This is a genomic window from Afipia sp. GW821-FHT04G03, assembly GCF_059419985.1.
On the sequence record NZ_JBWKSV010000001.1, the window covers coordinates 220,863 to 1,133,613 of the forward strand.

Annotated in this window: 857 protein-coding genes, 12 tRNA genes and 8 pseudogenes (2 of these 877 only partly in view); 328 read left to right on the top strand and 549 right to left on the bottom strand. The window is 61.1% G+C overall.

Annotated elements, in window-relative coordinates; genetic code table 11:
- The 3 genes in view from eutC to eat are tightly spaced (at most 28 nt apart) and all read right to left on the bottom strand, a layout consistent with a single transcriptional unit that may run on beyond the window.
- Positions 1-567: the 5' portion of an ethanolamine ammonia-lyase subunit EutC gene (gene eutC / locus AC07UB_RS01170; RefSeq protein ID WP_494652427.1), read on the bottom strand. Its footprint begins 228 nt before the window's first position; 567 of the gene's 795 nt are visible here — the first part of the coding sequence; its start codon is at positions 565-567; its stop codon lies off the left edge, out of view.
- Positions 564-1,958 carry an ethanolamine ammonia-lyase subunit EutB gene (locus AC07UB_RS01175; RefSeq protein WP_492789432.1) on the bottom strand — a complete coding sequence of 465 codons (1,395 nt, stop codon included), beginning with the start codon at positions 1,956-1,958 and terminating at the stop codon, positions 564-566. The genes eutC and AC07UB_RS01175 overlap by 4 nt, the downstream gene beginning before the upstream one ends.
- Positions 1,959-1,986: 28 nt before the next feature.
- Complete coding sequence (gene eat / locus AC07UB_RS01180; protein ID WP_494652425.1) at positions 1,987-3,399, bottom strand: ethanolamine permease; 1,413 nt, start codon at positions 3,397-3,399, stop codon at positions 1,987-1,989.
- A gap of 179 nt (positions 3,400-3,578) precedes the next feature.
- Here eat and fabG point away from each other — a divergent pair, with 179 nt between their 5' ends.
- From fabG to gmk, 6 genes are all read left to right on the top strand, one after another.
- Entirely contained in the window at positions 3,579-4,316 is a 738-nt protein-coding gene (gene fabG, locus AC07UB_RS01185; RefSeq protein WP_492789430.1) for a 3-oxoacyl-[acyl-carrier-protein] reductase, read from the top strand.
- A gap of 300 nt (positions 4,317-4,616) precedes the next feature.
- On the top strand, positions 4,617-4,856 hold the full coding sequence (locus AC07UB_RS01190; protein WP_006020277.1) for an acyl carrier protein: 240 nt from the start codon (positions 4,617-4,619) through the stop codon (positions 4,854-4,856).
- Between the two features lie 110 nt (positions 4,857-4,966).
- Positions 4,967-6,232 (top strand): beta-ketoacyl-ACP synthase II, encoded by a 1,266-nt coding sequence (gene fabF / locus AC07UB_RS01195; protein ID WP_492789429.1) that lies wholly within the window; start codon positions 4,967-4,969, stop codon positions 6,230-6,232.
- Between the two features lie 180 nt (positions 6,233-6,412).
- The gene (gene mltG, locus AC07UB_RS01200) at positions 6,413-7,768 is read left to right on the top strand and encodes an endolytic transglycosylase MltG (RefSeq protein WP_492789428.1); all 1,356 of its coding nucleotides are present in this window, start codon (positions 6,413-6,415) and stop codon (positions 7,766-7,768) included.
- Positions 7,769-7,875: 107 nt separating this feature from the next.
- On the top strand, positions 7,876-8,763 hold the full coding sequence (locus tag AC07UB_RS01205; RefSeq protein WP_492789427.1) for a YicC/YloC family endoribonuclease: 888 nt from the start codon (positions 7,876-7,878) through the stop codon (positions 8,761-8,763).
- A gap of 9 nt (positions 8,764-8,772) precedes the next feature.
- A complete protein-coding gene (gene gmk, locus AC07UB_RS01210) occupies positions 8,773-9,429 on the top strand; it encodes a guanylate kinase (protein WP_492789426.1) in 657 nt (218 codons plus the stop codon).
- A gap of 32 nt (positions 9,430-9,461) precedes the next feature.
- Here the strand turns inward: gmk and AC07UB_RS01215 are convergent, their stop codons facing one another.
- The gene (locus AC07UB_RS01215; protein WP_492789425.1) at positions 9,462-10,481 is read right to left on the bottom strand and encodes a hypothetical protein; all 1,020 of its coding nucleotides are present in this window, start codon (positions 10,479-10,481) and stop codon (positions 9,462-9,464) included.
- Between the two features lie 214 nt (positions 10,482-10,695).
- Here AC07UB_RS01215 and AC07UB_RS01220 point away from each other — a divergent pair, with 214 nt between their 5' ends.
- Positions 10,696-11,379, top strand: a complete 684-nt coding sequence (locus AC07UB_RS01220) for a spermine/spermidine synthase domain-containing protein (protein WP_492789424.1) — start codon at positions 10,696-10,698, stop codon at positions 11,377-11,379.
- A 6-nt stretch (positions 11,380-11,385) separates the two neighbouring features.
- Here AC07UB_RS01220 and AC07UB_RS01225 read toward each other — a convergent pair whose 3' ends face one another.
- From AC07UB_RS01225 to lptG, 6 genes are all read right to left on the bottom strand, one after another.
- Positions 11,386-12,444, bottom strand: a complete 1,059-nt coding sequence (locus tag AC07UB_RS01225; RefSeq protein WP_492789423.1) for an alcohol dehydrogenase — start codon at positions 12,442-12,444, stop codon at positions 11,386-11,388.
- Between the two features lies 1 nt (position 12,445).
- Positions 12,446-13,324 carry a 16S rRNA (adenine(1518)-N(6)/adenine(1519)-N(6))-dimethyltransferase RsmA gene (gene rsmA / locus AC07UB_RS01230; RefSeq protein WP_492789422.1) on the bottom strand — a complete coding sequence of 293 codons (879 nt, stop codon included), beginning with the start codon at positions 13,322-13,324 and terminating at the stop codon, positions 12,446-12,448.
- Positions 13,321-14,343, bottom strand: coding sequence for a 4-hydroxythreonine-4-phosphate dehydrogenase PdxA (gene pdxA, locus AC07UB_RS01235; protein ID WP_492789421.1), 1,023 nt, complete (start codon positions 14,341-14,343; stop codon positions 13,321-13,323). The genes rsmA and pdxA overlap by 4 nt, the downstream gene beginning before the upstream one ends.
- Positions 14,344-14,365: 22 nt before the next feature.
- The gene (locus AC07UB_RS01240; RefSeq protein ID WP_492789420.1) at positions 14,366-15,307 is read right to left on the bottom strand and encodes a peptidylprolyl isomerase; all 942 of its coding nucleotides are present in this window, start codon (positions 15,305-15,307) and stop codon (positions 14,366-14,368) included.
- A 161-nt stretch (positions 15,308-15,468) separates the two neighbouring features.
- Positions 15,469-17,949, bottom strand: coding sequence for an LPS assembly protein LptD (locus AC07UB_RS01245; RefSeq protein ID WP_492789419.1), 2,481 nt, complete (start codon positions 17,947-17,949; stop codon positions 15,469-15,471).
- A complete protein-coding gene (gene lptG, locus AC07UB_RS01250) occupies positions 17,949-19,037 on the bottom strand; it encodes an LPS export ABC transporter permease LptG (protein ID WP_492789418.1) in 1,089 nt (362 codons plus the stop codon). The genes AC07UB_RS01245 and lptG overlap by 1 nt, the downstream gene beginning before the upstream one ends.
- 484 nt (positions 19,038-19,521) lie before the next feature.
- On the opposite strand from lptG, the gene AC07UB_RS01255 reads away from it, so the two are divergent.
- From AC07UB_RS01255 to AC07UB_RS01265, 3 genes are all read left to right on the top strand, one after another.
- Positions 19,522-21,024, top strand: a complete 1,503-nt coding sequence (locus AC07UB_RS01255) for a leucyl aminopeptidase (RefSeq protein WP_494652418.1) — start codon at positions 19,522-19,524, stop codon at positions 21,022-21,024.
- Positions 21,025-21,175: 151 nt separating this feature from the next.
- Positions 21,176-21,628: a DNA polymerase III subunit chi gene (locus AC07UB_RS01260; RefSeq protein ID WP_492789416.1), complete on the top strand. Its 453-nt coding sequence runs from the start codon at positions 21,176-21,178 to the stop codon at positions 21,626-21,628.
- A gap of 335 nt (positions 21,629-21,963) precedes the next feature.
- Positions 21,964-22,440: a hypothetical protein gene (locus tag AC07UB_RS01265; protein WP_492792629.1), complete on the top strand. Its 477-nt coding sequence runs from the start codon at positions 21,964-21,966 to the stop codon at positions 22,438-22,440.
- Between the two features lie 25 nt (positions 22,441-22,465).
- Here the strand turns inward: AC07UB_RS01265 and AC07UB_RS01270 are convergent, their stop codons facing one another.
- From AC07UB_RS01270 to AC07UB_RS01285, 4 genes are all read right to left on the bottom strand, one after another.
- Positions 22,466-24,328 carry an ABC-F family ATP-binding cassette domain-containing protein gene (locus tag AC07UB_RS01270; RefSeq protein WP_492789415.1) on the bottom strand — a complete coding sequence of 621 codons (1,863 nt, stop codon included), beginning with the start codon at positions 24,326-24,328 and terminating at the stop codon, positions 22,466-22,468.
- A gap of 135 nt (positions 24,329-24,463) precedes the next feature.
- A complete protein-coding gene (locus tag AC07UB_RS01275) occupies positions 24,464-24,673 on the bottom strand; it encodes a hypothetical protein (protein WP_492789414.1) in 210 nt (69 codons plus the stop codon).
- A gap of 198 nt (positions 24,674-24,871) precedes the next feature.
- On the bottom strand, positions 24,872-25,120 hold the full coding sequence (locus AC07UB_RS01280; protein ID WP_492789413.1) for a hypothetical protein: 249 nt from the start codon (positions 25,118-25,120) through the stop codon (positions 24,872-24,874).
- Between the two features lie 165 nt (positions 25,121-25,285).
- Positions 25,286-25,585, bottom strand: coding sequence for a sulfur globule protein precursor (locus AC07UB_RS01285; protein ID WP_492789412.1), 300 nt, complete (start codon positions 25,583-25,585; stop codon positions 25,286-25,288).
- Between the two features lie 319 nt (positions 25,586-25,904).
- On the opposite strand from AC07UB_RS01285, the gene ndk reads away from it, so the two are divergent.
- Both ndk and AC07UB_RS01295 read left to right on the top strand, forming a co-directional pair.
- The gene (gene ndk / locus AC07UB_RS01290) at positions 25,905-26,327 is read left to right on the top strand and encodes a nucleoside-diphosphate kinase (protein WP_492789411.1); all 423 of its coding nucleotides are present in this window, start codon (positions 25,905-25,907) and stop codon (positions 26,325-26,327) included.
- A 37-nt stretch (positions 26,328-26,364) separates the two neighbouring features.
- Positions 26,365-27,207 (top strand): TerC family protein, encoded by an 843-nt coding sequence (locus AC07UB_RS01295; RefSeq protein ID WP_492789410.1) that lies wholly within the window; start codon positions 26,365-26,367, stop codon positions 27,205-27,207.
- A gap of 116 nt (positions 27,208-27,323) precedes the next feature.
- Here AC07UB_RS01295 and AC07UB_RS01300 read toward each other — a convergent pair whose 3' ends face one another.
- The 3 genes from AC07UB_RS01300 to purM form a co-directional block, all read right to left on the bottom strand.
- Positions 27,324-28,382, bottom strand: a complete 1,059-nt coding sequence (locus AC07UB_RS01300) for an autotransporter outer membrane beta-barrel domain-containing protein (protein WP_492789409.1) — start codon at positions 28,380-28,382, stop codon at positions 27,324-27,326.
- 223 nt (positions 28,383-28,605) lie between these two features.
- Positions 28,606-29,262: a phosphoribosylglycinamide formyltransferase gene (gene purN / locus AC07UB_RS01305; protein ID WP_494652415.1), complete on the bottom strand. Its 657-nt coding sequence runs from the start codon at positions 29,260-29,262 to the stop codon at positions 28,606-28,608.
- Position 29,263: 1 nt separating this feature from the next.
- The gene (gene purM / locus AC07UB_RS01310) at positions 29,264-30,337 is read right to left on the bottom strand and encodes a phosphoribosylformylglycinamidine cyclo-ligase (protein ID WP_492789407.1); all 1,074 of its coding nucleotides are present in this window, start codon (positions 30,335-30,337) and stop codon (positions 29,264-29,266) included.
- A 171-nt stretch (positions 30,338-30,508) separates the two neighbouring features.
- Here purM and AC07UB_RS01315 point away from each other — a divergent pair, with 171 nt between their 5' ends.
- The 5 genes from AC07UB_RS01315 (at position 30,509) to AC07UB_RS01335 (ending at position 36,680) form a co-directional block, all read left to right on the top strand.
- Positions 30,509-31,054 carry a CDP-alcohol phosphatidyltransferase family protein gene (locus tag AC07UB_RS01315; RefSeq protein ID WP_492789406.1) on the top strand — a complete coding sequence of 182 codons (546 nt, stop codon included), beginning with the start codon at positions 30,509-30,511 and terminating at the stop codon, positions 31,052-31,054.
- 55 nt (positions 31,055-31,109) lie between these two features.
- Complete coding sequence (locus AC07UB_RS01320) at positions 31,110-31,793, top strand: P-loop NTPase family protein (protein ID WP_494652413.1); 684 nt, start codon at positions 31,110-31,112, stop codon at positions 31,791-31,793.
- A gap of 127 nt (positions 31,794-31,920) precedes the next feature.
- Entirely contained in the window at positions 31,921-34,107 is a 2,187-nt protein-coding gene (locus AC07UB_RS01325; protein WP_492789404.1) for an RNA degradosome polyphosphate kinase, read from the top strand.
- A gap of 19 nt (positions 34,108-34,126) precedes the next feature.
- Positions 34,127-35,656 carry an exopolyphosphatase gene (ppx, locus tag AC07UB_RS01330; RefSeq protein ID WP_492789403.1) on the top strand — a complete coding sequence of 510 codons (1,530 nt, stop codon included), beginning with the start codon at positions 34,127-34,129 and terminating at the stop codon, positions 35,654-35,656.
- A gap of 88 nt (positions 35,657-35,744) precedes the next feature.
- The gene (locus tag AC07UB_RS01335) at positions 35,745-36,680 is read left to right on the top strand and encodes a glutaminase (RefSeq protein ID WP_492789402.1); all 936 of its coding nucleotides are present in this window, start codon (positions 35,745-35,747) and stop codon (positions 36,678-36,680) included.
- A 109-nt stretch (positions 36,681-36,789) separates the two neighbouring features.
- Here the strand turns inward: AC07UB_RS01335 and AC07UB_RS01340 are convergent, their stop codons facing one another.
- Positions 36,790-36,972 carry a DUF2735 domain-containing protein gene (locus AC07UB_RS01340; protein ID WP_492789401.1) on the bottom strand — a complete coding sequence of 61 codons (183 nt, stop codon included), beginning with the start codon at positions 36,970-36,972 and terminating at the stop codon, positions 36,790-36,792.
- 460 nt (positions 36,973-37,432) lie between these two features.
- Between AC07UB_RS01340 and AC07UB_RS01345 the strand changes: the two genes are divergently transcribed.
- The 3 genes from AC07UB_RS01345 (at position 37,433) to alkB (ending at position 40,175) form a co-directional block, all read left to right on the top strand.
- Positions 37,433-38,470 (top strand): glutamine synthetase beta-grasp domain-containing protein, encoded by a 1,038-nt coding sequence (locus AC07UB_RS01345; RefSeq protein ID WP_492789400.1) that lies wholly within the window; start codon positions 37,433-37,435, stop codon positions 38,468-38,470.
- 256 nt (positions 38,471-38,726) lie between these two features.
- Positions 38,727-39,467, top strand: coding sequence for a 2OG-Fe(II) oxygenase (locus tag AC07UB_RS01350; protein ID WP_492789399.1), 741 nt, complete (start codon positions 38,727-38,729; stop codon positions 39,465-39,467).
- Between the two features lie 57 nt (positions 39,468-39,524).
- Positions 39,525-40,175: a DNA oxidative demethylase AlkB gene (gene alkB / locus AC07UB_RS01355; protein WP_492789398.1), complete on the top strand. Its 651-nt coding sequence runs from the start codon at positions 39,525-39,527 to the stop codon at positions 40,173-40,175.
- Positions 40,176-40,210: 35 nt separating this feature from the next.
- Here the strand turns inward: alkB and AC07UB_RS01360 are convergent, their stop codons facing one another.
- Together AC07UB_RS01360 and rnd are read right to left on the bottom strand one after the other, a co-directional pair.
- The gene (locus AC07UB_RS01360) at positions 40,211-41,107 is read right to left on the bottom strand and encodes a GNAT family N-acetyltransferase (RefSeq protein ID WP_492789397.1); all 897 of its coding nucleotides are present in this window, start codon (positions 41,105-41,107) and stop codon (positions 40,211-40,213) included.
- A gap of 25 nt (positions 41,108-41,132) precedes the next feature.
- Positions 41,133-42,287 (bottom strand): ribonuclease D, encoded by a 1,155-nt coding sequence (gene rnd / locus AC07UB_RS01365; protein ID WP_492789396.1) that lies wholly within the window; start codon positions 42,285-42,287, stop codon positions 41,133-41,135.
- Positions 42,288-42,557: 270 nt separating this feature from the next.
- Here rnd and AC07UB_RS01370 point away from each other — a divergent pair, with 270 nt between their 5' ends.
- From AC07UB_RS01370 to AC07UB_RS01390, 5 genes are all read left to right on the top strand, one after another.
- A complete protein-coding gene (locus AC07UB_RS01370; protein WP_492789395.1) occupies positions 42,558-42,812 on the top strand; it encodes a hypothetical protein in 255 nt (84 codons plus the stop codon).
- A gap of 111 nt (positions 42,813-42,923) precedes the next feature.
- Positions 42,924-43,772, top strand: a complete 849-nt coding sequence (locus tag AC07UB_RS01375; RefSeq protein WP_492789394.1) for a VOC family protein — start codon at positions 42,924-42,926, stop codon at positions 43,770-43,772.
- 170 nt (positions 43,773-43,942) lie between these two features.
- A complete protein-coding gene (aspS, locus tag AC07UB_RS01380) occupies positions 43,943-45,715 on the top strand; it encodes an aspartate--tRNA ligase (protein WP_494652409.1) in 1,773 nt (590 codons plus the stop codon).
- A gap of 77 nt (positions 45,716-45,792) precedes the next feature.
- The gene (locus tag AC07UB_RS01385; protein ID WP_494652408.1) at positions 45,793-48,102 is read left to right on the top strand and encodes an NADP-dependent malic enzyme; all 2,310 of its coding nucleotides are present in this window, start codon (positions 45,793-45,795) and stop codon (positions 48,100-48,102) included.
- A 64-nt stretch (positions 48,103-48,166) separates the two neighbouring features.
- On the top strand, positions 48,167-48,622 hold the full coding sequence (locus tag AC07UB_RS01390; protein ID WP_492789391.1) for a DoxX family protein: 456 nt from the start codon (positions 48,167-48,169) through the stop codon (positions 48,620-48,622).
- Positions 48,623-48,742: 120 nt separating this feature from the next.
- Here AC07UB_RS01390 and AC07UB_RS01395 read toward each other — a convergent pair whose 3' ends face one another.
- The 5 genes from AC07UB_RS01395 to AC07UB_RS01415 form a co-directional block, all read right to left on the bottom strand.
- A complete protein-coding gene (locus tag AC07UB_RS01395) occupies positions 48,743-49,306 on the bottom strand; it encodes a dihydrofolate reductase family protein (protein ID WP_494652406.1) in 564 nt (187 codons plus the stop codon).
- 26 nt (positions 49,307-49,332) lie between these two features.
- Positions 49,333-50,313 carry a polysaccharide deacetylase family protein gene (locus AC07UB_RS01400; RefSeq protein WP_494652404.1) on the bottom strand — a complete coding sequence of 327 codons (981 nt, stop codon included), beginning with the start codon at positions 50,311-50,313 and terminating at the stop codon, positions 49,333-49,335.
- Between the two features lie 154 nt (positions 50,314-50,467).
- On the bottom strand, positions 50,468-51,040 hold the full coding sequence (locus AC07UB_RS01405; protein ID WP_494652402.1) for a glutathione peroxidase: 573 nt from the start codon (positions 51,038-51,040) through the stop codon (positions 50,468-50,470).
- A gap of 80 nt (positions 51,041-51,120) precedes the next feature.
- The gene (locus tag AC07UB_RS01410; RefSeq protein WP_494652400.1) at positions 51,121-52,770 is read right to left on the bottom strand and encodes a hypothetical protein; all 1,650 of its coding nucleotides are present in this window, start codon (positions 52,768-52,770) and stop codon (positions 51,121-51,123) included.
- A gap of 85 nt (positions 52,771-52,855) precedes the next feature.
- The gene (locus tag AC07UB_RS01415; protein ID WP_492789387.1) at positions 52,856-54,214 is read right to left on the bottom strand and encodes a L,D-transpeptidase; all 1,359 of its coding nucleotides are present in this window, start codon (positions 54,212-54,214) and stop codon (positions 52,856-52,858) included.
- 486 nt (positions 54,215-54,700) lie between these two features.
- Here AC07UB_RS01415 and AC07UB_RS01420 point away from each other — a divergent pair, with 486 nt between their 5' ends.
- Positions 54,701-55,174: a CreA family protein gene (locus tag AC07UB_RS01420; RefSeq protein WP_492792627.1), complete on the top strand. Its 474-nt coding sequence runs from the start codon at positions 54,701-54,703 to the stop codon at positions 55,172-55,174.
- 131 nt (positions 55,175-55,305) lie between these two features.
- Here the strand turns inward: AC07UB_RS01420 and AC07UB_RS01425 are convergent, their stop codons facing one another.
- The 5 genes from AC07UB_RS01425 to AC07UB_RS01445 all read right to left on the bottom strand — a co-directional run bounded on the left by AC07UB_RS01425 (position 55,306) and on the right by AC07UB_RS01445 (position 57,504).
- Positions 55,306-55,599, bottom strand: a complete 294-nt coding sequence (locus tag AC07UB_RS01425; protein ID WP_492789386.1) for a hypothetical protein — start codon at positions 55,597-55,599, stop codon at positions 55,306-55,308.
- 201 nt (positions 55,600-55,800) lie between these two features.
- A complete protein-coding gene (locus AC07UB_RS01430) occupies positions 55,801-56,034 on the bottom strand; it encodes a DUF6719 family protein (protein WP_492789385.1) in 234 nt (77 codons plus the stop codon).
- Positions 56,035-56,069: 35 nt separating this feature from the next.
- Positions 56,070-56,219: a hypothetical protein gene (locus AC07UB_RS01435; RefSeq protein WP_492789384.1), complete on the bottom strand. Its 150-nt coding sequence runs from the start codon at positions 56,217-56,219 to the stop codon at positions 56,070-56,072.
- 19 nt (positions 56,220-56,238) lie between these two features.
- Complete coding sequence (locus tag AC07UB_RS01440) at positions 56,239-56,568, bottom strand: DMT family transporter (RefSeq protein ID WP_492789383.1); 330 nt, start codon at positions 56,566-56,568, stop codon at positions 56,239-56,241.
- 486 nt (positions 56,569-57,054) lie between these two features.
- On the bottom strand, positions 57,055-57,504 hold the full coding sequence (locus tag AC07UB_RS01445; RefSeq protein ID WP_494652398.1) for a winged helix-turn-helix transcriptional regulator: 450 nt from the start codon (positions 57,502-57,504) through the stop codon (positions 57,055-57,057).
- An 82-nt stretch (positions 57,505-57,586) separates the two neighbouring features.
- Between AC07UB_RS01445 and AC07UB_RS01450 the strand changes: the two genes are divergently transcribed.
- Complete coding sequence (locus tag AC07UB_RS01450; RefSeq protein ID WP_492789381.1) at positions 57,587-58,195, top strand: NAD(P)-dependent oxidoreductase; 609 nt, start codon at positions 57,587-57,589, stop codon at positions 58,193-58,195.
- Between the two features lie 124 nt (positions 58,196-58,319).
- On the opposite strand, the gene AC07UB_RS01455 is transcribed toward AC07UB_RS01450, so the two are convergent.
- Positions 58,320-59,132, bottom strand: a complete 813-nt coding sequence (locus AC07UB_RS01455) for a class I SAM-dependent methyltransferase (RefSeq protein ID WP_492789380.1) — start codon at positions 59,130-59,132, stop codon at positions 58,320-58,322.
- Between the two features lie 187 nt (positions 59,133-59,319).
- On the opposite strand from AC07UB_RS01455, the gene AC07UB_RS01460 reads away from it, so the two are divergent.
- The 5 genes from AC07UB_RS01460 (at position 59,320) to AC07UB_RS01480 (ending at position 66,170) form a co-directional block, all read left to right on the top strand.
- Positions 59,320-60,612: an ArgE/DapE family deacylase gene (locus AC07UB_RS01460; RefSeq protein WP_492789379.1), complete on the top strand. Its 1,293-nt coding sequence runs from the start codon at positions 59,320-59,322 to the stop codon at positions 60,610-60,612.
- An 86-nt stretch (positions 60,613-60,698) separates the two neighbouring features.
- On the top strand, positions 60,699-61,097 hold the full coding sequence (locus AC07UB_RS01465; protein WP_492789378.1) for a PaaI family thioesterase: 399 nt from the start codon (positions 60,699-60,701) through the stop codon (positions 61,095-61,097).
- 198 nt (positions 61,098-61,295) lie between these two features.
- A complete protein-coding gene (locus tag AC07UB_RS01470) occupies positions 61,296-64,487 on the top strand; it encodes an efflux RND transporter permease subunit (protein ID WP_492789377.1) in 3,192 nt (1,063 codons plus the stop codon).
- Entirely contained in the window at positions 64,477-65,676 is a 1,200-nt protein-coding gene (locus tag AC07UB_RS01475; protein WP_492789376.1) for an efflux RND transporter periplasmic adaptor subunit, read from the top strand. The genes AC07UB_RS01470 and AC07UB_RS01475 overlap by 11 nt, the downstream gene beginning before the upstream one ends.
- Positions 65,677-65,726: 50 nt before the next feature.
- Positions 65,727-66,170, top strand: coding sequence for an MgtC/SapB family protein (locus tag AC07UB_RS01480; RefSeq protein WP_492789375.1), 444 nt, complete (start codon positions 65,727-65,729; stop codon positions 66,168-66,170).
- A gap of 15 nt (positions 66,171-66,185) precedes the next feature.
- Here AC07UB_RS01480 and AC07UB_RS01485 read toward each other — a convergent pair whose 3' ends face one another.
- Complete coding sequence (locus tag AC07UB_RS01485) at positions 66,186-66,485, bottom strand: hypothetical protein (RefSeq protein ID WP_492789374.1); 300 nt, start codon at positions 66,483-66,485, stop codon at positions 66,186-66,188.
- A gap of 679 nt (positions 66,486-67,164) precedes the next feature.
- Here AC07UB_RS01485 and AC07UB_RS01490 point away from each other — a divergent pair.
- Positions 67,165-67,416 carry a hypothetical protein gene (locus AC07UB_RS01490; protein ID WP_492789373.1) on the top strand — a complete coding sequence of 84 codons (252 nt, stop codon included), beginning with the start codon at positions 67,165-67,167 and terminating at the stop codon, positions 67,414-67,416.
- A gap of 25 nt (positions 67,417-67,441) precedes the next feature.
- Here AC07UB_RS01490 and AC07UB_RS01495 read toward each other — a convergent pair whose 3' ends face one another.
- From AC07UB_RS01495 to AC07UB_RS01505, 3 genes are all read right to left on the bottom strand, one after another.
- A complete protein-coding gene (locus AC07UB_RS01495; protein ID WP_492792626.1) occupies positions 67,442-67,990 on the bottom strand; it encodes a cupin domain-containing protein in 549 nt (182 codons plus the stop codon).
- A 190-nt stretch (positions 67,991-68,180) separates the two neighbouring features.
- On the bottom strand, positions 68,181-69,374 hold the full coding sequence (locus AC07UB_RS01500; RefSeq protein WP_494652396.1) for an ABC transporter substrate-binding protein: 1,194 nt from the start codon (positions 69,372-69,374) through the stop codon (positions 68,181-68,183).
- Between the two features lie 257 nt (positions 69,375-69,631).
- The gene (locus AC07UB_RS01505; protein ID WP_492789371.1) at positions 69,632-69,838 is read right to left on the bottom strand and encodes a KTSC domain-containing protein; all 207 of its coding nucleotides are present in this window, start codon (positions 69,836-69,838) and stop codon (positions 69,632-69,634) included.
- Between the two features lie 111 nt (positions 69,839-69,949).
- Here AC07UB_RS01505 and clpS point away from each other — a divergent pair, with 111 nt between their 5' ends.
- From clpS to AC07UB_RS01520, 3 genes are all read left to right on the top strand, one after another.
- Complete coding sequence (gene clpS, locus AC07UB_RS01510; RefSeq protein ID WP_492789370.1) at positions 69,950-70,267, top strand: ATP-dependent Clp protease adapter ClpS; 318 nt, start codon at positions 69,950-69,952, stop codon at positions 70,265-70,267.
- Between the two features lie 98 nt (positions 70,268-70,365).
- Positions 70,366-71,430 carry a carboxylesterase family protein gene (locus tag AC07UB_RS01515; protein ID WP_492789369.1) on the top strand — a complete coding sequence of 355 codons (1,065 nt, stop codon included), beginning with the start codon at positions 70,366-70,368 and terminating at the stop codon, positions 71,428-71,430.
- A 50-nt stretch (positions 71,431-71,480) separates the two neighbouring features.
- Positions 71,481-72,332, top strand: a complete 852-nt coding sequence (locus AC07UB_RS01520; RefSeq protein WP_494652710.1) for a tetratricopeptide repeat protein — start codon at positions 71,481-71,483, stop codon at positions 72,330-72,332.
- Between the two features lie 7 nt (positions 72,333-72,339).
- On the opposite strand, the gene AC07UB_RS01525 is transcribed toward AC07UB_RS01520, so the two are convergent.
- The 8 genes from AC07UB_RS01525 to AC07UB_RS01560 form a co-directional block, all read right to left on the bottom strand.
- Positions 72,340-72,717, bottom strand: a complete 378-nt coding sequence (locus tag AC07UB_RS01525) for a DoxX family protein (RefSeq protein ID WP_494652393.1) — start codon at positions 72,715-72,717, stop codon at positions 72,340-72,342.
- 9 nt (positions 72,718-72,726) lie between these two features.
- Positions 72,727-73,044 carry a hypothetical protein gene (locus AC07UB_RS01530; protein ID WP_494652391.1) on the bottom strand — a complete coding sequence of 106 codons (318 nt, stop codon included), beginning with the start codon at positions 73,042-73,044 and terminating at the stop codon, positions 72,727-72,729.
- Between the two features lie 232 nt (positions 73,045-73,276).
- The gene (locus AC07UB_RS01535; RefSeq protein ID WP_494652390.1) at positions 73,277-74,440 is read right to left on the bottom strand and encodes a DUF2778 domain-containing protein; all 1,164 of its coding nucleotides are present in this window, start codon (positions 74,438-74,440) and stop codon (positions 73,277-73,279) included.
- A 297-nt stretch (positions 74,441-74,737) separates the two neighbouring features.
- Entirely contained in the window at positions 74,738-75,004 is a 267-nt protein-coding gene (locus tag AC07UB_RS01540) for a hypothetical protein (protein ID WP_494652389.1), read from the bottom strand.
- Positions 75,005-75,200: 196 nt separating this feature from the next.
- Entirely contained in the window at positions 75,201-76,181 is a 981-nt protein-coding gene (locus tag AC07UB_RS01545) for a Bug family tripartite tricarboxylate transporter substrate binding protein (protein ID WP_494652387.1), read from the bottom strand.
- Positions 76,182-76,397: 216 nt separating this feature from the next.
- Positions 76,398-77,405: a serine/threonine-protein kinase gene (locus tag AC07UB_RS01550; RefSeq protein WP_494652386.1), complete on the bottom strand. Its 1,008-nt coding sequence runs from the start codon at positions 77,403-77,405 to the stop codon at positions 76,398-76,400.
- Positions 77,402-77,869: a crossover junction endodeoxyribonuclease RuvC gene (locus AC07UB_RS01555; RefSeq protein ID WP_494652385.1), complete on the bottom strand. Its 468-nt coding sequence runs from the start codon at positions 77,867-77,869 to the stop codon at positions 77,402-77,404. The genes AC07UB_RS01550 and AC07UB_RS01555 overlap by 4 nt, the downstream gene beginning before the upstream one ends.
- A 113-nt stretch (positions 77,870-77,982) precedes the next feature.
- Positions 77,983-81,729 (bottom strand): vitamin B12-dependent ribonucleotide reductase, encoded by a 3,747-nt coding sequence (locus tag AC07UB_RS01560; protein WP_494652383.1) that lies wholly within the window; start codon positions 81,727-81,729, stop codon positions 77,983-77,985.
- A 934-nt stretch (positions 81,730-82,663) separates the two neighbouring features.
- Between AC07UB_RS01560 and AC07UB_RS01565 the strand changes: the two genes are divergently transcribed.
- The gene (locus tag AC07UB_RS01565; protein WP_492792624.1) at positions 82,664-83,521 is read left to right on the top strand and encodes a DMT family transporter; all 858 of its coding nucleotides are present in this window, start codon (positions 82,664-82,666) and stop codon (positions 83,519-83,521) included.
- Positions 83,522-83,789: 268 nt separating this feature from the next.
- On the opposite strand, the gene AC07UB_RS01570 is transcribed toward AC07UB_RS01565, so the two are convergent.
- A complete protein-coding gene (locus AC07UB_RS01570; RefSeq protein ID WP_492789361.1) occupies positions 83,790-84,146 on the bottom strand; it encodes a hypothetical protein in 357 nt (118 codons plus the stop codon).
- Between the two features lie 67 nt (positions 84,147-84,213).
- On the opposite strand from AC07UB_RS01570, the gene AC07UB_RS01575 reads away from it, so the two are divergent.
- Entirely contained in the window at positions 84,214-86,121 is a 1,908-nt protein-coding gene (locus tag AC07UB_RS01575; protein WP_492789360.1) for an autotransporter family protein, read from the top strand.
- A gap of 90 nt (positions 86,122-86,211) precedes the next feature.
- Here AC07UB_RS01575 and AC07UB_RS01580 read toward each other — a convergent pair whose 3' ends face one another.
- The 3 genes from AC07UB_RS01580 to AC07UB_RS01590 all read right to left on the bottom strand — a co-directional run bounded on the left by AC07UB_RS01580 (position 86,212) and on the right by AC07UB_RS01590 (position 88,780).
- Entirely contained in the window at positions 86,212-86,676 is a 465-nt protein-coding gene (locus AC07UB_RS01580; RefSeq protein WP_492789359.1) for a BA14K family protein, read from the bottom strand.
- Positions 86,677-86,840: 164 nt separating this feature from the next.
- Positions 86,841-87,494, bottom strand: coding sequence for a BA14K family protein (locus AC07UB_RS01585; RefSeq protein WP_494652381.1), 654 nt, complete (start codon positions 87,492-87,494; stop codon positions 86,841-86,843).
- 140 nt (positions 87,495-87,634) lie between these two features.
- Complete coding sequence (locus AC07UB_RS01590; protein WP_494652380.1) at positions 87,635-88,780, bottom strand: mechanosensitive ion channel family protein; 1,146 nt, start codon at positions 88,778-88,780, stop codon at positions 87,635-87,637.
- A 161-nt stretch (positions 88,781-88,941) separates the two neighbouring features.
- Here AC07UB_RS01590 and AC07UB_RS01595 point away from each other — a divergent pair, with 161 nt between their 5' ends.
- Positions 88,942-89,352 carry an NADH:ubiquinone oxidoreductase subunit NDUFA12 gene (locus AC07UB_RS01595; protein ID WP_492789356.1) on the top strand — a complete coding sequence of 137 codons (411 nt, stop codon included), beginning with the start codon at positions 88,942-88,944 and terminating at the stop codon, positions 89,350-89,352.
- 277 nt (positions 89,353-89,629) lie between these two features.
- Positions 89,630-90,535, top strand: a complete 906-nt coding sequence (locus tag AC07UB_RS01600) for a DUF2155 domain-containing protein (protein ID WP_494652378.1) — start codon at positions 89,630-89,632, stop codon at positions 90,533-90,535.
- 3 nt (positions 90,536-90,538) lie between these two features.
- Here AC07UB_RS01600 and aat read toward each other — a convergent pair whose 3' ends face one another.
- The 9 genes from aat to AC07UB_RS01645 all read right to left on the bottom strand — a co-directional run bounded on the left by aat (position 90,539) and on the right by AC07UB_RS01645 (position 99,362).
- Positions 90,539-91,213, bottom strand: coding sequence for a leucyl/phenylalanyl-tRNA--protein transferase (aat, locus tag AC07UB_RS01605; RefSeq protein ID WP_492789354.1), 675 nt, complete (start codon positions 91,211-91,213; stop codon positions 90,539-90,541).
- A 37-nt stretch (positions 91,214-91,250) separates the two neighbouring features.
- Entirely contained in the window at positions 91,251-92,348 is a 1,098-nt protein-coding gene (locus AC07UB_RS01610) for a sensor histidine kinase (RefSeq protein WP_494652377.1), read from the bottom strand.
- The gene (locus AC07UB_RS01615; RefSeq protein WP_494652376.1) at positions 92,345-92,785 is read right to left on the bottom strand and encodes a response regulator; all 441 of its coding nucleotides are present in this window, start codon (positions 92,783-92,785) and stop codon (positions 92,345-92,347) included. Before AC07UB_RS01615 ends, AC07UB_RS01610 begins: the two co-directional genes overlap by 4 nt.
- Entirely contained in the window at positions 92,782-94,320 is a 1,539-nt protein-coding gene (locus AC07UB_RS01620; protein ID WP_492789351.1) for a sensor histidine kinase, read from the bottom strand. The genes AC07UB_RS01615 and AC07UB_RS01620 overlap by 4 nt, the downstream gene beginning before the upstream one ends.
- Positions 94,321-94,475: 155 nt before the next feature.
- A complete protein-coding gene (accC, locus tag AC07UB_RS01625; protein WP_492789350.1) occupies positions 94,476-95,831 on the bottom strand; it encodes an acetyl-CoA carboxylase biotin carboxylase subunit in 1,356 nt (451 codons plus the stop codon).
- 24 nt (positions 95,832-95,855) lie between these two features.
- The gene (accB, locus tag AC07UB_RS01630) at positions 95,856-96,344 is read right to left on the bottom strand and encodes an acetyl-CoA carboxylase biotin carboxyl carrier protein (protein ID WP_492789349.1); all 489 of its coding nucleotides are present in this window, start codon (positions 96,342-96,344) and stop codon (positions 95,856-95,858) included.
- A gap of 39 nt (positions 96,345-96,383) precedes the next feature.
- Entirely contained in the window at positions 96,384-96,839 is a 456-nt protein-coding gene (aroQ, locus tag AC07UB_RS01635) for a type II 3-dehydroquinate dehydratase (protein WP_492789348.1), read from the bottom strand.
- Between the two features lie 241 nt (positions 96,840-97,080).
- Positions 97,081-97,845 carry a DsbA family protein gene (locus AC07UB_RS01640; protein WP_492789347.1) on the bottom strand — a complete coding sequence of 255 codons (765 nt, stop codon included), beginning with the start codon at positions 97,843-97,845 and terminating at the stop codon, positions 97,081-97,083.
- Between the two features lie 59 nt (positions 97,846-97,904).
- The gene (locus AC07UB_RS01645) at positions 97,905-99,362 is read right to left on the bottom strand and encodes a M48 family metalloprotease (protein ID WP_492789346.1); all 1,458 of its coding nucleotides are present in this window, start codon (positions 99,360-99,362) and stop codon (positions 97,905-97,907) included.
- A 161-nt stretch (positions 99,363-99,523) separates the two neighbouring features.
- Between AC07UB_RS01645 and AC07UB_RS01650 the strand changes: the two genes are divergently transcribed.
- Positions 99,524-100,717 carry a pyridoxal phosphate-dependent aminotransferase gene (locus AC07UB_RS01650; RefSeq protein ID WP_492789345.1) on the top strand — a complete coding sequence of 398 codons (1,194 nt, stop codon included), beginning with the start codon at positions 99,524-99,526 and terminating at the stop codon, positions 100,715-100,717.
- Between the two features lie 78 nt (positions 100,718-100,795).
- On the opposite strand, the gene AC07UB_RS01655 is transcribed toward AC07UB_RS01650, so the two are convergent.
- The gene (locus tag AC07UB_RS01655) at positions 100,796-103,801 is read right to left on the bottom strand and encodes an Rne/Rng family ribonuclease (protein WP_492789344.1); all 3,006 of its coding nucleotides are present in this window, start codon (positions 103,799-103,801) and stop codon (positions 100,796-100,798) included.
- A 770-nt stretch (positions 103,802-104,571) separates the two neighbouring features.
- On the opposite strand from AC07UB_RS01655, the gene AC07UB_RS01660 reads away from it, so the two are divergent.
- The 4 genes from AC07UB_RS01660 to AC07UB_RS01675 all read left to right on the top strand — a co-directional run bounded on the left by AC07UB_RS01660 (position 104,572) and on the right by AC07UB_RS01675 (position 110,724).
- Positions 104,572-105,801, top strand: a complete 1,230-nt coding sequence (locus AC07UB_RS01660; RefSeq protein WP_492789343.1) for an N-acetylmuramoyl-L-alanine amidase — start codon at positions 104,572-104,574, stop codon at positions 105,799-105,801.
- 194 nt (positions 105,802-105,995) lie between these two features.
- Positions 105,996-108,482, top strand: coding sequence for a penicillin-binding protein 1A (locus tag AC07UB_RS01665; protein WP_492789342.1), 2,487 nt, complete (start codon positions 105,996-105,998; stop codon positions 108,480-108,482).
- A 106-nt stretch (positions 108,483-108,588) separates the two neighbouring features.
- Positions 108,589-109,720 (top strand): peptide chain release factor 2 gene (gene prfB, locus AC07UB_RS01670; RefSeq protein ID WP_494652372.1). Its coding sequence is split into 2 segments (ribosomal slippage): positions 108,589-108,657 and positions 108,659-109,720, totalling 1,131 coding nucleotides; the frame shifts between segments, so codons are not numbered across the junction.
- A gap of 65 nt (positions 109,721-109,785) precedes the next feature.
- A complete protein-coding gene (locus AC07UB_RS01675; protein WP_494652371.1) occupies positions 109,786-110,724 on the top strand; it encodes a DMT family transporter in 939 nt (312 codons plus the stop codon).
- Positions 110,725-110,736: 12 nt separating this feature from the next.
- On the opposite strand, the gene AC07UB_RS01680 is transcribed toward AC07UB_RS01675, so the two are convergent.
- Together AC07UB_RS01680 and AC07UB_RS01685 are read right to left on the bottom strand one after the other, a co-directional pair.
- On the bottom strand, positions 110,737-112,080 hold the full coding sequence (locus tag AC07UB_RS01680) for a peptidoglycan DD-metalloendopeptidase family protein (protein WP_494652370.1): 1,344 nt from the start codon (positions 112,078-112,080) through the stop codon (positions 110,737-110,739).
- A 112-nt stretch (positions 112,081-112,192) separates the two neighbouring features.
- Positions 112,193-112,909: a peroxiredoxin gene (locus tag AC07UB_RS01685; RefSeq protein WP_494652369.1), complete on the bottom strand. Its 717-nt coding sequence runs from the start codon at positions 112,907-112,909 to the stop codon at positions 112,193-112,195.
- 271 nt (positions 112,910-113,180) lie between these two features.
- On the opposite strand from AC07UB_RS01685, the gene AC07UB_RS01690 reads away from it, so the two are divergent.
- Positions 113,181-116,789, top strand: a complete 3,609-nt coding sequence (locus tag AC07UB_RS01690; protein ID WP_492789337.1) for a YhdP family protein — start codon at positions 113,181-113,183, stop codon at positions 116,787-116,789.
- Positions 116,790-116,970: 181 nt separating this feature from the next.
- Here AC07UB_RS01690 and tyrS read toward each other — a convergent pair whose 3' ends face one another.
- Complete coding sequence (gene tyrS / locus AC07UB_RS01695) at positions 116,971-118,224, bottom strand: tyrosine--tRNA ligase (protein ID WP_494652368.1); 1,254 nt, start codon at positions 118,222-118,224, stop codon at positions 116,971-116,973.
- Between the two features lie 155 nt (positions 118,225-118,379).
- On the opposite strand from tyrS, the gene AC07UB_RS01700 reads away from it, so the two are divergent.
- Positions 118,380-119,477, top strand: coding sequence for an anhydro-N-acetylmuramic acid kinase (locus AC07UB_RS01700; RefSeq protein WP_494652366.1), 1,098 nt, complete (start codon positions 118,380-118,382; stop codon positions 119,475-119,477).
- Positions 119,478-119,680: 203 nt separating this feature from the next.
- The gene (locus AC07UB_RS01705) at positions 119,681-120,355 is read left to right on the top strand and encodes a glutathione S-transferase family protein (protein WP_492789334.1); all 675 of its coding nucleotides are present in this window, start codon (positions 119,681-119,683) and stop codon (positions 120,353-120,355) included.
- Between the two features lie 76 nt (positions 120,356-120,431).
- Here the strand turns inward: AC07UB_RS01705 and AC07UB_RS01710 are convergent, their stop codons facing one another.
- Positions 120,432-121,079: an alpha/beta hydrolase gene (locus AC07UB_RS01710; RefSeq protein ID WP_006020406.1), complete on the bottom strand. Its 648-nt coding sequence runs from the start codon at positions 121,077-121,079 to the stop codon at positions 120,432-120,434.
- 252 nt (positions 121,080-121,331) lie between these two features.
- Between AC07UB_RS01710 and AC07UB_RS01715 the strand changes: the two genes are divergently transcribed.
- From AC07UB_RS01715 to AC07UB_RS01750, 8 genes are all read left to right on the top strand, one after another.
- Complete coding sequence (locus tag AC07UB_RS01715; protein WP_494652365.1) at positions 121,332-122,495, top strand: cysteine desulfurase family protein; 1,164 nt, start codon at positions 121,332-121,334, stop codon at positions 122,493-122,495.
- Positions 122,496-122,578: 83 nt separating this feature from the next.
- On the top strand, positions 122,579-124,075 hold the full coding sequence (gene sufB, locus AC07UB_RS01720; RefSeq protein ID WP_492789332.1) for a Fe-S cluster assembly protein SufB: 1,497 nt from the start codon (positions 122,579-122,581) through the stop codon (positions 124,073-124,075).
- A complete protein-coding gene (gene sufC / locus AC07UB_RS01725; RefSeq protein WP_492789331.1) occupies positions 124,072-124,830 on the top strand; it encodes a Fe-S cluster assembly ATPase SufC in 759 nt (252 codons plus the stop codon). The genes sufB and sufC overlap by 4 nt, the downstream gene beginning before the upstream one ends.
- A 6-nt stretch (positions 124,831-124,836) precedes the next feature.
- Entirely contained in the window at positions 124,837-126,162 is a 1,326-nt protein-coding gene (gene sufD, locus AC07UB_RS01730) for a Fe-S cluster assembly protein SufD (protein WP_494652363.1), read from the top strand.
- Positions 126,159-127,406: a cysteine desulfurase gene (locus tag AC07UB_RS01735; protein WP_494652708.1), complete on the top strand. Its 1,248-nt coding sequence runs from the start codon at positions 126,159-126,161 to the stop codon at positions 127,404-127,406. Before sufD ends, AC07UB_RS01735 begins: the two co-directional genes overlap by 4 nt.
- Positions 127,403-127,783 carry an SUF system Fe-S cluster assembly protein gene (locus AC07UB_RS01740; protein WP_492789329.1) on the top strand — a complete coding sequence of 127 codons (381 nt, stop codon included), beginning with the start codon at positions 127,403-127,405 and terminating at the stop codon, positions 127,781-127,783. Before AC07UB_RS01735 ends, AC07UB_RS01740 begins: the two co-directional genes overlap by 4 nt.
- Before the next feature lie 73 nt (positions 127,784-127,856).
- Entirely contained in the window at positions 127,857-128,267 is a 411-nt protein-coding gene (locus AC07UB_RS01745) for a HesB/IscA family protein (RefSeq protein WP_494652361.1), read from the top strand.
- A 97-nt stretch (positions 128,268-128,364) separates the two neighbouring features.
- Positions 128,365-128,865: a TfoX/Sxy family protein gene (locus tag AC07UB_RS01750; RefSeq protein ID WP_494652359.1), complete on the top strand. Its 501-nt coding sequence runs from the start codon at positions 128,365-128,367 to the stop codon at positions 128,863-128,865.
- Here AC07UB_RS01750 and AC07UB_RS01755 read toward each other — a convergent pair.
- Both AC07UB_RS01755 and AC07UB_RS01760 read right to left on the bottom strand, forming a co-directional pair.
- The gene (locus tag AC07UB_RS01755; protein ID WP_492789326.1) at positions 128,853-129,920 is read right to left on the bottom strand and encodes a GGDEF domain-containing protein; all 1,068 of its coding nucleotides are present in this window, start codon (positions 129,918-129,920) and stop codon (positions 128,853-128,855) included. The genes AC07UB_RS01750 and AC07UB_RS01755 overlap by 13 nt on opposite strands.
- Positions 129,921-130,053: 133 nt before the next feature.
- Positions 130,054-131,469, bottom strand: a complete 1,416-nt coding sequence (locus tag AC07UB_RS01760; RefSeq protein ID WP_494652357.1) for a DEAD/DEAH box helicase — start codon at positions 131,467-131,469, stop codon at positions 130,054-130,056.
- Positions 131,470-131,809: 340 nt separating this feature from the next.
- Between AC07UB_RS01760 and AC07UB_RS01765 the strand changes: the two genes are divergently transcribed.
- Positions 131,810-133,294, top strand: coding sequence for a caspase family protein (locus AC07UB_RS01765; protein WP_494652356.1), 1,485 nt, complete (start codon positions 131,810-131,812; stop codon positions 133,292-133,294).
- A 56-nt stretch (positions 133,295-133,350) separates the two neighbouring features.
- Here the strand turns inward: AC07UB_RS01765 and AC07UB_RS01770 are convergent, their stop codons facing one another.
- The 3 genes from AC07UB_RS01770 to parE form a co-directional block, all read right to left on the bottom strand.
- Complete coding sequence (locus AC07UB_RS01770) at positions 133,351-134,121, bottom strand: SDR family NAD(P)-dependent oxidoreductase (protein ID WP_494652354.1); 771 nt, start codon at positions 134,119-134,121, stop codon at positions 133,351-133,353.
- A 77-nt stretch (positions 134,122-134,198) separates the two neighbouring features.
- Positions 134,199-134,390 (bottom strand): hypothetical protein, encoded by a 192-nt coding sequence (locus tag AC07UB_RS01775; protein ID WP_494652352.1) that lies wholly within the window; start codon positions 134,388-134,390, stop codon positions 134,199-134,201.
- A 48-nt stretch (positions 134,391-134,438) separates the two neighbouring features.
- Entirely contained in the window at positions 134,439-136,487 is a 2,049-nt protein-coding gene (parE, locus tag AC07UB_RS01780; protein ID WP_494652350.1) for a DNA topoisomerase IV subunit B, read from the bottom strand.
- A gap of 174 nt (positions 136,488-136,661) precedes the next feature.
- Between parE and AC07UB_RS01785 the strand changes: the two genes are divergently transcribed.
- From AC07UB_RS01785 to argC, 4 genes are all read left to right on the top strand, one after another.
- Positions 136,662-137,180, top strand: coding sequence for a DedA family protein (locus AC07UB_RS01785; protein WP_492789320.1), 519 nt, complete (start codon positions 136,662-136,664; stop codon positions 137,178-137,180).
- 171 nt (positions 137,181-137,351) lie between these two features.
- Positions 137,352-138,341 (top strand): MBL fold metallo-hydrolase, encoded by a 990-nt coding sequence (locus tag AC07UB_RS01790; RefSeq protein ID WP_492789319.1) that lies wholly within the window; start codon positions 137,352-137,354, stop codon positions 138,339-138,341.
- Between the two features lie 227 nt (positions 138,342-138,568).
- Complete coding sequence (locus tag AC07UB_RS01795) at positions 138,569-139,255, top strand: FMN-binding negative transcriptional regulator (protein WP_494652349.1); 687 nt, start codon at positions 138,569-138,571, stop codon at positions 139,253-139,255.
- The gene (gene argC, locus AC07UB_RS01800; protein WP_492789317.1) at positions 139,252-140,310 is read left to right on the top strand and encodes an N-acetyl-gamma-glutamyl-phosphate reductase; all 1,059 of its coding nucleotides are present in this window, start codon (positions 139,252-139,254) and stop codon (positions 140,308-140,310) included. Before AC07UB_RS01795 ends, argC begins: the two co-directional genes overlap by 4 nt.
- 73 nt (positions 140,311-140,383) lie before the next feature.
- On the opposite strand, the gene AC07UB_RS01805 is transcribed toward argC, so the two are convergent.
- Both AC07UB_RS01805 and AC07UB_RS01810 read right to left on the bottom strand, forming a co-directional pair.
- Positions 140,384-140,782: an MAPEG family protein gene (locus AC07UB_RS01805; RefSeq protein ID WP_492789316.1), complete on the bottom strand. Its 399-nt coding sequence runs from the start codon at positions 140,780-140,782 to the stop codon at positions 140,384-140,386.
- 195 nt (positions 140,783-140,977) lie between these two features.
- Positions 140,978-142,792, bottom strand: coding sequence for a PHA/PHB synthase family protein (locus tag AC07UB_RS01810; protein ID WP_492789315.1), 1,815 nt, complete (start codon positions 142,790-142,792; stop codon positions 140,978-140,980).
- A 335-nt stretch (positions 142,793-143,127) separates the two neighbouring features.
- Between AC07UB_RS01810 and AC07UB_RS01815 the strand changes: the two genes are divergently transcribed.
- The 7 genes from AC07UB_RS01815 (at position 143,128) to recJ (ending at position 150,334) form a co-directional block, all read left to right on the top strand.
- Positions 143,128-143,376 carry a hypothetical protein gene (locus AC07UB_RS01815; protein WP_492789314.1) on the top strand — a complete coding sequence of 83 codons (249 nt, stop codon included), beginning with the start codon at positions 143,128-143,130 and terminating at the stop codon, positions 143,374-143,376.
- Positions 143,377-143,640: 264 nt separating this feature from the next.
- A complete protein-coding gene (locus AC07UB_RS01820) occupies positions 143,641-144,858 on the top strand; it encodes an LL-diaminopimelate aminotransferase (protein WP_492789313.1) in 1,218 nt (405 codons plus the stop codon).
- A 21-nt stretch (positions 144,859-144,879) separates the two neighbouring features.
- Complete coding sequence (locus AC07UB_RS01825) at positions 144,880-146,202, top strand: homoserine dehydrogenase (protein ID WP_492789312.1); 1,323 nt, start codon at positions 144,880-144,882, stop codon at positions 146,200-146,202.
- Between the two features lie 53 nt (positions 146,203-146,255).
- Complete coding sequence (gene glpX, locus AC07UB_RS01830) at positions 146,256-147,254, top strand: class II fructose-bisphosphatase (RefSeq protein WP_492789311.1); 999 nt, start codon at positions 146,256-146,258, stop codon at positions 147,252-147,254.
- Between the two features lie 13 nt (positions 147,255-147,267).
- The gene (locus tag AC07UB_RS01835; protein ID WP_494652344.1) at positions 147,268-147,717 is read left to right on the top strand and encodes a GNAT family N-acetyltransferase; all 450 of its coding nucleotides are present in this window, start codon (positions 147,268-147,270) and stop codon (positions 147,715-147,717) included.
- 7 nt (positions 147,718-147,724) lie between these two features.
- Entirely contained in the window at positions 147,725-148,435 is a 711-nt protein-coding gene (locus AC07UB_RS01840) for a haloacid dehalogenase type II (RefSeq protein WP_492789310.1), read from the top strand.
- A 57-nt stretch (positions 148,436-148,492) separates the two neighbouring features.
- Positions 148,493-150,334, top strand: a complete 1,842-nt coding sequence (gene recJ, locus AC07UB_RS01845) for a single-stranded-DNA-specific exonuclease RecJ (RefSeq protein WP_492789309.1) — start codon at positions 148,493-148,495, stop codon at positions 150,332-150,334.
- An 11-nt stretch (positions 150,335-150,345) separates the two neighbouring features.
- On the opposite strand, the gene AC07UB_RS01850 is transcribed toward recJ, so the two are convergent.
- The 3 genes from AC07UB_RS01850 to efp form a co-directional block, all read right to left on the bottom strand.
- Complete coding sequence (locus AC07UB_RS01850) at positions 150,346-151,578, bottom strand: lytic murein transglycosylase (RefSeq protein ID WP_492789308.1); 1,233 nt, start codon at positions 151,576-151,578, stop codon at positions 150,346-150,348.
- 64 nt (positions 151,579-151,642) lie between these two features.
- Positions 151,643-153,331, bottom strand: a complete 1,689-nt coding sequence (locus tag AC07UB_RS01855) for a M23 family metallopeptidase (RefSeq protein ID WP_492789307.1) — start codon at positions 153,329-153,331, stop codon at positions 151,643-151,645.
- 64 nt (positions 153,332-153,395) lie between these two features.
- Positions 153,396-153,962: an elongation factor P gene (gene efp / locus AC07UB_RS01860; protein ID WP_492789306.1), complete on the bottom strand. Its 567-nt coding sequence runs from the start codon at positions 153,960-153,962 to the stop codon at positions 153,396-153,398.
- Between the two features lie 138 nt (positions 153,963-154,100).
- On the opposite strand from efp, the gene epmA reads away from it, so the two are divergent.
- From epmA to AC07UB_RS01880, 4 genes are read left to right on the top strand one after another with little or no spacing between them, the layout of a single operon-like run.
- Positions 154,101-155,156: an EF-P lysine aminoacylase EpmA gene (gene epmA / locus AC07UB_RS01865; RefSeq protein WP_492789305.1), complete on the top strand. Its 1,056-nt coding sequence runs from the start codon at positions 154,101-154,103 to the stop codon at positions 155,154-155,156.
- Positions 155,153-156,220: a lysine-2,3-aminomutase-like protein gene (locus AC07UB_RS01870; protein WP_492789304.1), complete on the top strand. Its 1,068-nt coding sequence runs from the start codon at positions 155,153-155,155 to the stop codon at positions 156,218-156,220. The genes epmA and AC07UB_RS01870 overlap by 4 nt, the downstream gene beginning before the upstream one ends.
- A gap of 11 nt (positions 156,221-156,231) precedes the next feature.
- Positions 156,232-156,429, top strand: coding sequence for a hypothetical protein (locus AC07UB_RS01875; protein ID WP_492789303.1), 198 nt, complete (start codon positions 156,232-156,234; stop codon positions 156,427-156,429).
- A 41-nt stretch (positions 156,430-156,470) separates the two neighbouring features.
- Positions 156,471-156,722, top strand: a complete 252-nt coding sequence (locus tag AC07UB_RS01880) for a hypothetical protein (RefSeq protein ID WP_492789302.1) — start codon at positions 156,471-156,473, stop codon at positions 156,720-156,722.
- A gap of 54 nt (positions 156,723-156,776) precedes the next feature.
- Here the strand turns inward: AC07UB_RS01880 and AC07UB_RS01885 are convergent, their stop codons facing one another.
- On the bottom strand, positions 156,777-157,349 hold the full coding sequence (locus AC07UB_RS01885; RefSeq protein ID WP_492789301.1) for an HdeD family acid-resistance protein: 573 nt from the start codon (positions 157,347-157,349) through the stop codon (positions 156,777-156,779).
- 94 nt (positions 157,350-157,443) lie between these two features.
- On the bottom strand, positions 157,444-158,220 hold the full coding sequence (locus AC07UB_RS01890; protein ID WP_492789300.1) for a cyclase family protein: 777 nt from the start codon (positions 158,218-158,220) through the stop codon (positions 157,444-157,446).
- A gap of 294 nt (positions 158,221-158,514) precedes the next feature.
- Between AC07UB_RS01890 and AC07UB_RS01895 the strand changes: the two genes are divergently transcribed.
- From AC07UB_RS01895 to paaE, 7 genes are all read left to right on the top strand, one after another.
- Positions 158,515-158,589, top strand: a tRNA-Glu gene (locus AC07UB_RS01895).
- Between the two features lie 511 nt (positions 158,590-159,100).
- On the top strand, positions 159,101-159,994 hold the full coding sequence (paaX, locus tag AC07UB_RS01900) for a phenylacetic acid degradation operon negative regulatory protein PaaX (protein WP_492789299.1): 894 nt from the start codon (positions 159,101-159,103) through the stop codon (positions 159,992-159,994).
- A gap of 57 nt (positions 159,995-160,051) precedes the next feature.
- Positions 160,052-161,047 (top strand): 1,2-phenylacetyl-CoA epoxidase subunit PaaA, encoded by a 996-nt coding sequence (gene paaA, locus AC07UB_RS01905; protein ID WP_492789298.1) that lies wholly within the window; start codon positions 160,052-160,054, stop codon positions 161,045-161,047.
- Positions 161,048-161,056: 9 nt separating this feature from the next.
- A complete protein-coding gene (paaB, locus tag AC07UB_RS01910; protein ID WP_492789297.1) occupies positions 161,057-161,344 on the top strand; it encodes a 1,2-phenylacetyl-CoA epoxidase subunit PaaB in 288 nt (95 codons plus the stop codon).
- Positions 161,344-162,120 (top strand): 1,2-phenylacetyl-CoA epoxidase subunit PaaC, encoded by a 777-nt coding sequence (gene paaC, locus AC07UB_RS01915; RefSeq protein ID WP_492789296.1) that lies wholly within the window; start codon positions 161,344-161,346, stop codon positions 162,118-162,120. Before paaB ends, paaC begins: the two co-directional genes overlap by 1 nt.
- Positions 162,114-162,620: a 1,2-phenylacetyl-CoA epoxidase subunit PaaD gene (paaD, locus tag AC07UB_RS01920; protein ID WP_492789295.1), complete on the top strand. Its 507-nt coding sequence runs from the start codon at positions 162,114-162,116 to the stop codon at positions 162,618-162,620. Before paaC ends, paaD begins: the two co-directional genes overlap by 7 nt.
- A 14-nt stretch (positions 162,621-162,634) precedes the next feature.
- Positions 162,635-163,714, top strand: coding sequence for a 1,2-phenylacetyl-CoA epoxidase subunit PaaE (gene paaE, locus AC07UB_RS01925; protein ID WP_492789294.1), 1,080 nt, complete (start codon positions 162,635-162,637; stop codon positions 163,712-163,714).
- Here paaE and AC07UB_RS01930 read toward each other — a convergent pair whose 3' ends face one another.
- Genes AC07UB_RS01930 through paaI form a run of 7 tightly spaced genes read right to left on the bottom strand, consistent with a single transcriptional unit; the run spans position 163,715 to position 170,263 of the window.
- Positions 163,715-164,140 (bottom strand): PaaI family thioesterase, encoded by a 426-nt coding sequence (locus tag AC07UB_RS01930; protein WP_492789293.1) that lies wholly within the window; start codon positions 164,138-164,140, stop codon positions 163,715-163,717.
- A gap of 15 nt (positions 164,141-164,155) precedes the next feature.
- Entirely contained in the window at positions 164,156-165,430 is a 1,275-nt protein-coding gene (locus AC07UB_RS01935) for a cytochrome P450 (RefSeq protein ID WP_492789292.1), read from the bottom strand.
- Between the two features lie 16 nt (positions 165,431-165,446).
- Positions 165,447-165,752, bottom strand: a complete 306-nt coding sequence (locus tag AC07UB_RS01940) for an EthD family reductase (protein ID WP_492789291.1) — start codon at positions 165,750-165,752, stop codon at positions 165,447-165,449.
- Positions 165,753-165,779: 27 nt separating this feature from the next.
- On the bottom strand, positions 165,780-167,813 hold the full coding sequence (gene paaZ / locus AC07UB_RS01945) for a phenylacetic acid degradation bifunctional protein PaaZ (RefSeq protein WP_492789290.1): 2,034 nt from the start codon (positions 167,811-167,813) through the stop codon (positions 165,780-165,782).
- Positions 167,814-167,861: 48 nt separating this feature from the next.
- Complete coding sequence (locus AC07UB_RS01950) at positions 167,862-168,497, bottom strand: TetR/AcrR family transcriptional regulator (RefSeq protein WP_492789289.1); 636 nt, start codon at positions 168,495-168,497, stop codon at positions 167,862-167,864.
- A 5-nt stretch (positions 168,498-168,502) separates the two neighbouring features.
- The gene (gene paaK / locus AC07UB_RS01955; protein ID WP_494652335.1) at positions 168,503-169,837 is read right to left on the bottom strand and encodes a phenylacetate--CoA ligase PaaK; all 1,335 of its coding nucleotides are present in this window, start codon (positions 169,835-169,837) and stop codon (positions 168,503-168,505) included.
- 15 nt (positions 169,838-169,852) lie between these two features.
- Positions 169,853-170,263: a hydroxyphenylacetyl-CoA thioesterase PaaI gene (gene paaI, locus AC07UB_RS01960; protein ID WP_492792622.1), complete on the bottom strand. Its 411-nt coding sequence runs from the start codon at positions 170,261-170,263 to the stop codon at positions 169,853-169,855.
- 257 nt (positions 170,264-170,520) lie between these two features.
- On the opposite strand from paaI, the gene AC07UB_RS01965 reads away from it, so the two are divergent.
- The 5 genes from AC07UB_RS01965 to AC07UB_RS01985 all read left to right on the top strand — a co-directional run bounded on the left by AC07UB_RS01965 (position 170,521) and on the right by AC07UB_RS01985 (position 175,112).
- Positions 170,521-171,687, top strand: a complete 1,167-nt coding sequence (locus AC07UB_RS01965) for an ABC transporter substrate-binding protein (RefSeq protein WP_492789287.1) — start codon at positions 170,521-170,523, stop codon at positions 171,685-171,687.
- A gap of 125 nt (positions 171,688-171,812) precedes the next feature.
- Entirely contained in the window at positions 171,813-172,685 is an 873-nt protein-coding gene (locus AC07UB_RS01970; RefSeq protein ID WP_492789286.1) for a branched-chain amino acid ABC transporter permease, read from the top strand.
- A 3-nt stretch (positions 172,686-172,688) separates the two neighbouring features.
- Positions 172,689-173,636: a branched-chain amino acid ABC transporter permease gene (locus AC07UB_RS01975; RefSeq protein ID WP_492789285.1), complete on the top strand. Its 948-nt coding sequence runs from the start codon at positions 172,689-172,691 to the stop codon at positions 173,634-173,636.
- A complete protein-coding gene (locus tag AC07UB_RS01980; RefSeq protein ID WP_492789284.1) occupies positions 173,633-174,415 on the top strand; it encodes an ABC transporter ATP-binding protein in 783 nt (260 codons plus the stop codon). Before AC07UB_RS01975 ends, AC07UB_RS01980 begins: the two co-directional genes overlap by 4 nt.
- Positions 174,408-175,112, top strand: coding sequence for an ABC transporter ATP-binding protein (locus AC07UB_RS01985; protein ID WP_492789283.1), 705 nt, complete (start codon positions 174,408-174,410; stop codon positions 175,110-175,112). Before AC07UB_RS01980 ends, AC07UB_RS01985 begins: the two co-directional genes overlap by 8 nt.
- Positions 175,113-175,117: 5 nt before the next feature.
- Here AC07UB_RS01985 and AC07UB_RS01990 read toward each other — a convergent pair whose 3' ends face one another.
- The 6 genes from AC07UB_RS01990 to AC07UB_RS02015 all read right to left on the bottom strand — a co-directional run bounded on the left by AC07UB_RS01990 (position 175,118) and on the right by AC07UB_RS02015 (position 182,943).
- Positions 175,118-178,363 (bottom strand): efflux RND transporter permease subunit, encoded by a 3,246-nt coding sequence (locus AC07UB_RS01990; RefSeq protein WP_492789282.1) that lies wholly within the window; start codon positions 178,361-178,363, stop codon positions 175,118-175,120.
- Between the two features lie 9 nt (positions 178,364-178,372).
- Positions 178,373-179,569, bottom strand: a complete 1,197-nt coding sequence (locus AC07UB_RS01995; protein WP_494652332.1) for an efflux RND transporter periplasmic adaptor subunit — start codon at positions 179,567-179,569, stop codon at positions 178,373-178,375.
- 161 nt (positions 179,570-179,730) lie between these two features.
- Positions 179,731-180,102 (bottom strand): ferrichrome ABC transporter substrate-binding protein, encoded by a 372-nt coding sequence (locus AC07UB_RS02000; protein WP_492789280.1) that lies wholly within the window; start codon positions 180,100-180,102, stop codon positions 179,731-179,733.
- 42 nt (positions 180,103-180,144) lie between these two features.
- Positions 180,145-181,104: a cation diffusion facilitator family transporter gene (locus AC07UB_RS02005; RefSeq protein ID WP_492789279.1), complete on the bottom strand. Its 960-nt coding sequence runs from the start codon at positions 181,102-181,104 to the stop codon at positions 180,145-180,147.
- A gap of 114 nt (positions 181,105-181,218) precedes the next feature.
- A complete protein-coding gene (locus tag AC07UB_RS02010) occupies positions 181,219-182,091 on the bottom strand; it encodes an SGNH/GDSL hydrolase family protein (RefSeq protein ID WP_492789278.1) in 873 nt (290 codons plus the stop codon).
- Between the two features lie 198 nt (positions 182,092-182,289).
- On the bottom strand, positions 182,290-182,943 hold the full coding sequence (locus AC07UB_RS02015; RefSeq protein ID WP_492789277.1) for a MarC family protein: 654 nt from the start codon (positions 182,941-182,943) through the stop codon (positions 182,290-182,292).
- A 226-nt stretch (positions 182,944-183,169) separates the two neighbouring features.
- Here AC07UB_RS02015 and AC07UB_RS02020 point away from each other — a divergent pair, with 226 nt between their 5' ends.
- A complete protein-coding gene (locus tag AC07UB_RS02020; protein ID WP_492789276.1) occupies positions 183,170-183,493 on the top strand; it encodes a hypothetical protein in 324 nt (107 codons plus the stop codon).
- Positions 183,494-183,767: 274 nt separating this feature from the next.
- On the opposite strand, the gene AC07UB_RS02025 is transcribed toward AC07UB_RS02020, so the two are convergent.
- Positions 183,768-184,217: a VOC family protein gene (locus AC07UB_RS02025; RefSeq protein WP_492789275.1), complete on the bottom strand. Its 450-nt coding sequence runs from the start codon at positions 184,215-184,217 to the stop codon at positions 183,768-183,770.
- Between the two features lie 305 nt (positions 184,218-184,522).
- Positions 184,523-184,798 (bottom strand): DUF6894 family protein, encoded by a 276-nt coding sequence (locus AC07UB_RS02030; RefSeq protein ID WP_492789274.1) that lies wholly within the window; start codon positions 184,796-184,798, stop codon positions 184,523-184,525.
- 442 nt (positions 184,799-185,240) lie between these two features.
- On the opposite strand from AC07UB_RS02030, the gene AC07UB_RS02035 reads away from it, so the two are divergent.
- The 5 genes from AC07UB_RS02035 (at position 185,241) to AC07UB_RS02055 (ending at position 188,379) form a co-directional block, all read left to right on the top strand.
- Entirely contained in the window at positions 185,241-185,453 is a 213-nt protein-coding gene (locus tag AC07UB_RS02035) for a hypothetical protein (RefSeq protein WP_492789273.1), read from the top strand.
- Positions 185,454-185,556: 103 nt separating this feature from the next.
- Positions 185,557-185,850, top strand: a complete 294-nt coding sequence (locus AC07UB_RS02040; protein WP_492789272.1) for a hypothetical protein — start codon at positions 185,557-185,559, stop codon at positions 185,848-185,850.
- 131 nt (positions 185,851-185,981) lie between these two features.
- Positions 185,982-186,740: an SIR2 family NAD-dependent protein deacylase gene (locus AC07UB_RS02045; RefSeq protein ID WP_492789271.1), complete on the top strand. Its 759-nt coding sequence runs from the start codon at positions 185,982-185,984 to the stop codon at positions 186,738-186,740.
- A 367-nt stretch (positions 186,741-187,107) separates the two neighbouring features.
- Entirely contained in the window at positions 187,108-187,773 is a 666-nt protein-coding gene (locus tag AC07UB_RS02050) for a cold-shock protein (RefSeq protein WP_492789270.1), read from the top strand.
- Positions 187,774-187,887: 114 nt separating this feature from the next.
- Positions 187,888-188,379 carry a DUF192 domain-containing protein gene (locus AC07UB_RS02055; RefSeq protein WP_492789269.1) on the top strand — a complete coding sequence of 164 codons (492 nt, stop codon included), beginning with the start codon at positions 187,888-187,890 and terminating at the stop codon, positions 188,377-188,379.
- 93 nt (positions 188,380-188,472) lie between these two features.
- On the opposite strand, the gene AC07UB_RS02060 is transcribed toward AC07UB_RS02055, so the two are convergent.
- Both AC07UB_RS02060 and AC07UB_RS02065 read right to left on the bottom strand, forming a co-directional pair.
- Positions 188,473-188,549 (bottom strand) — tRNA-Pro (locus AC07UB_RS02060).
- A gap of 102 nt (positions 188,550-188,651) precedes the next feature.
- Positions 188,652-189,830 (bottom strand): OpgC domain-containing protein, encoded by a 1,179-nt coding sequence (locus AC07UB_RS02065; RefSeq protein ID WP_494652325.1) that lies wholly within the window; start codon positions 189,828-189,830, stop codon positions 188,652-188,654.
- Positions 189,831-190,084: 254 nt separating this feature from the next.
- On the opposite strand from AC07UB_RS02065, the gene AC07UB_RS02070 reads away from it, so the two are divergent.
- From AC07UB_RS02070 to AC07UB_RS02085, 4 genes are all read left to right on the top strand, one after another.
- Positions 190,085-190,390, top strand: a complete 306-nt coding sequence (locus tag AC07UB_RS02070; RefSeq protein WP_492789267.1) for an ETC complex I subunit — start codon at positions 190,085-190,087, stop codon at positions 190,388-190,390.
- Between the two features lie 337 nt (positions 190,391-190,727).
- The gene (locus AC07UB_RS02075) at positions 190,728-192,332 is read left to right on the top strand and encodes a carboxyl transferase domain-containing protein (RefSeq protein ID WP_492789266.1); all 1,605 of its coding nucleotides are present in this window, start codon (positions 190,728-190,730) and stop codon (positions 192,330-192,332) included.
- A 2-nt stretch (positions 192,333-192,334) separates the two neighbouring features.
- Positions 192,335-194,371 carry an acetyl/propionyl/methylcrotonyl-CoA carboxylase subunit alpha gene (locus AC07UB_RS02080; protein WP_494652323.1) on the top strand — a complete coding sequence of 679 codons (2,037 nt, stop codon included), beginning with the start codon at positions 192,335-192,337 and terminating at the stop codon, positions 194,369-194,371.
- Between the two features lie 3 nt (positions 194,372-194,374).
- Complete coding sequence (locus tag AC07UB_RS02085; RefSeq protein ID WP_494652321.1) at positions 194,375-195,283, top strand: hydroxymethylglutaryl-CoA lyase; 909 nt, start codon at positions 194,375-194,377, stop codon at positions 195,281-195,283.
- Between the two features lie 19 nt (positions 195,284-195,302).
- Here AC07UB_RS02085 and AC07UB_RS02090 read toward each other — a convergent pair whose 3' ends face one another.
- Genes AC07UB_RS02090 through AC07UB_RS02100 form a run of 3 tightly spaced genes read right to left on the bottom strand, consistent with a single transcriptional unit; the run spans position 195,303 to position 198,222 of the window.
- Complete coding sequence (locus tag AC07UB_RS02090) at positions 195,303-196,661, bottom strand: TRAP transporter large permease (RefSeq protein WP_494652320.1); 1,359 nt, start codon at positions 196,659-196,661, stop codon at positions 195,303-195,305.
- Positions 196,658-197,212 (bottom strand): TRAP transporter small permease, encoded by a 555-nt coding sequence (locus AC07UB_RS02095; protein WP_492789262.1) that lies wholly within the window; start codon positions 197,210-197,212, stop codon positions 196,658-196,660. The genes AC07UB_RS02090 and AC07UB_RS02095 overlap by 4 nt, the downstream gene beginning before the upstream one ends.
- Positions 197,209-198,222 (bottom strand): TRAP transporter substrate-binding protein, encoded by a 1,014-nt coding sequence (locus AC07UB_RS02100; protein ID WP_494652319.1) that lies wholly within the window; start codon positions 198,220-198,222, stop codon positions 197,209-197,211. The genes AC07UB_RS02095 and AC07UB_RS02100 overlap by 4 nt, the downstream gene beginning before the upstream one ends.
- A 296-nt stretch (positions 198,223-198,518) precedes the next feature.
- On the opposite strand from AC07UB_RS02100, the gene AC07UB_RS02105 reads away from it, so the two are divergent.
- Entirely contained in the window at positions 198,519-198,731 is a 213-nt protein-coding gene (locus AC07UB_RS02105) for a pentapeptide MXKDX repeat protein (RefSeq protein WP_494652318.1), read from the top strand.
- Between the two features lie 67 nt (positions 198,732-198,798).
- On the opposite strand, the gene AC07UB_RS02110 is transcribed toward AC07UB_RS02105, so the two are convergent.
- Complete coding sequence (locus AC07UB_RS02110; protein ID WP_492789259.1) at positions 198,799-199,140, bottom strand: DUF6481 family protein; 342 nt, start codon at positions 199,138-199,140, stop codon at positions 198,799-198,801.
- A 266-nt stretch (positions 199,141-199,406) separates the two neighbouring features.
- Between AC07UB_RS02110 and AC07UB_RS02115 the strand changes: the two genes are divergently transcribed.
- The 5 genes from AC07UB_RS02115 to AC07UB_RS02135 all read left to right on the top strand — a co-directional run bounded on the left by AC07UB_RS02115 (position 199,407) and on the right by AC07UB_RS02135 (position 201,219).
- The gene (locus AC07UB_RS02115) at positions 199,407-199,610 is read left to right on the top strand and encodes a cold-shock protein (RefSeq protein WP_027540153.1); all 204 of its coding nucleotides are present in this window, start codon (positions 199,407-199,409) and stop codon (positions 199,608-199,610) included.
- A gap of 132 nt (positions 199,611-199,742) precedes the next feature.
- The gene (locus AC07UB_RS02120; RefSeq protein WP_492789258.1) at positions 199,743-200,042 is read left to right on the top strand and encodes an HU family DNA-binding protein; all 300 of its coding nucleotides are present in this window, start codon (positions 199,743-199,745) and stop codon (positions 200,040-200,042) included.
- Between the two features lie 375 nt (positions 200,043-200,417).
- Complete coding sequence (locus tag AC07UB_RS02125; protein ID WP_494652316.1) at positions 200,418-200,657, top strand: hypothetical protein; 240 nt, start codon at positions 200,418-200,420, stop codon at positions 200,655-200,657.
- A 140-nt stretch (positions 200,658-200,797) separates the two neighbouring features.
- Positions 200,798-200,923 (top strand): hypothetical protein, encoded by a 126-nt coding sequence (locus tag AC07UB_RS02130; RefSeq protein WP_492789256.1) that lies wholly within the window; start codon positions 200,798-200,800, stop codon positions 200,921-200,923.
- A gap of 83 nt (positions 200,924-201,006) precedes the next feature.
- Positions 201,007-201,219: a hypothetical protein gene (locus tag AC07UB_RS02135; RefSeq protein ID WP_494652315.1), complete on the top strand. Its 213-nt coding sequence runs from the start codon at positions 201,007-201,009 to the stop codon at positions 201,217-201,219.
- Between the two features lie 34 nt (positions 201,220-201,253).
- Here AC07UB_RS02135 and AC07UB_RS02140 read toward each other — a convergent pair.
- Positions 201,254-201,330 (bottom strand) — tRNA-Arg (locus AC07UB_RS02140).
- Positions 201,331-201,572: 242 nt separating this feature from the next.
- Here AC07UB_RS02140 and AC07UB_RS02145 point away from each other — a divergent pair.
- The 7 genes from AC07UB_RS02145 (at position 201,573) to AC07UB_RS02175 (ending at position 213,406) form a co-directional block, all read left to right on the top strand.
- On the top strand, positions 201,573-201,947 hold the full coding sequence (locus AC07UB_RS02145) for a hypothetical protein (protein ID WP_492789254.1): 375 nt from the start codon (positions 201,573-201,575) through the stop codon (positions 201,945-201,947).
- 318 nt (positions 201,948-202,265) lie between these two features.
- Positions 202,266-207,491 carry an alpha-2-macroglobulin family protein gene (locus AC07UB_RS02150; RefSeq protein ID WP_494652314.1) on the top strand — a complete coding sequence of 1,742 codons (5,226 nt, stop codon included), beginning with the start codon at positions 202,266-202,268 and terminating at the stop codon, positions 207,489-207,491.
- A complete protein-coding gene (gene pbpC, locus AC07UB_RS02155; RefSeq protein ID WP_494652313.1) occupies positions 207,488-209,608 on the top strand; it encodes a penicillin-binding protein 1C in 2,121 nt (706 codons plus the stop codon). The genes AC07UB_RS02150 and pbpC overlap by 4 nt, the downstream gene beginning before the upstream one ends.
- A 50-nt stretch (positions 209,609-209,658) precedes the next feature.
- Positions 209,659-211,404 carry an ArnT family glycosyltransferase gene (locus tag AC07UB_RS02160; protein WP_494652312.1) on the top strand — a complete coding sequence of 582 codons (1,746 nt, stop codon included), beginning with the start codon at positions 209,659-209,661 and terminating at the stop codon, positions 211,402-211,404.
- A 1-nt stretch (position 211,405) separates the two neighbouring features.
- Positions 211,406-212,251 (top strand): phosphatase PAP2 family protein, encoded by an 846-nt coding sequence (locus AC07UB_RS02165; protein ID WP_494652310.1) that lies wholly within the window; start codon positions 211,406-211,408, stop codon positions 212,249-212,251.
- A 61-nt stretch (positions 212,252-212,312) separates the two neighbouring features.
- The gene (locus AC07UB_RS02170; RefSeq protein ID WP_494652309.1) at positions 212,313-213,068 is read left to right on the top strand and encodes a glycosyltransferase family 2 protein; all 756 of its coding nucleotides are present in this window, start codon (positions 212,313-212,315) and stop codon (positions 213,066-213,068) included.
- The gene (locus AC07UB_RS02175; protein ID WP_494652308.1) at positions 213,068-213,406 is read left to right on the top strand and encodes a lipid-A-disaccharide synthase N-terminal domain-containing protein; all 339 of its coding nucleotides are present in this window, start codon (positions 213,068-213,070) and stop codon (positions 213,404-213,406) included. Before AC07UB_RS02170 ends, AC07UB_RS02175 begins: the two co-directional genes overlap by 1 nt.
- 5 nt (positions 213,407-213,411) lie before the next feature.
- On the opposite strand, the gene metC is transcribed toward AC07UB_RS02175, so the two are convergent.
- Complete coding sequence (gene metC, locus AC07UB_RS02180) at positions 213,412-214,608, bottom strand: cystathionine beta-lyase (RefSeq protein ID WP_494652307.1); 1,197 nt, start codon at positions 214,606-214,608, stop codon at positions 213,412-213,414.
- A gap of 7 nt (positions 214,609-214,615) precedes the next feature.
- Positions 214,616-214,852, bottom strand: coding sequence for a hypothetical protein (locus tag AC07UB_RS02185; protein ID WP_494652305.1), 237 nt, complete (start codon positions 214,850-214,852; stop codon positions 214,616-214,618).
- A gap of 3 nt (positions 214,853-214,855) precedes the next feature.
- Here AC07UB_RS02185 and AC07UB_RS02190 point away from each other — a divergent pair, with 3 nt between their 5' ends.
- From AC07UB_RS02190 to AC07UB_RS02205, 4 genes are read left to right on the top strand one after another with little or no spacing between them, the layout of a single operon-like run.
- Positions 214,856-215,899 carry an amino acid ABC transporter substrate-binding protein gene (locus AC07UB_RS02190; RefSeq protein WP_492789246.1) on the top strand — a complete coding sequence of 348 codons (1,044 nt, stop codon included), beginning with the start codon at positions 214,856-214,858 and terminating at the stop codon, positions 215,897-215,899.
- 20 nt (positions 215,900-215,919) lie between these two features.
- Positions 215,920-217,125: an amino acid ABC transporter permease gene (locus AC07UB_RS02195; protein ID WP_492789245.1), complete on the top strand. Its 1,206-nt coding sequence runs from the start codon at positions 215,920-215,922 to the stop codon at positions 217,123-217,125.
- Positions 217,122-218,639 carry an amino acid ABC transporter permease gene (locus AC07UB_RS02200; protein WP_492789244.1) on the top strand — a complete coding sequence of 506 codons (1,518 nt, stop codon included), beginning with the start codon at positions 217,122-217,124 and terminating at the stop codon, positions 218,637-218,639. The genes AC07UB_RS02195 and AC07UB_RS02200 overlap by 4 nt, the downstream gene beginning before the upstream one ends.
- A gap of 9 nt (positions 218,640-218,648) precedes the next feature.
- Complete coding sequence (locus tag AC07UB_RS02205) at positions 218,649-219,389, top strand: amino acid ABC transporter ATP-binding protein (RefSeq protein WP_492789243.1); 741 nt, start codon at positions 218,649-218,651, stop codon at positions 219,387-219,389.
- A 74-nt stretch (positions 219,390-219,463) separates the two neighbouring features.
- Here the strand turns inward: AC07UB_RS02205 and AC07UB_RS02210 are convergent, their stop codons facing one another.
- The 4 genes and pseudogenes from AC07UB_RS02210 to AC07UB_RS02225 form a co-directional block, all read right to left on the bottom strand.
- A complete protein-coding gene (locus AC07UB_RS02210) occupies positions 219,464-220,504 on the bottom strand; it encodes a cysteine synthase A (RefSeq protein WP_494652302.1) in 1,041 nt (346 codons plus the stop codon).
- A gap of 151 nt (positions 220,505-220,655) precedes the next feature.
- Complete coding sequence (locus AC07UB_RS02215; RefSeq protein WP_494652301.1) at positions 220,656-221,885, bottom strand: class I SAM-dependent methyltransferase; 1,230 nt, start codon at positions 221,883-221,885, stop codon at positions 220,656-220,658.
- Between the two features lie 12 nt (positions 221,886-221,897).
- Entirely contained in the window at positions 221,898-222,089 is a 192-nt protein-coding gene (locus AC07UB_RS02220) for a DUF1365 family protein (RefSeq protein WP_494652299.1), read from the bottom strand.
- Positions 222,090-222,142: 53 nt separating this feature from the next.
- Positions 222,143-222,316: pseudogene (locus AC07UB_RS02225) on the bottom strand (DUF1365 family protein); the annotation flags it as partial.
- A 306-nt stretch (positions 222,317-222,622) separates the two neighbouring features.
- On the opposite strand from AC07UB_RS02225, the gene AC07UB_RS02230 reads away from it, so the two are divergent.
- Genes AC07UB_RS02230 through AC07UB_RS02255 form a run of 6 tightly spaced genes read left to right on the top strand, consistent with a single transcriptional unit; the run spans position 222,623 to position 234,512 of the window.
- Positions 222,623-224,044 (top strand): efflux transporter outer membrane subunit, encoded by a 1,422-nt coding sequence (locus tag AC07UB_RS02230; protein ID WP_494652706.1) that lies wholly within the window; start codon positions 222,623-222,625, stop codon positions 224,042-224,044.
- Positions 224,034-225,401, top strand: a complete 1,368-nt coding sequence (locus AC07UB_RS02235) for an efflux RND transporter periplasmic adaptor subunit (RefSeq protein WP_494652297.1) — start codon at positions 224,034-224,036, stop codon at positions 225,399-225,401. Before AC07UB_RS02230 ends, AC07UB_RS02235 begins: the two co-directional genes overlap by 11 nt.
- A 34-nt stretch (positions 225,402-225,435) precedes the next feature.
- The gene (locus AC07UB_RS02240) at positions 225,436-228,588 is read left to right on the top strand and encodes an efflux RND transporter permease subunit (RefSeq protein WP_492789238.1); all 3,153 of its coding nucleotides are present in this window, start codon (positions 225,436-225,438) and stop codon (positions 228,586-228,588) included.
- A gap of 1 nt (position 228,589) precedes the next feature.
- Positions 228,590-231,694: an efflux RND transporter permease subunit gene (locus tag AC07UB_RS02245; protein WP_492789237.1), complete on the top strand. Its 3,105-nt coding sequence runs from the start codon at positions 228,590-228,592 to the stop codon at positions 231,692-231,694.
- 54 nt (positions 231,695-231,748) lie between these two features.
- Entirely contained in the window at positions 231,749-233,680 is a 1,932-nt protein-coding gene (locus AC07UB_RS02250) for an ABC transporter ATP-binding protein/permease (RefSeq protein ID WP_492789236.1), read from the top strand.
- A 58-nt stretch (positions 233,681-233,738) separates the two neighbouring features.
- Positions 233,739-234,512 carry a tRNA-uridine aminocarboxypropyltransferase gene (locus tag AC07UB_RS02255; RefSeq protein WP_492789235.1) on the top strand — a complete coding sequence of 258 codons (774 nt, stop codon included), beginning with the start codon at positions 233,739-233,741 and terminating at the stop codon, positions 234,510-234,512.
- Between the two features lie 36 nt (positions 234,513-234,548).
- Here the strand turns inward: AC07UB_RS02255 and AC07UB_RS02260 are convergent.
- Positions 234,549-234,623 (bottom strand) — tRNA-Asn (locus tag AC07UB_RS02260).
- Between the two features lie 119 nt (positions 234,624-234,742).
- A tRNA-Cys gene (locus AC07UB_RS02265) sits at positions 234,743-234,816 on the bottom strand.
- A 141-nt stretch (positions 234,817-234,957) separates the two neighbouring features.
- Here AC07UB_RS02265 and AC07UB_RS02270 point away from each other — a divergent pair.
- Both AC07UB_RS02270 and AC07UB_RS02275 read left to right on the top strand, forming a co-directional pair.
- The gene (locus AC07UB_RS02270) at positions 234,958-235,278 is read left to right on the top strand and encodes a hypothetical protein (RefSeq protein WP_492789234.1); all 321 of its coding nucleotides are present in this window, start codon (positions 234,958-234,960) and stop codon (positions 235,276-235,278) included.
- A 23-nt stretch (positions 235,279-235,301) separates the two neighbouring features.
- Positions 235,302-235,463, top strand: a complete 162-nt coding sequence (locus tag AC07UB_RS02275; protein WP_492789233.1) for a hypothetical protein — start codon at positions 235,302-235,304, stop codon at positions 235,461-235,463.
- A gap of 2 nt (positions 235,464-235,465) precedes the next feature.
- On the opposite strand, the gene AC07UB_RS02280 is transcribed toward AC07UB_RS02275, so the two are convergent.
- Both AC07UB_RS02280 and AC07UB_RS02285 read right to left on the bottom strand, forming a co-directional pair.
- The gene (locus AC07UB_RS02280; RefSeq protein ID WP_492789232.1) at positions 235,466-235,687 is read right to left on the bottom strand and encodes a hypothetical protein; all 222 of its coding nucleotides are present in this window, start codon (positions 235,685-235,687) and stop codon (positions 235,466-235,468) included.
- Between the two features lie 48 nt (positions 235,688-235,735).
- Entirely contained in the window at positions 235,736-236,404 is a 669-nt protein-coding gene (locus AC07UB_RS02285) for a hypothetical protein (RefSeq protein WP_492789231.1), read from the bottom strand.
- Between the two features lie 172 nt (positions 236,405-236,576).
- Here AC07UB_RS02285 and AC07UB_RS02290 point away from each other — a divergent pair, with 172 nt between their 5' ends.
- The 6 genes from AC07UB_RS02290 to AC07UB_RS02315 all read left to right on the top strand — a co-directional run bounded on the left by AC07UB_RS02290 (position 236,577) and on the right by AC07UB_RS02315 (position 244,584).
- Positions 236,577-237,242, top strand: a complete 666-nt coding sequence (locus AC07UB_RS02290; RefSeq protein WP_492789230.1) for a protein-L-isoaspartate O-methyltransferase family protein — start codon at positions 236,577-236,579, stop codon at positions 237,240-237,242.
- 249 nt (positions 237,243-237,491) lie between these two features.
- Entirely contained in the window at positions 237,492-238,847 is a 1,356-nt protein-coding gene (locus AC07UB_RS02295) for a TolC family outer membrane protein (protein WP_492792620.1), read from the top strand.
- Positions 238,848-239,128: 281 nt separating this feature from the next.
- Entirely contained in the window at positions 239,129-239,929 is an 801-nt protein-coding gene (locus tag AC07UB_RS02300) for a PopZ family protein (protein WP_494652293.1), read from the top strand.
- Positions 239,930-240,019: 90 nt separating this feature from the next.
- Positions 240,020-242,872 carry a valine--tRNA ligase gene (locus tag AC07UB_RS02305; RefSeq protein ID WP_494652704.1) on the top strand — a complete coding sequence of 951 codons (2,853 nt, stop codon included), beginning with the start codon at positions 240,020-240,022 and terminating at the stop codon, positions 242,870-242,872.
- On the top strand, positions 242,869-244,038 hold the full coding sequence (locus AC07UB_RS02310; RefSeq protein ID WP_494652292.1) for an MFS transporter: 1,170 nt from the start codon (positions 242,869-242,871) through the stop codon (positions 244,036-244,038). The genes AC07UB_RS02305 and AC07UB_RS02310 overlap by 4 nt, the downstream gene beginning before the upstream one ends.
- A gap of 132 nt (positions 244,039-244,170) precedes the next feature.
- On the top strand, positions 244,171-244,584 hold the full coding sequence (locus AC07UB_RS02315; protein ID WP_494652290.1) for a VOC family protein: 414 nt from the start codon (positions 244,171-244,173) through the stop codon (positions 244,582-244,584).
- Positions 244,585-244,953: 369 nt separating this feature from the next.
- Here AC07UB_RS02315 and AC07UB_RS02320 read toward each other — a convergent pair whose 3' ends face one another.
- Positions 244,954-245,550 (bottom strand): DNA-3-methyladenine glycosylase, encoded by a 597-nt coding sequence (locus tag AC07UB_RS02320; RefSeq protein WP_494652289.1) that lies wholly within the window; start codon positions 245,548-245,550, stop codon positions 244,954-244,956.
- Between the two features lie 151 nt (positions 245,551-245,701).
- Here AC07UB_RS02320 and lipA point away from each other — a divergent pair, with 151 nt between their 5' ends.
- Both lipA and AC07UB_RS02330 read left to right on the top strand, forming a co-directional pair.
- Positions 245,702-246,661: a lipoyl synthase gene (lipA, locus tag AC07UB_RS02325; RefSeq protein ID WP_494652288.1), complete on the top strand. Its 960-nt coding sequence runs from the start codon at positions 245,702-245,704 to the stop codon at positions 246,659-246,661.
- A gap of 6 nt (positions 246,662-246,667) precedes the next feature.
- Entirely contained in the window at positions 246,668-247,138 is a 471-nt protein-coding gene (locus AC07UB_RS02330; protein ID WP_494652287.1) for a type II toxin-antitoxin system RatA family toxin, read from the top strand.
- A 34-nt stretch (positions 247,139-247,172) separates the two neighbouring features.
- Here the strand turns inward: AC07UB_RS02330 and AC07UB_RS02335 are convergent.
- Positions 247,173-247,643, bottom strand: a pseudogene (locus AC07UB_RS02335) (CinA family protein); the annotation flags it as partial.
- Entirely contained in the window at positions 247,640-248,839 is a 1,200-nt protein-coding gene (locus AC07UB_RS02340) for a bifunctional 2-C-methyl-D-erythritol 4-phosphate cytidylyltransferase/2-C-methyl-D-erythritol 2,4-cyclodiphosphate synthase (RefSeq protein ID WP_494652286.1), read from the bottom strand. The pseudogene AC07UB_RS02335 and the gene AC07UB_RS02340, both read right to left, overlap by 4 nt.
- Before the next feature lie 250 nt (positions 248,840-249,089).
- Here AC07UB_RS02340 and dusB point away from each other — a divergent pair, with 250 nt between their 5' ends.
- The 8 genes from dusB to hflX all read left to right on the top strand — a co-directional run bounded on the left by dusB (position 249,090) and on the right by hflX (position 259,256).
- Entirely contained in the window at positions 249,090-250,115 is a 1,026-nt protein-coding gene (gene dusB / locus AC07UB_RS02345) for a tRNA dihydrouridine synthase DusB (RefSeq protein WP_492789222.1), read from the top strand.
- Positions 250,112-251,287, top strand: coding sequence for a two-component system sensor histidine kinase NtrB (locus tag AC07UB_RS02350; protein WP_492789221.1), 1,176 nt, complete (start codon positions 250,112-250,114; stop codon positions 251,285-251,287). Before dusB ends, AC07UB_RS02350 begins: the two co-directional genes overlap by 4 nt.
- Positions 251,288-251,292: 5 nt before the next feature.
- Positions 251,293-252,735, top strand: a complete 1,443-nt coding sequence (ntrC, locus tag AC07UB_RS02355; protein WP_492789220.1) for a nitrogen regulation protein NR(I) — start codon at positions 251,293-251,295, stop codon at positions 252,733-252,735.
- A 193-nt stretch (positions 252,736-252,928) separates the two neighbouring features.
- Positions 252,929-255,196, top strand: coding sequence for a sensor histidine kinase NtrY-like (locus AC07UB_RS02360; protein WP_494652284.1), 2,268 nt, complete (start codon positions 252,929-252,931; stop codon positions 255,194-255,196).
- Between the two features lie 17 nt (positions 255,197-255,213).
- Complete coding sequence (gene ntrX / locus AC07UB_RS02365; RefSeq protein WP_494652283.1) at positions 255,214-256,584, top strand: nitrogen assimilation response regulator NtrX; 1,371 nt, start codon at positions 255,214-255,216, stop codon at positions 256,582-256,584.
- 4 nt (positions 256,585-256,588) lie between these two features.
- The gene (locus tag AC07UB_RS02370) at positions 256,589-257,446 is read left to right on the top strand and encodes a D-amino-acid transaminase (protein WP_494652281.1); all 858 of its coding nucleotides are present in this window, start codon (positions 256,589-256,591) and stop codon (positions 257,444-257,446) included.
- 172 nt (positions 257,447-257,618) lie between these two features.
- Entirely contained in the window at positions 257,619-257,867 is a 249-nt protein-coding gene (hfq, locus tag AC07UB_RS02375; RefSeq protein WP_006020546.1) for an RNA chaperone Hfq, read from the top strand.
- 12 nt (positions 257,868-257,879) lie between these two features.
- Positions 257,880-259,256 (top strand): GTPase HflX, encoded by a 1,377-nt coding sequence (gene hflX / locus AC07UB_RS02380; protein WP_494652278.1) that lies wholly within the window; start codon positions 257,880-257,882, stop codon positions 259,254-259,256.
- Between the two features lie 4 nt (positions 259,257-259,260).
- Here hflX and mazG read toward each other — a convergent pair whose 3' ends face one another.
- Complete coding sequence (gene mazG, locus AC07UB_RS02385; protein ID WP_494652277.1) at positions 259,261-260,094, bottom strand: nucleoside triphosphate pyrophosphohydrolase; 834 nt, start codon at positions 260,092-260,094, stop codon at positions 259,261-259,263.
- A 91-nt stretch (positions 260,095-260,185) separates the two neighbouring features.
- On the opposite strand from mazG, the gene queC reads away from it, so the two are divergent.
- Genes queC through AC07UB_RS02400 form a run of 3 tightly spaced genes read left to right on the top strand, consistent with a single transcriptional unit; the run spans position 260,186 to position 261,740 of the window.
- The gene (gene queC / locus AC07UB_RS02390) at positions 260,186-260,914 is read left to right on the top strand and encodes a 7-cyano-7-deazaguanine synthase QueC (RefSeq protein WP_494652276.1); all 729 of its coding nucleotides are present in this window, start codon (positions 260,186-260,188) and stop codon (positions 260,912-260,914) included.
- Positions 260,911-261,468: a VUT family protein gene (locus AC07UB_RS02395; RefSeq protein ID WP_494652275.1), complete on the top strand. Its 558-nt coding sequence runs from the start codon at positions 260,911-260,913 to the stop codon at positions 261,466-261,468. The genes queC and AC07UB_RS02395 overlap by 4 nt, the downstream gene beginning before the upstream one ends.
- 20 nt (positions 261,469-261,488) lie before the next feature.
- The gene (locus AC07UB_RS02400; protein WP_494652274.1) at positions 261,489-261,740 is read left to right on the top strand and encodes a DUF1272 domain-containing protein; all 252 of its coding nucleotides are present in this window, start codon (positions 261,489-261,491) and stop codon (positions 261,738-261,740) included.
- A gap of 13 nt (positions 261,741-261,753) precedes the next feature.
- Here the strand turns inward: AC07UB_RS02400 and AC07UB_RS02405 are convergent, their stop codons facing one another.
- On the bottom strand, positions 261,754-262,248 hold the full coding sequence (locus tag AC07UB_RS02405) for a thermonuclease family protein (RefSeq protein ID WP_494652273.1): 495 nt from the start codon (positions 262,246-262,248) through the stop codon (positions 261,754-261,756).
- Positions 262,249-262,423: 175 nt separating this feature from the next.
- On the opposite strand from AC07UB_RS02405, the gene AC07UB_RS02410 reads away from it, so the two are divergent.
- Together AC07UB_RS02410 and AC07UB_RS02415 are read left to right on the top strand one after the other, a co-directional pair.
- Complete coding sequence (locus AC07UB_RS02410; protein ID WP_494652272.1) at positions 262,424-264,028, top strand: alpha-amylase family glycosyl hydrolase; 1,605 nt, start codon at positions 262,424-262,426, stop codon at positions 264,026-264,028.
- A 280-nt stretch (positions 264,029-264,308) separates the two neighbouring features.
- Complete coding sequence (locus AC07UB_RS02415; protein ID WP_492789209.1) at positions 264,309-265,958, top strand: acyl-CoA synthetase; 1,650 nt, start codon at positions 264,309-264,311, stop codon at positions 265,956-265,958.
- 3 nt (positions 265,959-265,961) lie between these two features.
- On the opposite strand, the gene AC07UB_RS02420 is transcribed toward AC07UB_RS02415, so the two are convergent.
- The 6 genes from AC07UB_RS02420 to AC07UB_RS02445 form a co-directional block, all read right to left on the bottom strand.
- Positions 265,962-266,762, bottom strand: coding sequence for an MBL fold metallo-hydrolase (locus tag AC07UB_RS02420; protein WP_492789208.1), 801 nt, complete (start codon positions 266,760-266,762; stop codon positions 265,962-265,964).
- Positions 266,759-267,553, bottom strand: a complete 795-nt coding sequence (locus AC07UB_RS02425) for a TatD family hydrolase (RefSeq protein ID WP_492789207.1) — start codon at positions 267,551-267,553, stop codon at positions 266,759-266,761. Before AC07UB_RS02425 ends, AC07UB_RS02420 begins: the two co-directional genes overlap by 4 nt.
- Positions 267,554-267,558: 5 nt before the next feature.
- Positions 267,559-269,496 carry a methionine--tRNA ligase gene (metG, locus tag AC07UB_RS02430; protein WP_492789206.1) on the bottom strand — a complete coding sequence of 646 codons (1,938 nt, stop codon included), beginning with the start codon at positions 269,494-269,496 and terminating at the stop codon, positions 267,559-267,561.
- A gap of 84 nt (positions 269,497-269,580) precedes the next feature.
- Complete coding sequence (locus tag AC07UB_RS02435) at positions 269,581-270,642, bottom strand: DNA polymerase III subunit delta' (protein WP_492789205.1); 1,062 nt, start codon at positions 270,640-270,642, stop codon at positions 269,581-269,583.
- The gene (tmk, locus tag AC07UB_RS02440; protein WP_492789204.1) at positions 270,639-271,331 is read right to left on the bottom strand and encodes a dTMP kinase; all 693 of its coding nucleotides are present in this window, start codon (positions 271,329-271,331) and stop codon (positions 270,639-270,641) included. The genes AC07UB_RS02435 and tmk overlap by 4 nt, the downstream gene beginning before the upstream one ends.
- Position 271,332: 1 nt before the next feature.
- Entirely contained in the window at positions 271,333-272,583 is a 1,251-nt protein-coding gene (locus AC07UB_RS02445; protein WP_492789203.1) for a D-alanyl-D-alanine carboxypeptidase family protein, read from the bottom strand.
- Positions 272,584-272,728: 145 nt separating this feature from the next.
- On the opposite strand from AC07UB_RS02445, the gene AC07UB_RS02450 reads away from it, so the two are divergent.
- A complete protein-coding gene (locus tag AC07UB_RS02450; protein ID WP_494652702.1) occupies positions 272,729-273,670 on the top strand; it encodes an alpha/beta fold hydrolase in 942 nt (313 codons plus the stop codon).
- Positions 273,671-273,691: 21 nt separating this feature from the next.
- Here the strand turns inward: AC07UB_RS02450 and AC07UB_RS02455 are convergent, their stop codons facing one another.
- Positions 273,692-274,624 (bottom strand): septal ring lytic transglycosylase RlpA family protein, encoded by a 933-nt coding sequence (locus tag AC07UB_RS02455; RefSeq protein WP_492789202.1) that lies wholly within the window; start codon positions 274,622-274,624, stop codon positions 273,692-273,694.
- A gap of 399 nt (positions 274,625-275,023) precedes the next feature.
- Here AC07UB_RS02455 and AC07UB_RS02460 point away from each other — a divergent pair, with 399 nt between their 5' ends.
- Positions 275,024-275,209 (top strand): hypothetical protein, encoded by a 186-nt coding sequence (locus tag AC07UB_RS02460; RefSeq protein WP_492789201.1) that lies wholly within the window; start codon positions 275,024-275,026, stop codon positions 275,207-275,209.
- 431 nt (positions 275,210-275,640) lie between these two features.
- On the opposite strand, the gene AC07UB_RS02465 is transcribed toward AC07UB_RS02460, so the two are convergent.
- The 4 genes from AC07UB_RS02465 to AC07UB_RS02480 form a co-directional block, all read right to left on the bottom strand.
- Positions 275,641-277,125: a porin gene (locus tag AC07UB_RS02465; protein WP_492789200.1), complete on the bottom strand. Its 1,485-nt coding sequence runs from the start codon at positions 277,123-277,125 to the stop codon at positions 275,641-275,643.
- A gap of 506 nt (positions 277,126-277,631) precedes the next feature.
- Positions 277,632-277,721 (bottom strand) — tRNA-Ser (locus tag AC07UB_RS02470).
- A gap of 138 nt (positions 277,722-277,859) precedes the next feature.
- Positions 277,860-278,276 (bottom strand): DUF5413 family protein, encoded by a 417-nt coding sequence (locus AC07UB_RS02475; RefSeq protein WP_492789199.1) that lies wholly within the window; start codon positions 278,274-278,276, stop codon positions 277,860-277,862.
- Positions 278,277-278,399: 123 nt separating this feature from the next.
- Positions 278,400-278,690 carry a hypothetical protein gene (locus AC07UB_RS02480; RefSeq protein WP_492789198.1) on the bottom strand — a complete coding sequence of 97 codons (291 nt, stop codon included), beginning with the start codon at positions 278,688-278,690 and terminating at the stop codon, positions 278,400-278,402.
- Positions 278,691-278,904: 214 nt separating this feature from the next.
- Here AC07UB_RS02480 and AC07UB_RS02485 point away from each other — a divergent pair, with 214 nt between their 5' ends.
- Entirely contained in the window at positions 278,905-279,171 is a 267-nt protein-coding gene (locus tag AC07UB_RS02485; protein WP_492789197.1) for a PilZ domain-containing protein, read from the top strand.
- Positions 279,172-279,194: 23 nt separating this feature from the next.
- Positions 279,195-279,278: transfer RNA gene (locus AC07UB_RS02490), tRNA-OTHER, on the top strand.
- A gap of 45 nt (positions 279,279-279,323) precedes the next feature.
- Here AC07UB_RS02490 and AC07UB_RS02495 read toward each other — a convergent pair.
- On the bottom strand, positions 279,324-279,596 hold the full coding sequence (locus AC07UB_RS02495; protein WP_492789196.1) for a DUF3551 domain-containing protein: 273 nt from the start codon (positions 279,594-279,596) through the stop codon (positions 279,324-279,326).
- A gap of 369 nt (positions 279,597-279,965) precedes the next feature.
- Between AC07UB_RS02495 and AC07UB_RS02500 the strand changes: the two genes are divergently transcribed.
- Positions 279,966-280,124 (top strand): hypothetical protein, encoded by a 159-nt coding sequence (locus AC07UB_RS02500; protein WP_492789195.1) that lies wholly within the window; start codon positions 279,966-279,968, stop codon positions 280,122-280,124.
- A 33-nt stretch (positions 280,125-280,157) separates the two neighbouring features.
- Here AC07UB_RS02500 and AC07UB_RS02505 read toward each other — a convergent pair whose 3' ends face one another.
- The 8 genes from AC07UB_RS02505 to AC07UB_RS02540 all read right to left on the bottom strand — a co-directional run bounded on the left by AC07UB_RS02505 (position 280,158) and on the right by AC07UB_RS02540 (position 293,175).
- Positions 280,158-280,667 carry a hypothetical protein gene (locus tag AC07UB_RS02505; protein WP_492789194.1) on the bottom strand — a complete coding sequence of 170 codons (510 nt, stop codon included), beginning with the start codon at positions 280,665-280,667 and terminating at the stop codon, positions 280,158-280,160.
- A gap of 102 nt (positions 280,668-280,769) precedes the next feature.
- Entirely contained in the window at positions 280,770-281,675 is a 906-nt protein-coding gene (locus tag AC07UB_RS02510) for a DUF6537 domain-containing protein (protein WP_492789193.1), read from the bottom strand.
- Positions 281,672-282,316 (bottom strand): Crp/Fnr family transcriptional regulator, encoded by a 645-nt coding sequence (locus tag AC07UB_RS02515; protein WP_492789192.1) that lies wholly within the window; start codon positions 282,314-282,316, stop codon positions 281,672-281,674. Before AC07UB_RS02515 ends, AC07UB_RS02510 begins: the two co-directional genes overlap by 4 nt.
- A gap of 178 nt (positions 282,317-282,494) precedes the next feature.
- Positions 282,495-283,325, bottom strand: coding sequence for an MBL fold metallo-hydrolase (locus tag AC07UB_RS02520; protein WP_492789191.1), 831 nt, complete (start codon positions 283,323-283,325; stop codon positions 282,495-282,497).
- Between the two features lie 137 nt (positions 283,326-283,462).
- Positions 283,463-285,715 (bottom strand): CHASE2 domain-containing protein, encoded by a 2,253-nt coding sequence (locus tag AC07UB_RS02525; RefSeq protein ID WP_492789190.1) that lies wholly within the window; start codon positions 285,713-285,715, stop codon positions 283,463-283,465.
- Between the two features lie 18 nt (positions 285,716-285,733).
- Positions 285,734-287,131, bottom strand: a complete 1,398-nt coding sequence (locus AC07UB_RS02530) for an HlyD family type I secretion periplasmic adaptor subunit (protein WP_492789189.1) — start codon at positions 287,129-287,131, stop codon at positions 285,734-285,736.
- Positions 287,128-288,888: a type I secretion system permease/ATPase gene (locus tag AC07UB_RS02535; RefSeq protein WP_492789188.1), complete on the bottom strand. Its 1,761-nt coding sequence runs from the start codon at positions 288,886-288,888 to the stop codon at positions 287,128-287,130. Before AC07UB_RS02535 ends, AC07UB_RS02530 begins: the two co-directional genes overlap by 4 nt.
- Before the next feature lie 141 nt (positions 288,889-289,029).
- Positions 289,030-293,175 carry a VCBS domain-containing protein gene (locus AC07UB_RS02540; RefSeq protein WP_492789187.1) on the bottom strand — a complete coding sequence of 1,382 codons (4,146 nt, stop codon included), beginning with the start codon at positions 293,173-293,175 and terminating at the stop codon, positions 289,030-289,032.
- Positions 293,176-293,762: 587 nt separating this feature from the next.
- On the opposite strand from AC07UB_RS02540, the gene AC07UB_RS02545 reads away from it, so the two are divergent.
- Positions 293,763-294,617, top strand: coding sequence for a transglutaminase-like cysteine peptidase (locus AC07UB_RS02545; protein WP_492789186.1), 855 nt, complete (start codon positions 293,763-293,765; stop codon positions 294,615-294,617).
- A gap of 16 nt (positions 294,618-294,633) precedes the next feature.
- On the opposite strand, the gene AC07UB_RS02550 is transcribed toward AC07UB_RS02545, so the two are convergent.
- Positions 294,634-294,831, bottom strand: a complete 198-nt coding sequence (locus AC07UB_RS02550; RefSeq protein WP_492789185.1) for a hypothetical protein — start codon at positions 294,829-294,831, stop codon at positions 294,634-294,636.
- Between the two features lie 229 nt (positions 294,832-295,060).
- On the opposite strand from AC07UB_RS02550, the gene AC07UB_RS02555 reads away from it, so the two are divergent.
- Positions 295,061-295,267, top strand: a complete 207-nt coding sequence (locus AC07UB_RS02555; protein WP_492789184.1) for a hypothetical protein — start codon at positions 295,061-295,063, stop codon at positions 295,265-295,267.
- Positions 295,268-295,323: 56 nt separating this feature from the next.
- On the opposite strand, the gene AC07UB_RS02560 is transcribed toward AC07UB_RS02555, so the two are convergent.
- On the bottom strand, positions 295,324-296,022 hold the full coding sequence (locus tag AC07UB_RS02560) for a ribonuclease activity regulator RraA (RefSeq protein WP_492789183.1): 699 nt from the start codon (positions 296,020-296,022) through the stop codon (positions 295,324-295,326).
- A gap of 201 nt (positions 296,023-296,223) precedes the next feature.
- Between AC07UB_RS02560 and pxpB the strand changes: the two genes are divergently transcribed.
- The 3 genes from pxpB to AC07UB_RS02575 are packed head-to-tail and all read left to right on the top strand — an operon-like array spanning position 296,224 to position 298,751.
- Positions 296,224-296,946, top strand: coding sequence for a 5-oxoprolinase subunit PxpB (pxpB, locus tag AC07UB_RS02565; RefSeq protein ID WP_492789182.1), 723 nt, complete (start codon positions 296,224-296,226; stop codon positions 296,944-296,946).
- Positions 296,943-297,962 carry a 5-oxoprolinase subunit C family protein gene (locus tag AC07UB_RS02570; protein WP_494652269.1) on the top strand — a complete coding sequence of 340 codons (1,020 nt, stop codon included), beginning with the start codon at positions 296,943-296,945 and terminating at the stop codon, positions 297,960-297,962. The genes pxpB and AC07UB_RS02570 overlap by 4 nt, the downstream gene beginning before the upstream one ends.
- 21 nt (positions 297,963-297,983) lie before the next feature.
- Positions 297,984-298,751 (top strand): LamB/YcsF family protein, encoded by a 768-nt coding sequence (locus tag AC07UB_RS02575; RefSeq protein WP_492789180.1) that lies wholly within the window; start codon positions 297,984-297,986, stop codon positions 298,749-298,751.
- Here the strand turns inward: AC07UB_RS02575 and AC07UB_RS02580 are convergent.
- The 11 genes from AC07UB_RS02580 to AC07UB_RS02630 form a co-directional block, all read right to left on the bottom strand.
- Positions 298,735-301,437, bottom strand: a complete 2,703-nt coding sequence (locus AC07UB_RS02580) for a nitrate reductase (RefSeq protein WP_492789179.1) — start codon at positions 301,435-301,437, stop codon at positions 298,735-298,737. The two genes, AC07UB_RS02575 and AC07UB_RS02580, sit on opposite strands and share 17 nt — an antisense overlap.
- A gap of 31 nt (positions 301,438-301,468) precedes the next feature.
- A complete protein-coding gene (locus AC07UB_RS02585; RefSeq protein ID WP_492789178.1) occupies positions 301,469-301,621 on the bottom strand; it encodes a hypothetical protein in 153 nt (50 codons plus the stop codon).
- Between the two features lie 183 nt (positions 301,622-301,804).
- Positions 301,805-303,421 carry a sulfite reductase subunit alpha gene (locus AC07UB_RS02590; protein WP_492789177.1) on the bottom strand — a complete coding sequence of 539 codons (1,617 nt, stop codon included), beginning with the start codon at positions 303,419-303,421 and terminating at the stop codon, positions 301,805-301,807.
- Positions 303,418-305,175, bottom strand: a complete 1,758-nt coding sequence (locus AC07UB_RS02595) for a NirA family protein (RefSeq protein WP_494652268.1) — start codon at positions 305,173-305,175, stop codon at positions 303,418-303,420. The genes AC07UB_RS02590 and AC07UB_RS02595 overlap by 4 nt, the downstream gene beginning before the upstream one ends.
- Before the next feature lie 3 nt (positions 305,176-305,178).
- The gene (locus AC07UB_RS02600) at positions 305,179-306,408 is read right to left on the bottom strand and encodes an NAD(P)/FAD-dependent oxidoreductase (protein ID WP_494652267.1); all 1,230 of its coding nucleotides are present in this window, start codon (positions 306,406-306,408) and stop codon (positions 305,179-305,181) included.
- A gap of 11 nt (positions 306,409-306,419) precedes the next feature.
- The gene (locus AC07UB_RS02605) at positions 306,420-306,845 is read right to left on the bottom strand and encodes a globin family protein (RefSeq protein ID WP_494652265.1); all 426 of its coding nucleotides are present in this window, start codon (positions 306,843-306,845) and stop codon (positions 306,420-306,422) included.
- 30 nt (positions 306,846-306,875) lie between these two features.
- Positions 306,876-307,667, bottom strand: a complete 792-nt coding sequence (locus tag AC07UB_RS02610; RefSeq protein WP_494652264.1) for an ABC transporter ATP-binding protein — start codon at positions 307,665-307,667, stop codon at positions 306,876-306,878.
- 11 nt (positions 307,668-307,678) lie between these two features.
- Positions 307,679-308,593 (bottom strand): nitrate ABC transporter permease, encoded by a 915-nt coding sequence (gene ntrB, locus AC07UB_RS02615; protein WP_492789172.1) that lies wholly within the window; start codon positions 308,591-308,593, stop codon positions 307,679-307,681.
- A gap of 61 nt (positions 308,594-308,654) precedes the next feature.
- Positions 308,655-309,974, bottom strand: a complete 1,320-nt coding sequence (locus AC07UB_RS02620; protein ID WP_492789171.1) for a CmpA/NrtA family ABC transporter substrate-binding protein — start codon at positions 309,972-309,974, stop codon at positions 308,655-308,657.
- Positions 309,975-310,334: 360 nt separating this feature from the next.
- Positions 310,335-311,507 carry a CmpA/NrtA family ABC transporter substrate-binding protein gene (locus AC07UB_RS02625; protein WP_492789170.1) on the bottom strand — a complete coding sequence of 391 codons (1,173 nt, stop codon included), beginning with the start codon at positions 311,505-311,507 and terminating at the stop codon, positions 310,335-310,337.
- A complete protein-coding gene (locus AC07UB_RS02630; RefSeq protein WP_492789169.1) occupies positions 311,504-312,094 on the bottom strand; it encodes an ANTAR domain-containing response regulator in 591 nt (196 codons plus the stop codon). Before AC07UB_RS02630 ends, AC07UB_RS02625 begins: the two co-directional genes overlap by 4 nt.
- Positions 312,095-312,207: 113 nt before the next feature.
- Here AC07UB_RS02630 and rimO point away from each other — a divergent pair, with 113 nt between their 5' ends.
- On the top strand, positions 312,208-313,533 hold the full coding sequence (rimO, locus tag AC07UB_RS02635; protein WP_492789168.1) for a 30S ribosomal protein S12 methylthiotransferase RimO: 1,326 nt from the start codon (positions 312,208-312,210) through the stop codon (positions 313,531-313,533).
- A gap of 98 nt (positions 313,534-313,631) precedes the next feature.
- On the opposite strand, the gene AC07UB_RS02640 is transcribed toward rimO, so the two are convergent.
- From AC07UB_RS02640 to pcsA, 3 genes are all read right to left on the bottom strand, one after another.
- Positions 313,632-314,606, bottom strand: coding sequence for a quinone oxidoreductase family protein (locus tag AC07UB_RS02640; protein WP_494652262.1), 975 nt, complete (start codon positions 314,604-314,606; stop codon positions 313,632-313,634).
- Positions 314,607-314,692: 86 nt separating this feature from the next.
- The gene (locus tag AC07UB_RS02645; RefSeq protein ID WP_494652261.1) at positions 314,693-315,430 is read right to left on the bottom strand and encodes a TerC family protein; all 738 of its coding nucleotides are present in this window, start codon (positions 315,428-315,430) and stop codon (positions 314,693-314,695) included.
- Positions 315,427-316,158: a phosphatidylcholine synthase gene (gene pcsA / locus AC07UB_RS02650; protein WP_494652260.1), complete on the bottom strand. Its 732-nt coding sequence runs from the start codon at positions 316,156-316,158 to the stop codon at positions 315,427-315,429. The genes AC07UB_RS02645 and pcsA overlap by 4 nt, the downstream gene beginning before the upstream one ends.
- Before the next feature lie 158 nt (positions 316,159-316,316).
- On the opposite strand from pcsA, the gene AC07UB_RS02655 reads away from it, so the two are divergent.
- Complete coding sequence (locus AC07UB_RS02655; RefSeq protein WP_494652258.1) at positions 316,317-317,504, top strand: UbiH/UbiF family hydroxylase; 1,188 nt, start codon at positions 316,317-316,319, stop codon at positions 317,502-317,504.
- 19 nt (positions 317,505-317,523) lie between these two features.
- On the opposite strand, the gene AC07UB_RS02660 is transcribed toward AC07UB_RS02655, so the two are convergent.
- Positions 317,524-317,745 (bottom strand): hypothetical protein, encoded by a 222-nt coding sequence (locus AC07UB_RS02660; RefSeq protein WP_492789163.1) that lies wholly within the window; start codon positions 317,743-317,745, stop codon positions 317,524-317,526.
- Positions 317,746-318,289: 544 nt separating this feature from the next.
- Between AC07UB_RS02660 and AC07UB_RS02665 the strand changes: the two genes are divergently transcribed.
- Positions 318,290-318,463, top strand: a complete 174-nt coding sequence (locus tag AC07UB_RS02665; RefSeq protein ID WP_492789162.1) for a DUF1328 domain-containing protein — start codon at positions 318,290-318,292, stop codon at positions 318,461-318,463.
- 93 nt (positions 318,464-318,556) lie between these two features.
- Here the strand turns inward: AC07UB_RS02665 and AC07UB_RS02670 are convergent, their stop codons facing one another.
- Both AC07UB_RS02670 and AC07UB_RS02675 read right to left on the bottom strand, forming a co-directional pair.
- Positions 318,557-319,234, bottom strand: coding sequence for a nitroreductase (locus AC07UB_RS02670; protein WP_492789161.1), 678 nt, complete (start codon positions 319,232-319,234; stop codon positions 318,557-318,559).
- A 125-nt stretch (positions 319,235-319,359) separates the two neighbouring features.
- Entirely contained in the window at positions 319,360-320,313 is a 954-nt protein-coding gene (locus AC07UB_RS02675; protein WP_494652256.1) for an AEC family transporter, read from the bottom strand.
- Positions 320,314-320,440: 127 nt separating this feature from the next.
- Here AC07UB_RS02675 and hspQ point away from each other — a divergent pair, with 127 nt between their 5' ends.
- On the top strand, positions 320,441-320,773 hold the full coding sequence (gene hspQ / locus AC07UB_RS02680) for a heat shock protein HspQ (RefSeq protein ID WP_492789159.1): 333 nt from the start codon (positions 320,441-320,443) through the stop codon (positions 320,771-320,773).
- Positions 320,774-320,865: 92 nt separating this feature from the next.
- On the opposite strand, the gene AC07UB_RS02685 is transcribed toward hspQ, so the two are convergent.
- A complete protein-coding gene (locus AC07UB_RS02685; protein WP_492789158.1) occupies positions 320,866-321,063 on the bottom strand; it encodes a hypothetical protein in 198 nt (65 codons plus the stop codon).
- A gap of 151 nt (positions 321,064-321,214) precedes the next feature.
- Entirely contained in the window at positions 321,215-321,997 is a 783-nt protein-coding gene (locus AC07UB_RS02690) for an invasion associated locus B family protein (protein ID WP_494652254.1), read from the bottom strand.
- Positions 321,998-322,403: 406 nt separating this feature from the next.
- On the opposite strand from AC07UB_RS02690, the gene AC07UB_RS02695 reads away from it, so the two are divergent.
- The 4 genes from AC07UB_RS02695 (at position 322,404) to AC07UB_RS02710 (ending at position 327,508) form a co-directional block, all read left to right on the top strand.
- Positions 322,404-324,119: an extracellular solute-binding protein gene (locus AC07UB_RS02695; RefSeq protein WP_492792617.1), complete on the top strand. Its 1,716-nt coding sequence runs from the start codon at positions 322,404-322,406 to the stop codon at positions 324,117-324,119.
- A 32-nt stretch (positions 324,120-324,151) separates the two neighbouring features.
- Positions 324,152-325,666: an AMP-binding protein gene (locus tag AC07UB_RS02700; protein WP_492792616.1), complete on the top strand. Its 1,515-nt coding sequence runs from the start codon at positions 324,152-324,154 to the stop codon at positions 325,664-325,666.
- A 108-nt stretch (positions 325,667-325,774) separates the two neighbouring features.
- Positions 325,775-327,034, top strand: a complete 1,260-nt coding sequence (locus tag AC07UB_RS02705) for a GGDEF domain-containing protein (RefSeq protein ID WP_494652252.1) — start codon at positions 325,775-325,777, stop codon at positions 327,032-327,034.
- Positions 327,035-327,118: 84 nt separating this feature from the next.
- Positions 327,119-327,508 (top strand): PRC-barrel domain-containing protein, encoded by a 390-nt coding sequence (locus AC07UB_RS02710; RefSeq protein WP_492789155.1) that lies wholly within the window; start codon positions 327,119-327,121, stop codon positions 327,506-327,508.
- A gap of 51 nt (positions 327,509-327,559) precedes the next feature.
- Here the strand turns inward: AC07UB_RS02710 and mfd are convergent, their stop codons facing one another.
- Both mfd and AC07UB_RS02720 read right to left on the bottom strand, forming a co-directional pair.
- A complete protein-coding gene (gene mfd / locus AC07UB_RS02715; RefSeq protein WP_494652251.1) occupies positions 327,560-331,075 on the bottom strand; it encodes a transcription-repair coupling factor in 3,516 nt (1,171 codons plus the stop codon).
- Positions 331,072-331,359, bottom strand: coding sequence for a succinate dehydrogenase assembly factor 2 (locus AC07UB_RS02720; protein ID WP_494652700.1), 288 nt, complete (start codon positions 331,357-331,359; stop codon positions 331,072-331,074). Before AC07UB_RS02720 ends, mfd begins: the two co-directional genes overlap by 4 nt.
- 135 nt (positions 331,360-331,494) lie before the next feature.
- Here AC07UB_RS02720 and recG point away from each other — a divergent pair, with 135 nt between their 5' ends.
- Positions 331,495-333,603: an ATP-dependent DNA helicase RecG gene (recG, locus tag AC07UB_RS02725; RefSeq protein ID WP_494652249.1), complete on the top strand. Its 2,109-nt coding sequence runs from the start codon at positions 331,495-331,497 to the stop codon at positions 333,601-333,603.
- 3 nt (positions 333,604-333,606) lie between these two features.
- On the opposite strand, the gene AC07UB_RS02730 is transcribed toward recG, so the two are convergent.
- From AC07UB_RS02730 to glmU, 4 genes are all read right to left on the bottom strand, one after another.
- On the bottom strand, positions 333,607-333,912 hold the full coding sequence (locus AC07UB_RS02730) for a hypothetical protein (RefSeq protein ID WP_492789152.1): 306 nt from the start codon (positions 333,910-333,912) through the stop codon (positions 333,607-333,609).
- Between the two features lie 55 nt (positions 333,913-333,967).
- Positions 333,968-334,741 (bottom strand): DUF502 domain-containing protein, encoded by a 774-nt coding sequence (locus AC07UB_RS02735; protein WP_494652248.1) that lies wholly within the window; start codon positions 334,739-334,741, stop codon positions 333,968-333,970.
- A gap of 123 nt (positions 334,742-334,864) precedes the next feature.
- Positions 334,865-336,691, bottom strand: coding sequence for a glutamine--fructose-6-phosphate transaminase (isomerizing) (glmS, locus tag AC07UB_RS02740; RefSeq protein WP_492789150.1), 1,827 nt, complete (start codon positions 336,689-336,691; stop codon positions 334,865-334,867).
- A gap of 131 nt (positions 336,692-336,822) precedes the next feature.
- A complete protein-coding gene (gene glmU / locus AC07UB_RS02745; RefSeq protein WP_494652246.1) occupies positions 336,823-338,184 on the bottom strand; it encodes a bifunctional UDP-N-acetylglucosamine diphosphorylase/glucosamine-1-phosphate N-acetyltransferase GlmU in 1,362 nt (453 codons plus the stop codon).
- Between the two features lie 160 nt (positions 338,185-338,344).
- Here glmU and AC07UB_RS02750 point away from each other — a divergent pair, with 160 nt between their 5' ends.
- Positions 338,345-339,448: a hypothetical protein gene (locus AC07UB_RS02750; protein WP_494652245.1), complete on the top strand. Its 1,104-nt coding sequence runs from the start codon at positions 338,345-338,347 to the stop codon at positions 339,446-339,448.
- 59 nt (positions 339,449-339,507) lie between these two features.
- The gene (locus tag AC07UB_RS02755; protein WP_492789147.1) at positions 339,508-339,888 is read left to right on the top strand and encodes a hypothetical protein; all 381 of its coding nucleotides are present in this window, start codon (positions 339,508-339,510) and stop codon (positions 339,886-339,888) included.
- On the opposite strand, the gene AC07UB_RS02760 is transcribed toward AC07UB_RS02755, so the two are convergent.
- Positions 339,848-341,563 (bottom strand): glycoside hydrolase family 17 protein, encoded by a 1,716-nt coding sequence (locus AC07UB_RS02760; RefSeq protein WP_492789146.1) that lies wholly within the window; start codon positions 341,561-341,563, stop codon positions 339,848-339,850. The genes AC07UB_RS02755 and AC07UB_RS02760 overlap by 41 nt on opposite strands.
- Before the next feature lie 156 nt (positions 341,564-341,719).
- On the opposite strand from AC07UB_RS02760, the gene AC07UB_RS02765 reads away from it, so the two are divergent.
- Positions 341,720-342,271: a beta-1-3, beta-1-6-glucan biosynthesis protein gene (locus tag AC07UB_RS02765; protein WP_492789145.1), complete on the top strand. Its 552-nt coding sequence runs from the start codon at positions 341,720-341,722 to the stop codon at positions 342,269-342,271.
- Between the two features lie 63 nt (positions 342,272-342,334).
- Here the strand turns inward: AC07UB_RS02765 and AC07UB_RS02770 are convergent, their stop codons facing one another.
- A complete protein-coding gene (locus AC07UB_RS02770) occupies positions 342,335-342,469 on the bottom strand; it encodes a hypothetical protein (RefSeq protein ID WP_492789144.1) in 135 nt (44 codons plus the stop codon).
- Between AC07UB_RS02770 and AC07UB_RS02775 the strand changes: the two genes are divergently transcribed.
- Positions 342,459-345,119, top strand: coding sequence for a glycosyltransferase (locus AC07UB_RS02775; protein ID WP_492789143.1), 2,661 nt, complete (start codon positions 342,459-342,461; stop codon positions 345,117-345,119). The two genes, AC07UB_RS02770 and AC07UB_RS02775, sit on opposite strands and share 11 nt — an antisense overlap.
- A 43-nt stretch (positions 345,120-345,162) precedes the next feature.
- Here AC07UB_RS02775 and AC07UB_RS02780 read toward each other — a convergent pair whose 3' ends face one another.
- The gene (locus AC07UB_RS02780; RefSeq protein WP_492789142.1) at positions 345,163-345,528 is read right to left on the bottom strand and encodes a hypothetical protein; all 366 of its coding nucleotides are present in this window, start codon (positions 345,526-345,528) and stop codon (positions 345,163-345,165) included.
- Positions 345,529-345,920: 392 nt separating this feature from the next.
- Between AC07UB_RS02780 and AC07UB_RS02785 the strand changes: the two genes are divergently transcribed.
- Positions 345,921-346,487 carry an AlpA family phage regulatory protein gene (locus AC07UB_RS02785; RefSeq protein WP_494652242.1) on the top strand — a complete coding sequence of 189 codons (567 nt, stop codon included), beginning with the start codon at positions 345,921-345,923 and terminating at the stop codon, positions 346,485-346,487.
- Positions 346,488-346,555: 68 nt separating this feature from the next.
- On the opposite strand, the gene AC07UB_RS02790 is transcribed toward AC07UB_RS02785, so the two are convergent.
- The 4 genes from AC07UB_RS02790 to AC07UB_RS02805 all read right to left on the bottom strand — a co-directional run bounded on the left by AC07UB_RS02790 (position 346,556) and on the right by AC07UB_RS02805 (position 348,169).
- Positions 346,556-346,684, bottom strand: a complete 129-nt coding sequence (locus AC07UB_RS02790) for a hypothetical protein (RefSeq protein WP_494652241.1) — start codon at positions 346,682-346,684, stop codon at positions 346,556-346,558.
- A gap of 163 nt (positions 346,685-346,847) precedes the next feature.
- The gene (locus tag AC07UB_RS02795; RefSeq protein WP_494652239.1) at positions 346,848-347,381 is read right to left on the bottom strand and encodes an ImmA/IrrE family metallo-endopeptidase; all 534 of its coding nucleotides are present in this window, start codon (positions 347,379-347,381) and stop codon (positions 346,848-346,850) included.
- Complete coding sequence (locus tag AC07UB_RS02800; RefSeq protein WP_494652237.1) at positions 347,378-347,737, bottom strand: helix-turn-helix domain-containing protein; 360 nt, start codon at positions 347,735-347,737, stop codon at positions 347,378-347,380. Before AC07UB_RS02800 ends, AC07UB_RS02795 begins: the two co-directional genes overlap by 4 nt.
- A 356-nt stretch (positions 347,738-348,093) precedes the next feature.
- Positions 348,094-348,169, bottom strand: a tRNA-Lys gene (locus AC07UB_RS02805).
- 225 nt (positions 348,170-348,394) lie between these two features.
- Here AC07UB_RS02805 and AC07UB_RS02810 point away from each other — a divergent pair.
- Positions 348,395-348,646 (top strand): hypothetical protein, encoded by a 252-nt coding sequence (locus AC07UB_RS02810; RefSeq protein ID WP_492789141.1) that lies wholly within the window; start codon positions 348,395-348,397, stop codon positions 348,644-348,646.
- Positions 348,647-348,696: 50 nt separating this feature from the next.
- Here AC07UB_RS02810 and AC07UB_RS02815 read toward each other — a convergent pair whose 3' ends face one another.
- Complete coding sequence (locus tag AC07UB_RS02815) at positions 348,697-348,987, bottom strand: hypothetical protein (RefSeq protein WP_492789140.1); 291 nt, start codon at positions 348,985-348,987, stop codon at positions 348,697-348,699.
- On the opposite strand from AC07UB_RS02815, the gene AC07UB_RS02820 reads away from it, so the two are divergent.
- On the top strand, positions 348,986-349,915 hold the full coding sequence (locus AC07UB_RS02820) for a glycine/sarcosine/betaine reductase selenoprotein B family protein (protein ID WP_494652235.1): 930 nt from the start codon (positions 348,986-348,988) through the stop codon (positions 349,913-349,915). The genes AC07UB_RS02815 and AC07UB_RS02820 overlap by 2 nt on opposite strands.
- Positions 349,916-349,919: 4 nt before the next feature.
- Here the strand turns inward: AC07UB_RS02820 and AC07UB_RS02825 are convergent, their stop codons facing one another.
- Positions 349,920-350,165, bottom strand: a complete 246-nt coding sequence (locus AC07UB_RS02825; RefSeq protein ID WP_492789138.1) for a BrnA antitoxin family protein — start codon at positions 350,163-350,165, stop codon at positions 349,920-349,922.
- Position 350,166: 1 nt separating this feature from the next.
- Positions 350,167-351,150, bottom strand: a complete 984-nt coding sequence (gene cysK, locus AC07UB_RS02830) for a cysteine synthase A (protein ID WP_492789137.1) — start codon at positions 351,148-351,150, stop codon at positions 350,167-350,169.
- Between the two features lie 224 nt (positions 351,151-351,374).
- Between cysK and AC07UB_RS02835 the strand changes: the two genes are divergently transcribed.
- Positions 351,375-351,587, top strand: a complete 213-nt coding sequence (locus tag AC07UB_RS02835) for a hypothetical protein (protein WP_492789136.1) — start codon at positions 351,375-351,377, stop codon at positions 351,585-351,587.
- A 10-nt stretch (positions 351,588-351,597) separates the two neighbouring features.
- Here AC07UB_RS02835 and tgt read toward each other — a convergent pair whose 3' ends face one another.
- The 6 genes from tgt to AC07UB_RS02865 all read right to left on the bottom strand — a co-directional run bounded on the left by tgt (position 351,598) and on the right by AC07UB_RS02865 (position 355,825).
- The gene (tgt, locus tag AC07UB_RS02840; protein ID WP_492789135.1) at positions 351,598-352,731 is read right to left on the bottom strand and encodes a tRNA guanosine(34) transglycosylase Tgt; all 1,134 of its coding nucleotides are present in this window, start codon (positions 352,729-352,731) and stop codon (positions 351,598-351,600) included.
- Between the two features lie 9 nt (positions 352,732-352,740).
- Positions 352,741-353,817, bottom strand: a complete 1,077-nt coding sequence (queA, locus tag AC07UB_RS02845) for a tRNA preQ1(34) S-adenosylmethionine ribosyltransferase-isomerase QueA (protein ID WP_492789134.1) — start codon at positions 353,815-353,817, stop codon at positions 352,741-352,743.
- Positions 353,818-353,884: 67 nt separating this feature from the next.
- On the bottom strand, positions 353,885-354,349 hold the full coding sequence (locus tag AC07UB_RS02850; protein ID WP_492789133.1) for a peptidylprolyl isomerase: 465 nt from the start codon (positions 354,347-354,349) through the stop codon (positions 353,885-353,887).
- Between the two features lie 67 nt (positions 354,350-354,416).
- Positions 354,417-354,959: a peptidylprolyl isomerase gene (locus tag AC07UB_RS02855; protein ID WP_492789132.1), complete on the bottom strand. Its 543-nt coding sequence runs from the start codon at positions 354,957-354,959 to the stop codon at positions 354,417-354,419.
- A gap of 27 nt (positions 354,960-354,986) precedes the next feature.
- The gene (coaD, locus tag AC07UB_RS02860) at positions 354,987-355,484 is read right to left on the bottom strand and encodes a pantetheine-phosphate adenylyltransferase (protein ID WP_492789131.1); all 498 of its coding nucleotides are present in this window, start codon (positions 355,482-355,484) and stop codon (positions 354,987-354,989) included.
- A 116-nt stretch (positions 355,485-355,600) separates the two neighbouring features.
- Positions 355,601-355,825, bottom strand: a complete 225-nt coding sequence (locus AC07UB_RS02865; protein ID WP_492789130.1) for a hypothetical protein — start codon at positions 355,823-355,825, stop codon at positions 355,601-355,603.
- A gap of 223 nt (positions 355,826-356,048) precedes the next feature.
- Here AC07UB_RS02865 and AC07UB_RS02870 point away from each other — a divergent pair, with 223 nt between their 5' ends.
- The gene (locus AC07UB_RS02870; RefSeq protein WP_492789129.1) at positions 356,049-357,956 is read left to right on the top strand and encodes a potassium transporter Kup; all 1,908 of its coding nucleotides are present in this window, start codon (positions 356,049-356,051) and stop codon (positions 357,954-357,956) included.
- 35 nt (positions 357,957-357,991) lie between these two features.
- On the opposite strand, the gene gyrA is transcribed toward AC07UB_RS02870, so the two are convergent.
- The 3 genes from gyrA to AC07UB_RS02885 form a co-directional block, all read right to left on the bottom strand.
- Positions 357,992-360,709 (bottom strand): DNA gyrase subunit A, encoded by a 2,718-nt coding sequence (gene gyrA, locus AC07UB_RS02875; RefSeq protein WP_492789128.1) that lies wholly within the window; start codon positions 360,707-360,709, stop codon positions 357,992-357,994.
- A 180-nt stretch (positions 360,710-360,889) separates the two neighbouring features.
- Positions 360,890-361,294 (bottom strand): DUF2306 domain-containing protein, encoded by a 405-nt coding sequence (locus AC07UB_RS02880; protein ID WP_492789127.1) that lies wholly within the window; start codon positions 361,292-361,294, stop codon positions 360,890-360,892.
- Between the two features lie 151 nt (positions 361,295-361,445).
- A complete protein-coding gene (locus AC07UB_RS02885; protein ID WP_492789126.1) occupies positions 361,446-361,937 on the bottom strand; it encodes a single-stranded DNA-binding protein in 492 nt (163 codons plus the stop codon).
- Positions 361,938-362,431: 494 nt separating this feature from the next.
- Between AC07UB_RS02885 and AC07UB_RS02890 the strand changes: the two genes are divergently transcribed.
- Both AC07UB_RS02890 and uvrA read left to right on the top strand, forming a co-directional pair.
- Positions 362,432-363,154 carry an outer membrane protein gene (locus tag AC07UB_RS02890; protein ID WP_492789125.1) on the top strand — a complete coding sequence of 241 codons (723 nt, stop codon included), beginning with the start codon at positions 362,432-362,434 and terminating at the stop codon, positions 363,152-363,154.
- Positions 363,155-363,432: 278 nt separating this feature from the next.
- Entirely contained in the window at positions 363,433-366,417 is a 2,985-nt protein-coding gene (gene uvrA, locus AC07UB_RS02895) for an excinuclease ABC subunit UvrA (protein WP_492789124.1), read from the top strand.
- Positions 366,418-366,467: 50 nt separating this feature from the next.
- On the opposite strand, the gene AC07UB_RS02900 is transcribed toward uvrA, so the two are convergent.
- Positions 366,468-366,596, bottom strand: coding sequence for a hypothetical protein (locus AC07UB_RS02900; protein ID WP_006020649.1), 129 nt, complete (start codon positions 366,594-366,596; stop codon positions 366,468-366,470).
- 190 nt (positions 366,597-366,786) lie between these two features.
- Positions 366,787-367,194 (bottom strand): SPW repeat protein, encoded by a 408-nt coding sequence (locus tag AC07UB_RS02905; RefSeq protein ID WP_492789123.1) that lies wholly within the window; start codon positions 367,192-367,194, stop codon positions 366,787-366,789.
- A gap of 175 nt (positions 367,195-367,369) precedes the next feature.
- Between AC07UB_RS02905 and AC07UB_RS02910 the strand changes: the two genes are divergently transcribed.
- The gene (locus AC07UB_RS02910; RefSeq protein ID WP_492789122.1) at positions 367,370-367,645 is read left to right on the top strand and encodes a GNAT family N-acetyltransferase; all 276 of its coding nucleotides are present in this window, start codon (positions 367,370-367,372) and stop codon (positions 367,643-367,645) included.
- 17 nt (positions 367,646-367,662) lie between these two features.
- Entirely contained in the window at positions 367,663-367,938 is a 276-nt protein-coding gene (locus AC07UB_RS02915) for a GNAT family N-acetyltransferase (RefSeq protein ID WP_492789121.1), read from the top strand.
- 47 nt (positions 367,939-367,985) lie between these two features.
- Here the strand turns inward: AC07UB_RS02915 and AC07UB_RS02920 are convergent, their stop codons facing one another.
- The gene (locus AC07UB_RS02920; RefSeq protein ID WP_492789120.1) at positions 367,986-368,777 is read right to left on the bottom strand and encodes a fumarylacetoacetate hydrolase family protein; all 792 of its coding nucleotides are present in this window, start codon (positions 368,775-368,777) and stop codon (positions 367,986-367,988) included.
- 240 nt (positions 368,778-369,017) lie between these two features.
- Positions 369,018-369,380, bottom strand: coding sequence for a DUF3597 domain-containing protein (locus tag AC07UB_RS02925; RefSeq protein WP_492789119.1), 363 nt, complete (start codon positions 369,378-369,380; stop codon positions 369,018-369,020).
- A 380-nt stretch (positions 369,381-369,760) separates the two neighbouring features.
- On the opposite strand from AC07UB_RS02925, the gene AC07UB_RS02930 reads away from it, so the two are divergent.
- Positions 369,761-370,663, top strand: a complete 903-nt coding sequence (locus AC07UB_RS02930) for a DUF2189 domain-containing protein (RefSeq protein WP_492789118.1) — start codon at positions 369,761-369,763, stop codon at positions 370,661-370,663.
- A gap of 73 nt (positions 370,664-370,736) precedes the next feature.
- Here the strand turns inward: AC07UB_RS02930 and AC07UB_RS02935 are convergent, their stop codons facing one another.
- Positions 370,737-371,765: a DUF1775 domain-containing protein gene (locus AC07UB_RS02935; protein ID WP_492789117.1), complete on the bottom strand. Its 1,029-nt coding sequence runs from the start codon at positions 371,763-371,765 to the stop codon at positions 370,737-370,739.
- A 908-nt stretch (positions 371,766-372,673) separates the two neighbouring features.
- Here AC07UB_RS02935 and AC07UB_RS02940 point away from each other — a divergent pair.
- Both AC07UB_RS02940 and trmFO read left to right on the top strand, forming a co-directional pair.
- Positions 372,674-372,826 carry a DUF1127 domain-containing protein gene (locus tag AC07UB_RS02940; protein WP_002711692.1) on the top strand — a complete coding sequence of 51 codons (153 nt, stop codon included), beginning with the start codon at positions 372,674-372,676 and terminating at the stop codon, positions 372,824-372,826.
- A 147-nt stretch (positions 372,827-372,973) separates the two neighbouring features.
- The gene (gene trmFO, locus AC07UB_RS02945) at positions 372,974-374,410 is read left to right on the top strand and encodes a methylenetetrahydrofolate--tRNA-(uracil(54)-C(5))-methyltransferase (FADH(2)-oxidizing) TrmFO (RefSeq protein ID WP_494652226.1); all 1,437 of its coding nucleotides are present in this window, start codon (positions 372,974-372,976) and stop codon (positions 374,408-374,410) included.
- A 249-nt stretch (positions 374,411-374,659) separates the two neighbouring features.
- On the opposite strand, the gene AC07UB_RS02950 is transcribed toward trmFO, so the two are convergent.
- Together AC07UB_RS02950 and AC07UB_RS02955 are read right to left on the bottom strand one after the other, a co-directional pair.
- Positions 374,660-375,370, bottom strand: a complete 711-nt coding sequence (locus AC07UB_RS02950) for an alpha/beta hydrolase (protein WP_492789115.1) — start codon at positions 375,368-375,370, stop codon at positions 374,660-374,662.
- Positions 375,371-375,537: 167 nt separating this feature from the next.
- Complete coding sequence (locus AC07UB_RS02955) at positions 375,538-375,717, bottom strand: hypothetical protein (RefSeq protein WP_492789114.1); 180 nt, start codon at positions 375,715-375,717, stop codon at positions 375,538-375,540.
- Positions 375,718-375,908: 191 nt separating this feature from the next.
- On the opposite strand from AC07UB_RS02955, the gene AC07UB_RS02960 reads away from it, so the two are divergent.
- The gene (locus tag AC07UB_RS02960; RefSeq protein WP_494652224.1) at positions 375,909-376,763 is read left to right on the top strand and encodes an aldo/keto reductase; all 855 of its coding nucleotides are present in this window, start codon (positions 375,909-375,911) and stop codon (positions 376,761-376,763) included.
- Positions 376,764-376,772: 9 nt separating this feature from the next.
- Here AC07UB_RS02960 and AC07UB_RS02965 read toward each other — a convergent pair whose 3' ends face one another.
- The 5 genes from AC07UB_RS02965 to yajC form a co-directional block, all read right to left on the bottom strand.
- Positions 376,773-377,618, bottom strand: coding sequence for a phytoene/squalene synthase family protein (locus AC07UB_RS02965; RefSeq protein ID WP_494652223.1), 846 nt, complete (start codon positions 377,616-377,618; stop codon positions 376,773-376,775).
- Entirely contained in the window at positions 377,615-378,001 is a 387-nt protein-coding gene (locus tag AC07UB_RS02970; RefSeq protein ID WP_492789111.1) for an Mth938-like domain-containing protein, read from the bottom strand. Before AC07UB_RS02970 ends, AC07UB_RS02965 begins: the two co-directional genes overlap by 4 nt.
- Positions 378,001-379,002 (bottom strand): protein translocase subunit SecF, encoded by a 1,002-nt coding sequence (gene secF, locus AC07UB_RS02975; protein ID WP_492789110.1) that lies wholly within the window; start codon positions 379,000-379,002, stop codon positions 378,001-378,003. Before secF ends, AC07UB_RS02970 begins: the two co-directional genes overlap by 1 nt.
- Before the next feature lie 23 nt (positions 379,003-379,025).
- Positions 379,026-380,627 (bottom strand): protein translocase subunit SecD, encoded by a 1,602-nt coding sequence (secD, locus tag AC07UB_RS02980; RefSeq protein ID WP_494652220.1) that lies wholly within the window; start codon positions 380,625-380,627, stop codon positions 379,026-379,028.
- 205 nt (positions 380,628-380,832) lie between these two features.
- A complete protein-coding gene (gene yajC, locus AC07UB_RS02985) occupies positions 380,833-381,186 on the bottom strand; it encodes a preprotein translocase subunit YajC (RefSeq protein WP_019197008.1) in 354 nt (117 codons plus the stop codon).
- 207 nt (positions 381,187-381,393) lie between these two features.
- Between yajC and AC07UB_RS02990 the strand changes: the two genes are divergently transcribed.
- On the top strand, positions 381,394-382,377 hold the full coding sequence (locus AC07UB_RS02990; RefSeq protein ID WP_494652218.1) for an ATP-binding protein: 984 nt from the start codon (positions 381,394-381,396) through the stop codon (positions 382,375-382,377).
- A 28-nt stretch (positions 382,378-382,405) separates the two neighbouring features.
- On the opposite strand, the gene AC07UB_RS02995 is transcribed toward AC07UB_RS02990, so the two are convergent.
- Entirely contained in the window at positions 382,406-383,302 is an 897-nt protein-coding gene (locus AC07UB_RS02995) for a LysR family transcriptional regulator (protein WP_494652216.1), read from the bottom strand.
- 125 nt (positions 383,303-383,427) lie between these two features.
- On the opposite strand from AC07UB_RS02995, the gene AC07UB_RS03000 reads away from it, so the two are divergent.
- The gene (locus tag AC07UB_RS03000) at positions 383,428-384,984 is read left to right on the top strand and encodes an MFS transporter (protein ID WP_494652214.1); all 1,557 of its coding nucleotides are present in this window, start codon (positions 383,428-383,430) and stop codon (positions 384,982-384,984) included.
- Positions 384,985-385,068: 84 nt separating this feature from the next.
- Here AC07UB_RS03000 and AC07UB_RS03005 read toward each other — a convergent pair whose 3' ends face one another.
- Both AC07UB_RS03005 and AC07UB_RS03010 read right to left on the bottom strand, forming a co-directional pair.
- Entirely contained in the window at positions 385,069-386,418 is a 1,350-nt protein-coding gene (locus AC07UB_RS03005) for a peptidoglycan DD-metalloendopeptidase family protein (RefSeq protein ID WP_494652212.1), read from the bottom strand.
- 106 nt (positions 386,419-386,524) lie between these two features.
- Positions 386,525-387,178 carry a protein-L-isoaspartate(D-aspartate) O-methyltransferase gene (locus AC07UB_RS03010; RefSeq protein ID WP_494652211.1) on the bottom strand — a complete coding sequence of 218 codons (654 nt, stop codon included), beginning with the start codon at positions 387,176-387,178 and terminating at the stop codon, positions 386,525-386,527.
- Positions 387,179-387,400: 222 nt separating this feature from the next.
- Between AC07UB_RS03010 and AC07UB_RS03015 the strand changes: the two genes are divergently transcribed.
- Positions 387,401-387,784 (top strand): response regulator, encoded by a 384-nt coding sequence (locus AC07UB_RS03015; RefSeq protein WP_492789103.1) that lies wholly within the window; start codon positions 387,401-387,403, stop codon positions 387,782-387,784.
- A gap of 22 nt (positions 387,785-387,806) precedes the next feature.
- Here AC07UB_RS03015 and surE read toward each other — a convergent pair whose 3' ends face one another.
- From surE to AC07UB_RS03070, 11 genes are all read right to left on the bottom strand, one after another.
- Positions 387,807-388,574 (bottom strand): 5'/3'-nucleotidase SurE, encoded by a 768-nt coding sequence (gene surE / locus AC07UB_RS03020; protein WP_492789102.1) that lies wholly within the window; start codon positions 388,572-388,574, stop codon positions 387,807-387,809.
- A gap of 1 nt (position 388,575) precedes the next feature.
- Positions 388,576-389,886: a serine--tRNA ligase gene (gene serS / locus AC07UB_RS03025; RefSeq protein WP_494652208.1), complete on the bottom strand. Its 1,311-nt coding sequence runs from the start codon at positions 389,884-389,886 to the stop codon at positions 388,576-388,578.
- A 203-nt stretch (positions 389,887-390,089) separates the two neighbouring features.
- Positions 390,090-390,917: a twin-arginine translocase subunit TatC gene (gene tatC, locus AC07UB_RS03030; protein WP_492789100.1), complete on the bottom strand. Its 828-nt coding sequence runs from the start codon at positions 390,915-390,917 to the stop codon at positions 390,090-390,092.
- A complete protein-coding gene (gene tatB, locus AC07UB_RS03035; protein ID WP_492789099.1) occupies positions 390,914-391,333 on the bottom strand; it encodes a Sec-independent protein translocase protein TatB in 420 nt (139 codons plus the stop codon). The genes tatC and tatB overlap by 4 nt, the downstream gene beginning before the upstream one ends.
- 59 nt (positions 391,334-391,392) lie before the next feature.
- Positions 391,393-391,632 carry a twin-arginine translocase TatA/TatE family subunit gene (locus tag AC07UB_RS03040; protein ID WP_492789098.1) on the bottom strand — a complete coding sequence of 80 codons (240 nt, stop codon included), beginning with the start codon at positions 391,630-391,632 and terminating at the stop codon, positions 391,393-391,395.
- Positions 391,633-391,811: 179 nt separating this feature from the next.
- On the bottom strand, positions 391,812-392,546 hold the full coding sequence (scpB, locus tag AC07UB_RS03045) for an SMC-Scp complex subunit ScpB (RefSeq protein ID WP_492789097.1): 735 nt from the start codon (positions 392,544-392,546) through the stop codon (positions 391,812-391,814).
- Positions 392,547-392,567: 21 nt separating this feature from the next.
- Complete coding sequence (locus AC07UB_RS03050) at positions 392,568-393,404, bottom strand: segregation and condensation protein A (protein ID WP_492789096.1); 837 nt, start codon at positions 393,402-393,404, stop codon at positions 392,568-392,570.
- Positions 393,401-394,429 (bottom strand): beta-N-acetylhexosaminidase, encoded by a 1,029-nt coding sequence (nagZ, locus tag AC07UB_RS03055; RefSeq protein ID WP_494652205.1) that lies wholly within the window; start codon positions 394,427-394,429, stop codon positions 393,401-393,403. The genes AC07UB_RS03050 and nagZ overlap by 4 nt, the downstream gene beginning before the upstream one ends.
- A 257-nt stretch (positions 394,430-394,686) precedes the next feature.
- Complete coding sequence (locus tag AC07UB_RS03060; RefSeq protein ID WP_494652203.1) at positions 394,687-396,201, bottom strand: SPOR domain-containing protein; 1,515 nt, start codon at positions 396,199-396,201, stop codon at positions 394,687-394,689.
- Between the two features lie 108 nt (positions 396,202-396,309).
- Positions 396,310-398,103: an arginine--tRNA ligase gene (gene argS, locus AC07UB_RS03065; protein WP_494652202.1), complete on the bottom strand. Its 1,794-nt coding sequence runs from the start codon at positions 398,101-398,103 to the stop codon at positions 396,310-396,312.
- A 45-nt stretch (positions 398,104-398,148) separates the two neighbouring features.
- On the bottom strand, positions 398,149-399,357 hold the full coding sequence (locus AC07UB_RS03070; protein ID WP_492789092.1) for a deoxyguanosinetriphosphate triphosphohydrolase: 1,209 nt from the start codon (positions 399,355-399,357) through the stop codon (positions 398,149-398,151).
- A 95-nt stretch (positions 399,358-399,452) separates the two neighbouring features.
- On the opposite strand from AC07UB_RS03070, the gene erpA reads away from it, so the two are divergent.
- A complete protein-coding gene (gene erpA, locus AC07UB_RS03075; RefSeq protein WP_492789091.1) occupies positions 399,453-399,803 on the top strand; it encodes an iron-sulfur cluster insertion protein ErpA in 351 nt (116 codons plus the stop codon).
- 16 nt (positions 399,804-399,819) lie between these two features.
- On the opposite strand, the gene AC07UB_RS03080 is transcribed toward erpA, so the two are convergent.
- The 3 genes from AC07UB_RS03080 to AC07UB_RS03090 form a co-directional block, all read right to left on the bottom strand.
- Positions 399,820-400,668, bottom strand: coding sequence for an amidohydrolase family protein (locus AC07UB_RS03080; protein ID WP_492789090.1), 849 nt, complete (start codon positions 400,666-400,668; stop codon positions 399,820-399,822).
- Positions 400,669-400,674: 6 nt separating this feature from the next.
- Positions 400,675-403,803: an efflux RND transporter permease subunit gene (locus tag AC07UB_RS03085; RefSeq protein WP_494652201.1), complete on the bottom strand. Its 3,129-nt coding sequence runs from the start codon at positions 403,801-403,803 to the stop codon at positions 400,675-400,677.
- A gap of 162 nt (positions 403,804-403,965) precedes the next feature.
- Positions 403,966-405,105, bottom strand: a complete 1,140-nt coding sequence (locus AC07UB_RS03090; RefSeq protein WP_492789088.1) for an efflux RND transporter periplasmic adaptor subunit — start codon at positions 405,103-405,105, stop codon at positions 403,966-403,968.
- 163 nt (positions 405,106-405,268) lie between these two features.
- Here AC07UB_RS03090 and xth point away from each other — a divergent pair, with 163 nt between their 5' ends.
- A complete protein-coding gene (gene xth / locus AC07UB_RS03095) occupies positions 405,269-406,054 on the top strand; it encodes an exodeoxyribonuclease III (protein ID WP_492789087.1) in 786 nt (261 codons plus the stop codon).
- 81 nt (positions 406,055-406,135) lie between these two features.
- Complete coding sequence (locus AC07UB_RS03100) at positions 406,136-406,579, top strand: SRPBCC family protein (RefSeq protein ID WP_494652199.1); 444 nt, start codon at positions 406,136-406,138, stop codon at positions 406,577-406,579.
- 33 nt (positions 406,580-406,612) lie between these two features.
- On the opposite strand, the gene AC07UB_RS03105 is transcribed toward AC07UB_RS03100, so the two are convergent.
- From AC07UB_RS03105 to AC07UB_RS03130, 6 genes are all read right to left on the bottom strand, one after another.
- Positions 406,613-407,440 (bottom strand): tetratricopeptide repeat protein, encoded by an 828-nt coding sequence (locus tag AC07UB_RS03105; protein ID WP_494652198.1) that lies wholly within the window; start codon positions 407,438-407,440, stop codon positions 406,613-406,615.
- Entirely contained in the window at positions 407,427-409,151 is a 1,725-nt protein-coding gene (gene ilvD / locus AC07UB_RS03110) for a dihydroxy-acid dehydratase (RefSeq protein ID WP_492789084.1), read from the bottom strand. Before ilvD (AC07UB_RS03110) ends, AC07UB_RS03105 begins: the two co-directional genes overlap by 14 nt.
- A gap of 264 nt (positions 409,152-409,415) precedes the next feature.
- Positions 409,416-409,691 carry a GlsB/YeaQ/YmgE family stress response membrane protein gene (locus AC07UB_RS03115; RefSeq protein WP_492789083.1) on the bottom strand — a complete coding sequence of 92 codons (276 nt, stop codon included), beginning with the start codon at positions 409,689-409,691 and terminating at the stop codon, positions 409,416-409,418.
- A gap of 137 nt (positions 409,692-409,828) precedes the next feature.
- The gene (locus AC07UB_RS03120; RefSeq protein WP_492789082.1) at positions 409,829-410,065 is read right to left on the bottom strand and encodes a hypothetical protein; all 237 of its coding nucleotides are present in this window, start codon (positions 410,063-410,065) and stop codon (positions 409,829-409,831) included.
- A 98-nt stretch (positions 410,066-410,163) separates the two neighbouring features.
- On the bottom strand, positions 410,164-411,585 hold the full coding sequence (gene lpdA / locus AC07UB_RS03125) for a dihydrolipoyl dehydrogenase (protein WP_494652196.1): 1,422 nt from the start codon (positions 411,583-411,585) through the stop codon (positions 410,164-410,166).
- A gap of 27 nt (positions 411,586-411,612) precedes the next feature.
- On the bottom strand, positions 411,613-412,302 hold the full coding sequence (locus tag AC07UB_RS03130; RefSeq protein ID WP_494655261.1) for a hypothetical protein: 690 nt from the start codon (positions 412,300-412,302) through the stop codon (positions 411,613-411,615).
- Between AC07UB_RS03130 and AC07UB_RS03135 the strand changes: the two genes are divergently transcribed.
- Positions 412,235-412,396 (top strand): hypothetical protein, encoded by a 162-nt coding sequence (locus AC07UB_RS03135; RefSeq protein ID WP_494655262.1) that lies wholly within the window; start codon positions 412,235-412,237, stop codon positions 412,394-412,396. The genes AC07UB_RS03130 and AC07UB_RS03135 overlap by 68 nt on opposite strands.
- Here the strand turns inward: AC07UB_RS03135 and AC07UB_RS03140 are convergent.
- The 8 genes from AC07UB_RS03140 to eno all read right to left on the bottom strand — a co-directional run bounded on the left by AC07UB_RS03140 (position 412,377) and on the right by eno (position 420,467).
- Positions 412,377-412,835, bottom strand: a complete 459-nt coding sequence (locus AC07UB_RS03140) for a hypothetical protein (RefSeq protein ID WP_494652192.1) — start codon at positions 412,833-412,835, stop codon at positions 412,377-412,379. The genes AC07UB_RS03135 and AC07UB_RS03140 overlap by 20 nt on opposite strands.
- Positions 412,836-412,848: 13 nt before the next feature.
- Positions 412,849-414,210, bottom strand: coding sequence for a pyruvate dehydrogenase complex dihydrolipoamide acetyltransferase (locus AC07UB_RS03145; RefSeq protein ID WP_492789078.1), 1,362 nt, complete (start codon positions 414,208-414,210; stop codon positions 412,849-412,851).
- 18 nt (positions 414,211-414,228) lie between these two features.
- The gene (locus tag AC07UB_RS03150) at positions 414,229-415,650 is read right to left on the bottom strand and encodes a pyruvate dehydrogenase complex E1 component subunit beta (protein ID WP_494652190.1); all 1,422 of its coding nucleotides are present in this window, start codon (positions 415,648-415,650) and stop codon (positions 414,229-414,231) included.
- A 36-nt stretch (positions 415,651-415,686) separates the two neighbouring features.
- Positions 415,687-416,742, bottom strand: coding sequence for a pyruvate dehydrogenase (acetyl-transferring) E1 component subunit alpha (pdhA, locus tag AC07UB_RS03155; RefSeq protein WP_492789076.1), 1,056 nt, complete (start codon positions 416,740-416,742; stop codon positions 415,687-415,689).
- A gap of 153 nt (positions 416,743-416,895) precedes the next feature.
- Positions 416,896-417,213 carry an FtsB family cell division protein gene (locus tag AC07UB_RS03160; RefSeq protein ID WP_492789075.1) on the bottom strand — a complete coding sequence of 106 codons (318 nt, stop codon included), beginning with the start codon at positions 417,211-417,213 and terminating at the stop codon, positions 416,896-416,898.
- A gap of 65 nt (positions 417,214-417,278) precedes the next feature.
- Entirely contained in the window at positions 417,279-417,830 is a 552-nt protein-coding gene (locus tag AC07UB_RS03165) for an NADPH-dependent FMN reductase (protein ID WP_492789074.1), read from the bottom strand.
- A 97-nt stretch (positions 417,831-417,927) separates the two neighbouring features.
- Entirely contained in the window at positions 417,928-419,052 is a 1,125-nt protein-coding gene (locus AC07UB_RS03170) for a CaiB/BaiF CoA transferase family protein (protein WP_492789073.1), read from the bottom strand.
- Between the two features lie 131 nt (positions 419,053-419,183).
- On the bottom strand, positions 419,184-420,467 hold the full coding sequence (gene eno, locus AC07UB_RS03175) for a phosphopyruvate hydratase (protein WP_494652187.1): 1,284 nt from the start codon (positions 420,465-420,467) through the stop codon (positions 419,184-419,186).
- A gap of 139 nt (positions 420,468-420,606) precedes the next feature.
- On the opposite strand from eno, the gene queF reads away from it, so the two are divergent.
- Complete coding sequence (queF, locus tag AC07UB_RS03180; RefSeq protein WP_492789071.1) at positions 420,607-421,086, top strand: preQ(1) synthase; 480 nt, start codon at positions 420,607-420,609, stop codon at positions 421,084-421,086.
- Positions 421,087-421,102: 16 nt separating this feature from the next.
- Here the strand turns inward: queF and AC07UB_RS03185 are convergent, their stop codons facing one another.
- The 4 genes from AC07UB_RS03185 to AC07UB_RS03200 form a co-directional block, all read right to left on the bottom strand.
- Positions 421,103-422,290 carry an MFS transporter gene (locus AC07UB_RS03185; protein ID WP_494652185.1) on the bottom strand — a complete coding sequence of 396 codons (1,188 nt, stop codon included), beginning with the start codon at positions 422,288-422,290 and terminating at the stop codon, positions 421,103-421,105.
- A gap of 69 nt (positions 422,291-422,359) precedes the next feature.
- Complete coding sequence (gene kdsA / locus AC07UB_RS03190; RefSeq protein WP_492789069.1) at positions 422,360-423,208, bottom strand: 3-deoxy-8-phosphooctulonate synthase; 849 nt, start codon at positions 423,206-423,208, stop codon at positions 422,360-422,362.
- Positions 423,209-423,274: 66 nt separating this feature from the next.
- Positions 423,275-424,159 (bottom strand): VOC family protein, encoded by an 885-nt coding sequence (locus AC07UB_RS03195; protein WP_494652183.1) that lies wholly within the window; start codon positions 424,157-424,159, stop codon positions 423,275-423,277.
- A gap of 15 nt (positions 424,160-424,174) precedes the next feature.
- On the bottom strand, positions 424,175-424,501 hold the full coding sequence (locus AC07UB_RS03200; RefSeq protein ID WP_492792614.1) for an NIPSNAP family protein: 327 nt from the start codon (positions 424,499-424,501) through the stop codon (positions 424,175-424,177).
- Positions 424,502-424,642: 141 nt separating this feature from the next.
- Here AC07UB_RS03200 and AC07UB_RS03205 point away from each other — a divergent pair, with 141 nt between their 5' ends.
- Entirely contained in the window at positions 424,643-424,975 is a 333-nt protein-coding gene (locus AC07UB_RS03205; protein WP_494652182.1) for a PAAR domain-containing protein, read from the top strand.
- A gap of 6 nt (positions 424,976-424,981) precedes the next feature.
- Here the strand turns inward: AC07UB_RS03205 and AC07UB_RS03210 are convergent, their stop codons facing one another.
- The 4 genes from AC07UB_RS03210 to tpiA all read right to left on the bottom strand — a co-directional run bounded on the left by AC07UB_RS03210 (position 424,982) and on the right by tpiA (position 428,950).
- Positions 424,982-425,830: a COG3904 family protein gene (locus tag AC07UB_RS03210; protein ID WP_494652180.1), complete on the bottom strand. Its 849-nt coding sequence runs from the start codon at positions 425,828-425,830 to the stop codon at positions 424,982-424,984.
- Positions 425,831-425,887: 57 nt separating this feature from the next.
- A complete protein-coding gene (pyrG, locus tag AC07UB_RS03215) occupies positions 425,888-427,519 on the bottom strand; it encodes a CTP synthase (RefSeq protein WP_492789065.1) in 1,632 nt (543 codons plus the stop codon).
- Between the two features lie 171 nt (positions 427,520-427,690).
- A complete protein-coding gene (gene secG, locus AC07UB_RS03220; RefSeq protein ID WP_492789064.1) occupies positions 427,691-428,059 on the bottom strand; it encodes a preprotein translocase subunit SecG in 369 nt (122 codons plus the stop codon).
- 135 nt (positions 428,060-428,194) lie between these two features.
- On the bottom strand, positions 428,195-428,950 hold the full coding sequence (tpiA, locus tag AC07UB_RS03225) for a triose-phosphate isomerase (RefSeq protein WP_492789063.1): 756 nt from the start codon (positions 428,948-428,950) through the stop codon (positions 428,195-428,197).
- Positions 428,951-429,234: 284 nt separating this feature from the next.
- Here tpiA and AC07UB_RS03230 point away from each other — a divergent pair, with 284 nt between their 5' ends.
- The 6 genes from AC07UB_RS03230 (at position 429,235) to lexA (ending at position 435,807) form a co-directional block, all read left to right on the top strand.
- Positions 429,235-431,133 (top strand): peptidylprolyl isomerase, encoded by a 1,899-nt coding sequence (locus AC07UB_RS03230; RefSeq protein WP_494652177.1) that lies wholly within the window; start codon positions 429,235-429,237, stop codon positions 431,131-431,133.
- 40 nt (positions 431,134-431,173) lie between these two features.
- On the top strand, positions 431,174-432,187 hold the full coding sequence (gene trpD / locus AC07UB_RS03235; RefSeq protein WP_494652176.1) for an anthranilate phosphoribosyltransferase: 1,014 nt from the start codon (positions 431,174-431,176) through the stop codon (positions 432,185-432,187).
- A 13-nt stretch (positions 432,188-432,200) separates the two neighbouring features.
- Entirely contained in the window at positions 432,201-433,022 is an 822-nt protein-coding gene (gene trpC, locus AC07UB_RS03240; RefSeq protein ID WP_494652174.1) for an indole-3-glycerol phosphate synthase TrpC, read from the top strand.
- Position 433,023: 1 nt separating this feature from the next.
- Complete coding sequence (gene moaC, locus AC07UB_RS03245; RefSeq protein WP_494652172.1) at positions 433,024-433,542, top strand: cyclic pyranopterin monophosphate synthase MoaC; 519 nt, start codon at positions 433,024-433,026, stop codon at positions 433,540-433,542.
- 176 nt (positions 433,543-433,718) lie between these two features.
- Entirely contained in the window at positions 433,719-434,927 is a 1,209-nt protein-coding gene (locus AC07UB_RS03250; RefSeq protein WP_494652171.1) for a molybdopterin molybdotransferase MoeA, read from the top strand.
- 166 nt (positions 434,928-435,093) lie between these two features.
- Positions 435,094-435,807, top strand: a complete 714-nt coding sequence (gene lexA, locus AC07UB_RS03255; RefSeq protein ID WP_494652169.1) for a transcriptional repressor LexA — start codon at positions 435,094-435,096, stop codon at positions 435,805-435,807.
- A gap of 10 nt (positions 435,808-435,817) precedes the next feature.
- On the opposite strand, the gene AC07UB_RS03260 is transcribed toward lexA, so the two are convergent.
- Positions 435,818-438,097, bottom strand: coding sequence for a ComEC/Rec2 family competence protein (locus AC07UB_RS03260; protein ID WP_494652167.1), 2,280 nt, complete (start codon positions 438,095-438,097; stop codon positions 435,818-435,820).
- Positions 438,098-438,192: 95 nt separating this feature from the next.
- Positions 438,193-439,866 carry a glutamine--tRNA ligase/YqeY domain fusion protein gene (locus AC07UB_RS03265; RefSeq protein WP_494652165.1) on the bottom strand — a complete coding sequence of 558 codons (1,674 nt, stop codon included), beginning with the start codon at positions 439,864-439,866 and terminating at the stop codon, positions 438,193-438,195.
- 186 nt (positions 439,867-440,052) lie between these two features.
- Between AC07UB_RS03265 and gltX the strand changes: the two genes are divergently transcribed.
- A complete protein-coding gene (gene gltX, locus AC07UB_RS03270) occupies positions 440,053-441,477 on the top strand; it encodes a glutamate--tRNA ligase (RefSeq protein WP_492789054.1) in 1,425 nt (474 codons plus the stop codon).
- 176 nt (positions 441,478-441,653) lie between these two features.
- Positions 441,654-442,958 carry a citrate synthase gene (gene gltA, locus AC07UB_RS03275; protein WP_492789053.1) on the top strand — a complete coding sequence of 435 codons (1,305 nt, stop codon included), beginning with the start codon at positions 441,654-441,656 and terminating at the stop codon, positions 442,956-442,958.
- A gap of 103 nt (positions 442,959-443,061) precedes the next feature.
- Here gltA and lpxB read toward each other — a convergent pair whose 3' ends face one another.
- The 16 genes from lpxB to dnaE form a co-directional block, all read right to left on the bottom strand.
- On the bottom strand, positions 443,062-444,270 hold the full coding sequence (gene lpxB / locus AC07UB_RS03280; protein WP_492789052.1) for a lipid-A-disaccharide synthase: 1,209 nt from the start codon (positions 444,268-444,270) through the stop codon (positions 443,062-443,064).
- Positions 444,267-445,121, bottom strand: a complete 855-nt coding sequence (locus AC07UB_RS03285) for an LpxI family protein (protein ID WP_492789051.1) — start codon at positions 445,119-445,121, stop codon at positions 444,267-444,269. Before AC07UB_RS03285 ends, lpxB begins: the two co-directional genes overlap by 4 nt.
- On the bottom strand, positions 445,121-445,948 hold the full coding sequence (gene lpxA / locus AC07UB_RS03290) for an acyl-ACP--UDP-N-acetylglucosamine O-acyltransferase (protein WP_492789050.1): 828 nt from the start codon (positions 445,946-445,948) through the stop codon (positions 445,121-445,123). The genes AC07UB_RS03285 and lpxA overlap by 1 nt, the downstream gene beginning before the upstream one ends.
- A 159-nt stretch (positions 445,949-446,107) precedes the next feature.
- Positions 446,108-446,566 carry a 3-hydroxyacyl-ACP dehydratase FabZ gene (fabZ, locus tag AC07UB_RS03295; RefSeq protein WP_492789049.1) on the bottom strand — a complete coding sequence of 153 codons (459 nt, stop codon included), beginning with the start codon at positions 446,564-446,566 and terminating at the stop codon, positions 446,108-446,110.
- Positions 446,566-447,651 carry a UDP-3-O-(3-hydroxymyristoyl)glucosamine N-acyltransferase gene (gene lpxD, locus AC07UB_RS03300; RefSeq protein WP_492789048.1) on the bottom strand — a complete coding sequence of 362 codons (1,086 nt, stop codon included), beginning with the start codon at positions 447,649-447,651 and terminating at the stop codon, positions 446,566-446,568. The genes fabZ and lpxD overlap by 1 nt, the downstream gene beginning before the upstream one ends.
- 144 nt (positions 447,652-447,795) lie before the next feature.
- Positions 447,796-450,327 (bottom strand): outer membrane protein assembly factor BamA, encoded by a 2,532-nt coding sequence (bamA, locus tag AC07UB_RS03305; protein ID WP_492789047.1) that lies wholly within the window; start codon positions 450,325-450,327, stop codon positions 447,796-447,798.
- 171 nt (positions 450,328-450,498) lie between these two features.
- The gene (gene rseP, locus AC07UB_RS03310) at positions 450,499-451,647 is read right to left on the bottom strand and encodes an RIP metalloprotease RseP (protein ID WP_492789046.1); all 1,149 of its coding nucleotides are present in this window, start codon (positions 451,645-451,647) and stop codon (positions 450,499-450,501) included.
- A 46-nt stretch (positions 451,648-451,693) separates the two neighbouring features.
- Positions 451,694-452,917 (bottom strand): 1-deoxy-D-xylulose-5-phosphate reductoisomerase, encoded by a 1,224-nt coding sequence (gene dxr / locus AC07UB_RS03315; protein WP_492789045.1) that lies wholly within the window; start codon positions 452,915-452,917, stop codon positions 451,694-451,696.
- 4 nt (positions 452,918-452,921) lie between these two features.
- Entirely contained in the window at positions 452,922-453,710 is a 789-nt protein-coding gene (locus tag AC07UB_RS03320) for a phosphatidate cytidylyltransferase (RefSeq protein WP_492792613.1), read from the bottom strand.
- A gap of 62 nt (positions 453,711-453,772) precedes the next feature.
- The gene (locus AC07UB_RS03325) at positions 453,773-454,531 is read right to left on the bottom strand and encodes an isoprenyl transferase (RefSeq protein WP_492789044.1); all 759 of its coding nucleotides are present in this window, start codon (positions 454,529-454,531) and stop codon (positions 453,773-453,775) included.
- A 12-nt stretch (positions 454,532-454,543) separates the two neighbouring features.
- On the bottom strand, positions 454,544-455,107 hold the full coding sequence (gene frr / locus AC07UB_RS03330) for a ribosome recycling factor (protein ID WP_492789043.1): 564 nt from the start codon (positions 455,105-455,107) through the stop codon (positions 454,544-454,546).
- Positions 455,108-455,214: 107 nt separating this feature from the next.
- A complete protein-coding gene (pyrH, locus tag AC07UB_RS03335; RefSeq protein ID WP_492789042.1) occupies positions 455,215-455,931 on the bottom strand; it encodes a UMP kinase in 717 nt (238 codons plus the stop codon).
- Positions 455,932-456,023: 92 nt separating this feature from the next.
- Complete coding sequence (gene tsf, locus AC07UB_RS03340) at positions 456,024-456,947, bottom strand: translation elongation factor Ts (protein WP_494652159.1); 924 nt, start codon at positions 456,945-456,947, stop codon at positions 456,024-456,026.
- 174 nt (positions 456,948-457,121) lie between these two features.
- Positions 457,122-458,114 carry a 30S ribosomal protein S2 gene (locus AC07UB_RS03345; protein ID WP_492789040.1) on the bottom strand — a complete coding sequence of 331 codons (993 nt, stop codon included), beginning with the start codon at positions 458,112-458,114 and terminating at the stop codon, positions 457,122-457,124.
- Positions 458,115-458,334: 220 nt separating this feature from the next.
- A complete protein-coding gene (locus tag AC07UB_RS03350) occupies positions 458,335-460,599 on the bottom strand; it encodes a caspase family protein (protein ID WP_494652156.1) in 2,265 nt (754 codons plus the stop codon).
- Positions 460,600-460,710: 111 nt separating this feature from the next.
- A complete protein-coding gene (gene dnaE, locus AC07UB_RS03355) occupies positions 460,711-464,247 on the bottom strand; it encodes a DNA polymerase III subunit alpha (RefSeq protein WP_492789038.1) in 3,537 nt (1,178 codons plus the stop codon).
- A gap of 567 nt (positions 464,248-464,814) precedes the next feature.
- On the opposite strand from dnaE, the gene AC07UB_RS03360 reads away from it, so the two are divergent.
- A complete protein-coding gene (locus AC07UB_RS03360; RefSeq protein ID WP_492789037.1) occupies positions 464,815-465,075 on the top strand; it encodes a DUF3551 domain-containing protein in 261 nt (86 codons plus the stop codon).
- A gap of 36 nt (positions 465,076-465,111) precedes the next feature.
- Here AC07UB_RS03360 and AC07UB_RS03365 read toward each other — a convergent pair whose 3' ends face one another.
- The 3 genes from AC07UB_RS03365 to proS form a co-directional block, all read right to left on the bottom strand.
- Entirely contained in the window at positions 465,112-465,810 is a 699-nt protein-coding gene (locus AC07UB_RS03365) for an ABC transporter ATP-binding protein (protein WP_492792612.1), read from the bottom strand.
- Positions 465,811-465,818: 8 nt separating this feature from the next.
- Positions 465,819-467,087 (bottom strand): lipoprotein-releasing ABC transporter permease subunit, encoded by a 1,269-nt coding sequence (locus tag AC07UB_RS03370; RefSeq protein ID WP_492789036.1) that lies wholly within the window; start codon positions 467,085-467,087, stop codon positions 465,819-465,821.
- Between the two features lie 97 nt (positions 467,088-467,184).
- Positions 467,185-468,504 (bottom strand): proline--tRNA ligase, encoded by a 1,320-nt coding sequence (gene proS / locus AC07UB_RS03375; RefSeq protein ID WP_492789035.1) that lies wholly within the window; start codon positions 468,502-468,504, stop codon positions 467,185-467,187.
- A gap of 98 nt (positions 468,505-468,602) precedes the next feature.
- Between proS and AC07UB_RS03380 the strand changes: the two genes are divergently transcribed.
- Positions 468,603-469,046 (top strand): hypothetical protein, encoded by a 444-nt coding sequence (locus tag AC07UB_RS03380; protein ID WP_492789034.1) that lies wholly within the window; start codon positions 468,603-468,605, stop codon positions 469,044-469,046.
- Between the two features lie 57 nt (positions 469,047-469,103).
- Positions 469,104-471,269, top strand: a complete 2,166-nt coding sequence (locus AC07UB_RS03385; protein WP_492789033.1) for a TonB-dependent receptor family protein — start codon at positions 469,104-469,106, stop codon at positions 471,267-471,269.
- Positions 471,270-471,728: 459 nt separating this feature from the next.
- Here AC07UB_RS03385 and AC07UB_RS03390 read toward each other — a convergent pair whose 3' ends face one another.
- From AC07UB_RS03390 to AC07UB_RS03495, 22 genes are all read right to left on the bottom strand, one after another.
- Positions 471,729-472,004, bottom strand: coding sequence for a DUF1467 family protein (locus AC07UB_RS03390; RefSeq protein WP_492789032.1), 276 nt, complete (start codon positions 472,002-472,004; stop codon positions 471,729-471,731).
- 36 nt (positions 472,005-472,040) lie between these two features.
- The gene (gene mce / locus AC07UB_RS03395) at positions 472,041-472,445 is read right to left on the bottom strand and encodes a methylmalonyl-CoA epimerase (protein ID WP_492789031.1); all 405 of its coding nucleotides are present in this window, start codon (positions 472,443-472,445) and stop codon (positions 472,041-472,043) included.
- Positions 472,446-472,476: 31 nt separating this feature from the next.
- On the bottom strand, positions 472,477-474,147 hold the full coding sequence (locus AC07UB_RS03400; RefSeq protein ID WP_492789030.1) for a ribonuclease J: 1,671 nt from the start codon (positions 474,145-474,147) through the stop codon (positions 472,477-472,479).
- On the bottom strand, positions 474,147-474,956 hold the full coding sequence (locus AC07UB_RS03405; protein WP_492789029.1) for a biotin--[acetyl-CoA-carboxylase] ligase: 810 nt from the start codon (positions 474,954-474,956) through the stop codon (positions 474,147-474,149). The genes AC07UB_RS03400 and AC07UB_RS03405 overlap by 1 nt, the downstream gene beginning before the upstream one ends.
- Positions 474,956-476,383: an NADH-quinone oxidoreductase subunit NuoN gene (gene nuoN, locus AC07UB_RS03410; protein WP_492792611.1), complete on the bottom strand. Its 1,428-nt coding sequence runs from the start codon at positions 476,381-476,383 to the stop codon at positions 474,956-474,958. The genes AC07UB_RS03405 and nuoN overlap by 1 nt, the downstream gene beginning before the upstream one ends.
- 14 nt (positions 476,384-476,397) lie before the next feature.
- Complete coding sequence (locus AC07UB_RS03415; protein ID WP_492789028.1) at positions 476,398-477,918, bottom strand: NADH-quinone oxidoreductase subunit M; 1,521 nt, start codon at positions 477,916-477,918, stop codon at positions 476,398-476,400.
- Positions 477,918-480,005: an NADH-quinone oxidoreductase subunit L gene (nuoL, locus tag AC07UB_RS03420; RefSeq protein ID WP_492789027.1), complete on the bottom strand. Its 2,088-nt coding sequence runs from the start codon at positions 480,003-480,005 to the stop codon at positions 477,918-477,920. Before nuoL ends, AC07UB_RS03415 begins: the two co-directional genes overlap by 1 nt.
- 7 nt (positions 480,006-480,012) lie before the next feature.
- On the bottom strand, positions 480,013-480,321 hold the full coding sequence (nuoK, locus tag AC07UB_RS03425) for an NADH-quinone oxidoreductase subunit NuoK (protein ID WP_492789026.1): 309 nt from the start codon (positions 480,319-480,321) through the stop codon (positions 480,013-480,015).
- Positions 480,318-480,956, bottom strand: a complete 639-nt coding sequence (locus AC07UB_RS03430; RefSeq protein WP_492789025.1) for an NADH-quinone oxidoreductase subunit J — start codon at positions 480,954-480,956, stop codon at positions 480,318-480,320. The genes nuoK and AC07UB_RS03430 overlap by 4 nt, the downstream gene beginning before the upstream one ends.
- Positions 480,957-480,965: 9 nt before the next feature.
- A complete protein-coding gene (nuoI, locus tag AC07UB_RS03435) occupies positions 480,966-481,454 on the bottom strand; it encodes an NADH-quinone oxidoreductase subunit NuoI (RefSeq protein WP_002711590.1) in 489 nt (162 codons plus the stop codon).
- 19 nt (positions 481,455-481,473) lie between these two features.
- Positions 481,474-482,514, bottom strand: a complete 1,041-nt coding sequence (gene nuoH / locus AC07UB_RS03440) for an NADH-quinone oxidoreductase subunit NuoH (RefSeq protein WP_492789024.1) — start codon at positions 482,512-482,514, stop codon at positions 481,474-481,476.
- A 10-nt stretch (positions 482,515-482,524) separates the two neighbouring features.
- The gene (gene nuoG / locus AC07UB_RS03445; RefSeq protein WP_492789023.1) at positions 482,525-484,600 is read right to left on the bottom strand and encodes an NADH-quinone oxidoreductase subunit NuoG; all 2,076 of its coding nucleotides are present in this window, start codon (positions 484,598-484,600) and stop codon (positions 482,525-482,527) included.
- Between the two features lie 5 nt (positions 484,601-484,605).
- Positions 484,606-485,931, bottom strand: a complete 1,326-nt coding sequence (gene nuoF, locus AC07UB_RS03450; RefSeq protein ID WP_492789022.1) for an NADH-quinone oxidoreductase subunit NuoF — start codon at positions 485,929-485,931, stop codon at positions 484,606-484,608.
- 10 nt (positions 485,932-485,941) lie between these two features.
- Positions 485,942-486,109, bottom strand: coding sequence for a hypothetical protein (locus AC07UB_RS03455; protein WP_492789021.1), 168 nt, complete (start codon positions 486,107-486,109; stop codon positions 485,942-485,944).
- Positions 486,110-486,117: 8 nt separating this feature from the next.
- The gene (gene nuoE, locus AC07UB_RS03460; RefSeq protein WP_494652150.1) at positions 486,118-486,885 is read right to left on the bottom strand and encodes an NADH-quinone oxidoreductase subunit NuoE; all 768 of its coding nucleotides are present in this window, start codon (positions 486,883-486,885) and stop codon (positions 486,118-486,120) included.
- Positions 486,886-486,937: 52 nt separating this feature from the next.
- On the bottom strand, positions 486,938-487,906 hold the full coding sequence (locus AC07UB_RS03465; protein ID WP_492789019.1) for an FkbM family methyltransferase: 969 nt from the start codon (positions 487,904-487,906) through the stop codon (positions 486,938-486,940).
- Positions 487,906-489,111: an NADH-quinone oxidoreductase subunit D gene (locus AC07UB_RS03470; protein ID WP_492789018.1), complete on the bottom strand. Its 1,206-nt coding sequence runs from the start codon at positions 489,109-489,111 to the stop codon at positions 487,906-487,908. Before AC07UB_RS03470 ends, AC07UB_RS03465 begins: the two co-directional genes overlap by 1 nt.
- Complete coding sequence (locus tag AC07UB_RS03475) at positions 489,111-489,761, bottom strand: NADH-quinone oxidoreductase subunit C (protein ID WP_492789017.1); 651 nt, start codon at positions 489,759-489,761, stop codon at positions 489,111-489,113. The genes AC07UB_RS03470 and AC07UB_RS03475 overlap by 1 nt, the downstream gene beginning before the upstream one ends.
- Positions 489,762-489,767: 6 nt before the next feature.
- Positions 489,768-490,367 carry a NuoB/complex I 20 kDa subunit family protein gene (locus AC07UB_RS03480; protein ID WP_492789016.1) on the bottom strand — a complete coding sequence of 200 codons (600 nt, stop codon included), beginning with the start codon at positions 490,365-490,367 and terminating at the stop codon, positions 489,768-489,770.
- Positions 490,358-490,723: an NADH-quinone oxidoreductase subunit A gene (locus AC07UB_RS03485; protein WP_019196894.1), complete on the bottom strand. Its 366-nt coding sequence runs from the start codon at positions 490,721-490,723 to the stop codon at positions 490,358-490,360. Before AC07UB_RS03485 ends, AC07UB_RS03480 begins: the two co-directional genes overlap by 10 nt.
- A gap of 250 nt (positions 490,724-490,973) precedes the next feature.
- Complete coding sequence (locus tag AC07UB_RS03490; RefSeq protein ID WP_492789015.1) at positions 490,974-492,065, bottom strand: tartrate dehydrogenase; 1,092 nt, start codon at positions 492,063-492,065, stop codon at positions 490,974-490,976.
- Between the two features lie 180 nt (positions 492,066-492,245).
- A tRNA-Asp gene (locus AC07UB_RS03495) sits at positions 492,246-492,322 on the bottom strand.
- Positions 492,323-492,541: 219 nt separating this feature from the next.
- Here AC07UB_RS03495 and AC07UB_RS03500 point away from each other — a divergent pair.
- From AC07UB_RS03500 to AC07UB_RS03510, 3 genes are all read left to right on the top strand, one after another.
- Positions 492,542-492,841 carry an HU family DNA-binding protein gene (locus tag AC07UB_RS03500; RefSeq protein ID WP_235100422.1) on the top strand — a complete coding sequence of 100 codons (300 nt, stop codon included), beginning with the start codon at positions 492,542-492,544 and terminating at the stop codon, positions 492,839-492,841.
- A gap of 124 nt (positions 492,842-492,965) precedes the next feature.
- Positions 492,966-494,210 (top strand): peptidase T, encoded by a 1,245-nt coding sequence (gene pepT / locus AC07UB_RS03505; RefSeq protein WP_492789014.1) that lies wholly within the window; start codon positions 492,966-492,968, stop codon positions 494,208-494,210.
- 3 nt (positions 494,211-494,213) lie between these two features.
- Positions 494,214-494,867, top strand: coding sequence for a glutathione S-transferase family protein (locus AC07UB_RS03510; RefSeq protein WP_494652149.1), 654 nt, complete (start codon positions 494,214-494,216; stop codon positions 494,865-494,867).
- 19 nt (positions 494,868-494,886) lie between these two features.
- Here the strand turns inward: AC07UB_RS03510 and AC07UB_RS03515 are convergent, their stop codons facing one another.
- A complete protein-coding gene (locus AC07UB_RS03515; RefSeq protein WP_494652147.1) occupies positions 494,887-495,195 on the bottom strand; it encodes a YciI family protein in 309 nt (102 codons plus the stop codon).
- Between the two features lie 91 nt (positions 495,196-495,286).
- Positions 495,287-495,363, bottom strand: a tRNA-Val gene (locus AC07UB_RS03520).
- 123 nt (positions 495,364-495,486) lie between these two features.
- On the opposite strand from AC07UB_RS03520, the gene AC07UB_RS03525 reads away from it, so the two are divergent.
- Entirely contained in the window at positions 495,487-496,056 is a 570-nt protein-coding gene (locus tag AC07UB_RS03525; protein ID WP_494652146.1) for an ester cyclase, read from the top strand.
- A gap of 75 nt (positions 496,057-496,131) precedes the next feature.
- On the opposite strand, the gene lon is transcribed toward AC07UB_RS03525, so the two are convergent.
- The 3 genes from lon to AC07UB_RS03540 form a co-directional block, all read right to left on the bottom strand.
- Positions 496,132-498,558, bottom strand: a complete 2,427-nt coding sequence (gene lon / locus AC07UB_RS03530; protein ID WP_492789011.1) for an endopeptidase La — start codon at positions 498,556-498,558, stop codon at positions 496,132-496,134.
- 329 nt (positions 498,559-498,887) lie between these two features.
- Positions 498,888-500,156, bottom strand: a complete 1,269-nt coding sequence (gene clpX / locus AC07UB_RS03535) for an ATP-dependent Clp protease ATP-binding subunit ClpX (protein WP_492789010.1) — start codon at positions 500,154-500,156, stop codon at positions 498,888-498,890.
- A gap of 342 nt (positions 500,157-500,498) precedes the next feature.
- The gene (locus AC07UB_RS03540; protein WP_494652145.1) at positions 500,499-501,266 is read right to left on the bottom strand and encodes a hypothetical protein; all 768 of its coding nucleotides are present in this window, start codon (positions 501,264-501,266) and stop codon (positions 500,499-500,501) included.
- A gap of 12 nt (positions 501,267-501,278) precedes the next feature.
- Here AC07UB_RS03540 and AC07UB_RS03545 point away from each other — a divergent pair, with 12 nt between their 5' ends.
- Positions 501,279-501,440: a hypothetical protein gene (locus AC07UB_RS03545; RefSeq protein ID WP_494652144.1), complete on the top strand. Its 162-nt coding sequence runs from the start codon at positions 501,279-501,281 to the stop codon at positions 501,438-501,440.
- Between the two features lie 95 nt (positions 501,441-501,535).
- Here AC07UB_RS03545 and AC07UB_RS03550 read toward each other — a convergent pair whose 3' ends face one another.
- From AC07UB_RS03550 to AC07UB_RS03570, 5 genes are all read right to left on the bottom strand, one after another.
- A complete protein-coding gene (locus AC07UB_RS03550) occupies positions 501,536-501,985 on the bottom strand; it encodes a hypothetical protein (protein WP_494652143.1) in 450 nt (149 codons plus the stop codon).
- 77 nt (positions 501,986-502,062) lie between these two features.
- The gene (locus AC07UB_RS03555; protein ID WP_494652141.1) at positions 502,063-505,422 is read right to left on the bottom strand and encodes a CHAT domain-containing protein; all 3,360 of its coding nucleotides are present in this window, start codon (positions 505,420-505,422) and stop codon (positions 502,063-502,065) included.
- Positions 505,423-505,701: 279 nt separating this feature from the next.
- The gene (locus AC07UB_RS03560; RefSeq protein WP_492789005.1) at positions 505,702-506,334 is read right to left on the bottom strand and encodes an ATP-dependent Clp protease proteolytic subunit; all 633 of its coding nucleotides are present in this window, start codon (positions 506,332-506,334) and stop codon (positions 505,702-505,704) included.
- 235 nt (positions 506,335-506,569) lie between these two features.
- Complete coding sequence (gene tig / locus AC07UB_RS03565) at positions 506,570-507,928, bottom strand: trigger factor (RefSeq protein ID WP_492789004.1); 1,359 nt, start codon at positions 507,926-507,928, stop codon at positions 506,570-506,572.
- Positions 507,929-508,095: 167 nt separating this feature from the next.
- A tRNA-Leu gene (locus AC07UB_RS03570) sits at positions 508,096-508,180 on the bottom strand.
- 177 nt (positions 508,181-508,357) lie between these two features.
- Between AC07UB_RS03570 and AC07UB_RS03575 the strand changes: the two genes are divergently transcribed.
- The gene (locus AC07UB_RS03575; RefSeq protein ID WP_494652140.1) at positions 508,358-509,689 is read left to right on the top strand and encodes a multicopper oxidase family protein; all 1,332 of its coding nucleotides are present in this window, start codon (positions 508,358-508,360) and stop codon (positions 509,687-509,689) included.
- Between the two features lie 6 nt (positions 509,690-509,695).
- On the opposite strand, the gene AC07UB_RS03580 is transcribed toward AC07UB_RS03575, so the two are convergent.
- Together AC07UB_RS03580 and AC07UB_RS03585 are read right to left on the bottom strand one after the other, a co-directional pair.
- The gene (locus AC07UB_RS03580) at positions 509,696-509,983 is read right to left on the bottom strand and encodes a DUF1330 domain-containing protein (protein WP_492789002.1); all 288 of its coding nucleotides are present in this window, start codon (positions 509,981-509,983) and stop codon (positions 509,696-509,698) included.
- A 106-nt stretch (positions 509,984-510,089) separates the two neighbouring features.
- A complete protein-coding gene (locus AC07UB_RS03585) occupies positions 510,090-511,589 on the bottom strand; it encodes an NAD(P)H-hydrate dehydratase (protein ID WP_492789001.1) in 1,500 nt (499 codons plus the stop codon).
- Positions 511,590-511,992: 403 nt separating this feature from the next.
- Here AC07UB_RS03585 and AC07UB_RS03590 point away from each other — a divergent pair, with 403 nt between their 5' ends.
- The 3 genes from AC07UB_RS03590 (at position 511,993) to AC07UB_RS03600 (ending at position 514,879) form a co-directional block, all read left to right on the top strand.
- The gene (locus tag AC07UB_RS03590) at positions 511,993-512,331 is read left to right on the top strand and encodes a P-II family nitrogen regulator (RefSeq protein WP_002712006.1); all 339 of its coding nucleotides are present in this window, start codon (positions 511,993-511,995) and stop codon (positions 512,329-512,331) included.
- Positions 512,332-512,498: 167 nt separating this feature from the next.
- On the top strand, positions 512,499-513,908 hold the full coding sequence (gene glnA / locus AC07UB_RS03595; RefSeq protein WP_492789000.1) for a type I glutamate--ammonia ligase: 1,410 nt from the start codon (positions 512,499-512,501) through the stop codon (positions 513,906-513,908).
- Positions 513,909-514,027: 119 nt separating this feature from the next.
- On the top strand, positions 514,028-514,879 hold the full coding sequence (locus tag AC07UB_RS03600) for an alpha/beta fold hydrolase (protein ID WP_494652137.1): 852 nt from the start codon (positions 514,028-514,030) through the stop codon (positions 514,877-514,879).
- A gap of 72 nt (positions 514,880-514,951) precedes the next feature.
- Here the strand turns inward: AC07UB_RS03600 and AC07UB_RS03605 are convergent, their stop codons facing one another.
- The 5 genes from AC07UB_RS03605 to AC07UB_RS03625 all read right to left on the bottom strand — a co-directional run bounded on the left by AC07UB_RS03605 (position 514,952) and on the right by AC07UB_RS03625 (position 517,915).
- A complete protein-coding gene (locus AC07UB_RS03605) occupies positions 514,952-515,398 on the bottom strand; it encodes a DUF1801 domain-containing protein (protein WP_494652135.1) in 447 nt (148 codons plus the stop codon).
- 4 nt (positions 515,399-515,402) lie between these two features.
- On the bottom strand, positions 515,403-515,630 hold the full coding sequence (locus AC07UB_RS03610; protein ID WP_494652133.1) for a hypothetical protein: 228 nt from the start codon (positions 515,628-515,630) through the stop codon (positions 515,403-515,405).
- Between the two features lie 62 nt (positions 515,631-515,692).
- On the bottom strand, positions 515,693-516,115 hold the full coding sequence (locus AC07UB_RS03615; protein ID WP_494652131.1) for an SRPBCC family protein: 423 nt from the start codon (positions 516,113-516,115) through the stop codon (positions 515,693-515,695).
- A complete protein-coding gene (locus tag AC07UB_RS03620) occupies positions 516,112-516,435 on the bottom strand; it encodes an ArsR/SmtB family transcription factor (protein ID WP_492792610.1) in 324 nt (107 codons plus the stop codon). The genes AC07UB_RS03615 and AC07UB_RS03620 overlap by 4 nt, the downstream gene beginning before the upstream one ends.
- Before the next feature lie 682 nt (positions 516,436-517,117).
- Positions 517,118-517,915 carry a hotdog fold domain-containing protein gene (locus tag AC07UB_RS03625; protein WP_494652129.1) on the bottom strand — a complete coding sequence of 266 codons (798 nt, stop codon included), beginning with the start codon at positions 517,913-517,915 and terminating at the stop codon, positions 517,118-517,120.
- Positions 517,916-518,085: 170 nt separating this feature from the next.
- Between AC07UB_RS03625 and AC07UB_RS03630 the strand changes: the two genes are divergently transcribed.
- Positions 518,086-518,553, top strand: a complete 468-nt coding sequence (locus AC07UB_RS03630; protein WP_492788994.1) for a YaiI/YqxD family protein — start codon at positions 518,086-518,088, stop codon at positions 518,551-518,553.
- A gap of 15 nt (positions 518,554-518,568) precedes the next feature.
- The gene (locus tag AC07UB_RS03635; RefSeq protein WP_494652127.1) at positions 518,569-520,389 is read left to right on the top strand and encodes an ABC-F family ATP-binding cassette domain-containing protein; all 1,821 of its coding nucleotides are present in this window, start codon (positions 518,569-518,571) and stop codon (positions 520,387-520,389) included.
- Here the strand turns inward: AC07UB_RS03635 and AC07UB_RS03640 are convergent.
- The 9 genes from AC07UB_RS03640 to AC07UB_RS03680 all read right to left on the bottom strand — a co-directional run bounded on the left by AC07UB_RS03640 (position 520,386) and on the right by AC07UB_RS03680 (position 530,270).
- A complete protein-coding gene (locus AC07UB_RS03640) occupies positions 520,386-521,600 on the bottom strand; it encodes a BaiN/RdsA family NAD(P)/FAD-dependent oxidoreductase (RefSeq protein ID WP_494652125.1) in 1,215 nt (404 codons plus the stop codon). The two genes, AC07UB_RS03635 and AC07UB_RS03640, sit on opposite strands and share 4 nt — an antisense overlap.
- 4 nt (positions 521,601-521,604) lie before the next feature.
- Positions 521,605-522,537 (bottom strand): SDR family NAD(P)-dependent oxidoreductase, encoded by a 933-nt coding sequence (locus AC07UB_RS03645; RefSeq protein WP_494652123.1) that lies wholly within the window; start codon positions 522,535-522,537, stop codon positions 521,605-521,607.
- A 14-nt stretch (positions 522,538-522,551) separates the two neighbouring features.
- On the bottom strand, positions 522,552-523,016 hold the full coding sequence (locus AC07UB_RS03650) for a MaoC family dehydratase (protein ID WP_494652122.1): 465 nt from the start codon (positions 523,014-523,016) through the stop codon (positions 522,552-522,554).
- Positions 523,017-523,120: 104 nt separating this feature from the next.
- Complete coding sequence (locus tag AC07UB_RS03655; RefSeq protein ID WP_494652120.1) at positions 523,121-524,848, bottom strand: AMP-binding protein; 1,728 nt, start codon at positions 524,846-524,848, stop codon at positions 523,121-523,123.
- 9 nt (positions 524,849-524,857) lie between these two features.
- Entirely contained in the window at positions 524,858-525,745 is an 888-nt protein-coding gene (gene mmsB, locus AC07UB_RS03660) for a 3-hydroxyisobutyrate dehydrogenase (RefSeq protein ID WP_492788988.1), read from the bottom strand.
- Between the two features lie 34 nt (positions 525,746-525,779).
- Positions 525,780-526,868, bottom strand: a complete 1,089-nt coding sequence (locus AC07UB_RS03665) for an enoyl-CoA hydratase/isomerase family protein (RefSeq protein ID WP_492788987.1) — start codon at positions 526,866-526,868, stop codon at positions 525,780-525,782.
- Positions 526,865-528,010: an acyl-CoA dehydrogenase family protein gene (locus AC07UB_RS03670; RefSeq protein WP_492788986.1), complete on the bottom strand. Its 1,146-nt coding sequence runs from the start codon at positions 528,008-528,010 to the stop codon at positions 526,865-526,867. Before AC07UB_RS03670 ends, AC07UB_RS03665 begins: the two co-directional genes overlap by 4 nt.
- 12 nt (positions 528,011-528,022) lie before the next feature.
- On the bottom strand, positions 528,023-529,516 hold the full coding sequence (locus AC07UB_RS03675; RefSeq protein ID WP_492788985.1) for a CoA-acylating methylmalonate-semialdehyde dehydrogenase: 1,494 nt from the start codon (positions 529,514-529,516) through the stop codon (positions 528,023-528,025).
- A 127-nt stretch (positions 529,517-529,643) separates the two neighbouring features.
- Positions 529,644-530,270 (bottom strand): TetR/AcrR family transcriptional regulator, encoded by a 627-nt coding sequence (locus tag AC07UB_RS03680; RefSeq protein ID WP_492788984.1) that lies wholly within the window; start codon positions 530,268-530,270, stop codon positions 529,644-529,646.
- A 162-nt stretch (positions 530,271-530,432) separates the two neighbouring features.
- Between AC07UB_RS03680 and AC07UB_RS03685 the strand changes: the two genes are divergently transcribed.
- From AC07UB_RS03685 to AC07UB_RS03710, 6 genes are all read left to right on the top strand, one after another.
- The gene (locus AC07UB_RS03685) at positions 530,433-531,203 is read left to right on the top strand and encodes an enoyl-CoA hydratase (RefSeq protein WP_492788983.1); all 771 of its coding nucleotides are present in this window, start codon (positions 530,433-530,435) and stop codon (positions 531,201-531,203) included.
- A gap of 193 nt (positions 531,204-531,396) precedes the next feature.
- On the top strand, positions 531,397-532,590 hold the full coding sequence (locus tag AC07UB_RS03690; RefSeq protein WP_492788982.1) for an acetyl-CoA C-acyltransferase: 1,194 nt from the start codon (positions 531,397-531,399) through the stop codon (positions 532,588-532,590).
- A gap of 121 nt (positions 532,591-532,711) precedes the next feature.
- Entirely contained in the window at positions 532,712-533,974 is a 1,263-nt protein-coding gene (fabF, locus tag AC07UB_RS03695) for a beta-ketoacyl-ACP synthase II (RefSeq protein ID WP_492792609.1), read from the top strand.
- A gap of 168 nt (positions 533,975-534,142) precedes the next feature.
- A complete protein-coding gene (locus AC07UB_RS03700; protein WP_494652697.1) occupies positions 534,143-535,006 on the top strand; it encodes a class I SAM-dependent methyltransferase in 864 nt (287 codons plus the stop codon).
- Positions 535,007-535,108: 102 nt separating this feature from the next.
- On the top strand, positions 535,109-535,357 hold the full coding sequence (locus tag AC07UB_RS03705; RefSeq protein ID WP_494652117.1) for a DUF6496 domain-containing protein: 249 nt from the start codon (positions 535,109-535,111) through the stop codon (positions 535,355-535,357).
- Between the two features lie 78 nt (positions 535,358-535,435).
- A complete protein-coding gene (locus AC07UB_RS03710) occupies positions 535,436-536,587 on the top strand; it encodes an alpha/beta fold hydrolase (RefSeq protein WP_494652115.1) in 1,152 nt (383 codons plus the stop codon).
- A 4-nt stretch (positions 536,588-536,591) separates the two neighbouring features.
- On the opposite strand, the gene AC07UB_RS03715 is transcribed toward AC07UB_RS03710, so the two are convergent.
- Positions 536,592-537,401 carry a polyamine aminopropyltransferase gene (locus tag AC07UB_RS03715; protein ID WP_494652113.1) on the bottom strand — a complete coding sequence of 270 codons (810 nt, stop codon included), beginning with the start codon at positions 537,399-537,401 and terminating at the stop codon, positions 536,592-536,594.
- A 68-nt stretch (positions 537,402-537,469) separates the two neighbouring features.
- On the opposite strand from AC07UB_RS03715, the gene AC07UB_RS03720 reads away from it, so the two are divergent.
- On the top strand, positions 537,470-538,048 hold the full coding sequence (locus AC07UB_RS03720) for a DUF4189 domain-containing protein (protein WP_494652111.1): 579 nt from the start codon (positions 537,470-537,472) through the stop codon (positions 538,046-538,048).
- Between the two features lie 9 nt (positions 538,049-538,057).
- On the opposite strand, the gene AC07UB_RS03725 is transcribed toward AC07UB_RS03720, so the two are convergent.
- The 3 genes from AC07UB_RS03725 to AC07UB_RS03735 are packed head-to-tail and all read right to left on the bottom strand — an operon-like array spanning position 538,058 to position 544,815.
- Positions 538,058-538,936: a transglutaminase family protein gene (locus AC07UB_RS03725; RefSeq protein ID WP_494652110.1), complete on the bottom strand. Its 879-nt coding sequence runs from the start codon at positions 538,934-538,936 to the stop codon at positions 538,058-538,060.
- A complete protein-coding gene (locus tag AC07UB_RS03730; RefSeq protein ID WP_494652108.1) occupies positions 538,933-541,440 on the bottom strand; it encodes a circularly permuted type 2 ATP-grasp protein in 2,508 nt (835 codons plus the stop codon). Before AC07UB_RS03730 ends, AC07UB_RS03725 begins: the two co-directional genes overlap by 4 nt.
- Positions 541,441-541,491: 51 nt before the next feature.
- Entirely contained in the window at positions 541,492-544,815 is a 3,324-nt protein-coding gene (locus AC07UB_RS03735) for a transglutaminase family protein (RefSeq protein WP_494652106.1), read from the bottom strand.
- 314 nt (positions 544,816-545,129) lie between these two features.
- Between AC07UB_RS03735 and cynS the strand changes: the two genes are divergently transcribed.
- Positions 545,130-545,618, top strand: coding sequence for a cyanase (cynS, locus tag AC07UB_RS03740; RefSeq protein ID WP_492788974.1), 489 nt, complete (start codon positions 545,130-545,132; stop codon positions 545,616-545,618).
- A 3-nt stretch (positions 545,619-545,621) separates the two neighbouring features.
- Here the strand turns inward: cynS and otnK are convergent, their stop codons facing one another.
- Genes otnK through ltnD form a run of 3 tightly spaced genes read right to left on the bottom strand, consistent with a single transcriptional unit; the run spans position 545,622 to position 548,627 of the window.
- The gene (gene otnK / locus AC07UB_RS03745) at positions 545,622-546,896 is read right to left on the bottom strand and encodes a 3-oxo-tetronate kinase (protein WP_492788973.1); all 1,275 of its coding nucleotides are present in this window, start codon (positions 546,894-546,896) and stop codon (positions 545,622-545,624) included.
- Entirely contained in the window at positions 546,893-547,690 is a 798-nt protein-coding gene (otnI, locus tag AC07UB_RS03750; protein ID WP_492788972.1) for a 2-oxo-tetronate isomerase, read from the bottom strand. The genes otnK and otnI overlap by 4 nt, the downstream gene beginning before the upstream one ends.
- A 37-nt stretch (positions 547,691-547,727) precedes the next feature.
- Positions 547,728-548,627: an L-threonate dehydrogenase gene (ltnD, locus tag AC07UB_RS03755; RefSeq protein WP_492788971.1), complete on the bottom strand. Its 900-nt coding sequence runs from the start codon at positions 548,625-548,627 to the stop codon at positions 547,728-547,730.
- 138 nt (positions 548,628-548,765) lie between these two features.
- On the opposite strand from ltnD, the gene otnC reads away from it, so the two are divergent.
- The 3 genes from otnC (at position 548,766) to AC07UB_RS03770 (ending at position 551,376) form a co-directional block, all read left to right on the top strand.
- Positions 548,766-549,422, top strand: a complete 657-nt coding sequence (gene otnC / locus AC07UB_RS03760; RefSeq protein ID WP_492788970.1) for a 3-oxo-tetronate 4-phosphate decarboxylase — start codon at positions 548,766-548,768, stop codon at positions 549,420-549,422.
- A gap of 240 nt (positions 549,423-549,662) precedes the next feature.
- Positions 549,663-550,943: a PQQ-dependent sugar dehydrogenase gene (locus tag AC07UB_RS03765; RefSeq protein ID WP_494652105.1), complete on the top strand. Its 1,281-nt coding sequence runs from the start codon at positions 549,663-549,665 to the stop codon at positions 550,941-550,943.
- Positions 550,944-551,046: 103 nt separating this feature from the next.
- Positions 551,047-551,376 (top strand): c-type cytochrome, encoded by a 330-nt coding sequence (locus AC07UB_RS03770; protein ID WP_492792607.1) that lies wholly within the window; start codon positions 551,047-551,049, stop codon positions 551,374-551,376.
- A gap of 18 nt (positions 551,377-551,394) precedes the next feature.
- On the opposite strand, the gene pip is transcribed toward AC07UB_RS03770, so the two are convergent.
- The 12 genes from pip to pstS form a co-directional block, all read right to left on the bottom strand.
- Entirely contained in the window at positions 551,395-552,390 is a 996-nt protein-coding gene (pip, locus tag AC07UB_RS03775; RefSeq protein ID WP_492788968.1) for a prolyl aminopeptidase, read from the bottom strand.
- On the bottom strand, positions 552,380-553,597 hold the full coding sequence (gene pqqE, locus AC07UB_RS03780) for a pyrroloquinoline quinone biosynthesis protein PqqE (protein ID WP_492788967.1): 1,218 nt from the start codon (positions 553,595-553,597) through the stop codon (positions 552,380-552,382). Before pqqE ends, pip begins: the two co-directional genes overlap by 11 nt.
- Entirely contained in the window at positions 553,594-553,908 is a 315-nt protein-coding gene (pqqD, locus tag AC07UB_RS03785; protein WP_492788966.1) for a pyrroloquinoline quinone biosynthesis peptide chaperone PqqD, read from the bottom strand. The genes pqqE and pqqD overlap by 4 nt, the downstream gene beginning before the upstream one ends.
- The gene (gene pqqC / locus AC07UB_RS03790) at positions 553,908-554,672 is read right to left on the bottom strand and encodes a pyrroloquinoline-quinone synthase PqqC (RefSeq protein WP_492788965.1); all 765 of its coding nucleotides are present in this window, start codon (positions 554,670-554,672) and stop codon (positions 553,908-553,910) included. The genes pqqD and pqqC overlap by 1 nt, the downstream gene beginning before the upstream one ends.
- Positions 554,669-555,595 (bottom strand): pyrroloquinoline quinone biosynthesis protein PqqB, encoded by a 927-nt coding sequence (gene pqqB / locus AC07UB_RS03795; RefSeq protein ID WP_492788964.1) that lies wholly within the window; start codon positions 555,593-555,595, stop codon positions 554,669-554,671. Before pqqB ends, pqqC begins: the two co-directional genes overlap by 4 nt.
- A gap of 149 nt (positions 555,596-555,744) precedes the next feature.
- Entirely contained in the window at positions 555,745-555,825 is an 81-nt protein-coding gene (gene pqqA / locus AC07UB_RS03800) for a pyrroloquinoline quinone precursor peptide PqqA (protein ID WP_009031067.1), read from the bottom strand.
- A gap of 149 nt (positions 555,826-555,974) precedes the next feature.
- Entirely contained in the window at positions 555,975-556,676 is a 702-nt protein-coding gene (phoB, locus tag AC07UB_RS03805) for a phosphate regulon transcriptional regulator PhoB (RefSeq protein WP_492788963.1), read from the bottom strand.
- Between the two features lie 30 nt (positions 556,677-556,706).
- The gene (phoU, locus tag AC07UB_RS03810; RefSeq protein ID WP_492788962.1) at positions 556,707-557,423 is read right to left on the bottom strand and encodes a phosphate signaling complex protein PhoU; all 717 of its coding nucleotides are present in this window, start codon (positions 557,421-557,423) and stop codon (positions 556,707-556,709) included.
- 26 nt (positions 557,424-557,449) lie between these two features.
- Complete coding sequence (pstB, locus tag AC07UB_RS03815) at positions 557,450-558,277, bottom strand: phosphate ABC transporter ATP-binding protein PstB (RefSeq protein WP_492788961.1); 828 nt, start codon at positions 558,275-558,277, stop codon at positions 557,450-557,452.
- Positions 558,274-559,119: a phosphate ABC transporter permease PstA gene (gene pstA, locus AC07UB_RS03820; RefSeq protein ID WP_492788960.1), complete on the bottom strand. Its 846-nt coding sequence runs from the start codon at positions 559,117-559,119 to the stop codon at positions 558,274-558,276. The genes pstB and pstA overlap by 4 nt, the downstream gene beginning before the upstream one ends.
- A gap of 61 nt (positions 559,120-559,180) precedes the next feature.
- Positions 559,181-560,170 (bottom strand): phosphate ABC transporter permease subunit PstC, encoded by a 990-nt coding sequence (pstC, locus tag AC07UB_RS03825; RefSeq protein ID WP_492788959.1) that lies wholly within the window; start codon positions 560,168-560,170, stop codon positions 559,181-559,183.
- A 127-nt stretch (positions 560,171-560,297) separates the two neighbouring features.
- Positions 560,298-561,308 carry a phosphate ABC transporter substrate-binding protein PstS gene (gene pstS / locus AC07UB_RS03830; RefSeq protein WP_492788958.1) on the bottom strand — a complete coding sequence of 337 codons (1,011 nt, stop codon included), beginning with the start codon at positions 561,306-561,308 and terminating at the stop codon, positions 560,298-560,300.
- A 405-nt stretch (positions 561,309-561,713) separates the two neighbouring features.
- Here pstS and AC07UB_RS03835 point away from each other — a divergent pair, with 405 nt between their 5' ends.
- On the top strand, positions 561,714-562,463 hold the full coding sequence (locus AC07UB_RS03835) for an SDR family oxidoreductase (RefSeq protein WP_494655258.1): 750 nt from the start codon (positions 561,714-561,716) through the stop codon (positions 562,461-562,463).
- A 69-nt stretch (positions 562,464-562,532) separates the two neighbouring features.
- Here the strand turns inward: AC07UB_RS03835 and fdhF are convergent, their stop codons facing one another.
- The 4 genes from fdhF to AC07UB_RS03855 all read right to left on the bottom strand — a co-directional run bounded on the left by fdhF (position 562,533) and on the right by AC07UB_RS03855 (position 567,797).
- Positions 562,533-565,298: a formate dehydrogenase subunit alpha gene (gene fdhF / locus AC07UB_RS03840; protein WP_492788957.1), complete on the bottom strand. Its 2,766-nt coding sequence runs from the start codon at positions 565,296-565,298 to the stop codon at positions 562,533-562,535.
- Entirely contained in the window at positions 565,295-567,004 is a 1,710-nt protein-coding gene (locus AC07UB_RS03845) for an NADH-ubiquinone oxidoreductase-F iron-sulfur binding region domain-containing protein (protein WP_492788956.1), read from the bottom strand. The genes fdhF and AC07UB_RS03845 overlap by 4 nt, the downstream gene beginning before the upstream one ends.
- Positions 567,005-567,186: 182 nt before the next feature.
- Positions 567,187-567,561, bottom strand: a complete 375-nt coding sequence (locus tag AC07UB_RS03850; protein WP_492788955.1) for a gamma-butyrobetaine hydroxylase family protein — start codon at positions 567,559-567,561, stop codon at positions 567,187-567,189.
- The gene (locus AC07UB_RS03855) at positions 567,558-567,797 is read right to left on the bottom strand and encodes a sulfurtransferase TusA family protein (protein ID WP_492788954.1); all 240 of its coding nucleotides are present in this window, start codon (positions 567,795-567,797) and stop codon (positions 567,558-567,560) included. Before AC07UB_RS03855 ends, AC07UB_RS03850 begins: the two co-directional genes overlap by 4 nt.
- A 188-nt stretch (positions 567,798-567,985) precedes the next feature.
- Here AC07UB_RS03855 and AC07UB_RS03860 point away from each other — a divergent pair, with 188 nt between their 5' ends.
- Positions 567,986-568,141, top strand: coding sequence for a hypothetical protein (locus tag AC07UB_RS03860; RefSeq protein WP_492788953.1), 156 nt, complete (start codon positions 567,986-567,988; stop codon positions 568,139-568,141).
- 3 nt (positions 568,142-568,144) lie between these two features.
- On the opposite strand, the gene AC07UB_RS03865 is transcribed toward AC07UB_RS03860, so the two are convergent.
- The 12 genes from AC07UB_RS03865 to AC07UB_RS03920 form a co-directional block, all read right to left on the bottom strand.
- Positions 568,145-569,401 (bottom strand): molybdopterin molybdotransferase MoeA, encoded by a 1,257-nt coding sequence (locus AC07UB_RS03865; RefSeq protein ID WP_492788952.1) that lies wholly within the window; start codon positions 569,399-569,401, stop codon positions 568,145-568,147.
- A 4-nt stretch (positions 569,402-569,405) separates the two neighbouring features.
- On the bottom strand, positions 569,406-569,933 hold the full coding sequence (gene mobB / locus AC07UB_RS03870; RefSeq protein WP_492788951.1) for a molybdopterin-guanine dinucleotide biosynthesis protein B: 528 nt from the start codon (positions 569,931-569,933) through the stop codon (positions 569,406-569,408).
- 84 nt (positions 569,934-570,017) lie between these two features.
- Positions 570,018-571,028, bottom strand: coding sequence for a formate dehydrogenase subunit gamma (locus AC07UB_RS03875; RefSeq protein ID WP_492788950.1), 1,011 nt, complete (start codon positions 571,026-571,028; stop codon positions 570,018-570,020).
- A gap of 79 nt (positions 571,029-571,107) precedes the next feature.
- Positions 571,108-571,704, bottom strand: coding sequence for a formate dehydrogenase FDH3 subunit beta (gene fdh3B, locus AC07UB_RS03880; protein WP_028348819.1), 597 nt, complete (start codon positions 571,702-571,704; stop codon positions 571,108-571,110).
- Positions 571,705-571,718: 14 nt separating this feature from the next.
- Positions 571,719-574,685: a formate dehydrogenase subunit alpha gene (locus tag AC07UB_RS03885; protein ID WP_492788949.1), complete on the bottom strand. Its 2,967-nt coding sequence runs from the start codon at positions 574,683-574,685 to the stop codon at positions 571,719-571,721.
- Between the two features lie 13 nt (positions 574,686-574,698).
- Positions 574,699-574,911 (bottom strand): hypothetical protein, encoded by a 213-nt coding sequence (locus AC07UB_RS03890; RefSeq protein WP_492788948.1) that lies wholly within the window; start codon positions 574,909-574,911, stop codon positions 574,699-574,701.
- A gap of 40 nt (positions 574,912-574,951) precedes the next feature.
- Positions 574,952-575,737 (bottom strand): Cro/CI family transcriptional regulator, encoded by a 786-nt coding sequence (locus AC07UB_RS03895; RefSeq protein WP_492788947.1) that lies wholly within the window; start codon positions 575,735-575,737, stop codon positions 574,952-574,954.
- Between the two features lie 114 nt (positions 575,738-575,851).
- On the bottom strand, positions 575,852-576,565 hold the full coding sequence (locus AC07UB_RS03900) for a DUF3306 domain-containing protein (protein WP_492788946.1): 714 nt from the start codon (positions 576,563-576,565) through the stop codon (positions 575,852-575,854).
- Positions 576,562-577,071: a DUF3305 domain-containing protein gene (locus AC07UB_RS03905; protein ID WP_492788945.1), complete on the bottom strand. Its 510-nt coding sequence runs from the start codon at positions 577,069-577,071 to the stop codon at positions 576,562-576,564. Before AC07UB_RS03905 ends, AC07UB_RS03900 begins: the two co-directional genes overlap by 4 nt.
- Positions 577,072-577,102: 31 nt before the next feature.
- Positions 577,103-578,125 carry a DUF6352 family protein gene (locus tag AC07UB_RS03910; RefSeq protein ID WP_492788944.1) on the bottom strand — a complete coding sequence of 341 codons (1,023 nt, stop codon included), beginning with the start codon at positions 578,123-578,125 and terminating at the stop codon, positions 577,103-577,105.
- Entirely contained in the window at positions 578,122-578,694 is a 573-nt protein-coding gene (locus AC07UB_RS03915) for a DUF6505 family protein (RefSeq protein WP_492788943.1), read from the bottom strand. The genes AC07UB_RS03910 and AC07UB_RS03915 overlap by 4 nt, the downstream gene beginning before the upstream one ends.
- Before the next feature lie 5 nt (positions 578,695-578,699).
- The gene (locus AC07UB_RS03920) at positions 578,700-579,458 is read right to left on the bottom strand and encodes a biotin/lipoate--protein ligase family protein (RefSeq protein WP_494652102.1); all 759 of its coding nucleotides are present in this window, start codon (positions 579,456-579,458) and stop codon (positions 578,700-578,702) included.
- 140 nt (positions 579,459-579,598) lie between these two features.
- Between AC07UB_RS03920 and AC07UB_RS03925 the strand changes: the two genes are divergently transcribed.
- The 4 genes and pseudogenes from AC07UB_RS03925 (at position 579,599) to mobA (ending at position 584,089) form a co-directional block, all read left to right on the top strand.
- On the top strand, positions 579,599-581,638 hold the full coding sequence (locus tag AC07UB_RS03925; protein ID WP_494652101.1) for a 4Fe-4S binding protein: 2,040 nt from the start codon (positions 579,599-579,601) through the stop codon (positions 581,636-581,638).
- A 5-nt stretch (positions 581,639-581,643) separates the two neighbouring features.
- A pseudogene (locus tag AC07UB_RS03930) lies at positions 581,644-582,531 on the top strand (Mrp/NBP35 family ATP-binding protein); the annotation flags it as partial.
- 81 nt (positions 582,532-582,612) lie between these two features.
- A complete protein-coding gene (locus tag AC07UB_RS03935; RefSeq protein WP_492792606.1) occupies positions 582,613-583,464 on the top strand; it encodes a formate dehydrogenase accessory sulfurtransferase FdhD in 852 nt (283 codons plus the stop codon).
- Complete coding sequence (gene mobA / locus AC07UB_RS03940) at positions 583,457-584,089, top strand: molybdenum cofactor guanylyltransferase MobA (protein ID WP_492788940.1); 633 nt, start codon at positions 583,457-583,459, stop codon at positions 584,087-584,089. Before AC07UB_RS03935 ends, mobA begins: the two co-directional genes overlap by 8 nt.
- Before the next feature lie 10 nt (positions 584,090-584,099).
- Here the strand turns inward: mobA and AC07UB_RS03945 are convergent, their stop codons facing one another.
- The 6 genes from AC07UB_RS03945 to AC07UB_RS03970 form a co-directional block, all read right to left on the bottom strand.
- Positions 584,100-586,049 (bottom strand): molybdopterin biosynthesis protein, encoded by a 1,950-nt coding sequence (locus tag AC07UB_RS03945; protein ID WP_492788939.1) that lies wholly within the window; start codon positions 586,047-586,049, stop codon positions 584,100-584,102.
- A 10-nt stretch (positions 586,050-586,059) separates the two neighbouring features.
- The gene (locus AC07UB_RS03950) at positions 586,060-587,184 is read right to left on the bottom strand and encodes a molybdopterin-binding protein (RefSeq protein WP_492788938.1); all 1,125 of its coding nucleotides are present in this window, start codon (positions 587,182-587,184) and stop codon (positions 586,060-586,062) included.
- Between the two features lie 132 nt (positions 587,185-587,316).
- Positions 587,317-587,490 (bottom strand): hypothetical protein, encoded by a 174-nt coding sequence (locus AC07UB_RS03955; protein WP_492788937.1) that lies wholly within the window; start codon positions 587,488-587,490, stop codon positions 587,317-587,319.
- Between the two features lie 141 nt (positions 587,491-587,631).
- Positions 587,632-588,468, bottom strand: coding sequence for an ABC transporter substrate-binding protein (locus AC07UB_RS03960; protein WP_492788936.1), 837 nt, complete (start codon positions 588,466-588,468; stop codon positions 587,632-587,634).
- Between the two features lie 17 nt (positions 588,469-588,485).
- A complete protein-coding gene (locus tag AC07UB_RS03965) occupies positions 588,486-589,208 on the bottom strand; it encodes an energy-coupling factor ABC transporter ATP-binding protein (RefSeq protein WP_492792605.1) in 723 nt (240 codons plus the stop codon).
- 2 nt (positions 589,209-589,210) lie between these two features.
- Positions 589,211-589,903 carry an ABC transporter permease gene (locus AC07UB_RS03970; RefSeq protein WP_492788935.1) on the bottom strand — a complete coding sequence of 231 codons (693 nt, stop codon included), beginning with the start codon at positions 589,901-589,903 and terminating at the stop codon, positions 589,211-589,213.
- 86 nt (positions 589,904-589,989) lie between these two features.
- On the opposite strand from AC07UB_RS03970, the gene AC07UB_RS03975 reads away from it, so the two are divergent.
- Positions 589,990-590,883, top strand: a complete 894-nt coding sequence (locus AC07UB_RS03975; RefSeq protein WP_492788934.1) for a substrate-binding domain-containing protein — start codon at positions 589,990-589,992, stop codon at positions 590,881-590,883.
- Positions 590,884-591,020: 137 nt separating this feature from the next.
- The gene (locus AC07UB_RS03980) at positions 591,021-592,298 is read left to right on the top strand and encodes a c-type cytochrome (protein WP_494652692.1); all 1,278 of its coding nucleotides are present in this window, start codon (positions 591,021-591,023) and stop codon (positions 592,296-592,298) included.
- A gap of 16 nt (positions 592,299-592,314) precedes the next feature.
- Here the strand turns inward: AC07UB_RS03980 and AC07UB_RS03985 are convergent, their stop codons facing one another.
- From AC07UB_RS03985 to AC07UB_RS04015, 7 genes are read right to left on the bottom strand one after another with little or no spacing between them, the layout of a single operon-like run.
- Positions 592,315-593,031, bottom strand: coding sequence for an ABC transporter ATP-binding protein (locus tag AC07UB_RS03985; RefSeq protein WP_492792603.1), 717 nt, complete (start codon positions 593,029-593,031; stop codon positions 592,315-592,317).
- Positions 593,032-593,035: 4 nt separating this feature from the next.
- Complete coding sequence (locus tag AC07UB_RS03990) at positions 593,036-593,782, bottom strand: ABC transporter ATP-binding protein (protein ID WP_492788933.1); 747 nt, start codon at positions 593,780-593,782, stop codon at positions 593,036-593,038.
- Positions 593,779-594,729: a branched-chain amino acid ABC transporter permease gene (locus AC07UB_RS03995; protein WP_492788932.1), complete on the bottom strand. Its 951-nt coding sequence runs from the start codon at positions 594,727-594,729 to the stop codon at positions 593,779-593,781. Before AC07UB_RS03995 ends, AC07UB_RS03990 begins: the two co-directional genes overlap by 4 nt.
- Positions 594,726-595,601 (bottom strand): branched-chain amino acid ABC transporter permease, encoded by an 876-nt coding sequence (locus AC07UB_RS04000; RefSeq protein ID WP_492788931.1) that lies wholly within the window; start codon positions 595,599-595,601, stop codon positions 594,726-594,728. Before AC07UB_RS04000 ends, AC07UB_RS03995 begins: the two co-directional genes overlap by 4 nt.
- A 38-nt stretch (positions 595,602-595,639) precedes the next feature.
- Positions 595,640-596,923 carry an amino acid ABC transporter substrate-binding protein gene (locus AC07UB_RS04005; RefSeq protein ID WP_494652099.1) on the bottom strand — a complete coding sequence of 428 codons (1,284 nt, stop codon included), beginning with the start codon at positions 596,921-596,923 and terminating at the stop codon, positions 595,640-595,642.
- A 58-nt stretch (positions 596,924-596,981) separates the two neighbouring features.
- Positions 596,982-597,800, bottom strand: coding sequence for an alpha/beta fold hydrolase (locus tag AC07UB_RS04010; protein ID WP_492788929.1), 819 nt, complete (start codon positions 597,798-597,800; stop codon positions 596,982-596,984).
- A gap of 15 nt (positions 597,801-597,815) precedes the next feature.
- A complete protein-coding gene (locus AC07UB_RS04015) occupies positions 597,816-598,376 on the bottom strand; it encodes a cupin domain-containing protein (RefSeq protein ID WP_492788928.1) in 561 nt (186 codons plus the stop codon).
- Between the two features lie 345 nt (positions 598,377-598,721).
- Between AC07UB_RS04015 and AC07UB_RS04020 the strand changes: the two genes are divergently transcribed.
- The gene (locus tag AC07UB_RS04020) at positions 598,722-599,399 is read left to right on the top strand and encodes a TetR/AcrR family transcriptional regulator (RefSeq protein WP_492788927.1); all 678 of its coding nucleotides are present in this window, start codon (positions 598,722-598,724) and stop codon (positions 599,397-599,399) included.
- Here AC07UB_RS04020 and AC07UB_RS04025 read toward each other — a convergent pair.
- The 13 genes from AC07UB_RS04025 to AC07UB_RS04085 form a co-directional block, all read right to left on the bottom strand.
- Complete coding sequence (locus AC07UB_RS04025) at positions 599,376-599,507, bottom strand: hypothetical protein (protein WP_492788926.1); 132 nt, start codon at positions 599,505-599,507, stop codon at positions 599,376-599,378. The two genes, AC07UB_RS04020 and AC07UB_RS04025, sit on opposite strands and share 24 nt — an antisense overlap.
- Positions 599,504-601,024, bottom strand: a complete 1,521-nt coding sequence (locus tag AC07UB_RS04030) for an FAD-dependent oxidoreductase (protein ID WP_492788925.1) — start codon at positions 601,022-601,024, stop codon at positions 599,504-599,506. The genes AC07UB_RS04025 and AC07UB_RS04030 overlap by 4 nt, the downstream gene beginning before the upstream one ends.
- Before the next feature lie 39 nt (positions 601,025-601,063).
- A complete protein-coding gene (gene folE, locus AC07UB_RS04035) occupies positions 601,064-601,693 on the bottom strand; it encodes a GTP cyclohydrolase I FolE (RefSeq protein ID WP_492788924.1) in 630 nt (209 codons plus the stop codon).
- Between the two features lie 252 nt (positions 601,694-601,945).
- Complete coding sequence (locus tag AC07UB_RS04040; protein WP_492788923.1) at positions 601,946-602,716, bottom strand: ABC transporter ATP-binding protein; 771 nt, start codon at positions 602,714-602,716, stop codon at positions 601,946-601,948.
- Entirely contained in the window at positions 602,713-603,525 is an 813-nt protein-coding gene (locus tag AC07UB_RS04045; protein ID WP_492788922.1) for an ABC transporter permease, read from the bottom strand. Before AC07UB_RS04045 ends, AC07UB_RS04040 begins: the two co-directional genes overlap by 4 nt.
- On the bottom strand, positions 603,522-604,499 hold the full coding sequence (locus AC07UB_RS04050) for an ABC transporter substrate-binding protein (RefSeq protein WP_494652098.1): 978 nt from the start codon (positions 604,497-604,499) through the stop codon (positions 603,522-603,524). Before AC07UB_RS04050 ends, AC07UB_RS04045 begins: the two co-directional genes overlap by 4 nt.
- Positions 604,500-604,529: 30 nt before the next feature.
- Positions 604,530-605,354 carry a 3-oxoadipate enol-lactonase gene (gene pcaD / locus AC07UB_RS04055; protein WP_494652096.1) on the bottom strand — a complete coding sequence of 275 codons (825 nt, stop codon included), beginning with the start codon at positions 605,352-605,354 and terminating at the stop codon, positions 604,530-604,532.
- Between the two features lie 9 nt (positions 605,355-605,363).
- Complete coding sequence (locus AC07UB_RS04060; protein WP_492788919.1) at positions 605,364-605,831, bottom strand: SRPBCC family protein; 468 nt, start codon at positions 605,829-605,831, stop codon at positions 605,364-605,366.
- Between the two features lie 9 nt (positions 605,832-605,840).
- Positions 605,841-606,818 carry an amidohydrolase family protein gene (locus tag AC07UB_RS04065; protein WP_494652094.1) on the bottom strand — a complete coding sequence of 326 codons (978 nt, stop codon included), beginning with the start codon at positions 606,816-606,818 and terminating at the stop codon, positions 605,841-605,843.
- 11 nt (positions 606,819-606,829) lie between these two features.
- Entirely contained in the window at positions 606,830-609,226 is a 2,397-nt protein-coding gene (locus AC07UB_RS04070; RefSeq protein WP_494652092.1) for a xanthine dehydrogenase family protein molybdopterin-binding subunit, read from the bottom strand.
- Entirely contained in the window at positions 609,223-609,804 is a 582-nt protein-coding gene (locus tag AC07UB_RS04075) for a (2Fe-2S)-binding protein (protein ID WP_494652090.1), read from the bottom strand. Before AC07UB_RS04075 ends, AC07UB_RS04070 begins: the two co-directional genes overlap by 4 nt.
- A complete protein-coding gene (locus AC07UB_RS04080) occupies positions 609,801-610,688 on the bottom strand; it encodes an FAD binding domain-containing protein (protein ID WP_494652088.1) in 888 nt (295 codons plus the stop codon). Before AC07UB_RS04080 ends, AC07UB_RS04075 begins: the two co-directional genes overlap by 4 nt.
- 6 nt (positions 610,689-610,694) lie before the next feature.
- On the bottom strand, positions 610,695-611,021 hold the full coding sequence (locus AC07UB_RS04085; protein ID WP_492788914.1) for an NIPSNAP family protein: 327 nt from the start codon (positions 611,019-611,021) through the stop codon (positions 610,695-610,697).
- Positions 611,022-611,316: 295 nt separating this feature from the next.
- On the opposite strand from AC07UB_RS04085, the gene AC07UB_RS04090 reads away from it, so the two are divergent.
- The 4 genes from AC07UB_RS04090 (at position 611,317) to AC07UB_RS04105 (ending at position 615,595) form a co-directional block, all read left to right on the top strand.
- The gene (locus AC07UB_RS04090) at positions 611,317-612,690 is read left to right on the top strand and encodes an aminotransferase-like domain-containing protein (RefSeq protein ID WP_492788913.1); all 1,374 of its coding nucleotides are present in this window, start codon (positions 611,317-611,319) and stop codon (positions 612,688-612,690) included.
- A 102-nt stretch (positions 612,691-612,792) separates the two neighbouring features.
- The gene (locus tag AC07UB_RS04095; protein ID WP_492788912.1) at positions 612,793-613,536 is read left to right on the top strand and encodes a sulfite exporter TauE/SafE family protein; all 744 of its coding nucleotides are present in this window, start codon (positions 612,793-612,795) and stop codon (positions 613,534-613,536) included.
- A 41-nt stretch (positions 613,537-613,577) separates the two neighbouring features.
- The gene (locus AC07UB_RS04100; protein ID WP_492788911.1) at positions 613,578-614,552 is read left to right on the top strand and encodes a Bug family tripartite tricarboxylate transporter substrate binding protein; all 975 of its coding nucleotides are present in this window, start codon (positions 613,578-613,580) and stop codon (positions 614,550-614,552) included.
- Between the two features lie 143 nt (positions 614,553-614,695).
- On the top strand, positions 614,696-615,595 hold the full coding sequence (locus AC07UB_RS04105; protein WP_492788910.1) for a LysR family transcriptional regulator: 900 nt from the start codon (positions 614,696-614,698) through the stop codon (positions 615,593-615,595).
- A 99-nt stretch (positions 615,596-615,694) separates the two neighbouring features.
- Here AC07UB_RS04105 and AC07UB_RS04110 read toward each other — a convergent pair whose 3' ends face one another.
- From AC07UB_RS04110 to AC07UB_RS04160, 11 genes are all read right to left on the bottom strand, one after another.
- Positions 615,695-616,666, bottom strand: coding sequence for a Bug family tripartite tricarboxylate transporter substrate binding protein (locus AC07UB_RS04110; protein ID WP_494652087.1), 972 nt, complete (start codon positions 616,664-616,666; stop codon positions 615,695-615,697).
- Positions 616,667-616,728: 62 nt separating this feature from the next.
- A complete protein-coding gene (locus tag AC07UB_RS04115) occupies positions 616,729-617,970 on the bottom strand; it encodes an amidohydrolase family protein (protein WP_492788908.1) in 1,242 nt (413 codons plus the stop codon).
- Entirely contained in the window at positions 617,967-618,326 is a 360-nt protein-coding gene (locus tag AC07UB_RS04120) for a hypothetical protein (protein WP_492788907.1), read from the bottom strand. Before AC07UB_RS04120 ends, AC07UB_RS04115 begins: the two co-directional genes overlap by 4 nt.
- Complete coding sequence (locus tag AC07UB_RS04125; protein ID WP_492788906.1) at positions 618,313-618,678, bottom strand: Rieske (2Fe-2S) protein; 366 nt, start codon at positions 618,676-618,678, stop codon at positions 618,313-618,315. The genes AC07UB_RS04120 and AC07UB_RS04125 overlap by 14 nt, the downstream gene beginning before the upstream one ends.
- Before the next feature lie 387 nt (positions 618,679-619,065).
- Entirely contained in the window at positions 619,066-620,625 is a 1,560-nt protein-coding gene (locus tag AC07UB_RS04130) for a class I adenylate-forming enzyme family protein (RefSeq protein ID WP_492788905.1), read from the bottom strand.
- A 7-nt stretch (positions 620,626-620,632) separates the two neighbouring features.
- Complete coding sequence (locus AC07UB_RS04135) at positions 620,633-621,049, bottom strand: Zn-ribbon domain-containing OB-fold protein (RefSeq protein ID WP_492788904.1); 417 nt, start codon at positions 621,047-621,049, stop codon at positions 620,633-620,635.
- 2 nt (positions 621,050-621,051) lie between these two features.
- Complete coding sequence (locus tag AC07UB_RS04140) at positions 621,052-622,221, bottom strand: thiolase family protein (RefSeq protein WP_492788903.1); 1,170 nt, start codon at positions 622,219-622,221, stop codon at positions 621,052-621,054.
- Between the two features lie 2 nt (positions 622,222-622,223).
- Positions 622,224-623,018 (bottom strand): enoyl-CoA hydratase/isomerase family protein, encoded by a 795-nt coding sequence (locus tag AC07UB_RS04145; RefSeq protein ID WP_492788902.1) that lies wholly within the window; start codon positions 623,016-623,018, stop codon positions 622,224-622,226.
- Between the two features lie 33 nt (positions 623,019-623,051).
- Positions 623,052-623,807 (bottom strand): ABC transporter ATP-binding protein, encoded by a 756-nt coding sequence (locus AC07UB_RS04150; RefSeq protein WP_492788901.1) that lies wholly within the window; start codon positions 623,805-623,807, stop codon positions 623,052-623,054.
- Positions 623,807-624,664 (bottom strand): ABC transporter permease, encoded by an 858-nt coding sequence (locus tag AC07UB_RS04155; RefSeq protein ID WP_492788900.1) that lies wholly within the window; start codon positions 624,662-624,664, stop codon positions 623,807-623,809. The genes AC07UB_RS04150 and AC07UB_RS04155 overlap by 1 nt, the downstream gene beginning before the upstream one ends.
- An 18-nt stretch (positions 624,665-624,682) precedes the next feature.
- Positions 624,683-625,678, bottom strand: a complete 996-nt coding sequence (locus tag AC07UB_RS04160) for an ABC transporter substrate-binding protein (RefSeq protein WP_492788899.1) — start codon at positions 625,676-625,678, stop codon at positions 624,683-624,685.
- A gap of 228 nt (positions 625,679-625,906) precedes the next feature.
- On the opposite strand from AC07UB_RS04160, the gene AC07UB_RS04165 reads away from it, so the two are divergent.
- Positions 625,907-626,839 (top strand): LysR family transcriptional regulator, encoded by a 933-nt coding sequence (locus AC07UB_RS04165; RefSeq protein WP_492788898.1) that lies wholly within the window; start codon positions 625,907-625,909, stop codon positions 626,837-626,839.
- A gap of 130 nt (positions 626,840-626,969) precedes the next feature.
- Here AC07UB_RS04165 and AC07UB_RS04170 read toward each other — a convergent pair whose 3' ends face one another.
- From AC07UB_RS04170 to AC07UB_RS04220, 11 genes are all read right to left on the bottom strand, one after another.
- The gene (locus AC07UB_RS04170; RefSeq protein WP_492788897.1) at positions 626,970-627,776 is read right to left on the bottom strand and encodes an enoyl-CoA hydratase/isomerase family protein; all 807 of its coding nucleotides are present in this window, start codon (positions 627,774-627,776) and stop codon (positions 626,970-626,972) included.
- 31 nt (positions 627,777-627,807) lie between these two features.
- Entirely contained in the window at positions 627,808-629,358 is a 1,551-nt protein-coding gene (locus AC07UB_RS04175; protein ID WP_492788896.1) for an AMP-binding protein, read from the bottom strand.
- Positions 629,351-629,872 carry a (2Fe-2S)-binding protein gene (locus tag AC07UB_RS04180; RefSeq protein WP_492788895.1) on the bottom strand — a complete coding sequence of 174 codons (522 nt, stop codon included), beginning with the start codon at positions 629,870-629,872 and terminating at the stop codon, positions 629,351-629,353. Before AC07UB_RS04180 ends, AC07UB_RS04175 begins: the two co-directional genes overlap by 8 nt.
- Positions 629,869-630,681 carry an FAD binding domain-containing protein gene (locus AC07UB_RS04185; protein ID WP_492788894.1) on the bottom strand — a complete coding sequence of 271 codons (813 nt, stop codon included), beginning with the start codon at positions 630,679-630,681 and terminating at the stop codon, positions 629,869-629,871. Before AC07UB_RS04185 ends, AC07UB_RS04180 begins: the two co-directional genes overlap by 4 nt.
- The gene (locus AC07UB_RS04190; RefSeq protein ID WP_492788893.1) at positions 630,678-633,668 is read right to left on the bottom strand and encodes a xanthine dehydrogenase family protein molybdopterin-binding subunit; all 2,991 of its coding nucleotides are present in this window, start codon (positions 633,666-633,668) and stop codon (positions 630,678-630,680) included. Before AC07UB_RS04190 ends, AC07UB_RS04185 begins: the two co-directional genes overlap by 4 nt.
- A gap of 136 nt (positions 633,669-633,804) precedes the next feature.
- Positions 633,805-634,647: an AraC family transcriptional regulator gene (locus tag AC07UB_RS04195; RefSeq protein WP_494652081.1), complete on the bottom strand. Its 843-nt coding sequence runs from the start codon at positions 634,645-634,647 to the stop codon at positions 633,805-633,807.
- Between the two features lie 13 nt (positions 634,648-634,660).
- The gene (locus AC07UB_RS04200) at positions 634,661-635,428 is read right to left on the bottom strand and encodes an ABC transporter permease (protein ID WP_492788891.1); all 768 of its coding nucleotides are present in this window, start codon (positions 635,426-635,428) and stop codon (positions 634,661-634,663) included.
- Positions 635,425-636,255, bottom strand: coding sequence for an ABC transporter ATP-binding protein (locus AC07UB_RS04205; protein ID WP_494652079.1), 831 nt, complete (start codon positions 636,253-636,255; stop codon positions 635,425-635,427). Before AC07UB_RS04205 ends, AC07UB_RS04200 begins: the two co-directional genes overlap by 4 nt.
- A gap of 11 nt (positions 636,256-636,266) precedes the next feature.
- Entirely contained in the window at positions 636,267-637,310 is a 1,044-nt protein-coding gene (locus tag AC07UB_RS04210) for an ABC transporter substrate-binding protein (RefSeq protein ID WP_494652077.1), read from the bottom strand.
- 59 nt (positions 637,311-637,369) lie between these two features.
- Complete coding sequence (locus AC07UB_RS04215; RefSeq protein WP_492788888.1) at positions 637,370-638,788, bottom strand: UbiD family decarboxylase; 1,419 nt, start codon at positions 638,786-638,788, stop codon at positions 637,370-637,372.
- A 39-nt stretch (positions 638,789-638,827) separates the two neighbouring features.
- Entirely contained in the window at positions 638,828-639,436 is a 609-nt protein-coding gene (locus tag AC07UB_RS04220) for a UbiX family flavin prenyltransferase (RefSeq protein ID WP_494652074.1), read from the bottom strand.
- A gap of 190 nt (positions 639,437-639,626) precedes the next feature.
- Between AC07UB_RS04220 and AC07UB_RS04225 the strand changes: the two are divergent.
- Together AC07UB_RS04225 and AC07UB_RS04230 are read left to right on the top strand one after the other, a co-directional pair.
- A pseudogene (locus AC07UB_RS04225) lies at positions 639,627-639,737 on the top strand (helix-turn-helix domain-containing protein); the annotation flags it as partial.
- Between the two features lie 117 nt (positions 639,738-639,854).
- Positions 639,855-640,541 carry a LysR family transcriptional regulator substrate-binding protein gene (locus AC07UB_RS04230; RefSeq protein WP_492792602.1) on the top strand — a complete coding sequence of 229 codons (687 nt, stop codon included), beginning with the start codon at positions 639,855-639,857 and terminating at the stop codon, positions 640,539-640,541.
- Here AC07UB_RS04230 and AC07UB_RS04235 read toward each other — a convergent pair.
- The 12 genes from AC07UB_RS04235 to coxB all read right to left on the bottom strand — a co-directional run bounded on the left by AC07UB_RS04235 (position 640,538) and on the right by coxB (position 651,008).
- Positions 640,538-641,245 carry an ABC transporter ATP-binding protein gene (locus AC07UB_RS04235; RefSeq protein ID WP_492788886.1) on the bottom strand — a complete coding sequence of 236 codons (708 nt, stop codon included), beginning with the start codon at positions 641,243-641,245 and terminating at the stop codon, positions 640,538-640,540. The genes AC07UB_RS04230 and AC07UB_RS04235 overlap by 4 nt on opposite strands.
- Entirely contained in the window at positions 641,245-641,985 is a 741-nt protein-coding gene (locus tag AC07UB_RS04240) for an ABC transporter ATP-binding protein (RefSeq protein ID WP_494652072.1), read from the bottom strand. Before AC07UB_RS04240 ends, AC07UB_RS04235 begins: the two co-directional genes overlap by 1 nt.
- A complete protein-coding gene (locus AC07UB_RS04245) occupies positions 641,982-643,001 on the bottom strand; it encodes a branched-chain amino acid ABC transporter permease (RefSeq protein ID WP_494652070.1) in 1,020 nt (339 codons plus the stop codon). Before AC07UB_RS04245 ends, AC07UB_RS04240 begins: the two co-directional genes overlap by 4 nt.
- Positions 642,994-643,887 (bottom strand): branched-chain amino acid ABC transporter permease, encoded by an 894-nt coding sequence (locus AC07UB_RS04250; protein WP_494652068.1) that lies wholly within the window; start codon positions 643,885-643,887, stop codon positions 642,994-642,996. The genes AC07UB_RS04245 and AC07UB_RS04250 overlap by 8 nt, the downstream gene beginning before the upstream one ends.
- 105 nt (positions 643,888-643,992) lie before the next feature.
- Entirely contained in the window at positions 643,993-645,162 is a 1,170-nt protein-coding gene (locus tag AC07UB_RS04255; RefSeq protein WP_494652066.1) for an ABC transporter substrate-binding protein, read from the bottom strand.
- Between the two features lie 499 nt (positions 645,163-645,661).
- Entirely contained in the window at positions 645,662-646,093 is a 432-nt protein-coding gene (locus AC07UB_RS04260; protein WP_494652064.1) for a c-type cytochrome, read from the bottom strand.
- A 67-nt stretch (positions 646,094-646,160) separates the two neighbouring features.
- Positions 646,161-646,454: a GYD domain-containing protein gene (locus AC07UB_RS04265; RefSeq protein WP_492788880.1), complete on the bottom strand. Its 294-nt coding sequence runs from the start codon at positions 646,452-646,454 to the stop codon at positions 646,161-646,163.
- A gap of 32 nt (positions 646,455-646,486) precedes the next feature.
- Positions 646,487-646,867, bottom strand: coding sequence for a cytochrome C oxidase subunit IV family protein (locus AC07UB_RS04270; protein WP_492788879.1), 381 nt, complete (start codon positions 646,865-646,867; stop codon positions 646,487-646,489).
- 10 nt (positions 646,868-646,877) lie between these two features.
- Positions 646,878-647,603 (bottom strand): heme-copper oxidase subunit III family protein, encoded by a 726-nt coding sequence (locus AC07UB_RS04275; protein ID WP_492788878.1) that lies wholly within the window; start codon positions 647,601-647,603, stop codon positions 646,878-646,880.
- A 15-nt stretch (positions 647,604-647,618) separates the two neighbouring features.
- Positions 647,619-648,323 (bottom strand): cytochrome c oxidase subunit 3, encoded by a 705-nt coding sequence (locus AC07UB_RS04280; protein WP_492788877.1) that lies wholly within the window; start codon positions 648,321-648,323, stop codon positions 647,619-647,621.
- A complete protein-coding gene (ctaD, locus tag AC07UB_RS04285) occupies positions 648,320-650,095 on the bottom strand; it encodes a cytochrome c oxidase subunit I (protein ID WP_492788876.1) in 1,776 nt (591 codons plus the stop codon). Before ctaD ends, AC07UB_RS04280 begins: the two co-directional genes overlap by 4 nt.
- A gap of 79 nt (positions 650,096-650,174) precedes the next feature.
- Positions 650,175-651,008 (bottom strand): cytochrome c oxidase subunit II, encoded by an 834-nt coding sequence (gene coxB, locus AC07UB_RS04290; protein ID WP_492788875.1) that lies wholly within the window; start codon positions 651,006-651,008, stop codon positions 650,175-650,177.
- Between the two features lie 650 nt (positions 651,009-651,658).
- Here coxB and AC07UB_RS04295 point away from each other — a divergent pair.
- On the top strand, positions 651,659-652,549 hold the full coding sequence (locus tag AC07UB_RS04295) for a DUF2189 domain-containing protein (protein ID WP_492792601.1): 891 nt from the start codon (positions 651,659-651,661) through the stop codon (positions 652,547-652,549).
- Between the two features lie 495 nt (positions 652,550-653,044).
- Here the strand turns inward: AC07UB_RS04295 and pcaG are convergent, their stop codons facing one another.
- The 13 genes from pcaG to AC07UB_RS04360 all read right to left on the bottom strand — a co-directional run bounded on the left by pcaG (position 653,045) and on the right by AC07UB_RS04360 (position 666,701).
- Entirely contained in the window at positions 653,045-653,635 is a 591-nt protein-coding gene (gene pcaG, locus AC07UB_RS04300) for a protocatechuate 3,4-dioxygenase subunit alpha (protein ID WP_494652061.1), read from the bottom strand.
- Positions 653,635-654,336 (bottom strand): protocatechuate 3,4-dioxygenase subunit beta, encoded by a 702-nt coding sequence (pcaH, locus tag AC07UB_RS04305; RefSeq protein ID WP_494651538.1) that lies wholly within the window; start codon positions 654,334-654,336, stop codon positions 653,635-653,637. The genes pcaG and pcaH overlap by 1 nt, the downstream gene beginning before the upstream one ends.
- Positions 654,337-654,346: 10 nt before the next feature.
- Positions 654,347-655,279 carry a LipP1 family hormone-sensitive lipase gene (gene lipP1, locus AC07UB_RS04310; RefSeq protein WP_492792814.1) on the bottom strand — a complete coding sequence of 311 codons (933 nt, stop codon included), beginning with the start codon at positions 655,277-655,279 and terminating at the stop codon, positions 654,347-654,349.
- A gap of 27 nt (positions 655,280-655,306) precedes the next feature.
- On the bottom strand, positions 655,307-656,494 hold the full coding sequence (locus AC07UB_RS04315) for an acyl-CoA dehydrogenase family protein (RefSeq protein ID WP_492792815.1): 1,188 nt from the start codon (positions 656,492-656,494) through the stop codon (positions 655,307-655,309).
- The gene (locus AC07UB_RS04320; protein WP_492792816.1) at positions 656,495-657,592 is read right to left on the bottom strand and encodes an acyl-CoA dehydrogenase family protein; all 1,098 of its coding nucleotides are present in this window, start codon (positions 657,590-657,592) and stop codon (positions 656,495-656,497) included. It abuts the gene before it with no gap.
- A 14-nt stretch (positions 657,593-657,606) separates the two neighbouring features.
- The gene (locus AC07UB_RS04325) at positions 657,607-658,392 is read right to left on the bottom strand and encodes an enoyl-CoA hydratase-related protein (RefSeq protein WP_492792817.1); all 786 of its coding nucleotides are present in this window, start codon (positions 658,390-658,392) and stop codon (positions 657,607-657,609) included.
- A gap of 10 nt (positions 658,393-658,402) precedes the next feature.
- The gene (locus AC07UB_RS04330; protein WP_494652059.1) at positions 658,403-660,535 is read right to left on the bottom strand and encodes an acetate--CoA ligase family protein; all 2,133 of its coding nucleotides are present in this window, start codon (positions 660,533-660,535) and stop codon (positions 658,403-658,405) included.
- Positions 660,536-660,605: 70 nt separating this feature from the next.
- A complete protein-coding gene (locus AC07UB_RS04335; protein WP_494652057.1) occupies positions 660,606-662,147 on the bottom strand; it encodes an acetyl-CoA acetyltransferase in 1,542 nt (513 codons plus the stop codon).
- A gap of 59 nt (positions 662,148-662,206) precedes the next feature.
- Positions 662,207-663,415: an ABC transporter substrate-binding protein gene (locus tag AC07UB_RS04340; protein WP_494652056.1), complete on the bottom strand. Its 1,209-nt coding sequence runs from the start codon at positions 663,413-663,415 to the stop codon at positions 662,207-662,209.
- A gap of 20 nt (positions 663,416-663,435) precedes the next feature.
- Positions 663,436-664,140, bottom strand: coding sequence for an ABC transporter ATP-binding protein (locus AC07UB_RS04345; RefSeq protein WP_492793240.1), 705 nt, complete (start codon positions 664,138-664,140; stop codon positions 663,436-663,438).
- Positions 664,133-664,861 (bottom strand): ABC transporter ATP-binding protein, encoded by a 729-nt coding sequence (locus AC07UB_RS04350; protein WP_492792821.1) that lies wholly within the window; start codon positions 664,859-664,861, stop codon positions 664,133-664,135. The genes AC07UB_RS04345 and AC07UB_RS04350 overlap by 8 nt, the downstream gene beginning before the upstream one ends.
- The gene (locus AC07UB_RS04355) at positions 664,858-665,832 is read right to left on the bottom strand and encodes a branched-chain amino acid ABC transporter permease (RefSeq protein ID WP_492792822.1); all 975 of its coding nucleotides are present in this window, start codon (positions 665,830-665,832) and stop codon (positions 664,858-664,860) included. The genes AC07UB_RS04350 and AC07UB_RS04355 overlap by 4 nt, the downstream gene beginning before the upstream one ends.
- Complete coding sequence (locus AC07UB_RS04360) at positions 665,829-666,701, bottom strand: branched-chain amino acid ABC transporter permease (protein WP_492792823.1); 873 nt, start codon at positions 666,699-666,701, stop codon at positions 665,829-665,831. Before AC07UB_RS04360 ends, AC07UB_RS04355 begins: the two co-directional genes overlap by 4 nt.
- A gap of 422 nt (positions 666,702-667,123) precedes the next feature.
- Between AC07UB_RS04360 and AC07UB_RS04365 the strand changes: the two genes are divergently transcribed.
- Complete coding sequence (locus AC07UB_RS04365; protein ID WP_492792824.1) at positions 667,124-667,606, top strand: MarR family winged helix-turn-helix transcriptional regulator; 483 nt, start codon at positions 667,124-667,126, stop codon at positions 667,604-667,606.
- A gap of 45 nt (positions 667,607-667,651) precedes the next feature.
- Here the strand turns inward: AC07UB_RS04365 and AC07UB_RS04370 are convergent, their stop codons facing one another.
- A complete protein-coding gene (locus AC07UB_RS04370; RefSeq protein WP_492792825.1) occupies positions 667,652-668,434 on the bottom strand; it encodes an SDR family oxidoreductase in 783 nt (260 codons plus the stop codon).
- A 171-nt stretch (positions 668,435-668,605) separates the two neighbouring features.
- Here AC07UB_RS04370 and pobA point away from each other — a divergent pair, with 171 nt between their 5' ends.
- Positions 668,606-669,775 carry a 4-hydroxybenzoate 3-monooxygenase gene (gene pobA, locus AC07UB_RS04375; RefSeq protein WP_494652054.1) on the top strand — a complete coding sequence of 390 codons (1,170 nt, stop codon included), beginning with the start codon at positions 668,606-668,608 and terminating at the stop codon, positions 669,773-669,775.
- Between the two features lie 54 nt (positions 669,776-669,829).
- On the opposite strand, the gene AC07UB_RS04380 is transcribed toward pobA, so the two are convergent.
- From AC07UB_RS04380 to AC07UB_RS04395, 4 genes are all read right to left on the bottom strand, one after another.
- Positions 669,830-670,561, bottom strand: a complete 732-nt coding sequence (locus AC07UB_RS04380; protein WP_492792827.1) for an SDR family NAD(P)-dependent oxidoreductase — start codon at positions 670,559-670,561, stop codon at positions 669,830-669,832.
- A 110-nt stretch (positions 670,562-670,671) separates the two neighbouring features.
- Positions 670,672-671,952, bottom strand: a complete 1,281-nt coding sequence (locus tag AC07UB_RS04385) for an ABC transporter substrate-binding protein (protein ID WP_492792828.1) — start codon at positions 671,950-671,952, stop codon at positions 670,672-670,674.
- Between the two features lie 69 nt (positions 671,953-672,021).
- Positions 672,022-674,532, bottom strand: coding sequence for a branched-chain amino acid ABC transporter ATP-binding protein/permease (locus AC07UB_RS04390; protein ID WP_492792829.1), 2,511 nt, complete (start codon positions 674,530-674,532; stop codon positions 672,022-672,024).
- Positions 674,529-675,398 (bottom strand): branched-chain amino acid ABC transporter permease, encoded by an 870-nt coding sequence (locus AC07UB_RS04395; RefSeq protein WP_492792830.1) that lies wholly within the window; start codon positions 675,396-675,398, stop codon positions 674,529-674,531. The genes AC07UB_RS04390 and AC07UB_RS04395 overlap by 4 nt, the downstream gene beginning before the upstream one ends.
- A 551-nt stretch (positions 675,399-675,949) precedes the next feature.
- Between AC07UB_RS04395 and AC07UB_RS04400 the strand changes: the two genes are divergently transcribed.
- Positions 675,950-677,077: a nitronate monooxygenase gene (locus AC07UB_RS04400; protein ID WP_492792831.1), complete on the top strand. Its 1,128-nt coding sequence runs from the start codon at positions 675,950-675,952 to the stop codon at positions 677,075-677,077.
- Positions 677,078-677,107: 30 nt separating this feature from the next.
- Here AC07UB_RS04400 and AC07UB_RS04405 read toward each other — a convergent pair whose 3' ends face one another.
- A complete protein-coding gene (locus AC07UB_RS04405; protein WP_494652052.1) occupies positions 677,108-678,721 on the bottom strand; it encodes a flavin-containing monooxygenase in 1,614 nt (537 codons plus the stop codon).
- A 115-nt stretch (positions 678,722-678,836) separates the two neighbouring features.
- Between AC07UB_RS04405 and AC07UB_RS04410 the strand changes: the two genes are divergently transcribed.
- Both AC07UB_RS04410 and AC07UB_RS04415 read left to right on the top strand, forming a co-directional pair.
- Positions 678,837-680,102 (top strand): thiolase family protein, encoded by a 1,266-nt coding sequence (locus tag AC07UB_RS04410; protein WP_492792833.1) that lies wholly within the window; start codon positions 678,837-678,839, stop codon positions 680,100-680,102.
- 1 nt (position 680,103) lies between these two features.
- Positions 680,104-680,514, top strand: coding sequence for a Zn-ribbon domain-containing OB-fold protein (locus AC07UB_RS04415; RefSeq protein WP_492792834.1), 411 nt, complete (start codon positions 680,104-680,106; stop codon positions 680,512-680,514).
- Between the two features lie 16 nt (positions 680,515-680,530).
- On the opposite strand, the gene AC07UB_RS04420 is transcribed toward AC07UB_RS04415, so the two are convergent.
- A complete protein-coding gene (locus AC07UB_RS04420) occupies positions 680,531-681,406 on the bottom strand; it encodes a helix-turn-helix domain-containing protein (RefSeq protein ID WP_492792835.1) in 876 nt (291 codons plus the stop codon).
- A 193-nt stretch (positions 681,407-681,599) separates the two neighbouring features.
- Here AC07UB_RS04420 and AC07UB_RS04425 point away from each other — a divergent pair, with 193 nt between their 5' ends.
- The 4 genes from AC07UB_RS04425 to AC07UB_RS04440 all read left to right on the top strand — a co-directional run bounded on the left by AC07UB_RS04425 (position 681,600) and on the right by AC07UB_RS04440 (position 685,868).
- The gene (locus tag AC07UB_RS04425; protein WP_492792836.1) at positions 681,600-683,306 is read left to right on the top strand and encodes an FAD-dependent oxidoreductase; all 1,707 of its coding nucleotides are present in this window, start codon (positions 681,600-681,602) and stop codon (positions 683,304-683,306) included.
- 83 nt (positions 683,307-683,389) lie between these two features.
- Positions 683,390-684,628: an ABC transporter substrate-binding protein gene (locus AC07UB_RS04430; RefSeq protein ID WP_492792837.1), complete on the top strand. Its 1,239-nt coding sequence runs from the start codon at positions 683,390-683,392 to the stop codon at positions 684,626-684,628.
- Positions 684,629-684,666: 38 nt separating this feature from the next.
- Positions 684,667-685,002 (top strand): NIPSNAP family protein, encoded by a 336-nt coding sequence (locus AC07UB_RS04435; protein WP_492792838.1) that lies wholly within the window; start codon positions 684,667-684,669, stop codon positions 685,000-685,002.
- 68 nt (positions 685,003-685,070) lie between these two features.
- Positions 685,071-685,868, top strand: coding sequence for an SDR family NAD(P)-dependent oxidoreductase (locus tag AC07UB_RS04440; RefSeq protein ID WP_492792839.1), 798 nt, complete (start codon positions 685,071-685,073; stop codon positions 685,866-685,868).
- A 728-nt stretch (positions 685,869-686,596) separates the two neighbouring features.
- Here the strand turns inward: AC07UB_RS04440 and AC07UB_RS04445 are convergent.
- A complete protein-coding gene (locus tag AC07UB_RS04445) occupies positions 686,597-686,917 on the bottom strand; it encodes a hypothetical protein (protein ID WP_494652050.1) in 321 nt (106 codons plus the stop codon).
- Between AC07UB_RS04445 and AC07UB_RS04450 the strand changes: the two genes are divergently transcribed.
- On the top strand, positions 686,898-687,218 hold the full coding sequence (locus tag AC07UB_RS04450; protein ID WP_494652049.1) for a hypothetical protein: 321 nt from the start codon (positions 686,898-686,900) through the stop codon (positions 687,216-687,218). The genes AC07UB_RS04445 and AC07UB_RS04450 overlap by 20 nt on opposite strands.
- A 209-nt stretch (positions 687,219-687,427) precedes the next feature.
- On the opposite strand, the gene AC07UB_RS04455 is transcribed toward AC07UB_RS04450, so the two are convergent.
- From AC07UB_RS04455 to AC07UB_RS04470, 4 genes are all read right to left on the bottom strand, one after another.
- Positions 687,428-688,573, bottom strand: coding sequence for an acyl-CoA dehydrogenase family protein (locus tag AC07UB_RS04455; RefSeq protein ID WP_494652047.1), 1,146 nt, complete (start codon positions 688,571-688,573; stop codon positions 687,428-687,430).
- Positions 688,574-688,650: 77 nt separating this feature from the next.
- Positions 688,651-689,745: a TRAP transporter substrate-binding protein gene (locus tag AC07UB_RS04460; protein WP_494652045.1), complete on the bottom strand. Its 1,095-nt coding sequence runs from the start codon at positions 689,743-689,745 to the stop codon at positions 688,651-688,653.
- Positions 689,746-689,794: 49 nt separating this feature from the next.
- Positions 689,795-691,219 carry a TRAP transporter large permease gene (locus tag AC07UB_RS04465; RefSeq protein WP_494652044.1) on the bottom strand — a complete coding sequence of 475 codons (1,425 nt, stop codon included), beginning with the start codon at positions 691,217-691,219 and terminating at the stop codon, positions 689,795-689,797.
- Positions 691,220-691,246: 27 nt separating this feature from the next.
- Positions 691,247-691,786, bottom strand: a complete 540-nt coding sequence (locus AC07UB_RS04470) for a TRAP transporter small permease subunit (RefSeq protein ID WP_494652688.1) — start codon at positions 691,784-691,786, stop codon at positions 691,247-691,249.
- A gap of 383 nt (positions 691,787-692,169) precedes the next feature.
- Here AC07UB_RS04470 and AC07UB_RS04475 point away from each other — a divergent pair, with 383 nt between their 5' ends.
- Positions 692,170-692,907, top strand: a complete 738-nt coding sequence (locus AC07UB_RS04475) for a Crp/Fnr family transcriptional regulator (RefSeq protein WP_494652042.1) — start codon at positions 692,170-692,172, stop codon at positions 692,905-692,907.
- Here AC07UB_RS04475 and AC07UB_RS04480 read toward each other — a convergent pair.
- From AC07UB_RS04480 to AC07UB_RS04490, 3 genes are all read right to left on the bottom strand, one after another.
- Positions 692,808-693,800 (bottom strand): quinone oxidoreductase family protein, encoded by a 993-nt coding sequence (locus AC07UB_RS04480; RefSeq protein WP_494652040.1) that lies wholly within the window; start codon positions 693,798-693,800, stop codon positions 692,808-692,810. The two genes, AC07UB_RS04475 and AC07UB_RS04480, sit on opposite strands and share 100 nt — an antisense overlap.
- 21 nt (positions 693,801-693,821) lie before the next feature.
- Complete coding sequence (locus AC07UB_RS04485; protein ID WP_494652039.1) at positions 693,822-694,565, bottom strand: SDR family oxidoreductase; 744 nt, start codon at positions 694,563-694,565, stop codon at positions 693,822-693,824.
- A gap of 108 nt (positions 694,566-694,673) precedes the next feature.
- A complete protein-coding gene (locus AC07UB_RS04490; protein WP_494652037.1) occupies positions 694,674-698,138 on the bottom strand; it encodes an indolepyruvate ferredoxin oxidoreductase family protein in 3,465 nt (1,154 codons plus the stop codon).
- Positions 698,139-698,481: 343 nt separating this feature from the next.
- Here AC07UB_RS04490 and AC07UB_RS04495 point away from each other — a divergent pair, with 343 nt between their 5' ends.
- From AC07UB_RS04495 to AC07UB_RS04525, 7 genes and pseudogenes are all read left to right on the top strand, one after another.
- Positions 698,482-699,252: a 2-keto-4-pentenoate hydratase gene (locus tag AC07UB_RS04495; RefSeq protein ID WP_494652035.1), complete on the top strand. Its 771-nt coding sequence runs from the start codon at positions 698,482-698,484 to the stop codon at positions 699,250-699,252.
- A gap of 51 nt (positions 699,253-699,303) precedes the next feature.
- Positions 699,304-700,284, top strand: a complete 981-nt coding sequence (locus tag AC07UB_RS04500; RefSeq protein WP_494652033.1) for a D-2-hydroxyacid dehydrogenase — start codon at positions 699,304-699,306, stop codon at positions 700,282-700,284.
- 142 nt (positions 700,285-700,426) lie between these two features.
- A complete protein-coding gene (locus tag AC07UB_RS04505) occupies positions 700,427-701,521 on the top strand; it encodes an alpha-hydroxy acid oxidase (RefSeq protein ID WP_494652031.1) in 1,095 nt (364 codons plus the stop codon).
- A 78-nt stretch (positions 701,522-701,599) separates the two neighbouring features.
- Positions 701,600-703,006 (top strand): FAD-binding oxidoreductase, encoded by a 1,407-nt coding sequence (locus AC07UB_RS04510; RefSeq protein WP_494652030.1) that lies wholly within the window; start codon positions 701,600-701,602, stop codon positions 703,004-703,006.
- 143 nt (positions 703,007-703,149) lie between these two features.
- A pseudogene (locus AC07UB_RS04515) lies at positions 703,150-703,254 on the top strand (IS5/IS1182 family transposase); the annotation flags it as partial.
- 3 nt (positions 703,255-703,257) lie between these two features.
- Positions 703,258-703,464 carry a hypothetical protein gene (locus AC07UB_RS04520; protein WP_494652028.1) on the top strand — a complete coding sequence of 69 codons (207 nt, stop codon included), beginning with the start codon at positions 703,258-703,260 and terminating at the stop codon, positions 703,462-703,464.
- Positions 703,465-703,686: 222 nt separating this feature from the next.
- Positions 703,687-703,878: a hypothetical protein gene (locus AC07UB_RS04525; protein ID WP_494652027.1), complete on the top strand. Its 192-nt coding sequence runs from the start codon at positions 703,687-703,689 to the stop codon at positions 703,876-703,878.
- A gap of 77 nt (positions 703,879-703,955) precedes the next feature.
- Here the strand turns inward: AC07UB_RS04525 and AC07UB_RS04530 are convergent, their stop codons facing one another.
- The 5 genes from AC07UB_RS04530 to AC07UB_RS04550 form a co-directional block, all read right to left on the bottom strand.
- A complete protein-coding gene (locus AC07UB_RS04530; protein ID WP_494652026.1) occupies positions 703,956-704,921 on the bottom strand; it encodes a branched-chain amino acid ABC transporter permease in 966 nt (321 codons plus the stop codon).
- A gap of 1 nt (position 704,922) precedes the next feature.
- Entirely contained in the window at positions 704,923-705,789 is an 867-nt protein-coding gene (locus AC07UB_RS04535) for a branched-chain amino acid ABC transporter permease (RefSeq protein WP_494652024.1), read from the bottom strand.
- A gap of 62 nt (positions 705,790-705,851) precedes the next feature.
- Positions 705,852-706,568, bottom strand: coding sequence for an ABC transporter ATP-binding protein (locus AC07UB_RS04540; RefSeq protein WP_494652686.1), 717 nt, complete (start codon positions 706,566-706,568; stop codon positions 705,852-705,854).
- Between the two features lie 28 nt (positions 706,569-706,596).
- Complete coding sequence (locus AC07UB_RS04545; RefSeq protein WP_494652685.1) at positions 706,597-707,319, bottom strand: ABC transporter ATP-binding protein; 723 nt, start codon at positions 707,317-707,319, stop codon at positions 706,597-706,599.
- Positions 707,320-707,500: 181 nt separating this feature from the next.
- Positions 707,501-708,718, bottom strand: a complete 1,218-nt coding sequence (locus AC07UB_RS04550; protein WP_494652022.1) for an ABC transporter substrate-binding protein — start codon at positions 708,716-708,718, stop codon at positions 707,501-707,503.
- A 243-nt stretch (positions 708,719-708,961) separates the two neighbouring features.
- On the opposite strand from AC07UB_RS04550, the gene AC07UB_RS04555 reads away from it, so the two are divergent.
- The gene (locus AC07UB_RS04555; RefSeq protein WP_494652020.1) at positions 708,962-710,023 is read left to right on the top strand and encodes an SDR family oxidoreductase; all 1,062 of its coding nucleotides are present in this window, start codon (positions 708,962-708,964) and stop codon (positions 710,021-710,023) included.
- A 65-nt stretch (positions 710,024-710,088) separates the two neighbouring features.
- Here AC07UB_RS04555 and AC07UB_RS04560 read toward each other — a convergent pair whose 3' ends face one another.
- Complete coding sequence (locus AC07UB_RS04560; RefSeq protein ID WP_494652019.1) at positions 710,089-711,720, bottom strand: AMP-binding protein; 1,632 nt, start codon at positions 711,718-711,720, stop codon at positions 710,089-710,091.
- Between the two features lie 168 nt (positions 711,721-711,888).
- Between AC07UB_RS04560 and AC07UB_RS04565 the strand changes: the two genes are divergently transcribed.
- Positions 711,889-712,695: an enoyl-CoA hydratase-related protein gene (locus AC07UB_RS04565; RefSeq protein WP_494652018.1), complete on the top strand. Its 807-nt coding sequence runs from the start codon at positions 711,889-711,891 to the stop codon at positions 712,693-712,695.
- 29 nt (positions 712,696-712,724) lie between these two features.
- On the opposite strand, the gene AC07UB_RS04570 is transcribed toward AC07UB_RS04565, so the two are convergent.
- The 10 genes from AC07UB_RS04570 to AC07UB_RS04615 all read right to left on the bottom strand — a co-directional run bounded on the left by AC07UB_RS04570 (position 712,725) and on the right by AC07UB_RS04615 (position 723,411).
- Positions 712,725-714,602, bottom strand: a complete 1,878-nt coding sequence (locus AC07UB_RS04570) for an oxidoreductase (RefSeq protein ID WP_494652017.1) — start codon at positions 714,600-714,602, stop codon at positions 712,725-712,727.
- Between the two features lie 92 nt (positions 714,603-714,694).
- On the bottom strand, positions 714,695-715,900 hold the full coding sequence (locus AC07UB_RS04575) for an ABC transporter substrate-binding protein (protein ID WP_494652015.1): 1,206 nt from the start codon (positions 715,898-715,900) through the stop codon (positions 714,695-714,697).
- A 25-nt stretch (positions 715,901-715,925) separates the two neighbouring features.
- Positions 715,926-717,038 (bottom strand): CaiB/BaiF CoA transferase family protein, encoded by a 1,113-nt coding sequence (locus AC07UB_RS04580; RefSeq protein WP_494652013.1) that lies wholly within the window; start codon positions 717,036-717,038, stop codon positions 715,926-715,928.
- A 9-nt stretch (positions 717,039-717,047) separates the two neighbouring features.
- On the bottom strand, positions 717,048-717,860 hold the full coding sequence (locus AC07UB_RS04585; protein WP_494652012.1) for an SDR family NAD(P)-dependent oxidoreductase: 813 nt from the start codon (positions 717,858-717,860) through the stop codon (positions 717,048-717,050).
- A gap of 9 nt (positions 717,861-717,869) precedes the next feature.
- On the bottom strand, positions 717,870-719,009 hold the full coding sequence (locus AC07UB_RS04590; RefSeq protein ID WP_494652010.1) for a thiolase family protein: 1,140 nt from the start codon (positions 719,007-719,009) through the stop codon (positions 717,870-717,872).
- Entirely contained in the window at positions 719,006-719,296 is a 291-nt protein-coding gene (locus AC07UB_RS04595; protein WP_494652008.1) for a Zn-ribbon domain-containing OB-fold protein, read from the bottom strand. The genes AC07UB_RS04590 and AC07UB_RS04595 overlap by 4 nt, the downstream gene beginning before the upstream one ends.
- A gap of 116 nt (positions 719,297-719,412) precedes the next feature.
- Positions 719,413-720,177, bottom strand: a complete 765-nt coding sequence (locus AC07UB_RS04600; protein WP_494652006.1) for a glucose 1-dehydrogenase — start codon at positions 720,175-720,177, stop codon at positions 719,413-719,415.
- The gene (locus AC07UB_RS04605; protein ID WP_494652683.1) at positions 720,174-721,778 is read right to left on the bottom strand and encodes an AMP-binding protein; all 1,605 of its coding nucleotides are present in this window, start codon (positions 721,776-721,778) and stop codon (positions 720,174-720,176) included. Before AC07UB_RS04605 ends, AC07UB_RS04600 begins: the two co-directional genes overlap by 4 nt.
- Positions 721,779-721,792: 14 nt before the next feature.
- On the bottom strand, positions 721,793-722,470 hold the full coding sequence (locus AC07UB_RS04610) for a 3-hydroxyacyl-CoA dehydrogenase family protein (protein ID WP_494652005.1): 678 nt from the start codon (positions 722,468-722,470) through the stop codon (positions 721,793-721,795).
- A 56-nt stretch (positions 722,471-722,526) separates the two neighbouring features.
- Positions 722,527-723,411, bottom strand: a complete 885-nt coding sequence (locus AC07UB_RS04615) for a 3-hydroxyacyl-CoA dehydrogenase family protein (RefSeq protein WP_494652003.1) — start codon at positions 723,409-723,411, stop codon at positions 722,527-722,529.
- A 208-nt stretch (positions 723,412-723,619) separates the two neighbouring features.
- Here AC07UB_RS04615 and AC07UB_RS04620 point away from each other — a divergent pair, with 208 nt between their 5' ends.
- The 5 genes from AC07UB_RS04620 to AC07UB_RS04640 all read left to right on the top strand — a co-directional run bounded on the left by AC07UB_RS04620 (position 723,620) and on the right by AC07UB_RS04640 (position 728,578).
- A complete protein-coding gene (locus AC07UB_RS04620; RefSeq protein WP_494652002.1) occupies positions 723,620-724,849 on the top strand; it encodes a CaiB/BaiF CoA transferase family protein in 1,230 nt (409 codons plus the stop codon).
- A 3-nt stretch (positions 724,850-724,852) separates the two neighbouring features.
- A complete protein-coding gene (locus AC07UB_RS04625; protein ID WP_494652000.1) occupies positions 724,853-726,031 on the top strand; it encodes an acyl-CoA dehydrogenase family protein in 1,179 nt (392 codons plus the stop codon).
- Positions 726,031-726,789, top strand: a complete 759-nt coding sequence (locus AC07UB_RS04630) for an enoyl-CoA hydratase/isomerase family protein (protein WP_494651999.1) — start codon at positions 726,031-726,033, stop codon at positions 726,787-726,789. Before AC07UB_RS04625 ends, AC07UB_RS04630 begins: the two co-directional genes overlap by 1 nt.
- Positions 726,692-727,585, top strand: a complete 894-nt coding sequence (locus tag AC07UB_RS04635) for an enoyl-CoA hydratase-related protein (RefSeq protein ID WP_494651997.1) — start codon at positions 726,692-726,694, stop codon at positions 727,583-727,585. Before AC07UB_RS04630 ends, AC07UB_RS04635 begins: the two co-directional genes overlap by 98 nt.
- A gap of 291 nt (positions 727,586-727,876) precedes the next feature.
- Positions 727,877-728,578 carry a TetR/AcrR family transcriptional regulator gene (locus AC07UB_RS04640; protein ID WP_494651996.1) on the top strand — a complete coding sequence of 234 codons (702 nt, stop codon included), beginning with the start codon at positions 727,877-727,879 and terminating at the stop codon, positions 728,576-728,578.
- Between the two features lie 170 nt (positions 728,579-728,748).
- Here AC07UB_RS04640 and AC07UB_RS04645 read toward each other — a convergent pair whose 3' ends face one another.
- The gene (locus tag AC07UB_RS04645; RefSeq protein WP_494651994.1) at positions 728,749-730,188 is read right to left on the bottom strand and encodes a short-chain fatty acyl-CoA regulator family protein; all 1,440 of its coding nucleotides are present in this window, start codon (positions 730,186-730,188) and stop codon (positions 728,749-728,751) included.
- A gap of 140 nt (positions 730,189-730,328) precedes the next feature.
- Here AC07UB_RS04645 and AC07UB_RS04650 point away from each other — a divergent pair, with 140 nt between their 5' ends.
- The 9 genes from AC07UB_RS04650 (at position 730,329) to AC07UB_RS04690 (ending at position 737,444) form a co-directional block, all read left to right on the top strand.
- Positions 730,329-730,583: a hypothetical protein gene (locus AC07UB_RS04650; protein WP_494651992.1), complete on the top strand. Its 255-nt coding sequence runs from the start codon at positions 730,329-730,331 to the stop codon at positions 730,581-730,583.
- The gene (locus tag AC07UB_RS04655) at positions 730,580-730,729 is read left to right on the top strand and encodes a hypothetical protein (RefSeq protein ID WP_494651990.1); all 150 of its coding nucleotides are present in this window, start codon (positions 730,580-730,582) and stop codon (positions 730,727-730,729) included. The genes AC07UB_RS04650 and AC07UB_RS04655 overlap by 4 nt, the downstream gene beginning before the upstream one ends.
- 16 nt (positions 730,730-730,745) lie before the next feature.
- Complete coding sequence (locus AC07UB_RS04660) at positions 730,746-732,290, top strand: MmgE/PrpD family protein (RefSeq protein ID WP_494651989.1); 1,545 nt, start codon at positions 730,746-730,748, stop codon at positions 732,288-732,290.
- A 12-nt stretch (positions 732,291-732,302) separates the two neighbouring features.
- The gene (prpC, locus tag AC07UB_RS04665; RefSeq protein WP_494651988.1) at positions 732,303-733,472 is read left to right on the top strand and encodes a bifunctional 2-methylcitrate synthase/citrate synthase; all 1,170 of its coding nucleotides are present in this window, start codon (positions 732,303-732,305) and stop codon (positions 733,470-733,472) included.
- Between the two features lie 10 nt (positions 733,473-733,482).
- Positions 733,483-734,403 carry a methylisocitrate lyase gene (gene prpB / locus AC07UB_RS04670; RefSeq protein WP_494651987.1) on the top strand — a complete coding sequence of 307 codons (921 nt, stop codon included), beginning with the start codon at positions 733,483-733,485 and terminating at the stop codon, positions 734,401-734,403.
- Positions 734,404-734,765: 362 nt separating this feature from the next.
- Positions 734,766-734,987 carry a hypothetical protein gene (locus AC07UB_RS04675; RefSeq protein WP_494652681.1) on the top strand — a complete coding sequence of 74 codons (222 nt, stop codon included), beginning with the start codon at positions 734,766-734,768 and terminating at the stop codon, positions 734,985-734,987.
- Positions 734,988-735,203: 216 nt separating this feature from the next.
- Complete coding sequence (locus AC07UB_RS04680; RefSeq protein ID WP_494651985.1) at positions 735,204-735,434, top strand: DUF3489 domain-containing protein; 231 nt, start codon at positions 735,204-735,206, stop codon at positions 735,432-735,434.
- Positions 735,431-735,916, top strand: coding sequence for a DUF2924 domain-containing protein (locus tag AC07UB_RS04685; RefSeq protein WP_494651984.1), 486 nt, complete (start codon positions 735,431-735,433; stop codon positions 735,914-735,916). Before AC07UB_RS04680 ends, AC07UB_RS04685 begins: the two co-directional genes overlap by 4 nt.
- Positions 735,906-737,444, top strand: a complete 1,539-nt coding sequence (locus AC07UB_RS04690; RefSeq protein WP_494651983.1) for a recombinase family protein — start codon at positions 735,906-735,908, stop codon at positions 737,442-737,444. Before AC07UB_RS04685 ends, AC07UB_RS04690 begins: the two co-directional genes overlap by 11 nt.
- 171 nt (positions 737,445-737,615) lie before the next feature.
- Here the strand turns inward: AC07UB_RS04690 and AC07UB_RS04695 are convergent, their stop codons facing one another.
- Complete coding sequence (locus AC07UB_RS04695; protein WP_494651982.1) at positions 737,616-738,368, bottom strand: hypothetical protein; 753 nt, start codon at positions 738,366-738,368, stop codon at positions 737,616-737,618.
- Between the two features lie 1,006 nt (positions 738,369-739,374).
- Between AC07UB_RS04695 and AC07UB_RS04700 the strand changes: the two genes are divergently transcribed.
- The gene (locus tag AC07UB_RS04700; protein ID WP_494651981.1) at positions 739,375-740,277 is read left to right on the top strand and encodes a hypothetical protein; all 903 of its coding nucleotides are present in this window, start codon (positions 739,375-739,377) and stop codon (positions 740,275-740,277) included.
- Positions 740,278-740,287: 10 nt separating this feature from the next.
- On the opposite strand, the gene AC07UB_RS04705 is transcribed toward AC07UB_RS04700, so the two are convergent.
- From AC07UB_RS04705 to AC07UB_RS04715, 3 genes are all read right to left on the bottom strand, one after another.
- Positions 740,288-741,334, bottom strand: coding sequence for a PIN domain-containing protein (locus tag AC07UB_RS04705; RefSeq protein WP_494651980.1), 1,047 nt, complete (start codon positions 741,332-741,334; stop codon positions 740,288-740,290).
- 653 nt (positions 741,335-741,987) lie between these two features.
- Positions 741,988-742,935 carry a hypothetical protein gene (locus AC07UB_RS04710; RefSeq protein ID WP_494651978.1) on the bottom strand — a complete coding sequence of 316 codons (948 nt, stop codon included), beginning with the start codon at positions 742,933-742,935 and terminating at the stop codon, positions 741,988-741,990.
- An 854-nt stretch (positions 742,936-743,789) separates the two neighbouring features.
- A tRNA-Gln gene (locus AC07UB_RS04715) sits at positions 743,790-743,863 on the bottom strand.
- Between the two features lie 430 nt (positions 743,864-744,293).
- Here AC07UB_RS04715 and AC07UB_RS04720 point away from each other — a divergent pair.
- The 3 genes from AC07UB_RS04720 (at position 744,294) to AC07UB_RS04730 (ending at position 747,232) form a co-directional block, all read left to right on the top strand.
- Positions 744,294-746,054, top strand: coding sequence for an ATP-binding protein (locus AC07UB_RS04720; protein WP_492792840.1), 1,761 nt, complete (start codon positions 744,294-744,296; stop codon positions 746,052-746,054).
- A gap of 106 nt (positions 746,055-746,160) precedes the next feature.
- Entirely contained in the window at positions 746,161-746,742 is a 582-nt protein-coding gene (locus AC07UB_RS04725) for a peroxidase-related enzyme (protein ID WP_492792841.1), read from the top strand.
- A 22-nt stretch (positions 746,743-746,764) separates the two neighbouring features.
- Positions 746,765-747,232 (top strand): MgtC/SapB family protein, encoded by a 468-nt coding sequence (locus AC07UB_RS04730; protein WP_492792842.1) that lies wholly within the window; start codon positions 746,765-746,767, stop codon positions 747,230-747,232.
- A gap of 31 nt (positions 747,233-747,263) precedes the next feature.
- Here AC07UB_RS04730 and AC07UB_RS04735 read toward each other — a convergent pair whose 3' ends face one another.
- Entirely contained in the window at positions 747,264-747,887 is a 624-nt protein-coding gene (locus tag AC07UB_RS04735; protein ID WP_492792843.1) for a ParB-like protein, read from the bottom strand.
- Between the two features lie 232 nt (positions 747,888-748,119).
- On the opposite strand from AC07UB_RS04735, the gene AC07UB_RS04740 reads away from it, so the two are divergent.
- The 7 genes from AC07UB_RS04740 to AC07UB_RS04770 all read left to right on the top strand — a co-directional run bounded on the left by AC07UB_RS04740 (position 748,120) and on the right by AC07UB_RS04770 (position 753,904).
- The gene (locus AC07UB_RS04740; protein WP_492792844.1) at positions 748,120-748,434 is read left to right on the top strand and encodes a hypothetical protein; all 315 of its coding nucleotides are present in this window, start codon (positions 748,120-748,122) and stop codon (positions 748,432-748,434) included.
- 162 nt (positions 748,435-748,596) lie between these two features.
- Positions 748,597-748,878, top strand: a complete 282-nt coding sequence (locus AC07UB_RS04745) for an acyl carrier protein (RefSeq protein ID WP_492792845.1) — start codon at positions 748,597-748,599, stop codon at positions 748,876-748,878.
- Between the two features lie 11 nt (positions 748,879-748,889).
- Positions 748,890-749,363 (top strand): 3-hydroxyacyl-ACP dehydratase FabZ family protein, encoded by a 474-nt coding sequence (locus AC07UB_RS04750; protein WP_492792846.1) that lies wholly within the window; start codon positions 748,890-748,892, stop codon positions 749,361-749,363.
- Positions 749,356-750,555: a beta-ketoacyl-ACP synthase gene (locus AC07UB_RS04755; RefSeq protein WP_492792847.1), complete on the top strand. Its 1,200-nt coding sequence runs from the start codon at positions 749,356-749,358 to the stop codon at positions 750,553-750,555. The genes AC07UB_RS04750 and AC07UB_RS04755 overlap by 8 nt, the downstream gene beginning before the upstream one ends.
- A 13-nt stretch (positions 750,556-750,568) precedes the next feature.
- On the top strand, positions 750,569-751,849 hold the full coding sequence (locus AC07UB_RS04760) for a beta-ketoacyl-ACP synthase (protein ID WP_492792848.1): 1,281 nt from the start codon (positions 750,569-750,571) through the stop codon (positions 751,847-751,849).
- 100 nt (positions 751,850-751,949) lie between these two features.
- The gene (locus AC07UB_RS04765) at positions 751,950-752,972 is read left to right on the top strand and encodes a zinc-binding dehydrogenase (RefSeq protein ID WP_492792849.1); all 1,023 of its coding nucleotides are present in this window, start codon (positions 751,950-751,952) and stop codon (positions 752,970-752,972) included.
- Entirely contained in the window at positions 752,972-753,904 is a 933-nt protein-coding gene (locus AC07UB_RS04770; protein WP_492792850.1) for a lipid A biosynthesis lauroyl acyltransferase, read from the top strand. The genes AC07UB_RS04765 and AC07UB_RS04770 overlap by 1 nt, the downstream gene beginning before the upstream one ends.
- On the opposite strand, the gene AC07UB_RS04775 is transcribed toward AC07UB_RS04770, so the two are convergent.
- The 9 genes from AC07UB_RS04775 to AC07UB_RS04815 form a co-directional block, all read right to left on the bottom strand.
- Positions 753,905-754,996, bottom strand: a complete 1,092-nt coding sequence (locus tag AC07UB_RS04775; RefSeq protein WP_492792851.1) for a polyamine ABC transporter substrate-binding protein — start codon at positions 754,994-754,996, stop codon at positions 753,905-753,907.
- Positions 754,997-755,034: 38 nt separating this feature from the next.
- Complete coding sequence (locus AC07UB_RS04780) at positions 755,035-756,186, bottom strand: aminotransferase (protein WP_492792852.1); 1,152 nt, start codon at positions 756,184-756,186, stop codon at positions 755,035-755,037.
- 7 nt (positions 756,187-756,193) lie between these two features.
- On the bottom strand, positions 756,194-756,526 hold the full coding sequence (locus tag AC07UB_RS04785) for a rhodanese-like domain-containing protein (protein ID WP_492792853.1): 333 nt from the start codon (positions 756,524-756,526) through the stop codon (positions 756,194-756,196).
- Between the two features lie 97 nt (positions 756,527-756,623).
- Complete coding sequence (locus AC07UB_RS04790; RefSeq protein WP_492792854.1) at positions 756,624-758,525, bottom strand: potassium transporter Kup; 1,902 nt, start codon at positions 758,523-758,525, stop codon at positions 756,624-756,626.
- Positions 758,526-758,681: 156 nt separating this feature from the next.
- Positions 758,682-759,509, bottom strand: a complete 828-nt coding sequence (locus AC07UB_RS04795; RefSeq protein ID WP_492792855.1) for an OmpA/MotB family protein — start codon at positions 759,507-759,509, stop codon at positions 758,682-758,684.
- A gap of 32 nt (positions 759,510-759,541) precedes the next feature.
- Positions 759,542-760,315: a motility protein A gene (locus AC07UB_RS04800; protein ID WP_492792856.1), complete on the bottom strand. Its 774-nt coding sequence runs from the start codon at positions 760,313-760,315 to the stop codon at positions 759,542-759,544.
- Between the two features lie 259 nt (positions 760,316-760,574).
- The gene (pssA, locus tag AC07UB_RS04805; protein ID WP_492792857.1) at positions 760,575-761,453 is read right to left on the bottom strand and encodes a CDP-diacylglycerol--serine O-phosphatidyltransferase; all 879 of its coding nucleotides are present in this window, start codon (positions 761,451-761,453) and stop codon (positions 760,575-760,577) included.
- 74 nt (positions 761,454-761,527) lie between these two features.
- A complete protein-coding gene (locus AC07UB_RS04810; RefSeq protein ID WP_492792858.1) occupies positions 761,528-762,226 on the bottom strand; it encodes a phosphatidylserine decarboxylase in 699 nt (232 codons plus the stop codon).
- 35 nt (positions 762,227-762,261) lie between these two features.
- The gene (locus AC07UB_RS04815) at positions 762,262-764,235 is read right to left on the bottom strand and encodes an ABCB family ABC transporter ATP-binding protein/permease (protein WP_494651975.1); all 1,974 of its coding nucleotides are present in this window, start codon (positions 764,233-764,235) and stop codon (positions 762,262-762,264) included.
- Between the two features lie 215 nt (positions 764,236-764,450).
- Here AC07UB_RS04815 and AC07UB_RS04820 point away from each other — a divergent pair, with 215 nt between their 5' ends.
- The gene (locus AC07UB_RS04820) at positions 764,451-765,056 is read left to right on the top strand and encodes an LOG family protein (RefSeq protein WP_494651973.1); all 606 of its coding nucleotides are present in this window, start codon (positions 764,451-764,453) and stop codon (positions 765,054-765,056) included.
- 15 nt (positions 765,057-765,071) lie between these two features.
- Here the strand turns inward: AC07UB_RS04820 and AC07UB_RS04825 are convergent, their stop codons facing one another.
- The 4 genes from AC07UB_RS04825 to cysS form a co-directional block, all read right to left on the bottom strand.
- Entirely contained in the window at positions 765,072-765,464 is a 393-nt protein-coding gene (locus AC07UB_RS04825; RefSeq protein ID WP_494651972.1) for a VOC family protein, read from the bottom strand.
- A gap of 29 nt (positions 765,465-765,493) precedes the next feature.
- Positions 765,494-767,092, bottom strand: a complete 1,599-nt coding sequence (gene cimA / locus AC07UB_RS04830) for a citramalate synthase (RefSeq protein ID WP_494651971.1) — start codon at positions 767,090-767,092, stop codon at positions 765,494-765,496.
- Entirely contained in the window at positions 767,089-767,613 is a 525-nt protein-coding gene (locus tag AC07UB_RS04835; protein WP_494652679.1) for a GNAT family N-acetyltransferase, read from the bottom strand. Before AC07UB_RS04835 ends, cimA begins: the two co-directional genes overlap by 4 nt.
- A 114-nt stretch (positions 767,614-767,727) precedes the next feature.
- Complete coding sequence (gene cysS, locus AC07UB_RS04840; RefSeq protein ID WP_494651970.1) at positions 767,728-769,110, bottom strand: cysteine--tRNA ligase; 1,383 nt, start codon at positions 769,108-769,110, stop codon at positions 767,728-767,730.
- A 295-nt stretch (positions 769,111-769,405) separates the two neighbouring features.
- Between cysS and AC07UB_RS04845 the strand changes: the two genes are divergently transcribed.
- Both AC07UB_RS04845 and AC07UB_RS04850 read left to right on the top strand, forming a co-directional pair.
- Complete coding sequence (locus tag AC07UB_RS04845; RefSeq protein WP_492792864.1) at positions 769,406-769,705, top strand: hypothetical protein; 300 nt, start codon at positions 769,406-769,408, stop codon at positions 769,703-769,705.
- Between the two features lie 156 nt (positions 769,706-769,861).
- On the top strand, positions 769,862-770,998 hold the full coding sequence (locus AC07UB_RS04850) for a DUF2865 domain-containing protein (protein WP_492792865.1): 1,137 nt from the start codon (positions 769,862-769,864) through the stop codon (positions 770,996-770,998).
- Between the two features lie 3 nt (positions 770,999-771,001).
- Here AC07UB_RS04850 and AC07UB_RS04855 read toward each other — a convergent pair whose 3' ends face one another.
- The 6 genes from AC07UB_RS04855 to rpiA all read right to left on the bottom strand — a co-directional run bounded on the left by AC07UB_RS04855 (position 771,002) and on the right by rpiA (position 777,389).
- A complete protein-coding gene (locus AC07UB_RS04855) occupies positions 771,002-772,756 on the bottom strand; it encodes an NAD+ synthase (RefSeq protein WP_492792866.1) in 1,755 nt (584 codons plus the stop codon).
- A gap of 55 nt (positions 772,757-772,811) precedes the next feature.
- On the bottom strand, positions 772,812-773,165 hold the full coding sequence (locus tag AC07UB_RS04860) for a diacylglycerol kinase (protein ID WP_492793242.1): 354 nt from the start codon (positions 773,163-773,165) through the stop codon (positions 772,812-772,814).
- A 13-nt stretch (positions 773,166-773,178) separates the two neighbouring features.
- Positions 773,179-774,567, bottom strand: a complete 1,389-nt coding sequence (locus tag AC07UB_RS04865) for a class II 3-deoxy-7-phosphoheptulonate synthase (RefSeq protein ID WP_492792867.1) — start codon at positions 774,565-774,567, stop codon at positions 773,179-773,181.
- A gap of 186 nt (positions 774,568-774,753) precedes the next feature.
- Complete coding sequence (gene gor / locus AC07UB_RS04870) at positions 774,754-776,139, bottom strand: glutathione-disulfide reductase (RefSeq protein WP_492792868.1); 1,386 nt, start codon at positions 776,137-776,139, stop codon at positions 774,754-774,756.
- 18 nt (positions 776,140-776,157) lie between these two features.
- Entirely contained in the window at positions 776,158-776,676 is a 519-nt protein-coding gene (locus tag AC07UB_RS04875) for a DUF2059 domain-containing protein (protein WP_492792869.1), read from the bottom strand.
- Positions 776,677-776,687: 11 nt separating this feature from the next.
- On the bottom strand, positions 776,688-777,389 hold the full coding sequence (gene rpiA, locus AC07UB_RS04880; protein ID WP_494651969.1) for a ribose-5-phosphate isomerase RpiA: 702 nt from the start codon (positions 777,387-777,389) through the stop codon (positions 776,688-776,690).
- A gap of 160 nt (positions 777,390-777,549) precedes the next feature.
- Between rpiA and gph the strand changes: the two genes are divergently transcribed.
- From gph to AC07UB_RS04905, 5 genes are all read left to right on the top strand, one after another.
- Entirely contained in the window at positions 777,550-778,248 is a 699-nt protein-coding gene (gph, locus tag AC07UB_RS04885) for a phosphoglycolate phosphatase (protein WP_494651967.1), read from the top strand.
- 163 nt (positions 778,249-778,411) lie between these two features.
- On the top strand, positions 778,412-778,858 hold the full coding sequence (locus AC07UB_RS04890; protein ID WP_492792872.1) for a hypothetical protein: 447 nt from the start codon (positions 778,412-778,414) through the stop codon (positions 778,856-778,858).
- Between the two features lie 109 nt (positions 778,859-778,967).
- Complete coding sequence (gene moaA / locus AC07UB_RS04895) at positions 778,968-780,005, top strand: GTP 3',8-cyclase MoaA (RefSeq protein WP_492792873.1); 1,038 nt, start codon at positions 778,968-778,970, stop codon at positions 780,003-780,005.
- Positions 780,006-780,245: 240 nt separating this feature from the next.
- Positions 780,246-780,842, top strand: a complete 597-nt coding sequence (locus AC07UB_RS04900; protein WP_492792874.1) for a TRAP transporter small permease subunit — start codon at positions 780,246-780,248, stop codon at positions 780,840-780,842.
- A 41-nt stretch (positions 780,843-780,883) separates the two neighbouring features.
- Entirely contained in the window at positions 780,884-782,728 is a 1,845-nt protein-coding gene (locus tag AC07UB_RS04905; RefSeq protein ID WP_492792875.1) for a TRAP transporter large permease, read from the top strand.
- A gap of 98 nt (positions 782,729-782,826) precedes the next feature.
- On the opposite strand, the gene AC07UB_RS04910 is transcribed toward AC07UB_RS04905, so the two are convergent.
- The 3 genes from AC07UB_RS04910 to AC07UB_RS04920 form a co-directional block, all read right to left on the bottom strand.
- Complete coding sequence (locus AC07UB_RS04910) at positions 782,827-783,915, bottom strand: TRAP transporter substrate-binding protein (RefSeq protein WP_494651965.1); 1,089 nt, start codon at positions 783,913-783,915, stop codon at positions 782,827-782,829.
- A 184-nt stretch (positions 783,916-784,099) separates the two neighbouring features.
- Entirely contained in the window at positions 784,100-785,188 is a 1,089-nt protein-coding gene (locus AC07UB_RS04915) for a TRAP transporter substrate-binding protein (protein WP_492792877.1), read from the bottom strand.
- 145 nt (positions 785,189-785,333) lie between these two features.
- Entirely contained in the window at positions 785,334-786,464 is a 1,131-nt protein-coding gene (locus tag AC07UB_RS04920) for an Mrp/NBP35 family ATP-binding protein (protein ID WP_494651963.1), read from the bottom strand.
- 156 nt (positions 786,465-786,620) lie between these two features.
- Between AC07UB_RS04920 and AC07UB_RS04925 the strand changes: the two genes are divergently transcribed.
- The 4 genes from AC07UB_RS04925 (at position 786,621) to AC07UB_RS04940 (ending at position 790,136) form a co-directional block, all read left to right on the top strand.
- A complete protein-coding gene (locus tag AC07UB_RS04925) occupies positions 786,621-787,490 on the top strand; it encodes an NAD(P)-dependent oxidoreductase (RefSeq protein WP_494651962.1) in 870 nt (289 codons plus the stop codon).
- A 248-nt stretch (positions 787,491-787,738) separates the two neighbouring features.
- On the top strand, positions 787,739-789,331 hold the full coding sequence (locus AC07UB_RS04930) for a sensor histidine kinase (protein WP_492792880.1): 1,593 nt from the start codon (positions 787,739-787,741) through the stop codon (positions 789,329-789,331).
- A 42-nt stretch (positions 789,332-789,373) separates the two neighbouring features.
- The gene (locus AC07UB_RS04935) at positions 789,374-789,604 is read left to right on the top strand and encodes a DUF1289 domain-containing protein (RefSeq protein ID WP_492792881.1); all 231 of its coding nucleotides are present in this window, start codon (positions 789,374-789,376) and stop codon (positions 789,602-789,604) included.
- A gap of 16 nt (positions 789,605-789,620) precedes the next feature.
- A complete protein-coding gene (locus AC07UB_RS04940; RefSeq protein ID WP_492792882.1) occupies positions 789,621-790,136 on the top strand; it encodes a TIGR02281 family clan AA aspartic protease in 516 nt (171 codons plus the stop codon).
- Positions 790,137-790,146: 10 nt separating this feature from the next.
- Here AC07UB_RS04940 and dusA read toward each other — a convergent pair whose 3' ends face one another.
- Positions 790,147-791,142 carry a tRNA dihydrouridine(20/20a) synthase DusA gene (gene dusA / locus AC07UB_RS04945; protein ID WP_494651959.1) on the bottom strand — a complete coding sequence of 332 codons (996 nt, stop codon included), beginning with the start codon at positions 791,140-791,142 and terminating at the stop codon, positions 790,147-790,149.
- A gap of 132 nt (positions 791,143-791,274) precedes the next feature.
- On the opposite strand from dusA, the gene AC07UB_RS04950 reads away from it, so the two are divergent.
- On the top strand, positions 791,275-792,366 hold the full coding sequence (locus AC07UB_RS04950) for a site-specific integrase (protein ID WP_494651957.1): 1,092 nt from the start codon (positions 791,275-791,277) through the stop codon (positions 792,364-792,366).
- Between the two features lie 241 nt (positions 792,367-792,607).
- Here AC07UB_RS04950 and AC07UB_RS04955 read toward each other — a convergent pair whose 3' ends face one another.
- On the bottom strand, positions 792,608-793,015 hold the full coding sequence (locus AC07UB_RS04955; RefSeq protein WP_494651955.1) for a hypothetical protein: 408 nt from the start codon (positions 793,013-793,015) through the stop codon (positions 792,608-792,610).
- A 278-nt stretch (positions 793,016-793,293) separates the two neighbouring features.
- Here AC07UB_RS04955 and AC07UB_RS04960 point away from each other — a divergent pair, with 278 nt between their 5' ends.
- A complete protein-coding gene (locus tag AC07UB_RS04960) occupies positions 793,294-794,058 on the top strand; it encodes a hypothetical protein (RefSeq protein ID WP_494651954.1) in 765 nt (254 codons plus the stop codon).
- Between the two features lie 43 nt (positions 794,059-794,101).
- Here the strand turns inward: AC07UB_RS04960 and ku are convergent, their stop codons facing one another.
- On the bottom strand, positions 794,102-795,034 hold the full coding sequence (gene ku / locus AC07UB_RS04965; RefSeq protein WP_494651952.1) for a non-homologous end joining protein Ku: 933 nt from the start codon (positions 795,032-795,034) through the stop codon (positions 794,102-794,104).
- Positions 795,035-795,179: 145 nt separating this feature from the next.
- On the opposite strand from ku, the gene AC07UB_RS04970 reads away from it, so the two are divergent.
- The 4 genes and pseudogenes from AC07UB_RS04970 (at position 795,180) to dinB (ending at position 797,806) form a co-directional block, all read left to right on the top strand.
- Positions 795,180-795,575, top strand: a complete 396-nt coding sequence (locus tag AC07UB_RS04970; RefSeq protein WP_494651951.1) for a hypothetical protein — start codon at positions 795,180-795,182, stop codon at positions 795,573-795,575.
- A 46-nt stretch (positions 795,576-795,621) separates the two neighbouring features.
- Positions 795,622-796,071, top strand: coding sequence for a hypothetical protein (locus AC07UB_RS04975; protein WP_494651949.1), 450 nt, complete (start codon positions 795,622-795,624; stop codon positions 796,069-796,071).
- A 3-nt stretch (positions 796,072-796,074) separates the two neighbouring features.
- Positions 796,075-796,800 carry an SOS response-associated peptidase gene (locus AC07UB_RS04980; protein WP_494651947.1) on the top strand — a complete coding sequence of 242 codons (726 nt, stop codon included), beginning with the start codon at positions 796,075-796,077 and terminating at the stop codon, positions 796,798-796,800.
- 2 nt (positions 796,801-796,802) lie between these two features.
- Positions 796,803-797,806: pseudogene (gene dinB, locus AC07UB_RS04985) on the top strand (DNA polymerase IV).
- A gap of 702 nt (positions 797,807-798,508) precedes the next feature.
- Here dinB and AC07UB_RS04990 read toward each other — a convergent pair.
- The 7 genes from AC07UB_RS04990 to AC07UB_RS05020 form a co-directional block, all read right to left on the bottom strand.
- The gene (locus tag AC07UB_RS04990; protein ID WP_494651945.1) at positions 798,509-801,529 is read right to left on the bottom strand and encodes a DEAD/DEAH box helicase; all 3,021 of its coding nucleotides are present in this window, start codon (positions 801,527-801,529) and stop codon (positions 798,509-798,511) included.
- Positions 801,530-801,587: 58 nt separating this feature from the next.
- Positions 801,588-804,566, bottom strand: a complete 2,979-nt coding sequence (locus tag AC07UB_RS04995; RefSeq protein ID WP_494651943.1) for a TrlF family AAA-like ATPase — start codon at positions 804,564-804,566, stop codon at positions 801,588-801,590.
- 13 nt (positions 804,567-804,579) lie between these two features.
- Positions 804,580-805,596 carry a nucleotidyl transferase AbiEii/AbiGii toxin family protein gene (locus AC07UB_RS05000; protein WP_494651941.1) on the bottom strand — a complete coding sequence of 339 codons (1,017 nt, stop codon included), beginning with the start codon at positions 805,594-805,596 and terminating at the stop codon, positions 804,580-804,582.
- Positions 805,589-806,182, bottom strand: a complete 594-nt coding sequence (locus AC07UB_RS05005; RefSeq protein ID WP_494651939.1) for a DUF6088 family protein — start codon at positions 806,180-806,182, stop codon at positions 805,589-805,591. Before AC07UB_RS05005 ends, AC07UB_RS05000 begins: the two co-directional genes overlap by 8 nt.
- Before the next feature lie 81 nt (positions 806,183-806,263).
- A complete protein-coding gene (locus AC07UB_RS05010; RefSeq protein WP_494651938.1) occupies positions 806,264-807,595 on the bottom strand; it encodes a hypothetical protein in 1,332 nt (443 codons plus the stop codon).
- On the bottom strand, positions 807,595-808,707 hold the full coding sequence (locus AC07UB_RS05015) for a toll/interleukin-1 receptor domain-containing protein (RefSeq protein ID WP_494651936.1): 1,113 nt from the start codon (positions 808,705-808,707) through the stop codon (positions 807,595-807,597). The genes AC07UB_RS05010 and AC07UB_RS05015 overlap by 1 nt, the downstream gene beginning before the upstream one ends.
- Complete coding sequence (locus AC07UB_RS05020; protein ID WP_494651934.1) at positions 808,704-809,339, bottom strand: hypothetical protein; 636 nt, start codon at positions 809,337-809,339, stop codon at positions 808,704-808,706. Before AC07UB_RS05020 ends, AC07UB_RS05015 begins: the two co-directional genes overlap by 4 nt.
- Before the next feature lie 95 nt (positions 809,340-809,434).
- Here AC07UB_RS05020 and AC07UB_RS05025 point away from each other — a divergent pair, with 95 nt between their 5' ends.
- The 9 genes from AC07UB_RS05025 (at position 809,435) to AC07UB_RS05065 (ending at position 819,505) form a co-directional block, all read left to right on the top strand.
- Entirely contained in the window at positions 809,435-809,989 is a 555-nt protein-coding gene (locus AC07UB_RS05025) for a hypothetical protein (protein ID WP_438746783.1), read from the top strand.
- Between the two features lie 12 nt (positions 809,990-810,001).
- Entirely contained in the window at positions 810,002-810,925 is a 924-nt protein-coding gene (locus tag AC07UB_RS05030) for a hypothetical protein (RefSeq protein WP_494651932.1), read from the top strand.
- Between the two features lie 52 nt (positions 810,926-810,977).
- A complete protein-coding gene (locus AC07UB_RS05035) occupies positions 810,978-812,393 on the top strand; it encodes a hypothetical protein (protein WP_494651930.1) in 1,416 nt (471 codons plus the stop codon).
- Between the two features lie 55 nt (positions 812,394-812,448).
- The gene (locus AC07UB_RS05040) at positions 812,449-813,372 is read left to right on the top strand and encodes a phage exclusion protein Lit family protein (RefSeq protein WP_494651928.1); all 924 of its coding nucleotides are present in this window, start codon (positions 812,449-812,451) and stop codon (positions 813,370-813,372) included.
- Between the two features lie 18 nt (positions 813,373-813,390).
- Positions 813,391-813,894: a GIY-YIG nuclease family protein gene (locus AC07UB_RS05045; protein WP_494651926.1), complete on the top strand. Its 504-nt coding sequence runs from the start codon at positions 813,391-813,393 to the stop codon at positions 813,892-813,894.
- Positions 813,895-814,177: 283 nt separating this feature from the next.
- Positions 814,178-814,498 (top strand): hypothetical protein, encoded by a 321-nt coding sequence (locus tag AC07UB_RS05050; protein WP_494651924.1) that lies wholly within the window; start codon positions 814,178-814,180, stop codon positions 814,496-814,498.
- Positions 814,495-816,285: an SIR2 family protein gene (locus AC07UB_RS05055; RefSeq protein WP_494651923.1), complete on the top strand. Its 1,791-nt coding sequence runs from the start codon at positions 814,495-814,497 to the stop codon at positions 816,283-816,285. Before AC07UB_RS05050 ends, AC07UB_RS05055 begins: the two co-directional genes overlap by 4 nt.
- A 40-nt stretch (positions 816,286-816,325) precedes the next feature.
- On the top strand, positions 816,326-818,191 hold the full coding sequence (locus tag AC07UB_RS05060; RefSeq protein WP_494651922.1) for a competence protein CoiA family protein: 1,866 nt from the start codon (positions 816,326-816,328) through the stop codon (positions 818,189-818,191).
- A gap of 21 nt (positions 818,192-818,212) precedes the next feature.
- Positions 818,213-819,505: a DUF4238 domain-containing protein gene (locus AC07UB_RS05065; protein ID WP_494651921.1), complete on the top strand. Its 1,293-nt coding sequence runs from the start codon at positions 818,213-818,215 to the stop codon at positions 819,503-819,505.
- Positions 819,506-819,782: 277 nt separating this feature from the next.
- Here the strand turns inward: AC07UB_RS05065 and AC07UB_RS05070 are convergent, their stop codons facing one another.
- Positions 819,783-820,007, bottom strand: a complete 225-nt coding sequence (locus tag AC07UB_RS05070; protein ID WP_494655259.1) for a helix-turn-helix domain-containing protein — start codon at positions 820,005-820,007, stop codon at positions 819,783-819,785.
- Between the two features lie 49 nt (positions 820,008-820,056).
- Here AC07UB_RS05070 and AC07UB_RS05075 point away from each other — a divergent pair, with 49 nt between their 5' ends.
- Positions 820,057-820,491, top strand: a complete 435-nt coding sequence (locus tag AC07UB_RS05075) for a hypothetical protein (RefSeq protein WP_494651920.1) — start codon at positions 820,057-820,059, stop codon at positions 820,489-820,491.
- Between the two features lie 10 nt (positions 820,492-820,501).
- Here AC07UB_RS05075 and AC07UB_RS05080 read toward each other — a convergent pair whose 3' ends face one another.
- The 19 genes from AC07UB_RS05080 to AC07UB_RS05170 form a co-directional block, all read right to left on the bottom strand.
- Positions 820,502-820,732, bottom strand: coding sequence for a DUF2274 domain-containing protein (locus AC07UB_RS05080; RefSeq protein ID WP_494651919.1), 231 nt, complete (start codon positions 820,730-820,732; stop codon positions 820,502-820,504).
- Between the two features lie 5 nt (positions 820,733-820,737).
- Positions 820,738-822,006: a TraB/TrbI/VirB10 family type IV secretion system protein gene (locus AC07UB_RS05085; RefSeq protein WP_494651917.1), complete on the bottom strand. Its 1,269-nt coding sequence runs from the start codon at positions 822,004-822,006 to the stop codon at positions 820,738-820,740.
- Positions 822,003-823,028 (bottom strand): P-type conjugative transfer protein TrbG, encoded by a 1,026-nt coding sequence (trbG, locus tag AC07UB_RS05090; protein WP_494651916.1) that lies wholly within the window; start codon positions 823,026-823,028, stop codon positions 822,003-822,005. Before trbG ends, AC07UB_RS05085 begins: the two co-directional genes overlap by 4 nt.
- A complete protein-coding gene (gene trbF / locus AC07UB_RS05095) occupies positions 823,025-823,729 on the bottom strand; it encodes a conjugal transfer protein TrbF (protein ID WP_494651915.1) in 705 nt (234 codons plus the stop codon). Before trbF ends, trbG begins: the two co-directional genes overlap by 4 nt.
- Before the next feature lies 1 nt (position 823,730).
- Positions 823,731-824,921 (bottom strand): P-type conjugative transfer protein TrbL, encoded by a 1,191-nt coding sequence (trbL, locus tag AC07UB_RS05100; RefSeq protein ID WP_494651914.1) that lies wholly within the window; start codon positions 824,919-824,921, stop codon positions 823,731-823,733.
- Positions 824,922-824,930: 9 nt separating this feature from the next.
- A complete protein-coding gene (gene trbJ, locus AC07UB_RS05105; protein ID WP_494651913.1) occupies positions 824,931-825,743 on the bottom strand; it encodes a P-type conjugative transfer protein TrbJ in 813 nt (270 codons plus the stop codon).
- Complete coding sequence (gene trbE / locus AC07UB_RS05110) at positions 825,721-828,315, bottom strand: conjugal transfer protein TrbE (RefSeq protein WP_494651911.1); 2,595 nt, start codon at positions 828,313-828,315, stop codon at positions 825,721-825,723. Before trbE ends, trbJ begins: the two co-directional genes overlap by 23 nt.
- The gene (locus tag AC07UB_RS05115; RefSeq protein WP_494651910.1) at positions 828,309-828,566 is read right to left on the bottom strand and encodes a VirB3 family type IV secretion system protein; all 258 of its coding nucleotides are present in this window, start codon (positions 828,564-828,566) and stop codon (positions 828,309-828,311) included. The genes trbE and AC07UB_RS05115 overlap by 7 nt, the downstream gene beginning before the upstream one ends.
- Entirely contained in the window at positions 828,566-828,841 is a 276-nt protein-coding gene (locus tag AC07UB_RS05120; RefSeq protein WP_494652676.1) for a TrbC/VirB2 family type IV secretion system protein, read from the bottom strand. Before AC07UB_RS05120 ends, AC07UB_RS05115 begins: the two co-directional genes overlap by 1 nt.
- A gap of 110 nt (positions 828,842-828,951) precedes the next feature.
- Positions 828,952-829,935, bottom strand: coding sequence for a P-type conjugative transfer ATPase TrbB (gene trbB / locus AC07UB_RS05125; RefSeq protein ID WP_494651909.1), 984 nt, complete (start codon positions 829,933-829,935; stop codon positions 828,952-828,954).
- The gene (locus AC07UB_RS05130; RefSeq protein ID WP_494651908.1) at positions 829,928-830,476 is read right to left on the bottom strand and encodes a CopG family transcriptional regulator; all 549 of its coding nucleotides are present in this window, start codon (positions 830,474-830,476) and stop codon (positions 829,928-829,930) included. The genes trbB and AC07UB_RS05130 overlap by 8 nt, the downstream gene beginning before the upstream one ends.
- A gap of 11 nt (positions 830,477-830,487) precedes the next feature.
- Positions 830,488-832,518: a conjugal transfer protein TraG gene (locus AC07UB_RS05135; protein WP_494651906.1), complete on the bottom strand. Its 2,031-nt coding sequence runs from the start codon at positions 832,516-832,518 to the stop codon at positions 830,488-830,490.
- Positions 832,519-833,040: 522 nt separating this feature from the next.
- Complete coding sequence (locus AC07UB_RS05140; protein ID WP_494651904.1) at positions 833,041-834,189, bottom strand: nucleotidyltransferase family protein; 1,149 nt, start codon at positions 834,187-834,189, stop codon at positions 833,041-833,043.
- A gap of 143 nt (positions 834,190-834,332) precedes the next feature.
- The gene (gene rlxS / locus AC07UB_RS05145; protein ID WP_494651902.1) at positions 834,333-836,300 is read right to left on the bottom strand and encodes a relaxase/mobilization nuclease RlxS; all 1,968 of its coding nucleotides are present in this window, start codon (positions 836,298-836,300) and stop codon (positions 834,333-834,335) included.
- Between the two features lie 336 nt (positions 836,301-836,636).
- Positions 836,637-837,593 (bottom strand): hypothetical protein, encoded by a 957-nt coding sequence (locus tag AC07UB_RS05150; protein ID WP_494651901.1) that lies wholly within the window; start codon positions 837,591-837,593, stop codon positions 836,637-836,639.
- A 121-nt stretch (positions 837,594-837,714) separates the two neighbouring features.
- On the bottom strand, positions 837,715-838,254 hold the full coding sequence (locus AC07UB_RS05155) for a S26 family signal peptidase (RefSeq protein ID WP_494651899.1): 540 nt from the start codon (positions 838,252-838,254) through the stop codon (positions 837,715-837,717).
- Positions 838,244-838,462: a helix-turn-helix domain-containing protein gene (locus AC07UB_RS05160; RefSeq protein ID WP_494651898.1), complete on the bottom strand. Its 219-nt coding sequence runs from the start codon at positions 838,460-838,462 to the stop codon at positions 838,244-838,246. Before AC07UB_RS05160 ends, AC07UB_RS05155 begins: the two co-directional genes overlap by 11 nt.
- Positions 838,463-838,616: 154 nt before the next feature.
- Positions 838,617-839,468 (bottom strand): DUF2285 domain-containing protein, encoded by an 852-nt coding sequence (locus AC07UB_RS05165; protein ID WP_494651897.1) that lies wholly within the window; start codon positions 839,466-839,468, stop codon positions 838,617-838,619.
- Between the two features lie 75 nt (positions 839,469-839,543).
- Positions 839,544-839,867: a DUF736 domain-containing protein gene (locus AC07UB_RS05170; protein ID WP_494651896.1), complete on the bottom strand. Its 324-nt coding sequence runs from the start codon at positions 839,865-839,867 to the stop codon at positions 839,544-839,546.
- Between the two features lie 294 nt (positions 839,868-840,161).
- Between AC07UB_RS05170 and AC07UB_RS05175 the strand changes: the two are divergent.
- Both AC07UB_RS05175 and AC07UB_RS05180 read left to right on the top strand, forming a co-directional pair.
- A pseudogene (locus tag AC07UB_RS05175) lies at positions 840,162-840,445 on the top strand (DUF736 family protein); the annotation flags it as partial.
- Positions 840,446-840,526: 81 nt separating this feature from the next.
- Complete coding sequence (locus tag AC07UB_RS05180) at positions 840,527-840,784, top strand: hypothetical protein (RefSeq protein ID WP_494652718.1); 258 nt, start codon at positions 840,527-840,529, stop codon at positions 840,782-840,784.
- Between the two features lie 184 nt (positions 840,785-840,968).
- Here AC07UB_RS05180 and AC07UB_RS05185 read toward each other — a convergent pair whose 3' ends face one another.
- The 13 genes from AC07UB_RS05185 to ilvD (AC07UB_RS05245) all read right to left on the bottom strand — a co-directional run bounded on the left by AC07UB_RS05185 (position 840,969) and on the right by ilvD (AC07UB_RS05245) (position 854,197).
- Positions 840,969-841,118, bottom strand: a complete 150-nt coding sequence (locus AC07UB_RS05185) for a hypothetical protein (RefSeq protein ID WP_494651895.1) — start codon at positions 841,116-841,118, stop codon at positions 840,969-840,971.
- A gap of 166 nt (positions 841,119-841,284) precedes the next feature.
- Entirely contained in the window at positions 841,285-843,051 is a 1,767-nt protein-coding gene (locus tag AC07UB_RS05190) for a ParB/RepB/Spo0J family partition protein (RefSeq protein ID WP_494651893.1), read from the bottom strand.
- A 17-nt stretch (positions 843,052-843,068) separates the two neighbouring features.
- Entirely contained in the window at positions 843,069-843,281 is a 213-nt protein-coding gene (locus AC07UB_RS05195) for a hypothetical protein (RefSeq protein WP_494651892.1), read from the bottom strand.
- Positions 843,278-844,288 (bottom strand): ArdC family protein, encoded by a 1,011-nt coding sequence (locus AC07UB_RS05200; RefSeq protein ID WP_494651891.1) that lies wholly within the window; start codon positions 844,286-844,288, stop codon positions 843,278-843,280. Before AC07UB_RS05200 ends, AC07UB_RS05195 begins: the two co-directional genes overlap by 4 nt.
- 470 nt (positions 844,289-844,758) lie before the next feature.
- The gene (locus AC07UB_RS05205) at positions 844,759-845,295 is read right to left on the bottom strand and encodes a cysteine hydrolase family protein (protein WP_494651889.1); all 537 of its coding nucleotides are present in this window, start codon (positions 845,293-845,295) and stop codon (positions 844,759-844,761) included.
- A gap of 57 nt (positions 845,296-845,352) precedes the next feature.
- The gene (locus AC07UB_RS05210; protein WP_494651888.1) at positions 845,353-845,991 is read right to left on the bottom strand and encodes an acyl-homoserine-lactone synthase; all 639 of its coding nucleotides are present in this window, start codon (positions 845,989-845,991) and stop codon (positions 845,353-845,355) included.
- 155 nt (positions 845,992-846,146) lie between these two features.
- Positions 846,147-846,875 (bottom strand): autoinducer binding domain-containing protein, encoded by a 729-nt coding sequence (locus AC07UB_RS05215; RefSeq protein WP_494651886.1) that lies wholly within the window; start codon positions 846,873-846,875, stop codon positions 846,147-846,149.
- A 63-nt stretch (positions 846,876-846,938) separates the two neighbouring features.
- Positions 846,939-847,670, bottom strand: coding sequence for an ABC transporter ATP-binding protein (locus AC07UB_RS05220; protein ID WP_494651885.1), 732 nt, complete (start codon positions 847,668-847,670; stop codon positions 846,939-846,941).
- A 12-nt stretch (positions 847,671-847,682) separates the two neighbouring features.
- Complete coding sequence (locus AC07UB_RS05225) at positions 847,683-849,614, bottom strand: branched-chain amino acid ABC transporter ATP-binding protein/permease (protein WP_494651883.1); 1,932 nt, start codon at positions 849,612-849,614, stop codon at positions 847,683-847,685.
- 3 nt (positions 849,615-849,617) lie between these two features.
- Complete coding sequence (locus AC07UB_RS05230; protein ID WP_494651882.1) at positions 849,618-850,490, bottom strand: branched-chain amino acid ABC transporter permease; 873 nt, start codon at positions 850,488-850,490, stop codon at positions 849,618-849,620.
- A 61-nt stretch (positions 850,491-850,551) separates the two neighbouring features.
- Positions 850,552-851,742 (bottom strand): ABC transporter substrate-binding protein, encoded by a 1,191-nt coding sequence (locus AC07UB_RS05235; protein WP_494651880.1) that lies wholly within the window; start codon positions 851,740-851,742, stop codon positions 850,552-850,554.
- A gap of 52 nt (positions 851,743-851,794) precedes the next feature.
- Complete coding sequence (locus AC07UB_RS05240) at positions 851,795-852,514, bottom strand: haloacid dehalogenase type II (RefSeq protein WP_494651878.1); 720 nt, start codon at positions 852,512-852,514, stop codon at positions 851,795-851,797.
- Between the two features lie 12 nt (positions 852,515-852,526).
- Entirely contained in the window at positions 852,527-854,197 is a 1,671-nt protein-coding gene (gene ilvD / locus AC07UB_RS05245) for a dihydroxy-acid dehydratase (RefSeq protein WP_494651877.1), read from the bottom strand.
- 107 nt (positions 854,198-854,304) lie between these two features.
- Here ilvD (AC07UB_RS05245) and AC07UB_RS05250 point away from each other — a divergent pair, with 107 nt between their 5' ends.
- Positions 854,305-855,192, top strand: a complete 888-nt coding sequence (locus tag AC07UB_RS05250) for a LysR substrate-binding domain-containing protein (protein WP_494651875.1) — start codon at positions 854,305-854,307, stop codon at positions 855,190-855,192.
- Here the strand turns inward: AC07UB_RS05250 and AC07UB_RS05255 are convergent.
- Positions 855,178-855,695 (bottom strand): annotated as a pseudogene (locus AC07UB_RS05255) (IS5 family transposase). The gene AC07UB_RS05250 and the pseudogene AC07UB_RS05255 overlap by 15 nt on opposite strands.
- Positions 855,696-856,021: 326 nt before the next feature.
- Positions 856,022-856,654, bottom strand: coding sequence for a DsbA family protein (locus tag AC07UB_RS05260; protein WP_494651873.1), 633 nt, complete (start codon positions 856,652-856,654; stop codon positions 856,022-856,024).
- Positions 856,655-856,921: 267 nt separating this feature from the next.
- On the opposite strand from AC07UB_RS05260, the gene AC07UB_RS05265 reads away from it, so the two are divergent.
- Positions 856,922-857,746 (top strand): IS5 family transposase, encoded by an 825-nt coding sequence (locus AC07UB_RS05265; RefSeq protein ID WP_494651871.1) that lies wholly within the window; start codon positions 856,922-856,924, stop codon positions 857,744-857,746.
- 281 nt (positions 857,747-858,027) lie between these two features.
- Here the strand turns inward: AC07UB_RS05265 and tnpC are convergent, their stop codons facing one another.
- From tnpC to AC07UB_RS05305, 8 genes are all read right to left on the bottom strand, one after another.
- The gene (tnpC, locus tag AC07UB_RS05270; RefSeq protein WP_494651870.1) at positions 858,028-859,605 is read right to left on the bottom strand and encodes an IS66 family transposase; all 1,578 of its coding nucleotides are present in this window, start codon (positions 859,603-859,605) and stop codon (positions 858,028-858,030) included.
- Between the two features lie 71 nt (positions 859,606-859,676).
- Entirely contained in the window at positions 859,677-860,024 is a 348-nt protein-coding gene (tnpB, locus tag AC07UB_RS05275) for an IS66 family insertion sequence element accessory protein TnpB (protein WP_494651869.1), read from the bottom strand.
- Positions 860,021-860,416: an IS66-like element accessory protein TnpA gene (gene tnpA / locus AC07UB_RS05280; protein WP_494651867.1), complete on the bottom strand. Its 396-nt coding sequence runs from the start codon at positions 860,414-860,416 to the stop codon at positions 860,021-860,023. Before tnpA ends, tnpB begins: the two co-directional genes overlap by 4 nt.
- A gap of 108 nt (positions 860,417-860,524) precedes the next feature.
- The gene (locus AC07UB_RS05285) at positions 860,525-860,737 is read right to left on the bottom strand and encodes a GDCCVxC domain-containing (seleno)protein (RefSeq protein WP_494651866.1); all 213 of its coding nucleotides are present in this window, start codon (positions 860,735-860,737) and stop codon (positions 860,525-860,527) included.
- Between the two features lie 395 nt (positions 860,738-861,132).
- On the bottom strand, positions 861,133-861,768 hold the full coding sequence (locus tag AC07UB_RS05290; RefSeq protein ID WP_494651864.1) for a DsbA family protein: 636 nt from the start codon (positions 861,766-861,768) through the stop codon (positions 861,133-861,135).
- Positions 861,765-863,876 (bottom strand): protein-disulfide reductase DsbD family protein, encoded by a 2,112-nt coding sequence (locus AC07UB_RS05295; RefSeq protein ID WP_494651862.1) that lies wholly within the window; start codon positions 863,874-863,876, stop codon positions 861,765-861,767. The genes AC07UB_RS05290 and AC07UB_RS05295 overlap by 4 nt, the downstream gene beginning before the upstream one ends.
- Positions 863,873-864,607 carry a L,D-transpeptidase gene (locus AC07UB_RS05300; protein ID WP_494651861.1) on the bottom strand — a complete coding sequence of 245 codons (735 nt, stop codon included), beginning with the start codon at positions 864,605-864,607 and terminating at the stop codon, positions 863,873-863,875. The genes AC07UB_RS05295 and AC07UB_RS05300 overlap by 4 nt, the downstream gene beginning before the upstream one ends.
- 56 nt (positions 864,608-864,663) lie before the next feature.
- Positions 864,664-865,041, bottom strand: coding sequence for a hypothetical protein (locus tag AC07UB_RS05305; RefSeq protein WP_494651859.1), 378 nt, complete (start codon positions 865,039-865,041; stop codon positions 864,664-864,666).
- A 126-nt stretch (positions 865,042-865,167) separates the two neighbouring features.
- Here AC07UB_RS05305 and AC07UB_RS05310 point away from each other — a divergent pair, with 126 nt between their 5' ends.
- Complete coding sequence (locus AC07UB_RS05310) at positions 865,168-865,530, top strand: ArsR/SmtB family transcription factor (protein WP_494651858.1); 363 nt, start codon at positions 865,168-865,170, stop codon at positions 865,528-865,530.
- 727 nt (positions 865,531-866,257) lie between these two features.
- Here AC07UB_RS05310 and AC07UB_RS05315 read toward each other — a convergent pair.
- Positions 866,258-866,536: a metal/formaldehyde-sensitive transcriptional repressor gene (locus AC07UB_RS05315; RefSeq protein ID WP_494651856.1), complete on the bottom strand. Its 279-nt coding sequence runs from the start codon at positions 866,534-866,536 to the stop codon at positions 866,258-866,260.
- Positions 866,537-866,612: 76 nt separating this feature from the next.
- On the opposite strand from AC07UB_RS05315, the gene AC07UB_RS05320 reads away from it, so the two are divergent.
- From AC07UB_RS05320 to AC07UB_RS05335, 4 genes are read left to right on the top strand one after another with little or no spacing between them, the layout of a single operon-like run.
- The gene (locus AC07UB_RS05320; RefSeq protein ID WP_494651855.1) at positions 866,613-866,894 is read left to right on the top strand and encodes a metal-sensing transcriptional repressor; all 282 of its coding nucleotides are present in this window, start codon (positions 866,613-866,615) and stop codon (positions 866,892-866,894) included.
- A 43-nt stretch (positions 866,895-866,937) separates the two neighbouring features.
- On the top strand, positions 866,938-868,146 hold the full coding sequence (locus AC07UB_RS05325; RefSeq protein WP_494651854.1) for an efflux RND transporter periplasmic adaptor subunit: 1,209 nt from the start codon (positions 866,938-866,940) through the stop codon (positions 868,144-868,146).
- Between the two features lie 3 nt (positions 868,147-868,149).
- A complete protein-coding gene (locus AC07UB_RS05330; protein ID WP_494651853.1) occupies positions 868,150-871,389 on the top strand; it encodes an efflux RND transporter permease subunit in 3,240 nt (1,079 codons plus the stop codon).
- A 16-nt stretch (positions 871,390-871,405) separates the two neighbouring features.
- Positions 871,406-872,464 (top strand): cation diffusion facilitator family transporter, encoded by a 1,059-nt coding sequence (locus tag AC07UB_RS05335; RefSeq protein ID WP_494651851.1) that lies wholly within the window; start codon positions 871,406-871,408, stop codon positions 872,462-872,464.
- Here AC07UB_RS05335 and AC07UB_RS05340 read toward each other — a convergent pair.
- The 11 genes from AC07UB_RS05340 to AC07UB_RS05390 all read right to left on the bottom strand — a co-directional run bounded on the left by AC07UB_RS05340 (position 872,426) and on the right by AC07UB_RS05390 (position 881,663).
- The gene (locus tag AC07UB_RS05340) at positions 872,426-872,917 is read right to left on the bottom strand and encodes a DUF411 domain-containing protein (protein ID WP_494651850.1); all 492 of its coding nucleotides are present in this window, start codon (positions 872,915-872,917) and stop codon (positions 872,426-872,428) included. The genes AC07UB_RS05335 and AC07UB_RS05340 overlap by 39 nt on opposite strands.
- Positions 872,918-873,798: 881 nt before the next feature.
- Entirely contained in the window at positions 873,799-874,986 is a 1,188-nt protein-coding gene (locus AC07UB_RS05345; RefSeq protein ID WP_494651849.1) for an OpgC domain-containing protein, read from the bottom strand.
- 49 nt (positions 874,987-875,035) lie between these two features.
- Positions 875,036-875,527, bottom strand: a complete 492-nt coding sequence (locus AC07UB_RS05350; protein ID WP_494651848.1) for a DUF305 domain-containing protein — start codon at positions 875,525-875,527, stop codon at positions 875,036-875,038.
- Between the two features lie 166 nt (positions 875,528-875,693).
- Positions 875,694-876,668, bottom strand: a complete 975-nt coding sequence (locus AC07UB_RS05355) for an FkbM family methyltransferase (protein ID WP_494651847.1) — start codon at positions 876,666-876,668, stop codon at positions 875,694-875,696.
- Between the two features lie 102 nt (positions 876,669-876,770).
- Positions 876,771-877,064 carry a copper-binding protein gene (locus tag AC07UB_RS05360; RefSeq protein WP_494651846.1) on the bottom strand — a complete coding sequence of 98 codons (294 nt, stop codon included), beginning with the start codon at positions 877,062-877,064 and terminating at the stop codon, positions 876,771-876,773.
- Positions 877,061-877,555 carry a cupredoxin domain-containing protein gene (locus tag AC07UB_RS05365; RefSeq protein WP_494651845.1) on the bottom strand — a complete coding sequence of 165 codons (495 nt, stop codon included), beginning with the start codon at positions 877,553-877,555 and terminating at the stop codon, positions 877,061-877,063. The genes AC07UB_RS05360 and AC07UB_RS05365 overlap by 4 nt, the downstream gene beginning before the upstream one ends.
- A gap of 45 nt (positions 877,556-877,600) precedes the next feature.
- A complete protein-coding gene (locus AC07UB_RS05370; protein ID WP_494651843.1) occupies positions 877,601-878,980 on the bottom strand; it encodes a multicopper oxidase family protein in 1,380 nt (459 codons plus the stop codon).
- 10 nt (positions 878,981-878,990) lie between these two features.
- Entirely contained in the window at positions 878,991-880,457 is a 1,467-nt protein-coding gene (locus AC07UB_RS05375; RefSeq protein WP_494651842.1) for a TolC family protein, read from the bottom strand.
- Between the two features lie 9 nt (positions 880,458-880,466).
- A complete protein-coding gene (locus tag AC07UB_RS05380; protein ID WP_494651841.1) occupies positions 880,467-880,760 on the bottom strand; it encodes a hypothetical protein in 294 nt (97 codons plus the stop codon).
- Between the two features lie 78 nt (positions 880,761-880,838).
- A complete protein-coding gene (locus tag AC07UB_RS05385) occupies positions 880,839-881,249 on the bottom strand; it encodes a hypothetical protein (protein ID WP_494651840.1) in 411 nt (136 codons plus the stop codon).
- Between the two features lie 138 nt (positions 881,250-881,387).
- On the bottom strand, positions 881,388-881,663 hold the full coding sequence (locus AC07UB_RS05390; protein WP_494651839.1) for a metal-sensitive transcriptional regulator: 276 nt from the start codon (positions 881,661-881,663) through the stop codon (positions 881,388-881,390).
- Positions 881,664-881,716: 53 nt separating this feature from the next.
- Between AC07UB_RS05390 and AC07UB_RS05395 the strand changes: the two genes are divergently transcribed.
- Positions 881,717-884,158, top strand: a complete 2,442-nt coding sequence (locus tag AC07UB_RS05395; protein WP_494651838.1) for a heavy metal translocating P-type ATPase — start codon at positions 881,717-881,719, stop codon at positions 884,156-884,158.
- 75 nt (positions 884,159-884,233) lie between these two features.
- Here the strand turns inward: AC07UB_RS05395 and AC07UB_RS05400 are convergent, their stop codons facing one another.
- The 5 genes from AC07UB_RS05400 to AC07UB_RS05420 all read right to left on the bottom strand — a co-directional run bounded on the left by AC07UB_RS05400 (position 884,234) and on the right by AC07UB_RS05420 (position 887,231).
- Positions 884,234-884,767, bottom strand: a complete 534-nt coding sequence (locus tag AC07UB_RS05400; protein WP_494651837.1) for a cytochrome b — start codon at positions 884,765-884,767, stop codon at positions 884,234-884,236.
- Positions 884,768-884,806: 39 nt separating this feature from the next.
- Positions 884,807-885,121, bottom strand: coding sequence for a ferritin family protein (locus tag AC07UB_RS05405; RefSeq protein ID WP_492793295.1), 315 nt, complete (start codon positions 885,119-885,121; stop codon positions 884,807-884,809).
- Between the two features lie 71 nt (positions 885,122-885,192).
- A complete protein-coding gene (locus AC07UB_RS05410; RefSeq protein ID WP_494651836.1) occupies positions 885,193-885,951 on the bottom strand; it encodes a COG4705 family protein in 759 nt (252 codons plus the stop codon).
- A 50-nt stretch (positions 885,952-886,001) separates the two neighbouring features.
- Positions 886,002-886,415 (bottom strand): histidine kinase, encoded by a 414-nt coding sequence (locus AC07UB_RS05415; RefSeq protein WP_494651835.1) that lies wholly within the window; start codon positions 886,413-886,415, stop codon positions 886,002-886,004.
- A gap of 39 nt (positions 886,416-886,454) precedes the next feature.
- A complete protein-coding gene (locus AC07UB_RS05420; RefSeq protein WP_494651834.1) occupies positions 886,455-887,231 on the bottom strand; it encodes a COG4705 family protein in 777 nt (258 codons plus the stop codon).
- Between the two features lie 185 nt (positions 887,232-887,416).
- Here AC07UB_RS05420 and AC07UB_RS05425 point away from each other — a divergent pair, with 185 nt between their 5' ends.
- The 3 genes from AC07UB_RS05425 to AC07UB_RS05435 all read left to right on the top strand — a co-directional run bounded on the left by AC07UB_RS05425 (position 887,417) and on the right by AC07UB_RS05435 (position 889,807).
- Positions 887,417-887,752 carry a PepSY domain-containing protein gene (locus AC07UB_RS05425; RefSeq protein ID WP_494651833.1) on the top strand — a complete coding sequence of 112 codons (336 nt, stop codon included), beginning with the start codon at positions 887,417-887,419 and terminating at the stop codon, positions 887,750-887,752.
- 64 nt (positions 887,753-887,816) lie between these two features.
- Entirely contained in the window at positions 887,817-888,479 is a 663-nt protein-coding gene (locus AC07UB_RS05430; RefSeq protein ID WP_425988406.1) for a response regulator transcription factor, read from the top strand.
- Entirely contained in the window at positions 888,473-889,807 is a 1,335-nt protein-coding gene (locus AC07UB_RS05435; protein WP_494651832.1) for an ATP-binding protein, read from the top strand. The genes AC07UB_RS05430 and AC07UB_RS05435 overlap by 7 nt, the downstream gene beginning before the upstream one ends.
- 146 nt (positions 889,808-889,953) lie before the next feature.
- Here the strand turns inward: AC07UB_RS05435 and AC07UB_RS05440 are convergent, their stop codons facing one another.
- The 5 genes from AC07UB_RS05440 to AC07UB_RS05460 form a co-directional block, all read right to left on the bottom strand.
- Positions 889,954-890,655, bottom strand: a complete 702-nt coding sequence (locus tag AC07UB_RS05440) for a VIT1/CCC1 transporter family protein (protein ID WP_494652674.1) — start codon at positions 890,653-890,655, stop codon at positions 889,954-889,956.
- A gap of 247 nt (positions 890,656-890,902) precedes the next feature.
- A complete protein-coding gene (locus AC07UB_RS05445; RefSeq protein WP_494651830.1) occupies positions 890,903-891,154 on the bottom strand; it encodes a PilZ domain-containing protein in 252 nt (83 codons plus the stop codon).
- A gap of 45 nt (positions 891,155-891,199) precedes the next feature.
- Positions 891,200-891,799: an undecaprenyl-diphosphatase gene (locus AC07UB_RS05450; RefSeq protein ID WP_494651829.1), complete on the bottom strand. Its 600-nt coding sequence runs from the start codon at positions 891,797-891,799 to the stop codon at positions 891,200-891,202.
- A 240-nt stretch (positions 891,800-892,039) separates the two neighbouring features.
- On the bottom strand, positions 892,040-893,020 hold the full coding sequence (locus tag AC07UB_RS05455; RefSeq protein ID WP_494651828.1) for a c-type cytochrome: 981 nt from the start codon (positions 893,018-893,020) through the stop codon (positions 892,040-892,042).
- On the bottom strand, positions 893,017-893,835 hold the full coding sequence (locus tag AC07UB_RS05460) for a c-type cytochrome (RefSeq protein WP_494651827.1): 819 nt from the start codon (positions 893,833-893,835) through the stop codon (positions 893,017-893,019). Before AC07UB_RS05460 ends, AC07UB_RS05455 begins: the two co-directional genes overlap by 4 nt.
- On the opposite strand from AC07UB_RS05460, the gene AC07UB_RS05465 reads away from it, so the two are divergent.
- Positions 893,834-894,966 (top strand): IS3 family transposase gene (locus AC07UB_RS05465; RefSeq protein WP_494651826.1). Its coding sequence is split into 2 segments (ribosomal slippage): positions 893,834-894,089 and positions 894,089-894,966, totalling 1,134 coding nucleotides; the frame shifts between segments, so codons are not numbered across the junction. The genes AC07UB_RS05460 and AC07UB_RS05465 overlap by 2 nt on opposite strands.
- Before the next feature lie 133 nt (positions 894,967-895,099).
- On the opposite strand, the gene AC07UB_RS05470 is transcribed toward AC07UB_RS05465, so the two are convergent.
- The 8 genes from AC07UB_RS05470 to AC07UB_RS05505 form a co-directional block, all read right to left on the bottom strand.
- Positions 895,100-896,548, bottom strand: a complete 1,449-nt coding sequence (locus AC07UB_RS05470; RefSeq protein WP_494651825.1) for a bifunctional metallophosphatase/5'-nucleotidase — start codon at positions 896,546-896,548, stop codon at positions 895,100-895,102.
- 10 nt (positions 896,549-896,558) lie between these two features.
- Positions 896,559-896,969: a DUF302 domain-containing protein gene (locus AC07UB_RS05475; RefSeq protein WP_494651824.1), complete on the bottom strand. Its 411-nt coding sequence runs from the start codon at positions 896,967-896,969 to the stop codon at positions 896,559-896,561.
- A gap of 190 nt (positions 896,970-897,159) precedes the next feature.
- Positions 897,160-897,642, bottom strand: a complete 483-nt coding sequence (locus AC07UB_RS05480; protein WP_494651823.1) for a DoxX family protein — start codon at positions 897,640-897,642, stop codon at positions 897,160-897,162.
- A gap of 219 nt (positions 897,643-897,861) precedes the next feature.
- A complete protein-coding gene (locus tag AC07UB_RS05485) occupies positions 897,862-898,251 on the bottom strand; it encodes a rhodanese-like domain-containing protein (RefSeq protein WP_494651821.1) in 390 nt (129 codons plus the stop codon).
- Positions 898,241-899,161: an MBL fold metallo-hydrolase gene (locus tag AC07UB_RS05490; RefSeq protein ID WP_494651820.1), complete on the bottom strand. Its 921-nt coding sequence runs from the start codon at positions 899,159-899,161 to the stop codon at positions 898,241-898,243. Before AC07UB_RS05490 ends, AC07UB_RS05485 begins: the two co-directional genes overlap by 11 nt.
- Positions 899,162-899,191: 30 nt before the next feature.
- Positions 899,192-899,992 carry a sulfite exporter TauE/SafE family protein gene (locus AC07UB_RS05495; RefSeq protein ID WP_494651818.1) on the bottom strand — a complete coding sequence of 267 codons (801 nt, stop codon included), beginning with the start codon at positions 899,990-899,992 and terminating at the stop codon, positions 899,192-899,194.
- Between the two features lie 19 nt (positions 899,993-900,011).
- On the bottom strand, positions 900,012-900,530 hold the full coding sequence (locus tag AC07UB_RS05500; protein ID WP_494651816.1) for a rhodanese family protein: 519 nt from the start codon (positions 900,528-900,530) through the stop codon (positions 900,012-900,014).
- On the bottom strand, positions 900,514-900,819 hold the full coding sequence (locus AC07UB_RS05505; RefSeq protein ID WP_494652673.1) for an ArsR/SmtB family transcription factor: 306 nt from the start codon (positions 900,817-900,819) through the stop codon (positions 900,514-900,516). Before AC07UB_RS05505 ends, AC07UB_RS05500 begins: the two co-directional genes overlap by 17 nt.
- 309 nt (positions 900,820-901,128) lie before the next feature.
- Between AC07UB_RS05505 and AC07UB_RS05510 the strand changes: the two genes are divergently transcribed.
- From AC07UB_RS05510 to AC07UB_RS05520, 3 genes are all read left to right on the top strand, one after another.
- Positions 901,129-902,616, top strand: coding sequence for a multicopper oxidase family protein (locus AC07UB_RS05510; protein ID WP_494651814.1), 1,488 nt, complete (start codon positions 901,129-901,131; stop codon positions 902,614-902,616).
- Positions 902,617-902,852: 236 nt separating this feature from the next.
- The gene (locus AC07UB_RS05515; RefSeq protein WP_494651813.1) at positions 902,853-903,620 is read left to right on the top strand and encodes a substrate-binding domain-containing protein; all 768 of its coding nucleotides are present in this window, start codon (positions 902,853-902,855) and stop codon (positions 903,618-903,620) included.
- 747 nt (positions 903,621-904,367) lie between these two features.
- Positions 904,368-905,489, top strand: coding sequence for an acyltransferase family protein (locus AC07UB_RS05520; protein WP_494651811.1), 1,122 nt, complete (start codon positions 904,368-904,370; stop codon positions 905,487-905,489).
- A 3-nt stretch (positions 905,490-905,492) separates the two neighbouring features.
- Here AC07UB_RS05520 and AC07UB_RS05525 read toward each other — a convergent pair whose 3' ends face one another.
- The 3 genes from AC07UB_RS05525 to AC07UB_RS05535 form a co-directional block, all read right to left on the bottom strand.
- Positions 905,493-906,281: an enoyl-CoA hydratase/isomerase family protein gene (locus AC07UB_RS05525; RefSeq protein ID WP_494651809.1), complete on the bottom strand. Its 789-nt coding sequence runs from the start codon at positions 906,279-906,281 to the stop codon at positions 905,493-905,495.
- A gap of 73 nt (positions 906,282-906,354) precedes the next feature.
- A complete protein-coding gene (locus AC07UB_RS05530) occupies positions 906,355-907,728 on the bottom strand; it encodes an MFS transporter (RefSeq protein WP_494651808.1) in 1,374 nt (457 codons plus the stop codon).
- Between the two features lie 175 nt (positions 907,729-907,903).
- Positions 907,904-908,977, bottom strand: a complete 1,074-nt coding sequence (locus AC07UB_RS05535) for a substrate-binding periplasmic protein (protein WP_492792887.1) — start codon at positions 908,975-908,977, stop codon at positions 907,904-907,906.
- 190 nt (positions 908,978-909,167) lie between these two features.
- Here AC07UB_RS05535 and AC07UB_RS05540 point away from each other — a divergent pair, with 190 nt between their 5' ends.
- From AC07UB_RS05540 to AC07UB_RS05550, 3 genes are all read left to right on the top strand, one after another.
- Positions 909,168-910,136 carry a zinc-binding dehydrogenase gene (locus AC07UB_RS05540; RefSeq protein WP_492792889.1) on the top strand — a complete coding sequence of 323 codons (969 nt, stop codon included), beginning with the start codon at positions 909,168-909,170 and terminating at the stop codon, positions 910,134-910,136.
- Between the two features lie 100 nt (positions 910,137-910,236).
- Positions 910,237-911,604, top strand: coding sequence for a cation diffusion facilitator family transporter (locus AC07UB_RS05545; RefSeq protein ID WP_492792890.1), 1,368 nt, complete (start codon positions 910,237-910,239; stop codon positions 911,602-911,604).
- A 298-nt stretch (positions 911,605-911,902) separates the two neighbouring features.
- Positions 911,903-912,751, top strand: partial view of a PAS domain-containing sensor histidine kinase gene (locus AC07UB_RS05550; protein WP_492792891.1) — the beginning only. The gene runs 1,608 nt beyond the window's last position; 849 of the gene's 2,457 nt are visible here — the first part of the coding sequence; its start codon is at positions 911,903-911,905; its stop codon lies beyond the right edge, outside the window.

A 912,751-nucleotide genomic window follows, 5' to 3' on the forward strand; every position in this document is an offset into this window, starting at 1 on the left:
GATGCCGAGACTGTCGGGTGAACTCAGCCCCGGCCGCTCGCCGATCAGCATGATCGACAACCTTGCTTTCAACAGTTCCGCGATCTCGTCAGCCAGCGCGACGCGGGCCTGCGTGGCGATGACGACCGGCGCGCGCTTCAGCTCCTCCGCAAGAAGCGGCTTCAGTGCCGCGAGCAGTGGTGCGGCGTGGCGGTCCACAGCCAGCGACGACAGCCCGTCGCCGACCACGATACAGATGTCGCTCGGCAGGATCGGTTCCGCGCGCAACTTCGCGATCTCGTCGGGGTCGATCACGCGGCCGAGGTCCGGCCTGCGCAAATAGGTGGTGCGATCCGGCGCGTGGCTGCGCACATGGGCAGTGGTCCAGCCTTGTGCGTGCAGCGCGGCTTCGAGCTTCGGCACATCGAGCGCGGCGTGAATTGCATCGCGCGCCATCGCGTGCGCCCAGCCGAACCTCAGCACCTCGTCGGTCGGCATCCCGGCACCGACGCGGCCAAGCGCAAGCCGCGCCGGCGTGACGCTGCGCCAATCGCCCCAAGGACTTTGTGTGACGGAATCTTTCGTCATGCGACCAGCGACTTGAGATTGCCCATGCCGCCGAGCAGCGCGTTGGGCGAGGGCGGTCGGAGGCGTCCGGCGGCGTCGGTGATCTGCATTCGTTGCAGCCACGCCTCGAACTCGGGCGCGCGTTTCAGGCCGAGTGTTTCGCGCAGAAAGAGTGCGTCATGGAACGACGTGCTCTGATAGTTGAGCATCACATCGTCCGCGCCGGGAATGCCCATGATGAAGCTGATGCCGGCTGTGCCGAGCAGCACCAGCAGCGTGTCCATGTCGTCCTGATCGGCTTCGGCGTGGTTGGTGTAGCAGATGTCGCAACCGAGCGGCAGGCCGAGCAGCTTGCCGCAGAAGTGATCCTCCAAACCGGCGCGGATGATCTGCTTGCCGTCGTAGAGATATTCCGGGCCGATGAAGCCGACCACAGTATTCACCAGCAGCGGCTTGTAGCGCCGCGCCAGCGCATAGGCGCGCGCCTCGCAGGTTTGCTGATCGACGCCGAAATTTGCGTCGGCCGACAGCGCGCTGCCTTGTCCCGTCTCGAAATACATCACGTCGTCGCCGACGGTGCCGCGCTTCAGCGACAGCGCTGCGTCCTGTGCCTCATCCAGAATTTCCGGCGTGACGCCGAAGGAGAGATTGGTTTTCTCGGTGCCGCCGATCGACTGGAACACGAGATCCACCGGCGCACCGCTTTCCGCAAGCTTTACGGTATTGGTGACATGAGTCAGCACGCAGCTTTGCGTGGGTATCTCGAAGCGCTGGATGACTTCATCCAGCATTCGCAACAGATCGCCAAGCACCGGCATGCTGTCGGACGCCGGGTTGAGCCCGATCACCGCATCGCCCGACCCCATCAACAAGCCGTCGAGCGTGGACGCCGCCACGCCGCGCAGGTCGTCGGTGGGATGGTTCGGTTGCAGGCGTACAGATAGATGGCCTTCAAGTCCGATGGTGTCGCGGAAGCGCGTGATGACGCGAACCTTGCGCGCGACGGCGATCAGATCCTGATTGCGCATGATCTTGGAGACGGCGGCGACCATTTCCGGCGTGAGGCCGCGCGCAAGTGCTGCGAGCGCCTCGGTCGTCGCCTGGTCGGACAGCAGCCAGTTGCGGAAATCGCCGACGGTCATGTGCGACACCGGCGCGAACGCCTTCGCATCGTGGCTGTCGATGATCAGCCGCGTGATGTTGTCGTCCTCGTAGGGGATCAGCGCTTCTGTGAGGAATTGCTTGAGCGGCACCTCCGCCAGCACGTGGCGCGCCGCCATCCGCTCCTGCGCGGTGGCGGCGCCGATGCCTGCGAGAGTGTCGCCCGAGCGTGCAGGTGAGGCGAACGCCATCACCTGCTTCAGGTCGTCGAAGGCGAACAGTTGCTGGTCGATAGCGGTGCGATAGAGCAACGGTTTTCACCTCATCGGCTGCAGAGGCTTACTCAGCGGGCACGGAGTTCGCGGTGACGCTCAGCATCTCGTCCGGCGCTGCCGCGTCGCGCTGACCCGTCGTCATTCTGAAGTAGGCGTAGGCGAGGGCCATCAGCACGAGGAACAGCAGCGTCAGCATAGCATTGAACCACACCATGGCGAACAGGCAAACGAGCCCGAGTCCGAACGCGATGGCCGGGAACACCGGATAGAACGGCGCGCGGTAGGTCCGGACCAGGTCGGGTTCGCTCTGGCGAAGCTTGAACAGCGCCGCCATCGAGATCAGATACATGATGATCGCGCCGAACACCGACATGGTCACGATGTTGGCGGTGAGCGTCTGCCCGCCGAACTGCACCCATTCGTCGCTGAAGATTGCGATGATGCCGATGACACCGCCCGCCAGCAACGCGCGATGCGGCGTGTTGAAGCGCGGGCTGAGCGCAGCGAACGTCTTCGGCAGATAGCCGGCGCGCGCCAGCGCGAAGATCTGGCGCGAATAGCCCATGATGATGCCGTGGAACGAAGCGATCAGTCCGAACAGGCCGATCCACACCAGCATGTGCAGCCAGCCGCTGTTTTCACCGACCACGACTTTCATGGCCTGTGGGAGTGGGTCGTTGATGTTGGCGAGCTTGCTCCAGTCGCCGACACCGCCGGCGAAGATCATGACGCCGAATGCAAGCAGGACCAGCGTGAGAATGCCCGCGACGTAGGCGACCGGAATCGTGCGTTGCGGATCCTTGGCTTCCTCGGCCGCCATCGCGGCGCCTTCGATCGCGAGGAAGAACCAGATCGCGAAGGGAATCGATGCGAAGATGCCGGAAATCGCTGCGCCATTGAGTGTATTGCTGCCGGCCCAGCCGTTGGCGACGAAATTCGCCATCGACCATCCCGGCGCGACCACGCCCATGAACACGAGCAGTTCGGCAATGGCGAGCACCGTGACGAACAATTCAAAGGCAGCGGCGATGCCGACGCCGATCCAGTTCAGCGCGATGAAGATGACATAAGCTCCGAGCGCGAAGAATTTCGGATTGATGCCCGGAAATTGCACATTGAGGTAAGCGCCGATGGCGAGAGAAATCGCAGGTGGCGCGAAAACGAACTCGACCAGGGTCGCAAAGCCCGCGATGAAGCCGCCGGTCGGTCCGAACGCGCGGCGCGCATAGGCGAACGGCCCGCCTGCATGGGGAATTGCGGTCGACAGTTCGGTGAAGCTGAAGATGAAGGTCGTGTACATCGTTGCGACCAGCACGGTTGCGACCAGAAAACCGAGCGTGCCCGCGGTGTTCCAGCCGTAACTCCATCCAAAATATTCTCCGGAGATCACGAGCCCGACGGCTATTCCCCAGAGCTGAAACGGACCGAGCACTTTTTGCAGACCGGCGGGATGTGACGGGACTTGGGTCGGGGCCATCGGCGTGTTCTCCGTTGCGATGCGAAGAAATATGCAAGGGAGGTGCCATCAGGCCGCGAAAACCCGGCCGGTTCGTGCCGTTTTGTGACAAGAGATTGGGCAGGGGTCATTGACGAGCGGCATTTTCTTGCGGCAAACGGTGCACCAATTCTGACTTGGGATCGATCCAAGGGGGCGACATGTTCGATTTGACAGGCAAGACCGCACTCGTCACCGGCGCGACCGGCGGCATCGGCGGCGCAATTGCGCGCGCGCTTCACGCGCAAGGCGCGACGGTTTCGATCTCGGGCACACGGCGCGAAGCACTCGACACGCTGGCCGGCGAGTTGAAAGAGCGCGTGCATGTGCTGCCGTGCAATCTGTCGGACATGGCGGACGTCGAAACGCTGGTTCCTGCCGCAGAGAAGGCAATGGGCCAGCTCGACATTCTCGTCGCCAATGCCGGCATCACGCGCGACAATCTTTTCGTCCAGTTGAAGGACGAGGATTTTGACGACGTCATCCGGGTAAACCTGACCGCCACGTTTCGCCTCGCGCGCGCCGCGACCAAGCTGATGATGCGCAAACGGTTCGGACGAATCATCGCGATCACATCGGTGGTCGGCGTCACCGGCAACGCCGGGCAGGGCAACTACGCGGCGTCCAAGGCCGGGCTGATCGGAATGATGAAATCCGTCGGCGCGGAATACGCCCGCCGCAACGTGACGGCCAACTGCATCGCACCCGGTTTCATCGCAACGCCGATGACCGACGTTTTGAATGAAAAGCAACGCGAAGGGGTGCTCGCCAAGGTGCCCGCCGGGCGGCTCGGGACGCCGGAGGACATCGCTGCCGCAGCCGTTTATCTCGCGTCCAACGAGGCGGCCTACGTCACCGGCCAGACAATCCATGTGAACGGCGGAATGGCCATGATTTGAGCCTTGTTCCCGCTGGTTTTTTGTCAAGCGGGAAGGCTGCTGGACGCCACCCGGGGCCGTGTGGTCAACTCCGGGGAAGTATGGTAACCGAACGGCAATCGGTTGGGGAAAACGCCATTGCAGGATCGCCAAACCCCGTATATTGCCGTTCCGGCGCTAGCCGCCGTTTCGGTAATCCCGCTCGACTGGCGGGGTACGGGAACGCGTGGTACGGACGGCACGAATTCGTAATTTTTCGCACCGCGAGGGGCTCGTATCGTTTTGCGGTCGAGTTTAATGGAACAAGCACGAGGTTAAACGATGAGTGAGATTGGCGAGCGAGTTAAGAAGATCGTGGTCGAGCACCTTGGTGTCGAGCCCGAGAAGGTTGTCGATGCTGCGAGCTTTATCGACGATCTCGGCGCTGACAGCCTCGACACCGTCGAACTCGTGATGGCGTTCGAAGAGGAATTCGGCTGCGAAATTCCCGACGACGCCGCCGAAACCATCCTCACTGTGGGCGACGCCACCAAGTTCCTCGAGAAGAACGCAAAGAGCTGACGCCAACGCGCAGCCACGACGACGCGCGGCGGGTTGTAATCGAACGACCCGCCGTCTTGCTGTCTTCGTGGCGCTGGTTTGGCGTTGCTGAATGAGTCGGAGATGGACGTATGAGGCGGGTTGTCGTCACGGGCCTAGGCATGGTTTCGCCGCTCGCCAATGGCGTTGAGCCGACCTGGAAACGGATTCTCAACGGCGAAAGCGGTGCAAGGCGCATCGAGCATTTCGACGTTTCCGATCTGACTTGCCAGATCGCATGTGTGGTTCCGCGCGGCGACGGCACCAACGGCACCTTCAATCCCGACGACTGGATGGAGCCGAAGGAGCAGCGCAAGGTCGATGATTTCATCGTCTTCGCGATGGCCGCCGCGACGCAGGCGCTCGACGACGCCAACTGGCACCCGACCACCGAGGAAGATCGCTGCGCCACCGGCACCATGATCGGTTCCGGCATAGGAGGCATCGAGGGAATCGGTGAAGCCGCGGTGATCCTGAAGGAGCGCGGCCCGCGCAAGCTGTCGCCGTTCTTCATTCCCGGCCGTCTCATCAATCTTGCGTCGGGCTATGTCTCGATCAAGCACGGGCTCAAGGGCCCGAACCATGCGGTGGTCACCGCCTGTTCGACCGGCGCGCACGCCATCGGCGACGCAAGCCGCCTGATCGCGTTCGGCGATGCCGACGTCATGGTGGCGGGCGGAGCGGAATCCGCCGTCAACCGGCTGGCCATGGGCGGCTTCTGCGCGTTGCGCGCGATGGCCACCAAGTACAACGACAATCCGACCATCGCGTCGCGGCCCTATGACAAGGATCGCGACGGCTTCGTGATGGGCGAGGGTGCCGGCGTCGTGGTGCTCGAGGAATACGAGCACGCGAAAAAGCGCGGCGCGAAGATTTACGCCGAAGTCGTGGGCTACGGTCTGACAGGCGATGCCTATCACATTACCGCTCCCGCCGAGGATGGCGACGGCGCGTATCGCTGCATGAGCGCCGCGATGAAGCGCGCCGGCGTGACGGCCTCTGACATCGACTACATCAACGCGCACGGCACCTCGACGCCGCTCGGCGACGAGATCGAACTCGGTGCGGCACAGCGGCTGCTCGGCAACGCGGCCTCGAAGGTCTCGATGTCGTCGACCAAGTCGTCCACCGGGCATCTGCTCGGCGCGGCCGGCGCCATCGAGGCAATCTTCTGTGTCCTGGCGATTCGGGATAATGTCGCGCCGCCGACGATCAATCTCGACAACCCGTCGGTCGAGACGGCCATCGATCTCGTTCCGAACAAGGCAAGGCCGCGCGAAATCAATGTCGCATTGTCGAATTCGTTTGGATTCGGCGGCACCAATGCGTCGCTGGTGGTCAGGCGCCTGGCGAATTAAACATTCTAATCTGCATAATGACGATTTCGCGCGACGACCGCGCATCAAGGATTAAAAGCTGAAGGCGGCGTCCCGATTGTCTTCAAGGTTTTGCCGTATTCAGACATAATTTATCTCACGGGCGCGCGTATAACGCTGAATCAACAAGCTAAACTGCCTGCAGGATTTTAGGTTGCTTCGATGAGCCAGAGACCTCCCATTGCGCCCCGTTCGCCCCGCGCGGCGCTCGAGCCCGAGCAGGTGCCGCAGCCGCCGAAGCATTCGCAGCGCGCGCGGAATACCTTCGTCGTCGTCGGTAACGCGATCATCACTTTTCTGATCGTCGCGATGGTTCTGGCCGGAGGTGTCTTCTTCTACGGCAAGAAGACAATCGAGACCAAAGGTCCGCTCACCGAGGACAAGGTGGTCAATATTCCCCCGCGCGCGGGCATGACCGACATCGGCGACATCCTTCAACGCGCCGGTGTGATCTCGGCCGACCGGTGGACGTTTATCGGCAGCGTGCTGGCGCTTAATGCACGCTCGGGCCTCAAGTCCGGCGAGTATCTGTTTCAGAAGAACGCCAGCCTGCGCGACGTGATCAACACCATCGTCGAAGGCAAGGTGGTGCAGCATTCCTTCACGATTCCGGAAGGCCTGACGTCGGAGCAGATCGTCGCCCGGTTGCAGGACAGCGATATTTTCGCAGGCTCGCTGAAAGAGCAGCCGCGCGAGGGCACGCTGCTGCCGGACACCTACAATTTCCCGCGCGGCACCCCGCGTGATCAGGTGATCCAGCGTATGCAGCAGGCGCAGAAGCGCGTGCTCGCCGACATCTGGGCGCGACGCAATCCGGACATTCTGGTGCGCACGCCCGAGCAGCTTGTGACGCTGGCTTCCATCGTCGAGAAGGAAACCAGCAAGGCCGATGAGCGCAGCCGTGTCGCCGCGGTGTTCAGCAACCGTCTGCGTCAGCGCATCAAGCTGCAGTCCGACCCGACTATCATTTACGGCCTTGTCGGCGGCAAGGGCACGCTCGGCCGGCCGATCAAGCGCAGCGAAATCCAGCAGCCGACGCCATACAACACCTATGTGATCGACGGGCTGCCGCCGGGTCCGATCGCCAATCCGGGGCGCGCCTCGCTGGAAGCAACCGCCAATCCCGCCCGCACCCGCGACCTGTTCTTCGTCGCCGACGGCACCGGCGGACATACGTTCACGGAAACCTACGACCAGCATCAGAAGGGCGTCGCGAAGCTGCGCTCGCTGGAGCGTCAGCAGCAAAACGACACCGTTGAGGCTGACGATCAGCAGCCGCCGACCACAGCGGCGACGCCTGCGCCGGGGGCTCCTGCCGCGACGGCAACTCCTGCCAGACCGGCGGCTGCGCCCAAGGCGGCTCCCAAGGGCACCGCGCCGAAGGCTCAGGTGCCATCCAGCATCATGGCAAGCGAGCCGCCCGCGGAGGGTGCTGCGGCGTCACGCAAACGGACCGCCAAGCGCGCGCCATCGACCGCGCCCGCCGAGCCGGAGCCCGGGGAAGAGAAGACGCAGTAGCCTCTGCTGCGTCGCTTGTTAGCTCCCGCGTTCGTTCCCTTGCGCGCTTTCCCGATTTCGGGGACAAGCTGAACCCATGATTTGCCTGTAACGGAGACGATATCGCAATGGCGCTGTCGAGCATGACCGGCTTTGCGCGAAGCCACGGCACCAGCGGACCATATGCGTTCGAGTGGGAACTGAAATCCGTCAACGCCAAGGGCTTCGATTTCCGCCTGCGGCTTCCGGCGGGGTGGGACGACATCGAGGCGCCCGCGCGCAAACGCGCTGCGGAGCTGCTGTCCCGCGGCACCGTCTACGCCAACCTGTCCGTCAAGCGAACCGGCACGGCCACAACCATCCAGATCAATGACGATGTGCTGTCCGCCATCCTGAAGGTTGCGGGCGATATTTCTGCCCGAACCGGCGCAACCGCGCCGAGTGTCGACGGGCTGCTGGCGATCAAGGGCGTGATCGAAGTCGTCGAGCCGGAAAGCGATGAAGCCGAATTGCAGGCGGCGCGCGCGGCTGTGACGGCGTCGTTCGAGCAGGCGTTGCAAAGCCTGATCGATATGCGCAAGCGCGAGGGCACAGCGCTCGGCCAGATCCTTTCTCAGCGCATGGACGAGATCGAACGTCTCGCAAAGCGCGCCGAGGCCGCCCCAGGCCGCAAGCCGGAGGCGATCAAGGCGCGGATCGCCGAACAGGTCGCCGCCTTGCTCGACGCGTCCGATCGTTTCGATCCGGATCGTCTCAGCCAAGAAGCCATCATGATCGCGGCGAAGGCGGACATCCGTGAAGAACTCGACCGCATCGCCTCGCACATCGCGCAGACGCGCGAATTGCTCGGCAAGGGCGGCGCGGTGGGACGGCGGCTGGATTTCCTCGCGCAGGAGTTCAACCGCGAAGTGAACACCACCTGCTCGAAGTCCAACGACATCGAACTGACCAACACCGGGCTTGAGATGAAGAACGTGGTGGAGCAGTTTCGCGAGCAGGTTCAAAATCTGGAATAGGGACGAACGATGGCGGCGGGGGGCACCTTGAAAGGCGTAGAGCGGCGAGGGCTGATGTTCGTGCTGTCGTCGCCGTCGGGCGCGGGCAAGTCCACGCTGGCGCGAATGCTGATCGAGAAAATGCCGGACCTGCGCATGTCGGTATCGGTCACCACGCGCCCCATGCGTCCTGGCGAAGCTGACGGCGAGCATTACTATTTCATCGACAAACCGAAGTTCGACGTCATGGTGAAAGGCGGCGACCTGCTCGAGCATGCCACCGTGTTCGATAACTCCTATGGCACGCCGCGCGGACCTGTCGAGGATGCGCTGTCATCGGGACAGGACGTGCTGTTCGACATCGACTGGCAAGGCACGCAGCAGTTGCGCGAGAAAGCGCGCGACGACGTGGTCAGCGTTTTCATTCTGCCGCCGTCCGCAGCCGATCTTGAAAAGCGGTTGCATACCCGTGCTCAGGATTCCGATGAGGTGATCGCCGGTCGCATGAGCCGAGCCAGCCATGAGCTGAGCCACTGGGCGGAATACGACTACGTCGTCACCAACAGCAATCTCGACGAGGCGTATTCGCAGGTCGTGACCATTCTCAAGGCCGAGCGGCTCAAGCGCGTGCGCCAGACCGGATTGTCCGGTTTCGTGCGCGATCTTCAGAAGCAATTGGAGAAGTAGGACGGCGGGATCGCCCGCCGGTCTTTCCCGCTCTACGCAGCCGAGCGCTTCGACGCCCGCGCCAGCAGTTCCTCGATTTCGTCGGTTGTCTCGTCCAGGACGCGCGGTTCGGGAAGGGTCTCCGCATAAAGCGCGGGCGATGTCACGCGCGGGTTATCCTGCCGGATGGCTTCGCCGGACATGCTCGCATCCCAGATCGGGCGGCGCTGGTTGCGTGCGGGCTGTTCCTCGCGACGGCGCGGCCGGACGTATTTGAAGATCATCGGGCCGACGATGGCTGCGAGCGCCAGAAGGCAAACGAGCAAAGCCAGCAAGACACGGACCGAGAAAGTCTCACTGTCAGCGGTTTCCGTGGCGGTGGCAGGCTGAGTTGCAGCGACAGGCGTCGCCGCCGGTGTGGGCGTGGCAGGGGCCGCCGCTGCAAGGCGGTCCGGTGTCAGGGCAGGCGCTGGTTGAACCGGTGCAGGCGCATTGGCGGGTATTGCGTTCGCTGTAGGTGCATTTGCACCGGATTGATTTTCAGCGGATGCAACGGCAGTCGTCTCCGGCCAGCGCGAGGCGAGATTCCAGCCTTGCCGCGCAGCAGCGGGTTCAGGCGCGGGCTGGACCGCGGCGCTTTGATTGTCTTGGTGAGCGGTGGTGTCGGCGGAGGGCGTCAGCGGGGGCCATGTCGTCTCCGCGAGCGTCGGATCTTCGTCGGACGAGCCTGCCGTCAGTTCGGCGCGGGCGTTCGCAACCGTCTTCTGCATCGGCTTGCTGGCAGGAGGAGCGCCTTCTTCCGCGGCGGCTGTCGGCTTCGTGGTCTTCTTCAGCTTGCCGCCCGCATCCGAGAGATACCAGCATTTGCGCTTGGTGCCTTTTTCGAGCCGATAGTACCAATGCGCCCCCGCAGGGGTCTCGCGCTTCGGCGCGGCGAGACATTCGTTTGCAGGAGCACTTTCAGCGGCGGGTTCTGCGGCCGGCTCGGCGGTCGCCGGCACGGACATGATGCTGAAGATTGAAACGCAGCCGGCGATGACGGCAGGCGCAATGATGGCGGCTCGGTTTGACATTCTGTCCCCCTTACGCAACTCGAAACCAATTCCCTTGCGGCGTTGTCCGGGACAAGTTGGGTCGGAATAGGCCGCAAATCCGGAAACGCTGAGGCAACATTCGGGCGCGGGGTTCCGTCTTCAATTGTGGCGCAGCGGAACCCGTTTTGGTGTAACGAAGCGCGCATATCAGCGTGTTTTCACGCAACGTACGCACTGAACCGAGGACCGATTCTTGATCCCATGGGTTTTGCTGGATACCGCGCAGGTGCCGGGCGGCGGTGAGCTTCGCCTGATGCGCAGAGGCAAGGAATTTTCCATCAAGCTCGGTCAGAACGAGTTGATGAACAGCCGCCTCAGCGGGTCAGAGGAGGCGCTCGCGACGCTGGCGTGGCGACGGGTTCAGCCGCGCAAGAAGCCGTGCATGTTGATTGGTGGCCTCGGCATGGGGTTTACGTTGCGCGCGGCGCTTACCGTGGCTGGGCACGATGCCAGAATCATTGTTTCCGAACTGGTGCCTGAAGTCGTTGCGTGGGCGCGGGGACCGATGGCGGACCTGTTCGGCGACAGTCTGACGGACAAGCGTGTCAGCATCCGCGAAGAGGACGTCGGCAAATTGATAAAGTCGGAGCGCGCGGCCTACGACGTCATTCTGCTCGACGTCGATAACGGTCCCGAAGGCCTGACCCGTGACGCCAACGACGCGCTCTACGATTCGAAGGGACTGACCGCCGCGCGCGTGGCGCTGCGGCCAGATGGTGTGCTGGCGGTGTGGTCGTCGGGACCGAATCCGCGTTTTACGCAGCGATTGCGCAAGGCGGGTTTCAACGTCGACGAAGTTCCGATCCGCGCCACCGGATCACGTAGCGGCGCGCGTCACATGATCTGGATGGCGACCCGGATCGACGGCGGGAAGTAACCGCCGTTAGTTCGTCAGCATGATGCGGCCGACGACCTTGCCTGCGCGCAACTGCTCGATCCATTTCTGCACGTCGGCCATCGGCTCTTCTTTCATCGGTGTCGGCTTGATCTTGCCGGCGCGAGCCAGCGCCATCAGCTCGTGCGCTTCCGACAAGGTGCCGGTGATGAAGCCTTCGATGGTCATGCGCTTGTAGATCCACTGCACCATCGGCAGGCTGAAGTTTCCGCCCATCAGGCCGGACACCACGATCTTGCCGCCGCGCGCCAGCACGCTCATGGCGAAGTTCATCGACTTTTCGTTGCCCGCGAAATCGACGACCGCGTCGAAGCCGCCGTCGGTCTCCTTGAGGATGCGCTTGGCGATGTCCGCCTCTGACGGATCGTAGGCGACCGACGCGCCGTTCTTCAGCGCGGTCTCGCGCGCGTCCGCGCTGAGGTCGGCGACGGAAATCTTTTGCTTGAACATGGCGGGCGCGAACGACAGTCCCATCATGCCGACACCGCCGAGGCCGATCAGCAGCAGGTTTCGCTGCTGCGGACGATTGACGAGGCGCTTCAGCGCGCCGTAGGCGGTGACGCCCGAACACATCAAGGTCGCTGCGACGTTGACGGGCAGGGGATCGTAATCGAGCAGATACTTGGCATCGGGCACCAGCACATGGCTGGCGAAACCGCCGTCGATGGCGACGCCAAGGTAGCGATTGCGCGCGCACAGGTTCTCGTCGCCGTTGAGACAGTCGCGGCACTGGCCGCAGCCGATCCACGGAAAGACCGCCTTCTTGGTGCCGATCAGCGCCTTGTCCACGTCGGGGCCGACTTCATCGACGATGCCCGCGATTTCATGGCCCAGCGTGAACGGCAGCGTCATGCCGCGCGTGGTGTCGAGTTTCTTGCCGCCGCCGAGATCAGCATAACCGTCCTGGATGTGCAGGTCGGAATGGCACAGGCCGCAGCGCTCGATCCGCACCAGAACCTCCCGGCCTTGCGGCTTCGGGGTTTCCGCAATGGTTTCGCAGAGCGGAGCATCGAACTTCACGATGGATTGGCGGCGCAGCACGGCCATTTCAGTTTTCTCCTTGGATCGCCCTTGATTTTGCGGGCTGTATATTGGTCAATTCCCGCGCCATGGCAACAAAGCCGGACACCGGGATCGTCTCCGCGCGGCGCGTCGGCTCGACACCCGCAGCGGCTGCCAACAGCGCGGGATCGACGCCCAGCGATTTGAGGCTCTGACGCAGCATTTTCCGCCGCTGGCCGAAGGCTGCGGCCGCCACGCGCTCCAGCATCCGCCGGTCGCACGGCTCAGGCGCGGCGCGCGGGATCAGCCGGACGACGGACGACGTGACCTTGGGCGGCGGCACAAAAGCGCCCGGCGCAATGTCGAACAGGATCTTGGTTTCCGCCCGCCAGTTCGACAGCACGCCGAGGCGGCCATACGCTTCATCGTCTTCACGCGCGACGATCCGTTCGGCAACCTCGCGCTGAAACATCAGCACCATCATGTCATACCATGGCGGCCACGGCTCGGCGCTGAGCCAGTCGATCAGGAGCATGGTCGCGATGTTGTAAGGCAGGTTGGCGACGATCTTGGCGCGCTCGCCGTTCAGATGCGGGCGCGGATCGAACGTTGTCGCGTCGGTGTTCACGATGGTCAGCCGCCCGGGGTAACGCTGCGCGATTTCTTCAAGCGCAGGGATAGCGCGCTCGTCGCGCTCGACCGCGATCACGCGCCTGACGCCTTGCGCTAGCAGCGCGCGAGTCAGCCCGCCGGGACCGGGTCCGATCTCGACGATGGTTGCATCTTCCAGCGGCGCGGCAGCGCGCGCGATCCGCGACGTCAAATTGAGGTCGAGCAGGAAATTCTGGCCGAGCGATTTCCGCGCCGATAGTTCATGACGCCGGATGACATCGGACAGTGGCGGCAGATCGTCGATGGCGCTCATGTGCCGGATGCCGACGCCATGTGCGCGGCGAGACGCAGTGCCGCGATCAGGCTTGACGGGTTGGCGCGGCCGGTGCCCGCGATGTCGAACGCGGTGCCGTGATCCGGCGAGGTGCGGATGAACGGCAGTCCCAGCGTCACGTTCACGCCGTCGTCGAACGCGATGGTCTTGATCGGGATCAGCGCTTGATCGTGGTACATGCAGATCGCGCAGTCGTAGGTTTTTCGCGCAGTCTCATGAAACATGGTATCGGCGGGCAGCGGTCCGCGCACGTCGATGCCGTCCTGACGAAGCGCGGCGACAGCGGGTGCGATGATCGACTGGTCCTCGTTGCCGAGCGAACCGTCTTCGCCGGCATGTGGATTGAGTCCAGAGACCGCGAGGCGAGGGCGGGCGATACCGAGCCGCGCCTTCAGATCCGCCGCGACGATGCGTCCCGTTTTCACGATCAGATCGCTGGTGAGTTGCGTGATGGCGTCGCGCAGCGGCAGATGGATCGTCACCGGTACGACGGCGAGTTGCGGTGACCACAGCATCATCACCGGATGCGGCACCGTGCCGTTCACGGCGGCGGCAAGCTGCGCGAGAAATTCAGTATGACCCGGATGGGAGAAACCCGCGCGGTAGAGCACGCTCTTGGCAATCGGATTGGTGACGACCGCACCGGCGCGTCCGGCAATCACATCGGCCACCGCATGCCGGATCGATGCAATCGCAGCCGGCGCGCTGCTGTCGTTTGGCTGGCCCGGTTTCGCCGTCGCCGTAACGCCGGTCTTTACCACCGGAAGCGCGTCGACGAAGATTCCCGTAGCGCTCTCGGGGCTCGCTTCGGCGGTCTCGACGCTGACGCCAAGCGCACGCGCGCGGTCCGCGATGAATGCGCCGTCGCCGATCAGATAGAACGCGGGAAGGTCGAGTTCACGCCGCCTGAGCCATGCCGCGATTGCGATGTCAGGACCGATGCCCGCGGGCTCGCCGATCGTCAGAGCCAAAGCTTTGCTGATGGCGGCCGTGGTCATGGACGCTGTATCGCTGTTGCACTCAATTGTTGCGCATTTCGATCATGGCGCCCTTGCGGACCTCTTGCAGGTACGACTTGGACTTGGCTTCGTATTTCTCGCTGGCGATTTTTTCCCGTGCCGCGCGCTTCGCCGGGGTATCGGCTCGGGTCGTCGGCTTGCGGCTGCACAGCGCCACCATCTCAATGCCCTGTTTGGTCACTTCGGGAGGCGTCAACTTGCCGACGGGGGTCTTGTCCAGAAGTTCGCGCAGGTTCGGCGGCAAATCCGCCGAGGTCTTGGTGATCTGGTCGCGGATCGCGCCGTCCCGCATTGCGCGGAACAGCGACTGCGCTTCGTCGCACGATTGGATTCGGCCGCGAAGCGTCTCCGCTTCCTTGCGACGCGATTCGATGACGGACGACGGTGAGCCGCGAGGCACGATTAGAACGATCGGGCGCACGAGATATTCGAAACTTTCAGTCTCGGGCTTGTCGCCGGATGATTCGCCGATTCCGGCGAGTTCCTTTTCGGGTACCAGAAAGCTCGACTGGAACCTGCCGCGCACCAGGCTGTTCCAGGTCATATCGGCCTGGATGCGAAGCTTGAGCGTCTCCGGGCGGATGCCTTTGCTTTCCAGCGTCTTCGTAAGCTGGTCGCTGTTCATGCGCATACGCGAGGCCATGTTTCCAAATGCAGCGTCGACATCGGATGCGGACAGGTTGAGACCGTACTTCTTGGCTTCCTTGATCTTGACCTTGTCGTTGATCAGTTCGTCGAGAGCCTGCTGACGTGAGATGCCTTTTTGTGTCGTCAGCTGCACGAGCTTCATGCGCTGATCGATGTCGGAATTGGTGATGGCCTCGCCGTTCACCATCGCGGCGATGGATTGCGCCATGAGGATGGATCCGAATCCTGATGCCAGAAGGAATGCGGCGGCGAGCAGGGCCGCCCGTGTGGTGCGAAGAAGCAAAGTCGCGGTCATGGTCAAGCCCGTCGTGGCCAGGTTGGAGGTTCCAGAGCGCATACCGTCATATCAATCCCGAGTTTGCGGCAGCAATGCGCGCATCTGATTAATTTTCATCCGCGCAACGCCGGATGACGGAAAAGTGCGCGCATGTTCCGCGCTGCTTCTCTACCGGGGTACTACTGTGACGTGTTGAAAGACGTGCCGCCGATGGTGCGCAGGCCAATCTGCAACATGATCCGGTGATCGGTGACGGGGGTCGTGTTGTTGAACGATGTGTATGCGTAATCCGTGATGTAGTTGGCCGCGATGATGAAGCAGTCGTCCACGTATCCCGCGCCGATGATGTACTGGTTGACCGTTTGATTCGTGATGTCGTAGCGCAATCCGCCCGACACCATCCAGTTCGCAGCGACCTTGATCGAGCCGGTTCCCACGACGCCTTCGCGGCGCGTGAGGAAGCCGAGTTCAGGCTGTGCGTCGTAGTTGCCGTACAGCAGGCTCACCGCGAAGCGGTCGAAATTCGCCCGGCCTTCGAGTTCAAAGCGCCGCACCGCGCCGGAGGCCTCGTCAATGCGGGTGCGGGCGATCACGCTGTAGATCTTGTTCGGTTGATAGGCGATCCGGCCGACATAGTCGGAGCGCGCAGTCTCCAGGCCGCTGGCGATACCGGTGTTGGTCAGATCCTGCACGGCGAACGAGTTCAGGCCGAACAACTGGTAGGACTGTCCGAACAGCACGTTGACGAAACCGCCGCGGTCGAATTGCGTGGTCGCCTGAACGCCGACATTGGCGCGGCCGCCGCCTTCAACGCGATCCCAGCCCGAGAACTTGTCGACACTGAACAGATTGCTGTCGTCGAACGTGAAGCTCTGCGCGTCCTCATTGGGAAGGCGGCCTGCATTCGATTCGTTGGGACGGATGATCAACTGGCCGATCGGCTCGATTGTCGTCGTGCCCCATGGCTGCACGTTGATGAAGGGATAGCGATACTCAAGCCCGACGGTCGGCATCAGGCGCAGGTTCTGTACCGAGCCGGTTCCGAGATAGTTGGCGACACCCGGCTGGTTGTAGATGTCGGCGGTGATGACGTCCGCGCGCATCGACGCGAACGGGGTGAAAATCTGGCCGATCGGATCGGTGAACGACCGCCGCCAGGACACCTCGCCGGACAGCCGCGTGTAGTCGCCCGCGATGCCGCGCAGCAGGCAGTTGGCCGGCGTTTTGAAGCGCGGGTCGGCCGACGTCGGCAGGCACCATCCGTTGGTCTGCGCAATCGTCGTGATCGGATCGAACGAGGCGGTGTCGCGGCTGAGGCTGGTGAAATTCGCCTTGTAGCTGAATTCGCCGCCGAGGATGTTGCGGTTGAGGACGTTCGAATAATCGACGACAGGATGGACGATAGGAATCTGGCTCTGCACGTCCGCGGCGGCGTAGCCGAGGAAATGCATGATGCGCGCGTCGAAGTAGCTGCGGTTGCCGACGCCGGTCAGATAAATCTGCGAGAGGCCCGTATCCGGTACCAGAAGGAATGAACTCAGCGCATTCCGGTAAGGACCGAGATTGTAGTCGTAGAAGAACGCCTTGTCGGAAACGGCGACGGCGTCCCAGCCCCAGACCCATTTGTCGTTCAGCGCGAACTGACCCTTGGTGTCGATGCCGCCGCGGAATTCGCGATCGCCCGGCTGGCCTGCGAATGGAGCCTGGTCGTCCTGCCTGATGCCATAGGCGCGGATTTCGTAGGCGCCGTTGATCAGGCGCTGACGGAACTCGCCCTGCATCAGCAGGCCCTGGCGGGTCGTGTAGCGCGGCGTCAACGTCAGATCGTAGTCCGGAGCCAGCGCGAAGTAGTACGGCACTTCGACGCTGACACCGTAACGCGTGGTCTGCGAGTAGCTTGGAATCAGGAAGCCGCTCTTGCGCTTGACCGACGGATCGGGCGTCGAGAAGTAGGGCAGGAACGCAATCGGCTGACCGAAGAACTCGAGGCGCGCATCCTCGAAGTACAGCATCTTCTCGGTCTGGTTGTGAATGATGCGTGCGCCCTTGACCTGCCACAGCGGCGGCTTCTTCGGGTTGTCCTTACAGGCCGCGCAAGCCGTGTAGACGCCGTTCTGGAAAACCGTGATGTCGCCGCCGGTGCGATCGGCGCGCGTCGCGGCCATGCGGGTCTGGTCGGCCGTGTCCAGCCGCAGCGAATCGACGAAGCCGTCGCGATAGTCGTCGGACAGATCGAGCAGGTTGGCGTAGGTCACCCTGCCGCCGGCGTCGGTCAGCCGGACATTGCCTTCGGCATGAAGACGTTTCGTCTTCTGGTCGTAAGTGACCTTGTCGGCCTCGAGTGTCGATCCGTTGTAGTAGATCTGAACGCCGCCGACCGCCGCGACGCGGGAGTTGTTGTAGTCGTAATTGACCTCCGCCGCCTGCACGAGCATCTGCCCGTCATTGGCCTGGTTGACCGGTTTCGGCCGGGGCGTTGCGGGAGGGCGCGGATTGTACGTGTAGGTCTGCTGCGCAGTTGCCGGGGTGGCCGTGATCCCGCCGATTCCGGCCGCCAGGAAGAGGCCCAGAACAGCAGACATGAGGGGGCTTTGACGGCGCAAGCGAGTGCGCCGCCTGAACGCAGGCGTCCGTCCTTGGAGGGCGGCGACAACGGCCACTACCCGTCCTCCTGGTACAGCAAGGCCAAAAATCCCGAGAGGCCGCCCACGCATACGGGTAGCCACGCGGCAGCGAGCGGATGCATCAACTCGGCCTTACTTAAATCCTCAGTTACTTTCGACAGGACATAGAGCAGAAACCCTGCTGCAACGCCACTTAAAACCATCTTTTGCACGCCGCCGAAACGGAAGAACCGGAGGCTTACGGCGGCCGCGAGCAGCACCATTGCGGCCAGTAAAAATGGGCGCGCGATGAGCTTCTGATACTGGAGCCGGTATCCGGCTGTGGCCTGTCCGGAGTTCTCCGACGACTTGATGTAATCCGGCAGTTGCCAAAATGACACAGTTTCGGGGGTGGAGAAGCTGTTCCGGACCTGAGCCAGGGTGAGAGTCGTGCTCAGGGCGAGGGTGTCCTGTTCAATGGGCGGGTTGTCGAGTGTGTAGCGCCGCACCCCCGTGAATACCCAACGGCCCGGTTCGAGGACGGCTTCCTTGGCCTCGATTCGCTCCTTGAAAGCACCCGACGGGTCGTACCGGAACACGGTCATGCCGGAGAGGAGAGCGCCCTGAGCCTGACTTCGGGCGGCGTTGATGACGCTCTGTCCTTCGCTGGTCGACTGGTTGATCCAGAAGCCGGCACCCTCCGGATTATTTTGCGCCCGGTCGGTGAATATCCTGGTCTCCATCCCCTTGGCGCGTTCGAGCATCTCCGCCGACATCGGATTGTAGAGCACCGTGGCAAACAATCCGAGAGCGAGAGCGCTGAGCAGTGCGGGGGTCGTGAATTGCCAGGCGGAAATACCGGAGGCCCGCGCGACCACCAGTTCAAGCCGCCGCGACAGCGCCAGGAACGAGATCATCGCGCCGATCAGGATGCAGAACGGCATCAGCTTCTCGAGCGACAGCGGCACGCGAAACAGCGCCGTCTGCGCGACGAACAATCCGGACACGTTGGGAAGTCCGCCGGCGCGGCGCATCAGTTCAATGTAGTCGACGGTGATCACCAGCACGAAGATCGCAGCGAACGTCGCGATCGATGCGATCACGAAACGGGCGGCGAAATAGCGTGCGAGAATTGTCGTCACCATGCGCGTGATCGCCTCATGCCGACGCCGGCCGCCGGGCGAGCCGTGCGGTCGAAAAAAAACAGGCGGACGACCGGGTGGTCGTCCGGAAAGCGGCGGTGTCGATCGACCCCATCAGGCAGCAGTATCCCCAACTCCAGCCGGTTTAGGCCGCGCGCCCAGACCTTATTGCAAGGTCCCCCATGGGCGCCGGCCCCGATATTCCCGGCACATTTTTATTTCATAGCATCCCTTTGATCGGTCAACAAAATGGCCGACCTGAGGCTGAGCGTAGAGCACGGTTAATAAAACGTTTGACGTGGCTTTCCGGCCACGCGGCCACAGCCGAATCCGGTCGCCTTGCGGACATGCTTCCCGCGCGCCCAGCGCGCTTGGCAGCACGCTCAGGAAAGCGTCATAGTGCGCCCGTCTCATTCTTCGAATCCGGATTCCCGCTGGATTCTGTCCCTTAAGCTGCGCAAGCCGCGATTATCTGGAGGATTTGCTTATGACCGACGCCGTGAAGGTCGGCTTCGTACCGTTTTCCGCTGCCCCACGCGGCGTTCTGGTGGTTTTTTGCGACGACACGCTGAAATTCGGCCCGGCGACAAACAAGGCGTTGGGGGCTACCGCGAATGCCGTCAAACGCGCCGCGTCCGCGAACCAGTTCAAGGGAAAAAGCGGCGCGACGCTGGACATTCTGGCGCCCGAGGGGCTGAAAGCCGGGCGTCTGATCGTTGTCGGTGCAGGTAAGGTGGCTTCGCTCAAGGATGGCGATTTCATCAAGTTCGGCGGCAAGACTGCCGCCAAGATCACCGCCGGCACCGAAGCCGTTACGATTCTCGCCGAGCTTCCATCGGGTGCGATGAAAGCATCGCAGGCCGCGGCGATTGCGTCGGGTGTCCGCCTGCGGGCCTATCGATTCGATCGCTACAAGACGACGAAGAAGGACGGCGACAATGCGCCGCTGCGCGCGCAATTCTCTGTCGCGGTCGCCGACGTCGCCGCAGCCCGCAAGGCATTCGCGCCTGAGAATCACATCGTGGACGGCGTGCTGATCGCGCGCGAACTGGTCAACGAACCGCCGAACGTGCTTTTCCCGGCGGAGTTCGCGCGGCGCGCGAGCCAGTTGCGCAGGCTCGGCGTGAAGGTCGACGTTCTCGACGTCAAGGCGATGACCAAACTGAAGATGGGCGCGCTGCTCGGCGTCTCGCAAGGCTCCGAACATGACGGCCGCACCGTCATCATGCGCTGGAACGGCGGCAAGCCCGGCGAACAGCCGATTGCCTTTGTCGGCAAGGGCGTTTGCTTCGACACCGGCGGTATCTCGATCAAGCCGGCCGGCAGCATGGAAGACATGAAGGGCGATATGGGCGGCGCTGCCTGCGTTGTCGGCCTGATGCATGCGCTCGCCGCGCGCAAGGCCAAGGTCAATGTCGTCGGCGCGATCGGCCTGGTTGAAAACATGCCGGACGGCAACGCACAGCGCCCCGGCGACATCGTGACATCAATGTCGGGCCAGACCATCGAGATCATCAACACCGACGCCGAAGGCCGGCTCGTTCTCGCCGACGTGCTCTGGTACGTCGCGAAGAAGCACAAGCCGAAGTTCATGGTCGACCTCGCAACGCTCACGGGCGCGATCATGGTCGCGCTTGGCGTTGATTATGCGGGGATGTTCTCGAACGACGACAAGCTCGCGGAGCGCCTGACCGCCGCAGGGCAGGCGACCGGCGAACGTGTGTGGCGGATGCCGCTCGGGCCCGAATACGACAAGCAGATCGATTCGCAATTCGCGGACATGAAGAACACCGGCACCCGCAACGGCGGCTCGATCACCGCGGCGCAGTTTCTGCAACGCTTCGTTGACGGGACGCCGTGGGCGCATCTCGACATTGCCGGCACCGCGATGGGGGTTCCCGCATCGGACCTCAATCGCAGCTGGGGATCGGGCTACGGCGTGCGGCTGCTGAATCAGCTGGTCGCCGACAATTACGAGGCGAGAAAATAGACCTGCGGAATCGTCATCCTGAGGCGCGAGCACTTGCGAGCCTCGAAGGATGACGCGACAAACGCGTGAGCCGCCGCCCTTCGAGGCTTGGCGGCTCCGCCGCCGCGCACCTCAGGGTGACGGCAGGCCAGTTGAAAGATTCAGGCACGCGATGACCGAAGTCCTGTTCTATCATTTGCAAGACACGACGCTTGAGAAAGTGTTGCCGTCGTTGCTCGAGAAATCTCTCGAGCGCGGGTGGCGTGTCGCGGTGCAGACCGGTTCGGAAGAGCGCGCGGAAACGCTCGACGCGCATCTGTGGACGTATCGCGAGGATTCGTTTTTGCCGCATGGAACGTGGCGTGACAGTGACGCCATGAACCAGCCGATCGTGCTGACCGTGGACGACGGCAATCCCAACAACGCCAATGTCAGGTTCGTCGTCGATACCGCGGGTCTGCCCAAGGATTGCGCAACCTATGACCGGGTGGTGATGGTCTTCAACGGAGACGACGAAGAAGCACTCGGCGCGGCGCGTGCCGCTTGGTCCGACGGCAAGTCGCGCGGACTGGATCTGACCTACTGGCAGACCGACGAACGCGGCAAGTGGCAGAAGCGCGCCTGAACGCACGAACGCGAGACTGGAATCGCTCTCATCTGACGGATCGCCGCGCGTCACTCCGTCATTAACAATACAGTCTTTTTTCGTTGACCTGACCGGCAGTTAGCCACCATGGTGCCGCAAAGGGGTGGTGCAAGGCACATGTGCGCGGCGGCAAGCGGGATGTTCCATCATCGCGGCTGAAACCGCGCAAATGATTGTTTAGGCATTTGTTTTAGAACATCACCTGGTTTCAGAAAGCGCATGATTGGCGCTGAGTTAGTGTGAGAACGAATTTGGACCTCCCGCGTAAAACCATTCCTGCAAGACAGTTGGTGGCCCTCTTAATTGTGGCGCCGATGGTCGCTGGCTGCGGCGGGCTGTCCGATTTCTCGCTCAAGGATCAGCAATGGTTCGCGCGGCCGGGCCGGATTTTCAAAGGCGGCAACACCACCATCGAAACGCCTCCGCTGAGTGCGTCGAAAGACGTCACGCCGAACGATCTCATCAGTTCCGATGGCCAATGTCCGGGAATGCCTGCGCAGAGCGCGCCGGCCGATGCCAACGCATCGACCGACGGACAACCGGTTCAAGTCGCAGCGCCGGTCGCGCTCGGTCATACCGAATGCGATGTCGCGCGCGCGATTCCGGCAGCGCCCGATAATGTGAACCTGTCGAACAATACGCGCGGCGATCGCGTCGCTGTCATCACCTGGACGCACGGACCGCGGCCAGGCGCTTATACCTTCACGTCGGGACGGTTGACCTCGATCGAGCGCGTCGCTGCGCCGGAACCCGAGAAGCCCGTGCGCGGCGCGAAGAAGCGGCGCTCGTAAGCTCGCTTTCAGTTTTCAAAGAAAATCAGCCCGCCGTCTCTTCGTAAGACGAACTTGCCGCCAGCCACTCGTCTTCGGCGCGCTGCAGCGCGTCCGCGGCGCTTGCCCGCGCCTTGGTGAGCTGCGTGGCCTGTTTGGGATCGCGCTTGAACAGATCCGGCAACGCCAGCGCGGCGTCGATCTTTTCGATGATGCCGCTGATCCGCGCGATTTCGTTTTCGGCATTCGAGATTTTCTGCTTGAGCGGCACGCGCTTCTCGGGCTTGGCCCGGGGCGCTTTCTCCCGATCGCTGCCACGGTCACGGCTTGAGGCGCGCATCCCGCGCGCGGTCAGCACCGAGCGGCGGTAATCGTCGAGATCCCCGTCGTAAGGCGTGACCTTGCGGTCGGCCACCACCCACAACTGATCGGCGCAGGACTCGATCAGATAACGATCATGCGAGACCATGATGATGGCGCCGGGAAACTCGTTGATCGCTTCGGCCAGCGCGGCGCGGCTGTCGATGTCCAGATGGTTGGTCGGCTCGTCGAGGATGATCATGTTGGGGCCGTAGAACGTCGCGAGCCCGAGCAGCAGCCGCGCCTTCTCGCCGCCGGACAACGAACTGACCTTGGTGTCGCCGGCCTTGCCGGAAAACCCGATCGCGCCGACGCGCGCGCGCACCTTGGTTTCCGGCGCGTCAGGCATCAGCCGACGCAGATGGTCGTAGGACGAGCCGTCGAGATCGAGTTCGTCGGTCTGGTGCTGAGCGAAGTAACCGACCGACAGGCTGGCCGCGCGGATGACCTTGCCGGAGAACTGCGGCAGTTTGCCCGCGAGCAGTTTCACCAGCGTCGACTTGCCGTTGCCGTTGGAGCCGAGCAGCGCGATGCGGTCGTCGTTGTCGACGCGCAGCGTGACATGATTGAGCACGGGCTTTGCCGGATCGTAACCGACCGACACGTCGTCCACGGCGATGATCGGCGGCGAAAGAAGTTTCTCAGGCGTCGGGAACGTGATCTCGCGGACGTCCTGCGTGACGAGCGCCGTGACCGGCTTCATCCGTTCGAGCATCTTGACGCGCGACTGCGCCTGCTTGGCCTTGGAGGCCTTCGCCTTGAAGCGATCGACGAATGCCTGCAGCCGCTTGCGCTCATCGGTTTGGCGCTTGGCATGTTTGGCGTCGAGCATCTCGCGCGTGGCGCGCTGCTCCTCGAATGACGAATAGGTCCCTTTGTAGAGCGTGAGCTTGCCGCGATCGAGATGCAGGATCTGATCGACCGAGGTATCGAGCAGGTCGCGGTCATGGCTGATGACGATCACGGTGCGCGGATAATTCGCGAGATGGTCTTCGAGCCAGAGCGTGCCTTCGAGATCGAGATAGTTGGTCGGCTCGTCCAGCAGCAGCAGGTCGGGGGCAGCGAACAATGTTGCCGCCAGTGCCACGCGCATGCGCCAGCCGCCGGAAAATTCCGAGCAGGATCGCGCCTGATCGGTGGTGGAAAATCCAAGACCTGAGAGAATGGCGGCGGCGCGGGCAGGGGCTGAATGGGCGTCGATGTCCACGAGCCGCGTCTGGATGTCGGCGATGCGGTGCGGATCGTGCGCGGTGTCTGCTTCCCGCAACAACGCATCGCGCTCGAGATCGGCCTTCAGCACCACGTCGATCAGGCTCTCGGGGCCGTCTGGCGCTTCCTGCGCGAGGCTGCCGACGCGCCAGCGCGGAGGAATCGAGATCGAACCGGTTTCCGTGGGCAATTCGCCGCGAATGGCATGAAACAACGTCGATTTGCCGACGCCGTTGCGGCCGACGAAACCGACGCGTGCGCCGGGCACGATTTGCACCGTGCTGTGGTCGATCAAAAGGCGTCCGGCGATTCGGACTGATATTTCATTCAGGGAGAGCATGGCGGGCTTTTACGAGACAGGCCGCCGAACGCAACAGCTTTGTCGGGTCGATTTATGACGGTGGCGGCCGTTTTGGCGGCCACCGATCAGGTTTTCGCACGCATTCGCGCGGGCATTGTCACCCGCGGAACGGACTCAATGGGTTTCCGGGGACATCTCGGGGACCAGCGATGGCGCCCGTTCACGATCGAGTTCCGGAAGACGTGCGATGAGCGTACGCAGGCGTTGCGACATGTCGGGTTGCTCGCGCAACGCGTCGCGCAGCTTCTCGCCGATACCTTGCCACACGGCTTCACTGTGAATGTGGTCGAGACGGACATCGGGAGCGTTTAGACGGCTCGGCATGGCCAACTCCAAAATTCATTTCAACTTCTATTCAATATCACGGGACCAATGCGATGGAGCGCCGTTCGTTCATGTGTTTCGTATGCATGGTTTGGAATCGGTAAACATTTATGTTTCTGGAACCGGGAACTCCGGTCAAAAAAATCCCCCGAGCAGGTTGCTGCCGGGGGATCCGAAGTCTGGGAGGATGAGATCGGGTCAGAAGCAGACGTTCACGACGCGGTAGCGGAGACCGTAAGGGGTCTCGACGAGCCGCTTCACATAGCAGCCGCCGTAGCCGCCACCGTAACCGCCGGCGAAGTAGCCATAGCCGCCACCCCAGTGGCCGTGGAACCCGTGATGATGGTGATGATGCTTCCAGCCTTTCGCCGAAGCGGCGGTGGGCATCATGGCAGCGGTGGACAGAGCGGCGATCGCGGCCAGTCCAAGAACGAGTTTGCGCAACATGACAAGTCTCCTTGAGTTTGGCGCGGGGCGCCTGTGGTGTCCCTGCTTGTCTGTCGGCGGGCCGCTGAAACCGGTTCGAGACGGTTCACGCTGAGAGGTGCGACAAAAAAGACCGGCCGCTTTGGGCGGCCGGTCTGTCGTCATGGAATCGGATTGTTTCGCGGACTAGCAGCGGTTCACCAGCCGGTAGCGATAGCCGTAAGGCGTCGCTACGAGACGGCGCACGGTGCAGCTGCCGTAAGCGCCATAATAGGCGGGCCGGCCATAACCGTAATAACGTCCGCCGCCCCAACCGCGGTGACCGTAACCACCACCGTAGCCGCCATGGCCGCCGTGCCAACCGCCGCCACCGCCGCCCAGGACGCCGACACTTTTCCACTCCCGAGCCGAAGCATCGGTCGAGCTGAGTGCGGCTGTGCCGAGCGCGGCGACTGCGGCGCATGCAAGAGCGAGTTTACGCAACATGCTGTTCTCCTTTTTGGATTTGATTTCGAGACCCGAGTGACAACGCCCGGACCTCCCGGAAGGTTCAATTGCGTGACCCTGACCGGATCGATGTTCCCATCCTGCACCCGCAACTCTGAACAGGGTCCTGACAGATCGCTCACAAGGCATTCATGTCGATGACATCGCGGTAAGGTTTGGCGCCGCGCCAGAGCGGAGGTATCAGAGGCGGGGTGCCGTCAACCCGGCCTCGCTGGTGGTATACCAGCTTGCCGTGGCACCACCGCGCCGTTATAAGCGCGACAATCTTCCCAACACACTTGCTTCAAGGACAGTACCAATGGCGATTGAGCGCACCTTTTCGATCATCAAACCCGACGCGACCGCGCGCAATCTGACCGGCGCCATCAACGCCATCATTGAAAAGGCCGGACTGCGGATCGTTGCGCAGAAGCGCATTCTCATGACCCGCGCCCAGGCCGAGACCTTCTACGCCGTTCACAAGGCGCGTCCGTTTTTCGGTGAACTCGTCGACTTCATGGTTTCCGGACCGGTCGTGGTCCAGGTTCTCGAAGGCGAGAACGCGGTGCTAAAGCATCGCGACGTGATGGGCGCGACCGATCCGTCGAAGGCCGCTGAAGGCACGATCCGCAAGGCGCACGCCAAGTCGATCGGCGAAAATTCGGTCCACGGTTCGGACGCGGCGGAGACCGCGGCAATCGAGATCGCGCAGTTCTTCGCCGGCAACGAGATCGTCGGTTAATCCATAAAAAATTGTAACGGGGCGGGGGCCATTTATCGTGAACTGGATAGCGCAGATATTCGATCCCGCCGCCCTTGGCGGTCTTATCACTCAGTTCGAAGCTGAGATTCAGCAGCCCCAGTTCTGGGTCGCGCTGACCAAGATCATCTGGATCAATGTCCTGCTGTCTGGCGACAACGCGCTGGTGATCGCGCTGGCGTGCCGCGGGCTGCAGCCCAAGCAGCGCGTCTGGGGCATGGTGTTCGGTGCAGGCGTCGCGGTTTTGTTGCGCGTCATCTTCACCTTCATCGTCGTGACGCTGATGACGATCCCGTTCCTCAAGCTGATCGGCGGGCTCGCGTTGATCTGGATCGCGGCGAAGCTTCTCGTTCCTGAAAAAGAAGACGAGGAGGGCGTGCAGGCCGCTGCTCACCTGTGGGCCGCGGTGCGCATCGTCGCCATCGCCGACATCATCATGAGCCTCGACAACGTCATCGCGGTGGCCGCAGCCGCCAACGGCAGCGTCGTGCTGATCATCCTCGGTCTGGCTATCAGCATTCCGATGATCGTGGCGGGCGCCGCCCTGATCATGGCCCTGCTGGATCGTCTGCCGGCGCTGGTCTGGTTCGGCGCCGCCTTGCTCGGATGGATCGCTGGCGAGGTGATCGCCACCGATCCGGCCGTCGCACCCTGGCTGCATCGCGTGCTGGACGGCCATATCGCGCTCGATGTCGATACCACGTCGACGATGTTCGGCTTCGCCAAGCATCTCAAGTTCGGCGGCGAGGTCGGCGAAATATCGCTGGCACTGCTCGGCGTCGTTGTCGTGCTGACGATAGGCTCGATGTGGCGGCGTCGCGCATTGCGTGAGCAGCACGCCGAGGTCTCAGCGGCGGCGTAAAGCGTTATACGCAAACTGATGTCGTCCCGGCTTTCGCCGGGACGAACACGTGCATCGGCCGCGTGTATCTGAATTTTCTCGTCGCAATCACTTCCCGCGATGACGCGGAAGCCAGCTCACCACTTCAGCTCGACGCCAAGCGTGCCCTGGTGCGATTCGAAGCCGTCGCGGAACCTGCCGTCGTAGTTGGCATAGAACCTGACCGCGTTGCTGTAGATATAGGACGCAGCCGCGCCGGCGTCGGCGCCGTTCCGGCTTTCGCGAATGCCCTGCACGGTGATGGCGTTGTTGTTCACGAGGCTGACCTGCACCGAGCCGACGTTCTGGGAGAAGTTGTCCACGAACTTGCCGTAGGCCGATACGTCGAACGCCTGCTGGCCGATGATCCAGTAGTGGCCGACCTCGGCCCCCGCCAGCACACGCGCGCGCTCGCCGTGCGCCTCTGCGACGCTCACCGGCTGCAAGCCGCCGACCTCGCTGAAACGGTCGGTGCGCGCCGAAACGTATTCAAGCGCGACCTTGGGCACGATGCGGCTCTGACCGAAGGAATAGTTGTAGTTCAGTTCGCCGAGCACGCCGTCGATGCTGCCGCGGTAATTGGCGAGGGCGCCTCCAAGCGGCGTTGCCCGGATTGAACTGATACGGGCAAAGCCATGCACGGCCGCTGCCGCCACAGTCCAAGGGCCGTTGGTGTAGGACGCGTTGACGCCGATCTGGGTCATGCCCAGCGAGGCGCTTTGCAGCGCGATCGGAACATCGATTTGCGTGCGGCTCTCGTCGGCGGAGAAGCCGACATTCAGGCCGGGCGCGACGGTTGCGCCTATGCCGCCGACAACGCCGAGCGCCTTGCGCCGGTCGCCGACGAATGTTCCCTGCGCGGCGGTGTGCGCGCTGAGGCCGTAGCCTTCGGCCCAGGTCCGGTACAGCGGTTCGGCAGTGCTTTGCGACGCGCCACCGCCGCCGGAATTATCGCGCGCGGCGAATCCGTAAGTGGCCTCGCGGCCGAGGCGTTGCAGGAAGCTGCTGCCGATGTCGAACTGGGCGGCGTGGGCGGCGAAATGAGAATTGTTGTCGGTGGCGTCGGGAAAGACGGGAGGCGGGACGAACTGCGCGTTGGCGTTCGAGGCTGCGCAAATAACGCCGGCCGCGGGCATTATCGCGAGCAGCAATTTCATTCGGCTCAGGCTCGTTCGCGCCGCTGAAATTGTCATGACAACCGGAACTCGAAATGGATTTGCTGCAATGGCGTCCAGCGATTTGCCCTGAATCCACTGCTTGCGTCAATGTTTCGGGGCGGATCGGGTGGGCCATAGCCGTCCTCTGTGGTGGCGTGGCCACAGAGGACGGGAGGCCTGACCGGGCTTCGCGGCAACGAAGCAGATGCTATGTCGGTCGCGTCTAGATAACCGCCGGCGAAATCAGCGTGTCATCTGGGCTACCGTTCGCGTCGGTCTTGCACACGCCGTTCTCCAGCCGTGTGCCGCCGCTTGCGACCAGGCGCAGCGCATCCGGATAGATCTGATGCTCGACGCCGAGTACGCGTTTAGCCAGCGTGTCGGGTGTGTCATCTCCGAGCACGGCGACCGCGCCCTGCATCACGATGGGGCCGGAATCCATTTCCGGCACCACGAAATGCACCGTCGCGCCGTGAATCTTGACGCCATCCGCAAGCGCGCGCTCGTGGGTATCCAGTCCCTTGTACGACGGCAGCAGGGCCGGGTGGATGTTCAGCATCCGGCCGTCCCACTGTTTGACGAACCATGGTGTCAGCAACCGGAGAAACCCGGCGAGACACACCAGATCGACGTTGTGCTTGAGAAGGGTATCCTGCAACGCGCGCTCGAACGCTTCGCGATCCTTGCCGAATAGCTTGCTCTCGATGGTCGCGGTTTCGATCCCGGCACCGGAGGCCTTGGCGAGGCCGCCCGCGCCCGCGATGTTCGACACCACGAGGATAATCTCGGCGGGGAAGTCCTGCGCTTTGGCCACGTCGATCAGCGCGGTCATGTTCGATCCGCGCCCCGAGATCAGAATGGCGACGCGGCGTTTTGCCATCTCAGTCCGCCAGATCGAGGTGGCCGTCATAAATGACGCGCTCGTCGCCTGATGCCTCGACGACTTCGCCGAGATCGACGACGCGCTCGCCGGCACCTGCGAAAATCTCCATCACCTCGACAAGCTGCTCGCGCTTGACGATCGCGATCATGCCGATGCCGCAGTTGAAGGTGCGCAGAAGTTCGAGTTCGGCGATGTTGCCTTCCGCCGCCAGCCACTTGAACACCGGCAACACTGGAACGGCAGTCAGATCGATGCGGACGCCGAGATGCTTCGGCAATACGCGGGGAATGTTGTCGGTGAAGCCGCCGCCGGTGATGTGCGCGAGGCCCTTGACCGCGCCGGTCTGGCGGATCGCCGCGAGACAGGATTTCACATAGAGCTTCGTCGGGGCGAGCAGCGCGCCGCCGAGCGTCATCACGGGCGCAAACGGCGCGGGCGCGTCGAATGTCACGCCGGATTTCTCGACCACCTTGCGCACCAGCGAGAAGCCGTTGGAATGGACGCCCGAGGAGGCGAGGCCAATCACCGCGTCGCCCGGGCCGATGTCCTTGTGCGGCAGCAGTGTGCCGCGCTCGGCTGCGCCTACCGCGAAGCCCGCGAGGTCATAGTCGCCGTCCTTGTAGAGGCCGGGCATTTCGGCAGTCTCGCCGCCGATCAGCGCGCAGCCGGATTCGCGGCAGCCTTCCGCGACGCCGGCCACGATCGAGGCGGTGGCCTCGGGGTCGAGCTTGCCGCAGGCAAAGTAATCCAGAAAGAACAGCGGTTCCGCGCCCTGGACCACGAGATCGTTGACCGACATCGCCACGAGGTCGATGCCGATGCCGCCGTGGATTCCGGTCTCGATGGCAATCTTGACCTTGGTGCCGACGCCGTCGGTGGCGGCGACCAGAACGGGATCCTTGAAGCCCGCGGCCTTGAGGTCGAACAGGCCGCCGAATCCGCCGATTTCAGCGTCGGCGCCCGCCCGCGCGGTGGCGCGCACCAGCGGCTTGATGAGGTCCACCAGACGGTTTCCGGCGTCGATATCGACGCCGGCGGACGAATAGGTCAGGCCGGATTTTTGATCGGTCATGCCAAGTTTCCGAGAGTATGCCGGTGGTTACGTCGGATTTTGCGCTGGCGCAATGGCTGGCGGGGCGGCTGTGCATAGCTATGTAGAACGTTCGGGCACTGGGCCGCAGTCCCGTGTCCTAGGCAAGGTCGCACCGGGCCGCTACAACAATGGGGAGCCGGGAAAAGTCGCGTGAATCTGCCGAACATCATTACTTTGGGCCGCATCCTGCTGGTGCCGGTCATCGTCTGGGCCATCGCGTCGAACCAGATGACCATCGCCTTCGTCATCTTTGTGGTGGCGGGGGTCAGCGACGCCATCGACGGCTTTCTGGCCAAGCGGTTCAACATGACCACCGAGATCGGGGCGCTGCTCGATCCCGTCGCCGACAAGGCGCTGCTGGTCTCGATCTATGTCACGCTCGGAATCTCCGGCGATATCCCGCGCTGGCTTGTCATCCTGGTGGTGTCGCGCGATTTCATGATCGTGGGCGCCGTGATTGTCTCGTGGATTCTCGACAATCCGGTTCCGATGAAGCCACTGATGGTGTCCAAGCTCAACACCGTGGCGCAGGTGTCGTTCGCAGCGCTGGTGCTGGCCTCGCTCGGCTTCCAGTTCAATGCGTCGCCCTACGAGATCATTCTGGCGGGTTGCGTGACGGTCTTGACGCTGCTTTCGGTGTCCTTCTATCTCGTGGAATGGGCACGGCACATGAGCGCGACCGCGCCGATACCGTGATACACTTCAAAAGCAGCATGTTGCGTAGACCGGGTGGTTCGGTCAGGAGTCTTGCTTGGTAGCGCGCGTTCGCCCCCGTCAGTTGGCCTTTGCGTTGCCGCACGCGGAAAGCCTGACGCGCGACAACTTCATGGAAGGCTCCGCCAACGCGCAGGCGCTGGCGCTGATCGATGCGTGGCCGGACTGGCCGAACCGCGTCATGATGCTGGTCGGCCCAGAGGGCTGCGGCAAAAGTCATCTCGCATCGATCTGGGCGGCGGAGGCAGGCGCGCGCTCGGTCGCAGCGCATACGCTGACGCCAGACAACGTGCCGGACGAACTCGCCACCGGCGCGCTGGTCGTCGATGATCTTGACCCGGCGTCGTTCGATGAGCGCGCGCTGTTTCATTTATTGAATCTCGCACGCGAAGACGAGGCCTATGTCCTGCTGACGGGACGGACGTTGCCGTCCTTGTTCCCGGTGGACCTGCGCGACCTGCGCTCGCGTCTGCGCGCGGTGTCGGTGGTGACGCTGACGCCGCCGGACGACCAGTTGTTTCGGGCGCTGATCGTCAAATTCTGCACCGACCGCCAGATGAGCGTGGACGACAGCATCGTGAGCTACCTCGCAACCCGGATCGAGCGTTCTTTCGCTGCGGCGCGGCACGCGGTCGAATTGCTGGACAGCGAGGCGCTGCGGCAGCGCCGGCCGGTGACGCGGGCGCTGGCTGCGGAAATCCTCAAGGACACTGCGGCCTGATCGCGCAGGGACTTGGTCATTAACCTGTCCTGGCCCATCATGTCATCGAACTGTCATGACGCTGGCACATTGTCTCCGTGGAAACCGTCCACATTACGGGCTGTTGATGTGAATAAGGTCTCGCTTTATGGATTCCGCGCAAGCTATTGTTAGAAAAGAAGAAACCGAAGAAATTACGGTTCCGGCATCAATTGGGTCAAGTTCCGATCGCTTCATCAACCGCGAGCTTTCGTGGCTTCACTTCAATCGCCGCGTGCTTGAAGAGTCGGTCAACCTCAACCACCCGGCGCTGGAGCGGGTCCGGTTCCTGTCTATTTCCGCCAACAACCTTGACGAGTTCTTCATGGTCCGCGTTGCGGGTCTCAAGGCTCAGGTCCGTGAGGGCATCAACGAGCGCAGCCCGGACGGCTCGACGCCCACCGAACAGCTCGCGAAGATCAACGAAACGGTCTCGAAGCTGGCCAGTGACCAGCAGGAGATCTGGCGCGACCTGCGCAACATCCTGTCCGGAGTGGGCATCGTCCTCGTCGACGGCAAGGATGTCAGCAAGACCGAGACGGCCTGGATCGAAGATCACTTCCTCCACAATATCTTTCCGCTGCTGACGCCGCTGGCGATCGATCCCGCGCATCCGTTCCCGTTCATCCCGAGCCTCGGCTTCACCATCGCGCTGCATCTGGCGCGGGTGTCCGACGGCAAGGCGATGAATGCGCTGATCCGCATGCCGGGCAAGATCGACCGCTTCATCCGTTTGCCTGCCGGCAAGGATGGCTCGGTCCGCCTCATCACGCTGGAGCAGGCCACCGGACTGTTCATCGGGCGGCTGTTCCCGGGCTACACCGTCAAGGGGCAGGGCGCGTTCCGCATCATTCGCGACTCCGAACTGGAAATCGAGGAAGAGGCCGAGGATCTGGTTCGCCTGTTCGAGTCGGCGCTGAAACGCCGCCGCCGCGGGTCGGTGATCCGTCTTGAGATCGAAGCCCATATGCCTGACGAACTGCGCGCATTCGTGCAGCGCGCCCTGTCAGTGCCTGACGACGACGTGCTTCTTGTCGACGGCGTGCTGGCCATGAACGAACTGTCGCAACTGACGCGGCTCGACCGCCCCGATCTCGAGTTCACGCCTTATGTGCCGCGCCATCCCGAGCGCGTACGCGATCACGGCGGCGACATCTTCGCGGCGATCCGGCAGAAGGATCTGGTCGTCCATCACCCGTATGAATCGTTCGACGTCGTGGTGCAGTTCCTGCAACAGGCGGCGCGCGATCCCGATGTCGTCGCCATCAAGCAGACGCTGTATCGCACCTCGCGCGATTCACCGATCGTGCGGACGCTCGCCGAGGCGGCGGAGGCGGGCAAGTCGGTGACGGCGCTGGTCGAACTGAAAGCGCGTTTCGACGAAGAGGCCAACATCCGCTGGGCGCGCGATCTTGAACGCGCGGGCGTGCAGGTGGTCTATGGATTCCTCGAACTGAAAACCCACGCCAAGCTGTCGCTGGTGGTGCGCCGGGAAGGCGCCGGGCTCACGACCTACGTTCACGCCGGCACCGGCAACTACCATCCCGTTACCGCGCGCATCTACACGGACCTGTCGTACTTCACCTCGGACCCTGTGATCGCGCGCGACGCCGCACGCGTCTTCAACTACATCACCGGCTATGCCGAGCCGCGCGACATCGAGAAGATGGGCGTGTCGCCGCTGACGCTGCGCAAGCGGATGATCGAGCACATCCACGGCGAGAGCAACCATGCGCGCCATGGCAAGCCGGGTGCGATCTGGCTGAAGATGAATTCGCTGGTCGATCCGGAGATCATCGACGCGCTGTACGAAGCCTCGCAGGCCGGGGTCTCGATCGATCTGATCATTCGTGGAATCTGCTGCCTGCGGCCCGGTGTGCCGGGCTTGTCGGAGAACATCCGGGTCAAATCGATCATCGGCCGGTTCCTGGAACACGGACGAGTCTATTGCTTCGGCATGGGCCACGGCCTGCCGAGCGCGAAGGCGGCTGTGTATATCTCCTCCGCTGACATGATGCCGCGCAATCTGGACCGCCGGGTCGAGGTGCTGTGTCCGTTGCAAAATCCGACGGTACATCAGCAGGTTCTCGAACAAATCATGGTCGCGAACCTGAAAGACAATGAACAGAGCTGGCGATTGTTGCCGGATGGGTCGTCAACACGTATGAAGGCCGCGAAGGGCGAAGAGCCCTTCAACGTGCACAACTACTTCATGACGAACCCGAGTCTGTCAGGCCGTGGAAAATCGCTCAAAGAATCTTCGCCACGTCGCCTTACGCGCCGTTCGGAGCGTTAGCGGCGCGAAGACCGAATCCGTGGCCCCGGCATCCAGTCGCGAGTCTCATCGCACAGTTCGCAAACCGTCCCGGACGGTGGCTGTCATCGACATCGGGTCGAACTCGGTTCGTCTTGTTGTCTACGAAGACAAGACGCGCAACCTTGCGCCCGTGTTCAACGAGAAGACGTTGTGCGGTCTCGGCCGCGAGGTGCAGTCCACCGGATTGCTGGCGGCCGACGCGGTCGAAAAGGCGCTGGCTGCGCTGAAGCGTTTCAAGGCCCTGTGCAAGATCATGAAGGTCGGCGAGGTCCATGCGATCGCGACCGCGGCCTGCCGTGATGCGACCAACGGTCCGGACTTTATCGCCAGGGCCGAGCGCATCTGTGGATGCAGCATCGAAATTCTGTCCGGCGCGCGCGAGGCGAAACTGTCCGCGCTCGGTGTGGGGTCGGGCGTCTACAAGCCCAATGGTATTGTTGGCGACCTCGGCGGCGGCTCGCTCGAACTGATCGACATTCGCGGTCATCGTATCCGCACCGGCGTGACCCTGCCGCTCGGCGGACTTGCGTTGCAGGACATTTCGCAGAAATCCCTCAAGAAGGCCGAACGGATTGTCGCCGCCGACCTCACCAATCTTCCGGCGCTGAAGGCCGGCAGAGGACGCACGTTTTACGCCGTCGGCGGAACGTGGCGCGCGCTGGCGCGCATCCACATCATCCAGAGCGGTTATCCGCTGCGGGTGATGCACGGCTATACGATCCCCGCAGCAGATGCCCTCGATTTCGCGCGGCGGCTTCGCCGTCTCGCCGCCAGCAACACGCTGGCCGATATAGAAACAGTTGCGGATGCCCGCCGTCCGCTGCTGGCCTACGCGGCGCTCGTGCTCGAATACATTATCCGTATCGCGAAGCCGAAGACCATCGTGTTCTCGACCTACGGCGTCCGCGAAGGCTTGCTCTACGAGATGTTGCCCGAGAAGGAGCGGCAAAAGGACGGGTTGATCGCGACGGCGCATACGCTGAACGAATTGCGCTCGCGTTCGCCGCGTCACGCGGACGATCTGATCGCGTGGACCGACAAGTTGTTCCGGGTTGCGGGTCTGCGCGAGAACGAAGACGAGAAGCGGTTGCGTCATGCGGCGTGCTGGCTGTCCGATGCCGGGTGGCGCGCGCATCCCGATTATCGCGGCGAGCAGACTCTCAACCTCATCACCAACGGCAACTTCGGCGCCGTGACTCACGAAGGCCGGGCGTTTCTGGCGCTCGCTATCTATTATCGCTACGCAGGACTGAACGCCGAAAACGATGCGCCGGAAGTCGTGCGCGCGCTGGTGCCGCCCGCGATGGTCGAACGCGCAAAGCTGATCGGCGCGACGTTCCGCGTGGCCTTCATGATCTCGGCTGCGCAGCGCGGTGTGTTGTCCCATACGCATTTCCGCAATCAGGGCCGGAAGCTCATTCTTGTGTTCGACAAGCGCGCCGCCGATCTCGCCGCTGACCGCGTGACCAATCGCTTCAAGCAATTGGCGCGGCTGATGGGGCGCACCGGCGCGATCGTGAAACCCTAGGGCACGATCAAGGCGCAAACAGCCCTTTTGCGTTGGCACGTTTGTCGCATGACGTGCCGTCAGCCGATATCAACCGAGCCGGAATGACATGAGCAACGCCACTCTCGACCGCGCCGTGAAAGAAACCGTCGACGAGATGGTGAAGCGGGCGGATCGCGGCGACGTCGCGGCCTATATTCCCGAACTGGCGCAGGTCGATGCCAATTCCTTCGGGCTGGTCGTGGTGGACACGAATGGACATGTCGCCGCGGGTGGCGATGCCGACACGCCGTTTTCCATTCAGAGCATCTCCAAGGTTTTCACGCTGACCCTCGCGCTCGGCATGATCGGCGACAAGCTGTGGGAGCGCGTCGGCCGCGAGCCGTCGGGCAGCCCGTTCAATTCCATCGTCCAGCTTGAGCGCGAGCGCGGCATTCCGCGCAATCCGTTTATCAACGCCGGTGCGATCGCCGTGACCGATGCGATCCTGTCCGGACATCAGCCGCGCGAGACGCTGGGTGAAATTCTGCGCTTCCTGCATTTTCTCTCGGGCGACGCCTCGATCAAGATCGATGAAGCGGTCGCAGCGTCCGAGCAGCGCACCGGATTCCGTAACATCGCGCTCGCCAATTACATGAAATCATTCGGCGTGCTGGACAACCCGGTGGACTTCACGCTCGGCGTCTACTTCCATCACTGCGCCATCGCCATGTCGTGCCGGCAGCTTGCGATGGCGGGGCGCTTTCTCGCTCATTCCGGACGCAATCCGTCGACCGGATTTCTGGTCGTTCCGCCGGAACGGGCGCGGCGCATCAATGCCGTGATGCTGACATGCGGGCACTACGACGGCTCGGGTGAATTCGCGTATCGCGTCGGCTTGCCGGGCAAGAGCGGCGTCGGCGGCGGCATCCTGGCCATCGCACCGGGCAAGGCATCCATCGCGGTGTGGTCGCCGGGTCTCGATGCCAACGGCAATTCGCGGCTCGGGCGGGTGGCGCTGGAAATCCTGAGCAAGCGGCTCGGGTGGTCGATCTTCGGGGCTTAGGTTTTTTAGCAGCCTTCAAAGCGAAAGGGCCGAAGCATGTGCTCCGACCCTTGTCATATCGTGCGTTTCACCGGGCTGCGTGGCCCGGGCGTCAGATCATCCGGCGGCATCAGTGCTCGCTGCCACGGTTGGCTTCTTCGATGGCCTCGTCGTGATACCAGCCGCTGCCGGTCGAAACGCGCGCGTATTCGATAGGGGTCTTGGCTGGCTCAAGGCGGTTGCTGAGTGCCGCGCGGCCCCCAACTGGGAACTGGTAGATCTTGGCCGTCGGTTGGGTCGAATTGGGTGTCATTCCGGTCTCCTCTCGGTGTGCGCGTCGGCGCCTCGAGATCTGATATAGTTGGAACGCACGTCTTTTGCGCGGTTTGCCCTAAATAAAGCAGGCAAATGCATACAATTTGCGCAATCTCGATTCTGCGCCTTCACTCAGCATGCGCTTGAAATGTTAACGCCCTCGCACTTGAAGAGTTTCACGGTTTTCGGCGTGTCAGTGCTGCCGCCACCAAACGAGGCAGGTGTAAAAACTGGCGTAAAAACACGCACCAGCGCAAACAGCGTCCGCGAATCACCTCGCATCGGGTGTCGGGAAATCCGGCCCGGCGGTCTGTGGACAGAGCCCGGATCGCGTGCCGCCAACGTGCGAGTTGGCATATTAAATGCTTGTTAAGGCGCAGCCGTTTGCAGCCGGAACTTCCGGAAGCTAAATCGGCCGGGAATTTAGCACCGCAATCCTTCACTCAAGAGAGATCGCAATGACAAAGTACAAGCTCGAGTACGTCTGGCTCGATGGCTATACGCCGACCCCAAATCTTCGCGGCAAAACCCAGATCAAGGAATTCGACGCATTTCCGACGCTTGAGCAGCTCCCGCTGTGGGGCTTCGACGGAAGTTCGACCATGCAGGCCGAAGGCAGCAACTCCGATTGCGTGCTGAAGCCGGTCCGCGTTTTCCCGGACGCCGCGCGCACCAATGGCGTGCTGGTGATGTGCGAAGTCATGATGCCCGACGGCAAGACCGCGCATCCTTCGAACCGGCGCGCGACCATCCTCGACGACGAGGGCGCATGGTTCGGCTTCGAACAGGAATACTTCTTCTACAAGGACGGCCGTCCGCTCGGTTTCCCCACCGCAGGCTATCCTGCGCCGCAGGGCCCGTATTACACCGGCGTCGGCTACAGCAATGTCGGTTCGGTCGCGCGCAAGATCGTCGAGGAGCATCTCGACCTCTGCCTCGCCGCCGGCATCAACCATGAAGGCATCAACGCGGAAGTCGCGAAGGGCCAGTGGGAATTCCAGATCTTCGGCAAGGGCTCCAAGCGCGCCGCCGATGAAATGTGGATGGCCCGCTACCTGTTGCAGCGGCTGACCGAGAAGTACGAGATCGACATCGAGTTCCACTGCAAGCCGCTCGGCGACACGGATTGGAACGGCTCCGGCATGCACGCCAACTTCTCCACCGAGTACATGCGCACGGTCGGCGGCAAGGAGTATTTCGAAGCGCTGATGAAGCAGTTCGACAAGAATCTCATGGACCACATCGCCGTCTATGGCCCGGACAACGACAAGCGTCTGACCGGCAAGCACGAGACCGCGCCGTGGAACAAGTTCAGCTACGGCATCGCGGATCGCGGCGCGTCCATTCGCGTCCCGCATTCCTTCATCAACAACGGATACAAGGGCTATCTCGAAGATCGCCGTCCGAACTCGCAGGGCGACCCGTACGCCATCGCTTCCCAGATCCTGAAGACGATCTCGGAAGTGCCGGCCGGCGCCAAGGCAGCTGCTGCTTAAGGCATGATCCCGAAAAGTGGGAACCGGTTTTCGGATCAGATCATGCCCGCTTAAGAGAGATTGTCATCTCACGATCGACATGCCCGAGCCATGAGTTACCCCTTTTGGCTCGGGTGATAGCCGGGGAGGAAGTTCGTGGCTTCCGCCCCGGCTTTGCTTTTGTGCGAAACATCACGCGACACGTTCAAACCCGGAAATCGGGTGGAAGGTGGTTCGCGTTTGACCTAATTCCGGCTCACCAGACAGGGAGCCGATCATGGTCGCAGCAGCAAAAATCAAAACCACCAGTCCGTCTGAATCTGCGCGCGTCAACGCGATGGACTGGCCACGCATTGCCACGCATCTCGACGGCAATGGCTGGGCGGTGCTGAACTGCCTGCTGTCCTCGGATGAGTGCCGCTCGCTCGCTGGTCTTTACGGCGAAGACGGAATTTTCCGCAGTCATATCATCATGGGTCGGCACGGCTTCGGACGCGGTGAGTACAAATACTTTTCCTATCCGCTGCCGGACCTGATCGCCGGTTTGCGGACAGCTTTGTATCCGCAGCTTGCACCCATCGCCAATCGCTGGAACGAAGCGATGGGAATCGACGTTCGCTATCCCGCCGAACATGCCGATTTCATCAAGCGTTGTCACAAGGCCGGGCAGGCGCGGCCGACGCCGCTGCTGCTTCAGTACGGCGAGGGCGACTACAATTGTCTGCATCAGGACCTGTATGGCGAGCACGTATTTCCGTTGCAGGTCGCGATCCTGCTGTCGGAGCCCGGTGCGGACTTCACCGGCGGCGAGTTCGTGCTGACGGAACAGCGTCCGCGGATGCAGTCGCGCGCGGCGGTGGTGCCGCTGCGCCAGGGTGATGCGGTGGTGTTCGCGGTGCATAACCGTCCGGTGCAAGGGACACGCGGCACGTATCGCGTCAATCTCCGGCACGGTGTCAGCCAGCTGCGCTCCGGCCATCGCCATACGGTCGGCATCATTTTCCACGATGCGAAGTGACATGATCCCGAAAAGTGGGAGCCGGTTTTCGGATCAACTCATGTCTAACCAAGAATCATGACCATGGATTTATTTGATGCCATTGAAAGCGAACCGCGCGATGTGCAGCTGGCGCCCGGCGCGATGCTGCTTGCACGTTTCGCGCGGGCGTTCGAGACGCCCCTGATCGCCGCGATCCACGGCGTGATCGAGTGTTCTCGGTTCCGGCACCTGATCACGCCGGGCGGCCATCGCATGTCAGTGGCGATGAGCAGTTGCGGCACGGCGGGATGGGTGAGCGACCGCACGGGATATCGTTACACGTCTGTCGATCCCGATACCCGGCAACCGTGGCCGCCGATGCCGGCGGTGTTCGCCGACATCGCGTTGCAGGCGGCAGCGAAGGCGGGCTTCGCCGATTTTCGTCCCGATGCCTGTCTCGTCAATCGCTATGAACCGGGCGCGAAGCTGTCGCTGCATCAGGACAAGGACGAACTGGATTTCAACGCGCCGATCGTATCGGTGTCGCTGGGACTGCCTGCAACGTTTCTGTTCGGCGGCATGAACCGGAACGACAAGACCTCGCGTTATCGGCTGACCCATGGCGACGTGGTGGTGTGGGGCGGTCCGGCGCGGCTCGCCTATCACGGTGTGCTGCCACTACCCGATGGCGAGCATTCCTTGCTCGGCCGTCAGCGGATCAATCTGACGTTTAGAAAGACGCGCTAACGTGCTTTTGTCGCAAGACGCGCTGAAGCCCACGGTCACATGAAGCCGGGATTGCGCGGCAAATAACAGGTCCAGTCTCCGAAGTCGCCGGACGACATCAACAGCATCGGAAAGGTGATACGCATTCCGTGATCGACGGCCACACCGAGGGCTGCGTCGCTGGTGCCGGGAATGAAAGCCGTCACCTGTTGGGAGCCTTGTTCGGCCGCGAGTTTCAGCGCGGCCTGGAATGCTCCGCGCATGACGGCGGGCCGAGTGACGGCAAGCGGCCCGATATGGCCGTCGGGATTGACGTAGACATAACCAACGCAATCGCTTCCCGAGCGCAGAATGAATCCTTTCATCGCAGCATCGCCCATGAGGTATCGATGATGTTTCTCGCGCGATATGCCCAGCGCGTGCGCATCGATCCCGGTTAGACTTTGCAGATCGGCGGTCTCGACCGGATCGTTGCGCAATGACGTATCCTGCAAGCGCGCCAGCAGGGTTTCGCGCGAGACCCTGAAAAAATTGAGCGGAAGTCTGGGGAATAGCCCGTGCCGGATGTAGAGACCCTGCGACACGGTGTTGAAAGCGAAGGTGATCAGAGCCTTGTGGGTAGCTCTGTTCCTTTCCGCATGTGCCAGGGTTCGCGCGATGAGTTCATTGCCGATGCCGCGGCTCTGTTGATCCGGAGCCACGAACAGTTCCGCGAGAAACCACAGGTCGCCGCAAACCCAGCTGAATGAGAAGCCGAGAATTTCTCCATTGTCCTCGGCAACCCACAGGCCATCGGGATCGTCCCGCAGGGAGAACAACTGGAAATGCGCCGGCCGCAACGACGCCATTTGCCCAAACCCGTGGCGCTGGGTGAGGTCGTTGATGCTGCGGACAACGAGTTCTTCGGCCTTATCCAGTTCGTGTTCGCGAGCTGGCCGGTATACGATGGACATTGGACGCTCCTATTGCCGGAATGCACTAGGTTTGTTCCCGCTCGACCCGCACCACGCGGCCCTTGTCGATGGCAAGCGCAAGGCGGCCCTTCTTCAAGGCGAGCGCGGCCTCGCCGAACAGCTCACGCCGCCAGCCGTGTAGCGCGCCGACGTCGGCGTTGTCGTCGGCTGCGATCTGTTCGAGATCGTCCACCGTCGCAATCACCTTGCTGGCGACGGCGTGGCGCTCCGAGGTCATGCGCAACAGAACTTTCAGCAGTTCCACCGTCGCGCCGCCGTTGTTATTGCCGCGCGGCTTGTCGAGTTTCGGCAATGTGGTGAGGTCACGCGCGACGCCGCGCTTCACCGCGGCGACGATGTCCTGTCCCCATTTCGATTTATCGAAACCCTTCGGCAACGAACGCAGGCCCGCGAGACGCTCGAGTGTGGTGGGTGCATGCGTGGCGATGTCGCCGATGGCGTCGTCCTTCAGGACGCGCGAGCGCGGCACGTCGCGGGACTGTGCTTCCTGTTCGCGCCATGCGGCGACTTCCATCAATACAGCGAGTTCTTTCGGCTTGCGCACCCGCGTCTTGAGCCGCTCCCAAGCGCGCTCCGGATGGAAGTCGTAGGTGTTCGGCGAGGTGAGGATTTCCATTTCCTCGCTGACCCAATCGCTGCGTCCGCGCTTCTTGAGGTCGGCGTCGAGCGCCGTGAACACGTCGCGCAGATGCGTCACGTCGGCGACGGCGTAAGTCATCTGCTCCTGCGTCAGCGGGCGGCGCGACCAGTCGGTAAAGCGATGGGTCTTGTCGAGCCGCGTGCCGGTGATGCGCTCGACGAGCTGATCGTAGGCGATGGAATCGCCGTAGCCGAGAACCATGGCCGCGACCTGGGTGTCGAACACCGGATGAGGAATGATCCCGGCGCGGTGAAAGATGATTTCAATGTCCTGCCTTGCGGCGTGGAACACCTTGAGCACCGCCTCATTGGCCATCAGCTCGAAGAACGGCGCGAGATCGATGCCCTCGGCGAGGGTGTCGACAACAGCCGCTTCCTCCGCGCTGGCCATCTGCACGACGCAGAGCAGGGGGTAATAGGTGGTTTCGCGCAAAAACTCGGTGTCGACGGTGATAACGCTGTGTTTGGCGAGACGTTGGCAGAGGGCGGCGAGTCCGCTGGTGGTGGTGATAATTTCCATGCGGCTTAATACCGCCTTGAGCGAAATTATCCATGCGAAAATCGGCTAATCGGGCAGGACCACAGAACATGGCAGGGAACGGCCACTATTTCGCGCCGGGCCGGCGAGGCTCCAGCCGCGATAAAAACCTCTATCGCGATGCACTATCCGGGATGAAATGAGCCGTGAAGGAGGGCCTTCTCGTTCGGGCTCCCCCGCGATCGAATGAACCCGGCGCGCTGCGCGCGCGACCAATGGGCATTGTCGATATGAATTTGCGGGAAAGTCGCGATGGCCCAGAAATGTCTTGTCCGGCTCAGTGTTCTTGGCGCACTGGCCGTCGTGCTGGTGCCTGCGATCTGTTCGGCGAACCAGTTGAACATCCATCCCGCGATTCCAGTCAGGCCTCAGATCAATCTCAGCCCGTCGCTTCATATGGACGCCCGGTCGCGCAGTTTCGACAACATCGATCTGTCCGAGACCTGCCGTCCCGACGAGCGCCTCAGGAAAGGCAAACGCGAGCGTCGCTGCCGGCAGGAGCGTTAGGCCTTATTCCGCAAGGTGAAACTCAAGGGTGTCATGCGTTGTCGCGAAGGGGCTGCATTCCTCCGCGTGGTGTGATGTGGTGCGGCTCCACAGCCGGGCCTCGTCACCATCATGATTACCGATCTGGATCACGCCGTCGTTCTCGTTCGCGACATCGAAGCTGGTGTCGCGGGCTATCAGACATTGCTCGGCCGCGCGCCGATGTGGCGCGCGCAAAGCGATGGCGCGGCCACCGCGATCTTCGTGCTCGCCAATACGGCGCTTGAATTGATGGCGCCCGCAGGTGAGGGCGAGACAGCAGATCGCGTTCGCGCGGCGCTCGACAAGCAGGGCGAAGGTCTTGCCAGTCTGGCGTTCGCGGTCGAAGACATCGCCAGCGCGCATCATCGCCTGACGCGGCTCGGCCTTGCGCCGGACGCGATTACCGAAGGCCGGAGCCAGGACGTTGCTTCGAGCCACACGATAACGTGGAAGCGCACGCGCGCCGCGGCAGCGCCGACGCACGGCATCCGGATGTTTTTCATTCAGCGCGACGAATGGCTGGCGCGGTCGCCGGAGACGGCTCCCGCCAGCGTTGATGCGCTCGATCATCTGGTGATCGCAACGCCGGATCCCGAGCGGGCCGCAGCGCTGTATGGCGCGCGGCTTGGGCTGGACATGAAACTCGACCGGACCATTGCCGCGTTGCAGACGCGCTTCCTGTTCTTTCGGGTCGGCGGCCTGGTGTTCGAGATCATCCACAGCCTCAAGAACGGCAAGGGCGACGGTCCCGACAAGGTTTTCGGCCTGTCGTGGCGGGTTGCAGACGTGGAAGCGACACGGGCGCGGCTTACTAATTCCGGTGTCGAGGTCTCCGAGCTGCGCGAGGGCCGCAAGCCCGGAACGCGGGTCTTTACGGTGCGGACGGGCACCTTCGGGGTGCCGACCATCGTGATCCAGCAGGGCCAGCGCGACGACTAGGGGCATCGTCAAACTGCTCGTTGTTTTTCTTGAGTTTTTTCCAAGTTTTGGGGCATTTGAGGCCCACCATCCGGTTGCCGCGTTCCCTTCGCTCGGCTAAACCCTGCGCGCGCACCACTAGCGCCCATACCCCCTGATTCTTGTCTCTGACGCCGTTTTCCAGGATTTTCATGCATCGCTATCGTTCCCACACCTGCGGCGCGCTCCGCGAAGCCGACATTGGTCAAGAGGTCCGGCTGTCCGGCTGGTGTCACCGCATTCGCGACCACGGCGGCCTGCTGTTCATCGACCTGCGCGACCACTACGGGATGACGCAATGCGTGGTGGACCCGGATTCCAAGGCTTTCGGTCTGGCCGAAAAGCTGCGTGCTGAATGGGTGGTAAAGATCGACGGCAAGGTGCGCCGCCGTCCCGAAGGCACGGACAATGCCGACCTGCCGACCGGCGCGGTTGAGCTGTTTATCGCCGATATCGAAGTGCTGGGCGAAGCGGCCGAATTGCCGATGCCGGTGTTCGGCGATCAGGAATATCCTGAGGAAATCCGGCTCAAGTACCGCTTCCTCGATCTGCGTCGCGAAAAGCTGCACCAGAACATCATGACGCGCGGCGCGATTGTCGACTCGATGCGCGCGCGGATGAAGAAGGCCGGCTTCTTCGAATTCCAGACCCCGATCCTCACCGCGTCGTCGCCGGAAGGTGCACGCGACTTCCTCGTGCCGTCACGCATTCATCCCGGCAAATTCTACGCGCTGCCGCAGGCACCGCAGCAGTACAAGCAACTGCTGATGATGTCGGGCTTCGACCGCTACTTCCAGATCGCGCCGTGCTTCCGCGACGAAGACCCGCGCGCCGATCGTCTGCCCGGCGAGTTCTATCAGCTCGATCTCGAGATGAGCTTCGTCACGCAGGACGACGTGTTCGCGGCGATGGAGCCGGTGATCACCGGCGTGTTCGAGGATTTCGCCAAGGGCAAGCCGGTCACCAAGAAGTGGCCGCGCATTCCGTTCGCCGAAGCGCTGCGCAAATACGGCAGCGATAAGCCGGACCTGCGCAATCCGCTGGTGATGCAGGACGTCTCCGAGCACTTCCGCGGTTCGGGCTTCAAGGTGTTCGCGCGGATGCTGGAAGACCCGATCAATCAGGTCTGGGCGATTCCGGGACCGGGCGGCGGCTCGCGCGCCTTCTGTGACCGCATGAACTCGTGGGCGCAGGGCGAAGGCCAGCCGGGCCTCGGTTACATCATGTGGCGCGAAGGCGGTGAGGGTGCAGGCCCGCTCGCCAACAACATCGGTCCTGAGCGCACCGCTGCGGTTCGCGAACAGCTCGGCCTCAAGGAAGGCGACGCGGCGTTCTTCGTCGCGGGCGATCCGTCGAAGTTCTGGAAGTTTGCAGGCCTCGCGCGCACCAAGCTCGGCGAAGAGCTGAACCTGATCGACAAGGACCGGTTCGAGCTGGCGTGGATCGTCGACTTCCCGATGTACGAGTACAACGAGGAAGACAAGAAGGTCGACTTCTCGCACAACCCGTTCTCGATGCCGCAGGGCGGGCTCGAAGCGCTCGAGACGCAGGACCCGCTCACCATCAAGGCGTTCCAGTACGACATCGCCTGCAACGGTTACGAGATCGCGTCGGGCGGCATCCGCAACCATCGCCCGCAGGCGATGGTGAAGGCGTTCGAGATTGCGGGCTATGGCGAGGACACCGTGATCGAGCGTTTCGGCGGCATGTATCGTGCGTTCCAGTACGGCGCGCCGCCGCATGGCGGCATGGCGGCCGGGGTGGACCGCATTGTCATGCTGCTTTGCGGCACGAACAACCTGCGCGAAATCTCGCTGTTTCCGATGAATCAGCGTGCCGAAGATCTGCTCATGGGCGCGCCGTCAGACGTGACCCCCAAGCAGTTGCGCGAACTTCACATCAGGCTCAATCTGCCGCAGACCTGAACCATATAACCGTCGCAAGACGATCCTAAACGATATCCGCCGCAAGGCGGGGGCCAAGAAGAATATCGGGAGTTGGTATGGCGTCGACGTTGTCCGAAGAACTGCGCCTCGCAGCGCTGGCGTATCACCGACTCCCCAGGCCCGGTAAACTCGAGATTCAGGCGACCAAGCCGCTGGCGAACCAGCGCGACCTCGCGCTGGCCTATTCGCCGGGCGTGGCCGCCGCGTGCGAAGCGATCGCCGCCGATCCCAATCAAGCCGCGCTGCTGACGGCCCGCTCCAACCTCGTCGCCGTCGTGAGCAACGGCACCGCCGTGCTCGGCCTCGGCAACATCGGCCCGCTGGCGTCGAAGCCGGTGATGGAAGGCAAGGCCGTCCTCTTCAAGAAGTTTGCCGGCATCGATGTGTTCGATATCGAGATCGCGGCGGACACCATCGCGCGCGTGGTCGAGACAGTCGCCGCGCTGGAACCGACTTTCGGCGGCATCAACCTTGAAGATATCAAGGGGCCGGAGTGCTTCGAGATCGAGGAGCAGCTCAAGGCGCGGATGAAAATCCCCGTTTTCCATGACGACCAGCACGGCACCGCGATCATCGTCTGCGCGGCGGTTCGCAATGCGCTGATGCTGAACGGCAAGAAGCTCGAAGACATCAAGATCGTGGCGTCGGGTGCGGGCGCTGCTGCCATCGCCTGTCTCAATCTGCTGGTGTCGCTCGGTGCCAAGCGCAAGAATATCTGGGTCTGCGACATCGACGGTCTTGTCTATGAAGGCCGCAACACGCTGATGGACAAGTGGAAGGCCGTCTACGCGCAGAAAACCGACAAGCGCACGCTGGGCGATGTGATTGCCGGCGCGGACGTCTTCCTCGGCGTATCGGCTGGCGGCGTGCTGAAGCCCGAGATGGTCGCGCAGATGGCGGACAAGCCGCTGGTGATGGCGCTGGCCAATCCGATGCCGGAGATCATGCCGGACGAGGCGCGCAAGGTGCGTCCCGACGCGATGATCTGCACCGGTCGTTCGGACTTCCCCAATCAGGTGAACAACGTCCTGTGCTTCCCGTTCATTTTCCGTGGCGCACTCGATGTCGGCGCGACCGCCATCAACGAGGATATGAAGCGCGCCGCCGTTGACGCGCTGGCGCAGCTCGCGCGCGATCCGCCGTCCGACGTGGTGGTCCGCTTCGACGGCGGCGAGACGCCTGGCTTCGGTCCGGGCTCGCTGATCCCGTCGCCGTTCGATCCGCGGCTGATCCTGCGTATCGCGCCCGCCGTGGCGCAGGCTGCGATGGATTCCGGCGTCGCGACGCGGCCCATCACCGATTTCGTCGCCTATACCGAACAGCTTGACCGCTTCGCGTTCCGTTCGGGATTGGTCATGAAGCCGGTGTTCGCGAAAGCCAAGACCCAGCCGGCGCGCGTGATTTACGCCGAAGGCGAGGATGAGCGCGTGTTGCGCGCCGTTCAGGTCGTGCTCGAGGAAAAGCTTGCGCGTCCCATTCTGGTCGGCCGTCCGTCGGTGGTGGCCGCGCGCATCGAGCGCTTCGGCCTTTCGATCAAGGCCGGAACCGACTTCGATCTGGTCAATCCGGAAGACGATCCGCGCTATCGCTCCTACGTGCAGAGCTACATTGATCTGGCCGGCCGCCACGGCATCACGCCGGAAGCCGCACGCACGCTGGTGCGCACCAACGCTACGGTGATTGCGGCGCTCGCGGTGGCGCGCGGCGAGGCCGACGCCATGCTGTGCGGCGTCGATGGCCGCTACATGAGCCACCTTCGGCGCATTCGCGAAATCATCGGTGTGATGCCGGGCCTGACCGACTATTCGGCGCTGGCTTTGGTGATCACCTCCAAGGGCTCTTACTTCATCGCCGATACGCAAATCAGGCCAAATCCGACAGCGGAGGAGCTTGCGGAAATGGCCGCGCTTGCCGCCGTGCATGTCCAGCGCTTCGGGATCAAGCCGAAGGTGGCGTTCCTGTCGCATTCCGATTTCGGAAGCTACGATTCCGCCTCGGCGCAGAAAATGCGTCGCGCCACCGAATTGCTGGCGAACGATCATCCGGAAATCGAGGCCGATGGCGAAATGCAGGGTGATTCCGCGCTCACCGCGTTGTCGCGGCAACTGGTGCTGCCGCATTCGCGGCTGGAAGGGTCCGCGAACATCCTGATCATGCCGAACCTCGATGCCGCCAACATCGCCTATCAGATGATCAAGATTCTCGCCGACGCGCTGCCGGTGGGACCGATCCTGATCGGCCCGGCGCGCCCGGCCCACATCCTGAATCCGTCGGTGACGGCGCGCGGAATTCTCAACATGACGGCGGTTGCGGCGGTCGAGGCGCAGGAGCGTGCCGGCCGGCAGCAGCCGACGCTGTTCGGTTGAAGGTAACTCCTGTATAGGTGTCGTCTTTATACCAGTGTCTTTGGAAAATTGAGTGGGGGCGACCATGCCAGCCTTAGCGACGCTCGGACGGGTTTTATTCGTCGTCTTGTTTGTGTTTTCCGGAGCTTCCAAACTTTTCGATATTGCGTCGACCACGCAGGCGATCACCGAGAAGGTCGTCCTTCCCGGTTTCCTGACGGCCTACACGTCCCAGCTTGAGGGGATGACGGGGATGCCGACTGCCCAGATGCTGGCGATCCTGGCGGGCGCGCTGGAAGTCCTGGGCGGATTGTTCATCGCGCTGAATATCGGCACGCGGTTCTTCGCACTTCTGCTGGTGCTGTTCGTCTGCGTCACGACGTTCTACTTCCATAATTTCTGGGACATGACCGGCGCGGATCGCATCAACAACATGATCCATGCCCTGAAGAACCTGTCGCTGATCGGCGGGCTTCTGGTCATCGCCGGCTATCCGCGCCGCGTCGTGCTGGAAGACGACCGCTACACCAGCGGAGTTTGAGTTCGTCGCGACGGCTTTGGAGCCGTCATCGCGAGGAGCGTTTGTTGCGACGAAGCAATCCAGTCGAATCGGTTCCAGGGTGGATTGCTTCGCTTCGCTCGCAATGACGACCGCTGTTGGCTAAATCCGCCGCCACGCGGTGACGTCCACACCACGCTCCGCGTCGAGCACGCGAACTTCGTCGGCTTTGAGCCCATGCGCGGTCAGAACATCCTGCGGCGTGCGGGACGGGACGCCGGGAAAACCGCCGACGCCGTCGGGGATTGTCAGGCGGTGTGCCTGCGACAGCCAGAACACGTCGAAGCGATCCATGAACATTCCGAAGACATCCGGCCCGCCAATGATCGCGGCGGACCCCGTCGTCACGCCGGCATGGCGGCAGGCGTCCTCGAACGACGCACCGGCCGGGTTCCAGAGTGTCGCCTTGGCGTTGGCTGGATCGCGCGCGAGGGAGGGAACGGTGCGCGTCAGCACGACACGGGTGCGCAACGGCGAACGCGGCTGGTCTTCAAACGAGTTCCTGCCGTGAACGATCAGGTCCGCGTCGTCGAGCGCGGCCTCGAAAAATTTCTGATCGGCGTCGTACTTGAGCGCGGGCGGCATGACGCCGTTGGCATCGGCCAGCATGCCGTCGGCGGAAACGATCACATAACCTTCAATACGCATACGCTGCGGTTTAGTCATTTCCGGGAAAGTCGCAAGCGCGTTGCTTACTCGGAAATGGTCTGCACCACGCTGTTAAGCGGGCGCGAACTGACCGTCGGCAGCTTGAGGCCCTTCACGACCTCTTCGTCGTATTGCGCGATGGTCTGCATCGGCGCTTTCGCCTTGACCTGGACCACCTTGTAGCCGCCGGCCTTCAGCCGCTTCATCAACTCAGGCAGCGCCTCGGCGGTGTGCTTCTGGAAATCGTGCATCAGCACGATGCCCTTGCCGTTCTTGTCGAGTTTGCTCATCACGGTCGCGATGATCTTCTCGGCCTTGTTGGCCTTGAAGTCGAATGAGTCGAGATCGCACGACCAGATCGAGATGTTGCGTTCGCCGAGATAAGTCACCATCGCGGGCGGATGCTGGAGCGCGGGAAACCGGAACAGCGGCGAGGGCGCCGCGCCCAACGCCCACTTCACCGCGCTGAAACCCTTCTCGATCTCTTCCTTCTGCTGCGCCTCGGTCAGTTTCTTGTTGTTCAGGTTGGCATGCGACCAGGTGTGCGCGCCGACGGTGTGGCCCTCTGCGGCGACATGCTTGAGAATTTCGGGATAATAGGTGGCGTGCTTGCCGATCGGGAAGAAGATCGCCTTGGTGCATTCCTCGGCGAGCGTCTTGAGGACCGACGGCGTGTTGACCGGCCATGGGCCGTCGTCGAATGTCAGCACCACTTCCTTATCGCGCAGGAAGTCGAGTTGTTTGAAATGCTCGAAGCCGAAACCGGGGCCGCCCGTGGTGTCGATCTGCACCACGCGCGAAACGCCGATGGCATTGGGATTGGCGCAATTCGCCTTGATCGGAGTGGGAGAAGGATCCTGCGCGGCCGCAGGTGCGGCTGCCGTTGTCTTGGCGGGTGCGGCTTGAGCCGCAGGAGGCGCGGGGGGCGGAGTGGTGCGCTGCGGAATAAGCGCCTGCGACCAGACACTGCTGAAAGCGCATAACGAAAACGCGCCGGCGACGAAAATTGTTGCCTTGATACGCATCGGATACCCCTGAACGCACGTCGGCGTCCGGAATAGAACGCCGTCTTACCCCGGCGATCAGCCTAGACCCACATGGTTTATTGCGCCAAGCCATTTTCGCGGGGCGCGGCTGTTCCGTATGTGGAAGGTTAATCCGGGCGCGCGTGAGCGTGGCTCAGGCGGTCAGCGCGCGGGCGATGGCGGTGACGACGCGCGTATCGGTCGGCTCGACGCGCGAGGAAAATGCCTCGGCGAGATAACCGTCGCGGCCGACGAGGTATTTGTGAAAATTCCAGCCCGGCAGATCGGTCGGCCGTTCGGCTGCCGCCCATTTGTAAAACGGGTGGGCGTTCGGCCCCTTCACGCTGGTCTTTGCGGTGATCGGGAAGGTGACATGATAGGTCTGTTCGGCGGTCTGGGTGATGTCGGTCGCGCCGCCCGGCTCCTGCGCGCCGAAGTCGTTGGACGGCACGCCGATCACGGTCAGGCCGCGCGCGCGAAATTGCGTCCAGATGTCCTGCAGCCCGGCATATTGCGGAGTGAAGCCGCATAGCGAGGCGGTGTTCACCACCAGCAGCGGCTTGCCCGCGAAGTCGGCAAGGCGGATGTCGCCGCCCTTCAGCGCCGGAAAGGAAAAACTGTAAGCGGTCATGCGGCTCATCGCGCCTTGCGCGTGGGCGGATCGTCCCGCGAACGGAAGCGCTGCGCCCGCCGCAATTGCCGCCAACATCCGCCGCCGGTCGATCATGATGCGCTCCCTCGAAGATCGTTGAACGCCCAAGATAACGGATCATGGCCAGTGGAAGTTTCAACAAGCCGTGACAGGCCTCAGGGCTTTTTCTCCGGCTTGTAGCACCACGGCATCGGCAACTCCGGCTGGTAAATCTCGTTCCACTCGCAGACGTATTCGGGACCGCTGCGCTTGAAAACGTGCTTGATCGGCTCGGCCTGGCTGATGCCGACATGCAGCGCGATCAGCAGCGCGCCGATGGGATAGGTCCATTTGCTCCAGCGCAGGTCGCTCATCTGGTCGAGCAGCAACGCACCGGCGAAAATGATCAGCGGATCGCTCAGAAGATAATATTCCGGCTTTAATCCCCGCCGCACGCCCAGCACGTCGGTGCCGAAAGCGACCAGCAGCAGCAGCGTTGCCTGCACAGCCACCTGCCGCTCGCCTTTGTACCAGGCATAGACGATGCCCGGCACGATCAGCCATGTCAGGAACACCGTCGGCCGCGGCGATGTGAACAGGACGAAGCTGTAACGCTGAAGCACCCACGTGATGCCTTGCAGCAGTGCGCTTGCGATGCCGTAGAGCCTGTTGCCGCCGACACCGGAGGTGACCGGCTCATCCGCGAACACCAGCATCTTCTCGATCGGATTGACGACAGCCACCACGTTTTGTGGATCGTATTGCAGATACAGCGCCATCAGACCGAGTGACGCCCCCGCGACAATCGCGAACATTGACGTCAAGGTTTCGGCGGGGCTGATCCGCCAGATAACCGCAAAGACGATCATGCCAACGCCGGTCCAGCCGAGCAGGGCGATTTGATACACCCCGAACATGCCGCCGATCAGCGGCTGAAGTTGCGCTATATCGATCGTTTCGGGCTCGAGGCCCGCGGCAATCAGCGGCCAGGCAACGCTCAATGCCGATGCCGCGGCGACGCCGGCAAAGAATGTCACGATCCAGGCCCATACGGGATTGCGCCAGAACTCGGTGCTGGCGCTAGCCGGCGTGCCGAACGGCAGGATCAGCAACGGCAAGGCCGCGATGCTCAGAATGATCTGAACCTTGTTCTCCATCCCGAGCACGCACAGCGCGGCAGCGCCCGCCAGCGCCAGCGGACGCCAGTTTGTCGCGCGGCGGCCGACGATGATCAGAATCATCAGGGCGAACGCGAAGAAGCACGCCGCGATCAACTCGCTGCGCAGAATCCGCATCTCGACGGCCATGCCGCCGGAAAAAGCGAAAGCGAAGGTTGCCAGCAGCGCCACACGCCAGTCGCGGAAAAGCCGCCGCGCCAGTGCGGCAAAGATAATGACGATGCCGGTAGCGGTCAGCCACGCGACGATGCGGCCGGCGCGGACAGCGCTTGTCATCGCGGCCTCGAAAGCGGGCAGGTTCGACGCGGAGGGGATCGACGACAGTTTCCATGCATCGAGCAGGCCCAGCGCGTGCATCGCCTGAAACCACAGCTTGACCGTCAGGATGGTGAAGTAAGACGGATGATCGAAAAAGGCCTGCGGCTTGCCGTCGTTCATCACGAGCGCGTTGTAGACGATCATGAAGTCCATGTCGGCATTGCGATAATAAATGACGAAATAGCCGGCGAGGAAAAATGATGCGGCAAGAATTCCAAGGATCAGCAGCACGCCGCCGGTCCAGCCGAACGGCGTCAGTCGCGCGAACGCGTCACGCGGCTGTTTGGGCGCGGGCGCGGCGGGCGTCTGGATGTTGCGGGAGGCTGTCATAACCGGCGCGTTCTATCGCAACGCGCCGCCGAAAGCCAACCGGGTTGCGGACAGGTGAGCCGCTGAGGGACGCGGCCTGAACCGCTTACCGCAGCGGGACGATGAAATCCGTGCCGCGTCCGGTCTCGTCGCCAAGTCCGTGATCGGAGACAACGAGCGAACCGCCGGGTGCCAGCACCGAGGCAATGCGCTTCATCGCGTCGTCAGGAATGGTCAGGCGGTCTAGCGCTTCCGCCGGAGTCGATGATGGTGCAGACACCGCCGGTTCGGCCGCCGCGGCCCGCTTGCGCCGTGGCATGTCGTCATTCACGCGCGCCACACGAACCGGGGCCGGGAGCGAGACCACCGACCAGCGCAGCGCGTCGGCGTCGTCCTTGTCGGCGCGGACCGTGAAGACGTGGGTGCCGAGCGGGCGCTCCGGGGCGGCGATCGTGACCGGCGCCTCGAACCACGGCTCGAAGTTCTGCCGCACGTAGATCTTGCTGTCCTTGGCGCTGACATAGGCCGCCACATGGCCGGTGCGCGGCTTGACCGGGCCGACGAACTCCGCCGAGCCTTCAAGCGGCGGTGTGACCGGCATGTCCGCAACGGGGGCGACAGGATCGGTGGCGCGAGCCTGATCCTTGTCGGCTTTTGTCTCATCGGGTTTGGCTTCCACGGACTTTTCATCTGCGATAGCAGTCGCGGCTGGCGCGTCGGTTTTTGTGTTGTTCGTTTGCGGCATCGCGCCGCTGGCATCGGCGGTGCGGATTGGCTCGCTGCGGTCCGAGATCGACGTCAGTCTCAATTGCGGCTTTTCATGCGCGGCGGCATCGAGGATCGAAGACCGGTCCGACTTGGGAGTCGTCGACGCGTGATCCTGCGGTGATGGCGCGGCGGCGACCGGCTTCGTCTCCGGCTTCCGCGCGATCAGCAGCGGATGCGAGAAATCGGCGGGAGAAACCTCGCCGGGTGTCACGATCACGCGCGCCCCCATGCGGGTCCAGCCCCACATGCGCATAGCGAAATTCATCGGCATACGGATGCAGCCATGCGATGCCGGATAGCCGGGCAGGGCACCGGCGTGCATGGCAATACCGGACCAGGTGATGCGCTGCATGTAGGGCATCGGCGCACCGCTGTAGATATTGGAGCGGTGATACTTGTTCTTCTGGATCACGCTGAACACGCCCATGGGCGTCGAATGTCCGCGCATACCGGTCGAGACGGGAGACTCCGCGAACAGTCCGTTCTGGTCGTAGAGCTTCAATTCCTGTTTCTCGATCGAGATCGCGATGACGATCGGTCCCCGGGGCTTGGCGGTGTCCTTCGGAGCATCGGGCAGTTTTGGCCGAGCGCGGACGGGGCGCGGGCGGCGTTCGATCCTCGGTTCGTCCTGGTAATGCGGCTGGCCATATTCGTCCGCAGGCCCCATCGGCCAGAACATCTGGGCTTCCGCCGGCATGGCGATACCGGTGGCCAAAATCGAGGTTAAGCTCGCGGCGAGCCAGGAGACTCGCCGAATCCCGGGACGGGCCGGTCGGGAACCTGGAATGATGTAAGAAAGGGGGAGAGTGGCGGGCTGTATTTGCTGGTCGCCCGAAGAATGTCGCCGATTGCCGCGCACGCTATGCCCTCAATTGATTCCCAGTATTAGTGTCCCGGACGGGCCAATACGTTCACCGGCCGGTCCGGTTCCATACCGCACGCCGTGCGATTCCCGATGCCGAAATGCTAGCCGGATTGCCTTCAGAACCGCTTAACGCCCGGCTCCGGAGGGTCACAATCGCGTGCCTTTCAACGGCCTCCATGCGACCCCACATGAGGGGTTCCTTGGCCGGGGTGCGCGACCCCCATCCGGTTTATGAACATCCTTTGTGGAGCCCCACCGATGCCCTTCCGTCTGACCCGCCCGGCAGCCGCCGCGCTGCTGGCTGCTGTTCTTGCCTGGATGACGGCCACGCCCGTCGTTGCGGCTGATGAGCCGGACCTGATCTTCCGGCGTTCGACCGTGTTCAAGCTCCTCAGCCCGGACGACAAGCTCGCGACATACGGCGTCGACGATCCGGTCGTGGAAGGCGTGGCGTGCCATTTCACCGCGCCTGAAAAGGGCGGTTACAAGGGTTGGCTCGGTCTTGCCGAGGAAGTTTCCGACGTCTCGCTGTCGTGCCGCCAGATCGCGCCAATCCGTTTCAAGAACAAGGCCTCGCAGGGCGAAGACATGTTCCGCCAGCGCCGCTCGCTGTTCTTCAAGAAAATGCAGATCGTGCGCGGCTGTGACGCCAAGCGAAACGTGCTGGTCTACATGGTCTATTCCGACAGGCTGATCGAAGGCTCGCCAAAGAATTCGACGTCCTCGGTGCCGATCATGCCATGGGGCAGCAGTGACACGATCCAGAAATGCAGCGATTTCATTTCCGGCTAGCGCGCTGACTGAAAACGATTCCACAACATAAAGCGTCAACGCGCGCGTTTACGCGCGTCGTTGATGCGTTATGGCTGGCGAACCACAGGCTCCGCGATTTTCCTTGCGGTGACACGCGGAGCCGCTGCGGATCACGCGGCCGATCTGTTCTTGATTGCGCCGATGATGGCGGTCAGCACGGCGCCGGCAACGCCGCCGCCCGCAGCCTGGCCGATGAGCGCGCCGATGTCCGGCGTCGAGGCCGAATTGGCCAGCATTGGAATTAGCATCCCCAGAATCTGGCCCCCGACGCCGCCGCCGATCGCGCCGGCGATCGTGTTTCCAAGCGTTCCGAGATCGATGTTTTTGGCCGCGCCGCCGGCGACGTTTCCGCCAACAGCGCCACCGATGATCTGGATCAGCAAACTAACAAGCATGCCCGACATGATTTTCGCTCCCGGTCCGGTATCAGGTTCCGTCACGTCGGCGCCGGACTCACTCGCCGCGCGCCGTGATTGTAGGAGCACAGCCCGAGCGGTCACGCTGCAAGTGCGAATGCATCCGACGAAAAGCCGGGAGACAAGTCATCGAATTGTCTTGTGCAACGTCGAATCGATGCGGACCAGCGAGACGGATTGTGTGATCGGTTAGCGCTTGCCCTTGCGATCGACGCACTTGCGCACCGACAAAACACCGGTGGAGGTGAGTTGCATGCCGGTGATTTCCTTGATCTGTCCGGCCGGGCAGGAGCCGTCGTCGATATACACGCGCTGGCCGAGCCGCAAGCCAACAACATCCGACTCCCGCGCAACGATGTCGGCTCGGGCCGTGACTGTCAGCGCCACGACTGCAAGCGTGGCGGCCGCGCCACGACGCAACATTCTCCGCAAGCAGGCAGCAGTCATGTCCGTCCGGCTCACTTGTTCTGGATCTTCAGACCGTCGGGACCGACATTGATCTGCAGGCCCTGCGGCTTCTTGTTGTCCTGATAGACCTTGTAGCCGAGAACTCCGACCGCGATGACAAGCGCGCCGACGATTGCGTAAAGGATGTTGCGATTGTCCATGACGGGTCTCTCCAATGTTTCAATGCGAAACGGTCGATGAAAACAGATTGATGGTGCCGACGCCCGCGATGATCAGCGCGAGACCGGCGATGGCGGGGGTGTCGAGTTTCTGGCCGAACCAGACGAGACCGACGAGTGTGATCAGGACGATGCCGAGCCCCGACCAGATCGCGTAGGCGATCCCGACCGGCATCGTGCGCAGGACCAGCGAGAGAAAATAGAACGAGGCTCCGTAACCCAGCGCGGTGAGGATCAGCGGTTTGGGTTTGGTGAATTGCTCGGAGGCCTGAAGCGCGGCCGTGCCGATGACCTCGAGAACGATCGCGCAGATGAGATAAACGTAGGTCATGCTCCAGCGTAATCGGGCAAGCCTGATTCTCATAGGCAGCGATTGCATCGCAAGCTGCGCCGGCACAGGGAACCGTCAGCGTGCGGTCGCCGGATATTTGCGAACGACATGGCGTTTCTCAAGTGCGCGAGACCAGCACTTAATGTTTCGCCACGATCTCCCGCACTTCGGTACAGCACGCCGGGCATTCATAGACGAAGTCGACCCTCGCCAGGTCCCAGTGAGGCTGAACTTCCCTGATCTGCATGGAAAGGCTCTGGCAGCTTGGACACGTTGCCATGGTCGCATGAAGATCGCGAGGCGGTTGGTGATGCTGCGCATAGGCTGGCATGATTGCTCTCCTTGATAACGGGAGCTGATTTTCGCCGGCGCCTTCGCGAGGTGTTGCCGACGATGAATCATTCTATCGCGCACACCGTAAACGCCTCATCAACTCTTGCGAACGCACGCAGAACAACCGCGCAAACTTCGTGTGTGTGACTAAATCTACACAGTGGGGGCCTTCATCCGGTCATACTGTCTTTGCGCCTTCGCGACGTCGGGCAGGTGCTGTTCGGCCCAGATGCGCAAGCTGTCCACGGTCTTGCTCAGCGTGCGTCCCAGCGGCGTGATCGAATACTCCACCGTCACCGGAACGGTCGGTGTCACCTTGCGAGTCACGAGACCGTCGCGTTCCAGACCCTTCAGGGTTTGCGAAGCCATCTTCTGGGTGAGCCCGCCGATCTCGCGGCGCAGTTCATTGAACCGCCACGGCCTGCGGGAGAGCAGGATCAGCAGCAGCACAGTCCATTTGTCGGCGATGCGGTCGAGCACCTGCCGGGTCGGACAATCCTCCGCGTAAGGATCGGCAGGCCATGAGCCGCGCGGGGCCTTCGCTGGCCTTTTCGGAACAGGTTTCGCCGGAGGGACCATGTCTCGCAAAAGTGCCTTCTTCACAGCGGGCTCGCCAAGGGGCATCTGATGTCCATTCGTTAGTTGGTATCCATTCGATACCATGTACAGGACAAGGGATGCAAACATGAAAGTCGCATTGATCGGAGCCACCGGCCGCGCCGGTTCGCCCATTCTCCAGGAACTCGTGCGCCGCGGTCATCAGGTCACGGCCATCGTCCGCAATCCGGACAAGGTTCAGGCACAGGTCAACGTGACGCCAAAGAAGGGCGACGTGTTCGACAGGGACGGTCTCGCCGCGTTGCTCAAGGGACATGACGCCGTCATCAGCGCCGTGCACTTCCTGCAAAGCGATCCGCAGGTGCTGATTGCGGCGGTGAAGGCATCGGGCGTGAGACGTTATCTTGTCGTCGGTGGCGCAGGCAGCCTTGAGGTCGCGCCGGGCGTCACGCTGGTCTCGACGCCGGAGTTTCCTGCCGCCTACAAGGACGAAGCCGCCAAGGGCGGCGAGTTTCTCAGCCTGCTGCGGCAGGAGAAGGATATCGACTGGACGTTTCTCTCGCCGTCGGCGCTGTTCTTTGAAGGGCCGCGCACGGGCACGTTCCGGCTCGGCAAGGACCAGCTTCTGACCAATGAGAAGGGCAGCAGCATCTCGTTCGCGGACTATGCCATCGCGCTCGCCGATGAAGTCGAGAAACCCGCGCATTCGCGTCAGCGATTCACGGTGGGGTACTAGTGTGGTGGTTCGCAAGTCCGCATCGTTTTGCAGCGCAAAGTTTTCGCGGATTTGCGAACCAAAACCGCACTGGAATTATTGTCTGTAATGTCTCGCGATGTGCCGGAACCGGTTATTCCAACACTCAGGCCGCAGCCACGATCACATGCGCCTGAATTTTGGCGGCAACCTCACCGCTACCATGCTTGTGGGCGATCGCGGATGCGGCGCTGTCTGTTGCAGCCTCCAGTTTTCCCGCCTCTCTGGTCTCGATTTCGTTGCGAAGAAGAGTCCCCTGACAATAGGCGACGGCTGGAAGGCGAGGGGAGGGTGCACGGCTTTGTTCGGCTTTCGTCTCGATGACCACGCGGGAGAAACCTGCGTCCTCCAGTTCTCTGCGGATCAGGGCCTTATCATGGTAGCCGTGCGGTGTGCGTGCCAGAAAGCGCGGCGGGTCGTTCGGAAAAATCTGTGCGAGAGCGTTCGTCACATCGTCCGCAAATACATTCTCCTCGATGCGATCCCAGACGCTGAACAAAAAATGTCCTCCGGGCTTCAGGACTCGCTTTGCTTCGCGGTAGGCAACTGAGCGGTCGGGAAAGAACATCGCGCCGAACTGGCAACAGACGAGATCGAAGGCCGCATTGTCAAACGGCAGCGCCAGCGCATCTGCCTGCCGCCATGTGATGCGGCTGTCGGGAGGTTGTTGCGAAGCGGCGTAATCAAGCATCGGCTGGTTGAGGTCGGTGACGATGTAGCTCGCGCCGGGGGGCAGTTTCGGCGCCAGTGCGCGGGTAACGACCCCGGTGCCCGCGGCTATTTCCAGAACGGCGCTCGGCGAGAAGGACGCTGCGCGTTGTGCAAGATCTGCGGCGAACGGTTCGAAAATCAACGGCACCATATAACGGTCGTAGTTTTCCGGGATCGAGCCGGCGAACACCTGGTCGGTTTCCAGCATTGCTATCACCCGCCGTCCGTTTGGTTCTTGCGAGACTAGCATGGAATTGTTCGGTTTGGGCCGTTTCCAGCCGAAAGGCGATCGACCTTTACCTCGCACGTCATCGCGTCCCTTCCAACGGTCCCTTAAATTTGGCTACAGTCGTTGCCAATAACCTGCGCGCAGACGCATGAAGGGACGAAACGCGATGGACGCCAAGACGATCGCCAGCGACACCCGCCGCCGCATTCTCGACGCGGTGGACGATGCCTTCGACCGGCAGCTTGAGACCACCAAGCAGTTCTCGTCCATTCCCTCGACGCGCGGCGCGGAAGGTCCGTGTCAGGACATGATGGGGGATCTGCTGCGCGCGCGGGGCTTTGAGGTCGACGACTGGCGCATCGACACCAACGACCTGAAAGACCTGCGCGGCTTTGGTCCCATCGAACACGATTTCTCCCGCGCGCGCACGGTGGTGGGAACGTATCGCCCGGCGCGCGAGGCGGGACGCTCGCTGATCCTGCAAGGCCATTGCGACGTGGTGCCCGCCGGTCCGCTCGACATGTGGGACACGCCGCCGTTCTCGCCGGCGGTCAGGGACGGCTGGCTGTACGGCCGTGGCGCGGGCGATATGAAATCCGGCACCATGGCCGCGCTGTTCGCGCTGGATGCGCTGCGCGCCGCCGGTTTGAAGCCGACCGCACGGATTCATTTTCAATCCGTCATCGAGGAGGAAAGCACCGGCGTCGGCGCGCTCTCCGCCGTGCAGCGCGGCTATCGCGCCGACTGCTGCTTCATTCCGGAGCCGACCAACGGCAAGCTGGTGCGCTCGCAGGTCGGGGTGATCTGGTTTCGCCTCAAGGTGCGCGGCAAGCCGGCGCATGTGTACGAGGCGGGCGTCGGCGCCAACGCCATCAAGGCGGCATATCATCTGGTTCAGGCGCTTGAAGTACTGGAAGAGGAATGGAACAGACGCGCCGCGGCTGACAAGCATTTCGGCCGCGTGAAGCATCCGATCAACTTCAATCCGGGCATCATCAAGGGCGGTGACTGGGCGTCATCGGTGCCGGCATGGTGTGACATCGACTGCCGCATCGCCGTGCTGCCGGGATGGTCGATTGCGGATCATCAGGCCGAGATCGTCGCCTGCGTCGAGGCGGCTGCGAAGACGCACGCATTTCTGGCGCAGAACCCGCCCGCGGTGGAATGGTCGGGTTTCCTGTCCGAAGGCTATGAACTGACCGGCGGCGAGGACTCCGAGGCTGTTCTGCGCGATGCCTATGAGACGGTCTATGGCGGCGCGATGAAGGAGCTGGCGTTCACGGCGCTGACCGACACGCGGTTCTACGGACTTAACGCCGGGATTCCGTCGCTGTGTTTCGGCGCCAATGCGGAAGCGATGCACGGTTTCAACGAGCGGGTGGAAATCGAGTCGCTGCGCAAGACCACGCGCGCGATCGCGCTGTTCGTAGCGGGATGGTGCGGCGTGGAAGCCGCGTGATCCGCAGGACCGGCGTTCATCCGTTACTTTAACGTCGTGATCCGGCGCATTCGCTCATCTTTTGCATTAACCCGAGGAGCAACAACGTGACCTTGCTTGAACTGATCCAGTCGCGGCCGATGCCGCTGGCCGTCCTGATGGGCGTCACCTTCACCGAGGCGGAAAAGGACAAGGTGGTGGCGACCATGGTGGTGCGTGAAGACCTCTGCACCCTCGGCCACTCGGTTCACGGCGGCGCGGTGATGGCCTTTGCCGATTCCGTCGGCGCCGCGGCCACCATCATCAACCTGCCTGCGGACGCCAAGGGCACCACCACGATCGAGAGCAAGACCAACTTCACGGGGGCCGCGAAAGCGGGCAGCACCATCCGGGCGACCGCAACCCCGGTCCATCTCGGGCGGCGCACCCAGGTGTGGCAGACCCGGCTCGAGACCGGGGAGGGCCGGCTGGTCGCTATTGTGACGCAGACCCAGATGATCCTGTGACCGCCTCTTCATCCTAAATGTTAACGGCCGAATCCCCGAAAACCGGCTGATTTTGGCGTCCGAACAAGCGACTGTGAGGATTGCGGCGTTGCGCAATCCCGCCGGATTCGGGTAGATCAGCGCCCTAGATAAAAAGCGTCGAAGAACAGGTCTTTCCTGCGGGTCCAATGCTGTGCCCGTTGACCGAGAAACGTCGAAATGAACGCGCTCGTCCGAATTGCCCTGAGCCGCCCCTATACCTTCGTGGTGCTGGCGCTTCTTCTTCTGATCGTGGGGCCGCTCGCGGCGCTGCGGACGCCGACCGATATTTTCCCCGAAATCCGCATCCCCGTGATCGGCGTGGTCTGGTCCTATACCGGCCTGCCGCCGGACCAGATGTCGGGCCGCATCGTCACGCCGTTCCAGCGCGCGCTGACGACGACCGTCAACGACATCGAGCACATCGTTGCCAATTCCTACAACGGAACGGGCGTCATCAAGATCTTCTTCCAGCCCAATGTCGACATCCGCACTGCCAACGCGCAGGTCACCGCGATCTCGCAGACCATGCTCCGGCAGCTGCCGCCGGGCTCCACGCCGCCGCTGATCCTGAACTACAACGCTTCCACGGTGCCGATCATCCAGCTTGCGCTGGCAGGTGAGGGACTGACCGAACAGAACCTGTTCGACTTCGCCACCAACCAGTTGCGCACGCCGCTGGTCACTGTGCCCGGAGCCGCGATCCCGTGGCCCTACGGCGGCAAGCAACGCCAGATCCAGATCGATCTCAATCCGAGTGCGATGCAGGCGCTTGGCCTGTCGGGGGCGGACGTCGCCAACGCCCTTGCCGCGCAAAACCTGATCACGCCGGTCGGCACCCAGAAGATCGGCAACTTCGAATACAACATCCGGCTCAACAACTCGCCGCTGAAGATCGAGGAACTGGGCGATCTGCCGATCAAGGTGGTCAACGGGGCGACCGTCTATATCCGCGACGTGGCCACGGTGCGCGACGGCAACCCGCCGCAGACCAACATCGTTCATGTCGACGGCAACCGCTCCGTGCTGATGATGGTGCTGAAAGCCGGCGCGACATCGACGCTCGACATCATCTCGGGCGTCAAACAGAAGATCATCGATATCAAGGATACGATGCCTGACTCGCTCAAGGTGTCGTTCATCGGCGACCAGTCGATTTTCGTGCGCGGCGCGATCAAGGGCGTGGCGTTCGAGGGCATCCTGGCCGCGGCGCTGACGAGCGTCATGATCCTGCTGTTTCTGGGAAGCTGGCGCTCGACCGTCATCATCGCGGTGTCGATCCCGCTGTCGGTGCTCGGCGCGATCATATGCCTGGCGGCGATCGGCGAGACGCTCAACATCATGACGCTCGGCGGGCTTGCGCTCGCAGTCGGTATTCTGGTCGACGATGCCACGGTGACGATTGAGAACATCAATTGGCATCTGGAGCAGGGCAAGGAGGTCGAGGAATCGATTCTCGATGGCGCGCGGCAGATCGTGACGCCGGCCTTCGTATCGCTGCTGTGTATCTGCATCGTGTTCGTGCCGATGTTCTTCCTGACCGGCGTGTCGCGCTTCCTGTTCGTGCCGATGGCGCTCTCGGTGATGTTCGCGATGGCCTGGTCGTTCATCCTGTCGCGCACGCTGGTGCCGACGATGGCGAAGTACCTGCTGCATAAGCACGCCCATGACGAGCACGGCAATGCCGCGGAGAAGCCGCGCACCCGCAATCCGCTTGTGATGTTCCAGCGCGGTTTCGAGGCGCGGTTCGAGAAGTTCAGGGCGGGCTATCACGGCCTGCTCGAAATGGCGCTTGGCCGCCGCCCGCTGTTCGTCACGGGCTTCCTCGCCTTCGTCGCGCTGTCGTTCCTGCTGGTGCCGTTTCTCGGCCGGAACTTCTTCCCGTCGGTCGATACCGGCCAGATCCTGATCCATGTCCGCAATCAGGTCGGCACTCGCGTCGAGGAGACCGCGAACCGGCTGGCGGAAATCCAGAAGACCATCCGGCGGATCATTCCGCCGGAGCAGATCGAGACCATGGCTGACAATATCGGGATGCCGAACAGCAGCATCAACATGACCTACAACAACACCGGCGTGATCGGTCCGCAGGACGGCGACATCCAGATCAAGCTCAGGGAAGATCACAAGCCGACCGACGAGTATGTGCGCGAGCTGCGCGAGAAACTGCCGCGCGAATTTCCGGGCATTTCGTTCGCGTTCCTGCCGGCCGACATCGTCAGCCAGATCCTGAATTTCGGCGCGCCGGCGCCGATTGACATTCAGGTGCGCGGCGCCAACGGCGATGCGAATTTCAAGTACGCCACTGACCTCCTGCGGCGCGTGAGGCTCGTGTCAGGTATCGCGGATGCGCGGATCCAGCAGTCGCCGAACAATCCCGGCTTCAATGTCGATGTTGACCGCACCCGCGCGCAATATGTCGGGCTGACGGCGCGCGACGTCACCAACAGCATGGTCGTCAATCTCGCCGGCAGTTCGCAGGTCGCGCCGACGTTCTATCTCAATCCGGACAACGGCGTGTCGTATTCCATCGTGATGCAGACTCCGCAGTACAAGATCGACTCGCTGAACAAGCTCGAAGCGCTGCCGATTTCCGCCGCCGGCATGGCGAACTCGCCGATGCTGGGCGGCATCGCGGACATCAAGCGCTCCGCGTCCAGCGCGGTGGTCTCGCAATACGACATTCAGACCATGGTTCAGATCTACGCGACGCCGCAGGGCCGCGATCTCGGCGCGGTGGCGAAGGACATCAACAAGATCATCGCGGACACCGCGAAGGACGTTCCAAAGGGCAGCACCGTCGTCCTGCTCGGTCAGGTCGAGACCATGAACAGTGCGTTCGCGGGCCTGCTGTTCGGTCTGCTCGGCGCGATCGTGCTGATCTATCTGCTGATCGTTGTGAACTTCCAGTCATGGTCCGATCCGTTCGTGATAGTATCTGCGCTGCCCGCCGCGCTGGCCGGCATCGTCTGGATCCTGTTTGCAACCCACACCACGCTGTCGGTGCCCGCGTTGACGGGTGCGATCATGTGCATGGGCGTCGCCACCGCCAACAGCGTGCTGGTGATTTCTTTCGCCCGTGAGCGTTACGAGGAACTCGGCGATCCGGTCGCGGCCGCGCTCGACGCCGGTTTCGTCCGGTTCCGTCCGGTGCTGATGACGGCGCTGGCCATGATCATCGGCATGACGCCGATGGCGCTGGGCATGGGCGAGGGCGGCGAGCAGAATGCGCCGCTCGGACGCGCCGTGGTCGGCGGACTTGTTTTCGCGACGTTCGCCACATTGATGTTCGTGCCCGTGGTGTTCAGTATGGTTCACAAGAAGATGCCCGCAAAACCTGCGACGGCACCGGAGATCGTTCATGCGACCTGATCAAGCCCCGCCGGTGTCGCCGCGCAAGATACGGCTGTACGGAACCGTTGCCATCGGTGTGCTCACGGCAGTGGTCGTCACCGGCATCATCACGCGCTCGAACGGCGACGTGAAACTGCGCGAGTGGACCGACGCACAGGCGGTGCCGTCCGTTGCGGTGGCGCTGCCGGGCACCAAGCCGCTCGACGCCACGCTCGAACTGCCGGGCCGGCTAGAGGCCTATTCGCGCGCGCCGATCTATGCGCGCGTCAGCGGCTACCTCAAAACATGGAACGTGGACATCGGCGCGAAGGTCACGGCAGGGCAGTTGCTCGCCGAGATCGAAGCGCCGGACCTCGACCAGCAATTGCTTCAGGCCCGCGCCGACCTCACCAACGCGCAGGCGGCGGCCAAGCTCTCCGGTGCGACACTGGCGCGGCGCAAGACGCTGCTCGCCTCCAACTTCGTGTCGCAGCAGGAAATCGACGAACGCTCCGCGGATCTCGCCAGCAAGGAAGCGCAGGTCAATTCGATGCAGGCCAACGTCGCGCGTCTGGTGGCGTTGGCCAGCTACAAGAATGTCACGGCACCGTTCGACGGCGTCGTCACCGAGCGCAACACCGATGTCGGCGCGCTGATCAACGGCGGCACCGGCGCCGGTGCTGCGATGTTCGTCGTGTCCGATGTCAAGAAGCTGCGGCTCTACGTCAACGTGCCGCAAAGCTATCTGCCCGGAATCCGGATGGGCGCGAAAGCGATTGTCACCGTGCCGGAGTATGCCGGCCGTACGTTCCCGGCGACCATCGAAGCGTCGGCGCAGTCGATCGATATTTCCTCCGGCACCACGCGGATGCAGCTCGCCATCGAGAACACCAACAACGAGCTGCGCCCCGGCGCGTTCGCCAACGTCAAGCTGGCTTTGACGCGGGACGTTCAGCCGCTTTCCATCCCGGCGAGCGCGCTGATCTTCAACAACAGCGGGCTTCGCGTCGCCACCGTCAGCGCCGGCGACAAGGTGATGTTCAAGACAGTGACCATCGCGCGCGATCTCGGCCGCGACATCGAGATCGCGACCGGCCTTGCGGCGGATGACCGCGTGATCGTGACGCCGCTTGACGGCATCGCGGAGGGCGATCAGGTTCGCATCGCGGGCTCGGGCAAGGACGGCACGCCCCGGACAAGCTCGAACAGCACCACCAAGACCGAGTAGCCGCCTTCGACGGTCGGCGGCTACGACGCCTGACCCTCGGAGAGTTCCCCATGCAAGCGCTTCTGGAAGCCACCGGCAGTTTCCGGATCGGCCCGCATTTGATCGCGCTTGCGGTGGCTTATATCTTGGCGCTGCCGATCGGATGGAACCGGGAGAAGGAAGAACGCAGCGCCGGCCTGCGCACGTTTCCGCTGGTGGCGCTCGCGACCTGCGGCATCGTGCAGGCGACCGAGCATATCCTTGAAGGCCATCCCGAAGGCACCGCCCGGATCATCGAAGGGTTGATGACCGGCATGGGCTTCATCGGCGGTGGCGCGATCCTGAAAACAGAGAACTCCGTGCGCGGCACCGCGACTGCCGCCAGCCTTTGGGCGACCGGCGCAACCGGCGCCGCCGTCGGCCTCGGCTCCTACGACGTGGCCGTGGTCATTTCGCTGTTCACGTTTCTGACGCTCTGGCTGCTTGCGCCCTTCAAGCAGGAAGCGAAGAAATAAGCCGGGCCACGGGAGTTACCGGTGTCCACCAACCCGTCCTGGAAAGCCTGGATGGTGAGTGCTTTCCCCCGGCAGTCCGCTCGCCGTCGCGCCGGTTCCGATAATTCCTGCCGTTGATGTGTTTGGCGCGCCGGGCTGATTGATGCCGCTGGTATTGTTTCCGCTCGGCATCGGAGCCAACAGGGCCGGGGGCGTTGCCGGGGACACGCTAGCCGAACCGGCCGCGTCCTGCGCGAGTGCGACTGTTGAGATCGTCAGCACGGTGACGGCGGCCGATGTGGCCGCGAGCGCTGTCAGAATGAATTTGCGTGGCATGAGAGCCTCCTTCGTTTGGCGAAGGCTCAACCGGCTGCTGCCGGGCGTTGTTCAGGAACATCGGCGTGAGGCGATTACAATTTAGACAGGAAGCGCAATGTCGGCGGAAAGCCTGAACAGGTGGACCTGAGAAAAACGGCCCCCGAAATTCGGGGGCCTTTTGCTGCCTGTCTTAGCGTTTCGGACTGCCGACAGGAGCCGGGTAGCCAGGATTGCTGGTGCTGTCGCCCGGCAGGCCGCTGGGGGATGCCCCGGTGCCGATCGACCCCGGCGTCGAGGTGTTCGGCACACCGGGCTGGTTGACGCCGCCGGTATTGCTGCCGGTTGTTGCGGGCGGGGTGGCGACCGGGGGCGGCGTTGCCGGCGAAACGCCCGGGGTGCCGGCAGCCGAACCGCCCGGCGAGGAAGGCGGGCGGCTTGGGCCATCGCTACCGTCGCGGATGCAGCGACCGAGGCTGCCACCAAAGTTGTCAGGAGAAGTTTGTGTCGCATGAGGATCTCCGTTGAGGTGGCCCAACACACCGGGGCGTTTACCGTTCCGGAAAATTGCTGTGATGCCGCCGCAAGGCTCGTGCTACAGGCTCGTGCCACGAAAATAATCAGGCTGCCGCCGATCCCGTCTTGGAACGTTCACGGAAATGGCGCATTATGATTTTTGCCGGTTTGGGAAACGAGTGTCATGCGTACCGTCTTCGCCGTCGCGTTGCTGTGTTTTGCCTCCGCGCCTTGTCTGGCGCAGGACGCGACCCCGACCTTTCTGAAAAGAGAACCGTATTTCCTGCCGCCGTCATCGGTCGTGTTCGTCGATAACGGCACCTGCGGCGTGGGCAAGGTGCTCAAGATCACCGGCGCTCTCGGCGCCATCCGCCGCAAGAAAGTCTGCGTGGCGATGGGACGGGAAGAAGCCTCGCGGACCTTCGCTACGCCCTGACGCGCCCCTCGGCCCCGCCTTTACTTCACGTCCTTTTCCATAGCTCGACCAGCGGACCGTCCGGTCCGTAAACCGGATCGGTCTCGGGCAGGGCCACCCGCGGTATCCTGCGCAGGGCGAGCCGGTGGTTTTCGGGCGTCGGGCGGGTGATTTCCATCTCCGGTCCTGGCGGGTAGGCACCGACAACCAGGAAATCTTCGCTCGCCCACAGGCACTGATGACCGGTGCCCGCCGGCAGAATGGCGACATCGCCCTTCCGGATCTCGAATTCCTGGCCTTGATCGCCGCCGAAGCGCACGTTCGCGCGCCCTCGTGCGACCGCAAGCACCTCATGCACGGTCGCGTGGTAGTGGAGATAGCCGAAAATACCGTTGCGCCACATCTGCCCCCAGCCGTTCGCGGCGAACAGCTTTTCAATGGTTTCTTCCGGCTGGCCATTCAGCGCGATGGCGCCCTTGTAGAGCAGGAACGGCAGCGGATTGTTCGGCACCAGCCCGTCATCGGCGAAGACGAACGACACCGGCCTAACCTTGTAGGTCGCCGTGGCGGGGTCCGAATAATAGGGCGCAGTCATGCCAATCGATTCCACGTTTTCCATGTCGATCACGGGAGATTGCCGGTGGCGGTGCCGCGCGGCGGGGATATCGATACAACGCGTCATGACAAGCCGCGTTCCAGCTTGGGCGATTGCGGCGAGGGCATAAAAAATCGAGGCGTCGCGGAACCCGCGACGCCTCGATGGCCGTTAAGGGCAGAACGGGAGATCAGTCCGCCTTCACGACGCCGCCGAACTGTTCCCAGCTCTTGCCGTTCCAGCGCTGCATCTGCATCTGGGTGTAGGCCTGATTGACTGCGGGAGTGGTGTTGACATTGATGCCGGGCAGCGCGGTCGGCAGCGCGAAGTCCTTGAAGCTCTTGCTTTGCGCCACGATGTTCTCGCGCGACAGATCCTTGCCGCTCTGCTTGATGAGTTGCTCGAGGATCATGCCCTGCTGATAGCCGTACAGGTAGTTCTGGTCGGACAGATCCGCGCCCGGCAGATACTTGTTGAAGAACGCGACGAAGTCATTCACGCCCTTGTCGTCCTTCCACTTCGGATCGGTCGCATCCTTCTGGAAGCCGGCCGTCACCACGCCTGTCACCTTGTCGAGGCCGACAGGCACGAACGTGTTGCCGATCGAGGCGGCAACGAAGTTGATCAGGGTGAGGGGCTTCCATCCCAGCTCGTTCATCTTGCGCAGGGCCTGCGCGCCGAACTTCGGCGTACCGGCAATCAGAAGTGCGTCCGGTGCTGCGGCTCTCAGGTTGACGACCTGCGAGTCGACGGTGGGATCGGCAACTTCGTAAGCGATGGCCACGACCTTTGCCGCGTAGTCGTCCTTGTAGACGGCCTTCATCGCAGCGACGAAATCCTTGCCGAGATCGTCGTTCTGATAAAGGATTCCGACCTTCGAGTTCGGCACCTGCGCGCGGAAATACTTCGCGTAGATCTTCCCTTCGGTATCGTAGCTCGGCAGCGCCGTGGTGGTCAGCGGATACTCCTTGCCGTCGGTGAACTTGGTCGCTCCGGTCGTGATGAAGGCGGAGGGGATCTTCTTGCCGGTGAGATACTTGATGGTCGCGGAGTTCGACGGGGTTCCCAACTGGCCGAACATGAAGGCGACCTCGTCGCTCTCGATCAGCTTGCGGGTGTGTTCGACCGCCTTCGGCGGGCTGTAGGCATCGTCATAGGTGATGAGGTTGATCTTGCGGCCGTTGACGCCGCCGCGATCATTGACCTGATTGATGTAGGCGATGAGACCCTTGCCGGAATTGCCAAGGGATGAGGCCGGTCCGCTGAATGGGAAGGTCGCCCCGACCTTGATTTCCGTGGCCGTGACGCCCGGCGCGTCCCCGGCGAGCGCGGAAGCCGTCATCGCCAGCGACGCCGCAACCGTGATGAGCAATTTCTTCGACATGTGGTCTCCTCCTGCCGTTCCCCGAATGGCCGTTTCGCGTGAATCGCCAACTGGCTCTTAGTTCGATTTTAGAACTTCTAATTAGCCGAGATGGAAACGAGCGCAAGTGAAAAAATTCGATGGTTTATGAGCTCGTTAGCCGAAATGGACAGCCGCAGTTGCGGCTTGCGCGTTTAAAGTATTGTTTTTGAACTTTAATTCTGGTGGCGACGGACGCCCGACGGCAAGATGCCGCGGCGTCAGGGCGGCGCGTGAATTCAGCGATCTTCGGTGAATTCGTAGCGGTCGCGGATCAGTGCGTTGAAGAACGCGCCCTGCGAGGCGGCCCGGCAGAACTGGTAATAGACCTCGCCGGGCACACCGGAATAGCTGTAGCGCCGCCCGCTCGTGAAAGTGACGTGAAGCTCGCGCGTGGACGCGTTATAATCGATGCGCGAAATAACGCTTGATCCGGTCTGCGGCATGGGCCCTCGATGCCTCGTTCCATCGGATATGGGGACGGGCGGCGGCGATGCCAGCAAGAGACCGGAGAGATTTGCAACCAGAGACCTGACGCGATTTCGGAAGAGATTTCGATGAGCCCGACCACCGTCAAACCGAAAACCACGACGCAAACGAAGACGAAGCCCAAGCTGCAGCGTCCGCCGCTCTACAAGGTGATCCTGCTCAACGACGACTACACGCCGCGCGAGTTCGTCGTGACGGTGTTGAAAGCGGTGTTCCGCATGGGCGAGGAAACCGCGAGCCGCGTCATGCTGACGGCACACCAAAAAGGGGCCTGCGTCATCGCGGTCTACACGCGCGATGTCGCCGAGACCAAGGCCAAGGAAGCAACCGAACTCGGCAAGGCCAAGGGTTACCCGCTGTTCTTCACGACGGAGCCGGAGGAATAGGGCGCTTCATCTGGTGGAGACGAAATCCAGGGGACGTCATAACTGCCAGTCCGGCGGATCGTCTTGCCAGCGCTGCGCCGGGCATTACCCTGCGCGCCATGACATCAGACCCCGCGACTATCCTGCCGCCGCTGTTCGCCTGCCTCGAGACGCTCAGTCTCATTGCGCGTCATTTGGATCCGCCCGAGTTCGGCTCCGTGATGGCGGCGGTCGGCACGCCTGACGCGGCGCTGCGCGCGGCCTATTCGGATTTCAAGCCATCAAATGCGTCGGATGTCGTCGGCACCCGGCTCATTGCCGCCAGCGACGAAGCGCTGTCCGCGTTCAGGGAGTTGCGTGAAGCCGCCGGGCAGGGCGACATCCGCGCGGTCTTTAAGGCCTTGCGTCATGCGCCGCGCGCGCAGGAAGCGCTCTATCCGCTCGCGGCAATAATCCCGGCGGTGAACGCCTTCTTTCTCGATCCGTCGTTGCGTAGCGATGCCGATGCGCTCGCGCGCGCCATGCAGCCTGCGCGCGACAACGAGACTGGCGTCATGCATGTCGACAACGAACCGCGCACACGCGGCGGCTACTCGCTCTATGTTCCTGAAAATTACACGCCGGACCGCGCGTGGCCACTGGTGGTGGCGTTGCATGGCGGTAGCGGTCATGGCCGTGGCTTCCTGTGGAGCTGGCTGCGCGATGCGCGCTCGTTCGGTGCGATCCTCGTCGCGCCGACGTCGCGCGGGAATTCTCTCGGCAGCACGTGGGCGCTGATGGGCGACGACAACGACACGCCGAACCTCGCGCGCATCGTCGCGACGGTTCGTGAGTGTTGGAATGTCGATCCGGCGCGGCTGCTGCTCACTGGCATGAGCGACGGCGGCACGTTCTGCTATGTCAGCGCGCTCGACGGCGGATCGCCGTTCACGCATCTGGCGCCGGTGTCGGCGACGTTTCACCCGATGCTGATTGCAACGGCCGACGCCGAGCGGCTCCGGGCACTGCCGATCCATCTCGTGCACGGCGCACTGGATTGGATGTTTCCGGTGGAGGTGGCGCGGCAGGCGCAGAAGGCGCTGACGGCGGCGGGCGCGAACGTGACCTATCGGGAGATCGACGATCTCAGCCACACCTATCCGCGCGAGATCAACGCGCCGCTGCTGGAATGGCTGAAGGCGTAGCCGCGCAGGCGATTGCGCGATATAAAAGGCTCATGAAGAAACCTGTCACGATGAAGCCCGCGCGCATTCCGGTTGCCTATATTTTCGGCATCGCGACCTTGACGTTTTTGGCCGCGCCCCATGCCCCGGCGCACGCGCAATCCGCCGATCTCGTGCTGTGCGACCGGCTCGCCGCCGATCCCGCCGATCCGGATAAACCGGCGGACGCGAAGGGCGTGACCAGCATCGGAGCGGGCGACGTCGCGACCGCGATCAAGTTTTGCAAGCAGGCGTCAGGTTCGTCGCGCCGCGCGATGTATCAGCTCGGCCGCGCCTATGCCGCCAACCAGCAGAACGGTGAAGCCATCGCGGCCTGGCGCAAGGCCAGCGACAAGGGCAGCACGTCGGCGATGGTCGAACTCGGCGTGGCTTACGCGACCGGCGCGGGTGTCGCCAAAGATGAGGCTGCGGCCGGCAAGCTGTTCGAGCGCGCCGCGCAGGGCGGCAATCCGCGCGGCGTCAGCAATCTCGCGGCCCTGTCCGGCAAAGGCGGCGCCGCTGCGCCCGCCGACGCGGCCCGTTCGCGCAGCCTGCTGGCGAAAGCAGCCGAGACCAATGCCGAGGCGCAGTATCAGCTTGGCATCATGCTGGCGGATGGCGTCGGCGGTCCGAAGGATGATGCAGGCGCGCGCGGCCTGTTCGAGAAGGCGGCGGCGCAGGATCATCCCGGCGCGCTGGAGCGCATGGGTTATTTCGCGCAAAGCGGACGCGGCGGCGCGCAGGATTCAAGTGCTGCGAAAACCTACTACGAGAAAGCCGCAGCACTGGGCAACGACGATGCCAAGGTGGCGCTCAAGCGCGCGGAATGCCCCTACGTCATCAAGGACAAGTCCGGCAAGGTCGTCACCAACCTGTGCTTCTGAAGCCGCGTTACAGCGCCTGTGATGCCGTGACCAGAAGGCCGCCGATGATGGCCATGTTGGAGAGCCAGACATTGATCGTGTTCTGCCGCGCGGGATCTTCCATGCCCCAGAAGTTCAGCAGCAGGAACGATGCCACAATCGTGAAGACAACCAGCCCGAACGCCGCCGCCGGCACCCATAGCCCCGCCATCAGCAGCACGCCGCCGACGAACTGAAACGACGAACCTGCCAGCAGCACGAGGCGCGGAAACGGCACACCGCGTGCCGCGATGACCTGCGTCAGCACCGGGATCAGGAACAGGTGCCGCACGCCGGCATAGACGAACAGGCCGCCGAGCAACAGGCGGCCGACAACGAGCAGGGCATAGGCGGGATCGAACGACATACGGTGGGTTCAGCCCGTCCGGCGCGCGCCGTCGACCGCAAAGCCGGTTCTGCTGTCCGGCCCGCGATGCCGCGACAGCTTGTCGGGATCGGGATTGAAGCTGAAGATTTCGAGGCTGCGCAAATGCGTCGAGGCGCGCGAGACGAACACCGGCGTGTCGCCCGCAATCGCCCGGATGGTTTCCGCGCCGCAGCCCGAGCACTGATAGGTGAACTCGAGCCGCGTCATTGCCCATCGCACGTCCTGCACCTCCATGAGGTGACGCGCGCAGCCCGGACACACGATCACGGCCGGCTTGGCATCCCGGAGCGGCACGTTCGCGAGCATCTGAACTCTCCTTCGAGGCGGAAGGAACGGATCACGGCCCGCCGCGAAACGGCGAGGCCATGAGGAGAATTCAATGTATCGCCGGGTGGGGACAGATCGTGGCGGGCCGGGGAGAAATGCACAGGAAAATGCCGGAAAACCCCGGTTTTTCGGGCTTATCAACAGCTACGAGCGAAGCGTTTTCGAGCGAAGTTGGCGCCGGTTCGCGTGAAGAAAACGCGCGTCAAAAAAGCTAATCCAGCTTGGCGACCACGACCAGCCGCCGGATTTCGTTGTTCTTGTAGGCCCGGACGAACGCATCGTAGTCCTTGAACGACACGCAGCCGTTGGAATCGCCGCGCGGGCCGAGCAGGTAGCTATGGGCAAGAAGCCCGGTTCGTCCGTGGATATTCTCGGGCCCGCCGACCGGATGAAGCCGGATCGCTTCCACGCCATGGAACAGGCTTTCGCGCATCGCGAGGTCATAGGTATGGGGCGGTGTTGCGCCCTGCATGCGGACGTGAACGTAGCGCGGATCGTCCATTTTGCTACCGAGGCCGGAATGCGCTTCGAGCTTGGTGCCGTTCGGCAGGTAAACCGTGCGCGCGGAAATATCGTAGACGGCGGTTTGCTTGTCGAAGCGCCCGGGGGTCAGGCTGCTGCCGTCGCTGGTGATGCCGCCGTCGGGCGACGCGAAGGCGAGCGTCGGACCTTTCTCCTGCCGGCCGAACAGCTTTTCAAAGATGGTGAGTTTCGGCTGGGCGATGGCCGCGAGCGCCGCGGCCTTGTTGGCGTGGGCGATCTCGCCGCGCGATGGGCCTTCGGGCATGGCGCGCAGCGAGGCCGGGCGCGGCGTTGGCAACGGAATGGCAAGCGATGCCTGCTGAATCTTCGGCAACGGCAATTGCGCGTCGCGCGTCTCGGGCGCAGGCGGCACATCGGTTTCGGGTTGGGTGGCAGGCTCGGGCAGCGCTTCAGGCGCGAGCGACGCCACGGTGTATGTCTGTTGCGGCTGCGCGACCGGGAGCCTGTCGGCCTTGGCCAGCACCGGCTTCGATGCGGGCCAATCGTCCGACCGCGATACGAAGCGCTCGTTGAACGACAGCGGCGGCGCGCTCACGGAAGGCGCGACCGGTGCAGGCGTGTCCCGCGATTGAGTTCCCAGCGACGACGTGACGTCGAGGTCGGCGACCGAAGTGGCGAGTGCGGCCTTCGCGCCGGGGATGAAAACCACTTGCGGCAGTTCGACCGCCATCGACTGGACGCCGGGGCCGAGCACATTGATGTAGAGCGTCCAGGCGCAGGCCAGTGCCACGGCTGCGAGACCCGCGCCGCCGATCACCGCCTGCGGCGTGAGCTTTCGCGGAGGCTGTTCGTTCCAGGCGGTCGAAACCCGATACGCGGTATTGTACGCCATTACGCCTTACGCCCAGAATTTTTCACGCACACACACTCCCGCGCACGATGACTGGCGCGCAGGCCGCACGTTTGACGCACGAGCCTGCGTTCGGACTCTCACGGACCGGTGAGTTCCCCAGAATGCATCTCGCAAACATGCGGAGCGCCATTAAGGCGAATGTTCGTTAAATGCGGATTAAATCCGGGAAGATGTGAGGCAGCGCAAACCCATGTGCGCGTGACACAATCCGGACTCAATTTGCCGGGGGCGAATGGAACCCTGCGATGCCGCCGGTTTCAGACCGGCGCGCTGTGTTCAGCGAAAGAACGAGGGCAGCATCGCGTGCAGCCAGACATACGGATCGCCGATCAGTCCGAACGCCCAAAGCAACACGGCGACGGCATAGGCGACGAACAGCGCGCGCACCAGCAACGACAGCCAGAAGCCGCCGGGATTCTCGCGGCGGTCGATATTCCAGCCGCGCCTGTTCTCGACAATCCCGGTCTGGAAACTTTTCCAGATCGAGAACGCGGACCACAGGCCGATGGCTTCGAAAAGGGCCGCGCGCAGGAAAGGGGACATGACTGGAATCTTTTGCAGGGAATCTTTGGCGAGAGTCTTGGACGGGACGCGTTGGCAGACTCGTTCGGTCCGCTGTTGATTGGTGTCCGATGTGGGATAGGTTCGAGCGCGGACGCCGAAGAGCCCGCGCCGGTCAGGGTGGCGAGGCGCGCGTGCGATGCGAGGCAATCGACCTCGCGATCGCACCCCGACAACGTTATTCGATCTTGATGTCGGCCGCGACGATGACCTGCTTCCAGCGCGCGACTTCCTCAGCCACGAACGCCTTGAATTCCTCCGGCGTGGTGCCCATCGCAACGATGCCCTGCTGCTCGAGCTTCTTCTTCAACTCGGGATCGGCGAGGGCCTTCTTCGCCTCGACGGACATGCGCTCCACGATCTCCTTCGGCACGCCCGCAGGCGCGATGATGCCCGCCCAGGTGCCGGAGGTGAAATCCTTCACGCCTTGCTCGATCAGGGTCGGCGTATCGCCCGCCGCCGGAACGCGCTCCTTTGAGGCCACGCCGAGCGCCCTGGCGTTGCCGGCGCGCACCTGCTCCATCAGCGGCCCGATGATGTCGAACATCACGTTGATCTGGCCGCCCACCAGATCCTGCAACGCGCCGGCCGTGCCCTTGTAAGGCACATGCTGGACATTGATGCCTTCGCGGCTCTTCAGCATTTCCATGGTGAGGTGTGCCGCCGAGCCGATGCCGCTGGACGCGAAATTGAGCGTACCCGGTTTTGCTTTCGCCAGCGCGATGAACTCCTTCATGTCCTTCGCGGGAAGCGAAGGCGTCGCGATCAGGATCAGCGGCGCGACGCTCATCAGCGAGACATAGGTGAAATCCTTTTCCGTGTTGTAGGGCAGGTTCGCCTTGAGCGTCGCATTGACCGCATGGGCCGCGATCACTGTGCCGAAGGTGTAACCGTCGGGCGCGGCCTTGGCGACCGCATCGGTGCCGATGGCGGCGTTGGCGCCCGGCTTGTTCTCGATGACGATGCTCTGCCCGAGCGAGGCTGCGACCTTCTCCGAGACGAGGCGCGCCATCATGTCGGTGTAGCCGCCCGGCGTGTAAGGCACGACCATGCGGATCGGCCGGTTCGGCCAGTTCTGCGTGGACGTCTGCGCCGACGCGCTTGCAATGCTGGTGGAGATGACGGCAAGCGCACCCAGCGCGCGGACGAGGGACTTCATTTCAGCGTTTCCTTCCCGGATGTGCGGTTTGATGGTGGCGTTGCGCCGGTCCGCTCAACCGCAGCTTTGTTTCTTGTTTCCCGCGATGCGTTCGCGGGTCTTGTGCAGCGGATGCTACATCAGGCGGGAGCGGGATGGGAAGGTGGGTAGGTGACGGCGAGCAGCGGGAAGGGCGCGCGAGGTAAGGTCAACAAACTAGGCGTGTAGCACCCGACACTAAAAAGTATTGCCGTAAACCCAGCTTTCGCAAGCAACCGCACCTGCGCCAACGTCGGTGACTGTCTTACAGTTAGCGTTTTTGCGCCGCCCGTTTATTCTGTAAACCATTTCCAGATTGCCTGTATCCTCGATAGTGATCTGATGATCTTGATTGTTGATTTTAGCTTCCCAATGTTCGGGTGTATTTCGAGTCCAATCTTGAGCTACTCGGAGGCGCTCGAGAGCTTGTCGCATTTCTGCCGCTGTGGAATAACGGCGCTCAGGCGCTGGTGCACAAGCTTTATTGCAGATGTACCGCAAACGCCGTGGTACGTAGCCTTGATAGCCTATTGTGGAAATAGATCGGCCCATTTTGATGGTATCAAGTGACGTGATACGGGCACCTAGATTGCTAATATTATTTGTTAACTGAAATAGGCTCATTCCTGCCGAAAAAATGTCAGTTTGTGCGGTCGTGCGGTTATCATTGATAACTTCGGGCGCGCAATATACGGGAGAGCCAGCCCCGCTCGCCGTCAGTGAAGCTGCTGCGGTTGTTGCTAAACCAAAATCAGATAATTTGGCCCGGCTACCCTGAAGCAAAAAGTTAGCAGGCTTAGCGTCTCGATGAAGAATATTTTGACGGTGTGCGTGCTCAAGCGCAAATAGAATGTCGATCGATATCTTGATTGCTCGCCGGATAGTAACGTGGCCGCTCTCAATTAACTTCTGTGCGGACCCGTCGCCGACGTATTCCATGTCGATCGCTGCGAAATAACGTCCTGCGTTATCACGTACGACATCTACTGAGTTGACCGAGACAATTCGGTCATTTCTGCATTGATGAAGTATCTGCGCTTCGAAGTGTGCAATGAATGCGGTCGGATTCTGGTTTTCAATAAATTTAACAGCTACATCGCGATTGAGTAGGTTGTCGTGCATGCGATAGACCCGACCGAAGACGCCAGCGCCAATGAATTCTATCGTTGTGTATTTTCCTAGATTATCGCCTGGATTTAAATTCATGTGTTGTCCAAAAGGGCGCGCCAAGCAGCAAGGAGCGATGCTCTCAAAATATCATCCCAATATGGGGGGTGCTGACCGAACGTCGCATCAACATGATCTATCGGTCTAACGCCTTTCGGGAGGCCAAACGGCTTGGGCTGTCGTAAGGCCTGCGGTGTATACGCCGTAAATGCCTTTCCCTTCTCGTGGCAGACGTAGGCAACGAGGCCAATAGGTGCGACTTGGCACATGGCTGCTGCAATGTTCTTACTGTCGTAAACTTGCCTAGTAGCTACGATGTCCGGATTAAATTCATCGATTACAACCCTTATCTGGGTTGCGTAGCGTTCCATTAGCTCTGGAAGTGGAAGTTCGGGATCTACATTTATAGATCGGCTCGCATAGTGGGATATTTGGCCGGCGGTTTCATCGAGCGCCGTTATTCGTATCCGTCCTTTTTGAAATGAAAAACCAAGCGCTCTCATGAATCCTCGTAATAAAAAGATGAAAAAAAATGGAGATGCTGCTCTGGGTTGTAACAGTAAGTACGAAAAAGGCGGCTTGTAAGCCGCCTTTGATTTTTTACTTTAATCGAACCTCACGAACACCCCGTCGTGCTTCCACACGTATCGCACTTCATGCACGTGCCATTCCGCACCAGCGTGAAGTTCGAGCACTCGGTGCACATGTCGCCCTCGTAGCCGCGCGCTTTCGCTTCCGCGCGGCGTTCAGCTTTGGATGGTGCGGCCTGCACGGTCGCTGCGGCTGAACCGGACTTGCTCCAGTTCTGCTGCTCGAGCTTTTCGGTCGGCGAGAGTTCACGCTCGGGCTCCGGTGCTTTCAGCGCGACAGCGCCTTCGGCCGATGAACCTTCATTGCCATGCCGTGCGGTTGCGCCGCCCGATGCAATCGCGGTGACGTTGCTTGCGGCCAGCGCGTCAGCGCCACCCTGCATGACAACAAGCTTGTCGGTGCGCGAGCGGGTGAGGCCCTTCGAGACGAACTTGTTGCCGTCCGGATTGCGGCCTTCCTCGACGCCCTTGCCGAGCGCGTCGAACTGCGTCTCGCTCGGATCGACATGGGCGAGATCGAAGCGCGACTGGTACGACACGGCGAGTTCGCGGAACACGTAGTCGAGGATCGAGGTCGCGAACTTGATCGAGTCGTTGCCCTGCACCGGTCCCGCAGGCTCGAAGCGGGTGAAGGTGAAGGCATCGACATATTCTTCCAGCGGCACGCCGTACTGGAGACCCAGCGAGACGGCGATGGCGAAGTTGTTGATGAAGGAGCGCAGCGCCGCGCCTTCCTTGTGCATGTCGATGAAGATTTCGCCGAGGCGGCCGTCATCGTATTCGCCGGTGCGCAAGTAAACCTTGTGCCCGCCGACGACGGCCTTCTGGGTGTAGCCCTTGCGGCGATCCGGCATCTTCTCGCGCTCGCGCATGACGACGATGCGTTCGACCAGCTTCTCGACGATCTTCTCCGAGACCTGGGTGGTGCGCGCCGCCATCGGCTTGTCGTAGAACGCCTCGATCGCGTCTTCTTCCTCGTCATCGTCGCTGATGAGCTGCGAGTTCAGCGGCTGCGAGAGCTTCGAGCCGTCGCGATAGAGCGCATTGGCCTTGAGCGCGAGCTTCCACGACAGGAGATAGGCGGATTTGCAATCTTCCACCGTGGCGTCGTTCGGCATGTTGATGGTCTTGGAGATCGCGCCCGAGATGAAGGGCTGCGACGCCGCCATCATGCGGATGTGACTTTCCACCGAAAGATAACGCTTGCCGATCTTGCCGCACGGATTGGCGCAGTCGAACACGTTGTAGTGCTCGGCCTTCAGATGCGGCGCACCTTCCACGGTCATCGCACCGCAGATGTGGATGTTGGCAGCCTCGATCTCACGCTTGGTGAAGCCAATCGCTGCGAGCAGGTCGAAGCCGGGGGCGTTGATTGCTTCCGGATCGATCTTCAGCACGCCGGTGAGGAAATCCTCGCCGAAGGTCCACTTGTTGAACGCGAACTTGATGTCGAACGCGGTCGGTAGTGCTGCCTCGGCCTTCGCGATCGCCTCGTCGGTGAAGCCCTTGGCTTTCAGGGTCGAGACGTTGATGCCGGGGGACTGGCCGAGCGAGCCGTGACCGACGGCATAGGCCTCGATCTCGGCGATCTCGTTTTCCGGATAGCCGAGCGCGCGCAACGCCTCGGGAACGGCGCGGTTGATGATCTTCCAGTAGCCGCCGCCGGCGAGCTTCTTGAATTTCACCAGCGCGAAGTCCGGCTCGATGCCGGTGGTGTCGCAATCCATCACAAGGCCGATGGTGCCGGTCGGCGCGACCACGGTGGTCTGCGCGTTGCGGTAGCCGTGCAGTTCGCCGAGTTCGAGCGCCTTGTCCCACGTGGCCTTGGCGCGGGCGACGACGTCGGCCTGCGGGCAGCTTGCGTAGTCGAGCGGCACCGGGTTGACGGCGAGGTTCTCGAAGCCGCGGGATTCACCATGCGCCGCGCGGCGATGGTTGCGGATCACGCGCAGCATGTGGGCTGCGTTCTTCTTGTAGCCGGGGAAAGGGCCAAGCTCCTTCGCCATTTCGGCAGAGGTCGCGTAGGCGGTGCCGGTCATCACGGCGGTCAGTGCGCCGCACAGCGCGCGGCCTTCCTTGGAGTCGTACGACAGACCCATGGTCATCAAGAGACCGCCGATGTTGGCGTAGCCGAGGCCCAGCGTGCGGTACTCGTAGGAGAGTTCGGCGATGGGCTTCGACGGAAACTGCGCCATCATGACGGAGATTTCCAGCACGACGGTCCACAGACGGCACAGATGCTCATAGGCTTCGACGTCGAAGCGGCGCGTCTGCGTGTCGTAGAACGTCAAGAGGTTGGCGGAGGCGAGGTTACACGCCGTGTCGTCGAGGAACATGTACTCGGAGCAAGGGTTCGACGCGCGGATGTCGCCGCTGGCTTTGCAGGTGTGCCAGTCGTTCATGGTGGTGTTGAAGTGCAGGCCGGGATCGGCCGACGCCCAGGCGGCGTAACCGATCTTCTCCCACAGGTCGCGGGCCTTCAGCGTCTTCGTCACCTTCTTGTTGGTGCGGCCGATCAGGTCCCAGGTGCCGTCGGTTTCCACCGCGCGCAGGAAGTCGTCCTTCAGCGAAACCGAGTTGTTCGAGTTCTGGCCGGCGACGGTGAGATAGGCTTCCGAATCCCAGTCGGTGTCGTAGACGTCGAACGAGATGTCGGTGTAGCCCTGCTTGGCGAACTGCATCACGCGCTTGATGAGATTGTCCTGCACCATGGCGCGGCGCGCGAACTTGATCTCGCGGCGGAGCGCGGGGTTCTTTTCAGGGTCGAAGCAATCGTCGCCCGAACCTTCGCAGTTCACGCAGGCCTTCATCACGGCCTTGAGGTGCTTCTGGTTGATCTTGGAGCCGGTGACGAGCGCGGCGACCTTCTGCTCCTCCTTCACCTTCCAGTCGATATAGGTCTCGATGTCCGGATGGTCGGCGTCGACCACGACCATCTTGGCCGCGCGGCGCGTGGTGCCGCCGGACTTGATCGCGCCCGCCGCGCGGTCGCCGATTTTCAGGAAGCTCATCAGGCCGGACGAGCGGCCGCCGCCGGACAGCTTTTCGCCTTCGCCGCGCAGGCGCGAGAAGTTGGAGCCGGTGCCGGAGCCGTACTTGAACAGGCGCGCTTCACGGACCCACAGGTCCATGATGCCGCCTTCGTTGACCAGGTCGTCGTCCACACCCTGAATGAAGCAGGCATGCGGCTGCGGATGCTCGTAGGACGATTTGGATTTGGTCAGCTTGCCGGTTTTCCAGTCCACATAGTAGTGGCCCTGGCCGGGACCGTCGACGCCGTAGGCCCAATGCAGTCCGGTGTTGAACCACTGCGGCGAGTTCGGCGCGACCATCTGCTTGGCGAGCATGAAGCGCAGTTCGTCATAGAACGCGCGGGCGTCTTCTTCCGATGTGAAGTACGAACCCTTCCAGCCCCAGTAGGTCCAGCAGCCGGCGAGGCGGTCAAACACCTGCTTGGCGGAATGCTCACCGCCGACGCGCTCGGCTTCGGGGAGGGCGGCCAGCGCCTCGGTGTCCGGCACCGAGCGCCACAGCCACGACGGAACGGTTTCTTCCTCGACCTTCTTCAGGCGCGAGGCGACGCCGGCCTTGCGGAAATATTTCTGCGCGAGAACGTCGGAGGCGACCTGCGACCAGAACTCCGGCACCTCGACATTCTCCAGCCGGAACACCACCGAGCCATCCGGATTCCGGATCTCGCTCGTCGTCAGCCGAAAATCGATGGCGGCGTAGGGTGACTGATCGGCTGTGGTGTAGCGGCGTTCGATTCGCATGGTCGTGCCCCGTCTCATTTTTGGCCGGCGCGTCCGCATCTGGCGGAACACCGGAGATTTCAAATTCGCGAACTGGTTCGTTCGCAGCTTTGCCGTTCACGCTCGTCCCTTATTTGGGTCCGATGCCCCGGCCTGTTAACTCTGGTGGGCAAGGTATGGTCCCCACGACCAGTCTTGCCCGAACGCCCCAATTTCGCCTTTTGCGCCACGGTTTTCCGCGGTTTCGCCTTATGCACGCGCACTGTCGTCCGGCTCCGGAAAACGGGCAGACAAATCCACGGCCCGTGGCCTCGACCGGCCTGACGGAGCTGTCTTTTTGACCCTTTTCGGGAGGTGTCCGGCGAACCTAAAACCTTCGCGCCGAACAATCCCAAAGCTAGGCCGACTCCATCCGGCTCGTCAAGAATTAGTATCGAAAACTGAATCAAATACTAAATATGGTGGAAAATGCGGATTTCCAGCGGAATGGGTCATCGCCGGCAGGGTTCGCATTGCGGGAAGTATCGGTGAGTCCTTGTGGATTCGGAAGCCGGATTTTCACCTGCTTGTGAGTTCCTCCAAACTTTGTCGCGGGCCTCCGGAAAAGCACCTTTGCTATGCGCTCATTTTGGGGATTTCGGGTGGATCGCGAGGGGCGCACGTGGTCTTTCTCCCCGTCATCCACATGGCTGTGGACACCCGTGTCCCGAATCCGAAGTTCGCCTGACCCTGCTGCAGGTCCCAAAGCGAACTTCGGATTCGAAGGGACACTGGAAATTTATAACTTCAGTGTGGTTCTGGTTCGCAAGTCCGCAAAGAACAAGCTGCGGGAACGATGCGGACTTGCGAACCACCACACTGGTTGAAGGACGAAGCTGTGGACACGCGCACACCGCCCGAAGCCCTGATCGAACCGACGCCGACCGAACATGCCGCCGCGCTCCGGCGGTCGCGGATGATCGGCTATCTGCTGCTGGTGGCGACGTCGGTCGGCTGGGGCCTGAACTGGCCGGTGACCAAGCGTCTTCTCAGCGAATTGCCGCCGCTGTCGGTGCGCGGTCTGTCCGGCATCGTCGGCGCGGCGCTGCTGGCCCTGGTGGCGCTGGCGTTCCGGCAGTCGCTCGCGGTGCCGCGCGCGCAATGGCCCAGGCTGGTGCTGCTGTCGATTCTCAACGTGACGTCGTGGATGGCGCTGATGGGTCTGGCGCTGGTGTATCTGCCGGCGAGTGAAGCTGCGGTGATGGCCTACACGATGCCGGTCTGGGCTGCCGCGCTGGCGTGGCCGATTCTCGGCGAGCGCATCTCTCTCATCCGCATCGTGGCGCTGCTCATGGCGCTGGCCGGACTTGTGGCGCTGATGGGAGGCGGCGGCGTCGCGGCGAGTTACGCGAAGTTGCCGGGCATCGTCATGGCGTTGCTGGGTGCCTTCGGTTTCGCACTGGGCACCGTGATCGCCAAGCGCTGGCCGCTGACTTTGCCGCCGCTGACCTCGGCGGTCTGGCAGATCCTGATCGGCTGCCTGCCGGTGTCGATAGTGGGTCTTCTGATAGAGCAGCCGCATTTCATGGCGCTGTCGTCACTGGGCTGGACGCTGTTCGGCTACTCGATCGTCATCCAGTTTTGTATTGCCTATGCCTGCTGGTTCGCAGCTCTTCAGAGGCTTCCGGCATCGGTTGCCGCCATCGGTACGTTGCTGGTGCCGGTGATCGGCGTGGTGGCATCGGCAGTGGCCCTCGGCGAACCGCTCGGCCCGGCACAGATCGCGGCTTTGGGATTCACTATTGCCGGTGTCGTGCTGGCATCCCGATACTGATCGATACTCTCAATCCGCGCAGATAAGCCTGCCAATAGCCCATTAATTGGCTCTGTATCCCGAATGTAACAGCCCATGGAACCCCACTCTGCTAAGGGTTCCCGCAAGGACTCTGCGGCATCGAAGCTGCGGGGCGCGGGGGTGTTGTGGCGTCGATTGTTGCGGACAGGGTGTTGGAAAAGCGCGCACATGCAGCGCGCGCGTTGCGGTTTTTGTCAGTACTGATCATCGGCGTTTCGTTCGGTTGCGTCGGCTTCACGACCGGAGTTCACGCCCAATCATGCGTTGGTCCGGCACCGGACCAGACATGCACGGTTTCAACGGATTTGACGGGTAGTTCCTTGACGGTCGCCCCGCTTGGGCCGGCCCCTGCGGGCAATGCGACTGGCATCGTTACAAGTTCGGGGACCGTAGACGACGTCACGGTGACTGCGGAAACGGGAAAAGCGCTGACGCAAAATTCGGGCACCGTTATCAGTGTCATCGACACATCGACGTCCGATGGCGGATCGGCGTTGACGATAAATACCGGACGAGCGGGCAGCATTGTTACATCGACGACTGTTACCACGGCGCCTTTCAGCGGATCTGCAACGACAATCAATTCCGGGATTGCGGCCAGCATCTTGTCCTCATCGGACGGAGGGGGAACTGCCACCAATATAAATTTCGGAACGGTGTTCGGATTTATCGTGACACAAACTTCAAACGGGGGTCTGGGGTTTGGTGCAGGAACAGCAACGGCAATCAACTCGGGAACTGCCGATGCCATCATCAATCAGACATTCGATGGCGGAAATTCCATCGTCATCAACTCCGGAACGCTGTTAGGCAATTTAGGACCGGCCGGAATATACAATCAGGTCCTCGGAAATGGTGCAGCGACGACGATCAACAGCGGCAGCGTGAGCGGCGGAATTATTACGTCCACGGGGGTGTCGAGCGGCGGTGGTGACGCTACCACAATCAACTACGGCAAGATCACCGGCGATGTCATATCTGCTTCGGCAGTGAACGGCCTTGCCGGGCCAGGCAATGCGACTGTCATCAACTACGGCACTATCGATACATCGACCGGATTTGGTGTTGTCCAGGCTGCATCTTTGACCGGATTGGCATACGCATTCAATGCAGGAAGAATATACGGGGAGCTCGATGCCTTCGCAGGTATTGGCGGCTCGGCTGTTGTATCGAACGCCGGCCTAATTGATGGCTCGCTGTACGGAACGGCTATCGATCTCACGCAAGCCATGGGTCCGACTGTTCCGACGACACTCAATATTTTGCCGGGATCGCGCATCATCGGAAATATTTTCCTGAACGGAGATTTGTCGCCGGGTTCAGTTGGAACGAATGTCAACATCTTTGCCGGCCATGACATTTCATCTGTTTTGACGTTCGGCTCTTTTGGTTGCGGCTGCGCGATCAATGGACTTATGGACACCGGCGCAACGGTAAATGTTGTCGGCGGTGTGCCCTATGTTATCAGCGGCAACACAGTCGCGATCCTCGATCCAACCTCGTTCGCGATGCAGGATCGCAACATGGTCGATGTGACGCGCACAATCGCTTCGCTGGTCACGAGCCGTCTCACCAATCCCGCGCCAATCAGCGGTAACGGGTCATCCGCGATGGGATTTGCTCCGTCCGGCAACGTTGCGCGCGATATGGCCAACGACGCTTTCTCCGGCATTCCGGCGCTCGCCTACGCGGGCAACGACCGGGTGTTGTTGAGCAACCCGAGCTTTACGGCGGCCGACGGCACCAGTGTTTGGGCGCAGGGCTTTGGCGGACGGAGAATTCAACAGGCGGACGCCCCGACGCTGCGCTCGGTAAACAATTTCTACGGCGGCGTCCTCGGCGTGGACAAAACGGTTCAGCCCGGACTGCGACTCGGCGGCTTCATCGGCGGCGGCAACGTCAAGTCGACAATCGATCTCAATTCAGGCGACACCAACAGCGACATACTCTTCGGCGGCGTTTACGGCCGCTACGCGATGGGCCGCGCGTTTCTGGACTTTTCCTTGCTCGGCGGCACCAGCACAAATGACGTGAAGCGCACGATCGCCAACAACCTGGCGCCGGGTGGTTACGAATACGCAGTCGGCAAATACAACGGCTGGTTCATCAGCCCCGAGATCGCCTACGGACTCACGGAATCGCTTGGCTACAACTTGACCCTGACTCCGACCGCGCGGGTTCGGTATCTGGCGGCGGGTTTTGGCGGATATGACGAAAGCGGATCGAGCACGAATCTCAGCGTCGGCTCACGCACCTCGCACAATTTCGAGGAGCGCGGCGAATTCAAACTAACGCACACCACGAATGCGACTCCCACGGAACAGTTTCAGTTGAGCGGCACCGCGGGCCTGATCGCCTTGCAGCGGGCCGGAGACAGCACCGTCAACACCATTCTGCTCGGTCAAAGTCTCGCGTTTGCGACACCGGGCAAGGGGAGTGTTGTCGGCTTCTACGCCGGAGCGGGATTCGACTGGCGCAATGCTTCGGGCGTCTCTGTATTTGGCGCGACCGAGTTCACTGCCATGTCCGATTCAAGCCAGACCATCACGGGCAGGGGCGGCGTGAAGATTTCATTCTAGTAAGGCCTCTTGCGGCTATGAAACGGCAAGCCAACAAGAAAAAGGCGACGCATGTGAATGCGCCGCCTTTTTCGATTTATTATCTGACTGCTAAGGGCAAGGATACCGGTTGCCGTCGTTGTTAAGATACGTGCCTGAAGCGGGATCATAGGACCGGTATCGGCGCATACAGTAAGCCTCGGCATCATCGCCGCCATAGCCCGGCGCGACAACGACCGGTTCGCGATAGTAGGTCGGTCCGCCATAACCATAGCCGTAACTCGGTCCATACCCGTAGCCATATCCCGGTCCGTAATAGGGGTTGGCGCCTGCAGCGATTGCGCCGCCGATCAGCGCGCCTGCGGCGAGACCGATGCCGACACCCGCACCGCCGCCGCGATAGTAACCGCGCCGCCGCCATTGGACTTCGGTCACAAGCGAATTGTTTGCGCCGGCCTGAGCGGCAACCAGAGTCTGGCTGGGCGCCAGCGGAGCTGCATGGCCGGATGACATCGCAACCATCGGAAGCGTCAGCGCCAGCGCTGCGACCGCACATCCATTCTTAAAGGTGATCATCGTTCCTCACTCCAAGCCCGCATCGATCACTCTGCATTGGGAGAGCGCGGAATACGCTGCTCCATTCAGAGGGCAATAATGTTCGTCTGGATTCAGGCGCTTCTGGGGCGGTTCCCGGTATGGAACACCGCCTCAGAGGTAGAAGTCAATTACACCGCAACGGCTTACGGGCAGGGATAGCGGTTGCCGTCGTAGTTCAGGTAGGTGCCGGACGCCGGGTCATAGGACTTGTAGCGCTGGGCGCAATAAGCGGCGTCATCCCCGCTAGCGGGAGCCGCTGCATACTGTCCGTCATCTACGTAGTCGCCTGCGTAGGCGTAGCTGTCATCGTAGTAGTACGGATCGTTGTAATAGTACGACGAGCCGAGTCCGCCGAGCGCCAGACCGCCTGCGAAGCCGTAACCATAGCCGCGTCCGCGCCAATGCCGTCCGCCGGACCACTGTCGACCACCGGTCCACTGCCTGCCGCCGCCGAGTTGCGCGACCGGACGCCAGGAGCGATTGCTGGTTGCCAAAGCGCCGACACCGGCTCCTGCGATCGCCGCACGTCCGACGTTACTTCCGCCAAAGCTTCCCACGCGCGAACCGCCGCCGAAACTCGGGCGTGCTGCAGCACTGCCGCCGCGGAATCCGCCGCTGCTCATGCCGCCGCGGAAACCACCGCCGCCACCGCCACGGAATGCTGCGCCTCCGCCTCCGCCTCGCGAAATTCCACCACCTCCACCGTGCCCGCGTCCCTGCTGAGCGTCAGCAGTTGACACAAGGGCAGGCGCAACTGCCAGAAGGGCTGCTGCGCCGATAATTTTGAAACTGATCATTGTTTGAACTCCTGATGAACTTGACCAAAGAACGGACGGGGAAGTCAGACGTTCCGCACTTGCTGAAGTTTCGCGTTCACGTTCCCATGCACTGCCCCAACGCAGCATGAATGGATTGCGACCAAACGATGTCATGCGTCTCAGCGGGCACTGTGGCCGGGCACCAGCGCGTGCGGAGAAAGCTCAGTGCGATGTCGTTCTCCGGTGGAAACGAACTCTTGCCGCGTTCGCGGCAAGGCGTCCGGATACTCTTCCTGCAAGTACGCGATCAGTTTTTCCCGCACCTCGCAGCGCAGGTCCCACGCCGCCGGAGCGCTGCGCGCGCTGAGCAACGCGCGCAGTTCGACTGTGTAATCCTTGGTGGCGTCGCTGACCTGAAGCACCACCACGCGGCCATCCCAGAGCGGCGAGGCGCGTGCGACCTCCATGAGCTTCTCGCGCAGTTTTCCCACGGGCACTGTGTAATCGACATAAAGGAAGACGGAGCCGATCAGCGCGGAGGTTTCGCGCGTCCAGTTCTGGAAAGGCTTCTCGATGAAATAACTCAGCGGCACCACCATTCGCCGCCAGTCCCACAGCTTGACCACCACGTAGGTTGTCGTGATTTCCTCGATGGTGCCGTACTCGCCTTCAAGGAACACCACGTCGTCGAGCCGGATCGGCTGCGCCATCGCGATCTGCACGCCGGCGATCAGGTTGGCGAGCAGGGGACGTGCGGCGAGACCGATGGCGAGGCCGGCCACGCCTGCGGATGCGAACAAGCTGACGCCGTATTGCCTCACCTGCTCGAAACTCATCATGGCCGCAGCGACGGTCATAATGACGATCAGGATGTCGGCTGCGCGTTTCAATATTCCGACCTGGGTGACGTGTTTGCGCGCGAGCAGGTTGTCTTCGGCGTCGAGTTTGAAGCCACGCAGATAGACTTGCGAACTGATCTGGACAGCGATCACGGCGGTCCAGCCGAGCAGTCCGATGAAAGCGACGTTGAGGATGTTTCCGAACAGCGTGGCCGCCCGTTCGCCGATGGGCGCGATCCTCACCACCAGCGCGAGCGCCACAACGATCAGCGCCAGCCGCAGCGGGCCCTTGCTGCGCGTCAGCAGCGCGCGAGTCTTGGGATGCCGGACCCCTAGGGTGTTGCGGAGGGTATGCACGATCACCGCATTGACGATCAATGCGACCAGAACGCCGCCGATGACGAGCGCCGACGACGTGAGCCAGCTCGGTAGTCGCCAGAGGGCGTCCAGAACATCGGCATAACTGTATTTGATGACATCCAGCATCGGCAGACCCGTCGGTGGGGTGTGTGGGCACACCTCAACGCACCGGACAGCGGGTGGTTCATGCATTGCATCAAGTTGCTGTCGGTGCTGGACAATTGGGTCGCTGGATGGCATCAAACACGTCTCGCGCCGCACGCGCGCCCACTGGTCGGATGTACGCCATGAAGCTGTTTTTCCTGCGTTTTTTCACGTGGTGGAGCGGTTCGACGTTCGGCACCCAGCTCTGGACGCGGCGATTTGGCGAACTTGTCGGACAGGACGAGGGCGGCAATCAGTATTACCGGACGCGCGGTGGTAAGATCGATCCGACGCTCGGTTTCGAGCGCCGATGGGTGATTTACAACGGATATGCTGAAGCGACGCGGGTGCCGCCCGCATGGCATGGATGGCTTCATCACACCGTCGATACGCCCCCCACCGAGATCGATTACAAGGCGCGCGAGTGGGAAAAGCCGCACCGGCCTAACATGACCGGCACGCCTGCCGCCTATCGCCCGTCGGGTTCGACCTTGGCGGCCGGCCGCCGGCCCAAGGCGACCGGTGACTATCAGTCCTGGACACCGGGACAGTGACGTCGGGCCGACCGGCCTGAAGGCAGTCGTTCGATCTAATTGAGGATGAAGCGGCCGGAATCTCCCGCCCTTTCCCCGCCGTAATCAGCGTGTTAACCGAAGGCTCTGCGCGCGGCCCTTTGTCTGTAAAATAGCGCAGGCCCGATTCGGTTGAATCGTTTGTTTTGACCGATCAATTCTGATCATGAACGTGATCGTTCCGACAGGTGTGGAGCAAGATGTTTTCCGAAAACCGCTTCACACGTTTCGACATCGTGCTCCTGTAAAGTCGCGCAAGATGCTCCGAGCCGTCGCCACCCTTTCTTTCGCGGCCGTCATCGCCGCCTCGCTGATGTCGCTGGCGGCACCCGCCCACGCGCAGATCGGCAATATCTTTTCCGACAGGCCACGTCCGCCGGGCAATGTGCCGCGCGGAGAGCCGGTGCAGGAGCCGGAAGAAGAGGAAGTGCCGGATCTGCCGCCGCAGGGCCGCTTGCTTCCCACACCCAATCGTCCGCCGCCGGGACAGGGCGTGCCGCCGCCCGGCAGTGTCCAGACACAACCATTGCCGCCACCGCCGGGAACAGCAGCCGCGCCATCCAATCAGCCGGCGGTGCCGGGGCAGGGTACGCCCAACGTCGCGAACGCGCCCGCCGGCGCAAACCCGCTGCCAGGCCTGCCGCCGGGCCAGAAGCAGCCGCGCGCAACTCCGCCGACGCCTGCAACATTGCAGCCTGGCGACGAGGTCGTGACCGAGCCGCCGGCGCAGAAGATCGTCAACAAGCAGGCGGTCTTCGCGGGTCTGGACAAGATCACCGGGCGCATCATCAAGTTCGACGCTGATATGGGCGAGACCGTGCAGTTCGGTGCGCTGCGCATCAAACCGCAGGCCTGCTACACGCGGCCTTCGACGGAATCAGCCAACACCGACTCCTTTGTCGAAGTTGACGAGATTACGTTGCAGGGCGAAGTGAAACGGATTTTTTCCGGCTGGATGTTCGCAGCGAGCCCGGGCCTGCACGGCATCGAGCATCCGATTTACGACATCTGGCTGACCGATTGTAAGGGACCGGCCGCGACGGTTGCCCAGCAGGAAGCGCCGAAGGCGGCACCGCCTCCGCCGCAGCAGCAGAAGCGCCTGCCGAAGCAGCCGGCTGCGCAGCGGCCGCCTCCGCCAAATCCGTTCCCGCCGTTCCGGCAATAGTGGTCAGGGTTGCCTGAGGCGCGCGAGCGCTTCTTCACCCGTGATCGGGCGGTCCATCGGAAGCGCGAAGAAGTCCGCGCTGCCGGTCACGGCATCATCCAGCAGCATGCGGTAGCGCCGGCGCGGCACTTCGATCGCGCCGAGCGTGCGCAGATGGTCGGTCACGAACTGCGTGTCGAGCAGCACGAATCCGCCGGTGATGAGGCGCGCCACCAGATGCACGAGCGCCACCTTCGACGCGTCCCGCGCCGTGTGAAACATGCTCTCGCCGAAGAACGCGCGTCCGAGGCTGACGCCATATAGCCCACCGACCAATTCGTCGCCCTGCCACGCCTCGACGCTGTGGCAATGACCGATGTCGTGCAGCGACGTATACAATTCGCGGATGCGGCCATTGATCCAGGTATCGTCGCGTCCGGGCTGCGGCGCGGCGCATCCGGCGACGGTTTGCTTAAACGCAGTGTTGACCGTGACCCGGAAGACATCCGATCGAACGGTGCGCGCAAGACGGGACGCGACACGGAAACCGTCGAGCGGGATAATGCCGCGTTGCTCGGGCTCGACCCAGAAGATCGTCGGGTCGTCGGCGCTCTCCGACATCGGAAAAATGCCGCAAGCGTAGGCGCGCAGCAAAACACTTGGCGTAATCTCGGACGATGCGTTGTCACGCGAACTCATACGCAACCATAGCAGGTCGGGCGGACGCCTGCGACCGTCAAGCGGTGTCGGCGCTGATGGCCTGTCTGGCTTGCGGCAATGCGGTATTCTTGAGCAACAGCACGATGCGTGTGCCGGAATGGGATGGATCCCGCTCGGCTTTGGTTTCGAGCTTGGCGGCCATGGCGCTGACGATGCGCTGGCCCATGCCGGTGGATTGCGGATTCTGTTTGACCTGCAAGCCGACGCCATCATCGGAAATCGTCAGCTTCAGCCCGTCCGCGCACGATAAAAGTTCGACGTGGATCGGGCCGGCGCCATCGGGGTAGGCATACTTGACGGCGTTCATCACCAGTTCGTTGACGATGATGCCGATCGCGACGGCGCGATCCGGATCGATCTCGACCGGCTCCGCTTTCAGCGTCAGCCGTGACATCCGGTTGCCTTCGGCCGAGCGCCGCAGATCCTCAAGCAGGGCTTCGAGATACTGGTTGAGCATCACCGACTTCAGATCCTGCGACGTGTACAGGCGGCGGTGAACCTGCGCGACGGCTGCGACGCGGCCCATCGCATTGGTCAACGCCGTCTTCACGTCGTCATCGTTGCTTGAATTTGCCTGAAGGTGCAGCAGCGAAGCGATGATCTGCAAGCTGTTGCCGACGCGGTGGTTCACTTCGCGCAGCAGCACCTCACGTTCCGCAGCCAGTGCAGCATAGCGGTCACGCGAGGCGTGAACTTCCGCTTCCGCATCGTCGCGAGCCTTGCGTACGAGCGCCTGTTCGTGCGCACCCTTGGCAGCAACATCGAGCAAAGCGAGAAATTCGCCCTGGGTATCCTTGACGAGATAGTCGGCCGCACCCGCCTTGAGTGCGGTAATTGCAATTGTGCTGTCCTGCGATGCCGTCACGAAGACGACCGGAGGCGCGCCTGGAATCTTTTGGACCTCTGCCAGTGTTTCCAGACCGTCGAGGCCTGGCATATGCTGGTCGAGCGCTACCACATCGACTCCGCCTTGCCGAATGCGCGCGAGGCCGCTCGTTCCGTCGGCGGCGTGCTCGACGATGAAAGAGCCATACCGCTTGAGCCCGCGCTCCACCAGGCGCGCAAGATCCGCATCGTCGTCAATGTACAGAAGCAAAGGCATCGCTGTTTTCATGTTTTGACGGGGGGTACCTTGATGACTGAAAAGAACAGGCCCAACTGCCGAATGGCGTTGGCGAAATTTTCGTAGTTCACCGGCTTGGTGATGTAGACGTTGCAACCCAGCTCGTAGCAGCGTTTGATTTCATGCTCGTCGTCCGTTGTCGTCAGGACGACGACGGGAGCGCACTTGATGTGGTTGTTTTCCTTGATCCGTTTCAGGATATCGATCCCGGTCATGTCGGGCAGATTCAAGTCGAGCAGGATGAGCAGCGCCTGATCCTTGTGCTCCACGCCGGTGCCGTCTCCACCGAACAGGTATTTCACCGCATCGGTGCCGTTGGCGAACGGCAGGATTTCGTTGTTGACGCCGGAGCGGCGAATGTTGCGTTCGATGAGACGGGCGTGCCCCTCGTCGTCCTCGATCATGATGATTTTGACTGGCAGGCTCATTCTACTTTTCCTTGCGTTCCAAAATTCCACCGCGCGGGCAGGGTCACCGTGAAGGTGCTGCCCCTGTGAAGCTCTGACGAGACATTGATGGTGCCGCCCAGCCGGCGCACCAGGGCGCGGACATGAGCAAGGCCGATTCCCTGACCCTGACGGTCCTGCAGACCGGCCCGCCGGAACAAATCGAAGATCCGTTGGTGATCCTTCGGATCGATGCCGCGACCATTATCGGAAATGTCGAAGATGACAAAGCCGAGTTTATGACGGCCTTTGATCAGGATGTCGCCCGGTACGCCCGGTCGGAGATATTTGAGAGCGTTGTCGATCAAGTTGGAGAAGATTTGTTCCAGCGCCAGGCGGTCGCTGACGATATTCGGCAGCGGCTCGATTCGGATTTGTGCATCCGCTTCGGACGCCTGATGGGCGACCGACGAGATAATAGTTTCGATCAATTCGCGCGTATCGATCGGGACGGGGTGAAAATCGCGGCGGCCTTCCCGCGTCAGGTTGAGAATGGCCGAGATGAGTCGGTCCATCTTGCCGATCGACGACTTGATGAAGCCGAGCGCTTCGGAAAAGTCCTGGGAAAGTTGCTTGTCTTCGGCCTGAAGCTCCGGCGCATCTGCGGGGTCGGCGTCGCCGATAGGCTCGGGTATTGCGTCGACCTTGGCGGCAGCCCGGCTGTAGCGGGCGATGCGGCTGAAAATGTCGGTACGCAGTTCTTCAAGCTCGCTCGTAAATCCCATGATGTTGACGAGCGGTGAGCGCAAGTCGTGGCTCACGATATAGGCGAACCGCTGAATTTCGTCGTTTGCTTCGCGCAGGTCAGCGGTCCGCGTTTCGACGGTAGCTTCGAGATTGAGATTGTTGTTGCGCAATTGCTGCTCGGCGTCGTCGCGCGCGCGAGTGGATTGCCGTACCAGAAAGATCGAAATGCCTGCAAGCAGCAGCACAAGTCCCGAACCGGCTGCCGTGACCATGGCTGCCAGACTTTGACTGCGATCTGCCGCTGCGGTTCGCATCTGAAACAGCCGGTTCTCCTCGGCGCGCATCGCGGCTGCGATCTCACCGACGCGTTGAACGGACGTGCCGGCGGAGTCCCGCAACATCGCAACGCCGCCGGGAATGTCGTTCCGTTTCACATAATCGACGGCGACTGCAAAATCGGCGAGGCGGGATTCTATCGCAGGGCGGAGTTGTTTAACGTTGTCGATCTGAACGGGACTGTCGGTGGTCAGAGCGGCAAGTTTGTCGACGCCGGATGGAACGCGTGCAACAGCTTCTTCATGCTCCGTCAGAAATTTTGATTGGGTCGTCAACAGGTAGCCGCGAGCGGCGCTTTCGGCGCGCCGTATATCCAGCAGAACCGTGGATAACTGGTTTTCAACTTCGACGGTGTGAATGACCCAGCGGCTGTCGTCGCGCGCCTTGTTGACCAGCACAACGGACGTGACACTGATCGCGACCAGCACAAAAAAGCCCGCCAACAGGAGGGCAATCTGCCAGATCGTGCGTCGGCGAGCGGCGTTCAAGGCCACTTCAACCGCGCCCCTGTATGGTCAAAACGAGGAAACCGCTGGAAATTCAACTTTGTACCCCTGCCGCCGTGCGCATAGCTTACACAGGAGATAACGTGCAGATAGGAATTTAGTTCCATCGCCGGAACGGAGGCTCAAGCCCGCGCGGACAGGGATCAAGACGTCTTGGTGTCGCCTGCGGCCAGGTAATGTTCCAGCCAGTGAATATGATAATCGCCGTCGATAATGCTGGGCTCTCGCACCAGCCCGCGGAACAGCGGCAGTGTGGTTTCCACGCCGTCGACCACCATCTCGTCCAGCGCGCGCCGCAGCCGCATCAGGCATTCGCCACGGGTCTTACCATGGACGATCAGCTTGCCGACCAGCGAGTCGTAATAGGGCGGGATGATGTAACCCTGATAAACGGCTGAATCGATCCGCACGCCGAGGCCGCCCGGCGGATGGTATTGCAGGATCTTGCCCGGCGACGGCCGGAAGGACACGGGATTCTCGGCGTTGACCCGGCACTCGATGGCGTGGCCGTTGATCACGATCTCATCCTGCGTGCACGGCAGATCGCCACCTGCGGCGACGCGAATCTGCTCGATCACGAGGTCGATGCCGGTGATCATTTCGGTGACGGGATGCTCGACCTGGATGCGCGTGTTCATTTCTATGAAATAGAATTCGCCGTCTTCATAGAGAAACTCGATGGTGCCGACGCCGAGATACTGCATCTCGCGCATCGCCTTCGCACAGGTCTCGCCGATCTTCGCCCGCGCGGCTGCGCTCAGGATGGGCGAGGGGCCTTCTTCCCAGACCTTCTGGTGGCGGCGTTGCAGCGAACAGTCGCGCTCGCCGAGATGGATCGCGCCGCCGCGCCCGTCGCCCAGAATCTGGATTTCAATGTGACGCGGCTTGCCGAGATACTTTTCCAGATAGACCGATCCGTCACCGAATGCGGCCTTGGCTTCGTTGCTCGCGGTGGACAGTGCCAGCAACAGGTCAGCTTCGGTCGGAGCGACCTTCATGCCGCGGCCACCGCCGCCGGCGGCCGCTTTCACCAGAACCGGGAAGCCGATCTTCTTGGCGATGGCCATGGCGTCATCGCCGGGGCCGACGCCGCCGTCTGAACCGGGCACGACAGGAATGCCGAGACGCTGCGCGGTTTTCTTGGCTTCGATCTTGTCGCCCATCAGGCGGATATGCTCGGCCTTTGGGCCGATGAAATGCAGATTGTGGTCGGCGAGAATCTCCGCGAAGCGCGCGTTCTCGGACAGGAAGCCGTAACCCGGATGAACTGCGTCAGCGCCGGTGATCTCGCACGCGGCAAGCAGCGCCGGCACGTTCAGGTAGCTGTCTTTCGCGGGCGGCGGTCCGATGCAGACGCTTTCGTCCGCGAGCCGGACGTGCATGGCGTTCGCATCGGCGGTCGAATGCACCGCGACGGTGGCAATGCCCAGCTCCTTGCACGCGCGCAGCACGCGCAATGCAATCTCGCCGCGATTGGCAATCAGGATCTTGTCGAACATCGCAGCGCCTGACGGTGAGAACGATTATTCAATGATGACGAGCGGCTCGCCGAATTCGACCGGCTGGCCGTCTTCGACAAGGATTTGCGTGACCGTGCCGGCACGCGTGGACGGGATCTGGTTCATCGTCTTCATCGCTTCGATGATGATGAGCGTATCTCCGACCTTCACCTTGCTGCCGACATCGATGAACGGCTTCGCGCCGGGCTCGGATGCCAGATACGCGGTACCGACCATGGGCGAGGGCACTGCACCTGGATGCTTCGAAACATCGGCTGGCGCGGCGGCGGCCGGAACAGCAGCTGATACCGGCGCCGCGGCGGCTGGCGCTGGCTGATAGGATACCGGCGCGGCGACGCTGATATTACGCGCGACGCGCAGGCGCAATCCGGCGCGCTCGATCTCGATTTCAGTGAGATTGGTTTCGTCGAGCAGCATTGCCAGTTCGCGAATGAGCTCCCGCTCATTGACCGGCTTTTCCTTGGTCGTTTTGTCTGGTGGCTGAGAGGCCATGTGCAATCCGAAGCTTTCTTGAATTACGAATGAGCGAGATCAGGGTTTCGCCTTGGCGCCGATCTTGGCGGCGAGGCCGCTGATCGCGAGGCGATAGCCGTCGATTCCGAAACCGCACAGTGTTGCCACCGCGGCCGACGCGACGAATGAGTGATGACGGAAGGATTCACGCGCATAGATGTTCGACACGTGGACTTCAACCGTCGGGATCTTGACCGCGACCAGGGCGTCGTGGAGCGCGATCGAGGTGTGGGAATAACCGCCCGCGTTGATGATGATGCCGGCGGCTTTCTTCGCGCCAGCTTCATGGACGAAGTCGATCAATTCGCCTTCGCGGTTGGTCTGACGGCAATCGGCGGTCAGGCCATAACGGGCCGCGCTGTCTTGGCAAAGCTTTTCCACATCGGCGAGCGTGTGATGGCCGTACGTCTCCGGCTCGCGTGTGCCGAGCAGATTAAGGTTCGGCCCGTTGAGCACGAAAATCGTCTTTGCCATCCGAAAACCAAATCCAGCAATGTCGGCGAAATGATGCGGCGCGCGCGGCTTCGGCCGGTTTATAGGCAACAAGAGGCCGGGAGGGAAGCCTGAACGGGGGCTCCGTCCCCTGCCAAATGGTTCAGAAACCACCTGAAAAGCCCGATAGAAGGGCTAGAAATCGTTGGTTAACCAATCTTAACGGATGTCGATCGGGGGGGCCGTCCAGCCCTTGGGACCGGGCTGGACGGCTATTCTGTGCTCAGCAGGTCGCCTTGCCGCAGCGGGCTTCGGATATTTTCTTGGACAGACCTTCGACGCCCAGCGCGCCGACCACGACATCCTTGCCGATCACGTAGCTTGGCGTGCCGTTGAGGCCCATGTCCTCGGCGAGCTTGAAGTTCTCGTTGAGGGTCGCGCTGACTTCCGGGCTCACCATGTCTTTTTCCAGCTTCGCCATGTCGGCGCCGGCTTCCTTGGCCGCAGCCATGGCGCGTGCCTTGTCGGCCTGTCCGCGTCCGTTCAGCAGCTTCTGGTGGAAGTCGAGATATTTCTTGCCGGTCGGATCTTGCATCCGGACCGCGACCGCGACCTGGGCGGCTTCCACCGATCCTGGTCCAAGCACCGGAAATTCCTTCAGCACGATGCGCAGCTTCGGGTCGGCCTTCATGAGTTGCATCATGTCGGTCATGGCCTTTTTGCAGTAGCCGCAGTTGTAGTCGAAAAACTCGACGAAATTGACGTCGCCGTTAGGATTGCCAACGACAACGCCGCGCGGCGATTTGAAGATCACGTCCGCGTTCCGCTGGACTGCGGCCCGATGCTTTTCAGATTCCGCCACCGCCTGCCGCTTCTGCAACTCGGCAGACATTTCCTCGAGTATCTCCGGATTTGCGACGAGATAGTCTTTGAGAATTTTCTGGATCTCGCTGCGCTGGCTGTCGTTGAACGTCTGCGCATGCGATGCGACGGGCAGACCCAGCACGAATGCGAAGGCGTAAGGAGCGAGTGAGCGGAACGAAAGCATGAGAATTCCTTCGGGACTGTGTGGACCGGCTTGAGGCCGGAGGGCAGTTCTTTGTCGGCCTAATTCTTTATCGGCTTAGTGTTTACAATATCGTCAGCCTTGACCCATCCGGGGGTGCCGATGGCGAACCGTGTCTTGGCGCGTGAGGCGAGATCCCGCGCTGTCTTCTGGTCCCCGCGTATGAAGGCTGCCTGAGCAGAGGCGAGATCGGCCTCGGCGTAGTCTCCCTTGCGGCCATAGGCCATCGCGAGTTGCGTGTAGCCAAGCGCTGCTTCCGGTTCCCGTGACAGCGCGGCCTTCAGAATCCTGATCGCCTCTTCAGCGTAAGCCTTATTCTCGGACGCCACCAAGGCCTGGCCAAGTAACATCTCGATGAGCGGCGTGTTGTTCGACAGTTGCACGGCTTTGCGGAGTGGTGCGATGGCCTCGACGGGCTTGCCTCCCTCCAGCAGCGCCTGACCCTTCAGCTCATAAAAGTAGGGGTTGTTGGGCTGGACGCGGATCAGGGCCTCGATTAGGGCCTGGGCGTTGCGCAGGTCGCCGTGGCGATAGGCCGCGATGGCGCGGGCATACCGCGCGGGCAAGCTGTCGTTCGATGCCGGATAGCGGCGATAGACGGTGTCCGCGCGCTCCATGAAGCCCGACACCTTGGCGCGCATCATATCGTGACGAAGTTGCAGAGCCGGGTCGTCTTTCTTGTCCCAATACGGGCTGGACTTCGCCAGTTCCTCCAGCGCTCTCACGCGTTCGGCAGGCATCGGATGGGATTGATTGTAAGGGTCCGCACCGGCGGATGCGTAAAGCGATTGTTCCGAGAAGCGCTTGAAGGTTTCGTACATCCCGCGGGCCGATTGGCCGGTGGCATTGAGAAACTTCACGCCGGCCTTGTCCGCGTTCTCTTCCTGCTGCCGCTGGTAGGACAGCATCGTGCGCATGATGGTGGCCTGCGGCGCGGCGACCGCGGCCGCGCCTGCGTTGCCTGCGCCCGCGCGTGCGCCTGCGACCGCGGCGCCTAGGCCAAGCAGCATGGCGATGATCATCTGGGTTTGCGCGCGGGAAATCTGCTCGCGCAATTTCGACAAATGCCCGCCTGCAAGGTGGCCGGTTTCGTGGGCCAGCACGCCGATGATCTGGTTGGGTGTGTCGGATTCGCGCAACGCGCCGTAGTTCACGAAAATGCGGCGTCCGTCGGCGACGAACGCATTGAATGCCGGATCGTTGATGATCACGACCTGGATGTTCTGTTTTTCAAGACCGGCGGCGCGCAGGATCGGCCGGGTGTAGTCGCGCAGGAGTTGCTCGGTTTCGGCGTCGCGCAACAACGGCGGACCGCTGGCGCGCTGCTGCGCGTGTGCTGGCCACGACGAAGCGAGCAGGGCGGTCGCGGTGACGAGCACCGTCGCGCGCCGCGCGAGCAACTTGCCGAACGAGGACGAACGCACCCGCGTGCGCGATTGCCGCACGCCGATATGCGGTGACCGGAATTCGGCCGGTGCGGTCAAGAGGGCATTTGTCATGGCTTGGTCAGCGGCATCGGGCAGGTTGCGACCTTTGCAATGGAGCGGCGGCCTGTAGGGTGCTAAAATCAAGGACTAACAAGCCGCCGAATGCGGCAGGACAACGGCGCGCTGGAGTGCTTTTGCCTGCATGCTGTCGTCGCCAAGGAATACCAGATTTCATGCTCGATATGACGCTCAGAGACAAGGCAAAAGGCCTTTTGACGCCCTCCACGCGAGGCAATGTGCCGCCCTTCATGGTGATGGACGTGATGGCCGCTGCTGCCAGAATCGAGGCCGAGGGTGGTCATGTGATTCACATGGAAGTCGGCCAGCCTGCGGCCCCGGCGCCGCAAACGGCGATCGCGGCGGCTCGCGCTGCGCTGGACATCGGGCAGATCGATTACACCGCTGCCGTCGGCATTCCGTCGCTTCGCCGGCGGATCGCGCAGCACTACCGTGAAACCTATGCGCAGGAAGTGGACCCCGCGCGTATTGTCGTTACCACGGGCTCCTCCGGGGCGTTCGTGCTGGCCTTTCTGTCGGCGTTCGAGCCGGGCGACCGGGTCGCAATCACCTCGCCGGGCTATCCGCCGTATCGTCACATCCTGCGCGCGCTGGGCTGCGAGCCGGTCCTGATCGAAACCACCAGTGCGACACGCCACGCGCTCACCGGTGAAATGCTGCTGGAGGCTCACCGCAAGACGCCGCTGCAGGGTGTGCTGGTCGCCAGCCCCGCCAATCCGACCGGCACAATGATGACACGCGAGGCAATGGCCGATCTGATCGCGGCGGCCGACAGCGCGGGCATCCGGTTCATCTCGGACGAGATTTATCACGGTCTCGATTACGCGTTTCCGGCGGTGACGGCAGCGCAGCTTTCGTCCGATGCGATCATCATCAATTCGTTTTCGAAGTATTTCTGCATGACCGGCTGGCGGGTCGGCTGGATCGTGGTGCCCGAGACGCTGGCGCGCTCGGTCGAGACCCTGCAGCAGAACCTCTCGATCTCGGTCCCGACACTGTCGCAGGTGGCAGCGGAAGCGGCATTCGAGGGGCGCGCCGAAATGGATGTAATCAAGCACGGCTATGAAGAGAACCGCCGTATCCTGATCGACGGTTTGCCGAAAGTCGGTCTGACGGAATTTCTGCCTGCGGATGGAGCTTTCTATCTCTACGCAGACGTCTCGAAGTTCAATTCCGACAGCTACGACTTCGCCAAGACCATGCTGCAGCAGGCGCATGTCGCTGCCACACCGGGCATCGACTTCGATCCGTTCCACGGAAAGTCGTTTGTGCGCTTTTCCTACTCGCGCTCGACGCAGGAGATCGTTGAAGCGGTTGCACGTATCACGCGCTGGCTTGCGAAGGGTTGAACCTCGCCCGGAATGTGATGAAATAAAAAACCGCCCGCTGTGAAGCGGGCGGTTTCATATAAAGACGTTGGCCGGAGGTTACTCTCCGCGGCGCGACCACCAGCCCGCACGGCGCGGCTGGGCCGTGTCGGGGGCGTTCTCAGGCTCCGGCTGAGCCGGTTCGCTCGACGAGGTCGGTGTCTGAACAGGGGTGGGCTCCGGCTTCGGCGTCTCGCCGAAGAAGAAGCTCACCTTCTCGCGCACGGTCGAACGCTTGCGGGGAGCGGAGTCGTTCGCCGCATCCTCGGGCGTCGAGATAGGATGCGAGACTGGCTCCGGCTGAGACGTCACCGGTTCCGGCTGAGAGATGTAAGTGGGCAGTTCCTGACGCGAGGGCTCTGCCGGCGCCGACAGATCGGCGACCGCTTCGGTGGATTCGGATTCCGGCGGAGGTCCGAGGTCGTCGGCGATCGTCGAGACGATGCCTTCCCCGGGCTGTCCGCCTTCGGCTCCACCAAGTTCATTGCCACCGCGACGTCGTCGGCCACCGCGCCGGCCACGGCGGCGCGGACGGCGCTCACCATTCGCAGTCTGGTCCGCGCGGGCTTCGCCGTTCGGTTCATCCTGTTCGTCGTCGCCTTCCTCGGCGTCATCGCCCACAGCGTCGGTGTGCGGCGCAAGGTCGGGAGTGGCACTCTGGTCGGAGGGCACTGCGCCATCGCGGGTCTCACCACGGCCACGCCTGCGGCGACGGCGCTTGCGGCGCGGACCTTCTTCGCCTTCCGCGACAGGTGCGGCATCGGCGGATGTGGCTTCAGTTTCCTCGTCGTCGCCTTCGAACTCGGCTTCCGCCTCGAAGGTCTCATCTTCCTCGTACTCGTAAGTATCCTCGACCGCGGCCGGGAACGCCGCGACCTGCGCCGCGAGGATCGCCTTGGCGGCTTCCAGCGTATGAACAGCTTCGCCGCGATCGATCACGAACGATTGCTGGCCAGTGATGGTTGCATCGGCGATGACGGCAAGCGTCACCTTGAAGCTGTTTTCCAGATCGCGCAGATGGCCGCGCTTGTGGTTCAGGACGTAGAGCGCCACGTCGGTGCGCGTGCGCACCGTGAGATTGTGGGTCGGCCCCTTCATCAGGTTTTCTTCGAGGCCGCGCAGCAACTGCAGCGCGACGGACGACACCGAGCGGACATGTCCGGAGCCGCCGCAATGCGGGCAGGGCTCGGTCGAGCTTTCCAGCACGCTGGCACGGATGCGCTGGCGCGACATTTCGAGCAGGCCGAAGTGCGAGATGCGCCCGACCTGAATGCGTGCACGATCCTGACGCAGGCAGTCGCTCATCTTGCGCTCGACGGCGCGGTTGTTGCGCTTCTCGTCCATGTCGATGAAATCGATCACGATCAGGCCCGCGAGATCGCGGAGCCGGAGTTGTCGCGCGACTTCCTCGGCGGCTTCAAGATTGGTCTTGAGTGCGGTGTCTTCGATGTGGTGCTCGCGGGTGGAGCGGCCCGAGTTGACGTCGATCGAGACCAGCGCCTCGGTCTGGTTGATGACGATGTACCCGCCGGATTTCAGCGTGACCGTCGGAGAGAACATCGCATCGAGCTGACTCTCCACGCCCATGCGTGAGAACAGCGGTTGGCCGTCGCGATACTGTTTCACCGACCGCACGTTGGTCGGCATCAACATTTTCATGAAATCGCGCGCTTCGTTGTAGCCGGACTCGCCGGCGACAAGGACTTCGTCGATTTCCTTGTTGTAGAGGTCGCGCAGCGAGCGCTTGATCAGCGAGCCTTCCTCGTAGACGAGGGTCGGGGCCTGCGACTTCAACGTGGTGTCGCGGACAGTTTCCCACATCCGGATCAGGTATTCGAAATCGCGCTTGATTTCAGGCTTGGTGCGCGATGCGCCGGCCGTGCGCAGGATGATCCCCATGCCTTCCGGCACGTCGAGATCCTGCACCACGTCCTTCAGGCGATTGCGGTCCTGTGCCGAGGTGATCTTGCGGCTGATGCCGCCGCCGCGCGCGGTGTTGGGCATTAGCACGGCGTAGCGGCCGGCGAGCGAGAGATAGGTCGTGAGCGCGGCGCCCTTGTTGCCGCGTTCTTCCTTGACGACCTGAACCAGCATCACCTGGCGGCGTTTGATGACTTCCTGAATCTTGTACTGGCGGCGTGGGCGGAAGGAGCGCTCCGGAACTTCTTCCAGCACGTCATCGCCACCGACCGACTCGACGAGCTCTTCCTCGGCGTCATCCTCGTCGTCTTCGCCGTCGCTGTCGGCGTCATCGGCGTGGCGCTCGTTCTGATGATCGTCTCCACCGGGGGCGACGGAGTCCGCATGAGCATCGTCGGCGTGATGTTCATGCGTGTGGTCGTCGTGGGCGTGATCGTCGTGAGAGTGACCTTCATGCGCATCGTCGCGCGCAGTTTCCGGCGTGTCGCCGCCGGCAAAGGCGGCCGGTGCATCGTGCTCCGCAGGAGGGAACGATTGTTCGGCCGACGCGTGGCCGCTGCGATCATCGCTGGCGTGATCCGGCTGCTCGCCATGAGCGTGCGCGTCATGACCGTGTTCGTCATGATGAGCGTCTGCATGCAGGTGGTCATGGTCGTGGTGCGCATCATCGTGCGGATGATCCGGCGTGTGATCGCCGACCTGCGAGGTATCGGTCAGTTGCTGCGTGTCGTTCTCTGAGCTTGCACCCTCGACGATCTCGCTCTGCACGCGCTCGCCGCTGCCGCGACGCCTTGAGCTGCGATGGCGGGACCGTCGGCGGTTGGACCGGTTTTCGGTTTCTTCTTCGGCTTCGCGATGCGCGCGCTCGTCGGCCTCGATCAGGGCCTGACGGTCGGCGACCGGAATCTGGTAATAGTCGGGGTGGATTTCGCTGAAGGCCAGGAAGCCATGCCGGTTGCCGCCATACTCGATGAAGGCGGCTTGCAGCGACGGTTCGACCCGCGTGACCTTGGCGAGATAGATATTGCCGCGCAGTTGCTTGCGCTGGGCAGACTCGAAATCAAATTCCTCGACGCGATTTCCGCGGACCACAACCACCCGGGTCTCTTCCGGGTGGGTGGCGTCGATCAGCATTTTGTTGGGCATTTTGGAGCTCTTGACGGCGAACGGGACGCGCGGCGGCCAGCGCATGGCGCTTGGCCGGATCACGTAACGGTCCACCTGATTCGGGGGTGAGGGGAAGGCCGAAACGCCGCCCGAGGCACCTTGCCGACTGCAATGTCAGCGAAACGCGGCGCGCACGAGAGTCGCGTCGTATCGATGCTGGCATTGATGGGATTTTGTTACAGATCCCGTTCGGCGATAGAGTCTGGCGCATCAAGCGTCGGCCCGTCTAATTCAATGTGGCGGCAAAGGTGCCGCCGTATCCTGCCGCTGACGAAGCCAACGGGTTGGTTGCTGACGGTGCCAACGCGGCGCGGTTAGCGCGCGCTGGCTCTCGAAGGTCTGCAATCTTGCGACTGCAGTCGCCGGTTATGAAAGTAGCCGCTCGGGCTGGTTACCGCCGTCCGCGTCAGCCGCGCGCTGCGCTGGCTGTGGAGGGTCGGAAGGTACACTAGAACCTCAAGGTGTTGATTTGAGGAACTGGCGCTGCACCGGGAAGCTGAACGCGACACAACCGCAAGTTTAAACCGTCAGCCCCTCCTACATACGTCGAATGGGACTTTCTGGCAAGGGAAGCGTCACAACGCTGCAACACAGCGCCGTAATCGTCCAGGGTGCGGTAAGCCGTCGTTAACTGTGCGGTTCTATTGCGTTATGAGGGCTATCCGGAGGCATCGGATTCATTGACGCGCCGCTCAAATCATCCTGCGTTGAGGGCATTTTGGCCAGTGTGCGCCGCAGCATGGCTGTGCATGCCGATTCCCGCCGCATGGGCCGTCGAATCCCAGTCGCCACAGCCGTCAGTTGCATCGGCCTTTCCAGTCGCCTCGGACGTGCGTGTCGCTGGCGACGCCAAGCAAACCCGCTTCATTCTCGATCTTGATCGCAAGATCGATGTCCGCGCCTTCGTGCTCGGTAACCCTTACCGCGTCGTTGTCGATATTCCGCAGGTCACCTTCAACCTTCCCGCCGGCACCGGAACGACCGGCCGTGGGCTGATCCGCGCTTTCCGCTATGGCCTGGTCATGCCGGGTGGATCACGTCTTGTTTTCGACCTGACGGGTCCGGCAAAAATCGACAAGGCTTTCATCATCGACGCCGCGAACGGCCAGCCGCCGCGGCTGGTGGTCGAACTTGCGGCGGTCGATCGGTCGGCGTTCAAGCCGTCGCATCCCGGCGACGACAAGTTCCAACTGCGTCCGGCGATCGTCGCCGATGCCGCCGGAGCCACGGTTGAGACGACGGCGACTGCTCGAGCGGCAAAAGCAACCGATTCCCGGCCGGTGATCGTGATCGACCCTGGACACGGCGGCGTCGACAACGGAACCCAGGCCGCTTCGGGCGAAAACGAAAAGTCGCTGGTGCTGGATTTTGCCAAGGCGCTGCGGGACCGGATCGAGCAGGGCGGCAAGTTTCGCGTGGTCATGACGCGCGACGACGACACGTTCATCCCGCTCGGCGAACGAGTGAAGATCGCGCGCAGCCACATGGCCGCACTGTTCATCTCCATTCATGCCGACGCGCTGCCCAAACGTGAAGGCGATGCGCAGGGTGCCACCGTCTACACACTATCGGATCGCGCGTCCGACGCGGAAGCGGAAAAGCTCGCGGAAGCCGAGAACAAGGCGGACGCTATTGCAGGCATCAACCTGACCGAAGAGCCGGCGGAAGTCGCCGACATCCTGATCGAATTGACCCAGCGTGAAACCCGAACATTCTCAAGCCGCTTTGCCCACACCCTCGTCAACGAAATGAAGGGCGTTGCCCGGATGCACAAGCGTCCGCTCAAGTCCGCAGGCTTCAAGGTGCTCAAGGCGCATGACGTACCGTCGGTGCTGGTCGAGCTGGGCTATGTTTCCAACAAGGACGACCTTCAGCATCTGGTCTCGGAAAGCTGGCGATCCCGCACGGTCGGTTCCGTGGCCAAGGCGGTCGACGCTTTCCTCGGCAAACGCGTGGTTTCGGCAGGATCCTCAAATTAAGCGGCTTCGATTTGAATTCGCAGGGCAATTGTCGTCAAAGCCCTAGTTTGGCCACAGCGGCGGCTCTATAGAAAATTGGATTGGGACGGATCAGAATCGATCCACGCGCCGGGCGGCGAATGGTATAGTTCGGTTCGGAAACCCGGTTGTGCGCTTCGGGTGATCGCGCCAGACGTTTTAGACGGATACTGACGATGCGCTTGCTGTTGCGATTCATGGGCTTTCTGTTCGCGGCTGGAACGATTGTGTTCCTTGTCGGCGTTGCCGCGGTTGCTGGAGCGATCTGGCATTACTCCAAGGATCTGCCGGACTATTCGCAGCTTCAGGATTACGAACCTGCGGTGATGACGCGCGTTCATGCGTCCGACGGTTCGCTTCTGGCCGAGTACTCCAAGGAGCGGCGGCTGTATCTGCCGATTCAGGCGATCCCGAAGCAGGTGATCAACGCCTTCCTCGCCGCGGAGGACAAGAACTTTTACGAACACGGCGGTATCGACTTCACCGGCATGGCCCGCGCGGCGGTTCTCTATGCGCAGAATTACGGCTCGAATCGCCGTCCGCAGGGTGCGTCCACCATCACCCAGCAGGTCGCGAAGAACTTCCTTCTGACCAACGAAGTGTCGTTCAACCGCAAGATCAAGGAAGCCTTGCTGGCGATGCGCATCGAGCGCACCTACACCAAGGACAAGATCCTCGAGCTTTATCTCAACGAAATCTATCTCGGCCTCAGCGCTTACGGCATTGCGGCGGCGTCACTGGTTTATTTCGACAAGTCGGTGAACGAACTGACCATCGCGGAAGCCGCCTATCTCGCGGCGCTGCCTAAGGCGCCGTCGAGCCTGCATCCGGTCCGCAACCGCGAACGCGCCATCGAGCGCCGCAACTACGTGATCGACCGTCTGGCCGAGAACGGCTGGATCAAGCAGGCCGATGCCGTCGCCGCGCGCAAGGAGCCGATGATCAGCACCAGCCGCTCCAACTCCGGCCATATATTCGCGGGCGAGTATTTCGCCGAGGAGGTTCGTCGCGACGTGTTCGAGCGTTACGGCGAGAAGAAACTGTACGAGGGTGGATTGTCGGTCCGCACCACGCTCGATCCCAAGCTTCAGACCATGGCGCGCAAGGCGATGGTCACGGGCCTCGTCAATTTCGACGAAGCGCAGGGCTGGCGCGGCGCTCCGCATAAGATCGACGTCTCGGGCGACTGGGGCGTGAAACTCGCAGAGATCAAGGCTCTGTCCGATATCGCGCCCTGGCGGCTGGCGGTTGTGCTCGAGACCAGCGATCAATCCGCGCGGATCGGTTTCCAGCCGGGCCGTGAGCTTGGCGGCGCTGTTCTCAAGACCCGCGACACCGGTCTCATTTCGCTCGATGGCGTGAAGTGGGCGAAGGCCGCATCCGGTCCGACCCGCTTCAAGACGCCGACCAACGTGACGCAGGTGTTGGCGCCCGGCGACGTGGTCTACGTCGATCCGTTGCTGGCGAAGGACGGCAGTAAGGTCGAAGGCCAATACCGCCTGCGGCAAGTGCCGGAAGTATCTGGCGCGATGGTTGCGATGGACCCATGGACCGGCCGCGTGCTGGCGATGGTGGGCGGCTTCTCGTTCGATCAGAGCCAGTTCAATCGCGCGACACAGGCCTATCGCCAGCCCGGTTCGTCGTTCAAGCCGATCGTCTACGCGACCGCGCTGGATAACGGCTACACGCCGTCCACGGTGGTGATCGATGCGCCGATCGAAATCGATCAGGGCTCCGGCAACGTCTGGCGTCCGGAAAACTATTCGACCGGCAAGTATTACGGTCCGTCGACGCTACGCACCGGCCTCGAACTGTCGCGTAACACGATGACGGTGCGGCTGGCGCAGGACGTCGGCATGCCGTTGATCACCGAATACGCCAAGCGTTTCGGAATCTATGACGAATTGCCGAACTACCTGTCTTACGCGCTTGGCGCGGGCGAGACGACCGTCATGCGGATGGTCTCGGCCTATTCGATGTTCGCCAACGGTGGCAAGCGCATCAAGCCGACATTGATCGACCGCATTCAGGATCGCTACGGCCACACGATCTACAAGCACGACCAGCGCGAATGCCGTGGGTGCGATGCCGGCGACGGCTGGAAAAACCAGGCAGAGCCGACGCTGGTTGACCGGCGCGAGCAGGTGCTCGATCCGATGACCGCGTATCAGATCACATCCATGATGGAAGGCGTCGTTCAGCGCGGCACGGCCACTGTCGTCCGCGACGTCGGCAAGCCGGTCGCCGGCAAGACGGGTACGACCAACGACGAGAAGGACGTGTGGTTCGTCGGCTTCTCGCCGGATCTCGCCGTCGGCGTTTACATCGGCTACGACAAGCCGCGCAATCTCGGTCGCGGCCAGAGTGGCGGCCACACCGCTGCGCCGATCGTGAGGGATTTCCTCAAGCTGGCACTGGCCGACAAGCCCGCGGTGCCGTTCCGTGTGCCTGCCGGGATCAAGCTCATCCGTGTCGATGCGAAATCCGGCATGCGGGTGGGACCGGGCGAGGGCGGTCGGACGATTCTCGAAGCCTTCAAGCCCGGCACCGCGCCGCCAGACAACTATTCGGTTATCGGTGTTGCCGACGCCGACGGACGTTCCGGCGTTTCACCGGACGCCGACCGCGCTATCTTCCGGCCCGGTACGGGCGGTCTCTACTAGTCTGCGCGTATTCCATATCTGATACGCGCAGAGTTGCGCTGGCTCCCGTCAGCCGGTACATCCCTCACATCTTTTGAATCGCGGCCTTGCCGCATCTGGAATTGTCATGCGCCCCGAAATCGAACGCCTTGTCGAAGAGATCAAGCAGTCAGTCGGGCTGCTGAGGAGGCATCTTTGACGTTGATGCATCCACGGCGCGTCTCGCCGAACTGAATAAACTCGCCGAAGATCCGAACCTCTGGGACGATCCGCAGAAGGCTCAAAAGCTGATGCAGGAGCGGACCTCGCTTGAGGATCAGCTTGGCGGTATCGGCAAGGTCGAGCGCGAACTCGAAGACCAGATCGGCATGATCGAACTCGGCGAAGCCGAGAAGGACGACGCCGTCGTTGCCGAAGCTGAAAATGCGCTCAAGGCCTTGAAGAAGGACGTCGCGCGGCAGGAGCTGGAGGCTCTGCTGTCCGGCGAGGCAGACAGGTTCAACACCTACCTCGAAGTTCATGCCGGTGCCGGCGGCACCGAAAGCCAGGACTGGGCGTCTATGCTGCTGCGCATGTATACGCGCTGGGCGGAAAAGCGCGGCTTCAAGGTTGAGTATTTGGAAGAGACGCAGGGCGAAGAAGCCGGCATCAAATCCGCGACGGTCCAGATCAGCGGACACAATGCGTACGGCTGGCTGAAAACCGAAGGCGGCGTGCACCGGCTGGTGCGGATTTCGCCGTTCGACTCCAATGCGCGGCGGCACACCTCGTTTTCGAGCGTGGCGATTTTCCCGGTGGTCGACAATTCGATCAAGATCGACATCGCCGAGTCCGACGTTCGCGTCGACACCATGCGCTCGGGCGGCGCGGGCGGCCAGCACGTCAACAAGACGGAATCCGCGGTGCGGTTGACGCATATTCCTACCGGCGTTGCCGTGGTCTGTCAGGCGGGCCGTTCGCAGCACAAGAACAAGGCGCAGGCCTGGGACATGCTGCGTGCGCGCCTTTACGAGATCGAACTGAAAAAGCGCGAAGAGAAAGCGGCCGCCGATCAGGCCGCCAAGACGGACATCGGCTGGGGCCATCAGATCAGGTCGTATGTGCTGCAGCCCTATCAGATGGTGAAGGATCTGCGCACCGGGGTGCAGACGTCCGATACGCAGGGCGTGCTCGACGGCGACCTTGATGAATTCATGGCGGCAACGCTGGCGCAGAAGGCATTCGGCACGACGCCGGGCGCGATCGACGACGTGGATTAAACGCAGGCCCGGGTTGTCGGTAAGCGGGTGGTTTCACATCGGTCCGCCGCGTATGCCTCTGCACCATGACACAGGTACGGGCCAACTCATCAGCCGTTGAATTGCAGATCGATGCGCGCGACTGGTCGCGGCTGTTTTTCCTGTCGATGCTGTGGGGCGGCACGTTCTTCTTTACCGGCGTCGCGCTGAAGGAATTGCCGCCGCTGACGCTGGTGTTTTTGCGGCTGTCGATTGCGACCCTGATCCTGCTGCCGCTGCTCTGGATCAACGGAATCAGGTTTCCGGTGGGCATCGCGGGCTGGCGGCCTTTTGCGGTCATGGCGCTCATCAACAACGTGATCCCGTTCTCGCTGATCGTTATGGCGCAGACCTACATCCCGAGCGGGACGGCCTCGGTCGTCAACGCAACCACGCCGGTTTTCACGGTTCTAGTCGCAGCGGCTTTCGGCGCGGAGAAACTGATTCTTCGTCGTGTCTTGGGCGTGCTGCTCGGTTTGGTCGGTGTCGTCATCCTGAAGGGCTATGATTTCGATATCATGTCCCGACAGAGCATCGGCATCGGACTTTGCCTTGGGGCGACGCTCTTCTTCGGATTTTCGGCGCTGTGGGCGACGCGCAAGCTGGCCGGCTCGCCGCCTATCGGCACGGCGACGTTTCAATTGATTTCGGCGAGCCTGATGATGCTCGTTCTGGCGAGCATTTTCGATCGTCCGTGGCAATTGCAGATGCCCGGTCTAGGCACCTGGTCCGCCATTCTTGGGCTGGCGGCTCTCTCGACGTCGCTAGCCTTCATCATCTTCTTTCAGATCGTCATCCGTTCCGGTGCGAGCAACGTGATGCTGGTGACGCTGCTCGTTCCGGTCAGCGCGATCCTGCTCGGATACTTCTTTCTGGGCGAGCGGATCGACGCCCGAGAAATTGTCGGCGCGCTCATCATCGGAAGCGCGCTGCTGGTGATGGACGGGCGGGTGTTCCGGTTGCTCGGCCGGTCAAGCATTGCCTGACCGAACCAGCCGTCATCCCTGGCTGAGGCGAATACCGGCGCGCAGGAATTTCTGCGGATCGACGGCGTCGCCGTCAATGCGGGTTTCATAGTGCAGGTGAGGGCCTGTCGAACGGCCCGTGGAGCCGACTGCGCCGATGACCTGGCCGATCTTGATCTGCTCGCCGACCTTAACGCCGATCTCGGACAGATGCCCGTAGCGCGTCGAGAGGCCATTGCCGTGATCGATCTCGATCATGCGGCCGTAGCCGCCGGCCCATCCGGCATTGACGACCTTGCCGTTCGCCGTGGCGCGGACCGGATCGCCTGTGGAGGCGCGGAAATCCAGCCCGCTGTGCATGGCCGGACGGCCGAGGAATGGATCGCTGCGCACGCCGAAGCCGGATGAAAATTCGACATTACCGATGACCGGCTTGCGATACGGCACCAGCGACAGCGTGCGTGTGAGCTTGTCGACCTGCGCGCGCGTGAGGTGGATCCGATACATCTGCCGCTCGAAGGCTCCGGCATCGGCGGATGGTTTGGTCACCGGTATGAACGGGCCTCCCATTCCGCCCTTGGGCGTTGCCGCTTCAAGCTGCGCCATATCAAGCCCGAGGTCCGTAATCACGCCGCGCATCCTGCGCATCCGCGATTCGTAACTGTCCTCGACCGAGGCCAGAGCTGCCGTCTGGCGGACTTCGACCTTGTCGAGCGCGGTCTGGAGCTTCACCAGCACGTTGTCGACGCCCTGAGATTGCGCGAATTCGGTGCGCGGCACCGAGGCGGGAGGCGTGCGGGATTCGAGTCGCGCTTCGCGATCCGGCGGCGTGACGAAAATCACGGTGTCGTTGATCGGCGAGGGCTTCGGCATTCCGGCGGGACTGCTATCGCCAGCCGCGCGCGAGGCGGGTTTGATCGAGCCTGTCGCGATCGTGTCGGGCATGGCGTTAAGCGCGGCGGCGCGCTGCTCGAGTTGCGCCTGCCGCCGCATGATCTGATTGAGCTTCTGATCGTATTGCTCCTGATCGAGCAACTGGCGGCTGGTGGTGCGATCAACGCGGGCGCGAAGCTCGGCTATGCGATCCTCGTAGGCGTACTGCATGTCGGCCTGACGGGCGATGAGCCGTGTCAGGACGTCATCGCGAAACGCAAAATAGGTAGCGGTTGCAGCGGACCAGGCGCCCATGACGACGATCGATCCCGCGACGATCCAAAAGACAACCGGTCCGAACCGCACGGCCTTGCCGTGATGGACGAGCGTGTAGCCGTTACGGTCCGGGCGATGATGGCCGTGCGCGGGTCTGCGCTGCGGTGCTTTCGCGTGGGCGGTGTGGTGTTGGGGATGGTTAGAATAGTGGCCGGAACGGTTCGACATCAGCACTCCCGCGCCGGCCGGAACGCACTCCGAACAGCTCAATGACGTGAGGCTGATTTGACCCTTTCATGGTTAATTTTCGGAAAACGGCGCCGGTTTTCCGGGCGATTTCCTACGTGACGCGCGCAGCCGCCAGCACCTCCTCGGCGTGGCCATCGACCCGCACGTTGCGCCAGATCCGAGCGATTTTACCGTTGCTGTCCACTAGAACTGTTGTCCGAACAATTCCCATGAATGTCTTGCCATACATCGATTTTTCGCCCCAGACACCGTAGGCCTTGAGCATTCCGAGTTTCTCGTCCGAGACTAGCGGCACGGTCAGTTCGTGCTTGTCGCGAAACTTCTCCTGCGCCATCACGGCATCGGCAGACACGCCGAGAACGGCGGTCTGGGCAGCCGCGAAGGCGGTTGCGAGGCGGCTGAAGGCGATGGCCTCGAGGGTGCATCCCGGCGTGTCGGCGCGGGGATAGAAGAAGATCACCAGTTTGCGCCCCGCATAGTTCGCGAGTGAGACGATCTGTCCGCCGTCGCGCGGCAACGAAAAGGCCGGGGCCGGATTGCCCTCGCTCAGGGACGCGCTCTTGCGAACGGGGATGACGACGGACTTGGTGCCCGACCGTTTCGACGTCTTCGCGGGTGCCTTTTTGGCCGCCGCGCGTTTCGCTAGTGAACTCGTGGTTTTGGCCTGTTTGGAAGGCTTGCCGGCGGCGGAGGTCCGGGGGCTTTTTGCCGCTGCCCGTTTGGCGGTCTTGGCTTTTGCGTCACCGGATTTTCCGGCGGATCGGCCAATGGCTGATTTGGACGATTTCTTACGGGTTTTCTTGGACATACGCCTTCCTTTCGTCGCTTTCAGCAGGGTATTTTGGGATTCGCGAGAGCCGCTGTCAGGCACCAGAAACGTGTTCTTCGACTGGGCAAATCTGACGTCTCCGGGGTATGGTGATCGCCAATATTGACTCCACGACTCTCAGGCCACCGGTCGAACCATTGACGACACCATAAACTAAGACTGGACCATTAGGCTGGCAGCATCGCCTCTGACGAAGTGAATATTCATTCGATGCCCGGCGCGACCAGGCTGACCATAGTACCGAGAGGCAATGCCGAGTTCCGAGCCCCAGAAAGCCTTGGCAAAGGCCGTAGACGAGCACCGGCATTGGGATGATTCCGGATGGAATCACCACGACGATGCGGCGTGCGACCGTGCAGTCAGACTTCTGAACCGGCCGAGCATCGGAATTCATCGGGTCACAGACTGGTTTCGCGGAGTGCGCCGCTGGATCAGCGGCAGTCGATGGGTCGGGCGAACCGCTATCGGCCTGCTGTCGCTGGGCGTGGTTTTCGCAGCGGGCTTCGGTGCGCTGTGGCTCAGGCTCGGTGCGGGTCCCGTCAATCTCGACGTCATGACGCCATGGCTGGCATCGGCGATCGAGGAAAATCTTGGACACGATCATACCGTTGAAGTCGGAGGCACGCAGATCGAGCGCGCCGGCCGCGTCAGGATAGCCGTCCGGCTGCGTGACATCGTGGTGCGGGATCATGACCGCAATATCGTCGCCAGCGCGCCGAAGGCGGAAGTGCGGCTCTCGGGCTCGGCGCTGCTCACAGGACATCTCCGTGCTGAAACGCTTCGCCTGGTCGGCGCGGAGCTTGCGGTACGCATCACGCCGGACGGTCGCGTGATTGTCTCTACGGGTCAAAGCAACAGCCCGCTCGCGACGGGAAAGGTTGCGGTCAAGCCCGCGGCGCAAGCCGCCTCGACACCTGCGCCGCTGCCGTTCCAGGCATCGCCGGCTCCGCCGACCGTCTCGGCGACCTCCGCTGCGGCCTCGAATGGTGCCGGGGGCTTGCTCGCTGCACTGGACTGGCTCGACAGCCTTAGTGCCAAAGGTCTCGACGGCCAAAGCCTCAACGAGATCGGGTTGCGCAACGGCGGATTGACGGTCGAGGATCAGCGCAACGGCGGCGTCATTAATTTCACGAATATCAGCCTCAGCCTGCGGCGGCCGCCCGGCGGCGGCGCTGCATTGAGCGTTGGCGAAGAAGGCAAGAATGGCTGGGAACTGAAGGTCGCCGTGGGCGCGCCGTCGAACGGCGTCCGGTCGATCGACATTAGCGCCAACAAGGTTCCAACCAACAACCTGCTGCTCGCCGCCCGCTTGAAGGATTTCACTTATGCGGCGGACATGCCGCTCAGCGGCGAATTCAAGGGCGAGATCGGCCGCGATGGACTGCCAACATATTTCCGGGGCGAGATTGTCGCGGGCAAGGGCACTATCGTCGACCTGAACGTGCCGGACTATCCGATGGTGATCGACCACGCCGACGCACGCGTCGAGTGGGATGCCGGCCGCCGCGTCATGGTCGCACCGTTTCACATCTACGCAGGCGCCAACCGCATCACCATGCTCGCGCATCTCGAGCCGCCCAACGACACCATCCCGAACTGGCAGCTCGGTCTCAGTGGCGGAACGATCTTGCTGGCGGGAGAGAACGGCGAAAGCCCGTCGATCTTCAACCGCATCGCGATCCGTCTGCGGTTCGACACCGAAAACCGCCGCGTGCTGATGACCCAGTGCGACATCAGCAACGGCGAGATCGGAATCGCCGGTTCCGGAAGCATCGACTATTCCGGCGAGGCGCGGTTGACGCTCGGAATGGCGGCGACGCCGATGCCCGTCTCGGTGTTGAAGCGCATCTGGCCGGTTCTTGTCGTGCCTGAAGTGCGGGAATGGCTGAATGAACGTGTCGATCGCGGAACGGTCCAGCGGCTCGATATCGCGGTAAATGCGCCCCTTCATACACTCGTGCGTGGCGGTCCGCCGATTCCGGACGACGGCCTGTCGGTGAATTTCGCCGCGAGCGGCCTGACGATCCGTCCTGTCGATGACATGCCGTCGGTCCGCGATGCGGACATGAAGGGACGCGTCAGCGGCCGGACCGTCAATGTCACGGTGGGTCAGGGCGCGGTGGACACGCCGGCAGGGCGGCGGCTCAACATTTCGGATCTGCTGTTTGAGGTGCCCGATCTCGCGCCCAAGCCGGCGCCCACGCGTGTGCGCTTTCGTCTCGACGGCCCGGTGCCTGCGGCGGCGGAAATCCTGCAATCGGAGCGGCTGCGCGACGTCGGAGACACGACCATCGACCCCAATTCGAGCAAGGGCACGATCTCGGCAATCGTGACGCTCGCGATGCCGCTGAAGAACGCGCTGACGAAAGCCGACACGACCTATTCGATCAATCTCGATCTGGGTGCGCTGGCCGTAGACAAGCTCGCCATGAATCAAAAACTCGAAGCGAACTCGCTCAAGGTCGTGGCTGACAATCAGGGCTATCGCGTGAAGGGCGACGTCAAGATCGGCGGTCAGCCCGCCGCGCTGGATTATCGCAAGAACAACGAAGGCGATGCCGACGTGCGGGTCGCCGCCATCCTCGACGATGCCGCCCGCGCGCGTCTTGGCGTTGACCTCGGATCAGGCGTCAGCGGCAACATTCCCGTCAAGCTGACCGGAAAGATCGCCGGCGGCGACGGCGACAATCGCTTCGGTGTCGAGGCCGATCTGACCGCTGCTCGTATCGACAACGTGTTGCCCGGCTGGACCAAGGTTGCGGGCAAATCCACGAAGATCACATTCAACGTCGTGCAGAAACCTCAGGGCACGCGTTTCGAGGACATTGTCATCGAGGGCAACGGGACCTCGATCAAGGGTACGCTTGAAGTCGATGACAAGAACGATCTGGTAAGCGTGTCGTTTCCGACGTTCGCCCCGTCGGAAGGTGACAAGGCAAACCTGAAGGCTGAGCGTGCTCCGGACGGGACGCTCAAGGTCACGATGCGCGGCGACGTGTTCGACGGTCGCGGCTTCATTAAAAGCGCGATGTCGGGCAGGGATCAGACCACAAAGGAAAAGTCGAAGAGCTTCGACATCGATATCGACGCGAAGCTCGGCGCGCTTGCGGGCTATTATGGCGAAGCCATTCGCAGCGTCGATCTGAAGCTATCCCGTCGAAATGGAGCGATCAGATCGTTCTCGCTCACGGGCAAGCTGGGACGCGACACGGCCTTGATCGGCGATCTGCGCGGACGCGCGCAGGGACGCGATGTGATGTATCTCGAAACAAACGACGCCGGTGCGTTCTTCCGGTTCAGCGACACCTACGCCAAGATGAACGGCGGCAAGATGTGGCTCGCAGTCGATCCGCCGACGGCAGAATCCTCGCCGCAGGAAGGATTGCTGAATGTCCGCGATTTCACCATCAAGGGGGAAGCGGCGCTCGACAGGGCGGTGGCCAATGCGCCCGGCGCTAACTCGCAGGGCGTCGGTTTCTCGGGCATGCGCGCGGAGTTTACCCGGCAGAGCGGCCAGTTGCGTGTCAAGGATGGCATTCTTCGTGGACCGACAATCGGTGCAACCATTGAAGGCATCATCGATTATCCCGTCAATCAGGTGAAGATGAGCGGCACGTTCGTTCCGCTGTTCGGCCTGAACAACATGTTCGGGCAGATTCCAATTGTCGGTTTGTTTTTGGGCGGCGGCAGCAACGAAGGCTTGATCGGAATTACCTACGAAGTCGTCGGTACTCCCGGCGCGCCGGTTCTCCGGGTCAATCCGATTTCAGCGATGGCGCCCGGCGTGTTCCGCAAGATATTCGATTTCAATACCGGCAAGCAAAACGTTCCCGCCGATTTTGCCACGCCCAACAATTGATGACCGACTTTCGCCAAAGGTCAGACATTCCGTTTTGTCGGCAATGTCGTGAAGCCGGGACGCACGCTTGTCGTCTCGGAAGGTCATGCCTATGCCAGCGATGACGGTCGCGAGAAGCTGATCGCCACCATGTCCGCGACCATGATGACGATGGTTAGCCGAGGCTAGGGACGACCGGCGATCACACCGGTTTCAGCAACACGTGCTTCTTGCGGCCCATCGACAGCTTCACCACGCCTTCCGGCGTGAGATCCTTCGGCGTCAGAACCATCTTTTCATCGGTGACCGGAACGTCATTGACGCGCAGGCCGCCGCCCTTGATTTGACGCCGCGCCTCGCCGTTGGATGCGACGAGACCGGCCTTGACGAACAGTCCCGGCACGGGCGCGCCGGCTTCAAATTCCGTGCGCGGAATTTCGAGCGTCGGCAGGTCGCCTGCAATGGCGCCTTCCTCGAAGGTCTTGCGCGCCGTTTCCGACGCCGCGTCCGCCGCCTCGCGTCCGCGAATGAGCGCTGTTGCTTCTGTCGCGAGCACCTTCTTGGCTTCGTTGATATCCTGACCCCTGAGCGCGGCGAGTTTTGCAATCTCGTCGAGCGGCAGCAGCGTGAACAACTTCAGGAAGCGCTCGACATCGCCGTCCTCGGTGTTGCGCCAGAACTGCCAGTAGTCGTAGTGGCTGAGCAGGTCGGCGTTGAGCCAGACGGCGCCAGCGGCGGTCTTGCCCATCTTCGCGCCGGAGGATGTGGTGAGAAGCGGACATGTCAGTGCGTAAAGCTGATCCGTGCCCATGCGCCGGCCGAGATCGATGCCGTTGACGATGTTGCCCCACTGATCGGAGCCGCCCATCTGCAGGTTGCACTTGTAGCGCCGCGACAGTTCGACGAAATCGTAGGACTGCAGGATCATGTAGTTGAATTCGATGAACGAGAGTTCCTGCTCGCGCTCCAGACGCATCTTGACCGAGTCCATGGTCAGCATGCGGTTGATCGAGAAATGGCGGCCGACATCACGCAGCATTTCGATGTAGTTCAGCGTCGTCAGCCATTCCGCGTTGTCGGCCATGACGGCGTCGTTCTTGCCCGCGCCGAACTGGATGAGCTTCGTGAAGGTTCCCTTGATGGAATCCTTGTTGGCGTCGATCTGCTCATAGGTCAGAAGCTTGCGCGTCTCATCGCGGCCGGACGGATCGCCCACGCGGGTGGTGCCGCCGCCCATGAGCACGATGGGCTTGTTGCCGGATTGCTGCAGCCAGTGGAGCATCATGATCGAGAGCAGATGGCCGACATGCAGGGACGAGGCCGTGCAATCGTATCCGATATACGCCGTCACATCGCCCTTGGCGGCGAGCGCATCGAGGCCGGCGGCATCAGAGATTTGATGGATGAAACCGCGGCTTTCGAGGATGTTCAGGAAATCGGACTTGTAGGCGCTCATGAAGGCACTCTTTGACGATTGAGCTATTTAGCGTTTTGTTTGGGCCTGTGGTGTATCAGGTCCGGCGTCGGATTCAACCGAGCGCGTATTCCGGTTTTGCGGCCAGGAGGCGTGCAAAACCATGATTGAGGGCGATCTGCCCGAAGGAGAGGCCGTTGCTGAAGGCGATTGGGCTGATGAGCGGCACATCCCTCGACGGGGTCGATGTTGCGCTGATCGAAACGGACGGCGAACGTATCGGCGCGTTAGGGCCGACAGGTTATCGCCCCTATTCGGACAGCGAGCGCGACCTATTGCGCAAGGCGCTTGCCGACGCCGTGTCCATGACCAATCGCGATGCCCGTCCCGGTGCTTTGAAGGACGCAGAGTCGCTGGTCACGCGCGCGCATGGGGAAGCGGTCGAGAGTTTTCTCAAGGCCCATCATCTATCTCATGACTCCGTCGATGTGATCGGCTTTCACGGTCAGACGGTGCTGCATCGTCCCGAACAGAAGCTGACCGTTCAAATCGGCAGCGGCGATGTGTTGGCGAAAGAGCTGGGCATTCCGGTGGCGTTCGATCTGCGCGCGGCGGATGTTGCCGCAGGCGGGCAGGGCGCGCCGCTGGTGCCGGTCTATCATCGCGCGCTGGCGCGGATGATGGATCATTCGGGGCCGGTGGTGATCGTGAACATCGGCGGTGTCGCCAATATCACGTACATCGACGCCGACACGCTGATCGCCTGTGATACCGGCCCCGGCAACGCACTGCTCGATGATTTCATGCTGCGCAGGACGGGCGAGGCGGTTGATCGCGACGGACGCACTGCAGCCAAGGGGCGCGCCGATGTGGCGTGGATCGCGCAGGCATTGAACCGTCCATTCTTCGCCAAACCGCCGCCGAAGTCGCTCGACCGAAACGATTTCGCGACGCTGACCGCCGATGGCATGAGCACGGAAGACGGCGCTGCGACGCTGACGGCCTTTACTGCGGCTTCGATCGCGATGATCGCGCCGATGTTGCCGAACCTGCCCACCCACTGGATTGTGGTTGGAGGCGGCGCGAGCAATCCGACGCTCATGGGAATGCTTGGCGAGCGCCTGGCGCCAGCCGCAGTCACGCGCGGCAGCGATCTCGGATGGTCCGGCGACGCCATCGAAGCGCAGGCTTTCGCCTATATGGCCGTTCGGAGCCTCAAGGGTTTGCCGCTGACGTTTCCGGGAACGACCGGTGTGCCCGCGCCGCTGACCGGGGGTGTCCTCGCGAAACCGTGATTACATGCATTTGCATCTATCTTGACGGCGGCGGTTCGCGCCGCCTATAAAGATGCAAGTGCATTAATCGAGATTCCCATGCAGATCGCAGAGGCCATGTTTTTGGCTACCCAGCTGTTTTTGAGCGCGCGCGGCGCCGTTCGCGTGACGCGTTGCCGTGTGTCGAAAGCGATCCGCGACGTTCGCAGTTCCGGAGACGACCAATGACCGAGAAGCTCAAACTCATCAGTCACAAACTGTGCCCCTATGTTCAGCGCGCCGTGATTGCTCTGAAAGAGAAAGGCGTGCCGTTCGAACGAATCGATATCGATCTGGATAACAAGCCCGACTGGTTTCTGAAAATTTCCCCGCTCGGCAAGGTGCCGGTGCTGCAAGTCGGCGACAAGGCTGTCTTCGAATCGGCGGTCATTCTTGAATACCTCGAAGAGACCCTTACCAATCCGCTGCATCCGAAAGATCCGCTGACCCGCGCCGAGCATCGCGCGTGGATGGAATTCGGCTCGGCCGTGCTGGGCGACGTCTGGGGATTGGAGACGGTGACCGACGAAGCCGCGTTCAACGTGAAGGTGAAGCAGGCGACGGACAAGTTTGCGCGGCTGGAGTCGCGGCTTGTTGCAGGGCCATGGTTCGACGGCGACACGTTCTCGCTGGTCGATGCGGTGTTCGCGCCCGTGTTCCGTTACTTCGATACGATCGATGCGATCGGAGATTTCGGCATTCTCGCCGACAAGCCGAAGATCGCGCGCTGGCGCAAGAGCCTGCGCGAGCGGGCGTCAGTCCGCGATGCGGTGAGCGCCGAATACCCGGCGTTGCTGACTGCGTTCATGAAGAAGCACAAGTCGTACCTTTCCCAGCTGGATCAGCGCGCCGCTGCTTAAGGGCGCTAGTCCAGTTACAAGAATGGCGCGGAATGATCCCTCATCCGCGCCATTTTGTTTTGAAATGCGATTGTCGTCAGCGGACGTTGGCGAGCCGCATGTCGAGATAGGACGTCACCGATTCCATCAGCGGCTCCATCTTGTCGACGAAGAAGTGGTTGGCGCCCGGAATGACCTGCTGATCGATCACGATGCCCTTCTGGGTCTTGAGCTTCTCCACCAGCGTCGTGACGTCCTTCGCCGGCGCCACGATGTCCTTGTCGCCATGAACGATCAGGCCGGACGATGGGCAGGGTGCAAGGAACGAGAAGTCGTAACGGTTCGGCTCAGGCGCGATCGAGATGAAGCCTTCGACCTCGGGACGCCGCATCAGAAGCTGCATGCCGATCCATGCGCCGAACGAAAAGCCCGCGACCCAGCAGGCGCGCGCTTCGGGATTGATGGTCTGTGCCCAGTCGAGCGCCGACGCGGCATCCGACAATTCGCCGGTGCCGTGGTCGAACTGACCCTGACTGCGGCCGACGCCGCGGAAGTTGAAGCGCAGCACCGAGAAGCCGCGCGCCACGAAGGCGTAATAGACCTGATACACGATCGGGTGATTCATGTTGCCCTGGAACTGCGGGTGCGGATGCAGCACCATCGCGATGGGCGCGTTCTTTTGCTTCGCCGGGTGATAGCGGCCTTCAAGACGGCCGGCAGGGCCGGTGAAAATAACCTCAGGCATCAAAGTTCCTTTGAAGCATCGTTGTACGGGCCGGCTGGCCGATGCGAACGGGACATGTCTCGCGGTTTGTCATACGAGCGGCGTGGCGCGGTGAACGGGTGCCGCGTTCTAGCATGGGGCAAGGGGCAAAAAGCAAGCATATTGAGCCAGCGCGGCTCCCGTGTTCGGCCCGAATTGCTGCTTATTTTCATGCAATTGTGAGCTAAACCCACGCGGTCCCACGCTCGGGATTAGGCTGGATCATCGGACATCATGGGTAAGCGGGTCTATCTCGACTGGAATGCGACAACGCCGCTGCGGCCGGAAGCCCGCGCCGCGATGGCCGCCGCGTTCGACGTCAGCGGCAATCCGTCGTCGGTCCACAGCGAAGGCCGTGCAGCCCGCAAGCTGGTGGAGGACGCGCGCGCCGCAATCGCAGCTGCTGTCGGCGGCGATGTGCGCAACGTCGTCTTCACCTCGGGCGGAACGGAAGCCAACGCGCTGGCGCTGAGTCCCGGTTTGCGCCGGGGCGGCGGAGACGCCGCGCAGCGACTGATCGTCTCAGCCATCGAGCATCCCTCGGTCCTTGCGGGCGGACGATTCGGCCAGGCATCGATCGAACTCGCGCCGGTACTGGCCTCGGGCGTCATCGACCTCGATGGTCTGAGGAGCCTGCTGGCCGGCCAGCCCCCGGCGCTGGTCTCGGTCATGCTGGCCAACAACGAGACCGGGGCGATTCAGCCGATTGCCGAGGTTGCCGCTCTCGTCCACGAGGCCGGCGGAATCCTGCATGTTGATGCGGTGCAGGCGTTGTCGAAAATACCAATCAATATCAGGGCGCTGGGAGCCGATGTTCTCACGGTTTCTGGGCATAAGGTCGGCGGCCCCAAGGGGGTCGGCGCAGTGGTCGTGGCCGAGGGTCTGTTTGGCCTGCAAGCACAGGTGCGTGGCGGCGGGCAGGAGCAGGGCCGCCGGGCGGGAACCGAGAATGTCACCGGGATCGCCGGGTTTGGAGCGGCCGTGGCGGCGGCTATGGCATCCGCCGACGCCAATGCGGCTCGGATGAAGGCGCTTCAGGCGCGGCTTGAGGCAGGCCTGAAGGCGCATCCGGGAACCGTGATTTTCTCGGACGCCGTTCCGAGACTGCCGAACACCACGCTGGTATCCGCGCCCGGCATGAAGGCGGAAACCGCCGTCATTGGCTTCGATCTCGAAGGCGTCGCCGTCTCATCTGGATCGGCCTGTTCCTCAGGTAAGGTGCAGCCGTCCCACGTATTGCAGGCGATGCGGGCCGATCCGGCTCTGGTCAATGGAGCTATTCGCCTCAGTCTGGGCTGGAACACCTCCGAAGCGGACGTCGATTGGTGCCTTGAGGCTTGGATAAAGCTCTCAGGTGTATTAGGTAAGGCTCATGCAATCGGGCTTGAACGGTTCTAACCTTCACGCATTGCGTGCATTCCAGTCCGATACAACTTACGCGGTTCCACCGCGGTCCTTGAAACCGCGAGCGGAGGATTTAAATGGCGGCCGTACAAGAGACGGTCGATCGGGTTCGCCAGATCGACGTCGATCAATACCGTTATGGATTCGAGACCATCATCGAATCCGAGAAGGCTCCAAAGGGTCTTTCGGAAGACACTGTCCGATTCATCTCAGCGAAGAAGAACGAGCCGGAGTGGATGCTTGAGTGGCGTCTCGAGGCTTATCGCCGCTGGCTGACCATGGAAGAGCCGACCTGGGCGCGCGTCGATTATCCGAAGATCGATTATCAGGATCTCTATTACTACTCCGCGCCGAAGAAGAAGGAGTTGGCTTCGCTCGACGAAGTCGATCCTGAAATTCTCAAGACGTACGAGAAGCTCGGTATTCCGCTGCGAGAGCAGGAAATGCTCGCCGGCGTTGTGCGCCGGGACGCCGATGGCAACGAACTGGCCGAACGCCGCGTCGCCGTCGATGCCGTGTTCGACTCGGTGTCGGTAGCGACCACGTTCCAGGCCGAGCTGAAGGCAGCCGGCGTGATCTTCATGCCGATCTCGGAAGCGATCCGTGAGCATCCCGATCTGGTGAAGAAATATCTCGGCACCGTGGTGCCGACCTCCGACAACTATTTTGCGACGCTGAACTCGGCGGTGTTTTCGGACGGCTCTTTCGTCTACGTGCCGCCGGGCGTGAAGTGCCCGATGGAGCTGTCGACCTACTTCCGTATCAACGAGCGCAACACCGGCCAGTTCGAGCGCACGCTGATCATCGCCGACAAGGGCGCTTACGTCTCTTATCTCGAAGGTTGCACCGCGCCTCAGCGCGACGAAAACCAGTTGCACGCTGCCGTGGTCGAACTCGTCACCCATGACGATGCCGAGATCAAATACTCGACGGTGCAGAACTGGTATCCGGGCAACTCGGAAGGCAAGGGCGGCATCTACAACTTCGTCACCAAGCGTGGTGACTGCCGCGGCAAGAATTCCAAGATTTCGTGGACGCAGGTGGAGACCGGCTCGGCGATAACCTGGAAATATCCGAGCTGCATCCTGCGCGGCGACAATTCGCGCGGCGAGTTCTACTCGATCGCGATTTCGAACGGTTACCAGCAGGTCGATTCCGGCACCAAGATGATTCATCTGGGCAAGAACACGACCAGCCGCATCATCTCGAAGGGTATCGCCGCGGGCGTCTCGCAGAATACCTATCGCGGCCTTGTCACCGCTCACAAGAAGGCAACGAACGCGCGCAACTTCACCGCGTGCGATTCGCTGCTGATCGGCGACAAGTGCGGCGCGCATACCGTGCCGTATATCGAAGCCAAGAACTCATCGACGCTGTTCGAACACGAAGCGACCACGTCGAAGATTTCCGAAGACATGTTGTTCTATTGCGTGCAGCGCGGACTTTCGCAGGAAGAGGCCGTGGCGCTCGTCGTCAATGGTTTCGTCAAGGACGTGTTGCAGCAATTGCCGATGGAGTTTGCGGTCGAGGCGCAGAAGCTGATCTCGATCTCGCTGGAAGGAAGTGTTGGATGACCGCGTTGCTTGAAGTCAAAGGCCTCAAGGTTCAGGTGGAAGATAACGAGATCCTGCATGGTCTCGACCTCACCGTGAATCAGGGTGAAGTTCACGCCATCATGGGGCCGAACGGCTCCGGCAAGTCGACGCTTTCGCATGTCATCGCCGGTAAGCCGGGCTATGACGTGACCGCCGGCGAAATCTTGTTCCGTGGCGAAGACCTGCTTGAGATGGCGCCGGACGTGCGCGCCGCCAAGGGCGTGTTTCTCGCGTTCCAGTATCCGGTGGAAATTCCCGGCGTCACCACGATGAATTTCCTGCGCACTGCGCTGAACGCGCAGCGCAAGGCGCGCGGCGAGCCGGAATTTCTGGTGCCGGACTTTTTGAAGAAGGTGCGCTCTGTCGCTGAATCGCTCAACATCCCGATGGATATGCTGAAGCGGGGCGTCAACGTCGGGTTCTCCGGCGGAGAAAAGAAGCGCAACGAAGTGCTGCAGATGGCGCTGTTCCAGCCGAGTCTGTGCATCCTCGACGAAATGGATTCAGGGTTGGACATCGACGCGCTGCGTGTCGCGGCTGACGGCGTCAACGCGTTGCGCTCGAAGGAGCGCGCGATGGTGGTCATCACCCACTATCAGCGCCTGCTGAACTACATCGTGCCGGACTTCGTCCACGTCATGTCCAAGGGGCGCGTCGTGAAGAGCGGCGGCAAGGAACTGGCGCTGGAGCTGGAGAAGTCCGGTTACGCGCAGTTCGAAGACAAGGCAGCGTAATCCATTATGAACGTCGCATTGGTCAAACCCACCACGGAGCATGCGCCCGGCGAACTGTTCGCCGCGGCCCGCAGCCGCTTGCCCGGAACCGGCGCCGTTGCGGACGTGCGGCAGAAAGCGTTCGACAACTTCGCGCGTCTTGGCCTGCCGCACCGGCGTATCGAGGAATGGAAATACACCGACCTGCGCGCATTGCTGCGTGAGATAGCGCCGCTGGCCCCTGCGCCGGATCAGGCGGCGCTTGCGCGCGCTACGAAGGCTGTGAAGTCGCTCGGCATCGACGGCACGCAGAAGCTTGTTCTGGTCGATGGCGTGTTTGCGCCACAACTGTCGGACACGGCGTCGCTCGAAGCCGGCGTCCAGGTCCGCGTCCTGCGCGAGATTCTCGAGGATACCAACAACAAGGCGCGCGCGGATCTGTTGCTGACCAATGTCGCGTCGGATGCGATGATTTCGCTGAACGCCGCGCTCGCGACGGACGGCGTTGTGATCGACGTGGCCGAAGGTATTGCGCTGGCAAAGCCGATCCATGTCGTTCACGTGGCCACGAATTCCGGAACGTCGCTTGTTACGCGCTCGTTCCTCAAGATTGAGAAGAACGCGCGCGTCAGCTTCATCGAGAGCTTCGTAGCCGCTGAAGGCGCGAAAGCCTATCAGACCCACGACTCCGTTGTGATCTGGGTCGGCGACGGCGCGGAGCTTCAGCACGTTCGCCTGATGGAGGATGCGCTCGACGCGGCCAACGTCACAACCGGTGTCTTCACGATCGGCGCGAAGGCGAAGCTCAATTCATTCAACCTGACCAACGGCGGCAATGTCAGCCGTTATCAGGGCTTCATCACGTTCGCCGGCGAGGGCAGTGAACTTGCCACCAATGGCGTCAACCTGCTCGGCAGCCGCCGTCACGGCGACACCACGCTTGTGGTCGATCATGCCGTGCCGCATTGCTCCAGCCGCGAGGTATTCCGCGCGGTGCTGGACGATCGCGCGCACTCTGTGTTTCAGGGCCGCATCATCGTGCGTCCGGACGCGCAGAAGACCGACGGCAAGATGATGACCCGCGCGCTGCTGCTGTCCGACGAAGCCGAAGCGGACAACAAGCCCGAGCTCGAGATTTTCGCGGACGATGTGACCTGCGGTCACGGCGCGACCACGGGCGCGCTCGATGAAAGCCTGCTGTTCTATCTGCGCGCGCGCGGCCTGCCCGAGAAGGAAGCGCAATCGCTGCTGATTGCAGCCTTTGTCGGTGAAGCAATCGAATCGATCGCCGACGACAACCTTCGCGATTTCGCAGTCGCGGCCGCCGAGCGATGGCTGGCGACGCGAGGCTGATCATGCATCCCGCAGTCGCCAATGGCTCATATGATGTCGAGCGTGTTCGCCAGGACTTCCCGGCGCTCGCGCTGAAGGTCTACGGCAAGCCGCTGGTCTATCTCGACAACGCGGCGTCCGCGCAGAAGCCGACCGCCGTGCTCGACCGCATGACGGAAGCCTACAAGTCCGAATACGCCAATGTGCATCGCGGCCTGCATTACCTCGCCAACGCGGCGACGGATGCCTATGAAGGCGGGCGCACCAAGGTTGCGCAGTTCCTCAATGCGAGGCGCAACGAAGAGATCATCTTCACGCGCAACGCCACCGAGGCGATCAACCTCGTCGCGTCGTCATGGGGTGAACCCAACATCAAGGCCGGCGACGAGATCGTGCTCTCGATCATGGAGCATCACTCGAACATCGTGCCGTGGCATTTCCTGCGCGAGCGCTACGGCGCAGTGATCAAATGGGCGCCGGTCGACGACGAAGGCAACTTCCTGATCGACGAATTCGAGAAGCTGCTGACGGCGAAGACCAAGCTTGTCGCCATCACGCAGATGTCCAACGCGCTCGGCACGCTCGTGCCGGTCAAGGACGTCGTGAAGCTCGCCCATGCACGCGGCATTCCGGTGCTAGTGGATGGCAGCCAGGCGGCGGTACATCTTGCCGTCGATGTGCAGGACATCGATTGCGATTTCTACGTCTTCACCGGTCACAAGCTGTATGGCCCGACCGGCATCGGCGTGCTGTACGCCAAGTACGATCACCTGGTTGCGATGCGCCCCTACAACGGCGGCGGCGAAATGATCCGCGAGGTCGCGAAGGACTGGGTGACCTACGGCGATCCTCCGCACAAGTTCGAGGCCGGCACGCCGGCCATCGTCGAGTCGATCGGGCTCGGTGCCGCGATCGATTATGTGAATTCCATAGGCAAGGAGCGTATCGCCGCGCACGAGCACGATCTTTTGACCTACGCGACCGACCGGCTGCGCGAGATCAATTCTGTGCGGATCATCGGCACTGCCAAGGGAAAGGGACCGGTCATCTCTTTCGAAATGAAGGGCGCGCACCCACATGATGTGGCGACGGTGATCGACCGGGGCGGCATTGCCGTGCGGGCGGGCACCCATTGCGTCATGCCGCTTCTGGAGCGATTCAACGTAACGGCGACGTGCCGTGCCTCATTCGGCATGTATAATACGCGCGCTGAGGTCGATCAGCTGGCGCAGGCGCTCATCAAGGCGCGGGAGCTATTTTCATGAACGACACCATTCAGACGGCTGAACCGGCTGCCTTGAAATTCGATACCCAGTCGGCGCTTCCTCCGGAGGAAACCGAACGGCTCGGAACCGACATCGTGGCCGCGCTAAAGACCGTGTTCGACCCGGAAATCCCGGCCGACATCTACGAGCTCGGCCTGATCTACAAGGTCGACATCAAGGACGACCGCTCGGTGGACGTGCAGATGACGTTGACCACGCCGAACTGCCCGGCCGCAGGCGAACTGCCGACCATGGTGGAGAATGCCGTGGCGAGCGTCGCTGGCGTCGGTCCGGTCAGTGTCAATGTGGTCTGGGAGCCGACTTGGACCCCTGACCGGATGTCGGACGAAGCGCGTCTCGTCCTCAACATGTGGTGATTTGAAGATCGTTATCGACTCGGCATGTAATCTGGACTGAAGGCGGCATTGAATCGCCGCGGGAAATGACCAAATGACTGCTATGACGCCAAACGCTCCGACACCTGCCGCCAAGCCGGCCGTTCGTTCCCGTCCGCAGGTCATGCGCCTGACGGACGCTGCGGCGTCGCGGGTGAAGGAGTTGTCCGAGCGCGCAGACTCCGAAATCGTCGGTCTTCGCGTCGGGATCAAGAACGGCGGCTGTGCCGGTCAATCTTACACCGTGGAATATGCCCACGAGGTCCGCCCGACCGACGAAGTGGTCGAGGACAAGGGCGTGAAGGTGCTGGTCGATCCGAAGGCTGTGCTGTTCCTGCTCGGCACCGAGATGGACTACAAGGCCGACAAGATGCAGGCGCAGTTCATCTTCAATAATCCAAATCAGATCAGCGCGTGCGGCTGCGGAGAGTCGGTTCAGCTCACGCCCGCCAAAATCGGCGGCTGATCGGTTCAGTCTGGCTCTTTAGTTCGCGTATTCTGATCGCAAAACCGGTTCCCATCCTCGGGTCGCGCCCGAGGACATGCTTTTGCGGAATACGCGAATGGACCGCGACTATCTCATCGACCTTTTCTCAGAATTTGGCCCCGTCGTTCTGCGCCGGATGTTCAGTGGCTATGGCATCGTCGCCGATGGCGTGAACTTCGCCATGGCGCTGCGCGCGGGTGTCATCTTCCGGGTCGATGAGATCACGATCCCTCGCTATGACGCCGAGGGTGCAAAGCCATTTCAGTACGACACCAGAAACAAGACGGTCGTTGTGAAGTCCTATCGGCACCTGCCGGAACGGCTCTACGACGATCCGGAGGAACTGGCGGTCTGGGCCCGCGAGGCGGTGGGCGCGGCGAAGCGCGCCGCCGCCAAAAAGCCGGCCAGAAAACGGGCAGGCAAGCGCGACGCAGCCGAGACCAAATCTGGCGTAGCTAAACCTAAACTCGCCAAATCGAAGACGGTGAAAGCGGGCCGGACCGCTCAAAAGAAAACGGCCCCGAAAGTCCGGAGCCGCAAGAAGACCACGCGGAAGGTGAAGCGTCAGGCGACCTGAATGCGGTCGACCGGCGAGAATTCCGGATCGGCTTCACAAATGACACGGTTGCGGCCGTTGCGTTTCGCGGCATAAAGGCAGGCGTCCGCACGCTCGATCAGGCTGTCGCGGTCATCTCCGGGCTGGAGCATCGACACGCCGACGGAAATGGTGACGCGGCCGAGAATTTCGCCCGTCGATTTCTTCTTTAGCTGCTTCGACATCACGGCCCGGCGGATGTTGTCGGCCACCGTCAGCGCCTGTCGCAGCGCCGTGTTCGGCAGCACCACGGCGAATTCCTCGCCGCCGTAACGCGCGGTGATGTCCTGGCCCTTGATCGTCTGCTTCAGCGACATCGCCACAAGGCGAAGCACCTGGTCGCCGGTGAGATGACCGTAGTTGTCGTTGAACGATTTGAAGTGATCGATATCGAGCATCAGCAAGGTCATAGGCTCGCCGGTCTCGGTGGCATGGGCGACAGCAGCGTCGATGGCGCGATCGAAAAACTTGCGATTGCCGAGCGAGGTGAGGGGATCGGTCAGGCTCTCGTTGCGGATCGTCTCGAGGCTTTGCTGGAGGCTGCTGATCTGCTGCTTCGACGTGGCAAGGCGCGCTTCCAGCGCCCTGTTGGTTTCCTGCATGTCCCGCGTCGAGGCCACAAGCGCTTCCACCACGGCCTTCACCTGCTCGCGGTCTCCAGCATTGGACAGCTTCTGGGTGGCGCCCTCGAGGCTGCGCCCGAACGTCGATGTCATCCCGAGCGCGTCCGTGATGAGATTCATCACGTCGTCGATTTCGTTGATGACGCGCGTGCCGACGGTGTCGATGCGCTCTGTGGTCCGGTTCTGGGAAAGGTAGGTTTCGTAGATCTGCTCGAGATCGGATTCCGCGAGTTTGCCGTTGCGCGCCAGCGTCTCGTTGATGATCTTGTTCAGCGCCGAGTTGTACCCGGTCGCATAGATGTACCAGATCTCGTAATTGCGAGGCACGGCAGTCTGACGCAAAGATCGGATCTGACCCAAAGCGACTTCAGCGAACGCCATGGTGCGTTCATGTTCTTCCAGCAGGCCGATCACGTTCCGTGCCCCTCGAGACAAGCTTCTGCCTGCCTAGTTCAGCAAAATGGCTAAATCAATGAGGAGACGTTAAGGGACGAGAATGAATGACCCGTAAACGAAACAATTCGCAGACGGGTCAATCGGTTGCGGGTTAACCGCGGGCGCGAACCGGGCGCAGCAGGAACGCCGGCAAATGCGAATGGTCTGCGGGCTCGGCATGCTGTTCGCGCGCAGCAGGCGGCGGCATGGCGCGTCCGATTGACGGAGCCTGCGCCGGTGCGGACTTTTCAGCCTGCGGCTTCCGGTCCGAGCCCTCCGGCTTACGGGACTTGTTGCGGCCACCGCGGGTCCGCTGGGAATCGCGGCGCGGTTTGCGATCCTCTGATGCGCGCTCGGCGTGCTGTTCGCGGGCAGGTGCCGGCGCAGCTTCGCCGTCTGTGACAACAGCGACGTCGGCGCGGGCAATCGGTTGTCCGATCAGCTTCTCGATGGCGGCGACCGATTTCTGGTCCGCGGGACTGACGATCGAAATCGCCGTCCCGGAGCGGCCCGCCCGGCCGGTGCGGCCGATGCGATGGACGTAGTCGTCCGGATGATGGGGGACGTCGAAATTGAAGACGTGGCTCACTTCGGGAATGTCGAGGCCGCGGGCGGCGACATCGGAGGCTACCAGCAGGGGCAACTCACCCTTACGGAATTGGTCGAGCGAAGCGGTGCGCGCGGATTGATCCATGTCTCCGTGCAGGGCACCGACGCTGAAGCCATGCTTCTGCAGCGATTTGTAGAGGAGCGCGACCTCGCGCTTGCGGTTGCAGAAGATGATTGCGTTCTTGAGATCCTTGGCGTCGCGCAGCAACTGCCGAAGCATTTCGCGCTTCTCGTGCGGCTCGCGGCCAACGGCGACCTGTGACTGCGTCACGGTGACGGCTGTGGAGGCCGGCTTCGAGACTTCGATCTTGACGGGGTTATGAAGGAAAGTTTCGGTGATGCGCCGGATTTCGGTGGGCATCGTCGCCGTGAAGAACAGCGTCTGGCGTGTAAACGGAACGAGCTTGCAGATGCGTTCGATGTCGGGAATGAAGCCCATGTCGAGCATCCGGTCGGCTTCGTCGATCACCAGCAGTTCGACGCCGGTGAGAAGCAGGCCGCCGCGCTCGGTATGATCGAGCAGCCGTCCCGGTGTTGCGATCAGGACGTCGACGCCACGCATCAACTTGGTATCTTGGTCGCCGAACGATACGCCGCCGATCAGCAGCGCGACGTTGAGTTTCTGGCCGGAGCCGTATTTATCGAAATTTTCCTTCACCTGTGCTGCGAGTTCGCGCGTTGGTTCAAGGATCAGGGTGCGCGGCATGCGCGCGCGGGCCCGGCCCTTTTCAAGCAGCGTCAGCATGGGAAGCACGAAGGCGGCGGTCTTGCCGGTGCCGGTCTGCGCGATGCCGAGAACGTCCTTGCGGGCAAGGACGTGAGGAATTGCTTGTTCCTGAATGGGAGTAGGGGTGGTGTAGCCGGTGGCCGCAACAGCGGCGAGAACCTTGTCGGACAGGCCGAGATTGGAAAAGGACATTGAGCCTCGAGTCGAAATCGCCGTTCCGGACTCTGGAAAATATCTGTCGCGCTCACCCCGGAACGGCACGCTTTAAGGGCACGGGGAGGACAAATTCGCCGACAGGCAGCTGACCAGGCAATCGCGTTTCGATTCTGGCCGCGTTGCAGCGGAACATAGGCATGATCCGGCAAAAGTCAATGAATTTGAGGGTAAAACGCCGGAAAAACCTTAATACGACAATAAGTTGAAGGGCTTTTTGCCAATCAAAACAGCGGTCCCTGAACCGGCTTCTTGCGCCGGACGACTATGACATACTGGCTGCCAGAACCGGGTATTGGCGGCCCGAGGGGACAGGACGATGGCTATGCTTCGGATCGGGACATTTCTGCTCGGCCTCGCCGCGCTGACGGCGGCGCTGGCCGCACCCGCGTACGCGGAAAAGCGCGTGGCGCTCGTGATCGGCAACAACGACTATCGCAACGTGCCTCGGCTGCAAAAAGCCGTGAACGATGCGCGGACCATGAGCGACGCGCTGAAGCAACTCGGCTTCAAGGTGCTGTTCGCCGAAAACCAGACCCGCACGGCCTTCAGCGAAACCATGCTGGCCTTCGACAAGATCGTGGAGCCGGGCGACACGGCGTTTTTCTTCTTCGCCGGACATGGGTTCGAGATCAACGGCCAGAATTATCTGCTGCCGACCGACATCGCCGCGGTTACACAAGGTCAGGAGGAACTGATCCGCGACGGCGCATTCGCCGCCGAACGGGTGATCTCGCGGCTGCAGGCGCGCGGCGCACGGACGTCGATCTTCGTGTTCGATGCGTGCCGCAACAATCCTTTTGAGGCGACCGGAACGCGCGCCCTCGGTGGCAGCGGCGGCCTTGCGCCGATTTCACCGCCGGAAGGCGTGTTCGTGATCTTTTCCGCCGGCGCCAAACAGACCGCGCTCGATCGTTTGAACGACAACGATCCCAATCCCAATTCCGTATTCACTCGCAGCTTCGTGCGTGAGCTTGCGCAGCCCGGACTTAATCTGGTGCAGATCGCCAAGCGGACCCAGTCCGACGTTCGTCAGATGACGGCGGCGGCGAGCCGGATGCAGACGCCGGCCTATTACGATCAGATCGTCGGCGACTTTGTTCTGCGTCCGGCGAAGGAGGGCGATCGTGCGATCGCAGTCGAGCCACAGGTCCAGGTGGCTGCGCTGCCGGTGCAACCCATGCCTCCGATCGTCAGCGATTCCGGCAACGCGCCGATTGCGAGTTTCATGCGGCACAACGGCGGATGGTCGATCGCGTTCTCCATCGCCGATCCGACGCTGGCGATTTCGTGGCGCCTCGGCGAGAGCGGTGAGTTCAAGGAAACCGGATTCACCGATGCGCTTGATCCGCGCACGCGCCGGCGTATGCCGAATCCTTCGATCGAACTACCGAACGATGCGCCCGCTGCAACGATTCAGGTGCGTTATGTCGATCCGACCGGCCAGATGCAGGGACCATTTCCGATCAGGTTCGATCCCGAGGCCGCGCTGATCGCAAGCCATCGCAAACTACTGGACATGACCTCAAACAGCTGGCTTGCGTTCGGCGGCTACAGCGGACCGCTGGTCTACTATTCGCAAATTCTGTCGTATCGCTGCGCGATCCGGGAAATGCGCATCGGTATCGACACGACGGTGCCGGACAAGGTGGTCAAGATTCCGCCGTGCAACCCGCGCGATCCGTCGGCCATCCCGGAAAGCGCGGCGTCCTATATGAAGATCCCGGCGTCGACCAAATCCGTTTCGGTCGAACTGACCTATCAGGACGGGAGCCTCTCGGAGATCAAGAACTTCCGGCGGTAGCTGTTGTTTCGGCTTGATCTTTCCGAAAACCGGATTCCGTTTTTCGGGATCATGTCCTATCCCTGCGTGGAATATCCGCCGTCCACCGGAATCGCGGTGCCGGTCACGAAATCGGATGCGGCTGACGACAGAAACACAGCCGTGCCGGCAAGATCGTCACCGGTGCCCCAGCGCTTCGCCGGCGTTCGTGCGAGGACATTGTCGTTCAAACCCGGAATTTGTTCGCGCGCGGCACGGGTGAGATCGGTATTGATCCATCCGGGCAGGATGGCGTTGGCCTGAATGTTGTCGGCGGCCCAGGACAACGCGATCGATTTCGTGAACTGCACGATGCCGCCTTTGCTTGCGGCATAGGCGGGAGCAAAGCTGGCGCCAAAAATCGACATCATCGAGCCGATGTTGATGATCTTGCCGCCGCCGATGGCCTTCATCGCCGGATAGACGGCTTTCGAGCAGATAAACGCACTCGTCAGGTTCGTATCGATCACGGTGTGCCAGTCGTCGAGGCTGAGCATGTGTGCGGGATGCCGGACACTCATGCCCGCGTTATTGATGAGAATGTCGAGCCGGCCCATTTGCTTTAGCGTGGAATCGACCATGCTTTCTACCGAGGCTTTGTCGGTGACGTCGACGGCGACGGCGAGAGCCTTGGCGCCAAGTTGTTCGACCTCGCCGATAGCGTCTTTCGATTTTACTTCATTGCGACCGGCGATGACGACACTGGCGCCTGCGTGGGCCAGACCTCGTGCCATGCCGAGGCCGATACCGCCATTGCCGCCGGTGACGATGGCGACCTTGCCGGTGAGATCGAATAAGGATTTTTGCATGTTGTCTCCGCTGCGGTCTTCGCCGCTCGCGGAGATCAAATCACATCGATGCCGTGCCGCCTAGAGTCGTTCCGGCGTTACGTCTGGCGATGTGCAAGCACGATGGCAACCAGTCCGGCGAGGCTTAGCGCCGCGCCGTAATAGGGCCATTGAATCTGGCTGATCATGAAGCTGGATCGCGGCCAGCTAACGTAGCCGGTGCCCTGGCCGATCCAAAGCAACCCGATAACGAGTGCGAGGATGCCGATGGTAAGGAACGGAGTTCTCATGCGAGAACTACGCGCCAGCCGTGAATTGGTTTCAGGCGTGTCGCGTAGTTACACGTCCAGCATATCCTCGCTGGCGAATTCCGCCTTTTCGGAAATGAAAGCGAAGCGCGCCTCGGCCTTGGTGCCCATCAGGCGCTCGACGGAATCCGCGGTGCCGTCACGATCTTCCGTCGCCAGCACGACGCGCAGCATGGTGCGCTTCGACGGATCCATGGTGGTTTCCTTGAGCTGCGCCGGCATCATCTCGCCCAGACCTTTGAACCGGCCGATGTCGACCTTGGCGTTGGCGTGGAATTCCTTCTTCAGAAGCTCGTCGCGATGTGCTTCGTCGCGCGCGTAAACCGTCTTGGAGCCGTGCGTCAGGCGATAGAGCGGCGGCACGGCGAGATAGAGATGCCCTTCGTCGATTAATCGCGGCATCTGCCGGTAGAAGAACGTGATGAGGAGCGAGGCGATGTGTGCGCCGTCAACGTCCGCGTCGGTCATGATGATGATCCGCGAGTAGCGCAGATCTTCTTCGCGATAGTTTACACCCGTTCCGGCTCCGATCGCCTGCATCAGGTCGGAGAGCTGCGCGTTGGCTGTCAGCTTGTCCTTGGTGGCGGAAGCGACGTTGAGGATTTTTCCGCGCAGAGGCAAAATCGCCTGCGTCTTGCGGTCGCGCGCCTGCTTGGCGCTGCCGCCTGCGGAGTCGCCTTCGACGATAAAGAGTTCCGACCCCTCGGTGGCACTGTTGGTGCAGTCGGCCAGCTTGCCCGGCAGCCGCAATTTCTTGACGGCGGTCTTGCGCGACGTTTCCTTTTCGGCGCGGCGGCGCAGCCGTTCGTCCGAACGCTCGACCACGAATTCCAGTAGCTTGTTGGCTTGCAGCGGATTGCCGGTCAGCCAGTGATCGAACGGGTCCTTGATGGCCTGCTCGACGATTTTCTGCGCTTCGGCGGTGGCGAGGCGGTCCTTGGTCTGGCCCTGGAATTCCGGTTCGCGCACGAATACGGACAGCATGGCGGCTGCGCCGACCATGACGTCCTCCGACGTGATCGAGCCCGCCTTCTTGCCCTGTCCAACGCGCTCGGCGTAATCCTTGAGGCCGCGCAGCAGCGCGCTGCGGAAACCTGCTTCATGGGTGCCGCCGTCCGGCGTAGGCACCGTGTTGGTGTAGGACGAGAGAAACCCGTCGGCATCCGCAGTCCAGGCCACCGCCCATTCGCAGGCGCCATGAGCGCCGTTGCGCCCCGACCTGCCTGAGAAAATATCCGGATGCACCAGCGTGTCGGCATGGATCGCCGCGCCGAGATAGTCCTTCAGACCGTCCGGGAAGTGGAAGGTATCTTCTGCGGGGACATCGTCGACGCCCTTGAGCAATTCCTTGTCGCAGCGCCAGCGGATTTCGACGCCGCCGAACAGATACGCCTTCGAGCGTGCCATCTTGAACAGGCGCTGCGGCTTGAATATCGCCTTCGCGCCGAAGATTTCAGTGTCCGGCTTGAAGCGAATGCTGGTGCCGCGGCGGTTGTTGATCTTGCCGAGTTCTTCGAGCTTGCCCTTCGGCTTGCCGCGTTCGAACGTCATCCGGTAGAGCTTCTGGTTGCGCGCGACCTCGACCACGAGCAGGGAGGAGAGGGCGTTCACCACCGAGACGCCGACGCCATGCAAGCCGCCCGAGGTCTCGTAGACCTTGGAGTCGAACTTTCCGCCGGCGTGCAGCGTGCACATGATGATTTCGAGGGCGGACTTCTTCGGAAATTTCGGATGCGGATCGACCGGGATGCCGCGGCCATTGTCCACGACCGTCAGATAGCCGTCCGCGCCGAGGTGGACCTCGATGAAAGTCGCGTGGCCGGCCAGTGCTTCGTCCATCGAGTTGTCGATGACTTCCGCGAACAGGTGATGCAGGGCCTTCTCGTCCGTGCCGCCGATGTACATGCCGGGGCGGCGGCGCACGGGCTCCAGACCCTCAAGCACCTCGATGTCACGCGCCGTATAGCCGGCTTCCGCCCCCGCAGGCCGGGCGGTGGATTTTGCCGCTGCGCGCGGCTTGGCCCCCGACGAAGCGAACAAATCGGAGTCTTTATCTTTATTCTTCAATGGCTTACGCATGGGCCTTAAATCTTGATAGAACGTGATCAGAGCGCGAATCGTTGGCTGTTACTATGCCACGGTTGCGGCGGTAAATGTGACGCAGGCGGTTCGCAGGCACGGCGGCCGGGGCCGTGGTATGCGGACCTTGGGGAACCGGCATTAAAATCAAAAGAGCCGGTATCGGGACATGGCATGACGTTTGAAGAAATGACTCGTACGGTCGCCGAGTTCGTGCGCGACCATCAGACATGGGCAGCGCCCGTTGTTTTCACCTTGGCGTTTGCCGAGTCGCTGGCCTTCCTCTCGCTCGTGATACCGGCGTGGGGCGCGCTGGTTTCCATCGGCGCGCTGATCGGTGTCAGCGGCATCAATTTCTGGCCGATCTGGTTCGCATGCGGACTGGGAGCCGCTTGCGGCGATTGGGTCTCCTACTGGATCGGCGTCAAGTTTCATGACCGGATCGCCCATATGTGGCCGATGTCGAGCTTCCCGGACATGCTTCCGCGCGCGGAAGCCTTCATGAGGAAATGGGGCGTGGTCGGCATTTTCATCGGCCGTTTTTCCGGACCGTTGCGCGCCACCGTTCCGCTGGTCGCAGGCATTGTCGAAATGCCTTACCTGCAATTCCAGATCGCGAATTTCAGTTCGGCCTTCCTCTGGGCCGCGGCCCTTCTCGCGCCCGGAATCATGGGCGTCAAAATGCTGATGTGACCGCCGCGTTTCAAACTTGTTGTGATCGGGAATTATGCCGCTTCCAACGGTGTTAACATGACGCGCTGTCATGCGCAGCACGATGCGAGTGATTTGCAACAAAGCGGTAGACAAAACAGCCGCAACAATCGAGGTCCAGGATTGCGGACCTCACGTCCCGGGAGAACTGCAATGGATTTGACACGACGTCACGCACTGGCCGGCGCTGCCGCTCTTACGGCTGCTCCGCTATTGCCCGCGCTTCCCGCAAAGGCCGCCGCACCCGTTGCCGGCAAGCAGAATGCCAGTTTCTATCGCTACAAGATCGGCGACGCGGAAGTCACCGTGGTTTCCGATGGTGCAAATACATTCCCGCTCGGCGACACCTTCGTCCTCAATGCGAAGAAGGAGGAGGTCAATGCGGCGCTGGAGAAAGCTTTCCGTCCGCGCGACAAGGTCACCATCAATTTTGCGCCACTGGTTATCAACACCGGCGGCAAGCTGGTGGTGATCGATACCGGCAATGGACCGGGCGCCTTCGCGTCGAGCAAGGGCGTGGTCGGCCAGTTCGCATCCAACATGGCGGCTGCGGGCATCGACCCCAAAACTGTCGATATGGTCGTGATCTCGCATTTCCATAGCGACCATGTGAACGGCCTGCTGACCGCCGACAATCAACTCGCTTTCCCGAACGCCGAGGTTCTGGTGCCGGCGACCGAGTGGAAATTCTGGATGGATGACGGCGAGATGAGCCGCGCGTCGGGTGACCGGATGACCGGCCTTTTCAAGAACAACCGCCGCGTCTTTGAAACTGCGCTGAAGAAGAAGGTTACGCCTTACGAGTGGGGCAAGGATGTCGCGCCGGGATTGCTGGCTGTGGAATCCATCGGTCATACGCCGGGTCACACGTCGTATGTCCTGTCGTCTGGCGACGACAAGGTCTTCATTCAATCCGACGTGACCAACAATCCCGATCTGTTTGTGCGTAATCCGGGCTGGCACCTGATGTACGACCAGGATCCGGTGCAGGCAGAGACGACGCGCCGCAAGGTGTTCGACATGATCTCGGCGGACAAGATGCGGGTGCAAGGCTTCCACTATCCGTTCCCGGGCCTCGCCAACCTCGAGAAGGACGGCACCGGCTATCGCTGGATTCCGGCGCAGTGGAATCCTTCGATCTGAGTTGACGGATCACGACTTGACGGGAACTGGGCGCGGACCTATATCCGCGCCCATGATTTTGAGCGCCACCATCACCGCTGCCCGCCGCCGCCGCATTTTCGCGGTATGGGCGGCTGATTGCGTTTGAAAATCACCCCCGTGCCGCCGGAGACAACCCGCGGCACACCTTGTTTCCCACACCACGCGGTTTGATCTCGGGCGGCTCCTCGCAGAAGCAGGAGTTTGCAATGTATGTTCCACCCGCCTTTCGAGTTGACCGCGCTACTTGCCTCGCGTTCGCTGCCGCGCGCGGGTTTGGACTCGCCTGCGCCCGCGATGGGGACAAGCCGGTCGCGTCCCCCGTGCCCTTTCATATCGAGTATGCAAGTGACGGCACGCCGCTGCTGTGTTTTCATCTGGCACGCCATAATCCGCTGATCGCGCGCGCCGACGGCGTGACGCCCTGGCTGTTCGCGGTGAACGAGGCGGACGCCTATGTGTCGCCAGACTGGTATGTGTCGCCCGATCAGGTGCCGACATGGCTCTACCGGTCGGTGCATATGACGGGTGCTGTGAAGACCATGACAGGACAGCAACTGCCCGATCATCTCAATCAGGTCAGCGCCCGGTTCGAGAACGACCTTGCGCTGAAAAAGCCCTGGACGGCGGACAAGATGTCGCCCGGCCGGTTCGAGGCGATGATGAAGGGCATCGTGGGGCTGGTCATGACCGTCGAAGAGGTTGAGGGCAGCTTCAAGCTGAACCAGCATAAATCGGATGCGGACCATGTTGCGGTGACCCGCGCTTTGGCCTTACAGACATCGGCGGGCGCGGGCATCCTGTCGGCTGCGATGCGCGCCATGCGCCCGCAGGCCTTTGCAGCCATCGAAGGCAATGATGTTTTGAGTACCGCGCACGAAGGGACCGCGCCATGAGCACGAAGAAGAAAATCGGCATTCTCGGGGCCTCCGGTTACACCGGGGCGGAGCTTGTCCGGCTGCTGCTGCGCCATCCCCGCGTGGAGATTGCGCTGCTGACCGCCGACCGGCGCGCCGGGCAGATGATGGGCGACGTGTTTCCGCAGTTCGCGCCTTACGATCTGCCGCGCCTCGTGACCATCGACGAGGTCGACTGGGCGAAGGCGGGACTCGATCTGGTGTTCTGCGCGCTGCCGCACGCCACAACGCAGAAGGTGCTGAAGGATGTGCTGGCCAAGGCGCCGGGCATCAGGATCGTCGATCTGTCGGCGGACTTCCGGCTGGAAGATCCGGCCGCTTACGCGAAATGGTACGGCCACGAGCATCACGCGCTCGAATTGCAAAAGGAAGCCGTCTACGGGCTCGCTGAGATCTATCGGCGCGACATCAAGAAGGCGCGGCTGGTGGCCAATCCCGGCTGCTACACGACGTGCGCGCAACTGCCGCTGATCCCGCTGCTCAAGGCCAAGGCCATCGAGCCGGACGAAATCGTGATCGATGCCAAATCCGGCATGACGGGCGCGGGACGCTCGGCGAAGGAAGAGATGCTGTTCTCCGAAGTGTCCGAAGGCTTCAATGCCTATGGCGTTGGGCAGCACCGGCACATGGCCGAACTCGATCAGGAGTTCTCCAAGGCCGCGGGCAAGGAAGTCGTCGTCTCGTTCACGCCGCATCTCGTGCCGATGAACCGGGGCATCTTCTCGACCATCTATGTGCGGGGACGGCGGGGCAAGATCGCGCAGGACCTACATGACATCCTGGTGAAGCAGTACGAGAAGGAGCCGTTCGTTCACGTCCTGCCGTTCGGCAAGGTGCCGCAGTCGCGGCATGTGCGCGGCTCGAACATGACGTTCATCGGCGTGGCCGCCGATCGTATCGCAGGACGGGCGATTATCGTCTCGACCCTCGACAACCTCACCAAGGGCGCGTCGGGGCAGGCCGTGCAGAACATGAATCTGGTGCTGGGCCTGACCGAGACGATGGGCATCGACCAGCCGCCTATGTTTCCGTAAACGTAAAAACGGACCGACACGAAAAAAGGGACGGCGTGAGCCGTCCCTTTGCGTTTGGTCTTTGTCCGCGCGATCAGAGAATCTTGAAAATCGCCAGCGCCAGAACTGCCTGCGCGATGAACCCGACGGTGAAAGCGAGGGTGCGCAGGACTGGAACGCCGATCGTATAGACGATCAGATGCGCAACACGCGACCAGAAGTAAACAGCGCAAGCGAGCACTGTCCATTTCGACGAATAATCGACGGCGTTGAGGATCAGAACCAGCGGCGCGAAGATCACCAGGTTTTCGACCGCGTTGTCGTGAGCGAACATCAGGCGGTTGGCCCATTCGGCCTGCGGCTTGTCGTTCCGCGACGGGTTTGCCATCGCGCCGCCGAGGCCGCGGACCTGACAGCGATTGAGAACGTAAGGCACCCAGAGCAGGCCGGTGAAGATAACGGTCAGCGTCAGCCAGAACAGTTCACGTGTCATCGACGTTTTCCTTCCAATCTCGCAAGGCCCGCCGGGACGCGGGTGAAATGCTTCTACCGCTTCGCCGTTCAGCGCGCCGAGTCGGCTGCACGAACTCCTGCGAAGTCATAGACGATTGCCGATGCAAGGCCAATGTGGCGGCCATTGTTTTCTGTGAAGGGATGTCCCGAAGGCCGCAGCGGCCTTCGATGTGCCTTACGCGCGGACCCGAACGTAGCTCCCGGGAGCGTCTTCCAGCACGTCCAGCCCCCCGGTCCCCGGCACGCGCGCCGGAACCTGCTCGGCATCCACGGTTTCCAGCCAGGACCGCCAGTCCGGCCACCACGATCCCTTGGTCTCCTGCGCGTCCTTGAACCAGTCCGCGAGGCTGACGCCCTGAATGCGATCGTTGGTCCAGTACTGATATTTCCCGAGTTCCGGTGGATTGACCACGCCGGCGATATGACCTGATCCCGCGAGCACATACTTCACGGGGCCGCCGAAGAACTGCGAGCCGTAAAGAACGGATTCCGCCGGGGCGATGTGGTCTTCGCGGGTTGCGAGATTATAGACCGGCACCTTTACCTTCGAGAGATCGAGTTGGGTGTTGTCGATCACCATGGTCCCGGCCGACAGCCGGTTTTCGAGGTAGCAATTGCGCAGGTAATAGGAATGGTTCGCCGCCGGCATCCGGGTGGCGTCCGAATTCCAGTGCAGCAGATCGAACGCTGCCGGTTCTTTGCCCTTCAGATAGTTGCTGACCACATACGACCAGATCAGGTCGTTGGAGCGCAGCATGTTGAAGGCCATGGCCATCTTGGTGCCTTCGAGCACGCCCGCCTGTTTCATCTCGCGTTCGAGATTTGAGACCTGACCCTCGTCGACGAACACCAGCAGGTCGCCTGCATGGGTGAAATCGACCTGCGCCGCAAGGAACGTTGCGGACGTGACGCGGACGCGCCGCTTCTCGGCGAGCCATGCCAGCGTCGTCGCCAGCAGTGTGCCGCCGACGCAATAGCCCATGGTGTGAACGCGCATTTCGCCGGTGGCTTTTTCGATGACGTCCATCGCCGCCAGCGGACCCTCGCGCATGTAGTCGTCGAACGTCTTGTTTCCGAGTGACTTGTCGGGATTGACCCATGAGATCAGGAACACCGTGATGCCCTGATTGACGCACCACTGCACGAACGACTTCTGCCGGTTGAGGTCGAGGATGTAGAACTTGTTGATCCACGGCGGCACGATCAGCAGCGGCGTGCGCAGAACGGTTTCGGTCGTCGGCGTGTATTGAATGAGCTGCATCACCTCATTCTGGAAGATCACCTTGCCCGGCGTCAGCGCTACATCGCGGCCGATTTCGAGATCGCCCGCGGACTGGCGGATCTTGAGCGTGCCGTGTCCGGCCTCGATGTCTTCCGCGAGCATCTTCATGCCCCGCACAAGGTTGTCGCCGTTGCTCGACAGCGTCTGCCGCAGCACCTCCGGATTGGTCAGCACGAAATTGGATGGAGAAATCGCGTTCGTGACCTGCTGGACGTAGAACTCCGCCTTCTTGCGGGTATGCGCGTCGAGGCCTTCGGCGTTCTTGACGAGATCGTTCGCCAGTTGCGTGGTCAGAAGGTAGGCCTGCATCACGAAATCGAAAAACTGATTGCTCTTCCACTCCGCGTCCTGAAAGCGCTTGTCGCGGGGCGCGGGCTCGGCGACTGGCGCCGAGGCTTCACCCGACAGACGCTTCGCTGCGCTGTTGAGCAATTCAAGATAGGACTTGCCGATCTTCGTTTGGACTTCGGCGGCGCGCTGCTGGTCGGACAGCCAGTAGTTGGTCACCGACGTCAGCGTCTTGATCACCTCGGTGAACTCGCCGGGCTGTTCAGCGGTATCGCCATTCTGGCGCGGCTTGAGATAGGCGGAGAGGGCGCGGCCGCTGGACTCGAGCGTGCGTGCGAGGTTCGCGGAAAAGACTTCAGGGTCGAAACCTTTCGCAGGTCCGGTTTCTGCGGGATTGGTGTTCGGCAAAACGTCACTCATCGCTCAATACTAACCTTCGCTTCCGCGCGACCGTGTAGTCCGGCACTTCGCATGATCATCATGGCATAGTTCGGATGACGGTGCTGATTTGCATGTGCTGCGTTGCGGCATAATTAATACTTCGGTCACATTAGGGCCTCATGAACACTGTCTGTTTTGTGACGGTCTGACCGCGTTAACGCATCCGGCTGATCGTAAGTTCAGATCGCCGCACATTGATTGAGCAGGAATTGACTGAGCAGGAATCGTGCCGGTCTGCGTAGTGAGGGGACGTGAGTATTTACGTGCGTAGCAGCCCGGGTTTGGATCGGCGGTCACTGGGCTTGGTTGGCCTGATGATGCTTGGCCTCACGGTCGGAGGTTGCTCGATGCCGCTGGCCGATTTGCCGCTCGTCGGACTTCCCGCCAACACGCCGGCGAGGCCCGCGACCCCCGGCGCTTATCTTCCCGTGCACGACCTGCCGGCGCCGCGTCAGGAAACCACGCTCGATCCGACGCAGCAGGACAAGCTGGAGAAGGATTTGCTGGCCGCCCGCGACCGTCAGGCCTCCGGAGCCCAGGCGGCCCAGCGCCGCAGCAACTAGTCCTAAATCCGAACTTCGCCCTGTTTTTGCGCGCCAGCCCACTGAGATTTGCGCTTCGCCGCAACTGCCGGTTGGTGCTAAAAAGACCACGATTCAATCGCTAAAATGCGAATTCTTGCGCAGGCGACGCCGCATTGCGCCCGAATCCGCTTAATATGCTGAAATTCCGTACCTTCTCGCCGTACCGAATTCCACTTCGGTGCAAAACGCGTTACTGATCCTGCTGTTTAATTGCCGGTTTCACCGGTTCCCGGAGCCCGACCCATGGAAGAGTTTTACCGTATCCGCCGTCTGCCGCCTTACGTGTTCGAGCAAGTCAATCGGGCCAAGGCGGCCGCGCGGAACGCCGGGGCCGACATCATCGACCTGGGCATGGGCAATCCGGACCTTCCGACGCCGCCGCATGTTATCGAAAAGCTCAAGGAAACCCTCGGCAAGCCGCGGACCGACCGGTACTCGGCATCCAAAGGCATCGTGGGTCTGAGGCGGGCACAGGCTGCCTATTATGAGCGCCGCTTCGGCGTGAAGCTCAATCCGGAAACCCAGATCGTCGCCACGCTCGGCTCGAAGGAAGGCTTCGCCAACGTCGCGCAGGCGATCACGTCGCCCGGCGATGTCGTGCTGGTGCCGAACCCGAGTTATCCGATTCATGCCTTTGGCTTTCTGATGGCGGGAGGCGTCGTGCGTTCGGTGCCCGCCGAGCCGACGCCGGAGCTTTTCAGCGCGCTCGAGAAGGCGATCATTCACTCGATCCCCAAGCCGATTGCGATGATTGCGTGCTATCCGTCCAATCCGACGGCTTATGTCGCGTCGCTCGATTTCTACCGGGATCTGGTCGCGTTCGCGAAGAAGCATGAAATCTTCATCCTGTCGGATTTGGCCTACGCCGAACTGTATTTCGACGGCGTGCCGCCGCCGTCGGTGCTTCAGGTGCCGGGCGCGATCGATGTCACCGTGGAATTCACCTCGATGTCGAAGACGTTTTCGATGGCCGGCTGGCGCATGGGATTTGCCGTCGGCAATGAGCGCATCATCGCGGCGCTGACGCGCGTGAAGTCCTATCTCGACTACGGCGCTTTCACACCGGTGCAGGTCGCCGCGACTGCGGCGCTGAACGGCCCGCAGGATTGCATCAAGGAGGTGCGCGACACCTACCGCAAGCGCCGCGATGCACTGGTGGAATCGTTTGGCCGTGCCGGCTGGGACATTCCGCCGCCGGCGGCTTCGATGTTTGCCTGGGCGCCGCTGCCGGAGAAGTTCCGCGACGTCGGCAGCATGCAGTTCGCCACGCTGATGGTTGAGAAGTCCGGCGTCGTCGTGTCGCCCGGTGTCGCCTTCGGCGAGCATGGCGAAGGCTATGTCCGCATCGCGATGGTGGAAAACGAGCAGCGAATTCGCCAGGCAGCCCGCAATATCCGGCGCTTCCTTGAAAGTGGCGTTGAATCGTTGCACAACGTGGTTCCGCTCGCCACCCGGCGATAATTTTCCGCAGGTTTCAGCATTATGGTCGCACCACTCAAAGTGGGTATTGCGGGTCTCGGCACCGTGGGTGCCGAGGTGGTCCGCCTGATCGAAAGTCAGGGCAGGGTCTTGTCCGCACGGTGCGGCCGCGGCGTGCGCGTTGTTGCCGTGTCCGCGCGCTCGAAGGTTAAAAAGCGCGGCCTTGATCTGCGCGGCCTCGAGTGGGCGAAGAATCCGCTGGCGCTGGCCAACGATCCGAAGATCGATTGCTTTGTCGAATTGATGGGTGGTTCGGGCGAGCCCGCTTTGTCGGCCATCGAAGCCGCCCTCAAGAACGGCAAATCGGTGGTCACGGCAAACAAGGCGCTGATCGCCAAGCATGGTTCGCGGCTTGGCATGTTGGCCGAAAAGCATGGCGGGGCGCTGAACTATGAGGCCGCGGTCGGCGCCGCCATTCCTGTCATCAAGACGTTGCGTGAGGGCCTCGCAGGCACCAGCATCAATCGCGTCTATGGTATTCTGAACGGCACCTGCAATTACATCCTCACGCGCATGGAGCGCGAGGGATTGTCGTTCGACGAGTGTCTGAAGGATGCGCAGCGGCTCGGCTATGCCGAGGCCAATCCATCGTTCGACGTTGATGGGCACGACACCGCGCAGAAGCTCGCTATCCTCGCAAGCCTTGCGTTCGGCACCAAGGTGAACCAGAGCGCGGTCTACGTCGAAGGCATTTCATCGATTGCGCCGGAAGATCTGCGTGCCGCCGAAGAGCTTGGCTATCGCGTCAAGCTGCTCGGCGTTGCGGTGAAAACCGAATCCGGCATCGAGCAGCGCGTGCATCCGACCATGGTGCCGCGTTCATCCTCCATCGCGCAGGTGATGGATGTCACCAACGCGGTCACCATTGACGGTGAGGGCATTCCGCCGATCACGCTGGTCGGTCCCGGCGCGGGCGGCGCGGCCACGGCATCGGCGGTGCTTGCCGACATCGCGGACGTTGCGCGCGGCATCCGCGCGCTGCCGTTCGGGCGGCCGATTGCGAAACTCAAGACAACCACCAAGGCGCCGATGAAGCGCCATGAGGGCGGATACTACATTCGCCTGATGGCGCGGGACCTCGCCGGCACCGCCGCGACCATCGCGACGCGGCTCGCCGAGCAGAAGATTTCCATTGAATCGATCGTGCAGCGTCATCCTGATGGCGCGGTTGATGTGTTGAATGCCCGTGGCAAGGCGGCCCCGGTGCCGGTCATTCTCATCACTTACGCGACCAGTGAGGATGCCGTGCGCCGCGCTTTGCAGGCCGTCCAGCAAGATCGGGTGATAACCGGCCGTCCGCAGGTCATCCGGATTGAAAAGAACTGATAGGGTCCGGTCGACCGGGTCCACTGATATGCTCGTTGTTTGGGAGTTAGCCTATGTCCGTTACGATTTCCGTTCCGCCACAGCTGTTGCTGGAACGCATTCTCACCCTCGAAATCGTTCGCGTGACCGAGCGTGCCGCAGTCTCCGCCGCGCGTCTGCGCGGCCATGGCAACGAGAAGGCCGCCGACCAGGCCGCGGTGGACGCCATGCGGCGCGAACTCAACAAGATTCCAATTCAGGGCACGGTGGTGATCGGCGAGGGCGAGCGCGACGAAGCGCCGATGCTCTTCATCGGCGAAAAGGTCGGTGCTGAGGGCGGCCCCGAAGTCGACATCGCTGTCGATCCGCTCGAGGGCACGACGCTGTGCGCGAAGAACATGCCTGGCGCAATTGCGACCATGGCGATGGCGGAAGGCGGCACGCTTCTGAACGCGCCTGACTCCTACATGCAGAAAATTGCGATCGGTCCGGGCTACGCTAAAAACGTGATCGACATCGATGCGCCGCCTGCGGACAACATTCGCCGTCTCGCGCGCGCCAAGGACGTTCATCCGTCGGCGATTACGGCGCTTGTGCTCGACCGTCCGCGTCATGCCGACATCATCAACGCCATTCGCAGCACGGGCGCTGCGGTGCGCCTCATCACCGACGGCGACGTCGCGGGCATTATCCACACCGCCGACCCGGAAAACACCGGTGTCGATATCTACATCGGCACCGGCGGCGCGCCGGAAGGCGTTCTCGCAGCCGCGGCGCTCCGTTGTATCGGCGGACAAATGCAGTGCCGCCTGATCCTCGACACCGACGAGCGGCGTGAACGCGCGCTGAAGATGGGTATCAAGGACCCGAACATGATTTATGGCATTGAGGATCTGGCCAAGGGCGACTGCCTGTTCGCGGCAACCGGCGTGACCGACGGTTCGCTGCTGTCCGGCGTCAAGTTCCGCAAGAATGTCATCGAGACGGAGACCGTTGTGATGCGGTCCGTCACCGGTACGGTTCGCTACATCAAGGGCGAGCATCGCCAGTTCGAGAAATTCCACCTCGATTGATCAGGGATTACCCATGACCGAGCGCGTTGTCATCCGGCCGCTTCGCGAGGATGAGCGCGCGGCGTGGGAGCCGCTATGGGCCGGTTATCTGAAATTCTACAAGGCGTCGGTTCCGGCTGCGACTACCAACGTTACATGGCAGCGCTTTCACGATGACGCAGAGCCAATGTACGTGCTGGGTGCGTATGTGGACGGCACGCTGACCGGCATTGTGCATTTCCTTTATCATCGCTCCTGCTGGACCACCGGCGACTATTGCTACCTGCAGGATCTGTTCGTGAACGAAGGCGCGCGGGGACACGGCGTCGGCCGCAAGCTGATCGAGGCCGTCTACGAGAAGGCGAGGGCCGCGGGCGCGAGTCGTGTGCATTGGCTGACCCAGTTCGAGAATGCGCGCGCGCAGATTCTCTACGATGAAGTTGCGGACCGCTCCGGCTTCATGCAGTACCGCAAGATTTTATGAGGCTTCGATGTCGGATGTGAAGGCGCTGCTGTTCGACGTATTCGGCACCGTGGTCGACTGGCGGACCAGCCTGATCGATAACTTCACCGCATGGGGCAAGGCGAAGGGTATCAAGGGCGACTGGACCGCGCTGGTCGACGGCTGGCGCGCCGCGTACATGCCTTCGATGGACGAGGTTCGCAAGCATCCCGAGCGTGGCTTCGTCATCCTCGATGACTTGCAGCGCCGGTCCATTGAGCCGCTCGCGGCCAAGCTCGGAATCACAGGTCTTACCGCGAAAGATTATGACTATCTCACGCGCGGCTGGCATAGCCTTCGTCCGTGGCCGGACAGCGTCGGCGGTCTGACGCGTCTCAAAACGAAGTTCATCATCGGGCCGCTGTCCAACGGCAATGTGGCGTTGCTGACCAACATGGCGAAGTTCGCTGGCCTGCCGTGGGACCTTGTGCTGAGCGCCGAGGTGTTCGGCCACTACAAGCCCGATAAAGAAGCTTATCTGGGGGCTGCGAAGATTCTCAGCCTCAAACCCGATGAAGTCATGCTGGTCGCCGCGCATAACAGCGATCTCGCCGCTGCGCAGAGCTTTGGTCTGAAGACCGCATTCGTGCCGCGCGTGACGGAGTATGGCCCGTTCCAGAATCGTGACTTCAAGGCCGATGGAAACTGGGATTTTGTCGTGAAGGACTTCAACGACCTGGCTGACAAACTGGGCTGCTGATCGCGCGTCCGCGAATCATTGAACGTTGACGCTTCGTGCTTACCTGCGGAAGGCATCATGACGCTCCCTGCATCCGCTTTGCCCGTTGAAACGCCGCCGGCCTTCCTGGGCGTGGTGCAGTCAGCCACGGGCAAATTCTGGCGCGACCGGCTTGATCCACGTGGTGCGGCGCGTGCGCTCGCCATCGCGCAGCGCTATCAGGTGCCGGAAATGCTGGCGCGGATCATCGCAGGGCGGGGCATTGATATCGACGCGGTCGATGACTTCCTCGATCCGACCATTCGCAAGCTGTTGCCGGACCCGCTAACCGTCACCGAGATGGAAGCCGCCGCCAAACGCATCGCGGATGCTGCCACGCGCGGCGAGAAGGTTGCGATTTTCGGCGACTACGATGTGGATGGTGCGACCTCGGCGGCGCTGCTGACCTGGCATCTGCGCCATTGCGGGCTCGATCCGCTGATCCATATTCCCGACCGCATCTTCGAAGGCTACGGGCCCAATGTCGAAGCTGTGCGCGGTCTCGCGGGCAAGGGCGCGACATTGCTGGTAACCGTCGATTGCGGGACCACCAGCATCGAGCCATTGGCTGAAGCCAAGAAGCTCGGCATGAGCGTGGTCGTGATCGATCATCACCAGTGCGGCGATGAGCTCCCCATTGTGGATGCGCTGGTCAATCCCAACCGGCCCGACGATCTGTCGGGCCTCGGTCATCTCGCCGCCGTGGGGCTTGTGTTCGTCACGCTGGTGGCTGTGAACCGCGAGTTGCGCGCGCGTAATTTCTGGACCGACGAGCGGCCGGAGCCCAATCTGCTGGATGCCCTCCATCACGTTGCGCTCGGCACGGTGGCCGATGTCGCCGCGCTGATCGGCCTCAACCGCGCCTTCGTTGCCAAGGGGCTGATAGCGTTGCGCCGCCGCGATCATGTCGGCCATACCGCGCTGATGGATGTCGCCCGTCTCACCGGCCCGCCGGAAGCGTGGCATCTGGGTTTCACGCTCGGCCCGCGTATCAATGCCGGCGGCCGCATCGGGCGCGCTGATCTCGGCGTGCGGCTCCTGCTGGAAGGCGATATTTCGGAAGCGGCACGGATTGCCGCAGAACTCGACCGGCTGAACACCGAACGCCGCGTCATCGAGCAGATGGCGGAAGCGCAGGCGGAAGCCGAAGCGCTGGCCTCGCTCGGCCTTGACGACAAGGGCTCGGTGATCGTCACGGCCTCGGAGGGCTGGCATCCGGGCGTGGTGGGTCTCGTGGCGTCGCGCCTCAAGGAAAAATTCTCGCGGCCCGCCTTCGCCATTGCGCTCGAGCCGGGCGGTATCGGCACCGGATCGGGCCGCTCCATTCCGGGCGTCGATCTCGGCAGGGTGGTGCGCGAGGCGGTGAACGAGGGGATCTTGCTGAAAGGCGGCGGCCACGCGATGGCGGCGGGTATCACTCTGAAAAAAGAGCGCCTCGCCGAATTCCGTGCGTTTGTCGAAACCGCACTCGCCAGCGCTGTGACGGATGCGCGCCACGCCAACGAACTGTTCATCGATGGCGCGGTGAGCGCGCGTGCGGTGACGACCGATTTCGTCAACACCATGAACCGCGCCGGACCGTTCGGCGCGGGCAATCCCGAACCGCTGATCGCGCTGCCGTCACATCAATTGGTTTTTGCCGATGAGGTCGGGCAAGCGCATCTGCGCCTGCGTTTTAAATCGGGCGATGGGTCTTTCGTGAACGGCATCGCGTTTCGCTCCGTCGGACAGAAGCTAGGCAACGCGCTGCTCGAAAATCGTGGCCAGATGCTTCATGTCGCGGGATCGCTGACGGTCGATCGCTGGCAGGGCTCCGAGCGGGTACAGATGCGCGTCACGGACGTCGCGGTTCCGGATCCTGGGCCTGCGGTGATCCGGTAAAACGAAAGCGGCTACGAGCCCCGCAGCTTCGCCAGCACCTTCAATCCGGCATAGCCGTCGGCGGGCAGCAATCCTGCCTTGGCCTGGAAATCCCTGACCGCCTTCATGGTGTCGTTGCCGACGCGCCCATCGGTGCCGCCGGTGTCGAAGCCCGCTTTGGTCAGGCGCGTCTGGACTTCCTGAACTTCGGCAAGCGTCAGTGCGCGTTCCGATCCGGGGAAGGGCTGCACGAATGGACCGCCGCCCAGGATGCGGTCGCCCAGATGGACGATGGCAAGTGCGTAGTTCATCGACGGATTGTAGCTCTTCACGGCGTAGAAGTTCGGCCCCAGCAGGAATGACGGGCCGCCCTGAACGGGGACCCATAGCTGCGCCTTGTCGTTGGGACGCGGAAACGGCTGGCCATCGGCGCGAGTGACGCCTGCCGCCGCCCATTGCGCATAACTCTTGTTGCCGCTGCCGCCTGTCGCGCCGCGCACTTCGTAGCCCCAATGTTCGCCACGCCGGTATTTGCCGCGGTTGACGAGATAACGCGCGCTGGAGCCGAGCGCGTCGTCCGGCTTGCCGAAGGGCGAAACGCGGCCATCGCCGTCATAGTCGAATCCGACATTGAGCCAGACTTCCGGCATCCACTGGGTGTGGCCCATCGCGCCGGCCCATGAGCCGCGCATTTCTTCCGGCGTGCTCCAGTGCTTGTCGACAATGCGCAGCGCATTGATCAGTTCGGTCTCCCAATAGGCGCGGCGGCGCGGCTCGTTCCACGCCAGCGCGACCAGCGAAGGAAACACCGGGCGCATATGGTTCTGCTGCACCAGCGGATCGCCGTAAGCCGTCTCGACGCCCCACAGCGCCAGCAGCGTGCCGCGCTCGACGCCGAAGTCCTTTTCGATGCGCGTGAACAGCGCAGCGTGTTTTTGAAGCGCTGCCTTGCCCGCGCTCAGCCGCCAGTCCGAGACGCGGCGGTTGATGTACTGCCAGAGCTGCTCGTTGAACTCGGGCTGCTTGCGCATCTTCTCGAACACGCTCATGTCCGGTTCGATGCGGCTCAGCACACGAATATAAGTGCCTTCGGAAATGCCCTTCGCCAGCGCGCGAGCGCGAAAGCCTTCGCGCCATTGATCGAAGCCGGGCGGGGCGGCAAATGCGCGAAGTGGACTTGCCACCAGCGCGCCTGCGCTGATGGCTGCGCCCAGCAGCGTTCGCCGCGTCAGGGATTTTCCGTTCAAAGAATCTCGATGCGTCATGCGGCCACTCTAGCGTGACTTGCCCGGTTCGGCCAAAGGCCAATCTGCCGCGGAACCGAATGGACTATCTGCTTTCGCCTTCCTTGGAGGAGACAGGCGTCGTGTCTCCCGGAGGCATGGCATGGGCCATCGCGGATGCTTCAGGCAGCGGCGGGATGAATTCGCGCCCGCGGCCGCCGATCAGGCGCTCATAGGCGGAGATCAGCGTGACGTAAGGATTGACCCACAGCCAGCCGTCGCGCGTAAACACCTGCACGTCGAAATGCAAATGACTGGTCGTGCCGCCGGCGTGATCCTGAAAATTCGACACCACGCCGATCCGCTCGCCCTCGGACACCCGCCGGCCATGAACCGCGCCGTCGGCATCCATGCGCGCTGGATTCATGTGCATGTAACGGAAGCGGATGTGCTCGTTGCGTGTGTTGACCAGCAGGAACAGGGCCTGTTGCTTTTGTGCACGGATCAACACGCCGTCGCGCACCGCGACCGCCGGAAAGATATCGGGCAGGCAGCGATCGGCGCCGTCGTTGCGAAGATGACAGGTCGAAGGCCGGATGTCTTGCCCCTGGTGACCCATGCCATTTGCACACTGGCCGACCTCGAAGTCGCGTGTCTCGCAAAAATTGTCCTGCCAAGGATAACTGTAATTCTCCTTGGCGGATTCGTCGAATACCAGCGGTTTGTCGTTACGCTTACAGCGGTACTCGTCTCCCTTCGTCGAGCGGAACGAGACCCGCCCGGTGAGATTGCAATCGCCCCAGCTCATGAAGGACTGCGAGTTGGCGAACGCCGGAGCTTTCTCGATTGGAAAGCGGATCTGCGCATAGACGGTCATGTCCCGATGGCCGCTCTGCCCGCGATAGCCGCTGTTGGCGATGATTTGTCCCGGCTCGCGATAGGTGAAATCCGTGGCGTATTCGACCGGCCGTTCGGAAACGATCGAGGCAATATTGTAGCGCGGGTTGCCCGGCCTGCCGCCCGCAACCCGCAGCGCCTTGAGGAATTGCTCGGCGACCGAGGAGGCTTCGCGGCAGGACAGGCGTTTGCTGCGCGCGGCGCTGTCGCGGCACTGGATCGACACCACATAGGGAACACCGAAGCGCGTGAAGGCGTATCGCACATAGCCTTCGCGGATCACCCGCCGGAGATTCGGAAACTGCGTAGCCAGCGCCTTGACCGCCTGGCCTTTTCCCGCGAGCGAGTCCTTGATGTCATAGATCAGCAGCGATCCGGTGATCTGGACTTCGACCGGCTGCAAATAGATCCGGGACGGCATCTTTTCGCCTTCGCCGCGATCCAATGTGAAGACAGCGTTGTAGCCGGATGGCCCCGCATCGAACATGGCGGCGGCGTTGAAGCCTGCCTGATAGCGGGAGATGAGAAGGTTGATCGCGCCGTTTTCACGGTCGGTGAGATACAGCGCGCTGTCGAAGGGCAGCAGCACCGGCACCGGACTTTGTCCGATTCCGGGAAAGATCGGGGACGTCACCGCGTTGAGCTGCGAGAGTGATGCGATGCGACGCGGGTTGATCTGACGCGACCGGCGGTCACCCGTGAAGTTGAACTGATCGGCCGCGAGCGGCTGTGTGGCGATCTCGGCCTTCAACTGACCGGCGGCGGCCGGCCAATCGGCCCTGACCACGGTCACTGCCGGCGTTCTGAATTCGTCCGCGTGAAGTGGTTGCGAGACGACGATTAGGGAGACGATGCCTGCGATCCCCGCCAGAACCAGAGAGCGGCACCGGGATTTCACCGATGCCGTTCTTCCCCGATTTTGTGTTCTCGCCAGCCTCAATGCATCCTCGCGAGACCCGCGCTCAATCCTTGGCGCGCTCGACGTAGGAACCGTCTTCCGTCATGACGACGATGCGCGTGCCCGTGCCGATATGCGGCGGCACCAATGTGCGGACGCCGTTCGCCAGCATCGCGGGCTTGTAGGACGAGGAGGCGGTCTGTCCCTTGGTCACCGGCTCGGTATCCACAACCTCAAGCGTGGTGCGCTGGGGAAGTGTGATGGCGACCGCGATGTTGTCGTGGATCGACAGCTTCACGGTCATGTTTTCCTGGAGGTAGGGGGCCTGCGTGCCGACCACATCCTTCGGGACCAGCAACTGGTCGTAGTTTTCATTGTTCATGAAGTGGAAGCCGTCGCCGTCTTCGTAGAGATAGTTGTAGTCGCGGTCCTCGACGAAAGCGCGCTCGACCTGATCGGTGGTCTTGTAGCGCTCAGACACCTTGGTGCCGTCGCTGATTCGGCGCATTTCGATCTGGCTGACGGGAGTTCCCTTGCCGGGGTGGATGTTCTCCGCAGTCAGAACGACATATAGCTTGCCGTCCTGCTCAATGATGTTGCCCTTGCGGATCGAACTGGCGATGACTTTCACAGATAGGTTTCCTAATGTTCGGGGCCGGTCGCGGCGCCGGCTCGGCACAGCGGAGTCCGGCAGGGCGGTTTCCGGCTGCAACATACTGATTTGGAGCGTCAAAGCCAGCATTTTGGTGCAGAATCGGGCATTTCCCGCATGAGCGTGGAACAGAAGCTGTCGCCCTGGTGGACCCCCGAACGGCACCGCGACCGCAAGCCGTTTTTACAGGCGCGGAGCGCGATTTCGCGAGCGCTCAGGGATTGGTTCGAAGATGAGGGATTCGCGGAGGTCGAGACCGGAATCCTCCAAAAATCGCCCGGCAACGAGACCCACCTTCATGCCCCCTCGGTTGATCTGACCTCCGGTTCCGGTGACAGGTCGCGGCATTATCTGCGAACGTCGCCCGAATTCGCCTGCAAGAAACTGCTTGCCGCCGGCGAGACCCGAATCGTGGAATTCGCCCGCGTGTTCCGGGATCGCGAGCGTGGCCCGCTTCATCTTCCCGAATTCACGATGCTGGAATGGTATCGCGCCAACGAAGGCTACGAGGCGGTGATGGCGGACACCGTCGTCGTCATCGCCCATGCGGCCCAGACCACCGGGATCGGGATGTTTTCGTTTCGCGGGCACACTGCTGATCCATTTGCCGAGCCCGATCTGTTGACGGTCGCGGATGCATTCACACGCTTCGCCGGAATCGATCTGCTCGCCACAATTTCTGATGGTCGCGCCGACCGGGATGCATTGGCCGTGGCTGCTGCGGAGAAGATTCGCGTCACCGATGACGACACCTGGTCCGATATCTTCAGCAAGGTTCTGGTCGAGCATATCGAGCCGCATCTGGGGCAGGAGCGTTTGACGATCCTTTATGAATACCCCGCGCCGGAATCAGCGCTGGCGCGCGCCAAGCCGTCCGATCCGCGTGTCGCCGAACGCTTTGAAGTTTATGCCTGCGGCGTCGAACTTGCGAACGGGTTCGGCGAGTTGATCGACGCCGGCGAGCAGCGGCTGCGGTTCACCGCAGCGATGGACGAGAAAGAGCGGCGATACGGCGAACGCTATCCGCTGGACGAGGATTTTCTCGCGGCGATGGCGCAGATGCCGGAAGCCTGCGGCGTGGCGCTTGGCTTCGACAGGCTGGTGATGCTGGCGAGTGGCGCCACGCGGATCGACCAGGTGGTGTGGACACCGCCGCCGGAAGGTGATGCATGACCGGCCGTCCCGCCACGACGCTGCGAACGCCCGCCGACCTGATCGGGAATGGCCTCGCGTCACCTGACGATCTATCCGCGCTGGAACAAGTCGCTGCACGTTATGCCATCGCGGTGACGCCCGCTGTCGCGGCGCTGATCGATCCGTCCGATCCGCATGACCCGATCGCGCGGCAGTATATTCCGTCGGCCGAGGAACTGATTTCACATCCCGGCGAGAACGCCGATCCTATCGGCGATCACGCGCACGCGCCGGTCAGCGGCATCGTGCATCGCTATCCGGACCGCGTGCTGTTCAAGCTGGTGCATGTCTGCGCGGTGTATTGCCGGTTCTGCTTTCGCCGCGAGATGGTGGGGCCGGGAAAGGAGACGGCACTCTCGAACGAAGCCTATGGGGCGGCGCTGGATTACATCCGGTCGCACCCTGAAATCTGGGAAGTGATTTTGACCGGCGGCGATCCGCTGATGCTGTCGGCACGGCGTTTGAAGGAGATCATGAACGATCTCGCCGCCATTGATCACGTCAAGATCATCCGCATTCATACCCGCGTGCCGGTCGCCGACCCTGCAAAGGTGACTGACGAGACCGTCGCGGCGTTGAAGGTCGATGGTGCGACGACGTGGGTCGCGCTGCACGTCAATCATCCGCGCGAACTGACGCTTGAGGCGCGCGCCGCGTGCGCGCGCATGGTCGACGCCGGCATTCCGATGGTGAGCCAGTCGGTGCTGCTGCGCGGCGTGAATGACGACGCCGCGACGCTGGAAGCCTTGATGCGCAGCTTCGTGGAATGCCGGATCAAACCCTACTATCTGCATCACGGTGATCTCGCGCCGGGCACCGCGCATTTGCGGACGACGCTGGAGCACGGACAAAAACTGATGCATGCGTTGCGCGGCCGCGTGTCCGGCCTGTGCCAGCCGGATTACGTGCTCGACATTCCGGGCGGTCACGGCAAGGCGCCGGTCGGCCCACAGTATCTGTCACAGACGGGTGAAAATGCAGAGCAGCAATACCGCGTCGTGGATTACTGCGGCGATGTTCACCTCTATCCGCCTGCGCAATAGACGGCCTGACGATGCCGGCGCCTGAACCACCCGACGATGAGGGCAACCGCGGCGTCGAAAACGCTGTAATGCTTGGTTTTTTCGTGGTGCTGGTGGCGGCTGGTATCTGGCTGCTTGGATCGATGGCCGATGTTCGCAAGGCACAGGATTGTGCGGCGCAGGGGCGGCGCAATTGCGGAACGATAGAAAGTCCTGCCGGTTCCCAGTAAGATGACATCACGCTGAGGAATCATATTGGTGGAGATGTGACATGAAAAAGATCCTCCCAATCGCCGTCACCGTCTTGCTGTTAGGCGTCTCCGGCGCCGTCGCGCAAAGCAAGAGCGGCACCTCGGGTCCGGCAAACCCATCATCGGAGACGCGTGGCGTTCCCAGCGCGCCGGTCGGTCATCGTCAACCTCGGGCCGCCGATGTGCCGGCTGCGCAGGAAAAGAACTACACGGAATCGGCCGAGGACAAGGTGCTCGATCGCAAAATCAAGGGCATTTGCCGCGGCTGTTAAGAGAACAGAGGCTGTCGGGAACAGCCTCTGCGGATCGCAGTGGTCCTAACGGTGTCAGGAGTTGCGCGCAGCGAGCGCCATCCCGATCAGGGATGTGCCGCCGAAAACGAGATTGATGCCGACCAGCAGGCCGATGGCCCATGCGGCTGATCCGGGAAGCCCCGCGATAATCAATCCGGCCACCACCAGATCGACAAGACCCGACATCAGCAGCCATCCCCATCGTCCGGACAATTCGCGCCGATGGGCGAGCGCGTACATGATCGTCGTGATGCCTTCTGCAATGAAGTAGGCGCTGACCACGAGGGTGAGCGTCAGTGTTCCAGCGACCGGCTGAACCAGCAGGATGATGCCTGCGCCAAGCGCTAGGACCGCGGAGAGCAGCGACCACCAGAAGCCGGGCATGTCGCGCGTGGTGAAGGTGAGGTAGAGTCCCACCACGCCGCTGATCAGGAACAGCCAGCCGAGGAAGATCGTCACCGCGATGCTGGCCAGCAGCGGAATTGCAATCGCCGCCATTCCCAGGATCACGAGCACGATGCCTTCGATGAGGAAGGCTTTCCAGTTCGCCTTGACGGCTTCCTTCATCTGCGATTGAAGCCGGGCGACATCCTGAGGCATCGTCATCGACGGTCTCTCCATGTTCCTGATCCGGCCATCGCCGGCCGGCATCAGCTTAGTCCCGTGATTGCCCTTGTGTTAAGGGCTATTCGCATCGGGGCTATGCGTCCAGAATGGCGACCGCGCGGGTCCAGCCTGCGGACGCGCGCTCAATCTTGACCGGGAAGCACGACACCGTGAATCCGGTCGATGGCAATTGTTCCAAATTGTGCAGTTTCTCGAGATGGCAATAGCCGATGTGGCGGCCGGCCTTGTGGCCCTCCCAGATCAAGCTCGCGTCTTTCGTCTCAGCATACTTCTTCGCGGTGTGGACGAACGGCGCGTCCCAGCTCCAGCCGTCGGTGCCGGTGAGCCGCACGCCGTGTTCCAGCAGATACATGGTTGCTTCGTAGCCCATGCCGCAACCGGAGATGACGTAGTCCTGCCGGCCGTATTTGGCACCCGCGCTGGTGTTGACGACAACGATTTCGAGCGGCTTCAGAGTGTGCCCGATCCGCTTTAATTCGCTTTCGACATCGGCGGCGGTCGCGACGTAGCCATCGGGGAAATGCCGGAAGTCGAGCTTCACGCCCGGCTGCAGGCACCAGTCCAGCGGGACTTCGTCAATGGTCCAGGACCGCTCGCCGCGATTCATGGTGGGATGAAAGTGATAGGGCGCGTCCAGATGGGTTCCGTTGTGGGTCGAGAGATTGATTTGCTCCACGGCCCAGCCCTGACCGTCCGGCAGATACTCTTTCTTCAGTCCGTCGAAGAACTGCAACATGCGCGGGAGGCCCTGCTGGTGATCGATGTACTGGATGGTCGGATGGTTGCCGGGCGGATCGGCCGGCACGTCGTTTTGCAGAGGCACCGAAATATCGATCAGCTTGCGGGTCATGGGTGGTGCTCCGGCGGTTGGGTTGGCTGCGCGTGATCAGGCCGATTCCGGGCCTGATTTCGGGAGTGTGCATGAAGGTGAGGATCAGGCTCAAGGAGGTGGACTGTCAGGCTTGCCGCTGCCGCGAAACGCCATTATACGTTCCGACGCGTTGGCCAAATCACCTTGTCGATTTGGGCCGTCGTCGCTCCAAAACAATGCCAAGGTATTGATTTTGCGCGGTTATACTGGCCTGTCCAAGGCGGGAAGACAGCGGTACAGGCAGTTCGTGCGCGAACCGTTTGCCGGCTTTTCGCTCCCTTCGTCTATCGGTTAGGACGCCACCCTTTCACGGTGGAGAGAGCGGTTCGATTCCGCTAGGGAGCGCCACTTTTCGCGCTTGAAGTGCCAATACCTCCTCAAAATCCAGGTCAGCGCCGGAACTCCGGGCGGCGTCCCGCATTGTTCCTGACGGGGCAACTCGGAGGCTGCAATGGCTCACCATTGGCACCAAATCCACGGAAGTCCGCCAGAACATATGGGCAGTCCAGGTCTGGAAGAGGCTGCGTACGTCGCCGGTTGGGCGCTCAGTAGCGCCGCGGTCTTGGGCGTCGTTCTGCTGATCTGGCACTTCAACGTTTGATCGCGCGGAGCCGATCGAATCGCAATTGAGCGCGCTCTCGCGGTGCGCAGTTGGAACGCGGCACCCAAAATCGGGGATTCTCCGCTGTTCTAGGGCGCGTGACACTTCTCAGATATTGGATGAAGAAGCTCATGTGAAATATTGAACATGAGCTTTAAGCATTTCATCGCGCCGCCATCTCGATGAGGAGGCCGTCCCCCGCGCGATCGTGCCGATCCGGGCTCGCCCCATGGGCGGAATGCACTATGCTGCGTGCCCATGAGTCCTCCTTCGCTGTCCCGCATCGTCAGCCGATTCAAGCGTGAGCCTTCGCGCACCGGATCGCTCATCATCACATTCTACGGCGACGCCATCCTGCCGCGCGGCGGCACGGTCTGGCTCGGCACGCTGCTGCAATTTCTCGACATGCTCGGGACCGACGGCGGCGTGGTCCGCACTGCGGTGTCGCGGCTTGCTGCCGACGGCTGGCTCGATCGCGACAAGGCCGGCCGCAAGAGCTTTTACAAGCTGGCGAAGACCGGCCGCGAACGATTCGAGACCGCCGTCGCGCATGTCTACAATCCGCATCCGACAAAGTGGGCAGGGCGCTTTGAACTCCTGCTGATCGGCAACGGTGCCGACCGCGAAGCGTCCCGCGCCGTTCTGACTGAGGCCGGTTTCGGCAGTCCGATGCCGGGCGTATGGGTGGCGCCGTCGAGTGTGCCGGTGCCGTCCGATGCCGCAGGCGCGATCAGGCTCGAGGTGTCCGCGGACGACGCGATGGGGCGGCGGCTGGTGGACGCGAGCTGGTCGCTTGAGCGCACGGCTGAGTCGTACCGCGAGTTCATGAAAATCTTCGCGCCGCTCGAAAGCTGGGCCGACGACGCGGACAAGATCTCGCCCGCCGACGCCATGCTCGCGCGGGTTCTGTTGATCCATCATTATCGGCGCGTCGTCCTGCGCGATCCGTTGCTGCCGGCGTCGCTGTTGCCGCCGGACTGGCCGGCGCTCGATGCCCGCCAGCTCTGTGCACGGCTTTATCAGGCACTTCTGCCGGCTTCCGAGGCCTGGCTGGACGCCCATGGCGAAAGTGCAACCGGCCCGCTGCGTCCCCCCGGACCGGAACTCGGCCGGCGATTTTCGGACGTGCAGCGCAATATGTTACAAAAATAACTTGCGTATCGAATTTTGTGTTATATGTTTATCGGCGTCTCCCCGGAGGAAACGGCGATGTACACGCAAGCGCTCAACACATCGGAAGCCGAGGTCGTTCACGTCGAGGACCCCGAACGCGCGGCGCATTTTCAGGCGCGCATCGATGCCGATGACAGGATCGAGCCGAACGACTGGATGCCGGCGGCCTATCGCAAGACGCTGACGCGGCAGATTTCACAGCACGCGCATTCCGAGATCGTCGGGATGCTGCCTGAGGGCAACTGGATCACCCGCGCGCCGACGCTGCGCCGCAAGGCAGCGCTGCTGGCGAAGGTGCAGGACGAGTGCGGCCACGGGCTTTACCTCTATGCGGCGGCCGAGACGCTCGGCACGTCGCGCGAAGAACTCGTCGACCTGATGCTTGCCGGCAAGGCGAAGTATTCCTCTATCTTCAACTATCCCACGCCGACCTGGGCCGACATCGGCGCGATCGGCTGGCTGGTCGATGGCGCGGCCATCATGAACCAGATTCCGCTGTGCCGTTGCTCCTACGGTCCTTATGCGCGCGCCATGATCCGCGTCTGCAAGGAAGAGTCGTTCCACCAGCGTCAGGGCTACGAAATCATGGTGACGCTGTCGCGCGGCACCGAGGAGCAGAAGGCGATGGCGCAGAACGCGCTCGATCGCTGGTGGTGGCCATGCCTGATGATGTTCGGCCCGCCGGATCAGCTCAGCCAGCACGGCGACCAATCGACCCAGTGGAAGATCAAGCGCTTCTCCAACGACGATCTGCGCCAGAAGTTCATCGATGCGACGGTGCCGCAGGCGCAGTATCTCGGCCTCACGCTTCCGGATGCCGACCTGAAATGGAACGAGGCGACCGGCCATTGGGATTACGGCGCGATCGACTGGAACGAATTCAAGCAGGTGCTCTCGGGCAACGGCCCGTGCAACCGCGACCGTCTCGCCGCGCGCCGGAAGGCGCATGACGAGGGCCAGTGGGTGCGGGACGCCGCCATCGCTTATGCTGAGAAACAACAAGCGCGCCGTACCGCTGCGGTTGCGGCCTAGGAGGAAGTCATGACCACTCAGAATATACAGTTGTGGGAAGTCTTCATCCGCAGCCGCAACGGCCTCGCGCACAAGCATGTGGGCTCGCTCCATGCCGTGGACGCCACGCTGGCGCTTCAGGCTGCGCGCGACATCTACACGCGCCGCGGCGAGGGGCTCTCGATTTGGGTCGTACCGTCGAACGCGATTGTCGCGTCCGATCCGTCGGAGAAAGGCATGATGTTCGAGCCGGCGATGTCGAAGATCTACCGCCACCCGACATTCTACGACGTGCCTGACGAAGTCGGACATATGTGATGACTGTCGCATCGATCAAGGTCAAAGAGAGTCCGCTGGTGCTTTATGCGCTGCGCAGGGCTGACGATGCGCTGATCCTCGGACATCGTCTGTCGGAATGGTGCGGCCATGCGCCCATGATGGAAGAGGACATGGCGCTCGCCAACATGGGCCTCGATCTGATCGGGCAGGCGCGCGAACTCTATACCTATGCCGCGAAGGTCGAAAACGCGGGCAACGACGAAGACAAGTACGCTTACCTGCGCGACGTGCGCCAGTACCGCAACCTGTTGCTGGTCGAACAGCCGAACGGTGATTTCGCCCGCACCATCGTGCGGCAGTTCTTCTATTCCGCGTTCGCCGATCCGTACTGGCGCGCCATGATGGCGTCGAAGGACGAGACACTCGCGGCGATTGCCGCGAAATCCGAGAAGGAAAGCGCCTATCATCTCCGGCACACCTCGGAATGGGTGATCCGGCTCGGCGACGGCACCGACGAAAGCCATCGCCGCGGGCAGACGGCCGTCGACGATCTGTGGGCCTTCACCGGCGAACTGTTTCATGCCGACGAAGCCGACGCGTTGCTGATTTCATCCGGCGTCGCAATCGATCCTGAAAGCCTGCGCGCGCGCTGGATCGATACCGTTTCCAATGTTCTTGGCGTAGCGACACTCAAGCGCCCCGCGAGCGACTGGATGCAGAAGGGCGGCCGCACCGGCAACCACACCGAACATCTTGGGCATCTGCTCAGCGAACTGCAATCGATGCAGCGAACCTTTCCGAACGCGACATGGTGACCCTCGGCACCACAACGCATGATCTGCGGCAGACCGCTTGGAACGCGGCGGCGCAGGTGGTCGATCCTGAAATTCCGGTGCTGACCATTGCTGACCTCGGCGTGCTGCGTGAGGTCACCGTCACGGATGACGGCGCGGTGGAGGTTGCAATCACACCGACCTATTCGGGTTGCCCGGCGATGAACATGATCGCGCTGGAAATCGAACTCGCGCTGGAGCGCGAGGGCATCCGCAATCCCACGATACGAACGGTGTTGTCGCCCGCGTGGACGACCGACTGGATGAGCGAGCAGGGCCGCGAGAAGCTGAAAGAGTACGGCATCGCGCCGCCGCAGGCCGGCGGAGGACGGCGCGCGCTGTTCGGCGAACAGCAGGTGGCGTGCCCGCAATGCGGTTCGGTGGATACGGAGGTCCTTTCCGAATTCGGCTCGACGTCCTGCAAGGCCCTGTGGCGCTGCAAGGCGTGCCGCGAGCCGTTCGATTACTTCAAGTGCCACTAACACTGGACATGTCGATGTCACACGTTCCAAAGTTTCACCGTCTCGCCATCGACGATCTGCGCCGCGAGACATCCGACGCAGTGTCGATGACGTTCGCCATTCCGGGTGAGTTGGCCGAGGATTATGCCTTCGCGCCGGGTCAGTACCTGACGCTGCGCACCACGATGGACGGCGAGGAAATCCGCCGGTCCTATTCGATCTGTTCGAGCCCCGACGATCGCGAGTTGCGCATCGCAGTCAAGAAAGTCGACGGCGGCGCGTTCTCGAGTTGGGCGCTGGACGAACTGAAATCCGGTGACGAACTGGATGTCATGACGCCCACAGGCCGCTTCGGCGTGGCGCATGCACCGGGTGAAGCGCGGGTTCACGTCGGATTTGCCGCCGGCTCCGGCATCACACCGATTATCTCCATCGTGCGTGGCATTCTCGCGCGCGAGCCCAACAGCCGCTTCTTTCTGTTTTATGGGAACCGCGCGACCAACGGCATCCTGTTCCGCGAAGCGCTGGAAGAACTGAAAGACCAATTCATGGGACGTCTGTCGGTGTTCCATGTGTTGTCGCAGGAAGAGCAGGACCTGCCGATCCTTTACGGCCGTCTCGATCGCGAGAAGGTCGAGGTGTTGCTGCGCGCGATGGTGCCGGCGGCGGCGGTCGATCACGTGTTCGTCTGCGGTCCCGTCGCCATGAGCGAGGAGATCGAGGCGACATGCGTCGGTCTCGGCATTCCCAAGGATCATGTCCACGTCGAGCGCTTTGTCTCGGAATTCGGCGGCAAGCCGCGTCCGAAGGTTCACGTCGCGCCGGAAGCGCCGCCCAAGGCGGTGGCGTCATTGATCGTGGACGGCAAGCGCAAGGATGTGCCGATTGCCGAGGGCGAAGCCATTCTCGACGCCGCGCTGCGCGCCGGCATGGACCTGCCTTATGCCTGCAAGGGCGGGATGTGCAGCACATGCCGCGCCAAGATCGTCGAAGGCGAGACGACCATGGACGTGAACTATTCGCTGGAGCCGTGGGAGCTTGAAGCGGGGTTCGTGCTGACCTGCCAGGCGCATCCTGTCTCGTCGCGCGTCGTGGTCGACTACGACCAGATGTAGCTACTTGGCGTCGCGGAGCAGCGCGTAGGCGGTTTGCGCCATCGCCACGGGTCGCTCGTCGCTGTCCGTGCGGATCGAGACGGTGCCATAGGCCATCGTCTTTCCCATCCGCGCCACGCGCGCCTCCGCTAGCAGATCGGCCCGCATGGCGGGGCGCATGAAGTGGGTGGTCTGGTCCACTGTGGTCATCGGGAAATACTCGCCCGCCGCCGCGCAGATCGCGACAACCATCGCAGTATCGGCAAGGCCCATCAGCGATTGACCGCAAACCACGCCGTTGTCGCGGCAGAGCTTCTCGGAAAACCGCATTCGCACCACGGCACTGTCCTTGTCGATGGATTCAACCGACAGTCCCAGGTCCTGTACCCAGGGCGCGAATGCGGATGCGAGCAAGGCTTCGGCGGCTGTTTTGTCGAATGTCGGCATGGATGTCCTGAAGCGTTAGGTCAGAGTGACGGGAAGCGATGTGAAGCCGCGAAAACGCACGCGCCGGGCGCGATGCGCGGGGCCGCTCGCCGCGTAATTCGGGAAACGCGCGAGAAACCGGCCGATGGCGATCCGGCCTTCGAGGCGCGCGAGGCTCAATCCGACGCATGAGTGCGCGCCCGAGGCGAAGGCGAGATGACGGTTAGGCGCGCGTGCGATGTCGAGGCGTTCCGGTTGCGGGAAGACCTCCGGATCGCGGTTCGCAGCGCCGATGCAGAGCGTGATCAGCGTGCCCTGTGGCATGGCGACACCGTCGATCTCCGTGTCCTGAACCACACGGCGGTTGCCGAGCTGATTGGAACTCTCGTAGCGCAGGAACTCCTCGACGGCGGTCTTGATCATCGGAGGCTCGCCGATCAGGCGCTGTCGTTCGGCCGGGAAGCGCAGCAGCAATTCCAGGCCGTTGCCGATCAGATTGGTGGTCGTCTCGTGACCGGCGTTGAGGATGAAGATGCAGTTTTGCAGAAGCTCGATCTCGCTCAGCCGCTCGCCGCTGGCTTCGCCTGCGATCAGACGTGTCAGGACGTCATGCTCCGCGTCGCCCGGCCGGGCGCGGCGGTCGGCCACCAGTCGCTGTAGATAGTCGAGAAATTCGCCGACAGCGCGCTCACCGCGCGCCTGAACCTCTTCTGACAGAAACGGCTCCAACGCCCCGAGGATCGCAAGCGACCAGCCGCGCAGCGGCGCGCGATCTTCGTGCGGAACGGCGAGCAGGTTGCCGATCACCTCGACCGGAATGGCGGACGCGAAGTCCTCGATCAGGTCGGCCGTTCCGCGCGTCTCCATGGCGTCCAGCAGCCGGTCGACCAGCGCGATCAGACCCGGCTCCATTTCGGAAATGGCGCGCGGGTTCAGCGCGCCTGCGATCAGCCGCCGCACGCGTGTGTGCAACGGCGGATCGTTGAACACCAGACTTGTTGTGTGATGCTGAAAGAGCAGCGAGTCCGCGCCGTACTTGGGGGCAAACTCGACTTTCTTGTCCGAACTGAAGCGCGTCGTGTCCTTGTAGATCGCCTCCAGATCGCGATGCCGCGTCAGGAAGAACGATCCGTCCGGCATCCGGTGAACCGGATCGGCGGATTGCAGCGCGCGATACGTCGGGTAGGGATCGTCATAGAATGAGCCCGGCAGGTCTTTCAGCGAAAAGCTGCGAGCGAGCGCGGCGTCCTCGCCCGAAACAGGGCGAGAGATGCTTGCGCTTTCAACAGACGGCTGTTCTGTCGGCGACATGCGGTCGGTCCGACGTCTAGAAGACGACGTCGTTGATCTGCACCACGGCTTGCGCGCTGGTGAACTTCGGAATGTCGTCGAAGATTTCCTTGCCGTGCGCCTTTCCGGCGGCCTTGAAATCGTCCATCGAGCCGAAGGTCAGCAGGGCGATCATCTGGTAGTCGGGCGCGGTGCCGTCGGCCTTGACGACGCCCTTGATGGCCTGCGCGCTCTTGAGCCCGAGCGGACCCCAACGATCCTTCACCAGCGGCATGTGCGTCTTGAGATAGTAGTCGACGTCGAACTTCTCGCCGGGCGGATACATCACGGTCACGAGGATCATTGGTCTCTCCCTTTGGGCTTTTTGATTTCAGGCTTGCGGCCGCACCGCGTTCATCGTGAGCAGCTCGTAGGTTGCCGCTGACTCGTCCTTGTCGGTCAGGATTTCGACATCCCAGCGCACTTCACCATATTGCTTGTTGCGCGGCGACTTGTCTTTCGCCGTGAGCCGCACCTTGATGGTCTCGCCCGGCTGGATCGGCTTGATGAACCGGAGTGAATCGAGCCCGTAGTTGGCGAGCACCGGGCCCGGATCGGGATCGACGAACAGTCCCGCCGCAAACGACAACAGGAGATAGCCGTGTGCGACGCGGCCGGGGAAGAACGGATGGCCTTTCGTGGCCTCTTCGTCCATGTGCGCGTAGAAAGTGTCGCCGGTGAAGTTGGCGAAATGCTCGATGTCCTCAAGCGTGATCGTGCGTTCCTTCGAGAAGAAGGTCTGCCCAATGTCCAGATCCTCGAAGTGATAACGGAACGGATGCCTGTCTTTCTCGATGACCGGCGCGCCCTTCATCCAGCTTCCCGTGATTCCCGTCAGCATCGCGGGTGAACCCTGAAGCGCGGTGCGTTGCATGTAATGATGCACGCTGCGCACGCCGCCCAGTTCCTCGCCGCCGCCTGCGCGGCCGGGACCGCCGTGAACCATCTGCGGCATTGGCGAGCCGTGGCCGGTCTGTTCCTTGGCGCAGTCGCGGTCGATCATCACCAGCCGCCCGTGAAAGGTGCTGATGCCGAACACGAGGTCCGAGGCCACTTTCGGATCATGGGTGTAGACCGACGCCACCAGGCTGCCGCCGCCGCGGTTGGTCAGCGCGATGGCTTCGTCCAACTCGCCGTAGCCCATCACGGTGCAGACCGGACCGAACGCTTCGACCGAATGCACATTGTTGGCACGGATGGGATCGGCGCAATGCAGCAGGAGCGGCGGCAGGAATGCGCCGCGCGTCACGTCCGCGCCCTCGACGGTGAAATTGTCGGGATCGCCAGCGACGATCTGCGCTTCGGTCCGCAATGTCTTGAGGTGGGCCAGCACGTCGCGGCGCTGGTCGAGACCAACCACCGGACCCATGCGCACCGTCTCCAGTTCGGGATTGCCGATCGCAACCTTTGCCAGACGATCGCGCAAGGCTTCGATGACGGCTTCGACGCTCGCGGCCGGTGCGAAGGCACGGCGGATCGCGGTGCATTTCTGGCCGGTCTTCACCGTCATCTCCTTGGCGACTTCCTTGACGAACAGATCGAACTCCGGCGTGCCGGGCTTTGCATCTGGCGCCAGGATCGCGGCATTGAGCGAATCCCGCTCGGCGATGAAGCGAACGGCGTTCCTCGCAATGACGGGATGGCGTTGCAGCTTTTCCGATGTGTCGGCCGAGCCGGTGAACGACACGACGTCCTGACAGGTGAGGTGATCGAACAGATCTCCGGTCGAGCCGACGATGAACTGGAATGCGCCTTCCGGCAGAATCCCGGACTCCGCGATCATGCGGGCGAGGGCGTGCGCGACATAGGACGTGACCGTGGCCGGCTTGGAAACCACGGGAACGCCGCCGAGCAGGGCAGGCGCGAGTTTCTCGAGCAAGCCCCAGCAGGGAAAGTTGAAGGCATTGATGTGAACCGCGACGCCGTGCAGCGACGTAACGATGTGCTGCCCGGCGAAGGTGCCGTTCTTGCCCATGGGCTCGGCAGCGCCATCCAGCAGAAATGTCGCGTTCGGTAATTCACGGCGGCCCTTGCCGGCGTACACGAACAGGGTGCCGATGCCACCGTCGATATCGATCAGATTGTCGGTGCGCGTCGCGCCGGTCTGAAACGACAGTTTGTAAAGCTGATCCTTGCGCTCGGTCAGGTACAGCGCGAGTTTCTTCAACAGGTCGGCGCGCTGATGGAATGTCAGCTTGCGCAGGTTCCTGCCGCCGACATTGCGGGCGTAGGCGAGGACGCTGTGCATATCCAGCCCGCCGCTGGTCGCCTCGGCCACCACGTCGCCGGTCACGGCGCTGCGGACTTCCACAAGATCGGGCCCTGGCGCGGCCCATTGTCCGTTGATGTAGCTTTCCAGTTTCATGCGATCACTTCGATGTTGGGTGCGAAAAGCACCGATTGGAACAACTATTCACTCGGCCGCAGCGGTGCGCTTCGATGTTTTGGGTGATGGCTTGAGCACGTTGTGCGCTCCGTCCACGATTAGCCGCGTGACGAGATCGGCGTATTCGGCGCGGCTGACCGATCCTGTGCTTTTGAACCAGAGGTAATGCCAGTTCACCATGCCGAACAGCGACATGGTGACGGGCTTCAGCAGCTTGGTGCCCTTGAGGTGCGGGGCGACGCCCGCGACCGCCGCGGAAAAAATCGTGACGAGATCGCGCTCCATGCCCCTGAGCTCGGCCTGACGTTCCTGTGGCAGGAACCGCATGCTGCTGATCTGCACGTTATGCTGGGAATCGGCATCCCTGTAGGCTTCGAGCAGGGCTGCGATCAGCCCGCGCAATCGTGCTTCGGGCGGCTGATCGGGACGGTCCGCGGCCTCGACGACTTCAAGCAGTTCGCCGAGGTGAAAGCGGATGACGTCGAACAGCAGACCCTCTTTGTCCTTGTAGTAGTGATAGAGGTTGGCCTTTGACACGCCGCAGGCGTCGGCGATCTTGCTCATCGACGCGCGGTCGTAACCGTGCGCCGAAAATAGCTTCGCCGAGCGATCGAGGATCGCCTGCCGTTTGTCGTCGTAATCGTTGGCGCGTTTGCGGGCCATCTAGTTCATTGTTCCTTGGGCCGTTTATCGATGATGCGCTTGGCCTTGCCGACGGAGCGCTCGATGCTTCCGGGGTCGAGCACGGTGATGAGCGCCGTGATGCCGATGGTGTCCTTCACCGATTGTGCCAACTGCTTCGTGGCCGCCTCTCGTGCGGGAAAGCTGGCATCCGGCCGCGCTTCCACCTGGATTTCCATGTTGTCCATGCGGCCGTCGCGGGTGAGGATGAGTTGGTAGTGCAGCGACAGGTCGTGAATGGTGAGCAGCTTTTCCTCGATCTGGGTCGGGAACACGTTGACACCGCGAACGATCATCATGTCGTCGGATCGGCCGGTCACTTTTTCCATGCGTCGTAGCGATCGCGCGGTGCCCGGCAGCAACCGCGTCAGGTCGCGGGTGCGATAGCGGATCACGGGCATGGCTTCCTTCGTCAGCGACGTGAAGACCAGTTCGCCTTTCTCGCCGTCGGGCAGCACTTCGCCGGTCACCGGATTGATGACCTCCGGGTAGAAATGATCTTCCCAGATGTGGAGACCGTCTTTCGTCTCGACGCATTCGCTGGCGACGCCTGGACCCATCACCTCGGACAGGCCGTAGATGTCGACCGCATGAAGGTCGAACGCTTCTTCGATCTCTTCGCGCATGGCGTTGGTCCACGGCTCCGCGCCGAAGATGCCGATGCGCAGCGATGACTTGCGCGGATCGAGACCCTGTTTCCTGAATTCATCGAGGATCGCCAGCATGTAGGACGGCGTCACCATAATGACTTCGGGCTTGAAGTCGTTGATGAGCTGGACTTGACGCTCTGTCATGCCGCCGGAAATAGGGATCACGGTGCAGCCGAGGCGTTCCGCGCCGTAATGCGCGCCGAGGCCGCCGGTGAACAGTCCGTAGCCGTAGGCGATGTGGACCTTCATTCCCGCGCGGCCGCCGGCGGCACGGATCGAGCGCGCGACAACATCGCTCCAGGTTTCGATGTCGCGTTTGGTGTATCCGACCACGGTCGGTTTGCCGGTCGTGCCGGACGACGCATGGATGCGCGCGACATCGGTTTCCGGCACGGCGAACATGCCGAACGGGTAATTGTCCCGCAGATCGGTCTTGATCGTGAAAGGAAATTTCGCGAGATCCGGAAGATCCTTGAACTGATCCGGATGAACGCCGGCAGCGTCGAACGTCTTGCGATAGTGCGGCACATTGTCATAGGCGTGCCGCAGCGACCATGCGAGACGCTCGCGCTGAAGGGTGCGAATCTCGTCGCGGGAAGCGACTTCATAACGATCGAGTTCCGTCGGTTCGGGCGTCAGCCGATCGAGCTTGCGCAGCGGAATTTGTAGCAACGTTCTCTCCCGGTCCTATTTTGTGTCATTATGCAGGCTGTCGGAATCCAGCAGCTGGCCTGAAATCGTGCGTGAATGTCCGCGAAATTCCGCGATCACCACGTTGTGGCTGTCGCGAACGGTGACGTCATAGACGCCGCTGCGTTCGGCGCGCGCGCGTTCGATGGCGTGCGCGGTCAGCGTTTCGCCTTCGTGGACAGATCGAAGGAAGGTTACCGCGCATTGCTGCGCAACGGTGCGCTGATCGTAGGTGTTGCAGGCGAATGCGAATGTTGAATCCGCCAGGGTGAAGATGAAACCGCCGTGGCAGATGCCGTGACCGTTGGTCATGTCCTTGCGAACAGTCATTGAGATAACGGCTTCGCCGGGCGCGATCCGCTGGATGCTCATCCCGAGGCCCTTGCTCGCGCGATCGTCCAGCCACATTTTCTTCGCGCAGGCCTCGGCCACCGCGTTCGCATCGGCGCTATCGATTGAATGGCCAGCGTCCACACTATCCTCCCGGATCTCGGCTGTTACGCTCAGCCCTTGAAGTCAGATTACTATTGACCAACCGTCCGGTCAATTATATTGATGACAGGAGGCGCTAATAGTTGCACTTGAAACTATCGGTGCGCTGTGGTTGGAAACATGCCGGGTAAGCTCAAAAAAATTGGGCACCCATTATCAGGGAGGGAAGAACAGTGAAATCGACATCAGCATTGGGATTCGTGTTGGCCGCCGGCGTTGCCGGGCTGGCGTTTGGCGGCTCTGCACATGCACAGCAGACCGTGAAAATCGGTTCCGTGCTTTCGGTGACCGGTCCCGCGTCGTTTCTCGGCGAACCTGAAGACAAGACGCTTCGGATGTACGTCGACAAGATCAATGCAGCCGGCGGCATCAACGGCAAGAAGATCGAACTCGTGGTCTATGACGACGGCGGCGACGCCAACAAGGCGCGCACCTTTGCAACCCGCCTGATCGAGGACGACAAGGTTGTCGCGATGGCAGGCGGTTCGACGACCGGCACGACCATGGCGATGATTCCTGTTTTCGAAGAAGCCCAGGTTCCATTCATCTCGTTTGGCGGCGCGGTCGAAATCATCGATCCGGTTCGCAAGTATGTCTTCAAGACGCCGCATACCGACAAGATGGCGTGCGAGAAGATTTTCGAGGATCTCAAGCAGCGCAAACTCACGGACATCGCCCTGATCTCGGGCACCGACGGTTTCGGCGCATCGATGAAGGCGCAATGCGTGAAGGCCGCGCCGAACTACGGCATCAAGATCGTCACCGAGGAAAGCTACGGTCCGCGCGACAGCGACATGACCGGCCAGTTGACCAAGATCAAGAACACCGCCGGCGTCAAAGCTGTGGTAAACCCGGGCTTCGGGCAGGGGCCTGCGATCGTCACACGCAACTACGCACAACTCGGCATGAACGCGACGCCGCTCTACCAGAGCCATGGCGTGGCCTCGAAGAGCTTTATCGATCTCGCCGGTGCTTCGGCTGAAGGCGTGCGGTTGCCTGCGGCGGCATTGCTGGTCGGCGACAAGCTGCCTGAGAACGATCCGCAGAAGAAAGTCGTCGTCGATTACAAGAAGACCTACGAGGACGGCACCAAGCAGCCGGTATCGACCTTCGGCGGTCACGCTTATGACGGTCTTCAGATCCTTGTCGAAGCGATGAAGCGCGGCGGCACCACCGACCCGAAGAAGATCCGCGACGAAATCGAGAAGACGAAAGGTTTCGTCGGCACCGGCGGCATTGTGAACATGACGCCGACTGATCACCTCGGGCTCGACCTCTCTGCTTTCCGCATGCTGGAAATCAAGGGCGGCGACTGGACGCTCACCAAGCCGGGCACCTGATCCGATCTTCTCAATGAGATTGCGCTCCCGGACAATTCGGGTGACCGGTTCGGGAGCGCAAGTTTCGGGTTGAAACACTGAATTTTGCCGTTAGTGCCTAGCAGTCCTGAATCCGCGGAGCCGGAATGGCTGAGTTTGTCCAATTTTTGATATCCGGACTGACCGTCGGCGCGGTCTACGCGCTCGTCGCTCTCGGCTTCACGCTGGTCTACAACGCATCGGACGTGGTCAATTTCGCCCAGGGTGAATTTGTCATGCTGGGCGGAATGGTGACGGTCTTCGCCACCGCCGCTGGCGTGCCGCTGCCGCTCGCTGCGGTTCTTGCCGTCTGCGTTTCCGTCGTGGTCGGACTTTTGCTGTACCGGCTCGCGATCGAGCCCGCGCGCGACGCATCTCCGGTTACGCTGATCATCATTACAATCGGCGCGTCGATCCTGCTGCGCGGCGCGGCGCAGATCCTGTTCGACAAGCAATTCCATAAACTCCCCAGCATTTCCGGCGACACGCCGGTCAACCTGCTCGGTGCGACCATTCAGCCGCAGAGCTTCTGGGTGCTCGGCGGCACAGCTGTGATCGTGCTGCTGCTGTATGTGTTTCTTGAACGGACCGTGCTCGGAAAGGCCGTGCTTGCGACGGCGGCCAACCGGCTCGCGGCGCGACTGGTCGGCATCAATACCGCGACCGTGATGGCGCTGGCGTTCGGCGGATCGGCGGCCATTGGCGCGGTGGCCGGAATCCTGATCACGCCCATCACGCTGACGAGCTACGACGTCGGCACAATGCTCGCGCTCAAGGGATTTGCCGCGGCGATGCTCGGCGGCATGGGCAATCCGCTTGGCGCGGTCGCTGGCGGTTTGCTGCTAGGCCTGCTTGAAGCCTTCGGTGTCGGCTACATCAGTTCGACCTACAAGGACGCCTTCGCGTTCATCGTCATTCTCCTTGTCCTGTTCGCCATGCCGCAAGGCCTGTTCGGCCGGCGGACCGTGGAAAGGGTCTGAGCGGTGCTGCAGAAGATCGGCCATCGCTATCTGACATTGATTGCGCTCGCGGCGATCATCGCCGTGCTGCCGCTGATCTTTCCGTCGAGCTATTATTTCCGCGTAGCGTCGCTGGTCTGGGTGTCCGCCTTCGCGGCCATCGGCCTCAACGTCCTGATGGGACAGGCCGGGCAGGTCAGCCTCGGTCATGCGGGCTTCTTCGGAATCGGCGCCTACGCCGTCGCTATCGGCCCCACGCATCTGGGAATACCGCCGTGGGCCGCGCTGCCGATCGGCTGCCTCATCTCGTCCGTGCTGGCCTATCTCGTCGGCCGCCCGATTCTGAAATTGAAAGGGCACTATCTCGCCATCGCGACTCTCGGTCTCGGCGTTCTCGTGGCGCTGGTCATCACCACGGAAAGCCGCTGGACCGGCGGTCCCGACGGAATGCCAGTGGCGAAGCTGGTGCTGTTCGGCTGGCGCGTCAGCGGAGCGGACACGTGGTACTGGATTTCGGGCGGGCTTCTTGTGCTCGGCACGTGGCTGGCGCTCAACCTGAACGATACGCCGACCGGGCGCGCCTTTCGCGCGCTTCATGACAGCGAAGTCGCCGCGCGCGTGGCCGGCATCGATGTTGCGCGTTTCAAGTTGCAGGCCTTCGTCATCGCCGCCGCCTATGCGTCAGTGGCGGGATCCGTGCTTTCGCTGATGAACGGTTTCACCAATCCCGATCAGGCCGGCTTCCTTCACTCCGTTGAAATGGTGACGATGGTGGTGCTGGGCGGGCTTGGCTCGGTCGTCGGCAGTATCGTCGGCGCGGCGGTTCTCATCACGTTGCCGCAGGTGCTGACGGTGTTTCAGGAATACGAGCACCTGCTGCTCGGCTTCATTATCATTGTCTCGATGATCTTCATGCGCGACGGCATTGTCCCGACGCTGTCGCGGTTTCTGGCCAGGAGGACGCAGGCATGACGATCCTTGCGGCCACGGACATCGGAATTTCATTCGGCGGCGTCAAGGCGATTGACGGCGTGAGCTTTGAGGTCAGTCCGGGCCAGATTCTCTCCATCATCGGGCCGAACGGCGCGGGCAAGACCACGCTGTTCAATATCGTCTCCGGCGTATACGAGCGCGATCAGGGACGCGTCGAACTCTCCGGCGAGGACGTCACGGGTCTCACGCCGGACAAGCTCGCCGCGCGCGGACTGTCGCGCACATTCCAGAACCTTCAGATTTTCCAGCGCATGACGGCGGCGGAGAACGTCATGGTCGGCAGGCACCTGCGGGAGCGCTGCAACCTGCTGGCCGACCTGTTCAGGCTGCCGTCGGTGACGCGGCAGAACAGCGAGACGCGGGACGCGGCGCTGACCCTGCTCGACGATGTCGGATTGCGCGGCAGCGCGGATGTCACGGCGGGCTCGCTGTCGTATGGCGCATGCAAGCGTCTGGAAATCGCCCGCGCGCTCGCCGCCGAGCCGCGCGTGCTGCTGCTCGATGAGCCGGCGGCCGGCTGTAACGCCGTGGAGACCGAAGAGATCGACGAACTCATTCGCCGCGTCGCCGCAAAGGGTATCGCCGTCGTTCTGGTCGAACACGACATGAAACTGGTGATGAAGATTTCGGATCGCATTCTGGTGCTGAACCGCGGCAAGCCGATTGCCGAAGGCCTGCCGCGCGAGGTGCGCGACAATCCGGCGGTTCTTGAAGCCTATCTCGGCAAACACGGTGCGAGGGAGGCGGCGCGTGCTTGAAGTTGCCAACCTCCGCAGTTCCTACGGCCGCATTGAGGTGCTGCACGGCGTGACCCTTGCGGTGCGCGCGGGCGAGGTTGTCGCGCTGATCGGCTCGAACGGCGCGGGCAAGACGACGTTGCTGCGGGCGCTGTCGGGCGTACAGCCAATTACTGCGGGCGAGATCCGCTTTCTGGGCGAGCGCATCGATGGCCTGAAGCCGCACCGGCGTGTCGAGCGCGGCATGACGCAATCGCCGGAAGGCCGTCAGATCTTTGGACCGCTCACCGTCGAGGACAATCTTCGCCTCGGGGCTTACATGCGCCGCGACAAGGAGATCGAAAGCGACCGTAACCGCGTGTACGAGATGTTCCCGATTCTTGCGGAAAAGCGGCGTCAGCTTGCGGGCGGGTTGTCCGGCGGCCAGCAGCAGATGCTGGCCATCGGGCGCGCGCTGATGGGCAAGCCGAAACTGTTGCTGCTGGACGAGCCGTCGCTCGGACTATCGCCGACGCTGGTCGATCAGATCCTTGCGGCGATTGTCTCTCTCAGAACCGACGGCGTGACCGTGCTTCTGGTCGAGCAGAACGCCAGCGCGGCCCTTGAGATCGCGGACCGCGGCTACGTGCTGGAAACCGGCAAGGTCGCGTTCGAAGGCGACGGCGCGACGCTGCTGTCGGACCCGAAGGTGAAAGCCGCGTATCTCGGCGCGGCCTGACACGATCAGCCGCGCGACGGTTCGATTCCCGTCTGTACCGGCTCCGCGGCTGTCTCCATTGTCTCGCTGACCGGCGCGCGCCCGAACGAGGCGTAGAGCGCGGGCAGCACAAACAGCGTCAGTAACGTCGCGCTGATAAGGCCGCCGATGACGACGGTGGCAATCGGCCGCTGGACTTCGGCGCCAGTACCGGTCGCCAGCGCCATCGGCACAAAACCGAGCGATGCGACCAGCGCCGTCATGGCGACGGGCCGCAGCCGGGTGAGGGCGCCGGTCAGGATTGCCTCGGCCTTCGCGTGCCCCTTCGCCATCAACTGCTTGATGTAGGTCAGCATGACCAGCCCGTTGAGAACGGCGATGCCCGACAGCGCGATGAACCCGACGGCGGCGGACACCGAGAACGGCATTCCCCGCAACCAGAGCGCCGCCACGCCGCCCGTCAACGCAAGCGGCACGGCGCTGAAGACAATCAGTGCGTCCCGCGCGGTCCCCAGCGCGCTCGTCAGCAACAGAAAGATCAGCAGGAAGCACGCGGGGACGACGAACGATAGCCGCTGGCGCGCGGCGGCGAGATTTTCATACTGCCCGCCCCAGGACATCCAGTAACCGGGTTGCAGGGTCACATTGGCTTCGATCTGCGCGCGGGCGTCATTTACAACCGCGCCAATGTCGCGGTCCCGCACATTCGCCGTAACAACCACGCGTCGCTTGCCGTTCTCGCGGCTGATCTGGTTGGGGCCGTCGCTGATCTTGAAGCTGGCCAACTGGCCAAGCGGAATCGTCACGGGCGTTGGGCCCGCCGACGGGAGCGACACCGGAAGATTTTTCAAGGCATCGAGATCGCTTCGGATCGTTTCCGGCAGCCGGACCACGATCTCGAAGCTGCGATCGCCCTCGAATATTGCGCCGGCGCTTCGTCCACCGATGGCGGTGCCGATGACGTCCTGAACGGCGGCGAGGCTGAGGCCACGCCGAGCGATCTCGGTCTTGTTGACGCTGATGTCCAGCACCGACAGACCGCTGGCCTGTTCGATCCTGACGTCGGTTGCCCCTTTGGTTTTGCGCAAGATGCCTGCGATCTGTCCCGCGCTGCGCAGCAGTGGTTCGAACTCGTCGCCGAACACCTTCACCGCAAGATCGCCGCGCACGCCCGCCAGCAGTTCGTTGAACCGCATCTGGATAGGCTGGGTGAATTCGTAGCCGTTGCCGGGCAATTCGCGCACCGCGTTCGCGATCTGGTCGACGAGCGCGGCCTTGCTCAAGCCCGGATCGGGCCATTCGTCCTGGGGCTTGAAGATCACGAACGTATCGGACGTATTGGGCGGCATCGGATCGGACGCGATCTCGGCCGTGCCGGTTTTCGAGAAAACCGTCGCCACCTGTGGGAAGCGGCCGATGGCCTTCTCGAGGTCGAGTTGCATCGCCTGCGATTGCGTCAAGCTGGTGCTCGGAATCCGCAGCGCGTGCATGGAGAGGTTCTTCTCGTCCAGCGTCGGAATGAACTCCTGACCGAGACGGAAAAACAGCAGCGCGGCTCCCACGAACAAAACGACGCCGGCCGCGATGGCAATGCGGGGCCGTTCGATGGTGCGCGTCAGCAACGGCGCGTAGGACACCTTGAGGCGGCGCACAACGAGGTTGTCGGCTTCCTTGACCCGGCCCGTCACCGCGATGGCGATCAGCGCCGGAACGAAAGTCAGGGACAACACGAAGGCAGCAACCAGCGCGAGGATGACCGTGAGCGCCATCGGCTCGAACATCTTGCCCTCGACGCCGCTGAAGGTGAGCAGCGGGACATAGACCAGAATGATGATAGCCTGTCCGTAAACGCTGGGGCCGATCATTTCTTCCGCCGCCGCCTTCACGGTACCGAGCCGCTCGGACAACGAAAGCTTGCGACCGGCCTCTGTTTGCTTTTCCGCAAGATGCCGCAGCGTGTTCTCGGTGATGATGACTGCCCCGTCGACGATGAGGCCGAAATCCAGCGCGCCGAGACTCATCAGGTTGGCGCTGATCTTTCCTTGCAGCATTCCTGCGGCCGTCATCAGCATGGCAAGCGGGATGACCAGCGCGGTGATAAGCGCCGCGCGGAAGTTGCCGAGCATCAGGAACAGCACAGCGATGACGAGCAGGGCGCCCTCGCTGAGATTGGTCGCGACGGTCGTGATCGTCGCATCGACCAGTTGGGTGCGGTTCAGTACGGTATCGACGCTGACGCCGGCCGGGAGATTGCGCCGGATGTCCTGCATCCTTGCATCGACCGCGGCGGCGACCGTGCGGCTGTTGCCGCCGATCAGCATCAATGCTGTTCCGACGACGACTTCCCGCCCGTCGCGGCTGGCGCTGCCGGTCCGGGTTTCACCCCCGATGGCGATTTCGGCGACGTCGCGAATCCGCACCGGCACCGCGCCGCGTGTGATGATGGTCACATCGCCGATGTCGGCCAGCGTTTCGAGACGTCCGCCGGTGCGTACCGCGATGCCTTCGCCGTTGCGGTCGATGGTGCTGGCGCCCCGGCTGATGTTGTTGGTCTCGACGGCGCGAACGACGTCGCTGAACGAAAGCCCTAGCGAGATCAGCTTCGCGGGATCGGGCTTCACCTGATATTGTTTGACATATCCGCCGATGGCGTCGACGCTCGCCACGCCCGGAACGCTTCGGACTTGCGGCCGGATGATCCAGTCCTGCAATGTTCGCAGATAAGCGCCGCGCTCGACCTCGGTCTTGAGCCGCTCGCCGTCGGACGTGACAAACGTGCCGTCGTTCTGCCAGCCGGATTTGCCGCCGCCGCCGCTGCCGTTTGCTTGCGGCACGAGCGAAACCGTCCACATGTAGATTTCGCCAAGTCCCGTCGAGACCGGTCCCATCTTGGGATCGGCGCCGGACGGCAGGGTCGTGCGTAACTCGATCAACCGTTCATTGATCTGCTGCCGCGCGAAGTAGATGTCGGTCTTCTCGCTGAAGATTGCGGTCACCTGCGAGAAGCCGTTGCGCGACAAAGAGCGGGTGTTTTCCAGTCCCGCGATTCCGGCGAGCGCGGTTTCGATGCGGAACGTCACCTGCTTTTCGATTTCGACCGGCGACAGCGCGGGCGCGGTCGTATTGATCTGCACTTGCTTGTTGGTGATGTCGGGCACGGCATCGATGGGCAGGCGGACAAGTGACCACAGGCCGACTGCGACGCAGCCGAGACTCAGCAGGACGACGGTCCAGCGATGCCGGATGGAGAGGTCGAGAATGCGGCTGATCATGGATTGCGCCTAGTGTTGATGCTCAACGGCGCTTTTGCCGAGGTCTGCCTTCAGGACGAACGTGTTGGCGGTCGCGATCCTGTCGCCGGCGGTCAATCCCGACGTCACTTCAAACGAACGGTTATCCTCGCGGCCGGTAACGATCTTGCGCGGCTCAAATCCATTGGGCGTCTGGACAAAGACGGCGCTCTGACCGTCGATGCTTTGCACCGCGTTCTTGGGCACTACTGTCGCGGCGCGTATTTGCTGGAACGGGATTTCAGCCGTGACGAAACTCCCCGGCCGCAGGACGTGTGAAGGATTGTCGACCGACGCCACCACGCGCGCCGAGCGGGTGTCCCTGTCGAGCAAGGGGCTCACGAACATGATCTTCGCAGGGAGAGGGGCGGAGCCGGAGCCGGTCGCGACGGTGATCGCCTGTCCTTCGCTGACGGCGGCCAGATCGGCGGCTTGCAGTGACAACTCCGCCCAGACCACGCTCGAATCCACAATGACGAACAGTTCGCTTTCCTGGCCTTCGCGGCCGACCAGCGATCCGAGATCGACGCGGCGCTCGGCAATGCGTCCGCTCATGGGTGCGCGCAGTTCCTGCAACCGCAGGCTTTCGACGGGCTGCTGGGGCAGCGCCGAGATCTGATCGCTAGTCAGACCCAGAGCGAACAGTTTCTGGCGCGCGACGTCAAACTTGATCCGCACGTCCTCGAACGCAGTCTTTGCGCGCAGATAGTCGTTCTCGCTGCTCACCTTGGACTCGAACAGGCTTTTGGATCGGCTGAACAGCGTGTCTTGAAGATCGAAAGCGACCTTTGCTGCGAGGTACTGGCTTTTAGCGTCGGCGACCTCCCGGCTTTCGATGATGGCGAGAACGTCGCCCTCGCGGACGTCGTCGCCCAACCGCTTGCGCAACTCGGCGACAGTACCCAGCAGCCGGACGGAAACCTTGGCGATGCGCTCGCCGCTGGGCACGATGGTGCCGGGCACAACAATGCGTTTGGTCAGAAGTCCGTCCCGAACATCCTGGATTGCGAAGTTGCCTGCCGCGATCTGACGTTCGCTGAGCCGGATGATGCCGTCATCGTGATGCGCGGATTGCTTCTGCGCAGGTGGAGCTTCGTGCGCAGATGAAAGCGTGAGGAAAAGCGTTGCGACCGCGCCAAGCGCAATTGCCGCGACAAGAGATCGAAATCTGGTCCGAAATAGTTTCATCGTCAAAACCCCGCGAGCGGTGAAGCTCGTGCCATCGCCAGGTCTGTTGTCAGACACGTCGGCGAATTTGAGTCGTCTGCGAAAAGATGAATGCAGGCAGGCCGTCGCGCGGCTTTTCAGGCTGCGGACATGCCGAACGGGCCTTTACGGCCGCGTTGACTTTAAGCGCGGGGTGGTTTGAAGAGCGGCAGGCCGGCGAGCGACACCAGCGTTTGCTCACGCCCGATGCGCGGTGCCTGATGGCCGATGTCGGCTGGAAGCTGCACGACGAAGGTCGGCTGTCCGGTGACGTGATTCAGGCAATGCCCGCAATGAACGGCCATCTTGTTGTCGGGCGCGTCGGGCGGGGTCGTGCCGTCGAGGTCCATCGCGACGACCGCGGACGAGGAGCCGGCAACGGCCAGATCGCAGCTGCCGCAATGGATCAGTGAAGCAACAAGGCCGAGCATCAGCGCCAGAACAAGCGTCAGACGGCGTCGCCGTCCGTTCTGTCCCGCGCCGAGCATCGCGCTGATGTTTGCACCACTTGCCATGTCGTATCAGTAGATTCTTCGTTGGGCCTTTTCAAGGCCGGTTTAGATCACATGATCGGAAGCCAGCGCGCAGGCGGCGGCACTGGTCGCAATCTGGATGGTCGTGTGCTGGATGTTATACTGTTCATTCAACTGCTGCGCGGCCTGAATCAGAAAGGCATCGCCCGGATGGCCGGAGGGCATGACCAGATGACAGGTCAGCGCGGCCTCGGTTGTGCTCATCGGCCAGATATGCAGATCGCAAATCTCGGTTACACCCGGACGCTGTTCGAGATAACGGCGCACCGCCACCGGATCGATGTTCGACGGCACCGCGTCGAGCGACATGGCCGTGCTGTCGCGCAGCAGTCCCCATGTGCCCCACACAATGACGGCGACAATCACGAGACTTACGAGTGGGTCGAGCCACAGCCAGCCGGTGAACATGATGACCAGCGCGGCGGCGACGACGCCCGCCGACACGGCGGCGTCGGCCACCATGTGCAGGTAAGCGCCCTTGATGTTGAGATCGCCCTTGCGTCCGGATGCGAACAGCCACGCGGTAAATCCGTTGATGGCGATGCCGATTGTGGCCACGATCATCACCGTCGTCTCGGCAACGGGTTGAGGATTCAATAGCCGCAGGATTGCTTCCCAGCCGATTGCGCCGACTGCGATCAGCAGAAAGACCGCGTTGAAAAGCGCCGCCAGGATCGACGAGCCGCGCAGACCGTAAGTGTAGCGCGCTGAGGGGGGCCGCTTCGACAGCGCCACCGCGATCCACGCGACCACCAGCCCCAGCACGTCGGACAGGTTGTGCCCTGCGTCCGCGATCAGGGCGGTCGAGTTGCTCGCATAGCCATAGACCGCCTCGACAATGACAAAGACCGTGTTGAGCACGATCCCGACCGCAAAGGCCGGTCCAAAGTTTGCGGGCGCGTGCGTGTGGCCACCCGGTCCGTGGGAATGAACCTCATGCCTATGATCGGCGTGGTCGTGCGCGTGATGATGCGATTGTGTCATGCAATGCTCGTACAGGCCTGAGTCCCTGCGGGGCTCAGTGGCTGTATGCGATATGCGTCATCCGGAAACCGAATACTATCACAGCTGGCAAGGTGCAGCCGCGACGGGCTGTTATTATTGAAACGGCTTCACATCCGCGACGGCGCGGGAGCGTGCAACCGTGCTCACGATGTTGTCGGCGAGCAGGCGTGCGAGGCAGGAATAGCCCCAGTCGTTCATGTGCAGGCCATCCGCCGTAATGAACCGGTCGAATGCGATGGCCTGATCTTCGTGCCAGTGGCGCATGGCGACGTAGCGGCGGAACAGCGGAACGTGGGCCTGCTTCGCGATATAGGCGATCAGCCCGACCATGTCGCTGACAGCGGGCTTGGCGTTGACGCGTGGTGCGAATTGCGGGTCGATCAGCAGCACGTCGGCGCCGGTTTTCTTGATGCGCGCAATTCCGGCCTGCAACAATTCGCCGGTCGCGGGGACGCTGCCGTCGCGCAACAGGGTATTGGTGCCGAGTTGCCAGATCACCAGATCGGGCTTCGCGTCGAGAATGGAATCCATTCGCGCCATCATGTCGGCGGCTTCTTCGCCGTTGACGCCGCGATTGATGATGGTGATCGGCGTGCCGGGAAATCTCTGGCGCAACTCGCGCTCGAGGCGGCTTGGATACGAATAGGCGGGCGAGCTTGCGCCCGACCCGCCGGTCGAGGACGAGCCGACTGCAACGATGGTGACCGGGTCGTGTGCATCAAGCCGTTTGGCGACGCGGGTAATCGGCGCGTCGAGCTGCGCCAGCGACTTGGATTGCACGCAAGGCTGCGTCTTGAAAACGGCATTGAGATCGTCGGACACCGGCACGCTTTTGCCGGCGCTCGTGGCCTGTTCGGCATGAGAGGTGGCGGGGTACACGACGACGGCAGACAGCCCGAGCGCAAACGCGCCGATCGTCGCTGCGATGGTCGAAGCAGTTTTCCGGCCGTGAATGAGGCTGAGCATCAAAAGCGGACCTTGGCGTGGCGGCCATCGAAGGTCCGCATCGATCGATAAATAGCGACAATTTGGCGCGCATTCAATGCGCCATTCGGCGATATGGAACTGATGCTTAACTGAAATTCCCCGCAAAAATAGGGTGATAAGCGGGGTCAGGACCTGCTGCGACGCACAAATCCGTGAGCGGTGCGGCTTGGGCGCGCGTCAGATGGTCTTGCCGATCAGCGCACTGACTCCGTTCCAGATGATCTGGATGCCGATGCAAAACAGGATGAAGGCGGACAGCCGCATCATGACGTCCGTTCCGCGCGCCCCGAGATAGGCGATGATGCGATCGGCGAAGCGATAGCTGACGAACACCGTGATGGCGATGGCGGCAAGGCCGGCGATCGCCGCGCCGCCCAGAATGGCCAGTTCAGCGAGATCCGCCGCGCCGGTCGGCCGCTGGCTGCCGAGCGTCACCGCGACGGAAATGGAGCCTGGCCCGACGGTCAGCGGCATGGTCAGCGGATAAAATGCATCGACGGCGGGACCTGTGTTGCTGACCTTCGCGCGATCCGGTCCGGGGTCTTCCGGCGCGTGCAACAGTTGCCATCCGAACGCAGCCACCACGAGACCGCCGGCGACCCGAACGACGGGCAGGGTGATGCCGAAGAAGACAAGAACATGCGAACCGATGAACAGCGACCCCAGCAGCAGGAAGAAACTGTTTCGCGCGACGTTCTGGGCAAGCACGCTGCGCTCGGCAGAACTGCGCCCCCGGGTCATCCGCAGGAAAAGCGGTGCGCTGCCGATCGGATTGACGATCGGAAACAGCGCCGCATAGACCAGCAGAAACGCATTGATGATGTTTTGCACGACGCCCGCCCCGACGGCACCCAGCCCCAAACGCTGTGCGGCGGCTGATTGCCACGACCGATTTCCAACAGAGATCGCGGATGTTTGCAACCCGGATGGCCGCAAGCCCGGCTCAGGAGTTCGGATTCCAGAATAATGGCGTTCAGGCCGTTCGGCTGCCTATGAAATCCTCGTCTTGCGCCGCGGGCCTTGATACCGTGCCACGTTGAGCAAACACGGTTGATTCATGCAGCGCATACCGGTCTTTATCATCGTTACGGCGTTGGCGAGTCTTCCGTCGTTGGTTGCGCGCGCAGAGCCGGTCCCGATTGTCTGCACGATCCTGCCGGGCGAACAATCGGCCAGCGTGTTGTTGACCAATCCATTCAATTACACCGCATCATGTCAGGCGAACTGCAAATTCTCCACCGCCGTCTACGACGACAACCCGCAGATCATCTGCGCCAAGCCGGTACCCGCCGGCAAGCAAGTCGAGATGTGTATTCTCAAGGCCGCAGGCAACAAGCTGCTGAAGCTGGTCGATGCGACGGCGGATTGCAGAAAGCCCTGAGGCTCGGCGGGTCGAACACCGGCATTGAAAGTCTGCTTACGCGGGCAGACAAATGAAAGCCCCGCTTACGCGAGGCTTGCACTTGAAGGCTGTTCGTCCTGTCTTATCGGCCGAAGAAAAGCCAGAGCAGGATGATCACCGGGATGGGCACGCCCACCAGCCATAACAAAAGTCCTTTTCCCATATTAACCTCCATCGCGTTCCTGAAACATGTGATGGAGAACATCGGAAAGGTCGTCTTGTTCCCTCGTGGCTGTCCTGCGTTACCGGTGAATCACCAATGCCCGGTATTGGGCATCGAACTCCACGGCTCCTTCGGCGCGAGTGCGTCGCCCTTTTGCAGCAGCTCGATGGAATGCAGATCCGGTGAACGGATGAACGCCATCTGCCCGTCGCGCGGTGGACGGTTGATGGTGATGCCGAGTTTCATCAGGCGGTCGCAGGTCGCGTAAATGTCATCGACCTCGTAGGCGAGATGCCCGAAGTAGCGATCTTCGCCGTAGGTCTCTTCATCCCAGTTGTAGGTGAGTTCGACCAGCGGCGCGCCGCGGCCCTTGACCTGCTTGAGCAGCGCCTCGTCCTCGGCCGCGCACAAAAACACCAGGGTGAAACGGCCTTTCTCGCTTTCGGTGCGGCGGACTTCCTTTAGCCCGAGCGCGTCGCTGTAGAATTTCAAGGCCGTGTCGAGATTGCGGACACGCAGCATGGTGTGCAGATAACGCATGTTTCTTGTCTCCATGGGAGCTTCGCGGACGTTCCGTCCGGTACGGTGGCATTGAATAGCAGCAAATCGCTGCGAAGGGCAGGCGTGGCGCGGGATGCTGCAACAAAAAGCCCTGCCACAAGGGCAAGGCTCCGCGAAAGTACGCCTACGAAATCGGAAAGGGCACTTTCGCGAACTGGCTAGCAAGATTCCGTCGGGCCTGGTGGCGGCTCCGGGACCTCATCCACACAACTCTCCGTGAGCGACGTTTCCAGGCACTGATCCAGCGACCTATGAACAGACGTATAGTGGAAGGTCCGCGAGCATCAGTGAGCATTCTCGATGAGCTTCGTGCGATAGACTTCTTCGCCGTCCTCGTCGCTGACAAGAATGGAGTAGCCCTTCGCCGCGAGCATCGGCTCTTCCTGAACCAAATGCCTGGCCAGCTTGTCCGCGACCTCCGACGCCTGAACTGCGTCCTCGAGCTCTTGACCGTCTTGGTCGGCGATCGTCTTCCCGTCGACCAGATCAAAATGAAATCGCATCGGTCCCTCTAGATAAAAACCCCGCCATCTGCCGAGGCATATGACGGGGTTCTTCATGCCTGCATCCATCGCTGGGTACCTGCACCTGAGATAATAACGACGAAGCTGACTGTTCGTTCCGATCCTTTTTGGATATTGCGGACCCGAATTGGATCAGTCCCGCATATGTCTTTCAGTCGCGTTGGCGCCGAAAGCAGAGCTAAAGAACCATACCGAACAGAAAAAGAATCGCGAGACCGGCAAACGCGTAGCGAAGCAGGCGGTCTTCGGCGATTGCTTCGATGATCTTCATGGCGGCCTCCGTCAAAAGAGGGCAATACCAAGGCGCGCGATTTGTTCCAGCAATCGATGAAAATTTTATTCGTCAAAGTCCCCGGCGGTTTTGCTCACGGCTTGAACTCTCAACAGCCAATCAGACTTGGCAATCAGGTTTTGCGCACGGGAACTTTTTGCGCTGCGCCGCCGTTGTCCTTCGCATATCTCATGCAAAGGAGGCCCTGTGGACGAGGTTATTGATCGGATCATTCATACCTTTGGTATGATGCGAAACCTGGATGAAGCGAACTTGCGCGAGGCGCGCGAGAGCGTCGGCAGTTACATCGGAACGCTCTCGTCCGCCGGTGAAACCGACCCGAAACGTCTGGCGGTTTTCGGTCTGGCCTATTTGCGTAATCGTGAGGACGGCTCGACGCCCGGCTTCACCGGCTGCTGAGTATTCCAAGCGATTGATTGCCGTATGACAGTGGATAAGGAATCGCATCTGCTGGCGACGGGAGTCCCTTCTTGCTACCTCCATTCTCCGTTCAACGGAGAAGATGATGCAAAAAGTAGATCTGGATTCGATGTCCATCGACGATCTGGCGACGCTGCTCGATCAGACCACCGAAAAACTCGCCGACAAGATTGCCGCGCGCCAGCGCGAACTCGCCGCCGAGATGGAAAAGCTTGCCGCGTTCGGCAAGAAAACCAAGGTTGTTGCGCCCAAGAAAGACCTGGCGCCCGGGAAAGACCTGAAAGACGTCAAGGACGCCTTGAAGCCTGAATCGGTGAAGCCTCAGGACGCGAAAATCCAGGATGCTCCGAAGGTGCAGGCGACCAAGGCAGCCTGATCTGACGGGTCATTGATTTCGGAAATGGGGGCTTCGCGCCCCCATTTTTGTTGAGCTATACTTTTCCGCGCGCGGCGTGAGTGCATCGGCTTTGAGGATCGGATGACGAGACGGTTTGCGAGACGGTTTGAATGATTGCGTCCGATCTTCGCAGCGGAATCGACCTGCTCGGCGACTTGATCGCCGAAGCACGGACCATCGTGCCGTTTACGGGCGCCGGCATTTCCACCGAATGCGGAATTCCCGACTTCCGCTCGCCCGGCGGCTTGTGGACCCGCAATCGTCCCATTCCGTTCGATGAGTTCGTTGCGAGCCAGGATGCACGGGATGAGTCATGGCGCCGCCGGTTCGCGATGGAGCCGAGCTTTGCGGCGGCCCGGCCGGGCCGGGGGCACCGCGCGCTGGCGTCGCTCTACAAGGCGGGCAAGGTGCCGGCGATCGTCACCCAGAACATTGACAACCTGCATCAGGCGTCAGGGTTTTCGGCCGAGCATGTCGTTGAGTTGCATGGCAATACCACCTACGCCCGCTGCATCGGCTGCGGAAAACGCTTCGAGATTTCCTGGGTCAAGGAGCGCTTCGACACCGGCGGCGCACCATCCTGCACCGCTTGCGGGGAGCCGGTGAAGTCGGCGACGATTTCGTTTGGCCAGTCCATGCCGGAAGACGAGATGCGTCGCGCCAAGGAACTTGCTGAACACTGTGATCTTTTTCTCGCGATCGGCTCGTCACTCGTGGTCTGGCCGGCGGCCGGTTTTCCCGTACTGGCGCGGAATTGCGGCGCCAAACTGGTGATCATCAACAACGAACCGACCGATCAGGACGACATTGCCGACCTGGTGATCCGTCACGACATCGGCGAGACGCTTGGACCGTTCGTCGGCAACTGACCAGTGGAGTGGATTTGACATTCGCAATCCACTCGGCAGCGCGCCCGCAATGCGAATGTAAAATCCGAAACTCCACTGGAAACCTATATTTGCTGGTGGTCTTTGATTCTAACATTCGCGGGCAGGTCTGCAGAAACGGGAGGCGAATGTTAGAACCGGACCACTAGCCTGTTTGATTCGATTTCGTTCAAGACTGTTCATAGGTCGTTGCTGATTTCTTTTTTGTCTTTCAGCCCTCAGCCGGAGTGTTATCGTCGAATCAAGGGATTCGCGGCGCATCACGGGCTTCGTCCCTCGAACGTACTCAGTACGCAACGTAGTTGGTCACGCGGTGATCGATGGCAATTTAGTTTGAGGTCCGGGGGTCATGGGTTCGGACGGATTTGAGTCCAAGAAGGTAAGCAGCCCGCTGGGTGGGGCTGGTCCTGCTGACAGGTTCGCTCCAAGCGAACTCGCTGCGAAGGTTGAGCGGAATTTGGCGCTCGACTCCTTTGCGGCGGATGACGGCGCGGCCGTCAACCTTGTCGAGATTTCCGGCGTCATCAAATGGTTCGATGCCTCAAAGGGCTACGGCTTTATCGTGCCGGACAACGGCTGGCCCGACGTGCTGCTGCATGTCACGGTCTTGAGGCGTGACGGCTACCAGACGGCCTATGAAGGGGCGCGGCTGGTGTGCGAATGCGTCCAGCGGCAGAAGGGCTATCAGGCCTTCCGCATCGTCTCGATGGACGAGTCCACCGCCATCCATCCGGCGCAGATGCTTCCCGCGCGCACCCATGTCAGCGTCACGCCGACCAGCGGGCTGGAGCGGGCGCAGGTCAAATGGTTCAACCGGCTTCGCGGGTTCGGCTTCCTGACCTGCGGCGAAGGCACGCCGGACATTTTCGTCCATATGGAAACCCTGCGCCGCTATGGCATGACCGAGTTGCGTCCCGGCCAGTTCGTGCTGGTCCGGTTCGGGCCCGGGTCCAAGGGCATGATGGCGGCCGAGATCCAGCCGGAGACCGGCGCGCCCGGATTGTCCTCGCACTGACCTGACTTCAACCACATCCGCGTGATCCTCTAACAAGGCTAGACCTGTGTGTGGCCTTTGCCATGATTGCCGCGCTAGGTTGCTGCGTCATTTGGCTCAGGACACTGTTCGAGAATGTCGTTCGCCCGCTTGCTGAAATCCCCGAACCTGAAAACAAACTTCCGTATCGTCGCCGCTGTGGCGATGGCGCTGTTCGCCGTGGCGATCACCGGCGCGACCGCGGCCGAGGTGCAGTCGCTCGAGATCGTCACCAAGTCGGGCGTCCACGTGTTCTCCGTCGAGATTGCGAAAACCGACGAGGAGCGGGCCACCGGCCTGATGTACCGCAAGGAGCTGGCCGAGGGACGGGGTATGCTGTTCGATTTCTCGCCCGAACAGCCGGTGTCGATGTGGATGAAGAACACCTTCATCCCGCTCGACATGATCTTCATCCGGAGCGATGGCCGGATTCTGCGGATCGCGGAAAACACCGAGCCGCATTCAGAAAAGATCATCTCGTCGGGCGGCCTGGCCAAGGGCGTGCTTGAGGTGATCGGCGGCACGGCCCGGAAATACGGCATTCAGGCCGGCGACCGGGTGGCCCATCCGCTGTTCGGGACTCGCTGAGGCTGTGAGTGTTCGAGGCTGACGCGGGAAAAACCAGCCGTCAGAATCGCGTCAGAATCGCGCTATAAAATCTAATAGTTTCAATGGGATAGATGGTCGGGGCACGAGGATTCGAACCTCGGACCTGCAGTACCCAAAACTGCCGCGCTACCAGGCTACGCTATACCCCGATGGGTCAGTCGATACACGCTTCGCATGGCGCCAGCAAGGCGGAACGACCGGCTGCGGGCGCTAAAACACCCACAGTTAACGTGGGATCGTCCGGCTCCCGGTCAAGCCCCCGAGGCGGGCGATGCCTGGGCCACCGGCGGCTTGGCGGGTGCCGTTCGCGCCGACGGCTTGTCCTGCTTCTTCGACCAGTTTCCGTAATAGGCGACGATCGTCAGGATGGCGACACCGACGACGCTGACGCCAAGTTGCGCCCAGACCGTGCCCCAGCTCAGCATCAAAACGAAGTGCGCGACGAAGGACAGGAAGATGCCGACGCAGAACACCTGCAACGATTGCTGACCGCACTTGATCAGGGGATCGAGCCACTTCGATTCCAGCAGTTTCCAGTCCTTGGGCACGAACCGCGTTATGAAGAACGCGATCACCACGAAGTGGATGACGCGATAGGGCGCAAGGAACGTCTTGTCGTTGGGATTGAAGGCATCATAGAGCCACCTCGGGAACAGCGCGCCGAAGGATTCGAAGCGGCCCGCCATGGTCATGATCAGCGCGAAAACGAGATAGAGCGAGCCGATGATCAGGAGCCATTGCGAGCGGATCACTGATCGCGATTCCAATGCTCCGCCCAGTGCGAACCACGCGCCGAACACGAACAGCAGCTGCCAGGTATACGGATTGAAGTACCAGGAGCCGACGGGGTAGGCCGAGAAATTCCAGCCGAACTGGCGGGCCGCGAAGTACAGCACCAGCGACGCGATCATGACCATGTCGGGCTTGCGCAGCATCAGCCACAGCACCGGCGGGAAGAACCCCATCAGGATGATGTAGAGCGGCAGCACGTCCAGATTGACTGGTTTGAAGCGCAGCAGGAGGCCTTGCGTCAGCGTCTGGATCGGATTTTCCACCAGCCCCGCGACGTTGAACTCGTTGAGGATGTCGGGATCGGCGTAGCGCAGCGCGACCCAGCCGATCGCCGCGATGTAGATCACGAACAGAATCACGTGTGCGACATAGAGCTGCCAGACGCGCTTCCACAGCCGCGTCGAGCCCACGATAAACCCGCGGTCGAGCATCATCTTGGCGTACACGAAAGATGCGGTGTAGCCGGAGATAAAGACGAACAGGTCAGCCGCGTCGCTGAAACCATAGTTGCGGGGCGTCGCCCAGTTGATGACGTTGTTTGGAATGTGGTCGAGAAAAATCCACCAGTTCGCGATGCCGCGGAAAAAATCGAGCCGGAGGTCGCGACCCTTTTCGGGAAGTGTTGCCTGGATTTCCATGAGCGCCGTTTCGTGATGCAGTCGACAAAATTACTTCGGCGGCGGCCAATCCGGACCTGAACGGTTCGACATTGTCACGGCGCGTCGTTCGCATTATATCAGAGTTTCTTGTGGGAAGTCTCCTTGGGAACGGGCTGCCGAACGTTTGATTTGGGCCTCAACCCAAATCACTTGCTTTTTATCCGTCCCGCTTCCGTTCCGGCGGATCGACAATCGAACTCAGGCTCTTTCACTCCTCAGGGTTTTCGCGCGACATGACAGCCAGAATCTTCAAACCTGCCAAAAATGCGATGCAGTCCGGCTCCGCGAAGACCAAGGCGTGGCAGCTCGACTACGAGCCCGAACAGCCGCGCGTGATCGAGCCGCTGATGGGCTGGACCAGCTCCGGCGACATGAAGCAGCAGCTGACGATCCATTTTGACACCCGGGAAGACGCCGTCGCCTATTGCGAGCGGGAGGGCATTCCCTATCAGGTGCTGGAGCCGAAGGAATTGCAGCCGCGCGTGAAGGCCTATGCGGACAATTTCGCGTTCCGCCGCACCGAGCCCTGGACGCACTAAGAGCTGGACTCACTATCTGCCGTCATGGCCGGGCTTCGTCCCGGCCATCCACGTCTTTATCGCTGCTGTTGCCCTAAGACGTGGATGCCCGGAACAGGTCCGGGCATGACGAACTCTGGCGAAATCGCTCCGGGAAATGTCGGGAGCAAGACATTTCAAAGCTGCGCCTTGGCCTAATGAGGCGCAACGCGCCTGACGCCAGCCTCCCGATTGCGCCAGTATCCATCGGAAAGGTTGGGGTTGCATTCCGCCGCCAAGCAGTGACACCTTGCAGGTCAATGCCGCCCGGAATGGAGGCGGAAGCAAGCAAGATCAAAACGTTACGCGGCAGGAAACAATGGCACTTCGGTCCGGGCTCGACTCCAAATCGTCCGACTTCACGCGCAACGCCGAGGTCATGCGGGGGCTGGTTGCGGACCTCCGGGACAAGCTTTCGCAGGTTGCAGGCGGGGGCGGCGAGGCGTCTCGCGCCAAACACACGGCGCGCGGCAAGATGCTGGCACGGGAGCGCGTCGACCTTCTGATCGACCCCGGCACCGCGTTTCTCGAATTCTCCCCGATGGCTGCCTATGGCCTCTACGGCGGCAACGTGCATTCCGCCAGCATCGTGACCGGCATCGGCCGCGTCTCGGGCCGTGAATGCGTCATCGTCGCCAACGACGCCACCATCAGCGGCGGCACTTATTACCCGATGACGGTGAAGAAGCATCTGCGCGCGCAGGACATCGCGCGGCAGAACAACCTGCCATGCATTTACATGGTCGATTCCGGCGGCGCCTTCCTGCCGCAGCAGGACGAGATTTTCCCGGACGAGAAACACTTCGGCCGCATCTTCTACAATCAGGCCAACATGTCCGCGCAGGGCATCCCGCAGATCGCCATCGTGATGGGATCCTGCACGGCGGGCGGCGCTTACGTGCCCGCGATGTCGGACGAAAGCATTATCGTGCGCAACCAGGGCACCATCTTCCTCGGCGGCCCGCCGTTGGTGAAGGCGGCGACCGGCGAAGTCGTGACCGCCGAAGAACTCGGCGGCGCGGACGTCCACTCAAGGCAGTCGGGCGTCACCGATCACTATGCGCAGAACGACAGTCATGCCATCGGCATCGCGCGGCGCATTGTCGGCAATCTCAATCCCGCCAAATCATCGGCGACCGGCCTGCGCGCGCCGCGTGAACCGTTGTTTGAGCGCGAGGACATTTACGGCGTGGTGCCGGCGGACGCCCGCAAGCCGTTCGACGTGCGCGAGATCATCGCGCGCATCGTGGACGGTTCGGAGTTCGAGGAATTCAAGAAGCTCTACGGTCAGACACTGATCTGCGGCTTCGCGCATATCTGGGGTTATCCGGTCGGTATCATCGCCAACAACGGAATCCTGTTCAGCGAAAGCTCGCTGAAGGGCGCGCATTTCATCGAGCTTTGCTGCCAGCGCAATATCCCGCTGCTGTTCCTGCAGAACATCACCGGCTTCATGGTCGGCAAGAAGTATGAAGCGGGCGGCATCGCGCGCGACGGCGCCAAACTCGTCACGGCGGTCGCGACGGCATCGGTGCCGAAATTCACCGTGGTGATCGGCGGCTCCTATGGCGCAGGCAACTACGGCATGTGCGGCCGCGCCTACAGTCCGCGCTTTCTCTGGATGTGGCCGAACGCGCGCATCTCGGTGATGGGCGGTGAGCAGGCATCGATGGTGCTCAGTCAGTTGCGGCGCGACAACATCGAAGCCAAGGGCGGCACATGGTCGGCCAAGGAGGAAGATGCTTTCCGCAGCCCGATCCGCGAGCAATACGAAACGCAGGGTCATCCTTATTACGCGACAGCGCGGCTCTGGGACGACGGCGTGATCGATCCCGCCGATACGCGCCTTGTGCTTGGTCTCGGATTGTCCGCCGCCGCTAACGCGCCCTCTGAGCCGACGCGCTTCGGCGTGTTCAGGATGTGACGATGAAAAATCCTGCTCAGACCGCGGCAAAGCCGCTCTATCGCCGCTTCAACACCTTGCTGATCGCCAACCGCGGCGAGATCGCCTGCCGCGTCATCAGGACCGCGCGCGCCATGGGCCTGCGCACCGTCGCGGTCTATTCGGAAGCTGACGCCGATGCGCTGCATGTCGCGCTGGCCGACGACGCCGTGCTGCTGGGACCCGCGCGTGCGAAAGACAGCTATCTCAATGTTGATCGCATTCTCGAAGCCGTGCGGAAGACCGGCGCGGAAGCGGTTCATCCGGGTTATGGCTTCCTCTCGGAGAACGCCGAATTCGCGCGCCGCTGCGCCGCTGAAGGCATCGTGTTCGTCGGTCCCACCGCCGAGATGATGGAAGCGATGGGGTCGAAGTCGGGCTCCAAGCAGTTGATGGAAAAGGCCGGCGTACCACTGGTGCCGGGTTATCACGGCGAAGCGCAGGACGACAAAACACTCGCGGATGCCGCGAAGAAAATCGGCTTTCCGGTATTGGCGAAAGCATCGGCCGGCGGCGGCGGTCGCGGCATGCGTATCGTCAACAGCGCGGACGAACTCGCCGCAGCCATTGTCAGCGCCAAGCGTGAGGCGCTCGCCGCGTTCGGCGACGACCGCATGTTGATCGAGAAGTTCGTTCAGAACCCGCGTCACATCGAAGTGCAGATCGTCGGCGACAGCCACGGCAACCTTGTGTCGCTGTTCGAGCGCGAATGCACGCTTCAACGCCGCCATCAGAAGGTGATCGAGGAAGCGCCGTCGCCGACACTCGATGCGGCGGGACGCGAGGCGGTTTGCGCGGCAGCCCGCAAGGCCGCGGGTGCGGTGAACTATGTCGGCGCGGGCACCATCGAATTCGTGTCGGACGGCCGCGAGGTGTTCTTCATCGAAATGAATACGCGGCTTCAGGTCGAACATCCGGTGACCGAGTTGATTACCGGCGTCGATCTGGTCGAATGGCAGTTGCGCGTCGCATTCGGTGAAAAGCTGCCGCTGGCGCAGGACCAGATCAAGCTCAACGGCCACGCCATTGAGGCGCGCGTCTACGCCGAAAATCCCAACAAGAACTTCATGCCTTCAGTGGGCCGTATCCGGACGTGGCGCACGCCTGACGAAGTCGACGGCTTGCGGATCGATGCCGGTTACGGCGAGGGCAAGACGGTGTCGCCCAATTACGACGCGATGCTGGCCAAGGTGATCGCATGGGCCCCGACGCGCGATCTCGCGATTTCGCGGCTCAATCGCGGGCTGGAAGAGACCGACGTTCGCGGCGTTATCACCAACATTCCGTTCCTGTCGGCGCTGATCACGCATCCGGACGTCCGCGCCAACACCATCGATACCAGTTTCATCGAGCGCGAGCTGGCGAAGCTCACGCCAGCCGAGGCAGCACTGACCGAGCTGGAGCTTGGCGCGGCAGTGGCTGCGATCCTGCGCAGCGAGGAGGTCGCGGCGGGACATGACGTCAACTCGCCATGGCGGGCATCGTCAGGCTGGTTCACCGTGGGCGGACGCCAGCGCCACTTCCTGTTCCGGCAGGCGGGCGGCGAGCGCAAGGCGACACTGCGCTATGGCAACGGCCCGACCACGCTTTCGGTCGACGGGCGTGACATCGCGTTCGCGAGTTCGGCATCGTCGCGCGGCGGCATCGATCTTGTTCTCGATGGCGTCAAGCACCACGTCGAAGGCTTGCTGGATGTGCAGGAGGTCTATGTCCGCACCCGCAATGGACGTTTCGAGTTTGACTGGGTCGATCCGTTCGGCACCGAGGACGAGGAGCAGGCGGGCGCGGACCGCGTCGTGGCACCCTTGCCCGGTACGGTGGTGGCGATCCTGGTCGCGGAAGGCGCGTCCGTCGAGAAGGGCGCACCGATCCTGACGCTGGAAGTCATGAAGATGGAGCAGACGCTGCGCGCGCCGTTCGCAGGCGTCGTGAAGCAGTTGAAGTGCAAGGTCGGCGACATCGTACAGGAAGGCGTGGAACTGGCCGAGATCGAGCCGGCTGAAGCTCCCGCGAAGGCGTAACCTATGAGTGACAAGGTCCGCATCGTCGAAGTCGGCCCGCGTGACGGGCTGCAAAACGAAAAGACGCTGGTCAGCGTGGACGCGCGGGTCGCGTTCATCGAAAATCTCATCAAGGCCGGGCTTCATACCATCGAGGTTGGCAGCTTCGTGTCGCCCAAGGCCATTCCGCAGATGGTCAATTCGGATCAGGTGCTGCGCGCGGTCGACCATCATCCCGACAGCGTGTTTCACGTCCTCGTCCCGAATGAAAAGGGCTATGACGCGGCGAAAGCCGCCGGCGCGAAAGTGATCGCGGTCTTCGCCTCCGCGTCGGAAGGATTCTCGAAGGCCAATATCAATTGCACCATCGCGGAATCGATCGAGCGGTTCGTGCCGGTGATCGCGCGCGCCAAGGCCGATGGCGTCAAGGTGATCGGCTATGTCTCATGTGTGCTGGGCTGTCCCTATGACGGCGAGATCAAGCCGCCGGCGGTCGTCGCGGTGACGACAAAGTTGTGGGAGCTCGGCTGCCAGGAAGTCCTGCTCGGCGACACCATCGGCGTCGGCACGCCGCTCAAGACACGGCAATTGCTGCGTGCGGTCGGCTCCGAGATGCCGATGACCAATGTCGGGATGCACTTCCACGACACCTACGGTCAGGCACTGGCAAACCTCCTGGCCGGAATGGAAGAGGGCTCGCGGCTGATCGATTCCGCGGCGGGCGGGCTCGGCGGATGTCCCTATGCGCCCGGTGCGACCGGCAATGTCGCCACCGAGGATGTGGTCTACATGCTGGAAGGCATGGGCATCGCGACCGGCGTCGATCTGGACAAGCTCGTCGCCGCCACCAACGAGATCTGCAACGTCCTCGGCAAGCCGCCGGTCAGCCGTGTGGCGTCCGCGATGAATGCGAGCAAGCGCACCCGCTCTTGATGATGATTGCGCTACGCCGCTAACGGATCGCCTCCCGTCCCATCACCAGATCGGGCAGGGTGGTCGAGATGCCGGGGAAGATGCACAGCAGCAGCACGGCGAGGAACATCAGCGCCAGAAACGGCATCGTGCCCCAGATCACCTCAGAGAGCGAAATGTCCGGCGCCACGTTCCTGATGACGAAGATGTTCAGCCCGACCGGCGGGTGAATCAGCCCCATCTCCATGACGATGGTCATGACCACGCCGAACCAGATGATGTCGAACCCGGCGGCCCGCAGCGGCGGCAGGATGATAGGCGCGGTCATCAGGATGATCGACACCGGCGGCAGGAAAAATCCGAGCACGATGACCATGCCGAGGATGGCTGCGAGCAATTCCCATTTCGGCAGGTGCATCGCGACGATGGCGTTGGCCGCCGACTGGGAAATCGTCAGATAGCTCATGACGTAGGAATAAAGCAGCGACATGCCGATGATCATCATCAGCATGGTGGATTCCTTGATCGTCGACGTCAGGATCGGCGCAAGATCCGCCGGCTTCCAGACGCTGTAGATCAGGCCGATCAGCAGCAGCGCCAGCAGGCCGCCGAGGCCCGCGGTTTCCGACGGCGTGGCGTAACCGCCGTAGAGCGCGATCATCACGCCGGTGAGCAGGATCACGAACGGCAGCACGCGCGGCAGCACGTTGAAGCGCTCCGACATCGTGTATTCGTCCTGGGTCAGGATCGGCGATGTCTGCCCGTTCGCTTCATAGGCCGCTTTCGCGGTGGCGTATTCCTGGCGATACCGAAACATCGCGTAGACCGCGAACAGCGTCACCAGCAGCAGGCCGGGGCCGATGCCTGCGAGGAACAGCCGCCCGAGCGATTGTTCGGCCGCGACCGCGAACAGGATCATCGTAATGGACGGCGGAAGCAGAATGCCGAGCGTGCCGCCGGCCGCGATAATGCCCGCCGCGAAGCCGCCCGAATAACCGCGCTTGCGCATCTCCGGAATTCCGGCCGAACCGATCGCGGAGCAGGTCGCGGGAGACGATCCCGCCATCGCGGCGAACAGCGCGCACGCAAACACGTTGGCGATGCCGAGGCCGCCCGGAATTTTATGCAGCCACGCATGGAGCGCGGTGTAGAGATCCTGACCGGCCTTGGACTTTCCGATGGCCGCGCCCTTGAGGATGAACAGCGGAATCGACAGCAGCGTGATCGACGCCATTTCCTCGTAGACGTTCTGCGTCACCGTATCGAGCGACGCCGCCGGCATGTAGATCGCCATGAACACGACCGCGACGGCGCCGAGCGCGAACGCGATCGGCATTCCCGAAAACATCGTGGCCAGCGTGGCGAGCCCATAGCTGATGCCGATACCCAGAACGGTCATGAACGCGAAGCCTTGTTGAACGAGGTGATGATCTGGAGCAGGATTTGCACGCACAGCAGCGTCATCCCTGCGGCCATCAGGACATAGGGGATTGCGAGCGGCGGGCTCCACATCGAATTGGAGACCTGGCCGTCCACCCACGCTTCATGCGCCAGCGTCCACGATTTCCATGCGAAGAAGGCGCAGAATGCAAAGCTGGCGACGTCCACGAGAAGCAGCCGGATCCGGTTCGCGGTCGGAGAGAGCAGGCCGACGAAGGCTTCGATGCCGATATGGCCGCGCTGCCCTTGCACGAAAGCACAGGTCATGAATGTCGCACCTACCAGCAGGAAGACGGCCGCTTCGTCCTGCCAGTAGGTCGCGGCGTGAAACAGGCTGCGCGACAGGACGCTGTAGCTCAGGATGAGGCAGGCGAGAATGAGCGAGATCGCCGCCAGCACGACGATGACGCGATTGCAGAGTGCGAGTGCGCGTGCGAACCCGGCCACGAGCGCGTTGCTCGGGGCCGGGGTGACCAGCTCGTGCTGGTCTTCAACCGAACCGTGCATCATGCGGCGTCGGACGCGAGCTTCATCAGGTTGGCGGACGTCGCGGTTTTCCCCGAGTAGTCCTTCCACGCGGTGTCGCGCGCGATATCGCGCCATTTGCCGACGGTCGCCGCATCGAGCGTGCTGACCTTGGCCCCGGCCTTCTCATAGACCTTGGCGACCTCGACGTCGTCGGCTTCCGCGCCCTTGCGGCCGAACGATTCCATCTCGGCACCGACGCTGAGAATGATGTCCTGCTGGTTCTTCGGCAGCTTGTCGAAGATCGCCTTCGACATCATCAGCGGCTCGAGCATGAACCAGTACGACTGACCGGCGCCGGACGTGAGATGCTTGGCCACTTCCTCGAGCCGGAACGAGATCAGGCTGGTCGACGATGTGATGCCGGCGTCACACGCGCCGGTCTGCATCGCCGCGTAGATTTCGTTCGACGGCACAGACAGCACGGCGGCGCCCGCGGTCTGCAGCACCATGTCCATTTCGCGCGATCCGCCGCGCACCTTCAGGCCCTTGGCGTCTTCCGGCGCGACCAGCGGCCGCGTGCGGCTGGCGACGCCGCCGGCCTGCCAGACCCAACTGATGAGGATGATGCCCTTGTCGGCGAGAAAATCAGTCAGCGCCTTGCCGACCGGCTTGGTCTTCCATGCCAGTCCCTGATCGTAGCTCGACACCAGTCCCGGCATCAGGCCGATGTTGGTTTCGGGCAATTCGCCGCCGGCATAGGGAAGGGGATAAAGGCTCATGTCGAGCGCGCCTTTGCGCATCGCGGAGAACTGCGCGTTGGTCTTGATCAGCGATGAGCCGGGATAAACCTCTGCGACAATTTCGCCGCCGCTGCGCTTGGTGACTTCCGCGGCGAACACGCGCGTCAGCCGGTCACGGAAGTCGCCCTTGTCGATCGTCCCGCCCGGAAACTGATGCGAGATTTTCAGCGTGGTCGCGGCTTGCGCCGGGCCAAAGCGGAGAATGGCGGGTGCGGCGAGCGTGGTCGCCAGTAGATGTCGGCGTGTCAGCATCGGATGTGTCTCCCTGTTGTTTTTTTGATTTTTCGGTCGGCGGGGTCTGGCCGTCGCGGGGCGTTTGCCTGCGACATTCTGACCGAGCCGCCCGCACAATGCTACAGTTGCTGCACCGCACTTCAGCGCGAACACGCCTATACTTTCGGCCCGGGTCTCGCGGCGTGTGGAGCGTTCCAAAATGCCGTCGCGCGTGAAAATTATTCGCTGCCGCTGTGTAACAACGCGCGGTCCTCCCCGAAGATCCTGAAGCGACCTTCGTCGCGTCAGAAAACGGTTTCAGAGGATCACGTCACATGGCACGCACCACACGCATCGCGCTCGGCACCACCGCTGCAGTTTTGTCGCTGGGTCTCTTGTTCGCGCCGGCCGCCTTCGCTCAGGACAAGATGTCGAAGGACGGCATGAAGAAGGAAGACACCATGTCGAAAGACGGCATGAAGAAGGACACGATGTCTAAGGACGGCATGAAGAAAGACGGCATGAAAAAAGACGAGATGAAGAAGTAATCTTCATCCCGTCTTGCTGATGCTTGCAGGCTCGCTCCGTTCAGGAGCGGGCCTGTATCGTTTGACGTTATTTCTTTTTCTTGCGCGCCGCGTAGCGTGCATCGCGCGCGGCTTTTTGCTGAGCTTTCAGCTCCGCTTCCGCCGCTTCCTTCTCGGCCTGCATGCGGCGTGCTTCGGCTTCGGCTTGCGCTGCGAGTTCGGCTTCGCGCGCCTTCTTCTCCAACCTGGCTGCCTCGCGCAGCTTCTGGGCTTCCGCGCGTGCGATCGCCTGCGCCTGCCGCTCCGCAGCCTTCTTCAGAACGGCCGGATCGTCTGGTCCCGGCTGAGCCTTGAATTTTTCGAGAACTTTTTTCCTGGCGTTTTGCGCGGCGGCCTGCCGGTCAGCAAAACTCGGCTCCTTAAAACCCATCGAGTCGATTTCTTTCTTTTCAGAGGTGTGTCGGGCGGCTTGTAGCAGATTTCAGGGCGATATTGGGGAGGTCTCCGCTGCTTTATGCCTCCAGCAGAGCCTGTAGGAGGGCTTGCCGTGCCGCAAAGGCGGGAGTGTGTCCTTTGGGAGACAGACGACCTGTGTCACCGGCCCGCGAAAGAAACGGCTTATTTGAAGGGTTTCGCTTGTTATGAAGCCATTCTCATGTTTGGTATCCGGCTTCTATTCTTCTTGGAGGTTTCGACGTGGCGACAGGTACTGTGAAGTGGTTCAACGCGACTAAGGGTTTCGGGTTCATTCAGCCGGACACCGGCGGCAAGGACGTTTTCGTGCACATTTCGGCGGTCGAGAAGGCTGGGCTTTCCAACCTGAACGAAGGCGCGAAGGTCAGCTACGAGGTCGTGGCGAACCGTGGCAAGGAATCGGCTGAAAACCTTCGGGTTGGATAATCCCGGTTATCCACGCAGAATTTCGGTTTATCGACAGAAAGGCCGCCTTTTGGCGGCCTTTTTTGTTGAGCGGGCTCTTTTTCCGCGCGTAATGCACGTACTCTACGCACGCACGAATCAATAGGAGCCACAATGGCAGTTCAAATGACGAAGTCTCAGCTGATCGAGAAGATCGCTGGGGAAGTTGAAATCGCGAAGAAGGACGTCAAGGGCGTCCTCGAGACACTCGCGTCGGTCGGCTACAAGGAACTGAAAAAGTCGGGCGTCTTTCTGGTGCCCGGTTTTGCAAAGTTCGTTGTCATCAAGAAGCCGGCGACCAAGGCACGCAAGGGCACCAACCCCTTCACCGGTGAAGCGATGACCTTCAAGGCCAAGCCGGCCCGCAAGATCGTTCGCGCGCGGCCCGTTAAGGCTGCAAAAGACGCCGTTTAAGTTTTTTGCGACGTTCTGCTATTGGCCCGCCGGTTCACGCCGGCGGGTTTTTGGCAATGGACGCTAGCAATGAACGCTCCTGGGACTTTCGAGCCCATCCCCATGCGAAGCAGGACCGGGCTTGGGCCGGGACGGCTGTGGCTTGGCGCTCGGCGGGAGCTTGGCCGGGATTTTTACGACGTCTGCCATTGAACAAATTCCTTATGACGCATTGCAACAATCCATAAGGCGTTTCGTTCCGGATTCCCTTTATCCTTTAGTCCCTGATGCTTTCGGATGGCCGCGCCGATGCGCGGTGAAGCGCGATGTCATGCCCATCGCACGGAACGGATTCCCCGCTGGTCTCTTAACGAAGGGCGCAACGAGGAGCCGGCAATGGCAGACCAAATCCAGCAACCGCCGTTTATCTATGAAGGACTGGATCCCGCCGAGAACGAGGATCGGTTCGGCGTCAGGAAGCTGTCTGCCGCGGTGAAGTCCCTGAGCGATATGCTGGAGGGCGCCAAGAAGCCCGGAATGCCGCTGAGCATTCTCAGCAACGTCGCGCGCGAAGCGCCGCTGGGTTCATTGCTGGTGGCTTTCGTTCTCGGCGTTGCGATCGGCCGGCGGCGCTGAGCGCGGGTAACGCTTCACATCTTCGTGCTGCTGCATTGTTGAGCAAGCAGATCGTCGCGGCCTGTCGCTTTTTTACTACTGCCAACGCCGCCACGCAGCGGTAAGCTCGGCAATTATTTTATCATTTTTGAGATCGACAAATGTATTTCGTATTGATCCCGTCGCTCGCGATGGTCGGATTGGCCGTGATCCTGTGGCGGCAAAGCCTGACGCGTCCCGACACATGGACGGACAACCCGCCGGTTGGCCGGAAACGCCGCGACTGAGTCGGACTGCTGATTCCCGCGTCGTCAAGAATTGACCGAATCGTAACGAACGGCTGCTCTCCTCAGAGGCAAGGAGAGCGCGAATGCTCAAGCAGTTTGAGAATGTTCGTTTCGTTCGAATGGCCGATGGCAAGACCTTCAAGCTCATTCGGGATCTGGGACTGGTGAAGGGCGGGAAGGGGCTTCGTTGTCACGAGCCGATCCTGACTGTTCAATTGAAACTGAAGCCGATCAGCTTTCACATTCCGGTGCTGGAAGTGCTCTCGCTGTTTGCGAAGCCCGCGCGCGCTGCGTAACGCTGCGGCATCAGCCCAAGATCTGAAAATAAACTGGCGATCCCAGCAGGATTCGAACCTGCAACCCACGGAGTAGAAATCCGTTACTCTATCCAGTTGAGCTATGGGACCGTTTAACTAATTGAAATCACATACCATCGTTTATTGTCGTTTATCATCCTAAAGAACCCGTGATGAACGACTATTTTTGGGCCTTCTTCCGGCTCGCGGCGTGCTGGCCGCCGGCCCTGGAGTGAGCCGAAGCGGCCAGTTGGCGATCCACGGCATCGATCATTCTTCTCTGGCTGGTATGGTGGTAGACTATCACCGGGGCGTTCGTCCCGGGTCTCGCCGGGCGTGGCCGGAGTGGTGCCATGATCGCTTGGCGCGGCTTCGTCGTGATGATGTCCGCCGGACTTTTGTTCGGGGCCGTCCGCGCATTCGCGCAACATCAGCACCCGCCGCAGGACGTCCCGATCCACGAGAAATTTTATTCGACATGGATGAGGCCGGACAACCCTCATTTATCCTGTTGTAGTCAACACGACTGCTACCCGACCGAGGCCCGCAATGAAGGCGGCGTCTGGTTTGCGAGACGCCGTGAAGACGGGAAGTGGCTTCGTATCCCGCCCGAGAAAGTCGAGAAGAACCGGGACAATCCTGACGGGCGCAGCCATCTTTGCGCGCCCAGACCCGAGCGCGCCTATAGCGCGGACGTCTTCTGCTTCACCCTCGGCAACGGAATCTGATTCCACTTCGGGTCGTCGGCCCTCTCATATGCGATTGAAAAAACCGTCAACCCGCCGCGAAATTCATGAACCTTCCAGCGCCTCCGGCCGACCAACCGGCGGGAGTATCCAACGGCTTGCATTGCCTTTGGGTTATCCCGACCTAAACTCTTGTTTTTTGCCGGGTCATTGGCTTGGCGCGCTCTTTCACGCCGTCGGTGCGCGATGGTCGCGTAGAATCTTTCGGCCCGGTATCGATACGACCATGAGTCCGTCACGATTCGCGCATTGTCTACGTTTCAAGGCAGCCTTTGATAGCTGTCGGCAGGGAGTTTTCACATGATCGGTCTGGTTCGCGCCCTCTCGGTTTGCGCCGCGCTGGCGCTCGGCCTCGTCTCGGCAACTGCGGCCGACAAGGCCTTCAAGAGGGACGATCTGGCGGACAGTGCCATCCGGCTCGAAGCCCAGATCAAGACCGAAGCCGGGATCATCAACAAGACGGCGGCGACGCTGAAGTCCGATGTGGATGCAGCGTTCAAGCGCAACGATCTGCGCAGCGCGCTGCAATTGCTCGGACAGACCACGGCGGTCGTCCCTGAGGACAGCGGCAACTGGCTGCGGCTGGCCAGGACCATTTTCCAGATCCGTCCCACGGACAACCGCGAGCGGACGTTCTTCTATGAACGCGCATCCACCGCCGCCTACATCGCCTATCAGCGCGCCGCCAATCCGGCCGAGGAAGCCGATGCGCTGGCGGTGCTGGGCAATGCGCTGGCGGAGCGGAAGCTGTGGCGTCCGGCGCTCGATGCGCTGCGCCTGTCGCTGGATCAGCGCGAGGTCGCCGACGTGCGCGGCCAGTACGAGAAGCTGCGCGACGAGCGCGGCTTCCGGCTCTTGGACTACAGCGTGGATTCGGACTCGGCGTCGCCGCGCGCCTGCTTCCAGTTCTCGGAAGACCTCGCCAAGCGGGCGGACTTCAATCCGTTCCTCGCGCTGGCCGGCACCGACAATCCGGCGCTGACGTCCGAGGAAAAGCAACTGTGCGTTGAGGGCCTGAAGCACGGCGAGCGCTACACCATCAACCTGCGCGCCGGCCTGCCATCGACCGTGAAGGAGACGCTGCCGAAGTCAGCCGAATTCAACATCTACGTGCGCGACCGCAAGCCGTTCGTCCGCTTCACCGGACGCGCCTATGTGCTGCCGCGCACCGGCCAGCGCGGCATTCCGCTGGTCAGCGTCAACACGCCGTCGGTGTCGGTGAACATCTTCCGGATTGGTGACCGCAATCTCATCAATTCCGTGCTGGGCAGTGACTTCCAGCGCAGCCTGTCGAGCTATGAATTGTCGGACCTCGGCAACGAGAAGGGCGTCAAGGTCTGGACCGGCGAGATCGCCACCGCGCAGACGCTGAATGCCGATGTCATCACCGCATTCCCGGTCGATCAGGCGGTCGGCGAAATGCAGCCCGGCGTCTATGTGATGACGGCTGCTGCGAAGGGGCCGGGCTCGGCCTCCAGTGATGAAGAGTCCGGCCAGCTGGCGACGCAGTGGTTCATCGTTTCCGACATGGGCCTGACCGCCTATTCGGGCAACGATGGCGTGCATGTGTTCGTCAACTCGCTGGCGAGCACCGAGCCGACGTCGGGCGCTGAGGTTCGCCTTGTGTCGCGCAGCAACGAAGTTCTCGCCACCCGCAAGACCGACAGCGCGGGCCATGTGCTGTTCGAGGCAGGGCTGGCACGCGGCGAGGGCGGTCTGTCGCCCGCGCTGTTGTCGGTCTCCGGCGACAAGGGCGACTACGCTTTCCTCAGCCTCAAATCCAATGCGTTCGACCTGTCCGATCGCGGCGTCTCCGGGCGTGCCGTGCCTGCGGGGCCTGATGCGTTCGTTTACGCCGAGCGCGGCGTCTACCGCTCCGGCGAGACGGTGTATCTCACGGCGCTGCTGCGCGACGGCAAGGGCAACGGCGTTGTCGGTGCGCCGCTGACGCTGGTGGTCGAACGCCCCGACGGCGTGGAATTCCGCCGCGCTGTGGTGCCCGATCAGGGCGCGGGCGGACGCAGTCTCACGCTGCCGTTGAATTCGGCGGTGCCGACCGGCACCTGGCGGGTCCGGGCGTTCACCGATCCGAAATCCCCGTCAGTCGGCGAAACCACCTTCATGGTTGAGGATTACGTCGCGGATCGCATCGAATTCTCCTTAAGTTCCAAAGCGAAGCAGATCACGGCTGAAGCTCCAGCAGAACTTGAAGTGGATGGCCGTTTCCTCTACGGCGCGCCTGCATCGGGCCTCGCACTCGAAGGCGACCTGCTGATCGCCACCGCTGCGGATCGTCCGGGCTATGCCGGATACAAGTTCGGTGTCGCGGACGAGGAAACGTCGAGCAACGAGCGCACGCCGCTGGAAAACCTTCCCGAGGCCGACGCCAACGGCAAGGCGACCTTCAAGGTCAGTCTCGCCAAGCCGCCGTCCTCGACGCGTCCGCAGGAAGCGCAGGTCTTCGTCCGCATGGTGGAAACCGGAGGCCGTGCTGTCGAACGCAAGCTGACAATTCCCGTTGCGCCCAACGATGCGCTGATCGGCGTGAAGCCGCTGTTTGCCGACAAGAACGTCGCCGAGGGCGATCCCGCCAACTTCGACGTCGTGTTCGTGGCGCCGGACGGCAAGGCGCTGGCGCGCAGCGGGCTGCGTTACGAGTTGCTGAAACTCGAGTCGCGTTATCAGTGGTACCGGCAGGGCTCATCCTGGGACTACGAGCCGGTGAAATCCACCAAGCGCGTGGCCGACGGCGACGTGACCATTGCCGCCGACAAGCCCGCGCGCATTACGGTCGCGCCGCAGCCGGGCCGCTACCGGCTCGATGTGAAATCCACTGAGCAGGACGGCCCGATCACCTCGGTGCAGTTCGATGTCGGCTGGTATTCGGACGGCAGCGCCGACACACCGGACCTCCTGGAAACATCGATCGACAAGCCGGAATACAAGTCCGGCGACACCATGGTCGTGTCGGTCAATGCGCGCAGCGCCGGCAAGCTCACCATCAACGTGCTCGGCGACCGTTTGCTGACCACGCAATCCTCCGACATCAAGGAAGGCCAGAACAAGATCAGCATCGCCGTCGGCAAGGACTGGGGCACCGGCGCTTATGTGGTCGCCACGCTGCGCCGTCCGCTCGATGCCGCAGCTCAACGGATGCCGGGACGGGCGATTGGTCTGAAATGGTTCGGTATCGACAAGTCGGAGCGCACGCTCAAGGTGAGTCTGACGCCGCCCGCGCTGGTTCGCCCGAGCACGACGCTCAAGCTGCCGGTGAAGATCGAAGGTCTCAGCCGTGGCGAGGACGCCAAGATCGTGATCGCGGCGGTCGATGTCGGCATTCTCAATCTCACCAACTACAAGCCGCCCGCGCCGGATGATTACTATCTCGGCCAGCGCCGCATGACGTCCGAAATCCGCGACCTCTATGGGCAACTGATCGACGGCATGCAGGGCACACGCGGCCAGATCCGTACCGGCGGTGACGCCGCAGGCGCTGAACTGCAAGGCAGCCCTCCGACGCAGAAGCCGCTCGCGCTCTATTCGGGCATCGTCACGGTCGGCGCCAACGGCACGGCGGAAGTCACCTTCGACATTCCGGAGTTCGCCGGCACCGCGCGCATCATGGCGGTCGCATGGACCGCGACCAAGGTCGGCCGCGCCAACACCGATGTGACCGTGCGCGATCCCGTCGTGCTCACCGCAACGCTGCCGCGCTTCCTGCTGAACGGCGACCGCGGTACCATGAGCCTCGATCTCGACAACGTGGAGGGTGCGGCGGGCGATTACGTCATCAGCGTCAAGACATCCGGCCCGGTGAAGCTCACCGGCAACCCGGCGACCACCATGCGCCTTGCCGCCAAGCAGCGTAGTTCCGTTGCACTCGCCATCGATGCGGCGGGCGGCGCGGGGCAGGCGGCGCTCGACGTGGATATCAAGGGACCGAACGGGCTGTCGCTGGCGCGTCACTACGCGCTCGACGTCAAGGCGGCCACGCAGATTCTCGCGCGGCGCTCCGTGCGGACCTTGGCGAAGGGCGAGAGCCTGAACCTCACGTCCGACATGTTCAGCGATCTCGTGCAGGGCACCGGCGGCGTTCAGTTGTCGGTCGGCCTGTCCACGGCGCTCGACGCCGCGACCATCCTGAAGGCGCTGGATCGTTATCCGTTCGGATGTTCCGAGCAGATCACCAGCCGCGCGATACCGCTGCTGTATGTCAACGACCTCGCGGCGGAGAACCATCTGGCAATGGACACCGCCGTCGATCAGCGCATCAAGGACGCCATCGACAAGCTGCTGGCGCGCCAGGGCTCGAACGGTTCGTTCGGTCTGTGGTCCGCCGGCGGCGACGATGCCTGGCTCGATGCCTACGTCACCGACTTCTTGACCCGCGCGCGCGAAAAGGGCTTCGCGGTGCCGGACGTGCTGTTCAGGACGGCGCTGGATCGCATCCGCAATTCGGTGGTCAACGCCGACGAGCCGGAGAAGGATGGCGGCCGCGATCTGGCCTACGGTCTCTATGTGCTCGCAAAGAACGGCACCGCGCCGATCGGCGACCTGCGCTATCTCGCCGACACCAAACTGAACAACATCGCAACGCCCATCGCCAAGGCGCAGCTTGCCGCGGCGCTGGCGCTGGTCGGCGACCGGGCGCGTGCGGAGCGCGTCTATTCGGCGGCGGTCGGCAGCCTCAATCCGAAGCCGGTGCTGGAGTTCGGCCGCAGCGACTACGGCTCGTCACTGCGCGATGCGGCGGCGATGGTGTCGCTCGCCAGCGAAGGCAGCGCGCCGAAGGCCACCATCAGTCTAGCGGTGGAACGCGTCGAGGCCGCGCGCGGTCTTTCGCCCTACACCTCGACGCAGGAGAATGCGTGGCTGGTGCTGGCTTCGCGGGCGGTCGCCAAGGAAGCCAACAGCCTGTCGGTCTCGGTTAACGGCGAGGTCGCCAAGAACGCGCTGTATCGCAACTATCGTAGCGCCGATATCGCGGCCAAGCCGGTCCGGATCACCAACACTGGCGACACGCCGGTGCAGGCGGTGGTTTCCGTCACCGGTGCGCCGATCACGCCGGAGCCTGCGGTCGCCAACGGCTTCAAGATCGAGCGCAATTACTTCACGCTCGACGGCAAGCCCGCCGATCCGTCCAAGGCCAAGCAGAACGATCGCTTCGCCGTGGTGCTGAAAGTCACCGAAGCCAAGCCTGAATACGGTCAGATCATGGTGGTCGATTATCTCCCGGCGGGTCTGGAGATCGACAATCCGAAGCTGGTGTCTTCGGGTGACTCGGGCACGCTCGACTGGATCGAGGACGGCGAGGATCCGCAGAACACCGAGTTCCGCGACGATCGCTTCAGCGCCGCCATTGAACGCGCGAGCGACGACACCGCCGTGTTCACGGTCGCCTACATCGTGCGCGCGGTCTCTCCCGGCAAGTACGTGCTGCCGCAGGCTTACGTCGAGGACATGTACAATCCCTCGCGCTATGGCCGCACCGGCACCGGAACGGTCGAGGTGACGAAGGCGAAATGACGACGCCCGACACCATAACGCCAGCCACGCCGCTTTCGCGGCGCTGGCGGTGGGTCAGGATCGCCGCGCTGGCGTTTGGCGCGCTTGGCGCCGGCGTCGTTACGGCTGGCGTCATCTGGGTCGCATCGCTGCCGCCGTTGCCGTTCGAGCAGACCCGGCATATCTCGACGACAATCGTGGATCGCAACGGCAAGCTGCTGCGCGCGTTTGCGATGGCGGACGGACGCTGGCGCTTGCCCGCGCAAGTAAAAGACGTCGATCCCGGCTATCTCAACCTGCTGCTGAACTATGAGGACCGCCGGTTCAGGTCGCACATCGGCGTCGATCCGCTGGCGATGGGACGCGCCGCGTTCCAGCTTGTCACGCGCGGGCATATCGTCTCGGGCGGCTCGACCATCACCATGCAGGTGGCGCGACTGATGGAGCCGCGTCAGGAACGCTCGGTCGCCGCCAAACTTCGCCAGATGGTGCGCGCCGTGCAGCTAGAGCGGCAGCTGACCAAGGATCAGATTCTCGATCTGTATCTGACGCTCGCGCCGTTCGGCGGCAATCTCGAAGGCGTGCGCGCGGCGTCGTTCGCCTACTTCGGCAAGGAACCGAAGCGGTTGTCGCTCGCGGAATCCGCGCTGCTGGTAGCGCTGCCGCAATCGCCGGAGACGCGGCGGCTCGACCGCCATCCCGACGTGGCGCGGGTCGCGCGCGATCGCGTGCTGTCGCGCATGGTCGAGGACGGCCGTGTTTCGGCCGACGATGCCACGCACGCGAAGCTGGAGCCGGTGCCGCGCTTGCGCAAGCCGATGCCGCTGCTCGCGCCGCATTCGACCGATCAGTCGCTTGCGATCATGAAGGATACGCCGCGCATTCAGCTCACGCTGGATTCCACCATCCAGAAAACCCTCGAGTCGCTGGCGAAGGATCGCGCGCTCGCGCTTGGGCCCGATGTGTCGGTCGGCATTCTCGCGGTCGATAACGAGAGCGGCGACGTGCTGGCGCATGTCGGGTCGCCGGATTATTTCGACAACCGGCGCGCAGGGCAGGTGGACATGACCCGCGCCGTGCGCTCGCCGGGATCGACGCTCAAGCCTTTCATCTACGGTCTCGCGTTCGAGGATGGCTTCGTGCATCCTGAAAGCCTGATCGAGGACCGTCCGATCCGTTACGGCTCTTACGCGCCGGAAAATTTCGACATGACGTTTCAGGGCACCGTCACCGTGCGGAAAGCCTTGCAGATGTCGCTGAACGTTCCGGCCATCGCGCTGCTCGATCGCGTCGGTTCGAGCCGGCTGACGGCCCGGATCAAACAGGCGGGCGCGAACCTGATCCTGCCCAAGGATGAAACGCCCGGTCTCGCCATGGGCCTCGGCGGTGTCGGCATCACCTTGAACGATCTGGTGAGGCTCTATTCGGGATTACCCCGGCAGGGTGAGACGATGGCACTGCGCGAGATCGTGCGCCCGGACGACACGGCGGAGCCGGAAACACGGCGGCTGCTCGATCCGTCCGCCGCATGGCTGGTCGGCAACGTGCTGATGGGCACGCCGCCGCCGGACAATGCGCCGCATAACCGGCTCGCGTTTAAAACGGGCACCAGCTACGGCTACCGCGACGCCTGGTCGGTCGGTTTCGACGGCCGCATGACCATCGGGGTCTGGGTCGGCCGCCCGGACGGCGCGCCGGTTCCCGGTTTGATGGGGCGAACCGCCGCGGCGCCGATCCTGTTCGATGCGTTCGCGAGGACGGGAAAACTTCCGATGCCGCTGGCCAAGGCCCCGAAGGGCACGCTGATGGCCAGCAACGCCAAACTGCCGTTGCCGCTGCGGCGATTCCGGCCTGCGGGCGATTTCATCCGGACCGGAAGCGAGCAGGCGCTGCGGATCCAGTTTCCGCTGAACGGCTCGCGGATCGACGCTTATGGCGGCGATGCGAGCCAGTCCGCGATGCCGGTGCGGGTGGCGGGCGGGGTGCTGCCGCTGACCATGTTGGTTAACGGCGTCGCGGTTGGCGGCATTGACAGCCGCCGCCAGCGGCTGGTCGAACCGCCCGGTCCGGGCTTCGTCCGGCTGACCGTCATGGACGCGACGGGCGCGGCGGACACAGTTGTCGTGAGAATTCAGTAGAGGCGGCTCAACCTGTTGTCGGGAGAATGGTTTCCGCGTATGCGGAACCGATGGCTGAGACCTACCCAAGACCCAGATTTGGCGCCCCGCGCGAACCGGTGGAACAGAAGAATCCCGGTAGCGGGCTCGTGCGCGTGGTCGACTTTGCGGTCGGCAGCCATACCCGCGCGGTTGCGCTACTCGTGCTGGTCGGCCTGCTGTTTTTCCTGCCCGGATTCGTCAACATCCCGCCGGTCGATCGCGATGAAGCGCGTTTCGCGCAGGCGACCAAGCAGATGGTCGAGAGCGGCGACTTCGTCGACATCCGCTTCCAGGACGAGGTCCGTTACAAGAAGCCGGTCGGGATTTACTGGGCGCAGGCGGCCGTCGTGGAGACCGCGTCGAAGTTCGGCCTGCCGCGCGCGCAGGTCCGCATCTGGCTGTATCGCATCCCTTCATTGATCGGCGCGATCGGCGCGGTGCTGTTGACCTACTGGACGGCGCTGGCGTTCGTGACGCGGCGTGGCGCGTTGCTCGCCGGTCTCATCATGTGCAGTTCGATCCTGCTCGGCGTCGAGGCGCGTCTGGCCAAGACCGACGCCATGCTGCTGCTGACGGCGGTCGCCGTCATGGGCGCGATGGCGCGCGCCTATCTCTCATGGCAGCGCGGGGACGACTCGCCGCAACCGTGGAAGTGGGCGGCGATTTTCTGGACGGCGATTGCGTGGGGCATTCTGCTCAAGGGTCCGCTGATCCTGATGTTCGTCGCGCTGCCCGTGATTGCGCTTGCGATCCTCGATCGCTCCGCGGCGTGGCTGTGGCGTCTGCGTCCGGTCTGGGGACTGATGTGGACGCTGGTGCTGGTGCTGCCGTGGTTCATCGCGATCTTTCTTAAAGCGGGCGACACCTTCTTCGCGGATTCGCTCGGCAGTGACATGCTGAGCAAGGTCGCGAGCCCGCAGGAGTCGCACGGCGCGCCGCCCGGACTTTATTTCGTACTGTTCTGGCTGACGTTCTGGCCCGGCGCGACGCTGGCCGGCATGGCGGCTCCGGCGGTCTGGCGCGCGCGGCGCGAGCCCGGCGCGCAATTTCTGCTGGCGTGGCTGCTGCCGGCGTGGATCATTTTTGAACTCGTGATCACCAAGCTGCCGCACTATGTGCTGCCGCTCTATCCGGCGATCGCCATCCTGATTGTCGGTGCGCTCGAACGCAACGTGCTGTCGCGATCGGCGTGGATCCAGCGCGGATCGGCGTGGTGGTTCGTGGCACCTTTGCTCATCACCGTCGCGTCGATCATCGGCGCGATGATGCTGCTCCGGCAGCCGGAGTTTCTGGCATGGCCGTTCGCGGCCGGCGCACTGATCTTCGGACTGTTCGCATGGTGGATGTTCGATACCCATCGCGCCGAACGCTCGCTGCTCAACGCCATTGGCGCATCGTGGTTCATGGCCGTGTGCGTCTACGGCGTGGTGGTGCCGTCGCTTGCGCCGCTGTTCCCGAGCGTTCAGATCGCGCGCGCGCTTCGCAGCGTCGAATGCGTCGGGCCTTCAGCTGCTGCGGCGGGCTTCCAGGAGCCAAGTCTGGTGTTCATGGTCGGCACGTCGACGTTGTTGACCAACGGTTCGGGCGCCGCGGATTTCCTGTTGCAGGGAAGCTGCCGCTTCGCGCTTGTCGAATGGCGCGAGGAGCGCGCCTTCGCGCAGCGCGCCGAGGCCATCGGCCTTCGCTACAACGCCGGCGCGCGCATCGACGGCTACAACTTCTCGCAGGGCCGTGCGATCTCGGTCGCGGTGTTCCGTTCCGAAGGCACCGAGTGAGATGGCAACCGAAATCAGCGGCAGCCATCGCGCGAATTATGTGATCCAACTCGGTTCGGATGCATGGCAATCGGTGGCGCGCCTTGTGCGCGCGCCATCCCACTCGCGGCGCGCCGAGGCCCGGCGCTCTCTGGCGCGGCGGTGGCTCGGACTGTCCGCGCTGACGGCAGTTGTCATCGGACTTCTTATGTTCGCCGTCGACGTCGCGACGATCAAGCTGATGCCTGCGCGCGGAACGCCCAGCCTTTGGCCGCTGCGGCATTTCACCGATCTGGGGAAATCGGAATATGTCCTCTGGACGCTGGCAGGCGTGCTCTTCATCGTCCTGCTGATCTTGCCACGGCTGATCGGCGTATCGCGCTCCGTCCTGATCGCGTTCGGCGTGCGCGTTCAATATGTGTTTTTCTCGGTGCTGTTCGCAGTGCTCTGCACCGAGGTTCTCAAGCATATCATCGGGCGAAGCAGGCCGTTCGTCGGCGGCGACGCCAACGCGTTCTATTTCGAGCATTTCTCCGGCAGCCCGGCATTTGCGAGCCTGCCGTCCGGTCATGCCACCACGGCCTTTGCGCTGGCCTTCGCCGTGTCGACGGTGTGGCGGCGCGTGACGCTGGTGATGTTCGCCTATGCGGTGCTGATCTGCATCAGCCGGGTGATCCTGCTCGCACATCATCCGAGCGATGTGGTCGGCGGTGCGCTGATGGGCGTTGTTGGTGCGATGGCCATCCGCTACTGGTTCGCGGCCCGCCGCCTGGGCTTCAAGATCGGCCGCGACGGCGCGATCGAGCCGCTGGCCGGGCCCTCCTGGCCCGCCCTGAAAAGGGTTGCCCGCGAGGCGTTCGCACCATAAGAAGCGGTCGCCCGCAGCAGGTTTTTGACTGTTTTTGGCGGCATTCGGACCCCATCGGTACATGAGCGAACAACCAGCAAATTCCGGCCTGCCGGCCCCCGCCGTATCGATTGTGGTTCCCGTTCGTAACGAGCAGGACAACGTCGCGCCGCTGATCGCCGAGATCGCCGCCGCGCTGGACGGCCGCTGGGCCTATGAGATCGTCTACGTCAACGACGGCTCGACTGATGCGACCGGCGAGCGGCTCGCGACCGAAATGCGCGCGCGCACCAACCTGCGTCAGGTTCGCCATGCCGCGTCATCCGGACAATCCGCCGCCGTGCGCACCGGCATTCGCGCCGCGCGAGGCGGCATCGTCGCGACGCTCGATGGCGACGGACAGAACAACCCGGCGTTTCTGCCGGCGCTGATCGAAGCGATTGAAAAGGGCGGCGACAAGGTCGGCCTCGCAGCCGGTCAGCGCGTCGGCCGCAAGGACACCGGCTTCAAGAAATTCCAGTCGCGTGTCGCCAACGGCGTGCGCAACATGATCCTGCGCGACGGCACCCGCGACACCGGCTGCGGCCTGAAGGCGCTGCGCCGCGACGTGTTCCTTGCTTTGCCATATTTCGATGGTCTGCATCGTTTTCTCCCCGCGCTGGTGCGGCGGGAAGGATTCGAGATCGTCTATGTCGATGTCATCGACCGGCCCCGGCATTCCGGTGTTTCGAATTACGGTTTCTTCGACCGGCTGTGGATCGGGATCATGGACCTTGCCGGCGTGTGGTGGCTGATCCGCCGCAAGAAGTCGACGCCGGTGGCAACGGAGGTGACCTGATGCTGATTCAGTTCGGTCAGGAACTTGGTGACTATCTCTACGACGTGTTCGTCGCGAAGTTCGACTTCTGGCTGGCGTTCGGCCTGATTGCGCAGTTGCTGTTCACCGCACGTTTCCTCGTGCAGTGGATTTCGAGCGAGCGCGCGGGTCAAAGCGTCGTGCCGATGGCATTCTGGTTTTTCTCGATGGGCGGCGGCGTGATGACGCTGATTTACGGCGTCGCCAAACGCGAGCCTGTCATCATTCTCGGACAGTCGCTCGCGACGATCATCTACATCCGCAACATCATGCTGATCTTGAAGAGCCGCGGGTCGGGCTCAAAGGTTGAGAAGACGTAGATTCGCTAGGTCGCCGCGTTCAGCGCCTCGAACCCGCGCGCCAGATCCGCCTTCAGGTCATCGAGATTCTCCAGCCCGATGTGGAAGCGCAGGGTGGGGCCGCCCGGATTCCACGTGGTCGCCGTGCGGTATGACGCGCAATCGAACGGGATCACGAGACTCTCGAAGCCGCCCCACGAATAGCCCATGCCGAACAGCGTCACCGTGTCGAGGAAAGCATCGACGGCCTGCTTCGACGCGGGCTTCAGCACGACGCTGAACAATCCCGTCGCGCCGGTGAAATCGCGTTTCCAGATCGCGTGTCCCGGATCGGTTTCCAGCGCCGGATGAATCACACGCAGCACTTCGGGACGCGCGGCGAACCAGCGCGCCATGTCCAGACCCGCCTGCTGATGATGCGCCAGCCGCACCGCGAGCGTCCGCAATCCGCGCAATGCGAGGAACACGTCGTCGGGACCGGCGCAAACGCCGAGCAGACGGATCGCCTCGGTGATCAGCGGCCATGTTGCCGCATTGGCGGAGATGGTTCCGAACATGATGTCGGAATGGCCGCCGATATATTTCGTTCCGGCCTGAATGCTGATGTCGACGCCCTGATCGAGCGAACGGTGAAACAGCGGCGTCGCCCAGGTGTTGTCGTCGATGACCAGCGCGCCCTTGGCGTGGGCGACGGCGGCGATGGCGGGAATGTCCGGCATCTCGAAGGATTGCGAACCCGGAGCCTCGACCAGAACGGCTTTGGTGTTCGGCTTGAACAGCTTTTCGATTCCGGCTCCGATCAGCGGATCGAAGTAGGTGGTCTCGACGCCGTAGCGCCTGAGCAGGCTGTCACAAAAATTGCGCGTCGGGCGATACACGCTGTCGATGACGAGCAAGTGATCGCCGGTCTTGAGAATCGCGAGCAGGGCCGTGGAGATCGCCGCCACGCCCGACGGCGCCAGGCCAACACCGGCACAGTTCGGACCTTCGAGGGCCATCAGGGCCTGTTGAAGCGCCTTGGTGGTGGGCGTTCCGTGGCGGCCGTATTGGAATTCCCCGCGATGCGCGTGGAGGTCTTCGGCGGTCGGATAAAGCACCGTGGAGCCGCGCACGACCGGCGGATTGATGAAGCCCTTTTGCGCGACGGTGTCGCGGCCGGATGTCACCAGTTCGGTCTGCGGATCGAGTCGGTCTGCGGGGCGATGGTCTTTTGGGGGAATCATGTGACGTTCATTGTGAGACGACATCTTGCCGCAGCGGTTGCTCGACAAAAGGCAATACGCTGCCTAAAGCTGTTGGCTCAAGTAAGCTGACCGCGAAGGCCGGCGTCAACCCCTTGACCCGCAGCGCCCGACGTTCTGTTATGCCGGTCAGATATTTAACCACTAGTTCCGTGAGCTTCCGCAGGATCGATTTGTCTCGCGCGACGTTATTCGTCGCCGCCGCCGAACGATCGAGAAAGGCCATTCTATGAAACGGGTATCGCTCGCTCTTATTCCAGTTCTTGCCGCCGCCATCGTCTCCCATGGCGCTCAGGCGCAATCTCAGGACAAGCCCAAGGATCGTGGAACGCTTCAAAGCGTGAAGGACCGCGGCACCCTGTCCTGCGGCGTCAGTCAGGGTCTGCCCGGATTTTCGGCACCCGATGACAAGGGCAACTGGACCGGCCTCGACGTCGATGTCTGCCGCGCGCTTGCCGCCGCGATTTTCAACGACGCGACCAAGGTAAAGTTCGTGCCGTTGTCGGCCAAGGACCGCTTCACGGCGTTGCAGTCCGGCGAAATCGACGTGCTGTCGCGCAACTCCACATGGACGCTGTCGCGCGATACATCGCTGGGCCTGAACTATACCGGCATTTCCTATTACGACGGGCAGGGCTTCCTGGTCCGTAAATCGCTCAAGGTGAATTCCGCGCTGGAACTCAACAGCGCTTCGATCTGCGTTCAGACCGGCACCACCAACGAACAGAACGTCTCGGACTACTTCAAGGGCAACAACATGAAGTACGAGCTGATTGCGTTCGGCACCGCCGATGAGACCGTGAAGGCTTACGAGTCCGGCCGCTGCGATGTGTTCACGTCCGACGTCTCGCAGCTTTATGCCGAGCGCCTCAAGCTCGCCGCGCCGGGCGATCACGCCGTGCTGCCGGAAGTGATTTCCAAGGAGCCGCTCGGGCCCGTGGTGCGCCACGGCGACGACCAGTGGTTCGACATCGTGAAGTGGACGTTGTTCGCGATGATCAATGCCGAGGAATACGCCGTCACGCAGAAGAACGTCGACGAGATGGCGAAGTCGGCCAAGCCTGAGCTGAAGCGCATGTTCGGCACCGACGGCAATCTCGGCGAGCAGCTCGGTCTGCCCAAGGACTGGGTGATCCGCATCGTCAAGGCCGTGGGCAATTACGGTGAGTCGTTCGACCGCAATGTCGGCGCGGGATCGAAGCTCGCGATTTCACGCGGGCTGAACAAGCTCTGGAATCAGGGCGGCCTTCAATACGCGCCACCCATTCGTTGACGGCCTTGCCGGTCGCGGCGATGGCTGACGAGCCCCGCAAACCTCCGCTGCGACTGGTTGCACGGCTTCGCCGCGCACTCGGCGGGCAGGCGGGATGGGGCGGGGTCGTCATCCAGATCCTGTTCGTCGCGGCCGTGGTCTGGGTCGGCTATGAAATCGTCGAGAACGCGCGCGCCAACCTGCAGGCGCAACGGATCGCGTCCGGCTTCGGCTTCCTGTCCAACACCGCGAGCTTTGCCGTCAGCCAGGCGCTGATTCCGTTTTCCGAAAGCGACACCTACGCCCGCGTGTTCGTTGTCGGCCTGCTGAACACGCTGCTGGTCTCCATCGTCGGGATCGTGATCGCAACCATCATCGGCGTCGCCGTGGCGCTGGGACGGTTGTCGCCGAACTGGCTGCTGGCGCGCATTTCCGGCGGCTATGTCGAACTCATCCGCAATCTTCCGCTGCTGTTCCAGATTCTGTTCTGGTATCTCGCGGTGCTGGCGACACTGCCGAACCCGCGACAGAGCATTTCGCTGTTCGGCTCCGTCTTCCTGAGCAATCGCGGACTTGTCGTGCCCAATCCCGTTCCACAGCAGGCATTCGGCGTTTTCGTCGTGGCTGTCGTGGTGGGCATCGTCGCCGCGCTGCTGATGCGTGCTTACGCCCGTCATCGGCTGTTCGCCGCCGGCGAGAAGGTGACGATATGGCCTTACGTGCTGGCCATGCTGATCGGTCTGCCCGCACTGGCGGCGCTGATGTTCGGAGCGCCGGTGACGTTCGACATGCCGCAGTTGAAGGGGTTCAATTTCGCCGGCGGCGCGCGCGTGCTGCCGGAATTCGCCGCGCTGACGATTGCGCTGTCGACCTACACGGCGGCTTTCATCGCCGAGATCGTGCGCGCCGGCATCCAGTCCGTTCCGAAGGGGCAGATGGAGGCGGGCGCCTCGCTCGGCCTCACACGCGGACAGACGCTGCGGCAGGTCATCATCCCGCAAGCCATGCGCGTGATCCTGCCGCCGCTGACCAACCAGTATCTCAATCTCACCAAGAACTCGTCGCTCGCGGTCGCCATCGGCTATCCGGACTTGTTCTCGGTGTTCGCGGGCACGGCGCTCAGCCAGACCGGGCAGGCGGTTGAAATCATCGCACTGACCATGGGCGTCTATCTGCTGCTGTCGCTGATCACCAGCGCGCTCATGAGCTTCTATGGCTGGCGTCTGAACCGGAGCCTCGCCGCATGACGGAGCAGGCCGCCCCATTTGTCCGGCAGAACATCGTCGAGCCGCGTCGTGCGCCGGTCGTCACCACGGGCGTGATCGGCTTTGCGCGCCAGCGGCTGTTCAATTCGCCACTCAACATCATGATGACCTTGGTGAGCGCGCTGCTGCTGTGGCTGACCATCGTTCCCACGGTGAAATTCCTGCTGGTGGATGCGGTGTGGCAGGGCAGCGACCGCAATGCCTGCCTCGAAGCCAATGTCGGGCGTGTGGTCGGCGCGTGCTGGCCGTTCGTGCAGGCGAAGTTCGATCAGTTCATCTACGGCTTCTATCCGGCGGACCAGCGCTGGCGGGTCAATCTCACCTTCGTGCTCGGCGCGCTTTTGTTGTTGCCGCTGCTGATCCCGCGCGCGCCCGCGAAGGCGCTCAACTCGGGACTGTTCTTCGTAGCGTATCCGGTGGTCGGATTTTTCCTGCTGCGCGGCGGCGGCCTGAATGGCTTCGCCGTGCACTGGATAGCCGATCTCGGCTCGGCGCTGGCTTCCAGCTTTCAGGATGCGGGCAGCCGCCTGACGGCGACGGCGGGCGCGGGCGCACCCGGACAAGCCGTCGCGTTTCTCGGCAAGCTGGTCGGGTGGATCGGCGACGGGCTGGCCTTGCTGGTGTGGCCGCTGGCATGGCTGCGCGATTACACCGAGCGATTTCATTCGCCGTTGTGGGCCGATTTCATCGCGACCGCGATCATCGTCTCGCTGCTGGTGTTTGTTGTCAGCGGCGGCTTTCGCAACGGCTGGCGCGCGCTGCTCAAGACGCTCGCGACCTTCGTTGGCATGGCGCTCGTGATCATGGTGATGGGTCTGGATCGCGGCGGTTTGCCGATTGTCGATACCCGCTCATGGGGCGGCCTGCTGGTGACGCTGGTGGTGTCGGTCACCGGCATCGTCGCATCGATGCCGGTCGGCATGGCGCTGGCGCTCGGACGCCGCTCGACCATTCCGCTGATCAGGGTGTTCTCGATTGCCTTCATCGAGTTCTGGCGCGGCGTGCCGCTGATTACGGTGCTGTTTTTCGCGACCTACATGCTGCCACTGTTCCTGCCGGGCAATTTTACCGTGGACGGACTGGTGCGCGTGCTGATCGGCATTGCACTGTTCGCGGGCGCGTACAACGCCGAAGTCATTCGCGGCGGCCTGCAGGCCGTGCCGCGCGGCCAGCCGGAAGCCGCCAGCGCGCTCGGACTGTCCTACTGGAAGACGACCGGCCTGATCGTGATGCCGCAGGCGCTGCGCCACGTCATTCCCGGTCTGGTCAATAGCTTCATCGCGCTGTTCAAGGACACCACGCTGGTGCTGATCGTCGCGATCTTCGACCTGCTCGGTCAGTTGCGCGCGTCGTTCGCCGATCCGAACTGGGCGACGCCGACCACGCTGTTCACCGGGTTCGCATTCACCGGCATCATCTATTTCGTGTTCTGCTTTGGAATGTCGCGCTATTCGCTGTTCGTGGAACGGCGGCTGAATGCCCACAAGAATGTCTGAGATGAAATCATGAGCGCAGATCCCATCGTCAGCATCTCCGGCCTCAACAAGTGGTTCGGTGATTTTCATGTGCTGCGCGACATCGACCTCACGGTCGGGCGCGGCGAACGCATCGTGGTCTGCGGACCGTCGGGCTCGGGCAAGTCGACGCTGATCCGCTGCATCAACGCCCTGGAGGAATTTCAGGAAGGCCGCATCGTGGTCGATGGCATCGAACTCGGGCCGAACCTGCGCCGCGTCGATGACGTGCGCCGCGAGGTCGGCATGGTGTTCCAGAGTTTCAATCTGTTTCCGCACCTGACGGTGCTGGAAAACTGCACGCTGGCGCCGATCTGGGTGCGCAACATCCCGAAGAAGGATGCGGAGGCGGCGGCGATGAAATATCTTGAGCGCGTGCGGATTCCGGACAAGGCCGACAAATATCCCGGCCAGATTTCAGGCGGTCAGCAGCAGCGTGTCGCGATTGCACGCGCGCTGACGATGAATCCGAAGGTGATGCTGTTCGACGAGCCGACTTCGGCGCTGGATCCCGAGATGGTCAAGGAAGTACTCGACACCATGGTGGACCTCGCGAAGGAGGGCATGACCATGCTGGTGGTCACGCACGAGATGGGATTCGCCAAGGAGGTCGCCGACCGCGTCGTGTTCATGGACGCCGGCCAGATCATCGAGGCCAACACGCCGGACAAGTTCTTCTCCAATCCGCAGCACGCGCGGACGAAGCTGTTTCTCAGTCAGATTTTGCGGTGAACCGCCCAAGTTGTCATTCCGGGACGCGTTCTTCACGCGGGCCCGGAATCCAGAAATGACGTCGCTTTAATGACTCACGCTTTCTCGAACGGCGGCTTGATCGTGCTCTTGCGCTCCAGCCATGCCGGCACCGGCAGGTTTTTCGAGCGCAGGAATTCCGGGTTGAACAGCTTCGACTGATACCGCGTGCCGTAGTCGGCAAGGATGGTCACGATGGTGTGGCCAGGACCAAGATCCTTCGCCAGATGGATGGCGCCCGCGATATTGATGCCGCTTGAGCCGCCGACGCAGATGCCCTCGTGCTCGAGAAGATCGAACACGATCGGCACGGCTTCCGAGTCTTCGATCAGATAGGCCTTGTCGACCTTGACGTCCTCGATGATCGGGGTGACGCGGCCGAGGCCGATGCCTTCGGTGACCGATCCGCCCTCGGTCGACTTGACCTCGCCGTGATCGAAGTAGTTGTACATCGCCGCGCCGCGCGGATCGGCGACGCCGATCATGATATCCTTCTTTTTTTCGCGCAGGAATGTCGCCGTCCCCGCAAGCGTGCCGCCGCTGCCGATCGAGCAGATGAAGCCGTCGACCTTGCCGCCGGTCTGGTCCCAGATTTCCGGACCGGTCGAGACGTAATGCGCCTTGCGGTTGTCGAGGTTGTTCCACTGGTCCGCGAACAGCACGCCGTTCTTCTCGGTTTTGCGCAGTTCATCGGCGAGGCGGCGGCCGACATGCTGGTAATTGTTCGGATTGCTGAACGGCAGCGCGGGCACCTCGACCAGTTCGGCGCCGAGCAGGCGCAGAACGTCCTTCTTCTCCTCGCTTTGCGTTTCCGGAATGACGATGATGGTGCGATAGCCCCGCGCGGCCGCGACCACGGCAAGACCGATGCCGGTATTCCCCGCGGTGCTTTCGACGACAAGGCCGCCGGGTTTCAGTTCGCCGCGCTTCTCCGCCTCGAGGATCATCTGCTTGCCGGCGCGATCCTTCACCGACTGGCCGGGATTCATGAACTCGGCCTTGCCGAGGATGGTGCAGCCGGTCGCTTCCGACGCGCGTTTCAGCTTGATGAGCGGGGTATTGCCGATGGCGTCGATGACGTCTTTGCGAATGTGCATGATTGCGAAGGACCTGGGACCGGATGTGTCGGGAGCAAGGGAGGGCGAATGACTGTCCTCAACCTAGATGCCGCCCGCCGGTCCGACAAGGGTGGCCCGCGCAGGCGAGATCTGCCCGACGTTCCAGCACAGTAAAGCCGAAAGCAACCGGTTACTTGGCTTTCGCGAACACGACCTGACGCACGTCGATGTTGCCGGACAGGAATCCGGCCTCGCAATAGGCGAGGTAGTACTCCCACAGCCGCCGGAATCGTTCGTCGAATCCGAGCGGCATCAGGTTGGGCCACGCCGCGCGGAAATTGTCTCTCCATGTCGCGAGCGTCTTGGCATAATCTTCTCCGAAAATGCGCTCGCGGATAACAGGAACGCCGAACTTCTCGCCGAGATTCTTCAGCACCTGCGGCGACGGCAACATGCCGCCGGGGAAAACGTAGCGCTGGATGAAATCGACCTCGCGCCGGTAGGCGTTGAAGAACTTGTCCTGAATGGTGATGGCCTGAATTCCGGCGAAGCCGCCGGGCGCCAGCCGGTCGCGCAACTGGGTAAAATACTGCGGCCAGAACTGCTCGCCGACAGCCTCGATCATCTCGATGGACGCAATGCGGTCATATTGCCCGCGCTCGTCGCGATAGTCCTGAAACCGGATCTCGACCTTGTCGCCCAGGCCCGCGGCCTGCATCCTTTTCTGCGCGAAATCGCGCTGTTCGGTGCTGATGGTCAGGCCCACGACCTTGGTGTCGTAGTTCTTGGCGACATATTCCGCGAACCCGCCCCAGCCGCAGCCGATCTCGAGCACGGTCTGGCCCGGCTGAAGGTTGATTGCTTCGGCGAGGCGCTTGTACTTGTTGTGCTGCGCGGCGGTCAGATCGCTGGTGCCGTCCTCAAACAGCGCTGACGAATAGGTCATGCTCGGATCGAGCCATGCCGAATAGAACGAGTTGCCGATGTCGTAGTGCGCGTAGATGTTGCGGCGCGCCTGCCGTTTGGTGTTGCGGTTGAACCAGTGGCGGACCAACTGCACGAAACGTGCGACCGGCTTGTCGCCGAGCATGGTCTGAATCAGATCGTGATTGACGCAGAAGACGTAGAGAAACTGCGTCAGGTTCGGCGTGTCCCATTCGCCGCGCAGATAGGATTCCGCGATGCCGATGTCGCCGCCGCGCGCGAGCCGCCGCGCGAACTCGTAATTGTAGATCGTCATCTCGGCGGCCGGGCCGGGCTCCAGCCCGCCGAAGCGCACGATGCGGCCATCGGGCAGCGTAACGTCGAGCGTACCGCGGCGGAGTTTCGAGCAAAAGCTGAAGGCAAACCGGACCAGTCTTGGCACGTCCGGCAGGGCCACCTCGACATTGTCGGGGGTAAGAATCATCAGGTCAGACATCGCGCAATTCCGTCAGTGGGATATGGCTCTGTGTCCAAATCTTCTGCTCGCGTGTGTCGGCCGTTGATCCGCCGAACTGTCCTTTGCTGTTCGTCTTGTCACAAGTTTCGCGCCTTTGAACCAAAGACGCAAGGCCTCCCGGTGAATCGCCGCCATGATTTTGAAGGTCACGAACGGCAGCGCAGCGAACGTTCGCAGCAGCATTTTCAGTCGATGAGATCGATACCGTGTGCGCCGGGCGTGAGCGCGCAAGGACGAAAGCTGTCGAGCGCCGCGCGGTTGACGCCGAACAGGCGCGACTGGCGATCCGCTTGGTCCAGCCTGTCGAGACCGATAAGCAGGCTCGTGACCTCGTAGCTGAACCGATGGCCCACGAATCTTCGAGTTATGGGCTTGAGGCCGGTGTGCCCGACGTTGCCGAGCCGGCCAATGCGCGGTCCCGAGAGCGATTCCGAGATGAATTCTTCGTAAGAGAACGCAGCGTTTTTCGCGGGCGGCCGCCGAAAACCCTCGATTTGCAGGCCTAAGTCGCATTTCCGGATGTGACACCGAACGAACACAGATTGCGGCTGTGTTGGGGGCGGCGCCTGAACATCCCTGTGCGCCGTTCAAACGGCCAGCTAGAATGAGATTCTGGCCTTCGGAATGAGATTCTGGCCCCTCGGAGAGTGTTCACCCCGGTGTTCGTGTTGCCCCTGAAGTCAAGGCGCGGAGTGTTCCCGTGGTCCTCACTCGCGATGTGCGCGGCACTCGCGGTGGCTGCCACGTCGGGCGGCTGCATTCTGACGACCGATTTGCCGGACCCGGCGCTGGACGTCCCGGCCGCCTACAAATCGGCGACGAGTTCCGTGGCCGACTTGCCGCCGGCGCTGGACTGGTGGCGCGGCTTTCGTTCCAAAGAACTGACCGTCCTGATGGAAGAGGCACAGACGGTCAATCTCGACATTGCCGCCGCAGTTGCCCGAATCCGGCAGGCAGACGCGCTGGCGCAGACGGCGGGTGCGGCGCTGCTGCCGAACGTGACGGGAAGTTTCTCCGGGTCGCGCTCGCGGTCGTCGAGCAACACCGGTGTGGTGACCTCCGGCAGCACCATCGGCGGCCGGGGCGAGGTCACCAACCACACCGCCTCGCTGAGCGCGAGCTACGAGATCGATTTCTGGGGCAAGAACCGCGACGCACTGCTGGCCGCGGAAGAAACCGCGAATGCCAACCGCTTCGATCGCGATGTGGTCGCACTGACCACGCTCGCAAGTGTCGCCAATGCCTATTTCCAGGTGGTCGCGGCGCAGGAACGCATCAACATCGCGACGCGCAACATCGCCAGTGCGCAGCGCATCTTTGACGCGATCAAGGCGCGCGTCGATGCCGGCACCGGCTCCGATCTCGATCTGGCGCAACAGGAAAGCCTGCTCGCCAACCAGAAGGCATCGATTCCGCCGCTGCGGCAGGCGCTGGCGCAGAACGCGAACATCCTGGCGACGCTGGTCGCGCGTCCGCCGGAGCGTGTGCGCCTGAGCGGCGGATCGCTCGGCGCGCTTGCCATTCCCCGCGTGACGCCCGGACTGCCGTCCGAGTTGCTGACGCAGCGCCCGGACATCCGGCGTCAGGAAAACCAGCTTGCGTCGGCGACGGCAAATGTCGGTAGCGCGCGGGCACAATTTTTTCCTAGCATCCAGTTGACCGCGCAGGGCGGCTACCAGAGCGCGGCGCTGGCCGCGCTGTTCACGCCGCAGTCGGCGTTCTTCAACATGGCTGCGGGATTGACCCAGCCGATCTTCGACGCGGGCCGCATCCAGGCCAATTTCGATCTGCAGAAAGCGCGGCAGGATGAACTGCTCCAGACCTATCGCAAGACCGTGGTGTCGGCCTTCAGCGACGTGGACACCGCGCTGACCACGCTCAAGCAGGCCAACGAGCGGCTGCGGCTCCAGCGCATCGTGGTGGCGTCGTCCCGCCGGGCGTTCGAGCTGTCCGAACGGCAGCTTCGCGCCGGAACAGCCGACATCGTGACTGTGCTAAACACCCAATTGACGTTATTTCAGGCTGAAGATTCGCTGGCGCAGTTCCAGCTCGCGCGGCTGCTTGCAGTCGTAACTCTCTATCAGGCATTGGGCGGCGGTTGGTCGCCAAAGACGGAAGGGCCGGTGGATGCTCTTTAAGCCCGAGCTGAACGAAAAGGCCAAAGCGGCCGGTGAGGGCGTGGCGCGCGTGGCTTCCGGCGCGCGGCGGCGCACCGTCTCGATCGCGGTCTGGCTGCTCATCATCGGCGGCCTCGGTTACATCGCCTGGACCTATTACAAGCCGGGTCAGACCGCGACCCGCACCCGGCCCGATCAGGCGATTCCGGTGCTCGCGGCGACGCCGCGCATCGAGGACGTGCCGGTCTATCTCGACGGCGTCGGCACCGTCCGCGCGCTGAACAATGTGACCGTGCGCGCGCAGGTGAACGGCAAGCTGCTGTCGGTGAATTTCAAGGAAGGTCAGGACGTCAAAAAGGGCGACGTGCTGGCCGAGATCGATCCGGTGATCTATCAGGCGCAGTACGATCAGGCTGTCGCCAAGAAGGCGCAGGACGAGGCGACGCTCACCAACGCGCGAACGGATCTGGTGCGCTATCAGCAACTGGCGACAGCCAAGGCCGGCTCGGCGCAGCAGGCGGACACCCAGAAAGCGCTCGTTGCACAACTTGAAGCGCTGGTGAAATCCGATCAGGCGGCGATCGACAACGCGCAGGCCACGCTCGGCTACACCAAGATCATCGCCCCGCTGTCGGGCCGCGCCGGACTTCGTCAGGTCGATCAGGGCAATATCGTCCAGACCTCGGACGCGACCGGCGTCGTGGTGATCACGCAGCTGCAGCCCATCTCCATTCAGTTCAGCCTGCCGCAGCAGCAGATCGTCCGCGTCAATGCGGCGTCGGCGAAGGGACCGCTGGCAGTCGACGTGTTCGGCAACGACGGCAAGACCGTCGTGGACACCGGCACCGTGAGCGGCATCGACAATCAGGTCGATCAGACCACCGGCACCGTGAAGATCAAGGCCGAGTTTCCGAACGCCAACTTTCAGCTCTGGCCAGGACAATTCGTCAATGTCCGCCTGAAAGTGCAGACGCTGGACAAGGCTGTCGTGGTTCCGACCGCTGCGGTTCAGCGCGGTCCGGCCGGCACGTTCGTCTATGTGATCGGCAACGACGACATCGTCACCGCCAAGACCGTCAACGTCACGCTGCAAACCGAAACCAACGCCGTCATCGCATCGGGCATCACGGTCGAGGATCGCGTGGTCACCACCGGTTTCGCCAACCTGTCGGATGGCGCGAAGGTGACCATCAGCAAGGACTATCAGGCACCGACGCCGGACCTTGCGCCGCGCAAGCGCGAAGGCCGGGGGGAAAAAGGCCAGCGCGGCAACGGCGAACGGCGCAACGGTCAAAAGGAACAGGGGCAAAAAGAACAGGGGGCCTCGCCGCAAGGCGGGCAACAGCAAACGGGCGGCGGCGCGAAAGCGCCGCAATGAGCCCGGCTAAATTCGAACCTGTGAGCGCGCATCGATGAGCGTCTCGGAACCATTTATCCATCGGCCGATTGCAACGTCGCTGCTCGGCATCGCGCTTCTGATCGGCGGCGGCCTTGGATACTGGGCGTTGCCGGTATCGGCGCTGCCGCAGGTCGACTTTCCGACGGTGCAGGTGACGACGCAATTGCCGGGCGCGAGTCCCGATGTCGCCGCCTCGCTGGTGACCGCGCCGCTGGAGCGGCAACTCGGGCAGATCCCGTCACTGGTGTCGATGAACTCGGTGAGTTCGTTCGGCGTCAGCCAGATTTCATTGCAGTTCGATCTCAACCGCGACATCGACGGCGCAACGCAGGACGTGCAGGCAGCGATCAACGCCGCGGCAGGCGTGCTGCCGAAGAACCTGCCGTATCCGCCGACCTACGCGAAGGTCAATCCGGCCGACGCGCCAGTCATGACGCTCGCCATGACGTCGGAGACCTCGTCGCTGCGCGCGATGAGCGACATCGCCGACACCATGATGGCGCAGCGCCTTGCGCAGATTTCCGGCGTCGGCCGCGTCTCCATTCTCGGCGGATTGAAGCCCGCGGTTCGCGTGCAGGCCGATCTCGCGAGACTCTCCGCCTACGGCATCTCGATGGAGGATCTGCGCACGGCCATTGCCGGTGCGAACGTGTCCGGGCCGAAGGGCTCGCTCGACGGCGCGCAGCAGGCCTACACCATTGCGGCCAACGATCAGATCGCCACCGCCGACGCCTACAAGCCCATCATCATCGCCTATCGCAACGGCTCGCCCGTGACCATCGGCGATGTCGCCCGGATCATCGACGGTCTGGAGAACGAGAAGACCGGCGCCTGGTATCAAGGCAAGCCTGCGGTCGTCATCGAGATCCAGCGCCAGCCCGGCGCCAACGTCATTGAGGTGGTGCGGCAGATCCGCGAAGAGATTCCGAAACTCCAGAAGGCCGTTCCCGCCGGCGTGGACTTGACCGTGGTCAGCGACCGCACCGTCACCATTCGGGCATCTGTTCACGACGTGCAGTTCACGCTGGTGCTGAGCGTCGCACTCGTCACACTGGTGGTGCTGATCTTCCTGCGCTCGCTGCGCGCGACGCTGATCGCGGGCGTGGCGCTGCCGCTGTCGCTGATCACCAGTTTCGGCGTGATGTACTTCGCCGGTTTCAGCCTCGACAATCTTTCATTGATGGCGCTGACCATCGGTACCGGCTTCGTGGTCGACGACGCCATCGTGATGATCGAGAACATCGTTCGTCACATGGAGAACGGCGAGAGCGCGATGGAGGCGTCGCTAAAGGGCGCGAGCGAAATCGGCTTCACCGTGATCTCGCTGACCGTCTCGCTGATCGCGGTGTTCATTCCGCTGCTGTTCATGTCGGGCCTTGTCGGGCGAATGTTCCGGGAGTTCGCGCTGACGCTCACAATTGCCGTTGTCACATCGATGGTCGTGTCGCTGACGCTGACGCCGATGATGTGCTCGCGGCTGCTGAAGATGCACCACGAGGAATTCAGGGTGCCGGGTCTGGCCACGGTCAGCGGCTGGATCGACAAGATGGTCGATTTCTATCACCGGACGCTGCTCTCGGTGCTCCGGCATCAGCGCGCGACGCTGGTGGTGACGTTTCTCACGATCATCGCGACGCTCGCGTTGTACGTGGTCGCGCCGAAAGGCTTCCTGCCGTTGCAGGATACGGCGTCGATCACAGCGGTCACCGAGGCCGGTCCGGAGGTCTCGTTCACGGATATGCGCCTGCGGCAGACGCAGGTCGCCGACGCCATCAAGGCCGATCCCGACATCACCGGCGTGGTGTCCGTGATCGGCGCAGGTTCGGTGAACCCGACCACCAATGTCGGGCGTCTCGTCCTGACGCTGAAGCCGCGCGGCGAACGCAAGACCGACATCGCCGTGGTCGTGAACCGGTTGAAGGAGCGGGTGGCGTCCATTCCTGGCATGACCGTCTATTTCCAGGCGGTGCAGGACATCCAGATCAGCACGCGGGCCAGCCGGTCGCAATATCAGTACACATTGACCGCGACGGACGCGCCGTCCGTCATCGAATGGTCGAACAAGCTCGTGCAGGAGATGCGGCGCGATCCGATGTTCCGCGACGTGTCGTCTGACGGCCAGGAAGGCGGACTTCGCGCTCTGGTCAATATCAACCGCCAGCGCGCGGGCCAGCTCGGCGTCTCGGTGCAGGCCGTCAACGATACGCTGAACGACGCCTTCAGCCAGCGTCAGATCTCGACGATTTTCGGTCAGGCCAACCAGTACCGTGTCGTGCTCGAGGCCATGCCGGAATATCAGCGCGATCCGTCCGTGCTGTCGAAACTGTATGTGCCGGGCGCGGCCGGGGCCTCGGGCGCGCCGAACGCGCAGGTGCCGATCGACGCGGTCGCCAGCATCGTGCGCACCACCGCGCCGCTGTCGATCTCGCATCAGTCGCAGTTTCCGGCGGTGTCGCTGTCGTTCAATCTCGCGCCGGGCGAAGCGCTCGGCAATGCAGTCGAGAAGGTGGCCGAGATCGAAGCCCGGATCGGGATGCCCGGCAACATCGTCGGTCTTTATTCGGGCGATGCGGCTGAATTCGCAAAGTCGCTGTCCGGACAGCCGTGGCTGATCCTGGCCGCGCTGGTCACGATCTACATCGTGCTCGGCGTGCTGTACGAAAGCTACGTCCATCCCGTCACCATTCTGTCGACGCTGCCGTCCGCCGGTGTCGGCGCAATTCTGGCTCTGATGCTGTGCGGACAGGATCTGTCGGTGATCGGCCTGATCGGCATCATTCTCCTGATGGGCATCGTCAAGAAGAACGCGATCATGATGATCGACTTCGCGCTTGAGGCTGAGCGCCATCGCGGCATGTCGGCCTACGACGCCATCGTGCAGGCGTGCCTCCTGCGTTTCCGCCCGATCATGATGACAACGCTGGCGGCGCTGTTCGGCGCGCTGCCGCTGGCGCTTGAAAGCGGAACGGGTTCGGAATTACGGTTCCCGCTCGGCGTATCGATCATCGGCGGATTGATCGTGTCGCAAATCCTCACGCTCTACACCACTCCCGTCATCTATCTCGCGCTCGACCGGATCAATCGCCGGATCGAAGCTGCGGTGCCGCCTGACGAGTCCGGCAAGCCGTCGCCTCCGATCGCGGGAGCCACCGAGGGGGTGCAATAAGATGGCATCGCTCTCCGAACCATTCATCAGGCGGCCGGTTGGCACCACACTGCTGGCCATCGGCCTGTTTCTGGTGGGGGCGGTCGCCTACAAGTTCCTGCCGGTCGCAAGCATTCCGTCCGTCGACTTCCCGTCGATCCGCGTCTCTGCATCGCGCCCCGGTGCCGATCCCACCATCATGGCCTCGACCGTCGCAGCTCCATTGGAGCGGCGGCTCGGTGAAATCGCCGGCATCGACCAAATCACGTCCACCAGTTCGCTCGGCTCGACCAACATCTCGCTGCAATTCGCCATCGGCCGCAACATCGACCGCGCCGCGCGCGACGTGCAGGCCGCGATCAATGCGTCGCTCGCGGACCTTCCGACCGACCTGCCGACGCTGCCACGATTCAGAAAAGCCAATCCCGCAGCGTCGCCAGTGTTGATCATCGCGCTGACCTCGAAGACCATGCTGTCGAGCGCGATCTACGACGTCGCGGACACCGTGATTGCCCAGCGTATTTCGCAGGTGCCGGGTGTCGGCGAAGCGACGGTCAGCGGCGCGGATCAGCCGGCAGTCCGCATCCAGCTCAATCCCGGCGCGTTGTCCACGGCGGGCATCGCCAGCGACGATGTTCGTCAGGCCATCGTCAGTGCCAACGCCATCGGGCCGGTCGGTGCGTTCAACGGCCCGGTTCTCGGCGAGACCATCGCGACCAATCCGCAGATGCGCACCGCCGCGCAGTTCCGCGACATTGTCATTAAAAGCGCGAGCGGCAACTTCGTGCGGCTCGCCGACGTGGCCGACGTCTCCGACGCGACCCGCAACAGCCGTTCGTTCGCATGGTTCAACAAGCAGCCGGCGGTTTTGATCACGGTGACGAAGCAGCAGGACGCCAACGTCATCGAGACGGTGGACCGCGTGAAGGAGCTGCTGCCGGAACTGAAGCAGTGGATTCCGGGCGGGATCGACATCTCGATCCTGTCGGACCGCACCGGAACGATCCGGGCCAATGTCGAGGACATGGAGTGGACGCTCGGGGCCACAGCGCTGCTGGTGATGCTCGTGGTGTTCGTGTTCGTCCGCCGCACGACGCCGACCATCGCGGCCGGGATTTCGGTGCCGCTGGCCTTGGCGGGCACCTGCGCGCTGATGTGGGTCGCGGGCTTCTCGATCAACAATCTTTCATTGATGGCGCTGGTGGTGTCGGTCGGTTTCGTGGTCGACGACGCCATCGTCATGATCGAGAACATGTACCGCAATCTCGAGGAGGGCATGAAGCCCTATCAGGCGGCGCTGCTCGGCGCGAAGCAGATCGGCTTCACGGTGCTGTCGATCAGCGTATCGCTGGTGGCGGCGTTCACGCCGCTGATTTTCATGGAAGGCATCATCGGGCGGCTGTTCCGCGAGTTCTCACTCACGCTGACGTTCGCCATTCTGGTGTCGATGGTGGTGTCGCTGACGGTCACGCCGATGATCTGCGCGCACTACATCAAGAGCACGATCTCGCCGGACGCCACGCGGTTCGATCGCGTGGTCGAAGGCAGCCTGTCGGCCATCGTGCGGTTCTATGAGCGAACCCTGCGCGTGGTGCTGCGGTTTCCTTTTCTGACGCTGCTGGTGTTCTTCGCGACCATCGCGCTCACGGTCACGCTTTATATCAAGATGCCGAAGGGGTATTTCCCGCAGGACGACAGCGGTCTCGTGATCGGATCGACGCGCGCATCGCCGGATGTGTCGTTTCAGGCCATGCTCGGTCTGCAACAGCAGATCGCGGACATCGTTGTCGCGGACCCCGCCGTCGACGGCGTGGGATCGAGCATCGGCGGCACCAGCGGTTTCGGCGGCAACAATACCGGACGCATGTTCATCAGCCTCAAATCGCCGGACGAGCGGGGCGGATTGAGCACGCAGGACGTCATCGATCGCCTCAGGCGGAAACTGGGCTCGGTGCCGGGCATCCGGCTGTTCATGTTCGCGGCGCAGGATCTGCGCGCCGGCGGGCGGCAGAGCGACTCCGACTATCAATACACGCTCATCAGTTCCGATCTCGATTTGCTGGCCAAGTGGGCGCCGATTGTCGCCAAGAAAATGGAAGATGTGCAGGGCATCACCGACGTCTCCAGCGACCGTCAGGCCGGCGGACTTGCGCTGAACCTGTCGATCGACCGTCAGAAGGCGGCAAGCCTCGGCGTTCAGGCTCAGGACATCGATAATGCGCTGAACAACGCATTCTCGCAGCGGCAGATCTCCACCATCTACACGCAGCGAAACCAGTATCAGATCATTCTGGAGGTCGATCAGCGGTTGCAGGGCGATCCGTCATCGCTGGACAAGATCTTTGTCGCCGGTGCGGGCGATGCGCAGGTGCCGCTGTCCGCCGTGGTGAAGATGGAGCGCGGGCTGTCGCCGCTGTCGGTCTATCATCAGGCCTCGTTCCCCTCGAACACGATCTCGTTCAACGTGCTGCCCAACGTGCCGTTGCAAACCGCGACCGACAACATCACGCGCGCGGTCGAGGAATTGCACATGCCCGAAGGCATCCGCGGCGAATTCGCGGGCAATGCCGCCGACAGCCAGAAAACCGCGAACCGTCAGCCGCTGCTCATTCTCGGCGCGCTGATCGCCGTCTATATCGTGCTCGGCGTGCTGTACGAGAGCCTCGCGCATCCGCTGACCATCATCTCGACATTGCCGCCGGCCGGGCTTGGCGCGCTGCTCGCCTTGCAGATCACCAACACGCCGCTGACGGTGATCGCCTTCATCGGCATCATTCTTCTGATCGGCATCGTGAAGAAGAACGGCATCATGATCGTCGACTTCGCTCTTGAAGGCGAACGGCAGCGAGGTCTGTCGTCCGAGGAATCGATCTTCGAGGCCAGTCTGGCGCGCTTCCGCCCGATCCTGATGACCACGATGGCGGCGCTGCTCGCCGCTGTGCCGCTGGTGATTGCGACAGGGCCGGGGACCGAACTGCGCAGGCCGCTCGGTATCACCATCATCGGCGGGCTCATCGTCTCGCAAATCCTGACGCTCTACACGACGCCGGTGATCTACCTGCTGATCGACCGGCTGCGGGGCCGGGAGAGACCCAGGCCGCTGCCCGCGACGGCGCCCGCCGAATAATCGCGGCGGTGCACATGCTGGGGGAACTTTGGAGTTCCCTTGGCGTTGTCGGGCATGAATAAGCCGCCAATACAGGATGTTGCCGCCGAAAACGGACAATCAGTCGAGCCTCCGCCGCCCGAAATCCTTGAACCCGATCCCGAACTGTCGCCCGAAGAAGCCGAGGAGATCAGACGCGATTATCTGCTGACGCGGTTCTGGATCAGCGCGCGCGGATTTTGGGGGAAGAACGGCGGCAGACTGAGTTGGGCTCTCTCGGGCGGGCTGCTGGCGCTTATCGTCATTCAGATCGCTTTCCAGTACGGCATCAACGTCTGGAACAGGGCGATCTTCGACGCCATCGAGAAGAAGGACGCCGGTCAGGTTTTTCATCTGACCGCGCTGTTCTTCCCGCTGGCCGTCGGCAGCATCGTGGTTGGCGTCACGCAGGTCTTCGCGCGCATGACGATCCAGCGCCGCTGGCGCGCGTGGCTGACGAATTCCGTCGTCTCCCGCTGGCTCACGAACGGTCGCTATTACCAGCTCAATCTGGTCGGCGGCGATCACGAGAATCCGGAATACCGCATCGCCGAGGATCTGCGCGTCGCCACCGACGCGCCGGTCGATTTTGCCGCCGGCGTAACGCAGGCGTTTCTCTCGGCAACCACGTTCATCATCGTGCTGTGGACGATCGGCGGCGCGCTGACACTGTCGGTCGCGGGCAGCACGATCATCATTCCCGGCTTTCTCGTCGTCGCGGCGATTATCTATGCAGTGATCGCGAGCGGTTCGATGATGGTCATCGGCCGGAATTTCGTCGCTGTCTCCGAAGGCAAGAACCAGGCGGAGGCCGAGTATCGCTACGCCCTGACGCGCGTGCGCGAGAATGGCGAGAGTATCGCGTTGCTGGGCGGCGAGGAAGAGGAACGCTCAGGGATCGACAAATCGCTGACCAACGTCCTGAAGCAATGGGCGAGGCTCTGCGGCCAGCACATGCGCACCACGGTCGTGTCGCAGGGATCGAGCCTGATCGCGCCGGTGATCCCGATCCTGCTCTGCGCGCCGAAATTCCTCGAGGGCAGCATGTCGCTCGGGCAGGTCATGCAAGCCGCGTCCGCGTTCACCATCGTTCAGCATGCCTTCGGCTGGCTGGTGGACAACTATCCGCGCCTTGCCGAGTGGAACGCGGGTGCGCGCCGGATCGCTTCCCTGATGATGTCGCTCGACGGGCTTGAGCGCGCCGAGCTTGGCGAGGGTCACAACCGGATCAAGCGCGGCGAGACCACCGGCACGGCAGCGCTGCGCCTCAACGACCTGTCGGTGACGCTCGATGACGGCACTGCCGTCGTCGGCCAGTCGGAAATTTTAATCGAACCGGGCGAGCGGGTTCTGGTGGCGGGTGAATCCGGCACCGGCAAAAGCACGCTGGTGCGCGCCATCGCCGGGCTCTGGCCGTGGGGCGACGGCAGTGTCGACTTTCACCCCGACCGCCGCATGTTCATGCTGCCGCAGAAACCCTATGTGCCGTCGGGATCGCTGCGGCGCGCGGTGGCGTATCCAGGAGCGGCGGAGGACTGGACCATCGAGCAAATGGGCGAGGCGCTCGACAAGGTCGGTCTCGCGCATCTCAAGGAGAAGATCGAGGACGAGGCGCCGTGGGACCAGACGTTGTCCGGCGGCGAGAAACAGCGTCTGGCCTTCGCGCGTCTGCTTCTGCATCGGCCCGACATCATCGTGCTCGATGAAGCGACCTCCGCGCTGGACGCGCGCGGGCAGGACAGGATGATGGAATTGCTCAACGAGGAACTGCAGGACGCGACCATCATCAGTGTCGCGCATCGCGCCGAACTGGAGGCGTTTCACTCGCGGAAGATCACGCTCGAACGCCGCAAGGGCGGAGCCAAGCTCGTGAGCGACATCGATCTGATCCCGCGCGGGGGACGCCGGCGTCTGCTGGGCCGCTGGCTGCGTGGGCGCGCCGCGCCTCCGCCGAAGCAGGCGGCCTGATGGGCCGCGAGCGACTTGCCGGTTGCTGCCGTCCGGCGCGGGGCGTATAGCCGGACATATGTCCAAAACACTCGCCAAAAAACCCGCCAAAGCCGCGTCGCCAGCAGAGGCCGTCATCGAGATCGAAGGCTGCGAGCGCTGCGGCAAGCCGCTGCCGCTGTGCATTTGCGACAGCGTGGAGCCGATCGCCAACAAAATCGAACTGCTGATCCTGCAACATCCGCAGGAGCAGGACAGGGCGCTTGGCACCGGGCGGCTGGCCGCGATGCATTTCACGAAAGCCACCCACAAGATCGGGCTGTCGTGGCCGAGCCTGTCCAAGGCGCTCGGCCGCACCGTCGACCCGCAGGACTGGGCGATCCTCTATCTTGGCTCGGTGAAACTCGCGGACCTCGACACCGAGCGCGATCTGGTCGTCGTCAATCGCAAGGGTGAACTTGAGGACAACCAGCGCGCGATCCTGAAAGACATCGAAGGCATCGTGCTGCTCGACGGCACATGGAGCCAGGCCAAGGCCTTGTGGTGGCGCAATGCGTGGATGCTGAAATGCCGCCGCATCATTCTCGGACCGAAGCAGCCCTCGCTGTACGGCAAGCTGCGCAAGGAACCGCGCAGCGACGGTCTGTCGACCATCGAGGCGGCGGGCATGGTGCTCGGCAGGCTCGAGGGACGTGGCAACATTGAGGCGACGCTCAACGCCACTTTTCAGCGAATGCTGGCGCAATACCGCGCGGTGCAGGCGACCATGCCGGAACTGGCGCCCAAGCCGCGGCCGAAGCGCGACTACCGGCGTCCGGAAAACCGTCGCGGCAAGGCGAAAGCGGCGTTCTAGACGCGCGTTAGATGCTGGTAAGTGATTGAATTTGTTTGGCTCCCCGGGCTGGATTCGAACCAGCGACCATTCGATTAACAGTCGAATGCTCTACCACTGAGCTACCGAGGAATACTGCTGAAGCAGCAATGGGGCGGCATATAACAAAGGCCCCGAGTCTTGCAAAGCGGAAATCGCTGAAAAACGAAGGCCGTGACTAATAGATTGTTTTCTCGGACTTAAGAGAAAACTGGAGGCCACGACCGGAATTGAACCGGTGTACACGGTTTTGCAGACCGTTGCGTAACCACTCCGCCACGTGGCCCCTTGCGGCGCAACTCTTATAGACAATCAACCAGTTGGGCAACACGTCGCCACGGAGTTGCCTTGCGGCCGGGCAAGGTCGTTCATAGGTCATCTTGAACGGGCCCCAAGCGGTGCGCGGGCAGGAACAAGGCGGTTTGACGTGAGCGCTGAAGCGAAGGCCGAACTCGACCGCCATTTCGAGTGGATCGCGCAAAAACTTCCCGACAAGGGTGGCCGTTTCGTGCGCTGGCTTCGCGAGCCGTCGTCGCGCCTCGTGCGCATTCCTCTTGCCTTGCTTCTGATTCTCGGCGGCATTTTCAGCATTCTGCCGATCCTCGGCCTCTGGATGCTGCCGCTCGGACTGCTGCTGATCGCGCAGGATGTTCCGTTTCTCCAGTTGCCGCTCGCCAATATGCTGGGATGGATCGAGCGCAAGTGGATGGGCCGCAAAGACGCGTCCAACACCGATTCCAAAGACTGACGGTCGTTCCGCAAGGACATCGAATGGGCACGCCGCTCGATATCATCGTTCCTGTCCTGATGGGCGCGGCATTGCTCTGGTGGATCGGGCGCGGCATGGGCGGACGGGCGATGCTGATCGCCACCGCCGTGACGCTTGCTGTGATCGTCGCGGTGCTGCTGGTTCAGAACGCGGGCTGGGGCTGATACTAGTTCTTGCCGGTGTTGCTCGCCGCGATCACCTTCAGCAAATCCGCCGCCGGGTATCCGCTGCGATGCATGGTGCACAGCACGTCGATCATCTGATCGCTTGGCTGATCGGACGACGACAACGCCGCGCGCACCTCGGGCGGCAGATCGTCGAATTCCAGCATCTGCCGCCGGACGTTTGAAAGTCCGCTCGCGGACAGTCCGCCGCTGTCAGACGCCAAAACTTGATCGCTTTGTTTGCGCCGGTCGCCGGTCATTTGCAAAACGCTTCATTTAAACGTGTTGGCCGCCACGTCATAGGTCCAGGTGAGGTGACCGTTGGTGAAGACGATGGAGCGAAATCCGAGATCGCGCGCCTTGTTGAAGATCTTGCCGGACTCCGCGAGATTGAGAACCGTCGGCCGGTCCATCTTGAAATACTTGTAGCTCAAAACCGTTTCGCGTTCGCCCGAGGTGGCGATGTCCATCGCAAGTCCCCGGCGCAGCATCTGCTTGCGCGTCGTGACCGCGAATTGCTTGCGGCCATCGACATTGCCCGCAAGCGCATCGAGCTTCGCGCTGATGTTTTTCGTCGCGCCGAGCTTGCGGATGTAGTCGCGCTCGTTCTTCTGCATTGCCGCCAGCAGCTTTTTCGCGCGCGGGGCCTCCGGCGCGGTGTCGTCGATGGCCTTGAGATCGGCTTTCGCGGCATAATAGTCGGCGAGTGCCGGAAGCTTCTGCCCGCGCCTGGCGGAATAGTCGGTCAGCGCCTTCATGACGGCGGCGGCGCGGTCGATGACTTTCTTGCGTTTCGGCGCGGGCTGATCCGTGGACGCCGCCGTTGCGGGACCGGCGCTCTGGGCGGGCGCGGCTGCAATGCCTGCGCACATCAGCAACGCGGCCAGCGGCAGAGCACGCAGGATCGCGCACAACCGGAAACGGGCAGGGCGCCCTGTCATATTGCCAGTCATATGCCCCATATTCGATGGCCCCGGGATGTCGTCACCGTCACGGTTTCATATCACAGCCAGACTTGCATCGCGCGCTGCCTTGCAGCAAATATGGACCGCGCCGGCCGATCGCGGCCGGATCGATGTTCGTTTCTTCCAGACCATGTCTAGAGGTTGCTCCATGTCAGATTTTAAAACCTCTCGGCAGAATATGGTCGACTGTCAGGTGCGTCCGAGCGACGTGACCGACTTGCGGATCATCGATGCGATGCTCGCGGTCCCGAAAGAGACGTTCGTGCCGGAGGGCAAGCGCCCCATTGCCTATCTGGACCTCGACATCGACGTCGCGGCGGACGGCCGGGCCAAACGCCATCTGATCAAGCCCGCAGTACTCGCGAAAATGCTTCAGGCCGCCGCAATCACCGAGAACGACCGCGTGCTGGTGGTCGGCTGCGCCACCGGCTATTCGGCGGCCGTCATTGCCCATCTCGCCAGGGAAGTCGTCGCCACCGAGCCGGATTCGGCGCTGGCGGCCACGGCGAAAGCCAATTTGGCGGGCCTTGGACTGACCAATGCGACCGTCACCGCCGCGGAGCCTGCCGCGGGCGACTCCGCCCATGGGCCCTATGACGTCATTGTTCTCGACGGCGCCACCGAGATCGAGCCGCAGCGGCTGTACGAGCAGCTCAAGATGGGCGGACGGCTGGTCGGGGTGTTCGCCGCCAACCAGCCCCCAAGGGCGACCCTGGTCGCACGGTCACCGGCCGACTTCGGCAGCCGGGTGCTGTTTGACGCGTCCGCGCCGGTTTTACCGGGTTTGGAACGCCTCCCGGCGTTCACTTTCTAGGACCGTTTTCCTGTCCATTGGGCAGGTGTGGCCGCAATGTCCCATATGGACTGTTTCGTTTGCGGCGCGGCGCGGGGGGTTTCACCCGGGACTTGCGATGCATAGACTGACTGGGGAAGGGCTCTGCCCGACTCACGTTACCCGGTTTACGCGCCTCACATGGCGAGCAAAAACCGGTTTGGGGACAAATGAATGCAAGCTAGGTATCGGATGAAGCTCAGCGTGGGCGTTGCTCTCGCGGCTCTCTTGATGGGTTCCGTCATGACAACTCCCGTCATGGCCGACACAATCGAGGCCGCGCTCGTTCGCGCGTATCAAAACAATCCACAATTGAACGCACAGCGAGCGTCCGTCCGTGCCACTGACGAGAACGTGCCTCAGGCGCTGTCCGGTTATCGTCCGAAGGTCGCCGTCACCGCGAGCGCCGGAACCCAGTACACCGATACCCAGACCAACACGCAGACCAGCGGACGTTTGAGCGAGGTCGGCATCAACGGCGTGAACGCGCCGCGCTCGGTCGGTGCGACCATCACACAGACGCTGTTCAATGGCGGCCAGACCGCCAACCGCACGCGCGCTGCTGAAAGTCAGGTCTCCGCCGCGCGGGAAGGCTTGCGCGTTCTCGAGCAGACCGTGCTGTTCGCCGCCGCGACGATCTACATGGATTATCTGCGCGACTCGGCCATCGTTGAAGTTCAGAAGAGCAACACGCGGGTGCTGGAGCAGACGCTCAAGCAGACCCGGGATCGTTTCAATGTCGGCGAAGTCACGCGCACCGACGTCGCGCAATCCGAAGCTCAGCTTGCGGCGGGCCGGACTCAGCTTCTGACGGCTGAATCCAACCTCACCACCACACGCGCGAATTTCCGCCGCATCATCGGCAACGATCCGGGCACACTCGCGGCGGGATCGCCGGTCGATCGCTTCCTGCCGACCACGCTGGCGGCGGCCGTTGATCGCGGATTGCTGGAAAATCCGAACGTCACTGCCGCCATGTACGGCATCGACGTGAGCTTCCTTCAGGTGAAGGTCAACGAAGGCGCGCTGTTCCCGACCGTGACCCTTCAGGGCAGCGTGCAGCAATCCTATGAAAGCTCGCTGGTGTCGTACCGCGCGTTCGGCGCGTCCGCCGTCGCCCAGTTGACGGTTCCGGTTTATCAGGGCGGCGCGGAATACGCGCTGATCCGGCAGTCGAAAGAATCGCTCGCGCAGCAGCGCCTCAACCTTGAACAGGTCCGCGACCAGACCCGCGCCACTGTCGCGCAGGCGTGGGGCCAGCTCGTCGCCGGCAAGGCGCAGGTGTCGTCGGCGCAGGCGCAGGTGACCGCGTCCGAAATCGCGCTGAACGGCGTTCGCGAAGAAGCGCGGGTGGGACAGCGCACCACGCTCGACGTCCTCAACGCGCAACAGGCGCTGGTGAATGCGCGCGTCGCGCTGGTGACAGCGCAGCACGATCGCGTGGTTGCATCTTACAGCGTGCTGAATTCAATCGGCCGCCTGTCGCCAAGCGTGCTGAACCTGCCGACCAACGTCTACGATCCGAGCGTCCACTATCATCAGGTTCGCGATAGCTGGGCCGGCGTCCGGACTCCCGACGGCCGCTGAGAGCGGTCCGGTCGTAACATTCGCCTCCCGCTTCGGCGGTAGGGTTTTCCGGGTGTTCGACTCCAGAGACCGACGGTTCGCCGGTCTCTCACACGCAACTCCATCAGCGCTGTGATCAACCGGCCCGGTTCATCGGCCGTTGCTTGCAATCAATTGTTGCCATGACATACCGTTCTGAAGGATCGCAAAGCGATTCGTGGACGGTGGTGTGCGGCTTTTGCCATGTCTCAGGACGGCATGTCCCTCAGGATGAACTGGTAGCCGATGATGTGGAGTCGGAAATGACGCAACCGGCGAAGACGCAAGAGCCCTCGATGGAGGAGATTCTGGCGTCGATCAGGCGCATCATTTCCGATGACGAGGCCAAGCCTGCAGCTGGAAGCGCGGCAGCGGCTGCGCCCGCAGCGACTCCTGCCGCACCTCCGGCAGCGCCGCCGAAAATGGACACGCCAAAAACCGAAGTTCCCAAAGCCGAGATGGCGCGCCCGGCGGCGGCTGCCCTGCGGCCGGCGATGACGGGTATTCCGCCGTCCAAGGTCGTGCCGGCCCGGCCTCCCGCTGCGGCGGCTCCTGCGCCGGCAAAGAACAGCCAGGCCGAAATCGATGCGATGATGGCGAGTTTCGATGCGCCTGCACCAGCGCCCGCCGCTCCGGCAAAGATCGAGGAACCGGAAGACGACGCCGACGTGTTCGAATTGACCGAACAGATGGCGATGCCGGCAGCGCCTCCGCCGGACTTCAACAAGATAGACCCCGAAGACGACGATCTGGAATTCACCGAAGCCCCCATGGTCCAGACCTCGACCCACCGCTCTCCGATCATGGATCCGCCGGCCTTTGCCGCGGCGCAGCCGCGTGAAATGCCTGCGCCGCAGATCCTGTCGGGTTCGACGGTGTCGGCTGTGGAATCGGCATTCAACTCGCTGGCCGCGACCGTCCTGAGCAACAACGCCCGGACCCTTGAGGACCTCGTCAAGGAAATGCTGCGGCCGATGCTGAAATCATGGCTGGACGACAATCTGCCCAATCTGGTGGAGCGGATCGTCAAGGCCGAGATCGAGCGGGTCTCCCGCGGCCGCTGATCCGGCCGATCTGCCCTCCATTTTGAAGTGTTGACTTGGCGCGTGCTGGGAGCTTTCTAGCGCGTGCCTTTTCCTTTTGATTGCAGCGTGATGATCGAGAAAAACTACCAGCCCGCCGAGATCGAGAACCGTATTGCCCGCGCGTGGGAAGACGCCGGCGCGTTCAAGGCCGGACGGCCCGAGCGGCAGGACGCCGAGCCTTTCACGATCGTCATTCCGCCGCCGAACGTCACCGGCTCGCTGCACATGGGCCACGCGCTGAACAACACGCTGCAGGACATCCTGTGCCGGTTCGAGCGGATGCGCGGCCGCGACGTGCTGTGGCAGCCCGGCACCGATCACGCCGGTATCGCGACACAGATGGTGGTCGAGCGGCAGTTGATGGAACGGCAGGAGCCGGGCCGCCGCGACATGGGCCGCGCCAAGTTTCTCGAGCGCGTGTGGCAATGGAAGGCCGAGTCGGGCGGGGTCATCGTCAATCAGTTGAAGCGCCTCGGCGCATCCTGCGACTGGTCGCGCGAACGCTTCACCATGGACGAGGGGCTGTCGCGCGCCGTCGCGAAAGTGTTCGTCGAACTCCACGCGCAGGGCCTGATCTACAAGGACAAGCGCCTTGTGAACTGGGACCCGAAGCTGCTCACCGCGATCTCGGATCTCGAAGTGCAGCAGATCGAGGTCAAGGGCCACCTCTGGCACCTGCGCTATCCGCTGGAAGGCAAACAGTTCAATCCCGAGGACGCATCCACCTTCATCGTGGTCGCCACCACGCGGCCCGAGACCATGCTCGGCGATACCGCCGTCGCGGTGAATCCCGAAGACGACCGTTACAGGCATCTCGTCGGCAAGAAGGTCGTGCTGCCGCTGGTCGGCCGCCTGATCCCAATCGTCGCCGATGACTATTCCGATCCCGAGAAAGGTTCGGGCGCGGTGAAGATCACGCCGGCGCACGACTTCAACGACTTCGAGGTCGGCCGCCGTCACAGCCTGCCGTCGATCAGCGTGCTCGATCAGGAAGCGCGGATGTCGCTCTCGGGCAACGAGGACTATCTGCGCGGGCTTCCGGAAGCCGCATTGATCTTTGCCGAAGAACTCGACGGCAAGGACCGCTTCGCCGCGCGCAAACTCATCGTCGCCAAGCTGGAAGAGGCCGGCTTCCTCGAGAAGATCGAACCCAACACCCACATGGTTCCGCACGGCGACCGTTCGAACGTCGTCATCGAGCCGTACCTGACCGACCAGTGGTATGTCGACGCCAAGACTCTTGCCGCGCCTGCGATTGCAGCGGTGCGCAGCGGCGAGACCACGTTCGTGCCGAAGAACTGGGAAAAGACCTACTTCGAGTGGATGGAGAATATCCAGCCGTGGTGCATCTCGCGCCAGCTCTGGTGGGGCCATCAGATTCCGGCCTGGTACGGACCGGATGGCAAGGTGTTCGTCGCCGAGACCGAAGACGAAGCGGTCGGCAAGGCGCTCGGCTATTACGTCGAGCAGGGCGTCATCACGGCGGAGCAGGGCGACGCCATGGCGCGCGATCCCGCCAGACGCGAGGGCTTCATCACCCGCGACGAGGACGTGCTCGACACCTGGTTCTCGTCGGCGCTCTGGCCGTTCTCGACGCTCGGCTGGCCGGACAGCGACGTCGATGTGAAACGCTACTATCCGACCAACGTGCTGGTGACGGGCTTCGACATCATCTTCTTCTGGGTCGCCCGGATGATGATGATGGGAATGCACTTCATGAAGGACGTGCCGTTCCCGACGGTCTACATCCACGCCCTCGTCCGCGACGAGAAGGGCGCGAAGATGTCGAAGTCGAAAGGCAACGTCATCGACCCGCTGCATCTGATCGACGACTACGGCGCCGACGCGCTGCGTTTCACGCTGGCCGCGATGGCGGCGCAGGGCCGCGACATCAAGCTCTCGACCCAGCGCGTCGAAGGCTATCGCAACTTCGCGACCAAGCTGTGGAATGCGTCGCGCTTTGCCGAGATGAACGGCTGCGCGCTGGTCGCAGGTTTCGATCCGGCCAACAGCAAGGAAACGCTCAACCGCTGGATCGCGCACGAGACCGCGCGCGCCACGCGCGAAGTCACCGAAGCGATTCAGGCCTATCGGTTCAACGACGCGGCGGGCATCATGTATCGCTTCGTCTGGAACGTGTATTGCGACTGGTATCTCGAACTCGCAAAGCCCGTCTTGATGGGCGCGGATTCACCGGCCAAGGCCGAAACGCAGGCCAGCATCGCCTGGGCGCGCGACGAGATCCTCAAGCTGCTGCATCCGTTCATGCCGTTCCTCACGGAAGAACTCTGGGCCGTGACCGAGACACGCGACGGTTTGCTGGCGCTGGCGCAGTGGCCGCTGAAGGCACAGGCTGCGCCGATCATCGAACCGGCAATGTCCGGCGATCCGCTGGCCATGCCGGTGATCATTTCACCGGAGGTCGAACAGTTCAGCGATCCGGCCGCGGAGTCGGAAATCGGCTGGCTGACCGAACTCGTCTCGTCGATCCGGTCGGTGCGCGCGGAAATGAACATTCCGCCCGCGACGCTGTTTCCGCTCGTGCTGGTGGGCGCGTCCGCCGACATCAAGTCGCGCGCGGAGCGCTGGAGCGACGTGATGAAGCGCCTTGCGCGGCTCGGTGACATTTCGTTTGCCGATCGCGCGCCGGACGGCTCGGTTCAACTGCTGGTGCGTGGCGAGGTAGCCGCGATCCCGCTGAAGGGCGTGATCGATCTTGGCGCGGAAAAAATCCGCCTCGACAAGGCGCTCGCGCAGGCCGATGCGGACATCAAGCGTGTCGACGCCAAGCTTGGCAACGAGAAGTTCGTCGCCAACGCGCCGGAAGAAGTCATCGACGAACAGCGTGAGAAGCGCGACGAGGCGGAAGCCCGCAAAGCGAAAATTCTCGAAGCGCTGGAGCGGCTCAAAGGCGCTGCATGATGTTGCAGCGGTCATCCTCGTTCGGTTCGCTCGTTCTCCTTTGGCTCGCCGGAAACGGGCTGCGGCTGACGATTCTCGCCGTTCCGCCGGTCCTTGCGCTCATCATTCTGGATCTCAAGCTGTCCGGCACCCAGGTCGGTATCCTGAATGCGATCCCGGTTTTCCTGTTCGCGCTGGCCGCAGTGCCCGGCTCGCTCCTGATTGCGCGCGTGGGCGCCGTGCCGGCGCTGATCATCGGACTCTTGATAGCGGCGGCGGGGTCGGCGTTGCGCGGCGTCGCATACGACACCTCCGTGCTTTATGTCGCAACGGTCATCATGGCCGCGGGCATCGCGGTCATGCAGCCTGCGTTGCCGCCGACGGTGCGGCAGTGGGTGCCGGACAGGATCGGCTTCGCTACGGCGGTCTATACCAACGGCCTGCTGTGCGGCGAAATCTTCCCCGTCCTGTTCGCGGCCGTTATCCTGCCGCTTCTCGCGGGAAGCTGGCGCGCCAGCCTCGTGCTCTGGTCGATCCCGCTTGTTGCGATCGCGCTCGTGATCTTCCTGTTTCAGCCCGGCGGCAAGAGTGCGCCGGTCACGCGTCATCGTGTCTGGATGCCGGACTGGCGCGACCCGTCGCTCTGGAAGATCGCCCTCATGATGGGCGGCGGCAATCAACTCTATTTCTGCTCCAACGCTTTCTTTCCGGGATACCTGCTGCACATCGGCCAAACGGAGCTGATCGGGCCGGCGCTGACGGCTCTCAATGTCGGCCAGTTGCCTGCCTCATTTATTTTGCTCGCGATGGCCAGCCGCTGGGAGCGAAAGAAATGGCCGCTGATTGGCGCCGGCGCTATCGGGCTTATTGGTCTCGCCGGAATTCTCATCGCACCGGGACCATGGACCGTGATTGCAGCAGCAGCTCTTATCGGCTTTGCCTGCGCGGTGGTGCTGACCCTTGTGCTGGCGCTGCCCGCGCTGATGGTGTCGCCGAATGACGTGCCGCGCATGTCGGCAGGTGTCTTCACCATCGGTTACGGCGTTGCGGTCGTCGCCTCGATCGCAGGCGGGATCGCATGGGACATCACCCAGAACCCAGCATTTGCATTCCTGCCTGTTGCGATCGCGGCGCTGTTTATGATTCTGTTTGCGCTGCTGACCGATTTTTCCAGACGTCCCGCGTGAGAACAGCATCCGGGTTTGAATTCTTTGGTCCAGACCCGTCTTATCGTCGATTGCGAACTGCGGTAGCGTCACCATGGCTGGCTGAAGCGCCGGAGCGAATGAAAATCGCGGCGTGACTTCCTGGGGCGTCAGATGCTCGATCATGTTTCGATCACCGTCTCCGACATTGCCGCGGCCGAGCGCTTCTATGATGCGATCATGAAGGCGCTCGGCGTCGTCAAGGTCGGTCGCCGCGATGACTGGCTCGGCTACGGCGAGCGTTCGCGCTCCGCCTATCCTGACCGCGTCTACATCTCGATCCGCAAGGGACCAAAGCCGGAGGAGGCCGCCGGCCGTCACTGGTGCTTCAAGGCGAAGTGGCAGACTCAGGTCGACGCCTTCTGGGATGCCGGCATCGCGGCCGGAGGAAGCGACGAGGGCGCGCCCGGACTTCGCAATTACCACACATCTTATTATGCAGCGTTCCTGCGCGATCCCGACGGCAACCGGATCGAGGCCGTCTGCCACACGGCGGTGTGGTCCGCGCCTGTGAGTTCGTCATCCTGAGGTGCGAGCCAACTTTGGCGAGCCTCGAAGAATGATGAACGAGTTCTGAAAAGTCATCCTTCGAGGCGCGCAAGAGCGCGCACCTCACCATGACGATCCCTAGATCAGAAACGCATCGCTCCGGCTGCCTACGTTCTGATGGATGCATCTTCTTACGCCAGCGCGGCTTCTTGCTCATGCGCTCAACGCATAACGAGCGCGCACTTCGTCGGCGGGGCATCGGCGCGATGCAAATGTCCGGAATTTCCGCGCGCCGCCGTTACGTCGCCACTTCGCCTTTTGCAGCGAAGTTCGTCACCGTTTCGCCCTATGGCATTTTCGAGCGAAGTGGGTAGCGGTTCGCGTGAAGAAAACGCGTTGAAACAAAATCTATGCCGGAAACGGCTTGCTCATGAATTTTGAACCCTTCAAGCCGTAGCGCCACGGCAGCTCGACCGCCTTGGTGATGCCGATGCGGAGGCCGCTGACGACCTCCGGCTTGCGCGTGCGCGCGTAGACCGCGATCGGCGGCGCATCGAGCGCGAGGCCGTTGTGCTTGTCGCTCACGGCCATCGCCTCGCAAAGCTTGCCCGGTCCCGAGCACAACGAGCGTTCCTCGTGCAACCCGCGCCGCCGCCGCATCGCCGGGATGCCGTGAGTCGGCTCGATTGCGCGGATCAGGACGGCGCTCGCGGAGCCTTCCTTTTCGCAAACGAAATTCATGCACCAGTGGATGCCGTAGGATCGGTACACGTAGAGAAAGCCGGGCTGGCCGAACATCACCATGTTCCGCGGCGTCGGACCATTGAAGGAATGCGCCGCTGGCTCGGTGTGGTGATAGGCCTCGACCTCGACAATGATGCCGCCGACGCCGTCCACCAGCAGGGTCGCGCCGATCAGGTCGGGCGCAACGTCATGGACACTGCGGGCAAAGAATTTGCGCGTCAGCAGGCGTCCGGCAGGCGCTGGAGCGCGGTTTTCAGCCATTTATGGGCAAAAATGATAAGGAGAGATGTGCGCGGAGGGCCATGCTGGATTGCTTCGAAACGTGATATTCATTCCAAGGTAGCACGATGCAGGCGGCTTGCACCAAGCGGTTCGCAGGCTTAGGTAAGTTGAGGGAAATCGCAGGCTTTTCATGGTTGTTCTGATCGACACGGTGTCTTCCAATCAGGTGCGTCCTCGCCATCCGGAGAAGGTCAACCGGCCCGATTCAAAGTCGCCGGCGAAGCCCGACTGGATTCGCGTGCGCGCGCCGAACTCGCGCGGCTATGCTAACACCCGCAACATCGTCAAGGAAAACGGCCTCGTCACGGTGTGCGAGGAAGCCGGCTGTCCGAACATCGGCGAGTGCTGGGACAAGAAGCACGCCACCTTCATGATCATGGGCGACACCTGCACCCGCGCCTGTGCTTTCTGCAACGTGAAAACCGGAATGCCGAACGCGCTCGATGCGTCCGAGCCGGAGCATGTCGCGCTTGCGGTTCAGAAGCTCGGGCTTGCGCATGTCGTCATCACCTCAGTGGATCGCGACGATCTGGCCGACGGCGGCGCGGATCATTTCGCGAAAACCATTCGCGCCATTCGTGCGAGCTGCCCGACCACGACCATTGAGATCCTCACGCCCGATTTCCTGCGCAAGGATGGCGCGCTGGAGCAGGTCGTTGCGGCAAAGCCCGACGTGTTCAACCATAATCTCGAGACCGTGCCTTCGCGCTATCTCACCGTGCGCCCCGGCGCGCGCTACTTCCATTCGATCCGGCTGTTGCAGCGGGTCAAGGAAATGGACCCGACGATCTTCACCAAGTCCGGGATCATGGTCGGCCTTGGCGAAGAGCGGCACGAAGTGTTGCAGGTGATGGACGACCTGCGCTCGGCGGATGTCGATTTCCTCACCATCGGGCAATATTTACAGCCGAGCCTCAAGCATCATGCGGTGATGCGTTACGTGACGCCGGACGAGTTCGGCGGCTACGAGAAGGTCGCCTATACCAAGGGCTTCCTGATGGTGTCGGCGAGCCCACTGACGCGCTCCTCGCATCATGCCGGTGAGGATTTTGCGAAGCTGCAGGCGGCTCGCGAAGCGGCTAATCGCTAACTCCCGATGCCACAATTCTCCAACAAACGCCGTGTCCGCCACAGCGCGGAAAAGATGTTCGATCTCGTCGCTGACGTCGAGCGCTATCCCGAATTCGTGCCGATGTGCCAGTCGCTGAAAGTCCGGCAGCGGACGGCTAAGCCGGACGGCAGCGAGGTGATAGTCGCTGATATGACCGTCTCGTTTCAGGTGGTGCGCGAGTCCTTCACCAGCCGCGTCACACTGGACAAGCCGAACCTGAAAATCCTTGTGGAGTATCTGCAAGGCCCGTTCAGCAAACTCGAGAACCGCTGGACCTTCGAGGCGAAGTCGGACGACGCCTGCGATGTCAGCTTCTTCATCGCCTACGAATTCAAGAGTCGGATGCTCGCGGTGCTGATGGGCGGGTTGTTCGACGCCGCTTTCCAACGCTTCGCCGCGGCGTTCGAGAAACGCGCGGATGCGGTCTATGGGCCGCGGCGCGTGGGCGCTTCTTGAGCGGCGGCTGCGGTCCGCGCGCCATCTCCGTCAGCATTTTCAGCGCTTCCACGACAGACTGTTCGCGCACGTTGTTGCGGCCGACAGCGCCGAACCGGCATTCCTTGTGCGAGATGCGGCCGTCGCGTGCGGCGACTGCCAGATGCACCAGTCCCACGGGCTTTCCAGGTGTCGCGCCGCCGGGGCCGGCGATACCGGTAATCGAAACCGCGAGATCGGTGTCCGCGTGTTCGAGTGCGCCGAACGCCATCGCGGTCGCGGTTTCCTTGCTCACCGCACCGAACGTCTCCAGCGTCGAGGTCTCGACCCCGAGCATGGCGTGCTTTGCTTCATTGGAGTAGGTGACGAAGCCGCGATCGACGACGTCTGACGATCCTGGAATTTCAGTCAGTGCCGCCGCGACCAGTCCGCCGGTGCAGGATTCTGCGGTCGCAATCGTCAGCTTGCGCATCCGGCACAGATCCAGCAACGAGCGGGAGAGGGCGCGGATGGCGCTGGCGCTCATGCGACTGGCCCGTCGTTCGTATCCCACGGAAGACGAATCGTCGCGCTGGCGGTCGCGGCAATGCCTTCCTGCCGCCCGGTGAATCCGAGCCGTTCGCTTGTCGTCGCCTTCACGGCAATTCTTGATTGGGGAAGTCCGGTGATCTCGGCGATTTTCGCACGCATCGCGTCGCGCAGCGGGCCGATCTTCGGCGCTTCACAGATCATCGTCACTTCAAGGTGCGCAATCCGCCCGCCACGCCTGCCGACGAGTTCGACCGCATGTTTCAGGAATTGGTCGGACGCAGCGCCCTTCCACTTCGGATCGCTCGGCGGGAAATGCGAGCCGATGTCGCCGTCGGCTAGTGCGCCGAGGATGGCGTCGACAATCGCATGCAATCCGACGTCGCCGTCGGAGTGGGCGAGAAATCCGCGATTGAACGGCACGCGCACGCCGCACAGCATCAGGTGATCGCCGTCAGTGAGCGCATGGACGTCGTAGCCGGTGCCGGTGCGGATATCGCCGAGCATTGCGCCGAGCCGCGCTTCCTCGCGCGCGAAATCTTCCGGGGTGGTCAGTTTCATGTTCGCAGCATCGCCTTCAAATGTCGCAACGGTCAATCCCGCCCATTCGGCAATCGCTGCGTCGTCGGTGAAATCGTCGCGGCCTTCACGCGCCGCGCGGCGATGCGCTTCGAGAATGACATCGAAACGAAAGGCCTGTGGCGTCTGCGCGATCCGCAAGTGAGCGCGATCCGGCGTCGCCGTGACGCCACCGTCGGCATCGACGACTTTGATGGTGTCCGTCACCGGCACGACGGGAATCGCAGCGCCGGTAACGAGCGCGGCATCAATCGCGCGCGCGATCACCTTGTCGGTGACGAACGCGCGGGCCGCGTCGTGAATGAGAACGATGTCAGGCGCCTGGCTTGCAAGCGCTTCGAGCCCTGCACGCACGGAGGCCTGACGTGTCGCGCCACCGTTTACGGGCGTCTGATATTTGAGATGGCAGACCGCCTGATCGAAAATATCGGCGTCGTCCGGATTGCGGACGGGCTGCACCGCGAACACGTCAGGATGTGTGCAGAACGGCTCCATCGCCCTCGAAAGGACGGTTTTACCGCCGATGGTCCGGTATTGTTTGGGACCGCCCGTCCCGGCGCGCAGTCCGCGGCCGGCGGCGACGATGATGGCGGCAGTCCGTTTCGAAGTGGGCATGGATAATTAACGACCAAAGCGGGATGAGCCGGATATCGGCGGCGTTAGGCGCTGCCCTTACCATATTTGGGCGAGAAACAGCACGATTCCGCATCTATGTGAATAATCTGGAAGAATTGTTGCGTCGCACTTGCATGCCGCTTGCAATTGGCTAAACTGTAGGCATGATCGCAAAATGCTTAGAAATTAAGCTATGCGCTTCCCGCAATGAAGCGGGGATCGCCAAAAAACGAGAAACGCAGTGATCGGCATGGCTTCGGCACGTCAGAATCCACTGACCATTGGCGATATTCAGGTCGCTAACCGCGTCCTTCTTGCACCGATGTCCGGCGTGACCGATGCCCCGTTTCGCCGCATTGCTGCTGAACTCGGAGCAGGCCTCGTCGTTTCAGAAATGACTGCAAGCGACGATCTCGCGCGCGGCCGGCCAATGTCAGTCCTGCGCTGCGAGGCGACTGGCATCGGACCGCATGTGGTTCAGCTTGCCGGCTGTCAAACCCACTGGATGACCGAGGGCGCGCGAATCGCGGAAGCCGCCGGCGCCGACATCATCGACATCAACATGGGTTGTCCGGCCCGCCACGTCACGGGCGGCCAGTCCGGCTCGGCGCTGATGCGCGACCTCGATCACGCGCTGCGGCTTATCGACGCCACCGTGTCGGCCGTCAGCGTCCCGGTGACGCTGAAGATGCGGCTCGGCTGGGATGATAGCTCCCTCAATGCGCCTGAACTCGCGCGGCGCGCCGAGGCGGCGGGCGTCAAACTCATCACCGTGCATGGCCGCACCCGCTGCCAGTTCTACAAGGGCAGTGCCGATTGGGCCGCTGTGCGGCCTGTGAAAGAAGCTGTGACGGTGCCCGTGGTCGTCAACGGCGACATTACTTCATTTGAACAGGCCGCGAGCGCGCTCGAAGCCTCCGGCGCGGATGCGGTCATGATCGGGCGCGGCGCGCAGGGCCAGCCATGGTTGCCGGGACAGATCGCAAGGCGTCTCGACGGCGGTGCGTTAGAGCATGCGCCGCAGCTTGACGATCAGCTTGGCTATGTCTGCAAACTCTATGATGAGGTTGTGGATCACTACGGGGCACGCATCGGCTTACGTCATGCGCGCAAACATCTCAGCTGGGCGCTCGACGTTGCCGCGAAGGGAAGCGCCGCATCAGCTGACGTCCTCAAGCGTTGGCGTCAGACGATTTTGACCGCGACCGATCCGGCCCACGTGCGCCGTTCGCTGCATGACGCCTTTGGCGAATTTGCCTGGAGCGCCGCCGCATGAGCAACGTCGCCGAGAAACACCTCGCACAATTCACGAGCAGCGAAGCGATCCTGAACGCGTTGCCGAATCCGGTGATGCTGATTGCGCCGGATGGCAAGATTCTCGACGCGAATATCGCGGCGGAGTCATTCTTCGAGACCTCGATTCCGCATCTGCAGCGGCAGATGCTGCGCGAGTTGGTGCCGTTCGGTAGCCCGCTGCTGGCGCTGATCGATCAGGTCCGCCGCACCGGTTCGGCGGTGAACGAATACAAGGTCGATCTCGGCACACCGCGCATTGGCGGTGACCGTCAAGTCGATCTTCATGTCGCTCCGCTCAGCGAACGCCCGGGCCACATCGTGGTGATGCTCCAGGAGCGCACCATTGCCGACAAGATGGACCGGCAGCTCACCCATCGCAGTGCCGCGCGTTCTGTCATTGCTCTAGCAGCGATGCTGGCGCACGAAATCAAGAATCCGCTGTCGGGGATCCGTGGCGCTGCGCAACTGCTCGAACAGGCCGCGTCACCGGAAGACCGCACGCTGACGCGATTGATCTGCGACGAAGCGGACCGGATTGTTACCCTTGTGGACCGCATGGAGGTGTTCGGGGACGAGCGTCCTGTGGCGCGTGGGCCGGTGAACATTCACTCGGTATTCGATCATGTGAAGCGGCTCGCGCAGTCCGGTTTCGCGCGCAACATCAAATTCGTTGAAGAATACGATCCGTCGTTGCCGCCCGTGCTGGCCAATCAGGATCAGCTGATTCAGGTGTTTCTCAACCTCGTGAAGAACGCAGCGGAAGCCGTCGCGGATCTCGGAACCGATGGCGAAATTCAGCTCACCACAGCATTCCGGCCGGGAGTGCGCCTGTCCGTGCCCGGCAAGAAGTCGCGCGTGTCGCTGCCGCTGGAGTTCTGCGTCAAGGACAACGGCCCCGGCGTGCCCGACGATCTCCTTGCCAATCTTTTCGATCCGTTCGTGACCACCAAGCCGACCGGAAGCGGTCTCGGTCTGGCGCTTGTCGCCAAGATCGTCGGCGATCACGGCGGCATCATCGAATGTGAATCGCTGCCACGCAAAACTGTTTTTCGCGTGCTGCTGCCGATGTTCAACGCAACCAAAAACAATAGCAATAGCGACGAGCGCCCGGGAATGCCGTCGCCTGCCTCACCAACCGCAGATGAGGACTAAGAACAATGCCCGCAGGTAGCATACTTGTCGCAGACGACGACACCGCCATCCGCACCGTGCTCAATCAGGCGCTGTCCCGTGCAGGATATGAGGTGCGGCTAACCGGTAACGCAGCCACGCTCTGGCGCTGGGTCAGTCAGGGCGAGGGCGATCTCGTCATCACCGACGTCGTGATGCCGGATGAAAACGCCTTCGATCTGCTGCCGCGGATCAAGAAGATGCGTCCCAATCTGCCGGTCATCGTGATGAGCGCGCAGAACACCTTCATGACGGCGATCCGGGCGTCCGAGCGCGGGGCTTATGAGTATCTGCCGAAACCGTTCGATCTCAAGGAACTGATCGCCATCGTCGGGCGCGCGCTGTCGGAGCCGAAGGAACGGCCGGTCGCTACAAAGGATGAGGGCGAATTCGATTCGATTCCGCTGGTCGGCCGGTCGCCGGCCATGCAGGAAATCTACCGCGTGCTTGCGCGTCTGATGCAGACCGACCTCACGGTGATGATTTCTGGCGAATCCGGCACCGGCAAAGAGCTGGTGGCGCGAGCGCTGCATGATTACGGCAAGCGCCGCAACGGTCCGTTCGTTGCCGTCAACATGGCCGCGATCCCGCGCGACCTCATCGAGTCCGAACTATTCGGACACGAGCGTGGCGCATTCACCGGCGCGAATGCCCGCGCGACCGGACGTTTCGAGCAGGCCGAAGGCGGTACCCTGTTCCTCGATGAAATCGGCGACATGCCGATGGAAGCGCAGACCCGCTTGCTGCGCGTGTTGCAGCAAGGCGAATACACCACGGTCGGCGGACGCACGCCGATCAAGACCGATGTTCGGATCGTCGCGGCCAGCAACAAGGATCTGCGCATCCTGATCCAACAGGGGCTGTTCCGCGAAGACCTGTTCTTCCGCCTCAACGTTGTGCCGCTGCGGCTGCCGCCGCTGCGCGAACGCATTGAGGATCTGCCCGACCTGATCCGGCATTTCTTTGCTCTTGCGGAGAAGGACGGCCTGCCGCCGAAGAAGCTCGACGCGCAGGCGGTCGAGCGGCTCAAGCAGCATCGCTGGCCCGGTAACGTGCGCGAGCTTGAAAACCTCGCGCGGCGTCTGGCGGCGCTCTATCCGCAGGACGTCATTACGGGATCTGTTATTGAGGGCGAACTGGCGCCGCCGGCCGTGGTCTCGGGCGGCAGTATGCCGCAAAGCGTCGACAATCTCGGAGGCGCGGTGGAGATGTATCTGTCATCGCATTTTGCGGGCTTTCCGAATGGGCTGCCGCCACCCGGACTTTACCACCGCATCCTGAAGGAAATCGAAGTCCCGCTGCTTACGGCGGCCCTGGCAGCCAATCGCGGCAACCAGATCAGGGCTGCGGACCTGCTTGGGCTGAACCGCAACACGCTTCGCAAGAAGATTCGGGATCTCGACATTCAGGTCTATCGCAGCGGCGGTTAGGCAAGGGCAGTGGCATTCCGGTGACTAAGCGCCTTTGCGGGCGCTCAGTCGTTCTTAGAACCGCTTGAAGCCGTGGTTCGATCGAACAGCGCGCCTAGGAAATGTCGCAATTCAGCAACATTGTGGTATGAATGCATCACTGGATACGGCAACCGCCGTGCTCCGGCACACATTGGCCTGATCCGACCCCCGCATGACCGCAGCAGAGACGTCGGCCCAAAGCTTCGATCCGTCGTTTGCCGAGTCCTCCGGCCGACCGCTCCGCAGGCTGTTCGCGCCGCTGGCGGTTGGCCTAGCGCTACTGTCCGCCTTCCTGACCTTCGTCGTGCTGACCGGCCTGACGCCGATTGCGCCCACCCACGAAGTCGTCGTCACGTTCCTCCTGATCAACGGCGCAACCATCCTGCTTCTGCTGGGCATTATCGCCCGCGAGGTGTGGCAGGTGGTTCAGGCCCGACGCCGTGGCCGGGCCGCCGCCCGTCTTCACGTTCAGATCGTCAGCTTGTTCTCGGTGATCGCTGTGCTGCCTGCGGTGCTGGTGTCGATCGTCGCCAATGTCACCATCGATCGCGGCCTCGACCGGCTGTTTTCGGTCCGCACGCGGGCAGTGATCGAGAATTCGCTCATCGTCGCGAACGCCTACGTCTACGAACACGCGCAACTCATCCGCGGCGACATTATCGGCATGTCGAGCGACATTGCACGTGCACGGCCGCTGTTCGATCAGGACCGCCAGACCTTCCGCAATGTCCTCACGTCGAGCGCCGCGTCGCGCAACCTTCCTGGCGCGATGATCATCGACAAGGATCGCAATATCCTTGAGACGGCCGCCACCGGCATCCAGCAGGACTTCCAGACTCCGGCTGCCGACTTCCTCCGCAACGTGACCGAGGATGAACCGCAGATCGGCGTGTTCATCGAACAGAACTACGTCGCGGCGGTCATTCGCCTGCGCGCGTTCCAGGATACGTTCCTGTACGTCGCGCGGTTGCTTGATCCTCGCGTGGTGGCGCAGCTGCGGCAGACGCAGGACAGCGTCAAGGAATATGCCGAACTTGAATCGCGCCGGCTGGGCATTCAAGTCGCGTTCGCGCTGATGTTTACCGTGATCGCGCTCACGGTGCTAATGTCGTCTGTGCTCTTAGGCCTGAACTTTGCCAACTGGCTGGTGGCTCCTATCCGGCGATTGATGGGTGCGGCCAATCTCGTCTCCACCGGCGACCTTCATGTGCAGGTGCCAGTGCTCAAATCCGAAGGCGATCTCGCAACTCTGGGCGAGACATTCAACAAGATGACGCAGGAGTTGCGCACGCAGCGCGACGACCTCGTCAACGCCAGCGGACTCATCGACAGCCGCCGACGCTTCATCGAGGCCGTTCTCTCGTCCGCGAGCGCGGGCATCATCGGCGTTGACGGCGAGGGCAAGATCGCCGTTCTCAACCGTTCGGCGGAGAAGCTCATCGGGCATTCGGAATCGGAAGTGATGGGCAAGCCTTTGTCCGAAATCGTTCCCGAACTCAACGAACTCATGACCACGGCGCGCGGCAGCGCTCAACGCCTGTTGCAGGGTCAGATCGAGATCAGCCGCGACAAGGTGGAACGCAATTTGTCGGTGCGCGTCAGTTCCGAGCAGACCGGGCAATCCAACGAAAGCTACATCATCACGCTTGATGACATCACCGAACTCGTGACAGCGCAGCGCACGTCCGCATGGGCCGATGTTGCCCGCCGCATCGCCCATGAGATCAAGAACCCGCTGACGCCAATTCAGCTTTCCGCCGAGCGTATCCGACGCAAGTTCGGCAAGGTGATCGTCGAGGACCGGCCCATTTTCGACCAGTGCACCGATACGATCATTCGTCAGGTCGATGACATCCGGAAGATGGTCGACGAGTTCTCCAAGTTCGCGCGTATGCCGAAGCCGGTGATCGAAGGCGAGGATGTCGCCGACACCGTTCGTCAGACAGTGTTCCTGATGCGCGTGGGTCATCCCGATGTCGATATTGAAGTCGACATCAAGCAGGAGCCGATGCACGCGAAATTCGACCGGCGTCTGATCTCGCAGGGCCTGACCAACATCATCAAGAACGCAACCGAAGCCATCGGCGCGGTCCCTGCTGGAGAAATCGAACGCGGACATATCGATGTCATCGCGACGCGCGAAAACGACGATATCGTGATCGACATTGTGGATAACGGAGTAGGGCTGCCCAAAGAAAGCCGCGCGCGCTTGCTTGAGCCTTACGTGACCACCCGCGAGAAGGGCACCGGCCTCGGTCTCGCGATCGTCGGCCGGGTTCTGGAAGATCACGGCGGGCGAATTGAATTGAACGACGCATCCGCCCTTCGTCCCGGAGCACGGGGCGCCTGGGTACGGATGAGATTTTCCATTTCGGGGCAGGCAAAAGACGCCGCGATCGAAGGCACCAAAACAGAAATAGAAGCCGTAACCGGCGATTGACAGAGCGGGCGTGATTCATGGCGAATGACATTTTGATCGTCGATGACGAAGCAGATATTCGAGATCTCGTCGCGGGCATTCTCGATGACGAAGGCTTCAAGACGCGCACCGCGCGCGACAGCGACAGCGCGCTGGCGGAAATCTCGAGCCGCCGGCCGAATCTGATTTTCCTCGACATCTGGCTTCAGGGCAGCCGGCTCGACGGCTTGCAGCTTCTCGAGCAGATCAAGCGCGACCATCCGGAAGTGCCGGTTGTGATGATCTCGGGCCACGGCAATATCGAGACGGCGGTCGCGGCCATCAAGCGCGGCGCCTATGATTTCATCGAGAAGCCGTTCAAGGCGGACCGCCTGATCCTCGTGGCCAACCGTGCGCTGGAAACATCCCGCCTGAGGCGCGAGGTGCGCGAACTCAAGCAGCACGCACCGTCGTCGGGAACGCTGATCGGCAAGTCGCCCTGCATGAACCAGTTGCGCCAGACCATCGACCGCGCGGCGAAGGCCAACAGCCGTATCATGATTGTCGGTCCATCGGGCGGCGGCAAGGAACTGGCCGCGCGTACGCTGCACGCAATGTCGGGCCGCGCCGACGGTCCGTTCGTTGTCATCAACGCCGCCGCGATCACGCCGGAGCGGATGGAGGTCGAACTGTTCGGCATCGAATTGTCCGACGGCGAGACCGGCCGCAAGCCCGGTGCGCTGGAAGAAGCGCATGGCGGCACCCTGTTCATCGACGAGATTGCCGATCTACCGCGCGAGACGCAAAATCGGATCCTGCGCGTGCTGGTCGATCAGACGTTCCAGCGGGCAGGCGGCACTACCAAGGTCAGCGTCGATGTGCGGATCGTGTCCTCGACGGCGCGCAATCTGGAAGCAGAGATCGCGGAAGGAAAATTCCGCGAGGATCTCTATCATCGTCTGTCGGTTGTTCCGATCCGCGTTCCGCCGCTGTCAGAGCGCCGCGAGGACATTCCGGAACTGGTCGAATATTTCATGGAACAAATTTCGTCGGCCACAGGCTTGCCCAAGCGGCGCATTGGCGAAGACGCGATGGCGGTTCTGCAATCTCACGTCTGGCCCGGCAACGTGCGCCAGCTTCGCAACAACGTCGAACGCGTCATGATCCTGGCCGGCGGCGACGCCGATGCTGCGATTACCGCGGACATGCTGCCACAGGATGTCGGTTCGATGATTCCCGCCATGCCGACCGGCAACAACGGCGAACACATCATGGGGCTGCCGCTGCGCGAAGCCCGCGAAGTGTTCGAGCGCGACTACCTGATCGCACAGATCAGCCGCTTCTCGGGTAATATATCGCGCACGGCGGAATTTGTCGGCATGGAGCGCTCGGCGCTGCATCGCAAGCTCAAGGCATTGGGCGTAGGCTGATCACATGTCCCGCATCGCCTATGTGAACGGCCAGTACCGCGACATGCGGGACGCGAGCGTGAATATCGAGGACCGTGGTTATCAGTTTTCCGACGGTGTCTACGAAGTCTGCGAAATCCGAGGCGGCAAGGTTGTCGATCAACCGCGCCATTTAACCCGCCTGCAGCGATCGCTACGCGAGTTGCAGATCGATATGCCTATGCCGCTGTCGGCGCTTGAAATCGTCATTCACGAAACGGTGCGGCGGAATCGCGTCACCTACGGCATCGTCTATCTGCAAGTGACGCGCGGCGTGGCGCGGCGCGATCATGCGTTTCCGCTGAAGCCGGTGAAGCCTGCCCTGGTGATTACAGCGCGCGGTCTCAGCTTCCAGAAAAATCAGGACACCGCTGCGCGCGGCATCGGCGTCATCACCATTCCGGAAAACCGCTGGCCTCGGGTCGACATCAAGTCGGTATCGCTGTTGCCCAACGTGCTTGCGAAGCAGCAGGCGCGCGAGAACGACGCTTACGAAGCATGGTTCGTCGATAGCGACGGTCAGGTCACCGAAGGCGCGTCGAGCAACGCCTGGATCGTGACAAAGGACGGTCGCGTGGTCACGCGATCGGCCGACAGCGGCATACTTGCCGGGGTCACGCGGGCCGTTCTGACGAACGTATTGGCGTCGCTCCAGATCAAACTTGAGGAACGGCCCTTCACCCCGGCTGAAGCCTACGAAGCCGCCGAGGCCTTCGTGACCGCGTCCAGCCAGATAGTCATGCCCGTGGTGCGGATCGACGGCCGTCCAATCGGCGGTGGCAAGCCGGGGGCTATTTCCATGCGCTTGCGGGAAGAATTTCACCGTTTTTCAGAATTTTCGTAAGTTTTGCCGCCCTTTGGCGTCCCGGCCGGGGTGAGCGGCCTTGCCTAACAACCGGGCCTGTCCTTTAATCGCGGTGCAGCACCCGGAGGGGGATCTCAGGGACGCCGGCAGCCGGACCACCGCTCCGAAGAGAGCAGGCCCTGGCCCAAAAACAAGACTGCGGGATAAGAAAATGGCGGCAGACCGCGCACAAAATCTACAAGACACATTCCTCAATCACGTTCGTAAAACCAAAACGCCACTGACGATCTTTCTGGTCAATGGAGTGAAGTTGCAGGGCATTGTCACATGGTTCGACAATTTCTGCCTTTTGCTTCGGCGAGACGGTCACTCGCAGCTTGTCTACAAGCACGCGATCTCGACCATCATGCCGGGTGCTCCGATCCAGTTGTTCGAAGGCGGCGAGGACGCGCCAGCTTGAGATTGAACTGATTTGGAACCCCGAGAGTTTGACGGGGGCGCTGACCGTCCAAGGTCGGCGCGGGGCGATACAGGGCGGGTGCTGGTCATCGGCCCTTACAAGCGTGCGCGAAGGGGCGATCCCGACGCGCCAACAACATCCCATGGCATCCGCAATCCCGATGCACGGCTTGAAGAAGCCGTCGGCCTCGCACGCGCGATTGATCTCACCGTTGCCGAAGCCGTCGTTGCACCGCTGAGCGAAATCCGTCCCGCGACCTATCTCGGCAAGGGCAAGGTCGAGGAGATGCTTGGCCTGATCAAGGCCAGCGATGTCGATCTTGTGGTGATGGATTGCGCGCTGTCGCCGGTCCAGCAACGCAATCTCGAAAAGGAATGGAAGGCCAAGGTGCTCGACCGCACCGGGCTTATTCTGGAAATCTTCGGCCGCCGCGCGAAAACCCGTGAAGGATCGTTGCAGGTCGAACTCGCGCATCTGAATTATCAGCGCAGCCGGCTTGTGCGGTCATGGACCCATCTCGAGCGCCAGCGCGGCGGTTTCGGATTCATGGGCGGCCCCGGCGAAACGCAGATCGAAGCCGACCGCCGTCTGATCGGCGATCGCATCGCGCGCATCGAAACCGAAATCAAGAAAGTTCAGGCAACGCGCCGGCTGCATCGCGCCGGGCGGCAGCGTGTGCCGTACCGCGTTGTCGCGCTGGTCGGTTACACCAACGCCGGAAAATCCACACTGTTCAACCGCCTGACGCGCGCCGACGTGCAGGCCGCCGACATGCTGTTCGCGACCCTCGATCCGACGTTGCGCGCGCTGACCCTGCCGCACGGCGGCAAGGCCATGCTGTCGGACACTGTTGGTTTCATCTCGGACCTGCCGACCATGCTTGTCGCGGCATTTCGCGCCACGCTGGAAGAAGTCATCGAGGCCGACGTCATCCTGCATGTCCGGGACATTTCGCACGAAGATGCCGAGGCCCAGCAGCAGGACGTCGAATCCATCTTGCGGCAACTCGGCATCGATCCTGACGGCGGTCACCGCATTATCGAGGTCTGGAACAAGATCGATCGCTTCGATCAGGAGGGTCGCGATAATCTCGCGAACATCGCCGCGCGCCGGCCGCCGGAGCGTCCGTGTTTCCCGGTGTCAGCCGAGACCGGGGAGGGCATCGACGCCTTGCTTGCGGCCATCGAGGATCGTCTGGCAGCCACGCGGGTGACGCTCGATCTCTCCATCGATGCGTCAGACGGCGCCGGCATTAGCTGGCTGCACCGGAATTCCGAAGTTCTGGACAAGCACATGGAGAACGGCCGCTTCGCGATGACCGTCCGCGTTGACGAGACCAAACGCGAGATCACCATCGCCAAATTCGGCGCAGTTCCGAGCGTGCATTGATCGCTTAGGTTGCCGCGGGATCTAGAGCGCGAGTCTTCGCCTCGTTCCACAGAGCGTCCATTTCCGCGAGCGTTGCCTTCTCCAGCGACGAGCCGCGCGCGGCGAGTGTGCGTTCGATATAGGCAAAGCGTTTTTCGAATTTCGCGTTGGTCGCGCGCAATGCCATCTCGGGATCAGCTTTGGCGTGCCGCGCCAGATTGACGACGGCGAAAAGAAGATCGCCGGTTTCCTCCGCGATATGAGACTGGTCACCGCTGTCGAGCGCGGCTTCGATTTCGTCGGCTTCCTCGCGGATTTTCGCCAGCACCGCGCGTGGATCGTTCCAGTCGAAGCCGACCGTCGAGGCCGTCCGCTGCAAATCCAGCGCACGCGCGAGCGCCGGCTGGCTCTTTTTTACGGTCGCGAGCAGGCCGGGCTCCGCGTCGGCCGCTTCACCGCGCAGTGCTGCGCGTTCCGCCTTCTCTTCAGCTTTGATGCGACCCCACAGGCCTGCCACCTCATCGGGCGTCATCCGTCCGGCCCTGTCACCGAAAACATGCGGGTGCCGCCGGATCATCTTGGTGCTGATCGCATTCACCACATCGCCGAACGCGAATGCGCCTTGCTCTTCGGCCATGCGGGCGTGATACACAACTTGCAATAACAGATCGCCGAGTTCGTCCTTCAGATCATCGAGATCGTCACGGGCGATGGCGTCGGCAACCTCAAAGGCCTCTTCGATCGTATAGGGGGCGATGGTCGCGAAGGTCTGTTCCAAGTCCCACGGGCAGCCGGTTTTGGGCGTGCGCAGTCTCGCCATGATGTCGAGCAGCGTAGAAATGTCTTGAGATGGAGGCATAGCGCACCAAGGTATGAGGGCCTACCTTCTATGCCGCAACGGCAACTTCGAGACAATTGGCGGCGCGGTGTCCGGGTGCTAAGGGCAATCCATGAGCGAATTGGTTCAAAATAGTGCTGCCCTGGTGCTTTTCTCCGGCGGGCAGGATTCCGCGACGTGTCTGGCGTGGGCCCTGGTGCGTTTCGACCGCGTGGAAACAGTCGGGTTTTCCTATGGCCAGCGGCACGCCATCGAGCTTGAGAGCCGGGCAAAACTGATCGACGGCATGGTGGCGCTGCGGCCGGAATGGGCTTCAAGACTCGGCGAAAATCACACGCTGGATATTCCGACTCTCGGCGTGATTTCCGAGACCGCGCTGACGCGCGACACGGCGATTGAAATGGGCGAGGGCGGCCTGCCGAATACATTCGTGCCCGGCCGCAATCTGGTGTTCCTCACTTTCGCTGCCGCACTCGCCTATCGGCGAGGCATCACCCATATCGTCGGCGGCATGTGCGAAACGGATTTTTCCGGCTATCCGGATTGCCGTGACGAGACCATCAAGGCGCTCAACGTCGCGCTCAATCTCGGCATGGCGCGTCCGTTCGAACTGCACACGCCGCTGATGTGGCGCGACAAGGCAGACACCTGGAAGCTGGCGGAAGAGCTCGGCGGCAGGGGGCTGGTCAATCTAATTGTTGAGCATTCCCACACCTGCTATCTCGGCGAACGCGGTGCGCGCCACGACTGGGGCTACGGTTGCGGCGCATGTCCGGCGTGCAGCCTGCGCGCGCGCGGATGGGCGGCCTACGCGGCACAAGCCGGCACCGAAGCGCAATGACCCCACTGCCGCAGCGCCTTCGCATCGAAGGTCTGATATTCCTCGCGGCCTACGTCGCCTGCATTCCGATCGCCAACTGGCTCATCCAGCACGTCGGCACGGTGTGTCCGCCGAACAGCCCGTGTCTCATTCCGGTTGCGCCGGGTCTCATGGCCCCCAGCGGCGTGCTGATGGCGGGTCTTGCGCTGGTGCTGCGCGATCTCGTGCAACGGCGGCTCGGTGTGGCGTATGGGCTGGCGGCAATCGGAGCAGGAACTGTACTCTCCGCGGTGCTCGCGCCCGCGCCATTGGTGATCGCCTCGGCCGTGGCGTTCCTGCTGTCCGAACTGGCCGACTTCGCGGTCTATACGCCGTTGCAGAAGCGCGGCCTCGTGCGGGCGGTTGCCGCCAGCAGCCTCGTCGGGCTTGTTGCCGACTCCTTGTTGTTCTTGTGGCTGGCGTTTGGCAGTCTTGACTTCCTCGCAGGTCAAATCGTCGGCAAGGCTGTTATGGTGCTGCTGACATTGCCCGCGATCCACTGGCTGCGCCGGCGCGACGAGCGTCTCGGCGCATGAACTTGCAGAGGAGGCCATCCATGATGAAGCTCAAGCCCAACTGCGAATGCTGCGACAAGGACCTGCCGCCGGAGAGCCTTGAAGCGGTGATCTGCACCTTCGAATGCACGTTCTGCGCGACATGCGCAGACACTGTCTTCGGCGGCGCGTGTCCGAACTGCGGCGGCAACTTCGTCCCGCGCCCGATCAGGCCGGCAACTTTGCTGCGAAAGTACCCGGCTTCGACAGAACGCCACCTGCGCGAACAGCCATGTCTGGCGAAAGCCGGCTAGTCGGCGCGCGCAGTCAGTCTTTTCGATTGTTGTCGTTGCGCGGGTGCTGGTCCCGCCATTGGCGCGGTGGCGTGAACGTTCCCGCCCACAACCCGCGTTTGGCGGATTTTGCCTCTTCCTGCTGCGCGCCATAAACATTCGCGAAACCGGACGTCATGGCCCAGCCTTGCTGCACCATCCAGGCGTTGACATCGGTGCCATCGGGCAGGGAACACGTCGCCAGCGTACGGCCGAATTTGTCGATCGATCTCGGCTGGCACTTCAGATCTTGGCCGCGAATACGACTCCGCAATTGCGCCGACGCCTGCCGTCCACACGGCCAATCGCGGCCCTGGGCATCGAGGCACATTTGATTCAGTTCAGGTGCGTCAATGTCGATCAGGCGAATCCGGGTGCCTGAAATCGTGAGCGTATCGCCATCAGCAACGAAGGCATTGCCAGTCACAGGTGTATCCGGTGTCCGCATCCAGCGCTCGACCGCATAGACGCCGAGCGAGCCGATCAACACGACCACCATGATGGTCCAGCGTCTTGTGTCCGCATCGAATCGGACCGGTCCGCGCTGCTGTTGCCGCCGTTGAAACTTCATGCGCGAAGTCTACCTGTCATGCGTTCGATGTGAAAGTTTTGTATCAGACGCCCGCAAGACGGATCGCCGTCGGATTGAACCAAGGCCATTCAGCGTGACTTTACCTGAACGTTTTCCGTGGTGGAGGTCCGGCATCCTCTATCAAATCTATCCGCGCTCGCTTCAGGATTCGAACGGCGACGGTGTTGGCGATCTGCGCGGCATCATCGAGCGGTTGCCATATTTGCAAGAGCTTGGCGTCGATGCGTTGTGGCTATCGCCGATCTTCCCGTCGCCGATGGCGGACTTCGGATACGACATTTCCGATTACATCGGGATCGATCCACTGTTCGGGACGCTGGAAGATTTCGATGCGCTGGTCGCTGCGGCGCACGACCTTGGGCTGAAGGTCATTCTCGATCTGGTGCCCAATCACACCTCCGACCGGCATCCATGGTTCGTCGAAAGCCGCACATCAAGAGACAATCCGAAACGCGACTGGTACATCTGGCGCGACGGTTGCGGCGAGGGCGGCCCGCCGAACAACTGGCTTTCCGAATTCGGCGGCAGTTCATGGGAATTCGATGCCCACACCAATCAGTACTATTACCACGCGTTCCTGCGCAGCCAGCCCGATCTGAACTGGCGCAATCCGGACGTGCGCAATGCCATGCACGACGTGATTCGGTTCTGGCTGCGACGTGGCGTCGATGGCTTTCGCGTCGATGTGATGTGGCATCTGATCAAGGACGATCTGCTACGCGACAATCCGCCGAATACCGAGTTCGGACTGGGGCGGCAGCCGTATGAGCAGTTGATCCCATTGTACTCGACCGACCGGCCGGAAGTTCACGCCGTCGTAGCGGAGATGCGCCGGGTGATCGACGAGTTCGACAATCGCGTGCTGATCGGAGAAATCTATCTGCCGCCGGCAAAGCTAGTGGCTTACTACGGCCCCGGCCTCACCGGCGCGCATTTACCATTTAACTTTTCGCTGATCTCGACGCCGTGGAATGCGCGAGCCATCGCGAAACTCATCGACGATTACGAGAAAGCCTTGCCGCCGGATGCCTGGCCGAACTGGGTACTCGGCAATCATGACCGGCAGCGCATCGCCAGCCGCGTCGGTCACGATCAAGCTCGCGTTGCCGCGATGCTGCTGCTGACGCTGCGCGGAACGCCGACGCTGTATTATGGCGACGAGATCGGCATGGCGCAGGCTGAAATTCCGCCGGATCGGGTGAGGGATCCATGGGAGAAAAATCTGCCCGGCATCGGCCTGGGACGCGACGGCTGCCGTACGCCGATGCAATGGGATTCGACGTCCTATGCCGGGTTCAGTACCGGCGAGCCATGGCTGCCGCTGGGCGATGATTTTGCGCGGACGAACGTCGCGGTCGAACGTCAGGATGCAGCCTCAATGTTCAGTCTGTACCGGGCCCTGATCGGTCTTCGCCGGACGAGGCCCGAACTGGCCGTAGGCGCTTACAATGCCGTCAGAGTCGCTGGCGATCTGCTGGTGTTCGAGCGCGCCTACGAGGGCCGGCAACTGCTTGTCGCGCTCAACCTGGGCGAAGCGCCGGCCGCGCTAGAGTTCGCTGCGGTGGCTGCGCGTGGACGGATACTGCTGTCGACCTTCATGGACAGGCAGACTGAGCCGGTGCGTAGGACAGTGAGCCTGCGAGGCGCTGAAGGGCTCATCCTGGAGCCGCTGGGGTGATCGGGAGTCATCGAAGCTCCATGTGCCTGACCCGATAAAGCCCAACGCTCGATTCGCATAAGGTATATTATGGAATATATTATATCACTGTGATTTCAATATGATCTATTCAATACCCGATAAAATGATCGATATATCTTGGGTTATATCTGAAAACATTGGCCTAAATTGCGCTCGTTATCCGCAACAGCGCCCTCGGTGATTGACCGCACAGGATGCCGATGTAGAAACGATTGCAAATGCCCGACCGAGCAGCGGCGGCACCTCAGGGAGTTCGGATATGAGCAACGGTCAGGGCCAGTACAGCGTCGGTCTGGACAAGACGCCGGCCAATTATGTGCCGCTCTCTCCGCTCAGCTTCCTCGCGCGCAGTGCCGGCGTCTATCCGGACCATGTCAGCGCCGTCTACGAAGGCCGTACATTCACCTGGGCGCAGACCTATGAGCGCTGCAAGCGCTTCGCGTCATATCTCGCCGGCCGCGGCATCGGCCGTGGCGACACCGTTGCAGCGATGCTGCCGAATATCCCGGCCATGAATGAAGTCCATTTCGCCGTCCCGATGGCCGGCGGGGTCCTCAATGCGCTCAATATCCGCCTCGATGCGGCGTCGATCGCGTTCCAACTCGATCACGGAGGCGCCAGCATCATTCTGGTCGATCCCGAGTTCTCAGGCGTGATTTCTGACGCACTGGGCCTGATGAAGGGTCCAAAGCCGCTTGTGATCGACGTCGATGACGCGGCGTTCGCCGGCGGCAAGCGGATAGGCGAACTCGAATACGAAGCAGCCGTCGCATCCGGCGATCCGGATTTTGCCTGGCATCAGCCGCAGGATGAATGGGACGCCATTGCATTGAGTTACACGTCCGGCACCACGGGCAATCCCAAGGGCGTCGTCACGCATTATCGCGGTGCATATCTCAACGCCGTGAGCAACATCCTAGCCGGCAACCTCGGCACGCATCCTATCTATCTCTGGACGCTGCCGATGTTCCACTGCAACGGCTGGTGCTTTCCATGGACGATTGCGGCGACAGCCGGCGTGAATGTCTGCCTGCGCAAGGTCGATCCGGCCAAGATTTTCGAGCTGATTCCAAAGCACGGTGTCACCCACATGTGCGGCGCGCCGATTGTCTACAACTCGCTGATCAACGCGCCGGGCGCGCCAAAGGCCGAAGCCGGGAAGTTCATCACCGGGCTGATCGCCGGCGCAGCGCCTCCCGTGGCCGTGCTGGAAGGCGCGGAACGGATCGGCATCAAGATCACGCACGTTTACGGGCTGACTGAGGTCTATGGCCCCGCCTCCGTCTGCGCCGAGCAACCGGGCTGGGACGATTTGCCGGCGGACCAGCGCGCGCAGCTCAAGCGCCGTCAGGGCGTGCCCTATCCCCTCGAGGAAGCCGTCAGCGTGCTCGACCCTAAAACCATGCAGGAAGTGCCGCGCGACGGCGAGACCATCGGCGAGGTTATGTTCCGCGGCAACATCGTCATGAAAGGCTACCTGAAGAACGAGAAGGCCACGAAGGAAGCCTTCGAAGGCGGCTGGTTTCACACCGGCGATCTCGGCGTGCTCGATGAGTTCGGCTACGTCATCATCAAGGACCGCTCGAAGGACATCATCATCTCCGGCGGTGAAAACATTTCGTCGGTCGAGGTCGAAGACGTACTGTACAAGCATCCGGCGGTGCTGTTCGCAGCCGTCGTTGCCAAGCCGGACGCGAAATGGGGCGAGGTGCCCTGCGCATTCATCGAGTTGAAGGACGGCGCCAGCGCTACCGAGGCGGAAATCCTCGCCTACTGCCGAAGCCAGATGCCGGGTTTCAAGACTCCGAAGTCCGTGGTGTTCGGTGCGATCCCGAAAACATCCACCGGCAAGATTCAGAAGTTCATGCTGCGCGATCAGGCCAATTCGGCGAAGGCGATTTCGGCGTAACTCTTACACTTCGATCGTCAAACGCATTCCGTCATAGCCCGGCTCCACGCCGGGCGGCAGCTTCGTGCGGAGCACCTCGTAATCCAGATCGGAATGCAGGTTGGTCAGCACCGCGCGGCGCGGTTTGAAACGCTCAATCCATGACAGCGCGTCGTCGAGGCTGAAATGGCTCGGATGCGGTGCGTAACGCAACGCGTCGATGATCCACAGGTCGAGACCTTCCAGCGCGTGAAAGCTCTCGGGCGGAATGTCATGAAGGTCCGGCGTGTAGGCGGCATTGCCGATACGGTAGCCGAGCGCCGGAATATTGCCGTGCTGAACCAGGAAGGCGGACAAGGCGAGGGAGCCGCCCTTCCCGTCAATGCTTTCGGTTTCACCGGCCTCGATCGATCGCTTCTCGAGGATCGCCGGATAATCGCTGCCCGGTGCCTGTTCGAAACAGTAAGCGAAGCGCGAAAGAATATCCTTGCCGGTGGATGCGTTGAGATAGACCGGAATCCGTTTGCGCTGATGCAGCACTACGGAGCGCAGATCGTCAATGCCGTGGGTCTGGTCGGCATGCTCGTGGGTGAGAAATGTTGCTTCGAGATGGTCGACATTGGCGTCGATCAGTTGCTCGCGCAGGTCGGGCGAGGTGTCGATCAGAACGCGCGTGAGGGCACCCGCATCGCCCTTCTCGGCCAGCAGCGAACATCGGCGGCGGCGGTTCTTCGGATTGTTCGGATCACAAGCGCCCCAGCCCAGCGCCGGGCGCGGCACGCCGGCGGACGATCCGGAGCCGAGTATCGTCAGCGTCACCGTCATGCGGCTTTCGCGTCCGGACGCGGCACCTTGTCGAACAACCTGAAGAAATTTTCCGTGGTCTGCTGCGTGATCTCCTCAAGCGAGACGCCACGCGTTTCCGCCAGAACTCTGGCGGTCTCGACCACGAAGGACGGCTCATTGCGCTTACCGCGGAATTTTCCCGGCGCCAGATACGGCGCGTCGGTTTCCACCATGATGCGATCCGCCGGCAGTTCGGCAGCGATGTCGCGGATGGACTGCGAGTTTTTAAAGGTCAGGATGCCGGTGAAGGAAATCGACAGCCCGAGTGCGATGGCCTTCATCGCAAGCTCGCGTCCCCCGGTGTAGCAATGCAGCACGGCCTTGAACGGCCCCTTCCCGATTTCATCTTCAAGAATACGGCCGCAAGCTTCGTCGGCTTCGCGGGTGTGGATCACCAGCGGCAATCCGGTGGCGCGCGCCGCCGCGATATGTGCGCGAAAGCCCCGCTCCTGCGCTTCCGGTGATCCATCCTTGTAGAAGTTATCCAGCCCCGCCTCGCCCAGCGCCACCACCTTGGGATGCTTCGTGAGCGCGATCAGTTCGTCCGACGTGATGCCATCTTCCTCATCGGCGTTATGCGGATGGGTGCCGACCGAGCAATAGACATTGGGAAACCGCGACGTGATGTCCAGCAATCCGTCGAGCCGGCGCACGCGCGTGGAAATCGTAACGATGCGGCCGACGCCGGCGGCTTCAGCGCGTGCGACGATCGCGTCAAGGTCATCCTTGAAGTCCGGAAAGTCGAGATGGCAGTGACTGTCAACAAGCATCAGGCTTAAACCGGCTTCTCTTCCGTGGGTTCGATATAGCGCGGGAAAATCGGCGCAGGCGGCGGCAACTGTGTGCCGCCCTTGATCCGTGTGCCGAGTGCCGCGAAGTCCCGCGCGTCCTTCGCAACGCCGAGAATGTCCAGCAACTTGGCACAGGCATCCGGCATCGCAGGCTGCGCGAGAATCGCGATCTGCCGCACCACCTCGGCGGTGACATACAGCACCGTCTGCTGGCGCGCAGGATCGGTCTTGGCCAGCGCCCATGGCGCCTCACCCGCAAAATAACGATTAGCTTCGGCGACCACCGCCCAGATTGCATTCAGCGCGTGATGGATCTGCTGCGTGCCCATCGCGGTGCGCGCCTGCTCGAGCATCCCGTCGGCCATCGCCAGAATGGCCTTGTCGTTATCGCTGAACGCGCCCGGCTCCGGCAGCACGCCGCCATACTGCTTGCCGATCATCGAGAGCGAGCGCTGCGCCAGATTGCCGAGATCGTTGGCAAGATCCGCGTTGGTGCGCGCGACGATGGCCTCATGGCTGTAGCCGCCATCCTGCCCGAACTGCACCTCGCGCAAGAAGAAATAGCGCAACTGATCGACGCCATAAAGCTCGGCCATGTAGAACGGATCGACGACATTGCCGAGCGATTTCGACATCTTCTCGCCGCGGTTCAGAACGAACCCGTGCGCATAAACACGTTTCGGCAAGGGAATTCCGGCGGACATGAGAAAGGCCGGCCAGTACACGGCATGAAAGCGAATGATATCCTTGCCGATGATATGAACGTCTGCCGGCCAGAACCGCCAGTTTGCGTCGCCTTCTTCCGGAAAGCCGACGCCGGTGATGTAATTAGTCAGCGCATCGACCCAGACATACATCACGTGCTCTTCGTCGCCAGGCACCTTAACGCCCCAGTCGAACGTGGTGCGCGAGATCGACAGATCGTTGAGGCCACCCTTGACGAAACTGATGACTTCGCTCCGGCTGGAATCGGGTCCGATGAAATCCGGCTGGCTCTCGTATAGCGCCAGCAGCCTGTCCTGATATGCGGAGAGCTCGAAGAAATAGCTCTTCTCCTCAACCCACTCGACAGGTGTGCCCTGCGGTCCGCGCCGGACGTTATCTTCGCCAACGACTGTTTCGTCCTCTGCGTAATAAGCCTCGTCGCGCACGGAGTACCAGCCGGCGTAGCTGTCAATGTAGATGTCGCCATTGTCGGTCATGCGCCGCCAGATTTCCTGGACTGAACGATGATGCTGCTCTTCCGTCGTGCGAATGAAGCGGCTGAACGAAACGTTCAGCTTCTCATCGAGTTTACGAAGCAATCCCGCATTTCGTGTTGCCAGATCGAGAGCCGAGATACCCTCCTTCTGCGCCGTCTGAACCATCTTCTGGCCATGCTCATCCGTGCCGGTCAGGAAGAACACGTCCTTGCCGTCCAGCGCCTGGAAACGCGCCAGCGCGTCGGTCGCGATAGCTTCATAGGCATGGCCGATGTGCGGCGCACCGTTCGGATAAACGATGGCGGTCGTGATGTAGAAAGAATTCTTCGAGCCGGTGTTTGCGGCGCTCTGCGGCGCAGCCGACGCTTTCGGCTTCGCAGGTTTTGCCGGTGCTTTTGCCGTCACGGGCTTGGCAGGTTTTGCTGCCTTCCCGGCGACTTTCGCGGAGCGCTGCTTCGTGACGGATTTTTTCGCGGACGTCTTGGTGCCAGCCCTTTTTGAGGTGCCCTTCTTTGCGGCGCCCTTTTTCCCGGCGCGCTTTGCTGTCGATTTTTTTGCGGCTTTCTTGACGGTTTTCTTCGCAGCTTTTTTGGCCGTCTTTTTCGTGACCGCCTTGCGTGCCTTTTTCTTTGGAGAAACCTTCGCGCGCCGCGGGACGGACTTGCGCGCCGCTTTGACTGCTTTCTTTTTCTTCGCGGCGGTTTTCTTGGTCTTGGCCATTACGCTTCCTTAGAATTTCAAAACGACGCCAACGTGTGCGCGATCACTCAAACAGGGTGCTGCAAAGCCACTGCGATTGTCCAATTAGCGAGCCTGCGGGCGAGCCCCGGTGGCTTCAGCGAGCATATCAAATACAGAGAAAACCAACGGTTTTCGCTCCAGATTGAAGCTCTCGGTGTCGCGCGCGGCACGGTTGATCTTTTCCCATACCTCGGCGAGCCGTGCAAGGCGCGGCAGGTTTGCGCCAGCGTCCGGCTCATGCAGATGTCCCGTCAGCCAGCGGTCCACCGTATCGACGAAAGCCTTCAAACCGACGCGATCATTGAGCGGGAGCGCATCGCCCAGCGCATGAAGCGCGCGCTGATCGACATGCGGCAAGGTGTTCAGCAAGGCAAGCGTCCGCTGATGCAGTCCGAGCGACTGGCCGCCAAGCAGCGTCAGCGCGCGCGCGACACTCCCCTCCGCCGCATCCGCAGCCTCGCGCAGCGCTGCGTCACTCCGATTCAATCCCGCCGCTTCCGCGGCTGCCCTGACAACGTCATCCGTCTCCAGCGGCCGCAACGGCAACTTCCTGCAGCGTGACTGGATGGTGGCGAGCACGCGCGCCGGAGTATGACTGACAAGAAGGAACAGCGAGCGCGCCGGCGGTTCTTCGAGAATTTTCAGCAGCGCATTGGAGGCATTGGCATTCAGTTCATCGACCGTATCGACCACGCAGACACGCCAGCCGCCGACGCTTGCTGCCGTCGAGCCGAAAAACCCGATGGTTTCACGCGACTCGTCCACTGTAATGACGGTGCGCATGGTGCCCTTGTCGTTGACCGTGCGCTCAAGCGTCAGCAATCCGCCATGGCTTCCGCCCGCGACCTGCCGCGCGACCGGATGGTCCTGATCGACATAGAGATTGTCGGCATCTTGCACAGAGCGTGCGGCAGGATCGGAATGTGCGAGCACGAAGCGTGCCATGCGATAGGCCAGCGTCGTTTTGCCGATGCCCTGTGCCCCGCCGATCAGCCACGCGTGCGGAATGCAGCCGCTCCGATAGGCATTCAGCAGCGTCTGCTCGGCATCGCGATGGCCGAACAGCGACGTCGTCTCGCGCGGGGCACGAACTGCGGTTTCGGGTTCAGCGGTGCGCGCGCTCATGCCTTGGTGGTCTCGCGAACGGCGGCTACCGAAAACAGATGATCCCGCAGCGCTTTCCATATCCGCTCCGCAACGATCTTGGGATCTGCGTTCGCGTCGATCAGCGCACAGCGCTTCGGATCGTTCTCTGCGATCCGGCGGTAGGCTTCGCGCAGCTTCTCGTGAAAGCTCAGGCCTTCGCCCTCGAAGCGATCGGGAAGCGCCGTTCCACGACGTTTGACGGCTCGCTCCATACCGACAGCTACGGGAACATCGAGAATGATCGTGAGGTCAGGCTTGAGATCGCCAATCGTCACGCGCTCCATCGCCCGGATCAGCTTGAGATCGACCTTCCCCAGCTCGCCCTGATAGACGCGCGTCGAATCCGTAAAGCGGTCGCACAACACCCACGTTCCCTGTTCGAGCGCGGGCTCGATCACCTGGCTGACATGGTCGTCGCGCGCCGCCGCAAACAGCAGCGATTCCGTTTCGGGACCGAAAGCCTTGGCCATGCCGGACAGCAGCAGGTGCCGCACGATCTCCGCGCCCGCCGATCCGCCGGGCTCGCGCGTCGTGATCGTCTTCAGTTTGGCCGCGTTGAGCCGGTCCGCGAGCATCTGAATTTGCGTCGATTTGCCGGAGCCCTCGCCACCTTCAAAGGTAATGAAGCGCCCGCGAGCGGGCTTCCGGGATTTGTTGGCTTCGCTCATGTCACAGCTTCTCCGCGCCGGCGCGGAACAGGCCGAGGACGAGTTCGCTGGCACCATCAACAGCGCGGCGGGTCAAGGACCCTGCTCCGATCGGCTCCGCGGCCACCAGCGGGGATTCTAGCGCTATGTTGCTGCCACGCCAGACCTTCAACACGCCGACGCCCTGGCCGGGTTCGACTGGCGCGCGGACGGGGCCGGTATAGACTATACGGGCGACCAGCTTGTCGGAGCCGTTTCGCTGCACCATGACTCGAACAGGCTCGGGACTTGCCAGTTTGACGGAGCGGCTTTCACCGCCGAACACCCGCGCATAGCCAACCGTCTGGTTGGCGGCGAACAGCGTCCGCGCCTCGAAATTGCGGAAGCCCCACTCGAGCAGTTTCTTGGCTTCCTGTGCGCGATCGTCCGAGTCCTCGAGGCCGTTGACCACGACGATCAGCCTCATGCCGTTCTGCACGGCGGAACCGACCATGCCGTAGCCGCCCTCCTTGGTGAATCCGGTCTTCAGTCCGTCGGCGCCCTCAAGCATGGCGAGCAGTGGATTGCGATTCTGCTGACGGATCTTGTTCCAGGTGAACTCGCGCTCGTTGAAGAGCTTGTAGTAATCCGGATAGGTCAGAATGATATGCCGCGCGAGCAGGCCGAGTTCGCGAACGGTCATCTTGTTAGCGGGATCCGGCAGGCCGTTGGAATTTCCAAACGTCGATTTCGTCATGCCAAGTTCGCGCGCGCGCTTGGTCATGCGTTCGGCGAAAGCCGCTTCGGTGTTCGAGAGACCTTCCGCGAGCGCCATGCAGGAATCGTTGCCGCTCTGGATCAGCGCGCCATGCAACAAATCATCGACGCTGACGCGACTGTTGATCGCAGCAAACATCGTCGAGCCGCCGGACGGAGCGCCGCCCTTGCGCCAGGTGTTCTCGCTGATCCTGAATTCATCGGTGAGTTTGATCTCGCCCTTTTTCAGCGCGTTGAAAACGACTTCCGCCGTCATCAGCTTCATCATGCTGGACGGGGCGCGAAGTTCGTCGGCGTTTTTCTCGAACAGGATACTGCCCGACTTCGCCTCGATCAGGATCGCGGTGGGCGCATCAGTGTCGTAGGCATCGTCCTTTTTGGCGCCTTGCACGCTGTTATTGGCCGCATGGGCGATGCCGCCCAGCGCAACGCCGACCGCCAGAGCAGCCGCGACGAGACGCCAAAGCCGTCCGCTCGGACGCCCGCGAAATCGGGGTGCTGTTAGAATGGCTGCCATGCTGAGATTCCTGAGGATCGCGTTGTATCAGTTGGGCTGATACCAAACAACGTGCCGCCGGTCCTCGACCGATCGCCGGTAAATTGCCTATCGTCCGGATTTGGGGCCTCGACCAGCAAAAATCTCCCAAAAAAGGCAAAACATGATGTCGTCATCGCGAATGATCTCAGCCAACGGCATCGACATTTTTGTGACCGAGCAAGGCTCGGGGCCGCTGGTCCTGCTCTGTCACGGCTGGCCGGAATTGTCCCATTCATGGCGGCATCAGCTCCCCGCGCTTGCCGCGGCCGGCTTTCACGTAGTTGCTCCCGACATGCGCGGGTATGGGCGAACCTCGGCGCCGCAGAACATCGAAAACTATTCGATCTTCGATCTGGTCGGCGACATGGTCGCTCTGGTCGCGGCGCTGGGCGAGACCAAGGCTATTATCATCGGTCACGATTGGGGTGCGCCGGTGGCATGGCACGCGGCCCTGTTCCGGCCCGATATCTTCACCGCCGTCGGGGGCTTGAGCGTCCCGCCGCCGTGGCGCGGACGTGAGCGCCCGCTGGATACTTTGGCGAAGAGCGGCACCACCAATTTCTACTGGCAGTATTTCCAGCAGCCGGGCGTCGCGGAAGCCGAGTTCGAGCGCGATGTCGACTTTACAATGCGCGCCGTTTCGTTCGGAGTCGAAGCATCATTGTTCCTGAAAGACGGTCATGGATTTCTGGGCGATCCGGCGATCGAGCGGCCGCTTCCGGCATGGGTCAATGCGCAGGACCATGCGCATGTTGTCGATACCTACAAGCGCACGGGATTTCGCGGCGGGCTGAACTGGTATCGCAACATCGACCGCAACTGGGAGCTGACCGCGCCATGGCATGGCGCGAAAATCCATCAGCCGTCCATTTTCATTGCCGGCGCAAACGACGCGGTCGTGACCGGAATTATCGGCGGCAAGCGGGTCACCGAGATGGACCGGGTGCTGCCGAACCTGAAGCGCAAGCTCCTGATCGACGGCGCGGGTCACTGGATTCAGCAAGAGCGGCCCGACGAGGTCAACGCCGCGCTGGTTGAATTCCTGAACGGCGTGCGGGGTGCATGATCCCGAAAAGCGGGAACCGGTTTAATAAAGCCCGCGGCCTGACATCAGGCTCAAGCTGTTATCGCGCAGGCCCGGCGCATAGGCGGCGACTGGCCTTGTCATCGCCGGAGGCTCGTCCGCCACTTCGGTTTCGGCGGGCGCACTGCGCTCGAAGCGGCGGCCTCCGGGCCGTGTGCTGCGCGAGGCCGAGACCTCCGACGAGCCCGCAGCCGCGTCATCTGGCGTATGGCCGAGGGTATACGGCCGCCCTGAGGGCAATGGCACATCGCCACGAGTCACGCCGCGCGAGGGCATGGTGTCGGGGATGAATGGGCGCGCCGATGCGATCCTGACGCCTGTGGGTGATGGCGCGGGCTCCCCTGTCCGCAACGTCGCCATGAGCTGCCGGTCGTCCGATCCTTCGAGCGGGGCCCGGCCGACATATTCCACGCGCACGCGGCCGATGCCGTTCTCGCGGAACTCCAGCAGTTTCGCCGCCGTATTGGAGACATCGATCAGGCGATTGCCGTGGTACGGACCGCGGTCGTTGACACGGACGATGACGGATTTGCCGTTGGCCAGATTGGTGACCCGTGCGTAGCTCGGCAGCGGCATGGTGGGATGTGCTGCGGTGAGCGACGTCATGTCGAACACCTCGCCGTTGGCCGTCAGGCGCCCGTGGAACGCATCGCCATACCAGGAGGCCATACCTTCGGCGCGATAGTTCGGATCTTCTTCGGGCACATAGGTGCGGCCTGCGACCACGTAGGGCTTCCCGACGCGATAGGTGCCGCCGCCTTTCGGGACAGCCTCGTTGAAATCGACAACGCGCGGGCTGCTCGAAACACCGTATTTCGGATCGACGCGGCTGGACAACTTGTTCGACCCGGCGCAATTGGCGACCAGGAGGCACAAGGCTCCCGCCGCCGCGACGCGGGCGATTCCCCTGCCTGTTTCAGTGACGCAAATCCCCATAGAACCCCAAATAGCACTTTCGGCACCAGCTTGCCTACCGGGTCCTGCCCGGCCGACGTTCGCACTGATACGCCGCTTACGTTAACCCATTGCTTCCGCGCCGAAAAAGGTCCGGCTCAGGGGTTGGTAAACCGGAGATTGATTTTCGTCGGGTTGCAGCCTCCCCTGTTCATATTTCTTGGGATTCTCGCCGTCTTCCAGCTCCCAGAGTGTTTGTTGCGAGAACAGATGACCGGCTGGATTTCGGTTTTATTGATCTGGATGGCCCTGATTGCGCAGCATTCGTGCTGATACACCGCGCCGCGCGGCGCTGGTGGGACTATTTCGGGAGACGCGTCTGGATCGTCCGAAACGGAAATGAGCGTCCATCGTCATCTCTCATACAGAAAGGATGATTGAATGTTTCTTGTCTCAGGTCTTCTCGTTGTCGTCGCCGGTCTTTTTTATGCAGCCGACCACAGTCATCTCGGCCGGTTCGGCGCCCAGATGTGCCTGTATGGCGACACGTTCTGCCGGCATCCCGTCTATCTTCTGGTCGGCGCCGGCCTTGCTGCTGCCTGGGGCGCTTTGGTCAGCATGCGATGATACGTTGGCTGCCAGTTTTCGCAGGATGCTGTCCGATTGCGTCCATCTTCTGCGCATCCAACTGAAAAAGGCGCTCCGGGTTGCCCGGAACGCCTTCCCCAATCTCGCTGAACCAGGCGGAAAGACCGCCCTGTCCGAAGCTCAAGAGAGCTTAGCGGGCGGCCTCAGCGAGGTGACAGCGCTTGGAATGAGACACTGGACCACCTCCTTTCATTGTTGACGACACAATCGAATATAGGGGCGAATTGCGCGTTGTGAAGTCCGCCATTGGACAGATGCAGATCCCCGCCGATGCCCGCGCAATGTGACGCCGCAGCGGTTCAGGTTCGATCCTTTTCAAGCACGATGTCATGCGCGGTGAACAGAAAACCCCGGCAGTTTCCTGCCGGGGTTTTCGTTAGTTCGTTGTAATCGCCGTTAGACGGTTACGATCAGAACGTGCGGCGAACGCGGAGGTTGCCGCTGAGCGTGCCGAGATCCTTGAAGTCGTAGGTCGCGGCTGGCTTGAACCCGCCCGGAGCAAGAGCGGCCGATCCGGTGAAGGACTGGTCGATTGCCGTGTACATGACTTCGGCCGAGAACGTCAGGTTCCGAACCGGGGTCCAGCCGAGACGGCTGCCGACTTGCCAGATCGCGAAATCTGGGTTGCAGCTGTAACCGTTGGCTTTCGGACCGCTGATTGCATTGAACATGTTGCAATACAGGTTGGTCGCGGTTCCGTTGAAGTCGACCTTCGAATACGAACCGAACAGGCCCGATTCCCAGTTCTGGTTCCAGTTGTGCACGAAGCCAACACGAACGCCGTAGGCGTCGGTCTTTTCGATGCTGCCGCCCTGGCCGTAGACGCCGTCAGCGTTCACGCCGAGAGCGACACTCTGGTAGCTAGCGGGGAAGTCCGAACCACCACCGTACACAGCGTACGAGTTACCGAAGGTGCCGCCGATGATGTAACGGTTTGCGCCGTTCGCGTAAGCAACGTCAACGGTCAGCTTGTCGCCCGGGCCGGTCGGAAGGTTCTTCAGCTGAAGACCGCCCTGAACCGCGAAGCCCCAGGTATCCGACGGATGACCAGTGGTTTCGTTCGCGCCGTAGTAGTTGGCGTGAATGTTGTGCGCAGCTGCGGACAGCTGTGCAGTGAACGCAGCCTGATCGACGCGGATGTTGCCGACGATGTCAGGAGCAGCGTTGCCGCCGTAAGCGTTGGCGTAGGTGCTGCCAGCGATCTGGGCCGCCGTGACGGGGGTGCCCGGGTTCACGTTGATCAGCAGACCGCGAGCATAACCACCCTGAGCGAGGGTCGTCTTCGGCTCGTCGAGGCCGATCTGGGCCGAAACACCGTTGCCGAACTGCCAAGTGTAGTTGATGTTGTTCACGCCGGTGGAGTTGTCGCCGCCGCCGAAAAGATTCGACGTGTTGCTGTTGGCGGGAGAGTTGTTCCACGGAGTGTTATACGCCGACACCGACTTACCGAAGGTGAACCCGGCGAACTGAACGAAGCCGTAGTCAACTTCGATGAAGCCGCCGGCAATGTTGTCGGTGTTCGAGGTGAACTGGAACTTCACGTCCCAGTACGAACGAACAACGCCGTATTCGGTGGCGGTGCGGGTATCAACCGTGAACTGGCTGCGCTGACGGGTGGTGAAGAAGTCACGATCCCGGCTGCCGAACGCGCTGTTGCCCTGAATGTAAGGGCTGTTGTACGAGTTTGCATTCAGGTTGACGTCGAACTGAACGTAGCCGCCGATTTTGATGCAGGTCTCGGTGCCGGGGATGTAGTAGAATCCCGCGCCATAGAGCGAACAGACCTTCACGTACTGAACGGCTTTCGCCTTCACCGGAAGATCAGCTGCCTGTGCCCCGGCGATCGCGACGAAACCCGCCGCTGTGCCGAGGATAAGGCTCTTTATCGTGTTCATAGTACCTCCAAGTTTTGCTCTGTGAGCGTAAGTCCGTTGGCGCAAATCACACCGCAGGTGGTCCCCAATTCCCCCTCAACCGCCTCGTTGATCCCGCTTTCTGACACCGCGCATGAAGCGCGGACCGATCGAGCGAAACTTCCAAACAGGACGACGTGAGAAAATCTTAGTTCGCGTGAATCTGCTCGGTAGAAGCAGACACGAGCCGTGCTAACCGTGGCACATGACGGTTGCATGACATCTTGTTTGTACATTCCTGAACCATGTTTTTCACCTGCAGACTGTGACTTATTTGCCCCTTCGCACCTGTTATGCGCGCGTGCGAAATCGCGTTTTTGTTTTGCGTGTGTGCGAACGGACACGGTGCAAATCAGATCGCGAATCGTGACACCGGCAAACGCATCTGGGCGTCGCGCGACCGCGCACGACAAAGCCATTCCAGCCATTCGCGCATGGCCGAAAAAGTTTGGCGCTGAAGTTCGGATACGTGGAAGATCGATGTTGTATGGCGGAAGGGGTGGGATTCGAACCCACGGTGCCCTTGCAGGCACGCCGGTTTTCAAGACCGGTGCCTTAAACCACTCGGCCACCCTTCCAAACCATTGACGTTGCTTGGTTATTCAAGAATAAGCGCCCCGCTTAGCCGAGGCCGCTCAACGCCAATTCGGTTCTTTAGGGCAGCCCATGGCAGTTCGTCAACGCGAACAGCGTCGCCCCTGCCCGACATCGCCGCGTTACGCTGTCCGCGCGCCTCGGCGTTCCAGGACCTTATGCGCCAGCCAGGACGAAAGCATCGCGGGAATCAGGCCCACAAGGCCAAAGGTCGCAAAATGCGCGAAGCCCGTCTGAGGTTGCGAACTGCCGTACATCACTGCTGCGAAGATGAATGCAAACACGCCGGTCAAAAACATACGGACCACCGGGTTGATCTTGTGGACGTGGGCGAGAATGTCATCGACCGCGCCCGTCATCAGCGCGGGTATGATGCCGAACAGATAATTGTATTGCAGCGTCGAAAAGAGAATCTTGAACAGCTTCGCCAAGTCATCGGAGTAAGGCTTGTCCCAGTATCCGGCCGGCGTTCCGACGGCCAGTAGAATGAAGCCGCCCAGACATGGTCCTATCAAACCGAAAATGGCGTATCGAATCATACCGTCTCCCCACGGGCCTAATCCTCGACAACCATTTTATGACTGTTTTGCGCGGTTTCGATAGACGGCAAATCGAACTTCGCCCTGCAAATCGTTGCGCCGTCCTGAGGGCCGACGGCGCTGCTAGCGCGCTCCCTTGAGCGTGCACGACGTCGCGCACGTCGTCTTCACGCCCGCGCTGCATGTCATGCAAACGGCCATGCACTGCTCGAGATTCTTGGGGTCATAGGGACTATAGAGTTTCGCCGCGCAGGCGAGCGAGACGCGTGGCTCCTCGGTGCCGAGATAGCGGAAGGTCGCGAAGAGCGCGATCAGCAAGGCAGCGATCGCTAGTCCGAACGCGACGGCGACCCGGACCGTGCGGGTCCGTTCCCTTTCCGCTTTCGAAGCGCCATCGATATGGCTTCGCGCCACCGAAGTCTCCTCCAGTTGAACAACGCGCCTTGCTGTCCCAGGTTCCGCTTCCGCCGAAGGCCATCATCCCCGAAAGCAGCCCGTCCGCGCCCGATCCACCGGGATCCGTCCGGTTAATGAAATCCTAACAGCCCCTGCCCTTATTCGCGCTTTGATTCAAATTTTCGGAAACTTCCCGTTGGTATGAAAACGCTCCGATTACGGAGCGACGCTCATGGCCATCTTCCGCAGAGAGAACCGCAAACCCCGGCACACCACGCAGCATCAGGCATGGATGACGCTCGATGGCGGGTTCGCGAAACGCAACTGCACCATTCTCGATCTGTCGACCGGCGGAGCGCGCATCAAGCTGAGCGACGACAGGCCCATCGGTAGCAAACTGAGCCTCGCTCTCACGAAAGACGTGAGACGGGTGACGCACTGCCGGCTGATCTGGCGGCAAGGCTCCATCATCGGCGTGGAGTTCGTCGGACGCACCTGACGCGGGCGTCGATATTTCAGTTCGGAGAGGTGGCTGAGTGGCTTAAGGCACCGTTCGAGGTACGCGGGCAACCGTGTCGGAGGTTCGAATCCTTCCCCTCTCCGCCATCGTTTGCAGATACCACCCGGTCAGCAGCGCAGCCGGCTCACGCCTTACTGGCGAATCCGTCTCCGTGGGGGCTGAGACATATCTTCGTTTTGGTGGCTCCGGTTCAATGCCAGCCGCCAGTTGGATGTGCACGATCCATTCAAGCCGGAAGCACTCATCCGGCACTGATCCATTGTCATGTAATCGCACCGCTCGATCCCGCCGCCGAACGCTTCGACATGGAACATGCAATAAGGATACTCGGTCGCCTGGGCCGGTCCCTGGCTCAATGCCAGCAGTCCGGCGAGCGCCAGCAAGCTCCGCTTTATATAGGCCATGGCAATACCTCGTTTGAGTTTCAAAACGCCCGAATATGGGTATCAACCCCATCGGACCTCAAAGCTTCCTATGGGCTGACAATCACAATTCCGGGAACAAACGCCACCGTTCGTGAATTTGATCTCCTGCCAGACAAAAGCCGCAAGATCCCCTACCCGTGTCAACGCGGCATAATTCGGCACAAATCCTGCTTGATACGACCCTGCGGGCCGGGCGCGAACCAGGGATGTTTCCGATGGACCTGACATTGAATGCTGCCGATCTTGCTTTTGTTCTTTGCGGATTGATCGCTGCACTGGGTACACTGCTGGTATGGGCAATCAGAACCGCCGACAGGTGGGCCCTTCAGCGCTCATCCAGGAGAGGCCGTGAGTGAACCTGAGCACGACAATCGCCAGCGTGATCTAAAAATTGCCAAGAACGAAGCCACGCGTGAACTCACCAGTGACGTCCGGCTGAGCACTTGGGCAATCGGCATCGTTGTCGTGATTGGCCTGATCGTACTGGCGATGTTCCTGAAGAGATGAATTCAGGGCTGGACCGTGTCGGTTTTCGGCGGTCTATTTGCCGAAGGTCATATCCACGCACTTCAGCACGTCAGGACCGACGCCGACATTGAGCAGGATGCATCCCTTGACGGCGAGCTTGGAGCTGTCGCTTGCCCAGATCGCCGTTCCGCCCGAGCCGAAGAATGAGTTGGTGTTCGGCGGCTCGGTCTCCGTGGCATCGAACGTATAGGACGAATCGCCGGGGAAAACGCGCGCCTTCATCACGCACGCGCCGTCGGTATCGACTTTGAGAACTTCCTTATTATCGCGGGTCACGCCGACGCTCACCTGACAACGATAGAATTCCGAGGTCCGCGTGTTGAAAAGATAGGCGTAGGATTTGCAATTGATGTTTTGAAGCTTGCCGGCGTTGAGGCCGCGGCCGCAGGAAATCCGCTGGTTGCTGCTGAGCTTGAATTCATCCGCCGCACGCGCATCCGTGATGCCGGCAAAGGCGGACAGCGCCAGAACGGCTGCAAAGCCAAAAAACAAACCAAAAAAACGTCCGGAAAATGTCTTCATCTATGTCCCCTTTTGCGCATGTGCGCCCGTCGAAATAAACCGGCCCGCGCTTCATCGTCATCGTAATGCAGTTTTGAAGGATAGGCCATCTACCCGCCGCGCCTATGCCCGCGCCAGCGCCTGCATTCTTAGCTGTTCTACCGCGCTCAACAAGCGGCTTTGACCCTGCTCTCCGATCGCGGCATCGCGCGCCTGCTGAATGGCGTCGCCAAGCGCCGGAAGCGGCAGCGTCCCGTCGCATGTCGGCTTGACGAGACCATCGATGATGGCATTCCACTGCGCGAGGCCGTTCTGGTAGGCATCGCCATGCCCCTTGATGAGGCTGGCTGTCTGCACGACCGCAACGGTTGCTTCCGGCTGCTTCACCAGACTTCGATCGACCATGTGGAGCCATCGCTCCACCCACACTCTTTCCACCTTGAAGCGCTGGGAAAAAGGTCGCGTGATACGCAGCGCGGCCAGCCATTTCAGTTTGCGAAGCGAAAACCGGCCCGTGGACGAGAATCGCATCGTGACCGACCTGCGCGAAAGCCGCGCCAGCCGCAGCCGCTGGAAGATATCCATCGCAGGCGCGGCGGCGGCAGGAGGGAGCATCGGGATCACTTCATCCCAGCGAAACCGCTCCACCCTGTCGACGGATGCGGCGTTCGGCAAAGCATTCACGCCCCCCGCCTCTGTCAGCTTGATTTGTGCGATCGCAATCGGGTCCTCGAAGTGCATCCGGTCCGACAGCAACTGCGCGAGTTCGCCGAGATTCGGCAATGTGATGCCGGCGTGGCCGACATACCGCTCGATACGATCAAGGTAGCTCAACGCATAGTCGGGATCCTGATAGTCGATCAGCGAATGAACGGCCTGACTGACGATGGGGACAACATCCTCCGGCAGCCGCGCCGACAGTCGCGCCAGCGCTGCGCGCGCAACCCTCGGATTGCGGGTTTCCTCGCCGAAGTACCGCTCCTTCAGCAGCCGGAACGGCGACGGCGGAACCTTGACCCGTATTTTCATGACGAGGCCTGAGCAATGCTCTGGGCGAGTTGGGCTTCGAGCCTTCCGACATTCTGAAACAGGCGCGCGCTGACCAGCCGCAGAAAATAGAATCCGAATTCGGGATTCTGGACGTAAAGTTCCTGCACTTTCGTATAGGTCACGCTGAGTACCAGACCACCCTCAAGACATTCGAGCGTCTGGGTCCGCTTGTTGGATGGCGACAGCATCCCGAGTTCGCCGACAAGAGCGCCAACCGGAATCTCGATGCCGGACTCGACCAGCCGATAGCGGCCGCTGACGATGTAGTACATCTCATCCGCCTTCTCGTGCTTGTAAAACAGCACTTCGCCTGTGGCGCATTTCCGCTCCGTCATGAACGGCTTCAACCAGGCCATCGACAGGTCGCTGCTGACCGACTTCTTGACCTCGCGAACCAGCAACAGCATTTCCCGCAGCCGGTACACATTGAGCGGCAGCAGGATCATGTGCAGCACCATCACCGGGTAATGATGGTGCATGACGGAAAACACGATCAGCACGACGTTGGTAAGAATTCCGAAGATGCGCAGCGGGATCATCGTCCGCATCGTGTAGCCGGCCACCACGAACGCGGACGCGATAAATCCGCCGGCTCCGGAAACGAGTCCTGACATATCCATCGGAATCAACCTGGTGCTGAAGGAAATCTTGCAGGCATTATGCCGTTCCGCGCCCCGCGGAACAACGTTTCTCGACCGCACTGCGGCAATTCAAATGACGACCTTGTGACACGATCCGCTTTTACCGGCGGCTCCTTGCCCCGGGAGCGCTCCACAGCCGGCAGGCCGCGTACGCCGCTCAAATATCAATCGACAGGCCTTCCCGTGCGACCAGGGTCCCGGGTCGCGCCTTGGCCGCCGCCGCGCCGATGCGGTCCATCTCGTTATCGTCATGCTCGGGATCGTGGTGAAATAGGCAAAGCGTCCGGGCGCCTGCTTCGTTGGCCAGCCGAACGGCCTGCTGCCAGCTCGAGTGCCCCCAGCCGACATGCTCGGGCAATTCCTCGTCGGTATATGTCGTGTCGATGATGACCAGCGCGGCGTCGCGGACAAGCGCAAGCAACCCCGGATCGATCTCCTCGCCGCTGAGTTCGGTATCGGTGATATAGGCGATCGCGCGGCCGTCGAATTCGACGCGGTATCCTGTCGCGCCGCCCGGATGATTGAGAGCCGCGGTCAGGACCTTGATGCCCGGCTGCGGGTTGAGAACGTCGCCGGGCGTGAAATCGGTGAAGTCGATCTTGCCGGATGCGGCTTCGATTTCGATCGGAAACAGCGGATAGCTCATCAGCTTCCGGACCGTGTCCTTGATCCCGCCCGCCGGCTTCAAATTACCGGCCCACAAACGGAGGCGGCTTCCCGTTGTGAACGCCGGCGTGAAGAACGGCAAGCCGATCAGATGATCGATGTGGCAGTGACTCAAAAACAAATCGACATCGACTTTCGGGGCCTCGTCGTCAAGCGCATTGCCAAGCATGCGCAATCCCGACCCCGCATCGAAAACCAGACGGTGATCCCCGCACCTCACCTCGACGCATGACGTATTGCCGCCGTAGCGCACGGTATTTGGGCCTGGACATGGAATGCTCCCGCGAACACCCCAGAACCGCACGGACATTTTGGTCGGCATGAAAAAACTCAATGAATCCTTCACAAGAATTGCATGCGGTTGTCATGATCACCAGCACGATACGGTGCGGCAGCACTCAAAAAAATGGCTTGCCAGACGGCAAGGCTAACGGTAGCGGCTGCCTTTCGCCTCATTTGCTATTTGGACGTGAGAGCCATGACGCCATTCCAGTCGTCCGGCGGGGGCGTTTTCCGGAACGCTTCAATCCGCTCCGAATAGAGATCGTAAAGCCCGTGGAAGCTTTTTGCTTCATCGGCGATGCGGCCCTTTGCAATCGCCGCCATCGCGCCGTCCCAGTCGCGGCTTCGGTAGCAGGCCAGCATTTCGATGCTCAAGTTGCGCAGTCGCTGAAACTGACCGGACGTCGCGACATCTTCCCGTCCGGCAATTGCATAGATCACTTCCGGCTCCTTCTTGCCTTTCACGGTGATGAAGTCGAGTTCGAGAATCGCAAACTTGTCCTTTGCGGCCAGCGCCGTTGCTGACCCTGCGATGATCGGCACGCCGTAGGATTTCGATTGTCCTTCGAGCCGCGAGGCGAGATTCACGCTGTCGCCGAGCACCGAATAGTCGAACCGCAGATTGGAGCCCATGTTTCCAACCACGCATGTTCCGGTGTTCAGACCGATGCCGACACGCATCGGAATGAACGGCTTGCCGGCGGCTATCGCTTCGCGCTCGCGCTCCACGTTCAGCGCCTCGATGCGGTCGATCATGTCGAGCGCCGCCTCGCAAGCATTGATCTGGTGCGCCTGATCGTTCAGCGGCGCATTCCAGAACGCCATGATGGCGTCGCCCATGTACTTGTCGATGGTGCCCTTGCGGTCGAGGATCGCGTTGGTCAGCGGCGTGAGGAACCGGTTCATCAGCGATGTCAGGCCCTGCGGATCGTGCTTGAACGATTCCGAAATCGTGGTGAAGCCACGCACGTCGCTGAACATGATCGTCATGTCGCGCTCTTCGCCGCCGAGCACCAGTTTTTCCGGCGACTGCGCCAATTGCTCGACCAGCGCGGGCGACAGGTACTGACCGAACGCGGATCGGATGCGGCGGCGCTGCGCCTGTTCACGGAAATAGCTGCTGAACACCAGGACGAGATAGATCGCGGTGCTCGCGATCAACGGGAATGTGAAATCGAGCAGCAGACGTTTTTCCGTGAAGAAATACCAGGATGTCGCGACCATGATCGCGACAATGACAGCGCCGAACACCAGCAGGGTAATGGCGCTGAGAATGGGTGCCAGCCAGATAATGGCCACGCCGAACACGATCGCGGCCAGCAACTCCGCGCCGACCGCATAGTTCGGCTGCGACAGCACGGACCGGGTCAGCGCACTTTCGAGCACCTGTGCATGCACCTCGACGCCCGGCATGACCGGATCGAGAGGCGTCGTCTTCACGTCGAGCAGGCCCACGGCCGAAGTGCCGATCAGGATCAGCTTGCGGGAGATTTGATCGGGACCGACGACGCCTTCCAGCACATCGGCGGCGGACACATAGCGCGCCGCATCGTGCTTGGCGAAATGCACCCAGAGCTGACCATTGCGATCGGTCGGGATTTCAAAGCCCGGCACGGCCACGCTTTTGACGCCAGCTTCATCGGACTTGATGAGGATAGTGTCGGACTTTGTGACAATGCGCAGCATCTCGAACGTGAGCGAGGGCATCAGTTCGCCCTGCGCCTGCATCACCATCGGGACGCGCCGGACGATGCCGTCGCGCTCGGTGCGGATCGTAAACAGCCCGCGCCCGGGCGCTGCCTCCTCAAGGACAGGAACGTTCCGCAGCAACCCCGGGAATTGCAGCAGGAACGGCCGCGGATCGCCGCCCAGGGTGGCAAGTCCCGTCAACGGCAGTTTTAGTTCAGGCTGCTGCACGAATGTCGGCAGTCCGGATTCACCGAGCACGGCGGGCGACCGGCGCAGCACATTGGCGAGTACCTGATCGTTGCTGGGGAGTGCCCGCAGTTTCGCCCGGCTTTCCTCGTCGAGGCCACGAAATGAATCGGCGGCGATTGCGGGCGAAAGCCTGTCCGGCTCCGCAAAGACGATGTCGAAGGCAATAGCGGCGGCGCCGTGATCGGTCAGCCGCTGCACGAGATCGGCGACGCGCGTGCGCGGCCAGGGCCACTGCCCGTATTTGGCAAGGCTCTTCTCGTCGATGTCGATGATGACGACCGGGCGCTGCGTGATCTTGCGCGGCTGGAGGATCTGGTAGGCATCGAAGGTACGGACGCGCAATTCCTCAAGCGGATACGGGTCTGTGACTCTCAGGCCGAGAAACGCGATCAGCAGAAGAAGACATAACAATCGTCCGTAGCCGAAATGCCTCGCATACAGCCGGACACGCGCAACGATACGGACCACCGATTTCAATATCGCCCGCATCATGTCCGTAATTGGTATCCGTCACTTTTCCCGGAATGCGCGCATGAGCTGGTCGCTTAGCGGCTTCGCAAGATAGGATATCATAGTGCGTTCGCCGGTCTGTACAAAAGCCTCAACCGGCATGCCGGGGATCAGCTTGACGTCCCCGAGCTTCGCCACTTCGGAAGGCGGCAGCGAGATGCGGATGGTGTAGGTGCTCTGGCCGGTCCGCTGGTCCGTTGTGGTATCCGGCGAAATGCGGCTGATCGTTCCGTTCAACTCCGGCGTCGTGCGCTGATTGAAGGCGGAGAGCCGCAGCAGCGTCTTCTGCCCGATCCGCAGTTGATCGATGTCTTGCGGGTTGACCTTGGCCTCGACAGACAGATTGTCGGCCTCGGGCACGATCAGCATGATGGCGTCGCCGGCGGTGATGACGCCGCCCACGGTGTGGACGCTTGACTGCAACACCATGCCGTCCTGCGGTGCCCGGATGTCGATGCGGCGCAATTGATCCTCGGCGGTAACCTTGCGCTCGACGAATTCGCCGATCTTGTCGTTGATCTCGCGCATCTCCTTGGAGACTTCGCTGGAGAGATCCTTGTCGATCTGGATGACCTGCAATTCGATTTCGGTGATCTTGCCCTTGGCCTGCGCCTTCTGGGCAATGAACTGCGCGCGGTCGCCGTCGAGCCGCGCCGCATCGCGCTCCAGTACCGTCAGCCGGGAAATCTGCACGAGGTTCTTGGCGAACAGATCACGGACGCCGACGAGTTCCTTCTGAATGAGTTCGATCTCGCGGGACTTGGCGTTCTCCTGCGCTTCAAGCCCGCCGATCTCTTCCTTCAGCTGGGAAATGCGCTCCTTGAGCTGCGCCTTCTGGCCGACGCGGCCGGACGAACGAACCTGAAACAGCTTGACCTCGTTTCCGATCAGCGATCGCACCTCCGGATCGGAAAAATAATCCATCAACTCCGGCGGAAAGATCACACGCTCCTCGCCGTCCTGCTCCGCGAGCAGCCGCGCCCTGCGCGCCAGAAGGCCGTTGAGGCCCTTGGTGACGATCGCGAGGCTCGCCTTGGTGATCGTGTCGTCGAGACGCACCACTATGTCGCCGGCCTTGACCCGGTCGCCGTCGCGCGCCCTCACCTCGCCGACGACACCGCCGGTCGGGTGCTGAACTTTCTTGACATTGGAATCGACCACGATCGAACCCGGCGCGATCAGCGCTCCGGAGATTTGCGCGGTCGAGGCCCAGCCGCCCAGCCCGCAGGTCAGCAACGTCACGACCACCAGTCCGACGATCAGATGCAGACGGATCGACTTGCGCGATCCCGGCTTGTCGAGGCCTTTGAAGATTGCGATGCGCTCCAGCGGCGCAAACAGCGCATTGAGAATGCCGCGGATCTTGCCTTCGGTCCCTGCGAGGCTCGGCCCCTTCATGAGTGCGCTCCCTTGTCAGAGACAATCTTGATCGCGGGAGATGACGAGACCGGACGTTGCAGCACCTGACCGAGCACAGTGTCTTTCGGACCGAAGGCCTGAACCCGCCCGTCCTTCAGCACCATCACCAGATCGACGCTCTCGATGCCGATGGGACGATGGGCCACGACCACGACGACGCCGCCCCGCTCGCGAACCGCGAGCACGGCCTTGTTCAGCGCCGCGTCGCCTTCGCTGTCGAGATTCGAGTTCGGCTCGTCCAGCACCACGAGGAACGGATTGCCATAGAGCGCGCGGGCAAGCGCGATGCGCTGGGCCTGTCCGGCCGACAGCACACTGCCCTGGTCTCCGATCTGCGTGTCGTAGCCGTCTTTCATGCCGATGATGAGTTCATGCACGCGCGCGTCCTTCGCCGCGGCAAGAATATCATCCGATGACGGCTTGTCGGCGAAGCGCGAGATATTCTGGGCAATCGTTCCGGCGAACAGTTCGACGTCCTGGGGCAGATAGCCGATGTGCTGGCCGAGAACGTCCGGCGCCCATTGGTCGAGCGCCGCGCCGTCGAGCCGCACTTTGCCGCGCAGCGGCTGCCAGACGCCGACCAGTGCCCGCACCAGCGAGGATTTACCGGATCCGCTCGGCCCGATGATGCCGACGGCCTGCCCCGCCTTAAGGGCGAAGGTGGCGTCTTGCACCACGGCCTTCTGCTCGCCCGGCGGGCTGACGCTCAGCGCTTCGACCGATAGATTGTTCGACGGGGATTCCAGCAAGGTCTGCGTGGTCTGCTCGGGCAGCATGCCAAGCAGCCGGTTGAGACGGTGCCAGCTCTGCCGTGCGGCGACGAAGCCTTTCCAGTGCGCGATGGCGAGATCGACCGGCGCCAGCGCCCGCGCGCTGAGGATCGATCCGGCGATGATAATGCCGGCCGTCGCCTGCTGATTGATGACGAGATACGCGCCGACGCCGAGCACGGCGGATTGCAGCATCATGCGCATCACCTTGGCGATGGCCCCGAGGCCCCCGGCGACGTCGCTCGCGCGCTGGTTGCTCGCGAGATAATCGCGGTTGGATTCCTCCCAGCGCCGGCCGACCCGGCTCGCCATGCCCATGGCGGTGAGAACCTCGGCGTTCCGGCGGCTCGCCAGCGCAAGGTCCTGCCGACGCATCGCCAGACCCGTGGAGCGCTTCATTGGCTCGCTGGTGAGATATTCCGTCAGGATCGTCAGCGCGATCAGCAGAATGGCGCCGACCAGCGCGGTGACGCCGATCAGCGGATGGAAGGCAAAGCAGATCGCGAGATAGAGCGGCAGCCACGGCAGGTCGAACAGCGCGCCAGGCCCCATGCCGGACAGGAACGAGCGGACGTTGTCGAGATCGCGCAGCGGCTGGAGACCCTCGCTGCGGTTGCCGACGAGCAGCGGCAGGCGCACGACAGTTTCATACACCCGGCGGCTCAGCATTTCATCCAGAGTCGATCCGATCCGGATGAGGATGCGGCCGCGGATCAGATCGAGGATGCCTTGGACGACATAGAGGCCGCCTGCGAGAACGATCAGGCCCACCAGCGTCGGGATGCTGCGGCTTGGCAGCACGCGGTCATAAATCTCCAGCATGAAAAATGAGCCGGTCAGATAAAGCACGTTGATGACACAGCTCATCACGCCGACGCCGATGAACGCGCTGCGGCAGGCGTTAAGCGCCGACCCCAGTTCGGAACGGGTAGAATGCCCGTGATGTGATGTCTTCGCGGATTGCATCGGTACCTGGCTGGCTGTGTCGCGACGCCAATCTGCGGTTCATCAATGATGGCGCATCGACCCGCCCATCCTGCCACAACACGAGCTGTTGTTGCAGCCGGAAACACCATCGAAGTTAATGTTTACGTCCTACCCGGGGCATCAAGCGTGGAGGATGAAATCGCTGGTATTCAGCGAAGCAACGCCCTTCACAAGCAGGGTATCCGTGGTGCCGTTGAGGTGGAGCAGCATATCCCCGCCAGTATGATCGGCGGTGTTCAGCAAGGCCGTCAGCGCCGTCGTGTCGATGCCGGTCAGGGCTCTGAAATCGATCTTGTCGCTTCCGATTGAGAAATCCGTGATCGTGTCGTGCCCTGAGTACGGCGCAAACACGAAATTGTCGTGCCCCGCCGCGCCGGTCATCGTATCATCGCCGCCGGTCGAGAAAATGAGATCCTTGCCCGCCGTGCCTGTGAGCGTTGCGCCGCCGGTGCCGTTTTGCTTGAAAATGAAGTTGATCGTATCGCTAAGACCGTGGCCATCGGTCACGGTCAGCGTCACCTTGTCGTTAGCGTTCAGCACCGTGTTGTTCGGAGTGTAGGTGATCCCACTGGTCAGATTGCCGTTGATGGACGTAACCGTTCCGTTGCTCACGCCTGATACAGTGCCGTCCCCGGCTGTTGCACTGACACTCAACGAGCCCGTTTCATCCGGATCGGACAAGGTGACACCGAACACCTTTGTTGTTCCTTCAGGCAGCCCCGGGCTACTGTCGTCAATTTCCGATACGGAAACGTTGTCGCCGTTTAGTACCGGCGCGTCGTTGGTGCCGTTTATTGTCCACGACACCGAAGCAGCAGTCGGTGTGGTGACGATGCCGTCCGTCACACCGTAGTCGACGGTCACGACCGTCGACTGGCCATAGCCAAGCGACTGATAGGCCGGGTCCGCGGGATCGAACGTGAATGTATGATCCACGGCGTCGTAGGTCACGCCTGCAGGTAGCGTGTTCGGGAGGTTGACGACCGACAGTGTATGTCCGTTATCGACGTCGGATGCATGGGCAAGCGCATCCAGCGTGCTTGTGGCACCGTCTTCCGTAACCGTAGCGAGCACCGCGCCGCTTACGACCGGCGCATCATTCGCGCCATCGATCGTCACCGTGATCGACTTCTGAACCGTGTCCAGTCCGGATGACGCATCGAAGGTGAATGTCGCCGTGACATGCTCGCCCGCAGCCAGATAATCGAAAGCCGCGCGATCGTAGCTGATCGTGCCGTCCGTCTCATTGAGTATGAACAGATCGGCCAACACGCCGCCTGCCGGGGCAGGGCTGCCGGCATCGAAGGCCAGCGTATCGGCCACATAAAGTACATGTACGTCCGTGGTATCGACGTCCGTAATTAACACGTGGTCCGCGACCGTGACGGAGACGGTATCAGGCGCGCCGGTGTTCCCCTCGGTGTCGCTTGCCGGATTGGTCACAGTGATCATCGGCTCATCGTTGGTGCCGGTGATAGTCACGGTCACCACCTGCCCGGCCGACGTATCGTTGGCGCCGTTGCTGTTGTCCTCGACAGTGATGGTATAGCTCGCCGTGATCGTCTCGCCTTCCGCGAGGTACTGGACAAGATTGGTGTCCAGCGCGAAATCCCAGTTGAACGTATGGTTGCCGGCGCCCAGCGCCGACGCAGGAACCGTCAATGCCGTCGCAAGCGCGTTCGCCAGCAACAGCGGCACCCCGGCGCTTCCCGCAGCATCGTTGTTGTAGGCGACATGCGCCTTGTGGGTATCGGTCAGATCGGCGTCGGTGAACGTCACCGAACCCGTGTCCTTCAGAATGCCGTAGACCGCGCCGACATCTTCCTTGACCGCCGCGTCTTCGCTCACCGAGATCACCGGCTGGTCGTTCGAGGCGCCGATCTGAACGGTGACCTGTTTGGTTGACGAAAGGCCGTTGTTGTCCGTGATGGTGACATCGTAGATCAGCGTCAGGGTTTCGCCGTGCGCCAGAAAATCGAACAGATGATCGGGAAGCTTGAACTCCCAGCCGACCGAGCCGTAATTGAGGGTATCGGTATTGCTCTCCGACACCGCAGCCGTCATCGCGCTGTTAAGCGCGTCGCGGGTGGCCTGCGGAATACCGCTGTAATAGCCGCCTGACCAAACGACCGATCCCGCGCCGGGATGAAGCGCGGCACTGGCAGTGTGAGTGTCCGAAAGATCGACGTCGACAAATGCCAGCGTGCCGGTGGCGACATCGACGACCGAATTCGGCGCGCCCGTGATGTCGGGCACCTCGTCTGCCTGATGGATTGATGTATCGGCGGTCAGCACCGGCGCATCGTTCGTGCCGGTGATCGTGACCTCGACGTCGCGAGTCACGGAGACCCCGCTGCCGTCCGTGATGGTGATCGTATAGACCTGCTTGATGGTCTGGCCGGCCGCCAGCGATTGCAGCACCGGATCGTTGTCCGGCAACACAAAATGCCATCCGACCTGACCGGTGTTCGTCGCATCCGTCAGGATTTCGCTGACCGCATCGAGGCTGAAAGAACCGAGACCAACCACGCCGCTGACGGTGCCGACTGCGCCGTCGACGAATCCCGGCAGGTGCGTGCTTGAAATCGCGGACTTCAACGCGAACGATGCCGTATGGCCGTCCGTCAGATCGAAATCCTGGAATCCGATCGTACCGGACGTCTTAAGATTGTCGGTGACCGGAACGTAATCCTCGGTGACACCGCCGGTGTCGACCGTTGAAGCTGTCTCAATGGTCGGCGCGTCATTCTCGCCGGTGATGGTCACCTTGATGAAAACGTTCGCGCTATCCGGCCCCGACGATGCGGTGACGCGAATGACATATTCGGCCTTCTCACCCGCGGCTAGAAAGTTGAAGTCCGCCCGATTGAAGCTCACATCCCCGGTGATCTGGTCGATCGTAAGCAGCGTGTCGAGATGGAGCGCCGCCTTGGCGGCCAGCGTCAGCGTCGCGGTCGTCGATGCGGCGGTCAGAACGCCGCTATGCGCGACGAAAGGCGTCGCAACGTCGAAAAAGGGACCGACGTTGATGTCGGGATCGTCGATATGAACGGCGTCCTTCAGCTTGATGAGTCCGTTGGTCGACGGATCGCCCGGAGATTCTTCCTTGGCCGAGAGAGCGGTCGCGGTGAACGCCGCCTTGATGTTGTAGAACACGATCTTTGTATCGGTCGTCTGGTGCGTATCCGGATTGGTGATTGGCGTGATCACCGTATAGGTCAGCCGCCCCGTCACCGGATCGAATGCGTATTTCCCGATGTTGTTTTCCGGAACGCCGATGTCGGTTCGCGGATTGCTCTTGGGTGAATTCGGCTTGGCGTCGTCCGGCGTATAGTTCGGAAAATAAAGCTGGAAGACCTGCTGGATAATGAACTTCTCGCTTTGCTGGTCCGCAAGCGTCTTGAGTTGCTCAACAGCCGTTGGCGTCTGGCCAACACCGAGGCTCGACACGAAGGTCACCTGCCCGGCCTGTGAGACGGTCCCGATCAGCTGACCTGTCGTCTTGTCATACAGGTTGAACGAGCCGGTGTGACCGTCCGGCTCGACCAGCACCGAAAATTTCGTCGGCCCGTCGTTGGCGGAAATCTCCACCAGCACGGCCGTGCCGCGAATGCCCATGGTGGCGACCGGCGTCTCGACGCGCATGTTGCCATTCTTGGCGGTTTGTCCTGCGACGAAAGTGATCGTGCCCTGCACCAGGCTGATGAGCGACGAGTTCGACGATCCGTTCGGATCGTAGATCATTTCGTTGAGCACCATGCGCGCATTCGAAGTCATGCCGAATGCGCTGCCGTCGATGAACGTCAGACCGACCGACGAATCCGATCCGGTCTGGACCACGTCGCCTTTCTGTACGGCATCGCCGATGTGGAGTTCGACGGATACGCCGTTGCGAATGACGCTGGCGCTTCCCGACAATTTCAGGACGTGACCGATCACCTGCGCGGCAGCCGCCCCAGGCGCAGCAGCCTGGGCGTAAACGACATGGCCGGTCAGCGCATCCACGATCTGGCCCGAGAGCGTCGCTCCGTCCTTGGACGACAGCGTGGGTCTGGCCTCACCCTTGAAATAGTTTCCGACAACGAATTTCTGGTCAGAGCCTGAAATAATCAGGTCATTGCCGATCCGCACATAACTGCCGGAAAACAGCAAATGCGCGTCGGGAACAACGACGTGTGCGTCTGAGGGATGATGCTGGACAAAGCCCGGCTTCGCGCCGAACGCGAAAGCGTCTCCATCCAGCGAAACTGGGGAGTCATTCAGCAATTTGGAGTCAAATGGTCCGGCGAAATTCACTCAGCCCGCCCGCATCAAAAAGTCATAATTAAGAAATCGATAATCTCGAATTCATAGCATCAAAGATCGCGGCTCCATAGCGGATTGAACTAAAGGCCATGGTTTGCCGTTCTTATTTTAAGTAATGTTGCTCCACGGAGACTTGGCCGACGCAGCCTGGTTTTCTAAGTTGGTGAGATAAAAACGGTATTCCCGATTTTCCGGACAATGACCGCCCGGCTGCCAAGGCAAAAACAGCCTAAAGGCCACCAAAACGGCGCACGCGTCGTCCGGTAAAATATCATCTATATTCAATCTTAAGTTTATGTACTTTGGAACTTGGCTATAGATCGAATCTTTATTGTCCCTGACGTGATTTTATAGCCAAGCGCTGGCGCGTTAGCCCTATCTACAATTTTACACAATGTGCTCAGCCTTAGTTCCGCATATTTGAATTCAAATCACCCCATTCCTCCCATCTTTAAGCCGTCGAAAAGGCTGCCCAGCCTACTCCTTGTGACGAATGATCCGGCCACGTGCTCGCATAAGCAAGCCGATGTCCGGACACGGGGCGTCACATGTCGGCTTGGATTTATGCGCGCGCGAGCGCTGTTGTATTCGCGTTAATTCTCAGCGTATTGGGCGGATCGGCTCATGCAGCAGCTTATGCGCTGAGGGATGAGGTCCTCACACCATCGGCGGCTCAGCAGAGCCCTCCGCCGGAGCCGTTTGGCCTCTCGACCTCGATGCTTCCAGAAAGTCCCCTTCGCACCAAATGGAGCAATGTCGAGCGCGCGATAGCGGCGGAAGCGGCCATCGTCGCCGACTGCGATCGCGATCCTGCGCATTGCACATCGCAGCCCGCCCTCCAATTTCTTGCGATCGTGAAAGCCGCTGCCGCCCGCGACGGTGTTGCACGTCTGGGTGAAGTCAATCGCGCCTTCAATCTCGCGATCCGTCCGGTGAGCGACCGTGCGCAGTACGGCGTCGACGACCACTGGACCTCCCCGCTGGCCACGCTCGAGGCCGGCGCAGGTGACTGCGAGGACTATGCGATCGCCAAGCTGGTTGCGCTGCGCGCGGCCGGTGTCGCGGCTGACGATCTCCGGCTCGTCATCATGCGCGAAACCGCGAGCGGTGAAGATCATGCGGTGGTTGCGGCGCGCATCGACGGACACTGGCGAATGCTGGACAACCGCAGTTTCATCATGCTCGAGGACAGCAACTTCGGCAAATATCGCCCGTTGTTCGCCATCGACGCGGAAGGCGCCAAGCGCTTCGAGCAACCGAGGTTCGCGGACGCGTCGCGCGATACGCAGGCGCGTCCTGCCGAAATCGAGACGCAGAATACTGCCGGAGCCGATGCGTCCGCGGTCGGACTGACGGCGCAGACCGTCGCCTTCGACGAGTTCTGTCAGGCCCTCGCGATGTAAGCGAACGCTACGCCGCTCACGTTTTGACGATGGTCTGGATCGTCGCCATAAACAGCAGGACTGCGATGGCGATGAGCACCCACCACGGGTTGTCACACAAAATTGCGCCGCGAGCGCAGATCTGATCGGCCAGTGACCAGCCATGGTTCCGCACGGCGCCAGCAAGCAGGACAATCCCGCCCGCGCCGATAAGTGCGATTGCAAGCTGCCGCATGAGACTACTCCTTTCCGCCGCCCATCGTCGGCGGAAAGACGTAAATCAATGCTTGTTCCATTCGATGAAACACCGGGGCTTCTGTGGAAAATCTGTCTCGCGGGGGTTCCCGGCGCAGCGTCATACGAAAAACGCAAATCTCATAGATTCATTGAGGTTTCCGCGCTCGGGTCACGTCGGTGGATGCTGCCCGATGCGCGTGCATTTTCGAGTTGAAGGGAGTTTGCCGATGGCAACACGTTTGCAGCGGCTCGCCGAGTTCGATGGCAACGGTGAACCGCCGCCCGAAGAAGCTGTTCAGGTATTGTGCGAGGACAAGAGCGGAACCTACCAGCTTCCGTTCGCATGTCGCCGGGTGAACGGCGAATGGCGCAACAGCGAATCGGGAAGCCTCGTCGAAGCCTCCGTGGTCGGCTGGCGGCGCGCCAAGGCATGATCCCGAAAAACGGGAACCGGTTTTCGGGATCAGATCATGCCCAATAAGCTCTGCGCCTATTTCTTCGACGCAGCATAGCGCGCCTTGGTTTCGGCGTTCATTGGATAGAGGCCGGGCAACGCTGCGCCGTTGTTGACCTCGTTGACGATCCAGCCTTCCATCGCTTCCTGCTCCGGACCTTCCGCGAGAACGAGTTCGAGGAACGCCTGCGGGATCAGAACCGCGCCGTCCTGATCGGCGACGATCACGTCGTCGGGAAACACTGCAACTCCGCCGCATCCGATCGGCTCGCCCCAGTTCACGAACGTCAGGCCGGCCACTGACGGTGGCGCGGACGCGCCATCGCACCACACCGGCAGGCCGGTGCCGAGCACGCCTTCGAGATCGCGCACCACGCCGTCGGTGACCAACGCGGTGACGCCGCGCTTGGCCATACGCGCGCAGAGAATGTCGCCGAAGATGCCCGCATCCGTAATGCCCATGGCATCGACGACCGCGATGCAGCCCGCCGGCATCGCCTCGATGGCGGTGCGGGTCGAGATCGGCTTCGACCACGATTCCGGCGTGGCAAGATCCTCACGCGCTGGCACGAAACGCAAGGTAAAGGCCGGGCCGACCAGGCGCTCCTGCCCCGGACGCAGCGGACGCGATCCGCGCAGCCAGACATTGCGAAGTCCCTTCTTGAGAAGGATCGTCGTGATGGTGGCAGTCGTGATCTTTTTCAGCGTTGCGATGGCGTCTGGCGAGAGCGACATGTCGGGAAACTCCGGTTTGGGGCGCCATCAGCGGCGTGGTGGGCCTGCCTTTTTGCGAAAGCGCGGCTTGGCGTCAAGGCGACATTCGCGTGACCGGTAATGCAGGTTTATGCGTCGCGATAACGCTGACTTATTTGCCATTTGGAGCCGTTTATCGGACAACTGCGCTCAGCCTTGTCCGCGAGACTTAACGGCCAATCGATGACAACCCCGCCCAGCATCCTGCCGTCCGGCGACACCGCCCTGACCGTCGAATTCGGCCGCAGCATCGATCCGGCCATCAACCGGCTGGTCCTTAACCTCGATCGTAATGTTGCAACGGAAGCCATTGCTGGCGTTCTTGAAACTGTCCCGACCTATCGCTCGCTGCTGGTTCACTACGATCCGGTTCAGGTCAGCTACACGGCATTGTCGGAAAAGCTGCTCGCGCTGGCGCAACTGCCTGTCCCGCCCGAAACCGCGATCCGGCGCTGGCGTGTACCCGTGGTCTATGGTGGCGACTACGGCGCCGATCTCGACGATGTCGCGCGTGCGCACAGCATTTCGACCTCGGACGTCATCGCCAGGCACACCGGCGGCGATTATCGCGTGGCGATGATCGGCTTCACGCCCGGCTTCGCCTATCTCAGCGGGCTCGATCCCGCCATCGCAACACCACGGCGCGAGAGTCCGCGAACGGAGACACCGCCCGGCACCATCTCCATCGGCGGCGTGCAGGCCTGCGTGCAATGCCTCGCGGCCCCGAGCGGATGGCACCTGCTTGGGCGCACACCGGTGCGGACGTTCCATCCGCGCCGCGATCCGGTGTTCCTGATGGAGCCCGGCGACGCCGTGAACTTCCATGCCATCCCCGCCGGTGAGTTTGCCGCGCTCGATCGCGCGGCGGAGCGCGGCGAGACCGTCGCCGAACTGGTCGCGTCATGAGTCAGCTTGTCGTCGTCACCGTCGGACCCGCTACATCGGTTCAGGATGCCGGACGCTTCGGCGCGCAGCGTTACGGCCTCACCACCAGCGGCGCGATGGATCGTGTGGCGCTTGCCGTCGCGAACTATCTGGCGGGAAACGCGCCGTTTGCTGCCGCTATCGAAATCGGGCCGTTCGGCGCATCATTCACTGCGCGCAATGGCGCTGTTCGCGTCGCCTTGTCGGGAGCCGTGCGTGTCGCGGATATTGTCGGCACACCGCTCGCCCACCATCAGACGGCGCTGATCGCGGAAGGCGAAACGCTCAAGCTCGGCGCGGCGCGCCAGGGCATGTTCAGCTACCTCGCAATCGAGGGCGGCATCGCGGGCGAGCCGGTGTTCGGCAGCCTCTCCGTCAACGCGCGTTCGGGCCTCGGCAGCCCCTTTCCCCGCCCGCTGCAGCCAGGCGATGCGCTGGATGTCGGCACGGCGCAACTCGCGCCGCACGAACGGGCGCTGGACACTTACGATCAATCGGCATCGGCGATCCACGTTGTGATGGGACCGCAGGACGACGAGTTCGGCGCGGCATGCGATGTGTTTCTCAACAGTGAGTGGCGCATCTCGGCCACCAGCGACCGCATGGGTTATCGCCTGGAGGGTCCGAAGGTCGAACATTCCGGCGGTCACAACATCGTCTCCGACGGCGCGGTCCACGGCAGCATTCAGGTGCCCGGCAATGGTCAGCCCATCGTGTTGATGGCGGATCACGGAACGACCGGCGGCTATCCCAAAATTGCGACAGTCATCAGCGCCGACCTCGGCCGCTTCGCGCAAATGCAGTCGGGTTCAATCTTTCGCTTCAAGGCCATCAGCGTCGAGGACGCGCAGGCCGAGGCGCGCAAGCTATCCGAATTCCTGCAATCCCTGCCCGCCCGGATTCACGAGGCGGGTGGCTCCAGCCTCAATCTCGTCGAATTGCAAAAGGCCAATGTCGCGGGCGTCGCGGTCAATGCCATCGACACCGGCGAGCTGTAATCTCACACAAGGTACAGAGTCATGACCATCGATCTCAACAGCGATCTCGGCGAAGGTTTCGGCGCGTGGGAGATGGGCAATGACGACGCGATGCTCGGCCTCGCCAGCAGCGTCAACGTCGCCTGCGGATTTCACGCGGGCGATTCCGACATCATGTTCAAGACCGCGAAGCTCGCGAAGCAACGTGGCGTCAGCATCGGCGCGCATCCGGGCTATCGCGACCTGCACGGGTTCGGACGGCGGCCGATTCCCGGCCTGAAGTCGTCCGAGATCGAAACCATGGTCGCCTACCAGATCGGCGCGTTGCAGGCGGTGGCCGCGCTGGCCGGTCACAAGGTGACGCACGTGAAGGCCCACGGCGCGCTCTCCAACGTCGGCTGCGTCGACGACATGACAGCGCGCGCCATTGCCGCCGCGATCAAGGCCGTCGATCCCAATTTGTATTTCGTGGTGCTGCCGAACTCCGCGCTGGTGCGCGCCGGTGAAGCAGCAGGGCTGAAGCTGATCCATGAAGTATTCGCCGACCGAGCTTATGAAGACGATGCGCAGTTGATGGCACGCAGCAAGCCGGGTTCGGTGTTGCACGATGCACCGCAGATCGCCCAGCGCGTGGTGCGAATGGTGCAGGACGGAGCGATCACCTCGGCGTCAGGCAAAGTCATCAAGGTGAAGATCGACACGGTCTGCATCCATGGCGACACGCCGGGCGCCATCGACATCGCGCGTCAGGTCCGCGGTGAACTCGAGCGCAGCGGGATCAAGATCGCGCCGTTCAGCTCGCAGCGCTAGCCGCCAGCGGCTGCGGCGCATCCGTCTGCGCGATGAGCCGCTTGAGTTCGGGAATGCACGACCCGCAGTTTGTGCCCGCCTTCAGTTTCGCACCGATGTCGGCGGCGGTACGTGCACCATCCACAATCGCGCCGCAGATCGCGGTGCGGCCGACTCCGAAGCAAGCGCACACGACCGGACCGTCACTGGCGAGACCATCGGCGGACTTTCCTGACAGCAACAACCGCCGCTGCTCGTCGCCGATCGTCTCCGCCGCGAAGATCGCCTTCACCGCATCCCAGTCCGGCGCATCGGTCGCCGGTCCCATGAACAGACACGCCTCAAGCGCCTCGCCGGCAAACTGAGCTGCGCGATAGACTCCTCGTGCGGCGTCTTCATACTCGGCAATGTGCCCTGCCTCACCCAGCGGCGCGAGATACGACTTCCAGGATACAGGTTCGGCGTTGCTGGCCAACAGATAGCCGTAACCGCCCGTGACCGCGACACGCGCCCACCACACACCTTTCGGAAACGACATCGGCTTGCGCGACAACACGAAGCCGCGCTGGGTGAAAGCAAAAGCCTCGATGGCCACGGGCGTGGCCTTGTTTTCGGGCTGACCGGAGAACGGATCGGTGAAGGGCGCAACCATCGCGCCGATACGGCCGGACGAATTTTCCTCGCTCCAGTGGATCGGCGCGAACAGCATACCGCGCTGCTGCCGTTCGCTGACGACGACCTTGAGAATACACTGGCCGAGATCGGTCGCGAGTCTCGCGAAGCCGCCATCGACAATATTCGCCTGCGCGGCATCGTCAGGATGAATCTCGACATACGGCTCCGGCAAATGCTGGCCGAGACGCGGGCTCATGCCGGTCCGTGTCATGGTGTGCCACTGGTCACGGATGCGTCCGGTGTTCAGGCGCAATGGCCGCGCCGAGGACGTCTCTCCCCGCAGCATCGGCATGTCGGGCGCGATAAAGCGCGCCTTGCGATCGTTGGTAAAGAACCCGCCCTCGGCGAAGAAACGCGGCGTCTCGCCTTTCGCGCCGCTCGCCATCGGCCACAGGAACGGATTCATGTCGTCGAAGCCCTCGTCCGACAGCGATGTGAACGCGCCGATGTCGAAGTCGCGGCTGCCGTTGTTCTCGAACGCGGACAGTTCTGCGTGTTCGCGGAAAATATCTGCGGCAGACTTGTACGCAAACGCCGCGCCATACCCCAGACGCTTGGCGACCTCGCTCACGATCCACCAGTCGGGCTTCGCCTGCCCCGGTGGCGGCAGGAACGCGCGCTGCCGCGAAATCCGCCGCTCGGAGTTGGTTACCGTGCCGGACTTTTCGCCCCACGCATGTGCGGGCAGCAACACATGCGCGCCGGAATTGACGCTGTCGTTGGATTGCACATTCTCCGAGATCACCAGCAGATCGAGCTTGCGCATCGCCGCGCGCACCGCGTCGGCGTTCGGCAGCGACACCGCCGGATTGGTGCCCATCACCCACAGCGCCTTGATCTCGCCGCGTCCGATGGACTGAAACATCTGAACAGCCTTCAGCCCCTCATGCGTTGCGATATGCGGCGCTTTCCAGAACCTGCGCACGCGGTCGATGTCCGGCGGCGTGAATCCCATATGCGCGGCAAGCTGGTTGGCGAGGCCGCCCACCTCGCGACCACCCATGGCGTTCGGCTGGCCTGTCAGCGAAAACGGAGAAGCACCCGGCTTGCCGATGCGGCCGGTCGCGAGATGGCAATTGACGATGGCGTTGACCTTGTCGGTGCCCTGCGCCGACTGGTTGACGCCTTGGGAGTACAGCGTCACCGCGCGCTCCGTTTTCGCAAACATCTGGAAGAACGCCGCGACATCGGATTCAGCAAGTCCTGTCGCCAGCGCCGTCGCTGTCACGCCGTCGGCAATGCGCCGCGCTTTCGCGATCGCGTCGTCGAAGCCACTGGTATGCGTGTCGATATAGGCCTGATCGACCGCGCCGTTGTCGGCGAGATGGGTCAGCAATCCGCTGAACAGAGCAGTGTCGGTGCCGGGCTTCAGCCCGAGAAACAGGTCCGCGTCGCCGGAGGTTTCGGTCTCGCGCGGATCGATCACCACGATGCGCGCGCCGCGCGTCTGCTTGTTGGCGATCATCCGCTGGAACAGCACCGGATGACACCATGCAGCGTTCGACCCGACCAGCACCAGCAGATCCGCCTCCTCGAGATCCTCATAGCATCCCGGCACGATGTCGGCGCCGAACGCGCGGCGATGACCCGCTACCGACGAAGCCATGCAGAGCCGCGAATTGGTGTCGACGTTCGCCGTGCCTACAAAACCCTTCATCAGTTTGTTGGCGACGTAGTAGTCTTCTGTCAGCAACTGGCCCGACAGATAGAATGCGACCGAGCCGGGTCCATGCTTGGCGATGATGTGCTGAAGCCGGTTGGCGACATGATCGAGCGCGTCGGTCCAGTCCACCTGCTCGAACCTGTCGTTCGAACAGCGGATCATGGGATGCAGCAGCCGTTCGTGCAGGCCCAGCGTTTCGCCGAGCGCCGATCCCTTGGAACACAGCCGCCCGAAATTCGCGGGGTGCTCCTTGTCGCCCGCAATTGTCGCGCCGCCCTTGCCGTCAGGCGTCGCGATGACGCCGCAGCCGACGCCGCAATAGGCACATGTGGTTTTGACGGGAGCGAGTGAGGAATCGACGTTTGTCATGCGGAAACCCGCACGACAAACGGATCAGAAATCAAAACGGATGATAGGAGATCGTGCCGAACACGATGGCGGCAATCAATGCGAACGCGCCGTAAACAGCGAGCATATGGATGCGGTCTGCCGGTTGCCCGGAAGCCGAGGTCGCCCGGGCACGGGCTTCTAGTCCAGACACAACATCGCGCATCGCCGATCTCCAATCGATCATCAGATGCGATATTGAATTGCTCCGTCAGTGACTTACAAGCCGATCGGCAAAAAGACGATAAAGTTGCCGTCGTCCGCGCCGGGAGAGAGAAAATTCCTCCCGCCTGGCCCTGCGGAGAACGAACCATCTCCGCCAAAATGACAGTTCCCGCCCCGTCTTTCATCAATAGACGTCCTGCTGGTAGCGGCCCTTCTTCTTGAGATCGGCCACAAAGGCGATGGCTTCGTCCGTTGTGCGCGCGCCGAACTGCGCCGCAATGTCCACCAGCGCACGCTCGACATCCTTCGCCATCCGCTTGGCATCGCCACAGACATAGACGTGCGCACCGTCAGCGAGCCAGCTCCACAGTTCGCGGCCGACTTCGCGCATCCGGTCCTGAACATAGAATTTCTCGGCGCCGTCGCGCGACCATGCCAGCGACAGCCGCGTCAGCACGCCGGATGTCTTCATCGCGTTTAGTTCGTCGGAATAAAAGAAATCGTAATCGCTGCGCTGATGGCCGAAGAACAGCCAGTTGCGGCCCGGAGCTTTCGTCGCCTGCCTGTCGTGCAGGAATGCGCGGAACGGCGCGATGCCGGTACCCGGGCCAATCATGATGACCGGCGTGTTCGGGTCCTGCGGCAGGCCGAAGCCGTGCGCCTTCTGCACATAGACGTCGAGTTCCTCGCCATGATTGATCCGTTCCGCCAGGAACGTCGAGGCGAGCCCGAGGCGCTTGCGCTTGCCGATCACGTAACGCACGGAATCGACGGTTAGTGAGAGTTTGCCGGGCGTCGCATTATTGGACGACGAAATCGAATAGAGCCGTGGCTGCAATGGCTCGAGCGCCTCAACGAAGGCTTCGGGGTGCGGACGGACGCCGGAGAATTTCTGCAAGGCCGCCAGCACGTCGAGATTGGCCGCATCGCCATCCGGATCGTCGCCGGATGCCAGCGCCCGCGCCTTCTCTCGCTGCGCGCCGCCGGTCACGAACGAGATCAGCTCGAACAGCGTATCGGGCGCGGGAGACAAGGATACATCGTTCAGCAGAACCTCGCGCAGCGGCTTGCCGTTGATTTCCGTCATATGCGACACGCCGAGCATCGCGATGATCTGATCCACCAGACCGAGCTCGTTGCGTGCGAACACGCCGAAGGAATCCCCCACGACATAATCGAGACCGGCCGGCGCAAGATCGAACTCGATATGCCATGTTTCCTTCTCGGAGCCCGGCTTGTTGAGCAACCGCCGCGACAGGAACGAGGCTTTCGCCGGATTGTCCCGCGAGCGGCCGGGCTCTGCCAGCGGCGTGGCGACGACGGGCGCGGCCGCAGGCACACTTACGGGGGACGATGCGGCGGCAGGCGCTGCCTCAAGCTCTTCATAGAGAGACTTGAGCATTCGCGCGGTTTCCTTGCCGCCCGGCACGCAGAGGTTCAGTCGCGCCTCGGCCTTGCTGGCGATGACCTCCGAGTAGTCATGACAGTTGTAGCCGCACTGGCCGCAATCCTGCTGCGCCATCGCCGCCATCATCTTGCGGCGAACCGGACGGCCCGCCGCGAGTTTCATGCGCTCGGCAATCGGCATGGTCTGGTCGTGCCACGGCGCTTCCCCGTCGTCGCCGTCTCCGGCGGCTCCCTTCATCACCGCAGCGCCCTGCTCCGGCGAGAGTGGCGTTACGGCGTTGTCGAGTGATACCAATCCGGCGAAAAAACCATTGAGCCACGAACGCTGCTCGTCGGAGAATGGCGCAGTCTCCGGGATAATCTCGAAGTTCGGCGTGGGAGACATCTGGTTCATGCCGCCACTCCTTCGTCCATCAACTGCCGCAGCGCATCCACATCATGACGCTTGGCAAAGGAGATGAATGTCTCGTCGCTCGATGTCCGGTTCGCGACATAGGCCTTCAGCACGCGCTCGATGGTCTGCGGCGCGTCTTCGGCCTTCACGTTCTGGATGAGTTCGCGCGCGATCACCGCGTCCGGGCCGAACCCGCCGCCGACATGGACGTGATAGCCGGCGACCGTATCGCCGTCGTCGTTGATGGGCACCCGCGCGCCGATCAACCCGATGTCGCCTATGTAATGCTGCGCGCAGGAGTGATGACAACCGGTGAGATGGATGTTGACCGGCGTCTCCAGCGGCACCCGCTCCTCGCACCAGGCCGCGATCTCGTCGGCGTTCTCTTTGGTATGAGCGGCGGCGAAGCGGCAGCCGGTCGCGCCGGTGCAAGCAATCAGGCCGGCGCGAATGGCCGACGATGTGGTGGACAACCCGAGCGCCTCGATGGCCGCGACAACGGTCGCGACGTTGGCGTCAGCGATGCCTGAGATCAGCAGGTTCTGCCAGACGGTCAGGCGAATATCGCCGTCGCCAAAATCGGCGGCGAGTTTCGCGAGACCACGCATTTGCTCCGGCGACAGGTGCCCCAGCTTGAGCGCAACGCCGATCCAGTTTAGTCCCGCCTGCTTCTGCGGATGCACGCCGATATGCGCGAAACGATCATAGGCCGGGCGCGGCGCAATGGCCTCCGCCGGGATGCGCACCAGCTTGCGACCGAGTCTTTCTTCAACAACCGAGAGAAACTTGTCGAAGCCCCAGCTATCGAGCACATACTTCAGCCGCGACTTGTTGCGATTGGTGCGGTCGCCGTTCTCGATGAACACGCGCACGATGGCGTCGGCAATTCCGATCGCCTCGCTGGGCTTGAGAATGACGCCGGTGTCGCGGGCAAAGTCCTTATGACCTGTGATGCCGCCGAGCGAGAGCCGAAAATAAATACCCGCATCGACGCCGTGACCATCCGTTACCTCCACCGCCTGAAAGGCGATGTCGTTGGTTTCTTCCAGCGTGGCGATGCGCCCCGCTCCGTCGAATGCGACGTTGAACTTGCGCGGTAGACCGTACAGCGCGCGTTCATTGAGAATGTGAAAGTGCCATGCCTTCGCGTAGGGCCGAGTATCAAGAAGTTCCTGCGGATCGACACCCGCCGTCGATGTCCCCGTGACATTTCGGATATTATCCGCGCCGGAGCCGCGCGAGGTCAGGCCCAGATCTTGAATACCCTCGATGATGTTGACGGCGTTCTTCGGCTCGATTTCACGCAACTGGAGATTGGCGCGCGTCGTCACGTGGGCATAGGGACCGGCGAATTTCTCGGCGAGATCGGCAACGCCTGCGAACTGCCAGTGGGTCAGGATGCCATTGGGAATCCGCATCCGGCACATGTAGGACGACTGCGTCGGCGCAACGTAGAAGATGCCATAGTAACGCCAGCGGAAATTGTCCGCAGGCTTCGGAGCCTCATTGGTCTCCGCCTGCCTGACGAGGCGCGGATAGGCGTCGAACGGATGTTCGTCGCGCTTCCATTTTTCCTGATCGACCAGCTTGCCGCCGGCGGCAACGGTGCGGTCCTGCGCCTTGAAGTGGATGGCGTCGGGTCCGACAGGTTCGGATTTCGCCGGAGCATTGGTCCGCGCCACGCGCGAGGCGCTGAGGCCGGAGACAAAACCTTCGAGATAGCGTTTCTGGTCGGGAGAGAAATCACCGGACATTTTTCATGCGGCCTTTGATCGGGACGGGTCGGGTTGTGCGAGCGCGCGGCCGAACATGATGTCGCCACGGATCGCTTCGATGGACGCCGTTGTCCTGATCAGGTCGAGATACCAGAGCGCGTCCTGGGTATCGCCCACCAGGACCGCTCCCTTGAGGCAGCCTTCGGCCACCACGAGTTTCTTGTAAGTGCCCCGTCGTTCATCGTTGAACACGAGGGTTTCGCTGTCGGCCGCAGCGAGGAAATCGCCGGCCGAGAACACGCTGACGCCAGAGACTTTCAGGTTGGTGGCAACAACGCTGCCGGAATAATCCGTCGCGCCGTCGGCCAAATGATCGGCCAGCACGCGCGCCTGCTCATAAGCAGGTTCGACGAGGCCGTAACAGGTGCCGCGGTGCTCCGCGCATTCGCCGAGCGCGTAGATTCCGGCGCTGCCGGTACGCAACTGATCGTCGACCACGATGCCGCGATTGACCGGGACGCCTGCGTCTTTCGCCAGCGATACATTCGGCCGGATGCCCGCCGCGAACACAACCGCGTCTGCGTCGATGGTTCGGCCATCAGCCAGCTCAATGCCTTGCACGCGGCCTTCGCCGAGAATCCGTTTTGTGTTTGCGCCGAGCACCACCTCGACACCCTTCACTTCGACCAGCCGCTTCAGCAGCGCTGCCGCAGGCGCATCGAGCTGACGCTCCATCAGGCGATCCATCAGGTGCAGCAGCGTGACCTTCGATCCCGCTTTTGCCAGCCCGTAAGCCGCTTCCAGTCCGAGCAGACCGCCACCGACCACGACAACGCGCGCCTTGGCATCGGCCAGCCCGAGAAGCTGATCAACATCGCGGCTGTCGCGGAAGGTGTGAACACCCGCAAGATCGGCGCCCGGCACATTCAGCCGCAACGGCGTCGAGCCGGTCGCGAACACCAGTTTGGAAAATGGGACGTTCGTGCCATTCGCGAGATGCACCGTGCGTCCAGCGAGATCGACCGACTGCGCCGCGCAACCGTAAGTGACGGTAACGCCACGGTCACGCCACCAGGCGGCGGACTTCAGCTCAATCTCCTGCGACGTCGCCTCGCCCGCCAGCACCGATGACAGCAGCACGCGGTTGTAGGCCAGCCGCGGTTCGTCGCCGATCACGGCAATGGCGTATCGGCCGAGTGCGCGCTTGGCCATTTCCTCGACAAGGCGGGCCGCCGCCATGCCGTTACCGATGATGACAAGAGGCTCGCTCACCGTCGCGACTCCTATTCCGCCGCTGCCTGCTGGCCGTAAGCCTCGCCGATCATGAAACCCGATAGCGTGCCGTAGGCCTCCGCCCACGCGCCGGCGACATCGGATGTCCACGCCTCGCCAAGCCCCTTCTCGAGCGTCCAGAGCAGCGCCGCGCCGACGATGGAATAGTGCGCGGCCTCGACGCCGTAACCAACATGCTTCTTGGCGAGTGCACTCGCCGCCGGCAAAACTGCCGGCAGGTTGGACAGGCCGTTGACCACGACGCCGAGCGTTCCCATCAGCGCGCGGCGCTGCTTGGCCATGTCGCCCTTGAACAACGGCTTGACCTGTTGCGCGATCTCGAAGAGCCGGTCGTAGAAGATCACCGCCGCCTGATCGGCAATCGGCACGACCTTCGCAAAGCTGTCCTGCACAAGTGAAACCTGCGTGGGAGTCATGGCGTGTACTCCTTTTGTTTCAACCCTGCCTTAAGCCGCCTCGACGAAGCGATGACGCTCGTAGAGGAATTCGAGAACGCGCTGTCGGCACTTGAGGTAGATCGGGTTGGCAGCGAGTTCGAGCCGCTTGCGCGGGTGCGGAAGCGGCACGTCGAGCACCTCGCCGATCCGCGCGCTCGGGCCGTTGGTCATCATCACAATACGGTTGGACAGCAGCACGGCCTCGTCCACGTCGTGCGTGATCATCATCACCGTGTTGTTGAGCTTCTGATGCAACGCCATCACCGAGTCCTGGAGATGCGCGCGGGTCAGCGCATCGAGTGCGCCGAACGGCTCGTCGAGCAGCAGCACCTTCGGCTCCATCGCCAGCGCGCGGGCGATGCCGACGCGCTGCTTCATGCCGCCGGAGATCTCCGAGGGGCGCTTGTCCTTGGCGTGGGTCATCTGCACAAGGTTGAGGTTGTGCAGCACCCACTCGTCGCGTTCGGCGCGGGTCTTTGTCGAACCGAACACCTTGTCGACGCCGAGTCGCACGTTGTCGTAGACCGAGAGCCAAGGCAGCAGGCTATGGTTCTGGAACACCACGGCGCGATCCGGTCCCGGCGAATTCACCTCGCGGCCTTCCAGCAGCACGCCGCCCTGGGTCGCGTTGGTCAGCCCGGCGATGATGTTGAGCAGCGTCGACTTGCCGCATCCGGAATGGCCGATGATGGAGACGTAGTCGCCCTGCTCCACGGTCAGGTTGATGTCCTTCAGCACCTCGCTCTGGGTCGAGCCGCGGGTGAAGACCTTATCGACGTGATCGATCTTGAGATAAGTCATTGCGGTTCTCCTCAGCTTGCCTGTGCGCCGCGCGTCGCGATGTTCGCGACGAAGGCGACGATGCGGTCGAGCACAAATCCGACGATGCCGATGTAGGCGAGCGCCACGAAAATGTCGGACAGCCGTGACGAATTCCATGCGTCCCAGATGAAGAAGCCGATGCCGACACCGCCGGTGAGCATCTCGGCCGCGACGATGGCGAGCCAGGACAGACCGATGCCGATGCGCAGGCCCGTGAAGATGTACGGCGCCGCCGACGGGATCATGATCTTCCAGAAGAACTCGAGCGGGTTCAGCCGCACCACGGCGGCGACGTTGCGGTAGTCCTGTGGAATGTTGCGAATGCCCACGGCGGTGTTGATGATGATCGGCCAGATCGAGGTGATGAAGATCACGAAGATCGCCGACGGGTTGCTGTCGCGGAACGCCGCCAGCGAAATCGGCAGCCATGCGAGCGGCGGCACGGTACGCATCACCTGGAAGATCGGATCGAGGCCGCGCATCGCCCAGATCGACTGACCTATGATCGCGCCGACCAGAACGCCGACGACGCTTGCGAGGCCAAAGCCGACGGCCACGCGCTGCAACGAGGTCATCACGCGCCAGCCGAGGCCGATGTCCTGCGGGCCGGTCACGAAAAACGGATCGACGATGAGGTCCTTGGCGTCGGCCCAGATGCGCGACGGCGAAGGCAGCGTCGCTCCCGGCTTCATGCAGAGGATCTGCCAGATGGCGAAGATCAGCACGACCATGATGATCGGCGGGATGACCCGCGCGGCCAGCGCACGCAGATTGGGAAACAGCGTGTCCGTCATGAAGTTGCTGGATGATTTCGGCAGCGCGACGATGGCCGCGGCTTGAGCCGGAGCCTGCGGCACATTCTGCGCCGGAATGGAGCTGGTCGTTTTGACGAGCGGCATGTTCATGAGAAGGCCTCGGTTGCGTTAGGTGCGAGGCCGCCCCTGCGTGGGGCGGCCCGCGGGTTTCTCAGGCTTCGATACGCTTGATCGACAAACTCTTGAGGTACGCCGACGGATTTTCGGGATCGAACACCTTGCCGTCGAAGAAGGTTTCCTTGCCGCGCGACGTGCTTGCCGGAATATCCGCAGCGGCGACGCCGAGCGCCTTCGCGGCCGATTTCCAGATGTCCTCGCGGTTGACCTTGTCGACCATCGCCTTGACGTCCGTTGCCGGCTCGAACTTGCCCCAGCGGATGTCTTCGGTGACGAACCAGGCGTCATGGCTCTTGAACGGGTAGGACGCGTGGTCCTGCCAGAACTTCATGAACTCCTTGGTGCCCTTCACGACGCGGCCGTTGCCGTAGTTGATGTCGCCGTTGGCGCGGCCGATGATGTCGGCGACCGGCACGTTGAACCACTGACGGCGTCCGACGATCTCGGACATTTCCGCGCGGTTGGCGGGCTTGTCGCACCACTGCTGCGCTTCCATCACCGCCATCAGGATCGCCTGCGTGGCCTTCGGATATTTGTCGGCGAACTCGGCGCGGATGCCGAGCGCCTTCTCCGGATGCTTCGACCAGATCTCGCCCGTCGAGCAAGCCGAGAAGCCAATGCCTTGATTGACGAGCTGCTCGCCCCACGGCTCACCGACGCAGAACGCGTCCATGTTGCCGACCTTCATGTTCGCCACCATCTGCGGTGGCGGAACGACGATGGTCGAGACGTCCTTGTCGGGATCGATGCCGCCGGCCGCGAGCCAGTAGCGGATCCAGAGATCGTGGGTGCCGCCGGGGAAAGTCATCGCGACCTTCACGTCCTTGCCTTCGGCTTTCTTCTTGGCGAAAGCTTCCTTCAGCGCGGAGGCGTCAGCGGTAACCTTCAAATCCTTGTAGTCGTTGGAAACGGAGATCGCCTGCGCATCGAGATTGAGGCGCGCCAGAATGTACATCGGCGTCGGCACATTGTTCTGCGTCACCTTGCCGGCCGAGATCAGATAGGGCATCGGCGTCAGGATGTGCGCGCCGTCGATGCCGTTCTTCTCACCGCCGAGCACGAGATTGTCGCGCGTGGCACCCCACGAGGCCTGCTTGTTGACCTCGACGTCGGGCACGCCGTGCTTCGCGAACAGACCCTTTTCCTTCGCGATCACCAGCGGCGATGCGTCCATCAGCGCGATGTAACCGAAGATCGCCTTGGTCACTTCCGGTCCGGCGGTCTGCGCGAATGCGCCGCCGGGAAAATTCATGCGGGCCGCGGCGAGCAGCGCCGCCGTGCCGGCACCGGCCTTGAGCAGCGCACGGCGGCTCATCTTGCGGCTTGCGAGTCCCTGTTTGGTGGTCTTCGTCATCGTGTCTGTTGTCCTTTCGACCGTGTCGCTGTCTGACTGCCGTTCAATCGCCTCACGCGCAGGTCGCATCGTCCAAAAACAAAAAGCCGCCACCTCGAGACGCGCCTATGAGGCTCCTCGAGACAGCGGCATTGCTGTTTGGGCCATCGGTGGACCCGGCAGGCCTTCGTCTCGGCCTGCCCTAAGCTATTCAAGGATCGTGCCAGCCGCGTGCAACGCAGCAAGTCCATATTTTACAGTGAGTTGCGGGTGTGCCTTCAGATGAAGCAGGCCAAGGGCTCGGCCTCTCCAAATGGCATTTGCCCATTTATTGCGCGTCGCACAATAAGTAGGCACGCATCAATGAACCTGGAATCGCTGTTAGGGCTGACGCCGTTTGATGGCGACAGACGCAAGATGCCCGACGATATCGCCAGCATCGAATGGAGCCCCGTCGAATGCGCCGACACCGTCAGCTACGGCATGGACCGGCCGCGCAGACGCACCGAGTGCGGCGTCGTAGAGATCAGGCCGGAACACCCTCTGGGCGGTTTCCAGCGCCTCCGCTGAATAGGCCGCCTGCCCCCAGCGGACCATCTGGGCGTAAAGCCAGGCCGCTTGAACCGGATCAGGCCGCGCCGCGCCTTCTCGCCCGACCAGCAGATAGCGGCCACTTTCGCGAAGCGTTCCGTCCGGCGAGATTTTCAGGCGGCCGTCGAGCGTGCGCTGGATCACCTCGGGATCGACCCCGATCCGCTCCGGGGCCCCGATGATGCGCGCCACCTCGCCCCGATTGTCCGGGTCTTCGATGAAATCGGCGGCGCGGCCATGCGCCCGCGTCAGCCGGGTGAGGACGTCCGGGTTCTTCAACGCCCACGCCTCGCGCACCGCGAGCACCTTCTCCGCCGCGCGCTCCAGGATATCCGACACGAAATGCAGGATATGCCCGACGCCGAGATCGACCGCGACCGAATTCCATGGCGCGCCGACGCAGAACGCATCAACGTGGCCGTTGGCGAGGCTCTCCACCATGTAGGGCGGTGGCAGCACCACGAGGCGCACGTCCTCGTCAGGATCGACGCCGCCCGCGGCCATCCAGAACCGCAACTGGTAATTATGGGTCGAGAACGGAAACGTCATGCCGAATGTCAGCGGCTCGGCACCGATTTTGCGCCGCGCCGCGACGACGCGCGCAAGCGCCTTGGCAGTGACCATCGGATTCGTGGGCTCGCCTTCGGCCTCGCCCATGATCGCGGCATACAGTGCGGGCGATACCGTGATCGCATTGCCGTTCAGCCCGAGATTGAAGGACGCCACGATCGGCACTTTGACCTGCGACAAGCCGAGCGTGGATGCGATAGCGACCGGCGCCAAGAGATGCGCGGCATCGAACAGGCCGATATTGAGCTTGTCGCGGACATTTGACCACGACACTTCGCGCACCAGCGTCACGTCCAGCCCTTCGGCGGCGGTGAAACCCTTGTCCACCGCGACGATCAGCGCGGAGGCGTCGACCAGCGGAATGAAACCGATCCTGAGCGGTGTATCCGTCATTTCAGCAACTCCGCCGCGGTAATGATCGATTGGGCTATTTCGCCGATCTTCTTTTTTTCGCGCATGGCGGTCGAGCGGATCAGCACATAGGCTTCTTCTTCCGTCAGGCCCTTGGCTTTCATCAGAAGGCCCTTGGCGCGATCCAGAATCTTGCGATCTTCCAGCGCCGACTTGGTGCGATCCAGTTCGTCCTGCAATTTGGAGAAGGCGTTGAACCGGGAAATGCAAAGGTCGAGGATCGGCTTGATCCGCTCCTTCTTCAGGCCATCCACGATGTAAGCCGATACCCCGGCCTCGACCGACTGCTGGATCGAGGCGGCGTCGCTCTGGTCGACGAACATGGCGATCGGGCGCCGCACCGCGCGGCTGACCTGGAACATCTGTTCCAGGATGTCGCGGCTGGGGTTCTCAAGATCGATCAGGATGACGTCGGGATCGAGCGCGTAGATGCGCGCGAGCAGGTTATGCATCTCGGAAATATGCTCGACGCTGGTGAAGCCCGCATCCCGCAATCCCTCTTTCAGGATTGCCGTCCGGATCGGGCTTTCGTCGACGATGACGATCTTGAACGACGAATCCGCGGTCATTCCCACTCACATTCCGGCAAAACAACCCTAGCACGCGTCCATCCCGGGCTTAAAGCCTTGTATTTGCGGGTAATCAGGGATAGCTCCTGCACTTCCCCATCAGGCTGGAAACAATGGAACAGGGCATCGCCCCAAAAGTCAGTTTTGTGTCGCTTGGATGCCCCAAGGCCCTGGTGGACTCCGAGCGCATCATTACGCGGCTGCGCGCCGAAGGCTATGAACTCGCGCGCAAGCACGACGGCGCGGACATTGTGATCGTCAACACCTGCGGCTTTCTCGACAGCGCCAAGCAGGAGTCGCTCGGCGCCATCGGCGAAGCCATGGCACAGAACGGCAAGGTGATCGTCACCGGCTGCATGGGCGCGGAGCCCGAGCAGATCGAGAAAGCCTACCCGAACGTGCTGTCGATTACCGGCCCGCAGCAATATGAGAGCGTGCTCGACGCCGTGCATCGCGCGCTGCCGCCGCTGCACAACCCGCACATTGATCTGGTGCCGCCGCAGGGCATCAAGCTGACCCCGCGCCACTACGCCTACTTGAAGATTTCCGAAGGCTGCAACAATCGCTGCACCTTCTGCATCATTCCGAAGCTGCGCGGCGATCTCGTGTCACGCCCGGCGAAAGAGGTCCTGCTCGAGGCCGAGAAACTTGTCACCGCCGGCGTCAAGGAATTGCTGGTGGTGTCGCAGGACACATCGGCCTATGGCGTGGACATCAAATACGCGACCAGCATCTGGAAGGACCGCGAGGTTCGCGCGAAGTTTTTCGATCTGTCGCGCGAGCTCGGCGAACTCGGCGCATGGGTCCGGCTGCAATACGTCTATCCCTACCCGCATGTCGACGAAGTCATCAGCCTGATGACCGAGGGCAAGGTTTTGCCTTACCTCGACATCCCGTTCCAGCACGCCTCTCCCGGTGTGCTGAAGCAGATGCGCCGCCCCGCCGCACAAGACAAGACTCTCGCCCGCATCAAGAAGTGGCGCGACGAATGTCCGGATCTCACGCTGCGCTCGACCTTCATCGTCGGTTTTCCCGGCGAGACCGATTCCGATTTCCAGTATCTGCTCGACTGGCTGGACGAGGCGCAGATCGACCGCGTCGGCTGCTTCAAGTATGAGCCGGTTGCGGGCGCCACCTCGAACACCATCGAGAATCCGGTGCCCGAAGAGATCAAGACCGCGCGCTGGAATGCCTTGATGGCGCGGCAGCAGAAGATTTCCGCGCAACGCCTCAAGCGCAAGGTCGGCACCCGCCAGCAGGTCATCATCGACGAAGTCGGCCCGACCGTCTCGAAAGGCCGCTCGAAGGCCGATGCGCCGCAGATCGACGGCAGCGTCTACGTCTCAAGCCGCCGTCCGTTGAAGGTCGGCGACATCGTCACCGCGAAGATCGACCGCGCAGATCAGTACGATCTGCACGGGACCGTGGCGGGATTTTAGGTATTTTTCTCGTCATTGCGAGCGAAGCGAAGCAATCCCTCTTTGCATAAAGGAATGGATTGCTTCGTCGCTTACGCTCCTCGCAATAACAGCAAAAACTACGGCTTCAGGATCGACGATCCCGTCGTGACGCGGCTTTCGAGATCGCGGTGCGCCTTCTGCGCATCCTTCAGCGCATAGGCGTGGTTGATCGGCACATGCAGTGTGCCGCTGATGACGGCGGCGAATAGCGTGTCCGCGCCCTCGATCAGTTCCTTGCGCGTCCCGACATAGTCGTTGAGTTTCGGGCGGGTCGCGAACAGCGAGCCGTGGTTGTTGAGTTCGGCTATTGAGAATGGCGGCACCGGCCCCGACGCATTGCCGAAGCTCACGAACAATCCGCGCTGCTTGAGCGACTTGAGAGATCCCGCGAACGTATCCTTGCCGACGCCGTCATAGACCACGTCGCACAATTCGCCACGGCTGATCTGTTTCACGCGCGCCGCGAAATCCTCTTCCTTGTAGAGGATGACGTGATCACAGCCATTGGACAGCGCTAGTTCGGCCTTCTCTTTCGTGCCGACGGTACCGATCACATTTGCGCCCAGCGCCTTCGCCCACTGACATGCGAGCAAGCCGATGCCGCCGGCCGCCGCATGGATCAGCACACGATGGCCGGGCTCTACCTTGAAGGTCTTGTGCAGCAGGTACCAGACCGTCAGGCCCTTGAGCATCAGCACGGCGGCCTGCTCATGGGTGATGTGATCCGGCAACTTCACCAGCTTGTCCGCCAGGATGTTCCGCTCGGTCGCGTAGCCGCCGAGGTTGAAGTAGTACGCCACGCGATCGCCTGGATGGAAATTGGTCACGCCCGGCCCGACCGAAATCACTTCGCCCGAAGCCTCGTTGCCGACGATGAACGGCAGGCCCGGCGCCTTGTAGAGACCGGTGCGGTAGTAGGTATCGATAAAATTCAGGCCAATCGCGTGCTGGCGGATACGCACCTCGCCGTTGCCGGGCGCGGGGACATCCACGTCTTCAAAGATCATCGCTTCCGGACCGCCCACCTGATGGACGCGCACAGCCTTGGTCATGGTTTCTCCCGAGCCTTTTCTTGAACGATCCCAACCGGGAGCGAAGTCCATCGGCAACAAATTGTCAACGCGCCCCGCCGCCGCGCCTAGGCGCTGACACGTTTCGCCCGCTTCTTGCGATTGCGCTTGGCGAGAATGTTGAATGCCTCCACCGCCGCCGAGAAGCAGATCGCGACATAAATAAACGAGCGCGGAATGTGGAAGTGGAATCCATCCGCGACCAGCGCGACGCCGATCAAGACAAGAAACGCCAGTGCGAGCATCTTGGTGGTCGGATGCTCCTTCACGAATGCGGCCACGGGCCCCGACGAGACGTACATCACGCCGACGGCGATAATGACCGCGGCAATCATGATTTCGATCTCCTGCACCATGCCGATGGCAGTGATGATCGAATCGATCGAGAACACGAGGTCAATGATAATGATCTGCACGATCACCCAGAAGAACGCGCTGGGCGTCGCCTTCGCGCTGTCCTCTTCATCCCGCGCCTCGACCTCGGCGTGAATTTCGTGAGTGGCCTTGGCGATCAAGAACAGGCCGCCGACGATGAGAATAATGTCGCGCCACGACAGCACGAACTTGCCCACGGTGATGACGGGTTCGGTCAATCCGATCAGCCAGACCAGAATACTCAGCAGCGCAATCCGGAACACCAGCGCGAGCGCAAGGCCGATCTTGCGCGCCTTCTCGGCTTGCGCGGGCGGAATCCGTGACACGATCACCGACAGGAAGATCACGTTGTCGATGCCGAGAACGATTTCGAGCGCCGTCAGGGTCAGCAGCGCGACCCAGGCTTCGGGACTCATCAGCAATTCCATCATGCGCGGCTCCAGCCCAATAATCGGATCAACACGTCACTCAGAAGAACGTAAACGCCGATGGCGCACAGCGCCGCGGAGATCCACGGCGAAACGGCAAAATTGGCGGCGATCGCGTACAACGCCAGCAACGCCCAGATGGCGATCAGCGCGATGTTCAGCTTGCGGAAGCGTACGGTGCGCAGCGGATGCATCACATGGAACGGCACGAAGGTCAGCGCCACGAGAATGGCGAGCGCGATACTGCCGACCGCAGCCGGCGGCTTCAGCAGGAACAGATAGAACGCCGCCGCGTTCCACAGTGCGGGAAACCCGCGAAAATGATTGTCGTCGCCCTTCATGCGCCGGTCGGAAAAATACAGCGCGCCGGAAATGACGATCGCCCCGCCCAGCAGCGGCGTCGCCAGCGGGATCAGCAACCCGCTCGCGGTGATCGCATAGGCCGGCACGAAAACGTAGGTCAGGAAATCGACCACCAGATCCAGCGTATCGCCGGACCAGTTCGGCAGCACCTCGTCGACGTTCAGCCTGCGCGCCAGCGGCCCGTCGAGGCCATCGATCAGAAGTGCCAGGCCCAGCCAGCCGAACATCGCCGCCCAGTGTTCCCTCACCGCCTCCAGCATGGCGATCAGTGCGATCGCTCCGCCCAGCGCCGTGAAAATATGAACGCCGAACGCGTGGCGGCGCGCCTTGGCGGAATATGGGGGCTGGTCCTGATCGGGCTCGCTCATCTGCCGTTGTGACTATCAGGATTCCCTGTCTTTTGCATATCCGGCCGCACGATCAGGGTACGGCGAGGGAAACCCGCTCCGGAATTGCCTTAAATGCTCTGCAAGATGACGCCCAAAATGGATTGTGACGCCCGGAAATTCCGACCATACATGTGCCGATGACCGATCACCCTTCCCACTATCAGGCCGCAGTCGTGGGCGGCGGACCCGCCGGGCTCGCCACCGCCATTGCACTGGCACAAGCCGGTGTCGCGACCGCCCTGATCGCGCGGCGTTCGCCTTATGCCGACAACCGCACCACGGCGCTGCTGGGCGGCTCGGTGGATTTTCTGCAATCGCTGGATGTGTGGCTGCGCTGCGCCGACGAGTCCGCAGCATTGCGCGTGATGCGGCTGGTGGACGATACGCGCCGCCTGATCCGCTCGCCGGAGGTGAAATTCTCGTCGGACGAGATCGGCATGGAGGCTTTCGGTTCCAACATCGAGAATCGCCTGCTGATGATCGCGATGGAAGAACGCGCGTCGGAATTGCCGAACCTCGTTCGTATCGATGACGAGGCGCAATCCGTCGTTAGCGATGAGTCCGCCGTCACCGTCTCGACTAAGGAGGGCCGGTCCCTCACGGCTTCTCTCGTCGTCGGAGCTGACGGACGGCATTCGCTCTGTCGCGAGGCCGCAGGCATCGGCGTCAAACGGCGCGACCTCGGCCAGTCCGCGTTGACGCTCAACATCGCGCACGCCCGTCCGCACAACGATTGCTCGACCGAGTTTCACACCGAGTCCGGGCCTTGCGTGTTCGTGCCCCTTCCCGGCCAGCGCTCCAGCGTGGTCTGGGTGGTCAAACCCAGCGAGGCCGAGCGGCTGAAGACGCTCGACGACGCGCAGCTTGCACTCGCGCTTGAAAAGCAATCGCACTCCATCTTGGGCAAGCTGACCATAGCGCCCGGCCGCCATGTCTTTCCGCTGGCCATCGAGAACCCCGAGCATCTCGCAGCGAAACGTATCGTGCTGGTGGGTGAAGCCGCGCATGTGCTGCCGCCGATCGGCGCGCAGGGGCTCAACATGGGCCTGCGCGATGCCGCGGATCTCGCCGACATCGTGCGCGATGCGTTGCTGATGGGCGGCGATCCCGGCGCGGACGTCGTGCTGCACGCCTATGCCCGCGCGCGCCGCGCCGATGTATTCAGCAGGATTTTCGCGGTGGACATGGCGAACCGCACATTGCTCAGCGATTTCCTGCCCGCGCAATCGCTGCGCGCCGCCGGAATGCACATGCTGAACACGCTCGGCCCGATCCGCCGCCTCGCGATGCGCGAAGGCCTGTCGCCGTCATGGCGTGGACGTTAATTGTCGCGACGCAATGATCTCACCTGACCGGGACGAGATGAACACGATCAATCGTTCCGCCGCTGGCGGCAAAACTTTTCGTTGCAGCATCAATTAAAGCATCCACCTTGGCGACATCGAAAGCCGGGGCGGCGGCATTCAACTCGAGGTCGGTTTCCACAACCAGGACCGTCTCCACGCCATCCTTGTCGATTTCAATCGTCGTCCATATCTTTTTGGCATTGGGATGATTAACCGTCATCGAAAATACTCCCTGCTTTCCGCCAAGCTCACCGCAGCTTGCAGCGGGAGCACGTCGCGGTAAGTCGACGGCAGTCACAACGGCCGGCCTGCGCCGAGCAGCTCTCAGCATCCCTTGCAGATGCTCCTGATTTTTTGGCTCACATCCTTCTCGTGCTTGTCGATCGCCGGATCACCTGTGCCGAGCAGGCCGTATGCTCCGGATCCTGTCGTCATTCCTGCGCCTGACGCCGGTGCCGCCGTACCCACGGAGTTGGTACCCGGTGCGCCTGCGCTCATGCCGAGAGAACCGCCGCTTGCGGCTCCGGGTGCAGTGGTCCTTCCGGCCGCTCCACTACCTATTCCGCTTGTCGATTGCGCAAAAACGGCTGTCGAAACCAGGATTTGCGAGAGCACGAAAGCAAGTCCGATTGCCCTCATAGCTACCTCCCATAGCTATTTCGATTCCTTACTGAACAATCGGTATGCCTGCGAGATGTTCCATGACGTTGGAACATTCCAATCCGCCCGTAGTTTACCGGATCTGAAAAAGTGAGGATTTCACCATGACGATCCTGAAATGGGCTTTGATCTTCTTTTTGATCTCGGTCGTCGCAGGCGTGTTCGGATTCACCGGGGTCTCCGCTGCATCGGCGGATATCGCGCGCGTGCTGTTCTACATCTTCGGCGTGATCTTCCTGATCCTGCTCATTCTCGGGTTCACGATCTTTCGAGCGTGATGACGAGACCGGCCTGACGGGAACACGTTCGGCCCGATCCGCCGCTTCGCAATGCGCGAAGGCCGCTCGCCATCATGGCGGGGGCGTTAGGAGTTAATTGTCGAAACCCACGAATACGGTGGCTTCTTTGACTGACTTTCGTTCGGACACCACCGCGTTTGCCGGAAAATTTTCATCCGGCCATCCCAATGCGATGCTTTTCATGATGACCTGATCGTCGGCTATTCCGGCATGCTCCCGCACCACCGGTGACTGCATTATGCCTTGGCTGTTAATCACGGCGCCCAGTCCCCGAGACCAGGCAGCGTTGACCAAGGCGGTTGCCACGGCGCCGCAATCGAAGGGCGTGTCATCGCTGCCGTCCAGCACGCGATCATATGTCACGATGATGCATACAGGCGCGTCGAACTGACGGAAGCCACGCAGAACCCAGTCCTGTCGCATATCCTTGTCATCGCGCGCGATCCCCATTGCGGAGAACAACTGCTTGGCGACGCCAACCTGCCTGTCGCGATGCTGACCGGCAAATGCCTGACCGATGCGGAATTCGCGCGACTGCGGAACGCCTGCCACCATCCGCTCAGTATTTCCGGCTCGGATTCGATTGAGCGGCTCGCCGGTGATGACGTAGAAATTCCATGGTTGGGTATTCATCGACGACGGAGCGCGCATCGCCAAACCGATAATTTCCTCAATCAGCGCCTTGGGCACGGGATCCGGTTTGTAGCCACGGATGCTCCGGCGGCCGAGGATAACATCATCAAACTGCATTGTTCTGGAATTCCCTGAAGTGACACCTTGGAATTGGTTGGATATTTGCGGTTCATTGCCCTCCATGCAAGGTGGGCGATCTGAATAGACAGGCGGGACGTCCGCTGTCGGCCCGAAGCCGATAGTTACGGGAACGTCAGCGCGCCGGTCTTGATCATCCACATCACGCTGGTGAGCGTCACCACCGATACGAACGTTCCGATCAGCACCAGCGTCGATGCCGGCTCGATCCACGTATCGTACTGACGCGCGATCACGAACACGTTGAGCGCCGGCGGCAATGAGGCCAGCAGCAGCGCCGTCGCCGCCCATTCCGGCGGGAACGGGCCGAGCAGCATCAGCAGCCCGAACACGATCAGCGGATGCGCGATCAGCTTGACGAAGATGACGCCCGGCACCTCCCATGGCACGCGCTCGAACGGGCGCAGCGCCACCGTCACGCCCAGCGCGAACAGCGCCACCGGCGCCGCGGCGCTTTGCAAAAACTGGAACATGTTGTCGAACGCGACCGGGACCGGAATGTGAAACGCGGCAACCAGCACGCCGAAATAGGACGCGATGATCAGCGGATGCAGCAGGATCTGCTTCGCCACCAGAGCAACGGTCGGCAGCAGCGGCCGGCGCTCGCCATCGGTCAGCACCATCAGCAGCGGCACGACCGTGAACAGGAAAATAGTGTCGAAGCAGAAGATCAGCGCCACGGGCGCAGTCGCCTTCGCGCCCAGTGTCGCCAGTGCGAGTCCCGGCCCCATGTACCCGATGTTGCCGTAGCCGCCGCCCAGTCCCGCCATCGCGGATTCGCGCATCGACAGTTTGCCGATCAGCTTTGCGCCGAACATCGACAGAAAGAACGCGCTCGCGGTCGCCGCCGTCGTGGCGATCACGAAAGGCGCGTTGTTCAGTTCCTCGAACGGCGTCCTTGCAAGGGTTCTAAAGAACAGCGCCGGCAGCGAAACATAGAGCAGGAAAAAGTTCATCCACTCCAGGCCCGCCTCCGGCAGGCGTTTGTACTTGCCGCAGGCATAGCCGATGAAGATCAACCCGAAATACGGGAGGGCAAGGTTCAGGATATCGATCATCGGGATATGCACTCGAATTTCTTGGCAAGACTGCCGCATTGACCGCGCCGCAGGGGTGCCCCCCGCCCCGCTCAATTCAGGGTTTAGCCCCTAGCATCGGCCACAATCATGGTCTATTCGACGGGAGATGATAAAAGCGCGCACCGCCAAGTTTCAGATCGGCCAGATCGTCCGCCACCGGATTTTCTCTTTCCGTGGCGTGATTTACGATATCGATCCGGAATTCAACAACACCGAGGAATGGTGGCTGTCTATCCCTGAGGAAATGCGCCCTCACAAGGACCAGCCGTTCTACCACCTGCTGGCCGAAAATTCCGAGTCCGAATATGTCGCCTACGTTTCGGAGCAAAACCTGCTGCCTGACGATACCGGCGAGCCGATCCGCCATTCGCAGGTCGCCGAGATTTTCGTCAAGGACAAGTCGGGCGGCTATCGCCCCCGCAATCCGTCGCTGAACTGACGGTTTCCCGAGTTCTCACCGCCGTCATCCAACGCGCTTTCATTCCGCGTGCTTGGCAACCCCTCCGGAACGACGCCGGAGATTTGCTCGCGCTACCCCCCGCGCCGGTCGCGCTCCTTGACCAGCGCTTCGAGTTCTTCCGTCTGCTGGGCGATGCGATCGGCGTTGCGCTCTTCGTCCTGACCGCCGGACGCGGCGGCCGCCTGCTCGATCAGTTGCCGGATGTTGTCCCGCAGGATCGCGATACGGTCTTCAAGTTCTGGCAGCGAGAGCGAACCGTTGTCGGCCATGTCGTGAGTCTCCTGGCAAGGGGCAAGCGAAAGCGTGGCGGCGTTGGAGCCGCCTTCGGTTAATCCCCTGACCTAGTTTTTGATCCGCATCACACAAACAAAAAAGGCGCGCATTGCTGCGCGCCCTTCGTTGTTGGCAGATTGAAGCGTGTTACTTGGCGGCGGCCGGCGGGGCCGCGTTCTCCAGCTTCTGGCGGGCTTCCGCCGCGCGCTTCTGCAGTTCTTCCTGCAGCTTCTTCTGGGTTTCCTCGAACACCTTCGGGTCGGTCGGCGGGCCGTCATAGGCCTTGGCGAATTCGGCGAGCGGCAGCGCCAGCGTCAGCGGTGCGCCGTTGGCGTTGATCGCCTGCACCACGAGGTTCTGGCCCTTTTTCATCTGGCTCAGCATGTCGGCCGTCACTTCGTAATCCGACATGCAGCCGTTGGCGAAGCAGATCACGTAAGGGCTCTGCTGTGGTGCGTTGGCGTCGACGATGATGCGGGTGCCGTGAACGAGTTGCATGCCGAGCGGCAGGGTGACGCGCAGCAGCTTCTTCGGTTCGCCTTCCGGCTCGATGATGACGGCGGCGACGACCGGCTGGCCGGACTCGATGCGGCCGTCCTTGCCGGTGAAGCAGACCTGCTTGGCGTTGGCGTCCTGGCCCTTCATGCAGAACTTGGTCCAGGGCTGATAGATCAACTGCACCTGCTGGTCGGCAGGAGGCTGCGCCGGTGCGCCCGCGGCGGGTGCCTGAGCGGCAGGTGCCGGTGCGCCCTTCGCGGGAGCTTTCGGTGCGGCAGCCTTGGGCGCGGCCTTCGGAGCTGGAGCGCCGGGAGCTGGCGCCTGGGCGTGTGCGCCGGAAATGGTCGCAGCGGCCAAAAATGCACTGGCGGTCAGGGCGACAAACACCCGGCTGCGCGGCGAGGCCTGCGCGGCCAAGATACGGAAATTCATTGTGGAAAACCCTTTCTGAACCTTAACGCCCGCTCCCGCTTGGGGCCCGGATGCCTGTTTGTTCGGCGGCTGTCTCGGAGCCAATTGAGGCGGATACGTGACAGAGCGCGCAGCCGTCCTCGAATTGCTCGCCTTCAATACAACGGCTTGCGAAAAGATCAATGCCAACAGTGATATTTGCCGGTCGTAACCCGCATAATCCGGGTCCGCCGTGGTAAATTTTGGCGTGATCTCCGCCGAATCAAACAAGGTGCCATCCACGTTGCGCCGCAGCGGCAGAAGCCGGGAGCGAATGCTTGGGCGCGCCGCGTTGGCCGGGGCTGCATCGATCTGGGCCGCGCTGGCGTCGAGCACGATCCATGCGCAACCGGCAGGATCATCCGGTGGTCCGGCACACGGCATCGCCATGCACGGCGCGCCTGCCCTGCCCGCAAACTTCACCCACATGCCTTACGCCAATGCCGACGCGCCGAAGGGCGGACGGATCGTTTTCGGCGTGCCGGGTGCGTTCGACAGCCTCAATCCCTTCATCGTGAAGGGTCTCGCGGTCCAGCAAATCCGCGGCTACGTGATCGAAAGCCTGATGGCGCGCGGCAACGACGAGCCGTTCACGCTCTATGGACTGCTGGCGCAAAGCATCGCGACCGACGACGCGCGCAACACCGTCACCTTCCGGCTCAATCCGCTGGCGAAGTTCTCCGACGGCCAGCCGGTGCTGGCAGCCGATGTGCTGTTTTCCTGGGAGTTGATGCGCGACAAGGGCCGCCCCAATCACCGGCTGTACTACGCCAAGGTCGAAAAAGCCGAGGCGCTGGACGAGCGCACCATCCGCTTCGACTTCGGCGCGGCGAACGACCGCGAACTCCCCCTCATCCTCGGCCTGATGCCGATTTTCCCGAAACACGCCGTGGACCTCGCCACGTTTGAGGAAACCTCCCTCACCGGCCTGGTCGGCTCCGGCCCCTACCGGGTCACCGCCTTGCGTGCAGGCGCGAGCGTAACCATGACGCGCAACCCGGACTATTGGGGCCGCGATCTGCCGGTGAATCGCGGGCTGTGGAACTTCGACGAGGTCCGCCTGGATTACTATCGCGAGGCCAACGGCGCGTTCGAGGCGTTCAAACGCGGGCTGTACGATTTTCGCTTCGAGCACGAACCGCTGCGCTGGCACGAGGGCTACAATTTCCCCGCGGCGCGCAGCGGCGAGGTCATTCGCGACGAAATCAAGCCGGGTACGCCGCAGCCGTCGGAGTTTCTGGTGTTCAACACGCGGCGGCCGGTGTTCGCGGATATTCGCGTGCGGCAGGCGCTGACGCTGCTGTTCGATTTCGAATGGATCAACCGCAACTACTTCTTCGGCCTTTACGGCCGCTCAGCGGGCTTTTTTGCGGGTTCCGAATTGTCCGCCTACAAGCGCCCGGCCGACGCACAGGAACAGAAGCTGCTCGCGCCTTTCGCGGCCGCTGTTCGGCCCGACATCATGGACGGCAGCTATCGCCTGCCCGTGACCGATGCCTCGGGCCGCGACCGAGATACGCTGCGCGCGGCGCTCGCGCTGCTGGCGCAGGCCGGATACCAGCTCGACGGCAACGTCTTGCGTCAGAAGAGCAACCGGGCGCCGCTCACGTTCGAAATTCTGGTGACCACGCGCGATCAGGAACGGATTGCGCTCGCCTATCAGCGCGATCTCAAGCGCGCGGGCATCGCCATCTCGGTGCGCGCGGTGGACGCCGTGCAGTTCGACCAGCGCAGGCTCTCGTTCGACTTCGACATGATCCAGAACCGCTGGGATCAATCCCTGTCGCCGGGCAATGAGCAGGCATTCTACTGGGGCAGCGCCGCTGCCGACAATCAGGGCACGCGCAACTACATGGGCGCGAAATCCCCCGCCATCGACGCCATGATCGCGGCGATGCTCGAAGCGCGTGAGAAAACCGAATTTGTTCCCGCGGTGCGGGCACTCGACCGGGCGCTGATCGCGGGCTTCTACGCTATCCCGCTTTATAACGCCCAGCAGCAATGGCTCGCCCGCTGGAATCGGATAGAACGGCCCAAGGCCACCGCGCTCACCGGCAGCTTGCCGGAAACGTGGTGGTACAAGCCGGGTGCAAAAGCGCCGTGAGTATTGAGATAGTGGAAGACGTGACCGAGACCTTGCAGACCGCGCCGGCTTCACCCGCGACCTCAACGGGCGCGGCGCTGACGCTGGACGATCTGTTTCGGCGCACAGTCTCCCGCCAGCCGGACGCCACAGCGCTGATCGATCCGCCGAACAAGCAGCGCGTCACCGGCGAAGCGCCGGTGCAGCTGACCTTCGCGGAAGCCGATCAAGCCGTGTCCGCCATCGCCGCGCGCTTTGTCGAGGCCGGGTTGCCGCAGGGCTCCATCATCGGCATCCAGATGCCCAACACCATCGAGTTCGTGGTGACGGTGCTGGGCGCCATCCGCGCGGGTCTGGTGGCGGCGCTGCTGCCGCAACTCTGGCGGCAGTCGGAATTGACCACGGCGCTGAACCGGATCGGGGCGCGCGCCATTGTGTCCACCAGCCGCATCGAGATTGTCGATCATGCGGATCTCGCGCTCAACGCCGCCGCAGAAGCCTTCTCGATCCGCAATGTATTCGGCTTCGGCAAGGATTTGCCCGAAGGCATGGCACCGCTCGAGATTACCACCAGCGGCATGAACGGCTGGCTGCCGCCCGCGCCGCCGGATGCGCGGCGGCCGGCCATCATTACGTTCGACGTCACGCCCGACGGATTTCGCGCGATCCCGCGCAACCATCCGCAACTGATCGCGGGCGGCCTCGCAGTGTTCCTTGAAAGCGGGCTGCCCCAAGGCGCGCGGCTGCTTTCAGCGATGGCGCCTGCCTCGTTCGCGGCGTTCGCGTCGTCGGTGGTGACGTGGCTGCTCGGCGGTGGCTCGCTCGCGCTGCACCACCCGGCGGATCTGCAAATTCTCGAAAAGCAGATCGTCGACGGCCATTTCGACACGCTGATTTCGCCCGCTCCGCTCGCCATCCGGCTGGTGGAGAGCGGCGTGTTTGCGCGACCGCAAACCGCGATCAAGCATGTGATCGGTCTCTGGCGCACGCCGGACCGCGTCATGACCAGCGACGACTGGCAGGACCCGAGTTCGACGCTGACTGACGTCTATCTGTTCGGCGAGATCGGCCTGTTCGCCGCCCGCAGGCTGGATGACGGCTCGCCCGCGCCTGTCACAGCCGGATCGTTCGGCGCGCCGCGCGGCGCAAGCTCAAAATCCATCGGCGAGATTATCGTAACGCCGAAGGCGACGCTGGCCCTGCGCGGCGCGATGGTGCCGGTCGCCGCCTATCGTCCTCCGTCGGGAGACTCCCTGACCGAAACATCCTCACCCGACTACGTCGACACAGGTTATGCCGCACACGCCGATCGCGCGACGGGAGCCATCGCCATCACCGCGCCGCCTGTCGGAATCGTCGGTGTCGGTGGATACCGCTTTCTCTCGGACGACCTTGACGAATGGGCCAAGCGGCTTGCCGCAGGCGCGATGCTGACCGCGCTGCCGGACCAGCTCAACGGCTTCCGTCTCGCCGGCCGCGCCAGCGACAACCATCGCGCCCGTGAAGCGCTGGGCGAGTTGGGCCTTAACCCTTTGATGGTCGAAGCCTTTCGCGACCGTTCCAGCTAAGCCCAAATTCCACGCTCACATTGACCTGCCATTAAGGCCCGCAGCCTAGGATTTCGCGCGCAGGCGGACACATTCGGCTGTGTGTATTTTTCTCTGAATGGCAGAACCATGTCGCAGCAAGGCCCGATCGTCACTGTCTCAAATCGGGAAAGCCATATTCTCGAAGGTCGTGCGCTAGCCGACGCCGTCGCGCAGGTGAAAACGTTTCCATTGGTGGATGTCGACTGGCCGGACGCCATGGATGCGGTCGCACGGCTGCGCCCGGCTGCCGTTCTCGCCGCCGATCTGGAAGACAATGCGACCGCGTTGACCGATCTCGCGGAACGCGCCGCGCGCGTCGATCCGTATATGCCAGTGATCGCGCTCGATCCCGGCGCATCGTTGCCGCACAATGTTCTTCCGTTCACACAGGCCGGACGAAGCCCCGAACGTCTCGTGAGCCGTCTGAACGCTGCGCTGCGCGTGCGTGCCCTGCACGCCACGCTGCTGCGCCGTCTGGCCAACGATCGCACCACATCGACGCATATGCCGACAAGCGACCCGATTGACGACGCGACCGTGCTGCTGATCGGACGCGGCGCGTCCTATCCGGCCCTGTCGGTCGCGCTCGGCGAGCAGATGGGCGTCGTCGGCGCGCTCAGCATCGAGGCCGCCGCCCGGCATCTCAACGCCCGCGAGCTTGACGGCATCATCGTCGGCGAGGGATTCACGCTTCGCGTTCTGGACGCCTTCCTGACGGTGCTCTCGGAAGATGCCCGCTTCCGCAACCTTCCGGTGGTGGTCGGAAGCGGATCGGGGCTGACCGCCGACTACGATCTGCCAAATCTCGAAATCGCCAACGGCGATCCGCACACCATTGCCGCCCTCGCCATCCCGCTGATCCGGCAGCAGGCGTTCGAGTCCCGCATCGCCCGCGCGCTGAGATCGATTGATGTCGGCGGGTTGCTCGATCCGCGTACCGGGTTGCTGACCAACGAGGCCTTCAGCCGCGACTTTGAAACGGCGGTAACCGACACCCACGCGCGCGGCGCGGGATTGTCCGTCGCCCGCATTACCTTCGCCCACGGCGCAACATCCGAGCGGATGCGCCTCGACGCGGCGCGCATTCTCAGCCGGCTGATGCGGCGGATGGATTTCGCAACGCTCGACGACGATGGCGCGATCCTCGTTGTGTTCGCCGAAACCGATCTGCGCAATGCGCATGTGATCGCACGGCGGCTCGGCAGCGTGCTGAAGCACACCATGTACAGCGCCAAGCGCGAGCAGCGGCTCGATCCTCATGTCACGCTGGCGACACTGATGCCGGGCGATACCGCGTCCGCTATACTGGCGCGGCTCCACACCGAAACGCAGCGCGTGGCGTCGTAAACTCCAGGCACCACAGTTTCAGAATCGTCCGGAACAATCGAACCAGCTCTGCATTGGTGAGCCTCTATCGCATTGGAGGCTACCATGAAGAAGATTGCACTTATCGGCGCCGCGCTGGCGATTCTTGCTGCCCCAGCCCTCGCCCAGACCAGCGGGACCGCTCCCGCCGAGGCGAAGTTCTCGACCGTCACCAAGGATGAGATGTTCAGCTCCAAGCTCAAGGGTCTGAACGTCTACAACCAGAAGGATGAAAAGGTCGGCGAAATCTCCGATCTCGCCATCGGCAAGGGCCAGCAGGTTCAGGCCATGATCCTCTCGGTCGGCGGCTTCCTCGGCGTCGGCGAGCACTATGTCGCCGTGTCACCCTCGTCGCTCAACGTGAAGTACGACAAGGACAAGGACACCTGGCGCGCGACGATGAACACGACCAAGGACCAACTCAAGGCTGCGCCTGAGTTCAAGTATCCGAAGTAAGATAGTTTGACGAACGAGCGGCCGCGGGTTTCGACCCGCGGTCGTATCGTCTCACGCCGCCTTTTTGCCTTCCGCCAGATTGGCGAGATCGCGCAGGATCGTGGTCGTGCCTTCGACGCGCTCCTCGGGCGTGCTCCATTCCTGGAAGAACACCACCTTCATGTCGGGGCGCACCTTCGCGGCCTGTCCGTGCTGGCGGATGAAGTAAACCAGCTTCTCCGGCTGCGCGAAGGAGTTGTCGCGGAACGTGATGACTGCGCCCTTCGGCCCTGCATCGACCTTCTCGACATTGGCTCTCCGGCAATACGCCTTGACCGCCGCGATCTGGAACAGATAGCGGACCTCGTCCGGCAGTGGGCCGAAACGGTCGCGCAACTCCGCGCCGAAATTCTCGATTTCGTCGTCGGTGTCCAGATCCGCAAGGCGGCGATACAGCGACAGCCGGATCGAGAGATCCGCCACGAAATCTTCCGGAATCAGCACCGGCATTCCGAGCGTGATCTGCGGCGACCAGCGGTCCGCGACAGGCTCCGAGATGCCGGCCTTGAGCGAGAGGATCGCCTCTTCCAGCATCGATTGATACAATTCGAAGCCGACTTCCTTGATGTGGCCGGACTGTTCCTCGCCGAGCAGATTGCCCGCGCCGCGAATGTCGAGATCGTGCGAGGCCAACTGGAAACCCGCGCCGAGGTTTTCCAGCGACTGCAACACCTTCAGGCGGCGTTCGGCCTGCGCGGTAATCTTCTGCTGCGCCGGCAGCGTGAACAGCGCATAGGCGCGGAGCTTCGAGCGCCCCACCCGGCCGCGCAACTGATAAAGCTGCGCGAGGCCAAACATGTCGGCGCGATGCACGATCAGCGTGTTCGCCGTCGGAATATCCAGTCCCGACTCCACGATCGTGGTCGAGAGCAGGATGTCGTACTTGCCGTCGTAGAACGCGGACATGATGTCCTCGATCACCGTCGGCGGCATCTGGCCGTGCGCGACCGCGACTTTCATCTCCGGCACATGCTTGTCGAGGAAGTCCTTGGCCTCGGCAAGATATTCGATGCGCGGGCAGACATAGAACGCCTGGCCGCCGCGATACCGTTCGCGCAGCAGCGCCTCGCGGATCATCAGCGGATCGTGCGGCGCCACGAACGTGCGCACGGCGAGACGATCGACCGGCGGCGATGCGATGATCGACAACTCGCGCACCCCCGTCAGCGCCAGTTGCAGCGTGCGCGGGATCGGCGTCGCCGACAGCGTCAACACATGGACCTCAGCGCGCAACTGCTTCAGCCGTTCCTTGTGGCTGACGCCGAAGTGCTGCTCCTCGTCCACGATCAGGAGCCCGAGATCCTTGAACTTGATGCTCTTGCCGAGCAGCGCATGGGTGCCGACGATGATGTCGACCTTGCCGTCGGCCAGATCCTTCTTCACCTGCGTCATCTGCTTGGGCGCCACCAGCCGCGAAGCCTGCGCGACATTGACCGGGAAACCCTTGAAGCGCTCGGTGAAGGTCTTGGTGTGCTGACGCGCGAGTAGCGTGGTAGGCACCACGACCGCGACCTGCTTGCCGTCCAGCGCCACGGCAAACGCCGCGCGCAACGCCACTTCCGTCTTGCCGAAACCGACGTCGCCGCAAATCAGGCGATCCATCGGGCGGCCGGCGTCGAGATCGTGCAGCGCCGAATTGATGGCGCCAAGCTGGTCTTCGGTCTCCTCGTAAGGAAAGCGCGCGCAGAATTCGTCGTAGGTGCCCTGATGCACCGGGAATTTCGGCGCGACATGGACATGACGCTCGGCGGCGATCTTGATGAGGTCGCCCGCGATCTCGCGGATGCGGTTCTTCAGCTTGGCCTTGCGCGCCTGCCATCCGCCGCCGCCGAGCCGGTCCAGTTCGACATTGCTGTGGTCGGAGCCGTAGCGCGACAGCAGTTCGATGTTCTCGACCGGGAGAAACAGCTTGGTCTCGTTGGCGTAGTGCAGTTCGAGGCAGTCGTGCGGCGCGCCGCCGACTTGCAAGGTCTGCAAGCCGACAAAGCGCCCGATGCCGTGCTCGACATGCACCACCAGATCGCCGGTGGCGAGCGACGTGACTTCCGAGATGAAGTTCTCGAGCTTGCGGCTGGCCTTGCGCGGACGCACCAGACGATCGCCGAGAATGTCCTGTTCGGTAATGAGCGCCGTGGTCTCGGTCTCGAAACCGGATTCGAGGCCGATCACCGCTAGCATGGTCTCGTTGCGCGGCGTCGCCTGCACCGCGCGCCACGAATTGACGCTGGTGATGTTGAGCAGCTTGTGGTCCTTCAGCATCGAGGCCATGCGGTCGCGCGAGCCTTCGGACCACAGCGCGACGACCACTTTCTTGCGCGCGGACTGAAGCCCGTTGATGTGCGCCACCACGCTCTCGAACACATTGACCTTGGTGTCTGCGCGCTCCGGCGCGAAGTCGCGGCCCTGCCGCGCGTCAATATCGATGAAGCCTTCACCGTCCGGCACCGCGAACGGCGTCAGCCGCGCCAGTGAACTGTCGCCCAGCAGCGCCGTCCATTCCGCGTCGGTGAGATAGAGCCGGTCCGGCGGCAGCGGCTTGTAGATCGCGCCGCCGCCCGGCGTATTCATGACCTCGCGCCGCGCTTCGTAATAGTCGTTGATCTGGGTGAAGCGCTCGCGCGCGGCGTCCTCGGCCTGATGTTCGAGCACGACAGGCGCGGCCCCGAGATAATCGAACAGCGAATCCATCCGTTCCTGGAACAGCGGCAGCCAGTGCTCCATGCCGGGATGGCGGCGGCCTTCGCTCACCGCCTCGTACAGCATATCGTCGCGCTCAGGCGCACCGAACTGCGCCACATACGCCATGCGGAAACGCTTGATGGTTTCCGTGACAAGCTGGAATTCCGACACCGGCACCAGATCGAGCGCGCGCATGTCGAGCAGCGTGCGCTGCGATTCCGCGTCAAAGGTGCGGATCGATTCAAGCGTGTCGCCGAAGAAGTCGAACCGCACCGGCTGGTCGAGTCCCGCCGGAAACAGGTCGAGGATGCCGCCGCGCACGGCGTATTCGCCGGGCTCCCGCACCGTCGAGGTGCGGCTGTAACCATTGTGTTCTAGCCACGACGCGATGGAATCCATCGGCACACGGTGCCCCGGCGCGACCGACAGCGCCTGCGCCGCCACCACCTCACGCGCGGGTACCCGCTGAACGATGGCGTTGACCGTGGTCAGCACGATCAGCGGCTTCTCGCTGCCCTGAAGCCGCGAAAGCCGCGCCAGTGTGGTCAGGCGTTGCGCGAGGATGCCGCCATGGGGCGAGACACGGTCATAAGGCTGGCAGTCCCAGGCCGGAAACTGCATCACGCCGATGTCGGGCGCAAAGAATTCCAGCGCGCGCGCCAATTGCGCCATGCGCGGGCCGTCGCGGCATACCACCGCGAGACTAACGGCGGGCGCGTCCTTCTTGGCCGCGACCGCGCGGGCGAGATCGGACACGACAAGGCCTTCCGCGCCTTCCGAAACATTGGACAGCGTCAGCGCATGGCCGGGACGAAGCAATTGCGCGGGCGACCGCGTCGGGGCCTTCATGCGCGCGAACCATCCAGATAGGTCTTGATGCGAACGTAGATGCCGTCCGCATAGTCCGGCGCGAGCGGCTGCCCGCCGCTGAATGCTGCGTAGAGATCGGGGTCCGGCAACTCGATCAGACGTTCGAGGTCGGCCACGTCCGCATCGCTCAACTCGCTGATCTTCGCGTCGGCAAAACCGCCGAGGATGATGTCCATCTCGCGCGTGCCGCGATGCCAGCAGCGATACAGCAGCCGCTTGCGCCGGTCATCGAGACCCTCGCTCGATCGTGTCGTTCCCGTCATGTCCGTCGCCTTCTCCAACGCAAAAAGCCCGGACGTGCCGGGAAGCTTGATATAGCCATCATGATTGCCGATGTCAGCATTTCTCTGACCTTGCATTCAGGATATGCAAAAGCAGCCCTCTAACGAGTCGCCACGATGCGCCCACCGTTGCTCAATGCCCTGTTTGCGCCCGTGACGAGCCTGTCAGGCGTCGGGCCGAAGCAGGACAAGCTGTTTCGCTACCTGCTCGACCGCAGCGAGACGCCGCGGCTGGTGGACCTGCTGCTGCATCTGCCGACCAACGTGATCGACCGCCGCGCGCGGCCGACCATCCGCGACGCGGTTCCAGGCACCGTTGTGACACTGGAAGTGACCATCGACCGTCACCGCCCCGCGCCGCCCGGCCGCTCCAAGGCGCCGCACCTGGTCTACGCCAGCGACGAGACCGGCGACGTGGTCCTCACCTATTTCCGCGCCAAGCCCGATTACATCGAGAAGCTGCTGCCCAAGGGCGAGAAGCGGTTCGTCTCCGGCACCGCGCAGATGTTCGACGGCACCTTGCAGATCGTGCATCCCGACCGCGTGGTAGACGAGGAAGGCCTCGCGAAACTGCCGCAGATCGACGCGGTCTATCCGCTCACCGAAGGCCTCGCCATCGGCTCGATCCGCCGCGCCATGGTGCAGGCGCTGCAAAAACTGCCGGCCCTGCCGGAATGGATCAGTCCCGAGGTGCTGCGACGATGTTCGTTTCCGCCGGTTGCCGAGGCGCTGCATCGCGTCCACGAGCCCAACGAACTCACCGACATCCTGCCGCAGAATCCGTTCTGGTCACGGCTTGCGTTCGATGAACTGCTTGCCGGACAACTTGCGCTGGCGCTGGTACGCGCGCAATTGCGCCGGCCCGCCGGCGTGCGCAATGCCGGCGACGGACATCTGCGACACAAGATCATCGACGCGCTGCCTTACGCGCTGACCACCTCACAACAAGACGCCGCGAAGGCCATCGCCGACGATCTGAACCAGCCGGTGCGGATGTTGCGCCTCCTGCAAGGCGACGTTGGGTCCGGCAAGACAGTGGTCGCCCTGCTCGCGGCAGCCGCCGTCACTGAGACCGGCAAGCAGGCGGCGCTGATGGCGCCGACGGAAATTCTTGCGCGTCAGCACATCAAGACCATTGCTCCCTTAGCGGAGCGCGCGGGGATGCGCGTCGCGATCCTGACCGGCCGCGAGAAAGGCAAGGAACGCCGCGACATCATCGAGCGGCTCGCCAGCGGCGAGATCGATCTTCTGGTGGGTACCCATGCGCTGATCCAGGACGATGTGATCTTCAAGTCGCTGGCGCTGGCCGTCGTGGACGAACAGCATCGCTTCGGCGTGCGCGAGCGGCTTGCGCTCACCGAGAAAGGCGACGCCGTCGATGTTCTGGTGCTGAGCGCCACGCCGATCCCGCGCACGCTGGTGCTGACATATTTCGGCGACATGGATATTTCCGAACTGCGCGAGAAGCCCGCAGGCCGCCAGCCGATCGACACCCGCGCCGTCGCCAAGAGCCGTCTGCGTGAGGTCGTGGACGGTCTCGACCGTGCGCTGGAGTCAGGCAAGCGCGCCTACTGGATCTGCCCGCTGGTGGAGGAATCGGAAGCGGAAGGCCACGACCACCTCACCAACGCAACAAAGCGTTTCGAGACGCTGCAAAAGCGCTTCGGCGAACGGGTCGGCATAGTTCATGGCCAGATGAAAGGCACCGAGAAGGATCGCGTGATGGCGCAGTTCGCTGCCGGCGAGATTCAGCTTCTGGTGGCGACGACCGTGGTCGAAGTCGGCGTCGATGTCCCGCAGGCTACCATCATGGTGATCGAGAACGCCGAACGCTTCGGGCTCGCACAGCTGCACCAATTGCGCGGGCGCATCGGGCGAGGCTCGGAGGCCTCGACATGCATCTTGCTCTATCATGAGCCGCTCACGGAAATGTCCGGCGCGCGCCTGAAGGTGATCCGCGAGACGGCCGACGGCTTTCGCATCGCTGAGGAAGATTTACGCCTGCGCGGCGAAGGCGAAGTGCTCGGCACCCGCCAGAGCGGCCTGCCCGGCTATCGCATCGCGCGGCCGGAGGTTCATGCGCAGTTGATCGCGCAGGCGCGCGACGAGGCGCTGCGGATTATGCAGACCGATCCGAAACTCAAGGGTGAGCGCGGCGATGCGCTGCGGTGCCTGCTTTATCTCTATGAGCGCGACGAAGCCCTGCCGCTGATCGGTGCCGGCTGACGCTTATGTCAGATGCCGTGCGACGAAGACGCGTCCAGCCGTCCACAGCGCGCTCGGGATCGTGGGAGCGCCGATCATGGTCATGGTCAGTATGCTCAATGCGAAATTGCCGACCCACCATCGCCACTCTGGAGTCCTGAATCCCAGACCCGAACACGCGATATTCACGAAGAACGCGGCATAAGCCGCGATAGCGGAAATCGACGTGCCGACGCCGTAGCCTGCAATCCGAAGTTCGGTCACGACGGTCACGACAACGCTGATCAGAACAACCGTCCAGACAAGCGATCGCGTTGTAATAGCGCGCATGGGTATCGATCTGCCTGTTACCGAGTTGTCGCGCTGCCGCCCGAATGAAGCAAAACTAGTCCACCTTGGCGGCGGTGGGCGTCTGCGACGCTGTCGCGACGCGGGCGGCGTTGGCCATCTCGGCCAGCGCGTTGACCTTCTTCTGCGCGTCACCGCCGGGCTGGACTACGCCAGCCGACATGATGAGCGTCGCCGCATCCTCGGCGCTCATGTCGATGTCGATGATCTTGCTCTTGGGCACGTAGAAGAAGAAACCCGTGGTCGGGTTCGGGGCGCACGGCAGGAACACCGAGATGAACTCTTCCTTGCCCGGAAGACTGGCGGCGATCTCGACGCTCGGCGGCTGCGAGATCAGCACGATGGACCACATCCCCGGCGAGGGAAATTCCACAAGGCCGACGCGACGGAAGCTCGATCCGTTTCCGGAAAACAGCGTCTCGAACACCTGCTTCAGGCCGCGATAGATCGCGCGCACCACAGGCATCCGCCCGAGCAGGTTTTCACCGAGATCGACCAGCGTACGGCCGATCAGGTTGGCGGTGAGGAAGCCGAGAAACGTCAGCGCGAAGACGGCGACGATCAGGCCTGAACCCGGCAGGCCGAACGGCAGATAGGTTTCGGGACGGTATGCGATCGGCACGAACGGCCGCACGATGCCGTCGACCCAGGTCACGAACCACCACGTCAGGTAGAACGTAATCGCGATCGGTCCGGCGATGACCAGTCCGGTCAGAAAATAGGTGCGCAGGCGCGCCATCGCACCGCGCGGCACGTCCGGCCCGGCGGGAGGCAGGCTTCCTGGAGCCAGGTTTGGCGTGGTTTCATTCATCGCAGAACCGAACCATCCTCAATCACAGTACGCAAGCAGCATCGCAAATCATTACGACATCATTGTATCAGACTTTAGCAGGCGCAAACCACGCGCGCTGCGACCGATTGTCAGTTCAGGGGTCTACTCAACCGTCACCGACTTCGCGAGGTTCCGCGGCTGGTCGACGTCGGTGCCCATGATAACCGCCGTGTGGTACGCGAGCAGTTGTACCGGGATGGCATACACCATCGGCGTCACGGTGGACGGCATGTCGGGCAGGATGATCGTCACCAGCGACTCGACGGTGGCTTCCTTCGCGCCCTGCGCGTCGGTCATCAGGATGATCCGGCCGCCGCGCGCCGCGACTTCCTGCATGTTGGAGACGGTTTTCTCGAACACGCGGTCATGCGGCGCGATCACCACCACCGGCATCTTCTCGTCGATCAGCGCGATGGGACCATGCTTGAGTTCGCCAGCGGCATAGCCTTCCGCATGGATGTACGAAATTTCCTTGAGCTTCAGCGCGCCTTCCAGCGCCAGCGGATAGTTGGTGCCGCGTCCGAGATAAAGCACGTCCTGGCTCTTGGCGATGTCGCGCGCGAGCTTCTCGATCTGAGGTTCAAGCGCGAGCGCTTCCGTCATCAGGCGCGGCACCTCCACCAGGCCGTGAACCAGTTTGGTTTCATCGTCCGCCGACAATTCGCCGCGCACCTTGCCCGCTTCGATCACCAACGCTGCCAACGCCATGAGCTGGCAGGTGAACGCCTTGGTCGATGCGACGCCGATTTCGGGACCGGCGAGCGTCGGCAGCGCGGTCTCGCTTTCGCGCGCGATGGTCGAGGTCGGCACGTTGACGATAGCGATGGTGTGCAGGCCTTGCGACTTGGCATAGCGCAGCGCCGCCAGCGTATCGGCGGTCTCGCCCGACTGCGAAATGAAGATCGCGAGATCGCCCTTGCGCAGCGGCGCTTCGCGATAACGAAACTCGGACGCGACATCGAGTTCGACCGGCAGCCGTGCAAGACGTTCGAACCAGTATTTCGCGACGAAGCCCGCATAGCTCGCGGTGCCGCAGGCGGTGATGGAGACGCGCTGAATGTCTTTGAAATCGAACGGCAGCTTCACCGGCATCGCCACCTTCTCGGTAGCCATGTCGACGTAATGCGCCAGCGTATGGCCGACGACTTCGGGCTGTTCGTGGATTTCCTTCGCCATGAAGTGGCGATAGTTGGCCTTGTCCACCAGCGCGCTCGCCGTGTTGTGCTTGACGATCTCGCGTTCGACCACGGCGTTGTTGTCGTCGTATACGGTCACGTCGGCGCGGGAGAGAACAGCCCAGTCGCCGTCCTCGAGATAGCTGATGGTGTCGGTGAACGGTCCAAGCGCGATGGCGTCGGAGCCGAGATACATTTCGCCGTCGCCGTAACCGACCGCGAGTGGCGAGCCCTTGCGCGCGCCGATCATCAGGTTCTCTTCGCCCTTGAAGATGAAAGCCAGCGCGAATGCGCCATGCAGCAACGGCAGCGTCGCCTTCACGGCTTCGGCGGGTTTCATTCCTTTCGCGAGAAACGAGCTGACGAGATGCGCCACGACCTCGGTGTCGGTCTCGCTGGTAAAAGTCGCGCCCTGCTTTTCGAGTTGCGCGCGCAAGTCGCGAAAGTTTTCGATGATGCCGTTATGGACAACGGCAACGCGGTCGGTCGCGTGCGGATGCGCGTTGCTTTCCGTCGGCTTGCCGTGTGTGGCCCAGCGCGTATGGCCGATGCCGATATGCCCGCCGAGCGGCGACGTCTTCAACACGGCTTCGAGATTTTTGAGCTTGCCCTTGGCGCGGCGGCGGTCGAGCAGCACGCCCTCGAGCGTGGCGACGCCAGCAGAGTCGTATCCGCGATACTCAAGACGCTTGAGCGAGTCGACCAGTTGCTCGGCAACAGGTCCCCGTCCGAGAATTCCTACAATTCCGCACATGCGGTTCGATGTCTCCAGCCCGCCCCAATGCGGCCTTATGTACCGAGGAATAACACGGTTCTGCCTCAACATTTGTTGCGGATTGAGACAGGGTAAACCGTTAACAAAATTAGCTGCGTAAGCGGCGTGCCTTACTTTTGACTTTTGGGCTTCCGATTCAGCATTTTCAGCTCGCGGAAGCGTTTGACCCAGCCTTCTCGAACGGTCTGTTCGCTGCGTTCGACCGCCAGCGAATCGTCTGGCACGTCCTTCGTGATAACGGAGCCAGATCCGATAAAGGCGCCCGCGCCGATCTTCACCGGGGCCACCAGCGACGAATTCGAGCCGACAAACGCGCCGGCGCCGATCTCGGTGCGGTGCTTGTCGAAGCCGTCGTAATTGCAGGTGATCGTGCCCGCGCCGATGTTGGCGTTCGCGCCGATATGCGTATCGCCGATATAGGTCAGGTGATTGACCTTCACACCGGCCTCCAGATCGGCGGCCTTGGTCTCGACGAAGTTGCCGATGCGAACGCCCTCGCCCAGCACCGTGCCCGGCCGCAGCCTTGCATAAGGGCCGATCGATGCATTCTTGCCGATGCGTGCGCCGACGATGTTCGAGAACGAGTGGATCACCGCGCCGTCGTCGATGGCGACGCCCGGCCCGATCACCACGAACGGCTCGATGGTGACGTCCTTGCCGAACGTCGTGTCCGCAGCAAGGAAAACCGTTTCCGGCGCAATCAGCGTCACGCCGGCGTCGAGCGCCGCTTGCCGCAGCTTGCCCTGCATCACCTGCTCGGCTTCGGCCAGTTGTGCCTTGGTGTTGATTCCGCGCACTTCGTCCTCATCGGTTTCGATCACGGCCGCACGCAAGCCTAGCTCACGCACGATACCGACCGCATCGGTCAGATAGTACTCGCCTTTGCTGTTGCCATTCCCGATCTTGTCGAGAATTTTCAGCGCGGTGTTACCCGCGAAGGCCATGACGCCTGCGTTGCAGAGAGTCACGGCACGCTCGGTTTCGCTGGCATCGGCCTGCTCGCGGATCGCAACGAGATGGTCCCCATCCATCAACAACCGCCCGTAGCCCGTAGGGTCGGCTGCGCGAAATCCCAGAACCGCCAGCGCCGCGCCGTCCTTCAGCGCCGTTCGCAGCCGCGCGAATGTCGCACCGTCAATCAGCGGCGTATCGCCGAACGCCACCAGAATATCGTCAGCGCCAGCCGCGATAGCTTCGCGCGCCGCCAGCACCGCATGCGCGGTTCCGAGGCGCTCGCGCTGCACATAGGTCTTGGCTTCGGGACGGACGCGCCTGATCTCATCGATGACTGCCTGATGATCCGGCCCGACCACCACAGCCGTCGTGTCCCCCATGCCGCCAGGCGCTGCCGCAAGGACATGCGCAATCAGCGGTCGGCCGGCGACCGGATGCAGCACTTTGGGCAGGCTCGATCGCATCCGCGTGCCTTCGCCGGCCGCGAGTACGATCGTAAGAGTTGTTCTGCCGCTCATGCATCATCCTGTGCAGCGCGAAAGGCGCGCCGGCGTCGTCTTACCCGAGAGCGCAGAGGGACAAAAGCGTTTTGGGTGCTTCCCCCCCGCGCACGAACCCCAGCTTCTGTTAATCTTTACGGAATGATTCGCCGGGCCACGGGAGGGCCGCGCCTGAGCTATGACCAAGAACCGCAACCAGTTCCGCGATGACCTGACGGACGACGATGGCACCGGCTGGATCAACCGCATTCTCGCGGAGGAGGATGAATTCGACGGTCGCGCGATGTGGCGTCTGGCGTCCTGGGGCGTCGGCTCGGTTGCGGCCCTGGTGGTCGCAATTCTCGCGACACGGTCGCCCGCCGCGATCAACCGCGATCAAATGGCATCCGCCGAGCTCGCACGGCAATCCCAGCAGGTGCAGTGGATCGCCAAGGAAAGCCAGAACAAGGCCCGTGAGCTTGCGGCTGCGGTCGACACGCTCAACGCCGACCGCGACCGCTTGTACACCCGTGTGACTGTGCTTGAGCAGGGGCTCGACTCAGTGACCGGCGCGCTGGCGCGGTCACCTGCACCGGCATCACCTTCCCCCTCGGCATCGAAAGAACCTTCCACAGAGCCATCGCAAACCGCGCTGATGTCGCCGGCGGATGCCGATCCCATCGGACCGTTCAAGCCTGCGGAGACAAAGGCCGAGCCCGCCGCGCCGCTTCCGAAGATCGCTCCAGTCGCGACAGTCGCACCTTCCGCTCCCGCGAAGCGTGATGAGCAGAAGGCTGAAACCCCAGCGACGACTCCAACCCCAGCGCCCGAAGTCACAGCAACTCTCGCAACACCCGATGCGGCGGCTGGAGACACCCCGTCATCCAGTCTCGTGCGTCGAACCGAATTCGGGGTTGACCTCGGAGGCGCCAACTCGGTCGAGGGATTGCGCGCCGTCTGGCGCGGCGCGCTGAAGACAGGCGCGCAACAGCTCGCGTCACTGCAGCCGATCATCGTGGTGAAGGAACGCAACGACGGTCTGGGTATGCAATTGCGGCTGGTCGCCGGACCGCTTTCCGATGCGGCGGAAGCGGCGAAAGTCTGCGCCGGTCTTTTGACCGAGAGGAATCGCCCCTGCGAGACGTCGGTGTATGAAGGCCAACGCCTGAGCCTGACGAGTGCAAGCGAAAAGACGCAAGAAGCCCCTATTCACCGCCCGAAACGGCGCAGCCGGGTGCGCGCGGAAGTGGTCGAGGAGAAGCCTCGTTCGTCGTCATTCAGTTCATTTTTTGGCATGAAATAACCGCTCAACTTTGCGCCGCCCGGGTTGTGTCGTCATCCGATCCGAACCATATTCGGCGCATGAAAAAAGAGCCGTTCAGACTGACCCCGTATCAGGTGCAATGGATTCTGGTCGTGGGTTTTCTCACCGTCGGATACGCCCTGTACCTGCGTTACATGGCCATTGAATTTTCACAGGTACGGCTCGAATGCGAGGCCGGCCTGCAAACCATGCTGTGCAAGACGCGCACGCTGATGATGTATTTGTTCAAGCACTATGTGTTCGGCATCGCGGCGCTGGTCATCGCGACCCTGCACGTGATCCGGCCGTCGATCGTGACGCTCACCGCAGGGCTGATCGCCGCATCGTTCGGGATCGTGCTCTATAATATTGGACTGTCAGGCGTCGCGATTGCGCTGCTTATTCTGGGGTTCGCACGACCCGCGCCCGCGACAGCGTAAGCGCAAGCAGCAGATACAATCCGCAAGTCCAGAGCGACTGCCAGTTGGCAGGTCCCTCGTTGAAACCGATATAGAGCGCGGAGAGCGCAAGCGTGGCGGCAAAGACGGTCTCGGTGATCGGACGCCTGCCGGAGGTCGGCCGGTTGAGCGCGGTCAGCAGCAGGAATGGCACGACGGCCATGGTCAGCGCAGCGAACTGGAAATCGCGGTAGCGCGGATCGAACACGAAGCCCAGCGCCGTCTGGGTTGCGAGCGCCGTCGTCACCAGCAGCACGACCCCGAGAATGGTCTGCATCCGAGAGCCGGTGCGATAATCGCGCGGACCGATAAGCTCCAGAAATGTCGGAAGACCGCGGCCGTACATCACAGTATTGGCCACGATCAAAGGCGACAGCACGGCGGCGGCGAATAGCAAAATGCCGACAGTCCAGCCACCGATCCCAAGGCTTTCGACCAGCAACTTTTCGAGTGCGACGCCAAACAGTGCGCCACCCGCGGTTGCGCAGATCGCAACAGTGACCCAGGAGCTCAACCGCGGCGACCATGGCCTGCGGCGCAGAGTCAGCAACGCCACGCCAAAGACGAGCGCCGAGAAAATCATGCCCGCGGCGGCATAAACCTTCGCGCGGGGAAAGTTGGTGATGGGCTCACCCGCTGGATATTTCAGCTCACGCGCGCCGCCGGCATCGAACAGGCCCCAGTGGCCTCCCACGGTGCCTTCCCACATCCGCTTCCACGGCTGGTCGTAGGCTTCGATGAGGTTGACCCGGAACTTCTGCTGGCGGGCAAGTTCAAGAATTTCGGAAACGACCCGGGCCTGGTTGGCTCGCGACGGCAGTGCGCCTTCACGCATACGGCCCGCGCTCGGCCAACCGGTTTCCCCGATCAGGATCTCCTTGTTGGGAAACGCGACAGCCATCCGCTTGCGGATCGATTCGACGTGACCGGCCGCATACTTCGCGCGAATCGGGAAATCCTCCCAGTACGGCAGGATATGAATGGTGACGAAATCGACGGCATCGTAGACGTCGCGATTCTTGAGCCAGAATTCCCATACGTCGGCGTAGGTCACCTGCATGGCGCCGACCTTCGACTTCACGTAGCGGATGTTCGCCACTAGATCGGCCGCAGTCATTTCGCCGCGCAGCAACACCTCGTTACCGACGATGACTGCGCTGACGACAGACGAATGCTTTTTGGCGAGAGCGATGGCCGTTTCCATCTGCACCCGGTTGTCGACGCGGTTCGTTCCGATCCAGATTCCCAGCATCACCTTGAGACCGGCCTTCTGGGCAAGCTCGGGCACCATGTCGAGACCGTTGCCGACCGAATAGGTCCGGATGCAGCCGGTGACCTTGGCGAGCTGCGCGAAATCCTCCGCCATCTGTTCCGGCGCGATGATCAGTCCGGGTTCAAGGGGATTCTGTGCACCCCGGAAAGGCGCGTAGGAGACGCATTCCAACTTCGCGGCAGGGTCGATGGGGGCGCGCGCCAATACGATCGGCGTGGCCAACCACCACCACACCGCGGCAATAGCGCTCAGGGATATGACGAGAAGGGCCAGCGGCGTACGAAGGGAAATTGGTTCCGTCCTCCAAGAAGGCACGTCGATAACGGGTCGCCGCCGGTCTGCCAAGACCCCCTCCGCCCGCCGCCCCCTGTCTTCTCGTCGCATACCCCCACCGAAACCGTCCCAAGCTTCCGCATTGCTGGACAAAAACATAAATGTCCTTCATTGGAATCAGGCAGTTGCGGTAGAGGCAATCTTCCGCCGCAATGGGAAGGCATCTGTGTGCCGCCGCGTTGCGAGGCACAATCAATCGGGGATTTCATGCGTCGGGTTCGTACCGGGTTTCGAGTTGCAATTTTTCAGCGCGTCGCCGTTCCGGCCCTGGCCCTGTTTGTGGGCATTGGCGCTGCCATCGCCCAGAGCGGTGATCTCCGCGCTCAGGACTCGGCTCCCAAGCAGGCAGCCCCTGCGGACGCCGCCAAGGACAGCCAGCGCAAGGCCGACGAGTTCGTGGAAGCCGCGCAGGCGATTAACGGGCCTGCCGGAAATCCGGAATGCGTCTGGCTCGGCCGACGAGTGGTCGGGCTGATGTGGCGCGACGATCTCGATACGGCATTCCGTCACCTCGATCTCTACGAGCGGTTCGGGTGCCCCGGCGGTCACATCCAGGGTGCGTTCCGCTGTCTGGTGCGCTTCGGCGCCACGATTGATCCGAAAGTCGCGGAAACCCTGAATGGCCGCGTCCATGCGTGCTGGATCAACCCTGCCGCCCAGCCGCAGGCGGCGGCTGCACCGCCTCCAGCGGCGCCTGCTGCCCCGGCAGGGACGTCGCCTGCCCCGGCCGCCGCCGCTCCGGCGGCACCCGCGAAATAGCTGGCTGCAAATACCGCGCGCGGAACGAATCGGCTTAATTTCCATCGGATTGCGGCAGCGCCCTCAAAAGGCCATGTCGCCATATGAGTTGTTAAGCTGCACGGCATAGATAAGCTGCCTCTGACGCTGCCGAACCGAGGGGACAGGTTCGCGATCCTCCACGTTCGGCCCCGTATGGTTTTCCTTGATGCGCGCCATCGTTGCTGTCCTGTTGTGCGTTACTGCGGCTCACGCCGCCCTCTGGGGGGTGTTGCGGGATGAGCAGAAAGCCCCCGACTTCAACGGAATGCTGCCGAGCGTGTCCTATGCTCCGTTCGAGGGAACCGGGCATCCCGACGTCGACAATATTCCCAGCGCCGAGAAAATTCGGGCGGACCTGAAAAAACTGGTTCCGCTCACCAAGGCCATCCGTCTGTATTCCTCGACGGGCGGCGTTGAACTCGTCCCGGCGATTGCCGCAGAATTCGGCCTCAAGGTCACGGTGGGCGCCTGGATCGACAAGAACGTCGAGCGAAACGAACGTGAAATCGCCGCCGCTCTCGATCTTGCCAAGCACAATCCCAATGTCATCGGGATCGTTGTCGGAAACGAAACCATCTACCGCGGCGAGCAAAAGGTCGAAGACCTCATCGAGCTGATCCAGCGCGTCAAGAAACAAACCACCATTCCTGTGACGACCGGCGAGATCTGGAACATCTGGCGCGACAATCCGCAACTGGCGTCATCCGTCGATTTCATCGCCGCGCACATCCTGCCGTACTGGGAAAATTTCACCGACAAGCAGGCCGTCGATCAGGCGATGTACATCTACCAGCTTCTGCGCGACGGCTTTCCGGGCAAGCGGGTGGTGATTGCCGAATTCGGCTGGCCGAGCGCCGGGTACAATCTAAAGAACGCGTTCCCCGGCCCGTTCGAGCAGGCTGCCGTGTTGCGTAATTTCGTGACCCGCGCTGAAGCTGTGGGAATGGATTACAATATCGTCGAAGCGATCGACCAGCCTTGGAAGTTTTTTGAAGGTGGCGTAGGCCCTTACTGGGGTATTCTTAATGCTTCCCGCGAACCGAAATTCGCGTGGAGCGGGCCTATCGTGGACCACGACTATTGGAAGGTCGCCGGCATCGCCCTGCTGGTCGGCGTTCTGCTGTCGCTCCCTATCTTTCGTCTCGCCAGCCCCACCGTCATGCAATCGATCGTCCTCGCCACTGCCGCGAGTGGTGTCGGCGCGTGGTTCGCAACCGTCTTCGCTTACTGGAACACGCATTACTTCGTCTTCGGATCCGCATTCGCGCTGACGTTGGGCCTGATCCTGCTCGTGCCGCTTGTTCTGATCGCGATGGCCCGGATCGAGGAAATCGCAACCATCGCATTTGGCCGCAAGCCGTCGCGCCTTATCAACGCCGCGGTCACGCCCGTCGCGAGCGGCTTCCATCCCAAGGTCTCGATCCACGTGCCCGCGTATTTCGAGCCGCCGGAGATGCTGAAGCAGACGCTCGATGCGGTGTCGCGGCTGGACTACCCGAATTTCGAATGCGTCGTGATCATCAACAATACGCCGGACCCGACCTTCTGGCAGCCAATCCAGGATCATTGCCGCGCACTGGGCGAGCGCTTCATTTTCATCAACGCCGAGAAGGTCGAAGGCTTCAAGGCCGGCGCTCTCAAGATCGCCATGGCGCGGACCGCCGCCGACGCGGAAATCATCGGCATCATCGATGCCGATTACGTGGTCACGCCAGACTGGCTGAAGGACCTTGTTCCCGTCTTCGCCGACCCTCATGTGGGTCTCGTGCAGGCGCCGCAGGACCATCGTGACGGCGATCGCTCGCTGATGCACTACGCCATGAACGGCGAGTACGCCGGATTCTTCGACATTGGCATGGTGCAGCGGAACGAGGTCAATGCCATCATCGTCCACGGCACGATGTGTCTCATTCGCCGCGCGGCGATGGACATGGCGGGCGGCTGGGCCGGCGACACGATCTGCGAAGACACCGATCTCGGCCTCGCCGTGATCGAGCACGGCTGGCAGACACACTACACAAACAAGCGCTATGGCTACGGCCTGCTGCCGGACACCTACGAAGCCTTCAAGAAGCAGCGCCATCGCTGGGCTTATGGCGGCTTCCAGATCGTCAAGAAGCACTGGCGCCGGTTCCTGCCCAACGCCAGCCGGCTTTCACCGGATCAGAAGCGCGAGTTCGCGCTCGGCTGGCTGAACTGGCTAGGCGCGGAAAGCCTCGGCGTAGTTGTTGCGATTCTGAATCTGATCTGGGTGCCGATCGTCTCGTTCGCCGACATCGCGATTCCGGACAAGATTCTCACCCTGCCGATCATCGCGGCGTTCGTGGTGTCGCTCGCGCATTTCCTCACGCTTTATCGGCTTCGTGTGCCGGTGAAGGTCGGCCAGATGCTAGGCGCGATGGTCGCCGCCATGTCGGTGCAGTGGACCGTGTCGCGGGCCGTCGCCAACGGCCTGATCACCGATCATCTTCCGTTCGCGCGCACATCCAAGGGCGGTCTCTCGCTCATGTCGGTGGAATTCCAGGCGTTCTGGGAAGCCGTGATCGGTACCCTCCTCATCATCGGCGCAATCGTGCTGGTCGCGTTCAATGCGAAGGAAGTCCGGGAGATCAATATCTTCGCGGGCGTGCTGGTGTTGCAGAGTCTGCCCTTCCTGTCCGCCGTGGCCATCGCAATCCTCGAGAACTCACGGATCAATGCGTTCACCTTCTGGAGTTCGTCCACGGTGCGCGCGGCCGAACTGATCGGGCTTCGCCGCGAAACGACACCGACGAACATGACGGTTCAACAACCGGTCACGTCGGATGTCCGTTCGGATATCAACTGATTGTTTTCCGGATTTCCGGGAACATCCACGATCGACGATGTGGCTAGTCGAACGAGATTTTTGCAATCATCGCCTCAAGCCGCGTTCGCTCTTCCGGCTTGCAGACATCCGCTCGCATACGCGCCTGTCCAGTTGCTGAAAACCGTCCGAACGTCTGCTGACGAGCGGTGGCGATCCTGGCGCGGACATCCCTCTGCTGGGCGGGGCTTAACCGCAACGATTTCGCGCCGTCCTGAATCAGCCGGTCGATCCTGGCCGCGAAATTCCATTCGCACAGGTCCCCCAGCGCCAATACCTCGCCTATGGCTGACGAGGCTATTTCGATAGCAGCGTCGGTATCGTCATCGGCGCGAGCCGTTTGAAGGCCGATCACGCTAGCCATCAGCAAGGCGATGAGCGCAAGGCGCATGAATGCTGTCCGCCGATGGCTTGGATTGTGGTGATCGGGATGGGATTCGAACCCATGACCCCATGATTAAAAGCAACGAGAATACCTAGGACACCAAGGGACATCGTGGGACATTTATCGACTAGCCAAGATACCCCATGATTTATGGGACATTACGAACATAAGTCTACTTTTCCAAGCCTCGTTCAACCAACCGGCGAATAGCCTCCGACATTTTCGGCTTATCTGGCTGATCATTTGCCCACTCAACGATCTTGGTTCGTAATTTGGCATCGCCACGGAATCCTATAAGCGGCACTTGGCCGGTCGCAGGACGCCCTCTTTTTTGTTTAACAATTATTGCCTTCTTCATTTCGTCAGTATAACAATCTGATCGGAACATCGGAATCCCAATGCCGCTAACACTGACGCAAGAGGTCGTGGATAGATTCACAGAAAGTGGGAGTTATCGCGATTCTTACCACAACGATTATGTTGTCCCCGGTCTTGCACTTTTTCGACCGGCTACACGTAAACCCATGTTTGTCGTTCGCTACGCCTCCGACGGCGAAGTGATCCAAGAGACACTTGGAAAGACAACGAAATTAAGCCTGAAAAAAGCGCGAAAAATTGCGAGAAAAATTCTCGATGCGCGGCTTGCCATCCCGCTCGATCGAATCACACGCCCGCGCAAAAAGCTGAAACGAAAGAAAGCTCAATTGCCGGAGGGCGAAATTGCGGCCGTACAGCCGCTGCCCGTGACAGCGCCTTTTTTTTCTGACGATAAAGGGCCACGCCGAATGCTTTTCTATCCCGACCTGATGGCAAAGAGAGGCATCAAATACAGCCGTCGCCATCTCCTTCGACTTGAAAACAGCGGCAAATTTCCCAAGCGCGTCAAGCTCGGCGAAAACTGCGTTGCTTGGGTAGAAACGGAAATTGACGAGTATCTTGAAATGGTGATCGCGCGACGAAGCTAAGAGCGTTCCGCCCCGGCAGAGGGGCGGAACGTAATGGTTATTCGAATCTTAACCTAGTCAGACTAGGTTCAGTTCAAGCGCATCGGCCAAGCCTTGAGCCCGTAGTCGTGGGCATCGAGAATCGTTCCATCGCGTCCCTTGCGGTAGCGGCGGAAGATCACGTTCCCCGGCTTCTTAGGCGGTTTGTTCTTCACCATAGTTCCTCCTTTCTCCGACGCAGGGTATTGCGACCATAGGGAAAGGCGAGTATCTCTTGGGCTGCCAAGCCAAGTGCCATTCCGTTTGATCGACCGCCCCCGGGCCGCGTCGGCCATCCGGAGACGATAAAAAAGCCGGTCGCCCCACAGCGACCGGCTTTTTTCATCTGAGGGCGAGTTTCAGCGTTCGCACGCGAAACTCCGCACATTCGCGGCTCACACCAAACCGCTGAACAATTTCGTTCACCGAGGTGCAGTTAGATACAAGATGCCTGGGCATCAGCAACGCCCCAGCAAAGCGGTTCGCCTGCCACTCCGGGTTGCGAAAGGCAGGAAGAACCGCTGCGGGTATTGTTGTTCGGTTCAGTGTTCCGATGTGCATGATGGCGTGACCGGCTTCATGCGCGAGCGTGAAACGATCCCGTCCTTTACCTAACGTCGCTCCGTCATACACATCATCGCGGATCATGAACGACCGGGTTACGGGATTAACCGCCCCCATACGACCACCCATTAGGTCCGCCTCGACGACATCAAATTCAATGCCCTCGACGACGTATTCGATTCCCTTTTCGACGAACTCTACAATGGGAAACCACGACTCGTCTTCGAGGCCAAACATCCGGCGGACAGCATCCGCAAGATTTTCAATGCTTTCGCCGGAACGCGGCGGGGCTTCGAAGACGATGTCGCTCATTCGAACGTCTTCTTCAAAAGCAGATGAAGGTTGTCACGCTTCTCGCGTGGCAATTCACCGAATCTAGCAAGCAATGCCGCAGCCTGCCGGTCGCCATCCGAGAAGTCGGATGCAACCGCAATCCGAAACTCTCGCTGAGACATAAGTGCCGCGTCTTTCAAGTGTTGCAAATCATCACCTCCTAAATCTGCCCAAGCCGCAATCCGTTCAACCAAACCTGACGGAATTGCTTTTCTTCCAGTTTCGATTCCGGACAAAAACGAGGTGGCTACGCCAATCCCCCCAGCCATGTCTTTTAAAAGCCAACCTCGGTCAATTCGCAGCTTACGCAGCGCCTTCCCGAGCGGATTCAACATCGATCTTGCTCCATTAAATTATCCTCACCCTGCGGTGAATTCATTTCACCTGCAAAGGTGAACTTAGTGCGCGTCGCGGTGATCCGCAAGTACCCCAGCGGGTGAAATCTCTCTGGCTAGTAGAAAAATCTCAAACTGGAGACTCGCCGGAAGTTGGTGACTATGTGGTGACTAAAACCCGCCGTTCTGCGCTTCCGAAGTCAGCGCGCGCTAGTTCGAGTGCCGCAACCCTCTGAAGCATCCATGTTTTTCCTCGCCATGTTGACCATATGCTGACCAAAGGCTGTTTTTCGACAGAAAACCAATGGATGCCGCACCGCAGCATCTCTTAGGTTTTTGATTTTTAAGGGAATTTTTGGTGATCGGGATGGGATTCGAACCCATGACCCCATGATTAAAAGTCACGTGCTCTACCGACTGAGCTACCCGATCACATGCCGGGCTGTGTAAGTGGCGGGTGGATGTGGGTCAAGTGCAGCCCCGAGCCTTTGCTTGGGTTGTGGAATTCCCTTGGGGACGGTGGGAAACGCTGTCCGAACCTGCGCCGGAACCCTGCCCGTTTGCAACCGAGGCGACACGAGCCGCCAGCTATCCGCAGGCGCTCATTGACGCTGGAACAAATAGAGAACATGATGCACGCATCACGGGATAATCCAGATGCCTGATATCTCCTACTATGTTGCTCTTGCCTTTTGCGCCGACGACGAAGGGTCTGTCGTGGCCGGTGCTGCGGAAGAATTTCAGAGCGCCTCCACCGCGATTCGACGTGCGGATACGCTTTCACGAGCGCCCGGGATCGTCGGTGCTGTGGCTTTCACACGCTCGGGCGATCCGATGACGGGCGACTTCAAGGATGCGACGCTTTTGAAAGCCTTCGGCAGTGTGCCTGCCGACCTGTCCGCTCTCTGATCTTCTGGCTCCGCGGTTTCGCATCCTCTGACTGGGCCGTTGGCCGCGTATCAGCGCCTGCGGTCTTCCAGCTCCTTGAGTTCTTCTTCGCTAAGATCGTTTCGAGGAATGGCGAAGTCGCCGCTATCGGGATCGACCCTGAACGGCGCGTCCTTGGTCGGGTCAGCGGCAGGCTTTTTCCGCTTACCGCCATCCGCAGCCTTGTCTTTCTTCCTGGGTCCCGTCATCGGGTTGGTTTCCTTGCCCGCGATGCCGGAATGGCCGACATCATTCCCTTGAATATGGCTGACGTTAAGCGCATCTGCTACGTCTAGTTCGCCAGTTTTCGGGGAATGCGCCATGACGGATTTGCCAGCGTCTTCACAGGATGCCGCCCGTGATTTTGACGTGCCTGTTCCGTACATGCAGCGGACGCGCGACTATTACCTCGCCATCGGATACGACACGCCCTATCGCTGGGCGCATCACATCGCCGCTCCTTTTCAACCCCTGACAAAACCGCTCGCGTCATCGCGTGTGGCGATCATCACCACTGCCGCGCGCTTCGACCCATCGAAGGGCGATCAGGGACCGGGCGCCTTGTATAACGGCAGCGCGAAATTCTATCAGGTCTATGCTGGTGATACATCGCAGGAGCATGACCTTCGCATATCCCACATCGCCTACGACCGTGTGCATACGTCCGCGACCGATATGAACACATGGTTTCCGTTGGCCCAATTGCGTCGCCTTGCCGCCCAGGGCCGTATCGGATCGGTCGCGCCACATTTCTTCGGCGCGCCGACCAACCGCAGCCACCGCGCGACGATCGACATCGATGCGCCCGATATTCTCGCACGCTGCAAGGCCGACGACGTCGATGTTGCTGTCCTGGTGCCGAATTGCCCGGTTTGTCATCAGACCATCGCGCTGACGGCGCGGCATCTCGAAGCCAATGGCATTGCGACGGTGGTGATGGGTTGCGCCAAGGACATCGTCGAGCACGCGGCCGTGCCGCGATTTCTGTTCAGCGATTTTCCATTGGGCAATTCCGCCGGAAAACCGCACGACGTCTCGTCGCAGGCTCTAACACTTGAACTGGCATTGAAGGTGCTGGAAAACGCGCCAGGTCCACAAACCACGGTTCAGTCGCCGCTGCGCTGGAGCGCGGACGCTTCATGGAAACTCGATTACAACAACATCGAACGCATGTCGCCCGAGGATCTGGCGCGCCGCCGGCGTGACTTCGATGCCCAGAAGGAAGCCGCGCGCGTCAATCGCGTGGCTTAAATCCTCAATCGTCTTTTCCAGCCGCCTTGCGAAGCGCGGCATTGATCCGGTCCTGCCATCCCGGGCCATCCTCCTGGAAATGCTCCAGCACATCCTGATCGATCCGCAACGAGACGAGTTCTTTCACACCTGGAATCGCCGCCTGCTTCGGAATTGCCTCCGGCGCTTTGGTCGTAACGGTTTTGAATGCGGCCTCGGCTTCCGATTTGGCGTCGCTCAGTGTGCGCGGTCGTCTTGGAGGTGATGCCATATCAAATTCCTTCGAACAGCGCCGTCGAGAGATAGCGCTCGGAGAATGACGGCACGATCGCAAGAATGGTCTTGCCCGCATTCTCCGGCCGCTTGCCGAGTTCGAGCGCGGCGGCGATGGCTGCTCCCGATGAGATGCCGCCGGGAATGCCCTCGTTGCGCGCAAGTGCGCGGGACATCGCGATGGCAGTTGCGCTGTCGACCTTGACGATCTCATCAATCACGCTGCGATCAAGAACGTCCGGCACGAAACCCGCGCCGATGCCCTGAATCTTGTGCGGCGAATGCTGGCCGCCCGATAGGACCGGGCTCTCCACCGGCTCGACGGCAACAATGCGCAACGATGGCTTTCGCGGCTTCAGGATTTGGCCCACGCCGGTGATCGTGCCGCCGGTGCCGACGCCGGCCACGAACACGTCGATGTTACCGTTGGTGTCGTTCCAGATTTCCTCGGCCGTCGTGCGTCGATGAACTTCAGGATTGGCGAGGTTCTTGAACTGTTGCGGCATCACGGAATTCGGTGTGTTGCGGATCAGTTCTTCCGCCGTGGCAATCGCGCCCTTCATGCCCTGAGCGGCTGGCGTCAGGACGATTTCGGCGCCGAGGAACGCCAGCATCTTGCGACGCTCGATCGACATCGATTCGGGCATCACCAGTTTCAGCCGATAGCCGCGCGACGCCGCGACAAAAGCCAGCGCGATGCCGGTATTGCCGGACGTCGGCTCGATCAACACGGTATCGGCATTGATGATGCCGGCTTTCTCCATGGCAATGACCATTGCCGCGCCGATACGGTCCTTCACGCTGGCCGCCGGATTGAAATACTCAAGTTTAGCGAGAATTGTCGCCTTTACTCCGTTTTGCTCCGGCAGACGGCGCAGCTTGACAGTAGGCGTGTCGCCGAATGCATCGACGATGCTGTCGTAGATTTGTCCGCGCCCGGGGCGGTGGGTTTGTGAAGCGCCAGGATTTGCTTTGGTGTCCATGCCGGGTTCTCCAGATCAATCAGTGCATTGTGAGAGAAAGTTGCGCAGAGCGAAAGACTTCCACCATTAAGAGTGCGGCGGCGACGCGCGCAAGAGGCAATCACATCCGCGTATGCGCTGCATCGCAAAATGGTATTTCGCAAAAGGAACGCATTTGTGTTGCGACATCTTCAAACTCCCGAGCCTATACTCGACACAGGCTTAAACTCGTAAGGGAGGTCACGATGCCAGCGCTTGCTGAGATCCTGTCGACCAAACCGTCACGACTGCCTTCGCGCACGGCAGACCGGCCCATCTGCTCGGTTTGCGCGGACTCGATGATAGCCGCGGAAGCATCCGCGTTTCTCTCCGACGAGGTGATCAGCTATCTGTGGACCTGCGACAACTGCGGGTATGGCTTCGTCACGAAGCACTCCACAAGGATCGTCTGCAGCTAAACCTGAAGGCTCAACGCAGCGGAATATCTCCCGCCGCCCATTCCGCGCGCGTCAATGCACGAAAATCGTCGAAGGACCCCGCCGCGATTGCAGCGCGCGCGCCCTGCATCAGGCTCTGATAGTACGCGATATTGATCTCCGACAGCAGCATCGCGCCGAGCGCTTCGTCGGACCTGATCAGATGATGCAAATAGGCGCGAGAATAGCTATTCGTCGATCGCCAGTTGCTCTCCTCGTCCAGCGGGCGCGGATCGTCGGCGTGACGGGCATTGCGCAAATTCACTACACCGCCTCGCGTGAAGGCATGGCCGTGGCGGCCGTTGCGTGTCGGCAGCACACAATCGAACATGTCGATCCCGCGCGAGATCGCCTCCAGCATGTCGTCCGGCGTGCCTACGCCCATCAGGTAACGCGGGCGCTCCTGCGGCAGCAACGGCGCGACCTCTTCGATCATCGCGAGCATAACAGCCTGCGGCTCGCCCACGGCAAGACCTCCGACGGCATAGCCGTGGAAACCGATATCGATCAGGGCACTGGTGCTTTCCCGGCGCAGTTCGGGGATATCGCCGCCCTGCGCGATGCCGAACAGCATGTATCCCGCAGGTGCGGTTTCGAAAGCGCGCTTGCTGCGTTCGGCCCACCGTATCGATAACTGCATGGCGCGCTCGATATCCGCGCGCTCCGCCGGCAGCCGCACACATTCATCAAGCTGCATGGCGATGTCCGAACCCAGCAGGCGCTGCACCTCGATGGCGCGTTCGGGAGACAACTCCACTTTGCTGCCGTCGATATGCGAACTGAAGGTCACAGCGTGCTCGGTCACCTTGCGCAGCTTCGCAAGCGACATGACCTGAAAGCCGCCGGAATCGGTCAACATCGGACCGTTCCATGTGGTGAATTTCTGCAATCCGCCGAGTTTGGCGATCCGCTCCGCGCCCGGCCGCAGCATGAGGTGATAGGTGTTGCCGAGCACGATGTCCGCACCCGTGTCGCGGATATCGCGCCAGTGGATGCCTTTCATCGCGCCTGCCGTGCCGACAGGCATGAAGGCAGGTGTGCGCACCACGCCATGCGGCGTCGTGAGTTCGCCGGTCCGCGCCTCGCCGTCACGGCCGAGCAGCTTGAAGTGATTGGGAAGGCTCATTGGACCAACTCAGGCCGGCTTGCGAAACAACAGAGACGCATCGCCGTACGAATAAAACCGATAGCCGGTTGCGATGGCGTGAGCGTAGGCCCGCTGCATGGTCTCCAGTCCGCTGAAGGCCGAGACCAGCATGAACAGCGTCGAGCGCGGCAGATGGAAATTCGTCATGAGGATATCGACGGCTTTGAACCTGTAACCGGGGGTAATGAAAATAGCGGTTTCGCCCCCGAACGGCTGGATCGTGCCGTTGTCGGCAGCCGCACTTTCCAGCAGGCGCAAGGACGTCGTCCCGACAGCGACCACCCGGCCCCCTTTGACCCGTGCGGCGTTCAAAGCCTCGGCCGTTTCGGAGGAGACGGTGCCCCACTCCGCGTGCATCTTGTGAGCGGACGTATCGTCGGTCTTGACCGGAAGGAACGTGCCCGCGCCCACATGAAGCGTGACACGGTGCAAACCGATGCCACGTTCTTCTAGAGCGGCTTCGAGTGCCGGCGTGAAATGCAGTCCCGCGGTTGGCGCTGCGACCGCGCCTTCGCTGACAGCGAACATGGTCTGATAGTCGGCAGCGTCGCGTTCGTCCGGTGTCCGCCGCGAGGCGATATAGGGCGGCAGTGGCGGTGCGCCGACATCGGCGATGGCCTGATCCAGAATCGGGCCGTGGAACGAAAACGCCAGCGTGACTTCGCCGTTCTCGCCCTTGTGTTCGACCTGCGCGTCCAGATTTCCAAGCAGGCAGACGCGACCCTCGTTGCCGAAGCGCACGCCATCGCCTTCGGAGAGTTTCTTCGCCGGCTTCACCAGCGCCTGCCAGCGCGATCCGTCGATGCGCTTGATCAGCGTGGCCTCGATCTTCGGCTCCGTCTCGCGGCCAATCCGGCGGCCGGTCAACTGCGCGGGAATGACCTTGGTATCGTTGACCACAAGCTGATCACCCGCCTTGAGGTACTGCGGCAGATCGCGAACCGCGGCATCCGCGAGCGGCTGCTCCGGATGCACGACCAGCATACGTGCGGCATCGCGCGGGCTGACAGGCCGCAGCGCGATATTGTCTTCAGGCAGGTCGAAATCAAACAGATCAGTACGCATGATGCTCAAATGTCGATGGCCGGGACATGCCCGGCCATCCGTTCTCGAAGAGAGATTACAGCGCCGATCAGGCCGCGTCAGCAGCCATATGCGCCTTGACGATCTTGTCAGGATTCTGCACCGGCTCGCCGCGCTTGATCTTGTCGACGTTCTCCATGCCAGAGGTCACCTTGCCCCAGACCGTATACTGGCCGTTGAGGAACGCAGCGTCGTCAAAGCAAATGAAGAACTGGCTGTCGCCGGAATCCGGATTGGCAGCGCGCGCCATCGACGTCGTGCCGCGCACATGCGGCTCCTTGTTGAACTCGGCTTTCAGTTTCTTGCCCGAGCCGCCGGTGCCGGTGCCCTGCGGGCAGCCGGTCTGCGCCATGAAGCCTTCAATGACGCGATGAAACACGATGCCGTCATAAAATCCCTCGCGCACAAGTTCCTTGATGCGCGCAACATGGCCAGGCGCCAGGTCGGGTCGCATCTCGATGGTCACCGGGCCCTGCGTGGTTTCCAGAATCAGGGTGTTTTCATTGTCTGCCATGATATTTCCTTTGCGGATTGGGAAAGCCGCTTTGCCCCACACGGGCCGCGGATTGCCTGAGATTGAATTATTTGATGTCGGAGGCGACCTGCACCTTGACCATCTTGTCGGGATCCTGAACCGGCTCGCCGCGCTTGATCTTGTCCACGACGTCCATGCCGGACACGACTTCGCCGATCACGGTGTACTTGTTGTTCAGGAAGCTGCCGTCAGCGAACATGATGAAAAACTGCGAGTTGGCCGAGTTCGGCTCGCTCGAACGCGCCATGCCGACAACACCTCGCTTGAACGGAACGCTGGAGAATTCCGCCGGGAGGTTCGGATATTTCGATCCGCCGGTGCCGTTGAAGCGTTGGCCATCGCCGGTCTGGGCCATGAAGCCGTCGATCACGCGGTGGAACGGGACGTTGTTATAATAACCGTCGCGCGCCAGCTGCTTGAGACGTTCGGCGTGTTGCGGAGCAAGATCGGTGCGCAGCTTGACGATCACGCGACCCTTTGTGGTGTCGATGACAATGGCATTGGCCTTGTCGAGACCGGGCGGAAGCGCCTGAGAAAACGCTGGTGTTGCAAGGACGAATGCCGTGAGAACGGCGAGGATGCGGATCATGACGACTCCGGATTGCTGGGACGCTGATTAGCCGGCAAATCTTGTCTTCAGGCGAGCGGCGACCGCCTTTGGCACGAAGTGCGAAACGTCGCCGCCCATCCCTGCGATCTGACGCACCAGTGTGGCGGTGATCGGGCGGACGGTGGCGGACGCGGGAAGGAAAACGGTGTGGACCTCCGGCATAAGCGTCTGGTTCATGCCAGCAATCTGCATTTCGTAGTCGAGATCAGTGCCGTCGCGCAGACCGCGGATCAGGATCGTGGCCCCCGCCCGCTGCGCGGCCGTCACGGTCAAATCGTCGAAGGTCACGCAGTCGATCTCGCACCCGGCTTTGGCTGCGATGGGCGCGAAGACCTCGCGGACCATTTGCAGCCGCTCCTCGGCGGGGAACAGAGGGGCCTTTCCAGGGTGGATGCCGATCGCCACGATCAGCCGGTCGACCAGGCTGCACGCCTGTCGCACCACATCCAGATGGCCATTGGTAACGGGGTCGAATGACCCAGGGTAAAGCGCAATACGGGACATGCCCTCCTCCTAACCCGGCCCGGCGACCGCCGCAAGCAGCGACGGTTCCGGTGGATGCGGCGGTTTCCCGCGTTAAAAATTTTAGGATCCCGTGAACCTTTACCTGCGGCCGCGCGTCATCCCCGCAAGCGGTCGTCAAGGCCAGCATCGCAGGGGACGCGGACCATGTTAAAGGCACTCTCGGCAGTGACAATCGCGGCATTCATTGCAGCCGCCGTGACGATTTTCCCGAGTTTTGCACCTTCCGTTGAGGCAAGCGCACCGTATGCGCTTGCGAAGGCTGACCGATTGCCGATCGCTTTCGTCGGCAGCACCTGCGCCGGACAGAACTGGCCCAACATCGAGGCGTCCTGCTTGCGCCGCACAAACTCAAAAGCCGTGATCCAGCCCGTACGGCGGGTGACAACAGACCGCGGCTAGCGGTTCAACGACTCCCCGGCACAATCGGCTGGCGCTCGCAGTCCGTTTGAATAATTCAGCGCACGGCATGGCAATTTTCCGCTCCCGGTAGCAGACTGTAGCAGGCGTCCGTTTTGGATGCTTGCGAAGCGACGGGGGTAGCAAGTGACTGCCGTGCATGGCGCAGCCTCAGTCCGAAGCCCCGGACTTCCCATTACCGCAACGGTCGGAGCCCTTGGTGTCGTCTATGGCGATATCGGGACCAGCCCGCTTTATGCCTTGAAGGAGGCCGCCAAGGCAGCAAGCCATGGCGGCGCCCTCACCAACGAAGCCATTCTCGGCGTGGTTTCGCTGATCCTCTGGGCACTGATTCTCATTATTTCGTTCAAATACGCCATGCTGATCATGCGGGCGGACAATCGCGGCGAAGGCGGGATCGTAGCACTTCTGGCGCTTCTTCACGCTCGCGATGCTCAACCTGGAACGTGGCGCGCGAAATTGCTTATCGTCGGACTAATCGGCGCTGCGCTGTTGTATGGCGACGGCGCCATCACGCCTGCGATCTCGGTCCTCAGTGCCGTTGAAGGATTGAAGGTCGATGCACCTTCGCTGGCGCCTGCCGTCGTTCCCATCACTGTGGTCATCCTGATCGGTCTTTTCCTGATGCAGCGTAAGGGCACCGGCTTCATCGGCGGAATATTCGGGCCTTTTATGCTGGTCTGGTTCATCGTTCTTGCGCTGTTGGGAATACATGGCATCGCGAAAAATCCCGATGTTCTCGTGGCCCTCAGCCCGACCTACGCAGTGACGTTTCTCACCAGCCAGAATTTCCACATCTCGTTTGCGATCCTGGGCGCAGCGTTCCTCGCAGTAACTGGCGGCGAGGCCATGTATGCGGATATGGGGCATTTCGGCCGCACACCGATCCAACTCGCATGGTTTACGATTGCGCTGCCAGCCCTTGTGCTGAACTACTTCGGGCAAGCGGGGTTGCTCCTGACCGATCGCGGGGCTCTTGAAAACCCGTTCTTCCAACTGGCCCCCGATTGGGTACACTACCCGCTCGTTGCTTTTGCGACCGTCGCTGCGGTGATTGCATCGCAGGCTATCATCACAGGTGTCTTCTCCCTCACGCAGCAGGCCATCCAGTTGGGATTCCTGCCTCGGATGCATATCCAGCACACGGCGAGTGACGAAAAGGGCCAGATCTATGTCCCATTGATCAATTGGCTGCTGGCCGCCGCAACGCTGGGAGCCGTTATCGGCTTCGGCACATCAGATGCACTCGCCGGGGCCTACGGCATCGCCGTGTCGCTGCTGATGGCCATTACAACGCTGCTGGCAGCGCTGGTCGCCATTCAGTGGGGGTATTCGCCGATCATTGTCATCGCCGTCAATGGCTTCTTCTTTGTGATCGATTGCATTTTCTTCGCGGCAAACTCGGCCAAGCTGTTTGAAGGCGGCTGGTTTCCGTTGCTGATCGCAGCCGTCATCGCATTCCTGATGCTGACATGGCGTAGCGGCGTGAAGCTCGTCGAAGCCGCGCGAGGCGCGCTACGCCAGCCGGAAGAAGACCTGATCGAAACCGCGATCAGCAAATGCCATACGCGGCTTCCGGGCACGGCCGTGTTTCTCGCCTCCGCGGCGAATGGAGTGCCGCTCGCGCTGACGCAGTTCGTCAAACACAACCACGTCTTGCATCAACGTGTCGTTCTCGTGACTGTCCTGATTGCGGAGGCCCCGCGCATCCCTAACGAAGACAGGGCCGAGGTAATTGAGGTCATCGAGGGCATCACGCGGGTAATCCTCCACTTCGGTTTTATGCAGTACCCGGTCATCCTGGATGGACTGCAGCTTGCCTGCGAACAGGGCAAACTTCCGGGCATCGATCTCAGTGACATCACCTATTACATCGGCCGCGAGACGATCATTCCGAGTGAGAAAATCGCGGGCATGTGGGTGTGGCGTGAAACCGTGTTCGCATTTCTTCAGCGGAATGCGGAACGCACGGCGGCGTTCTTCGGCGTGCCCACTAAACAGGTCGTCGAATTCGGAACTGAAATCGAAATCTAGGTCACGATCCCGGCCCGATAGGCCGGGACAAGGTTCTAGCCGCCGTTGCCGTTTTCCGCTTCATCGTCGGTGATGTGCTCGACGGAGACGACATGTTCCTCCTCGGCCGTATCGAACACGATCACGCCTTGGGTCGACCGGCCCGCAACGCGGATGTCCTCGACCGGGCAGCGAATAAGCTGCCCTGCGTCTGTCACCAGCATGATCTGGTCGCTGTCCTCGACCGGGAATGACGCCACCAGCTTGCCGTTGCGGTTGTTGACGGACATCGCGACGATGCCCTTTCCGCCGCGGCCGGTGGTGCGGTACTCGAACGACGAGCTGCGCTTGCCGTAGCCGTTCTCGCTGATCGTGAGCACGAACTGCTCGGAAGCCGACATCTCGACATAGCGCTGCTCACCCAGTTCGATCGCGCCCGTCGCCTCTTCCTGATCGGTGCCCGCCTCTTCCTCGACGCCACCACGCCGCACGGCGTTGGCACGGCGCAGATAAGCCGCGCGCTCGTCTGCATTGACATCCATATGTCGCAGGATCGTCAGCGAGATCAGCTTGTCGCCCTCGCCAAGCGCGATGCCGCGCACGCCCATCGAGGTGCGGCCCTGGAACACGCGCACATCGGTGACCGGGAACCGAATGCACTGCCCGCCCGCGGCAGTCAGCAGCACGTCATCATTCTCCGTGGCGATCTGCACATCGACGATGGCTTCACCTTCGTCGAGCTTCATGGCGATAATGCCCGAACGGCGTACATCGACGAAATCGGACAGCTTGTTACGCCGGACGTTGCCGCCGGTGGTGGCGAACATCACGTCAAGATTGGCCCACGACGACTCGTCCTCGGGCAGCGGCATAATGGTGGTGATGCGCTCGCCCTGCTCAAGCGGCAGGATATTGATGAGCGCCTTGCCGCGCGAATTCGGCGCAGCCATCGGCAGACGCCAGACCTTTTCCTTGTAGACCTGACCGCGTGACGAGAAGAAGAGCACCGGCGTATGGGTCGAAGCCACGAACAGGCGGCTGACGAAATCCTCGTCACGCGTCTGCATTCCCGACCGGCCCTTGCCGCCACGCTTCTGCGCACGATAAGTTGACAGCGGCACGCGCTTGACGTAGCCCGCGTGAGAGACGGTCACGACCATGTCCTCACGCTGGATCAGATCTTCGTCCTCGACCTCGCCTTCCTGATCGATAATGACGGTGCGGCGAGGTGTGGCGAATTCGGCCTTCACGGCGCCGAGTTCGTCCTTGATGATCGACTGAATCCGCGCACGCGAGCGCAGGATGTCGAGGTAATCCGCGATTTCCAGCGCGAGCTTGTCGAGTTCTTCGGAAATTTCCTCGCGGCCGAGCGCCGTCAGGCGCTGCAATCGCAGATCGAGGATCGCCTTGGCCTGCTCCAGCGAAAGCCTTGCGGTCCCGTCCTCGGCTAGGCGGTGGCGTGGATCGTCGATCAACGTGATCATCGTCGCTACGTCCTTGGCCGGCCACTCACGCGACATCAGGGTCTCGCGCGCGGTGTTCGGATCGGGAGATGTGCGAATGACGCGAATGACTTCGTCAATGTTCGCCACGGCGATGGCAAGGCCCACCAAAATATGAGCGCGATCGCGCGCCTTGTTGAGCAGGAATTTGGTACGCCGCGAAACCACGCTTTCACGGAACGCAATGAAGACCGTCAGCAGGTCTTTCAGGTTCATCACCAGCGGACGACCACCATCGAGCGCAACCATGTTGCAGCCGAAATTGGTTTGCAGCGGCGTGAATTTGTAAAGCTGATTCAGCACGACCTCAGGGACGGCATCACGCTTCAACTCGACGACCACGCGATACCCGTCGCGATCGGATTCGTCGCGCAGATCCGAAATGCCTTCGATCTTCTTCTCACGCACCAGTTCGGCGATGCGCTCGACCATGCTCGCCTTGTTCACCTGATAGGGAATTTCGGAGACGACGATCGCTTCGCGATCCTTGCGGATGGTCTCGATATTCACCTTGCCGCGCATCACGACAGAACCGCGGCCGAGATGGTACGCCGCGCGAATGCCCTGGCGGCCCAATATGATGCCGCCGGTCGGGAAATCTGGTCCGGGAACGATGTTGATAAGGTCGTCGATGCCGAGCGCCGGATCGTTGATCAGCGCAACACAGGCGTCGATCACCTCGCCGAGATTGTGCGGCGGGATGTTGGTCGCCATGCCGACCGCAATGCCGCCCGCTCCGTTGACCAGCAGGTTCGGAAATTTCGCCGGCAGAACCTTCGGCTCGCGTTCCGAACTGTCGTAGTTCGGCTGGTAATCGACAGTGTCCTTGTCGATGTCATCGAGCAGCGAATGCGCGACCTTCTCAAGGCGCGACTCGGTGTAACGCATCGCGGCGGCCATATCGCCGTCGACCGAACCGAAATTGCCTTGCCCGTCGATGAGCGGCACACGCATGGAAAAGTCCTGCGCCATGCGCACCATCGCGTCGTAGACCGACTGATCGCCGTGCGGGTGATATTTACCGATCACGTCGCCGACGGTGCGGGCCGACTTGCGATACGGCTTGTTCCACTCGAAGCCGTTCTCATACATCGCGTAGAGAATGCGCCGATGCACCGGCTTCAAACCATCGCGCGCATCCGGCAGCGCACGCGCCACGATCACGCTCATCGCGTAATCGAGGTAGGAGCGCTTCATCTCATCCGTGATCGAAACGGGACGGATATCGGTCGTCTCGGGGGGGCCGGACGGCGGATCTTCTTGGTCGGCCAACGTGCGAATCCTAGGTGCTAAATACTATTGTTATATAGGCGAAATCACTCGCCAAAGCCAACCGCTTTCGGACTCGAAAACAGAGCAAAAAATATTGTATTCTCAATAGCTTATTGTCCGCTCAAGAATCGATTTCGATTGCGTGTTTTCAGGGCGGAAAAGTAGGCCTCCGCGCAAGCGCTATGGGCCAAATGCGACCGCGTGCATGATGCGGCCGGGCACGAACGTGAACAATCCCGCGATCACCAGTCCGCCCGTGAAAATCGAAATCATCGTGATGCGATGCCCCCTCACGCGATGCCTGTGCGCGTACCAGACACCGAGCGGAAGCATGATCAGGCTGAAGATTGACAGCAGATGGATGGGGCTCCATGGCCCGCCCAGTTTAATCTGACGGCCATGTATCCAGAACGAGCTGACTGCAACAGTCACCATCAGCCCAACCCAGATCCAGCCCAATGTCCGGTGTGGCAGCGTGCCCTTCGTGGATGCAAACTGAATAATGCCGAGCCCAATCGCAGCTACCGCAGCGAAAGCGTGCAACTGGATGACCATGGGCGCATCGAGCAGCGGCGCCAGGCTCATCGACTGTCTCCGGGCAAAGTAACGCAGACTTGAAAATGAAATTCAACAGAAGGCGTCGTGCAGCCCTGCTGTCCTAACTTAAGAGGCATCGAAAACTGAGGACCGGTAAATCTCACCGGTCCTCGCGTTATCCAATCAAAGACGAACCGACTTAGAACGGAATATCGTCGTTCATGTCATCGTTGCGGCCGCCGCCGGCCGCCACGCGACGAGGCGGTGCCGAACGTGAAGGACCGGACGATCCGAAGTCGCCGCCGCCCTCTTCAGCTCCGAACGAACCGCCGCCGCCGCTCTTGCCGTCCAGCATCGTCAGCGTTGAATTGAAGTTCTGCAGAACGACTTCGGTCGAATAGCGATCCTTGCCGTCCTTGTCCTGCCACTTGCGCGTCTGCAACTGGCCTTCAAGATAAACCTTGGCACCCTTCTTCAGATACTGCTCGGCGATCTTGCAGAGACCTTCGCTGAAGATGACGACGCGATGCCACTCAGTCTTCTCTTTGCGCTCGCCGGTATTCTTGTCGCGCCACGTGTCCGACGTCGCGACGCTGAGATTCGCGATTGGACGGCCGTCCTGCGTTCGCTTGATTTCAGGGTCGGCGCCGAGATTTCCAACCAGAATGACTTTATTGACGCTTCCCGCCATTGCCGTTCTCCACTTTCGCGCACGCATACGGTGCGCCCGAATCTGCGAGGATTTATGTTCGCGGGACGGCGATCCCAATAAAGGGATGTGCCCGCTTCAAGGACGACCCTATACGCTCCCGCCCCTGCAACGATGCCGCCTCCACGGTTATCCACACACGGAAGCAATCTTTATTGCAGACACAATATGTACTCTTTTTGTTCCGGCGCAAGCGGAACTCAAAAGGGAACCCTTTGATAGACAAAAGAATGTTGGTCAGCGGTTCCTGAAAAGTGACGAAAACGTGATCGAATCATGGAACTCTCAGGACGAATAACCCAACTGATTCCTTGTCTTAGGCTGGCTGCACTTCGCTTTCGAGTGTTGCATTTCGGAGACGGCTTTTTCAGCAGGACCGAGTATATTCCGACCACGAAATCGAGAATCCCACTGCGTACGCGCCTTGGATAACTGCTTCGATAAATCGAAGCGGATTTAAAACTGGAGAAGATGAGATGAAGAAGTTCTTGCTCGGCACCGTGGCCTTCATTGCCCTCGGTACTGCATCGGCGGTCGCTGCTGACCTGCCAGCTCGCACCTACACCAAGGCACCCGTTTACGCCGCGCCTGTTTACAACTGGTCGGGCATCTACGTCGGTGCGCACATCGGCGCCGCCTTCGGTGGCGACGACGCCTTCGCGACCAGCATCGTTGGCCTCACCGGCTCGAGCCGCGACGCTGCGTTCCTCGGCGGCGGTCAGATCGGTGCTGACTACCAGTTCGCTCCGAACTGGCTGATCGGTATCGAAGGCCAGATCAGCGCGCTGTCGAACAACGACCGCACGTTCTCGAACGGTGCCAACACCCTGCGCGATCGTTCGGATTGGCTCGCTTCGGTCACCGGCCGCCTCGGCTACACCTGGGGTCCGGGCCTGATCTACGCCAAGGGCGGTGTTGCATTCCGTGACGACAACGGCCTTGCTGCAACCGCTGGCTTCCTGCCGGGCGTGACCAACCGCGAATCGACCGGCTACACCGTCGGTGGTGGTCTGGAATACATGTTCGCCCCCGCTTGGTCGGCGAAGATCGAATACCAGTACTACAACTTCGCAGACACCACGTTCGTGTCGGCTGGCGTCGCTCCTGGCACGCTCACCTACAAGGACGACCTCCACACTGTGAAGGTTGGCGTGAACTATCACTTCAACTGGGGTGGCCCGGTCGTCGCGAAGTACTGATCTTCGCAGACCTGACTAACTCTGCCTGAATTTTTCAGGACGACAGAAGGCCGGCTCTCTGAGCCGGCCTTTTTGTTTGGCTGTTCGGGGCATTTGGCGCCCGATTTTCCGCCGACACAGCAAATCGTTGATGACTTGCGAACAGGACTGGAAATCCCACCCCGTTCTTCCTATGTTCCGGACACAGAAATCTGACGACAACAGGCAACCGGCAAGCGCCGCCTCGCGTTTCCGGAGACAACGTCGCTTTTGCGCACAACGGGCTATCGGAACTCCCAATGGACGAAGTCATCAAGGCGGCTCGCAAATCGACTGCTGGATCGAGCATGCGGGCCATTACGATTCGCGGCGCGCGCGAACACAATCTGAAGAACGTCGATCTTGAAATTCCGCGCGACAAGCTCGTGGTTTTCACTGGCCTGTCCGGCTCCGGAAAATCCTCCCTCGCCTTCGATACGATCTACGCCGAGGGCCAGCGCCGCTACGTTGAATCGCTGTCGGCATATGCCCGCCAGTTTCTGGAAATGATGCAGAAACCTGACGTCGATCAGATCGACGGTCTATCGCCGGCTATTTCCATCGAGCAGAAGACAACATCCAAGAATCCTCGCTCCACGGTCGGAACTGTCACCGAAATATACGACTACATGCGCCTGCTGTGGGCACGTGTCGGCATTCCCTATTCGCCGGCAACAGGACTTCCCATCGAAAGCCAGATCGTCTCCCAGATGGTCGACCGGGTTCTGGCTCTGCCGGAAGGCACGCGCCTTTATCTGCTGGCGCCGGTCGTGCGTGGCCGCAAGGGCGAGTACAGGAAAGAACTGGCGGAATATCTCAAGAAAGGGTTCCAGCGGGTCAAGATCGACGGGACGTTTTACGAGTTGGCCGAAGCGCCGACGCTGGACAAAAAATTCCCTCATGACATCGATGTGGTGGTCGACCGCATCGTCGTGCGCCCGGACATGGCGCAGCGGCTCGCCGAATCGTTCGAAACCGCGTTGAAGCTCGCCGAGGGCCTCGCGGTCGTTGAGTTTGCGGACGCGCCTGGCGGAAGCACACCAGTCCCCGACAAAAAGGCGGACAAGAAAACCGCGAAAATTCACGACAAAAGCGGCCCGGAGCGGATCCTGTTCTCCGAGAAATTCGCGTGTCCCGTGTCCGGCTTCACGATTCCAGAGATCGAACCGCGGCTGTTCTCATTCAACAACCCTTACGGCGCCTGCCCGAAATGTGGCGGCCTCGGGGTCGAACAGCATATCGATGCCGAACTGGTGATTCCCGACAAGGACGCAACGCTACGCAAGGGCGCGATTGCGCCGTGGGCGAAGTCGTCATCACCTTATTATATCCAGACGCTGACGGCGCTCGGCAAGTTCTACAAATTCACGCTCGACACCAAGTGGAAGGATTTGCCTAAGAAAACGCAAAACGCGATCCTCTTTGGCTCCGGTGACGACGAGATCAAGTTCTCTTATGAGGACGGCGTGCGCTCTTACGACACCAAGAAGCCGTTCGAGGGTGTTGTCACCAACATCGAGCGCCGCTTTCGTGAGACGGAAAGCGAGTGGGCGCGCGAGGAACTCGGCAAGTATTTCAGCGATGTTCCCTGCGAGGCCTGTCACGGCCATCGGCTGAAGCCGGAAGCGCTGTGCGTCAAGATCGGCGGCAAGCACATCGGCGAGATTTCGGAACTCTCCGTGCTGCGTGCCGGGGAATGGTTCGAGACCGTTCCGAAACAACTGAACAAGCAACAGAACGAGATCGCCGCGCGGATTTTGAAGGAGATTCGCGAACGGTTGTCGTTCCTGCTCGACGTCGGCCTGAATTATCTGACGCTGGCACGCGCGTCCGGAACACTCTCTGGCGGCGAAAGCCAGCGTATCCGCCTGGCATCGCAGATCGGTTCCGGTCTGACCGGCGTGTTGTATGTGCTTGACGAGCCCTCCATCGGCTTGCACCAGCGCGACAACGCACGTCTCCTCGATACGCTGCGGCGGCTGCGCGACCTCGGCAACACGGTCATCGTGGTTGAGCACGATGAAGACGCCATCGAGACCGCCGACTACGTCGTGGACGTTGGTCCCGGCGCCGGCGTGCATGGCGGCAACATCGTCGCCCAAGGCACGCCGCAGCAGGTGATGGACAATCCGAAGTCGATCACCGGAAAATATCTCACCGGAGAGATGTTCGTTCCTATCCCGGAGCGGCGGCCGCCCAATCATCGCCGTACCATCAAGGTGATCAACGCGCGCGGCAACAACCTCAAGAACGTGTCGGCAGAGATTCCGCTTGGACTATTCACCTGCGTCACCGGCGTATCCGGCGGCGGAAAATCCACGCTGCTGATCGATACGCTCTACAAGGCGATCGCGCGCAAGCTCAACAATGCGTCGGAAGGCCCTGCCCCGCACGATCGCATCGAAGGGCTTGAGCATATCGACAAGATCATCGACATCGATCAATCGCCGATCGGGCGCACGCCGCGCTCCAATCCCGCGACCTATACCGGCGCGTTCACACCGATCCGCGAATGGTTCGCCGGCCTGCCGGAATCCAAGGCGCGCGGTTACGAGCCCGGGCGCTTCTCATTCAACGTGAAGGGCGGTCGCTGCGAGGCGTGCCAGGGCGACGGCCTGATCAAGATCGAGATGCATTTCCTGCCGGACGTGTACGTGACTTGCGATACTTGCAAAGGCAAGCGCTACAACCGCGAAACGTTGGACGTGCTGTTCAAGAGCAAATCCATCGCCGACGTGCTCGACATGACGGTCGATGAAGCTGCCGATTTCTTCAAGGCCGTGCCGCGCGTGCGGGAAACGTTCAAGACGTTGCAGCGCGTCGGCCTGGGCTACATCCATGTCGGTCAGCAGGCGACAACGCTGTCAGGCGGCGAAGCCCAGCGCGTCAAGCTCGCCAAGGAACTCAGCAAGCGCGCGACCGGCCGCACGCTCTATATTCTCGACGAGCCGACCACGGGCCTGCATTTCCATGACGTCGCCAAGTTGCTTGAGGTGCTTCACGAACTCGTCGCACAAGGCAACACTGTGGTCGTGATCGAGCATAACCTCGAGGTCATCAAGACGGCCGATTGGGTAATCGATCTTGGACCCGAAGGCGGCGACGGCGGCGGCGAAATCGTCGCATGGGGTCCGCCGGAAGACATCGTCAAGGCGCCCCGCAGCTATACCGGAAAGTTCCTGGCACCGGTCCTCAAAAAGGGCCGCGCCGGAAAAATCCGTGATGCGGAGGAAGCGGCGGAGTGAGACGGCCGGTGTGAGACGGCAAATGCACTAACGAATGACCGCGAAAGCGGTCATCTCACGCCCGTGCCCTTGCATCGCTGGCAGGTCACAACCTTATCGCCTTTCTTCAACAAGCCCTTGCCTTCGCAATTCTTGCACTTCTGCTTCTTCTTGATGTTGGGGCCTTTTTCATTCGCCATCAGACTGTCCAGGTTTCGAAATGCGTCATGCGCGACGGCGATCATAGCACGTATGATTCACAAGGCGCCGTTATTCGGAGATCATGCGGCATAGTGATGCCGCAGCGATGATGGAGACCTGCCGGCTCGATCAAGAGCCGGCAAGTCACCAGTTCATCTGGCGCGAACATTTTCCGCGCGCCTCAAGGCCTCATTGCCCGTGGCGGGCAAGATCTTGGTCCGTCAAATCCCAATCCTGCCAAAGCTTCAAGGCCGCCAGCAGGATTACGAAGCCACCAAGGCCGGTGTGCCAGAATCTGAGCACGCCGTCGCTCGCATAGCCGAGGACGTAAGGCGAGACGACGAGCCACAGGCCGAGCACCATCTCACCCGCCTCTTCCCAACGCCGGAGCGCAATATACTCCATCTGGGCAAGGCCAAATACGAGGACACCGGCCAGGACCGCATTTAGAATTGCTAATCCCGGCTCCGACTGCTGGCCAAGTCCATGGTTCGCTTCGCCAGTGATCCATGGCGAGAGGACGATCAGCAGGCCCATCGCCATGCCGAACCAATCTTCCCATGTCCGATGAGTTTCGAAAAACCGAGTGCCAGACATTGTAAAACCTCCTTGTAAGAGGCATACGCCGGCGGCCCGTGGGCCTCACATTCCGACTTAATACGACCATTTGGGCCGCATCGGAGTATGTCTGCAATTGACGTATGAATCCCGCAGGTCTTTACAAGACCCGCCAGGGCGATTTTGTTGCTCCCTAGGATCGAGAAAGCAGACAATGACCGAGACAGTCCAGAACAACCCGGCCCAGAAGCGCTACGAACTGAATGTCGAAGGCCATATAGCCGCGACATACTACGAAGTCGCAGATGGCGTCATTACGTTCATCCACACCAAGGTACCGAAAGAACTCGAAGGCAAGGGCGTCGGATCGAAACTCATCAAGGGAGCGCTCGATCAGGTGCGCGCAGCGGGGTTAAAGATCGTGCCCCGGTGCCCGTTCGTGAAAGCTTACATAGAAAAACACACCGAGTACGCTGATCTGCTGAAATAACGACGAGACGCTCATCCATGAATCAGACTGTCCGCAACAATACCGCTCTCGGCCGTTACGAGCTCGACGTTGATGGCGCAATCGCGTTCGCCAACTACCGCCTTATCCCGGGTAAGGTGATCATTACCCATACCGAGACGCCCCACGCGCTGCGCGGACGCGGCATCGCATCGAAACTGGTGCAAGGTGCGTTGGAGCAGATACGCGGCGAGAATTTGAAAGTCGTGGCTGGTTGCGGATTCGTCGTCGACTATCTCAACAAGCATCCGGAGTTTTCCGATCTCGCAGCTTAACGAAAAGAGCCCGCTATTTAGCGGGCTCTTCTTATCAATTGCCGCTGTCAGACGATCTTGATCGACATATCCGGCAAGCCTGCCAGCTTGCAAAGCACAACATCGCCCTTCACGACAGGGCCCACATTTTCCGGCGTGCCGGAATAGATGATGTCGCCTGCTTTCAACTCACAAGCTTCCGACAGTTTCGAGATTTGTTCCGCCACGCTCCAGATCATGTTGCTGAGGTCGGAGCTCTGTTTCACCGTACCATTCACTGCGAGTGAGATGGCTCCCTTGGTAAAATGGCCGGTCTTGGTCACCGGGTGGATCGGGCCGAGCACAGCAGAATGGTCGAAGCTCTTGCCGATCTCCCACGGCTTCTTCTGGTCACCCATTGCGCGTTGCAGATCGCGGCGGGTCATATCGAGACCGAGCGCATACCCGTAGACGCAATCGAGCGCCTTCTCCGGCGAGATGTTGGCGCCTCCTGATTTCAGCGCGGCCACCAGTTCGACTTCATAGTGATAGTTCTTGGTGAGCGGCGGATAAGGATGATCGCCAACAGCGCCTATCGCGACGTTTTGAATAGCGTCGGTCGGTTTCTGGAAGAAAAACGGAGGCTCCCGCGTCGGGTCGGATCCCATCTCCCGCGAGTGCGCCGCGTAATTGCGGCCGATACAGTAGATGCGGCGGACAGGAAACACCTCCTTCACGCCGACAATGGGTATCGTCGTCTGCGCCACTGGAAATATTGCCTTCGCGCCGACTTGCGCCTGCGCGGCGTCGCCGAGCGTGACAGTGCCGGCCAGAGCGGCGGCACCTCCGGCGAGAATGTTCCTGCGATTGAGTTCGGTCATGTCTATTCCCTGTTCTGCGGACTTTGCGCGGGTTTTGGTAATCTCGAACCTACCGCACCCTCCCGAGATGCGGCTTGATCGCGCCGTGTTACGGCCTCGTGACATCCACGAAGACGGCGCTGGCATTTTGTATTCCGGTACCAGCGATTTGGATAGGGAGTTCGCAGAAAGCTTTTGCGTGCGGTGCAACGAAAAAGACCCGCCAATGGCGGGCCTTTCAAGAATTCAAGCGTGAGCGGTTTAGTGCTTGAGATCATCCGGCAACTTGCCGCCATTGGCTGCAAGCTTGGTCATCACCTGCTTGTGCAACCAGATGTTCATCTTGGCAGAATCGTTGGTGTCGCCGTCGTACTTCAATTCCTTCGCGAGTTCCTTGCGGGCGCCCAGGCTCGAATCAATATCGAGAGCCTTCATCAGGTCCACAATCGAAGTACGCCATTCGAGCTTCTCGCCCTTGGCAGCAACGGCTTTGTCGAGGATCGGCGCGACATCAACCATCGGCACGCCCGCGCCTCCAGCAGCAGAACCAGCACCGCCGGCGGGCTCAGCAGCTTCGGCCTTGGTGCCGAAAATCGCGCCCATGATCTTTCCAAAAATGCTCATTATAAAACTCCCGATAACCCGTCGTTGGTGGATCTTGATTGACGCCTCTTCCCCGCTACCCCGGCTGCGCCTCACCGGTCACAAAAGAGTGTAGACGCCCGGTCACGACTTGCCAATGCAGGAGATGACCTCACTCCGTAGCGATTTGAGTCAATTGCGCCAAAAAGGTGCCACAATGTACAGAAGCGGACGAATCCGCTTTACCTGTTGAGTTGGCTCTCCCCGAAATTTTGCTGCGTTTGCTTCGTCGTTGCCGGCAAGCAATCGTGATGCTTTCGCAGATGTTCTTTTTAGCGTTCGTGATAACCTCGAGGCTCGCACGGTGCACCTTACGAGCAATCACAGCGTCATAAACGCTGTGTGATTAGGAGATAGCCACCATGAGCAACCCAGCGTCCACACACATCAATACGCTTCCGCTCGCGTCCGATCCTGCGAGATACACCGTTCGAACAATCTATCTAGCAGACCTAAAAGACGCGCTCCGTCTGGGATGGGAGGACTTCAAAGCCGTCCCCACTCACGCCGTGCTGCTGGCGCTGATTTATCCGGTGCTCGGAATTGTGCTGGCGCGGACCGTCCTCGGTTATTCGATCCTGCCACTGCTGTTTCCGCTCGCCGCCGGTTTCGCGCTGCTGGGACCGTTCGCGGCTCTCGGATTTTACGATCTCAGCAGACGGCGCGAACAGGGACAGGTGCCAACTGCGTCCCATGCGTTGAGCGTGCTGCGATCGCCATCCATCGGCGCCATGCTAGTTTTCGGCGCGCTCCTTCTTGTCCTGTTCCTGGTATGGCTCGCGGCCGCGCAATCGATCTACAGCGCGACGTTCGGTTATGCGCCAGCTTCAAGCTTCCCCGACTTCTTTCATCGCGTTCTTACAACGTCCGAAGGCCAGAAACTGATCGTGGTCGGCTGCGGCGTCGGCTTCCTGTTCGCACTCGTAGCACTTTGCATCAGCGTCGTTTCGTTTCCACTGATGCTTGATCGTCACGCCAGTGCAATGGATGCGATGCTCACCTCGGTTCGGGCGGTGGTGCAAAATCCGATTCCGATGGCCGCATGGGGCTTGATCGTCGCTGCATTGCTGGTTGCTGGAACAGTGCCCTTCTTCCTCGGATTGACAGTCGTCATCCCAGTGCTCGGTCATGCCACCTGGCACCTCTACCGCAGGGTGATCGAACCTGTGACGATGCCATATGAACCGCCGCCACAACAGAAGACGCGGCGCTATGCGGCGGATTTCCCCGTCAACCTGTTTTCGTGGGGCCGCAAGGATCGATAAAGTTTTCGTTGAGGAGCGTCACGGGCCGAGCCTGAAGGCTCAGCCCGTACCTCGTTATATATGTGTGTGCCGCTCAATGCTTATGCGCTGGCTCGCCTGTTGCGCCGATCGCGTTGACGTCAAAACTCACGTCAAGCTTGCCTGCTTTCTCGAACGTCAATGTCGCTTTCAGTTTATCGCCCTGTTTCAGCGATTGCTTGATGTTCATGAACATCATGTGAAAGCCACCCGGTTTCAGTTCGACGGTCTCCCCGGGCTTGATGATCAATCCGTCCGGCAGCGGCCGCATCTTCATCACCCCGTCGGTCATCGACATCTGGTGGATCTCTACACGGTCCGCACCGGCTGAAACCGCGCTCACGAGGCGATCGGCGGACTTGCCGTTGTTGGTAATCTTGAGATAACCGCCCGCAATCTTGGCGCCGCCCGGTGTGGCGCGGGTCCACGGCGTGGCTACAACCAGATCGCCTGCCTTGAGCATATCGCTGCCCGCGGAAGACGGCGCCGCGCCCGTGCCCTGCATGTTGCCGTGATCCGCATGTCCCCACGCGCCAGACGTGTTATCGGTCGCGATCCGCAACATGGGTGCGGGAGATTTTAGATCGTGCGGGTTCTGTCCTGCCGGTGCGATCTGGTCCCAGCGGACTTCACCCTTTGCGCACTGCTGAAATGTTGGAAAATAGATCGCCTGCCCTGGGGGAAAATCGGTGATGAAGCTCGTGAAGACGAACTCGTCGTAGTTGTCGTCCGACAGAGAGCCTCCCGACCAGACCACCTCCTTCGGCCCTTCGGTCACAACCTTGCCGTGGCTCGTGTAGGACTTGGCGTAAGTGCCGCGCGTGATGTTGAGCGTCCAGCCGGCCTTGGGCATCGGCTTCACACCGATCACGCCTTCCGGAATTTGAATGCGGATTGTTTTCGTGTCGGTGCCGTCGCAGCCGTGCGGCACCTGGAACACCGCCCTGTAATAAGTGCCGGCACGTGCCTCACCGGTCGCGAGCGTGACATGTGCGAACGCGGATGACTGGGAAGCGATGACGCCCAAAGCGGTGAATCCAGCGCTGGCAAGCAGCCACTGAGGGCTGCGGAAGTTGATGATCATGTTGTCCTCGAATGATGCTGAGAGAGAATTCCGGATAAGGTCTCAGGTCAGCGTCGGAGGAGCTCGCGCCAGAAAAGCCTGTGCTCCGGATCGTTCCAGCAGCGGCGCCTCGGCCGGCATGAATATCTGGCCAAAAACTGCAGGATCAGAGAGCGACAGGACCGGCTCAGGCGGCGTTGCGCCTGTGTGACCGGCTGTACAGGCCGCTAGACAGTCCTGATGCTGGGCCGGCTTGTTAGGCGGCTCGGTACCGCCGACGTTATTGCTCGCGGATGCGGCGGAGCAGATGGCTCCGATTGCGCCGGTCCCCCCTCCCGCGAGAGCCTGCGCCCCGCTCCACGCCAGAATCAGGGCTTGAAACGCCAGCGCTTGTGAGAGCGCCAGAGACAGCAGCAGTCTGCGAGTAGAGTGTCGATTTCGCATCCAGCGGCTATGCCACGCCGCCGTTGGAACGTCTACGATTCGAAGATCTGGAACAGCCGGAACTGGGAGGCGCGTGTCCGCATCACCAAATAAATGAATTATTGTTCGATTTTACGCTCGCATGGAACGATATGTGCAAATCGCTTGGCCTTGCCTGACGCGATGTGCCATAAAAGCATAGCTAAAACCACAACCCTTACTGAGTTACCGGTCAACTTGGCCATTCATGATCAAGCTGAGTTTATGGCAAGCACATGAAATTCATGTCTAAAATCAGCCTATTTCCGACGCCGCAGTAAAACTTCGCTGCCTGCTTTAGTCAAATCCTAGCTGAAAGATTAATCACTTCTTACGCAAGCCATGCGCTGATGGTTTAGCTGCGTCGCAGCATTCGCAGTGTTGCATCGCAGAATCTGCCCCTATATTCAGTTCCAACGATGACGCTACTCCAAGAGCTGAATCGCGAATACGAAGGAGACTAAACCATGCTGCTCTCATTTATCCGCGCTATCCAGGCGTTCCGCGACTATCAGCGCAATGTTGCTGAGCTGTCCCAGTTGAGCGATCGGGAACTGGCCGATATCGGGCTTGACCGCTCCGACATCCAGCGGGTTGCAGCGGGCGCCTACAACGGCTAACCGCCGCAAACTGCATCACGAACGGATTACGCCCGCCCTGCGCGGGCGTTGTCGTGTCTGGGGCTCGCAACACGACAAACGGCTCATCACGACTGACGGACCCATATCGACGTTGCGTCATGACCTGACCGGCTCTAGTTGTGAGCCATGACAACACAATCAAAAGAACAAGCAAACACCATCCACGTCGTCGGCGGCGGACTGGCCGGTTCGGAAGCCGCGTGGCAGATCGCCAACGCCGGCATCGATGTCGTGCTGCATGAGATGCGCCCCATCCGGACGACCGACGCGCACCGCACCGACAGCCTCGCCGAACTGGTTTGTTCCAACTCGTTCCGTTCCGACGACGCCGCAAACAATGCCGTCGGCCTGCTGCACGCGGAGCTTCGCAAGCTCAACTCCCTCATCATGCGCAGCGCCGACGCCAATCAGGTGCCCGCCGGCGGCGCGCTCGCGGTGGATCGGGACGGCTTTTCCGCAGCCGTCAGCGCCGCGCTCGAAGCGCATCCGCGGATCGACATTCGCCGCGAGGAAATCGCAGGACTGCCGCCGGACGAATGGCGCAACGTCATCGTCGCGACCGGCCCGCTGACCTCGCCCGCGCTGGCCGATGCGATCCGCAGCCTGTCCGGCGAAGATGCCCTTGCCTTCTTCGACGCCATCGCCCCGATCGTGCATCGTGACTCCATCAACATGGACATCGCGTGGTTTCAGTCGCGCTACGACAAGGTCGGTCCCGGCGGCACCGGCGCCGATTACATCAATTGCCCGATGACGCGCGAACAATACGATGCCTTCGTCGGCGCGTTGATCGCAGGCGAAAAGACCGACTTCAAGGAATGGGAATCCAACACGCCCTACTTCGACGGCTGCCTGCCGATCGAAATCATGGCCGCACGCGGACATGAAACGCTCCGCCACGGACCGATGAAGCCGGTCGGCCTGACCAATCCGCGCGATCCCACGGTGAAGGCCTACGCCATCGTGCAGCTGCGCCAGGACAACAAGCTCGGCACGCTCTACAACATGGTCGGCTTCCAGACCAAGCTGAAGCACGGCGCGCAGACGCAGGTATTCCGCACCATTCCGGGTCTTGAAGGCGCGGAGTTCGCGCGGCTCGGCGGGCTGCATCGCAACACCTTCCTGAATTCTCCGCAACTTCTCGATCCCCAGTTGCGCCTGAAAGCGCAGCCGCGATTGCGCTTCGCAGGCCAGATGACCGGATGCGAAGGTTACGTGGAATCCGCAGGCGTCGGCCTGCTCGCCGGTCTGTTCGCCGCGGCCGACGCAACGCGCAACAAGATCGCACCGCCGCCTCCGACGACCGCGCTCGGTGCGCTGCTCGGACACATCACCGGCGGGCATATCGAGACCATCGACGCGGGTCCCCGCTCGTTCCAGCCGATGAACATTAACTTCGGATTGTTTCCGCCGCTGGCGTCGCCGCCGACAAAGAAGCCGGACGGCACGCGGCTGCGCGGCAATGAGAAGACGGTTGCGAAGAAGCAGGCGATGAGCGCGCGGGCGCTGGCGGACCTCGATCGCTGGATTGCGGAGACGCTGCGGGTGTCCGACGCGGCATAGTTTTCGGCAACTCTCGCAGTGAAAAGTCGCGCCGTTTTCAAAAGGAAAATTGGTGACGAACTTCGCCGCAAAAGGCGAAGTGGCGGCCGGATGGCGGCGCGCAATCGGATTCGGATTCAGCGCTCGCATTGCGCCGAAAACGACTTGACACGTAAAGTCCGAATAACAATTCGGACCTTGAACAGCATCGCGACACTGCTACGCAGCGGCGCGTTGCCTGTCTCAAATCGGTGGACACCCGGCAAGCGTTTAGCGCGCGGCGAATCCCGCAACAGTGGACACCACCTGACCATCCTGACCGGCGAAGCCGTGATGAGCAAACGCTTCACACGGATCACCGGTGCTCTGGCCCCCATCAAGCCAGGCTACGCGCGCCTTGCCCTGAGACCACGCAACAAACGGAGCCACGCCTGCGGGCAACGTCTTCGCGCAACCGTCCTGCCGGTGATGCACGATCAGGGTCGGCGGCAGCGCAGCAGGCGAGCCGAGCATGCTCATGACGTTGTCCGAACCTCCTGAGGCATTGCTGAGAAAGCCCGAGGTCAGCACCAGCCGGTCGGGCCGCGCGCCCGCCGCGATCGCCTGTCCCGCGCGTTGCGTGCCCCGGCTTGTGCCGACCAGCGTGACCTTTCCAAAGCTGTGCATGTATTGAACGGCTGCGGCCACATCGACGCAGCAATCAGGAACCAGCACGGCGAAACCGCGCGCGGCATACGCGGCGCGCGTGCGCACCAGCTGATTGCCTGTGCGGGCGATCGTGCCATTGGGACCGACGCCGATGTTGCCGCTGCCTCCGGCCAGCAGAATGATTCCACCTCTCGGATGCGCGGGTTTCAACAGGGCCGCGGACACGCCGCCGACCGAGACCGTGCTCTGGTCGACAGCCGCCGCCTGAACGGCGGAGTTGTTGAGGATGGAAACGGCGAGCAACAAGCAGCCTGCAAGACTTGAAATACGCATTGCTGAAAACCTCCCGGTGATGCCCAAAAGACTCGACCTTGTAATTGCTTTTAAGAATACCGGATCGAACCGCCGGGAAAACCCGGCGTATACCTGCTATCGATCACGAACGGTTCAATAATCAGGATGTAGCAACCCCGGCAGCACTGTCTGTCCCTGGAAAGCTATCAGTCCATCGACTTCAAATTGTCGAAGATTCGATTTCTGTCCGGTTTGGGTGGTCCGGCATTTTCGACCCGGACGGCTAGCGCAAGTATCCCCAGAGTCATCAAAATGGCCAGCCCGATCGCTGCCCAATGGAGCTTGCCGACACGCTCGACGTGCCTGTCGTTGTTCGATGTCGCCATGTCATCACCTCGAAAATTCGGTACCTCGAATTTACGAGAATCGTGACAGACGCCGCGGCCGCTCACCATGTGGAAGTTGCGTTGGCAGACTTCTGCAAAGCCGAAGGCAGAGTTGCCGGATTCGTGCGGCCTATGGTTTCATCGTCGCATCCGTGACAAACTATCTTGCTTCCGACACGATGGAGTTGCGGATGGAAAAGTCTCTCCACCCAAACGCCGCGCTCGCCGGCACGATCAACCTCGGCGATCTGACGGTTAATCGATTGGGCTTCGGCGCAATGCGCCTCTGCGGAGATTCAGCGTGGGGAAGACCAAGGGATCGAGGGCACGCGAACCGGGTTCTACATAAGGCCATCGAGCTTGGCGTAAACTTCATTGATACTGCGGATAGCTACGGCCCCGAGGCGAACGAGTTACAGATCTCGCAGGCGCTGTATCCCTATCCGCCAGATCTGGTAATTGCCACGAAAGGCGGTTTAGTGCGACCGAACCGCCGATCATGGGTCGAAAACGGCCGCCCCGACCATTTGCGACGGGCAGTTGAAGGGAGCTTGCAGCGCTTGCGGCTGGAACGCATCGATTTGTATCAGCTTCATGCACCCGACCCCAACGTGCCATTTAGTGAGTCTGTTGGAGCGCTCGCTGAACTACGGCGCACAGGCAAAATTCGCCATCTTGGCATTTCAAACGTCACGGTGGCGCAACTCGAATTGGCACTCTCCATCACGCCCATCGTGTCGGTTCAAAACATGTACAACCTGCGAGACCAAACCAGCGAAGACGTGCTCGCCGCTTGCGAGCGTCTTGGAATTGCTTTTCTGCCCTGGTATCCGCTGGGTGGTAAACGCGGCCTCAAGGCACGCAAGATAAAGCAAGTTGCCGCGCGTTCCGGTTTGACTCACGCATCCTTGTCCCTTGCGTGGCTGCTCACCAAGTCTCCGGTCATGCTGCCAATACCCGGCACGCGATCGATCGAACATCTGGAAGATAACGTGCGTGCAGCCGCTCTCCGGCTTGCACTGGAAGATTTAGCCGATCTGGGATGAAGGTAAATTTTACGCCCTGAACGGTTTCGCGCTCGCCGCGCGCCACGTCGTCCAGAGGATGCGAAGCCGCGACGGCGCCGGCGGCGTGAACGGATCGGCCGTCTCCAGCCGGGCCAACGTCTTCCCGACCGTCGCAAGCGGCAGGAAGGCCACGCGCGCAGCGGAAGGCGTATCCGCCAGCATCGCCAGCGCGTGATCCATCTGCGAGCCCGCCTCGCGGCGCAGATGCGCCAGCGCCTCTTTCAAAGGCGAGTTTGCCTGATGCAGGAAAACCTCCTCGGCCATCACGCCGTGGAGATTCATCAAATCGGCAGGCAGATAGAGCTGACGCCGCGCAGCGTGTCGTGGCAGCGCCAACATCACGTCAACCAGGCCTTCCGCAATGCCGGCATGTTCGGCAAGGCGCGTGATCTCGGGCGAATTCGCACCGAGCACGCGCGCGCGCAATGCGTAGAGTGCCGATGCCGTGTCGCGGCAATGCGCTTCCAGCGCCGCCATATCCGGCATCGGATCGTCATAGACATCGAAGACGTGCGCATCGATCAGGCGCACGAACGTCTCGACGGGAAGATCATGAAGCGAAATCGCGCGCAGCAATTCCGCCGCCACGGGATTGCCTTCGACCGCACCCTGCCCGCCGGCGGTCAGTGCATCGCGCCACCACTGCAAGCGGATCTCGCCGGGCAACGGCTGGCTGACATGATCGCGGACATGCGCGACCTCGGCATTGAAGGCCGCCAGCGCCAGCCATGACCGCCGCGCTTCAGGCGATACGAACAGGCTTGCGGCGTAGCTTTTGAAATCCTGCGCGCGCACCAGATCGGCGCAGAACGCTTCGGCGTCATGGGCGCTCATGGCACCGCGACCAGCGCGGCCGCGACGCGCCGGCGTTCACCCATCATGACGTTGTAGGTGCGGATCGCGGGCCCGGTCTGCATGGTATCGAGGACAATGCCCGCAGACCGCAAGGCGTTCCGCAGCGGCGCGGGCGCGATCCAGACCCCGCTCCCCGTTCCGATCAGCAGGGTATCGATGGCATTCGCGTTCTCGAACACGCGCGCCAGTGAATAGCGATCGATCTGAGCCGGATCGCTGACGGGCCATGCCCAGATCGCATCGGGCAGGCACAGCAGCGAGCCGCGATGCGACATCTCGGCGAACCGAAATCCGCCGTTGCCGTAGGCTTCGATCGGCGCGGATCGCGGAAGGTGCAGCGCGTCCGGCTCGTGATCGGTCATCAGGGTTTCGGCGGCTTGTCCTCGCCGCCCCGGTTTTCGCCCACGCCGAGATAGATCAGGATCGGCGCCGCGATGAAGATCGAGGTGTAGGTGCCAACCAGCACAACGCCGAAGGTCATCGTCGCCGCGAAGGAGTGGATCGCCTTGCCGCCGAACAGCAGCAGCGCGAGCAACGCCAGCGTCACGGTGACGTGGGTGATGATCGAGCGCGACAGCGTCGAGTTGATCGACGTATTGAGCAGATCGGTCATCGGCATTTTCTTGTAACGCCGCAGCATTTCGCGAATACGATCATAGATGACGACCGTATCGTTGAGCGAATAGCCGAGAATGGTGAGCAGCGCCGCGATGCTGGTCAGGTCGAATTCGATCTGGGTGATCGACATGAATCCCAGCGTCAGCACGATGTCGTGGACGTTGGCGATCATCGCGCCGAGCGAGAACTGCCACTCGAACCGGAACCAGAGATAGATGAAGATGCCTGCGATCGCGAGCATCAGGCCGACGGTGCCGTAAGCCAGCAACTCGCTCGACACGCGCGGCCCGACCACTTCGACGCGGCGATAATCGACGCTGTCGCCCAGCAACTGGCGAACCTTCTGCACGGCTGCCTGCTGCGCCTGATCGCCGCCGGGTTGTTCGGCGATGCGGATCAGAACGTCGGAGGGACCGCCGAACTGCTGAAGCTGGACGTCGCCGAAATTCAGCGTGTTCAACTGCGCGCGCAACGCCGCGATGTCCGCCGGACCCGACTTGGTCTGGATTTCCAGCAGCGTGCCGCCCTTGAAGTCGATGCCGAAGTTCAATCCGTGCGCGAAATACAGGCCGATCGCCAGAAGCGACGCCAGCGCCGAGATCGGAAAGCTGATGCGGCGAAACTGCATGAAGTCGAACTTCGTCTCGTCGGGGACGATGCGAAGCGCGGGAATCACGCCATAAATGCTGAGCACCGTCAGGACGACGATGAAGACGGCGAGCGCGATGATGATGGTGTGGGTCACAGTCTAGTGGTCCGTTCTGACGTTCAAATCGGCACGACTTTGGGCCGCTTCCAGCTCACCCACATCGCCACGATCAATCGCGTGACGGTGAAAGCCGTGAAAACCGTGGTGATGATGCCGATGCCGAGCGTCACGGCGAAGCCGCGCACCGGACCGGTTCCGATGTAGAACAGCACGGCCGCCGCGATGAAGGTGGTGATATTCGAATCCAGAATGGTCGCGAGCGCCCGCGTGAAGCCGGCATCGATGGCCGAGATCGCCGTGCGCCCCGCGCGCAGTTCCTCGCGGATGCGCTCATAGATCAGCACGTTCGAGTCGACCGCGATGCCGACCGTCAGAACGATGCCGGCGATGCCGGGCAGCGTCAGCGTCGCGTTGAGCAAAGACAGGATGCCGAAGATCATGGCGACGTTGATGGCGACCGCGACGTTGGCGAAGAAGCCGAACAGCCGGTAGGTCAGCAGCATGAACACGATGACCAGCACCGAGCCGACATAGGACGCGAGTTCGCCCGCGGCGATCGAGTCCTGTCCGAGTCCGGGGCCGACGGTGCGTTCCTCGATGATGGTCAGCGGCGCAGGCAATGCGCCCGCGCGCAGCAGGATCGCGAGATCGTTCGCGCCCTGCACGGTGAAACTGCCGGAAATCTGGCCGGAGCCGCCGGTGATCGGTTCGCGGATGACCGGTGCCGAAATCACTTCGTTGTCGAGCACGATGGCGAACGGCTGGCCGACATTCTCCAGCGTGGCCTGCGCGAACTTGCGCGCGCCGGAGGTGTTGAAGCGGAAGGAGACGATCGGCTCGCCCGAGCGCTGATCGAAGCCGGGCTGCGCGTCGGTCAGGTCGCCGCCGGAGACGAGCACCTGTTTCTTGATGACATAAGGCGTCTTCGGCGTGGACGCGCTCATCAGAAGTTCGGAATCCGGAGGCACCCGGCCCTGCTGGGCCTGATCGGCGGGCACGGTCGCATCGACCATGCGGAAATCGAGCTTGGCGGTCTTGCCGAGCAATTCCTTGAGACGGGTCGGATCCTGCAATCCGGGCACCTGCACCAGAATGCGGTCGACGCCCTGACGCTGGATCAGCGGTTCGACGGTGCCGAGTTCGTTGATGCGGCGCTCGACGATCTGGATCGACTGTTCGACCGACTGGCGGATGCGCTCGGTGATCGCTGCAGGCGGCACGGTCAGCCGGATCAACCCGCCGCCGGCGTCGCTGACTTCGACGCTGCGCTGGCCGCTCGATCCGAGGATTCCGCCCAGCGGCTGCGAGAGTTCGCGCAGTTTGGCGAGCGCGTTGGCCAGATCGGCCTGATTGGTGATGCGGACTTCTACGTTGTCGCCGCGAATGGCGAGACCAGTATAGGGGACCTTGGCATCGCGGAGCACGCGGCGCGTGTCGTCACGCACCTGATCGAGCTTGTCCTTCTTGACCGAGTTTGAGTCGACCTCGAGCAGGATATGCGAGCCACCCTGAAGATCGAGGCCGAGCACGATGTGGCGCTGCGCCCACTTCGGCCAGGTCTTGACGGTCGATTCAGGGAAGAAGTTCGGAACCGCGCAAAGGCAGACGATGAAGGCGGTCAGGATGACCGCCAGCGCCTTCCACCGCGTAAAATACAACATCTAATGTCCCGTGTCCGACGTTTGCTTTAACTTGCAGCATCCCCTCGTGCAAACGTCGGACACGAAGGGACATTAGCATCTATATTTACCAGTGGTCCTTTGATTCTAACATTCGCAAGCGCTACCGATGCGAGACGGTGCGAATGTTAGAATCGGACCACTGGATAACCCGTCAGATTAATGAAGCCGCAGCAGTCGGAGCGCGTCAGCTCGCGGCGGTTTCTTCCTTGGAGTCCTTGGCAGGCTCGCCCTTGGTCCGCACGCCGGAAATCATCTGGCGCATCTGACGAATGCGCACGCCGTCGGAGATTTCGACTTCAATCTGGTCGTCATCGACCACCTTGGTCACCTTGCCGACGAGGCCGCCATTGGTCACGACGGTGTCGCCGCGGCGGATGTTCTTCACCAGTTCCTGATGGTCCTTCAGCTTCTTCTGCTGCGGCTTGAGGATCAGGAAGTACATGATGACGAAGATCAGCGCGAACGGCAGCAGCGACATCAGCATGCTGTTGGTGTCGCCGGCGCCGGCAGCCTGAGCAAAGGCGGGAGTAATGAACATTCGAAAGTCCTCGGAAAGGCGTGCGCCAAGGGGGCAAAACGCGAAGGCTATTGGCCGTTTTGGCCGAATTTGCGCGGACTATAGCGGCAGACCGCCCAATTGCAACGGGACCGGAGATGTCGATTTGCCCATGCATTTGTGGCGCTTGCGGGCGCTCAAAGGCCTCGCTAAGGGTGCCCTACCGGTCTGGTTCTGTGGTGCTGATTCATGTCCAAAAAACCCAATAAAAAGGCCTCCAAAAAGGCTCCCGCCGCCACTGTCAGGGCGCGTCCCGGCAAGGCGCTGAAAACCGCGACAAAACGCCCTGCGGCTTCGGCCGCGCGCGACGCTGGGTCGCGCATCGCCCTAGCGCTGGAGAGCATCGCCGCCAGCCTGAACGCATCCGCCGCCAAACCGTCCGGTGCCGATTCTCTCAAAGGCGCCGATGCCTTCGTCTGGCATCCGGACGGACGGCCGGTCCCGGTTCCAAAAGTCAGCCGCGTCGATCTCGGTTTGCTCAAGGGCATCGACCGGATGCGCGACATCCTGATCGAGAACACCGAACGCTTCGCCAGGGGCCTGCCCGCCAACAACGCGCTGCTGTGGGGTGCGCGCGGCATGGGCAAGTCGTCGCTGGTGAAGGCGGCGCACGCCAGCGTCAACGCCATGCCGGAGGTCCGCGGACGGCTCAAGCTGATCGAAATTCACCGCGAGGATATCGAAAGCCTGCCGCTGCTGATGGCGCTGCTGCGGGAATCGGATTTCCACTTCATCGTGTTCTGCGACGACCTGTCGTTCGACGGCAACGACGCCTCCTACAAATCGCTGAAGGCGGTGCTCGAAGGCGGCATCGAAGGCCGGCCCGATAACGTCATTCTGTATGCGACGTCCAACCGCCGCCACCTGCTGGCGCGCGACATGATCGAGAACGAGCGCTCGACGGCAATCAATCCCGGCGAAGCCGTCGAGGAAAAGGTGTCGCTGTCGGATCGTTTCGGCCTGTGGCTCGGCTTCCACAAGTGCAGCCAGGACGAATATCTCGACATGGTGCGCGGCTACTGCAAGCACTTCGGCGTCAAGATGGCCGACGACCAGCTCGAACGCGAAGCGCTCGAATGGTCGACCACACGCGGATCGCGGTCCGGCCGCGTGGCGTGGCAGTTCACGCAGGAGCTTGCGGGCCGCATGGGCGTGCGGCTCGCGGCGAAGTAGACCGCACGGGCACCGACGAAGGCGAAGTTTACTGGACCGCCGTCAAGCGCGCGCGTTCCGTCCCCGACGGGTTGCGCCAGAAGCCCGCCTCGTCAACGATCAACCGGCCCAACTCGGCTGCGCATGGCATCAGGTCGCCATGCTTGCTGATCAGGACGTACTTTGCTTCCGGCAGAGGCGGCAGGCCGTCGTTGCCGTCAAGAACCATCATCCATGGTTCGATTTCCTCCTGGGCGAAGATCGACACCGCCAGCCCCGCTTGCACCGCCGCCTTCAGACCATGCTGGTTCGCCGACGTGAAGCCGACATGCCAATCGATGCCGGAAGCCGTGAGCGCATCGACAGCCATCGCGCGCATCGCGCACGGCGGCGGAGAGAACGCGAATGGCAGTGATGAATTCTGCGGCCGCTTGAAAGTGTCGGCTGCCGCCCAGACAAATTTCGTCCGACGAAGAACTGTTCCGTTCTCCTGATCCAGTCGGGTAATCGCCACCGCAAGATCGAGGTCGCCGGCATCGACCTTGGCCTGCAGGTCAAGACAGACACTGACCGAGACCTCGAGCCGGACCGCAGGGTAACTGCGCGCGAACCGGCCAAGCAGTTGCGGCAGCCGATCGCCGATGAAGTTTTCCGGAACGCCCAGCCGGACGGCGCCCGAGGCCGTGGAAGAATGAAAGCGGCGCGTCAGCGCCTCCTGGCTTTGCAAAATCTGTTCGGCGTGGCGCAGAAAATCCTCGCCGTCTTCGGTCAGGGTCAGCTTGCGCGTGGTCCGATACAGAAGCGGCCGCCCCACCTGCTCCTCCAGCCGCCGGATCTGGTGACTGACGGCGGATTGGGTCAAATGCAGCCGCTGCGCCGCGCGCGTGAATCCGCCGGTCTCGCAGACGGCAACAAAGGCGCGAAGCAATGTGGGCTCGAAATCCATAGACCCACATATATGACGACCAGAACTGAAATCAATAAAATCAATTCATTTCCGTCATGAAAAGATAGCGCCCATATCCCTCAATCCGCACCGGCGACATCCGCGTCGGGTTGAAAGGATTTTACATGCGCGTCTCGCCCTCAACCAGAAACACTGCCGCGCTGATCGGCGTCTGTCTGGCATCATTGATGTTCGGTCTCGAAATATCCAGCGTCCCGGTCATCCTGCCGACGCTGGAAACAGCCCTGCCCGCGGATTTCAAAGATCTGCAATGGATCATGAACGCCTACACGATCGCCTGCACGACCGTGCTGATGGCGACCGGCACCTTCGCCGACCGCTATGGCCGGAAGCGGGTTTTCACCACGGTCACGATCGCATTCGGCCTCACGTCGCTCATGTGCGGACTGGCGCAGAGCGCATCGGCGCTGATCGTTGCCCGGTTTCTGCAAGGTCTCGCCGGCGGCGCCATGCTCACCTGCTCGATTGCTATCATCTCGCACCAGTATCAGGACGAACGTGAGCGCGGCCGGGCCTTTACCGCATGGGGCGTTATCAGCGGCGTGGGTCTGGGATTCGGTCCGATCATCGGCAGCATGATCACCGCGTTATCGAGCTGGCACTGGGTGTTCCTGATCCATGTTCCGCTTACGATACTGGCCCTCATCCCGACGAGTATCGGTATTCTGGAATCGCGAGACCCGCACGCCAAGCGGCTGGATGGCTGGGGGATCGTGACGTTGACGATCGCCGTCTTCGGCCTAACCTACGTGATCACGCAAGGCGCAGACCTCGGCATAACGACTGCGATCGGGCTCGCGGCCATCGCAATTGCAAGCTTCACCGCCTTCGTGCTCGTGGAGCGCAACACCGCGCAACCGATGTTCGACTTCTCGGTATTCCGGATCCGAAAGTTTAGCGGCGCCATCATCGGCTGCATCGGCATGAACTTCTGCTATTGGCCGTTCATGATCTACCTGCCGATTTACTTCGAGGGTGGTCTTGGCCTCGACAGCAAGGCCGTCGGATTCCTGCTGCTGGCCTATACAATTCCGTTTCTGATCCTGCCTCCTATCGCCGACTATCTGCTCCGGCGTCACGGCGCCCGCATTGTCATTCCTCTTGGCATGGCCGTCATGGGCGCCGGCTTTATCGCCATGCGTTTCGGCAGCGGCCTGGAACAGGCGAGCTGGCTCACCGTGCTACCCGGCGCGCTTCTGGCCGGGATCGGACTTGGCCTGACCAATACGTCAGTGACCAACACCACTACCGGTGCCGTCCCGAGTAACCGCGCAGGCATGGCGTCCGGGATCGACATCAGCGCACGATTGATCTCGCTGGCCATCAACATTGCGGTGATGGGGCTGATCCTGCTGGAAGCGATCCAGTGGTCCCTTCCCGAAACGCTCACCGCCGCCCTCGACGGCCAGCAGTTGCGCGCAATGGCCTCGGCCATCGCCACAGGAAATTTCGGTTCGCTGCAACACGCGTATCCGGTGCTGTCCGTTCAGGATCCATCCGGTGCGGCCGTTCACGCGGCGCTAGTCAAGGGTTTCGGCTGGGTGATGCTCTATGGCGGCATCGGCGCGTGGATCCTGGCCGCGATCAGCTTCCTGATCTTCGGCTTCGAGGAAGCGACCGCAAAATCCGAACTGGCCTGCGTCATGGACACCGCCGAGTAAGCTCACCGGAGAGAAACAGTCCGCAAAAGAAAAATCCCCCGGCTTTCGCCGGGGGACATAGTGGATCTAGAAAATTTAAGTGGCTTACGCGCCGTTCAGGAATTGAAGCGGGTCGACGGCTGAAGATCCTTTACGGATCTCGAAGTGAAGCTGCGGCGACCCCACCTCTCCCGACTGACCCGATTTAGCAATGACCTGGCCGCGCTTGATTGAATCTCCGCGCTTCACCATCAGTTCACTCGCGTGGGCATACGCGGTGACGTAACCGTTGGAGTGCCGAACCAGGATCAGATTGCCATAACCTTTGAGTTCGTTGCCCGAATAGGCGACCACGCCGTCTTCGGCGGCCTTCACGGGCGTGCCTTCGGGCACGGCGACGTTGATGCCGTCATTCTGTTTGCCGTTGGTCTTCGCGCCGTAAGCCGTGATCACGCGGCCACGCACCGGCCAGCGAAACGTCGGCAGCGCATTGGTCGCGTCGGCGGCCTTCACCGGCGACTGGGCTTCAGGCAGATCGTTGGTTTCGGTCGCAACACGCGCCTTCTGCTGAGGCTCGACCGATGCGACCGTCACCGGCTTTGCAGCGGGAGCCGCAACCGGCGCAGGCTTCGGCGCTTCCGCAGCAAGCTGGGGTGCGGGCGCGGCAGCAACAGCAGCGGATTTGGCGCCGCCCGGAATGTTGATCTTGCTGCCGATCTTGAGCTGCGTGGTCACCGGAATGTGGTTCGCCGCGGCAAGCTGTGCGGGCGGGATGTTGTGACGACGCGACAGATTCATCAGCGTGTCGCCCGACTTGACGACATGCACGCTTGCCGGAAGACCGGCCGCAACCTTGGTGCCCGGCGCGGGCGACAATGCCGGCGGATTGGCGTGCGCCACACGGCGCGGAATCACCAGCTGCTGACCCGGCTGCAACACACGCGGTCCGCCGTAGCCGTTCGCCTTGAGGATTTCCGATGACGGCACGTTGTAGCGCTTCGAAATGACATCGAGCGTGTCTGCGGTCCCGACGATGATCGTGGTGCCGCCCTCGCGGCTGTATCCGGAGGTCGCGGCGACCGAGCGCGGCGCGACCGTTCCGGTGGTCTCGATGGGTGACGACGGCGGCGTATACGACGCCATCCCGCGTCCGCCGCCCGAGGTTGCAACAGGCTGAGACAACGGCGCGGATACGATCGGCGCGGAGCGCGGCCGACTGTACTGCGGAAGCTCACGCGGCTGCTGCTGGTAATTGTGCTGGTAGTTGCCGCTCTGCTGAACGGACCCCGTCGCCTCCGGCGCGCTGTTGCGCGACGCAAACGGATTTGAGAATGAGTTGTCCTGGAACCGTGTCTGGGTGTCGGCGCTACATCCGCCAAATCCGACCGAGACGAGCGCCAGGACCACAAAATGCGGCGCACGGCGCGAGCTTATCAACTCGACAAAGCGGGACATGGTTACTCACTTGTACGCAACTAACACAAATTTGAGTAAACACAGTCCGAGTAAATAACTCTTTAAGGCACCAAACCTGCCTCGCCGTCCGTGCCGCAGCTGCCACTTACATCTCGCGGGCGATGCCCTGCAGCGCGGGCACGAAACGCACCGCCACAAGGTCCTGCCGGTTGAAGCCATCGCCGGTTCGGACCACGCGCGTGAGAACCTGACGGTCGTCCACTGGCCCAACCGGCGCGATCAGCACCCCGCCCGGCTCCAGCCGCCCGAGCAGCGCGTCGGGAATGTCCTCCATCGCCGCAGTGACGATGATCCGGTCGAACGTGCCGAGCGTCTCGGGCACGCTGAACCCGTCACCGAGAACCACATCGACATTGCTGCATCCGAGTTCGGCAAGAACCAGCTTGGCGCGGTCGGCGAGCGTGCGAAAACGCTCCAGCGTCACGACGTCCCGGGCGAGCTTCGACAGGATCGCGGCCTGATAACCAGACCCGGTCCCGACCTCCAGCACGCGATGCGACGGCTCCAGTTGCAGTTGTTCGGTCATGTAGGCCACCACAAACGGCTGGCTGATGGTCTGGCCGCATGCGATCCCCAGCGCCGTGTCCCGGTAGGCATGGGGCCGGTCGGCCGACATGACGAACAGCTCACGCGGCACGTCTTCCATCGCCTTCAGCACCGCCTGGTCGCTGATCCCGCGCTGCCGCAGGTTCAGCTGAAACATCATCTTTTCGTGGGGCGTTGGTAAGGGCGACGGCATGAATCTTCAACGATCTAAGGACAAAACGGCTGTTCGATCTGTGGTATCATTTGACACGCATCGCAGGATCGGTTTTTTGCATACAGGTTCCCTTGATGGAACCCAACGCGCTGATAGAAGTTATGTGCGGAATAATTATGTTATTCCGGCAGCCGAAGCCGCTGCAACACGGGCAAACGTCGGATTCGGGACACTGGTCCAGATGTGTGGTTTGGGGGACGAATGTCGGGCATCGTAAAAGCAGGATCGCGCACGTCGATTCTGCTCGTCGAAGATGAAGTGATGATCCGCATGATGGTCGCCGACATGCTGGAAGAGCTTGGCTATGCCATTGCCGGCGAAGCGGGCGACATCGACGAAGGCGTCCGGCTGGTTCAGTCGACCGACTTCGACATCGCCATCCTCGACGTCAACGTCAACGGCAAGGTGATCACGCCCGTAGCCGAGGCCGTGCAGTTGCGCGGACGGCCGTTCGTGTTCGCCACCGGCTACGGCGCGCAGGGCCTGCCGGAAAAATTCCGCGACCGCATCACGATTCAAAAGCCGTTCCAGGTCGAAACGCTGGCGCGCACGATCGAGATCGTGCTGAAGGGCATCGCGGCGTAGGACGTCGGAACGACGTCGATCATTACTTCAAAACACCCTTGAGCTTTTCCGAGAACACGACATCGGTGCGGTCGAGCCGCAGCGGCGTGACCGACACGAAATTCGCATCCAATGCTGCAAGGTCGGTGCCCTCGCCTGGCACATCGATCACCGCCAGCCGCTCGAACCCGATCCAGTAATACGGATTGCCGCGGCCATCGCGACGCTCGTCGACGCGCAGGAAGCCCTGATTGCGCTTGCCCTGCCGCGTGACCGCAATGCCTTTCACTTCCTCCGGCATGCACGCCGGGAAATTGACGTTGATCACGGTGTCGCGCGGCACGCCGAGCTTCATCACATTGCGGATCACGTCGGGACCGAACTTCAGCGCCGTCTCCCACAGGGGCTTGTTGCGCGTCTCAAGCGAAAATTCCTGCGACAGCGCGAACGACGGCAGACCGAGGATGGTGCCTTCCAGCGCGCCGGCGATGGTGCCGGAATAAACCACGTCCTCCGCAACGTTGCGGCCCTTGTTGACGCCGGACAGAACCACGTCGGGCAGCTTGTCCTTGAGGATGAAGCGCGATCCCATGATGACGCAATCGGTCGGCGTGCCGCGGACCGCGAAGTGACGGTCGTCGAGTTCGCGCAGCCGCATCGGATCGTTCAACGACAGCGAATGCGAGACGCCGGATTGATCCATTTCGGGCGCGACCACCCAGACGTCGCTGGACAGCTGCTGCGCGATCTCCTCGATGACCTTGAGGCCCGGCGCGTGAATGCCGTCGTCGTTCGTACAGAGAATTCGCATGTTATTTTTCTTCCCTAGCGATCACTTTGAGGCCGCCCATATACGGCTGCAACACGTCCGGCACGGCAATCGAGCCGTCCTCCTGCTGATAGGTTTCCATCACGGCGATCAGCGCGCGGCCGACGGCCGTGCCCGAGCCGTTCAGCGTATGCACGAAGCGCGGCTTGCCGTCCGGTCCGCGCGAGCGCGCGTCCATGCGCCGCGCCTGAAAATCGCCGCACACCGAGCAGGACGAAATCTCGCGGTACATGCCGCTCTCGCCCTGCCCCGGCATCCAGACCTCGATGTCGTAGGTCTTCTGCGACGCGAAGCCCATGTCGCCGGTGCACAGCGTCATGACGCGGTAATGCAGATCGAGCTGGCGCAGCACTTCCTCGGCGCAGGCCAGCATCCTCTCGTGTTCGTTCTTCGATTCCTCGGGCGTGGTGATCGAGACCAGTTCGACCTTGGTGAACTGATGCTGGCGGATCATGCCGCGCGTGTCGCGCCCCGCAGCGCCCGCTTCCGCGCGGAAGCACGGCGTCAGCGCCGTCAGCCGCATCGGCAGTTCTTTTTCGTCGAGGATGGATTCGCGGACGAGATTGGTCAGCGGGACTTCAGCGGTGGGGATGAGCCAATACCCCTCGCCGCCGCTATCGATTGCGCCTGCCGCAAATTGATCATCGCGAAACTTCGGCAGCTGCGCCGTGCCGAACATCGCGTCGTCGCGCACCAGCAGCGGCGGATTCACTTCCGTATAGCCGTGTTCGTTGGTGTGCAGGTCGAGCATGAACTGCCCGATGGCGCGTTCGAGACGTGCAAGACCTTTCTTCAAAACGACAAAGCGCGAACCGGACATTTTCGCCGCCGCCTCGAAGTCCATGGACTTCATGGCCTCGCCGAGCTCGACATGCTCCTTCGGCTTGAACGCATAGTTGCGCTTCGCGCCGAAGTGATGATGCTCGACATTGCCGTGCTCGTCGGCGCCGTCGGGCACCTCGTCGAGCGGCAGGTTCGGAATCTGCGCGAGTTCGGTCTTGAGGTCGTCCTCGTATTTCTTCGCCGCCGCTTCCAGTTCGGGAAGCTTCGTCTTGAGTTCGCCGACCTCGGCCATCAGCGTGTCGGCGCGCGCGTTGTCCTTGTTCTTTTTGGCGTCGCCGATTTCCTTGGACGCCGCGTTGCGCCGCGCCAGCGTCTGTTCCGACGCCAGAATGGCCGCGCGGCGCTTCTCGTCGAGCGCGATCAGCGGCTTCGACAGCGGCTCAAGCCCGCGCCGTTTCAATGCTGCGTCAAACGCATCCGGGTTGTCGCGAATCCAGCGAATATCGTGCATGGCAAATTTCCAGTGATGGCCGGGCTTTCCCGGCCATTGGCGCTATTTCTGCGTGCGTTAGAACAAGTCGTGGATGCCATCGCAAGCAAATCTATGCCGCTTGCGCGACAAAAATGCCAAGCCCGGGCATGACGAATCGAGGGCATGACAGCCACAATACCCCGAACACACGACTGGCTGTACGACAGGGAGAGCGAACCGCCCTACTCCGCAGGCGTCGTGGCGGGAGGCGACGGAGGCGTGTCTGCCGGCGGGGTCGTCCCCGTGGCCTGCTTGGCCTTGTTTCTCTCCACGATCGCAACCGACCAAATCGAACCCTCGTAGAGAACCAGCAGCGGGATCGCCAACGACATCTGGCTGATGACATCCGGCGGGGTCAGCACGGCGGCGATGATGAACGCCACCACGATGAAATAGCGCCGTTTCTCGCGCAGTTGTTTCGAGGTCAGGATTCCGATCCGCCCCAGCAGCGTCAGCACCACCGGCAGCTGGAACGCGATGCCGAACGCGAAGATCAGCGACATCATCAGCGAGAGATATTCGCCAACCTTCGGCAGCAGCGCGATCTGTGCTGTTTCCGTGCCGCCCACCTGCTGCATCCCGAGCGAGAAGCGGATCAGCATCGGCAGCACGAGGAAATAAACCAGCAGCGAGCCCAGCGCGAAGAAGATCGGCGTCGCGATCAGGTACGGCAGGAACGCGCCGCGCTCGTGCTTGTAGAGGCCGGGCGCGACGAACATGTAGATCTGCGCCGCGATCACCGGAAACGAGATGAAGCCCGCGCCGAACATGGCGAGCTTCAACTGCGTCAGGAAGTATTCCAGCAATGCCGTGTAGATGAATTTGGAATTCTCAGGCCCGGCGACCCAGACGAACGGCCACACCAGCACGTTGTAGATCTGCTTGGCGAAGAAGAAGCAGAAGATGAAAGCGATGCCGAACGCCAGCAGCGCCTTGATGAGCCGCGAACGCAGCTCGATCAGGTGATCCATCAACGGCGCTTTGGTGGCTTCGATGTCTTCGGTGCTCATGACGCTTTGGCGTCCGGCGCAGGCGCGACGCTCGAAGGCGTCACATTTGATGGTTCGGGTGCCGGCGCATGTGTTTCGGCTTCCGCGAAGGTTTCAGCAGTCGGCGGCTCGGGCGTGGTCGGCGTGGCGGGCGGGTTGATCGCGTCCTCGACGTCCTTGTTCAGCGACGTCAGCAGATTGGTCGGCGACAGATCTTTCGCCGCAGCCGAGGCGTCATCGAACGTCTTCTTGATGTCGGCCATTTCCGCTTCGCGCATCGCTTCGTTGAACTGGCCCTGGAATTCGGAGGCCATCCGGCGCGCCTTGCCCATCCATTGCCCGACCATGCGCAGCACGCCTGGCAACTCCTTCGGGCCGATGGCGATCAGCGCCACGACGCCGATGACGACCAGTTCACTCCACCCGATGTCGAACATGGAAAGATCCGTTTGCGGAGCTTTGCCCCGCACTCACTCAAAAAAAGCGAAGTCTGAAATCAGACGACCTTGCTTCCGACATCGCTTCGCGACGACGTGGCCGACGGCGCGCTGTCGATGGTCTTGACTGGCTCGGCAGGCTTGTCGGCCGGCTTCACGTCGTCGTCCGCCATGCCCTTCTTGAAGGCCTTGATGCCCTGTGCGACGTCGCCCATCAGGTCCGAAATCTTGCCGCGGCCGAACAGCAGCAGGACGACGCCGATGACGACGATCCAGTGCCAGATACTAAACGAACCCATACTGCCATCCTCCAAACACGCGCCGGTTTATGTCCGGCCAAATCTGACCGGAAAGTAGGCTGCGGAGGTGTCAAAAACAAGGATTAACCCCGCGTCATGACTGCGCAAACCGGCGCATTGACACGAGAGTTAATGTTCGTCTTCCGGACTGCGCGATAACGCGAAACCGGGACCTGACATCAGCTTTCGCCGCTCTTTTCGGGCTCCACGGCGGGCGCCAGCGTCAATTCGAGATCACCGGGCTCCAGCGGCTCCTCGTCGTCGCGCAGCGCCGGATCATCCGAGGGCGATGGAACAGAGAAGCCGCCCGGCAACCGGGTGTCCAGCAGGCCCGCGCCCTTCAATTCATCGAGACCCGGCAGATCGCCCAGCGCTTCCAGGCTGAACTGCGACAGGAAAGCTTCCGTGGTGCCGAATGTGAGCGGCCGTCCCGGCGTCTTGCGGCGTCCGCGCGGACGGATCCAGCCGGTCTCCAGCAACACATCAAGGGTGCCCTTCGACGTCACCACGCCGCGGATCTCCTCGATCTCGGCGCGCGTCACCGGCTGGTGATAGGCGATGATCGCCAGCATCTCGATCGCGGCGCGCGACAGGCGGCGCGTCTCCGTGCTTTCGCGCGTCATCAGCCAGGCGAGATCGCCCGCGGTGCGGAAGGTCCACTTGTTGGCGACGCGCACAAGATTGACGCCGCGCATGGCGTAGTCGGCCTGCAACTGCGCGAGGGCCGCTTTCACGTCGACGCCTTCCGGCATCCGCTTGGCGAGCGATGCCTCGTCGAGCGGCTCGGTCGATGCGAACAGCAGGGCTTCGAGGAGACGCAGTTCCTCGGGGCGCGCAACGACCTCGTCCGAGGACTGCTGCTCCACGGGCGCGATGTGCTTTGCCGCCACACTCGTTCTCGCCGGACTTGGCATGGCCTTGTCTCCTTCTTCCACTTACTCGACCGGCGCTTCCGACGCTGTGTGAGCGTCAGGAGGCAAACTCCCGATATGCTTACGAAAATACAATGGCGCGAACGCTTCCTTCTGATGCAGGTCCAGCGTGCCTTCGCGCACCAGTTCGAGCGCCGCAGCGAAGCTCGACGCGAATACCGTCGCCTTCTGCGTGGGGTCCATCACGTAGCGCATCAGATATTCGTCAAGGCTCGCCCAATCCTCGGACTCGGCGGAGCCGACCAGCCGCTCGAGCGAAGCGCGCGCTTCCGACAGCGACCACACCGTCCGCTTGGTGAGATGCACGGTGGCAAGCACACGCTGCTGACGCTGCGTCGCGTAGGATGTCAGCAGATCGTACAGCGTCGCAGTCCAGCGGGCGTGCTTGATCTGCGCAATCGATTCCGGCTGGCCGCGCGGGAAAATATCCCGGCGCAGTTGCGGCCGCGTCATCAGGCGGTTCGACGCCTCGCGAATTTGTTCGAGTCGGCGCAGCCTGTTGGCCAGCGCGTTCGCCAGATCCTCGGCGCTAGGTCCCTCGGCTTCGGGAGGTTCAGGCAGCAACAGGCGTGATTTCAGATACGCGAGCCATGCCGCCATCACGAGATAGTCGGCTGCCAGTTCCAGCCGCAGCTTGCGCGCCGCTTCGATGAAAACGAGATACTGATCGGCGAGCGCCAGAATGGAAATCTTGGAGAGATCCACCTTCTGCTGACGCGCGAGCGCAAGCAGCAGGTCCAGCGGACCTTCATAGCCTTCGACATCAACGACGAGCGCCGGTTCGTCCTCGGCGCGTTCCGCCGGCAATCCGGTTTCGAAGGACAGGATTTCCGCGCTCATGACGTGAGGCTCCCTGCCCGCCCTATCAGCCGGTCGAGTTCGGAACGCGCGGCGACGCGATCGAACGGCTGCGGCGGCTTGCGCGACGCCAGCGCGCGGTCCGCGCGGGCCAGCGCCTCGCCCGCAAGCACAGGCGTCTCGCCGGCAACCTCGAGCATCTCGTCGAGCTTGCCGTTGCAATGCAGGACCACGTCGCAGCCCGCCACCAGACTGGCGCGGGTCCGCTCCGCAATCGATCCCTGCAGGGCGTTCATCGAAACGTCATCGCTCATCAGCAAACCTTGGAATCCAATTGTTCCGCGAATCACCTCTGCGATGATTGTCGCAGATGTCGTCGCCGGTTGGGCGGGGTCCAGCGCGCTAAACACAACATGTGCCGTCATTGCCATCGGCAGATCGGCCAGCGGCGCGAAGGCCGCAAAGTCCGTTTTGGCGAGTTCCGCTGCGGGAACATCGACCGTCGGCAACCGAAAGTGGCTGTCCGCCGTGGCCCTTCCATGGCCGGGAATGTGCTTCAGAACCGGCAACACGCCGCCCTGAACCAGCCCGTTGGTGACCGCCCGGGCAATGGCCGCAACCTTGTCCGGCGATGTCCCATAAGCCCGGTCGCCGATCACGCCGTCCGCACCGGGAACCGGCACGTCGGCCAGCGGCAGGCAGTCCACGGTGATCCCGAGATCGGTCAGATCGGCCGCAATCAGGCGCGCGGTCAGGCGACCGGCCTCAAGCCCCGCGCCGGGATCGGTGTCGTACAGGGCGCTGAAGACCGCGCCGGGGGGGTAGATAGGCCACTGCGGCGGCTGGAGCCGCTGCACCCGCCCGCCTTCCTGGTCGATCAGGACCGGCGCGTCGGGGCGCCCTACCGCGGATCGTAAATCCTGAACCAGCCGAATGACTTGGTCCGGATTTTCAACGTTGCGCTTGAAAAGAATGAAACCCCACGGACGGGTGTCGCGCAGAAATGCCCGCTCGTCGTCGGTCAGAGCGGTTCCCGAAACACCCGTGATGAATGCGCGCGCGGCCATCCTCGGCGATTAGCCCGCGCGCGGCTCCAGGGTCAAGGAAAGCAGGGAAATTCAGGGGTATTTGCGGGTGTCATCCACCGCAAATGCGGCCGATCTCAAGGATCTGGCGCGAAGCCGTCACCCTGAGGTGCCGTAGCGTGGCGAACGCCTCGAAGGGCGACGGCGACATTCGGACAGTCATCCTTCGAGGCTCGCAAGAACTCGCACCTCAGGATGACGGTTCAGCGTCCGTCGCATCGGCCAGAAATTATCAGACGTTAGTTCCGCTGGACCATGCATTGTCCGCCGGCGGACTTCAGGTTGACGCAGAACTGCGTCGCCTCCTCGCCTGTCCCGAACGGTCCGACCATGGCGCGATAGAACGTGCCCTTCCCGGCGATGTCGGCGCGGCGGATCGAAACCGACCGTGAGCCGAGAATTCCCGAATACTTGCCTTGCAGCGCCTTGAAGGACGCCCGCGCGTCAGCCTCGGACTTCTGCGACGAGACTTGCACGAAGGCTCCGCTCCCGCTCGCGGCAGGAGGAAGCGCGGCCATCCTGGATCGCGTTTCGGCGGCAGCCGGCTGCGGCGGCGTCAACGCAACCGGTGCATTGGCTTGCGGCGCACCGGTCGAGGCGGTGCTGGCCGGCGCCTGCGTGCGCTGCACCGGAGTTGGAGCCTGGGCACGCGCTGCTGTAGGTGCCGGGGCCGGTGCGGCAGCGGCTTCCGCCTGATCCGGGCGAATGCTCAGGGTGCGAATTTTACGCGGCTCCTCGCCGCTCAATGTCCCGTTGCCGACGCCTGCGCCGGTCGGCCGCGTGTTCATCGACGCGTTGGCCACCGATGGTGGATTGGCGTTCTGGGTCAGCGGAGGAAACACCACGCGCGGCCCGGTCTTGGCGTTGACGTCGACCGGCTGTTCTTCGCGAGACACCATGCGCTCGGCGGTCTTGTCGCCGACGCGGTCGTAGATCTGCTTGCCCGAACTGTCGTTCGCGCCAGCGGCGGGAACAACCTTGTTCGGTCCGGCATCGGCCTTGATGACCGGAGGCTCGCCGCTGCGCGGAGAGCCGACAAAGGTCCGGTAAGCGAAGGCAGCGCCGGTGCCGACAACCGCGAGCAGCAACACCACGACAACCGTCATGGTCCCGCCGCGCCGCGCCTTCGGTGCGTCGTGCTCGAAATTCTCATCGTAGGGCGGCCGGTCATATCCGTCGTCGTAAGCCCCGCCCTGCGCGTAGTCGTCGCGGGCGGGATCGTGGTCGGGCCGTCCGTACAGAACGTCGTCGTACCGGTCGCTCGCGGCCACGTGCTGGCCGCGCGACTGTTCGGACGGCAACGGGTCGTAACCGGAATGATCGAAATGCGGAGCTTGATGGGCCTGGGCCGGATCATGCTGCCCGTCGGCATAACGCGGATCGTAGTGATCCTGCTCGCGATAGACCGGAGCTTGATAGGCAGGCTCTTGCCGCTGGGGCCGACGTCCCGCGGTCAGATTTTGAAGCCAGGACGGACGGGCGACCGGCGCTTCTTCTTCCTGCTCGGCGTAGGTGTCCTGCGCGTCGTATTGATCGTGCTGATCATACTGATCGTGCTGTTCATGCCGTGGCGGCTGGACCTGCGATGACTGGATTTTTGGATCGCGTCCGAAATCGGAGAGCGGATCGGTCTGCCCGATCAGCCGCGCCAGTTCAGCCAGCGGATCGCTCTCGCCCTGCTGCGGGGTGCCTGAATGATCCCGACCGTAGTCGTCATCCGCTGGAAACGGTCTGTCGCGATATTGGTTAGCCATTGCGATGTTGCATCCCCTTCGGGAAAGCGCCGCACCCGTCATTCAAACGGAGCGACCGCTGTTCACGCTGCCGCCACCCGTTTCCCCGCGGCGGTCAAAATCCCCCAACTATCGCATCTCGTCTGGAGCATGGACGCCGAGCACGGCGAGGCCGGAAGCCAGAACCGAGACGACGCCTTGAACCAAGGCAAGTCGCGCGATTGTTACTTCTGCATCATTCTGGATAATGAAGCGTAAATAGGGCAAATCGCGCCCCTTGGTCCAAAGCGCGTGAAATTCACTCGCGAGATCATAGAGGTAAAAAGCGATTCGGTGGGGCTCGTGTGCCACCGCCGCCGCTTCCACGATTCGCGGATAAAGCGCGATCTGCCGGATCAGGCTGAGTTCGACCGGGTCGGAGAGCCGCTCGATCTTCGCCTGACGCAGGAACGCAACGCGCCCTGCTTCATCCTCCGGCAATGATGGAACCGTCTCGCGCGCATTCTTGAAGATCGAATGCCCGCGCGCGTGTCCGTACTGGACATAGAACACCGCGTTGTCCTTCGACTGCTCGATCACCTTGGCGAGATCGAAGTCGAGCACCGCGTCGTTCTTGCGGAACAGCATCATGAAGCGCACTGCATCCGAGCCGACTTCATCGACGACTTCGCGCAGCGTGACGAAATCGCCGGAGCGCTTCGACATCTTCACCGGCTCGCCGTTGCGTAGCAGCTTCACGAGCTGCACGATCTTCACGTCGAGCGTGGCCTTGTTCGCCGTGACTGCCTTGATCGCCGCCTGCACGCGCTTGATGTAGCCGCCGTGGTCCGCGCCCCACACGTCGACCATGTTGAGAAAGCCGCGGTCGACCTTGGTCTTGTGATACGCGATGTCGGAGGCGAAGTAGGTGTACGAGCCGTCGGATTTCTTCAGCGGACGATCGACATCGTCACCGAACGCGGTGGCGCGGAACAGTGTCTGCTCGCGGTCCTCATAGTCCTCGACCGGCGCGCCTTTCGGCGGCGGCAGGCGACCTTCGTAGACATCGCCCTTTTCGCGCAAGCCCGCGATGGTCGCGCCGACGCGGTCGTTGCCGTTCTCGTTGAGCGAACGCTCCGAGAAGAAAACGTCATGTTTGATGTTGAGCGCGGCGAGATCACCCTTGATCATCTCCATCATCATCGCGATGGCTTTGGCACGCACCACCGGCAGCCACTCCGCCTCGGATTGCTTCAGCAGCTTGTCGCCATGCTCTTTCGCAAGCGCCTCACCGACCGGCACAAGATAATCCCCCGGATAAAGCCCTTCCGGAATTTCGCCGATGGCTTCGCCGAGCGCTTCGCGATAGCGCAAGAACGCCGAGCGCGCGAGCACGTCGACCTGCGCGCCCGCGTCGTTGATGTAGTATTCCTTCGTCACGTCGAAGCCGGCGAACGACAGCAGGCTCGCCAGCGCGTCGCCGAACACCGCGCCACGGCAGTGGCCGACATGCATCGGCCCCGTCGGGTTCGCCGAGACGTACTCGACGTTGACCTTCTCGGCTGCACCGGCGGCGCTGCGGCCATAACCGCTGCCCTGCTCCAGCACCGTGCGCAACGCGCCGAACCATGCCGACGTCTTCAGCGTCAGATTGATGAATCCGGGACCGGCGACATCGACGCGCTCGACAATCGGATCGGCGCGAAGTTTGTCGACGATCTTGTCGGCAAGCTCGCGCGGTTTCGCCTTGGCGTCCTTGGCCAGAACCATCGCAGCATTGGTCGCCATGTCGCCGTGGGTTGCGTCACGCGGCGGCTCGACCACGACACGTGCAAGGTCGAGACCTGCGGGCAAAACGCCCTCATCGGCCAGCGCCGCGCACACGCCATGCACGCGTGAAAGCACGTTTGCGAAAAGATGTTGGGAGGAAGCAGTATCCGTCATTCGCCTATAAAAACCAGTTGTCGCGCCGCTTTTCCAAGCCGCCGCCTAACGCAAATCCGGGGTCAAGTCAAAAAGCCGCTGATGCTCGATAATGGCGTATCTGTCGGTCATTCCGGCAATGAAATCGCCGATCCGCCGTGCCCGGCTGGCGTCGTCCTCGTCGCCCTCGTGCGCCAGCCACTCGGCCGGCAGGTCGCCCGGCTCGGCCCGGTAGCGTGCAAAGAGATCGCTCACCACGGTTTCGGCGTCCCGCATCACGCTCATCACGCGCTCGTGGCGATACATCCGCGCCTTGAGGAAGCCCTTGATGGCCGCCTCCGCCTTTTCGGCTTCGGCCGAGAAGCTGACAATCGTGCCGTCATGATTGCGCACATCCGCAACACCGTGCGGCTTCACCACAGCGAGCCGCTTGCGGGTCTCCGAAAACACGTCCTCGATCAGGTACGAGATCAGCTCGCGCACCAGTTCCGCGCCGCGCCTCGCCTCGTCGAGCACGGGATAGCGCGCAATGATGACGGCGTTGATGTCGGCGATCAGCGGGATGGCGCCGAGATCGTCCACCGTGAACAATCCTGCGCGCAGTCCGTCGTCGATGTCGTGCGCGTCATAGGCGATGTCGTCGGCGACGGCGGCCACCTGCGCCTCCAGCGAGGCATGGCTCCACAATTCGAGATCGTGCTGGGCGACATAATCGGAGATGCCGACCGGCACGCCGCGCTCGCGGTAACGCCCCACGGGCTCGCCGTTGCGGTCGATCAGGGGGCCGTTGTGCTTGACGATGCCCTCCAGCGCTTCCCAGGTGAGGTTCAGGCCGTCGAAGGCCGGATAGCGCCGCTCCAGCAAGGTCACCACGCGCAGACTTTGCGCGTTGTGGTCGAAGCCGCCGTGGTCGCGCAGGCATTCGTCCAGCGCCCGCTCCCCGGCATGGCCGAACGGCGGATGGCCGAGGTCGTGGGCCAGCGCCAGCGTCTCGGTCAGGTCCTCGTCGAGGCCGAGCTGCCGCGCCAGCGCGCGGGCGATCTGCGCCACTTCCAGCGTGTGGGTCAGGCGGGTGCGGTAGTGGTCGCCTTCATGAAAGACAAAGACCTGGGTTTTATGCTTCAGACGCCGGAACGCATTGGCGTGGATCACCCGGTCGCAGTCGCGGCGGAAGGCACTGCGCCGCAGGCTCGGGGGCTCGTTGAACCGCCTGCCGCGGCTTTGATCCGGGTCGCAGCCATAGACCACGGGAGGGGCAGCCATTCCGACCGACATGCGAATTATTCTACTTTCGGCGTTTGATTCCGGCGTCCGACGCACTTAACTATGCATTACCGGGACATTCAAACACCCCGGATGTCGGAGACGTCATGACGACCACCGAACTCGCCCCTGCCGGCAATGTCACAATCTCGGAGCGGGCCGCGAAGCGAATCGGCACCATCCTCAAATCAGAGGGTGAAGGCGCGATGCTGCGCATCAGCGTCGAGGGCGGCGGCTGCTCGGGTTTCCAGTACAAGTTCGACGTCGAGCGCGCCAGAGCGGACGACGATCTCGTGATCGAGCGCGACAACGCCGTGGTGCTGGTGGACCCGGCGTCGGTGCCGTTCCTTGCCGGATCGGAAGTGGACTTCGTCGACGACCTGATCGGCGCGTCATTCCGCGTGGTCAATCCGAACGCCACCGCGTCCTGCGGCTGCGGCACGAGTTTCTCGATCTGATTTCTCGACAACCGGATTAGTTGGCGGCGAACAGCCGCCGCGCGTTGCCGTGCGCGATCTGCTTTGCGACCGCAGGCGGCAGCTGTTTGAGCCAGCCGCGGTACTCGGCCATGATCGCGCCGTAGCTGGACCAGCGTTCGCTGATCCATGTGTCCGATCCGAGCAGGAAGCGGTCCGGATATTTCTCGAACATCGCCCGCCATTCCGGGGTGAGCACGCCGCCGGCGCCGGTGATGCCGCTGCGATAGGACAGTTCGCCCCACAGTTGCGGATAGGTCGCGAGCATCGCCGCGACACGCGCCGACGACAGACCGAAGCCGGTATGCGCCCAGATGATTTTCGCGCGCCCGTTGTGACGCATCAGAATCTCGACGGCTTCATCGTCGGCGTGGGCATGGAGGTAGAGATCGTTGGCGACCGCGAAGTCGACGGCCTTCTTCACCCACTCGGTGGCCGCAGCCTTTCCCGACAGATGAAACTCGCCGACGCCGCGATAATAGCCGCGCTTGAATTCCTCCTGCACCAGATCGAAGATCGTCGGGTCGTTGAACCATGTCTGGATGTCGGGCCGGACACGATAGGGCCGGATGAACGGCACCACCCAAAGCCCTTCGGCTTTCGCATCCATCAGCGCGTGGGTGCCGGTGTTGGGGCGGCTGGTCGCGAGAATGCCGGTGACGCGATGCTTCTTGAACAGCGCGAGCACTTCGTCGGGCTGATAGAACGGCGTCGGCTCCCAGTTGTAATGCAGATGAGCGTCGAAGATCTCGATCGGCTCCTCGACTGCGCGGGCGGGCGGCGCGGCAGCCATCGCCATGGCGGCGACAGCGACGTACCACCACCCTCGCATTGTTCTGAATGACATCTGATTCTACTCGGCCGCGGCGACGCGCGGCGGCTCGACGTCCGGCGTGTCCTGCAAGGTCGGATCGAGATGGCGCTTCAGGCGGCGATCGATACGGTCGAGATAAATGTAGATCACCGGCGTGATGAACAGCGTCAGCAGTTGCGACACCAGAAGACCGCCGACCACCGCCACGCCGAGCGGCTGGCGCAGTTCGGCGCCCGCGCCCGTGCCCAGCGCAATCGGCAGCGTGCCGAAGATCGCGGCGAACGTCGTCATCATGATCGGGCGAAAACGCAGCAGCGCCGCTTCGCGGATAGCGTGTTCCGCGCTCAGACCGACGGCACGTCGCCCGATGGCGAAGTCCACCATCATGATCGCGTTCTTCTTCACGATGCCGACCAGCATGACGATGCCGATCATCGCGATCACCGACATTTCCATGTTGAACAGCATCAGCGTCAGGATCGCCCCGATGCCGGCCGACGGCAGACCCGAGATAATTGTGATCGGGTGGATGAAGCTCTCATAGAGAATGCCCAGAATGATGAACGCCGCGAATACGGCGGCGAGAATCAGCACGCCCTGCCCGCGCAGCGAATCCTGGAAGACCTGCGCTGTTCCCGAGAATCCGGTGGCGACGGTCGCCGGAAGATTCGACTCCTGCTCGATCTTGCCAATCTGATCGACGGCGTAGCCGAGCGATGTGCCCGGCTGGAGGTTGAACGAAATCGTCACCGCCGGCTGCTGGCCCTGATGGTTGATCTGCAACGGCCCGACCGTCGGCACCATTTTGGCCACCGCGTCCAGCGGGATCGTCTGATTGTTCGCCGTCTTCACGTACAGCTTGGACAGGTCGGTCGGATCGACCCGGAATTTCGGCTGCACTTCCAGAATGATCTGGTAGTCGTTCGAGGGCATGTAGATCGTGCCCACCTGCCGCGCACCGTAAGCATTGAACAACTGGTTGCGGATCTGATCGGCGGTGACGCCGTAGACGGCGGCTTTCTCGCGGTCGATGTCGACCGTCAGCTGCGGGTTCTTGATGTAAAGATCCGTCGTGACATCCAGCAGCCCCGGCACCTTCGCGATGCGGTCGCGCATTTCCGGCGCGACGCGATACAACGATTCAGTGTCGCCGCTTTGCAGCGTGTACTGGTATTGGCTCTTGGACGCGCGTCCGCCGATGTTCAGGTTCTGGATGCCCTGAAAGAAGGCCTGCAAGCCGGGCACCTGAAGTGCCTTCTGCCGCAGCCGGGACATCACGATCGGAGCAGGCTCCCGCTCGCCCTTCGGTTTCAGGCCGATAAACATCCGCCCGTAATTCGCCGTCGGATTAGGCCCGCCCGATCCGACCGTGCTGTTCACGAATTCGACCGCAGGGTCCGCGCGCAAAATGTCGGCAAGGATTTTCTGCCGCTCGCTCATTGCCATGAACGACGTATCGGTCGCGGCCTCCGTCGTGCCGCTCAGAAACCCGGTATCTTCCTGCGGGAAGAAGCCCTTCGGTACGACGATGTAGAGCCAGATGGTTGCGCCGAGCGTCGCGAACGTCACAACGAGCATGATGGACTTGTAGGCGAGCACACGGTCGAGCGCCCATTCGTAGGCACGCAGCCAGCCGTCGAACATCACCTCGAACCCGCGCAACACGATGTTGGGCTTGTGATGCGGATCGTGCGGTTTCAGGACGCGCGCACACAGCATCGGCGTCAGCGTCAGCGATACGAAGCCGGACACGATGATGGCGACGGAGATGGTCACCGCGAATTCGCGGAACACGCGACCGACGATGCCGCCCATCAACAGCACCGGGATGAAGACGGCGATCAGCGAGAACGTGATCGACAGAATGGTGAAACCGATCTCGCGGGCGCCTTTCAGCGCCGCTTCATACGGTTTCATGCCCTGCTCGATATGACGCACGATATTTTCGAGCATGACGATGGCGTCGTCCACCACGAACCCGACCGACAGCGTGAGCGCCAGCAGCGTCATGTTGTTGATGGAATAATCGAGCGCATACATCACGGCGCAGGTTCCGAGCAGCGAGATCGGAACCGCGAGCGCGGGAATGAAGGTTGCGGACGCCGACCGCAGGAACAGGAAGATCACCACGATCACCAGGCCGACCGCGATCAGCAGGGTCTCTTCCACGTCAGCGACGGATTCACGAACCGACACCGAACGATCCAGCGTGACGTCCATGGTTATGGAAGGCGGAATCTGCGCACGCAGCGACGGCAGCTTGGCCCGCACCGCATCGACGACCGCGACCGTGTTGGCGTCGGGCTGCTTCTGGATCGCCAGCACGATCGAACGGGTGCCGTTGAACCAGGTCGCGGCCTTGTCGTTCTCGACACTGTCGTAGATCTTCGCGACCTCATCGAGCTTGACCGGCGAGCCGTTGCGCCACGCCACTACGACCTGACGGTAGTCGATCGCCTTGTTGAGCTGCCCCGACGCCTGAAGCGCGATATCCTGCTTCGGGCCGTTCAGCGTGCCGACCGGCGTCGATGAATTGGCGCGCGACACCGCCGCGCGAATGTCCTCCAGCGACAAGCCTCTGGCCGCCGCGGCTTCGGGGTCGGCCTGCACGCGGATCGCGAATTTCTGCGGACCGTAGATCAGCACCTGCGCCACGCCCGGAATTTGCGACAACGTCTGGCCGATGGTGATGTCGCCGTATTCGTTGACGGTCGACAGCGGCAGCGTCTCCGAACTCAGCGACACGAACAGCACGGGGAAGTCGGCGGGGTTCACCTTCCGGAAGCTCGGCGGAACGAGCATTTCGACCGGCAGGCGGCGCTGCGCGATGGTCAGCGCGGTCTGCACGTCGAGGGCCGCGCCGTCGATGTTTCGGTTGAGGTCGAACTGAATGATGATCGAGGTCGTGCCCTGCGACGAGGAGGACGACATCGAGGAGATGCCTGCGACGGTCGAGAGCTGGCGCTCGATCGGCCCCGCGACGGAGGCCGCCATCGTGTCGGCGCTTGCACCGGGCAGCGTCGCCGTCACCTGAATGGTCGGGAAATCAACCTTCGGCAGCGCGGAAACCGGCAGCAGCCGAAATCCGAACACGCCGAACGCAATGATCGACGCCGTCATCAGCGTCGTCATCACCGGTCTGCGGATACAAAGCTCCGACAGATTCATGCGCGAGTGTCCCGATCCGCCGTTCGCTTTGCTTTGCAGCGCCTTCCGCAGCGAACGGCGGATCGGAAGGACACTCGAAATCTATATTTGCTAGTGATCCTTTGATTCTAACATTCGCGAGAATGCCTGCTGAGAAGGGACGCGAATGTTAGAATCGGATCACTAGGCTCCGGCCTTGCGGCTGCGCGGCTCGACGGACGTGCCGTTTGACAGCAGCAATTGCCCATCGACCACAATATCTTCCCCGCCTTCCAGCCCGCTGTCGATCACCGAAGTGCCCTGAAACGTGCGACTGATGGTAACGGGCTGCACCTGTGCCTTGCCATCCTTGACGACGAACACGAAGTTCCCGGTCTGGCTGCGCTGGACGCCGACCGACGGCACGACGACCGCATTTTCGGTGCGAACCGTCAGCGTCGTGTTGACGAGAATGCCGGGCCACAACAGCTCGCTCTCGTTGCCCATGCTGCCACGCACGGTCACCATGCCGGTGGTGGGATCGACCGAGTTCTCGACCATCGCAACAACGCCGGTTTCCGATTTGCCGCTGCCCGGGATCGTGGCCGTCACCGACGACTGCCCGTCCTTCATGGCGTCGCGCAGGTCGCTCAGCACCCGCTGCGGGATCGCGAAGGTCACATAGACCGGCGCCATCTGGTTGATGGTGGCGAGGGCCGAGGTATCGGCCGGCCGGACGAAATTACCGACCTTGACCGAGGCGGCGCTGATGCGGCCGCTGATCGGCGCCTTGATGAGGGTGTAGCTTTTCTGAACCTTCAGATTGTCCAGCAGCGCCTGATTGGCCTGAACGGTCGCCGCGGCATTGTCGAGCGCCGTTTTCGCATTGTCGACATTGACCTGCGTTGTCGCGCCTTTCGTAATCAGCTCACCGAAGCGCTTCACATCGCGCTCGGCGGCGACTAGCTGCGACCGGTCACGCGCAAGATTACCTTCCGCCTGCGCAATCTGCGCATCGATCTGGCGCGCATCGAGCGTGAACAGGAGATCGCCCTCCTTCACTCGCGCGCCATCCTGAAAATGAACTTCGACGATTGTGGTTTCGAGACGGGATTTCAGCGCCACGCTGGAAATCGGCGTCACCATTCCGATGGAATCGACATCGACCGGGACGGTCTTTTTCTCGGCTTTCGCGAGTTCGACGGATACGGCACGGGCCCGCTGTGGCGCCTTCGCCGTGGTCGCTCCGCTCATCCACATGCCGCGGGTTGTATAGACAGCGACCGCCGCAACGCAGAGGCCTGCAATCAGCAGGCCGCGTCTTTTGAAAGTCTTTTGCGCCATTTCGTCTCGCAGGTGCAGGCCGTCCATCCCGTGGCAAGCCGTCGTTCCCCGCCCCCTTTTTCACTGGTTTTCCAGCGTTATTTGTCATCGGCTTATCACAGCCGCGCCGGTCATGGTATGCCATACACATGAAATATCACCCACGTAGCTAACGGAACCGAGCATGCGGATCGCCACCTGGAACGTTAACTCTGTCCGTCAGCGGCTCGACCACCTGCTGACATGGCTCAAGGAGCGGTCCCCGGACATCGTCTGCCTCCAGGAAATCAAGTGTCAGGACGAGGCGTTTCCGCGCGAGGCCATCGAGGCGCTCGGCTACAACGTCGTCACCCACGGACAGAAGACGTTCAACGGCGTAGCGCTGTTGTCCAAGTATCGGTTCGACGAAACCACGCCGCGTCTGGGCGGCGATCCGGAGGATCTGCACGCCCGTTTCCTCGAGGGCGTGGTGTCTCATTCAGGCGGAACGCTGCGCATTGCCTGTCTCTACCTGCCCAACGGAAACCCGCCGGAAACAGAAAAATATCCATATAAAATCAAATGGATGGAGCGACTTCTTGAGTATTCGAAAGAGCGCATGAAGGGCGAGCAACCGCTGGTGCTGGCGGGGGACTTCAACGTCATTCCGACGGCGGACGACGTCTACAATCCGGCCGCCTGGGCGGGCGATGCGCTGTTCCTGCCGAAAACCCGAGAGCGCTTCCGCGCCCTGCTCAACCTCGGCCTGACCGATGCGCTCCGCGCGGTGTCCGATCAGCCCGGCCAATACACGTTCTGGGATTATCAGGCCGGCGCATGGCCGAAGAACAACGGCATCCGCATCGACCACCTGCTGCTCTCGCCGCAGGCCAGCGACCGGCTGCGCGATGCCGGCATCGACCGTCACGTCAGGGGCTGGGAAAAGGCGTCGGATCACGTTCCGGTCTGGATCGATCTGGATCTGAACTGAACGCAACGGCCATCAAGACGTCATCAAGCCAGCGAAGATTGCATCGACTTAACGAAGGTTGCCGCCTCAGGAGAAGCAGTCATGCCGGGTACCGTTCGATTGCACCGCGTTCTGCCAACGAAGCCCGACAAGGTCTATCGCGCCTTCATCGAGGCGGACGCCATGGCGAAGTGGCTCCCGCCCAACGGCTTTACCTGCACCGTCGATCATTTCGACGCAAAGGTCGGCGGCACCTTCAGGATGTCATTCCGCAATTTCACCACGGGCATGAGCCATTCGTTCGGCGGAGAATATCTGGAGCTCGTGCCCGGCAAGCGGGTGCGCTACACGGACAAATTCGACGATCCCAATCTGCCCGGCGAAATGCAGGTGACGGTGGAGATCAAGCAGGTCTCCGTCGGGACCGAAATCAATATCGTGCAGGAAGGCATTCCCGACGCCATTCCAGTGGAGGCCTGCTATCTCGGCTGGCAGGAGTCGTTGAAAAATCTGTCGCGTCTGGTCGAGCCCGAGATCAATCAGTAGCGAAGTGCCGGGCCAATCGAGAGCCCTGCCCACTCAGTCCCGGCGGCCCTGAACCCAGCGCTCGAGCATCTGCAAGGCCATTGCCCGGTCATCCTCGGACGCCTTGGCCATCGCGGTCTTGTAGCTGTCCTTGATCCAGGTCTCGTCCGGCGTGGCGCTGTCCTGCGCCAGCGTCAGCCACATCAGGCCGCGCGCGGCCTGCCGCTGCAGGCGGTCGCCGTTGAACAGCATCTGGCCGAGCAGCGCCTGCGCCTGATGCTGGCCCTTCTGCGCCGAAAGCGCGAGCCAGCGCACGCCGTATTTCGCGTCACGCGGCGCGCCAACGCCGTCGAGGTACATCCGGGCCAGATTGTACTGCGCCTCGGCATTGCCGAAATACGACGCCGCGTAGGCGAACATTTCCCGCGCCCGCTCCGGATCGGCTTTCACCTGACTGTTCGGAATGCCGGACACGAAGTAGCGGCCCAGCGCGACAAACGCATTGGCGACGATGGTGGCCTGAGGCGCCGACGGGCTGTCCTCGGCATGGGCGTTGGCGATCTTGCTGAAATAGTCGTAGGCGCGCAGATCGTCCCGCGCGACGCCGTCGCCCTTGGCGTACATGCGCCCGAGCTTCCACTGCGCCACCGGATGACCGCCTTCGGCGGCATACTGCAAGGCCGTCAAGGCGCTCGCCTGCTGGGGAATTTCACCGGGCGGAACCGGCTTCTTCAAAACCGGAACGCCGGTTGGAGCGGCAACCATCGGCAATGCGGCTTCCTGATTGCCCGGCGCGCTGCCTTCAAAGGCAGCGGCCGGACCCATCGCGAAAATCGCGACGGTCAGGGCAGCAGCAATGCCAATGCGCTCAGATGTCCGCATAACACACTTTCTCACCACCCCCGCCGGGATGGGTCACAGCGCCTTTAACCGCAGGTCCCACCTGCTGGGCATATTTCCAGAGCACGCCGGAGCCGACCGAGGTTTCGCGTGGCTTCCAGGCTTTCCTGCGCTCGGCCAGTTCGGCATCGGTCAGCTTCACATTGAGTGTGCCGTTGACCGCATCGAGTTCGATGATGTCGCCATCACGGATCAGGCCGATGGGACCGCCGACGGCCGCCTCCGGTCCGACATGGCCGACGCAGAAACCGCGGGTGGCGCCCGAAAAACGTCCGTCGGTGATGAGCGCGACCTTGCCGCCCATGCCCTGCCCGGTCAGCGCCGCAGTGGTCTGGAGCATTTCACGCATACCCGGGCCGCCCCTGGGGCCCTCGTAGCGGATCACAATGACGTCGCCTTCCTTGTAGGTCTTCTTGTTCACGGATTCGAACGCGTCTTCTTCGCAATCGAAGCAGCGCGCGGGTCCCGTGAACTTCAGCACCGACATTCCAGCGACTTTCACGATCGCGCCGTCGGGCGCGAGATTGCCCTTCATGCCGACGACGCCACCGGTGACGGTGATCGGATTATCGGCTGAACGAACCACGTCCTGATGCGGATTCCATTTCACGCTCTTGAGGTTCTCGGCGATCGTGCGTCCGGTGACCGTCATGCAGTCGCCGTGCAAGAAACCGTTGTCCAACAGCGTCTTCATCAGCAGTGGTATGCCGCCAGCCTCGAACATATCTTTGGCGACATAACGACCGCCGGGCTTCAAATCCGCGACATACGGTGTCTTTTTGAAGATTTCGGCGACGTCGAACAAATCGAAGTCGATCCCGCATTCGTGAGCCATGGCCGGCAGATGCAGCGCAGCATTCGTTGAGCCGCCCGATGCCGCGACAACCGCCGCGGCGTTTTCCAATGACTTGCGGGTCACGATGTCGCGCGGACGAATGTTCTTGGCGATCAGCTCCATGATCTTTTCGCCGGCGGCCATGCAGAATGCGTCACGGATTTCGTAAGGGGCCGGTGCGCCGGCCGAGTACGGCAGCGCAAGGCCGATGGCTTCGGAGACGGTCGCCATGGTGTTGGCGGTGAACTGTGCGCCACAGGCGCCCGCCGACGGGCACGCCACGCGCTCGATTTCGTCCAGATCCTCGTCCGACATCTCGCCGACCGAATGCTTGCCGACCGCCTCGAACATGTCCTGAACGGTGACCTGCTGGCCGCGGAAATTGCCGGGCAGGATCGAGCCGCCATAGATGAAAATCGACGGCACATTGAGGCGCAGCATGGCCATCATCATGCCGGGCAAGGACTTATCGCAGCCGGCAAGCCCGATCAGGGCGTCATAGGCATGGCCGCGGACGGTCAATTCCACCGAATCCGCGATGGTTTCGCGGGATGGCAGCGACGAGCGCATGCCATCGTGGCCCATGGCGATGCCGTCGGTGACGGTGATGGTGCAGAACTCGCGCGGGGTGCCGTTGGCCGAGGCGACGCCCTTCTTGGCGGCCTGCGCCTGGCGCATCAGGGAAATGTTGCAGGGAGCCGCTTCATTCCAGCAGGACGCCACGCCGACGAACGGCTGGTGGATCTGCTCGGTGGTGAGGCCCATGGCGTAAAGGTAGGAGCGATGCGGCGCGCGCGCGGGCCCCTCCGTGACGTGACGGCTTGGAAGTCTCGCCTTGATGTTGGTCTTTGCGTCCATCGTGAACCCTTACCCGCAGCCACCCGTGACATCCGGAAACCTCCTTATAAAAAGCAGGATTTTCCAATACCTTCGCGAATGCTGTGGCACTTAGCCTACGAAGGAATGATCTCATGGAGGCGTGTGGCTAAATCGCGGCACACGCAAGTGCTTGCTGAGGCGAGGGTTAAATGTTCACCAAGTGTTGTAGCCAAGCCACATTCGTTGCACCGCGGCAACGACGCGGCGCCGATCAGTTCGACAAGTCAGGCTGGATTTAGACGGCTACCTGCCGCGGATCATGCGCCATGCGAACAGCAGGATGACCGCTCCCACCGACGCCGAAATGAGCGTGCGCCAGAAGCCGAATACCTGCACTTGCGCAATCTCGGCCAGCTTCGCGCCGACGAACGCGCCGCAGACGCCGACCAGAATGTTGGTGAAGATGCCGTGATCCGAGGACGTCACGCGTTCGGCGATCCATCCGGCGATGGCGCCGATCAGGAGCATCGTGAAGAAGCCAACGCCCGGCTGGCTCAAAAATGCTTGTGCGTCGTTCACGAAACCCTCCCCGATCAATCCTCAGGGACGGAGTTTAGCGCGGCGCCGCCTCCGCGCGAACGACAATAAAATGAAACCCACATGAAAAAGACCGGCCCCTAGGCCGGCCTTTTTCAGATCGACGGTAAGGACGTCGCTTACGTCTTCTTTTCCATGCCGCCCTTTTTCATCTTGGACTTCGACATCTTCTTTTTCTTCATCTTGTTCATCGAATTCATGCCGGTGTCGGAACCTGCTGTCTGACCGGTCACGTTGGTTTGGTTGCTGGCCGGAGCACCGGGCCGGTCCATCCCGGAGGCCTGGGCGAAAGCGCCACTCACGGACGACAGACCAATCGCAGCAGCACAGATCGAGCTTAGAACAATATTTCGCATCGATACCTCCTGTCGGAACCACCAACCTCAATCCCGGCAAAAGGCAGTTGTTCCCGCCTGTTCGCAAATCTGTGATCGACGCCGCGGCGCCGCGTTGCTCACATGTTGAGGACGCGCCCGTAGGCGTCGAGCACCGCTTCTTTCATGGTTTCCGAGATGGTCGGATGCGGGAAGATGGTGTGGAACAGTTCTTCCTCGGTGGTCTCCAGATTCATCGCGACCACGAACCCCTGAATCAGTTCGGTGACTTCCGATCCGACCATGTGCGCGCCGAGCAACTGGCCCGTCTTCTTGTCGAAGATCACTTTCACCATGCCCTGGTCTTCGCCCTGTGCGATGGCCTTGCCGTTGCCCACAAACGGAAAACGCCCGACGCGGACATCCTTGCCCGCCTCCTTCGCCTTTGCCTCGGTGAGACCGACCGATGCGATCTGCGGGTGGCAATAGGTGCAGCCCGGGATCAGCAGCTTGTCCATCGGATGCGGATGCATTCCCTTGATGGCTTCGACGCAAATGACGCCCTCATGCTCGGCCTTGTGCGCCAGCATCGGCGGACCGGCGACGTCGCCGATGGCATAGATGCCGGGCACGTTGGTCTTGCCGTAACCGTCGATGACGATGCAGCCGCGATCGGTCTTCACACCAAGCTTCTCAAGCCCGAAGCCTTCGATATTGCCGACCACGCCGACCGCGGAAATCACGCGATCGACTTCCATCGTCACCGGCTTGCCCTTGCCGTCGTCGATGGTGGCCACCACGCTGTCGGCCTTCTTGTCGAGCTTGGTGACCTTTGTGTTGGCGAGAACCTTGATGCCCTGCTTCTCGAACTGCTTGCGCGCAAAGCCCGCGATCTCCGCGTCCTCGACCGGCAGGATCTGCGGCAGCACTTCGACCACCGTCACTTCCGCGCCCATGGTGCGATAGAACGACGCGAACTCGATACCGATGGCGCCGGAGCCCACGACCAGCAGCGACTTCGGCATCTTGTCCGGGTTCATCGCCTCGAAGTAGGTCCAGACCAGCTTCTTGTCGGGCTCCAGACCCGGCAGCACGCGCGGACGCGCGCCGGTCGCAACGATGATGTGCTTGGCGGTGTAGGCGCCCTCGCCCAGCGCGCCCTTGGGTGCTGCGGCTTCAGTTTTCTTCACCGTGAACTTGCCGCCGCCATCGAGAGTAGCCTCGCCCCAGATGATCGTGATCTTGTTCTTGTTCATCAGGTATTCGACGCCGCCGTTGAGGCGCTTCACCACGCCGCGCGAGCGCGCAATGACGGCTTTCGGATCGAACGAGACGTTGTCCGCCGACAGGCCGTAATCCTTGGCGTGTTTCATGTAGTGGTAGATTTCCGCCGAGCGCAGCAGCGCCTTGGTCGGAATGCAGCCCCAGTTGTTGCAGATGCCGCCGAGATACGCCTTCTCGACAATGGCGGTCTTGAAACCGAGTTGCGCGGCGCGGATGGCCGTTACATAGCCGCCGGGTCCCGAACCGATCACGACAACGTCAAAAGATGTATCAGCCATAAAGAACTCCATTCGCCCGATAGCGCACTATTGTTGGTAGTAGTCTTGCACTGTTGCCCACGCGACGTCCTGCAGAAACGCCGCGGTTTTATCATCAAGGTCTGCGTGATATTTATTGCCGACCGGCGAGCGCCGATAGACCGAGGCCATCACGACGCAGGCGGCCAGATAGGTGCCTGCCAGACTTGGATGGCTCTTGTCCGGCACATGGAGCGCGAGTTCCGGACGCTGGGTTCGCGCCTGCGCAAATGCCAGACCGGCGGGAATCACGAGCGCGTCGTTCTCGTTGCCCGCAGCCGTGTAAGCATCCGCCAGCTTTTCGATCATGTCGGGCTTGTCGGCATAGGCCCATGTCATGAACAGGATGGGCTGCGCGTTGTGCTTGCGCACGATTGCAACATCTTTCGCGACGGTCTTCGCGAACACCACCTTGCGGTCGATAGCGCACCAGCTGCAGTCCGCCATGATCACGGCGTCGAATTCGTTGCGCCCATGCGACGAAAGAAGCCTGTCTACATCGTGCATGGTCAGCGACGCGCCGCTGATGGTCGCAGAGGTTGCTGTGTATTTGCCGGCGGGGTCGGCACTGCGCAACAGGTTGAGCACATGATCATGCAAACTGTTGTTGTAGTAGAAATAGCTGTTGCCGATGAACAGCACCGACTGGGGTGCGTGGGACAGCTTTACGACCTTCGGACGCGCCAGCGCATTCGCCATGGTGCTCGCGCACAGGATCATGACCGCAACCGCGGATAGCGTCCATCCAGCCGATCCGATGGTCAGGGAGTTCCTCAGCGGACGCCTCCACTGAAAGACGTGTCGGCGACTTTCCCGGGTTCGAGCCAGTTCGCGAAACGCCGGAGCACGGCCCATGGCACAACCAGGGTGAGGACGATGGGAATGGCGATCTGCAGAATTTCCTGAATGTCGGGCTCGCGGATGTCATGAAACTCACGAACCGAGATGTCCGAATACTTCAACATCACGACCAGCAACAGGAACGGCACGAGTGGCACCAGCAGCGCGATATTCAGGGCCTGCGCGCGGCCTTTCCAGAACACGGCGACCGTGAAACAGATCAGCGCAACAGCGCCGAAGATTGGCGTGTAGATAAACCCGATAGCCTTGATCATCGAACAGGACAGTTGCTCGCCGGTGCACGGCCGCAGCAGGTTCGCGGCGAAACCGAAAGCGAATGCGGCCCCCAGACCGAGCGCGCAGGCCAGAGCGATGATCAGAAACCGGCGCATGCGCGCTCCCGGCCTACACGACCATCATCACCGGATTTTCGATCAGCTTCTTGAACGCGGTGATCAGTTCCGCGCCGAGCGCGCCGTCGATAGCGCGGTGATCGCAGGACAGCGTCACGCTCATCATGCTCGCCGCCACGATCTGACCGTTGCGCACGACTGCGCGATCCTCGCTGGTGCCGACGGCAAGGATCGAGGATTGCGGCGGGTTGATCACGGCCGTGAAGTCCTTGATGCCGTACATGCCGAGGTTCGACACCGACGACGTGCCGCCCTGATATTCGTTCGGCTTGAGCTTCTTGCCCTTGGCGCGCGCGGCGAGATCCTTCATCTCGGCGGAGATCGCCGACAGCGTCTTGATCTCGGCCTGCCGGATGATCGGCGTGATCAAGCCGAACGGCAACGCAACCGCGACGCCGATGTCGGAATGCTTGTGACGAAGCATCGCGGCTTCGGTCCACGATACGTTGGCTTCGGGAATTTTCTGCAACGCCAGCGCCATCGCCTTGATGACAAAATCGTTGACCGACAGCTTATAGAGCGGCTTGCCGTCCTTGTCCTTGCCGGCGGCCGCGTTGATGTCCTCGCGCGCGGCATTGAGCTTGCCGAGGTCGCAGTCCACCGTGAGATAGAACGTCGGCATCGAATTCGTCGCAGCGGTAAGGCGCTGCGCGATGGTCCGGCGCATCGAATCGTGCGGGATGCTTTCGTATTTGCCCTCATCATACAGCGCGAGAATCTGCTGATCGGACATCGCGGGAGCAGCGCCCCCTGCGATTGCCGCAGCCGGAGCACCCGCAGCGGCAGGCTTGAGACCCTGTCCGGATTTGGCCTGATCGACGTCGCGCGCGACGACGCGGCCATGCGGACCCGATCCGTTGACGCGCGACACGTCGATGCCGGCTTCCTTGGCAAGGCGACGCGCCAATGGCGACGCGAACACGCGCGCGCCGTTGTTCGATGCAGGTGCCGCGGCGGGCGCTGCTGGTGGAGCGGCTTTCGCAGGTGCCGGCGCGGCAGCTTGTGCAGCGGGCGCGGCGGCAGGCGCTGCGGCTTTCGGAGCCGGTGCGGACGCTTCTGATTTTGCAGGCGGCGCGGACGCAGCCCCTGCTCCCGCAGCTTTCACGTCCTCGCCGTCGCCGGCGAGAACCGCGATGATGTTGTTGACCGGCACGTCCTGCGTGCCTTCCGGCACCAGAATTTTGGCAATCGTGCCTTCATCGACGGCCTCGACTTCCATCGTGGCCTTGTCGGTCTCGATCTCGGCGATCACGTCACCGGACTTGACCTTGTCGCCCTCTTTCTTGAGCCACTTGGACAGGTTGCCCTTTTCCATCGTGGGAGACAGCGCAGGCATCAGAATATTGATCGGCATGATCCTGGTCCTGCTCTCTTAGCGATAACAAACGGCTTTGGCGGCGGCGACGACTTCGGCCACCGTCGGCAATGCAAGCTTTTCAAGGTTGGCCGCGTAAGGCATCGGCACGTCCTTGCCCGATACGCGCGCGACCGGCGCGTCGAGATAATCGAACGCCTGCTCCATGATCCGCGCGGCGATTTCCGCGCCGACGCCGGACTGCTGCCAGCCTTCCTCGACCACGACCGCGCGCGAGGTCTTCTTCACCGAATTGATGATCGTCTCGGTGTCCATCGGGCGCAGCGTGCGCAGGTCAATGACTTCGGCTTCGATGCCTTCCTTGGCGAGTTCGTCGGCGGCACCCAGCGCGTAGGTCATGCCGTTCGACCACGCGATCAGCGTCACGTCCTTGCCGGCACGCACGATGCGCGCCTTGCCGATTGGAATGACGTAATCGTCAAGCTTCGGCACGTCGCCGGTGTGGCCATAGAGAATTTCGTTTTCGAGGAAGATCACCGGGTTGGGATCGCGGATCGCGGCTTTCAAAAGCCCCTTCGCGTCCGCCGCCGAATACGGCGTGACGACCTTGAGGCCGGGAATCTGCGAGTACCACGCCGAATAATCCTGGCTATGCTGTGCAGCGACGCGCGCGGCGGGGCCGTTCGGACCGCGGAATACGATGGAGCAACCCATCTGGCCGCCGGACATATAGAGCGTCTTCGCAGCCGAGTTGATGATCTGGTCGATCGCCTGCATCGCGAAGTTGAACGTCATGAATTCGACGATGGGCTTGAGGCCCGCCATCGCTGCGCCCACGCCGACGCCGGCAAAGCCGTGCTCGGTGATCGGTGTATCGATCACGCGGCGCGCGCCGAACTCCTGCAGCAGTCCCTGCGTGATCTTGTAAGCGCCCTGATACTCGGCGACTTCCTCGCCCATCACGAACACGTCCTCGTCGCGGCGCATTTCCTCGGCCATCGCGTCACGGAGCGCTTCGCGCACCGTCATCTTCACCATCTCGGTGCCGGGCGGCACTTCGGGGTCCGGCTCGACCGGGGCCGCAGGAGCGGCAACCAGAGCAGGCGCGCTGATCTGGGGCTTGCCTTCTCCGACAGGTGAGCGGGACTCTTCAACTTCCTGCTTAACATTAGCTGCAGGTTCAGTGGCCTTAGCCGCAGCGGCTGCAGGGGCCTTACCCAGATCCGCCGCGCTTTCGCCGTCGCTCAGGATGGTCGCGATCGGCGTGTTGACCGCGACGTCGTTGGTGCCTTCGGCGATCAGGATTTTGCCGAGCGTTCCCTCGTCGGTCGCCTCGACTTCCATCGTGGCTTTGTCGGTTTCGATCTCGGCGATGACATCGCCGGACTTGATGGCTTCACCCTCTTTTTTCAGCCACTTGGAAAGGTTGCCCTTCTCCATCGTCGGCGAAAGCGCGGGCATCAGAACTTGAATCGGCATGGTCGCTCCGGACTAACTTGCGCGAACTGCGCGCGCTTATCGGTAAATGTCGGTGTAAAGCTCGGACGCGTCCGGCTCAGGCGCATGCTGGGCGAAATCGGCGGCCTCATTGACGATCTCGCGCACTTCCGCGTCGACCGCCTTCAAGTCCTGTTCGCCGACCTTGAGGTCGAGCAAACGCTGTCTCACCTGCTCGATGGGATCGCTGTCATGGCGGACCTTGTCCACTTCCTCGCGCGTCCGGTACTTCGCAGGGTCGGACATCGAGTGACCGCGATAGCGATAAGTCTGCATCTCCAGGATGTACGGCCCGTTGCCTTCGCGGCACCACTGCACCGCCTTGTCGCCCGCTGCCTTCACCGCCCGGACGTCCATGCCGTCGACCTGTTCGCCCGGAATGTTGAACGACGCGCCGCGCTTGGAGAAATCGGTCTGCGCCGACGAACGGGAAACCGAAGTGCCCATGGCGTAACGGTTGTTCTCGATGACGTAGATCACGGGAAGCTTCCACAGCTCCGCCATGTTGAAGCTCTCGTACACCTGCCCCTGATTGGCAGCGCCGTCGCCGAAATAGGCAATGCTGACATTGTTGTTGCCGCGATAGCGGTTGGCGAAAGCGAGACCGGTGCCGAGCGGAACCTGTGCACCGACGATGCCATGACCGCCGTAGAAGTTCTTCTCCTTGCTGAACATGTGCATGGAGCCGCCCTTGCCCTTGGAATAACCGGCTTCGCGTCCGGTCAACTCCGCCATCACGCCCTTGGGATCCATGCCGCACGCCAGCATATGGCCGTGGTCGCGGTAGCTGGTGATGATCTGGTCGCCTTGCTCAAGGGACATCTGCATGCCGACCACGACCGCTTCCTGGCCGATGTAGAGATGGCAGAAACCGCCGATCGCGCCCATTCCGTAAAGCTGGCCTGCCTTCTCCTCGAAACGGCGGATCAGCATCATGTCGCGAAATGCGCGAAGCTCCTGCTCCTTGGTAAAACTCAGATTGTTGGGATTGCGGGAACCGTTGCCAGCGTCCTTGGCGGCGCTTTTCTTCGAGGCCGGTTCTTTTTGGGGAGCCGAGTCTTTCTGGGAAACCATGTCATGTCCGGATGAGAGAGCGGATGTAACCCTCTCTACTCCAACTCACATCGCCATGAAAGGATTGCGTATGCTGCAAATTCGCGCGCTCATATCGCAATGCAGCGAGCGCAATTTTAGACTCGAAAGCGAACGATTTTTGAAATTTGAAACCTAGTTCTGGCCGATCATCTTCACCAGATCGCGCGGATGCACGTAGTCGAGCTGATAACGCGCACGTTCGTCGAGCATGTCGGGGTCGACCCGATCCGAACGAAGCAGCGCAACGCGCTTTTCGGCGGCGGCGCGCTCGGTTTTGAGTCGGGCCAATTCTGCGGTCAGCAACACAATTTCCTGATCAAGCTCCTGCCGGGCATTCAGACCGTATTTGCCTGTGTAGGCATTGACGCCGAAATAGGCGATCAGCCCCGCCGCGATCGTATAGAGCGCGAGGCCGGTCATGATGGCTTTGAGTCGCGAGCGTGAGACCATGCCGCACGATGCGATAACCCGGTTAATCGAATGCTAAGAACCGGGCTATCCTTATCACCGCACCGTCATTTCTTGATGCGCTCGACCCAGACCGCGAAGGCGTCGATGTAGGCCTTCAGGACCTTCTCCAGCGCTTCCTTGGTCAGGTTGCCCTTGTCGTCGAACGCATCGCCCACCCCGTTCAGATAGATTTCGGGCTGCTGCATGATGGGCCCGGAAATGCCCGGAAGAATGGACTTCAGGTGCATGGCAGCGCCCATGCCGCCGACGGCGCCCGGCGAGTTGCTGATGATGCCAGTCGGCTTGCCGTTGAACGAACTTTTGCCCGGCGGGCGCGAACCGACATCGATCGCGTTCTTCAAAACACCGGATGTCGAGCGGTTGTATTCCGGCGTGACGAACAGCACCGCGTCACATGCCTGGACCTTCTCGCGGAACGCCGTCCAGTCCGCCGGCGGAGTGGCCTCAAGATCCTGATTGTAGAACGACAGACCGTGCAGCGTGACGATCTCAAACTTCAGCGCGGGCGGCGACAGCTTGGCGAGCGCATTCGCGATCTTCAGAGAAAAGGATTCCTTGCGGAGACTGCCGACGATGACGGCAACGGTAGAGGCCATGAGACGATCCTTTCAACTACTGAACACGCGAGAAGCCCGGATTAGCCGCCCGGCCCGAACGATGCAAGTGCATTAAATCTGGCTCACAATTGTGCGATTATCCAAGCACGTCGTCGTTGTGTTGTCCCAATCGCGGCGCGCCGGAATGCGGATGCGGCCGCACGCCGTCGAATGAAATCGGCAAACCCACCACCGGCAGTTCACTGCCCGGCAGGGTGCGCATCAGATCGGACGCCTTGAACTGCTCGGTCTGCTGCAATTCCGCGATGGTGTTGACCGGACTGCACGGCACGCCGAGCGACTGGAACAATGCGATCCACTCCGCGCGCGGTTTTTCCCGCATCACGGGCACGATCAAACCAATCAGCACATCGCGATGGACGAACCGGTCCCTGCCCCGCGCGAATCTGGGGTCCGTCGCCCATTCCGGAAAACCGAGTGCGCCGGCGAGTTTGTGAAACAGCCGGTCATAACCGGCCGCGATCACCAACGGGCGATCTGCGGTATCGAACACCTGATACGGAACGATGGTGGGCGTCGCAGCGCCCGTGCGATTGGAAAGCTCGCCGGTGACATGATAGCTCGCGAGCGACGAATCCACCCACGACGCAGCACTATCGAGCAGCGAGGTATCTATCACGCATCCCTGTCCCGTGACATGGCGCTGCTGAAGGGCCGCGAGTGCGCCGATGACGCACCACTGCGCGGTCGCCTTGTCGTTGATGGCGGGCGCGCAGAACGTCGGCGGGTCTTCGTGGCGGCCGGTCTGCATCATGACGCCGCCGAACGCCTGCAGCAGCGGATCGAACCCCGGCGCTTTCGACAGCGGGCCCTTGGGTCCGAACGCCCAGATCGAGCAATAGATCAGCCGCGGGTTGATCGCGCGCATGTCGTCGGGGCCGATGCCGAGATCCTTCACGACACCCGAACGGAGATTCTGGATCAGGATGTCGGCGTCGCGCACCAGCCCTTTGAGTTTTTCGATATCGGCCGCGCTCTTCATATCGAGCGTCACCGACCGCTTGTTGCGGTTGGTGACGTGGAACATGATCGAGGCCTCCTCAATGAAGGGAGGTCCCCAGCTGCGTGCGTCGTCGCCGCCATCGGGCTTCTCGATCTTGATGACGTCCGCGCCCATGTCGGCCAGAATCGCGCCCGCCAGCGGACCCGCAAGCGCCTGTCCGATTTCGATGACTTTGATTCCGGCGAGCGGACCTTGCATGGCGTCGTTCTCCCGCAACTTGATTTTAGCGGACGCCACTCAAGCGAGTGCGGCCCGCCAAGGCAAGCCGCAAGCCCGATATGAAAACGAAACCCAGCGTTGCGTCGCCGTATCTTCCGGCGCAGCGCTAGTTACGCCAGCGCCCTGAGCGCCGACCTGCCCGCGTAGATCGCCTGTGCGCCCAGTTCCTGCTCGATACGCAACAACTGGTTGTACTTGGCGGTGCGGTCCGAACGGGCCAGCGAGCCCGTCTTGATCTGTCCGCAGTTCGTCGCCACCGCGAGATCGGCGATGGTCGAATCCTCGGTCTCGCCGGAACGATGCGACATCACGGCGGTGTAGGCCGCCTTGTGCGCCATCTCGACCGCCGCAAGCGTTTCGGTGAGCGAGCCGATCTGATTGACCTTGATCAGAATGGAATTGGCGCGGCCGTTCTTGATGCCGTCCGCGAGGCGCGTGACATTGGTCACGAACAGATCGTCGCCGACAAGCTGGCACTTCGAACCGATCAGATCGGTCAGTTCCTTCCAGCCGTCCATGTCGTCTTCGGCCATGCCGTCCTCAATGGAGACGATCGGATAGCGCGACACCAGGTCTGCGAGATACTTGGCCTGCTCCGAGCGCGAGCGGGTCTTGTTTTCGCCCTCGTAAACATAAGAGCCGTTCTTGAAGAACTCGGTGGACGCACAATCGAGCGCCAGCATCACGTCGCTGCCGGCCTTGTAGCCAGCCTTGCCGATTGCGCTCATGACGAAATCGAGCGCCGCGTCCGCCGACGGCAGGTTGGGCGCGAAGCCGCCCTCGTCGCCGACATTGGTGTTGTGACCGGCCTTCTTCAACTCGCCCTTCAGCGTGTGGAAAATTTCCGCGCCACACCGCAATGCCTCGGCGAAATTCTTGGCGCCGACCGGCATCACCATGATTTCCTGGAAGTCGATCGGGTTGTCCGCGTGCATGCCGCCGTTGACGATGTTCATCATCGGCACGGGAAGCGTGCGCGCCGAGGTGCCGCCGACATAGCGGTAGAGCTGCATGCCGAGCGATTCCGCAGCGGCCTTCGCCACCGCCAGCGACACGCCGAGAATGGCGTTGGCGCCAAGGCGGCTCTTGTTCGGGGTTCCGTCCAGTCCGATCATGGTGTCGTCGATCTGGACCTGCTGCTCAGCCTCCATGCCGCCGATGGCGTCGAAGATCTCGCCGTTGACGGCTTCCACCGCCTTCAGCACGCCCTTGCCGAGATAGCGGCCCTTGTCGCCGTCGCGCAGTTCGACAGCCTCATGCGCGCCGGTGGATGCGCCCGACGGCACGGCGGCGCGGCCCAGCGAGCCGTCTTCCAGCACCACATCGACTTCGACGGTCGGGTTGCCACGGCTGTCGAGGATTTCGCGGCCGATAATGTCGACGATTGCGGTCATGTGCGCCCTTTCAGGAGTCAGTTCGGGGATTTGGGGCCGCTTCTACAGGAACGCGCCGCGCTCGAAAAGGCCAAGCCAAGCGCTTGATCTCGTGACGTTTTGATAAAGAACGGCTATCAGACGGCAAACGGAGACAGTCATGTCGAAAAAGCCTCGCGCCCCCAAGGCCGCCGCCCGGTCGCTGCAACTCGGCCATCAGGTCGAACTGCCCGCCTCGCCCGACCAGGCCACGCTCGACCGCGTGCCCAATCCGCATACAGACACGAATTACGTGGCGCGGTTCACGATGCCGGAGTTCACGTCGATCTGCCCGGTCACCGGCCAGCCGGACTTTGCGATCATCGTGATCGATTATGTGCCGAACAAATGGCTCGTGGAGTCGAAGTCGCTCAAGCTCTATCTCAACAGCTTCCGCAACGTCGGCTCGTTCCACGAGGATTGCACGGTGTCCATCGGCAAGCGGCTGACGACGCTGCTGGCGCCGCGCTGGCTGCGAATCGGCGGCTATTTCTACCCGCGCGGCGGCATGCCGATCGACGTGTTCTGGCAGGCCGGAAAACTGCCGACGAACGTGTGGATGCCGGATCAGGGCGTTCCGCCCTATCGCGGCCGAGGCTGATTCATTTGCGCGTGCGCTAGATATCCGCCATTTCCGGCGGCTCGTCGTTGCGCTCGCGGTTCAGCAGACGCGCGGCGACGACACCGAGAATCAAGACCGCCGCGGCGCTCATGGTCAGCGTTGCGAACTTGCCGAAGTGCGACAGCGCAAAGCCGTACATGATCGGGCCGATCGCCTGGCCCATGAAAAAGAAGAACGCATGCAGCGACAGCGCCGACGCGCGCGCTTGCGGCGCGAGATCGCTGGAGAAAACCTGCAACGATCCGTGCAGCGAATAGAACCCCCAGCCCATGATGAGCAGCGAGACCGCCTGCACTTCCCAGCGCGGGCCGAAGGCGACGACAATGAACTGCAATGCGACGACGGCCGCGCCGCCGATCATCAGGCTTTTGACGCCGAGCTTCGGCAACAGCCGCGACACGGTCATGGTGTAGAGCAATCCGCCGACCGCGAACGCTGCGATAACCACGCCGGGGATCGATGCGCGGGTCTCGCCAAGTTCGAACAGGAACGCGGCCACGAACGCGAACAGGCCGAGCACCAGCGCGCCTTCGATAAACACCGCCGCGTAGCAGACGCGTGCATTGGGATTGGTGAAGATGGTGCGATAGCCGTCCTTGAGCGCCGTAAAGCTCATGCCGCCGGACGCGCGCACCACGCCGCCGCGACGAAAGCCCATCGTGACCGCGACAGAGGCCGCCAGCACGATCAATCCGAGCACGATCAGCACGCCGCGCCATCCGACGAAATCCGCGATGATACCTGACGCCGTTGCGCCCAGAAGGTTGCCGGTCATCGCGCCGGCCAGAACGCGGCTGAGCGCCACCTGCCTCTGTGCGGTCGGCACGAGATCGCTGGTCAGACCCATGGCGACGGGAAACGTGCCGCCGGCCGCAAAACCGCACAGGATGCGCGAGAGGAACAGCATCTCGAACGATGTCGCCATCGCGCCCACGATGTTCGCGGCGCCGAGCAGCACGAGACAGACGATCATCAGCTTGGCCTTGCCGAACATATCGGCCACCGCGCCGAGGATCGGCTGCACAAAAGCGAACGACAGGGCGGCGGCGGCGGACAGGCTCGCGGCGGTAGCAGCCGTCACGCCGAAGTCGCCGGAAACCAGCGGCAACACCGGCTCCATCGAGCGCGACGACAATGCCGCCGCGAAGGTGGTGGCCGCAATGACGTTGAGGATCGGCAGCATCGGTCTGGCTGGACGCCGCGTTACGCTCGCGGCCCTTTTTATGTTTTGATTGTTATGATCTGGCGGCCATTACGATTTTGATTTAGCGAGCGCGTCGAACGCCATCAGGTTTTTCACAAGCGCCTCGAAATCCTTCAGCGGCACCATGTTGGGACCGTCCGACGGCGCGTTGTCCGGATCGGGATGGGTTTCGATGAACACGCCCGCGACACCGACGGCCACCGCCGCGCGCGCCAGCACCGGAACGAACTCGCGCTCGCCGCCCGACGATGTGCCCTTGCCGCCCGGCTGCTGCACCGAGTGAGTGGCATCGAAGATCACCGGCGCGCCGGTGGTGCGTGCGAGAATTGGCAACGCGCGCATGTCGGAGACGAGTGTGTTGTAGCCGAACGACGCGCCCCGCTCGGTCACCAGCACGTTGGCATTGCCGCCGCCCGTGATCTTGGCGACGACGTTCGCCATGTCCCAGGGTGCCAGGAACTGACCCTTCTTGACGTTGACGACCTTGCCGGTGGCAGCCGCCGCCAGCAGCAGATCCGTCTGCCGGCACAGAAAGGCAGGAATTTGCAGAACGTCCACCGCCTCCGCGACATGCGCGCACTGGTCAACTTCGTGAACGTCAGTGAGGACCGGCAGCCCGAGCGACGAGCGAATCTCGGCAAAAATCGGCAGCGCCTTCTCGATGCCCAGGCCGCGCGCGGCGGAGGAACTGGTGCGGTTGGCCTTGTCGAACGAGGTCTTGTAGACGAGGCCGATCTTGAGGCGCGCGGCGATCTCCTTCAGCGCGGCGGCGACTTCCAGCCCGTGCGCACGGCTCTCAAGCTGGCACGGCCCGGCAATCACCGCCAGCGGCAGCGCGTTACCGAACCTGACGTTGCCTGCGGAAACCACCGGAGCCGCGGAAATATTGGCGTTCAAAGCATATCCTTTTCAGAAATCGTTTTGACCATGCCGAGCTAGCCGCGGCGGATCAAGTCTGGCCGGTTAAATCTTCTCGGGCGCCTCGAATATCAGGGTTGCGCCAAAGGCGGCCTCGGGCGGCACCACAAGCCGTCCCATCTGCCGGTGCGACGCAATCCCACCGCCATCCAGCGCCCTTTGAACCGCATCGATGTCCGGAACGGCAAGCCGCAATCCATTCAGCGATGCGCCTTCGCCATCGGCCTTCGGCGTGACGCCGAAGCGATCGCGAAATGACACTGCCTCCACAATCTCGACATCACCGCGCGGCGTGCGAGCCGTCACGCCGATCGAGCTTGCGTGCAGGTCGCGAACGCCGGTGACCGCGCTGAGAAAAATATGATGATCGCTCGGATTGTCGGCGACGAGGACCGCGCCGAGCACATCGCTTGCGCCATTGGCGTGCTGTTGCAGTTCCCTTTTGTAGAACATGGCCGGATCGCGGTGCTGGATCGCAAAGAAGCCGGCATGCGGCGACATGTCATCGCGCGCGAACGCCAGTGTGAAGCCCACCGTCACGACCGAGCCATCCGGCAATGTCGCGTCGCGCGTAAACGGCAAAGCCTTCGAGACGCCGATGCCGCGCTGCCTGAAATCGTCCACATCCGCGTTGATGTCGGCGCTCTCGAGCGCGAGCATCGAGAAACCATCACCGCGCGCGATAAAGTCGCGGTTGGCGATGCCGAAGACTTTCGCCAGCCCCTCGGCGTGAGGTTTTTCTCGCAGCTTCTCGGGTTCGCCGACCGTCAGCACCTCGATGAAGAAGCCGGGGAACTGCACGACATGATTGTGCGTGCCCCACGGATGCCTGTTGCGCGCGCTGACCTTGAAGCCGGCGCGGCGATAAAAATCCGCCGCCGCATCGAGATCGCGAACGGCGTGGACGATATGATCGAGACCGCGAGGCATCGGGGACGCGCGCCTTTACTTCACCGATGAAAATGCTGTCGGCGTCAGAAGCTGGCTGACGATGTTCTCGACGATCTGACCGTCCTTTTCGCTTTCCGCGCGCACCGATAGCCAGGCGGGATCGTTCATGAACGCGGTCCATTTCTGCTCGCGTTCAGCCAGCGACTCCCATGCGAGGAAGTACGTCAATTCCTGATTGGACTGGCCGATCACCGTGGTGAAAAAACCGGCCTGACGGATCCCATGCTTTTCCCAGATCTTCAGCGTATGGTTTTCGAAGCGCTTCAGCAAATTTGGAAGCCGCCCCGGCAGACAGCGATAGACACGCATTTCTTGGATCATGGTCATGGCACCTTGTTGTTTGAACCGGCGCGCGAACGGCGACGACTGGTATTATGCAGGCTCTCCCGATCCGGCATATAGTGGCCTGATTGTTTCATTATCAAGCGGCTCCGGACCATAGAACATATGCGGAAGGTTCACATGCGGCCCCTGTTGCTTTGCCAGATCGTTGTGGCGATGACCGTCTCGGGCTTCGCGCACGCGCAATCACCCGGTACACCCGGCGTGGTGACAGGCGGCGCGGCCGGCGTCACGTTCAACGGCAAGCCAGCCGCGCGTCAGGGCGACACGACCAGCGACGGCGGAGTGATCGCGGAAGGGTCCTCAAACGTCTTCATCAACGGCAAGCCGGCCGCCATCTCCAGCGGCAAGACAAGCTGCGGTGGTGTTGTGGTCGGCGGCGGTGGCGGCGTCTTCATCAACGGAAAGCCCGCAGCCCGCACCGGCGATCTAACATCGGGATGCCCGAAGTAAACCGCGTCACCGTCCGGCGTAGCGCTCCGTTGTCAGGTTCAGATCGAACGCTTCTTTCTCGGTAAGCCAACGGATATCCTTGCTCGCCGTCATCGCCTGCATGATCGAGGGGGAAACGCCCATCCGGGTCATGTAGTCGAGGATGATGCCGGTGGTCTGCTGGGTTCGCGCCACGATGTCACTCGCGGACTCCTCGCCCTTCGACGAAGTGCTGGTGAACTGGTGCACGCCGAGCGCGGAACGCGGCATGGCTTCGCGGACTTTGCCGCCCGCAAAAACGAACACGCATGCGCTGGCGCAACGTGAAGGCTGTGGACGGCCGCCGGAATCGACTTTCCCAACCACTGTCGTCAGTTCGCGGGATCGCACCACCGCGCCCATGATGAGCCCCTGATCGAGCGAGCCGCCGGGCGACGACAGGAAGATCGTATCTCCAGCGGTCAGCCTGGCCGCGTCGAGTTGCTCACGAAACCAGCTCGCGGCGCCGGGGCCGATCCGTCCCTCAATGGCGAGCGCCTTGCGGCCGTCTGGCATGGAGACCGCTGACGCCGTCATGCTGGAAGAAACGAAAACGTCCTTCCAGTAGGACCACGCCCCCGGCGATGAGATATCCCGATAGGCGGGAATGAGGACGCCTGCCAGCAGCAGGCCGACGAAGAGAACCGACGCCAGCGTTCCCCCGCCACGCCAGCGGCGCGCGGGCGCCTGTGGCGGCGCCGGCTGCGGATATTGCGGTGGCGGCTGTGATGGCGCGCCCCACGGCGACGGGGTCTCCGTGCGGGCAGGCTTCGCGCGTGCGGCACCTACTTCCGGCACGGAGCCTTTCGCAGATTGTCGGCGTTCGCCTTCAGTCATTCCGCATCCTGAAACACTCCGGCCAGCGCAATGGAGGTGCGGCCAGATACGTCCGGATCAGACCAGCCGGCTCTGGACCATCGCGGCCTGCACGAACGATGCGAACAGCGGGTGCGGTTCGAACGGACGCGATTTCAGTTCGGGATGATACTGCACCCCGATGAACCACGGATGATCCTCGTACTCGACGATCTCCGGCAGGACGCCATCGGGCGACAGGCCCGAGAAGCGCAGGCCATGCTGTTCGAGCCGGTCCTTGTAAGCGGTGTTGACCTCGTAGCGGTGGCGATGGCGCTCTGAAATCTCGGTCGCGCCACCGTAGACCTCCGACACGCGGCTGCCCTTCTTGAGCGTCGCCGGATAGGCGCCGAGACGCATGGTGCCGCCGAGATCGCCCGCCTTGGTGCGCTTCTCGAGTTCGTTGCCGCGCAGCCATTCGGTCATCAGGCCGACCAGCGGTTCTTTCGTCGGACCAAATTCGGTGGAGTTGGCCGCTTCGATACCCGCGAGATTGCGCGCGGCCTCGATCACCGCCATCTGCATCCCGAAGCAGATGCCGAAATACGGAACGTCGCGCTCCCGCGCGAACTGCGCCGCCTTGATCTTGCCTTCCGCGCCACGCTGGCCGAATCCGCCCGGCACCAGAATGCCGTTGACGTGTTCGAGGAACGGCGCGGGATCCTCGTTCTCGAAGACTTCCGACTCGATCCAGTCGAGATTGACCTTCACCTTGTTGGCGATGCCGCCGTGCGACAGCGCTTCAATCAGCGATTTGTAAGCGTCCTTCATGCCGGTGTACTTGCCGACGATGGCGATGGTCACCTGGCCTTCCGGATTGCGGACGCGCTCGTTGATGACATGCCACGAATCCAGCGCGGGCTGCTTCACATCGACGATGCCGAACGCGGCGAGCACTTCGTCGTCGAGGCCCGCGGCGTGATACGCCTCCGGCACGGCATAGATGTTGTCGACGTCGCGCGCCTCGATCACGGCGGTTTCGCGTACATTGCAGAACAGCGCCAGCTTGCGCCGTTCTTCCTTCGGGATTTCCCGATCAGTGCGGCACAGAAGAATATCCGGCTGGATGCCGATGGAGCGCAATTCCTTGACCGAGTGCTGCGTCGGCTTTGTTTTCAGTTCGCCCGCGCTTGGAATGTACGGCAGCAGCGTGAGGTGAATGTAGATCACGTCGCCGCGCGGCAGGTCGTTCTTCACCTGACGAATCGCCTCGAAGAACGGCAGGCCTTCGATATCGCCGACGGTGCCGCCGACTTCGCACAGCACGAAGTCGTAGCCGTCATTGCCGTTGAGGATGAAATCCTTGATGGCGTTGGTGACGTGCGGAATGACCTGAATGGTCGCGCCGAGATAATCGCCGCGGCGCTCCTTGGTCAGGATGTCCTGATAGATGCGGCCGGTGGTGATGTTGTCGGCCTTGGTCGCCGGACGCCCCGTGAAGCGTTCGTAGTGACCCAGATCGAGATCCGTCTCCGCGCCGTCATCGGTCACGAACACCTCGCCGTGCTGATACGGCGACATCGTTCCGGGATCGAGGTTGAGATAGGGATCGAGTTTGCGAAGGCGGACCTTGTAGCCTCGTGACTGCAACAGCGCACCGAGTGCGGCTGAAGCCAGACCTTTGCCGAGCGAGGAGACCACGCCGCCGGTGATGAAAATATACCGCGCCATGGGATTTAACCTTTATCTCCGCCGTCGTGATTCGCAAAACTAAACGCACACAAACGCCGGCGAATTGCAGCGCTGTGGACCACTTGGATATGTAAGTTCAGTCAGGGACTTGGAAGGCAACTCTGAGACTTGCAGGCAAGCAACTCGCGCATGACTGCAATTCTTTGTCCCTTATTTCGACTGCGGCGCCTGCGGAGCGGATGGCGCCGCCGGGGCCTTCGGAAGCGAATCCAGCAGACCGCCTGCCGGTGCCGCCGGAGCGCCAGGCTGCGAGATCGGCGCCGGGCTGGTGTTGATGATCGACGCTGGCTTGCGCTCGTAGCTCGCGAGCCACGACAGGAACAGGCTGGTGATGAAGAAGCCCGCGGCCAGAATCGCCGTGGTGCGCGTCAGGAGATTGGTCGTGCCACGGCTCGACATGAAACCGCCGCCACCTCCGCCGCCGACGCCGAGGCCGCCGCCCTCAGAACGCTGAAGCAGCACCACGCCGATCAGGCCGAGAACGAGCATGAGATGGATGACGATAATGACAGTCTGCATCGTGACCTTCCGTCACAAGCCTCTGGCACCGGCAGCCGGGCGCACATGAAGCTTGCGGGGGTTGAAGTTGCGCGGTCTGTACACGATTGCAGGGGTGATTGTCACCCCCGGCGGACCGCGATCAATAACCGTGATTTAGAGACACGCGGCCGCAATCGCAAGGAAATCAACCGCTTTCAGGCTCGCTCCGCCGACCAGCGCGCCGTCGACGTTGGCAACGGCCATCAATTCCGCTGCGTTTGAGGGCTTCACGGAGCCGCCGTAGAGGATTCGCATACCGCTCCCCTCCTGGCTAAAGCGTTCATTGAGTTTAGCCCGGATAAACCCATGAACTTCCTCGATATCCTTGGTTGTCGGGGTGCGGCCTGTGCCGATCGCCCAGACCGGCTCGTAAGCGACGACCAGATTGGCGGCGGTCGCCCCATCCAGCACCGATCCGGCGAGCTGTCGTCCCACCACCTCCAGCGCCTGCCCCGCGTCACGTTCGGCCTGCGTCTCGCCGACGCAGACAATCGCAACCAATTTGGCCCGCCAGGCCGCCTCGGCCTTGGAACGTACCAGCGCATCGCTCTCGCCGTGATCGGCCCGGCGCTCGGAGTGACCGACAATGACCGCGCTCGCGCCCGCATCGGCCAGCATCTCGGCTGAAATATCGCCCGTATGAGCGCCGGAGGCCGCCGGGTGGCAATCCTGCGCGCCGATCGCAACCTTCGATCCGGACACAACGGCGGTGGCGGTGAACAGCAGCGTCGCCGGCGGACAGATCAGGAGATCGGCCCTGCCCTTCAGATCGCCCGCACCCTGCCAGATCGACGCCAGTTCGTTCATTGAGGCTTTCAGGCCGTTCATTTTCCAGTTCCCGGCGATCAGGGGGCGGCGCTTGTCGGTCATGATTGATCTCGCGTGACGGTGGGTTGATTTGCGCTAGCAGAGGCCTTCCGCCGACGCCAGTTCCGCAGGCGGGGTTTCCACACGGCGGCCCCGATGGATAAGGGCTTTTTCCAAAAACCGGTTCCGCTTTCGGGATCATACCGTTAACCGCGCTGAAGCGTCGCCGTCAGCATGGTTGCTAGGGAACCGGCACCCCTTTATATGTCGGCGAAACAACGCGGTAACGCCTCCGGCGAGCCGCCACCCCTCCTCCTGAACATCAAGTTGGTCCCATGCTCCGAGGAATGCGCAAAGCCTCATCGAATTGGCTCGGCAAGACGGTGATGTCCGTCATGTTCGGCGTGCTGATCGTCAGTTTCGGCGTCTGGGGCATTGCCGACATCTTCAAGGGATTCGGACAGTCGTCGCTCGCCAAGATCGGCAGCACCGAAATCACCACTGAACAATTCCGCAATCTGTTCACCGACAAGGTGCAGCAAATCGGACGCCGTTTCGGCCGGCCGCTCACCATGGAGCAGGCGCGCAACTTCGGCCTCGACCGCCAGGTGCTTCAGGAAGTCATCGCCGACGCAGCCCTCGACGAAGACGCCCGCCGCCTGGGCCTTGGACAATCGGACGCCGACGTGGCGCGCATGATTTCCAACGACCCGAATTTCAAGGGCGTCGATGGCAAGTTCGATCAGGAGCGCTTCGTGCAGACTATCCGCCAGTTCGGCTATACCGAGCAGCGCTATGTCTCCGAGCAGCGCCGCCGCCTGCTGCGCAACCAGATCACCAGCACGGTGGTCTCTGGACTTGAGCCGACCAAGACCCAGCTTGACGCACTGGTCCGCTTCCAGAACGAACAGCGCTCGGCCGACTACCTGCGGCTGACCTCGGCTCAGGCCGGCACCATCGCGCCTCCCTCGCCCGAGGCACTGGCCGCCTATTTCGAAGACCGCAAGCAGTTGTTCAGGGCACCGGAGTTTCGCAAGATCGCCGTGCTGACGTTGACGCCGGACGACCTTGCGAAGTGGATCAACGTCAGCGACGACGACGCCAAGAAGATTTTTGAACAGCGCAAAGAGCGTTACGCGACGCCGGAACGCCGGCAGGTGTTCCAGATTCCGTTCCCGAACGCCGACGAGGCGAAAGCCGCGCGCGACCGCATCGCCGCCGGAACGTCGTTCGAGGACATCGCCAAGGAGCGCAATCTCACCCCAAGCGACATCGACCTCGGCAACGTGACACGGGCCGCCATCAGCGATGCCGCGATCGCGGATGCCGCTTTCGGACTCACACCGGACTCCGTCAGTCAGCCGGTCAAGGGCACACTCGTCACCGCGCTGCTGAAGGTCACGAAAGTTGAACCCGGCACCAACCCGACCTATGAAAGCGTCGCAGCCACAATCAAGCGCGAGATCGCGCTGGAGCGCGCGCGGGCGCAGTTGCAGGACCTGCACAACAAGATCGAGGACGAGCGCGGCGGCGGATCGAACATCGCCGAAGCGGCTCAGAAACTCGGGCTCAAGGCCGTCACCATCGAAGCTGTCGACCGCTCCGGCCGCGGGCTCGACGGCAAGCCGGTGACAGGCCTGCCGCAAGGCATCGACATCACGACACCTGCCTTTGCCAGCAACATCGGCGTCGAGAACGAGCCGGTCCAGTACAACGGCGGCGAACTCTGGTTCGACGTCCTCGGCATCACGCCGTCGCGCGACCGGCCGCTCGACGAAGTGAAGGAACAGGTCGAGACGCGCTGGCGCGACGAACAGGTCTCGACCCGTCTTCGCACCAAGGCTGCCGAGATCGTCGAGAAACTGAACAAGGGCGCGGCGTTCGACGCGGAAGCGACTGCCGCCGGCGTGAAGGTCGAAAAGGCCGCCCTCTTCCGGCGCGACGCGGATCCGAAGAATGTCCCCGAACGGCTTGTCGCAGCCGCGTTTCGCACACCGAAGGACGGCGTGGGACAGGTCGAAGGCAGCGGCGCCAGCGAGTGGATCGTGTTCAAGGTCACCGACGTGGTCGTGCCGCCGGTCGATCTCGCATCCGATGACGTGAAGAAGCTGAAGGAAAATCTCCAGCGGGCGGAAATGGAAGAGCAGATCGCCGCCTATGTCGCCAAGCTGGAGGCCGAGATCGGCGTCACGATCAACCAGAACGCGTTTGCAGTCGCGACAGGTGCGGCGGCCGCCGCTCAATAGTAAGCTCATCGGCGAACGTCACATCAGGCAAGCCTCGATTATGGACAATCTGAAAGCGATCATAGGAAAAGCCGCCACCGGCGCGGCCCTGTCGCGCGACGAGGCGGCGACCGCGTTCGACCGCATGATGTCCGGCGAAGCAACGCCGTCGCAGATGGGCGGCCTGCTGATGGCGCTGCGCGTGCGCGGCGAAACCGTCGACGAGATCACCGGTGCGGTCTCCGCCATGCGCGCCAAGATGCTGACCGTGAAAGCGCCGGCCGACGCGGTTGATATCGTCGGCACCGGCGGCGACGGTTCGGGCTCGGTCAATGTCTCGACCTGCGCGTCGTTCATTCTGGCAGGCGCCGGCGTGCCGGTCGCCAAGCACGGCAACCGCGCGCTGTCGTCGAAATCAGGCTCCGCCGATGCGCTGGCCGCACTGGGCGTCAAGATCGACATCACGCCCGCAGAGGTCGGCCGCTGCATCGCCGAGGCGGGAATCGGTTTCATGTTCGCGCCGACGCATCATCCGGCGATGAAGAACGTCGGACCCACGCGCGTCGAACTTGCCACCCGCACCATTTTCAATCTGCTGGGACCGCTCTCCAATCCCGCCGGCGTCAAGCGGCAGATGGTCGGCGTGTTCTCGAAGCAATGGGTTCAGCCGCTCGCGCAGGTGCTGAAAAATCTCGGCGCGGAATCGGTCTGGGTCGTCCACGGCTCGGACGGCCTCGACGAGATCACCCTCACCGGCCCGACCTTTGTCGCAGCCCTCGAGAACGGCAACATCCGCACCTTCGAGGTTGCGCCCGAGGACGGCGGGCTGCCGCACGCCACGGCTGAGGAACTCAGAGGCGGCGACGCCGAAGCCAACGCCAAAGCGCTGCGCGATGTGCTCGAAGGCAAGCCGGGCGCGTATCGCAATGTCGCGCTCCTGAACGCCGCCGCAGCACTCGTGGTCGCAGGCAAGGCAAAGGACCTCAAGGAAGGCGTTGCGCTCGGTACCAAGGCGCTGGACACTGGCGCGGCTCTCGACAGGCTGAAGCGCCTTGTCGCAGTCTCCAATGCTTGAGGAGCAACTGCCCTTGTCCGACATCCTCGACAAGATCGAAACCTACAAGCGCGAGGAAATCGCCGCAGCCAAGCGCGCGCTTCCGCTTGCCGAGATCGAGGCGCGCGCCAAGGCGGCTCCCGCGCCGCGCGGTTTCGTCAACGCCATCCGCGAAAAACATGCGCGCGGCGATTACGCGCTGATCGCGGAGATCAAGAAGGCCTCGCCGTCGAAGGGGCTCATTCGCGCGGATTTCGATCCGCCAGTTCTGGCGAAAGCCTATGAGGCCGGCGGCGCAGCGTGTCTCTCGGTGCTGACCGACACGCCGTCGTTCCAGGGCTCGCTCGCGTTCATGGTCGCAGCACGCGCAGCGGTCTCGCTGCCGGTGCTGCGCAAGGATTTCATGTACGACACCTATCAGGTGGCCGAGGCCCGCGCGCACGGCGCAGACTGCATCCTGATCATCATGGCCGCGCTCGATGATGCAGCGGCGAAGGATATCGAGGACGCGGCCTTCGCCCATGGCATGGACGTGCTGCTCGAAGTTCACAATCGCGAAGAACTCGATCGCGCGCTGACGCTGCGTTCACCCCTGCTCGGCGTCAATAACCGCAACCTGCGCACATTCGAGACGACGCTCGCCACCAGCGAAGAACTCGCGCCGCTGATTCCGAAGGATCGCGTCAGCGTGGGCGAAAGCGGAATCTTCGCGCCGCAGGATCTTGCGCGCCTCGAGAAGGTCGGTATGTCGACCTTCCTCGTCGGCGAAAGCCTGATGCGGCAGGCCGACGTCGCGGCCGCCACCCGCACGCTGCTGGCGCGCGACGGTGCGCAGCGCGCCACCGGGACGCGCTGACGTGGCCAAAAAATCCAGGACAAAGTCAAAGACAAAAGCAGGCTCCGCCCTCACCCACATCGACGCCAAGGGCGAGGCCCGCATGGTGGATGTTTCGGCAAAGCCCGACACCGAGCGCGTGGCGGTGGCCGAGGGCCATGTTGTCATGACCCGCAAGACGCTCGATCTGATCGTGAAGGGCAACGCCACCAAGGGCGACGTGCTCGGCACCGCGCGCGTCGCCGGGATCATGGCGGCGAAGCGCACCTCCGATCTCATTCCGCTTTGTCATCCGCTGGCGCTCTCGAAAGTCACCATCGACATCACGCCCGACACCAAGCTGCCCGGCTGCCGCGTGCGCGCGACGGTGAAGGTCAAGGGCCCCACCGGCGTGGAGATGGAAGCGCTGACCGCCGTGTCGGTGGCATGTCTCACGATCTACGACATGGTGAAGGCCGTCGAGCGCGGCATTCATATCGAAGGCGTTCGCCTCGTCGAGAAAAAGGGCGGCAAGTCCGGCCATTATCTCGCCGACTACTAGTGGTCCGGTTTTAACATTCGCACCCCGTTTCAGCAGGCCTTTATGCGAATGTTAAAACCAAAGGACCACTAGCAAATATAGACTTCGAGTGGAGTTTCGGATTTGACATTCGCTTTGCGTACTCGCTGCGGGGTGGAAGCGAATGTCAAATCCACTCCACTCGTAAGGAGCGTCCCATGGCGCTGATGCCGGTCGCCGAAGCCTATGCCGCCGTCCTCAAGGACGCAGCCGCGCTTCCCGAAGAAATGGCCGCGCTGAACGACGCGTTTCATCGCACGCTGTCCCGTGACATCGCAGCATTGCGCACCCAGCCGCCCGCCGACATGTCGGCGATGGACGGATATGCGGTTCGCGCCGCCGATGCTGTTTCGGGCGCACGCCTGAAAGTCATTGGCGAAGTCGCCGCCGGCCGCCCGTTCAATGCGACCGTCGGCGCGGGACAAGCCGCGCGCATTTTCACCGGCGGCGTGATCCCGGCCGGGACCGACGCCGTCATCATTCAGGAAGACACCGCGCGCGACGGCGACACCGTGATCGTCAACGAGGCCATCGCGGCGGGAAAAAACATCCGGCCGGCGGGCATCGATTTCCGCGAAGGCGAAACAGGGCTGCGGCGGGGATCGCTCCTGACCGACCGCGCGCTTGCGCTGGCCGCGAGCATGAACCATCCGCAACTGCCGGTGCATCGCCGCCCAAGGGTCGCGATCCTCGCGACCGGCGATGAACTGGTCGTGCCGGGCACAAAGCCCGCGCCGGGCCAGATCGTCCACAGCAACGTGTTCGCGCTGTTCGCGCTCGCGCGCAACGAAGGCGCGGACCCCATCGATCTCGGCATCGCGCGCGATACGCTCGAGTCGACAACCGATGCCATCCGGCGCGCGCGCGATCTTGGCGTCGATGTTCTTGTGACCACCGGCGGCGCTTCCGTCGGCGACCACGATCTTGTTCAGACTGCGCTGAAAGCCGAAGGCGTCGACATGGCTTTCTGGAAAATCGCGCTGCGGCCCGGAAAGCCGATGATGCACGGACGGCTCGGGCCGATGCGCGTGCTCGGCCTGCCCGGCAACCCGGTGTCATCCTATGTCTGCGCCTTCCTGTTTCTGGTGCCGCTCATCCGCGCGCTGTCGGGACGAACCCAGGTCGATCATGTCCTGGAGCGGGCCGTGCTGGGGCGCGAGCTGCCAGCCAACGACAAGCGGCAGGATCATCTGCGGGCCCGGCTTGAGACAGGCGCTGAGGGCGTGCCCGTCGCAACCTCGGTAGGCCCTCAGGACAGTTCTCTGGTGGGCAATCTGGCGGCGGCGGATGCGCTTATCGTCCGCCCACCCTTCGCACCAGCGGCCCCTGCCGGCTCGCCCTGCACGATCCTCCGGCTTCCCAACTAAAGCTCCCCGTCGTTGACGTGAAATTAAGGGGTTGCGGAACACATATGGAACAGATAGTGTTCGTTCATGATTTGTTTCGAGTGACTCGCAACTCCTGATTGGCCGTCCAACGGTCCGTATCCAGAGAGGCGCGGCATCGGAGCAAAGGCGATCGGGGACCAGATAGATGCTGACACGCAAACAATACGAGCTTCTGCGCTTCATCAACGAGCGGCTGAAGGAAGCTGGTGTTCCGCCCTCGTTCGACGAAATGAAGGACGCGCTGGACTTGCGCTCCAAGTCCGGCATCCACCGGCTGATCACGGCTCTGGAAGAACGCGGCTTCATCCGCAGGCTCGCCAACCGTGCCCGCGCGATTGAAGTCATCAAACTGCCGGAGCTTGGGAATTCGGGTGCCGGCGGCAACGGCCGTCGCGGATTCACCCCCAGCGTCATCGAGGGCAACCTCGGCAAGGTCCGCAGCAGTAGCTCCGCTGGCCACGAGGACGATACGAACTTCCCCGTCTCCGTGCCGGTCATGGGACGGATCGCGGCCGGTACGCCCATCGAGGCGCTCCAAACCCGCAGCCACACCATCAGCCTGCCGCCCGACATGCTCGGGTCTGGCGAACACTACGCCCTCGAAGTGCGCGGCGATTCCATGATGGAAGCCGGTATTCTCGACGGCGACACCGTGCTGATCCAGCGCAACGACAGCGCCGACACCGGCGACATCGTGGTCGCGCTGATCGACGAGGAAGAAGCCACCCTGAAGCGTTTCCGGCGGCGCGGCGCATCCATTGCGCTTGAGCCTGCCAACTCGGCCTATGAAGTCCGGATCCTGCCGCCCAACCGCGTGCGCATTCAGGGCAAGCTGATCGGCCTGCTCCGGAAGTATTGAGCCTCGAGAATTAATCGTCCGGCTGGAGGTCGCTTTCGGCGGGCGTCGCATCGACAGAGCGCGCCGGGACATTCGGCCGAGACGCCGGAGTCTGTGACTCATCCTCCGCAACTGCCGCAGACCATGGGCGATCGACGTCGCGCGGCCTGATGGCTGTGACGGCATAGCCGTCGGCGGTCTTGCGCAAGGCGAGCGTGCCGCGCCTGCGCAGCGTGTCCTGATCCAGCACCATGGCCGCACAATCAGCGGGCGCCTGCCGCAACGTCACGATCACGGCGGCCCGCGCGCAGTCGTCCGCGAAAGCTCCAGGTTTCAGCGTGAGAGCGATGGTGGCGCCGCCTTCCGCTTGCACCACGCATCCCGCATGGTCGCAGGACACACCATCTATCAGCGACGGATCGGCCGCCGTGCGGGTATCGGCATCGGCGGCCAGCCATTCGCGCGACAGGAAAGCATCCTTGCCGGTGCGCATCAGGCGCAGCCTGCCATCCTTGCCGCGTACCCCGACAGTGTGCCCATCGCCAGCCACGAGAATATCCGGCTGCGGTGTCGTCAGCGCCCACGCCGTTGCGAGCACGATCAGCCCCGCTCCTACCCAGCGCAGCGGCGTCCGCAACAGACCGAGCACGATGATGCCCGCGCTCATCGCGGCCAATGGCCCGGCCCCGAACGCCGCAAGCCGTCCGATGGCGCCGGGCAATGCGGCGACCCATTGCGCCACCGCGATCATCCAGCCGATGCCGACATCCATCAGCCGCCAGAACACGCCGTCGAAGCCGAACGGCATGGCGAGCAGCCCCAGCAATCCGGCCGGCATCACCAGCACCGACACCACCGGCATCGCAGCAAGATTGGCCAGCACGCCGTAAGGCGTCACGCGATGAAAGTGAAACGCCGCATAAGGCATCGTCGCAAATCCCGCGACCAGCGACGCCAGCGCCAGCATCGTGATTTCGCGGCCGCCCCACAACGCGGCGCGCGCCACCTGCGTATTGTCCGGCGACGCGAACAGGTTCGGCATCCCGAGTTGAACCAGCGCTACAAGTCCCAGCGTTGCCGCGAACGACATCTGGAAGCTCGGATGCACCAGCGCCTCCGGCGCGATCAGCAGCACGATCATGGCCGCAACCGCGAGGGTGCGGAACGTGATGGCGCGGCGGTCGACCATCACCGCGATCAGCACCACCGCCGTCATGAAGAACGAGCGTTGGGTCGCGACTTCCGCGCCCGACAACAGCAGATAGAACAACGCCGCGACGAAGGCCGCCGCCGCCGACCATTTCTTGATCGGGAACGTCACCGTTAATCCGGGAAACAGCGCGAGCAGCGCACGCACCGCGAAGAACACGACGCCCGCCACCACCGCCATGTGATAGCCGGAGATCGACAGCACATGGCCAAGCCCGGAGATAAACATGGCGTCATTCACCGGCGTGGAAATCGCGTCGCGGCGTCCGGTGAGCAGCGCCGTTGCAATGGCGCGTGAATCGCCGTTGAGCACACTACGAATCCGCGCGTCGATTGCATCGCGCATCCCCTGCATCGTCGCGGCATAACGTAGATATGTGCCGCCGCTGCGCGGCGCCTCGATGGTCTTGATCGCGCCCATCGCGAATCCGGATGCGCCGATCCCGGCGAAATACATGTCGCGGCCAAAATCGTAACTGCCGGGGCGCAGCGGCGACAGCGGCGGCAGTAGCCGCGCCTTCAGCTCAACAAAACTGCCGACCGCAGGCGCAGTGCCCTTCTTGACCGACAGCCGCACACGTTCGAGTTTGATTTCGCTGCGCGGAGCTTCCATCTCTTCCACGCGCAGCACGAAGCGATCGGTGCGCTCGCGCTCATCGCGGGTTTCGACAAAGCCCTTCATGGTCACGGCGAATATCGGACGCGCCAGCACGCCATGCGCGACCCGGGCGGTCTTGAGCGCGGCCGTCGCGAAGCCCGCCGCGAGCGCGGCCAGCATCACCACCGCCGGAAACATCGGGTGCCTACGCGCGAGGAACGCTGCGATGCAGAGGACGGCCGCAGTCACGGCGGCAACGGACGCAACTGGCTCGCGGTCCACCGCGAAATACGCTGCGATGCCTGTGCCGAACGCGACCGGCACCCAGGGCAACAACCGCCCCGGTCCCGCTTCGGCGCGCAACCAGCTTTTCAGAAGGCCGATCCACGACGACCAGAGACCCGCGCCGCTTTCGGCGGCTGAGCCGGCCTGCGCAGCACCCCGCGGCGGCCAGGTGGTCACCCGGCCTTGTGTGCGCCGCTGATCGTTGTCCCGGCTGGCCATCGCGCCGCCCCGCCCGCGCGTCCCCGCGATCGGATGCTACCTGACGGTGCATCAAAAGGGACAGCGGAACGGATGCAGAATGCGCGACTATATCTTCACGCTTCGGATGCAACCTTGGCCCAGGTGTCGCGCAATCCAACGGTGCGGTTGAACACCAGCTTGCCGGGCGTGGAGTCGCGGTCGCGGCAGAAGTATCCCTGCCGCTCGAACTGCATCGTGCCGGGATCGTTCGCGCCGGCCAGCGACGGTTCGACCATCGCCGTCACGACCTCGAGCGAGTCCGGATTGATCTGTGACGCGAAGTTGGCGGCGTCGGGCTGCTGCGCCGAGAACAGAAGATTGTAGAGCCTCACCTCAGCCGGCACTGCGTCCGACGCGGCGACCCAGTGGATCGTCCCCTTCACCTTGCGGCCGTCGGGCGCGTTGCCGCCCCGGGTTTCTGGGTCGTAGGTGCAGCGCAGTTCGATCACTTCGCCCGCGGCATTCTTGATGACGTCGCGGCAGGTGATGAAATAGCCGTAGCGCAGCCTCACCTCTTTGCCCGGTGCAAGCCGGAAAAACTTTTTTACCGGCGTTTCCATGAAGTCGTCGTGCTCGATGTAAATTTCACGCCCGAACGGAATCTGCCGCGATCCCAATGCCGGCACCTCCGGATGATTGACGGCGTCGAGATGTTCGACCTGCCCCTCCGGATAATTTTCGATCACCACCTTGAGCGGACGCAGCACGGCCATGCGGCGCGGCGCGCTCTTGTTGAGCGTCTCGCGGACCACGAAGTCGAACATGCCGATGTCCACGGTGCTGTTCGCCTTGGCGACACCGATCCGCTTCACGAATTCACGCAGCGCCTCCGCCGGCACGCCACGCCGCTGCAAACCCGCAAGCGTCGGCATGCGCGGATCGTCCCAGCCGGTGACATGCCCGCCACGCACCAGTTCCGTCAGCACGCGCTTGGACAGCAGCGTGTGGGTGACATTGAGACGCGCGAATTCGTACTGCCGCGGGCGCGACGGCACCGGAAGATTCTCGATGAACCAGTCGTAGAGCGGCCGATGATCGGCGAATTCCAGCGTGCAGATCGAATGGGTGACGTGCTCGATGGCGTCGGACTGGCCATGCGCGAAATCGTAGCTCGGATAGATTGTCCACGCCCCCCCGGTGCGCGGATGATGCGCGTGCAGGATGCGATAGAGCACGGGATCGCGCAGGTTGATGTTGCCCGACGTCATGTCGATCTTGGCGCGCAGTACGCGCGCGCCGTTCGGAAATTCGCCGGCGCGCATCCGCGTGAACAGGTCGAGATTTTCCGCAACGCTCCGCTCGCGGAACGGGCTGTTCTGTCCGGGCTCGGTCAGCGTGCCGCGCGTCAGCCGGATTTCCTCCTGCGACTGATCGTCGACATAGGCCTTCCCGGAGCGGATTAAATCCTGCGCCCAGCCAAAAAGCTGCTCGAAATAGTCCGACGCGAAATGCAGGTGCGTGCCCCAGTCGAAGCCGAGCCAGCGCACGTCGCGCTCGATCGCATCGATGTATTCCTGTTCTTCCTTGGTCGGATTGGTGTCGTCGAAGCGCAGGCTGCAATGCCCGCCGAATTCCTCGGCAATTCCGAAGTTCAGGCAGATCGATTTCGCATGGCCGAGATGCAGGTATCCGTTCGGCTCCGGCGGAAAGCGCGTCACCACGCCGGCGTGCTTCCCGGCGGCAAGATCCGCAGCGACAATGTCGCGGATGAAGTCGCCGCCCGCGTCCGAACCCGATTCGTCAGTCATTGAAACCCTTTCAAGTTGGCGTCTATGTGCCAAATCCGGGCGGCCCCGCCAAGGCCAAATGGCGTTCCCGTGACCGGCGGCACCCGGCGAAAGTCCATTTAATTCGTCGCAATTCGCTTTGAGACACTGCGCCGCCGGTGTGATACACGGCCCGCCAACACTTTCCCGAGGCTCCTGAACGCTGCCATGACCAAACCCGTCGTTACCCGCTTTGCGCCCTCACCGACCGGCTTCCTCCATATTGGCGGAGGACGCACCGCGCTGTTCAACTGGCTTTACGCACGCGGACGGGGCGGGAAGATGCTGCTGCGGATCGAGGATACCGACCGCGAGCGCTCCACTGAGCCTGCCATCGCCGCGATCATCGACGGCCTCAAATGGCTCGGCATCACATGGGACGGCGAGACGGTCTTTCAGTTTGCCCGCGCCGCGCGGCACCGCGAAATCGCCGAGCAGTTGCTCGCGGAGGGCAAGGCGTATCATTGCTACGCGACGCCAGAGGAACTCACCCAGATGCGCGAGGCCGCCAAGGCCGAAGGACGCGCCATGCGCTACGACGGGCGCTGGCGCGACCGCGATCCCTCGGAAGCGCCCGCCGGCGTCAAGCCGGTGATCCGGCTGAAAGCGCCGCAGACCGGCGAGACCGTGATCGAGGATCAGGTGCAGGGCCGCGTGGTCTGGCAGAACGAGAACTTCGACGATCTCGTGCTGCTGCGCTCCGACGGCAACCCGACCTATATGCTCGCCGTGGTGGTCGATGATCACGACATGGACGTCACGCATGTCATTCGTGGCGACGACCATCTGATCAATGCCGCCCGCCAGAAGCATATCTACGACGCGCTCGGATGGGACGTGCCTGTCATGTCTCACATTCCGTTGATCCACGGCCCGGACGGCTCGAAGCTTTCCAAGCGTCACGGCGCCCTCGGCGTCGATGCCTATCGCGCCATGGGATACCTGCCCGAGGCGCTGCGGAACTATCTGGTGCGGCTAGGCTGGAGCCACGGCGATCAGGAGATTTTCTCGACCGACGAAATGATCAAGGAGTTCGATCTGCCGGCGATCGGGCGTTCGGCCGCGCGGTTCGATTTCGCCAAGCTCGAAAATCTCAATGGTCACTACATCCGCACGACGGACGACAAGACGCTGCTGGCGAGCTTCGAGGATGTGCTGCAATTCGTGCCCGGCGGGGCGGCGATCAAAGCCAAGCTGAATGACACCACCCGCGCCCAGTTGCTGGCTGCCATGCCGGGCTTGAAGGAGCGCGCCAAGACTCTCCTGGAATTGATCGACAGCTCTCATTTTATCTTTGCCGATCGGCCGCTTGAGCTTGAACCAAAAGCGGCGGCGGTGATGACGCCGGAGACGCGCCAACTGATCGGGAAACTGAAAGCTGCGCTGGAAACAGTCAGCCCGTGGGCAGCCGATACCACCGAAGCCGCCATGCGCAGCTTTGCCGAAGAAAATAATCTCAAACTCGGGGCGGTCGCCCAGCCGTTACGTGTCGCCCTGACCGGCAGGACCACCTCTCCCGGCATATTCGACGTCCTGGCCGTGCTGGGACGGGAAACCTGTCTGGAACGCCTGCAAGATCAGGCCCTCGCATAGCCGGGGCGCATGCAAGGCAGCCCCAACTTTGGGCGGATATTGCCTATCTTGCAGCGCACACTGCAATGAGCTACCCATTTGGGCCACACTTCTGGAACAAAGCGCTTGCGTCCCCATATACATGGCGTTCGTGAGCCTCGCTTGCCCTGCGCAACACTGTCACCGGGGACTTTACGATGGATGCAAAGACGAACACCAAGAAGGCAACGCTGACGGTTGAAGGAAAGACCGTCGATTTCCCCGTCTTGAGCGGCAGCGTGGGGCCCGATGTCATCGACATCAGCAAGCTCTACGCCCAGACCGGCATGTTCACTTACGATCCCGGTTTTACGTCGACGGGCAGTTGCGACTCCAAGATCACCTACATCGATGGCGACGCCGGCATTCTGATGTACCGCGGTTATCCCATCGAGCAGCTCGCCGAAAAAGGCGACTTCCTCGAAACCTGCTATCTGCTGCTCTACGGTGAGCTTCCGACCAAGGCGCAAAAGGAAGACTTCGACTATCGCGTGACGCATCACACGATGGTGCACGAGCAGATGGCCCGCTTCTTCCAGGGCTTCCGCCGCGACGCGCATCCGATGGCCGTTATGGTCGCATCGGTCGGCGCTCTCGCCGCCTTCTATAATGACTCCACCGACATTTCCGATCCCAAGCAGCGCATGATCGCCTCCATGCGCATGATCGCGAAGATCCCGACGCTGGCCGCGATGGCCTTCAAGTACAATGTCGGCCAGCCCTTCGTTTATCCGAAGAACTCGCTCTCCTTCGCCGAGAACTTCCTCAACATGTGCTTCGCCGTGCCGTGCGAGGAGTACAAGATCAATCCGGTGCTGGCCGAAGCGCTGGACAAGATCTTCATCCTGCATGCCGATCACGAGCAGAACGCCTCGACATCGACCGTGCGCATCGCCGGCTCATCAGGCGCCAACCCGTTCGCCTGTATCGCCGCCGGCATCGCCTGCCTGTGGGGACCGGCGCACGGCGGCGCCAACGAAGCGGCATTGCAGATGCTCGCCGACATCGGCAGCGTCGAGAACATTCCGGACTTCATCGCCAAGGTGAAGGACAAGAACAGCAACGTCCGCCTCATGGGCTTCGGTCACCGCGTCTACAAGAACTACGATCCGCGCGCCAAGATCATGCAGCAGATGTGCCACAAGGTGCTGAAGGAGACGGGTCACGCCAACGACCCGCTGCTCCCGATCGCGCTCGAGCTCGAAAAGATCGCACTGAGCGATCCGTACTTCATCGACCGCAAGCTGTACCCGAACGTCGATTTCTATTCAGGCATCACCCTGAAGGCGATGGGCTTCCCCACCTCGATGTTCACCGTGCTGTTCGCGGTTGCCCGCACCGTCGGCTGGATCAGCCAGTGGAGCGAAATGATCCAGGACCCGCAGCAGAAGATCGGCCGTCCGCGCCAGCTTTATTCGGGCGCCACGTCGCGCGACTACGTCGGAATCGACAAGCGCAAGTAAGCGGAACAATTCGCAGAAAAAGGCCGGTGCAAGAAAGCACCGGCCTTTTTGTTTGAAGGCAACTTGGAAAATAGGTGCTTTCGGCTATTTTTGATGCGCTGATCTATTCCGAAAACCGGTTCCCACTTTTCGGGATCATGCGCATTGTGGCGATCACGCCGTCCGCCGCCAGCTCGCTCGGCCGCTTGCCGCCGGTGGACATGATCTCTTCCAGACGCGCGAAAGCATCCACCTGCCGCTGACGCGCGGGCGTATCGGCCAGAATATCGCGCAACGCCGGCGCGAGATTCTCCGCTGTGAAATCCTGTTGCAGGAACTCGGGAATGACATTCTCGCCGAGAATAAGATTGGCCAGGATGATCGACGAGGTCTGGATCACGCGGCGCGCGACGAAGGCCTCGATTTCCGTAACGCGATAGGCCGTCACCATCGGCACGCCGGCGAGCGCCAATTCAAGCGTCACTGTCCCCGACTTCGCCAGAGCCGCGCGCGCGTTGCGGAACGCCGCCCTCTTATCGCTGTCGCTGACCACGATCCTCGCCGGCACCGGCCAGCTTTCGGCAGCCGCACGGACACTGTCCAGCAATCCGGGCGTGGTCGGCAGCACCGGCTCGAAGGTTACGCCCTGCGCGCGCAACAGCCGCAACGTCTCGCCGAAGATCGCCATGTTGCGTCTGATCTCGCTGCGGCGGCTTCCGGGCAACACCACAAGCACCGGCGGCGCCGTGACGCGGCGCGCGAGTTCTTCCGCATTCGGCCGCAGCGCGTCGAGGTCTTCCAGCAGCGGATGGCCGACATAAGAGCACGGCGGGCCGTCGAGCCTGCGGTGAACGTCCTTCTCAAACGGAAGCACCGCGAGAACCCGGTCGACATAGGCGCGCATCTTCTTCGCGCGTCCGCCTCGCCAGACCCATACGGTCGGCGGAACATAGTTCACCACAGGGATCGACGGATCGCGGGCACGAACGCGCCGCGCGACACGATGGGTGAAATCCGGGCTGTCGATCAGCACCAGAACATCGGGATGTTCCTTCAGCACCGCGTCGGTGGCATCGCGAAGACGCTTCAGGATCATCGGCAACTTCTTCGGGATCGAAGCAAAGCCGATGATCGACAGTCCCTGGACTGAAACCAGCGAGTCGAGTCCCTGCTCCGCCATGTGGCGGCCGCCGATTCCGATCAGCCTCACAGCAGGTCCGAGCCGTTCGCGCAACGCGACCATCAGCCCTGCACCGAGCCGGTCGCCGGATTCTTCCGCGGCAATCAGGAATATCGTTCGCGGCGCGTCGGCATGAGCGGCGCTCGAACTCACAGCGGCAATCCCGTGACGAACAGTCCAGCCTGATCGGCCTTTGCGGTCATCACATCGGCTTCGGCGACGAGCGAATGTCCGGCAACGGTGCCTATGCCGGCAAGACCGGCGGCTACAATGCCATCGACAGTCTTCGGGCCGAGTGTCGGCAAGTCGAAGCGCAAGTCCTGACTGATCTTCGGTGTCTTGACCAGGACACCGCGGCCGGCCTTGGCGCGAATTCTTCCCACCTCGCGCAGTCGCGCGACCCGGGCCAGAAGAGCGTCCGTGCCCTCGATGTCTTCGACGGCGACGACATGTCCGTCAATGACGACAACCGCCTGACCGACGTCAAAGGGGCCGAGTGCCCGCAGCAGGTCGCGCCCCTTTGCGATGTCGGCCAGCGCGTCAGCGTCAGGCTCTCGGCGTGTGAGGGTTCCTTCCGGCATCAGCAGTTCGGGCGCGACGTCGCCGATGCCGACAACGCGGAAGCCGTACCGTTCAAAAATGCGGCTCACGCCCGACAGCAGGTGATCGTCACCGCCCCGCAACGCTGCGGCGATCGCGGGTATGGCGCGCACGGTGCCCCAGTCCAGACGAATGTCGGACAGTGCCGGTCGCACCATCCCGCCGAGGAATACGATGTCGCGACAACCTTCGGAACGTATCAGACGGGTCAACCGGCCGACCTGACCGAGCGCAACCCAATGATGCGGAAACTGCGTCACGCGAACCGGATCGCAAAAGCCCCTGACGGCAAATATAAAAGGGGCGATGCCCCGCGCGCGCAGCGCCTCGGCGACCGAGAACGGCAGCACACCGCCTCCAGCAATGATGCCGACTGTCGATGAGATCGCAGAATCTGCCGCCATCAGACCTCGCGGTGCGCGCGTTCACTCGGCTTGTCGGGATTGTTGTGGGCCATGCAAAGTGGCCGTTTCTTGCCGTCATCGATGAATTGCAAAATTTCGGCGATCGCCGGATCTTGGTCCTTCATCTTGCGTCCCGCATCAAGCCGATCTGCGAAGACACCGCCGCCATGAAACAACTGCTGATAGAATTCCCGCACGATCTTCAAACGCGACGCCGTGAAACCCCGGCGCCGCATCCCGATCACGTTCATGCCGACGAGATGCGCAAATTGTCCGCTGACCATTCCGTAAGGGATCACGTCGTGGCGCAAGCCCGACACGCCCGCCACCATCGCCTGCTGTCCTATCCGCACGAACTGATGCGCGGCTGACAGTCCACCGAAATAAACAAAGTCGCCCACCTCGCAATGACCACCCAGCGTCGCGCTGCTCGCGAAGATTACGTCATCGCCCACGATACAGTCGTGGCCGATATGCGCATACGCCATAAAGAAACCGCGCTTCCCGACCCGTGTCTTGCCGCCGCCCTTGATCGTTCCGACATTCATGGTGACGCTTTCACGAATGACGCAGCCGTCACCGATGTCCAGAGTCGTCGGCTCGTCGCGATAGCCCAGATCCTGCGGCGCCGTTCCGAGCGACGTAAAAGGAAACACCGTGCAATCAGCTCCAAGAGTAGTATGGCCAACGATATTGACGTGGCTGTGCAACTTGCAGTTCGCGCCGATCGTCACGTTCGGCCCGACGATGCAATAAGGCCCGATCGAGGCACCGTCACCAATGACGGCTCCGTCCTCTATTCGCGCGGTTGGATCGATCTTGCTCATCAGCCCCTCTGGTCAGCATCGTTCGCACGTCGTGAAACAGCGTGCGGACGGCATGACAATTTTATAACTCAACCCCACCCTTCACTTAGGCGATTGGCGGCACAAATGCGGTCATGAATTGTTACGCATGATGACGTGCGCCGCGTCAGACCGCCGGGATCAGTCCGCCAGCATGGCGCCGACGTCGGCCTGCGCGACGATTTCGCCGTTAACCTTGGCGTCGCCGTGAAACCACCACATGTCCCGCCGCCGCGTGACCAGCTTCATATGATAATGGATGATGTCGCCCGGGCCGGTCGGCTTGCGAAACTTGCACTTGTCGATGGTCAGAAAATACACGGCGGTCGGCCGATCGGTCTCGGTCGACAACATGCCGATCACGCCTGCGGTCTGCGCCATGCCTTCGATCATCAGGACGCCCGGATAGATCGGACGATTGGGAAAATGACCCAGGAATTGCGGTTCGTTGGCTGAGACGTTCTTGATGCCGATCCCGCTGAAATCCTTGCGGATGTCGATCACCCGGTCGATCAGGAGCATGGGATAGCGATGCGGCAGTGTCTTCAGGATCTGCCCGATGTCCACGGCCTCGATGGTGATTGGCGCCTGCTCGTCCATTATGTCTTTTCCTCGTCGCCCGCCCCGGACGGCTTCGATTTCGATTTCGCGCTGCCTTCCCGGCCGAGACGTTCGATCTCAAATAACTCACGAAAGAACTGCTTGATCGGTTTTGCCGGCGAGCCGCCCCAGCGCACGCCCGGAGGCACATCGCCGACCACGCTGCTTCGCGCCGCGATCATGGCTCCGTCTCCGATCGTCGCATGATCACTCACACCGATCCGCGCCCCGAGGACAACCCCGTCGCCGAGCGTGGAGCTGCCCGCGATTCCGCTCTGGCTGACCACAATGCAGTTTCGCCCGATGGTGACGTTGTGGCCGATCTGGACGAGGTTGTCGATCTTGCTGCCCTCGCCGATGACCGTGTCGTTCAGGGCGCCCCGGTCCACAGTCGTGCCGGCGCCGATCTCCACCCCGTTCTGGATGATGACGCGGCCCGCCTGCGGCACCTTCAGATGCCCCTTCGCGCCGGGCATATACCCAAAGCCGTCCTGACCGATCCGGCAGCCCGGATGAATGATGACCTCGTTGCCGATCAGCGCGCACAGCACCGTCGCGTTCGCGCCGATGTTGCAGTCCCGGCCGATCCGGACACCCGCGCCGATCACGGCCCCCGACCCGATCACGGTTCCGGACCCAATTTCGACGTCCGGCCCGATCACCGCCAGCGGGTCGATCACCACCCCATCCTCCAGGTGAGCCGACGGATGCACCACCGCGCCCGCCGCAACGCCGCCATTGTCGAACCACGAGGCGGGCCGCAACGTATCGGGGTATAGCGCCCGCATCGCCGCAACAAACGCCCGGTACGGCTCTGCGACGCGCAGGACGGCCACGTGTAGGGGAACGCTCCCCTCCATGCGCTCATTCACCAAGCACGCGCCTGCGTGCGTCTGTTGGAGTTGGGCCGTGTATTTCCGGCTTTCACAGAATGTGAGGTGGCCGGGCCCCGCGCGATCAAGCGAGGCGGCGCCCGTGACGATCCGGTCTGCGCATGATGGATCGGCAAGCGTGGCCCCCGTCAGGGTGGCCAGATCCGCCAGCGTCACGGGTGACGGGCGTTTAAAGAATGTCCTCTGCGCCATTCCACCCGCCGCGGTCAGGGAAATGCACTTTCCCGCGACTGGAACTCCGGCTCGCTGAGGGAAAATGCCTGCAACAAATAATGCAGCGGATACCGAATGGAGTTTCGGTATCCGCCTTATGCGAAGTGCGAGTCCGATCCGAACTCAGAATGAGGTACCGCCGCCGAACCGGAATTCCTGCACGCGGTCATTCGCACCCTTGGTCAGCGGAACCGCGTAATCGAAGCGCAGCGGACCGAATGGCGACTGCCAGATCAGGCCGACACCGACCGATGAACGCACCACCATGCCGTTGGAAGCAATGTCCATGCACTGGTTCTGGGCATTGATCAAAGGCGTGCTGTTACACGACGCTCCGATAACGCCTGATGTCACTCCCTGATAGTCCCACAGCGAACCGGCGTCGGCGTAAACCGCGCCCTTCATGCCGATTTCCTTGGGCAGGAACCAGAACGGCATCTGCAATTCGGCTGACGCGCCCCAATACTTGGTACCACCAAGTGCGTCCATATAAGTGCCCTGCGTGATATCGCGCGGACCGATACCAACCGGCGCGAAGCCGCGAACGAGATTCGGACCCATCTGGAAGTGATCCAGCATGCGAATGCCGCTGCCCGTGTCGGTCAGCACACCGCCCTGCAGGCGCAGGACGCCGACGATGTCGGACACGACCGGTGTGTACAGCTTAACGTCACCCGTGGTCTTCAGATAGCTGACGTCGCCGCCGACACCGGCGAAATCCTGCGCCAGAGTCGCGAGAAGACCGCTGGTTGGGTTCTTGTTGTCGTCGAGCGTGTTGTAGGCCAGCGTGTATCCGATGGCCGACGTCGTCACCGCGCCGTTGTTAAGCCCCTGCTTCACAGCAACCGAAGCTTCGCCGTCCGCGAAACAGTTATTGCCACCGACCGCAAACGGACCGGGAATAACTCCACCCGGTGGGGAGGCCGCACTGCCACCGGCGTTGAGATAGGCGGGAGTCGGGTAGTACAACGATGATCCGAAGTCGTTGTTACAATTCGTCAGATAATACGGCAGCGTGATCTTCTGCTGCGAGATCGAGTAGCGCAGCTGAAGGTTCAGGTCTTCACGAAGCTGGAAGCCGAGGCGCGGGCTGAAACCGATCGACTGCGAATCGTACGACACGTAGCTCGAGGCGAGCTGCTTGCGCTGATAGAAGTCGAGACCGAGCGCGACGCGATAGCCGAGCAGATACGGCTCGACGACCGACAGCGAGTAACCCTGCACGCGCTGGCCGTACTGAACGGCTGCCTTCGCGTACAGACCGCGTCCCAGCAGGTTTCGTTCCGAGATGCTGACTTCGCCAAGCAGGCCGTCCGCGGTCGAGTAACCGCCGGACACGGAGAAGTCGCCGGTCGACTTCTCTTCGAGATCGACGTTCAGAACGACGCGGTCGCTGGACGATCCGGGTTCGGGAACGATCTTGACGGTCTTGAAGTAGTCGAGATTCTTGAGGCGGCGCTCGGCGCGATCGACCAGCGCGCGGTTGTAGGCGTCACCTTCGGAAATATCGAACTCGCGGCGAATGACGTAGTCGCGGGTTCGCGTGTTTCCGCGAACATTGATTCGCTCGATGTAAGTGCGCGGGCCCTCATCGATGGCGAACACAATTGAAACCGTGTGCGCTTCGAAGTTGCGGTCGCCGCGCGGTTTCACCGTCGCGAATGCATAGCCGCGCCGGGACGCCTCGATCGACATCTCCTCGACGGACTTTTCAACGGCCTCGGCGTTGTACACCGAGCCGATGCTCACACGAGACAGCGGGCGGAATGCGTTTCCGTCGAGCGTCGAGATGCTGGATTGGAACTCGACCGAAGCGACACGGTACTGCTGGCCTTCCTCGATCTTGAAGGTCACGAGGAATCCCTTGCGCTCGGGATCATACTCGGTCAGCGCGGCAACGATCTGAATGTCGGCGTAGCCGTTCTTCAGGTAGTAGCGGCGCAAAATATCACGATCGGCCTCGATGCGGTCCGGATCATAGACGTCGTTGCCGCCGAGGAAGCTGAGGAAGTTGCTTTCGCGGGTCTTGATCACGTCCTTCAGGCGATAGGACGAAAACGCCTGGTTGCCGATGAACTCGATCGACTTGACGCCGGTTTTCGCACCCTCGGTGACCTCGAAGACAAGGTCGACGCGGTTGTTCGGCTGCTCGATGATTTTCGGTTCGACCCGGACATCGTAACGGCCGCTGCGGCGATAGATTTCGGTAATGCGTGCGGTGTCGGCCTGAACCATCGCGCGCGACAGCGTTCCGCGGGCCTTCGACTGGACTTCGGCCGAGAGTTGCTCGTCCTTGACCTTCTTGTTGCCTTCGAAAGCGACGCGCCCGATGACGGGGTTTTCGACAACCACGACGACGAGACGTCCGCCGGCGTTGTTGATCCTCACGTCCTGAAACAGGCCGGTTTCGACCAGGGCCTTCAGCCCGTCATCGATACGGGCGCTGTCCAGACGCCCGCCGGGGCCTGGTTTGAAATAGGAGCGGATGGTGTCGGCTTCGATACGGCGATTGCCTTCGACCCCAATGGACGCCGCGGTCTGGGCGGCAGCCTGAGACGACACAAGCGTCGCCGTCGCCACAGCGGCGACCGGCAAAGCAACCATGACCAGGGCAGCGACCAGGCCGCCCCGTAGCACTCGCATTCCAACCATCATGCGCCAGGCGCCCTTGTCATTCCAAAGCCGACCCGTTTCCGGACCGGGAGATTCCCCAATGTTGCACCGCTTGTAGCCAATTTTGCCAAATGGGCAAACGACCTTTCGCGGCGCAATTCCAATTTCCCAACAAGACGTTGCTGTTCGGCCACGCCTGTAAAAAAGCCGCAATCAGGACGCGGCGAGATGCAGGATATCGTTGTAGGTCGCGAAGATCATCAGCATCAGCACCAGAGCCAGCCCGACCCGGAATCCAAGCTCCTGCGACCGCTCCGACAGCGGCTTCCCGCGGATCGCTTCCACGGCGTAGAACAAAAGGTGTCCACCATCGAGAAGCGGCACCGGAAACAGGTTGAGAAGGCCAATGGAGACCGACAGTACCGCAGCCAGGTGAATCAACGCTGAAAGACCGATGGTGGCCACCTGCCCCGAGATCTGGGCGATCCGGATCGGGCCGCCGACCTGGTCCGCATTCTCCCGGCCGGTGAAGATACCGCCGATATAGGAGACCGTCCGGTCCACCACGAACCAGGTCTCCTTGACGCCCAGCCAAACAGCGGTCGCCGGATTCACTGGTTGGGTGATGGTGTCCCCCGGCCCCGATGCGCGGGTGATTCCGAGAACGCCGACACGATGGACGTTGCCGAAGCTGTCCTTGATGTCGCGCTGCTGCGGCGTGCCGGTCAGTTTGATGACCTGATCACCGCGCTTCACCGTGAACACCAGTGGCGTACCCGCCTTGGTGCTGACGATCCGCTGCATCTGGGTGAAGCTTTCGATGGCAGTGCCGTCGATAGCGGCGACGACGTCTCCCGACTTGAACCCGGCCGAAGCGGCGGCGCTGTTTTCCTGAACGGTATCGACGCGCGCGGTCTGGCTCGGCTTGCCGAAGAACGTGAACAGCGCGGCGAAGATGACAATCGCAAGGATAAAGTTCGCGATCGGACCCGCAGCGACAATCGCGGCGCGCGCTCCGACCTTCTTGTGATGGAAACTGACGTTGCGTTCGGCCTCGGTCATCGTCTGGAGCGTGTCGGACGACGGCGTGCTGGCCTCCGACTCGTCACCAAAGAACTTGACGTAACCGCCGAGAGGAATGGCCGACACCTTCCAGCGGGTGCCGTGGCGGTCGTTGAACCCGAACAGTTCCGGGCCGAAACCGAGCGAGAACGTGAGGACCTTTACCCCGCACCAGCGCGCGACAAGGAAATGGCCGAGCTCGTGAAAGAACACGACGATGGTGAGGACAAACAGGAAGGGGATAATGTAGCCGATCAGGCCATGACTCAACGTACTGAAACTATTCAGGAAAAAATCCACAAGCCTATCCCTCACCAGCAAGCCGCATGGCCCCGTCCCCAACCTACTAGGATGCCTTTAAGGCAATTTGAGGCAAGAGGGCGGCAGCACTATTTCGCGCGATATGGTCAACGGAAATCGCGTCATCCGCGCTTGCCAGCGGCGCCAGATTTCCGCTCCGTACCCAGTTGTTCAGCGTCGCCTCGACCAGCTGCGCGATACCGCCGAAGCGGATCTTTTGCGCGACAAATGCCGCCACCGCGACCTCGTTCGCAGCGTTGTACACGGTTGTCGCGCCATTGCCTGTGCGGAGCGCGTCGTAAGCGAGTTTCAACCCCGGGAACCGGGTGTAGTCCGGCGCTTCGAACGTGAGCGAGCCGATCTTGGCAAGGTCCAGCGTCGCGGCGCGGCCGACGATGCGATCGGGCCAGCCGAGGCAATGCGCAATCGGCGTGCGCATGTCGGGGGTGCCGAGTTGCGCCATTACTGAGCGGTCCGAGAATTCCACCATGCCGTGAACGATGGACTGCGGATGCACCAGCACATCGATCTCGTCCGGCGACAGCGCGAACAGATAAGAGGCTTCGATGACCTCGAGGCCCTTGTTCATCATCGACGCGGAATCGATGGTGATTTTCTGCCCCATGGTCCAGTTCGGATGTTTCAGCGCCTGCGCAAGTGTCGCCTGCTCGATGTCGGCGGCTTTCCACGTGCGGAACGGACCGCCGGAGGCTGTGATGATGACGCGCACGAGTTCGTCGCGGTTGCCGGAGGCCAGCGCCTGAAACAGCGCGTTGTGCTCGGAATCCGCCGGCAGGATGCAGGCCCCTGCTTTCAGCGCGCGGTCCATGAAGAAGTCACCGGCACAGACGAGGCATTCCTTGTTGGCGAGCGCGATGGTCGCGCCGCGATCCGCCGCCGCCAGCGCAGGCTTCAGCCCCGCAGCGCCGCTGACCGCCGCCATGACCCAGTCGGCCGGCCGTTCCGCGGCTTCGATAATGGCGCTGTCGCCCGCGCCATGCGCGATGCCCGTTCCGGCCAGCGCGTCGCGCAGTTGACCGAGCAGCGAAGCATCCGCCACCGCCACGTAGCGCGCGTTGAATTCCTTCGCGAGCTTGACCAGCGCGTCTACATTGCTGTTCGCGGTCAGCGCTTCGACCTGATAGCGCTCCGGCGAGGCGCGCAGCAGATCCATCGTGCTGTCGCCGATGGAACCGGTGGCGCCCAGCACCGTCACGCTGCGCAGGGCGGACGCGGCAGGCTTGTCGTTACGCAACGGAACTGCATTCATCTCATCACCAAACCATGAAACCGCGACCGACGCCATCGAGGCCGCCGCGCATAAAGCCAATAACCGCGGCGACAACAATCGCCACAACGAAACCGTCGAGCCGGTCCAGCAATCCGCCGTGACCGGGAATGATCTGGCTCGAATCCTTGACGCCGAACGTGCGCTTGATTGCGGATTCGAACAGGTCGCCGAGTTGCGAAACAACCGACAGCACCGTGCCGAGCAGCAGCAATGGAAGCATCTTGCCGAAACCGAGCAACGCGAAAATAGCAGCGACCGCGAGACTCAGCACCAGTCCGCCGACCGCGCCCGCCCATGTCTTCTTCGGGCTGACGCGCGGCCAGAGCTTCGGTCCACCGATGCCTCGTCCCGCGAAGTAACCGCCGATATCGGTCATCCACACGACCAGCAGCACGAAGATGAGCGCGACAAATCCGAAGTCCGCATCGAGGCGTACCAGAACGGACGCGACAAGCGCCGCCGCCGCATATACCAGTCCGCTCGTGACCCAGAGGCGCCGACCGCGCGCAAGAATTGCCAGCAACACAAGTCCCGCCGCGATGACCGCAAGCGTCACATCAAGGCGTCCGCCCCCGAGAAACGGCCCGGCGATCACGAGCGCGACAATTCCAACCGCCGCGACGATGCGGTTGTGCGACGCGCCGACGACCATCAGCCATTCGAAGTAAAGCAACGCTGCTGCCGCCGTCACAAGGCAGACCCACGGCCAGCCGCCGGCCCACGCAATTGCAATGGTCAGCGGCGCAAGCACAAGCGCCGCGATCACGCGCATAAAGAGATTGCTCGAGCCTTTGACGGAATCCGGTGTGGGGGTCGTATCCGGCGTCACGCCGCTCACGATCCGGTTTTCGCGACCAGGCCGCCGAAACGGCGCTCGCGGGTCGCGTATTCGGCAATCGCGCCTTCCAGCGCGGCCTTGTCGAAGTCCGGCCAATGGACAGGGACGAAAACCAGTTCGCTGTAAGCGGCCTGCCACATCAGAAAATTCGACAGGCGCTGCTCGCCACTGGTGCGAATGATCAGGTCGGGGTCCGGAATATCCGGCGCATCGAGCGCACGGCCGAGAGTTTCGGGCGTGATCGTGGAAGGATCGCGCTTGCCCTCTGCGACTTCTCGCGCGAGCCGTTGCGCGGCGTTGGCGATTTCCTGCCGCGAGCCGTAGTTGAAAGCCACGACCAGCGTGAGGCGGTCGTTGTTTCGCGTGAGTTCTTCGGCTTCGGTCAGGAGCGCACAAATATCGGACTCCAGCCCCTCGCGTTCGCCGATCACGCGAACCCGCACACCGTCGGCATGCAGCGTCGCGAGATCGTTGCGAATAAACCGGCGCAGCAGACCGAACAGATCGCCGATCTCGCTCGCAGGGCGCGACCAGTTCTCCGAGCTGAACGAGAAGATCGTCAGATAGGAGATGCCGAGTTCGCCGGTGGCGCGGACCACCTTGCGCAGCGCCTCGACACCGCGGCGGTGTCCCTCGGCGCGGGGCAATCCCCTCGCCGCCGCCCAGCGTCCGTTGCCGTCCATGATGATCGCGACATGCCGCGGCGCATCGGCACGATCCGATGGCTCTGGCTTTGGCATGGCGCCGTTGGACATTCGCGCGATCTCTTAAACGGTGAGGATTTCTTTTTCCTTGGTGCCGAGCAGCTTGTCGATGTCGGCAATCGCGGCGTCGGTCGCCTTCTGCACGTCGTTCGAAAAACGCTTCTCGTCGTCTTCCGAAATCTGGTGATCCTTTTCGGCTTTTTTCAGCACGTCGAGTCCGTCGCGGCGGACATGACGAACCGCGACGCGCGCGGCTTCGGCATACTTGTGCGCGACTTTCACCAGTTCCTTGCGGCGCTCTTCGTTGAGTTCGGGAATCCGCAGGCGGATGACCTGACCTTCGGTCGCGGGGCTGAGGCCGAGGTTTGAATTGACGATCGCGGTCTCGACGGCCTTCACCATCGATTTGTCCCAGACCTGCACCGACAGGAGGCGCGGCTCGGGCACGCTCACGGTCGCGACCTGATTGAGCGGCATATGGCTGCCATAGGCTTCCACCTGGACGGGTTCGACCATCGAGATCGCAGCACGTCCGGTGCGCAGTCCGCCCAGTTCGTGCCTGAGCGCACTGATCGCGCCTTCCATCCGGCGCTTGAGATCGTTGATATCAAAGTTCGCGGCGGCCATATGATGCTACTCCTTCAAGTCTGACGCGGCCCACTCATCGACCGCACCCTGTATCTTGTTGTTCGAACACGGGCTTTTTCGCTCGCGCCGTCGATGGCTGCGCGGCGTCAGCCGGAAACGATTGTGCCCTTGCCCTTGCCGCTCAGGATGGCGCCGATGGAGCCCGGCTCCGCGATCGAGAACACGATGATAGGCAATGATGTTTCGCGGGCAAGCGCGAAGGCCGTGGCGTCCATCACCTTATAGCCGCCCTCGACCGCCTGCGAATGGCTCAGCCGGTCAAACCGCTTGGCGGATTTGTCCTTCTTCGGGTCGGCGCTGTAGACGCCGTCCACATTGGTGGCCTTGAGTACCGCCTGCGCGCCGATTTCCGATGCGCGAAGGACAGCGGTCGTGTCGGTGGTGAAGTACGGATTGCCCGTGCCGCCGGCGAGCAGCACGATGCGGCCCTCGGCGAGGTATTTGTGGGCTGCGCTGCGCGTAAACAGTTCGCTGATCTGCGGCATGACGAAAGCGCACAGCGAGCGGGCCGACTGGCCCTTGCGCTCGAGCGCGGATTCGAGCGCAAGGCAATTCATAACGGTGGCGAGCATTCCCATCGTGTCGCCGGTGGTGCGGGAGACGCCGCGCGAGGAAACTTCAACGCCGCGAAAAATGTTGCCGCCGCCGACGACCACGGCGATTTCGACGCCAAGCTCGCGCGCCTTGATGATGTCGCTGGCGATGCGGTCGATGGTGGGCTGGTGAATGCCGAAGGACTGGTCGCCGGCGAGATACTCGCCGGAGACCTTGATCACAACACGTCGGTAAGCCGGTTCACCCATGCGATCGCTCACTCTCTCGAATTGAGCGCATTCCGGAGCAAAACGACTTTGCTGAATGCGCTCAGAATCTCGACCGACGCGCGCGGATGTCGTTACCCCTGGCCTGCAGCGGCAGCGACTTCAGCGGCGAAATCGGATTCCTGCTTCTCGATTCCCTCGCCCAGAGCATAGCGCACAAACCCGGTGACCTTGATAGGTCCGCCGACTTTGCCCTCAGCCTCCTTCACGGCCTGCGCCACTGTCTTGGCGCTGTCGTGAATGAAAGCCTGCTCCAGCAGGGTAACTTCCTTGTAGTAGGTCTTGAGGCCCGATTCGACGATCTTCTCGATCATGGCGTCCGGCTTGCCCTGCTGACGGTATTTGTCCGCCATCACGTCCTTCTCGCGGCGCACGGCTTCAGGATCGAGGCTCGCTGCGTCCAGCGCCTGCGGATTCGAAGCAGCGATGTGCATGGCGATCTGGCGGCCGAGGGTCGCGAGTTCGTCCTTCTTGCCGGTCGATTCGAGAGCGACGATCACGCCCATCTTGCCGAGGCCGTCGAGCACCGCGTTGTGGACGTAGCTCGCGATGACGCCGTCCTTGACGGACAGTTCGGCCGCGCGGCGCAGCGTCATATTCTCGCCGATGGTGGCGATCGCATCCTGAATGGCGCGGTCGACCGTGAGGTCGCCGACGGGAGCCGCCTTGATCTTCTCGACGTCGGCGCCCGCCTTGAGCGCAACCTGCCCGATCATCTTGACGAGGCCCTGGAACTGTTCGTTGCGCGCAACGAAGTCGGTCTCGGAATTGACCTCGACGACAACGCCCTTGGTGCCCGCGGTGATGGCCGCGATCAGGCCTTCGGCTGCGACGCGGCCGGCCTTCTTGGCGGCCTTGGATAGACCCTTCTTGCGCAGCCAGTCGATGGCGGCTTCCATGTCGCCGTTGGTCTCGTTGAGCGCCTGCTTGCAGTCCATCATGCCTACGCCGGTCTTCTCGCGCAGATCCTTGACTAATGCTGCTGTGATCGTTGCCATCGTCGGATGTCCTTTGCCTCTGCGGGCCGCGCGGCGCAGCATGTGCTGGCAAGCCGGGTTCGACGCGCAGGATTACATATAAGCTCGCGCGTATTCAGGTCGCACTTGTGCGGAACACGCGCCGTCCGGGGAAAGACGCGGCCGGATCAACCGGCCGCGCGAGAGGTGTGAGGCTTATTCCGCTTCCGCGGTCAGCGCCTTCGACTGGGCGACCCAGCCATCGGCACGTGCCGGAAGACCGACTTCTTCGCCGATCTTGTGGGCGGTATCGTGATCGAGTTCGGCCAGCTGCCAGTAGTGGAAGATGCCGAGATCGTTGAACTTCTTCTCGATCGCGCCCGACACGCCTGTGAGCTTCTTGAGGTCGTCGGCGACGCCGCGCGGACCCGCAAGCCCCTGAAAACCGACAGGTGCTGCTTCAATGGCTTCCGGAACCGGGTTGGCCATCGCGCCGATGTCGATGCCAGAGCCACCCTGTGCACGGGAGATGCCGTCGATCACCGCGCGCGCGATGAGATCGCAATACAGCGAGATCGCGCGGCCGGCGTCGTCGTTGCCGGGAACCACGTAGGTGATGCCCTTCGGATCGCAATTGGTGTCGACGATCGCGGCGACCGGAATGTTGAGGCGCTGGGCCTCCTGGATCGCGATGTCTTCCTTGTTGGTGTCGATCACGAAGATCAGGTCGGGCAAGCCGCCCATGTCCTTGATGCCGCCGAGCGAGCGGTCGAGCTTGTCACGTTCGCGCGTCAGTGTGAGGCGCTCTTTCTTGGTGTACTGCGAGCCTTCACCCGAGCCGAGCATCTCGTCGAGCTGGCGCAGGCGCTTGATCGAGCCGGACACCGTCTTCCAGTTGGTCAGCGTGCCGCCGAGCCAGCGCGAGTTGACGAAGTACTGTGCGGAACGCTTCGCGGCTTCCGCCACGCCGTCCTGTGCCTGACGCTTGGTGCCGACGAACAGCACGCGGCCGCCCTTGGCGACGGTGTCGCTGACAGCCTGCAGCGCGCGATGAAGCAACGGCACGGTCTGCGCGAGGTCGATGATGTGAATGTTGTTACGGGCACCGAAGATGTAATCCGCCATTTTCGGATTCCATCGATGAGACTGGTGACCAAAGTGAACGCCAGCTTCCAATAGCTGACGCATCGAGAATTCAGGTAACGCCATAGTTCTATTCTCCGGTTGGTTCCTCCGGAAGCGTGTGAGCACTACGAACCAACGACAAAAGTCTCGGCCCGGCGTGCCACCGGACGGCCTTTAAGAGCCATGCTTCCGTGTGAGATGCGCGGCTTATACCCACGCGACCATGGTTAAGCAAGCAAATCCGGCCGATTTCACGGCGGAAGTCCCGCCGGTTACGGCGAGACGAAGTGCTCGGTCTGAGCCCTCAACCTGGCGGCTTGCCGGGTCTTGCGGCCGGTGCGGGCCGGGCAGCCGGGGCGGCACGGGGAGCCGGAGCCGGACGCGGGGCCATCTGTGGCCGCGGCGCCATTTGAGGCCTCGGAGCCATCTGAGGCCGGGGCGCCATTTGTGGCCGTGGAGCCATTTGCGGCCGTGGCGCCATCTGGGGCCTCGGAGCCGCCGCCGGGCGCTGGAACTGCGGCCGTTGGATTTGAGGCCTCTGGACCTGTGGCCGGGGGGCTGTCTGGGGCCGGGACGCTGTCGGCGGACGCTGGAATTGCGGCCGGGTCCGGCCCTCCGGCCGCTCAGGGCGGATTTGCGGCCGCGCGGACGGTCCTGACGGCGCGACAGTTCCCGGTCGCTCGGATGGCCGCGCGACATCGGGCCGGGCCGCCGAACCCCGGTCGATCCGTCCCGGACGACCGTCGCGTCCCGGCTGGGGACCGGTCACGCCGGGTGTCGGCAAGGCGTTAGGGCCGCCTGGCCGCGCATTCCTGTCCGGCCGCGCACCGGGACCCGCTCCCGGGGTTTGACCCGGCAGCACGTTGCCGGGGCGAAGGTTGTTACCCGGTCTGGCTGAGTCACCCGGTTGGCCCTGCCCCGGACGACCCGGCCGATCGCGACCCGGAAGCACGCCCGCAGGCGCAGCCACCTTGCCCTGACGGATCAGGTTTGCGCGGCGCGTGGCTGATGGCGGCAGAGCCGGCGCAAACGCGGGACGCGTTGTCGCCGCTATGCCATCACGTCCTCCCGGACGGCGGCCACCGGGTCGCGCCGCGTCGAGCGACGGTGGACGCCGGTTGATGATGTTCTGAATGACGTTCGTGTTGTGAATGTTGGTGAACAGGAAACGGTTGCGCGGCGGCCGCACGTAAATCGGCGCACGGATGTAAATCGGAATCGGAATGAACACCGGCTGCGGCAGATAGTACACATCGTCGTAATAAAGCGGCGGATCGAGCACGATGAAATCATCCGGCGGCGGCGGCAGGAAGAACACCGCGATCGGCGGCGGCGGCGCGAAACCAAACACCGGATCGTCGAACATCAGATAGGGCCGATCGATATATTCGTACTCATATTCCGGCGGCGGCGGCAGGTCATAGGCGTACTCGTCGAACGCCGGCGGCGGCTCGAGCGCAGCAGCGATATTGGCCAGCCTGCGGCGCGCATCGGCGGCGTGCGGGCCTTTCGGATAGCGCTTTAGATAGGACCAGTACGATTGCTGCGTATTTGCGCGGTAGGTCTGCCGCCATGTGATTGCTTCGCGGCGCGCGGCAACGATCGCCCTCACCCGCTTCGCCATCGGATCGTCGGGATAGGCCGCAAGAAAGGCCTCGTAGTCCGCAATCGTATCGCGTTCGAGCGCGGCTGTGTAAGCATCCTGCGCGCCGAGATCGCGGATCGGCTTTGAACGCGCGGCGGCGCCTTGATCGGCCTGAAGCGGCGGCGCATCGGGCGCACGCTCGAAGAACATGAACTCGCCTTCGAGCTTCTGCGCATCCCATGGCACCTGCGCGCCCTTGGTCACATCGTTGACGCGTAGCCGCGTACGGTTGAAAACTTCGGGCAGCGAAATGCCGCCGGTGCGGATCATTTCCGCCAGTGCCTGCGCATAAGGACCGTAGTTGCCCGTCGGAGACGGTGCGACCGTTCCGGGTGCCGCGTTGAATGCGATCAGGCTCCTGGGCTCAGGCTCGATCAGCGCAAGACCACCGGCCAGCGGCTGGCCTTCCTTGGCGAACGGATGACTGTAGGCGGCGTCGAGAACGACGACTGTCGCCTTCAGTGGCAGCGCCGACAACTGGCGCATGTAATCGCCGACGCGCAACCCTTCGACCGGCACGTCCGTGTCGCGTGCCATGTTCGCATCGACCGGCGCAAAGTAATTCTCGCCCGCGAGCTGAAGGCCGTAGCCTGCGAGATAGACGACCGCGACGGTGTCCGGTCCGGCCTTCTTCGCCTTGTCGATGAAATCACGGAAGGTCTGGCGCAGCGTCTCGCCGTCGAGATCGCGCGCGCCGACAACGTCGAAGCCTGCCGCCTGCAATGTCTGGGCGATTAGGCCGGCATCATTCGCAGCCGTCGCCAGTGGAGACCCCTGATAGTTGCCGTTGCCGATCACCAGCGCGATGCGATCCTGCTGCTTCGCTTGCGCCGAAGGATTTGGGGTCTGCGCTGCCAATGGCGACGCCACGGCGGCGGCCACCATGAGCACCGCGACCTTCAAGAGCCTGAGAATCCCGCGCATCGAAACAGTCCCTCGTTCAGCCCATCGCACACAGTCAATTCCGTGCCGCATGAACATTGGTTGAACGAAAAACAGTCGAAATAAGGCGATGTGTTCGCCTGCGCAAAATCGTCACACGGTCTGCACGTCCACCACGCCGGAGACAGCCTTGAGCGCGCCGGCAATCTGCGGCGAAACGCGGTACTTGCCCGGCAGTTTCAATTCCACCTCGGTTTCGAGATCGAGCATCATCACCAGCGTGACTTCGCCGTCGCTCGCACCTGCCGATGCCGGCGCCGGTTTGGTTTGCTGGAAGCGGCCTGCACCACCCGCCGGTGCCGCGGCATGGCCCACCAGTCGCTTCTCGATCGATTCGAGCGGCTTGTCGTCGCGCACGAAAATGCGCAGTCCCTTCTGCGTCTTGGCCGCGGCATCGTCGAGCGGTTCGGCGTGCAGCACCCGCGCGCGCACGTCTTCGCCCTGAAGTTCCGCGCCGAGCTGCATGAGAACAGCGGAGCCCGGCTCAAGAACATCGCGATACTGCGCCAGTCCTTCCGAGAAAAGCACCGCTTCAAAATGGCCGGTCGGGTCGGACAATCCGATGATGCCCATCTTGTTGCCGGTTTTCGTGCGGCGCTCCATCCGCGACACCACTGTCGCGGCGACACGCCCTGCCGTCGCGCCCGTTTTGACCGCGCGGGAGAACTCGCTCCATGACTGCACACGCAGACGCTTCAGTACGGTCGCGTAGTCATCCAGCGGATGGCCCGACAGGAAGAAGCCGATGGCGTCGTATTCACGGCGCAGGCGGTCCGCCGGCAGCCATGGTTCCAGATTGGGAAGCACGATGCTCGGCGCATCCGCCGAACCGCCGAACATGTCGTTCTGTCCGCTGGTCGATGCTTCGTGGCCGCGCTGGCACGCCGCGACGATGGCGTCCGCGCCCGCGAACACCCGCGCGCGATTGGCGTCGATGGTGTCGAAGGCGCCTGCCGCCGCGAGACTTTCCACGACACGCTTGTTGATGGCGCGCGGATTCACACGCGCGGCGAAATCGGCCAGCGACGTGAACGCGCCTTCTTTCCGCGCCTCGACGATGAGATCGACAGCATGGCCACCGACGCCCTTCAGCGCGGCGAGCGCGTAATAAATCGTCTTGTCGTTGACTTCGAACGTCGCGCCCGAGCGATTGACCGACGGCGCTTCGACCTTGATGCCGAGCCGTTGCGCTTCCGCGCGGAATTCCGACAGCTTGTCGGTGTTGTTCATGTCCAGCGTCATCGACGCGGCGATGAACTCCACCGGATAATGCGCCTTCATGTAGGCGGTCTGGTACGACACCAGCGCGTAGGCCGCTGCGTGGCTCTTGTTGAAGCCGTAGTCGGCGAACTTCGCGAGCAGCTCGAAGATAACCTCGGCCTGCCCTTTCGGCACGCCGTTCTTGACGGCCCCCGCGACGAAACCGGCGCGCTGCTTGTCCATCTCGGCGCGGATCTTCTTGCCCATCGCGCGGCGCAGCAGGTCGGCGTCGCCGAGCGAGTAGCCCGCCATGACCTGCGCGATCTGCATCACCTGTTCCTGATAGATGACGACGCCGAACGTTTCCTTGAGGATCGGCTCCAGCATCGGATGCAGGTATTCAGGCTCCTCGTCACCGTGCTTGCGCGCACAATAGGTCGGGATGTTCGCCATCGGACCCGGGCGGTACAGCGCGACCAGCGCGATGATGTCCTCGAAACGGTCGGGGCGCATGTCCACCAGCGCGCGCCGCATGCCCTGACTTTCAACCTGGAACACGCCGACCACTTCGCCGCGCGCCAGCATCTCGTAACTCGGCTTGTCGTCGAGCGGCAGCGTCGCGAGATCGACCTCGACCCCGCGCTGCTTCAGGAGCTTCACCGCGACATCGAGCACGGTCAGCGTCTTCAGACCGAGGAAGTCGAACTTCACCAGTCCCGCCGGCTCCACCCACTTCATGTTGAACTGCGTGACCGGCATGTCCGATTTCGGATCGCGGTACATGGGCACGAGTTCAGAGAGTGGCCGGTCGCCGATCACGATGCCGGCGGCGTGGGTCGAGGCATGACGCGTCAGGCCCTCGAGACGCTGCGCGATGTCGAAGGCGCGGGCCACCACCGGATCTTCATCGCGAAACGCCTGCAACTTGGGTTCGCTGGCGATCGCCGCCGACAGCGTCACCGGTGCTGCGGGATTTTGCGGCACCAGCTTGGTGAGCCGGTCCACCTGTCCGTAAGGCATCTGCAGCACGCGGCCGACGTCGCGCAGCACGCCGCGCGCCTGCAGGGTTCCGAACGTGATGATCTGGCCGACCTGTTCGCGGCCGTAGCGGTCCTGCACATAGCGGATCACCTCGCCGCGGCGGTCCTGACAGAAGTCGATGTCGAAGTCCGGCATCGACACGCGCTCGGGATTGAGAAAGCGCTCGAACAGCAGGCCGAAACGGATCGGATCGAGGTCGGTAATCGTCAGCGCGTAGGCCACCAATGAGCCCGCGCCCGAACCACGGCCCGGGCCGACGGGAATCCCCTGAGCTTTCGCCCATTTGATGAAGTCCGACACGATCAGGAAGTAGCCCGAATAATTCATGCGGGTGATGACGTCGATCTCGAACGCCAGACGCGCGCGGTACTCTTCCTCGGACACGCCCTGGGCCAGACCGTGGGTCGCAAGACGTCCCGCCAGTCCTTCCTCGGCCTGACGGCGTAACTCGGCGCCCTCCTCACCTTCCGCATTATCCGAATTGGCACTTCCGACAACCGTGAAGCGCGGCAGGATCGGCTTGCGCGTCTTCGGGCGGAACGCGCAGCGTTTCGCGATTTCGACGGTGGAGGCTAGCGCCTCCGGCAAGTCGGCAAACAGCACGGCCATTTCGGCGCGAGTCTTGAAGCGATGATCAGGGGTCAGCTGGTTGCGGTCGGTCTCCGAGACCAGCCGCCCGCCCGCAATACAAAGCAGCGCGTCGTGCGCTTCGTAATCGTCGGCGGTTGCGAAATACGGCTGGTTGGTCGCGACCAGCGGCAGGTTACGCGCGTAAGCCATGTCGATCAGGACGGATTCGCAGCGGCGCTCGCTCTCAAGTCCATGACGCTGCAATTCAATATAAAGCCGGTCGCCGAACAAGTTCGCCAGCACGTCGCAGCGCGCCTGCGCCAGCGCGGGCTGATCGGCGACGATCGCCTGCGCGATCGGCCCGTCCGGTCCTCCGGTCAGCGCGATGAGGCCGCCGGTCTCGCCTTCCAGCCACTCAACCTTGATGTGAGGCGCCTGATTGACCGGCGTGTCCTGAAACGCGCGGGAGTTCAGTTTCATCAGGCTGCGATAGCCGTCTTCATTGGTCGCGAGCAGGACGATGCGCGCGGGTGCGAGCGCGTTGCGCGCCGTGATGTCCTGATCGCCGAAATCGACCGACACCGCACAGCCGGTAATAGGCTGGATGCCGTAGCCGGCGATCTTCTCGGAAAATTCCAGCCCACCGAACATGTTGTCGTTGTCGGTCAGCGCCAGCGCGGGCTGACGGTCGGCCTTGGCGAGTTCCGCCAATTTGGCGATCGTCATCGAACCTTGCAGCAGCGAATAGGCCGAATGAACGTGCAGATGAACGAATCCGGGATCCGACGCGGACAATTTCGACGGTACGTTTTTGGACATGCTTACCTTGGCAACCTTCGCAAACGCGATTCATCGGTGGATGAACAGCCTGCGATGCAGAGCGACTAGGAAAAGCCGGCGACTCCGGGAGCCGCGACTCAGAGAGACTGATGGTGGTGCCTTGAGCAGTGGGTGTCCACGCGGAACACGCCGACCTGTCGGTCCATCATCCTTATCCCCAGCCTCTCGGCATTCTCGAACATTCCCGAGGATGCGAGCTTTACATCTGAGGAATGACTTGCGCCCAGATCGCGATCATTCCAACGAAAAGCACCAGCGAGGTCAGCGCAGCGGCTTCTTCCACGAACGTCTTCAACATGATCCAACTCCTCATCGGTCTATGAGAACGTAATAAGAACATTGTTCCTTATTTGTTCTCAAAGTCAAGCAGGGACCAACACCGGAAAAGCCGCTGAAACCAACAAAGCTAACGACTCGTAAATTGGCGTCAGGGGCAGCCGTGCGACGCCGTTGCGCGCGAACGTGAGTTGACCACGCAGGCTTGAACCGCTTTGTGTGGGACAAATACCAACGGAGAGTCGGCAGTCAGCCGAACAGGAGATCCCAATGCGAACTTTGATTCTGGCTGCAGCGGCTATCGGCGCCGCCTTGACCTTTCAGCCTTCCGCCGCCGAGGCGCGCAACCTTCCGTTCTGTCTCTTCAGCCCGAACACCTCGGATCGTGGCGATTGCAGCTACTACACCTACGCACAGTGCATGATCACGGCCTCTGGGCAGCGCGCCTACTGCGACCGGAACTATTTCTACCAGGGCGGCTATGACGAGCCGGATGACCGGATTTATTCACGCAGGCGCCGGTCGTACTGATCAATCGGTACTCTAACGGCGCTCACCTAACAGCGTTCAGTCGAGTTCGACGACGTGGCCGTCCTGAAGCGACACACGGCGGTCCATCCGTGCAGCCAGATCCATATTATGCGTCGCGATCAGCATCGCGACGCGCGTCGCCTTCACAAGCTGCGTAAGCGCCTTGAACACATGATCCGCGGTATGCGGATCGAGATTCCCGGTCGGCTCATCGGCGAACAGAACCCGCGGCGCATTGGCGACCGCGCGGGCAATCGCCACGCGCTGCTGCTCGCCCCCTGACAATTCCGCCGGCCGATGCGTTACGCGATCTGCCAGGCCGAGATAGGCCAGGATTTCCTGCGACCGCTTGATGGTTTCCTTCTTCGGCAGGCCGCGGATCATCTGCGGCATCATCACATTCTCAAGCGCGGAGAATTCCGGCAGCAGCCGGTGCGACTGATAGACGAAACCGATGTCGGTGCGGCGGATCTGCGTGCGCTCTGAGTCCGACAATCCGGACGTCGCGGTCCCGCCGACATAGACCTCGCCCTCGTCGGGCTGCTCCAGCAGCCCTGCGATGTGCAGCAGCGTCGATTTTCCCGTACCGGACGGTGCGACCAGCGCGACCGACTGGCCTTCCCACAGCGCCAGACTTGCGCCGTCGAGAATGGTCAGCGTCGCTTCGCCCTGTTTGTACCGCCTGCGGACGTCGTGCAGATACACGACCGGAACGCCATTTTCCCCCTGCTCCATCTGTGCGCTCATTCGTATCTGAGAGCTTCGATGGGATCGAGGCGCGCGGCGCGCCACGACGGATACAGCGTCGCCAGAAACGACAGCGTCAACGCCATGATGACGACTGCCGCGGTTTCCCCGACATCGACCTCAGCCGGGAGCTTGGACAGGAAATACAGTTCCGGCGAGAACAGTTCGGTGTTGGTCATCCACGAAATGAACTGCCGGATCGATTCGATGTTCATGCAGATCAGCAGCCCCAGCAGAAATCCGACGAGAGTCCCGACCACGCCAATGGCCGCGCCGGTGATCAGGAACACCCGCATCACCGAGCCTTGCGACGCGCCCATGGTGCGCAGGATCGCGATGTCGCTGCCCTTGTCCTTCACCAGCATGATGAGGCCGGAGACGATGTTCAGCGCGGCCACCAGCACGATCAGCGTCAGGATCAAGAACATCACGTTGCGCTCGACCTGCAAGGCATTGAAGAACGTGGAATTGCGCTGTCGCCAGTCGACCAGAAAGATCGGCCGCTGCGCCGCTTCGGTCACCGACTTTCGGAAGACGTCGATCTTGTCGGGATTGGTCGTGTAGACCTCGATGGCGGTCACGTCATTGGCGCGGTTGAAATAGGCTTGCGCTTCGACCAGCGGCATGAAGACGAACGAGGCGTCGTACTCGGACATCCCGATCTCGAACACCGCCGCGACCTTGTAGGGCTTGATGCGCGGCGTCGTGCCCATGGGCGTCACCGCGCCGCGCGGCGCCACCAGCGTGATGCTGTCCCCGGCGCGCAGCGACAATTGATCCGCGAGGCGGCGGCCGATCGCGACACCCTGCCCCTCGTCGAAGCCTTCCAGCGTGCCCTGCTTGATGTTCTTGGTGATCGACGTGACGCTGTTGAGGTCCTGAGCCCGGATACCCCGGACGAAAACGCCCGACGCATTGAACGGCGACGACGCCAGCGCCTGTCCGTCCACCACCGGAGCCGCGAGGCGAATCCCGTCGACCCGGCTGATGCGCTCGGCCACTTCCTTCCAGTCCGTCAGCGGCGATTCCAGCGGCTGCACAACCACATGGCCGTTGAGGCCGAGAATCTTGTCGAGCAATTCCTTGCGGAAGCCGTTCATCACGGCCATCACGATAATGAGCGTCGCCACCCCGAGCATGATCCCAAGGAACGAAAATCCGGCAATGACCGAAATGAACCCTTCCTTGCGCCGCGCCCGCAGATAGCGGGACGACAACATCCATTCGAATGGCGCGAAAGGTGGGGTCCGAACTGGCTCGCTCATGTTGGTTCCATGGTTCGGATTTTCACACGAATCGGGCGAATTCTAGTCTCGTGCCGCAGTAACTGCGACACGGCCGGTACATAAATCGGTGTATGACTTAAGGCGCGAAGCGATTGATCGCGTCGTCAAGGCTCATGAACTCACGCGATCCGTCGCTGCGGCGCTTGATTTCGACCTTGCCCTCGGCGAGCCCCTTCGGCCCGATCAAAACCTGCCAGGGAATGCCGATCAGGTCGGCAGTGGCGAATTTACCGCCCGGCCGCTGGTCGGTGTCGTCGTACAGAACATCCACGCCCTTGGCCGTCAGCGCCGCATAGAGCTTCTCGCAGGCCGCGTCGGTATCGCTGCCGCCCTGCTTGAGATTGAGAATGGCGATCCGGAACGGCGCCACCTCTTCCGGCCACTGAATGCCGTTCTCGTCGTGGCAGGCCTCGATGATCGCGCCCACCAGACGCGACACGCCGACGCCGTAAGAGCCGCCATGAACCGGCTTCTCCGCGCCGTCGGGACCGGACACGACCGCTTTCATGATGTCGGAGTATTTGGTGCCGAAGTAGAAAATCTGCCCGACCTCGATACCACGGGTCTGCACCCGCTTGTCGGCCGGCACCTCGCGCTCGTAGCGCGCAGCATCGTGAACGTCCTCGGTGGCGGCGTAGAGATCCGTCCACTGCTTGATGATCGGCGTGAGATCGCCGTTGTAATCCACGCTCGCGTCCGGCACCGGCAGGTCGAGCACGTCCTTGTTGCAGAACACCCCGGACTCGCCGGTCTCCGCCAGCACGATGAACTCGTGGCTGAGATCGCCGCCGATGGGTCCGGTCTCGGCGCGCATCGGGATCGCCTTCAGGCCCATGCGCGCGAAGGTGCGCAGGTAAGCCACGAACATCCTGTTGTAGGATAGCCGCGCCGCCGCCTCGTCGATATCGAACGAATAGGCATCCTTCATCAGGAATTCGCGGCCGCGCATCACGCCGAAACGCGGACGCTGTTCGTCGCGGAATTTCCATTGAATATGATAGAGGTTGAGCGGAAGGCTCCGGTAAGACTTCACGTAAGCCCGGAAGATCTCCGTGATCATTTCCTCGTTGGTCGGCCCGTACAACAGCTCGCGCTTGTGGCGGTCGGCAATGCGCAGCATCTCCGGCCCGTAGGCGTCGTAGCGTCCGCTCTCGCGCCACAGATCGGCGAGTTGCAGCGTCGGCATCAGAAGCTCGATCGCCCCCGCGCGGTCCTGCTCCTCACGCACGATCTTTTCGATCTTTTTCAGCACCCGTAAGCCGAGCGGCAGCCACGCATAGATGCCGGCCGCTTCCTGCCGCATCATGCCGGCGCGCAGCATCAGCCGGTGCGACACGATCTCCGCCTCTTTCGGCGTCTCCTTGAGAATTGGCAGAAAAAAACGCGACAATCGCATGGGATCACTCAGGGTTTTCGATTGGTCAGGGAATCGGCAGCGAAGCCTAGGAACCTTTTCAGTGAAAGCGGATCAAATGGCAAAACACAAGAGGAAGCATGGGTGTGGTTTTTGGGGGATTTGCGGTTCCCTCCACCCATGGTAACAGCCTGATGGGGTTTAAAATGGGTGCAGCACGGATCAGAACGATTGGACGATGGGCTGCGTTTGTCGCAGCCTATGCGCTCGTCTTCAACGTGATGCTGACCAGCGCGCTGCTGGCCAAGGTTTCCCCTCTCAAGCTCGATGCCCTGCACGAACTGTGTCTCAATGGCGCTTCGTCGCCGGCAGATGCAGGCGGCGGTACCGATGACGGCAAGCCGATCATCCGCTGCCCGCTGTGTGTCTCCAGCGCAGCAGCAGTGGCTGACCTGCCGCATACCCCCGCGCTGGCCATCCGTATCGCGTTGCAGGTTTTCTTCGAGCCCGTGCGCCACGATGACGGCATCGCGCGCTTCGCGGTCCTCGATCACCAGCCCCGCGGCCCTCCCCACCTGAGCTGACGACCAGCGCTTCGGCGCATCCGTTCAATCGTCAACGTCACTGGTGGGACTAAGTCCATGTTTTCCGTATCCCTACGGGCGCACAGCATTCTGCTGGCGTCCGCATCCATCGCAGCCGTGATGACTGCCGCGCAATCTCATGCGCAGACCGCGCCGCAAACGCTTCCGACGGTGAACGTCGAAGCCGAGAGACAGGCTCGTCCCGTCACAGATCGAGGAGCACGCCCGACCAATCCTCAACCCGCTGCGGCTTCGACCACACCGGCCGCATCGGGTCCTGCGACGCCCGGACCGCTGGGCGTGAAGACCGCCGAACAGGCGCGTCAGGAGATTCAGCAGACACCCGGCGGAGTCGCGGTCGTGTCAGCGCAGGAGTACCGGAACAACTCCGTCGCCAGCACGATCAAGGATGTTCTGGGATATGTCCCCGGCGTATTCGCACAGCCGAAATGGGGCGACGACACCCGCCTTTCGATTCGCGGATCGAGCCTGTCGCGCAATTTCCATTTGCGCGGCGTGCAGCTCTATATGGACGGCATTCCGATCAACACGTCCGACGGCTACGGCGATTTCCAGGAGATCGACCCGACCGCTTACAAGTATGTCGAGGTCTTCAAGGGCGCGAATGCCCTGCGGTTCGGCGCGAATTCGCTCGGCGGCGCGATCAATTTCGTGACGCCGACCGGCCGCGATGCCGGCGTCAACAGCGCGGGCATCGACATGGGCGCGTTCGGCTATCGCCGCTTTCAGGGCAGCGTCGGCGGCGCCAACGGCCCATGGGATGCGTTCTTCACGGCGTCGAACCAGAGCGCCGAGGGCTTCCGCGATCACAGTTCCGGCCACAGCACCCGCGCCAGCGGCAACATCGGCTATCAGTTCTCGCCGGACTTCGAGACGCGCTTCTACATCAACGCCAACGACATACGGCAACGCATCCCGGGCTCAGTGACCAAAACCTCGGCTTTGACTTCGCCCGAGACAGCCGCTCCCGGAAACCTCACCGGCGACCAGCAGCGCAACATCGACAGCGTGCGCCTCGCCAACAAGACCACAATCCGGTTCGACGCCACCACGGTCGAGTTCGGCGCGTTCGCGGTGGACCGCCACCTGATGCATCCGATCTTCCAGTGGCTCGATTACCAGTACAAAGACTACGGCGGCTTCGCCAAGGCGACCGACGAGCGGCTGATCGGCGGCTTCCGCAATCGCTTCATCGCCGGCGTGAATGTCGTCAACGGCACTATCGACAACCAGCAGTACGCGAACATCGGCGGCTATAAGGGCGCGTTGCTCTCGTCATCGGTCGACAAGTCGAAGAACACATCGGTCTACGTAGAGGATTCGTTTTACTTCCTGCCGAACGTCGCCGCGATCGGCGGCACCCAGTTCCTGTACGCCACGCGCGATCGCACGGCCCGGTTCGGCGCGACATCAAGCGGTTCGACGGAATTCAATCTATGGAGCCCGAAGGCCGGGTTGCTCTGGGACATCGACCCGACATGGCAAGCCTTCGCCAACATCTCGCGCAGCGCCGAGGTGCCGAGTTTTGGTGAAAGTTCGGCCGCGCCCGCGATCCCGTTTAATCTGATCCGGCCGCAGACGGCGACCACCTATGAGGTCGGCACACGTGGACGGCGTCCTGACCTGACCTGGGAGCTCACCGGCTACCGCGCCGAGATCAAGAACGAACTGCAATGCATGTATGGCGCGCCCGGTCAGTGCAACGTGGTCAATGCGGACCGCACGATTCATCAGGGGATCGAAGCGGGACTCGGCGTTGCGGTTTTCAAGAACATCTTCAGCAACATTCCCGGTGCGGACAAGGTGTGGGTCAACCTCGCCTACACCTACAACGACTTCCGCTTCGACAACGATGTGACCTTCGGCAACAACCAGCTTCCCGGCGCGCCGCGTCACTTCCTGCGCGCAGAGTTGCTCTACAAGCACACCAGCGGGTTCTACATCGGGCCGAACATCGAATGGGTGCCGCGGGCCTATTACGTCGACAACGCGAATACGTTCACGTCCGACGCCTACGCCATCTGGGGACTGAAGGCCGGTGTCGATGACGGCAAGTACGCGATCTATCTCGAGGCGCGCAACATCGCGAACACCGCCTACATCGCAAGCTCGAGCATCGCGCGCACGGCAAATGCCGCATCTCCGCTGTTCGAGCCCGGCACAGGGCGCGCGGTCTATGCCGGAATGCGCGTCAAATGGTAGTTCCGCACCTTCCTCGTCCAACCCTCAACCGGGTCTGGTACAAAATGCGAAAATCGCCGGTTTTCAGCATGGTTTTGAGCTATTTGTGCAGTGCCGCAAAAGTAGACATTTAGTGCTGAAAAACGTGACAAGGCAGAATCCTTCGGCTACAAAATCCCGTCAGCGCGATGCGGCTAATCGTCGTATTCCGCTGGTGGTCCAAGTCTCGGGAGGAGCCCCTGGCGCGCACAAGCAGCGTCGCCCCGTTCAATCAAGGATAAATCCAAATTTATCGGGGAAAATAGGGTCGACACGATTTTTGAGCAGGGCTTTGGCCCTGCTCTTTTTTCTTTGAGATGTGTTTCTGCGGATCAGTGTTCGCGCAATGCGCGTGGAAGATTCGCGAACGTGCGCTGCGAGCGACGAGCGCATTATACTGCATGTCGGCTAAAGCACCTCGGCGGCGCGCAGCATCCCGCGTTAGAGCGGAATGCCCATCAGCTTCGTCAAGCGCTCGATGTTGAAATAGCCCGCCTTGAAAGCCGCCATTCCGGCCGCGAAGATCACAGCCGAAATCACGGTGGTCCAGAGCAGCTTGCGCGCCATGCGCGGCACGCTCGGAGCACCGGGATCGGTGCCCGCGATCTCCTCACCGTTTTCCATCTGGCTGCGCACGCCGAACGGCAGGACCGCAAACAGCACGACCCACCACAGCACAAAGTAAATCGCGAACGCGGTTGAGATCGAATAGACCATCAGCGTCTCGAATCCGTTCGTTTCATTTTGCAGCCCTCAGGACTGTTCGATTTCGACGAGCGCACCGGAAAAATCCTTCGGATGCAGGAACAGCACCGGCTTGCCGTGCGCGCCGATCTTCGGATTGCCGTCGCCGAGCACCCGCGCACCTTCCGCGATCAGTTGATCCCGTGCCGCGATGATGTCCGGCACCTCGTAGCAGATATGGTGGATGCCGCCGTCGGCGTTCCGGTCGACGAACTTCGCGATCGGAGAATCCTTGCCCAGCGGCTGGATGAATTCGATCTTGGTATTGGGCAGCGTCGCGAACACCGTGATGACGCCATGCTCGGGCAGCGGCACCGCAGCCGAAATCTCGGCGCCGAACGCCGTGCCGTAGATCTTCGCGGCTTTCTCGGCATCCTTTACCGCGATCGCCACATGATTGAGCCTGCCCAGCATCACTCTCTCCACAACACAACAACCGGGGAAATCAAACCATCAGCACGTGAACATAGCAAAGCGTCTTCTTGCCCCACTGCTCGTTGATCTCGGCGCGCACGGCGCGGCGCACGGATTCGGCAATCGCGTCGGGATCGCGGCGCTTGCCGCGCGGCAGGCTCTCGACCGTAGACACGACAACGTCGAACACGTCGTCCTCGATCACCGCGCCTTCCTTATTCTTTTCCGGAATGCCGACCAGATCAACCTCGGGATCGTCGGCCAGCTCGCCCTTGTCGGTGACGGCGATAGCGACGAAGGCGCAGCCGGCGAACGCCAGCCGCCGCCGCTCGGTGACAGCGCGCGCCTTGTCCGTCTCCAGCAGGTTGCCGTCCTTGAAAATCCGCCCGTTCGGCAGTTCCTCGATGATCGCGGGATCGCCCGGCCCCAGCCGTACCAGATCGCCGTTCTTGCAGATCAGCACCTTCGGCACGCCACAGGCGCGCGCGAGCTTGGCGTGTTCCGACAGATGCAGCGCCTCGCCATGCACCGGGATCAGCAGTTGCGGACGCACCCACGAAATCATGTCGCGCAACTCGTCGCGCCGTGGGTGGCCCGACACGTGGACCATGTGCGTGCGGTCGGTGATGACCTCTACGCCCTGCGTCACGAGGCCGTTGATGATCGCGCCGACGGCTTTCTCGTTGCCGGGAATGGTGCGCGACGAGAAAATCACCGTGTCGCCCTTGTTGAGCGTGACCATCGGATGATCGTCATTGGCGATGCGCGCCAGCGCCGCGCGCGGTTCGCCCTGGCTGCCCGTGCACAGCGCCAGAACCTTGTCGGGCGGAAAATGTCCGTAGAGATCCATGCCGCGAAACGGCTGCACGCCGTCGAGATAACCCGTCTCGCGCGCGACCTGCACCACGCGCTCCATCGCGCGTCCGACCACAACCACCTCGCGGTCGGCGGCCTTCGCCGCATCGGCCACGGCGCGCAGCCGCGCCACGTTGGATGCGAAGGTCGTCACCGCCACGCGCCCGCGCGCGGCTTTCACGAGGTCGGTGATGTTCTTTGCGACTTCCTGCTCGGATGGCGAGCGGCCTTCGCGCACCGCATTGGTCGAATCGCCGACCAGCGCCAGCACGCCCTCATCGCCCAGCTCGCGCAGCCGTTTCTCGTCGGTCGGCTTGCCGATGATCGGCGTCGGATCGATCTTCCAATCGCCGGTATGCAGCACGGTGCCGACCGGCGTCTTGATCGCAAGCGCGTGGGATTCCGGAATCGAATGCGCGACGGGGACGAACTCGACGCTGAACGGGCCGATGTCGATCCGTCCGCCGGACGGCACGACCGTCACCGGAATCTTCGGCGGATTGCGCTCGCTGGCGCATTTGGCTTCGAACAACGAGGCGCTGAACTGGGTCGCGTAGATCGGACATTTCAGTTGCGGCCACAGGTCGATGATGGCGCCGAAATGATCCTCGTGGGCATGGGTCAGCACGAGACCCATCAGGTTTTTGCGCTCTTTCACCAGGAAGCGGATGTCCGGCATGATCACGTCGATGCCCGGCAGATGCTCCTCGTTGCCGAACGAGACGCCGAGATCGACCGCGAGCCAGCTTCGCTGGTGGCGATTGCCGAGGCCATAAATCGACAGGTTCATGCCGATCTCGCCGACGCCCCCGAGCGGCGCAAAAGTCAGTTCGTCAGGTCGCGACATCAGGCTGCTCCAGACGATTTAGCGGATCCAAAATGAACGTCACCGGCGGCGATCGGCGTGCGCTTGCCATCATGGCCCGCAACGATCAGGCAGCCGGTCTCGTCGATGGTTTCAAAGATACCCTCAACGCCGGCGCCACTCGATTGAATGGAGACAGCTTCGCCAAGTCCGGCGGCGCGCTCAAGCCATAAGCGGCGAATCTCGGGAAAGCCGCGGCCATCGTCCCAGATGCCACGAAACTCGGCCCAGGAATCCGACAGGGCCATGAACAGGTCATCGGCACTGACGGTGATGCCAAGCGCCGCAAGCGATGTCGCGGGATACGGCGTGCCCTCGGGCGCGGACACCACATTGGTTCCCATGCCGACAGCCACCGCGAGATCGCCGCCAATGGTTTCCGCTTCGAGCAATATCCCGGACAGCTTTTCGCCGCCGGCCAGAACGTCGTTCGGCCACTTCAGGAGAAACTTGCTGTTGGCGGCGCCGCCGGATCGCATTCGGTATTCCACGGTGATGGTCTGCAAAGCCGCTTCGAGGGCGAGCCCCGCGGCGAAGCCCAAAGTCGCAGCGACGGAGGGCTGGACATTGACGGTCTCGACGATGGTGGCTGCGAGATTGCCGCGCGGGGATACCCATGCGCGCTGGCGGCGTCCGCGTCCAGCGGTTTGCTGGTCCGTCACCAGCCACAACGGGCCGCGCTCGCCTGCCCGCGCCCGTTCCAGCGCCTCCGCGTTGGTCGAACCGATGCTGTCGAACGCTTCCACGCGATAGTTCTGGGCTCTGGCCCGTGGACCGAGCGCGAACGTCATTAAAACAGCGACTTCGCAGCCACCGAAGCTGCGCTCACCAGCGGCGCCGGATAGACGAAGAACAGGATGTTGAACGCGCCTGCCAGCGCCAGCACGAACCGGAGTTCGCCGCCCATCGGCTCCATCGCCTCTTTCGGCTCGTCGAAATACATCACCTTGATGATGGCGAGATAATAAAACGCGCCGACGACGCTGGTCACCACGCCGATCACCGCCAGCGTAAACAGGCCCGCCTTGATCGCCGCGAGAAACACGTAGAACTTCGCGAAGAAGCCCGCGAGCGGCGGAATGCCCGCCAGCGAAAACAGGAACATCGCAAAGAAGAACGCCAGCAGCGGATTGGTGCGCGAGAGTCCCGCAAAATCGCTGATTGTCTCGACAGCCTTGCCGTTGCGTTTCATGGCGATGATGATGGCGAAGGTGCCGAGCGTCATGGCGACATAGATCGCAATGTAGACCAGCACGCCCTGCGCGCCCTGCTCCGTTCCGGCGGCGAGTCCGACCAGCGCGAAACCCATGTGGCCGATGGACGAATACGCCATCAGGCGCTTGATGTTCTTCTGACCGATCGCGGCGAACGATCCCAGCGCCATCGAGGCGATGGAGACGAACACGATGATCTGCTGCCATTCCGGCACAATGCCCGGGAACGCGGTCAGCGCCACGCGCGTGAACACCGCAAGCGCCGCAACCTTCGGCGCGGACGCGAAGAACGCCGTGACCGGCGTCGGCGCGCCCTCGTAAACGTCCGGCGTCCACATATGGAACGGCACCGCGGAGACCTTGAAGCAAAGTCCCGCGAGCAGGAACACGAGTCCGAACAGCAGGCCGACATTGCCGCTTTTCGCTTCCGTCGCGATGCCCGCGAAGCTGACTGTGCCGGTGAAGCCATAAATCAGGGACGCGCCGTACAGCAGCATTCCCGACGACAGCGCGCCGAGCACAAAATACTTCAGGCCCGCCTCGGTCGACTTGGTGTCGTCGCGATGGCTCGCCGCCACGACATAGAGCGCAAGGCTCATCAGTTCGAGGCCGAGATAGAGCATGATGAGATCGCCAGCGGAGATCAGCACCATCATGCCGACGGTCGAGAGCATGATGAGAATGGCGTATTCGAAAATCCTGGCCTGCGTGGCAAGATAGCCCCGCGACAGGATCAACGCCGTGCCGGAGCCGATCAGCGACAGAACCTTAAGGAAGCGCGCGAAGTCGTCGACGATGAAGCTGCCGCCGAAAGTCGTGAGCTTGCCCGCGGGCAGCCAGAAGATGAGCGCGCCGGTCACAACAAACAGAGCGATAGCAAGCCCGGTGACAAGCTGCGTCGTCTGCGCGCCGCGAAACGCGCCCAGCATCAACAGCGCCATGGCGCCGGCGGCCAGCACCAGTTCCGGCAACACGGGGAGCAGCGAATATCCTGCGAAAGTCATCATCCCGATCCGGTTTACTGAACCAGCGCCGCCGCTTTCACGGCGGTGATGGCTGTGTTGTAATTATTGACAAGCTGCTGCACTGACGCCGCCGACATGTTGAGAACCGGCTGCGGGTACACGCCAAAGAGAATGGTGAGAAACACCAGCGGCAGGAGGATCACGGCCTCCCGCAGCGTCAGGTCCTTGATGCCCGCCAGCGACGGCTTGTCGAACACGCCGAACACCACCTTGCGGTACAGCCACAGCGCATAGGCCGCCGACAGGATGACGCCCAGCGTCGCGACGGTTGCGGTCGGAATGCTGACCTTGAAGGTGCCGAGCAGTGTCAGGAATTCGCCGACAAAGCCCGAGGTGCCCGGCAGGCCGACATTGGCCATGGTGAACACGAGGAACACAAAGGCATAGAGAGGCATCCGGTTCACGAGGCCGCCATAGGCGGCAATCTCGCGGGTATGCAGCCGGTCGTAGATGACGCCGACACAGAGGAACAGCGCGCCCGATACGATGCCGTGCGAGATCATCTGAAACACGCCGCCGGCGACGCCCTGCGTGGTGCCCGCGAAAATTCCCATGGTGACGAAACCCATGTGGGCGACCGACGAGTAAGCGATCAGCTTCTTGATATCTTCCTGCATCAGCGCGACCAGCGACGTATAAACAATCGCGATCGCCGACAGCGTGAAGATCAGCGGCGCGAAGTCATGCGACGCCAGCGGGAACATCGGCAGCGAGAAGCGCAGGAAGCCGTAGCCGCCCATCTTCAGCAGGATCGCCGCCAGCACCACGGAGCCCGCGGTAGGCGCTTCGACGTGCGCGTCCGGCAACCAGGTATGGACCGGCCACATCGGCATCTTGACCGCGAACGACGCGAAAAACGCGAGCCACACCCATGTCTGCATGTTGCGCGGCACGGCGGTATGCATCAGCGTCGGAATGTCGGTGGTCCCGGCGTTCAGATACAGCGCCATGATGGCGAGCAGCATCAGCACCGAACCGAGCAGCGTGTAGAGGAAGAACTTGAAGCTGGCATAGACCCGGCGCGGGCCGCCCCACACGCCGATGATCAGGAACATCGGAATGAGGCCACCCTCGAAGAACAGGTAGAACAGCACGAGGTCGAGCGCGGAGAACGTGCCAACCATCAGCGTCTCAAGAAATAGAAACGCCATCATGTATTCGCGCACGCGCAGCGTGACCGACTTCCAGCTCGCGAGAATGCAGAACGGCATCAGCGCGGTGGTCAGGATCACGAACGGCAGCGAAATGCCGTCGACGCCCATATGGTAGCCGATGCCATTGGCAAGCCAGGTCGTCTTTTCAACGAACTGGAAGTCCGGCTGCGATGCATCGAACCGCATCACCAGAATGAGCGACACCGCGAAGGTGACCAGCGTCGTCCACAATGCGATCCAGCGCGCGTTCCTGCGCGCGGCTTCATCGTCGCCGCGGCTGAGATAAATCAGGATCGCGCCGACCACCGGCAGGAAGGTGACGACCGAAAGAATGGGCCAGGTCATGACTGAACTCGTCATCAATGGCCCCCAAGACCGAACATGAACCAGGTGATGAGGCCGGCCACGCCGATCAGCATCGCAAAGGCATAGTGATAAAGGTAGCCGCTCTGCAATTTCATCGCGCCCCGCGTCACATCGAGCACGCGCGCCGAAATGCCGTCCGGCCCGAAGCCGTCGATGACAAAGCCATCGCCCTTCTTCCACAGGAAGCGCCCGAGCCATTTCGTGGGACGCACGAAGATGAAGTCATAGAGCTCGTCGAAGTACCACTTGTTGAGCAGGAACCGATACATGCCCGGATGCTGGTTAGCGAGTTCGACCGGCAGATAGGGCTTGCGGATGTAGAACACATACGAGACGAAGAAACCGACCACCATCATCACTGTCGGCAGATACGCAATCGCCGCCGGAATGTGATGCATCTCCTCCAGAATCTTCGGATGGTTCTTCAGCGACTCCCGGAAGAACTCCTCGACGCCATGCCCTGCGAACAATTCCTTGAACGGGAAGCCTGCCAGGATCGACCCGACCGCAAGCACGCCGAGCGGAACCAGCATCGTGTACGGGCTCTCATGGGCCGCATCGTAATGCTTCTGGTCGTGCGGCTCGCCGTGAAACGTCTTGAAGATCAGACGCCATGAATAGAACGAGGTAAGACCCGCCGCGATGACCGTGCAGAGGAAGCCGTACAGCGCAAACGGATTATGCGCGACAAAAGCGGATTCGATGATCGCATCCTTGGAGAAATAACCCGCTGTCAGCGGGAAGCCGGTCAGCGCCAGCGTGCCGATCACCATGGTGATGTAGGTGAACGGAATCTTGTCCTTCAGGCCGCCCATGTTGCGGATGTCCTGCTCGTGATGCATCGCGACGATCACCGAACCGGAGCCCAGGAACAGCAGCGCCTTGAAGAAGGCATGGGTGAACAGGTGGAATATGCCGACCGAGTAAGCGCCCGCGCCCATCGCCACGAACATGTAGCCGAGCTGCGAACAGGTCGAATAAGCAACGATGCGCTTGATGTCGTTCTGCACGAGACCGACGGTGGCGGCGAAGAACGCAGTCGTCGCGCCAATCAGCATCACGAAGGCTTGCGCGTTCGGCGCAAGCTCGAATAGCGGCGACAGGCGCGCCACCATGAACACGCCGGCGGTGACCATGGTCGCGGCGTGGATCAGCGCGGACACCGGCGTCGGGCCTTCCATGGCGTCCGGCAACCAGGTGTGCAGCAGGAATTGCGCGGACTTGCCCATAGCGCCCATGAACAGCAGCAGGCAGGTCAGCGTGAGTGCGTCGACATCCCAGCGGAAGAAGTGAATGGTCTTGCCGGTCAGGCCCGGAGCAGCGGCGAAGATGGTGTCGAAGTCGGTCGACCCCACCAGCATGAAGACAGCGAAGATGCCGAGCGCGAAGCCGAAGTCGCCGACGCGGTTGACGACGAAGGCCTTGATGGCGGCCGCGTTCGCCGTCGGCTTCTGGAACCAGAACCCGATCAGCAGGTAGCTCGCAAGACCGACGCCTTCCCAGCCGAAGAACAGCTGCACGAGGTTATCGGCGGTCACCAGCATCAGCATCGCGAAGGTGAACAGCGACAGATACGACATGAACCGCGGACGGTTCGGGTCTTCGTGCATGTAGCCGATCGAATACAGATGCACGAGCGACGACACCGACGTGACAACCACCAGCATGACGGCGGTCAGCGTATCGACCCGCAGCGCCCAGTTCACGACGAGGTCGCCGGAGCCGATCCAGGTGAACAGTTGCACGCGCGCGTCATGATGCAGGAAACCGACATCGACCAGCGTCATCCATGACAGCGCCGCGGAGATCAGCAGCAGCGCCGTGGTGACGACTTCCGCCGCGCGCGAACCGGCAGCCGGCGGTTCGACCGGGCCGTGATCGTCATGCGCATGATCGCCGTGGCCATGATCGTCATGGGCAACGTGCGCGTGAGCCGTGTCGTGCCCATGATCGCCGTGCACGTGACCATGCGCATGATCCATCTCGTCGCCGCTCGGATTGCGCGCGTGTGCGCCATAGAGCGCCACCGCGCCCGCGATGAGCGCGCCGATCAGCGGCAGGAAAACAATAGCTTGGATCATCGCCCCGTCAGCCCTTCATCAGATTGATGTCCTCGACCGCAATCGATCCCCGATTGCGGAAGAACACCACCAGCACGGCAAGCCCGATCGCGGCTTCCGCCGCCGCAACCGTCAGCACCAGCAGCGCGAACACCTGCCCCACGATGTCGTTGAGGAACGACGAGAACGCGACAAGATTGATGTTCACCGCAAGCAGAATGAGCTCGATCGACATCAGGATGACGATGACATTCTTCCGGTTGAGGAAGATGCCGAGAATGCCGACCGTGAACAGGATGGCGGCGACGGCGAGATAATGACCGAGACCTATCGTCATTTCACCCACTCCCCGGAATCCGCGTCCTGCAAGCCCTGCCCCGCGGCGACCTTGCGCACGGCCATGGCCGCCTCCGGAGTGCGCGCATTCTGCACATTGATATCCTGACGCTTGACGCTCGGCTTGTGCCGCAGCGTCAGCACGATGGCGCCGATCATCGCGACCAGCAGCACCAGACCAGACAACTGGAAGTAAGGCAGATATTTCGTGTAGAGCACGAGGCCGAGCGCCTCGGTGTTGCTGATGCCGCCCGGAATCGGCGAGGTGATCGCTTTCGAGATCGCAGGATTCATGATCCAGCCGCCGGCCACCAGCAGGAGTTCGGCGAGGAACACCGCGCCGATCAGCAGGCCGAACGGCAGATATTCGATGAAGCCCTGACGCAACTCCGCAAAATCCACGTCAAGCATCATGATGACGAACAGGAACAGCACCGCGACCGCACCGACGTAAACGACGATCAGGATCATCGCGAGGAATTCCGCGCCGAGCAGCATGAACAGACCCGCCGCGTTCACGAACGCGAGGATCAGGAACAGCACCGAGTGCACGGGATTGCGCGACGTCACGACCATGATCGCGGACGCCACGCAGACGCCGGCGAACAAATAAAAGAAGAGCGCGGGACCGATCATACCTTCACCTCACCGGTACGGCGCATCGAGTTCGATATTCTTCGCAATCTCGCGCTCCCAGCGGTCGCCGTTGGCGAGCAGCCTCGCCTTGTCATAATAAAGTTCTTCGCGCGTTTCGGTCGCGAATTCAAAGTTCGGCCCCTCGACGATGGCGTCCACCGGACAGGCTTCCTGGCAAAGACCGCAATAGATGCACTTCACCATGTCGATGTCGTAGCGCACGGTGCGGCGCGTGCCGTCGTTGCGGCGCGGACCGGCCTCGATGGTGATGGCCTGCGCCGGGCAGATCGCCTCGCACAGCTTGCAGGCGATGCAGCGCTCTTCGCCGTTCGGATAACGGCGCAGCGCATGTTCGCCACGGAAGCGCGGCGAGATCGGCCCCTTCTCGAACGGATAGTTCAGCGTCGGCTTCGGCTTGAAGAAGTAACGCATGGCGAGAACGAACGCCGAGACGAACTCTTTCAGCAGAAGCGAATTGGCTGTGCTTGCTATGCCCATGAATCTGTACCTCTCGACCTCATTTCGGTGCAAGCCCCGCGAATTGCAGAACACCGGCGACGATGACGACCATCGCTAGCGAGATTGGCAGAAAGACCTTCCAGCCCAGCCGCATCAACTGATCGTAGCGGTAGCGCGGCACGATCGCCTTCGCCATGGCGATCAGGAAGAACATGAAGAACAGCTTCAGAACGAACCAGATCACGCCCGGCACCCAGGTGAACGGGGCGAACGGAATTGGCGACAGCCAGCCGCCGAGGAACAGGATCGTCGCCAGCGCGCACATCGTGCAGATGGCGACATACTCGCCGAGCATGAACAGCAGATACGGCGTCGAGCCGTATTCGGTCATGAAGCCTGCGACCAGTTCCGATTCCGCCTCGACCAGATCGAACGGCGGACGGTTGGTTTCCGCGAGCGCCGAGACGTAGAAGATCACGAACATCGGGAACAGCGGCAGCCAGTACCAGCCGAGGATGCCGTATTTCGTATCCTGCGCCGCGACCACGGCGGTGAGATTCAGCGAGCCGACGCACAGCAAGACCGTAATGATAACGAAGCCGATGGAGACTTCGTAGGACACCATCTGGGCTGCCGAACGAAGCGCCGCGAGGAACGGGTACTTCGAGTTCGACGACCAGCCGGCCATGATGATGCCGTAGATCGACAGCGACGAAATCGCGAAGATGTAGAGGATGCCGACGTTGATGTCCGCGATCACCCAGTTGAGGTTGACCGGGATTACCGCCCACGCCGCCAGCGCCAGCACGCACGAGACCAGCGGCGCCAGCAGGAACACGCCCTTGTTCGCGCCGTCCGGGATCGTCGGCTCCTTCAGCACGAACTTCAGGAGGTCCGCGAAGGATTGCAGCAGACCCCACGGTCCGACCACGTTGGGGCCGCGCCGGATCTGGACCGCGGCCCAGATCTTGCGGTCGGCGAGCAGGATGTAGGCGATCGCGACCAGCAGCAGCACGAGCATCAAAAGGCTCTGCGCGACCATGATGATCAGCGGCCAGAGAAAGCCCGTCCACAACTCGCTTGAGAAGAATTCGGTCATCGGATCACATTCACTCCGCTGCCGTCAGGATTTGCCCCGAGGCGAGCTTTGAACACTCGGCCATCACGGCGGACGCCCGCGCAATCGGGTTGGTCAGGTAGAAGTCCTCGACCGGGCTCTTGAACGCGCCCTTCTCGACCGAACCGCCGCGCGCCGCAAGCGTCTTCACGCCTGCCGCATCGCCGGCCTCGATCTGGTCAATCCGCATCAGATGCGGCACGGCCTTGAAGATCGCCTGACGTAACGCGCCCAGCGAATCGTAAGGCAGCTTCTTGCCCAGCGCATCCGACAGCGCACGGATAATCGCCCAGTCCTCGCGCGCGTCACCCGGAGGGAACGCGGCGCGATTGGCCATCTGTACCCGGCCTTCAGTGTTGACGTAGATGCCGGCCTTCTCGGTATAGGCGGCACCGGGCAGGATGACGTCGGCGCGATGCGCGCCCTTGTCACCATGCGTGCCGATGTAAACCACGAAGGTTCCGTCCGCCGGCTTGACATCGTCGGCACCGAGCGAGAACAGCACGTCGAGGGTGCCGAAGGTGGTCATCTGCGCGGTGTTCAAGCTGCCCGGGCTCGGCGCGAAACCGATGTCGAGCGCGCCGACACGCGAGGCCGCGTTGTGAAGCACGGCAAATCCGTTCCAGCCGTCCTTGAGCGCGCCGAAATCCACGGCGAGCTTCGCCGCCAGCGCCAGCACAGCCGCGCCGTCGTGACGCGCAGCAGCGCCCGCGCCTACCAGCACGATCGGATTCTTCGCACCCTTCAGCACGTCCGCGAAGGAATGCTTGCCCGCGGCAAGATCGCCAAGCGTATCGGTGCCCGCGCCAAGATGCTCGTAACCGTAGGTCAGATCGGCCTTGTCGCCGATCACGCCGATCTTCAGCGCGCCGGTGCGCCAGCGCTTGCGGATGCGCGCATTGAGCACGGACGCTTCCTTGCGCGGATTGGAGCCGACGATCAGCAATGCATCCGCCTGCTCGATGCCGGCGATGGTGGGATTGAAGATGTACGACGCGCGGCCCGCCTTCGGATCGAAGGCGCCGCCGTCCTGGGTCGCGAGATTGTTCGAGCCGAGCTTTGTCAGCAATTCCTTGAGCGCGAACATTTCCTCGACAGCAGCAAGATCGCCGGCAACCGCGCCGATGCGCTTGCCGTCGGAACGCGCCACCGCCGCGGCAATCCTCCCGAATGCCTCGGTCCAGGTCGCAGGGCGCAGCTTGCCATCTTCCCGCACATACGGCCGGTCGAGACGCTGCGTGCGCAGTCCATCGACGATGTGGCGTGTCTTGTCGGAAATCCATTCCTCGTTCACGTTCTCATTGATGCGCGGCAGAATGCGCATCACTTCGCGGCCACGCGTATCGACACGGATCGCGGAACCGACAGCATCCATCACGTCGATGGACTGGGTCTTGCCCAGTTCCCAAGGACGCGCGGCGAACGCATACGGCTTCGAGGTCAATGCGCCGACCGGGCAAATGTCGACGAGATTGCCCTGCAACTCGGACGTCAGCGCGCTCTCGAGATAAGTCGTGATTTCGACGTCCTCGCCGCGGCCGGTGAGGCCCATTTCCGGCACGCCGCAGACTTCCGTGGTGAAACGGACGCAGCGCGTGCACTGGATGCAGCGGTTCATCGAGGTCTTCACCAGCGCGCCGATGTACTTGTCTTCGACCGCGCGCTTGTTCTCGGCGAAACGCGACGTATCCACGCCGTAGCCCATCGCCTGATCCTGCAAGTCGCACTCGCCGCCCTGATCGCAGATCGGGCAATCCAGCGGATGGTTGATCAGCAGGAATTCCATCACGCCTTCGCGCGCCTTCTTCACCATCGGCGAACGCGTCGAGACGGACGGCAACTCGCCCTTCGGACCCGGACGGCAGTCGCGCACGCCCCAGGCGCAGCTTGCAACCGGCTTCGGTGAACCCGCGACCTCAACGAGGCACATGCGGCAGTTGCCGGCGATGGAGAGACGCTCGTGATAGCAGAAGCGCGGAATTTCCGCGCCCGCCATCTCGCACGCCTGCAACAGCGTGTACTCGCCCGGAACGTCGATCTCTTTGCCGTCGATGAGAATCTTGGTCATCGCCACTACTCCGCCGCGACCATGTTGACGGGATCGAGAATTCCGATGTCGTCGATCGTCGATTTGCGCGTGAAATCATCGATGCGCCGCTCGATCTCCGGACGGAAGGCGCGGATCAAACCCTGGATCGGCCATGCCGCCGCGTCGCCGAGCGCGCAGATGGTGTGGCCTTCGACCTGCTTGGTAACTTCCAGCAGCATGTCGATCTCGCGCTTGTGGGCGCGGCCCTCGACCATGCGCGACAGCACGCGCCACATCCAGCCGGTGCCTTCGCGGCACGGCGTACACTGGCCGCAGCTCTCGTGCTTGAAGAAATAGGAAATGCGCGCGATGGCCGCGACCACATCGGTGGACTTGTCCATCACGATCACGCCGGCCGTGCCGAAGCTCGATTTCACGGCGCGGGTGCCGTCGAAATCCATGATCAGATCCTGGCAATCCGCCGCCGGGATCAGCGGACACGACGCGCCGCCGGGAATGATCGCCAGCAGATTGTCCCAGCCGCCGCGAATGCCGCCGCCGTGCTTTTCCATCAGTTCCCGGAACGGGATGCTCATGGCGTCTTCGACGACGCAAGGCGTGTTGACGTGGCCGGAGATGCCGTAAAGTTTGGTGCCGACATTGTTCGGGCGGCCGATGGCGGCAAACCATGCCGCACCCCGGCGCAAAATATCCGGCGCGACCGCGATCGACTCGACGTTATTTACCGTGGTCGGGCAGCCATAGAGGCCAACATTGGCCGGGAACGGCGGCTTCAGGCGCGGCTGGCCCTTCTTGCCTTCGAGGCTTTCGAGCAGTGCGGTTTCCTCGCCGCAGATGTAAGCGCCCGCGCCGTGGTGAACGTAAAGGTCGAACGGGAAGCCGTGGACGTTGTCCTTGCCGATCAGCTTGGCTTCATAGGCCTGATCGATCGCGGCTTGCAGATGCTCGCGCTCGCGGATGAATTCGCCGCGCACATAGATGTAGCCGACATGCGCGCCCATCGCGCAACCGGCGATCAGGCAGCCTTCGATCAAGAGATGCGGATCGTGCCGCATGATCTCGCGATCCTTGCAGGTGCCGGGCTCGGACTCGTCGGCGTTGACCACAAGATAGCTCGGCCGGCCGTCGGCATTGTCCTTCGGCATGAACGACCACTTCATGCCGGTCGGGAATCCCGCCCCGCCGCGCCCGCGCAGACCCGACGCCTTCATCTCGGCGACGATCCAGTCGCGGCCCTTGTCGAGAATGGCCTTGGTGCCATCCCATGCGCCGCGCGCGCGCGCGCCTTTCAGGCCCCAGTCCTCGAGGCCGTAGAGATTGCGGAAGATGCGGTCCTTGTCGTCGAGCATTGTCGCTACCTTAAGACCCTGAACGCTTGGATTGCTGATAGGCGAGCCCCGCCGCCATCGCGCCGAACCCGATGGCCCAGAACACAGCCGACTGAAGCTCGGTTTTCAGAATGTAGAAATTCAGAAAGAAGATGAATGCCGCGGCACAGACCGCGTGGAACGCAATGTTGCGAAGCATCGGACCCCTCATGACTTGTCGCCTTTCGGAGGTTTTTTCGCGGTGGCGTCACCCATCGGCGCCTTCGGCGACGGACGCTCCCGCGTGTTCGCGGCTTCGGTCTGCTTCTTCGGTTCGGCGTCGCCGAGCGCCGGCTCTTTCGTACGCGCCGAGGACGCGCCGCCCTTGGCGTCGGACTGGAGCGAGGTGAGGCCGCTGACGGGCGCTGCGAACTGGCGCTCGATCTGCGGGCCGGGCTTCGGCGGATTGCCGGTTTCGAATCCATCGAGAACGCGGTTGAGACTATCTGCCGTCAGGTCCTCGTAGGTGTCCTTCCAGATCATCACCATGGGCGCATTCACACAGGCGCCCAGGCACTCGACCTCTTCCCAACTGAAATTGCCGTCGGCCGAGACATGGAACGGATCGTGATGAATGCGATGCTTGCAGACCTCGATCAGATCCTTCGAACCACGCAACATGCAGGGCGTCGTTCCGCAAACCTGAACGTGCGCTTTCTTGCCGACCGGCTCGAGCTGGAACATCGTGTAGAAGGTCGCGATTTCCAGCACGCGGATGTGGGGCATATCGAGCAGATCGGCGACTGCACGGATCGCAACTTCCGACACCCAGCCGTCGTGCTGTTCCTGCACTCGCCACAGGATCGGAATCACCGCGGATGCCTGACGGCCCGGAGGATATTTTTCGATCTGCGCTTTCGCCCACGCCAAATTCTCCGCGCTGAACGCGAAGCTGGTGGGCTGCTTGTCTTTCGGGGCCAAACGGCGGACGGCCATCGTTTAGTTCTTTCGATTTATCATTGCGCCAGCTCTCTCATCGAGTCACCTCTCAAAGAGTCATGGCGCGGCGTGCGTTGCCTGAATTCAAACCGTAGATGCGCTCTTCCCAGAACGCGCTCGACGTCGCGAAAACATTGTATCCGATGTGGGACAGCGTCTTGATCCGATCGAGGATCGCAAGATCCTTCACCTCTTCGAACTTGTCGGCCACCGGATCATGAATGATCGCCTTCATCGGCGTCTCGTCCACAATGTAGCGGGTCACCGCGTGCGTCGGATCGTTGCCGTGCTCTTCGCAAATGAAAACGGTATCGGTCTGCGCAAGCCGCGCACCACCTTTCATCGCTTCGATCTCAACGCCTTCGACATCAAGCTTGATAAGATATTTGCCCGTTGCAGGTATCCTGCCGTCCTCGATCAGGTTGTCGAGCGCGAGCACCGACACAGTCTCGCCCTTTTCGTCAGCCCCGCCGGCGATGCTGAACGCTTCATGGCGATTGCCGGACAGCGTCGCCGTACCGCGCGAGGAGCCGATCGCAGCGTGGATTGGATAGAAGCGGCTGCTGTTGATCTTCGCATTATGCGCAAGGCGCGGAAAGTTGCGCGAAGATGGCTCGATAGCGATGGATTTGTGAGAACCGAAGCGCTTGCTGGAAACCATGACGGACCAGTAACCGTAGTTCGCTCCGCAATCGACAAATGTGTAATCGATATCCCTGGAGTCGAGCAGCAGCATCTCGAGTTCTTCCTCGTAGAGGAAGGTCCGGTTCAGCAGCTTGCTCCAGTAGCCGTCACCGTAGGGAAACGAGAAGGCGGCGTCCGGATTGAGCATCACGTTGATGTCACGCGCTGGCAACAGCTTCTTCAGGGTATTGGCCGCCGTGTTGTAACCGCGATGATAGATATGCGCGCCGACCTTTGACCCCGCGAGCAACGCGAAGCCGATCGTGCGCTCCCATGCGGTTGCGCCGGTCATCACGCCGGTGTTGCGATCAAAAATAATCGGCGGCTGCGTCATCAGCGGTCCACCTCGCCGAACACGATGTCAAGCGAGCCCAGAATGGCCGACACGTCTGCCAGCAGATGACCCTTGCAGATGAAATCCATCGCCTGAAGATGCGCAAAGCCCGGCGCACGGATCTTGCACTTGTAGGGCTTGTTGGTGCCGTCGGCGACGAGGAACACGCCGAACTCGCCCTTGGGCGCTTCCACCGCAGCATAGACTTCGCCCGCGGGAACGCGAACGCCTTCGGTGTAAAGCTTGAAGTGATGGATCAGCGCTTCCATCGAGCGCTTCATCTCGCCGCGCTTGGGCGGCACGATCTTGTTGTCCTCGACCGAGACCGGTCCCTGCCCGTCCGGCGCGCGCAGCTTCTCGATGCACTGCTTCATGATGCGCACCGACTGGCGCATTTCTTCCATGCGGATGCAGTAGCGGTCGTAGCAGTCGCCGTTCTTGCCGATCGGAATATCGAAATCCATCTCGGCGTAGCATTCGTAGGGCTGCGACTTGCGCAGGTCCCATGCAGCACCGGAGCCGCGCACCATGACGCCGGAGAAGCCCCACTCCCACGCCTGCTCCAGCGTCACCACGCCGATATCGACGTTACGCTGCTTGAAGATGCGGTTGCCGGTGAGAAGCGTTTCGAGGTCCGCGACCACCTGAAGGAACGGATCGCACCAGTTATAGATATCGTCGATCAGCTTGGTCGGCAGATCCTGATGTACGCCGCCAAGGCGGAAGAACGCCGCGTGCATCCGCGACCCCGATGCGCGCTCATAGAACACCATCAGCTTTTCGCGTTCCTCGAAGCCCCACAGCGGCGGCGTCAGCGCACCGACGTCCATCGCCTGCGTGGTGACGTTGAGAAGATGCGACAGGATGCGGCCGATTTCGCTGTACAGAACGCGGATCAGCTGGCCGCGGCGCGGCACGGTGATGCCCAGCAGCTTCTCAGCGGCGAGGCAGAACGCATGCTCCTGATTCATCGGCGCGACGTAATCGAGCCGGTCGAAATACGGGATCGCCTGCAGATAGGTCTTCTGCTCGATCAGCTTCTCGGTGCCGCGATGAAGCAGCCCAATGTGCGGATCGACGCGCTCGACGACTTCGCCGTCAAGCTCCAGCACCAGACGCAGCACGCCGTGCGCCGCCGGATGCTGCGGTCCGAAATTGATCGTGAAGTTACGCATGCCCGGGGCTTCGCCGATAACTTCGCTCATCAGGCACCTGCCTTTGCAGGCGCAGCACCGGGCGCCGGCGGCACATCGCCGCTTTTCTTCTCGTCACCCGGCAGCGCGTAGTCCGCACCTTCCCACGGCGAGAGAAAATCGAACTTGCGGAATTCCTGGTTGAGCCGCACCGGCTCGTACACCACACGCTTTTCCTGATCGTCGTAACGAACCTCGACGAAACCCGTCAGCGGAAAATCCTTGCGCAGCGGATGGCCGTCGAAGCCGTAGTCGGTCAGCAGCCGGCGCATGTCGGGATGGCCGGTGAAAATCACGCCATAGAGATCGTAGGTCTCGCGCTCGAACCAGTCGCAGCCCGGAAACACTGTGATGATCGACGGCACCTGCGTGGACTCACTCGCCTCGCCGCGCAAACGAACGCGCGTATTCAGCACCGGCGACAGGAAATGATAGATCACGTCGAATCGGTTTTCGCGGCCGGGGTAATCCACCGCCGTGGCGTCGGTGAAATTCACGAAGCGGAAACGCGGATCATCGCGCAGCACGCGGACGATCTCGACGATTTTCTGAATATCAACCGCGATCGTGAGCTGGTTGAACGCAACCGCGTATCCCAGCGCCGCGCCCGGAAGCGCGGCAACGATCGTCTCACCCAGTGCGTTGAGTCGCGCGTCGTCCATGTGCGATTACCGTTCAATCGTTCCCGTGCGCCGGATCTTCTTCTGCAACAGCAGAACGCCGTAGAGCAGCGCTTCCGCCGTCGGAGGACAGCCGGGAACATAAATATCGACGGGCACGATGCGGTCGCAGCCGCGCACCACCGAATAGGAATAGTGATAGTAGCCGCCGCCGTTGGCGCAGGATCCCATCGAGATCACGTAGCGCGGCTCCGGCATCTGGTCGTAAACCTTGCGGAGCGCAGGCGCCATCTTGTTGGTCAGCGTGCCGGCGACGATCATCACGTCGGACTGCCGCGGCGATGCACGCGGCGCGAAGCCGAAGCGCTCGACGTCGTAACGCGGCATCGACACCTGCATCATCTCCACCGCGCAGCACGCCAGACCGAACGTCATCCACATCAGCGAGCCGGTGCGCGCCCAGGTGATCAGGTCATCGGTCGCGGCGACGAAGAAGCCCTTGTCGGACAGTTCGTTGTTCACTTCGAGAAAATACTTGTCGTCCGCGCCGACCGGCAGGCCGGTGCGCGGATCGAGAATCCCCGTCGCCGCCTGCGAGACCGCCGGCTGCATGATCGGAGAAGCCGTCGCGGTGGGGCTCAATCCCATTCGAGCGCTCCCTTTTTCCACTCATAGGCGAAGCCGATGGTCAGCACGCCGAGAAACACCATCATCGACCAGAACCCGGCGAGGCCGAGCTTGCCGAACGCCACCGCCCACGGAAACAGGAAGGCGACTTCAAGATCGAAGATGATGAAAAGAATGGCGACCAGATAAAACCGGACATCGAACTTCATGCGCGCATCGTCGAATGCATTGAAACCGCATTCATAGGCCGAAAGCTTTTCCGGATCGGGCTGCTGATACGCAACGATGAAGGGCGCAACCAGGAGCGCAAGACCGATGACGGTCGCGACCCCGATGAACACAACAAGCGGCAGGTAGTTTTGCAGAATTCCGCCCATCGGCGACCCTCGTGCTGCCCGATTTTGTCTCGCGGATTCGCGAAACATTGGAATGGTTCGAAAGGGATAGCGCAGCGCAACAGGGAGGGCAAGACAAGCTGTTTTGAAGCCTGAATCGCCACCTGGAACGCGCGCCGGGAACGAATTTCCGGTGCCGATGGGCCTTGCCGATGGCCCTACGCGCGATGCCTATGGCAGATGCAGGGAACAACGACATCTGCGACCTTCGTCGCAGTCCGTTGCTGCCCCGTCACGACAAAAGACGCGCGATTTCCTTGCCGCACGCCACCGTATCGGCCTGCCCGCCGAGGTCCCGCGTTCGCAGCTTTTCGTTGGCCAGAACGGTCTCGATGGCCGTCACAATCGCCTGCCCCGCTTCCGGCTCGCCGAGATGATCCAGCATCATCGCCGCCGACCAGATCTGCCCCACGGGATTGGCGATCCCTTTCCCGGCGATATCCGGCGCGGAGCCATGGACCGGCTCGAACAGCGACGGAAACTTGCGTTCCGGGTTGAGGCTGCCGGATGGCGCGATGCCGATGGTGCCGGTGCAGGCCGGGCCGAGATCGGACAGGATATCCCCGAATAAATTCGATCCCACGACCACATCGAACCAGTCCGGATGCAGCACGAAGTTCGCGGCCAGAATATCAATATGATACTTGTCCCACTTCACGCCCGGATAGGCCTTGGCCATTTCTTCGACCCGCTCGTCCCAGTAAGGCATCGTGATCGAGATACCGTTCGATTTGGTCGCGGATGTCAGGTGCTTTTTCGGGCGGCTCTGGGCCAGCTCAAACGCGAATTTCAGAATGCGGTCGACGCCGGTGCGCGACATGACGCTTTCCTGAATCACCACCTCGCGGTCGGTGTTCGGAAACATGCGTCCGCCGATGGACGAATATTCGCCTTCGGTGTTCTCGCGCACGACGAAAAAGTCGATGTCGCCGGGCTTCCGGCCGGCCAGCGGGGACTTCACGCCGGGCATCAGGCGCACGGGCCGCAGGTTGACGTACTGGTCGAATTCCCGGCGAAACTGGATCAGCGAGCCCCACAGCGAAATATGGTCCGGCAGAATCGCTGGCATGCCGACCGCGCCGAAGAAGATCGCATCGTGGCTGCCGATCTGGGTCTTCCAGTCGTCCGGCATCATCTTGCCGTGCTTCTGGTAGTAGTCGCAGGACGCGAAATCGAAGTTGTCGAGTTTCAGTTCAAAATTGAACTTCTTGGCTGCCGCTTCCAGCACGCGCAGGCCTTCCGGCACCACTTCCTTGCCGATGCCGTCCCCGGGAATCACGGCCAGCCTGTAGGTTCTGTTGGTCCCGGTTCTGCTGGTCGGCATCGTCACGTTCCTTGCCTGTGGAATGGGGTTTCTTGGCGCCCGGTCGGACGCGCCATAGCCATACAGGAGAGAGCGCGCGCGCCAAAACGCACAATCGCGATTGGCGGGGATGCAGAGCAGCGGGGATGGGCTTGCGGAGCCGAATAACGCCAGAAAATATGGGCTAAGTGCTTGATTTTGTGGCGCGAGAGACGGGGCTCGAACCCGCGACCTCCGGCGTGACAGGCCGGCGCTCTAACCAACTGAGCTACTCCCGCGTAGATCGAAGCGATCCGCACAGGAGGTGGGACTTAAAGGGGGCGACATGCCGAGTCAAGGTTGTTGCGAATCCCCTTATCTGACAGTGTCTTTTCCACTGTCGATGCAAATAAGGCACTGTTTACAGGCAAAACTCGTAGTCAGTTTGCTCCCGAATCAAATAAGCCCTGATGTATCGTTAGTTTTCGCAGAGCCACGTACCCTAGAGGAGGATCAATATGGCGAAGAAAGCAGCTACCCCTGCCACCGTGACCCTTAAGCACCTTGCCGCGGCGCTCGCCGAGGAGCACGAGTTGTCCAAGAAGACCGCCGAAGCCATCCTCGGCGATCTGGTCACCAAGATCACCAAGCACCTCAAGAAGGGCGAGCGTATCCGCATCGTCGGCCTCGGCATTCTCCAGGTTCGCAAGCGCGCCGCCCGCATGGGCCGTAACCCGGCGACCGGCGAAGCGATTCAGATCAAGGCGAGCAAGAAGGTTGCCTTCCGCGCCGCCAAGGAACTCAAGGAAGCCGTCTAACTTCGGCATTCCGTCTGGAATTAGCGCCATTCCGGCCCGCTTCGCGCGACGCCGGGATGGCGTTTTCTTTTGAGAGCAGCGCCCCTACATTCCGCAAGCCGCACTCAGGACGACGGAGCAACTGTTGGCTATCGCATTCACCCACACCGTTCTCGAACGCTTCCTGCGTTACGTCCGAATCGATACGCAGTCCGACGCCTCGTCTCCCACCTGCCCGTCCACCGAGAAACAGAAAGACCTCGGCCGCCTGCTCGCGCAGGAATTGCGCGATCTCGGGCTCAAGGACGCCCATCTCGACGAACACGGCTATGTCTACGCCACGCTGCCGGCGACGACGGACAAGACCGTTCCCGTCATCTGCTTCTGCTCGCACATGGACACCTCGCCGGACTGCACCGGCAAGGATGTAAAGCCGCAGATCGTCCGCAACTATCCCGGCGGCGACATCGTGCTGCCGGCGGATCCGAAGCAGATCATCCGCGCCGCCGAACATCCGGCGCTGGCCGAACAGATCGGCAATGACATCGTCACCACCGACGGCACCACCCTGCTCGGCGCCGACAACAAGGCGGGCCTTGCCGAGATCATGGATGCGGTCAAAATCCTGATCGCCAATCCGCAGATCAAGCACGGCCCGATCAAGATTCTCTTCACGCCGGACGAGGAAATCGGCCGCGGCGCGGACAAGGTCGATCTGAAGAAGCTCGGCGCCGACTTCGGCTACACCATCGACGGCGAAAGCGCGGGCCACCTCGAAGACGAGACATTCTCGGCGGACGGCGTAACCATCACGATTCAGGGCGTCAGCGCGCATCCCGGTTTCGCCAAGGGCAAGATGGAGCACGCAATCAAGATTGCGTCGCGGATCGTCGACCGGCTACCGAAAGATCTCGCACCCGAAACCACGGAAGGCCGCGAGGGCTTCCTGCATCCGGTCGGCCTTGAAGGCGGTCTCGACAGCGCGACGCTGTCGCTGATCGTGCGCGATTTTTCCGAACAGGGCCTGAAGGACAAGGAGACGCTGCTCGAAGACATCGTGCGTGGCGTGATGAAGGATTTCCCGCGCTCGACCTATACGCTTGCGATCAAGCAACAGTACCGCAACATGAAAGAGGTACTCGACCGCCATCCCGAGGTGGTGGAGTACGCGCTGGAAGCCATCGGCCGCGCGGGTCTTCAGCCGATCCTCAGCAGCATTCGCGGCGGCACCGACGGATCGCGGCTATCCTTCATGGGGCTGCCCTGCCCGAATATCTTCGCGGGCGAACATGCGTTCCACTCGCGCCTCGAATGGGTCAGCGTTCAGGACATGGAAGCGGCGGTGCGCACCATCGTGCATCTCGCGGCGATCTGGGAGGAACGGGCGTAGACGATGACCATCACCATTACCGCCTTTGAACGGTCACCCGACGGCGGCAGGGGATTGGCGCGTGATACGCGTGTTCGCTGGGCGCTTGAAGAAGTCGGCCTTCCTTACGAGGTTCGGCTTGTTTCGTTTCAGGCGATGAAGGAACCCGCACATCTGGCGCTTCATCCTTTCGGTCAGATCCCGACCTATGAGGACGGCGATCTCGCGCTGTTCGAGACAGGGTCGATCGTCTTCCATCTCGCCGAGCGCCATGCGGGCCTGCTGCCGGACGATGCCAACGCGCGGGCGCGCGCGATCACATGGATGTTTGCCGCGATCAACACGGTGGAGCCGCCGATCCTCGAACTGGCAACCGCCAGGATTCTGGAAGGCTCCAAGCCCTGGAGCAAGGAGCGCATGCCTCTGGTCGCGGATCGCGTCCGCGAACGGTTGAAGCAACTCTCCGCTCGTCTTGGCAGCGCCGACTGGCTCGATGGCGGGTTCAGCGCGGGCGACCTGATGATGGTGTCGGTGCTGCAGAGGCTGAAACCATCGGGCATTCTGGACGAATATCCGAACCTGTCGGCCTATGTCGCCCGCGGCGAAGCGCGGCCCGCCTACAAGCGTGCATTCGCCGCGCAATTGGCGGTTAACACCGGCAAGCCACCGGCCGGCTGATCAAGATCGGCCCCGGATTCTAGCCTCTCATCCGCAACTGAAGCATCGGCAGCACCTCGTAGCGTGCGCCGATATTGGCCTTGATCATCGGGTCTTCCGCGACAACGGCGCGGACATCATCGGCGCTCTCGTCATCCGCTGTCTCGAACAGCGACATGCCCCAGCCGCCGGCCGGATCGGCCACCGGCCCGTGCGCGACCACGCCGCCCTCTTCCAGCAGCGCCTGCAAGAACTCGCCATGCGCCTTCATCAGCGACTTGTCCTGCGGCGTCATCGTCTTGAGAAAATCGGGGCCCGGAGGAATGAAGCGGCACAGGAAGTACTTCATCCGACACTCCGCGCTGATAGCGACAACAGAACAGATGGGAAAGCGACCGCGAATGCTTAGGCACGCAACATGGCAGCGCCGTGACAAGGATTGGTAGGCGATGACGGATTCGAACCGCCGACCCTCTCGGTGTAAACGAGATGCTCTAACCAGCTGAGCTAATCGCCCGTAATTCAGCTTCTAACGCCACCTCCGCAGGCAAGCAAGTGACGCCTTTCCCTGCAACCCAAGAAGCGTAATAGTCAGGGACGGGATTGAGAATGCCCAGATATATCCTGTGGAGGGATCCCCATGACTAGTTCAAAAGCCTCAGTCGGAATTCTCGCCGTGTTCGCGGTATCTATTGTTTCGGCACCAGCACCCGCGGCTCCCGAACACCGCGGTACGACCGGCCATCTCGCCCGCTTTGATCAATTGGATTTCGACGCCTTTTCCAAGCAGGATTGGAAGCTCTTCAATGAAATTCACTGCCCGGACGTTAGGGTCGTCTATCCGGACGGGCATGAAACCCGTGGCATAAAGCAGCACCAGTCCGACATCGCCCAGATGTTCGTCGCGACCCCGGATATGCGTGTGTCATCGCATCCTGTCAGTTTCGGTTCAGCGAACTGGGCATCGACCAATCCGAATTTAAGAACGTCTTCGAAGGTCATGAAGAAAGATAGTTGGACAGCCACGATCGGCATCCTCGAAGCGACCTTCACCAAGCCAATGGCCATGATGAACAAAACCATTCAGCCAACTGGCAATAAGCTGAAGTTACCCATGGCGACTATCGCGCGCTGGGAAAATGGCTGCATCGCCGAAGAACAGCTGTTCTGGGATAACGCGGCCTATCTGCAGCAACTCGGCATCCAGTGAGTCCAGCCGCGGCCAGTCAGCTCAACCAAAAACGGCGCCCGAAGGCGCCGTTTTCATTTCGCTCAAAGAGGCCGCTTAGTGCGCGGTCAGGCCGCCCGCAGCTTCGTCCGCTGCGTCAGGCTTCGCCAGCACCTTGGTATCCTCTTCCCAGACGATCGGCGTCGGCATCCGCACCAGCGCCTTGGCCAGCACTTCGTCCATCCGCGCGACCGGGATGATTTCCATGCCGCCCTTGATGGCGTCGGAAATCTCCGTGAGGTCCTTGGCGTTGTCTTCCGGAATGAAGACCGTCTTGATGCCGCCACGTCCGGCCGCAAGCAGCTTCTCCTTCAGACCGCCGATCGGCAGCACGCGTCCGCGCAGCGTGATCTCGCCCGTCATGGCGACATCATGCCGGATCGGAATGCCGGTCAGCACCGAGACGATGGACGTCGTCATCGCAACGCCCGCCGACGGACCGTCCTTCGGGGTCGCCCCCTCCGGCACGTGGACGTGGATGTCGCGACGCTCGAACAACGGCGGCTCGATGCCGTAGTTGATCGCGCGCGAGCGAACGTAGGATGCAGCAGCCGAGATCGACTCCTTCATCACGTCACGCAGGTTGCCCGTCACCGTCATGCGGCCCTTGCCGGGCATCATGACGCTTTCGATGGTGAGCAACTCGCCGCCGACATCGGTCCAGGCCAGACCTGTCACGACGCCAACCTGGTCCTCGCTCTCGATCTCGCCGTAGCGATACTTCGGCACGCCGAGGAATTCCTCGACCACGGCCGCAGTCACCTTCACCGACTTCTTCTTCGAGATCATCAATTCCTTCACCGCCTTGCGGGCGAGTGTTGAAATCTCACGCTCGAGGTTACGCACGCCCGCTTCGCGGGTGTAGCGGCGGATCAGGAACGACAGCGCCTCGTCGTCGATCGAGAACTCCTTGGAGCTCAGACCGTGCTTGGAGATCGCGTTCGGGAGGAGATGCTTGCGGGCAATCTCCACCTTCTCGTTCTCGGTGTAGCCGGCGATACGGATGATCTCCATGCGGTCCATCAGAGGTCCGGGAATATTGAGCGTATTCGCGGTCGTGATGAACATCACGTTGGAGAGATCGTAGTCGACTTCCAGATAGTGATCGGCAAACGTCGCGTTCTGCTCGGGGTCAAGAACCTCAAGCAAGGCCGACGACGGATCGCCGCGGAAGTCCGCGCCCATCTTGTCGATCTCGTCTAGCAGGAACAGCGGGTTCGAGGTCTTCGCCTTCCGCATCGACTGGATGATCTTGCCGGGCATCGAGCCGATATAGGTGCGGCGGTGACCGCGGATTTCCGCTTCGTCCCGCACGCCGCCAAGCGACACGCGCACGAACTCACGGCCGGTCGCCTTCGCGATCGACTTGCCGAGCGAGGTCTTGCCGACGCCCGGAGGGCCGACGAGGCACAGGATCGGACCGGTGAGCTTGTTGGCGCGCGACTGCACGGCGAGATACTCGACGATGCGGTCCTTCACCTTCTCAAGCCCGTAGTGATCGTTGTCGAGCACTTCCTGCGCGGCAACGAGGTCCTTCTTGACCTTGGACTTCTTGCCCCATGGAATCGACAGCAGCCAGTCGAGATAGTTGCGCACGACCGTTGCCTCGGCGGACATCGGAGACATCTGCCGCAGCTTCTTCAGTTCGTGCGTCGCCTTCTCGCGAGCTTCCTTCGAGAGCTTGGTCTTGGCGATCTTCTCTTCCAGATCGGCCAGCTCGTCGCGACCTTCGTCGTCGCCGAGTTCCTTCTGGATCGCCTTCATCTGCTCGTTGAGGTAGTACTCGCGCTGGGTCTTCTCCATCTGGCGCTTGACGCGCGAGCGGATTTTCTTCTCGACCTGCAACACCGAGATCTCGCTCTCCATCAGGCCCATCACCTTCTCGAGGCGCTGGGAGACGGACAACGTTTCCAGAATGCCCTGGCGGTCGGAAATCTTGACGGCGAGATGCGACGCCACGGTATCCGCGAGCTTCGCGAAATCCGTGATCTGCTGAACGACGCCCACCACTTCGGCGGAAATCTTCTTGTTCAGCTTCACATAGCTCTCGAAGTCGGAGACGACCGAACGCGACAAGGCTTCCGCCTCGACGCTCTTGGCATCGACGTCGGCAAGCGCCACGGCTTCAGCTTCATAGAAGTCGGCGCGATCGGAATACTTGCCGGCCTTGGCGCGCTCCAAACCTTCGACCAGCACCTTGACGGTGCCGTCGGGCAATTTCAGGAGCTGCAGCACGCTGGCGAGCGTACCGATCTCGTAAATGGAGTCCGGGGCCGGATCATCGTCCGACGCGTTCTTCTGCGTCGCGAGGAAGATCAGCGCATCGTTCTTCATCACCTCTTCGAGCGCCTTGATCGACTTCTCGCGGCCGACGAACAGCGGCACGATCATATGCGGGAAGACGACGATGTCGCGAAGCGGCAGCACCGGATAGGAGTGGCTTTCGCCGTGAACGATGGTTGGACGAGGCTTTGAGGCAGTCATGCCCATATTCCTTTTGTTGCGCCCCCTTGCACGCAGTCCGCCGTTCTGACGCAACCGCCACAAGGTGCCTTGGTGTACCGGAGAAGAAAGAGCTCTTTTGAGCCAGTGGCCGCGATGGCCTCTCACCTACCCGGGTCGGGTCGCTGCGAATCTTGGAAGATCTTCGTCCCGCAGCACATCATTAGGTGGCTATGCCGCATGGGGGTGTCAAGAGTGCGAAAAACCCCTGTGAATTGGGCTTATTCCAAAGTCTCGACCGAAAGCGGAAGGGCCGCCGAACATGGTTCAGCGGCCCTTCCGGGACAATTCTCAGGGTTCCCGCGCCGGTATCAGGCGCTGGCGCTGGACTCTTCCTTGGCCCGGTCCGCGTAGATGTACAGCGGACGTGCCGTTGCCTCGACGACTTCGCGGGAAATGACGACTTCCTCGACGCCTTCGAGGCCCGGAAGATCGAACATCGTCTCGAGCAGGATGCTTTCCAGGATCGAACGCAGTCCACGTGCGCCGGTCTTGCGTTCGATGGCCTTGCGGGCCACCGCGCCGAGAGCCTCGTCCGCGAAGGTGAGTTCGACATTCTCCATTTCGAACAGGCGCTGATATTGCTTCACCAGCGCGTTCTTCGGATCGGTCAGGATCTTCTTCAGCGAAGCCTCGTCCAGATCCTCCAGCGTCGCCACAACCGGCAGACGGCCGACGAACTCCGGAATGAGACCATACTTCAGCAAGTCCTCAGGCTCGACGTGACGGAAGATTTCGCCCGTGCGGCGATCTTCGGGTGCCAGAACCTGAGCGGCGAAGCCGATCGACGTGGTGCGGCCACGTCCCGAAATGATCTTTTCGAGGCCGGAGAACGCACCACCGCAGATGAACAGGATGTTGGTCGTGTCCACCTGCAGGAACTCCTGCTGCGGATGCTTGCGGCCACCCTGCGGCGGCACGGAAGCCACGGTGCCTTCCATGATCTTGAGCAGCGCCTGCTGCACGCCCTCGCCCGACACATCGCGGGTGATCGACGGATTGTCGGACTTGCGCGAAATCTTGTCGATTTCGTCGATGTAGACGATGCCGCGCTGCGCACGCTCGACGTTGTAGTCGGCCGCCTGCAACAGCTTCAGGATGATGTTCTCGACGTCCTCGCCGACATAACCGGCTTCGGTCAGCGTCGTCGCGTCAGCCATGGTGAACGGCACGTCGAGAATGCGCGCCAGCGTCTGCGCCAGCAACGTCTTGCCCGAACCCGTAGGACCGATCAGCAGGATGTTCGACTTCGCAAGCTCAACGTCGTTGTGCTTGGTCTGGTGATTGAGGCGCTTGTAGTGGTTGTGAACCGCGACCGAGAGCACCTTCTTGGCGTGCTGCTGACCGATCACGTAGTCGTCCAGAACCTTGCAGATTTCCTTCGGCGTCGGAATGCCGTCGCGCGACTTCACGAGCGAGGACTTGTTCTCTTCGCGGATGATGTCCATGCACAGTTCGACGCACTCATCGCAGATGAATACGGTCGGGCCCGCAATCAGCTTGCGGACCTCATGCTGGCTCTTCCCGCAGAACGAGCAATAGAGAGTGTTCTTCGAATCGCTCGTACCGACCTTGCTCATTCCAATCTCCGTCCGCCGCTCGATCTTGTCCTAGGGGCTTGCCCCATCCCGGCACACGCCGGTACGACGTGTAGATAGGAGCAAAAACCGTACCAAAAAAGACCCATCACTCCAGTTACCGTGCGAATCACGGTTCAATCGAATCCCCGCTCATCAGGCCCTAGCCAACCATGCTGACACCCGACTATCAAGAATTCGCTAATCGCTGAACCACCCAACTCCGTGATCTGGGCGCAATTTTGCGCCTTTTAAGGAGCTCTTGGGGTCGAATTCATTGCAGCGTTGCGGGAATGACACGGGATAACCCGCTGCGGAACTCCGCCGGGGCCTGACGGAGGGCTGCTAGGAGCCGAGCATCCCCTTGAGACCGGTGTAAATCGACCCCGCGGCGGTCGACAAAATGCCCAGCAGCGGCCCGGCGGTCTTGATCAGATCCTGGATAATCCGCGCGCGACGCCGAAGCTGGTCGTCACCGGCATAGGGGCCCAGCACCCGCGCGATCCGATAGGCCGCCGCGTTCGGCCGGTCCCCCTGCGACAGCGAACTGGCAAGAAGCTGCAGGATCAGGATAGCGAGAATGTTGCCGGTCACGAAGGCGAGCGCGATGCTCGCGGAATATTCCAGCACCTCGCGCCACTCGACCCATGGCCCCGGGAGAATCGGGACGTGATCGTTGAGGCCGGTGACGGTCAGCATGCAGAACACGCTGAGCAGCGCGGTCAGGATTCCGACAATCGCCGCGCCGCGCACCCCGACCTTTTGAATGATGTGGATAGCCACCCCGAACGGCAACGGGATCAACACAGACGCGATGCGCAGATACACCGGCGACACATTGAACACGATCGTGACCAGAACATGCGTCGCCACCAACAGGACCGCCGGGATCAGGATGTAGGCGATGCTGTGAACCGCGAAGGACCTGACCGGATGCCGCCGCCGGTAGAGTTTCGCTTTGACGCTGTCGAATTCGTGCCGCAGCTTCTCGAGGTCTTCGACAATCCCTTCGACTTCGAGCAGCACCGGGCGCACCACCCGCAGATCGCGCGAGCAATGCTTGCAGACGAGGACTTCGTCTTTGACTTTTTCCGCGCAAAAAGGGCACTCCATCAGAATGCCCGAATGTTTGACGTGACGGCTGCGCGCGGTATGGACATCTCAGCGCCGCCGCAAGGAGATGCGCTGGCGGCGCCGAAGCGTTTCGAGTTCCGCCTTTGCGCTTGCGAGTTCCTCGCGCACCGCTTCCCGCTTGAGGAGAAGCTCATCGCGCTCCGCAATCAATGACGCGGGAACCGCGATGTCGCGCGCGCATGAACTGCAGACGAGCGCTTGCGGGACGACGGGTTGTGCGCAGAAGGGGCAATCGGCCGGCATGCGGCTCAGGGTGCGATCTTGAGCGTGAAGCTGGTGCTGGCGGCGCGGCCGTCGGAGTCCTTCACATCCACGCGAATGAGATGGTCGCCGGGCGGCAACTCGGCTCCGGGCATATCGATGCCGGTCGGCTGCACGAAGGGTTTCAGCCGCGGCGTCAGATCGACGGCCGGGTTCTTCATGTAGGTGACTTTGAGAGAGTCCGTGTCGATCTTGGCGCCGCCGAAGGATTCGAACTTGAGCTGCAGCCGCATCGGCGACTGCGCGGCGTCGGAGCCGACATAGGCGACCTTGGGGCCGCGCGTAATTCCGCGGCTGGCAACCGCCACCGCGCCTTTCGGCGGCGGCAGTTTTGCTTCGTCCGCGGAGATGAGGACCGTACCGGCCTTCACCGGCGACGAGGCCAGAACAACAATGCCGGTGGTTAAAATCAACGCCCGCAAAAGAGAACGCCGCATCTGGAAATCTCCCTAACCGCAATGCCGCAAGACTACAGCACGGCAATGTTCTCCGAAAGCCGCTTGCAGCAGTTTCCTTAACGTCCGCCGCCGTCGCCGATGATCGAATAAGGAGCCCAGAACAGCGGGTGCGCATAGGCAAACTCGGCTTTTCCGTCCGAGCCGACGTAGCCCGGCCCGTCCGCAAGCGCCATCATGGCCTGCCGCAGCGCCTCCCCGCGCGTCAGCTTGGGATCGTCCGCCTGCCGCTTGAACAAATCGGTCACCAGTTCGCGGGCCGACTGCGAGTGCACCGACCAGTTCGTCACAAGCAGCGCGCGCGTCCCCGCATAGAAGAACGCGCGGCCCAGACCGGATGCCGCCTCCGCTCCCGCGCCTGCCCCGGCTGCGGTGTTACAGGCGGACAGCACCACCCAATCCGCATCGAGCTTCAGCGACAGGATTTCCTCCATTGTCAGCAGCCCGTCGCCGCTGGAATCCGACAGCGTGGGCGCTGACAGCGCCAGCGCCGGTTGTGTCAGGCCGTCCAGTTCGCCCGGCACCAGCCCGTGAGTGGCGAAGGCGACGATCTTGAACCCCGAAAGGTCCATCGACTTCACCTTGCTCTCGTTGGCCTCCTTGCCGAGGTTGAGCACCTTGGTGGGATCGGCCTGCAACGCGAGCGCGATGGAGGTCAGTTCGTCGGACGTATCCGGCAGACGTGGCAATTGTCCGAGCTGCGCGCTGTCGACGCCCTCGAGCTGCGGGCTGTTGCGCCGCTTCAACGGCACGCCGCGGGTGACGTTCGATGCGTCGGCGACCTGGATCAGCTTGTCGGTCTTGGCCGCGTCGTCCGCTTGCTCCTTGCTGAAATACGGATCGCCGAATGCAATCAGATCCTGCCGCGACGCCTTGCCCGGCGGCAGCTTGCGCAAGGTCTGCAATGCGGAGGCCGACGGCACCAGCGTGACGGCGTGCGTCCGCGCCAGCCACGGAACATTGCGATAGCTCGCAAACAGCGGATCGTCGTCCGTCTTCACCTCGGCCGCCGCGGTCGGCAACAGCGACAGCGGCAACAGGCCGAGCGCGCCGTTGGTCACGACGATCAGGCTCTTCGCCGGCTTCCAGCTGCTTTCAAGCGGCTTCAGCAACTGATCGTACAACTGCGACGCCAGCTTCACATCGAAAGCGGGAATGTCCGAGATCATCGCAGCCTTCGGCTCCAGCGCCTCGCGCAGCTTGGTCACGGTGGCATTCAGGTCGCCGAGCGACATCTTGATCCGCGCGAACTGCACGGGCATGTCCTTGCGCACCACCCAGACGAAACTGTCGAAGCGGCCGAAGTAGAACGACAGCAGCGCCTCGTCGCCCGTCAGTTGCTTTTGCAGGTCGCTCGCATTCGGCGGCGGCGGATTGACCAGATTGCCGTAATCCGGAAACTTCTTCGCGATGTCCTTGAGCGTCTGCGCGCGCGATGCCTGCAACGCCGCGATCTGCGCCTGTGTCGCCTTCAGCGCCTTGTCCTCGCGTTCCGCCGGCGGCAGGGCCAGGAGGTTGTTCAGCGTGGCGACAGCCGCACCGATCTGCTTTTCGCCGTCCTGCGATGCGCGCATCAGTTTCGCGAGTTCAGGGTTGCTGGTCGACGCACGGGCCGACGAGGCCTGCAACGCACGCTGCACGGATTGTCCGCGCAGCAGATCGGCGTAGCTGAAAGTTTCCTCGGCGACATTTGCCGGAGCAGCAGCCGGATTGAGTGCCAGCGTGCGGAGATAACCTTCGACGACGAAACGAACGCGGCCTTCGCGCGCCGCCGCCGTCGACCCGCTGTCGTCATCGCTGCCGCCGGATGCGGTCTGCAGAACCGGGATCGACTCCTTGAACGCCTGCAGCGCCTCGGGTGTGCGGCCCTTGCGCGCCAGCGTCACGGCGTAATAGCCGCGCGCCACCGCCGTGTTCAAACTTTTGTCGCCGGAGCGCGCTTTTTCGCGCTCGTAGGAGCGTTGCGCAATTTCAAGCGCGTTGTCGAAATTGCCCTGCGTCAGCATGATGGAGACACGGGCGAGACCGCCGCTCACGTTCTCGCGGCGCGACGGTTCCCACTTCGCCGTCCAGACGTCCACTTGATCGTAGAGTTTCGTCGCCTCTTCGTACTTGCGTTCGAGGTTCAAAATCTGCGCGAGGAAGACATTGGCGTTGACCAGCTGGCCGGAGTCGTCGGCGTAGCCGAGTCCTTTGTAGATGTTGATGACTTCCCTCTGAAGCTGCTCGGCTTCCGCGTAACGGCCTTGCTCCTGGATGACGTAGACGAACACCCCCAGAATGCCTGCGGTATCGGCATGGAATTTTCCCGATTTGCTGAGCCGGCTGAGAAGCGCGCGGCGCACATCCGCCTCGCCTTCACCAACCCGTCCCTGCTTGACCTTGGTGCGGCCTTCCAGCGCGAGCGCCCAATCGGCCGACCGTTCGATCTGTCCTTCCGGCGGCTGGGTTTCCCATTTCGGAAGCGTTGCGAGCGAACTCGTATAAAAAACGGACGCCTTGCGATAAGCCGCTTCGGCGTCAGCAAACCGCCCCCGGGCCTCGGCAACGCGCGCGTTGCCGTCTTCCACGATGGCCTGCCAGTTCATGCCGTAGATCGGGAACACCGGCCATCGCTGTGCCTCGGCCAGCAGCGAGCGGTTGCGCGCGGCGTAGCTTTCCGCGGTGTTGGTGTCGCCGTTCCGGATGTAACCCAGGGTCTGGATGTATTGCAGAACGAACAGTCTGCCTTTCGACTGGTTGGCGAATGCCGCCGACTGCTTCAGCAGCAACGCATTGGCGCGCTTGTGCTGCCCCGCATCCCGCAGGTGACGCATCAGGAACGACTCATAGCGGCTGCCTTCAGTCTTGTAGTCGCCGCCCTGCCCGTTGCTGACCGCCAGTTCGGAGTCCGCCAGCGCCGCTTCCGAACGGCCAAGCAGTGTTCGTGCCTGCGCGCGCTTGTAGTGGAAGTCCGCAAGCGCCCCGCCTTTCAGACCCGCCGGGACCGGCGCATCCGCGGTTGCGGTCAATTCCGCGATCTTGGCGGGGTCCGGCTTCTGCTGGTCGAGGATGGCCGTAATGTCGGACACCGAGCGCGGCGGAGCGACCAGCGTGGTGTTCTCTTTCGCGAGTTTCGCGCCGGCGGCGAGGTCCTCGGCCTTCGGAGCGGATATCTTGGCGGCGTCGTTCAGCGCCGCCTTCGGGCGGGCAGCCATCATCGCATTGCGCACGCACGGCGTGGCGGCAGCCTTCGCCCGCGCCATGCACGCCTCATGGGGGCCGCCGCCCTGCTTGCACGCCATGTAGGTGGGCCGGCCGATGGAATTGCGGCACTGCTCCCGGGCCTGTTCGAGTTCAAGGGCGGAAGCCGGAAGCCCGGTGATGACCGACAGAAACGAAACGATAAACGCGGCCACGCCGACTGTTGTGCGTGTCATGACGGATGCTCCCGGACGTTTTCATTCTCATCGAAAATGGTGTGCCCGGAGCGCAATGGATGCCGTCAAAAAAATAAGGATCGCAATAAACGACGGGTCCAGCAGTCCCGGATCAATGGCAATAATTAGCCGCCAAGAACGGCAACCGGTCAAGACCGGCGCGCGGGCGGAACCCTAAAAAGCGTTCGCATTCACCAAAGCGGGTGACGGCACCCTCATGCAAAAACGGACGCCCTTGAGGGGCGTCCATCTTATTCGCAACCAGGCCGGGAATTCGCGTTACGGCAGCTTCGGCGTCGCTTCCTCGGCGCGCTTGTCGATCACCTTATCGACCAGGCCGAAGTCCTTCGCCATCTCGGCGGTCAGGAACTTGTCGCGCTCCAGCGCATCCTCGATCGCCTGGTAGCTCTGGCCGGTGTGCTTGACGTAGATTTCGTTCAGACGCTTCTTCAGGTTCAGGATTTCCTGCGCGTGCAGCATGATGTCGGTCGCTTGGCCCTGGAAACCGCCCGACGGCTGGTGGACCATGATCCGCGAGTTCGGCAGCGAGAAGCGCATGTCCTTCTCACCGGCGGCCAGCAGGAGCGACCCCATCGACGCCGCCTGCCCGGTGCACAGGGTCGAGACCGGCGGACGGATGAACTGCATGGTGTCGTAGATCGCGAGGCCCGATGTCACCACGCCGCCCGGCGAGTTGATGTACATCGAGATTTCCTTCTTGGGATTCTCGGCTTCCAGAAACAGGAGCTGCGCGACGACCAGCACCGACATGCCGTCCTCGACCGGTCCGGTCACGAAAATGATGCGCTCTTTCAGCAGGCGCGAAAAAATGTCGTAGGCCCTCTCGCCGCGATTGGTCTGCTCGACCACCATCGGCACGAGGTTCATGTAGGTTTCAACGGGATCGCGCATTGTTCACCTGAAGGTTGGCGGAGGCAGCCGGCCGGAATGCCTCGTGATGCAGAAGGGTTGGACACTACACATATGGACCGATAAGGCGGCCACAAGAGCGAAAGGCAACCCGAAGTGGCGGGAGTTGAAGCTGATTCGGCCAAGCACGCAAAGCAGCGCGGACGCGCCGCACTGCTCATTTCGGTCATATCGTTAATGCGGCCCCAATCCCCTTACCGGAAATCGGGGATCGCAATCAGGCGGCGGTCTTGTCGTCTTCTTCCTTGAGCAGGTCGTCGCGCGTCACCTGCTTTTCGGTGACATTCGCAAGCTCAAGAATGAAGTCGACGACCTTGTCCTCGTAGATCGGCGCGCGAAGCTGCGCCAGCGCGTTGGGATTGCTGCGATAGAAATCCCAGATTTCCTTTTCGCGGCCCGGCGACTGGCGCGCACGGTCGATCAGCGCGCGGCTGACTTCATCGTCGGTGACGGTGATCTTGTTCTTCTCGCCGATCTCCGAGAGCACGAGGCCGAGGCGAACGCGGCGGTCTGCGATCTTCTCGTATTCCGCCTTGGCGGCTTCCTCGGTGGTGTTCTCGTCGGCGAAGCTCTTGCCCGAGGATTCCATTTCAGACTTGATGGAATTCCACATCAGCTTGAACTCTTCCTCGACCAGCGAGGGCGGCGGACCGAACTTGTGTGCGTCGTCGAGCTTGTCGAGCAGCACGCGCTTCACGCGCTGGCGCGACGCGCCAGCGAACTCGGCGACCAGACGTTCGCGCATCGCCTCTTTCAGCTTGTCGAGCGATTCCATGCCGAGCGTCTTGGCGAACTCTTCATCGATCTTGACTTCCTGCGGCGCTTCGATGGCGCTGGCAGTGGTTTCAAACTCGGCGTCCTTGCCGGCCAGGTTCGCAGCCGCATAGTTCTTCGGGAACGACGCCTTGATGGTGCGCGTTTCGCCGGAAGCGATCCCGATCAGCTGGTCCTCGAAGCCCGGAATGAAGGTGTTCGAGCCGATCACGACCTGAATGCCCTCGCCGGTGCCGCCGTCGAACAGCTCACCGTCGATGCTGCCCTTGAAAGCCACCGTGACGCGGTCGCCGGATTCGGCCTTGGCGCCGTCTGCCTTCGCGGCATACGGGCGGCTCTGCTCGGCGATGCGCTTCAGCGCCTCATCGATGTCGGCATCGGTGACAGTCGCCACCGGCTTTTCGACGTTGAAGCTCTTGAAGTCGGCCAGTTCGATCGCAGGCACGACCTCGATCGCGACCGAATAGTTCAGGTCGGACTTGCCGTCGAGGATCGCTTCGATTTCCTTTTCCTCGGTCGGCATGGTGACCTTGGGTTCGGTCGCGAGACGGAAGCCGCGCTCCGTGAAGATTCCGGAGTTGGTGTCGCGGATCAGCTGCTCGACGGTCTCGGCGGCAACGGAGCGGCCATAAACTTTCTTGAGATGCGCGACGGGCACCTTGCCGGGACGGAAACCGTTGAGCTTCACCTTGTCCTTCATGTCGACAAGCCGGGCATCCACCTTGGCATCGATATCCGACGCGGGAACGCTGACCTTGAACTCGTGCTTCAATCCCTCGGCGAGGGTTTCTGTGACCTGCATGGCGTCAATCTTCTTCCGGCTTGACCCGGCGTCGCCGGGTCGTTGTCAATCTGTTGGACACAAAGCCATTCGGCAGCAGAGCCGTTCGGCATGTATCGGTGGCACGGCGGACACGTTCCCGACGGAAACGTCTCCTCCAGAATACTTGCGCAAACGAATTTCGCGCTTGGTGCGGGCGGAGGGACTCGAACCCCCACAACTTTCGTCACTGGAACCTAAACCCAGCGCGTCTACCAGTTCCGCCACGCCCGCGCAGCGCACATCTTCAGTCCAGCGGCACAGCCGCGAGCGGCGGGCTTATAACATGAGGCAACTGCTTCGCAGCAAAAAAATGGCTTTCGCAACGCGGCCTTAGGGCGCGCTTGGAGGTCCCGCGCGGCGACCAAGCGCCCGCTGGACAGCCGGGATCAAAAATGGTCCGCATAGCCCATGACAAATCGGGTTTTTTCGCCGTCGCGGCGGGCAATACTGGCCGGACTGGGAGGAATCGCCCTCACCTCCGGGCTGCGGCTGCCGGCCTTTGCTCAGGGACAAGCATTGGCTCAGGCGGGTCAGACGCTGGCGCTACGCGCCCGGCCGGGAACCATGTCGCTCGGCGCAGGGCTCCCCCCGAGCCAGGTCTGGACGCTCGAGGCAGCCAACGCCGGCGCGTTCCGGTTCGCCAGGGGCGACCTTGCGGTTACGCTTTCAAATGAACTCCCTGCCCCTATCATCTTGAACTGGCTCGGAATCGACGGCGCGCAGGCCATCGCCCCGCTCACGGTGCAAGCGCCGGTGCCACCGAACGGGCGGGCGTCGTTCGTCCTGCCGCTGCGGCAACCGGGAACCTTTCTGGCCAGCGCGCAGCTTCTTGGCGACACCGCTGCCCGACCGATCGCGGGTCGGGCGCTCATCGTTGACGACAACCCGCCGCTCGCCGTGGACCGCGACGAGGTTTTGCTGATCGAGGAATGGCGGCTGAAGCCCGACGGCAGTTCGATTCCATCGGGGAACAACCCCGAAGGCAGCACCGCGGCCTTCACCGTCAACGGCAAGCCGAGCCTCGACATCACTGCGAAGGTCAACGAGCGGCTGCGCCTGCGCTTCGTCAACGGCAGTCCGCGCTCCCCCGTCGGCATCAAAATCGAGAATCACGACGTGCGGGTGATGGCGATCGACGGCGCGCCCGCCGAACCTTTTCCCGCGCGCGACGGCCAGATCGTGCTCGCGCCGGGATCGCGGATCGATGCTTTTATCGATGCAACGCGTGCACCGGGCACGATCTCGCAGATCGTCATGCATGACGGCACTGCGCCGCGAACCATCGCACGGCTGGTAATGTCGAACGACGCACCGCTCCGTGCCGCACCGTTGCCGCCTGCGGCGGCGTTTCCTCCGGGCAATCTTCCGGCACGCCTCAACCTGCAAGGCGCGCTGCGCTCGGACCTGTCGCTCGATCCGAAGGCGCAGTGGACCACGCCTGGCGATCTCAACGCCTCCACCGCGCCGGTCTATCGCGTCAAGCGCGGACGCACCGTCGTGATGGCGATCACGAATCCCGCCGCCAGTCCCGTGGTGTTCCGCCTGAACGGTCACCACTTCCGCCTGCTCGACCGGCTCGATGACGGCTGGAAACCGTTCTGGCTCGACACGCTGATGATCGACAAGAGCCAGACCCAGCGCATCGCGTTCGCGGCGGACCATGCCGGACAATGGCTGATGGAGGCCACCGCGCTGAACTGGGCCGCGCCGAAACTGGTGCGCAGTTACGCGGTGGAGTAGCGCCCGCTAGAGCCCTTGGACCAGCAGGCCGATGGTATCCGCGCCCGCGATCCGGTCTTTGGAAATTTCCTGATAGCCGGGCGAATCCAGAAAGCTCCTCGCCTGCGCCTCGTCGGCAAACGACATCACCACAACCTTGTCGCGTGTCCATTCGCCATCGATAACAACAGGTTTCTCGTCCGCGGCCAGCAGCCTGCCGCCGGAGTCCTTGAACACGTCGAAGAACTTCGCCTGATACTTGCGATAGCGTTCCTCGTTCGTGAATTTCAACTGAGCGATCACGTAAACGGCCACCCCGGCCTCCTCATCCACTTCATGCAATGGATCAGGAGTAGCGAATGCCGGTCCGCTTTCGCAGAACTATCGACACCATTTATGAAGCGATCCCGCGCCCATCGCCTCAGTAAGCAATCCCAAGCTCGTCGTAGAGATTTCGCAGCACCGCCGGCAGCATATCGGGAAGATCTTCCGCAATCAGTCCCGGACCGAACTCATGCGCGGCCTCGCCGTGCATCCATGCGCCGATGCATGCCGCCTCGAACGCCGGCACGCCCTGCGCCAGCATTCCGCCGAGGATTCCCGCCAGCACATCACCGGATCCCGCCGTCGCAAGCCACGGCGGCGCGTTGGCTGTGATGGCCGCGCGGCCGTCGGGCGCCGCGATCACCGTGTCGGCGCCCTTGAGCAACACCACCGCGCCGGATGCTTGCGCGGCTAGGCGCGCCTGTTCGAGTTTTGAATGATCTGGATCAGTAGCATTCAAGCCTTTGAATAGCCGTCCAAATTCACCCGTATGCGGGGTGAGGACAACCTGTGGATTGCGCTGGTTTTTGATCGCCGCAAATAGCCGCTCCGGATCGCCCGCGAAGCTCGTCAGCGCATCGGCATCGAGGACCAGAGCGCGTTGCGCGGACAATGCCGCCTGCACCAGCCCGCGCGTGCGCTCACCGACACCGGCTCCTGGCCCGATCACGCAGACATTGAACCGCTTGTCGGAAAGAAGTTCGGTAAACTGCTGCGGCGTTTCCGTCTCGCGCACCATCACCGCCGTCAGCGCCGCGGCATTCACCGCGAGCGCATCGCGCGGCGACGCCACCGTCACCAGCCCCGCGCCCGCGCGCAACGCCGCGCGCGCCGCGAGACGCGCAGCGCCTGTCGAGATCACATCGCCCGACGCGACCACCGCATGTCCGCGCGCGTACTTGTGGCCGTCGATCTGCGGCGACGGAAACGTATCGGCCCACAGGTCCGGCACGTTTTCGTATGTGACGGGCGCGATCTCGTCGAGCACGCCCGTGTCGATCCCGATGTCCGCGACATGAACCTCGCCGCAATGGACGCGCCCCGGCAACAGCAGGTGACCCGGCTTGCGGGTAAAGAACGTCGCGGTCGCGGATGCTTCAACGGCGACGCCCATCACCGCGCCGGTGTCACCGTTGATGCCGCTCGGCAGATCGACGCTCAGGATCGGAACGCCGCTCGCGTTCATCGCCTCGATCATCGCATGAGGGTCGCCCTTCACCGGGCGGTTGAGCCCCGCGCCGAACAGCGCATCGATAATCAGATTGGGCGTGCCGATGGCGGCCGGATCGCAGGGCAGCACCGGCCCTTTCCATTCCGCCGCCGCCAGCGCGGCATCGCCGGTCAATGTCGCGCGGTCGCACAGCAGGATCACCGACACCTCGCGCCCGCGCGCGGCGAGTTCGGCCGCCGCGATGAAGCCGTCGCCGCCATTGTTGCCGCGGCCCGCCACCACCAGGATCGGCCCCTGCCCGGACATCGACTCGGCGACCATCGCAACCGCCTGCCCGGCCCGGCGCATCAGGGCGAAGCCGGGCATGCCGTTCGCGATGGTGATCTGGTCGGCGCGCGCCATCTCGGAAACGGTCAGAACTTCCATTGCCAATTGCCTGTTCGGTTCGCCTCATCCTGAGGCAATGTGGGTGCCAGAGCGCCGATCTGAGCGGCTAATTTATGAGCAATTGCCTCTTTTGCAGGCTCTCGCGGTGTTCGAGCGCGCCGTACAATGAGGCAATCGCCCCGCTAACAATCTGACAACACTTGGGAATCCAACCTCTTAATAAATTGGCACGGACCCTGCTTTTAGCGCGATAACCTGGTTTCGTCGTGCTCACCGCCGGATGCGCGGGGAGTTCGGCTTTTTTTGCCGCACAGCCTGAGGCACGCGGCCCGGAAAGAGACGGTTCATACCGCGGAACAGGCTCCGTACGCGAAATCAGGTGCGCAACACCGCGCGATATGGAAATAGACGTGCAACAATTGGAAGTGCCGGGAGACGCTCAGTGAAAAAGATCGAAGCCATCATCAAGCCCTTCAAGCTCGACGAGGTGAAAGAGGCACTTCAGGAAGTCGGAATTCAAGGCATCACCGTTACCGAGGCCAAGGGCTTCGGGCGGCAGAAGGGCCACGCCGAGCTTTACCGCGGCGCGGAGTACATCGTGGACTTCCTGCCCAAGGTCAAAATTGAGATTGTGATTGGCGACGATCTTGTCGAAAAAGCCATCGACGCCATCCGGCGCGCCGCGCAGACCGGCCGCATCGGCGACGGCAAGATCTTCGTGTCCAACATCGAAGAGGCCATCCGCATCAGAACGGGAGAGTCCGGCCTCGACGCCATTTAAGCCTGACCGCCTCGCCTCTCGGCAGCGTCACGTTCGCCGGACCCGACCGGCATCCGGATGCCGCCCTCCACGAACGACCAGCACACCTCGACTGAAAATCCACGACTGAAATCACGACTAAAATCCACGACGACAAACACCAGACCAAGCAGACATAAGGGGTATTCATGAAGACCGCCAAAGACGTCCTCAAGTCGATCAAGGACAACGACGTAAAATACGTCGACCTGCGTTTCACCGATCCGCGCGGCAAGTGGCAGCACGTCACGTTCGACATCTCGATGATCGACGAAGACATCTTTGCCGAAGGCACGATGTTCGACGGCTCATCGATTGCGGGCTGGAAGGCGATCAATGAATCCGACATGACGTTGATGCCCGATCCGACCACCGCGACGATCGATCCGTTCTTCGCCGAGACCACCATGGTCATCGTCTGCGACATTCTCGAGCCGTCGACCGGCGAGCCCTACAACCGCGACCCGCGCGGCATCGCCAAGAAGGCCGAAGCCCAGGTCAAGGCGATGGGCGTCGGCGACACCGTGTTCGTCGGCCCGGAAGCCGAGTTCTTCGTGTTTGACGACGTGCGCTTCCAGACCACGCCGTACAACACCGGCTTCAAGCTGGACTCGTCCGAACTGCCGACCAACTCGGACACCGAGTATGAAGGCGGCAACCTCGGCCACCGCATCCGCACCAAGGGCGGCTACTTCCCCGTTCCGCCGCAGGACTCGGTGCAGGACATGCGCTCGGAAATGCTGGGCTCGATGGCCCGCATGGGCGTCAAGGTCGAGAAGCATCACCACGAGGTCGCTTCCGCCCAGCACGAACTCGGCATGAAGTTCGACACGCTGACCCACATGGCCGACCAGATGCAGGTCTACAAGTACTGCATCCATCAGGTCGCGCACATCTACGGCAAGACCGCCACCTTCATGCCGAAGCCTGTGTATGGCGACAACGGCTCGGGCATGCACGTCCACCAGTCGATCTGGAAGGACGGCAAGCCGACCTTCGCCGGCAACAAGTACGCCGACCTCTCCGAGACCTGCCTCCACTACATCGGCGGCATCATCAAGCACGCCAAGGCCATCAACGCCTTCACCAACCCGTCGACCAACTCCTACAAGCGTCTGGTCCCGGGCTATGAAGCGCCGGTGCTGCTCGCCTACTCGGCGCGCAACCGTTCGGCCTCCTGCCGCATCCCCTACACCACCAACCCGAAGGCCAAGCGCGTCGAAGTGCGTTTCCCCGATCCGATGGCCAATCCGTATCTCGCCTTCGCTGCGATGCTGATGGCCGGCCTCGACGGTATCAAGAACAAGATCGATCCGGGTCCGGCGATGGACAAGGACCTGTACGACCTGCCGAAGGAAGAACTGAAGACCATTCCGACGGTCTGCGGCTCGCTCCGTGAGGCGCTGGAAAATCTCGACAAGGACCGCGCGTTCCTGAAGGCCGGCGGCGTGTTCGACGATGACTTCATCGACAGCTTCATCGAACTGAAGATGACCGAGGTCGAGCGGTTCGAAATGACCCCGCATCCGATCGAGTTCGAGATGTACTACTCGCTGTAAGCAGAACTCAGCTTACGCAAACGAAAAGGCGCTCCGAAAGGAGCGCCTTTTTTGTTATGTCGCTGGACAACGGCGTGATTCACACGTGAATGAACCCGACGCTGACAACAGGATATGCGATGACCTTTGTGCCCGATCACCACCACGCGAACCTTGGCGACGTCACCCTGCATTATGTTACCGCTGGTTCCGGCAGGCCCGTCGTTTTGCTCCATGGCTGGCCGCAGACCTGGTACGCCTGGCGCAAGATCATGCCTGAACTTGCGAAGGACTATTTTGTCATCGCGCCTGACCTGAGAGGCCTCGGCGATTCATCGCGGCCCCTCGGCGGGTTCGACAAGAAGACCATCGGCGCGGACATCGCAAAGCTTCTGAACCTGATCCGGCCTGGCGAGGACGCATTCGTGGTCGGGCATGACTGGGGCGGCCCGGTTGCATTCGCGCTCGCGGCCTATCACCCCGGCCTCGTGAAGAAGCTTGTGATCCTCGACGTGGCGATCCCCGGCGACGGCAGCGGCACGTTCTCGCAGAACGGCCGGCGCTGGCATCACGCGTTTCATCAGACGCTGGACATGCCGGAACAGCTCATTCACGGACGCGAAGACGTCTACTACCGCTGGTTCTATGCGAACTTCGGCTGGGTGCGCGACGCGATCGGCGAAGAGGAGATCGTGGAATATCTGCGCACCTATCGGGATTTCTCCACCCTGCGCACGGGCATGAATTACTACAGGACGCTCAATCAGGACGTCCTCGACAACGAGGCGTTTCTCAAAACGCAGAAGCTTCAGATGCCCATTCTGGCGTTCGGCGGCGCGGACGCGTTCGGGCGCGGCGGCGAAACGCTGTCATCCATGCAGCGCGTGGGGACCAATGTGCGCGGCGGCATCGTTGAAAACTGCGGGCACTGGATTCCCGAGGAGCAGCCGGAGTTTCTCCTGAAGGAACTATCGACATTTTTCCGGGAGTAACCTCGCCGGACACGACGAGTCCCCGGCAACAGCCGGGCAATGACAGCGCAGCGGGATATTCGAAGCGAAGGGCTATCGCCTGCTCTCGCCCGCCTTTGCCCGAGCGCCCGGCGCTGTCTTCTTCCTTGCCTTGGTTGCCGCCGCCTTCTTCTTCGCTTTCTTGTTCTGATTGAACGCGATCGCCGCACGAATCAGATTTTTCAGCGCCGTCGCATCGATCTTGTCACCCTCGAACAGATCGATCGCCCGCCACACCTTGCCTTCAAGACCCGCATTGAAGAGCTTGTCGGGATCGGAAAGGCTCGCGCCGTGGGCGAAGGTCAGCTTTACCTTCTCCTTATGGGCGTTGCCGACCGCGATGATTCCGTCGCGCTCCCACACCGGGCTTCCCATCCATTTCCATTCCTCAATAATTTCCTTGTCGGCCGCGAGGATGGCCTTGCGCACACTGGCGAGCGTTTTGCCGCGCCAGTCGGTGAGTTTCGCAATCAGTTGATCGATCTTGTCCGATGGAGTCATTGGATTACGCCCGCAATTCATCTTCCGGTTTGCGCCGCATGCTGACGACATACGGCAGCGCGAACATGTAGAGACCGCTGAACAATAGCAGGAAGAGCGGCGGCAATGGTGAATAGACCACCCAGGCGGGCGGCGTGTCCAATGACATCGCGACGAAATTAGCGATCACCGTCACGGTGAAAATAATCGACAGCCAGCGGTGGCCCTGCCGGATGGTACTGTTCCAGTTCATGAGAACTCTCCTCTGACTCTAAACTGCATCATTCATTCACGGGCGCTGGTGTGCGGCAGACGTCAATCTGTTCTCGACAACACCTGCTCCAGATTTCCAAAGAACTGCTGCCACCCGTGCCGGGCGCCGCCGAAGGCCTGCTTCTGATCCGGCCGGAAGCCCGATTGTTCCATGCGCAAATGGGTCCCCGTGCGCGTGGGCGTCAGCGTAAAGATCACAACGCTGGTCAGATTGAAGGCCGCATCGTCGTGCGCAAAATTCCAAGTGTAGGACAGCGTCTTGTTCGGTTCGACGGCGAGCACCTCGCAGTCCAGCACGCCGCCCCAGTCTCCACGAAGATTGAAGCTGTGGCCCACGACAGGCTTGAAGTCGTTCTTCATGAGCCACTCCTCGATCAGGTGCGGCTGCGTGAGCGCACGCCAGAGCTTTTCCGGCGGGTGGGAAAACTCACGCTCAACAACAACAGAGAGTGTTTCGGTGCTCATTGATCCATCCTCTTCAGCAAGTCTTCGAGATCATCGAACCGCTTCTCCCAGAAGCCGGCCATCTGACTGGTCCAGTCGATCAGGGGGGCCAACGCGCCGAGCTGCGCGCTGTAATGTGTCTGGCGGCCCTCGTGGCGGTCACGCACCAGCCCGGCCTGCTTCAGAACGCCGAGATGTTTCGAGACGGCCGGCTGCGAGACCTTGGCCCGAACCGTCAGCGCGCTCACCGTCTGTTCTCCGTCGCGGCATAACCGCTCGAAGATCGCCCGCCGGGTCGGGTCGGCGAGCGTTCTGAACAACGTGTCGTGAGCTTTAGACATTTTGAAACCCATAACCTTGTGGTTATGGATTAACGTATAACCATCGAGTTATGCGTTGGTCAAGCGGGAATCCGCGCGCCATGAAAACGACAGCGAATGTAAGCCGGATGGGGTGAAGTGATTTCCCGCCCGGCCCGGAGTCCACGGCTGTGGTCCTCGCAGAAACATTTCGTGATGGGGACACAAATCCCCGCGCTCCGGACCTCTCTTATGTTCAGCACGTCCTGTTCGTGAGGGGCGCTTTCTAGAGGCGTCTTGAGAGCGGAGCAGGATGCGGCGCCTGCACGTGTGTTTCGCAAACACACGCTCGGGAGGCGCGATAAACGCAGCCGGCGCAAGCTGCCTGCGGGGTCACCGTCCGGGCTCACTATGGGGCTCTGCCGTTCGCAGCTGGACGCGGACAGGATGAAGGCGGGGAAATCCCGCCGGATCAGGGCGCACCGCGTCCGTCCTGTCCCGGAAGTACGGTCCTCTCGCCCAAAATCGCCGCAATGGAGCGCCGTGAGGCGATGCGCTTCCGGAGACACGCCGCTTCGCACGCGGTGCCGGGAGCGAAACAAGACAACGTGCGCCTCGCGGCGCTCCATGCCCCTCGCTGTTTTGAGCGGGCAGAACCAAAAGCCCAACTCGCGCATGGCGCGAGGACGAATACGTCTGGCTGTTTGAAAACTGAATCGAAAAGCTACGCCGCCATCGTTTCGCGCGGCTGGTAGATCGCCACATGCTGGCAATGCGCGATCAGCTTCGTGCCGTTCGCGACGATCACGCCGTCCAGCTCCACGAACTTGTGGCCCTTGCGGTCGTAGTTGCCGGTGACCTTCGCGCGCACGGTGAGCTCGTCGTCCACGCCTGCGGTCGCGAGATAGCGGATCGTGCTGCCGACATGAATCCACGGACCGAGAATGGCGTTCTCCATCAGCGCCCAGTTCATCGTCCGCAGCAACATGCCGGTGTGAACGATCTTCTCGTTTGCATAAAGCGGATCGGTTTCGCGGGCGTCGCGCAGGTAATCGGACGCCCCCTGCCCGCCGAGCGTGAACGGCGGAATGGCGAGCCACCTGCCGGCCGCGTAGGTTTTCTCGTCGGCGGGTGCGTTCTTGCCGACGACGGCGGCGTTCTGGAAATCATCGAGCGCAATTTTCGGCATCTCGGACGGCATCGAGGCCACGCCGGTGGCGCAGAGTTCGCCACGGCTCTCCACCTTGATGGCGAGACCGTCGGCGGTTTCCTCCGCCGTGACGACCGAGATCTCACCGTCATACACCGGCTTGAAGAAACGGCCGTCCATCAGCCCGCGTTCCAGAAACGCCCGTCCCCATTTCGCCACCGGCATGTGCGTCATGTAGGCGAACACATCGACACCCGGCACCAGCCCGCCCTGAAATCCGAACCGGCGCGCGACCGAATCGTCGTGCATCTTGTTTTCGGAGTTCTTGGCGAGATTATAGGCATCGACGCTGTAGGGCTTGAGCGCGGTCATAAGTTTCCTCGGCTTGCTCGAATTGCTGCGTTTCTTGCCATAAATGGACCGCAAAGCCGGGGCGAAGACAAGATGCGCCCGCACATGCCTCGCAGTCCGGGTTTCGCGCCTTTCGCTCGCCATTTTGGCTTGGCTGGGGTACCAGCAGCGCAAACCTGAACGGAACCGCCTTGACCCGAACGACCCGCATTTATGTCGATGCCGACGCCTGCCCGGTGAAGGACGAGATTTACCGTGTCGCCGCGCGCCACGGCCTGCCGGTCAGCGTGGTCGCGGGCAATTTCATCCGGGTCCCGAACGACCCAATGATCGAGCGGATTGCCGCAGGCGCGGGCATGGACGCCGCCGACGACTGGATTGCGGAACGCGCGCAAACAGGCGATATCGTCGTCACGTCCGACATCCCGCTCGCGGCGCGTTGCGTCAAGGCGGGCGCGGATGTCATCGCACCGAACGGCAAGCCGTTCTCCGAAGAATCCATCGGCATGACGCTGGCGGTGCGCAACCTGATGACCGACCTGCGCTCCAGCGGCGAAGTCACCGGCGGGCCGCGTTCGTTTTCACCGCGCGACCGCTCCGCGTTCCTGTCGGCCCTCGACCAGACCATCCGCCGCATCCAGCGCGCGCAACAGAAGTAAGAGTACCCCGACGACATGGCGCCTCCTCTCATTCAGTTAAAAGACATCGCGCTGACCTTCGGCGGCACCCCGCTGCTCGACGGCGTCGAGCTTGCCGTCTCCGCCGGCGAACGCGTCTGCCTGATCGGCCGCAACGGCTCCGGAAAATCGACGCTTCTCAAGATCGTCGCAGGACTCGTGGAAGCGGATCGCGGCAGCCGCTTCGTGCAGCCCGGCGCGACGATCCGCTATCTGCCGCAGGAACCGGATTTCACCGGCTTCAGGACCACGCTCGCCTATGTCGAAGCCGGCCTCAACCCGGGCGACGATTCCTATCAGGCGCAATACCTGCTGGAGCAGTTCGGGCTCACAGGCTCTGAAGATCCCGCCAATCTGTCCGGCGGCGAAGCCCGGCGCACGGCGCTGGCGCGCGTGCTCGCGCCCTCGCCCGACATCCTGTTGCTGGACGAGCCGACCAACCATCTCGATCTCACCACCATCGAATGGCTCGAAGGCGAACTCGCCAGCCGGCGCACCGCGCTGGTGATGATCAGCCATGACCGGCGTTTTCTGTCCAATCTGTCGCGCGCCACCGTGTGGCTCGACCGCGGCCAGACCCGGCGCATCGAAAAAGGCTTCAGCGCGTTTGAGGAATGGCGCGACGAGGTGCTGGCGGAAGAAGAACGCGACCAGCACAAGCTCGACCGCAAGATCGTCGCCGAGGAACACTGGCTGCGCTATGGCGTCTCGGGCCGCCGCAAGCGCAACGTCAAGCGTCTCGGTAATCTGTTCGAACTGCGCGACCAGCGCCGCGACTATCGCGGAACCGCCGGCAAGGCGAACCTCGCAGCAGCCGAGGCTGAAAGCTCCGGCAAGCTGGTGATCGAAGCGAAGCACATCTTCAAGTCGTATGGCGATCGTCCCATCGTCGATGATTTCTCAATCCGGGTCGCGCGCGGCGACCGCATCGGCATCGTCGGCCCCAACGGCGCGGGCAAGACCACATTGATCAGCATGCTCACGGGCGCCGACAAGCCCGACACCGGCATGATCCGCCTCGGCGCCAACATCGAAATGGTGACGCTCGACCAACACCGCGAAAGCCTCGATCCGAAATCGACGCTGTCCGACGCGCTGACCGGCGGCCGTGGCGACAGCATCATGGTCAACGGCAAACCGAAGCACGTCATCAGCTACATGAAAGACTTCCTGTTCACGCAGGAGCAGGCCCGCACGCCGCTCGAAGTCCTGTCCGGCGGCGAGCGCGGACGTCTGATGCTGGCGCGCGCGCTGGCCAAGCCGTCCAACGTGCTGGTGCTGGACGAGCCGACCAACGATCTCGATCTCGAAACCCTCGACGTGCTCGAGGAAATGCTCGGCGACTATCAGGGCACGGTCATCCTTGTCAGCCACGACCGTGACTTCCTCGACCGCGTCGTAACGTCGGTGATCGCGCCGGAAGGCAACGGCAAGTGGGTCGAATATGCCGGCGGCTATTCCGACATGCTGGCACAGCGCGGCGAAGACCTGAAGCAGCGCGCGGCGGAATCTGCAGCGGCTGACAAGCCGAGAGAAAGCAAGGGCGTAGCGTCCGCGCCATCGTCGTCCTCAAAGCGTCGTCTCAACTTCAACGAGAAACACGCGCTCGAAACCTTGCCGAAGACGATGGCGAAGCTTCAGTCCGAGATCGCCAAACAGCAGAACCTGATGAGCGATCCCGAACTGTTCACGAAGGACCGCAAGAAGTTCGACGCGGCGTCAGCAGCCATCGCCAAGGCGCAGGCCGAACTGGACGTCGCCGAGGAAAAGTGGCTCGCGCTCGAAATGCTTCGCGAGGAGATCGAGAGTGGGGTTTAGCGCTTCAAATAGTCCAGCGCTCCGCGCGCGGCCGCAGCGCCCGTCGCGAAACATGCCTGCAACAGGTAGCCGCCAGTTGGCGCTTCCCAGTCCAGCATTTCGCCCGCGACGAACACGCCTGGCAACGAGCGCAGCATAAAATGCGTATCGATCTCGGCGAATGCAATTCCGCCCGCCGTCGAGATTGCGCGATCGATCGACGCAACGCCTGTCAGACGTACAGGGACCGCATTGACGAATGTCGCCAGTTGATCAGGCGACATTGTCGACGGAAGCAACCCGAACGCAATGGTCGCTTCCTGAAGCAATCCGATCGCGGCGGGAGACAATGCCGCCTGCTTTCTCAGATAGGTCGATAGCGATTGCTTCTTTCTCGGCGCGCCCAGGCGCTTCGCCAGATCGGCTTGCGGGATATCGGGCCGCAACGCGACGTGAAGAACGGCCTCGCCGTTCGCAAGCACCGCATCACGCACTGGCGCGGACAGCGCATACACCGCGCCGCCCTCGATGCCATCGCGCGTAATCGTCGCCTCACCGCGCACCGACTCACCGCCGAATGATAAAGCGATACTTTTCAGCGGCTCTCCTTGAAACCTGTCGCGGAACAAGTTCGACCAGTCGACACGAAATCCGCAATTGGCCGGACGCAACGGCGTAACACCGATTCCCTTGGCGCTCAGCGCATCGGTCCAGTCACCGTCCGCGCCGAGCCTTGGCCAGCTTGCACCGCCGAGGGCAATGACGGTGGCGTCAGGCCTGAACGACGCTGGGCCTTCGGGCGTCTCGAATTGCAGGTCGCCTTTCGCGCTCCATCCCGTCCAGCGATGGTTGAGCGCGAAGCGCACGCCCAGCTGATCGAGACGGCGCAGCCACGCGCGCAACAACGGCGATGCCTTGAAGACTTGGGGAAACACCCGGCCGCTCGAGCCGACGAAGGTCAGTTGACCCAACCCTTCACTCCACGCGCGCAATGCGTCGGGCGAAAACGCCTCGATAGCCGCGCGCAGATGCGGCGTCGCCTCGCGATAGCGCGGCAGGAACTGGTCAAGCGGTTCGCTATGCGTGAGGTTGAGGCCGCCGCGTCCGGCGAGCAAAAACTTTCGCCCGACAGACGGCATACGCTCATAGACGGTGACCTGCGCACCGCCCGCCGCCAAAACCTCAGCCGCCATCAGTCCCGCAGGACCGGCACCGATGATGGCGACATTCAAGATCTCAACCGCCCATCGGCGGAAGCTTGATACCCGCCGCCTTCGCGGCCTGCTCGACATACTTGAACGTCTGGAAGAACGCACCGCCCAGATCGCGTGCCGTCGACATGTCGCCGATCTTCGTGAAGTTCGCCGCAATGGCGTCCGGCGTCCATTGGTCCTTCGGCAGATTGAGGCCTTCGGTCTCGACGACCTTGATGACCGCGAACGAACCTGCGCCCGCGCCCATGATGGTACGGGTCGGCGCGTCCTCGCTCAGCAGATAGAGCACCGCCGGCGTGATCGCTTCCGGCTTCATCAATTCCAGAATTTCCGGCCCAATCAAGCCTTCGGTCATGCGGGTCGCCGCCGTCGGCGAGATCGTGTTGACGCGGATGTTCGTCTTGCGGCCTTCCTCGGCAAGAACATTCATCAGGCCGATCATGCCGGCCTTTGCGGCGGCGTAGTTCGCCTGCCCGAAGTTTCCAAACAGACCCGACGACGACGTGGTGACCACGATGCGTCCGTAGTTGCGCTCGCGCATCCCGTCCCACACCGCACGGCAGCAGTTGAACGTGCCGGTGAGATGCACCGCGATAACCTTGGCGAAATCGTCCGACTCCATCTTGCCGAACGACTTGTCGCGCAAGATGCCGGCGTTCGCGACCATCAGATCGACGCTGCCCCACTTCAACGCAGCGCGGGCGACCATCTCCTTGACCTGCTCGAAGTTCGAGACATCCGCGCCGTCGGCGATCGCTTCGCCGCCCGCCTTGCGGATTTCTTCCACGACGGCTTCCGCCGGACTGACCGAGCCGCCGCTGCCGTCACGCGCAGCGCCCATGTCGTTGACGACCACGCGCGCGCCTAGCTTCGCCAGTCCCAGCGCATGTGCGCGCCCGAGACCTGCACCCGCGCCGGTCACGACCGCAACGCGCCCATCGAATCTGATTGCCATGATCGTTCCCTGTATTATGCGAAGAAATGCATTCCGAGCCAGTCCGCGACCAGAGCGGGCTTCGACTCATCCTCGATTTCGAGCGTGGTTGCGGTACGCGCCAGCAATTCCTGCGGCGACTTCATCGTCACCTCGGACAACACGAAGCGCGCGCGCACCCGCTTGCCTGCGCGCACCGGCGTCAGAAATCTGATCTTGTCGAAACCGTAGTTGATCGACATCGCCGCGCCGTTCAATGTCGGCATCGTCGCATAGGCAAGCTTGGGCAGCACCGACAACGACAGGAAGCCATGCGCGATGGTCCCGCCAAACGGCGTCTCGCGCTTGGCGCGTTCCGGATCGATGTGGATAAACTGAAAATCCTCGGTCGCGTCAGCGAAGGCGTTGATCTGCTTCTGATCGATTGTATGCCATTCGGAGACGCCGAGCTCCTGGCCCACGAGCTTCACAAAGTCTTCGCGATCCATCGCAACGCCCATCCGGCTGTCCCCTGCTTCGAATTCGAACTGGATTGGCACATTCCACAGAACGGCGGCCCGGCCAAGTGAAAACTTTGACCGCAACAGGCTCCGGGGAATGGAAACTACCGCGTTCCGCCTGTGCCCACCTGCAATTCCGGAAAATCTTCCTCCCGGAATTCCGTGCCGCGCAGCGCGTCCGTGCGATCATTATCATGTTCAAGACGGCGCAGTTGAACGCGGCGAATCTTGCCGGAGATCGTCTTCGGCAGTTCAGTCACCAGTTCGATACGTCGGATACGCTTGAACGGCGCAAGGCGTGAATGGACATACTGGAAGATCGCCAACGCCGTTTCACGCGAGATCGCGGTGCCCGGCACAACCGACACGTAAGCCTTGGGAAGCGCGAGCCGGATCGGATCCGGCGTCGGCACGACGGCAGCCTCGGCCACCAGATCATGTTCGAGCAGCACACTCTCAAGTTCGAACGGGCTGATGCGATAGTCAGATGACTTGAATACGTCGTCGGAGCGGCCGACAAATGTCAGATAGCCGTCGTTATCGAGAAACACCACGTCACCGGTCTGATAGACCGCACCGTCCGCGCCCTTCGGCTTGCCGTCGTCGCCCTGATAACCCAGCATCAACCCTGCAGGACGATGCGCGCCCAGCACAAGACGCACCTCGCCTTCCTTCGCAGGATTGCCGTCGGCGTCCGCGACAGCCACCTTGTAACCCGGCAACGGCCGGCCCATCGATCCGATTTTCACCGGCTGACCGGGCGAATTCCCGGCCAGCGCCGTGGTTTCAGTCTGGCCGTAGCCATCGCGGATCGTCAGACCCCACGCCGCCTTGACTTGATCGATCACTTCCGGGTTAAGCGGCTCACCTGCGCCGCAGACTTCGCGCACCGAAACCTTGTAATCCGCGAGACGCTCCTGAATGAACAGCCGCCACACCGTCGGCGGCGCACATAACGTGGTCACGCCACAACGCGCGACGGTCGCGAGCAAACCTTTCGCATCGAAACGCGGCTGGTTGACGATGAAGATGGTTGCCCCCGCATTCCACGGCGAGAAGAAGCAGCTCCACGCATGCTTCGCCCAACCAGGCGAAGATATGTTGAGATGAATGTCGCCCGGCTGAAGCCCGAGCCAATACATCGTGGAGAGCGAGCCGACCGGATAACTGCTGTGGCTGTGCAGAACCAGCTTCGGCTTCGCCGTGGTGCCGGACGTGAAATAGAGCAACATCGGGTCGTCGGCGCCAGTCGTGCCGTCCGGTGTGAACGCGTCCGGATAGTTTGCAGCGTCCTCGAACCGCCGCCAGCCTTTATGTTCAGCAGTCGCGGCAACAACGATCTTCGTGAAGCCCTCACCGCCCAGACCTTCGAACTTCGCGACCTGATCCTGCGTCGCGACAACCGCCCTCGCCTTGCCGCGATCGAGACGGTCACGCAACTCATCCGCCGTCAGCAACGTCGTTGCGGGAATCACGATGACGCCGAGCTTCATGGCGGCAAGCATCGTTTCCCATAGCGGCACCACGTTGCCGAGCAGCAAGAGCAGATGATCGCCGCGCTTCAAACCGAGATCGCGCAGGAAATTCGCGGTCTGGTTGGAGCGGCGCGACAGTGCCGCGAAAGTCAGTCTGGTTTCGGTATTGCTGGCGGCGTCGACGATCCAGAGCGCCGTGCGGTCGCGGCTCTCCGCGGCGCTCGCCAGATCCGCGTCAAACCAGTCGAGCGCCCAGTTAAATTGCTTCTGATCGGGCCAGCGGAAGTCCGCGACGGCCTTGTCGTAGTCGGTGCGATGCTGAAGCAGGAATGCGCGCGCGTCCTGGAATGTCGTCATCAATGAATCCTATTTCGATGGCAGCCCGCGCACATGCTTGATGATGCCGGAAAAGTCCATGCCGCCATGACCGGCTTTCTCAAAGGCGTCATAGATGCTTTCCGCATGAGCGCCAAGCGGCGTTGCGGCGCCTGCCGCCTTTGCCGCCTCCTGCGACAACCGCAGGTCTTTCAGCATCAGTGCCGCCGCGAAACCCGGCTTGTATTCATTGTTGGCGGGCGATGCCGGAACCGGCCCCGGCACCGGGCAATAGGTCGTCAGGGACCAGCACTGGCCCGACGAGGTAGATGCCACATCAAACAGCGCCTGATGCGACAGGCCCAGCTTCTCGCCGAGAGCGAATGCTTCCGACACGCCGATCATCGAAATACCGAGGATCATGTTATTGCAAATCTTGGCGGCCTGCCCTGCACCACCTTTCCCGCAATGCACGACCTTCTTGCCCATGTTTTCGAGTAGAGGCTTTGCAGCAGCGAAAGCAAAATCCTCACCACCGCACATGAATGTCAGCGTCGCGCTTTTCGCGCCGCCCGTGCCGCCTGATACCGGCGCATCGATCGACGGCAAATTGTGTTCGGTCGCATGGGCATGCGCGAGGCGCGCGCTCTCAACGTCGATGGTGGAGCAATCGATCATCAACGTGTTCTTGCCGACAGACGGGATGATCTCCTTCCAAACGCTCAGAACGTGCTTGCCCGCCGGGAGCATGGTGACCACGACGTCAGCGCCCTTCACCGCATCCGCCGCTGATGCTGCAATGGTCACACCCTCCGCCTTGGCTGCATCCTTCGAGGCCTGCACAAGATCGAAGCCCTGCACCTTGTGCCCGGCCCTGACGAGGTTGGCCGCCATGGGACCGCCCATGTTGCCGAGACCGATGAATGCGACGTTTGCCATGTCCTGCCCTCGTTATCGTTGTTTTAATGACCACTCAGTCCGGAAACACCAGCTTGTATTTGGCGTTCGGTGCAAAATACTTCTCGACGATGTCCGGCGTGACATCTTCCAGCCTGGCCGGCGACCACTTCGGACTGCGGTCCTTATCGATGATGGCCGCGCGGACGCCCTCCACGAACTCGGCGCTGGTGAAAACCGTCAGCGCCGAATTGTACTCGCGGATCAGACATTCCTTGAGCGACTTGGAACCTCGCGCGCGCCGAAGCAACTCCAGCGTCACCTTGAGCGCCGTCGGAGAATTCGCGGACAACGCCTTTAACGTCGCAAGCGCAAATTCCGAGCCGTCCTGTTTCAGGGCCGCAACAATCTCTTCCATCGTGTTGTGTGCAAAAGTGCGATCAATGAGGCTGCGATGGTTCGCAATCGGCGCCTGAGCATCCGTCACCGCGAAAAGTCTCAGAATTGCGCGAACGTCGTCGCCAGTCGCCTGTAGCGGTGCATTTGCAAGCGCATCGCGCAATGCCGGCCAATCGCCCGACACGATCAACACATCCGCGGCACCGACATAAACCGCGTCCGCCCCGCTCATCGGCTTTCCGGTCAGTGCGAAATAAGTCCCGACCTCGCCGGGCGCCCGCGAAAGCAGCCATGTTCCGCCCACGTCGGGGAAAAAACCAAGGCTGACTTCCGGCATCGCCATTTTCGTTTTCTCGGTGACGATCCGATACGCGCTATGCGCCGAAATGCCGACGCCGCCACCCATGACGAGACCGTCCATGTAGGCGACATAAGGCTTGGGAAATTCCGGGATGCGCGCGTTCAGGATATATTCTTCGCGCCAGAACACCGGCCCGAGATCGCCGCCCGCTTTCGCACTGTCATGAAGTCCGCGAATGTCACCGCCCGCACAGAGCCCGCGGTCCCCCGCACCTTCCAGCAGGATCAGCGACACGCCGGGGTCCGCCTCAAATGTATCGAGCGCCGCCACAATCCCGCGCGTCATTCCCAATGTCAGTGCATTGATCGTCTTCGGGCGGTTAAGCCGGATGATTCCGGCCGCGCCGTCCCGGCAAACGATCAGGTCATTGTCCGCCCCGGCCACCGCCGTCGCGTGCGCACTCATCGCGCTCCCTCGATCAGTTTGCGCGCGACGATCACGCGCATGATCTCATTGGTTCCTTCGAGGATTTGATGCACGCGCAAATCCCTTACGATTTTCTCTATGCCGTATTCGGAGAGATAGCCGTAGCCACCATGCAATTGCAGCGCCTGGTTGGCAACCTCGAAGCCCGCATCGGTACCGAAGCGCTTGGCCATCGCACACAACATCGTGGCATCCGGGTCCTTGCGGTCGAGCGCCGCGGCAGCGCGCCACAAGAAGGTACGCGCGGCCTCGAGCTCGATTGCCATGTCCGCAAGACGAAACTGCAGCGCCTGGAATTCATCGAGGCGCTGGCCGAAGGCCCTGCGCTCCTTCATGTAGGCAAGCGACTTGTCGAGGGCGGACTGCGCTCCGCCAAGCGAACAGGCCGCAATATTGAGCCGTCCGCCGTCAAGGCCCGCCATTGCGATCTTGAAGCCGATCCCCTCTTCGCCGAGACGGTTGGCAACGGGCACGCGTGCATTCTCGAAGATAACGGCGCGCGTGGGTTGCGCATTCCATCCCATCTTGCGCTCATTGGCGCCGAACGACACACCCGGCGTGTTGCCTTCGATGACCAGCGTGGAAATGCCGCCTGCGCCGTTGCCGCCGGTGCGCACCATAGCGACATAAATATCGCCCGCGCCTGCGCCCGAGATAAATTGTTTCTGACCGTTGAGAACATAATGATCGCCGTCACGCACCGCGCGCGTGCCAAGCGCCGCCGCATCCGAGCCCGCGCCGGGCTCGGTGAGCGCATAGCTTGCGATCAGTTCCATCGTACAGAGCCGCGGCAGCCACTTTTGCCGCTGCGCATCCGAGCCGTAGGCGTCGATCATCCATGACGCCATGTTGTGGATCGAGATGAACGCCGACACCGTCGGACAGCCCGTCGCCAGCGCCTCGAAGATCAGCGCCGCGTCGAACCGGGTCAGCGCCGAGCCGCCGACATCATCGCGGATGTAGATGCCACCGATGCCGAGCGCCGCCGCTTCGCGCATCACGTCGACGGGGAAAAACTTTTCCTCGTCCCATTTCAGCGCGAACGGCGCGATCTTCTCGGCCGCGAACTCGCGCGCCATGTCGCGAACCGCGATTTGATCCTCGGTCAGAGCGAATTGCATGGCGCGCCGTCCTTAGCTTGTGGGCATGGCGAAGTCGGCGCCTTCCTTGATGCCCGACGGCCAACGCGCGGTGACGGTCTTGGTCTTGGTGTAGAACCGCACGGAATCCGGACCATACTGGTTGAGGTCGCCGAAGCCCGAACGCTTCCAGCCGCCGAAGGTATAATAAGCTACCGGCACCGGGATCGGTACGTTGATGCCGACCATTCCGACATTGACCTTCGCGGCAAAGTCACGCGCCGCGTCGCCGTCGCGGGTGAAGATCGCAACGCCGTTGCCGTAATCGTGGTCCGACGGCAGCGCCAGCGCTTCGTTGTAGTCGTTGGCACGCACCACCGACAGCACGGGGCCGAATATCTCTTCCTTGTAGATGCGCATATCCTTGGTGACGTTGTCGAACAGACAGCCACCCATGTAGAAGCCGTTCTCGTAGCCCTGCATTTTGAAGCCACGACCGTCGACGGCGAGCTTGGCGCCTTCCTTGATGCCGACTTCGACGTAGTCCTTGACGCGCTCCAGCGCCGCCTTGGTCACGAGCGGACCGAAATCCGCGCTGAGATCGGTTGAAGGGCCGATCTTGAGGCTCTCGACGCGAGGAATGAGTTTTTCCATCATGCGGTCGGCGGTCGTCTTGCCAACGGGCACAACGACAGAAATGGCCATGCAGCGTTCGCCGGCAGCGCCGTAACCCGCACCGACCAGTGCATCAACCGTCTGGTCCATATCGGCATCGGGCATGACGATGGCGTGATTCTTCGCTCCGCCAAAGCACTGTGCGCGCTTGCCGGTCGCCGCGGCACGCTCGTAAATGTACTGCGCGATCGATGACGAGCCGACGAAGCCGACGGCGCTGATATCCCGATCGTCGAGAATGGCGTCCACTGCTTCCTTGTCGCCGTTGACGCAATTCAAAATGCCCGGCGGCAATCCCGCTTCGAGCATCAGTTCGCAAAGCTTCATCGGCACGCTGGGATCGCGCTCCGACGGCTTCAGAATGAACGCATTGCCGCAGGCGATCGCCGGCGCAAACTTCCACATCGGGATCATCGCCGGGAAATTGAACGGCGTGATGCCGGCAACGATGCCAAGCGGCTGGCGCATCGAATAGAGATCGATGCCCGGACCCGCGCCTTCCGTGTATTCGCCCTTCATCAGCTGGGGGATGCCCAGCGCAAATTCCACAACCTCGACCCCTCGCAGGATGTCGCCCTTGGCGTCGGGAATGGTCTTGCCATGCTCGCGCGCAAGCAATTCAGCCAGCGCATCGTTGTCGCGCGCCACAAGTTCGAGAAATTTCATCAATACGCGAACGCGGCGCTGCGGGTTGGTATTGGCCCAAGCCGGCTGGGCAGCCTTGGCGTTCTCGACCGCCGCGCGCATTTCCGCTTTGGACGCCAGCGCGACCTGGGCCTGAACTTCGCCCGTCATAGGTAAAAACACGTCGGCAAAACGTCCCGACGTGCCCTTGACCTCGCGGCCACCAATGAAATGCCCGATCGTACGCATAAGTATCCTCCAAAAGCGTGTGTTTTGAGGATGCTAGCACTGTCCGCGAGGGCATTGGAACGGGGTTCTGCGCACAGCTCGGTGGCGCGCTACGCAAAGAACCACCTTGACGAAACACCCGGGCTGGTCAGGCGCCGCTCTTGGATGCCCTGGTTTTTCTCACGCGAGGTTTCGGCACATTCTCGACCCGCAACGCGCCCTGTCGGCCCGCAGCGAGGACCTCGTCCGAAAATTCTCCCGTCCCGGCCATCCGCGCCAGAATCATGGTCCCCATCATGGTGGAAAGCGTTGCAATAGCCTCCCGCCGTGCGGCCTTCGCGGTTTGCGCCGGCATCTGCTCCGAAATGACATCGATCATTTCCTCCAGCTTCGCGGCCACGGCCTTGCGCGTCTTGGGGCTCGCGCGGTGCACCTCCGCCCCCAGCGACGGCAATGCACAACCGTTGCCGACATCGTCGCGATGCTGGGCCGTGAGATACCCGTTGACGATGGATGATAGCTGCTTGCCTTCAGGCGCCTGCTCGGCGCGCTTGCGCCACCGCTTCGCGGTCTGGTCCATGGCGTGCGCAAAGGCTTCGCCGATCAGCGCATCGCGCGAGGCAAAGTGCGCATAAAAGCCGCCATGGGTAAGACCGGCTTCCTTCATCAACTCAGCGACGCCGAGGCTCGCCGCGCCGCGCTCGCGCAGGCGCACGGATGCGTTCTTCACGATCCGCTCGTGGGTCTCGGCCTTATGGTCCTTCGAGTAGCGCATCGGCGCCTCATCACATGTTTCAGATCATATAATAGCACAATCTTCGCCCACCGGAGCCCGCAATATGCGAAAATAGCTGCCATGCGCCGCATTTGACGAGGGAAAGATGATCGCGCACCATCGCCATCAAGCTCCAAAACAGCAACCGTCAGGCCCCGATACATGCAAACCATCAACGATTATTGCAACGTCGTGCGCGGCGAAAACGGCGTTGCAACATTAACGATCAGCAATGCCGGGCCGCTCAATATCGTCAACTCTCAGGTTATCCGCGGCGTTCGGGAGGGACTGGAACAGCTCGCGAACGACCACGACATTCGCGTTCTGATCGTGCGGGGCTCCGGCGAGAAAAGCATGATCGGCGGCGCGGACATCAAGGAGATGGCGATTCTTGATCAAGCTTCCGCCGAGACCTTCATCACCGGCCTGCGCGACCTTTGTGAAGCGGTCCGGCAATTTCCAACGCCGGTGATCGCGAGGCTGCGGGGATGGTGCCTCGGCGGCGGACTGGAATTTGCTGCGGCGTGCGATTTGCGGATCGCGTCGCAAGACGCGAAGTTCGCCATGCCGGAGGTCAAGGTCGGCATTCCCTCGGTCATCCACGCGGCGTTGCTGCCTCGGCTGATTGGCTGGGGCCGCGCCCGCTGGCTGATCCTGACCGCCGCAACAATCGATGCCCCCACCGCGCTGAGCTGGGGACTGGTCGATCAGGTCGTGCCCGATGCCGACCTCGATTCGGCGATTGCAGTAGTCGCGGGAGGAATTGCAGAGTGCGGGCCCGAGGTCATGCGGAACCAGAAAGCGCTTCTGCGGCAGTGGGAAGAGCTTGCGCTCACCGAATCCATCAATCTCAGCGTCGGCGTGTTCGGCAAGTCATTCCTGACCGGCGAACCACAGCGTCACATGCAGGCATTTCTCGATAGACGAAAATAACTCATCCGACGCAAGAAAATAAGTCATGCGAATTTTGGCATGCCACGGGTGCGTTTTAAACGTGCGGCAGCTTGTCGGCGCAGGATTCATGCTTTTATTGTCCGCACGCCGATTGCAATTTGTGTATCCCTTCATATGATACTCGTCATCCAAACTCACAATCCCTGCGCACGCGGGTCATCAGGAGAGTTGCATGTCTTCATCCGATCCCGTCGTCATCGTATCCGCAGTTCGCACACCTCTTGGCCGCTTCCAGGGAGATCTATCGTCATTCAGCGCGCATAACCTCGGCTCTCATGCCATCGGCGCGGCGCTTGAGCGGGCGAAGCTGTCGCCCGAGCGAATCGATGAAGTCTTCATGGGCTGCGTTCTCCCCGCCGGACAGGGCCAGGCCCCCGCCCGCCAGGCCGCGCGCGGCGCCAAACTGCCGGATGCCACAGGCGCGACCACCATCAACAAGGTTTGCGGCTCAGGCATGAAGGCCACCATGCTGGCTCACGACATCATCAATGCCGGTTCGGCAGAGATCGTCGTCTCCGGCGGCATGGAAAGCATGACCAATGCGCCATACCTCCTTCAAAAAGCACGCGGCGGTTATCGCGTCGGCCACGACCGCATCATCGACCACATGATGATGGACGGTCTTGAGGATGCCTACGAAACCGGCCGCTCGATGGGCGACTTCGGTGAAGCCGCCGCGGAAGCTTACCAGTTCAGCCGCAAGGATCAGGACGAATACGCAATGGAGACACTGACCCGCGCTCGCAATGCGGTTCAGAACGGCTCATTCAAAAAAGAAATCGCGCCGATCTCCGTCAAGGAAAAGGCAGGCGTTCGCGTTGTCGAGAATGACGAGCATCCGCTGAAGGTCGATCCCGCCAAGATTCCGAACCTGAAGCCCGCATTCCGCGCCAACGGCACGATCACACCGGCAGCATCCTCGGCAAATGCCGACGGCGCGGCTGCGCTGGTTTTGACGCGCCGCTCGATCGCGGAGCGCGAAGGTCTGCCGATCCTTGCCGAAATCAAGGGCCACTCGACCCACAGCCAGGCTCCCGACTGGTTCACGACTGCCCCAATTCCGGCGATCCGCAAACTGCTCGACAAAGTGGGCTGGAAAGTCAGCGACGTCGACTTGTTCGAAATCAATGAAGCTTTCGCCGTGGTGCCGATGGCAGCCGCGAAAGATCTCGGAATTCCGCGCGATAGGCTCAACGTCAACGGCGGCGCCTGCGCGCTCGGCCATCCGATCGGGGCAACCGGCGCACGTCTGATCGTGACCTTGCTGCACGCGATGGAGAAGAACAACGTGAAGCGCGGCATTGCTTCGCTCTGCATCGGCGGCGGTGAAGCAACCGCCATCGCGGTCGAGCGCAAGCTCAACTGATCGCCGTCGCCAACTTGCAATGCGCCGGCGGCTCGTTCCGCTGGCGTCGTAACCGCACCCGGCAAGCGGGCTGCGTTGTTCCTGGGCAACCTGTGGTGAGATCGTGAAACGAAACAGCGCGATACGACGGATCGTCGTCACTGGAATGGGCGCGGTCTCTCCGCTCGGCGTCGGCGTGGAGAGCAACTGGTCACGGCTGATCGCGGGACAGTCCGGCATCCGAGCGATGTCGGACAACGCCGCGGCCGACTTGCCTGCCAAGGTCTCGGGCGCAGTACCTGACATCGCGGATGATCCCGAATTCGGTTTCGATCCGGACCGCGCAGCGCCGCGCAAGGATCAGAAGAAGATGGACCGTTTCATCCAGTTCGCTCTGCTGGCGGCGGATGAGGCGATCGCACAGGCCGGATGGAAACCGGAAGACGCGCGTTCGCGCGAACGGACCGCAACCATCATCGGCTCCGGCGTCGGTGGATTTCCTGCCATCGTCGATGCTGTCCGCACCGCCGACGAACGCGGCGTGCGCCGTCTCTCGCCTTTCACCGTCCCCTCGTTTCTCGTCAATCTTGCTGCCGGGCAGGTTTCGATCCGTCATGGATTCAAAGGCCCGCTGGGCGCGCCGGTAACGGCATGTGCAGCTGGCGTGCAGGCCATCGGCGATGCCGCGCGGCTCCTGCTCGCGGGTGAAGCGGATGTCGCAATCGCAGGCGGCGCTGAAGCCTGCATCGATCGCGTCAGTCTCGGCGCATTCGCCGCAGCCCGCGCGCTCTCGACCGGTTTCAACGACGAACCGCGGCGCGCGTCGCGCCCCTTCGACAGGGACCGCGACGGCTTCGTGATGGGCGAAGGCGCCGGCATTCTTGTGATCGAGACGCTCGATCATGCACTCGACCGCGGAGCGACGCCGATCGCCGAACTCGTCGGCTACGGAACCACGTCCGACGCCTATCACATGACGGCCGGCCCGGACGATGGCGACGGCGCGCGCCGTTCTATCGAGATCGCGTTGCGGCAAGCGGGAATTTCCCCAGTGGAAGTGCAGCACCTCAATGCCCATGCCACATCGACGCCGGTCGGCGACAGCGGCGAACTGGCGGCGATCAAGGCCGTGTTCGGCACCGAAGGCCGTGTTGCGGTAAGCTCGACCAAATCCGCCACGGGGCACCTGCTTGGTGCGGCGGGCGGCCTCGAGGCCATTTTCTCGGTGCTCGCGTTGCGTGACCAGATTGCGCCCGCCACGCTCAATCTCGATCATCCGGATGCGGCCGCGGAAGGCATCGACCTTGTGCGCGGCGCAGCCCGGCCGATGGCGATTGAGCATGTGCTGTCGAACGGCTTCGGCTTCGGCGGCGTCAACGCGAGCGTTCTGTTCCGCGCCTGGTAAACAAAATACGCGCGGCCGTTATCAGGCCGGCTTGCGCAATAACCGCTTGTTTTTGGGAGTGAGATAGTCTCGCGTGATCGCGGTCTACAAGGCCGGACATAGTTGGACCGCTTCTGTTCAGGCCGCCCGGGCTGGCCTAAGACAGGGCTTAAGCTACCGGAGCGCCTCATGACCCTGTCCGCCATCGACGACCACAATGCCGATCAAATCGCCTACTGGAATGGCCCAGGCGGCCGCCACTGGACTGACCGACAGCAGCTTCAGGACATAGTGCTGGCGCCGGTGTCCGAAATCCTGCTCAGCCGTGCCGCCGTCAAAAGCGGGGAAGCCATACTCGATGTCGGCTGCGGCTGCGGAGCGACTTCGTTCGATCTGGCCAAACGGGTCGGCCCCGGCGGACACGTCACCGGCATCGACATTTCGGAGCCTATGCTGGGCCGGGCGCGGGAGCTTGCCCCTTCCGGCTCGCCGGTCGAGTTCGTGCTGGCGGATGCAACCGTGTATCCCTTTACTGGTGGCAGTATCGACCTGCTGTTCTCCCGCTTCGGCGTCATGTTTTTCGCGCAGCCCTCGGTTTCCTTTGCCAACATGCGCAAGGCGCTTCGTCCGGGCGGACGCCTCGCCTTCGCCTGCTGGCGCACACCGCGCGACAATCCCTGGATGATGCTGGCCCTTCAGGAAGCCTACAAGCACGTGCCGAAGCTCCCCGAGGTGAAACCGGAAGACCCCGGCCCGTTTGCTTTCGCCCGCGAGGAACGCGTCCACCGCATTCTGGACGAAGCAGGTTTCTCGGACATCGCAATGGAGCGCGCCGACTTGTCGCTGGACATTGCCACCGGCCGCGGACTCGATGCCGCTATTGAAACCGTGCTTGCCATCGGCCCGACAAGCCGCGCGCTCGAAGGCCAGCCTCCGGATAAAATTGCTGCGGCGACGCAGTCGATTCGGACGGCGCTCCCCGCGCATCAAAAAGGTAATACGATCCCTCTTGGCGGCTCGATCTGGATCGTGACCGCGGCGAACGGCCACTAACCCGCCAGAAATTCCTTATCGCTGCATTCACCGGATTCGCATCGGAACATATTGATATTCTCAGCGATTGTTTGTGCTCGACAACAAATCGCGGAGAAAATCATGGCCCGAAAGTATTCCAAGGGAGCAGCGAAGAAAGTCGCGCGTGCAATGCACAAGCGGAAAAAGGGTACTTTGAAAAGTGGAGGATCGGGTAAGAAGGTGAAGAGTCGGAAGCAGGCAATTGCTATCGGCCTTTCAGAAGCGCGAAAGGAAGGGAAAAAAGTGCCCGCGAAGAAATCCTCCAAGAAATCCGCGGCCAAATCCCGCAAAACAAAAAAAGCAAAAAAGACGACACGATCGAAGTCATAGCGCGTGAGTCAAATCCGGCGACGCCACGTTTTTTTTATTGAAGGTTACGAGCCTCAGGGCGCGGACGGATTCCACCGCATGTTTCGGCGCGAATGGAAGCGCTTTCGTGAAAACTGGGGCGTCCGCAGCAACCTTTCAGACTGCAACAACGAGTCCGATGAGATCGCCAGCTGGACCGTTGAGACTACGGGCTCGAACTGGCAGGTCTCGACAACATACGAATTCCTGCGGCTCGAGCACCTGATCCGATCGAATCTCGCGCAGCCATTCTGGCTGCAACTGGTTCGCACCGGGCGCTGGATGTTCGACGACATCGTCAGCGGCGCGCTGGCCCGGGTATTCCGCGCCTCATGGCGCATGGGCGTGCTGCTTATCTATTCGCAGGTAATACTGATGGCATGGATCGCGCTCGCGCTTACGGGCGGCTGGTACGCAGCCGACTTTATCAGCCCGCCGACAAGTCCTGGCGTGGTGACGTTCGCCCTCACCGCTGCATTCTCCGCCGGCTGGTTTGCACTTTTCTATCCGGTCGCGGCGTGCATGTTCGTCAACCAACTCAACAACTGCTGGCCTTACCTGCGCGAATTCGCACGCGGCACGCCAACCGGATTTGACCGCCTGCTCGACATTCTAGCCGACCGCATTGTTGCGGTTGCCCGCGCGAACGAGGCCGATGAAATTATTGTCGTTGGGCACAGCGCAGGCGCGATGCTGGCGCTGGCGACAATGGGAAAGGCGCTTGAACGTGATCCTGACGTCGGCCGGCACGGACCCCGCGTGTCGGTGATGACGGCCGGATCGATCATGCCGGCACTGGCCATGCACCCTGCCGCCGAACCGTTGCGCCGCACGGTCGCTGCAATCGCGGCCGAGCGCAGCGTGTTATGGACCGACTGCCAGTCCCGCGAAGACTTCATGAATTTCTGGGAATTCGATCCCGTCAGCGGCATCGGCGCGGACGCCGGTGAGCGGCGGTGCAACCCGCATATCTGGCAGGTGCCGTTTCGCAAGATGATCGCGCCCGAAATTTTCGCCAAGGTCAGGTTCAATTATTGGCGCATGCACTATCAGTACATCATGTCCAACGATCGCCGTGCGCCATACGACTACTACATGTTCCTGTGCGGCCCCGCGCCGTTCGCGGACTGGACGGCTCAGGACGGCAGCGTGTGCGCGCGCTTCGATGCAGAGGGCAATTATCGGGTTCCAGAGATGAAGGCTGCCGAATAAGACGTCAGCCAGTGGCCCTCTTCCTCGCGACATAGACAGTATTTGTCGCCTCCCGATCCTGCAATGGATTGTAGAAGGTGACGACGTGCGCGTTAGCAGCAGCAAAAACGCTCGACAAAATTTTCAGAAAGACATCGTCCGGTGGATCGTTCGACCACAGCGCGAACACGCCATCTGATCGGAGATGGCTCGAAGCCTTCGTCAAGCCTTCCACGCTGTACAGCGACGCGTGAGTCGGATGCAGAAAGTCTTGTGGTGAGTGATCGATATCGACGAGAATCGCATCGAAGCGGCGTTGAGGCTGAGTTGGATCGAAGCCATCGACCGACGATGACATGGCGAAAAAATCACCGTGCACGAACCGGCAGCGTCCGTCCGCCTTGAGTTTCGCGCCAAGTGGGATGAGGCCGCGTTCATGCCATTCGATCACTTCGGAAAGCGCATCGACGACCAGCAACGCCCCGACCCGCGTGTTCTCCAGCACAGCCTCGGCTGTGTAACCAAGGCCCAACCCTCCCACAACGACCTCGAGGCCCTGCCCCGACAGTTCGGCAAGGCCGAGACGCGCCAGGGCAATCTCGGACGCGGTAAACATGCTCGACATCAAAAACTCGTCGCCGAGCTTGATCTCATAGATGTCCACAGCCTGCGTAAGATTTTTGCGGCGGCGCAGCGTCAGCACGCCCATCGGCGTCGGGCGATAGTCAAGCTCCTCGAAATAAGCACTCATCCATGGCCCAATCTCTGAGTTTTTCCGTGTCCGTCGCGCTTCGCGCCTTTGAGTACTGCAACGCTCTTTTTCGGTTGAACGCAACTGGCCTCCGCTCGACAACGCTAATTTTGGCTTTTAGTCTGCTCGCGGGACTCCGAATGAGGCTGGTGATGTTACGGACGATCTGTTGCGCGCTGGCGCTCGCGGCTGCCTTATTGGTGCACCCCGGAGCCGCGTTCGCACAGACGGATTCCAGTGTCGAGATCACGTTCTGGAATTCAGTGAAAGACTCGCGCAATCCGGCTGAGATTGCCGCCTATCTCGACAAATACCCCGACGGCACATTCGCAACGCTCGCCAAAATTCGGCTTGAATCGCTGAAGTCGAAGGCCGTGCCAACGCCCCCTTCCGGTGAACAATGGGCGGCTATCGGGTTTGCCGCGCGCGGTGCCTGGGGCGCGGCCTGGCAGAAGGCGACCCGCGACGAGGCTGAAGCACGGGCACTGACATTATGCGTCAACAACGGCGGACGCGGCTGCAAGGTTTCATCCACGACCAAATGCGGTGCGATGGCATTCTACACCGCGCGCATCAAGCGGACCCGATATTGGGGCGCGTTCACCGCCGAGGGCGCGACCCTCGGCCAGGCGATCGATGCAGCCTCGGCGCGCTGCCGCAACGAGGGCCGTAGTCCGTCGGATTGCAATGTCCGGGCCTCGTTCTGCGCCGACGGCAGCCACAAGAGTTAGCAAGCGTGCTTACTCCGCCGGAATCACGTCCACCGCGACAGTCAGCTTCTGTTTGCGAGAGCCGACGACCACGCCATCGACCGGCGATACATCGGTATAGTCGCGCCCGACCGCCAGAACGACGTGATCGTTGCCGACCACCAAATCGTTGGTGGGATCGAATCCCACCCATCCGATGTCCTCGCCGCACCAGACCGACGCCCACGCATGTGTCGCGTCCGCGCCCTGAAGCCGCGGACGTCCCGGCGGCGGCGTGGTTCGCAGATAACCGCTGACATACGCCGCTGGCAAACCGAGGCCGCGCAAGCCGGCAATCATGATATGTGCGAAGTCCTGGCAGACCCCTCGCCGCTTTTCGAAGACCTCCTGCAACGGCGTGGAGATTTCCGTTGCCTTGGAGTCGTAGACGAAATCGCGGTTGATCCGCTGCATCAGATCGGCCGCTGCCGCGAAGATGCCCGCTCCTGCCGGAAAACTTGCCGTAGCGTATTCCGTAACCGACGGCTTGATCGGCACCAGTGGGCTTGCGAACAGATACCCCACCGGCGACGACGCGCCGAGGCCATTTGAAGCAAACGCTGCCTCGCGCACTTGCGCCCAGCCGGGAGAACTCATCTCACGGCTTGGCGCGGCGCGCGACACGTCAACGCGCGATCGCGCGTCAATGCGAAGAACGCGATGCGCCGTTTCGATCACAATGCCTTCGGTGGTGATGCCGAAAAAATCAGTTCGCAGTGAGCGTTCCACCGGAGCCGGTTTGATCTCGACACTGTGGGAGATCAGTTGCTGGCCATCGCCGCTTTTTGGCTCAAGCCTCAAGGAACAACGGGCAAAGCTGACCGGGCTTTCGTAGGAATATGTCGTGACATGACGGATGTCGTAGATCACGCAAACCCCGTCAACTTCTCAGGCCGCGTCGCGATGCTGCCGTGCGGGAAGTAATGCGATCCGATGGCGTCAGCCAGATTGAGCAAGCTCTGTTCGAGCGCGAAGATCGCCTTCGTATCGTACGCTTCTGCTTCACCAGCCGTCATCGCGGCCTGAAGCGTCACGGCAAGACGATGCGGCGGATCGATCAGGCCACCCTCTCGCATACTCGGCAGGCTCGCAATGTGTTCGTTGAGGGCTGCGATCTGAAACGCCACCGAGCGCGGATTGTATTCGTCCAGAACAACCAGATCGCGCACCGGGGCCAGCAACGGTCCCACGAGATAGCGTGAGCGATAGGTGATCTGGCAATCCACGAGCGTCAGCAACAGATCAAGATCTTCGCCGGTCGCGGTATCGTAGGCAAACTGACGCGCGAAACGCGCGGTATTGATCGCACGCTCGACGCGACGCCCCATTTCGAGAAAGCGCCAACCGGCCGCGCGATTCATGTTTTCCTGTGCGAGACCCGCAAATGTCGCGAGCGACTGCAAAGCCCATTCCGCAGCTTCGAGCAATGCCTCGTCGTCATCTGCTTTCTCAGACAGACGTTCGACCATGCCGGTAATGACATGCCATGCGTCCGGCGAAAGCCGCTCCCGCAATGTCGTTGCGGTGCGCTGCGCCGAGCGAAGCAGCGACAGTGCGGAGCCGAATTTATCCTTGGACTGCAGCGCCTGCGCGGCTGTCGTCGCCAGTTTGGCGCGCGCCGACGGCGTAGTCGCCCCCCAGCTCACCAGCAGACGCTGAATCCGCTCGATCATCGGCTGCATCGGTGACGGGCCTTTGCCGGGCTCCCGTAATGCGCCGCCCAACGCGCGCACCAGCCGCAACGTGGCTTCGGCGCGCTCAAGATAACGCCCGAGCCAGAACAGATTGTCCGCAGCACGACTCGGCACCCATCCGGCGATACGCTTGATACGAACAGTATCGCTCGGCGGCAGCAGCGTGGATGTGGCGACTTCCTTCTCGGATACCACCCAGACATCGGCAGCGCGCGCCCCCTCGCCCATTGAGACAGCCCGCGCGTCGGGCTGATCGGCGATGCGACAGAATCCGCCCGGCAAGATAGTCCAACCGTTCGGCGTCGCCGCAGCGAACACGCGCAGCACAAACGGGCGCGGCGAGATATGCCCGTTGTCCCATACCGGCGTGGTCGAGAGGCGCACCATCTCTTGCCCGACGTAATCGATACCGCGTTTGCCGATGGCCTCGACCAGTCGCGCGCGCTCGTCCTTTGAAAGCGACGCGGCGACAATCGGACCATGTCCAGGAAAACCCGGAACAGACTGGCCGTAAGCGCCCTCGATCGCCATTTCATCCAGACGAGACAAAACCTCCTCGCGCGCGGACTTCTGCCCGCACCACCATGTCGCGATGTGCGGCATCTTCAGCCCCTCGCCGAAGAAGCGCTGGCTGAGACTTGGCAGGAACCCGAGCAGCGTCCGCGCCTCCATCACGCCGGAGCCCGGCATGTTGGCGACCGCGACACCGCCTTTTCGCAGAACATCGATCAGGCCCGGTACGCCGAGCATGGAACGCGCGTCGAGTTCGAGCGGATCAAGAAAATTCGAGTCGACCCGTCGCAACAACACATCAAGGCGCTTCAGGCCGGCAACTGTACGGACGTGCAGCCGGTCCTCGCTCACCGCAAGGTCGTCACCTTCCACCAGCAGGAAGCCGAGATAGCGCGCGAGCGTCGCGTGTTCGAAATAGGTCTCGCTGGAATTTCCCGGCGTCAGCAGCCCAATGCGCGGCTCGTCGCGGTCGGAAAGTCCGCGCAAGTTTTCACGAAATGCCTCGAAGAACGGCGCAACACGCTCGACATTCATCGACGTGTAGAGGTTGGTCAGCGCGCGCGACAGCACCAACCGGTTCTCAAGGGCATACCCCGCGCCGGACGGCGCCTGCGTCCGGTCGTTGAGTACCCACCAGCGTCCGTCAGGACCCCGGCCGATGTCGGCGGCATAAAGGTTGAGATACTGCCCGCCCGGCGGCTTCACTCCGCAAACCGATCGCAGATACTCGTTGCTGCCCGCGATCGCAGCGGCCGGTAGCGCACCATCCGCAACGAGGCGGCCCTCGCCATACAAATCCCGCAGGGTCAGCTCGAACAGCTCCGCACGCTGCGCGACGCCTTCGGAAATCTGTTTCCACTCGCCCTCGTCGATCAGCAGCGGCAAATGACTGAGCGGCCATGAGCGGTCGGCGGACTCGCCGGGTGCGCGGTAGGTGACGCCCGCATCGCGCATGTGCTGGTCAGCAGAGGCAAAGCGGCGTTCGATCTCGCCCGACCCAAGTGCGGAGAACGCGTCGAAGAACCGCGTCCAGACCCCGCGGGGCTCACCCCTGGCATCGATAAACTCGTCCGGAATCCCGGGCAGTGGCGCGTAGCCGCGGGTGCAGTCCAGAAGATCGTGCTGCCCCGCCCGCGCCCTTGTGTCCCCGCCGTCCAGATTGGCCATTCCGACTCGCCTTTTGCTTCCGCAGCAACTTCGCCGATTATTGCGGTGGCCTCAATGCGGGAGTGGCGTCCGAAGGTCGAGAGTTAAGGGAAATTCGAGGGATCGCTCCACGGCGGGCGCCTCAATCCGGCCCGGCGTATGGCCATGGGACTGGAATCGGGCCAGCCGCCGCGCCTCGGCTTCGTAGCTGTTGACCGGCTTGGTCTCATAGCTCCGGCCGCCGGGATGAGCGACGTGATAGACGCACCCGCCTAGCGAGCGCCCGTTCCAGGTGTCGATGATGTCGAAGGTCAGCGGCGCATGAACCGGAATCGTCGGATGCAGACCGGATGACGGCTGCCAGGCCTTGAAGCGAACACCCGCTACAGCTTCTCCGGAACGCCCGGTGTCCGTCATCGGCAGCCGGCGGCCGTTGCAGGTGATGACGTGCCGTCCTTCGACATAGCCGTTGACCTTGACTTGCAAGCGTTCGACGGACGAATCGACATAACGCACCGTGCCACCGCCCGAGCTTTCCTCGCCCAGCACATGCCACGGCTCCAGCGCCTGACGCAATTCGAGGGTCACGCCACCATGCTGCACACTTCCGAACACCGGAAAGCGAAATTCAAGTTGCGCCTCGAACCATTCCGGCTCGAAATCGTAACCGGCCTGTTTCAAATCCGACATAACGTCGTTGAAATCTTCCCAAAGAAAATGCGGTAGCATGAAGCGGTCGTGCAGCGTCGTGCCCCAGCGCACAAAGCGGCCATCCTGCGGCTCGCGCCAGAATTTCGCGATGAGTGCGCGGATCACGAGTTGCTGCGCGAGACTCATGCGCGCATCCGGCGGCATTTCGAGCGCACGAAATTCGACAAGACCGAGACGCCCCGTCGGACTATCCGGCGAATACAGCTTGTCGATGCAGATTTCCGCCCGATGAGTATTGCCGGTGATATCCACCAGCAGATGACGGAACGTGCGATCCACCAGCCACAACGGCACCTTTTCGCCCTTCGGCGGAATCTGCGCGATAGCAATCTCGAGTTCATAGAGCGCATCGTGCCGCGCTTCATCGATGCGCGGTGCCTGACTGGTCGGACCGATGAACATGCCCGAAAACAAGTACGACAACGACGGATGTCGCTGCCAATACAGCACCACGCTCTTGAGCAGATCGGGCCGCCGCAGGAACGGCGAGTCCGCCGGCGTGCCTCCGCCTATCACGACATGGTTTCCGCCGCCGGTGCCGGTGTGGCGTCCATCGATCAGAAAACGGTTCGCACCGAGCCGGACATGCGCCGCTTCCTGATAAAGGCTGAGGGTCGTATCGACGATCTCGCGCCAATTCTTCGCCGGATGAATGTTGATCTCGATCACGCCGGGATCAGGCGTCACCTTGATGACCTCGACGCGCGGGTCATAGGGCGGCGCATAACCTTCGACATGCACCTGAATCTGCATGTCCTCGGCTGTGGCCTCCACCACCGCAATCAACTCGAGGTAGTCCTCCAGCTTTTCGACCGGCGGCATGAACGCGCACAGGATGCCGTCGCGGATTTCGATCGACAGCGCGGTGCGGACGCCACCCTTCCCGCCGGCCTGCTGCTCCTGAACGAACTGACGTGGCGCGCCGTCAGCCAGCGCGCCGCCGTCGAACACTGGGGGCTGCGCAACGGGTTCGGATTGCGGTGCCCCGAAAGCCGGCAACTCTCCCCGTTCCTCCATGGGATCCTGCTCAACAACATACGGATAGTCCTCCGGCGGAATCCATTGCAGTGAATTCATCGGCAGCCGCAGCCCAAGCGGGGAATCGCCCGGCGTCAGAAACAGATTTCCACGCCGCAGATTCCACTTCTCGCTGCGCCAGCGGCTCGTGGCTTTCGCGTTCCAGCGCTGCACCGGCAGCACGAAACCGCGCGGCACGTTAAGCCCTTGCTGAAACACCTGCGCCATACGTGAGCGCTCTTCCGGATCGGCCAGTTTGGAGTCGCTCGGATCGACGTTGCCGGGAAGACTGTTCTCCTTGAGCAGCCAGTGCGCCTGATCTTCGTAGGCCGGAAGCACATTGCCCGCATCGACGCCGAGCTTTTGGGCCACTCCGGCGGCGAATTTTTCCGCCTGCTCGATCTTCGCCGAACGCGGTCCTTCCATCGGCGCGATCAAGTCGGGATTGCGCCAGATCGGCACTCCATCCTTGCGCCAGTAAAGTCCGAACGCCCAGCGCGGCAGGCTTTCGCCGGGATACCATTTGCCCTGTCCGTAATGCAGCAAGCCTCCCGGCGCGAAACGCGTGCGAAGACGCCGAATAAGATCGTCCGCGATGCCGCGCTTGGTCGGGCCGACCGCGGCCGTATTCCATTCAGCGGATTCCAGGTCGTCGATCGACACGAATGTCGGCTCGCCGCCCATGGTCAGCCGCACGTCATCGGCCTTGAGGTCAACATCGACCTTCTCGCCAAGCGCGTCGAGACGCTGCCACGAACCGTCGGAGAATGGTTTGGTGATGCGCGGCGCTTCATTGACGCGCGTCACCTTCATCTCGAATCCGAAATCGGCATTGGCCGCGCTGACCCCGCCGCTGATAGGCGCCGCAGTCCGATAATGCGGCGATGCCGCGACCGGAATGTGCCCCTCGCCGGTGAGCATCCCCGATGTCACGTCGAAGCCAATCCACCCCGCGCCCGGCAGATAGACTTCCGCCCAGGCATGCAGATCGGTGAAGTCGGCCTCGACTTCGCGCGGGCCTTGCAGCGGATCGATGTCCGGGCGCAACTGAATGAGATAGCCGGACACAAAACGCGCCGCCAATCCGAGATGACGTAACGCTTCGATTAACAACCATGCCGAGTCGCGGCATGATCCCGCACCGGATTTAAGAGTCTCTTCCGGAGTCCAGACACCTGGGTCCATACGGACGATATAATTGATTTTCTCGCGCAGCTTCGCGTTCAGATCGACGAGAAAATTCACCGTACTCGGCGCTTCGCGCGGAATACCGGCAAGGTATTCCGCGAAAAGCGGCGTCGGCACGCTTGTCTTCAGATACGGAGCGAGTTCGTCGGCAAGATCTGGTGGATATGCGAATGGGAACTTCTCAGCATATGGCTCAACGAAGAAATCGAACGGATTGACCACTGCCATATCGGCAATGAAATCCACCTCGATCTTGAATTCACGCGTGGGCTCCGGAAACACGAAACGCGCGAGCCAGTTGCCCTGCGGGTCTTGCTGCCAATTGACGAAATGTTTTTCGGGCAGAACTTTCAACGAATAGCTGGAGACTCGCGTGCGCGTGTGCGGTGCGGGACGCAAGCGGATGACCTGCGGTCCGAGGCTGACGGGCCGGTCATACCTATAGTGTGTGACATGATGCAGGGCGACGGTAATGGACACGACGCGACAACCTCGATGGCTCGTTTTTTGAGCAGAACATCTGCGCAAGCCTCTATCAAGCGCTAACAACCGGCATGAACTGCCTAACCCGGTGGCAAATCGGGGTTTCGTGCTGAAATCCCGAGCGGTTTGAGTCGCGATTTCACATGGCTGACTTTGATAATCAAAGTTCCACGGCAGCCTGTCCGGCCGAATACGCAGGGTTCATGTCATCTGGTCACTGCTCAGGACGCGATGTGGCGCACCAATCAGCTCTTGGCATGTGCCTTGCGTGATGGATCGAAGCATTCCGGCATCAACCAAGGAGACAGGCCATGAAGCGCTCAGACCTCACGGAGAAGCTGCTCGACATCAAACGCGAGAAGGGCTGGACCTGGAAACACATTTGCGAGCAGATCGGCGGGCACTCGGATGCGTTGATCGTCGGCGCTATTCTGGGCCAGATGAAACTGACCAAGCCACAGGCCGCCAATGCGGCCGCGCTGTTCAGCCTCTCCAAGGCGGAAACCGCGATGATCAACGAAGTTCCCATGCGCGGTGACGGCACGCCAATGCCGCCGACCGATCCCTTGATCTACCGGTTCTATGAAATGGTCATGGTGAATGGACCAGCATGGAAGGCGCTGATCGAGGAGGAATTCGGCGACGGCATCATGTCCGCCATCGACTTCGATTTCACGATGGAACGTGTCGCTAATCCGAAGGGCGATCGCGTCAAGTTCGTGATGACGGGAAAATTCCTGCCGTTCAAATATTACGGCGCGACCGGCAACAACATGGAGTACGGGTTCAAGGAAGATTGAACACTACGGCATCAGACGGATTGCGTCGTTGAAGAAATCCTGACCACCAAAGTTTCCGGATTTCAAGGCCAACACAGCCTCGCCCTTGCTCCAGCCGACACAACGAAGCACCGGCACGCCGGCGGCGATTTCCGGTCCCACCAGAAACGCCGGAATGCCGAGGCGATCGACCACGGCGCCCGACGTTTCGCCGCCCGCGATCACGAGACGCCGCACACCCGCGGCGACAAGTCCTTCGCTGATCGCGGCCATCGCCTGCTCGATGGCATGACCCGCCGCATCGCGGCCATGCTTCGCCTGCAAGGACGCCACCTGATCCGGCGTCGAACTGCTGGCAATCAGGATCGGCCCCTTCCCAAGATGCTCACGCGCCCAGTTCAGCGCGCGGTCGGCTTCCGCTCCACCCGCTACGATCTTCTCCGGGTCGAGCCGCAGCACCGGCATCGATTTTTCTGCCTGTACGATCTGCGTCAGCGTCGCCTGCGAGCAGCTTCCGGCGAGACAGGCCACAGGACCGCCGATAGCTTTCTCATTAACGGACGATGAGGTTTTCTTCACCCTGCCCGACGTTATCAATCCGCGCGCCAGCCCAAGTCCCATTCCCGATGCGCCGACCGACAATCGATGGTCGAGCGCGACCTGACCGACAATTTCTAGTTCTGGATCGAACACCGCATCGATGATGGCTGCGCCAATCCCCTGTTTCGTAAACTCCGCGAGGCGCGCGCGGATTGCGGCCGCTCCCTTCCCCACAGTCGCAAGATCGACAAGACCGACGTTGGATTTGCTTTGCCGCGCCAGCACCCGCACCAGATTGGAATCGTGCATGGGATTGAGTGGATGATCCTTCAACGGGCTTTCGTTCAGCGGCACGCTGCCGACGAACAGATTGCCTTGATAGACTGTCCGCCCCGTTCCCGGGAACGCCGGCGTTACCAGCACAATGGCGTCACCGGATTCGGCGCGCAGTGCATCCATCACCGGTCCGATATTACCGGCATCGGTGGAATCGAACGTCGAACAGATCTTGAACAGCACATGCTGGGCGCCTCGCGCACGCAGCCATTTATCTGCTTCTCTCGACCGCGCGACAGCTTGAGAAGCCTCGATGGAACGGCTTTTCAATGAGACAACAACAGCGTCTACATCTGGCAGCGCCAACGCATCGTCGGGCACGCCGATGGTCTGCACCGTGCGAAGGCCACAGCGTGTCAGCGTGTTGGCTAGATCGGATGCGCCGGTATAGTCGTCGGCGATGCAGCCTAGCGCCAACGTCACGCGCGCGCTCCTTTCTTAGCCTTGGCCGCGTAAGGCGCGAACCAGCCGAGACCTTCAACGGTATCGCCCTTTGGACGATACTCGCAGCCAACGAAACCATCGTAACCCAGCCGGTCCAGTTCATCGAACAGGAACGGATAGTTTAACTCTTCGCCGCCCGGCTCATTGCGCGACGGCACGCTGGCGATTTGGATATGCCCGATCATGGGCATCATCTTGCGCAGCGCCATCGTCACGTCGCCGTGGACGATCTGCCGGTGATAGATATCGAACTGCAGTTTCAGGTTCGGAATTTTCAAATCCTCGATGACGCCCGCTGCAAAATCGAAATCGTTCAGGAAATAGCCCGGCACGTCACGTGGATTGATCGGCTCAATCACGAGAGTGATGCCTTCCCTGCCAAACGCCTCGGCCGTCCACGCCACTCCGCGGCGAAATGAATCTACCGCCTTTGGGTCGAAGCGATCAGCGATTCCCGCCATCAGGTGCAATCGCTTCACTCCCGTCGCTTTAGCGTAAGGCAACGCCTGCTTGACGCTCGCCTGCAAGTCAGCAAAGCGATCGGGCAGAGCTGCAAAGCCTCGCTCGCCCTCATTCCAGTCGCCGGGGTAAAGATTGAACAGCGCCTGCGTCAGGCCATTGCGATGCAGGCGCTTTCCCACGTCGTCAGGCGAATGTTCGTAGGGGAACAGAAACTCCACCGCCGTGAAACCGGCTTTCGCGGCTGCATCGAAGCGATCGAGAAACGGCACTTCGTTGAACATCATGCTGAGATTGGCTGCAAAGCGGGGCATCGGACATTTCCATTTTCTTGATTACGATAGTCGGGCGCTATTCACCCGGCAATTTCGTTCCCGTCACACGGGCATACATGCGCGCCACCGATGCGTCATCATCGCGGCCCATGCCTGCGGCCGACGTCATCAGAAACATCTGGAGCGCCGCGGCCGACACCGGCACCGGAAATTTCGCGGTACGCGCCATGTCCTGAATAATGCCGAGATCCTTGACGAAAATATCAACCGCGCTGCGCGGTGCGTAATCGCCGTCGAGCACATGCGGTATCCGGTTCTCGAACATCCACGAATTGCCCGCCGACGCAGTAATCACTTCATAAACTTTACGGATGTCGAGACCTTGCCTCGCGGCGAACGCGATAGCCTCGCTCGCAGCGGCGATATGCACGCCGGCGAGCAACTGGTTGATCATCTTGAATGCTGCGCCCTGTCCTGCGGCGTCCCCAAGTTCATAGAGCTTCGCGGACATCGCATCGAGCGCGGATCGCGCCCTGGAAAAAGCCTCCTTGCTGCCGGAAGCAAGGATTGTCAGTTCGCCCTCAGCGGCGCGCTGAGCTCCGCCGCTGATCGGCGCGTCGAGATAATGGCGGCCGGTGGCTTCAAGCTGCTTCGCAAGGCGGCGCGCGACGTCGGGATCCATCGTCGCAGAGGAAATGAACACTGCGTCTTTCGGCAACGTCTCGGCAGCGCCCTGCGCGCCGAACAAAATGGTTTCGGTCTGCGACGCATTGACCACGACGCTGACGACAGCGTCGGCGTCACGAGCGGCGTCCGCCGGGCTCGATGCCGCCCGCCCGCCCTCGGCAGCAAATCTGGCGACTGTCTCCGGCGTCACGTCGCAGCCTGCGACATCGAACCCGGCGCGCTTCAGCGACAGCGCCATTCCGAAGCCCATTGAACCGAGACCGACAACTCCAATACGTCCAACGGGCATATGATCTCCCAGTTTGTTGCGTGCTCGCACATTTGGCGGCGGGCGGTTGACCGCTTGGTAGCATGCCCCGCGGTGTGGCCAAAATGGCGTTTGAGCCATGCCCGAAACCGTGGGAAAAGCGAACGCAAAGGATGACCAATGACCGAAACCAGGCTCCGCGAGGAGATTTGCCTTTATGGACGCTCGCTCTTTGAGCGCGGACTGACGCCGGGGTCATCCGGAAATATCAGCGTCCGGCTCGACGACGGCGGCTGGCTGGTTACGCCGACCAACGCATCCCTCGGCTTCCTCGATCCCGCACGCATTTCGCGGCTGGATTCCTCCGGCCATCTGCGGTCCGGGGACGCTCCCACCAAGGAGATTCCCCTCCATGCTGCGCTTTACGAGACGCGAAGCACCGCACGAGCCATCGTCCACCTGCACTGCGCCCACTGCGTTGCCGTGTCGATGCTGCCCGAGATCAATCCGCAAGCCGCGCTGCCAGCGCTGACGCCCTATTATGTGATGCGCTGCGGCGCAACGGCCCTGCTGCCTTATTACCGTCCGGGTGACGCGACGGTGGCTGACGCCATTCGCGGGCTCGCCGGAAAATACGCCTGCGTGCTGCTCTCCAATCACGGGCCCGTGGTTGCAGGCGAATCTCTCGAAGCGGCCGTTTTCGCCACGGAAGAACTGGAAGAAACCGCAAAGCTCTATTTAATGCTGCGCGGGATGAACCCGCGCGGCCTCACGCCCGATCAGGTTTCCGATCTTGCATCGACGTTCGGAATTTCACTGCCCGATAAGCCATCATGATCGTCACGATCTGATACAACTCCGGTCTCCGTATGCAGTCGAAGAAGCCAAACGCCTCGCGGCTTTCGGCCCTAATGTCGCACCCGGTCTCCGCCACAAATCACGATCACGCGATGGCGTTTTTCAATGCTGCACCGCCAGAATGATTTGCGCGCGGCTCACCTTGCGTCGTCACAAACGTGCGATAGGCTCACGCCCGTAAAACGTCAAAAAAATCGAACCCCCGGGAGGATTAAGATCATGTTTTACGCTTTTAAGCATCATGCGCTGAATTCGGTCGCCGTCGCAGCGTTTATCTGCGCCTCGGCGATGTCGGCTTCGGCCCAAACGCAAAACAATAACAACCTCGACAAGCTCGGCAACTTCCAGAAGACCGGCGTCACGGAAATCCCGACCGTGCCGCAGACTGGCCGCAAGGTCGATGCGATCAAGGCTAATCTCGCCAAGATCAAGCTCCCGCCGGGCTTCAAGATCGGCCTCTACGCGTTGGTTCCGGACGCGCGGCATATCGCCGTCGGCCCGCAAGGCGTCGTGACGTTCGTCGGCACGCGCAAGAGCAAGGTTTACGCCGTCACCGATCGTGGCAAGGCGGGCTTTGCGGAAGAGGTCAAGGAATTCGCGCCCTCGGTAAACTTCACCATCCCGAACGGTGTCTGTTTCTCCAAGGACGGTTTCCTCTTCGTCGTCGAGCAAAATCGCATTCTCAATTTCCCCGCTGCGGAATTCTTCTATGAAAGCCCGGACATCGCGGTCGCCGTGGTGGTCCCGCAAGGCGAATTGATCCCGAAGGAAGACGAGAGCTTCAACCATACCGCGCGCGTCTGTCGCGTCGGCGCAGACAAGAAGATCTACGTCTCGCTTGGTCAGCCCTTCAACGTGCCGGCGAAGGACAAGCTCGAAGGTTTCGCAAAGCACGGCATCGGCGGCATCATCCGGATCGATCAGGACGGCAAGAACCGCGAAGTTTATGCTAGCGGAATTCGCAATTCGGTCGGCATGGACTTCAACCCCAAGAACAATCAGCTCTGGTTTACGGACAATCAGGTCGATGGCATGGGAGATAACATCCCTCCCGGCGAACTGAACCGTATCACGCAGGCCGGACAGAACTTCGGCTTCCCCTATTACGGCGGCGGCAAGGTTCGCACTACCGAGTACAAGGCCGACACGCCGCCCGCCAACGTGACCTACCCCGAAGTGGAGATGGACGCACATGCCGCCGATCTCGGCATGACGTTCTACAACGGCAAGTCGTTCCCGGCGAAGTATCGCGGCGGCATCTTCTCCGCCCAGCACGGCTCCTGGAACCGGACTGATCCCGTCGGCGCACGCGTAATGTTCACCTCGCTCAAGGCTGACGGCAGCGCGGACAAGACGGAAGTCTTTGCGTCCGGCTGGCTGACGCCCGACGGCGAGTATACGGGGCGGCCGGTGGATATTGCCACGCTGCGTGACGGCTCGTTGCTTGTTTCCGACGATCTTGCCGGAGCGCTGTATCGCATCACCTACGACGGCAAGTAAGCGTCGGGTTCAATATCAAGAATCGCCGCGAGACGGATATCCATCTGTCTCGCGGCGCAATATCAATGGTGCTCCAACGCCTGACGACGCAAGGGAAAAAGAAATGATCGTGCGCACAGCCCTCGCCCTGCTTGTTCTGGGGACAGCCGGGTTGACGGACCCGGCTCATGCTGCCGACGCCAAGGCCGGACGCAAGAAGGCGCAAATGTGCGCGGCCTGTCACGGCATCGACGGCATTTCGAAAATGCCGATGGCGCCGAATATTGCCGGGTCCCCCGCGATGTATATTGAAAAACAGATGAAAGCTTTCCGCTCGGAGGAACGCAAAGACGAAACCATGAGCGTTGTCGCAAAGCCGTTGTCTGACGCCGACATCGCGGACCTCGCCGCGTGGTATTCCGGACTTGAGGTCAACGTGACGCTGCCAAACTGAGATTCGCGCAACAGAGATCTAACGCGCGCGGGTAAAATAGTAGGCTAGGTCGTTGATCGCAGCAACAACAGCATCCCTCACCCCAGGATCATACAAAGAGTGCCCCGCGGCCTCGACCATCCTCAATTTCGCATCGGGCCAAACCGCCATCAACGCATGAGCGGTCGACGGCGGACACAGCAAATCGTAGCGGCCCTGCACGATGATCCCGCGAATGCCCTTCAACCGTCCCGCATTTTCCAAAAGTTGTCCGGGTTTCATGAAACAATCGTTCTGAAAATAATGGGCCTCCATGAATGGCGTAGACGGAAGACCGCGCCTCACATCGTTCACAGCGGCAATATCCAGCCGGGTTTTGGCAGGCTTGTGCTCCGACAGAATGCGCTCGGTGTCGTGCCATGCGCGGGACGCGGGCCCATGCACAGTCGGATCAGAATCGAGAATATGCTGCCAATACGCATCTAGTGGCCGATCACGGTCCTCGGGCTGCAACACTCCGATAAAATCCTCATTCAATTCTGGATAGAGGCGCGGCAGGTTTTTGAGGAAGGCGCTCTCCAGTTCGCTGCGGGTGCCGAGAAACGTCGCGCGCAGGACGATACCGCTGACGCGCTGCGGATGCGCCTGTGCGTAGGCCAGCGCCAGTGTCGCGCCCCACGATCCACCAACCACAAGCCAACGTTCGAAGCCAAGACTTTCGCGGATCGCCTCCATATCCGCGATCAGATGCGGCAGCGTATTCGCCTCAAGCGATCCTTTGGGACGGCTTCTGCCCGCCCCGCGCTGATCGAACAGCACTGCATGAAACCGAAGCGGATCGAACAACCGCCGATGATCGGGTTGGCAGCCGCTACCGGGGCCGCCATGCAAATAGACCGCGGGAATGCCGTCGGCGCGGCCGACTGTTTCGACGTAGATTTCGTGACCATCGCCCACCGACAGATGCCGCGCGGTGAGCGGCGCAAAGCGATCGGATTTGCCTGGTGTCGTGATGTCCGCGGCGTCAGGCTCCATGTTTATCAATCTCGCGTGTGTCGGTCTCAAGCGTGCCGCCCGCGAAGTTGCGATAGATGAAGCGGCGGCTGTCTCCCACGGATTCTCTCATAGCCGTTTTGAAAATCTGTTCGTGTGCAGGCGACAGCGCGCAGGCGGGATCGGTATTGCCAGCATTGCCCGTCAGCGCGAAGGCCTGGCAGCGGCAGCCGCCGTAGTCGATCTCCTTGAACTCACAACTCTGACACGGCTCGGGCATCCAGCCGGTGCCGCGATAGCGATTGAAGGCTTCGGAATTCTGCCAGATCCAGGCGATGGAATGATCGCGCACCGATTCAAATTTCAGGCCGGTAATGGTTTCAGCCGCATGACATGGCAGAATTTTACCTGACGGTGAGATGTTGAAGAACTGCCTTCCCCACCCGCCCATGCATTTCTTTGGGCGCAACGCGTAGTAATCCGGCACCACATAATCGATGGCGAGGATGCCCTTCAGCCGCACCTCGGCTTCCTCGACGATACGGGAGGTTTCGTCAATCTGCGCGATGGTTGGCATCAGTGCCGCGCGGTTTTTCAAGGCCCAGCCGTAGTACTGCACATTGGCGACTTCGAGCCGGTCGGCATCGAGATCGACCGCCATCTGGATGATGTCCGCAAGCTGACACAGGTTCTGTCGATGCATGACCGCGTTGACCGTCAGCGGTAGTCCGAGCTCTCGCGCCCAACCTGCGGCCTCGATCTTTTTCGCGTGCGCATCTTTCAGCCCCGCGACACGGTCGGCGACGCTCTGCTCGCTGCCCTGAAAGCTGATCTGAACATGGCACAGCCCAGCATCGGCCAATGCAGTCAGCTTTTCCTTCGTAAGCAGAACCGCCGAGGTGATGAGGTTCGAATAAAGCCCGACGTCGGTTGCGTGCTGAACGATCTCTGCGAGATCCTTGCGCGCCGTCGGCTCGCCACCGGAAAAATGGATCTGCAGCACGCCAATCGCGGCGAGTTCGCTCAGCACCCGCTTCCATTCGTCGGTGGAAAGCTCCGCGCCGCCTCGCTCCAGTTCTACCGGGTTCGAGCAATACGGACATTGCAAAGGGCAGCGGTGGGTCAGCTCGGCCAGAACAGCCAGCGGAATCCCGAATGTTTCGGCCTGCGATCTGCGCTGCTCCAGCACCGCCAATCCATCGGCTGGATCGGCGCGAACCGGAGAAGCATCGGTGAGCGTCGGGCTCATGACTTCGGATCCTGTGCCTCTGCAAGAAATCCCTTTTCGGCGAGATCCCGCAGCATGGCCATTACATCAGCGCCGATCATCCCGCGATCGGCAGCATACTTTGCGGCAAGCACATCGATGATCTGATCGACGTTACGGACGCCATCGCAGAGTTGCAAAATCTCTACCGCAATCTCGTCCGGCGCAAGTACGCGCTCCGGCACCAGGATCACCCAGACCTGCCGCGCTTCGTCGAACTTCAGCCTGGCATGACGCGCCAGCACGGGCCTGCTCCCTTCAGTTATGTCGATCCGCCGGCTTCGCAATGCCATCAGCCGCGCTCCGGCACGAAAGCACCCGGCGGAATATGGCCGTCGACATAGGCATGATAGAGCGCGTCGAGCTGGACCCAGAGCACGTTGGTCTTGAAAATCAACGCATTGCAGACAGCTTCGCGCTCTTCGGGTGTTTTTGCGTGCCGCTTGACGAAATCCAGCGCAAAATTGGCGTCGCGCGGCGCCTGCTCCATGCGCCGCTTGAAGTAACTCATGATGTTCGGATTGATGAAGTCGTAGTGCGCGAGCATTCCCGAAATGCGTTCCTCATGCAGGTTCGGCGCGAAAAGTTCGGTTAATGAGGACGCAATGGCTTCCAACGGCGTCTTGTCGCGAACGAAATGGACGTAGGCATCCACCGCGAAGCGCGTAGCAGGCAGAATTCCCTCGGCGGATTCGACATAAGCGCTATCGAGGCCGAGCCCTTCGGTCAGCTTCAACCAGCGCTCGATACCCCCTTCGGTGCCGACGTCGCCATCGTGGTCCTCGATGCGGTGTCGCCATTCGAGACGAATATCGCGGTCGCGAAAGCGCGAAATCACCACCGCGTCCTTGATGGGAATGGAGCTCTGATAATAGTAGCGGTTGAGCGCCCAGGCCTGAACCTGCCCCTTGTTCAGCTTGCCGCCGTGAAGCAACCGGTGAAACGGATGCAGATTGTGATAGCGCGTCGCGCCGATACCGCGCAGCGCAACCTCAAGGTCCTCCGCATTTGCAAGCGGCGTACCTGTCTTCAATGCAAATACGCTCGTCGCGATCAAATGGTGATCTCCGTGCCATCCGAAGGAATTTGCCAGCCGGCGCGCTCCACGGCTTCGCGCTCGGCGGCGCCCGGCAGCAGAACCGGATTCGAATTATTGATGTGCAGGAAAATCTTGCGCCCGATGCCGAGATCCTCAAGCCCGGCGATCACGCCCTGTTCACCGGAAATGGCCATGTGCCCCATGCGTTGACCGGTTTTGGTGCCAAGGCCGGCCGCGATCAATTCGTCGTCGCGCCACAGCGTACCGTCAAAGAAAACCAGAGACGCGCCGCGAAGGCGCTGCCTGAGATCGGGGGTGAGCGCCGCGCAGGCTGCGAGAAAGTAGAGATGTTCCCCGCTTGCCTTGTCAGTGATCCGCAATCCGAGCGTATCCCCCGCCTCATCGCCGTCGATAGGAAAGGCTGCCCCTTCCAGATACCAGGCGCGCTTGCCCGGCGCGGCAAAGGGAAGAATTTCGAGACCAGACGGTGAGCCGTCAGGAAGCTTCGGTTCGAACGGTTTATCGAATTCGACAGCCTCGCGCCGCACGCGCGTCTCATCGAGCACGTTGAAGATGCTGTTCGACTTGAGAATGGAGAGCACACGTGGGTGCGCGTAGATCGAAAAAGGCGAGCCCTCGCGCATCGACAACAATCCGGCGACGGCATCAACCTCACCATTGGTCAGGATGACGCCTGCGACAGGACTGTGGCGCAGATGACCGGCCTTGGGATGAAGCTGCGGCGTCGAAATCAATTGCTGACGCAAGTCAGGCGAGGCGTTGACCAGAAACCAGTGCTCACCGTCGGCGCTGACCGCAATCGATGTCTGAGTCGACTGCAATTCCGGATGCGAGCTGCGCGCCAGGCGGCAGACATCGCAGTTACAATTCCACTGGGGTACGCCCCCGCCCGCCGCAGCCCCGAGAACGACGACGCGCATGAGGGAGCTCCGTCCTCGATTCGATCTCATAAGGGGCAGCGCCGCAGACACAAGAAAACCCGGCCTCGCGCCGGAAAGCCTTCACATATGAAGGAATTCCTAGCGCAAACCGGACCGCTTAGCCGCGAGCCTGATAACGAGAATGCCGCTTACTTGCGCGCCGCGCAGGCGTACATGTTGATTTCCATGCCGACCGGCACTTCGACAATCTTGGGGGTCTTCCAGGCCATTTGCGGTCTCCTTGCCCATTGCATGACGGACTTCGTGCCATCATCACCATCGAAGCTACCACGGAGTTCGATTTTGGCGCCACGAAACTTGGATGCCGCCCGCCACAAAAATGTGACTTCGCTGCAATGCGAAAGAACCGGAACCAAACTCACTCGGCCTTGGCGAAACGATCATCGAGAGCGTAGCCCGCGCCGCGGACGGTGCGGATAGGGTCCGACTCGCGGCCCAGGTTCAGCAGCTTCCTCAGCCGACCGATGTGTACGTCAACCGTGCGCTCGTCGATGTAGATGTCGCGTCCCCATACGCCATCAAGCAGCTGTTCCCGGCTAAACACGCGGCCTGGGTGCTCAAGAAAGAACTCCAGCAGGCGATATTCGGTAGGGCCGAGATCGATCGGCCGGCCCGAACGCGCAACGCGACGCCGGTCGCGGTCCAATTCGATGTCGCCGAACGCCAGAACCGTCGCAAGGCGTTCGGGACTTGCACGCCGCAATAGGCCTTTGACCCGCGCCAGCAGCTCGGGAACCGAGAACGGCTTGACGATGTAATCGTCTGCGCCGGTCGCAAGTCCCCTCACCCGCTCGCTTTCCTCGCCGCGCGCGGTCAACATGATGATCGGAATCTGCTTGGTCTCCTGCCGCGCGCGCAGGCGGCGGCAAAGCTCGATTCCCGACAGGCCGGGAAGCATCCAGTCAAGCACGATCAGATCTGGGATATGCTCCTTAAGCCGCGTATCGGCGTCATCGCCGCGGGCCACGGTCTCGACGTCGTAACCCTCGGCGTCCAGATTGTAACGAAGCAGCGTCGTCAACGCCTCTTCGTCTTCGACCACAAGAATGCGGGCGCTCATGAGCGGTCCTTCAATTCATCATCCTGCAAGTTAGCTGCCTGACGCGGCCGTTGCAAAGTTCGTCATGTCGCCCTTCGGGCGCTGATCGAGCATCTGCTGGCCTTCGATCATATAGAAAACCGTCTCGGCAATGTTGGTCGCGTGATCGCCGATACGCTCGATGTTCTTGGCGCAGAACATCAGGTGAATACAGAACCCGATGTTTCGCGGATCTTCCATCATGTAGGTCAGAAGCTCGCGGAACAGCGAGGTGCAGATCGCGTCGACCTCCTCGTCGCCCTTCCAGACCGTCATCGCAGCCGGCAGATCGTGTGCCGCATAGGCGTCGAGCACTGATTTCACCTGTGACTGCACGAGATCGGTCATGTGCTCCAGGCCGCGGATCAGCTTCAAAGGGTGAAAATCGCTGTCCAACGCCGAAACACGCTTGCCGATATTCTTCGAGAGATCCCCGATCCGTTCGAGGTCAGTCGCAACACGCAAGGAACCGACGATCTCGCGCAGATCGACCGCCATCGGCTGGCGGCGCGCGATGGTCAGCACGGCACGCTCCTCGATCAGATGCTGCAGTTTGTCGATCTCGACGTCGGCGGCGACGACGCGCTTGCCCAGCGCAACGTCGCGCCGGATCAGCGCATCGACAGAATCGACGATCTGTCGCTCAGCCAGGCCACCCATCTCGGCGACAAGCCGGTTGAGTTCCTGAAGGTCTTCGTCGAACGCCTTGGCGGTATGATCTGAACCCATGATTTGTCTCTCCCGCGAAATGCGCGTCAGCCGAAACGGCCAGTGATGTAATCCTGCGTCCGCCGATCTGTCGGCGACGTAAAGATCTTGTTGGTATCGTCGAATTCAACCAGTTCGCCGAGATACATGAACGCGGTCTTGTCCGACACACGCGCCGCCTGCTGCATATTATGCGTCACAATGGCGATTGTGTAATCTTCCTTGAGCTCCTGGATCAGTTCCTCAACCTTGGCGGTGGAGATCGGATCGAGCGCCGAGCAAGGCTCGTCAAACAGAATCACTTCCGGACGGACGGCGACCGTCCGTGCGATGCACAGGCGTTGCTGCTGACCACCCGACAGGCTGAGGCCGCTCGCATTTAGCTTGTCCTTGACCTCGTTCCAGAGCGCACCGCCCTTCAACGCGGCTTCGACACGACCGTCCATTTCGGATTTGGAGATTTTCTCGTACAGGCGAATCCCGAACGCGATGTTTTCGTAAATGGTCATCGGGAACGGCGTCGGCTTCTGGAACACCATTCCGATCCGCGCGCGCAGCAGGTTGAGATCGAGCTTCGGATCGAGAATGTTGGTCGTATCCAGCATGAGCTGGCCTGTCGCGCGCTGGCCCGGATAAAGATCGTACATCCGGTTGAATATCCGCAACAGGGTCGACTTGCCGCAGCCCGATGGACCGATGAACGCAGTGACGCGGTTCTCGCCAAGGGCAATGTTGATGTTCTTCAAGGCGTGGTGCTCGCCGTAATAGAAATTCAGATCGCGCGCCGTCACCTTGGGCCGCGCGTCCAGCTGGCCGGCCAATCCCGGCGCGTGCCCACGAGGAAGGTCTACGCTGACAGAAAGCTGCTCGCTCATTTCGATGTCCTCTCGGCGCCAAGGATGCGCGCGCCAATGTTAAGGGCAAGTACGGTCAAGGTGATAAGCAAAGCCCCGCTCCATGCGAGCTGTTTCCAATACTCATAAGGGCTTTGGACGAAGTTGTTGATGGTCACGGGCAAGTTGGCCATCGTCTTGGTGAGATCGAGACTGAAGAACTGATTGCTGAGTGCGGTAAACAACAGCGGCGCGGTTTCGCCGGCGACGCGTGCGGTCGCGAGCAGAACGCCGGTGATGAGACCCGAACGTGCGGCCCGATAAGCGATGCGCTTGATAACGAGCGAGCGCGGCAAGCCCAGCGCGGACGCGGCTTCACGCAGTGGATTGGGAACAAGGCCAAGCATGTCCTCAGTAGTACGCACCACGACGGGGATAACGATCACGGCCAGCGCCAGCGTACCTGCCAAAGCCGAGAAGCCGCCCATCGGAATGACGATCGCGCCGTATACGAACAGACCGATAATGATCGACGGCGCGCTCAGCAGAATGTCGTTGATGAAACGGATCACCGAGGTCAGCCGGTCGTGCTTGCCGTATTCGGCGAGATAGGTACCGGCAAACAGCCCGATTGGCGCACCGATGCCGACGCCGAGGACGGTCATGATGATCGAGCCGACAATGGCGTTGAGCAATCCACCTTCGGTCGATCCCGGCGGCGGCGTGTTCTCGGTAAAGATCTGAAGATTCAGACCCGCGAGACCATTGTAGAACAACGTGAACAGGATCAGCGCGAGCCAGGTGACGCCGAAAAGAGCGGCCCCAAGGCAAAGAAATCGCACCACGATGTCGGAGCGGCGGCGGGAGGCATAAATCGGGTTCATGACATCACCTGAAGAGGCATGATCTTGTCGGAAAACCGGTGTCCACTTTTCCGGATCATGCCTAGTTTCCCGCCTTCTTTTCGAGACGCATCAGCATCAGCCGGGCTGCTGCCAGCACGAAGAACGTCAACACGAACAGCAACAGGCCGAGCAGAATGAGGCCCGACTGATGGAGTCCGTCGCTTTCGGCGAATTCGCTGGCAATGGCCGCCGAGATTGTCGTGCCGGGCGCAAACACCGATGAAGATATGCGGAACGAGTTTCCGATAATGAAGGTCACCGCCATCGTCTCGCCTAGCGCGCGACCGAGCGCCAGCATGATGCCGCCGATCACACCGACCCGCGTATACGGGATGACGACGTTGCGGACCACTTCCCACGTCGTGCAGCCGACGCCGTAGGCCGCTTCTTTCAACACGGGCGGCACTGTCTTGAACACGTCGACCGAAATCGACGTGATGAACGGTAGCACCATGATTGCCAGGATCAACGCAGCGTTGAAAAGGCTCAAATAGGACGGCGGACCCGCGAAAATCGTGCCTAGGACCGGAACACCTTCAAAGATCCGGATCATGAAAGGCTGGAACGTGTTCGCCAGAAACGGGCCGAGCACGAAGAAACCCCACATGCCGTAGATGATCGACGGAACGCCAGCCAGAAGCTCGACCGCCATGCCGATGGGCCGGCGCAGCCATTGCGGGCAAAGCTCGGTCAGGAAGATCGCGATGCCGATACCGACCGGAATGGCGATCATCATCGCGATGACCGACGTCACCAGCGTGCCGTAGATCGGACCGAGCGCCCCGAGAACCGGTGGGTCTGCGGACGGCGCCCAGCGCTGCGTCCACAGGAATGCAAATCCGTATTCCTTCATCGCCGGCCATGCGCCCGCGATCAGAGAGAGAATGATGCCGCCAAGAATGAGAAGCACCGCGAGCGCACAGACCCGGGTTGTCCAGTAGAAGGCCTTGTCGCCGAACTTGAATGCGCTCAGGGCTCTCGCGCGATCGTAAGGCCCGGCTGCTTCCATAGAGGTGCTCTGAACGGCCATTTCTGCCACGCTGGTCCCCTGTCCCATTCACTCTAGTTCAGTCTGCCGGAAGCCACGCGCTCTGATCGGCGTCCGACGTCATCAAAGAAAACGGAGGAGAGGCTGGCCTCTCCTCCGGGACGCTTGCTTAGCTCTTGATGTCCGCTGACCAGGTCTTTTCAATCAGCTTGACCACGGGCTCCGGCATCGGGATGTAGTCGAGGTCTTCAGCCATCTTGCCGCCCTTCTCGAACGACCACTTGAAGAACTTGATCGCTTCCGCGGATGCAGCCTTATCGACCGGGGTCTTGTGCATCAGGATGAAGGTTGCGGCGGTGATCGGCCATGAGCCTTCACCCGGCTGGTCGGTCAGGATTACATAGTAGCCGGGAGCCTTGGCCCAATCGGCATTGGACGCAGCAGCCTGGAACGAAGCGACGGTCGGCTGAACGGTCTTGCCGGTCTTGTTGATCATCGCGGCGTAGGTCAGCTTGTTCTGCTTGGCGTAGGCGTACTCAACGTAACCAATCGAGTTCTTGGTCTGACCGACGTTGCCGGCGACACCTTCATTGCCCTTGGCGCCGACGCCGGTGGGCCACTCGACGGCAGTTCCGAGGCCGACCTTGGCTTTCCACTCCGTGTTGGCTTTCGACAGATAGTCGGTGAAGTTGAAGGTCGTTCCCGAACCGTCCGAGCGGCGCACCACCGTGATGGCATCGGTCGGCAGCTTGAGCTTCGGGTTCAGCTTAACGATCGCCGCGTCGTTCCACTTGGTGATCTTGCCGAGATAGATATCGCCGAGCAGTTCGCCCGAGAGCACGAGTTCGCCCGGCTTGATGCCTTCGAGGTTCACGACCGGCACGATCGCGCCCATCACCATCGGCCACTGGATCAGGCCGTCCTTCTCAAGCTGCTCAGCCTTCAGCGGCGCGTCGGTCGCGCCGAAAGTCACCGTCTTGGCCTGAATCTGCTTGATGCCGGCGCCCGAGCCAATCGACTGATAGTTCAGGCCGTTGCCGGTCTCTTTCTTGTAGGCGTCAGCCCATTTCGAATAGACGGGGAACGGGAACGTCGCACCCGCGCCGGTGATGTCCGCGGCAAATGCCGACGTCGATGCGGCGACAAGGCCAGCAGCAACGACTGTTTTAATGAAATTCACTGGGTCTCTCCATCGTGTGAGCGGGTGCACAATCATCAAAGCTTGCTTCCCGAGGCCGTCTCTTTAGAGGTCCGGCATAGAGCTTTTATGGAGGTTGGATGACAGTCGTGTGACACCATGTGACGGCACATATTGCCGGAGAGGAAACCTAAACATCATATTGAAATAACTATCAAAAATAAGATTTAGCTGATCTGCTCATTGTATTGGCGGCAAGGACTTTTTAACAACTGTGAATGCCTCTCCGCGACACGCATTCGCCCTCAGCGTTACGTTGATCGTGGTCAAGTCGAAGGCCTGGCAGACGAAAACGGCGTTCAGTTCGGTCGGGGCCAAGCGAACCGACAGTCAGATTGTTCACCGGCAGAAAATGGACATAGTCCCGCGAACCGGATGAAGCCGGGGATGGAGATCAGAAATGACCAAGACGTCCAAGAAGGTTGCAATCGTCACCGGAGCTTCGCGCGGAATCGGCGCTGCGATCGCCGAGCGGCTCGCCAGGGACGGCTTCGCGTCATCAACTATTCAGGCAGCCAGGCTGAAGCGGAAGCACTCGCCCACAAGATCGAAGCTGCGGGCGGCAGCGCCCTCTCGGCGAAGGCCGATGTCAGCGACCCTGCCGCTGTCGGCCGGATGTTCGATGCGGCGGAAGCGGCGTTCGGCGGCGTCGACGTGCTGGTGAACAACGCGGGCATCATGACGCTTTCCAGCATTGCGGACGCGGATGACGCAGCATTCGACCGGATGATCGCCATCAACCTGAAAGGCACCTTCAACGGCCTGCGCGAAGCCGCAAAACGGCTGCGCAACGGCGGACGCGTGATCAACTTCTCGACGAGTGTGGTTGGAACAAAGCTTGAGAATTACGGCATCTATGCCGCGACCAAGGCCGCTGTCGAAACGCTGACCGCCATCCTTGCCAAGGAAATGCGAGGCCGCAACATCACGGTTAATGCCGTAGCGCCCGGCCCGACCGCCACCGATTTGTTCCTGAACGGCAAATCGCCGGAGCTCATTGAACGTCTCGCAAAGATGCCGCCGCTGGAGCGGCTCGCTCAGCCGAGCGAGATCGCCGGCGTTGTGTCTTTTCTGGCAGGCCCCGACGGCGGCTGGATCAATGGTCAGGTGCTCCGCGCCAACGGCGGCCTCGTCTGATGGCCGCCTCGGCTCAGAAGGTCGTGTGGGAATCATAGCCGTTGCCGCGCCTCGCGCGGCGCAGGCCTGCTATTCCGCCGCAGTGCGCAGTTCGGCGCGCTCCACCTTCACCGCGCAGAACTTGAACTCCGGAATTTTTCCATACGGGTCGAGTGCCGGGTTGGTCAGCAGGTTCGCGGCCGCTTCGGCGTAGCAGAACGGCATGAAGACCATGTTCTCCGGCACGTCCCGGTCGGAACGAATCTTGACCTCGATGGCGCCGCGGCGAGTCTCCAGCCGGACGAAATCGCCGGGCCACACATTGAGCTTGCGCATGTCCTTCGGCGACATGAACGCTGTTGCCTCAGGCTCAATGCTGTCGAGAACTTCGGAGCGTCGGGTCATTGAGCCGGTGTGCCAGTGTTCGAGAACGCGGCCGGTGGAAAGAACCATCGGATAGTCTGCGTCCGGAATTTCGTCCGGTGCAGTGACACGCGCTGGCACGATCTTGCCGCGGCCGCTCTGGGTCGGGAAGCCGGTGGTGAAGATGATCTCGTTGCCGGGCTTGAACGGATCGTCGACCGGATAGGTCACCGCACCCTCGCGCTCCAGCCGCTCCCAGGTAATATTCTTTAGCGATGGCATCAGACTTGCCATCTCGGTGAACACATCGGCGGGACCGGCATAATTCCAGTCGCATCCCATGCGTTTGGCGATTTCCTGGATGATCCACAAATCCTGACGTGCATCGCCAGGCGGCTTGATGACCTGGCGCGCGATCTGCACGCGGCGGTCAGTGTTGGTGAATGACCCTACCTTCTCGGCAAACGCCGACGCAGGCAGGATGACGTCGGCATGGAATGCCGTTTCGGTCACGAACAGATCCTGCACCACGAGATGCTCTAGTTTGGCCAGCGCCTCGCGGGCATGTTGCAGATCCGGATCGGACATCGCCGGGTTCTCACCCTCGATGTACATGCCGGTAATAGTGCCGGCGTGGATCGCGTCCATGATCTCGACAACGGTCAGTCCCGGAACCGGATCGATCTTCTGTTCCCAAACCTTCTCGAACGGCTCGCGCAAGTCGATGCGGCCGACCGGCTGATAATCCGGCAGCAGCATCGGAATGAGACCGGCATCGGATGCGCCCTGCACGTTGTTCTGGCCGCGCAGCGGATGCAATCCGGTTCCCGGACGGCCGATCTGTCCGGTGGTCAATGCCATCGCGATCAGGCAGCGCGCATTGTCGGTGCCGTGGACATGCTGGCTGACGCCCATGCCCCAGAAAATGATCGACGACTTCGCCTTGGCGTACATCCGCGCGACTTCTTTCAGAGTCTCCGCAGGAATGCCGCAGATCGCCTCCATCTTCTCGGGCGGGAAGTCCTTGATCTTCTCCTTGAGGTCATCGAAGCCTTCGGTATAGCCCGCGATGTATTGTGCATCGGTCAGCCCTTCGGTGACGATCGTGTGCAGGATACCGTTGAGCATCGCCACGTCGGCACCCGGCTTGAACTGCAAATGCATTGTCGCATGACGCGACAAGGCTTGCCGGCGCGGATCCATGACGATCAGCTTGGCGCCCTTCTTCACGGCGTTCTTGATGAAGGTCGCGGCGACCGGATGATTCACCGTCGGATTGGCGCCGATGATGATGATGACCTCGGCATCGGCGGCGGCGGAAAACGGTGCGGACACCGCGCCCGAATTCACGCCTTCCATCAGCGCCGCCACCGACGAGGCGTGACACAGCCGCGTGCAGTGGTCGACATTGTTGGAGCCGAAGCCGGTGCGCACCAGCTTCTGGAACAGATAGGCCTCCTCGTTCGAGCCCTTGGCCGAGCCAAAACCGGCCAGCGCCTTGGCGCCCTTGGTATCGCGAATTTTGGTAAGACCATTCGCGGCGATATCGAGCGCCTCTTCCCACGACGCTTCACGGAAATGCGTGAACGGGTTCGCCGGATCGACCTGATCGGTTGAACTCTTTTCGGCGTTCGGCAAACGCACCAGCGGCTTGGTAATGCGATGCGGATGGTGAATGTAATCGAAGCCGAAGCGGCCCTTGACGCAAAGCCGGTTGTGATTAGCCGGGCCATCGCGCCCCTCGGCATAGACGATCTTCTCGTCCTTGACCTGATACGTCACCTGACAGCCGACGCCGCAGAACGGACAAAGCGAATCCACTTTCTTGTCGGGGTAAACCGTGCGGGTCTGGTTGGCGTCGAGGTATGCCGACGGCATCAGCGCGCCGGTGGGGCACGCTTGCACGCATTCGCCGCAGGCGACGCAGGTCGACTCGCCCATCGGATCGTCGAAATCGAACACGATCTTGGCGTCGTGATTGCGGTACGCCATGCCGATGACGTCGTTGACCTGAACTTCGCGGCACGCGCGCACGCACAGCCCGCACTGAATGCAGGCATCGAGATTGACGCTCATCGCGGGATGGCTGCTATCGCCGGCCCAGCGATCATTGGCGGGGAAGCGGCTTTCTGTAACCTCGACCTTGTCGGCCCAGTTCCAGAATTTGGAGTCGGGATCGTGCGAGGTTTCACGCGCCGGCTGATCGGCGACCAGAAGCTCCATCACCATCTTGCGGGCGGAGACGGCACGCGTGCTGGCTGACTTCACCTTCATGCCGACATTGGGCATACGCTTGCAGGAGGCGGCGAGCACGCGCTCGCCTTCAATCTCGACCATGCAGGCGCGGCAGTTGCCGTCGGCGCGGTAATCCGGTTCAGGCGAATAGCACAGGTGCGGGATTTCCGTCCCCTCGCGCTTTGCAACCTGCCAGATGGATTCACCTGGCGCCGCTTCGACCATTTTCCCATCAAGCTCGAACTGAATCTTGCTCATTCTGCAGCTTCCTTGGGCGCGAACTCATTTGGGAAATATTTGATGACGGTGGTCAGCGGATTCGACGCCGCCTGACCCAGACCGCAGATGGATGCATCGCGCATCGCCTGACTCAATTCATCAAGCAGGTCGCGGTTCCAGACGCGCTGTTCCATCAGCGTCGCCGCCTTCTGTGTTCCAACCCGGCACGGCGTGCACTGGCCGCAGCTCTCATCTTCAAAGAAACGCATCAGGTTCAGCGCGGCGTCCTTGACCTGATCCTTGTCGGACAGGATGACGACGGCGGCGGAACCGATGAAGCAGCCGTATTTTTCCAGCGTGCCGAAATCGAGCGGGATGTTGTCCATCGACGACGGTAGAATTCCGCCCGAAGCGCCGCCCGGCAGATAGGCGTGGAACGTATGTCCATCGGCCATGCCGCCGCAGAATTCATCAATCAGCTCGCGCACCGTGACGCCTGCGGGCGCGAGTTTCATGCCGGGATTTTTCACGCGGCCAGAAACCGAATAGCTGCGCAGACCGTGGCGCTCGTTGCGCCCCTGCCCCTGCCACCATCCGGCACCTTTCTCGACGATATCGCGCACCCACCACAACGTCTCAATATTGTTGATCAGCGTCGGCAATCCGAACAGACCGACCTGAAACGGGTATGGCGGCTTATGGCGCGGCAACCCGCGCTTGCCTTCGATGCTTTCCAGCAGCGCGGATTCTTCGCCGCAAATATATGCGCCCGCGCCCCGGCGCAGATGCAGCACGGGTCCGCCCGCTGGCAGCTTCTTGATCTCGCGTTCGATGATTTCGCGCGACGCCGGATATTCGTCGCGCAGATAGATATAGACATCGGTCGCTTCGACGACATGTGCGCCGATCAACATGCCTTCGATGAAGCGATGCGGATCGGTTTCGAGATAGTAGCGATCCTTGAACGTACCCGGCTCGCCCTCATCGCCATTGATCGCCATCAGGCGCGGACCGGGCTCGCCCAGTACGGCACGCCATTTTCGGCCGGTAGGGAAACCAGCGCCGCCGAGACCGCGCAGCGACGCGTCATCGAGCGCCTTCAGCAAATCCTCTTTTGGCATCGCGCCGGAGCGCAGCTTGTTCAGCAGCGCATAGCCGCCGTTGGCGACGTAGGACTCGTAATCGACGTATTTTGGCAGATGCGCATGCGTGTCGCCGCCTTTCACCGCGGCCAGAACGCTCTCGACGCTCGCATGATCGACGAAATGATGTCCGACTTCCGCAGCCGGCGCGGTGTCGCAACGCCCGACGCAGGGTGCGCGGACGACACGGACGCCGGGACCTGCGTTCTTCTTCAATTCGCTCAACAGCGTTTCCGCGCCGAGCATCGCGCAGGTGAGAGAATCGCAAACGCGGATGGTCAGCGGCGGCAGATCCGGCTGGCCTTCCTTCACAACGTCAAAATGCGCATAGAAGGTCGCGGTCTCGAACACCTCGGAAAATGCCAGTTTCATCGAGTCGGCGAGTGCCGCGAGATGGGCCGCGGAAATCTGGTTGTACTTGTCCTGGATAAGGTGGAGGTACTCGATCAGCAGGTCGCGCTGCCGGGAGCGGTCGCCAAGTAAAAGCTCAATTTCTTCAGCCGCTTGCGGATCGATTTGCCGACCTTTCGGTGTCGATTTTGCGCGCCGGCGGCCCTCACCCGGATGGTCGAATGCCTGAACTTTCTGGACGCCGTGGCTCATTCGATTGTCTCTTCCCCAAGGTCTTCTTAGCCTCGGAGGATAGGGCCTGGCATTCAATATGCCAAGAATTATTCCAAGGTTTGTGCCTCGGCATCACGCCGGTTGCTCCGCTGTTCCGCAATATGAAATGAAATTCCGGTGGTCACGCTTGCCTGCGGTGTGCCGCCGCACATCACACATCGCTAACGAACGCCGGGCTTGTCGCGATTCAGATTTTTCGCGGCCAGATCGTCGAGATAGTTTTGAAAGCGCGTTTCGGCATTGATCCCGAGATCGTACAGAAAGGCCCAAGAATAGATCCCGGTATTGTGCATGTCGTCGAAACCGATCCGCACCGCATAATTTCCGACCGGGTCGACCGACAGAATAGCGACGTTGCGCTTGCCGCCGACGGTTTTCCGCTCCGCCTCGGAATGGCCCTGCACTTCGGCGGAAGGGCTGGTGACACGAAGCAACTCCGCAGACAGGTCGAAACTGGCGCCGTCATCAAACGCAATACGCAGCGAGCGCCGGTCTTTCGCAAGCCGAATTTCCGTTGGCCAGACGGGGCCGCTCAAGCGACAGCCCCATCCATCTTTTCGATCAGGAACACGATTCGTTTTTCGGCGCGCTCGGTGATTTCGACGCGATCTCCGGTCTCCCGGATCAGGTTCGGAATATCGATGACCGACAGTGGATCGGTGCAATGCACCTCCAGCCGTTCGCCCACGGTCAGCGCCTTCAGCGCCTTGCGCGTCTTCAATACCGGCAGCGGGCATTTGAGCCCTGTGAGATCGAGTTTGGTCATGGCCATACCCCTCAATGGCGGAGGCGCTATTCGCCGTCAACGGCCCCATGCGACGCATCTTGCGATGCACCATTTTAGAAGGCCTTGCACGTTTCGTTTGATCCGGGACGTGCGACGAAAGCGCGGCTTGCTTTGCTCAGTGCCGACGCCCAAAATGGAACCGGAACAAGTGATTTGTCGGGGGAAAACGTGTCATGAGAATCTTCATCGTCGCACTGGTTTTCGCGGGACTTTCCGCAGCCGCCGTGTCGGTGCTGCTCAACACGTTTCAGGAGCCCGGCTACGTCGCGTTCACGACAAGTGGCGCTCGCGTTGGCGATCCCGGCCACAACCTGGTCGGGCCGAGCTGAGCATTAAACCAAGCTTGAGTAGTCCATAAACCCGACGATCTGGCCGGGGTTGACCATGGCGATCTCTTCACCGAGTTCGACCAGCCCGTCGGTATCCACCAGCGAGGAGAGAAGGCCAGCGCCCTCTCGCGGAAACTTCACCGCCTCCAGCGCGCCCTCGCCGCTTTTGCGCAAACTGACCCTGACATACTCACGGCGGCCGATCTTCTTTGTGTAACTAAAGGCGGCGCGCACCGGCATCGGTATGGGCTTCTTTTGTGCCGTCCCGGCCAGCGCCAGAACAGTCGGACGAACGACGTAGGTAAACGTCACGAAGCTTGCCACAGGATTTCCTGGCAGACCGATAAACGGCGTGCCGCCGATGATGCCCATCGCCACCGGGCGGCCCGGCTTGATTGCCATACGCCACAGCACCAACGTGCCTACGCTCTCCACCGCGGCTTTGACGTGATCTTCTTCTCCCGTGGAGACGCCGCCCGACGTGACGATGAGATCGTGACGGGCGGCGGCCTCCTTCAAAGCGGACGCGAGAGAAGCGCGCTCGTCGCGCAAAATGCCGAGATCGCTAACTTCGCATCCAAGCCGCTTCAGCATCGCCGTCAGCATGAAGCGATTGGAGTCGAACAACTGGGCAGCGCCGCGTCGCGCGCCGGGCGACACCACTTCATTGCCGGTCGAAAATACGGCAACGCGCAACCGGCGTCTCACATCAACGCGAGTTAACCCCAATGCCGCGATGAGAGCGATGTCTTGCGGCCGCAACTGCCGCCCCGCCAACAACGCATCATGGCCCTCGGGAATATCCTCGCCCACGGGCCGCACATTGGCGCCCGCCTTGAGGCCGGGCGGCAGCACGACTTTGCCTGTCCCATCGATCTGCACATCTTCCTGCATGAAGACCGTGTCGGCGCCCGCGGGCATCGGCGCACCAGTGAAAATGCGAACCGCTTCGCCGGGAGCGATTGCATTCAAACCTGACGACCCTGCCTGAACGCGTCCGGACACTGAAAACGCCTGCTCGCCTGCGCGGGGCAGATCGGCGCTGCGCACCGCATATCCATCAACGGCTGAGTTGGTGAATGGCGGCAACGCCAGCGGCGCTCTGATGTCTGATGCGAGGACACGGCCATCGGCGTCAGCAAGATCGGCCCATTCGGTCTCCGTTACCGAGCTGACGCGGGCCGCGATCGTGGCAACGGCGTCATCGACCGACATCATCGGACCGCCGAACGCGAAACAATCATCGGAGAGTTGGGCCATATCGTCAGGCTCCCGCGGCCTCTCGCACGGGTAAATCTTCAATACGCACCGCCAAGGCTCGCATCATGCGCGCGATCGCTGCGATGTCATCGAGATGAGCCGATGGCAACCTCGTTTCGACCGAAATATCGGCGGCCACACCGACGATCGTCGTATCCTTCGGAAACATCAGCGGCTTGCCATTCGCGGCGCGATGAACCTCGATCTTGGGATGCGGATCAGCCTTGAAGCCCTCAACGATCAGGAGATCCACCGGCGACATCCTCGCCAGCAGCTCGGCGAAGGGAGGCTCAGGCGCGCCACGCAATTCGTGCATCAAGGCCCAGCGGCGTCCCGACGAAATCAGGACCTCGGTTGCGCCAGCCTGCCGATGCAGCCAGGAATCCTTGCCGGGAACATCGACATCGAAATTGCTGTGGGCGTGCTTCATCGTTGAGACACGCAAACCTTCGGCGATCAGATGCGGGATCAGCCGCGCAAGCAGCGTCGTCTTGCCTGCCCCGCTCCACCCCGAAAGACCTATCACCTTCATGCCGCACTCCAAAAACTCAAAGAGACCGCCCGACCATGCCGGACAGTCCCTTTATATAGATATGCGCCTGATCGATAGCTTGAATTATTCGGCTGGCATGGGCCGCGTGCTGCCGGTATCGGGCGCACGGCCCTTCGCCTGCTCTTCCTCGACCCAGAGAGAATGATGCTCCTTGGCCCAGTTGAGGTCCACCTCGCCCGTACCCATGGCATCGAACGCGCCTTCCATGCCGACCGTCCCGATATAGATGTGGGCCAGCATGGCAGCGATAAAGAGCATGGCGATCACAGCATGGATGACCGTCCAGAACTGCAGCGCCGTGACGTTGGCGGGGATATAGGGGAACAGCAGGAACCAGCCCGACAGCGACATCAGCACGCCGCCGATCATCACGATCCAGAAGATTCCCTTCTGACCGGCATTGAAGCGCTTGGCCGGCGGATGCTCGCCGTTCTTCAACATACCGCCGCCCTTCCTGATCCATACAAGATCAAGCTTCCCCGGAATGTTATCCTTGATCCAGATCAGGAACATGATCACGAGGCCGAGCATGAAGGGGAATGCCAGGTAGTTGTGAGCAATCTTGCCCCAGGCCGTCAGCGTCGAGAACGCTTCCGCGCCAAACAGCGGCAGGATCAGCACGCGCCCGAAGCTGATGTTCAAACCGGACAGCGCAAGAATGATGAAACAGGTCGCCGTCAGCCAATGCGTGAACCGCTCGAAACTGGCAAAGCGAAGAATCTTGATGCCGGAAAATCCGTGTTCGACGCGAACACGCCCGCGCACGGCCAGGAAGATCGCGAGAAGAGCCAGCATCCCGATGATAGCGACACCGCCGATGATGGGCAATTTGTGACGCTGAAAATCGCGCCAGTCGCGACCGGCGGGCTGAATCAGGCTCGACGCCATCGGGTCCGGAATAGTGATCCTGCCGGTGATCTTGTCGCCCTCTTTCAGCGCCTTGAGAAGCTGGTCTTCATGCACGGCATCGGCGGTAGGCTTGAAGGACAGTTGCGCCCCTGCCGGCTGCGCAAGCACAAACAGCAGCGCCAGAGCGGCACATAGGGCCTTGAGGGTTGAGAGCGAGATCGACATCGGTACGACCTTCCAGTTTCCGTTCAAGAAAGACCTGAGCATGATGCGAAGGCCACTGAACGGCCTTCGGCAACCTGCCCTAGCCGGTCGGTGAATCGCTGTAGGCTGTCTTCCAACCCCACATGCCCGACCCGTAGCCACGCTTCATCACACGCTCCTTGTAGATTTCAGCGATGATGGCGCCGTCACCTGCGAGCAGCGATTTGGTCGAACACATTTCGGCGCAGATCGGCAGCTTGCCTTCGGCCAGCCGGTTGGCACCGTACTTTGCGTATTCGGCCGGGGTGGAGTCTGCTTCCGGACCGCCCGCGCAATAGGTGCACTTGTCCATCTTGCCGCGCGAGCCGAAGTTTCCAACCTTCGGATACTGGGGCGCGCCGAACGGGCACGCATAGAAACAATATCCGCAGCCGATGCAGAGATCCTTCGAGTGAAGGACGACGCCATCCGCCGTGGTGTAGAAACACGACACCGGGCAAACGGCGGCGCAAGGCGCATCCGTACAGTGCATACAGGCCATCGACACTGAGCGTTCACCGGGCTTGCCGTCATTAATGGTGACGACGCGCCGGCGGTTGATGCCCCACGGCACCTCGTGTTCGTTCTTGCAGGCCGTCACGCAGGCGTTGCACTCGATGCAACGGTCGGCATCACAAAGAAATTTGACGCGAGCCATCTTCTATTCTCCTCTCACGCCGTTTGGATCTGGCACAGGGTCGCCTTGCCCTCGTGCATACCGGTGACCGGATCGTAGCCGTAGGTGGTGATCGTGTTGACGCTTTCACCGAGCACGATCGGGTCTGCGCCCTTCGGATACTTGGAGCGCTGATCAACACCCTGGAACCAGCCCGCGAAATGGAAGGGCATGAACGCTACGCCCTTGCCGACGCGATCGGTGACCAGCGCCTTGACGCGTGCCTTCGATCCGTTTTCCGGGCCCGTCACCCAGACCCAGCCGCCATCCTTGATGCCTCGTTCGGCGGCATCGGACGTATTGACCTCGACGAACATGTCCTGCTGCAATTCAGCAAGCCAGCGGTTGGATCGCGTTTCTTCGCCGCCGCCCTCATATTCCACCAACCGTCCAGAAGTGAGGATGATCGGGAATTGCTTTGCAAGTCCCTTGTCCACCGCCGCCTTCTGAATCGAGAAGCCGAGATTGGCCATGCGGAACTGGCGTCCGTCAGGACGTGTCGGATACTTCGCAACCAGCTCAGGACGCGGTGTGTAGATCGGCTCGCGATGGACCGGCACCGGATCGGGAAGATTCCACGCCACCGCGCGGGCCTTACCGTTGCCATACGCCATCACGCCATGCTCGAGCGTGACCCGGATGATGCCGCCGGACAGATCGACTGCCCAACCCACGCCGTCCGGATTGTTGCCGCCGATCTTGTTGATGGTGGCAAGTTCAGCTTCGGTGAGGTCCTTGTCCCAACCGAGCTTCTTCAGCACGCCATAGGTAAACTCCGGATAACCATCGGTCAGTTCCGAGCCCTTGCTGTAGGAGCCTTCGGCCAGAAGATTGACGTTCTTCACCGAACCGTCGGCTTGTTTTTCTTCGTACACCACACCGAAGCGCGCGCGGAACGTGCCGCCGCCATCCTTCGCATGAAGGTTCGTGTTGTAGAGCGTATGTGTTCCCGGATGCTTGATCTGCGGCGTACCCCAGCACGGCCACGGCAGGCCGTAATAATCGCCGCCGATCTCCGGCTCATCCTTCTTGGCCCGTAGCGTCACCAGGTCGAACTTACCCTGGTTCTTCATGTGCGCCTTGAGGCGCTCCGGCGACTGTCCGGAATAGCCGGTCGAGAAGCCACCACGATTGATTTCCCGCAGCACGTCTTCCGGGATCGGGCGATTGTTTTCCACCTTGATGTTCTTGAACATCGGGTCGGCGAAGCCGAGCTTCTTCGACAGCCGGTAGATGATTTCGTAATCGTCTTTCGATTCGAAAATCGGTTTGACGATCTGCTCGCCCCACTGGAGGGATCGGTTCGAGGCTGTGCGTGAACCCGACGTCTCGAACTGGGTACACGCGGGCAGCAGGTACGTGCCGTTCTTGCGCTCGGAGATTGCTGCGAAGGTGGTGGGATGCGGATCCGCGACCACCAGCAGTTCGAGCGCTTCAAGGCCCTTCACCATTTCGGTCATTCGCGGGATGGTGTTGCCACCGTGCCCCATGATGACGACACCCTTCACGGTGTCGCGCTGATCGACATCATCGGGCTTGGCAAGCGTCGCATCGAACCAACGGGTCCACGGGATGCCCGGCAATTCCATGTTCTGCTTGCGGGTACGGGCCGGACGTCCAGCCTTAGCAGGCACCTCATCGAAGCGCGCCTGCAGATAGTCGTAATCGACCTCCCAGACCCGGGCCCAATGCTTCCACGCGCCTTCGACTAGACCGTAATAAAGCGGCAGCGACGTGATATCGAGGCCGATGTCGGTTGCGCCCTGCACATTGCAGTGGCCGCGGAAGATGTTGGCCCCTCCTCCGAACACACCGACGTTGCCCGTGGCGAGAAGCAGGTTGCAATAGGCGCGGACGTTCGCTGTGCCGACGGTGTGCTGCGTGCCGCCCATGCACCAGATAAATGTGGACGGACGCACCTTTGCGAAAGTCTCCGCGACCTTCTTCACCTGTTCACCGGGGATACCCGTGACCCGCTCGACTTCTTCAGGCGTCCACTTCGCGACTTCGGCGCGAATCTGGTCCATCCCGTAAACGCGTTGAGCGATGTATTCCTTGTCTTCCCAGCCATTGGCGAAGATGTGATGGAGCATGCCCCAGATCACCGCGATGTCGGTGCCGCTGCGGAACCGGACATATTCCGTTGCGTGCGCGGCGGTGCGCGTGAAGCGCGGATCCAGTACGAAGACGTTGGCGCGGTTGATTTCCTTGCCGGTCAGAATGTGCTGGAGCGATACCGGATGAGCTTCGGCCGCATTCGATCCCATGAAGACGATCGTCTTCGAGTTGCGAATATCGTTGTAGGAATTGGTCATGGCGCCGTAGCCCCATGTATTGGCTACGCCGGCGACCGTCGTCGAGTGACAGATGCGCGCCTGATGGTCGATCGAGTTGGTGCCCCAGAACGCGGCGAACTTGCGGAACAGGTAGCCGCCTTCATTGGAGAACTTGGCCGAACCGAGAAGATACACGGAGTCGGCGCCGGACTTGGCGCGAATCTCGAGCATCTTGTCGCCGATTTCATTGATGGCCTGATCCCATTCGATCTTCTGCCATTCGCCGTTGACCAACTTCATCGGGTATTTCAGGCGGCGGTCGCCGTGCACCAGTTCGCGAACCGACGCGCCCTTGGCGCAATGCGAACCCCGATTGATCGGGCTATCCCATGCCGGTTCCTGGCCGACCCAAACGCCGTTCTGCACTTCGGCGATCACCGTGCAGCCCACCGAACAGTGTGTGCAAACGTTCTTTTTGATCTCGGTCGGCGCGCCGACAATCTTCGGACCGGCCTGCGCCTTGCGCACCGATCCGAGCGGCGACAATCCGATCGCAGCGCCTGCGCCCGCCACCAAACCGGAACGGCGCAGAAACGTGCGGCGATCAAGAACGCCTGAAGCCAGTCCAGCGGCGATACCCTGCAACCGCGCGCGTCCGGCCGATCCTTCTTTTCGCTTGATCAACATGTGCGTGCTTCCATCAATAGCGGTTGACGCGATAGTAGTCCTTGACGTGAGCGGTTTCCTTGTAGCGGGCCTTGACGCGCTCGGCCTGCGACTCGTCCGCTTCAGCTTCGCTGCTCGCCATCGGCACGACCGCAGCGGCAGCGACGGCCGATCCGCCCATCATGAAGAACCGGCGGCGGTCGAGCCCCTTCGTGTCGGGCATCTTGATCTTGGACGGTTTGCTCATCGCGATCTCCTTCCAGTCGATTCCGTTTTGCGTTCCCGCTTCACTCGGACAGCGTGAAAGCTTCTGATTCCAGTTCCATAAAGACGCGCCCGACGCGGCCGACCGCGCGGTAAAATTTGGCGGATTGCGACATCTCGAGATCGGCAAACATTCGCGCCGCCCATGGCTTGAGATGCCGCTCGAAAAATCGTGCCTGCATGGCGAAGTCCGCATCGAACTCCCCGCGAGCGAGACCGGCCATGACTTCAAGCAGGATCGCGATGTGATCTTCCGGCTCGCGCGACAGTCCTGCTCGCTCGATTCCAAGCAAATCGAAGTCTTCACGGACGCGCGCCAAGGGACGCTCGTGAAGAAAGCCGGTCAGATAATACGAGGCGTAGGGCAGCAACTCGCCGCGACCCAGACCAATGAACAGATCGAAAAATTCCCTGCTGGCCGCGTGCCCGTCCATCTCGGCCGCTGTGGCCAGTTCGACATGGGCCATGCCGAGATCAGACGCGTCGCCTTTGATCGTTGCAACGCGCGAAAGCGTTTCCGTGTCGGGCGCCTTGCCGAGCAACAACGAAAGCAACCCGTACTCTGCAGCGCGAAGCTGATCGATTTCATCAATTTTAGATGTCGATAACACGTCAGCCCCCGCTGATCCGTAGAGATCGGGACGAAGGATGAAACGCGGAACGCTGGTGAGCGCCTCGATAGTCAGGACTCGTTCCGCTGGAATGCGCGACCAGGCCGAAATCGAAGGCTGCGAAATACCCACAGCTCTCGCCAGCGATGCAACACCGCCTGCTGCTTTGATTGCCTGCTCTAAACCGGCGTCCCGCATGGTGCGAACCGAGTTCCCCCCACCCGTGCCTTCAAACGAGGCATCTTCGTTCACTAGAACTGTTCTAGTTCTAATGTGTACCATAGGCTCGTCCTATGTCTCGAAGACTTTTGTCTAAACCCTTGGTTTTGCAGTGCCATGTCGTCGCACCTCTTGCTGCGGTGCACCGACTCCGTCGGATGCAGCACTTCGCGCATTTTCAACCGGCGTATGCTCGGAGTGTGGATCATCAACCGATGCGGGAGCTGAAGCGGTTGCCGCTGCGGACAATCTCACCTGCTGAAGCGGTAAATCCGGCTGAGGATTTTGCAGCGCATCAATATCGACGGACTCGCCGGCGGCATCACTCAGGGGCTGGATCTCCGGTTCTTGCGGAGTGGCAGCAGCCGAATCACTACCCATGATCTGTAAAACCATTTTCGCGATGTCCGTCCCGGCCGCGAGCTCGCTGTTTCCCGGCACACCGCCCGGCGTGTTCCAGTCGTAGGCGTAGTCCAGCGCCGGATTGACGTAGTTGCGGATCGCAGGATCCAGCGCCCACGATTTTCGCAGAGCCGCGTTTCGCAAATGCTCCGGAACGCCCTTGCGCAAGAACCCGGTGATGTCGGTGGTCTCCGTGACGTCCTCGAGTTTCGGCAGGCTCGAAAGATCGAATTCCTCTTCGGCAACGCTTTCGGCAACCGGCGCAGGTAACGCTTCCGCCTTTTCATCGGCCTTTGCAGCCGGATCCCCGGCAGTCGGCAGTTTCGCCTCCTGCTTGCGTTGCGACCAGCGCGACAGGAAGCTCTCGCCACGATCCTTTTCGCCGCCTTTCTCATCCTGGCTCATGTGTCATCCTTCCGCTCGACGGATGGATCGTAGTCGGGCTTACGGTCAACATTCGCACGGTCGCGCTTACGCTTGTGGAACACCTGCTCGACATGGAATTCGTCGACAAACGCGGCGATCCACGACGCAATATCCGGCGGCATCGGAACCGTACCGATGACATCGATGCCGCTCTCGAACATCGCTTCGCCTTCGGTCGGATCGGCGGTCACCTTCGTCAATTCAAGCTCGGGACCACCGTCCTGCCGCCGCAGCGCAATCCATATCCTGGGGGTGCCGTCGGCAAGATTGTCGCGGTAACTGGCCGTATCCGTGCTGAACAACTCGATCGTCGCGCAGCCGGCATAGTACAGCGTCGCATCGCCCTCGCGAGACAGCACCGTCCACGGCGCAGTTGCCGGCACATGCTCGAGAATCGTCACAGGCGACCACATATGGTCGATCCAGGGATTATCGATTGTGCGGCGGCGCAGCACGACGCCAACTTCGCGGGACACCTCGGTCATCGTTATTGCTGACCCTCCCGTTGCCGGTCACTCACGCGACGTTCGCAGCGGACGCGAGCGGCAGGCCTGCCACTAGATTTTGCGGCTTCAGGCGCACCACCTTGTCCGCATCCATCGCCAGAATGAGATAGATCGGTTTTGCACCCACACGTTCATCGACAAAACGCGCATCATCAAAGGTCAGGCGGATTAACGCGACGATCCGGCCTGCTGCATCCGCGCCCGGTGTATCGCCGTTCCATAGAGCATTTCCGATCCGGGTGCCTTCGCTGTCGAGGCCGACAAACCAGCGCCAATCGCGATCCTCGATCGACGCGACCGTTTCAGCCTTCACCGTGACGCCGAGAAGATGAGCGATCCAGCGTTCGATCACGCGGCAAAGTCCGTCGCGCGCCTTGGGATTGCCGCCGAGATTCATGACCATCGCGTGGGCATCCGAGCGCGACCAATAGGTCCACGCGTTGTCGTCATCCATAACGTCGATCTCGCCAAAAGCCTGCTGCGGCTGCAGCATCGCGGTCAATGGCGAGGAATGGATGTCGTGTTGTGCGTTGTGCTGCGCCTCCACGACTTCGGCGTCGGCCAACAGCAGCGAGCCTTCATGAATCGTGGCCTTCTGGCTGCGGTAGAATAGTTCCGCTGCGCGCAGCACATAGGGATCTTCACAGCCCTCAAGCGCATTTCGCAGGATCAGGTGGCACAGTTGCGAGAGAAAGATCGGCGGCAGATCGCTCGCGCCCTTGCGTGCCAGCGACACATAAACGGCCTCAAGCGAGGGCGCCGCGAGAAGCCGGTCGCGAAACGCCATCATGAACGTCCAGTTCTCGCGCGCGTCGGCGTCGGCAAGCGCCGCAATGTCCGCTTTGGAGACCGGCCGAAGCGGATCGGCCAACAGACCGGCGTGCAGCTTTCGTTCAGCGTCGCAGGCGTCATCGGGCGGCATCAATTCCGGTCGCGCGAGGTACGCCATGATCAGTTCAGGGGTCGCAATCAGCCCGCCGTGATCGGCACGGCGCGTCAGGTGGTGACCCGACGCCACCCAGAATTCTCTCATGTCCGATCCGCCTTGATACGATTCGTGTTGTCCAGTCCGAGAAGATCGACCTCTTCGACCGGTTCGTCGCCCTCAATCTCATGGAAGGTAAAGGCCGGTGCATGATGGTGCAATCGATCCGCACCCCGCTCCGTTTCGCGCGGCTTCAGTGTGCGGAAGCGCTCGCGGATCTCACCGTCTTCAACGCTCCGTTGCACCGCCAGAATCGTCTGCGGCGGGTGATCGCACAGGGAAGCAGCAAACGCGACTTCCTCCTCTGCCGCAGCCCTTGCGGCTTCGATATCCGGCGCGCCGAATGTCGCCACAAGCTGCGCCGCCAGCCGGTCGATGACGGCCAGCAATTCAATCTCGGTTGCTTCGGTGACGACGGCCAATGTCGACCAGCCGAGACTGTCGATGCCGAGAAAGCCGGATCGCAGTGCGACCCGCTGCTTTTGTCCAAGCGCAGCAGGATCACTGTTCCAAAACACGAACGCACCCGACACGGCCCATTCGCCGGGCTCGGCTGCACGCTCGAATACAAACGTGTCCGATGGATCCAGCCTGATCGTGCGCGGAAGTTTCATCATCCGCCTCACCCCATCTTCGGAGCGCGATACTCCGAATCGTACCACGCCACCTTTGCGAGGCCTTCAACGAGGCTACTTCGCCCCGGCGGTTCCTTTGGCGCAGGCGTCTTGACGAGGAGATCGCCATTGACGTCGATCCCTCGCCGTGCGCCGGCGGTATCCTTGGCAAGCCGCTCCAGGTAGTCACGCGCCACCGGATCGAAGCCGCGTTCGTTCCATTGATCGAATGCCGTCATGAGATGCCGGGCGAAACTGCCGATCATCGCCTCGGTATCCACCATCTCAAATCCTTCGTTCAACAGCGCAACTCCGCCCGCCGCTTCCGCTTCCCCGACATGTGCCATGTCCGCAGCGCGCAACATGACGCCGAGCACCAGCCACTCCGGCACGTCCTCCTCGCCACAATCTTTTGGCCAGCCAAGCCGCACGCCACCGAGCACGCCGCCGTCGAACAGGATCGTATCCGGCCACGTAAAGCTCACCTGACGCTCCGGCGGGCAATGGACCGCAATGGCATCCGCAGTCGCATTCATGCCCGCAAAGAATGCCCGGCGTGCCGACACCAGCGGCTCGTCCGGTTCGAGCACAACCGCGAACTCGACGAGATCGTAGCGCCGGACCCAAACCAGCGTTCCAGCACCGGCTTCGGCCGCAATGTCGCAGCCATGGGCAAACGCGTCGCCGTACTCGCGAAGCGATACGAGCGTATAGCCCGGTGGCAGATCGAGCGGCGGTTCTGCCCGCGCAGTACGCGAAACCATCATCGCAGAAAAATTCCCTAAGCTCTTTGTATTTGGGCAGTCTATGCTATCTCGGTCAAGGTGCCGGTGCTTGCGCTGATGGCACCTGCAGCACCATATTGTGAGATAGTCGCGCGGCTGAGGAAGGTTCAAGGTCGTAGAGTATGAATGGCGCAAAGTCCCGCCTTCTGATTTGCAGTTGCGAGAAGACCATGCCACTCGACGCGCAAGCGATCGGGCGCGGCTGTGCGGCCAACATGTCGCAGGCGAACCAGCTCTGCGGACTAGACCTCGGACAGTTCAAGGCGGCTCTCGCCGAAGGCGAGCAGATCACCGTGGCCTGCACCCAGGAAGCGCCGCTGTTCAAGGAGGTCGCCGAGGACTTCCCGCAAGTTCCGCTCACCTTCGTCAACATCCGTGAAACCGGCGGCTGGTCGAAAGACGCCGCAGCGGCCGGACCGAAGGCCGCCGCGCTCATAGCGGCGGCCTCGGAAGAGATGCCGCCAATCTCGCTGGTCACGCTGGAGAGCGACGGCGTCGCGCTGATTTATGGCTGCGACGACGTCGCCATCGATGCGGCCAGGCGCCTCGCCGATCGTCTCGATATCACCGTTATACTTACCAAGCCGGGCGACCTGACACCGCGCGCCGTCAATGAGTTTCCTGTCCTGAAGGGGACGATCCGTAACGCGCGCGGCTATCTCGGGAAATTTGAGCTCGCTATCGACGACTATGCTCTGCCGTCGCCATCCTCGCGCAACAAGCTGCTGTTTGGAGCCTCGCGCAACGGCGCGACCTCGACATGCGATCTCATTCTCGACCTCAGCGGCGGCCTGCCGCTGTTTCCGGCTCACGAGTTGCGGCCCGGTTATTTGCGCGCTGATCCGCGCGACCGAGCGGCTGTCGAGCGCGCGATTGCGGATGCAGGCAATCTCGTCGGCACCTTCGACAAGCCGCGCTTCATTCATTTTGAAGAGTCGATCTGCGCGCACTCCCGCTCCAACATTACCGGCTGCACGCGGTGCCTCGATGTGTGTCCGACCGGCGCGATCACATCGAACGGCAATGCCGTCGCCATCGATCCGAACGTGTGCGCAGGCTGCGGGTCATGCGCGTCGGTATGTCCAACCGGCGCGGCGTCCTATTCGCTGCCCAGCGTCGACGCCTTGATGCGGCGATTGCGGACGTTGCTCCAAACCTATCGCAAGGCAGGCGGAGAAAACGCCGTCGTCTTGTTTCATGACGGAGATCACGGCGAACCGCTCATCGGTGCGCTCGCGCGGTTCGGCGACGGCTTGCCGGCAAATGTGCTTCCGGTCCGCGTCAATGAAGTTACGCAGCTTGGGCCTGAAGCTATTGCCGCCGTCTTCGCCTTTGGTGGCGCGGGCGCCGCGTTGCTGACGCGAGCGCAGCCCCGGCATGAGACAGCCGGATTGCATCGCGCCGCTGATATGTCGGGAACGATCGTTGCCGCAATCGGATTCGGTGAAGGCATTGTCCGCGTGATCGAGACCGACGACCCCGATCAATTGCGCGCGATGCTCGACGCCATGCCTGCCGGCATCGCGAGCAGCACTCCCGCGAGTTTCATGCCGCGCGGCGCAAAGCGCGGCCTGCTCGAGACGACATTCCGGGAACTGCATCTTGCTGCCCCCTCGCCTGTCGACGTCGTGCCGCTTGCGTCCGGCGCTCCGTTCGGCGGAGTGCAATTGAACGTCGAAGGCTGCACGCTTTGCCATGCCTGCGTGACCGCGTGCCCCACCCACGCGCTCTCGGATAATCCAGACCGCGCCATGCTGCGCTTTACCGAAAGTCTTTGCGTCCAGTGCGGGCTCTGCGAGTCGACTTGCCCGGAGGATGTCATCACGCTGGAACCGCGCCTTGATTTTCAGGCCTGGAATGCGCCGCTGCGTGTCTTGAAGGAAGAAGAGCCGTTTCATTGCATCGCCTGCGGTACGCCGTTCGGAACCCGGAGTTCGATCGAGCGCGTGCTGTCGAAGCTGCAGGAAAAACACTGGATGTTCGAGGGCGCCAATGCGCGGCGGCTCGATGTCATCAAGATGTGCGCGGATTGCCGCGTCGAGGCCGTCGTCAACGAGAGTTTCGACCCGCACGCCGGGCCGCAGCGCCCGCCGGTGATGTCGACCGAGGACTATCTGCGCGCGCGCGAAGCCAAGAAGAACGATCCGTTCGGATCGCAGTAAGCTGACGCGCCCCGCACGCATCATCGATCAGGAGACCGGATTTGTCCGTCACCCATCCTACCCTGCAGGCCCCCGCGACATCGAAAGCCTCGGGAATTCCCGGCGCCAAACATGTCATCGCTGTGGCTTCCGGCAAGGGCGGCGTTGGCAAGTCGACAACGTCGTGCAATCTCGCTCTCGGTTTCGCAGCAATCGGATTGAAGGTCGGGCTTCTCGACGCCGACATTTACGGACCGTCGCAACCGAGGCTGTTCGGTTTGCGCGGGAAGCCGCGTCTGCTGGGTCCGCGTATGCTTGAGCCAATGGAGCGCTTCGGCGTCAAGGTGATGTCGATCGGCTTTCTCGTCGAGGAAGACAACGCCATGATCTGGCGCGGGCCGATGGTAATGTCGGCCATCACGCAGATGTTGCGCGAAGTCGCATGGAACGACCTCGACATTCTTGTCGTCGACCTGCCGCCGGGCACCGGCGACGCGCAACTGACCATGTCGCAGCAGACGCCGCTGGCCGGAGCGGTCATTGTCTCCACCCCGCAGGACATCGCACTGATCGACGCGCGGCGCGGCATCGAGATGTTCAAGAAGGTCAACGTGCCGTTGCTGGGACTGATCGAGAACATGTCCAGCTTTTGCTGCCCGACCTGCAACCATGTCACGCCGATTTTCGGCCACGGGGGTGCGCGGCTCGAAGCCGAGAAGCGCGGCATTCCTTATCTGGGCGAAATTCCGCTCGACATGGCGATCCGTCAGACGTCGGACGACGGACGCCCTATCGTCGCGACCGACCCTGAAGGCGTTCACGCGAAGCACTATATCGACATCGCCCGCCGGCTCTGGACGTCCGTCACCACCGGCATTGCGGCGAGGCCCGCGCCGCGTATCGTGATCGAGTAAGCCATGACCGAAACACGGATCAAGTCCGGGACCGCGAAATCCCAAGAGCTAAAGCTGAAAGGCGTGTCCGCGCCGCGCGTAATGCCGGACCCGAAGAATCCGCGGCTGACCGAGCGTGTCACCGGCATCGACCAGACCGGCGCTCCGGTTGAGATCAGTGTGCCGGTCGAGCGCCCACTGACGCTTTATCTGAACGCGCAGGAAATCGTCACGATGATGACGATCAACGATTATCCCGAGTATCTCGCGCTCGGCTACCTGCTCAATCAGAACATGCTGAAGCCGGACGACGTCGTGACGGAGGTAGTCTACGACGACGATCTGCAGGTGGTGGTGGTCTACACCGAGCACGGCACCAATTTCGAAGAGAAACTGAAGAAGAAAACGCTCACCTCCGGCTGCGCGCAAGGCACAGCCTTCGGCGACCTGATGGAGGCCATCGAGGGCGCATCCCTGCCGCAAGCCGAGTTGCGTACGTCATGGCTCTATCAGATGACCCATGCGGTCAACACCGCGCCTTCGCTCTATCTCGAAGCAGGCGCTATCCACGGTTGTGTGCTGTGCAAGGAAGGCGAGCCGATCTGCTACATGGAGGACGTTGGACGCCACAACGCGGTCGACAAGATCGCGGGCTGGGCCTGGCGGCACAACGTCGATGTCGCCGACAAGATCATGTACACGACGGGCCGTCTGACCTCCGAAATGGTGATCAAGACTGTCCGCATGGGCATTCCGATTCTGGTCTCGCGGTCCGGGTTCACGGCGTGGGGTGTCCAGCTCGCACGGCAAGTGGGACTGACGCTGGTCGGCCGCACCAAGGGAAAGAGATTTATCGCGCTTTCCGGGCAAGAGCGGATCGTGTTCGACCAGAACCTCGCCTTCGTCGCAGAAGAATCCCCGCGCCATCGTCGCAAAGGCGGCGACGATGACTGACGATCGGCCATCGACGCTTGGCGTGCTTCTCGCTGGCGGCCTCGCGCGGCGCATGGGCGGCGGCGACAAGCCGATGAAAACCATCGGCGGCCGCACCATTCTGGAGCGCGTGATCGCGCGGCTTGCGCCGCAGTGCGACGGGCTCATCCTCAACGCCAACGGCGATCCGGTTCGTTTCGCCTCCTTCGGATTGCCTGTCGTCGCGGATACCGTTGAAGGATTTGCGGGGCCTCTTGCCGGGGTGCTCACGGCGCTCGACTGGGCTGTGGCGCACAGGCCGGATATCGAATGGGTTCTCAGCGCCGCGACGGATTGCCCGTTCCTGCCGCGCGATCTCGTTGTGCGATTACAGCGCGCACGGACCGAGGAAGGCGCGCAACTCGCGGTCGCTGCCTCCGGCGATCAGATCCACCCTGTGATCGGACTATGGAACGTCGCGCTGCGCGGCGAACTGCGTCACGCGCTGGTGGCAGAAGACATGCGCAAGATCGATCGCTGGACCGCTCGCTATAAACTCGCGACGGTGACGTGGCCGACCGATCCGCTCGATCCATTCTTCAACGCGAATACGGTCGAGGATATCGCGGAAGCAGAGCGGTTCGCTGCGCTCGACAGAGGCGCGTGATCCGGATGAGTTACGCCGGCCGGAAACCCACCTGCTCCAGCGTCCCTTGCACATCCGGCGAACTGAGCGCGCGGAGAAACGCCTGAACCGCAGGGCGCTGCTTGCGCGACGTCACGAGCGCGAAATCGTAATGCTCTTCGGCAAACGGAATAAATCCAAGTCCCGCCGCATGAGCGACGGGAGCAATGGTCATGCCCCAGTCGGCACGGTTCTGAGCCACAGCGGCCGCCACCGCATTGTGCGAGCGTGGCTGGTTCCAGTAGCCGTCCGGCCGTGCTTCGCCCAGCAGGCGGTCGATCAGAATGCGGGTGCCAGCGCCCTGATTACGGTTAACCATCAGGCATGACGGGTCTTTCAGCGCGGCCCGCACCGCGTCTTCCACGCTCAGACCTTCAAAACGCTTGTCGCCTGCGCGGTACACGATGCCCTGCATACGCCGGTAGCCCGGCACGAGTTCGAGCCCCCCCATAAGAAACGGCGTGTTGTATGTGTCGGTCTTCTCATCCAACAGGTGGATGGGTGCGAGATCGCATTCGCCGCGCCGCGCCGCCGCCAGTCCGCCGAGACTTCCCACCGAGATCGAACGTACGGACAGACCGGCACGCGCCAGTGGTGCTGTGATCAGATCCAGCCCCGTGCAATGGCTGCCGACGATGACGAGATCCGGCACACGCACATGCGGCGTGAACAACGAGACCTCCGCTTGTGTGCCTGCTGGCATCTGTTCGGCGAGTGCGTCGATCTTCAAGAATCCATCGGCCTGAGCGAACGACGTGATCGCGCCAGAGCCCTTTCCGGTCGGATAGGCAATCAATCCGTCGTCGCCCTCGACCAGAGAGACCATCACGAATTCCGTGCGGCCGAGTTCGGAAGCAACCCGCACCGGCACTTTCGCCGTCACCCGCGCATCGTTGCGGGGTGGCAAGCCGGCGAGACGGCGCAACACCGGCACGATCATGTCATGGAAAGTGAACATGGCCGACGTGGGAAACCCCGGCAGGATGACGACGGGCTTGCCGTCGCATACCGCGAGGCACAGCGGCTTGCCAGGCTTCAGCGCGACGCCATGCGCGACAATGCCGGGCTTGCCAAGCCGCGCGACGATACGATGGGAAACGTCGCCCTCGCCTTTCGATGTCCCGCCCGACAGAATGAGCATGTCGCTGGTTGCCAGCGCCTCGCGCATCACGGCTTCGAGCTTGTCCTCATCGTCGGGAAATGCGCCGAGAAAACGCGCTTCGCCGCCATTCTCCGACACGGCCGCCGTCACGATCGCGCCATTGGTGTCGAAGATCGCCGCGGGACGCAGCGGCTGGCCGGGCTGTACCAATTCGTCGCCGGTGGACATAATCGCCACCCGCGGTTTTCTCACCGCCGGGACACGCGCAACTCCGGATGCCGCGAGCATTCCGATCTCACGCGAACCAATCAGCGTTCCCGCGCGCAGTAAAACCTCGCCCCGCGCGATGTCCGATCCCGCATAGGACACGAACTGGCCGGGTGACGCCGAGCGTCTGATCTCAATTGCGTCACCTCCTGCGGGTTGCGTGTGTTCCACCATCGCAATGGCGTCGGCGCCGCGGGGAATGGGACCGCCCGTTGCAATCGGCGTCGCCGTGCCTTGTGTCACCGGCAGTCGCGGCGCGGTGCCGCAAGCAATTACCTCATCGTTCAAACCCAGGCGAACCGGCAGCGCTTCGCCTGCAGACGCCAAATCGGCGGAGCGTACGGCAAAGCCATCGACATTGGAGCGATCGAACGGCGGCACATCGACGGCCGCCACGACATCGTTCGCCAGCGCAAGCCCGAGCGCATCGGCCAGCGCGAGATCGTCTGCCGGCAGATCGCGCGGGAACAGTGCAGCCTCAAAGCGTGCAAGCGCATCCTCACGCGACAGGATCGTCAGAAATTGATCCTGATCGACGTTTGCATTGTTTGACGACGCCTTCGGCTTGATCATCGTGAAAGTCTCACATCATGTCGCGAAGAGAAAACGCGCCGACTGTTGTCCCGGCTGCATAGCCCTCACTGTCTCCCGGCACGGCGAGCCATGCGTCAGCGCGGGCGATTGCCTCAAGGGAGAGTTGTCCAACGGCAACCGGCATCCAGGCTTCATCCAATTTTTCCAGCAAGACGATCTCCGCAACACCGATAGACGAGGAAATCTTACGCGCAAGCGGCCGGATAAGTTCTCGTCGCGGCGACCTCGCCGTGAGCCGATCCAGCACCGGCTGAACCAGCACCAAACACGCAGCCAGCGCCTGATCGGGAGCGCCTGGAACAGCGATCACCGGCGTCGAGCCGATCATTCCAACTGCCGCGGTGCGCCCGGGCTGGAGTGCAAGTCCATGAATCAAACGGGCTCCATGGACCGCCAGCGCGTCGATCGTTGAATCGGTATGGCCGAGGCCGGTGCCGCCCACAGCTACAATCAGATCGTAAGCGTCGCTCTCCACAGCGGCGGAAATGCTGGACGCATGGCGTCTCTCTGCCTGCAAGACGACGGCACGCGCACCGGCAGCTTTCGCAAATTCAAAAATGAATTGCGAGGATGCGGTATTGCCATCGCCGGACGGCACATTGATCACGCCCATACGCGGAGATCGAACCGGAATGCGATCGAGCCCGGCGGCACGTACTGCAAGCAGATCGAACGCATTCAACCGCTGCCCCGGTGCGATGATCGAACGCCCGGCGGCGATGTCGTCCCCCGCCCGACGAATGCCATGACCGGGAACAGACTCAGCGAGAACCTGAAACATCGGTCCAAGCTCTTCAACCAGATCGGCATCGAGCACGCAGTCACAGTGGGCTGGCATCCGATCGCCCGCCTCAACCCATACCGGCGAGGCGGCCAACGGCAGTGGCGAGTAGGACGATGCGCCGACAATATCCTCGGATCGCATTGCCCAGCCGTCGGAGACCGCGATATTGAACGCCGGATGCGCCAGTTGCAGCGGCGCAATTACAGCCGCAATGCTACCGACAGAGTCCGTAACAGATACAACGACAGGTTCAACCGGGCCCACGCAGTCAAGCAGCAAATGAAGGGCAACATCGAGCGGGGTCAGCGCAGCCGGCAAACGCTGTGTCATCTTGACGCTCGATAGCGGATCGTTCTGCAAAGCATCAACAGCGCGCACCGGGGAACCATCTCAAGCATGGCACGTTGGAGAGGACGTTTCATTCATTCCTTTTACACCCACACAGAGGCTCAAAATGCGCACTCAAATCATCGTTGCTGCCTTTGTGGCACTGTTCGCCGCAACGCCCTCGCCGGCACAAACACCAGCCGCTTCCGACAAGCCCGAAACGAGCTGCAACACCACATCGTCGGCAGGCACGACTTCCGGCAACGCCAAGACCGGTGATACGTCGATGGGCGTTGAAAAGAGCGCCATCCTACCATCCGCAGGCGGACACGCAAATTCCGCCGCTCCCACGGTGCAAAGCGACGGAAAACCGATGGCAGTGCGGCCCGACTGTCCGCCCGAAACCAAGAAGTAAGACAGCCGCTTCAATTTGCGTTCTGAGCCCTCTCCTCAGGACGCCTTTTTCTCGGCATTCGGGAAAAACAGCTGCTTGCCGTTGACCTGATAAGCCGCAATGGCGCCCTGGCCTTCCGTTGACAGGATCCAGTCAATGAAGCTCTGGCCGAGATCTTTTTTGACAGTTGGGTGCTTCTCGGGATTCACCAGGATAACGCCATACTGGTTGAACAGCCGCTTGTCGCCTTCGACCGCGATCACCAGATCGCCAGGATTCTTGAAGGAGAGCCAGGTGCCCCGGTCGGAAATCACATAGGCATTCATCGCTCCTGCCGTATTGAGCGCGGCGCCCATGCCCTGCCCGATTTCGCGATACCACGGACCTTTGGTTGCCTCGATATCGACGCCCGCCTGCTTCCACAGCGCAAGTTCAGCCGAATGCGTGCCGGATTTGTCGCCGCGCGAAACGAACGGCAGTGCTTTTCCCTGAATGGTTTTCAGTGCGGCAACGATATCCTTCGATCCGCCGACGCCGGCCGGGTCGCTTTTCGGGCCGATCATCACGAAGTCATTGTACATGACATCGAAGCGCTTTACGCCGTGCCCCTCGGCGATGAATTTTTCTTCCTGCGACTTGGCATGCACAAAAACAACGTCGGCATCACCACGCCGCGCCGTGTCCAGCGCCTGCCCGGTGCCCTGCGCGATCACCTTCACCTCGATCCCGGTTTTGGCCTCGAACAAGGGCAGGATGTGACCGAACAAGCCAGAATCCTGCGTCGACGTGGTTGATGCCACCACGATGGATTTGTCCTGCGCGGAGACCGGCGTTGCGAATGCCACCGCGAGCAGCGAGAGCGCAACGGCAAAAGATGCTGATCGATGTTTCATAATGTGTCCTTTCGAGTTCAAACAACGAGATCGCCGCGCACGAAAGCCGCAGCCTCCGGCGTTGACGGATTTTTGAGAAAATCTTCCGCTGGCGTCTGTTCGCACACCGCGCCACGCACCATGAAGACAACGTCGCCCGCAAGGCGCCGCACCTGACCGAGATCGTGCGAGGCCATTACGATCTTGATGCCCGACTGCGCAGCGCTCCGAACAATCTCCTCGACGCTGCGCGTGGCCGCGGGGTCGAGACTCGCGGTTGGCTCATCGAGCAGAAGCAGTTCGGGGTCGCGCGCCAAGGCGCGCGCCAGCGCCAGTCGCTGCTGTTCGCCGCCGGACAGCCGACGGGCGGGACGCATTGCCAGGTCCGACAGGCCCACACGCTCCAGCAATTCGGCAGTGCGTGCCGCCACCTTCTCAAGCGGATAGCCGGCGTGGGTCAGGCCATACGCGATGTTAGCGGCCGCAGTCCGGCGCAACATCACTGGCCGCTGAAACACGAAGGCGCGGCGCGTCGGTTTCCTGTCGGCGCGGCCGCCCCATGTAATGCGGCCTTCGGTTGGCACCGCAAGTCCCATGCACAAGCGCAACAAGGTGCTTTTGCCAGCGCCGTTCGGCCCGACCACAAGCGTCGGTGAACCCGACGCCAATGTCAGCGTGAGACGATCGATGATCGTCGTAGCGCCGGCGCGCACCGTGACACGATCGAACGCGACTGGAAGATCTGTCACCGGCGCCCGCATGGTCATCCCGCCTGCCGTTCGGACCAGATTCGTGCGCCCCAAGCCGCTGCGTTGATCGCAAGCACGATCACCACGAGGATCATGCCCAGACCGAGTGCGAGCGGCAGATTGCCCTTCGAGGTTTCGAGCGCAATCGCCGTGGTCATAGTGCGGGTGAAGCCCTCTATATTGCCGCCGACGATCATCACAGCACCAACTTCCGCCGCCGCGCGTCCAAATCCCGCGAGCAGTGCGGTCAGCAGACTGAAGCGCGCATCCCACAGCAGCGTCGTGACGCGACCGAGGGGACCGACATCCATCGCCGACAATTCATCGCGGTATTCGATCCAGAGATCTTCAATGGTTTGGCGCGTCAGGGCCGCGATGATCGGCACGATCAGGATCGCCTGCGCGATGATCATCGCCGTGGGCGTGAACAGGATGCCGAGGTTGCCGAGCGGTCCGGACCGCGACAGCAACAGATAGACCGCAAGACCGACCACGACCGGAGGCAGTCCCATGAACGCGTTGACGAGCACGACGATCGCGCTTCGTCCCGGGAAGCGCATCAGCGCGAGCAATGCCCCCAGCGGCAACCCGACGACCGCCGCCAGCACGACCGCAGAAAGGCTCACGGCCAGCGACAATTTGACGATGGCGAACAGCGTCGCATCGCCGCTCGTGATCAATTGCCAGGCGCTCAGCCCGTCCAGCATGATTTTCCTCCCAATGCCTTGTCCTGCATATTTTTCAGTTATGTCAACGAATTGAATTGAAACAGCAATATGCATATAAATGCAGGATGGATTTCCTGACCACAAGCGAGGCATCCGAGTACCTGCGGCTTGGCGAACGCAAGCTCTATGAGCTTGTGGCTGAAGGCGCGATCCCCTGCACCAAAGTGACGGGCAAGTGGCTTTTCCCGCGCGAGGAACTCGATCGGTGGGTGCTGTCAGGACTAATGCGGCCGGCCGGAATGGCCCCAGCGGATGCGCCTTTGATCGTCGGCGGAAGTCAGGACGCGCTCCTCGAGTGGAGTTTGCGCGAGTCCGGCTCCGGGCTGGCGACGCTTGTTGAAGGAACGGAGAGCGGCGTCGGCCGCGTGCTGCGGGGCGAAGCAATTGCTGCCGCGATCCACTTCCACACGGAACAAGACACGCCGAATTCTGGCAACGACGCCAATATTGCAGCAGTGCGCGCGATACCAAGTTTACACGATGCCGTGCTGGTCGGGTTCGTGCGCCGCGAACAAGGCCTCTTGCTCCAGCCGGGAAATCCGAAAAAGCTCATGAGTATCCCTGACGTTCTCGCGTCCGGAGCCACGATCGCCATGAGGCAAGCGGGCGCAGGCGCACAAATGCTGCTCGGTTCATTGCTCAAGCAACATGATGCGAAGCTGAAGGATCTGCGCCGACTCGATCCGCCGTGCCTGACCGGACCTGATCTCGCGACAGCCATTCGCGCGGGCGAAGCCGATTGCGGCATCGCGACGCGCGCGGCCGCCAGGGCTGCCGGTCTCGATTTTATGCCACTGCTTTGGGAAAACTTCGATCTGCTGATGCGGCAGCGTGCTTACTTCAAGCCTGCGCTGCAAGCGCTAATGACCTTCATTGCGCAACCTGCCCTCAAACAACGCGCGGACGATCTCGCGGGCTACGACACCGCACCGGCCGGCAAGATTCGCTATTTCGCCTGACATTGCGGCTTTCGCCGCATATCCGAACGCTTCCGTATCGGTTTATTGAACCTGATTTTCGTGCTTCGATACGCGTTGCCTAGAGGGAACCACGCGTGCGGAACGCTGACGGGCATGTCAGAAACTATCGGCTTCACGTGCTGCTGATAATCGGCGCGCTGATTGCATCATTCAGCGCGGCGCCTGCTGTCGCCCAGTTGCGAGGCCATGGCGGGCCGGTCCGGGCGTTGTCGATTTCACCCGATGGACAAACACTGCTGTCGGGAAGTTTCGACGGCAGCGCAATCCGATGGTCGCTCGGTCGCGACGCTGCCGAACAGGTTCTCCGGTTTCACGCTGACGCCGTCAACGCTACCGCCCTGCTGAGGGACGGGCGTGCCGCGACCGCCGGCGCGGATGGCCGCATCGCGATCTGGAGTTCGGGCAAACAGCAGCCTGACATCGTGCTTGATGGCCACACCGCGCCGATCGCCGCACTTGCGCTGTCACCTGATGGCGCAACCCTCGCTTCGGCATCGTGGGATCATACCGTGCGGCTCTGGCCTCTCACCGGCGGGACATCGCGGATTCTCGAAGGCCACACGCAGAACGTCAACGGCGTCGCGTTCAGCGTCGACGGCAAGACTCTCATCAGCGTGAGTTACGACCTGACCGTCCGCATTTGGCCACTCGACAGCACCGCCGCCCCGTCCATCACCACCCTGCCCGCGCCGCTCAATTCGGTCGTCGTGTCCGACGACGGCGAAATCGTCACCGCCGGCGCAGACGGCAAAGTTCATTTTCTCGACCATGCAGGCAAATCTGTAGGCGAGGTCACTGCAGGGCCGATCCCCGTGATCGCGATGGCGATGTCAAAGGATGGCGCGCTGCTCGCAGCCGCCGATATTCGGGGATCGGTCGCGATTATCGACCGTAAGGCGCGGACGCTTGCGCGCAGGCTGGTTGGACCTGGACTCCCGGTATGGTCAGTCGCGTTCATGCCGGACAACGGTACGCTTCTCACCGGCGGCACCGACAGCATGATCCGGCGTTGGAATGCGCTCACGGGCGAGCCTGTCGGAGCCACCATTCAGAAAAGTCCGAACGATCCGCTTGCCGCTTACGCCGGTGATCGTGGTGCTGAGATTTTCCGTGCCTGCGTCGCCTGCCACACGCTCACGCCGGATCAGGGCAACAAGGCGGGCCCGACGCTGTCAGGGATCTTTGGGCGCAGGATCGCAACCCTGCCGGACTACAATTTCTCGGAGCCGCTGAAAAAACTCGACATCATCTGGACGCCGGAAACGGTGTCGAAACTTTTCGAGATCGGACCCGCAGCCTATACACCCGGCACCAAAATGCCCGAGCAAGTCATCGGCTCAGACGACGATCGCAAGGCGCTGGTTCAGTTTCTCGCACGCGCGACAAAAAAGTAAGCAAAGCAAGCCACGCCTACAGCCCGAGATAGAGCTTCCGGACGATATCATTGTCCACGAGCTCGTCGCGGGTTTTGCCTTCAAAGACGATCTTTCCGTGGACCAGCACATATCCACGATCGGCAATGCGGCTGGCCTGGCGGAAATTCTGTTCGGCCATCAGAATTGTCAGCTTGAAGCGATCCTTGAGATCCTGAATTTTATCGATCATCCGGGCGACATAGATCGGCGCCAGGCCAACCGAAGGCTCGTCGATCAAAAGGATCTTGGGCGACGACATCAGGGCGCGCGCCAGCGCAAGCATTTGCTGCTCGCCACCGCTCATGCTCCCGGCCAATTGGTTGAGCCGCTCCTTGAGTACCGGGAACGCATCGAAACAATACGACAGGTTGCCTTGCATTTCGCTTCGCGCGGCCTTCCGGTTTGCGCCCAGCATGAGGTTTTCTTGAACGGTCATCTTTGGGAACAGCCGTCGGCCCTCCGGCACAAGACTGACACCAAGGCCGGCGATCTGATCGGCCGAACTTCCGATAAGCGAATGGGTTTCTCCTCCGAGAGTCGCGACAATTTCGCCGGCTTCCGGACGCACCAATCCCGCGATGCTGTTTATGAGAGTGCTTTTCCCGTTGCCATTGGTCCCCAACAAAACAACCGTTTCGCCGGGATTTACCGAAAGCGAAACTTTGGTGAGAACCCGGTTGCGCCCATAGCCGGCATCAATTTCATTGATCATCAAACTATTCGCCAAGATACGCCCTCTCTACCTCGGGAAGGGAAAGTACCTCCTGCGGATTTCCGTCGGCCAGCTTCTGCCCGGCGACGAGCACCACAATACGCTGAGAAAACTTCGTCACCGCCTTGATGATGTGCTCGATCATCACAATCGCCACTCCATCCTTGTTGATGGAGAACAGCAAATCCAGAACTTCATCGACTTCGCTGTCGGAAAGCCCTGCCATTGCCTCATCCGAGAACAGAATTCTCGGCTTGGCTGCCATGGCTCGGGCCAACTCGAGTTTGCGCATATCGACCTGCGTCAGCGACATCGCCGGCAAATCAGCCTTCTTGCCGAGACCTATCGCTTGCAGGATTTCCCTGGCCTCGTCTTGCGCCCGCGCCAGGTCGTAAACCTTCCCATCCTGCGACGGGCGCGCATAGGCGATAGGCACCAGGATGTTCTGGATGACGCTCATGCTCTTGAAAGGACGCGGCAGCTGGAAGCTCCGCATCAATCCCATTCTCGCGCGCTTATGCGCGGCAAGGTTGTCGATGACCTGTCCATCCAGAATGATCTTTCCGGCATCCGCCCGGATCGTTCCGGTGAGAGAATTCACAAGCGTACTCTTGCCTGCACCGTTCGGGCCGATAACACCGATACGTTCGCCCGGCTTGATGTCCAGATCGAACGATTTTAACGCGGTGAAACCGCCGAACTTCTTTTCCAGCCCACGAACGGAGAGCAGCGCTTCTTTCGATTCGCTCATTGTCCCGCCCTCTTCCGAAGACTGGAAATCAGACCAAGGATCCCATTCGGCGCGACAGTCACAAAAACCAACAGCAGGACACCGACAACAAGCAAATTGAGCGAGGACGAAATGGTGACGGTCGCGAGTTGCTGGATCGACCCCAGCAAAATGGCGCCGATCACCGGGCCCGGCCAACTCGCCATCCCGCCGATAATGGGCATGGCAATGCTGTTGACCGTGTAGCTCAGACTGAATGCCGATGTCGGTTCAACGTAGGTCAGGTAATATGGAAGCGGCGCGCCGGCCATTCCCATCAGCGCACCGCTCACGGCCGTGGCAAACAGCTTGAGCTTGAACGTCGGCACGCCGCAAGCCTCGGCCGCGGTCTCGTCGTCCCTGATCGTTGCCAGACCGACACCGATCGTCGAACGGCCGATGGCCCGCGCGACGCTTACTGCGAACATCGCCAGCACCAGCATGATGGCAAAAAGATACTGCGCATAGTTCTGAAAGAACGCGATGCTTGCCGGACGCAGGACGTAGGCGCCTCGCGAACCTCCGACGTAGGACCAGTTGACGACAAGCGTCTGGAGGACAATGGCGAGCGCCAGCGTTGCGATCGAAAAGAAAATGCCCTTGAAACGCATCGTCATGTACCCGGTCAGCAGACCGAGAATGCCCGACATCAATCCACCGATCACCACCAACAGCGGAAGCGGCAGTGACGTCAGCTTTGAGATGACGATTGTTGAGTAGGTCCCGACAGCCATGAATGCAGCGGTGCCAAAGTTGATGTATCCGGTGTAACCCGCAAGAATGTTCCACGCCGTTGCGAGAACGACGTACTGCAAAATGACGTAGCCCGCGAAGTAAGCGTAGTCATTTCCCACCAGATGCGTTGCCAGGAAAATGATGGCCGTAACTGCGAGCAAACTTACATAAAACCAAGTTGCCCTCACGGTCATCTCCCAAACAGGCCGGCGGGCCTGAACCCGATGACAACGAGCAGCACACCAAAGGCCAGCGCTGGAGACCATGACGGTCCCCAGAACACCGCAGTAATGCTTTCGGCGACCCCGAGAAGAAGCCCTGCTATCAAGGTCCCAGACACGCTTCCCATGCCGCCCAGCACACAGATGGCGAATGGAATTCCGACGTAAAGCCACATGATCGATGGCTCAACCGGTTGAATAACGATCAGCAGCGACCCTGCAATCGTCGCAAGCGCGACAGAGACGCCAAACGCGATCGACTTCACGCGAACCGGATCAACCGCCATCAGGCGCAGCGCCACATGATCCTGGGAAACAGCCCGTGATGCCCTGCCGAAGAAGGTCAAGGACAAGACAAGCTGAACGGCGACGACCAGAAAGATCGAGATGGCGAACGGAATCGTCATCCGGAGGGGAAAATCCATTCCGGCGACAACAGGTGTTACATCCTGATAGGCCGTCTGAACCGTCCGGTAATCGACGCCGAATCCAAGAATCAGCGACACTTCGATGACGAGCATGATTCCGAAGAAGAACGCGAGCCCGCGCAACGAGTCGTCGCCCCGTTTTTCAAAACTCTCATGATAGAACCGATAGAGCAGCACCCCCGCGACGAATGCCAAGGGGCTGGCCATGAATCCGGCAACGATCGGATCGATCCCGAAGGCGGTGTTGATGGTGTACGCGATATATGAACCGGTCACGATGAACGCAGGGTGAGCAATGTTGACGACGTCGAGCAATCCGAAGGAGATCGTCAAGCCCAGCGTCATCGCCGCATAGAAGCCTCCCAGAAGGAGGCCCGCTATGACGGCGTTTGCTATCAGATCGGCAGAGATAACCATTACGCGCTACCCCGCCCACCGGAATCCATGACGCATTCTCATTTGGCGTCCTGGAATGGGACGCGAGGAGTCCCGGACTTCAGTTCCGGCGGATACAGGATGGCATGGGTACCTTCCTTGCGGAACTGATCAATGCTGTTGTCGGTAACGCCCTGATACTGAATGAGCAGAACACGGGCTTTATCCCATTCGCCGTTCTTTGCGAACTTGATCTTGCCCACAACGGTGTCGAAGGAATTCTGATGAAGCGTCGCAGCGAGGGCCTTTTGGTCAAGCGAGCCTGTCTTTTCCACGGCTTGACCGAGGATCTGGGCGCCTGCGTAAACGAACGGAGGCACGTAGAAGCCCAGTGGATCGACGCCCTGCGATTGTGCTTCCTTCTCGTAACGCTTGATGAAGTCCTTGATGCCGGGGAAGTTCAGCGTCGGTGACGGAACGTAGAGTTCGTAGCCGACGACGCCGTTCAGCAGCGGACCGAGCTGCGTCTTAATGGCTGCGAACTGCAGGCCGACAGCGCCGCCGCCCAGCAGCATCGTCTTCAAGCCGACTTCACGCGCGGCCCGGATCATTCCCACCGAGTCGGGCGGATAGGATCCCATGAAAACGAGGTCAGGGCTGCTCGCCTGAATCGACCGGACAATCGACGCGAAGTCGACGGTGTTCGGCGGATAGGACCGATCATAGACAATCTTCAGACCGTTCTTCTTTGCAATCGCGCGCGCAGCATCGACGGTCACTTTGCCGAATTCGGCATCGGCACCCACGAGAGCAATCGTCTTGGGCTTGGGATCGAGCTTCATCGCAACATCGAAGAAGCCGGTCGGAATCGCCGAGGCCGATTCAGGCCCCATTGGCATAATCTGGAAGTAGCGATCGTAATTGAACTGATCGTTCACACCGACGCCGAACAGGCTCATCATGGTGTAACCGGCCTGCATCACAACGGGCATCGCCGGCGCGATCAGGTTCGTGCCGTAGGGCGAGAAAACGAGATCCACCTTATCGACACTGATGAGCTTGGTGTAGATGCCTGGGACTGTCGAAGGGTTGCTCTGATCGTCGTAATAAACCAGATCGACTTTACGTCCGAGCAGTCCGCCCTTGGCATTAATCTCCTCGGCCCACATCTTGATCGCGAGCAGCGCTGCCTTTCCGTTCGAGGCGATGCCGCCGGACAAGGCCATGCTGAAGCCAATCTTGATCGGATCAGCAGCGCTCGCGGGCGCCGAAACTGCCATCGCCGACAAGGCAACGCAGAGAATTTTAAACCCGTTGGACAAGCGTTGCTTGCCCGCATCCAGCATACTGAAAAAACGTGTCACGTGCTTTTCCTCCCCTGTCAATTCTTGCAATTTTGAGGCACGCCTCTTTATCAGGCGCTTAGAGATACATGGACCGCAGCGTCTCGCCGTAGACCTTCTCGTTGAGAATATGCGGATAGTGACCGCCAGTTCGCAGCGTTCGCAGCGTTGCGCCGGCGTATCGTGCGCGGACGGCCTCTCTCATCGATGGGCCGACAACCGGATCGTCGTCGCAGTCCAGCACCGTCAATTTCGAAAGCGCCAGATTGAGTTTCGGGCACGGTTTCGCTGTAACGACACCGACCACCCTGCCCTTGAAATTTTCCGCAGATTGCCGGCCTGACAGCATATCGAGTTGCAGGCTGCGGAGCTCGCTCGCCGGCGCCTTGGAAACAGCATCTTTCCAGGCAAGCTGTAATTCCTCGGCGCTCGATTTCAAGATCCATTCCGGGTTAAACAGCGGATTGGCGAACAGCCCGGACGGCTCGACGAAACTGTTGCCGATGGTCAAGGTTTCCAACCGGTCTGCATGGGACACACCAAAGAACTGCGCCCAGTATCCGCCATACGACGATCCCAGCACGTGCGCCTTGGGAAGCTCGATGTGATCCATCAACTTGCCGAGCCCATCCGCCAGCCGCTCCGGCTCGGATATTCCGGGATAGGTCACCGCGATCATGCGGATATCGCGGCGTGTGTCGGAAAGTTGCTTGTAGAAGACCTCACATGTACCGAGCGCACCGGGCAGCATGATCACCGGGACACCGCTGCCCCCGCTATCGACCCATGACCACTCGTGATCTTGAATTCGCAATACCTGAATTTGCGCCGTGAGGTGCCACGGCGGAACGCCGTTGGCACCATCACTCGCAAGACCGGTCAGATCCGAATTCGCCATCTGGGATCGCATTCGTTACGGCTTCTTCCAGGCGCCTGCGGCTTCCAGTGTCGCCATTGCTTCATCGGTGAACTCGGCTTTGGGACCGTTGCCTCCGATAACGAACATAAGGATCGATTCCTCGTTCGGATCGCCAGCCGTAATGTTCTCAAACCGCCGCGCGACACCGGGAGGAAACGACACAACGTCGTAAGGACCGACGTCGACAAAATCGACCTTGCCGTTTTCGTCTTCCCAGCTGCAGCGCCACGTCCCGGTCATCGGGATGAATGTCTCGTTGGTATCGTGATTGTGCATCATCGGCCCGTTGTTGGGCTTGGCGCGGCAGTACCCTAGATTAAAGCCTTCAGAGATCTTGATAGCCGCGAGACGAGACGCATCGTCACCAACGGGCGACGTGACGGCTCCACCCTCGCCCTTCGGAGGCTGAAAACCGATGACGTTATAGAGCGTGCGAATGCAGCCCTGCATCTTGCTGTCGGGAAGACCACCATCCGAGCCCTTCAAATCCTTGAAAAACGCGACGCGCTTCATCATTTCCGCGCGCGGGAGACCAGCTCTGGGCAGATGTTCCATGGTTCTTTCCTTTCTTGGCTTCGACTGATGTGAACGGCGAAGATGAGCGCGAGCACACCGCGCCCTGCATACATAACGCACGGCAACATCCGCACCGACCAAAGTCCGGATTTTCCGCCTTGCGCTATTTCTGGTGGTGGCTTGTTCTCGCTCCTGATCGTTTCCGTCCGCTGGCGACGTTTGGCCGATGTCTAAATCGGCTGTCGTCCATTATTGGGCATTTGCCCATTTGTTGCATTCTACTTTTTCCTTGTCAACATCCGAGTGGTATTTCTCGGTCAGTCGATTAAGAGAGTTCGGGGCATCACCAAGCATGCGAGCCCGTTCAACTTGAGCAAAGCGTCGATGAAAAAAACTGCAGCCAAGCCAAAGCGGCCCACGAAGAAACCCGTCAAAACCGAGCGTGTCCGGCTCGATCCAGAGCTCCGTGCGCAACAGATTCTGGATGGTGCGATTTCCTACTTCGCCGAACGTGGCTTCGAAGGGCAGACCAGAGAACTCACGACGCGTCTCGGCATTTCAAAAGGTTTGCTGTACCGATATTTTCCCGGCAAGGACGCGTTGATCGACCGCATTTACGAAGAAGTATTCATGGGGCGCTGGAGCGCCGACTGGGATGCGCTGATAGCAGACCGCTCAATCCCACTACCCGCTCGCCTCCGACAATTTTACGTCGAGTATGCAGCGCGGATGCTGCACAATTACCAATGGGTCCGCATCTATCTTTTGTCGGGCCTCGCCGGCGCATCGATCAACAGGAAATTTGCAAATTTCGTCGCGGAACACGTGTTCAAGCCGGTTATCCGGGAGCTTCGCCACGAGTTCAAATTGCCTGACATCACGGCGCTACCGGTTTCGGAAACCGAACTGGAGCTGATGTGGGGTTTGCACGGAGCCATCTTTTACATTGGCGTTAGGAAATGGGTCTATCACGTGGATATTCCCAAGGATGCGGAAGGCGCCGTGTTGCTGCTGGTCGATGGCTTGTACGCAAACGCATCAAAATTGATGATCAGCAAATAAATCAATACGATCGTGAGGAAGACTCGCGACGCAGTCTTCCGGTTCAATATCAAGCGCGGCAACTTCATCGCAGCCGAACTGCTGGACCGGCGCTTCGCCAGCAATCAATCTGACCGCTCCATCGCGATCTCCGCATGCAAGCTTGCGAGGTCGCGGAATATGGACGCAACAGCCAGAACACGCCCCTTTCGTTTGTATCGCAGCACGCAATCCTTTGCCTTGATATCGCCGTCGACCACGATCTCGTCCCAATGTTCGGCGTGGCCGACGTAATTGATCGGCACGTCGTAGTGCTGGCTCCAGAAGAACGGCACCGCGTCAAAGGTCTCGCGTGCTCCAAGCATATTGCGCGCGGCGGTCTGTCCCTGGCGCTGGGCCACCACCCAGTGTTCGACCCGGACATTCTCACCGGAGTGGGGATCAGGCCATCGCGCGATATCACCTGCAGCGTAAATTCCGGAAACGCTCGTTTCCAGATGCGCGTTCACCGTGACGCCGCGATCGAGCGCAAGGCCCGCGCCCTCGGCCAACGCCAAGCGAGGCCGTACGCCGATCCCGACAATCACCATGTCCGTCGCGAGAACCTTGCCGCTTTTGAGCGTTGCGCGCTGGCCGTCGATTGCGGCTACAGTATCCTCGAGATGAAAAACGACACCATGTTCCTCGTGTAACGCACGAACGAAATGGCCCATATCAGAGCCGAGGATGCGCTCCATCGGGATCTTCTCCGGAGCGACGACGTGAACCTCGATCCCGCGCGTGCGCAGCGCAGCCGCCGCTTCCAGCCCGATAAAGCTTGCCCCTATGACAAGCGCCCGGCGGGCATTTTTGGCGGCCTCGATGATGGAGCGGCAATCCGCGAGCGAGCGCAATGTATGAACATGTGGCAGCTCTGCGCCGGGAATCGACAACCGCACAGGCTCTGCACCGGTCGCCAGCAGCAACCGGTCATACTCAACGGTCTCGCCGTTGCTTACGACGACATTGCAGGCTTTGGTGTCGATGGCGGTGACATGAGTATCGAGGCGCAATGTAATGCCGACGTCGTGGTAAAAGTCATCCGGCCGCAGCGGCATCCAATTCTCGGGCGCGCTGCCGGCAAGATAGTCCTTCGATAAATTAGGCCGATCTACCGGAGCCGACGCCTCTCCGCTCAACATGACGATGCTGCCGGCAAAACCCTGACGCCGAAGCATCTCCGCCGCGGCAAATCCCGCCGCACCGCCACCGATGATGACAATCTTGTCCGGTACATCGATCAGCGCTTTGCCGACCGGCCTGTGCGGCTGAAGCTTCTCCCGGACAAAAACATGTTCGTCCCTCTGTTCGACACGCCAGCAACTGAGCGCGCTGAATGCCGGCGCGCGCGTGGCTTCGCCCGTCCGCAGATCGAAACAGGCGTGATGCCAGGGACATCGTATACTGCTGCCGACCACCACCCCTTCTGCCAGCGGGCCGTGATAGTGGCTGCAATGAGCATCTACGGCGAAAATCTCTTCGCCGGTTCGCACCAGCAAAACATCCTGATCGCCAACATGCCCAAGCAACTTTCCGTCTTTGAGGTCTGCAAGAGCAATACCGCCGGCGAAATCAGGACCACTTGGCTTGGCTTGCTCTTGTGTCATGGTATCTCTCCTTAACTGCCGACCCTGGCGGAACAGACGTTATCCTGCCTGCTCGACCGACAGCCCGATGAATTCCTGACGGGTGAGCGGATTGTCGCGGAAGCAACCGAGCATCCGGCTGGTCACCAGATCCGTATCCGGCTTGTGCACGCCACGTGTCGTCATGCAGTGGTGCGATGCCTTGATGATAACGCCGACCCCCTGCGGCTTGAGGACTTCATTGATCGTATTGGCGATCTGCGCCGTCATCTTTTCTTGAATCTGCAATCGCTTGGCATAGACCTCAACGACCCGTGCGAGCTTGCTGATACCAACCACGCGACCGTTTGGAATATAAGCCACCCATACCTTGCCGATAATCGGCGCCATGTGATGCTCGCAATGGCTCTCGAAACGAACCCCTCGCAGGCTGATCATTTCGTCGTAACCTTCGATTTCCTCGAAGGTCTTTTGCAGGATTGCGACCGGGTCCTGACTGTAACCGACAAAAAACTCCTCGAATGCGCGGGCGACGCGACCGGGGGTTTCGACCAGCCCGTCCCGCTCCGGATCATCGCCGGTCCAGCGTATGATGGTCCGGAAAGCGGCCTCGACATCGGCGCGGTTTGGTCGTTCGGTCTCCGCCGGCAAGGGTTTGACCCGTTCCAGCGCCTGCACATTTGAACTCATGAAGACATCTCCTGTTACCGGCGCCGGAGCGCCAGTGAGTTGATATGTCTTGGATGGTTCGTGAGCGGAAAGGTTCCCGGCCAAATAGCCAGCAGTTGACGGCTCAATCCGATAAGGCGCGCAACCGGTCGCCGGGTCAAGAACCCGGCGCCGACACTATGTTGGCGTAGACAATGGCGATCGCCGACGGATTTCGCCGCCGGCTTATTGCAACTACACCGGCATTTCGGGTGAGTGAAGCGCCGCCCCGGTCTAGATCGACAGAACTTCCGAGATACGCTCACGAATGCGTTGGCGGTCTTCGGCGCCGGTCGCTGCAGTAAAGCTTACGTCATAAGCTATCGTTGCCGGCCGCTTAAGAACGATAATGCGGCTGCCGATTTCCAGCGCTTCTCCAATATTGTGCGTAATGAATACCGCAGTCTTGCCGTTTTCCCTGACGAGCTTCACGAACTCTCCCCGCAACCGCTGGGCAGTCATTTCGTCGAGAGCGGAAAACGGCTCGTCGCAGAGAAGAATGCTCGCATTGGTCGCGAACGCGCGCGCAATCGACACACGCTGACGCATGCCGCCGGAAAGAGCATGCGGATAATCGTTCTCGTGACCGTTCAGCCCCAGTTTCGTGAGCCAATGCTGGGCGGCCTCCCGGCGCTCCGCCGCAGGTGTGTCGAGCATCTCCAGACCGAGCTCGACATTCTGAATTGCCGTTCGCCAGGGCAAAAGCCGATCGTTCTGAAAAACGATGGCGATCTTCCCGCGAAACGAGTCGAAATCGGAAAACGGATTCCGCCCGCTCACGCGCACGTCACCGCTGGTCGGCTCAGTCAGACCCGCGATCATGTTGAAGATGGTCGATTTACCGCAGCCAGTCTTGCCGAGGATCGCCAGCATTTCGCCGGGCTTGACATCGAGGTTGATCCGGTCGACGGCGCGATAGCCCCCTTTCGTCCCCTCGATGCCAAAGACCTTCGAAACATCGTTCAGATGGATCGTGGCGGCGGTCGCGTTTTGAGTCGCAATCATAGTGCTCGCTCCGAAGCAGCGCGGTAGCGGAAAGCTACATTCTCGATCAGCGTCAACGACGCCTGAACGATCAGGACAAAGAAAACGAGTTGCAACGTCCAGGCCAACGCACCGGCCATGTCGAACAGTTGCTGCTGCTGGAGCAATTGATAGCCTACGCCGCCGGTCGCGCCGACGAGCTCTGCAACGACCACAACGCGAGACGCGTTACCGAGATTCACTTTCCATGCAGTGAGGATTTCGGGAAGAATAGCCGGAGCAACCATAACGCGGAACAGTTTCAACCGCGTGGGACGAAAGCTAAACACCATCTCCATCAGATCCTTCGACATCGCGCGCAGTGCGCCAAGAATCTGAAACGCAAATGCCGGAAGTGTGGTCATGACCATAATGAAGAAAATCCGGAACTCCACACCATGAAACCAGATGATGGCGAACACGACCCATGAAAGCGCTGGAATGCCCTGGAAGAGAGACAGAATTGGCGACAGGAACTTGTCAACGGCCGACGACCGCGCCATCAGTAGCGCGAGAACGCCGCCGATGACGAATGCTCCCGCCAGTCCAGCCAGAATTCGCAGAACCGTGGCAAGGACGTCAGCAAATAGCGTACCGCTGGAAAGAATTTCCAGACAGCGCCAGAACACCGTGACCAGCGACGGGAACAGGAAGCCCGGAAAGAACAATGACGCAAACTGCCATAGCGCAATCACCACCGCAAACGGGAGGATCGACGCACCAAGGCGCTTCGCCGCAGAATGCAAGCGGGCTGACAACGGCGAACTTATTTCCAAGGTCTGGTCGCTCACTTACCCTGCCTCTTGTAAATCGTCGCTGGAGTCGGATCGGCGTTCAGGAACGCAATCGATTTTCCGGCGGAATAAACCGAGTTGATCTCTTTCTCGACATCGGAAGCCCATTTAACATTCATTCCAAGCCGATCGTTCGCCTTGATCAATTCGCTGATCGCTTTCTGATCCTCAGGCGTTCCTTTAGCGGCAATTAGCTTCGCGGCTTCATCCGGATGAGTTGCAACCCATTCGGCGGCTTCCTTGTAGGCGGTGAACAGCTTCTTCACGAGTTCCGGATTCTTTTCAGCCCAGGCCACATGCGCAGCAACACCGAGATAGGGAATATTGCGGCTGCCGGTGAATTTCTTCCAGCTGTCGGCAATGCCAATATCGATCGTCTTGATGGTCGTTCTTTTTGATAGCAGAGTCGTATACGCCGGCTCCCAGAGCTGGATCGCCGCTGCGCGATCAGCAAGCGCGTAGCCTATGAGACCGGGCGTTGCAGTATTGACCACCGAAAACTTGGACGTGTCGGCGCCAGCCTGACGGGCGAACCAGTCAAACATGACGTAGTTCGTCGTTCCCTTCGCCGCGGCAAGATCCTTCCCTTCCAGATCTTTCAATGTCTTCACTTCCGGTCGCGACGTCACGACCGCGCCCCAGAAGTCAAAGAGGTTGAAAAGGTACGTCACCTTGACGCCGCGCGTGTCAGCGAGGCCCACAGTCAGCAGAGCGGCGCTGCCGCCCAATTGAAACTCGCCGGAATTGAACTGCGCGGTGTAGGCATCCGGCGTGCGTTCTTCAAATTTGATGCGCAGGCCATGCTTTTCATCCAGCTTCTGCGCCTTAATAACTGGAGGCAGAAATGCCCCCAGCGAAGGTGCACCGAAGACAACAATGGAAAGTTCTGCGGGAGCTTGCGCGCGGACAGGCGTCGCGACGGCTAACATCGAAACGCAGGCTAGGCTCGTGAGAACATTGCGGGTGATCATATTCATTTCTCCAGATCGATCTGATGACTTTTAGGTCTTATCCGTTGCTTTGATAAGTGTCAGAAAGTCGCGGACAGCTTCAGCAAAGGCATCCGGAGCTTCGACACACGATATGTGAGCGGCATCGAGAGTTACGAGATCAGCTTGTGAAATAGCCGCGACGATTTCTTCAGCGCGCGACGGTGGTGTCGATGGATCGTGTTGTCCCGCGATAGCCCTCACCGGACACGAAATCCGGGGGAGATCGGGTAATACATTCGCGGACGCAAGAACCTCGCAGCAGCCGGCATATCCAGCCGGCGACGTATTCCCGATCATCGCGGCAAGATCGGCAACGCGCAGTGCATATGCCTCGCGATACTTGGCCGTCACCCAGCGCTCCAGAGAGGGCTCCACGAATGCGGCAACGCCACTCGACCGCGCGGTCGCGGCGCGATCGCGCCACATCGTTTCGGGCGGGAAATTCGCAGCCGTATTCGCAAGTATCAACCCGCTCACGCGGTCAGACGCATGAATGCCGAGCCACATCGCGGTCAGACCGCCGAGTGAAACGCCGCAAACAACGGCCTTCTGAATCTTCAGCGCGTCCAGGATCGCAAGCACATCTTTGCTTAACGCTTCAATCGAGTAGCCATTCTCAGGCGCATCGGAACGCCCATGTCCGCGGGTGTCGTAACGCACCAGGCAAGCATGTGCCGCCAACCGATCGGCAACCTCGTCCCACATTCCATAAGAGGCTGCGAGCGAGTTACTGAAGACGATGACGGGTTTATCCAAAGCACCCGATACACTCACAGCGAGCCGGACACCGGATTCAACCTCCACGCTGTGCATATTGCGAATGGCAACGTTCATATCCGCTTCCTACTCAGCCGCGCCCTGGGCCGGCACATCGAACTCCTTACGAAGCGCGGTGAAGAATTTCCCAACCAGATGTTTCGATACGCTTCCCAAAATGCGCTGGCCTACGCCAGCGACAAGGCCGCCGATCTCGCCGACACCCTGATAGGTCAATTTGGATACGGTCGGGCTCTCCGGGGTAATCTCGAAGCGTGCCGTGCCACTGCCATGCCCAAGCGTTCCTGCACCGGAGACCTTGATGCTGCAGGTCTTGGGTGGCTCCTTGTCCGAAAGCGCAATCTCGCCCTCGAACGAACCGCCCACAGCGGCGACGCGCAACTGCATGTCGACCTTGTAAGTGTCGGGCGAAATTTCGGTCATGCTCTTGCAGCCTGGAACACAGCGCGTCAGCACGACGGGATCGTTGAGTGCGACCCAGAGCGCTTCAACAGAGGCCTGGATTGTTTCGGTGCCGCCGATATCGAGCTTCATGGTATGTCCTCAAATTCCGAAAAGACGTTGAGCAAGGCCGCCATTGATGGATGCCCGCTCTGAATCCGAAAACTGCGTATCAGCTACGATCTTGAGCGGCGCCAGATCGCCGATCGGAAATGGCATGTCGGAGCCCATCATGATCCGGTCGGCGCCAACAACGTCAGCAAGGAAACGCAGCGTGCGCGTATCCTGAACGATGGTGTCGTAATAGAGCGCCGCAAGTGCTGCATCGGGGTCGCCGAGCTTGTCCTTGTCGAGGGAGTAATTGCGCCGCAACCGGCCGATCACGTAAGGCAACGCCGCGCCGCCGATACCAGCGACGATCTTCGCCTTGGGATAACGCGTGACGGCGCCTGAATAGATCAGCCGCGACATGGCTATCAGCGTATCGGTGATCCGGCCGACGGCGTTGGCCATGCCGTAGTCGTGAACACGGTCATCGCCGCTCTCGAAAACCGGATGGATGAAAACAATTGAACCTAGTTCGTTCGCAGCTTCCCAGAACGGAACCAACGTCGGATCGTCGAGCACGCCACCTTTTCCCTTCGGCTGGGTGCCGATCATGGCGCCCTTGAATCCCGAAGCATGGGCCTCGCGCAGCACTTCTGCCGCAAGCGCACCATTCTGAAGCGGGACCGTCGCCAACGGAACAAACCGGGGCTCGTTTTTGGCGGCCTGCGCGAGATGCGAATTGATCAGCCGCGACCAGCGCGCACCTTCTTCCGCGGGCGTCTCATAGGCGAACATATCGAGCCAGCCGCCGACAACCTGTCGCTCAACCTTCTGCGCATCCATCCACTGCAACCGTGCTGGCAGATCGCTAAGCGGCTTCGACACCGGCCGCGTTGGCTTACCGCCTGCAAACGAAAACCCGAGGCTTCCGCCCTCCTCGATTAGGCGAACCGATGGAAAGTTCGCGGCCTGTGAGCGGATCGCATCCAGCAGGCTTGGAGGAACAAGATGAGCGTGGCAGTCGATAATCATACAGCCGGTCCTTACTTTTTGTTTTGTTTGGCCGCCGCAACCGCATCACTGATGGCGGAAATGCGAATCGGGAGCTTGGAGAACGAGATGTCGAGGCTACGCACGGCATCGTTGATGGCGTTCGATATTGCGGCCGGTGCGCCAAGGTAGCCGCTTTCGCCGGAACCCTTTTGTCCGAACACGGTATACGGAGACGGCGTGCAGTGATGCACGATTTCGACCTTCGGAATCTCGTGTGATGACGGGAGCAGGTAGTCCATGAAGCTTTGGGTCAGCATTTGTCCCTCGCCGTCGTAGACAAACTCCTCGAGCAACGCCGCTCCGATACCGTGAGCAATGCCGCCCAGCGTCATTCCCTTCACGATGTGCGGGTTTATGACGGTGCCGCAATCGTGACCGATGACGTAGCGGCGAATATCCGGTTTTCCGAGAACAGGATCGATCGCAACCAGGACAACGTGAAACTCGAACGAGTGACACGGATACATTTGCACCCGTCCGTTTTCCGGAAGCTTGTCCCCGGTCGGAACCTGCATCACATGCGTGGTTTCAAGTCCGGGCTCCATACCTTCCGGAAGCAGATGAAAGTTGCGGTGAGCAATGTTGACGAGATCAGCCCAGTTCAGCTGACTGGAGCCTTTGGTGGCAACCACACTGCCCTTTGCGTATTCTACTTCGTCTTCCTTGCATCCAAACTGATGCGCGGCGATCTTGACGAACTTCGCCTTTAGCTTCTGCGCCGCGTGGAATGCCGCACCACCGAGCATGATGGCCATGCGGCTGCCGACCGGCGTGTTGGAAGGCAGTGACGCCAGCGAATCCGGACGCACAACGCGGATGCTGTCGGGGTCGATTTCCAGAACCTCGCCGACGACTGTGGCTACGAGCGTTTCATGGCCCTGCCCGGCAGACGTCGTGTGAATCGTGACCGTGACGAAGCCAACACCATCGATATTGATGCGGCAAGAATCCATCCACGTCGTCGTGGTGTTCTTCTCATTCAGCAGTGGCTCGAAGGAGGAGTTTCCACCGCTCGGCTCAAGACACGCGGCAATACCGATCCCCGCGAGCATTCCGGACGCCCGCAGCCGATCACGCTCTTTCTGAAGCGCCGTGTAATCGACGTGTGCGAGAACCTTCTCCACTACCGTGTGATAGTCGCCGCTATCATACCGCGTGCCGCTTGGGATCAGATACGGAAACTCGTCCTTGCAAATAAAATTGCGGCGACGAACTTCGACAGGATCGATCCCGATTGCGGCGGCAACCTTGTCGATTGCCGTTTCAATTGCGTAGTTCGTCGGCGACTGACCGAAGCCGCGCACAGCTTCCTGTACGGCCTTGTTGGAGGTCACCGATTGCGCGCGATACTGCACACTGTTGATTTTGTAGGGCCCGACGATAGCGCCGATCGGCTTGCCGAGCTGGAAAGGCGCCCGGCCGGCGTAGCCGCCGGCATTGTCCAGCGCCCGCATCTTCATCGACTTGACGATGCCCTGATCGTTGAACGCAATATCGACATCGAAGATGCGCTCTGGGCCGTGCTGGTCGCCGCCGCGCATGTTCTCAAGCCGATCCTCGATCAGCCGAACGGGACGGCCAAGCCGTCGCGAAAGATGCGAAACGAGAACGGTATGCTTGATGCCTCGCTTGACGCCGTAACTGCCGCCTACATCGACGTCCTGATGGACTCGAACGTTATTCGCCGGAATTCGCAGCGCGCGCGCAATCTGATCCGGATACTTCGGCATCTGAATCGAGGCCCAGACGTCCAGAATTTCGCGCCACGGATCCCAGGATACCGCCACCCCGAACGTCTCGATCGGCACAGTCGAATTTCTGCCCCACACGACGCGGAAAGACAGATGGCGCGGGCTTTCGGCGAAATCCTTTTCAACCTCGCCCCAGACAAACGTCTTGTCGAGCAAAACGTTCGAGCCATGTTCGGGATGAACCGGAGGACTATCCGGTTTGATCGCCTCCTCGGCGTCGATCACAAAAGGAAGCGGCTCATAGCTCACGCGAAGCTTCTCGGTCGCGTCCTCGGCTTGCGCGCGGGTTTCCGCCACCACGGCAGCGACCCACTCGCCCGCATATCGGGTCTGGCCAACGGCCAATGGATAGCGTTTCACGTTTGGCGTATCGAGGCCGTTCATTAGCGGATCGACTGCCGCTGCCAGTTCCTCACCTGTCAGAACGTATTGGACGCCCGGCATTGCCATTGCGGCAGAACTGTCGATCGAGAGAATGCGAGCCGAGGGATACTGCGAAGGCAGGATCGCGACGTGAAGCATACCCTCCAGGGCAATATCACCGACGTAGTGGCCACGGCCTACGACGAAGCGGCGATCCTCGCGAACGCGACGATTGGTCGATACGAAACGGAAGGCTGACGGATCCGCGCTCATTTCGGGCCCTTTCCCGGCGCATCAGCCGCAACTTCGAGAACGCCCTCTTCCGGCGCATCGTGGCCGGGCGCATTTCCATCTAGCGCGGCCTTGTTGGCCCGAAGCACATTCGATTTTCTCAGGCGATCGGCCGCGAACTCGACTGCCTCTATGATCTGCCCGTAACCCGTGCAGCGGCAGATGTTCCCGGAAATCGCCTCGACGATGTCTTCGCGGTTGACGTCATGCGTCCGCTCAAGAAGCGCGTGCGCTGTCAGGATCATGCCGGGCGTGCAATAACCGCATTGCATGCCGTGGGTTTCGCAAAACGCATCCTGTATGACGCTCAGTTCTCCAGGAGAGGTTGCGACACCCTCGATTGTCGTGATCGCATAGCCGTCGGCCTGAACCGCGAACATCAGGCAGGAGCGCACCGGCTCGCCATCGAGCAGCACGGTGCAGGCGCCGCAAACGCCATGCTCACAGCCCGCGTGCGCGCCGGTCAGCAAGAAATCATCTCGCAACGCATCCAGCAGCGTCTTTCGCGGCTCGACATCGCCGGTGCAACGCAACCCGTTGACGTTGAGTTCAATCTTCATCGGGCTCCTCCTCGGACTTCCTGGCCCTTCGCGCGATCATGCGCATCTTCCAGCGCCCGCGCACAAAGAGTGGCAGCAACGCGGCTGCGATAGCTCGCTGTTGCATGCAGATCGCTGGTCGCCTCGAGATCGGAAACGGCAGCGGCTATCGCGTCAGCCAGCGGCTTTGCTTCCAGACGCGTTCCGAGCAGCGACGATGTATCAAGTTTAACAGGCCGGTCGCCGACGCCGCCAATTCCGAGCGCCACGTCAATGCAGCGCCCCTCCTCGTCGAGCGCGATCTGTGCCGCCGCAGAAACGAACGCAAAATCGGACCGGCGCGCGCTGATTTCGTGAAAACCGACACCAATGCGCTTATGCGTCCAGACGGGGAAGCGGACCGCGCTGAGGCATTCACCCATGCCGATCGTGGTCAGCATCGGACCGATAAAGAAATCGTCCGCCGGTGTGGACATCGTTCCATCAGGGGACGCCGCTTCGATTTCAGCGCCGAGCGTCACGGCAACCAGCGGAATTTCTGCGGACGGATCGGCATTGGCAATCGAACCGCCGACCGTGCCGCGATTGCGGGTGGGAGGATGCCCGACCCATGGGAGAGCCAAGGCAAGCAATGGCACCGATTTCCGGATCAACGGATCGTTTAGCGCCAGCGCCTGCCGCGTCGTCGCCCCGATCACAATCGACCCATTGTCCTCACGGATGCCTGAAAGCTCTTTCAGCCGCAGAATATCGACCAGCCTCGCCGGCCGGGCGAGGCGCATGGCAAGCATGGGCACAAGTGTCTGCCCGCCCGCTATGACACGCGCATCTTCATCCGCGGCGAGCAACTCGCACGTCTCGGCAAGTGAGCTTGGTCTGACGTAATCGAATGACGCAGGTTTCATAATTCCTCAGCCGAGCAAGGGACCGGCAAAAGCGGGCGACAGCACCGATATGGTCTGCTTCTTGAGAAGCGGCCCATCGATCTCGCTCGCCTTCTTGACCGCAGCCCACTCGCTGTCGGCTCCGAATGCGGCCCATGCCGCCTTCCGCGCATCTTCGCTTGAAAACCGCGTTATGTAAGTGAGGCGCTCGTCTTCTTCTGGCGCAACGAATGCTCCGACGAGTTCGATGCCATGACGAGGAAAGAATTTCGCCGCGACCTCATCCTGGAAACGTTTGCGCATCGCTTCAGCGCGGCCTTCCACGGCCTCATAAACCCGAATTTCATAAACCAAGACGCTCTCCCAACAGCCAGGCGGTTCGTGCCGCCGTTAGCCAGCAGCTTTCGACGCGAGGTAAGAATTCGCGGTGGTCATTGTCAAATTAAAAATGAAGCAATTCGCCAATTTATGCTGATTTGAGACTGGTACAATTCTGGATTGATATATAAACATACGATTTTAGTGGCTCCAAACGATGAAATTTCGCATTGTAGCGTCTGTTGGCAGGTCACATTGAAAGGTTTTCCGAATTGTACTATTCGACAATGCTGCGACGATTTGACCGTCGTAGATCATTCACGGGAAGCAAATGAACGATTGGGTACCAACCCTCCCCCCCAATGGCGGACCGCGCTATCTCGCGTTTGTCGATTCTCTTGAGGGGGACATCGCGAGCGGCCAGATCAAGCCGGGCATGCGGCTGCTACCCCAGCGTGAGATGGCCCAGCGGCTTGGGCTCAGCATCGGCACGATCTCGAAAGCATACTCCGAAGCAGAACAGCGCGGCCTCATCACCGGCGAGGTTGGACGCGGCACCTTCGTGCAGCGCCGGAAACCCGCACAACGCAGCGGCTATGGTTCTGGCGACGCAACGATCAATCTCGCGCTGAACGTTCCTCCCTACACTGGTGAAGACGAAGTCATCGCCTCGGCTCTTGCCGAAATTGCCGCGCAAGGCGAAATGACCAACCTGCTCGGCTACCTGCCACATCAAGGCGTCAAGCGTCACCGCGAGGCGATGGTGATCTGGCTTGCATCGTTGGGAGTTACGGCCGATCCCGATGAGCTGTTCATCACGCACGGAGGTCAACACGCCATCTCCGTTGCGCTCAATCTGGTGAGTTCGCCCGGAGACGTCGTTCTCACAGAACGATTTACCTATTCAGGGATGATCGCATTGTCGGCGCAGAACGGCTATCGGCTGCACGGCGTGACGGCCGATGCTGACGGCCTCATTCCCGAAGAACTCGACCGCGCGTTCAGCGAAACCGGCGCCAAGGTCCTGTTCTGCATGCCGACCTTGCAGACACCAACAGGCGCCACGATGTCGGAAGCGCGCCGCGACGCCATCGCCGAAATCGTTCGCAAGCATAACGCATATTTGCTTGAGGACGACGCCTACGCATTCCTTTTCGAAACAGCACCTCGCCCGATCTCCGTGCGGATCCCGGAACGCAGCTTTTATGTCGTGAGCTTTGCGAAATGCCTCGCTCCGGGACTACGCATCGCGGCGATGATCGCGCCCGCTTCGTTTCGCGACCGTTGCAACAACGCTATACGGGCCACGGGATGGATGGCCACGCCCGTCATGGCCGAAGTCGTTACAAGACTCATTCGCGATGGCGGCCTGATCCGTCAGGTGAAGCGTAAGCGCGAGAAGGCTGCCGTCAGGAATGAAATCGCAAACAGGATTCTCAGCGCCTGGTTGCCGCCGATCTCGTCTTCTCCCGGATTTCATCGTTGGCTTCCGTTACCCGCGGGCCGCACATTGAATGCGCTCGTCACCCAAGCGGCCCACGCCGGAATTACGCTCGCGCCACCCGGCGCCTTGCAGCAAGTCGAGCGTGGAACGCTTGGGATTCGAATTTGTCTTGGGCATCCCTCCACGGAAGCCGACCTCGAGAAAGCAATGGTCGAGATCAAACGCATCCTCGAAATGACGGAAACAATATCCTTTGTCTAACTGAGCAAGCCATCACGGCGGCGGCGAACCAAGCCCACACAACAAAAAGCAACGAAAACGGCGAAGCCAACAATCGCCGATCAGGCAGGGAACATAAAAACAATGGAGCCGTTTGCGCTTGTCGCGCTCGTCGCGGCAACATTTCTACTCGCCGGCCTCGTGAAGGGTGTCGTCGGGATGGGATTACCGCCCGTTGCCATCGGCATCATGGCGCTTGCGATGCCGCCGGCGCAGGCCGCTGCGCTGGTTCTCGTGCCCGCCTTCGTGACCAACATCTGGCAAATGATGTCGGGACGAAATTTTCTTGCTATCGTCAGGCGGCTTTGGACGGTTGAAGTCTGCATTTGCATCGGCGCCTGGCTATGCGGGGACATCCTGACGACGCAAACATCCAAGCTGCCGGGATTTTTGCTTGGCATCATGTTGATGGTGTACGCCGTTTACGGCACGACCTCCGCGACGCCGCGGATTTCTGAACGCTACGAGCCGTTTCTGTCTCCCATCATCGGCCTGATCACCGGCGTCATCGTCGCGGCAACCGGCCTGATGGCTATTCCCCTCGTTCCTTATCTGCAGGCAATCAATCTCGAGAAAGAAGAATTGCTGCAGGCATTGGGGCTCTCATTCTTCATCTCGGCCCTTGCGCTGGGGACCGTTCTCACAAGCGCGAGTATTTTCCGCAGCGATACAGCGCTGATGTCGGCGCTTGCGCTGCTGCCGGCGACAGCGGGAATGGCCATCGGCCGCTACTATGTCAGCCGGATATCGGCCGCGACCTTCAAACGCTGGTTCCTGCTCGCAATGTTCCTGATCGGGTTGGCCTCATGCATTCAGGCAATTCGTTGATGCATCGTCTCAAAAACCAGAAACTCATGGGGAAGAACCAGATGTTACGCAGGTTAGCAATCGTCGCAACAGCAGGCCTTTTGGCGCTTGGCAATGCCGCCCAGGCCCAGGAATGGCCGACACGGCCGATCACCATGATCAACCCCTTTGCGGCGGGCGGACCTAATGACGTCCTTGCGCGGTTGTTTGCGCAGCGGATGGGTGAACTCCTTGGCCAGCCTGTGGTTCTGGAAAATGTTGGAGGCGCGGGCGGAATGAATGGCGCGGACCGCGTCGCGAAAGCGCCGCCCGACGGCTATACCTTTCTGCTTGGCACCGTCGGAACGCAGGCTCAAAACCAGAGCCTGTTCAAAAAGCCCGCGTACAATTCCGTGACGGACTTTGAACCGGTTGCCCTTATCGTCGAGGCGCCTCTCGTGCTGGTGGCTCGCAAGGACTTCCCGGCGAAAGGCATGAAGGAATTCGTCGCCTACACCAAAGCCAACGAAAGCAAGATGCAGTTTGGATCAGCCGGCACAGGATCGGCGATCCATCTCGGCTGCGTGCTGATGAATTCGGTGACGGGTCTCAACGTCGTGCACGTACCTTATCGCGGGGCCAATCCTGCGATGCAGGATCTGATGAGCGGCCGAATCGATTACCTCTGCGATATCGTCACGACCGCGAAGGCTCAGGTTGACGGCGGCACGGTACAGGCAATCGCCATCCTGACCAAGGAGCGCTCGCCTGTGCTTCCGAACGTACCGACCGCTATCGAACAAGGATACGATGTCGAGGCGTATACGTGGAACGCATTTTTCCTTCCCAAGGGAACACCAGCCACCATTGTCGAAAAACTGAACAAGGCAACGGTCGATGCAATGAAGACACCGGCAGTGCGGGAGAAGCTCGAAAGCGCCGGCCTTCGATTTGTTTCGAACGATCGGACAACACCGGCCTATCTCGGCAAGTTCGTCACGAGCGAAATTGCGAAGTGGGCTGCCCCGATCAAGTCCAGCGGTATTACGGTCGACTGACGGTCTTATCGGATACCGGTCGCGAAGCTCAAAAAATTCAGCCATTCGGCCAAGCGGCTTCGCGACCGCACGACCCTTGAAGCAGGATGTTTCCGCCTGACTGCTCGGCACATCGATCCAGTCTGACGAGGAAGGGTATCGAAATGATCGAACTTCGCCAGTTCAAGCAATTCATCGCGGTGGCAGAGGAATTGAGTTTCCGGCGCGCCGCGGAACGGCTCAATATGGCGCAGCCGCCATTAACCGCAACAATCAAACGCATCGAGGACGAAATTGGCGCAGTTCTTATCGAACGAACCAACCGCATCGAACGCCTGACCGAAGCTGGCCGTGTCTTCCTCGATGAAGCGCGCAAGACTGTCGATCAAGCGGAGCGCGCCCTGCTGGCGGCACAACGCGCCGGCGCAGGCCTCACTGGAATGTTACGCGTGACGTTCGTTGCCAGCGCGGCTCGCGAGTTACTGCCGTCAATCTTGCTGCGATTTCGAGAACGTTATCCCGCAGTCAAGCTTGAATTGCGCGAAGCCATGACAACGCAGCAACTCGCGTCCCTGGCAAACGATGAAAGCGATCTTGGCTTTGTCATCCCTCCCCTTGAGGATGCCAAAAATCTGACGGTCGAGGTCATCGCCCGCAACCGTCTCGTCGCCGCTCTGCCCGAGAGGCACCCATTAGCGATGGCGAGCCAGATAACCCTTGCGGATATGTCCCAGGAATCCTGGATTTTATTCGCTGCTCGCCAGGGCCCGGGCCTGCATCGGATCATCCACGCGGCTTGTTCAAAGGCCGGGTTCACACCGAAGATCGGACAGGAGGCACCGCAGATGGACACGATCGCGAACCTGGTCGCCGGCGGAATGGGTGTTGCTTTGGTATCGAGAGCGCTCGCAACGAGCGGCCGCAAGGGTGTCGTGTTTCGGGAACTCACCGGACCCGGAACCCCGGTCGAATTTGAATTGGCGATCGCCTACCGGCATTCGTCCCCTGCCTTGGACGCTTTCGTAGCCGCGACCCGACTGCATGCGAAAATGATCGCGTTATAAAATTCGGGCTGGCCGGGACCGAAGGAATGCGTATTCCTCCGATCCCGATCAACCGCAGTCAGATGTCCGCCGATGCGCGGGATCGGCATTCCCCGGGCGTCATTCCGGCGGAATATTCGCCTTCTTGACGACCTCGCCCCAACGCGCGATCTCACTGTCTACGAAAGTGCGAAACTCCTCGCCGTAGAGGTCGCCGGGTTCAACACCCATCTCGGCAAATCTTCGCTTGGCTTCCTCGGACTCGTTAACTTCCTTCATTGCGGCGACCAGCTTCTTGTAAATGGGTGACCCGTTGGCTTGAGGCATGTAGATGCCGAACCAGGCCTGCACATTGAAGCCCTTCAAGCCCGATTCATCGAGCGTCGGAACATCCGGAAGCAACGGCGAACGCTTCAGACCGGTCAAGGCAAGAACACGCACCAGCCCGCCCTTGGATGCGCTCACCACAGTCGGGAGCGAATCGAACAACATCGGAATATGTCCACCGATGAGATCGTTCATTGCAGGCCCGTTCCCCTTATAAGGAACATGAACAATATCGACACCCGCCATCTGCTTGAACAGTTCTCCCGACAAGTGATTGGCGCTCCCCGTGCCGGCCGAGCCAAACGAATACTTGCCCGGATTCTTTTTGAGAATCTCGATCAGTTCCTTGACGTTCTTGGCCGGGAAATTGTTGGTCACCAAAATCGCGTTGGGAACCGCCGCGACGAGTGCAATCGGAGAGATATCCTTTTTCGTATCGTAAGGAATGCTCTTGTAAAGGCTCGGTGTAATCACGTGATGCGTCGCCGTGAGAAGAAGGACCGTGCCGTCAGCGGGAGATCGCACCACGGGTTCCGTACCGATGATACCGGAAGCACCCGGCTTGTTCTCGATATACGTCGTCACCCCAAGCTTCTCACCTAGTATCTTGCCGACCACGCGCGCAAGCACGTCGGTCGGGCCGCCCGCAGAGAACGGCACGATAATACGGATCGCATTTCCCGGAATCTCCGGCCCCTGCGTACTTCTCGCTTCGCCTGCGCCTAAAAGAAATACAGCTAAAACCGCAACAAGAGCCCTTCGCATTGTCATCCCCCGGATGTTGTTTGTACTTTTTGTTGATTATGTTCGATGTTCGTCACGCAGGATCACGCCGTGATGAGCTTCTTGACTGGCGTCGGATCCAGATTGAAAAGTCGGGCCGCATTCAACCCAAGAATGTTTCTTTTCGCCTGCTCGTTGAGGAACGGCAGATCGCAGATTTCCTGAGGAAGATCGAAATCGAAGTGCGGCCAGTCCGATGAGAACATCAACTGGGTTTCCGCCTTGATCATCTCGAACGTGTTCTCAAGGGCCTTCGGATGCGTCGTTTCCATCGGCTGCGTCGTGTAGAAGCAGTTCGTATTCATATATTCGCTCGGCATACGCTTGAGCTGCGGCGCCTCGGACGGCCGCATGAGATACTGATCATCGAGCCGCTGCATCAGGAAGGGAACCCACGCCAACCCGCTCTCGACCCACATCGTCTTGAGTTTTGGGAATCGTTCGGGAATGCCGTTCAAGATCCAGTTGGTCATATGCACCATGTTGCACCAGGCAAAACCCAACGCGTGCATGCCAAGAAAGCGATTGACCGTGGCCAGCGAGGGATCCTGCCAGTGATAGCCGGCATGGAAGGCCAGAGGCTTCCCGGTCTCCTCGATCATGGAGTACAGACGCATATATTCGTTGCTGTGAACCGGCTTGTATCGCGTGCTGGTAACGCAAAATCCGATCACGCCTTTATTATCGCCAAACTCCTCGACGGCGCGTTCCGCCTCTTTCGGCGTATTGAACGGCAGATAGATCAGCGTTTTTATCCGGTCCTCTGCGGATAAAATTCTCTCGCCCATCCATCGATTGTAAGCGCGGCCGAGCCACACTTCCATTTCGGTTTGCGGATGCATTCCGAGAAACAGCATAGGCGTTGGGAAAACGACCATATTGTCCACGCCGAGCGAATCCATCGCGCGTCGCGTCAGGGTAACGTCGCGGTGGACGTCGGTTTCCTCCACGGTTTCGCGTTGATCGTCCTGATGCGGAATGCGCCCGCCCACAGACTGGTAACGCAGGCCGAGATCACCGTTCAAACCAAACGGCGGCGCACCGATCCGCTCCGCCTGATAACGCATCGCGTTATCGCGAATAACCGGATCCTCAATGTAGGTGACGACCTCTTTCCACGAAACCGACTCGACGTGGTGTGCGTCGATATCAACGACAAACCAGTCCTGCAGTCCGCGCTTGACCGCATTCCGTTTCGCGTGGGCAAGCACATCGCGCGTATCGGTATAGACATCAATCTGCTGTGTGGCTGCGTACTGCGGCCCGACCTTCTCTCGAACATTCATGATTTAGCACCCGGGTAGTATGTGTCTTCGTCCGGCCGTCGGCGATACCAAAGCGCAAGCTCCACTGGGCCGAGATGCAGAGCGCGAAGCATTTCCGAGACGGCTGACAGCAACTCCGTCGGCGTCATTTCGCTGTCGCGCTCACCCGCGATCGGCGGAAATGTTCTTTCCTCGCCATCGGACTTCGCAACATAAAGGCGAATGGCCGCCGTGAGTATTTGCGCAACGGATTCGTCGGACACACGATGAGCTTCGCCGCTTTCGACCAATTCCCGCGACGCGCGCAACAGGTCAGGAGCCAGCGAATCGATCCATCCGTACTGGTCGTTACGCCGATCGGCATTAGACTCGGACATAGATTTCTCCATCCCTGATTGTCATATCTGCCTTGCGCAGGCGGACTCGCGGGTTTCCCTGATGGCTACCGGTCTTGATGCTGTATTCGTAGCCGTGCCACGGGCAGACGATGTTGCTTTCCGTCTCGTCGTATTCCATGGCGCGCACCGTATGGTCTTCCGCGACAGGTTCGAGCACCCGCTTCATGATGCGGCCCTGGCAGACAGGGCCCGCACGATGTGCACAACGATTGTGCCAGGCGTAAAACTCGCCATCGATCTTGAAGACACCAACTTCCATGTCACCGCAAACAATCACCTTGCGGTCACCGTTGTTGTAGTCTGCAACCTTCCCCGCGCTGTATTCGTGCATTAATTGCCTTCCTTCGACCGACTCTCACGGCGATCCGACGCCACGCAGATTGCGCATGGGCGAACCGCTCGCGCGCATTAGCGAGTTTATATTCATTCTAGATTTTCAGCGGGCAATAGCGCGTTTCTGAAGGAGCGATACATCACGCATATCGCGGAAATCCGCTCAATACGGCGCGGTTAAATCGACAGAATTGCGTTCAATTGGAAAGCCGGGCTTAATCGCCACGCCGGGCGAACGCGCCGCTGATGGAATGTGGATATCAAAAGCCACACTCCCCCATTTCGATCAAATATCGCTGCCTTGTGCTTCGGTCTGAAGTCCGACCTCACAACTCTGCCTCGCACGAGCTACGATATTGCTGCGAAGAAACTCACTCGAACAAAGTCAAGCGCTTCTTTCCACAGACTCGGGGCTCTTGACGAGCTCGGTTGCCTGATCGCGCAATTCTCGCTTGAGCACCTTGCCAAGTGAGTTTCGCGGCAGTTCATCCACGATGAATATGTACTTTGGCTTTTTGTATCCCGCGACCAGTCCGCGAACATGCTGGGCGACCGAGGCCGGCGTGGGAGCACTTCCTTGCGCCCGTTCGATAAAGGCCGCGACAGCTTCCCCAAAAATTTCGTCGGGGACACCGACGACAGCGGCGTCCGCTATATCGGGATTTTGCAGGAGTGCCTGCTCGACTTCCTTTGTGTAGATATTAAAGCCGCCGCTCAGCACCATGTCTTTCTTGCGGTCGACGATATAAAGATAGCCGTCCTCATCGGCTTTCGCGACATCGCCTGTCTTGATCCAGCCGTCTTCGATCGCTTTGGCGGTTTCGTCCGGCCGATTGTAGTACCCCCGCATCACGGAATAGCGGCCAGGCTCGCCGACACGGACGAGAAGCTCGCCCGCTTCGCCAGTTTTCACTGCATCGCCAGCATCGTCCACGATACGCACCTCGACGCCCGGCGTCGGCCGGCCAATGGATGCGGCATGATCGAACTGCTCCTCGTGCGACAACGAGGTCACCCCACCCACTTCGGTCATGGCGAAGAACGACACCAGCCGGACATTGGGGAGGAGCGCAAGGAACTGCCGCTTCAACTCAACCGGAAACGCCTCACCGGTGACGACAATACGCCGAAGCGAGGCGCACTTCGCGGGATCAGCCTTGATCTCGGGAAGCATCATACGGCAAACGGTGGGCACCATGCCCAGCACCGTGATCTTCTCACGCGCGATGGTCTCCACGGTCTGTCGCGGATCGAACTTCTTCATGACGACGAGTGTGCCGCCAAGGGTCATCGAGTTCGCAAGCCGCGCAAAGCCGGTGCGGTGCGCCAATGGCGTAGTGACCAGATAGTGATCATCCCGCGAGATACCCCACTCCACCGCATTGATGAAACAATGCTGGGTAATGATATTGGAGTGGGTGATGATCGCGCCTTTCGGCTTACCCGTCGTACCGGACGTGTACATGATGACCGCGTCGTCAGACTCGATCGACAGCGACGGCAATGGTGCCACCTTCGACGCTCGCAGACTGTCATAAGAAATTGCGCCCGCAACGCTGCCCTTCCCGATCGCGATCCGGATCGCTTTTGGATTGGAATCGAGAACCTCATGGATGGAATTGCCCGGGCTCTCAAACGCGATAGCGAACGGCTGGCTGTCGGAGCAAATATGTTGCAGTTCGTGCGACGTGAGGCGCGTCGTAACGGGAACGACGATCGCGCCGAGCGAGAACGCCGCATAGAACAACTCGATGATTTCCACCCCGTTATTGAGAAACACCACGATGCGGTCACCCGCACCGAGGCCCTGCTCTTTCAACCCGCTCGCGACCCGACGGATTCTTCCGTCGAGATCGCGATAGGCGATCCGCTCGTTTTCGCAAACGAGCGCGATCTTGTCAGGATAGCGGACGGCCTGCGCGCGCAGGACGGTTTCCAGCCTCATAGTTCACCTAGCCCAATTTGAACGCGGGATAATTGATGTCGTCTCCGAGCTTATCCCACGCAACTTCCACGCGCTGCCCGATAGCGACCTTGTCAGGATCAGCTCCGAGAATATTGCCAAGAATGCGCACGCCTTCGTCGAGTTCAACGGTCGCAAGCGGCAGCGGAAGTCTACCATCGAGCCCCGGTCCCGGAACCCGGATGACCGTGTAGGCGTAGATCGTGCCCTTGCCTGAGACTTCACGCCATTCGAGATTGCGACTGCCGGTGTAGATGCTGACGGGCCGCGGATAGTGCTGAAACTTTCCGGTGTCCTTGCAGTATTGCAGGACTAGCTTGCCCTGCTTGGCGCCGTCCCAGAAAGCCTGGGTATCGACGTAGGTAGACGGCTTGGGGACCGCACGTCCCGTTTTTTCTTCTGCCATGGTCAGGCCTCCAGGATCATAGCGGCGCTGGTTCCCCAGTTCCGCGCGTAAGGGATAACGCCGATACCGGTGATCAGCGCGTTCTTCGGATTACTGACCTGACGGCCGCCGCCTTCGCCAAACATCTGGCGCACAGCTTCAGCAAGGTTCAATCCGCCGCTCGCCAGACCGGGTTGGCCCGCAGAAATCTGGCCGCCGCCGGTGTTCAACGGCAACGTGCCCTTGAAAGACAAATCGGTGTCGAGTGTGTAGTCGCTACCCTGCCCCCGCTTGCAGAAGCCGAAGTCTTCGAACTTCATCATCACGGCGATGGTGAAATCGTCATACGGCTGGAACATCCGGATGTCCTTCGCCGAGAGGCCCGACTGCTTGTAGACCTTGGGCGCAATTTTCGAGAACCCGGTTTCGGTGATATCCGGACAGGATTGGTTGCCGTTGACGTTCGTGATTTCCGCGTAAGCCGTCGGATACACCATTTTCTTGATGCCGAGGCTCTTTGCCTTGGCTTCGCTCATCACCAGAAAGGCATTCGCGCCATCGCAGAACATGACGCAATCAAGCAGCTTCAACGGATCGGCGATGACGCGCGACTTGTTGTAGTCGTCCATCGTGATCGGTGTCTTGAATTTCGCGTAAGCGTTTTCGTTATGAGCAGCGTGTGCACGCTGGGTGATAGCGATCTTGCCCAAAGCTTCGGATTTGATGCCATATTGATGCTGATAGCGGCTCATCAGAAGGCCGAAGGTCGCTGGCGGCCCCTGCACGCCTGGCGGATCCTGGAACTCCGGGCGATAAGCTCCGTAGTTCGCACGCCATGACGTGCTTGGCGCATCGGCCGATAGCACGACCACAACTTCGCAGTGGCCATCGCGAATGGCCGACGCCGCGCGCGCCACACCGCCCGTCGCGGAGCAGCCACCGGTGCCGCCGTAGTTCAGCCACGTCGGCGACAAGCCAAGCGCTTCCGTCATGTAAACGGCGAAAAACGGATTTGGCGCTTCGCTGAGAGGACATGTTACGGCCAGGCCGTCGATCATATCCTTCTCGATCCCGGTCGCCGCCAGCAACTTCGCCAACGCCTCACCTCCAAGATCGTAGGCACTCCGTCCCGATTTGAAATCGATGGCCGTTTCCGAATAGCCGGCGATTACGATGTCGCGTTTTTTTGTCATGTTTATTCTCCGCGGAACGCTGGCGACCGCTTTTCACGGAAAGCCTTGAGGCCTTCATCGCGGTCCTTGGTGAAGTAAAGCAGGAAGGATGCATCGCCCTCGGCCTCGAAGCCGTCGGGGAGCGACATGTCGACACCGCGGTCGATGACGGATTTTGTCATCATCACCGAGATCGGCGCATTTTCGCTGATGCTTTTCGCAATCTCGCGCGCCTTATCGATGGCCTTGCCCTGTTCGGTGACATGATTGACGATGCGATAGCGCTCAGCTTCCGCAGCCGTGATGCGACGGCCGGTCCACATCAACTCCTTGGCGAGCGGCTTGCCGATCAGTCGCGGCAATGTCTGAGTGCCACCACCGCCGGGCATCATGCCAAGCTTGATTTCAGGCAAACCGAATTTCGCGTTCGCGCCCGCGACAATAATGTCGCCAACCAGTGCGAGTTCGAGACCGCCGCCCAATGCGAATCCTTCGATCGCCGAAATCAGCGGCTTTGTGAAGGCACCGATCTCGCGGAACAACCGGTTCACTTTTCGATTACGCTTCCGGAATCGGTAGAAGTCGAAATAGCCGTTTTCCTGGATCTGAAATTCGCTGGTGTCGATGCCGGTGCAGAAAGCCTTGTCGCTTCCGAGCAGGATGACGGCGCGAACATCGCGTTCGTGCTCGACCTCGCCCAGAATTCCGAGAATTTCTTCCGCGGTCTGTTCGCGCAGAGAATTCAGTTTTTCCGGACGGTTAATCGTGATTTCGACCCATCCATTCTCGCGCTTAAGAATAACGTCTTGATAGTTCATCAGATCGGATCTCCAGGCTTCTCGTTTATTGTCCTAATGTTCGGATTCGTCTTCACCACCCATGGCGGAAGCGATTTGTGCGTGAAGTTCGGCTATCTTTTTTGGATCGGCACGTGCCGCGTCGTCGATCCGGACTTCAAGCGCGATTTTGGCAGGCTGACTGAGAACGATGGCACGGTCGGCCATTTCCAGCGCGTCATCGATTCGATGCGTAATCAAAACGCACGTTTTGTTGAACTCGCGAGCTATCTGATAGAAATCCCGGCGCAGCGCCCTCGATGTCACATGGTCGAGCTGACTAAATGACTCATCGAGAAACACGATCTCTGGATCTATCGCCAACGCGCGGGCCAGCGAAACGCGCTGCCGCATTCCGCCCGAAAGCTCGTGAACATATTTGTCATCGGCATCTTCGAGACGGACCCGCCCCAGCCAATCTTTCGCACGCTTGCGTGCTTCGGCTTTTGATTTTCCAAGAATGAGAAGCCCAAGCTCTGCATTCTCGACTGCGGTTCGCCAAGGCAACAGACGATCAGTCTGAAAGCTCACCGAGAGTCGGCCTTTCAACTCCTTGAAGGAATCGTATGGATCAACACCCGCCACCCGCACAGTTCCATCGTTCGGTGCGGTTGTGCCCATGATCAAATTCAAGACGGTGCTTTTCCCAGCACCGGTCTTTCCCAACAGAACAACGATTTCTCCGCGCTGGACGTTCAGCGACAGATTATCGACTGCGAGATATGAGCCGAAGGTCTTGGTGACGCCGCGCACTTCAATGAGATTGCTCATTATCGGACCGTCGCCTCCGCACGCCAGCGCAACACAATCTTCTCGATCCCGCTAACCGCGGATTGAAGAAGCAAATTGAGAATCACAAGGAAGAAAGTCCACGCGAGAACCTGATCGATCCGGAACGTCGATTGAGCAAGATTCATTCGCGCGCCTACGCCGACAGCGGAGGCAACGAGCTCCGCGAAGATCACCATGCGGATCGCATAGCCGATGACCGACTTCGTGGTCAGAAAGATGTAGGGTACGATGTGCGGCAGGATCAGATACCGAAGGACCTGCCAGCGTGAAGGCCGGAAGCTCTCGATCATATCGACGTAGTCTTTGGACAGCGCCCGCACACCTTCGTAGACATTGAGGGCATAGAACGGGAGAAGAATCACGAGCAGAATAAAGAAGATGCGGGTTTCTGGATTTTTGAACCAGAACACGGCAATCAGCATCCACGACAGCGCCGGGATCCCAGTGTCGATCACGACGATCGCTTTAAGATAGGGCCTCAGCCGCGGCAGCATTCCCATCGCAAGACCGAGCAACACGCCAACAGTCATGGCGACCGACACAGCGATGGCAAGGCGCACCAGCGTGATGGCGACGTGATAGGGATCCGTGAAGAAAAGTTCCCGCGCCGCATTCCAGACGGTGATCGGCGACGGCATGATATAATCCGGCACGTATCGGCTTGTGATCTCCATCGCAATGAGGATGAGGACCACAACGACACATGTCGCAAAGAGATCGCGCCTGCTTTCGGGATTCTTGCGCGGCCCCATCGACATCGAAAGAGGCTTCACGATCTTCCGTTCGGCGGGACGAACCGCGTCCGACGCTTTCTCTGCTTTAGCAACTGCTGACATCTTTTCGATCACGCCGGTTCAGACTGCGAAAAAATTATCGTCGACAGGTTTTGTAAGCAGCCCGTTGCGAGCAAGAAATTCGCTCGCCTTCACAACGGTGTTACGCGACGCGGCGTCCGACATCGGCTTGTAGTTGAACGATAGGCGTTTCGATTCCATGGCCTGCTTCAGGATGTCGTTGGGCACCCCCGTCCTGCTGCCGAAGAGATCAACTGTCTTCGCCACGTCGGCATTGATGCCTTGCAGGCACTCCTTGAACATGTTTCCGACCTTGGCAGCGATTCCGGGATGCTTGTCGATCAGCTCCTGCCGAATTCCGACGCCGAAATAAGGCAGGTCGCCCGCGCCCTTTGCAATTTTGTGATAGGCGTCACCCGCCTTGAAGATCACGCGAAGATCCGGCTTCTTGATCAGGCCGGTCGTGATGTTCGGCTCCCAGGACAACGCCGCGTCGGCACGATCCGCCATCAGGAGCGTCACCGACGCAGCCGGGTTATCGACGTTCTGAATCGTGGCGTCTTTTTCGATATCGAATCCGTTGGCTTCCTTGATCAGCGCCTTCACCATCCGATAGGTGCCGGTCGACTGAAGCGCTGCAATCGTCTTGCCCTTGAGTTGCGACACATCGCTCACGCCGGTCTTGGGCGCGAGCAGCGCGATCATGTTGGCGTCGGTGATGGTGCAAAGATATTTGATCGGCACGCCGGCTTGATATCGGGCGGCGAAGGTGTCCCAGCTTCCGATGCAAACGTCGTAATTGCCTGCGACGAAATCGTTGTAATACGTCGAAACCGCCGTGTACGGCATCGGGTCCGGCATGGTCAGACCGTTCTTCTGGCCAAGCTTGTTGGCGAGAATGAACTGAACCGGAAGTACGGTGAAGCCGGGCTGCAATGACGCCCAGCGCACCGGCACTGCCGTATCGGCCGCAGCCTTTCGAACGCTCGGCGACAGCATCAGCGATGCGGCCGCCGATCCGGCAACGAATCCCCGCCGTGTGAAAATGCCTTTCATATTTCCCTCCCGTGTTCGCGTTTGATTTTCGCGTGTCTTTTTTCGGTGTTGTCAGGTGCCCGGGGCACCTTTCGCCAACGCCTGATGTTCGTTGGAAATCACTCTAACCTTGCCAAAGCCGGGACAGTGGCGCATTTTGAACCCGCCTTTGTTCCAGATATGGGACGATAAGGTCATTCCACAGCCTGTTACCGCTGGACTGACCGATTCATGCAGGTGTCCGGTTCCATGACCAGAAAACTCGATCTCAACGCGCTGTTGCTGTTCTTCGAAGTCGCAAATGCGGGGAGCATCAGCGCCGCAGCCAAAAAACTCGGTATCCCGAAGTCGACGATCAGCCGGAAACTCCAGTTCCTCGAGGATCAGGCTGGCGCGGTGTTGTTCAAGAAAGGCAGCCGCAAATTGACGATCACCGACGTCGGCCAGACGCTCTTCGAGCATTGCGAACGCATTGCGTCCGAAATCGACGAAGCCGGGCTCGGCACCGCGCGCGCGCAAACCGAGTTGCGCGGAACACTTCGAGTCAGCATGCCGGTCGACTTCGGCATCGGATGGCTCAGCAGCGCGATCGCCGCCTTCGCGGTAAGTTATCCCGACATTCACCTCGTGATCGACGCCAACAGCCGCTGGGTCGATGTGTCGGTGGAGCCCTATGATGTCGCTGTACAACTCGGTCCCCTGCCCGAAACGCAAGGCCGGACGTGGCATCTGGCCAGCATTACACGAGGGGTCTATGCGAGCCCGCAGTTCCTGGAACGAATGGGCGCACCGCTGAACATCGAGGATTTCGGTCGCTTCGATTGCATCGTGACCGAGCACCAGCGCGCGGAAGGCGTCTGGAATTTCCGCAGCGGCCTCGGCGCCAAGATCATCAACGTGGCCGGGCGTATCACGGTCAACCACATCGGCATCGCGCGTGAACTGGTAATCGGCGGAGTTGGTCTCGGCATACTGCCGAATATCATGTGTCAGAATGACATCAGGTCGAAGCGCCTGGTCCGCGTGCTGACCGACTGGGAAAGTCCAACGCTTGAAGTTTCCGCAACTTTCCCCGGCAAGCGGAAAGAATCGCGACGGCTGAGGACGTTTCTCGATTTCATGGCGCGAAAACTCAAGATCGAGGAGAACCCGCGGCCCGTCGGCATGGCAGTCGATAGATAAACTCGGACGCAAATGATGCGGAAGCGCTGTCCTGCCCTCGACCAGATTTTCAACATGGAACGGCATATCGAAATCCCGAAGGCGTTAGGCATTGCGGCGAGCCGCAATGCCTAACGCATAGAACTGGGGACTAGCGGCCGATGAACTTCGGCGGACGCTTGCCGTTGAAGGCTTCGACACCTTCCTTGAAGTCCTCCGATTGCCGCAAACGGCTGTAGCAATGGCCTTCCAGTTCGATCGCGATGGCCAATGTCGAGTCCTCGGTATCGTTCAGGAGCTTCTTCGCGGTGCGCTGAGCCAACGGCGAGAACGTGCGAAGTTCCTCGACTAGCTTGTCCGTCGCCTTTTCCAGATCGGCGTCCGGCACGCATTCGGTGGCAATGCCCCATTCCTGCGCCTGCTTGCCCGGAATGCGCTTCGAGCGCATCACGATGTCCTTGGTGCGCGTGATGCCGATCATTTTCTGCAGGCGAGCCGATCCGCCGGATCCCGGAATCTGACCGAGCTTCTGCTCAGGTAACGCATAGAACGCAGTTTCGGAAACCAACCGGAAATCGCAGGCGAGCGACAGTTCGAATCCGACTCCGAAGCAATAGCCCCGGTTCGCGACGATAACGGGCTTGGCGCAACGCGCGGGCGCGGCAATATTCCATGCGAGCTTCGAGACATGCTCCGGAGTGGCTTCCATGAAGCCGCCGATATTTCCGCCGCTTGAGAAATGCTCTCCAACCGCACGGATCACGATCACGCGAACGCGCGCATCCTCATCCAGCGTTTCGAAGACCAGACGCAGTTGATCGCGCTGCGGCATGGTGACGATATTGTACGGCGGCCTGTTGAGAATGATATCGGCGCGTTCGTGAGCTTCATCAAGCTCAACCTGAAAGCCGTCGAGCTTTCCGAGACGCGGATCGACAAACGAGTAAGGGGACGGCATATCGTTACTTCCTTCTGTTGAACTGGAAAATTCAGGCCGCGCTGGACGGCGGAGATCGCTCAAGATCATATTCGCCGGCGACAAGCAGCCTGCGCAGCAGCTTTCCGACCGGCGATTTTGGAATCGCGTCGACAAACACAAAACGGCGTGGACGCTTGAAATTAGCCAGACCTGACGTTTGGCAGAACTGTTCAAGATCGCTTTCCGTCACGGTCGCGTTGCGCTTGACAAAAGCGGCAACGATCTTTCCCCACTTTTCGTCGGGAAGGCCGACCACAGCCACTTCGGAGACGGCAGGGTGAAGCGAAAGACAACTTTCGATCTCGACCGGAGATACATTCTCGCCGCCGGTAATGATCATGTCGTCGACGCGACCGGTCACGAACAGATCTCCGTCTCGGTCGACGAACCCGGTATCACCGGTAAAATACCATCCCTCGCGCAACGACTTTGCATCCGCGTCCGGACGGCGCCAATAGCCCTCAAAGGCCTCGTCGCTCGCGAGCAGCGCGATGATCTCGCCTTCCTCATCCACGTCTGCGACCTGCGTAACGGATCTCGCATTCAGCTTCACCACTCTGATATGCTGATTGATCCCCGCTTTGCCCGCAGACCCTGGCTTGGCGATTGCGTTTTGATCGATAGTGAATGTGTAGATTTCCGAACTGCCATAGTGATTGACGAACAGGTCCGGCTTGAAGAGTTCATCAAGCTTCCTGAGCAATCCATCGGTCATCGAAGCGCCGGCAAAGCCAAGCTTGCGAACCGACGATACATCCGTCTTGGCGAAGGCATCGTGGTGAACGAGATCGTGATACAGCGTCGGCACCAGATAAAGATTGTCGATCTTTTCCTTCTCGATGATCGCCAGCGCTTGGCGTGAATCGTAGCGTGGAAGGCAGACGAACGTGCCGCCAATCAGAGACATTGCGATCAGCGAACGAACGCCCATCGTGTGGTAGAGCGGCATCACACCGAGCGTCCGCTCTTTCCGACGATAGAGATTCTGGGCAACGTGCGCGACGCCGGCCGCACGCTCCGCGCGATGACGGCGCGGCACACCCTTGGGTTTCGACGTCGTACCGGATGTATAGAGCATGATGGACCAGGCATCCGCGCTGACGCGCGGCATTGCGTCCGGCGCATTGCCGGCAATCATGCCGTCGAACTGCATCGTTTTGCTGTTGTTCGGTGCGCGATCGACAGTGATACATCGAAGTCGATGTGCAAGCTTCGAACCTTGCACGGCCTCGGCTGAGACATCCTGATAGACGATCGCGCAGGCCTCTGAATTTTCAATGCAGTAATCTACCTCATCAGGTTTTGCGCGCCAGTTGATCGGCGTTATGACGATACCGGCCAATTGGCACGCCCAATGAAGGGTCGCCGCTTCCCAGCGATTTTGCAGCACGGTCAAAACATGATCGCCCGGCTTGAGACCGATCCTATCAAATGACGCAACCAGCGCAGAGATGCGGGCATACCACTCGCGATACGTAAGACGCAGGCTACCATCGACAATGGCGATGGCATCGGGATCGCGTACAACGCTGGCAATAAAACTACTTCCGAGATCAAGCATCTATCTTCTCGCTCCTTGATACTTTTGCGAGTTCTGCTGCGGCCTCAAGCGCGGCCTTTATGATCGGCGTGTAGCCGGTACAGCGGCAGAGATGGCCACTGAGAAGGTCGCGGATTTCACTTTCGCCTGGCGACGGGTGGTGGCGCAGGAAATGATCCAGCGACATGAGAATGCCGGCTGTGCAGAAGCCGCATTGCAACGCGTGGTTCCGCCGGAATGCAGCCTGCAGAACACTAAGCCTGTCCATCGCCGGCGCGATACCCTCGACGGTGCGGACATCACAGCCGTCTATCTGGACCGCAAGCGTGAGGCATGCTCTCGCCATCGCGCCATCGACGGTCACCGTGCAAGCCCCGCAAACGCCGTGCTCGCAACCCACATGCGTGCCCGTCGCCCCGATCTGCTGCCGCAAGAAATCCGTCAGCAGCAAGCGCGGCTCCGCCTCCCCTTCGGTGGCGTTTCCGTTGAGCGTAAAGCGGACCGGATGGCGGGCTTCCGATTTCAAACGCGTCATTGCAGAACCTCGCGCACCAGATCGCGCCCGATATTGCGAACGAGATCGCGGCGATAGCGTGCCGTTGCGTGAACGTCATCACGTGCTTCGAGTTCATATGCGAAAGCGTTCAGTGCATCATCGAGGGCGCTACCCTCCAGACGTGGCCATTCCCGCGCCGTCGGCACGTCGGCGACGCCGCCGACCGAAAGGCGTACTCCTGTCTTCGTGGCGACGGCCGCACACGCCACGATGGCGAAATCGCCGTGCCGGCGTGAAACTTCGCGAAATGCGCATGGCGCCGTTCCGGCAGGAAACGATACCGCCTCGATCAGTTCGTCATCGGCCTTGTCCGTAGCCATCATACCGGCGAAGAAATCCTTTGCGGCGACACGCCGGCGCTTCTTCCTGCTGCGCAGGTGAACTTCGCCTTCGAGTGCAATCAGCATGAGCGGCAGCTCGGCGCTGGGATCGGCATGAGCAATCGAACCGCAGACCGTACCGCGACTTCGAGTCTGGGCGTGTCCCGTCCACGGCAACGCGAGCGAAATGATGGGTAACGTTGCCGCAAGTTGAGGCCACGCCAGCAGCGCCGCCTGACGGACGCCGGCCCCGATCGTCACAGTCCCTGCCTTCGCCTCGATACGGCCGAGTTCTTCCAGCCGCATGATGTCTATCAGCACCTTCGGTTTCGCCAGCCGCATATTCAGCATCGGCATCAACGATTGGCCGCCAGCGATGATGCGTGCGTCGCTACCATCGCTCGCAAGCGCATCCAGCGCCTCACCCAGCGAGTCAGCGCGAACATAGTCGAAAGCCGCCGGCTTCATTCGGCTCTCCCAAGGAGACGCCGCAGCCGGGCAAGAATCGACAACGAGCCGCTGCCGGGGTTAGTGCCTCCGGCCTGACGCGCGAGTGCCGCAAAGAACTGTCCGATGATGACCTTGGTGGCACCATCGAGCAGACGTCCGCCGATGCTGGCGACCTTGCCGCCGATCGCAGCGTCGTAAACATAATGCATGACGGTGCCGCCCTGGCCGTCAGGCGTCAGCGTGATGCGGCCCTCGCCTCCGCCGAATCCAAGCGCGCCCTCGGCAGTGCCGCCGAGCGTCACGGCATGCGGCTTGTCCAGATCGGTCAGTTTCACGTTGGCGCGGTATCGGCCGCTCACGGGACCGATACCCAGCGTGACGTCAGCGCGAAAATGCGTATCGGATACTTTTTCAACACTTCGGCAGCCCGGAATGACGGCTTTCAATGTTTCCGGATCCAGCAGCATGTCCCACACACGCTCCGGCGGCACGCTCACCGCGGCGCTGCCCTCACCGCGCAAGCGCCGATCCCCTGCCTTCGGCACAGCCGAAGATCGGCCTGCAGGCGCGACGGGTTCCGCACCGCGGACAATCTCCGTCAGCTTCGCAGGCACCAGCGGCAGGGTCAGGTCCCTGACGTTCAGCGCGTCAGCGACTGCATTGGCGATGCAGACCGGCGTCGACATGCAATTACCTTCGCCCACGCCTTTTGAGCCCAATGGCGTGAACGGCGACGGCGTTTCCATATGTAGAATGACCGGATCCGGGACCTCCATTGTCGTCGGGAGCAAATAGTCAGCCAACGTGCCGGTCAGATAGCTTCCGTCAGCACCATAGGCATATTCTTCGTAGAGCGCGGCGCCTAGCGCTTGCGCGAAGCCGCCGCGAATCTGCCCGTCCACCATGCCGGGATGTAGAATGGTGCCGCAGTCATGCATCGTCACGTAACGGTCGATGCGCGTTTCGAGTGTGGTTCGATCGATTTCAACGCCGCAGAAATCGAAGATGAACCCATGACACAGCGACGAGTTGACGAGATCGTTGTCGTCCGGCGGCGTCAGTTCCGGCGGAGTCCAGAACACTGTTTCACGAATGGTATCGCCGACGTCATCGGGCAGCGAACCGGGAGACCAGTGGCTGAGTGCGGCGAGGCGCGAGAACGCAATCTTGTTTTCCGGATTATGTCTCGACGCAACGACGCCATTCGAAAAGATGATGTCTGAAACTTCGACGTTAAGTTGACTGGCCGCAATACGCGCCAATTTGGCAGCGAGGCGTTCCGCCGCCAGCTTCGCCGTGCCTGCAACCGCCGGCGCGAAACGGCTGGCGTAATTTCCCGAGGCGATCGACCATGCATCTTTCGCCGTATCGATCTCGGTATTGACGCGAATATCCTGCGGCTGGAGGCCGAACACGTCGGCGACCACTTGTGACAAGACCGTCCGATGCCCCTGGCCCTGCGGGACCGACGCGACATGAATCGTGACCCCGCCCACGGGATCCAGTCCGATTGTTGCCGTTGCTTGTGCGCCGTTCTTCGGTCCGGCCTTTCGGCGTTCCTCGGCCGTGAGGACTGTCGAGATATAACCCATGTTCGACACGCTGGGCTCGACCACCGCAGTATAGCCGATACCGTAGAGACGCCCCTCCGCACGCGCCTTATTCTGCCGCTCCTTCAGTTCGGCAAGTCCTCCCTCTCGTGCGCCGCGGATCAATGCCTCTTGATAATTTCCGGAATCCAGAAGCGCGCCGGTCGCGGTGCGGTATGGAAAGGCTCCGGCCGGAATCAGATTGCGCCGGATCACTTCGAGCGGATCGAGCCTGAGTTCAACCGCGATCCGGTGCACAAGCCGTTCCAGCGCGAAATACACTTGCGGCCCGCCAAAACCGCGATTGAGCCCTGTGGGCGTCTTGTTGGTAACGACAACGCGGTTTCTCACCGCCACGTGACGGATGTCATAAGCTCCTGTGAGATTGCCGTGCATGCGGTAGAGCGTCGCCGGCTCAGGTGCGCGCAAATGTGCTCCGCAATCCTCAACCTGATCCCAATCCAGCGCGAGGATCACACCGTCGCCGCTCACTGCCGCTTTGATCGTAGTGGCGCGGTTGGTTGCCGATACCGATGCCGTCAGATGTTCAAGGCGATCTTCGATCCACTTCACGGGGCGACCGACTGCGCGCGACGCCGCAGCGATCAAGACGATGTAAGGGAAGATTCCCTGCTTGACGCCAAAGCTGCCACCCGAATCCGGCGGCGTCCGCAAGCGCACCCGGTTGCCTGGAACCTTGAGCGCGCGGGAAATCACAGCATGAATACTGAAAGGCCCCTGGAAGTTGGCCAGAATGTCGAATGCATTCTCCGCGGGATCATAGTCCGCGATCAATCCGTAGGTTTCGATCGGGGTACATGAGTTGCGCGGATAGGTAATATCGACCGAGATCTGATGCGCAGCTTCGGCAAACGCACGCTCGGGGTCGCCGTAACGGAAGCGCCGGTCGCTCGCGACGTTACCGTTGAAGCCATCGTGCAATACGGGCGCATCCGCTGAGAGCGAAGCAAGCGGGTCAACCACCGCCGGACGCGGGCTGTATTGCACCTCAATCAGGTCGAGCGCGTCTTCCGCGAGATAGCGGTCGGTTGCGACGACAACGGCGACGGGCTCGCCCACGTAGCGGACACGTCCGACCGCGATCGGCCAGCACTCCACCGGAGCTTTCACGCCAACGACAAGACTCGTGGTCATCTTCTTGATGTCGTCGCCGACAAGCACCGCGCGCACGCCCGCGGTTTTTGCCGCAGCCGACGTATCGATGGCGACAATATCGGCATGGGCATGAGGTGAACGCAGGATAGCGGCGTGCAATGTGCCCGGCCGCGTGCCGAGATCATCGATGAAGCGGCCGCGTCCCGTGAGCAGCGCAAGGTCCTCGACGCGCTCAATCGACCGGCCGACCCAGGGACGATTACTATCGAGGTCCGATGCCGATGTGGCGGATTGCGCCATCCTGAAAATCACTCCCGATCGCGCTTGTTACGCCGCGCGTGCGAGTGTTTTTCCGCCAGAACGAAAGACAAACCATACCGGCACTTCTCACGACTTACCAAACCGTCTCATTTGATGACGGCTGTGCGTTGCAGCATCAACTCGCGAGCCGCGAAACGTTTCGGAACTCACGGGGACCGACACCTGCATGGTTGCGGAAGAAGCGCGTGAAGTGTGCCGGCTCTGCAAAGCCAAGACGCTCACCGATCTCGCCGATGCTTGCGTCCTGATGGAGAACAGCGTCGAACGCCTGCTCCATGCGCACAACATTGAGATACACCTTCGGGGGCAGCCCGATCGATGACTCAAATAGCCGGAAAAAATGTGCCCGGGAAAGGCCGGCTTCCTTCGCAAATTTGTCGATGTTCGTTGTGCGGCCAGCTTCAGCCCGCATCGCTTCCGCGGCACGCCTGATCCGCCAGTCGCGGCCTGGGACATTCATTTCCCTGATCGATGCCGGGAAACTCCGCCACGGCGTAAAGCGCTCGATGACCGCGATCATGAGATCGGACAGCAGCGCCTCGTGATTGGAAACACAGTCCGGCCTGGCCATCATATCGGTCGCAAGCCCCATGCTCAGCTCCCGAATGCGCGGCGAGACCTCGCCCGCAGGATTGCCGAAAAACCCGGGTGAGCCGCTCGCGACCCACCCCGGCCGGAACTCCATCAGCCACTGGGGTTCGACGTAGAGGGCCAGGATCAGCGTGCGGGGGCGTTGAGGATCGTGGACATAGGCATGCGGTTGCCAGCCATCGACCAGAACCGCGCTGGTGTCCGTCAGGGGGTAAACCTTGTCGCCGACTGCAAACTGGGTATCGGCGCCCTCCACCTTCAGCAGAACGTGGCAGTGCGGATGCGCATGCCGCACCAGCGAACAATCCATATCCAACAGCGCTACCCTGCCGAACGCACCATGCGCGATACGCAACGCTGTAGACATTTGAGCCTCCCGCTCAGCCGCTGGATTTCCACGGAATCAGCCACCGCTCGATCTGGTCGAGTATGACGGAGAAAACAAAACCAAGAATCGCGATAACAAGCAATCCCACATACATCGTATCGACCGTCAGGACCTGCCACGCGTTCCAGATCATGAACCCTATACCGTCGTTGGCGGCGACCATTTCGGAGATCGCGATCAGGATCAGCCCCATTCCCATGGCGAGCTTGACCCCCGCCATAATTGACGGAAGCGCGCCCGGCAATGCGATGGTCCGGAAAACCTGCCACTTGCTGGCGCGGAAATTATGGCCGACGTCGAGATAAATGCGGTCGAGATTGACCACCCCGACCAGCGTGTTGATGACGATGGGATAGAAAGCGCCAAGCGCCACCATGACCACCTTCGACATCTCGCCCAGGCCGAAGATCAGCAGCACCAGCGGCAGGATCGCGCTTTTCGGGATCGGATAGGTCGCCGAAATCAAGGGATCGATGGCGGCGCGAAGCGGCCGCGAAATCCCCATCGCTAGCCCGAGCAGCAGGGCCGGAACGCCACCGAGCAACATGCCAAGCGCAAGACGCCGCAAGCTTGCGAGCGTATTCGTCACCAGTTCTCCCGATGCAAGCAGCGCACCCACCTGATGCATGATGCTACTTGGCGGAGGAAAAAACCGCACGTCGATCAGGCCAAAGCGTCCTGCGATTTCCCATGCCGCCAATAGCAAAAGCGGCGTCACGAGTCCGATGACTCGCTCAAATCCTTTCGCTGTAGCGTTCATGAGGGATTTCCCTCCAGCTGGCGCGCGCGGTTAACTTCCTCACGAAGCTGCTCCCAGATATCGAAGACAAGCTCACCATATTCAGGCTTCTGCCGTAGCTCCATCACGTTCCTCGGACGCCCGAACGGCACATCGATGAGCGCTTTCGTGCGCCCGGGATTTGCGGTCATGACCATGATGCGATCGCCGAGCGTGACAGCCTCATCGACACTGTGAGTGATGAAAACCACCGTCTTCTTGGTTGCTTCCCAAATTCGCAACAGCTCTTCGTGCAGCAGGAGTTTGTTCTGTTCGTCGAGCGCAGAAAACGGCTCGTCCATCAGAAGGATTTCGGGATCGTTGGCAAACGCGCGCACGATCGAAACACGTTGCTTCATGCCGCCGGACAACTGGTGCGGATACCGGTCGCGAAAGCGCCAAAGCCCGATGCGCTCAAGCCAGAGGCGCACGGTGTCCATCACCTCGCTCTCCGCAACCTTGCGCATGCGAAGACCATAAGCGGCATTGTCGTAGACAGTCATCCAGGGAAACAAAGAGTCGCCCTGGAAGATCATGGAGTTTGTCGGGCGCGATGGATCCGCCTGGCGGACATCGACCGTGCCTTCGCTTTCCCGGTCGAGACCCGCGAGAATCCGCAGCAGCGTCGTCTTGCCGCAGCCGCTCGGCCCCACGATGACGAAGAACTCGCCCTGCGGGATGTCGATCGTGATCCCGTCGAGCGCAACAAAGCCGCCAGTCCCGAAATACTTGCGTACACCGGACAGGGAAATCTGCGTGGCCTGTGACTGTGGCGCCGCTCGGTCGTGAACTACGCGAATGGTCGACATCAAATTGTTTCCTAACGCGGCTTGTAGGGGCCGAATTGCTTGACCGCGCTCTCCACGAAAGACATGTCCACCACATCACTGACCGTAACGGGCTTCTCGATCTGGCCCTGCGAAACATAGAATTTCAGATCGTCGTCGAGACTTTGCGTATTCACCGATCCATCCGGCGAAATGCCGTTCGGCACCATCGTGTCGAACATCTTGCGATCCGTCAGGCCCGTGGTCTTCATAATGAGATCGACGACCTCCTTGGAGCCCGGGCCGTTGAACAATCCCTTGCTGGTCGCATCGTTATAAATGCGCGACGCCTTGACATAGGCATTCATGAACCGCTGCCCGACGTCGCGGCGTTTCGTAAGCATGTCGTTGCCGTAAAGCAGAACCGCCACCTGCTGGCCCGGATATAGCGTAACGTCAGACAGCCGGACCGCGACGCCCCTCTCGATGGCTTGCGAGGTGGACGGCTCCGTCGTGATCGCGCCATCGATCGCCTTTGAACTCAGCGCGAGAACCTGCTGCGGATAGCTCATGTTGACGCTCTCGGCGTCCTTGTAGGTCAGCCCGCCCTTTGTCAGCGCCACCGCCAATTTGGCGTTCGTCGCAGATCCCGGGCCAGCCGCTGCAAGTTTCAACCCCTTGAGGTCGGAAAGCGTTTTGACCTTGCCGGAATCGACCAGATCCTTGCGGACGATCAACGGCATGTAATCGTATGTCGGGGCCGTGGAGCCCTTGTCCGCGACGATCTTGACCCCGATGCCGCGCGACACGGCGTTAAACAGACCGGCTGAGGAAGCGCCTGCACCGATGTCGATCTGCCCCGCCGCGAGAGGCGCGATCATGCGCGGTCCGGAATCGAAAGGAATCAATTCGACGGCGAGTTTCTGCTCGGCGAAAAATCCACGCTCCTGCGCGATGTAGAAGACAACGTCGCTGATCACCTTGTTGACCCCGACCTTGACCTGATCGACGCCCTGCGCATGCAATGCACCGGTGCCGCTCATCAGTGCCGCGCAAGCCAAAGCTGCGCTTCGCAGCAGGTTTCGTCTGTTCATCATCTCTCTCCCAATATCCCGGCTTTGTGCCAGTGTGTTAGCTTCCAGATATCGCGGGCGCGTTAACCCGTCACAATGCGCGCAAACGCAGCCTTCGGATCGCCTTGCAGAATGCTCGGCAGATCGACGTCTTCGAGACCCTTCACATGGATGCGCTTGAACACCATCGGCTCGGCCTCGACCGGCTTGGTCGCATCGATGCCCATCTTGGCGCTGATGCCTTCATCGCTTGACGGATCGAGCTTGGAGCCCTGGGCACCGGAGACCACGAACAGATCGCGATCCGCCTGGAACCGCGTTGCAATGGCCCATTCGATTTCGTTCGGATCGTCGATGTTGACGTCCATATCGACGACCACGACCTGCTTGAGATCGTAATGACCGCCGAACGCACCCATCAGGATGTTCCTCGGCTCGCCGTTATTGGTCTTCTCGATCTTGACGACGAGGTGATAGCGGCAGGTGCCGCCACGCGTCAGCCGCACATCACGGACGCTGGAAAAGCTGCGTTGCAGGTGTTGGAGCAGCGTGGCTTCGCGCGGAATTTCCCCGAGTACCAGATGCTCCATACCGCCACCAACGATGGTATGGAAGATCGGGCTCTTTCGATGCGTGATGGCATCGACGTGAATAACCTCGCGGTTGGCGCGCGGTCCGTAATACTGCGGAAATTCGCCGAACGGCCCTTCAGGCTCGCGAACCTTGGGCAGAATGCGGCCCTCGATGACAATCTCCGCGTGTGCCGGCACTCGCACATCGTTGGTTAGGCACTTTACCATCTCGATTGGACGGCCGAGCAGCGCGCCGGCAATCTCCATTTCGTCTTCATCGACCGCGGCAATAGCCTGCGAAGCAAGAATGCAGGCCGGGTGCACACCGATGACCAGCGCGATCTCCAACGCCTCTCCAGCCTGCTCCGCCATCTTGAAGTAATGCAAGGTATGACGCGGCAGCAGCAGCACACCGATGCGATCCGGGCCGCTGACCTGGCAGCGATGAATCGAGACGTTCTGAACACCCGTCTTGGGATTGCGCGCGATCAGAAGCGCTGCGGTAATGTAGGGGCCGCTGTCGTGTTCGTTGTGTTTCGGAATCGGCAATTGCTTCAGCAGATCCACGTCGCGATGGACCACTTCTTGCGCAGCGGCATTCTTCACCTCGACCCATGGCAGCGGGTTCCGCACGGCTTCCTGAAAATGCGACAACAGTTGATCCGTCGGAATGCCGAGGGAATCCGCGACCCAGCTCCGGTCGGCGAAGATGTTCGCGACAACCGGGATCGGATGTTGGTCAGGTGACGGAAAAAGCACCGCGCTGTCGTTCTCAAGTCTCTTGGAAACCGCGGCCAGTTCATCGATCAGGGACACCCCTGCCCGCGCGACAGCGAGGCGATCCGTTGCCGCAAGCTGCTGCAACCAGCTTCGCAGATCCGGCTCCGCGTTGTGACCGGTCATTGCATGAATGCCACTGCTCTTTGTCATTTTCCCCTCTGGAGATTTTCTTCTTGAATAGCGTCTAAATCAGGTCGCGTCGCGGGCGGGGCGGCGCTTGAGCGCAGGTGTTTCACCCCAACGCTCGACAACGCCCACATCGATGTCGAAAAGATCGAGCGCGCGTCCGACCGTGTGGTCGACCATGTCGTCGAGACTGTCGGGCTTTGCATAGAACGCCGGCACCGGCGGCGCGATGATCGCGCCCATCTCGGACAGCGCCGTCATGGTGCGCAGGTGACCGGTGTGAAGCGGCGTCTCTCGAACCATCAGGATCAGACGACGCCTTTCCTTCAGCGTCACGTCGGCTGCGCGCGTCAGGAGCGTGGTTGTCACACCCGAGGCAATTTCCGACATGGAACGCATTGAACATGGCGCGACGATCATGCCCATGGTCCGGAACGACCCGCTCGAGATCGATGCAGCCATATCGTCGATGGAATGAGTGGTGTGCGCGATCGCCTTCACATCTGCGATCTTGAGCGATGTTTCGTAGGCGAACGTGATCTCGGCGGTTTTTGACATCACGAGATGCGTTTCAACCCCGGCGTTCCGCAGCAATTGAAGCAATCGCACGCCGTACACGACACCTGAAGCACCGGAAATACCGACGATGAGACGTCGTTGCGAAGAAACCATCACCGGCCCGACCTTAAGGTTAGGAATTTGGCGGCGCTGCCCTCATTGGAACCAGCCCGCGTGGATCGCCAAAGGCTACGCAGATGGGGCAATCAACACAAATAATAGATATTGATTTTATCAATCACTATAATTGATGATAGAGATCGAGGCGGCTTGTTCCGAGAGGACCCGAATGGACTTCAAGCAGATGCAGTACTTCCTTTGCCTTGCACAGGAAGGCAACGTGACCCGCGCGGCGCGACAGCTGAATATCGTTCAGCCCGCGCTCAGCATGCAGATCGCGAAGCTTGAGCGGTCCTTTGGCAAAAAGCTTTTTCATCGGTCGGCACACGGCGTCTCGCTAACGCCGGCAGGCGAAAAACTAGCAGGCCTTGCAGGCTCGATCATACAAAACGTCGATCATGCGCGCGACGAAATGGCACGCCTGGATGGTAAAATCTCCGGGCGCGTCAGCATCGGGATGATCACGTCCGCCGCTCAAAGCACGCTCGCCTCGTCATCTGCGAAGATCGCCGCGATGTACCCCGAGATCCAGCTTCTGGTCTGCGAGGGCTATACCGACGTGCTGCTCGAATGGGTTCTCGCAGGCCAGCTCGATATCGCTATCGTGAACATGCCCCCGGGGAAGACGCCACAGAAAGCCCGCCACATTCTCGACGAGGAAATGATGCTTGCGCGCGGCCCCATGAATAAAGTCACCCTCCCCGGCGTCGTGCCTTACCGGCGACTGAAGGATCTGGACATCGTCATCCCATCGCGGCGGCACGGCTTGCGGCGTATTCTCGACGCAACCGCAGCCGAGATCGATATCACCCTGAAACCCCGGCTGGAGATCGATACGCTGTCGGCAGTTTGCGAAGTCGTGGCAACCACCGATCTTGTGTCAGTGCTGCCGGGAATCGCGTTGTATCCGCACCTCGCCGCCGGACGCGTCGAGGCCTACCGTCTTGGCAAGCCGGGAATCGTGAGGACGGTGGCCTGGGTCACCCATCCGCGCCGCATCGTGTCGGCCGCAATGTCAGCGGTCATGGAGATCATTTCCAATGATCTTTCAAACGCGGCGACCTCCGCCTCGCGTCTCGTCAAACGAAAGATTGGCTAGACCGCAATCACGTCCATTAGCCGGCTCTTGTCAGCGTCATTTCTGGCGTCTCCCGCCAGGACGACCGCCCCGCGCTCGATCGCGTAAAAGCGATCCGACACGCTGAGCGCGCCACCGACGTTTTGCTCGACGAGCAGGACAATCGCCCCACTCGCTTTCATTTCCTGGATGATCGCGAAAATGTCGGCGACAATCATCGGCGCGAGACCTTCGCTCGGCTCATCGATCAACGCCAGTTTCGGGCGGCCGATCATAATGCGGGCCATTGCAAGCATCTGCTGCTCGCCGCCGGACAGCGTCGTGCCGGCCTGCCGCCGCCGCTCGGCGAGACGCGGCATGCGCTGGTAGATGCGGTCGATTTCCGCGTTCTCCTCGGCGCGCGAACGCCCCTTACGCTGCATCAGGCCCAGCTTGAGATTTTCCTCAACACTCAGGCCGGGAAAGATGCGCCTGTCTTCCGGCACAAAGCCGACCCCGTGGCGGCAAACGCCATCCGGTTCGAGGCCATCAAGACGCGCACCGTCGAGGACGATTTCGCCGCCGCTTGGAGCAACCCAACCCGCGATCGTTTTCATAAGCGTCGTTTTGCCGACGCCGTTGCGCCCGAAGATGCCGACGACCTCGCCGGGGCGCGCTTCCATGCTCACACCCTGAATAACGTGGGAGAGCCCGTAATGAACGTGAAGATTATCGATCTTGAACATCAGGCATGTCCAAAGTAAGCGGCCTTGACGGCCGGATCGGCCCGCACGACGGCAGGCGCGCCCTCAGCAAGCTTTTTTCCCTGGTGCATCACCACGATGTGGTTGGAAATATCCATCACCACACCAATGTCATGCTCGATCAGGAGGATAGTAACGTCGTTAGCCAGATCGCGGATCAGCCGGGCCGTATCTGCTGTGTCCGCATGGCTCATACCCTGCGTCGGCTCGTCGAGCAGGAGAATCGACGGCTCGGCAGCCAGCGCCACGGCGATCTCCAGCCGTCGCTGTTCGCCGTGAGACAGTGCGCCGGCAAGTTCCCCGACTTTGGCAGCAAGCGAAAAACGCTCGACCAATGCATCGACACGGGCAAGCGCCCGATCACTGCGTTGGACCGGCAGCCATAACCGGCGCGACGGTTCGAGCCGCTGCGCCGCGAGCCTCAGATTCTCAAACACCGTGAGTTCAAAGAACAGGTTCGTGATCTGGAACGACCGGCCAAGGCCGGCCCGCTGCATAAGATGCGGCGGCGCTCCGGTTCGATCCACGTTTCCAAGAACGACACGCCCGGCGTTCGGCCGGATGAGTCCGCTGATCAGATTGAACAGCGTTGATTTCCCGGCGCCGTTCGGGCCAATCACGGTGGTAATCGCATTTTGTTCGGCGGCGAAGGAGACACCATCCACAGCACGGATTCCGCCAAACGCGACGCCGAGGTCGTGAACCTGAAGCACAGCCGTCATCGCCCGCCCCCACCCAGCATGCGTTCAATAGATGGCCGGATCAGTCCCATCAGGCCCTTCGGCAGGAAGATCACGACAATCATGAACATCAGGCCGATGACGATCAGATGATGTTCGGTCATCGAACCAATAACGGATTTCAGCACGGTCAGAATGACGCTGCCGTACAGCGCACCGGCCAGCGTACCGACACCGCCGGTCACCACCGTGATCACCGCATTTCCCGAGGTGCTGAAGAACAGCAATTCCGGCGAGACGAAACCACGCAGCATCGGATAGAGAGCCCCCGACAAAGCGGCTACCACAGCCGAGAGAATGTAGGCTGCCACGCGGGCGTTGCGGGTCGAGTAGCCAAGAAACGGGACGCGGCGCTCGTTCGCGCGCAGCGCGACCAGAATGCGCCCGAACGGCGTATCGAGAAGATAGGCACTCACCAGATACAGTATGACAATGAAACCAAGCGTGAAGATGAAGAAGCCGGCCGGCGAATTCGACATCACCGTGCCGAGACCAAGATTGACGGGCACGATCGGCACGCCGATCAGTCCGTCCGACGCTCCGAGCGAGCGGGTATTGTAGACAGCGCGCGCTGCAACCTGCGCGAGGCCGAATGTCACCAGCGCAAAATAAACCCCGCGAACACGGTTTGCGATCAATCCGGCGACAGCCCCCACAATGAGCGAGACTGCCAGCACCGCCCCCATCGCAGCCCAGAAGGACGGAACTTCCTTGAGCATCAGCGCGGACACATACGCACCAAGACCGAAATAGAGCGCCTGCCCAAGCGACAGCAATCCGGTATAGCCCAAGAGGATATCGACGGAGAGCGCTAGGCCGGCGAATATCAAAGCTTCAGTCGCAAGCCGCAGGAAAAACGTGTCGCCCATTGCTGCGCCGATGGCGGCGAAGATCAGGGACGCAGCAACGAACACCGCCACAAGAACATGGCTCGCCCGCATGGCGAGACCGAGACGATCGATCATCGGCTCCTGCCGCACGTGTGCCGGGTTATCCATGACCAAGCCGCCCAAACAGACCCTGCGGCCTAACCACCAGCACGAGCACCATGATGCTGAAAACGATCGGATCGCTCCAGACCGGCGAAACGATCAGGCTTGAGATCGCCTGCACCTGCGTGATCAACAACCCTGCGATCACAGCGCCGGCGATCGAACCCATGCCGCCGACGATCACGACCGTGAATGCGAGAAAGATGAAATCCCGCCCCATGGTCGGAAACACGGAATAGATCGGCGCAAGCAAGACGCCCGCAAGGCCAGCAAGCGCTACACCAAACGCAAAGGTCCACGCAAAGACGCGCTTCACGGGCACACCAAGCGAGGCTGCCATGTTACGGTCGAATGCCGCTGCCCGCACAAGCGCGCCGAGTCGCGTTTTATTGATGATGAGAGCCACCGCGCCGACGATGGCAAAACCGATAACGATCAGGAACAACCGGTATGTCGGCAGCAGCACGCCCATTACTTCGACCGCGCCCGAGATGGGCGTCGGGGGCCGCTGCGTATTCGGGCCGAACACGACCTTCAGCCCTTCCTCGATCACGAGGCCAAGACCGAACGTCAGAAGCAGCGTCGTCACGTGCCGATCTGGTAAATTGAAGACGCGCTGAATCAGGCCGCGCTCTACCGCGTAACCAATGGGCAGCATCAGCAGCGGCACGAGCACAAGGAGTATCCAGAAGCTGACGCCGGACGCCCCCAATGCAAGCGCCAGATAAGCCCCCACGGCATAGAATTCGCCGTGGGACATATTGATGACGTCGAGCAAACCGAAAATGATCGTCAGACCAATTGCCACAAGAACCACAGCGACCCCGAGAGCCAGTCCCGTGATCATCTGTGGCGCAAGAACGAATTGCCCGTATTCCAACAATCCGGTCATCCGGAACCACCATCCGCCTGTCGATGTTTCAGTTGCTGTTAATTATCCGGCAGCGGGGACGCAACTCAATCAGTTGCCGCCCCACTCTCCGTTGTTGTGGATACGTTAGAAGCGCTTGCAGTCATCCGGTCCAATGGCTTCCTCGCCGCTGACATCGCCAACGATCTTGAACTGGCCACCGCTGACGCGAACGACGTACATCGGCTGAATCGCCTGATGATCGCCGCCGCGCATGGTCTTCTTGCCCTGCGGCGTCATCCACTCGAGGTCTTTCATCGCCGCCCGCACCTTGTCGGTTTCGGTCGACTTCGCCTTCTCGACGGCGGCCTTGTAGAAGTAGATCAGTCCATAGCTATCGGCGCCGTAGAGATCCGGATCGGATTTGTTCGCCGCCTTGAATGCTTCGACGAACTTCTTGTTCTCAGGCGAGTCGATCTGCGTCGAGTAGCCCACGCCGGTGCCGAAACCATCCGCCGCTGCACCAATGGCAGCAATGTTCTGCGACGTCACCGTTCCCGATGCGCCGACGACCAGCAGATTTCCAAGAAGACCAAAATCCTGCAACTGGGTGAGAAGTCGGACGGTATCGTTGCCCGCAACCGACGTGTAGAGCACTTCCGGTTTGGCCGAGCGCAACTGGCCGAAGTATTGCGTATAGTCCTTGCTGTCGAGCGGCGCGAAGACTTCGCCGGCCGACGTTGCGCCGAGGCCTTCGACCGTCTTCTTGAAAGTTGCGACAGTGGAGCGGCCCATTTCATAATCAGGCCCCAGGAAGTAGACCTTCGCCTTTGGCTTCTGCTTGGACACCCAGGCGGCGAGCGCAGTAGACTGCTGACCGGCGCGCGCATTCACGCGGAATACATTCGGCGAACACTTATCTGCCGTGATCGAATCCGCAAACGACACGGTCGTCGCGATCAGTTTGCCTGCCCGCTCCGCGGTCTGACCGACGGCCAGCGTCGAGCCTGAGTTCACGGTCCCGGTGAGAAAATCGACCTTCTGCACCTCGAACAGCTTTTCAGCCTTCTGCACGGCAACGGACGGATTTGCTTCTTCGTCTTCGAAAATCAGCTGCACCTGGCGGCCCGCGATGCCGCCCGCAGCGTTGACTTCCTTGGTTGCAAGCTCAAGTCCCCAGCGCACCTGCTGACCGATCGGGGAATACGTGCCGGACAACGGTGTAACGACACCAATCTTGATCGGATCGGCGCCAAACGCAGGAGCGGTAAGTGCGGTGGCTGCGAGAAATCCCGCGAGCAATTTTGTTTTGATCATCGGCTCAACTCCCTAAAGGTGATTGGATATCCGCTTTTGCGGATTTATCGTCTTGGTTTGAGTTCACGGATGTTCGCGGAGAACTTTGCGCCGGGAGAACATCTCGAATGGAGATTCTGCCCTGACGCTTAGACCGCAATCATTCAGCGAGAAAAATCGCCATCCATTCAACTGGATTGCTGCGTGATCCGAGCGCGTCTGAAAATTGATGTGTGGCGATAGCCGCCATACCGTCACCTCTCCACAACCGCGCACTTCTCGACGCATGGAGGGCATTTGCCAAAATGCAACGGCGAGCGGCGATACCGTGCGTTCTTACAATTTACCAATCAGTCTCATAAAGTTCGCTGCACCGCAGAATGGCTCAGGGCTTGGCAATGGCGCGAATTTGGCGCGCCATTCAGAACAAAACTATGAACTCATATTTCATTGAAATCGCTATATAACCAGCGAAGCGGCCCACGGCGGCGCCCGCTTGGCAGCGGTAACCGGCTTTCCATCAGCGCAGATAGCTGTGCAGTCGCCTACTTTCGCCAGCAGGCACGATCTCGGCCTTCTTTCCGGTAGCGTTAAACTGCTTGAGATAGGCGACAATATCGTCGATTTGCTTGGGATCCTTGAGGCCCGGGAAAATCATCTTGGTGCCCGGCACTTTCGCCTTCGGATCCTTGATGTATTCACGGAAGGTCGCCTCGTCCCAAGTGATACCGGAATTCTTGTTCGCGGGCGAATAGTTGAAGCCTTCAATCGTCCCGGACTTACGCCCGAACAACCCGTTGAGTACAGGGCCGACCGCGTTCTTTGCACTCTCACCGATCTGATGGCACGCTTTGCATTGAGCAAAAACCTTCTCACCCGCAGCTGCATCCTGGGCGGAGGCGGAAACGGTCGAGAGGAATCCTGCTGCGATGGCTAGAACGAAAATGCGCATGTGACCACTCCATGGCTGACAAACGGTACGGCCAAAAAACGAATCTAAAGCGAGCGCAGTTGGCTGGTCAGCCGAGCGACGTGATGATTTCCCGATAAGCCGCCTCAGGAAATGCCTTCAGGGTCCGCGTCCGAATGTTACCCATCATTCCAAGCTGGAGGTTGAAACGCGCGGCGACTGCATCGTCCGGGGCTTCATAAATCGCGACGATGTCGTAGTCGCCCATGGTCAGGAAAAACAATTTGAACTCGCCGTCCATATCCTTGAGAGCTTTCTTCGCCGCGTCCAAACGACGTGGCGAGTCCTTCACACTTTGGACGCCTTTGTCGGTCCAGTTTGCAAGCATAACATAGGTGGTCATCGCAGTCCTCCCTGCGCACGAGGCCCCCGCTTCTACGCTCCTGACTTGAAGAACACGATCCGGGTCAGCAGCGTGTAATCCGACTCAAGCACCATGATGGCCACGAAGACCAACAGCGCCAGTGGCGGAAGCAGGATAGCATAACTCAATGCCAGCCGCTCCCAGGCCATATGCATGAAGACGGCAACAATCAAACCGGCCTTCGCAACCATGAACAGCAGGATCAGCGACCAGCGAAGGTATCCGTGAACGCCGAAATAATCGACGAGATAAGAGCAGGCGCTCAGCACAAACAGCCATGCCCAGACCACGAGGTACAGCTTGATCGGATGTTGTTGTCCTTCGGCATGTGCAGCAGCCGGTGCTGCGGCAGGTGCCGCATGAGAAACTCCGTTCATCGTGACTTCAGCCATGTGTGTCACCTCACCACAAATAGAAAAATGCAAAGATAAATACCCACACCAGATCGACGAAATGCCAGTACAGCCCGGTGATTTCGACGATCTCGTAATGTCCCTTCCGGCTCGTGAAAAAGCCGCGCCGCTCGGTGTCGAAATCCCCGCGCCAGACTTTTCGTGCGATGATAATCAGGAAGATCACGCCGATGGTGACGTGCGTTCCGTGGAAACCCGTAATCATGAAGAAGCATGAGCCGAACTGCGCCGCCCCCCACGGGTTCTCCCATGGCCGGACACCCTCCATGATCAGCTTTGTCCACTCAAAGGCCTGCATGCCGACGAACATTGCACCAAACGCAGCGGTCACCAGCATCAGTATCGCGGTTTTGCGGCGATCGCGGCGGTAGCCGTAGTTGACAGCCATGGCCATGGTGCCGCTGCTGCTGATCAGGACGAAGGTCATGATCGCAATCAGAATGAGCGGAATATGATGTCCCGCGATCTCCAGAGCGAAAACCTCACTGGGATTCGGCCACGGTACCGTCGTGGACATGCGCGCCGTCATGTACGACAGCAGGAAGCAACCGAAGATAAAGGTGTCGCTGAGGAGGAAGATCCACATCATGGCCTTACCCCACGAGACGTCCTTGAACGCGCGCTGATCCGAAGACCAGTCGGCGACAATGCCTCGCACCCCTGCAGGCCGCGCTCGGGTTTGTTGTCCGGCGTTTGTCAGCGCAGTTTCAGCCATTGCGCTCACCTCTCCTTATGTCAACAACTGGCGGCAAATGGCGGCAAAATCGTCCGCCCAGCCCGTCAATAACGCAAGCAGGATCAGCCAAACCAGCAGCAGGAAGTGCCAGTACATGGTGCACAGTTCAACGCTCAGGCGCAGCCGCGAAGCTTCGATACCACGCCATGCCTTCGCGGTGGTTCTGCCCAGCACTGCGAGGCCGCCGAGTACATGCAGCCCATGAACTGCGGTGATGAGATAGAAGAATGCATTGGCCGGATTGGCCGTCGGAAGATAGCCGGCGGCGTTGAGCTGCTGCCACGCCAGCAACTGACCAGTCACGAACACAACAGAGGAGATACCTCCCGCAAGCAGACCAATCAGCACATTGTCGCTGTCGTCCCGGCGTGCCGCAACCTGAGCCCATTGCAACGCTGCGCTGCTCACAATCAGAACGCCGGTATTGAACCATAACAACCTTGGCACGGGCAACGAGCGCCAGTCGGTCAGATCCATACGCATCGAGTACGCGCTGATGAAGAGCGCGAACAGCGAGCCGACAACCGCGAGAAACACACCCAGCCCAATTTTTTCCGGCGGCAGTAACGAAGCGCCCCCGCCGGGAAAATCGCCAATCGATCCTTCCTCCAGCCAGGGTTTCGCATTCAGGCGTTGCTGCGAGAGCCACCATCCTGCAATGGCGGCCAATCCAGCCATGAACAGGATGATCGCAGTCATGCGTGAGCTCCCTTCCCTGTTAATGCGGATGGCGGCTCATTCTGCGGGATGAAATCCCGCGCAGCTCCCGGAACGCTGTAATCGTAAGCCCAGCGATACACGACGGGGAGTTCTTTGCCCCAGTTGCCATGTGCTGGCGGCGTCTGCGGCGTTTGCCATTCCAGCGTGGTAGCCTTCCACGGGTTGCCGCCTGCCTCTTTGCCTTTGCGCAGGCTCCAGAACAGATTGAACACGAACATAAGTTGAGCGAACCCGACAACCAAGGCCGCCACGCTCATGAACGCGTTGAGATCATGCGCGGATGCCGGGACGAACGCCGTCTCCCCGATGTCATGATAGCGGCGCGGCACACCCAGCAGACCGAGATAGTGCATGGGGAAGAAAATTGCATAGGCTCCCAGGAACGTGACCCAAAAGTGGACCTTGCCCAGCCAGTCGTTGAGCATCCGTCCGGTGACTTTCGGATACCAATGATAGATCGCGCCAAACACGACCATGATCGGCGCCACGCCCATCACCATATGGAAATGAGCGACGACAAACATCGTATCGGATAGCGGAACGTCGACGACAACGTTGCCAAGGAACAGGCCGGTCAGCCCGCCGTTGACGAACGTAACGATGAAGCCGAGCGCGAACAGCATCGGCACGGTCAGATGGATGTCGCCGCGCCACAGGGTCAGAACCCAGTTATAGACCTTGATGGCTGTCGGGATAGCGATGATCAGCGTCGTCGTTGCGAAGAAGAACCCAAATTTCGGATTCATGCCGCTGACATACATGTGGTGCGCCCACACCACGAAGCTTAGCGCGCCTATCCCGACGATCGCCCAGACCATCATCCGATAACCGAAGATGTTCTTTCTCGCATGCGTACTGATCAGGTCAGAAACAATCCCGAATGCCGGCAGCGCAACGATATAGACCTCGGGATGGCCGAAGAACCAGAACAGATGCTGGAATAACAGCGGGCTGCCGCCGCCGTACTTCATCTGCTGGCCCATCTCCACGAGTGTTGGCATGAAGAAGCTGGTGCCGAGAAGCCGGTCCAGAAGCATCATCACCGAGGCGACGAACAACGCAGGAAAGGCGAGCAGCGCCATCACTGTCGCCGTGAAAATTCCCCACACCGTCAGCGGCATCCGCATCAGCGTCATTCCGCGCGTACGGGCCTGCAGCACGGTCACCACATAGTTCAAGCCGCCCATGGTGAAGCCAATAATGAACAGGATCAGCGACAACAGCATCATAATGATGCCCGCTTCCTGCCCCGGCGTGCCGGAGAGAACCGCCTGCGGCGGATACAACGTCCATCCGGCGCCGGTCGGACCACCCGGAGCGAAGAACGCCGCAACCAGCACCAGCACGGCAAGCAGATAGATCCAGTAGCTCAGCATGTTCGCGTACGGGAACACCATGTCGCGCGCGCCGACCATCAGCGGGATAAGGTAGTTTCCGAAGCCGCCCAGAAACAGCGCGGTGAGCAGATAAATCACCATGATCATGCCGTGCATGGTGATGAACTGGAGATACTGGCTTGGATCGATAAACGAGAATGTGCCGGGAAATCCGAGTTGCAACCGCATAAGCCACGAGAGCACTAGCGCGACCATCCCGATCGCCATCGCGGTGAGCGAGTACTGAATGGCGATGACTTTGGCATCCTGCGAGAAGACGTACTTCGTCCACCAGCTATGCGGGTGATAGAGATCGACCTCTCCCACCTCAGCTGGCGGGATGCGTGCAACGACGTCAGACGGGACATCAACCATCGAAATGTCCTCCTTGGTCTTCCCTCTATTGCGCGAAGAGTTAGCGTCACAGATGTGCGGCGCCTCCTCGTCGGTATTTTCATTCGCTGCCTGTCTTGTAAGTCGCTTTCATAATATTGCGCTGACCAGACAGTTCCGCGAACGTCTGTTGCTGCTCCAGCCACGCATGATAATCTTTCTCTTCCTGAACGATGACCTTGCCCCGCATCTGCGAGTGCGCAAGTCCGCAAAGTTCCGCGCAGAGTACCTCGAACGATCCCGTCCGCGTCGGTGTGAACCAGAAATATGTGACGGAGCCCGGCACCATATCCATCTTGGCGCGGAATTCCGGCACATAGAAATTGTGCAGAACATCGATCGATCGCAGCAGCACCTTGACCGGCTTGCCGATCGGCAGATGCAGATCTCCGTTTTCGATCACGATGTCATCCTGCCCGGCGGAATCCTTGGGGTTCAAGCCAAGCGGATTTTCGGCGCTGACGTTACGCGCGTCGGACGTCCCCATGCGACCGTCCTTGCCTGGGAGCCGGTAGCTCCAGCGCCACTGCTGGCCCATGACCTCGACCTCGGTCGCATCGGCCGGAACCGTGACAAACTGGTGCCAGACGACAAGACCGGGCGCCAACATCGCTCCAACGCCGACCGCAGTTCCGATGGTGAGCCACCATTCGAGTTTCTTGTTTTCCGGCTCGTAGGCTGCCTGCCTTCCCTCCTTGTGATGAAAGCGGAAGACGCAATAAGCCATGAACGCGACGATCGCGAAGAAAACGATGCCCGTGATCCAGAATGTCATGGTGATTGTGTCGTCGATGTAACGCCAGTTTGAAGCAATCGGCGTCCACCACCACGGGCTCCAGAGGTGAAACGCCACCGAGGCGACCGCGACCAAAAGCAGTATGAGCGCTACAGCCATCCCTTGTTCATCCTTGCCTTGTGAGGCTACGGACAAGACTTAAGGCGCATGACTCATGTCGGCATGGATGGCATACTTCAAGCTCGCCATCGCGATGCTGGCCGCCTTGCCCTTAACCGGTCGCAACATCGAACTCGACTTGAGCAATCATCTTGTCGAGTTCAGTTCTGCGAAGACGTCGCGACCGCTGGTGTCAACGAACGATGGGCATTTTACCACTACAGGATGTTCCCCGGCAGGCTTGGTTGTCAATAGACCGGTTTGTCCGATGGCAATGCCACAACGCACTCGCTGCACAATTTACTCGCTGAGAGACTGAACGTGGCAGCCGCGCCGCGATACCGCATTGCAATCGAGCAACACACATAAGCTCGCGCCGCGCAACGGAACATCGACAGCTCATTGCAGGTTGGAACACAGTGTGCAGATGCACAACAGATCTAACAGCACGTGCTATTGTTTTCGAATTGCGCTATGCTGTGCTCTACAGGTCGCGACTGGTTTTGCTTGGCAAAGATCTTTTCGTGAGCTTGGCCGCCTTGCCAGACGTGGTCGCGATTTCTGCGCACGAAGGCGATTGAACGTCGCGGAAAAGGTGACGCCCAATCTCGCCGGTGCAACACATGTGCAAACACATGGAGATTGCGACCATGGCCATACCGTATACCGACACACGAATTGCGCCAGCCGCCGCCCCTGTCGTTCGCAACATTGGCTTCTCCGACCTGCGTGACGCGCTACGGCTCGGCTGGGAAGACTTCAAGGCAATTCCAAGTCACGCGATTATCCTGTGCATCATCTATCCCGTCCTTGGGCTTGTGATAGCCAGGACGGTGCTGGGCTATTCAGTATTGCCGCTCCTGTTCCCGCTGGCCGCAGGATTCGCATTGATTGGGCCCTTCGCCGCGCTCGGTCTCTATGAATTGAGCCGCCGCCGCGAACGCGGTGAAGAGCCTTCAGCGTGGCACGCGTTTGGCGTTCTGAGGGCGCCATCCTTCGGAGCCATGCTCGGACTTGGCGCAATCCTGCTCATCCTGTTCCTGGTTTGGGTCGCCACTGCGAATGCCATTTATGTCAGCATCTTCGGCAACACCCCTGCTGCAAGCATTCCTGATTTCACCTCACGCATTTTTACGACCACGGAGGGATTAACGCTCGTCGTCGTAGGATGCGGCGTCGGCTTCCTGTTCGCTGTTGTTGCCTTATGCATCAGTGTTGTGGCGTTTCCGCTGATGCTCGACCGGCATGCGAACGTGACGGATGCGATCCAGACCTCGCTGCGGGTCGTGATGAAAAACCCCGTTGCGATGGCAGCATGGGGACTAATCGTTGCCGCGCTGCTGGTGATCGGCTCAATACCGTTGTTTCTTGGTCTCGCCGTCGTTCTGCCGGTGCTCGGTCACGCAACCTGGCATCTTTATCGCAAGGCGCTGGAGCCAGATCCAAATCCATACCAGGAACCACCCCGGCCGCCGAAAGGACGGCGCTACGCGGCAGATTTCCCGGCCTCACTCTTCCCGTGGGGCCGCGACAAGCCATAATTCGAAACGAACCATCGGGGACGCACGTTGACGAGCCGGACTGGTTGGCTGGCGACCCAGTGATGATCGGAACAGTCTCCGGCGGAATTCCCTGCTTACAGGGATTTCTAACATTCCAAAACTTCAGAAGACGATTTTTTATCGAAAAACTGCTGCGCTGCAGCGGCTTTCGGGAACTCCCTGCGCGAGTTAACAGGGAAAGAATTTGGCAGATCAGGTAATTTGGAACAAGAACAGCGAATTTTTCCTGCAAATGCAGCCGCATGAGGTTTTCGGCACGCACAGCTGGCTGGCAGTCAATCTGCGAACTTTTCGGACGGATTGCGTCGGAAAACAGAGCAAAATCCACCGCTGCTACGTCGCAAACGTCTCTTCAGAAGCGGGGAAAGACGAACGATCACGTCACAGACCTGCGCAGCATCCGCGCGAGACAATTACGCTGAATGGTTACTGACCGGCCCCCGGCGGCGACGCATTTCGTCTGACTCGAAAACCTCACAGGTCGAAGAACACCGTTTCCTTGTCGCCCTGGAGATGGACGTCGAAGCGGTAAGTCACAGGCTCGCCCGGCTCGCGCGTCGCAACCAGTGTGGCGCGGCGATCCGCCGGCACCAGCGCCAGGATCGGATCCGCCGCATTGGCAGCATCCTGATCCCCGAAATAGATCCGCGTGAGCGCCTGCTGGGTCATGCCGCGCGCAAACACCGCCAGAAGAATATGAGGCGCCTGCGGCTTCCCGCCGGGTCCAGGCACCGAGCCGGGCCGGATGGTCTGAAACGTAAAGCCGCCGTCGGTGTCCGTGCCGCAACGGCCGAAACCTCTGAACGCCGTATTCGGCACGGCCCGCGCATCCTGCGGATCGGCAAAGCGTCCCTGCGCATCGGCCTGCCAGATCTCGAGCATGGCATCCGGCATCGCCTTGCCGTCGCCATCCAGCACCCGACCGGCAATCCGGATCCGCTCGCCAGATACATCCGACGTCACCAGATCGCTACTGAACGCGTCATTCCATTGGTAGTCGTCGCCCGGTGTCAGACCATACTTGAAATACGGGCCGACGGTCTGCGACGGAGTAATCTTGCTCATCAGTCGTTATCCAGCGGTGTGGCGTTGCGTCCGCGCAAGACGATGTCGAAGCGATAGCACAGCGCCCAGTCGGGCTTGGTGTTTTCGAGGTCGAAGCTCGACACCATCCGCATGCGTGCGTTCTCGTCGGTCACCGAATTGAAAATCGGATCGTAGGCGAACAGCGGATCGCCGGGGAAATACATCTGCGTCACGATGCGCGAGATGAACGAATGGCCAAACACCGAGAAATGGATATGGGCCGGTCGCCATGCGTTATGATGATTGCCCCACGGATACGCGCCTGGCTTGATGGTGACGAACCTGTAGTAACCTTCTGCATCGGTCTGCGCGCGGCCAGCGCCTGTGAAGTTCGGATCGATTGGCGCCGGATGCTGGTCCACAGCGTGAATGTAACGCCCACAGGCATTGGCCTGCCAGACTTCCAGCAGCGTGTTGGGGACGCCGCGGCCATCTTCATCGCGCACATGGCCATGAACGATGATGCGCTCGCCGAGCGGCTCTCCGGCGTGCTGGATCGTGAGATCGTTGTCGTTCTCGCGCACGGTCTCATGGCCGTACACCGGCCCGGTCAACTCCGACAGCGTATGCGGGACGATCACCAGCGGCTTGGTCGGCGAACGCTTGACCGTGCTCTTGTAGTCAGGCGACAGCCGCGGCGCGTGCGCGAGATTGCTCTCGCGTGGATAGATCAGAGTCATATCACAGGCCCTACCAAGATTTTCTCATCCATTGACCAATATCAGTCACCGCAGCCTCGGTTGTCGGGAAATTTGTGCCCATCGTCAGGAAGCCATGAATTTGCCCAGGAAAGTGGCGGTGATTAACTGCAACTTTCGCACTCTCAAGTTTTTGGACATATGCAATTCCCTCGTCCGCCAACGGATCATAACCCGCAGTCAGAACATATGCCGACGGCAGCCCAGCGAAATTCTTTGCAAGCAGCGGGGAGGCACGCCAGTCTTCGCAATGCGCTGGATCGCCAAGATAATGATCGCGAAACCAGATCATGGTTTCACCCAAGACTGGAAGAGCAGCCTCATCCAGCTTATGCGAAGGATGAGTAAAGGCCAGCTCAACGACGGGATAGATCAGAAGCTGGAAACGGATATCGGGGGCACCATCATCGCGGGCCGTATGCGCCACAACCGCCGCGAGATTGGCGCCAGCGCTGTCACCACCGACAGCAATTCCGGCCGGGTCAACGGCAAGCGCGGCGGCATTCGAAACAACCCATTTGGTCGCCGCGATGGCATCGTCGACGGCCGCGGGGAACTTGCTCTCGGGTGCAAGCCGATAATCAACGGCGATAACCGCACACCCTGCGGCATTCGATAAACGGCGGCAAAGAATATCATGGGATTCAAGATCTCCCAGAACCCACCCCCCGCCATGGAAAAAAATAAGGCCCGGCAGCACGCCCTTCGCACCCACAGGTCGATAGAGCCGGGCTGAGATCGATCCATCCGCGACCGGTATCTCGAAATCGCGCATTTCGCCGATGGCCGGCGGCTCGACAGCCGCAGCTTTACGAGCGGCAGCCATGGCGTTACGCGCCTGCTCGGGTGTCAGCGTTTCATAACGCGGCAAATCGAGCTCGCGCAGACGCGCAACAAAGGCGGCGCTGTCGGAATCAAGAGCCATCGTGAAACCTCCACCAAAACATTCTGTTCATCGCGGCAAGTCCAGACCGCGTGATGCGATCAAGGTGCGCTGGATCTCGTTGGTGCCCCCGCCGATGGTGTAGAGCAAGGCATCGCGAACGGCATATTCAAAACGACCGTCAATAAGTGCTGAAGGCGGCCCCGAACTTAACGATGCTCCAGTTCCTAGGAGATCGAGCGCTGTTTCCGCCAAACGCTCCATCAGTTCTCCGGCATAGACTTTCACCATCGCGGCTTGATGAACGGGAACGGAGCCGGCTTCGGTCAGGCGGGCTGTTTCCACTGCAAGCAACCTGGCCGCCTCTATCTGAACGGCAAAGGAAGCAATCGTATCGCGAACGAGCGGATCATGAGCCATCGGCTTGCCATCCCGCGTCGCGATCAAAACATAAGCGATCAACTGATCGAAGTAGGATCGCGCACGAGCGGCAATACCGGCCAGCGCGATACGTTCATAAGCGAGCGCAGCCGTGATGATCTTCCAACCGCCATTCACCTCACCCACCAACGCTTCGCGCGGCAGCCGCACATCATCATAAAAGACGACATTGGAACGATGACCGTTGAGCCCGTGAAGCGGCTGAATGGTGATGCCGGGAGTATCCAACGGAACAATAAAAACGCTGATCCCGCCAGCGCGGGGGTCGTTCGGATTCGTACGGGCGGCAAGCCAGCAGTAGTTGGCGTACCCGGCTGTGCTGGTATAAAGTTTTTGCCCACGGATGATCCAGCCGTCATTATCAGACCGCGCAGCAGTCTTGATGCCGCCAAGATCAGAGCCGTTGTCAGGCTCACTATAACCCAGCGCAAAGCATACATCGCCGCGTGCAATCGCCGGCACCATTCGAGCACATTGCTCCGGCGATCCATGATTGATCAGCGTCGGCGCGATCATCCCGGCCGAGGTGAAATGCCAGCCGATCGGCGCTTCAGCGTAGGCCATTTCCTCCTCGAAAACGAGATGTTCCATTGCTGAGCGTTCCTGTCCGCCCCATTGCTTTGGCCAGGTCAGGCTCAGCCACCCTTTCTCGCCAAGCTTCCGGCTGAAAGTGCGGTCGGCCAGCCGATGGTTGACCGGAATGGTTTGGTCGGCGCCCGCGTGATCCGGCTCCCAGTTCTCAGCAAGCCAACTGCGCACTTCGCGACGGAACTGGTTGGCGCGCTCACCAAGATCGAGATCCGGAATCCGTGGCATTTAAAGGCCCCCCAGAAGCGCGGTCGCAATTTCGCGGCGAGCCTCGTGCACGCCGCCATGCCGAACGAGATCGCCATGAACTCTTCTGAAATGCCGCGGCATTTCATGATCTTCCCAGAACGATACGCCGCCGAAACCATGATGGATTTCCAGAACGGTATCGCGCAGTGTCCGTGCAGCAGCTCCCACCGCGACCGCGGCTGGATAAGCATCCCCTCGGGCCAATCCAGCAGCACCAGCACGCAACAACGTCAGCCGGCACGTCTCGATATTGATCAGGAGATTGGCCAGCTTATGCTGGATAGCCTGATACGACCCGATCTTCCGGCCAAACTGGCTTCGAACTTTCACATAGTCCGTCAGCAACTCGAAGCCTCGCTGCGCGGCACCGAATGCTCGCCCAGTCAAAAGCAATCGCGCTATTGCCCGAAGGCGACGCAGATCGATATCAGAAGTCAGCTCAAAAAGAGGTCGCACGCGATCAAAGCGGATATCGGCCAGCGCGGGGGCCGTCAGCCCCGGTGTAGGGACGATACGCAGACCTTGCTGATCTTGCGAAACGACAGCGAGCCGCCCAGCCTGTTCGTCGAGAACGACGATAAAGTGCGTTGCCGATTGAGAATTCTCGACGAAAGAGACCTGCCCATCGAGGAAGGTACTTTCTGCGTCCGTCGTCTGAGACAGAGCGTAGCCTTTCTCATCCCTGCTGGAGGCGCCAAATATCCACGCTATCCTCGCGCGGCCATCAAGCAGACGAGCGGAGAGTTCTTCTGCGTGCCGGGTTTGAGAGTTTCGAGAGCGCTGAAATGTAATATTTGTCAGAAAGACGTCCAACAGCGGTGCCGGGCACGCCGCCCTGCCCAACTCCTGCATGATGGTGAGGCACAACGATAGTGAAGTGTCATCGCCATCATCGATACCGAGCGCCGTCCACCCTTGTTGGGCCATGCCGTGCCAGATCCGCGCGATCTCATCCGGTTGATCCGCCATCATCACAGCGCGCGACTCAGGCCAATGGGTCAACAGGAAACCGCGCGCGGCATCCTGCACCATCGCAATGTCTTCGAGCAGGCCGAATGGACGATCAGCGCTCGTCATCAACGATCTCCCGACTAGCTATTGGTCCAATTCGGCTTTCGCTTCTCTGCAAAAGCGCGCGGCCCTTCCAGATAGTCATTGCTGGAGCGCAGGCGCGCAACAGCATCCGATTCCGTTGTAAAAAGATTGACGAACTCCGACGATAGCGCGCTCTTGCGAGCGACCTGCTTTGTCGCACGCAACGCCAACGGCGAGCATTCCAGCAACTGCGCCGCCCATTTCCTGGCTTCGGACAATGCCGCGCCCTCCGGCACCAATGCAGTGACGAAGCCGAGATCGAAAGCTTCTTTCGCAGGAACGCGGCGGCCGGTGAGCAGAATGCCCATTGCACGCGGCAGACCAATCGCCTTGGGCAAATATTGAGTCCCGCCGGCCAATGCCGCCAAGCCGACACGCGGTTCGGACAGCGCGAACATCGAGTTCTCTGCCGCAATGATAATGTCGGTCGCCAACGCGAGCTCGAACCCGCCGCCCATGGCGACACCATTGACCGCAGAAATAACAGGCTTTTCAAGACCGAACCGGGTGGTGAGACCCGCAAAACCTGACGGCGGGAAACGTCGGCGGCCGCCGATCTTGGCATGGGCCTTCAGATCGTTCCCGGTGGAAAACGCGCGCTCCCCCGCCCCCGTAACGATAGCGACCCATTGGTCGGGATCATTCGCGAAGTCGGTCCAGACCCCGTCAAGCTCCAGATCGCCTTCATAATGGAGGGCGTTCATCACCTCCGGTCGATTGATCGTGACGATCGTGAGGTGACCTTCACGCTCGACTGTGCAGTATTCCAGCTTCTTGCTCATCAAAATTCCTCTACCTATTCTGCACGCGGCCAACGACCAGCGCATCAAGCGCCTCGATCCGATCTCCCGATGCGACCAGCGGGTTGACCTCCAGTGTTTCGAGCCTTGATCCAAGCGCCAGTGCGGCGTCACCGATCTTCGCAATGATCGATGCAAGCTTCTGCACATCAACCGCCGGTGTGTTGCGATAGCCCGCCAGCAATTTCGCGCCGCGCAACTCCGAAATCATCTCGACCACCTGCCCTTCCGTGACGGGCAGGAGCCGCAGGCTGGTATCCTTCAGAATTTCAACAAAGACACCGCCAAGACCAACGGCAAGAACGTATCCCCATTCGGGATCCCGGGTTACGCCGACCAGAAGCTCAACACCGCCTTTGCGCATGGCTGAAACCAGAACGCCGTCGAGCTTCGCATCGGGACGACGCGTCTTCACCGTCTTCATCATGCGATCGAACGCAGCGGCAACATCGGTCTGTGCAAGATCAAGCATGACGCCGCCGACATCACTCTTGTGAGCGATATCCTCCGAGGCAATCTTGATGACGAGTCGCTCTCCAAGTTTCCCGGCGGCAGCCGCGGCCTCGTGCGACGTCCGCGCCAGAATGGTCGGCACGACCGGCACACCAAATTGAGAGAGGTATTGTTGTGCTTCGTACTCAGAATTCGGCAATGGCGGGGACACATCGGACGTGTCGGCCGATGTATGATCAACAAACGCAGGGATGCCCTTCCGCTTCCTCTCCCACCAGCGGATTGCGCGGCTGATCGCCGGCATCCCGAGCTCCAGGCCGCCGGACACGTAGGGCAATTTGTTTTTTGTGATGATCGAACGGCCGGATTCGCTCACCGTCTTCATCATGCTCGCAAGTACGATGACAGGAGACGACGCTTCTCCCACGCCTTTTCCGATCGATTCGAGCGACGCCAGCGAAAAGGCGGTCGTGTCGTCCTCGCCGGTAGGCACTTCGAATAGATAGCACAACAGCGAAACCGACGGATCCCGGGAGATCGCCTTGATGGCCTCCTGCATCATCGCAGGATGCTCCGTCGCGGCACCGGTCAAGTCGAGCGGGTTATGGGCGGTGCCAAAATCAGGCAATATCTGTTTCAGGCTCGTGAGCGTCTCGCTACTGAACGATGGAAGCTCAACGCTTTCTTCGTCAGCAAGATCCGCTGATATCTCACAAAGTCCACCGGAAATAGAGACAAGTCCGACACCTGCCCCCGCGAGCGGTCCGGCTTTTGCCATCAGATCCGCGGTGACGACCAATTCCTCGATGGATCGCACGCGAATGATCCCGCTCTGGGAACATAATGCGTCGAACACCTTATCGTCGCCGACAAGCGCTCCGGTATGGGCCTGAGCAGCCTTTGCCGTGATCTCACTGCGGCCGACCTTCAGAGCAATGAGAGGCTTACCATTCTCAAACGCGCGAATGGCCGCTTGCCGGAATGCCTGCGGATCGCGCACCGACTCCATAAAAACGCAGATGACTTTGGTAGATGGATCATCGATCAGATAGTCGATGCCGGGCGCCACGCCGAAGTTAACTTCGTTGCCGGTAGAAATAATGCAACTCAAACCCACGCCCTGCTGATAGGCAAAATGCCCCATGGCGTTGGCGACCGCGCCGCTTTGCGACACGATTCCGATATCACCCGGAATGAAGGGTAGCCGCAACGTTCCCGTCCAGATCGCCGCCCTTTCCGCAAAATTCGCGAAACCAAGGCAGTTCGGTCCCAGAATCGTAATACCGTATCCATTGGCGCGGTCGCGCAGCTCATCCTGCAAAGCCTTGCCGCTATCGCCGGCTTCGGCAAAGCCGGACGAGAGTACAACTGCATAAGAAATTTTCGCGGCCGCAAGATCTTCCAGCGCATCGAGCAATCCCGCCGCCGGAATAAGCAACAAAGCAACATCGACCTGCTCGCCGATGGCCGCACATGAAACTGACGCCGTTTGCCCCAAGATCTCCCCACCGCGCCTGTTCACGATGTGAAGCTTCCCCTGAAAGCCAAGAGCTTCGAGGTTCTTCTTAGCCATCCGTGCCCAACGCGACTTGTCGCTTGCGCCGACCAATGCGATCGACTCGGGACGAAAGAACCGATCAAGCGGCCTTTGAGACTGAAGAGATGCGGTCATTTTCTGTATTTCCGTTGTTGATTTTCTTGATGTGCAGATGCTGACCCGCTGTTCCGCGAATTAATTTCATTCACGCCGCAGGCGTGAAGATATTTCGACCCTCGACGTGGACGACGGACCCCGGCCGACCGATCGAATCTGCTTTTTCCAGTCTGTCAAAAATCGACGACTCTACCGGCGTATTGGCGACAAAACGGCGATTATCATCCTTGAGGCGACCAACAATGATGCCTGCTTCGGCACCGTTCTTGCCGTGAACGACCGTATAGGTCTCGATCACGGCTTCGCCCGTGGCTTCCTTGGCGACCGGTACGAGCGGAATGGCGTCGATCTCTGTTTGCGCGGCGGCGGGATCGGGTCTCGACCACGGTTCCGACAGAGGTGTCGCCGAATACAGGCCTGCCGCATGTTTCGTCAGCAGTCCGCCGTTGGCGGTAACGAGCCCGTACGTGCCGGGAACCTTCCGAAGGCGTATGACGATCTCGGCTATCGCGTGAGTGACATAGTTATTGCCGGGACCGCCAAAAAACGGAAGACCACCCGTAACAGTGAGACCACGCGGATCCGTCGCGCTTATACCTAACTCATCACATGCGACCTGAATGGCGGAGCCGAAGCAGCTATAGATATCGAAGTAGGAAACGTTTGAGATATCGATCTTTGTCGACGAGAAGGTATCCGCCGCGACCCGCTTGATGGCAGGCGACCTGTCAAACGACGCCCGTTCCGTCACAAACCACTGATCATGAGCTTCGCCGGAGCCATGCAAATACACCCGCTTCTCGCGCGCAATGCCGAGCTCGTCCGCCTTCTCTTCCGAGCAAATCAGAATTGCCGCGGCCTGATCGACATAAACGTTGGCCGTCATCAGTTTTGTGTAGGGAAATCCGATGACAGGGTTCTGTTCCGTCACGCTCGCAATCGTTGCCGCGTCGTAGGCCTTCCTGCGAGTCGCATAGGGATTGGCCGCTGCAACGCGAGCGAAAGGCTCGAACATTTCGCCCAAGGCGTCGCGCCGCTCATTAACCGTCTGTTTCTTGCTGCGTCGAAGTGATTGCTCGAACAAGGCATACATGGCAATCGCCGAACGCATGCCGTGGTCAATTTCATGACGCGCATAAAGCTCCGATGGTCCACCGAGTTCGTTGGGAAGCTCCGGCGCATCCTCGTGCCAATCCAGCGTGATGGATTCGCGGCGAGCGCCCAGTTGGGTGCGCAACGCCTCGGCACCGACGATCATCGCAACTTGGCTCTCACCGTTCGCGATTCGCTCGCAGGCGCGCGCCGTCAAGGTTTGCGGCGTATCACCTCCTTGCGGAGCATAGATCAGTTCGTTCGGCGTGGCGCCGATCCGTTTTGCAACCGACCATGGCGCATTCTCGAGACGGCCAAAGGGTGAGCGAAATGCCGGCACCGTATCCGAGAAGGATCGGATGGCGGCAAGAGAATCAATGGAGGGCAGGATTTGCGCGGCCGCTCCAGCGTCTGCCGCCGCAAGCCGCGCTGCGTCGACCATCAATGCCAACGGTGACCGTGCCTGGCCCGCGGGTGTCGTCGTGTCTGCGATCTGACTGACGCCAACGATAATAGGCATGCGACTTTTATCGATCATGGAACTTTCCAACGATCCTGGTTCTCATTGCAACTGGGCGGTCAGACCGCGAGAGAAACTCACCTTGCCGTATTGATCGGCGGAGCAATCGCCGGTCCGCTGGACACATCTTCCGGCCATACCGTGACCAGCTTTCCGTCCTGCCATTGCGTGAGAAGCGCACGGCGGCCTTTGTTGAGACTTCCTTCGAACTCGATGAAAGAACTCGAGGTCGCCACGCGCTCGCCCGGAATCTTGATCGTCGCGATAGCTGACGCGATCGCGTCCGGTTTCCGGCTCGCCGCCAGTTCCAGGACTTCCGCAATCGTGCGGACGGTCTGATAGCCCTGGGCGGCGTTAGTCGACATCGGCGACTTGTATTTCTCAAGGTATGCAGCCGACACCGTTTGAACTTTTTTCAGATCGATGGCGAAGCTCGTTGAGTTGAAAACACCATTCGCGCTCTTGCCGACTTGCGCGCCAAACTTTGGATCAGCCGTCCCGCCGCCCAACGTCACGATCATGGGATGGAAGTCGTACTGATCAAACGCACGGGAAAAACCCACGACCTCGCGAAACGCACCGTTCAGGACAACCATTTGAGCCCCAGTCGTTTTGATCTTCAAAACAGTCGGGCCAAAGTCCTGTGCACGCGCGCTGTACTCGACATCACCGACAATCTCGAAGGTCTTCTGGGCTTTCATGAGTTCCCGGAAGGCACGGCCTGCGGCCTGCCCGGTCTCGTTGTCGCCATAGACCATGGCTACGCGCTTCAATTCCGGCAGCTGCTTTTGCGCCACACCAAGCGCTGCAATCGCCGTCGACATGAAATCCTTGTCCTGAACGCCGAGCGACCACAGCCACTTGAATCCCCGGTTTGTGATTTCCTCCGATTGACCATTGATAACAATCATCGGAATGCCTTTGCGCTCCGCAGCCACCGAGAGCGGTATGGTTTCGGCCGATGTGCTCGCTCCCGCGAGTACCGAAATATTCGATTGGTCAATCAGGCGCTCGCCTTCACTCCCCGCACTCGCCGGGGTGCTGTGAGAATCGCCAAAAATCACTTCCAGTTGAGCTCCGCCCAAGCTCTTGAGACCTCCCTCGGCATTCACCCGTTCGGCGGCGAGCGTTGCGCCGTTGCGGATATCGCCGCCGGCCGTCGCGAACGGACCGGTCAATGCGACCACCACACCAACCCGCACCGGATCCGCCGCAAATGCAGTGCCCGCCATCGCGATGGAACAGAAGGCCCCAAGTACGGCCGACAGCTTTTTGCTCTTGAACATTGTGCTCTCCCTTTTTTCTTCTAAATGCCGAGGTATGCGCGCCTGATTCGATCGTCGCTCGCAATCGAGGACGCTTCGCCTTGAAGGGCTATAGATCCGTGCTCCAGCACATAGGCATAACTCGCCACCTGGAGCGCGAGACTTGTGTTTTGCTCCACGGTGAGAATGGTAATGCCACGATCCTTCAACGTTGAGAGACTGCGAAAAATGTCCTCGACGATTACCGGAGCAAGACCAAGGCTGGTCTCATCGAGCAACAGAAGCCTCGGCGCGGCCATCAAGGCCCTACCGATCGCAACCATCTGCTGTTCTCCTCCGGAGAGCGTTCCGGCCATCTGGCCGCTCCTCTCCTTCACCTTCGGAAACAGCGAGAAAACCAAATCCAGATTGTCTTTGCTGCGGCCAGCAGCCCTGTGGCTCGAAGCACCCACAAGAAGGTTTTCAAGAACCGACATGCGCGGGAACAGGCGTCGTCCTTCGGGTACATGGGCCAGCCCCGCAGCCACGATGTCTTCAGGTTTCAGTCCGTCGATCCGACCATCGGCATAGAAAATCTCTCCAGACGACGGGCGCAACAAACCCGAGATGACACGCATCAGCGTTGTCTTACCTGCTCCGTTGGCTCCTATGAGCGCAGTAATCTCACCTTCGTTGAGGTTCATGGAAAGGTTGTGCAGAACAGCACCATCACCATAGCCGGCAGAGACGTTGCGAATATCAAGCAGCATGATGGCCTTGTCCGAGGTAGGATGTGATAACCAACTCGTTTCGGCCGATCTCGGCGGGCAAGCCCTCCGCGATCCTCTCGCCATTGGCGAGAACCACGATCCGGTCTGAAATCGACATGATCGCCCGCATCACATGCTCGACGATCAGAATCGTGGCGCCCTCCTTTCGAATGCTGAGGAGAACCGGCATCATCTCATCGACCTCGGTAGGAGTCAGACCGGCCATCACCTCATCGAGCAGAAGAAGCTTGGGGCGCGGCGCAAAGGCTCGCGCAAGCTCGAGTCGCTTTTTCTCGGGAAGCGTCAGCTTCCCCGCGGGAATATCCAGACGCTCGCCGAGCCCGAGATAACCCAATGCTTCCGACGCGATCTTTCGAGAGACTGCCACGCTATGCCCGTGGGCAACGAGGCTGACCAGGACGTTGTCGAGCGTCGACAGATGCACAAACGGCTGAACAATCTGAAACGTCCGCCCTATCCCACGCCGCGCACGCAGGTGCGGCGGAAGACGGGTAATGTCGTCGCCGAGATAGGATATGTTGCCTGAGTCGGGAGTAACGAGACCGGAGATAGTTCCGAACATCGTCGTCTTTCCGGCACCGTTTGGACCGATGAGCCCCAGTATCTCACCATGCCGAACCTCGAAGCTCACATCTTTGAGCGCCTGCAGTCCGCCGAAACGGCGGGAAACATTGTCGACCTTGAGAAGCGACGTCATGGTGCGACCACCGCTTGGGGTTTCAACGCCCTTTTCCAACGCTCGCGAACGAGTTCAACAACGCCCTGCGGAGCAAATCGCATGACGAGAATGATAATCACGCCATAGATGATGAGATGAAGTCCCGATATCTTTCCACCCAGGGCACCGAGCAGCGAGTCCAGCACCGGCACGAGAATAACGGCGCCCACCAACGGCCCAAGTGAAGTTCCAACACCGCCGATGAAGGAATAGACGATGGCGTCGATTGTGAACGAGATGCCAAAAACGGAATCGGGATCGATGAACAGCACATACTGCGCATAGAAGGTCCCGGCTGCCGCCGCGATCGCCGCCGTGATCGCCGTCGTAACAACCTTCAGGCGAACAACATCAATTCCCAAAGCAGAAGCCGTTTGCTCGTTCTCACGAATGGCGGCGAGCATGTAGCCGAAGCGCATCCGGCTGATGGCCACCGACAACCCTGCAGTCAACGCAAGAAAGGCGAGCGCGATATAATAGTATGGCACCTTCCCCGCGAACTGAAATGCCATGACACCACCGGTCGTTGGCGGGATGATCAAACCATTTGCGCCTCCGATCACCGACCAGTTCAACGCGATGAACAACCCCATTTCACCGACAGCCAACGTAACGAGTGCGAAATAGACGCCGACCAGCCTGCGCTTGAAGATCACGTATCCCATGATCGCGCCGATCAGAGCCGCCAATACCATCCCCACCGGAAGGCCGAGCCACGGCGTTAACCCGTACCAGAGATACAGAACGGTCGACGTGTACGCGCCGATCCCGACGAAAAGGGACAACCCCAACATCATCTGACCGCACATTCCGCCGATCAGGTTCCAGCTGAGCGCAAGCATTCCATGAAGCGCCGTCATGATCAGAACGTGCAGCGCCTGAGCAGAGACGAAGGCCGGCACGCTCAGGAGCACGATGACCGCCACGAAGACGAAGGAAAAGCGTTTCATAGCCGCGCACTCCCGAACAAACCCTGCGGACGAAATAGCAGGATCAGCACGAAAAGCCCGAAGGTGAGAGCAAACGGCATCGATCCGCTCGTCAGCAAACCTCCTAGGGATTCAACGAGCCCGATGATAATGCCACCAATGATCGCGCCGCCGAAGTTTCCAAGACTCCCGAGAACGACAATCACGAACGCTGTCAGCGTGTAGCTGTGGCCGATCAGCGGCGAGACGTACAAGGTCGGAGCAAGCAAGACCGCGACGATACTCAACATGATGAGACCAGCACAAAACGCGACGAGATAGACACGACCGACGCGAACCCCACAGAGAGAGGCGGCGTCCTTGTCCTGCGATGTCGCGCGGATCTCTCTTCCCAGTCTGGTGTAATGCAGTATCCAGCCAAGGCTGAGGCAAAGACCGAGCGAGACAGCCGCGGTCAAGGCAACAGGGACACGCACTATGAGCGGGCCAAGTCGCGCGGTGTAACTGGCGAATTCGCTGGGAATGGTCTGCATGTCGGCGGTGAAGATCACCAGCGCGAGATTCTGAAGAATGAGACCGAACGCAAGTGTCGTCACGATCTGATTATGCTCGTTCGTCGACAGCACCGGCTCGATCAGCACGTAGTAAACCATGACCGCGAACAACAGCATCACCGGCACGACGACAACGATGGAGGCGTAGGAATCCAGCCCAAGCCAAGTCACCGACACGTACACCAGATAGAGAGCCACCATCAGAAATTCGCCGTGGCAGAACGTCACGATCCGCATCACACCAAAGATGAGCGTGAGCGTGACACCGATAGCGGCGTAGATAGCTCCCAGCAAAAGCCCATCGAACAATATCTGTAAAAAAACTGAACTCGGCATCCCATCCCCTAGCCATTGCTTGCGCAAGCTACTCACGTTTCCCTACACGGCGAGTTTCATCTCGCTACTTGTTCTTATGCTTCGCATATTTCCCAACTATGTTGTTATGTCAATATAGCGTTCATTCTTCCTAACTATGTTGACTTGTCAATAAGCATTCATTGTGCTCACCAATTTCAAGGATGACCCGGCATGCACCGTTTGCATGTGCGAAATAACCAAGATCGAACGACGGGGGCTGGCCCTTCCGGTCCACCTGACAAACCAATCGCTGGCTGATCCTCAATGGAAAGACCTGATTGCCACCTCAGGATGGAAGCATTTTCATCATCGCCCCCAATACGCCTTGCGGATGGATCGCTCTCCAGCCAATACTTCATTGAAACACTGAAGAATCGCCGCGAGAGTACGGATCCCATCGCATGCCTTCCAAGAAATCGACCCAAGCCCGGGCCGCACTTCATCTCGAGCAATACGTTCCGGGACTTCTTACCTGGCTCTCGAACAAACTTGCTGCGAGCGCATCCCAAGTCTACCGGAGCCGCTTCGGCGTCGGCGTTGTTGAGTGGCGCATACTATCTTATCTCGCCGTATATGAAGGCGGGACGGGCGCGCAAATGAGCCAGCTCATGGGGATCGACAAGGCGGCCATCAGCAGGGGCGCCGCGTTTCTCCAAACCAAGAAGATGATCAAGAGCAAGCAGGGGTTTGGGCGAAATCTTGAATTCAGCCTCATGCCCAAGGGTCGCGAACTGCACGACCGCATCATTCAGCTGGCATTGGCGCGTGAGGACGCGCTTCTTGTCGGCCTGAGCAAGAAGGACAGCGACAAGCTTATCGGCTATCTTCATATTCTTCTCAAGAACCTGCCGGCTGTCGAAGCAATCAACGCCGACGAATATTGACGAATCCTTGAATCAACCCGCAGCATCTGCGCCATATCGCCGGCACTAGCTCGGAGTTGGCGTTGATGCATCGCCTGCGTCTCCAAAAGCAGCCCACCCTCCATCAACCGACAAGACAACCCCGGTGATGTAGCCCGCCGCCTCCGAGCTCAGAAAATGGATGGCCGCAGCAATCTCCTGCGGCGTCGCCAGGCGGCCCATCGGAATCCGCCGCTCAAGTCGCGGCACGTCGATAGATCCATCGCTCTCGAGTTTCTTGACCAGCGCCGTCGCCACATACCCCGGCGCGACGGCGTTGACGCGGATTCCGCTGGACGCCCATTCGCACGCCAGCGACTTGGTCATCATCGCGATTCCGGCCTTGGCAGCTCCGTAAGCGTTTCGACGGGGAAGCCCGGTGACACCGGCGATCGAGCTGATATTGACGATCGCGCCCGATTTTTGCGGCACCATCAGCGCATAAGCCTCTCGCGAGAACAGGAACGTACCGGCGAGATGAATGCTCAGGACTCTCTCGAAGCTATCGAGAGTCTGCTCTGTGGTCGGCAGATGCGGACTGCCAATGCCGGCATTGTTGACCAGAACGTCGAGACGGCCAAATCGCGCCTTGATGAGCTGACATGCATTGCGGACATCCTGCTCCTTCGATACGTCGCAACCGACCCCGAAATGATGCGCCCCGAGCTCCGCCGCGCGTTCACCGACACTCACCGCGTTAATGTCCACTAACGCAACGCGATAGCCTTGTTGCGCGAACAGCTGGGCTGTCGCCCAGCCAATTCCATCAGCGGCTCCCGTAATCGTTACGGTCGGATTTTGATCAGCCACTGCATTCCTCCTTATCATGGCGCCTCAGCATGCAACGCTGTCGGCAGGCTAGTTCTTTATGTTGCCGTGTCAACATGGTGCATTGCGCCTTGTGTGAGGGACCGCCGTATTTGCACATTGACCTGACTATTCGCTGCGCTATGTTGCTATATCAACATAGGAAGTGCGGATTTGCGAACTCAAGTTGCGATCATTGGAGCCGGTCCTGCCGGGCTGCTGCTAGGCCAGCTCCTTCATCACCACGGCGTGGACAATATCATCCTGGAGCGCAAGGACGCGGATTACGTTCTGGCGCGCATTCGCGCCGGCGTGCTGGAACAGGGAACCGTCGACACGCTGCGAACAATAGGCGTCGCCACTCGGCTGAACACCGAAGGCCTGCCGCATGACGGGATCGAACTCGCCTTCGACGGATCGCGTCATCGGATCGATCTCGCGGCGACAACCGGAAAGCGTGTCACCGTCTACGGCCAGACCGAAGTTACGCGCGACCTCATGGAAGCGCGGGAAAAGGCGGGGCGGACTACAGTATACGACGCAGGTGACGTCACGCCACATGGGTTCGACGGAGCAAAGCCTAGCGTCAGCTTTGTGAAGGACGGTATCACGCAGGTGATCGAATGCGATTTCATCGCCGGTTGCGACGGGTTTCACGGCGTCTGCCGTCAAAGCATCTCCAAACCGGCGCTTCGTGAATTCGAGCGTGTTTATCCGTTTGGCTGGCTTGGCATTCTTTCAGACACCAGACCCGTCTCCCATGAACTGATCTATGCCGGCCACGAGCGCGGATTCGCGCTGTGCTCGATGCGCTCGATGACGCGCAGCCGGTACTACATTCAATGTCCGATTGACGATCACATCGACCAGTGGCCGGACGACCGGTTCTGGGATGAGCTAAAGCGGCGGCTGGACGATGAAGCAGTGGCCAACCTCGTCACGGGACCTTCGATCGAGAAAAGCATCGCACCGCTGCGGTCCTACGTGGCCGAACCGATGCGCCTCGGCCGGATGTTCCTTGCGGGGGATGCGGCCCATATCGTCCCTCCGACGGGCGCGAAAGGCCTAAACCTCGCGGTCAGCGACGTTTATTACCTCTCCGAAGCACTTCGCGAATTCTATGATGAAAAATCGGACGCGGGGATCGACGCCTATTCCGCAAAGGCGCTGGCGCGCGTGTGGAAGGCCGAACGGTTCTCGTGGTGGATGACGTCTGTTCTGCATCGCTTTCCTAACACCGACAGCTTTTCCGTCCGCATCCAGCAGACCGAACTCGAGTATCTGATCAGTTCGAAGGCGGCGACCGCATCGCTCTCCGAGAATTACGTCGGATTGCCATTCTAGCAGCGCTGGCGAGAGGCCCTGCCGTCAGGGCCTCCGCCTAGCGGGATGCGTTCTTTACAGCGAAAGACCGCCATCGACGCTGAGTTCGGCGCCGGTCATGTAAGCACTGTCGTCCGAAAGCAGAAACAGAACGACCTTCGCGACATCTTCAGAGGTTCCCATCCGCTTCAGTGGGATCAAGGCCGCGCGGCGTTCGAGATCCTCGCGCACCCGGCTGCTCAGCATCGTGGTGTCGATGAGGCCGGGATGGACCGAGTTCACCCGGATGCCAAGCGGGGCAAATTCAAGCGCCGCCGACTTGGTCATGCCGCGCACCGCCCATTTGGTGCCGACATAGGCAATCGCATTAGGGATGCCCTGCAGGCCGGCGGTCGATGACACATTGACGATCGCGCCTCCGCCCGAACGTTGCATTAGCGGCGCAGCGTGCTTGAGACCAAGAACAACGCCGAGCTGGTTGACCCGGAAATGGGCGTCGAGCAACGCCGTGTCGGTTTCCGGAATGGATTTCGGGCGATAGATTCCAGCATTGTTGACAAGCCCGTGCAGGCCGCCGAGCGCCTCGCAATCGGCGATGACCGCCTGCCAGTTCGCCTCGTCGGCAACATCAAGCCGCCTATAGCTCGCGCGGACGCCAAGGCTTTCGGCAAGGGCCCTGCCCTGCTCGTCCAGAATATCCCCGATGACGACGCGCCCGCCTTCCTTGACGAGTCTGCGCGCCTCCTCCGCCCCCTGACCTCCCGCGGCTCCGGTCACCAGAATGATCTTGTTTGCGAAGCGATCCATCGGACACTTTCTGCAGCCTGTCACGGGCGGCGGCTCATCCGTCGAAACACCCCCCGCCGCATTGATAGGAACCTATCCATACGGCGGGGGCAGATGGGTCCAGCTCTCGATTACAGAGCTTCCATGTTACAGCCGATCTCGTCCTTGGACCCGAACAGCCGGCCGAGCTCCGCTGCATCCGCCGCAGCCTGAGGCTTAACCTTCAACGTGTCCCACTTGTCCGACGGATTGGCCTGCGCCGTTCCGACTACAGGACGCCGGATCATCTGATGATCCCAGTCACGGAATCCGACTTCCTGATTGCCGTCCTTGAAGCGGAGACCTTCGAGCGCTTCCACGAGCTTCACGGACTCGGCGGATTTCCCGCTTTCCATCGCCGACAGAAGGAAGCGCGTCATGAACCAGCCGAACCAAACGCGATCGGTCGGCGGCTTGTCATTGGCCTTCCGGTAGGCCTCGACGAACACCTTGTCTTCCTTGGAATTGTTCGGATCGTTGAAGTACCAGGTCTTTCCGTAAATGCCTGTGAGCGCCTCGCGCGGAACGCTCCACAGGTCCGTGTCGCTCACCGCCGGGCCGGCGACGCCGACCTGCCCGGTCATGCCGAATTCCTTGAATTGCTTCAGGATCGGTCCGACATTCGCAAGCCCGCTGATGAGCAGATCAGGCTTCGCCTGCCGCACTTTCAGGATGTACGAACTGAGATCCGTCGTTTCGACCGGCACGCGGTCGGTGCCGACAATCGTTCCGCCCGCGGCCTTGATGATGTCGCTGTAGGTCGAGAGCACGTCATCGCCGAACGTGAACGAGGCGATGAGGAAATACCACTTCTTGCCGACAGCGAGCAGTTCCGGCGCCATCGCGCGGGCATAGACCGGCACCGAAGCAGGCCCGCGGAAGGTGAAGCGGTTGCACTGTTTGCCGGTGATTTCCCGAGCCGCGGCGTTCAACGAAATGAACGGCACGCGGCTGCGCTTTGCCACCGCGCCCATGGCGAGCGAGTTCGCGCTCGAGGTGCCGCCGATCACCACCGACACCTTCTGCTCCTGAATGAGCTTGGTGATGTTCTGGGTTGCGCTTTGCGGATCGGACTCGTCGAGCCAGGTCAATTCGATGTTGCGGCCCAGCGCCTTGTTGCTCGCCTCCTTGAGAGCGATCTGGACGCCCTGCGCGAGGTCAGCGCCCTGCTGCGCGAACGCGCCCTGCTTGGCGAGCACCATGCCGATGCGGATCGGCTCGTCAGCTGCTGCGGTTCGCAGATAGGGCGCCGACAGCGACAACGCGCTGCCCGAAACGATCGCGGCTCCGGATGTCGTCAGAAAACGACGCCTGGAGAATCGCGAGAGGACCGGGAGCCCGGCGTCGCTGTTACCCTTGTCAGATTTTTTCATAGTCGCTTCCTTTCCCGTTTATTCCCGTCAAATCGATTTTGTACCAGACTGAGATGTCGTAACCTGCTGTCACTCGGCGTGAGCCAGTCCGAGGTACTTCGCCTGCACCGCCGTATCTCGCGACAGCGCGTCGGCCTCGCCCTGGTAGGCGACAGCGCCGTTGACCAAGATGTAGGCACGATCGGCGATCTGAAGGATCGCAGAGGCATCGTGTTCCACGATGATCAGGCTGGCGCGGGAACGCAGTTCGAGGATCGCTGTCATGATGTCGTCGACGACGGCGGGAGCGAGGCCTTCGAACGGCTCATCCAGCAGGATGATGCGGCTCGGCACCATCAGCGCCCGCGCGATCGCCACCATTTGGCGTTCGCCGCCGGACAGGTTCTGCGCCTTGGCGTTCTGCATCACTCGCAGCTTGGGGAACAGCGCATATGCCTCGTCAAGCGAGGCGCCGCCCGGCCGCATGGCCAGAAGCAGATTCTCGGCAACCGTCAGATTCGGAAACAACCGGCGCCCCTGAGGAACCAGCGTGATGCCTAGGCGGTTGATCTCGTGCGAGGGAACGCCGCGCAGCGTCTTGCCATCCAGGCTGATATCGCCGGACTCGATCTCGCAGGCCCCCATGATGGCGCGCAACGCAGTAGTCTTGCCGACACCGTTGCGCCCCAGCAATGCAACCACCTCGCCCTCGCGAAGCTCGATGCTGAGATCACTGAGGATGCGGCTGCCTTCGTATCCGCCTGTGAGATTCGCGACACGCAGAAGCTGCTTGCCCGGCACACGCGCCGAGCGCTCGACCGTCCGTTCCGAAGCCGCGTCGCCAGCACCGCGCGATTTGCCCAGATAGGCCGCAATCACGGCGGGATCGCGCGCGATCTGGTCCGGCTTTCCGTCAGCGATCAACTTGCCCTGGTGCAGCACCGTGATCCGGTCCGAAACACTCAACACCCGATCGATGTCATGCTCGACGAGGAACACGGCGTGGCTCTTTGAAAGCCGCACGATCAGATCCGTGATGACGCGGCGATCCTGCTCCGCGAGACCGGCCAACGGCTCGTCGAACAGCAGAACCTTGGAATTGCCTGCCAGCGTGACGGCGATTTCGAGCAATCGCTGTTCACCGTGAGCAAGGTTCTCGCACAGAATCTCCGCGCGATCCTGCAGGCCGACCGCAGACAGCAGGCTCCACGTCTTGCCGTTGATGTCGCTCACCCCATAGGCGTCGCGCCACACGTCGAAGCGTTTCGGGCTGGTGGCCTGCACCGCGATGCGGGCGTTCTCGAAAGCCGACAGATGCGGAAAGACCCGCACGATCTGGAACGACCGGCCGATGCCGATCCGTGCCCGTTTATGCACCGCCATCCGGGTGATGTCCTGCCCGGCGAAGAAAATCTGCCCGCCATTTGGTGGCAGGACGCCGGTCAGCATGTTGAAGAATGTCGTTTTGCCCGCGCCGTTGGGCCCGATGAGGCTATGCAAACCTCGCGACATGATCTGCAGGTCGATCTCATGGGCCGTCACCAGCGCGCCGAAGTTGCGCGACAGCTTGCGGACTTCAAGAATCGGCTCGACCGGCGCGGCATCGTCGCCGCCCGCATCATAGGGCACGATATGCTGCGGCCGCTGCGGAATCCCGTCCCTCACCAGCGTATAACGCTGGCGCGAGAAAATCCGCTGGGCCAGCCCGTGCAATCCCTGCGGCGAGAAAAGCGCGAGCACTATCACGATCGGCGCAAACAGCAGCCACCAGTTCTCGGTGATGGCGCTCAGATAGTCCTGCAGGACAATGAAGACGATTGCTCCCCACAGCGGACCGAGAAAATGATGAACGCCGCCGAGCACATTGGCCATCAGGGCATCGCCCGCATGCTGCCAGCTCAGATTATTGGCGTAGGCTCCCTGAACCAAAAAGGCCAGCAGTCCGCCGGCCAGGCCGATGACGGAGCCGGAGATCACGAACGAGCAGAGCTTAAGCCGATAGACGTCGTATCCGAGGCTGCGCGCCCGCTCCTCGTTCTCACGAATGGCCTGGAAGGTGCGGCCGAGCGGGGAATGCCCAAGACGCCACAGCGCAAACAGCATCGCGATGGTCAGCGCCAGGCAGAACAGATGAAAGCTCTTGGCGTCCGGAAACAACACACGCGACACGTTCTGAAGACCGTTTTCGCCACCGGTGACGTCAGTCCATTTGAACGCGATCTCGAACGCAATCTGGGAACAGGCCAGCGTCAGCAGCGAAAAGTACAATCCGCGCCGCAGCAGCACCAGCGCACCCAGCGAAAGACCGAGCAACGCGGAGAACGCGACACTGATCGCCAGCGCCCCGATCTCGTTGCCGACATAGCGCTGGATCGCGATGGCCGACGCGTAGGTCGCAAGGCCAAAGAAAACAGACGCACCGAACGGGACGAGACCGGTGTAACCGAGCATCACGTTCAGTCCGACGCCATACAGAACGTAGATCACGATCTCTGTGATGATCGACAGGTGAGAGCCCAGCACGAGCGCCTGCAGCGTCAGCGCGCCGAGAACGATCGCGGCCCATAGAACCGGGTGGCTCCAGAATTTTGATTTAATCATTCGAAGCGTTCCCATGCTTCCCCAAACAGTCCGCGCGGACGCAACAGCAGCACCACCGCCATCAGCACGTACATCGCCACGCCGGAGGCTTCAGGCAGGAACTGAACACAGAGCGCCGTCACAACGCCGACGAGCAGTCCCGCCACGATCGCGCCCTTATAGGAGCCGAGGCCCCCAATGGTGACGATCACGAACGCCGGCATGCTCGCGGCCGAGGTCATTGCGGGCGAGACAGTCCAGAGCGGTCCAGCAAGCGCGCCCGCAGCGCCAGCGAGAAAACATCCCAGCGCGAATGCGCCGGTCATGACTTTCGGAAAATTGATGCCCAGCAGCGCCAGCATTTCGGGATCGCGACTGCCCGCGCGCAGAATTCGGCCGTAAGGCGTGAAGGCGAAGAACGCCCACAGCAGCACGAGAAGGAAAGCCGTGATGACGAGAAGGCCGAGGCGGTACGTCGTCAGGAGGATAGGACCGAATTCGACGAGGCCGGTCAGGAACTGCGGCGGGCTCATCGGAAGACCGGCCGATCCCCAGAACGTGCGGATCAGCGCCTCGATCAGCAGCGCGAGCGCGAACGTCACGATCAGGCTCATCAGCGGCCCTTCGCGATACAGCCGTTTGATCAGGACCAGTTCGCACACCACGCCGACCAGCGCGACCGCGATGGGCGCGAAAATCACCGCCCACCAGCCTACATGTCCGATGATCGTCACCGCGAAATACGCACCGAGCGCGAAGAACGCGCCATGTGCGAAATTCACAATGCCGAGCAAGCCAAAAATAATCGAGAGGCCGACCGCGATGAGAATGTAGAGAAATCCCAGAACGAGACCGTTCGCAAGCTGAGACAGGATTGCATCCATCATGACCGCGACACTCTTGCGAAGCGGACAACATCCATCGCAACTGCATCGCGATCGGATGACGCCGAACATGCGCCTCTCCGGACAAGCGGAGCGCCAATCGTTCGCGCAGCAGTGCACGTCGCGCACGCTACTGCAATATTCCTGCCTTCCAAATGAACGTTATGATTCATTGCTGAATGTGCATCCTCAGTTAACCGCGCCTTCTCAGCCGCGGCGACCGCTTAAGCGGGCGTCATGCTCTGCATGGAACCCACTCATCCATGGCAACAATGACAGCTCACACATCGACGACGGCACCGACATAATTGCATGGAGATGCGCAAACACCGGTCCAAGCCGCCCGCAGCAGCAAATCTCTCGTCGATCCCTCACCCATTCTTCTACGTCCGGCTTCGACTGGCTGTCTTACCCAGGACAATGTCGCATGCATGTTGATAGCGCAACATTATTTATTCGACGCAAACCTCGCACTGCATCGCAGCAAGACATGATGTTGACAACACAACATTCGTCTGTATCGATATATTCTTGATCTTTCTTGGAGAACTGCCGTGCAAACCGACATTTGCCGACGACTGGGCGCCGAAATCCCAGTATTTGCCTTTTCGCATTGCCGCGACGTCGTGGTGGAAGTTACAAAAGCTGGCGGCTTCGGCGTCCTCGGCGCTGTTACGTTCTCGCCCGAACAACTCGAGCGAGAGCTGCAATGGATCGACAACCACGTCGAGGGGCGCCCTTATGGCGTCGACGTATTGATCCCTGTGCGTTATGACCACGCCGCGGAAGGCGCGACAGCCAGCGTCCAGGATCTCATCCCAGAAGCGCAAAAAACATTTGTCGACAATTTCATGACGCACGAAGGTGTGCCGGAGCTTTCGCCGACAGAAGCTCTGCGGGCTTCGCAAGAACTCTCTGCCCGTGAACGCAACACGACTCCAGCCGGCGCCCGCAAGCTGATTGATGTCGCATTGAAGCACCCACAAGTCCGGCTCATCGTCAGCGCTTTGGGACCGCCGCCGAAGGACCTTGTGGGAGAATTTCACGCCCGCGGATTGCTGGTCGGTTCGCTGTGCGGCAAGCCTGAACATGCCATCCACCACAAGGAAGCCGGAGTCGATATAGTCATCGCTCAAGGGACCGAAGCAGGCGGCCATACGGGCACGATCTCCACGATGGTGCTGGTACCGCAGGTGGTCGATATTTGCGGTCCCGAGGTGGCGGTATTGGCAGCCGGCGGCATCAGCCGAGGGCGGCAGATTGCGGCCGCCCTTGCGCTCGGCGCGCAAGGCGTGTGGTGCGGCACGATCTGGCTCGGCACTCGCGAAAGCGAACTCACTCCGCTGGAGAAAGGCGTGCTGTTCCAGGCAAAGACCGAGGATGCCGTGCAACGTAAATGGATGACGGGGAAAACCGTCCGGATGATCAAAAGCAAGCTGTCAGAAGCTTGGGAACAGCCCGGCGCGCCCCGACACCTAATGCCTCCGCTCCAGAACACTCTCTACTACCTGGCCAAAGCGCGTATTGAGCGTGCCAAACGCGGCGACCTCCTCTCAATCCCTGCGGGGCAGGTCGTCGGCACGATGACTGAGGAGACTTCGGTTCGCAGCGTCATCGGAGATTTCCTGAATGACTACGTTGAAGCGACCGAACGCATGAAGCAGTATTTCCCGGAGGCTTAATGCCTCCGGTTGGTTCACCATGAGGCCGGCTCACGCCAATCTAAAACCCTCGTAGTCTTTCTTCGCGACATTATCGATAACCTGCTTGTAGACAGCTGCGCCGCCGAGATATGGCATGAAAACGCGCGGCTTTCCCGGAATGTTCGCTCCAACATACCACGAGTTGTTGTTCGGCATCATGGTGCGGTTCGCCACTTCATTGACGTGAGAAACCCACTTCTCTTCAGCTTCAGCAGTTGCTTCAATTGCCGAGAAGCCGCGCTTTTTCAGATGCGCAAGGCAGTCCGCGATCCAATCCACATGCTGCTCGATCGATGTCACCATGTTGGTGAAGACGGACGGACTTCCCGGCCCCGTAATCATGAAGAGGTTCGGAAATCCGGAGATCGCCATTCCGATATATGTCTTCGGGCCTTCGGCCCATCGGTCGCGTAGCTTGAGATCAGAGCGGCCGGTGATATCGATGCGGAGCAGCGCCCCCGTCATGGCATCGAAGCCGATCGCCATGATGATGACATCGAGGTCGAATGTTGCCGTCGCGGTTTTGAGGCCCGTCGGCGTAATCGCCTCCAGCGGACCGTCCTTGACGTCCACCAGCGTGACATTGCTGCGATTGAACGTCTGGAAGTAAGCCGTATCGACGCAAATGCGCTTTCCGCCAATGCCGTAATCGCTCGGCATCAAACGCTTGGCGACTGCCGGATCATCGACCACCTTGGCGATCTGGCGGCGCACGAAATCGGACGCGTGCGCATTGACCTCTTTGTCGCTGGTCATATCAGGGTAGGCGTACATGAAGCTGATGCCGCCGATCGACGTCCAACGCCGCTCGAATTCCTTCTCACGCTCCTCATAGCTCACCGAACTGCCGAGCACTGTTCCGGCATGGTTGAGCGTATTGTTGCGCGTTTCCCGCGCAGCCACGCGACGATCGCGATAGTTTTTCTTCCAGCCAAGCTCGTAGTCCTGATCCATCGGACGGTTGAGTGCGGGGATCGAATAGTTCGGCGTGCGCTGGAATACGTAGAGGTGCTCCGCCTGCTCGGCGATGTGCGGCGCCGCCTGGATTCCGGATGAGCCGGTACCGATCAATCCGACGCGCTTGCCCGTGAGATCGACACCGTCATGCGGCCAGTCCGACGTGCGATAGACCTCCCCCTTGAAACTATCCATGCCAGGGAATGTGGGAATGATCGGAATGGACAGGCAACCTGTCGCCATGACGCAAAACGGCGCCACGAAGGTATCGCCCGTCTCCGTGCGCACCTCCCACATCTTCGTCTGCTCGTCGAAGGTCGCGGCGACGACCCGCGTGTTGAGCTGAATGTCCTTGTTCAGGTCCAGCTTGTCAGCGACGAATTTGATATAGCTGAGAATTTCCGGTTGCGGCGCGTAAAGCTGCGACCAGCTCCACTCCTGCTGTATCTCATCGGAAAACGAAAACGAATACTGCATGCTCTCGACGTCGCAGCGCGCCCCCGGATAGCGGTTCCAGTACCACGTGCCGCCGATCGAATCCGCAGCCTCGAGCACCCGGACGGAGTATCCATCGCCGCGCAGCCGCTGCAGCGCGTACACGCCCGCAAAACCCGCTCCCACGACGATAACATCCAAGCTGGTTGAGACCTTCTTTTTATCGCTCATCGAGCCCTCTCGCACACGTTTGGCAATCCTGACACGGGTGTCCCCACTGAACACACGCCGCAGAGGGGTCTATACATCTCTCATGTTGAGATCACAACATAGAACTTGGTGTGATTTGAATGCATTGCACAAGCGTCGAACCTGTGTTGACATAACAACAAATAGCAATGAAATTGCGGTAGCCGTCAGCCTGGTCTCTAAGACGCTTAAGGATATCGAGATGACCATCAGGGACATCGCAGCCGTCTCAGGCATCGGAGAGACGGCTTATACACGCGGCGGCGTTCCCACTCCGACAGCACTCGACCTGCAGATGGAGGCCGCGCTGAAAGCTGTAGCGGATGCCGGAATTGAGCCCCGGGACATCGACGGGATTGTTATTCCAATGGGTATCAGCCCGGTCGTTGCGGAAGATTTCATCACCAATTTCGCACTGCCGGATCTAAAGTTTTCAGCCGTTACCCCTCTTGGGGGCGCGAGCTGCGTCGCGGCTCTTCAGACCGCCGCCATGGCGATCGCTTCGGGGGTGTGTCGGCATGTCCTGCTCCCCGTCGGTCGAACCGGCTTCTCCGGCGCCCGGATCGGAACCCGGCTTCATGCCATGCCTCAGTTCCGAACGGTGGGCGAGTTCGAGCTGCCTCAAGGCGCCGTCGCTCCCGCCACGCTCTACGCGCCAATGGCGCGGCGACATATGGAGTTATTTGGAACCACCAGCCAACAGTTCGGCGAAATTGCAGTGACCATGCGCAAGCACGCAATGTTGAATGACAATGCCATCATGCGCACGCCGATCTCGCTGGACGACCATCAATCGTGCCGGATGATTTCCGATCCGTTCCGGCTTTTGGATTGTAGCCTTGAAAGCGACGGAGGAGCCGCGATCATCGTCAGCGCGGCTGACGAAGCTCGGGACATGCCGCAGCCGCTTGTCGTCATCATGGGCGTCGCGGAAGCTCATCCGGATAGCCCCAGCACAATCACTCAGCGCCCTGATATGCTTCGCCTCGGAGTTGCCAAAGCGGCCCCGCGAGTTTTTTCGATGTGCGGGCTGACCCCAGCGGACATCGACGTCGCGCAAATCTACGATTGCTTCACCTACATCGTGCTGTGCCAGCTTGAAGATCTCGGCTTCTGCAAGAAAGGCGAAGGCGGCGCGTTCGTTGAAAACGGCAACATCGGTCTGAACGGCAAGCTTCCGGTCAACACTCACGGGGGACTGCTGTCGCAGGCACATCTCGCCGGCATGAACCATGTCGTCGAACTCGTAAAGCAACTGCGCGGGCAGGCGGGAAAGGCGCAGGTCAGGAATCCGGAGATCGGGTTGGTGACCGGGTATGGCGATCTTGGCGACGGCGCCGTCGCCATCATGAGGCGGGGATGACATGAGCGAACCTTCTTCGCGTCCCCTGCCCGATATCACGCCGCACAGCCAACCCCATTGGGAAGGCTTGACGCACGAGAGATTTCTCATTCAGCAATGCGGACAATGCGGAACGTTGCGCCACTATCCGCGTCCCGTCTGCAGCGCATGCTACGCGATGGACGTCTCCTGGCTGCAAGCTTCTGGCAAAGCGCACATCCATAGCTGGACAGTTGCCCATCACGCCTATCACCCGGCTTTCAAAGCCGAAGCGCCCTATGCTCTCGTTACAGCGGAGTTACCCGAGGGCGTCCGTATGCTGGCGCGGCTGCACAATCCCGGAAATGTCACCTTGCGGATCGGCTTGCCGCTTCGCATCGGATATGAGCGAGTAAGTGATGGCGTCGTGCTTCCCATCCTGATTCCGGAATAACGATACGCACACGCATTCACCTCAGTTCCGAGCGCATAATCGTTTCACGAAATTTTCCCGGCGACACACCGGCGCCACGTGCGAAAAACCGATTGAAATATGCGGGATCGGAGAATCCGAGAGATACGCCTATCTCCCCAACATTCATCCCGGAGTACAGCAGGCTCCGCTTGGCTTCGATCAGAATCCGGTCGTTGATCAGGGACAGCGACGATCGGCCGGTGATCATGCGGCAGGAGGCATTGAGACGGGCGGTTGTAACGCCAAGCTTTTGCGCAAAATTTTCGAGCGACAGATGATCGCGGTAGTGCATCTCGATGAGTTCGCGAAAATGGAAGACGAGATCGGAATCGCGAACGCTGGAAACGGAACCGCCGCGATCCTTTCCAACGAGGCGGTCGATGGTGACGGCGATCAATTGCAAATAGGCCTTGATGGCGGTGCGGCGCCCCGGCGCGGCCCAGACAAATTCCCGCTCCAGAGAAGCGAATACATCGACAAGATTGATGCTCGTTGCAAGCCGATCCTCGGAGAAATGGCGTGGCTTTAGAAATCCGTCGAGCAGCTTCGCATCCTCCTCCAGCGCGGACCGTAGAAACGACGACGCCACCGTGATCACGAACCCATTGGTATCGCGCTGAAACTGAAAGGCATGCACGGTGAGCGCGGGGACCACGATCAGCGCCGTCGGCGCCAATTGCCAGCTTTCGCCCTCGATCAGGAGCGTTCCGCCGCCCCGATCAAGGACAAGGATTTGATGATGATCGGGGTGAGAATGAGGCCGAATCGTCCAATCGTGACGGCTGCTTCGGACCGGAATGGCCTCGATATGGAGAAACGCGGGTTCGAGCTCCGAAGCCGTTTCTTCATAGAGAAAATAGCGAGGAATCATCGCCCATGCACCATTCAGACAGTGTCGTTCTGACGCATGGAAGAGTAAGCGCAGTTACGAAAAGTGCAATAGAAATCCGAATTCGTCCATTGGCGCTGTTTCACCTCCGGCCTAAGAATTTTCCGGCACGCAGATGCTCCCGCGATGAGATCACACTCACGCGACCGACATGCTGAAAACGGGAGGAACACCAATGCACAATGCACAGCGAGATCGCGCATGCGATGTTCTGATCATCGGCTCGGGTGCCGGCGGGCTGTCCACCGCGATCACCGCGAAAAAAAACGGACTCGACGTCATCATCATCGAGAAGGAGGAATTCTTCGGCGGGACGACAGCGTTTTCCGGTGGAGTTCTCTGGATTCCCGGCAATCCTCACGCCCGCAAGGCGGGCGTCAACGATACGCGTGAAGCCGCAATCCAATACATGCGGAACGAAACCGGGAACTTCTACAGCGAGAAAGCAATCGACGCTTTCCTCGACCAGGGCCCGCGCATGCTCGAATACTTCGAGCGCGAGACCGAGGCCAAATTCGTGTTGTCCGGCTATCCGGACTACCACCCGGATGTACCCGGCGGCGCCGCGATTGGCCGTTCGGTCACGGCCGCCGCATTCGACGCGCGCGCGCTAGGCGATGAGATCAAGCGACTACGTCCGCCGCTGACCACGATCACCTTCATCGGAATGATGTTCAACTCGTCAAACGAAGACCTCAAGCACTTCTTCCGCGCAACCCGCTCGCTTAAATCCGCAGTATACGTCGCCAAGCGTCTTGTGAATCACCTGAAGGATCTCGCGCTCTATCGCCGCGGCGTTCAGATCACGAGCGGTAACGCGCTGGTGGCGCGACTGGCCAAGACCGTTTTCGATCTAAAGATTCCCCTTCTCACGAAGACGCCCGCGCGGCGCCTGCTGAGCGAGAATGGTGCAATCCGTGGCGCGATTGTGCAAGACGGCGATGGCGAGTACCGCATCTCCGCGCGCCGCGCTGTGGTGCTGGCGTGCGGCGGCTTTCCTCACGACAAGGAACGCATCGCGCGCGCTTACCCGCATGTGGCTCGTGGCGGCCAACATCTGTCACCGACGCCTGACGGCAACACCGGCGATGGCGTGAAAATGGCGGAGAGCGTCGGCGGCACGTGCGAGATCCGCTTTCCCAATGCCGCGGCCTGGATGCCTGTCTCCAAGGTGCCGATGGGTGACGGCAAGTTCGGCTTGTTTCCCCATCTCGTCGATCGCTACAAGCCGGGCATCATCGCGGTCAATCGTCACGGCAAGCGCTTCACCAACGAAGCGAATTCCTATCACGACACCGGCGCCGCGATGATCGCCGACAGCGAGGCGGAATCGGAAACCGCCGCGTGGCTGATCTGCGACCATGCCACGATCCGGAAATACGGTCTTGGACACGCCAAGCCCGCGCCGGTTCCGACCAGCATTTATGTGCGCAATGGCTACCTTCAGTCGGCGCCGACCCTGCGCGATCTAGCCAAGGCCGCAGGGCTTGATGCCGAGGCTCTCGAACAGACCGTGCGCGAGTACAACACGGGGGCCGTCGTCGGCGAGGACCCCGCATTCGGCCGCGGAACGACTGCCTTCAACCGCTTCCTCGGTGATCCGGCACACAAGCCCAATCCGAATGTGGGACCGATCGGTAAGGCACCCTACTACGCCCTCAAGCTTTTCATGGGCGATCTCGGCACCTTCGACGGGCTGACGACCGACACCGTGGGCCGCGTTCTCGGCGAGAACGCCACGCCAATCCCCGGCCTCTACGCGGTCGGAAACGATCGCGCGAGCATCATGGGCGGCAACTATCCGGGAGCCGGCATCACGCTCGGTCCGATCATGACATTTGGCTACATCACGGGCCGGCATCTGGCCGGAATCGACGAATAGACGCCGTTCACGCGACACGGCAAACCGCCGCCTTCGAAAGCCACGACAAAAAACTCAAGACAAACACAAAAGGGAAAAACAAAATGAAGATCGATCGCCGCACGTTCATTGCGACGGGATTGGCCGCTGCCACCACGATGAGACCGAAAGCCGCCCGTGCGCAGGCCGGCAAGACGATCCGCATCGGCGTCATCACCGACATGTCGGGCGTCTATCGCGATGTCTCCGGTCCGACCACCGTCGCCTGCGCCCAGCAGGCCGTCAACGAGTTCATGGCCCAGAATCCCGACATCAAGGTCGAGGTGCTGGTCGCGGATCACCAGAACAAGGCCGACATCGGTCTCGGCATCATCCGCAAGTGGTTCGATCAAGACGGCGTCGACTTGATCGAGAACGTCGGAAACAGTTCAATCGCGCTCGGCGCGCGCTACCTCATCGAGGAAAAGAAAAAGGTCGCGCTGATCACGACCGCTGGAAGCTCGGACCTCACCGGCAAGAGCTGCAGCCCCAATCTCGTTCACTGGGCCTGGGATTCCTGGTGTCTGGCCCATTCCACCGCAACATCGCTGGTCCGGACGGGCGGCACGAAATGGTTTTTCGTCACCGCGGATTACGCGTTTGGCCACGCTGCGGAAGCCGACGCCTCCAAGTTCGTCAAAGCGGCAGGCGGAACGGTTCTCGGATCGGTTCGATATCCGTTCGGATCAACCACTGACTATTCGTCCTTCCTCCTGCAGGCGCAGGCCAGCGGCGCGAACGTCATCGCATTCGCCAATTCCGGCAGCGAGTTGATCAGTTGCCTCAAGCAGGCGCAGGAATTCGGCCTCGACCGAAGCGGTGCCCGCATGGCCGCGATGGTCGGATACATCACCGACGTGAACGCCATGGGATTACCGATCGCCAAGGGACTGTCGCTGACGGAGACCTTCTATTGGGACCTGAACGACCGGACCCGGTCCTTCATGTCGCGTGTCAAGCCACGCCTCGGCAACGGCGTTTTCCCGAACATGAGCCAGGCGGGCGACTATTCCTGCGTCACGCACTACCTCAAGGCGGTCAAGGAGCTCGGCGTCGAGCGGGCGAAAGCCTCGGGCCGCGATGTCGTCGACCTCATGAAGAAGATGCCCACCGACGACGATTGCTTCGGTGCCGGGAGAATCCGCGAAGACGGCCGCAAGATTCATCCTGCCTATCTGTTCGAGGTCAAGAAACCTGAAGAGAGCAAACACGCGGGCGACATCTACAAGCTGGTCTCCACCCTGCCGTCCGAAGAAGCTTTCCGGCCGATCGCGGAAGGCAGCTGCCCGTTTATCAAGACCTGAGCCACCACAAATTCCACAACGAACCACGGTGATATCGCATGCCCTATGATGCTCCGATCGTCGACCTGCGGGTTTACACAATCCGCCTGAGGAAGATGGCTGAGTTCATCGATGTATTCGATCGCCTCGCGATGCCGGTCCAGCTCAAATATCTGGGCCGGCCGCTGGCCATGTATACGAGCGCCGTCGGCCAACTTAACCAGATCGTCCACCTCTGGGGCTTCGACGACATGGGCGAATTCGAGCAGCGGCATGCCGCGCGCGACAAGGACCCCGCCTGGCCGGCCTATCTTCAAGCGTCCGAGCATCTCATCACGGCGCAGGAGAACAGACTGATCCGGCGGATTGAGTTGCCGTCGCTCAAGACCGCGTAGCCAAACCAACGGCGACTCATTCGCCGCGATCATCAGCATCGCGGTGACACATGCAGGACGAGGATAAAATGAGCTGGATTGATCTCGCCGGTAAGGTCGCCGTCGTAACGGGTGCGGGCGCAGGCATCGGGCGCGGCATCGCTCTTGGTCTCGCCAAGGCCGGGGCGGTGGTGACATTGCTCGATCGCGATGAATTCTCCTCGCATGCGCTCGATGACATCCGGTCGATCGGAGGGAGCGGAACATTCATTCATTGCGACGTCACCAGCGACGACAGCGTGAACGAAGCTGCAACGCAGGCCCACAAGGAGTTCGGTCCAGCCGCGATCCTCGTCAACAACGCCGGCACCATGCGCGCGGGACATCTCGACACCATGTCGCTCGACGACTGGCAGACGATCCTGTCCTTGAATCTGACCGGTTATTTTCGCTGCGCGCGCGTGTTCGGAGCGCAGATGCTGAATCAGGGACGCGGCGCCATTGTCCATGTCGCGTCCATCGCCGCGCATGCGCCTCAGAGCTTCAGCGGCGCTTACAGCACCAGCAAGGCTGCGGTGACCATGCTGTCCGAACAACTCGCCACGGAATGGGGCCCGCGCGGCGTGCGCAGCAACGTCGTCAGCCCCGGCCTCATCCGCACCCCGATGACGCAGAGCCTTTACGACACGCCCGGCGTCACGGAAGCGCGGCGCGCCCTCGTCCCACGACGCCGTATCGGAGAACCTGAAGACATCGCCAACGCGGTCGTGTTCCTGGCCAGCGACCGTGCGGACTACATCACGGGCGCCGATATCATCGTCGATGGCGGCTTTACGCGCGGCATCATGGGGACCATTCCGCGGCCCGGTTTCGAAAGCCCCCGATAACCTGCCTGGTTCTCGCCTTCGGAAGAAGGAGGCGGTTGATCATGCGGTGGGCCGTACAGGCTTATCGTGACAATGCACCTGCCCGCTTCAATTTCCAGTACCTCTACTGAAATTAGCAATGTCCAAAGTCGATGATTTTATGTCTGAACTTCATGCACACCAAACAAGCCGACGCAGAATAAGACATTCCATAACGCGTCACTCAGAGACCGGTGGACGTTAAAGAAGCCCGCAATTTGCTGGCTTTTCTTCCATATGGGAAGGATATTCTATGAAAGCCGGACTGGTTGGCTGGCGACACAGTGCTGATCGCGCCCGTCTCCGCGTGAATTCCCTGCTAACAGGGAAAAGAACAGGGTATTTTATAGATTCGGGGCACTTTTCTGCGAAGCAAGTATGAGATACGCCCATTTGGCAGGTCTTTCTCGCAGAATTCCCTACGCAAAGAACAGGGATCGAACAGGCCCGGAACAGCGAATTTTCAGAGCCGATCAGGGATTTCGAAAACGAAAATAGACCCGATCGAGCCGCACCGCGCTCGTCATTGCCGACATCTCAAAAGAGCTTGACGACAGTTCGCAATTAAAGAGCCGAATAACAATTCCTCGAGCGTGAGCATCTTGATCATTTCACCCCGACCGTTCAGTTGGCGTCACTGACGATTTGCGATACGCACTCGACGACTATATGAATGTTCTCTTCCTCGGCTACACGCGCGATCGGCTGGCTCATTCGGTCGTTGAGCACAACGAATGGTCGGTTCTTCCCGTCAAGGCCCCAACGCGAACTGTGTGCCAAATGGCTGCAGCAGCGAACATCGCCGCCACAACAGTCATGTAGACAAACACGCCTTCGATCCCGGCGACTCCCATCACAGTCGTTCCGATGATCGGGCCCAGAAACGACGCCGTACCAGTGATCAGAATAAGCTGACCACTGACGGCAACGATGCCTTCGCTCGACACCCTGTCATTGGCATGAGCGACACAGACGGGATAGATAGTAGTGATGAAGCCACCGAGTACGAAAGTGCCGATAAAAATTACCACTTGCGGCAACCGGGACCACAGCGAGCACAAACGTCATTATGCAAAGGCCGGTCGCAACCCCTGCGGCTACGAGCCGCCGATCGAAGCGATCGGAGAGCTTGCCGACCGAAATCTGAAAGGCAAGGCCGCCGAAGATGGCAGTCGCAACATAAGCCGATACCGATTCATGCGCGATGCCAGGCACCTGCTCCAGGTAATCCTGATGGATAATCTGAATGCTGGTGCGCTCGTCGAACTTGATCCTCCAGCTACTCGGAGAGCCTCGTCCCGGCAACAAGATCTTCACGATCGCCATATTTAGGGTGGCGCGTCCGACCTCGCGCATTCATACGAACACGGTCACCGGGTTTCAGCATTCGCTTCGGTTCTGACAACGCACTTAATTCAGAACTCATGCCATCCGTTTTTTTACAATTTCGCCGATTGCAGCGACCGCAGGCGTCAACGCAGTCGTTCGACGCTATTGTTCGTGCATCACGCGACCTCAATTGGTACTTCAAATTCAACGCGTCACAAGGATCGCGCGATCAGCAACTTCATGACCTCATTAGCGCCGCCGTAAATCTTTTGAATGCGCGCATCGACGAACATGCGAGAGATGGGATACTCCCTCATGTAGCCATACCCACCGTGAAGCTGAAGACATTCGTCAGCTGTCTCCACCTGTTTCTGCGAACACCACCATTTCGCCATCGATGCCGTCACCGCATCGAGATCACCAACGATCAACCGTTCAATACACCAATCGACAAACACCCGCGCGATCATGGCCTCGGTCTTACGTTCCGCCAACGTGAATGCTGTGTTCTGGAACCCGATGATCGGTTGACCAAAGGCCTTACGCTCTTTTGTATAATCGATTGTCAATTTTACGGCTCGCTCCATTGACGCGACAGCACCGACTGCAATGATAAGACGCTCCTGCGGCAATTGTTGCATCAACTGCACAAAGCCCTTTCCTTCCTCCCCGCCCAGAAGATTGTTCGACGCGGCAATCGCATCCTCGAAAAACAATTCCGATGTGTCAGAGGCATGCAAACCGATCTTGTCGAGGTTTCGACCGCGGCGGAATCCATCATTGTCCTGAGTCTCAACGACAATTAATGACAGCCCCTTGGCGCCCGCGCCGCCGGTTCGCGCGACAACAATGATCAGGTCCGCAGTCTGGCCGTTTGTAATAAACGTCTTCTGACCATTGATGACGTACGTATCGCCCTGCCGGCGTGCGGTGGTCCGTATGCTTTGCAGATCGGAGCCCGTTCCGGGTTCGGTCATGGCAATTGCGCCGATCAACTCGCCACGTGCCATACCCGGCAGCCAACGCAGTTTCTGCTCCTCCGAACCGTAGTTCAGGATGTAGTGCGCGACGATCCCGCTACTTACAGTAACGCCGCTCGCGAGCTCGGGCACCACACTTTCCAGATCTTCGAATACGGCAGCATCATAGGCAAAGGTTGCCCCCAACCCCCCGTAAGCTTCCGGCACGCTCGGCAGCAACGCACCCATTTGGCCCAGCGCCTGCCAGGCGGAACGATCGACCATTTTCTGATCACGCCATTTTTCGGCATACGGGGCCAAATCGTTCGCGAGAAATTTCCGGAACTGGTCGCGAAACGTATCTAGCTCCTCAGTCATCCACGACGAGCGATATTGCATGAGTTCCTCGCATTATAGGATAAGACGGCCATCGAAGACGTATCTCCGATGGCCGCAATCGCAAACCTGATTACAACTCAGCGCTTTCTCTTCGCATGCTCGGCATAAACGAAATTGTCGTAGCTCGCCTCACCGATCCTATTCCAAAGAAAGGCATCCTCACGAAACGCCTTCCAGTTATCATAGATTTTCTTGAATTTCTCGTTCTTGGCTGCCAGTTCGTCGTAGTAGTCGAAGGCAACGCCGTAGGCCTCGGACATCATATCCCGTGGAAACGCCCGCAGTTCGGCACCGAGACCAACGAGCCGACGAAGTGCGGCACCATTCCATGCGTCATAGCCAGCAAGAATCAGAGAGGTTGCTTCACTTGCAGCGACCTCGAATGCCGCCTTGTAGGAAGCCGGCAACTCATTCCATTTTTCGAGATTGACGAAATTACCAACCTGCACGCACCCCTCCCACCAGCCTGGATAGTAATAATACTTCGCGACCTTGTAGAGACCCAGTTGCTCGTCATCGAAGGGGCCCACATACTCCACCGCATCGATCGTGCCGCGCTCAAGCGCCGGATAAATATCACCTGCGGGGATGTTTTGCGGGACGACGCCCATCCGCTTCATGATCTCTCCCGTGAGACCTCCGATTCTCATCTTAAGGCCCTTCATGTCATGAAGGCTTTTGATCTCCTTGCGGAACCAGCCGCCCATTTGTGCTCCGGTGTGTCCCATCGGCACGTAGTTGACATTGTAAGCGCGATAAAAATCGTTACAGAGCTGCAATCCGCCGCCGCGCAGCATCCACGCGCTTTGTTGCCGCGTGTTGAGACCGAAAGGCATCGCCGTGGCGAAACCGAAGGTCGGATCCTTCCCGACGTTGAAGTAGGACGCTGTAAAACCGGTCTCGACGGTGCCGTTCTGAACTGCGTCCAGGACCTGAAAGGCCGGGACCAACTCGCCTGGCCCAAAGAGCTGGATCTGGAATTTGCCATCCGTGAGTTCCGAAACCCGCTTCGCAAAACCCACACACGCATCGTAAGAGATCGTCAGATTCTTCGGAAAACTTGAAACCCAACGCCATTTCACGTTGGGATTTGATTGAGCGATAGCCGGTGTCGCGAGCGCTCCACCGAGCCCTCCCAGGGCAACCGCTTTCGTAAATGCGCGTCGATCCATTTTCTCCTCCTTGTAATTATCTGATTTTTGTTGGCAGCTCACGGCTTTATCATTGGGTGATTTTTGGCACCTCGATCTCATCATCTGGAACTGGCGGGCTGATATCGTTCAGCTTCTGCTCGATCACGCTTTTATCGAGGCGACTTTCCTCTGTTTTCCAGTAAGTGACGCTCTGCGGAAACATGATCAAAATGCCAACGAGCAGCAGCTGCAGGCAGATCCAGGGAACTGCTCCCCAATAGATATCGGAGCTCTTCACTTCCTTTGGCGCGACGCCGCGCAGATAGAACAATGCGAATCCGAACGGCGGATGCATGAAGCTTGTCTGCATGTTCACGCAAATCAGAAGACCAAGCCAGATCAAGTCTATGCCGAGCTTGTCGGCCACCGGCGCCAGCAGCGGAATGACGATGAATGCGATCTCGAAGAAGTCGAGAAAGAACGCGAGAAAGAAAATGAATATGTTGGTGAACAACAAAAAACCAGTTTGGCCACCGGGTAGGCTTTTGAGCAGGCCCTCAATCCACGCGCCACCATCCATACCCTGAAAAACCAGACTGAAGCAGGTTGCCCCGAACAGGATATAGATCACCATCGAGGTGACGCTCGCGGTCGAACTCATTCCTTCGCGAACCAGCTTCCAGCTCAGTCGGCCATGTAGCCAGGCGAGCAACATCGCTCCGACCGCCCCCATCGCGCCTGCTTCCGTCGGCGTGGCGAGACCGAGAAAAATCGTCCCCAGCACAAGGAAAATCAGGCCTAGCGACGGCACCATTGCGAGGAGCACCCGTCGAATTAACGGCCAACCTTGCAACGTCCGCGCTTCGAGCGGCAGCGGTGGCATACGCGCGGGCTGAAGAATGGCGACGCCAGCGAGGAACGCGAGGAAAATAGCGACCTGAAGAATCGACGGTCCGATGGCTCCGAGATACATATCGCCGACGGATCGCTTGAGCTGATCGGCAAGAACAATGAGGACCAATGACGGCGGAATGACTTGCGTGATGGTGCCCGACGCGGCGATGACGCCAGTGGCCAGCCGCATATCATAACCGTATCTCAACATTACGGGCAGAGAGATCAGACCCATCGCGATAACGGATGCCGCTACGGTACCCGTGATTGCGCCAAGAATGGCCCCGACAATAACAACCGCGAAAGCCAAACCGCCGGGCCGTCCGCCGAAGAGCTGCCCCATTCCCTCAAGAAGGTCTTCAGCGAGGCCGCATCGCTCCAGAATCGCACCCATGAACGTGAAAAATGGAATCGCCAGCAGCAACTCATTGGAGATCGTTCCAAATAGCCGGAAAGGCAAAGCCTGCAGGAAATCCGGACTGAAATGTCCAGTCGCGATACCCGCAAGCCCAAACAGCAAGCCGACAGCGAAGAGCGAGAACGCCACGGGGAAGCCGATTAGCAGCACGACAATCATGCCACCGAACATCAGTGGCGGCATCAATCCATGCGATAGCATTTCAGACACTCCTCTTCGCAACTGACTTCACTGGAGTGGTCTTTCATAGTCGATCTCCGCGTCGCTCAATCCGGCGAGCGCTGAAATTCGCTTGATCAATTCGGAAATGCCCTGAGCCGTGATCAGCACAAATCCGAGCGGCAGCATGAGCTTGACGGGCCACAGAATGAGGCCGCCGGCGTTGTTGGACACCTCACCGCCCTCGAATGAACGAAGGAAGAATGGAACAGACAGCTTTGTGAGATAGCAGCCCACCGGAATCAGAAAGAATGAGAGTCCGAACACGTCGATCCATAAGCGGCCACGACGAGACGCCGACGAATAAACAAGATCCACGCGGACATGTTCGTTTTTGCAGAGCGTGTGCGCCGCTCCAAGAAGCACGACAGCTCCAAACAGATACCATTGAATTTCTAGGAACGCATTGGAGCTGTAGCTGAAAACATATCGCACGGCGGCGTTCACGGCGCTGATAAGGACGGCAGCCAAAATGAACCAGTCGGCCAGTCCACCGAACCGAGCGGAAACGAAATCGATTGCCGAGCTGATCCGAAGCAAGCCCTTCATGTATTCCCCATCAATTTTGTGAACGACGGCGCGATCTGCCCAAAATTTTAACAAGCGACGATTGCTGACGCCGCACCGCGACGAGCGGCCTTTCCGCATCGATCGCACGATCCGTTAAGCTAGTGCGTTCACTGCTCTCTCCCGTTGCTGGGGTGACTGTCGCCATCTCGATCTGTCGAGACTGTCAAAGCTGTGACAATCCTGTTTTGCTGCATTGCAAAATTGCCGGTTAAATTCCCTGACCGCCGCGAAGGCATTGCGCGATGTCCCATCCAGCGCAATAGTTTGTCAGGAAACGCAAATGGGTCGGGTCAGTGGTACAAAGCCAGATCAAGAAAATCTTACTCAGACACAGCTGGTTCAGCGAGTTGCCGGAATCGCTCATGGAGTTGATTATCGACAAATCTGCTCAGCGCGACGTCGCAAGCGGATCGCTGATTTATGCCACGGGTGATCTTTCGAACGGACAGTTCGCCGTACTTTCCGGAGAAGTGCGACTGGTCGCCAACACCAATGACGGCAAGCACATCCTTTATCGGGTGCTGAAGCCAGGATCGTGGTTTGGCCACCTTTCGGTTCTCGATCAACAACCTCGATTTCAGGACGCCGTTGCTACCGCCCCCACGCGTTTGCTTCATCTGTCCACATCAACCTTTAACGCGATCATCGAGCAGGAACCGCGCTACGTGCTACAATTCTCGCAACTCCTTTGCCAAGATATCCGGGAGGCAATGAGCATGCTGGCCGAAATGAAGGCGATGCCGTTGCCAAATCGCGTGGCGCAGGTCCTGCTTCAGACATCAGACGTTCCCTCCCCATCATCCGCCGACTGCCGTATGACTCAGGAGGCACTGGCCGCCATGATCGGAACTTCGCGGCAGACGGTTAACCGCGTGCTGCGCAAGTTCGAGGAAAAGAAGATGATCCGCATCGAATATGGGCGCGTCGTCGTATGCAATCCCTCGATGCTTTTGGTCGCAGCCGGGCATGATCCCACCGGAATGAGACCTAAACGGCAGGTTCAGATGTCCGTCGCGGGCGGGACATCGAATACAATGGAGCCGATCGTGCGACGCCCCTCCAGATCGCGGTGTGCCGTCGCCGCTTCCCGGAGATCGTAAGTCTTATTGACGGCGACTCGAAGCATTCCGCTGCGCAGGGCTTGAAACAGTTCGTCCGCGCTCTGCTGAAGCCGGCCGGCGCCGCGCATGAAATCCGGCAGCATTGGGCGCGTTAGCACCAACGATCCCTTTCGCCCAAGCAGATTGATCTCGAGCGGATCAATCGGGCCCGACGATTGCCCGAACACGACCATCAAGCCCATCGGCATCAGACAGTCCAGAGACCGCAAGAACGTGTCACGCCCGATCGAATCATAAACCACCTTTAGTTTCGTGCCGCCGGTGATCTCGGCGACCCTCGCGACGAAATCCTCCCGGCCATGCACGATCGGATACATACATCCGTTTGAGGCTGCGATCTTCGCCTTTTCATCCGAGGAGACTGTCCCGATAACCTGCGCACCAAGCGCGCTGGCCCATTGGCACACCAATGTTCCAACGCCGCCCGCGGCCGCATGAACAAGAATGAAATCTCCGCTTTTTACCGGGTACACATCCTTAATCAAAAAACGTGCCGTCAGACCCTGCAACAGCACCGCAGCTGCGGTACGGTCGTCGACGTCATCGGGCAACCTGATCAAATTCTCCGCCGCGATGATCCGAGCCTGAGCGTAGGCCCCGGTGCTCCCTGCATAGACGACACGCTCGCCTTTGCGGAACGTGGTCACTCCCTCACCCAGTTCATCGACGACACCAGCCGCTTCCGCACCTGGGACGAACGGCAGAGGTACCGGGTAAAGACCACTGCGGAAATAAGTGTCGAGAAAGTTCAGCCCCACAGCCGTGTGTCGCACGCGGACCTCGCCGGGCCCCGGCGAGGGCACATCAACCTTCTCCCAAATCATCACCTCCGGGCCGCCGGTGCGGTGAACCCTGATCGCTGATAGCTCCATGTCAGCCCGTGCTCTCGATCATTACAGCGTGTTCATGCAGTAACCACCATCGATCAAAATATTCTGACCGGTGATGTAGGCAGCCGACCCACTGCACAAAAAAGCACAGGTATCGCCGAACTCTCCGGGATCGCCAAACCGCCCGGCTGGTATTGTATTGATGATGCTCTCGGCGTCCGCTGCAAGCGAACGCGCCCGAGCCGTCGCAAACGAGCCGGGCAGCAGATTGTTGATGGTGATATTATGCGCCGCCACCTGACGGGATACACCAGCGACAAATCCGGTGAGTCCGAGACGGACAGCATTAGACAGGTCGAGGTTGATGAATGGACGCACCGATGTCATCGACGTCACGTTGACGATTCGCCCGAAGCTGCGCGCGATCATCCCGTCGACATAGTGCGTGATGAGCGCGACCGCTGAAAGCATATTGGCATCGAGAGCTCGCGACCAATCCTCCGGCGTCAGATCGCGGAAATCCTTTTTGGGCGGTCCGCCCGCATTGGTCACGAGAATATCCGGATCGGGACAAACGGCGATGAGGGCATTGCGGCCTGTTGGCGTCGAGACGTCCGCCGCCACGGTGAGTACCGTCGCACCGGTCTCCTCGCGCACCCGGCCTGCCGCCGCCTCAAGCACGTTGGGCCTGCGGCCGTTCATCACAACCTTGCAGCCGGCTTTGGCGAGCGAATAAGCAGACGCAAAACCCAACCCGTCACTGCTCGCACAAACTATCGCGGTCCGACCCGCAATTCTGAGATCCATTGCCTTCTCTCCCTTCAGACACCGATCCAGCCGGCATCATCCATTTTCGATATCACGCAGGGCAGCGCATCGGCATTCGCGATGCAGCAATGTCCTCCGCCTGAACGATCAGGCCGCCACCTGCCCTGCTAAGGCTGACTTGAAAGCCGTCAGCAATTCGTCATGCGCTTTCGCCGCAATCGCCATCTTGGCTTCCTTGATATGTCCATAGCCCCGGATCTGCTCCGGCAACTCTGCGATCTGGACCGCCAGCGCGTGATTGTGAGGTCCAAGCGTCGATAACACTTCACCGATGATCTTTTCGTACTGCGCGATAAGCGCTCGCTCTGCCCGGCGCTCTGCCGTATATCCGAAGAGATCGAAGGCCGTACCACGCAACCCGCGCGCGGCTGCCAGAATTCGAAACGCAGACCATATCCATGAACCATAGACCCGCTTCCTGAGACGCCCGTTACCGTCGCGGCCTGTAAACAGCGGCGGCGCGAGATGGAAGCTCAGCTTGAAGTCGCCTTCAAACTGTTCGTTGAGCTTTTCGTTGAAGCGGCCATCTGTATAAAGGCGCGCCACCTCGTATTCATCCTTGTACGCCATGAGCTTGTAAAAATAGCGCGCTACCGACTCGGTGAACTTTCCGCTTCCACCCATGGCACTCTCCGCCACACGGGCGCGATCGACAAGGGAACGATATCGCCGGGCATAGGCTGCGTTCTGATAGGCCGTCAGCCGCCCTTCCCGCTCGCCTATCAACCAATCGACGTCGCGCTTTTCCCGCGATTCGAGAAGCTTGGGTTCAACCATCTTCCTAAGCGCTTCAGGATCGTGCGCCGCGAAGCGGCCCCAGGCAAATGCCTTGCGGTTAGCCGCCACCGATACGTTATTGAGTACGATAGCCCGGTCCAGCGCCTCGAAACCGATCGGGATAAAACCCTTCTGAAATGCATAGCCCAACATGATCAGATTGCTGGCGATACTGTCCCCCAGCAGGCGGGTCGCCAGGCGGGTCGCGTCCACCAGATCGATCCGATCCTCGCCGACAGCATCGGCAAGCGCCTTGCGCATGTCCTCCGCAGGAAACTTCAGCTCCTGATCGGTGACGAACTGGGCGGTCGGCTGTTCGTGCGTATTGACGACAGCCCGGGTAACTTCACGTTCCGCCCGCTCAAGAACGCTGGCGCTGGCAGCGACGACCAGATCGCATCCGAGCAGCAGGTGTGCCGCACCGGCCCCCACACGCACAGCCTTCAGATCATCCGGCGTGGGTGCAATGCGAATGTGGCTCGTGACCGCACCGTTTTTCTGCGCCATGCCCGTGAAGTCGAGAACCGATATGCCCTTGCCTTCGAGGTGCCCCGCCATGCCAAGGAGCGCTCCGACCGTCAGAACACCGGTTCCGCCAATCCCCGCGACAAGGATGTTGTAGGTTTCGTGAAGCGGCGTAGCGTCAGGCGATGGTAGTGCATTCAAAGGGTCGGACGTTGCCGTCGTTTCCGTCGAGACCTTGGCCTTGCGGATGCTGCCGCCATGCACGGTGACAAAACTTGGGCAGAATCCGTTCACGCATGAAAAATCTTTATTGCACGAAGACTGATCAATCTGACGCTTGCGTCCCAACTCGGTGCCCAGAGGTTTGACCGAGATACAGTTCGACTGCGTCGAACAGTCTCCACACCCTTCACAGACCTCCTCATTGATGAAGACGCGCTTCGGCGGATCTGGATATTCGCCACGCTTGCGGCGTCGGCGTTTCTCCGCCGCGCATGTCTGATCGTAAATGATCACGGTGAGGCCGGACATATCACGCATCCGGCGCTGGATCGCGTCGAGCTCGTTGCGATGGTGGACCAGCGTCCCTGGCGGGAAGATATCAATGCTCGGATACTTATCCGGTTCGTCACTGACGACTGCGATGAGTTTTGCGCCCTCCGCCGCGACCTGATGCGCGATCTGCGGGACCGATAATCCGCCCTCTGCCGGCTGACCACCTGTCATCGCCACCGCATCGTTGTACAGAATCTTGTAGGTGATGTTGACGCCGGCAGCGGCCGCCGCGCGTAGCGCGATCGATCCGCTGTGAGCATAAGTCCCGTCGCCGAGATTCTGGAAGACATGCTTGTCGCGCGAAAAGGCAGCTTGCCCAATCCAGCTTGTCCCCTCGCCCCCCATCTGCGTGACGGTTTCCGTGCGGCGATGAGGCATGAAAATCGCCATGCCATGACATCCGATGCCGGCGAGTGCGCGACTTCCCTCCGGAACAACAGTCGAGGTGTTGTGCGGGCAGCCGGAGCAGAAGAACGGCGCACGCTCCAATTTGGCACTGTTGCGCACCTGCTCGAAAGATTCCAGCCGTGCAATTCGTTGCCGCACATTCGGATTCGACGCGCCAAATCGCTCAAGCCGCGAGACGATGGCTTTGGCGACCATTGTCGGCGTGATCTCACCTTCGCTGCCGAGCAGTACTGCTCCAGCCTCGTCACGCTTGCCGACAACGGCAGGCCGGCGATCCGCGGGCATATTGTAGAGAATCTCCACGAGCTGGCGCTCGATAAAGCCGCGCTTCTCCTCGACAACGAGGACATCCTGCAAGCCTTCCGCGAAACGGCGGGCCCCCTGCCGCTCGAGCGGCCAGGTCAGGCCGACCTTGTAAATGCGGATGCCGAGCGCCGCGATCGCCTCGGCAGACAGTCCGAGATCGTCAAAGGCCTGTCGCACATCGAGATAGGCCTTGCCGGTAGTGATGATGCCAAATCGCGGATTTCTGGGCTCCACGACGATCTTGTCTATCGCGTTGGCGCGCACGAAGGCAGCGACCGCATCCATCTTCGGCCCATGTAGCCGGCGCTCCGCCTCCAACGGCGGATCGGGCCAGCGAATATTCAGGCCCCCGGGAGGGAGCTCGAAGTCGGTAGGCGTCACGATATTCAGCCGTGCGCCGTCAATCTCGATCGAGGCTGCGCTCTCCACGGTTTCAGCTATCGCCTTGAAGCCAACCCAGCAACCGGAGAAACGCGAGAGCGCGATACCCAACAGACCGAAATCCAAATATTCCTGTACGCTCGCCGGATTGAGGATTGGAAGCAGCGCGGCCTCAAACAGCTGCTCGCTCTGATGCGGCAGTGTCGATGACTGGCAGCCGTGATCGTCACCGGCGATCGCCAGCACTCCGCCATGCCGGGAGGTACCGGCCATGTTCGCATGTTTGAACACATCCATCGTACGATCGACGCCGGGTCCCTTGCCGTACCACATGCCGAACACGCCCTGCACCCTGGCGGGCTGAAGTGCGACCTGCTGGCTTCCCCAGACGGCAGTAGCAGCGAGGTCCTCATTGAGGCCAGGCTGGAAGATCACCTGATGACGCTTCAGCAAGGCCTGCGTGCGCCACAACTCGCTATCCAGCCCGCCAAGCGGCGACCCCCGGTAGCCGGAGATAAAACCGCCTGTATTGATGCCGGCCGCAAGGTCGCGCTGCTGTTGCATCATTGGCAGCCGCACAAGCGCCTGAATGCCAGAAATGTAGATGCGGCCGGACTGCCGTTCGTATTTGTCTGCGAGCGTGACGTCGTGAATGGTCATGAGCGGACAATCTTGCTGTTGATTCGAGACGGAAACAGAGAGGTGGACGAAGCTTGATCAGGCACTGCCGAACACCAGAGAGAGGCGCGATTTTCTCCAAGATACGCCGATACATTGGCCGCCTCTCGCGGCCCGCACTGTCAAAGGGACGACAATTCGCCGAAACGGGATTTCCCGGATTGTCGCAATCTTGACGGTTCGAGCCGTCCGGTCGTCTCTATGATTAAAGACAAAGCGGAAAATGGGAGGTGCGGATGGAACATCGGACCGCAAACGTGCAGCATACGTCTTGCGAAAAAGCGCGATCCAATCTCGCCTGCGACTGTGCCTGGCGATGGTGAGCATGACCGCGCTCATTGATGGCCTCATCGCTGCCCGCAACAGCGGTCAGCCGTTCGCGAATCCCACCAGGATCCGTCCTGCGTCGCTGGCTGATGGATATACCGCCCAGGAGACACACGTCGCGCAGCTGCTGAAGCAACTGGGCGGTACTCAGATCGGCTACAAGCTCGGAGCGACAAACCACGCCACAATGAAGGCTATGGGCTTCGATGCGCCCTATACCGGGCCGATCCTGTCAGCCTGGACTCATAACAGCCCGGCTTCGCTTCAGCGCAGCAACTTCTTCGTTTGCGTGATCGAGGCGGAAGTCGGATTTCGCCTCGGCCGCGACTTGCCATCAGCCACCAGCACGCGACAGGACGTGATCGAAGCTATTGCGGAGATTTTTCCAACCCTCGAAATCGCCGACAGCCGATTGCAGGACTGGAAAAATCCGGGTGCGCCGACAATTCTCGCCGATCTCGGGAATGCCGGAGCGTTCGTGATCGGTCCACCCTTGCAAAATTGGCGCGACATCGATCTAGACACTCTCGCCGTCGAGCTTTCGGCCGACGGCGAAACGGTCGCCCGCGGAACAGGCGCCATGGTGCTGGATAATCCGCTCGGTCGCCTGGTCCAGTTTACTGGCGAACGGGCCGCGCTCGGACGTCCGCTGAAAGCCGGTGAAATCGTCAGCACCGGCACATGCACACCACCCTATCCGGCAAAGGCGGGGCAGAATTTGACAGGCCACTTCGGCCCACTCGGGACGATCAACCTAAAATTGCTCTGAAAAGGTAGTCAGTCGCCATCGGTTAGGTATCCGGATTGAAGGAAAGCGATAGTGACCAAGCGCATCGCAGTGTGCTCCCCCATTGTCCAGACTGAAATGCTGGACGCGCTTCGATTAGTTCCGGGGCTGGAGTGCTTCTCCTGCACACCGCCCGAACTTCAGGATCACGCCAGCCAGGTGGATGCACTCGTGCTCGCGGCCTTCCACTACACCCCCGCGCTCGCGGCTAGCCTTGCGGCACCATCCAGCCGCTGCCGGTGGATCCAGTTACTCACCGCCGGTTATGAAACGATAGAAGAGATCGGGATCGCCGACAGCATTCAGATCAGTAACGCCGGAGATGTCTGGTCGCCATGCGTCGCCGAACACGCCATGGCGCTGCTGCTCGGATTGGCGCGCCGGTTTCGGCCCATTGAAGCCGCACAGCGTGCAGCACAATGGGACAACAGGATCCGCAACGACATGCTCACCCTCTATGGCAGCCGGTTGCTGATTGTGGGTATGGGTCATATCGGACGCGAGGTTGCAAAGCGCGCGCGGGCGTTTGGCATGATCGTAAGCGGAGTATCGAGATCCGGACGCGCGGACGATCAAGCCGATGTCATGTACGCCGTAAACCAGCTCACCGACGCAATACGCGCTGCCGATGCGATCGTGCTCGCTGTCCCCTCCTCTGCGGCGACGCATCATCTCTTGGGCCGCGAAGAACTCGCCGCGTGTAGCCCGCAAACGCTCATCGTCAACGTTGCACGCGGTAATGTCATCGATCCCGACGCCCTTGCCGACGCTTTGGAGCACCGTCGAATCGGCGGCGCAGCGCTCGATGTCACCGATCCTGAACCGCTGCCATCCGACAGCCCGTTGTGGCGGCAACCCAATGTCATCATCTCACCGCATCTCGGCGGCGCAGCGCCCGCCGGTTACTATCGGCGGCTTGTCGATCATGTGGCAAGGAACGCCGCCGCTTTCGCCGTTGGCGTGCCGCTCCAGACCATAGCGGTTACTCGGAAACGATCCGCAGAATGGGCCTGAGCAGGGATATTCGACAAGCTCAAACGGGTCGCGATCCGCTAACTGCGGAAAATCGTCAAAAACAGGGAATTCCTCGGTGCCATCTCAACCGCTCGCAAATTGCATCAATATCGATGACCTGAGGCATCGAGCACGCCGCAAATTGCCTTGGCTGATCTTTGACTATCTCGAAGGCGGCGCCGATGACGAAATTTCCATTCGGCGGAACTGCGAGGTCTTCGCCCGCTACGAGTTTCTTCCTGAGGTGCTAACGGACGTCTCGACGATCCGCACCGCCACACGGCTGTTCGGACGCGACATCGCTTTTCCTCTGATGCTCAGCCCCACAGGATTGTCGCGCCTGTTTCATTTCACCGGAGAAGCAGCCGTCGCATCTGTCGCTGGACGCGCAGGTTTGCCCTACGCGCTATCGACGATGGGGACGACAACGATCGAGACCATCGCGACAGCGACGAGCGCCCCGAAGTTGTTCCAGATCTATATTCTCAAGGATCGCGGCATCACCTCCGACTTCATCCGGCGCGCCCAGGAAGCCGGCTACGACGGCCTGATCCTGACAGTCGACACCATGGTGACGGGAAATCGCGAAAGGGACCGCAGGCACGGATTAAGTCTGCCGCCCAAGATCAACCTGTGCAACTTCGCGAGTTTTGCGTTGCGACCGCGATGGTCGCTGCGAGCACTGGCAAAAAATCCGCTGGATCTGGTCAATCTCAAGGCGAGCATGACCGGCACGCTTCCGACGCGATACTCGCTGTTCGAGTTTGGCGCCGAGCAAGTCGATCGTTCCCTCACGTGGAAGGACGTCGAATGGATGGCTGCCGAGTGGGGAGGCCCGCTCGCGATCAAGGGGCTCATGACCGCAGATGACGCCAGGCGCGCGTCCGATTCTGGTGCCAGTGCCGTCATCATCTCCAATCACGGCGGACGGCAACTCGACGGCACGGTTGCACCCATCGACCAGATCGCGCCGATCGCGGACGCTGTTGGGGGAAAGGTGGAAATCATCCTCGACGGCGGCGTGCGGCGGGGATCAGACATAGTGAAAGCGATCGCACTCGGTGCCAATGCCTGCTCGGTTGGACGCCCTTACCTCTACGGGCTGGCGTCCGCCGGTGAGGCTGGCGTGGCAAAGGCCCTGTCGATCCTCCAAGAGGAATTCATTCGCACGCTCGCCCTGCTCGGCGTCAGCGACGTCGCAAAACTCAGCCACAACCATGTTCGGCGCCTCGCGTGATCGAGAAGGTCCATAAACGACGCTGGACACCGGGCCCGCCGCACTATGGGAACGCCCCTCACACGAAAGGCTCAATTCATGACGAAACCCGAACCCACGATTCCGTCCCTGGCGACACATGATCTTGTGCGCACGACACTCCTTGAGAGGTATGGCCCGCGCGCAACGACCAACCCAACAGTGCGTCGGCAACATGCCAACAGCCTCGCGCTCGGCCGGTGCGAGCCGGCGGATGTCGTTGTATTTCCGACGACTGAAGCCGAGATAGCCGATATCGTCAGGCTGTGCGCGGATCAGCAAGTGCCGATCATTCCATTCGGGGCCGGCACCTCTTTCGAAGGCCAGACCAACGCGCCTTACGGCGGCGTCTGCATCGACACGAGCCAGATGAACACAATCAAATCCATCCATGCCGAAGACCAGGACTGCGTGGTTGAGCCAGGAGTTACCCGGAAGCAACTCAATGCATACCTGCGCGACACAGGTCTTTTCTTTCCGATCGATCCGGGAGCCGATGCCTCGATTGGCGGAATGGTGGCAACGCGCGCCTCGGGCACCAACGCGGTTCGCTACGGCACGATGAAGGACAACGTACTCTCGCTGCGAATCGTTCTGCCCGATGGAAGCGTAATCCGCTCCTCCTCACGCGCGCGCAAGTCCAGCGCAGGATATGATTTAACGCGCCTGTTCGTCGGCTCCGAAGGCACGCTCGGCATCATCTCCGAGGTAACCCTCAAACTTCAGGCCATACCCGTTGCAATCTCCGCCGGCATCTGCTCGTTTCCCACCATCCGCTACGCCTGCGACGCCGCGATCGCCGCATTGCAGTCCGGCCTGACGGTCGGCCGCATAGAACTTCTCGATGAAGCGCTGGTTCTCGCCTGCAATGCCTACTCGAAACTAGACCTCCCGCCGCACCCCCTGCTCCTGTTCGAATTCAGCGGGTCAGAAACAATGGTGACTGAGCAGGCGGCAGCCTTCGGTGCGGTCGCGGCCGAGTTTCAAGGGACGGGTATTAAATGGACGACTCGCAGCGAGGAACGTGCCCGCCTTTGGCAAGCGCGCCACGACGCCTTCCACGCCGCGCAAGCGCTGAGGCCCGGCGCAACGACTATCACGACCGATGTCTGCGTTCCCCTATCCCGACTGGCTGATTGCGTCGAACAGACGATCATGGAGCTTCGCACCGCTGCATTTACGGCGGTGGTCGGCGGCCACGTCGGCGATGGCAACTTCCACGTCACGCTGCTGGTCGATCCCTGCAACGCAGCGGAGATCGACGCGGTTCACGCGTTCTCGGATGCGCTCGTTAAACGTGCCATCGACATGGACGGCACCTGCACCGGAGAGCACGGTGTCGGACAGAATAAGACCCACTACCTCGAAAGTGAATTCGGCAGCTCAGGTCTTTCGGTGATGCAGGCCATCAAATCTGCCATCGACCCTTTCGCAATTATGAATCCAGGAAAAATATTTCCAGACTGACGCTCTATGTGTACTGAAACCTTATCCCGCGTCCTGGAGCCAGCGTGTCTGATGAGACTAGGCTCAAGACCCATCAAATATGTTGCGCGGAGATATGCGGATTGTTTCAATGGCGATGTCGGGAGGCGCGTTCGCACATGATCGGCAGGCTCAAGGACCGGCGACGCATCCACACCCGCTACGACCGATGCGCCCACACCTTCATGTCAGCCATCTGCATCGCAACAGTCGTCATCTTCTGGATGTAATCGATGAGTTCTGAGCCTAGGCTATTCTTCGATCCGACGCGCGTGGGCTCCAATCGCTATCGCTGCGATCAGCAAGGTCCTGGTGGCGCCCTCGCATCGATCATCTCCACAAGCTACATCGGCTTTGCCTCGTTAGAGGATCGCGGCACACAATACGCATTCTTCGTTTGCGAACTGGTGCAGCGCGTTCAACTGGCGCGCCCTCTGTGACAATCTCCACCGGCCTCTCATAGCCCTCCTATATTTTCCAACATGGGCTTGTTCTGCTCGCACTCATTGCGCTCGTGACCGTGTTGGGCATCACAGGCGTCCCTGCTTTCGGCTCTGTCTTCGTCAAGTTGGCGATCATCGCGCTGTATTGCGCCGTGTTATGGCAATACGCGCGACTCAATCTGCCGCGCGACCTGACACTGCCGCCATTGGACTGAATCGATGACGACTCCCCGTGTGATCTTCGGCAGCAAACGCATCTTCACACCAGCCGCTACGATCCTGATTGGAGCGACCATCATGGCCTTCATCACCACGATCGTCCGCTCATCGACGATAGCGCGCGGCGTGCCGCCGCAATTGGGAATTCTTAGGCGATTACAGCGATTTACCGCCCTTAGACAAGGCTCATAAAAGGCTCGGCATATCGCTATGCCGGGCCAAGTGACGACCAACAAGTGGTCGTATCCATCGGGAGGAACCGCCGGAAACTACAGCGATCGCTTGAAGAAATGAGCGATTTCGCCGATGACGCCGCGTCGGAAGGTCAGCACGCAGATCACGAAGATCGCGCCCTGGATCACGGTGACCCACTGCCCGAAGCCCGCCAGATACTGCTGCATGGCGATGATCACAAAGGCCCCGACCACGGGACCGAAGACGGTGCCGAGCCCGCCGACCAGCGTCATCAGCACGACTTCGCCGGACATGGTCCAATGCACGTCGGTCAGCGAGGCGTTCTGCGCCACGAACACCTTCACCGCACCGGCAAGACCCGCCAGGCTGCCCGACAGAACGTAGGCCAGGAACTTGTACTGGTCGGTCTTGTAGCCGAGCGAGATGGCGCGCTGCTCGTTCTCGCGGATCGATTTGAGGACTTCGCCGAACGGCGAGTTGATGGCCCGGTAGATCAGCAGGAAGCCGAGCAGGAAGATCGTCAGGACCACGTAATAGAGCGTCGTCGCCTTCGACAGGTCGAAGATGCCGAACATCATGCCCTGCGGAATGCCCTGGATGCCGTCTTCACCGTGGGTGAAGGGCGTCTGAAGGTAGATGAAGAACAGCAACTGCGACAACGCCAGCGTGATCATCGCAAAATAGATGCCCTGCCGGCGGATGGCGATCAGTCCGGTGATGACGCTCAGCGCGCATGAAGCAACGACACCCAGAATGATACCGATCTCGGGCGACACGCCCCAGACCTTCAGCGCATGCGCGGTCACATAGCCCGCCGTGCCGAGGAACATGGCGTGACCGAACGACAGCAGACCGCTGTAACCGATCAGAAGATTGAAAGCGCAGGCGAACAGCGCAAAGCACAATGCCTGCATCACGAAGTAAGGATAGATGCCCGTCAGCGGCACAATGGCCAGCAACCCCGCCATGATGACGAAGGCGATCATCTCGTCGGCGGTGCGGCCCTTCACGGGAACGGCGTTGTCGGTGATTGTTGCCATGTTAGTTTGCCCGTCCCGTCAGTCCCGTTGGCTTCACAAGCAGCACCAGCACCATCAGCACGAAGACCACGGTGTTGGATGCCTCGGGATAGAAATACTTGGTCAGACCCTCGATCACCCCGAGCGTGAAGCCGGTGATGATCGAGCCCATGATCGATCCCATGCCGCCGATCACGACGACCGCGAACACGACGATGATGAGATCCGCGCCCATCAGCGGGCGCACCTGGTTGATCGGCGCGGACAGCACACCAGCCAGCGCCGCAAGGCCGACGCCGAGGCCGTAGGTCAGCGTGATCATGCGCGGCACGTTGATGCCGAAGGCGCGCACCAGCGTCGGATTTTCCGTCGCGGCGCGCAGATATGCGCCAAGCCGCGTCCGCTCGATCATGTACCAGGTCGCGATGCAGACGATCAGCGAGAAGATCACGACCCAGCCGCGATAGATCGGCAGGTACATGAAGCCGAGATTGACGCCGCCCTTAAGAAGATCGGGAATGGCATAGGGCAACCCGGACGATCCGAAATAGTTCTGGAACACGCCCTGAATGATCAGCGCCATGCCGAACGTCAGCAGCAAACCGTACAGATGATCGAGGCCTGTCAGCCATTGCAGCATCGTGCGCTCGAGAATGATGCCGAAGCCGCCGACAATGATCGGCGCCAGGATCAGCGCCCACCAGTAGTTGATGCCCGCAAGGTTCAACAGGAAGTACGCAACGAACGCGCCCATCATGTAGAGCGCGCCGTGCGCGAAGTTGATGATGTTGAGCATGCCGAAGATCACGGCCAACCCAAGGCTGAGCAGCGCGTAGAACGAGCCGTTGATCAATCCGACCAGAAGCTGGGCAAAGAGAGCTTGATACACTTGAATTTATCCGATCAGTGGCTTGGGCCGGACGGGCTTTTCACAAATGACAAGGCCATCTCTCACACACCGAGATAGGTGTGCAACTTCTCCATGTTGGCCTGGAGTTCCGAGTTTGCGAACGTGTCGATGATCTTGCCGTGCTCGACGATGTAGAAGCGATCGGCAACGGTCGCGGCGAAACGGAAGTTCTGCTCGACCAGCAGAATCGTGAAGCCTTCCGCTTTCAGCCGCGCGATCATCTTGCCGATCTGCTGAATGATGACCGGGGCAAGACCTTCGGTCGGCTCGTCCAGCATCAGGAACCGCGCGCCGGTGCGCAGGATGCGTGCGATGGCCAGCATCTGCTGTTCGCCGCCGGACAATTTCGTGCCCTGGCTGCCGAGGCGTTCCTTGAGATTCGGGAACAAATCGAAGATCTGGTCGAGCGACATGCCGCCGCCGCGAATGATCGGCGGCAGCAACAGGTTTTCCTTGACGTCGAGGCTGGCGAAAATGCCCCGCTCTTCCGGACAAAACGCCACGCCGAGGCGCGCGATCCTGTCCGACGACATGCGGATGATTTCCTGGCCCTCGAACGACACCGAGCCGGTGCGCTTGCCGATAATTCCCATCACCGACTTGAGCGTCGAGGTCTTGCCGGCGCCGTTGCGGCCGAGCAACGTGACGACCTCACCCGGGCGCACGTCGAAATCGATGCCGTGAAGGATGTGGGATTCGCCGTACCACGCTTCCAGATTCTTGACAGCGAGAACCGGAGAGCCTGCGACGCTGTTCATGGCGGGATTATTCATGGTCATGGCGGGATTATTCATGGCCCGCTCCCAGATAGGCTTCCTTGACCTGCGGATGCTTCGAGAGCGTGGCGTAGTCACCTTCCGCGAGGACCTTGCCGCGCGTCAGGACAGTAATGGTATCGGACAAGTTGGCGACGACGTTCAGGTTATGCTCGACCATCAGGATCGTATACTTCTGCGAAATCCGCTTGATCAGCGCCGCGACCTTGTCGATGTCCTCATGGCCCATGCCCGCCATCGGCTCATCCAGCAGCATCATTTCGGGATCGAGCGCCAGCGTGGTCGCGATTTCCAGCGCGCGCTTGCGCCCGTAGGGCATTTCCACCGCAGGCGTATTGGCAAATTCGCTTAGCCCGACATCGTCGAGCAGATCCCGCGCGCGGTCGTTGAAACGATCCAGCACGGACTTCGAGCGCCAGAAGTCAAACGAGTTGCCGTGCTGACGCTGCAAGGCGACGCGCACGTTCTCCAGCGCCGTGAGGTGCGGAAACACCGCTGAAATCTGGAACGACCGGACCAGGCCAAGCCGGGCCACATCGGCCGGCGCCATTGCCGTAATATCCTGCCCCTTATAGAGAATCTGGCCGCGCGTCGGCTTCAGGAACTTGGTCAACAGGTTGAAGCACGTGGTCTTTCCGGCGCCGTTCGGGCCGATCAGAGCGTGAATACTCCCCCGCCGCACCCGCAGATTGACGTCACTCACGGCCACAAAACCCGCGAATTCTTTCGTCAATCCGTGGGTTTCAAGGATGAATTCGCTGGCGGTCGTCACGAACAACCCCCTCGATATCGAGAGATCCGATTAGGTGCGAACTCGGCAGCGAGCTTCTTTGAGCGAGCCATGTATTCTCCCGATGAGGTCGCTCTCTCATGCAATTCGAGCCCGCCTTGAACTTCAACGTTGTCTCTCAAAATCAATTTCTCTTTCGGATCATCGGGCAGTCACTGTCAGCAAGCGAACGAAAGGCGTCATTGGGCGTAATCGTCGCAGTGATGTCGTAGAGGTCCCACGGTTCGCGTTGATCAGCAGGCCTCTTGATTCGAGCGATATAAGCCGGTCGCATCAAGCGATTGTCTTCGCGGATCGTGAGATTGTTGCTGTAGAAATCATTGACAGGCATCTCATGCATTTTCGCCAGGACAGCTTTTGTTTCCAGCGTACCGGCCGCTTGCGCCGACTTCAGGTAATGCAGAACGGCACTATAGGCGCCCGCATGAGCTTCGGTCGGCATCGATTTATTGCGTTCAAAGAATCGGCGCGACCATGCAGCGGCTTCGGGATTCATGTTCCAGTAAAATACAGTTGAAAATTCGATTCCCTGCGCGACCTGCGTGCCGAGCGCGAAGGCGTCCGACACCAGCAGCATTCCGACGACGAGCCGCTTGCCGCCTTCGGTGATGGCGAATTCACGCGACTGCTTGATAGCATTGACCGTGTCATTGCCTGCGTTGAGTATCGCAATTGCCTTGGCGCCGGAAGCTTGTGCGCTAAGAAGGAAAGAAGAGAAATCAGCTGTGCCTTGGGGGTGATATGAGGCCCCCACCACCTTCCCCCCTCGCGCTTCGATAACCTTCCGCATTTCGTCCGCCAGCGAACGACCAAAAGCGTAGTCGGCCGCGAGCAGATACCAAGTATCGACGCCGGTGTTCAGAAGCCCCTTTGGAACGGCGTTGCCGAACATGAAGGTATCATGGCTCCAGTGAATTCCGTTGGGAGCGCACTCCTTCCCCGTCAGCAAGGTAGTCGCAGCGGATACATAGAGGCCGACGCGATTCCGCTCCCGCACGAGTGCATGGACCGCGAGCGCCACCGCAGAGTTTCCCATTCCGGCGAGCACCTGCACATTGTCCTGATCGATCCAGCGCCGGGCAATCGCTGCACCGATGTCAGGCTTGTTCTGATGGTCGGCGGAAACAATTTCGATCGGCCTGCCGAGAAGCTTTCCGCCAAAATCCTCGGCTGCCATCCGTGCCGCATCGACGGTGCCCGGTCCGAGAGCTGAGGCTAGGTATCCGGACAGGTCCGTCAGAATGCCCACGCGCACCGGACCCTCATCCGCGGCGCTGACTTTCACCGGGCCAAAGGACAACGCGGTGGCGATCGCAATCCCAAGGAATAATTTCCGACCCATTTCCCCTCCAAATATTATTGATTGTTCATTTAATTTTTGATAGCGTTTAGGGTGACTGATTGTCAAGCACGTTGCACTACGGAGATTTCGCAGTGTCACGAGGGCGCATCAAGCTGCCTGAAATCGATTGATATTGGCCACTAACACCCAAAATCATCCAACGATCAGGCGCGACCAGACCCAACCCGACCGGAATGTCCAGAAACGAAGCCATTGAATGGTGAGTTAAAACTAGGAAAATTCATGCAGAACACCGCATTTGTCATTGGAGCGACGGGCGTCACGGGCAGTTATCTCGCACAGCGTCTTGCCCGCTCAAATCGCTGGACAGTCTACGGTGCCTCGCGGCGACCACCCTCCTACGCTCAGGGCCTCGCGAACTTCCAGCACGTGCCTGTCGATCTCCTTGATCCGGACGACACGGCAAGAGCCGTCAGCAGACTTACCGGGATCACCCATATTTTTTCCTGCGGTTATGTCGATCGCAAGAATATCCGCGAGTTAAGCGAGGCCAACGTCGCGCTGGTCCGCAATCCCCTCGATGTCATCCAACGGGTGGCTTCAGGATTGAAGCGGATTGTTCTGGTTCAAGGCACAAAGTACTACGGCTGCCATCTCGGCCCGTTCAAAACGCCGGCGAGGGAAACCGACCCGCGCGTGCCAAATCTCGATTTCTTTTACTACGACCAAGAAGACAGCGTAGTCGCTGCACAGCGTGGCCGGACCTGGACGTGGAGCGCCGTGAGACCTCACTCCATTTGCGGCTTCGCGGTCGGCAACGCGATGAATCTCATCACGGTCATTGGTGTCTATGCGACAGTCTGCAAGGAGCTTGGCTTACCGCTTGGATTTCCCGGAAGTCAAAAAGCCTACGACAAACTCTTCCAGTTGTCGGACGCGCGCCTCCTGGCTGAAGCTTCTGAATGGGCGGCGCTGGAACCAGGTGCTGCAAGCGAAGCCTTCAACATCACCAATGGCGACCTCTTTCGTTGGTCCAACATATGGCCGTGTATCGCCGCACTATTCGGCATGGAGGCCGGATCACCGAATGCGCCCAGCTTAAGCGAGTTCATGGCGGACAAAGAGCCGGCGTGGAACGCCATCGTCGCACGGGAGAAGCTCGCGCCTCATACCTTTGCCGAGATAGCGTCTTGGCCTTATGGAGATTATGTTTTCGGCATAGACTACGACGTCATCTCGGATACGCGCAAAGCGCGCAGCCATGGCTTGCGACTTGAGGTCGACAGCGAGGGCATGTTGCTGGAGATGCTTGCGGATCTCCAGCGTCGCCGAATTCTGCCTTAATCGACCACTGCGGAGCAACAGGTAGACGTGATCGTTTCATCCTTCCACACGCGCGTGCAAGGACCTCAAGATTTTCCAAATCTCGAACGCAACTGATACTTCTGTATCTTTCCACTGGGCGTACGCGGCATCTCGGTGATGATCTCAAGTCGTTCGGGAAAGTAAGTCTTTGTCAGGCCGGCTTCGCCGAGGAAAGTCACCATTTCCTCGAAGCCGAGGGTGAATCCTTCGTTCAATGTGACGCAGGCACAAGCCCTTTCACCAAGCCTCAGGTCGGGAACGGCAATAACAGCTACTTCCGAAATTGCGGGATGCCGATACAGAGCGTTCTCGACCTCAACAACGGGAATATTCTCTCCTCCACGAATGACAATGTCTTTCGTACGACCAGTGATACGAACATAACCATCGGCATCAATGAATGCGAGATCGCCGGTATCGAACCAGCCGTCGGAATCCGTCGCATACAGTTCGGGCCGCTTTAAGTACCCAACGAAGTTGAAGGCTCCCCGCGCCTCAAGGCGCCCCTCCTGTCCCGTTGCCTGTATTTCTCCGTTCAAACCGACAACACGAATCTCCGTTCCATCAAGGGGCGCTCCATCGCTGCCGGCGACTTTATCGACGCTATCTGTTGGACGCGTGATCGTCGGAAGTGCGACCTCGGTCATGCCCCATGCCGAAGCTATGCGCACTCCAAGCTTTTCCGCAGCAAGTTCGACAAGCACCCGTGGCACAGGCGCCCCGGCGAGCAAAAAAGTCCGCAAAGACCTGATCTGCACGTTCCCCTTCTCATGAACTGCGAGAATGTCGGTCAGAAATGTCGGCGCAGCGACGCTGAACGTCGCGTTCTCTTGCGTGATGAGCGCAACAGCCCGTTCAGGATTCCAGACATCGAGCAGGACAACCGTGGCGCCCAGAAACACCGGAAGCACCGCTCCCCACAGAAAGCCAGTTTGGTGCGCCAGCGGTGAGCCCATGAAAATGATATCCCTAGGACTCAATTCGAGGCGCTCGGCAAAGCCGCGGGTAGACGCGATAAGCGTGTTCCATGTGTGCATCACGCCCTTGGGCTCACCCGTCGTACCGGATGTGAACATCACCTCCGCAATGTTATTCGAGTCGTGCGCTGCGGAATGCGCTACTTTAGACCGCGTTGCTCTTGGCTGAGGCAAGCCGTGAAATGAGTTCAATCCGATGCCATCCACCACGACAACGTGCTGAAGCTCCGGAACGTCGCTTCTGATCCCTTCGATCAATTCCTGATAGCCAATATTCCGAAAAGCCCTCGGGACGAACAGCAACCGCGAGCCTGTCAATCTTAAGGCATGACGCAAATCTTGCTGACGCGCCGTTGGCATGATCGGGTTGACCGCAATTCCCAGCCGCGCGCACGCTAGCATCACCGCGATGAACTGCCACCAACTCGGCAATTGAACGGAGACCACGCTGCCAGCAGGAATATCCCAATCCTCAATGGCCAGAACCAGTCGCTCGACGGCCGCGTTCAAGTCCGCATAGGTCAGGCGCTCCGTCCGGAGCTGAGCCGAATTGAATGAGACAATTGCTGTTTTGTCCGGATGACGGCGAACAGCCTCGTCGAAAAAAACGAACCACTTTTCATTACGCCAGTGTCCGGCTGACACCATCGCTGCAATACGTGTCGCAGGCAAAATCTCACCCAGCGCTTGTTGCTTCATGTTTGCCTCATAAAGAGAAACGATATTGTCGTCGCGCCCGAAGTGCCGCGCCTGACGCGCGAACTAAAATATTCCGGTTGCTGTTGCGAGCGAAATGGAGCATAAATTAACTGAACATTCAATTATATTATGGCCCCGGCGCGGCGGGCCTTACACGGGAGTAGCGCCATGACCAAAACCCTTCACATTACAATCGATAATGGAGTCGCGACTGTCAGACTTGATCGACCCGACGTACTGAACGCGGTCAATATCGCGATGCTGAAGGAATTCCGCGAAGCCCTTTATGAATTTCGCCGCCGCTCGGATGTTGGGGCGCTCTTGATAACCGGTAGCGGTCGCGCCTTCTGTTCAGGCATTGATCTCGGTGATCCGCTGATGAACTTGGATGTGTCGCTCGAAGAGCGAGGCCGTAAATTCTCAATCATGATGGACGAGTCGGTCAATCCCTTGATGCGCGACCTCTATGCCTTCAACAAGCCAAAGGTTGCCGCCGTCAATGGACTGGCTGTCGGCGGCGGCTGCGGCCTCGCCTTTGTCGCAGACATCGTCTTGGCTGCAAGGTCCGCCTACTTTCTTCAGCCGTTCACGCCTAAACTTGGCATCGTGCCGGATATGGGTGTCACGTGGTTCCTCCCCAATCTCATCGGCCGCGCCAGGGCCTTGGGGCTAACCATGCTTGGCGACAAGCTCACAGCTGAACAAGCCGCCGAATGGGGTGTCATATGGCGGTGCGTCGATGACAATGCCCTGATCCATGAGGCCACCACCATCGCGGAACGGCTGTGTGAAGGCCCAGCAGATGCTTACGCCCTGTTACCCGGCATCATGGACAAAGCCTTCCAGAACAATTTCTCGGCGCAGCTCGACCTTGAACGCGATGTGCAAGCACGCCTCGTCCAGACACGTGACGCAGTAGAAGCCGTCACTGCATTTCGCGAAAAGCGACCCGCTAAATTCGGTGGCCGAAGCTAGGCTATGGTTTTACAGCGCCTGATGTTCGATCAGGTGTCGAATACCAATACCTGATCAACAGCTCGATAAACTCCACTGACGAGTGCGCCGGGCTCGTAGGCGTCGTCGATCAGGAGAGTGCCGGCTGCGCCATATGGCAACGCCCAGTTCTCTGCACGATCGCCGGCAATATCAGGGGTACGGCCATATACGACGGCATCGAAGGCGCCTGCGGATTCCAGTTGATCAAGCGGCACATTCACTTCGATCGTCGCACCATACTCTGAAAGCAACTTGCGATTTAGGCTGCGGAACCCTGGATGCGCATCGAACCCGATATCCTTGGCAGGTGAACGCAACGTTACAGTGCGGCCACCCGCTGCCAGCAAGAGCGCCGCATCCGCCGCGCTCAGATCGTCGCCAACGACAAGTACACGATCCGGCAGAACGATGTCCGCATCCCTGAGGGCATCAAAACTCGACTTTGACGTTATTCCGTTCAAGCCCGAGCGCCGAGTCGGCTCATATCGCCGGACAGTCCATAGGACGGCTGCCTCGCCACTATCTCGCGATACCTTACTCAGCATTACGCCCGCAGCCATCGCACGGTCGGTGACTGCCTGCACGGCATCCGCATATTCGGCCTGTCCCGGTACACGGCTCCGCCACCCTTGCATTCCAGCAAAATCACTCGCTTCCTCGACAAGCTCAACATGATGGCCACGCAAAGCTGCAAGCCAGGCGGCCGTCAGAGCTGCTATCCCGCCGCCATGGATCACTATTCTTTTGGGAGACACCGACGCTGTGTTCGGCAGAAGGGCTTCCCGGCCGACGAATGGGTTGACCGGACAAACCATCTGCGGCTTCGCGCTCCGTCCGAGGCACAAGTTGCAGGACGTACAGCCGCTGATTGTCCGTGCCCTTGGCGATCTGATGCGCTTCGGAAAATCGGGATCAGTGATCGATGCGCGGCCAAACGCGACAAGATCGACATCCGCGCTAGCGACGGCGTCCTCAGCCATTTGCGCTCGCTTGATTCGACCCACGCCAACCACCGGGATCGAAATCGCCTGCTTCACCCGCTTCGCAAGCGGCAACCACGGCCCTTCCGGTTCACCCGACAGCATGGTGAGCCGATTATAGGATTCATAGACGCCAACCGACAATGACAGCGCATCAATGCCCTGCGCTGCGAGCCGTTGCCCTATCAAGATCGACTCATTCGTATCGAGGCCGTTCGGAACGAATTCTTCGACACTGATACGGACGAATACGAGAAATTTTGGATTTGTCGCGGCGCGGACACGCTCAATGATTCCGCTGAGAAAGCGGAGACGGTTAGTCAGATCGCCGCCAAACTCATCCGTGCGATGGTTGGAGTAGCGCGACAGGAATTCTGCTGCGAGATAGCCGTGAGCTGCATGGATTTCAATGCCATCGAAACCTGCTCGCTCCAATCGCAGCGCTGCTGAAGCATAAGCGTCCTGCAGGTCGTGAATTTCGCCGACGTCGAGTTCCCGCGGCATCTCGCGCATCAAGGGACAGGGAATAGGAGACGGCGCAACGGGCTGCCGGCCAGTGATCTTGCTGATTGTTTGGCGGCCACCGTGATTGATTTGGCCGATGGCAGCGGCTCCGTGTCGCTTGACCCGCTCCGCAAGCCGCGACAATCCGGGCACAAACCGATCATCATCGGCCATAAGCATTCGCGCCATCACGCGCCCACCCGCGTCAACTCCGATATTCTCAGTTATGATCGCACCAAATCCGCCGGCGGCGCGGGCTTCAAGATAATCGGTGACCGACTGCCCGGCCGACCCATCCGGCTCTGCGAAATGAGTGGCCATCGCCGGAACGATCATGCGGTTGCGGAAGACGGTCTGACGTATCTTCAGCGAACTGAAAAGATGCGGAAATATCGCTGTCATGCCTGATACAGTTCATTAAACTGCGGGGCTGCTTCGCTCAACAGCAACCCCGCAACGCATTTAAAACCCGGGTGGAGATTTACGCTCGGCAACTATTTTCCTGTTACGAAGGAACAGCCGCCATCTGCAAGCGGACGAAACGCATCCTTGCCCGCGATGGTGCCGACCTGTTCTAGGAGATCCCATTCACCCTTGGAATCGGCCGGCTTCTTTGCGCGGAGAATATAGAGATCGCGGATCACGCGACCGTCTTCACGCACCTGACCGTTCGTGGTCATAAAGTCGTTGATCGGAGTCGCTTTCATCTTCGCCATGACAGGTTTCGCCGAATCGGTGCCAGCGGCAGCAACTGCTTTCAAATAGTGCATGACTGCGCCATACGTACTGGCCTGCATCATCGTCGGCGGCTTGCCGTGAATATCTTTGAAGCGCTTGGAGAACTCCCGCGTCTTGTCGTTCTGATCCCAATAGAAAGCTTCAGTAAACGTAAGTCCCTGCGCGGCTTGAAGCCCAAGGCTATGCACGTCGGTCAGTGTCACAAGAAGTCCGACAGTTCGCTGCTTCGTTCCGAATTCAGCAAGCTGCTTCATGCTAGTGATGAGATCCTGACCTGCATTTGCCAGCGCAATCACGTCAGCCTTCGACGCCTGCGCCTGAAGGATGAAGGATGAGAAATCCGAACTGTTCAGGGGAGCGCGCACGGCACCCGCGACCGTCCCACCCGCAGCCTTTACGACGGAAACTGTGCTCGCCTCCAGCGAATGACCAAACGCATAGTCTGCAGTTATGAAATACCAACTCTTGCCATTTTCCTTCATCGTCGCCAGCGCCGTCGCGCGCGGAATGGCGTAGTTGTCATACGTCCAATGAATGCCGTTGGGTGAGCAATTGGCACCGGTTAATGCGGGCGACCCAGCAGCGATGACAACGTTGATACGATCTTTTTCTTTCGTCATTCCCTGCACGGCCAGTGCAACGGCAGAATCCCCAAGCCCAAAGATGGCATCTACTTTGTCCACGTCATACCAGCGACGCGCAATGTTCATGCCGACGTCTACTTTGTGTTGCAGATCGCCTGAAACAAGCTCAATCGGCTTGCCGAGAACCTTGCCCCCAAAATCCTGCACAGCCATTTTGGCGGCAACGATGTCGCCTGTTCCTTGTAGGTCGGCGTACGGGCCCGACAAGGCGTCGAGAACGCCGATCTTGACGAAATCGTCCGAAATTTGAGCGAACGCTGGCGTTGCAAACGATACTGCGATCGCCACACACAAAGACTTGAAGTTTGATTTCTTCATTGTTTCCTCCGGTCCCTTTGTTGACTTATTTTGGTGAATTGGCCGTATTTGCCTTCGGCAAGGCTGGCGCCGACCGCGAAAGCTCTGGATCGCGGTAAACACCAACCAGCGGCAAGGGCAACGCCGGCATTGATTGGGGACCGTTGCTCACAGTACGAGAGAACATTCCTCGCGCCGCAAAATGCGGATCGTTCATTGCCTCCTCCACCGACGCAACAATCGAACAGCACACATCGTGGCCTTCGAACGTTCTCATCCAATCATTGGCATCGCGTTCCGAGATACGAGATGCGATATCCGCAACGGTCGCGATCTGCGGAACGCCAAGGCACAGACAAAAAGCCGACCAAAACTGCGGCTCTAATGGTGCGGCAGCGAGGAAACGACCATCGCGCGTCCGATAGATGTTGTATCGCGGGCTGCCACCGGTGATCAGTTCTGCATTTGGACGTGGAGCATGTCCAAGCGCTCCGTTACCAATGGCCCAGTACAAGAAGGGCAGCACGTTATCGCTCATAGAAATATCGAGATAACGTCCGCGCCCGGTGCGTTCGCGCTCATACAGAGCAAGAAAAATATTCATGATAGCGGGATAAGAGCCCCCGCCAATGTCGGCGAGGGGCAGCGGAGGAAGCGTAGGCGTGCCATTGAGATCAGAGACCAGCGACAGAAGACCTGCCTCGGCTACATAGTTGAGATCGTGGGCTGCGATTTTTGCCTTCGGTCCGTTCTGACCGTAACCCGTGATCGAACAATAAATGACACGGGGATTCTCCCGGACGATGTCCTCATAGCCAAGACTCAACCGCGTCATCACGCCAGGCCGGAACTGTTCAATAAGAATGTCCGCGCCCACGGCGAGTTTGCGCGCTTCCGCATTTTCCACCGGATTCTTCAGATCGAGAGCGATACTGGACTTTCCACGGTTCAAAAGCACGAAATTGGCGCTGTCCGCGCCGAGTTTCGGATCATACGAACGCATGTCATCACCGCGAACGGGACGCTCGATCTTGATGACGTCGGCGCCCCCCTCCGCAAGAAGGAGCGATGCGAATGGACCAGGCAGCAACGTCGAGAAGTCGAGGACTTTCAATCCCGCCAATGGACGTATCGCAGAATTGGAAGATTTATTGGTCATGGCGCACGATCAAACCATCACGAAGCCGCCGTTTACGCCAAGGCTTTGACCCGTGACGTAAGCGGAGCGATCAGATGCCAGGAACAGAACTGCGTCTGCAGCATCTTCTGGATGGGTCAGCCGACCGAGCCCCTCGCCGATTGGATAGTTACGAAGAACCTTGCGCAACGTGTCGTTCGACTCCACGGTCGCGTCCGGACGCTGAAATCCCGCGATCGGGTTTTCGTGCGCCACCGCAGACAACGACACAGTGTTGACGTTGATGCGATGGGGTCCGAGCTCTTTAGCGATGGCTTTCGAAAAGCCAAGAATTGCTGCTTTAGCCCCGGAATACACGGCCATACGCGGTTCTCCGGTTCGCGCGGCATCGGAGATCATACTGATAATTTTTCCGCTACGCCTTTTCACCATGCCTCCTGCGACCGCCGAGACACAGTTCATCACGCCGAAATAATTTAGGTCGACAATCTTCCGCCAATAGTTCGGGGCCATTTCCAGAAATGTGGGCATCCCGATTTCGCCCGTACGACGCTCCGGCACAACACCCGCATTGTTAACCAGAATATCGAGCGGACCGAGCTCCTGCTCGATCCTGCTCACCATACTCTGGACAGCTTCGAGATCAGTAATATCGACAGCGTAGGGTTCGGCTTTGCCACCGGCCTGACGTATTTCGGCACACACAGCTTCCGCCCGCTCGCCGAGAATGTCATTGACTGCGATTTTTGCACCTTCAGCAGCAAGCTTTTTGCAGATTGCACGGCCAACGCCCATGCCTCCACCTGTGACGAGTGCAACCTTCCCGTGAACACCAAGATCCATTGTCATTCCTCAAGCAACTAAGATGTGGACCGAGGTAGCCCCGGCCTCGATTTCGGTAACGCCGCCACCGACCGTGTGTGCAAGACCAACGTGAGCGTTCGGTACCTGACGGTCCCCGGCCTCGCCTCGCAATTGCCAGAACATTTCCGCGATCTGGGCAACGCCGGTCGCACCCAGGGGATGGCCCCGCGCCAACAGACCGCCAGAGGGTGACACAGAGACATCGCCACCAATTTCAAAGCGGCCTTCATCGACAAACCGACCACCTTCTCCCGGCGCGCAGAAACCAAGATCCTCGTAATGAACCAACTCAGCGATGGTGAAGGGATCATGGAGTTCACATAGATCGACGTCGTTGGGACCAATGCCCGCCTGCTCATATGCACGCTTGGCTGCGCGAACTGTCATCTCAGAATTGTCGTCTGCCATGCCGACGCCATTCCGAATCCCAGAAGCCAGCACCGCAGAGCGGATCTCTACGAGCTTCGAAGTGTATCGCCGCGCAACTTTTTCAGACGCAAGAATTACAGCCGATGCGCCATCGGAAACGGGACAGCACGAGAGACGGGTCAACGGCCCTGCGATGACAGGCGATGCAAGAACCTCTTCAACCGTAATTTCATCGCGCCAAGGCGAATAGGGATTGAGAACCCCATTGCGCCGGTTCTTGACCGCAATCTTTGCGAGCTGCGTCGGCGTAGTGCCGTAGCGCTCCATGTGCTTTCGGGCCATCATGCTGAAAACAGCCGGCATCACGCGGCCCATGCTGCTCTCGAGATCATCCGCGACGAGCGGGGTGAACCCGCCCTTCGCAGACGCAAGCTTTTCAGCCCCAATCGCTATCCCGATGTCAGCTTGCCCTGCCTTGATAGCGTTATAAACGCCCCATACAGCGGAGGCGCCGCTGGCGCAGGCGTTCTCGCAATTAACGACCGGCAGGCCTACGATACCGATCTTCAACAGCACCTTTTGGCCAAAGCACTGCCCCTGATAGGCATGTCCTGCGTAGGCAAGCTCAATGTCCGCAGGCGCTACTCCCGACGAAACGATAGCGTCCCATGCCGCTTGTCGTGCGAGTTCGTGCACTTCGATATCCGGATGTGGCTTGAAAGTCGTCATGCCCGCGCCAATGACGTAAACACCACTCATGATGTCGCTCCTTCAAGCGGGCGGAATTTGGGGCCCATCACAACCGTATCGTCGGAATCCCGCTTGATCGGACCGATCACCAACTGGACTCGCATGCCTGAGCGAAGCTGGATGTCCTTCCATTCGGCGAGTTGGGCCGTCAGAATTGGGCCGGCATCGAGCTCGATCACGCCAAGCGCGAACGGCGATTCAAAGCCCGGCATGCCACGCACAACCTGCGTGAAATTGAGGAGCCTGCCCTCGCCCTCGATTTCCGCCCGAACCATCGTACCGGCTTTTTGGGTCACGGGATTCATAGCCTGGACCGGAAAGAACAATTGGCCAGTTTCGCTACAGCGGCTACCGACCAACCGTGGCGGCGAAGAGTCGATAAAGAGCTCCGCGCGAAGATCCCTGATTTTACTCACGATATACTGTATCCGTCGTCGGCAGTGATGATTGCGCCCGTGATGAAGCGGGACGCACTTGATGATGCCAAGAGAAGAAGCGCGCCATCGAGATCGGAGGCCTCCCCGATCCTGCGCTTCGGAAGGCCCGCCACGAGCTTCTGGCCGATCTCGCTGGAAAAAAAATCGACATTCAGCTCGGTAGCGATATATCCGGGGCAAATTGCGTTGACATTGATGCCGTGCCTTGCCCACTCGCGAGCAAGAGATTTTGTCATTTGAACCACCGCGGCTTTCGACATGCCGTAGGCGGTGAGTTGTGGCATTGTCACAAGGCCCGCGATCGATGCAGTATTAACAATGCGTCCTTCGATTTTACTTCGGATCATTCGCGCACCGCATTCCTGCGCTACAAAGAATGCACCTTTAACGTTCGTCGCAAATACCCGATCGAAATCTTCCTCCGTCACATCAATCACACGGGATTGGTGCGCGATTCCGGCGTTGTTAACGAGAACTTCGATTGGACCAAAAGCCGCCTCCGCAGCATCGACCCCCTTCCGGATGGAATCAACGGAGCTCACATCCATTTGAATCGGGATCAAAATTCCACCGACTTGGCTGACTTCATCTGAAAGCGTTTGAAGCAGTTCAACGCGTCGGGCGGCGGCAGCTACACGAGCGCCCTCTGCAGCCAGACGTAATGCGAAATGCCGACCGATACCCGAGGACGCACCGGTCACGAGGACTGCTTTGCCTCTCAGATCTGATTCACTGCTCATACCGCGGTCTCCCGTAATTTCTGACGTAACAGGAATTTTTGTACTTTGCCGGTTACCGTTTTTGGAATCGCACCAAACGTGACGCCTCTTGGCACCTTGAAGTTGGCAAGACGACTGCGGCAATGATTGATAATGTCTTCGCTAGTCGCCGTTGCGTGTTGTCGGAGTTCGATAAACGCCCAAGGCGTTTCGCCCCATTTTGGATCTGGAACGCCAATCACGGCGACATCAATCACCATCGGATGCTCTGAAAGTACGTTCTCAAGCTCGATCGACGAGATGTTCTCGCCGCCCGAGATAATAATATCTTTCGATCGATCCTTCAGTTCGATTGAACCGTCCGGATGCCACACCGCAAGATCACCGGAGTGAAAATATCCCCCTGCGAAAGCTTCTGCCGTAGCTTTGGGATTTTTCAGATAGCCTCGCATAATAACATTGCCGCGAAAGAGAACCTCGCCCATGGCTTTCCCATTGCGCGGCACGGGCTCGAGCGTGGTTGGATCGGCGACAACGACATCGTCCAAGGCAAGGTTTGGTATCCCCTGTCGTGTCTTGAGACGCGCACGTTCGGCAGGAGAAAGATCTGCCCACTCAGGCGCAGATTCTCGAAAAATGGCCGGCCCCCAAACTTCCGTCAGACCATAGCCCTGATCGACGTCGATTCCGATTTCTTCCATTGCCTGAAAATTTGCGGACGTGGGCGGCGCCCCCGCGGTGAGCATACGCAAGCGTCGCGACAATTTCGGCCGTTCTTCCGCGGGAACTTGCGCCATCAGATGTGCTATGATCGGTGCTCCGAATATATCGGTGATGCCATGCTTGGCGATGGCAGCGAAAACGGCCTTACCGCTCGGCTTGCGCAACATAACATTTGTCGCGCCGACTGCCGCCATCGGCCAGAGATAGCACCAACCGTTCGCATGAAAGATCGGAACGACCCAAAGCAGCCGAGGCTGTCCGGTCACATTCCATGAGATCATGTTGCCCAGCGATTCCACATAGGCATTGCGGTGATCGTAAACGACGCCCTTGGGATTCCCGGTGGTCCCGGACGTATAGTTCAGCGAGATCGGCTGCAGTTCGCTTACGGGCTCGGTTGCGCTAAACGCTGGGTCGCCCTCGGCAATCAGCGCCTCATAATCGAGAACGCCGATCCGCTCGCCTCCTTCGGCGCATGTATCGACAATATCGATAATAGTCGGCGGCGACTTGACCCCCGGCAACGCGGCCTTGACCAACGCGCTGTACTCGATGTCAACCAACAGAAACTTGGCTTCATTGTGATTGAGGATGAACGCCAACGCCGCCGGCTCAAGCCGGATATTGATATTGTTGAGAACAGCGCCCGTCATTGGGACGCCAAAGTGCGATTCAAAGATAGCCGGACCGTTCGGAGCAAGCACCGAAACGGTGTCGCCCCGCGCCACGCCACGCGCGATGAGCGACGATGCAAACCGCCGGCATCGCTCGTCAATATCGCGCCACGTCCATGCGTCATCCCCATGAACGAGACCGATCTTGTCGCCGTGATAACGGACGGCCCGATTGAGAAACCGCAGCGGCGTCAGCGGCGTGTTGCTGGCCGGAGACAGCGGCATATCATCGTAGATGCTCACTTCTTTTGCTCCTGCGCGCCGACGAAGGAGCCGGATGAGTGCGATCTAGCCTTGGCTACAACCGCACGCCTCGCCGGAAGATATTCAGGACGGCCATAGGCCTGATAAAGGGCAAGCGATATATCATGGTGATAGTCGAGACCGGAGCGCTCGAGCGGCGCAATGAACCCCTTCCGGTAACCCAGGCCGAGTTGAAGGCAGACGTCGAGATCCTTCGCGTTGACGAGACCATCATCAATGGCCTGAAGAGCGAGATTGAATTGCGGGCGGATTAAGCGATCGACGATACGTCCGGGCCGATCGGCGCACGCACTGACCTGAAAGCCGGCCTCCTCGAACACGGCGCGCACGAGATCGACCGCCTCGGGCGACGTTTGAGGCTGCACAACAAGCTCTATCAGATCGCTCGGATCGTCCGATCCCAGCCGCCAGCGGGAGAATCCGATGACGCTGGACCCCTCTCTTCCACTATCCTCGCCGGTATGAACTCCGAGTCCTTCTTCGCCAACCTCTATGGCAATCGCCGCATAATTCGTATCGTCGCCGCGCAGAGCAGCCTGATTGCCGATCAGCAGGAGCACCGAGCCGCCGCTCGTCCCCGCCTTCAGCAATGCATGAGATTGCGGAAACGACCGACTGCTTCCGTCACTTCGCACTGTGTAAGTCGGCTTCATCGCTCTCCCCACGCTTTCCTTGGTTTGCCTTAATCGCACCGACGACCTGAAACTGGTCAAGCTCCAAAAAGCGCATCACGGCTGTAGTCGTAGAAACCACGTTTGGTTTTCCTGCCTAATACACCCGCAGCAACCATCCGGCGAAGCAGAGGCGGCGGCGACGTCCTAGGATTGTTGGTGACGGAGAAAAACGCCTCGGAAGCGCGCAACTGTGTGTCGAGACCAATGAGATCAATCAACTCGCACGGACCCATCGCGAAGCCCATCGCAGCCTTCATCGCGCGATCGATTTCCGCAGGTTCAGCAACCCCGGCTTCGATCATTCGGATCACGTCGTTGTGGTAGGGAATGCAGAAAAAATTCAGAACGAAACCAGGCCGGTCCTTAGTCTCGATCGGCTGCTGCAGCGTCGCCAACTCGAACGCCCAGGCCCGCTGCCACGCCTCTTCCGACGTGTGAATGCCTTTGGACATCTCGACAAGCTTCATTAGCTGCGCGGGCAGACAATAGTGCGCCCCCACGACGCGATCCTGACGCTTGCAGCCCGCGGCAAGCTCGGTAATCGACAGAGTGGACGTATTGGTGAGGAACAGCGTGTCCTGGCTGCATACGTCATCGAGCTTGCCCAACAGATCGTGCTTCGCCGCGAGATCTTCGTAGATCGCCTCCACGACGACATCGACCGACGACAACGCTTCGACGTCGTCCGAGAACTTCAACTTGCTCAGAATGACCTTGGCCTTGGCCTCATCGAGCTTGCCGCGCGAAACCGACTTGTCGAAGAACTCGGTCATTTGGCGCCGCGCTCGGTCAAGACCGTCTTTTGACACGTCATAGATCGTCGTCTCAAAGCCGGCCCGAGCGATCGTAATGGCGATACCCGCACCCATGGTGCCGGCACCGGCCACGCCTGCTGACGAGAACTGAAAACTCGGCGCCATTCCAACCCCTCATAAATGATTAGTCATTCAATAACTCTCTTCCGGAAGGGTCGTCAAGCATCTTATCAGAGATCGTATCGCAACATTGGATACGACCGTAGCGCCCGAAAATACTGGTATCTGCTAGGAAAAGCTCGTCTCCATTAACGTCGATTGACAAAACTGACCATTCAATTAATAATTCTAGATACCCTTAGCTGTGAGCGCCATGCATCCCTTTGAAAGCCTCCCTCTCCCTCCAGCCGGAGAATCACTCAAACTTCTCGACGGCATTCGCGTTCTGGATCTCACTACATCCGTCGCGGCGCCCTATGCGACAATGATGCTGGGCGATCTTGGCGCCGAGGTTGTCAAGATCGAGCGTGTCGGTGCCGGCGACGATTCCAGGGCTTGGGGTCCTCCGTTTCTGGACAACCAGTCGCTCTGGTTTCTCAGCGTCAACCGAAACAAGGCGAGCGTCACCCTCGACTACGCGACTGAGGAAGGCCTGGAGGTTCTCTACCGGCTCGTTGCGGCGGCGGACGTGGTCGTGCTCAATCTCGTTCCCCGCGTGCAACAGAAGCTCAAGGTGGATTACGAGTCGCTGCGCACTATACGGCCGGACCTGATCTTCGTGTCGCTGACGGGATTCGGGCTGGTCGGCCCGAACGCGAACAAATCGTCTTACGACCTCATCGCCGAAGGCTACAGCGGCGTGATGGACATCACCGGTGAACCCGATTCGCCGCCGCAGAAAATCGGAACACCCGCCGCCGATCTGCTCGCGGGTATGGACGCCGTGATCGCAACTCAGGCGGCGCTGCTCGACCGCGCGCGCACCGGCAAGGGACACTGCATCGACATCTCGATGGTCGAGAGTATGACGCGCTTTCTCACGCCGCGAATCGTTACATATTTGGGCTCGGGAGAGATTCCGCGTCGAACCGGCGCACGCGACAGCGTGATCGCGGTTTACCAAGCTTTCGATACAGCGGATGAGCCCATTACGCTTGGCCTTGGCAATGACGGAATCTGGAAGCGGTTTTGGGATGCGGTCAGCCAACCGGAGGTCGCGAGCGATCCCCGCTTCTCCACCAATGCAAAGCGACACGCTCACCGGCCCGAAATCACGGGAAAGATCCAGGAAATTCTCCGAAGCAAACCTCGGAACGAATGGCTGGCTATCCTCGATACCGCCAAGATTCCCGCAGGTCCGATCAACCGGGTCGACCAGATTGCCGCCGACCAGTCGCTCATCGATCGGGGCATGTTCTATCAGCTCGAACGCAATGGCACGCGCGTACCTCAGGTCGGCCTCGGTATTCAGTTCGACGGCGTCGCAAATCCGCCGCGATGTCCGCCGCCCGATCTCGGCCAACACACGGATGAAGTCCTCGAACGCTGGGCAAGTCTCGGCACAGACGAGATCAGGCAATTGCGCGCCGCAGGAGTGGTATAATCGATGAACATTCTGGACAGGATCAAAAGCCAAATCAAGCTGAGCGAAGACGAGGCAATGCTGCTGGAAAGCGTGCGTGCGGTCGCTCGCGACGTCATCGCTCCGAATGCGATGCGCTTTGATGAAACCGGCGAGTTTCCCTGGGAGAACATCAAGGCTCTCAATGACCTCGGCCTCAATGCGATGTTCGTGCCCGAGGCCTTTGGCGGCGCGCCTATGTCGTATACCGCTTATCTTGCCTGCGTCGGCGAAATAACGCGCGCCTGCGCATCGACCGGCATTATCTGGGCGACCAATTTTCACGCTATGAAGCCGCTGGTCGACTTCGGCAACGATGAGCAAAAAGCTCGCCTGCTGCCGCGCATCGCGCAAGGAGGTCTGGCCTCCCTGGCTATCACGGAACAGGGTGCGGGCTCAGACGCGACCGGGATGAAAACCCGGTTTCGGCCAGACGGCGACCACATCGTCGTGGACGGATCCAAGACCTTTATAACCAACGGTGACGTGGCCGATCTTTATTTGCTGTTCGGCAAATGGAGCGAAATCAACAGCCCCAAGGATGCGATCTCGGTTCTTATTTTCGAAAAAGGAACGCCCGGATTTTCAGTTCTCGGCACCGAAAAGAAAATGGGCCATCGCGCGTCCAGCACCGCGGCCATTTCCTTCGATGGCTGTCGAGTTCCGCGCGCTAATCTGATCGGGAAGCCGGGAGACGGGCTAAGAATTCTTTTCGCATCCCTGAATAAATCACGCCCGAGCGTCGCGGCCCACGCCCTCGGGATTGCCCAATCCGCATTCAGCCGAACAGTCGCCTACATCAACGACCGCAAGCAATCCGGCCGGGCGATTATCGAAAACCAGGGCGTTCAGTTCATGGTGGCCGACATGGCAACCGAACTTGCACTTTGCGAAAGCTGGCTTTGGCATGTGGGCGGAATGGTTGACGCCGGCGCGACCGATTTCGGCATCGAGTCGTCGATGCTGAAAATGAAAGCCTCCAACGTCGCGATGAAGGTCACCGAGGATGCCGTCCAGTTGCATGGCGGATACGGCTATTGCCGTGACTATGAAGTCGAGCGGCTGATGCGTGATGCCAAGATCACGCAGATTTGGGAAGGAGCCAACCAGATCCATCAACAACTGATAGGTCGCTCGTTTATCGATCGCTCGAAAGGCCGCTGATGTTCAACATTCTCGAAGACGGCCGACGCGTCGTTCTCACGCTCGACCGTGCGCCGGTCAACGCCATCAATGACGAATGGCTGGCAAAATTTCACGCGTTGCTCGACCGGCTTTCCGGGCGCAAGGACATTGTAGTCCTCCATATCCGCTCGAATCAGAAAGTGTTCAGCGCTGGCATGGATCTGGAACATATCCGCACGCTGTTTGAACTGCCTGACGGCGCAAATGCGATGGTGCGGGACGTCACCGAGTTTCAGCGGCTGTTCGCGCGAATCGAAGTGATGCCGTTTGTGGTGCTTGCCGAAATCGGCGGTGCGGCTCTCGGTGGCGGCCTGGAACTTGCTCTCGCTTGCGATCTTCGCATTGCGTCCTATCGCGCAAAAATCGGGCTCCCCGAAGCAAAGCTGGGACTTATCCCGGGCGCTGGAGGAACTCAACGACTGACCCGATTGATCGGTCGCGGGGCCGCATCGCGCCTGATTTTGTCCGGAGATGTCGTCGATGGCGCAGTTGCTGAACGCCTCGGAATCGTCCAGTGGGCATTTGAATCCGAAGCACTCACCGAGCAGGCCGACCTGATCGCTCGCAGGATCGCATCCCTCTCCCCAGATGCCATTCGCAAAGCGAAATCATTGATCGCCGCGGCAGGCGACCCGTCGCGTGACGGCTACGCGGAAGAACGCGAAGCCGATCGCATCCTGTTCAACACGCCCGAAGCCCGCACACGTATCGGCCAGTTTTTGGCTGGCACACGATAAAAGGAATGCAAGGATGAAGTATACCGACATTCGCTACGAAGTTGCCGACCAGATTGCGACCATCACGATCGATCGCGAACAGCGCCTGAACGCGTTCCGCGGACAAACAATCGAGGAGTTGCTGCACGCCTTCAAGGCCGCCTGGGCCGACAAGAATGTCGGCGTGGTCATTTTCACCGGCGCTGGAAAGAAGGCATTCTGTGTCGGGGGTGATCAGAAGGAGTTTATTGAAACTGGAAGCTACGGCGTGAGCGAAAATGGACGCTGGGAGATCGAAGACCTGCACGTTCTCATTCGCCAGATTCCAAAGCCCGTTATCGCCGCTGTAAATGGCTTTGCAATCGGCGGTGGCAACGTCCTCGCCGCTGTCTGCGACATAGCTATCGCAGCCGATCACGCGAAGTTCGGACAGGTTGGACCGCGTGTCGGCTCTTTTGATGCTGGCTGGGGCACTCATTTAGCGAATTTGATCGGCGAACGCCGCGCACGAGAAATGTGGTTTTTCTGCCGCCAGTACGACGCGACCGAGGTCGAACGCTGGGGACTTGTTAACAAAGTCGTCCCCTACGAGAAGCTAATGGACGAAGCCACTGCATGGGCGAAGGAAGCCGTTGCGTTGAGCCCCACAGCACTAAACTTCCTGAAGTGCGCGTTCAATCTGAACACGGGCGGTCTGCCTGCTCAATCGCTGTTTGCGGACGCCGGACTTCAGCTCTATCTCGAATCGGACGAGTGCAAGGAAGGACGCGTTGCCTTTGCAGAAAAGCGCCTGCCGAACTTCCGCGGTCGGCGATAGTCTAGTCACAGCAAAAAAATGCCGGCACTGGGCTCAATCGGACGCCCGTGCTGGCATTTCTCTCATCTCGTTAACGCTCGATTTGTTTGTAGCGAATTGCAGAGCCAACGAAGTGAATATCTCTCGCCACACGATGATGGTCTTGTGAGAAACCAGTAATTGAATGTATATTCAATTTTATTGTGCTCTTGAGCGAGTCGCGCCGGGAGTGGGCGGAGTAGTAGCCGCATTTACACCGATCGAAAAGAGTAAGCAGCGTCACGCTGAACATATGAGACTATAGGACACCCTATGAGCCGAGCGGCTGAAAGACTATCGCCCGCAAGTCGGCGGGCTAAACTCCCACCGACACCCAAAAGGCACCGCAAAACCGAACTGAGGCGACAACAGATTTTCTCTGGAGCGCTTGAATGCTTTGAGCGAAAAGGCTTCCACGAGACGTCCGTTACAGACATCGCGGAAGCCGCCGGGATCAGCTCAGGATTAATCTACCAATATTTTAAGGATAAGCGGGATTTACTTTTCCAGGTCATTCTCGAAATCCTGGAGGCATATAATCGAGACGTGCCAAACGCACTTGTAGGCGTCAAAGATCCCATAGCACGTTTTCAATCGGCTTCTTTGGCTTACTACAAAGTCATCAATCAAAGAGTGTCAGCGACACTGTTTTCCTATCGCGAAAGTGCGTCTCTTGATCGAGATCAGATCAAGATTCTGAAGACAAAAGAACTGCAGACAAACCAGCTTATCGTCGACTGCATCGAGGAGTGTATCAAAGCCGGCTATTTTGCGACGGCAAACGCTGAGCTTGCCGCTTACTGGATTATTACTACGGCACATGCCTGGGGCTTAAAAAACTGGCGGCTCCGCAAGGTCATCTCGTTCGATGAGTACGCGCGCGCTTCCTTGCGTTTGATCACCGATGGAATGCTAACTGATCAGGGGCGACTACATCTTAAAAAGAGTGACCTACTGGACGGCCGACCTATCTGACTTTTTACGACTTCGATCTTACAGCGCCGACCACATATCACGAAAAATAGCGAACACTACATTCGATAACAACAACTCTTAGGCTTTGATGCTTCTCGCTCAATCTTCTAATTCTCGATGGTTGAATGCTAGTTTTGCTCTGTCAACACTTCAGCAACAATCCCAGAACTCTATACAAGCGCGTTCGGTGCAGACGTTGCATAGGGTGCGAAATGGGACCGCGATTCATCGATGTTAAGCGCACGCCCAATCGGGGGAAACGCGCGTTGCGGACAGTCGAGTCGCTCGCAAACCTTGCAGCCCATCCCAATCGGCGTTGCCACCGCTGGATCCACGCTTAAGCCTTGCGAATAGACGATACGTTCGGCATGACGGACGTCACAACCGAGCGCCACAGCAAATGTCTTCGCTGGCGCACCGTAACCGCCCTGCCCGTGCGCTACGGTCCGTGCGATCCAGAGGTAGGTCCGCTCGTCTGGCATTCGCGCCAACTGTGTCAGAACGCGGCCCGGATTCGCAAACGCTTCATAGACATTCCAAAGCGGACAAGTTCCCCCCACGCGGGAGAAATGAAAATCCGTGGCTGACTGCCGCTTGGAGATATTCCCAGCGCGATCAACTCGAATGAAAAAGAACGGTATCCCGCGCGCATTAGGCCGCTGCAATGCGCTTAACCGATGACAAATGGTTTCAAAGCCGACGCCGAACCGATGCCCAAGCAGTTCGATATCATAACGCCATCGCTCAGCTTCGCTCAGAAAAACCTTGTAGGGCAGAACCATCGCGCCAGCAAAATAGTTGGCGAGACCAATACGAGCCAGTCCCCTCGCTTCATCATTGGTGAACTTAGCCTTGTCTACGATTGAGCGAAGCTCGCCGTCGAACTCAAGAATCGCGATTTGCGTTGCGAACTGGAATGCCTGCTGACCCGGCCGCAGTCGCCGCGAGAGATGCATGACTTTTGCCCTGGCATCGAATTTCCGTTGCGTACCGGACGGCAATTCCTCGAACGTATCGAATACCGCTTTGACGCCGTGCCGACGATCGAGATACGCGGCAAGTTCCGGCGCCATCTGCCCGATGGGAAACTTCATCCGAACAGCGATGGCTTCTGCAGCCTCATCCAGTTCCGGTATATGGTTGTTGTGCGCGTAGAAAAAGTCGCGCACTTCTTCGAATGGCGTTGACGGCAAAATAGCGGACGCTGCCTGGCGATCTTCACCAAGCCGCGCGGACAGGGCTGCGGTCTGTTCGGTCGCCTGACGGTATTTACGGTTCAGCGTGACAAGCGCGCGTCCCACGGCTGGCATGTTCAGCGCCAGTTCGCGCAGATCGGCGGTCGCAATGGTCTCGCCCAGCGCCGGATCCGCCAGCGCTTCGCGTAGATCGGCGATAAGCCGCGCCTCGTCGTCGTCTGAAAACGACTGCACGTCGAGGCCAAAGGTGGAGTTCAGCGCGAGCAGCACTGGCAGCGTCAGCGGTCGCTGATTATTTTCCAACTGGTTGAGATAGCTCAGCGAAATGCCGAGCTTGGTCGCGAGCGCCGCTTGAGTCAGCCGCCGCTCCTCGCGAAGCCGCTTCAGCCGCACACCCATGAAGGTCTTTTTCATCGGACAGCCTCACTTTACAGACTTTGCAAACTTGGCGGAAAACCTTCGCAAAAATTCGCTATATCAGGCATTTCCAGGCACACTATCATGCAGATATTGCGAAGTTCTGACGGAATAACAAGCCGCCCGGAGCGATCCCGATGCAATTATCCGCCAACCCTGCAGAGCAGGCCCGTGAGACCCGCTTCGTGGAAGTGGTCTTTCCGGGTCTGTCCAACCATTACGGCCCCCTGTTCGGCGGCGACGCACTGAAACGGATGGGCAAGGCGGCGTTCGTCGCAACCACGCTGCCATGCACGCTGCAATGTGGTGATGGCGACATCCGACAAGACGAATTCCACAAACCCATCCCGGGCGGCGAAATGGTCGAGATCGTCGAGCGCGAGGGTCGATGACGGTGTCGGTCGAGATGATCCGCGAAAATCTTGTCAGTGGACAGCGCGACATCGTCACCCGCGGAAATTTCGAGATGGTCGCCGTCAACGAGTCGGTCGCCATCGCACAGAACACGCCGCTCAATCTGAAACATCAGCTGACCTGAAACTGGAAAGACAATCGTGAAGCAGCATACCGTCCGTACCTACAAATCCGCCGAACCTCTGGCCCGCGCCGACCAGCTCGCCTGGAAAATCGCGGAGGTCGCATCCGATCCCGCGACGGTAGACAACGACGTCGTGGAGATGATCGGCAATCGCATCATCGACAATGCGGCAGTCGCTGCCGCGTCCGTCGCGCGGCGTCCGGTCGCCAGTGCGCGGGCACAGGCCAAGGCGCATCCATACCAGCCCGGCGCAACCGTGTTCGGCTTGAACAGGAACCAGTGCATTTCGCCAGAATGGGCCGCATGGGCCAATGGCGTCGCGGTGCGTGAACTCGATTTCCACGACACATTCCTCGCCGCCGATTACTCGCATCCCGGCGACAACATTCCGCCGATCCTCGCTGTCGCGCAGCATTGCGGATTGTCCGGCGCCGATCTGGTGCGCGGTCTCGCAACCGGCTACGAGATTCAAGTGGACCTCGTGAAAGGCATCTGCCTGCACGAGCACAAGATCGACCACATCGCGCATCTCGGCCCGTCCGCCGCCGCCGGCATCGGCACGCTGCTCAATCTCCCCACCGAGACGATCTATCAGGCGGTGCAGCAGGCGCTGCATGTGACCACAACGACGCGCCAGTCGCGCAAAGGCGAGATTTCAAGCTGGAAGGCTTATGCGCCCGCCTTCGCGGGCAAGATGGCGATCGAGGCCGTCGACCGTGTGCTGCGCGGCGAAGGTGCGCCATCACCCGCCTGGGAAGGCGAAGACGGCTTCATCGCCTATCTGCTGAGCGGGCCGAAGGCACAGTACGCCGTGCCGCTGCCAGAAAAGGGGGAACGCAAGCGCGCGATCCTCGACACCTATACCAAGGAACACTCCGCCGAATATCAGAGCCAGGCGCTGATCGACCTCGCACGGCGCATGGGTCCGAAGATCGGCGACCTGTCGAAGGTGGAGAGCATAGTCATCCACACCAGCCATCATACCCATTATGTGATCGGCACCGGCGCCAACGACCCGCAGAAGATGGACCCGAAGGCAAGCCGTGAAACGCTCGATCACTCCATTATGTACATCTTCGCCGTCGCACTCGAAGAGGGCGGCTGGCATCACGAGAAATCCTACGCGCCGGAGCGGGCCAGCCGCGAACAGACCGTCGCACTCTGGCACAAGATTTCCACGGTGGAAGATCCGGAATGGACGCGCCGTTATCACAGCCAAGATCCGAAGGAAAAGGCGTTCGGCGGGCGCGTCGTCGTCACGCTCAAAGGCGGTTCGGTCGTCAGTGACGAACTCGCCGTTGCCGACGCGCATCCGCTCGGCGCGCGGCCGTTCAAGCGGACGGATTATATCAAGAAATTTCGCACGCTCTCTGAAGGCGTGATCGTGCCGTCCGAACAGGACCGGTTCATCGCCTCGGTGGAACATCTGACCGCGCTGAAGGCGGGTGAACTGACCGACCTCACTTTCACCGTCGACGCCAAGCTGCTCGGCAGCCGCTCGGCCCACGGCATCTTCGATTGGCAACACGACGCACCGCTTAAGCGCGCCACCACCCGGTAAGGAGGTCATGCGATGGATGTAAAGTCCGCTCCCAAGAAATCGGTTGCGCTGTCCGGCGTTGTGGCCGGCAACACCGCACTCTGCACGGTGGGCCGCACCGGCAACGACCTGCACTATCGCGGCTACGATATTCTCGATGTCGCGGAGACCTGCGAGTTCGAAGAAATCGCCCACCTCCTCGTGCATGGCAGCCTGCCGACCGTATCGGAACTGCGCAACTACAAGGCCAAGCTGAAGTCCCTACGCGGCCTTCCAGTGGCAGTGCTGCGCAGTCTCGAACTGCTGCCCGCCGCGGCGCATCCAATGGATGTGATGCGAACCGGCGTCTCCGCGCTGGGCTGTATCCTGCCGGAGGTGCACGATCACGGCCAACCCGGCGCGCGCGACATCGCCGATCGGCTGATGGCCTCGCTCGGGTCGATGCTGCTGTACTGGCATCACTACGCCCATCACGGCCGGCGCATCGAGGTCGAGACCGATGACGAGTCGATTGGAGCGCACTTTCTGCACCTGCTGCACGGCAGAAAGCCCTCGGCGTCGCATGAGCGCGCGATGCATACGTCACTCATTCTCTACGCCGAACACGAGTTCAACGCCTCGACCTTCACTGCGCGGTCCATCGCAGGAACCGGCTCGGATATGTATTCGGCGATCACCGGCGCCATCGGCGCCCTGCGCGGACCCAAGCACGGCGGCGCCAACGAAGTCGCCCTCGAAATTCAGAAGCGATACAGCAGCGCCGATCAGGCAGAAGCGGACATCCGCCGCCGCGTGGAGGCCAAGGAGGTCGTGATCGGTTTCGGGCATCCGGTCTATACGATTGCCGATCCGCGCAACAAGATCATCAAGGAGGTCGCGCGCCGCCTCGGCGCCGAGACCGGCAACCTGAAAATGTTCGACATAGCCGACCGTATCGAGGCCGTGATGGCCGAGACGAAGAAGATGTTTGCCAATCTCGACTGGTTCAGTGCGGTGTCTTATCACGCCATGGGGGTGCCGACCGCGATGTTCACGCCACTGTTCGTCATCTCGCGCGCCTCCGGTTGGGCCGCGCACGTGATCGAACAACGGATCGACAACAAGATCATTCGGCCTTCTGCGAACTACGTTGGTCCGGAAAACCTGACATTCGTGTCGCTCGACGAACGGGGTAAAGCCCCCTCTTCGATCCGCGCAGCCTGACGGAGCTGATATGCCTTATCTGGTTGCCTCTGATCTTCCCGCCGAGAGCGCGGGACGCCGCTTCCGCGCCCTCCTTCAGCGTCCCAGTATTCTCTGTCTTCCGGGTACGCATAACGGCATGGCTGCACTTCAGGCCAAAGCCGCGGGCTTCGAAGCGCTGTATCTTTCTGGCGCTGCTATGACGGCGTCAATGGGCCTGCCGGACCTCGGCGTGATTACGGTGGATGAAGTCGCGTTCTTCGTACGTCAGATTATCCGCGCAGCGGGGCTGCCGCTACTAGTAGATGGTGACACCGGCTACGGCGAGGCGCTTAACGTCATGCACATGGTCCGCACGTTCGAGGATGCAGGCGCGGGCGCGGTGCACCTTGAAGACCAGTTGCTGCCGAAGAAATGCGGCCACCTCAACGACAAGAAACTAGCGGACGCGCACGACATGGCCGCCAAGGTCGCAGCCGCTGCGAAGGCACGCCGCGATCTCGTCGTGATCGCGCGCACCGACGCCGCCGCACGCGAAGGGCTGGACGGCGCGGTCGCCCGCGCGAAGCTCTATATGGAAGCCGGCGCCGACGCGATTTTCCCGGAAGCGCTGAACACCGAGGAGATGTTCCGCGCCTTCGCGAAGCGAATGCCCGGTGTGCCATTGCTGGCGAACATGACCGAATTCGGAAAAACACCGTTCTTCACGGCGCAGGAATTCCAGGGCATGGGCTATCGCATGGTGATCTGGCCGGTATCCTCGCTGCGCGTCGCCAATAAGGCGCAGGACTTGCTATATAAGGCTATCGCCCGCGACGGCGGCACCCACAAGGCTGTGGACGCGATGCAGACCCGCGCCGAACTCTACGACATGATCGGGCTTCACAACTATGAAGCGCTAGACCAATCCATCATCCAGACCATCATTCCCGAAGGCATGCCTCAGCGGTGAGTGAAGATAGGGCACAATCCCTCATCCAATCACTACTGCGCCTCTGTACTAAGTCTTGCCTAGCTCTTTCATTCAAAAACGGTTCCATAAACCGTCATTATGCGAAAAATTGGCAGCGTGAACTTCTACGTTTGTGACGCGATTAGGGGCAATCTGCCTATTGAGACCTGACCGATGACGCGCGCTTCATGCCAATGCCGCCTCAAAGCGTCCGGCGGCCAAATAAGTCGTGCAGCTTCGGACTCCTTCTTCGGATCATTTTGTGATCCGGACTGGCTGATAAGAGCCACTAGATTGCTGCGTTTCCGCTCGACTTCGCCAGCACATGGAGCGTCACTGTCCCCGTAAATCGGAGACAAATGATGGACCGCAAAATCACAGAACAAGCAATTGGTCTGATCCTTACTGAGATCGGTGTTCGCCTTGGCGAGGCGGCACGGATTGCCAAGGCCGCCGAAGCCTGCGCGCTGGCCGGCAGCGTCAGTGAAGGCGTCAGAGTCTCGATGGATCTCGAACAGATATTCTATGAGACCGGTCGTCTGCAGGATGCGGCCTCGCTACTGAACCGGTTATCCAGCGACTAACAATCTCTCCGACCGAAAGGTTCTCGGCCCGTCTGCGAACGACGGGCTTGCGGCAGTGGCGGCACAGGATGCTGTCGTTTCCCACGGAGAACCGAAATGCCCATCAGCACTCGAAAGCCGCCTCGCAAGACCGCGCGTAAATCTAAACCGACAGCAAAGCGATCGACGAAACCGGCCTCTAAGACTCTGCCGCCCGTCGCGCCGAAGAAGCCGGTCATGCTGAAGACGCCGAACGTGGCCGTGTCCAAACAGGACAAGGTCCTCGAGATGCTCCGCGCGCCGTCCGGGAGCACCATCGCCGCCATCATGAAGGCAACCGGTTGGCAGCAACATTCGGTGCGCGGCTTCTTCGCAGGCACCGTGCGCAAGAAGCTCAAGCTGAACCTGACTTCGGCCAAAACCGATGGCCAGCGCGTCTACCGGATCGCAAAACCGGGTGCGAAATGAACCGTGCGCCTTCGTCCACGAAGCCAGTCAATCCAGCCATAGAAGCCGAACTGAATCGACTGGCGACAGCCCCCATCGTCGAACTGCGCAGACGTTACCGGGAAGTGCTGCGAACTGATCCACCCAAAGCTTTTGGTCCTGACCTGCTGCGCCGGAGCATTGCGCATCGGATACAGGAAAAGGCCTATGGCGGGTTGTCCGGTCCGACCAAGCGCCTGCTCGACCAGCTGGTGAAAGCCATGGCCGCGAAACCCAACGGGAAGCTCGAGTTGCCACGCCGGATCAAGCCAGGCTCGGAGCTAGTGCGGACATGGAAGGGCAAGACCTACCGCGTCGTGGTGCGGCCGGACGGCTTTGCCTATGATGGCAAGACCTATACGGGTCTGTCCGAGATCGCATCCCTGATTGCGGGCACCAACTGGAATGGACCGCGGTTCTTCGGACTACGGTCCAAGACTCAAGGGGCAGCCGATGGCAAGTAACGCTCCCAAACCCCTGCGCTGCGCCATCTACACCCGCAAATCCACCGAGCATGGCCTTGAGCTGGAATTCAACTCGCTCGATGCCCAGCGGGAAGCTTGCGAGGCATATATAAAGAGTCAGGCGTCACTCGGCTGGAAGGTCGTCACGCAGCCCTATGACGACCCGGCATTCTCCGGCGGCAATCTTGAGCGCCCTGCCCTCAAGAAACTGCTCAAAGATATTGAAGCCGGCAAGGTCGATGTCGTCGTGGTCTACAAGATCGACCGCCTCACCCGTTCACTGGCGGATTTCGCCAAACTAGTCGAAGCGTTCGATGCAAGATCGATCTCATTCGTCGCCGTGACGCAACAGTTCAACACCACGACGTCAATGGGAAGATTGACCCTCAATGTGCTGCTGTCCTTTGCTCAGTTCGAGCGTGAGCTCTCGTCCGAGCGTGTCCGGGACAAAATCGCAGCCTCTCGCGCCAAGGGCAAATGGACCGGCGGAAATATTCCGTTCGGCTATCGGACCGAGAACAAGAAACTCGTAATCGACGAAAACGAGGCCAAGATCGTTCGCTACATTTTCAAACGCTACCTTGAACTCGGCAGTCTCGGACCACTGGTCCTGGACCTCGATGCAAAGGGTTTTCGATCGAGGATGAAGAAAGCAAAAGCATCTGATGCTCGCGTGGCTTCGCAGTTTACCTATGGTCCTCTCGCCTATCTGCTGAACAGCCGCATTTATGTCGGCGAGGTACCGCACAAGGACAAATGGCATCCGGGCGAGCATCAGCCCATCATCACCAAAGCCATTTTCGAGGCCGTGCAGGCAAAACTTGCGTCCAACTCTGTCACCCGGAAAAACCGGCGCTCGGAGAGTGGCGCGCTCCTGATGGGCAAGCTGTACGATGATCGCGGTAACCGTATGAGCCCAAGCTACTCGACCAAGAAAGGCGTGCGCTATCGGTTCTACGTCAGTACGGCGTTGTTGCGGGGACGCAAGACCGAGGCCGGCTCGCTGACGCGTATTTCGGCCATAGAGCTGGAAGCGACCGTACTTCAGGCGATACGTGTGGAATGCGATCTACCAGATCCTGCTATAATTCCAGATGCAGAACTGGTTGAGAGCCGCCTTGAACGCGTCAATGTCTCGAAGAGCGAGATTACCATTGTCTTCTCGAGTCACATTGGCATTCAGAATTTAACTGTCCCTTGGATCAGCACCGCGAGAGAAGCGACCTCACCGACATATCGAGCTGAAGACAGCAGTGAGGCCGACCCGACCCTTGTTCACGCTGTCGCCCTGGCACACGCCCGCATCAAGGATTTGACGAGCGGTCGCTTCGATACAGTGGAAACATTGGCTGCATCTGCCAAGGCCCACCCGAAAATGCTGCGGCAGGAATTGCGGCTGGCGTTTCTTGCGCCCGACATCCTCGCGGCGATATTGCAGGGCGACCAGCCGCCTGGCCTGACGCTGACCGCGATGCTGCCCACCCTGCCCTTGTCATGGGCCGCACAGCGCAGCGCCATCGGACTTTGATCACCGCGCCCTTCGCAGATCGAATGTTATGGAACATCAACCGATAATAGCAGACCCCCTACTGACATAGCGTGGCAGGCGAGCTACCCGCACCGTCCGTCGTCTCTTCCCCGGCGATGGATAGCACCTATTTGCTTTCGTAAGCGGATTTACCCAGCTGTAAACCGCAAATCACTCCAAGGCTAAACCAATTTCCAGTCCGGGCGCTTTGATCATTGCAACACCCTCAGTGTTGTAAAATACATCGTTGAAATAACCGGCGAACCAATGAATCTTTTCGTAGTGGGCTGGGGTATCAACAGCATCATCCAAGCGAGCCGCAATGTTGTTGCGCAAAGAAACGATCCTCTCGATTGTTTGTGTTTCTGCGCGACGACCTTCCAACGTACGAAGTCCATGAACAAAATAAGGCCCATCGCCTGATCTGCGAAAGCATTTCTTAAAAACCGCTGCATGCGGCGATTCTTGATCCTTGTAAGTATGAAGGTCCTTCATCACTTCTTTTGTCAGCATTACACGCGGATATTTTACGATAGTGCTTTCAAGAGTGTAGGCATCAACGAGCGCTGGACCCAACATGATCTTTTCATGGTGAAAGACGGGTCCTTTTACCACTGCGCCGCGAATGAAATATCCGAGTCGCAAGAGATACATCGTGAGGTACTCAACGACTCCTATCAGATGCATGAGTCCCTGATCGGTCGGTGAGGTAGATATTGCGACAGCGTCAGAAATGCTGTTCGACCTGAAATCGGAATCTGGCACCAACGATGCGATATCCAGTTGGTCGGTGCTGTGAAGCTTCTCTAATAAAGTACGCAGCTCTGATAAAAGATGCGGCTCGTGATTGAGCTTGCGGATCAAACTGCGGAATCCCAAAATGTCGACAAAAGCGACGTAACGAACTGTGTAGTCGTCGGGCATCTTGGCTCGCTTTCTTTAAATAACATGAGCAAATTCGAACTCTACTATCCGGTCCGACCATGGCGCAAATTCCAAGGCTTCCGCAGTGCCACCCGTCTGCGTGTCACATCTACAAGGGCCAGCTTGCCTGGACGGCCATAACGGCATCGAGCTCTGGCCTATCATGGCCCAAACGTCTATGCCGCGCACGACGGCATCGTTACATTCGCGGCGGAAACACTCAGTGCATTTTGCCTGGGAATTGCAGGGATGCCGCTTCAAGAAGGTCGGTATGGCCGGGTTCACCTGCTGTGTTTGGATCTCCACTGGAGACTACGCGACCCCACCAGAGTGCGAGGCATTCTGGTACGAAGCGATCGACCACCTCGCGGGATTTCTCACGCAATTCAGGTTTTCAGAGTTGACGCCCTCGAAACCAATATACGGTCCGTAAGACCATAGCCCGACTTTTCCCCCTGTTAACCAGACGAAGCAAGGCTGCAAAGCAGTGGTTTGTATCTGTCTCCCAGTGAACTCTCCTTGCGATGCTATTCAGAAGGCTGGGCAAGAGTCGGCAACTTGTTTTCCCAGCTGTCTTTCAACAGCACCTCAAGAAGCTTTAGTAGCGGCGGCGAAAATTGCTGACGGCTGGGCAATATGAACCGTAGAGCGTCGCAACGATTTGACCCCGTACATTTCTACGTCACACTTACGTCGCCCAGCGGACAACAATCTTTCAACGAGCTACCAATTTACGCACTATGTGGTTTACATCCGTTTGAGCGGAGCGGATGACCTGGCGTGGCATGGCAGAATTGGCGCGCGCAGTTCGCCCCCGAACCTCTTACGAGATGCAGCGGTCTACTGTGAATATGATCGCCGTAGTGGCGTGACGCATCCCGACCGAAGTCCGGAGGCAGCACGCAAGCACGATATGTACCACTACGTTCAGCATATTCTACTTAACTGTAGCATTGATGAAGGACGTGCTAGGTCTTGGGTGGGGACAAGGAAAACGGGGGATGGAATGTCTCGAAGTAAGCGGGAATTCAAGCGGTGGAACGCTGTTGGAAAGACGACGTGGCCATACCGCATATTTTTGAAGTTCAACGGTGAGCTTCATCAGCTTCTAAATACCCACCTTGTATCAACTGAAGCGCTCTACAGCGGCCTAAAAGATAAGGGCGCCAAGTGGGAGGATAAACCAAGGAAATTCTTTAACCCGGTGCAACGCGACTTTGAGATATATGAAAATCTCAAAGAGTGGTCGAAAGCATATAATCTTTTTGATAACTGGGTAACGTTGAGCAGGTTGATGACCATCAGCTCAACGATCGAAACCTACCTAGCATCAGTGATCGGTACTGCGCTGGATTCAGACCCTGGGATAATACTGGGCATGAGCCGATGTATCGATGGCGCCGCTGTGTTAAAGAACGGCCCGAACAAAGGTGTCAACTCTGCTTTCTACATCCAAGCATGCACTGAGGGTACTTGGAGCAAGCGTATCGATGCGTTTGAAAGTCTTTTTGGGGAAGTCCCACAGTTAAGGGCCGCTCATAGTTCACTTGATGAAATCCGCATGATTAGAAACAGGTTTGGGCATGCGTTTGGCCGCGATATAGACGAAGCACGAAAACATGGAGTTCTTAAACTGCTGCCTATGGAGAGCGTTTCACAAGAACGAGCAAATCGACTGTGGAAGGAAGCCTCCGTCGCGATCAAAGCAGTAGACCATTTCTTACTCGATAGGCACGTCGGCGACTTCGAGACTGTGCGATTTTATCAAACTCTCGAACCAACCTTAAAAGCCTCCTCGCATAAAGGTGAGAAGGCTGTGGCCTTGAAAACAGCTATCGGGGGCTTTGGTGCGGAAAGCCGCGGTAAGGATTATTGTCGAGAACTGATCGACTATTGGGAAGCACTTTAGAAATTATTCGCTAGGTATCGAGCATGTCCCATTCATCACCTAGGACCCATCGAAGCGCTGAGAGCTTACCGTTGATCATTCCCCACTCGAAGTCGTCCCAAAGAAGCTGCTCATCCTTGAAGCGCTTCTCCACACGAGCCGCCGACTTGAGTGCGCCTTCCCAGATATGACGAACAATCGTTTCATTGTGACGGGCAGGATCATAAGTTTCGACTATCTTTATCTTCTTGTGCTGTATGGCCCATTCTCTGTTTTTGTGCCGATTGTACCAGACCTTATCAACGAACTCATCGATGGCTGTTACAATCTCGTCAAGAGAGCGTGGCGGCATATCAAGATTATCTTCGACGAAAATCTCATCCACACCTCTGGGCTGGACGGACTTCATCGCTTCGCCAAGCGTGATGAAGTAGCGAGATTTGATACGCGAGAAGAGCGGCGCGATATCCGGGTGCGGGTTCTTATGGCTTGCCCCAGGCTCGCTGAAGTCTTTCGTGTTGTGCGTCACGAAGCCAAAGCGCTCACCGGATTTGGCGTTCTTGGATAGGTCTGCGTAGGCCTCGATCAGTAAAGCATCACCAATGCTGTTCTTTTGCCTATGGAATGGAGCTTCACCCAAAATGGCGCGTTCTGCGGCCCGTGCTTTCATGTCCTCTGAGGTCGGCACGACGGTCGCCTTAGCAAGCAGGGCCGCAATGCGACCAATCGCGAGCTTTGACTCCTCACCGGGGCCGGTAATGCGAAAATCCACTTCATTCAGCAGGCGCGTGGCGCTTTGCGTTCGCCGCCTATCACCAAGATCAACGATGATGTCTCTGGCACGCTTGAGAGTGGTGGCAACACTCTTGCCGATCTCATCGACCACGCGGGCCTTGTTTCGGTTGAACTCGTCCAGCACAATTTGAGGCACGATCAGTGCCACGAGTTTGTTGCGTACTAGCTCCTCCAGGACGTGTAGATTACTACGCTGCTTGTTATCCTTCGCAAGATCGAGCCATACGCAGGTATCCACGATCAATTTAAGCGGATTGTTCTTGGTGGCCCCAACTTTCGACACGTGTCCCTCCCATTTCCGCTCCCGCGCCCGCCAGTAATTTCAGGCGCGGTTTGCCGAAATGCGAGTTTAGGATGCGGGTTCGCTTGGTACAACTTCTGTCACCGTGAAAGCCTCATCTCTGCTTCCAACTCGGCCCCGACCTTGTCCGGACGGTTCGCACGCGCACCGCTCATGTTCTGCGCATGCGTGACGCGGCCCTTGGAGCCCTACTCGCCCGGCATGAAGCAGTGGCGGTGCAACGAGCATGGAGGGTGGCGGCGATCAGGCGTGATGACACCACCTAAGAATCAAAGCGCCCCTTTAACGTTTAACCTTCTGCTAGGTTTTCAGCCATTGAACCGCCGCAAACGCCGACTATATTGAAACTGTAATTATCGAGATGCGTGCAGTGTGTTGGGGACACCAGAGCACTCAACGAAAAAATCCCCGGCCTACTGGCCTAGTGTGCGAAGGCACGTACCGAAAGGGACCCTCGTACAAAAGAGAAGGAGCGCACCATGTCGGTGTTTCTCAGTCTCGAAGCCAGCCATCCGTGCGGTAAGACCTATCGCCTTGGTTTCAAATGCAACGTGCATCTGGCCTCGGTGTTAGCTTTTTTAACGCGGCTGTTTTAAGCGACGGAGGCACCTCAATGCGAGGTGCCTCTTTCGTTTTTAGACCTTTACGCCAGCCAATGCCGATCGAAACGCTTCGAGAGGCCTCCGGCTCGGAAGAACGAAGTCTTTCGGCATCGAGATGACCGACTTGTCCCGATCTCTTTTGCACGACACCGACAAAAGCCCGACCTCGTATTTTCTTCGTTTCGGATTGTCGTGTTCGTTAGCCAGCTTGCAAATCGCGGCAAGCGCTGCCGGCTGGAAGAACTCCTCGACTTCACGAAGCGTATCGAGGACGGCTTCAGCACGCTTAGCCAAGCCCTCCATTTTGGACCGGATAACGCCGATTATCTTGGCAACGTTCTCTGGCGCTCCACCGAGAGTAGCCATCGTCGCTGCGAAGTCCGCCATCAATCGGGCATACTCTCCCCGCAAGTCGGTCCCCGGAGCGCATAACCTTTTCGGCAAAGACGCTCCTATGGTGCGATGGTCCATCGCGGCCGCGGCCGGGAGGGTATCGTAAATCCAAGGCATTTGCGTTTCGAGTTGGCCGCGGACTCGGCTAAAGTGCTTGAATATATCCGACTGAGATATTCCATTTAGGTACTCGACAAACGGAATTACTGCCGATCGAATTTCACGGACTCGCTTTAACGCGTCCTGCCGAACGACCGCGGCGGCAAAATCGGCACTGTATTTCTCAAAGTCCGCGCCATAGATCGTTTTTGCGCAGATCCATCCCACCATGAAGCGGGCCGAACCTTTCCGCATAACGAAACCGGCAAGGTGTTGATGGTGGCCGTGGACACAGGAGAACATGCTCCTGTCTGACTTTCTGAGATCGTACTTGTACTCGACGTAGGGTTCCTCATCGCCGGCCGGAATCTCATAGACGAGGTTTGGTAGACTTTCAGGGTCATCGGTCACTAGCTCCGTTTCGAGGAGCTGGTCATCGCTCAATGTTTCCCAATGGCGCCGCACATGGCGGGCCTGCGGTTTCAACATCAACTCTCCTATTGCTGGTTGCGGGAAGGCAACTCGATACAACGGAACGAATATATCAGTTCCCGATCTGTTCTACCAACAAGTTTGGTCCTTACCCGCTATTCACACCCTGAAGCGAGGTGCCAAATCGGTGCCAAAGCTGAAAAACGCACTCGAAAATCGGCCCTGAGATCGCAGGCGGGCATTAAAAAAACCGCTGCGACACAGCGGCTACTTGCGGAAGATACGGTGGACGCACCAAGGCTCGAACCTGGGACCCGCTGATTAAGAGTCAGTTGCTTCGCTGCCAACACTAGAGACGTGCAATTCCGAAAAGGGCCGAAGCTTGAACCAGAATGCCCCCTACCCCGTGCAGTGGGACTGTTCGCCAGTCTCCAAGGCTAGTCTTTACAAATTTTCCAATGGACCGCCGGAGACTTCCCGGAATACTCGCCGTAAGAGTTCGACAACTGGTACCGCGGAGACTTGTCGATATTAAAGAAGCCCGCATTTCGCAGGCTTTTTTTCATGCCAGAGAAGAATATTCTCTGAAAGCCACACTAGTTGGCTGGAGAACGAGGATTCGAACTCAACCAGTCTAGTTCGAACCCAGTCTCTCGATCCGCTTCCGCGAGGTCGGGAATGTTAAAACTCGCTTCGACTAATTCCCCCACCGCGTAGTGGATTATTCTCCCGTCTCCAAAGCAAGTCTCCAGAAAACGGGAATTTCTCAGAGGATGACTGGAGACTTCCGGGAATTCTCGCCGCAAAAGTTCGACAATTGGAATGTTGGAGACTCATCGACGTCAAAGAAGCCCGCATTTGGCGGGCCTTTCTGGTGTCTGAGAAGGATATTCTCTGAAAGCTGAACTGGTTGGCTGGGGGACTAGGATTCGAACCTAGATAGCCAGAGTCAGAGTCTGGAGTCCTACCATTGGACGATCCCCCAATCGATCGCGGACCTGATCAGACGCGTGGTGTGTCACCTGGCGGATCGTTATCCAAATCAGCAAATCGATATCGCGCGCTGGATATAAAGCGGGGTTGCGCTGCGGTCTACCCCTGCCTTGCCCTATCCAGCCAACGGATCGAAAAAACCGATCCCGGATAATCCCCCCGGGCCAGTAAGGGCATCGATTAATCCAAGGTAAACAAAGACTTAATGCCACATACTCGGCGCTTCGCCCTGCGCCCTGCCGGGATGAAAATACCCTTTGAACTACGGGATATTAGCAGACCGGCGGCTTTCCGGACGCTGCCGGCTCCGTTCCCGGCTGGACGAAGCAACGGCGGCCCCTTCGGAAACGTTTAACAGTTCCTGCAACAAGCCTTTGTACAGTCGAGAAAATCCTCGACGTTCAGACAGGCCAAATCTCCGCATGATGAATTCACCGCAACCAGCGGCCCTCGGACGAGTCATTTCGGTTCGCGGCTCGCAAGCGCGCATCGGGCTCGTGGCGACCAGCCAGATCAACGATTCGAACGTGCGCGCGACCGTCGGCCAGTTTTTCGGCATCCGAACCGCAAACACGATCATTGTCGCGATGATCACCGAGGTCAGCCGCGAGAACCTGCCGGCCGCCGACAACTGCATCGCGATCGCGTCCGTCGATCTGCTGGGCGAAATCGCCGCCGGCCCCAACGGCCGCTTCCAGCGCGGCGTCACCAGCTATCCGACCATCGGGGATCTGGTGGACGTGCTGACCAACCAGCAACTCCGGACGGTCTATGCGCCTTCAAAAGCCGAGCAGATCAACATCGGCACATTGCAGCAGGATCCGTCCGTCACCGCCTATGTCGACGTCGAGGACATGCTGAGCAAGCACTTCGCGGTGCTCGGGTCCACCGGCGTCGGAAAATCAAGCGGCGTTTCGCTGCTGCTGAACGAAATTCTCCGCGTGCGGCCGAACCTGCGCGTCTTCCTGCTCGATGTGCATAACGAATATGGCCGCTGTTTCGGCGAACGAGCCCTGGTTCTCAATCCACGCAATTTGAAGCTGCCTTTCTGGCTTTTCAATTTCGAAGAATTCGTCGACGTGATCTTCGGCGGACGCCCCGGCGTTCCGGAAGAGCTTGAAGTGCTCGTCGAGCTTATTCCCGTCGCGAAGGCCACCTACACGCAATACCAGAACAGCGACCGCGTCGGCCTGAAGCGCGTCGATGCCAAGACCATCGGCTACACAGCCGATACGCCGGTCCCCTACCGGCTGGTCGATCTGATCTCGCTGATCGACGAGCGCATGGGCAAGCTGGAAAACCGCTCGTCGCGCATCGTCTATCACAAGCTGATTTCGCGCATCGAAACCGTCAAGAACGATCCGCGCTACGCCTTCATGTTCGAGAACGCCAACGTCGGCGGCGACACGATGGCGGAAGTCATCAGTCTTCTGTTCCGGATGCCGGCCAACGGCCGGCCCATGACCATCATGCAGCTCGCCGGGTTCCCCGCAGAGGTCGTGGACTCGGTGGTGTCTGTGTTGTGCCGCATGGCGTTCGATTTCGGATTGTGGAGCGACGGCGCCTCGCCGCTGCTGTTCGTTTGCGAGGAAGCGCATCGCTACGCGTCTGCCGATCGCGGTGTAGGCTTCGGACCGACCCGCAAGGCCGTGTCGCGCATCGCCAAGGAAGGCCGCAAGTACGGCGTCTATCTTGCACTCGTCACACAGCGGCCGGCCGAACTCGACGCAACGATCATTTCCCAATGCAACACCCTATTCGCGATGCGGCTTGCGAATGACCGTGACCAGGCGCTGTTGCGCTCCGCGGTGTCGGACGCCGCGGCGAATCTTTTGTCCTTCGTGCCATCGCTCGGAACACGCGAAGTTCTGGCATTCGGCGAAGGTGTCGCGCTGCCGACACGGCTTCGCTTCAAGGAAGTTCCGGCCCATCAGTTGCCGCGCAGCGAAGCGACCATCGCGACGACGCCCTCGGCACACAGCGGCCACGACATCTCCTTCGTCAGCTCCGTGCTGGAGCGCTGGCGTGGCGCGACATCCCATCGCGAGACGCCGAACGATCCGACGTTCGATCGAACTGCCATCGACCGCCCGGTTCAGCGCATGCCGGACGCGCCGATGCTGCAGCCCTCGCTCGGGCTCGATCCGGATCGGTTCTCGCTGCTAAAGAAGCCCTTGCGCTGATTGCCGAACCTTCGCAGAACTGCCGTGCGCGAGCCGCCGCTTTGCGCCGGCGTCGTCCTCGATTATGGTCCACGTCATCCATGACGCTTGCATCGGACCCACCATCATGACGACGCCTCCCATCAGCCGCTTTCCAGTGCCCGCACTGAATTCATTGCCGGACGACATCCGCACGCGCATTCTTGGCGTGCAGGAGAAGTCGGGCTTCGTGCCGAACGTCTTTCTCGCGCTGGCCTACCGGCCGGACGAGTTCCGCGCGTTCTTCGCCTACAACGACGCGCTGATGGAAAAGGACGGCGGACTGAGCAAGACCGAGCGCGAAATGATCGTGGTCGCAACCAGCGCAGCGAACCAGTGCCACTATTGTGTGGTCTCGCACGGCGCGGTGTTGCGCATTCGCGCGAAGAACCCGCTGATCGCGGACCAGATCGCCAACAACTACCGCAAGGCCGATATCACACCACGCCAGCGCGCCATGCTCGATTTCGCGGTGAAGGTCTGTCTGGAATCACAGAAAACATCGCCGCAGGATTTTGATATTTTGCGCGGCCACGGATTCAGCGACGACGACATCTGGGATATCGCCGCGATTGCGGCGTTCTTCGCGCTATCGAACCGCATGGCGAGCGTCACCGACATGCGCCCGAACGACGAATTCTACATGATGGGCCGCGTGCCGAAGACATAACGCGCCCTCGGAAAGGCGATCGATGCTCGACTGGTGGGACATCGTTTTGCGGCTCGGCGTCGCCACGCTGGCGTCCGGCGCGATCGGACTCAACCGTGACCTGCAGGGAAAGCCGATCGGTCTGCGAACGCTGGGGATGGTCGGCCTCGCAACCGCGTTGATCGTCCTGATCTCCAACCCGGCGGCTCTCGAGGCAGGCCAGCTTTCAGACGCAACAAGCCGTGTCATCCAGGGAATCCTCACTGGCATCGGCTTTCTCGGCGCCGGTGTGATCGTTCACGCCGAACAGCATAAAGTGAAGGGACTTACGAGCGCGGCCTGCGTCTGGTTCACGGCCTGTATCGGCGTCGTATGCGGTCTCGGACATTGGCGACTGGTCGGCATCGCGCTCGGCATTGCGTTTCTGTTGCTTGTGTTCGGCGGACCGCTGGAGCGGACGGTGCATCGGGCCTTCGGCGGAAAGCCGTCGGATGACGCAAAACCCGACTGATGCAAGCCTGAAATGAATTAGCAGATGAGGCCTAGTCGTCGTCCGCTGGACCGCACCAGCCGGGCAGATAGATCGCGTCCTTGCTTTTGCCGAGCGACAGCGCCTGTTCGATGGCCTTGTCGAAATCACCATCGACCGTCTTGCGCGATATGCGCCGGCGCAAAAAATCCGCCCACAGGAATTCACTGAACGGTGTCGTATCTTTCGCGAAGCCTCCGGCCCGGCGCAATTCGCCGGCGAGACTCCGGAACGGATCGTCCTTCAACCCGGTCACGTCTTTCGGCAGATCGCTGTAATTGCGGCGCTCGCCCTTCGCATCATAGGGGTACACCCAGCGATGATTGTCGAGCACAACCCAGAATGCCTTTCGGTCGACCATCGTGAGATCGGCGACGACGGAGACCAGAACATCCTTCTCGCCTTCCTCATGCAGTGCCTTGGCCAGATGATGATGATCAATCACATAGTTTTTCTTGTCCGGGCCGACGACGACCGGGATCATGTGCTTGCCGAGCAGTTGAGCTCGCTTTTTATCTTTGTGCTCACGCCAGCGTTTGCGCTTTTCTTTGACCTCCCTCATGCCGACGGTCATCTGCGTCGGACGCAGCGACAAAATTGAAACAGGTGTCAGAAGAGGTTCTCGCTTGCTTGCCATGATTGCAGGACTCCAGTGGGCGATTGCAGCAATCTACCAAACTGCAGAGAGACGAAGCGCCCTGTCACATCACTTTCAGGACATCGCATTTCCGGTCATCATGCGCCGCACAGGCGCTCTCCGGAAAGCAGGTTCCGACCTATCCTTTTTGGCATCACAGGAATACTCTCTTTTCCGGAGACACGAGTGTTCAGCGGACTAGTATGATCATGCTGATTTGGAGCCGCTTCCCATGACCGACGGCGAACATCGCGTGCTGAAATTCCGTCCACGCACGCATGCGCGGCCGCCGTCAGCCGCGACGTCCGGCAAGCTGGCGCCGGACCTGTCCCGTTATGAGCGCGGAGACGAGAGCCCCGACGAATATCGTCACCGGATGATCACGAACGTCGCCGCCATCGCGTTTACGGCGGCGCTGACCGGCGTTGGCATCTGGCTTGCGGTGACCTTGGCCGATCTGCGCAGCAAGCAGGATTGCGTGCTGATGGGCCGGCGGGATTGCGCGCAAATTTCCGCGCAGAAAACCGACCCGGTTCGCCACAATTAGCCCCGAAAACCAGCCTCTTGCCAGACCTGCTGCGCCATTGAACTCAGAGCATCGCTCCGATATACGGGGATTCAACCCGTCCGGAGGGGACCGCGGCACGGTTTCGCAGCGTGCTCCCCGCGCCAAACATGGCATTTATCTCTGAAATCTCAAAGGTTTAGCATGTCTGCTACATTCGATCAGGTCGCCACGATCATTGCGGAAACCTGCGACATTCCACGCGACACGATCACCCCGGAAAGCCACGCCATCGACGATCTGGGCATCGACAGTCTCGACTTCCTCGACATCGCTTTTGCGATCGACAAGGCATTCGGGATCAAGCTGCCGCTGGAGAAGTGGACGCAGGAGGTCAATGACGGCAAGGCCACGACCGAGCAGTACTTTGTCCTGAAGAACCTCAGCGCGCGCATCGACGAATTGGTCGCCGCCAAGGGCGCCTGACGCGCCCGGCCATGCATCTCGAATACTTCCAGCTGATTGACCGCATCACCGATCTCGACGTCGGCAAGCGGACAATTACGGTCGAAGCGCAGGTTCCGCAGGCCAGCACGATCTTCGAAGGGCACTTTCCCGGCTATCCACTAATGCCGGGTGTGCTGCTGATCGAAGCAATGGCGCAGACCTCCGGCTGGCTCCTGATCGCCCATCTGAAATTCCAGCGGATGCCGTTTCTGGCCAGCGTCAAGGAAGCCAAGATGAGGGACTTCGTGACGCCGGGCGAACTGCTGACGATCGACGCCAGTCTGGTCCACGATGGCTCCGGATTTGCAGTGACCGAGGCGAAGATCCACATCGGCGGCAAACTGAAATGCAACGCGACGCTGACCTTCCGTCACACGCCGTTCCCGCATCCAGACTTGCGCGTGCATATGGAAGCGATGGCGAAGCGTATCGGCTTTCCTGAACAGGCAATCGCTCATGGCTGAGACCCCTTCATCGACTGGCGGCCCGCGCGAAGCCTGGATCACGGGCATCGGCCTTGCCACCTCGCTCGGCGAAGGCCTCGACGCGCACTGGGATGCACTGAACAGCAAGACGATCAATGTCGATGAGACGGCGTTCGCCCCCTACGTCATCCACCCGATGACGAAGCTGAGCTTCGACGCGCAGATCCCCAAGAAGGGCGACCAGCGCCAGATGGAAGCGTGGCAGCGCATCGGCACCTATGCCGCAGGTCTCGCGCTCGACTCCGCCGGCGTCAAAGGCAACGCTGACATTCTTTCCCGGATGGACATGATCGTCGCCGCCGGCGGCGGCGAACGGGATCTCGCGGTCGATTCCGCGATCATCAATGCCGACGTCCAGGGCAACGCCGCGCCGGGTTTTCTCAACGAACGGCTGATGAACGACCTGCGCCCGACACTGTTCCTGGCGCAGCTCTCCAACCTGCTTGCCGGTAACATCTCCATCGTCCACGGCGTCACCGGATCGTCGCGCACGTTCATGGGCGAGGAAGCAGCGGGCGTCGATGCCGCGCGTATTGCGCTGGCGCGTATCGCAGCCGGTCAGAGCGACATCGCTCTTGTCGGCGCGGCGCAAAACAGCGAGCGCAAGGAAATGCTGATGCTCTACGAGTTCGGCGATTTCAATCTCAAGGATAAGTTTTCGCCGGTCTGGCAGCGGGACAACGGCTTCGCGCTCGGCGCGGGCGGTGTGTTTCTCGTCATCGAATCGAAAGAACACGCGCAGGCGCGCGGCGCGAAGCCCTATGCGAAACTCACGAAGGTTGTCGCCGACCGCGCACCGCGCAAAGCGAGCGGCGACGTGACCGCGACGCTTGACGGCTTGTGGTCGAAGATCGGCGCCGCCGGCCAGACCAGCGCGATCATCACCGGGGCCACCGGGGCAGCGCCCGTCACCGCCGAGGAGCGCGCATTTCTTGGTAATCACAAGGACATTCCCGCACGCGCGACAGGTACCGCGTTTGGCCATACCGTGGAGGCGCAATTCCCTCTCGGCATCGCACTCGCCGCGCTGTCGATCTCGCGGGGAGCGCTGTTCCCGCCGAACGATACCACTGGCGTCGAGATTGAAATGACCACGCCGCCATCCCAGATTGTTGTGATCGGAGCCGGTCACTGGCGCGGCGAAGGCATGGCGCTGGTCGAGGCCGTATAAGCGGGGAAACACGATGACAGCGACTCGCGACAAATTCGGACGGCCGATCGTCGTCGTCACCGGCATGGGCGTCGTGACATCTCTCGGCGCGGGCAAATCCGATAACTGGGCCAAGCTGTCGGCGGGCGAATCCGGCATCCGGACCATCACGCGCTTTCCGACCGACGGTCTCAAGACCACGATGGCGGGTACGATCGACTTCATTCCAGTCGAGCCGTTCTCATCCACAGTGCTGTCCGAACGCCTTGCCGACGTCGCAACGGAAGAAGCCGTCGCGCAGGCCGGCATCGGCGCCAAGGGCGACTTCCCCGGTCCATTGTTTCTGGCGGTCGCGCCTGTCGAACTCGAATGGGAGCCGCGGCAGGACATCGCCCGCGCCACGGGGCTGAAATCCGGCATCGACTACGATGCGCTTCTCAAGGCAAGCGGCGGCGGCAAATTCACCGCCCTACACCGCCGTTTCGTCTTCGGCTCGGTCGCCGATCATCTGGCCGACACCTTCGGAACAAAAGGTTCGCCAATCTCGCTGTCCACGGCTTGCGCATCTGGCGCGACCGCGATTCAACTCGGCGTCGAGGCGATCCGCCGCGGCGAAACCGATGCTGCGCTCTGCGTGGCGACGGACGGCTCGGTCAATCCCGAAGCGTTGATCCGCTTCTCGCTGCTCTCGGCGCTTTCGACGAACAACGATCCGCCGCACGCGGCGGTGCGGCCGTTCTCGAAGAACCGCGATGGCTTCGTCATGGCGGAAGGCGCAGGCGCACTCGTGCTGGAAAGCCTCGAAGCCGCTACTGCGCGCGGCGCGAAGATTCTCGGCGTTGTCGCTGGCTGCGGTGAACTCGCGGACTCGTTCCATCGCACCCGCTCCAGCCCGGACGGCAAACCCATCGTCGGATGCGTGCGCAACGCGCTGTCGGACGCCGGTGTCGGCATCGAGCAGATCGACTACATCAACGCTCACGGCACCGGAACACCTGAGAACGACAAGATGGAATATCTCGGCATTTCGATGGTGTTCGGCGATCGCGCCAAGGAAATTCCGGTCTCATCCAACAAGTCGATGGTCGGACATACGCTCTCCGCGGCAGGTGCCGTGGAAGCCGTGTTCTCACTGCTGACGCTAGAGCATCAGCGTATCCCGCCGACGATCAACTACGACGTTCCGGATCCCGCGATTCCGTTCGACGTCGTCCCGAACAAGGCCCGCGATGCACGTGTGACCGCGGTCATGTCGAATTCGTTCGGCTTCGGCGGCCAGAACGCGTCCCTGATCCTGACGCGCGAGCCTATCTAGCGGCCCGGCTACGGCCGGCCGGCAGTTGACGCCATCGGCCGAACCGGCGATACGCAGCCCAACAGTTTTTCATCACCTTTCGTACCGGAGACACGGTATTATGCGTGCGCTCAGTCTTGTTGCCGACCGCCAGCTGGTGGTCGCCGATGCGCCGCCTCCCCCGCCGCCGGGCGCGGGAGAGGTGCAAATCCGCGTCAACGCGGTGGCGCTCAACCATATCGACGTCTGGGGTTACCGCGGCATGGCGTTCGCCAAGCGCAAGCTCCCGCTCGTGGTGGGCGCGGAAGCCTCCGGTGAGATCGCATCCGTCGGTAGCGGCGTGACGCGCTTCAAGCCCGGCCAGAAAGTCGTGATGTACGGCGCGCTGACCTGCGGCACCTGCCCTGCATGTCAGGCCGGCCGCGATAACCTCTGCGAAAACGTCGCCGGCATCATGGGCTTCCATGTCGATGGCTTCGCGCGTGAATTGATGAACCTCAACGAGCGACTGGTCATTCCGGTGCCCGATGGCGTGGCCGATCGCGACGCCGCCTGCGCGCCGATCGCATTCTCCACCGTTCAGCACATGCTGTTCGACAACGCCAAGCTGCTGCCGGGCGAGACCATTCTGGTTCATGCCGGCGGCTCCGGTATCGGTACGGTCGCGATCATGATGGCCAAGGCCATCGGCTGCACCGTCATCACCACCGTCGGCGACGATTCGAAAATCGAGGGCGTGAAGGCGCTCGGCGCGGATCACGTCATCAACTATCGCAAGGATCGCTTCGAGCACGAGACGCGCAAGATCACCAAGAAGAAAGGCGTCGATGTCGTGTTCGAGCATGTCGGCGCGGATACCTTCAACGGCTCGCTGCTCACGATGAAGCGCGGCGGACGTCTGGTGACCTGCGGCTCGACATCGGGCCCGACCACGACCATCAACCTGATGCAGCTCTTTCAGCAACAGTACCGCATCTTCGGATCGTTCGGCGCCACCATGCGCAACATCGCCGAGAGCCTCGACAAGATGGCCGTCGGCATGAAGCCGGTGATCGATACCGAGGTGCCGATCGACGATGTGGCCGCGGCGCTCAAGCGGATGGAAAGCCGACAGGTGTTCGGCAAGATCGTCGTGACATTCTGATGCTTCGCGTTGTCCTCCGAACGAGAGCCATTCTGCGCGATGCGCTGAAGCCCGTGACGGGCGCGATCCTCGGCGCGATCGCCGTCGCCCTGTTGCGGGTCACTCGCTACTTCGATCCGGACAAGACGGCTGACTTCTTCGCATCGGTCACGCGCGCCATCGGACCATGGCTGCCTGAACACAAGACCGGCCGCACCAACCTGACCGCAGCCTTTCCCGACAAATCATCCGCCGAGATCGACGCCATTCTGATGGGCGTGTGGGACAACCTCGGTCGCGTCGGCGCCGAATTTGCGCATCTCGATCACATCTGGAACCTCGATCCCAATCATCCGGACAAGGGCCGCATCGAACTGGCGCCCGACGCGACGGCGAAGTTTGAAGCGCTGCGCGATGACGGCAAGGGTGCGCTGGTGTTCGCGAGCCACCTCGCCAATTGGGAACTGCCCGCGCTCGCGGGTCCGGCCTACGGACTCGAATCGGCGGTGCTGTTTCGACGGCCGAACATCGCCGCCGTCGATCGCGCCATCCAGGACATCCGCTCAGTCAACATGGGCACGATGATCGCAACCACGCACGACGCGCCGTTGCGGCTGGCTCATGCTCTTGATAGCGGCGTACACGTCGGCATGCTGGTGGATCAGCATTTCGGGCGCGGTGTGGATGTGACGTTCTTCGGCCGCACCACCAAGGCCAATCCCCTGCTCGCCCGCCTCGCCCGCCAGGTGGACGTGCCGATCCACGGCGTCCGTATCGTCCGGCTGCCGAACCACCGCTTCCGTGCCGAAATATCGGACGAGGTGAAGCCGGTGCGCGACGCCGACGGCAAGGTCGACGTGCAAGCAACGACGCAGGCGATCACCACAGTGATCGAGGGATGGATTCGCGAACATCCCGAACAATGGCTGTGGCTGCACCGCCGCTGGCGGTAATCACCGTCCCGTCTTTACCCGCGTCCAGAGCCGGTTGATGATGCGCTGGGTCGCCGGATCGCGCGACGTAATGACGAACAGCCGGTTCAGCGTCGCCTGATCGGGATAGACCGTCTTGTCATTGAAGATTTTCGGATCGATCAGCTTCTGGCTGGCAAGATTGCCGTTCGCGTAAGACAAAAAATCGGAATTCTTCGCCGCGACATCGGGCCTGTAGAGATAGTTGATCAGCTCATAGGCCTCAGCGACATTCCTCGCGTCCGCCGGAATGGCGAGATTGTCGAAGAACATCTGCGCGCCCTCCTTCGGGATCGCGTAGCCGATCTCGACGCCGTTCTTCGCTTCTGCCGCGCGGCTCTGGGCTTGCTTGATATCGCCCGACCAGCCGACCACAAAGCAGATTTCGCCGGTCGCAAGCGCGCTCAAATATTCGGAGGAGTGAAACTTCCGCACATAGGGCCGCACCTTGCCGGCCAGATCGGCGGCCTTGTCCAGATCGGCCTGTTTCGTCGAATTCGGATCGAGGCTGAGATAGTTCAGCGCCGCCGGCAGAATGTCATCGGCGGAGTCCAGCATGTGAATGCCGCAGTCCTTGAACTTCGCGAGGTTCTCGGGCTTGAACACCATATCCCAGGATTCGATCTTCGCATCGGGGCCGAGAATTTCGCGCAGCTTGCCGACGTTGTAGCCGATCCCTGTGGTGCCCCACATGTAGTTGGCGGCAAACGTATTGCCGGGATCGTAGATCGCGAGGCGCCTGGTCACTTCAGGCCATGCATTGACGAGATTCGGCAGCTTCGACTTGTCCAGCTTCTGGAAAACATTCGCCGCGATCTGACGCTGAAGAAAATACGCCGTAGGCACCACAACGTCGTAGCCGGACTTGCCTGCGAGCAAGCGCGTTTCAAGCGTCTCGTTGGCATCGAAGGTATCGTAGGTGACCTTGATTCCGGTCTCCTTGGTGAACTGTTCGAGCACACCGGGCGCCATATAGTTCGACCAGTTGTAGAAGTTCACGCTGCGCTGCTGCGCCTGCGCTCCGGTCAGTGCCCCTATCGCCACCACCCCCGCGACGACGCAGGTTGTCCGCATGGCTCTCATCAAAGCAACGCGCATCGGTATCTCTCGTCTTAGCGGTGAAGAACGTGCGACAGCCGCTCCAGCGCGGTGTCGAGCGTCGAATCTTTCTTGGAAAAACAAAACCGGACCACCGAGGTTACATGGTTTTCCTCGTAGAAGGCCGATACCGGGATCGCCGCGACCTTGTGATCGTGCACGATCCGCTTGCAGAAAGCCTCATCCGTCTCGTTCAGCCCGAGCGGCGCGAGATCGACATTCAGGAAATAAGTGCCCTGTGAATCGAGCACGGGGAATCCGAGACTGGAGAGTCCCTTGCTCAGCCTGTCGCGGCTGCGCGCCAGTTCGGTCCGCATCTGGATAAAATAGTCGTCCGGCTTGCCGAGGCCGTAAGCAACCGCGACCTGAAGGTTCGGCGCGGTCGTGAAGGTGATGAACTGATGCGCCTTTGCAACCACGCGCAGGATGTGCGGCGCGGCGCAGACGAAACCAATTTTCCACCCGGTCAGCCCGAACATCTTGCCCGCGGAGCCGATCTTCACCGTGCGGTCCCGCATCCCGGGAAGCGAAATCAGCGGAATATGCGCGCGGCCGTCGAACACCACATGCTCCCAGACCTCATCGCAAATCGCGATCAGATCGAATTCCTGGCAGACACGTGCCAGCATCTCGAGATCTTCGCGCGGATAGACCACGGCGGCCGGATTGAGCGGATTGTTGAGCATGACATAGCGTGTCTTCGGCGTGATCGCGGCGCGGATCGCCTCTTCCGGCAATCGCCAGTGCGGCGGCTCCAGCCGAAGAAATTTCGGAATGCCGCCCGCGAGCCGGATGATCGGGACATAGGAATCGTACATCGGCTGGAAAACCAGCACCTCATCGCCGGGCTGGACCAAGCCGAGGATAGATCCCGTCAACGCTTCCGTAGCGCCGGAGGTCACCATGACCTCGGTCATGGGGTCGAGTTGCACACCGTGCCAATGGGCGTAATGCGTCGCGATCGCCTGACGCAACTCAGGGATCCCCATCATGGAAGGGTATTGATTGTAGCCGTTCAGTACCGCGTCGGCGGCTTTCTGGCGGATGTCGAGCGGCCCCGGATCGTCGGGAAAACCCTGACCGAGATTGATCGCGTTCAAATCACGCGCGGCCTGCGACATGACGTCGAAGATGGTGTTCGGCAGGTCCGCGAAAATCTTGTTCATCGGAAGATCAGCCGCCGGTCTTGGACGGGAGTCCGGCCGCCTTCCAGGCCAACATGCCGCCGGCGAGGTGAGAGTCATAAGGCTTGCCGTCGGCCTGCGCGGCGAGCGAAGCCGTCACCGAGCGCTTGCCGGAGCGGCAGGCAAATACGACCGTCTTTCCCTGCGGGTCGGGAATATCTGCTGTGTCGAAGGCCGAAAGCGGCACCACCACCGCGTCCGGATACGCCTCGACAGCGACTTCATTCGGCTCGCGCACGTCGACCAGAAGATAACGCCCTTCGGCAATTCCGGTGGCGACCTCTTCCGCTGTCAAATCGTGAACTTTATGATCTTGCGACACATCGACCTCCGCTGGGCATGATCCCGAAAGGCTTCGAGGGACCGTGCATGAACGGCGCAACCCTCTCTTTTTGCAGAGAGAAAATCAAGCTGTCAGTCTAGATCGTGACCTGCGTGCCGACTTCCACCACACGGCCGGTCGGAATCTGGAAATAATCGGTCGCATCATTGGCCGAACGGCTCATGGCGATGAACAGGTGATCCTGCCACTTTGGCATGCCGGACTGCGCCGCAGGCTTCAGCGAACGCCGCGAGACGAAGAACGACGTCGACATGATGTCGAACTGCCAGCCGAGCTTGCGCGCGATCGCCAGCGCCTTGGGCACATTCGGCGATTCCATGAAGCCGAAATTCAGCCGGACAGCTGTGAATTTGTCGCTGATATTTTCCATCCACACCCGATCCGTCAGATCGACGCGCGGCGTCTCCGCCGTGCGAATGGTGAGGATCACGTTGTGTTCATGAAGAACCTTGTTGTGCTTCAGATTATGCAGCAGTGCGGTGGGAACGTATTCGGGACCGCTGGTCAGGAACACGGCGGTGCCCTTGACGATGTGGGGCGGCCGCTTTTCGAGGCTCTTGATCAGGTCGAGCAGCGGCACTTCGGTGCGCCGCGTTTTGTTGGTCAGGATCGTAGCGCCCCGGCGCCATGTCCAGACCAGCATGGCCATGAACATTCCGAACAGCACCGGCACCCAGGCGCCCTGGAAAATCTTCAGGAGGTTCGCGGTGAGGAATGTGAGATCGACGATCACCAGCGGCACGATCAGCGCAGCCGCCGTCGCCGCGCGCCAGTTCCAGAGCTTCCAGATCACGACGAAGCCCATGATGCCGTCGCAGACCATCGTGGTCGAGACGGCGATGCCGTAAGCCGATGCAAGCCCGCTCGAGGTGCGGAACAGTCCGACGAGCAGCAGAACGCCGATCAGCAGAAGCACATTGACACGCGGCAGGTAGATTTGCCCCGCGTGGGACTCCGAGGTGTAGCGAACCTCGAAGCGCGGCAGCAGCCCGAGCTGAATGGCCTGTGCTACAAGCGAGAACGCGCCCGTGATCACCGCCTGGCTCGCGATGACGGTCGCCGCGGTCGCAAGACAGATCAAGGGCACCAGCATCTGGTCCGGCACCATGCGGTAGAATGGATTTTCGATGGCTTCCGGATGCGCCAGAACGAGCGCGCCCTGTCCGAAATAATTCAGCAGCAGGCACGGCAGCACGAAGAAAAACCATGCTGACTGGATTGGCTTGCGGCCGAAGTGACCGAGGTCGGCGTACAGGGCCTCGCCGCCGGTGACGGCGAGAAAAACCGCACCGAGAATGACCAGTCCGATCATGCCGTGCGTCAGCAGAAACTGGATCGCAAAGATGGGATTGATCGCGTGCACGATGCTTGGATCGTCGCTGATATGCATCAGTCCCATGACGCCGAGCGTCAGAAACCAGATGATCATCACCGGGCCGAAAGCGTTGGCGACCATCGCGGTCCCCCGGCTCTGCACGGCAAACAAACAAACGAGAATGAGGATCGCCAGCGGAACGACATAAGGTTCGAGCGCGGGCGCCGCGATTTTCAAACCTTCCACCGCTGACAGAACCGAGATCGCCGGCGTGATCATTGCATCGCCGAGGAACATCGCGCCGCCGATCACGCCCAGCGCCAGCAAGAACCAGCTGCGTCGCCCGAGCGCCCGCTGCCCGAGAGCCATCAGCGACAGCGTTCCGCCCTCGCCGTTGTTGTCGGCGCGCAGCAACAGCAGCACGTATTTGACGGTGACGACGATGATCAGCGACCACAGGATCAGCGACAGCACGCCGAGCACGATTTCGCGCGGCACAGGTCCGCCGTGAGTCGCGTTATGAACAGCTTCGCGAAAGGCGTACAGCGGCGACGTGCCGATGTCCCCGAACACCACGCCGATGCTGCCGAGGGTCAGAGCCCAAAACCCGGTGGTTACCGGCACCTCTTGGGGCGTATCGGCAGGTGTGTCGCTGGCAGCCATGATCGAGGAAACGCCCTGACGGAGTCATTGATCCCGGCAAGTCCGGTAATCACCTTGGAGTGGCGCTTCTTATATCACTGCCATGCGAAGTCCACTGCGACAGCTGCATGGAACCCGCAAAACATACCCAATTCAAGGTATTATAATACAGTCAAATCACGGCTTGAGATTCGGGGGCAGCGGCGGCTCCTCCCGCATCAATGTGATGGTCACGCGCCGGTTTGCGGCCAGCGTGGGATCGTCCGGAAACAGCGGCTGGGTGTCGGCCTTGCCCGTGACGGAGCCCACGTGCGAGGACGGCAAGCCCTCCTGCTCGAGGATTTGGCGAACGACGTTGGCGCGGTCGGCGGACAAGTCGAAGCCGTCATAACCGGATCGCGAGGGCACAAATCCCGCGGACGTGTGTCCGACAATGGCCACGCGCAGCGGCGTCGCCTTGAGCGGTCCGGCCAGTTTCTGGATCAGTCGCCGCGTCCGTTCAAGCGGCTGCTTGGAGCCGTCGGCGAACATCGAGCGGCCATCCTGATCCACGATTTCAAGATTGAGCCCCTGCTTGTTTTCCTCGAACATGATGTGCTTCGACAGTTCGGAAATCTCCGGAAGATCCTGCAACGCCTGGCGCAGCGAAGCCGACGCCAGCGCGAATTCGCGATCGGTCTTCATCCGCGCGCCGGCGGTCTTGTTCTTGTCTTCCTGATCCGGGGTCGGCGTGTTGGACGCCTCTTCGGGTGGGATGTGCGCGACGTTTCTCATTTTCGGACGCGTCGGCAGACCGTCGGATTCGATCAAACCAGAGAAGCGGGAGGCATTCTGGACTCCGAAAGCGTCGCGCATCGAGCCGGCGACGATTTTCAGCTTCTGCTGGTCCTGCGTGGAGAACGCAACGAGCATGACGAAGAAGCTCATCATCAGCGCCATGAGATCGGCGAAGGTCACGAACCAGCCGTGGCCTCCTGCGTGCGCTCCCCGTTTCTTCTTGGCCATGTGCTGTGTTCCGTCCCGTCCGTGCTGTTATCTCAAGCCGGGACCGGCTCGCCCTCTTCCATCCGATGCTTCTCCGGCAAATAGGCCAGAAGCATTTCGCGGACCAGCGTCGGCGACTTGGCGTCGCGGATCATCAGGATGCCGTCGATGATCAGCGTCCGGTTGACCTCCTCGTCGCTCAGCTTCACGTGCAGCTTGTCGGCGATCGGCAGACAGAACAGGTTGGCGACCAGCGCGCCGTAAAGCGTCGCCAGCAGCGAAATCGCCATGAACGGACCGAGCTTCGACGGATCCGCCATGTTGGAGAACATCTGCACCATGCCGATCAGCGTACCGACCATGCCGAAGGCCGGCGCGCAGTCGCCGATGGCGCGATAGATTTTCTGGCCCTCGTCGAGGTGAAGCAGGAAGTTGTCGCGGTCGCGCTCGAGATTGTCACGAATGAAATCCATGTCGTAGCCGTCGGCGACGTAGCGGATGCCTTTGGCGAGGAAGGGGTCGTCGGTCTCGACCTTCTCAAGTCCGACCGGCCCCTGCTTGCGCGCGACTTCAGCAAGACGCGCCAGTTCGTCGACCAGATCGCGCGACGTCGTGCGGCGCATGGTGAAGGCGTATTTCAGACCCAGCGGCATGCCGTGAAGGATGGCGACGAAGGGAAAGCGGATCAGCGTTGCCGCGAACGATCCACCGAAGATGATGATCATCGCGTGGCTATCGTAGAAAATCCGGAAATCGCCACCCATCAGGACGAGAGTGACCAGAACGGCAATGCCGATCAGAATGCCGGCTCCGGTGGCAATATCCATAACCAACTCCAACGCAACTGCACGGCGCGGCTCTTTCTGAGGCGCGCGGTTAACCTTAGCGTCGGGCCAATTAAGGTCGGGTAAAGGTTATCGAATTCACGCACACATCCGGCAAGATTGTCGGGTGCGCAACGAAAACAGCATCAAATGACGGTAATCCATGCCGATATTCACGCGGAGCGACGCGCGACCATAACAACTGTCAGGAATTGGTTAACCATAAGAGCGCGCGAACCCACGGTCTGTCGGGATCATGCCCCTAGTTCAGGCGCGGGGGCCGGTCATCCGCGGCGGCGGGATCGGCCGTCGCGGGAAAATCGGACGGCGGAACAAAAGCGGGAGCCGGATCGGACACCGCAGCGGCGCGGGCGCGCCGTTCGTGTTCGCGATAGGACGACCACCCGACCGGCAAGCTGAAAAGATAAAGCAGCGAGCCGCCGGTCAGCAGATGCCACGGATAACTGATCAAAACGGCGATGAACAACACGACAAGCACGACCACCGGCAGCACCATATCCGGCGCAATCTTGCCGCCGATCATCTTGCCCGAGAACACCGGAAGCCGTGACACCATCAGGAAGGCAATTGCCAATGTGAAAACAGCCGTGATCGGCGCCGGCAGTTGGGGCGCGCCGATGAACACCAGATACATCGGCAACAGCACGCAGATCGCACCCAGCGGCGCAGGCACGCCGGTGAAGTAGTTCGCGGCGAAAGCGGGCTTGTTCGGATCGTCCATGGTGGCGTTGAAACGCGCCAGCCGCAGTCCGCCGCTGATCGCGAAAATCATCGCCGAGATCCAGCCGACGTTATTCAGGTCGTGCAACTGCCAGAAATACAAAATGAGCGCGGGCGCAACGCCGAAGTTCACGAAGTCCGCGAGACTGTCGAGTTCCGCGCCGAAACGGGACTGGCCCTTGATCATGCGCGCAACGCGGCCATCGACGCCGTCGAGCACCGCGGCGAATACGATCAGGCCGAGCGCGAGCTCGGTACGACCTTCGATAGCCATGCGGATTGCAGTCAGGCCGGCACAGATCGCGAGCAACGTAATGACGTTGGGCACAAGCATCCGGATCGGAATCTCGCGAAACCGGCGGCGGCGCAGATCAGGTCTGGGATCAGGAGGCATTGTCATAGGGCCTTATATAGCAGGCCCTATCCTGCTTCACCATTGTGGCGAAAAGCCCGTTAGGGCGACCAAGGATTTGGTTAATCGACGCGGTAGCTGCGTCCGCCGTCGCCGAGCTGGAAATCGGCCAGTACGGTCTCGCCGGCAATGGCGGTCTGCCCTTCCGAGACCAGCGCTTTGGCGCCCTCCGGCAGAAAAACATCGAGCCGGGAGCCGAAGCGGATCAGCCCGAAGCGCTCGCCTGCCCCCAGAACCTGTCCCTCTTTCACGAACGACACGATGCGCCGGGCCACCAGACCGGCAATCTGGATCACCCCGATCCGGCCTGCCGGTGTCGAGATCACCAGCGAGTTGCGCTCGTTGTCCTCGCTCGCCTTGTCGAGATCGGCATTGAGAAACTTGCCGGGGCGGTAGGCGATGCGGTCGATACGACCGGCCACCGGGCTGCGGTTCACGTGGCAGTTGAACACGCTCATGAAGATCGAGATGCGGGGCAGCGGCTTGTCGCCGAGACCGAGTTCAGCCGGCGGCACCGCCTGCACCACCATCGAGACGCGGCCATCCGCCGGCGACACCACGATGCCCTCGCGCACCGGCGTCACGCGCACCGGGTCGCGGAAGAACAGCGCGCACCACACGGTCAATCCGCATCCGATCCAGCCGAGCGGCGTCCAGATCCAGAACAGGATCAGACTGGCGAAGGCGAAGGCTCCGATGAAGGGATAGCCTTCGGGGTGGATCGGCGGAATTTGCGCGCGAATGGAATTGACGACGGACATGAGTTCACAGACCTGTGGTTAAACTTGAGCCAAAGCTATTCGGCAGCTTCCGGCGCTGCCAGCGGATCGACGACCGGCGGCGGCACACGGTTGGGCGCGATGTTCTCGTCGGCCATCATGGCCAGCTTTTCCCGCGCTTCCTGAGCCTCACGTTGCCTGTTCCACATGCTGGCGTAAAGGCCGTTTGCCGCCAGAAGCTGTGAATGGGTGCCGCGTTCGGCGATGCGACCCTGATCCAGCACGATGATTTCGTCCGCGCCCACAATGGTGGACAGCCGATGCGCAATCACCAGCGACGTTCGGCCGCGCGCCACCTTCTCCAGTTCGTCCTGGATTTCCTGTTCGGTGTGGCTATCCAGCGCCGACGTTGCCTCGTCCAACACCAGGATCGGCGGGCCTTTCAGGATCGTGCGTGCAATCGCAACGCGCTGCTTCTCGCCACCGGACAGTTTCAATCCGCGCTCGCCCACCTCGGTCTCGTAACCATGCGGCGACATCCGGATGAAGCCGTCGATCTGCGCCATCGTAGCGGCTGCCTCTACTTCCGCGTCGGTCGCGTCCCAGCGGCCGTAGCGGATGTTGTAGCGGATGGTGTCGTTGAACAGCACCGTGTCCTGCGGAACCATGCCGATGGACGCGCGCAGCGACGACTGCGTGATGTCGCGAATGTTCTGGCCATCGATCGTGATCTTACCGCCGCTGACATCATAAAGGCGGAACAGTAGCCGCGAGATGGTCGACTTCCCCGCGCCCGATGGCCCGACGATGGCGACAGTCTTGCCGGCGGGCACCTCGAAACTCAGTCCTTTCAGGATCGGGCGTTCCGGGTCGTAAGAGAAGCGCACATCCTCGAAGCGCACAGTGCCGGTAGACACCTGCAGCGGCTTTGCGCCCGGGATATCCTTCACTTCGGGATTTCTCGACAGTACGCCGAACATCTTTTCGATATCGATGATCGCCTGTTTGATTTCGCGATAGACCATGCCCATGAAGTTCAGCGGCTGGTAGAGCTGGATCATCATGGCGTTGACCATGACAAAATCCCCGACCGTGTTCGTGCCATTGCGCACGCCCACAGCGCACATCAGCATGGTCGCGGTGAGACCGAAGGTAAAAATAATCGCCTGCCCGGTATTGAGCACGGCAAGCGAGGTATAGGTGTGGACGCTGGCGCGCTCGAACCGCTCGATGGACTTGTCATAGCGCTGCGCTTCGCGCTGCTCAGCACTGAAGTATTTTACGGTTTCATAATTGAGCAGCGAGTCGATCGCCTTGGTGTTCGCCTCGGTATCGGAGTCGTTCATCCGGCGGCGAATATCGATCCGCCATTCCGTCGCGTAGTAGGTAAAGACCATGTAGACGACCACGGTCACGAACGTCACCAGCACGTAGCGCCAGTCGAACTGCCACAGCAGCACACCCATCATCAGAACAAGTTCGACGATGGTTGGCGCGAGTTGCAGGATCACCATGCGCACCATGGTCTCGATGCCGGTGCGTCCTCGCTCCAACACGCGCGTCAGGCCGCCGGTCTTGCGCTCCAGATGGAAGCGCAGCGAGAGTTCGTGCATGTGAACGAAGGTGAGAAAGGCCAGCTTGCGCACCGCGTGCATCGCCACGCTGGCGAAAAGACCGTCGCGCCATTGCGTCAGCACCATCATGACGATGCGGATGGCGCCGTAGCTCAGCGTCATGATCAGGGGCGACGCGATCAGCCACAGCATCCAGTTCGACGACTGCACCGGCGCGGTGTCGGCGCCGGTCAGGGCATCGACGGCCCACTTGAAGGTGAACGGCACGAACAGCGTCGCGGCCTTGGCGACGAGCAACAGCACCATCGACCACACGACGCGCATTTTGAGATCGAAGCGATCGCCCGGCCAGATATACGGCCACAAATGCGCGAGCGTTCCGAACAGCGTCGCTTTCTCGGCATTCAGATCGACGGCTGCCGGCGGCTTGGCGTCGGCCAGAACTTCGGCGGGTTCAGCGGGATAGAGGTCGGCCATTAAGCGTCAGTCGCCTTGAGGCCTGAGGCGGCAAAATGCTGCGCCGGGCGCCTGTTCGGTGGTGTCGTCATCCCCGTCATATAGAGCTTTCGAAGCGTTTTCGCACCCTTCCGCAGCGATTCTTTTCCCAAAAAGCGCGATCTGCAAAACAATCGACCGTGCACCGCAAACCGCGCGTCTTGACGATGTCGCAATGCAGTGCCACATCGCCCTGTATGAATACCATTAAGAACGTTTGCGTCTATTGCGGTTCCGGCCCCGGCACCAATCCCGAGTTTGTCAAAGCAGCCACAGCCTTCGGCAAGACCCTTGCCGAAAACGGCGTCGGTCTCGTTTATGGCGGCGGCTCCATCGGCCTGATGGGCGCGGTGGCCACCGGCGCGCTCGATCATGGCGGCAAGGTCACCGGCATCATCCCGACCTTCCTGACCAAGCGCGAGAACGCGCTTCAGCGCGCGCAGGAGCTCATCGTCACCAAGGACATGCACGAGCGCAAGCGATTGATGTTCGAGCACTCGGATGCCTTCGTGGCGTTTCCCGGCGGCGTAGGCACCCTGGAAGAACTGGTCGAGCAGATGACATGGTCGCAACTCGGCCGCCACAGCAAGCCGATCCTGCTCGCCAACATCGACGGGTTCTGGAATCCCCTGCTCGTTCTAATCGAGCACATGAAGCAGACGGAATTCATTCGCGCCAATCTGTGGGTCGATGTTCTGACCGCCGATCGGGTCGAGGATGTTCTCCCGACCATGCAGAAAGCGGCGGCGAAGGTCCCCGAAGCTGAGAAGCTGATGGACGACAAGGTCGCCAGCCGGCTGTAGGCTGCGCGTCGTGGATTACGCCGCCGGCTGCTCGTCCTTCAGGAATGTCACAACCTCGATACGGTTGCCGTCCGGATCGATGACGAAAGCCGCGTAGTAGCTCGGGTGATATTCCGGGCGCGGGCCCGGCCCACCGTCGGAGCGACCGCTCACCTCAAGCGCGGCGGCATGAAACGCATCGATCTGCGCCGCGCTTCTGGCGCGCAAGCAGATGTGTGTCCCACTTTCCGGCAGCACCGGCGCCATGCCCGCACGAAGATTGATCCAGAACTCCGGATAGTCCTTGCCGAACCCGATCGTCCCGGGACGCACGATCAGCTTTTTCAGCCCCAGCGGCGCGAATGCCGCCTCGTAAAATCCCGCTGCTCGCGCAAGGTCGGCCACGCCGACGGATACATGATCGATCATCGGACCTCCAGTTTATGCGCGGCCGCCGCTCACACAGGCGCGTTGGATTTCACCAGCTTGTAGATCACCGAATCCATCAACGCCTGAAACGACGCGTCGATGATGTTGGGCGACACGCCGACCGTGGTCCAGCGTTGGCCAGCCTCGTCTTCGCTCTCGATCAGCACGCGCGTCACCGCGCCGGTGCCGCCATTGAGGATACGGACGCGATAATCGACCAGCTTCAGGCCTTCGATGTACTTCTGATACTTGCCGAGGTCCTTGCGCAGCGCGACATCGAGCGCATTCACCGGGCCGTTGCCTTCCGCCGCCGAGATCAGCATCTCGCCCGCGACATCGACCTTCACCACCGCCATCGCCACAGTGACGCGCTGGGCGATCGCGTTATCGCGCTGCTCGACGTTGACATCGAACTGCACGACGCGGAAATAATCCGGCACCTTGCCGAGCGTGCGCCGCGCCAACAGATCGAACGACGCATTTGCCGACTCGTAGGCGTAACCCGCCGCCTCCTTCTCCTTCATCTCCTCGACAAGACGCGTGAGCTTTGGATCGTTCTTGTCGAACGGTATCCCTGCCCGCTCCAGTTCGGCGATGACGTTGGAGCGCCCGGCCTGATCGGAGACCAGGACCTTGCGGTGATTGCCGACGGATTCAGGCGCGACATGCTCATACGTCTGCGGATCTTTCAGCACCGCCGATGCGTGAATACCGGTCTTGGTCACGAAGGCGCTTTCGCCGACATACGGCGCATGACGATCCGGCGCGCGATTAAGAATGTCATCCAGAGCGCGCGAAGCATGGACCAGCGTCGCGAGTTTTTCCTGCGACACCCCGATCTCGAACTTGTCGGCAAACTCCTTCTTCAGCTTCAGCGTGGGGATCAGCGAACAGAGATTGGCGTTGCCGCAGCGTTCGCCGAGGCCATTGAGCGTGCCCTGAATCTGCCGCGCGCCCGCGCGCACCGCGGCCAGTGAGTTAGCGACGGCCTGTTCAGTATCGTTGTGGGTGTGGATGCCGACGTGGTCGCCGGGAATATGCTTCACCACCTCCCCGACGATGGCCTCGATCTCGTTCGGCATGGAGCCGCCGTTGGTGTCGCACAGCACCACCCAGCGCGCGCCGGCGTCATACGCCGCCTTGGCGCAGGACAATGCGAACTTCGGATTTTCCTTGTAGCCGTCGAAGAAATGCTCGCAGTCGAGCATGACCTCCCGGCCCGCCGCTTTCGCGGCGCCGACGCTGTCACGGATCGAAGCGAGGTTTTCCTCGTTGGTGGTCTCGAGTGCCACGCGAACCTGATATTCGGACGACTTCGCGACGAAGCAGATCGCGTCAGCCTTGGCTTCGATCAACGCGGACAATCCCGGATCGTTCGAGGCCGAGCGGCCGGGACGGCGCGTCATGCCGAACGCGGTGAATTTCGCATGATCGAATTTCGGCTTGGTCGCGAAAAATTCCGTGTCGGACGGATTCGCGCCGGGATAACCGCCCTCGACATAGTCGATGCCAAGATCGTCCAGCATGTCGGCGATGATCTGCTTGTCATGCAGCGTAAAATCGACGCCGTTGGTCTGCGCGCCGTCGCGCAACGTGGTGTCGAACAGATAGAGACGTTCGCGGCTCATGATGGCCTTCCCGGCATCTCGCCTCGCGGCGCATCGCCGCCGAGGGATTTTGTCATCGTTGTGTTCGCGAGCCACTCGTCGCCAACCGTCACGGTATTTCGCTGCTGGCCGGTATAGCCGCGGCGCACGAAAAACGGTTCGGCGGTGTCGCTCGCCTCTACCGTCAGCGCGGTCGCCCCGCGCGCGGCCGCGAGCTTTTCCAGCGCATCGCAAAGCGCCGATGCGACACCCTGCCGCGCAAAACCCGGATGCACATAGAGCAGATCAAGATGATCCGCGCCCTTCAGCGACGCGAAACCGACGGGTGAACTTTCAATGGTCGCCACCAGCGTGAGCTGGCCCGCAAGACGCTTGCCGAATTTCTCCTCGTCCTCGGCGACGCTGGCCCAGGCCTCGCGCTGCGCTTCGGTATAATCCTCCTCGGCCAACTCATCGATGCTGGCGACGAAAATCGCCGCGAGCACCGGCGTATCCGCTGGAAGGAGCGGCCGCAGGCCGACTTTGGGGATAGCTTGGCCCATAGGTTTACCAGACATCGATCAGTTTCAGCGCCAGCGCGAGGGCCGCCACGATCAGCAGCCACTTGATCGCGATGTAATAGCGCCAGTGTTTCGGAAACGGAGTGTCGGGCTTGGTCATCGCGCGATCTCCCAGGTGGTGCCGTCCTTGGAATCCTTGATGACGACGCCCATCGCCGCGAGTTCGTCGCGGATCCGGTCGGATTCCTTGAAGTCCTTGCGGGTGCGGGCAGCGGTGCGGTCCAGAATCAGCTTATCGACCTGCGCCGCGTCCACGCCACTGGCGGTCTGCTTGCGCGCATTCCATTCAGCCGCGCTGGTTGACAGAAAGCCGAGCAACCGCAGCGATGCTGCGAATTCGCCGCGGCGCTCTTCGTCGCCGGACGCCGCAGCATTGCGAAGACCGTGCAACGACGTGATCACTTGCGACGTATTCAGATCGTCGGACAACGCGTCGGTCACGACACGCGACGGACGGCCACCCTTGTCGTCCGCAGCGACCCAGTACCAGTCGTCCAGCGTCTTGGCGCTTTCTTCCAGCCCCTTGAGCGTCCAGTCGATCGGAGACCGATAATGTGTCTTCAGCATGTTGAGACGCAGCACCTCCCCCGGCCAGTCCTTGAGCAGATCGTTGATTGTGACAAAGTTGCCGGTCGACTTCGACATCTTCTCGCCTTCGACCTGAAGAAAGCCGTTGTGCATCCAGACATTCGCCATGCGGTCTTCATGAAACGCGCAGCATGATTGCGCGAGTTCGTTCTCATGATGCGGAAACACGAGGTCGATGCCGCCGCCGTGAATGTCGAACTTCTCGCCGAGATGCTTCCACGCCATCGCCGAGCATTCGATATGCCAGCCAGGACGGCCTTCGGCCGTGATGCCGCCCGGCGACGGCCATGACGGCTCGCCCGGCTTCGACGGCTTCCACAGCACGAAGTCCATCGCGTCGTGCTTGTAGGGCGCGACATCGACACGCGCGCCGGCCAGCATCTCGTCCAGCGAACGCCGCGCGAGTTTTCCGTAGTTCGGATCGGACGCCACCTTGAACAGAACGTGGTCTTGTTCGGCATAGGCGTTGCCGTTGGCGATCAGCTTCTCGATGATCGTGCGCATTTCCGCGATATGCTCGGTCGCACGCGGCTCGACGGTAGGCCGCAGGCAGCCCAGCGCATCGACGTCGTCGTGAAATTGCTTCTCGGTCAGCTCCGTGACACGGCGGATTGCGTCATTCAGCGCAAGGCCGGGAAAATCCCGCGCTGCGCGATCGTTGATCTTGTCATCAACGTCGGTGATGTTGCGGACGTATTTGACGTGGTCCGCGCCATAGACGTGACGCAGCAGCCGGAACAGCACGTCGAATACGATCACGGGACGCGCGTTGCCGATGTGCGCGAAGTCATAGACCGTCGGCCCGCACACATACATGCGCACGTCATTCGGATCTAGCGGCCGGAACGGCTGCTTCTCCTTGGTCAGCGTGTCGTAGAGCTTCAGCTCCATGGAATCCAAAATCCCTTGCCTTGCGGCCGGGTCGTCCCATGATCTCGATTGAGAAAAGACGGCTCCAGCCAGCGAATCGCTAGCTAATAATCTCGCGGCAGATGCCGAAAATGGAGAGAGAACCGTTCATGGGCCGCACAATGGTCCAGCCCGGGGGACCGCGTCAAGGTCATCCGGCGACGATTTCGGCGCGTGATTAAGCCTTTGGCCGCCCGGCCTCGCCGTCCTTAATCATTCTTAACCCTTCGGACTTATTGATGTATGCGGCTGCCTTTTTCCAGAACCGGTTCATGCCATGCGATTCGCATTCACGTTGTCCGCCATCGCCTTCCTAGCCATGTCCGCCGAGACTCGTGCCGACAGCCGGGTGTTCATTGTTGCAAACCAGCCGGACGGCTACGGCATCGACGAGTGCCTCGCCAAGGGTGAAAAATGCGGAGCGCCCGCCGCGCGCGCGTATTGCCAGTCACGCGAGTTTGCACAGGCCACCGGTTACCGTCGCGTCGATCCCGATGAAGTGACCGGCGCTACCCCGGCCTCCACCGCAAGTTCGCGCGGCAACAGCGAATATATCGCGATTACCTGCCAGCGCTGACACGGCCCTTCCGGTTCCGGATCGCTAGCCGAGGCTTCTTTTCGTCACGATTGTCTGCCTTATCTCTGCCCGTAAATCGACGTGACCTCGCCGCCGGAAGCTAGTATGGGAGCGTCCGTCGGCCGCGTCGCGGTCAGCTAAACGGATCGTGACAGCTTGCCGAGTTTTTCTCATCTGCGATGGATCATTGCCGGCGCTGCGCTCATCAGCACAGCGCTGCTGAGCCATGGCGCGTCCGCGCAGCAGCCATATCCGCCACCGCCCGGCGGTCAGCCCGGCGTGGGCGGCAACCCGATCTGCCAGCGGCTGGTCGGCCAGTTGTCGGCCATCGACGGCGGCGGCGGTGACAGCGCCAAGGCCGAGCAGGTCCGCCGATACGAAGAAGCGCAGGGCCGGCAGCAATCGGAGCTTGAGCGCGTGCAGGAGCAGGCCAAGCGACAGGGCTGCGACAGCTCGGGCTTCTTCTCGCTGTTCAGCGGCCAGTCGCCGCAGTGCGGACCGCTCAACACGCGCATTCAGCAGATGCGGGCAAACCTCGACCAGATCACCACCAATCTCGAGCGGCTACGCGGCGGCGGGTTCGGCGGTTCGGAGCGCGAGAACCAGCGCCGCTCGGTGCTGATGGCGCTCGCCCAGAATAATTGCGGCCCGCAATACGCCGGCATGCTCCGCAACAGCGGTGGCGGCGGATTCCTTGAAAACCTGTTTGGTGGCAACAGCCCGCCTCCGCCGAGTGGCGATTACGGAGCACCGTCATCGACATTCCGCACAGTCTGCGTGCGCAGTTGCGATGGCTATTATTTCCCGATTTCCTTCGCCACGGTCCAAAGCCGCTTTGCGGACGACGAGCGCACCTGCAAGGCGCTCTGCCCGGCTGCCGACGCGACGCTCTACAGCTTCCGCAACCCCGGCGAAGACATCAATCAGGCAGTCTCGATCAACGGCCAGCCGTATCCGCAGTCACCCAATGCGTTCCGCTACCGCCAGAGCTTCGACAAGGCCTGCAGTTGCAAGGCGGCGGGCCAGACATGGTCTGACGCGCTGAAGAACATCGACGAGAAGGCATCTGCCGCGCAGCAAGGCGATATCATCGTCACGGACGAAAGCTCGAAGAAAATGTCGCAGCCGGCGCGAGTGCCTGCGGCGGCTCAGAAGAAGGGGGGCACCGTTGCAACCCCTGCCAACGCCCAGCCGTTGCCGACCGGCGCGGCCCCTGCGCCTGCGGCCGAGGCGCCTGCGTCCGGCGACAAGCCGATCCGCTCGGTGGGGCCGACGTTCATCCCGGCGCGGTAAACTTCAGCCCTCGAACGCTTCCGCAGATCCGCGGCTGGATCGTGTCACCAGCGCATGATCGGGCTCGGCCGGCGGCTTTCCGGTGTCGCGGAATTTATTGACGATCGGATAGCGGCGGTCGCGGCCGAAATTCTTGCGCGTCACCTTCACGCCCGGGGCAGCCTGACGGCGCTTGTATTCGGCAATATTCAGCAAGCGGTCGATCCGCGCGACGGTGTCGCGGTCGAACCCCTCGGCCACGATCGACGCCAGCGGCTCCTCGCGCTCCACCAGCCGTTCCAGAATCGCGTCGAGCACGTCGTAAGGCGGCAGCGAGTCCTGATCGGTCTGGTTCTCGCGCAACTCCGCCGTCGGCGGGCGCGTGATGATGTTCGGCGGGATGACTTCGCCGGACGGGCCAAGCGCGCCCTCGGGCTTCCACGAGTTGCGCAAGGTCGAAAGACGGAACACCTCGGTCTTGTAGATGTCCTTGATCGGGTTGTAGCCGCCGTTCATGTCGCCGTAGAGCGTGGCATAGCCCACCGACATTTCCGACTTGTTGCCAGTGGTGACCAGCATCGAGCCGAACTTGTTGGAAATCGCCATCAGCAGCACGCCGCGCGTGCGCGCCTGAAGATTTTCCTCGGTGACGTCGCGTTCCCGCCCGGCGAACGGTGGCTTCAGGATTTCCTCGAAGCCGTTTACCGCCGCGGCGATGGGCAACACTTCGTACTTGATGCCGAGCGCCTTCGCGAGTTTCGCCGCATCGTCGAGCGATTCCTGTGCCGTGAACCGGAACGGCAGCATCACGCCGCGCACCTTGTCTGCGCCAAGCGCGTCCACGGCAATGGCCGCGCACAGCGCTGAATCGATGCCACCCGAGACGCCGAGCAGCACACCCGGAAAACCTGTCTTGCCGACGTAGTCCCGCAAGCCGAGAACGCAGGCGGCGTAGTCGCCCTTGTCGCCGTCGAGCACCGGCACAACCGGTCCCTTGCAACTCCAGCCATCCTCGCCTTTGGTCCAGCGCACCGTCGTGATGTTTTCGACGAAGCCGGGCAACTGGAACGCCAGCGAGCGATCCGCATTCAGCGCGAAGGACGAGCCGTCGAACACCAGTTCATCCTGTCCGCCGATCTGGTTCAGATAAATCAGCGGCAATCCGCTTTCGGCGACACGCGCGACCGACACCGACAACCGCATGTCGTTCTTCTCGCGTGTGTAAGGCGAGCCGTTCGGCACGATCAGAATTTCCGCGCCGGTCTCCGCAAGGCATTCGACGACGTTTTCGTAGTCGGCGGATTCCTCCATCCACGTATCTTCACAAATCGGAATGCCGACCCGCACGCCACGGATGGTCACAGGGCCGGACACAGGTCCGCGCGCGAACACCCGCTTCTCGTCGAACACGCCGTAGTTCGGAAGATTGACCTTGAAACGCAGCGCGGCGATGCGGCCTTCGTCGAGCAGAGCGCAGGCATTGTAGAGCTTGCCGTCATCGACCCACGGCGTACCGATCAGCATTGCCGGTCCGCCGTCGGCGGTCTCGCGCGCCAGCATCTCGATTTCAGCACGGCACGCGGCCTGGAACGCCGGTTTCAGCACGAGGTCTTCGGGGGGATAACCCGCGACGAACAGCTCGGGCAGCACCACAAGATCGGCGCCGTCCGCGTTCGCGCGTGTTCGCGCGGCCCGCGCCTTGGCGGCGTTTCCCGTGACATCGCCGACCACGGGGTTAAGCTGCGCCAGCGTAATCGTGAATTGCGTGGATTTGGTCATGATCGCTTTTAGCCCGGCGAGCGAGGCATCCGCAATTGCTCACGAAGAGCACAAATCAGATGAGACCCATGCGCTCGACGATGGCGAACAGCCACAGCGCCCCCGCCATGACAAGCGTAAGACCGACCGCGGCCGATCCCATGTCCTTGACGCGGCCGATCTGCGGATCGTGCTCCATCGTGAGACGATCCGACAGTTTCTCGATGGCCGTGTTGAGCAGTTCAACGACCAGCAGCAGCAGCACGACCATTACGAGTTCGAGGCGCCGCACCGGCGTGACCCCGATCAGCCAGGCAAGCGGCAAGGACAGCAGCAGTGCGACTGTCTCTTCCCGGAACGCCTGTTCCGACCGGAATGCGAATTTTATTCCGTTGCCGGTGTTGATCGTGGCCCGCCACATCCGCAGCAGAATGGAGCTCACATTAAAACCCAGCGACGGCCGGCATCGGCTTCACCTTGCCCACGCGTTCCTGCTTGAGCAGTTCGGCGATCAGGAAAGCCATGTCGATGGACTGCTCGGCATTCAGGCGCGGATCGCAGACCGTGTGGTAACGGTCGTTGAGATCCTCATCGGTGATGGCGCGCGCGCCGCCGATACACTCGGTGACATCCTGCCCGGTCATCTCGAGGTGAACGCCACCCGCATGGGTGCCCTCCGCCGCATGGATCGTGAAGAACGACTTCACTTCACCCAGCACCCGATCGAACGGCCGGGTCTTGTAGCCGCTCGTCGAGGTGATGGTGTTGCCGTGCATCGGATCGCACGACCAGACCACCGACCGTCCTTCACGCTTCACGGCGCGGATCAGTTGCGGCAGATGCGCGTCGATCTTGTCCGAGCCGAAGCGGTTGATCAGCGTCAGGCGCCCCGGTTCGTTATCGGGATTGAGCACGTCGATCAGCTTGATCAGTTCGTCCGGCTTTAGTGACGGGCCGCACTTCAGACCGATCGGATTCTTGATGCCGCGGAAATATTCGACATGGCCGTGATCGAGCTGGCGGGTGCGGTCACCGATCCAGATCATGTGGCCCGAGGTCGCGTACCAGTCGCCCGTTGTGGAATCGACGCGCGTGAACGCCTGCTCGTATCCGAGCAACAACGCTTCATGGCTGGTGTAGAAATCCGTCGCACGCAGTTCCGGATGGCTTTCCAGATCAAGGCCGCACGCCTGCATGAAGTTGAGCGCGTCCGAGATACGGTCGGCCAACTCCTTGTAGCGGCGCGACTGCGGCGAATCCTTCAGGAAGCCGAGCATCCACTGATGCACGCTGCCCAGATTGGCGAAACCGCCGGTCGCGAAGGCGCGCAGCAGGTTCAGCGTCGCCGCCGACTGGCGGTACGCCATCAGTTGGCGCTGCGGATCGGGAATGCGCGCTTCAGGCGTGAACGCCATGTCGTTGACGATATCGCCGCGATAGCTCGGCAGCTCGACATCGCCCTGTTTCTCGACCGGCGACGAACGCGGCTTGGCGAACTGCCCGGCGATGCGGCCGACCTTTACCACCGGAAGACCGGCCGCATAGGTCAGCACGACCGACATCTGCAACAGCACGCGGAAGAAATCGCGGATGTTGTTGGCGCCATGTTCGGCGAAGCTCTCGGCGCAATCGCCGCCCTGCAAAAGAAAAGCCTCGCCGTTTGCGACTCGGGCGAGCGACTTCTTCAGGTTGCGCGCCTCACCTGCAAAAACCAGCGGCGGAAACGTCGCAAGCTGCGCCTCGACATCGGCCAAGGCTTTCGCATTGGGATAGTCTGGCACTTGCAGGACTGGCTTCTTGCGCCAGCTGTCGGGCGTCCACCGCTCGGACATGACGGAAACTCCTCAGGAAACAACAATATCTAATAGCGCCGGGTTATACACAGATGGCCCGGGTCTTGCCAGTTGCAAATCGGCATGACGGATCAGGGGCTTGGCCGGGTTCGAGGCCGTTAAGCATGGCTGGACGGGGCCAGCCCAACCCGATGCGGACAGATGCCGCTGGACAGCGTCGAGTGGCTATTCCGCAGCCTGACGGACGTGGCGGGCGCTCGGCGTGCGCAGGGTCACCAGTTCTTCGGCGGCGGTGGGATGGACCGCCATGGTGGCATCGAAATCGGCCTTGGTCGCCTTCATCTTCACTGCGATGCCGACGATCTGGATCAGTTCGCCCGCTTCCGGACCCACGATATGGCAACCGAGGATACGGTCGGTGGCTGCATCGACGATCAACTTCATCATGATGCGGGACTCGCTTCCCGACAGCGTCGACTTGAGCGACCGGAAATCGGTCTTGTAGATGTCGACGTGGGTGTATTGCGCCCTCGCCTCCGCCTCGTTCAGTCCCACCGTGCCCACCTCGGGCTGGGTAAACACCGCCGTCGGGATGTCGGCGTGGTCGACCCGCGTCGGGCGCTTGCCGAACACGGTATCGGCAAAGGCATGACCCTCACGGATCGCGACGGGCGTGAGATTCAACCGATGCGTGACATCACCCACCGCATAAATGTGCGGAACGCTGGTTTGCGAAAAGCCGTCCACGGCGATGCCGCCGTTCACCGGGTTCAGCGCGACGCCAACCTTTTCAAGGCCAAGACCCTTGATGTTCGGATGACGGCCGACGGCAAACATCACCTGATCGGATGCGATGCTCGATCCGTTCGACAGATGCGACGTGAAAGCCTCACCGTGCTTGTCGACCTTGGTGACGATGCAGCCGGTCAGCACCGTGATGCCCGCCTTCTCCATCTCCTTGCGGACATGCAAACGCACGTCGTCGTCGAAACCGCGCAGGATATTCTCGCCCCGATAGATCACCGTGACATCGGCGCCGAGACCCGCGAAAATGCAGGCGAACTCCAGCGCGATGTAACCGCCACCCTGAATGACGATGCGTTTCGGAAACTTCGGAAGATGAAAGACCTCGTTGGATGAGATCACATGCTCAATGCCCGGGATGGCCTCGCCGTGATTGGGCGCGCCGCCCGTCGCAATCAGCACATACTTCGCGTTGACGCTTTCGCCCGTGCCCAGCCGCAGCGTATGCGCGTCCTCGAACACGGCGCGGGTCTTGACGATGCGCGCGCCGGATTTCTCGACGTTGAACGTGTAGGCGGCTTCGAGCCGGGCGATTTCCCGATCCTTGTTGGCAATCAAGGTCGGCCAGTCGAATGTCGCCGGCGGGATGGTCCAGCCGAAGCCCGCGGCGTCCTCCAGTTCGTGACGAACATGGGAGGCATAGACCATCAGCTTCTTGGGCACGCAGCCGCGGATCACGCAGGTGCCGCCCATCCGGTATTCCTCGGCGACCAGTACGTTTGCGCCGTGACCGGCGGCAATCCGGGCCGCGCGCACGCCGCCCGAGCCACCGCCGATTACGAACAGATCAACGTCCAAATCCGCCATCTGGAAAACCTGTGATGCTTAGATCTCTTTGCCGCGCTTCTTCATCTCAGCACGAAACTTGCCGTTGATCTCCTCGGCAAACTTCTGCGCCCACTGGTCCATATATTGGCGCGCCTGGTTGAATGCGATGGGCTCCGTCGTGATCACCTTGGCACCGAGCGGCGACTTGTAGAAGGCCGCAAGCTCCTTCAGCTCCGGCTCGGTGAAGGAAGTCGCGTAAATCCGCGCCATCTCTTCGCCGATTTCCTTTTCGCGACCGGCGAGGTCCTTCACGACCTTGAGGGCAACTTCATCGAGGTCCTTCTGATAGTTCAGGTTCGACTGAAGCAGGACGTCCTTGGTCCGCTGCACCAGACCTGGAACGGCGCCCTGATAGATTCCCGCGACATTCTTGGCCAAAAGGATCTCCTTGGCATAGCCAAGAGCCGCAGCGGACGCCGGCTTCGCTGCCGGAGCGGGTGCCTGTGCGGCAGCGCTGCCCAACATCAGGCCGAGCGCGGCACCTGCCACCAGCACCATGTTCAAAAGCTTCTTCATTTCAAGTCTCCTCAATTGCGCCGTTCAATAACGCGAATACCCTGAGGCCCTGCCAGCACCGCTGTGCGCGCAAGGCCGATAAACAAGCCGTGTTCGACCACGCCTGGAATGGAATTCAATGCCGCCGCCAGCCTGGGAGAATCCGGTATTGCCCCCAGATGGGCGTCGACAATCCAGTGGCCGCCATCGGTGACGAAAGCATGGCCGTTCTTGGCCTTGCGGACATCCATTTGTCCCGAAACGCCATTTTCCGCAAAGACCGTCTCGATGGCCCGACGGGTTGCGCCAAGACCGAAAGGAATGACCTCGATCGGAAGCGGAAAACGGCCCAGCGTCTTCACCCATTTGGTGTCATCCGCGATCACGATCATCCGGTCGGACGCGGCTGCCACAATCTTCTCGCGCAAGAGAGCCCCGCCCCCGCCCTTGATCAGTTCGAGGTTGGCGTCAATTTCGTCCGCACCATCGACCGTGAGATCGAGCCGATCCACCTGATCCAGCGTCGTGAGCGGCACGGCGCAGCGCTCCGCGTCGGCGCGTGTCGCTTCCGATGTCGGAACGCCGATGACCTTAAGTCCGGCGCGGACCCGCTCACCGAGCAATTCAACGAAATGTTTTGCGGTCGAACCGGTGCCCAGTCCGAGCTTCATGCCGTCCTGCACTTGCTCGACTGCGCGCGCCGCCGCCTGCCTTTTCAGATCGTCCATCGACATGATTGACCTCAACGCCCTGCATCTCGGAACGCGGGGCATATAGCGCGATTTCGCAGGCCGTGGATATGGGCTTTCCGGCTGAAATGCCCTCAAAAACGCGCGGTATCCCGGGTTCGCCTTCGCGCTTGCATGATCGCTTCCCGCCCGGTAGCGATCCGCCATGACATCTTCCCTGGCCTCCTTTCCCCTCATTGTGTTCGATCTCGACGGCACGCTGGTCGATACCGCCCCCGATCTCGTCGGGGCGCTGAATTTCGTGCTTCAACGCGAGGGACTTCCGCTCGTGCCTGCCGAATCGGCGCGCACCATGATCGGTGCCGGCGCGCGCAAGCTGATCGAGCGCGGACTGGAACTCGATGACCGCACCATGAGCGTGCAGGACATCGATCGGCTCACCGGCGATTTCATCACATATTACGAGGCCCACATCGCAGATGCGTCGCGCCCGTTTGAAGGCCTGTATGCCGCGCTCGACGAGTTGGAAGGCCGCGGGTTCAAGTTCGCGATCTGCACCAACAAGCTGGAAGGGCTCTCAAGGCTGCTGCTCGAAAAGCTGGACATGACGAAGCGATTTTTGGCGATCTGCGGGGCCGACACATTCGGCATCTCCAAACCCGACCCAGCGATCCTGCGCCAGACCATCGCGCAGGCGGGCGGCGACGTCTCCAGAGCGATCATGGTCGGCGATTCCGGACCTGATGTCGGCGTCGCGCGACGGGCCGGCATCCCGGTCATCGGAGTGACATTCGGATATACGGAAACGCCCATCGCAGACCTGAAGCCCGACATTGTCATTAGTCATATGCGTGAACTGCCGGGCGCCGTCGGCAATTTGTTCGCCCACATTGATGGAATTTAAGTAATTGATATTACTGATATATTTTTATTAAATGCAAGATTCTCAACTGTCGTTAACCTATCTTTAACGAATAAAAGCCACCCCGTTGCACGTGGGTTGGGACACTTCTAAGGTCCCCTCGGGGACTATGCGGCTAAACCCGCATCACTTGGCGGATGCAATCATGCGTATCATCGTTGTCGTGGCGGCGGGCCTTGGCCTCGCGGGCTGTTCGTCGTTCTCCATGCCGGAAATGTTCAAGTCGACGCCGCCTGTGGTCAAGGTTCAGCTCGAATCCTTGCCTGCCGGAGCGGACGCGCGAACCTCGACCGGTGAAAGCTGCAAGACGCCCTGCTCGGTTTCGATCTCGGCCGAAAACAATTTTACGGTGACATTCTCGCTTCCGAAGTATCAGTCGGAAACCGTTCAGGCTCAGGTGATCCGCGACCCGGCGAATCCCGGCTTCAGCAACGTCGATCCAAATCCAGTTTACGCCGAGTTGCAGCCTGCCGCTCCTCCGGCGAGAGGCCGCAAGGCGCCGCCAAAGGCCGCTCCGAAGGCCAAGCGGCCGCCACCTGCTGCTGCCGCACCCGCCGAGGAATCGCCGTTCCCGCCACCGCCGGGACGCTGACCTCACCCCCGATAGATTGATTGTGCCCAGGCCTTATCGTGCCTAGATTATGGTTGGCATACCAAGCCGGAACAACGGGCCGGTATGCCACCACAAGCAAGGCATGCGAATGAACGGCCCTCTTCCGGGTTCCCTGACCAAGGCGACCACGTCTTCGATGACCGATCCGTTCGGCCGATCGATCAGCTATCTGCGCGTGTCGGTGACCGACCGCTGCGATCTGCGCTGCTTCTATTGCATGTCCGAGGACATGACGTTTCTGCCGAAATCCGACCTGCTCTCCCTCGAGGAACTGGATCGGCTGTGCTCGGCCTTCATCGCCAAGGGCGTCCGCAAGTTGCGGCTGACCGGTGGCGAACCGCTGGTCCGTCGCAATGTGATGTCGCTTGTGCGCTCCCTGTCGCGCCACCTCGGCACCGGCGCGCTCGACGAGCTGACACTGACCACGAACGGCTCGCAGCTTGAGAAATTTGCTGCCGAGCTCAAGGACGCTGGCGTGCGGCGTATCAATGTCTCGCTCGATACACTCGACCCTGCAAAATTCCGCGAAATCACGCGCTGGGGCGACCTCGACAAGGTGCTGCGCGGCATCGAGGCCGCGCGTGATGCCGGTCTCAAGGTCAAGATCAACGCGGTCGCGCTCAAGAACATGAACGAGGACGAGATCCCCTCACTCATGGAATGGGCGCATGGCAAGGGCATGGACCTTACCCTGATTGAGGTCATGCCGATGGGCGACATCGGCGCTGGCCGGATCGATCAGTATCTGCCGCTCTCGCTGCTGCGGGCCCGCCTCGCAACACGCTACACCCTGACCGACCTCGACGACGACACCGGCGGGCCGGCACGCTATGCGCGCATCGCCGAGACCGGCGGCAAGCTCGGCTTCATTACGCCGATGACCCACAACTTCTGCGAATCCTGTAACCGCGTCCGCGTGACCTGCACCGGCACGCTGCACACCTGCCTCGGCCACGAGGATGCTTCCGATTTGCGCAAACCGCTGCGGGCGTCGAGCGACGACACGCTACTAGCCGCCGCGATCGATCGGGCAATCGGCCTCAAGCCGAAAGGCCACGACTTCATCATCGACCGCCGCCACAATCGGCCGAGCGTCAGCCGGCACATGAGCGTCACGGGCGGTTGACCCGTTCCGAAAATTGCGGGATCGAACCGTCCCGCATTCATAAATTGCGGAAAACGCGGTCGCCCGCTGTCTTCGCCTTTATTCCTTCATGAAATCTCCAAACTTCCAATTGACGGCGACGTAAGCCGCTGATTTGGTTTGGCAGCTTTATGCGCCTCCGGCTGGAAAAGCCGGCCCGCCGTCACCTCTTTGGTCCCGGCAGAGCCAAGCAACGCAGGGGCACATTCGGGAGGGTGGGGTTTGCAATCGCTTCTCAAACTGAGTCGCGCGATCGACGCGTTCAATACGTTTGTCGGTCGCTGGGTGTCGTGGCTGATCGTGCTTGCCGTGATCATTTCGTCGGCGAATGCGACCATCCGCAAGGTTTTTGACGTTTCGTCGAACGCCTACCTGGAATTGCAGTGGGTGCTTTTCAGCATCGTGTTCCTGCTCTGCTCGCCCTGGACGCTGCTGAACGGCGAACACATCAAGATCGACATCATCAACCACACACTGCCGCTGAAGGTGCGAAGCTGGATCGACATGGTCGGTCACGTTTTGTTTCTCGTGCCCTTCTGCATCATCCTGATCTGGACCTCGATTCCGTTCTTCCTCGTGTCCTTCCATCAGAATGAGCAGTCGTTCAGCGCCGGTGGCCTGCCGCAATGGCCCGCGAAGTCGCTCATCATGATCGGTCTTGCGATGCTTCTCGTTCAGGCCGTCTCGGAAATCATCAAGCGCGCCGCCGTCATGCAGGGTCTTCTGCCCGATCCCAATGCACATGCCCTCAGTGCGCATGAGATCGCCGAACTCGAAGCATTAAGGCTGGCGCAAGCCATCACCACCGAAAAACCATGACCGGCGTCGCCGTCAAAGCCCGCAACCAGAGAGATTCCTAAATGGCGGCGATGTTCATCCACTACATGGCGCCGATCATGTTCGCGTCGCTGGTGCTATTCCTGCTCCTGGGATACCCGGTCGCGTTCTCCCTCGCAGCCAACGGACTGTTGTTCGCGTTCATCGGCATCGAGCTCGGGCTGTTCCGGCCCGATTTTCTGCAAGCCCTTCCCGAGCGCGTCTATGGCGTGATGAACAACGAGACGCTGCTGGCGATCCCGTTCTTCACCTTCATGGGGCTGATACTCGAACGGTCGGGCATGGCCGAGGATCTGCTCGAAACCATCGGGCAGTTGTTCGGCAGCATTCGCGGCGGCATCGCCTATGCGGTCATTTTCGTCGGCGCCCTGCTCGCGGCAACCACGGGCGTCGTCGCTGCATCGGTGATTTCGATGGGCCTGATCTCGCTGCCGATCATGCTGCGTTACGGCTATGATCGCCGCGTGGCCACCGGCGTGATCGCGGCCTCCGGCACGCTGGCGCAAATCATTCCGCCGTCGCTGGTCCTGATCGTGATGGCCGACCAACTCGGCCGCTCCGTCGGCGACATGTACGAAGGCGCGTTCATCCCCGGCATCGTGCTGTCGATCCTGTACGCGGTCTATATTTTCCTGGTCTCGACGTTCTTTCCGGAAGCAACACCCGGCCTGCCGCTTGAAGCACAAACCCTGCGCGAACCGGAAACTGCCAAACATCCCGTGATCCTGCCGCTGGCCGCGATTTCCGCCGCCGCGACCGCCTATTTCTTCGTGGTGAAGCTCGGGCTGTTCGACTGGACATCGCCGGTCTTCAACATGATCTCCGACAATCCGCTGGTCCTGCATGGCTTCTGGTTCGTGATTTTCACGGCCCTGTTTGCAAAACCGTTCATCGGCATCATCCGCACCATGACGCTGTCGCTGTTTACCGTCCTGATCGGCGCGACCGCGATCGCGCTGGAGATCATGCAATTCACCGGCGTCAAGGCCGGCGCGGACTATGTCGTGCTCACCATGTCGATCGTGGTGGCGATGTCCTTCGTCCTTGCGGTCATCAATCGCATCTCGGGCCTCAAGCTGCTCTCAAAACTTGCCGAGCAGGTTGTTTTTGTCATGGTTCCGCCGCTCGGCCTGATCTTCCTTGTGCTCGGAACCATTTTCATCGGCGTCGCGACGCCGACGGAAGGTGGCGCCATGGGCGCGGCCGGCGCGATGATCCTTGCGATGATGAAACGCCGCTTGAGTTTCGACCTGACCCGGCAGGCGGCGGAATCCACCGCAAAGCTATCGGCCTTCGTCATCTTCATTCTCGTCGGCGCGCGCGTGTTCTCCCTCACCTTCTATGGCGTCGATGGACATCGCTGGGTCGAGGAATTGCTGGTCTCGCTGCCCGGCGGCCAGACCGGCTTCCTGATCTTCGTCAACGCGTTCGTCTTTGTGCTGGCCTTCTTCCTCGACTTCTTCGAACTCGCCTTCATCGTGATCCCGCTGCTCGGACCGGCGGCCGAGAAGCTGGGTATCGATCTGATCTGGTTCGGCGTCATCCTCGGCGTCAACATGCAGACGTCTTTCATGCATCCGCCATTCGGTTTCGCGCTGTTCTACCTGCGATCGGTCGCACCGAAGGAAGCGTATACCGACCGTCTCAGCGGCAAGCGCATGGAGCCGGTCACCACCGGGCAAATCTATTGGGGCTCGGTGCCATTCGTGGTCATTCAGGTCATCATGGTCGGCCTCGTCATCGCCTTCCCGGCGATGGTGATGCACTACAAAGGCACGTTGTCGACCGTCGATCCGAACAAGGTCGACATTCAGATCCAGCAGCAGGAAATGCCGGCGCTCGATTTCGGACCACCGAGTATCAAGTAGAGCCGGGTCGTTCTCGCCCTCGATTCTCCAACGAAGAAGCCCGGCCCTTCTCGCGAAGGCCGGGCTTTTTATTGTTCAGTCTGCGCCGAGCGGAACGATCAAATTCGCGTGCGCGACCGGACCTGGAAGTTATCGAACGCGAATTCCGCGACCTGCCACCACGTGTACTGGTCGTTGCGGAACGCCGCCATGTTCTCGTAGATTTTCTTGAAGTTCGGGTTGGTCGCCGACGTTTCCGCGTAGACTTCGTTCGCGGCCTTCAGAGACGCTTCCATGATGGATTGCGAGAACGGACGCAATTGCGTTCCGCTGGCCACCAGCCGCTTCAGCGCGGGTGGATTGTAGGCGTCGTAGCGCGCCTGCATGGTCTCGTTGGCGAGCGCGGATGCTGTCTTGATGATGGACTTGTAACTCGCCGGCAGGGCTTCCCATTTGGGGAGATTGACCAGGTTGTGCAGCGTCGGGCCGCCCTCCCACCAGCCGGGATAATAGTAGAACTTCGCGACCTTCTGGAAGCCGAGCTTCTCGTCATCGTAAGGCCCGACCCACTCCGCCGCATCGATCGTGCCCTTCTCGAGCGACGGATAGATGTCGCCGCCGGCCACCTGCTGCGGCACGACGCCGAGCTTGGTCAGCACACGCCCTGCAAATCCGCCGATGCGCATCTTCAACCCACCGAGATCTGACGGCTCCTTCAGCTCCTTCCGGAACCAGCCGCCCATCTGGCAACCGGTATTGCCCGCGACAAATCCGATGACATTGTGGGGTTTCAGAAAGTCATTGAACAGTTCGCCGCCACCACCGACCTGGAGCCACGCTGTCTGCATGCGGCTGTTCAACCCGAAGGGCACTGCGGTCCCTAGCGCGAAGGTGGGATCTTTTCCGATGTAATAGTATGTGGCCGTGTGCGCCATCTCGACAGTGCCGTTGGAGGCGGCATCGAGCGCCTGCAGGCCCGGCACAATCTCGCCCGCGGCGAAGACCTGAATCTGGAATTTGTTGTCAGTGGCTTCCGCGACGGCTTTTGAAAACACCTCGGCTGCGCCGTAAATGGTGTCGAGCGATTTCGGAAAGCTGGACGTCATTCGCCATTTGATTTCCGGCGATGACTGCGCGATGGCGGGGGATGCGACCGCGGCGCTTGCCGCGCCGATGCCTGCCACCTTGATAAAGTCACGACGCTTCATGAAGAGCTCCCTGCTGTGATTTGTGTGTGCACCACCTTCTTGTTGTTGAGCTTGTTGTTGAGGCTTGGCCTGAGCATGGAACAAGCCGCAGCCAATATCCATGACGATTCCTGTCACCGCAGCGCAAAAGAAAAGCCCGGCCTCCTTGCGGAGGCCGGGCTCATGAAGCCTGATCGAGGCCGGATCAGCCGCGCGTGCGCGAGCGGATCATGAAGCTGTCGTTGGTGTATTCGGCAACCTGCCACCACAGATACTGATCCGAGCGGTAGGCCTGCATCGCGTCGATCGCCTTCTTGAAGTCGGCGTTCTTGCCCGAGATTTCAGCCCACAATTCGTTGGTGGACTTCAGGCAGGCGTCGAGCACTTCGTTGGTGAACGGACGCAGCTGCGTGCCGCTGGCGACTAGACGCTTCAGCGCGCCCGGGTTCTGCATGTCGTAACGCGCGGTCATCCAGGTGTTGGTATTGGCACACGCGTTGGTGAGGATCGCCTGGTAGTTCTTCGGCAGCGCGTTGAACTTCTCGAGGTTCGTGAAGGCATGAACCGTCGGTCCGCCTTCCCAGAAGCCAGGGTAGTAGTAGAACTTCGCAACCTTGTTGAAACCGAGCTTTTCGTCGTCGTAGGGACCGACCCACTCCGCCGCGTCGATGGTACCTTTTTCAAGCGACGGATAGATGTCACCGCCAGCGAGCTGCTGCGGAACGACGCCGACTTTCGCCAGCACCTGCCCCGCGATGCCGCCGATGCGCATCTTCAAACCCTGAAGGTCAGCGACGGTCTTGATCTCCTTGCGGAACCAGCCGCCCATCTGCGTGCCGGTGTTGCCGCAAGGCAGGCCCATGACGCCAAACTTCTTGTAGAAATCGTTGGCGAGTTCGTTGCCGCCACCCTGATACAGCCACGAATTCATCATGCGCGTATTCAGGCCGAACGGGACAGACGCGAAGATCGCGAAGGTCGGGTCCTTGCCGACGTAGTAATAGGAAACCGTGTGGCACATTTCGACGGTGCCGTTGGAGGTCGCGTCGAGCGCCTGCAGACCCGGCACCACTTCGCCCGCCGCGAACACCTGAATCTGGAACTTGTTGTCGGTCATCTCGGCGACCTGCTTCGCCATGTGCTCGGCGCCGCCGTAGATGGTGTCCAGCGACTTCGGGAAGCTGGATGTCAAACGCCATTTGACCTCAGGCGACGACTGGGCAATGGCCGGCGAAGCGACCGCAGTGGCGGCTGCTCCGGCAGCAGATACTTTCAAAAAATCACGACGCTTCATCAGGCATCTCCTTTTGGGGGGTGTTTCTTTTTGAAATCCCTCTGGGGGCGCTCTCTAGCACGGAACGGGACCAACGGAAAATGCGGGATTGCAGGCGTTTTGCCGGATTAAACGAAAGTCGAATGACCCGGGCAAATCCCGCCTGTTACGGCCCGACAGGCGCGCCCAAGAGCTGTTTTTTGATCTCTGCGCCAATCGCGCGATAGATCGCGGCATGACCGCCGTCCGGCTCGCTGTCGACCACCGGCGTGCCTGCGTCCGACGCCGAGCGGATCGACATATGCAGCGGAATTTCGCCAAGAAACGGCACCTTGAGCCGCTCTGCCTCACGCCGCGCGCCGCCGTGCCCGAAAATATCCGAACGGGTGCCGCATTCGGGACACTGGAAATAGCTCATGTTCTCGATGATGCCGAGCGTCGGCACGTTGACCTTCTCGAACATAGCGATTCCACGCCGCGCGTCGATCAGGGCGAGATCCTGCGGGGTCGATACGATCACAACGCCCCTCAGCGGGACCTGCTGGGCAAGCGTGAGTTGCGCATCGCCAGTGCCGGGCGGCATATCTACCACCAGAACGTCCAGTTCGCCCCACGCCACGTCCCACAGCATCTGCCGGATCGCCGACATCACCATTGGCCCGCGCCACACCATCGCGGTGTCTTCCGCAACCAGAAAGCCGATCGACATCAGCGGCAGCCCGAACCGGACGATCGGAACCATTTTCTTCGCTTCATTCAGCGTCGGCTTCTCGTGAACGCCGGTCAGGCGTGGCACCGACGGACCATAAATGTCTGCATCGAGCAGCCCGACGCGCAGGCCGAGACCGCGCAGCGCCAAAGCCAGATTGAGCGCCGTGGTCGATTTGCCGACGCCGCCCTTGCCCGACGCCACCGCGATGATGGAGCCGATGCCGGGAATGGAAGCCTGTTTGCCCATGGGAGAATCCGCGGGCGTGGCATGCACGTGCGGCTTGTGCTGCCCCAGCGGTTTCACGCCGGGGGACTGTTGTGGCGCAGGCGCTGCGCCGGGCCGGCGCTCCGCTGTCAACGCAACCATTGCCGTGGTGACGCCCGGGACCGCACGGACCGCGGCTTCCGCTTTGGCACGCACGTCTTCCCACGCCCGCGCCTCGTTCGCATCGACGTTGATCGAAAAGAATACCTTTCCGTCGGAGGCGGTGATTTCAGACAGCACTTTTGCGTCAACCAGTGAAACGCCCCGAGGCGATGTCACGGCGCGCAGAGCATCAAGAACCTGATCCTTATCGACAGCCACAATCCATCTCCAGGCAAGCGGCCAGTTCAAGCACCGCTTGCGGCCTTCATACGCGCGTCACCTGCGCCGTCAACGCTCTTGCATCCCGGCGCTTGCTTCGCATACCTGTGGCCTCCGATCACCGGCCCAAATCACCCCATTCAAAGAGCATATGGCATGGCAAAAGTCGCATTTCTCGGTCTTGGCGTCATGGGATTCCCCATGGCAGGACATCTCGTCGCCAAAGGCGGCCATGAGGTGACGGTGTACAACCGCACCGCGGCCAAGTCGAAGACCTGGGCCGAAAAATTCGGCGGCCGCGCCGCAGCCACGCCAAAAGCCGCAGCCGAAGGTCAGGATTTCGTGATGGCCTGCGTCGGCAACGATGACGACCTGCGCGCCATTACGATTGGTGCGGATGGCGCTTTCTCCGCGATGAAATCCGGCGCCGTTTTCGTCGATCACACCACCGCCTCGGCCGAAGTGGCCCGGCAGCTCGATGCCGAGGCGACCAAGCGCGGCTTTCAATTCGTCGATGCGCCTGTGTCCGGCGGACAGGCGGGTGCGGAAAACGGCGTGCTCACCGTGATGTGCGGCGGCGCTGAAGCCGCCTACAAGCAGGCCGAGCCGGTGATCGCGTCATACGCCCGGATGTGCAAATTGCTGGGCCCAGCCGGCTCCGGCCAGCTCACCAAGATGGTCAACCAGATTTGCATCGCGGGCCTCGTCGAGGGACTGTCCGAGGGAATTCACTTCGCCAAAAAGGCCGGCCTCGACGTTCAGGCCGTTATCGACACCATTTCAAAGGGCGCCGCGCAGTCCTGGCAAATGGAGAACCGCTACAAGACCATGAACGAGGGCAAATTCGACTTCGGCTTTGCGGTCGAATGGATGCGCAAGGATCTGTCGATCTGCCTCGCTGAAGCCCGCCGCAACGGTGCTAGCCTGCCGGTGACAGCGCTGGTCGATAATTTTTATTCAGAGGTCGAGACGATGGGCGGCAAGCGCTGGGATACCTCCAGCCTGCTGGCCCGGCTGCAAAGATAATACTCTCACTGTCGGATCACGCGCAGGCGGCACGGTTTCGTGCCGCCTTTTGTGTTTTGGACCCGCCCCTGCAGGCTGGCGGCCCTCAGTCGCTGCATGCGGCAACGACGAAATTCATACTTTCTTAACCGGATTAAATTGACCTTTAAGCCACCTCTTAATGATTTAGCGCCAGTAATAAACGGGCGGCAATGCGCGCGGGCGGCCCGGCGCAGCATTCGCATTTGTTCAGGATTCGTCGCGTAAACATGAGTGAAACCGCCGACAGAAAAGAACTCTCCGCATCATCGGCGGAAATACCGGCGCGCAGCCGCAGGGCGGCCTCCCAGCGTGTGCGCGAGGCGCGCGACCGGCTGACCTCGACCAGCGGAACCCGGCCGGCCTTCGATCACGAGTTGCTGCGGCAATACGCGCAGACACGCATCTCTGCGTCGCTGGTCGTCATCCTGCTCGTCGTCTCAACAGGCATCCTGGCGAGCTTCTGGATTGTTCCTGTCGCAGCGGTGGTCTGGACCGCCGGGATTCTCGCGATCCACGGCATCGTCATCCGCTTCTGCTCGAAATTTCTCGCCACCACGTCGTCATCTCCCGCCATCACGCGCAAGTGGCGGATGCGTTTCATCGGACTGGACCTGATCTACGGTCTCGCGTGGACGCTTGTTCTGATCCATCCGTCAGGCATCGACGTCGTCTCGAACACGCTGATGCTGTTCGTGATGCTGCTGGTCATTGCCGTATCCAGCATGCTGGCCGCGAGCCTTCCGATCGCGGCGTTCGCCGCGACGGTCCCGGTGTCGGCGGCGATCGCAGCGAACTTCATTCTTCGCGGCACCTTCGACGATTACATTCTCGCAGCGCTCGCGGTCACGGCGGAGGGCTATTTCGCCTTGCTCGCCCACCGCCTGCATTCCACCACGCTGGCAACGCTGGAAGCCCGCGCCGAAAAGGACGCGCTGATTGGCGAACTCGAGCAGGCAAAGTCGATCTCGGACGAAGCGCGTTACCGCGCCGAATCCGCCAACGTCTCGAAATCGCGTTTTCTCGCCCAGATGAGCCACGAACTGCGCACGCCGCTGAACGCCATTCTCGGATTTTCCGAGGTGATGAAAAGCGAGATCTTCGGCGCGCACGCCGTCGAGGTGTACAAGGATTATTCCGCCGACATTCACAACTCCGGCGTCCACCTGCTGAATCTCATCAACGAGATCCTCGATCTGTCGCGCATCGAGGCCGGGCGCTATGAACTCAACGAAGAACCGGTATCGCTGGTCCACGTGGTGGCGGATTGCCATCATCTGCTGAAGCTGCGCGCCTCAAGCCGCGGCATCACGATTCACGAGGTGTTCGAGCAGAACATGCCGAAACTGTGGGGCGACGAACGCGCCACGCGGCAGGTCGTGCTCAACCTGCTGTCGAACTCCATCAAGTTCACGCCGCCCGCCGGCGAAATCTGGCTCAAGGTCGGCTGGACCGCATCCGGCGGCCAGTATCTCAGCGTCAAGGACACAGGCTCCGGCATCGCCGAGGATGAAATTCCGATCGTGCTGGCCTCGTTCGGCCAGGGATCGAACTCGATCAAGTCCGCCGAACAGGGCGCGGGTCTCGGCCTTCCGATCGCAAAGAGCCTGATCGACATGCACGGCGGCACCTTCACCCTCAAGTCGACGCTGCGCGTCGGCACAGAGGTGATCGTCACCTATCCGCCGGAGCGCGTGATGACGGCGCTGGCCCCGATGCGCGACGATTCTCCGCCGCTGCAGCCGGAGCGGCCGCCGGAAGGATTGAGTGAGAAAAGCCGCCCCCGCTACAAGCCGATCATGAACGCAGGAACTGGTTTGTAGAACATCTTGCGCGAGCGATGAAAATGTCCATCAGTACCGTCCATGACACAAGAAACGCCGCCAAAAACAGATACGCCCTGCATAGCGGTGTGCTTCATCGATCCGAAGGCCAAGCTCTGTCTCGGTTGCGGGCGCACCCTGCCCGAGATCGCACGCTGGCACGCGATGGAGCGCGCGGAGCGGCTGGCCGTGATGGCGACGCTGCATCGGCGGATGCTGGACGCAGGATTGCCCATTCCGGCGGAAGCCGCCGCACGTCAGACCGGCTCCTGATCGCCGCAGGTGCGGCATGATGCGAAAACTCACGATCCTCGCAATCATTATCGCGGCCGTCGGCTTTCTGCTGTCGATGTCGAACCCGGTTGCGTTTGCAAATGTGAAAGGCGCGCTGATCCGCGCCACCGATCGGACCCTGAATGCGAAGCCCGCCCGCGCCGTCGAAATCGCACGCGGCGACAGCGGCGAATTCTCGCTGCGCGCGAAGATCAATGGCGTCAGCACGCCGATGGTGATCGACACCGGCGCGACCTCCGTGGTTCTGACCTACGAGACCGCGAAGGCGGCGGGGCTGCCGCTTGAACTGCTGGACTACAGCGTGGATGTCGAAACCGCAGGCGGCCGCGTTCGCGCGGCACGGCTGACGCTGGATCGCCTGTCCGTCGGCAAACTGGTGGAACGCTCGGTGCCCGCGCTGGTGGTGCCGCGTGGCCAGATGAAGTCCAACCTGCTCGGCATGAGCTTTCTCAACCGGCTGGAAAGCTGGGAAGTCCGTCCCGACAAGCTGATGCTGCGCGGATATCCGTAATCGATCTGCCTTACGCAGCGATCGACGCATCCACGCGCTGTCCGACGATGCGAAGCGCCTCACGCAGTGAATCCGTTCCCGCGCCAGGCTTGGTGCAGACCTCAGCGAGATAACGGCGAAAGCCGCGTGCGCCCGGCACGCCATGAAATGCGCCGACGAGATGCCGCGTGATCGAGTGCAACCGCGTACCGGCGGCAAGTTCGCGCTCGATATACGGCATCAGTGCCTCGATGGCGTCGTGCATGGTGGCATGAGGGGCGGCCTCGCCAAATAACTCCGGATCGACGCTGAGCAACCGCCACGGCTCCTGATAGGCCGCGCGGCCGAGCATCGCGCCGTCGACATGATCGAGATGAGCCTTCGCAGCGGCGACGGTGGCTATGCCGCCGTTGATTGAGACAGGCACATGCGGCAGCGCCGCCTTGAGGCGATAGACGCGATCATAGTCAAGCGGCGGGATGTCGCGGTTTTCCTTCGGCGACAATCCATTCAGCCACGCCTTGCGCGCGTGAACGACCAGCGCATCCGCACCGGCCGCGATCACGGCGCGCGCCAGCGTATCGAGCGCGACCTCGGGATCCTGATCGTCGATACCGATGCGGCACTTCACGGTGACGGGAATTTTCACTGCCTGTTTCATCGCGGCAACGCAATCCGCAACAAGCTGCGGCTCCGCCATCAGGCACGCGCCGAAGTTTCCGCCCTTCACGCGATCCGACGGGCAGCCGACGTTGAGATTGATCTCGTCATAACCGAACCCTTCACCGATCAGCGCGCTCTCCGCGAGATCGCGCGGGTTCGAGCCTCCGAGCTGGAGCGCGACGGGATGCTCAACGGCATCGAAGCCGAGCAGTCGCTGACGGTCGCCATGGATGATCGCGCCGGTCGTCAGCATCTCGGTATAAAGCCGCGCACGGCGCGACAGCAGACGGTGGAACACCCGGCAGTGCCGATCGGTCCAATCCATCATGGGTGCGACGGAAAAGCGATAGTCTTGATATTTCAACAGTTTATCTTACTCTTCAATGGGATGAACAGCGAACGTGTGCACTCCAAACTAGACGAAATTGCACACGTTTGTACCCGTTTTGACCTCTCAGTGCACACATAGTGCACACGAAAGTCGGAGTGCACACGCGTGGCGACCTTCACACAAATGGCATCCGGAAACTGGCGCGTCCAGGTCCGCCGCAAGACCCGCTATGTGGCCGAGACATTCCGAAGGCGCAAGGACGGAGAGGAATGGGCGCTCGAAATGGAGCGCAATATCGACCGCAACGGCTCGTCCAAGCCACGCGCGACGCGCAACGTCCGCACCTTTGGCGATCTGATCGACCTGCACGATGAGGACATGCACGAAGTTGGAAAGCCCCCTCGCCGGTCAAAAGCTGCTGTGATGGCGTCGCTCAAGACTGCGCTCGGCAGCGTAAAGCTTCCCGCGCTCAATCGAGAACGGCTGATCGAGTTCGGAAGAAAGCGCGCCAAGGAAGGCGCTGGCCCCGCAACGTTGGCCATCGATTTATCTTTTATCCGGACAATCATAACTCATGCCGCCGCGGTGCACGGTATCGAGGTTTCGGCCGAGGAAGCACGCCTCGCACGCGTCGCGTTAAGTCACCTCAATTTGGTTGGAAAAGGCAAAGAGCGTGACCGACGGCCTACGCAAGACGAACTCGACGAGCTCATCGAGTACTTTGAGACGAACCCTCGGCAATTCATTCCGATGGGGCGGATCGTCAGGTATGCCGTCGCGACGACATTGCGCCAGGAAGAGATTTGCAAACCCGAGTGGTCACTGGTCGATATGAAAAAGCGGTTGGTGGTCATTCGAGACCGAAAAGATCCGAGGAATAAGAACGGAAATGACCAGAAGGTCCCTTTACTCAATCTAACGGGTTATGACGCTTGGGAGGTCGTACTTCAGCAGCGGATTGTGACCCGAGGCCATGGACGTATCTTTCCTCATAATCACAAATCGGTCAGTGCGGCATTCACCCGGGCATGCGATGAGCTCAAGATCGACGACCTGCACTTCCACGACCTGCGTCACGAGGGAACGAGCCGTCTGTTCGAGGCAGGACTGCCGATCGAAAAGGTAGCGCTGGTCACCGGCCACAAAGATTGGCGACAGCTTCAGCGCTACACCAATCTCAAGGTTGAAGATCTTCTCAAGCTACAATACGCGCAGCAGCCATCGATGGAAGAATTCATGGCGACGCTAGCCTCCTAGAGGCCCCAACGTTAACGAGACGATCGCTACATTCATCGATGGTGTACTATGGAGGAGCAGTCCGACAAACTGATAAGCTTTGTGTAAAAACCTTATCAGTCAGCCGACTAACTCCATTTGCAACCAAAACTCATCACCGGTCGAAGCGGTTTTTACAATCCCAGTCATTGCGAGTCCCGACCATGTCCTCGCAGCCGGAACGAATTGCGGGCAATACGATCCGTCCGCGTCAGGAGTATTTTCATGCTGCTGACGGCGTTCCGCTCCTTCTGCCTGGCGCCTCTTCCTTCGCCCGTTCAAGCTCGCGGCTCCTCCGTTCCCGTTCGTAGTCGAAGGCGGCCTTTCGTTCGGCAACCTTGTCAACGAGGTGAGAGGAAAGCTTCTTCCTCATGGCTTTTCGACTTGCGAGCGGCTTTCGTTGGACCTCCGCCGCCAAGAGCGGTGGGCAGTTCGGCATGTTCGCTGAGAGGTCGGTCGGTTCCAACCGGGCGCCTGAGAACGACGCCGGGCTTTGCCATGGTCGCGGCGATGACGTCCGGGTCGCGGCTCTCCTTCGCCACGCCCTGGTGGAAAAGATGGCTGAGGGAGCGGCGATCGCCAGATCGAAGAAGCCCAGCGAGCTCTGGTAGGTCTTCAGTTTTCTCACCATGAGACGCTTTACCTATGTAAGCGCGCGTTACTCCTAACCCTGTCGGAGGGGCGTTGCCACGCGGCTCGCGAGGGTCAGGTCGTGGTGCGTTCTTGGGCACGTTTGAGGAGTCGTCACCTGACATCATAAGCACGAGTAATGTAAGCTAACCGTTGAAAACGGTAGCTTAAGTGGCCGCAGTCAGCAATTTTCTGCACGGAAGGTTGGACGCATTTTGTGTATATTACGGGTCCGCCAAGGCGCATCCCGAGCCCTTGGCGATGAACAGGGGGCCGATCGTGAGCAACGAGACAACCGTCTGCTGGATTTGTCTCACCAATCCAGCGACCACACGCGAGCATCGGATCAAGCATAGCGACTTGCGGGCGCTGTTCAGGAAGCCTGGAAGGGGGCTGCCCTACTATTACAGCAACCCCAAGCAACAGAATATTCACGTCCAGAGCCTCGACGGCAAACTTCTGAAATCGCCGGCTTTGATCTGCGAATACTGCAACAGCACGCGTACTCAGTCGCATGACCGCGCCTGGGAACACATGTCCAATTGGCTGCGACTTCGTCCGACACCCTTGCGCATCGGAGGAAACGTTCGCGGCGACCGAATTTTCCCGTATGACACACGACGACGTATGCTGGAGGTACATCTCTTTTTCTTGAAGCTATTTGGCGGTATGATCAAGGAAGCGACCGGTAGCCTTGCAATCGACATCGAGCCTTTTGCCGACGCGATAATGAATCGCCGTCGGCACGATGAAGTCTATCTTCAATTCGGAAAGGGGGATGGGACCGTCGGCATTCTTCCGGCAAAGCCAATCAAGACAGAACAGGGAAAACTCATCTTTCTCTGGTTCTATCGCATAGGTCCCGTTGTGGTGAATGTCATCTACGCTCAGCGCGGGGAGCGTTGGGAAAACTTGGATCAGACGTGGCATCCCAAGTGGGGAAAGAACAATTTCGTCGTCGCTGACCTCCGGCCTCGCATAACAAAAGCTTACGAGGCCGACAAGACGGAGAGAGAAAAGCAAGTAACCGCGCAACCTACCTGACGGTGTCGAAGCAAGCTTTCCGTGAACCCACCGCAAAGATACCTTAAGCCGACTTCCGCTGCGGTTTGGCCGCCGGCTTCCTTGCCACCGCCTCCTTGGCTGATTTCTTGCCGGCAATCGGCATCAGCATTTCCTTCTGCCCGGCCGTCGCCTTGCGCGCCTTCTTGGCTGGCTTCTTCGGCGCCTCTGTCGCTGCCGCCTTTTCGCCGCCAATGCTTTTGCGCAGCGCGTCCATCAGATCCACCACGTTCTCGCCGCGGGGACGCGCTTTCGCGGTGATGGGTTTGCCGGCGCGCTTCTGGTTGATGAGATCGAGAAGGGCGGTTTCGTACTGGTCTTCGAACTTGTCCGGCTGGAAGTGGCCCGCCTTCTGGTTGACGATGTGCCTGGCGAGATCAAGCATGTCCTTGGTGACTTTGACATCCTGGATGTCGTCGAAATATTCGTCCACAGCACGCACTTCGTAAGGATAGCGCAGCAGCGTCCCCATCAGGCCCTTGTCCATGGGCTCAAGGGCGATGATGTGCTCACGGTTGGTCAGCACCACCCGTCCGATGGCGACCTTGTTCATCTCGCGGATCGTTTCGCGGACGACGGCGAAGGCGTCATGGCCGACCTTTCCGTCCGGCACCAGGTAGTAGGGACGAATCAGATATCGCGGGTCGATCTCGCTACGATCGACGAACTCGTCGATCTCGATGGTTCGCGTCGATTCCAGCGCGACATTCTCGAGCTCCTCCTTCGTCACCTCGATGAAGGTGTCGGTGTCGACCTTGTAGCCCTTGACGATGTCCTCGTTGGCGACCTCCTCCCCGGTGTCGGCGTCCACCTTGGCGTATTTGATGCGGTGGCCGGTCTTCCGGTTGAGCTGGTTGAAGGAGACCTTTTCGGATTCCGACGTGGCCGGATAGAGCGCTACCGGACAGGTGACGAGGGAAAGACGCAGAAAGCCTTTCCAATTAGCGCGGGGGGCCATGACGGGGAACTCCAATACTGACGCTGGATTCAAGACGAACGGCCCGGCTTGGTTCCGACATCGTGGGCTTCCCTACAGCACGATTTTTTCTCGGAAGCCTGCCCAAGCGGACTCGACTTTTGTTCACTTTATGTTCTAATTCGGGATGTCCGATCGACCCGCGAGCTGGCGCATGCCCACCCCGAAGCAGATGGAAAAGCTGGCCGTTGAGGCCGTCCGCAGGCGGAGCCCCTCCGCTGAGGCTCCGGATGCACCGCTCCCAGCCGAATACTGGGAATCGGTCCTCAAAGACCCTCGCGCTAGCGCGACAGAGGTCCAAATGCGGCAGCGACGCCTTTCGAAAATTCAACGCCACGTCCTGCGCATCTCCTGCCGCCGCTGCGAGCGAACCGTGGAAATCCAGACCGCCGATGCAGTCCGATTGTATGGCGGCAACTCGGTCTGGAAGGACGTAGCGCAGCGGCTGCTCGACAACACCTGCCAGCGGCGCACCGGCAGGCATGAAGAAGACGGGTGCTGGCCAGCGTTCGAGACGCCGTAGCCCGCTCTGAATTGCCGATTCGATCTCTTTGCGCCTGGATGTCCGGATGGCCCCGAAGTATCACCCTACGCCCCTGTCGGGCGGCGACCGAAAGGCTCTGGCGAAAGAACTCGGCAAGGCGCGGGCAATGGCCAACATCCTGGCTACCCGATCGGCGGAGACGCGAGCAAAGGGGGAAGCGCTCATCCAGCAGGCCGACAAGCTGCTATGCGAGAGTTGGAACGAACGCATGTGGTCAGACGGAGAACCGATTGATCCGTCCCCGACGATCGAGCAGGCGGTGAATGGCGGCTTCCCTTGGCTGGAGATCCAGTGCGCGCGCTGCAAGACGCCGAGCGACGTTGACCTCGCGGCGATGAAGCATCCGCCGACCACCTTCGTGCACGATCTCGCCAGCCGGCTGCGCTGCCGCAAATGCGCCAAGGCGGGCCGGCGTCCATCCGCGACTCTGCTACAACTGGCCTGGCAGCCGCGCCACCCTCGGACCGAAGCCTGACCGATGTGCAATCTCTATTCGATCACGACCAACCAAGCCGCGATCAGCGCACTGTTCCGCGTCGTGAACCGATACGTCGGCAATCTGGCGCCGATGCCCGGGGTTTTTCCCGATTACAAGGCGCCGATCGTGCGCAACGGGGCCGAGGGCCGCGAACTCACCACGGCGCGCTGGGGAATGCCGTCTTCGTCAAAAGCGCTGATGGACGCCACCAAGAAACGAGCCGAGAAGCTGCAGGCCAAGGGCAAGACCGTCGATTTCAAGGAGCTGCTACGGATGGAGCCCGACGGCGGCACGACGAACATCCGCAACGTGAAGAGCAAGCACTGGACGCGATGGCTAGGAGCCGAAAACCGCTGCGTGGTACCGTTCAACTCGTTCAGCGAATTCAACAAGGCCGAGGGCGGTGATATCTGGTTCGCGCTCGATGAGACCCGTCCCCTCGCCTGTTTCGCCGGCATCTGGACCAACTGGACGTCTGTCCGGAAGGTCAAGGAAGGCGAGACGACCAACGACCTCTTCGCGTTCCTCACGACGGAGCCCAACGCCGACGTCGGCGCCATCCACCCGAAGGCGATGCCGGTGATCCTGACAACGCCGGATGAAGTGGAGGCCTGGATGACAGCTCCTTCGGACGAAGCCCTGAAGCTGCAGCGGCCGCTTGCCGACGGGACGCTCCGGATCGTCGCCCGCGGCGTCAAGGAAGACACGGCTGGGCTAGCGACGTGACCATCGAGGAAGATGACGACCAGACAGCTACCCCTGGCCGCCAACGCAAGATCATCCACATCGACATGGACGCCTTTTATGCGTCCGTCGAGCAGCGGGACAATCCGGATCTCGCGGCAAGCCGGTCGCCGTCGGCGGATCACGCGAGCGCGGCGTCGTGGCGGCGGCCAGCTACGAAGCGCGCAAGTTCGGCGTCAGATCGGCCATGCCATCGGTTACCGCGAAGCGGCAATGTCCAGAGTTGATCTTCGTCAGGCCCCGCTTCGAGGTGTACAAGGCTGTCTCCCAGCAAATCCGCAAAATCTTCGCCGAGCACACCCCGATCATCGAGCCGCTGTCGCTGGACGAGGCCTACCTCGACGTGACCGAAAATCTGCAGAGCATTCCGTTGGCCCGGGACGTCGCGTTGGCGATCCGTGCGAAGATCAAGGAGGTAACCGGCCTCAACGCTTCGGCCGGCATCTCCTACAACAAGTTTCTGGCGAAGCTCGCCTCCGACCACCGCAAGCCGAACGGCCAGTACGTCATCACGCCGGAGATGGGGCCGGCGTTCGTAGAAACCCTCCCCGTCGGCAGATTCCACGGCATCGGGCCTGCAACCAGCGCCAAGATGAATGCGCTGGGCCTGTACACAGGGCTCGATATGCGCAATCAGTCGCTCGAATTCATGCAGGCAAACTTCGGCAAGGCCGGAAGCTACTACTACTGGATCTCGCGGGGCGTCGACAATCGTGAGGTCCGCTCCGACCGGATCCGTAAATCCGTCGGTGCCGAAAATACGCTCTCTACCGACCTCACCGACTTCGACGCCATGGTACTCGAACTCAAGCCTCTCATCGACTCCGTACCTGTCGCCGTTTCGTGCCACAGCGACCTGGAGCGCTTGGTATTCAGCCTGCTCGAGAACGAAATACCTCTGGCAAGACCGGTGCGCCTCTTAGGCATCTCACTCTCATCGCTGCAAGCCGAAGATGGCGCTGAGCCACAACTGGATCTGCCAATCTGAAGCAGAGTAGATTATGACTCCGCGTCAGCGATGGAAGCCCGACCGAGGATAGCCTGGCTTTTCAACAAAGCCGACAGCACGCCCCCTCGAAGGGGAGGACGCACCGTTGTTTTCTAAGAGCGATTATTTCTCGTTCGCGAGCTATGAACGGAGCTGCTGGCGCCCGCTCCTCACTAGGAGGTAGCCGCACCGGCTGGCGCCGAAGCGTGCTGATGATACGACTTGATTGCCTCAATTGTCGCTTAAAGGAATTAGAAGAAACCATCGTGAGACACGTGCTTTTGCTCCTCCAAGATCAACATTTTCAAATTCGTTTTGAAAAACTCGAGTAAATTGCGTTCGTCGGCTTCTCGAAGAATCTGGACGGACAGGCTGCGGGATGGTTCTCGATCCGATGACGGAATGGACAATCGATTGCCGTCGAGGATCCGCAAGTCCATGCAAAGTTTCTTTTGTGGGACAGAAATCACGTCGTGGTGAGCACGATGAATTGGGGCTCTCAGTCGGGTTCACCCGATAATCCTCTCGACGAGATCGGCCTCCATTTGGAAGGGCATGGCTTAGCCGAGTTCCTCCTAGCGAAATTCGAGGGTCAACTCGACGATTAGTATCTGACACGTATTTTGGGCCGCCGCGCGCCAATCACGCCTTCTGAAATCGTTGGACTATTTCGCTGAAAAGCGAAAGGCGTGGTTTCGCCATCTATCGCGCAACACCTCTGATCGCCTCCGCTTCGCGAAGGAGTCTCGCCACGTCGGAACCTACACAGCGAACAAGCGTGTCCTGATCTAGAGCATATACGGTGTCGACCGTACCTGCACCAGCCGCAAACAGTCCGAGATACTGTCCGCGAGACAGCGCAACAGGCAGATCGATCAGCTTGAGTGCGCCTTTCGGCAGCCCGAACTCCAGCCTTCGTAGCAGTTCATCGAGGGCTTCCAAGAACATTGGCTGGTCGGGAAATAGCGCTGAAAGAATCTGATGAGCGGATCGCAGGTGAAAGCGCGCGCCGTCAGCAATCCGGATGATGTCCCCGTAGCCAACCGCGCCCTGGAACGGAGTGGTCGAATAACGACGCTCCAGCTCATCAATCGACGTACCCTCGACCCAGTCGAACAGGATCGACGCACGCTTGCATCGTGCCCAGAACTCAAACTCGTCACGGCAGTACCTTTGAAGCCCTTGTGCCATCGCATGTCCGAAGCGTTGTGCGACGTCACCTGCGCGCGCGCTTTCGGACCGCCCGCGCTTCATGACCGGCGTGTAGATGCCGTCCATCTCGGCCAAGACCTGAATGGTGCCGAGCACCTGCACCGGATCGGTCTGCGCCACATTAAGCTGTCGCATCAGTTCGATAAGACGCAGGCTCGATTCAAAAGACAACGACGACGCACCGCAGGCTCTTCCAAGCAGTGTCAGATGTACCAACTCGCCATCAAGTTCGGCGAGGCCCGCCTGTAGCAGTCGAGCCACCAGCGCCGACACGTCTCCTTCTACAAGCCGCATCCATTGTGGATTGGCGCGCGAAGCAGAGTAACCGCCAAAGGTATTCACAAGAAGGCCGGGAATTTCTTCGGGGCGCACCCCGCGCACCTGGCTCAACAAGCGCAGCGTCCACGTTGGCAGGTCGCGTTGCTGGAACGACGATCTTACGTCTTCCGGCGTGCCCAAGACATATTTCTGGAAGAGTTGGGCGCGCTCGACAGGCGTGTCGGCCAGGATGATCGCCTTTCCGATCTCATTGTAGCCGAGGCGACCCGCCCGGCCTGCCATGTTCTTGTATTCTGCAATGGTGAACGGCCGGCCATCCTCACTGACAAATTCGTTCTCCGCCAAAACGACGGTCGAGGCTGGCGTATTTATTCCCGCCGCAAGCGTCGTCGTGGCCGCCAAGACGTGGATGCCACCGTTGGTGTTGCGATAGCCTCGCTCGATCGCTTCGCGCTCTGCCCGAAGCAGGTTTGTGTTGTGGAACGCCGTACCGCCCTGCAAGCATTCACGCAGATCCTGCGAAGCTCCAGTCAGGTCTTGTGTTGGCAAGGCGGCGATGACGCCCGTGGCAGGTGCGAGACCGAGTTCCCTGGAAAGATATCGGGCGCAGCCCTGCGCTGGACCGCGCATGTTCCGAAAGACAAGAAGCTTCTCGCCTTTGGCCACCAATTGCTTAGCTAAAGGAACAATGACGTCTTGCGACGACGGCTTGTCTCTTCGCTGCACGATTTGATGTGACGGCAGCTGCGCTTCCGACTTGGTCGTTCCGTCGACATCGACAAACTGAAAGACACCTCGCCGATCGAGAACGCCCTCGATCAGCGGAACTGGTCGTTCCCGCGAAGTCAGGAGCGGCAGACCCAGCCAACTATCGAAGCTGTTGAGATTGCCGATCACGGCCGACAACACGACGAGTTGAGGCTCGACGCCACGTTCCCGAGCCCGAAGCAACAGCGCAAAGATCAGTTCGACGGTGATGCCGCGCGTGGGGTCGGTGATGAACTGGCCTTCGTCAAGGACCACCAGCCCGAGCTGATTCAAGAGACGCGGCGATGCGAGCGCCAGATTGAGGAACATCTCGTAGGTGAAGAAGGCAAGGTCATATCGGCCGCTCATAACCGGACCGACACCGTCCGACGCATCGCCGCTGCATCGCATGACTCGCAGCCCGGCAGGCGCAAATCGCGCACTGAAATCCTCGAATTTTTCGTTCACGAGGGCTCGGTACGGCAGAAGGAAGACGGCCTTCTTCCCCGCCGTGACGGCGCGGATCGCGGCCACTTCGCCGATCAGGGTCTTACCTGAACTGGTCGGTGCCACCACGAGCAAGGACTTGCCTTCAAGGACTCCATGTTCATTGACGGCCTTGAGCTGTAGCGCATTCAACCCCTTCGGAAAATGCTCCTCCCACTGCTGGACGACTTCCTGCGGGAAACCATGTTCGGCCAGCTCAGTGAAGGAGCCCGACATTTGCCGAACGGCGACCGTCGGGAACGCGGCTGCAAAGTTGTCGCCACGTTTGAGCACGGGAAAAACCAGCCCACCTTGCACGGTGCCGAGAAACACCGGCGTCTGGGTAACGCTAATTCTTTCGGCTTCGACGCGCGTGAGGCGAATGATCTCGCCAGCCACCTCTGGAAAGCTGACCGTCTCGCCCGCAGCCTTGGTCATGGCCTGTATGGTGGCGTAGGTCAGAAGGCCGTGGCCCGTCCCAGGCTGTTCCCATGCGGCTTCGTGGGTAGCGCAGGCCGCGAGGAGAATCCGACCTTCGCCGTAGACCTCCGCCAAGGCGAAGGCACTCCGTGGGCGGGCCTCTGTTTCGAGGACGCGCGCTGGCGCCTGGCCGCTGAAACAGCAATCCAAGATGCACAGCACCGCCCTAGCCTTGGTTCGCCTGAAGGCCTCGGCCAAGGCCGCCATGGGAAGCGCGGTATGCGCTAGGTCCGCAGCGTCTGTGTCAAAGAGCACCAAGCTGCCATCAGGTGACCCATGACCGGCGAAGCCCACCATGACGACGTCGTCCTCCTGCGCCGAGTCCAGCGCGCCGAGGATGGCGCCAGATACGTCCGCATGAGTTGCCCGCTCGTCGACGAGGAGATGCGCCGAAAGCCCCTCGATTGTATCGGTGAACAGCGCCCAGAGAGCTGTCGCGTCCCGCCGCGCGCCACCGAGCTCCGGAATTGTAGGGTCCCGGTGCTTGTTGACGCCGACAAAGATCGCCCTCGTCGCCATATCGCCTCCTAACGGCTCCGGATTGGGAGATGCTCGATCAAATCGTTGACCTCCACCCTCATCGCTCCAACCTCACGCGCAGCCTTCGCGCTCGCTCCTGGAATGCGCCTTCACCTCCCTCGAGGATGTCGCAGACCGCCTTCCTGATCTCGGCGTTCTCCAACCCGCCCGACCTGTACGAGATCGGCGGCAGGGAGCCGTGCGGATGCGGCCCAGCATCGGCAATGATGATCTGGTCCGCGTCGGTGTTGATCACAAGGTTCGCGTTGTGCGTGACCATGATTACCTGGCGGTGGGCCTTCGCCTCGATAAAGAGGTGGACCAGCTCATCGAAAACCGACTTGGGATCTAGGTTCTCCTCGGGCTGGTCGATCACGAGCGGCCGGTTGTCGCTGTCATCCAACGCCAGATAGAGCAGCAAGAGCACGATGCCGCGGGTGCCCGGCGACAGTTTGCGGATGTCGACACCATCGTAATCGATCCCATACTGGATCGAGATGTGATCGGTGCTGAACAGCCATTGCGCAAAGCGCTTCGACCACGCGCGAAATTCTGCCTGGTCGGTGTGCGCGACCGGAGAATGATCCAACAGATCCTTCTGATAGAGGCGTCGGAACTCCGCCATTGCCGCGATGACGGCGGCCGAATCCCCGGTCTCCCACGCGTCCTTCAACACCTCATTCGCCTTCTGCAGCAGCGTGCCCTTGCCGCGGAATGCGCCGGCTTTCCTGAGGTCGATCAGACCGTCTTCCGCCTCGGACGCCCATTGCTCCACATTGGCGACACGCGTGACGGAGAAGGAAAGCTTCTTCAGCGTGCCGGACGCCGCGGCGAGCCGCGCCATGAGCGGCGCGTACAGATCCTCCAGCACTGTTTGCTCCGCGACAAGCGCGTCGAACGCCCGGCCATAGGCCTCCTCGCGCTGCGTCTGCAGATCACGCGCGCGATCTCTGGCGCCCTGGGCGTCTTTCAGCTTATCGGCAAGCGTTTGCAGCGCCGCAGTCTCGGTCGCGATGCTGCCCGAAAGAGACGTGTAGCGCCGCTGCGTCTCCTTGTCGGCGCTGACCAGCTTTTCCAGCCGCGCCATCTCTGCCTCGAGCACGGCCTGAGACAGCGTGCTCAGATCGGCGTCGTCTCGAAAGTACGGCGTATTCGGATCGCTCGGCGTCGGCGTCGTTCCCTTGAGCTTGGCGATCTCGCCGTCGACCCATTTCACATAGCCGGCGAGATCGTTGTCGACGGGTCCCTTGTAGTCCAGCAGGAACGACGCCCACTGCTCTGCCGACATGCCACTGTGGGTATGGCGTGACTGGGCCTGTCTCAGCGCTTCAGGGGCCTGGTTGCGTCGCAGGTCCTTCACCTCGTCCTGCATTGCCAGGAAAGTCTGCCGCTGGCCGGCGAACTGGCGCAGCTTCGCTCGAATCTGGTTTGCGGCTCCGGCCAGCTCGGTGTGACGCTGGGCTCGCTTCTCGCTTCCGGCCGAAACGAGCTTCGCACGATCCGCCGTGTAGGCGTCGACGAGCTTCTTCTTTTGCGCAACCTGTCCCTCATAGGTCGCAATCAGCTTCTCCTTCTCCAGCTCGGTGCCGATGCGCTCAGAAATCTGCGCCACGGCCTCGGCCTCGCGTTCGCGCGCGAGGCGATGACGCGACGCGCGGTGGTCGAGAAGCTCGGCGAAGTCCAAGGTGCCGTCCCGAGCGTCATCTGGATGGGCCTCGAAGATCACACGTTCGATTTCGCGCAGGAGACCGTCAGTCAGCCCGCTCGACGAGCACAGCTCCTCCACGAACTGCTGCGACAGATACCGCACGCGCTCATAGCTGAAAGGCCCGTTCGCATCCGAGCCATCGAGCGCGCGGATGCTCGGTTCTCCGGACGCCCAACTCACCTTGACCTTCCCATCGCCGACAAGGGGCCGGGCGCGGATGAGAAAAGAGGGGTTGGCCCATTCCTCGGCGTTCCAGGCCTCGTCCGAGATCGAGTCGCATCCCGCCGCGATCATATCGGCCAGCGCGGTCTTGCCGGAGCCGCGGGCGCCGATGATGGCGACCAGCCCGGGATTGAGCGGAATGACCGGCGTCGTCATCCAGGGTGCATCAACGATCTCGATACCCGAGATCACCTGCGATGGCGTTGCCGATGCCGGCGGTTCGGCACCCACATGCGCGCGGCCGCCGGGGTCGATGCACGCCTGACGTAGAGCATCGAACTCCAACCCCCCCTTGATCCAGGAGAACCGGTCCCCGAACGGCGAGGCGACATCGTCGAGCTTGTGGGCGTCGCTCCCGTGCAGACAGGGTTTCAATCCACCGTATCGGGCTCGCATTTCATCGGGGGCAAGATCCCTTCGGCCAAGCCAGAACTCGCGCTGCGCCGGGCTGCTGGCAAAGATCACATGCGCGAAGCCTTCGATTTCGCGTCGGATTGTCTGGTCGGCGGCCTCCCGCACGCCCGACGTTCCGTCGGTCGCGCCGCCCGCGACCGCAATCAGGATGTTCTTTTTCGCCCATCCGCTCTCCGAGAACACCTCGCGCAACTTCTGGAAATTGACCTTGAACTGGTTGGCCCCATAGGCCAGCGCCGCGTTGTCGTCGGTGATGTTCGGGTCGGTCTTCTTGCCAAGCCTGATGAGGTCCGCGCGCGTGCAGTCGAAGCGGTCCTGCATGACGTTGAACTGCAGGCGCGACAGCAAACGCTGCAGTTCCTCGACGTGCTTTGGATCCTCGGGGCTGACAAACAGGTGAAGATTGACGAACCCGCCCCTGGCCGTAGCCACATCGAGCCGGAGTTCGACATTCGGGAAGATCAGCTTGGTGGCAGGTAGCCGGCCAGCGGCCTTCTGCCTCAGCACCTCCTCATAGGTATCCGTGACGTAATAGTCGGTGACGGCGATCGCCTCGATGGCCGGCGTGGCCCTCTCCAGCGCGGTGAGATAGTCAGTCCAGGCCGTGGGGCCGCTGAACTGGTTGTTCATCACCGTGTCCGGTGCGTGAATATGCGGCTCCCACCTCCGCCATTCCGATCCCCGACTGAGCATTGGCCTCCCCCTTCTACGCGCCCGCGCGGTTGGCCCGCGCGGCGATATCGGCGCAGCGCGCCATCAGCGCCTCGAAGGGTTCGGCATCGTCCAACAGCAACCCGTCCTCGACCATACGGCCGTAGTCTTCTTGCAGTGCCTTGGAGGCATCGCCGCCGGGCACGAGCTGCAAACCGCCATTCACGGCGGCCACGTAATCGATCGGATTACGGTCGGCGGCCTTCTCGGCGAAGAACATGCCCTTGTGGCGCGCGACAGCGTTCGCCAGCTTGCGATCCGCGAAAGCCGCCTTCGCAAGTCCGGCCTCATCGAGCCGCACGACGTCGTGCCAGTGTCGCGCGAAGCGATCGCCGCGGAGCCGCTCCTGCAAGCAGAAGACGTGGATCGCCGTCGCCTTTTCCCAGAAGGTTCGCTCGGCGTGCATCACGCGGGGCCCTGCCGTTGGGAACACCACGCCTTCGACCAGGCCCGATGCGTCGCAGGCGATATCCCGCAGACTTGCCGGCTCGCCCGTCGATCGAGCGCCGAACTCCAGCATCACGCTTGGCGCCACGTAGCCGGAGCCTGCCGCAGTCGCCTCATAGTCGATGAACAGCTTCTCGCCCTCGACGCGGATCGTGGCGACCAACGCCTGCGCGGCCAGCGCGTCCGCGATGACCGGCTGTGCGGCTCCCGCCACCCACTCCGGCAGGCGCTTACGCACCTCGCTCGACCAGCGCTTCTCCTCGCTGCGAGTTTTCGGCAACGCCTCGCCGTTGCCGTCTACCTGATCGGGCGCGATCGCCCGGATGTCGTAGGTCAGGTCGACGTCCTCGGAAAACCGCCGAATGACCCCATAGGCCTTCGACAGTGACGTGCCGCCCTTGAACACCAAGTGCTCGCCGAGCGCCGATCCGTAGAGCGTGGCGAGCGCCCACTCCACCCATACATCCTTCTCAAGAAGGTGCGCGGGTCGCCCCGCCCGATCGGCCGCGACGCTTAGCGCCTCGCGGCGGTCGGCGACCGGAAGGAGGAGAAAGGCGTCAGCCATGCGCCGCCTTTCCCACGCTGCGCGCGAGCCAGGTCGGAAGCTGCGGCGCCGCCGCCACCAGTTCGCTAAAGGTCGACGGAGGGAGCTTCCGCTTCAATGTCTTCAAGGCGGCTTCCGCCTTCTCCGGCCCAAGCCAGGCCAGCGCTCGCACCGCCTCGCCCGCCGGCTTGTGAGCCAGGGCGAGCTGCCAGCGAGGAGCGTGACGAAGTTCGACGACCTGCTTGCCGAGATTCATCGTCCGGCTGCGGCCGGAAGTCAGATAGACCGATCGAACCGGCACCTGGGTCGTCAGGCCGAGTGTGTTGGCCGCCGCCGCCCCGCTCGGGACGATGACTTCACCACGCTGGTTGGCGAGCGCCTCGACCGCCTGCTGGACGGAGGGAGCCCTCGTGCCGAACCGGCTCGTGATGGGACGGAGATAAACGCCGCGACCGGCCCGGATCAGTTGACCCCGCTCGGTCAGACGCGACAAGGCCTGATCCACCGCGGCACGATTGCCGAGATGGAGCAAGCTTTTAGCCGCTACGGGCGTGCCTTCCGGCAACCCTTCGGCATGTGCAAGAATCTGCTCGGTTAACCGTTGCATGGCCGCGCTCCTGTCAGAAATATACGCGGTTTTCTGACAGTTTTCAAGCAAACGGACCTGCCCGGGAACCGTCCGTTTCGGCTAGATCAGGGGCGCGCCCCTATCGAGCAGACCGTCCAAAAAGTCCTCTCGCGAGCCGAGCGGGCCCGCGAGCGTGGCAATGATCAGCGCCTCCACGACCTGGCGGGCCAAAGACCGCGCCATCACCCGCTCGTTCGTCGAGATGGCGGTCATGGCTCGCCCGTGGAGGAAGGCGCTCCGCACGTTGAAGAGTTGCTCATATTGGTCGGCGAAGCTTCGATCGCCCAGCAGGCCGGCCACCCGTCCCCGCATTCTATTCGTGGCGCGCATCCCTTTGTGGCGATCAGGCGCGATGCGAAAGTTCTTCTGATAGTCCGCGCGCAAGCCGAGCGCCGCCTCAATCGTCGTGATGTGCGCGAGGAACTCATCCACGCCCTCGGCCAGGAATGCGCGGACGAGGAAGTGAGGGATCGGCGTCTCGAACAAGACCGATTGTTTCGCCTGCTCGACGGTCACCCATCGGCTCTGGTCCCACACCGTCAGCTCGGTCTTTGCATCCTCCTCCAGGTGGAGCTCGATCGGGCGCTCCTCCTCGTATGTCCCGCCATATCCGTCGTCGTAGACTCGGTCCTCCCAGCTCAACGTATCGGGGGACGGCGGCGAGCTGGGACGAACGACGATGTCGTTGTCGATCGTGTAGACCCATGGCAAACGGAAGCCGCGCCAATCGAATTCCCGCATGGTGGACCAGCTTTCCCAGGGCGCGAGCAGCAGGAAGAACAGCGCATCTTCCAAGGCCGTCGGGAACCGCCCTTTATGCGGTTCGATCCGCCCCAGATCCTGGCTCATATCCATGAACAAGACCGGGACCGCGCGCTCCTCCGGCTCCTGCTCGAGCGCCACGACCTCCTCAACGATCAGCCAGTGGAATTCGGAGAAGCGCTTGGCATCGAAGTCCTGACGCGGATAATGGCGCCTCAACCGGGCCGTATCGATCACGCCGCGCAACTCGTCCGCGCTCAAACGGCACACCCTAGCCGGACCAAATGCGAGCGGCGGCAGGTCGGCGCCAAGATCAAGCGGCGCAAGGTGAATGCGCCTGGCCCGGGTGGCGCGCAGCGCCGCGTCCAGTGCCTTCGCCGCCTCCTCCACTGGCAAGGCAAGATCGGCCGTGTCCTTCTGCAGGTGACATGGAAGACCCAAGGCTCGCAGCGCGGTCGCGAGGGCGAAGTTCGGCCCCTTCTTGCCGGCATTTGGATAGCCGTCGCGGCAGATCTCACGCAGCCGCACAAAGGCCGGGTGCGCAAGAATATTGTCAGGCCCGGGCGGAGGGAGCCGCCACAAGTCCGTCATCGCCGCCAGCATCGCCATGCTTGGACCGGTTTCGCTCATCAGGAGATCCGCAGCCGCCGCAAAAGCTTGCCGAGAACCGTCTCATACTCCTCGGGCTTGGAGAAATCCGCGTAAAGCTTGCCTTTCAGGAACTCCGGCAACTCACAATCCTCGTAGAGCAGCGGCAGCACGACCACCTCACCGCTGGCGATCTCGCGGTTCATCGCCACGTCGAGCTCCTTCTTCACCCAAGGGGCTCCGATCGACTTTTTCGACAGCACGACGGCGATGTAGCGGCTGAGCTTCATCCCCTCTTCGATCTTGGCGATCAGCGAGTCCCCGATGTCGATTTCGGCCTCGTCCAGCCAAACATGCTCGACGCCATGAGCGAGCAGGTCCTTGCGAAGCTGGCGCACGAACGGTTTGTCGACGCCGGTGTGGCTCAGGAAGATGCCGTGATACTTCTCATGCGCTGGATGGGCCTTCTCCAACGCGAGGCTGTCGCGAACGAGCTGGTTCTGGGCTTCCTGCGACGTCGGCGGAGTCAGCAGCCAGCCCGTCGTGGCCCCGAGCGTAACTTGGCCGCCGAGGCTGTAGCCCTCCGGCGTCCCAGCGATCGACGCATAACCTTCGCCGGGATTGGAAAGACACAGCGTCCAGCCGCCGGTCCGCGACAGAACCTCAAAATAGCGCGCGAAGGGGCTGTCGGGATCGACCGGCCCCATCCTGCGCCCCTTCTTCACGAGAAGCTCCGAGCGCTTGACGAAACTCGCCACCTTCGGCGTCACATATCCAAGATGGGTTTCGCGATAGCCGAAGAAGTTCGCCCGCTTCGGTTCGGACAGGCACCAAACGACCGTCGCACCATCCGCAATCGCGGCCTCCATTTCCTTGCGCCGGTCCTCGCCATCGAAGGCGGAGTCGAGATCGTAGCGATCGTTCTGCCCCTTCAACTTGCCCAGTTCGTTGAGTTCGTTTGAAAACTCTCCGGCCTTGCCGAACAGGAAATGCGTGTAGCTCTCCGGATTGATGATGATCGTGTCGTATTCGTAGAGCGGAAAGGCCGCCCGCTCTCGATCGGCATCGGGCTGGCAGAGCCCGAGATTATCGATCTCCACGCCTTCGATTTTGTCGCCGGTGTAAGTCACCCCAACCGTCAGCACCCGTTTCATGCGTCGTTCCCTCCGGCCGCCTGCTCGGCCGCCTCTCTCGCTTTCACTTCCAAAACCTCGCCGCGGCTGCCGACGAGCGCGATCTCGATGCCGGTCAGTGCGCAACGCGGCGCAAGCCGCTCGGCCAGGCGCAAGGTGCCGTCGGTCAGCGGCGCCACGGCGACCTGACGCCCCTGCGATGGCGTCGCCATCAGCAGGCCCACGGTTTCGCAAAGACCGCGGTAGAGCCGCGACACCTGACCTGGATACCGCGTATTGATGATGCCGCCCTTGCATTCGGCCGCGATGACATGGTCTCCGATAGCCGCGACGACATCACCGAGCCCGGACTTCGGGTTGATGGTGATCGTCTTGCCCTCCGGATTTCGATAGACCCCGCCATAGGCGGTGCTACCGAGGCCGGAGATTTTGGTGAACGCTCGCCGGCCCAACCAACCCGCGAAATCGAACTGCTTTCCGTGTTCGCCGTCGGGATGGACACGGACGTCCCATGCGCCCTGCGTGCGGAGCAAGTGCATCGCGTAGGCGACCATCACCGCGCCTTCGTAGAGATGGTGCTCGTGGGGACCGTCCGCTTTTCCGGCGCGGTTCGGCGGCGGCTCCAGCGCCGTCACGAGATCCTCGAAGTCCAATCCAGCCTCCCCCGCTATATCTGCGGACGCGCGGCACGCCACCATTGACAGGCGTTTATAACCGGCCATATTTGCCCGGTAAAGGAGACCCTGTCATGTTTGCCTATAACCCCGAGAAATTTGCGTCGCTGTACGCAACCGAGCTTGGTCAGCGCATCTGGACCTTCCTCACGCGGCCCGAAAATGTCGCGCGCCTGGAAACCGCATCCGAACTCGGCAAGCCCGCGGTCGAAGGCATCGAGGAGCAGCTCCTGGCGGAGTTTCGCGAGGAGGTCCTGGCCGACCGCGTGAAGCAGATGGTCGGCCATATGGTCCGGCAGATCCTGGAGCAACGCGATTGGGTGCTCGACCAGACCGACGTGAAAGTCCAGTCCGTCCCCTTCAGCAAGGCGGCGCGCTATCGTCGGCCCGACTGGTTCACCTTTCACGCCTTCCGCAACAGCAGCGATCCGCGCGACGTCGTCATCACCGATCGCCGGCAAAAGCCGACGCTGCCCGCCGGCCCGCGCTGGACCTTCTACGCAACCTTCGCCAGCCCGCTGAAGGCGGCGGTGGCGTTCGGCGTCAACGACATCAAGCAGCTTCGTCAGCAGGTCCATTCGCACGGCTATCACCGGGTGCAGGTCCCACGCACGCTGCGCCGGGCATGAGACGAGCAGACGATGAGTGATCTTTTCGACGTCGATGGCGCCAATCTCGATCGCGGGTTCGAAAACCTGAAAGCCGCAGAGCTTCCGATCGAGCAGCAGCTCCACACCATGCTGCAAGAGATGTGGGAGCGCTACGAGCCCTATGCCGATCCCGACTTTCGGCATGGTTTCGCACGCGACGTCGATGGCCGTTTTTGGGAGATGTATCTGGGCTGCACGCTGCTCGAGGCGGGCCGCACCCTGCTTCCCGTCGTCGAGCGCGAGCGCGAAGGCGGCCAGCCGGATCTGTGCGTCCTGGAAAATGGCCGCCGAATCTGGATCGAGGCCATCACCCCTGATGAAGGCGCACCGGGTCCGGACCAGATCGCGCGTCCCGTTCCCCTCAATGAGGGCGGCGGTCTCTTCGCCGCACCGATCCGTCAAGCGCAGTTGCGCACGTCCGGGGCGTTCTGGACAAAGGCGCAGAGGATCGCGCGCTATCTCGAACAAGGGGTGATCGTCCCGGAAGACACGAGGATTATCGCGATCAGCGCGAGCCGCTTCGGCGTCTATGTCGCCGAGCAGCCGTTGCCGCTGATCATGACCACGTTGTTTCCGATCGGAGACGCCTACATCACCATCGATCGCGAGACCGGCAACGTCGTCGAAGAAGGATTTCACCCAGCCCCCTTCATCGACCGCGAACGCAATCCGATCCCACGCACGGCATTTCTCGACGAGCGTTTCGCCGACATCTCCGGTGTGATCTGGTCGCGCGTTGGCCTCGGCAACTTGTCGCGCAAGACCCGCCCGCTGACCTATGTCAATAATCCTCTGGCACAGGTTCCGCTGGCGACAAATTGGGGCGTCTGGGATCGCGAGTTCGTCATCACGCCGCGCGGCGACGAATGGGAGGCCAATGACATCCTGGCGCAAGCCGCAGCGGAGGCATCATGACGATGCGCCCGCGTGCGCGCGCCAGGCGCGTTCCCGCCCTTGAGGTTTGATCATGGCCGTCGGCGATGAGCAGCGACTGATCACGCCCATCAGCCAACGGCAGTTCGAACTCTATGCGCTGTCGCTCGAACATGGACCTAATTTTGATCCCGCGCAGATCTTCGGGAGCTATCAAGCCGGGCGCGGCAGCGCGAGCGGCTGCATCCTCCTCGACCCGGAGCGCGGGACCTTCACCACCCTGGCCCTGCGCCGGCGTGTCGATCATCGCTGGGTCCGCGTCGATGAAGGCGGCCCCTATCCCACTCCCGAAGCCGCGCTGGATCACCTCAAAATCAGCATGCGCGCCGGCGAGCCGCCCGAGCCATTACCGCCAGGCGCGCGGCGGCGGCCGCTTCTGCTGAAGACCGGATCGCGAGGGACATCGCCGGAGTTCGACCTGCTGACGAGCACGATCAGCCATTGTCCGGCGCTGATGGCGGTCGGCGAATGCTACCTCGCGCTTCCCAATCCTGATGCCAACTTCGTCACCGATCTGCAGACCAACAATTTCGCGTCCCGCCTCTTCGAGCTCTACCTTCTTGCCTGCTTTCGCGAGCAAGGCCTGATCGTCCGGCAGGAGCATGTCTCTCCGGACTTCCTGATCGAAAACGATGGCGCCGCCTGCTGGATCGAGGCAGTGACCGCCAACTCCGAGACGCCCCGCTCCGGCGGGATCGGGGATTGGGTGCATGCTCCCGTTGACCGGAATGAGCGCATGACTGGCGCGCCAGCCGAGCGCTTCGCCAAGACGCTGCGCGGCAAGCTTCAGCGCAACTATCATGAACTGGCTCATGTGAAGGGGACGCCCTTGGCCCTCGCGATCGCCGACTTCCATGAGTCTGGTTCGATGGTGTGGAGCCGCGAGGCTTTGCCAACCTATCTCTACGGCCTGCGGGCAGATGTGGAAGGCGAAGGTGCCCAGCGCCGTGCGGTGGGCACGCCTATCAGCACCCTGACCGGCAAGCATGGCATTCCGGCCGGACTGTTCCGCGATCCCGACTTCGCCCACCTCTCCGCCGTGATCTTCAGCAATGCGGGGACCTTGGCGAAATTCAACCGCATGGGTTTTCTCGCCGGATGGCGGCCACCAGGTCTCACGATGACCCGCCGCGGCATTCTCTTCGACCGAACGCCTGGCGCGCTGGAGCCCATTGATTTCAATCTTCCAGTCGATAGCGCCGAATACCAGGCGCTTTGGCCTTGGGGCGAAGCCTGGTGCCAAGAACTGGAGGTCTTTCACAACCCGCAGGCGACGCACCCCATTCCCTTCGACCTCATGCCCGGGGCGACACACTGGTTCGAGCGCGACGGCGCCGTTGAATGCAGAACCATGTGGGCAAACTCGGTGATTTCGTCGATCACGTATCTGCGCATGGCCGGCAAGCCCGAGAAGACGGACGGCGCGCCGGGCGAAAGCGAGCTGCCATGATGTGTCTGCCAGCCAGGCGTCGCCGTCATCGACCCTCAAAGGAGCATCGTTGAACATGGAAGCCGAACCATCCGACCGGACCATCGTCCTCCATCTCCTGCGCGGGGCTGTACCCGAGCGTGCCAACGAGATCAGCAGCCTGTGGAGCCAGTACGGTCATGGTGTGGAAATCGGGCCGAGCACCAAGGGCGTCACGATGAACGCCGATGACAAGCGCATCCGGTTCGACACCAAGACGATCGATTTTTTCTGGCTGCTCGGCTTCAGCGCATGGCGCGCCATCGAGGTGTATTCGCCGGCCCTATTGATGGCGACATGGACCGGGATACCGCTAGACCAAGCCCTCAAGATCGATGCCGAACGGGGGCAATATGAATTCGATTACAAGCAGCGCATCAGCGCCGCTCAATCGCTCATCGCGGCCGAACAGACCGCACAGATTTCCTGGCCTGCGGACATCCCCGAGCCGACCGCTGACCGCGACAGCTTGGGAGATATCCAGCACGAGACGATGTTTGACCTCGTCTCGTTTGCCCTCGCCTTCGCGCTGCTGCACGAATTCCGGCACGTCATGTATTGCGCCGACAAGAACGTACCGTCGACGCTGCCCGAGGAGGAAATCGGCTGCGATAACTGGGCTCGCGAGTTCATGACCAGCGGTCTCGCCGCCTACGCGAAAGAGCATGGGCACAACTACGCCCAAGTACAGCAGAAGCGCGCGATGGGAATAGCGCTCGCCGCCGTGATCATCCATGCCATGACGCCAACCCACGCGCATTGGGGCAATCGACAATATCCGCCGATCGCCGAGCGGCTGACAGCCATGATCGGCGGCTACAATCTGCCGCCCGGCTCGTCCTTCTGGCCCTTCACGGCCTGCCTTCTCATCGCGCTCATGAGGCAGGAGAACCGGCCACTCGACATCGTCGCATACTCAAGCCAGGCAATGGTCGAGGCCCTGCTCGACCGGCTCCGCTGACGCTGTAAGGACCGCGACGTGCCGGTCTATTTCATTGGCGAAGATGAAAACGGATGCTCCCCGATCAAGATCGGCGTGGCGAAGAACATCGAGGCGCGCAAGCGCAACCTCCAGACAGGGAATCCCTTGGAGCTGCGGCTGCTGGGGTGGATCGAAGCGACCGACACCTTCCAGCTTGAACGAGAGCTGCACCAGCATTTTGGATCGACCCATGTGCGTGGAGAATGGTTCGACATCGAACCGGGTGACGTTCTCGCCATTCTCAAGCGCGCTGGCCGCGATGGATTTGTCGCTAAAAACGCCGACGCGTTCCAGGTCGTTGGATATGATCGCGACGCCATTCCTGAATATCTCGGCGTGTGGGAGTGGGCCGATCTAGAGATCGACGAGTGCTGCCCGTTCTGCGGATGCCTGTGCGGCATGCATTTTCAGGAAGCCTCGCAGATGTACTATTGCATCCGATGCGACACGCTGACCGACTTTTCCGAGCTCGATCCGCGTGAGTATCCGCCGGACGAGTGATGTCCTGAAACGCGGAAAGATGCCAACCCGGAGAAGCTGAAACCCGGCTTTGCACTTCTGAGGGGAACGCCTTGCGGCCGGCATTCGTCTCAGCCGATCCCTTTTGCGGCCCCCCGCAACGCCCCTTCAGAGTGAGAGTGCGGAGCGGCTTCGCTGCGACGGGTGGCCCGCCGCGGAGATCGGTGATGTCCAGAAAGACCAGACAAGCTCGGACTGGCCAGGACCGGGCGAGCCATATGATGAAATCACCGACAATATCATCGCAGAACTTGAGGCCGGGCGCGTGCCTGGGTCCAACCTTGGAGGACGGCGGCTGCGAAGGCGCCGCTTGCCAACGCCGCGACCAAGGCGGAATTATTTCGGGATCAACGTGCTGATCCTTTGGAGCGCCGCGGTGAACACAGCTTTTCGGGCCAGAGCCGGCTCACCTCCGCCAAGCGCTCCCGCTCGGCGGCAATGTCCGCAACGGCGAGCGCGGCACGACCTTCGTGTACGCCGACCGATTCGCAACCGACGCGCCCGAGCAGGCGCGAGCGGCGATCGTTTGCTGCGCAATCTTGCTATGCTCGGATCCTTCCCTCCTACTGATTCGCGCCTGCCATGAGCATTTTATCGAGCGACCCGACTATTCAGCTCGCATTCTCAACGTTCGAGAACAAAGGCGTCTATGCCTTGCTTCTCGGCTCTGGTCTCTCTCGTACGGCCGGGATTCCAACTGGCTGGGAGATCACTTTGGACTTGGTTCGTCGGGTTGCTCTCGCGCAAGGCGTAGAGAACCAGGCCGATTGGGCGACGTGGTATCGCAAAAAGTATTCTGCGGAACCCGACTATTCAGCGATTCTGGCAGAACTAGCGGCCTCGCCTGCCGAACGGCGATCCATCTTACATTCGTACATAGAGCCTGACGAAGACGACCGCGCAGAGGGAAAGAAACTTCCAACTGTCGCGCACCATGCCATCGCCGGCCTAGTTCGCGACGGGTATGTTCGGGTGATAGTAACAACCAATTTCGATCGGTTGCTAGAAAACGCCCTGCGCGAAGTTGGCGTGGAGCCAACTGTCGTCACCTCCGTTGACACTTTGTCAGGAGCCGAGCCGCTCACGCATAGCCCGTGCTACGTGCTGAAGCTTCATGGTGACTATAAGGATGCACGCATCCTGAACACCGACGAAGAGTTAGGCGCTTATCCGCCGCAATATGATGCGCTCCTCGATCGGATTTTCGACGAGCACGGCCTTATCGTTTGCGGCTGGTCAGGCGAATGGGATGACGCGTTGCGGGCGGCATTGTTGCGAGCGCCTAACAGGCGTTACCCTGCTTTCTGGAGCATACGAGGGAAAGTTGGGCACGGCGCGGAGGCCATCATTAGTCAGCGTAAGGCTGTGACGGTTCCGATTACCGACGCCGATAGCTTCTTTCTGACGTTGGCCGAGCGCGTGCAAACACTCGCGGAGACTCGAAAACAGAGCCCGCTGACAATTGATCTACTCGTCGGCTCCATCAAACGATACGTTGCGCGGCCAGAATTCCGGATTCGACTCGATGAAGTTATCACACAAGAAGTTACCAAGCTTTTCGACCGCCTGGACGCGAAGGAGCTCTTTCCGCAAGGTGCGTGGTCCGTTGAGGAATTTCGCCGGCGCCTTAAGCTCTATGAGACCGCGGCCGAGCCGCTCGCTAAAGCCTTCGGTGTCCTCGGGCGATGGGGGGATAACGCCGAGTTTGCAATCATCGCCGATACGATCCGCGGTGTGGTTGCCAGGGCGAACAAGGTGGGGAGTGGCCTGAATTACTGGCTAGACCTAAGGACCTATCCAGCTGTTCTACTCATGACGGCCTATGGTCTTGGACTTGCGCGAGCAGAGCGTTGGAAGACGTTGCATGACCTGTTCTCTCTCTCGATGCCTAGAGAGGAGCGGGACCCCAAACGCCTCGTAAATTCGCTCTTCCTGTGGGACTGGAGGGGTTCAGACGACAATCTCTGGAACAATGTTGAGGGTTTCACGACTGCCAACAACCGTCGAAAAACACCGCTCAGCGACCATCTATTCGACGTAACTTCCGAGTGGGGCGCGGCTTTTTTAGGCATTCCCATAGATAATGCTCTGCTGTTCGATCGTTTCGAGGCGCTGGGGGCATTGGTCCACCTTGAAGAGAACAGCGAAAGCGAACTGAAGGATCAATTGGAGAACGGCGACAGGAAGGCTAGGATGTCGGTCGGTCGCATCGGCTGGCGAAGCGAGGGGCGACGCTCAATAGAACACGAGCTGAAATCGACTCCTACCAGGCAACAACTGCTTAAAGCAGGGTTCGCATTGGGCAGCGAAGCGTACCTCGATCTATTTCTGGAAAACCTGTCACGGGTAGCGAGATGGATGGAGTGGCGCTGACACTCCACCTAGCGATACCGGCCAGGGAGCAAGCCGGACGATGTCTATACGCCTGGGAGAACTGTTTGCCTGTACGGAGCAAGGCGGCGCTTTCGTCGCCGAGTCTGCCGAGGGCCGACTGCTGCACATAGGCGAGGTGCCCTCCGGCCTCGCCTGCAACTGCGTCTGTCCCGGCTGCGAAAGGCGACTGGTTGCGAAAAAGGGAGATGTGCAGGCCCACCATTTTGCGCACCACGCTCAGCAAGACGGCCGGTCATGCGAATCCGCCGGCGAGACGGCTCTGCATAAGTTTGCGAAACGCATTCTGGATGAGCGCCTGGAAATTACTTTACCAGCGCAGGTCGTGGAGGAGCAGAAAGATCGCGAAGTTGTTGTCCGGGCCGCGAAGCGCGCTTTCGATCAAGCGATTCTGGAAACCAAAGATGGCCAGATCGTTCCCGACGTCGTGCTGCTCTTACGCGATCGCCGGCTCATCGTAGAATTCAAGGTCACTCATCCGTGCGACTCGGAAAAAATCGCTCGGATCCAAGCGATGGATGTCGGCGCAATCGAGATCGACCTCTCGCAATACCGCGACCACAAGCTCAGCGAGATCGCAGACGAGATACTATATCACGCGCCGCGAATGTGGCTGCACAATCCGCGGGAACGTGAAGCGCGCGCCCGCCTCGAAGAGCGAGCTCTGCTGCGAGCAGAGGAGAATCGGACAAAAGTCGAACATTATCGCGGCTCTTACCGCCATCGTTCACCGTCAAATGCGCCGGGAAGCGGGGCCTGCGAATCTGCGGCCCGGAAAAACGGCCTCGCCGACCTTATTAATCTGCCTGTTGATGGGTCTGGTTGCTTCACCGTGGCCGTTGCGGAATGGCAGGCGGCTGTTCTGGAAGTATTGCTCACCCCAACTAAGGCGCCCTTCCGAACTCGCAATGGGCTCGCGACACTCCTAAACAAACGATGGCTCGACACATCGTTTACTGACATTTCAGATGAAATTGCACGTGCGGTGAGAGCGTCTGGGATTCCGTTCAATTCCCCGCTCGAAGCCGTCGAAGCATACTTGACGCAACTCGAGCGCCTTGGTTTCGTTCATTCGGGCCCGACCGCGATTTGGCGGCCCTCACATACGCTGCAGGCGCGTATCGACAAGGCTCGCGAGCTCCGCGCGCGCCCGGTGAAGCGCACGCGACAGCTCCGTCAATTAGTTGAGGAACTGATTGCCGATCTTCCAGCTGACGAGACCGCAGCTTTCGTATTTGAACAATGGTCCTGTTCAACACTCCCGAAACGCGGCCATTCACCTCATGAAGCGGTCGACTTCGATGAAACGAGGTGGCGATCGTTCACAAACGACCTGGATAACATCGCGACCCAAATTCGATTCTCGCCGCGAGAACGCTTAGATCTGATTGGACTTCCCTACCAAGGCGCGCTAGCGCGCGCCCTCGAACGCCAGCACGCAGAGGAAGCCGAACGTCAACGCGCCAACCAAGCGAAAATCGAGGCAGATAGAGCTTCGCGTGTCGCCGATCTGCGGAATCGCGCGCTTCGACAGATCAGTGGGGAAGCGGAAATCTGGCTCGTGGCGATAAACTCTAGCACTGGGGGACGCCCTCCCATCGAGGCCGCTTCAGATAGCCAAGGCGGTCACGAGGACGCAGTCGGCGCTCTTCATTCCCGAGCACGAGAGATTGAGGTTCAGCATCGAGCGAACGAGCGGAAGGCAAAGGCCGTCGCCGAGCTCGCCGTGCTCGCACAATCCCGGTACTACGACGACGAGCGGGCAACCTTATGGATGCGAGGCAGGAGGCGCGAACTGGGTGGTAAATCGCCAGAGGAATTCACGATTGACGAGGCTACCCGACAGCGATGTAGTGAACTACTACCTACGAAACGTTCGCGTCGGTAGGCGTTCGGATGTTCAGTGTCCATGCACCGCGTCAAAACAATGAATCGGCCTTCTAAAAAACACCACTTCGTGCCGCAGGCGCAGCTTCGGAATTTCTCTGCAGATCCGGAACGCAATTTTCTTTACGTGCTAGACAAGCAAACGGATCGCTCCTTCCGAACCGCGATACTCAACGCTGGCTCAGAAAACGACTTCAACACCGTCAGTCTCGGCGCCAGCAAGTGGAACTTCGAAGATCTATTCCAGGAGGTCGATACCCGGTCGCCCCGTCTTATTGCGGAGATCCTCTCGCGCGAGTCGGTAGCCTGGCTATCCGAGGATGATCGTCTTGCTTTGGCCGACTTGTTCGCCACCCAAATGCTCCGCACGCATTTCAGTCGGACCACACCGGCGCACCTCGCCGATCGTCTTCGGGAGATGACACGGCAGCTAGGCTACGATCCGGATCAGGATCCGACCATGGCGAAGCCATCCGATGCCGCGCTGCGCCTCGGCGCAGTACGGACATTCCTCAATCGCAGCGAGCAAGTGGTCGCGCTTCTGCGCCTGTATCCCGCCCTCTACCGAGCGAATGGAGGCCATAAGTTCATAATCTCTGATCATCCCGTCGTGCTGATGAATCCCTTCCCCTATGGGGAGCTTGGACTTACTTCGCACGGCATACTTGTCGTCCTGCCGATCTCACCCGAGATCATGATAGCTTTGCACTGTCCGACAATTGTGAAGCGCTACGAGCTGGCTGAACAAGCGGGTCTCGAGGCGGATCAAAAGGAACGAGTGTTCGGATACAGAGACGGCCTCAGGTCCGGCAACCCGATCGATATTGATGAAGAGACGGTGCTCTTCCTCAATCATGAGCAAACTATTCATAGTGCGCGGTATCTCTACGCCGCCACGGATACGTTCGGTCTCGCGCGCGAAGTGTTGGAACAGCAACCTCACCTTCGGTCCGTCGCGACACACCTGACGTTAGGCGACTTGGGACGGCCGCCTAAACGAGATTCAGGGATGCCGCCGGGAACACACCTCGTTGTCCACGGTCCCGCCGATCACGGGGTGCTCGCAATCGACGAAATCGACCCTTCGGGAGAAGGGATCACCGCACGGACAGGCCAGATCGTATTGTTAGCCCAAATGGCATCTGATCAGGGAATGCTCCGTGTCCAACTCTATATTGATGGACGCCCCATTCGCACCCTGGGCGCGGCCATGATCGAGCCTTTCGGAAACACGGCCGATGGCTGGTTCCGCGTGGTTCATCGTGATGCCAGCTTGAGAGAGTTAGGCAAGCGTCTCGATCGCAACCGCCTTTAACCGAGATAGTACAGCAATAATTTTTGTTGGTGTGTACCTTGCCGAAAGCGGGCCGCTTTGGCTCGCCTGATATGGTCGGCAGACTTGGCTGGTTTAAAGCGATAGTTTGCCTACGATACCGACGAAGACACTCGAACCCCTGACCCCAGACCATGATTCCTGCGCTGACAACTGACCTAACTCTTGTTTCGAATGCTATCTAGTCGCCAACTGATAAGCAAATACTCAAAAGCTTATAAGTTGAAAAATGGACTCAAGGGCTTGTGGCGCGGCACAGCTACTCTGCGAGCAACTTAGTCAAGGGCACAGAGAGCGCCTCGGCTATTCGCGCCATTACAAGCAAGCTTGGGTTCCGTTTGCCACGTTCAATGCCACCGACGTAGGTCAAGTCTATCTCAGCTTCGAACGCCAACTTCTCCTGAGTAATGCTCCGTTCTTGGCGGATCCTCCGCACGTTCTTGCCTACGATTTTGCGCCAATCCTGCATTGCAGGATCGAGCATGGTGGGGCATATAGTCTCTAGGGATTATAGTCCCTATCAGAGAGATTCCATGATCAAGGCGAAAGAAAACCAGAAGACATTCATCGTGTCGCAAGATGACAAGCCGCGACTGACTCCCTTTGCCAAATGTGGGGAATCCACTTCAATAGTGGGATATCGAGATGACTCAAGCGGGATAGTGGTGGCTTCAGTCGAGCTCCCTACGGAACTGATTGAACGTAGCATTCTCACAAACGTCTCGATTGAGATAACCCTGTCTGGGTCTGGGGAGGTTACGTCCACGGCGAGCAATACCGCATATGGTTCCTCATCTTCAATTAAGACTGTCTTACTTGATGACCTCGTCGACATGCTCCTGGATCGCGAGACCATCCACTTGGAAGAAACGACAGAAAGCGAATTGAGAATATTTCTCGCAACGCTTCATAAGTCCATCCGTGCTGTAGAGCGCGCGATCGCCACCCTGAACCCCGCCGCCAGCTAGCACCCGGATGCTAGGATGAGGCGATTTCCGCGGCGATTGCTGTCCTCTTAGCCCTTCGGAAATCCGTATCACCGTCTAAAAACGCTTCCAGCATGAAGGGCACAAGGTCCGCAACCTCTTCGCGTACGCCGTAAGTCTCCGCATAGAAATCCGCGTAGGCGCGAAGCCGCGCCGCAAGTGCAGGCGGAATCGTGGTTGTGAGTTTTACCGGTGTCCGGTCGGGTAGTTTCGGTAGTTTCATCCATTTCACCTTCCCTTGCCGGCCGTTTCTATCTCATACGGTTTCATCACCAAATCCTTGGATACGATCACCCGGAGCGGCCATCCTGGCCTGACCGTAATCGTCGGCTGTACGTCCAACTCCCGCTCGACAATACGCTGGCCTGCACGATTGGTTGTCTGCTGGACACTCTCGCGCAACGCTTTCACGAGATCGCTTTCATTGTTTCCAATCGATAGCTGCGTCCCAACGCCTAGCAGCGTCGCCATGCCGATGCCCTTGAGGAGTTGCCAGGTGTGGATATCAACCTCATCCTCTAGCCCGGCGTAGCCCGCCACGTCCGTGGCCGGCAGATTGTCGATCACGATCGAGTTGCCGTTGGGCATGATGATGCGGGTCCAGACCAGGAGCGCCCTCTTCTGCCCGTAAGCGACGACGCTATCGTATTTTCCCACCAGCCGCGTGCCCTGCGGGATCAGGAGAAACTCACCAGTGACGGTATCGTAGACGTTCTCGGTCACTTGCGCGATCGTCGTGCCCGGCAAGTCAGAATTCAAACCGGTGATGAGACTGGCCGGAATGATCGTTCCCGCCATGACCGCGTAAGGCGATGGTGCCCCCGCCAGGGCATGCGGATTGGTGGGCTCCTTGTCAGGTTTGGCGTTGACGAACGCCAGCTTGCGAGCCTGCGACGACGGTATAATCTCGCTGGACCGATCCCTTAGCCCTTGGGGAGACCCAGTCGAGTGGTCGGTCGCGGCTGGCGCGTCGGTTGCCGGCCGAAACGCCGACGACTGCGCAGCCGTCTGCGACGGTGCGTCCGGCCGGCGGCGACGATCCTGCTTCTCGGAGAGCCGGACGAGCAGCCCGGATTCCTTGGCCTGCTGGGTGATTCGCGCCTGGCGAATCCGTTCCGCGCGCTCAGCGTCCTCTTCCGGATCCGACCGGAAAGGCGCATCGGCGGGCTGGGCCACTCTCTTTTCATTTTCGGCAAACGCGCGGCCGATGTCGCCGGGCGATGGAGGGCCAAGCCGTGGAGGCAGTTGGTCGTACGATTTCGGCAGCTTCGACAGTCCGTCGGCGGTCTGCTTCCTCTCCGTATTGTATAGCTCGGACCGTTCCCCAGGTTTGAATGCCCGCGGCGGAGCCAGCGCGATAAGGGTCGCCCCCGCGACGACCACGGCAGCCACCGCGCACCCCAGAATCAGCATGCGTCGGTTGAGGCGGCGGATTGGCCGCGGCCGAGCTCGAAGCTCCAGACGTTCGGGCGGCTCCTTTTCAGCTTCCGCCATCATGAAGCGTCTCCAGTGCCCGAGAGTTGAGACACCGGCCGCGCATCGGTTCGAATAATGCGGACGGTACGCTGGGGGTTCTCGCCAAGCCGCAGTTCGGCCGCGCCGAACATCCGGTCGACGATGTAGTACGAGCCCCGGACCCGGTAATTCACGAGGTTCGGACGGCCATCGGTGCCGGCAACAAACAGCGGCGGCGCCTCCCCTTGCGACAGACCCGACGGCATCTGGATGAACACCTTGTGGCCGTCGTCGAAGGCGCGAAGGGGCCGCCATGGCGGATCGTCGCCCTCAATGCGGTAGCGGAAGTTCAGATTGTCCAGCCGAACGCCACGTTCGGCGACCCGGGCCTCATTGTTGCGCGCAGCGTCGTTCTGTTTATGCAGGGCCACAAGGCTGTCGGTCGGATAGGTCCAGGAAATCGACGCCATGTAGGTCTGCTTGGTGGAAACAAGCTCGAGGTGATAGGCGCGCCGATCCGTCAGCACCACGAGATTGGTCTGGATATCCGGCAGCGTCGGCTTGATCAGGATATGAACCCGCCTTCCAGCCCCCTGCCCGCTGATGGTGTCGCCGATCACCCATCGGACGGTGTCCCCGGTCGAGACATCGATTAGTTCCTCCCCCGGCTGCAGAGCAATGGTCGAGACTTTCTCCGGGCTTGCGTACAGCCGAAACAGCGCGCCCTCGGTCCACGGATAAACCTGGACGGCATTGATGTAGCCAGCCCGCGTCGGTTCAACGCGCGCCGCCTTGTTGGCCTTGGCGATGGCTTGCTCCGGCGGCACCTTCTCTTCCTTTACGCCCCTGCCCGGCAACGGCTTGAGTTGCCCCGGCAGCGGCAGCACTTTCGGAATCTCGACGATCTCGACGGGTTTTGGTGGATCGGCTTCTGGCTTTGCCGGTTCGAACACCATCTCGTCATATGGAGCTTCCAGGTTCAATTTCGTTGCACAGGCACCGAGCGAAAGAGTCAACGCGACCAAGCTCACCGATGCGCTCAACTTGATGACAAACGATTTCATTTCGGGTCTCCGATGAGGTCGCGCGACCAGTTGAGGGAATGCACGTAGAGCCCGAGCGGATTTTTCCGCAGCGTCTCGGCGTTTGAAGGGGATTTTAGAATGATGCTGACGACGCCGGTGAAGCGCTCGGTCTTGGCCACCGCACCGTTCTCATAGGTGCTTTCCTTCCACCGGATTTCGAAACTGTCGTTGGAAGCGCGCACCACCGATGTCACCTCGGCGGTCGCCGTCCTGGCGCCGATCTTGGTAAAAGGATCGGCCTCGCGCGCATATTCGTTGAGCGCCAGCGCCCCGCGATCGGTCACGAAATCATACGCATGCAGCCAATTCGTGCGCACGATGACAGGATCGACCGACAATGAACGGACGTTCTCGATGAAGCGCGCCAGGAAATGGGCGATCTGCGCGTCGGACGGGTGGTAGGCTTCAATAGCCGGCCCAACCGCACGCACCTCGCCGAGGCGATCGACCTCGACCACATAGGGCACCACGGACGACCGGCCGACGATCAGCAGCACCGTGAGGCCGAGCATGGCCGAAAGGCTTGTGGCCAGGAGCGCCGCGAGGCGCCAATTGGCCGCCTGGACGCGGGCCGATCCGAGCCGCTCGTCCCAGACCTGCGCGGCCTTCTGGTAAGGCGTAACCGGCTCTGGCGTTTCGCCGTACCGGACAGAGGGGCGATGGAATGGATGCGAGACCATTTCAGTCCTCCCCCAGCTTCGGTCCAGAAGAGTGCCCGCCCCGGTCGCCTTCCTTCAGCGAATGGCCAGCGACGTGAACGGCATCTCTGATCCGCTGCTCATGACCACCGCGTCCGCTCGTACCAGGTGGAGCCTTCGCCGACGCGCGCGATGCAGCAGCGCCAGGTCCGCTTGCCTGCGGAGCCGTGCCGCCGGGTGTGGGATTGGAGGCTCCGTGGGAAGCGGCGGCGCTCGCTCCCGACGACCCTCCCGCTTGACCCGCAAGGGAAGCTGCGGACCGAACGGCACTGACTGAGCCGGCAGCGGCTCGCAAGCCGCCGGCGGCAAGGGCGGCGCCACCGATCGTAACGGCTGCCGCACCCGCAACGGTACCGGCAGCCGCACCCGCGCCAAGTTGGGGCGCTCCAGACACCAGGCCGGCAGCAATGCCGGGGCCGAAGATCCCGAGTCCAAGCAGCGAAATCGCCGCAAGCAATAGACTCATGGCCGACGTAATGTCGATCGGCCGGGTCAAAGTTGTCGCGAGCTCACCGAAGATCGTCGATCCGATCCCGACGATGATCGCCAGCACCATGACCTTGATGCCCGAGGCGACAACGTTGCCAAGCGTCTTCTCGGCCAGGAACGAGGTTTTACCCCACAGCGCAAACGGCACCAGGATGAAACTTGCCAGTGTCGTCAGCTTGAACTCAATCAGGGTGACAAAGAGCTGCACCGACAACACGAAGAAGGCGAGAACGATCAGAATCCAGCACAACAAAAGGATCAGAATTGTTGGCAGGTTGGTCAGGACATCGAAGCCCGAGAACTGACTGGTTTCTTCCAGCAACGGGTGAGCCGCGGTGAAGCCTGCGGAGGCCACAAAGCCCGGTCGCATCAGATCGGCCGCGGTCAGTGAACCGCCACCCGCCTTCAGGCCGATACTAGAGAAGGAAGTAAAGACAATATCGGCGAGGGATTTGAAGTTCCCGATGATGAAGGCGAAGGCGCCAACATAGAGCACCTTCTTAGCCAGCGTCACGACGACCTGTTCATCACCGCGCAAGCTCCACGCAAGCCCGGCAAGCGTGAGATCGATGGCGACCAAGGTCGAGCTGAGGAACGCCACGTCGCCGCCAAGGATCCCGAACCCGGAGTCGATGTAGCGGGAGAACGTTTCCGTGAATCGGTCGATAACTGAGAGATCGGCCATGGATTGCCCTCACTTTTTGTCGGAATAGGCGCGACCATCACCGATGAAGCGCGTAAAGCGTTCACGCGCGGCTTCCGCCGAGGCCTGTTGTTCGACCGAGCGGAGCGCGTCGGCCCTTGCCTGGGTCGCAACCAGTGCCTGGGCCTGCAGCGATTGCTTGACCTGGAGGGCAAGCAGCTCATTGCCTGTCTGTTGGGCCTGCAAGGAGCCGACCGCGCCGGACGAACTCGCCATCAATGTTCGCAGCGTCTGGCCATCCTGATCGAGCGCTGACGCGATGGTTGCCTGGGTCACGAGGGTCTGCTTTAGCGCCTGATAGGTATTGTCCCAGCGCGCCGCGGCGTCCTGGACCATCCGGTCCGACGAGATCGCGGCCGTATACTGACGCGGATAGAAGCGTTCGAAGTCTCTATTGGTCTTCTGGACATCGAAGGCGATACCTTTGGCCTGGGCGACCAGACCATTGATCTCGTTGATCTTGGAGGTCAGTTCGCCGGCAATCGTGGTGGGCAGTCTCGTCAGGTTTTTGGCCCCATTGAGGAGCATCTGCGCCTGATTTTCGAGACTCCTGATCTGATTGTTGATCTGATCGAGCGCTCGCGCTGCCGTCAAAAGGTTCTGGCTGTAATTCGATGGGTCGAACACCACGACCTGGGCACCAAGTCGTTTGGACCCGTTGACCGCCATCACGAGTGCGAGCGCGATCGCAATCGCCGTGTTTGATAATTTTCGGGAAACGGGTTTGCCGAATAGCGTTCGCAGCATCGGTTGGCTCCAGGCTAAGGTTAAGGGGGTACGTTCACGCGACGCGCGCGTGCTCAAAGGTGCGAAGCAGGTTGGCGGCCCAGCCGAGGTCACGTTCTGCGAGGTAGCGTTCGGCGAATTGTTCCGGCCCAAAACGCGCAAGGACGCTCTCGATCACGCGCTGATCTTCTGGCGAGGCCGCCGCTGCGAAAGCCAGCGCGACCGGTCCAAGCCCAAGCTCGAACAGGCGATTTCCGGCCCGAGATTGAAGGTAGTAGTCGCGTTTCGGGAACGCCTCGGCGACGAGGCTGATCTGGGCGTCGTTCAGCCCAAAGCGACGATAGGTTTCTGTCTGCCCCTGCTCGAGCGCCCGGAGGTTTGGAAGAAAGATTCGCGTTGGACAGGACTCGGCAATTGCCGGCGCGATGGCACTGTCGGCGATATCCGCCAACGATTGGGTCGCAAAGATCACTGCGACGTTCTTCTTGCGCAGCGTCTTTAACCATTCCCGGATGCGGCCGGCGAACAGCGGGTCATCGAGAAAAACCCAGGCTTCGTCGAGAATCAGAAGGGTCGGCCGCCCGTCGAACCGCGCTTCCAGCGCGTGGAAGAGATAGGTCAGGACCGGGGCCACCAGGCCCGGCAGCGCCATTAATTCCTCCATCTCAAACGTCAATACATCCGCGGTGGAGAGCGCATCGGTATCCGCATCGAGGAACCGGCCGTATGGACCCTCCAGCGTATAAGGAGCAAGCGCCTGGCGGAGCGCATCGCGCGCCAGGAGCGCCACGAAGCCGGTCATGGTGCGCTGCTTGACGGGCGCCGAGCCGAGACTTCTGAGCGCCGACCACAAGGTTTCCTTGACCTCGGGCGTGATCGTCACCCGCTCGTGTGCGAGCACACCGCAGAGCCAGTCGAGCGCCCATAACCGCGCCCCCTCATCATCAACGTTGCGCAGTGGCTGGAATGAAAGGCCACCCCTCACGCCGAGCTGATACCAGGCACCGCCCAGGGCGATCGTGGCCGCACGCGCCGAGCGGCCCTTGTCGAAATTGATGAGCTGGGCGTTCGGATAGCGGCGGAACTGGAGCGCGAGAATTGCGAGCAGAACCGACTTTCCCGCACCGGTCGGACCGACGATCAAGGTATGTCCGACGTCGCCAACATGAAGAGACAAGCGGAATGGCGTGGCGCCCTTGGTCTTGGCAATCAGAAGCGGCGGCCCATCCAGTTGCTCGCAACGCGCCGGCCCCGCCCAGACCGCCGACAGCGGACACATATGGGCCAGATTGAGCGTGTGCACGATTGGCTGGCGGATATTGGCATAGACTTGCCCCGGCAGGCTTCCCAACCACGCCTCAACGGCATTGACGCTTTCGCGGATCGTCGTGAAGCCACGGGTATTGATGGCCCGTTCCACAGCACGAATCTTTTCGTCGGCCGCATGCGAGTCCTCGTCGCAGACCGTCACCGTCGTCGTGACATACCCGAATGCGACCAGATCGTCACCCAGCTCCTGTAGCGCAGCATCCGCATCCAGCGCCTTGTTGTCCGCGTCGGTGTCGAGCAGCGCCGCCTGCTCGTTGAACATGACCTCCTTCAGGATCGCGCCGAGCGATTTGCGCTTGGCAAACCACAGCCGGCGGTAACGCGAGAGAACAGCGTTGGCCTGGCTACGGTCGAGCGGCAGGAACCGTGTCGCCCACCGGTACGCGACACCGAGCCGGTTGAGGTCGTCGAGCACACCAGGAAAGGTGACCGACGGAAATCCGAGGACGGTCAACGTTCGCAAATGGCTGCGGCCGAGCGCGGGCGACAAGCCCGCGGTCAACGGCTCGTCGCACAGATAGGCGTCAAGATAGGCGGGGATTTCCGGCACGCCAACCTGATGCCGCTTGGTCGAAATGCAGCTGTGCAGATAGGTCAGCGTGCCCGTATCGTCGAGGCTGGCGATTTCCGGAAGCACCGAGGAGAGCAGATCAATGGCCCGATCGGTTTCCTGAACAAACCGGTCGAGATGTTCGCGGTAACCGCCTCGGGTCACTCGAATTTCGGCGTCTCGCCGGGGTTCGCTGCCGTCATCCCCGGTGTAATTTCCTCCCTCTTGCCCGGGTTTCGAGCGGTCGGCACGCCTCCATCCGAAGGTTCTGGATCGGCGGCGTGGACCACTTACGGCATCGCCGGAATTCTCGAAGAACATTCCCTCAAACCGCGACACGCGCTCGGCCGGCGGCAGATACATCAAGGTGAGATACGAAACACTCTCGAAATGTTCGCCGCGCGGGCGTGAGGGATCGTCCCAGGCCAGCGCCTCCGTCGTACCTTCAAAGGAGGCGCGTCGCTCCTCGTCCACCAGCCAGGACACGGCATCGGGAAACTGCGATCGCGGATAGCTTGACGCGGGCACACGCGTTGCATCGAAAAACAATGCCCAGCCGGCCCCGAACCGCTTCAACACGTTGTTGACGCGCGAGGTCACGCTCATCAACTCGGCTTCCGTGGCGCTGTCCAGATCCGGGCCGCGGTACCGGATCGTGCGCTGAAAACTGCCGTCTTTGTTCAGGACGATGCCCGGACCCACCAGGCAGGCCCAGGGCAACCAGTCTGCAAGTCTTGAGGCGCCAGAACGGAATTCACGCAGATTCAGCATGCCAACCACCCCTTGTGTTTGGTGTGGCGCACGGCGACCTCGACAAACGCCGGGTCGCGTTTGGCCAGCCAGACCGCTGCGCCGTGTCCGACAATCCACAGCGCCAGACCCACGAGCCAAAGCCGCAGGCCCAGCGCCAGCACGGCGGACAGCGTCCCTATCAGGATCGTGGCGGCGCGCGGCGCGCCGCCGATCAAAATCGGCTCCGTCAAGGAGCGGTGAAGCACGAGTTCGAAACCGGAGGGCTGCATCAGATCAGCGCTCCGCCGCCAAACGAGAAGAACGACAGAAAGAACGAACTGGCGGCGAATGCGATCGAAAGGCCGAAAACGACCTGGACCATCTTTCGAAAGCCACCGGAGGTATCGCCGAATGCCAGCGAGATGCCGGTCACGGTTATGATGATGACGGCAACGATCTTTGCGACCGGGCCCTGCACCGATTCCAGAATTCGCTGCAGGGGCGCTTCCCATGGCATGCCGGAACCGGCGGCCGACGCCGAGGAGACCATAAGGAATGTGATCATTGCGCCCGACGAGATACCGGCGAGCAGGGGCCCGGCGGCATTCCGGAACCGAGGCAGACAAGCGCCATTACGCAACAGCAGACGAACTCGAGTCATGATTTTCTCCAGGATCAGATGTTGTGGGGAAGGAGTGGGAGGCCGGGCGGGGCCTTAAGGACGTACTCACCGGAGGCGTCGAGGCCTTCGACCTCGACGACGGATTCGATGCGCCGTGCCTGGCCTCGGCCTTTGATGAACACGACGAGATTGATGGCTTGGGCGATGAGACGGCGCGGAACGGTCGCGACCACCTCCTGGATCAGCTGTTCGATGCGGTAGAGTGCCGATCGTGCCGAATTCGCATGCACCGTCGCGATGCCGCCGGGGTGGCCGGTGTTCCAGGCTTTCAGCATGTCGAGGGCTTCACCGCCCCTCACCTCGCCGACGATGATCCGATCGGGCCGTAGACGAAGCGTCGATCGAACGAGGTCCGCAAGTGTTGCCACGTTCGGTTTTGTTCGCAGGGTGACGGCGTCCTTGGCGTCGCAGCGAAGTTCTCGGGTGTCCTCGATGATAACGACGCGCTCGTTGAGGCCCGCCACCTCCGCCAATAGAGCGTTTGCGAGCGTGGTCTTGCCCGAGCCTGTGCCGCCCGCGACAAGAATATTGCGGCCGTTCGCCACTGCCTCGGCGAGAAACCTGGCAACAGCCGGTGTTGCGATCTGGGCTTTGACATAATCCTGAAGTCGGAAGGTGGTCGTTGCGGGTTTGCGGATCGCAAAGCATGGCGCCAGTGACACTGGCGGCAGCAAACCCTCAAACCGTTCGCCTGTTTCGGGAAGTTCAGCCGAGACGATCGGACAGGACCCGCTCGCTTCCGCGCGCACGTGGCTTGCGACCAGACGAATGATCCGTTCCACCTCGTGCGGCGTTAGCATCACACCGGTTTCGCTGCGGCCCGTGCCATGGCGGTCGAGCCATAGACGGCCGTCTGGGTTGACCAGCACCTCAACGACGTCGGGTTCCTCAAGCGCCAGCGCAATTGCCGGTCCCATGGCGGTACGCAGCATGCCGCGCCGCCGTTCGCGGGTCTCGGACGAGAGGAGATCAGACATTGCCGACCTCCTCTCGTCCCGCCGGGGGATGCCCCGGCAGCTGACCCTCGGTATCAACCGACGGGGTCCTGTTCTCGGGTGTCGATGGACCAAGTGGTGCACCCTCCTCGAGATGCCGCATGAACAAATCCGGATTGGACGCGCTCACGCGGTCCATGACATCGGCGACCAGCCTTCCGCCGGATGCGACGCGCTTGCCGACCTGAGCGACAAAGATTTCGAAGCGTTCCCGGCCGAGCGCGCGCGCGGCAGCCTGATCGCCCGATGGCAGTGGCGGCGTGATGGTGAGATAGTAGCGAACGAACAGCGCCACGGTTTCGGCCATGATCGCTGCATCGCGATCGAGTCGATCGAGCTGGCGGCTGATCCGATCGAGACGCCTGACCAGCGCGCCATCGCTGCTGGTATCGCGCTCGGGATTGAGGAAACGGTCCAGGGCTGCGTCGACAATCGCCGAACGGTTGGTCCCGGGCCGCTTTGCCGCAAGCGCAAGCCGGTCGGCGACATGATCGGACAAATAGACTGAAAGCTTCGGTTTCATGATTGGGTCCATCAAAAGGCCGGAAGAAGGTCGTCATCATCACGGGTGACGGCGTGCGCGCGCTGGATGGTGCCGTCAGCAGCACCTGCCGCACGCTGCATCTGGCTGCGGTCGGCCGCGGGATCGGGTTCGTCCTCGAACAGCCGCTCCTCGCCCGAGAGCGCCTCGCCCCGATCGGGCGTGGCTTCGTCGAACATGGCGAGCTGCTGTTTCAACCCGCCATCCTCATCGGCGCTTTGCATCAGGTCGCGGAATGGAAGCGTCGATAGCCGCTGATCAATCGGCCTGACCTGCCCTTGCCAATCATCGCTGCGCGGTTGCGGCCTGTCGGAATATTCAACGCCCACCAGCGACGGGGGCGCGAGCAGCCGGCTCGTAAAATTCGCATCCTGGTAATGCCGCAACTTCTTGGCCCGGACCGGCGAAAGCCCAGACACCAGGACGATGGCATCGTCCTGCGACATCTGCATCACCTCGCCGGGTGTCAGGAGCGGACGCGCGGTTTCCTGGCGGCTGACCATGACGTGGCCGAGCCATGGCGCGAGCCTGTGACCGGCGTAGTTCCGCTGCGCCCGCAATTCGGTGGCGGTACCGAGCGCATCGGATATCCGCTTCGCGGTACGCTCGTCGTTGGCGGCGAACGCAATACGTACATGGCAATTGTCGAGGATGGCGTTGTTCTCGCCATAGGCTTTGGCGATCTGGTTGAGCGATTGGGCGATCAAGTAGGCCCGGATGCCATAGCCGGCCATGAATGCCAGGGCGCTCTCAAAGAAATCCAGCCGCCCAAGGGCCGGAAATTCATCAAGCATCATTAGAAGCGGACGTTGGCGACGTGTCCCTCTATGCGCGCTCAGGGTCTCGGTCAGACGTCGGCCGATCTGATTGAGGATCAATCGAATAAGCGGCTTGGTCCGGCTGATATCGGACGGTGGTACCACTAGATAGAGCGTTACCGGTTTGCCGGCATCAACCAGGTCGGCGATGCGCCAGTCGCACGCCTCGGTATTGCGGCCGATAGTCGGATCCCGGTAGAGCCCGAGGAAACTGACGGCGGTCGAAAGTACGCCAGAGCGCTCATTTTCCGATTTGTTGAGCAGTTCCCGCGCGGTTGCCGCCACAACGGGATGGACCTTCGGCGCATGCTGTGTGCCTAGATGGTTTGTCGCCATCATGATCCGCAGCGTCTTTTCAAAGGATTGGGCGGGATCGGCGAGGATTTCTGTGACGCGGGTCAGCGTCTTCTTTTCTTCCGCATAGAGAACATGAAGGATCACGCCTACGAGAAGGGAATGACTGGTCTTTTCCCAATGGGTGCGGCGTTCCAGCGCCCCTTCCGGGTCGACCAGGATGTCAGCGATATTCTGAACGTCACGGACCTCGGCTGAGCCCTTGCGCACCTCAAGAAGCGGATTGTAGCGCGCGCTTTTGGTGTCGGTCGGATCGAACAGAAGACAGTGCGAGAAGCGCGAACGCCAGCCGGCGGTGAGTTGCCAGTTTTCTCCCTTGATGTCGTGGACCACCGCCGACGAGGTCCACGACAACAGGGTTGGCAGCACGAGGCCAACCCCTTTGCCCGATCGGGTCGGCGCAAAGCACATGACGTGTTCGGGGCCATCATGGCGCAGATAGTTATTTTCGACGCGCCCGAGAAAGACGCCTTTGTCGCCAAACAATCCCGCGTCGGCGATTTCCTTGCGTGTAGCCCACCGCGCGGAGCCGTAGGTCGTCACCAATTGGTTCTGCCGCGCGCGCCAGACCGAGTTCAGAACTGCAAATAGCGCGCCTGACACGCCGCCGCCGGCCGCGATCGCGCCAGCCCGTTCAAAGATTTCCGGAGCGTAGGCATCATAGGCGTACCACCACTCAAACAGCCGCCACGGCAGGTAGACCGGGTAGCCATAAAGCGTGAACCAGGCCACGCCGAGTCCAGCCTGATGGCCAAGTGCTCCGGCCGCCCATTGCGTGGCGCCCCAGGTCGAGACGCCGACGATGCCGAATACGACGGCGATTTGGCCAACATAGATTCTTGCCGGAAACATGCCTCACCCCATTCACCACGCAACGTCAGCGGCGTGATGAAAAGGACGAGAACGATGCGCATTCAACCGAAATTAAAATCGCGCGCAGCAACGAAATCCAGGCGCATCAAACACACGGATAAGAGAGCAGGCCCAGATCAAAATTGGCGCAGTTTGAGGAAACACCTCAATTGAATGTGAATGGGATGATCATTTTGGACCACGCTTCCAGACGATTGGGGCGTGCGTCGCGACGTCCGGCTCCCTGATCGATTAGGCCGCGAGCCGGTATGACCGATTCGATGGTTTGAGCGCTGCCATCCGCTGGGGGGCCCTCCCCTATGATTCGTTATACCCGGGCCGGAAGCTAACACGCCGGTCTGCATCGTCGTTCTCGCGACGCCAACGAACCGCCGGCCGCGATAACGACATGTCAATCCCGCCGATGATCGTGAATATGACCGGCGACCCCGATCAGTGCCAGCCACGTGATCGGCATGCCGATGCCTGCCTCGGACCGGTACACGGGGGCCCATACCGTCGTCATTTTGGGCGGGGAGTAGAGGCTTCCTCGTCGGTGGGTTTATCTGCAAGATCGTAATCGGCGGGGTTGGAGCCAAGTTCGGTTACACCCTTGGTAAGTTCGGTTCGGAGCGAGTTCTGGAAGTCGTCGTCATAGGTCGCGATGCTTGTGCGGATCGCTGCTCTCCATTGATCGCCGCGGTCCCAGGCCTCCGTAAAGGCGGAAGCAAGATCAGCATGCTGCCTGTTCGCGATCATCGCTTCGATGATTGATCGGGCCTGAAGCCGGTCCTTCGAACTCTTTGCGGTTGCGTCGCGATCCTCCTTCCGGCGGGATCCGACAATGAGTTTGTGGATGGCGTATCGCTCCGGTGATGGGATGAGGACTGGCACGCCTGCGCCGTGCAGCAACACCGCGCGGATGGGCTCGTATATCAGGTAGTCGAGGAAGCGTAGCGGGAATGCCGCCGCCCCGCCCAACGATGGCATCGGGACTGGCTTACCTGTCTGGTCGTCGGACCACTGATTGGGCGTCAGGAATTCCACCTTGAAGTTGTCTCTGGAGACGAACTGGGTGGAGACCCTGCCGTCGGCTTGGCTCGGAATCTCGCGAAAGGTCCGGTCGACCTGTCGAAGCACCTCCAGGATGGGTGGCATGGAATCCTTGATGGCCACCGAGATTTCGTGGAATTGTGCAAAATCGGCATCACCGGTCTGCATGGCGACGGCATCGAGCCGTGTACCCAGCACGGCGGAGTAACATTGGTAGGCAACGGTCCCGACGAGCACTCCCCGCATGCGGAAGAAGCCGGCCTTCGCCAGTCCTTCGACCACCTGACCGGTGATCGGCAGCGGGCGCGGCAGATAGGCCTCGCGCGTCAGTGTGGAAACGAGACGGCGGCGTCCTTTCAGGTCGGCCTTCAGATCCTTGAACGCCTCGACCCTTTTGGTGATTTCGAGATCGTCAACGGGACCAACGTAGCGTCGATCCTGGGCGCCGCCCTCGGGCTTGGGCGTGTCGAAGTACCAGTATTTCTTGTTCTTGACCTCCACAGCCACGAATCTGCCGTTCGAGGAGAACTCGGAGGTGAAGCTCTCGTCGAGGCTGCGCTGGACCAGCTCGGAATAGAGCGTCTGGTAGGTGATATCGAGGCGCTGGGTAGGGGCCATGGCAGATCATCCGTTATACTATTTTCGCAGAAATAGTATAATCAATGGAACTCCTGCGCAAGGCGACTATACTAATATTGCGAAAATAGTATAACTCACAGAGATATCAGAACCTTATATGGTAAACTTGACGCTAATCTGGACTATAAGCCTAGGCCACGCTTTTGTCCGACCGACCAGGAAATCCCCCCGCCGCCGACGACACCGGTGACCGCCTGCCCCCTGGCCTGCTCCAGCACTGGCCGCCACGGCACGAGGCTGAAATCGCGCGCACGCTCGATCAGCGCAAAACGGCCGCTGTTAAGCGTCAGCATGCGGCGATAGGTGCCCGTGATCCGGTCGCCCGGTTTGGTCTCGGCGTAATCAAGGCCGGTCTCGCGCGTTATGCGCGCGCTGACCTCGGCTAGCTCCCGTCGCTCCAGCGATTGGAGCAGATTGCGCGCATAAGCGATCCGTCCGCCCTGCTCGCGCGCCAGTCCTTGCTCCAGCAGCCACTGGCGCCGCAAGCGCAGCGCGCCCTCGACTTCCGATCCGAGTCCAGTCGATGCGATCAACTCGGGCGATTTCGCAATGAGTTGCTTGTCGAGCCAGGTCGCGCCGGCCGCGACGGGCAATTCGTCGAGGCTCTGCCAGGATAGCACTGTGACCCGCGCCGGGTTGCGCGATCGCTGCGCGGCCTCGAACTGACCTGCGCGTTCAAGATGATCCCCACCAACGGACCAGTCACCGTTACTTGAGCGCTCGACCAGGCCTTGCCGCCGCATGACTTCCAGCCGGCGGACATGACCCGCAATATACTCCCCGGAGGCCTTCGGATCGAACTCTCGATGCCGTTCGGCGCTGTAGACACCGTGGTTGCCGCCAGCGACGTCCGCGATGGTGCGGTCGACGTCGCGCGGGCTGACGTCGCGCGCGCGAACCTCGACGATGGTATTTCGGATCAGGGGTTCGGCGGTCACCTGCCGGACACCGAGATCGGCGTAGTGCGTTCGCCCATCGATCCCGTCCACAATCACATACCGGCGATCCTGCAACTCGTCCGAGACCCCCTCCGCAACCAGCCGCCCGATCACCCGCGCAGGCCCGGCCTGCCCGTCGAAGATCACATGGTCACCGGCCGCACGGTGGATTCCCGCGGCCGTCAGATCACGATGCATCGTCTTGATGATGTCGCCGCGCTCGCCCATCCGCCGCAGCGCCGGCTCCATCTCCGGCATGACCCGCCACACGCCGGGCGCGGTCTCCTCCGCCAGGCCCATCCGCTCCAGCGTTCGCAGCCGTCCCATACGCATGGCGTGCCGCCGCGGATCGCGCTCGGGTTTGACGGCAAGCCTCAAGGCTCCCTCGTTCATGTCCCGCAGGATGGCCCGGTCCAGCCGGGTGAACCGCTCGGCGCCGACTTCGTTTTCAAGCTTGCGCAATGACTCCAGCTCGCTCTCCGGTCCCAACTCGCGGGTGATGAGCTCGCTGGCGCGCGTTCGGATGCCGTGGGCGATGTAATCGCGCGCGATCACGAGATCCTTGCCGTGGTCGTCCTTGCCACGCACCACAATGTGGCTGTGGGGGTGACCGGTGTTGAAGTGGTCGGCTGCCACCCAATCAAGCCGGGTGCCGAGGTCGGCCTCCATCTGCCGCATCAGGTCACGCACGAACGGCTTGAGATCGGCAAGCTCGCTGCTGTCTTCCGGGGCGACGATGAACCGGAACTGGTGGCGGTCTTCTCCACCCCGCTCCGCGAATGCCTTGCCGTCCGCGCTGTTGTGGCTCGCGTCATACAACTCGCCGGGATCGCCTTCACGGGTCACGCCGTCGCGCTGCACATAGCGCAGATGCGCTCTGACGGCGCCATAATCGCCTGCCTTGATCCGGACAATGCGCGCCTTGATGACCACCCGGCGCGCACCCGCCGAACGTCGGCTCGCGGAGACCGTTCCTTGGGCATGCCCGCGGCCGATCCGCGAACCGATGAAGGCCGAACTTTGCCGCGGTCGTCCCGCGCCGGCTTTTGCGGCGATCTTGCGCACGCGATTGACGTAGCCGACGGCCTTGCGGCCGCGGCGGTTGCCGATCCGCCCGAGCCTGACGTGGAATTCATCGTCGGTGTCGGCCATCGTCGCTCTCCGTCCTGGCGAGCGCATGTGGTACGCGGTTCGCTTGCGTCAAGACGGCGACATTCTTTCTCAATGTTGCAAGGCGGTTGCCCCCGAGCTGGCGACAACGTCCGCGGCGACGGCGACAAATCTTGGATGTGCAGACAACGACTTAGGCGCGGGTGGGCGCCAGTGCTTTTATCTTGCTCTCCCGTTTCCTCATCCGATCGATTGGCTCATTCTGGATGGTAGGATCGTTTGACGGCGCCCCATTCGCGTGGGGAAACCTGATCGCAAGCCTGAGATGGCACGCAGCGGTTAGCAGGATAGCCACTCTCGCCAGCTCTCCCGGGTGCTCTAGCCCACCCCCTGGCTCTGCCTTTCGATCATCTCGCGGGTGACCACTTTCGTGTGGTCGCGCTCCCGAAATCGGCTCGCGAACTCTTCGTCGCTGAGCTCGTCATCGCCATAATCGGTGTAGTCGAGATGATTCCAGGAACCTTCCTGCGACCGTTCCATACCGTACAGAGGGCCCACAAATCCGCTCCGCGGGATGATATAGGAACGGACAAACGGATTGTTCTCGTAAGGCCGTTTCACGAACTGGGCGCCAGGTGTGTTTTCGATGAACCAGGGTTGGCCGCCGAAATATCCGAACTGCTTTGCGATAATTGCGTTCAACCGATGCAAGGCTGCCAGAGCGTCCTCGCGCAACGACTGATAGGTTTCCGGATTGAAATGAATCGAGCGATTCCGAAGGTCGCCGAGAGCAAGGAACTCTGGCCCAACGCCGTCCGCCAAGACCATCCAGTCCGCGAGGACTGAGACCGCAAACGGCCATTTGTCGAAGGATTCCTTGCGATAGACCTTCTTGTAGTGTTCGGACGACTTGAAGCTATCGCGCAGGTCAAGCACGAGATGGTTCAAGATGCGCTCACCTAACGCACATGCCGCAACCAGCGCCGGATAGTACGTGGCCGCAATAAATGACCGGCGCGCCTGCTCGTGCAGCATATTGTGATAAGCGAGCAGAGACATCGACTTTGGCCCGAGGTCGGCCGCATTCTTGACGACGTCCTCAATATGGAGCGTGCCATATTGCAGCTCGAGCCGTTTGATCTGCCGCGCACGGTTCTCAAGATGAAGCTGCTTAACCTGTTCGTCCCAATGCTCCTCGGGCTCCGCGAGGCTCAGGGGTGTCGAGTCAAAATCGAACGAAAAAGGATGATAGCGGCGAGCTTGGCGATCGGCGAGAATAGCATGCCCGCTATAATCATAGACCCCATGCGTCAAGTCGGCGATTGTCTTCCGCATATGACACGCTGGCCTCGGTAGTTTGCGAGAGCTCAAAGTAACGGCTTAGCCAGCCTCGAGGCAAGCTGGGATCAATCTGTGCAAACCTCGGTCTGCCTGGTTCAGATTCAAGAGTAGGTGCCTAGCCGTCCGGATTCCAGGTCCACAGCGGGCGTGCCACACCGAGAACATCGCACCTTAGAACCGGGCCGAAATACCTCGAGTCGAATGAATTCGGGTGCGGCTGCAGCAGGAAGAATTCGCCTTCGATCAATTTCATGCAGCCTTCCCAGGCTGGCAGCGGACGCCCCTGCGGGTCTTTTTCGAAGGTCTCGGCCACGACCTTTCCGTTGACCGAGATAACGCCGCCTGCCTCCTTTGAGCGGCAAACTTCGTCGCCCCCGATAGCCCCGATCTGCTTGAGGAGCGGCACTGTGGGCGGCAGGATTTCGCGGGCGACGATCATCAGCTCGATCAGGGGCGGTGGCTGAACCACCGCCAGTTCACCGCGGACCGGCAGCCGGCTCTCCAGAAAATAAAAGCCAAGCGGCGCGCTGCCCGAGGCATTGTAGATGACGAGCGGCGGGCGACTTTCAAAGCTGACGAGCATCGAAACGACGGCCGTCGAAATCGCCGCGAGGAAAGCGATTTGCGGACGCAAACGGGCACGATCAATCCGCATCGGAGGTCGACCTCCGCTTGCTGGCTTGTGAATAATCGACGAGGTCTTCGATGTGATAGCGGACGTAGCGTCCGTGCTTGCGATAGGCCGGCCCGGTGCCCTTCACGCGCATCTTCTCTAAGGTGTTTTTGGTGAGCCGCAGCCACGCCGCCGCCTCTACGGTATTCAGAAATGGTGGTTCGGGCTCTTTTGCTTCGTCTTCGGCCATGTCCAACGCTCCCTGCCCCGCGGTTCGTCAAGAAGCGAGTGCGAGGAGAAGCGTCGTCAAATTGCGGCACGGGCGGGAGTGGCGAAGATGGAGGGATGCGAATTCGCCACCCCAGGCCGGCAAAGGTGGGAAAACCGGCAAATGGCTGGGACGGCTAGAAAAGGAGGTCGCGGTAACCGCCCCTCATCAGCTCGGTACCCTTGGCAACCAGCCGCCTTGTGCGGTCTTTCAGGAACTGGCTCGGTCCTTGCCATTCCTCGGCTACTTTCTTCTCGCCGAAGATGGTGATGGCGATCTGCCGATAGGTCTTGCCATCAAGGCTTTCATCGAGCGCGATCAGCGCGTGATGGAGTCGTTCATCGATCGCAAATGCCGACCGGCCGGCGGCGGACGGGGCCTGTTCCGCAAAGCGATGAAGGCGCTTGAGCAATTCGGTTTGGGCGTTGAGGTCCGAAAAGCCGTCGATCTCGAATACGGGCGCAAAGGCAGATGTCAGGACCGCGACGTCGTGGATTTCGACGGGAACGTGGACACCGGGTCCCTTCATCAGCACCAGTGGAACGTTGTCGACACCGATAGCCGCAGCACGATCGACATTGAAACTGGCCAAGGTGAGCGGTGTGAGGCCTTCACGGTGTGTCGGCGGCACGGCCCGAACCCGGACTACCTGTTTCAGTGCGGCTATATGCCAGAAAACCGGGGCTTGGCGGGCTGCGACCGAGGGATCGGCGAAAGCATAAAGTCCCCATCGTTCGGCGCGGGGAAAGCGCCGCCGCAACCGCAACAGGTGGGTGCCGTCTTTCAGGGTTACATGCGGCAGCCGCCGGGGTACGGAGCTACGCCAGTCCGCGCCGTAGTCCGGATTTCGGCGCAGAAATTCCCACGCCCAATCGCTTCCATCGTAGGACGCGGGACCACAGGAAACGGCTGCGTCGCGCGAAACGCCGCGCGATGGTTCGGCAAGGTCACGGTTCAGAAGAAGCCCCGCATTCAGAAAAGCGATCAAACGAGCCCTGATTGTCAAAACAAAATGCGGCGAGAGAACGGCCCCCGCGCTGATCGCGCGAGGGCCGGGCTTGGCTTAGTCCGCCGGGTTCCAGATCACGGCGAAGACGCTGTCATCGTCCTGGCCGGCCGCGCGGCCGAGATTGGCGTAGAGCTTGCGCGGTCCGAACTCGGGAGCCGCGAGCGACAGGCTCACATAGTCCTTGCCGCTGTTCTCGCCGCGCCGGATCCAGCCCGCGCCGATCTCGACGCCTTGGGTCACGACCCGGAAGTCGGGGTGGGTCTCCGCACTCTTGTCGCGGTTCGGCATGATATCGATGTCGGCCCGGATCGAGACGGTCTTGAGCTGGCCCTTGTAGCTGCCGTTGTCGTTCTTGGTGACGTATCCGATTGCGGTCATGGTCTGTCCTCCTGTTGTTCGCGAGGGGCCGATCCCCTGCGATGGCGAGACCGTGATGGGGAGCGCAACACCGATGAACCGGCTTCGGGCGCAGCGCAGCGGAGCACCTGAGCGGACGCCTTTTTTGGAGCGAAGCGCGCGAGGAGCCGGAGCCGCTTGGTCCGGCGGGGAAAAAAGGCGGCCGCGATGGTTTCATCAGGGGGGCGATTCCCATAGGTCGTAACGCCAAGGAGCAGGAGATCGGAGCCACCGACATCAGGGGGACGGGCCTTGCACATCTGATGGCACCGAACGATACGACGCTACAGCCAGCCCAAGACCGCCTCGATCCGGGCCGACGTCGATAACATCCCGAACCGTGACAAGAGTGCGGAGACCCACTCCGACTTTCGGTTCGTCATGCAAGGTGTCGCAATCGGCGCGGGCTGGGTCCGGCGTGGCGAGAACAGCGGCAAGGACTATGTGAGCCTCTCGCTCGCAGCACCCGAGTTCGGGCGCGCAAGCACTCAACCAATCTTGTCCGCGCTGCCGGCCAGGACGATGACAGCGTCTTCGCCGTGATCTGGAATCCGGCGGACTGGTTAAGTCCGGCTCCCGCGCGATCAGCGCGGGGCGTTCTCTCGCTCCATTTTGTTTCAGCGATGTCGCGCGGAGCGATCATGTTTCCAAGCGACGAAGCGGCAAGTCGCGACGATGCGTGGCGCCATATCTATTTTACGATTGTCGTGTACACTCGTTATGTGCATGCCGATTCTCGGCCGGCACTTTTCGTTGATCCCGTTTTCAAAATTGATGGAGGGCACCATGGCCAAGAAAGCGAAGAAGGCAAAGAAGGCTGCAAAGAAGAAGACCGCCAAGAAGAAGAAGTAACTTCAGCCGAGCCTCTTTGGCTTCCTGACATCGTCGCTATCGCCTGAAAGATTCTGCGCAAGCGGGTCGAGGGTGGTTTGTCGATGATATCGGTAGCGCTCACTAAAAGCCGGACCTTGGTGCAGCTGATTGCTGCATCAAGGTCCGGTTTTTTCATGGGGTATTCGACGGTGGGGGCGCCTCACCCGCCAGCCTTAAGGTTCAGGGGTCGGCCGGGCGAAGCAGCAATTGCTACGGAAAGCCGTGCATCAGCGGGGGCAAAACCTGCACAAGCAGGACTGCCGTGGAAGCCAGCGCCGACAGGCCGACGATCACCTGGCTCAGGCAGGTCCGCTTCAATGTCGCTTCGGTCGCGCTCATTGCGTCGTATGAATTCGGCATCGGTTTGCTCGCTCAAGTGCACCGGGTGCGGATCGTTCATCGACCTATAGGCTGAGTCGCCGATCGCGCTATCGATCACATTTCGCCGCCGGCGGTTGACTCTTTTGCGACTCGGCGACTCCCGAATTCGGGCGCGGAGCACGCCTCCGCGCCCGAATCGCTAGGCTCAATTGCCGGTAAACAAAGGCTTAATGGCCTCCCAATCCGTCGCAATTTTCAGGGTTTTATTCGGGTCATAATGGCCAGCGGGGAACGCCATGTAGCGCGGTACCCAGCCTTCGGTGCGTTCGCGTCCCTCCCCGGTCAGGCAGTCGTGCACGATCTTCCTTTGCACCTTTGCGGTCTCCGAGACATTGGCATCGGCGACCGCCTTCCCGGCCACCTCGCCGAGCAGCGCGTTGACGGCGACGCGGTCGCGGACAAGGTCAAGGAAGGTATCGTCCGCTGCCCACCACCGGGCCACATCCGGTTTGACCACGACGCCTGCAGCCTCCACCAAGGGTGAACCAGCGGCGAGGGTCTCGGCCATGACCACGGTGAGAACCTTCAGCACGGCCTCATCCGGTAACGCCAGTAGCCGTGCAAACACAGTCCCGCCCCAATGGGGATCGCCGTTGCCGCGCGTCACCGTCCCAAGATAGCTCGCCTCCAGGTCAAGCAACTGCAGCACCGACTGCCGTTCGGCCTCGAATGCGGCCTGAGCCCTGCATGCGGTAACGGAGGCTGCGATGTCTTCCTTGTCGGCCCGTTGCGGATCGGGCTTGACACTCCACAGCGGCGACCCCGCGACCATGTGGGCGACCGCGAGCCGGAGCGCGATGCCGGGCCGGGCGAGCAGTTCGGCGCGCACGATGGCATGACGGTGGAGTGCCAGATAGTTCTCGGCAGCCTTGGTGAGTTCGGGCTTTGCCGCCTCGCTTGCGGCCTCCTCCCCCTCGCCTTCGGCATTGCCGCTATTGCGGCGCGGGCGGCGTTCGTCGCGCGCCAGATAGCCCTCGTGGACCTCGACCTCACCAGTGTCGCGGATTTCGATGAAGGCCTTGCCGCCTTCTTCCTTTGACGCTTCGAGGTGCTGCCAGACCTGAAACCGCTCACCCTTCTCCAGAACCGTCACGTTCCAGCCCCGGCCTGCGAGTTCGTCGCGCAGCCGGGCGATGGCGGCGTTCTGCAGCACCCAGAACGCCTCGCGGTCGGCAAAGCAACTGACCTCACCGAACAGGTCGGCGATGATCTCGCCCTTGTAGTCCGCGACGGCAAAGCGCGCGGCAGCGGTCGCAATCCGCTCACCGCCGAACAGCCAGTGCTTCAACTGATGGCCGCGCGGCGCGCCTTCGGCATCGTCGCTTTCGCTTTCGCCGTCTCCTTCGCCTTCGCGCTCGAAGGCCGTGAGCCATTCCTTTTGCTGGCGACGGGTGGCGGAGGTCAGCAGTTGCAGGTCTTCCGGCTCGATGCGGCCATCGCGGTAGGCGTCCTTGATTCCGGCGAGCAGGTTGGCGAGCGCGAAGCGCTGTTTGACGTAGAGTTCGGTAACACCGAAAGTGAGCGCGATGTCGGCAGCGCCGCGCCCCTGTTTGAGCAATCGCGCGAAGGCCTCGTATTCCTCCAGTTCGTCCATCGGCGCGCGCGCGATATTCTCGATCAGGGAAGCCTCCATTGCGCCCGCGTCGTCGCCTTTCACGGTAACCGCACAAGGCAGCAACACCTCGTCGGGGGAGACGCCCTGTTCTTCCGCGACCTTGGAGGCTGCGAAATAACGCCGCCGTCCGGCGACGATCTCGTAACCCTTGCCGTTGGGACGAACCAGCAGCGGCTGCAGGACGCCGCGCGCGCGGATCGATGGCAGGATGTCGGAAACGTCGGGCGGTTTGCGGCTGTGGCGCACGTTGACGGTTGCGATCTTCAGATTGCTGAGCGGGATATGTTGCAGGTCCATCGTCTTTCTCCTTTGGTTTAGAACAGGCTCAACTGGTTGCGTGCGGCCTCATCGAAGAGCCCGATGTCGAGAGGCTTTTGGGGTTTGCGGGGGAGAAGCGGCTGCGCCATCAGATGGTCGAGCCGCTGGCGCACCGAGACCGGCGCCACGAAGGGGGCGAGCAATTGCTCGCCCGCCTCCGTCCGTTCGGTAACGGTGTTCGAAAGTAGCGATGCCGGGGCATGGGTCACGGCGCGGCCTCGCCGTCCGGCAACATGGCGGGTTCGGACTTCCTGAAGGCGAGCAGGAAGTCGGCGGCTTTCGAGGCCTTGCTGGCGGCGCGAAAGATGGCGCGATTATCTGAACGCAGGACGCTCAGCCAGTTGCCGAGGTAATCGGCGTGGCGCACGGTCGGCTGGATCGACAGCGCGGAGCAAACAAAGGCGGCCGTGATCTCGGCGACCAGTTCCTCGTTTGCGTAGGCCTTCGATCCGAAGGAACCGGTGAGATCGCGGCCCAATCGGCTCGAATGTCCGGTCCAGTGGCCCAGCTCATGAAACAGGGTCCGGTAGTAATTGATCTGATCGAAGAAAGCGGGCTGCGGCGGGATGTGGACCGCGTCTTCCGAAGGCCGATAGAAGGCGTGCGCCCCACCGGTACGGATATCGGCCAGCGTCGCTTTCGCAAGCGCCTCGGCCTGCGGTACGATCTGACGTTCCGGCAAGGCGGGCGCGGAGCCAAGGCAGTGGTCCGGCAGGTTCTCGCATTGCGCGACGTTAAAGACGGTATAGCGCCGCAGGAACGGCACCGCCTCGTCCTCGCCGTTCCGCTCGCCCTGGCCTGATGAGGTTTCGCCGCCCGCGCCGTTGCTTCGGTTGCCCTTGGGAATGAACTTGTCGGCGTAGCAGACGCTGACCCCGTGTTCGCCCTTGCGCACTGCGCCTCCAAGGCTGAGCGCTTGACGAAAGGTGAGCCAGCTTTGCGCGGTGAAACCCTGATCGAACAGCCGTCCCCAGAGGATCAGCACATTGATGCCGGAATAGGATTTCCCGGTTGCGGCATTGCGCGGCAATCCCAGCGCGGCGTTCCCCGGTCCCGCCCCCCAAGGCTGCGCCCAAGGGAAGGTTCCGCTTTCCAGATCGGCGATAATCCGAGCTGTGATCTCCTCGTAAAGGCTGGCCTTGGACGCTGCCTTGGGAGCCGCCTTGGGACCTTCCTTGGGCCCCTCCGCGCGCTCCCGGTGTAGATGGCTGGTCATGATACTCTCCGTTCGCTCTCTTCTTCTTCCGCGTCCTGCCCCCGGAAGGCGGGGTGGGCGGCGAAGAGCGACCGGACAGCCCCGAACGCAGAGGCGGGCTGCACCTGTAAGGCCGGAGCGTCAGCGGAGGACCGCGAGCCGTACCCAATCGTCATTTCGGAAATTTGTCGGCTCGCGGTTGCGGCTCGCCGGTTCGGGGCTATACGGGAGCGCCGCCCACCCCGACTTCTGGGGGCCACTAAAAACCGGCCGGCCGTTCAGGCCGGCTCCGCAGATCTGTCTGCTACGAGCCAGCCGACGTACCCAACGGTGTGGCGATGCAGGCGCAAACGCGCTGTCGCAAACAGACCATGCTGCCATGGTTCGCTATGTCTGCGCCAGGGATCGAAGCCGCAGGCCGAGACTGCGCCAGCGGGCTCGGTTCACGAGAGCCCGACCCGCATGCGAAGCGCCTTGCGGGTGGCGCCCGGCTACGACAAGAGCTGACGGACTTTCTGTTTCAGCAAGAGATCATCCAGGCACACCGCCCATTCCAGAAAAGTCTGTCGGACCGTCGTAGCCAACACGCCGTGAAGTGCCAGGCGGTCCAGAACAAGTGACCGGTCGCTCTCAACCCGCGCGACTGAGAGGTCGGCAAGCACTCGCACATCATATCCAAGCCTGGCCCCTTCCAGGGCCGCTATGAAAACCTCTTCCTCGAGCCAGGCCCCGCCTAGAAATATAACGCCAAAACTCGATGCCACGAGTGACGCCGCAAACTCCTGGTCGCTCCACAAGGAAAGGCTATCGACATCTATCGGTACGATCGAATGAGCTGCCCCATCCGGAACTTGATTGGGTTCATATTCGCCGACAGCGAGTTGAGGGACACCGAAGATTTCCTGGCATGTCGGGAGCAAATCCAGGCTCGCACGGCGACGCGCAGCGAACTCGACCGGCGTGTTGGCCTGTTCGCCGCGCGTCAGATTGATCAGAACAACTCGGCTGCGCCGCGGGTCTGCCAGCATTTGGATTCTTGATACGACCTGTCCGTGGCGCTACTTACCGAGAGCGCATCGTCATCACTACGCGGCTGCCCGGAATGAATTGGACGCAAGAAGGACCGGGCCCTCGACGTCGGCATTACGATACATCGCCGCGAGCGCGTGATCGGAGGCATGGAGGTAACCGGCGAGAGCCATGGTTTGCCCGAGCCGCTGTGGAGGTGCGATGCGCTCGAGCGGCCAGCCTGCGCGACGGAGAATGCGCTCCATCCGGGTATCCGTGACCGTTACAATCGATTCGGCGTTCACGGCCCGCGCACCTTCAATCATGGCCGCAAACAGAATGAAGGTTGCGCGGTTGAGACCGTTCTCTGCAAGTTCGGACGCAAGCTTGGTATCCACGCAAAACCGCGAGCTTTCGAGGATCTTCTCGCTGCGCGGCGTTTCTTGCCCGCCAAGCAAGGCGGGAAAGGTGTCGGCGAGCATGGTTGGCCCCGTAGTCGGAAGGAGCCGCACGCCGCCAACGAGGTTGCCCTCATCCGACATGACAAGGAGATAGGTGGGATTCAGTGCGTCATAGACATCGAGCTCCAGGTCACCGGAGACCGATACAGCCCAGTCAAGACGATCCTTGAAGACGCGGCGACGAAGCCTATACATCTCCGTGAGCAAATTGAGATGATGACCGAATTGACGATTGTCGAGTGCGACGGCGTACATGTTGACCTCCGGTTGAAGAGAGAGGTCACAACAACAGAAACGAAAGTGAGCCGCGCCTGTGCTTTTTTACAGGTAGGTCTCGCTATTTGGCAAAGAGAAGAAGTTCGAGCAAACGAAACTGGCCTTTTTTGAGGCGAGAATCAATCTCAGCTTGCTCAGGGCAATAGCCGGCGACGTAATGCTTCCGCCACGCATTGCGCAATCGATGTTGCTCCCAACTTGCGTCGGGCGTTATCAAGATGGAACGCAACGGTGCGCGGCGCAATGCCAACGAGGATCGCCGTGTCCGCCACCGTCTTGCCTCGCGCGGCCCAAGCCAAGCACTGACGCTCGCGCTGGGTCAATACGCCATCGGCATCTGGTTGACCGCTGCCCGCACCGAGTCGCGCTGCTAAGTGCGTATGGAAATATAGTCCCACCAGTTGCACAACATCTTTCGACTTGGCGATGAGTTGTTCAGGCCGCATGGCGCGGTCGTCCGTCGCCAAAGTAAATGCGGCCATTCGTCCGAAGCCACCTCTTATCGGCACGGTAATACCGGACTCGATGCCAAAGCTTGTTGCTTCCTCGAAGAATTTTCGCTGCTCACGAGTACCTGCCGGCTTCGGTGCGCCAGAACCCCAGCTGAACACATCATGCTCAAGCCGCGCACGCCGAACGACGGGGTCGAGTTGTTCGTAGTGCAGGTCGAAATACCGGCTGGTCCAGGAGTTCGGATAGGAGGAAATCAGCTTCGGCGCGTCCTCAACAATGCGTAGATAGGCAAACCAACGAAAGCCAAGACGCTGCGTCACGCGTGTTGCCACACGCTCGAAACTGTCGTCATCGTTGGCCGTTTGAATAGCGTCGACAAACTCCTGAAACGAGTGTTCTATCGAGTTCATGTTTGCCGCCAGATCTGCTAGGCATCACCCGTCATTCTCAAAACACGCGTGTCTATCTTTGTCTCAATCGCCTATTGAGGCAAACTTGTTGGAGGCGCCGATATAGGCATCCCGGACGCGAGGATTGTTGAGAAGATCCGGGCCACTGCCTGACAATACGATTCTACCGTTCTCGAGCACGTAAGCAACATCGGCAACGCCCAAGGCGATATTGGCGAATTGTTCAACCAAGAGCATGGTCCGTCCCTGTCGCCGAAGGCGGCCGATGGTGGCGTAGACCTCCTCCACCAGCTTCGGCGCAAGGCCGAGCGAAGGTTCGTCGAGCAGGAGCACCTCGGGCGCGGCCATTAGCGCTCGTCCGATAGCCAGCATCTGCTGCTCGCCTCCCGACAGCGTACCGGCAAGCTGGCTACGGCGTTCGCCAAGCCGAGGAAATAACTCCATCACCTCGTCAAGCTCTCGGATCACCACCCTGCGGTCGGACCGGCGGTAGGCACCAAGCCGGAGATTATCGAGCACCGACATGCTAACGAACACCTTGCGGCCTTCCGGGACATGGGCAAGGCCGAGCGATGCGATCCGGTGCGACGGCATATTGGTGATGTCACGCCCGCCCATGCGAACCCGCCCCGACGTCGCATTTATCATGCCCGAGACGGTTCGCATTGTGGTCGACTTGCCGGCACCATTGCCGCCGATAATGCAGACGAGACGACCCTTTGGTACCTCGATGTCGATGCCGTGGATCACATCGGAGCGGCCATAGCCGGAAGAAAGCTTTTCGATGTTGAGCACGCCGGTCTCCCCTCAGGTTACTTCAGCTCGGGCTACGTCAGCTGCGACGCCGAGATAAGCCTCGATCACCTTCGGGTCCGCCGCAATTTCAGCCGGCCGGCCCTCGGCGATCTTCTCGCCGAAATCAAGCACGGTGATCTTGTCGCTCAGCCCCATAACGACATCCATGTGATGCTCGATCAGTACCATGGTGACACGTGAAGTTCTGATGCGCCCAAGGAGACGGACAAGATCTTCGATTTCCGACGGCGCAAGCCCGGCTGCCGGCTCGTCGAGCAAGAGGATCGTCGGCTCCGTCGCCAGCGCGCGCGCGATTTCCAGCAACCGCTGCTTGCCATAGGGTAACGAGCGGCCGTCCTCGTCAGCCGAAGTAGCCAGCCCAACGAAAGCAAGGAAGTCGCGCGCGCGCGCCGTCTGCTCGTACTCCTCCTGCCGGAAACGTGGTGTATCGAGGATCACATCAAGCAAATTCGACCGATAGGAACGGTGGCGGCCAACCAAAACATTCTGCAGAACCGTCATCTGGCCAAACAGTTGGATGTTCTGGAACGTGCGAGCAACACCGAGTCTTGCGATCTCAGCCATGCCAACGCCAACAACGGACCGCTTGCCGATTAAGATCGTACCGGTTGTGGGCGTATACAGCCCCGTTAGTGTGTTGATGAGCGTGCTCTTACCCGCACCATTGGGGCCGATAAGGCCGTGGGTGAGGCCTGCCTCTATCTCGGTCGTGAAACCACTCAACGCCTTGAGTCCGCCGAAGCGCACCGTGACGTTGTCAAGGACAAGGTCAGCGGCTTGTCCCGCATCCCGTTTGGAAAGAGCAAAGCGATTTGCGTCCAGAGCGACAGATTTCGGGGCTTGCGGCCTTCGCTTGTCGAAGAGTACCGCGATGGCGCCGACGATACCGTTAGGTAGATAGACGATAGCGCCCAGCAAAATGAGCCCGAAAATGGTGAGCCGCTGCTCCGTCATGGTCGAGAGCTGGGAACTTACGACCATGACGCCCGCAGATACCAGGGCCGGTAGCCACATGCGCCAGTCGCGGTTACCGCCAATCGCGCGCCATGCGGCGATTGCAGCAAGGATGATGGTCGAGGCCACGATCATGATGTGAAAGGTCGTGATATTGCCGAGGAGGTTGGGCAACCAGACCGCCAGCGTCGCTCCCACCAAGGCTCCCCAGCGGCTGGTTCGCCCGCCCACGATCAGGGCAAGAAGAAAGACGATGGTCAGCTCAAAATTAAAGGACTGCGGGGTGATGTATTCTTCGGAAAAGGCATAAAGTCCACCGGCGAGACCAGTGAACGCCGCGCTCAGAGTAAAGGCCAGCACTTTGTAGTTGACCGGCGAAACTCCGACACTGTCGGCCGCAATTGGACTGCCTTGGAGTGCCTGAAAGGCGCGACCGTAGGGAGAGTCGATGATTCGATCCATAACGACCCAGGACAGGGCGAAGCAGACGCACACGATCCAGTAGAACCGCCACGCATCGATCTTCACACCGAAGACGAAAGGCTTGGCCACCGCAAGTCCCCGGGCGCCTTGGGTCAGATCGGCCCATTCATTGAGTACGACAAGCGCGATCGTGCCGAAGGCGAGCGTCACCATGGCAAGATAGGGACCGCTGGTGCGCAAAGCAGGAAACGCCAGGCATGCACCAAAACCCGCCGTGATCGCGGCAGCGGCTACCAGCGCAATGGGCAGCGGCACACCGACCTTCACGACCAGAAGACCTGCTGCATAGGCGCCAATGGCGAAGAGCCCGAAATGACCCAGCGATATCTCGCCGACATAGCCGACGATGAGATCCAGCCCAAACAAAACGATAGCGAAGATCAGCACGACCGTCGCCAGATGAACGTAGTAAGGGTTCTGAATGACGATCGGCAAGAGCGCCAGCGCCGCAAAGCCCGCAAGACCGAGAAAGCGCCTGCGCATCATGGCCTACACTTTCCTCGCCAGAACTTTGCCGAACAGGCCTTCGGGCTTCAGTGCGAGCGCTACAAGCAGGATGACCAGGCCCGGCACCTCCTTGTAGCCGGTCGAGATATAGAAGGCCGTCATTGCCTCGGCGATGCCGATAATGAGCCCGCCCACCACCGCCCCAAGGCCCGAGGTCAGTCCCCCGAGAATGCCGGCTGCGAAGCCCTTGAGCGCCAGCACGAGGCCCATGCCGGCGCCGGTCAGCGTGACCGGCGCCATCAGCACACCGGCATAGGCGGCGATGGCGCAGGACAGCGCATAGGACCCCCCGATAACCTTCGACGTATCGATGCCCATTAGCCCGGCCGCATCGCGATCGTCTGCGGTGGCGACGAAGGCCCGGCCCATCAACGTAAATCGGTTGAAGCCCTCAACCAGCAGCATCAAGAGAAGTGCCCCGACGACAATGAGGATTTCCATCGGCATGACAAAGGCCTGGCCGATCTGAATCGGAACCTGCGGCAAGGGCGAGGGAAAGGGCACGTCCTCCTTGCCCCAAATGTTCTCTGACACGTTTTTCACGATGATGCCGACAGCGATGGTCGCAAGAATCCACCCTTCGGACTTGCTCTGGAGCGCCGGACGTATGGCGACCCTCTCAACAGCGAGACCATAGATCCCGCCGAAAACAATCACGGCAGGAATTGTCGCCCAGAAGCCCAGAAAATTGACAAGGCTCAGGCCGACAAGCGCACCGACGGCAAGCGCCTCACCTTGACCGAAATTCACGGTTCGAGACGTGACATAGGTGAGTTGATAACCGAATGCGATGAGGCCGTAGATCATTCCAAGCGAAACGCCGCTGACGAGAACCTGGGGCAACAGATCAAACATGTGGCAGCCTCACTTCGAACTTCGGACGCGTCAGGCCGGATCACGGGTACGCCGGGCGCAATCAGCGCCCGACCTTTCCCTTGTCGGACTCTTTGGCAAATACGACCTGACCGGATTTGACCTCGCCGAAGACGACATGAGCCGGCTCCGTTGCTTCGTGATCCTCTGCGCTGAAGGGCTTGTTGTAGACCGCAATGACCCCTTCGATAGGCTTTGCGAGGCTTTCGAGCGCCCGCTTGATCTTCTCTCCACTGGCGTCGGGGCCGGCCTGATCGATCGCGGCGGCAAGGATCAACATGGCATCATAGGACTGAGCTGCCGAAGACGGGCTCGGGATGCGCTCGATCGAGTACGCTTTTTGATAGGCGCGGATAAAGTCTCGCCAGCGTGGGCCCGCACCGCCATCCTGGATGAAGGTCAGCGGCATGAACACGCCTTCGCCATTGGAACCGGCATTGTCGATATAATTCGACATGGAGGAATTCCAGCTCGTGACGTATGGAACCTTCCAACCGATCTTCGCCATTGAGTTTGCGATCTGGGCCAAGTCCGGTCCCAGCGCATAGCCAAATACGCCTTGCGCCCCGGCGGCCCGCGCCTTGAGAAGCTGAGGGGTCATATCAACGTCTCTCACATTGAACTTCTCGATCGACACCGGCTTCACACCGATCTTGTCGAGGGCCGCCACAAGATCGTCCTTGCCGAGTTGACCGTAATTGGTGGAGTCCGCCAGGACCGCTACCTTGGCGATCCGCCTCGTCGTCACCATTTCCTCCGCCATCATGGCTGATTGGATCGTGTCGAAGGCACCAATGCGGAAAATGAAATTCTCCTTGTGCTCCGGCGGCAGGAATTGCCGGCTTACCAGCGAACCCGTCGCAACCGGGATGATGATCGGGGTCTTGGCCTCCTGATAAAATCGTGATGCGGCGAGAGCCACAGGCGTGTTTGCGATGCCTACCGCCGCGACGATTTTGTCGTTGTTGATGAGTTCCTGTGCGATCTGGACTCCGCGCTCCGGCTTGGATTCGTCATCCCGCTCCACCAGTTCCACCTTGCGTCCGCCAATGCCGCCTTTGGCGTTGATTTCGGACACGGCGAGTTTGACACCATCTCGAATGGATGTTCCGAGTGGCGCCGAACCGCCGGTCAGCGGACCGGTTAGGCCGATCTTCACTGTTGCTTGCGCGAATGCCGCGGTGCTGAACACCAAAGTCGCCGCGCCGACCAAAACCGATCTCAGAATGTCCATGGCTTAATCCTCTCTCCGTTTTGACGCATTTGATCGCATTGGCTGGATTGCCTCAGGCCCACCCGATAGACCTGAAAAATTCGGGCACCCCGTCGAGCCGTTGGAAAATCCTGTCTGGGATGTAATCGGGAAGCGGCTTGCGGCCCGTGCCGCGGTCGATCCAGATGCAGCGGAAGCCGATGTCGCGCGCCGCCGCGAGGTCAAGGTGAGGGCTGGCGCAAATGTGGACGATCTCGTCCTTCTTCACGCCGAGCGCATCATGCGCGCATTCAAAGATCTCTCGCCTCGGCTTGTAAGCGTGGGCCTGCTGTGCGGTTATAACGCTGTCAATATGGCCGCCGAGTTGGGCCACATTTCCGGCGATGATGTCGTCATCGGTGTTCGAGACAATACAAAGCTTGAAGCCCTTCGCCTTCAGTTCACCCAATGCGTCGACAACTTCCGGAAAAGGCGGCATCAGCGATATACCGGACGTCAGGATCTCGATGTCGCCCGGGCGGTAGGACAGCCCCAACTCCTCCATCGCCAAGCGAAGGCCCTCGCCCGCAACGGTACGGAAAGATTTGTGAGGTCGCCCTTCCTCGAGATCGTGCTCATATTTGTCATAGACCTGGATCAGCGTTTTTGCGTCGAGACCCGCTCCGTTCTGTCTGGCGATAATCTTCTCGACTGCCGCCTGGAGCCCCTCATCCCATTGGATAAGGGTTCCGTAGCAATCAAAGGTCAGCCATTCAGGCTTTTGACCAGGAAACGTCAGTCGCGGCTTGGACATGAACTCGCCCTTTCAGAAGCGCGGCATAACCGCGCCTTCCGACGCGGGCGCCACATGCTCGGAATAGAATTTGAGGTAACCGCGCTTCACGCGGGGCTCTGGAGCCACGTAGGCTTTCCAGCGCAGCGCGATGTCTGCGTCGGACACGTCGAGATCGAGCTTTCGAGCATTGAGATCGATGACGATGCGATCTCCATCGGCGACCACTGCGATCACGCCGCCACGCGCCGCTTCCGGCGTGACATAGCCGATGGCCGGACCGTGGGTGGCGCCCGAAAATCGACCGTCGGTGACGAGGGCGCAAGTTTCACCGAGGCCCGCGCCCATCAACGCCGACGTGGCGCCGAGCATCTCGCGCATTCCGGGACCGCCCTTGGTGCCTTCGTTCCGGATGATGACGCAGGTGCCGGGCTTGACAGAACCGGCGCGTAGCGCGTCGATCGCTGCTTCCTCATCCTCGAAGACCTTGGCCGTGAGAGAGCAACTCCACATTGCCTTGGTCACGCCAGAAGCCTTGACCACCGCGCCGCCCGGGGCGAGCGAGCCCTTGAGGATGAAGAGCGAACCTTCCGCCTCCACTGGATTGTCGTGCGAGCGGATGATATCGGCGTCCTCGATGATCGCGGCATCGACGATCTCACCCGTGGTTTTTCCCGAAACGGTCAGCGTCTCGCGGTTGATGCGGTTACCCAAGCCTTTCATCACGCCCGGCACACCGCCGGCATCGTTCATCTCGGTGACCCCCCATGGGCCCGAGGGCGCCAGCTTGACCAGGGTGGGGGTCGAGCGCGAGAGCTTGTCCCAGGTATCGAAGGAGACATCGACACCGGCTTCTTTCGCCATGGCCATGAAGTGCAGAACCATGTTGGTCGAGCCGCCGACAGCCATACCGACGCGCATCGCGTTCTCGAAAGCGGCCTTGGTCAGGATCTTCGAGGGGCGGACATCGTCACGCAGCAGGTCCATGATGCGCATGCCGGTGTATTTTGCGGCGCGCAATTGATAATTCGAGCCGGCCGGTAGCGTGCCGGAATGCGGCAAGGCGAGACCCAGGGCCTCGGTGTAGATGCCAGCGGTATTGCCCGAGGTTGCCGTATCGCAGGCGCCCGAGAAGGGAAAATGATTGTCCTCCAACCCCTTCAGATCTTCGAGCGAAAGCTCGCCCCTGATGTGCTCGCCGACGGCATCGTACACCGTCTCGAGAAAGACCTTCTTGCCCCGGTATCGGCCGACCGGAGTCGGCCCGCCATAGATCATGATCGAGGGCAGATCGAGTCTCGCGGCGGCCATGACCATGCCGGGCATGACCTTGTCACCGGAGCCGATCAGCACCATCGCATCGAACCGGTGACCTTCGACCATCAGCTCGATCATGTCCGCAACCACGTCGCGGCTCGGCAGGACGTAGCGCATTCCGACCGACGCGAAAGTCTCGGAGTCGGTCACGTGGAACGTGTTAAACATGCAAGGGGTGCCACCCGACATGCGCACGCCGGCACAGACGGCTTCTGACACCTGTCGCAGGTGAAAGTTCTCGGGCGAGAAATCCTGATAGGTGTTCACGACCGCGATCATCGGCCGCTCGAACTCCTCATCAATCAGGCCGGCGCCTTTGGCCCAGGCGCGCTGAAGCGAGCGCTCCAGTCCGGTGAATTGCAGTTCGCTGCGCCGCTTTCTCGTCATATCAAAGCCCCCAAACGCTCAGTGGAAGCTTCTACTTGTCAGGGGTTGCAGTAATTGGGAAATTAAATTAACATCTATCACTTAGTGGGTATTCGGATAAGTAAAACATGCTGGACATCGATTTGCTGCAGAGCTTCGTGGCAGTGGTCGAATCGCGTTCCTTTACGCGGGCGGCTGAACGCGTTCACCGCACGCAATCCACCGTCAGCCAGCAGATCCAAAAGCTCGAACTCATCTTTGGCGCCGCGCTGCTGAACCGCACCACCGCCCCGGGGCAAATTTCGCTGACCGAAGACGGAGAAGCTCTCCTGCAATACTCGCAGCGGATACTGAAGCTCGTCCGGGAAGCGGAATACGTCGTTGGAAAAAAGAAAGCACCAAGAGCGATCGTCCGCCTCGGGCTTCCGGAGGATTTCAAAGCGAAACATCTCACCGATCTTTTGGCGAGCTTCGGCAATGAATTCCCCGACATAAGGGTGGATACGGTTTGCGGGCTTACGGCGGAGGTGGAGCCGTTGTTGCGCCTGAGTGAACTTGATCTGGCCTTGATGAAACGAGAAGTTGGCTCCGGGCCGTGTCTTAAATCCTGGCCCGAAGAGTTGGTCTGGGTGGGATCCAGGAAGAATGTAGCTCGCTCAGACATCGAGCCGATTCCCTTAGCTGTATTTCCACGCGGCTGTCTTTACCGGGAGCGCGCGATCCACGCGCTGGAAGTGCAGGGTCGACCATGGCGCATCGCATACGCAAGCGCGAGTCTCACCGGTGTTCTTGCGGCTGTCTCTTCCGGACTCGCAGTGACATTGTTGGCCAGGTCGGCGGTGCCCGACGATCTTTGCATTCTTAACGCGAGTTCCGGCTTTCCGGACGTGCCGGCTACTGAGTTGGCTTTGGTCGCATCCGAAATTCGTACCTTTCCGGCCATGGATCAGCTCGGAAAATACATCTGCAATTCCATGCAGATTCAGCACTCGAATGGACACTTATCGCATCCATAACATGATTGCTGCGAGAGTGACGACGGCCAGGTAATTTCGAGCGGTCTTTTCGAAGCGGGTTGCGACACGGCGGAACTGCTTGAGCATGATGAAGCCGCATTCCACGAAATGGCGCTGGGGCATATGTATCTTGGTGCTCAGGCCACAGCGCGAGCGGCCGAGCGCCTGATCTTCAGACCCCCTTTTTTCGCCCCGGCGGCGTGCTGATGCGCCCGGACGATGGTAGAATCGACGATCAGATATTCGAAGTCCGGATCATCGGACATCGTCTCGAAGATCCGCCACCAAACGCCCTTCATGCTCCATCGACTGAAGCGCCGGAACACGCTGTTCCAATCCCCAAACGCCTCCGAAAGATCACGCCAGGGAGAGCCCGTACGCACTTCCACGAACATCCGGTTGTCGCGCCCGGTCGGGCCCTTCTGGTCAGGTCGACCGATAATCAGCGGCGCCATCCCCTCCCAAGCCGCGTCGCTCAAAACCAAACGGTCCTTCACACCCAAGACTGCCTCCCCAAAAGCAGCCTTGAATCTGATTTGCTCCTAAAAGGGACTTCTTAGAGTCCACACTACCTAGGGCTAGGTCCCGTCCGCTAACGTAGTCTCTTCATCCGACCTCCGCGGCCCGCGCCTCATATCTCCCTTCAATAACGAATGTTAGTCCGACTTGAGCCACAGAAGCGCGCTAACTATCTCGGAAGCGGTGGATGCATCAATCTCAACTCGTTCAGTTCCACCGAACAACTATTGCGAACAGGCGAAGGCGCACATCTTAAGACCTGAGCCTTGCAATGTTTCATTGACCACGTCGTCCGTTCTCAAGGCGCTTGCTACTTTTTCCGCTCAGCAGCCCGAGCATCCGCAATGGCTTGTTTAAAGCCAGCCGGATTCATGGCCCCCGGCACTCTGACTGTTCCAATAATAAAGGCAGGTGTCCCTCCGAAACCGAATGCCTCAGCCTGCGCACTGTCGCGGGCTAACAGAGTTTCTATGGCCGACTTATAGGTTTCCAAGTCTCGCTTCGCGCGATTTACATCAATTCCGGCCTCCTCAAGCAGTTTTTGAATTTTACCTTTGCTTAGTTTCGTGCGAGCCTCTATGAGCGCTCCGTGCGCTTCGTGGTACTTGTTTTGATACTTTCCCGCGAGAACCATTTTCGCCGCGTATTGCGAATCTCCGCCAAAGATCGGCCAATTCTTCATCACGATCCGCAGCTTGCCATCCTCTTTTGCGATCTTAAGAAGTTCGGGGGCGACTTTTCTGCAATAGGGACACTGATAATCCAAGTATTCAACGATTGTGAGATCACCTTCCGAATTTCCGATCGATAGACTTTCAGGGTCCCGGAGCGCGCTTTCGTTAAACGCATCTGCGCACTCGCCTCGCGCTCTGGGCAGGTTACTAATAAGGGCCTTGACAGAACGCGCGCATGCAATGGCAACAGCGACCACTGATTTTTTCATGACGTGACCTAATTCTGTGACGAGTTACTTGATACTGCCGCAGCCGCGTCGAATGCGGTCGATACAGCCGAAGTGGAAAGGATTTCCGAAAGGGCGATGCCATCGAGGGCTTTGGGACCAAAAACGATGTTGAATGGAATGCCGGGGCGCTCGTTTTCACGCATGAACTTTGCGTTCAAAAACCTAAGAGCCGGACTGAAAAAGAAGCTGAGTGATTTCAGCGAGTTGTGATTCCTTCGGATTTGCAAAGATTCGAGGGAGAGCACGATGGCCTGGACCGAAATCACTCGCCGACATTATAGGCGCGAGGGCTTGCGATATGGAAGCGATACGACCGATGCAGAGTGGTTTGTGATGGAGTCACTTCTGCCGCCTGCATCGGCGCTCGGGCGTCCACGCGCGACCGACATGCGAACGGTGATAGATGCGATCCTCTACATTGCGTCCACCGGTTGCCAATGGCGGCAGTTGCCCAAGGACTTCCCACCCTACTCGACCGTGCAGGGCTATTTCTACGCCTGGTCGCGCGGCGGACTCTTTGCCTCTCTCAACTACACCCTCGTGATGGCGTCGCGCGAGGCGGCCGGCCGAGAGGCGAGCCCGACGGCTGGCGTGATTGACAGCCAGTCGGTGAAAACCACGGAAAGCGGTGGCCCACGGGGCTATGATGCAGGAAAGAAAATCAAGGGCCGCAAGCGCCACATCGTCACCGACACGGAAGGCAACCTGGTCGGGCTCGTCGTGCACGAAGCCAACATTCAGGACCGCGATGGCGCTCCGTGCGTCCTTGCTGCGATCCGCTCGCGCTATCCCTGGCTGCGCCACATCTTCGCCGATGGTGGCTATGCCGGAGAGAAACTGCGCACGGCCTTAAAGCGCATCGGCGAATGGACGATAGAAATCATCAAGCGCTCCGACACGGCGAAGGGCTTCGAAGTTCTGCCACGTACATGGGTCGTCGAACGTACTTTCGCATGGCTCGGTCGCTGCCGTAGACTGGCAAAGGATTTCGAAGCGACCATCGCCAGCGCTGTTGCCTGGGCGTACGTCGCCCACATCCGAACCCTCACGCGGCGACTCGCAAGAGCTTGAAATCAAATGAAATCATTTTGAGTCGGACACTAAGAACAAGCCCTCCTAGACTTTCACCCTTACCACATGGTGGCGCTTGCAACTTGCAACCCCAGAATGGCGTCAGGCTCCAGGCGCAATAGGATGTTGGGGTGGCTTCGCTATTAACATACCGCCTCGCATCAGTAGGTTCGAACCGGTGGTGGCGCCAACATCGCGCGGTAGCCGCCGCTCCCTACAGCCGCAGCTGAAAGCCTCGTGGAGTATGCCGCATTCAGCACCACGCGTCGACTAAGATCCAGCTATTCGATAGGCTTCAGAACCAGCTCATCGCCGCTGGCTTTCACAAACCCAAATTTGGCATAGGCGCCCTGCCCTTCAGGTGAACTCAGAAACCCCAGAAAAGCCTCCGATGCCTGACGATGTCCGGAATTGTTGAGCGCACCGATTACATAGGAAACCTCGTTGCGTAGACTGTCCTGTTCCGGAAGTTCGACGGCGTCGATGTCAGCTCCCGCGCGCAGAGCCTCCAGCGCTTCCGTCTTCCATACAATCCCGGCATCTGAGAGGTTTGCCTTGGCCTTGGCGACATCGTTGCTGCGCGAGAGCTTGGCGCGTTGTACACGCATCCAGGCTTCCAGATCGGCCACCAGCGGCGCGCTGAGTTCCTGGCGAACCGTCTTGCGCCTTTCGGCGCTCTGACCGTTGATGGCCCGCTCGATCTCGAACAGGGCATCGATCCGGCGTACTGTTTCCAGCGCCAGCGGAGAGATCACTGCCGGCTTCTTGCCCTGGGCCTTTCGACGCGCGTTCTCGGCCAGATCAGCCATCACGAAGAACGGACGCCGGGCGTGGACCCAACAGGCCGCTTCCAGGATCGGTCCAGGCGCGCGGCCAGGCTCGTAGAGCTTGCCATAGCCGCTATAGGCATCGGCCTGGAAGATGCCGGTATAGTTGGCCAGATGCGCCTGGGGATGCTCGCCGGCGCGATCACGTGAGTAATAGAACACCGCCCCCGGCGGTGCCTGACCGCCAAACGGCTTGTCGTCGCGCACATAAACCCAGATCCGGCCGGTGTCAGTCTTGCCCTTGGCCAGCACCGGGACCGTCGTGTCGTCCCCATGCAACCGCTCCGCACTCAGGACGTAGCTTTCCAGACGCTTGAACAAAGGCATCAGCGCCGACGTGCAGCCGCCGACCTGGTCGGCCAGGGTCGATAGGCTGATCGGCACGCCCTCCTTGGCGTAGCGCTCAGCTTGTCGGTTCAACGGCTGATGTTGACCAAATTTCTCGAACAGCACCATCGCCAGCAGGCTTGGCCCCGCCCAGCCGCGGGCAAGCACATGGAACGGCGCCGGGGCCTGGCTGATCTTCTCGCAATCACGGCAAGTAAACTTCTCGCGGACGTGCTGGATCACCTTCCAGGATTTCGGGACCACCTCCAGCGTCTCGGTGATGTCCTCGCCAAGCTTGGACAGCCGCCCGCCGCCACAGCAGGCGCACGCCACAGGTCCCGGCACGATCGCCCGCTCGCGAGGCAGATGCTGCGGGAACGGCTGGCGCGACGGCCGCTTGCGCGTGAACGACGCTACCTTCGTGGTTTTGGCCGCGGTCATTTCGGCTGCGAGTTCGTCCTCCGTCGCCGAACTCTCCAGCTCCTCCAGCGTCAGTTCGAGCTGATCCAATAGCCGCGCCGTACGCTCCGAGCGCGGGCCATAGCGGTCGCGGTTGAGTTTCTCGATCTGCAGCTTCAGATGAGCGATCAATGCCTGGTCGTCGGATTGCCGAGCGCGGGCGGTCGCAGCCTCCGCGCGAGCAACGATCAATGCCGCTTTCAGCGTTTCGATGTCGTCTGGCAGCGATTCAAGGCCGGCACCCATGGCCCTGATGGAATCACAAAAGGGGCGATTTGAGGCGTCTTTTCTTCCGCACCTCAGAACTTTTTTTGAGCCTAGCCTGCGCTCCGTGGTCGCCACGTGTGCTGCGGGTTGCGCCAGTCGATTGCCTCCAGCAGATAACTCATCTGCGCCGCGGTCAGCCCTACCACACCGCCCACCGTCACTGGCCAGACAAAACGGCCACGGTCCAACCGCTTGGCGTAGAGCGACAATCCAATTCCATCGTGCCACAAGGCCTTGACCAGCGAGCCGCTGCGTCCGCGGAACACGAAGACATCTCCAGCGAACGGATCACGACCAAGGCTTTCCTGCACCAATAATGACAAACCCTGCATGCCCTTGCGCATGTCGGTATAGCCAGTCGCAATCCAGATGCGTGCGCTCGACGAGATCGGGATCATCGACCCTCCAGAACCTGCAGCACCCGCGCCAGGGCGGCCGCATCGACCCCGGCATCGACAATCACCCGACGATCCCTGCCAACGATGATCACCATCTGCCCGCTCGTCGGCGTGGCAGCAACCGTCGGCTCGACCTCAGCGGCAAGGACGACCCGCGCAAAGCCGGATTGCTCGCTTTGAGGGCTTATCGGCTCGAGACCGAACGAGCGCCGCCATGTCATCAGCAACGAACGTGATATGCCATGGCGCCTTGCTGTCGACGATATCGCGCGCGGCGCTTGAAAGCTCTCGGTTACGATCCGCAGCTTCTCGTCATCCGACCAGCGCCGCCGGCGACCAGTCTCGACCACCTCAAGCCGTTCAACCTGAGTACTGCGCTTATGGCTGTCCATAAGGGCTGTTACGCATCAATTGGACTAATCCAACAAGACGGCCCTCGCCGGAGGGAGACTTAAATTGCACCATCATTAACTTTTAATCGCACGGCGGAACCCTGCCCTTTAACGCGTCACACAACACGAACTCCCCTCTTGGATGGGCGGACACGAGATTGAGCCGTATGAGCAAAACACACAGCAGTCGCCTGCCTTTGGCTTCAAGCGCACTCCGCACCCTTTGCAGTCATAGAAGAATTGACATGCATCGGTCGGCATCGTCTCCAACGAATGATGACTGCACTGCGGACAAGTAACGGTCGATTGAAGTTGCGTCATGCGCGAACACTCGAATACGGAAATCGACTTGCTTCAACGTGCGTGAGTCTTACTGCATCATTTTCGCAGGATAACCGGCATTGGTGGTCGCCGTAATAAGCGCGGGGACGTTCGTACGACTGTCTTCGAAACGCACCCTTGCAGTTGCGGCTCCTTGCGCCTCCGACATCTGGGGTCCGTACCTTGACACAGCAGCAATACACCACACATACGCCCTCACTTTGATGTTCGGACGAAGAACGCAGCCATTGAAACTTGGCGTTCTTCTCAATCTCGTATGCGGTACTGTGACCCGAACCGCCCAAGTCGTTCAGATAAAATCGGTCAGTTGCTGTCGGCTTCATGGTCCAGAGATCCACCATGTTCGAAAGCCACAACCGTCCGCTCATGGGCGTCTATTTCTTTTTCTGCGCCGCAGTCCGCGCATCCGCGATGGCTCGTTTAAAGCCGGCGGCATCCAGTACCCCCGGCACCCTGAATGTCCCGATAATGAAGGCAGGCGTACCCTGGAAGCCGAATGCCTCGGCCTGTTCATTGTTGCGAGCCAACAGCGCTTCTATCGCAGGCTTGTAGGTTTCCATGTCTCGCTTCGCGCGATCGACATCGACACCGGCCTCTCCAAGCAATTTTTGAACGACTTCTTCGTTCAGTCTCGTGCTGGCTCCGATGAGCGCTGCGTGCGCCTCATGGTACTTGTTCTGATATTTGGCCGCGAGAGCCATTTTCGCTGCATATTGCGAAGCGCCGCCAAAGATCGGCCAGTCCTTCATCACGATGCGCAGCTTGCCATCCTCTTTCGCGATCTTAAGAAGCTCGGGGGCCACCTTCTTGCAGTATGGACACTGATAATCGAAGTATTCAACGATGGTGATATCACCCTGGGGATTTCCGATCGGCGGAATGTCCGGGTCACGGAGCACGCTTTCCCTGAAAGCGTCTGCGGTCTCGCCTCGTGCTCCCGGCACGAAGTTAATAAGCGCCCCGAGAGAGAGCGTGGAAGCGACAACGACAGCAATGATCGACTTTTTCATGGGGTGACCTTCTGTGGGGGGATATTTGATACTGCTGCAGCCTCATTGAAAGCGGCCGATACAGACGAAGTTGATAGGAATTCCGAAAGAGCGATGCCGTCCGGAGCTCTGGGGCCAAAGACGATGTTGAAGGGAATGCCGAAGCGCCCGTGTTCACGCATGAACTGTGCGATTTCGGTGTCCGGCCTGGTCCAGTCGGCCCGCATCGGTACGACGTCTGAAGAAAGACGCCCCGCAACCTCCTCCCTATCGATGACAAGCGCCTTGTTGATCTTACAGGCGATGCACCAGTCCGCTGTAACATCTACGAACACCGTGCGACCCGCACCGACGAGCACCCGCAGATCGCTGCTTGAGAACGTGCGCCAGGGTATCGCGCTCCGGGGGGACGCTTGAGGTTGCGGCGCGAATACCGCAAGCACAGCGACGATGAATCCAATTGTTCCCGTGGCTGTCGCGACCATTTTCAGGGAGGCGCCCTTCAACAGGCTCAGGGCGGCCAACCCTAACGTCAATGTCGCGCCAAGAGAGATCGCAAACGTCCGGCCTGCTACCTCGCCAAGTACAAGCAAGAGCCAGCCGGCGGTCACGACTAACGCGACACCAAAGATCCGCTTGACGTATGCCAGCCAAGGCCCGGGCCGTGGGATGACGTTTGCCATTGCAGGAACGGCCACGACGAGCAGATAGGGCGACGCCATGCCGACGCCCAGAGCCGTGAAGATTGCGAATATCTCGGCGGTTCCCTGCGACAGTGCAAAACCAACGGCAGTGCCGACCAACGGCGCGGAACAGGGCGTTGCAAGCAGCGTGGCCACGAATCCGCTCAGAAAATGCGAGGTCGTCGATGAGCCACCTGCGATGCCGCTTACCCGGGTCAGGAAGCCTGAAGATACCGGGACGCTGAAAAGCCCGAACTGATCCGCCGCGAACAGGACAAGGACCACCGCCATGCCACCGAGAAACCAGGGTTGTTGAAACTGGATACCCCATCCGACACTGGCGCCGGCAGCCTTCATGCCGGCAAGCCCGCCCGCCAGCAGAAGAAAGGAAACCAGGACTCCCGCGGCCGTAGCAGCAAATCCCTTGCGAACCTGGCCACGATCGGCCGCGCTGCCGTGAATGAACGAAAGAAGCTTCAGCGAAAGCACCGGAAACACGCAGGGCATGAGGTTCAGAATGAAGCCCCCGACGAGCGCGATGCCAATGAGAGCAAGCATACCGCCAGGTACATCGGACGCCGGCTGATCCACTGGGCTCGTCGCACCAGTTCCTCCGTTTGCCTGCGGTGAGGGTGATACGGCCAAGACGGCTGCGCCGTCGGAAACGATGGTCGCCGTCACCGTACGCGTCCTGATGCTTTCGGCGGTCTCGCCAGGCAGGTTCATGGTTAGAAACGCCCGATTACCATGCTCAAAGGTCACGACAGGCTTGTCGCCGCTCAATGCCGGATCGCTCTCGATGAACGCATCGGGCGCAACAAGTGGCTTTGTCGAGGCGATCTCGATCTTTATCGATGCTGGGCCCGTCGGAGACCGCTCGACCGACAGAACGGAAAGCACATTGGACGTAGGCCGCGGTACCCGAGAACGCCACGCATCGATGGTCGTCTGGGAGAGTCCGTTTGCGCCAGGCTGTATCGTGGCGCCGAGCACGCGCTCTTCCCGCACACAGATGGTGCTGCAAGCGTAGACCGCGATCTTTAGATGAATGCGCGTCTCGATGCCTGGATCGCGGACCTTGATTTTGACGGGAAACAGGACCTCATGTGTGTACCCAACCGACTCGAACCCGAGAATCGATAGCCGGGATGGTGCAGGCCAGTTCACCTCAGCACTGACGACGTTCGACGAGCCGGACCAATCGAACTCAGTCGGAAGGCCGGCGTCCCCCGGTGATTTCCAGTAGGTTTTCCAGCCAGGACCAAGGTCTACACGTACACCGATCCAGGTGACGTCCGGTTTTCCCGCTTCCGAGCTGCCCGTCAGAAGGTCGGCTTTGATATCGGGCCTCTGAGTTGCCGCTTGGGCGAAGGGCTGGCCCTGCGCCTCGGGCATCGCTGATATCAGAGCGAGCGCCACCATCGCGCGAGATACAAAATGCATCATCTCAGCACCTCAGCTTTGGTGAGCAGATTGGCCTCGATTGACGAGGCTGCACGCGCTTCCTGTTCTGAAAGTACAACGACCTTGGACCCGACCGGCACACGATCGAAGAGATCGATCACATCCTGATTTAAGAGCCGGATGCATCCGCTCGAAACATTCTTCCCAATGCTTTCCGGCTCGTTGGTCCCGTGAATGCGAAACAGCGTGTCCTTGCCGTTCTGGAACAAGTACAACGCACGCGCGCCGAGCGGATTCTCGATCCCCGCAACCATGCCTTGACGGTACTGCCTAAGCTCGGGCTGCCGAGCGACCATGGCGGATGGCGGCGTCCACGTCGGCCACTGCGCCTTGCGGCGGATGTCCGCCGTTCCGGTCCATCCGAACCCATCACGGCCCACGCCAACTCCGTAGCGCATCGCAAAGCCGCTCTCCTGCACGAGATAGAGAAACTTGGCATAGGGATCGACGACGATGGTGCCGGGCGGATGTTGAGTCGCGTATCGGACACGTCGTTTGACGTACTTTGGGTCAATCGTTTCAGCTTTGACCGCTGGAATTTTGAAGGCGCTGTCGGTAAGTGCGGGATATTGCGGCTGCCGGGGCGGCGCATACGACGCCTCCTGGAGCGTTGCCTGATTGCAGGCGGCCAACAGGACGGTCAATCCGGCTGTGCAAAGCACGCGCAGGCACGGATGCGCCGCCGCACGAAGCGCGGCTAATGGCGATGTCATGAGAAGTCTCCGAAGGGATCTATGGACGCAATAATAGCGTCAGCGCGAAGCTGACCTTATGCGTCGATCCGTGGAGGCCGGTACTGGGGAGCGGCAAGCCACTGCACCTCGAGCCGCTTGTCAGCGTAGGGCAATATTCCGGCCTTGCCGTGACTGGGTTCCACAATTGCTGACGTATTGATCTCTAACCCAATCAGTGCACCGACACTGCACAACGTGCCGACGGCGCCCGGAACCACCCGCTTGCATGGTTTCCCGCCCTTAACCGAATGGCTTTGAGCAAAAGCCGCCTGAGCAGGTTCGGCTTTGGAAAACCCGCGCGCAAAGGACGGCTGCACGAGCGATACCAGGATCCCCAAAATGCAGAGTAGCGCGAGCAAGCCGATCGGCCGTCTCGCGGTTCCGCGCATGGAAATGAAGATAAGACCGTGCATCCGCACCTTTTCTCTCAGGCTCGTAGCGGGAGGCAAATCAACGTTACGTGACGCAACGACAATTCCATGGTTGGCAATTTCATAAGCTCTTGCTACATTAGAACAGAATAATAGACAACCAAAAAGATGAACAAATTGCCCAACGCCTCGAAAGATCTTGCCGATTTTCAAAGGAACGCCGCGGAAGTTGCGGGAATTCTGAACGCGCTGGCCAACGAGCGACGCTTGATGATCTTGTGTCAGTTGGTCGAATACGGCGAAGCTACCGTCGGATCCCTCGTCGATGCCGTGGGTATAAGCCAGTCGGCTCTCTCCCAGCATCTTTCCAAGCTGCGCGAGGAAGGCATCGTGACCTTCCGCAAGGAAAGCCAGACAGTCTGGTATCGCATTGCCGATTCGCGCATCGAGCGGCTGTTTGCAACGCTGCACGACCTTTTCTGCCGGACGCGTAAGGCTGGCGTCAAATCCCGGCGGGTGCGTCATGCCTAACTTCACCCCGGTCTCCACCCTTATCGGTAGCCTCCCGACAGGAGCATCTGAAGCCTTGCTCCTGCTGCTCAACAGGAGAATTCCGGCACTGCAAAAAGGCCATGAGTGCGAACAAGTCGGCTTGAAACGAAGTGCTGACGGCCGCGTTGTGTCGGACCAGTTTTATGCAGAACATGCGATCGATTGCCGGCGCATATCAGCGTCCGCATTAATGAGCAGATCCAGCGGGATATCGCAGTTCGGGTGCGCCACTACGCGCACCATTTGGACGAAACCCCGGAAGGGCTCCACGCGCCGGCGCGCGAGTGGGATATTGAACGCGCCGGTTCTGGCATTCGTCGGCGTCACGCTCGCGAGCAGAGATCGACGCTGGCTCGCCCTTCCGGCGCTGGTAACGAGCTTTCTTTTTCAGCGCGCAATTCACGGATGGTGCCCACCGGTTCCGATCCTTCGCCGCCTCGGCTTTCGAACGTCCTATGAGATTGAGCAAGAGAGACAGGCCCTCAAGGCCTTACGCGGGGATTTCGGGAATGTCGCCACTTCAGCGGATAGAGCTGCTGAGGCCCTACGCGCCACGATCAGGCCGCGTGAGTAACTACATCTAAATAGCGCAAGGAGAGGCGGCGCGGTGCTGCGGCACTTTAGCGGCAAACCCGATTTCGGGCGGGCCGGCGACCGAAGGTCAGCATGGTTTCGTGGCTCGATGGCTTCGACGGAATTGCCAACTCTATTTCAGGTAAGTGTGAACGACTTCGATGAGTTCGTCCGCCGCATCCGCGTTTAGCGCGCCCGGATTTTTCTGCGGATCGACCAGGTGAGTCCGGATGTGGTCCTCGACCACCTCCGCCATTAAGCCGGCGACAGAACCGCGTACGCCCGCGATCATATGCATGATGCGCTCGCACTCGGCCTCCTCTCCCAGCGCACGCTCGATCGCCTCGACTTGACCTTTAATCCGGCGGACGCGGGCAAGCAGCTTTTTCTTTTCCCTCACTGTATGGCTCATTGCGACAATATAGCCTACCCCCCTATTCTACGCAATTCCCCTTGCCCTATCCCCCCTGGGGGGATACATGCTTCCCATGCCCAATGATCATGTTCACGTAACTCATCCTGCAATCCTCAAGCGTCTGAAGCGCGCCGAAGGTCACCTTCACAAGGTGATCGAGATGTTCTCGGACGGCCGCCCCTGTCTCGACCTCGCGCAGCAGCTTCATGCCGTCGAGAAGGCCATCAGCGAGGCGAAGAAGACGCTGATCCACGATCACGTCGATCATTGCCTGGACACCGCCGCCAACGGTGGGAAGGCAAAATCGACTGAAAGCGTGCTCGCCGAGTTCAAGGCGATCTCGCGATACCTGTGACGGCGCCGCAGCCGTTTCCGCACTAGAAACCGTCAGTATCCACATGGCCATCCGACCGATTACCGTCGTCGCAGCGTTTGCCCTCGGTGCCGCACTCGCGTTCGGCATACCGACGTTGCAGCGCGTAGCCGGTCTCGGGGCCCCGGCGGCCGTCGCGCAGCGGGAAACCAAGCCCGCCGGCTTCCCGAACAAGTCGATTGTCGTGGCGATGGACGACGAGCGCATTAAGCTTGCAGAGATCGAGGAGCGCAGCGTCGGGCCCGCCACGATCGCCAGGCGCCTCGCCGTGCCAGGTACCGTCGTGCCCGATGCCGGCCGGGTGGCCCATGTGGCAGTCAAATTGTCGGGCACGGTCGCCGAACTGCGCAAGAATATCGGCGATGACGTGACCAAGGACGATGTTCTGGCCGTCCTCGAGAGCCGCGAGGTCGCCGACGCGAAGAGCGAGTATCTTGCGGCCCGCCTCTCGAACGACCTGCAGCAGGATCTGACGGCCCGCGACAAATCCCTTTGGGAGGGACGCGCCGTTCCGGAGCAGCAATACATCCGCTCGCGCAATGCGGCGGCGCAGGCCTCGATGCGCCTCAATATTGCGCGCCAGAAGTTGCTGGCCCTGGGCGTGCGAACGGATGAAATCGAAGCACTTCCGCAAGCCCCCGACGCCCTGCTGCGCAGCCAGAACGTGCGTGCCCCCATCTCGGGACGAATTGCTGAACGCAGGGTCGAACTTGGCACGGCCGTCGGTCGCGACAATCTCGAAACCGAACTCTTCGTCATCGTCGACCTCGGCCGCGTCTGGATCGATCTATCCGTCTCCTCGGCCGATCTGCCCGCGGTCAAGGAGGGACAAGCGGTCAACGTCGCGACGCGCAGACAACCGGAGGCAGGCACCGCGAAGATCGTCTTCGTGAGCCCGCTGCTCGACAAGGATACCCGTACCGCGCGCGTCGTCGCAGCCATCGATAACGCCGACGGGCGCTGGAGACCAGGGTCGTTCGTCACGGCCGCTATCGCCATCGAGGAACACACCGCTCCCGTGGTCGCGCCGTTCGGCGCCGTCCAGAGCGTCGGAGGCCGCAAGGCCGTCTTCGTCCGCACCAAGGACGGTTTTGAAAAGCGCGACGTCGTCTTGGGCCAGCGCGACGGCCAGTCCGTCGAGATCGTGTCGGGCCTTTCGGCCGGCGAGACCATCGCGGTGTCGAACACGTTCTCGCTTAAGGCGGAACTTTCGAAGCCCGGCGAAGAGGACTGAGCGGTGATCGAGTGGATCGTCGATTTTTCGGTGAAGCGCAGGCGGCTGGTCCTGCTCGTCACGCTCGTCGCCGCCGCGTCCGGTCTCTGGTCGCTGACCAAGCTGCCGATCGACGCCGTTCCGGACGTGACCAACGTCCAGGTGCAGGTCAACGCAGTCGCGCCATCGCTTACGCCGGTCGAGATCGAAAAGCAGGTCACCGTCGCGCTGGAGACCGCGCTTGCGGGAATACCGGGACTGGAGTCAACGCGGTCGTTCTCCAGGAACGGTTTTGCGCAGATCACGGCGGTGTTCGCCGACCGCACCAACATCTACTTCGCCCGGCAATTGGTGTCGGAGCGGATCAACGACGCCAAGCCCAGCCTTCCGCCGGGTGTCGACGTCAGGATGGGGCCGGTTTCCACGGGGCTCGGTGAGATCTACTGGTGGGCCGTCGAATACGAAAAGCCCGGCACGACCGCCCCCGTCCGCGACGGCCGGCCGGGATGGCAGACCGACGGAAGCTATCTGACGCCCGAAGGCGAGCGTCTGGCCGACGAGTTCCAGCGCACCGTTTACTTACGCACGGTGCAGGACTGGGTGATACGTCCGCAGATGAAGTCGGTGCCGGGCGTCGCCGGCGCCGATGCCATCGGTGGCTTCGTCAAGCAGTTCCAGGTCCAGCCGGATCCGGCGAAGCTGGTGGGTTACGGCTTGACGTTCGACCAGGTGATCGCGGCCATCGAAGCCAACAACGTCAGCCGGGGGGCGAACTACATCGAGCAGAACGGCGAAGGCTATGTCGTGCGCGCCGCCGGGCGCGTCGAGAACATGGACGACATCGCCAACATCGTCGTCACGACCCGCGGCGGCATCCCCGTGCGGGTGCGGGACGTCGCCGACGTCGCGATCGGGCGCGAACTGCGGACTGGCAGCGCCAGCGTCGATGGGCGTGAGGTCGTGCTGGGAACAGCGCTGATGCTGATCGGCGGCAACAGCCGGACGGTAGCCGCGGCCGCCGACGTCCGGATCAAGGAGGTCAGCCGTACCCTGCCGCCGGGCATCTATGCGCATACCGTCTTGAACCGGACGCAACTGGTCGACGCGACGATCCATACGGTGGCGAGCAATCTGGCCGAAGGCGCGCTCCTCGTCATAGCCGTCCTCTTTCTGCTGCTGGGCAACATGCGCGCGGCCCTCATCACCGCCTGCGTGATCCCCGTGACGATGCTGGTCACCGCCACCGGTATGCTGCAGGGGCGAATCAGCGCCAACCTCATGAGCCTGGGCGCGCTGGACTTCGGCCTGATCGTCGACGGCGCCGTCATCATTGCCGAGAACAGCCTGCGCCATCTCGCCGAACGGCAGCGCGAACTGGGCCGACCCCTGTCGCTCGAAGAGCGGCTATCCACCGTGACGGCTTCGACGTCGGAGATGATCCGTCCGACGGTGTACGGCCAGATCATCATCATCCTGGTGTACGTTCCCCTGCTCGCCTTCACGGGTGTCGAAGGCAAGACGTTCGAGCCGATGGCGCTGACGGTGATGATTGCGCTCGCGACCGCGTTCGTCGTCTCGCTCACCTTCGTGCCGGCCGCCATCGCGGTCGCGGTTTCGAAGCCCGTACGCGAGGACGAGAACTATTTCGTCCGCCGGCTGAAGTCCGGATACGCGCCATTGCTGAGCCGGACGATCGCAAGGCCGCTGCCGGTAATGGCCATCGCGGTGCTGTTGTTCGTCGGCGCCGTTCTTCTGTTCGGCCGGCTCGGGCAGGAGTTCACGCCGACGCTCGACGAGAAGAACATTGTCATGGAGGTGAAGCGGGTGCCGAGCACGGCGCTCGCGCAGTCGCAGCGGATGCAGCTTCTGATCGAACGCCAGATCAGCAAGTTTCCCGAAGTCGCCTTCGTCTTCTCCCGGACCGGAACGCCGGATCTAGCCGCCGATCCGATGCCTCCGAGCTCGTCCGACACCTACATCATCGTCAGGCCGCAGAACGAGTGGCCGGATCCCGGCATCACGAAGGACGACCTGATCAAGCGCATCGAGGCCGAAGCCACCAAGCTTCCGGGCAACAAGGTCGGCTTCTCGCAGCCGATCGAGATGCGGTTCAACGAACTGATCGCGGGCGTACGCGAAGACCTTGCGGTGAAGGTCTTTGGAGACGACTTTGCGGAGATGCAGCGCACGGCAGCCCGGATCGCGGATGTGCTGCGCAAGGTTGACGGCGCCGAGAGCGTCAAGGTAGAGGAGACGGCGGGCCTTCCCTTCCTTGAGATCAAGATAGACAAATCCGAGTTAGCCCGGCGCGGTCTCAGCCTCGCGTCGGTGCAGGACCTGATCGAGACAGCCGTGGGCGGCCGCCCCGCGGGGCTCGTCTTCGAGGGCGACCGCCGATTCCAGATCGTCGTGCGCCTCAACGATGCGCTGCGCAACGACATCTCGGCGCTCGAGGATCTTCCAGTACCGCTTCCGAACGCCAATCCGAACGTTCCTTCGTCCTCCGTCCCGCTGCGGACGGTGGCGACGTTCGAGCAGACCGAGGGCGCCAACCAGATCAGTCGCGAAAACGGCAAGCGGCGTGTCGTCGCGACGGCCGAAGTCCGCGGACGCGACATCGGCTCCCTGGTCGCGGAGGCGCAGGCCAAGGTCGACGATCAGGTAAAGCTCCCGCCGGGGAGTTTCCTGACCTGGGGCGGACAGTTCGAGAACTTCTCCGTCGCGCGTCAGCGTCTGATGATCGTCGTGCCGGGCTGTTTTCTGCTGATACATCTTCTCCTGTTCGGCGCGTTGGGGTCGCCGCGTGACGCGCTCATCGTCTTCAGCGCCGTGCCTTTGGCGCTGACCGGCGGCATCGCCGCACTCTGGCTTCGCGGTATGCCGTTCTCGATTTCGGCGGCCGTCGGCTTCATCGCCCTGTCGGGTGTCGCCGTCCTGAACGGCCTGGTGATGCTCACCCAGATCCGGAAACTAATTCTCGAAGGTGTCGACACGAACCTGGCCATCAGCCAAGGCGCCCTCACCCGCTTTCGTCCGGTTATCATGACCGCACTGGTCGCTTCGCTGGGTTTCGTGCCCATGGCCATCGCGACGGGTACGGGAGCCGAAGTGCAGAAGCCGTTGGCGACCGTCGTCATCGGCGGGCTGTTGAGCGCGACACTGCTGACGCTGCTGGTCCTGCCCGCACTCTACTCCTACTTCGCAACCGCCCAGACACAGAAGAAACCCGACAGTGCATTCATCCCGAGCCGCGCGGCCGAATAGAAACCGAGGGTACGACATGTTAAAGCAAATCCAGGACTGGTTCGGTATGTCGTCCCAAGGGCAATCGCTGGGGCTCGGTCACGGGCCTGACGACGGCAAGGGTCATGGCCACACGCACGGGTCGATAGATCCCACCATCGCGACGACGACACGCGGCATCTGGGCGATCAAGTGGTCGTTCATCGTGCTGGCGGTCACCTCCGCCTTGCAGCTTGTGGTCGTGGTGATCTCGGGCAGCGTCGCGCTCCTCGCCGATACCATCCACAACGTCGGGGATGCCGTTACCGCGATCCCTCTCTGGATCGCGTTCGTGCTGGCGCGCCGCAAGCCGAGCAAAACCTTCACGTATGGTCTCGGACGCGCCGAAGATCTGGCCGGGGTGGCCATTGTGGCTATCATCCTGTTCAGCGCCGTGTTCGCAGGCTACGAAGCCGTGTACCGCCTGATCCACCCGCAAAGCATCGATTTCATTCCCTGGGTGGTGGCCGCCGGCATCATCGGATTTCTCGGGAATGAAGCCGTGGCGGTCTTCCGGATCCGGGTCGGGCGCGAGATCAACAGCGCGGCCCTTATCGCCGATGGTTATCACGCGCGCACCGACGGCTTCACCAGTCTGGCGGTGGTGTTCGGTGCGATCGGCGTGTGGCTGGGATTTCCGCTCGCGGATCCGATCGTCGGACTTCTGATCACCATCGCCATCTTCGGCATTGTATGGCAATCGTCCAAGGCGGTGTTCGTCCGGATGCTCGATGGAGTCGATCCCGCGGTCACCGACGAGATAAGGTACGCTGCTGGGCACATCAAAGGCGTGCAACAAGTTCTCGAAGTCAAGGCGCGTTGGCTGGGACATCGCTTGCTCGCCGACGTCGGCGTGCGCGTGCCCGGCAACATGCCCATGGCCGACGCAGACCGTTTGGCGGAAAGCCTTCGGCATGAGATGCTTGAGCATATACCCGCCCTGTCCATTGCGAACGTTCGAGTATCATCGAAAGCCGAAGAGGCCCTACCGGGAGGAAGGCATCGAACCCTCTGTGACTCAGCTTCTGATTTCGGATCCAACAAAATGCATGAATAGCTCTCGGCCATTCGCTCCGAAAAGGACAACATCGTACTTCTGTGGCTCGCCACCCTCCATTCCCGGAGATCCCGCGGGCATACCCGGAACCGACAATCCAATAGCAACCGGATTTTCTTCCAACAATTTCCGCACGGCAGACGCGTGCACGTGGCCCTCGATGACGTACCCAGCAACTTCAGCCGTATGACAGGCGGCAAGGTCCGCCGGTACTCCAAGCCGCTTTCGTATAGCTCCAAGGTCAGCGGTCTCCTCGATCCTGACTGCAAATCCGGCGGCTCGAAGATGTTGCACCCAACCCTCGCAACACCCACAACTCGGATCTTTGTGAACAAGAATGCTTGGACTTTGCGCGAAGGCTGAAGACGGCGACAAAATCGTTACCCCAGCTAAGAATTGAATTGCACTTCGCCGGGTTAGACCGACTCGGTCATCGTTCGATCGATCATTCATGGTTCTGATCTCCAACGTCCTTTTGTGTAAGTCTAATCCAAACTTCTACGGCATCGAACGCATGTCTGTGTGAAGATGGTAACAGTTCTTCGCATCTGTGACACTACCCGCTGATTGAAATTGGTATCGCCTAGATCCCCGAGGTGCTGAGCAAATGAACGTAGCCGTGCGTATCAAACCGACCAATCCATTGGGGTTACTTCGACAAACCGATTGAACTATCGTCCTTGCATTCGCAACATCACGCCGACTCCATCCATGATCGATCACCCATCATTCCCGATTTCATTCCTTAATGCGGATGAAGGACTCTTGGGCTAGCGGCTTCGACCCTGGGCGAGCCGTGGCCATGCTTGTGACCGTCGCCCTTGTCCATGGACATCATCTCTTCGTCCGGGGCGCTTTCGCCACGATCTCCTGTATTGCTGTGCCGACATGGCGGGCAGCTTTCCACGAGCGCGACTATGCTCCAGAGCGTTCCGTCATCATGTCCGAGGCCCCATGCAGGCATACCGCTCATCTTCAAGCCATGTTTGTAACTTAAACGCCCGTTCGCGGATCGAATGCGCGCTCGGAGAGATTGGGCGGCTTGGGGTAAAGGCTGGGTCGGACCTCCGAAACCGTCTTTCCCGGTGCGATGTGGCAATTCGCGCACAAGGCGGCGTACTGCCCCGCGCCTTTCAGAGCAAGTTGGTCAGGCGACTGAAAGTCCACTTGCTCGAACTTCGATGGCGCGGTCGCGGACGATCTCGATGACCTTCCGGGTCATCTCCCAGAGGGGTGCATCCGCACCGACGTTATGACGCCGAGGAAGATAAAGAGAGCGAGACCGCCGAGGACGCCAGCCATGGTCGCGGTGATCGCAAACGCAAAACGTTTCATCATCTGGCACTCCCCTCTTCCATGCGAAAATTACTGGCCCTCGGATCCGCAACGACAACCGCTTCGCGTCGCGCAGGCGCGTCAAGCGAACGCGACCACGTTCGGTAGAATGCAACGCTGGTCATCAACATCCAGCCACCAACACTGACCGCGATCTGCGTCACCGGATGGTTCGAATACATATCGAGAATAAAGTGCCCGACGAACGCTAGAAAAATGCCGACGCAGAACACTTCGAGAGACCGCTGACCGCAGATCACAAGCGGTCGCAGCAGGCGGGAATGCAGTCCAGCCCAGCTTTCGGGCACGACCCGGATCACGATGACGGCAAGGGCCAACAAATGCAGTACGCGGTAGGGAGCCAGATTCGTCTTGTCGTTGGGCGTGAAGATTTCCAGCAACCAAGCGGGCATCCAGGACGCGAGTGCATCAAAACGGCCACCCAACGTCATGACAAGAGCGAATACGACGAAGGCGATACTCGCCACGAGGACTACCGGCGAACGCGCCAACGCATATGCCCGACCGGAACCTCCCAATGCCGCCCAGGCGCCCAGCGTGAACAGCAGTTGCCAGGCGAACGGGTTGAAATACCAGCCGCCGGACGGATGCGCGGGAAAATTCCAGCCGAAATGACGCGCGAGAAAGTAGACGGTGATCGACGCGGCCAGCGCCGTATCCGGGAATCGCATCATCAACATCAGCAGCGGTGCAAATCCCGCCATCAACACGATGTACAGGGGAAGGACGTCCAGATTCAGAGGCTTGAACTTCAACAGCAACCCCTGGGTAAGCGTAGCGACCGGCTGTTCGATCAGCCCGGCGACGTTGAATTCATCCAGCAGATGGGAGTGACCGAGCTGCGCGACGTAACCAATGGCCGCCGCATAGGCAACGAACAGAAGTACGTGCGCCACATAAAGCTGCCAAACGCGGCGCATCAGCAGGGCCGTTCCCGCGATAAACCCCTGTACCGCCATCCTCCTCGCGTAGACGAAGGCGGCCGTAAATCCGGAAATGAAGACAAAAATGTCGGCCGCGTCGCTGAAGCCGTAGTTCCTCGTCGTTAGCCATGCGACGCCATTGTTCGGAATGTGATCGACAAAGATTGCCCAGTTCACGAGGCCGCGAAACAGGTCGAGGCGGAGATCCCGCTCCTTCGACAACCGTAATGCGTCGCCGGCCATCAGTTGAAGGCCCCTCTCTGACGGACGGTGGCGTCGCCTACGAAATCGGTCATCTCGCCTGCCTGGCCGGAAGATCGGGCGCTCCGGATCGCGGCGGATTGCGCGAAAGATCGCCGATCAGCTGCTCCATCTCGGCGATCTCCCTGACCTGCGCCTCGATAATGCTGTCGGCAAGCTTCCGGACGCGGGGATCCCGGATGTGCGCGCGTTCGCTGGTCATGATCGCGATCGAATGATGCGGTATCATCGCCTTCATGTAGGAAACGTCGTCGACGGTCTGCTGGCCGCGAACGAGCCACAAGGCCACACCGAAGATCAGGATGCTGCCGCCAATGATCGCAACATTCGCCTGTCTATTCGGATACATCTTCATCATGAAGGCGAGCATGATTACGGCCATCACGGCCCCCATCACGAACGCCATCCACATCCGCGTCTGGCTGAACCAGACGTGGTCGAGCGCGTAGGTGTTCAAGTACATAAGGCCGAACATCACGATCGTCGATGTCGCAATCATTGCGCCGAAGCGGGTGTACGTCATGAATCACTCCTTCATTGACAGGTCGGACAGGGTAATCGATCAGCCGGACAAAGGTTTCGCCGATTGGTCCGCTTCGATATATTCTCCGGTGATACGTCGATAACGCCGTTTGGCCTTCTCTCCGGTGCCCGAATTCGAGCAAGGCGAAACGTTACTGAATGTGCGCTCATCTTGGTCGCCATCTGGTTCGGATAATTCGAACTTCCCAAAACGGGCTGCAGGTGGCGAACACGTTGTAGCCGACCCAGGTGTACCGCTTGACGCGATCCAGAACAGCCACGTCATTGAGGTGAACAAAACGCGATATCTCGGGATCGAAGATATAAACGCGCAATGGCGTGGCGCTCATCAGATACTGCGAAACGATGTGATCGCGGTCGGATCCGTGTTCTTCGCAGATAAAGATCGTATTGCCGGAAACGAGTCTGGTCCCGCCTCGCATCGCATCGACCTCGACACCCTCGACATCGAGCTTCACGACCATCGGCTGCGCAGGATCGATGAGGCCTTCACCAACGAGGCTGTCGAGCGAGACGGTCCGGACGGCGGCGTCTTCGCGGTCCGAAAGAAGAACCGTTCCCAGCGCTTCGTGCTTGTGGCCCGTGATGCGCGCATAACCCCCGGATGTCCGTCCAACGGCCGCGCTCAGACATGGAAACCGGTTTCCGTTAAGGCGGGCATTGCGTTCCAGCCTGTCGGCATTTTTCGGCGACGCTTCGATCGCCACCGCGGCCTGCGCACCGAACGGCTTGCTTGAAGCGAGAACCGACCAGTACCCGAAATTGGCACCGCAATCGACAAGCACGTACCTGACGTCGGCTATGCTCTTCAAGAACGCTTCGATTTCCTCCTCGTAGTCATAGCGGCTGTTAAGGAGCCTGCTCCAGTACCCGTCGGCAAAAGGCATCGCAAACAAGGCGTCAGGGTTCAGCCTCACGACGATATCGCGGGCTGAAACCGCGACAGAAACCGCTTCGCAGCCCAATCCATAGCCGCGATGGCCGAAAGGCCGGGTGAGCGTCGATCCTGCCTGCAACGCAAGGACGGCAATCCTGTCGATTATTCCGGCACCGGTCAGCTTTCCGCTCTCGCGATCGTATGCGAGTAGTGGCTCGGCTGAGGCCCGTTCAGTTTGGCGCATAGATGATCCCATTCGCTCCGCACGCAACCATCGCCGAGGATGAGTCCGTGCAGCGAGCTCCAACGCCGCCGCATATTCTGCGGCGGCGTCGGATTCCCGGTCCTACTTGCCCTTCTGCATCTTCGTGATGGTGATGCCGGCGTCGGCTTTCTCGGCCTCGAATTTGACCTTGTCGCCGACCTTTACCTGCTGGAGCATCGCGGGATCCTTGACGCGGAACACCATCGTCATGCCCTCGTCCATCCCGAGACTTTTGATCGGGCCATGTTTCAGCGTAATTTTTCCGGCGCTCTCGTCGATCTTCCTGACCTCGCCGCTGACCGACGAATTCTGGGCAATGCCCGGCGTACCCGTGATCGCGAGGGCGACTATCGTGGCGGCTACGAGTTTCTTCATGGCGTTTTCCTTGTTCGCGTGGTGGCGGATTCCTTGACGACGACACGTCCGGTCATGCCGTATTCCCGATGGTCGGGGATCAGGCATGCATATTCAAACGTGCCTGGCTTTGAGAATTTCCAGAGGATCTCTGCTGATTTCTTCGGCGCGAGGCGAACGCCGTTCGGGTCGTCATGCTCCATATGGGGATTCTTCTTCATGGCCTCCGCGTGCTTCAGATTGTCCTCCGTGCTGGCAAGAAGAAATTCATGATCTTCCGTGCCGACGTTGCGGACGATGAACCGTATCTGTTCGCCGCGTTTGACCTCGATGCGGAACGGACGGAATTCCATCTCGCTCATTTCGACCTCGATCGTTCGTGACGGCTTCTTCGGGTCGCCAGGTTCTCCGGCCGAGTAGGTTTCGTGACTGTGCTCCTCGTGGCTTGTCGCCGGAGCGGCTGCGGCCGACAGCGCCACGAGCGCGATGCCGATCGCCGCTATGCTCTTCATGGTTTCTCCTTATTGATTGCGATTGATTGGTTGCCGTGTTCATCGCTACATCTTCATGCCTTTCTTCATGCCTTTCATGTTCATCGGTTTGGCGTCCTTCGTCTTCGCGGGCGGCGATGCCTCGTCCTGCCGCGGCGGCTCGCCGGTCGGCGCATCTATTTCGTAGGCAACGGTACCGGCGGGATACTTGTACGGACCGGGATCGCGGTAATCATCGCGCGCCAGGCCCTCGCGTATCTTCATCACGGTGAACATGCCGCCCATCTCGATTGGACCGAACTGCCCGGTGCCGGTCATCATCGGGAGCGTGTTGTCGGGCGCGGGCATTTCCATCTCGCCCATCGCCATCCCCGTCGATCCCATCACCATGGCGTCCGGCGCGAGCTTGCCGACCGCCCTGGCGAGATCTTTTTTCGATACGCCGATCATGTTTCGCATGTTGTGGCCCATCGAATTCATGGTGTGATGCGACTTGTGGCAGTGGAACGCCCAATCGCCGGGATTGTCGGCGAGAACGTCGAAGGCCCGGGTCGCTCCGACGGGAACGTCGATCGTTGTCTCCGGCCATTGCGCGCTTTCGGGAACCCAGCCGCCGTCGGTGCAGCTGACCGCGAAGCTGTGGCCGTGCAGATGGATCGGATGGTTGGTCATCGTCAGATTGCCGATGCGCACGCGCACCTTGTCGCCGAGCCGGACCGGCAGCGGATCGATCCCGGGAAACACGCGGCTGTTCCATGTCCACATGTTGAAGTTGGTCATTTCGTTGACCTTTGGCAGGTAGGTGCCGGGGTCGATGTCATAGGTGCTCATGATGAACACGAAGTCGCGGTCGACCGGGCGAAACGCAGGGTCGCGTGGATGCACGATGAGCATGCCCATCATGCCCATGGCCATCTGCACCATCTCGTCGGAGTGCGGGTGGTACATGAAGGTGCCGCTGGTCTTGATCTCGAATTCGTAGACGAAGGTCTTGCCGACCGGAATGTGAGGCTGGTTGAGGCCGCCCACGCCGTCCATGCCGTTGGGCACGATCATGCCGTGCCAGTGTACGGTGGTATGCTCGGGGAGCTTGTTGGTGACGAAGATGCGGACCTTGTCACCCAGGACCACCTCGATGGTCGGTCCGGGCGATTGTCCGTTGTACCCCCACAGATGGGCTTTCATGCCGTCGGCGAACTCACGCACGACCGGCTCGGCGACGAGATGGAATTCCTTCCAGTCGCCATTCATTCGCCATGGCAGCGACCAGCCATTGAGCGTGACCACCGGCCGGTAATCCGGACCGGAGGTGGGATGGAGCGGCGGCTGCATCACCGCCTTTTCCATGATCGGCGCTTCCGGAATGCTGGCGGCCTGCACCCGGCCGCTGACGGCGCTTGCGCTTATCAGCGCCGCTGTGCCGATGAATCCTCTTCGCGATAGCATGCTCGCCTCCTCAGTGGCCGCCGCCACCGCCGGCCAGGGCGGTGGTGGTTTGACGGGATGGGTTCTGGGACTCTCCGGAGCCGCCGCCGTTCACGACCGTCTGCAGGTCGGACTGGGCGAACCAGAAGTCTCGCTTGGCCTGGATCGCGGCCCGCAGCGATGCGATGCGTTGCCGTGCCTCCGTCAGCAGGGCGAATACGTCGATCTGCATGCTGGAGAAGCGCAGTTGCATCTCTTCGGTGATGATCTTTCGCAGCGGCAGCACTTCCCGCTGGTACTGACGCGCGATTTCGTAGGTCGATCGGTAGACGCGATAGCCGTCCCTTGCCTCCGAGCGCACGTTGATCGCCTTTTCGGTCAGACGGTTGAACGACTCATTGTAGGTCTCTGTAGCCTGCCGGACCCGTACTTCGCCGCCGTCGAAAATCGGGATCTGGAACTGGATGTCGAAACCGCGTTCGCGGATGGGCGGCCCCGCGCCATCGCGCGTCTTCTTGTCGATCCCGGCGACGTCGAGCAGGGTCACGAACCGGCTCGCTTCCGTCAGATTGAGCGATTTAGCCAAAGCATCCAGCTCGATCCGCGCGATCTGTAGATCGATGCGGTGGCTGACCGCCTCGACCTCGATGTGCGGCAATGCCGACGGATGCCGTGGAAGCATCGGCAAGGTGTTGGGAATCCGGAAAGCCAGATCGCTTCCCCAAAGCCCCATCAGACGCGCGAGGCGCTCGCGCGAACTCGACGCTTCCTGGCGTATCGAACCAAGTTCGGCGGTGACCTCGGCATAGAAGACCTGCTCGCGCGCCTGGTCGAGCTTGTTGAGCGATCCGGTCTGACCGAGCTTCAGGGCGAGCTGGGCCGTCGCCTCAGCCGTGGATTTGGCGTCTGCCAGAAGCGCGACGAGCTCGTTGGCGGCGACGGCGCGGTAGTAGGACCGTCTCACTTCCGCGGCCAGCCGCAGCGTCTCGAGGGTGGCCCGCAACTGCGCCTGGCGGAAACGTTGACGCGCGATCTCGGATCGGAACGGCAGCGTGGCAAGCGCCAGAATATCTCCGACGACCTGGCGTTCGATCTCGACCGCTCCGTTGCCCGCAATCCTTGAAATCGAGAAGGTGGGATTGGGCGGCAGACTGTCCTGAACGAGGTCGGCCTCGGCCAAGGCCAGTTCATTGTAGGCGGCCTGAAGCCCGCGGTTGCTGAGGAGAGCCACTTGCACGGCGGTCTCGACGTTGAGCGTCCGTCGCAGCAGCCGCTTGACCGCGTCGTTCGCGACCAAGGCGTCGGCGGCGGTCCGGATCGAAATCACGTCCTTCCTGATCGTCGCGCCGGTGATGTCGGCTACGGCGGTCATGCCGCCGTCCGGAGAGAATGCCGCGCAGCCTGAAAGCAGGAGAGCGGCGGACAGCGCAAGCAGCGCCGTCCTGCCACCACCAACGGCCGACCTGTGTCGCCCCTGGATGGAGAATGTTTCTGTCATGGCGCTCTCCTAATGCCCGGACTTCGGCGACGGAGTTACGCGCCGGTTCTGTTCCTTCCAGCCGGTAGGAGCCGTGGGCCGCATCCTGATGTAGGGCGCAATGCCGGACCGGTAGCCGACGGCGGCCACACGAACGTTCGGATCCGCGGGATCGGGACCGGCCAGCGGCGCCGCCGTCTGCATGCACCCGCCCAAGGCAAATGCCGTGACGGTCATCCCTGCTATCGTTCGAAATCTATTGCCGAATAGCTTCTCGGCCACCGACTGAACGGCGGCGAGAATCGCCCCAAGCTGCGCCAACATGTTGCTTTCCTGAACTGTCGATGGACCACAGGCGTGCGAGCCCTTGAGGGACCGCGGCGCCGCGTTGTCTTGATCAGATCAGGAAATGGGGGGGCGATAGAGCCGAGGGGGAGCGTTGTCGACGACGTTGCGGTAGCGTTCGGCTTTACGAAGCGCTGGCAGACCGTAGGGCTTCATGATGTCGACGACCGTCGCCGGGAGCGCGGTGACACACATCAGCCCACAACATTGTCCGTCGGATGAATGAGGGGCTTTCTCGGGAAGGGAACTCGAACCCGATGTCTCTGACATCGAATGGTCATCGCCGGAATGACCCTGCGCCGCAGCATGATCGTGGACATGACCATCTTTATGAACGTGTTGCGGCCCGGAATGAATATGCACCGTTCCGGGAACGTGATTCGCGTCCGTCAGACACGGAGCGGGCGTGTGGAGGCCGGGCAGCGCATAGGAGATCGTCGGCGCCAGCACGCAAAGCAGATAGGCCAAGGCTATCAGCCACCCTGCCCTCAATCGCTTCGTTCTGGTCAACCGCACGAGCATGCCGCCGTCAATATCTATTCATACCGAGAGTTGCAAGCATAGCCGTGAATTCCAGACCCGCCAAGGTGGAACCTGCATCGTTTTTCATCGTGCCGCCCGGCCAATGACGGCCATCAATTCGGCGATCTTCTTCCTCTGGTCCGTTTTATCGCCGCTCGCGATGGCGTGTTCGACACAGTGGGAGACGTGGTCTCTCAACACCTCCTCCTCGACCCGCCGTAGCGCGGCTCGGACCGCCGAAATCTGCGTGACGATGTCGATGCAGTAGCGCTCCTCCTCCACCATCTTGGAGAGACCGCGCACCTGGCCTTCGATCCGGCTGAGGCGTTTTTGACAGGATGTCTTGATGTCTTTTCGCATGAGTTCTATATACCCCTACACGGTATGGGTTGCAAGTAGGTATGGAGCACGAAATGGCCAACGATCAGAAGACGATGTCCTCCGGAGGATGCGGATGTTCGTCCAAGGCCGCCGCCGGGTCTGAGACGCCGGCTAAGAAGAGCGGGTGCTGCGGCGGCGCCGGCGATCACGACGCTCATCATCAACACGCTGCGGCTGGAGCTGCTGTTGTCGACCCAGTCTGCGGCATGACCGTCGATCCCGAGACCAGCAAGCATAGCTTCGACTTCAAAGGTGCCACCTACCATTTCTGCTCAGCCGGCTGCCGGACCAAGTTCGCCGCCGCTCCGGATCAATACCTCGAGAACGCGAACGCCGCACCGCAGCACGCCGACGTCCCAGAGGGCACCGTCTACACCTGCCCCATGCATCCACAGATCCGCCAAATCGGCCCCGGAAGCTGCCCGATCTGCGGGATGGCGCTAGAACCGGACCTGGTCAGCCTGGACGACCCACCCAACCCCGAACTGGCCGACATGACCCGCCGCTTCTGGATGGGGCTCGCGCTGGCTCTGCCGGTCGTTGTCCTGGAGATGGGCGGCCATCTGGTCGGCAGCCACGGCTGGATCGATCAGAACCTCTCGAACTGGATCCAACTGGCTTTCGCCGCGCCGGTCGTGCTCTGGGCCGGATGGCCGTTCTTCGTGCGAGGCTGGCAGTCGCTGGTCACCCGCAATCTGAACATGTTCACCCTCATTGCGATGGGCGTCGGCGTCGCCTTCGCCTACAGCGTCGTCGCGACGGTAGCGCCGGGCATTTTCCCGCCCGCATTCCGGAGCCACGACGGCGCCGTGGCGGTCTACTTCGAGGCCGCGGCGGTCATTACCGTCCTGGTCCTGCTCGGTCAGGTCCTGGAGCTTCGGGCCCGTGAGGCCACCTCCGGAGCGATCAAGGCCCTGCTCGATCTGGCGCCCAAGACCGCGCGCGTCGTCGACGAGAATGGCGCGGACCATGAGGTTCCGCTCGACAGCCTGAGCGTGGGCGACAAGCTGCGGGTCCGGCCGGGCGAGAAGGTGCCGGTGGACGGCGTCATCATCGAAGGACGCTCGTCCCTCGACGAATCGCTGGTGACCGGAGAGTCCATGCCGGTCACCAAGGAGGCCGGTGCCAAGGTGATTGCTGGCACGCTCAATCAGTCGGGTGGCTTCGTGATGCGGGCCGAGAAGGTCGGCCGTGACACCCTGCTTTCCCAGATCGTACAGATGGTGGCGCAGGCACAGCGGTCCCGTGCTCCCATCCAGCGCCTCGCCGACCAGGTGGCCGGTTGGTTCGTGCCCACGGTGATCGTCGTCGCCCTCCTCGCGTTCGGTGCTTGGGCGCTGTTCGGTCCGGAGCCGCGGCTCGCGTTCGGCCTGGTTGCGGCCGTCAGCGTCCTGATCATCGCCTGCCCGTGCGCCCTCGGACTCGCGACACCGATGTCGATCATGGTCGGCGTCGGACGCGGTGCTCAGGCCGGCGTCCTGATCAAGAATGCCGAAGCTCTCGAACGCATGGAAAAGGTCGACACGCTGGTCGTCGACAAGACGGGAACGCTGACCGAAGGCAAGCCGAAGGTGGTCTCAATCGTACCCGCAGAGGGATTCGACGAAGCTGAAATTCTGAAGCTTGCAGCGAGTGTCGAACGGTCCAGCGAACACCCGCTCGCCGATGCGATCGTCCGGGCGGCGAAAGAACGGAATTTGGCGCTGGCCGATGTCGCGGATTTCGATTCTCCGACCGGCAAGGGGGTCACGGGTAAGGTCGACGGCAAATCGGTACTGCTCGGCAACGCCAATTATCTCAAATCCGCGAGCATCGAAACACATCCGTTGGAAACGCAGGCGGAAAAGCTGCGAGGCGACGGCGCGACGGTTATCAACGTCGCGGTCGATGGTAAACTTGCCGGCATTCTAGCCATCGCCGACCCGGTCAAGGCCTCGACGCCGGAAGCATTGAAAGCGCTGGCGGCCGAAGGCATCAGGGTCATCATGCTGACCGGCGACAACCGAACGACGGCGAACGCGGTCGCGAAGCGACTTGGCATTTCCGAAGTCGAGGCCGAGGTGCTGCCGGATCAGAAGAGCGCCGTCGTCAGTAAGCTGCAGAAGCAGGGTCGTGTCGTCGCCATGGCGGGAGACGGCGTCAACGACGCGCCCGCCCTCGCAGCGGCCGATGTCGGAATCGCCATGGGAACGGGAACGGACGTGGCGATGGAAAGTGCAGGCGTGACGCTGCTGAAAGGCGATCTTGGCGGCATCGTCCGCGCCCGTCGTCTCTCTCAGGCGACGATGCGCAACATCCGACAAAACCTCTTCTTTGCGTTCATCTACAACGCGGCCGGAATTCCGATAGCCGCCGGCATACTTTATCCGACGTTCGGATTGTTGCTGTCCCCTGTGATTGCCGCCGCCGCAATGGCGCTGTCGTCCGTGAGCGTCGTCGGCAACGCACTGCGGCTTCGGGCGGTGAACATCTAGCCTCGCAGGAACAGCGTCCGCATGGGGCCTACCATCTATTCGTCGTCGGACCGGATGCAAAGCGCAGGTCCGTGCTCATGACCGTGGAAGCATGCGCTGCATTATCCGGTCGCGGAAGACAAAAGCATGAATGAAGGCTGCGGTAACGTGGACGCCGATGGCGATGAGCAGTCCCAATCCGGCTGCATGATGCCAGCCGCCGACCATGCGACCGGCGGCCGATTCGGGAGCGGCCAGCATCGGCAGCGGCACTCCGAATAAGGGCGACACCTGCCAGCCCCGGAACGACGCAAAGAACCAGCCGCTCATGGCGGTTGCAAAGACCAATCCATAGAGAAGCCAATGAACGCTCTCCGACGTGAGGCGCTGCCAACGAGGCAGCGTATCCGCAGGCGCGACAGGGTGGAAGAGCCGCCAGGCAAAGCGCAAGATGATCAGCATCAGGATGATAAGCCCTATGGAGATATGCAATGTCATCGCGCTCCCGGGAGGCGCGCCCGATTGAATGTCGGGCATCAGCCAGCCAATAGCGAACTGTACTGCGAGCAGCACCACGATCAGCCAATGAAATACCTTGGCGGTGTTTCCGTAGGCGGGTTGTTTTGTCATGGGAACACGATTCTCGGTGCAGAAGGAATTGGATCGCGGTCAGTCTGCTTTCTTTTCGGCCTTCTCCGCGGCCTCGACGATATCGCCGTCGGTGAACAGAATGCCCTTGAGGATCTCCCGCCACTCCTTCTTGCGCCGAAGCAAGAATTCCAGATCCATGCCGAAGTGCTTGAACTCTTCTTTCTGCGCATTTTCCATGATCGCGCGGGCTTCCTTGTCCTTCTCAAGCGATATGCGCTGCTCATACCAGCCGATCGCCTCGGCTTCCTCGACGAGTCCGGTGATCATCCGCGCAAACGTGCGCGTCTCCGAGGAGAGTTCTGCAGCAGGTTCATGATACTGTTCAGTCGCCATTTTTGTTCCTATGTCTGGTTTGAAGGTGAATGTTGGTCTTTTGCGTTGCCCGTTTCCGACGGCTCAACCGGTTAGGCCCGATGTCGTCCTGCCCGCTGAGGCAACAACGCAATGCATCCGACGATGAATACCGCGAGCACGGCTGACGCCGCATACCGACTCAATGCCATCCCGCCGTTGGAGAGCGGCTTGTCCAGGAAATCGCCGACCGTTGCACCGAGAGGGCGCGTGAGGATGAAGGCGGCCCAAAACAGGAGCGTGCGCGACATGTTCGTCCAAAAGTAAGCCGCGGCGACGATCGCCAGCGCGGCTCCGAACACGACGGCGCCGCCGCTGTAGCCGAGTCCTGTGGAGTCCGCCATCCAGTCGCCGAGAGCGGTTCCGAGGGTTTGGGAGAACATGATGGTCGCCCAATAAAACACTTCTGCTTTGGGCGTGGTGACGCTTTCGACCGATACGGTCCCCATCGAGCGGTACCAAACTGCAAGCGACAGCAGCAAGAGAGCGAGGAGGATCGAGCTGCCACCGAGATATCCGATGCCAAGGGACCGGTCCACGAAGTCGGCAAGCGTCGTTCCCGCCGTCGTCGTCGCCACGATGACCGTCCAGTAGAGAAAAGGATGGAATTTCTTGGCGCATATCTGCGCCGCAACGGCGGCGACGAAGAGGGCCGCGAAGATCGCCGTGCCGACCAGATAACCCAGATTCATCGACATCGTCACCGCGTCGCCACCGGTTTCTCCGAGCGTCGTCGCGGCGATCTTTATGATCCAGAACCCGAGCGTCACTGCGGGCACCTTGCTCAGGCTTTCGCCAAGTTGGTCTTTCATGAGAGGTTACTTTCGATTGAGGCGCGTTTGTTCTTGGCGGAGCCTTCGGCCTATGACCTGCCGGCAAGGCGGTCCATCGTGGCGACGACTTCGTCGACCGCGGACTTGCAGGCAGCGAGATCCGGCGAAGCGGCCCGCACAGGGGTGAGCGCGCGGTCGATGGCCTTGTCGAGGGTGTGCCAGTCCGCAGCCGCCCGCGGCTTCAATCCGGCTTCCGCCTCGTCCCAGGACGTTTCGAGATCCTTCAGGCGCGCCTTCGCCCCGGCCAGGTCGCCCTTGTCCAACAGCGCCTTGCTGTCGGCGACGAGGTTTCGAAAGGAAGCAAGATCTCCCAATTTGGACGCGGCCTGTGCCTGCGTAATGCCGGCGACGACAAAAGATACCGACAGAATTGCGCCTGACAGCGGACCCGCGCCAAGCAGCGCCGACAGGACGATCCGATGAAGGGTATTTTGGGCAGACATGTTCGATATCCATTTTTCAATAGGTTTGTGTCGGGTGGCTCACGCCCGTTCGTCTGCGGCGGCCTGGCAGTCGTGCAGGGTGATGAACGCGACAAGCGCAACAATGATGGTGAGGAAGCCGAGGCTGGTGTAGACCGAACCGAAACCGAGCCCGCCATATTCACGCGATTGCGAAAGCAGGTCGCCGAGCGATGCTCCGAGAGGCCGGGTCAGGATGTAGCCGAGCCAGAAGCACAGCACCGCGTTCGCGCCGAGATAGTACGCCGTGGTGACGACCGCGATCATCGCGCCGAAGATCACGACGCCGAGATTGAAGCCCAGCCCGACGGCCTCCGTTGCAAGGTCCCCCGCCGCGGTGCCCAGGGCGAAGGTGAAAAGGATGGCGGTCCAATAGAACAGTTCGCGCCGCCCGGTGACGATCGTGTGTATCGAAAGCGTGCGTTCCGCGGCATACCAGGCCGCGAACGTCGCGGCCAAGGCCGCGGCAAAAATCGGCGTGCTGACGTAAAGGCTCACACCCATGCCGTCGGTGAGCGCGTCGGTGATCTGGGTCCCGACGACGCTGACGAGCACGACGGACAGCCAGTAGATCCAGGGGACGTAGCGCGACATCCGCATCTGAATCGTCAGCGTCGCGAGCAAGAGCGTCAGCGTGATGGCATCCGTTACCGCGGTGCCGAGCCCGGCATGCACGGCCAGGTAGTCCGCCCCAGTCTCGCCCACCGTCGTGGACATGATCTTGATCGCCCAGAAGGCGAGCGTCACTTGCGGAACCTTATTGAGAGTTCCAGCGGCGAGGTTCTTGGCGAAATCCATGTCTTTTCCCTTCGCAGGGCCGTCGGTCTTCGTGCGCCCTCCCTCATCGTTAGAGTTGCCGACTTAGCGACGACTTAGAAAGTCCGCCGCGGGGCCGCCCCCGTGCCGCCGCCAGGCTGAATCGGCTAAGCTGCCGCTAAGTGGCCTGAGCCAGACGTGACGAGGGGCATTTCTGGAGAAGACACATGAACAAGCTGAAAACGATCGTTTGCGCCGTCGCTGTGATGACATCGGCGGTGGCTCTCGCGGACAATGCCAAAACGACGTCCAACGATGCGGGTCCCATTGCGCAAGCCAAGATATCGATGGGAGCCGCCGTCGCTGCCGCCGAAAAACACACCAACGGCAAGGCGGTTCGCGCCGAATACGAAAAGGGCAAGGACGGCCGGTGGGCCTACGACGTCGAGGTCGCCAGCGGCAGCGACGTGTTTGACGTCAAGGTCGATCCGGACGCCGGCACGGTCATCGCGTCGACCAAGGATGCGGCGGATGCCGATGACGAGGGTGACAAGGCCGATTGATCGCCGGTACGCTGTAACCGAGGCCGGCGGCGGCATCCGCCGCCGGCCTCCACGGGAACCGAACATGCGCATTCTTCTGATCGAGGACGACCGGATGATCGGAGCGGCCGTGACTCAGGCGCTCAAGGATGCCTCATACGCGGTCGACTGGGTAACGGACGGGGAAACCGCTATCGAGGCAGCCCGCGCCGAGGCCTACGACCTCGCCTTGTTGGACTTGGGCCTCCCTCCTCCGGACGGGACCGAGGTGCTGAGGCAGTTCCGCAAGACGGGACGTCAGTTGCCTGTGATCATTGTGACGGCGCGCGACGCCATCGACGACCGGATCCATGGACTCGACCTCGGGGCGGACGACTACATCGTCAAGCCGTTCGAGATCCGTGAACTTCTCGCGCGCATGCGCGCGATCCTGCGGCGGCAGGGAAGCGGCAGTTCTGCCGTCCTGAGCAACGGCGCAATCAGCCTGGATCCGGCGACCCACGAAGTGGCCCACGCCGGCGAGACGTCGCGTTTGACCGCACGCGAATTCGCGCTTCTTCAGGCCCTTCTGCTGCGTCCCGGCACCATCCTGTCGCGCGTCGACCTCGAACGGCATATCTACGGCTGGAACGAGGAGGTTGAGAGCAATGCCGTCGAATTCCTGATCCACGCGATACGCAAGAAGCTCGGCGCTGCGGCGATACGCAACGTAAGGGGCGTCGGATGGATGGTGGACCGCCCATGTTGATTTCCTCGCTGCGTGGTCGTCTCTTTGTGGGGCTTACAGTCTTCATCGTCGGGACAGGGCTCGCGGCGGGTTACCTGGCCTTCAGATGGGCATTCGAGGAGGCGATCGAGCTGCAAGATGCCATTCTGCTGCAGGTCGGGTCGCTGGCCGCAAAAAACCGCCTGACCGACCTACCGTCCGAAGGAAATATCGACGGTGAGGCGCGAGTCGCCATCGAGGAACTGACGCCGCCCCCCGGGGATCCCGCCCCCACAAGTTCGCTTCCCCGCCCACCCCAGGATCTTCGCGACGGCCTCCAGACCGTCAAGCGCGGCCAGGAGCAGTGGCGGATCCTGGTCCGTACGCGAAAGGACGGAAGCCGCGTCGCGGTCGGCCAACCGACGGCCCATCGCGACGAAATTGCCCGGGAGAGCGCGCTGCGAACCATCGTGCCGCTGGGCTTGCTCGTTCCGGGTCTCATGCTGCTGATCGGCATCGTCGTCGACCGAAGCCTGCGCCCTCTTTCCAAACTAACGGCGCGCCTCGACGCGAAGCAATCGGACCATCTGGAAAAACTGCCGACGGACGGCATTCCGAAGGAGTTGCTTCCTTTCGTCGCCTCCATCAACCGTCTTCTCGACCGTATCGGGACGATGTTCGACAAACAGAGACGGTTCGTCGCCGATGCCGCACACGAACTCCGCAGTCCTATCACCGCGCTTTCGGTCCAAGCCGAAAATCTGGAGCATGCCGGACTTTCGCAGGACGGACGGGCCCGGCTGGATTCCCTGAGGGCGGGAATCCGGCGAACCGCTCACCTGCTGGAGCAGCTTCTTGCGCTGGCGAGGTACGATTCCCACGCGTCCACGGAGATGCCGCACAGCGAGTTCGACCGCATCGTCAAGGGTGTGGTCGCCGATCTGCTGCCGGCCGCCCAGGACCGCTCGATCGACCTGGGTTTCGCACGGATCGAGACGGCCTCGGTACGTGGCGAACCCGTAGCCCTGGCGATGCTCGTTCGAAACATGATCGACAACGCCGTTCGGCACACGCCGACGGGCGGTCGCGTGGACGTGAGCCTGTTTCGTCAGAACGAGGCTATCATCCTTCAGGTCGCCGATACCGGACCGGGCATTCTGGATGCGGAGATCGACCGGATCTTCGAACCTTTCTTCCGTGGAAGTCGCTCGCGGGGCGATGGGACCGGCCTCGGTCTCTCGATCGTGCGACGCATCGCCGAACGGTGTCACGCATCGATCCGTTTCGAAAACATGCGGCCGCCGGAGGGACCAGGTTTAAACGCCAGCGTCAGCTTTCCCGCGGTCCCAGAGACGACGTCCCAAGCGTAATTGGCGAACGTATTGTATCGAAAAGCGACTTATTGCTTTGGACCTTTCATCGATAGACGGCCCGGCCGGCCCTATAATTCGGTACCTTCCCTCTCAATTTCCTGGTGACGGGTCGAGCAGGCAAGGTCCGTCGGATGTTGCGTCAATCAGATAACCGTACCGAACAATTTGCCTATTACCGCGGTCGTCGCAAGGGCGAGCGCGCCCCAGAATGTCACGCGTATTGTTGCACGCAGGATGTGCGCGCCTCCTGCCTTCGCTCCGACGGCACCCAAAAGCGCGAGGAACCCCAAAGACGCGGCCGATACGACTGGGACCATCGCGCTCGCGGGCGCAACAACCACCATGAGTAGGGGCATGCCCGCGCCGATCGAAAACATGGCCGCCGATGTAAGCGCGGCCTGAACGGGCCTGGCCGCCGTAACCTCAGAAATTCCGAGTTCGTCATGGGCATGCGCTTTCAATGCGTCTTTTTCCATAAGCTGCTGCGCGACCTGTCGTGCCAACTCGCGTTCGAGACCCCGCTTGACGTATATCTCGGTCAACTCTTCGAGTTCGGATTCCGGGTTCTCACTCAGCTCCCGGCGTTCGCGCGCCATATCGGCGAGTTCGGTGTCGGACTGAGAACTGACGGAGACATACTCTCCGGCCGCCATCGACATGGCGCCCGCAACGAGCCCCGCAATTCCTGCGATCAGCACGTCGTTCCGGGTCGCGGCAGCCGCGGCGACTCCGACAATGAGGCTCGCTGTTGAGATAATCCCATCGTTGGCTCCCAGAACCGCCGCCCTCAGCCACCCGATGCGCTCGACAAGGTGGTCCTCCGGATGTTGATGGAGACGGATCATTCTGCTATTTCCTGTTTGAGAGTCCGAAGTTGAACGAAGGGGGCGAAAGTAGGTCCCGAGATCCGCCATCAAATCCACCTACGGGCGAGCGAACAGACCGTATCGCTGACGGGCAGCGCGATCCACTTTACCACTCCTTTAAGCCGTCCCGATTTCTGGTTGGTCCCGTTCGAGGAGATGGTCTTCTGGCGCTCATCATTGCCTATTAGATCTTGCTTCACGGGTCGGGTGTCCGCCTTCCTTGATCTCACTTTTCACCGTCGTCGAATCCCACGCCTATACGCCTTTCCTTTCGCCAAACGACATGGCAGGCCCGCCGGAGACTATCCGTCTCGATCACCAGTATAAAGTTATGTGGAATGCCGACGGGACTGTCGACTTCCAATGCCGCGCCGGTTCGTGAAATGTTGCGAACAGTGCAGTCGATCACCGCCCCGTCGAACACTATCTTCCCGGCTTTGAAAACGCGATGCCGCGATACTATCCGCTTGTCGTTCATTTTAGGCACCAAAGTGAGTTTCACAGAAGACCGGGTACCGCCGCTTCACCGGCGTCGGCGCAGGTTGCTTGCAATCGACCAGCCAAAGAGATGCTCGCCCCAAATCGTCAGGCGCGGGCTGATCGTCCGCCCGATGGGCGATACGACGGCCCATGACGATGTCGCGGCGACGCCTGCGGCGCCGACAATGTCCAACGGGTAATGTGCGGCGAGATAGACTCGAGCCCAGCCTACGGAGGCCCCGAGGACAACGGCCAGCACCCCGGCACTACGTCCGGGTACGGAGCCGGACGCCAAGAGCGCGAAGCCCAGCGCGAAGAGCACGGTGCTGTGATCGCTTGGAAAGGAGCTGTCCGGAGCGTGATTGAGGAAGTTTCGGGTCTGCAGGACCGCGAAAGGACGGGGGTGCATCCAAATCGATGAAATAGCGACCGCCAACGCCACCGCCAGAAGCGTGGAAAGACCGGCATCGACGGCAGCTCGTCGCTCCGCATGCGCCCCGAAAATCCAAAGCAGGACGAGCATGAAAGGGACGAGGTAGACGGCCGATTGAGCCAGCAGCGTCGCGAAGGCGAGTGGCGCCCCCGCAAGTGTCGGAGCCGCTGCGATTGCTTCAAAGAGGCGATTATTGAACGTTTCGAACATTTTCTAGATCCAGATGGCGTCCGTGCTGCCGTCGGTTGCGAGCCAAAACACTTGTCCAGACTTAGGACAGAATGAGGAACCGGCCGCGTGGCGTGACGGTCGGCTCCGTGGGTCGTCATCTAACGCCTGTACGGAGCCGGCCGACCCTGTCGGACCCTGTCAATTGTCTCGGTTGGTCACAGTCCTCTATAACGCCGGGCGCTTCAAGCGACCGTCGATCACAGGCGTGCGCTGACCCACTCATTCCCTTGGGCGTGCCCCGAGTGAACCGTTCTGGCCAAGTACGACGCCATTCACCAATTGGCCATACATCGACATGGGGGAATCGTGGTACTTCTTGCGGGTGTCGGCAACCGAGCCCGAAAATCGCGGGTCTTGGGGACGCTCCTGACTATCGATAAACGTCGCCACGTCCCAGGCTTCCTGATCGCTGAGCGTGTTGCCTTGGCTTAGGGGCATGTTCGCTTTGATAAAGCCGGCTGCGTTCGAAATGGAGCTCATGCCGGCTCCCCAGTTGTACGAACGCTCGCCCCACAGGGGCGGAAACACCATCGTGCCGTCGGACGAGTTTTGTCCCTGCCCCGTCGCGCCGTGACAGACAGCGCATTTTTGCGCATAGACCTGCGCTCCACGACCATAGTCGAGACGCGCGGGCTTCGGTAGTTTCGGGTAACCCCGGCCAGGCAAATCAACCCCGGTCGGCGCGCCCTTTGCCAAGAAATAGGCATAAGTTTCGATTGCGACGAGAACGTTGTCGCCCAAGGGCGGCGCCTTCCCGTTCATGCTATAACGAAAGCAGCCCTGTACTCGCTCCTGAAATGTGTTCACGCGCCTGTCCTTGTCGCGATATGCCGGATAGGCGACGTATGCGGCCCAGAGAGGCGCGGAGTTTGCGAGCCGGCCTCTGTCGATATGGCAGTTCGCGCACTGAAGCGCGTTACCGACGAATTCCTTGGCGTTGTTCTGAGTATCATGGAAAATATCCGAGCCGAGCCTGATCATTTTGCCGAAGTCGTCGTCGGGTATTTCGTCGTCGCGCGGAGGCGTGAACACCTGCTTCGCCTGAGCGCCCTTGTCGGCCGCTTTTGTGTCCTTCGACATTGATATCTCCGCGGTCTTCGAGCTTTCCGGCCGCGGAAGAGAATAGCCGACAAATCCGGCCAGCCCGAGAAAGAGCAAGCCCGCTGCCCAGGTTTGCAGGTTGGGTTGGCTTTCGCTCATGGCGTGGTTCCTTTTGGCCCTGCAGATGCCGAACTGATTACTGGCAGGCTGGCATAGTATGCGGCGACTGCGGCCATCTGGGCTTCATCGAGCTTGCTCGCGATTCCCGTCATCAAATTCAACGGGTCGTTGCCGCGCTTACCTTCTCTCCACGCTTTGAGCTCTTTGACAATGTATTCGGCGGATTGAGCGGCAAGCTTCGGAAACGAATCACCAACGCCTTGTCCGCCCGGACCGTGACATTGCCCACAGCCCGGCAAGCCCTTGGACCAGTCTCCTCGCAGCGCGAGGGCAGCACCTATGGCGAGGGTCTTGTCGTCCGGCTTTTTCGGCTCCTGCACTTTAGGGGCCGACAATCCGCCGTAGAAAGATGACACTGCTTTACGCTCGTCCACGCCAAGCGCCTTGGCGATGGGTTGCATGGTTTCACTTTCGCGTTTTTTGTCGGCGAAATCGTTGAGCTGGCGCAGAAGATATCCGCTATTAAGTCCAGCAAGCCTCGGATAAGCGGCATCGGGCCGCCCCTCGCCTTGGTCGCCATGACAGGCGGAACAGGCAGGCGCCCCGTTGCTGTTGCCGTTGGCAGCTAGATGTCCACCCTCGGCCGCACTCACGGTGGCACTGAACGGCGGGATGATGAAAAAGCCGGCCGATATAACCAACGCGACAAGTCCGACAGACCTCGCCGTCCGAGCGTGCAAATTTTCTGGAGCTTCCGCGCTTTGCGTTAGAGCCGGCTCCGCAAATTTGAACAGGTCGCTAAGTGGAATTTCTGCCTGACAGCGGCGATAATCGCCGTGAACAGGAGAGACCATGAACAGACGACCGCGCCGGAACCACACACCGGCCTTCAAGGCGAAGGTGGCGCTTGCCGCCGTCAAGGGCGACCGGACGATAGCCCAGCTGGCTGAGCACTTCGATGTCCACCCCAATCAGATTACGGCCTGGAAGGCCCAACTGGAGGGAGGCGCTTCCGGGGTTTTTGGATCTGGGAGCGTGGCGCCGGCGGCACCGGCGATCGACGTAAAGTCGCTGCACGCCAAGATCGGCGAACTGACGCTGGAGAACGATTTTTTAGAAGGAGCGCTCACCAAGGCGGGATTGCTGAGCGCAAAGCGATGATCGACCGTGAACACGATCTACCGATCACAAAGCAGGCGGAGGTTCTGCAGATCAGCCGCGGCAGCGTCTATTATCTGCCGCGCCCGGTGCCGGACGCCGATCTCGCGATCATGCGGCGTCTCGACCGGCTGCACCTGGAGTTTCCCTTCGCCGGTTCGCGTATGCTGAGAGGCCTGCTGGCTCTCCAGGGGGTCAAGATCGGCCGCCGGCATGTCAAGACGCTCATGCGGCGGATGGGCATAGAGGCGCTCTATCGCCGCCCGCGCACCACCAAGCCCGAGCCCGGCCACAAGATCTATCCGTATCTGCTGCGCGGCATGGCGATCACGCGGCCGAACCAGGTCTGGGCAATGGACATCACCTACATCCCGATGGAGCGCGGGTTCGTCTATCTCGCCGTCGTGCTCGATTGGGCAACTCGCCGGGTTTTGTCGTGGCGGTTGTCGATCACGATGGAAGCGGCCTTCTGCGTCGAGACGCTGGAGGATGCCCTGGCTCGTCACGGCAAGCCGGAGATATTCAACACCGACCAGGGCTCGCAGTTCACCGGTGCGGCGTTCACCGGCGTGCTCGCCAACAACGGCATCGCCATCAGCATGGACGGCAAGGGCGCATGGCGCGACAACGTGTTCGTCGAACGGCTGTGGCGCAGCGTCAAATACGAAGAGGTCTATCTGCACGCCTACCAAAGCGTCAGTGAGGCTCGCGCCTCGATCGGCCGATACCTGGACTTCTACAATGGCCGCCGACCGCATCAGAGCCTTGACGACGCCACACCAGATCAAGCCTACTTCAACCAGCCGCCATTCCGCTTGGCGGCTTAACCCCGGCAGACGTCCACTTTTCGACGCGGAGATTCTGTTCAGACAAGCGGGACCGGCTCTGTTCTCCCTTGATCATCGAATGGTGGTCGCGACTGGAATGCCAAGATGTATGTCCTGTCGTTTCTGCGATGCCTCACACAGGTATGAAACGTCCCAGCCCCTCGTCAGGCGCAACCGGTTGCCTCCGAAAATAATCTCGCAGAGCATCGATCGCCTTCACCGGCAAGTCTTGCCTGTTTCGACCAAATTTCTGCGGCACAGCTTGGGCTGTCACGAAGGCTGACCTATAGCTGCGTCCCGCCGAAAGGGCCGCGCCTGCCGTGAAGATGTGCTCGATCCGATGGCCTGGGGGATTTTCGAGCTTGCCGTAGATGGTTAGTCCCCTGAAGCGCTTTAGATAGCCGCCCATCTGCCCGAATGGGTCGGCTGAAAATGTTCGCTCAAGGCTCTCCTCCATCATCTCCTGGATTTCCGCGCCGGTAAGGTCCACGGTCGAGATCGGCGGATTGGCCGGAATGATATTCCAAAGGTCGTTTATGGTAACCGGGCCTGGTGGGATCGGTGCACCATATCGCCAGCCATTTGAAAACGCGAAATCCGTCCCGCCAGCCTTCGCGACCGCCGCGAGTAGAAGATCGTCCATCGATGCGGAAAGGATTGTGTCGCGATGCAATCCGATAGCTGTATTGCCGACGTTCTCTGCCTGCATGGCGCGATTGGGCCTCATTACGTCGTCAACCAGGCGCTGCATCGCATGTTCCGGCTCTATAGACTCTTCGACGGGAATGAGCCGATGCCGCACATCGACGATCCTGTAATCGCTCACCTTCAGGTCCAACCGTCCGATAAAGGAGCCATGGCAACCGGACTGCATGATGAGCGTGCTTCCGATCCGGGCGGGGCGTTCGAGCCGATTGTGAGTGTGGCCGCTGAGAAGGACGTCGATGCCCTTAACCGAGGCCGCGAGCTTGACATCTTGAGGAAAGCCCAAATGCGATAATACGACAATCAGGTTGACTCTCTCGCCGCGCGTTAGCCGATCGATCTCTGCAGGCAGCTCATCCAGGCCCAAGGTGAAGCGGAGGCCCTCGCTGAAATGTGGCGGCATGCTTTTATCAATGATCGTCGCTGCGATGCCAATCACGCCGAGGCGCAATCCGGCGCGCTCTAGAACCACGGATGCCGGGAAAGCTCGGTCGCCGGTCGCCTTGTCGTAGCAGTTGATGGCGAGCATCGGATGGTCAAGTCGATCGACCAACTTGCGGAAGTGCGCAGGGCCCCAAGCAAACTCCCAATGTGCCGTCATAGCGTCGAGTTTCAGCGCGTTGACGAGCGGGATCAAAGCTTCGCCGCGACTTACGACGGCGGGGTATGTCCCATGAAACGTATCGCCGTTGTCGAGGACCACGACCCCATCGGGATTTTCACGCCGCGCGGTATTTAACAGCGCAGCGATTCGCGCGTATCCTCCGAGCGTGGGGTAGGACACTTTACTTCCACTCCATACAAGCTCTGGATGGGATTCCAGGTAGCCATGTGTGTCGTTAATCTGAATAATCGTCAGATTGCAGGTTTGTGTCATTCGACCCCCGCTACGCTGGCGGACCTTGCTTGGCTCCAATGTCTGCAATTACTTCCTGCAGCGCAGCGCGGACGCTTGCTGCAATTCCGGCGAGCTTGGGGTTCTCGATCGCTTGCATAGACGCTACCGGATCCACCGCTGAAATTTCAGTACGGCCCGAATGATGCTCTTGCAGGACTACGTTGCATGGAAGCATGGTGCCGATTTTATCCTCAGCTTGTAGTGCCTGATACGCCATTTTGGGGTTGCAAGCACCTAAGATGCGGTAAGGGCGAAAGTCCACATCGAGTTTCTTCTTCAGTGTCGCCTGCACATCAATCTCGGTGAGCACACCAAAACCATGTTTCTTCAAGGCTTCGGTGGTCGCAGAAACGGCTGCTTCCATCGGTAAATCGACGGTCTTGGAAAAGTGGTATTTCACGAACGTTTCTCCTATGCGCAGTGGAATGTTGGGTTGGCTTCATTGTTAACGATGCTCGACGGCTAAGGTTCACGGAAATCGCGAATGCCTTGGGTGGACTACAGCCTCTCATCGGTCGCGCTCGAATCCGCGGTGACGCCAGGAATACGCCGTAGTCGCAATTCCTTAGCCGCGGCCGAGAGGCGATTTCCTAGCTCGCCCGCGCACGTTTTCTCGAACTCCTATCGGTGGGTTCAACGGCTAATGCAAAAGCTCGGTCGATCGCAACCGCACCCGATCCGTTAAAGACGAAATGAATCAACGCGCCCAGGATAGCGATATTCTTGAACAGCGGCCCGGCGTGGCCCGGAGCAAGGTGCATTGTAATCGTAATGGGCACCAACGTCACGAAAAGCGCAACGGATGACAGCCGGGTCATAAATCCAACAGCAAGCGCGAAGCCGGCCGGGACGAAAATAGCTCCGGAAATCCAGAGCAAGACAGATGGATCGCCAATCGTATTGATCGTATTTGACCACGGTGATTCAGCTATCCGCTCAAGCATCTGACGGTGCTCCACGAAATGTCCAAGCCCGCCAATGATGAATATGAGGCTGAGGCAAACGCGAAAAACCAGGTCCGAGAAATTTGAGTTTGTTTTCAAGAACCGCTGTAATTGCGTAATAAATGTCACTCTTCAATCCTTGAAATGAATGGCCCAGAGGCACGCCAATTAACGCTCTCGTTTATCGGCCAGAGGACAGGTACTTGGCGAGCGCCGCACCTGCCAACACCAGCACCACGATGACGACGATCCATGTTAGGCCCATGCCCCACATCATTCCTCCGCCTGTACCGTCCATCATTGTCTTGGGTCCTTCTGTTAGATTGCACTAGGACGTCACGATCCGACTCACGCCGCGCTTTCGGTTTCGCCGCCCGCCTTTTGCATTGCCGAGAATCCACCGGCCAAATGCGAGACGTTGGCGATACCGATGCTCTTGAGCGTCTTGGCAGCCAGCGCGGACCGATTGCCGGAAGCACAATAGAGCACCACCCGCTTGCCGCTGCTCAACGGCTTCACATGAGTTGGGCTGTCGGGGTCGGCATGGAATTCCAGAAATCCGCGTGAGGCATGCACTGAACCCTTGAGAACGCCGGTCTTGCGCCGTTCATCGGCTTCCCGGACATCGACGAATACCACATTCGGGTCGCCAATCAGTTTCACGGCGGCGTCCGCGGAAAGCGTCTCGACCTCCGCCGTGGCCTCGGCGACGAGTTCTTTTGCGCTCTTAATGTTCATGGTGGTCTCCTTCATTCCAGGGCGCGCCTTCGAGCGCCCCAAGGGGGATTTTGAGATAACGCCGCCCGTTCGATTCTGGATCGGGCAGCCTGCCGCCTCGAATGTTCACTTGCAGCGATTGCAATATCAGTTTCGGCATAGGCAGTTTCCGGTCACGGGCCTGCCGAAGCGCAACGAACTCTGCTTCGCTCTTCGCCTCTCTAAGGTGAATGTTTTCGGATTTCTGCTGTCCCACCGTACTTTCCCAGGCGGGCTGGCGCCCACTCGGCATGTAGTCGTGTCCGGTGAAGACCTTGGTGTCATCTGGCAGCGCAAGAATCCTCTGGATACTCCTCCAAAGTGCGTGCGCATCCCCACCCGGAAAATCGGCGCGTGCCGTTCCGAAGTCTGGTTGGAACAGGGTGTCATGAACGAAGACTGCATCTCCGACACGATAGGCGATCGAGGCGAGCGTATGCCCCGGCGTAAACATCACCTCGACATCACAACTGCCTATTTTGAACCGCTCGCCATCGACGAACAGCTTGTCCCATTGCAATCCGTCAGTCGGGAACGTGTCGGGGTAATTGTAGATTTCCTTCCATAGCTTCTGCACTTCGACGACCTTTTCGCCGATCGCAGTCGGGACGCCCGTTTTGCCCTTGAGGTAGGCCGCTGCCGAGAAGTGATCGGCGTGCGGATGTGTGTCGAGAATCCATTCGAGCATGTAGCCCTCCTTCCGCACATGGGCGAGTAGTTCATCGGCCGACCACGTGGCTGTTGAGCCGGACTTTTCATCAAAATCGAGAACGGGGTCGACAATGGCGCAGTGCCGGGTCTCGGGATCCGCGACAACGTACTGCACACTGAAGGTGCGTTTGTCGAAGAACCCCTGGACAATTGGAAACCCCTGTAACTCAGACTTCACCATACAACCGTCCTTTCCCGAGATAAGAGATTTTCAAGCCGCGAACAGCGGCACCGTTCCGCGCACGACGACGTAGAGGCCGACCAGAATAACCAGGCCAGCGAACGTCAGACTGAGTGCCCGCTTCCTTGCTGCGAGCGCTTTTCCGAACGCGACGCCGGCTATGCCGCCAACCAGGCCGCCGAGAACGAACAGGCCGGCGATCGGCCAGTCGATCATCCCGGAGACGGCATAGCTCGCTGCAGTTGCCGCCCCGAACGCCGCGACGGCAACGAGAGACGTGCCAATGGCCATAGTCAGGGGCATCCCGGTCGCAAGCATGAGGCCCGGCACGATCAGGAAGCCGCCTCCAATTCCGAAGAAACCCGAGAAAAGTCCGACGGAAAAACCGATGCTCAGGAGCAGCGGCAAAAGCTCGCGCGCCGTTGTCATTGACAATCGCACCTCCGGATTCCCCGCCGTACTGCGTTTGCGCAGCATGGTAATTCCCACGATGATCATCAGCGCGCCGAACAGGACCAGGAGCTTCTGCCCATCAAGCGCTTTGGCTATCGTTGCGCCCGCAACCGCCCCGAACACGCCGGCTGACGCAAAGACGGCCGCACAGCGCCATTTCACATTCCCGGCGCGGGCATGGCCCACCACGTTGCCGAGTGCGCTCATAGAGACCGCAATGGCGCTTGTGCCGATTGCGACATGTGGCGACGTGACCCCGACAGCGTAAACCAAAAGAGGAACTGCCAGGATCGACCCGCCGCCGCCCACAAGGCCGAGCACCAGGCCAACAACTCCGCCCGAGATTGTGGTCGCAATACCGACAGCAAAGTCCATCATGGACGAGCGGCGCTCCCTGTCAGGCCCGAGCCATTCGGTTCCACGGAGCAAGCGCGAGCATTCGGGCCATGCCGCATGTCCCGGTTGTCCCGGCAAAGACCAAACCGGCGCCGACGAACCCCGACAGGGCGTAGAATCCCGGATGCAGCAGCGCGCCCAAACCAACGCCAAGAACCACGAGGCTGCCTGCGGCGATCTGAACCTGCCGCATCATTTCGATCGGTCGACGAGGGTCTCTTAGAACCGGCAGCCCTGCCGCTTTCCAGGCATCCAACCCTCCACGCAAAATGTAAGCGTCGCCGCCGGCAGCAGCCGCGAGCTTTTCGGCCGCTGCGCCGGTTCGGCTTCCCGACCGGCAATGAAAAATGAGCTGCTGAGCCTCGTTCCGATCCAGCGGTGTGGCAAGACGGGACAATGGAACAAGCTTGGCATTGGGGATGCGTTCGCGGGCGTGTTCGTCCGGCTCGCGGACATCGATCAGCAACGCGCCCTCATTGATGAGACGCAATGCTTCCTGTGGATCAAGATGTGTGGTCATTTGCGTTTTCCTGATTTCCGGTCGGCTTGCAAAACAGCCGATGGAGCGTGGTTAAGAGCTCTTCGACCCGCCCGTCGGCAATTCGGTACCAAATCGTTTGGGATTCTCGTCGAAACGTCACAATTCCCTCCTCACGCATTTTCGAAAGATGCTGGGACAGTGCGGATTGGCTGATGCCGACCGCATCGACAAGAGAACCCACGGTCGCTTCGCCATATTCGACCAGCTTGCACAGGATCATCAGCCGACGCTCGTTTGCGAGCGCGCGGAGTATGCCCGCCACTTCCATGGCGTTTTTCTCGAAGTCCGCGGGGTTCAACACAGTCGTCAAATTGTCGCTCCTGCAGCGATTAGCAATTGCTAATTTAGACTATCGTGATATTAATTCAAGTGCCCTAGGGCCGATTTCTCGTCCGGGAACAGCATTTGCCCCATGGTTAAACGCTGTTCCGGAGGGGGAGCTGGTCGGTCTCACCCTTGCTCGCGCTTAAGTACGGAACCCAAACAACATTAGATACTTCTAATTTTTAGCGGCGTGTCCGTGTCTCACCACCGTGCCATGGGTTCGAATGACATCAATTGACCAGCAGGCGTACCTATGAAACTCAGCCGTCGATCCGTTCTTGCCGGTGCCGGCGCTATAGGCGCAGGTGCCTTCACGTCTTACTACGCCGGTTGGACAGCGGCAGATGCGGCAGCGGAACGGCAGCCCCTGCGGATTCCTCCACTTATTGACGCGCGGAAGGAAGGCAACGCGGTTGCGCTGCGCGTTCAAGCGGGCGCTACCGAATTCTTTCCAGGACGTGCGAGCGCCAGTTTGGGATACAATGGGAGTTATTTGGGTCCATCAATTCGAATCTATCAGGGCGACAACGTCGAAATTGCCGTAACCAACAAGCTGAAGGAAGACACTACAGTTCATTGGCATGGCCTTCTCATCCCTGCCGAACTCGACGGCGGGCCCCATCAAATAATCGCCCCCGGCGACACTTGGCGCCCAAGGTTGCCCATTCACCAGCCTGCCGCCACTCTGTTCTATCATTCTCACATCCACGGGCGGACTGGAGCGCAGGTGTATTCCGGGCTGGCAGGCTTGCTGCTTGTTACCGATGAGGCCGAGCGGGCTCTGACGCTGCCCTCTGAATATGGTGTCGATGACCTTCCCGTTGTCATTCAAGACAGGCAGTTCGAGGACGGGCTAATGGTGCTCCCGCAAGGAATGATGAACATGATGCAGGGACGTCGTGGCAATACGATCTTGGCCAATGGTACGCCGAACGCCACGGCGCGTGTTCCAAATCAATTGGTGCGTCTGCGACTGGTAAATGGTTCTAACGCCAGAATCTATGACCTTTCCTTCAGCGACAATAGAGCGTTTCACTGGATCGCAAGCGAGGGTGGCCTACTCGATCGCCCAATGAGCGTCCGTTCGCTCACACTTGCGCCGGGTGAGCGCGTCGAGGTGTTGGTGGACTTTTCGAATGGCCAAGCCGTGTCTCTCAAGACCGATCCCGACACCAACATGCCGATGATGATGGGACCGCTGGCACAAGCACGTAATTTCGCGAAGGAAATTCTTGGCGGTCAAGGCGAGACGGTTTTGCAGTTTTCCCCTGTTGGGGCCCCAGGCACCCCCAGCAAGATTCCGGAGCGCCTTGTCGAGCGTCCGCGTGCAGATCCATCGAAAGCCAACACACGACGCCGATTCGTACTGGGCATGGGCATGGGGGGTATGATGGGCGGTGGGACGGGGTCGGGTGGCGGCATGGTCATCAACGGTCGTCCGTTCGATATGAACCGCATCGACGAAAACGTCCGGCTAGGTGAAACCGAAATCTGGGAGGTATCGGGAGAAATGATGTCCCACCCTTTCCATATTCACGGAGTGCAGTTCGAGGTCCTTAGTCGCAACGGCAGCAAGCCAATCCTTCGTGATACCGGTGCTCGCGACACCGTTCTCGTGAGAGAGCCAGTAGAATTACTCGTGCATTTCAATCAGCCTGCCGAAAAGGCGCCATTTATGTATCACTGTCATATCCTGGAGCATGAGGATAACGGCATGATGGGGCAGTTTCGGACAATCTGACATCGACTAAGCGGCCCAGAATGCCCGAAGCGTTGACCATCGTCTTTTCGACCCTACCGCGGGAGCACCGACGCTTGCGGGGGGGTTCCTCGCCTTCGGTCTATCGACCCGATTGCCCTCGTGGGTTTCTCGAAATCGACGCTTGTTGAACCTGATGACCGGACCGACACCCTAGTGGTGTAAAAGTTCGCGGGGGCTGGGCCAGATCGTGCATCTATACGCAGAAGGAGAGAAGCATGCTGCGATTTCTAGCGCCCCTTGGTCTTGTATTCTTGATCTTTACCGGAATGCCATCCCGCGCTGAGCCGGCTGTCCATGTCTTTGGTCCAGGCGGTCCGGCTCCGGCCATGAAAGAGGCCGCTGAGGCCTTTGGAAAGAAGTCTAACACGAAGGTGGAGGTTGTATCCGGTCCGACCGGCGCGTGGCTTGAGAAGGCTAAGGCCGAAGGGGACGTCATCTACAGTGGCTCCGAGGTCATGATGACCGATTTCGTGACCGCAATGAGCGGGCAGATCATCGAGGAAACTATTACGCCACTTTACCTCAGGCCGGCCGCCGTCCTTGTACGCCCCGGCAATCCCAAGAGCATCAAGGGATTTGCAGATCTCCTCTCGCGCGAGCTCAAGGTGCTCGTCGTGAACGGGGCGGGACAGCAGGGTTTGTGGGAAGACATGGCCGGGCGCACGGGGGAGATTGCCAAAGTGAAGGCGCTGCGCGCCAAGATCGTAGCGTTTGCGCCCAACAGCGCCGCAGCCCGGCAAACGTGGACCGAGCGCCCCGATATCGACGCCTGGATCATCTGGACGATTTGGCAGGTGTCGAACCCTTCCCTTGCCGACCTGGTCGAGGTCGAGCCGGAATATCGAATTTACCGGGACACGGGCGTGGGCCTCACCCGTCGAGGTCAGGGCAATCCCGCGGCCAAGGAGTTCGTCGCTTACCTGCGCTCTCCCGAAGGCGCCGCGATCTTCCGCAAGTGGGGCTGGATCGCCCAATCGCACTGATCCACCAACTCTCCCGCCTTTCACCATTGGCCGGGAAGCTCTAATGGAGAAGCTCTAATGGAATCGTATGCCTCTGAACGATAGGCACTTTCTCATCGTTTCGGCGGCTCCGGCCGGCGGCACGAGCCGAGCAAAAGCGAGGCCGTGGAAGGTTGAATTCGATTAGGCCCGACCGCGTGTGGAATCGAATATGCGCCTACCGTTCGAGCCGTTTTCCGAAAGGACGAGTCGACCCGGTCTCATCCGCCTTGCACGCACAGGCCTGACGTTACGACTGTCAATTTCTATGACTAGAACTGTACGTTCTGCCGCCAGGCCGCCTCACCGGGAGCGAGTTTGAACACGGCGTTGCACGAAGGCCGCTCGAAAAACGGTAGAGAACAATCAGCAAGTCCCACCATGATCAGTGCGTGGTTTGACTCTGAGGCTGCGCACCATGGTTCTCTTTGGATTTTCTTTGATTTCCCGGTGCACACATCGTGCACACGTCGGCCTCTAACTATTTGATAAAATTGGACTCTCGCTCCAGTCCATCATCGGGGCCACGGAGAATCTGTGCTGCTGAAATTCCTGCATTTTTTCCTGAGAATGCCGGCGCGGTGAGGCACCTCTTACGATAGAAAATAGGACTTTTCGACCCGTTTCAAAGCCGGAAAACGGGAATGAAGGGCTGATATTCTCGCGGGATATTCGACCTCCGGCCCCGTTTTGGCTAAAACACGCCGAACAGCAACCGATCAAGACACCATGACCAGCCAACGACTGACCGCTTTGGACGGCCTGCGCGGGGTAGCGATCGTGCTGGTGATGGGATTCCACTATTTCTATCACCTCGAGTCGTTTTACTACAAATCGACGCTGTATCCCTACGGCGAGACGTTCAGCAATGTCGTGATCTTCAAATACGGCTACATGGGCGTCGAGCTGTTCTTCATCATCTCGGGCTTCGTGATCGCGATGACGCTGGAATCCTCAAAGTCGTTGCTCGATTTCGCGATCCGCCGATTTGTCCGTATCTGGCCCGCGCTGATCGTCTCCGCCGTGATTACCTTCTTCCTCCTGAACTGGTCGGACGCGCCGTTCGCCCTCACCCGCCGCCAGTTCTGGCCGAACTTCCTTCCGTCGCTCACGCTGACGCCGACCTCGCTGTGGTCCGGGCTGTTTCCGAAAATTGATTTCGTCACCGGCGTCTACTGGTCGCTGGTGGTCGAGATCCGGTTCTACATGATTGCGCTGATCCTCTACTGGATGTTCGCGCGGCGGAATCTTGCGCGCAATCTCGTCATCTTCACGGTGGCGATCTACATCGTTCGCGCGCTGCTCCGGCGCTGGCTGCCCGGCTACAACGGCGTTTATGATGCGCTGTTCATTCCCGACTACATGCCGTGGTTCGCCGCAGGCGCGGTGTTCTATGAACTGTACAAGGAGCGCCTTACAAAGAGCGCCGCTCTCGTCATGCTTGCGGTCGCGTATGCGATGATCGCGCGGATCAGCATCAACTACGCGCCGATCGGCCGCGATCCGGTTGTCGCCAGCAGTTTCGCGCTCATATTCCTCGTCCTGTTCTGGTTCCTGGCGACCAAGCGGGCTTCAATGAGCATTTTTGAAATACGGCCGCTGGTCTGGATCGGCGAGTGCAGCTACTCGATCTATCTCTACCACTATGCGGTGGGAATGGTTCTGATCTCGCAGGTCTCGAAGACCATCGGCCTCGTGCCGCAGCTGTTGCTGGTGGCCGCGATTTCCCTGCTGGTGCTTGTCGTCGGGCGCATCTCCTACGCCACGGTTGAAAATCCGAGCCGGCGATGGCTGACAAGGCTGTTTATCGGGCCGCCGCAGAAACCTGCGACGGCGACGTCGGCCGCGTAAATTTTACTTGCCGATAAACGTCGCCGGGCGCTTGGCGAGAAACGCGCTGACGCCTTCCGCAAAATCCGCCGTGCCGATACACCGGCCGAAAGCCGCGGCCTCGGCGGCAAGCTGATCGTGCAGCGAGTTGTCCAGCGAACCGCGCAGCAAGGCCTTGGCTTGCCCGAAAGCGAACGTTGGTCCTTCGGCAAGGCGGCGCGCGAGCTTGTCGGTCTCGCTCGCCAGATCCGCCGCAGGCACCACGCGATTGACGAGGCCGAGCCGCAACGCTTCAGGCGCATCGTAGACGTCCGACAACAGCGCGATCTCCATCGCCTTGCGCAAGCCGACAAGGCGCGGCAACGACCACGATCCGGACCCATCGGGGCTGGTTCCCAGCTTCGCGTAAGCCAGCGTGAAGATCGCGGTGTCGGCGGCGATAGCGAGATCGGTCGAAAGCGCAATGCTCATCCCTGCCCCGGCGACCGCGCCTTGCAGACTGGCGATCACCGGCTGCGACAGCCCCGCCAGGATTTCGAGGCCCTCATGCAGCGGCTCCATAATGGTCGGCACGCGCACGCGCACCTCGTCCGCCGCGCCCGCGAACGCGGAAATGTCGCCGCCCGCCATGAAAGCGCGCCCCTCGCCCGCAATGACCACGACGCGAATTGCCTTGTCGGCGGCTACGCTTTTGCACGCCGAAAGAAAGGCGTTCGCCGCCTCGACGCTGAGCGCGTTCAGGACCTTGGGACGATTGAACACGATACGCGCGACGGGCCCATCGACCTTCAGAAGTACTGGCTGATCTGACACCGGCTGATCCGACACTGGACACCTCCCCTAGGACTGTTCTTTGAACAATCGGTAGGACGGAAAATCCGGAGCGTCAACGCACCGTCAGGCGCAGGAAACTCATGACGCAGCCGAGGGCGGCGAAACCGGCGCCCAGCGCGAGCGCCCATGTCGCGCCCCCATGCCCGGCAAGACCGAAGCACAGCGCGGCCAGCGCCGCCCCGACGGTCTGGCCGGTCAGGCGCGCGGTTGCCACGAGGCCGCTGGCGCCACCGCTGCGGCTCGGCGGCGCACTGCTCATGATAGCTTTCATGTTGGGCGACTGGAAAAATCCGAAACCGCAGCCGCAAATCGCCATGCGCCATACGATGTCGATCACAGTCGGCTCGGCGGGCAGCATGGCCAACAACGCCATTCCGATGCCGAGCAGCAGAAGTCCGAGGCCGCCGAGCAAGCCCGCCGGCTGCCGGTCGGACAGACGCCCGGCGATCGGCGCCATGATGGCGACCACCACCGACCACGGCGTCATGAAGAACCCGGTTTCGACCTGGCTGCGATGAAGGACATCCTCGAAGTAGAACGGCAGCGACACGAACGCCAGTCCCTGCACCGCGAACGAGCAGACCGCGGTCGCGACGGACAATGAGAACATCGGCCTGCGAAACAGGTCGATGGGGAGCATCGGCGCCGGATGATCGGCCTGCCGGCGGATGAGCAGCGCCCCGAAGATCACCGCCCCGACAAGTTCGGCGATGACGACGACAGCCGACGTTCCGTGCGCGGCGCTGCCGATTCCAAGAATGAAAAGACACAGGCAGATCGAGGTCAGCACTGCGCCGAGCATGTCGAAAGCATGCGGCGCGCGCGGCGTCTGCGGCAACGTCTTCATGCCGATCAGCATCGCGGCGACGCCGAACGGAATGTTGATCGCGAACAGCCACGGCCATGATGCGACCGACAGAATGCCCGATGCGAGTGCCGGGCCGATCGTGAATGCAACCGCAACCACCAAGGCGTTGTTGCCGAACCCACGCCCGTGAAGATTTGAGGGATAGACGAACCGGACCAGCGCCGTGTTCACGCTCATCACCGCCGCCGCACCGAGCCCCTGCAGAATGCGCGCGATCAACAAGGTGGGCAACGACCACGCCAGCGCGCAGGCAAGCGACGCAATCGTGAACAGCAGCAGCCCCCAAAGATAGATGCGCTGATGGCCGACGATTTCACCAAGGGCTGCCAGCGGCAGCAGCGTCGCGACCATGGCGATCTGGTAGACGTTTACGACCCAGATCACGTCGGCTGGCGTTGTGTGGAGGTCAGCCGCGATCGCCGGAAGCGCGATATTGGCGATCGCGGTGTCGAGCGCCGCCATGGCGAGCGCTGTGAAAATCGCAAAAACCGCCCAGCGTCTGCGTTCGGGAGGAAGACCGTCGGTGACGGGCGCGGGCTTCGCCGAAATTGCGTCCATCTTGAACCTATTACCGATGCGATTTGGGGCACTTTGCAGAAAGCGTCTGTAGCCGGTCTGCGTTCTGCGCTGCACTGGCGGCGCTGCATGTGGCATATGCAAGGCGCGGTAAACCGGGCAAACCGCGCCCCTCACGAAACCGTTACGTTGAGATGGTTCGCGGCCTCCCTCGCGATCAGGGTGAACTCAGCGAGTCTTCGCCCAGATAACGGATTCTCGCATCGCTCCATGCCTCCTTCTGCATCGCGTCGAGGATGGCGATCGACAGCGACTTTCTGAGCTTGCTGTCCGGCGGCAGCGCAAATGCATAGTTCTGCGTCTCGATTGAGATATCCAGCAGCTTGAGGCGTGACGCGTAGCCCTGACGAATAGCCCATGTCAGCAGCGGCTTGTCATAGACGAACGCATCGAGGCGGCCCGCGCGCAACGCCTTCAGTCCCTCGCCGGGCGTGTCGTAGGGCTGGAATTTGAGCTTGCGGCGCAGGAGATCGCCCTCGGACGATGTTCCCTTGACGGTGCCGACGCGAACGGCCGCGAGGTCGGAGATGCCGTAGATCGTTCCCTGGATCTGGGATGTCGTCAGCACCGACGTCACGCCGGCGGTGAAAACCGCAATCGTGATCACCGACACCACCAGCCAGATCACCGCGACACCACGGCCGAGGATCGTCTGCGGGCCTTTCTCCGCCGACGACCGCTGGGTCATGGCCAGCGTCGACCACCACACGCTGGAGCTGATGCCCTTGGTGATGCTGCCGCCGAAATATTCGTTCTGCCGCCGCTCCAGCAACCAGACAAGAATGCCGGCGCCCAGCGTCAGCCCAATCAGCGCAAAGATGGCTTGCAGGAAATTGAACGAGGTCAGCGCCCGGCGCAATGTGCCCCAGTTCATCACGCTGACGATCGGAACGGCGATGCCTGTCCCGGTCGAATAATAGGACTGCGTGAAATCGAGAGCTTTCTCGCGCTCGACGGTGACCGTGATCGCGCCGATCGCCACATCGAGACGGCCGGCCGCCGTTTCCTGAATCAGCTCGGGCATGTCCCGAAGTTCGGTAAAACGAAATGCGTGGTTCGTCGCTTTCGCGACTTGCCGCCAAAGCTCGATGCTGAGGCCCGACCATGCGCCGTCGGCCCCCTTGAACGCGAACGGCGGCGCGTCCTTGACGCCGACCACGAGTTCGCGCTTCGCAACGGGCGATGCCTTCTGCGACTGCGCATGCGCGAGCGGCAGACAGGACAACAACATGAGCGCGAGACACGCTATCCTCAGCACTTTCGTCGCTCCCGCACGTCCGGCCGCATCGGGAGGCCGAAGCTGTGAATCAAGTGCCGCGTTTGTGACAGATTCTGTCGCGGCGCGCGTGGTCTTTTGTGAGCTGGCGCGACTGCTATATTGAGGACGACCCGCCCTGCCGCATGACTGAAAGAGCAATCCCATGAAAGCCTATGTCTATGGCGCGAACGGCGCCGCGATCACCGATGTGCCGAAGCCCACGCCGAAGGGGTCACAGGTTCTGGTCAAGGTCCACGCCTGCGGCATGAACCGGGCCGATCTCGGCATGATCAAGGGCCATGTCCACGGCGCGGCCGGCGGCGTCGGCACCGTGCTCGGCATGGAGTGGGCCGGCGAGATCGTCGAACTCGGACCCGACGCCAAGGGTGTCAAGGCCGGCGACCGCGTCATGGGCTCCGGCGCTGGAGGCTATGCGGAATACGCCGTGACCGATTACGGCCGCGTGTTTCCCATCCCCGCATCGATGGATTTTGAACAGGCCGCGTCGCTCCCGCTGGCGCTGACCACCATGCACAATGCCGTCGTGACCAACGGCGCGCTGCAGCCCGGCCAAAGCCTTCTTGTGCAGGGAGCCAGCTCCGGCGTCGGGCTGATGGCGCAACAGATCGCCAAGCTCAAAGGCGCAAAGCTGGTGATCGGCTCGTCCACCGACCCGGCGCGCCGCGCGCAGCTCACTGCCCATGGCGCGGACATGGCCATCGATTCCAACGATCCGGCGTGGGTCGATCAGGTGTTGAAAGCAACCGGCGGCGCGGGCGTCGATGTCATCATCGACCAGGTCTCGGGCAAGTTGCTCAATCAGAACCTCGCCGCGACCAAAGTCCTCGGCCGCATCGTCAATGTCGGACGCCTCGGCGGCACTCATGGCGATTTCGACTTCGATCTCCATGCCGCGCGCCGCATCAGCTACATCGGCGTGACGTTCCGTTCGCGTTCGATCGAGGAAATCCGCGATATCTTCACGACCGTAAAACAGGACATCTGGCCCGCCGTCGAATCCGGCAAGCTGAAGCTGCCCATCGACCGCGTGTTTCCGTTCAGCGACATCGCGCAGGCGGTGGACTACATGTCGGCAAACAGGCATTTCGGCAAGATTGTCCTGAAGCTTTAACGCCCTGTTCGCTCCTGCGAATGATACGCATTTTGAATCGCGAACTCCCGCATTGACGTTCAATGCACGGCCGTGACAAGACCCGCGCATTGAGGGTCCAATGAGCGCAGTCAAGCAACGGGTCGCCGCCATCTCGATTGTCGCCAGCGCCAGCATGGCGGCGATCAAGTTCGTCGTGGGCGTGGCCATCGGCAGCATCGCGCTGATCTCCGAGGCGCTGCATTCCTCGGTCGACCTGATCGCCACCATCGTCACATGGATCGTGGTGCGGATTTCCGACAAGCCCGCCGACGCCGAACATCATTACGGTCACGGCAAGCTGGAAAGCCTGTCCGCGCTGGGTGTGATCGCCCTGCTCTATATTCTGGCCGGCGGCATCGTGGTCGAGGCTTACAGCCGGCTGCGCGAAGGCGTGGCACCACCGGTGCTGACGGCGCTGCCGTTCGTCGTGCTGGCGGTCGATATCGTCGTGAATTTCTGGCGCGCGCGCGCGCTCCACAAGACGGCAATGGACACCAAAAGCCAGGCGCTGGAAGCCGATGCGCTACACTTCGCCTCCGACGTCCTTGGCTCATTCGCCGTCATCATCGGCCTCGGCCTGACGGCGTTCGGTTATGCCTGGGGCGATGCCGGCGCGGCCATCGCGGTCGCGGTGCTGATTTCGGTCCTGGGACTGCGGCTCGGCAAATCCACCATCGAGACACTGCTGGACCGTGCGCCGGACGGCGCCTCCGAGAAGGCGGAAACCGCCATCCGCGCCATTCCCGGCATAGTCGATGTGGAGCGGCTGCGCGTGCGCATGGTCGGCGCACGGCATTTCGTCGATGCCACGGTACAGGTGCCCCGCACCTACCCCATCGACCGCATCGACGACATCAAGCGCAAGGCGCAGGACGCGGTAACCGCGGCACTTCACGACGCGGACCTGACCTTTACGGCGGTACCGGTCGCACGCAGCAATGAGAGCGTGCGCGAGCGAATCATGGTGATCGCCCGCAATTCCGGCCTCGCGATCCACCATGTGACCGTCCACGACCTTGGCGGGAGGCTCACCGTCAGCATCGACCTTGAGGTTGACGGCGACATGCCGCTGAACGCGGCCCACGACATCGCACACCGGCTCGAACATGCCATCCGCGACGAGTTCGGCGCCGATGTCGAGGTCGATACCCATATCGAACCGCTCGAACCGGAATTGCCCCACGGCACCGATGCCGCCACCGGCCGTGTCGATACCATCCAGCACGCACTGACGCGCTTCGCCGCCGAGAGCGGCGCGATCCACGACGTGCATAATGTGCGGGTGCGCGACACCGATGCGGGCGAAATCGTCAACTTCCACTGCCGCGCGTTGCCGTCAATGAGCGTTATCGACGTCCACGAAAAGGTCGACGAGATCGAACGTGCGCTACGCAGTGCGTTTCCGTCGGTGAAGCGCGTCATCAGCCACGCCGAGCCCGCGCGTTAACGAATCGGCTGCTGGCACAATCGAAATTCAAAACGCTGTGTCGTCCCGCGAAGTCCGGGATGGTCAAAGTTTCTTTCACAACTCATCGCGCGCGCCGCGTTCTCGTTTCGGACTCACGCGCTGACTCAAAAACGAGTCCAAATTTCCTCCAAATTTCCTTGGGACAACATTTATTTCGCTTTAACGATTCGTTGACTCTCGACAGCGCCAAAAAAACAGATTCAAATCAAAGTCGATTCGGGTGGTTGGGGAATGCCTTCCGGACGGGGTGCAGACAAGAAAATTCGAGGGGCAAGGAATGGCGCGTTCGCACGCAGCGACAACGTGTGTCCAATCCGATTCTATCAAGGGATTGGCGCAGTCGATCGCGAAGCCGGCGTATCACCGCCTGCTGATCGCGGAGCCGGCCCTGCGACGCGCCGTTCCCACCCTCATCATCGCCTTTCTCGTCACCATCTGCATCGGCGCATTCGTTCAAGTCCTCGACCAGACCCGGCAAAAGCGCACATCGATTAAACGCGACCTTTCAGCGCTGGCAGATGTGCTGGCGGAACGTCTCGACCGCGCGACTCCTGTTCGGCAGGACCGCGCGGCGTCGGCCGAGCGGCTTCAGAGCCTGTTGCCCGGTTTGGTGCCCTCCTGGGGCGCCGCCGCCGGCCGCCATATCATCGTGACCAGCCCCGAGCAGCGCATCGTCGCGCGAATCCCCATCGATGCTCCAGCAGAGAACGCAAGCCGCATCATGGACGTCCTCAGCGCCACCCAGCAGCTTGGCGTTCCGGGACAGAGCAGCGTCATCGACATCGAACTGCCGGGCGGCCTCCGCGCCCTCGCCACCCAGCGCGTCGTCAAGTCCCTGCCCGGTCAGGTCATCGTCGTGCAGGAGCAGACCGAGGCGCCGTGGCGCTCCGACGCCGCGCTCCAGATCACGCTCTCCGCCACCACCGGCTTTGTCGTGCTGATCCTCGGCTTCGCGTTTCACTGGCAATCGTCCCGCGCCCGAGAAGGCGACCTGATCAATGACGCCGTCCGCGCGCGGATCGACACCGCGCTGAACCGAGGCCGCTGCGGATTGTGGGACTGGGACCTGTCGCGCGGCCGGATTTTCTGGTCGCAGTCGATGTTCGAACTGCTGGGGCTTGAAGGC

What these genes read in the sequence shown, in the direction of transcription:
- eat (WP_494652425.1), bottom strand. Translation starts at nt 3,399, where the DNA reads ATGGCCCCGACCCAAGTCCCGTCACATCCCGCCGGTCTGCAAAAAGTG.
- fabG (WP_492789430.1), top strand. Translation starts at nt 3,579, where the DNA reads ATGTTCGATTTGACAGGCAAGACCGCACTCGTCACCGGCGCGACCGGC.
- AC07UB_RS01190 (WP_006020277.1), top strand. Translation starts at nt 4,617, where the DNA reads ATGAGTGAGATTGGCGAGCGAGTTAAGAAGATCGTGGTCGAGCACCTT.
- fabF (WP_492789429.1), top strand. Translation starts at nt 4,967, where the DNA reads ATGAGGCGGGTTGTCGTCACGGGCCTAGGCATGGTTTCGCCGCTCGCC.
- mltG (WP_492789428.1), top strand. Translation starts at nt 6,413, where the DNA reads ATGAGCCAGAGACCTCCCATTGCGCCCCGTTCGCCCCGCGCGGCGCTC.
- AC07UB_RS01205 (WP_492789427.1), top strand. Translation starts at nt 7,876, where the DNA reads ATGGCGCTGTCGAGCATGACCGGCTTTGCGCGAAGCCACGGCACCAGC.
- gmk (WP_492789426.1), top strand. Translation starts at nt 8,773, where the DNA reads ATGGCGGCGGGGGGCACCTTGAAAGGCGTAGAGCGGCGAGGGCTGATG.
- AC07UB_RS01215 (WP_492789425.1), bottom strand. Translation starts at nt 10,481, where the DNA reads ATGTCAAACCGAGCCGCCATCATTGCGCCTGCCGTCATCGCCGGCTGC.
- AC07UB_RS01225 (WP_492789423.1), bottom strand. Translation starts at nt 12,444, where the DNA reads ATGGCCGTGCTGCGCCGCCAATCCATCGTGAAGTTCGATGCTCCGCTC.
- rsmA (WP_492789422.1), bottom strand. Translation starts at nt 13,324, where the DNA reads ATGAGCGCCATCGACGATCTGCCGCCACTGTCCGATGTCATCCGGCGT.
- pdxA (WP_492789421.1), bottom strand. Translation starts at nt 14,343, where the DNA reads ATGACCACGGCCGCCATCAGCAAAGCTTTGGCTCTGACGATCGGCGAG.
- AC07UB_RS01240 (WP_492789420.1), bottom strand. Translation starts at nt 15,307, where the DNA reads ATGACCGCGACTTTGCTTCTTCGCACCACACGGGCGGCCCTGCTCGCC.
- lptG (WP_492789418.1), bottom strand. Translation starts at nt 19,037, where the DNA reads ATGGTGACGACAATTCTCGCACGCTATTTCGCCGCCCGTTTCGTGATC.
- AC07UB_RS01255 (WP_494652418.1), top strand. Translation starts at nt 19,522, where the DNA reads ATGACCGACGCCGTGAAGGTCGGCTTCGTACCGTTTTCCGCTGCCCCA.
- AC07UB_RS01260 (WP_492789416.1), top strand. Translation starts at nt 21,176, where the DNA reads ATGACCGAAGTCCTGTTCTATCATTTGCAAGACACGACGCTTGAGAAA.
- AC07UB_RS01265 (WP_492792629.1), top strand. Translation starts at nt 21,964, where the DNA reads ATGGTCGCTGGCTGCGGCGGGCTGTCCGATTTCTCGCTCAAGGATCAG.
- AC07UB_RS01270 (WP_492789415.1), bottom strand. Translation starts at nt 24,328, where the DNA reads ATGCTCTCCCTGAATGAAATATCAGTCCGAATCGCCGGACGCCTTTTG.
- AC07UB_RS01275 (WP_492789414.1), bottom strand. Translation starts at nt 24,673, where the DNA reads ATGCCGAGCCGTCTAAACGCTCCCGATGTCCGTCTCGACCACATTCAC.
- AC07UB_RS01280 (WP_492789413.1), bottom strand. Translation starts at nt 25,120, where the DNA reads ATGTTGCGCAAACTCGTTCTTGGACTGGCCGCGATCGCCGCTCTGTCC.
- AC07UB_RS01285 (WP_492789412.1), bottom strand. Translation starts at nt 25,585, where the DNA reads ATGTTGCGTAAACTCGCTCTTGCATGCGCCGCAGTCGCCGCGCTCGGC.
- ndk (WP_492789411.1), top strand. Translation starts at nt 25,905, where the DNA reads ATGGCGATTGAGCGCACCTTTTCGATCATCAAACCCGACGCGACCGCG.
- AC07UB_RS01300 (WP_492789409.1), bottom strand. Translation starts at nt 28,382, where the DNA reads ATGAAATTGCTGCTCGCGATAATGCCCGCGGCCGGCGTTATTTGCGCA.
- purN (WP_494652415.1), bottom strand. Translation starts at nt 29,262, where the DNA reads ATGGCAAAACGCCGCGTCGCCATTCTGATCTCGGGGCGCGGATCGAAC.
- purM (WP_492789407.1), bottom strand. Translation starts at nt 30,337, where the DNA reads ATGACCGATCAAAAATCCGGCCTGACCTATTCGTCCGCCGGCGTCGAT.
- AC07UB_RS01325 (WP_492789404.1), top strand. Translation starts at nt 31,921, where the DNA reads ATGGATTCCGCGCAAGCTATTGTTAGAAAAGAAGAAACCGAAGAAATT.
- AC07UB_RS01335 (WP_492789402.1), top strand. Translation starts at nt 35,745, where the DNA reads ATGAGCAACGCCACTCTCGACCGCGCCGTGAAAGAAACCGTCGACGAG.
- AC07UB_RS01340 (WP_492789401.1), bottom strand. Translation starts at nt 36,972, where the DNA reads ATGACACCCAATTCGACCCAACCGACGGCCAAGATCTACCAGTTCCCA.
- AC07UB_RS01345 (WP_492789400.1), top strand. Translation starts at nt 37,433, where the DNA reads ATGACAAAGTACAAGCTCGAGTACGTCTGGCTCGATGGCTATACGCCG.
- AC07UB_RS01350 (WP_492789399.1), top strand. Translation starts at nt 38,727, where the DNA reads ATGGTCGCAGCAGCAAAAATCAAAACCACCAGTCCGTCTGAATCTGCG.
- alkB (WP_492789398.1), top strand. Translation starts at nt 39,525, where the DNA reads ATGACCATGGATTTATTTGATGCCATTGAAAGCGAACCGCGCGATGTG.
- AC07UB_RS01360 (WP_492789397.1), bottom strand. Translation starts at nt 41,107, where the DNA reads ATGTCCATCGTATACCGGCCAGCTCGCGAACACGAACTGGATAAGGCC.
- rnd (WP_492789396.1), bottom strand. Translation starts at nt 42,287, where the DNA reads ATGGAAATTATCACCACCACCAGCGGACTCGCCGCCCTCTGCCAACGT.
- AC07UB_RS01370 (WP_492789395.1), top strand. Translation starts at nt 42,558, where the DNA reads ATGGCCCAGAAATGTCTTGTCCGGCTCAGTGTTCTTGGCGCACTGGCC.
- AC07UB_RS01375 (WP_492789394.1), top strand. Translation starts at nt 42,924, where the DNA reads ATGATTACCGATCTGGATCACGCCGTCGTTCTCGTTCGCGACATCGAA.
- aspS (WP_494652409.1), top strand. Translation starts at nt 43,943, where the DNA reads ATGCATCGCTATCGTTCCCACACCTGCGGCGCGCTCCGCGAAGCCGAC.
- AC07UB_RS01385 (WP_494652408.1), top strand. Translation starts at nt 45,793, where the DNA reads ATGGCGTCGACGTTGTCCGAAGAACTGCGCCTCGCAGCGCTGGCGTAT.
- AC07UB_RS01390 (WP_492789391.1), top strand. Translation starts at nt 48,167, where the DNA reads ATGCCAGCCTTAGCGACGCTCGGACGGGTTTTATTCGTCGTCTTGTTT.
- AC07UB_RS01395 (WP_494652406.1), bottom strand. Translation starts at nt 49,306, where the DNA reads ATGACTAAACCGCAGCGTATGCGTATTGAAGGTTATGTGATCGTTTCC.
- AC07UB_RS01400 (WP_494652404.1), bottom strand. Translation starts at nt 50,313, where the DNA reads ATGCGTATCAAGGCAACAATTTTCGTCGCCGGCGCGTTTTCGTTATGC.
- AC07UB_RS01405 (WP_494652402.1), bottom strand. Translation starts at nt 51,040, where the DNA reads ATGATCGACCGGCGGCGGATGTTGGCGGCAATTGCGGCGGGCGCAGCG.
- AC07UB_RS01410 (WP_494652400.1), bottom strand. Translation starts at nt 52,770, where the DNA reads ATGACAGCCTCCCGCAACATCCAGACGCCCGCCGCGCCCGCGCCCAAA.
- AC07UB_RS01415 (WP_492789387.1), bottom strand. Translation starts at nt 54,214, where the DNA reads ATGCCGGCGGAAGCCCAGATGTTCTGGCCGATGGGGCCTGCGGACGAA.
- AC07UB_RS01420 (WP_492792627.1), top strand. Translation starts at nt 54,701, where the DNA reads ATGACGGCCACGCCCGTCGTTGCGGCTGATGAGCCGGACCTGATCTTC.
- AC07UB_RS01425 (WP_492789386.1), bottom strand. Translation starts at nt 55,599, where the DNA reads ATGTCGGGCATGCTTGTTAGTTTGCTGATCCAGATCATCGGTGGCGCT.
- AC07UB_RS01430 (WP_492789385.1), bottom strand. Translation starts at nt 56,034, where the DNA reads ATGTTGCGTCGTGGCGCGGCCGCCACGCTTGCAGTCGTGGCGCTGACA.
- AC07UB_RS01435 (WP_492789384.1), bottom strand. Translation starts at nt 56,219, where the DNA reads ATGGACAATCGCAACATCCTTTACGCAATCGTCGGCGCGCTTGTCATC.
- AC07UB_RS01440 (WP_492789383.1), bottom strand. Translation starts at nt 56,568, where the DNA reads ATGACCTACGTTTATCTCATCTGCGCGATCGTTCTCGAGGTCATCGGC.
- AC07UB_RS01450 (WP_492789381.1), top strand. Translation starts at nt 57,587, where the DNA reads ATGAAAGTCGCATTGATCGGAGCCACCGGCCGCGCCGGTTCGCCCATT.
- AC07UB_RS01455 (WP_492789380.1), bottom strand. Translation starts at nt 59,132, where the DNA reads ATGCTGGAAACCGACCAGGTGTTCGCCGGCTCGATCCCGGAAAACTAC.
- AC07UB_RS01460 (WP_492789379.1), top strand. Translation starts at nt 59,320, where the DNA reads ATGGACGCCAAGACGATCGCCAGCGACACCCGCCGCCGCATTCTCGAC.
- AC07UB_RS01470 (WP_492789377.1), top strand. Translation starts at nt 61,296, where the DNA reads ATGAACGCGCTCGTCCGAATTGCCCTGAGCCGCCCCTATACCTTCGTG.
- AC07UB_RS01475 (WP_492789376.1), top strand. Translation starts at nt 64,477, where the DNA reads ATGCGACCTGATCAAGCCCCGCCGGTGTCGCCGCGCAAGATACGGCTG.
- AC07UB_RS01480 (WP_492789375.1), top strand. Translation starts at nt 65,727, where the DNA reads ATGCAAGCGCTTCTGGAAGCCACCGGCAGTTTCCGGATCGGCCCGCAT.
- AC07UB_RS01485 (WP_492789374.1), bottom strand. Translation starts at nt 66,485, where the DNA reads ATGCCACGCAAATTCATTCTGACAGCGCTCGCGGCCACATCGGCCGCC.
- AC07UB_RS01490 (WP_492789373.1), top strand. Translation starts at nt 67,165, where the DNA reads ATGCGTACCGTCTTCGCCGTCGCGTTGCTGTGTTTTGCCTCCGCGCCT.
- AC07UB_RS01495 (WP_492792626.1), bottom strand. Translation starts at nt 67,990, where the DNA reads ATGACTGCGCCCTATTATTCGGACCCCGCCACGGCGACCTACAAGGTT.
- AC07UB_RS01500 (WP_494652396.1), bottom strand. Translation starts at nt 69,374, where the DNA reads ATGTCGAAGAAATTGCTCATCACGGTTGCGGCGTCGCTGGCGATGACG.
- AC07UB_RS01505 (WP_492789371.1), bottom strand. Translation starts at nt 69,838, where the DNA reads ATGCCGCAGACCGGATCAAGCGTTATTTCGCGCATCGATTATAACGCG.
- clpS (WP_492789370.1), top strand. Translation starts at nt 69,950, where the DNA reads ATGAGCCCGACCACCGTCAAACCGAAAACCACGACGCAAACGAAGACG.
- AC07UB_RS01515 (WP_492789369.1), top strand. Translation starts at nt 70,366, where the DNA reads ATGACATCAGACCCCGCGACTATCCTGCCGCCGCTGTTCGCCTGCCTC.
- AC07UB_RS01520 (WP_494652710.1), top strand. Translation starts at nt 71,481, where the DNA reads ATGAAGCCCGCGCGCATTCCGGTTGCCTATATTTTCGGCATCGCGACC.
- AC07UB_RS01525 (WP_494652393.1), bottom strand. Translation starts at nt 72,717, where the DNA reads ATGTCGTTCGATCCCGCCTATGCCCTGCTCGTTGTCGGCCGCCTGTTG.
- AC07UB_RS01530 (WP_494652391.1), bottom strand. Translation starts at nt 73,044, where the DNA reads ATGCTCGCGAACGTGCCGCTCCGGGATGCCAAGCCGGCCGTGATCGTG.
- AC07UB_RS01535 (WP_494652390.1), bottom strand. Translation starts at nt 74,440, where the DNA reads ATGGCGTACAATACCGCGTATCGGGTTTCGACCGCCTGGAACGAACAG.
- AC07UB_RS01540 (WP_494652389.1), bottom strand. Translation starts at nt 75,004, where the DNA reads ATGTCCCCTTTCCTGCGCGCGGCCCTTTTCGAAGCCATCGGCCTGTGG.
- AC07UB_RS01545 (WP_494652387.1), bottom strand. Translation starts at nt 76,181, where the DNA reads ATGAAGTCCCTCGTCCGCGCGCTGGGTGCGCTTGCCGTCATCTCCACC.
- AC07UB_RS01550 (WP_494652386.1), bottom strand. Translation starts at nt 77,405, where the DNA reads ATGAATTTAAATCCAGGCGATAATCTAGGAAAATACACAACGATAGAA.
- AC07UB_RS01555 (WP_494652385.1), bottom strand. Translation starts at nt 77,869, where the DNA reads ATGAGAGCGCTTGGTTTTTCATTTCAAAAAGGACGGATACGAATAACG.
- AC07UB_RS01560 (WP_494652383.1), bottom strand. Translation starts at nt 81,729, where the DNA reads ATGCGAATCGAACGCCGCTACACCACAGCCGATCAGTCACCCTACGCC.
- AC07UB_RS01565 (WP_492792624.1), top strand. Translation starts at nt 82,664, where the DNA reads ATGATCGGCTATCTGCTGCTGGTGGCGACGTCGGTCGGCTGGGGCCTG.
- AC07UB_RS01570 (WP_492789361.1), bottom strand. Translation starts at nt 84,146, where the DNA reads ATGCTGGCCGCAATCCCGGAATTGATTGTCGTTGCAGATCCGCTGAAA.
- AC07UB_RS01580 (WP_492789359.1), bottom strand. Translation starts at nt 86,676, where the DNA reads ATGATCACCTTTAAGAATGGATGTGCGGTCGCAGCGCTGGCGCTGACG.
- AC07UB_RS01585 (WP_494652381.1), bottom strand. Translation starts at nt 87,494, where the DNA reads ATGATCAGTTTCAAAATTATCGGCGCAGCAGCCCTTCTGGCAGTTGCG.
- AC07UB_RS01590 (WP_494652380.1), bottom strand. Translation starts at nt 88,780, where the DNA reads ATGCTGGATGTCATCAAATACAGTTATGCCGATGTTCTGGACGCCCTC.
- AC07UB_RS01595 (WP_492789356.1), top strand. Translation starts at nt 88,942, where the DNA reads ATGAAGCTGTTTTTCCTGCGTTTTTTCACGTGGTGGAGCGGTTCGACG.
- AC07UB_RS01600 (WP_494652378.1), top strand. Translation starts at nt 89,630, where the DNA reads ATGCTCCGAGCCGTCGCCACCCTTTCTTTCGCGGCCGTCATCGCCGCC.
- aat (WP_492789354.1), bottom strand. Translation starts at nt 91,213, where the DNA reads ATGAGTTCGCGTGACAACGCATCGTCCGAGATTACGCCAAGTGTTTTG.
- AC07UB_RS01610 (WP_494652377.1), bottom strand. Translation starts at nt 92,348, where the DNA reads ATGAAAACAGCGATGCCTTTGCTTCTGTACATTGACGACGATGCGGAT.
- AC07UB_RS01615 (WP_494652376.1), bottom strand. Translation starts at nt 92,785, where the DNA reads ATGAGCCTGCCAGTCAAAATCATCATGATCGAGGACGACGAGGGGCAC.
- accC (WP_492789350.1), bottom strand. Translation starts at nt 95,831, where the DNA reads ATGTTCGACAAGATCCTGATTGCCAATCGCGGCGAGATTGCATTGCGC.
- accB (WP_492789349.1), bottom strand. Translation starts at nt 96,344, where the DNA reads ATGGCCTCTCAGCCACCAGACAAAACGACCAAGGAAAAGCCGGTCAAT.
- aroQ (WP_492789348.1), bottom strand. Translation starts at nt 96,839, where the DNA reads ATGGCAAAGACGATTTTCGTGCTCAACGGGCCGAACCTTAATCTGCTC.
- AC07UB_RS01640 (WP_492789347.1), bottom strand. Translation starts at nt 97,845, where the DNA reads ATGCTTTCGTTCCGCTCACTCGCTCCTTACGCCTTCGCATTCGTGCTG.
- AC07UB_RS01645 (WP_492789346.1), bottom strand. Translation starts at nt 99,362, where the DNA reads ATGACAAATGCCCTCTTGACCGCACCGGCCGAATTCCGGTCACCGCAT.
- AC07UB_RS01650 (WP_492789345.1), top strand. Translation starts at nt 99,524, where the DNA reads ATGCTCGATATGACGCTCAGAGACAAGGCAAAAGGCCTTTTGACGCCC.
- AC07UB_RS01655 (WP_492789344.1), bottom strand. Translation starts at nt 103,801, where the DNA reads ATGCCCAACAAAATGCTGATCGACGCCACCCACCCGGAAGAGACCCGG.
- AC07UB_RS01660 (WP_492789343.1), top strand. Translation starts at nt 104,572, where the DNA reads ATGCCGATTCCCGCCGCATGGGCCGTCGAATCCCAGTCGCCACAGCCG.
- AC07UB_RS01665 (WP_492789342.1), top strand. Translation starts at nt 105,996, where the DNA reads ATGCGCTTGCTGTTGCGATTCATGGGCTTTCTGTTCGCGGCTGGAACG.
- AC07UB_RS01675 (WP_494652371.1), top strand. Translation starts at nt 109,786, where the DNA reads ATGACACAGGTACGGGCCAACTCATCAGCCGTTGAATTGCAGATCGAT.
- AC07UB_RS01680 (WP_494652370.1), bottom strand. Translation starts at nt 112,080, where the DNA reads ATGTCGAACCGTTCCGGCCACTATTCTAACCATCCCCAACACCACACC.
- AC07UB_RS01685 (WP_494652369.1), bottom strand. Translation starts at nt 112,909, where the DNA reads ATGTCCAAGAAAACCCGTAAGAAATCGTCCAAATCAGCCATTGGCCGA.
- AC07UB_RS01690 (WP_492789337.1), top strand. Translation starts at nt 113,181, where the DNA reads ATGCCGAGTTCCGAGCCCCAGAAAGCCTTGGCAAAGGCCGTAGACGAG.
- tyrS (WP_494652368.1), bottom strand. Translation starts at nt 118,224, where the DNA reads ATGAGCGCCTACAAGTCCGATTTCCTGAACATCCTCGAAAGCCGCGGT.
- AC07UB_RS01705 (WP_492789334.1), top strand. Translation starts at nt 119,681, where the DNA reads ATGACCGAGAAGCTCAAACTCATCAGTCACAAACTGTGCCCCTATGTT.
- AC07UB_RS01710 (WP_006020406.1), bottom strand. Translation starts at nt 121,079, where the DNA reads ATGCCTGAGGTTATTTTCACCGGCCCTGCCGGCCGTCTTGAAGGCCGC.
- AC07UB_RS01715 (WP_494652365.1), top strand. Translation starts at nt 121,332, where the DNA reads ATGGGTAAGCGGGTCTATCTCGACTGGAATGCGACAACGCCGCTGCGG.
- sufB (WP_492789332.1), top strand. Translation starts at nt 122,579, where the DNA reads ATGGCGGCCGTACAAGAGACGGTCGATCGGGTTCGCCAGATCGACGTC.
- sufC (WP_492789331.1), top strand. Translation starts at nt 124,072, where the DNA reads ATGACCGCGTTGCTTGAAGTCAAAGGCCTCAAGGTTCAGGTGGAAGAT.
- sufD (WP_494652363.1), top strand. Translation starts at nt 124,837, where the DNA reads ATGAACGTCGCATTGGTCAAACCCACCACGGAGCATGCGCCCGGCGAA.
- AC07UB_RS01740 (WP_492789329.1), top strand. Translation starts at nt 127,403, where the DNA reads ATGAACGACACCATTCAGACGGCTGAACCGGCTGCCTTGAAATTCGAT.
- AC07UB_RS01745 (WP_494652361.1), top strand. Translation starts at nt 127,857, where the DNA reads ATGACTGCTATGACGCCAAACGCTCCGACACCTGCCGCCAAGCCGGCC.
- AC07UB_RS01750 (WP_494652359.1), top strand. Translation starts at nt 128,365, where the DNA reads ATGGACCGCGACTATCTCATCGACCTTTTCTCAGAATTTGGCCCCGTC.
- AC07UB_RS01760 (WP_494652357.1), bottom strand. Translation starts at nt 131,469, where the DNA reads ATGTCCTTTTCCAATCTCGGCCTGTCCGACAAGGTTCTCGCCGCTGTT.
- AC07UB_RS01765 (WP_494652356.1), top strand. Translation starts at nt 131,810, where the DNA reads ATGGCTATGCTTCGGATCGGGACATTTCTGCTCGGCCTCGCCGCGCTG.
- AC07UB_RS01770 (WP_494652354.1), bottom strand. Translation starts at nt 134,121, where the DNA reads ATGCAAAAATCCTTATTCGATCTCACCGGCAAGGTCGCCATCGTCACC.
- AC07UB_RS01775 (WP_494652352.1), bottom strand. Translation starts at nt 134,390, where the DNA reads ATGAGAACTCCGTTCCTTACCATCGGCATCCTCGCACTCGTTATCGGG.
- parE (WP_494652350.1), bottom strand. Translation starts at nt 136,487, where the DNA reads ATGCGTAAGCCATTGAAGAATAAAGATAAAGACTCCGATTTGTTCGCT.
- AC07UB_RS01785 (WP_492789320.1), top strand. Translation starts at nt 136,662, where the DNA reads ATGACGTTTGAAGAAATGACTCGTACGGTCGCCGAGTTCGTGCGCGAC.
- AC07UB_RS01790 (WP_492789319.1), top strand. Translation starts at nt 137,352, where the DNA reads ATGGATTTGACACGACGTCACGCACTGGCCGGCGCTGCCGCTCTTACG.
- AC07UB_RS01795 (WP_494652349.1), top strand. Translation starts at nt 138,569, where the DNA reads ATGTATGTTCCACCCGCCTTTCGAGTTGACCGCGCTACTTGCCTCGCG.
- argC (WP_492789317.1), top strand. Translation starts at nt 139,252, where the DNA reads ATGAGCACGAAGAAGAAAATCGGCATTCTCGGGGCCTCCGGTTACACC.
- AC07UB_RS01805 (WP_492789316.1), bottom strand. Translation starts at nt 140,782, where the DNA reads ATGACACGTGAACTGTTCTGGCTGACGCTGACCGTTATCTTCACCGGC.
- AC07UB_RS01810 (WP_492789315.1), bottom strand. Translation starts at nt 142,792, where the DNA reads ATGAGTGACGTTTTGCCGAACACCAATCCCGCAGAAACCGGACCTGCG.
- AC07UB_RS01815 (WP_492789314.1), top strand. Translation starts at nt 143,128, where the DNA reads ATGATGCTTGGCCTCACGGTCGGAGGTTGCTCGATGCCGCTGGCCGAT.
- AC07UB_RS01820 (WP_492789313.1), top strand. Translation starts at nt 143,641, where the DNA reads ATGGAAGAGTTTTACCGTATCCGCCGTCTGCCGCCTTACGTGTTCGAG.
- AC07UB_RS01825 (WP_492789312.1), top strand. Translation starts at nt 144,880, where the DNA reads ATGGTCGCACCACTCAAAGTGGGTATTGCGGGTCTCGGCACCGTGGGT.
- glpX (WP_492789311.1), top strand. Translation starts at nt 146,256, where the DNA reads ATGTCCGTTACGATTTCCGTTCCGCCACAGCTGTTGCTGGAACGCATT.
- AC07UB_RS01835 (WP_494652344.1), top strand. Translation starts at nt 147,268, where the DNA reads ATGACCGAGCGCGTTGTCATCCGGCCGCTTCGCGAGGATGAGCGCGCG.
- AC07UB_RS01840 (WP_492789310.1), top strand. Translation starts at nt 147,725, where the DNA reads ATGTCGGATGTGAAGGCGCTGCTGTTCGACGTATTCGGCACCGTGGTC.
- recJ (WP_492789309.1), top strand. Translation starts at nt 148,493, where the DNA reads ATGACGCTCCCTGCATCCGCTTTGCCCGTTGAAACGCCGCCGGCCTTC.
- AC07UB_RS01850 (WP_492789308.1), bottom strand. Translation starts at nt 151,578, where the DNA reads ATGACGCATCGAGATTCTTTGAACGGAAAATCCCTGACGCGGCGAACG.
- epmA (WP_492789305.1), top strand. Translation starts at nt 154,101, where the DNA reads ATGAGCGTGGAACAGAAGCTGTCGCCCTGGTGGACCCCCGAACGGCAC.
- AC07UB_RS01870 (WP_492789304.1), top strand. Translation starts at nt 155,153, where the DNA reads ATGACCGGCCGTCCCGCCACGACGCTGCGAACGCCCGCCGACCTGATC.
- AC07UB_RS01875 (WP_492789303.1), top strand. Translation starts at nt 156,232, where the DNA reads ATGCCGGCGCCTGAACCACCCGACGATGAGGGCAACCGCGGCGTCGAA.
- AC07UB_RS01880 (WP_492789302.1), top strand. Translation starts at nt 156,471, where the DNA reads ATGAAAAAGATCCTCCCAATCGCCGTCACCGTCTTGCTGTTAGGCGTC.
- AC07UB_RS01885 (WP_492789301.1), bottom strand. Translation starts at nt 157,349, where the DNA reads ATGACGATGCCTCAGGATGTCGCCCGGCTTCAATCGCAGATGAAGGAA.
- AC07UB_RS01890 (WP_492789300.1), bottom strand. Translation starts at nt 158,220, where the DNA reads ATGACCCGCAAGCTGATCGATATTTCGGTGCCTCTGCAAAACGACGTG.
- paaX (WP_492789299.1), top strand. Translation starts at nt 159,101, where the DNA reads ATGAGTCCTCCTTCGCTGTCCCGCATCGTCAGCCGATTCAAGCGTGAG.
- paaA (WP_492789298.1), top strand. Translation starts at nt 160,052, where the DNA reads ATGTACACGCAAGCGCTCAACACATCGGAAGCCGAGGTCGTTCACGTC.
- paaB (WP_492789297.1), top strand. Translation starts at nt 161,057, where the DNA reads ATGACCACTCAGAATATACAGTTGTGGGAAGTCTTCATCCGCAGCCGC.
- paaC (WP_492789296.1), top strand. Translation starts at nt 161,344, where the DNA reads ATGACTGTCGCATCGATCAAGGTCAAAGAGAGTCCGCTGGTGCTTTAT.
- paaD (WP_492789295.1), top strand. Translation starts at nt 162,114, where the DNA reads ATGGTGACCCTCGGCACCACAACGCATGATCTGCGGCAGACCGCTTGG.
- paaE (WP_492789294.1), top strand. Translation starts at nt 162,635, where the DNA reads ATGTCACACGTTCCAAAGTTTCACCGTCTCGCCATCGACGATCTGCGC.
- AC07UB_RS01930 (WP_492789293.1), bottom strand. Translation starts at nt 164,140, where the DNA reads ATGCCGACATTCGACAAAACAGCCGCCGAAGCCTTGCTCGCATCCGCA.
- AC07UB_RS01935 (WP_492789292.1), bottom strand. Translation starts at nt 165,430, where the DNA reads ATGTCGCCGACAGAACAGCCGTCTGTTGAAAGCGCAAGCATCTCTCGC.
- AC07UB_RS01940 (WP_492789291.1), bottom strand. Translation starts at nt 165,752, where the DNA reads ATGATCCTCGTGACCGTGATGTATCCGCCCGGCGAGAAGTTCGACGTC.
- paaZ (WP_492789290.1), bottom strand. Translation starts at nt 167,813, where the DNA reads ATGAAACTGGAAAGCTACATCAACGGACAATGGGCCGCGCCAGGGCCC.
- AC07UB_RS01950 (WP_492789289.1), bottom strand. Translation starts at nt 168,497, where the DNA reads ATGGCCCGCAAACGCGCCAACGATTACGACGACAAACGGCAGGCGATC.
- paaI (WP_492792622.1), bottom strand. Translation starts at nt 170,263, where the DNA reads ATGTGGCTGGACGATCGCGCGAGCAAGGGCCTCGGGATGAGCATCCAG.
- AC07UB_RS01970 (WP_492789286.1), top strand. Translation starts at nt 171,813, where the DNA reads ATGGCTGAGTTTGTCCAATTTTTGATATCCGGACTGACCGTCGGCGCG.
- AC07UB_RS01980 (WP_492789284.1), top strand. Translation starts at nt 173,633, where the DNA reads ATGACGATCCTTGCGGCCACGGACATCGGAATTTCATTCGGCGGCGTC.
- AC07UB_RS01990 (WP_492789282.1), bottom strand. Translation starts at nt 178,363, where the DNA reads ATGATCAGCCGCATTCTCGACCTCTCCATCCGGCATCGCTGGACCGTC.
- AC07UB_RS01995 (WP_494652332.1), bottom strand. Translation starts at nt 179,569, where the DNA reads ATGAAACTATTTCGGACCAGATTTCGATCTCTTGTCGCGGCAATTGCG.
- AC07UB_RS02000 (WP_492789280.1), bottom strand. Translation starts at nt 180,102, where the DNA reads ATGGCAAGTGGTGCAAACATCAGCGCGATGCTCGGCGCGGGACAGAAC.
- AC07UB_RS02005 (WP_492789279.1), bottom strand. Translation starts at nt 181,104, where the DNA reads ATGACACAATCGCATCATCACGCGCACGACCACGCCGATCATAGGCAT.
- AC07UB_RS02010 (WP_492789278.1), bottom strand. Translation starts at nt 182,091, where the DNA reads ATGCTCAGCCTCATTCACGGCCGGAAAACTGCTTCGACCATCGCAGCG.
- AC07UB_RS02020 (WP_492789276.1), top strand. Translation starts at nt 183,170, where the DNA reads ATGCAGCGCATACCGGTCTTTATCATCGTTACGGCGTTGGCGAGTCTT.
- AC07UB_RS02025 (WP_492789275.1), bottom strand. Translation starts at nt 184,217, where the DNA reads ATGCGTTATCTGCACACCATGCTGCGTGTCCGCAATCTCGACACGGCC.
- AC07UB_RS02030 (WP_492789274.1), bottom strand. Translation starts at nt 184,798, where the DNA reads ATGAAGAACCCCGTCATATGCCTCGGCAGATGGCGGGGTTTTTATCTA.
- AC07UB_RS02040 (WP_492789272.1), top strand. Translation starts at nt 185,557, where the DNA reads ATGATGCAAAAAGTAGATCTGGATTCGATGTCCATCGACGATCTGGCG.
- AC07UB_RS02045 (WP_492789271.1), top strand. Translation starts at nt 185,982, where the DNA reads ATGATTGCGTCCGATCTTCGCAGCGGAATCGACCTGCTCGGCGACTTG.
- AC07UB_RS02050 (WP_492789270.1), top strand. Translation starts at nt 187,108, where the DNA reads ATGGGTTCGGACGGATTTGAGTCCAAGAAGGTAAGCAGCCCGCTGGGT.
- AC07UB_RS02055 (WP_492789269.1), top strand. Translation starts at nt 187,888, where the DNA reads ATGTCGTTCGCCCGCTTGCTGAAATCCCCGAACCTGAAAACAAACTTC.
- AC07UB_RS02065 (WP_494652325.1), bottom strand. Translation starts at nt 189,830, where the DNA reads ATGGAAATCCAGGCAACACTTCCCGAAAAGGGTCGCGACCTCCGGCTC.
- AC07UB_RS02070 (WP_492789267.1), top strand. Translation starts at nt 190,085, where the DNA reads ATGACAGCCAGAATCTTCAAACCTGCCAAAAATGCGATGCAGTCCGGC.
- AC07UB_RS02075 (WP_492789266.1), top strand. Translation starts at nt 190,728, where the DNA reads ATGGCACTTCGGTCCGGGCTCGACTCCAAATCGTCCGACTTCACGCGC.
- AC07UB_RS02080 (WP_494652323.1), top strand. Translation starts at nt 192,335, where the DNA reads ATGAAAAATCCTGCTCAGACCGCGGCAAAGCCGCTCTATCGCCGCTTC.
- AC07UB_RS02085 (WP_494652321.1), top strand. Translation starts at nt 194,375, where the DNA reads ATGAGTGACAAGGTCCGCATCGTCGAAGTCGGCCCGCGTGACGGGCTG.
- AC07UB_RS02090 (WP_494652320.1), bottom strand. Translation starts at nt 196,661, where the DNA reads ATGACCGTTCTGGGTATCGGCATCAGCTATGGGCTCGCCACGCTGGCC.
- AC07UB_RS02095 (WP_492789262.1), bottom strand. Translation starts at nt 197,212, where the DNA reads ATGATGCACGGTTCGGTTGAAGACCAGCACGAGCTGGTCACCCCGGCC.
- AC07UB_RS02100 (WP_494652319.1), bottom strand. Translation starts at nt 198,222, where the DNA reads ATGCTGACACGCCGACATCTACTGGCGACCACGCTCGCCGCACCCGCC.
- AC07UB_RS02105 (WP_494652318.1), top strand. Translation starts at nt 198,519, where the DNA reads ATGGCACGCACCACACGCATCGCGCTCGGCACCACCGCTGCAGTTTTG.
- AC07UB_RS02110 (WP_492789259.1), bottom strand. Translation starts at nt 199,140, where the DNA reads ATGGGTTTTAAGGAGCCGAGTTTTGCTGACCGGCAGGCCGCCGCGCAA.
- AC07UB_RS02120 (WP_492789258.1), top strand. Translation starts at nt 199,743, where the DNA reads ATGGCAGTTCAAATGACGAAGTCTCAGCTGATCGAGAAGATCGCTGGG.
- AC07UB_RS02125 (WP_494652316.1), top strand. Translation starts at nt 200,418, where the DNA reads ATGGCAGACCAAATCCAGCAACCGCCGTTTATCTATGAAGGACTGGAT.
- AC07UB_RS02130 (WP_492789256.1), top strand. Translation starts at nt 200,798, where the DNA reads ATGTATTTCGTATTGATCCCGTCGCTCGCGATGGTCGGATTGGCCGTG.
- AC07UB_RS02135 (WP_494652315.1), top strand. Translation starts at nt 201,007, where the DNA reads ATGCTCAAGCAGTTTGAGAATGTTCGTTTCGTTCGAATGGCCGATGGC.
- AC07UB_RS02145 (WP_492789254.1), top strand. Translation starts at nt 201,573, where the DNA reads ATGATCGCTTGGCGCGGCTTCGTCGTGATGATGTCCGCCGGACTTTTG.
- AC07UB_RS02150 (WP_494652314.1), top strand. Translation starts at nt 202,266, where the DNA reads ATGATCGGTCTGGTTCGCGCCCTCTCGGTTTGCGCCGCGCTGGCGCTC.
- pbpC (WP_494652313.1), top strand. Translation starts at nt 207,488, where the DNA reads ATGACGACGCCCGACACCATAACGCCAGCCACGCCGCTTTCGCGGCGC.
- AC07UB_RS02160 (WP_494652312.1), top strand. Translation starts at nt 209,659, where the DNA reads ATGGCTGAGACCTACCCAAGACCCAGATTTGGCGCCCCGCGCGAACCG.
- AC07UB_RS02165 (WP_494652310.1), top strand. Translation starts at nt 211,406, where the DNA reads ATGGCAACCGAAATCAGCGGCAGCCATCGCGCGAATTATGTGATCCAA.
- AC07UB_RS02170 (WP_494652309.1), top strand. Translation starts at nt 212,313, where the DNA reads ATGAGCGAACAACCAGCAAATTCCGGCCTGCCGGCCCCCGCCGTATCG.
- AC07UB_RS02175 (WP_494652308.1), top strand. Translation starts at nt 213,068, where the DNA reads ATGCTGATTCAGTTCGGTCAGGAACTTGGTGACTATCTCTACGACGTG.
- metC (WP_494652307.1), bottom strand. Translation starts at nt 214,608, where the DNA reads ATGATTCCCCCAAAAGACCATCGCCCCGCAGACCGACTCGATCCGCAG.
- AC07UB_RS02185 (WP_494652305.1), bottom strand. Translation starts at nt 214,852, where the DNA reads ATGGCCTTTCTCGATCGTTCGGCGGCGGCGACGAATAACGTCGCGCGA.
- AC07UB_RS02190 (WP_492789246.1), top strand. Translation starts at nt 214,856, where the DNA reads ATGAAACGGGTATCGCTCGCTCTTATTCCAGTTCTTGCCGCCGCCATC.
- AC07UB_RS02195 (WP_492789245.1), top strand. Translation starts at nt 215,920, where the DNA reads ATGGCTGACGAGCCCCGCAAACCTCCGCTGCGACTGGTTGCACGGCTT.
- AC07UB_RS02200 (WP_492789244.1), top strand. Translation starts at nt 217,122, where the DNA reads ATGACGGAGCAGGCCGCCCCATTTGTCCGGCAGAACATCGTCGAGCCG.
- AC07UB_RS02205 (WP_492789243.1), top strand. Translation starts at nt 218,649, where the DNA reads ATGAGCGCAGATCCCATCGTCAGCATCTCCGGCCTCAACAAGTGGTTC.
- AC07UB_RS02210 (WP_494652302.1), bottom strand. Translation starts at nt 220,504, where the DNA reads ATGCACATTCGCAAAGACGTCATCGACGCCATCGGCAATACCCCGCTC.
- AC07UB_RS02215 (WP_494652301.1), bottom strand. Translation starts at nt 221,885, where the DNA reads ATGTCTGACCTGATGATTCTTACCCCCGACAATGTCGAGGTGGCCCTG.
- AC07UB_RS02220 (WP_494652299.1), bottom strand. Translation starts at nt 222,089, where the DNA reads ATGCTGCTGCGAACGTTCGCTGCGCTGCCGTTCGTGACCTTCAAAATC.
- AC07UB_RS02230 (WP_494652706.1), top strand. Translation starts at nt 222,623, where the DNA reads ATGTGCGCGGCACTCGCGGTGGCTGCCACGTCGGGCGGCTGCATTCTG.
- AC07UB_RS02235 (WP_494652297.1), top strand. Translation starts at nt 224,034, where the DNA reads ATGCTCTTTAAGCCCGAGCTGAACGAAAAGGCCAAAGCGGCCGGTGAG.
- AC07UB_RS02240 (WP_492789238.1), top strand. Translation starts at nt 225,436, where the DNA reads ATGAGCGTCTCGGAACCATTTATCCATCGGCCGATTGCAACGTCGCTG.
- AC07UB_RS02245 (WP_492789237.1), top strand. Translation starts at nt 228,590, where the DNA reads ATGGCATCGCTCTCCGAACCATTCATCAGGCGGCCGGTTGGCACCACA.
- AC07UB_RS02250 (WP_492789236.1), top strand. Translation starts at nt 231,749, where the DNA reads ATGAATAAGCCGCCAATACAGGATGTTGCCGCCGAAAACGGACAATCA.
- AC07UB_RS02255 (WP_492789235.1), top strand. Translation starts at nt 233,739, where the DNA reads ATGTCCAAAACACTCGCCAAAAAACCCGCCAAAGCCGCGTCGCCAGCA.
- AC07UB_RS02275 (WP_492789233.1), top strand. Translation starts at nt 235,302, where the DNA reads ATGGGCACGCCGCTCGATATCATCGTTCCTGTCCTGATGGGCGCGGCA.
- AC07UB_RS02285 (WP_492789231.1), bottom strand. Translation starts at nt 236,404, where the DNA reads ATGACAGGGCGCCCTGCCCGTTTCCGGTTGTGCGCGATCCTGCGTGCT.
- AC07UB_RS02290 (WP_492789230.1), top strand. Translation starts at nt 236,577, where the DNA reads ATGTCAGATTTTAAAACCTCTCGGCAGAATATGGTCGACTGTCAGGTG.
- AC07UB_RS02295 (WP_492792620.1), top strand. Translation starts at nt 237,492, where the DNA reads ATGGGTTCCGTCATGACAACTCCCGTCATGGCCGACACAATCGAGGCC.
- AC07UB_RS02300 (WP_494652293.1), top strand. Translation starts at nt 239,129, where the DNA reads ATGACGCAACCGGCGAAGACGCAAGAGCCCTCGATGGAGGAGATTCTG.
- AC07UB_RS02305 (WP_494652704.1), top strand. Translation starts at nt 240,020, where the DNA reads ATGATCGAGAAAAACTACCAGCCCGCCGAGATCGAGAACCGTATTGCC.
- AC07UB_RS02310 (WP_494652292.1), top strand. Translation starts at nt 242,869, where the DNA reads ATGATGTTGCAGCGGTCATCCTCGTTCGGTTCGCTCGTTCTCCTTTGG.
- AC07UB_RS02315 (WP_494652290.1), top strand. Translation starts at nt 244,171, where the DNA reads ATGCTCGATCATGTTTCGATCACCGTCTCCGACATTGCCGCGGCCGAG.
- AC07UB_RS02320 (WP_494652289.1), bottom strand. Translation starts at nt 245,550, where the DNA reads ATGGCTGAAAACCGCGCTCCAGCGCCTGCCGGACGCCTGCTGACGCGC.
- lipA (WP_494652288.1), top strand. Translation starts at nt 245,702, where the DNA reads ATGGTTGTTCTGATCGACACGGTGTCTTCCAATCAGGTGCGTCCTCGC.
- AC07UB_RS02330 (WP_494652287.1), top strand. Translation starts at nt 246,668, where the DNA reads ATGCCACAATTCTCCAACAAACGCCGTGTCCGCCACAGCGCGGAAAAG.
- AC07UB_RS02340 (WP_494652286.1), bottom strand. Translation starts at nt 248,839, where the DNA reads ATGCCCACTTCGAAACGGACTGCCGCCATCATCGTCGCCGCCGGCCGC.
- dusB (WP_492789222.1), top strand. Translation starts at nt 249,090, where the DNA reads ATGGCTTCGGCACGTCAGAATCCACTGACCATTGGCGATATTCAGGTC.
- AC07UB_RS02350 (WP_492789221.1), top strand. Translation starts at nt 250,112, where the DNA reads ATGAGCAACGTCGCCGAGAAACACCTCGCACAATTCACGAGCAGCGAA.
- ntrC (WP_492789220.1), top strand. Translation starts at nt 251,293, where the DNA reads ATGCCCGCAGGTAGCATACTTGTCGCAGACGACGACACCGCCATCCGC.
- AC07UB_RS02360 (WP_494652284.1), top strand. Translation starts at nt 252,929, where the DNA reads ATGACCGCAGCAGAGACGTCGGCCCAAAGCTTCGATCCGTCGTTTGCC.
- ntrX (WP_494652283.1), top strand. Translation starts at nt 255,214, where the DNA reads ATGGCGAATGACATTTTGATCGTCGATGACGAAGCAGATATTCGAGAT.
- AC07UB_RS02370 (WP_494652281.1), top strand. Translation starts at nt 256,589, where the DNA reads ATGTCCCGCATCGCCTATGTGAACGGCCAGTACCGCGACATGCGGGAC.
- hfq (WP_006020546.1), top strand. Translation starts at nt 257,619, where the DNA reads ATGGCGGCAGACCGCGCACAAAATCTACAAGACACATTCCTCAATCAC.
- mazG (WP_494652277.1), bottom strand. Translation starts at nt 260,094, where the DNA reads ATGCCTCCATCTCAAGACATTTCTACGCTGCTCGACATCATGGCGAGA.
- queC (WP_494652276.1), top strand. Translation starts at nt 260,186, where the DNA reads ATGAGCGAATTGGTTCAAAATAGTGCTGCCCTGGTGCTTTTCTCCGGC.
- AC07UB_RS02395 (WP_494652275.1), top strand. Translation starts at nt 260,911, where the DNA reads ATGACCCCACTGCCGCAGCGCCTTCGCATCGAAGGTCTGATATTCCTC.
- AC07UB_RS02400 (WP_494652274.1), top strand. Translation starts at nt 261,489, where the DNA reads ATGATGAAGCTCAAGCCCAACTGCGAATGCTGCGACAAGGACCTGCCG.
- AC07UB_RS02415 (WP_492789209.1), top strand. Translation starts at nt 264,309, where the DNA reads ATGAGCAACGGTCAGGGCCAGTACAGCGTCGGTCTGGACAAGACGCCG.
- AC07UB_RS02420 (WP_492789208.1), bottom strand. Translation starts at nt 266,762, where the DNA reads ATGACGGTGACGCTGACGATACTCGGCTCCGGATCGTCCGCCGGCGTG.
- AC07UB_RS02425 (WP_492789207.1), bottom strand. Translation starts at nt 267,553, where the DNA reads ATGCTTGTTGACAGTCACTGCCATCTCGACTTTCCGGACTTCAAGGAT.
- metG (WP_492789206.1), bottom strand. Translation starts at nt 269,496, where the DNA reads ATGGCCAAGACCAAGAAAACCGCCGCGAAGAAAAAGAAAGCAGTCAAA.
- AC07UB_RS02435 (WP_492789205.1), bottom strand. Translation starts at nt 270,642, where the DNA reads ATGAGCGCGCGCACCGCTGAACCCGAAACCGCAGTTCGTGCCCCGCGC.
- tmk (WP_492789204.1), bottom strand. Translation starts at nt 271,331, where the DNA reads ATGAGCGAAGCCAACAAATCCCGGAAGCCCGCTCGCGGGCGCTTCATT.
- AC07UB_RS02445 (WP_492789203.1), bottom strand. Translation starts at nt 272,583, where the DNA reads ATGGCAGCCATTCTAACAGCACCCCGATTTCGCGGGCGTCCGAGCGGA.
- AC07UB_RS02450 (WP_494652702.1), top strand. Translation starts at nt 272,729, where the DNA reads ATGTCGTCATCGCGAATGATCTCAGCCAACGGCATCGACATTTTTGTG.
- AC07UB_RS02455 (WP_492789202.1), bottom strand. Translation starts at nt 274,624, where the DNA reads ATGGGGATTTGCGTCACTGAAACAGGCAGGGGAATCGCCCGCGTCGCG.
- AC07UB_RS02460 (WP_492789201.1), top strand. Translation starts at nt 275,024, where the DNA reads ATGTTTCTTGTCTCAGGTCTTCTCGTTGTCGTCGCCGGTCTTTTTTAT.
- AC07UB_RS02465 (WP_492789200.1), bottom strand. Translation starts at nt 277,125, where the DNA reads ATGAACACGATAAAGAGCCTTATCCTCGGCACAGCGGCGGGTTTCGTC.
- AC07UB_RS02475 (WP_492789199.1), bottom strand. Translation starts at nt 278,276, where the DNA reads ATGATTCGATACGCCATTTTCGGTTTGATAGGACCATGTCTGGGCGGC.
- AC07UB_RS02485 (WP_492789197.1), top strand. Translation starts at nt 278,905, where the DNA reads ATGGCCATCTTCCGCAGAGAGAACCGCAAACCCCGGCACACCACGCAG.
- AC07UB_RS02495 (WP_492789196.1), bottom strand. Translation starts at nt 279,596, where the DNA reads ATGGCCTATATAAAGCGGAGCTTGCTGGCGCTCGCCGGACTGCTGGCA.
- AC07UB_RS02505 (WP_492789194.1), bottom strand. Translation starts at nt 280,667, where the DNA reads ATGAAGACATTTTCCGGACGTTTTTTTGGTTTGTTTTTTGGCTTTGCA.
- AC07UB_RS02510 (WP_492789193.1), bottom strand. Translation starts at nt 281,675, where the DNA reads ATGAAAATACGGGTCAAGGTTCCGCCGTCGCCGTTCCGGCTGCTGAAG.
- AC07UB_RS02515 (WP_492789192.1), bottom strand. Translation starts at nt 282,316, where the DNA reads ATGGATATGTCAGGACTCGTTTCCGGAGCCGGCGGATTTATCGCGTCC.
- AC07UB_RS02520 (WP_492789191.1), bottom strand. Translation starts at nt 283,325, where the DNA reads ATGCCGACCAAAATGTCCGTGCGGTTCTGGGGTGTTCGCGGGAGCATT.
- AC07UB_RS02525 (WP_492789190.1), bottom strand. Translation starts at nt 285,715, where the DNA reads ATGATGCGGGCGATATTGAAATCGGTGGTCCGTATCGTTGCGCGTGTC.
- AC07UB_RS02530 (WP_492789189.1), bottom strand. Translation starts at nt 287,131, where the DNA reads ATGAAGGGGCCGAGCCTCGCAGGGACCGAAGGCAAGATCCGCGGCATT.
- AC07UB_RS02535 (WP_492789188.1), bottom strand. Translation starts at nt 288,888, where the DNA reads ATGCAATCCGCGAAGACATCACATCACGGGCATTCTACCCGTTCCGAA.
- AC07UB_RS02545 (WP_492789186.1), top strand. Translation starts at nt 293,763, where the DNA reads ATGTCGGCTTGGATTTATGCGCGCGCGAGCGCTGTTGTATTCGCGTTA.
- AC07UB_RS02550 (WP_492789185.1), bottom strand. Translation starts at nt 294,831, where the DNA reads ATGCGGCAGCTTGCAATCGCACTTATCGGCGCGGGCGGGATTGTCCTG.
- AC07UB_RS02555 (WP_492789184.1), top strand. Translation starts at nt 295,061, where the DNA reads ATGGCAACACGTTTGCAGCGGCTCGCCGAGTTCGATGGCAACGGTGAA.
- AC07UB_RS02560 (WP_492789183.1), bottom strand. Translation starts at nt 296,022, where the DNA reads ATGTCGCTCTCGCCAGACGCCATCGCAACGCTGAAAAAGATCACGACT.
- pxpB (WP_492789182.1), top strand. Translation starts at nt 296,224, where the DNA reads ATGACAACCCCGCCCAGCATCCTGCCGTCCGGCGACACCGCCCTGACC.
- AC07UB_RS02570 (WP_494652269.1), top strand. Translation starts at nt 296,943, where the DNA reads ATGAGTCAGCTTGTCGTCGTCACCGTCGGACCCGCTACATCGGTTCAG.
- AC07UB_RS02575 (WP_492789180.1), top strand. Translation starts at nt 297,984, where the DNA reads ATGACCATCGATCTCAACAGCGATCTCGGCGAAGGTTTCGGCGCGTGG.
- AC07UB_RS02580 (WP_492789179.1), bottom strand. Translation starts at nt 301,437, where the DNA reads ATGACAAACGTCGATTCCTCACTCGCTCCCGTCAAAACCACATGTGCC.
- AC07UB_RS02585 (WP_492789178.1), bottom strand. Translation starts at nt 301,621, where the DNA reads ATGCGCGATGTTGTGTCTGGACTAGAAGCCCGTGCCCGGGCGACCTCG.
- AC07UB_RS02590 (WP_492789177.1), bottom strand. Translation starts at nt 303,421, where the DNA reads ATGAACCAGATGTCTCCCACGCCGAACTTCGAGATTATCCCGGAGACT.
- AC07UB_RS02595 (WP_494652268.1), bottom strand. Translation starts at nt 305,175, where the DNA reads ATGTCCGGTGATTTCTCTCCCGACCAGAAACGCTATCTCGAAGGTTTT.
- AC07UB_RS02605 (WP_494652265.1), bottom strand. Translation starts at nt 306,845, where the DNA reads ATGACTCCCACGCAGGTTTCACTTGTGCAGGACAGCTTTGCGAAGGTC.
- AC07UB_RS02610 (WP_494652264.1), bottom strand. Translation starts at nt 307,667, where the DNA reads ATGACTTATCTCAAGATCGATCACGTCGATAAGGTCTTCACCCGCGGC.
- ntrB (WP_492789172.1), bottom strand. Translation starts at nt 308,593, where the DNA reads ATGAACATGCCGCTCGTCAAAACGACCAGCTCCATTCCGGCGCAGAAT.
- AC07UB_RS02620 (WP_492789171.1), bottom strand. Translation starts at nt 309,974, where the DNA reads ATGACGAAGACCACCAAACAGGGACTCGCAAGCCGCAAGATGAGCCGC.
- AC07UB_RS02625 (WP_492789170.1), bottom strand. Translation starts at nt 311,507, where the DNA reads ATGACGGATACACCGCTCAGGATCGGTTTCATTCCGCTGGTCGACGCC.
- AC07UB_RS02630 (WP_492789169.1), bottom strand. Translation starts at nt 312,094, where the DNA reads ATGACCGCGGATTCGTCGTTCAAGATCGTCATCGTCGACGAAAGCCCG.
- rimO (WP_492789168.1), top strand. Translation starts at nt 312,208, where the DNA reads ATGGAACAGGGCATCGCCCCAAAAGTCAGTTTTGTGTCGCTTGGATGC.
- AC07UB_RS02640 (WP_494652262.1), bottom strand. Translation starts at nt 314,606, where the DNA reads ATGACCAAGGCTGTGCGCGTCCATCAGGTGGGCGGTCCGGAAGCGATG.
- AC07UB_RS02645 (WP_494652261.1), bottom strand. Translation starts at nt 315,430, where the DNA reads ATGATGGAATTGCTGATGAGTCCCGAAGCCTGGGTCGCGCTGCTGACC.
- pcsA (WP_494652260.1), bottom strand. Translation starts at nt 316,158, where the DNA reads ATGAGCGAGCCCGATCAGGACCAGCCCCCATATTCCGCCAAGGCGCGC.
- AC07UB_RS02655 (WP_494652258.1), top strand. Translation starts at nt 316,317, where the DNA reads ATGACCGATCACCCTTCCCACTATCAGGCCGCAGTCGTGGGCGGCGGA.
- AC07UB_RS02660 (WP_492789163.1), bottom strand. Translation starts at nt 317,745, where the DNA reads ATGACGGTTAATCATCCCAATGCCAAAAAGATATGGACGACGATTGAA.
- AC07UB_RS02665 (WP_492789162.1), top strand. Translation starts at nt 318,290, where the DNA reads ATGACGATCCTGAAATGGGCTTTGATCTTCTTTTTGATCTCGGTCGTC.
- AC07UB_RS02670 (WP_492789161.1), bottom strand. Translation starts at nt 319,234, where the DNA reads ATGCAGTTTGATGATGTTATCCTCGGCCGCCGGAGCATCCGTGGCTAC.
- AC07UB_RS02675 (WP_494652256.1), bottom strand. Translation starts at nt 320,313, where the DNA reads ATGATCGATATCCTGAACCTTGCCCTCCCGTATTTCGGGTTGATCTTC.
- hspQ (WP_492789159.1), top strand. Translation starts at nt 320,441, where the DNA reads ATGATAAAAGCGCGCACCGCCAAGTTTCAGATCGGCCAGATCGTCCGC.
- AC07UB_RS02685 (WP_492789158.1), bottom strand. Translation starts at nt 321,063, where the DNA reads ATGGCCGACAACGGTTCGCTCTCGCTGCCAGAACTTGAAGACCGTATC.
- AC07UB_RS02690 (WP_494652254.1), bottom strand. Translation starts at nt 321,997, where the DNA reads ATGAATTTCCGTATCTTGGCCGCGCAGGCCTCGCCGCGCAGCCGGGTG.
- AC07UB_RS02695 (WP_492792617.1), top strand. Translation starts at nt 322,404, where the DNA reads ATGCACGGCGCGCCTGCCCTGCCCGCAAACTTCACCCACATGCCTTAC.
- AC07UB_RS02705 (WP_494652252.1), top strand. Translation starts at nt 325,775, where the DNA reads ATGTCGCAGCAAGGCCCGATCGTCACTGTCTCAAATCGGGAAAGCCAT.
- AC07UB_RS02710 (WP_492789155.1), top strand. Translation starts at nt 327,119, where the DNA reads ATGAAGAAGATTGCACTTATCGGCGCCGCGCTGGCGATTCTTGCTGCC.
- mfd (WP_494652251.1), bottom strand. Translation starts at nt 331,075, where the DNA reads ATGAAGGCCCCGACGCGGTCGCCCGCGCAATTGCTTCGTCCCGGCCAT.
- AC07UB_RS02720 (WP_494652700.1), bottom strand. Translation starts at nt 331,359, where the DNA reads ATGACGGGAACGACACGATCGAGCGAGGGTCTCGATGACCGGCGCAAG.
- recG (WP_494652249.1), top strand. Translation starts at nt 331,495, where the DNA reads ATGCGCCCACCGTTGCTCAATGCCCTGTTTGCGCCCGTGACGAGCCTG.
- AC07UB_RS02730 (WP_492789152.1), bottom strand. Translation starts at nt 333,912, where the DNA reads ATGCGCGCTATTACAACGCGATCGCTTGTCTGGACGGTTGTTCTGATC.
- AC07UB_RS02735 (WP_494652248.1), bottom strand. Translation starts at nt 334,741, where the DNA reads ATGAATGAAACCACGCCAAACCTGGCTCCAGGAAGCCTGCCTCCCGCC.
- glmS (WP_492789150.1), bottom strand. Translation starts at nt 336,691, where the DNA reads ATGTGCGGAATTGTAGGAATTCTCGGACGGGGACCTGTTGCCGAGCAA.
- glmU (WP_494652246.1), bottom strand. Translation starts at nt 338,184, where the DNA reads ATGAGCGGCAGAACAACTCTTACGATCGTACTCGCGGCCGGCGAAGGC.
- AC07UB_RS02750 (WP_494652245.1), top strand. Translation starts at nt 338,345, where the DNA reads ATGACCAAGAACCGCAACCAGTTCCGCGATGACCTGACGGACGACGAT.
- AC07UB_RS02755 (WP_492789147.1), top strand. Translation starts at nt 339,508, where the DNA reads ATGAAAAAAGAGCCGTTCAGACTGACCCCGTATCAGGTGCAATGGATT.
- AC07UB_RS02760 (WP_492789146.1), bottom strand. Translation starts at nt 341,563, where the DNA reads ATGCGACGAGAAGACAGGGGGCGGCGGGCGGAGGGGGTCTTGGCAGAC.
- AC07UB_RS02765 (WP_492789145.1), top strand. Translation starts at nt 341,720, where the DNA reads ATGCGTCGGGTTCGTACCGGGTTTCGAGTTGCAATTTTTCAGCGCGTC.
- AC07UB_RS02775 (WP_492789143.1), top strand. Translation starts at nt 342,459, where the DNA reads ATGCGCGCCATCGTTGCTGTCCTGTTGTGCGTTACTGCGGCTCACGCC.
- AC07UB_RS02770 (WP_492789144.1), bottom strand. Translation starts at nt 342,469, where the DNA reads ATGGCGCGCATCAAGGAAAACCATACGGGGCCGAACGTGGAGGATCGC.
- AC07UB_RS02780 (WP_492789142.1), bottom strand. Translation starts at nt 345,528, where the DNA reads ATGCGCCTTGCGCTCATCGCCTTGCTGATGGCTAGCGTGATCGGCCTT.
- AC07UB_RS02785 (WP_494652242.1), top strand. Translation starts at nt 345,921, where the DNA reads ATGCCGCTAACACTGACGCAAGAGGTCGTGGATAGATTCACAGAAAGT.
- AC07UB_RS02790 (WP_494652241.1), bottom strand. Translation starts at nt 346,684, where the DNA reads ATGGTGAAGAACAAACCGCCTAAGAAGCCGGGGAACGTGATCTTCCGC.
- AC07UB_RS02795 (WP_494652239.1), bottom strand. Translation starts at nt 347,381, where the DNA reads ATGAGCGACATCGTCTTCGAAGCCCCGCCGCGTTCCGGCGAAAGCATT.
- AC07UB_RS02800 (WP_494652237.1), bottom strand. Translation starts at nt 347,737, where the DNA reads ATGTTGAATCCGCTCGGGAAGGCGCTGCGTAAGCTGCGAATTGACCGA.
- AC07UB_RS02810 (WP_492789141.1), top strand. Translation starts at nt 348,395, where the DNA reads ATGCCTGATATCTCCTACTATGTTGCTCTTGCCTTTTGCGCCGACGAC.
- AC07UB_RS02820 (WP_494652235.1), top strand. Translation starts at nt 348,986, where the DNA reads ATGACGGATTTGCCAGCGTCTTCACAGGATGCCGCCCGTGATTTTGAC.
- AC07UB_RS02815 (WP_492789140.1), bottom strand. Translation starts at nt 348,987, where the DNA reads ATGGCGCATTCCCCGAAAACTGGCGAACTAGACGTAGCAGATGCGCTT.
- AC07UB_RS02825 (WP_492789138.1), bottom strand. Translation starts at nt 350,165, where the DNA reads ATGGCATCACCTCCAAGACGACCGCGCACACTGAGCGACGCCAAATCG.
- cysK (WP_492789137.1), bottom strand. Translation starts at nt 351,150, where the DNA reads ATGGACACCAAAGCAAATCCTGGCGCTTCACAAACCCACCGCCCCGGG.
- AC07UB_RS02835 (WP_492789136.1), top strand. Translation starts at nt 351,375, where the DNA reads ATGCCAGCGCTTGCTGAGATCCTGTCGACCAAACCGTCACGACTGCCT.
- tgt (WP_492789135.1), bottom strand. Translation starts at nt 352,731, where the DNA reads ATGAGCCTTCCCAATCACTTCAAGCTGCTCGGCCGTGACGGCGAGGCG.
- queA (WP_492789134.1), bottom strand. Translation starts at nt 353,817, where the DNA reads ATGCGTACTGATCTGTTTGATTTCGACCTGCCTGAAGACAATATCGCG.
- AC07UB_RS02850 (WP_492789133.1), bottom strand. Translation starts at nt 354,349, where the DNA reads ATGGCAGACAATGAAAACACCCTGATTCTGGAAACCACGCAGGGCCCG.
- AC07UB_RS02855 (WP_492789132.1), bottom strand. Translation starts at nt 354,959, where the DNA reads ATGATCCGCATCCTCGCCGTTCTCACGGCATTCGTCCTTGCAACACCA.
- coaD (WP_492789131.1), bottom strand. Translation starts at nt 355,484, where the DNA reads ATGTCCCGTATTGCGCTTTACCCTGGGTCATTCGACCCCGTTACCAAT.
- AC07UB_RS02865 (WP_492789130.1), bottom strand. Translation starts at nt 355,825, where the DNA reads ATGTTGGGCCAGTTCTGTCCGGCGCAGGTGCTGCCGACGAAAGCGATC.
- AC07UB_RS02880 (WP_492789127.1), bottom strand. Translation starts at nt 361,294, where the DNA reads ATGAGCCTGGCGCCGCTGCTCGATGCGCCCATGGTCATCCAGTTGCAC.
- AC07UB_RS02885 (WP_492789126.1), bottom strand. Translation starts at nt 361,937, where the DNA reads ATGGCGGGAAGCGTCAATAAAGTCATTCTGGTTGGAAATCTCGGCGCC.
- AC07UB_RS02890 (WP_492789125.1), top strand. Translation starts at nt 362,432, where the DNA reads ATGAAGAAGTTCTTGCTCGGCACCGTGGCCTTCATTGCCCTCGGTACT.
- uvrA (WP_492789124.1), top strand. Translation starts at nt 363,433, where the DNA reads ATGGACGAAGTCATCAAGGCGGCTCGCAAATCGACTGCTGGATCGAGC.
- AC07UB_RS02900 (WP_006020649.1), bottom strand. Translation starts at nt 366,596, where the DNA reads ATGGCGAATGAAAAAGGCCCCAACATCAAGAAGAAGCAGAAGTGCAAG.
- AC07UB_RS02905 (WP_492789123.1), bottom strand. Translation starts at nt 367,194, where the DNA reads ATGTCTGGCACTCGGTTTTTCGAAACTCATCGGACATGGGAAGATTGG.
- AC07UB_RS02910 (WP_492789122.1), top strand. Translation starts at nt 367,370, where the DNA reads ATGACCGAGACAGTCCAGAACAACCCGGCCCAGAAGCGCTACGAACTG.
- AC07UB_RS02915 (WP_492789121.1), top strand. Translation starts at nt 367,663, where the DNA reads ATGAATCAGACTGTCCGCAACAATACCGCTCTCGGCCGTTACGAGCTC.
- AC07UB_RS02920 (WP_492789120.1), bottom strand. Translation starts at nt 368,777, where the DNA reads ATGACCGAACTCAATCGCAGGAACATTCTCGCCGGAGGTGCCGCCGCT.
- AC07UB_RS02925 (WP_492789119.1), bottom strand. Translation starts at nt 369,380, where the DNA reads ATGAGCATTTTTGGAAAGATCATGGGCGCGATTTTCGGCACCAAGGCC.
- AC07UB_RS02930 (WP_492789118.1), top strand. Translation starts at nt 369,761, where the DNA reads ATGAGCAACCCAGCGTCCACACACATCAATACGCTTCCGCTCGCGTCC.
- AC07UB_RS02935 (WP_492789117.1), bottom strand. Translation starts at nt 371,765, where the DNA reads ATGATCATCAACTTCCGCAGCCCTCAGTGGCTGCTTGCCAGCGCTGGA.
- AC07UB_RS02940 (WP_002711692.1), top strand. Translation starts at nt 372,674, where the DNA reads ATGCTGCTCTCATTTATCCGCGCTATCCAGGCGTTCCGCGACTATCAG.
- trmFO (WP_494652226.1), top strand. Translation starts at nt 372,974, where the DNA reads ATGACAACACAATCAAAAGAACAAGCAAACACCATCCACGTCGTCGGC.
- AC07UB_RS02950 (WP_492789115.1), bottom strand. Translation starts at nt 375,370, where the DNA reads ATGCGTATTTCAAGTCTTGCAGGCTGCTTGTTGCTCGCCGTTTCCATC.
- AC07UB_RS02955 (WP_492789114.1), bottom strand. Translation starts at nt 375,717, where the DNA reads ATGGCGACATCGAACAACGACAGGCACGTCGAGCGTGTCGGCAAGCTC.
- AC07UB_RS02960 (WP_494652224.1), top strand. Translation starts at nt 375,909, where the DNA reads ATGGAAAAGTCTCTCCACCCAAACGCCGCGCTCGCCGGCACGATCAAC.
- AC07UB_RS02965 (WP_494652223.1), bottom strand. Translation starts at nt 377,618, where the DNA reads ATGAGCGCCCATGACGCCGAAGCGTTCTGCGCCGATCTGGTGCGCGCG.
- AC07UB_RS02970 (WP_492789111.1), bottom strand. Translation starts at nt 378,001, where the DNA reads ATGACCGATCACGAGCCGGACGCGCTGCACCTTCCGCGATCCGCGCCG.
- secD (WP_494652220.1), bottom strand. Translation starts at nt 380,627, where the DNA reads ATGTTGTATTTTACGCGGTGGAAGGCGCTGGCGGTCATCCTGACCGCC.
- yajC (WP_019197008.1), bottom strand. Translation starts at nt 381,186, where the DNA reads ATGTTCATTACTCCCGCCTTTGCTCAGGCTGCCGGCGCCGGCGACACC.
- AC07UB_RS02990 (WP_494652218.1), top strand. Translation starts at nt 381,394, where the DNA reads ATGTCCAAAAAACCCAATAAAAAGGCCTCCAAAAAGGCTCCCGCCGCC.
- AC07UB_RS02995 (WP_494652216.1), bottom strand. Translation starts at nt 383,302, where the DNA reads ATGGATTTCGAGCCCACATTGCTTCGCGCCTTTGTTGCCGTCTGCGAG.
- AC07UB_RS03000 (WP_494652214.1), top strand. Translation starts at nt 383,428, where the DNA reads ATGCGCGTCTCGCCCTCAACCAGAAACACTGCCGCGCTGATCGGCGTC.
- AC07UB_RS03005 (WP_494652212.1), bottom strand. Translation starts at nt 386,418, where the DNA reads ATGTCCCGCTTTGTCGAGTTGATAAGCTCGCGCCGTGCGCCGCATTTT.
- AC07UB_RS03010 (WP_494652211.1), bottom strand. Translation starts at nt 387,178, where the DNA reads ATGCCGTCGCCCTTACCAACGCCCCACGAAAAGATGATGTTTCAGCTG.
- AC07UB_RS03015 (WP_492789103.1), top strand. Translation starts at nt 387,401, where the DNA reads ATGTCGGGCATCGTAAAAGCAGGATCGCGCACGTCGATTCTGCTCGTC.
- surE (WP_492789102.1), bottom strand. Translation starts at nt 388,574, where the DNA reads ATGCGAATTCTCTGTACGAACGACGACGGCATTCACGCGCCGGGCCTC.
- serS (WP_494652208.1), bottom strand. Translation starts at nt 389,886, where the DNA reads ATGCACGATATTCGCTGGATTCGCGACAACCCGGATGCGTTTGACGCA.
- tatC (WP_492789100.1), bottom strand. Translation starts at nt 390,917, where the DNA reads ATGAGCACCGAAGACATCGAAGCCACCAAAGCGCCGTTGATGGATCAC.
- tatB (WP_492789099.1), bottom strand. Translation starts at nt 391,333, where the DNA reads ATGTTCGACATCGGGTGGAGTGAACTGGTCGTCATCGGCGTCGTGGCG.
- AC07UB_RS03040 (WP_492789098.1), bottom strand. Translation starts at nt 391,632, where the DNA reads ATGGGTTCGTTTAGTATCTGGCACTGGATCGTCGTCATCGGCGTCGTC.
- scpB (WP_492789097.1), bottom strand. Translation starts at nt 392,546, where the DNA reads ATGCCAAGTCCGGCGAGAACGAGTGTGGCGGCAAAGCACATCGCGCCC.
- AC07UB_RS03050 (WP_492789096.1), bottom strand. Translation starts at nt 393,404, where the DNA reads ATGAGCGCGGAAATCCTGTCCTTCGAAACCGGATTGCCGGCGGAACGC.
- nagZ (WP_494652205.1), bottom strand. Translation starts at nt 394,429, where the DNA reads ATGGCCGCGCGCGCATTCATCACGGGTGTTTCGGGAACCGCTCTGACC.
- AC07UB_RS03060 (WP_494652203.1), bottom strand. Translation starts at nt 396,201, where the DNA reads ATGGCTAACCAATATCGCGACAGACCGTTTCCAGCGGATGACGACTAC.
- argS (WP_494652202.1), bottom strand. Translation starts at nt 398,103, where the DNA reads ATGACGGATACTGCTTCCTCCCAACATCTTTTCGCAAACGTGCTTTCA.
- AC07UB_RS03070 (WP_492789092.1), bottom strand. Translation starts at nt 399,357, where the DNA reads ATGTCGGTCGGAATGGCTGCCCCTCCCGTGGTCTATGGCTGCGACCCG.
- erpA (WP_492789091.1), top strand. Translation starts at nt 399,453, where the DNA reads ATGACGACCACCGAACTCGCCCCTGCCGGCAATGTCACAATCTCGGAG.
- AC07UB_RS03080 (WP_492789090.1), bottom strand. Translation starts at nt 400,668, where the DNA reads ATGTCATTCAGAACAATGCGAGGGTGGTGGTACGTCGCTGTCGCCGCC.
- AC07UB_RS03085 (WP_494652201.1), bottom strand. Translation starts at nt 403,803, where the DNA reads ATGAATCTGTCGGAGCTTTGTATCCGCAGACCGGTGATGACGACGCTG.
- AC07UB_RS03090 (WP_492789088.1), bottom strand. Translation starts at nt 405,105, where the DNA reads ATGGCGCAAAAGACTTTCAAAAGACGCGGCCTGCTGATTGCAGGCCTC.
- xth (WP_492789087.1), top strand. Translation starts at nt 405,269, where the DNA reads ATGCGGATCGCCACCTGGAACGTTAACTCTGTCCGTCAGCGGCTCGAC.
- AC07UB_RS03100 (WP_494652199.1), top strand. Translation starts at nt 406,136, where the DNA reads ATGCCGGGTACCGTTCGATTGCACCGCGTTCTGCCAACGAAGCCCGAC.
- AC07UB_RS03105 (WP_494652198.1), bottom strand. Translation starts at nt 407,440, where the DNA reads ATGCGGACATCTGAGCGCATTGGCATTGCTGCTGCCCTGACCGTCGCG.
- ilvD (WP_492789084.1), bottom strand. Translation starts at nt 409,151, where the DNA reads ATGGACGCAAAGACCAACATCAAGGCGAGACTTCCAAGCCGTCACGTC.
- AC07UB_RS03120 (WP_492789082.1), bottom strand. Translation starts at nt 410,065, where the DNA reads ATGCGAAATATTGTTCTAAGCTCGATCTGTGCTGCTGCGATTGGTCTG.
- lpdA (WP_494652196.1), bottom strand. Translation starts at nt 411,585, where the DNA reads ATGGCTGATACATCTTTTGACGTTGTCGTGATCGGTTCGGGACCCGGC.
- AC07UB_RS03135 (WP_494655262.1), top strand. Translation starts at nt 412,235, where the DNA reads ATGAACAGCACCGACTGGGGTGCGTGGGACAGCTTTACGACCTTCGGA.
- AC07UB_RS03130 (WP_494655261.1), bottom strand. Translation starts at nt 412,302, where the DNA reads ATGGCGAATGCGCTGGCGCGTCCGAAGGTCGTAAAGCTGTCCCACGCA.
- AC07UB_RS03140 (WP_494652192.1), bottom strand. Translation starts at nt 412,835, where the DNA reads ATGCGCCGGTTTCTGATCATCGCTCTGGCCTGCGCGCTCGGTCTGGGG.
- AC07UB_RS03145 (WP_492789078.1), bottom strand. Translation starts at nt 414,210, where the DNA reads ATGCCGATCAATATTCTGATGCCTGCGCTGTCTCCCACGATGGAAAAG.
- AC07UB_RS03150 (WP_494652190.1), bottom strand. Translation starts at nt 415,650, where the DNA reads ATGCCGATTCAAGTTCTGATGCCCGCGCTTTCGCCGACGATGGAGAAG.
- pdhA (WP_492789076.1), bottom strand. Translation starts at nt 416,742, where the DNA reads ATGGTTTCCCAGAAAGACTCGGCTCCCCAAAAAGAACCGGCCTCGAAG.
- AC07UB_RS03160 (WP_492789075.1), bottom strand. Translation starts at nt 417,213, where the DNA reads ATGGTCTCACGCTCGCGACTCAAAGCCATCATGACCGGCCTCGCGCTC.
- AC07UB_RS03165 (WP_492789074.1), bottom strand. Translation starts at nt 417,830, where the DNA reads ATGGCCTCTACCGTTGCCGTCATCGTCGGCAGTCTCCGCAAGGAATCC.
- AC07UB_RS03170 (WP_492789073.1), bottom strand. Translation starts at nt 419,052, where the DNA reads ATGCAAGGTCCGCTCGCCGGAATCAAAGTCATCGAAATCGGACAGGCG.
- eno (WP_494652187.1), bottom strand. Translation starts at nt 420,467, where the DNA reads ATGACCGCAATCGTCGACATTATCGGCCGCGAAATCCTCGACAGCCGT.
- queF (WP_492789071.1), top strand. Translation starts at nt 420,607, where the DNA reads ATGTCGAAAAAGCCTCGCGCCCCCAAGGCCGCCGCCCGGTCGCTGCAA.
- AC07UB_RS03185 (WP_494652185.1), bottom strand. Translation starts at nt 422,290, where the DNA reads ATGCTGCCGATCCTCAACGTCATTGCGGCCACCACCTTCGCGGCGGCA.
- AC07UB_RS03195 (WP_494652183.1), bottom strand. Translation starts at nt 424,159, where the DNA reads ATGCCTCGCGGTCTCGATCATATCGTCCACGCCGTTCGCGATCTCGAT.
- AC07UB_RS03200 (WP_492792614.1), bottom strand. Translation starts at nt 424,501, where the DNA reads ATGATCCAAGAAATGCGTGTCTATCGCTGTCTGCCGGGGCGGCTTCCA.
- AC07UB_RS03205 (WP_494652182.1), top strand. Translation starts at nt 424,643, where the DNA reads ATGCGGCCCCTGTTGCTTTGCCAGATCGTTGTGGCGATGACCGTCTCG.
- AC07UB_RS03210 (WP_494652180.1), bottom strand. Translation starts at nt 425,830, where the DNA reads ATGACTGAAGGCGAACGCCGACAATCTGCGAAAGGCTCCGTGCCGGAA.
- pyrG (WP_492789065.1), bottom strand. Translation starts at nt 427,519, where the DNA reads ATGGCGCGGTATATTTTCATCACCGGCGGCGTGGTCTCCTCGCTCGGC.
- secG (WP_492789064.1), bottom strand. Translation starts at nt 428,059, where the DNA reads ATGCAGACTGTCATTATCGTCATCCATCTCATGCTCGTTCTCGGCCTG.
- tpiA (WP_492789063.1), bottom strand. Translation starts at nt 428,950, where the DNA reads ATGACCGACAAGCGCCGCCCCCTGATCGCCGGGAACTGGAAAATGAAC.
- AC07UB_RS03230 (WP_494652177.1), top strand. Translation starts at nt 429,235, where the DNA reads ATGCGCAAAGCCTCATCGAATTGGCTCGGCAAGACGGTGATGTCCGTC.
- trpD (WP_494652176.1), top strand. Translation starts at nt 431,174, where the DNA reads ATGGACAATCTGAAAGCGATCATAGGAAAAGCCGCCACCGGCGCGGCC.
- AC07UB_RS03250 (WP_494652171.1), top strand. Translation starts at nt 433,719, where the DNA reads ATGGCGCTGATGCCGGTCGCCGAAGCCTATGCCGCCGTCCTCAAGGAC.
- lexA (WP_494652169.1), top strand. Translation starts at nt 435,094, where the DNA reads ATGCTGACACGCAAACAATACGAGCTTCTGCGCTTCATCAACGAGCGG.
- AC07UB_RS03260 (WP_494652167.1), bottom strand. Translation starts at nt 438,097, where the DNA reads ATGGCCAGCCGGGACAACGATCAGCGGCGCACACAAGGCCGGGTGACC.
- AC07UB_RS03265 (WP_494652165.1), bottom strand. Translation starts at nt 439,866, where the DNA reads ATGACTGACGAATCGGGTTCGGACGCGGGCGGCGACTTCATCCGCGAC.
- gltX (WP_492789054.1), top strand. Translation starts at nt 440,053, where the DNA reads ATGACCAAACCCGTCGTTACCCGCTTTGCGCCCTCACCGACCGGCTTC.
- gltA (WP_492789053.1), top strand. Translation starts at nt 441,654, where the DNA reads ATGGATGCAAAGACGAACACCAAGAAGGCAACGCTGACGGTTGAAGGA.
- AC07UB_RS03285 (WP_492789051.1), bottom strand. Translation starts at nt 445,121, where the DNA reads ATGGCGGCAGATTCTGCGATCTCATCGACAGTCGGCATCATTGCTGGA.
- lpxA (WP_492789050.1), bottom strand. Translation starts at nt 445,948, where the DNA reads ATGAGCAAGATCGATCCAACCGCGCGAATAGAGGACGGAGCCGTCATT.
- fabZ (WP_492789049.1), bottom strand. Translation starts at nt 446,566, where the DNA reads ATGGACGAGCAGGCGCCAATCACCATCGAGGCCGTGGACATCGGGCAG.
- lpxD (WP_492789048.1), bottom strand. Translation starts at nt 447,651, where the DNA reads ATGGCGCAGAGGACATTCTTTAAACGCCCGTCACCCGTGACGCTGGCG.
- bamA (WP_492789047.1), bottom strand. Translation starts at nt 450,327, where the DNA reads ATGATGGTTGGAATGCGAGTGCTACGGGGCGGCCTGGTCGCTGCCCTG.
- dxr (WP_492789045.1), bottom strand. Translation starts at nt 452,917, where the DNA reads ATGAATGCAGTTCCGTTGCGTAACGACAAGCCTGCCGCGTCCGCCCTG.
- AC07UB_RS03320 (WP_492792613.1), bottom strand. Translation starts at nt 453,710, where the DNA reads ATGCGCGTGATCGCGGCGCTTGTGCTTGCGCCGCTGACCATTGCAATT.
- AC07UB_RS03325 (WP_492789044.1), bottom strand. Translation starts at nt 454,531, where the DNA reads ATGTCCAACGGCGCCATGCCAAAGCCAGAGCCATCGGATCGTGCCGAT.
- frr (WP_492789043.1), bottom strand. Translation starts at nt 455,107, where the DNA reads ATGGCCGCCGCGAACTTTGATATCAACGATCTCAAGCGCCGGATGGAA.
- pyrH (WP_492789042.1), bottom strand. Translation starts at nt 455,931, where the DNA reads ATGGGTGAACCGGCTTACCGACGTGTTGTGATCAAGGTCTCCGGCGAG.
- tsf (WP_494652159.1), bottom strand. Translation starts at nt 456,947, where the DNA reads ATGGCAACGATCACAGCAGCATTAGTCAAGGATCTGCGCGAGAAGACC.
- AC07UB_RS03345 (WP_492789040.1), bottom strand. Translation starts at nt 458,114, where the DNA reads ATGGCGTTACCTGAATTCTCGATGCGTCAGCTATTGGAAGCTGGCGTT.
- AC07UB_RS03350 (WP_494652156.1), bottom strand. Translation starts at nt 460,599, where the DNA reads ATGCGCGGGATTCTCAGGCTCTTGAAGGTCGCGGTGCTCATGGTGGCC.
- dnaE (WP_492789038.1), bottom strand. Translation starts at nt 464,247, where the DNA reads ATGTCCAAAAACGTACCGTCGAAATTGTCCGCGTCGGATCCCGGATTC.
- AC07UB_RS03360 (WP_492789037.1), top strand. Translation starts at nt 464,815, where the DNA reads ATGCGAACTTTGATTCTGGCTGCAGCGGCTATCGGCGCCGCCTTGACC.
- AC07UB_RS03365 (WP_492792612.1), bottom strand. Translation starts at nt 465,810, where the DNA reads ATGGAGCAGGGGGAAAATGGCGTTCCGGTCGTGTATCTGCACGACGTC.
- AC07UB_RS03370 (WP_492789036.1), bottom strand. Translation starts at nt 467,087, where the DNA reads ATGAGCGAGCCAGTTCGGACCCCACCTTTCGCGCCATTCGAATGGATG.
- proS (WP_492789035.1), bottom strand. Translation starts at nt 468,504, where the DNA reads ATGCGATTGTCGCGTTTTTTTCTGCCAATTCTCAAGGAGACGCCGAAA.
- AC07UB_RS03380 (WP_492789034.1), top strand. Translation starts at nt 468,603, where the DNA reads ATGGGTGTGGTTTTTGGGGGATTTGCGGTTCCCTCCACCCATGGTAAC.
- AC07UB_RS03385 (WP_492789033.1), top strand. Translation starts at nt 469,104, where the DNA reads ATGTTTTCCGTATCCCTACGGGCGCACAGCATTCTGCTGGCGTCCGCA.
- AC07UB_RS03390 (WP_492789032.1), bottom strand. Translation starts at nt 472,004, where the DNA reads ATGGTCTATTCGATCTCAACCGCGTTCGCGATTTACTTTGTGCTGTGG.
- mce (WP_492789031.1), bottom strand. Translation starts at nt 472,445, where the DNA reads ATGCTGGGCAGGCTCAATCATGTGGCGATCGCGGTAAAGGATGCCGAG.
- AC07UB_RS03400 (WP_492789030.1), bottom strand. Translation starts at nt 474,147, where the DNA reads ATGTCGCGACCTGACGAACTGACTTTTGCGCCGCTCGGGGGCGTCGGC.
- AC07UB_RS03405 (WP_492789029.1), bottom strand. Translation starts at nt 474,956, where the DNA reads ATGACGTTCGCGCTCGGTCCACGGGCCAGAGCCCAGAACTATCGCGTG.
- nuoN (WP_492792611.1), bottom strand. Translation starts at nt 476,383, where the DNA reads ATGACTTTCGCAGGATATTCGCTGCTCCCCGTGTTGCCGGAACTGGTG.
- AC07UB_RS03415 (WP_492789028.1), bottom strand. Translation starts at nt 477,918, where the DNA reads ATGACGAGTTCAGTCATGACCTGGCCCATTCTTTCGGTCGTCACCTTC.
- nuoL (WP_492789027.1), bottom strand. Translation starts at nt 480,005, where the DNA reads ATGATCCAAGCTATTGTTTTCCTGCCGCTGATCGGCGCGCTCATCGCG.
- nuoK (WP_492789026.1), bottom strand. Translation starts at nt 480,321, where the DNA reads ATGACGATAGGTCTCGGTCATTATCTCGCCGTCGCCGCCATCCTGTTC.
- AC07UB_RS03430 (WP_492789025.1), bottom strand. Translation starts at nt 480,956, where the DNA reads ATGATCGGTCCCGCGCTCTTCTTTTATTTGTTCGCCGGCGTCTGCGTG.
- nuoI (WP_002711590.1), bottom strand. Translation starts at nt 481,454, where the DNA reads ATGGGCATAGCAAGCACAGCCAATTCGCTTCTGCTGAAAGAGTTCGTC.
- nuoH (WP_492789024.1), bottom strand. Translation starts at nt 482,514, where the DNA reads ATGACCGAATTCTTCTCAAGCGAGTTGTGGACGGGCTTTCTCTGGCCG.
- nuoG (WP_492789023.1), bottom strand. Translation starts at nt 484,600, where the DNA reads ATGACCAAGATTCTCATCGACGGCAAAGAGATCGACGTTCCGGGCGAG.
- nuoF (WP_492789022.1), bottom strand. Translation starts at nt 485,931, where the DNA reads ATGCTCGACGACAAGGACCGCATCTTCCGCAATCTCTACGGCCTCGAG.
- AC07UB_RS03455 (WP_492789021.1), bottom strand. Translation starts at nt 486,109, where the DNA reads ATGCTTCGCAACATTGCGTTCCACGCGGTCTGTGCCGCGGCATTCATC.
- nuoE (WP_494652150.1), bottom strand. Translation starts at nt 486,885, where the DNA reads ATGGCCGTCCGCCGTTTGGCCCCGAAAGACAAGCAGCCCACCAGCTTC.
- AC07UB_RS03465 (WP_492789019.1), bottom strand. Translation starts at nt 487,906, where the DNA reads ATGACGCAGCCGCCGATTATTTTTGATCGCAACACCGGCGTGATGACC.
- AC07UB_RS03470 (WP_492789018.1), bottom strand. Translation starts at nt 489,111, where the DNA reads ATGAGCGAAGTTATCGGCGAAGCCCCGGGCATGCGTAACTTCACGATC.
- AC07UB_RS03475 (WP_492789017.1), bottom strand. Translation starts at nt 489,761, where the DNA reads ATGGACGACGCGCGACTCAACGCACTGGGTGAGACGATCGTTGCCGCG.
- AC07UB_RS03480 (WP_492789016.1), bottom strand. Translation starts at nt 490,367, where the DNA reads ATGGGATTGAGCCCCACCGCGACGGCTTCTCCGATCATGCAGCCGGCG.
- AC07UB_RS03485 (WP_019196894.1), bottom strand. Translation starts at nt 490,723, where the DNA reads ATGGGCGGAATTCTGCAAAACTACCTGCCGCTTGTTGTGTTCATCGGG.
- AC07UB_RS03490 (WP_492789015.1), bottom strand. Translation starts at nt 492,065, where the DNA reads ATGCCGACCAGCAGAACCGGGACCAACAGAACCTACAGGCTGGCCGTG.
- AC07UB_RS03500 (WP_235100422.1), top strand. Translation starts at nt 492,542, where the DNA reads ATGGCGAAGAAAGCAGCTACCCCTGCCACCGTGACCCTTAAGCACCTT.
- AC07UB_RS03510 (WP_494652149.1), top strand. Translation starts at nt 494,214, where the DNA reads ATGACCATCACCATTACCGCCTTTGAACGGTCACCCGACGGCGGCAGG.
- AC07UB_RS03515 (WP_494652147.1), bottom strand. Translation starts at nt 495,195, where the DNA reads ATGAAGTACTTCCTGTGCCGCTTCATTCCTCCGGGCCCCGATTTTCTC.
- AC07UB_RS03525 (WP_494652146.1), top strand. Translation starts at nt 495,487, where the DNA reads ATGACTAGTTCAAAAGCCTCAGTCGGAATTCTCGCCGTGTTCGCGGTA.
- lon (WP_492789011.1), bottom strand. Translation starts at nt 498,558, where the DNA reads ATGACTGCCTCAAAGCCTCGTCCAACCATCGTTCACGGCGAAAGCCAC.
- clpX (WP_492789010.1), bottom strand. Translation starts at nt 500,156, where the DNA reads ATGAGCAAGGTCGGTACGAGCGATTCGAAGAACACTCTCTATTGCTCG.
- AC07UB_RS03540 (WP_494652145.1), bottom strand. Translation starts at nt 501,266, where the DNA reads ATGGAGTGCCCTTTTTGCGCGGAAAAAGTCAAAGACGAAGTCCTCGTC.
- AC07UB_RS03545 (WP_494652144.1), top strand. Translation starts at nt 501,279, where the DNA reads ATGTTTGACGTGACGGCTGCGCGCGGTATGGACATCTCAGCGCCGCCG.
- AC07UB_RS03550 (WP_494652143.1), bottom strand. Translation starts at nt 501,985, where the DNA reads ATGCGGCGTTCTCTTTTGCGGGCGTTGATTTTAACCACCGGCATTGTT.
- AC07UB_RS03555 (WP_494652141.1), bottom strand. Translation starts at nt 505,422, where the DNA reads ATGACACGCACAACAGTCGGCGTGGCCGCGTTTATCGTTTCGTTTCTG.
- AC07UB_RS03560 (WP_492789005.1), bottom strand. Translation starts at nt 506,334, where the DNA reads ATGCGCGATCCCGTTGAAACCTACATGAACCTCGTGCCGATGGTGGTC.
- tig (WP_492789004.1), bottom strand. Translation starts at nt 507,928, where the DNA reads ATGCAGGTCACAGAAACCCTCGCCGAGGGATTGAAGCACGAGTTCAAG.
- AC07UB_RS03575 (WP_494652140.1), top strand. Translation starts at nt 508,358, where the DNA reads ATGACAAATCGGGTTTTTTCGCCGTCGCGGCGGGCAATACTGGCCGGA.
- AC07UB_RS03585 (WP_492789001.1), bottom strand. Translation starts at nt 511,589, where the DNA reads ATGGAAGTTCTGACCGTTTCCGAGATGGCGCGCGCCGACCAGATCACC.
- glnA (WP_492789000.1), top strand. Translation starts at nt 512,499, where the DNA reads ATGAAGACCGCCAAAGACGTCCTCAAGTCGATCAAGGACAACGACGTA.
- AC07UB_RS03600 (WP_494652137.1), top strand. Translation starts at nt 514,028, where the DNA reads ATGACCTTTGTGCCCGATCACCACCACGCGAACCTTGGCGACGTCACC.
- AC07UB_RS03605 (WP_494652135.1), bottom strand. Translation starts at nt 515,398, where the DNA reads ATGACTCCATCGGACAAGATCGATCAACTGATTGCGAAACTCACCGAC.
- AC07UB_RS03610 (WP_494652133.1), bottom strand. Translation starts at nt 515,630, where the DNA reads ATGAACTGGAACAGTACCATCCGGCAGGGCCACCGCTGGCTGTCGATT.
- AC07UB_RS03615 (WP_494652131.1), bottom strand. Translation starts at nt 516,115, where the DNA reads ATGAGCACCGAAACACTCTCTGTTGTTGTTGAGCGTGAGTTTTCCCAC.
- AC07UB_RS03620 (WP_492792610.1), bottom strand. Translation starts at nt 516,435, where the DNA reads ATGTCTAAAGCTCACGACACGTTGTTCAGAACGCTCGCCGACCCGACC.
- AC07UB_RS03625 (WP_494652129.1), bottom strand. Translation starts at nt 517,915, where the DNA reads ATGACCGCGCTCAAGCCCTACAGCGTCGATGCCTATAATCTCGCCAAG.
- AC07UB_RS03635 (WP_494652127.1), top strand. Translation starts at nt 518,569, where the DNA reads ATGGCGCCTCCTCTCATTCAGTTAAAAGACATCGCGCTGACCTTCGGC.
- AC07UB_RS03645 (WP_494652123.1), bottom strand. Translation starts at nt 522,537, where the DNA reads ATGGCAATCAGATTCGATGGGCGCGTTGCGGTCGTGACCGGCGCGGGT.
- AC07UB_RS03650 (WP_494652122.1), bottom strand. Translation starts at nt 523,016, where the DNA reads ATGGGCGTTGCGATGGATCGCGAAGACTTTGTGAAGCTCGTGGGCCAG.
- AC07UB_RS03655 (WP_494652120.1), bottom strand. Translation starts at nt 524,848, where the DNA reads ATGACGACATTCCAGGACGCGCGCGCATTCCTGCTTCAGCATCGCACC.
- mmsB (WP_492788988.1), bottom strand. Translation starts at nt 525,745, where the DNA reads ATGGCAAACGTCGCATTCATCGGTCTCGGCAACATGGGCGGTCCCATG.
- AC07UB_RS03665 (WP_492788987.1), bottom strand. Translation starts at nt 526,868, where the DNA reads ATGAGTGCGCACGCGACGGCGGTGGCCGGGGCGGACAATGACCTGATC.
- AC07UB_RS03670 (WP_492788986.1), bottom strand. Translation starts at nt 528,010, where the DNA reads ATGCAATTCGCTCTGACCGAGGATCAAATCGCGGTTCGCGACATGGCG.
- AC07UB_RS03675 (WP_492788985.1), bottom strand. Translation starts at nt 529,516, where the DNA reads ATGCGTACGATCGGGCATTTCATTGGTGGCCGCGAGGTCAAGGGCACG.
- AC07UB_RS03680 (WP_492788984.1), bottom strand. Translation starts at nt 530,270, where the DNA reads ATGCGCTACTCGAAGGACCATAAGGCCGAGACCCACGAGCGGATCGTG.
- AC07UB_RS03685 (WP_492788983.1), top strand. Translation starts at nt 530,433, where the DNA reads ATGCAAACCATCAACGATTATTGCAACGTCGTGCGCGGCGAAAACGGC.
- AC07UB_RS03690 (WP_492788982.1), top strand. Translation starts at nt 531,397, where the DNA reads ATGTCTTCATCCGATCCCGTCGTCATCGTATCCGCAGTTCGCACACCT.
- AC07UB_RS03700 (WP_494652697.1), top strand. Translation starts at nt 534,143, where the DNA reads ATGACCCTGTCCGCCATCGACGACCACAATGCCGATCAAATCGCCTAC.
- AC07UB_RS03705 (WP_494652117.1), top strand. Translation starts at nt 535,109, where the DNA reads ATGGCCCGAAAGTATTCCAAGGGAGCAGCGAAGAAAGTCGCGCGTGCA.
- AC07UB_RS03710 (WP_494652115.1), top strand. Translation starts at nt 535,436, where the DNA reads ATGTTTCGGCGCGAATGGAAGCGCTTTCGTGAAAACTGGGGCGTCCGC.
- AC07UB_RS03720 (WP_494652111.1), top strand. Translation starts at nt 537,470, where the DNA reads ATGTTACGGACGATCTGTTGCGCGCTGGCGCTCGCGGCTGCCTTATTG.
- AC07UB_RS03730 (WP_494652108.1), bottom strand. Translation starts at nt 541,440, where the DNA reads ATGGCCAATCTGGACGGCGGGGACACAAGGGCGCGGGCGGGGCAGCAC.
- cynS (WP_492788974.1), top strand. Translation starts at nt 545,130, where the DNA reads ATGAAGCGCTCAGACCTCACGGAGAAGCTGCTCGACATCAAACGCGAG.
- otnI (WP_492788972.1), bottom strand. Translation starts at nt 547,690, where the DNA reads ATGCCCCGCTTTGCAGCCAATCTCAGCATGATGTTCAACGAAGTGCCG.
- ltnD (WP_492788971.1), bottom strand. Translation starts at nt 548,627, where the DNA reads ATGCCCGTTGGACGTATTGGAGTTGTCGGTCTCGGTTCAATGGGCTTC.
- otnC (WP_492788970.1), top strand. Translation starts at nt 548,766, where the DNA reads ATGACCGAAACCAGGCTCCGCGAGGAGATTTGCCTTTATGGACGCTCG.
- AC07UB_RS03765 (WP_494652105.1), top strand. Translation starts at nt 549,663, where the DNA reads ATGTTTTACGCTTTTAAGCATCATGCGCTGAATTCGGTCGCCGTCGCA.
- AC07UB_RS03770 (WP_492792607.1), top strand. Translation starts at nt 551,047, where the DNA reads ATGATCGTGCGCACAGCCCTCGCCCTGCTTGTTCTGGGGACAGCCGGG.
- pip (WP_492788968.1), bottom strand. Translation starts at nt 552,390, where the DNA reads ATGGAGCCTGACGCCGCGGACATCACGACACCAGGCAAATCCGATCGC.
- pqqE (WP_492788967.1), bottom strand. Translation starts at nt 553,597, where the DNA reads ATGAGCCCGACGCTCACCGATGCTTCTCCGGTTCGCGCCGATCCAGCC.
- pqqD (WP_492788966.1), bottom strand. Translation starts at nt 553,908, where the DNA reads ATGGCATTGCGAAGCCGGCGGATCGACATAACTGAAGGGAGCAGGCCC.
- pqqB (WP_492788964.1), bottom strand. Translation starts at nt 555,595, where the DNA reads ATGCGCGTCGTCGTTCTCGGGGCTGCGGCGGGCGGGGGCGTACCCCAG.
- pqqA (WP_009031067.1), bottom strand. Translation starts at nt 555,825, where the DNA reads ATGGCCTGGAAGACCCCCAAGATTGTCGAAGTGCCGGTCGGCATGGAA.
- phoB (WP_492788963.1), bottom strand. Translation starts at nt 556,676, where the DNA reads ATGAGCGCCCGCATTCTTGTGGTCGAAGACGAAGAGGCGTTGACGACG.
- phoU (WP_492788962.1), bottom strand. Translation starts at nt 557,423, where the DNA reads ATGGGTTCAGATCATACCGCCAAGGCGTTCGACGAAGACCTTCAGGAA.
- pstB (WP_492788961.1), bottom strand. Translation starts at nt 558,277, where the DNA reads ATGAGCGAGCAGCTTTCTGTCAGCGTAGACCTTCCTCGTGGGCACGCG.
- pstA (WP_492788960.1), bottom strand. Translation starts at nt 559,119, where the DNA reads ATGAACCCGATTTATGCCTCCCGCCGCCGCTCCGACATCGTGGTGCGA.
- pstC (WP_492788959.1), bottom strand. Translation starts at nt 560,170, where the DNA reads ATGGCCGTTCAGAGCACCTCTATGGAAGCAGCCGGGCCTTACGATCGC.
- AC07UB_RS03835 (WP_494655258.1), top strand. Translation starts at nt 561,714, where the DNA reads ATGGAGATCAGAAATGACCAAGACGTCCAAGAAGGTTGCAATCGTCAC.
- fdhF (WP_492788957.1), bottom strand. Translation starts at nt 565,298, where the DNA reads ATGAGCAAGATTCAGTTCGAGCTTGATGGGAAAATGGTCGAAGCGGCG.
- AC07UB_RS03845 (WP_492788956.1), bottom strand. Translation starts at nt 567,004, where the DNA reads ATGAGCCACGGCGTCCAGAAAGTTCAGGCATTCGACCATCCGGGTGAG.
- AC07UB_RS03855 (WP_492788954.1), bottom strand. Translation starts at nt 567,797, where the DNA reads ATGGCCATGACCAAACTCGATCTCACAGGGCTCAAATGCCCGCTGCCG.
- AC07UB_RS03860 (WP_492788953.1), top strand. Translation starts at nt 567,986, where the DNA reads ATGAGAATCTTCATCGTCGCACTGGTTTTCGCGGGACTTTCCGCAGCC.
- AC07UB_RS03865 (WP_492788952.1), bottom strand. Translation starts at nt 569,401, where the DNA reads ATGGCCCAACTCTCCGATGATTGTTTCGCGTTCGGCGGTCCGATGATG.
- mobB (WP_492788951.1), bottom strand. Translation starts at nt 569,933, where the DNA reads ATGAAGGTGATAGGTCTTTCGGGGTGGAGCGGGGCAGGCAAGACGACG.
- AC07UB_RS03875 (WP_492788950.1), bottom strand. Translation starts at nt 571,028, where the DNA reads ATGTCGATCTCGCTCTCAACCCTCAAGGCCCTATGTGCCGCTCTGGCG.
- fdh3B (WP_028348819.1), bottom strand. Translation starts at nt 571,704, where the DNA reads ATGGCTCGCGTCAAATTTCTTTGTGATGCCGACCGTTGCATCGAGTGC.
- AC07UB_RS03885 (WP_492788949.1), bottom strand. Translation starts at nt 574,685, where the DNA reads ATGTTGATCAAGCGAAAAGAAGGATCGGCCGGACGCGCGCGGTTGCAG.
- AC07UB_RS03890 (WP_492788948.1), bottom strand. Translation starts at nt 574,911, where the DNA reads ATGAGCAAACCGTCCAAGATCAAGATGCCCGACACGAAGGGGCTCGAC.
- AC07UB_RS03895 (WP_492788947.1), bottom strand. Translation starts at nt 575,737, where the DNA reads ATGCGGGACGCCGGTTTAGAGCAGGCAATCAAAGCAGCAGGCGGTGTT.
- AC07UB_RS03900 (WP_492788946.1), bottom strand. Translation starts at nt 576,565, where the DNA reads ATGAGCCAGGATGAGAAAGGCGGCGAAAAGGATCGTGGCGAGAGCTTC.
- AC07UB_RS03905 (WP_492788945.1), bottom strand. Translation starts at nt 577,071, where the DNA reads ATGACCGAGGTGTCCCGCGAAGTTGGCGTCGTGCTGCGCCGCCGCACA.
- AC07UB_RS03910 (WP_492788944.1), bottom strand. Translation starts at nt 578,125, where the DNA reads ATGAGAGAATTCTGGGTGGCGTCGGGTCACCACCTGACGCGCCGTGCC.
- AC07UB_RS03915 (WP_492788943.1), bottom strand. Translation starts at nt 578,694, where the DNA reads ATGATGAAACTTCCGCGCACGATCAGGCTGGATCCATCGGACACGTTT.
- AC07UB_RS03920 (WP_494652102.1), bottom strand. Translation starts at nt 579,458, where the DNA reads ATGATGGTTTCGCGTACTGCGCGGGCAGAACCGCCGCTCGATCTGCCA.
- AC07UB_RS03925 (WP_494652101.1), top strand. Translation starts at nt 579,599, where the DNA reads ATGAATGGCGCAAAGTCCCGCCTTCTGATTTGCAGTTGCGAGAAGACC.
- AC07UB_RS03935 (WP_492792606.1), top strand. Translation starts at nt 582,613, where the DNA reads ATGCCGGACCCGAAGAATCCGCGGCTGACCGAGCGTGTCACCGGCATC.
- mobA (WP_492788940.1), top strand. Translation starts at nt 583,457, where the DNA reads ATGACTGACGATCGGCCATCGACGCTTGGCGTGCTTCTCGCTGGCGGC.
- AC07UB_RS03945 (WP_492788939.1), bottom strand. Translation starts at nt 586,049, where the DNA reads ATGATCAAGCCGAAGGCGTCGTCAAACAATGCAAACGTCGATCAGGAT.
- AC07UB_RS03950 (WP_492788938.1), bottom strand. Translation starts at nt 587,184, where the DNA reads ATGACACAGCGTTTGCCGGCTGCGCTGACCCCGCTCGATGTTGCCCTT.
- AC07UB_RS03955 (WP_492788937.1), bottom strand. Translation starts at nt 587,490, where the DNA reads ATGGCGCTCTTTTCAACGCCCATCGACGTATCACCGGTCTTGGCGTTG.
- AC07UB_RS03960 (WP_492788936.1), bottom strand. Translation starts at nt 588,468, where the DNA reads ATGAAACATCGATCAGCATCTTTTGCCGTTGCGCTCTCGCTGCTCGCG.
- AC07UB_RS03965 (WP_492792605.1), bottom strand. Translation starts at nt 589,208, where the DNA reads ATGCGGGCGCCGGTGACAGATCTTCCAGTCGCGTTCGATCGTGTCACG.
- AC07UB_RS03970 (WP_492788935.1), bottom strand. Translation starts at nt 589,903, where the DNA reads ATGCTGGACGGGCTGAGCGCCTGGCAATTGATCACGAGCGGCGATGCG.
- AC07UB_RS03975 (WP_492788934.1), top strand. Translation starts at nt 589,990, where the DNA reads ATGGATTTCCTGACCACAAGCGAGGCATCCGAGTACCTGCGGCTTGGC.
- AC07UB_RS03985 (WP_492792603.1), bottom strand. Translation starts at nt 593,031, where the DNA reads ATGATCAATGAAATTGATGCCGGCTATGGGCGCAACCGGGTTCTCACC.
- AC07UB_RS03990 (WP_492788933.1), bottom strand. Translation starts at nt 593,782, where the DNA reads ATGAGCGAATCGAAAGAAGCGCTGCTCTCCGTTCGTGGGCTGGAAAAG.
- AC07UB_RS03995 (WP_492788932.1), bottom strand. Translation starts at nt 594,729, where the DNA reads ATGACCGTGAGGGCAACTTGGTTTTATGTAAGTTTGCTCGCAGTTACG.
- AC07UB_RS04000 (WP_492788931.1), bottom strand. Translation starts at nt 595,601, where the DNA reads ATGGTTATCTCTGCCGATCTGATAGCAAACGCCGTCATAGCGGGCCTC.
- AC07UB_RS04010 (WP_492788929.1), bottom strand. Translation starts at nt 597,800, where the DNA reads ATGGCGAATTCGGATCTGACCGGTCTTGCGAGTGATGGTGCCAACGGC.
- AC07UB_RS04015 (WP_492788928.1), bottom strand. Translation starts at nt 598,376, where the DNA reads ATGGAACATCTGCCCAGAGCTGGTCTCCCGCGCGCGGAAATGATGAAG.
- AC07UB_RS04020 (WP_492788927.1), top strand. Translation starts at nt 598,722, where the DNA reads ATGAAAAAAACTGCAGCCAAGCCAAAGCGGCCCACGAAGAAACCCGTC.
- AC07UB_RS04030 (WP_492788925.1), bottom strand. Translation starts at nt 601,024, where the DNA reads ATGACACAAGAGCAAGCCAAGCCAAGTGGTCCTGATTTCGCCGGCGGT.
- folE (WP_492788924.1), bottom strand. Translation starts at nt 601,693, where the DNA reads ATGAGTTCAAATGTGCAGGCGCTGGAACGGGTCAAACCCTTGCCGGCG.
- AC07UB_RS04040 (WP_492788923.1), bottom strand. Translation starts at nt 602,716, where the DNA reads ATGATTGCGACTCAAAACGCGACCGCCGCCACGATCCATCTGAACGAT.
- AC07UB_RS04050 (WP_494652098.1), bottom strand. Translation starts at nt 604,499, where the DNA reads ATGATCACCCGCAATGTTCTCACGAGCCTAGCCTGCGTTTCGATGTTA.
- pcaD (WP_494652096.1), bottom strand. Translation starts at nt 605,354, where the DNA reads ATGAACGTTGCCATTCGCAATATGCACAGCGTGGAGGTTGAATCCGGT.
- AC07UB_RS04060 (WP_492788919.1), bottom strand. Translation starts at nt 605,831, where the DNA reads ATGAAGCTCGATATCGGCGGCACCGAAACAATCCAGGCCTCTGTTGAA.
- AC07UB_RS04065 (WP_494652094.1), bottom strand. Translation starts at nt 606,818, where the DNA reads ATGATTATCGACTGCCACGCTCATCTTGTTCCTCCAAGCCTGCTGGAT.
- AC07UB_RS04070 (WP_494652092.1), bottom strand. Translation starts at nt 609,226, where the DNA reads ATGAGCGCGGATCCGTCAGCCTTCCGTTTCGTATCGACCAATCGTCGC.
- AC07UB_RS04075 (WP_494652090.1), bottom strand. Translation starts at nt 609,804, where the DNA reads ATGAAGATTGAACTCAACGTCAACGGGTTGCGTTGCACCGGCGATGTC.
- AC07UB_RS04080 (WP_494652088.1), bottom strand. Translation starts at nt 610,688, where the DNA reads ATGAAACCTGCGTCATTCGATTACGTCAGACCAAGCTCACTTGCCGAG.
- AC07UB_RS04090 (WP_492788913.1), top strand. Translation starts at nt 611,317, where the DNA reads ATGAACGATTGGGTACCAACCCTCCCCCCCAATGGCGGACCGCGCTAT.
- AC07UB_RS04095 (WP_492788912.1), top strand. Translation starts at nt 612,793, where the DNA reads ATGGAGCCGTTTGCGCTTGTCGCGCTCGTCGCGGCAACATTTCTACTC.
- AC07UB_RS04100 (WP_492788911.1), top strand. Translation starts at nt 613,578, where the DNA reads ATGTTACGCAGGTTAGCAATCGTCGCAACAGCAGGCCTTTTGGCGCTT.
- AC07UB_RS04105 (WP_492788910.1), top strand. Translation starts at nt 614,696, where the DNA reads ATGATCGAACTTCGCCAGTTCAAGCAATTCATCGCGGTGGCAGAGGAA.
- AC07UB_RS04110 (WP_494652087.1), bottom strand. Translation starts at nt 616,666, where the DNA reads ATGCGAAGGGCTCTTGTTGCGGTTTTAGCTGTATTTCTTTTAGGCGCA.
- AC07UB_RS04115 (WP_492788908.1), bottom strand. Translation starts at nt 617,970, where the DNA reads ATGAATGTTCGAGAGAAGGTCGGGCCGCAGTACGCAGCCACACAGCAG.
- AC07UB_RS04120 (WP_492788907.1), bottom strand. Translation starts at nt 618,326, where the DNA reads ATGTCCGAGTCTAATGCCGATCGGCGTAACGACCAGTACGGATGGATC.
- AC07UB_RS04125 (WP_492788906.1), bottom strand. Translation starts at nt 618,678, where the DNA reads ATGCACGAATACAGCGCGGGGAAGGTTGCAGACTACAACAACGGTGAC.
- AC07UB_RS04130 (WP_492788905.1), bottom strand. Translation starts at nt 620,625, where the DNA reads ATGAGGCTGGAAACCGTCCTGCGCGCGCAGGCCGTCCGCTATCCTGAC.
- AC07UB_RS04135 (WP_492788904.1), bottom strand. Translation starts at nt 621,049, where the DNA reads ATGGCAGAAGAAAAAACGGGACGTGCGGTCCCCAAGCCGTCTACCTAC.
- AC07UB_RS04140 (WP_492788903.1), bottom strand. Translation starts at nt 622,221, where the DNA reads ATGACAAAAAAACGCGACATCGTAATCGCCGGCTATTCGGAAACGGCC.
- AC07UB_RS04145 (WP_492788902.1), bottom strand. Translation starts at nt 623,018, where the DNA reads ATGAACTATCAAGACGTTATTCTTAAGCGCGAGAATGGATGGGTCGAA.
- AC07UB_RS04150 (WP_492788901.1), bottom strand. Translation starts at nt 623,807, where the DNA reads ATGAGCAATCTCATTGAAGTGCGCGGCGTCACCAAGACCTTCGGCTCA.
- AC07UB_RS04155 (WP_492788900.1), bottom strand. Translation starts at nt 624,664, where the DNA reads ATGTCAGCAGTTGCTAAAGCAGAGAAAGCGTCGGACGCGGTTCGTCCC.
- AC07UB_RS04160 (WP_492788899.1), bottom strand. Translation starts at nt 625,678, where the DNA reads ATGAAAGGCATTTTCACACGGCGGGGATTCGTTGCCGGATCGGCGGCC.
- AC07UB_RS04165 (WP_492788898.1), top strand. Translation starts at nt 625,907, where the DNA reads ATGACCAGAAAACTCGATCTCAACGCGCTGTTGCTGTTCTTCGAAGTC.
- AC07UB_RS04170 (WP_492788897.1), bottom strand. Translation starts at nt 627,776, where the DNA reads ATGCCGTCCCCTTACTCGTTTGTCGATCCGCGTCTCGGAAAGCTCGAC.
- AC07UB_RS04175 (WP_492788896.1), bottom strand. Translation starts at nt 629,358, where the DNA reads ATGCTTGATCTCGGAAGTAGTTTTATTGCCAGCGTTGTACGCGATCCC.
- AC07UB_RS04180 (WP_492788895.1), bottom strand. Translation starts at nt 629,872, where the DNA reads ATGACGCGTTTGAAATCGGAAGCCCGCCATCCGGTCCGCTTTACGCTC.
- AC07UB_RS04185 (WP_492788894.1), bottom strand. Translation starts at nt 630,681, where the DNA reads ATGAAGCCGGCGGCTTTCGACTATGTTCGCGCTGACTCGCTGGGTGAG.
- AC07UB_RS04190 (WP_492788893.1), bottom strand. Translation starts at nt 633,668, where the DNA reads ATGGCGCAATCCGCCACATCGGCATCGGACCTCGATAGTAATCGTCCC.
- AC07UB_RS04195 (WP_494652081.1), bottom strand. Translation starts at nt 634,647, where the DNA reads ATGTCTACAGCGTTGCGTATCGCGCATGGTGCGTTCGGCAGGGTAGCG.
- AC07UB_RS04200 (WP_492788891.1), bottom strand. Translation starts at nt 635,428, where the DNA reads ATGAACGCTACAGCGAAAGGATTTGAGCGAGTCATCGGACTCGTGACG.
- AC07UB_RS04205 (WP_494652079.1), bottom strand. Translation starts at nt 636,255, where the DNA reads ATGTCGACCATTCGCGTAGTTCACGACCGAGCGGCGCCACAGTCACAG.
- AC07UB_RS04210 (WP_494652077.1), bottom strand. Translation starts at nt 637,310, where the DNA reads ATGATGAACAGACGAAACCTGCTGCGAAGCGCAGCTTTGGCTTGCGCG.
- AC07UB_RS04215 (WP_492788888.1), bottom strand. Translation starts at nt 638,788, where the DNA reads ATGACAAAGAGCAGTGGCATTCATGCAATGACCGGTCACAACGCGGAG.
- AC07UB_RS04220 (WP_494652074.1), bottom strand. Translation starts at nt 639,436, where the DNA reads ATGGTTTCTTCGCAACGACGTCTCATCGTCGGTATTTCCGGTGCTTCA.
- AC07UB_RS04230 (WP_492792602.1), top strand. Translation starts at nt 639,855, where the DNA reads ATGGCACGCCTGGATGGTAAAATCTCCGGGCGCGTCAGCATCGGGATG.
- AC07UB_RS04235 (WP_492788886.1), bottom strand. Translation starts at nt 641,245, where the DNA reads ATGTTCAAGATCGATAATCTTCACGTTCATTACGGGCTCTCCCACGTT.
- AC07UB_RS04240 (WP_494652072.1), bottom strand. Translation starts at nt 641,985, where the DNA reads ATGACGGCTGTGCTTCAGGTTCACGACCTCGGCGTCGCGTTTGGCGGA.
- AC07UB_RS04245 (WP_494652070.1), bottom strand. Translation starts at nt 643,001, where the DNA reads ATGGATAACCCGGCACACGTGCGGCAGGAGCCGATGATCGATCGTCTC.
- AC07UB_RS04250 (WP_494652068.1), bottom strand. Translation starts at nt 643,887, where the DNA reads ATGACCGGATTGTTGGAATACGGGCAATTCGTTCTTGCGCCACAGATG.
- AC07UB_RS04255 (WP_494652066.1), bottom strand. Translation starts at nt 645,162, where the DNA reads ATGATCAAAACAAAATTGCTCGCGGGATTTCTCGCAGCCACCGCACTT.
- AC07UB_RS04260 (WP_494652064.1), bottom strand. Translation starts at nt 646,093, where the DNA reads ATGCGCATTTTCGTTCTAGCCATCGCAGCAGGATTCCTCTCGACCGTT.
- AC07UB_RS04265 (WP_492788880.1), bottom strand. Translation starts at nt 646,454, where the DNA reads ATGACCACCTATGTTATGCTTGCAAACTGGACCGACAAAGGCGTCCAA.
- AC07UB_RS04270 (WP_492788879.1), bottom strand. Translation starts at nt 646,867, where the DNA reads ATGGCTGAAGTCACGATGAACGGAGTTTCTCATGCGGCACCTGCCGCA.
- AC07UB_RS04275 (WP_492788878.1), bottom strand. Translation starts at nt 647,603, where the DNA reads ATGGCTGAAACTGCGCTGACAAACGCCGGACAACAAACCCGAGCGCGG.
- AC07UB_RS04280 (WP_492788877.1), bottom strand. Translation starts at nt 648,323, where the DNA reads ATGACTGCGATCATCCTGTTCATGGCTGGATTGGCCGCCATTGCAGGA.
- ctaD (WP_492788876.1), bottom strand. Translation starts at nt 650,095, where the DNA reads ATGGTTGATGTCCCGTCTGACGTCGTTGCACGCATCCCGCCAGCTGAG.
- coxB (WP_492788875.1), bottom strand. Translation starts at nt 651,008, where the DNA reads ATGGCTGTAGCGCTCATACTGCTTTTGGTCGCGGTCGCCTCGGTGGCG.
- AC07UB_RS04295 (WP_492792601.1), top strand. Translation starts at nt 651,659, where the DNA reads ATGGCCATACCGTATACCGACACACGAATTGCGCCAGCCGCCGCCCCT.
- pcaG (WP_494652061.1), bottom strand. Translation starts at nt 653,635, where the DNA reads ATGAGCAAGATTACTCCGTCGCAGACCGTCGGCCCGTATTTCAAGTAT.
- pcaH (WP_494651538.1), bottom strand. Translation starts at nt 654,336, where the DNA reads ATGACTCTGATCTATCCACGCGAGAGCAATCTCGCGCACGCGCCGCGG.
- lipP1 (WP_492792814.1), bottom strand. Translation starts at nt 655,279, where the DNA reads ATGGCTCTTGATTCCGACAGCGCCGCCTTTGTTGCGCGTCTGCGCGAG.
- AC07UB_RS04315 (WP_492792815.1), bottom strand. Translation starts at nt 656,494, where the DNA reads ATGCCACGGATTCCGGATCTCGATCTTGGTGAGCGCGCCAACCAGTTC.
- AC07UB_RS04320 (WP_492792816.1), bottom strand. Translation starts at nt 657,592, where the DNA reads ATGACGAGCGCTGATCGTCCATTCGGCCTGCTCGAAGACATTGCGATG.
- AC07UB_RS04325 (WP_492792817.1), bottom strand. Translation starts at nt 658,392, where the DNA reads ATGAGCAAGAAGCTGGAATACTGCACAGTCGAGCGTGAAGGTCACCTC.
- AC07UB_RS04330 (WP_494652059.1), bottom strand. Translation starts at nt 660,535, where the DNA reads ATGACCGCATCTCTTCAGTCTCAAAGGCCGCTTGATCGGTTCTTTCGT.
- AC07UB_RS04335 (WP_494652057.1), bottom strand. Translation starts at nt 662,147, where the DNA reads ATGATCGATAAAAGTCGCATGCCTATTATCGTTGGCGTCAGTCAGATC.
- AC07UB_RS04340 (WP_494652056.1), bottom strand. Translation starts at nt 663,415, where the DNA reads ATGTTCAAGAGCAAAAAGCTGTCGGCCGTACTTGGGGCCTTCTGTTCC.
- AC07UB_RS04350 (WP_492792821.1), bottom strand. Translation starts at nt 664,861, where the DNA reads ATGACGTCGCTTCTCAAGGTCGACAATGTTTCCCGCCGTTTCGGCGGA.
- AC07UB_RS04355 (WP_492792822.1), bottom strand. Translation starts at nt 665,832, where the DNA reads ATGAAACGCTTTTCCTTCGTCTTCGTGGCGGTCATCGTGCTCCTGAGC.
- AC07UB_RS04360 (WP_492792823.1), bottom strand. Translation starts at nt 666,701, where the DNA reads ATGCCGAGTTCAGTTTTTTTACAGATATTGTTCGATGGGCTTTTGCTG.
- AC07UB_RS04365 (WP_492792824.1), top strand. Translation starts at nt 667,124, where the DNA reads ATGCCTTCCAAGAAATCGACCCAAGCCCGGGCCGCACTTCATCTCGAG.
- AC07UB_RS04380 (WP_492792827.1), bottom strand. Translation starts at nt 670,561, where the DNA reads ATGGATCGCTTCGCAAACAAGATCATTCTGGTGACCGGAGCCGCGGGA.
- AC07UB_RS04385 (WP_492792828.1), bottom strand. Translation starts at nt 671,952, where the DNA reads ATGAAAAAATCTGACAAGGGTAACAGCGACGCCGGGCTCCCGGTCCTC.
- AC07UB_RS04390 (WP_492792829.1), bottom strand. Translation starts at nt 674,532, where the DNA reads ATGATTAAATCAAAATTCTGGAGCCACCCGGTTCTATGGGCCGCGATC.
- AC07UB_RS04395 (WP_492792830.1), bottom strand. Translation starts at nt 675,398, where the DNA reads ATGATGGATGCAATCCTGTCTCAGCTTGCGAACGGTCTCGTTCTGGGA.
- AC07UB_RS04405 (WP_494652052.1), bottom strand. Translation starts at nt 678,721, where the DNA reads ATGAGCGATAAAAAGAAGGTCTCAACCAGCTTGGATGTTATCGTCGTG.
- AC07UB_RS04415 (WP_492792834.1), top strand. Translation starts at nt 680,104, where the DNA reads ATGAGCGAACCTTCTTCGCGTCCCCTGCCCGATATCACGCCGCACAGC.
- AC07UB_RS04420 (WP_492792835.1), bottom strand. Translation starts at nt 681,406, where the DNA reads ATGATTCCTCGCTATTTTCTCTATGAAGAAACGGCTTCGGAGCTCGAA.
- AC07UB_RS04425 (WP_492792836.1), top strand. Translation starts at nt 681,600, where the DNA reads ATGCACAATGCACAGCGAGATCGCGCATGCGATGTTCTGATCATCGGC.
- AC07UB_RS04430 (WP_492792837.1), top strand. Translation starts at nt 683,390, where the DNA reads ATGAAGATCGATCGCCGCACGTTCATTGCGACGGGATTGGCCGCTGCC.
- AC07UB_RS04435 (WP_492792838.1), top strand. Translation starts at nt 684,667, where the DNA reads ATGCCCTATGATGCTCCGATCGTCGACCTGCGGGTTTACACAATCCGC.
- AC07UB_RS04440 (WP_492792839.1), top strand. Translation starts at nt 685,071, where the DNA reads ATGAGCTGGATTGATCTCGCCGGTAAGGTCGCCGTCGTAACGGGTGCG.
- AC07UB_RS04455 (WP_494652047.1), bottom strand. Translation starts at nt 688,573, where the DNA reads ATGCAATATCGCTCGTCGTGGATGACTGAGGAGCTAGATACGTTTCGC.
- AC07UB_RS04460 (WP_494652045.1), bottom strand. Translation starts at nt 689,745, where the DNA reads ATGGATCGACGCGCATTTACGAAAGCGGTTGCCCTGGGAGGGCTCGGT.
- AC07UB_RS04465 (WP_494652044.1), bottom strand. Translation starts at nt 691,219, where the DNA reads ATGCTATCGCATGGATTGATGCCGCCACTGATGTTCGGTGGCATGATT.
- AC07UB_RS04470 (WP_494652688.1), bottom strand. Translation starts at nt 691,786, where the DNA reads ATGAAGGGCTTGCTTCGGATCAGCTCGGCAATCGATTTCGTTTCCGCT.
- AC07UB_RS04475 (WP_494652042.1), top strand. Translation starts at nt 692,170, where the DNA reads ATGGAGTTGATTATCGACAAATCTGCTCAGCGCGACGTCGCAAGCGGA.
- AC07UB_RS04480 (WP_494652040.1), bottom strand. Translation starts at nt 693,800, where the DNA reads ATGGAGCTATCAGCGATCAGGGTTCACCGCACCGGCGGCCCGGAGGTG.
- AC07UB_RS04485 (WP_494652039.1), bottom strand. Translation starts at nt 694,565, where the DNA reads ATGGATCTCAGAATTGCGGGTCGGACCGCGATAGTTTGTGCGAGCAGT.
- AC07UB_RS04490 (WP_494652037.1), bottom strand. Translation starts at nt 698,138, where the DNA reads ATGACCATTCACGACGTCACGCTCGCAGACAAATACGAACGGCAGTCC.
- AC07UB_RS04495 (WP_494652035.1), top strand. Translation starts at nt 698,482, where the DNA reads ATGACCGCGCTCATTGATGGCCTCATCGCTGCCCGCAACAGCGGTCAG.
- AC07UB_RS04510 (WP_494652030.1), top strand. Translation starts at nt 701,600, where the DNA reads ATGACGAAACCCGAACCCACGATTCCGTCCCTGGCGACACATGATCTT.
- AC07UB_RS04520 (WP_494652028.1), top strand. Translation starts at nt 703,258, where the DNA reads ATGAGTTCTGAGCCTAGGCTATTCTTCGATCCGACGCGCGTGGGCTCC.
- AC07UB_RS04525 (WP_494652027.1), top strand. Translation starts at nt 703,687, where the DNA reads ATGACGACTCCCCGTGTGATCTTCGGCAGCAAACGCATCTTCACACCA.
- AC07UB_RS04530 (WP_494652026.1), bottom strand. Translation starts at nt 704,921, where the DNA reads ATGGCAACAATCACCGACAACGCCGTTCCCGTGAAGGGCCGCACCGCC.
- AC07UB_RS04540 (WP_494652686.1), bottom strand. Translation starts at nt 706,568, where the DNA reads ATGAACAGCGTCGCAGGCTCTCCGGTTCTCGCTGTCAAGAATCTGGAA.
- AC07UB_RS04550 (WP_494652022.1), bottom strand. Translation starts at nt 708,718, where the DNA reads ATGGGTCGGAAATTATTCCTTGGGATTGCGATCGCCACCGCGTTGTCC.
- AC07UB_RS04555 (WP_494652020.1), top strand. Translation starts at nt 708,962, where the DNA reads ATGCAGAACACCGCATTTGTCATTGGAGCGACGGGCGTCACGGGCAGT.
- AC07UB_RS04560 (WP_494652019.1), bottom strand. Translation starts at nt 711,720, where the DNA reads ATGAAGCAACAAGCGCTGGGTGAGATTTTGCCTGCGACACGTATTGCA.
- AC07UB_RS04565 (WP_494652018.1), top strand. Translation starts at nt 711,889, where the DNA reads ATGACCAAAACCCTTCACATTACAATCGATAATGGAGTCGCGACTGTC.
- AC07UB_RS04570 (WP_494652017.1), bottom strand. Translation starts at nt 714,602, where the DNA reads ATGACAGCGATATTTCCGCATCTTTTCAGTTCGCTGAAGATACGTCAG.
- AC07UB_RS04575 (WP_494652015.1), bottom strand. Translation starts at nt 715,900, where the DNA reads ATGAAGAAATCAAACTTCAAGTCTTTGTGTGTGGCGATCGCAGTATCG.
- AC07UB_RS04580 (WP_494652013.1), bottom strand. Translation starts at nt 717,038, where the DNA reads ATGACCAATAAATCTTCCAATTCTGCGATACGTCCATTGGCGGGATTG.
- AC07UB_RS04585 (WP_494652012.1), bottom strand. Translation starts at nt 717,860, where the DNA reads ATGGATCTTGGTGTTCACGGGAAGGTTGCACTCGTCACAGGTGGAGGC.
- AC07UB_RS04590 (WP_494652010.1), bottom strand. Translation starts at nt 719,009, where the DNA reads ATGAGTGGTGTTTACGTCATTGGCGCGGGCATGACGACTTTCAAGCCA.
- AC07UB_RS04600 (WP_494652006.1), bottom strand. Translation starts at nt 720,177, where the DNA reads ATGAGCAGTGAATCAGATCTGAGAGGCAAAGCAGTCCTCGTGACCGGT.
- AC07UB_RS04605 (WP_494652683.1), bottom strand. Translation starts at nt 721,778, where the DNA reads ATGCCGCTGTCTCCGGCCAGCAACACGCCGCTGACGCCGCTGCGGTTT.
- AC07UB_RS04610 (WP_494652005.1), bottom strand. Translation starts at nt 722,470, where the DNA reads ATGAAGCCGACTTACACAGTGCGAAGTGACGGAAGCAGTCGGTCGTTT.
- AC07UB_RS04615 (WP_494652003.1), bottom strand. Translation starts at nt 723,411, where the DNA reads ATGGCGCCGAGTTTTCAGTTCTCGTCAGCAGGCGTGGCCGGTGCCGGC.
- AC07UB_RS04620 (WP_494652002.1), top strand. Translation starts at nt 723,620, where the DNA reads ATGCATCCCTTTGAAAGCCTCCCTCTCCCTCCAGCCGGAGAATCACTC.
- AC07UB_RS04625 (WP_494652000.1), top strand. Translation starts at nt 724,853, where the DNA reads ATGAACATTCTGGACAGGATCAAAAGCCAAATCAAGCTGAGCGAAGAC.
- AC07UB_RS04630 (WP_494651999.1), top strand. Translation starts at nt 726,031, where the DNA reads ATGTTCAACATTCTCGAAGACGGCCGACGCGTCGTTCTCACGCTCGAC.
- AC07UB_RS04640 (WP_494651996.1), top strand. Translation starts at nt 727,877, where the DNA reads ATGAGCCGAGCGGCTGAAAGACTATCGCCCGCAAGTCGGCGGGCTAAA.
- AC07UB_RS04645 (WP_494651994.1), bottom strand. Translation starts at nt 730,188, where the DNA reads ATGAAAAAGACCTTCATGGGTGTGCGGCTGAAGCGGCTTCGCGAGGAG.
- AC07UB_RS04650 (WP_494651992.1), top strand. Translation starts at nt 730,329, where the DNA reads ATGCAATTATCCGCCAACCCTGCAGAGCAGGCCCGTGAGACCCGCTTC.
- AC07UB_RS04655 (WP_494651990.1), top strand. Translation starts at nt 730,580, where the DNA reads ATGACGGTGTCGGTCGAGATGATCCGCGAAAATCTTGTCAGTGGACAG.
- prpC (WP_494651988.1), top strand. Translation starts at nt 732,303, where the DNA reads ATGGATGTAAAGTCCGCTCCCAAGAAATCGGTTGCGCTGTCCGGCGTT.
- prpB (WP_494651987.1), top strand. Translation starts at nt 733,483, where the DNA reads ATGCCTTATCTGGTTGCCTCTGATCTTCCCGCCGAGAGCGCGGGACGC.
- AC07UB_RS04675 (WP_494652681.1), top strand. Translation starts at nt 734,766, where the DNA reads ATGGACCGCAAAATCACAGAACAAGCAATTGGTCTGATCCTTACTGAG.
- AC07UB_RS04680 (WP_494651985.1), top strand. Translation starts at nt 735,204, where the DNA reads ATGCTGAAGACGCCGAACGTGGCCGTGTCCAAACAGGACAAGGTCCTC.
- AC07UB_RS04685 (WP_494651984.1), top strand. Translation starts at nt 735,431, where the DNA reads ATGAACCGTGCGCCTTCGTCCACGAAGCCAGTCAATCCAGCCATAGAA.
- AC07UB_RS04690 (WP_494651983.1), top strand. Translation starts at nt 735,906, where the DNA reads ATGGCAAGTAACGCTCCCAAACCCCTGCGCTGCGCCATCTACACCCGC.
- AC07UB_RS04695 (WP_494651982.1), bottom strand. Translation starts at nt 738,368, where the DNA reads ATGCCCGACGACTACACAGTTCGTTACGTCGCTTTTGTCGACATTTTG.
- AC07UB_RS04700 (WP_494651981.1), top strand. Translation starts at nt 739,375, where the DNA reads ATGTCTCGAAGTAAGCGGGAATTCAAGCGGTGGAACGCTGTTGGAAAG.
- AC07UB_RS04710 (WP_494651978.1), bottom strand. Translation starts at nt 742,935, where the DNA reads ATGTTGAAACCGCAGGCCCGCCATGTGCGGCGCCATTGGGAAACATTG.
- AC07UB_RS04720 (WP_492792840.1), top strand. Translation starts at nt 744,294, where the DNA reads ATGATGAATTCACCGCAACCAGCGGCCCTCGGACGAGTCATTTCGGTT.
- AC07UB_RS04725 (WP_492792841.1), top strand. Translation starts at nt 746,161, where the DNA reads ATGACGACGCCTCCCATCAGCCGCTTTCCAGTGCCCGCACTGAATTCA.
- AC07UB_RS04730 (WP_492792842.1), top strand. Translation starts at nt 746,765, where the DNA reads ATGCTCGACTGGTGGGACATCGTTTTGCGGCTCGGCGTCGCCACGCTG.
- AC07UB_RS04735 (WP_492792843.1), bottom strand. Translation starts at nt 747,887, where the DNA reads ATGGCAAGCAAGCGAGAACCTCTTCTGACACCTGTTTCAATTTTGTCG.
- AC07UB_RS04740 (WP_492792844.1), top strand. Translation starts at nt 748,120, where the DNA reads ATGACCGACGGCGAACATCGCGTGCTGAAATTCCGTCCACGCACGCAT.
- AC07UB_RS04745 (WP_492792845.1), top strand. Translation starts at nt 748,597, where the DNA reads ATGTCTGCTACATTCGATCAGGTCGCCACGATCATTGCGGAAACCTGC.
- AC07UB_RS04750 (WP_492792846.1), top strand. Translation starts at nt 748,890, where the DNA reads ATGCATCTCGAATACTTCCAGCTGATTGACCGCATCACCGATCTCGAC.
- AC07UB_RS04755 (WP_492792847.1), top strand. Translation starts at nt 749,356, where the DNA reads ATGGCTGAGACCCCTTCATCGACTGGCGGCCCGCGCGAAGCCTGGATC.
- AC07UB_RS04760 (WP_492792848.1), top strand. Translation starts at nt 750,569, where the DNA reads ATGACAGCGACTCGCGACAAATTCGGACGGCCGATCGTCGTCGTCACC.
- AC07UB_RS04765 (WP_492792849.1), top strand. Translation starts at nt 751,950, where the DNA reads ATGCGTGCGCTCAGTCTTGTTGCCGACCGCCAGCTGGTGGTCGCCGAT.
- AC07UB_RS04770 (WP_492792850.1), top strand. Translation starts at nt 752,972, where the DNA reads ATGCTTCGCGTTGTCCTCCGAACGAGAGCCATTCTGCGCGATGCGCTG.
- AC07UB_RS04775 (WP_492792851.1), bottom strand. Translation starts at nt 754,996, where the DNA reads ATGCGGACAACCTGCGTCGTCGCGGGGGTGGTGGCGATAGGGGCACTG.
- AC07UB_RS04780 (WP_492792852.1), bottom strand. Translation starts at nt 756,186, where the DNA reads ATGAACAAGATTTTCGCGGACCTGCCGAACACCATCTTCGACGTCATG.
- AC07UB_RS04790 (WP_492792854.1), bottom strand. Translation starts at nt 758,525, where the DNA reads ATGGCTGCCAGCGACACACCTGCCGATACGCCCCAAGAGGTGCCGGTA.
- AC07UB_RS04795 (WP_492792855.1), bottom strand. Translation starts at nt 759,509, where the DNA reads ATGGCCAAGAAGAAACGGGGAGCGCACGCAGGAGGCCACGGCTGGTTC.
- AC07UB_RS04800 (WP_492792856.1), bottom strand. Translation starts at nt 760,315, where the DNA reads ATGGATATTGCCACCGGAGCCGGCATTCTGATCGGCATTGCCGTTCTG.
- pssA (WP_492792857.1), bottom strand. Translation starts at nt 761,453, where the DNA reads ATGACAATGCCTCCTGATCCCAGACCTGATCTGCGCCGCCGCCGGTTT.
- AC07UB_RS04810 (WP_492792858.1), bottom strand. Translation starts at nt 762,226, where the DNA reads ATGTCCGTCGTCAATTCCATTCGCGCGCAAATTCCGCCGATCCACCCC.
- AC07UB_RS04815 (WP_494651975.1), bottom strand. Translation starts at nt 764,235, where the DNA reads ATGGCCGACCTCTATCCCGCTGAACCCGCCGAAGTTCTGGCCGACGCC.
- AC07UB_RS04820 (WP_494651973.1), top strand. Translation starts at nt 764,451, where the DNA reads ATGAATACCATTAAGAACGTTTGCGTCTATTGCGGTTCCGGCCCCGGC.
- AC07UB_RS04825 (WP_494651972.1), bottom strand. Translation starts at nt 765,464, where the DNA reads ATGATCGATCATGTATCCGTCGGCGTGGCCGACCTTGCGCGAGCAGCG.
- cimA (WP_494651971.1), bottom strand. Translation starts at nt 767,092, where the DNA reads ATGAGCCGCGAACGTCTCTATCTGTTCGACACCACGTTGCGCGACGGC.
- AC07UB_RS04835 (WP_494652679.1), bottom strand. Translation starts at nt 767,613, where the DNA reads ATGGGCCAAGCTATCCCCAAAGTCGGCCTGCGGCCGCTCCTTCCAGCG.
- cysS (WP_494651970.1), bottom strand. Translation starts at nt 769,110, where the DNA reads ATGGAGCTGAAGCTCTACGACACGCTGACCAAGGAGAAGCAGCCGTTC.
- AC07UB_RS04845 (WP_492792864.1), top strand. Translation starts at nt 769,406, where the DNA reads ATGCGATTCGCATTCACGTTGTCCGCCATCGCCTTCCTAGCCATGTCC.
- AC07UB_RS04855 (WP_492792866.1), bottom strand. Translation starts at nt 772,756, where the DNA reads ATGACCAAATCCACGCAATTCACGATTACGCTGGCGCAGCTTAACCCC.
- AC07UB_RS04865 (WP_492792867.1), bottom strand. Translation starts at nt 774,567, where the DNA reads ATGTCCGAGCGGTGGACGCCCGACAGCTGGCGCAAGAAGCCAGTCCTG.
- gor (WP_492792868.1), bottom strand. Translation starts at nt 776,139, where the DNA reads ATGGCGGATTTGGACGTTGATCTGTTCGTAATCGGCGGTGGCTCGGGC.
- AC07UB_RS04875 (WP_492792869.1), bottom strand. Translation starts at nt 776,676, where the DNA reads ATGAAGAAGCTTTTGAACATGGTGCTGGTGGCAGGTGCCGCGCTCGGC.
- rpiA (WP_494651969.1), bottom strand. Translation starts at nt 777,389, where the DNA reads ATGTCGATGGACGATCTGAAAAGGCAGGCGGCGGCGCGCGCAGTCGAG.
- gph (WP_494651967.1), top strand. Translation starts at nt 777,550, where the DNA reads ATGACATCTTCCCTGGCCTCCTTTCCCCTCATTGTGTTCGATCTCGAC.
- AC07UB_RS04890 (WP_492792872.1), top strand. Translation starts at nt 778,412, where the DNA reads ATGCGTATCATCGTTGTCGTGGCGGCGGGCCTTGGCCTCGCGGGCTGT.
- moaA (WP_492792873.1), top strand. Translation starts at nt 778,968, where the DNA reads ATGAACGGCCCTCTTCCGGGTTCCCTGACCAAGGCGACCACGTCTTCG.
- AC07UB_RS04905 (WP_492792875.1), top strand. Translation starts at nt 780,884, where the DNA reads ATGGCGGCGATGTTCATCCACTACATGGCGCCGATCATGTTCGCGTCG.
- AC07UB_RS04910 (WP_494651965.1), bottom strand. Translation starts at nt 783,915, where the DNA reads ATGAAGCGTCGTGACTTTATCAAGGTGGCAGGCATCGGCGCGGCAAGC.
- AC07UB_RS04915 (WP_492792877.1), bottom strand. Translation starts at nt 785,188, where the DNA reads ATGAAGCGTCGTGATTTTTTGAAAGTATCTGCTGCCGGAGCAGCCGCC.
- AC07UB_RS04925 (WP_494651962.1), top strand. Translation starts at nt 786,621, where the DNA reads ATGGCAAAAGTCGCATTTCTCGGTCTTGGCGTCATGGGATTCCCCATG.
- AC07UB_RS04930 (WP_492792880.1), top strand. Translation starts at nt 787,739, where the DNA reads ATGAGTGAAACCGCCGACAGAAAAGAACTCTCCGCATCATCGGCGGAA.
- AC07UB_RS04935 (WP_492792881.1), top strand. Translation starts at nt 789,374, where the DNA reads ATGACACAAGAAACGCCGCCAAAAACAGATACGCCCTGCATAGCGGTG.
- AC07UB_RS04940 (WP_492792882.1), top strand. Translation starts at nt 789,621, where the DNA reads ATGATGCGAAAACTCACGATCCTCGCAATCATTATCGCGGCCGTCGGC.
- AC07UB_RS04955 (WP_494651955.1), bottom strand. Translation starts at nt 793,015, where the DNA reads ATGGTGAGAAAACTGAAGACCTACCAGAGCTCGCTGGGCTTCTTCGAT.
- ku (WP_494651952.1), bottom strand. Translation starts at nt 795,034, where the DNA reads ATGGCCCCCCGCGCTAATTGGAAAGGCTTTCTGCGTCTTTCCCTCGTC.
- AC07UB_RS04970 (WP_494651951.1), top strand. Translation starts at nt 795,180, where the DNA reads ATGTCCGATCGACCCGCGAGCTGGCGCATGCCCACCCCGAAGCAGATG.
- AC07UB_RS04975 (WP_494651949.1), top strand. Translation starts at nt 795,622, where the DNA reads ATGGCCCCGAAGTATCACCCTACGCCCCTGTCGGGCGGCGACCGAAAG.
- AC07UB_RS04980 (WP_494651947.1), top strand. Translation starts at nt 796,075, where the DNA reads ATGTGCAATCTCTATTCGATCACGACCAACCAAGCCGCGATCAGCGCA.
- AC07UB_RS04990 (WP_494651945.1), bottom strand. Translation starts at nt 801,529, where the DNA reads ATGGCGACGAGGGCGATCTTTGTCGGCGTCAACAAGCACCGGGACCCT.
- AC07UB_RS04995 (WP_494651943.1), bottom strand. Translation starts at nt 804,566, where the DNA reads ATGCTCAGTCGGGGATCGGAATGGCGGAGGTGGGAGCCGCATATTCAC.
- AC07UB_RS05000 (WP_494651941.1), bottom strand. Translation starts at nt 805,596, where the DNA reads ATGGCTGACGCCTTTCTCCTCCTTCCGGTCGCCGACCGCCGCGAGGCG.
- AC07UB_RS05005 (WP_494651939.1), bottom strand. Translation starts at nt 806,182, where the DNA reads ATGCAACGGTTAACCGAGCAGATTCTTGCACATGCCGAAGGGTTGCCG.
- AC07UB_RS05010 (WP_494651938.1), bottom strand. Translation starts at nt 807,595, where the DNA reads ATGAGCGAAACCGGTCCAAGCATGGCGATGCTGGCGGCGATGACGGAC.
- AC07UB_RS05015 (WP_494651936.1), bottom strand. Translation starts at nt 808,707, where the DNA reads ATGAAACGGGTGCTGACGGTTGGGGTGACTTACACCGGCGACAAAATC.
- AC07UB_RS05025 (WP_438746783.1), top strand. Translation starts at nt 809,435, where the DNA reads ATGTTTGCCTATAACCCCGAGAAATTTGCGTCGCTGTACGCAACCGAG.
- AC07UB_RS05030 (WP_494651932.1), top strand. Translation starts at nt 810,002, where the DNA reads ATGAGTGATCTTTTCGACGTCGATGGCGCCAATCTCGATCGCGGGTTC.
- AC07UB_RS05035 (WP_494651930.1), top strand. Translation starts at nt 810,978, where the DNA reads ATGGCCGTCGGCGATGAGCAGCGACTGATCACGCCCATCAGCCAACGG.
- AC07UB_RS05040 (WP_494651928.1), top strand. Translation starts at nt 812,449, where the DNA reads ATGGAAGCCGAACCATCCGACCGGACCATCGTCCTCCATCTCCTGCGC.
- AC07UB_RS05055 (WP_494651923.1), top strand. Translation starts at nt 814,495, where the DNA reads ATGAGCATTTTATCGAGCGACCCGACTATTCAGCTCGCATTCTCAACG.
- AC07UB_RS05060 (WP_494651922.1), top strand. Translation starts at nt 816,326, where the DNA reads ATGTCTATACGCCTGGGAGAACTGTTTGCCTGTACGGAGCAAGGCGGC.
- AC07UB_RS05065 (WP_494651921.1), top strand. Translation starts at nt 818,213, where the DNA reads ATGCACCGCGTCAAAACAATGAATCGGCCTTCTAAAAAACACCACTTC.
- AC07UB_RS05070 (WP_494655259.1), bottom strand. Translation starts at nt 820,007, where the DNA reads ATGCTCGATCCTGCAATGCAGGATTGGCGCAAAATCGTAGGCAAGAAC.
- AC07UB_RS05075 (WP_494651920.1), top strand. Translation starts at nt 820,057, where the DNA reads ATGATCAAGGCGAAAGAAAACCAGAAGACATTCATCGTGTCGCAAGAT.
- AC07UB_RS05080 (WP_494651919.1), bottom strand. Translation starts at nt 820,732, where the DNA reads ATGAAACTACCGAAACTACCCGACCGGACACCGGTAAAACTCACAACC.
- AC07UB_RS05085 (WP_494651917.1), bottom strand. Translation starts at nt 822,006, where the DNA reads ATGATGGCGGAAGCTGAAAAGGAGCCGCCCGAACGTCTGGAGCTTCGA.
- trbG (WP_494651916.1), bottom strand. Translation starts at nt 823,028, where the DNA reads ATGAAATCGTTTGTCATCAAGTTGAGCGCATCGGTGAGCTTGGTCGCG.
- trbF (WP_494651915.1), bottom strand. Translation starts at nt 823,729, where the DNA reads ATGGTCTCGCATCCATTCCATCGCCCCTCTGTCCGGTACGGCGAAACG.
- trbL (WP_494651914.1), bottom strand. Translation starts at nt 824,921, where the DNA reads ATGGCCGATCTCTCAGTTATCGACCGATTCACGGAAACGTTCTCCCGC.
- trbE (WP_494651911.1), bottom strand. Translation starts at nt 828,315, where the DNA reads ATGCTGAATCTGCGTGAATTCCGTTCTGGCGCCTCAAGACTTGCAGAC.
- AC07UB_RS05115 (WP_494651910.1), bottom strand. Translation starts at nt 828,566, where the DNA reads ATGCAGCCCTCCGGTTTCGAACTCGTGCTTCACCGCTCCTTGACGGAG.
- AC07UB_RS05120 (WP_494652676.1), bottom strand. Translation starts at nt 828,841, where the DNA reads ATGATCACATTCCTTATGGTCTCCTCGGCGTCGGCCGCCGGTTCCGGC.
- trbB (WP_494651909.1), bottom strand. Translation starts at nt 829,935, where the DNA reads ATGTCTGATCTCCTCTCGTCCGAGACCCGCGAACGGCGGCGCGGCATG.
- AC07UB_RS05130 (WP_494651908.1), bottom strand. Translation starts at nt 830,476, where the DNA reads ATGAAACCGAAGCTTTCAGTCTATTTGTCCGATCATGTCGCCGACCGG.
- AC07UB_RS05135 (WP_494651906.1), bottom strand. Translation starts at nt 832,518, where the DNA reads ATGTTTCCGGCAAGAATCTATGTTGGCCAAATCGCCGTCGTATTCGGC.
- AC07UB_RS05140 (WP_494651904.1), bottom strand. Translation starts at nt 834,189, where the DNA reads ATGGCCCCTACCCAGCGCCTCGATATCACCTACCAGACGCTCTATTCC.
- rlxS (WP_494651902.1), bottom strand. Translation starts at nt 836,300, where the DNA reads ATGGCCGACACCGACGATGAATTCCACGTCAGGCTCGGGCGGATCGGC.
- AC07UB_RS05150 (WP_494651901.1), bottom strand. Translation starts at nt 837,593, where the DNA reads ATGCGGAAGACAATCGCCGACTTGACGCATGGGGTCTATGATTATAGC.
- AC07UB_RS05155 (WP_494651899.1), bottom strand. Translation starts at nt 838,254, where the DNA reads ATGCGGATTGATCGTGCCCGTTTGCGTCCGCAAATCGCTTTCCTCGCG.
- AC07UB_RS05160 (WP_494651898.1), bottom strand. Translation starts at nt 838,462, where the DNA reads ATGGCCGAAGACGAAGCAAAAGAGCCCGAACCACCATTTCTGAATACC.
- AC07UB_RS05170 (WP_494651896.1), bottom strand. Translation starts at nt 839,867, where the DNA reads ATGACCGCAATCGGATACGTCACCAAGAACGACAACGGCAGCTACAAG.
- AC07UB_RS05180 (WP_494652718.1), top strand. Translation starts at nt 840,527, where the DNA reads ATGTTTCCAAGCGACGAAGCGGCAAGTCGCGACGATGCGTGGCGCCAT.
- AC07UB_RS05185 (WP_494651895.1), bottom strand. Translation starts at nt 841,118, where the DNA reads ATGCCGAATTCATACGACGCAATGAGCGCGACCGAAGCGACATTGAAG.
- AC07UB_RS05190 (WP_494651893.1), bottom strand. Translation starts at nt 843,051, where the DNA reads ATGGACCTGCAACATATCCCGCTCAGCAATCTGAAGATCGCAACCGTC.
- AC07UB_RS05200 (WP_494651891.1), bottom strand. Translation starts at nt 844,288, where the DNA reads ATGACCAGCCATCTACACCGGGAGCGCGCGGAGGGGCCCAAGGAAGGT.
- AC07UB_RS05205 (WP_494651889.1), bottom strand. Translation starts at nt 845,295, where the DNA reads ATGCTGGCAGACCCGCGGCGCAGCCGAGTTGTTCTGATCAATCTGACG.
- AC07UB_RS05210 (WP_494651888.1), bottom strand. Translation starts at nt 845,991, where the DNA reads ATGTACGCCGTCGCACTCGACAATCGTCAATTCGGTCATCATCTCAAT.
- AC07UB_RS05215 (WP_494651886.1), bottom strand. Translation starts at nt 846,875, where the DNA reads ATGAACTCGATAGAACACTCGTTTCAGGAGTTTGTCGACGCTATTCAA.
- AC07UB_RS05225 (WP_494651883.1), bottom strand. Translation starts at nt 849,614, where the DNA reads ATGATGCGCAGGCGCTTTCTCGGTCTTGCGGGCTTTGCGGCGCTGGCG.
- AC07UB_RS05230 (WP_494651882.1), bottom strand. Translation starts at nt 850,490, where the DNA reads ATGTTTGATCTGTTGCCCCAGGTTCTCGTCAGCGGCGTTTCGCTTGGA.
- AC07UB_RS05235 (WP_494651880.1), bottom strand. Translation starts at nt 851,742, where the DNA reads ATGGACATTCTGAGATCGGTTTTGGTCGGCGCGGCGACTTTGGTGTTC.
- AC07UB_RS05240 (WP_494651878.1), bottom strand. Translation starts at nt 852,514, where the DNA reads ATGTCCAAGCCGCGACTGACGTTTCCTGGTCAAAAGCCTGAATGGCTG.
- ilvD (WP_494651877.1), bottom strand. Translation starts at nt 854,197, where the DNA reads ATGACGAGAAAGCGGCGCAGCGAACTGCAATTCACCGGACTGGAGCGC.
- AC07UB_RS05250 (WP_494651875.1), top strand. Translation starts at nt 854,305, where the DNA reads ATGCTGGACATCGATTTGCTGCAGAGCTTCGTGGCAGTGGTCGAATCG.
- AC07UB_RS05260 (WP_494651873.1), bottom strand. Translation starts at nt 856,654, where the DNA reads ATGAAAAAATCAGTGGTCGCTGTTGCCATTGCATGCGCGCGTTCTGTC.
- AC07UB_RS05265 (WP_494651871.1), top strand. Translation starts at nt 856,922, where the DNA reads ATGGCCTGGACCGAAATCACTCGCCGACATTATAGGCGCGAGGGCTTG.
- tnpC (WP_494651870.1), bottom strand. Translation starts at nt 859,605, where the DNA reads ATGGGTGCCGGCCTTGAATCGCTGCCAGACGACATCGAAACGCTGAAA.
- tnpB (WP_494651869.1), bottom strand. Translation starts at nt 860,024, where the DNA reads ATGATCCCGATCTCGTCGAGCGCACGCATCTGGATTGCGACTGGCTAT.
- tnpA (WP_494651867.1), bottom strand. Translation starts at nt 860,416, where the DNA reads ATGGACAGCCATAAGCGCAGTACTCAGGTTGAACGGCTTGAGGTGGTC.
- AC07UB_RS05285 (WP_494651866.1), bottom strand. Translation starts at nt 860,737, where the DNA reads ATGACGCAACTTCAATCGACCGTTACTTGTCCGCAGTGCAGTCATCAT.
- AC07UB_RS05290 (WP_494651864.1), bottom strand. Translation starts at nt 861,768, where the DNA reads ATGAAAAAGTCGATCATTGCTGTCGTTGTCGCTTCCACGCTCTCTCTC.
- AC07UB_RS05295 (WP_494651862.1), bottom strand. Translation starts at nt 863,876, where the DNA reads ATGATGCATTTTGTATCTCGCGCGATGGTGGCGCTCGCTCTGATATCA.
- AC07UB_RS05300 (WP_494651861.1), bottom strand. Translation starts at nt 864,607, where the DNA reads ATGACATCGCCATTAGCCGCGCTTCGTGCGGCGGCGCATCCGTGCCTG.
- AC07UB_RS05305 (WP_494651859.1), bottom strand. Translation starts at nt 865,041, where the DNA reads ATGCACGGTCTTATCTTCATTTCCATGCGCGGAACCGCGAGACGGCCG.
- AC07UB_RS05310 (WP_494651858.1), top strand. Translation starts at nt 865,168, where the DNA reads ATGAACAAATTGCCCAACGCCTCGAAAGATCTTGCCGATTTTCAAAGG.
- AC07UB_RS05315 (WP_494651856.1), bottom strand. Translation starts at nt 866,536, where the DNA reads ATGAGCCATACAGTGAGGGAAAAGAAAAAGCTGCTTGCCCGCGTCCGC.
- AC07UB_RS05320 (WP_494651855.1), top strand. Translation starts at nt 866,613, where the DNA reads ATGCCCAATGATCATGTTCACGTAACTCATCCTGCAATCCTCAAGCGT.
- AC07UB_RS05325 (WP_494651854.1), top strand. Translation starts at nt 866,938, where the DNA reads ATGGCCATCCGACCGATTACCGTCGTCGCAGCGTTTGCCCTCGGTGCC.
- AC07UB_RS05335 (WP_494651851.1), top strand. Translation starts at nt 871,406, where the DNA reads ATGTTAAAGCAAATCCAGGACTGGTTCGGTATGTCGTCCCAAGGGCAA.
- AC07UB_RS05340 (WP_494651850.1), bottom strand. Translation starts at nt 872,917, where the DNA reads ATGAATGATCGATCGAACGATGACCGAGTCGGTCTAACCCGGCGAAGT.
- AC07UB_RS05345 (WP_494651849.1), bottom strand. Translation starts at nt 874,986, where the DNA reads ATGGCCGGCGACGCATTACGGTTGTCGAAGGAGCGGGATCTCCGCCTC.
- AC07UB_RS05350 (WP_494651848.1), bottom strand. Translation starts at nt 875,527, where the DNA reads ATGACGTACACCCGCTTCGGCGCAATGATTGCGACATCGACGATCGTG.
- AC07UB_RS05355 (WP_494651847.1), bottom strand. Translation starts at nt 876,668, where the DNA reads ATGCGCCAAACTGAACGGGCCTCAGCCGAGCCACTACTCGCATACGAT.
- AC07UB_RS05360 (WP_494651846.1), bottom strand. Translation starts at nt 877,064, where the DNA reads ATGAAGAAACTCGTAGCCGCCACGATAGTCGCCCTCGCGATCACGGGT.
- AC07UB_RS05365 (WP_494651845.1), bottom strand. Translation starts at nt 877,555, where the DNA reads ATGAAGAGCATAGCGGCGATCGGCATCGCGCTCGTGGCGCTGTCGGCC.
- AC07UB_RS05370 (WP_494651843.1), bottom strand. Translation starts at nt 878,980, where the DNA reads ATGCTATCGCGAAGAGGATTCATCGGCACAGCGGCGCTGATAAGCGCA.
- AC07UB_RS05375 (WP_494651842.1), bottom strand. Translation starts at nt 880,457, where the DNA reads ATGACAGAAACATTCTCCATCCAGGGGCGACACAGGTCGGCCGTTGGT.
- AC07UB_RS05380 (WP_494651841.1), bottom strand. Translation starts at nt 880,760, where the DNA reads ATGTTGGCGCAGCTTGGGGCGATTCTCGCCGCCGTTCAGTCGGTGGCC.
- AC07UB_RS05390 (WP_494651839.1), bottom strand. Translation starts at nt 881,663, where the DNA reads ATGCGAAAAGACATCAAGACATCCTGTCAAAAACGCCTCAGCCGGATC.
- AC07UB_RS05395 (WP_494651838.1), top strand. Translation starts at nt 881,717, where the DNA reads ATGGCCAACGATCAGAAGACGATGTCCTCCGGAGGATGCGGATGTTCG.
- AC07UB_RS05400 (WP_494651837.1), bottom strand. Translation starts at nt 884,767, where the DNA reads ATGACAAAACAACCCGCCTACGGAAACACCGCCAAGGTATTTCATTGG.
- AC07UB_RS05405 (WP_492793295.1), bottom strand. Translation starts at nt 885,121, where the DNA reads ATGGCGACTGAACAGTATCATGAACCTGCTGCAGAACTCTCCTCGGAG.
- AC07UB_RS05410 (WP_494651836.1), bottom strand. Translation starts at nt 885,951, where the DNA reads ATGAAAGACCAACTTGGCGAAAGCCTGAGCAAGGTGCCCGCAGTGACG.
- AC07UB_RS05415 (WP_494651835.1), bottom strand. Translation starts at nt 886,415, where the DNA reads ATGTCTGCCCAAAATACCCTTCATCGGATCGTCCTGTCGGCGCTGCTT.
- AC07UB_RS05420 (WP_494651834.1), bottom strand. Translation starts at nt 887,231, where the DNA reads ATGGATTTCGCCAAGAACCTCGCCGCTGGAACTCTCAATAAGGTTCCG.
- AC07UB_RS05425 (WP_494651833.1), top strand. Translation starts at nt 887,417, where the DNA reads ATGAACAAGCTGAAAACGATCGTTTGCGCCGTCGCTGTGATGACATCG.
- AC07UB_RS05430 (WP_425988406.1), top strand. Translation starts at nt 887,817, where the DNA reads ATGCGCATTCTTCTGATCGAGGACGACCGGATGATCGGAGCGGCCGTG.
- AC07UB_RS05435 (WP_494651832.1), top strand. Translation starts at nt 888,473, where the DNA reads ATGTTGATTTCCTCGCTGCGTGGTCGTCTCTTTGTGGGGCTTACAGTC.
- AC07UB_RS05440 (WP_494652674.1), bottom strand. Translation starts at nt 890,655, where the DNA reads ATGATCCGTCTCCATCAACATCCGGAGGACCACCTTGTCGAGCGCATC.
- AC07UB_RS05445 (WP_494651830.1), bottom strand. Translation starts at nt 891,154, where the DNA reads ATGAACGACAAGCGGATAGTATCGCGGCATCGCGTTTTCAAAGCCGGG.
- AC07UB_RS05450 (WP_494651829.1), bottom strand. Translation starts at nt 891,799, where the DNA reads ATGTTCGAAACGTTCAATAATCGCCTCTTTGAAGCAATCGCAGCGGCT.
- AC07UB_RS05455 (WP_494651828.1), bottom strand. Translation starts at nt 893,020, where the DNA reads ATGAGCGAAAGCCAACCCAACCTGCAAACCTGGGCAGCGGGCTTGCTC.
- AC07UB_RS05460 (WP_494651827.1), bottom strand. Translation starts at nt 893,835, where the DNA reads ATGGTCTCTCCTGTTCACGGCGATTATCGCCGCTGTCAGGCAGAAATT.
- AC07UB_RS05470 (WP_494651825.1), bottom strand. Translation starts at nt 896,548, where the DNA reads ATGACACAAACCTGCAATCTGACGATTATTCAGATTAACGACACACAT.
- AC07UB_RS05485 (WP_494651821.1), bottom strand. Translation starts at nt 898,251, where the DNA reads ATGAACATTAAGAGCGCAAAAGAACTCGTCGCCGAGGCCACGGCGGAG.
- AC07UB_RS05490 (WP_494651820.1), bottom strand. Translation starts at nt 899,161, where the DNA reads ATGGTGAAGTCTGAGTTACAGGGGTTTCCAATTGTCCAGGGGTTCTTC.
- AC07UB_RS05495 (WP_494651818.1), bottom strand. Translation starts at nt 899,992, where the DNA reads ATGATGGACTTTGCTGTCGGTATTGCGACCACAATCTCGGGCGGAGTT.
- AC07UB_RS05500 (WP_494651816.1), bottom strand. Translation starts at nt 900,530, where the DNA reads ATGACCACACATCTTGATCCACAGGAAGCATTGCGTCTCATCAATGAG.
- AC07UB_RS05505 (WP_494652673.1), bottom strand. Translation starts at nt 900,819, where the DNA reads ATGGAAGTGGCGGGCATACTCCGCGCGCTCGCAAACGAGCGTCGGCTG.
- AC07UB_RS05510 (WP_494651814.1), top strand. Translation starts at nt 901,129, where the DNA reads ATGAAACTCAGCCGTCGATCCGTTCTTGCCGGTGCCGGCGCTATAGGC.
- AC07UB_RS05515 (WP_494651813.1), top strand. Translation starts at nt 902,853, where the DNA reads ATGCTGCGATTTCTAGCGCCCCTTGGTCTTGTATTCTTGATCTTTACC.
- AC07UB_RS05520 (WP_494651811.1), top strand. Translation starts at nt 904,368, where the DNA reads ATGACCAGCCAACGACTGACCGCTTTGGACGGCCTGCGCGGGGTAGCG.
- AC07UB_RS05530 (WP_494651808.1), bottom strand. Translation starts at nt 907,728, where the DNA reads ATGGACGCAATTTCGGCGAAGCCCGCGCCCGTCACCGACGGTCTTCCT.
- AC07UB_RS05535 (WP_492792887.1), bottom strand. Translation starts at nt 908,977, where the DNA reads ATGTTGTTGTCCTGTCTGCCGCTCGCGCATGCGCAGTCGCAGAAGGCA.
- AC07UB_RS05540 (WP_492792889.1), top strand. Translation starts at nt 909,168, where the DNA reads ATGAAAGCCTATGTCTATGGCGCGAACGGCGCCGCGATCACCGATGTG.
- AC07UB_RS05545 (WP_492792890.1), top strand. Translation starts at nt 910,237, where the DNA reads ATGAGCGCAGTCAAGCAACGGGTCGCCGCCATCTCGATTGTCGCCAGC.